Source organism: Hydrogenophaga sp. UC242_50 (assembly GCF_042697355.1).
Classification (GTDB): domain Bacteria; phylum Pseudomonadota; class Gammaproteobacteria; order Burkholderiales; family Burkholderiaceae_C; genus Hydrogenophaga.
This window is the reverse complement of record NZ_CP170553.1, coordinates 3,999,986-4,897,023: the sequence shown is the minus strand read 5'-3', so window position 1 is coordinate 4,897,023 and position 897,038 is coordinate 3,999,986. Positions and strand designations below refer to the sequence as shown.

The window sequence follows — 897,038 nt, the reverse complement described above, 5'->3', positions numbered from 1 at the left end:
GCTGGCGGAAGACCGAGACCGCCACCTGGGCGATGGTGTAGCCGTCGGCCGGCACGGTCTGCATAAGCTGGGCGGGGATCACCATGCCCGCCCCTGGTTTGTTGTCCACCACCACCGGCTGGCCCAGGATGCTGCTGGCATTGGAGGCCAGCACGCGGGAACGCGGCGTCGGTGGCACCGCCCGGCGCGAAGCCCACGAGCAGCCGGATCGGCCGGGACGGGAAGGCGGCCTGGGCGCGCGCGGCGGGCGCCAGGGCCAGCGTGGCGGCGGCCAGGGAGCCGCTCAGGAGTTGGCGTCGTTTCATGGGAGCTTCCTTCTCGAAGAACGTGCGTCAGGCGGCACGGGGTTGATCGGTGCCGTCCAGGGGTGTGGCCCAGGCGTCGTAGCCGTACACCCCGTCGGCGTTGTTGTCGTTGCGCAGCCAGTCGTTCTTGCCCGAGGCCACCTGGATCTGACTGGCGCGCGGCTTGCGCAGCGCTTCATACGTGCGCAGCGCTGCCGCACCATCCGGCCCGGCGGCCAGGCAGCGCGCCAGCACCACCGCATCCTCGATGCCCATCGCCGCGCCCTGGGCCATGAACGGCAACATCGGGTGGCAGGCATCGCCCAGCAGCGTGATGCGGCCCTGCGTCCATCGCGCCATGGGCTCGCGCACGTACAGCGCGGTCTTGAGCACCACCTCGCAACGGCCCAGGATGGCCTGCACCTCGGGGTGGAACTGGGCGTAGGCCGCGAGCAGCTCCTGCTGCGTTCCCTTGACCGACCAGGACTCGTGGCGCCAGCTGTCCTCCCGCGCGGTGGCGAACACGAACAGCTCGCGCCCGCCGTGGATCAGGAAGGTGAACACCTGGCTGGCGGTGTTCGGCCCCCACCACTTGGTGGTCGGCGTCAGGTCCAGGTGGCCGAGCTGTTGCGCATCGACGATGGCGCGGAAAGCCACCTGACCGGTGAAGGTGGGCTGGTCGGCGCCAAACAGGTTTTCCCGCACGGCGGAATGGATGCCGTCGGCACCGACGATGGCATCGAACCGGTGCGTCTGTCCGTCGTCGAGCTCCAGGGTGGCGTGGCCGTCGCCCTGGGACACCCGCCGGACCCGGCTGCCCAGGTGGATCTCGATGTCCGACGCGGCCGCTTCCAGCGCCGACAGCAGATCGGCGCGGTGCACCGTGAGCTGCGGGGCGCCATACCGGCGCTCGCCGGCTTCGCCCATCTCCAGGCTGGAGGTCACCTCCCCGCTGTCCCAGGTCCGGCTGATGCGGCGGGTGGGCCGGAAGGCCGAGGCCCGCAGCGCCGGGCCGATGCCCAGGCCGTCCAGCGCCCGGACGGCGTTGGGCGTCAGGTTGATGCCCGCGCCCACGCGCCCGAACCGGCCCGCCTGCTCGAAAACCACCGGGGTGAGGTTCAGGCGCTTGAGCGCCAGCGCCGCCGAAAGGCCGCCGATGCCCGCGCCAATGATGGCGATGCGATGAGAGGTCATGGTCTGAATTGTTATGAATGCGAAAACAAGTTTTGCATGTTAAATTTTTCGCTCCAAAACCGACCAGGTGAAAACCCTGATGGGGGCGGGCGCCGATGAGGGCCGGCCCAAAAGTCGATTTCATAGAATCGCTGCGCAACGCGAGGCAGCCCGCCTGGTGGCGTTGCGCCCATCACCCATGAACCCCACACCCGAGACGCCGCCGCCGCTGACACCGCCCTCCACCGACGAGCCGGACGGTGGCGAGGCCGACAAAAGTCCCTATTGGGTGGAGGCCCTGGCCCAGGGCCTGGCGGTGCTGCGGGTGTTCGAGACCGAACACGGCAGCCTGACGCTGACCGACATCGCCCAGCGCCTGGGCTGGAACCGCGCCCGACCCTTCCGGTATGTGCAGACGCTGGAGCGGCTGGGCTACCTCAGCCGGGAAGAGCCGGGCCGGCGCTACCGACCGACGTCCCTGACGATGTCGCTCGGCTACGCCTACCTCAGCCGGCTGTCCCTGATCGAACTGGCGCAACCGGTGCTCAACCAGTTGCGGACCTCGGTCAATGCGTCGGTGCACATGGGGTTGCTGGACGGTGGGGAGCTGGTCTATGTGGCCAACGCGCGGATTCCGCTGCCGACCGCGATCAACATCCATGTGGGTTCCCGCACGCCGGCGTTCGCGACCTCGATCGGGCGGATCCTGCTGGCCTACCTGTCACCCGAGGCCGTGGACGCCATCCTGGGGACCGGGCCCATCCCCGCCATGACGCCCAATTCGACCAGCGACCCGGTGGCGTTCCGGCACCTGCTGGCGCGTGCGCGCCAGGACGGCTATGTGTTCAACGACCAGGAGTTCCACCTGGGCGTGCGCTCCATCGCGGCGCCGGTGTTCGATGCGGCGGGCCAGGTGGTCGCCGGCATCAACGCCACGGCGATGACGCACGCGTTCACCGACGAGGTGGTGAGAGACGCGGTGTTGCCGGCCGTGTGCGCGGCGGCCAGCGAAATCTCCCGGGGCCTGGGCTTCGTCGGGAAGCCCACCCCCGAGCCGGCGTGATCCGGTCCCCGGGAGCGGTGCCTCGCCTCAGGGCGTGATGCCGGCTTCCTTGATGAAGCGGGTCCAGCGCGTGCTCTCCGCGGCCTGGTAGCGGCCCAGGTCCTGCGGCGAACCGCCGGCCACGTCGGCGCCCAGGTCCGAGAGGCGTTGACCGAGTTCCGGCGTGCGGATCGCGGCATTGATGGACTGGTTGAGCTTGGTGGTGACGTCCGCCGGCATGCCGGCGGGCCCGAACACGCCGTACCAGATGGTGACGTCGAAGCCCGGCAGACCGGCTTCAGCCACGGTGGGCACGTCCGGCAGCAGCGACGACCGTTTGGGTGTCGTCACGGCCAGGGCCTTGAGCTTGCCCGAGCGGACCAGCTGCAGCACCACGGGCATGCTCTCGAACGCCATCTCGATGCGGCCGCTGGTCAGGTCGAGCAGGGCGGGTGAGCTGCCCTTGTACGCCACGTGCGTGATCTCCACGCCGGCCATGCGCTTGAAGAGTTCACCCGCGAGGTGCTGCATCGATCCATTGCCGACCGACGCGAAGTTGTAGCTGTTCGGGTGGGCCTTGAGGTGGGCGATCAGTTCGCGCACCGAGTTGGCGGGCACCGAGGGCGGCACCACGAGCACGTTGGGCACGGTGCCCACGAGCACGATGGGGGTGAAGGACTTCACCGGGTCGTAGGGCAGGCCCGGCACCATGCTGGCCGCCGTGGCGTGCGTGCCCGGGCTGCCCAGGGTCAGCGTGTAGCCGTCGGCGGGCGCCTTGGCCGACCATGTCCGTGCCCAGGGTGCCGGAGGCACCCGGCTTGTTGTCCACCACCACCGGCTGGCCGAGCGTGCGGGCGATCTCGTTGCCGATGGCGCGCGAGAGCACGTCGTTGCCGCCGGCCGGCGCCCAGGGGGACACCCAGCGGATGGGCTTGGTGGGGAAGGTCTGCGCGGTGGCCGTGCCCAGGGTGGCGAAGGCGCAGAGGGTCAGCAGCAGTGGGGGCAAGAGCCTGTTCATGGTCGTGGTTCCTTTGGCTTCAAAAAAAGAGCATCCCTGTGATGGCTTGTTGTGTGGCATTCATCCGGCGCGCAGCGCGCGCTCCACGAAGTCGAGACGGTCCTGCCCGAAATGCAGATCGCCGTCGATCACGAAGCTGGGCACGCCGAACACGCCCGCCGCGAGGGCTTGGGCGGTGTGGGCCTCGAAGCAGGACCGGGCCTCGGGGGCTGCCGCGCGTGCCAGCAGCGCCTGGGCGTCCAGGCCTTCGTCGCGCGCCATGCGAGCGAGCGTGGCCGGGTCGGCGATGTCGAGGTCGTGCACCCACACGCCGGCGAGCATGCGCTGTGCCAGGGGCCAGACGACCGCGTTGCCGTGGGCTTCCTGCGCCACGATCAGCAGTTGCGCGGCCAGCGATTCGTCCACGGGGTGGTGGGCGGGCCTGGCGCTGATCGGCATGTTCAGCCAGGCCGACCAGCGCTCCCGCTCGCGCGCCCGGAAGGCTTGCCGGGCCGGGGACAAGGCGGCCAGCGGCGTGCCGCCGGTGGCGCGGAACACGTGCAGCAGATCGATGGGTCGGTAGACCACGGTGGCGCCGGTGTCGCGCACGATGGCGTGGAACCGGGGGCCGCCGAGGTAGACCCATGGCGACAGCACCGAGAAGTAGAAGGTGACGGTTTTGCCGCTCATGCCTGGCCGTCCTGGTCCGTGGTGTCGGTGCGGGGCAGCACCACGGCGTCGAGCGCCACCGCGCCTTGGCCCGCAGCAAACACCCGCAGCGGATTGATTTCGATGGACTCGACCGTCGCGGCCTGGCTGACCGCCAGCTGCGACAGCCGGACGATGGTGTCGGCCAGCGCGTCGACATCGGCCGCGGGGGCGCCCCGGTGGCCCTGCAGCAGCGCATGGGAGCGCAGCTCGCGCAACATGGCGTGGGCCTGTTCGTGCGACACCGGGGCGAGCCGAAGCGCCACGTCGTTGAACAGCTCGACGAAGACGCCGCCCAGGCCGGCCATGACCACCGGGCCGAAGATCGGGTCCTGCTGTGTGCCGACGATGAAGTCGAGACCGGGCCCGGCCATCGCCGTGACCAGCGCGCCCTCGATGCGGGCCTCGGGCGCTTCGCGGCGCACGCGCGCCATCATCTGGCGCCAGGCGGCCGAGACAGCGTGCTCGTCGGCCAGGCCCAGTGCCACGCCGCCGACCTCGGTCTTGTGCACGATGTCGGGCGACAGCACCTTGAGCGCGACGGGGTAGCCCACCTGGCGCGCGGCATCGATCGCCTCCTGCTCGGTGGTTGCCATCCGTTCGTCCGGGACGGTGATGCCGCAGGTGGCGAGCCGTTGCTTGACCGCGTGCTCGGTGCGCGCTTCGGCCAGGCCGCTCACGTCGGGCAGCGGGCCGGGTGTTGCGCGTTGCGCCGGGCCGCGCCGCCGCGCCTGGGCGAGCGACCTGAGCGCGGCCACCGCGCGCATGGCCCGCGTCGTGTCCTCGAACAGCAGGTAGCCCGCCGCCTGCATCTGCTGCGCGAGCGCGGGCGGCGCCAGCATGGACAGCACCATCAGCACCTGGGGAAACTCGTGCCGCAGGCGCGTGAGGATCTCGGCCAGCGGCTGCTGCAGATGGGGCGCATGCGGCATGGCGGTGAGAAACAGCAGCACGCACTCGTGGTCGCCTTCGGCCAGCAGGGTGCGCACGAAGGTTTCGAACACCCGCATGTCGGCCCAGATCTGGGCCGTGCCATCCACCGGGTTGCGCACCGAGGCATGGGGCAGCAGCGCCTGCAGGCGCGCCTGTGCGGGGGCCGGCAGGGGCGTGAGCGTGAGCCCGTGCTGTTCGGCCGCGTCGGCGGTGAGCACGCCGATGCCGCCCGAGACGGTGAAGACGCCGACACGGCCCTCGCGCGGCAGCAGGCCGGTGGCGCAGGCCCGGGCCACGTCGAAGAAGTCCTCCACCGAGTGCGCGCGGTGCACGCCGTATTCCTTGAACAGCGCGTCGAACACGCGGTCGTCGCCGGCCAGCGCACCGGTGTGCGACTGCACGGCGGCGCGCCCCACGTCGGAGCGGCCCGCCTTGACCATGATCACCGGCTTGCCCGCGTCCTGCGCCAGGGCGAGCGCCTCGATCAGGCGAGCGGGTGTCTTGCAGCCCTCCATGTAGCCCATGATCACGTCGGTGCCGGGGTCCTGCGCGAGGTGGGCGATGCAGTCCGCCAGCTCCACGTCGCATTCGTTGCCGGTGGTGACCCAGGCGCCCAGGGGCAGGCCCTGCTCGCGCGCCATCACCAGCGCCTGCCCGCCGAACGCGCCGCTCTGGCTCACCAGCGCCACGCGCCCCAGTGGGGGCAGGCCCAGGTCGACCATGAAGGCGAAGGTGCCCAGGAAGCCGGTGCGCAGGTTCATGAAGCCCATGCAGTTGGGGCCCAGGATGCGCATGCCGCTGTCGCGGGCGATGGCGCCGAGTTCGGCCTGTGCCGCGCGCCCGGCCTCGTCGACCTCGGCGAAGCCCGAGCTGAACACCGTGACCGCGCGCACGCCGCGCTCGGCGCAGCTTCGCACCGCGGGCAGCACCGCGTGCGCCGGCAGGGCGATGATGGCGTGGTCCACGGGGGCCGGGATGTCGGCCAGGGCCGCATAGGCGGGCAGGCCCTGGACCTCGGTGGCGCGCGGGTTGACGGGGTAGATGGGCCCGTCGAAGCCGTGGGTGCGCAGGAATTTCAGGGGCCGCCCGCCGATCTTGGTGGCGTCGGACGACGCGCCGAGGATGGCGACCGAGCGTGGATCGAGAAGGGCCGCCAGGGAACGCGGCGTGGCGGTGCCGAAGCGGCGGGTTTCGCTGAGGTTGGTCATGGTGTGGCGCTTTTTGTCTTGGGGTCTTTCTGGCGGGCGGCGAAGAAGGCCGCCACCAGGCCCTGGGTCTGTTCGGAGGAGGCCAGGCGCAGGTAGGCCTGGCGCTCGGCGGCCGCGCCTTCGGCGAAGGGACGTTCGGCGGCGCGAGCGATGAGCGTGATGGCTTCCTGCACGGCTTTGCGCTCGCCGAACCGCTCGGCCGCGAGTTCTCGGTAGCGCGCGAGGAGCGACGGTGTGGCCGGGCCCCCGGGCACGCCGAGGTCGGCGGTGCGCCGCCACGGCCGTCCGCCCTCGGCGATCGCCAGGGCCCAGGCCGCTGCCGTGTCGCGCAGGTCCAGGTCGGGCGGCACGACCGCGTCCAGCCAGCCGGTGGCGCAGCGCGGTGTCGGTCTTCATCGGCTGGGCGAGCGCCACCATCTCCAGGGCGGCTTCGATGCCGACCAGGCGCGGCAGCCGCTGCGTGCCGCCCGCGCCGGGCACGAAGCCCAGGTTGACCTCGGGCAGCGCGAGCAGGGCGTCGTGCGATCCCACTCGGGCATGGCAGGCCATGGCCAGCAGCACGCCGCCACCCATGGCCTTGCCCTGGATCGCGGCGACCACGGGCTTGGGAAAGCGCTCCACCAACTCGGCCAGGTCGCCCAGTGGCGTGCTGCCGGGCGGATCGGGCTGGCCGACCTCGCGCAGGTCGCCCCCGCCGGAGAACATGCGGCCCTGGCTGGCGATCACGACGGCCCGCACCGCCGCGTCGTCCTGGATCGCCAGCAGCGCGTCGCGCAGGGCGCGGCGCACCGCTCGGTTCAGGGCGTTGATCGGGGGGTGGGTGATCTCCAGCCACGCGACGCCGGCCGCGCGGTGTTGGGCGACAAGGGGCGCGTCGTCGGGGCGGGTCGGGGTGTCAGCGAGGTCCATGCGGCCAGTGTGGACCAGATGGTGATTCTGAAAAACTGAGTTGTTTTGATCGAACGATTCCATAATGGAATCGAAATGACCGACCCCCTGTCACCCTCATCTCTCACGGGCGTTCGCCTGTCGCACCTGTTGTTGTGCCGTGCGCTGGTGTCCACGGGCACCCTGCATGGGGCGGCTCGGCTGCTGCACCGCACGCAGCCCGCGGTCACCAAGATGCTGCAGGAGCTGGAGTCCTCGCTGGGTGTGCGCCTGTTCGAGCGCGGGCGCCTGGGCACCCACCCCACCGCCAGTGGCCGCGCCTTTCTGCATCGGGCCGAAGTGATGCTCAACGAGTGGGGCATCCTGCGCGACGAACTGCGGGCCATCGAGGCCGGCGAGGCGGGCCTGTTGCGGGTGGGGGCCACGCCGATCATGCTGCTGTCCCTGCTGCCGCGCGCGCTCGGGCGCTTCCTGGCGCGCCGCCCCGGCATGCTGGTGCGCTTCCGGGAAGGGTCCATCCACGACCTGCTGATCGCGCTCGATTCGGGGGAGGTGGACTGTGTGGTCGGCCGCTTCTCGGGGGAGTTGCTCGACAGCGAGCCCATGCGCACGCTGCGGGTCGAGCGGCTGTACGACGAGACCCTGGCGATCGTGGCCGGTGCCAGCCATCCGCTGGCCCGCCGCCGGCGGCAGGTGGGCTGGCACGAGCTGGCCCAGGCCCAGTGGGTGTTGCCGCCGCCGGAACTGGTGACGCGGCAACTGCTCAACACCGAGTTCATCCGCGGCGGCGTGACACCGCCCAGGCCCTTGATGGAATCGGCCTCTTTCAGCAGCAACCTCGCGCTCGCCCACGAGCTCGTGACCCTGGCCCTGGTGCCCCTGGACGCGGCCCGGTTGGCCCAGCGGCATGGCCTGGTGCGCGTGCTGCGCACGCCCCTGTCGTCGTTCTCGGCCCCGATCTCCATCGTGCAGCGCCCCAGCTCCCTGCAGGGCGAGGTGTACGCCGACTTCCTCGCGGCGGTGCGCGCCGCGGCGGCCCAGGTGCGGGCCTAGGCCTGAACGCCGGCTCGGCCTGGGCGCCCCGACACCTGCTGGATCTGCTGCCGCAGCCAACGCCGCAAGGGGTCGGCGTCGGTGCGTTCGTGCCAGATCTGTTTCACCTCCACCCGGGGCAGGTCGATCGGCAGCGGGTGGATCTGCAGATCGGGGTCGCGTTGCGCGGCCTCTTCGGCCACCGAGCGCAGGCAGGTCAGCAGAAAGGCCGTGTCCCGGACCAGGCGGGTCGGGGCCAGGAAGCTGGAGAGGCCCGCCGCGATGCGGCGGCGCAGGCCCCGCGCCTCCAGGGCGCGGTCGACCCGCCCATGCAGATCGCCAGTGAGCGTGGTCAGCAGGTGTTCGCAGGCCAGGAATTGTTCGAGCCCCAACGCACCTCCGTTCAAGTGGGGGTTGTGGCGCGAGGCCAGCACCACGAAGTCTTCGCTGAACAGGCGCTGCTGGCGCAGCGTGTCGGGCAGCTCGTCGTAGAAGCCCGCGATGGCGAGGTCGCAGCTGCCTTTTTCCAGTTCCTCGCGAGGCAGCTGGCCTCGCGTGTTGTGCGTGATCAGGATGACACCGGGCGCCTGCGCGCGCAGCCGGGGCAACAGCCCGGGCAGCAGGGACTGTTCGAGGTAGTCGGTGGTGAAGAGGTGCAGGCGCTCGTTGCGCGAGAGGAAGTCGCTGCCTTCGCTGCGGTGGTAGAAGGCCTCGATGTCGCCCACCAGCGCCTGCACCTGCGGCGCCAGCTCATGCGCCCGGGGCGTCGGCGTCAGGCCACGCGGGGCGCGCACGAAGAGCGGGTCGCCCATCTCGTGGCGCAGCTTGGCCAGCTTGTGGCTCAGCGCGGGCTGGCTCAGCGCCAGGCGTTCGGCCGCGCGCGAGGCGTTGCGCTCCTGGTAGACCACGTGGAAGACCCGCAGCAGGTTCAGGTCCTTGTTGTCGATATTCATTTATTGAATTCCAAAGATCGAATCTTTCGACTTTTCGAATCATAGAAGCGTCCCGATCATCGTGTCCAACCCATTTCAACCACGGCCTGCGGGCCTCGAAAGGATGCGCGATGAAGAAGATATTGATGGTGCTGACCTCCCACGACCGGCTGGGCGACACCGGGCACAAGACCGGTTTCTGGCTGGAGGAGTTCGCCGCCCCGTACTACCGGTTCAAGGACGCGGGCGCGCAGGTCACGCTGGCCTCACCTCTGGGCGGGCAGCCGCCGATCGACCCCAAGAGCCACGAAGCCGATGCCCAGACCGAAGCGACACGCCGCTTCAACGCCGACGCGCGGGCCCAGGCCGCCCTGGCCCGCACCCTGCCTCTGGGCGACGTGAACGCGCAGGACTTCGACGCCGTGTTCTACCCCGGTGCGCACGGGCCGCTGTGGGACCTGGCGGAAGACACCCGGTCCATCGCGTTGATCGAACGCTTCCTGGCGCAGGACAAACCGGTGGCCGCGGTGTGCCACGCACCCGCCGTGCTGCGCCATGTGAAGGACGCGCAAGGGCAGCCGCTGGTGCGCGGCCGCCAGGTCACCGGCTTCAGCAACAGCGAGGAATCGGTGGCCCAGCTCACCGACGTGGTGCCCTTCTCGCTGGAGGACATGTTGACCGGCCACGGCGGCCTCTACACCCGCGGGGCCGACTGGCAGAGCCACGTGGTGGTGTCCGGCCGGCTGATCACGGGGCAGAACCCGGCATCTTCCGAAGCGACGGCCGAGGCCTTGCTCGCGCAGCTCGGAGCGCGCTCATGAGCCGCGCCGCGTTCGCGCTGGCGGCGCTGCTCGCCTTTCCGTGGGTGGCCCAGGCTTCCGATCTGCTGCCGCTGGAACGCTGGCGCAGCTACCAGGGGGTGAGCTGGGAGGCTGCCGCACCCGGGCAGGCGGCTGTGCCGTTCGCGCAATCGGTGAACGCGCCCATCGCCGGCCTGCATTTCGACGCCCGGGGCGGCGCCTACGTGAGCACGCCCCGCCTGCTCTCGCCCGCCGCGCCGGCCACCCTGAGCCGGCTCGACACCACGGCCGACGGTGGCCCCGCGAGGCTGACCGCCTTTCCTTCCACGCAGGGCAACGATGTGAAGGCGCCGCCCCACCTGGCCTTGCGCAACGTGCTTGGCTTCCATGTGGACCGGCGCAACGGCTGGCTCTGGGCGCTGGACATGGGCTTCGTGGCGGGCGAGGCCGAAGCGCCCGCCGGGGCGCAGAAGGTGATGGTGTTCGAACTGGCCTCGGGCAAGCTCTTGAAGACCATTGCGCTGGACGGCGTGGCCGATCGGGCGGGCAGCTTCCTCAACGACATCGCGGTCGACGAACGCCGGCGCGTGGCCTATGTGTCCGACAGCGGCTTTCGCAGCGCGCCGCGCAACCAGGTGGGCCTGATCGTGGTGGACCACGCCAGCGGCACGGCCCGGCGTGTGCTGGACGGGCACGCCAGCCTGCAGATCGAGCCGGGCGTCAAGGTGGTGTCCGGTGGCAGCGAGGTCTGGCCCGGCAACCCCTTGCTGATCGGCGTCAACGGCATCGCGCTCTCGCCCGATGGACAGACGCTGTACTGGACGGTGACGACCGGCACGCAGGCCTGGGCGGTCCCGACCGCCGTGTTGCGCCGGGCGGGCGCCAGCGACGCGCAGATCGCGCGCGAGGTCCGAAGCCTGGGTGTGGTCGGCGGCAACACCGACGGCATCGTCACCGACCCGGTGGGCGACCTCTACATCACCGACGTGACGCGAGGCGGCATCGTGCGCTACAGCCCCTCAACGCGCGCGCTGGCGCTGATCGCCGCGAACGGCGCGGTGCGCTGGCCCGACACGCCGGCCTGGCACCCGGGCGGTGACCTGGTCTTCACCGCCAGCGCACTCAACCAGCACTTCGCCGGCCAGGTCAAGGCCGGGGAGGAGCGCTACGAGCTGTGGCGGCTGCGGCCGCGCGGCCAGAAGGCCACGCGCCACTGACGATCCCACGCGCCGCCTTCCAACGCCACGCTGTTTCCTACGCTGAGCCGCAGGAGACAGCGTGGCCTTGTCGCGCCCGTGCATCCCGCCCTTTTCTGCTACATTCCGGACAGGATATATGATGTAAAAAGTAAGGTGCGGAGATGGCTGAACTGGGCCGAGTGGAAAAGCAGAACCTGTCCCAACGCGTGTACGTTGAGATTCGAAATGCCTTGATGAACGGGCAATACGCGCCCGGTTCGAGGCTGCGCATCGCCGAACTCGCCGAGGTGCTGGGCACCAGCATCACACCGGTGCGCGAGGCCATCTTCCGCCTGGCCAGCGAGCAGGCGCTGGACGTGACCGCCGCCACCTCGATCGCGGTCCCCGAGCTGGACCTGGCCACCGTGCGCGAGATCCAGCTCATGCGGGGCCTGCTCGAAGGCGCGGCCGCCGCCCAGGCCGCGCGGCAGATCACGCGCAAGGAAATCGAGCACCTGGAGAAGATCCAGGACCAGTTCATCAAGGCCTCGGCCACCAACCCGAAGGACGCCGCCCGGCGCAACCGCGATTTCCATTTCGAGTTGATGGCCGCCGCGCGGCTGCCCAGCCTGTCCGCGGTCGTCGAGACCCTGTGGGTGCGGATGGGGCCGCTGCTGAACACCTTCCACGCCAAGGTGCCCCGGCGCAACATCTTCAACAGCGGCCACCCGCACTACAAGGTGCTCGAAGGCCTGAAGGCCCGCAACCCCGAGATGGCGTCCAAGGCCATCCAGGAAGACATCCAGTGGGGTGAGCGGGTGTTGACCGAGTGGATGAGCGGGCGCTCGGTCGAAGAGATCTACGCCTAGGCGTTCAGCCGGCCTGGCCGGTCGTGAACTCGACCAGCAGCCGGATCTGCGTCGTGACCATGTGCACGCCCTTGTGGATGCGCTGGCCGTTCTCCGACGCTCGCTGCAGCAAGGGGGTGATGTCGGGCTGCATCACGACCTCGGCCACCACCGTGTCCTGGCGCAAGCTGGTCGGGTCGAACGGCATCGGGTCTTCCGGGTGCAGGCCCAGCGAGGTGCCGTTGACGGCGATGTCGTAGCCTTCCACGCGCGCTGGATTGAGTTCGACCACCAGGCCCGGGAAATGGCGCGAGAGCTGCTGCCCCAGTTCGCGCGCCTTGTCCACCGAGCGGTTCCGGATGCCGATGCGGCCCACCTGCGACCCGGCCAGTTCGAACGCGATGGCGGTCGCCACGCCGCCGGCGCCCGCGAGCAGCACCGAGCGGCCGGCCAGCGGGATGCCCCGCTCCAGCAGGCCTTGCACGAAACCCTGGCCGTCGTGCATGCGGCCCGACAGCGTGCCATCGGCGTTCTTGCGCACCGCGTTGCACACACCCATCACCTCGGCCAGGCCCTCCAGCGTGTCGCAGTGCCGGCAGACCTCCTGCTTGTGCGGGATGGTGATGACGAAACCGGGAATGTTCTCGATGCGGCGGATGGCCTCGATGGCCGCGGGCAGGTCCGCGGGCGAGACCTTCCACGGCACCATCACGGCGTTGATGCCGTGCTCGCTGCAGTGCTGGTTGAAGAAGCCGGGCGTGCGCACGTGCTCGCTCGGGTAGGCCAGCAGGGGCACCACGGCGGTCCGGCCGTTGACGGCGGGGGTCGGTGGAGGGTTCACGCTCATGGGCTCCGGTGCGGGTTCAGGCGATGCCGAATCCGCCGTCCACGGGCATCACGATGCCGGTGACGTAGGCGGCCTCGGCCGACAGCAGGAAGCTCACCACGCGGGCCACGTCCGCCGGCTGGCCCCAGCGCCCGAGCGGAATGCGGCCCAGGATCGCCGCGCTGCGCTCGGGATTGTGGATGGCGCCGGAGGCCAGTCGCGTGTCGATCCAGCCCGGTGCGATCGCGTTGACCCGCACACCGTCGGCGGCGAAGGCCACCGCGTGCGAGCGGGTGAGGGAGGTCACGCCGCCCTTGCTGGCCGAGTACGCCGGGTTGCGGGCCGAACCGAACTGGCTCCACATGGAGGCCACGTTCACCACCGCGCCGCGCGCGGCCTTGAGGCCGGGCAAGGCGGCGAGCGTCAGCCGGTTGACCGCGTTGAGGTTGATCGCCACCACCTTGTCGAAGCCGTCGGGCGTGAGTTCCTTCTGCTCGTGCAGGATGATGCCCGCCGCATTGACCAGTCCGTCGACGTGCGGGAGCCGCTCGAACAGGGCCGCGATCGCGGCGCTGTCGGTCACGTCCAGGCGGGTGAATTCGAGCTGGTCGGGCAGCGTGGGCTCGGTGTCCAGGCCGGCGCACACCACGCGCCAGCCCTTGGCTTGCAGCTCCTGGGCGCAGGCCAGCCCGATCCCCGTGCCGCCGCCCGTCACCACCGCCACCTTTTGCCTTTGATTCATGAAAACGTCTCCTTGTTGATAGAAGACGCATGATATATCATGCATCCAAAATCGAACAACCCTTTTTTGGAGACAGCATGAAACATCTGAAGGACCCCGGCCTCTTTGTGCAGCAGTGCCTGATCGATCGCCACTGGCAGCCCGCCCTGAACGGCCAGGTGCGCGAGGTGATGAACCCCGCCACCGGCGAGCGGGTGGGCACGGTGCCCAACATGGGCGAGGGGGAAACGCGCCTGGCCGTGCAGGCGGCGGCCCACGCCTTCCCGGCCTGGGCCGCGCGCAGCGCCAAGGAGCGCGCCACGCTGCTGCGCCGCTGGTACGAGCTGATGATGGAGGCGCAGGACGACCTGGCGCGCATCATGACGATCGAACAAGGCAAGCCGCTGGCCGAGTCGCGCGGCGAGATCGCCTACGGCGCGAGCTTCATCGAATGGTTCGCCGAGCAGGGGCGGCGCAACAACGGCGACGTGATCCCCGCGCCGCAGCCCGACAAGCGCATCGTGGTGCTGCGCCAGCCCATCGGCGTTTGCGCGGCGATCACGCCCTGGAATTTCCCCAACGCGATGCTCACGCGCAAGCTCGCGCCCGCGCTGGCCGCGGGCTGCACCATGGTGGTCAAGCCGGCCACCCAGACCCCGTTCTCGGCCCTGGCGATCGCGGTGCTGGCCGAGCGCGCCGGCATTCCCCGGGGCGTGATCAACGTGGTGACGGGGGATGCCGGCGCGATCGCGAAGGAGCTCACCGGCAACCCGGTGGTGCGCAAGCTGAGCTTCACCGGCTCCACCGAGATCGGGCGCGTGCTCATGCGGCAATGCGCGGAGCACATCAAGAAGGTCTCGCTGGAACTGGGCGGCAACGCCCCTTTCATCGTGTTCGACGACGCGAACCTGGACGCGGCGGTGCAGGGCGCGATGATCGCCAAGTTCCGCAACAACGGCCAGACCTGCGTGTGCGCCAATCGCCTCTATGTGCAGCGCGCGGTGTACGAGGCGTTCGCTGTCAAGCTCGCGGCCAGCGTGCAAGCGATGAAGCTGGGCAACGGCCTCGACGCGGGCGTGGTGGTCGGCCCCCTGATCGACGGCAAGGCCCTGGCCAAGGTGGAGGAGCACATCGACGACGCCCTGGGCCAGGGGGCCACCGTGATCGCCGGCGGGCGCCGGCTCGAGGGCAACTTCTTCGAACCCACGGTCATGACCGGTGTGACGCAGCAGATGCTGGTCGCGCGCGAGGAAACCTTCGGCCCGCTGGCGGCCTTGATCCCCTTCGACAACGAGGACGAGGTGATCCGCATGGCCAACGACACCGAGTACGGCCTGGCCTCCTACGTGTACACGCGCGACCTCTCGCGCAGCTGGCGCGTGTCGGAGCGGCTGGAGTACGGCATGGTGGGCGTGAACACCGGCCTGATCTCCACCGCCGAGGCGCCGTTCGGTGGCGTCAAGCAGTCGGGCCTGGGCCGTGAGGGCTCGCAGTACGGCATGGACGACTACACCGAGCTGAAATATGTCTGCGTCGGTCTCGACTGAACGCGACCCTGAACCCCTGGACGGGCGCTGGCACTGGACGATGCCGGTGCGCGTGCGCTGGACGGATCTGGACGCGCTGGGCCACGTTCACCACCTCGTGTACCTGAGGTGGTGCGAGGACGCGCGCAACGAGCACGCCGAGGCCATCGGTTTGCCGCTGCCGGGCACGGGGGCCCGCTCCCAGGTCGTGGTGGCGATGGCCTGTGATTTCCGCCAACCGGTCGGCCGCGGGGCCGAGCCTTCGGTGTGCCTGCGCGTGACGCGCGTGGGCCGCACCAGCCTGGAAGCGCGGTTCGGCATCCAGGTCGACGGGGTGGCGCATTTCGCCGCGCGCGTCACCACCGTGATGTGCGAAGACCGCACGGGGCAGGCGTCGCCCTGGACACCGGCCGAGCGGGAGCGGCTGCTCGCCGGGCCGGTGCCTGCCTGAGCGCGTTCAGCCCAGGCGCGCGGCCTCCACCTGGCGGATGGCGCCGGCGATGCGCTCGGCGCTGAGGGCGGTCGGGAAGTTGCGCACATGCGGCGCGGTCATGGTCTGGCGCGCGATGGTCTCGATCTCGTCCTCGCTGGCCGCGCGCCCCAGGCCCAATTCGTTCAGGTCCTGCGGCAGGCCGATGCGCCGGTAGAAGCCGCGCAGCTCCGCCATGAAGGCCGCGTCGCGCTCTTCCAGCGTGAGCTGCACCAGCAGACCGTAGGCGACCTGCAGGCCGTGCAAGGTGCTCGCGGTGCCGGCGATCGCGGACAGGCCGCGCGTCATCGCATGCGACACCGAGAGTCCGCCGTTCTCGAAGCACAGCCCGCTGAGCAGCACCGTGGCCTCGACCAGCGATTCGAGATGCGCATCGGTGGTGGCGCGCCGCACGGCCTCGATGGCCGGCTCGGCGTGCTCGCGCACGCTGCGGTAGCTGAGGTCGGCCAGCACCAGCGCCGCCTGCGTGCCCAGGCCGCCGTAGATGTTCAGGCCACCGGCGGCCGCGCAGCGTTCGACCTCGAACTTCTTCGAGAGCGCGTCGCCGATGCCCGCGAGCAGCAGCTTGACCGGCGCGGCCGCGATCAGCGCGGTGTCGACCACCACGGCCGCGGGGTTGTGCGCCAGGTGCTCCACCGACAGCAGGCGGTGGTGTTCGTCGTACAGCACAAAGATCTTGCTGGTGGGCGCGTCGTTGGACGCCACCGTGGGCACGGTCACGACCTGCGCACCCAAGGCCCGGGCCACGGCCTTGCCCACGTCGATGCCCTTGCCACCACCGGCCGCGATCACCACGCCGGGCTTCGCCGCGGCGAGCTGCTCCGTGAGGCGCTGCACCTCGGCGGGCGTGATGTCGCCGGAGAACTCGCCGGTGCTCAGCGCCACCCCCGAGGCCTGGCACGAAGCCGCCACGCGAGCGCCCACCAGGTCGAGCACGAAGCGGTCGGCAATCAGCACGGCCGATGGCGCGAGCAGGGCAACCTGCGCGCCCAGTTGATCGAGGGCGCCCGGGCCCTGCAGGTAGCGCAGCGGGGCGCCAAAAACGCGCAGCAGGGAAGGGGTGGCGGGGGAAGTGGACATCTTGTCTCCTGGGTGGAAAAGGGTTCTTGAACACGGCGGACCGGGCACCCGCATCCGGGAAAACCCGCAGCATGATGCACGTTGCATCATATATCATGCGTCCGATCGAAGGCGAAAGCAAGGTGCTGCCGGACGGGCCCGGCACCGTCGCCTTCGATGCCCGGCCGGTGCGCTGGACCGCTGGCCGACCCATTCCTCAATCTGGAGACGAGACCATGAAGACCATCCCAACCCATCGGCGCCAGGCGCTGATCCACCTGAGCGCCGCCTGCCTGTTCGGGCTGAGCGCGGCGGCGTTCGCACAGCCCAAGGAGATCAAGATCGGTTTCGTGCTGCCCCTCTCGGGCGGCACCGCGACCATCGGCAACCAGACCAAGGTCGGCGCGGAGATCGCCATCGAGCAGATCAACGCCGCGGGCGGCATCAAGTCCCTGGGTGGCGCCAAGCTGGTCGCGATCTTCGCGGACAGCCAGTCCAAGCCCGATGTCGGCGTGGCCGAAACCGAGCGCCTGATCACGCGCGAGCAGGTGTCGGTGATGGTGGGCGCGTACAACAGCGCGGTCACCTTCCCGGCCACCGAAGTGGCCGAGCGCTACAAGACGCCCTGGCTGGTCACGGGCTCGGTGAAGGACGAGATCACCGAGCGCGGCTTCCGCTACGTCTTTCGCCCGAACAACAAGGCGATCTACGACGCGCGCGAGCAGATGGACGCGATCGACCTGCTGGCCAAGGAAACCGGCAACAAGCCGCAGACCATCGGCCTGTTCTACGAAGGCACCGACTGGGGCCGCTCGCACACCGCCAATATCAAGAAGATGGCGCTGGAGCGCGGCTACAAGATTTCACTCGACGAGTCCTACCCGCCCAACCAGTCCGACTTCTCCGCGCAGCTGCTGAAGATCCGCGCGAGCAAGCCCGATGCGCTGATCGTCGTGGCCTACACGCCCGACCACATCCTGTTCACGCGCCAGTTCGCGGAGAACCGCCTCAACGTGCCCTATGGCATCCACTCCGTCGGTGGCGGCGCGGAAGACCCTTCGTTCTACAAGTCGGTCAACCCCAAGGCCTACGACCTGATGTTCGTGCAGGACGATTTCCAGGTGGACATCATGCAGGCCATCAAGGACCCGAACGCGCTGGACGCCGACAAGAAATTCCAGACCCGCATGGGCTACGGCCTGAATGCCTACGGCGCGCAGGGCGTGTCCAACGCCTACATCCTGCGCGATGTGCTGGAGCGCGCCGCCTCGACCGACCGGGAAAAGATCCGCGATGCCCTGGCCGCGACCGACATCAAGAGCGGGCCCGCGCTGATCACGGGCTACAGCCGCGTGGTCTTCGACGACAAGGGCCAGAACCCGCACGCCCACGGCGCCATCACCCAGAACATCGGTGGCGAGCGCCGCACGGTATGGCCGGCGGCCAACCGGCTGGCCGGCACCAAACCGGTCTGGCCGCTGCCCGACTGGTCCAAGCGCTGATCCGGTCCACGGCTTCAACCCGGGTGCCCGCCGCCCCGCGCGGCGGGCACCCTCATCACGGAAACCGGTATGGATCCCCTCATCTTTTTCTACGCGCTCATCAACGGGCTGCTGCAGGGCGCCATCTATGGCGGCATCGCCCTGGGCCTGAGCCTGATCTTCGGCGTGCTGCGCGTCATCAACTTCGCGCACGGCTCGTTCCTCATGGTGGCGCATGTACGCGGCCTACACGCTGTGGTCCACCTTCGGCCTGCACCCCTACGTGGCGGCGCTGGTGACCATGCCCTTGCTGTTCGGCTTCGGCTACTTCACGCAGAGCGTCATCATCTCGCCGCTGTTCAGGCGCGAGTCGTCCCTGGTGGTGGAACCGCTGGGCGCGCTGCTGCTGACCACGGGCGTCTACCTGGTCATGGACAACCTGGTGCTGATGACCTACGGCCCGGACGTGCGCTCGGTCAGCGTGGACTTCGCCGGTGGCACCTTCGAGGTCGCGGGCCTGCCGATCAGCATCCCACGCTTCGTCGGCTTCGTCGCCGCCATCGCCGTGGCCGGGGGCCTCTGGTGGGGGCTCAAGCACACCGACGTGGGCCGCTCCATCCGCGCCACGGCGCAGAACCGCGACGCGGCCGCCATGAGCGGCGTGAACGTCTACCGCGTCTACAACCAGACCTTCGGCCTGGGCGCCGCCATCCTGGGCCTGTTCGGCGCCTTGCTGGTGCCCTTCCTGTCGATCACGCCCACCGTGGGGCTGATGTTCGGCGTCAAGTCGTTCCTGGTGGTGGTGCTCGGTGGCATCGGCTCGATCCCGGGCTCCATCGTGGGTGGGTTGCTGCTCGGTGTCTTCGAGTCGCTGATCTCGCAGTTCGTCACCGCCACCTCGGCCGCGATGTTCTCCTTCCTCATCTTCATCGTGGTGCTGCTGGTCCGTCCCAACGGCCTGCTGGGCCGCAAGGCGTGAGGGCGTGGCGATGTCAAGAATGAACGCCTTTTCCAACTCCCCCTCCACGCTGATCCTGGGCCTGCCCATGATCGCGATCGCGGCCGTGCTGCCGCTGTTCGTGAGCGACTCGTACACGCTGCACTCCCTGACCATGATCCTGTACTTCGCGTACATCGCCACGGCCTGGAACTTCGTGTGCGGCTACGTCGGGCAGCTCTCGCTCGGGCACGCCGTGTTCGCGGGCCTGGCCGGTTATGTGACGGTGCTGCTGTTCACGCTGCTCGGCCTCTCGCCCTGGCTGGGCATGCTGGCCGGCGGTGCGTTCGCGGCCCTGCTGTCGCTGGCCATCGGCTACCCCACGTTCAAGCTCAAGGGCCCATACTTCACGCTCACCACGATCGCGTTCGCCGAGATCGTGCGCATCTGGTTCGAGAACACCGACGATTTCCTGGGCATCCCGCTCAAGGGCGCGCAGGGCTTGGTGGTGCCGCCGAGCGAACTCGGCGGCCTGGTCTACCAGTTCGAAGGCAAGGTGCCGTACTACTACATCGCCCTGGTGATGCTGGTGCTGGTGCTGCTCGCCACCATCGTGCTCGAGCGCTCGCGCCTGGGTTATTACCTCAAGGCGATCCGGGGCGACCACAACGGCGCCGAGGCCCTGGGCGTCAACCCCACGCGGTGCTCGCTGATCGCGCTCGCGGCCAGCGCCTTCATGACCGGCCTGGGTGGCGCCTTCTACGCCCAGTTCTTCCGCTACATCAACCCGGAACGCAACATGGGCATCGAGTTCTCGATCGACGTGGCGCTGATGGCCATCGTGGGCGGGCAGGGCACGGTGCTCGGCCCCATGTTGGGCGCCCTGGTGCTGCACCCGATCGCGGAGTTCTCGCGCAGCTACCTCGGCGGCACCTTCCTCGGCCTGCACCTGGTCATCTACGGCGTGATCCTGATCGTCGCGGTGCTGTACTTCCCCAAGGGCATCATCGCGCCGATCGATCGCTGGCTGAAACAACGCCTCCAGCAAGGAGGGACGAAAAAATGAGCGAATCGACAACGGCGCTGCTGCAAGTGCAGGGCCTGAGCAAACGTTTCGGCGGCCTGAAAGCCGTGAACGAGGTGTCGTTCGACCTTCGGCAAGGCGAGATCCTCGGGCTGCTCGGTCCCAACGGCGCGGGCAAGACCACGGCCTTCAACCTGATCGCCGGTTTCCACCGCGCCGACCAGGGTCGCATCCTGTTCGAAGGTCGCGATGTGCTGGGCATGGCGCCCAGCGACATCTGCCGCGCGGGCATCGCGCGCACCTTCCAGCTCTCGCGACCCTTCGGCGGGCTCTCGGCGGTGGAGAACGTGATGGTCGGCGCCTTCGCGCGCCTGGAGTCCACCGCCAAGGCGCGCGCGCTGGCGATGGAGCTGCTGGACTTCCTCAACCTCGGCGACCGCTGCAACGCCGACGCGAACGACCTCACCGCGTTCGACAAACGCAAGATCGAACTCGGCCGCGCGCTGCGCCACGCAGCCGCGCCTGCTGCTGATGGACGAGGTGGTGGCCGGCGCCACGCCCAGCGAGGCGGCCGAGATGGTGGCCCTGGTGCGCAAGGTGCGCGACCGAGGCATCACGGTGCTGATCGTGGAGCATGTGATGAAGGTGATCATGGGTCTGTCGGACCGCGTGATCGTGATGGACCAGGGCTGCCTGATCGCCAATGGCGAACCGCAGAAGGTGGTGAAGGATCCGCGCGTTCTGACCGCGTATTTTGGAGAAGGCTATGTCGGCACCGATGTTTAGCGTGAAAGACCTCTGGGCCGGCTACGGCGAGCAGCAGGTGCTGCGGGGCATCCACCTCGACCTGCACCCCGGCACCATCACCGCCCTGATCGGCGCCAACGGCGCGGGCAAGACGACCTTCCTGCGCACGGTCTCGGGCCTGGTGAAAACCACCAAGGGCTCGGCGGTGCTGGAAGGCTGCTCGCTCACCGGCCTGCCGCCGCACCGCATCGTGGACCAGGGCTTCGTGCAGTCGCCCGAAGGCAAGCAGCTCTTTCCCGAGATGACGGTGATGGAGAACCTGATGGTGGGGGCGTCCACGCCCCGGGCGCGCGCGCGCCGCTCGAAGACGATGGACGAGATCTTCGCGCTGTTCCCCATCCTCGATGAGCGCCGCCATCAGCTGGCCGGCACCCTGTCGGGCGGGCAGCAGCAGATGGTCGCCGTGGGCCGCGCGCTGATGGCGCTGCCGCGCGTGCTCGCGCTCGACGAACCATCGCTCGGGCTCGCGCCCATCATGGTGGACCGCCTGTTCGAAGGCATCCGCAAGATCCGCAACAGCGAGCTCGCGGTGCTGGTCATCGAGCAGAACGTGCAGATGGTGCTCAACATGGCCGACCACGGCTTCGTGATCGAGAACGGCACCATCGCCATGCGCGGCACCGGCCGCGAGCTGCTGCACAACCCGCAGCTGAGGGCCAGCTACCTCGGCATCTGAACACCGGGCCCGCCGACCCCGGCAGGGCCCGATCCCCTTCCCGCACCACGCCTGTTTCAAAGATATATGGTGCATCAATGCGCAACGAAAGGAACCCCCTCATGCCGCAGCCCAGTCCCGTCCGCCGAGCGGACGCTCCCGATTTCACCCCCACCGCCGAAGAGATCGCCCGCCTGCGGGAGAAGGCCCGCTTCGTGCGGCTGGAGACGATCCGGCTGATCGAGATCGCCAAGGTCGGCCACTACACCTCGGTCTTCTCCGCCGCCGAGATCTTCGCCTCGCTGTACTACGACGTGATGTCGCTGCGCCATGGCGAGCCCGCCTGGCCCGACCGCGACCGCTTCCTGATGGGCAAGGGCCACGCCGCCGTGGGGCAGTTCCCCATCCTCGCGGAATGGGGCTTCATCCGCCCGGAAGAGCTGGACGGCTACACCCGCCTGGGCAGCGCGCTGGGCGACCACCCCGACATGACCAAGGTGCCCGGCATCGACTTCAGCTCGGGCTCGATCGGCCACGCGCTCTCCGGCGGCTGCGGCATGGCGCTGGGTGGGCGCATGTCCCAGCGCGACTTTCACGTCTTCGTGATGCTGGGCGATGGCGAGATGCAGGAAGGGCAGGTGTGGGAGGCCGCGCTGTTCGCGGCCCACAACAAGCTCTCGCGGCTGGTCGCCATCGTGGACCGCAACGGCTACCAGCTCGACGGCAAGGTGGACGAGGTGATGGGCGTCGAGTCCCTGGCCGAGAAGTGGCGCGCGTTCGGCTGGGAGGTGCACGAGGTGGACGGCCACAGCGTGCGCGACCTCACCGCGCTGCTGCGGCGCCTCAAGGCCGACACGGGCCGCGACAAGCCCGCGTGCGTGATCGCCAAGACCATCAAGGGCAAGGGCGTTTCCTACATGGAAACCGAACCCGGCTGGCACCTGGGCTACCTGGCGCCGGCCGACGCGCAGCGCGCCATCGAAGAAATCATGAGCAAGGAGATCTGAACCATGAACCCCCAACCCCTTTCTCCCGACTCCTGGCAGTACCGCGCCCTGAACCAGATCACCCCAGGTCTGAACCATTTTTCGGACGCGCTGATCGAACTGGCCGAGCAGGGCCACCCCGTGATGGCCGGTTCGGCCGACCTGCAGTACTCCAACGGCCTCAACAAGTTCGCCAAGGCCTACCCCGATCGTTATGTGCAGTTCGGCATCTCCGAACAGAACATGGTGACGGCCGCCGCCGGCCTGGCGACCACGGGCCAGATCCCCTTCGTCGCCACCTTCGCGTCCTTCCTGGGCCTGCTGTGCTGCGAGCAGATCCGCATGGACGTGGCCTACAGCAAGCTGCCGGTGCGGCTGGTGGGCCACCACACCGGCATCTCGCTCGGCTTCTACGGCACCTCCCACCACGCGACGGAGGACATCGGCACCATGCGCTCCATCGCCGGGCTTACGGTGATCTCGCCCGCCGACGGCCCGCAACTCGCGAGCGCGATCAAGGCCTCGATCGGGTGGCCCGAGCCGATCTACTTCCGCATCGGTCGTGGCCGTGAGCCCGACGTGTACGAGAAGAACACACCGTTCGAGATCGGCAAGGCCATCGAGCACAGCCGGGGCACCGACCTCACCCTCATCGCCTGCGGCATGGCCGTGAAGGGCGCGCTCGAAGCCGCGGCCGCGCTGGGCCGCGCGGGCTTCTCGGTGGGCGTGATCGACATCGCCACCATCAAGCCGCTGGACCGCGAGGCGGTGCTGCAGGCGGCAGCGCGTTCGCGCCTGCTCATGACGGTGGAAGAGCACAACGTGCTCGGCGGCCTGGGCGCTGCCGTGGCCGAGGTGCTGGCCGACGAAGGCGCGGGCGTGCGCCTGGTGCGCCACGGCATCCACGACGAGTACAGCCTGATCGCCCCGCCCACCCACCTGTACGCGCACTACCGGCTCGACGGCCCCGGCATCGAGGCCGTGGCGCGCGAAGCCATGCAGGGCAAGCGCTCGGCGGCCCGGCCCGCGCCGGCGCTGGCCATGGTGGCGGGAGGCGCACGATGAGCGCCGTGCCCGCGACGATGCGCTTCATCGACCACGGCCAGGGCGGTGGCCCCGAGGTGCTCGTGCCGCGCACCGGCCCCACGCCGGTGCCGGCGGCCGGCGAGGTGCTGGTGCGCGTGGCCTATGCGGGCGTCAACCGCCCCGAAGCCCTGCAGCGGCGCGGGCTCTACGCGCCGCCGCCGGGTGCCTCCCCCATCCTGGGCCTGGAGGTGTCGGGCGAGGTCGTGGCGCTGGGCGCGGGTGTGACGCGCTGGTCGGTGGGCGACCCGGTGTGCGCGCTGACCAATGGCGGTGCGTACGCCGACTGCGTGGTGGTGCCCGAGGGCCAGGCGCTGCCCGTGCCCGAGGGCATTTCGATGCGGCAGGCCGCCGCCTTGCCGGAGAACTTCTTTACTGTCTGGGCCAACGTCTTTCAGCGCGGCGGTCTGCGCGCCGGGGAAAGCCTGCTGGTGCATGGCGGCTCATCGGGCATCGGCCTGACGGCGATCCAGCTGGCCAAGGCCTTCGGCGCGCGCGTGCTGTGCACGGTCGGTAGCGCCGAGAAGGCGGCGGCCTGCAAGGCCGCAGGGGCCGACATCGCCATCAACTACCGCGAGCAGGACTTCGTGGACGTGGCGCTGAAGGCGACCGAGGGCGCCGGTGTGAACATGGTGCTCGACATGGTCGGTGGCTCCTACGTCGAGCGCAACCTGAGGGTCCTGGCCGTCGAAGGGCGGCTGGTGCAGATCTCGTTCCTGGAATCGTCCCGGCCCGAGCTCGACTGGACACCGCTGATCGCCAAGCGCATCACCTTCACCGGCTCCACCCTGCGCCCACGCAGCCTGGCGGACAAGACCCGGATCGGCCAGGAGCTGGTGGAGCAGGTGTGGCCCTTGTTGAGCGCGAAGCGCGTGGCGCCCGTGATCCACCAGGTGTTCCCGCTGGATCAGGCCTCCCAGGCGCATGCGCTGATGGAGTCCTCCGAGCACATCGGGAAGATCCTGCTGGAGGTCTAGGCCCGCCCGCGGCTCATCGAGGGCCGACCAGCTCCGACTCCACGCGCATGTCCAGCACATAGGCATAACGCGAGGCGTCGGCCGGCGGGTTCTGGATCGTGTACCGCTTGACGCGCAGCACGTTGCGCGTGCCCGCCTGGTGCGTGAAGCCCTCGATGTTGCCGTAGAAGTGGCCCCATTCGCCGGTGCCGGTCTTGAGGCCGGCGCTGTTGTACTTCACCTCGCGCACCTGCATGCACTGCGCATTGCGCACCACGCCGTGGCTGCAGGGCCGGAGCTGGGGGCCCACTTCCAGGAACAGGGTTTCGCCCGCGCCGCCGTAACGCGTGGCGTCGGTGGGCTTGCCCACCAGGTGCCAGCGGCTGCCGTCGTTGAACTGCAGCAGCACGCGCGGCGGGTTGGCGTCCTGGGCCAGGTGCACGCGGGTGGCGCGGCTGATCTGCGTTGCGCACGGCCTGTTCCAGCTGCATCAGCTGGGGGTCGGGGCAGGCCATCATCGTGCTCACCGGGCGCGAGATCGTGATGTCGATGCCGTTGAGCTGGTAGCCCGCGCCGATGCCGTTGCAAAGCCGGTCCACCACCACGCGCTGGTCGCCCGGCTTGTCGCCCGGGACAAAGCTCAGGCGCACGACGCGCTGGGGCGCGAGCGCGGTGAATGCGGGCAGCGCGCGGCCGCTCGGGTCGTCCGCCTTCTCCAGCTCCCAGTGGAAGGCCTGCAGCGTTTTGTTGAGAGACGAATCGTTCATGGCGTTGGCCGACGGGGGGGTGGAGGTGGCGCAGGCCGTCAGGCCCAGCAGGGTGGCTGCGGTGAGGGCGATGAATGTCCAGCGTTTCATATGGAGGTTTCCTTTCTGTGGTCCGCCAGGACAGCATGGCGGATGTGTTTTTTTCATGCAAGCTCTCCTACATATTGAGGATTGACAGCCGTCCAGGTGCCGCCGAGGATGGTCGGCGGTGTCCTTCCCCCAACCATACAGGAGCATCATGGCCGCCTACTTTCATCTCAAGCCTTCGGGCACGCAGTGGATGTTCAACCTCGTGGCGGGCAACCACGAAATCATCTTGACCAGCGAGCGCTACACCGCCAAACAGAGCGCGCAGGGTGGCATTGCGTCGGTCCAGGCGAATGCACCGGTCGATGCCCGCTACGCGCGCCTGAACGACGCCGCGGGAAAGCCTTATTTCGTGCTGAAGGCGGCCAATGGTGAGCCGCTTGGAAAAAGCGAGACCTACTCATCGGCGGCCGCGCGGGACCAGGGGATCGAGGCGGTGAAGGCCGCGGCGCCGGGCGCACCAACCAAGGCGTGAAGGTCTCAGCGCGACGTGCTGGTGTAGATGCGGTTGCGCCCTTCCAGGCAGTACGTCTGCGCGTGAAAGATCGGCCGGTTCTGTGCGTAGTGCACCCGGTCGAGCAGCACGTAGAGCTGCGGCTGGCGGTTGCCGCGGTCCCAGCCGATGGCACTGGAGTGGACCGCGTGGTATTCCACCTCGGTGCGGTCCGTGCGCACGCCCAGGCGCGCGAAGATGTCCACGAACGACATCGAGAACAAGGTCTCGTCGAGCACCTCGGGGAACAGGCTGTCGACGTAGCGGTCGTAGCCATAGCTCAGCAGTTCGTCGTCGCTGTAGATCGCGCGCTCGGTGTAGAGCACGCGCGCGCCAGCGGGCAGCTCCAGCTTGTGGGTTTCCTCGGGCGTGCCGGCGCGGCGTTCCAGCCTGTGCAGCACGATGCGCGGCGTGCGGCCCTGGCCCCTGATCGACTCGGTGAGAGACTCGAAGTGGCCCATGCCCATGGACGCGGGCGGCGGCGGGGGTGGGCTCACGATGGTGCCCACGCCACGCTGGATGCGCAGCAGGCCCTCCGTCACCAGGCGGCTGATGGCCTCGCGGATGGTGTTTCTCGACACCGCATACGTGCCGGCCAGCGCGGTCTCGGCCGGGATGGCCTGGCCCGGCGACCATTCGCCGGCCGACAGGCGCCGGCGCAGGTCCTGCGCCAGTCGGTCGGGCAGGGTCAGGACGTCAGCTCGGCCCATGACTTGCGCTCGCCGGCGAAGTTCCTGTAGACCTGCTCGCCGGCCACGATGGGCTCGAAGCGCGGCACCTCGCCAGCCGGCGCGAAGTCGCGCGGGTCGATCACCTGGTGGTAGTTCGGGTGGATGAACAGCGGGATCGAATAGCGCTCGCGGCCCGAGCGGTTGATCACCCGGTGCAGCGCCGACTTCAACCGGCCGTTGCTCCAGCGCGTGAGCAGCTTGGCGACGTTGAGCACGATGGCCTCTTCGTCGGGCACCACGGGCAGCCAGTCCTTGTCCGGGCCGAGCACTTCGAGGCCTCCGTTCATGTCCTGGATCAGCAGCGTGATCAGGCCCTGGTCTTCGTGCGCGCGCACGCCTTCGTCGGCGATGTGCTGCACCACTTCCTGCGGCGGGTAGTGGACCACGCGCATGTTGGAGTAGGTGTTGCGCGACACGTTGGCGAAGAAGTCCGCCGGCGCACCCAGGTGCAGCGCAAACGCCTGCAGCACCGATTCGCCGACCCGGAACATGTCGTGGTAGCAGGTCTCGAGGCGCTCGCGGAAACCGGGCACGTCGGGCCAGGGCGTGGCCGCGTAGAACGGCAGCGGCAGCAGGGCCGGGTCGATCGGCGGGATCGGATGGCCCATGCTGAAGGCCTCCTGTCCGCTGGGCTTCTGGCCTGGCTTCGCGTTGTCGAACATCGGCTGGAAGCCGCGGTTGGTCTTGCGCTCCTGGTACGGCGCCTTGGCTTCCTCGCTTTGGCCGAAGAAGGCTTCGGCGGCCCGGAAGGTCTCGGCGATGACCGCGGGCGACACGCCGTGGCCCACCAGTTTCATGAAGCCATAGGTCTCGGCGGCGCGGCCCATGTCGTGGGCGATGGCCTGGCGCGCGGCCGGGTCGTCGCCGAAGAGCGGCGAGATGTCGATGGTCGGGATCGCGTGCGCGGCGGTGGTGGTGCTCATGGGTGCTCTCTCAATTGGCCTTGATGCCCGGGTTGAACGCGTTGGTCATCATCTCGGTGACGGGGGCCACCGACTTGATCTGGTCGTATTCCTTGTAGAAGGCCATGGTGTCCTCCCACACCTTGGGGTCCATCCACAGCAGGCCGCGCGCGCGCGTGTCGGCGCTCTGGTTCAGCGGGTTCTGCACCTTCATGCGCCAGGCGAGCTTGTCGGCGCGCTCGATCTGCTGCGGGTAGGCATCGACCAGCTTCACCGCCTCGGCCGGGTGGTCGATGGTGAACTTCAGGCCCCTGGCCACGGCGCGCACCACCTTGCGCACGGTTTCGGGCTTTTCCTTGATCATCCTGCCGCTCGTGAAGAGCGTGTCGCCGTAGGAGGCCACGCCGTGTTTCGAGAAGCGCAGCACTTTCCAGGTCTTGCCCTTCAGGTGCGCGGGCGCGTCGGCCTTGGCGGCTTCCAGTTCGACCTGGTAGGTCTGGTTGTGCAGATGGCCCGTGAAGTAATCGACCTTGCCGACCAGCAAGGGCTCGGCGTTCGCCAGCACGGTCTCGACCTTGACCTTCGACAGATCGAGGTTGTTGCGTTCGGCCAGGGCCTTCAGGAACATCTCACCATCGGCCTGGATGCCCACGCGCTTGCCTTCGAGGTCCTTCGGCGCGGGATCCGGTTCGCCGGGGTTGCCCAGGCCGATGTACACGTAGGGCAGCTCCTGGATCAGCGCGCCGATCGCCACCACATCCACCGGCGACGGCGCCAGGCGCGCCGACATGATGAACGAATGGGCCATGACCCCGAACTGGGCCTGGCCCACGCCCACCGTGGGGATGGGGTTCTTGCCCGGGCCGCCGTCGATGAAGCTGACCTTGATGCCTTCTTCCGCGAAGTAGCCCTTGGCGTCGGCCACCATGAGTGCCGCGTACTGTCCGTTGCGCAGCCACGAGAGCGCGATCCGGATATCTTCGGTCGGGGCCTGCGCGGCGGCGCCGCTCCAGGTGGTCAGACCCATGGCCAGGGCGGCGGCGAGGCGGATGAAGGGGGCGCGCATGGTGGGGCTCCTTGAAGATCGGACAAGACGGGCAGAAAAGAAATGGCCTGGGAGGGTGCGGATCACTTGCCGCCGGTGCGGCTGCGCTCGCTCCAGTTGATGCGCGCGCCGATCACCTGGACCAGCATGTAGATCGCGTAGGACAGCACGGCGGCCAGCAGCGCCACGGCATACACCTGGTCGCCGCGGTACTGGGCCATGGCGCGGTTGATCACGTAGCCCAGGCCTTCGGAGGAAATCATCCATTCGGCGGCCACCGCGACGATGATGCTGCCGCTGCCGGTGATCTCCTGTGCCGCGAGGATGTAGGGCACGGAGTACGGCAGCCGCACCTTGAGGAACACCTTCCACGGACTCACGTCGAGGATGCGCATGCGGTCCAGCACCACGGGGTCGACCGCCGCCAGGCCGCGCAGGGTGTTCACCAGCACGGGGAAGAAGCCGGCGATGGTGACGATCGCCACCTTGGTCCACAGGCCGTCGCCCACCGCGAGCACCAGCACCGAGGCCAGCGCCACATAGGGCACGTTGCGGATGGTGATGGCCGCTGGCATGAGCAGGCGGTTGAACATCGGCAGCGAGGTGAACAGCACCGCCAGGCCGATGCCGACCAGGTTGGCGAACAGGAAACCGATCGCCGCCGCGCGCAGCGTGACCATCAGGTGCTGCGTCACGAACGAGGTTTCCTGGGTCAGCACCGCGAGCACCTGCGTGGGGCGCGGGATCACGAACTCCGGCAGCCCCGAGAACGCGATGGCCAGGTACCACAGGCCGAGGATGGAGATCACGGGCAAGGCGATGCGCGAAGCGATCGTCAGCGCGCGCAGCGCCGCGGTGCGCGCGGCGGCGGCAGGCGGCACCGGCGTGACGGCGGCTGGGGTCACGGTGGTGGTGTTCATGCGGCGGCCCTCCATTGGCCGAACAGCAGGCCGCGGATGCGGTCGGTGAGGTCCACGAATTGCGGATCGGTGCGGAAGGCCGCCGTGCGCGGGCGCGGCGAGGGCACGCGGATGTCGGCCAGGATGCGGCCGGGCGCTGGCGAAAACACGATCACGCGATCGGCCAGCAGCACCGCTTCATCGACGTGGTGGGTGACGAACAGCACGGTCTTGGGGCGCGTGGCGAGCTCGGTGCCGAGCCACAGGCCCAACTCTTCGCGCTTCATTTCGTCCAGCGCGGAGAAGGGCTCGTCCATCAGCAGCACCTCGGGGTCGTGCGCGATGGCCGACGCGAAATTCACGCGCTGCAGCATGCCGCCCGAGAGGTGGTGCGGCATCTTCTCTTCGTGTCCCGCCAGGCCGAAGTCGCGCAGCAGGCCGCGCGCGGGCAGGCCGGCGCGACCGGTCACCTTCTGGGTGAACTCGACGTCCTCGATGGCGCGCTTCCACGGCAGCACCGCGGGCCGCTGCGACACCAGGCCCAGTTGGCGCTGGCGCCGCACGGTGGCGGGCGGCAGGCCGCCGATCCGCACCGAACCGCTGCTGGGCTGGTCCAGGTCCGCCACCAGGCGCAACAGCGTGGTCTTGCCACAGCCCGATGGCCCGACCAGGGCGATGAACTCGCCGGCCGCGATGTCGAGGTCGACCGATTCGAGCGCCACGGTGGGACCGAAGCGGCGTGAAACGTTTCTGAGTTGAATGTCTGCGGACATGATGTCTGGACGTCCCCAAAAGTGGGCGGGTTGTTGGACGTCCAATGTCCAAAGCGAGATCCATGCCATGGAAGCGGCCAGGAGCCGCAAGCCAGAACCTTGCTGGTCAGGCAGCAATCTGTCGGCAGGTGATACCCGGTCAGCGCATCTTCGGTGTGTGAAGCGCCACGTAGGCGGCCAAGCCGATCAGCAAGCCCCAGAAGGCACCACCAATGCCCAGCATCTGGACATTGGCGGCCGCGGCGAGAAACGTGATCAGCGAGGCTTCGCGTGTCTTCGCATCGGCCATCGCGGTGGCCAGGCTGCCGCCAATGGTGCCCAGCAACGCCAGGCCCGCCAGGGTGGCGATGAACGTGGCCGGCAAGGCCATGAAGACGGCCGCCAGCGTCACGCCGAAGACGCCGACCAGGATGTAGAGCACGCCCGCCGCCATGCCGGCGACCCAGCGCTTCGAAGGGTCTTCATGTGACGCCTTGCCCGTGCAGATGGCCGCCGTGATGGCCGCCACGTTGAAGGCATGCGAGCCGAAGGGCGCCATGAGCAGGGACCCCAGGCCGGTGACCGCCACGATGGGGTTGGCGCTCGTGCGGAAACCGTCGTTTCTCAGCACCAACATGCCGGGCATGTACTGCCCCGTGAGCGTGATGAGGAAGAGCGGCAGGGCCAGGCTCAACAGGGCGTGGACGCTGAAGACGGGCTGCGTGAACACGGGGCTCGCCACGCGGAGTTCGAGTCCGCCGAGGTCCACCCGCCCTTGCGCGAGCAGGTAGGCCAGGCCGAGCAGGAGGACGCCCACGATCGCGTAGCGCGCGCTCAGCCGTTTGAGCGTGAGGTACGTGCCGATGAGAAGGCCCGCGAGCCATGGGTCGAGGCTCATGCCTGCGAAGGCGCCGATGCCGAACTGCAGCAGGATGCCCGCCAGCAGGCCCGCGGCGATCCCTGGCGGGATCCACCGGATGAGCTTCTCGAAGCCACCGGTCAGGCCGAGCACCACGAAGGCCGCCGCCGACATCAGGTACGCACCGACCGCCTCCGCGTACGAGGTGGTGGCGCAATGCCGTGACCAGGAAGGCGGCCGCTGGCGTGGACCAGGCGGTGATGATGGGCTCGCGGCTGAACCAGCTCAGCAGAACGCCCGTGACGCCCACGCCAATGGAAACGGACCACACCCACGAGGCGGTCATCTCCGGACTCAGGCCGGCGACCTTGGCCGCCTGGAACACCAGGATGAACGTGCCGCCGTAGTTGACGATGACCGAGACGATCCCCCGCGACCACGGGGTGGGTGAGATCACGGACGTGAAAGCGAGGGGCGGCGGTTGACATGGTCTGCGGGACATCCTGTGGGCGAAGGCGGGGACACGGTTGAAAGCCTGGTTTTTACGGGGAAATTGGTCGGTTGTGTCCAGCCATTTTTGACACATCTATCAGACCATTTGGGCGATGCCTGAATGGTAGGATCCGGTCGATTGAATCCAAAAACACCACCAGACCAATTGTTCAAGCATGCCCAGCTCGAATCCGTGAAGGCCTGGATCGGTGACCCCGCCCAGCGTGCCTTGCCGCTGCATGCGCGGATTCAGCGCGCCATCCGGCAGCTGATCCTCGATGGGGTCCTGGATGCCGGCAAGCCACTGCCTGCGTCCCGGATGCTGGCGATGTCCCTGGAGGTTTCGCGCGACACCGTGGAGGCCGCTTACGGCCAACTGCACGCCGAGGGCTTCATCGAGCGCCGGGTGGGCAGCGGCAGTTTTGTGTCGGGGCGCGCGCGGAGGTCGCCCAGCCGCCATGCCGCGCGGCGCCCGAGCACGCAGCGGGAAGCCGCGCGCCTGAGTGAACGTGGCGCCGCGATGTTCCGGCAAGGTGGCGTGCGGGAGTTCCTCGGTTCGCGCCCTTTTGCACCTGGCGTGCCGGAGACGCGGTCTTTCCCCATCCAGGTGTGGGAGCGCCTGCAGCGGCAGGTCTTGAAGGAGCACGGCAGCCAGGCCCTGGCCCATGGGCCCGCGCAGGGCGTGGAGTCCTTGAGGCGGGCCATTGCCGACCATGTCAACCTCGAGCGCGGGGCCCATGCGAGCCCTGAGCGTGTGCTGATCCTCACCAGTTCGCAGCAGGCGCTCACCCTGTGCGCGAACGTGCTGCTGGATGCCGGCGACAGGATCTTCGTCGAGGACCCCGTCTACCACGGGGCGCGCAAGGCGTTCGATGCGGCGGGTCTCGAATGCGTTCCCGTTCCCCTGGACGCCCAGGGCATGCGGACCGACCACCTGCAGGCGTCGGGCGTGCCCGGCAAGGCCGTCTTTCTGACGCCCTCTCATCAGTTCCCCACGGGCGCGACGCTGGCGCTGGACCGTCGCCTGGCGGCGATCGAGTGGGCTCGGCGAAACCAGGCGTGGATCCTGGAAGACGACTACGACAGCGAGTTCCACTACGCCGGCAAACCCACGGCCTGCGTCCAGGGGCTGGATGCCCATGAGCGGACCCTCTACATCGGCACCTTCACCAAGTCGCTGTTTCCGGGCCTGCGCATTGGCTACATGGTGCTGCCCGCGCCGCTCGTGGAGCCCATGACCGCCGCGCGCACGCTGTTGGACGGGCACAGCGCCCCGATTCCCCAGCTCACCCTGGCCCGGTTCATGGAAGGCGGGCACTTCGGGGCGCACGTGCGCAGCATGCGAGGGATCTATGCCGGGCGCCGCGACAGGCTGGCCGATCTGCTGGGCCGGCACCTGGCCGGATGGCTGGAGCCTCATGTACCGGCTGGCGGGCTGCAGATGCCTTGTCTGCTGAAAGGCGGGATGCCCGAGCGTGACGTCGTCGATGCGGCTGGCCGCGCGGGCCTGGACCTGCTGGGCCTGAGCGGGCTTTACGTGGGCCGCCAGCAGACCCCGGGTTTCGTGATGGGGTTTGCCGCGCACACCCCGGCGGAACTGGACGCCGCCGTGAAGAAGCTCAGGAAAGTCTTCGAAACATGGGGCCGCTAGCGCAAGGCCCCCGCCGAGGCGCGCGATCGCCATCGAAAAGGAACAGGCAATGAAACCATCGGCCAACGGCCTGCTGACGCAGGTGTCCATCGTCCACCTGATCAGCCACCTGCACATCATGGCGGTGCCCGCCATGCTGCCCTTGCTGCCCGCTGCCATGCAGGTGGGCTTCGTGGAGCTCGGTGTCGCGATTGGCGTGTTCAACGTCGTTTCGGCCGTGGTGCAGGCCCCCCTGGGCTTCCTCGTGGATCGTTGGGGTGCCCGACGGATGTTGATGGCCGCGCTCGTGCTGGGTGCCGCCGCGTTCGCGCTGGTGGCCGCCGTGCCCACCTACCCGGCGCTGCTCGTGGCGACTGCCATCGCGGGCCTGGCGAACGGTGTGTACCACCCCGCCGACTATTCGCTGCTCTCGCGGGGCATCGCGCACGAGCGCATGGGCCGGGCATTCTCGATTCACACCTTCGCCGGGTTCCTGGGGGGCGCGCTGGCGCCGCCCCTCATGGTCGGCGCGGCACTGGCCTGGTCGCCTCGCTGGTCGTTCGCCATCGCGGCCCTGGCCGGCGCCATCGGGTTCGCGGTCCTGCTTCTGGGCGGTCGCGAGCCGGTGGTCCAGGCCAGCGCATCGCCGCGCGCAGCCGAACGGCCGCGAACGGGTTCCGCGATGGCGCCGGTGCGCACCCTCGCGGTGCTCACGCTGCTGTTCACCATGCTCAGCCTGAGCACCGGTGCCATCGAGCGGTTCTCGGTGTCGGCTCTGGTGCAGGGGTTCGATGTCTCGCTCGGCGCGGCCAACCTCGCCTTGACGGTGTTTCTGTTCGCCAGCGCGATCGGGGTGCTCGCCGGTGGGGTGCTGGCCGACCGCACCGCCCGCCATGGCCACGTGGCGGCGGCCGCGTTCGCGATGGCCGCGATGCTGGTGGTGGGGGTCATCCAGGTCCCGCTCTCCGCGCCGGCGCTCGCCGTGGCCTATGGCGCCATCGGGTTCCTGAGCGGCATCGTCGCCCCCTCCCGGGACATGCTGGTTCGCGCGGCCTCACCGGCGGGCGCCGAAGGCAAGACCTTCGGCATCGTGTCCACCGGTTTCAATGTGGGGGGTGTCATCGGCCCGGTTCTGTTTGGCTACCTGCTCGACAAAGGCCTGGCCAGTGGCGTCCTGTGGGCCTCGGTGTGTTTCATGGCGATCACGACGGCCATGGTCCTGTTCCAGGAGCGGAAGGAACCCATCCGTCCCGCGCTGGTCCGGCGCTGACGCCGGTTGCCGCGCGCTGGCGAAAGGTATCAAGCGCACACAAAGATTGAATTGGACGGCCAGGGGGGCCGTTTCTAGACTGCGTGCAGTTTGGAAACGGAACAACCCCTATGCAAATGAATGGCATCGTTGGCTACCTGCTCACCCCTTGCGATGCAAGCGGCCAGGTGGACCACGCTCTCCTGGCTCGACATGTCGAGCGTCTCGTGAACCTGGGGGTGCACGGCCTCGCACCGCTGGGCAGCGTGGGCTGTCTGCCCTACCTGGGTGACGGCGAGCGCGACGCCGTCATCCGCACGACCGTGGCGGCCGCGGCCGGCCGCGTTCCGGTGCTCGCGGGGGTGTCCAGCCTGGGCACCGCCCAGACGATTCGCCATGCCCGGTTCGCGCAGGAGGCCGGGGCCAGCGCCATCCAGGTGCTGCCCAGCACGTACTGGACGCTGACGGAGGCGGAGATCTTCGAGTACTACCGGCAGGTCGCGGAAGCGGTCTCCATCCCGGTGATGGTCTACAACAACCCGTTCACCACCGGCCTGGACCTGCCGGTCGATTTTCTGCGCCGGCTCACGGCCTTGCCGAACGTCTCGCTCATCAAGGAAGCCAGTCCCGACGGGACCAAGATCGCACGCCTGCGGGAGGCCTGTCCCGATCACGTCGGCATCTTCGTCGGCCTGAACCGCATGGCACAGCGGGGATTCCAGGACGGCGCGGCGGGCTGGTGCACGGCCGCGCCCAACGTCTGCGCGTCCTTCATTCTCAACTTCCATCGCTGCATGGCCGCTGGCGATGTCGCCGGCGCCCAGCGCTGGTTCGCCCGCCAGTCCGAGCTGCTGAATTTCCTGATGGACCACGGGCTGCCGCGCACCGTCACGGCCGGGCTCGAGCTCTGCGGTGTGCCGGCGGGGCGGCTGCGTGCGCCCTTGTCCCCTTTGACGCCAGCGCTCCACACGGCGATGAAAGACATTCTTGAAACCATGGAGATCATCTGATGACCCGCATCCTTCGCCGCCTGGCGGCATCTTGCCTGGCCGCTGCCGCGGTCGTGACCACCGCGCACGCGCAGAACTACCCCACTCAGCCGGTTCGCCTGGTGGTGCCTTTCGGTGCGGGCGGTGTCACCGACATCACCGCGCGCGTGTTCGCCGAGGGGCTGTCCCGTGAACTCGGTCAACCGGTCGTGGTGGAGAACCGCGCTGGCGCGGGGGGCGGCATTGCGGCCGGTGTCGTCGCCAAGTCCCGGCCCGATGGGCACACGCTGCTGGTCATCACCAATGGCATGTTCGCGGTCAATCCCCTGATCTATCCCAGCCTGGCCTACGACCCCCGGAAGGACTTCACGTACGTTGGCATGCTGGCGAACACGCCCACCATCCTCGCGGTCCATCCGAACAGTCCGTACGCTTCGCTGCCCGAACTGATGAAAGCCGCGGCGGCCGAGAAGGACAGGCTCAGTTTCTCGACGGCGGGCGAGGGCTCGGACAACTACCAGGTCCTCCAGTTGCTTCAGCAGGCGACGGGCACCCAGCTGCTGCCGGTGCCCTACAAGAGCGGCAGCGAGTCCTTGACGGCGGTGATCACCCGCACGGTGGATGTCACGGCGATTTCGGCGGTGACGGCGGTCAGCTTTGTCGAGTCCAAGCAGATCCGCCCGTTCGCGGTCACCTCCTCCAGGCGCCTGGCCCATCTGCCGGACATCCCGACGGTCAAGGAGGCGCTGGGCAAGAGCGTGGAAGGCGGCTCGCTCTCGGGCGTCGCGGCACCCGCTGGAACCCCCGCGGAGGTGGTGAAGCGGCTCAATGCCGCGATCGCCAAGGTCGCCGCCAGCCCCCTGGTGCAGGAGAAGATCTACTCGAAGGGCAGCGAAGCGGTCGACCCCACGCAGGCCGCTTTCGAAAAACGGGTTCGCGATGAACAGGCGAAGTGGGCCGCGCTGCTGAAGCCGGCGGCCAGGTAGGCGCGAGAGCGCCGCGCGGCTTCAGAAACCGGGTGGCGCTGCCAGCACGTCGCGGGCCGTGTCCACGAACCAGGGCACGGCCGGGTTGATCGATCTGGAGGGCGTCGCCAGGGCCAGGGGGTAGGTCAAGGCCTGGTCTTCAGAGTCGGTCAGCGGCACGAAGCGCACGTGGTCGATGGCGATGCGGCGCGAGGCCTGGGGCACGATGGCAATGCCCAGGCCCGCCGCGATGAGGGGCAGGGTGATCAAGGCATGCGAAGACTCCTGGAGCGCCTTGGGGTGGAAGCCGTCGCGCCGGCACAGGGCCATGACCTCGCCCGCGAAACCCGGGCTGTCGGAATGGGCCAGGGTCACCAGCGTCTCTTCGCCCAATTCGGAGAGCCTGACGGTTTTCCGGTTCGCGACAGGGTGGTGGGACGGGACCGCCAGGACCAGGTGCTGCCGGGGCAGCGCCATCCACTCGATGCCGGGGACACCGGAAGAGGGCGGCACCAGAAAAGCGGCATCGAGTTCGCCCCGTTGCAGCTCACCCAGGATCCCCACGGTGCTGCCACTGCTCAGGTGCAGGCGAACCGAAGGAAAGCTGGCCGCGAAACGGTGCAGCAGGACGGGCAGCAGTTCCAGCGATGCACTGGGGACGGAACACACCCGCAAGCTGCCGATGCGGCCCTGGTCGGCATCGCGCGTGGCCTTGATCGCGGCCTCGGCGCCATCGAGGAGGCGTTGGGCTTCGCCGAGAAAGACGCCACCCGCCATGGTCAGGCGAACGCCCAGGCGATCGCGCTCGAAGAGCTGCACGCCCAGATCGGACTCCAGCCGCTTGATGGCAATGCTCAGAGGGGGCTGCGTCATGTTCAGGCGTTCGGCGGCCTTTCGGTAGTTGAGTTCGGTCGCCAGCACGACGAATTGGCGCAGTTGTCTGAGGTCCATGGGGTGTCTCCACAGTGGATTTTTGTATCCAGTAATTTTTCGCGAGCGTTCCTAGAATGCCGCTTCTTTTTAACAGGAGTCCCTTCATGAGCATTGTTGATTCGACCGTCGTCCCGCTGGTCCACCAGATGCCCCAGTACCGCCGCCCGGAAGACATGGGGTGGGAGATGGGGCGTTTCAAGAACAAGACCAAGTTCCTGTTCCACACGCGGCCCGAGTGCCCGACAGAACCCAATGCCGGCTTCCTGCGCTACGAGCCTGGCGCGGGATTCAAGCTGCACAAACACGATTTCGCGCAGGTCTGGTATGTGATCGAGGGCGAGTTCGACATGGGTGGCAAGTTGTTCGGCCCGGGCACGGTGGTCTTCCACCCGGACCCCCACATCGAAGAGGCGCTCACCACCGAGACCGGCGGCACGATTTTCTTCGTCCAGTACCAGGGGCCCACCAGCGGGGCGCGCCCCGTCTACGAGGGGCGCATGAACATCCAGGGTGATGTCCCGGAACTGACCGCGTCGGATCTCGAGCGCTGAGCACCACAGCAGCGGTCCATTTTCAGAACTCCAAAGAGGCAAAACCGTGTTCATGTCCTTCTTCCAAAAGGTGCTGGTCGGCACCATGCTCGCGATCCACCTGATGGGTCCCACCCACGCTGCCGAGCACTGGCCGACCCGGCCCATCACGCTCGTGGTGCCGTTTGGTGCGGGTGGCATCACCGATGTCACGGCCCGCACGGTCGCGAAGCTGCTTCAGGAAGAGCTCGGGCAGCCCGTCGTGGTGGACAACAAGCCTGGCGCGGGCGGCAACATCGCCGCCGGCAGCGTCGCGCGCGCCAAGGCCGATCGCCACACGCTGATGGTGATGACCAATGGCATGGTGGCGGTCAATCCGCTGATCAACAAGGCGCTCAATCACGACGCCATCAAGGACTTCACCTACATCTCGATGATCGCCAACACGCCCCTGGTGCTGGTGGTGTCCGAGAAGTCGCCCATCCGCGATCTGCGCTCTTTGGTCGCGCTGGCCAGGCAGCAGCGCGAAGGTGTCGCGTTCGCGAGTTCAGGACTGGGGACGTCGATCCACCAGGTGCTCGCGTCGCTGCAGCAAGCCACCGACACCACCTTCCTGCACGTGCCCTACAAGAGTGGGGCGGAGGCCGCCAATGCCTTGCTGTCGGAGGCGGTGCAGGTCACGGCGGTCGAGACGGTGGTGGTGGGGCCCTTTGTCGAGTCGGGCAGGATGCGCCCGCTGGGCGTCACCTCGAGCCAGCGCGTGCCGAGACTGCCGAACATCCCGACCGTCGCCGAGCAGCTCGGCGCGGAGTTTGACGTGGGGTCCATTTCCGGCGTGGTCGCACCCGTTGGCACCCCCCCGGCGATCGTCAAGAGGCTGGAGGAGGCCATGGCCAAGGTGCTCAGGAGCGAAGGCATGCAGGTGCTGTTCATGCAGGGCGGCCAGCCCATGCCGGCGGGCGCCGAAGCCTTTCAGACACGCATGCGCAAGGAGGTCGCGGAATGGAAGGACGTTTTCGGCGTTCGCTAACGAGGCGGGAGCGTGCGGATGGATAAGCGAGAGCCTGGCGAGACGGACCGGTTGCAGCAGCTGGTCGAGTCGATCGCGGCGAAGATCTTCAACGGCACCTATGCGCCAGGACAGAAGCTCCGGCAGGAGACCCTGGCGGAGGAGTACGACGTCAGCCGCACGCCGGTGAGAGAGGCGCTTCGGCAGCTCGAGATCAAGGGGCTGGTCGTCCAGCAAAGGCGCTATGGCGCCACGGTGCTTGCCCCCACCACCAAGGACATCGGCGCCAACTACTGGTTGCGCGGGGAGCTCGAGGGGATGGCGACGGAGCTGGCGGCCCGATGGATATCGGACGCCGACCTGCATCGGTTGCAGATCGTCCATGCCGAATGCGTGGCGTCGGTTCGAGCCCTCCATGAGACGGTCAACGCCGCGGGCGGTGCGCCCTGTCCGACGGCGGCCGAGCCCATGCGCCACTGGGTGGTCAAGAACCAGGCGTTTCATGCGCTGATCTACAGCGCCTGCGGCAATGCCTCGCTGGAACGCAGCATCCGCGATCTGCATCTGGACTACACCCGGAACATCCTCAACATGACCGTGTTGGGCATGCACGAGTCCCGGATGCGAAAGAACATCGAGCACCACGCCGCCATCGTCGAGGCCTTGGTGGCGAGAGACGCACTGGCTTCCAGAGACGCGATGCGGACCCACATCCAGGCGTCCGGGGCGTTCGTCGTGGACTGGCTGGAGAAGCGGCCCGCCCCCCGGCGATCGCGCACAGGCCGGCGCTTCTGAGGCGCCGACGATCACCGGTGCCTCAGGGCTCGCGCGGGCAACCGCTGCCGGGCCTGCCGTCCAGGTGGGGCATCAGCACCGGCGCCATGGAGCGCAGGATCTGCACCGGCAGGCCGGAGGTGAAGCGGTAGCCGGCCGCGTCCGGTCCGATCACATAGGCGGTCACGCTGCCGAAGTGCCGTGGTCCCAGGTAGAACACGAAGGTGGCCGTGCGGTTCAGGGCCACGCCACCGCGCCGGTTCACCACCACGCGGTTGTCGCCGGTGCCGGTCTTGCCTCCGGGCGACAGGTCTTCTCCCGAAGCCGACTGAAAACTGCCCGAGAGCCGGCGGGCGGTGCCGGCTTCCACCACTTCCGACAAGGCTTTCTTCAAGGCCTGGGCCACCTCGGGCGCCATGACGCGCTCACCTTCCGTCGGCGTGGGCCGCAGCGCGGTTTCCCACGGCGTGCCCTGCGCGAAACGCAGGTCGGCGATGCGCAGCGTGGGCCGGCGCACCCCGCCGTTGACGATGATGCCCATCAGCTCGGCCAGGGCGGCGGGCCGGTCCCCGGAGCTGCCCAGGGCCGTGGCGCAGCGACGGCACCAGATGGCCGAAGGGGTAACCCAGCCGGGTCCAGCGGCGGTGGATTTCCAGGAAGGCTTCCACCTCCAGCATGGTGTGGATGCGGGCATCCTGCGCGTCCTTCGCGCGCGTGCGGAACAGCCAGCGGTAGACCGCCTGGCGCTCGGCGGCGCTGGCGGCGACCGCCTCGTCCAGCGTGGCCCGAGGGTGTTGCCGGCGGTAGGCCACCAGCCAGAGTTCCAGCGGGTGCACGCGGGCCACGTAGCCCCGGTCCGGCAGGTCGAGGGCGTCGAGCGCGAAGCGCTCGTACAGCTGCGCCACGCGCGGCGCCTCGGGCGCCTTGTCGCCCAGGCGGGCCGAGAGGAAGGCGCCCAGGGCTTCGGGCGATGCCGTGGGCTCCAGGTAGCGGAACACCGCGGTCAGCCGGTCGGCGCCGGGGCGCAGGCCGTCGAGCAGCATGTCGCTCAGCTCGGTCGGGGTGCGGTTGTCGGTCTTGCGCCAGAAGCGGCGCAGGAAGGCCTGGCCTTCGCGGTCGGCGAACAGGGCCAGGTAGGTGTCGCGGCGCGGATCGAGGTGGTCCTCCAGCAGCCGCGCGGTGTCGCCGGGCCCCTGGTACATGGTGTGGCGCACGATCTCGCGCAGCAGGCGCACGAAGGGCAGGTTGATGGAGGCCTGCATGGCCTCGCGCAGGCTGGGTTGTCGCGCGTCGTCCTTCTTGTTGAAGTTGTTGAAGCTGTGCAGGCCGCCGCCGGTGAAGAACTGCTCGTGCGGGCTGGCGGAGAAGCGCCGGTCCATCGCCGCTTCCAGCATCGCGCTCAGGCCGTGGTCGTTCGGGCCCGACAGGTAGTCCACGGCCCAGCGGCTCAGGCTGTCCTGCGGGCTGACCTCGGTGGCTTTCAGCGCGGCGGGTTCCAGCGGCGCGAGCCGGGCGTGCAGCTCGGCGACCAGCTCCAGGTAGGTCGCCAGCACCCGCAGCTTGGCGGTGGAGCCCAGCTCCAGCTTGCTGCCTTCGTTGATGTCCAGCGGCTGCTGCGTCGTGTCGGTCTGCACCCGCACCAGGTTGCCTTGCGGCGTGCTTTCCAGCAGGGTGAAGCTGTAACGCACCTCGCCCAGGGTGTCGGGCTGCAGCAGGCGCTCGCCCATCAGCTCCTGCGAGCGGGCGAAGGCCGGCTCGGTCAGGCGCCCGAGGTAGGTGCTGACCGCGTCCTGCAGCTGGCCGTTCAGCGTGGTGCTGGCCTGGGCGTCGAGCCGGTCCAGGCTGTAGAGCGAGGTGCCGAGCAGGCCGGCCAGCCGGGTGCGCACGGCGGTCGTGCCCTTGCTCGCCGCGGCCGGCAGCAGCGGCGGGTTCTTGGCGATGTCGCGGAACACCAGCTTCTGCCGCAGGGCGGCGTCGCGCCAGGCGGCGTCGATGATGCCGGCCTCGGTCAGCAGGCGCAGGTGGGCGTCGGTGGCGCGGTCGAGTTCCTGGCGGCCCTGCGCGAGGTACCACGAGGGCCGGCGGTGGGCGATCATCAGCGCCACCGCCTGGCGCAGGACGCGGCCACGGGCCGCGCCGTCGCCAGGGGCCGAGAGCGCGGCCATGGCGCGATCGAAGTCGGTGCCGAACCACACCCACAGGCCGTCGCCCAGGCCATGCACCTCGCCATGGCGGGGCGCCGCCGACAGCGGCACCGTGTTGAGGTAGTCCAGCACGAGCTGGCGGCGCACCGGCAGCGTGTCGGTGCCTTGCTGGTAGGCCCGCACCGAGGCCGAGGCCATCTGCCGCAGTTTCTCGCGCGCGTCGTGCGTGATGCCGCCGGGCGAATGGCGGTACTTCTCGATCTGCGTGGCCAGCGTGCTGCCACCGTGGGCGTCGATGTCGGGATCGATGTGGCTGCCCAGTTGCGCGAGCACCGCGCGCGTGAATCGCAGCCAGTCCACCGCCGGGTTCATCTGCGGGCGCTCGGGGTCGAGCAGGTCGCGGTTCTCGATGAAGAGCAGGGCCTGCACCACCACCGCGGGCACGCTCTCGAAGCTCTCGAAGCGCCGGTAGGGGTAACGGAAGGCGTGCAGCGATTCCCGGCTGCAGTCGAACACGGTCAGGCCGGTGTGGGTCTTCTCCGCGTAGGGGGCGAACCAGCCGCGCTCCAGGTGGGTTCGCAGGGCATCGTCCTGGCGCGACTGCTCCGCGATCTCGAAGCCGCGCTCCTGCAGGCGGGTGGTGAAGGCCGGAAGGCTGGTGTAACCCATGCGTTCGTCGAACGGGCCGTGCGTGGGGAACCGGATGGGGTCGGCCGGACCGGGGGCGACGTGGGAATTCAGGGTGGCCGCATAGCCGTGCAGTTCCCGCGCCTGCCAGTGCGAGGTCTGCATCTCCCGGCGCAGCAGCAGCGCGGCCACCGCGCCCAGGATCAGGAGGACCAGCAGGAGCACCCGCCACCGCAGGCGAAAGCCGGGTGGGCGCTGGTACCCGGGTGGGTCACCGGCGTGGCCCTTGTTGGGCGCTGCCTCCATCTGTGGTTCGACCATGCTGTGTTCCATTGGCTTCAAAGCCCCTGTGCGGATCCTGTGCGTGTGTGGACCGTGCCCAGGGTCATCTTGCACCTGCGCGGGTGCGCTGTCGGGCAGACCGGACCGGCGGCGACGCCACCGCGACGGGGACGGGTGCGGTGTGATGGCTGTCACGCCTGCGGGGTGCGGTGCGCTCGGCGGCGACCTGGCGAACCAGTCGCCAGGCCAGCTCCGCCGGGGGGGTCAAGGTCCGGTGGGCGCGGCGCACCAGCGCGATGTGCCGGTCGATGCGGGGCAGCAGCGGGCGCATCACCAGGCCCTGCAGCCCCGCGGGCGGCAAGGCCAGCATGGGCACGACCGAGATGCCCAGGCCGGCGTCCAGCATGCGGAAGATGGTGGTGACGTGGCCCACTTCCTGCGCCACGGAGGCCTCCACGCCGTGCAGGCGCAAGGCCTCGTCGATCAGGCCCCGGCTGCCGGAGGCGTGGTCCAGCAGCACCAGCGATTCGCCGGCCAGATCCGCCCATTTCGCGCCTCGGCGCCGGGCCAGGCGGTGTGAAGGCGGGCAGACGAGGCAGAAGGGCTCGGACAGGATGGTCTCGGCCTGCAGGTCGTCGCGCGCGCCTGTGTCGATCACCACACCGAAGTCCACCTCACCCGCGAGCACGCTGGCCAGGGCATCGTGCTGGATGCGATCCAGCAGCAGCAGGTCCAGCCCCGGGTGTTCGCTGCGGCAGCGCGCGATGCATTCGGGCAGCAGGTTGGCCGACAAGGTCGGGCTGCTGGCCACGCGAACCCGGCCATGGCGCTGCGTGGCCTGGCCTCGCGACTCCTGCAGCACGGCATCCAGGTCTTCCAGCACGCGTTCGAGTTGCACGGCCAGGCTGCGGCCGGCATCGGTCAGCACCACCTCGCGCGTGGTGCGGTCGAGCAGCTTGAGCCCGAGGTGCTGTTCCAGTTCGGTCACGCAGCGGCTGACCGCGGGTTGGGACAGGCCGATGTGGGTGCCCGCCCGCGTGAAGCTGCCCTGCGAGGCGACGGCCTTGAAGACCCGCAACTGCCGCAAGCTGACATTCATTTGATATTGGTATCAATGGATCCGATAAATTCATTTTACTGTCGTCGGCGGCTGCGGTTCAATGGCCGTCCCACCGATTGACACGCGCGACGCCGCGCGCCCCTGCCATGGCCCGTTCCCGGCTGCTGCCCGACAACTTCACGCTGTACCTCGTTGCGACCGTCGTTCTGGCCAGCCTGTTGCCGGCCCGAGGCGGGTTCGCCCAGGCGCTGAGCTGGGCCACCACGGTGGCGGTGAGCCTGCTTTTCTTTCTGCACGGAGCGAAGCTCTCGCGAGCGGCCATCTGGGCGGGCATCGGGCACTGGCGCCTGCAGCTGATGGTGGTGTCCACCACCTTCGTGCTGTTTCCCTTGCTCGGCTGGGTGCTGGCGCCGCTGTTGCGGCCGCTGGTGACGCCCCACCTCTACATGGGCATCCTGTACTTGTGCGCGCTGCCCGCCACGGTCCAGTCGGCGATCGCGTTCGCCTCCATGGCGCGCGGCAACATTCCCGCGGCCGTCTGCAGCGCCTCGGCCTCGACCTTGCTGGGCGTGGTTCTCACGCCCCTCGTGCTCGGTCTGCTGCTGACGCACAACGCCGCCATGGGCGATCCCTTGCAGGCCGTGGGCCGCATCAGCGTGCAACTCCTGCTGCCCTTCATTGCCGGCCATCTGATGCGGCCCTGGGTGTCGGGTTTCCTGCAGCGCCGCGCCTCCATCATGAAAGTGGTGGACCAGGGCTCCATCCTGCTGGTGGTGTACGCGGCGTTCAGCCACGCCGTCATCGCCGGGTTGTGGTCGCAACTGCCGCTGACGGCCCTGCTGGGCCTGCTGGCCGTGTGCGCGGTGCTGCTGGCGCTGGTGCTCACGCTCACGGTCTGGGGCAGCCGCCGGCTGGGCTTCTCGAAGGAAGACGAGATCGCCATCGTCTTCTGCGGATCGACCAAGAGCCTGATCAGCGGCGTGCCCATGGCCAACGTGCTGTTTGCCGCGCCCGTGGCGGGCGCGATCGTGTTGCCGCTGATGGTGTTTCACCAGATGCAGCTGATGGTGTGCGGGGTGATGGCGCAGCGGTATGCGCGCCGGCAGGGCGATCAGGCCACGGCGGTCGAGGGCCTCACCCCGTCAGCGCCGGCGCTCAGGCGCTGAGGGGCTTGCGCGCGCCGTAGTCGCCCCGAAGAACACGCTCGAACCAGTCGCGGATCTGCTCCCCCAGATCGTTGCAGGCGGTGTTGAACTGGGCCACGGCGCTGACGTGGTTGTGGTCCATGAGCTGGATGACGCGGGGCATGGGGCCCTTTTGGCGGTCCGCCACCGTCGCCAGGCGGTGCGCCAGATCGAGCGCATAAAAATCCAGCAACGGGTTCTCGTACTGGGCCAGGGCGATCAGGGTGGGCGGCGCGTCCGGCCGCGCCAGGCCGATCGGCTCGCGCCCCGCGTACAGGGATGGGTCCTCGCCGTAGTACGCGCGCACGCCGTGGGCGTTGGGGTTGTCGGCGCGGGTGTCGGCCACCACGCGCGGGCTCAGCAGCACGAGGCCGGCGACGGGCAGTCCCTCCGGCGGCCGCACCCGGTCGTCCCAGACCGCGCTGGCGCAGTGGGCGCAGGCCGCGGAGTGCCCCATCAGGAAGATCCGTTTCGGGTCGCCTCCCCACTGCCCGGCATGCCGGGCGATCCACAGGAGCGCGTCCCGGACGTCTTGCGCCCCCGCCGGCCAGCTGGCCTGCGGGGCGAGGCGGTATTCGACGTTGAACGCCAGAAAACCCTGTCTGGCGAACTCCGCGGGGACGTTGGCATGGATCCAGGGCGTCTGGTCCTTGTCGCCGCGCACGAACGCCCCGCCATGAACGAACACCAGAATGGGCAGGTCGCTCGCGCCCTGCGGTGCGAACACATCGAGCACCTGGCGCGCGTGCGGCCCGTACGGCATGTCCCTCAAGGTGGGTTCGATGGCGTTGGCGCGCAGCAGCGGTGCCCACGCTTCGAACATGGCGTCCCGCCCGGCCGTGATGTCCAGGTGCCAGCGAGGCCCCCAATATTGCAACGCGGCGAGGAGATCGGGGGTTAAAGTTCGGCCCATGCGATAAAGTCGTAGTATGAATATTGGAGGCCCATTATGTCCGTCACGCCGCACTTTCCCGCCATCGCACCCAGTGCCCGGCTTTCCGAGCGGGTGGCCGATGCGTTGACGGCGGAAATCCGTTCGGGGCGGCTGCGCCCCGGCGACAAGCTGCCGACCGAGCCCGAACTGGCGGAGCAGTTCTCCGTCAGTCGCACCGTCGTGCGTGAGGCGGTGTCGCGCATGAAGTCGGTGGGCCTGGTGGATTCGCGCCAGGGCAGTGGTGTGTATGTGCTGGAGGCCACCATTCCGCCGCTGAGCTTCGACGCGAGCTATGCGGTGTCGAAAGAAGCGGTCATTCAGATGGTCGAAGTCCGACGCGCGCTGGAAGCCGAGGTGGCCGGCCTGGCGGCGCAGCGCCGCACGGCGGCGGACGTCCGGCAGATCCGGCAGGCCATCGCGACCCTGGACAAGGCGGTGGAGGCGGGCGGCGACGGGGTGCAGGAAGACGTCGCGTTTCACCGCGCCATCGCCGATGCGGCGAGCAACCCCTTTCTTCTGAGCACGCTGCAGTACCTCAGCCGGTTCCTCCATGGGGCCACGCGCGTGACACGCGCCAACGAGGCCCGGCGCGGCGATTTCGCGCGCCAGGTGAAGGAAGAGCATCAGGCCATTCTGGCGGCCATCGAGGCCAGCGACCCCGCCGCGGCCCGGGCGGCCGCCTTCGACCACATGAACAACGCCATCCGCCGCATCGAGGAAGCCGACCCCGCGTTCTGGCGCCAGGAGGGCGCCGTGTTGGCCCGGGTGCTGATGAGCGGCCTGGCGCCCGACGCGTCCCCCTAAGCTCGACTAAGGGATAACCATGATGTCGATGGCGGTCCAAAGTCATATGATGACCATATCAATATCCCGCGAGGTGTGACATGCACATCCAGCACATCGACCATTTCACCCTGCGCGTGCACGAGGACCGGCTGCCGGAATTGCGGGATTTCTACGTCCGCGTGCTCGGGCTGCGTGAGGGCGATCGCCCGGCGTTTCCGTTCCCTGGGCACTGGCTGTACGCGGACCAGCAGGCCCTGGTGCATCTCGCCGGCAACGCGCCTCCGGGTGAATCCGAACCTTGCGGCGCCTTGCCCACCGGCAAGCTCAATCACGTCTCGTTGCGCGCCACGGGGCTGAAGGAAACCCGCGAGCACCTGGCGGCGCAAGACGTCGACTGGATGGAGGCGCCCGTGCCCGGCATGCCCTTGCACCAGGTGTTTCTGCACGACCCGGTGGGGCTGAAGATCGAACTCACCTTTCACTCGGCCGAGCTCACGCTGGCCGGCCCCTCGACCCGACCCGCTGCGCACTGATGTCCTATTTGCAACTTCAAAAAATCGCCAAACGTTTTGGTGATGTCCAGGTGGTCCAGGAAATGGACCTGAGCGCCGCCGCCGGCGAATTCATCGTGCTGGTGGGGGCGTCGGGCTGTGGCAAGTCGACCACCTTGCGCATGATTGCCGGCCTGGAGTCGCCCACGTCGGGGCGCATCCTGATCGATGGCCGCGATGTGACCGCCGCCACGCCCGCCGACCGCGACATCGCCATGGTGTTCCAGAACTACGCGCTGTATCCGCACATGGACGTCGCGCAGAACATGAGCTTTGCGCTGGAGCTGGCCGGCACGCCGAAGTCCGTTATCGCGCAGCGGGTGGACGCGGCGGCCCAGGTGCTGAACATCCAGCACCTGCTGGGCCGCAAGCCCAAGGAGCTCTCCGGCGGCCAACGCCAGCGGGTTGGCCTGGGGCGCGCGATCGTGCGCGAGCCCAAGGTCTTTCTGTTCGACGAGCCGCTGTCCAACCTGGATGCCAAGCTGCGTGGTCACATGCGCATCGAAATCGCGATGTTGCACCGCCGGCTCGGCAAGACGACGGTGTATGTCACGCACGACCAGATCGAGGCGATGACGCTGGCCGATCGCATCGTGGTGATGGACCAGGGGTGCATCCAGCAGATGGGAAGTCCCGACGAGGTCTTCAACCGCCCGCTCAACCGCTTCGTGGCGGGTTTCATCGGCAGTCCGACCATGAACTTCCTGAACGCCACGGTCAGGCGCATCGACGGACAACTGCGCTTCGAGGGCGCCGGTTTCGGCGGCGAGGTGCCCGGGGCCATGGTGGCCGCGGCGCAAGGCTTCGTCGGCCAGCCGGTCGTGCTGGGCATCCGCCCCCAGTCCATCCGGCTCGGTGCCAGCGATCAGGGCCTGGGATTCTCCCTGCGGGTCCATGTCTGCGAGTACCTGGGCACCGAGAGCGTGCTCAGCGGTTCGCTCCAGGACGAGGCCGTCACCTTGACCGCGCCGGGCAATCACATGGGGCTCATCGGTCAGACGGTTCCTGTCCATGTTTCGCTCGAAAGCCTCTACGCCTTTGAACCGGGCGAGCACGGCCGATCCCTCGGCCTTTGATTCAACCAACCGGAGACACCAGCATGAAAAGACGTCAACTGCTTCAAGGGGCCGCCGCAAGCGCGGCCCTGGGACCCTGGGTGCACACGCTGGCACAGGACCGCTACGCCAAGTACAAGGGCCAGACCATCGTCGTCAACTACCCGGCGCATCCCCATTACGACCAGGCCGAGAAGCTGTTCGCCGAATTCACGGCCGAGACCGGGATCAAGGTCGAGCGCGACAAGATGCAGTACCTGCGCATGAAGGACAAGCAGGTCCTCGAGATGGGCAAGCGGGGCAACGGCGACTACGACGTGGCGGTCTACGTCGTGATGTGGAAGACCGAATACGTCAAGAAGGACCTGCTGGAGCCGCTGGACGGCTACTTCGCCAACAAGGCCCTGGCCGACCCCGGCTGGGACCAGAAAGACATCATCGGAAAGTACTGGGAAACGAACGCGCTGGTGGGCGGGCCCAAGATGTACCTGCCCGGACCCGGTGCCCGGCCCTATGGCATTCCGTTCGGGGCCGAGACTGGCGTGCTGGCGTACCGCACGGACATCCTGGAAAAGCACAAGATCGCGGTGCCGAAAACCTACAACGACCTGCTGGCGGCTTGCCGCGTCATCAAGGACAAGGAAGGCATCGGTGGTCTCACCTCGCGCGGGCAGACCGGGCATCAGGTGACCGCCGCCTGGCTGCTGCACCTGACGCCCCATGGCGGTGAGGTGTTCGACAGCAACTGGCGGGCCGCGTTCAACAACGCGCAAGGCGTGCGCGCCGCCGAGATCCTCAAGGAAATCGTGGACACCGGTCCCGCCGGCATCCCGAGCTACGGCTTCGGCGAAATGCAGAACGCCTTCCTGCAGGGCCAGGCCGCGATGTACCTCGATTCGGTCGCCATCATGGGGCCCGTGCAGGACCCGGCGAAGAGCCGCATCGCCGGCAAGGTCGGCTACGCCGTGCACCCCAAGGGCACCCAGCATTCCGCTCAGAGCGGCGGCTTCGCCATGGCCATCCCGAAGAACGCCCGCAACAAGGACGCGGCCTTCCTCTTCATGCAATGGATGACCAGCAAGCAGGCGGATCTCAAGATCGCGATGTCGGGTGGCAACATCAACCGCTGGAGCACGCTGGACAACGCGGACGTCGGCAAGAAGTACGCCCTGGAGCTGCCGGCGCTGCGCGAGTCCCTGAAGATCGCCAACCCGGACTGGCGGCCGCTGATCCCCGAGTGGGACCACATCAGCCAGCAGATCATCGGGCAGGCCCTGCCGGACGTCATCACCGGCCGCAAGCCCGCCAAGCAGGCGCTGGATGCCGCCGTGAAAGCGGCCGAGGACGCCGTGCGCCAGGGCGGCTGGCTCAAGAGCTGAGGCAGGCGCCCGATGACATCCGCTCGCCTGGCGCGACTGACGCCTTACATCTACATCCTGCCGGCCGTGCTGGTCATGCTGGCGGGGTTGATGTACCCGATCCTGAGCGCGGTGCAGCTCAGCTTCTACGACTGGTCGCTGGGCACCGACTTCGAGACCGCCAGGTTCGTCGGCCTGGATGCCTTTGTCGAGATGCTGAAGTCCGAGCAGGTGTGGACGTCGATGGGCGTCACCGTCGCCTTCGTGCTGATCGCGGTGTCCGCGGAGCTCGTGCTGGGTGTCGCGCTCGCGCTGTTCCTGGAGAAGCCGGTGCGCGGCATGCGCTTCTTCCGCACGATCTTCGTGTTGCCCATGATGATCGCGCCGATCTGCGTGGGCCTCATCTGGCGCTACCTGTTCGATGCCAACTTCGGGCCCGTCAACCATGCTGTCTCGTGGATGGGGCTTTCGCCCCAGGCCTGGCTGGCCGATCCCGTGCTGGCGTTCACGGCCATGGTGGTCACCGACATCTGGCAATGGACGCCCTTCGTGCTCATCATGGTGCTGGCCGGGCTGCAGGGCCTGGATGAAAGCGTCATGGAAGCGGCGCGCATCGACGGCGCGAACTGGTGGCAACAGATCGTCCGGGTGAAGCTGCCGATCCTCAAACCCATCCTGATCGTGACGCTGCTGGCGCGAATGATCGACGGATTCCGGGGCCTGGAGGTGATCTACGTCATGACCTTCGGCGGCCCTGGCCTGAGCACCGAGCTGTTCTCGCTGCACATCTTCAAGGCGGCCTTCATCAGCCAGAAGCTGGGCTATTCCTCGGCGTTGTCGATTCTCCTGCTGGTCATCGTCTCGGCTTTGTCCATCGCCATCCTGTTGATCTCCAATCCGCTGAAAACCAAGGCCCGTCGATGAGCAATCCCGAAACAGTGCCGCGCGGTTCCCCGCTGCACTACCTGATGTTGACGCTGCTGCGCACCTCGTGTCTTCTGCCGCTGGTCATCATGACGATGACGTCATTGAAAACCGAGGCGCAGATCTTCGACACCCAGTGGTCGTGGCTGTTCGCGCCCACGCTGGACAACTACCGTTCGGTGGTTCAGGACAACCACATCGAGCGCTACATGCTCAACAGCCTGAAGGTGTCCCTGGCGGCGACGCTGATCACGCTGATGCTGGGCACGATGTGCGCCTACGCCATGGCCCGCTTCCGATTCCTGGGCCGCGAGCCGCTGAGCTATTCGACGCTGATCCTGCGCACGCTGCCGCCGGCCGTGCTGGCGGTGCCGGTGTTCGTCATCTGGTCCGCCTGGGGCATCGGTGACACGCTGTCCGGGGTGGTGCTTGTGTATGTCGCGCTGAACCTGCCGTTCACGATTTGGCTGCTGTATGGGTTCATCGACCAGCTGCCCATCGAACTGGAGGAGGCCGCGGCCATCGATGGTTGCGGCCCCTTCAAGGTGTTCTACAAGATCGTCCTGCCCTTGCTCAAGCCCGGTCTGGCGGCGGCGGCCATCTTCACCTTCCGCCTGGCCTGGAACGAGTTCATCCTGAGCTTCATCCTGACCAACCGGATCACGCGAACGCTGCCAGCGTCCATCTCCAACTACATCACCGACACCGGCGTGGAGTGGGGAAAGATCATGGCCGCGGGCGTGCTCATCGCACTGCCTCCGCTCATCTTCACCTTCGTCGCCGCCAAACAGATCATCACCGGTCTGACTGCGGGCGCCGTCAAAGGTTGACAGCCCAAAAACCTTGAAGGACCTCACCATGGACAGACAAGCATTGATCGATTCCTGGGACGAGTACGTCGCTCCCTCCCAAGCCCTTTCTCCGGAAGAGATGGCCAGGCGCGTGGCCCGCTGGGGCGGCATTCCCGCCAGCCCGCGCGCCTTCGTCGACACCTACGTCAAGGGCCACGAGCGCACGCTGTACAGCGTGATCGGGTCCGGTGTCACCGACGACCCGAACTTCAAGCCCAGCATCGCCGCCGCCGAGAACTTCCACGTGGACTACATCGTGGCTCCCCAAGGCTGCGGCGCGGCCATGCACTGGCACGACAGCGAAGAGGTGTTCGTCGTGCAGGCCGGTCGCTGGGAGGTCGACTGGATCGATGGCGCCACGGGCAAGACGCATACCGTCACGCTGGGTCCACGCGACACCATCAGCGTACCGCCCTTCGTCCACCGCGCGTTCCGCAGCCTGGACGGTGAAGACCCGGTGACCGGTGGCATGCTGGTCTCCATCCTGGGGGGCAAGACGCCGGGCCGGGTCAAGTGGGACGCCGCGCTGGCCGAGAAGGCCAAGGCCGTGGGGGCGGGTTTCAGCCCCGATGGCATGGCCGCGCAGGCTCAGGATGTCTGATCGCGAGGTCGTGACGCCCATGCAATCGACGCACGAAGGCCCCGTGGTGTTGGTGCACGGTGCATGGCACGGTGGCTGGTGCTGGCAGGAAGTCGCCCGCAAGCTGGAGCAGCGTGGGCGCCGGACCTTCGCGCCCACGCTGAGCGGCCTGGCCCATCGGCGCGCCGAACTCAGCCGCGAGATCAGCGCCGACACCCATGTGAACGATGTGGCGCAGCTCATCGAAGCGCTTGACCTGCAACACGTGACCCTGGTGCTGCATTCCTATGCCGGCCTGCTCGGCCCGGCCCTGCTGCACCGCCTGGGTTCGCGCCTGGCCGAGATCGCCTGGCTGGAAGCCGTGATTCCCACGCCGGGCCAGGCCATGCTGGAACTCACCACGCCCGAGGCGGCCGAGCGCTATGTCAAGGCCGCCGCCACGCAGGGCGAAGGTTGGTGGATGCCATTGCCCGACGTCGCGCAGTTTCAACTGCCCTCGCCGGAGATGGCGCAGGCGGTGGCCCGCCAGCTCACACCGCAGCCGTTTCGCACCTTCTCGGAACCCGTCACCGTGCCCCAGGCCGACGTGACCGCCTTTCCCGGGCGGTATCTGCTGGCCAGTGACCGGAACCCACAGCCCTATCTCCGGTACGCCGCCGTGGCGAGCGCCGCGGGATGGCCTGTGATCCAGGCGCCGGGCGGTCATCTGATGATGTTGACGAACAGCGATGCCGTCGTCGATTTCCTGACTTGAACCCTTCTGAAAGAACTGAAATGAGCCATGTTGGCGTGGTGGGACTGGGCGCGATGGGCCTTGGCATGGCGAAGTCGCTTCGCCGCGCGGGCTTCGCGCTGCAGGTGTTTGATGTGCGCTCGGACGTGGCGCTGGCGTTCGCCAGCGACGGTGGCACCGCTTGCGCGACGCTGGCCGAACTGGGGGCCGCCAGCGACGTGGTGATCTCGGTCGTCGTCAACGCCGCGCAGACCGAGAGCGTCCTGTTCGGGGCCGACGGGGTGGCGGCCACCATGAAGGCCGGCAGTGTCTTTGTCATGTGCTCCACCGTGGACCCCAAGGTCTCGCAGGATTTCGAGGAGCGTCTGGCGCGCAGCGGCATCCTTTACATCGACGCCCCCATCTCCGGTGGTGCGGCCAAGGCCGCCAGCGGCGAAATGACCATGATGACCTCGGCCCGGCCCGAAGCCTATGCCAAGGCGGATGCCGTGCTCGACGCGATGGCGGGCAAGGTGTACCGCCTGGGGAACCGTGCCGGCGCGGGCAGCAAGGTCAAGGTCATCAACCAGCTCCTGGCGGGGGTGCACATCGCCGCGGCGGCCGAAGCCATGGCGCTGGGGCTGCGGGAAGGCGTGGATCCCGACGCGCTGTACGAGGTCATCACGCACAGCGCGGGCAACAGCTGGATGTTCGAGAACCGCATGGCCCATGTGCTCGCGGGCGACTACACGCCGTTGTCGGCGGTCGACATCTTCGTGAAGGACCTCGGCCTGGTGCTGGACATGGCCCGCTCCAGCAAGTTTCCCCTGCCGCTGTCCTCGACCGCGCACCAGATGTTCATGCAAGCCTCGACCGCCGGTTTCGCGAGAGAGGACGACAGCGCCGTGATCAAGATCTTTCCCGGCATCGAACTGCCGGTCAGCCCGTCATGACGCTCTTGCTGGGCTGCATCGCAGACGATTTCACCGGGGCGAGCGATCTGGCGAACAACCTGGTGCGCGCCGGCATGCGGGTGGTTCAGACCATTGGCGTGCCTGCCGGGCCGCTCGGCGCCGAGGTGGATGCGGTGGTGATCGCGCTCAAGTCCCGAACGGTTCCGGCGCGCGAGGCCATCGAGCAGTCGCTGGCGGCCTGGCGCTGGCTCCATGCGCAAGGCGCGGGCCAGATCTACTTCAAGTACTGCTCGACCTTCGACAGCACACCCGAGGGCAACATCGGACCGGTGACGGACGCGCTCATGGACGCCATGGGCTGCGATTTCACCATCGCCACACCGGCGTTCCCGGACAACGGACGGACGGTTTTCAAAGGCCATCTGTTTGTCGGTGACGCGCTGCTGAGCGACAGCGGCATGAAAAACCACCCGCTCACGCCGATGACCGATGCCAACCTGGTGCGGGTGCTGCAGGCGCAGTGCCGCCGCACGGTGGGGCTGATCGACTACCGCACCGTGGCGGCGGGCGCCGAAGCCGTGCGCACCAGGATCGAGGCGCTCAGGCGCGGCGGGGTGGGCATCGCGGTGGTCGACGCCTTGTCCAACGACGATCTCCTTCGCCTGGGGCCTGCGCTGGCGGATCTGCCGCTGCTCACCGCCGGGTCCGGCGTGGCGATCGGCCTGCCGCCCAACCATGGGCTGGCGCCATCGGCCCAGGCCAGTGCGCTGCCCGCGGCGGCAGGGTTGCGGGCCATCGTGTCCGGCAGCTGCTCTCAGGCCACCAACCAGCAGGTGGCGCATTTCATCGCGGCGGGTCAACCTGCCTTCGCGCTGGACCCCCTGCGCATCGCGGCCGGTGAAGACGTGGAAGGCGCCGCGCTCGACTGGGCCGCGCCGCTGCTGGCGCAAGGCGCCGGGCCCGTGCTGCTGTACTCCACGGCGGCCCCCGACTCGGTGCGCACCACCCAGCGCAGGCTCGGCGGCATGGAGGCGGGCGCGTTGGTCGAACAATGCATCGCCGGCATCGCGCGGCGGCTGGTCTCGCTGGGTGTGCGGCAGCTGGTCGTGGCCGGTGGCGAAACCTCCGGCGCCTGCGTGCAGGCGCTCGGCATTGTCCAGATGCAGATCGGGCCGCAGATCGACCCCGGGGTGCCCTGGTGCCATGCGACAAGCGATGACGGCGTGGGCCTGCATCTCACACTGAAGTCCGGTAACTTCGGCAGCGAGGATTTCTTCACCAAGGCCTTCCAGGTGCTGGCATGAACGAAGCCAACGCGCGGGAGGAGATCTGCCGCATCGGCGCCAGCCTGTTCGAGCGCGGGTACGTTCATGCCACGGCCGGCAACATCAGCGTGCGCCTGGACGACGGGTTCCTGATCACGCCGTCTGACGCCTGCCTGGGCTTTCTGGATCCGGCGCGGCTGGCGCGGCTCGATGGGAACCTGCGGCAAGTCAGCGGCGACCGCGCCAGCAAGACCATCGCGCTGCATGCGAGCATCTACCAGGCGGCCACCGTGTTCGATGCCGGCACGCAATGCGTCATCCACACGCATTCCACCCACTGCGTGGCCCTGACGCTGCACAGACCGTCGCCCGAACTGCTGCCGGCGCTCACACCGTACTTCGTGATGAAGGTGGGCCATGTGCCGGTGATCGACTACCGCCGCCCGGGCGCACCTGAGGCCGCCGATGAGGTCGCTCGGGTCATTGCGCGCTATGGCGCGCTCGGCACGCCGATCCGCGCCGTGATGCTGTCCCGGCTGGGCCCCAATGTCTGGCACGACACGCCCGGGGCCGCCATGGCGGCGCTGGAAGAGCTGGAGGAAACGGCCCGGCTGTTTCAGTTGGCTGGCGCCCACGCGGCGCCGCTCGACGCCTCACACATCGAAGAACTGCGCCGCCAATTTGGCGCCCGCTGGTAGGAGTCCGACCCCATGCCCCGTTTTGCCGCCAACCTCTCCATGCTCTACCCAGAGCTCGAATTTCTGGACCGATTCGAAGCCGCCGCGAAAGACGGATTCCAGGCGGTCGAGTACCTTTTCCCGTATGCCTACCCCGTGCAGGAACTGGCCGCCCGATTGAAGGCCAACGGGCTTCAACAGGTTCTCTTCAACATGCCGCCCGGCCACTGGGACGCGGGCGAGCGCGGCCTGGCCTCGCTGCCCGGCCGCCAGGCCGAGTTCCGGGCGGGTGTGCACCAGGCCCTCGAATACGCGGCGGCGCTGGACTGTCCCCGGTTGCATGCGATGGCCGGCCTGATGCCCGAGGGCGCACGGCGCGAAGATGTGCAGTCGGTCTACCTGGGCAACCTGCGCTGGGCCGCCGAACAGGCGGCCCAGGTGGGGCGCGACGTGCTCATCGAGCCCATCAACCCACGGGACATTCCCCGCTTCTTCCTGAACCGCCAGGATCACGCGCACCAGATCGTCGAAACGATCGGGCTGTCGAACCTCAAGGTGCAGATGGACCTGTATCACTGCCAGATCGTCGAAGGCGATCTGGCGATGAAGCTGCGCCAGTACCTGCCGACCGGGCGCGTGGGCCACCTGCAGATCGCCGGCGTGCCGCAACGCCATGAACCCGACATCGGCGAAGTGAACTTTGCCTACCTGTTCGATCTGATCGACGAGATGGTCGCGGCAGGGCAGTGGGACGGCTGGATCGGTTGCGAGTACAGGCCCCGCCGAGGTGCCGTGGCCAACGGCACCTCGGCGGGCCTCCAGTGGATGCGCGCCTGATCCGTGGCGGCCAACGTGGACCTCAGGCCTGGTTGCCGATGAGTTGCACGGGCTCGCCGGGGATGGGCGTGTAGCTGCTGCCGCCTCTGGCGCAGGATCTTTTCCGCGCCACCGTGGGCCTCGATGAGCGCTTGCTGGTCCCGCTTGGCCGCCAGGTCCGTGGCCTGCGGATCGCAGATGGCGTCCAGCGCTTGCCTGAACCCCGCGAGCACCGCCGCCATGGACGGCGATGTCCCGAGGTCCATCACCTCTTCGGGATCGGTCTCCAGATCGAACAGCTCGGGATCAAACCCCGTGTAGTGGATGTACTTGTATCGGCCCTGGCGCAGCATGTACGCCGCGCTCACCCCGCCGGCCGCGTGGTACTCGCTGAACACGATGCGCTGCGCGTCGCAGGGCGCATCCGCGATGTCGAAAATCGAGCGGCCGGGCAGGTGCGCCGGAACCAGGCCTTCCTGGCCCACGCATTGCAGGATGGAGGGGAAGAAGTCCACATGGGAGACGGGCGTCTTGACCCTGCGGCCCGCGGCGACACCCGGCCCCGATGAGATCAGGGGGACGCCAGCGGACTCCTCGTACATGGTCGATTTTCCCCACAGGGCGCGGGAACCCAGGTTGTCCCCGTGGTCGGAAAGAAAGACCACGCGCGTGTTGTGAGCCAGGCCCGTTTCCTCCAGTGCGTGGAGGATCTTCCCGACGTTCGCATCGAGGAAGGAGCAAAGACCCAGGTAGGACGCAATCGCCACGCGCCTTCTCTCGTCGCTTTCGAAGTACGAATCGAATCCGTAGCAGTCATTCCAGGCCTTGATCCACGGGTGCAGTGGAACGCGCTTGGTGGGTACCTGAATCCCGCTGACGGGGTACATCGCAAAGTACTCGGGTGGCGCGATCAGGGGCGAGTGAGGCGACATGAACGACGCGTACAAGACCCACGGCTTGTCGTGGGCGCGGCGCCCCGTGGTGCGCAACCAATCGATCGTCCGGGTGGTGATGTCCCGGTCGTAGCGCGTGTAGCTGCTTTCACCAGGGCCGATGCTGCGCGCCAGATCGGCGGATTGATGGCGGGTCGGCAAGGGGGACCGGATCAAGCCGTACAGATCACCCACACCGGCTTCGATGTGCATCGGAATGATCTGCTCGGTGAATCCGCCGTCGACGTCGTCACCGGTGTAGTGCAGCTTCCCGATGGACGTGACGGTATGGCCGGCATCGCGCAGCAGGTGCGACCAGCTCGGCATGTCGCCGTTGTAGGCGATCGCGTTGTCCCAGCATCGGTTGTCGTGGACGTATTGGCCGGTTGCGAACACCGCACGGGCGGGGACGCAGATGGGCGAGCTGGAGTAGGCGTTCTCGTAGACCGTTCCGCCTCTGGCGAGCCGATCCAGGTTCGGGGTCTTCACCAGGGGGTGGCCGTTGTAGCCGAGCACCTTCTTGTTGTGCTCGTCGTCCATGATGATGAGCAAATTCGGTTCGGTCATCACTCGGCCTTGAGTTTGTTGTCGGTGACGACTTTGGACCAGCGCAGGGTTTCCGAGGCCACCATCGCACCCAGCTGCGCCCCGGTGCCTGGCGCCGCCTCCGCGCCGCCTTTCTGGAACTGGCTCACCACCGCGGGCACCTGCAGCGATTTCTGCAGCGCGGCTTCCAGCACGGCGCGGATGGGCGAGGGCAGGTTGGCCGGGGCGAAGAGCGCGTGCCAGTTGTCGATGACAAAGTCGGGCAGGCCGGCCTCCGCCGCCGACGGCACCTCAGGCAGCGCCGATGAACGCTTCTCGGATGTCACGAACAGGGCATGAACCCGTTTGGATTGGGCCAATGCCGCCGCGGCGGGGATGCCGGCAAACGCCATGTTCACGTCGCCCGCGGACACCCCGACCATGGCCGCGCCGCCGCTCTTGTAGGGCACGTGCAGCATTTCGGCCCCCATCGATCGTTGCAGCAGGACGCCCGCCAGGTGCTGCGGACCACCCACGCCTGGAGAGGCGTATGTCAACTGCCCGGCGGGGCTCTGCCGGGCTTTCTCCTTGAGTTGCGCAAAGGTGGCGGCGCCCAGGTTCGGGGACGTCACCAGCACCAGAGGAACGGAGGCCACCATGCCGATGGGCGTGAAGCTCTTGTTCGGGTCGTACTTGACCGGGTAGAAGGAGGGCGCCAGCGCGACGTTCGACACGGTGCCCATGAGCAAGGTGCTGGCGATCGGCCGGGGAGCCTGCCACCAGGGCCGCGCCAATCGTCCCTGCGGCGCCTGCCTTGTTCTCCACCACGACCGCCTGGCCCAGCAGCGGCGCCATCTCGTTGGCCACGGCTCGGGCCAGCGTGTCCGGCGCGCTGCCGGCCTCCGAGCCCACCACGATCCGGATCGCGCGGGACGGGTACTTGTCTTGCGCCAGCGCGGTGCCGACGACCAGGGTGACCGCCATCGCGAGAACGCATCGACGGTGTGCCCGGCCAGTTTTCATGAAAGCCATTCCTTGTCTCCTTCACCCACTCGGGTGTGTCTCTTTCGATGGGCATCATCGGTTTCTCATTGATGCCCGTAAAATGAAAATAATTGATTGTCTGATAACTGGTGGCTATGAGGAAGATGTCCGACCACAAGCAGATTGAACTGCTGATGAACCGCTTGCGGATGCGGCAACTCGCCCTTCTGCTGGCCATCGATGAGCATCGGACCTTGGGTGCGGCGGCATCCTCCTTGGGGATGACACAACCCGCGGCCACCAAGATGCTCCATGAGCTGGAGCAGTCTCTGGGGCAGCAGCTCTTTGAACGTGTGGGACGGACGATTCAGATGAACGCGGCCGGGCGGTGCGCGTTGCTGAGTTTTCGCGGCATGCGCGGCACGCTGGAACAACTCCACCGCGAATTGCATGAGCTGAAGCTGGGGAGTTCGGGCAGGGTGTCGGTGGGCAGCATCATGGCCGCGTCGCCCACCTACCTCACCGGCGCCATCGAAAAGCTGATGCGCGATCTTCCGCTGCTGTCCATCAACATCGCGGTTGGGACCAGCGATGAGCTGATGGGTCGGCTGGACGACGGGGAACTCGATGCGGTCATCGGCCGTGTTCCCCCCGGCGGCGGTGCGTACATCTTTCGGCCGCTGGCGGAGGAGGACATCGCCGTGGTGTGCGCGCCGGGCCATCCGCTGGCGAAGGTGCGCAACCCCTCGTTTGAACAGATCAGCCAGTTTCCCTGGGTGTTCCAGCAGGAAGGCTCACCCATGAGGGAGGTCGTCGCTCAGGAGTTCAGGGAACACCATGCCGCGCTTCCGCGCGGGCTTCTTGAAACGTCGTCCACGTTGATCACCGTGCATCTCATCTCCCGCACACAGATGATTTCGGCCTTGCCGCAGTCGGTCGCGAAAGGCTTCTCGAAGAAGGGGATGTTGGGGATCGTGAAGTACAGGATGCGCAACCGCCTGGCCTCCTACGGCAGCGTCACGCGAAGTGACCGCCCCATGTCCGAGCAGGCGGCGCACTTCCTTCAGCTGGTCCACAAGACGCCGCGTGCCGATTGGTAGCGCGCCTCAGGGGTTCAACCCAAAGGGGGATAGCCACACCGCTGCGGCCACAGGTTGTCGAACGCATGGACCGATGCGCTTGCGTAGAGGCCCGCCTGGGTGAACGGCTCGTTGCGCTGCCAGCGCATCGCTTCCTCGCGACTCTCGAAGTCGATGGCCAGCAGGCTGCCCACCATGGCGGCACCCTCGTCACTTGTCAGGGGGCCCGCAAATGCGATGCGATCGGCCACCTGGGCCAGGTACGCCTTGTGCGATGGCCGCATCGCCTCACGAAGCGCCGCAGCGCCGGGCCGATCCAGCAAGTGAAAAACAAAAATCATGATCGCCTTCTGCTTGTGGACCGCCGTCTTCTTTATCCGCCGTACCGGGATTCGATGTTCGACCAGCGATCGAACCCGACGATCGTCTTGTACTCCTCGAACCCAACGCCGGTGCCCACCAGCCTCAGCTCGCCGCTGCGGATGTCGGCAAGGCTTTCCTGCATGACGCGCACGCTGCGCATCAAGAGCGAAATGCCGTAGATGACGATGCGGAACCCGAGATCTTCCAGTTCCTGCGGGCGCAGGATCGGGGTGCGCCCCCCTTCGAGCATGTTTGCCATCAGGGGCACGCCTGCCAGGCGTCGGCCAATGAGCGCGAGTTCTTCCACCGACTCGGGGGCTTCGATGAACAGGCCGTCGGCACCCGCCTGGGCGTAGCGTTCGCCGCGTCGCAAGGCCTCGTCCATGCCGTAGACCTCGCGGGCATCGGTGCGGGCAATGATGAAGGTGCGGGGGTCGCGGCGTTGCTCCGCGGCGGCGCGGATGCGGCGCTCCATTTCCTCGCAGGGCAGGAGCTCCTTGCCGGCGATGTCGCGCACACCGCTTGGGAGAGACCTGGTCTTCAAAGAACAGGGCCTGGGCGCCCATCTTCTCGTAGGTGTGCACCGCATGAACCACGTTCTTGACGTCGCCGTAGCCGTTGTCGACGTCCACCAGCACGGGCAGGTCGGACACCGCGAGGATGTCGCGCACGCCCGCACCGATTTCCCCCAGCGTCGCCAGGCCGATGTCGGGCAGGCCGAATCGAGCGCCGACCAGGGGGAAACCGCCAATGAAGTAGGCTTTGAAGCCCGCCTGCTGGATGAGCAGGGCGGAGATCGCATCGTGGGCTCCGGGGAGCACCAGCGGGCGTTCGCTGGCGACCAGATCGCGGAAGTGGAGGGGCATGGACGTGCTTGGTGTGGTCATGGCTTGAGCGGTACCTTCTTTTTCACTGTTCGATCTTGATGTTGCCCGTGGTGATGACCTTGGCCCATCGGCTGCCATCATCCCGAACGAGCTTCTCCAGGTCCTGCGGCGTGCCGCCCAAAGCCTCGGCGCCCTGGCGTTCAAACTGGGCTCGCAGGTCGGGGTCGCGCAGCGCCGCGTTGATGTGGCGATTGAGCTCCGCCACGATCTTCGGGGGGATCCCCGCCGGCCCCATGAGCGCGAACCACGTCGTGCCGTCGAAACCCGCGAATCCCGCCTCACGCATCGTCGGCAGATCGGGGGCCAACGGCGATCGTTCCGGGCTGCCGATGGCCAAGGCCTTGATCTTGCCGGCCTGCGCCTGGGGCAGGGCCCAGACGATGCTGTCGAAGGTGAAGTCGATCTGTCCGCTGTTGAGCTCGGGCAGGGCTTGAATGCCGGTCTTGTAGGGAATGTGCCGAGCGCGGATGCCCGCGCGCTGGACAAAGTCCGCCGCGATGAGGTGCGTGACGGTGCCACTCCCGCTGGACGAGTAGGTCAGTCCGCCTTCGCGGGAGGCCGCCAGTTGCGCCAGATCCTTGACGGTGGCGACCTTGAGTGCAGGACTGACCATGAGCACGTTGGGCGCCGAGGCGATGCGCGCGATCGCGGTGAAGTCCTTGATCGCGTCGTAGGGCAGCGGGCGCAGGTGGGGCAGCACCGCATGGGTGCTGCTTGTCGCCAGCAGGAACGTGGTGCCATCGGGCGCGGCCTTGGACACGGCCTGTGCGCCGATGGCGCCGGCCGCGCCCGCGCGGTTTTCAATGACGACGGTCTGTCCGACGAGCCCACCCAGCTTCTCTGCCAGGATGCGGGCGAGCGCATCGGTGCTGCCGCCCGCGCCGAACGGCACCACGATGCGAATGGGGCGATCGGGCCAATCGGCGGCCTGCGCGTTGCGCACCCAGCAGTGCGCACAGCACGGCTGTGCAGAACACGGTGGCCAGGCTGCGCCTGCCTTTCGCCGCCGCTGGCGATGGAGGGTGGGTCTTGCGGTTCATGGCTGCTTGTCTCCAGGATGGGTGTTGGTCTGATATTCATGCGCACCATGAATAGACCTTCTTCAGAAGGTGCAGCCAATGTAGATATTTCGGAGAATACGGTCCAATGATGCTTTTCCATCTTCATCAATGAATGGAATGCATAATGGATTCATGGACCTTCGACGGCTCGATCTCAACCTGTTGGTGGTATTCGATGCGGTGCTCAGCGAACGCAGCGTCTCGCGCGCGGCGGACCGCCTGGCATTGACCCAACCGGCGGTGAGCCATGCGCTGACGCGTTTGCGCCAGGCCTGCGGCGACCAGATCGTTGTCCGGCGCGGGCACGCCATGGTGCCCACGCCCAAGGCCGTGGCCTTGCAGCAGGAAGTCCGGGCGATTCTGGTGCGGGCTCAGCGGGTGTTTGCGATGTCCAGCGCATTCGATCCCGCGCGCTCCCGGCGGCACTATCAGATCGGTTGCTCGGACCACGCCGCCGTCGCGATCCTCGAACCTGTGCTTGGCCGCATCCTTGCGCAGGCGCCTTTCGTGCGCATTCAACTGACGCACGTGGGGCGAACGCACGCGGCGGACATGATCCGATCCGGGGCGCTGGATCTGGCATTGGGTGTGCTCAACAGCGCCGACGATGCCATCGCCGTGAAGACCCTGAGGGAGGTTCCCTATGTCTGCGTCGCGCGCGCGGGCCATCCCGCCTTCAAACGCCGACTCACCTTGGATCGGTATCTGGCGGCGGAGCACTTGCAGGTGCTGGTGCAGCCCGGGTCCTTCGGGGTCATCGACCAGACGCTGAGCCGCTTGGGGCAGGAGCGGAACATTCGGCTTGTCGCCGCTCATTTCGAGGCGGCACTGCGCCTGCTTCCATCGACCGACTTGATCCTGACCGTGCCGAAAGACCTCATCGCACGGCAGGAAGCGCGTTGGTCCCTGCAGGCCGTGCCATTCGCCTTGGAGCCCTTCCGGCATCAGATCGCGATGGGCCGGTCGTTCGCCGATGATCCTGGCACGTCTTGGTTGATCGACATGCTGTCTGCCTGAGTCTTCGGTCTCGCTGCGCCGATGTTCGTGTTGGGGGGCCGACCAGGCCGACCTGAGCGGTGGGATGCGGCGCCGTTCAACCGTTGCTGTCGGCCTGCTGGCCGTGCGGTCGCGCGGTCACCGCGCCCACCAGCGGCGGGGCCTCGCGCGACACGCCATGGGTGACCTGCTTGGCGAGCTGCTCGGCGATTCGGTGCCGCGAAGAGAACGTGTCGCCTTTTCGGGGCCGGTACCAGACCGTGATCCAGTTCAGCGAACCCAGAATGCCCTTGGAGGCCAGCGAGGGCTCCACGGCCGCAAGACTTCCGGCCGCGATGCCTTCCCGAAGCACGTTCTCGAACAGGTGCTCGTAGGCATCGCGCATCGCAACGACTTCCTTCAGAGCCTCCCTCTCCGAAGCGCTGGTCGTGGTGGACTGGTGAAGCTCCACGCCCTGGACGGTGACCCGCTGGTAGTGCAAGTGCTCCATCATCACCATCGCATGCCGATAGGACATGCTTTGCAGCTTCTGGACAGGGTCCAGCGACTGGTCCTGCACCACCGGCAACTGCGCGCGCAGGTTCAGCACCATCGCACGTTTGTGCACGGCAAAGAACAGGTCGGCCTTGCTGCGGTAGTGGTAGTAGACGCTGCCCTTCGTGGCACCGATCTGGGCCGCGATGACATCGATGGACGCGGCCGCAAATCCGAAGTTCGTGAAGGCCCTCGCCGCCGCATCGAGAAGGGCCAGTTGCGTCGCCGGCATCGACTCGTAGTCGGTATCCACCCAACCCATGATGTTGTCCGGAAGTTCCACGAAATGCCCTCTCTCCACGCGCGCAGGATCGTCGATCCTACTACGGGCGCGGACAGCATCAGGCCTGGTCGAACGGGTCGGCATCGGGCTCCAGCGTCGTGCTTCCCAGAGGGGGCGTCCCCTTGCGAATGCTCCCTGGCGTGTCGGAGAGCTTGATCGGAATGCCGGGACCGACATAGTCGGGTTGGCGAACCACCATCTGCCGGTACTGGGCGTGCTCGGAGGCCGCAACGCTGGCGATGTCCAGAATCGGGGCGGCCGGCACGCCGTCCGCCAGCAACCGCTTGCCGAACTCGTCACCATCCACCTTGGAAAAAGCCCGGGACAACGCCACTTCGAGCGCCTCGCGGTTCTCGACCCGCAGCGTGTTCGTCGCGAAACGCGGGTCCGTGGGCAGGTGGGGCGTCTGCAGATGCGTGCACAGCTTCGCGAACAGCCGGTCGTTCGCCACGGCGATGAACAGGGGGTAGGAGGCCGTCTTGTACACGTTGTAGGGCACGATATTGGCGTGCCGGTTGCCCGTTGGGCCCGGCACCTTGCCCGAATGGAGGTAGTTGCTCAGGAAGGGGTGCGCCACCGACACCGCGCAGTCGTAGAGACTGACGTCCGCCATCTGGCCCCGGCCCGTCCGGGCGCGGGCCTGCAGGGCCAGCAAGACCGCCATCGCCGCATTCATGCCGGTGGTGAGGTCGACGACGGGCACGCCGATGCGCACCGGCTCAGCGCCTTGGTCGCCATTGATCGAGAGCAGCCCCGCCATCGCCTGCACGGCGGCGTCGTAGCCTGGCAGCCCGCCGTAGGGTCCGGTATCGCCGAAGCCCGTGATGCGGCAGTGGATCAGGCGCGGGTAGCGCTCGGTGAACCATTGGACGTTGGGAATGCCCCAGGATTGCAGCGTGCTGAGCTTGAAGTTCTCGAGCAGGACGTCGGCCGTCTCCAACATGGCGTAGAGGCGATCCCGTTCCTCCGCCTTTCCCAGGTCCAGCACGACGCTGCGCTTGTTGCGGTTGACGGCGTTGAAGTAGGCCGAGTGCCCGTTGACAAAGGGAGGGCCGAAACCGCGGCACTCGTCGCCTTCCGGACTCTCGATCTTGAGCACGTCCGCGCCGTGGTCCCCCAGGATCTGCCCCGCAAAAGGGCCGGCGAGCACGCGCGCCGCATCGACCACCTTCAGTCCCGCCAGCGCGCCCAATCCGGGTTGCGAAGTGTTCTCGGTGTGTGTCGTCATTCCTGGATGCTCCAGCGCAGCTCGTGCCCGCCATGGATTTCCTGGTGCGCGAAACCCAGGGAGAGCCGGCGGTTGTGGGCTTGCAAGGCCCCTTCGAAAAGGCCATTCCAGGCGAGGTCCAGGCCGGGGTCCCACTCGGCCACCCCTTCGCGGAATGCCCAGCCTTGCTGCCTCACCTCCCAGCCACCGCCGGTGCGGGTCAGATCGGCGCTGTCACCGTGAGCGAGCGCGATCGACTGGAGGAAGCGGCCAAAGCCAGCGGCGTCCGTCCCGAAGTCCTCGCCGAGCCGGCGCGAGGTCGCGTGGTAGAACTGCATGCCGATCATCTTGGCCGCCAATCGAAGGCGCGAAGAGGCCTCGTCGGGTCCCCACAAGGCGAGCGCGGTGGGGAACGCGGAGCGCACGTACTCCATCGCGTAGTTGCGATGCGCTTTGTCCAGGCGTTCTTGGGGCCAGGTCTGGGTCGGCAGCTTCGGCGCCTTCTGGGGATCGAAGTCCGGTGCATCCTCGTGCCGGGCGAAGCGCAGCCGCTCGTGCGGCGCCAGGTCGCGGTCGTACTCGAAGTAGTAGCCCTCGAGGCCCGATTGGCGATCGACCGTCTGTTTGGTGCACACGAAACCCAGGCGCGGGTTGTTCAACATGGTGCCGTTCTGGGCGTGCCAGCCCAGGAGCATCGCCCTGGAGACTTCGGGCGGAATGCCGCACAGCGCGGTGTCCGCCCAGATCCACCGCGGCGCGGCGTACCGGATCCAGGCCTTGCGTTCGGTCTCGGGCATGAACTCCACGGAGACGCCGCCGATGTGGTTCGAGAGGTAGTGGTACTGCGCGGCAGCGACGGCGGGCGGCAGCTGGTCGATGCCGAGCTTCTTCAGCCCTGGCAGAAACCGCTCACGCCGTTGGCGGCAGAAAATCTCATGGACCAGCTCCTCCGCTTTGGCCGTGCCAAGTCGAGACACGGCGAAAAGCACGATGCCCGTGAAGTAGGCGTGATAGAGCTCAGCGACGGCGCGCCATGCACCGGACTGCTCTGTGATGGAAGGGTCGTGCGGCATCTTCGAGGTGGATTTCATCGTTGCGTCAGGAGTGGGAAGCCGAGGCTTCGCGCTTGATCGCCCGGGCGATCACCAGCCGTTGGATCTCCGAGGTGCCCTCGTAGATTTCCGTGATTCGCTGGTCACGATAGCAGCGCTCGACCACATTCGGCTTCACGTAGCCTCGACCGGCCAGCACGGACATCGACGTGTCGCAGATCTCGTGGGAAGCCTCCGTGGAGAAGAGCTTGGCCATGGCGCCGAGCGCACTGACGTCCTTGCCCGCGTCGTAGGCCTTCGCGGCTTCGAAAACCATCATGCGCGCGGCAGAGAAGCTTGTCGCCGCGTCGGCCATCATGAAACCAACGCCCTGGTGGTCGATGATCGACTTGCCGAAGGTCTTGCGCGACGCCGCGAACTCGGCGGCCGCCCGGTAGCTGCACAGGGCGATGCCGAGCGCCTGCGCCGCGACGACGATCCGTCCGACATTGAGCGTGGACAGCGCGAGCTTCAACCCTTGCCCTTCCTCGCCGACCATGCTCTCTTGTGGCACCCAGACGTCCACCTTCAGGTTCGTCGTCGTCGTGCCGCGAATGCCCATCTTGTCTTCGTAGAAGTCGACGACCGCGCCCGCCGTTGACCGGGGCACCCAGAACGCCGTGATGTTGTTCCGCGCACCTTCTTCGCCCGTGCGGGCAAACACGATGAAGTGCGTCGAGTGCCCACCATTCCCGAGCCAGCACTTTTCACCCCGGATGCGCCAGCCGTCACCTTCACGGACGGCCGTGGTCACGACCGCCGCCGCGTCCGATCCGGCGCCACGCTCGCTCAACGCGAAGTTGACCGCCTCCCCCTTGCGGGCCAGCCCCCCGAGCAATGCCTGCTTCTGCGTTTCGTTGCCGCCAAGGAGCACCGGGAAGGCGCCAAGAGACAGCGCCGCCATGATCGCCGCGGTCGACCCGCAGCCAGCACCAATGGCCTCCACCACGGCGACCAGCGACACGAGAGACGCGCCACCACCCCCATAGGCCTTGGGCAGAAACATGCCCGAGATGCCGGACTCCCGCAGCGGGTCCAGGTGCTCGATCGGATAGCGCTGCTCGCGATCGATGGCATCGGCGGCCGGCGCGAAGTGCTTCGCGGTGAGTTCCTGCGCGAGACCCTGCCAACGCAGCGACTCATCCTCCAGCGGCATTTCCCATAAGACCGACATCTGTTTCTCCGTGTTTTGAGGCGCCGTGCGCCGATGAATACTGATTGGTATCTTACGGCTTCATCGATTCCTATGCAATGGGTCTATGTAGCAATGCACCTATTGCCAAACTCACAAGATACTTGTTAGTATGTTGAAAACATACGCAGGATGTCATGACTGGACCATTGCTTGGAATTCGAGTGCTGGACGCGACCGCGGCCCTTTCAGGGCCGGTCGCGACACAAATCCTGGGTGACATGGGGGCCGATGTCATCAAGGTGGAGTCGCCTGACGGCGACACCATCCGCGGCATGGGCCCCGCCCGCCATGACGGCATGGGGGCGATGTTCCTGCACACGAACCGCAGCAAGCGCAGCATCGTTCTCGACCTGAAGGAGGGCGCCGCACGAGAGGCGTTTGTTCGCCTGGCGGGCACTTGCGACATCGTCGTGTGCAACACGCGACCGAAGGCCATGGCGCGCCTGGGCCTGGACTACGCGAGCCTCAGCAAGGAAAGGCCTGGCCTCGTCTACGTGAGCATCGTGGGCTACGGGGCCGGTGGGCCCGACTCCGACAAGCCCGCCTATGACGACCTGATCCAGGCCGTTGCAGGCATCCCGTTGCTCCACGCGCCTGGCGAGCCGCCGCGCTACGCGCCCATTGCCGTCGCGGACAGGGTGACCGGCATCTGCGCCGCCAACGCCGCGCTGGGTGCCATGGTGCACAAGCTGCGCACAGGTCAGGGCCAATGCGTCGAAGTCCCCATGTTCGAGACCATCGCAGCGCTCGTCCTCGCCGACCACATGGCAGGACTGACGTTCGAGCCCTCCCTGGGCCCGCCCATCTTCCAGCGGTACGTGTCCATCCGGCGGCCGTTCCCGACCACCGACGGCTCCATCTGCCTCATGGTCCTGACGGACAAGCAGTGGCGCACCTTCTTCCACACCGCCGGCCAGCCCGAGATGATGGACGACGAGCGCTTCACGACGGTGGCAAGCCGCACCCGGCATCTCGAGGCGCTCTACGACATCGTTGCCTCACTGCTCAAGCAGCGACCCACGGACGAGTGGATCGCCCTGCTGCAGGAGGCCGACATCCCGGTGGCCAAGCTGGAGACGGTGCAGTCCCTCATGTCGCATGCGCATTTGATCAAGACGGGGTTCTTCCAGGAACTGCAGCACCCCAGCGAGGGCGCCATCCGGACGGTCGCAAAGACCAGCAACTGGTCTCTCACGCCAACGGGACCGACCAGGCCGACGCCGAGGCTGGGCGAGCACACGCGCGAAATCCTCGCGGAATGCGGTTATTCGCCGCAGCAGGCAGACCAGCTCATCGCTGCCGGCGCAGCCCGGGAGGCCCGATGAAAGCCGTCGTGTGCCGTGAGTACGGCGGCCTCGGCGCCGCCAGGCTGGAGGAGGTGCCTTCGCCAACGATCCGGCCGGGATGCGTGCGCATCCGGGTGGAAGCCTGCAGCGCGAGCTTCGCGAGCCTTCTGGTCATGGAGGGCAAGCACCAGAACAAGGCGCCCTTGCCACTGATTCCCGGCACCGAACTGGCCGGCGTGATCACCGAAGTGGGAGAAGGCGCATCGCGATTTTCCATCGGCGACCGGGTCATCGCGGGGGTTCAGTCCGGAGCCTATGCCCAGGAAGTGATTGCGCCCGAAGAGACGGTGTTCGCCCTGCCTGACGGGGTGAGCTTCGACACGGGCGCGCAGATCCCCACGATCTACGGCACCGCGTTCGGTGCGTTGGCCTGGCGGGCGAAGGTCGAGCCTGGTGAAGTGGTGCTGGTTCATGGTGCAGGCGGCGGGAGTGGCCTGGCGGCCATCGAGGTCGCCAAGGCGTTGGGGGCGCGCGTGATTGCCACGGCAGGTTCGGAAGAGAAGGCGGCGATCGCGCGGGCCCATGGTGCGGATCTCGCCATCAACTACCGGACAGACAACTGGCGGGAGGCTGTCCTCGCGGCCACCCATGCCCGCGGCGCAGACGTCATCTACGACCCGGTCGGAGGCGAGACGTTCGACCTCTCGCTGCGATGCATCGCACCCGACGGGCGCATCATTCCCATGGGGTTTGCCAGCGGCACCATCCCGACCATCCCGGCCAACATCGTGCTGGTCAAGAACATCACCATCATCGGGGTGTACTGGGGCTACTACTTCGGCTGGGGCAAGCACCCGGTGCCGGCCACCAACGACACCAGGCTGCGGCGCACCTACGCCCAACTGTTCGCGTGGGTCCTGGAGCAGAAGCTGCGCCCCCGTGCGCACGCTGTCCTTCCTCTCGCCAATTTTCGCGAGGCCCTCGAAATGATTGCCTCTCGCGAGGTCATCGGCCGCGTCCTGATGCGGCCACAGCAAGAGACTGCGCCGTCAGCCTCGTAAACCACCTGAACCCAGAAGGAGACACCATGTTGATTCGCCGAGCCTTGTGCGCCATTCCGCTGCTAGCCCTCATCGGGGCCGCGCACGCGCAAGACAAGTACCCGTCCCGCCCGATCATGCTGGTCTCGCCCTATGCCGCCGGCGGGGCAACAGAGACCTTCGCACGTCTGCTGAGCGAGGATTTCTCGGCCATCATCGGGCAGCCCCTGGTCATCGAACAGAGAGCGGGCGCCGCCGGAACGATCGGTGCGCGGTACGTCGCGACCAGCAAACCGGATGGGTACACGCTTCTCGCGAACACGTCACAGCACGTGATGTACGAGGGCATGTACCGGAAGCTGTCCTTCGATGCCATGAAGGACTTCAAGCCCGTCGGCATCCTGGGCTCGTCGCCGATCCTGGTCGTCGTAGCCGAAGCGTCCCCGTACAAGAGCTTCAAGGACGTGCTCGAAGCGGCCAAGACGAAGGACATCACCTACGCATCTGGCGCGCTGGGCTCCTTGCCGCACCTCACAGGTGAGCGCGTCGCGAGCCTGGCCAAGATCAAGATGACCCATGTCCCGTTCTCGGGCAACGCGCCGGCGGTGACCAGCACGCTCGGTGGACACGTCGACATGATGTACTCCACCGCTCCCAGTGTCATCACGCAGATCAAGGGCGGCAAGATGCGGGCCTTGGCGGTCTCGACCAAGGAGCGCATGCCCGAACTGCCGAATGTGCCAACCATCGCCGAGTCCGGCATGGCCGGCTTCGACGTCACGGCCTGGTATGCGGTGTGGGCGCCGAAAGACACGCCCAACGACGTGGTGCGGACCCTCAATGAAACGCTGCGCGCTGCCTCTGCGAAGCCGGCGACCCGCAAGCGCATGGCCGACGCGAGCGTGACGCCCAGCAACCTGACCGCCGAGCAGTTCGCGACCTTCGCGGAGCGCGAGCGCCAGGTTTGGCTGCCCGTGATGAAGGCTGCCGGCCTGGAGCCTGAGAACTGACATGGCCGACGGTGGCGTTGAGGTCCGCGTCGACGGACATGTGGCCTGGGTGACGATCAACCGGCCCGAGCGGATGAACGCGTTCGCCAAGGCCACGTTCGCCCAGCTCGCGGAGGCCTCGCTCAGGCTGGACGACGATCCGCAGGTTCGGGTCGTCGTCTACACCGGCGCCGGTGAGCGCGCGTTCTCCGCGGGCGTGGACCTGAAGGAGCTCGACGCTGCCGGCCGCATGGCGCACCCCATGGGCGGACGGGAGCGAAACCTCAATGAGCTTGTGCTGGAGATGTCCAAGCCCACCATCGCCGCCATCAACGGCGTCGCCGCCGGCGGCGGGTGCGAACTCGCGCTTGCTTGCGACATCCGGATCGCGGCGCAAGGCGCAAGAATGGGCCTGCCGGAAGCCAAGGTGGGGATGGGGGCCAACTTCGGTAGTGTGGTCCTGCCCTTGCTGGTCCCGCGAGGTATCGCCCTGGAACTGTTGTACACCGGGCAACTGGTCGACATGGAGGTGGCGCAGCGGATCGGCCTGGTGAACCACGTGGTGCCTCAGGCCGAGCTCATCGAGCGGACCCGTGCGCTGGCAACCCAGATCGCGGACAACGCACCGTTGACGGTGCAGCGCATGAAGGCCGTCAGCTTCAAGAGCATCGGACTGCCGGCCTCGGCAGCCTTGCGCTTGAACGTAGGCCCGAATCCGTACATCTCTAAAGATCGGCTCGAAGGCAGCCGCGCCTTTGTGGAAAAGCGCAAGCCCAGATTCCTTGGCCGCTAAGGCCGTGCCTGTCTCGTAGGGAGTCTGAACGGGTCGCGACCCCTTGAGCGTCATCAAGGGGTGGCGGAGAGGGTGGGATTCGAACCCACGGTACGTTGAAAACGTACACGGGATTTCGAGTCCCGCGCATTCGACCACTCTGCCACCTCTCCGTGTTCGAAGCCTCAGATTCTAGCAGGCTGCGGAGCGGGGTTTGCCGCAGGTGGTTCGGGCAGGCCGGGTGAGACAATGCGCCATCGCCTGTCCGCTGGTCCTTCATGCTCGTCGATACCCAACCCGCCACCTACCAGCATGTGCCCGCTTCGCCCGAAGTGCGCGACCACTGGGTCAATTCCCAACTCATCGGGGTCCTGATGGACAACATGGGGCCCTCGCTGCTGGCGGGGGTGCTCTCCCTGCCGGTGCTGGTCTACCTCATGGCCGGCCAGGCGAACACCATCGCGCTGGCGGTGTGGGCAAGCTTGACGCTCGTCATGCTGGTGATGCGCTACCGCCTGATCGGCATCTACCGGCTGCGCCACGACAGCCTGGAAGGCCCGCAGCGCATGAATTTCGTGGAGCGCTACCAGTGGTCCTGGACGGCCATGGCGCTGCTTTGGGGTGGCCCGGTGATGCTGAGCTACCAGCAATCGACCCAGGCCACCCAGTTCGTGTGCGGGCTGGTCGTGCTGGGCCAGGGCCTGCTCACCCTGACGGCCTTCAGCGCCTACCTGCCGGTGTTCCGCCAGTACGCCAATGCCCTGATCTTCTCGGTGTTCGTCGGGCTGGCCTGGAACACCTTGTGGATGCTGCACAAGCCCGAAGCGGTGCAGATCGGCCTGGTGCTGATGGCGCTGCTGTTCGTCTTCTGGGGCTTGCTGATCATGGCGGGCCGGCGCCTGCACGAGGTGCACCGCTCCAGCTTCGAGCTGCAGTTCTCCAACCAGGAGCTGATCGATTCGCTGACGCTGCAGACCCGCGCCTCGCTGCGGGCGGTGGCGACCAAGAACCGTTTCCTCGCCTCGGCCGCGCACGACCTGCGCCAGCCGGTGCACGCGCTCAGCCTGTACGCCGACTGGCTGGCCACCGAACCGGAGATGGCGCGCGACATCGCGCCGCGCATCCTGCAGTCCACGCGGGCGATCAATGAGCTGTTCGACTCCCTGTTCGACCTGACCCGCATCGACGCCGGCAACTACAAGGTGCGCCTGCAGCACGTGGACGTGAAAAAACTGTTTGCCGACCTGTCGCTGCAGTTCGAGCCAGTGGCGGTGGGCAAGTCGCTGCGCCTGCGCACGCACACCCGGCCCTGCACGATCTGGTCCGACCCGGTGGTGCTGCGCCGCATCCTGGGCAACCTGGTGTCCAACGCCTTGCGCCACACGCAGCACGGCGGCGTGCTGCTCGGGCTGCGCCACCGCGAGGACATGCTGGTGTTCGAGGTGTGGGACACGGGGGTGGGTATTGCCCGCGAGCACCAGCAGGCGATCTTCCAGGAGTTCTTCCGGGTGTCGCAGCACCAGGGCACCGAGGACAGCCTGGGCCTGGGCCTGACCATTGTCTCCAAGCTCACCTCGCTGATGGGCTACCAGCTCGCCTTGAACTCGGTCGGCGAACCGGGGCAGCGTGTTCCGCGTGATGCTGCCCGACTTCACCCAGCGCGAGCCGCTGGAGGCGCACCCGACGGCCTCGGGCGTCAACTCCGGTTTCTGAGGAGGTTGCCTGGCCGCCCGGTTGGGGCGGGCCAGGAGGGTGATCAGAGGTCGAGCAGGCCGGCGGTGCGGGCCAGGTGGCTCGCCTGCGAACGGCTCTTCACGTTGAGGCGGCGGAACAGCCGCCACAGGTGCACCTTGACGGTGTGTTCGCTGATCTGCAGCTGTTCGGCGATGTCGCGGTTGCTCAGGCCCCGGTCGAGCATGACCAGCAGCTGCTTCTGGCGCTTGGAGAGCTTGTCGGGGATGGTGGGCGCGTTTTCGTCTTCCACCTCATCGGCCAGGAACTCGCGCAGCACCTTGGCGATCTGGGCGGCACCGGCGGACTTTTCCACGTAGGCATCGGCGCCGGCTTCCCGGGCCAGGTCTTCGTAGTCGGAGGAGGGCGAGGCCGAGAGCACGATCAGGGACGTGTCGGGCAGCATCTGGCGCACCTCTCGCACGCCCGAGACGCCGTTGGTGTCGGGCAGCTTCAGGTCGAGGCAGACCAGCTCGGGCTCGCCATGCTCGGCGATGGCCTTGCTCACGGCCGCCAGACGTTCAAGTTCAACGACCTGCGTGGAAGCACGCAGGCGTCGCAACAGCATGACGACGGCTTCGCGCATCAGCGGGTGGTCGTCGATAACAAAAATACTCATGTCTGGCGGGCCGGTAATAACGGAGGTCGAGTTGACAGCATATCGAGAATGCACGTGTTTGGCGATAGCCAATAACGGGCCAATGCAGTCGTTCTTTTTACTTTTGGAACCCAACACCCGGGGGTATTTGAGCCGAGGGGCTCAACGCCGCCGGGGGATCGAGGTCAGAAGAACACGTTCTCGGGGTGCACTGCAAGCCCCGATTGTGTATCAAAGCTTGAACAGGGGTGACACAGGGCGGACACTTATGCCTTGTCGGGGCCGAAATGGGCCAGGGCCTGGGCCAGTGCCGCAGGGTCGGCCCGGGTGGTCAGTTGCGCCTGCAACCCGTCGAGGGCCTGGCTGCCTTGCTGCTGAAGGCGCGCAATGGCGCCGGCGGCTTCCTTGCCCGAAGCGAATCCGGTGCTCTGCAGCAGCAGCTGCCCGCCGGCGTCGACCAGCTTGAAATAGAACAGGCCATCGCTTTCGCGGTACTGCTTGAACGCCGGCGCGGCCGCCTTGGCGGCTTTGGTGGTGGTGGCCGACACCGCGCTGTCGAGCCGGCGCAGGCCGACGGCCTCGCGCAGCCGGGCGGTGAAGGGCGTGGCGATGGCGCGGGCCTTGTCGGCGCCGGCCTTGAGGGTTTTTTCGATGCGCGCCGAGTCCTGGATGAGCTGGTCGTAGACCTCGCGCAGCGGCGCGATCTCGCGATCCAGGCGCTCGAACAGGGTCTGCTTGGCGTCGCCCCAGGCGATGCCCTCGGCGAAAGCCTGGGCCAGCGCGGTGGTTTCGTCGGCCGAGGCGAAGGCCTGGTAGAGCTGGAACAGCGCCGAGCCTTCGGTGGACTTGGGTTCGCCGGGCGCGCGCGAGTCGGTCACGATGCCCATGATGAGCTTGCGCAGCTGTTCGCGCGGCACGAACAGCGGAATCGTGTTGTCGTAGCTCTTGCTCATCTTGCGGCCGTCCAGGCCGGGCAGCAGGGCCACATGGTCCTCGGTCACCGCCTCGGGCAGCGTGAAGTGCTCGCCATAGAGGTGGTTGAAGCTGGACGCCATGTCACGCGCCATCTCGATGTGCTGGATCTGGTCGCGGCCCACCGGCACCTGGTGCGCGTTGAACATCAGGATGTCGGCCGCCATCAACACCGGGTACATGAAGAGGCCGGCGGTCACGCCCGCGTCGGGGTCTTCCCCGGCGGCGTTGTTCTTGTCGACCGAGGCCTTGTAGGCATGGGCGCGGTTGAGAATGCCCTTGCCGGTCACGCAGGTGAGCAGCCAGGTGAGTTCGGGGATCTCGGGGATGTCGGACTGGCGGTAGAAGGTCACCTTCTCCGGGTCGAGCCCGCAGGCCAGCCAGGTGGCGGCGATCTCCAGCGTGGAGCGCTGCACGCGGGCGGGCTCACCCACTTTGATGAGCGCGTGGTAGTCGGCCAGGAAGTAGAAGCTCTCCACCTCGGCCAGGCGGCTGGCGCGCACGGTCGGGCGGATGGCGCCGACGTAGTTGCCCAGGTGGGGGGTGCCGGAGGTGGTGATGCCGGTGAGGACGCGGTGGGTTTTCATGGCGGGATCAGAACAGCAGCATGCGAAGGGGGGAGAGCAGCACCTGGATGGCGCTTTGCGTGAGCGACATGAGGGGGAGCAGCCAGAAGGTGCCGACCACGCCGGTGATGACCAGGGCCATCACGATGAAGAAGCCCCAGGGCTCGACGCGGGAGACGAGGGCGGCCTGTTTCCAGGGCAGCAGGCCGACGAGGATGCGGCCGCCGTCCAGCGGCGGCAGCGGGAACAGGTTGAAGGCGTACATGACGAGGTTGACCTTCAGGCCGGCCTCGCACATCTTGAGGAAGAAGGGCTCTTCCACGCCGATCGCCACCAGCACATAGAACAGCACGATCCAGGCGATGGCCTGGACCAGGTTGGCGCCCGGGCCGGCCAGAGCAACCCAGATCATGTCGCGCTTGGGGTTGCGCAGGCGGCCGAAATTCACCGGCACCGGCTTGGCGTAACCGAACAGGAAGGCGCCGGAGGTGGCGAAGTACAGCAGCAGCGGCATTGCGATGGTGCCGATCGGGTCGATGTGGCTCAGCGGATTGAGCGTGATGCGCCCCATCATCTCGGCGGTGTTGTCGCCGTAGTGCCGGGCCACGTAACCGTGCGCCGCCTCGTGCAGGGTGATGGCGAACAGCACCGGGATGGCGTAGAGAGCGACGGTTTGAACGATCTGGGCGAAATCCATGGTGGGGCGCGGCGGGCAAACGGGTATTGTCCCAGACTGGGCGGGCCGCCCGGTGGGGACGGCTCAGAGGCCGAGGCGGGCCAGGGCGCCCTGGCCGGTGCGCACCACCTCGGGTTCGCCGCCGGTGCCCATGGGCGTGAGATCGACCACCGTGGTGGGCGCCAGCGCGCAGGCGCCGGCGTCGATCACGCCGGCCAGGTCGTGTTCGAGCCGGTCGCGGATGTCCTGCGCGTCGTTGAGCGGGTCGGTTTCGTCGGGCAGGATCAGCGTGGTGCGCCAGCAGCGGGGCGTTGTGCAGGTCCAGCAGGGCCTGCAGGGTCTTGTGCTCGGGCACGCGCAGGCCGATGGTCTTGCGCGAGGGGTGGCTCACGCGGCGCGGCACCTCCTTGCTGGCTTCGAGGATGAAGGTGTAGGGGCCGGGCGTGGCGAGCTTGAGCAGGCGGTACTGCCGGTTGTCCACCTTGGCGTAGCTCGCGAGCTCGCTCAGGTCGCGGCAGAGCAGGGTGAGGTGGTGCTTGTCGTCCACCTGGCGGATGCGGCGCAGGCGGTCGGCCGCGGCCTTGTCGTCGAGGTGGCAGACCAGGGCGTAGCTCGAATCGGTGGGCACTGCGAGCACGCCGCCGCGTTCGAGCAACTGCACCGCCTGCTTGAGCAGGCGCGGCTGCGGGTTCTCGGGGTGGACTTCGAAATACTGGGACATGCCGACATTGTGACCCGCTCGGCGCAATCGACACACACCAGGGGAGACAGCAGAAATTGCCGCAAAGGCGGTGTGCGGCGCGGCCTGCTCCCTTGGCCGTCCTCTGTCGGGGCAGCGGGCGCGCCATTTGCCCTGGAACGTGCATGGCGGCCAACACCTCCTCCTCCTCCTCCAACCTGCTGCAGCGGTACAAAGCCAAGCGAAATTTCGCGCGCACACCGGAGCCACCGGGCGAGGTCGGCCGCGCGGCCAAGGCGCTGGGTTTCGTGGTGCAGAAGCACTGGGCGAGCCGGCTGCACTACGACTTCCGCATCGAGCTGGACGGCGTGATGAAGAGTTGGGCCGTGCCCAAGGGCCCCAGCCTGGACCCCGGTGACAAGCGCATGGCGGTCGAGGTGGAAGACCACCCCCTGGCCTACGCCGCCTTCGAAGGCACGATTCCGCCCAGGCAGTACGGGGCGGGCAAGGTCATCGTCTGGGACAAGGGGGTGTGGGCGCCCGAGGGCGACCCCCACGCCGGGCTGCGCAGCGGCAACCTGAAGTTCGAGTTGCTGGGCCACAAGCTGCGTGGGCGCTGGGCGCTGGTGCGCATGAAGACGCGCGACGAGAAAAAGCCCGCCTGGCTGCTGATCAAGGAGCGCGACGCCTTTGCCCGGCCCGCGGACGAGTTCAGCGTGGTCGACGCCGCGCCGGACAGCGTGGCCTCGCAAGGCATGCCATCGAAGGACACGGCCGACTGGCCGCCCCAAGCCGTGCCGGCCGCGCTGCCGGCCACCCTGTCGCCGCAGCTCGCCACGCGCTCGGAAAGCCCACCCGCCGCCGAGGCGGACTGGCTCTACGAAATCAAGTTCGATGGGTACCGCATGCTGGCGCGCATCGAAGGCACCGAGGTGAAGCTGTTCACCCGCAATGGCCACGACTGGACGCACCGCCTGCGGCCGCTGCACCAGGCGCTGCAGGACAGGCACCTGCCGCCGGGCTGGTACGACGGCGAGATCGTCGTGTTCGGCGACAGTGGCCTGCCCGACTTCGGCGCGCTGCAGCGGTCGCTGGAGAACGAGCGCACCTCGGCCGTCGTGTTCTACCTGTTCGACCTGCCCTACGTGGGCGGCCACGATCTGCGGGCCGCGCCGCTGGTGGCGCGCCGCGCGGTGCTGGAGCGCCTGCTGCGCGACCACCCCGGCGGTGATGCGGTGCGCTTCAGCGCGGTGTTCGAGGAGTCCGCCGCCAGCGTGTTGACGTCGGCTTGCCGGCTCGGCCTGGAGGGCGTGATCGCCAAGCGCAAGGACGCCCCGTACCGGTCCACGCGCGGCACCGACTGGCTCAAGCTCAAGTGCGGGCAGCGCCAGGAGTTCGTGATCGGCGGTTTCACCGAGGGCAAGGGCTCGCGCACCGGCTTTGGCGCCCTGCTGCTGGGCCTGCACGAGGCGGACGGCTCGCTGCGGCATGTGGGCAACGTGGGCACCGGCTTCGACACCGGCACCCTGTCCAGCCTGCACCGGAAGCTCAAAGCCCTGGAGCGGCGGACCAGCCCGTTCGCCCAGGCGACACTGGCGGGCCGGCCCCACTGGGTCACGCCCTCATTGGTGGCCGAGGTGGCCTTCTCGGACTGGACACACGCGGGCCACATCCGCCATGCGGTGTTCGTGGGGCTGCGCGAAGACAAGGCCGCAACAGCGGTGGAACGGGAGGTGGACGTGCCCAAGCCGAACGACTCGCCCGCGCCGGTGCGCAAACCGGGCAACCCGCCCGTGCCGGCGCAGAAGCCGCCCGCGCCTTCATCGGTGCGCGTGACCCACCCCGAGCGCGTGATCGACGCGAGCACCGGCGTGTCCAAGCTCGATCTGGTCACGTTCTACGCCACCGTGGGGCCGCTGATGATCGAGCACCTGCGGCAGCGGCCGGTGGCCCTGATGCGCGCGCCTTCGGGCATCGAGGGCGAGCTGTTCTTCCAGAAGCATGTGCCGCCGTCGATGAAGATGGCCGGCGTGGTGCAGCTCGATCCCGCGCTGGACCCGGGCCACGACCCCTGGGTGGCGGTGGCCACGCGGCGCGGGCTGCTCTCGGCGGCGCAATGGAACGTGGTCGAGTTCCACACCCAGAACGCGTTCGCGCGCACCTTCGAGAAGCCCAACCGCATCGTGTTCGACCTCGACCCAGGGGAAGGCGTGGCCTGGGCGCAGGTGCAGGAAGCGGCGCAGCTCACGCATTCGCTGCTGGACCACCTGGGCCTGGTGAGCTTCCTCAAGACCAGCGGTGGCAAGGGCTTGCACGTGGTCGTGCCGGTGCGCCAGCAGCACGACTGGGACAGCGTGAAAGGGTTCGCGCAGGCCGTGGTGCGGCACATGAGCGAGACCATTCCGCAGCGCTTCGTGCGCAGAGCGGGCCGAAGAACCGGGTCGGCAAGGTCTTTGTCGACTACCTGCGCAACGGGCGCGGGGCGACCACCGTCAGCGCCTGGTCGGCGCGCGCGCGCCCGGGCATGGGCGTGTCCGTGCCGCTGGACTGGAGCGAGCTGCCGGCCTTGCGCGGCAGCGACCACTGGCACGTGCGCAACATCGCCGAGCGCCTACCCATCGGCAACCGGCCCTGGAACGGCTATGCGCGGTCCGCGCGCTCGCTCACGCCGGCCATGAAGCTGCTGGGGTACCCGTCATGAGCCCGCGCGTGATCTGGAAAGGCGCCATCAGCTTCGGTCTGGTGCACGTGCCGGTGGCGCTGTACCCCGCCTCGCAGGACAGCGGCATCGACTTCGACTGGTTGGACCGGCGCTCCATGGACCCGGTGGGCTACCAGCGCATCAACAAGCGCACGGGCAAGCCGATCAAGGGCGACGACATCGTCAAGGGCGTCCAGCAGGACGATGGCGAGTACGTGATCGTGAGCGACGAGCAGATCAAGGCCGCCTACCCCGTGTCCACGCAGACCATCGAGATCGAGACCTTCGTGCAGGCGGCCGAGATCCCGTTCCTGCTGCTGGAGAAGCCGTACTACCTGGAGCCCATCGGCAAGGGCGAGAAGGTCTATGCCCTGTTGCGCGAGGCCATGGCCCAGGCTGGCGTGATCGGCATTGCGCGCGTGGTGATGCACACCAAGGAACACCTGGCCGCGCTGATTCCCATGGGGCCTGCGCTGGTGCTCAACACCATCCGCTGGGCCAGCGAGATCCGGCCGGTGGAGGACCTGAAACTCCCGGCGGCCGGCAAGTCGGCCGCGGGCGTAAAGGCGGCCGAGCTCAAGATGCGCAGCGCAGCTCATCAGCGACATGACCGGTCCCTGGGACCCGGAGGCCTATGAGAACCGGTTTGTCAGCGCGGTGCAGGCCCTGGTGCGGCAGAAGGTGAAGGCCGGCGACACCAAGACCGTGACGCCGCTGGAAGACGCGACCGAAGCGGCGGCACCGTCGAACGTGGTCGATCTCACCGAGTTGCTGGCGCGCAGCCTGGCCGGTCGCAAGGGTGGCACCCCCAAGGCCGCCACGGCGAAGAAAACCGCCCCGGCCCGTCGGCGGGCCTGAATCACTCGGGTGGGTGGGCGTCGGCCGGCAGGCGCCGGTCGCGCGCGGTGAGCCAGCTCGCGGTGGCGCCGCACAGCACGATCAGCGCGATGCCGATCAACTCCCACCGGCCTGGCACGTGGCCGAACACCAGCCAGCCGCAGAACATGGCGAAGCCGATCTGGCCGTAGAGGTAGGGCGTGAGCGTGGAGGCCGGCGTGCGCTGGAACGCCAGGATCAGCAGGAAGTGGCCGACCGTGCCCATGAGCCCGATCAGACACAGGATGGCGAAGGTGGCGATGTCGGGAATCGTCTGCCAGACCACCGGCAACACCAGGCTGGAGACCAGCGCACCGACCCAGCCGGTGTAGAAGTGCATGGTCATCGGGTCTTCGGTGCGCGCCATCTTGCTGGTGAGGATCTGGAACCAGGCGTAGGTGAACACCATCACCAGGGGCAGCAGGCTGGCCCAGCCGATCACGTCGCCACCGGGCTGCACCACCAGCAGCGCGCCGGCAAAGCCGCCCACCACCAGCAACCAGCGCAGCGGCGGCACGCGCTCGCGCAGGAACAGGGCCGCCAGCAGCGTGACCACCAGCGGCGTGATCATGACGATGGCGGTGAACTCGCCCACCGGCATGTACTGCAGGGCGACGAAGGACAGCGCGCTCACCGTCAGCAGCAGCGCGCCGCGCAGCAGCTGGAATCGCGGGTGCTCGGTGCGCACCAGGCCGCGGCCGCGCACCGGCAGCATGACGGCGGTGACGAGCACCGCATGGAACACGTAGCGGAACCACACGGCCATCAGCACCGGCACGAAGGCGCCGACGTACTTCACCGAGGTGTCGAGCACCGCGAAGCAGGCCGTGGCCAGGATCAGGAAACCGATGCCCAGCGCGGCCTGCGCGGGCGTGTGGCGCGGAGGCTGCGCCATCACTGCAGGATGCGCGACTGCAGCAAGGCCCACACGGGCGTGACGCTGCCCGGCAGGTCGGGCAACTGGCCCAGGTCGGTGTGGCTTTCTTCGGGGCTGTGGAAGTCGCTGCCGCGCGACGCGGCCAGGCCGAACTCCTGGCAGAACCCGGCGTACTTGACGTAGTCGGCCTGCCCGTGCGCGCCGGTCATCACTTCCACGCCCTGGCCGCCATGGGACTTGAATTCGGTGAACAGCGCGAACTCTTCGTTGGGCGTGAGCTTGTAGCGCCCCGGGTGGGCGATCACCGCCACACCACCGGACTGCTTGATCCAGCCCACCGCGTCACCCAGCGCCGCCCAGCGGTGCGGCACGTAGCCGGGCTTGCCTTCGGTGATGTACTTGCGGAACACTTCGTTGGTTTCCTTGCACACGCCGATTTCCACCAGGTAGCGCGCGAAATGCGAACGCGAGATCAGTTCCGGGTTGCCCACGTATTTCAGCGCGCCCTCGTACACGCCCTTGATGCCCACACGGGCCAGGTCGTCGCTCATTTCGCGCGCGCGTTGTTCGCGGCCGCCGCGCGTGGCGCGCAGGCCGGCCAGCAGGGCGGGGTGCTGGTGGTCCATGCCCAGGCCGACGATGTGCACGGTGATGCCGGCGAAGGTGACCGAGATCTCCGTGCCCGTGAGGTAGGGCAGGCCGGCCTCGCGCGCCGCGGCGATGGCGCGGTCCTGGCCGCCCAGTTCGTCGTGGTCGGTCAGCGCCCACAGTTCGACGCCGTTGGCCTTGGCGCGCTGGGCGAGCACCTCGGGCGTGAGGGTGCCGTCCGAGATCACGGAGTGGCAGTGCAGGTCGGCGTTGAGCAAGGGGTTCACCCGTTCATTTTAGGTGGGGGTGCCATGGCCCTGTGCGTCCAGGGGTTCAGCCCGTGTTCCGCAGGCCGGCGGCGATGCCGTTGATCGAGATGTGGATGCCCCGGCGCACGCGTTCGTCGCGGTCGGCCTGGTTCTCGCCCGCCCGGTAGCGGCGCACCAGCTCCACCTGCAGGTGGTGCAGCGGGTCGATGTACGGGAAACGGTGGCGCATGGAGCGCTGCAGCGCGGCGTTGTTCACCAGCCGTTGCTTTTCACCGGTGATGAGCGCCAGCGCGTCGGCCGTGCGCTGCCATTCGGCCTCGATGGCCTTGAACACCTGGTTGCGCAGGCGCTTGTCGGGCATGAGCTCGGCGTAGCGCGAGGCCAGGGCGAGGTCGCTCTTGCCAGCACCATGTCCATGTTGGAGAGCAAGGTGCTGAAGAAGGGCCACTGCTTGACCATCTTCTGCAGCAGCGCCTTCTGCGCGGCCACGCCCTTGGGGCCGTCCTGGTGCAGGAAGGCGTGCACCGCCGAGCCGAAGCCGTACCAGCCCGGCAGGGTGAGGCGGCACTGGCCCCAGCTGAAGCCCCAGGGGATCGCGCGCAGGTCCTCGATCTTCTGCGTGGCCTTGCGCGAGGCCGGGCGCGAGCCGATGTTGAGTTCGGCGATCTCGCGGATCGGGGTGGCGGCGAAGAAGTACTCGGCGAAGCGCGGGGTGTCGTAGACCAGCGCGCGGTAGGCCGCCATGCTCTGGCGCGAGAGTTCGTCGGCTGCGGTCAGGAAAGCGGCGGGCGCGTTGCGCGTGGGCTTGAGCAGCGTGGCTTCCAGCGTGGCGGCCACCAGGGTTTCGAGGTTGCGCCGGCCGATCTCGGGGTTGGCGTACTTGGAGCCGATCACCTCGCCCTGTTCGGTCAGGCGGATCTGGCCGCGCACCGTGCCCGGGGGCTGCGCCAGGATGGCCTGGTAGCTCGGGCCGCCGCCCCGGCCCACGGTGCCGCCGCGGCCATGGAACATGCGCAGCTGGATCGGTTTCTCGGCGCCCTTGTTGAGCGTGTCGAACAGCTCGACCAGCGCGATCTCGGCGCGGTACAGCTCCCAGTTGCTGGTGAAGATGCCGCCGTCCTTGTTGCTGTCGGAGTAGCCGAGCATGATGTCTTGCTCGCTGTAGCCGTCGCCCGCGCCGCGCTGCACCATGGCGCGCACGCCGGGCAGGGCGAGGTACTCGCGCATGATGGGCGCGGCGTTGCGCAGGTCTTCGATGGTCTCGAACAGCGGCACCACGATCAGGTCGCACACCGCGTCCTCGGCCAGTGTGCCGCGCATCAGGCCGGCTTCCTTCTGCAGCAGCAACACCTCGAGCAGGTCGCTCACCGTTTCGGTGTGGCTGATGATGGCGTGGCGGATGGCCTGCGCGCCGAAGCGCTCGCGCCCGCTGCGCGCGGTGTCGAAGATCGCCAGCTCGCCCAGCGTATGGGCCGAGTAGGCGACGCCGGGCACGCGCAGGGGGCGCGCGTCGTTCAGCTGGCGCAGCAAGACGGCGCGTTTGCCCGCTTCGTCGAGCTTCGAGTATTGGGGCTCGATGCGCGCGGCCGCGAGCAGCTCGGCCACGACTTCCTCGTGCTTGTCCGAGCTTTGCCGCAGGTCCACGGTGGCGAGGTGAAAACCGAACACTTGCACCGCGCGCATCAGCGGCAGCAGGCGCGCGCGCGCCAGGGCTTCGCCGTGGTGGGCCTTGAGCGAGGCCTCGATGGTGCGCAGGTCGTCCAACAGCTCGGCGGCGCTGGCGTAGGGGTCTTGCGGCGCGATGGCGTGGCGCGCCGCTTCGCCGCCGGTGAGCCTCCCGAGCGTGGCCGCGAGGCGCGCGTACATGCCGGTGAGCGCGCGGCGGTAGGGCTCGTCCTGGCGGTGGGCGTTGGTGTCGGGCGAGCGCTCGGCCAGGGCCTGCATGGCCGGGCTCACGCTGTTGAGCATGGCCGAGACCGACAGCTCCGCGCCCAGGTGGTGCAACTGCGTGAGGTGGTGGCGCAGCACCATGTCGGCCTGGCTGTGCAGCGCGAGCTCCAGGGTCTGCGCGGTCACGTTGGGGTTGCCGTCGCGGTCGCCGCCGATCCACTGGCCCATGCGCAGGAAGGGGGCGATGGGCGGCGCGGCGTTGCCGCTGTCGCCCAGGCCTTCTTCCAGTTCGCGGTAGAGGCGGGGGATCTGCGTGAGGAAGGTCGCTTCGTAGTAGCTCAGCGAGTTCTCGATCTCGTCGGCCACGGTGAGCTTGGTGAAGCGCAGCAGGCGCGTCTGCCAGAGCTGCGTGACGCGGGCGCGGATCTGCGCCTCGATGTCGGCGCGCTCTCTCGGCAGGCGCTGTGGTTCGTCGCGCTCGCCCAGCAGGCGGGCGATGGCGCGTTCGGCGTCCAGGATGCTCTTGCGCTGCACCTCGGTGGGGTGGGCGGTGAGCACGGGCGAGATGTGGGCGCTGGCCAGCGTCTGCACCACCTCGGCGGGCGCGATGCCGGCCTTGTGCAGGCGCTGCAGCGTGCGCGCGAGGCTGCCTTCCTGCAGGTTGCCGGCGCGCTCGTGCACCGCGCGGCGGCGGATGTGGTGGCGGTCTTCGGCCAGGTTGGCCAGGTGGCTGAAATAGGTGAAGGCGCGGATCACGCTCACGGCCTGGTCGCCGGTCAGGCCCTTGAGCAGCTTCTTCAGCGCCTTGTCCGCCGATTCATCCGCATGACGGCGGAACGCCACTGAAAGTTGGCGGATCTGCTCGATCAGGTCGAACGCGGCCTGGCCCTCCTGCTCGCGGATCACGTCGCCCAGGATGCGGCCGAGCAGCCGGATGTCGTCGATGAGCGGCTGGTCCTTGTCGGCCCGTCCGGCGCCCTGGTTGGTGGTGGTTTTGTGGGCGGGGCGGGCGGGCTTTCGCGTCATGGTAGATGGTGGGTTGGGGTGGGCGGGCGCTCGACGGAACAGGGCATGCTAGCATTCAAAATCACCGCTTCCGTTACCAGCCGGGTACCAAAATCGCCCGCGACGTCCGGCCTTCCCGGACCCTCCTTCCCGACCCATGTCCCCATCCTCTTCCGCCGCTCTGGCCATCACCATCGCCACCCGTGAAAGCCGCCTCGCCCTGTGGCAGGCCGAACACGTCAAGGCCTTGCTCGAAGGCCTGGGCCACCGCGTCACGCTGCTGGGCATGACCACCCTGGGCGACCAGATCCTGGACCGCAGCCTGTCCAAGGTGGGCGGCAAGGGCCTGTTCGTGAAGGAACTCGAGCTCGCGCTGGAAGACGGCCGCGCCGACATCGCCGTGCACTCGCTCAAGGACGTGCCGATGGAGCTGCCGCCCGGCTTCGCGCTGGCCTGCGTGATGGAGCGCGAAGACCCGCGCGACGCCTGGGTCTCGCCGCACTGCGCCGGGCTGGCCGACCTGCCGGCCAACGGCGTGGTGGGCACCTCCAGCCTGCGCCGCCTGGTGCTGCTGCGCGCGGCACTGGACCAGTTGGGCCGGGACGATGTGCGCATCGAACCCTTGCGCGGCAACCTCGACACGCGCCTGCGCAAGCTCGATGAAGGCCGGTACCACGCCATCGTGCTCGCCGCCGCCGGCCTCAAGCGCCTGGGGCTGGAGGCGCGCATCCGCCACATCTTCGACCCGACCGATTCCTTGCCGGCGGCCGGGCAGGGCGCCTTGGGCATCGAGGTGCGCGCCGACCGCGCCGACCTGATCGCCGCGCTGGCGCCGCTGGTGCACCAGCCCACCTGGCTGCGCGTGGCCGCCGAACGCACGGTCTCGCGCGCCATGGGTGGCAGCTGCTCCATGCCGCTGGCCGCCTACGCCGACTGGGGCCGCGAAGGCGCGCTGCGGCTCGACGCGGCCTGGGGCGACCCCCAGGGGCAGGCACCCCTGGTGCGCGTCGGCACCCAAGCGGCCGTGACCACACTGGACGAGGCCGAGGCGCTGGGCCAGCAGGTGGCCCAGGCGCTGCGCGCGGCCGGTGCCGCGCCACCGGTCGCGGAGACCTGAGGCCTTGGTGGACACCGCCGCCCACCCGCCTGGCACCCGGCGCCGGCTGGAACGGCTCATCGTCACGCGGCCGGCGCCCGAGGCCCAGGTCTGGGTGGATGCCCTGCGCGCCGAAGGCTGGCCCGCCCAGGCCCTGCCCCTGATTGAAATTGCGCCACCCGCCGCCGAGGCCGACCGGGCCACGCTGCACCACTGGCGCGCGCACTGGACGCAGGCCGATGCCATCCTGTTCGTGAGCGGCGCGGCGGTGAGCCATTTCTTCGAGGGCGGGGTCGCACCCGCCAGCCAGCCGCCGCACACCCGCTTCTGGGCCCCGGGACCGGGCACGGCGCGCCTGCTCGAGCAGGCCATCGCGCCGCTGGGCCTGGGTGCGGCCCACATCGATGCACCGCCTCCCGACGCCGCGCAGTTCGACTCCGAGCATTTGTGGCCGGTGGTCTCGTCCCAGGTCGGCCCGGGGCGGCAGGTGCTGATCGTGCGCGGCACCTCGGCCCAGGGAACCTCGGAGGCCGGGGTGGCCGGCACCGGCCGCGACTGGCTGATCCGCCAATGCACCGCCGCCGGTGCGCAGGTGCAGGGATGTGTGGCGTATGCGCGACGCGCGCCCGTGCTTTCAGCTACCGACCGCGCCGTGATCGATGCGGCGGCCACGGCGCGCAGCGTGTGGCTGTTCAGCAGTTCCGAAGCCCTGCTGCCGCTGCAGAACCTGCGGCCAGCCCCGGTGTGGGCGCCAGCGAGCGCGCTGGTCACGCACCCGCGCATCGCCGCTGCGGCCGCTCAGGCAGGGTTCGGCCAGATCTGTCAGACCCGTCCTGCATTGGTCGATGTGGTGCGCGCTCTAGAATCGGGCTGGACCCGACCATGAGCGCCGACACACCCGACCCCATTCCCCCCGTTGCCGCGCCGGCGCCCGCCGCCGTTGCGCCTCCCCCGGCGCCCGTGGCCGCTCCGCGGCGTTCAGGCCAGGTCTTTCAGTGGCTGGCCCTGCTGATCGCCGCGCTGGCGCTGGTGATGACGGGCCTGCTCTGGCAGAAGCTCGGCTTCACCCAGCAGGAGCTGGCCCGCCGCAGCCAGGACACCATCGCGCAGGCCGTGGAGGCGCGCACGCTGGCGGCCCAGGCCGAAGCCCTCACGCAGGAACTGCAGGCCCGCCTGGCCGTGGCCGAGGTGCGGCTGTCGGAAGTGACCCTGCAGCGCAGCCAGCTCGAAGAGCTCATGCTCTCGCTCTCCCGCTCGCGCGACGACAACCTGGTGCAGGACCTGGAATCCGCGCTGCGCCTGGCGCAGCAACAGGCCCAGCTCACCGGCACCGCCCAACCGCTCATCTCGGCCCTGCAGGCCGCCGACCAGCGCATCGCGCGCGCCGCGCAGCCGCGCCTGAACCCGGTGCAGCGCGCCATCGGCCGCGACATCCAGCGCATCCAGGGCGCGTCCCTGGCCGACATCCCCGCGCTCACGCTGCAGCTCGATGAGCTCGCGCGGCAGGTGGACGACTGGCCGCTGCTCAACCAGGTGGGCCAGCCGGTGGCCGCGCCGTTGAGCAAGGGCAAGGCCGGGCGAAAGGCCGCCCCCGAACCCGTGGCGGTGAAGGACGCCGCGCCCGAGACCGCTGCCGTGCCCGACGCGGCGACCGAACCGGACACCACCGGCTGGAGCCGCGTGTCGGGTTGGTGGAGCGGTATGTGGACGCGCATCTGGACCGATGTCACCCGCAACGGCCGCGAGTTGGTGCGCGTGAGCCGCATCGACCGGCCCGAAGCCGTGCTGCTCGCGCCCGACCAGGCCCTGTTCATGCGCGAGAACCTCAAGCTCAAGCTGCTCAATGCGCGCCTGGGCCTGCTGGCCCGTCACATGCAGGCCAGCCAGGCCGATCTGATGGCCGTGGAAGCCGCGCTCGCGCGTTACTTCGACACCAACTCGCCCCGCGTGACCACCGCCCAGGCCACGCTGGCGCGCCTGCGCAAGGACCTGGTGGACAGCGACCTGCCGCGGCCCGAAGAAACCCTGACGGCCCTGACCGCCGCGGCAGGGGGGCGCTGATGGCCGCCCGTTTTGGTGGTGCCATGCGCAGCGTGTTCTGGCTGCTCGGCCTCGCGGCGCTGGCCGTGGCGCTCGCGCTGCTGGTGGGGCACAACGAGGCCACGCTCACCCTGTTCTGGCCGCCCTACCGTTTCGATGTCTCCTTCAACTTCGTCGTCTTCTGCCTGATCGGCGGCTTCGTGCTGCTGTACGCCGCGCTGCGCGCGTTCTCGATGTTGCGCGACCTGCCCGCGCAGGCCCAGCGCTGGCGCAGCCAGCAGATCGAGCGCGCCGTGGTCGGGTCGGTGATGGACGCGCTGTCGCACCAGCTGGCGGGCCGCTTCGTGCGCGCGCAGTCGGCGGCCCAGCAGGCGGTGGACCAGCTCAAGGGCGTGCCGGCCGGGCAATGGCCCCGCCGCGACCAGCTTCAGCTGCTCGCCCACCTGCTGCTGGCCGAGAGCGCGCAATCGCTGCAGAACCGCGAGCGCCGCGACGAGAACCTGCAGGCCGCCCTCAGCCCGAAGCTGGCCGAAAAGCGCGCCGGAAGCCCACGAAGGTGCGCTGCTGCGCGCGGTGCGCTGGGCGGTGGAAGACCATGACGCCGACGCCGCGCGTGCGCGCCTGGCCGAGCTGCCGCAGGGCGCGAGCCGGCGCATCCAGGCGCTGCGCCTGAAGCTGCGCATCGCCCGCCTGGGCGGTGAAACCGGCGAGGCGCTGGAGACCGCGCGCGTGCTGGCCAAGCACCGCGCATTTTCGCCCGAGGCCTCCCGCAGCATCGTGCGTGGCCTGGCGCTCGATGCCCTGCGCGAAGCACACGACATGACGCAGCTGGACGCGTTTTGGAACGGCCTGGACGCCACCGAGCGCGCCATGCCCGAGGTGGCCCTGGCCGCCGCGCGCCGCGCCAACCAATTGACCGGCCCCGCCACCAGCGAGCAGGACCGCGAGCTGGTCCACGCCCGCGTGCGCGCCTGGCTCGAACCCCTGTGGCCCGAGTTCGGGACGCTGGACGTGGCGCAGCAGCGCCAGCTCGTGCTGGCGCTGGAACCCGGCCTGGGTGAGCTCGACGCCGCCGGGCTGGCCCGGCTGGAGCAGTTGCAGCGCCAATGGCCGCAGAACGGCTTCCTGCAGTACCTCGCGGGCCAGGCCTGCATGCGTCGCCAGCTCTGGGGCAAGGCCGCGCAGATGCTGAGCCAGTCCAGCCACAGCCTGGACGACCCCGCCCTGCTGCGCCGCACCTGGCGTGGCCTGGCGCAGCTGGCCGAAGAGCGGGGCGATGAAACGGCCGCGCAAGCTGCGTGGAAGCGGGCCGCGCTGCTGGACTGAGTCGAACCGAACCCAGGGGATGCGCCAGGGCATCCCCGAAGAAAAAGCCGATCGGAACCCGATCGGCTTTTTCTTCGGGGCCTGCCGCCACGCCGGAGGCGGGCGGCGGTGGCGAGGACTCAGGGGTTCTCGAACGGCAGCTTCATGTCGCGCAGGTCCTTGCGCGTTTCCACCAGCACCAGCGGACCTTCGTCCAGCACCACGGGCGGCTTGGGTTCGCGCGGCACATGGATGGGCTTGGGTTCGGCCGCGATGGCGGCCTGCACCTGGGCCACCTTCTCCGCGTTGGAGTTCACCCATTCCAGGCCACTGGCCTGCGCCACCTGGTCGAGGGATTCGACGGACAGCGTGAACGGCTGCACCTTGGGCAGGCCTCGGGGAGCCGGGCGCTTCGACCGCGCGCGGTGCGGCGGCGGCCACGGGGGCTGCTGCGCGCGGCGCGCGAGGTGCTTGCGGCACCACGGCGGGCGCGGGTGCCGCCACTTCGGCCGCAGGTGCGGCCACCGGGGCCGGCACCACCACTTCGGCAGGCGCCACAGCGACGGGTTCGGCCGCCGGCGCTTCGGTGGTTTCCGCGTTCACGGCAGGCGGCGTGGCGATGCTGAAGTAGCTGCGCACGGGGGCTTCGTAGGCCGAGGCATCGGGCGAGTCGTTCACCGCTTCGCTGCGCTCGGCAGGTGCCACGGTCTCGGCGGCGGCCGGAGCCTCTTCACCTTCGACCGCGCCTTCGCGGGGGCCGCGTTCGCGGCGGTCGCGGCCATAGCGGTCGCGGCTGCGGCGTTCGCGGTTGCCGCGCGGCGCGCCGTTCTCGGCGTCGCCCTCGCGCGGGGCTTGAGCTTCGCTCACGCCTTCGGCGACGGTGGCCGGCTGTTCACCTTCCACGGCGTCGGGACGGGGCGTTGCCTCGGCACCTTCGGCGCCCGGCTGGCGGCGGCGGTTGTCACCGCGGGGGCGGCGATCGCGGTCGCGCTCGCGGCGTTGCTGGCCTTCGGCCGCTTCGGGCGTGTCGCTCGGCGCGGCGTCCAGCGGCAGGGCGTTGTTGACGTTGCCGCCTTCGGCCGCCACAGGGGCTTCCCGGCGGCCACCTTCGCGGCGGTTGCCTTGGCGGCCTTCACCACCGCGCCCTTCGTTGCGGTTCTCGTTGCGGCCTTCGCCGCGGCCTTCACCGCGACGGCCTTCGCCACGCGCCTGTTCGCTGCGACCTTCCACGCGGCCGCCCTCGGCGCGCGCCTCGACCGCACGGCCTTCGCCACCGCGGCCACCGTTGCGGCCACCGCCTTCGCGGCCTTCGCGCGAACCACGGCCTTCGGCGCCACCACGGCCACTGCGGCTGCGGCCGTCACGGCCACCTTCGCGGCGACCGCCGTCGGCACGTTCTTCGCGGGCACCGCCCTTGGCGGCCGGTGCGGCCACGGCAGGCGTTGCCGCCGGCTTGGCCGGTGCGGGCTCGGCACCGAACAGGCTCTTGAGCCAACCGAAGAAACCCTTCTCGGCCGGTGCCGGCGCGGCCGGCACGGGCTTGGCGGCCACGGGCGCTGCCACCGGTGCGGCGGCGGGGGCCGGCGTTTCGGGGCGCGGTGCGGCCACGGGCGCGGGTCCGTCGGGCAGCACGCCCTTGATCACCGGTTCCTGCTTGTTGGTGCGTTCCTGGCTGCGGCGCGTGAAGCTGGCGACGTCGTCCACTTCATCGGCCAGCTTGTAGCTCGCGTCCAGGTTGTCCAGGCGCGGGTCGTCGTGCTTGAGGCGCTCGAGCTTGTAGTTGGGCGTGTCGAGCGACTTGTTGGGCACCAGCAGCACGCTGATGCGCTGCTTGAGTTCGATCTTGGTGATCTCGGTGCGCTTTTCGTTCAGCAGGAAACTCGCGACTTCGACCGGCACCTGCACCAGCACCGCGGCCGTGCTGTCCTTGAGCGACTCTTCCTGGATGATGCGCAGGATCTGCAGTGCCGAGCTCTCGGTGTCGCGGATGTGGCCGGAACCACCGCAACGCGGGCAGGGGGATGGAAGCGCCTTCGTTGAGCGCGGGCTTGAGGCGCTGGCGGCTCATTTCGAGCAGACCGAACTTGCTGATGGCGCCGAACTGCACGCGGGCGCGGTCCTGGCGCAGCGCGTCGCGCAGGCGGTTTTCCACTTCGCGGCGGTTCTTCGACTCTTCCATGTCGATGAAGTCGATCACCACCAGACCACCCAGGTCGCGCAGGCGCGCCTGGCGGGCCACTTCGTCGGCGGCTTCCAGGTTGGTGCGGGTCGCGGTTTCCTCGATGTCGCCGCCCTTGATGGCGCGGGCCGAGTTCACGTCCACCGCCACCAGCGCTTCGGTCTGGTCGATCACGATGGCGCCGCCAGAAGGCAGGTTCACCGTGCGGCTGTACGCGGTTTCGATCTGGTGCTCGATCTGGAAGCGCGAGAACAGCGGCGCGTCGTCGCGGTAGCGCTTCACGCGGTGCCCGTGCTCGGGCATCACATGGCTCATGAACTGGTGAGCCTGTTCGAAGATGTCGTCGGTGTCGATCAGGATCTCACCGATGTCGCTGTTGAAGTAGTCGCGGATCGCGCGGATCACCAGGCTCGATTCCTGGTAGATCAGGAAGGCGCCCTTGCCACCCTTGGTCGCGCCGTCGATGGCGTTCCAGAGCTTGAGCAGGTAGTTCAGGTCCCACTGCAGTTCGGCGGCGTCGCGGCCGATGCCGGCGGTGCGCGCGATGATGCTCATGCCGTTGGGGTATTCGAGCTGGTCCAGCGCCTGCTTGAGTTCCTGGCGGTCTTCGCCTTCGATGCGGCGGCTCACGCCCCCGCCGCGCGGGTTGTTCGGCATCAGCACCACGTAGCGGCCGGCCAGGCTCACGAAGGTGGTGAGGGCGGCGCCCTTGTTGCCGCGTTCTTCCTTTTCCACCTGGACCAGCAGTTCCTGGCCTTCGCGGATCACGTCGTTGATGCGGGCCTGGTTGACCGGCACCCCGGCGGCGAAATACTGGCGCGAGATTTCCTTGAAAGGCAGGAAGCCGTGGCGTTCTTCGCCGTAGTCGACGAAGCAGGCTTCGAGCGACGGCTCCACGCGGGTGACCACCGCTTTGTAGATGTTGCCCTTGCGCTGTTCGCGCCCTTCGATTTCGATTTCGTAGTCGAGCAATTTCTGCCCGTCCACGATCGCCAGGCGGCGCTCTTCGGCCTGCGTGGCGTTGATCAGCATGCGTTTCATGATGCGTTCCTTCGTTCAAATACAAGGACGCAGGGGCCACCGGCCCATGCGCCAACCTGCCGTGAACCAGCGGAAGCGCGAACGAGGGGAGGAATTGCCGGAGAGCCGTTGACCCGCGGTTCGGGGAAGGCGTTCAACACAGGCGGGCACCAGGGTGCCGCGTCGAACCGCCAGGTCAGGGCGTAGGCGCGTGGAGGTGGGTGAACAGGGAAGAAGGCTCGATGGCTGTCATTGACATGGATCTGGCCGGTGTCTCTCTGGCTTCACTTCGTCCTCATCCAGCCACGTGTTGCGGGCTGGGTGATTGGGGTATTCCGTATTCGGGTTCGTGTTCTTCAGCGGATTCGCCCGCGGCTTCGACCGGCCCGCCGCCGTGCCAGGATTCGCATGGGAATGCATCGGGCAACGGCGCCAGACCCGGGTGCTGCGGGTGGCAACCCACCCGCGGCGGACGCCTTGCCTTGCAAGCTGCGGTCCCTTGCCTTGGGTGACTGCCTTAAACTCAAGGTAAATCAATCACTTACGGCACACGACGGGTGTGACGCATTATAGTCAGCTCCCCGCCATTCGTGGTGGCCTTATTCACACCCATGCTCAGCAACCCGAATTCGGGGGAAATCCGACACATCACGGTTGACGAAGAGTCGGCGGGGCAGCGGTTGGACAACTTCCTCATCCGCATCCTCAAAGGGGTGCCCAAATCGCACATCTACCGCATCATCCGCTCGGGCGAGGTGCGCCGGAACAAGGGCCGGGTGTCGGCCGACGACCGCGTCGCCCTTGGCGATGTGTTGCGCATTCCGCCGATCCGGCTGTCCGAACGCGCCGAAGAGAAGGCGGCCCATCCGGCGCCGGCGCGCGAATTCCCGGTCGTGTTCGAGGACGAGGCCTTTCTGGCGATTGACAAGCCCGCCGGCGTGGCGGTGCATGGTGGCAGCGGCGTGAGTTTCGGCGTGATCGAACAAATGCGCCAGGCTCGGCCGCAGGCCCGATTGCTCGAATTGGTGCATCGCCTGGACCGGGAAACCAGCGGCCTGTTGCTGATTGCCAAGAAAAAGAGCGCGCTCAAGGCATTGCAGGACCAATTTCGCGAACGTGAAACCGGAAAAACCTATCTGGCGATGGTCAAAGGCGCCTGGCCCGCCCGCCTGAAGGTGCTGGACCAGCCTTTGCACAAATACCTATTACCTGATGGCGAACGCCGTGTGAGGGTGACGACAGCCGACGATCCGGACGGCATGCGCTCGGTCACGCTGGTGAAGGTGGCGCAGCGCGTGCCCGCACCACCAGGGCTGGAGGCGGTCGTTCCCGAAGGCTTCAGCCTGTTGGAGGTCACCATCAAGACCGGCCGCACCCATCAGATTCGCGTGCATTTGTCCAGCGCCGGCCATCCGATTGCGGGTGACGATAAATACGGCGATTTCGAACTCAATCGGCAATTGGCACGGATTGGTTTGAAACGCATGTTCCTGCATGCCTGGCGTTTGAGGTTGACACATCCTGTCACCAAATCCGCGTTGGAACTGCAGGCCGAATTGCCGCCGGAGCTATATAAATGGCGATCCCCCGGAATAGAATGATGGTCTGCGTCGTTGGCAGACATCCGGTTCCGGATGGATCAAACATTACCTAAAAAGGACGATTTCAATGGCAAGTTATTCCGAACTCATGGCGCAAGCCCAGAACCTGATGGCACAGGCCGAGCAGGCGCGCAAGGACGAGCTCTCCGCGGTCATCGCCGACATCAAGGCGAAGATGAAGCAATTCGGCATCACCACCGCCGATCTGGGCAGCACCTCGGCGACCAAGAAGACCGGCAAATCCAAATCGGCCGCACCGGCCAAGTACAAAGGCCCGAACGGTGAACTCTGGGCAGGTGGCCCGGGCCGCAAACCCGAATGGGTTCGCGCCGTGCTGGCATCGGGCAAGAGTCTGGACAGCTACCTGATCTGATCCATTCCCCTGCCTCCTTGCACACGGCCCGCCTCTGGCGGGCTTTGTCTTTGGTACCCTCGAAAGCATGTTTCGAATACTTGTCGTCTGCATGGGCAACATCTGCCGCTCGCCCATGGCGGCCAGCGTGCTGCACGCCGCCATCGCGCGCCGCCAGCTGGCGCAGCGGGTGGAGGTGGATTCCGCCGGCACCTACGCCGGCCATCAGGGGGAAAAGCCCGACCGCCGGGCGATCACCCTGGCGATGGCGCGCGGTTACCCGCAGATCGAGCGCGAGCGGGCCCGCCGCGTGCGCGATGAGGACTACCGGAACTTCGACCTGATCCTCGCCATGGACGCGGACAACCTGGAGAACCTGCGCTTCAAGTGCCCTCCCGAGCACCAGCACAAATTGCACCTGTTCCTGGAGTACGCGGGTGTGGAGGGCCGGCGCGAAGTGCCCGACCCTTACTACGGCAATGCCCAGGGCTTCGAGGTGGTGCTGGGCCTGTGCGAGCAGGGCAGCGAGGGCGTGCTCGCACGGGTGCTGAGCACGCTGGACTGAGGCGGCTTCAGGCCTGGTGGTACTCGCGGTACCAGCGCACGAAGCGTTCGATGCCGTCCTTCAGAGGCGTGGAGGGCGCGAAGCCCACCCAGCGGTGCAGGGCCTCGGTGCTGGCGTAGGTCGCCGGCACGTCGCCGTCCTGCATGGGCAGGAATTCCTTGATCGCCTCGCGCCCCAGCGCCTGTTCGATGCAGCCGATGAAGTCCATCAGCGGCACCGGGTCGTGGTTGCCGATGTTGAAGATGCGGTAGGGCGGTCCACCCGCGTTCTCGGGCATGGCCGGTTTGTCGAGCACGCGCAGCACGCCTTCGACGATGTCGTCGATGTAGGTGAAGTCGCGCTTCATCTTCCCGTGGTTGAAGACCTGGATCGGCCGGCCTTCGAGCACCGCGCGGGTGAAGCTGAAGTAGGCCATGTCGGGCCGGCCCCAGGGCCCGTACACCGTGAAGAAACGCAGGCCGGTGGTGGGCAGCCCATAGAGGTGGCTGTAGGTGTGGGCCATCAGCTCGTTGGCCTTCTTGGTGGCCGCGTACAGGCTCACCGGGTGGTCGACGGCGTCGGTTTCCTCGAACGGCATCTTGGTGTTGCCGCCATACACGCTGGAGCTGGACGCGTAGACCAGGTGGCCCGGCTTCTGCGCGCGGCAGCCTTCCAGGATGTGGCCGAAGCCGGTGAGGTTGCTGTCGAGGTAGGCGTTGGGGTGCGTGATCGAGTAGCGCACACCGGCCTGGGCCGCCAGGTGCACCACGGCGTCGAAGCGGTGGCTGGCGAACAGCCGGGCCATGGCCTCGCGGTCCGCCACATCGACCTGTTCGAAGGCGAAACCCGGGTGCTTCTGCAGCGGCTCCAGCCGGGCGCGCTTGAGCGCGACGGCGTAGTAGTCGTTGAGGTTGTCGATGCCGAGCACCGTGTCGCCGCGCGCCAGCAGGCGCTGGGCGGTGTGCATGCCGATGAAGCCGGCCGCGCCAGTCAGGAGGATGTGCATGGCGGTATGTTAGCCGCCAGCCTGCCTCAGTCTTTCTGCCAGATCACCCGTTTTCCGGACGTTTCCCACGTTTCGTAGTACCGCGCGTACAGGTCTTCGATGCGGTTGCGCTTGACCTTGAAGGTGGGCGTGATGATGTCGTTGTCCACCGTCCAGGCGGTGGTGACGACCACGATGCACTGCAGCTGCTCGTGCGGGTCCAGCGTGGCGTTGATGCCCTTGAGGTGGCTGGCCAGCGAGGTTTCGAGCTCGGTGCGCGCGGCGGCGTCGTTCGCCACGCGCGCGGCCGCGTCCGCGTTGAGCATCACGATGCCCAGGGGCTGGCCCAGGTTGGCGCCGGTCACCACGCAGGCTTCCACGGCCTCGTGCATCACCAGCTTGTCCTCGATCGGCGCGGGCGCCACGTACTTGCCCTTGCCGGTCTTGAACAGGTCTTTCACACGGCCGGTGATGCGCAGCAGGCCCTGCTTGTCGATCGTGCCCTTGTCGCCGGTCTTGAGCCAGCCGTCTTCGGTGAAGGCCTCGCGGCTCTTCTCGGGCTCCTTGTAGTAGCCCTGCATCAGCGCCTGGCTGCGCATCTGCACCTCGCCGGTCTCGGGGTCGAGGCGGTGCTGCACGCCGGCGTAGGTGGGGCCCACGGTGCCCTGCTGGTTCTTGCCCGGCTCGGTGATGTGCGAGAGCGCGAGGTTCTCGGTCATGCCGTAGCCCTCGTTGATGTTCAGGCCGAGCTGGCTGTACCACTGCAGCAGGGCCATGGGCATGGGCGCGGCGCCACCGGCGGCGAACTTGCACTGGTCCAGACCCAGGGCCTTCATCACCTTGCGGCGCACGATGCCACCCAGGATGGGGATGCGCAGGAGCCGGTTGAGCTTGGCCGGCGGCATCTTGGCGTGGATGCCCTGCTGGAACTTGACCCACAGGCGCGGCACCGAGAAGAAGATGGTGGGCCGCGCGCGCTGCAGGTCGGCGGCGAAGGTGTCGAGCGACTCGGCGAAGTACACGTGCATGCCGGTGCGCAGCCAGCCGTGTTCGACCAGCATGCGCTCGACCACATGGGCCAGCGGCAGGTAGGACAGCATGCGGTCTTCGCCCGAGAGCGGGATGCGCTTGACGCCGGAGTCGATGGCCCAGGCGAAGTTGCCGAAGCTGTGCATCACGCCCTTGGGCATGCCGGTGGTGCCCGAGGTGTAGATCAGGGTCGCGAGTTCGTCGGCGCCGCGCGTGGGCTCACCCTGCAGCGGCTGGTGGCGGCCGCAGATCGCGTCCCAGCCTTCGTAGGCCTGGATCGCGTCCAGCGGCGAGAGCGCGTAGCTGATGCAGGGCAGGCCGGCGGGCACGCCGGGCTTCATGCCTTCCCAGCCATCGAGCTTGCCGATGAAGCAGGCCTTGGCCTCGCTGTGGGTGAGGATCTGGCGCACCGTCTCGGCCGCGAGCGTGGGGTAGAGCGGCACCGACACGTGGCCGGCCATCCAGATGGCGAGGTCGCTCATCATCCACCAGGCGCAGTTCTTCGAGAGGATCGCGACCTTGGAGCCCGGCGCCCAGCCTTGCGATTGCAGGTGGGTGCGCATGCGCCGCACCTGGTCGCCGATCTCGGCCCAGGTGAATTCCTGCACCGCGCCCGCGCCCATGGGCTGTGTGAGCGCAACGCGCTTGGGATCGGTCTTTTCCCAGTGGTACAGGCGTTGCAGGGCGAGCAGCTCGGGCGCGACTTGGGTCATGTGACGTGTCTCCGTTGTGTGTGTGCGAAGGGGGAATCTACCAAGCCCTCCGCACGCTGTTTAGAGGGTTTCACCTGTTGGGGCGCCACCGGCGGATCCCGGCGGAGTCACAGCCCCAGCAATTGCGCGAGGTCCAATGGCTTTGTGCGCTCCGCCGGCACGACGTGGCTTTCGAGATGGTCCAGGTGCGCGCGCATCGCCTTGACTGCCCGCTCGGTGTCGCCCGCGATCACCGCCGCGATGATGTTCGCGTGCTCCTGGTCCGAGCAGGAGACGCTCTTGCCAGGGTCACCGTGCGCGAGAAAGATCAAGGGCGTGCGGGCCACCAGCTGCTGCAGGAATTCGGTGAGCACCGTGTTGCCGGCGCATTGCGCGAGTTGCACGTGAAAGTCGGTCGACAACTTGATGCCGGTGCGCATGTCACCCGCGCGGTAGGTGTCCCGTTCCTGTTTCATGAGCTCACGCAAGGTCCTGAGCTGGTCCGCGTCGATCGACTCGGCCAGCCGCTCGATCACGAAACCCTCGATCAGCCGCCGGGCCGCGAAGATCTGGCCGACTTCCTCCAGCGAAGGGCTGGCGCAGCGCTGGCGCCGTGCTGCGATCGAAGGGTGACCACCTTGGCGGTGGCGAGCCGTGCCAGCGTCTTTCGCACGACGCCACGCGTGACGCCGAAAGCCTGCGCCAGCGGTATCTCCTTGAGTTTGGTGCCGGGGGCGAGGCGTCGATCCAGGATGCCGTCGTACAGGGTTCTGTAAACGCGCTCCTCGGGCGACTCCTCCGGCTCGCGTGCCTTGTCCGCAGGCTTCGCCGCTTCGACGGCGGTCCGGGCCGACTTCTTGATGGGGGGTGTCGCCGGGCCACCGGTCGTGGTGTCTCCAGCGCTCGTCTTCCTCGTTGCCATGGTGTGTTCTCTGGTGAGGGCTGCTTGCACCCGTCAGGGTGGTGCCGGATTTTATGCGGCCAAAAAATGTTAACACTAGCGTTTTTACTATGTTGACATTAATTGTTGACAGTGAAAGACTTGCCGCCATCGAACGCCTGTCGTTTCAGCCACGAGGAATCCATGCCAAGCGAGAACCAGCCATCGTTGCCACCCGCGGCGCCGTCGCGCATCCACTTCGTGGTGAACGGCCAGCCCCACCGGTTGGACAACCCCGATCCCAACCGCACCTTGCTCAATCACCTGCGCGAGGCGCTCGCGCTCACCGGAACCAAGGAGGGGTGCGCCGAAGGCGATTGCGGCGCTTGCACCGTGGTCGTGAGCGAGCCGCATGGTCAGGGCGTGCGCCGCCGCGCGGTCAATGCCTGCATCCAGTTGCTGCCGACCTTGCACGGCAAGGAAGTCCTGACGGTGGAGGGGCTGGCGAAAACCGGGTGCCGATTTCCACCCGGTGCAGCAGGCCATGGTCGATGTCCACGCTTCGCAGTGCGGTTTCTGCACGCCGGGTTTCGTGATGTCGCTGCATGCGCTGCTGGCGTCGAGGCCCGATGCCAGCCGCGACGAGATCGAATGCGCGTTGGCGGGCAACCTCTGCCGGTGCACCGGTTACCGGCCCATCGTCGATGCGGCAAGAAAGGCCGGCCCGCAATGTGCGAAGGGGGGCGCGGCGTGTCTCACCCCGGTTTCATCGGTGGCGGATGCGGGTGAAAGCGTGGCGCTGGATGCCCATGGCCGGCAGTTCTGGGCACCGGTGGAACTGGACGATTTCGCCGCGCTTCGCATGGCCCACCCCGATGCGCGCATCCTCGCTGGCGGGACGGACCTTGGTCTGGTGCTGACCAAGAAGCGCCAGGACCTGCCGGCCTTGCTGTACGTCGGGCGGGTGGAGGCCTTGCGCCGCGTCGAGCGCAGCGCCAGCCACCTCGAGATCGGTGCGGCGGTGGCGTTGACGGATGCTTTCGAGCCCCTGGTCGAGCAGTACCCGGAGCTGGCCGAATGGGCGCGCCGATTTGCCTCGGTGCCGATCCGGAATGCGGGCACGCTGGGCGGCAACATCGGCAATGGTTCGCCCATTGGCGACTCGATGCCTGTGCTGATGGCGCTCGATGCCAGTCTGGTGCTGCGGCGCGGGCCGCACACCCGCGAGGTACCTCTGGACGCGTTCTACACCGGGTACCAGCGCAACGTGCTGGCCGCCGGCGAATTCATCGAGCGCATTCGCATCCCCCTGCGCGACCCGCGCCTGCAGGTTCGTGCCTACAAGATTTCGAAGCGCTTCGATCAGGACATTTCCGCGGTGTGCGGGGCGTTCTCTCTGGTGTGTGGTGATGACGGCACGGTGCAGCGCGTCCGGGTGGCCTTTGGCGGCATGGCCGCCACGCCGAGCCGCGCGCCCCGCTGCGAGGCGGCCCTGTTGCAGGGCCGCTGGGACGAGGCGGCGGTGCGCCAGGCCATCGCCGCGCTCGACCAAGACTTCGAGCCCATCGATGACATGCGCGCCAGCAAGTCCTACCGCCGGCTGGTGGCGCGCAACCTCCTGCGCAAATTCCATTTCGAAACCACGGGCGACACCCGGATCAGTGTGCTTGACGAGGAGGTGTTCGCATGAACCAGGATGCACGGCCCAACCCGCTCGGGGGTGTCGGCCAATCCATCGGGCATGACAGTGGTGCGCTGCATGTCACGGGCCGGGCCAACTACACGGACGATCTGCCCGAGCTGCGCGGCACGCTCTACGCGGCGGTGGGTCAGAGCACGCGGGCCCACGCCCGCATCCGCTCCATCGATCTCTCCGCGGTGCGCGCCGCGCCGGGTGTGGTGGCCGCCATGGTGGCCGAAGACATCCCCGGCACCAACGACTGCGGGCCGGTGGTGGCGGACGAACCCATCCTCGCGCAGGGCATCGTGCAATGCGTGGGGCAGGCGCTGTTCTCGGTGGCCGCCGAATCCATCGAGGCCGCGCGGCGGGCGCTGCGCCTGGCGGTGGTGGAGTACGAAGACCTGGAGCCGGTGTTCACCGTGCAGCAGGCGATGGCGAACCAGAGCTTCGTGCTGCCCACGCGCCATGTCGTGCGTGGCGATGCGCGCCAGGCCATCGAGCAGGCCCCCCATCGGCTGAGCAAGCGGTTCCGCATGGGCGGGCAGGAGCAGTTTTACCTCGAAGGCCATGTGGCTTACGCGGTACCGCGCGACGACGGGGGCATGCACGTCTACACCTCGACCCAGCACCCGACCGAGACGCAGCACCACGTCGCGCATGCGCTGGGCCTGGACGAAAAGGACGTGGTGGCCGAATGCCGCCGCATGGGGGGTGGCTTTGGCGGCAAGGAGAGCGGTTCCGTGCTGTTCGCTTGCAACGCCGCGCTGCTGGCCCAGAAGACAGGCCGGCCGGTGAAGCTCCGGGTGGACCGCGACGACGACATGGTGATGACCGGAAAACGCCACGACTTCGAGACCTGCTTCGACGTCGGTTTCGACGGCGATGGCCGCATCCTCGGCCTGGAGATGGACCTGGCAGGCCGCTGTGGTTATTCGGCCGATCTGTCGGCCGGCGTGAACGACCGCGCTGTGCTCAACAGCGACAACACGTATTTCCTGGAGCACGCTGGCCATCCACTCCTACCGCTGCAAGACCAACACCGTGTCGGCCACCGCGTTCCGGGGTTTCGGCGGGCCTCAAGGGGCGCTGGGCATCGAGCAGGTCATCGACGAGATCGCCTTTCACCTCGGCAAGGAGCCGCTGGACGTGCGGCGCGCCAACTTCTACGGCACCGGGTCGAGGAACGTCACGCACTACGGCCAGACGCTCCAGGACAACGTGATCGAGGATCTGGTCGCCACGCTGGAGAAGAGCGCCGACTACCGGGAGCGCAAGGCCCGCGTGCGTGCCTTCAATGCCACCCACGCCCACTTGCGAAAGGGCATCGCGCTGACGCCTTTGAAGTACGGCATCTCGTTCACCTCGCCGCACCTCAACCAGGCGGGCGCGCTGTTGCACGTCTACACCGACGGCAGCGTGATGCTCAACCACGGCGGCACCGAGATGGGGCAGGGCCTGTTCACCAAGGTCTCGCAGGTGGTGGCCGAGGAGCTGATGATCGATGTCGACCGCATCCGCATCACCTCCTCGGACACCAGCAAGGTGCCCAACACATCGGCCACGGCCGCTTCCTCGGGCAGCGACCTCAATGGCAAGGCCGCTCAGGCGGCCGCGCGGCAGATCCGCGAGCGGCTGATCGACTTCGCGGCGAAGCATTTCGGCGTGCCGCAGGAGCAGGTGCGGTTCGTGCGCAATGCGGTGCAGGTGGGGGAGCGCACGGTGGCGTTCACCGAACTGGTCAAGCTCGCGTACTTCCACCAGATCTCGCTGTCGGCCACCGGCTTTTACCGCACCCCCACGCTCGACTGGAACGGCTCGACGCTGAGCGGTACCCGGCCTTTCTACTATTTCGTCTATGGCGCGGCCGTGACGGAGGTGGTGATTGACACGCTGACCGGCGAGTGCCGCGTGCTGCGCGCCGACATCCTGCACGACGTGGGGCGGTCGCTCAACCCGGCGCTCGATCGGGGCCAGGTAGAAGGGGCGTTTGCCCAGGGCATGGGCTGGCTCACCATGGAAGAGCTTTGCTGGAATGCCCAAGGGCGTCTCACGACGCATGCGCCCTCGACCTACAAGATCCCGGTGGCCAGCGACATGCCTCGTGATTTCCGCGTCGCGCTCTACGAATCGGCCGGCAACGTGGAAGACTCGATCCACCGGTCCAAGGCGGTGGGCGAGCCTCCTCTGCTGCATGGCATCTCGGTGTTCCATGCGATCCGCGATGCGATCGCCAGCGTGGCCGGGCATCGCCTGTCGCCCCAGCTTGATGCGCCCGCCACCGCGGAGCGCATCCTGTTCAGCGTGCTCGACCTGCGGGAGCGCGCCGATGCGCTCCAGCCCCGGCTCGAAGAAGCGGTCCTGGCATGAACGGCACCTCCACCGTGGACAGCGGCTGGCTCCATGGCGCGGCGCGGTTGCGCGACAGCGGCACGCCCTTCGTGCTGGTCACGGTGGTCCAGACGCGAGGCTCGGTGCCGCGCGAGACCGGCACGCGCATGCTCGTCACCGCGCAGGGCACGGAGGGGACGATCGGTGGTGGGCACCTGGAGCACGAAGCCATCGCCATTGCGAGGAGGCACCTGCGGTTGGCTGTCACCGGGGCGCACTGGCAGGCCTTCGCGCTCGGCGCGCGCCTGGGGCAATGCTGCGGTGGCGCGGTCGAGTTGATGTTCGAACTCGAAGTCGGCGCCGCGCTGGACTGGATCGATGTGTTGCAGCAAGCCTTGCAGCGCGGCGAAGCGGCCGTGATCGCCAGTGTGGTCGATGGGGTCTCCCACACCCGACTGGTCCTGGCGCCCTCGTCGGGCGCCTGGCAACGCGGCGAGGCGGATGCCACCACGTGGCGCCTGGCGCGCGACCTGCTCACCACGCCGGCCTTGACGGCACCCGAAGGGCCGCCATCCCCGCGGAAGAACGGGCCGCGGCGCTTCGTGCAGCGCATCGAACCTCCCGGGCTGGACGTGTGGGTCCATGGCGCGGGCCACGTGGGCCGAGCGCTGGTCGCCGTGCTGGGCCTGCTGCCTTGCCGCGTGACCTGGGTGGACAGCCGGCCCGATGAATTTCCCAGCGAGGTGCCGCCCAACGTGCGCGTGCTGTGTTCGGACGACGGCGAGCACGAGGTGGATGAAGCGCCGCCAGGGGCTTGCCATCTGGTCATGACCCACAGCCACGCGCTTGACTTCGAGCTGAGTCTGCGCCTCCTGCGCCGGGCCGATTTCCGGTACTTCGGGCTCATCGGCTCGGCCACCAAGCGCCGCAGCTTCGAGCACCGCCTGGCCGATCGCGGCATCGACCGCGCCATGTTGTGCCGCATGCGGTGCCCGATCGGCATCGACGGTGTGAGTGGCAAGGAGCCCGGTGTGATCGCTGTCGCGGTCGCCGCTCAACTGCTGGGCCTGCGCGAGGAGATCGCGCGCGGCCCCGAACCGATGGGATGGCGGAACGCGGGCGCGGCAAGCGCGCGCATCGCCGAGACCCAGTGCTGACGGGTGACGCTCTCGCCCATGGAACTTCAACGACACCAAGGACCCATCATGAACCCATCCCGCAGATCGGCCGTTCTCTCGCTCGCATCCCTGGCGGCCGCGCCTGGACTTCTTCGCGCACAGGGCAAGGCGCCCCTGGAGGTCGCGTTCCTCTACGACAACCCCATCGGCGATGTGGGCTGGGTGCGGCAGCATGAAAACGGGCGCCTGGCGATCGAGCAGAAGCTCGGTGCGCAGGTGAAGACCAAGTACGTGCAGGTGCCCACGGGCGCCGACTCCGAGCGTGTGATGCGCACACTGGCGCAAAGCGGCACCAAGCTGATCTACGGCGTGTCCTTCGGCTACATGAACCCCATGGCCAAGGTGGCCGCCCAGTTCCCCGACACGGTCTTCATGAACGCGCAGGGTTTCATGACGAGCAAGAACATGGGCGTCTACTCGGCGCGCGTGTACGAAGGCTTCTACCTGAACGGCGTGGTGGCCGGGCACATGAGCAAGAGCGGCGTGGTGGGCTACATCGCCTCGCTGCCCGTGCCCGAGGTGGTGCTCGGCCTGACCGCTTTCATCCAGGGCATGCGCAGCGTGAACCCCAAAGGCACGGTGCGCATCGTCTGGCTCAACACCTGGTACGACCCGGGCCGCGAGCGCGAGGCGGCCAACGCCCTGCTGAGCGACGGGGCGGACATCCTGACCTCGGTGCTGTCTTCGCCCGTCGCCGTGCAGGTGGCCGAAGAGCGCGGCGTGGGTGCGGTGACCTGGCAGAGCGACATGTCCAAGTACGGGCCGAAGGCGCAACTCTCCTGTGCCTTGCTGGACTGGTCGAATCCCTATGTGGACATCACCAGGGCGGTGATCGACGGAAGCTGGAAGCCCGGCAATGCATGGCTGGGTGCGAAGGAGGGGGTGATCCGCATGGTGGCCTTGAACCCCTCGTTGCCGACCGACCTCAAGGCGCTGCTGGTGCGCAAGGAAGCGGAGATGAAGGCGGGCAGCTTCCATCCCTTCGTGGGGCCGATTCTTGACCAGGATGGCAAGGAACGCGTGGCCGCCGGCGTGGTGCCCAGCGACGACGAACTGCGCAAGATCGACTGGCTCGGTGCCGGCATCCAGGGCCGCCTGCCCACGCGGCGCTGACGCGACCGCCTCGCTGCCCCAAGGACACAAAGACCCATGACCCCACTCGAAACCATCGTCCGTGCCCGCGCGCCCCGTCTGGAGCTGCGCGGCCTGACCAAGGCCTATCCGGCCATCGTCGCCAACGACAAGGTGGATCTCACCGTCGAACCCGGTGAGATCCATGCCGTGCTCGGCGAGAACGGTGCTGGCAAGAGCACGCTCATGAAGTGCATCTACGGGGCGGTGAAACCGGACGCCGGCACCCTGTGGTGGAACGGCGAGGAGGTGCGGATCGCCCATCCGGCGCACGCCCGTTCGCTCGGCATCGGCATGGTGTTCCAGCACTTTTCGCTGTTCGAGACGCTGACCGTGACCGAAAACGCCGCGCTCGGTCTGCCCGGCCGGCCCGATCTGGTGGACCTGGCACGGCGCATTGAAGCGATCTCGCAGCGCTACGGGCTGGCGGTCGATCCCGGGCGCCATGTGCATTCGCTCTCGGTCGGGGAGCGCCAGCGGGTGGAGATCATCCGCTGTCTGCTGCAGAACCCGCAGCTGCTCATCATGGACGAGCCCACGTCGGTGCTCACGCCGCAGGCGGTGGACAAGCTGTTCGAGACGCTGCGGCAGCTGGCCGAGGGCGGCTGCAGCATCCTCTACATCAGCCACAAGCTGCACGAGATCCGGGCGCTGTGCCATGGCGCGACCGTGCTGCGGGCCGGCCGCGTGGTGGGGCGGTGCGACCCCCGCCGCGAAACCGAGGTCACGATGGCGCGCCTCATGGTGGGCGAGGACGTCAGCCCGTGCCAGCCTGGCACCCGGTCGGCGGTGCGCGGCGCCCCCGTGCTGGTGGTGGACCAGCTCAGCCAGCCCGCAGACGACCCCTTCGGCACCGACCTCAGCGACGTTGGCCTGACGGTCCACGCCGGAGAAATCCTGGGCATTGCCGGCGTCTCGGGCAACGGGCAGCAGGAGTTGCTTCGCCTGCTCTCGGGCGAAGCCCTGTGCCGGCGCGCCGACGCGATCCGCATCCTGGACACGCCGGCCGGGCACCTGCCACCGGCCGAGCGCCGCCGCGCCGGCCTCGGTTTCGTGCCGGAGGAGCGGCTGGGGCGGGGCGCCGTGCCCGCCATGTCGCTGACCGAAAACGCCTTGTTGACCGCCCATGCCAAGGGCTTCGTCCGGAACGGTCTGGTGGACACCCCTGCGATCACGGCGTTCGCGCGGCGCTGCATCGTGGACTTCAACGTCAAGTGCGGCGGTGGACAGGCCCCGGCGGAGAGCCTGTCGGGCGGCAACCTGCAGAAGTTCATCGTGGGCCGCGAAATCCTGCTGTCGCCCCGCCTGCTGGTGGTGGCGCAGCCCACCTGGGGGGTGGACGTGCAGGCCTGCGCCTTCATCCGGCGTTCGCTGATCGCGCTGCGCGACGCCGGTGTGGGCGTGCTGGTGATCTCGGACGATCTCGACGAGCTGTTCGAGATCTGCGACACGCTGTGCGTGATGGCCGGGGGCCGGCTTTCGCCCGTCCGTGCGCGCGACGGGACCGACGTGGAAGAGGTGGGTTTGTGGATGAGCGGGCTGTGGCCCGGCGCCGAGGCCCCCGCCGCCTTGAACACCTCATGGGAGGAGCAACGCCATGCGGCTTAAGCTCGAATCGCGCGCGGCACCATCGGCGGTGATGCGCTATGGCTCTCCGCTGGTGGCGCTGGCGCTGACGGCGGTCATCGGCAGCCTGATGTTCCTGTACCTCGGGCACAGCCCGCTGGCGGCGTTCCAGGCCTTGTTCGTAACACCCGTCAGCAGCCTGGGCGGCCTGGGTGAGCTGGCGCTCAAGGCGTCGCCGCTCATGCTGATCGCCACCGGCCTCACCGTGGGCTTTCGCGCCAACATCTGGAACATCGGCGCCGAAGGCCAATTGGTGATGGGCGCCATCGCGGGTGGGGGGCTGGCGGTTCTTTTCCATGGCGCTCAGGGTGTGTGGCTGCTGCCGGCCATGATGCTGGCCGGCGCCGTGGGCGGGGCGCTCTGGGCCGCCATCCCGGCCGTGTTGCGCACCCGCTTCAACGCCAACGAGATCCTGACCAGCCTCATGCTGACCTACGTGGCGCAACTCGTGCTGAGCTTCCTGGTCTATGGCCCGTGGCGCGACCCCGACGGCTTCAACTTCCCGCAGACCATCATGTTCGGCCAGAGCGCGCTGTTTCCCATCCTGATCGAGGGCACGCGTTTCAACGCCAGCCTCTTCGTCGCGCTGGCGGTGGTGGGCCTGGTGTGGGTCTTCATGAGCCGCAGCATCCTGGGCTATCAGATGCGCGTGGCGGGCCTGTCGGGTGCCGCGGCCCTGTTCGCGGGCATCGATGCGAAGCGCACCGTGTGGGTGGGCATGCTGGCCGGCGGCGTGGCGGCCGGCCTGGCGGGCGTTGGCGAGGTGGCGGGGCCGATCGGGCAGCTGCTGCCCGTGGTCTCGCCCGGTTACGGTTTCGCCGCGATCATCGTGGCCTTCGTCGGCCGGCTGCACCCGGTGGGCATCGTGCTGGCCAGCCTGCTCATGGCCCTGCTGTATCTGGGTGGAGAAGCCGCGCAGATGAGCCTGGGGTTGCCCGCCGCCATCACCGGTCTGTTCCAGGGCATGCTGTTGTTCATCCTGCTGGGAACGGATGTGTTCATCAACTACCGCCTGCGTGTGGTCCGTCCGGTCCTGCCGGCGCCTCGGCCGGCGGGTGAAGGAGTCCCTGCATGATCGACTTGCTGTTGCCCGTGGTGGTCGCCACCATCGGTGCGGGAACCGCCATCGCCTTCGCGGCCCTGGGGGAGCTCGTGACCGAAAAATCGGGTGTGCTCAACCTCGGTGTCGAAGGCATGATGCTGGTGGGCGCCATCGCGGCCTTCGCGGCGGCTTCGTCCAGCGGCAACCTGTGGATCGGCGTCGTGGCCGGTGTGCTCGCCGGCATGGTGCTGTCCCTGTTGTTTGCCTTTCTCACCCTCACGCTGATGGCCGACCAGGTGGCCTGCGGCTTGGCGTTGTCCATTTTCGGCGTCGGCCTGAGCGCTTACGCGGGCCTGAGCTACGTCAACATCGTCCTGCCCACCCAGCCGGTCTGGGCGCTGCCCGGCCTGGCGGCGCTGCCGGTGATCGGCCCCTTGTTCTTCCAGCACCAGCCGCTGGTGTACCTGTCGTGGATGTTGTTCGCTGCCGTGTGGTGGTTTCTCTACCGCAGCCGTGCCGGGCTGAAGCTGCGATCGGTGGGCGAATCGCCTTCGTCCGCGCATGCCCTGGGCCTGCCGGTGAACCGGGTGCGTTATCTCGCCACCCTGTTCGGTGGTGCCATGGCCGGCCTGGGGGGTGCTTTTCTCGCCGTCATGTACACGCCCATGTGGGTCGAGGGCATGACCGCGGGGCGGGGCTGGATCGCCCTGTCGCTGGTGGTGTTCGCCACCTGGCGGCCGGGCCGCATCCTGCTGGGAGCCTACCTGTTCGGCGGCATCACGGTGGCGCAGCTGTTCGCCCAGAGCCGTGGCGTGGCGATACCGTCTCAACTGCTGTCCATGCTGCCCTACCTGGCCACCGTGGTGGTGCTGGTGGTCATCTCCAGCAATGCGCTGCGCATCCGCCTCAACACGCCCGCTTCGCTGGGCCTGTCCTTCCGTCCCGCGTCATGAACCCAAACACGAATCCCTCTGAAGCCGACATCGAGTTGCTGCGCCAGGCGATCGCCTTGTCGGCGCAATCGCGTGCGCGCGGGCGCCACCCGTTCGCGGCCCTGGTGGCCGATGCCCAGGGGCGGGTCGTCTCCAGCGCGGGCAACAATTCCATGCCACCCGAAGGCGATCCGACCCAGCACGCCGAGCTGGCCGCCGCCGCCCTGGCCGCGCGGCAACTGATGCCGCAGGAACTGGCGCAATGCACGCTCTACACCAGCGCCGAGCCCTGCTGCATGTGCGCCGGCGCGGTCTATTGGACCGGCATCGGCCGGGTGGTGTACGCGCTGTCCGAGCACGCCTTGCTGGGGCTGACCGGTGACCACCCCGAGAACCCCACTTTCTCGCTGCCTTGCCGCGAGGTGTTCGCGCGCGGCCAGCGCGCCATCGAGGTGATCGGCCCCTTGCTGGAAGAAGAGGCAGCTGCACCGCATGCCGGCTTCTGGGACGCGCCGTCCTAAGCGGTGAAATCCACCGTGAGGGAGGGCAGGGGAGGTGTGAAGCGCGCCGACCAGCGCTCGCCGGGCCGCACCGCCCAGGCGTCGGTCCAGGTGCCGGTGGTGACCACGTCGCCGGGCCGCAGATCGGGCGCGCCGGGGCAGGCACGCAGGGTGTCGATGAAGTGCTTGAGCGCGCGCAAGGGGCTGTCGAGCACGTTGCTGCCCTGGCCCAGTTCGACCGGTTCTTCGTTCTTGAGCAGCGTGACACCGGCGTTGGCCAGCAGCGCATCGAGTTCGTCGGCGTTCCTCGCGAGCCCGCTCAAGGCCACGCGCCGGCCCACGAGCAAATGCGCGTGCAGTGCGCCGTCGGCCACGGTGTCGACCGGCAGGAACTTCCAGTCGGGCAGGTGCGACTGCACGATCTCGAAGCCCGGAGCGATCCAGTCGAGGGCGTCGAACAGATCGTCCAGTGTGGCGTTCGCCGCGGGCGTGGCCTTCAGGCCGAACACGGTCTCGGGCTCCAGGCGAGGCTGGCAGCTGCGCTCGAGCGACACACGGCCTTCGCCCTCGCAGAACGTCAGCGTGGTGTCCCACACCGTGCCCCAGATCGGCGCGAACACGTTGTAGCGTGCCCAGATCGTGCGGTTGGTGAAGCCCACCTTGTAGCCGCGCGGCTGCTCGCCGCGCGCCAGGCGCAGGTCGCGCACCGCCAGGGCCTGTGCGTAGGCGGCGTCCAGATCGAAGCCGGCTTGCGCGCTGAGCGGGGCGGGCCAGAGGCGGCCCTGGTCCAGGTGGTCGAGCAGGGTCTGCGGGTTCATGGGCCCATCATAGTCAGGCGCTGGTGTCGGCGCGCCCGAACAGGCGGTGCACCTGGGCGCGGATCCACTGGTGCGCCGGGTCCTGCGCGGTGCTGGCATGCCAGACCAGGCGCACCTCGTAGCTGGGCGCGGCCGCGCGCGGCAGTTCCCACACGCGCAGGTCGTGGCGCTGGCCGAGGTTGGCGGCGTACATCTGCGGCACGATGGTCAGCAGGTCGGTGTTGAGCGCCAGCTCGGGCAGGGCGCCGAAGTGCCGCGCGCGCAGCACGATGCGCTCAGAGAGCTTCATGCGCACCAGCATCTTTTCGACGCTGCCGTGGAAGGTGGCGGTGGGCGAGGCCACGACCAGCGAGGCCTCGGACAACTGGCGGGCGCTCAGCGTGCGCCCCGCCGGCCCCGAGGCGGGACGCCAGCTCGAGGAGGTCAGCGCCACGTAGTGCTCGCGAAACAACAGCTCGGCGCGCACGCCGCGGTGGCGCGGCTGCAGGATGCCGATGGCGAAGTCGATGTCGCGCGATTCGAGCGCGGCCGGCACGTCCTCCGCCGCCACCGACACATTGGTCACGTGCGCCTGCGGCGCCTGCTGGCGCAGGGCCGCCGCCAGCGGCGGCAGGAACATCATCTCGCCCAGGTCCGACAGCGAGAGGCGCCAGCGCATCTCGCTGCGCGCGGGGTCGAAGTCGTCGCGCACGCTCACCAGGGCTTCGAGCATCTGCAACTGCGCCTGCACCTCGGGTGCCACGCGCTCGCACAGGCGCGTGGGCTGCAGGCCGCCGGGCGAGCGCACGAACAGGTCGTCCTTGAAGTAGTCGCGCAGGCGCGCCAGGGCGTTGCTGGTGGCGGGCTGGGAGAGCGCGAGCGCCTTGCCGGCCGCCGTCACCGAACCGGTGCGGTGGATCGCGCCGAGCACGCGCAGCAGGTTGAGATCGAGTTGGCGGAAGTTCATGGCGAGCCTCTCAGGGTTGGCCCTGATTATCCATGCCGTGAATACACCACATCAGATCAATCCATTTGTCAGATGGGAATGGGGCGCCTACATTGCCGGGCATAACGACAGGAGACCCACGGTTGGAACGTTCATTCCACAGCGAAATCGAGGCCCTCAAGCTGGGCCACGGCGAGACCTTCCACGGCGAAGGCATTCTGGCAGTGACCAAGGCACTGCTGCAGTCCGGCGTCACCTACGTCGGCGGCTACCAGGGTTCACCCATCTCCCATCTGCTCGATGTGATGGTGCAGGCCAAGCCCTACATGGACGAACTCGGCGTGCACGTCGAGGCCTGCACGAACGAGAGTTCGGCGGCCGCGATGCTGGCCGCGTCCATCATGTACCCGGTGCGCGGTGCGGTCACCTGGAAATCGGTGGTCGGCACCAACGTCGCGTCCGACGCGCTGTCCAACCTGGCCTCGCCGGGGGTGATGGGCGGCGCGCTGATCGTGGTGGGCGAGGACTACGGCGAAGGCGCCAGCGTGATCCAGGAGCGCACGCACGCCTTCGCGATGAAGTCCGCGCTCTGGCTCATGGACCCGCGCCCCAACCTGCCGACCATCGTGCGCATGGTCGAGAAGGGCTTCGAACTCTCCGAGGCCTCGAACACGCCGGTGATGATGGAGCTGCGCATCCGCGCCTGCCACGTGCAGGGCAGCTTCGTGCGCCAGCGACAACATCGCGCCCGCCATCTCCAGCCGCCTGCTGCAACAGGAGGCGGCCTCGTTCAGCTACGACCGCCTCTCGCACCCGCCGTCCACCTTCCGCCATGAGAAGCACAAGTACGAAGTGCGCATGCCGGCGGCGCGCAAGTTCATCGAGGAAGCGGGCCTGAACGAGCACTTCGACGGGCGCCACGGCGAGGTGGGCCTGATCGTGCAGGGTGGGCTCTACAACACCACCATGCGCGCGCTGCAGCAGGCCGGCCTGGCCAATGGCACGGGCGAGAGCGACATTCCGATGCTGGTGCTCAACGTGGTGTACCCGCTGGTGCCCGAGCAGATCGCCGCCTTCTGCGCCGGCAAGCGCGCGGTGCTGGTGATCGAGGAGGGCCAGCCCGAGTTCATCGAGCAGGACATCGCCACGCAGCTGCGCCGCGCCGACCTGCAGACCCGCCTGCACGGCAAGGACCTGCTGCCCATGGGCGGCGAGTACACGGCCGAGATCCTGCTGAAAGGCCTCACGGCCTTCGTGGGCGAGCACCTGCCCACGCTGGACACCACCGCGGCGACCACCTTCAGCACCGAGCTGGCCGAGGTGCGCGAGCGCGCGCTGGCCGAACTCGGCGGCGGCGTGCCCGCGCGCCCACCCAATTTCTGCACCGGTTGCCCGGAGCGTCCGGTGTTCGCCGCGCTCAAGCTGGTCGAGCGCGAGGTGGGCAAGCTGCACATCTCCACCGACATCGGCTGCCATTCCTTCGCCACCTTCGAACCGTTCTCGTTCGGCAACTCCATCCTCGGCTACGGCATGAGCATGGCGTCCAGCGCGGCGGTGAAGAACTTCTCGGCCAAGCGGCCGATCGCCATCATGGGCGACGGCGGTTTCTGGCACAACGGCCTGCTCTCGGGCGTGAGCTCGACCCTGCTCAACCAGGGCGACGGCGTGCTGGTGATCATGAAGAACGGCTACACCTCGGCCACCGGCACGCAGGAGACCATGTCCACGCCGGCCTCCGAAGCCAAGCGCGTGGCCGAAGGCTCCAGCGCCACGGCCGACGAGATGACGATCGAGAACACGCTGCAGGGCATGGGCGTGAAGTGGGTCAAGACGGTGCACAACTACCGCGTCTCCAAGGTGCGCGATGTCTTGAAGGAGGCGGTGAATTCGCCGTTCAAGGGCCTCAAGGTGGTGATCGCCGAAGGCGAGTGCCAGCTCGAACGCCAGCGCCGCCTCAAGCCGATCCGCGCGCGCCGCCTCAAGGAAGGCCTGCGCAGCGTGCGCACGCGCTACGGTGTGGACGAGGACACCTGCACCGGCGACCACTCCTGCATCCGCCTCTCGGGCTGCCCCACGCTCACCGTCAAACCCACGAACGATCCGCTGCGGCGCGAACCCGTGGCGCACGTCACCAACGGCTGCGTGGGCTGCGGCCTGTGCGGCGAGGTGGCCGACGCCGCCGTGTTGTGCCCCTCGTTCCACAAGATCGAGATCGTCACGCACCCCAGCTGGTGGGACCGCCTCACCGACCGCTTCAACCGCTTCTTCATCGGCCTGCTGCAGCCGGCCTGAGCCATGACCCCACAAGACAACTCCTACGGCATCCTGATCGCCGCGCTCGGCGGCGAAGGCGGCGGTGTGCTGGCCGACTGGCTGGTGCAGTGCGCGCGCCGCCACGGCCTGCCGGTGCAGGCCACCTCGGTGCCCGGCGTGGCGCAGCGCACCGGCGCCACCAGCTACTACATCGAGCTGCTGCGCGAACCCGTGAGCGGGTCGGCCCATCCCGTGTTCGGCCTCACACCGGTGGCCGGCCGCGTGGACGTGCTGGTGGCCAGCGAGCTGCTGGAAGCCGCTCGCATGGTCGAGCGCGGCTTCGTGACCGGCCGCACCACGCTGATCGCGTCCACGCACCGCGTCTACACCACGGTGGAGAAGATGCACATGGCCGACGGCCGGCAGGACCCGCAGTGCCTGGCCGATGCCGCGCGTGCGCTGGCGCGCCATGCGGTGCTGTTCGACATGGAAGCCGTGACAGTGAAGACCGGCACCGTGGTCTCCGCCGTGATGTTCGGCGCGCTCGCCGGCGCCGGTGTGCTGCCCTGGCCGCGCAGCGTGTGCGAGGACGTGATCCGCGAATCCGGCAAGGGCGTGCAGGCCAGCCTGGCCGGTTTTGCCGCTGCGTTCGACGAGGCCGCGCAACCTTCGATTCCCGCCGCCGAAGTGTCGAAAGACGCGCTGCAGGTGCTGGCCGATGCCCAGCTGCCGTCCGTGTTGCAGGGCGAGTGGATGGTGCGCCTGCAGACCTGGCCGCCCGCCGTGCAGTTGCTCGCCGCGCACGGCGCGCTGCGCTGCCGCGACTACCAGAACGACCGCTACGCCCAGACCTTCTTCGACCATGTGCAAGGCCTGGTGGACGCGACGCCACCTGCCGCCAGCGAAGCCCTGGAAGAGGCGGTGCGCCACCTCGCGCTGTGGATGTGCTTCGAGGACGTGATCCGCGTCGCCGACCTCAAGACGCGGCGCAGCCGCTACGCGCGCGTGGCGAGCGAAGCCCAGGCCAAGCCGGGCGACATCGTGCGCGTCACCGAGCACTTCAAGCCGGGTGTGGACGAAGTGGCGGCGGTGCTGCCGCGTGCGCTGGGGCAGTGGCTGGTGGCGCTGGCCACGAAGCGCGGCTGGATGGGCAAGGCCCATGTGGGCCTGCACATCCGCTCCACCAGCCTCTGGGGCTATCTCATGCTGCGCAGCCTGGCCTGGCTGCGCCCGCTGCGGCCGCGTTCGCTGCGCTACGCGCAGGAGCACGAAACGCTGGGCGTGTGGCTCGCCGCCATGCGCCAGGTGCTGCGGCAGTCGCCCGCGCTGGCGCTGGTGCTCGCGGGCCTGCCGCAGGTGCTCAAGGGCTATGGCGACACGCAGGTGCGCGGCCGCGAGAACTACGCGCGCCTGTGGGCCATGCACGTGGCGCCGGTGCTCGGTGGCACCGCCGACGCCGAGCAGGTCGCCCCCCGTTTGCGCGAGGCCCTGCGGACCACGCTCGCCGATCCCGAAGGCAAGCTCAACCAGGCGCACCGCGCCGCGCCCGGCCCCAAGGCGCAGCCCGTGTTCTGGGCCGCGAAGGCCCCACCCCGGGAAACCACGGTCACCCCTCACGCATGAATGCCTGCACCATGCGACCTTTCTTGAAAAACCTCAACAACCAGGAGACAAAGATGAAGAACCCGATCCAGACTTCCTTGCGCGCTGTTGCCATGGCAACCCTTCTGCTGGGCGCGGCCATCGCGCAGGCGCAGGACAAGGCGGTCGAGCTGAAGTTCGCGCACTGGCTGCCGGCCTCGCACCCGCTGGCCAAGCTCGGTTTCGAGCCCTGGGCCAAGTCGGTGGAAGCGGCGTCCAAGGGCTCGATCAAGGTCGCCCTGTTCCCGGCGCAGCAGCTCGGCAAGGCCGCCGACCACTACGACATGGCGCGCGACGGCATCGCCGAGATGACCTGGGTGAATCCGGGTTACCAGGCCGGCCGCTTCCCCATGATCGCCGCCGGTGAACTGCCCTTCCTGATCGGCAAGCCCGGCCCCGGCTCGGCCGCGCTGGACCAGTGGTACCGCTCCTACGCCGCCACCGAAATGAAGGACGTGAAGTTCTGCTTCGCGCACGTGCACATCGGCACCTTCCACGCCAAGAAGCCGATCACCGAACCCGGCCAGTTGAAGGGCATGAAGATCCGCTCGGCCAACGGCACCGTGGCCCAGACCATGACGCTGCTGGGCGCGACCAACGTGCAGGTCTCGGCCCCCGAGTCGCGCGACGCGCTCGACAAGGGCGTGGCCGATGCCATCACCTTCCCCTGGAACTCCATCGTGTCCTTCGGCATCGACAAGGCCGTCAAGTTCCACAGCGACATGCGCTTCTACGCCTCCGACTTCGTGTGGGTGCTCAACAAGCCCTGGTACGACAAGCTGGCGGCCGGCCAGAAGAAGGTCATCGACGACCACTGCAACAACGAATGGGCCGGCAAGGTCGGCGGCGCCTGGGGCGATGAGGAAGACTCGGGCCAGGCCAAGCTGGAGAAGACGCCGGGCCACACCATCGTGAAGATCTCGCCCGCGCAGCTCGACGTGTGGAAGAAGGCGGTGGATCCCGTGTACGCCCAGTGGGTGAAGGCCGCCGACGCCGCCGGCAACAAGGGCCAGGCCGCGCTGGATGACCTGCGCAAGGAACTGGCGGACCGCAAAGCCGGCAGCTGATGAAGCGCCTGTTCTCGGCCATCGAGACGGTGGCCGCGCTGTTCCTGTTGCTGATCGCGTTGCTGACGGCCGGCAACGTGCTGCTGCGCTATGCGTTCAGCATGCAGATTCCCGACTGGTTCGACGGCACGCAGATGCTGCAGGGCATCGCGATGTTCTGGGGCATCGCCCTGCGCACTTACTACGGCACCCACATCGGCGTGGACATCGTGTGGGAGCACCTGGGCCCCAAGGGCCAGCGCCGCATGGACCTGCTGCGCCACCGCCCTGAGCGCCGCCTTCCTCGTGCCCCTGGCGTGGATGGTGTGGGTCAAGGTGGGCGGCACCGGCAGCCAGGGCACCATGGACCTGCGCCTGCCGCTTCAGTGGTTCTACAGCGTGGCGGCCGTGGGCGCCAGCGTGGCGGGGGTGCTGGCGCTGGTGCGCCTGGTGCACCTGTGGCAGGGCCGCGCGGCCAGCCCCGAGCCGGTGGACGACGACGTGCCAGGAGCGGCCCATGGATCGTGATCTGGTGGCCCTGCTGGGCTTCGTGGGCATGTTCGCCCTCATGGCCGTGCGCGTGCCGATCGGCGTCGCCATGGGCATCGCCGGCGTGGGCGGTTTCGCGCTGCTCTCGGGCACCACGCCCGCGCTGAACCTGTTGGCCAACGTGCCGCTGTCGGTGCTCACCGACTACAACCTCATCGTGATCCCGATGTTCATCCTGATGGGGGCTTTCGCCTCGCATTCGGGCATGAGCACCGAGCTGTTCAAGGCGGGGCGGGCTTGGCTCGGCCATCGGCGCGGCGGCCTGGCGCTGGCATCCATCGCGGCCTGCGGCGGCTTCTCGGCCATCAACGGGTCGTCGGTCGCCACCGCGGCCACCATGACGCAGGTGGCCCTGCCCGAGATGCGCCGCGCGGGTTACCACCCGGGCTTCTCGGCCGGGCTGATCGCGGCCGGTGGCACGCTGGGCATCATGATCCCGCCCTCGGTGATCATGGTGCTCTACGGCATCATGACCGAGACCGACATCACCAAGCTGTTCGCCGCCGGCATCATCCCCGGCTTCATGGCGATCGGTTTCTACAGCGTGGTGGTGGCGATCGTGGCGCGCCTGAGGCCCGACACCATGCCCCGCGGCGAGCGCCTGGGCTGGGGCGAGCGCTTCGCCTCGCTGCGCCCGCTCTGGGCGGTGGTGGTGCTGTTTGTGTTCGTGCTGGGCGGCATCTACGGTGGCATCTTCACCGTGCAGGAAGCGGCCGGCGTGGGCGCGATCGGCACGCTGGCCATCGGCATGCTGCGCGGGCGCCTGGGCTGGAAACAGATCAAGGCCGCCCTCATCGGTGCGCTGCGCGTGTCCTCGGCCATCATGATGATCGTGGTCGGCGCCTACCTGTTCGGCTACTTCCTCACCATCACCCAGTTCACGCAGAACGCGGTGGAGTTCCTGGTGCACCTGCCGGTGGGGCCGTATGGCGTGCTCGCGCTCATCATGGTGGGCTACCTGATCCTCGGCGCGGTGATGGACGAGCTCGCGATGATCCTGCTGACCGTGCCCATCGTGTTCCCCGCGATGATGCAGCTGGGTTTCGACCCGGTGTGGTTCGGCGTGATCGTGGTGATGGCGGTGACCTTCGGCATGATCTGCCCGCCCGTGGGCATGAACGTGTTCGTGATCAACTCCATCGCGCGCGACGTGCCGCTGGGCGCGATCTACAAGGGCACCATGCCCTTCATCGCGGTGGACGTGGTGCGCCTGCTGATCCTGTGCGCGTTCCCGGCCCTGTCGCTGTGGCTGCCAGGGTTCATTGAATAGCGGCATGGCGCCCGCGTGGCGCTATGCTGCCGTTCATGAACACCCCTTTCCTCGAAACCCTTGAAGCGGTGAGCGGCGGCGACGCCGCCGCCCAGCCCGCCGCCTCCATCATCGTGCTGCACGGCCTGGGCGCCGACGGCAACGACTTCGTGCCGATCGCGCGCGAGCTCGACCTGCGCGCGCTCGGCCCGGTGCGCTTTGTGTTCCCCAGCGCCCCGGTGCTGCCGGTCACGCTCAACGGCGGCTACCGCATGCGCGCCTGGTACGACATCCACCCGCCCAGTGCGAACCCGGCCGTGCCGCGCCTCGAAGACGAGGCCGGCCTGCGCGCCGCGCAAGGCCTGGTGCAGGGCCTGATCGACCGCGAGGTCACGCGTGGCGTGCCGGCCCACCGCATCGTGCTCATGGGCTTTTCGCAGGGCTGCGCGATGACGCTCATGACCGGCCTGCGCGCGCCGCAGCGCCTGGCCGGGCTGGCGGGGCTCTCAGGCTACCTGCCGATCGCCGAAACCACCGCCGCCGAGCGCGGTGAGGCCAACCGCGACACACCCATCTTCCTCGCGCACGGCGAAGACGACCCCATGGTCACCATCGACCGCGCCATCGCTTCGCGCGACGAGCTGCAGCGCCTGGGGTATGCGGTGGAATGGCACAGCTACCCGATGGAACACACCGTGAGCACGCAGGAGGTGGACGACCTCAACGTGTGGTTGTTGAAGGTCCTGGCCGACGCATGAGCGTGCCGGCCAGGCGCGCCATGTCGCGCCCGTAGAGGATCAGCGCCAGCGCCAGGCCGATCACCGGCATCGCGACGAACACCCAGCCGGTGAGCCGCTCGCCGCCCAGCCACACGCCCACGCACAGCGCCACCACGGGGTTCACGAAGGAGTAGCTGCCCGCCAGCGCCGCCGTGGTGTTCTTCAGCAGCCAGAGGTAGGCGTTGAGCGTGACCATGGTGCCCATGACCACCAGGTACAACCAGGCCAGCACCGAGGCCAGCGACACCTGTTGCCAGGCCACGGTGCGCGCGCCCGGCTCCCACAGCGCGGCCACCACCAGCCCGAGCAGGCCACCCAGCAGCCACTGCGCGGCCGAGGCCATGGCCGGTGGTGGCAGGGCCATGCGGCGCGAGGCGTAGGAACCGAGGCTCCAGGCCAAGGGCGCGCCGAAGGCGCACAGCGAGCCCATCAACGTGGTCGAAAAATCGCCCTCCAGCGCCAGCAGCAGCGCGCCGCCCGCGCCCAGCGCGAGGCCGATCCAGCTGGTCAGCGGCACGCGCTCGCCGCCCCAGCGCGTCCACAGCGCGAGCCACATCGGCATGGTGGTCACCACCGTGGCCATCAGGCCCGAGCCGATGCCGGCCTTCTGCGCCAGCACCACCAGCGCCATGGCGGCGAAAGCCATCAGGCCGCCGATGAGGGCGCTCGCGCGCCACTGCGCCGCCGTCGGCCAGGCCTGGCCCTGCCAGCGCGCGATGCCGAGCATCAACACACCCGCGAGCACGAAGCGCGCGCCGTTCATGAGCACGGGCGGCAGGGACTGCATGGCCACGTCGAGCGCGAAGTAGGTCGTGCCCCAGACCAGGTAGACGATCAGCAGGGCGCCACCCAGGCGCAGGGTCTGGCGGTCCAGGCGATTCAGGTTGAAAATGGCAGGCATCGCGAGTTAATTGGCGGAAATTATTCGGCAGATCGCTTAATGACTGCATTTTGATCACAATATCGGTCGTATGCAAGCAAATATCAATATCGACGACACGGACGCCAGAATTCTTACGGTTCTGAGCGCTGACAGCCGGCGTTCCTACGCCGAGGTGGCGGCCGAGGTGGGCCTGTCCACGGCCGCCGTGCACGAGCGCGTGAAGAAGATGGCCGAGCGCGGTGTGATCGAACGCTTCGCCTTGCGCGTGGACCCGGACCGCGTGGGCCTGCGCTTCACCGCCTTCGTGGCGATCCGCAACGACGGCGGCGCGCACTGCCGCGACGTGGCGCCGCGCCTGCGCGAGCTGCCCGAGGTGCTGGAGCTGCACAGCGTGGCCGGCGAACACGACTTCCTGGCCAAGATCCGCACCACCCACGCGCGCGCGCTGGAAGAGGTGCTCTACAAGATCAAGGCCATTCCCGGCGTGGCGCGCACCACCAGCACCGTGGTGCTCAACACCGAGTTCGAAGACCGCCCGCTGCAGCTGCCCGCCGACCGCGAGGCCTGAGGCGGCTCAGGGTGTCTCGCGCAGCCAGTAGCCGGGCCGCGCGTAGACCTTCTTGAGGTGGTCGATGAAGAAGCGCACCTTGGCCGGCAGGTGCCGCTGCTGTGGGTAGACGGCCAGGATGTCGTAGGCGGGCAGGGCGAATTCGTCGAGCACCGTGACCAGCTCGCCGCGCTGCAGCTGCGCCTGGATCTCCCAGGTGGAGCGCCAGCCCAGGCCCATGCCCTCGCTGACCCAGCGGTGCAGCAGCTCGCCGTCGTTGCAGTCCAGGTTGCCTTCCACGCGCACCGTCACCGTGCGATCGCCCTGCTGGAAGTACCAGCCGCGCTGCTGGCCGCCCTGCAGGTTGAAGGCCAGGCAGTTGTGTTCCTTCAGGTCGTCCAGCGTGCGCGGCTTGCCGTGCTTGCGGAAGTAGGCTGGCGTGCCGCAGACCACGCGCTGGTTGGTGGCCAGGTGCACGGCGACGAAGTTGGGGTCGATCGCGCCGCCGATGCGCAGGCCCAGGTCGTAGCCCTCGCGCACCAGGTCCACCACGCGGTCGGTGAGGTTGAACGAGAGCTTGACCTCGGGGTTGGCCTTGAGGAAGGCGCTGGCGTGCGGCGCCACGTGCAGGCGCCCGAAGGCCGCCGGGGCCGACACCACCAGGTGGCCGCTGGCGCGGTGCTTCTGCGCCGACACCGTGGCCTCGGCGGCCGACCACTGCGCCAGCAGCGTGCGGCACTCGTCCAGAAAACCCGCGCCCTGCTCGGTGAGCGCCAGGCGCCGGGTGGAGCGGTGGATCAGCTGCGTGCCCAGGCGGCGCTCCAGCGCGTCGATGCGCCGGCCCATCATCACCGGCGTGATGCCCGCGTGCAGCGCGGCGGCGGCCAGGCTGCCGTGCTCCATCGCCATCACGAAGGCCTCGATTTCCTTGAAGCGGTCCATGGCGGCATGTTAACGCCGTTGGCGGCTCATTGCATACCTGGAGTATCGAATCAGCGTACCGCCGCTGCCATTCCCAAGAGGAAGGGTTCTCCCTAGCATCGAACCCAGTCCCTCAACCCAGGTAAGGAATCGCATCATGGCCCGAATGACCGCGGCGCAAGCCGCCATCTGTGTGCTGGAGAAGGAAGGCATCTCGCAGGCCTTCGGTGTGCCCGGCGCCGCCATCAACCCGTTCTACGCCGCCATGCGCCAGCGCGGCAGCATCAGCCACATCCTGGCGCGGCACGTGGAAGCCGCCTCGCACATGGCCGAGGGCTACACCCGGGCGCGCGCCGGCAACATCGGTCTGTGCATCGGCACCAGCGGCCCGGCCGGCACCGACATGATCACCGGCCTGTACTCGGCGCAGGCCGACAGCATCCCCATCCTCTGCGTCACCGGCCAGGCGCCGCGCGCCCGGCTGTACAAGGAAGACTTCCAGGCGGTGGACATCGAGAGCATCGCCAAGCCGGTCACCAAGTGGGCCGTGACGGTGCGCGAGCCCGCGCTGGTGCCGCGCGTGTTCCAGCAGGCCTTCCACCTCATGCGCTCGGGCCGCCCGGGGCCGGTGCTGATCGACCTGCCGTTCGACGTGCAGATGGCCGAGATCGAATTCGACCCCGACACCTACGAGCCCCTGCCGGTCTACAAGCCCGCCGCGAACCGCCGGCAGATCGAGAAGGCGCTGGACATGCTGGCGGCGTCCACCAAGCCGCTCATCGTGGCCGGCGGCGGCATCATCAACGCCGACGCGGCCGACCTGCTGGTGGAGTTCGCCGAGCTCACCGGCGTGCCGGTGATCCCCACCCTCATGGGCTGGGGCACGATCCCCGACGACCACCCGCTCATGGCCGGCATGGTGGGCCTGCAGACCAGCCACCGCTACGGCAACGCCACCATGCTCGCGAGCGACTTCGTGCTCGGCATCGGCAACCGCTGGGCCAACCGCCACACCGGTTCGGTGGAGACCTACACCAAGGGCCGGAAGTTCGTGCATGTGGACATCGAGCCCACGCAGATCGGCCGCGTGTTCGATCCCGACTACGGCATCGTGTCCGACGCCAAGGCCGCGCTGCAGCTGTTCGTGGACGTGGCGCGCGAGCGCAAGGCCGCCGGCCGCTGGCCGAGTTACGCCAACTGGGCCGGCCGCTGCGCCGAGCGCAAGCGCCTCATGCTGCGCCAGACGCACTTCGAGCAGATCCCGATGAAGCCGCACCGCGTCTACGAAGAGATGAACCAGGTGTTCGGCCGCGACACGGTGTACGTGAGCACCATCGGCCTGTCGCAGATCGCGGGCGCGCAGTTCCTGCACGTCTACGGCCCGCGCCAGTGGATCAACTGCGGCCAGGCCGGCCCGCTGGGCTGGACCATGCCGGCCGCGCTGGGCGTGGTGGCGTCCGACCCGACGAAGAACGTGGTCGCGCTCTCGGGCGACTACGACTTCCAGTTCCTGATCGAGGAACTCGCGGTGGGCGCGCAGTTCCGCCTGCCGTACGTGCACGTGCTGGTGAACAACTCCTACCTCGGCCTGATCCGCCAGAGCCAGCGCGGCTTCGACATGGACTACTGCGTGCAGCTGGCCTTCGACAACCAGAACCTGGACGAGGGCGCGGGCGAGTTGCGCGGCTACGGGGTGGACCACGTCGCCGTGGTCGAGGGCCTGGGCTGCAAGGCCCTGCGCGTGACCGACCCCGAGAAGCTGCAGGGCGCCTTGCGCGAAGCGCAGCAACTCGCCGCGTTGCACCGCGTGCCGGTGGTGGTGGAATGCATACTGGAGCGCGTCACCAACATCGCCATGGGCACCGAGATCGACAAGATCAACGAATTCGAGGCCATCGACTGCCGCGCCCCGCAGGGCCTGGAGACGGTGGGCCTGCTGGACTGAACCCGAGAACAGAGACAAGGACACCTTCCCATGCCGACCTTCGCCGCCAACCTCTCCATGCTCTGGAACGAGCTGCCCTTTCTTGACCGCTTCGCCGCCGCCGCGCGCGCGGGCTTCAAGTCGGTGGAGTTCCTGTTCCCCTACGACTTCCAGCCCGACGAGATCAGGCAGCGCCTGACCGAGCACCAGCTGCAACTGGTGCTGCACAACATGCCGGCGGGCGACTGGGCCGCCGGCGAACGCGGCAAGGCCTGCTGGCCCGGTCACGAAGACGAGTTCCGCGCCAACGTGGCGCGCGCCCTGCAGTACGCCACCGCACTGGGCGCGCCGAACCTGCACTGCATGGCCGGCATTCCGCCCAAGGGCACGGGCACCGCGCAGGCGCAGGCCACGCTGGTGGGCAACCTGCGCTTCGCGGCCGAGGCCGCGAAGCAGCAAGGGGTGCGCCTGCTGCTCGAACCCATCAACCATTTCGACATCCCCGGCTTCTTCGTGAACCGCCCGCGCCAGGCGATCGCCCTGATGGACGAGGTCGGCTCGGACAACCTCTTCCTGCAGTACGACATCTACCACGCGCAGCGCATGGAGGGCGAGCTCACCAGCACCATCAAGGACCTGCTGCCGCGCATCGCCCACATGCAGTTGGCCGACACGCCCGGCCGCCACGAGCCGGGCACCGGCGAAATCAACTACCGCTACCTGTTCGACGCCATCGACGACCTGGGCTACACCGGCCAGATCGGTTGTGAATACAAGCCACGCGACCCCGGCCCCGGCGGCACGGACAGAGGCCTCTCGTGGGTGGCCGCGCACGGCCAGACGCTCGAACTGCAAGGAGAACCGGCATGACCAAGGACGGACTCAAGGTCGGCTTCGTCGGCCTGGGCATCATGGGCGCGCCCATGGCCCTCAACCTGCTCAAGGCCGGGCATGCGCTGTTCGTGACCAGCCGCGGCAAGATCCCGGCGGCCTTCGCGGAAGCCGGCGCCACCGTGTGCACCAACGCCACCGAGGTGGCGCGGCGCGCCGACATCGTGATCACCATGGTGCCCGACACACCGCACGTGGACGACGTGCTGTTCGGCGAGACCGGCGTGCGCCAAGGGCCTGAAAGACAGCGCGACCGGCCCGGACGGCCGGGTGGGCAAGCTGGTGATCGACATGAGCTCCATCAGCCCCATGGCGACCAAGGCCTTCGCGCAGAAGATCAACGCGCTGGGTTGCGATTACCTGGACGCCCCGGTCAGCGGCGGCGAGGTGGGCGCCAAGGCCGCGAGCCTGACCATCATGGTGGGTGGCCCGCAGGCCGCGTTCGACCGCGCCCAGCCGCTGTTCGCCGCCATGGGCAGGAACATCACCCTGGTGGGCGGCAACGGCGACGGTCAGACCACCAAGGTGGCGCAACCAGATCATCGTGGCGCTCAACATCGAGGCCGTGGCCGAGGCCCTGCTGTTCGCGAGCAAGGCCGGCGCCGACCCGGCCAAGGTGCGCCAGGCGCTCATGGGCGGCTTCGCGGCCAGCCGCATCCTGGAGGTGCATGGCGAGCGCATGGTCAAGCGCACCTTCAACCCGGGTTTTCGCATCGAGCTGCACCAGAAGGACCTGAACCTCGCGCTGCAGGGCGCGAAGGAACTGGGCCTGAGCCTGCCGCACACCGCGAGCGCGGCCCAGCTCATGCAAAGCTGCGCCGCCCACGGCATGGCCGGGCTGGACCACTCGGCCCTGTGCCGCAGCCTGGAGCTGATGGCGAAGCACGAGATCGCCCCCGAACCGGCGGCCTGAGCTCAGGCGTCCGGGGCGGCGCCGGGGTCGATCAATTCGACCGAGCGCAGCACATGGCGCCACTCGGGGTGGTCGGGGGAGGCCGCCCAGTGGCGCATCGCGTCGAGGAACAGCGCGATGAAGCTGCGCGCCGCGGGCGAGGGCGTTTCCTGCGCGCGGCGCACCACGCCCACCAGGTGGGAGCGGAAGCGTTCGCGCAGGGGCAGGGCCACCAAGCGGTCGCGCAGGCTGGCGGTTTCCACCAGCGGCCAGGGGCAGAAACTGAGCATGTCGGTCTGCTGCACCAGCGTGAGCATGAGCGAGGCCGAATGCGCGAGGTGGATGCGCTGGCGTGGCGGCTCGATACCGTGCTGCCCGAACAGGTTGTCCAGGATCATCGCGCGCTCGATCGGCGCGAAGTTGAGGATCCAGTCGTCGTCGAGCAGCTCGGCCAGCGAGCGCGCGGCGCTGCGCGGGTGGCCCAGGCGCGCCACCACCGTCATGTCGTAGCTGAACAGGGGCATGGCCTGTAGGCCCTGCATCGCGTCGTCGGGGGCGATGCGCCCGATCATGAGGTCCAAGCTGCCTTCGCGCAGCTTGGGGTAGGCCAGGGCGGACAGGCCGTCGAAGAACTCGAGCTGCACGTGCGGCAGGGCCGCCCGGAAGGCCGGCACCACGCGCGCGAGCAGCGTCTGCGCGACCCAGGGCGTGACACCCACCGACAGCCGCTGCGTGGCGCCCGAGTCGCGGTGGCGCGCCAGCGCCTCCTCGGCCTCGCGCAGCTGGGCCGTCACGCGCTGGGCGTGGACCAGCAGATCCTGGCCCGCCGGCGTGAGGGCGATGCCGTGGCCGTGCCGCGTGAGCAGCGCGATCTCGGCGTGCGTCTCCAGCTCGCGCAGCCCCTGCGTCACCGTGGCCTGGCTCAGCCCCAGCGAGCGCGCCGCCGCGCGGATGCTGCCTTCGGCGGCCACCGTCGCGAGGTAGCGGAGCTGGTGCACTTTCATATGACGGCATTATGTCCACGACAGGCAGCGGCGAGCGTCGAGCAGTTTGACCTGTCTACCCCGCGCGGGGGGCGGTTCATAGACTCGCTGGCATGAACTTCTGCATCGACAACGCTGCCGCCATTCACCAAGTGCTGCCCGCCGTGCGCGAGACCGCTGCCGAGATGGTGGCCCTGCGGCACCAGATCCACGCCCACCCCGAACTCGCCTACGAAGAGTTCGCCACCAGCGACTTGGTGGCCGCCCGCCTGGCCGAGTGGGGCTACGAGGTGCACCGGGGCCTGGCCGGCACCGGTGTGGTGGGCACGCTGCGCCGGGGGCAGGGCACGCGCCGCCTGGGCATCCGCGCCGACATGGACGCGCTGCCCATCCAGGAAACCACGGGCCTGCCTTACGCGAGCACCGTGGCCGGCAAGATGCACGCCTGCGGCCACGACGGCCACACCGCCATCCTGCTCGCCGCCGCGCGCTGCCTGGCGCAGGAAGGGGGCTTCGACGGCACGCTGAACCTGATCTTCCAGCCGGCCGAAGAAGGCCTGGGCGGCGCCCGCCGCATGGTCGAAGAAGGCCTGTTCGAGCGTTTCCCGTGCGACGCGGTGTACGCGCTGCACAACATGCCGGGCTTTCCTGTCGGCCAGTTCGGTTTCAAGGAAGGGCCGTTCATGGCCTCGTCCGATTCGGTCATGGTGACGGTGCAGGGCCAGGGCGGGCACGGTTCCTCGCCGCACCTCGCGGCCGACCCGGTGGTGGCCGCCGCCCACATCATCGTGGCGCTGCAGACCATCGTCTCGCGCAACGTGGACCCGCGCGAGATGGCGGTGATCTCCGTGGGGGCGATCCACGGCGGCGACGCGCCCAACGTTATCCCCGGCAGCGTGCAGATGCGCCTGACGGTGCGCGCCTACCGCCCCGAGATCCGCGCCATGCTGCGCGAGCGCATCACCGCGCTCGTGCAGGCGCAGGCCGCCACGCTGGGCGTGCGCGCCGAGGTGGACTACCACTGGCGCTATCCCGCGCTGGTCAACCACGTGGAGAGCACGCGCTTCGCGCGCGAGGTCGCGCGCGACTGGCTGGGCGACGAGGGCCTGCTGCCCGAGCTGCAGCCGCTCACCGGCAGCGAAGACTTCTCGTTCATGCTGGAGCACTGCCCGGGCAGCTACCTCATCGTCGGCAACGGCGTGGGCGAGCACCACGGCAGCGGCGGCTGCATGGTGCACAACCCCGGTTACGACTTCAACGACGCCATGCTGCCCATCGCCGCGAGCTACTGGGTGCAGCTGGCGCGCCGTTTCCTGGCGCCCGCGAGCTGAGCGGCGCCGCATCTCCTGTCCCGCAACCCACGAAGGCACCGCCACCATGTCCCACCCGCTCCTCTCGTTCTCCCGGCGCGCGGCCATCGCCGCCCTCGGTGCCACCGCCCTCGTCGGTGTGGCTTCCCCGGCCCTGGCCCAGGGCACTTACCCCACCAAGCCGATCCGCATCGTGGTGGGTTACGCGCCGGGTGGTTCGGTGGACATGGCCGCGCGCGTGGTCGCCGACGTGCTCACCGCCAAGCTCGGCACCACGGTGGTGGTGGAGAACGTCTCGGGCGCGGCCGGCATCGTCGCGGCGCAGCGCGTGGTCAACAGCCCGGCCGACGGCTACACCCTGCTGGCCGGTTCGAGCAACGAGATGGCCGCCACCGGCCTGGTGAACCCGGCGCAGAAGTACGACCCGATCAAGGACCTCACGCCCATCGGCCTCATCGCCACGGCGCCGGTGCTGCTGGTGGCCGGATCCGGGATGCCGGTGAAGAACCTCGACGAGTTCATCGCGCTGGTCAAGCGCAACCCCGGCAAGTACAGCTACGGCAGCTCGGGCGTGGGCTCGACGCTGCACTTCGCGGGCGAACTCGTGAAGCAGCGCGCCGGCCTGTTCATCACGCACATTCCCTACCGCGGCACCAGCGCGCTCACCAGCGATCTGGCCGGCGGCACGCTGGACTTCGCCATCGTCTCGCCCACCGCCGCCGCTCCCTTCCTTCAGGGTGGGCGCATCACCGCGCTGGGCATCACCTCGGCGCAGCGCTTTCCTGCCTTGCCGCAGGTGCCCGCGCTGGGTGAGCACCCGCAACTCAAGGGCTACGACCTGGTCGGCTGGTTCGCGCTCGCCGCGCCGCGCGGACTGCCGCCGGAGATCGCGCAGCGCCTCTCGGCCGCGCTCAAGGCGGGGCTGGCGGAGCCGGGTTTCCGCCAGCGCCTGGAGGCGGGCGGCGCCATTCCGCCGGCCGGCAACGAAGACCTGGCGCAGATCATGCGCGCCGACCTCCAGAAGTACGCGGGCCTGGTGAAATTCGCGAACATGCGCGAGTGAGTCGGGGGTGGGTTTCGGATGTTACCAGTCTGTAACCCGATGTACCCTGGGGTCGCTAGACTTCCTCCTCATGAACGAGCCGACCACCCCACCCAGTCTGAACGACCCCCGCGACCTGCTGCGCCACCTGTACGACGTGGCGGTGCAGCGCGCGCTGCCTTTGCACAACACGGCCGCGAGCCTGCCGAAACCGCCCAAAGGCCGCACCCTGGTGCTGGGCGCGGGCAAGGCCGGCGGGGCCATGGCGCAGGCGGTGGAAGCCCTGTGGCCGGCCGACGCGCCGCTCTCGGGCCTGGTCGTCACGCGCTACCACCACACGCCGCCCCGGCCTGAAGGCCTGCCGCGGCGCATCGAGGTGGTGGAGGCTTCCCACCCCGTGCCCGACGCGGCCGGGCTCGACGCCGCGCAGCGCATCCTGAAACTCGCCGATGGCCTCACGGCCGACGACCTGGTGCTGTGCCTGATCTCCGGCGGCGGCTCAGCCCTGCTCACGCTGCCCTGCGAAGGCCTCACGCTGGAAGACAAGCAGCGCATCAACCGCCAGTTGCTGGAGAGCGGCGCGCACATCGGCGAAATGAACACCGTGCGCAAGCACCTCTCGGCCATCAAGGGCGGGCGCCTGGCGGCGGCCTGCGCGCCCGCGCGCGTGGTCACGCTCACCATCAGCGACGTGCCCGGCGACGACGTCAGCGTGATCGCCAGCGGCCCCACCGTGGCCGATGCCTCCACCTGCGCCGAGGCGCTGGACATCCTGCGCCGCTACGGCATCGAGGTGCCGCCGGCGGTGCGCGCGCAGCTGGAAAGCGGCGCGCTCGAAACCCCCAAACCCGGCGACACCCGCCTGCAGGGCCACGCGGTGGAACTCATCGCCACCCCGCAGCAAAGCCTGGAGGCCGCCGCCGAGGCGGCGCGTGCCCTGGGCCTGAACGTGGTGATCCTCAGCGACGAGATCGAAGGCGAGTCGCGCGAGGTGGGCAAAGTGCACGGCGCGATGGCGCGCTCCACCGCGCTGGGCCGCAGCAGCTTCCAGACGCCGTGCGTGATCCTGAGCGGCGGCGAAACCACCGTCACGGTGCGCCCACGCGCGCCCGGCCAGGCCAAGGGCCGGGGCGGGCGGGCCGGCGAGTTCTGCCTGGGCCTGGCGCAGGCCCTGGGCGGGCAGGCCGGCGTGTGGGCCCTGGCGGCCGATACCGACGGCATCGACGGGGTAGAGGACAATGCGGGTGCGCTGGTGACGCCCGACACCCTGGCCCGAGCCAGCGAAAAGGGCCTCAAGCTCACCGACCACCTGGCCCGCAACGACGCCTACGGCTTCTTCGAGCCGATCGGCGACCTGGTGATCACCGGGCCCACGCACACCAACGTGAACGACTTCCGGGCCGTGCTGGTGGTGTGACACCGGCGCGTTCCGCCCGGCGGTGAACCCCGCCGGCGGAGCCCCCACAACCCGCTTGATGTCGATCGCGCCCGAAAGGGCGCCCTAGGAAAGTCTTTTGCGCAGCCATTTCAACCGTTCCGCCCTGGTGCGTCAGCTCGCCGGGTGGTTGCCCGTGTCGGCGGATGTGCCGCGCCAGGACATGGCCGAGCGCCTGGGCGAGTGGTTGAACGTGGCCGACGCCATCGCCCTGCATTCGGCCCACCAGACCCTGCCCTCGGTCACGGCCCGGCGCGCCGCCGTCAAGAACAACGCCGCCGATGCGCAGGCCGAGCTGCAGCGCCTGCGCGCCACGCTCAGCCAGTCCATCACCACGCCACCCCAACCGCCGGTGGACGCCAGCGACGCCGAATTCGCCCCCCACCACCAGCGCTGCCTCGACCAGCAGCGCCGCATGGAGATGGGCATCGACGCGCTGCGCGGCCACCTGCGCCAGACCCTGGCCGCCACCTCGCCCCGCCTGGCGCAGCTCGCCGCGCTGGACGCCACGCTGGACCAGATGCTGGGCGGGCGCGAGCAGCGACTGCTCGCCGGCCTGCCGGCCTTCCTCAAGGCGCGGTTCGAACACCAGCGCCAGACCCACCCCGACACCTGGCCCCCCCTGTTCGAGCAGGACCTCCAGCAGGCCTTGCTGGCCGAGCTCGACCTGCGGCTGCAGCCGGTGCTGGGCATGATCGAAGCGCTGGCCCAGGCGCCCGCGAAGCCGCATTGAATTGAATCCATGAACAGCCCTTTCCTGAACCGTTTGTTTTTCACCGCCGCCTTCGTCCTGGGCCTGCTGGCCATCGCCTGGGTGGGCGCGGGTTTTGTCGGCTCCAGCCTTTTCGCGCTGGCGATGACCGCGGTCATCGGCGCGGTCTACCTGCTGGGCGCGCAGGAGATCCGGCGCTACCGGCAGACCACCGCCTCGCTCGCCGAGGCGCTGGCCAACGTGCCGCAGCCGCTGGCCACGCTGGGCGACTGGCTCGCGCGCGTGCCGCCCGGCCTGCAGAACGCCGTGCGCCAGCGCATCGAGGGCGAGCGCGGCGCGCTGCCCGGCCTGGCGCTCACGCCCTACCTGATCGGCCTGCTGGTGATGCTGGGCATGCTGGGCACCTTCCTCGGCATGGTGGTCACCTTCAAGGGCGTGGTGTTCACGCTCGAAGGCTCGGCCGACCTGCAGGCCATCCGCTCGGCGCTGGCCGCGCCCATCAAGGGCCTGGGCCTGGCCTTCGGCACCTCGGTGGTCGGCGTGCGCACCTCGGCCATGCTGGGCCTGATGTCCGCCATCGCCCGGCGCGAGCGCGCCGACGTGGCTCGCCAGCTCGAAGCCCACACCGCCACCGTGTTCCGCCCGTTCTCGCTGGCCCACCAGCGCCAGGCCACCTTCGACGCCCTGCAGCAGCAGGCCGGTGCGCTGCCCGCCGTGGTGAACCAGCTGCAGGCGCTCATGGCGCAGCTCGAACGCCGCAGCCAGCAGATGGACGAGCAGCTGCTGACCCGCCAGACCCAGTTCCACCAGGCGGCGAGCGAGGCCTACCAGGGCCTGGCGACATCCGTGGAGCGGTCGCTCAAGGACAGCGTGAGCGCCAGCGCCCAGGCCGCCGGTGAGAGCCTGCGGCCCGTGGTGGACAGCGCCAAGGGCACCATCGCGCTGATGGCGCAGATCGAGCAGCGCGGCCAGCAACTGGACGAACAGCTGCTGGCGCGGCAGACGCAGTTCCACCGGGAGGCCAGCGAGGCCTACCAGGGCCTGGCGAACTCGGTCGAGAAGACGCTCAAGGACAGCCTGAGCGCCAGCGCCCGCGCGGCCGGCGAGAGCCTGCAGCCGGTGGTGGAAAACGCCATGGGCGCGCTCGCGCGGGAGTCGACGCAACTGCACGAGCGCGTGAGCGCGGCGGTGCAGGCGCAGATGAACCAGCTCTCCGAGCGCTTCGGCGCCACCGCGGGCACCGTGGCCGACGGCTGGACGGCTGCCCTGCAGCAGCACGCCCACACCAGCGAACAGCAGGCGCAGGGCCTGGACCGCGCGCTCACCGCCTTCACCACCAGCTTCGAACAGCGTTGCGCCGCGCTGATCACCGGCGTGCAGGAAACCGTGAGCCGCTCGCACGCCGAGCAGACCACGGCCGACCAGCAGCAGCACGCCGCGTGGGCGCAGACCTTGCAGACCCTGGCGGCCACACTGCAAAACGAATGGCGACAGCTCGGCGCGCAGACCCTGGCCCAGCAACAGACCGTGGCGCAGACGCTGGAACAGACCGCGACCCTCTGGCGCGACGAACTCGCCAGCCTGCGCCGCGAAGAAGCCGCGCGCGACCAGGCCAGCGCGCAGCGCGTGGGCGAGCTGCAGGCTTCGCTGAACGACCAGGTGGCGACCCACCTCGCGACGCTGGGCACCGCGCTCGAAGCGCCGATGGCGCGCCTGCTGGACACCGCCGCCGAGGCGCCCAAGGCCGCGGCCGAGGTGATCGCCCAGCTGCGCCAGGAGATGAGCCAGCTCACCGCGCGCGACAACACGGCGCTGCAGGAACGCGCCGCGCTCATGCACAACATCGACGCGCTGCTGCAGTCCGTGCAGCAGGCCACGGGCGAACAGCGCGCCGCCGTCGAATCGCTCGTCACCTCCGCCGGCGCGGTGCTCGACCAGGTGGGGCGCCAGTTCGCCGACACCGTGGGCGTGCAGGCCGTGCGCGCCGAAGAGGTGGCCGCGCAGGTCAACGGCAGTGCCATCGAACTCGCCGCCCTGGGCGAGGCCTTCGGCCACGGCGTGCAGCTCTTCAGCACCACCAACGAGAAGCTGATCGAGAACCTGCAGCGCATCGAAAGCGCCGTCACGCAGTCCATGGCGCGCAGCGACGAACAGCTGGCCTACTACGTGGCGCAGGCGCGCGAGGTGATCGACCTCAGCATCAGCTCGCAGCAAGGCATCGTGGAAAACCTGCGCCGCCTGCGCGAGCCGCGGCCCGCCGAGAAGAAGGCCGCGTGATGATCGGCCTGGACGACCGCCACATCGAGGACGAGGACGGCACCGACCACACCGCGCCGGTGTGGGCCGTGTTCGGCGATCTCATGTCCGGCCTGGTGGGCGCCTTCGTGCTCATCCTGGTCGGCGTGCTCGTGGTGCAGATGGACCTGGTGGCCAGCCTGCAGGCCGAGGTGCAGAAGCGCCAGCAGGAAGAGCAGCGCCGCATGGCCCTGGAAAAAGCCCTGGCCATTCCGCTGCAGAACGGCCGTGTGACGCTGGACAACGGCCGCATCGGCATCAGCGGCAGCGTGCTGTTCGCGCTCAACTCCGACGAGCTGCGCCCCGAAGGCCGGCAGATCCTGCAGAGCCTGGTGCCGCCGCTGCAGGTCTACCTGGGCGAGCGCGACGAGATGCTGATGGTCAGCGGCTTCACCGACGACCGCCCGGTGCAGGCCACCAACCAGCGCTTCGCCGACAACCTCGAACTCTCGGCCCAGCGCGCGCTCACCGTCACGCGCGCGCTGATCCAGGAAGGCATGCCGCCGCAGCGCGTGTTCAGCGCGGCCTTCGGCGCCGAGCAGCCCGTGGCTTCCAACGGCAGCGAGAAGGGCCGCGCGCTCAACCGCCGCGTGGAGATGGCACCCGTGCCCAGACGGCCCCGGCGCCCACCCCGAAGCCCTGAGATGAGCCACGACGCCGACGCCGTGCACGCCCATTACCTGGCCGCCCTGGCGCGCCGCCTGGAGGCCGCGCCCGAGGCCGTGCAACGCCTGCTGCGCGCGAAGCTGCCGGTGGTGGCGCCCGCCGAAGAGCTTGCCCAGGACACGGTGGCGCCCGCCGCACCGCCCCGGCGCCCGCGCGCGCCACCGCCCAAGCCGCTCACCCCGCTGGGCCGGCTCCACCAGCACATCGCCACCGCCACGCAGGCGCCGGGCACCGCCGCGGGCCGCCCCGAACTGCGCAGCGCGCAGGCGTTTCGCGAAACCTGGTCGCGCCTGTGCGCCGAAGACGAGGTGGTGCAGGCCGTGCAGCGCGGTCCCGAAAACGCCGGCCCGCTCAACTCGCACATGCTGGTGTTGCGCACCCTGGGCCTGCTGCGCGAACTCTCGCCGGACTACCTGCGCCGTTTCATGGCGCACGCCGACACCCTGCTGTGGCTGGAGCAGGCGAGCGCCCAGCTCAAGCAGCCGGCCGGCAAGCCCAAGGCGGCGCGGCAGAAGAAATGAACGCCATGACCCACCCCGTGCCCGCCGGGATCGCCGGACAACTCGCGGCCACCCGCGCCGTGCTGGAGCGCCACCTGGGCGACACACTGGAGGCGATCCACCTGTTCGGCTCGGCCCTGGACGGTGGACTGCAAATCTTCAGCGACGTGGACCTGATGGTCACGGTGAGCGCGCCCCTGGCGGAGCCGGTGCGTCGCGCGCTGATGGTGGATCTGCTGTCCGTCTCCGCGCCACCCGGCACCGAGGGGCCGCTGCGCGCGCTCGAAGTCACGGTGCTCGCGCGCGGCGACGTGGTGCCCTGGCGGCATCCCGCGCGGCGCGAAATGCAGTTCGGCGAATGGCTGCGCGACGACCTGTTGGCCGGCACCATCGAGCCCGCCATGGAGGACCACGACCTGGCGATCCTGCTGAGCAAGCTGCGGCAACACAGCGCCGCGCTGATGGGACCGCCCGCGGCCGAGCTGTTCGAGCCCGTGCCTCCCGCCGATTTCGCGCAGGCGCTGCTCGACACCGTGGCGCAGTGGAACGAGGCGCCCGACTGGGTGGGCGACGAACGCAACGTGGTGCTCGCCCTGGCGCGCATCTGGTTCAGCGCGGTCACCGGCGGGATTGCCTCCAAGGACGCCGCCGCCACTTGGGCGCTCGAGCGCCTGCCCGAAAGGCATCGGCCTGTCCTGGCCAAGGCGCGCTCGGCCTACCTGGGCCACGCGCGAGACGATCTGGCCGAACACGCGGAAGGCGTGGCGGCGTTCGTGCGGCATGTCCGGGCCGAGATCGAGCGCGTGGGTTCGACGGATTGAGCCTACGCCCACTGTGCCGATCAAATCCGCCTATATTTTTCACCCATGAACCTGCCCGCATCGCCCATTGCCGGGGTCGCCAGCCCGACCTCGATCGACAAGAAAAAGATCAAATTCCTGCTGCTGGAGGGCGTGCACCCCTCTGCGGTGGAGGTGCTGCGTGCCGCTGGCTACAGCCAGATCGAGAGCCTGCCCGGCGCGCTGCCCGAGGACGAGCTCAAGCACCGGATCGCCGACGTGCATTTCCTGGGCATCCGTTCCCGCACCCAGCTGAGCGCCGAGGTGCTGGCCCATGCCCAGCGGTTGGCGGCGGTGGGGTGTTTCTGCATCGGCACCAACCAGGTCGACCTGAGCGCGGCCAGCGCGCGGGGCGTGGCGGTGTTCAATGCGCCGTTTTCCAACACCCGGTCGGTGGCCGAGCTGGTGCTGGCCGAGGCGATTCTGCTGATGCGCGGCATCCCCGAGAAAAACGCGGTGTCCCACCGGGGTGGCTGGCTCAAATCGGCCAGCCATTCCTACGAGATCCGGGGCAAGACGCTGGGCATCGTGGGGTACGGCTCCATTGGCGCGCAGTTGTCGGTGCTGGCGGAAGCGCTGGGCATGCAGGTGGTGTTTTTCGATGCTGCGCACCAAGCTGCCGATGGGCAACGCGCGCCAGGTGCCGAGCCTGGCCGATGTGTTGAGACAGGCCGACGTGGTGAGCCTGCACGTGCCGGAAACCGCCGCGACGCAATGGATGATCGGTGCGACCGAGCTGGCCCTGATGAAACCCGAGGCGGTGCTGATCAATGCGGCGCGCGGCCAGGTGGTGGTGATCGAGGACCTGGCCGAAGCCCTTCGGCAAAAGCGCCTGCTGGGTGCGGCGATCGATGTGTTTCCCCAGGAGCCGCGCAGCAACGACGACCTCTTCGAGTCGCCGTTGCGGGGTCTGGACAACGTGATCCTGACGCCGCACATCGGCGGCTCGACGAAGGAAGCGCAGGAAAGCATCGGCGTGGAGGTGGCGGCCAAGCTGGTGAAGTACAGCGACAACGGCACCACGACCTCGTCGGTCAACTTCCCCGAGGTGGCGCTGCCGGCCCACCCCGGGCATCACCGACTGCTGCATGTGCACCAGAACGTGCCAGGCGTCATGTCCCGCATCAACCAGGTGTTCTCCGACAACCACATCAACATTGCCGGGCAGTTCCTGCAGACCCGCGGCGAGGTGGGCTATGTCGTGATTGATGTCGATGCGGCTTATTCGGACATCGCGCTGGCCCGCCTGCTCGATGTGCCGAGCACGCTGCGTTGCCGCGTGCTGTTCTGATACTGGCCCGGCGCCTGGCCCACATGGCGGCTGAAGGCGGTGCTGAAGCTGCTGGCCGAGCCGTAGCCCACGCGCTCGGCCACCTCGACCAACGCCATGCCGTCGCGGCGCAGCAGGTCCTTGGCCAGCGCCATGCGCCAGGCCAGCAGGTATTCCATGGGGCGCAGACCGACGGCGCGTGAGAAGCGGTCGAAGAAGGCCGAGCGCGACAGCGCCGCCTGCCGGGCGAGTTCGTCCACCGTCCAGGCGCGCGCGGGCTCGCCGTGCAGGAGGCGCATCGCCGCCGCCAGCCGCGCATCGGCCAGGCCGCGCAGCAAGCCGGGTGGGGCGCCTTCGCCGGTGGTGGAGCGCAGCGCCTCGATCAGCAGCACCTCCACCAGCCGGCCCAGCACCAGCTCGCGGCCGGCGCGCTGTTCGGTCGATTCCTCTCGCACCAGCCGCACCAGCACCGAGAGCCGCTCGATGCCGCGCACGTGCAACAAAGCGGGCAGCAGCGAGACCAGCAGGGCCGCGTCGGGCGAGCCGAAGGCGAAGTAACCGCCGAGCATGCGCACGTCCGGCGGGCCGTCGGGCCGGCCGTGGCGCAGGTCGCCCTGGGCGCCGGCCGCCTGCAGGGCGTCGATCGCCACCGGCTCCACCGGCTCGAAACCCGAGAGCGTGAAGCCCGGCGTGGCCGGCATCAACACGAAATCGCCCGCTTCCAGGGTGATGGGTTCCTGGCCCTGGACGGCGAGCAGGCAGCGGCCCTCCAGCAGGGTGCAGAAGCTGGGCTGCCTGAAGGCCGAGTAGCGCACGCCCCAGGCACCGGCGCCGCTGATCACTTTCGAGAACACCGCGCGGGGCCGCAGCAAGGCGATGACGTCGGCAAGGGGATCCACCATGATTGGACTTTGGCGAATGATTGATGGACTTTTAATTGTAGTCAGTCCTGTTTTGTCGCGATATCGTGGAGACCCTCCTCACTTCATTTGCAAGGACCTCTCCATGAAAACCGTTCTGATCACCGGCTGCTCGTCTGGCTACGGCCTCGAAACCGCGCGCCACTTTCTCGCCCAGGGCTGGCACGTGGTGGCGCACCATGCGCACGCCGCGCTGGGACCTGCTGCCGGCCTCGGAGCGCCTGACCGTCCTGCCGCTGGACGTGACCGACCCGGCCAGCATCGCCAGCGCCCTGCAGGCCGCCGGGCCCATCGACGTGCTGGTGAACAACGCCGGCCTGGGCCTGTTCGGGGCCTTCGAGGCCACGCCCCTGGCCACGGTGCGCGAGATCTTCGAGGCCAACACCTTCGGCACCATGGCGATGACGCAGGCCGTGTTGCCGCAGTTCCGCGAACGCCGCGCGGGCAGGGTGGTCAACGTCACTTCCAGTGCCACGCTCGCGCCCATGCCGCTGGTGGCGGCTTACACCGCGAGCAAGACCGCCATCGAAGGCTTCACCGCCTCGCTCGCGCACGAGCTGCAGGCCTTCAACGTGCGCGTGAAGCTGGTCGAGCCGGGTTACGCGCCCACCACGCGCTTCACCGAGAACGGCGCGCAGCGCATGCAGGGGCTGATCCCCGAGGCCTACGCGCCCTATGCGCAGAGTGTCTTCGCCAGCCTGGGCTCGGCCTCGGCCTTCACCGTGGAGTCGGACGTGGCCGAGGCCGTGTGGCTGGCCGCGAACGACGCCTCACCCCGGCTGCATTACCCGGCGGGCGCGGACGCGGTGGCGCTGGCCCGGCAGGCCGCCTGACGCGCGCCCGGTGCGGCTCACTCCGCCTCGATGCCGGCGGCCTTGATGACGCGGCCCCACATGTCGGTCTCGCTGGCCTGGAACTTCACCAGCTCGGCCGGTGAGGTGGGGAACACCTCGCCGCCGCTGCCGGCGAAGAACTGGCGCACCGCCGGGCTCTCGATGGCCTTGTGCAACAGCTCGTTGAGCCGCGTCACCACCGGCGCCGGGGTGCCGGCCGGCGCGTAGGCCGCGAACCAGTAACCCATGTCGTAGCCCTTCACGCCCGCTTCGGCGATGGTGGGCACGTCGGGCAGCGACGCCATGCGCCTGGCCGAGGTGACGCCCAGCGCGCGCACCTTGCCGGTGGTGATCTGCGGCATGCCGGTCGAGGCGTCGGTGAACATCATGGTGATCTGCCCGCCGAGCAGATCGGTGATGCCCATGGGGTTGCTGCGGTAGGGCACGTGCAGGATGTTGACGTTCGCCATCTGCTGGAACAGCTCGCCCGCCACGCGGCTGGACGAACTGCCGCTGCCGAAGGACAGCTTGCCCGGCGCCTGCTTCGCGGCGGCCAGCACGTCGGCCACGCTCTTGTAGGGCGCGTCCGCGCGCACGATCATGATCTGGCCGCCCTTGCCGATGCCGGTGATGGCGGCGAAGTCCTTCACCGGGTCGTAGGAGAGCTTCTTGTACAGGTGTTGGTTGGCCGCGTGCGTGGTGTTGGTGGTGATGAGCACGGTGTGGCCGTCCTTGGGCGCGTTGGCCGCGGCCTGGGCCGCGATCATGCCGCTGGCGCCGGCCTTGTTGTCCACCACCACCGGCTGCCCGGTCTGCTCGCTGACCGATTGGCCCAGCGCGCGGGCCAGGATGTCGGTGGCGCTGCCGGCGGCGAAGGGCACGATGAAGGTGATGGGCTTGGTGGTGAGCGAAGCCTGGGCGAAGGCGGCCGACAGGGCCAGCAACGAGGCGAGCGCGACCACGGCGTGGCGGCGGGTGAAGGGGCTGTTGTTCATGTCTGTCTCCTGGGGTGGATGGTGAAGGAAGAAGCGCCTCAGCCCGAGGGGCCGTGCAGTTGGGAAACCAGGTGGGCGGGGACCTCGAGTTCGAGTTCCAGCAGATGGAAGGACAGGGCCTTGCCGTGGCTGTCCAGGTTCAGGGCGTCGTTGACACCGCCGTCGAGCACGTCGTCCAGCACGAAGTTCATGGCGTGCAGCCTGGGCAGCAGGTGGCGCACCACCTGGCTGGGCTGGCGGTGCCGGAAATGCGCGGCGACGCGCTCGGCGGTGATCTGCGCCACGATCAAGGGGTAAAGCGCCTCGCTCCAGGCGATCACGCTGATGTTGGATCGGTTGCCCTTGTCGCCGGTGCGGCCGTGGGCGGCGCGCCAGAGCGGCACGGTGAGGACCGGGGGGCTCACTGGAGTACCTTCGCCCTGTGGGCTGCGGTGCGAGCTTGCTTGGGAGCGGCCCTGCGCTGCGCTCATGCGCCGTCTCCTTCGTCCAGCAGGCGAAAGCCGGTGGGCACCAGCGCGCGGTCCATGGGGCAGGAGGCGGTGCCCAGGGTGGGGCGCAGCGCGGTGCGCACGCCACCACCACCCGCCGGGCCGCAGGTGTAGAGCGCCGTCACCTCGCGCATCAGCCGCTGCGCCATGGCCTTGTCCGCGTGGCGCGTGCGCACGCGCAAGCGCACGTCGGTGGCCGAGCCGGGATCGGTGTGCTGCAGCCAGCGGCCCTGGTCGTCGGCCAGCACGCTGGCCACGCCGATCAGGTCGATGCGCAGCGGGCCCAGCCCGTTCAGGCGCTGGGTGAGCACCTCGGCGGCAAGCCTGGCGCGCTGCTCCGCGCGCACGCCGGCGTAGGAGATCTCGCCCTCGGCCAGCCAGCCGCTCTCGAAGCACACGTTCACCTTCAGCGTGTCCGGCCGCCCATGGCCGCGCACGCCGCTGAGCCGCACCCGGTCCCGGCCTACCTGTTCGACGCGGGCCTCGGTGATGTCGGCCACCACATCGGGCGTGAGGTAGGCGCGCGGGTCGTGCACCTCGTAGAGCAGCTGTTCCTTGACGGTGTGCCCGTCCACCATGCCACCGGTGCCCTCGGGTTTGAAGACCGTGCAGCTGCCGTCCTGCGCGATGGCCGCAATGGGGTAGCCCACCCGCGCCAGGTCCGGCACGTCCTTTACGCCGGGGTCGGCGTAATAACCGCCCGTGACCTGCGCGCCGCACTCCAGCAGGTGGCCGGCCATGGTGGCGCCCGCGATCCGGTCCCAGTCGTCCAGGGCCCAGCCATGGTGGGCCAGGGCTGGTCCGAGCACCAGGGACGGGTCGGCGACGCGGCCGGTCACCACCACGTCGGCGCCCGCGCGCAGCGCATCGGCGATGGGCTGCGCGCCGATGTAGGCGTTGGCACTGATGACGGCGCGGCCCGCCAGCTGCGTGGCCAGGTCGGCGGACATCAGCGTGTCCGCCACGCGGTGGGCCACGTCGTCGCCGTGCACCACCGCCACCCGGGGCTCGCGCAGACCCAGGGAGCGCGCGATGGCCTGGATGCGCCGGCCCGCGCCGAGCGGGTTGGCCGCGCCGAAGTTGCTCACGATGGGAATGCGGTGCGCCAGGCAGCGCGCGAGCACGGGCCGCACCAGCTCGTCCAGCATCGGCTCGAAGCCGCCGTCCGGGTCCTGCAGCCGCGCCAGTTGCGCCAGCGCCAGCGTGCGCTCGGCCAGGGTTTCGAAGATCAGGCAGGCCGGGCCGCCGGTCTGGATGAGCGCATCGACCACCGGCCCGGCGGCGTCGGTGCGGTCGCCGGAGAAGCCGGCGGCCGAGCCCACGTGAATCACCGTTGTGTTTGCCATGCCGCGCACTGTAGGCGCCGGGCACTCATCCTGTGAAACTCAAACTTCAGATATATTGATCTGAAATGCAGATCAATCTGTCCACCCGCGAACTGCGCGCCTTCGTGGCGCTGGCCGAGCAGCGCAACTTCACCCGCGCGGCCTCGCTGTGCCACCTGTCCCAGCCCGCGTTCTCCGCGCTCATCCAGTCGCTGGAAGCCAACCTGGGTGGCCGCCTGTTCGAGCGCACCACGCGCCACGTGGAACTCACCGCCGAGGGCGAGGCCTTTCTGGACGCCGCGTTGCGCCTGCTCAAGGACGCCGACACCGCCATCGAAGGGGTGCGCGACCACGTGGCGCGGCGCCGGGGCCGGGTGGCGATCGCCATCCTGCCCTCGCTCGCGGCCGGCTGGTTGCCGCCCCTGCTCGCGCGCTTCCACCAGGCCCACCCCGGCATCGAACTCGACGTGGCCGACGTGCTGTCCGACGAATGCCTGGAGCGGGTGCGGGCCGGCCGGGCGGACTTCGCCCTGGCCTCATCGCGCACCGACGCGGCCGAGCTGCACACCGAGCGTTTCTGCTCGGACGATTTCCATGTGGTGTTTCCCGAAGGCCACGCGCTCGCGGCCGGTGCGGGCGCGGTGCGCCTGGCCGAGTTGCATGCCTTCCCGATGGTGCAGCTGGCCCGTTCCAGCAGCGTGCGCCAGTACGTCGAGGCCGCGATCTACCCGCACCGCATGCGCACGGTGATGGAGCTGGAGCAGCTCAGCACCGTGGCCGGCATGGTGCGCGCGGGACTGGGCATCACCATCGTGCCCTCGCTCACGCTGTTCCACTTCGAGCAGCCCGGCCTGGGCGCGCGCCAGATCAAGTCGGCCGGGCTGAAGCGGCAGGTGTTCCTGGTGCGCCGCGCGGACCGCGCGCTGTCCTCGGCGGCGCAGGGGCTTCACAGCCTGCTGATGAAGCACCGGCCCTGAGCCGGTGTCCCCCGAGGCGGCTTCCGAACTTTCCGGACGATGGGGGCACTTAGCGGCCCATGATCAACCGTTCCCAAGATTCTTTCGTGCATTCCAGCAGCGTCGGCTGGCCCAGCAACTCCTCGCTCAGCGCCGACGACGTGCGGATGGACAAGCGGTCCACGCTGGCCGTGCACCAGCTGTTCTTCGACCAGTTGAACCACGTCGCCAACCTGGGCAGGGGCCCGCTCAAGGGCCATTGGTTCAAGGGCATCGACAGTGGCGATGAAAGCGCCATCCGCGAAAGCATGGACGCCGCGCTGTCGCAGAACAAGTGGGCCGCCGTTCAAACACTCCATCTGTATGCCAGGGCGCTCAGAGAGCACCAGACGACGGGCTCCTGCTGCCTTTCCCACACCGACCGGATTCAGAAGCTGATTGCGCTGCGCCTGACCAGTGAAGACGTGTGGCGCGAACTGAGCACGATCGATCTTTCGCGTGGTGTGAACGTCATCGGCGACCAGAACAACGTGAACGTCGGTGGCGACCACAACACCGTGAATGTCATCGGCCACAGCAACCAGGTGACCGTCAACGGCCACCACAATCAAGTGGCCCGCACCAGCCCCATCGATGCCTGGACATCGGCCCACAACGCCAACGTGTCCACGACGGCCAATCCCAACCATTCCGACGTTCTCGGCCTTCGCGAGAACGCCTTTCCCTGAGGCGGTCCGGTCAACCCAGCTCCGCCAGCCCCGGGTTGAACACCACTTCCCACAGGTGCCCGTCCGGGTCCTGGAAGTGGCCGGCATAGCCGCCGTAGAAGGTCTCTTGCGCGGGCTTGACGATGCGCGCGCCGGCTTCGGTGGCCTGCCGCATCACGGCGTCCACCGCCTCGCGCGAGTCCACGTTGTGGCCCAGCGAGAGTTCCAGCGCGCTCGACGCCTGCGCGGTGGGCGAGAGCAGCGGCAGGCCGGTGTCGGCCGCCAGGCTGCGGCGCGGCCACAGCGCGAGCTTCAGGCCGTTTTGCAGATTGAAGAAGGCCACGGCGCCGTTCTCGAACTCGGCGCCGATGATGCCCTTGGTGGCCAGGCCCAGGCCGTCGCGGTAGAAAGCCACCGCGCGTTCGAGGTCGTCCACGCCGAGGGTGATGACGGTGATGCGGGGCTTCATGGCCAGGGCTCCCTTCAGCGGCGCAGCTTGTAGCCGGTGCGGAACACCCACCAGATGAAACCCAGGCACAGCGCCATGAACACCAGCGTCATGCCCGTGCTCACGGCGATGTGCACGTCGGCCACGCCGTAGAAGGCCCAGCGGAAACCGCTGATGAGGTAGACCACCGGGTTGACCAGCGAGACCGTCTGCCACAGCGGCGGCAGCATGTTGATGGAGTAGAACGCGCCGCCCAGGAAGGTCAGCGGCGTCACCACCAGCAGCGGGATCACCTGCAGCTTCTGGAAGTTGTCGGCCCACAGGCCGATGATGAAACCGAACAGGCTGAAGGTGACGGCAGTGAGCAGCAGGAAGCCGAGCATCCACACCGGGTGCGCGATGTGGTACGGCACGAACACGCGCGCCGTGAGCAGGATCAGCAGGCCCAGCATCACGGACTTGGTGGCCGCCGCGCCCACGTACCCCAGCAGCACCTCGATCCACGACACCGGCGCGGACAGCAGCTCGTAGATGGTGCCGGACCACTTGGGCATGTAGATGCCGAACGAGGCGTTGGAGATGCTCTCGCTCAGCAGCGAGAGCATGACCAAGCCAGGGATGATGAAGGCGCCGTAGGTGACGCCGTCGATGTCGCCCATGCGCGAGCCGATGGCGGTGCCGAAAACGATGAAATACAGCGAGGTGGTGAGCACCGGCGCGAGGATGCTTTGCGTGATGGTGCGGAAGGTGCGCGCCATCTCGAAGCGGTAGATGGCCTTGATGCCGTGGATGTTCAGGCTCATGCGCGGGCCTCCTGTTTCTTGTGGACGAGGCTCACGAAGATGTCTTCGAGCGAGCTTTCGCTGGACTGCAGGTCCTTGAAGTCGATGCCCTGCGCGTGCAGCGTGCGCAGCAGTTCGGCGATGCCGGTTTCGTCTTTCTGGGTGTCGAAGGTGTAGGTGAGCGTCTGGCCGGCGCCGGAAAGCTCCAGCGGCCAGCGCGCGAGCGCCTCGGGCACGCACTCCAGCGGTTGCTGCAGTGTGATGGTGAGCTGCTTCTTGCCGAGCTTGCGCATGAGCACGTCCTTGTCTTCCACCACGATGAGTTCGCCCTGGTTGATGACGCCGATGCGGTCGGCCATGTCCTCGGCTTCCTCGATGTAGTGCGTGGTCAGGATGATGGTGGTGCCGCGGTCGCGCAGCTCGCGCACCATGCGCCACATGTCGTGCCGCAGCTCCACGTCCACGCCCGCGCTGGGCTCGTCGAGAAACAGGATCTTGGGCTCGTGCGACAGTGCCTTGGCGATCAGCACGCGCCGCTTCATGCCACCCGAGAGCGTGAGGATCTTGTTGTCCTTCTTGTCCCAGAGCGAGAGATCGCGCAGCACCTTCTCGATGTAGACCGGGTCGGGCGCCTTGCCGAACAGGCCCCGGCTGAAGCTCACCGTGGCCCAGACGGATTCGAAGGCGTCGGTGTGCAGTTCCTGCGGCACCAGACCGATGGCGGCGCGCGCCGCGCGGGTAGTCGCGCACGGTGTCGTGCCCGTCGGCGATCACCACGCCCTCGCTCGCATTCGCGATGCCGCAGACGATGCTGATGAGCGTGGTCTTGCCCGCGCCGTTGGGGCCGAGCAGGGCGAAGATCTCGCCCCGGCGGATGTCGAGATCGACGCGCTTGAGTGCCTGGAAACCGCCCGCGTAGGTTTTGCTCACGCCGCGCACGGACACGATGGGGTCGGCGGTGTTCACCGCCTGGGAAGAAAGGGACATGGAGCCTCCTGAAGCGCCACACTCTAGCACTGTTTTTGTGTACAGTGGTCATCCCATGCCGAACGTCCACATTCCGATTCAGGCCATCAAGGGCCGGGGCATCAGCCACCAGCAGCCGCACCGCTTCCTGCGCGACGAGCGCCAGGCGTTCGACGACGGCTGGGGTGCGCTGGACGAGGCCGCACTCGCGCGGGGCGAGGTGCCGCCCCCGGCCACCCAGGTGACCTGGGAAAACTGCAAGAGCGCGATCACCAGGAACGACTCACCCGACGTGGGCTTCATGCTCGGCCTCAACCCCTACCGAGGCTGTGAGCACGGCTGCGTGTACTGCTACGCGCGGCCCACGCACAGCTACCTCAACCTCTCGCCCGGGCTGGACTTCGAGACCAAGATCATCGCCAAGCGCAACCTCGCGGAGGTGCTGCGGCGCGAACTCGCCAGCCCGCGCCACGTGCCCGGCCTGCTGGCCATCGGCACCGTGACCGACGCCTACCAACCCATCGAACGCGAACTCAGGCTCACCCGGGCCGCGCTCGAGGTGCTGGCGCAGGCGAAACACCCACTGGCGATCGTCACCAAGGGCAGCGGCGTGGAGCGCGACATCGACATCCTCGCGCCCCTGGCCGCGCAAGGCCTGGCGGCGGTCTACGTGACCATCACCTCGCTCGACGGCAAGCTCGCCCGTGCGCTGGAGCCGCGCGCGGCCGCGCCGCACCGGCGCCTGCGCATCCTGCGCACGCTGGCCGACGCGGGCATTCCGGTGGGCGTGAGCGTGGCGCCGCAGATCCCCTTCATCACCGACGACATGGAGCAGGTGCTCGAAGCCGCGTGGGACGCCGGCGCGCGCCGCGCCTTCTACACCGTGCTGCGCCTGCCTTGGGAACTGAGCCCGATGTTCCGCCAGTGGCTGGACCTGCACTACCCGGACCGCGCCCTGCGCGTGATGGCGCGCGTGCAGGAAATGCGCGGCGGCAAGGACTACGACGCGGACTTCGCGCAGCGCATGCGCGGCAGCGGCATCTGGGCCGACCTGATCCGCCAGCGCTTCAACAAGACCTGCGCGCGCCTGGGTTTCAACACCGAGCGCGAGCCGCTGGACACCTCGCAGTTCAAGCCGCAGGCGCTGCGGGCGCAGCAGGAGCTGTTCTAGCGGGGCACGGCGCGCTTCGGCGCTTGAGGCGCTGAAGTGTTGCGGTCTTCCGACACCACAGCACCCTCTGCCGGGCTTCCCGCGGCGGGTGTCCATTCGCGCATCGGTATGGAGCGACGAATTCGATCATCGAACTGCGGAGTTGGCGGAATGGGTTGCGGTTTGGGTGGGGTGATCACATTGGGGTCATTCGTCAATCCAGTGAAGTCCGACCTTGGATGAATCGTTGAGGGTGGCCGAGCATGCGTCGCCATCTCAACGAGAACATTCAGGAGGACTGCCATGACCCCATCGACCCCCCGGCGTGGGCTGACGATCCGAAGCGCGGCGATTCCCGAGGTGAACGGTGTTCCCTTGCTGGAGCCCCTGAAGCTCGAAGGCGAGGAGGGCCTCAACACGCTGTTCGAGTACCGGCTGGTGCTGCAGAGCGCGGAAGGCGGTGGTGGGAATCATCTCGACCTCAACCGCTTCATCGGCCGAGAGCTGACCTGCTGCCTCGAACTCGAAGGCCAGGGCAGCTTCGTGCCCGGGGTGCCCGGGGGCGCCGGGGCCAACCAGGGCGCAGGGGTGCGGGAGATCTCGGGCCTGATCACCGAAGCCCGGTACATCGGCGAGTCCGGGCGCCACGCCTTGGTGGAGTTCACCCTTCGGCCCTGGCTGCACCTGGCCACGCTGAGCACCGACTGCAAGGTCTTCCAGGACCAGAGCCCGGTGGAGATCATCGAGGCGGTGCTGGGGGAGTACCCGTTCGCGGCGGACAAGCGCCTGATCGAGCGCTACCCGCGGCGCGACTACACGGTGCAGTACAACGAGAGCGACTACGAATTCGTCAGGGGTGAACCGCTCAATGCGTATGAGGCGAAGGTCGTGAAGAACTACGAGGAGAAGAGTCAGACGAACGCGGTTTTGAAAAAGGCTATTCAAAAGCGCATCGACGATAGGAACGAAATCCAAAACACGGGCTACCCCTATGCATCAATGATGTGGCAAGCGCAAGACAGGTACGCAAGAAAAAGCGTCTTCGAACCGGAAGAGAACCGTGTAGTCGATGAGAGTGGTGTGTTCCCCGTACTGAGTGATAAGGATGCTCCCGATCTCTATGAAAGCAGGAACGAGAAGCTTGCCCTCCAAATGCTGACGCATGGACGTCGAGAAGGTGGCGGCTACTTCCTTCCACGCATGGTGTTCGAGTAAAGGAGGCCGAGTGATGAAGCCTTCTCGAACGAAAGCCGTGTTGCACGGGCTTGGATTTCTTTGCATCGCAGCCTCGCTCGTGGGTTGTATAGGCGTTGACGGAGGTTTGCGGGAGTACGTGGAGAAGATGAAGCGGGAAGATCCGGAGTTCTATGCAGAACTGGAGAGAGAACGCATTCAGCGGCGATTGGAGGCCACGGAAGTGCTCGGCGTGAGCATGACTTGCTTCAACCATGGCGACTACGGTGCGACCAACTTCGCAGTGGAAGAGGTTGCTCACGGGCAGATCACGCGGGGCATGGTCGGTGGCCCCTTCGGCTGCGGAGGTGTCCTGGCGCTGGGTTATCCGGTGCCTCTCAAATGGCGCCCGGGCCTCAAGGTCAAGGTGCGCTGGAACACCTACGCCCCCGGCGCGGCCGAGCCCACGAGGCACGAGAAGACCACCACCATCCTGCCCTACGACCGGGTGGGGTCGGTGTACGTGCATTTCTTCCCGGGTGACCATGTGCGAGTCGCTGTGAGCGGCTATTACGGCGTCGGGCATCCTCTGCATCCCATCGCCGAGGAATTGCTCGTTCCTCCTCCCGAGATCGAATGAACGTGCGGGCGCGTGCGCTGGTCGGTTTTCAGCCCGGGAGCAACTCCGGCGCCGCCGCCAGATACTCCGTGGCGCGGCGCTTGGCGCGGATGTCGTCGTACACGCGCTGCGCCTGGGCCGGTGTCATCTTCAGCGCGACCGCGAGTTCTTCGGCCGAGCGGCCGTGTTCCAGCGCCCACAGCGCGATGTCCATCTGCGCATAGGGCAGCGCGAAGTAGAACTCGTCCTGGCCTTGCGGCAGGGTGTAGGTGTCGGTCGTGGGCACGGCGTTGCAGATCGCGTCGGGCAGGCCGAGGTGGCGCGCCATGGCGTAGACCTGGGTCTTGTAGAGGTGCGCGATGGGTTTGAGGTCGGCCGAGCCGTCGCCGTTCTTCACGAAGAAGCCCTGGTCGTATTCCAGCCGGTTGGGCGTGCCCACCACGGCGTAGTTCAGCCGGTCGGCGTGGTAGTAGTCCATGGTCTTGCGCACGCGCTGCTTGAAGTTCGTGGCGGCCACGATCTGCAAATACTCGCGCAGCGGCAGGCGCACGCTTTGCTGTTCACCGCCGGGCGATTGCACGACGAGCTTGAAGAAGTTGATGCCGCCTTCCACACCGCCGGCGATCACGATCTTGTTCTTCCAGCCTTCGCCGTACGCGGGCACCACGCGGCGGATGGCTTCGTCGCGCTGCTGGTAGCAGCCCAGGGCTTCGAGCGCGGGCGCGATGTCGTGCACCTGGTATTCGATGCCCAGGTGCTCGGCCAGCTGGCGGCCGCGCTCGGTGCTGAAGCCGCTGGAGTCGCGCTCGGGCAGCAGCAGGCCGAACACCTTTTTCGCCCCCAGCGCGCGCACCGACAGCGCGGCGCACACCGAGCTGTCGATGCCGCCGCTGATTGCGCACCACCAGGCCGCGCCGGCGCAGCTTCTGCGTGAGCACCTGCGGAATCCACTGCGAGATGCGCTGGAGTTCGGCCTCGCAGTCCAGCGCCAGGGACTCGGGGCCCAGGGGCACGGCGCTCATCAGGCCGCCCCTTGCTGTTTGCGCTGCACGAAGGCCTCGATGGCGTTCAGCGAATCGAGGTTCTCCGGCACCATCTCGTCGTCGCCGATCTTGAAGCCGTAGGTCTCTTCCAGGTGCGCCACCAGCTCCAGGAAACCGGTGGAGTCCAGCACCTGGTGTTCCAGGAAGGAGTCGTCGTCGCCGGGCGAGACGGCGCCTGCGCCGAGCAGGAAGTTCTCTTCGATGTAGCGCCGCACGTCGGCTTTGATGGTGCTCATGGATGGGGTTCCGTTGGGGGTTGCAAGTTGAAAGAAGAAAACATCAGGCCAGGTCGCGCCGCCGCAGCTTGCCCGATTCGGTGAGCGGCAGCTCGTCGACGAAGGCCACGGTCTTGGGCGCCATCCAGCTCTCCAGCCGGGCCAGGCAGTGGCGGATGATCTCGCGTTCGCTCAGCGTCGCGCCCTCGCGCAGGCGCACGAAGGCTTTCACGGCCAGGCCCAGGCGCTCGTCGGGCGTGCTGGTGACCGCGGCTTCGCGCACGCCGGGCAGCTCGCAGATGGCGTGTTCCACCTCCAGCGGGTAGACCTTCTCGCCGCGCGACTTGAACATGTCGTCGGTGCGGCCCACGCAGTAGAGCCAGCCGTCGGCATCGCTGCGGAAGACGTCGCCGGTGCGCAGGGTGTTCTCGCCTGGGAGCGGGCCGGGCGAGAGGCGGCTGGGCTGGCCGGCGGGCGCGTTCCAGTAGCCCGCGCTCACGTGCGCGCCGCAGACCACCAGTTCGCCGGTGCTGCCATGGGGCAGGCGCTGGCCGCTCTCGTCTTCCAGCCAGTGTTCCTGGTGCGGGATGCCGCGCCCCACGCTCTCGGGCCGGGTGTCCACTTCCTCGTGCGGCAGGTAGCTCGCGCGCATGCATTCGGTGAGGCCGTACATCAGCAGCAGCCTCGCGTGCGGCAGGCGCTCGCGCAGCTGCGCGGTGTGCGCGGCGGGCAGGGCGGCGGCGGCGTTGGTGATGAGGCGCAGCGCGCTCAGGTTGTGCGCGCTCAGGTCCAGCGCGAGCAGGCTGGCCCATAGCGTGGGCACGCCGGGGAACACGGTGACGCGCTGCGCGGCGAGCCGCTGCAGCAAGCGCATGGGGAAGGCGGCGGTGTTCTCCAGCACCAGCGTGGCGCCGATGCCCAGGCCCATGAGCACGTGGTACAGGCCGTAGCTGAAGGTGGGCGGCAGGGCCAGGCCGATCACGTCGTCGTGCGCCAGGTGCAGGTAGGCCTGCACCGCGCGCCAGGCCGCGAGCATGTTGGCGTGGCTGAGCATCACGCCCTTGGGCACGCCGGTGGTGCCAGAGGTGTAGATGAGCGCGGCGAGGTCGCCTGGATTGCCGGGCCCGGCATGGGTGGTGGCCGTGGTGGTGGGCTGCGGCCAGGGCTGGGCGTTCGTGTCGCCCTGGGCCCACACCAGGGGTGCCTGGGGCGTGTCGGCCAAGGCCGCTGCCCACGCCGTGGCCAGCGAGGCCTGGGTGAGCAGGGCGCGCGCGCCGGTGTCGGCCAGCACGTGGGCGAGCTTGGCGGCCTTGGTCTGCGGCCCCAGCGGCACCACCACGGCGCCCAGGCGCCAGACCGCGTGCAGGCCGGCCACGTAGTCCACGCCGCTGTCGAGCAGCAGCACCACGCGGTCGCCCGCGCCGATGCCGGCGGCGTGCAGCGCGTTGGCGACGCCGTTCACGCGCTCGTTGAGTTCGCGGTAACTGACGTCGCGGTCGGCGACGATCACGGCGGTCTTGTCGGGCACTTCGAGGCAGCGCGCATCGAAGGCGCTGTGCACGAAGGGGCCGGGCAGGAAGGCGAGTGCGCTCATGCCAGCTCCAGCGCGGGGGTGGCGGGCCGCACGAACTGCCCGTGCAGCAGCATGGTGGAGAGCACGCCCACGAAGGCCATGTTGTCGGCGAAGCCGATGGCGCGGCCGGCCGCGCACTTGGCGCTCAGGCGCGCGACGGCGGGCGCGTCGAACAGGCCGGCGTCGCGCACGCTGGCCTCGCTCAGCAGCTCGGCCACCCAGGGCAGGGGTTTACCGGCCTCGAAGAAGCTGGCGCTGTCGGGTGAGCGGTAGGGCTGCTTGGTGCGGCGGCCGATCTGCGGCGGCAGCTCGTGCGCGAAGGCCTCGCGCAGCAGCAGCTTCTCGCTCAGGCCGCGCATCTTCAGGCGCGGCGGCAGGCGGCTGGCGAAGGCGATCACGCGCGGGTCGAGGAAGGGGTAGCGCCCTTCGATCGACGCGGCCATGGCCATGCGGTCGCCCTGCGCGGCGAGCAGGTAGCCGCTCATGAGGGTGTGCGCTTCCACGTACTGGTCGCGCGCCATGGGCAGCCACTGGCCGAAGCCGTCCGGCAGGCGCGCGCGCAGCTGGGCGGCCGGGTCGTGCCGCGCCAGGGCCTGCTGCTGTTCGGGCGTGAAGAAGGCCCAGGCGCGCCGCGTGGTGGACAGGCGGGTCTGGTGCGCGAAGACCGCGTCGTCGCCGGGCACGGTGCTGTCGGTGAAGAAGCGTTGCGACATCGCGTTGGAGCCGCCGGGCGAGCGCGCGAGCCAGGGGTAGAGCCGCTCGACCACGCGGGCGCGGCGCGGCGAGTCGGGCAGTTGCGCGACGAAGCGGCGGATCTTCGCTTCCTTGAACAGGTCGTAGCCGCCGAAGACCTCGTCGGCCCCTTCGCCGGTGAGCACCACCTTGTAGCCGGCGGCGCGCACGCTGTCGGCCAGGCGCAGCATGGGCGTGGGGGCGGTGCGCACCAGCGGGGTCTCGGCGTGCCACACGGTGCGCGCGAATTCGGCGGCGATGTGGTGCCGGCCGCAGCCGATGGACGAGTGCTGCGTGTTCAGGTGCCGCACCATGGCCTGCTGGTGCTCGCTTTCGTCGAACTCGGCGTCGTCGAAGGTGAGCGAGAAGCTGCGCAGCGGTGTGTCGGTGTGGCGGCGGATGATGGTGGTGAGGATGGACGAGTCCAGCCCGCCGCTGAGGTAGGCGCCCACCGGCACATCGGCGCGCAGCTGCAGGCGCACCGCGTCCACCAGCAGGGCGTGCAGTTCGTCGGCCAGCGCGTCTTCGTCCACCGGCGCGAAGGGGTCGGTGACGGGGAAGTCCCAGTCCCACCAGCGCGTGAGCGTTTCGCCCTGCGCGTCCACCACCAGGCAGTGGCCGGGCGGCAGGCAGTGGATGCCTTCGAAGGCCGAGCGCGGCGCGAGCGGCGCCCACCAGCCGAAGCTGGCGGCCAGGCCGGCGGGGTCCAGCCCGCGCGGCACCTCAGGCAGCGCGAACAGGGCCTTGGCTTCGGAGGCGAAGGCCAGCCGCGGGCCCACGCGCGTCCAGAACAGCGGGCGGATGCCCACGCCGTCGCGCGCCAGCAGCAGGCGCTGGCGCGGGCCGTCCCACAGGCCGAGGGCGAACTGCCCGTTCAGGCGCGAGAGAAAGGCATCGCCCCAGGCCTGATAGGCGTGCAGCAGCACCTCGGTGTCGGAGTCGGTGGCGAAGCGGTGGCCGGCCTGGCGCAGCTCTTCGCGCAGCTCGATGTAGTTGAAGATCTCACCGTTGAAGACCAGCTGCACGCGGCCGTCCGCGCTGCCCATGGGCTGGGCGCCGCCTTCAGGGTCGATGATGGCCAGCCGCGCATGGGCCAGGCCGATCGGGCCATCGACCCAGGTGCCCCGTCCGTCCGGGCCGCGGTGGCCCAGCGTGCCGATCATGGCGTCCAGCTCGGCCCGCGCGGGCGGGCGCCGGGGGCTGAAGAGGCCTGCGATGCCGCACATGTTCAGGCCCTCGCAGCGCGGTGTGGCGGGTCAGAGCGCATCGCTGTCGTCGCTCGCGTCGGTCAGGCCCCAGCGGGCCTTGGCCAGGCGCCTGGCCAGGGCCGGGTCGCGCGACTGCACGCCGCACAGGCGGCCTTCGTCGTCGCGCGAGGGCAGGAAGCCGGCGCGCGCGGCCACGCGTTGCGTGGCGCTGTCCTGCAGGTTCAGCCGCACGCAGCTGCAGCGCCGGGCGGCGGCTTCGCGCACCGCGTCGTGCAGCAGGCCCATCAGGGTGGCGTCGTTGTCGTGGTGCCAGTCGATCACGTGCAGCTCGGGCCGGCCCTTGTCGTCGGTTTCCATCGCCCAGGCGATCAGGCCCACCACCTTGCCTTCGCGGCGCGCCACGCGCACCACGAGCGAACGCCGGGGGTTGCCCAGCAGCCGCTGCTGCAGGTAGCTGCTGTCGCGGCGCAGGTGCACGCTGGCCGGATCGAGGGTGTCGGGCACGGCCAGTGCCGGGTCGAGCTGGGTGGTGTTTTCCAGCGTGAGGCCGCGCGGCCGGTGGCGGCGCAGCGCGAGCCGGCGCAGGGCCAGGCCGCCGTTGCGCACGCGCATCGCCAGGGGCAGGCCGGCCACCGCCGGCCAGCGGCGGCGCACGAAGGGCGCGAGGTCCAGCGGGTGGGTGAAGGTCAGGCGCGAGGGCAGCGGCTCGAACATGCGGCGCACGATGCCGGCCGAGTTCTGGTTGGCGCCCACCGCGAGGGTGAAGTCGTACCGCGCGAGCATGGCCTGGTTGAGCCAGATGCCCAGGCCCGACTCCTGCGTCTCGGGGCGCACCAGCAGGTCCATCACCTGGGCGCCCGCGTGCAGCTGGCCGTCGTGCTCGACGCGCAGTTCCTCCACGCCGATGATGGCCAGCAGCCGGCCCTTGGCGCGCAGGCACCACAGGTCGCCAAAGCCGCCGCTGGCGCGCCCGAGCCGGTAGCGCCAGCGCAGGTAGGTGTCGTCGTCCCAGCCGCCGTTGAGGTGCTCGCGGCGCAGTGCGATGACCTCGGGCAGGTCGGCGAGCAGGGCCGGGTTCAGGCCGAGCTGCAGCGCCGTGGCGTCCAGCCCCAGGCTGCGCGCCACCAGCCGGCCGAGCTTCTCGTGCTCGGGCAGGCGGGGCGCGGGCGCCACGGAGCGCCGCACATCAGGCGTTTTCACTCAGCACCCCGTGCACCTTGAGGAAGGCCAGCACATCGCCGATGCGGGTCATCTCGCGCGACACCTCGGCCGTGAGCTCGATGCCGAAGCGCTCGTCGAGTTCGGCCATGAGCATGAGCGCGCCCATGGAATCCCAGTCGTCGATGGCGTCGCGTTGCAGGTCGGCGTGCATGTCTTCCACGGGCAGGTTGAAACACTCGGCGAGCATGGCGAGGGCATCGCTCACGGACACCTGGGTCTTGGATTTCTCACTCATCGGTGGCACCTCGATTCAATGACAGGCCTTCACCGTCGTCGTGCAGCAGCACGGCGCGGTCGTCGATCTGGATCATGGCCGATCCCCATGACAGTCCGACGCCATAGCCCAGCAGCATCCAGTGCAGCCGCTGCCCCGGCGCGGGCGGGGTGAGCCGGCGCGTCATGGCCACGGCCACCGAGGGGCCGCCGCAGTTGCCGCTGTCCTCGATGGACATCGGCACCCGGTCGTCCGGCAGTCCGCTCTTCTTCATCAGGTGTTTCATGATGAAGCGGTTGGACTGGTGGAACACGAAGGCGTCGACGTCGGCCACGGTCTTGCCCGCGAAGGCCAGCGTCTCGGCGATCAGCGGGGGCACGCGCTTGATGGTGAAGTTGAAGATGGCCGCGCCGTCCATTTCCAGGAAGTGGTGGCGCGGGTTGGTCGGCTCGCGGTCGCGGAAGGCGCCGCCGCGCAGGATCAGCCCGTTGGCGCCGCTGCCATCGGTGTGCAGCACGAACTGACCGCCGGCCCCGGGCGTGTCGTCGAGCTCCAGCGCGGTGGCCGAGCCGGCGTCGCTGAACAGCAGCACGGTGGCCTGGTCTTCGGGGCTCACGAAGCGGCTGGGCGTTTCGCCGTGCAGCATCAGCACGCGCTGGTGGCCCCCGGCGCGCAGCATCGCGGCCGCGATGTACAGGCCATAGGGATAGCCGGAGCAGCCCAGGCCGACGTCGAACGCGGCGCAGGTGTCGGGCAGGCCCAGGCGCTGCTGCAGCAGGCAGCTGGTGGAGGGCAGGAAGTGGTCGGGCGTCTGGGTGACGAAGATCAGCGCGCTCACGCTCTCGGGCGCCCAGCCCAGGCGCTCCATCAGCCGCGTGGCGGCGCGGTGGCACAGGTCGGCCGAGGTGATGGACGGGTCCACCACGCGGCGTTCGCGCACGCCGGCCATGGCCACGACCTTGCGCACGTCCTCCGGCGGGAAGCCCAGGGCCGGGTCGAGGTTGTCCACGACCATCGGAGGCAGGCACGTGCTGATGCCTGCGATGCGGAAACCGCCGATGTTCGATTGACTCACTCGACTTCCCTCTTTGATTCGGTCGCGTCCCCTGGGCGCTGAGGCGGGGCGCTGGTTTTGTACCCCGGCCAGTATACGGAAGGGCCCCGGGCCGAGGCGCCGCCCGGGCCCGGGGCCGGTCAAATGTCACAAAAGGCGGGCCAGCGCGTCCTCCCGCCAGTGGTGCAGGGCGGTGTAGAAGCCTTCCCAGACGCAGCCGTTGCAACCCCGCCCGCAGCAGGTGGCGGGCTCGGGTGGTGGCGGGCGCAGGGCGCTGTCCAGGTCCATGCCCCGGCGCTGCGCCAGGCCGCGCAGGTGGGCGACGAGCGCCTGCGCGGTGGGCAGGTCGGCCAGCGGCACGCCGGCCGGGTCGTGCCGCGTGAAGCGCGCTTGCTCGCGCCCCTCGAACGTGCCCACCTCCGCGAACATGGCCGCCGGCCGCACCCACAGGCCCCAGCCGCCGTAGAGCGCGCGGTACAGGGTCATGCCCTGCAGGGTTTCGCTGCAGCGCACGGTGTCCAGCACCTCGTACCAGCCGCCCTTGTAGTGGCGGTAGAGGCCAGGTGGCGTGGGGTTCAGCGGGGGCAGGTCGTCGTCGGTCATGGCGGGGAGTTTAGGCGCCGGCCTTGATCGGGATCGACGGCACCGGCACGTAGAACTCGCCGCCCGCGGCCTTGAACTCGGCCGACTTGCCGGCCATGCCCTGTTCGGCGTAGTCGCGCACGTCCTGCGTGATCTTCATGGAACAGAACTTCGGCCCGCACATGCTGCAGAAGTGGGCTTCCTTGCTGCTGTCCTTGGGCAGGGTCTCGTCGTGGAAGTCGCGCGCGGTGTCCGGGTCCAGGCCGAGGTTGAACTGGTCGTGCCAGCGGAACTCGAAGCGCGCCTTGCTCATGGCGTCGTCGCGCGCGCGGGCGCCGGGGTGGCCTTTGGCGATGTCGGCCGCGTGCGCGGCGATCTTGTAGGCGATCAGGCCCTGCTTCACGTCGTCGCGGTCGGGCAGGCCCAGGTGCTCCTTGGGCGTGACGTAGCAGAGCATGGCCGTGCCCATCCAGCCGATCATGGCCGCGCCGATGGCCGAGGCGATGTGGTCGTAGCCGGGCGCGATGTCGATGGTGAGCGGGCCCAGGGTGTAGAACGGCGCCTCGTGGCAGTGCTTGAGCTGCTCGTCCATGTTGGCCTGGATCAGGTGCATCGGCACGTGGCCCGGCCCTTCGATCATGGTCTGCACGTCGTGCTTCCACGCGGTCTGCGTGAGCTCGCCCAGGGTTTTCAATTCGGCGAACTGGGCTTCGTCGTTGGCGTCGGCGGCGCTGCCGGGGCGCAGGCCGTCGCCGAGCGAGAAGCTCACGTCGTAGGCCTTCATGATCTCGCAGATCTCGTCGAAGTGCGTGTAGAGAAAGCTCTCCTGGTGGTGCGTGATGCACCACTTGGCCATGATGGAGCCGCCGCGCGAGACGATGCCGGTGCGCCGGTTCGCGGTGAGGTGGATGAAGGGCAGGCGCACGCCGGCGTGGATGGTGAAGTAGTCCACGCCCTGTTCGGCCTGCTCGATCAGCGTGTCGCGGTAGATCTCCCAGCTCAGGTCCTCGGCCACGCCGCCCACCTTCTCCAGCGCCTGGTAGATCGGCACGGTGCCGATGGGCACGGGCGAGTTGCGCACGATCCAGTCGCGCGTGGTGTGGATGTTGCGGCCGGTGGAGAGGTCCATCACGTTGTCCGCACCCCAGCGGATCGCCCACACCAGCTTGTCCACTTCTTCCTCGATGCTGGAGGTGACGGCCGAGTTGCCGATGTTGGCGTTGACCTTGACCAGGAAGTTGCGGCCGATCGCCATCGGCTCCACCTCGGGGTGGTTGATGTTGGCCGGGATGATGGCGCGGCCGCGCGCCACCTCGTCGCGCACGAACTCGGGCGTGATGATCTCGGGGATGCGCGCGCCCATGGGGTTGCCGCGCAGGCGCGCCTCGCGCGCCGCGTCGCCCAGGTACTCGGCCATCCATTCGCGCTTGCCGTTCTCGCGCACGGCCACGTACTCCATCTCGGGCGTGACGATGCCGCGGCGCGCGTAGTGCATCTGCGTCACGTTCGAGCCGGTGCGCGCGCGGCGCGGCGTGCGCTGCAGGCCGATCGCGGAGGCGCGCAAGGCCTCGATGCGCTCGGCATCGCGCGCTTCGTGTTTCACACCATCGTCCAGCGCCTGGCGCGCGCGGCCCTCGTAGGTTTCGGTGTCGCCGCGCGCGGCAATCCACGCGCCGCGCACCTCGGGCAGGCCGCGCGTCACGTCGATCGCGGCCGTCGGTTCCGAGTAAGGGCCCGAGGTGTCGTACACCACGACGCGCTCGCCGTTGGTGAGCGCGATCTCGCGCATGGGCACGCTCACGCCGGGCAGCTGGCCGGGCACGTGGATCTTGCGGGAGGCGGGAAAGGGTTCGCGGCTGAGCGCGAGCGAGGCGGTGGGGGATCTTGTCGGGGGCATTCATGGTGGCGGTCTCCGGTTCCGGTGGATGGGCATGGATGAATGCTCCGGAGGACCGCCCCAGTGACCGCGTGCGCGGGCGCCGCCCTTCCGCCGGGGGAAGGGCCACGCCCGCATGCCGCCGTGGGGCATGCGCTCTTCTTTCGCCGGTACTAACCGGATCAAGTTCACGGGTTCGGCCGTCAAGCCGTCTCAGCGCCGGACCCTTTCGAGTCCGTGCACCCCGGAGCAGGGCAGAGTGTACGCGGACACGCTTTGTCACAAGAACACGACAGAACAGCGATAGATTGCCGCGCAAGATGGATTCCACAGAAAGGCAGGATGCAAACATGGACAAATCAATGATGAAGGGCCTGGTCGTCGGCGGGCTCGCCACGGTCGTCATCGGCGCCAGCGGCGTCACCGGCTACCAGACGCTCATGAAACCCAAAGTCGCCGAGGTGGTCGAGGTGAAGGAAGTCATGGCCACGGTGGTCACGCCGCGCGAGCATTGCGAGGACGTGACGGTGCAGCGGCAGGCGCCCGTGAAGGACCAGCACCGCATCGCCGGCTCGGTGATCGGCGGCGTGGCCGGCGGCCTGCTGGGCAGCACGATTGGTGGCGGCAGCGGCAAGACGCTGGCGACCGTGGCCGGTGCCGCGGCTGGCGGCTACGCCGGCAACCAGGTGCAGAAGAACATGCAGCAGAAAGACACGGTCGCTTCGGTGGAGCGGCGCTGCAAGACGGTCAACGAAAAGACGCAGAAGCTCAGCGGCTACCAGGTGACCTACCGCCTGGATGGCAAGGACGGCACGGTGCGCACCTCGTTCAAGCCCGGCGCGACGCTGCCGGTGAAGGACGGCCAGGTGGTGACCACACCACCGCCCGACGCGAAGTCGTGAAGCCGGCGCGGCGCAGTTGCAAGAAAGTGCAACGGCGCCGAGCGGGCCCTCAGATCAGGATGTCGAACAGGTTGGAGAAGGTGTCCGTCCACGGCCGGAAGCCCGGGCGCGGTGTCAGCACCTGAGCATCCCGCAAGGCGGGCGGCAGGTTCGCCGCCTGCGCCGGGTTGACGAACACCACCCACGAGGAGCGCCGGCAGAACGGGTCGCCATGGCCCGACGGCAATTCCAGCAGCAGCGCCACCTTGCCCATGTGCAACGCGGCCGAGGCCATCACCGGGCGCAGGTCCAGGTAGGTGTTGGTGATGTGCACCGCGAGCAGCCCGTCCGGCCGCAGGTGGCGCTGGTAGGCGTCAAAGGCTTCGAGCGTGAGCAGGTGGGTGGGAATCGAGTCGCCTGAAAACGCGTCCATGGCCAGCAGGTCGAAGGCCTGCGGGGCCTCGCGCTCCAGCATCAGGCGGCCATCGCCCAGCACCGGCACGGTGCGCGCGGCGCTGTCCGAGAGAAACGTGAAATGCCGCCGCGCCAGGTCCAGCACCTGGTCGTTGATCTCGTACAGGCGCATCTCGTCGCCCGCCCGGCCGTACACCGCGAGCGTGCCCGCGCCCAGGCCCACCACGCCGAGTTTGCGCGGTCGGTCGGAGGGCAGGCTCAACAGCGCGCGGCCGATGCCGGTGCGCTCGCAGTAATAGGCGGTGGCGCGCTTCGGGTGGTTGAGGTACTGCTCGCCGTGCGTGATGCTGCCGTGCACCATCTTGCGGACCGGGCCCAGGCCGTCCTTGTCCACGCTCTGCTCGATGCGCGTCTGGCTGTAGAAGTTGCGCACCACCTCGGTGTAGCCCTGCACGTAGTCCAGCGAGATGCTGGCCAGGCGCGCGCCATAGAGCAGCAGCGCCAGCAGCAGGGCGGCGCGCCAGCGTGCGCGCAGCCCGGGCCAGAGCACCCGCACCGTCAGCAGCGCGCACAGGAACAGGCCCAGCGGCAGTTCGAAGTAGGCGTTGAAGACCGCTGGTGCCACCAGGCCCACGAACAGGCCGCCCAGTGCGCCGCCCACCGAGAGCATCAGGTAGAACAGCGTGAGGTGGCGCAGCGGCGGGCGCCGGCGCACCAGCTCGCCGTGGCAGACCATGCAGAACACGAACACCGCCGCGCACAGCAGGGCCACCAGCACCGGCACGTCCAGGCCTTCGTTCATCGCGAAGTCCAGCGCGACGAAGGCCAGCGGCAGGGCGCCCAGGAAAAGCGGGCGCACGTAGTAGCGCGGCGCGTCGAAACACAGGATGAAGCTCAGCAGGTACAGCGCCAGCGGCAGCACCCAGAGGAAGGGCACGGGCGCCACGTCCTGCGTGAGGTGGCGCGTGATGGCCAGCAAGAGCATGGAGGCGGTGGCCGCCAGGCCCACCCACAGCAGGCACTCGCGCCAGCTGGGGCGGGGCGCGTCTTCGAGCTGGGCGGTGTGGGCCGTGGCGCCGTTCTGGCGCCGCACCGTGTAGCCCGCCGTGCGCAACGCAGACCAGCACGAACAGCGCGTAGCCGGCCGACCACACCCAGGCCTGTGGCTTCACCGCCAGCACCGGCTCGACCAGCACCGGGTAGGACAGCAGCGCCAGCATGGACGCCAGGTTGGACAGCGCGTACAGGCGGTAGGGCTGCACGCCCCGGGCCACGAAGGCGCGTGCGTACCAGGCCTGCATCAGCGGGCCGGTGGTGGACAGCAGCAGGTAGGGCACGCCCACGGTGGTGGCGAATACGGCGAGCACGCTCCAGGTCGGGTGCGCCTGGGCGTCGAGCTTCCAGGACGGATCGGCCACCACCGGCAGGGTGCGCAGGCTGAGCAACAGCAGCGCGCCGTGCACCCAGGGCTGGCGCCGCGCGCTGAGCTTCTCGTGCACCAGGTGCACATAGGCGTACCCCAGCAGCAGCTCCACCTGGAAGAACACCATGCACAGCGTCCAGACCGAGGACGATCCACCGAACCACGGCAGGATCATCTTGGCCACGATGGGCTGGATCTGGAACAGCAGGAAAGCGGACAGGAAAACCGTGGCTGCGAACAGAGGCATGGTGAGGGGTCCTGAGCGACGCGATGCCGGAGTATGGCCGCTGTGCCTCCGAACGGACCGCTCAGGACGCCGCTGGATGCCGCCGCCGGCCTTCGGCGATGAAGGCCTCGACCTCGTCGTCGAACTGCCGCAGCTGACGCACCACGACCTTGCGCAGCAGGTCCAGTTCGCTCACGGTGAGGGGGTCGTCGGAGCGGGCGGGCACCGCCATGAACAGCGAGCAGCGCAGCGCGGGGCGCCGGATGCGGTGCAGGCGCACGGTCTTGTCGCCGATGCAGGAGTGCACGCCGCTGAGCGGGATGACCGAGCAGCCATGGCCGTTGCGCACCAGGTCCAGGATGGCCGTGAGGTTGGCGATCTCGTGCACGACCTGGGCGGTCTTGCCCAGCCGGGCCAGCGCGGCCGAGAGCGTGACGTGGATGGCATTGCCCTCGCCCGCGGTGATCAGGGGCAGGCGAGCGATGTCGGCCAGCGGGACCGAGCTGCCGGGCTCGGTGCCGCCGGCCATGGCCTGGGCCGTCACGAGGTACAGGTCTTCCTCGGCGATCGGTGTGAGCAGCACCTTGTCGGTGGGGGCGGTGTTGTAGACCACCGCGCAATCCAGCTTGCCCGCCGCGACCAGGTCCATCAGGTTGGCCGAGAGGCCGTCCACCGAGCGCATCGCGACTTCGGGGATGTCGTTCTGAAAGGCTTCCACCAGCGGGACCACGATGGTGCGCGCCAGGCTGGGCGGCAGGCCCACGGCCAGGCTCAGGCGGGCCGCCTTGCCGTCGCCCCGCACCACGCGCGGAATCTGCGCCATCTGCTGCAGCACCAGGTGGGCCTGCTCCAGCAGCCGCCGCCCCGCGGGCGTGAGGTCCAGGCCCCGGCCGGTGCGGCGAAACAGCGCCACCTGGAGTTCGGCTTCCAGCATCGCGAGCTGCCGGCTGAGCGCGGCCTGGGTCAGGCCCAGACCGTGGGCCGCCGCCGTGAGGCTGCCCACCTCGGCCACCTTGCAGAAATTCTGGAGTTGTTTGACGTCCATGCGAGCCATGAAAAAAAGTGATGTCCGGTTTCGGTGAATCTACCATTCAAACGCGCGAGACATAGAACTAGATTAACTCTGTTAGCAGAAATACTTGTATCTGATTTCAGGAGTTGACCGCCATGAACGAGCTCGCGAAGCCCATCACCCTCCACGCCAGACCCCGGGGTGCCGACCGCCACCAGTACCTCACCCAGACCAACGCCGGCACACCCGCCGGCGAGTTGCTGCGCCGCTACTGGCAGCCGGTGGCGCTGGTGGCGTCCCTGCCGGCCGGCGCGCCGCCGCAACCGATCCGCATCCTGGGCGAAGACCTCGTGCTCTTTCGCGACGACCAGGACCGCGTGGGCCTGATCGACCGCAAGTGCGCGCACCGCTGCACCGACCTCGCGCTGGGTCGCATCGAGGACGGGGGCATCCGCTGCCCGTATCACGGCTGGTTGTTCGATGTGGCGGGCCGTTGCCTGGATCAGCCCGCGGAGGCCTCGGCCACGGCCAGGCACCGCATCCAGATGAAGTCCTATCCGCTGCACCAGGCCGCGGGCGCGTTCTGGGCCTACATGGGGCCCGGAGAGCCGCCGCTGTTCCCGAACTACCCGGCGCTGCAGGGCGGCGCGGCGCATTGCTACACCACGCGCTGGCTCGGGGAGTGCAACTGGCTGCAGGCCAGCGAAGGCAACATCGACCCGGTCCACACCTCGTACCTGCACCAGCTGGAGCTGGCGGACGAGCAGATGAAGGCGCGCTGGGGCGTGTTCGCCAACCAGGCGCGCCCCGAGCTGTCGATCGAGGACACGCGCTTTGGTGTTCGCCTGTACACGCGCCGGCAGATCGAAGGCACGGACCGCTGCTCCCTGCGCATCACCAACTTCGTGATGCCCAACGCCTGCGCGGTGGGCGGCTTCGAGGGTTACCTCGGTGAAGGGGGCCTCACCATGCTGTGGGACGTGCCGATCGACGACGAGCGCCATTGGCGCTGGGAGTTCATCTTCCACCGCAGTGGGTCGCTGGACACGGCGGCGCTGGAAAAGCAGTACCAGGCGGAGAAGGAGGAGGGCGACCGCATGTGGCGGCGCAAGGACGGCCTGTACGCGCAGAACCGGGAGGCGATGAAGCGCGAGGAGTACCTGGGCCTGGGCCAGTGCTTCTCGGTGCACGACATTGCGATCACCCAGTCGCAGGGCGTTGTCCACCAGCAAAGGGACGAGCACCTGTCGTCGTCCGACATCGCCATCGTGCGCGCGCGCCGCATGCTCGACGAAGCCGTGGACACCGTGCAGGCCGGAGGCGACCCCCGCGGCGTGGTGCGGCAGGCGCAGGAGAACGACTTCCGGGACATGGTGGTGGTCACCGGCGAGCTGCCGAACGCGATGCCCAAGGAGGCGTATTGCGCCCGCTACGCGGCCGATGCCACGCTGTTCGCGCCCCAGACCGCCGGTTCGCACGCCGGTGCGGCGGCATGAGCGCGCTCATCGTGGCCGAGCGGCAGGCACCGGCTCGCCAGGGGCTGGAGACCATCCGCGTGCGCGTGCGCTCGGCCCGGCGCGTGGCGCTGGACGTGCGCGAGCTCACGCTCGAGGCGCTCGACGGCGGTGAACTGCCGGCTTACACGCCCGGTGCGCACATCGACCTGCACCTGCGGCCCGGCCTGGTGCGCCAGTACTCGCTGTGTGGCGATGGCGGCGACCGCGCGAGCTACACGGTGGCGGTCAAGCTCGAGGCCGCCTCGCGGGGCGGTTCGCGCTTCCTGCACGAGGCCGTGGCCATCGGCACCGTGCTCGACATCGGGACGCCCCGCAACCACTTCCCGCTGCTGACGGACGCGGCGCACAGCGTGCTGGTCGCCGGCGGCATCGGCATCACGCCGCTGTTGAGCATGGCGCGCCACCTGCAGGCCGGTGGCAAGCCGTTCGAGCTGCTGCATTTCGTGCGCGCCGCGGAGCACGCGGCCTACCGGGAGCTGCTGGCGTCCGATCCTTTTTCGGCCCACTGCCGGCTCTGGTGCGGCCTGCCACCCGAGGCGGTGCGCGAGCAGCTGGAACGCGCGCTGTCCAGGCCGCCTGCGGGCGCCCACCTCTACCTTTGCGGACCGGCCGGTTTCATGGACACGGTGCTCGCGGTGGCGGCGCGCCACTGGCCGCTCGGCCAGGTGCACCTGGAGCATTTCGCCGCGCCCACCACCGCCTCGGAGGCCACCGACAGCGCGTTCGAGGTCCGCCTCGCGCGCGGTGCCCGCACGGTGACCGTGCCGGCGCACATGACCATCGTGGACGCGCTGCGCGAGCAGGGCGTGGCCGTCGAGACCGCGTGCGAACAAGGCATCTGCGGCACCTGCGTCACCCCCGTGCTGGAGGGCGAGGTCGACCACCGCGACGGCTTCCTGACCGACACCGAAAAAGCGCAAGGCGACTGCATCGCGCTGTGCGTCTCGCGCGCGCGCGGCCCGTTTCTCACCCTGGACCTCTGAGTCCAACCCTTTCCCCACAACGAGGAGACACCCCATGAAAACCAGCCTCACCCTGGCGGCCCTGCTGGGCGCGCTGACCAGCGCCCACGCGCAAACACCCACGCCCGGCGGCGTGCAGCTCTACGGGGTGCTCGACACCGGCGTGGAGCACCTCAACAACGTGGGTGCGTCCGGCGCCAGCGTGACCCGCATGCCCTCGCTCAGCGGTGGGCAGCTGCCCTCGCGCTGGGGGCTGCGCGGCAACGAGGAACTGGGCGGCGGCCTCAAGGCGGTGTTCACGCTTGAGTCCGGCTTCGGCGTGGACAACGGCACGGCCCTGCAGGGCGGGCGGGCTTTCGGCCGCCAGGCCTTCGTGGGCCTCTCCGCGCCCTGGGGCACGCTGACCCTGGGGCGCCACTGGACCATGAGCTTCTATTCGATGCTCGATGCCGACGTGGTGGGCCCGGCGGTGTTCGGCTCGGCCGCGCTGGACCCTTACCTGCCCAACGCCCGCACCGACAACGCGATCGCCTACCGGGGCAGCTTCGGCGCGCTCACGGTCGGTGCCACCTATTCGCTGGGGCGCGATGCCCTGGCGCCGGCCAACTGCGCGGGCGAGAACACGGTGCGCGAGTGCCGCGCCTGGTCGGCCATGGTGAAGTACGACGCACCCCGCTGGGGTGTGGCGCTGGCGCACGACCTGCAGAAGGGGGGCGCCGCGGGCAATTTCTTCGGGCAGCCTCCCGGCACGCTGCCGGCCGCCGGCAACCTGGACCGCCGCACCCTCCTCACCGGCTACGCGAAGCTGGGCAGCGCGAAGATCGGCGCCGGCTGGATCCAGCGCCGGCTGCGGGCCTCGCCGACTCCGCTGTCCACCGACCTCGTGTTCGTCGGCACCAACGTGCCCCTGTCCGGCGCCTGGAGCGTGGACGCGCAGGTGCTGCAGCTGCGCGACGAGCGACCCGACGCGAACGCCCGCATGCTCGTGCTGCGCGGGAACTATGCGCTGAGCCGGCGCACCTCGGCCTATGCGCTGTTGGGCCGGGTGTCCAACGACCGCCTGGCGGCCTATTCGATTTCCGCGGGCGAGCTGTCCAGCGCCGCGCCGCTGGCCGGGCGCGGTCAGACCGGTTTCATGCTGGGCATGCGCCACAGCTTCTGAAACCCACGGCACGTTTTCATCGAACCCCGAACGAGAAGATCCCCATGAACGAGATGCACACCAACCGACGGCGCTTCATCGCGGGCCTTGCCGCGACCACCCTTCCTGTCCACCACGCGCGGGCCTCGGACCGGCTGCCCGGCGTCGTGAAGCTGCTGGCGGGCTTTCCCGCGGGCGGCGCGATCGACGTGGTGGCCCGGCGCATCGCCGAGTTCGTCCGCGGCGTGGCCGCCGACACCGCGGTGGTGGAGAACAAGGCCGGTGCCGGCGGGCGCATCGCCATCGACACCCTGCGCCACGGCCCGGCCGATGGCAGCCAGTGGCTGGTGACGCCGGGGTCGATGATCGTCATCTACCCCCACGTGTACACCCGGCTCAGCTACGACCCGGTCAAGGACCTGGTGCCGGTGGCCCAGATCGCCACCGTGCCGCTGGCGCTCGCGGTGGGGCCGGCCGTGCCCGCGCAGGTCGGCGATGTGAAGGCCTTCGTGGCCTGGCTCAGGGCCAACCCCACGGCCCTGAACGTGGGTTCGCCGGCCGCGGGCAACATCACCCATTTCCTGACCTACCTGCTGCAGAAGTCGTCGGGCCTCCCGTTGCAGCACGTGCCCTACCGGGGCTCGGCGCCGGCCATCGCCGACCTGCTGGGTCGCCAGATCCCCGCGGTCATCAACCCCATCACCGACATGCTGCCGCACCTGAGCGGGGGCAAGCTGCGCGTGCTGGGGGTGACGGCGCGCGAGCGCAGCGGCTTCGTGCCGGAGGTGCCCACCTTCCTGGAGCAAGGCATGCCCGAGGTGCTGGGTTCCGAATGGATCGGCATGTTCGCCAGGCCCGGCACCCCGGCGCCGCACATCGACCGCATGTCCACCGTCGTGCGCGCCGCCTTGCGCACGCCGGCCGTGAAGGAGAGCTTCGCCAGGCTGGCGCTGGTGCCCGCCGAGCTGGACGGCGCCGCGCTGGCCACGAAGATCCGCAGCGAGCTCGCGGGCTGGCGCGAGGTCTCGCGCACCTTCGGGTTCCGGCTGGACGAGTGACCCCGCGGACGCCGCGATCTACACTGCGTCGAGCGGTGATCCTCCCTGCGGGCAGGGGGGCGCCGGCCGCAGGAGCGCTGGCATGAACAGTTTTGGCAAACGGGCGCAGGGCGAGCGCCTGGAGCGCATGCGCGCTTCGCCCCTGTGGGACGGCACGGGCTTTCGCAACCTGCACCCGGTGCTGCCCGGGCTGCGCGACCCCACCGCGCCCCGGCCCACGCTCAAGGAGTTCCTGAGCGCGGGCGACCGGCGACTGCCCGGCGTCGCACTGCCCTCGCTGGACCCGCGCGAGCGCTGGGGCCGCCCGGCCCAGAGCGGCCTGCGCGCCACCTGGCTGGGGCATTCCACGGTGCTGATCGAGATCGACGGCCACCGCGTGCTGACCGACCCCGTGTGGGGCACGCGCGCCTCGCCGTTCCGCCTGCTCGGCCCCAAGCGCTTCCAGCCCGTGCCGCTGCGGCTGCGCGAGATGCCCGAGGTGGACGTGGTGGTGATCTCGCACGACCACTACGACCACCTGGACTACCCCACCATCCGCGCGCTCGCGCGGCACAGCCGCGTGCCCTTCGTCACCTCGCTGGGCGTGGGCGCGCACCTGCAGGCCTGGGGCGTGGCGGCCGAGCGCATCACCGAGCTGGACTGGTGGGACAGCCACCGCGTGCCCGGCACCGGCATCACGGTCACGGCGGCGCCTTCGCAGCACTTCTCCGGCCGCAGCTTCAAGGACCGCAACGCCACGCTGTGGTCGTCGATGGTGATCGCCAGCGAGCGGCACCGCGTCTTCTTCAGCGGCGACACCGGCCTGACCACGGAGTACGCCACCATCCGCGAGAGGCTCGGGCCGTTCGATCTGGTGATGCTGGAGGTGGGCGCCTTCCACCCGGCCTGGGGCGACATCCACCTGGGGCCGGCCAACGCCCTGAAGGCGCACGCGCTGCTGGGCGGCGGCGCCCTGCTGCCGGTGCACTGGGGCACCTTCAGCCTGGCCATGCACGCCTGGGACGAACCGGTGGAGACCTTGCTGGCCTTGGCGCAAGGGCAGGGCACGCCCTTGCTCATGCCCCGCCTGGGCGAGGCGGTGGAGCCGGCCGCGCTCGAGGTGGTGACGCCCTGGTGGCGCTCGCTGGACGCGGGCCAGGAAGCGCCGAAGGCGCCCGACGGGCCAGCGGCCCTGCAGCGCGACCTGCCCTGGCCCCTCGATTGAATGAAGAAAGACCCCCCATGAACACCACCGTTGCCGGCCCCGATCGCGCAACCCCGCTGCCGCTGGTGCGCCGCCGCGCCCGAGTTCTTCGCGTACCACGACCGGGAGTGGGGCTTCCCCGTCGGCGACGACCGCCGGCTGTTCGAGAAGCTGTGCCTGGAGAGTTTCCAGTCCGGCCTGAGCTGGCGCACCATCCTTGCCAAGCGCGAGAACTTCCGCGCCGCCTTCCACGGGTTCGACTTTCACCGCGTCGCCCGCTTCACGGCCCAGGACGTGGAGCGCCTGCTGGGCGACGAGGGCATCGTGCGACACCGCGGCAAGATCGAGGCGGTCATCAACAACGCGCGGCGCGCGCAGGAGATGGTGAAGGCCGAAGGCTCGCTGGCGGCGTTCTTCTGGCGCTACGAACCCGACGAGGCGGACCTGGGCGCGCCACAGACCGTGTCCACATCGGACGCCTCCGTGCGCCTGTCGAAAGACCTGAAGAAACTCGGCTGGGCCTTCGTCGGCCCGACCACGGTGTTCGCCTTCATGCAGGCCATGGGCCTGATCAACGACCACGCCGAGGCCTGCGTGATGCGCGCGCAGGCCGCGCAGGCGCGCCTGCGCTTCAAGCGGCCGCGTTAGGCCTCAGAGCGGGTCGGCCAGCAGCTTGGAGAGCGCCGCGATGTTGGCCGCGCTGGGCACCTGGGGCTTCATTTCGTCCTCTTCGGCCGTGGCGTTTTCGTGCGCCTGGATCGCGTTGACCATGGCGTACTGGTTCTCCCACGACAGGGTCTTGCCCTCGGGGCAGAGATCGCGCACGGTGCCGAACCAGTAGTAGCCATCCTTGCCGCCGAACAGCGCGTCGATGCCGCCGGCATCGCCCGGCTTGAGGCCATGCGCGGCCAGGATGAGCTTGAGCTTGTGGTGCGAAACGGAATACTGCATGGGGTAAGCGCGGGGTGAGGGGTCGGCGATTGTACTGAAGGCCCGCCGCCCGCGCTGCCCCTCAGGCGATGCCGCAGGCCAGCAGGTAGCGCGGTTCGTTTTCCAGCACGTGGCCGCGCAGCAGGGCGCAGGCCTTCGTGGCGTCGTGGTCTTCCACCGCGTCCACCAGCACCTGGTGGCTGGAGACCGCGTTGGTGATGGGCGAGCGGTGGCGCAGCGCGGTGAGCTGGTAACGCAGCAGCTCGTAGCTGGCGCGCAGGTAATGGTTGTCGCAGCTCTCGAAGAAGGCCTGGTGAAAGCTCATGTCGATGCGCGCGAGCGCGGGCAGGTCCTTCGCGCGCTCGGCGGTCTTCATTTCCTTCACGCACTGCGCCATGCGCTGCAGCAGCTCGCGCGGATGGGACTGCATGGCCTCGCGCAGCGCCTCGGTCTCCACCATCGCGCGGAACTGCAGCAGATGCGACAGCTCCTGCGGCGAGAGCGTGAAGACGAAGGTGCCGCGCTGCGGGTGGATCTCCACCAGGCCCTCGCTCTTGAGCCGCAGCAGGGCCTCGCGCACCGGCGTCTTGCTCACGCCCATGCGCTGGGCCAGCTGGGCTTCCGACACCTGCTCGCCGAGCTTGAGGTCGCCTTTGACGATGGCCTCGCGCAGCCGCTCGGCGACCACGTCGGTGAGCAGTCGGGGGCGTTGCAGTTCCAGGGCGGTGTTCATGGGGTGGTCGGTCTCGTGTGGCGAGGAGTATAGGGTTATTGCTGATTTAACATCTGAGATATCAGATACCATGGCGGCCGACACGTCAAGCTGAGCAACCCGGAGACATTCACGTGAGTTCCCCGCCTTCCCCATCTTCCCCCGCGCACCCGCTGGCGCGCGCCTTTCTCGCCGCCAACCGCTGGGTGCTCATCGTGCTGCTGGGGGTGATGGCCGCGCTGGTGATCGGCAACGTGTTCGCGCGTTATGCCTTCAGCCACTCCTTCACCTGGGTCGAAGAGGCCACGCGCTACATGATGATCTGGGCCGCCTTCATCGGCGCCGGCCCCGCGCTGCGCGTGGGCGGCCACATCGCCATCGACACGCTGCAGGCCTCGGTGCCGCTGCCCATGGCGCGGCTGCTGCGCGTGCTCATCGTGGCCATCGTCGCGGCCACACTGCTGACGCTGGTCTGGCTGGGCATCGAGTACGTGGAGTTCGCCTGGTACCAGGAATCGCCGGTGCTGGGCTGGTCGCTGGGCAAGGTGTACCTCGCGCTGCCGCTGGGCGCGGCGCTGATGCTGGTGCACCTGGCGATGGTGGCGCGGCAGTGGATCGTGCTGGGCGAGTGGGACCGGGTCGAAGGCTTCGACCCGCAGGCCCTGTGAACCCGGAGAGCCTGCGATGACGACGGTTCTCGGTCTGGTCTTTCTGGCGCTGATGGTGATCGGCGCACCCATTGCCTTCGCGATGCTCATCGCCGGTCTGGTGGCGGTCTGGCTCAAGCCCGGCCTGTCCTCGCTGGTGGTGATGCAGAACCTCTTCAGCGGGCTCGACAGCTTCCCGCTGATGGCGATTCCCTTCTTCATCCTCGCCGCCGAGCTCATGACGGGCGGCGCGCTCACCGACGTGCTGCTCAAGTTCGCCGCGCGCCTGGTGGGCATGCGCCGCGGCGGCCTGGGCCACGCCAACATCCTCACGCTCACCTTCTTCTCGGGCATCAGCGGCTCGGCGCTGGCCGACGCGGCGGGCCCGGGCGCCATGCTCATCAAGATGATGCGCAAGGCCGGCTACAAGGACGCCTACGCCGCCGCGCTCACCGCGAGCACGGCCATCGTCGGCCCCATCATCCCGCCCTCGATCATCATGATCGTCTACGCGATGACCGACAACAGCGTGAGCATCACCGGCCTGTTCCTGGCCGGCGTGGTGCCGGGCTTCCTGATCGCGCTCTCGCTGATGGTGGTGAACCACATCGTGAGCGTGCGGCGCGGCTACCGCTCCTCGCCCGAGCTGCTCGACCCGGCACCGCTGCTGCGCCTGTTCTGGCGCGCGCTGCCGGCGCTGATGCTGCCGGTGATCATCCTGGGCGGCATTCACCTGGGCATCTTCACGCCCACCGAGGCCTCGGCCGCCGCCGTGCTGTACGCGCTGCTGGTGGGCCGCTTCGTCTACGGCACGCTGCAATGGAACATGCTGCCCGCCATCCTGTTCCGCTCGGCGCTGATGACGGCCTCCATCCTGTTCATCGTCGCCACCTCGGCGGTGTTCGCCTGGGTGCTCACCGTGGGCCAGATCCCGCAGACCATGGCCGCCTGGATCGCCGGCATGTCGCTCTCGCCGATCGAGCTGCTGATCGCCATCAACGTGCTGCTGCTGCTCGTGGGCATCTTCATCGAGCCGCTGCCGGGCGTGATGATCATGGTGCCCATCCTCGGCCCCTTGGCCGAGGCGGCCGGGCTGAACTCCCTGCATTTCGCCATCGTGGTCATCGTGAACCTCACGCTGGGCATGGTCACGCCGCCCGTGGGCGGGCTGCTGTTCGTCACCTCCGCCGTCTCGGGCGTGCGCATGGGCCCCATGGTGCGCGAGATGGTGCCCATGCTGGTCGCGCTGTTCGGCGTGCTGATGCTGCTCACTTTCGTTCCCGCGTTTTCCACCTGGTTGCCCGGCGTGCTCGGCTACCAACACTGACCCTCAGAACCACCCTAGAAGGAGACTTCCCGTGAAGATTCATCGCAAGCACTTCCTGGCGGCCGTGGCCGCCGCCTCCCTGCTGGCGCTCGGCGCCGGCCCCGCGTTCGCGCAGAAGGTGCTGAAGTACACGCATTACCAACCGGCCGGCAACGACCAGCCCAAGCACGCCGCCGCGCTCGCGTTCAAGGACCACGTGGAGAAAGCCACCAACGGCTCGCTCAAGGTCGAGCTGTACCCCGCCGGCCAGCTGGGCCCGGCGCAGCAGGTCATGGAAGGCCTGCGCCTGGGCACGGTCGAACTCGCCGTGGTGCACGACGGCGGCATTCCCGGCGTCTACAAGACCTTCAACATCTTCGGCCTGCCCTTCCTGTTCAACGACCACGCGCACGCCTACGCCGTGCTCGACGGCAAGTTCGGCCAGGAGCTGGCCGAGGACATGCGCAAGCGCACCGGCATCCGCCTCATGGCCTACGCCGACAACGGCATCCGCCACTTCACCAACAGCAAGCGCGCCATCAAGACCCCCGAGGACATGAAGGGCCTGAAGATCCGCGTGCAGCCCAGCCCGGTGTTCGTGAAGCTGGTCGAGTCGCTGGGCGCGAGCCCCACCGCGATCGACTGGGCGAACTGCCCGCCGCGCTCGCGCAGGGCACAGCCGATGGCCAGGAAAACGGCGTCACCAACATCATGGCCGCCAGCCTGTTCCAGCACCAGAAACACATCACGCTGGACGGCCACGTCTACAGCCTGCACGCCTACATGGTCAGCGAGCGTTTCTTCAACGGCCTGAGCGCCGCGGAGAAGAAGGCCGTGACCGAAGGCGTGGACATCGCCAAGAAGATCCACCGCGACATGACGCGCGCGCAGGACCTCTCGGCCAAGAAGGTGCTGACCGAAAAGGGCATGACGGTGACCGAACTCAGCCCGGCCGAGATCGACCGCTTCCGCAAGGTGGCGCAGCCGCCGGTGCGCGCCTACCTCGAGGCCGAGGTGAGCAAGGAGTGGACCGAGAAGCTGCTGCAAGCCGCTGCCGCCAAGTGAGCGACGGGGTGACGCAAGACCGCCTGGTGGTGGCCCTGGACGACGGCTACGCCGCCTACGACCAGGAAGAGGCCCTGCTGGGCGCCGAGGGCGCGCGCTTCGAGGTGCGCCCCTGCCGCCGCGACGAAGACGCGGCGGCGGCCTCGGTGGTGGACGCCGACGTGGTGCTGGTGCGCGAGTCGCCGGTGTCGCGCCGGGTGATCGATGCCATGACCCGCTGCCGCGCGGTGATCCGCTACGGCATCGGTGTGGACAACATCGACCAGGCCGCCGCGCGCGAGCGCGGGATCATGGTGGCCAACGTGCCGGACTACGGCACCGACGAGGTCAGCTCGCAGGCCGTGGCGCTGGCGCTGGCCGTCTCGCGCCGCATCGGCCTGCACGACGCCGAGGTGCGCGCGGGCCGCTGGTCCACCGGCGTGCTGCAGCCCATGTTCCGGCTGCGCGGGCGCACGCTGGGCCTGGTGGGTTTCGGCCGCATCGCGCGCATGACGCTGGAGAAACTCGCGGGTTTCGGTTTCGGCCGCGTGCTGGTGCACGACCCCAAGACCGACATGCCCCCCGGCGTGGAACGCACCGACCTCGACACCTTGTTCGCCGAGGCCGACGTGATCTCGTTGCACGCGCCGCTGAACGCGCACACGAAACACATGGTGGACGCGCGGCGCATCGCGCTCATGCGGCCCACCGCCATCCTGGTGAACACGGCGCGCGGCGGCCTGGTGGACACGCAGGCGCTGTACGAGGCCTTGCGCGAGCGCCGCATCCTGGGCGCGGGGCTGGACGTGTTCGAGCAGGAACCCCCGGGCGCGCACCCGCTGTTCGGCCTGGACAACGTGGTCGTGACCAACCACATGGGCTGGTACAGCGAAGAGGCCATGCGCGAGCTGCAGCTCAAGACGGCGCAGGAGGCGGTGCGCGTCCTGCGCGGAGAACAACCCTTGCACTGGCTCAACCGCTGGTGATTTTTTTGATGGAACGGAGAAACGATGAACAAGGAATTGAAGGAGCTGGTCGACGGCTTCAACCAGGTGGCCGTGGCCTCGGTGGCCGACGCGGTGGACAAGGTCTGCGGCCAGCGCGGCTACATGGACACGCCCATCAAGCCGCGCATCAACGACAAGCGCCTCTGCGGCCCGGCCGCCACCGTGCTCGAATCGGCGACCGATGAGTTCGTGCCGCCCCAGCACGCGCTGGACCTGATCGACGAAGCCGAACCGGGCAGCGTGATCGTGATCTCCATCGACGGCGGCCAGCCCGACGTGGCGGTGTGGGGCGGCCTCATGACGGCCGGTGCCGTGGCCAACGGCCATGCCGGCGCGGTGCTCGATGGCGGCGTGCGCGACCTCACCGAGATCCGGCGCGACTACGGCTTCCCCGTGTACGCCCGCGACGTGAGCCCCGGCACCACGCTGGGCCGCTTCCGCACGGTGGCCTCGCAGGTGCCGGTGCGCGTGGGCGGCATCGTGGTGCACCCGGGCGACATCGTGGTGGGCGACGTGGACGGCGTGGTCGTGGTGCCGCGCGCGCGGGCCGCCGAGGTGCTGGCCGCCTCGCGCGAGATCGACGAACGCGAGCTGGAGCAGGCCAAGCTCATCATGGCCGAGAAGTCGCTGCGCAAGGGCCTGGCGCAAATATGGCCGCATCTGAGGCACCCAGCCACGCCGGGGCCGCGCAGATCGTGGCCTTGGGCGAGGCCATGGTCGAGTTCAACCAGACCGGGGAGAACGGCGGGCGCAGCTACCTGCAGGGCTTCGGCGGCGACACCTCCAACTTCGCCATCGCCGCCGCCCGCCAGGGCGCGCGCGTGGCCTACGTGAGCGCGCTCGGCGACGACCCCTACGGCGCCCTGCTGCGCCGCCTGTGGGACGAGGAGGGCGTGGACCACAGCCACGTGCTCAGCGACCCCGCGGCCTTCAGCGCCATCTACTTCGTGACCCACAACGACCAGGGCCACCACTTCAGCTTCTTCCGCAGCGGCTCGGCCGCGAGCCGGCTCACGCCGGCCACGCTGCCGCGCGCGCCGATCACGACGGCGCGCGTGCTGCACCTCTCGGGCATCTCGCTGGCGATTTCGCCGAGCGCCTGCGACGCCGGTTATGCCGCCATCGAATGCGCGCGCGCCGCCGGGGCCTGGGTGTCGTTCGACACCAACCTGCGGCTCAAGCTGTGGTCGGTCGAGCGCGCGCGCGCCGTCATGACGGACGTGATCGGCCTGAGCGACATCTGCCTGCCGAGCTACGACGACGTGGTCGCCATCACCGGCCTGCGCGAGCCCGACGCGCTGGTGGACCATTGCCTGCGCCTGGGCGCGAAGACGGTGGCGCTCAAGATGGGCGAGCAGGGCGCGATCGTGGCCACGGCCAGCGAGCGCCACCGCATCGCGCCCGCGCGCTGCCAGCCGGTGGACGCCACCGGCGCGGGCGATGCCTTCGGCGGTGCCTTCGTGGCGCGGCTGGTGGCCGGCGACGACCTGCCCACCGCCGGGCGCTACGCCGCCACGGTGGCCGCGCTCTCCACCGAGGGTTATGGCGCGGTGGCGCCGATTCCGCACGCCGCGCGCGTGCGCGAGGTGCTCGCGGCCGACCGGCCCTGAGCGCCGCTCAGTCCAGCAGCGAACGCACCACCGACTCGCGCGTGCGCAGGCGCGTGGTGCGCTGGAAGAACAGGCTGTTGGGCACGCGCAGGTAGGAGGGCTCCGCGCCCTCGGCGGTGTCTTCGCGCAGCGTGGTGTAGATCAGGTTGATGTCCATCACCTCGCCGGCCAGGCCGGGCTTGTCGCCGCCTTCGAGCAGCTCGATGCGGTCGCGCAGGCCGAACGGGCGCGAGGTGAAGATCAGCACCGCGCAGAAGATGTTGGAGAGCACGCTCCAGGCCGCGAAGAAGGCGATGGCGCCCACGGCGGCGAAACCGGTGAAGGCGGTCCAGATCACCATGCCGGAGACGCCCACGCGGTCCAGCACCAGCAGCAGGGCGGCACCGAACAGCAGGAAGGTGACCACGCGCCGGCCCCCGATCACGAGTTCCAGCGGCAGGCGCTTGTCCTCCCCCACGCGGGTGATGAGGCGGTGCAGCAGCGAGCGCAGCAGCAGCGCCACGAAGACGATCAGCGCCATCTGCAGCGCGATGGTGATGACGTCGATGAAGGGGTGGGCGTAGGCGGGGAGAAAGTCTTTCATGGGGCGGTGGCGGCGGGGGCCACCGAGGCGCCCTGGATGTGGTGCTGGTTCAAGGAAGCGGCCACGAAAGCCGACGACTTCATGTCTTCCACGAAAGCGTGCAGGTAACGCGCGGCGTCGGCGCCGCGGTCCTTGGGCAGGCCCATGGCCTGCTGGATCACCATGAAGCGGCCCGGCAGCAGCCGCAGGCCCGGGTGGCGCTGCTGGTCGTGTTCCAGCTGCTGTCGCACGCCGGCGGCCACGTCCAGCCCCTGGCGCACGAACTCGTCGACCACGGCCTGCGAGCTGGCCACCCGCACGATCTCGGCCTGCCGCAGCTCGCGCGAGAGAAACAGGTCGTAGGCGCTGCCCTTGCCCACGGTCACCCGCGTGCCCGGCCGGTCCACCTCGTGGTTGCTCTGCAGGGGGGATTCTTGGCGCACCAGGTAGCTGCCTTCGATCAGCACGTAGGGCGCGGTGAAGGCGATGCCCTCGCCGCGCAGCGGGTCGATGGCGAAGAAGCCGACGTCGGCCGCGCCGTTCCTCACCGCCTCGACCGATTGGCCGGCCGTGTCGAACACCACCAGCTCGATCCCGACGCCGAGCCGCTGCGCCAGGCGGTGCGCGAGGTCCACCGAGACGCCGAACGGCTGCCCGGTGGCGGGGTTGCGGTTGGCGAGGATGGGGTTGCCCAGGTTGATGGAGGCGCGCAGGCGGCCGGTGGGCGCGAAGCTGTGGGATAGGGGGAGGGGAGCGGTCATGGCGATGAGGGGGAAGGCGGGTGAACGTCCATGGCTTGTCGCGTGGCCTCGGGCCCGCGGCAAAGGATGACCATGGTAACGGCCCTCCCGGGTCACCGGGAGGGCGTCAGGGGGACGGCGGCTCGATGTGGCGGCCGGGATGCCGGTCGCGCACGATGGCCTGCACGAAGGCCGTGGCGTCGTGGCCGACGACCAGCCCCGGGTCCGCCTGCCCCGACGGCAGGGTCGGGGACACGCCCGCCGCTTCGAGCAGCGCGCGGGAAGCGGGCATGGCCAGGATGGCCTTGCCGCTGCGGTGCTGGTCGCGGATGAAGTCCAGCGTGTGGGTGTCGCGCGCGAGGGCCTGCACGCCTTCGTCGCCGTCGGGCAGGGCGAGCGCGTCGAACAGGAAGCCGGGTTCGTTCTGCAGCGAAGCCTCCGCGTCGACGAACACCCCGTCCACGGTCTTCACCGGGCCGATCCGGGGTGCCACGAAACAGGGCTGGGCGCCGAGGGCCAGCAAGGTGGCGTGCAGACCCACGGCGCTTTTGCCGACGATGCCGTGCGCGACCAGGATGCGCAGCCTTGCGGGCCCGGGATCGAGGGATCGCCGGCCAGCACGGCGTGTTGGAGGGAGGGCGGGAGCTGAGCCATACCCGCCATTGGGGCAAATGGCGTGCCTGGGAAAATCGCCCTGCCGCGCCGGTCATCTTGTAGAGTTGCAGACGTTTTTTCCGCAGGAGACGGCATGCGCACCAGCAAGAAGGCAACATCGGGCGCGATCCGGTCGGGCGTGGGCGGCTGGACCTACGAGCCCTGGCGCGACAACTTCTACCCCAAAGGCCTGGCGCAGAGCAAGGAGCTGGCCTACGCCAGCACGAAGCTGACCGCGATCGAGGTCAACGGCACCTACTACAGCACCTTCAAGCCGCCCACCTTCGCCAAGTGGCGCGACGAGACGCCCGAGGGCTTCGTGTTCTCGCTGAAGGCCAACCGCTTCACCACCAACCGCCGCGTGCTGGCCGAGGCCGGCGAGTCCATCGAACGTTTCGTGGGCAGTGGCCTGAGCGAACTCGGCCCCGAGCTCGGGCCGCTGGTCTGGCAGTTCGCGCCCACCAAGCAGTTCGACCCGGTGGACTTCGAGGCCTTCCTGAAGCTGCTGCCGCGCGAGGTGGACGGCCTGCCGCTGCGCCACGCGCTGGACGTGCGGCACGCGAGCTTCCTGGACCCGGCCTACCTCGCGCTCGCGCGCAAGCACCGCTGCGCCACGGTGTTCACCGACTCCGACGACTACCCCTCGTTCGCCGACCTGACCGGCGACTTTGTCTACGCGCGCCTGATGCGCACCGACCCGAAGGTGAAGACCGGTTACGCCCCCAAGGCGCTGGACCGCTGGGCCGAGGCCGCGAGGACCTGGGCCGCCGGCGGTGAGCCGGCCGACGTGCCGCGGGTCGACGGCGCCGGCCCGAAGGCCAAGGCGCGGGACGTGTTCATGTACTTCATCAGCGGCGCCAAGGAACGCGCCCCGGCGGCCGCGATGGCGCTGATCGAGCGCCTCGGCTAACGCTCCAGCCGCACCCAGCGCGCGTTCTGCTGGTGGCTGTTCAGCACGGCCTCGATGAAGGCCATGCCGTCCAGCCCGTCCAGCAGGCCGGGCATGTTGGTGCTTGCTTCGCCGCGCCAGGCGCGCGCGAAATCGCGGTACAGCTCGGCGAAGGCCTCGAAGTAACCCTCAGGGTGGCCGGCCGGAATGCGGTTGGCGGCGATCTGCGGCGCCATGCCCCGGCGCAGTTGCCGCACCGGGCCGCCCAGCGGGGCGAAGTTCAGGAACTCAGGCTGCTCCTGGTCGAAATGCAGCGAGGCGCGCGTGCCGTAGACGCGCAGGCGCAGCGCGTTGCAGGCGCCGCTGCGCAGCCTGGCTGGCCCACAGCATGCCGCGCGCGCCGCCGTCGAAGCGCAGCATGGCCTGCACGTGGTCGTCCAGCGCGCGCCCGGGCACGAAGCGGGTGAGTTCGGCCGAGAGTTCCTGCACCTGCAGGCCGCTCACATAACGCGCCAGCTGGTAGGCATGGGTGCCGATGTCGCCCAGCGCGCCGGCCGGGCCGGCGCGATTCGGGTCGGCGCGCCATTCGGCCTGCTTGTTGCCCTGGTGCTCGACCGGTTCGCCCAGCCAGTCCTGCGCGTACTCCACCTGCACGATGCGCAGCTCGCCGAGTTCGCCGGCGGCGACCATCTCGCGCGCCTGGCGCACCATGGGGTAGCCCGCGTAGGTGTGGGTGAGCAGGAACAGCAGGCCGCGCTCGCGCACCGACTGCGCGAGCGCCTGGGCCTCGGCCAGCGAGGTGCGCAGCGGCTTGTCGCAGATGACGTGGATGCCTTGCTCCACGAAGGCGCGCGCCACCGGCACGTGCAGGTGGTTGGGCGTGACGATGGCCACGGCGTCGATGCCGTCCTCGCGCCGCGCCTCGGCCTGCGCCATGGCGGTGTAGTCGGCGTAGCTGCGCTCGGGCGCGATGTGCAACCGGGCCGCGCTGGCGTGCGCGCGTTCGGCGGTGGACGAGAGCGCGCCGGCCACCAGCTCGAACTGGTCGTCCAGCCGCGCGGCGATGCGGTGGGCCGCGCCGATGAAGCTGCCGTCGCCACCGCCCACCATGCCCAGGCGGATGCGCCGCGCCGCGCGCCCGTCGTTCGTGCTCATGCCGCGCCCCGGTTCAGGCCGAGCAGGGCGGCCAGGGTGGCGGGGTCGCCCGCGCTGGCGGCGAAGTCGTCGAAGGCGCGGTCGGCCACGCGGATGAGGTGCTCGCGGATGAAGGCCGCGCCTTCGCGCGCGCCGTCTTCCGGGTGCTTGAGGCAGCACTCCCACTCCAGCACGGCCCAGCCCGCGTAGTCGTGTTGCGCCATCTTGGAGAAGATGCCCTTGAAGTCCACCTGGCCGTCGCCGAGCGAGCGGAAGCGGCCCGCGCGGTCGATCCAGCTGGAGAAGCCGCCGTACACGCCCTGCTTGCCGTTGGGGCGGAACTCGGCGTCCTTCACGTGGAAGGCGCGGATGCGCTCGTGGTAGTGGTCGATGAAGGCCAGGTAGTCGAGCTGCTGCAGCACGAAGTGGCTGGGGTCGTAGAGGATGTTCGCGCGCGGGTGCTGGCCCACGGCGTCGAGAAAACGCTCGAAGGTGATGCCGTCGTGCAGGTCTTCGCCGGGGTGCAGTTCGTAGCAGACGTCCACGCCGGCTTCATCGAAGGCGTCGAGCACCGGGCGCCAGCGCTTCGCGAGTTCGGCGAACGCGGCTTCCACCAGGCCGGGCGGGCGTTGCGGCCAGGGGTAGAGGTAGGGCCAGGCCAGCGCGCCCGAGAAGCTGGCGTGGGCTTTCAGGCCCAGGCGTCGCGAGGCCTTCGCGGCCAGCAGCAGCTGCTCGTGCGCCCAGGCCGTGCGCGCCGTGGGGTTGCCGCGCACCTGGGGGGCGGCGAAGGCGTCGAACTGCAGGTCGTAGGCGGGGTGCACGCACAGCAGCTGGCCCTGCAGGTGGGTCGAGAGCTCGGTGATCTGCAGGCCGTGCGCGGCGAGCCGGCCCTTCACCTCGTCGCAATAGGTGTCGCTGGTCGCGGCACGCTCGAGGTCGAAGATCGCCGCGTCGCTGGTGGGGATCTGCACCCCCCGGTAGCCCAGCGAGGCGGCCCAGCCGGCCAGGCCGTCGAGCGTGTCGAACGGCGCGGCCGTGCCGATGAACTGGGCCAGGAAGATCCCGGGTCCCTGGATGGTTTTCATGGGGTCCTCCTGGCGCGCGGACTCAGAACGGCGAGTCGGGGAAGTAGAAGTCCTTGGCGTTCGCCTTGGTGATCAGCACCGAGGGCACGATGGTCGACGGCGGCAGCTTCTCGCCCTTCTTGCGCGCCAGCGCGGTCATCTTGATGGCGTCGTAGAGGAACTTGGGCGAGTAGGACACGTTGGCCTGGATCAGCGGGTTGCTGCCGTCCATCAGCGTCTTGACCATGGCCTTGGCACCGGCACCGCCGAACACGATCTTGATGTCCTTGCGCTTGGCCTGTTCGATCGCGCGCAGCACGCCGAAGGCCATGTCGTCGTCGGCCGCCCACACGGCGTCGATCTCCTTGAAGCGCGTGAGGTAGTCCTGCATCACCTTGAAGGCGTCGTCGCGGTTCCAGTTGCCGTGCTTGGCGTCCAGCACCTTGATGCCGGGGTGGTTCTTCATCACCGCGTTGAAGGCGTCCATGCGCTCGTTGTCGATGGTGGTCGGGATGCCGCGCAGCGCCACGATGTTGCCCTTGCCGTTGAGCGCCTTGGCCAGGTACTCGGCCGGCACCTTGCCGAAGGCGGTGTTGTCGCCCGAGACGTAGGCGTCCTGCGCGCTGGTGTCGGTGAGGCCGCGGTCCACCACCGTCACGTACACGCCCTTGGCCTTGACCTGCTGCACCGGGCGCGTGAGCGCGGCGGATTCGAAGGGCAGGATCACCAGCGAATCGATCTTGGTCGCGGTGACCAGGTCCTGCAGCTGGTTGGCCTGCTCGGGCGCGCCGCTGGCGGTCTTGATCGTGACCTTGATGTTGGGGTCCTTCTCCAGTTCTTTCTTGGCTTCGTTGGCCCAGTACACCAGGCCGGCGGCGAAGCTGTGGGTGGCGGCCGGGATGCGCACGCCCAGGTTCACCTTGTTCTGGGCCTGCGCCAGCAGCGGGCTGGCGATGCCCAGCGCGGCCAGGGCGGCCAGCGCGAGCAGACGGGAACGGTACTTCATGCTTGTCTCCTTGATGTGTTGATGACAGGGAAAGAAAGAAGGCATGGCGTGCCTTCAGGGACGCCGCCGCTGCATGAATGCGACGGCGATGATCACGAAACCCTGCACCGCCGCGTTGAGGTACACGCTGATGATGCTGGTGAGGTTGAGGATGTTGCTGATGACCGAGAGCAGGATGGCGCCGATCACGGTGCCGCCGATGCTGCCGGCGCCGCCGCGCAGCGCGGTGCCGCCCACGATCACGGCGGCGATGGCTTCGAGCTCCCACAGCAGGCCGGTGGTGGGCGAGGCCGAGCCCAGGCGCGGCACGTAGAGCAGGGTGGCGATGCCCACGCACACGCCCAGCAGGGTGTAGGTGAGCACCTTGATGCGGTCCACGTCCACCGCGGCGTAGCGCGCCACCTGCTCGTTGGAGCCGATGGCCTGCACGTAGCGGCCGAAGGCGGTGCGGTTGAGCAGCAGGGCGCCGGCCAGGGCCACCAGCGCGAAGATCCACACCGGGATGGGCACGCCCAGCAGGCTGCCGTAGTACACCGGGCCGTAGGCGTCGGCCAGCGCGTTGTCGAGCGCGAGCGCGCCGCCGTCGGCGAAGTAGGTGAGGTAGGCGCGGAAGATGCCCAGCGTGCCCAGCGTGACGATGAAGGGCTCGATGCGCCCGCGCGTGATGAGCAGGCCGTGCGCCAGGCCGAACAGCGCGCCCAGCAGCACGGCGGCGGCCATGCCCACCATCACCACCGCCACCGGTGGCCAGCCCAGCGGGGCGATCTTGTTCATGAGCAGGATCACCACGCCCGCGATCAGCGCGGCCATGGAGCCCACCGAGAGGTCGATGCCGCCCGAGATGATCACGAAGCACATGCCCACGGCGATGATGCCGATGAAGGCGGTGCGCGTGAGCACGTTCATGGCGTTGTCCACCGTGGCGAACTCGCGGTTGAGCAGCGTGCCGGCGATGCACAGCAGCACCAGGCCGAGCAGCGGGCCCAGGGTGGGCAGGCGCCAGGCGCGGCCGGCGGCCGGGGGCGGTGCCGGGGTGGCGTCAGTGCGTTCCTGTGGCATGGGCGATGAGCTCCTGTTCGTTGAGGTCGGCGGCCGAGAGCGTGGCCTGCAGGCGGCCCGAGCGCATCACCGCGACGCGGTGGCACAGGCCGATGAGTTCCATGAGCTCGGACGAGATCACGACCACCGCGCGGCCGCTGGCGGCCAGGCGCTGGATGAGGGCGTAGATGTCGCGCTTGGCGCCGATGTCCACGCCGCGCGTAGGCTCGTCGAGCACCACCACGCGCGGGTCCGGGTGCAGCACCTTGGCCAGCGCCAGCTTCTGCTGGTTGCCGCCCGAGAGCGAGCCGGCCGGCACATCGAGCGAGCCGGTGCGGATGCCGAAGTCGCGCACCGCCTGTTCCAGCGCGGCGACTTCGCTCGCGGGTTGCAGCCAGGGGCGGGCGTGGCGCTGCAGCGCCATCAGCGTGAGGTTCTCGCGCAGGCCGAAGCGCACGTGCAGGCCGCGGCCCTTGCGGTCTTCGCTCAGGTAGGTGAGGCCGGCGTCGGCCGCCTCGCGCGGCGAGCGCGGCAGCAGCGCGCGCCCGGCCACTTGCACCGCCTGCGCGCTGCGCTCGCGCAGGCCCAGCAGGCCTTCGAAGAGTTCGGTGCGCCCCGCGCCCACCAGGCCGGCGAAGCCGAACACCTCGCCCGCGCGCACCTCGAAGCTCACGTCCTGCGCCCAGCCGGGCACGCTCAGGGCGCGCACCGAGAGCAGCACGGGCGCGTCGGCCGGCACCTCGGTGCGCGGCGGGTAGAGGTCGGCGAGTTCGCGGCCCACCATCAGGTTCGCCATCTGCGCGCGCGTGAGCGTGGCCGTGGCCTGCTGCGCCACCAGGCGGCCGTCGCGCATCACGACCACCTCTTCGGTGATGCGCTCCACCTCGTCGAGCTTGTGCGAGATGAAGACGATGGTCACGCCCTCGGCCTGCAGGCGCGCGACCAGGCCGAACAGCCGGCCGGTCTCGCCCGGCGTGAGCGTGGCGGTGGGCTCGTCCATGATGAGCACGCGCGCGTGGCGCGACAGCGCCTTGGCGATCTCCACCAGCTGGCGCTCGGCCACGATGAGGTCGCGCACGCGGATGTCGGGGTGCACCTTGCTCAGGCCCACGTCGTCGAGCACGCGGCGCGTGGTGGCGCGCATGGCGCCGTCGTCGAGCCAGAGGCCGCGCCGCTTTTTCTCGTGGCCCAGGAAGATGTTCTGCGCCACCGTGAGGTCTTCGGCCAGGTTGAACTCCTGGTGGATCAGCACGATGCCTTCGGCCTCGGCCGCGCGCGGGCCGTCGAAGCGCACCGCGCGGCCGTTCACCTGCAGCGTGCCTTCGCTGGGCCGTTCGTAGCCCGCGAGGATCTTCATGAGGGTGGACTTGCCCGCGCCGTTCTCGCCCAGCAGGCCGTAGACGCGGCCGGGCTCGAAGGCCAGGTCCACGCCGTGCAGCACCTGCACCGGGCCGAAGCGCTTGACGATGCCGCGCAGCTCGACGCGCACGCCAGCGGCCGCCATCACGCCAGCTCCATCTGCCGCAGGCTTTCCTGCATGGCCAGCACGCCCGCGCCGATGAGTCCGGCGCGTTCGCCCAGCGGCGTGTACTGGATCTCCAGGTGCCGCGTGGAGAGCGCGAGCGAGCGGTGGTACACGCTCTGGCGCACGGCGGCCAGGAACAGCGGCCCCACGCGCGTGACGCCGCCGCCGATGAACACGTGCGAGGGGTTGAAGAAGTTCACCACCGAGGCGAGCATCTGCCCCACCAGCGCGCCCGAGCGCTGCACCACCTGGTTGGCCGCCATGTCGCCCGCGCGGCTGGCCTCGGCCACGTCCTGCAGGCGCAGCGGGCCGCGCTCGGCCAGCATGCGCGCGAGCAGCGGGCTCTGGCCGGCCTGGGCCGCCTCGGTTGCGCATGCGCGCGATCGCGGGCCCGGCGGCCAGCGTCTCCACGCAACCGAGGTTGCCGCAGTGGCAGCGCGGGCCGTCGGGCACCACGCAGATGTGGCCCACGTCGCCGGCCGAGCCGTTGGCGCCTCGGTAGACCTGGCCCTGGCAGACGATGCCGCAGCCCACGCCGGTGCCCACCTTCACCACCAGGAAGTTGGGCAGGCTGCGCTGCATGCGCCAGAGCTCGCCCAGGGCCATCACGTTCACGTCGTTGTCCACGAAGACGGGCGCGCTGAAGTCGGCGGCGAGGTCGTCGCGGATGGAGTAGCCGTCCCACAGCGGCATCAACGGCGGGCTCACGAGCTGGCCGCTGTCGAAGTCCACCGGGCCGGGCAGGCCGATGCCGATGCCGATCACCTGGCGCGGCGCCACGCCGCAGCGCGCCAGCAGCTCGTGCATGAGCACGCGGATGCGCGAGAGCACCGGGCCGGGGCCGTCGTGCACGTCGGCCGGTTCGCTGTGGTGGGCCATCACGGCCAGGTCGGGGCTGAGGATGCCCACCTCCAGCCCGGTGGCGCCCACGGCCACGCCGATGAGCACGCCCAGGCTGCGGCTCAGGCGCAGGGTGTCGGCGCGGCGCCCGCCGGTGGGCACCTGCTCGCCGGTCTGCTCCAGCAGGCCTTGTTCGAGCAGCTCGGCCACCGCCGCGTTGGCGCGGGTCTTGGAGAACGAGGCCGCGGCGGCCAGGGCGTCGCGCGAGATGCCGCTGGCCCAGAACACATGGTCCAGCACGGTGCGCTCACCGGTTTTCAGGCCTTTCCAGTTCAAGATGCGTGTCTCCGTTGGTGTGCCGTCGTCGGGCGCGGCACTGGAGACGCATGCTATGCGGTCGAATTCGACCCGACAAGATCAAATTTCGACCCAAATCGGGTCAATCCACCTCACAGCAAGGCGGAAAGCGACTTCGCGCCTTCCAGCAAAGGGGGCAGCAGCTGCTCCACCATCTGCGCGGGCGTCATGCGGCCGGACTGCACGCTGGCGGTCATCGCCACGTCCACGCGGCCGTGCGCGTTGGGCACCGGCACCGCGATGGAGCGCAGGCCGATCTCGTACTCCTCGTCGCTGATCGCATAGCCCTGCGCGCGGGCCTGGTGCACCGCCTCGAGCACCGCGCGCGGCGTGGCGCGTGTGTGCGGCGTGAACTGCTGCAGCGGGCTGTGCCCGAGCAGCAGCAGCACCTCGGCATCGCTGCGGTGCGCGAGCAGGGCGCGGCCGGCCGAGGAGCAATAGGCCGGCAGCCGCGTGCCCACCCCGACGGTGGGCGAGAACACGCGGCGGCTCTGCGAGCGCGCCACGAAGACCACGGCGGTCTCGTCGAGCACGGCCACCGAGGTCACTTCGTCGGTCTGCCAGCCCACGGTGTCGAGCACGGGCTGTGCCTTGCGCGGCAGCGGCGCACCCGACAGCAGCCCATAGCCCAGGCGCAGCACGCGCAGGTCGAGCGAGAAGTGTTTGCCGTCGTAGTCGGCGTAACCCAGCTTGGTCAGCGTGAGCAGGTAGCGCCGCGCGGCGGCGCGGGTGAGCGAGGTGCGCTGCGCCACCTCGGTCAGCGTGAGGCGGGTGTGCTGCGCATCGAAGGCCTCGATCACGGCCAGCCCGCTTTCCAGCGAGGCCACGAAGTCGCGTCGTTCCAGTTTCATGCCGTCTCTCCAAAAAAGTGCGCATTGCGGACTTTAACCCAGGCTGCATTGATTCATGTCGGTGATGCTTCGATAATTTGCCCCACACACCGCCCCAACGAACGATGTGCGCAATGCGCACTGAACAGAGACCATGCAAGAAGCACCCATCGACATCAGCGGCCTGACGGCCCCGCGGACCTGGCCCGAAGGCGGCCTGACCCGCATCCCCTACTGGATCTACCGCGACGAGGCGATCCGCCAGCGCGAGCAGGACCGCATCTACCAGGGCGCCACCTGGAACTACCTCTGCCTGGAGGCCGAGCTGCAGCAGGCGGGCGACTACGTCAGCACCTTCGCCGGCGAGACGCCGGTGGTGGTGGCCCGCGACCACGACGGCGAGCTCTACGCGTTCGAGAACCGCTGCTCGCACCGCGGCGCGCTGATCTGCCTGGAGAACGCTGGCGATGCCGAGAACTTCTCCTGCGTCTACCACGCCTGGTCCTACGACCTGCAGGGCAACCTCACGGGCGTGGCCTTCGAAGGCGGCGTGAGCGGCAAGGGCGGCATGCCCGAAGGCTTCTGCAAGGAAGCGCATTCGCCGCGCAAGCTGCGCGTGTCCACCGTCTGCGGCCTGGTGTTCGGCAGCTTCAGCGACGACGTGCCGCCGATCGAGGAGTACATCGGCGAGGCCGTGCTCGGGCGCATCCAGCGCGTGCTGCGCGACAAGCCGCTGCAGATCCTGGGCCGCTTCACGCAGGCGCTGCCCAACAACTGGAAGCTGTACTTCGAGAACGTGAAGGACAGCTACCACGCCAGCCTGCTGCACCTCTTCCTCACGACCTTCGAGGTCAACCGCCTCACGCAGCGCGGCGGCCTGATCGTCTCGGACGACGGCGGCAGCCACGTGAGCTACTCCATGATCGACAAGACCGAAGATGCCGGCTCGGAGTACCGCGACCAGGGCATCCGATCGGACAACGAGCAGTACCGCCTGAACGACCCGAGCTTTCTCGAAGGCACGGACGAGGTGGGCGACGGCATCACGCTGCAGATCCTCTCGGTGTTTCCCGGCTTCGTGCTCGGTCAGATCTGGAACAGCATCGTGGTGCGCCAGGTGCTGCCCCAGGGCGTGAACCAGACCGCGCTGAACTGGACCTACATCGGTTTCGTCGACGACACGCCCGAGATGCGCTACGCGCGGCTCAAGCAGTGCAACCTGATCGGGCCCGCCGGCCTGGTCTCGATGGAGGACGGCTGCGTCGGCGGCTTCGTGCAGCGCGGCACGGTGTCGGCGCAGGAGGACGCGGCCATCGTGCAGATGGGCGGCACCAGCACCGAAACGCAGGACACGCGCGCCACCGAAGCCTCGGTGCGCGGTTTCTGGAAGGCCTACCGGGCCCACATGGGGATCTGAGCCGATGAACCGCCTTGAACTCCACCTGGCCGTGAGCCTGCTCAACGCCGCCTACGCCGACTGCATCGACGCCGACCGGCTCGAAGCCTGGCCCGACTTCTTCACGCCCGACTGCTTCTACAGCATCACCACGCTGGAAAACCACGCGCGCGGCTGGGACGCCGGCCTGATCTTCGCCGACTCGCGGGGCATGCTGAAAGACCGCGTCTCGGGCCTGCGCGAAGCCAACATCTACGAGCGCCACAGCTACCGCCACATCGTCTCCGTGCCGGCCCACCTGCGCACCGAGGGCCAGACCGTGCGCACGCGCACGCCCTTCGCGGTCTACCGCGTGATGCGCAACGGCACCAGCCAGGTCTTCGTCACCGGCTGCTACCACGACGAACTGCGCATCGAGGGCGACGGCGAACTCAAGATCGCCCGCCGCGTGGTGGTCTGCGACAGCTCGGTCTTTGACACCCTGCTGGCCATCCCGCTGTGAGCACCGCCGTGTACCGCATCACCACCGCCGACGAGGCGCTGGACTTCGAGTGCGCCGCGCACGAGTCCGTGCTCGCGGCCGCCGAGCGCGCCGGCTGGGCCTTGCCCGCGTCGTGCCGCGCGGGGGTGTGCGGCAGCTGCGAAGGCGAGGTGCTCAGCGGCACGTTCGTGACGCCGGGCCGCCAGGACCTGGGCCCGCAACAGGAAGGCCCCGCCTCGGCGGTGAAGCTGTGCCGCGTGCGGCCCTGCTCCGACCTGCGCATCGCCCCGCGCGAGGTGCACCGGCGCGACCTGGCGAGCGAGAAGGTGATCACCGCCAAGGTGCTGCGCATCGAACGCCCGGCCGCCGAGGTGGCCGTGCTCAAGCTGCGCTTTCCGGCCGGCGTGCGCGCGAAGTTCCGCGCCGGGCAGTACCTGCGGGTGCTGCTCGACGACGGGCAGGAGCGCAGCTTCTCCATGGCAGACCCGCCGCAGCAGAGCGACGGCGTGGAGCTGCACATCCGCTACCTCGAAGGCGGGCGCTTCGCCGAGCAGGTCTTCCACCAGCTGCAGCCGGGCGACCCGGTGCGGCTGCGCCTGCCCCTGGGCGATTTCTACCTGCGCGAGAGCGAGGCCCCGATCGTGTTCGTCGCGGGTGGCACGGGCTTCGCGCCGGTGCAGTCCATCCTCGAGGAACTGCTGAAGAAAGGCACCCAGCGCCGCCTGCACCTCTACGTGGGCGCGCGCACGCCCGAGCTGCTGTACCGCCACGCGCTGGCCCAGCGCTGGGCCGACGCGGGCAAGACGAGTTACGTGCCCGTGGTCTCCGCGGCCGCCGCTGCCGACGGCGGCTGGAGCGGGCGCACCGGCCGGGTGCACGAGGCGGTGGTCGAAGATCTGCCGGACCTCAGCGGCCACGAGGTCTACGCCTGCGGCTCGCCCGCCATGGTGGCGGCGGCGCGCGAGGCCTTCGCGCAGCGCGGCCTCGACCCGGCCCGTTTCTATTGCGACGCCTTCGCGCCTTCCCAGGACGTGGCCATGTAAACGCGTTTCCCGATCCGATCCCACCGACCCCGACCCAACACCGGAGACAACCCCATGAACCGCCGCCCCTTCACCCGCCTCGCCCTGTGCGCCGCCGCGCTGCTGTCCTTCGCCCTGCCGGGCGCCGCCCAGGACGGCCCCTACCCGAACAAGCTCGTCACCGTCGTCGTGCCGTTTCCTGCGGCGGGCACCACCGACTCGATCGCGCGCATCGTGGCCGACAAGCTGCGCGCGCGCTTCCAGCAGAGCGTGATCGTCGACAACAAGCCCGGCGCGGGCGGCAACATCGGCGGCGCGCACGTGGCGCGCTCCGCGCCCGATGGCTACACCCTGTTCGCCAGCCCGCCCGGGCCGCTGGCGATCAACTTCAACCTCTACAAGAGCATCAACTACGACGCGCGCAAGTTCGTGCCGATCACCACCATCGCCAACATGCCCAACGTGATCGTGGTGGGCCCCTCGGTGAAGGCGCGCAACCTGCAGGAGCTGATCGACTACGCCAAGGCCAACCCGGGCAAGCTCAGCTTCGCCTCGCAGGGCAATGGCAGCACCTCGCACCTGACCGCGCTGTACTTCGAGAGCCGCCTGGGCATCAAGATGGTCCACGTGCCCTACCGGGGCTCCGCGCCGGCCCTGACCGATCTGATGGCCGGCACCGTGGACCTGATGTTCGACAACGTGACGACCACGCTGCCCTTCCACCAGAGCAAGCGCGTGCGCATCCTGGCCTCGGCCACCAAGGAGCGCGTGGGCTTCATCCCCGACGTGCCGACCATGCACGAAGCCGGTGTGCCGAACTTCGAGTCGGGCACCTGGGTCACGCTGGTCGCGCCCGAGCGCACGCCGCCGGCCATCGCGCAGACCCTGGCCAGGGAAGTCGCGGCCATCGTGAAGATGCCCGACGTGGTCAAGCAGTTCGAGGCGCTGGGCGCCGACCCGGTGGGCAGCACGCCCGAGGCCACCGCCGCGATGCTGCGCGAGGAGTCGGCGCGCTGGAAGAAGGTGATCGATTCGGCGCAGATCACGCTGGACTGATGCCAGGACACAGGACCTCACCATGAACCAGGCATTGCCGGCGGACGCCGCCCGGACCGTGTGCACCGAATCCGTGGCCGAGGCCTTCCTCGTGCTGCTCAAGGACCGCGGTGTGGACCATTTCTACGTGGGCGCGGGCACCGACACCGCGCCCGTGATCGAGGCCTATGCGCGCGCCGCCGAGGCCGGCCTGGTGCTGCCCGAGCCGGTGCTCATCGGGCACGAGAACCTCGCCATCGGCATGGCGCACGGCTTCTACATGGTGGCGCGCCGCCCGCAGGCGGTGATGCTGCACGTGAGCGTGGGCACGGCCAACGCGGTGTGCGGGCTGTTCAACGCGATCCGCGCGCAGGTGCCGCTGCTGCTCGCGGCCGGGCGCACGCCCTGGTTCGAACAGGGCCGCGCCGGCTCGCGCACCCACGAGGTCCATTGGGCGCAGGAGATGTTCGACCAGGGGGCCATGGTGCGCGAGCTGGTCAAGTGGGACTACGAGTTGCGCGACGGCCACCACGTGGCCGAGGTGGTGGACCGTGCGCTGGGCGTGGCGAGCACCGAGCCGCGCGGCCCGGTCTACCTCACGCTGCCGCGCGAGGTGCTGGCCCAGCCGCACGCCGCCTGCCGCGTGGGTTGCCAGGTGCCGGTGGCCTCGGCCGCCCACCCCGATCCCGAGGCCGTGCTGGCCCTGGCGCGCGCGCTGGCCGCGGCCGAATGCCCGGTCATCGTCTGCACCAGCAGCGGCGCGGACCCGCAGACCGTGGCCCAGCTCAGCGAACTCGCGGACCGCTTCGGCATCGGCGTGGCCGAGAACCGGCCGCGCTACGTGAGCTTTCCGTCCTCGCACCCGCTGCACCTGGGTTACGAGATGGGCGCGGTGCTGCCGCACGCCGACGCGCTGCTGTTCCTCGAAACGGACGTGCCCTGGATTCCCGCCGTCGCCACGCCCCGGCCGGGCGCCTTCGTGGCGCTCGCGGGCAGCGACCCGCTCTTCGAGCGCTACCCGATGCGCAGTTTCCCGTCCGACCTCTGCATCACCACCAACGCCAGCGCGCTGCTGGCCGCGCTGGGCCCCGCGCTCGAAGCCGTGGGCGCGCTCTCGCAGGCCGAGCGGCGCCGCCAGCGCGCGCAGGCGATCGGCGCGGCGGTGCGTGGCGAGATCGCGGCCCGCGCGCAGCGCGACGAGGCGCGCGGCGGCGCCATCAGCAAGCTGTTCCTCTCGCGCTGCCTCGAGGCCGTGCGGCCGCGCGACGCGATCCTGGTCAACGAGTACTCGGCCGTGCGCGAGCAGATGGGTTTCGAGGAAGCCGGCGGCTTCTTCCAGCTGCCGTCCTCGGGCGGGTTGGGCTGGGGCCTGCCCGCCGCGCTGGGTGCGCAGCAGGCGGCCCCGGGGCGCACCGTGATCTGCGTGGTGGGCGATGGCGCCTACCTGTTCGCCAACCCCGCGGCCTGCCACCACGCCGCCGCGATGCACGGCCTGCCCGTGCTCACGGTGGTGTTCAACAACGAAGGCTGGGAAGGCGTGCAGAAGGCCGCCACCGGCATGTACCCCCAGGGCCACGCCGCGCGGCAGGCCCGGGAGCGCCGGCCGGAGCCGCTGTCCTCGCTGCGGCCCGTGCCCGATTTCGAGCGCTACGCCGAGGCCTCCGGCGGTCACGGCGAGCGCGTGACACGGCGTGAAGACCTCATGCCCGCGCTCCGGCGCGCCCTGCACGCGGTGCAGGTCGAGGGCCGGCAGGCCCTGCTCAACGTCATCGGCGAGTAACGCCCGCCGACCCCACGACCCCGGGGCGCGAGCCCCCGAAAGGAATTCCATGGAGCACCATCCGATGCGTGCCGAGGCCTTGCGCACCCTGCGTTTGGACGACACCCCCCGATGCTGTCGATCGACGGCCAGGCGCGCGAGGGCGAAAGCCGGTTCGAGGTCATCGACCCCGCCACCGCCCAGCCTTTCGCGACCGCCCCCGAGGCCTCGCTGGCCCAGCTCGACGAGGCCGTGGCCGCCGCGCGGCGCGCGCAGCCCGCCTGGGCCGCGCGGCCCTGGGCCGAGCGGCGCCAGAAGCTGCTGGCGCTGGCGGACCTGCTGCTGCAGGACCTGGAGTCGCTGGCCTGGCTGATCACGCTGGAGCAGGGCAAACCGCTGCCGCGCGCCCGCGACGAGGTGGCCCGCGCGGCGGCGCAGCTGCAGCGCCTGGTGGCGCTCGACGTGCCGGTGGAAACCCTGCGCGAGGACGCCCAGGGCCGCGTCGAGCTGCACCACCGCCCGCTCGGCGTGGTGGGCGCGATCACGCCCTGGAACATGCCGCTGGTGCTGTGCGTGCCGAAGATCGTGCACGCCTTGCTCACGGGCAACACCATCGTGGTCAAGCCCTCGCCCTACACGCCGCTGAGCGCCTTGCGCTTCGCGCAGCGCGCGCAGGCCTTGCTGCCCGCCGGCACGCTCAACATGGTCTCCGGCGGCAACGACCTGGGCCGCGCGCTCGCGGAGCACCCGGACATCCAGAAGATCAGCTTCACCGGCTCGGCGGCCACCGGCAGGAAGGTCATGGCCAGCAGCGCCGGCACGCTCAAGCGCCTGACGCTCGAACTCGGCGGCAACGACGCCGCCATCGTGCTGCCCGATGCCGACCCCGAGGCCATCGCGCAGCCGCTGTTCAACGCCGCCTTCGCCAACAGCGGCCAGATCTGCATGGCGATCAAGCGCCTGTACGTGCACGAGCGCCTGCATGGCGCGGTGTGCGAGGCCCTGGCCCAGCGGGCGAAAGCGGTGGCGGTGGGCGGCGGCTTCGAGCCGGGCGTGGTGCTCGGCCCGGTGCAGAACGCGGCGCAGCACCGCATCGTGCTCGGCATCCTCGACGACGCGCGCGAGCGCGGTGCGCGCTTCCATGCGGGTGGCCAGGCGCTGGACCGGGAAGGCTATTTCATCGCGCCCACCGTGGTCAGCGGCCTCGCGGACGACAGCCGCCTGGTGGCCGAGGAGCCCTTCGGCCCGGTGCTGCCGGTGCTGAGCTTCACCGACGTGGACGAGGCGGTGCAACGCGCCAACGCCAGCCCCTACGGGCTCACCGGCTCGGTCTGGGGCCGCGATGTGCCCGCCGCGGCCCGCGTCGCGGCGCGGCTCGAGGTCGGCACCGCCAGCGTCAACCAGCACCTCTGGCTCGATGCCCAGATCCCCTTCGGGGGTGCCAAGCAATCGGGCCTGGGCAGCGAGTACGCCGCCCAGGGCCTCAAGCACTACATGCAGGCGCATGTGGTGAACGCACCGGCGTGAGGCCGCCGCCGCGCTGAGCGGGCACACCTCGATCCACCCACCCACAACATCCTTGGAGACACACCCCATGAGGTTCCACGCACTCGGCGCCATTCCCTTCGCGCTGCTGCCTTTGATCGCGTCGGCGCAGACGTCCAGCGTCGAGCTGTACGGCCGCATCGACCTGGGCGTCAACGCCATCAAATACCAGGGCGAGTCCGGCACCCGCAAGACCCTGAGCAGCGACACCTCGCTGTTCGGCCTGCGCGGCACCGAACAGCTCGGCGGCGGCCTGTCGGCCTACTTCAAGCTCGAGAGCGGCTTCCAGGCCGACACCGGCATGCAGTCCAGCACCACCGCGTTCTTCAACCGCGAGTCCTACGTCGGCCTGCGCGACGCCAAGCTCGGTGCGATCGAACTCGGCGCGCACTGGAGCCCCTTCATCTTCCTCACCGGCAAGACCGATCCCTTTGCCCGCGCGCAGACCGGCGCCCAGCTGTCGATGCTGCAGGGCTCGGCGGTGCGCGGCTACACGCCCATGCTGCCCAACTCGGTGCAGTACCTTTCGCCCACGCTGTTCGGCGGCCTGAACATGCGGCTGCTGGTCCAGATGCGCGAAGACACGCCGAACAAGAACCTCGCGGCCAGCGCCGAGTACACGGCCGACCGCCTGTACGTCGGCCTGGCGACCGACCGCATCGAGGTGGCCCGGGCCACCATCGGCGCGCCGGGCGCGGGTTATGTGTTCAGCCAGACCACCGGCCTGGGCGCCACCTACCGCTTCGACGGCTTCAAGCTGTTCGGTTACCTGCAGCACAACAAGGTCGACAGCCTGGCCTCGGCCAAGGGGTACCTGCTGGGCCTGACGGTGCCGGTGGGCGCGGGCGAGTTCCGCGCCTCCTGGATCCAGAACCAGCGCGCCACCGGCGACGCCTCCCTGTTCGCCGTGGGCTATGCGCACAACCTCTCCAAGCGCACCATGCTCTACACCTCGGCCGCCTTGCTGAACAACAGCGGCGCCTCGCGCATCGCGATGTTCCCGTCCAGTCAGGACATGGGCACCCGCGTGCCCGCGCTCGGCCAGGACCTGCGCGGCATCCAGGTGGGCATGCGCCACACGTTCTGATGAAAGAGGCCGGGGCGAGAACGCCCCGGTCGCCGGCCATGGCCGAACCGTCGTTGGGACGCTGCCACTAAAGGACCTCGTTGGTGCCCGCGCGCACCTCGATGCGACCCCAACCTCAAGCATGACGAGCCCTTCTTTTCAGCGCGTTCAACCCATCCGTCCCGATTTGACGGCCGTCAATCTGGCACAACGGTTTGACCGCATGTGCGAACAGCACTGGCTGCCCGAAGACTGGCCCAGGTTGAAGAGAGAGGCCGGGCTTCTCCTCCTCGGAGAGCAACCCGACCTTGAACTGCTGCAGCAACTCCAGCGCCACTATCAGAAGGAGCCTCTTTCTTTCCGCGGGGACTTCAGAAGCGGCGAGGAGTTGATTCGCCACCTGAACCGCGCGCTGGACGGGCTGGAGAACCTGCACGGCCCGCATGACCCTGGCCGCCTGGGCAGTCGGGTGGATGAGGTGCTGGCGATGCTCGGGGAGGGGCCTCAACACGGCCCCATTTTTCGCGATGCGGTGGCGATCGCCTTTGCGAACTTCCTGGGCTACATCGCGGGCACCGCTGTTCAAACCGCCATGGAGCACGCGTTTTGCGATGGCGGTGGCGACCTGACCTACGAAAAACGCGTGGCCGCCGAGCTGGTCAATCGAACGGTGCAGCATGGGGTGCGGTTCGCGTTGCGCGACGTGGCGATTCCGGTGGCCAAGCAGCGCCTGGGGCTGAGAACCCTGAAGGCCCCTGGCCGCGTCCATCTGTGGATTCTCATGGTGACCCTGGTGGTGTGCTCGTTCGATCAGATGGGGCTGCTTCTGTCGAGCCAGCTTCCCCCCGTTCGCCGCAGCGGGCAACGGCAACTGCCCGACGTCTGGGGCAACAGCCTGCAAACCGGGCTGTTCGCGGTCACCGACCTGCTGGCCTCGCTCACGATTGGCTACCTCACCCAGGTCGCGTTCAAAAGCTGGCACCAGCACGATCCCCAACCCTTTGTCGGCCTGCACACCAAGGGCATCACGCACGGCGTTCAGGCCGTTGGCGAAGGCCTGCTGCTGGCGGCCTGGAAGCACCACATGCACCAAGGCTTGTCTCCCAACAACCTGTGCCAGCGCGGTTCGGATTCTGTGGGCTTCCATGATTTTGTCGCCCTGTTCGATGGCATCGAAATCGGCATCTTCTGGCTGATGACCTTCATTCTTGGGTGTATGGACCGGCAGGAGGAGGCACCCCTCACCGGGTTCATCGAGCATTCCGTGAGCAACCTGTCCCTGCCGCAACGGTTGCAAAGGCACCATGGGAACGGGTCACCGGTTCCCATCGAGAGGGAGGGCAGTTCCTCTGGCATCAGCTCTGTGCCTCGCCTGCCCGTGGAGCCGGTTGAACTCCATCGGGGCGGGGCGCAACAGCCAGAGCACAACGCGGCCGACAATGGCGCTGAAACTCAGGCAGTGGGCAACGACAACCAGCACGAAGCCCTCGATGATTTCGATGTGGGTGCGGAGGAGCACGGCGGGATCGGAAACGACGGAGGTGGCGTCATGGTCAACCGCATCACGCCGCCCAATCTTCAACCGCTGAACACCTTCAAGGTGGGGCAGCGGCAACGGCCCTTTGTCTAAGCGCCCACCGCCTTCAATACCTCTTCCGCCGTGCCCGGTGCGTTCATTGCCCCGGGCCGGCCGCCGGCCTGGGCGACCGCGTCGCGCAGCGCCTCGAACACACTGATCGCCAGCATGAAGGGCGGCTCGCCCACGGCCTTGCTGCCGTGCACGTTGTCCTCGCGGTTGGCCTCGGGCCAGAGTTCGACCTTGAAGTGCGCGGGGATGTCGCCGGTGGCCGGGATCTTGTAGGTGCTGGGCGCGTGGGTCTGCAGGTAGCCCTTGTCGTTCCAGACCAATTGCTCGGTGGTGAGCCAGCCCATGCCCTGCACGAAGCCGCCTTCGATCTGGCCGATGTCGATCGCCGGGTTGATGCTGTGGCCCACGTCGTGCAGGATGTCCACCTTGAGCACGCGGCTCTCGCCGGTGAGCGTGTCGATCGCCACTTCGGTGACCGCCGCGCCGTAGGCGAAGTAGTAGAAGGGCCGGCCGGTGAGGGTGGTCTTGTCGTAGTGGATCTTGGGCGTGCGGTAGAAGCCGTCGCTCCAGAGCTGGATGCGGTTGGCGTAGGCCGCGTGCACCACCTCCTCGAAGCTGCGCGTGGTCTTGGGCGTGATCACCTGGCCGCCTTCGAAGCGCACCGCGCCCGCGCCGCAGCCGTCCAGCCCGGCGACGAAGGCCGCGAGGTTGTCGCGCACGTGGCGCGCGGCGAACTGCGCGGCGCGGCCGTTGAGGTCGGTGCCGCTGGAGGCGGCGGTGGCGCTGGCGTTGGGCACCTTGCTGGTGTCGGAGGCGGTGGAGAGCACGCGCTCGAAGGGCACGCCCAGCTCGTCGGCCACGATGGCGGCGACCTTGGTGTTGAGGCCCTGGCCCATCTCGGTGCCGCCGTGGTTCACCTGCACGCTGCCGTCGGTGTACACGTGCACCAGCGCGCCGGCCTGGTTGAACAGCGTGGCGGTGAAGCTGATGCCGAACTTCACCGGCGTGAGCGAAATGCCTTTCTTGATGACCGGGCTGTCCGCGTTCCAGGCCGCGATCTGGCCGCGCCGCTCGCGGTAGCGGCTGGTCTGCGCCAGCGTGGTCATGAGCGGCTCGAGGATGTTGTCCTCCACCGCCATCTGGTAGTGCGTGACGTTGCGGCTCTCGATGCCGTAGAGGTTGCGCAGGCGAACGTCCAGCGGGTCCCTGCCGAGCGCCTGCGCGATGTCGCTGAGGATGCGCTCGATCACGATCACGCCCTGCGGGCCGCCGAAGCCGCGGAAGGCGGTGTGGCTCTGGGTGTTGGTCTTGCAGCGGTAGCTGGAGATCGTCACGTCTTCCAGGAAGTAGGCGTTGTCGGCGTGGAAGATCGCGCGGTCGGCCACGGGGCCGGAGAGGTCGGCGCTGAAGCCGCAGTTGGCCAGCATCTCCAGGTCGAGCCCGCTGAGCAGACCGGTGTCGTCGAAGCCCACGCGGTAGTGGTAGGCGAAGGGGTGGCGCTTGCCGGTGACCATGAAATCGTCGTCGCGGTCCAGCCGCAGCTTGACCGGGCGCTGCAGCTTGCGCGAGGCCACGGCGGCCCACACCGCGAGGTGGCCGGCCTGCGTTTCCTTGCCGCCGAAGCCGCCACCCATGCGCCGGCATTCCACCGTCACCGCGTGGTTGTCGATGCCCAGCGCGTGCGACACCCAGTGCTGCACCTCGCCCGGGTGCTGGGTGCTGGAGTAGACCCACCACTGGTTCTGTTCCAGCGGCAGCACGTAGGCGATCTGGCCTTCCAGGTAGAAGTGTTCCTGGCCGCCGACCTCGAACGTGCCTTCGAGCTGGTGGGGCGCGCGCGCGAGGGCGGCGGCCGCGTCGCCGCGCTTCACGTGCACCGGGGGCAGCACGTAGCTGGCCTGGGCATGGGCCTGGTGCACCGAGAGCACGGCGGGCAGGGGCTCGATGTCGAGCTTGACCAGGCGCGCGGCGCGGCGCGCGGTCATCACGTCGTCGGCCACGACCACGGCCACCACCTGGCCGGTGAACTGCACCGTCTCGCTGGCGAACACGGGCTCGTCGTGGGCGAAGGCGGCCAGCGTGGGGTCGCCGGGGATGTCGCTGGCGCCGAAGACGCCGCGCACGCCGGGCACGGCCAGGGCGGCCGAGGCGTCCACGCCGCGCAGCCGGCCGTGGGGAACGGGGGAGCAGACCGGGGCGGCGTGCAGCGTGCCGCGCACCTCGGGGATGTCGTCGATGTAGGTGGCGCCGCCGGCCACCTGGGCGCGCGCGCTTTCATGGAAGCGCGAGACACCGGCCGCGCGCGGGCTCGCGGGCGGCACGGGGGTGGCGGGGCGGGCTTCGGCCACATCCTCGGGCGGGGCGACGGCGTCCGCGCGGGACGAGATCACCACCGGCGCGGGTGTGTTGGGGTTGTTGGGGTCGCGTGCGTTCATGCCAGTGCCTCCAGCGTTGCCGCGTTGAGGTTTTCCAGGTTGATGTGCTGCAGGCCCTGGCTCTCCAGCCAGAAGCGCTGCAGCAGGTTGCCCAGCACGGCCTGTCGGTAGGCGGCGCTGGCGCGCATGTCGGAGATCGGCTGGAACTCGGCGCGCAGCGCGGCCACGGCGGCTTTCACCGCTTCGGGCGTCCAGGGCTGGCCGCGCAGGGCGGCTTCGGTCTGGCACGCGCGCGCCGGCGTGGCGGCCACACCACCCGCGCCGATGGAGACCTGCGCCACCACGCCGTCGGTCACCGTCATCTGGATCGCGAGGCAGACGGCGGAGATGTCGTCGTCGAAGCGCTTGCTGATCTTGTAGGCCTTGAAGGTTTCCCCGGCCGTGGGGCGGGGCACCTTGATCCAGGCCAGCAGTTCGTCGGGCCGCATCACGTTGGTGCGGTAGCCGGTGTAGAGGTCTTCCAGCCGCAGTTCGCGGTGGGCGATGGCGCCGCGTTTCGCGTCCCAGCGCATCAGCACCACGCTGGCGCCCAGGCCGATCAGCAGCGGCATGGAGTCGCCGATGGGCGAGCCGTTCGCCACGTTGCCGCCCAGCGTGCCCGAGTTGCGCACCGGCAGGCCGGCGAAGCGCTGGGCGAAGGTCTGGAGCTGGGGGCGGTCTTTCACCAGGGCGGCGTAGGCGTCGGTGAGCGTCACGGCCGCGCCGATGGCGATGTGGTGGGGATAGTCTTCCACCCGACGCAGCTCGCGCACGGCGGTCACGTCCAGCACCTGAGCGAAGCGCTTGTGCATCTTGGTGACCCACAGGCCGACGTCGGTGCAGCCCGCGACCACCTGGGCCCGGGGGTGGGCGGCGCGCTGCCGCAGCAGCTCGGCCAGCCGGGTCGGGCGCAGGTAGGTGCTGCCGTCTTCCTGGTTCTTCCTGAGCGACTGGAGCGCCGCCACGGTGGCGGCCTCGTTCACGCCACAGCCCTGGGGCAGCGGCAGGCCGCCCATCTGCTGCGCGGCGTCCAGGATGGGCCGGTAGCCGGTGCAGCGGCAGAGGTTGCCGGAGAGGTCGGCCTGGGCCTGGGCGCGATCGATGCCCTGGCCGCCCTGGGTGTTCTGGTACATGCCGAACAGGCTCATGACGAAACCCGGGGTGCAGAAACCGCACTGGCTGCCGTGGCACTGCACCATGGCTTCCTGCGCCGGGTGCAGCTCGCCTTCTTCATTGGCCAGGTCCTCCACGGTCCAGACCGCCAGGCCGTTCACCGAGTGCGCCAGCCGGATGCAGCTGTTGATGGCCTTGTATTCCAGTTTCCCGTCCACCGCCTCGCCCAGCACCACGGTGCAGGCGCCGCAGTCGCCTTCGCCGCAGCCCTCCTTGGTGCCGGTGCAGTGCAGGTCTTCGCGCAGCACCTCCAGCAAGGTGCGGTCGGGGGCCACGTGGCGCAGCGTCACGGGCTGGCCGCGGCGCAGGAAGGTCAGGGTTTGTGCGGATATTTCGGTGCTCATGCGTGCCAGCATAGCGCTGCCCCCTTGGCACAACATATGCTCGGCCATATGTCCAAAATGCCCAAAACACCATTCAGTCGCATATGACAAGGGTATGAAATACATGTCCATGTTCGACAAGATTGACCTGCACCTGATCCGCGTGCTCCACACCGTGCTCACCGAGCGCAGCGTGTCGCGCGCGGCGCTGCGCCTGGGCATGTACCAGCCGGCGGTGAGTGCGGCGCTCAAACGCCTGCGCGAAATGGCCGGCGACCCCCTTCTGGTGCGCTCGGGTTCGGGCATGGTGCCCACGGTGGCGGGCTTGCGCATGATCGAGCCGGCGGCCGACATCCTGCGCAGCGCCGAGGTGCTGTTCTCCGACGCGCGCAGCTTCGAGCCCGCCACCGCGCGCCACAGCTTCAGCATCGCCGCCAGCGACTACATGGACCCGCTGTTCCTGCCGCAGCTGGTGACCCAGATCAAGAGCCAGGCGCCGAACTGCCCGATCGACATCCACCCGCTCTCGCGCGACTCCGACTACCGCAACCACCTGGCCCAGGGCGACGTGGACGTGGTGATCGGCAACTGGACGCAGCCGCCCGACGACCTGCACCTGGGCCGCCTGTTCGGCGACGAGGTGGTCTGCCTGGTCTCCCAGCAGCACCCGGCGGCGCGCCGGGGCTGGGACGTGGAGGCCTGGCTGGGCGCCGAGCACATCGCACCCACGCCCACCCACCCCGGCGCGCGCGGTTTCGTGGACGAGCACCTGGCGCACCCTGGGCCTGGTGCGCAACATCACCGCCCGCTGCCCGCATTTCGGGCTGATCCCGGCCATGGTCGCCGGCAGCCTGCTGGTGCTGACCACCGGGCGCCAGTACTGCGACCGTTTCACCGGCGTGCTGCCGGTGAAGGTGCTGCCCAGCCCGGTGGAGTTCCCGCGAATGATGTACTACCAGCTCTGGCACGAGCGCACCCACGCCTCCAAGGCCGGGCGCTGGCTGCGCGAGCAGGTCAAGAGCGTGGCCGCCTCGCTGAAGCGGCCCGACGCCGAGAGCTGACCCCACAAGACCACGAAGGAGACCCATGACCACGACACGACTGCAACTCAGCGGCATCACCAAGCGATATCCGGGCGTGGTTGCGCAACAGCGGCGTCTCGCTCACCGTGCAGCCCGGCGAGGTGCACGCCGTGCTGGGCGAGAACGGCGCCGGCAAGTCCACGCTGATGAAGATCATCTACGGCTCGGTGAAACCCGACGAGGGCACGGTGATGTTCAACGGCCGGCCGGTGCACATCCGCAACCCGCAGGAGGCGCGCGCCCTGGGCATCAGCATGGTGTTCCAGCACTTCAGCCTGTTCGACACGCTCACCGTGGCCGAGAACGTCTGGCTCGGCCTGGACAAGTCGCTCACGCTGCCCGAGGTGAGCGCGAGCATCACCGCCAAGGCCACCGAGTACGGGCTGGACATCGACCCCTCGCGCCCGGTGCACACGCTCTCGGTGGGCGAAATGCAGCGGGTGGAGATCATCCGCGCGCTGCTGACCAACCCGCAGCTGCTGATCCTGGACGAGCCGACCTCGGTGCTCACGCCGCAGGCGGTGGAAAAGCTCTTCGTGGTGCTGCGCAAGCTCGCGGCCGAGGGCTGCAGCATCCTCTACATCAGCCACAAGCTGCACGAGATCCGCGAGCTGTGCACCGCCTGCACGGTGCTGCGCGGCGGCCAGGTCACGGGCGTGTGCGACCCGCGCCAGGAAAGCAACGCCTCGCTCTCGCGCCTGATGATCGGCGCCGAACCGCCCGCGCTGGAGGTGCGCGAGCTGCACGCCGGCGCGGCGGTGCTGGAGGTGAACGGCCTCACGCTGCAGAGCGACGACCCGTTCGGCACGCACCTCAATGGCATCGCGCTCACGGTGCGCGCGGGCGAGGTGGTGGGCATCGCGGGCGTCTCGGGCAACGGCCAGAGCGAGCTGCTCTACGCGCTCTCGGGCGAGGACCGCCGCGCGCCGGCCGGCAGCATCCGCCTGGGTGGGCAGGACGTGTCGCACGCCGGCCCGGGCCGGCGGCGCGCCCAGGGCCAGCACTTCGTGCCCGAGGAGCGCCTGGGCCGGGGCGCCGTGCCCACGCTCTCGCTGTCGCACAACCTGCTGCTCTCGCGCAAGGACGCGCTGGGCTCGGGCGGCTGGATCCGCGTGGGCGCGCTCAAGGCGCAGGCGGCCGACATCATCGCGCGCTACAAGGTCAAGGCCAACGGGCCGGACGCGGCGGCCAAGTCGCTCTCGGGCGGCAACCTGCAGAAGTTCATCGTCGGCCGCGAGATCGAGGCCAGGCCCAAGCTGCTCATCGTGAGCCAGCCCACCTGGGGCGTGGACGTGGGCGCGTCCGCGCAGATCCGCGGCGAGATCCTCAAGCTGCGCGACGCGGGCTGCGCGGTGCTGGTGGTGAGCGAGGAGCTCGACGAGCTGTTCGAGATCAGCGACCGCCTGCACGTGATCGCCAAGGGGCGCCTGTCGCCCAGCCTGGACCGGGCCGAAGCCACCATCGAGCGCATCGGCGAATGGATGTCCGGGCTCTGGGACACGGCCGCCACCCACCACAAGAAAGAGGAGACCGCCCATGCTGCGGCTTGAAGTCCGTCCCCAACCCTCGGCGCGCTGGGGCTACGCCTCGCCGCTGCTGGCCCTGCTGATCACCGTGGTGATCGGCGTCATCCTGTTCGCCGTGCTGGGCAAGGACCCGGTGCGCGGCCTGCAGGTGTTCTTCTGGGAGCCGATCAAGAGCACCTACGCGCTGTCCGAACTCATGGTGAAGGCCACGCCGCTGCTCGTCATCGCGCTCGGGCTGGCGGTGTGTTTCCGCTCCAACGTGTGGAACATCGGCGCCGAGGGGCAGTACATCATCGGCGCGATCTTCGCGGCCGGCGTGGCGCTCACCGCCGACAAAAGCACCGGCGCGTGGATCGTGCCCGCCGTGCTGGTGGCCGGCGTGCTGGGCGGCATGTTCTGGGCCGGCATCACCGCGCTGCTGCGCGACCGCTTCAACGCCAACGAGATCCTCGTGAGCCTGATGCTGGTCTACGTGGCGGTGCAGGTGCTCAACTTCCTGGTCTATGGCCCGTGGAAGGACCCCATGGGCTACAACTTCCCGCAGACCAAGACCTTCGAGTCGGTCACGCAGATCCCGAAGCTGATGCAGGGCTCTCGCGTGACCATCGGCCTGCTGATCGCGCTGGCCGGCGTGGCGGCGGTGTGGGTCTTCCTGTTTCGCACCTACGCGGGCTATGCCCAGCTGGTGGGCGGCCTGGCGCCCGCGGCGGCGCGCTACGCGGGCTTTTCCTCGCGCAAGGCGCTGTGGATCGCGCTGCTGACCTCGGGTGGCGCGGCCGGCCTGGCCGGCGCGCTGGAGGTGGCCGGCCCGATCGGCCAGCTCACGCCCTATGTGCCGGCGGGCTACGGCTTCGCGGCCATCATCGTCGCCTTCGTGGGGCGGCTGCACCCGGTGGGCATCGTGTTCTCGGCCATTCTCATGAGCATGTTCTACATCGGCGGCGAACTCGCGCAGTCGCGCCTGGGCCTGCCCAAGTCGATCACCGGGGTGTTCCAGGGCCTGCTGCTGTTCGCGCTGCTGGCCTGCGACACCCTGATCGCCTACCGCCTCGTCTGGAAAAAGTGAGCAAGACATGGAATCCATCGCACTCCTGATCGCCGCCTCGCTCAACGCGGGCACCGTGCTGGCCATTGCTTCGCTGGGCCTGCTCATCAACGAAAAAGCCGGCATCGTCAACCTCGGCGCCGAGGGCATGATGCTGTGCGCCGCGCTGGCCGGCTTCGCCACCGTGGTCCACACCGGCAGCACCACGCTGGGCTTCGCGGCCGGCATGGCGGCCGGGGCCCTGCTCGCGGCCATCTTCGGCGGCCTCGTGATCTGGCTCAACACCAACCAGTACGCCACGGGCCTGGCGCTCAGCCTGTTCGGCGCGGGCTTCTCGGCCTTCGCCGGCACCCGTTACGTGCAGGAAAAACTGCCCGAGCAGACCCGCCACGCGATCCCGCTGCTGGGCGACATCCCGCTGATCGGCCCCGCGCTGTTCCGCCACCACCCCATGGTCTATATCTGCGTGGCGCTGGTGATCGGCCTGATCTGGTTCCTGTACCGCACGCGCGCCGGCCTGGTGCTGCGCAGCGTGGGCGAGAGCCCCGAGTCCTCGCACGCGCTGGGCTACCCGGTGCGCCGCATCCGCCTGGTGGCGGTGATGGCCGGGGGCGCGCTCTGCGGCCTGGCCGGTGCCTATGTGTCTACCGTGTACACACCGCTCTGGGTGGAGGGCATGATCGCCGGCAAGGGCTGGATCGCGCTGGCGCTGACCACCTTCGCCACCTGGCGGCCGGCCCGCGTGCTGCTGGGGGCCTACCTGTTCGGTGGCGTGACCATGCTGCAGTTCCACCTGCAAGGCATCGGCGTCAACGTGCCCAGCCAGTTCCTGACCATGATGCCCTACATCGCCACCATCGTCGTGCTGGTCCTGATCTCGCGCAACCCGACGTGGATCCGCATCAACATGCCGTCCTCGATCGGAAAACCCTTTTACCCGGGCGCATAATCTTTTCTGTTTTTTGCATAGTTTCCGCTCCACCCTTTCCCAACAAAGAGGTTACCCATGACAGACCTGAGCAAACGTTCCCTGATGAAGGTTGCCGCCTTGACCGCGCTGACCAGCGCCGTCCTGATCGGCTGCGGCAAGAAGGAAGAGGCCGCCGCGCCCGCCGCGCCCGCACCCGCTGCGGCCGAGGCACCGAAGGCCGCACCGCTGAAGATCGCGTTTGCCTACGTCGGCCCGGTGGGCGACGGCGGCTGGACCTTCGCGCACGACAACGGCCGCAAGGCGCTGGAGAAGGAATTCGGCGACAAGATCGTGACCAGCTTCGTCGAGAACGTGCCCGAGAGCGCCGACGCCGAGCGCGTGATCCGCGACCTGGCCGGCCAGGGCAACAAGCTGGTGTTCGGCACCACCTTCGGCTACATGGAGCCCATGCTCAAGATCGCGCCCGACTTCAAGGACGTGAAGTTCGAGCACGCCACCGGCTACAAGACCGCCGAGAACCTGCGCACCTACGACAGCCGCACCTACGAAGGCGCCTACATGGCCGGCGTGATCGCGGGCAGCATGACCAAGTCCAACACCCTGGGTGTGGTGGCGTCCATCCCAATCCCCGAGGTGATCCGCAACATCAACAGCTTCACGCTGGGCGCGCAATCGGTGAACCCCAAGGTCAAGACCAAGGTGGTCTGGGTCAACGGCTGGTTCGACCCACCGAAGGAAACCGAAGCCGCGACCTCGCTGATCAACGGCGGCGCCGACATCCTGTTCCAGAACACCGATTCGTCGGCCGTGCTGCAGACCGCCGAGAAGCTGGGCAAGCGCGCCTTCGGCTGGGACTCCGACATGACCGCCTACGGCCCCAAGGCCCACCTGGGTTCGGCCGTGATCAACTGGGCGCCGTACTACATAAAGGCCACCAAGGACGTGCTGGAAGGCACCTGGTCCACCGGCGGCGTGTGGTGGGGCGTGAAGGAAGGCGCGATCGACATGGTCTCCGTCGCCGAAGACGTGCCGGCCGAAGTCAAGGCCAAGCTCGACACCGTGCGCGCCGGCCTGAAGGACGGCAGCTTCTCGATCTGGAAGGGCCCGATCCTGGGTTCGGACGGCAAGGAAGTGCTGGCCAAGGACGCGGTCGCCGACGACAAGTTCCTCGGTGGCATCAAGTTCTACGTGAAGGGCGTTGAAGGCAAAGTGCCGAATTGACCCACCCCTGCCGCGCTTCGCGCGACCCCCTCGAGGGGGCGGCGCGTGCGGGCCGGCAGAGCCGGACCCGCCGTGCCCTGGAAAAAGAAAGCCGCCTCCGGGCGGCTTTCTTGTTGGAGTGGACCCACGATGATCGAACCACAACTCTGGCACCCCGTGATCGCCTCGCACCAGGTGCGCGACCAGCCCGTGGCCTGTTCGCTGCTCGGGCAGGCGCTGGTGCTCTGGCGCGAGCAGGCGCACGACACCCACCGCGTGCATGCCTGGGCCGACCGCTGCCCGCACCGGGGCGCCCGGCTCTCGCTGGGCCGGGTGCTGATCGGCCTGCACGGCACCCGCCTGGAGTGCCCGTACCACGGCTGGCAATTCGGCGGCGAGGGCCGCTGCCAGCACGTGCCCGCCGCGCCCGACTTCGTGCCGCCGGCCAGCCACTGCGCCACCCCGTTCGAGGCGCGCGAGCAGCACGGCCTGGTGTGGGTGCGGCTGCAGCCACCGTCCCAGACCCTCGCCGCGCCGCTGGCCGACCCGCCCGCGTTCGCGCCGGGCGACGACCCGGCCTGGCGCACCGTGCTGTGCGGCCCCTACGAACTCAACACCAGCGCGCCGCGCCTGGTGGAGAACTTTCTGGACCTGAGCCATTTCGGTTTCGTGCACGAAGGCTGGCTGGGCGAACGCGGCCACGCGCAGGTGCAGACCGGCGCGGTGGAAGAGGGCGAGGCCGGCCTGGTGGTGCGCGACGCCCGGGCCTGGCAGCCGCGCGCCTACGCCGGGGCGGACGCGGGCGCCTGGATCGCCTACCGCTATGACGTGCCGCACCCCTTCGCCGCCATCCTGCGCAAGGACGCCACCGAGGGCGACCCGGTGAGCAACGCGATCGCGCTCTTCATCCGGCCCGACGGCCACGAACTCTGCACCGCCTGGTTCGTGATGGCCGACGCGCGGCGATGCCTCGACCGACCAGGAACTGGTCGCCTTCCAGGACGCGGTGTTCGCGCAGGACCGCCCGGTGGTGGAATCGCAGTCGCCGCGCGCGCTGCCGGTGGGCCGCACCACCCCCGTGACCGAGGTGCACGGCCCGGCCGACCGCGTCTCCAGCGCCTACCGCCGCTACCTGAAACGCCTGGACATCGCACTGGGCACCTGCTGACCGAAGGACGTGACATGACCATGACCCCCACCCAACTCGCCGCTGCCATCCCCAAGGCCGAGCTGCACATGCACATCGAGGGTTCGCTGGAACCCGAACTGATCTTCGCGCTGGCCCAGCGCAACGGCCTGAGCCTGCCCTACGCCAGCGTGGACGCGCTGCGCGAGGCCTACGCCTTCACCAACCTGCAGAGTTTCCTGGACATCTACTACGCCGGCGCCAGCGTGCTGCTGCACGAGGCCGACTTCCACGACATGGCCTGGGCCTACTTCCTGCGCGCCAAGGCCGACAACGTGGCGCACGCCGAGCTCTTCTTCGACCCGCAGACCCACACCGCGCGCGGCGTGCCCATGGCCACGGTGATCCAGGGCCTGGCCAGCGCCTGCGCGCGCGCCCAGGCCGAGCTGGGCGTGAGCGCGGCGCTGATCCTGTGCTTCCTGCGCCACCTGAGCGAGGAAGATGCCTTCCAGACGCTGGAAGCCGCCTTGCCTTACCGCCAGCACTTCATCGGCGTGGGCCTGGATTCGAGCGAGGTCGGCCACCCGCCGTCCAAGTTCTCGCGCGTCTTCGCGCGCTGCCGCGAGCTGGGCTTCCATGTGGTGGCGCACGCGGGCGAAGAGGGCCCGCCGGCCTACATCTGGGAAGCACTGAACGACCTGAAGACCGAGCGCATCGACCACGGCGTGCGCTCGCTGGAAGACCCGGACCTGGTCGCCGAACTGGCGCGGCGGCGCATCCCGCTCACGGTGTGCCCACTCTCCAACCTCAAGCTCTGCGTGGTGAACGACCTGAAGGACCACCCGATGAAGCGCCTGCTCGACGCCGGCCTGTGCGCCACCGTCAACTCCGACGACCCGGCCTACTTCGGCGGCTACATGAACGCCAACTTCGTGCAGACCGTGCAAGCGCTGGACCTCACGCGCGAAGACGTGAGCACCCTGGCTCGCAACAGTTTCGAGGCCAGCTTCGTGAGCGCGGCGCGGCGCGCGGAACTCATGGCCTTGCTGGACGGCGCGGTCGCTGGCTGAACGGGCCGTGCCATGACCCAACCGAGGTTTCTGGTCGTGGCGATGCCCTCGCCAATGAACAGGGCGGCGTTGAAGAGCGCGCTCGAGATCTCGGGGCTGAAGGCCCCGCTGGACGGCGCGATGTTCGATCCGGCGAACTGGCACGAGTCGCTACAGCATCAGTTACTGGGCGCCATCCGCCCGAGCGACCCACTGGATCCGCCCGATCCAGTGGACCATCGACGAACTCTTCCTGGTCGAAGGACACCGGGTGGGCGACCACGATGAGCACTACCGCTACGACGTGATCGGAAGCTGGCTGCTGCAGCCCGCCCGGCAGCTGGATCTGTTTGATGGCCCCGGGCCCGGGTAAAATCACGCCCCAGCGAGCCCGGTGCTTCCCCGGCTCGCTTTTTCATTCACGGAAGCCATGTAGAGGACCACCATGTACAAAAACCTCGTGGCCCGGTGCGCGTGCGCACTGGCGGCTGCCAGCTTTTTATTTCCCTTTTCCACCCCCGCCCAGGCACAGACGCCGCCGCTCAAGGCCGCGTTCGTCTACGTGACGCCGCTGACCGAAGCCGGCTGGGTGCGCCAGCACGAGCAGGCCCGGCTCGCCGTGCAGGCCGCCCTGGGCAACAAGGTCGAGACACGCTACGTGGAGAACGTGGCCGAAGGCGCCGACGCCGAGCGCGTGATCCGCGATCTGGCGCAGCAGGGCCACCGCATCATCTTCACGCCCAGCTTCGGCTACATGGAGCCCACGCTCAAGGTGGCGCGCGAGTTCCCGGACGTGAAGTTCGAGTCCATCACCGGCTACAAGACCGCGCCCAACGTCGCCACCGCCAACGCGCGCTACTACGAGGGCCGCTACCTGGCCGGTGTGGCTGCGGGCCGCATCGCCGACGCAGGCGGGCTACATCGCCGGTTTCCCGATCCCCGAGGTGATCCAGGGCGTCAACGCCTTCACCCTGGGCATGCGCTCGGTCAACCCGCGCGCCACCGTCAAAGTGGTGTGGCTGGGTGAGTGGTTCAACCCGCCGCGCGAGCGCGACGCGGCCATGACGCTGATGAACCAGGGCGCCGAGGTGCTGGCCTTCCACACCGGCTCCACCGCCGTGATGGTGGCCGCACAGGAGCGCGGCAGGCTCGCCGTGGCCTACCACTCCGACATGCGCCGCTTCGGGCCCGATGCGCAGATCGCCGCCGTGACCCACCTCTGGGGCGACTACTACACCCGCCGCGTGCAGGCCGTGCTGGACGGCACCTGGCAGAGCGCGAGCGTCTGGGGCGGGGTGAAGGAGGGCATGATCCGCGTCGACAGCTTCGGCAGCAAGGTGCCAGCCAAGGTGCGCGACGAGGTGCAGGCGCGCCAGGCCGACATGGCCGCGGGCAAGCTCGCGGTGTTCGCGGCGCGCAAGACCGCCGTGCGCGATAACCAGGGCAAGACCGTCATCGAAGCCGGCAAGGCGCTCGACGACGGGCAGATCCTGGGCATGAACTGGCTGGTCGAAGGCGTGCAGGGTTCGGTCGAGCGCTGAAGCCGCGCGGGCCCACCGCCGGCGCGGCGGTATGGGCCTTATCGGCGGCGCGATATGCCCGGGCGAGCCCCAGGCGTTAAGCTGCGCGGCATGAACGCCTACCGTGCCGCCCTCCTGCGTTTCGACGACCAACAACGCCCTGTCTACGACGCCGATGGCCTGCTGGTCGTCGGCCCCGACGCGCAGGGTCGGCGCGTGGTGCGCGCCGCGGGCGACCACGCCGCGCTGATCGGCAACTTTCCCGGCGTGTCGGTGGAAGACCTGAGCGGAAAACTGATCGCGCCGGGCTTCATCGACATGCACGTGCACTACCCGCAGACGGACGTGATCGGCGCGCCCGCGGCCGGCTTGCTGCCCTGGCTGGAGAACTACACCTTCCCGCACGAGTCGCGCTTTCACGAGCCGGAGCACGCGCGCGAGGTGGCGGCCTTCTTCCTGGACGAACTGGCGCGCAACGGCGTGACCACCGCGCTCACCTTCGCGACCTCGCACCCGGCCTCGGTCGACGCGATGTTCGAGGCAGCGCGCTCGCGCGGCCTGCGCTTCATCACCGGCAAGGTGCTGCAGGACCGCCACAGCCCCGATGGCGTGCGCGACCAGACCGAACAGAGCCTGATCGACACCGAGGCGCTGATCCAGCGCTGGCACGGCGTGGACCGCCTGGGCTACGCGATCACGCCGCGCTTCGCGCCCACCAGCACGCCCGAACAGCTGCGCGGCGCGGGCGAGCTGGCGGCGAAGCACGGTGACGTGTGGATTCAATCGCACGTGGCGGAAAACCTCGACGAGGTGCGCTGGGCGGCCGAGCTGTTCCCGAAGTCGCGCAGCTACCTGGGCGTGTATGGCGACTTCGGCCTGCTGCGGCAGCGCGCGGTGTACGCCCATTGCATCCACCTCGACCAGGCCGACCGCGTGCTGATGGCCGCCACCGGCACCACCGCCGCCGTGAGCCCGACCAGCAACCAGTTCCTGGGCAGCGGCTTCTTCGACTACCTCGCCGCCGACGCGGCGGGCATGGGCTACGGCCTGGCGAGCGACGTGGGCGGTGGCACCAGCTTCTCGCCGTTCCGCACCATGCTCGCGGCCTACTGCGTGGGCCGTGAGGGCCAGACCAAGCAGGGCCTGAGCCTCACCCCGGGGCAGCTGTGGTGGCAGCACACGGCGGGCGCGGCGCGCGCGCGCTGGGGCTCGAAGGCGTGGTGGGCAACCTGCAGCCCGGCCACGAGGCGGATTTCGTGGTGCTCGACCCGCAGGCCACCCCCCTGCTGGCGCGCAAGACCTCGCAGGCGGACAGCCTGGACGAGCTGCTGTTCGCGCTGATCGTGCTGGGGGACGATCGGGTGGTGGCGCGCACGATCATCGCTGGCAGCTGATCTCGATCGCGGCTTGGGCGTGTCGTTTTTGCGCTTATTTCTCGACCTAGGGAATGTCCCAGTCTGCGGGTTCCAATGATCTGAATTTGGAAACGAAGCGACGTTATTTGGGATTCAAGTGCACTTTGTTCGGGGCCGCCCTTTGCCCGAGGGGGGCTGGGCTGTTGTGGTGAACAGAACGCCCCCTTAGCATCGCCCTGCCAATTTTTTGGGAGGTGCGATTTGAGCTCACTGGCCGCTGGTTTGTTCGCGAGGTACCGCTCGCATCACGACATGAACAGGTCGTTCCTGGTGTGGATGGGGGCTCTGGGGAGCCTGGCCTTCCCGCTCTTCTATCTGCTGCGTTTCACGGGGCAACTCCCGCCGCGCTACGACGATCTGGCGCTCAGGGCCATCGCCACCCTGTTGTGCCTGGCACTGGCTTTGCGCCCGTGGTGGCCCGCGAGGGCCAAGCCGTTCTACCTCGCGCATGCCTACTTCACGTCGGTCTACTGCCTGGCGTTTCTGCAGACGTTCACGACCCTGAAGAATCAGGGCGACAGCTTTTCTTTCGTGAACATGGTGATCGGTGCGGTGTGTGTCATTCTGGTCGCCGATTGGCGCAATGCCGTGGTGATGCTGGTCGCCGGATACGCCCTTGGGGCGCTCGCGTTCTGGGCATCACAACCCGGCATCGCGTTCACGCCGGACGTCTGGATCTGGCTGCCCGCGCCGACGCTGCTGTTCGTGGCCGGTGCGTTGTCCCATTTCGAAAGAAGGCAGGCTGAGCTGGCGCGCCATCGCCTGTACATGAGCTTCGCGGGTTCCATCGCGCACGAGATGCGCGGGCCCATGCAGAAGATCCAGGGTGTCTTCGACACCCTGGAGCGCGACTTCCTGCGCCTGGGGTCATCCCAGTCCTCGGTGTCCCACACGCGCGAGCAGGTCATGGCGATGGTGCGGGTGATGAACGAGGGCCGCAACGCGATCAAGCTGGGTCTGCAGTCGATCACGGTGACGCTGCAGCAGCTCAAGAGCAGGGCCTTCGATGCCTCGGGTTTCACCTGGCTCTCGGCGGCGGTGTGCACCGAGCGCGCGGTGAGCGATTTCGGCTACGAGAGCGAGGCGCAGCGCGAGCGGGTGCGCCTGGCGGAGGTGGCCGACTTCACGTTCAAGGGCGATGAAACCCTCCTGACGCTGATCCTGTTCAACCTCATCAAGAACGCGCTGTATTACCTGCCGGCCTGTCCCGACGTCATGGTGACGGTGACCGTGGATGCGCAGTGCATCACGGTGCGCGATACAGGGCCGGGCATCGCACCGGAAAAGATGGAGCACCTGTTCGAGGACTTCCAGACCTCCGGCAAGGCTGATGGCACGGGTTTGGGGTTGGCGTTTTGCCGGCGCGCCATGCGCGCCTTCGGCGGGGAGATCACCTGCGCATCGCGGTTGGGCGAGTTCACGGCGTTCACGCTGTCGTTTCCCGCGGTGGCGCAGGCGGAGGCCCGGGCCCACGCCGAAGAAGCCATGCGGCATGCCGCGCGGTTGCTGCGCGGCGCCCGCGTGCTGCTGGTGGATGACGATCCGATCCGGCGCCGCGCCACCCTGGCCCAACTCCTGGCCCTGGTGGGCAGCAGCAGCATCGACGAGGCCGGCAACGGCGCTCAGGCGCTGGACCTGCTTCGCCTGGCCTCGGACGTGCCTTATGACCTCGTCGTGATGGACCTCCACATGCCGGTGCTCGATGGTTGTGACACCGTGCGCCAGATCCGCCTGGGGGCCGCCGCCGGGCATGAACAGGTGCCGGTGCTGGCACACAGTGTCCAGCCGGCGACCGAGGCCCGCGCGCAAGCCCGCGAAGCGGGCATGGACGGGTTCCTGAGCGCGCCTTGCAGCCTGCCTGAGATGGCCGGCGCGATCGTGAGCCTGCTCAAGGACCAGCCCTTGCGCCACAGCGCCAAGGACCCGGCGCCCTTCATGGGCAGCTCCGTGCTGCTGGCGGAGGACAACGCCGTGAACCGCGCCATCGTCAAAGGCTACCTGAAGGACATGGGGTTGGAGGTGGTGGAGGCGCAGCAGGGGCAGGACGTCCTGCAGTTCCTCAAGGCGGGCGTGCGGCCGGCCGTGATCCTGATGGACGTGGAGATGCCCGTGCTCGGCGGCATGGAGACGACGCGGCAGCTGCGCGCGATGGCCGATGGGGTGCGCAACATTCCCGTGGTGGCGCTCACCGGGCATGCCTCGCCGGAGCACAGGCAGGCGGCGCGGGACGCGGGCATGGACGGCTTTCTCACCAAGCCCGTGAACGTGGTGGCCTTGCGCGGGGAGCTGGCCCGCCTGATCGGCGAGCGTCCGGTGGGTGAGGCCCAGGCGGCGGGCGCGTCGCCGTCGCCCGCGCGCCTGGCGGGGGCGACCATCGATGGGCCCTTGCTGGATGACGAACGTGTCGAGCAGCTCAAGAGCATGAACATCATGGTGAACCTGCTGCCCGATGGCCTGGCCCAGGCCCGGCGGCACATTGCCAATCTGGAGGACGCTGTGCGGCGCAACGACCTGAAAAGCGCACGCCAGGCGCTGCATTCGCTGGCCGGCCTGAGTGGCGAAATGGGGGCTCACGCCATGTCCGAGACCGCGAAGCAGCATTCGCGCGTGGTCGAGAGCAACGCCTGGCCGTTCGAGCCGAACTGGCTGGCGCGGTTCAACACGCTCTTCCTCGAATCCGAACAGGCCTTGCTCACGAGCTTTGCCCTGCGCAAGACCTCACCGTCCTAGCCCGTTAAAGCGGCGACGCGGGTTCAGTTGTAGGTCAGTGCCCGCGCCTTGCCCCAGAACACGCGGTACATGTAGATGGTGTAGATGATGATCACTGGCAGCGTGATGGCCACGCCGATGAAGATGACGGTGAGCGAGCCGGTGGACACGGCCGCCTGCCACACGTTCATGCGGCCGATCACGATGTCGGGGAAGATGCTGTACGCCAGGCCGAAGAAGGCCAGCACGAAGATCAGCACGGTGGCCGCGAACACCACCCAGCCGTAACCCGCCTTCACCACATTGGGGTGCGTGACCACCCAGCGCACCGCGAAGAAGGCGATCGCGCAGCTCAGGGGGATCGGCATCAGGCCGAACACCTCGGGCACGCTGAACCACTTCGCCACCACGCCGGGGTTCACCAGCGGCGTTGCGCACCGAGATCGCGACCAGCGCAAAACCCATGGGCCACAGCACGCGGGCCGCCCAGCGCACCGCGTGGGCCTGCAGCTCGCCTTCGGTCTTCATGATCAGCCAGCCCGCGCCGAGCAGGATGTAGGCCGCCGGCAGCGTGAGCGCGATGCCCAGGCTGAACGCCAGGCCCAGCCAGCCCTTGTCGAAGCCTGTGATGTAGCTGCCCAGCATCCAGCCCTGCGAGGCGCTGGCGAGCAGCGAGCCGACGAAGAAGGCGCGGTTCCAGAACGGCACGTATTTCGTGGGCGCCTTCACACGGAAGTCGAACGCCACGCCGCGCAGGATCAGGCCGATCAGCATCACGGCCACCGGCAGGTAGAGCGCCTGCAGCACCAGCCCGTGCGCCATCGGAAAGGCCACCAGCAGCACGCCGACACCGAGCACCAGCCAGGTTTCGTTGGCGTCCCAGAACGGGCCGATGCTGGAGATCATGGTGTCCTTCTGCTCCTTGCTCTCGGCCAGGGGCAGCAGCAGGCCCACGCCGAGGTCGTAGCCGTCGAGGATCACGTAGGCCAGCAGGGCCAGGCCCATCACGGCCAGGAAGATCAGGGGGAGCACTTCGGCCCAGGTGGTCATGTTCATGGGGTGTTCTCCGTTCGGTCAGACGCCGGCCTTGCCGAGTTCGGCGCCGTGGGGTGCTTCGGGGGCATGTTTGAACGGGTGTTCGGCCATGTACTTGAGCACGCCGACGTAGGTGATGAGCAGCAGGCCGTACACGATGAGGTAGGCCGTGAGCGTGACCGCGATCATGGGCGAGGGGGTGTTGGTGACCACGTCGGCGGTGCGCAGGTGGCCGTAGACGAGGAAGGGCTGGCGGCCGATCTCGGTGACGTACCAGCCCGACAGCGTTGGCCAGCCAGCCCGAGAAGGTCATGCCCGCCAGCACGTACAGCGCGGGCTTGGGCAGGTCCAGCGAGCCCTGCGCCTGGCGGCGCCGGCGCCAGAGCATCCAGGCCGAGGCCCAGGCCACGACCAGCATCAGCGTGCCCACGCCGACCATCACGCGAAAGGCCCAGAAGATCGGCGCCACCGGCGGGTGGGCGTTCGGGAATTCGTTGAGGCCCTTGAGTTCGGCGTCGGCGTCGTGCGCCAGGATCAGGCTCGCCATCTTGGGAATCTTCACCGCGTAGTGCGTGGTGCCGGCGGCCTCGTCGGGAATGCCGAACAGCGTGAGCGGCGCGCTCTTCTCGGTGTGCCAGATGCCCTCGAGCGCCGCGATCTTGGCGGGCTGGTGCTCCAGCGTGTTCAGCCCGTGCATGTCGCCGGCCAGGAACTGCAGCGGCATCGCACCGAGGCGGCGATGATGGCCGTGCGCAAGGCCTTGTGCGTGCCGCCGGTGGCGCTGCCCTTGATGAGCTGCCAGGCGCAGAGGCCGGCGATGAGGAACGAGGCCGTGAGCGCCGAGGCCAGCAGCTTGTGCGCCAGGCGGTAGGGGAAGGAGGGGTTGAACACCACGGCGAACCAGTCGACCGCGACGAACTTGCCGTCCACGATCTCGAAGCCCGCGGGTGTCTGCATCCACGAATTCAGGCTCAGGATCCAGAACGCCGACATGGTGGTGCCGAAGGCCACCAGGAAGGTGGCGGCCAGGTGCACGCGCTCGCTCACGCGGCCCCGGCCGAACAGCATGATGCCCAGGAAGCTGGCCTCCAGGAAGAAGGCGGTCAGCACCTCGTAGCCCAGCAGCGGGCCCGCGATGTTACCGGCCCGTTCCATGAAGCCGGGCCAGTTGGTGCCGAACTGGAAGCTCATCACGATGCCGGAGACCACGCCGAGCGCGAAGCTCAGCGCGAACACCTTGGTCCAGAAGTAGTAGGCCTCTTCCCATGCCGGGTCGCGCGTCTTGATGTGGCGGATGCGGAAGTACAGCAGGAACCAGCCCATCGCGATCGTGATGGTCGGGAACAGGATGTGAAAGCTGATGTTCGCCGCGAACTGGATGCGCGAGAGGAGCAGGGCGTCCATGGGGGTTCTCCGTGGGGTTCTTGTCTGGTGGGGGTCAGGCCGCGTCGGGCAATTTCTCCGGGCGCGCGCTGCGGCCCGCCGCCTTGCCCGTGAGGCGGTCCTTGAGTTCGAGCACGCGCGTGACGGTCGCGCCCATGCCCATCAGCTGCATCGCGGTTTCGGGGGCCAGCTTCTGCACGTCGTCGAACCAGGTCATGAGCCGGTCGATCAGGTCGTGCATCTCGCGCATGCGGGCCTGCGCGTGGCGCTCGGCGTCGGTCTTGGGCGTTTCCAGCAGCGCGGTGCGCAGCATGGACAGGGTGGGCTCCACTTCGCGGCGGCGGCGCTCCTCGGCCAGCACGCGGAAGATTTCCCACACATCGGCCGGCGCCTCGAAGTACTCGCGCCGGTCGCCCGGCTGGTGGCGCAGGCGCACCAGCCGCCAAGCCTGCAATTCCTTCAGGCCCATGCTCACGTTCGAGCGCGAGAACTCCAGCGTCTCGGCGATCTCGTCGGCGTTGAGCGCGTTGGGTGAAATGAAGAGCAGGGCGTAGATCTGCCCCACGGTGCGGTTGATGCCCCAGCGGCTGCCCATTTCCCCGAAGTGGGCAACGAACTCGCGGTTGAGGGGCGGAAGATGGTCTTGCAGTGGCATGCCCGGAAATGTAGCTGGTTCGGCCTGAGTTTTCAGTAATTACTGAAATTCCGGTAATTTCCTGGGGGCTCTCCGCGATCCGGGACCGGTGGGCGCGCCACCTACAATCGCGCCCCATGAGCATCAAAAGCGACAAATGGATCCGCCGCATGGCCGAACAACACGGCCTGATCGAACCGTTCGAGCCCAACCAGGTGCGGGCGGTGGATGGCAAGAAGGTGATCAGCTACGGCACGTCGAGCTACGGCTACGACATCCGTTGCGCGCCGGAATTCAAGGTGTTCACCAACATCCACAGCACGGTGGTGGACCCGAAGAACTTCGACGAGAACAGCTTCGTGGACATCAACAAGGACGTCTGCGTGATCCCGCCCAACAGCTTCGCGCTGGCGCGCACGATGGAGTACTTCCGCATCCCGCGCAACGTGCTCACCATCTGCCTGGGCAAGAGCACGTATGCGCGCTGCGGCATCATCGTCAACGTCACGCCCTTCGAGCCCGAGTGGGAAGGTTATGTGACGTTGGAGTTCAGCAACACCACGCCGCTGCCGGCCAAGATCTACGCGGGCGAGGGTTGCGCCCAGGTGCTGTTCTTCGAAAGCGACGAGGTCTGCGAGACCTCCTACAAGGACCGGGGCGGCAAGTACCAGGGCCAGGTCGGCGTGACCCTGCCCAAAGCTTGACGGTTCGCGCGCCTTGACCCAGGTCAAGGCGGCCGGGCAACCCGGTCGATAGCATGCCGGGCATGTCACGCAACCCGCCCGGCTTCTCTTCTCCCGCCCCCATCCCCGCTGGCCAGCCGCTGCCGCACCGCAAGGTGATCCGGGGCTGGCTCGCCCCGCTCGTCGAGCGGCGCACCGCGCGCGCCATCGCGCTGCTGGTGTTCGACTGGGTGGTCTTCGCCGCGCTCATGGCCGGCACCGTGTGGTTCGCTGCCGTGTGGGCCAAGCTGCTGTGCGGCCTGGCGGCGGGCTTCATGATCGGGCGGCTGTTCATCATCGGCCACGACGCCTGCCACCAGAGCTACACGCCGCACCGGGGGCTGAACCGCGTGCTGGGCCGCATCGCCATGCTGCCCTCGCTCACGCCCTACAGCCTGTGGGAAGTGGGGCACAACGTGGTGCACCACGGCTACACCAACCTCAAGGGCGTGGACTTCGTGTGGGCGCCGCTCACGCGCGAGGAGTTCGCCGCGCTCTCGCCGATGCGCCGCGCCCTGGAGCGCGCGTACCGCAGCGGCTTCGGCCCGGCGCTGTACTACCTGGTGGAGATGTGGTGGCACCGCATGTTCTTCCCGCGCAAGACCTACATGGGCACGCGGCGCGCCGAGTTCGTGTGGGACGGCGTGTTCGTCAGCGCCTGCGCGCTGGCCTGGATCGGCGGCCTGGTGGCCGCCGCCTCGGCCACCGGCCAGTCGGTCTGGCTGCTGCTGGCCATGGGCTTTGCCGTGCCCTTCCTGTTCTGGAACGCCATGATCGGTTTCGTGGTCTACGTGCACCACACGCACACGGCGGTGCAGTGGCACGACGACAAGGCCGCCTGGGGCCGCGCCGCGCCCTTTGTCTCGACCACGGTGCACCTCACCTTTCCGCTGCGCATCGGCGCGATGCTGCACCACATCATGGAGCACACCGCGCACCATGTGGACATGAGCATCCCGCTCTACCAGCTCGAAGGCGTGCAGCGCCTGCTGGAGGACGCGCTGCCGGGCCGCATCATCGTGCAGCGCTTCTCGTGGCGCTGGTACTTCGACACCGCGCGCCGCTGCAAGCTCTACGACTTCGGCCGGCGCTGCTGGACCGACTTCCAGGGCCGCCCGACCAGCGCCTGCGCACCTGCCGTCGCCTGAGCCCGGCGGGGCCACGCCCGCTTCATAATGGGATACCCGCACCCGTACCGAGGTCGCCGAGGAGCCATGCCATGAAGTGGGAAAACAACCGCCAGTCCGATCAGATCGAAGACCGCCGCGCCGACCCCGGCGGGGGTGGGCTCGGTGGCCTGGGTGGCGGCCGGCGCGTGGGTGGGCGCGGCATCGGCCTGGGCACCATTGCCGTCGCGCTGGTCGCGGGCTGGATCTTCGGCATCAACCCCATGACCATTCTCGGCGTGCTCGGCGGCGTGGGCGATGGCGCACCCACCGCCCAGGTGGAGACCACCCAGGGCCCGACCCAGGCGCCCACCGACGACATGGGCAAGTTCGTGGCCGCCGTGCTCGGCGGCACGGAAGACGTGTGGGGCCAGGTGTTCCAGCAGGCCGGCGCGCAGTACCAGAAACCGCGCCTCGTGCTGTTCCGGGGCGCCACGCCCACGGCCTGCGGCACCGGCCAGTCGGCCATGGGCCCGTTCTACTGCCCGGGCGACCAGAAGGTCTACATCGACCTGAGCTTCTACGACACCCTGCGCCGCCAGCTCGGCGCGCCGGGCGACTTCGCCCAGGCCTATGTGATCGCGCACGAGGTCGGCCACCATGTGCAGAACCTCATGGGCATCACCGACCAGATGGAGCAGGCGCGCCGGCGCGTGGGCGAGCGCGAGTACAACGCGCTGTCGGTGCGGCTGGAGCTGCAGGCCGACTGTTTTGCCGGCATCTGGGCCCACCACAACCACAAGAACAAGGCCATCCTGGAGCCGGGCGACGTGGAAGAGGCGCTGAACGCCGCCGCCGCGATCGGCGACGACGCCTTGCAGCGCAAAAGCCAGGGACAGGTGGTGCCCGACAGCTTCACCCACGGCACCAGCGCACAGCGCCAGCGCTGGTTCAACACGGGGCTGCAAAGCGGCAGCGTGCAGTCCTGCGACACCTTCAAAGCGGGCAGCGTCTGAGGCCTGGCGGAGGCCGCCGGCCCGGATTTGGGCGAAAAACGGTCAAAGTGCGACAATACGTGGCTAACTTTGAAGCCAATGACCCAATCCTTCTCCGAACTCTCCCTCTCGCCCGCCATTGAGCGAGCCGTGGCCGAAATGGGCTACGCGACCATGACGCCGATCCAGGCGCAGGCGATTCCGGTGGTGCTGCAAGGCCGTGACGTGATGGGCGCCGCCCAGACCGGCACCGGCAAGACCGCCGCGTTCACGCTGCCGCTGCTGCAGCGCATGCTCAAGCACGAGAACGCCTCCACCTCGCCCGCGCGCCACCCGGTGCGCGCCCTGGTGCTGCTGCCCACGCGTGAGCTGGCCGACCAGGTGGCCGAGCAGGTCAAGCTGTACGCCAAGTACACCAACCTGCGCAGCACAGTGGTGTTCGGCGGCATGGACATGAAGCCGCAGACGGCCGAGCTCAAGAAGGGCGTCGAGGTGCTGGTTGCGCACGCCCGGGCGCTTGCTGGACCACATCGAGGCCAAGAACTGCGTGCTCAACCAGGTCGAGTACGTGGTGCTCGACGAGGCCGACCGCATGCTGGACATCGGCTTCCTGCCCGACCTGCAGCGCATTCTGAGCTACCTGCCCAAGCAGCGCACCACGCTGCTGTTCTCGGCCACCTTCTCGCCCGAGATCAAGCGCCTGGCCAACAGCTACCTGCAGGACCCGGTGACCATCGAGGTGGCGCGCTCCAACGCCACGGCGTCCACCGTGGAACAGCATTTCTACCGCGTGGAAGACGACGACAAGCGCGGCATCCTCAAGCAGATCCTGCGCGAGCGCGGTCTCAAGCAAGCCTTCGTGTTCGTCAACAGCAAGCTCGGTTGCGCGCGCCTGGCGCGTTCGCTCGAGCGCGAAGGCCTCAACACCACGGCCCTGCACGGCGACAAGAGCCAGGACGAGCGCCTCAAGGCCCTGGAAGCCTTCAAGACCGGCGCGGTGGACCTGCTGGTCTGCACCGACGTGGCCGCGCGCGGCCTGGACATCAAGGACGTGCCGGCGGTGTTCAACTTCGACATCCCGTTCAACGCCGAGGACTACGTGCACCGCATCGGCCGCACCGGCCGCGCGGGCGCTTCGGGCCTGGCGGTGTCCTTCGTGAGCGGGCGCGACACGCGCCTCATGGGCGACCTGGAAAAGCTGCTGGGCAAGAAGCTCGAGCTCGAAGCGCTCGAGTTCGAAGCCGACCGCCGCCCGGCGGGCCGCTTCAACGACGGCCAGCGCGCCTGGCAGCAGCCCGAAGGGCAGGACGCCGAGCGCCGCGAGAGCCGGGCCATCCGCGAAAGCCGCGAGAGCCGCACCCCGCGCGAAGCGCGAGGCGCCTCCGATTCGCGCCCGACCCGCGCACCGCGCGCGCCTGCCGATCCGCTGTTCGACAAGCCCTACGAACCCAGCGCCGCGAGCGACGCCACGCCCTCGTGGGAAGTGTCGCAGCGCGCCGCCGCGCGCACGGCCTCGCCCAACATCAAGACGCGCCGCAAGGTGCCGGCCTTGTTCAAGAGCGCCCCCGCACCGGCGCCGGCTCAGGAAAGCTGAGGGCGAAGCCCTTGCCTGAGCCTGCCAGGCGGCTTTCGCCGCCGCTCCTTCAGCGCTTGCCGGGTTTGCTGGCCTGCTCGCAGCGCACCGAGATCCGCTCCACCTCGCCCGGCACCTCCGTGATGCGGGCCGCGGTGAGGCAACCGCCCCACACACAACCCGTGTCCAGCGCCTGCAGGTCGTGGCGCTGCACCGCGCCCAGCGTGGACCAGTGGCCGAACGCGATCGGCACGCCTTCGGTTCGCCGGCCCGGCACGTCGAACCAGGGCATGAAGCCCTCGGGCGCCGCGCCCGCGCTGTCCTTGGTGTCGAACTCCATCACGCCCTGCGCGGTGCAGAAGCGCAGCCGCGTGAAGGCATTGACGATCACGCGCAGGCGCGCGGCGCCGCGCAGCGAGTCGCTCCACAGCGGCGGTTCGTTGCCATACATCTCCTGCAGGAAGCCGGTCCAGTCGGCGCTGCGCAGCACGGCCTGCAGCTCGCCGGCCAGCGCCAGCGTGCCGGCCACGTCCCACTGCGGCAGCACGCCCGCGTGCACCATCAGCCAGCCGTGTTCGAACAGCGCCATGGGCCGCGCGCGCAGCCAGTCGAGCAAGGCCTCGCGGTCGGGCGCGGCAAGGATGTCACCCACCGTGTCGCTGCGATGTGGCTTGCGCACGCCGTGCGCCGTGGCCAGCAGGTGCAGGTCGTGGTTGCCGAGCAGGCAGTGCGCCGCGCCGTCGAGCGCGATCAGCCGGCGCAGCACGGCCAGCGAGGCCGGCCCGCGGTTGACGAGATCGCCCAGCAGGTACAGCGTGTCGCGGCTGGGTGAGAAACCGATGTCGTCGAGCAGGCGGCCGAGCGCCGCGTCGCAGCCCTGCACATCCCCGATCATGTAAAGTGCCATTGGCCGATTATGGACACCCTCCTCATTGTTTTTCTGACGCTGCTCAACGGGGCGTTCGCCATGTCCGAGCTGGCCCTGGCATCCAGCCGCAAGGCGCGGCTCACGGCCATGGCCGAGGCCGGCGACAAGGGCTCGGTCACCGCGCTCCAGTTGCTGGACAACCCCACCCAGTTCCTCTCCTCGGTGCAGGTCGGCATCACCTCCATCGGCATGCTCAACGGCATCGTGGGGGAGGCTGCGTTCAGCGACGACCTGGGTCGCCAGCTCGTGGCATGGGGCCTGACGGAAGCCACGGCCAGCGTGATCGCCGACCGCGATCGTGGTGGTGGTCATCACCTTCATCACCATCGTGTTCGGCGAGCTGGTGCCCAAGCGCATCGGCCAGCTCTACCCCGAGGCCGTCGCGCGCTGGGTTTCGCGCCCCATGGCCTTCGTGGCCCAGGCCGCCAAGCCCTTCGTGTGGCTGCTCACGCACACCACGCAGTGGGTGCTCAAGCTGCTGCGCATCGACACCAACGCCGTGCAGCACGTGACCGAAGAGGAAATCAACGCCAGCCTGGAGGAGGGCGTGGACGCCGGCATCATCGAGGAACACGAGCACCAGATGGTGCGCAACGTGTTCCTGCTGGACGACCGTCAGCTCACCTCCATCATGGTGCCGCACTCGGAAATCGAATGGCTCGACGCCGAGGACCGCATCGACGCGGCCGTGCAGAAGGCCTGGACCACCGGCCATTCCTGGTACCCGGTGTGCCGGGGCGGGCTGGACGACGTGGTCGGTGTGATCCACCTGCCGCGCATGCTCGCGCTGCAATCCGAAGGCCACAACGAACCCTTGATGCAGCACGTGCTGCCGGCCGTGTTCGTGCCCGAGACACTCAGCGGCATGGAGCTGCTGGAGCAGTTCCGCGAACGCGCGACGCGCATGGTGTTCGTGGTTGACGAATACGGCGTGGTGCAGGGCCTGCTCACGCCGCTGGACATGCTGGAGGCCATCACCGGCGAGCTGTCGCCGCGCACCGCAGTGGACGCCTGGGCGACGCAGCGCGAGGACGGCGCCTGGCTGGTGGACGGCGCGATGCCGGTGACCGAGCTGAAGTCGCGCCTGGCGATCGACGACCTGCCCGACGAGGACAAGGGGCGCTACAACACCGTGGCCGGCCTCATGCAGACCGTGGCGGGCGACCTGCTGGGCCGGCGCGAGCACGTGGACTGCGCGGGCTGGCGCTTCGAGGTGCTGGTGCTCGATGGGCGCCGCATCGATCAGGTGCTGATCACGCGCCTGCCCGAGCCCGAGTCGGAAGCGGCGGTCGAGGCCGACGGCTGAGCCGCGCGCTCACAAGCCCCACCACGCGGGAAGCCAGCGCCGCACCTCCGGACGGCCGAAGCGCTCGTCCATCAGCACCACCACGCCTTCATCGTCCGGTCCGCGGATGACGCGGCCGGCGGCCTGCACCACCTTCTGCAGGCCCGGGAACAAATAGGCGTAGTCGTAGCCCTGCCCGAAACGGGCCTGCAGCCGCGCGCGCAGTTGTTCGGTCACCGGGTTGAGCTGCGGCAGGCCCAGGGTGGCGATGAAGGCGCCGATGAGGCGCTGCCCGGGCAGGTCGATGCCTTCACCGAACGCACCACCCAGCACGGCGAAGCCGATGCCCTGGCTGTCTTCGGTGAAGCGCGCGACGAAGGCCTCGCGCTCGGGTTCGCCCATGCCGCGCGACTGCGCCCACACCGGCAGCGCCGGGTGCGTGGCCTGCAGGCGTTGCAGCGCCTGCTGCAGGTAGTCGAAGCTGCTGAAGAAGGCGAGGTAGTTGCCGGGCCGTTGGGCGTACTGGTCGGCCATGACCTCGACCAATTGGTCGAGCGAGGCGGCGCGGTCGGCGTAGCGGGTGGAGAGGTTCGGCGTCACGCGCACCTGCAGCTGCGAGGCATCGAAGGGCGAGGGCACGGACAGGCGCGCGGTGTCTTGCGGCAGGCCCAGCAGGTCGCTCACGTAGGCCATGGGGCTGAGCGTGGCCGAGAACAGCGTGGCGCTGTGCGCGGCCTGCCAGCGCGGCTGCAGCAGCGGGCCGGGGTCGAGGTTGCGGATGTTCAGCACCGGCTGACGCGCGCGGCCGGCCGCGCGCGGCGCGGGCGTGAGGTCCACCAGCGAGTGCTGGTCGAACACCTCGGCCACGCGCAGGAAGCGCTGCGCCTCGAACAGCCAGTCCTGCAGACCGGCCGCGTGCGCGCCCTCGGGTTCGAGCGCGAGGTGGTCCGACAGCGCCGCGCTGTGGCGTTGCAAGGCCTCGATGAACGCACCCGGCAGTTCGGGCAGCACCGTGTGGTCCTGCGTCTGCAGGCGCGCCAGCGCGCTCCAGGGGCGCTGCAACCGGTCCATGGTTTTCTTCAGCGCGGCCGGTGCGCCCTTGCGCACGGCCTGGAAGGCGGCGGGGCGCAGCTCGGCGCTGTACATGAGCCGCGCGCGCTCGATCAGGTTGTGCGCCTCGTCCACCAGCAGGCCCACGCGCAGCCCGTCGCCCACCGTGAGCGACCAGGCGTGCGCGCTGAGGTCGAAGAAGTGGTTGAAGTCGCCCACCACCACGTCGCTCCAGCGCAGCAGGTCCTGGCCCAGGTAATACGGGCAGACCTCGTGGCGCAGGGCGATCTCGCGCAGCGCGGCCTTGTCGAGCCAGCCCGCCTGCGCGGCGGCCTCGCGCGCGGCCGGCAGGCGGTCGTAGAAGCCGCGCGCGACTGGGCAGGACTCGCCGTGGCAGGCCTTGTCCGGGTGCTCGCAGGCCTTGTCGCGCGCCACCAGTTCGAGCACGCGCAGTGGCTGGGCCTTCATGCGCTGCAGGGCGTGCAGCGCGAGCTGGCGCCCGGGTGTCTTGGCGGTCAGGTAGAAAAGCTTGTGCGTGCCCTGGGCGGGCGCGGCGCGCAGGGCCCCGAACAGCGCTGCGCATGGTCTTGCCGATGCCGGTGGGCGCCTGCGCGAGCAGGTGGCGCCCGGCGCCGTGGCAGCGGTAGACGGCGGCGGCCAGCTCGCGCTGCCCGGGCCGGAAGCCCTCGAACGGAAAGGCCAGCGCGCGCAGCGCCTCGTCGCGCGCGGCGCGGTGCGCCAGCTCGGCGCGCGCCCAGCCCGCGTAGCGCGCGCAAAGCGTTTCGAAGAAGGCCTTGAGCTCCACCGCGCTGTGCCACACGGGCAGCACCGTCTCCTGCGCGGTATCGATGTTGAAATAGACCAGCGCGAGTTCGATGCGCTCCAGCGCGTGCTGTTCGCACAGCATCCAGCCGTAGACCCGCGCCTGCGCCCAGTGCAGTTCGCGGTGGTTGTCGGGGATGCGCGCGGCGTCGCCCCGGTGCGTCTTGATTTCCTCCAGGCGCGGCACCGCCGGGTCGAAGCCGTCGGCCCGGCCCTGCACCCGCAGCTCGCCACAGCGGGCGCTCAGCGGCACCTCGCGCTGGTAGCCCGCCGCGCGCCGCGTGGTGACGGTGGTGTGGCCGGCGATGCCGTCCTGCGCGCTGGGCGAGGGCGTGAAGCGCAGGTCCAGGTCGCCCGCCTTGGCCGCGAAGGCGCACAGCACGCGCACCGCCACCGAGGCGGTGGACGTGTCGATGGACGGTGGGTTGGCCGACATGACCCACCATGGTACTGGATATATAGTCAGTAAATGTCTGCGATCGCCCCCGCCCTGACGCGGCGCCACCACCAGCGCCTGCGCGAGATCTACCGCTCGGCCGGCTGGCCCTGCCACGACATGCTGGAGGTGGAGCTGCTCGCCGCCGGCCTGCTGGAGCGCCGGCCTTCGCCCGAGGGTTTCGAGAGCCTGCGCGTGACCGAGGCCGGCATCCAGCGGCTGGCCGAGGTGTTCAGCCAGAACAAGGCCGCGCGCACGCCGCACGAGGCCCTGGTGGAGCGCGTCGCGCACGGCGATGGCTCAGGCCGGGCGGCTCAGCTGGCGCGGCCTGATGCTGCGCGTGCCGCTGCCGCGCGCGCTGCTGGGCGGTGAGCCCGCTGCGGACACCGGCGGCCCGCTGCAGGCCTGCGCCTTCGAGAGCGAGGCCGTCGCCGCCCCTGCGCCCGAGCACGGCTGGTGCATGGCCTCTCCGGACGTGTTCTCGGTGCGGCACACCACTGTGGAGGCCTACCTGGAGCCCGTGGTGCACGAGATCAAGGTGAGCCGGGCCGACCTGCTGGGCGACCTGCGCAAACCCGCCAAGCGCGCCGCCTACCTGGGCCTGGCCAGCGCCTGCTGGTACGTGCTGGGGCAGGACGCCAAGGGCCGCCCCATCGCCGCGCCCGACGAGGTGCCGCCCGAGTGCGGCGTGATGCAGCTCGAAGGCGAGCGCCTGGTGGTGGCGCGCGAGGCGCCGCGCCGCGCGGTCGAACGCCTGCCCTTCCACGTGTGGATGGCGCTGGCGCGCAGCGGGCCGGCCGTGCGGCCGGAGGACGACGCGCAGTCGCTGCTGTGACCCGATCGGTGAAATCCCACTGGCGCGGCAGGGCCACTCTGGCGATGATGTGTGCCTGTGCTGTTTCTCGGAGACCACGATGAAAACCCTGAACGACCACCTGAGCCAGTACGCGGCCTACCACCGCGACCGCCGCAACATCGTCACGCACTTCATCGGCATTCCCATGATCGTGCTCTCGGTCGTGGTGCTGCTGGCGCGCCCGGCCTTCGACGTGGCGGGCCTGCCCCTGTCCCCGGCCACGCTGGCGGTGATCGCCGCCACGCTCTACTACCTGCGGCTGGACCTGCGCTTCGGCGTGGTGATGGGCCTGCTGCTCGCGGCCTGCCTGGCGGTGGCGCATGCCACGGCGGGCCTGTCCACCGGCGCCTGGGCCACCTTCGGCGTGGGCCTGTTCGTGATGGGCTGGGTGATCCAGTTCGTCGGCCACATCTACGAAGGCCGCAAGCCGGCCTTTGTCGACGACGTCATGGGGCTCATCATCGGCCCGCTGTTCGTGGTGGCCGAACTTGCCTTCCTGATGGGCCTGCGCCGCGAGGTGGAGGCGGTGGTCGAGTCGCGCGCGGGCCCGGTGCACGGCGGCCGCGAGCTCGCCAAGTGATCCGGCCCGAGTCGCCCGGCGACGTCGAAGCCATCCACGCGCTGACGGCGGCCGCCTTCCAGCGCGCGCCGCACACCAGCCACACCGAGCACCTCATCGTCGACGCCCTGCGCGCCGCGGGGCAGCTTGCCGTGTCGCTGGTCGAAGAGCGGCAGGGCGCCGTGGTGGGCCATGTGGCGGTGTCGCCGGTGACGGTGTCGGATGGCACGCGGCACTGGTTCGGCCTGGGCCCGATCTCGGTGCTGCCCGGTTACCAGGGGCTGGGCGTGGGCAGCGGGCTCATGCGCGCGGCCCTGCAGCGCCTGCGCGATCAGGGCGCGGACGGCTGTGTGCTGGTGGGTGAGCCGGCCTTCTACGGCCGCTTCGGTTTTCGCGCCGTGCCCACCCTGCTGTTGCCGGGTGTGCCGCCCGAGTATTTCCAGGCCCTGGCCTTCAACGGGCGGGTGCCGCACGGCGAGGTGAGCTACCACGAGGCCTTCGACGTGCGGCCGCCGGAAGCCGAAAACCACACGCGCTGACGGGCTGATCGGCGCGCGGTGGCACCGAGGTCGTTTTCATGTAACTATTCAAGTTACATGAAACTCGACAGCAAACTCTCGTCCATCCTTCACCTGCTGCTGCACATGGCGCAGAGCGAGCGGCCCATGACCTCCGAGGCCCTGGCCGCCTGCCTGCAGGGCAGCAGCCCGGTGGTGGTGCGCCGCACCCTCGCCGGCCTGCGCGAGGCCGGCTTCGTGAGCTCCGAACGGGGCCACGGCGGCGGCTGGGTGCTGGCCTGCAACCTCAAGACCGTGACCCTGCGCGACGTGTACGACGCGGTCGGCGCACCCACGGTGTTCGCCATCGGCCACCGCTCGGACAACCCCGAGTGCCTGGTGGAGCAGGCGGTCAACGAGGCGCTGTCGGGCGCGTTGCAGGAGGCCCAGGCGCTGCTGGTGCAGCGGCTGGGCCGCGTGACGCTGGCCGACCTCGCGGCCGATTTCAACCGCCGTTTCGACGCCCACCCCCATGCCAGGAGCCACCATGCCCACCACCACCTCCCCGAATGACGCCATCGTGATCGGCGGCAGCTACGCCGGCCTGTCCGCCGCCCTGCAGCTCGCGCGGGCGCGCCGCCGCGTGCTCGTGATCGACGCCGGCCTGCGCCGCAACCGCTTCGCCAGCGCCTCGCACGGCTTCCTGGGCCAGGACGGCCGCGCGCCCGGCGACATCGCCGCCGAGGGCCGGGCCCAGCTGCTCGCCTACCCCAACGTGCGCTGGCTGGACGGCACCGTCGCGCGCGCCGAAGCGCAGGGCGAGGGTTTTGGCGTGGCGCTCGACGGTGCGCACACCGAGCAGGCCCGCACGCTCGTGATCGCCACGGGCGTGGTGGACGAGCTGCCGGCCATCGAAGGCCTGGCCGAGCGTTGGGGCCGGGGCGTCTTCCACTGCCCGTACTGCCACGGCTACGAGCTCGACAACGGGCGCATCGGCGTGCTGGCGGTCAGCGAGATGTCCATGCACCACGCGCTGATGCTGCCGGACTGGGGCTCGACCACGTTGTTCCTCAACGAGGCCTTCGTGCCCGACGAGGCGCAGCGCGCCGCGCTGGCCGCGCGCGGTGTCGCGGTGGAAGCCGGCGCGGTGGCGCGCCTGGTGGACACCGCCACGGTGGAGCTGCGCGATGGCCGCCGCTTCGCCCTGGATGGTCTGTTCACCATGGCGCGCACGCACATCGCCAGCCCGGTGGCGGCGCAGCTGGGCTGCGCCATGGACGAAGGCCCCACGGGCGCCTTCATCCGCACCGACGCGATGCAGGGCACCAGCGTGCCCGGCGTGTTTGCCTGCGGCGATGCCGCGCGCGCGGCCGGCAACGTGGCGATCTCGGTGGGCGCGGGCGCCATGGCCGGGGCCAGCGCGCACCGCGCCCTGATGTTCGGCTGATCGCTTAGCGCGCCGGTTGCAGGCGCGTCACGCGGACCTGCACGAAGACTTCTTCGGTGGCCGCGTAGTCCCACTGCTCGACGGCGCAGGCGCGCTCGGCCGCGTGCCAGCGCACCAGGTTCACCGAGTTGGGCGCGCCGGGCCGCACGCGGTGCGACACGGCGGTGCCGGCCTGCACCGCCCACATCGGTCGCGCCAGGCCGGGCAGGGGCATCACGTAGGGCAGGTGGATGTGGCCGCCCATCACGAGGTCGGCGCCCGCGGCGGCCCAGGCGTCCTGCGCGGCGGTGTGGCCGATCAGGCGGTCCGGCTCGTCCTGCGGGCGCTGCACATCGATCGGCTGGTGCACCACCACCACGCGCAACTGGGCCGGCGTGGCCTCGGCCAGCCGCGCCGCCACGCGCGCGACCTGCGCCGCCGACACCTCGCCGTTCTTGTGCCGGTGCGCGCGCGTGGTGTTCACGGCCAGCACCAACAGCCCGGCGGAACTGAACTGCGGTTCGAGCTCATCGCCGAAGGCCGCGCGGTGGCCCGCGTAGGGCCGCACCAGCCGGGCCCAACCGTTGAACAGCGGGATGTCGTGGTTGCCCGGGATCACCAGCCGGGGCGCGCCCAGCTGGTCCATGAAGCGGCGCGCGGCCTCGAACTGGGGGGCGCGGGCGCGCTGGGTGATGTCGCCCGAGAGCACCACGAGGTCCGGCCGCAGCCGCTGGGCCAGCTGCACCAGGGCCCGCACCACCGGCGCCCGCTCGGTGCCGAAGTGCGGGTCCGAGACCTGCAGGATCGCGCTCAAGCGGGGGCCTCGCGGTCGGCGGGTGCCGGTTTGAGCAGGAACAGGGGCACCGGCAGCACGCGCACATCCAGCGGCGCCTTCATGCGCAGGACTTCCCCATCGACCGCGACCTTCAGGCGCCGCGCACCCGCCACCGACGGCGCGCGCACCACCATCTGCTGGAACTCGAAGTGCTCGATGTCGTCGGCCTCGCCAAGCGTGCCCATGGCGCCCTGCCACATCAGGCGCAGCAGGGCCAGGGTGCCGATGGGCTTGAGCATCACCGCCGTGACGCGGCCGTTGTCGCGCGCGCCATCGGGGCGCTGGCCTTGCACCACGCCCACCTGCTCCAGCTGCAGGCGGTTGTTGCCCACGAACAGGGTGAGGGTCTTCACCTCGCGCTGCGCGCCGTCCAGGCCGATGCGCAGTTTCAGCCGCCGCTGCGCGCGAAACAGGGTGGCGAAGGCCGCCCAGATCGCCACCCACTGACTGCGCCCGAAACGGTTTTTCCAGACCTCGCGGTCCTCCAGCAGGTCGGGGTACAGGCCCAGGCTCGCGTTGACCAGGAACAGGTGCTCGTTGACGGCGGCCACCTGCACCGGCTCGGGCCGCGCGCCCAGCAGTTGCGCCATGGCATCGGCCACGTCGGTGGCGATGCCGTGCGTGCGCGCGAAATAGTTGAAGGTGCCGCGCGGGATCACGCCCAGGGCGCAGCCGGCGGCGTGCGCGGCCTGGGCCACGGTGTTGATGGTGCCGTCGCCACCCACGGCCACGATGGCGGCGTTCGTTTCGCGCGCCTGCCGCGCCAGCTCGGCCGTGCGGCGCGGCAGGTCGGCCGGTTCGCACACGTGCAGCTGGCCGGGCCGGCCCGAAGCGCGCAGCGCGGCCTCGATGGTCGCTCGCGTGCCGTCGCCGTCCTGGCTGCCGGAGCGGCTGTTGATGACGAAGTGCAGCGTCGAGGCCGGATCGAAAGGGGGGACTTCGGGCATGGGCGGCCAAGGGATGGGTTCGGACCAGTGTAGCGGCGCTGGTTGAAAACCCCATGGCACAAGCCGGTCCGGCTGGCGATGATGGTGGGCATGAACGCGCCCCTGCCCACCTCCCCCGCCGCCCAACTGTTCGACCGCGTGAAGGCCGCGCTCAATGGTGAACACCGCCAGCGCCTGCCCGGCAACTGGTCGCCCGTGGCGCGCTACCTCGACCCCGCGCGCCACCAGCGCGAACTCGCCGCCCTGCGCCGGCTGCCGCAGGCGGTGGCCGACGCGGCCGCGCTGCAGGCGAGCGGCGACTGGCTGGCGCGTTCGGTGCATGGGGTGCCGGTGCTGCTTACCCGCCATGCCGACGGGCAGCTGCGCGCCTTCATCAACGTGTGCCGCCACCGGGGCGCGGCGCTGGTGCCCGAGGGCGCCTGTGCGCAGGGACGCGAGCGCTTCGTGTGCCCGTACCACAGCTGGACCTACGGCAACGACGGCGCCTGCGTCGGCCGCCCGCACGACCGCGACTTTCCCCACGCGCCCAAGGCCAGCGCCGGCCTGGTCGAGCTGCCCTGCGCGCAGCGCTTCGGCCTGGTCTGGGTGGTGGCGACGGCCTTGCCCGCGTTCGACTGGGCCGCGTACTTCGGCCCCTTGGGCGAGGAGATCGACGGCCTGGGCTTCGACGCCGCCGCGCGCGTGCAGCGCCACCGCCATTTCACCCAGGCCTCGAACTGGAAGCTGGTGCTCGACGCCAACCTGGAGAGTTACCACTTCGCCTACGCCCACCGCGAGACCATCGCCTACCTGTTCCACGACAACGTGGTGGTGCACGACCAAGTGGGCGACCACCAGCGCATCGTGCTGCCCAAGCGCAGCTTCGAGGAACTGAGCGAGCCGCCGGCCACGCTGGAAGGCTTCGCGAAGACGATCAACACCATCTACTTCCTGTTCCCCTCCACCCTGCTGCTCTGGGAGGGCGACCACGTCAACGCCTTCGCGCTCTCGCCCACCGACGCCGCCACCACGCAGGTCGACGGCTGGCTCATCGCGCCGCGCCAGCACCTGGCCACCCGCAGCGACAGCTACTGGCAGCGCAACTTCGACATGTTCTGGACCGCGATCGACGAGGACTTCGCGCTCGCGGCCAGCATGCAGCGCGGGCTGGACAGCGGGGCGAACCAGGCCCTGTGTTTCGGCGAGAACGAGTTCGCCTGCGAGGCCTTCCACGCCTCGGTGCAGCGCATGGCGGGCGAGGGCGCTTAGCATCGCGCCTGTCACAAAACCGGGCGCTCGCCCGTCTGGCTGGTCATGAACGATCCCACCACCACCTTCAACCGCCTGCGCCCCCGGCTGCAGGGCATCGCCTACCGCATGCTGGGCTCGCCGGCCGAAGCCGAGGAGGTGGTGCAGGACGCCTGGCTGCGCTGGCACGAGGCCGCGCACGCCGACCTGGACAGCAGCGAGGCCTGGCTGGTGACCGTGACCACGCGCCTGGCGATCGACCGCCTGCGCAGCGCCAAGGTGCAGCGCGAGCACTACATCGGCACCTGGCTGCCCGAGCCGCTGCTGGCCGATGCGCCGGTGACGCCCGAACAGCTGCTGGAGCGCGCCGACGACGTGTCGGTGGCTTTTCTCGCCATGCTGGAGCGGCTGGCACCCGAAGCCCGCGCGGCCTTCCTGATGCGCGAGGTGTTCGACGCCGACTACGGCGAGGTGGCCGAGGCCCTGGGCAAGACCGAGAGCGCCTGCCGCCAGATCGTGCACCGCGCCAAGGCGCAGCTGCAGGACGACCGGCCACGCCACATCGTGCCGCGCGAGGCCCAGTTGCGCCTGCTGCGCGGCTTTGCCGATGCCGCCGCCACCGGGCAGTTCGACCGGCTGCAGTCGCTGCTGGCCGAGGACGCGCAACTGATCGGCGATGGCGGCGGCAAGGTGCCGAGTTTCGGCGTGCCGCTGGTGGGCGGGCGGCGCATCGCGCAGCTCTTCTACGCCACGCACCGGCGCTTCGGCGAGGGCGTGCGCTTCGAGGTCGTGGTGCTCAACGGGCAGTGGGGCCTGCTGCGCTTCATCCAGGGCGGGCTGGAGTCGGCGCAATCGTTCGTGACCGACGGCGAGCGCATCCTGCGCCTGCACGTGCAGCGCAACCCCGACAAGCTCGCGCGCATCGCCGCCGCGCTGGGCCGCGACCTGGCTGTCACAAACCCCAGGCCCTGACCGTCTTCAGAGGTGTGTTCCCCAACCCCTCTGAAAGACGCCACATGAAATCACCCCGACTCCCCTGGACCGAGATCGCGCCCAAGGCCTACCAGGCCATGGCCGCCGTCGGCGCCACCACCGCCGGCTCCTCGCTCGGCACCGTCCTGATCGAACTCGTGAAGACGCGCGTCTCGCAGCTCAACGGCTGCGCCTTCTGCGTGGACATGCACGTGCGCGACCTGCGCAAGCACGGCGAACGCTGGCAGCGCATCAACAGCCTCGTGACCTGGCGCGAGACCGGCCTGTACAGCGAGCGCGAGCGCGCCGCGCTGAACTGGGCCGAGTCCCTGACCCGGCTGGTGGACCACCACGGCAGCCGCGACGCCGATTTCGAGCAATTGCAAACCCAGCTCAGCGACCAGGAAATCGTCGAGCTGTGCTGGACCGTCGCGCAGATCAACGCCTGGAACCGCATGGCCGTGGGCATGCACGCCCCCGTGGCCGAGAAGGAGATCGCATGAACATCGTGGTCATCGGAGGCAGCGGCCTCATCGGCAGACAACTCGCCACCCTGCTGCGCCAGGCCGGCCACGCGGTGACGGCGGCCTCGCCCTCGTCGGGCGTCAACGCCGTCACCGGCGAAGGCCTGAGCGAGGCCCTGGCCGGCGCGCAGGTGGTGGTGGACGTGAGCAACTCACCCTCCTTCGAGGACGAGGCGGTGATGCACTTCTTCCGCGCCTCCACCCGCAACCTGCTGGACGCCAGCGCTCGCGCCGGCGTGGGGCACTACGTGGCCCTGTCGGTGGTGGGCTCCGAGCGGGTGCCCGCGAGCGGTTACTTCCGCGCCAAGGTGGCGCAGGAAGCGCTGATCCAGGAAGGGCGGGTGCCTTACACCCTCGTGCGCGCCACGCAGTTCCACGAGTTCCTGATGTCGATCGCCCACGTGGCGACCGAAGGCCAGACCGTGCGCCTGCCCTCGGCGCCGCTGCAGCCCATCGCGGCGAGCGACGTGGCCGAGGCGCTGGCGGACGTGGCGGTGCAGGCCCCGCTCAACGGCACCTGCGAAGTGGCGGGGCCCGAAGCCGTGCCGCTGGACCAGCTCATCCGCCAGCTGTTCCAGGCGCGCCAGGACCCGCGCGCGGTGGTGTCGGACCCCGGGGCCACGTATTTCGGTTCGCCGCTGGAGGGCAATGCCCTCATCCCCGGCCCCAATGCGCGCATCGGGAAGGTCTCCCTGGCGCAGTGGCTGGCCTCATAGCAGGATCTGGTTGTCGGGCGTGGGCGGGGGCGGCAGATCGCTCTCGCCCAGCAGGCTGCGCAACTCGCGCTCGATGCCCTGGCACAGGTGGGCCATGGGCACGTCGTTGGCGCCGCCTTCGAACGGGTTCTCGGTGCTTTCACCCACCTGGTCCAGCGAGAGGTACATCCAGGCCACCAGCACGCTGAAGGGCACCGAGAGCCAGACCATGTGGCCGGCGAGCAGGCCGCTCACGCTGTCGTTGAGGCGGTCGAACTCGCGCACCAGGCAGAAGGGCAGCAGGGCCGCGAAGCACCAGACGAACAAGGTGTTGATGGTGGCGTACTGGCGCGGGTAGGGGAAGTTCTTGAGGCGCTCGACGCGGCTTTGCTGGTCCAGCAGTTCCTTGATGGTCTTCTGCAGCTCGGTGTGGTGCAGCACCGCGAGTTCCTGGCGTGCATACAGCTCGCGCAGGGTTTCGCTCTGCAGGTTGAGCAGCAGCAGGCCCTTGTGGCCCGTGCTCGCCACGCGCAGCCGCTCGGTTTCGCCGAGCAGGGGCGCCAGCTCGGTGTCCAGCGGGGTGTCGTGCTCGGGCACGCGGAAATGCCTGGCGCGGTATTCGGCGTTGGCGCGGCTGTTCGCAGATTCCCACACGCGCCCCTGCCGCAGCTGGTGGCGCAGCACCGTGAGCCAGGCCAGGTGGCGGTGGATGAGCAGCTGCGACGAACCGCCGGTGGTCGGAAACATCCCGGCAGATCAGGCCCCAGTAGCGGCTCGTGCCGACGATGGAGGACCAGACCTGCTGCGCCTCCACCGTGCGCTGGTAGGTCTGGGCGTTCTTGAAGCCCACGATGAAGGAGGTGGCCGTGCCCAGCAGCACCGCGACCGACCAGGGCGCGGCGATCCAGGTCAGCCCGAAGACCTGGTACAGCGTGGCCGGCACGGCGGCCAGCACCAGCAGGATGTAGGTCTTGCGGCGCGTCCAGGCGAGGAACTCGGCGAGGGTGTACGACTTGGCGATTTTCATGGTGGGTGGAGCGAGGGGGTGGAGGGGCTTGACGCAGACAAGACGTTCGGCCCCGTCGCCTTGTGACAGCGCCGCGTGTACGCTCTCGCCCATGCACCTGATCCAGACCCTCGATGCGGGCGTGCTCGAACTGCGCCTGAACCGGCCCGAACGCCTCAATGCCCTCACGCTCGCGCTCGCGCGCGACCTGCTGGCGGCGGTGCAGGCCGGCGTGGCCGACCCGGCGGTGCGGGTCATCCTGCTCAGCGGCGAAGGCCGCGCCTTCTGCGCCGGCAAGGACCGCGACGACCCGCCCACCCCCGCCTTCGTCGAGACCCTGCAGGCCCTGGCCTCGTTGCTCGTGCGCTGCCCCCAACCGGTGGTGACGGCGGTGCAGGGCTGGGTGGTGGGCGCGGGCGTCGAGCTCATGCTCAACGGCGACCTCAGCGTGGCCGCGCGCGGTGCGCGCTTCGCGCTGCCCGAGGTGCAGGTGGGCCTTTTCGGCACCGGCGGCGTGGCCGCGCTGCTGCCGCGCCTGGTCGGGCTGCAGAAGGCCAAAGGCCTGCTGATGCTGGGGCAGGAGCTGGGCGCCGTGGACGCCGAGCGCTGGGGCCTGGTGTGGCAGGTGGTGGAGGACGGCGCGCTGCAGGCCCAGGCGCGCGAGCTGGCGCAACAGCTCGCTCGCAGCAGCCCGGCGCTGCTGGCCGAGGTCAAGCAACTGGTGCACCGCGAGCAGCTGGGCGACTTCGACGCGTCGCTGGCGCGGGAGACCGCCGTGCAACAGCGGTTGAACCCCTTGGCGGACGCGGTCACCGGCCCCGGCGGCCAGCGGACCTGAGGCGGGCTCTGCACAATGCCGGGCATGACCACCCCGGCACCCGAACCCCGCTTCTTCCAGCCCGTTCCCCTCGACAAGGCCTACCGCCTCATCAACCACGGCCCCACCGTGCTCGTGTCCTCGGCCCACGCGGGCGAGGTCAACGTGATGTCGGCCGCCTGGGCCTGCGCGCTGGATTTTTCACCGCCCAAGGTGACGGTGGTGATCGACAAGGCCACGCGCACGCGCGCATTGGTGGAGGGCAGCGGCACTTTTGCGCTGTGCGTGCCGTCGGCCGGCCTGGCCGCGCTCACGCTCGGCGTGGGCACCGACAGCGCGCTCACCGTGCCGGACAAGCTCGCGCGCCACGGGGTGAAGACCTTTCACGCCCCCGGCCACGAGGCCCTGCCGCTGGTGGAGGGCTGCGTGGCCTGGCTGGTGTGTCGGCTGCTGCCCGAACCGCACAACCAGGCCACCTACGACCTGTTCATCGGCGAGGTGGTGGGTGCCTGGGCGGACGAGCGGGTGTTCCGCGCGGGGCGCTGGCATTTCGATGGCGCGCCCGATCACCTGCGCACCCTGCACTACGTGGCCGGGGGGCAGTTCTACGCGACGGGCGCGTCGCTGCAGGTGGGCGGCGGCTGAGGCCCGCAGGCCTTCGCCTCAGTAGTGCGGCGGCAGTTCGTCGCGCGGGTTGCGCACGGCCGGCGCGGCCTGGGGGTCCCCCTGCTGGCGCAGGCGGCCGACCTCGCGCAGCAGCAGGTCGATCTGCTCCTGCTGGCGCGCCACCAGCTGGTTGAGCGTGTCGAGCAGGTCGTCGGCGTAGCTGGCCTTGATTTCGAGTTCGGTCAGGCGCTGTTCGGTGTCGGCGCCGGGGGCGTGCGGGGTCGGTGTCATCCCCCTATTGGACGACAAGACGGCCTCGGCCGTGGCGCAAAAGCCACTGTGTGTCATCGCACAGACGCTGGAAATCGGGTGAGCCAACCTTGAAGGCACCCCAGCGCCTTGTGCGCACCCTGCCTGGAGGAGCCCCATGTCCGATGTCCACCCGTTCACCGAAACGCCTGCCTCGACCTGGTTCAACGACACGGTGGTGCAACTGCCCGCGGCGCCGCAGCCCGAGGGCATGCCACCGTGCCACTGGATGACGACCGCCGCGGCCTTTGCCGACACCGGCGGCCTGATCAGCGGCGACGAACTGGCGACGCGCATCCGGGAACACTGCGTGCTGGACACGAGCCTGCGCGTGAGCGAACCGGTGTCGCTCGTGGCGCGCTGGATCGTGTCGCGGGCGGTGGTGTCCATCGACAGCCCGTGGGGCCACCTGCTGCCCATGTTCCAGTTCGATCTGCCGCGCGCTTCGCTGCAACCCGGGGTGGCCGTCGTGCTGGCGGAACTGCGCGGTGTACTGGAAGGCGCGGAGCTGGCGCTGTGGTTCGTGACCCCCAACGAATGGCTGCACGGCGAACGGCCCGCCGTGGCGATGCAGACCACGCTGCAGGCCGTGCGGCACGCCGCCCGCGCCGACCGCTACGTGGCGCTGGGCGGCTGAGCCCGGGCCTTCCAAGGCCCTGACCGCATTTGGTGCCCGCGTGCGGCCGGTATGTGTCCCCTGCCTGTCGGTGCGTGCCTTGTTTCAGACCCCAGCGCATGGCCTGCGGCATTCTCGGATGTCCTCGCGCACCACCGCGCACGGGACCATCTACCAGGGGAATTCCATGGCCGACCTCTACCTGCCCACCGCCGCACCGATGAAGCGCTTTCAGGCGGCGCCGCCACCCGCCGCGAGCGAGCCCCACCGATGGATGTCGATTGCCGCGGCGTTCGCCGACACGGGGGGACTGGTCAGCGGCGACGAGCTGGCCGACCTGATCCGGCAGCAGGCGCTGCGCGACGCCCGGCTGCAGATCTCCCAGCCGGTGTCGCTGGTGGCGCGCTGGATCGTCTCGGGCATGGCCGTTGCCATGGACAGTCCCTGGGGCATCGTGCTGCCTCTGTTCCAGGTCGACCTGGAACGCGCCATCCTGCACCCGGAGGTGCCCATGGTGTGCGCGGAGCTGGGGGGTGTGCTGCAAGGCCCGGAACTCGCGCTCTGGTTCGTGACCCCTAACGAATGGCTCGAAGGCGAACGCCCCGCGCTGGTCCTGCGGACCCGGCTGACGGAAGTCCGGCGCGCCGCCCGCCATGTGGCGGACAGCGCCTGACGCGACCCGCACTCAGAGGCGCGGTTCGCCGTTCTCGTTGACCAGGATGGTGCGCCCCGGCGGCGAGGTCATCTGCACCTGGTGCTGCACGCCGCGGAAGGTGTAGCTCACGTCCCAGTACTCGGGCGCGCCCTCGCTGTTCACGTTGGTGCAGCGCTGCACGTCCTGCGTCTGCGGGTTGTTGCGGCCCACGTTGGAGCCCACCGCCGCGCCCGCCACCGCGCCACCCACGGTGGCGATGTCGCGCCCGGAACCGCCGCCGATCTGGTGGCCCAGGATGCCGCCGATGACGCCGCCGACGATCGCGCCCGGCACGCTGCGCCGGCGCTCGACTTCCTCGCGCTCGATCCAGCAGCGCTGCCCACCGCCGTAGATGGCGCGCGAGGCGCTCACCGGCACCTCGTACAGGGTTTCCGAATCGCGGCGCCGGTAGTCGCGCGCCACCGGCTGGCCCGGGGCGGGCGCCTGGTACACCGGTGAGGGGTAGGCCTGGGAACTCACGGGTGGGCGGGAGCCGCAGCCGGCGAGGCCCAGCACCGCCACCGCCGCCAGCAGGGCATGACGGTGTGAAACAGGGAGAGGGGTGTGAAAGAGGTTCATGGTCGCTCCTTGTGGGATGGCAGGTTCATGCGTTCCAATGTGCCCCTCGCTATGGGGCGGGTCTGTGCGCCAGGACACCGACGTGGAGGTGGTCCTGGGCTCACTGGAAAACGGCCCGTGTGCTAAAACGGACGCACCATGAACGACGCCCGAGTGATCGCCGTCCACCGGAGCCACCTGCACCACTTCTCCAAGGAGCGGGTGCATGCGATCACCCTGCTCGAGGGCCTGGGCGTGCAGGGCGATGCGCACTGCGGGGCGACGGTTCAGCACCTCTCGCGCGTGGCGCGCGATCCCAGCCAGCCCAACCTGCGCCAGGTGCACCTGCTGCAGGCCGAGCTGTTTGTCGCCCTGGCCCACCAGGGGCACACGGTGCATCCCGGCGACCTGGGCGAGAACATCACCACCGAAGGCATCGATCTGCTGGAGCTGTCCACCGGCACCGAACTGCAGCTGGGGGCCGAGGCGCGGGTGCGCATCACGGGCCTGCGCAACCCCTGCGTGCAGATCGAGCGTTTCCAGCCCGGCCTGCTGGCCGCGGTGCTGGGCCACACGGCCGATGGGGAACTGGTGCGCAAGGCGGGGGTGATGGCGGTGGTCCTGCACGGCGGCGTGGTCTCCGCGCAGGACCGCATCCGGGTGCTGCGGGCCACCGTCCCGCACGTGCCGCTTCGGCCGGTCTAGTTCAGGCGTCTGTGTCGCGCGCCAGCGCGGCCGTCCATTCGGCCACCGCCGCGTCCAGATCGGGCGCGGCCATGAGGGCGCGCACCACGCCCACCGAGCGCACGTTGGCGTTCAGCACCTCGGGCAGGTTGTGCAGGTCGATGCCGCCGATCGCCATGTGCGTGACCCCGCGCAGCAGGGGCGCGTAGGCGCGCAGGCGGCCCGTGCCCTGGGGCGCGGTGGCGATCTGCTTGAGCGTGGTGGGAAACACCGCGCCCATGGCGATGTAGCTCGGGTTGTGGCGGTCGGCGATCAGCATCTCGGCGTAGCCGTGCGTGCTCAGACCCAGGCGCAGGCCGGCGCGGCGGATGGCGGCCAGGTCTTCGGGGGCCATGGCCTGCAGGTCTTCCTGGCCCAGATGCACGCCATAAGCGCCGGCCTCGATGGCCTCCTGCCAGTGGTCGTTGATGAACAGCAGCGCGCCCGTGCCCTGCACGCCGGCCACGGCGGCGCGGATCTCGGCGCGGATGGCCTGCGCGTCGCCGGACTTGAAGCGCAGCTGCACCGTGGGCACGCCCGCGCGCGCCATGCGCACCGTCCAGTCCGCATCGGGCATCACGGCATAGAGGCCGAGCTCGGGCGGGCAGGCCGCGAAGGCGTGCTCGCGCGGGAAGGGCGCCATGTCGAAATCGGCCGGTTCGTCGGGCCAATGGGCGGCGTCGAAGCGGCCGGTGCGCCGCGTACGGGTGGACCAGGCGCGCGCCACGCAGACGGCGTCGATGTCGATGAAGCCGAGTTCGTGCGCGGCCTGCAGCGCGGCGACGAACACCGGGTCGTCGGAGGCGGGCGCGGGCGGCACGGCATGCGGGGCCAGGGGCAGGGCCAGCGTGGCGCGGTGGGCGTCCACGATGGCCTGGACCATCGCTTCGGTGGAGGTGATCGTGGTGCTCATGTGAAACCTCCGTGCGTCGCACTGCGGTGCGAGCTTGTTTGGGAGCGGCCCTGCGCTGCGCTCATGAACCGTGGTGCCAGAAAGGGGTGCCCATCACGGGCGTGCTCGGCTGCGCGCTGGCCTGCGGCTGCATGGCGCCCGAGCGGTGGGCGGCGCGGCCGGCGCGCACGGCGTCGGCGAAGGCGCCGGCCATGTCCACCGGCGACTGCGCGAGCGCCACGGCGGTGTTGAGCAGCACGGCGTCGAAGCCCCACTCCATCACGGTGCAGGCGTGCGAGGGCAGGCCCAGGCCGGCGTCCACGATCAGCGGCACGCTCAGGCGCTCGCGCAGCAGGCGCATGGCGTAGGGGTTGACCGGGCCCTGGCCGGTGCCGATGGGCGCGGCCCAGGGCATCACGGCCTGGCAGCCCACGTCCACCAGGCGCTGGCACAGCACCAGGTCTTCGGTGCAGTAGGGCAGCACCTTGAAGCCGTCGTTGATCAGCTGGCGCGCGCAGTCCACCAGGTTGAGCGTGTCGGGCTGCAGGCTGTAGTCGTCGCCGATGAGTTCGAGCTTGATCCAGGGCGTGTTGAAGACCTCGCGCGCCATCTGCGCGGTGGTGATCACCTCCTGCGTGGTGTGGCAGCCGGCGGTGTTGGGCAGCACCGGCACGGCCAGTTCCTGCAGCAGCTTCCAGAACGCCGCACCGGCCTCGGGCTGCGCGGCGCCCTGGCGCCGCAGCGAGGCAGTGAGCATGGCGGGCCGGGCGCGCTTCACGGCGGCTTCGAGCGTGGCGGGCGAGGGGTAGCGCGAAGTGCCCAGCAGCAGGCGGCCGGCGAAGGTCTCGCCGTAGAGCACCAGCGGGTCTTCCTGGGTGAGCGGTGGGGTGTTCATGTCCATGGCGGTGTGTCCTCAGCCCCCGGTGATGGGGGCGATGATTTCGATGCGGTCGCCGTCGTTGAGCCGGTGCTGTGCGTAGCCCGTGCGCGGCACGAACTGCAGGTTGACGGCGGCGGCGAACACGGCGGGCGGCTCCCAGACGAGCAGCGCGTCGGCCAGCGTGGCGCCTTCGGGCAGTTCGCGGGTTTCCTGGTTGATGATCACATTCATGCGAGGTTCCGTTCGTTCAGCGGATGACCGCCAGCCCAAGGGCGTCGGCCAGCGGCGAGTGGCCCTGGTCCACCACTTCGAGCGCGGCGTCCAGCACGGCCGGCGCGATCATGAAGCCATGGCGGTACAGGCCATTGATCGCCATTCTGCGCGGTCCGGTGAGGCGCAGCGCGGGCAGGTTGTCGGGCAGGGTGGGGCGCAACTGCACGCCCAGTTCGACGATGCGCGCTTCGCCGAAGCCCGGGTGCACGGTGTAGGCCGCGCTCAGCAGCTCCAGCGTGGAGCGCACGCTGGCGGGCGAGAGGTCGTCGGACTCGATCTCGGTCGCGCCGATCACGAACAGGCCGTCCTGCTTGGGCGCGATGTACAGCGGGTAGCGCGGGTGCACCAGGCGCGTGGGGCGCGACAGGCTCACGCCCGGTGCATGGATGCGCGCGACCTCGCCGCGCACGCCGCGCAAGGCGGGCCATTGCGGCTGGGCGCCCAGGCCCCGGCAGTCGAACAGCCAGGCATCGGGTCCCGGGTCCACCTCATCGGGGGCGCGCGCCGTGTGCCAGCGCACCGTGACGCCCAGCACCTGCATCTGGTGCGCGAGCGCGGTGAGCAGTTCGCGGTTGTCGAGCTGGCCTTCGTCGGGCAGGTACAGGCCTTGCGCGAAGCGCTGGGCCAGGGCCGGCTCCAGCGCGGTGAGGGCCGTGCCGTCCAGGCGCCGCGCCTGCGGCAGCGAGGGCAGGGCGGCGCTGGTGCGCGCGAGCTGGCCGGCGAAGCGCTCGGCCTCGGCCGCGTCCTGCCGGTGCCAGAGCACCAGCGTGCCGCTCTGCTGGAAGAACACGGGCTGTTCGAGCATCGCCAGCAGCTGCGGCCAGCGCGCGAGCGCGTGCTGGCCCATGCGCACCACATTGAGCTCGGTGACGGCCGATTCGGCCAGCGGCGCGAGCATGGCGGCGGCCACGCGCGCGGCGGCGTGCGCGGCCTCCGGCCCGCCGGCGTCGATCACCTCGACGCGGTGCCCGCGCTGCGCGAGCGCGCAGGCCAGCAGCCGGCCCATGAGGCCGGCGCCGAGCACCACCGCGTCGGGTTTCTGGTTGGAAGGATTCATGTGGGGCTTTCGGCGCTGCCACAATGCGCGCCATGACCATGAGCAACGAAGCGCAACGTTACACCCGCGTCCTCTCCATCGCCGGCTCCGACAGCGGCGGGGGCGCCGGCATCCAGGCCGACCTCAAGACCTTCGCGGCCCTGGGCTGCTACGGCATGACGGCCATCACCGCGCTGACCGCGCAGAACACGCTGGGCGTGAGCGGCATCCATGGCGTGCCGCCCGAGATGCTCAAGGCGCAACTGAGCGCGGTGCTCGACGACATCGGGGTGGACGCGGTGAAGATCGGCATGCTGCACGCGCCCGACATCGTGCGCACCGTGGCCTGGGCGCTGCGGCACTACGAGGTGAAGCAGGTGGTGCTCGACCCGGTGATGGTGGCCACCAGCGGCGACCGCCTGATCGCGCCCGACACGGTGCAGGTGCTGGTGGACGAGCTGTTCCCGCTGGCCACGGTGGTCACGCCCAACCTGGACGAGGCCGCGCTGTTGCTGGGCCGGCCGATTGGCGATGCGGATGAACTCGAAACCGCCGCGCGCGATCTGCTCGCGCTGGGGGCCAAGGCGGTGCTGCTCAAGGGCGGTCACCTGCCGGGCGACGAGGTCGCCGACCTGCTGGTGAGCGGCGCCGGGCCCGCGCAGCGCCTGGCCTCGCCGCGCATCGCGAGCCGCAACACGCACGGCACCGGTTGCACGCTGTCGTCGGCCATCGCGGCCTACCTCGCGCTCGGCAACCCGCTGGACCAGGCGGTGGCGAAGGCGCGCAGCTACATCCTGCAGGCCATCGCCATGGGCGCCAATGTGTACACCGGTGCCGGCCACGGGCCGCTCAACCACGGCCACGCGCCGCTCGCGCTGCACAAGCGGCCCCGGGGCTGAGGGGGAAGCGGCGCGGCGGCATGAGGTTCAGGCCCGTGCCGGGCTGAGCCCGCCGGCATTGCGCGGCCGCGAGAGCGCGGCGAGCACGAAGGTCAGCGCCAGCGTGGGCAGGGCCGACCCGAGTTGCGGCGCGAACTTCGCGAGCAGGTGGTAGCAGGCGATGCCCAGCACCCACAGCGCGGCGGCGCTCCAGTCCACCGTGCGCGCCGGGCCCGTTGCGCAGCGCCGGTGCCCAGGCGGCCCAGGATCACGCCGTAGAGCGGCACGAACACCGAGCTGAGCAGCAGCAGGAAGGGCTCCAGCGTGTGCATGGGCAGCAGCAGCGCCAGGCCGGTGCAGACCACGGCGAAGCCCAGGCCGGCGGCGCGGATGCTCCAGCGCGGGCGCAGGCTGTGCACCGAGACCGCGCCCGAGTGCGCGTCGCCGTAGGCGTTGTCCATTTCGTCGAGCAGGATCAGGCCCAGGGCGATCAGGCCGCCTTGCGCGAGCAGCAGCGCGCCCACCAGATTGGTGCCCGGCTCCACCGTGCTGACCACCAGCACACCCAGCGCGTAGCACCAGATGTTGGCCAGCGCATAACCCAGCCAGGTACCGCCCAGCGTGGTGGCCGTGCGCTTGCCGTGGCGCGCGTAGTCGGCCACCAGGGGCAGCCAGGACACCGGCATCGCGATCACCAGGTCCATGGCGGAGAACAGGCCCATGCCACCGGCGCCGGGCCGGTTCCAGAAGCCGTCGAAGCCCTGCGCCTGCAGGCGCGTGCCGAACTGCCAGGTGAGCCAGGCCAGCGAGGCGATCACCAGCGGCAGGCCGAAGCGGCTCACGAAGCGGCGCACCAGCGTGAGCATGGAGCCGGCCATGAGCGCGGTGAGCACGCCGCCCCACAGCAGGGTGGCCAGCAGCTTGCCGCCGGTGCCGTCGAGCAGGCCGCCGGGTTCGGCGCCCAAGGCCTGCTTCAAGATGGCGACCGTGCCCTCCTGCATGATGACCAGCTCGAAGGTGGTCCAGCCGACCAGTTGCGCGATGTTGAGCAGCACCGGCAGGCGCGCGAAGGCGCTGCCGTAGGTGGCGTGCATCAGGCCGGCGCTGGACAGGCCGGTCTGGCAGCCCAGGCGCGCCGTCCAGGCCAGCAGGCCGGCGCCGATCAGCGAGCCCAGCACGATGGCGATGACCGCGTCGCGCGTGCCCACGGCGGGCACGAGGTAGGCGCCGATCTGCATCACCAGCAGGCCGGTGCCCAGGCTGAACCAGAGGGCGGCGTGCTCGTGGAAGTGGAAGACCCGGTTGCCTTGCGGCACGGGGGTCAGGGCCTGGTTGGCCGGGGACGGGTTCATCGACATGGAAACGCTCCAAGCAGTGTTGAAGCAGGTGGGCTGGGCCGGGTGCCTCCCGGCGCGGCGCGACGGGGCTTGGGTATCCGGCCTGCTTCCCTGCGCGAGGATTACCTCAATCAGGTTCAAAGGGACTCTCTCAGTCGCGCCCGGGCGGAAAACCCGGGGCAACACCCCTAGCGGATGCGCCTTGCGGCACGGGTGGGAGTATACGTTCGCGAGGCACCGCGCAGGGCCCGCAAACGGCAACGCCCCGGGGGCACCGGGGCGTTGGGCCGGAAGGGCGGGGTCGATCAGGCCAGCGAATCGGCCCAGATGTTGCGTGCCCAGGCCATGGCGTACTGGCCTTCGAGTTCGCTCGCCGCGCTGGACAGGCCGCCCGAGCCGGGCACCGTCAGCATGGTCTTCTGCGCCGCGTCGTACTTGTGCACGCTGGCCACGTGCACCACGTCGGTGGCGGTGACGAAGCTGTAGCAGGTGTTGGCGTAGATCGGCAGCGAGGGCGCTTCCTTGCCCTGCAGCAGCGAGACCACGGCGGCCGCGCAGGTCTTGCCGTGCTGGTTGGCCATGTGGCCCGACTTGGGCATGCCCGGCGCGATCTGGATCGCGTCGCCCAGCACGTGGATGTTCTTCGCGGCCTTCGATTCGAAGGTCAGGAAGTCCACCTCGCACCAGCGCGCGTTGGCCGTGGCCAGGCCGGTCTTCACCGCGATCTCGCCCGCGCGCTGCGTGGGCAGCACGTTCGCGACGCCGGCCTTGAAGTCGTCGTTGAACTCGAACTTCAGCGTGTTGGTGGCGGCGTCCACGTCCACCAGCTTGTGCTTGGGGCGGTACTCGATCAGGCCCTTGTAGTGCTCGTCCCAGGCCTTCATGAACAGGCCCTTCTTCGAGGTGATGTCGTCGTTGGCATCGAAGATCACGACCTTGCTCTTGGGCTTGGCCTTCTTGAAGTAGCTCGCCACCATGCAGGCGCGCTCATACGGGCCGGGCGGGCAGCGGTAGGGCGCCAGCGGGATGGACAGGGCGTACACGCCGCCATCGGGCATCGCCTCGAGCTGCTGGCGCAGCGCCAGCGTCTGCGGGCCGGCCTTCCAGGCGTGCAGCACCTTGTCGGTGGCGCCGGGTTTTGGCGATGCCGGGCAGGGTGTCCCACATGAAGTCGATGCCGGGCGAGAGGATCAGGCGGTCGTAGGGCAGTTCGCCGCCGCTGGCCAGCTTGACCGTGCGCTTGGCCGGGTCGATGCTGCGCGACCATGTCGCGCACCACCTTCACGCCGTGGCGCTTGCTCAGGTTGTCGTACGGCGTGGTGATGTCGGCCATGGTCTTGTGCGCACCGAGCACCAGGTTGGAGATCGGGCAGGAGACGAAGGCCGCGTTGGGCTCGACCAGGGTCACGTCGATGGAGTGGTCGGAGAACAGGCGCACGTACTTGGCGGCGGTGGCGCCACCGTAGCCGCCACCGACCACGACAACCTTGGCGCCGCTGCCGGTGGTGGCGCAGCCATTCAGGAGACCCAGGCTGGCGACGGCCGAACCGGCCCCCAGCGTTTGAACGAATTGACGGCGTTTCATGGTGGGGCTCCTTATTTCTTCTGGGCGGCGAAATAACCGGCGATGTCGGCCAGCTGCTCGTCGGTGTAGCCCTTGGCGAGCTGGTGCATGATGGTCGCGGGCCGCTTGCCGGCCTTGAAGTCCAGCAGTTTCTGCAGCAGATCGTCCTTGCCCTGGCCGGCCAGCGAGATGGCACCGGGCTGCGCGCGGCCATCGGTGCCGTGGCAGTTGGCGCAGGCCGCGGCCCACACCTTGATCTGATTGACCTGGGCCTGAGCCCCCATGGCGGCGGCGCAGAGCACGCCCGCCGCCAGCCATTTCATCGTTTTCACCATCGTGGTCTCCTGTGGGGTGTCGAAACGTAAGTGCATCCAAAAATGTAGCAGACAGGCCTTGCGGCGCCTAACTATCCGTAAGTACGCATATTTCGATGGTTCATGCTAGCAGCGGGGCAGGGCCGTGCTCACGGTGTTAACCCTCAGCGGTACGGGTTTATACTAATCCGAATATCAGCAATCACTCATATAGTCCCTCATCCCAGGCGACAGGCCATCGCCCACCCCACAAGGAATCCCACCGTGTCAACAGACCTGAGTGACGTCATCGGGCGCGTTCTGCCCGCCCCGGAAAACCACCTGAGCACCGAGAAGCTGGAGCAGGCGCGCAAGGCGCGCCGCAGCTTCATGGGCAAGGCCCTCGCCATGGGCGCGGGCGCCGTGACCAGCGCCGCCGCCTCCACGCGCGCCCTGGCCGCCGAAGGCGAAGACGCCATCCTCAAGCTGCCCGCGCACAGCACCGGCCTGGGCCAGCCCGTTGCGCACGCTGGGCTACGGCCTGCCCAGCAAGTGGGAAGGCAACCTGCAGCGCCGCCAGAGCCCGGGCCTCACGCGCGTGCCCCAGGCCTCGGTGAGCTTCACGCCGCTGCAGGGCCTGTTCGGCATCATCACGCCCAGCGGCCTGCACTTCGAGCGCCACCACCAGGGCTGGTGGGACATCGATCCCTCCAAGCACCGCCTGATGGTCAACGGCCTGGTCAAGCGCGAGCGCGTCTTCACCATGGACGACCTGATGCGCCTGCCCAGCGTCTCGCGCATCCACTTCATCGAGTGCGGCGCGAACTCCGCGCCGGAGTGGGGCAACGTGGCGCTGCCCTCGGTGCAGTACACGCACGGCATGGTGAGCTGTTCCGAATTCACCGGTGTGCTGCTCTCCACGCTGCTGGAGATGTGCGGCTACGACAAGAAGAACGGCAAGTACGTGCTGGCCGAAGGCGCCGACGGCTCGTCGATGACGCGCACGATCGACATCGACCGCGCGATGGACGACTGCCTCGTGGCCTGGGCCATGAACGGCGAGATGCTGCGCCCCGAGAACGGCTACCCGCTGCGCCTGGTGGTGCCGGGCATCCAGGGCGTGAGCTGGGTGAAGTACCTGCGCCGCCTGGAGGTGGGGGACCAGAAGTGGGCCACCAAGGACGAGGCGGTGCACTACATCGACCACATGCCCGACGGCACGCACCGCCAGTACACCGGCATCCAGGAGTGCAAGAGCGTGATCACGACGCCCTCGGGCAGCCAGACGCTGCTGGACAAGGGTTACTACAACATCACCGGCCTGGCCTGGTCGGGCCGCGGTGCCGTCAAGCGCGTGGACGTGAGCACCGACGGCGGGCGCAACTGGCGCACCGCGCGGCTGGAAGGCCCGCTGCTGCCCAAGGCGCTGACGCGTTTCAACATCGACTGGGTGTGGGACGGCAAGCCCGCCGTGCTGCAGAGCCGCGCGATCGACAGCACGGGTTACGTGCAGCCCAAGATCAACCAACTGCGCGCCGTGCGCGGCACGCGCTCGATCTACCACCAGAACGCCATCCAGTCATGGCGGGTCGCCGAAAACGGCGAAGTCTCCAACGTCCAGGTGTATTGATATGACGACCCCCCGCCGCGCTTCGCGCGACCCCCTCAAGGGGGCAACACCTGCGGCCCGGCAAAGCCGGTTCCGCGGTATTTCTGGAACTTTCCTCGCTGCGCTCGTCATCGGGTTCTCCGGCCCTGCCGTGGCACAGGGCAAGCCCTGGCACGAGCTGGGCCGCGATGCGACCAAGGCCGAGGTGAAGGCCTGGGACATCGATGTGCGCCCCGACTTCAAGGGCCTGCCCAAGGGCGCGGGCTCGGTGGCGCTGGGCGAGCAGGTGTGGGAGGCGCAGTGCGCGTCCTGCCACGGCAGCTTCGGCGAATCGAACGAGGTGTTCACCCCCATCGTGGGCGGCACCACCAAGGCCGACATCGAGCGCGGCCGCGTGAAGAACCTCGAACCCGGCAGCATCTTCCCGCAGAAGACCACCATGATGAAGGTGCGCAGCGCTCTCCACGCTGTGGGACTACATCAACCGCGCCATGCCCTGGAACGCGCCCAAGACGCTCAAGACCGACGAGGTCTACGCCGTCACGGCCTACCTGCTGAGCCTGGCCGAGGTGGTGCCGGCCGATTTCACGCTGAACGACCAGAACATCGCCGAGGTGCAGAAGCGCATGCCCAACCGCAACGGCATGGTGTTCCATGAACCGCTGTGGAAGCTCGAAGGCAAGGGCGACGTGAAGAACGTGGCCTGCATGAAGGACTGCCCGGTGGAGTCGACCATCCGCTCCTCGCTGCCCGACTTCGCGCGCGACGCGCACGGCAACATCCAGGAGCAGAACCGCGTGATCGGCCCGGTGCGCGGCGCCGACACCACCAAGCCGCCGCCCAAGGGGCCGGTGGGCAGCGGGCCCGCGCCCGCCGCCGTGGTGGTCGCGGCCGCCCCGGCGGTGAAAGACCCCAAGGCCCTGCTCGGCGCCAACAGCTGCACCGCCTGCCACGGCATGAGCAACAAGATCGTGGGCCCGGGCTTCACCGAGATCCTGGCCAAGCACAAGGGCAAGGCCGACCTCGAGGCCTACCTGATGGGCAAGATCCAGGGCGGCAGTTCGGGCGTGTATGGCGCGGTGCCGATGCCGCCGCAGCCCCAGCTCAGCGAAGCCGACGCGCGCTCGATCGCGCAGTGGATCGTCAACGGCGCGAAGTGAGGGCCATTGGCCGTCGCAGGGGCTGGCCTTCGGGAGCGAAGGTATGCTTCTAAATATTTGCATTTACTCGTAAACCCCATTCCCCCCACGACAAGGAGACCGTACGCTATGTCCATGAAATCGATCCTGCTGTGCCTGGCAGCATCCGGCGCGCTTTGGAGCGCGGGTGCCCACGCCCAGGACGCCGCTGCCGCCAAGGCGCTGGCGACCAAGAGCGCCTGCATGGCCTGCCACGCGGTGGACAAGAAGCTGGTGGGCCCGGCCTTCAAGGACGTGGCCGCCAAGCACAAGGGACAGGCGGGTGCGCTCGACGCCGTGGCGGCGCGCATCAAGTCGGGTGGTTCGGGGGCCTACGGCCCGGTGCCGATGCCCCCACAACCGAATCTGAAGGACGACGAGCTCAAACTGCTTGCCGGCTGGATCCTTGCTGGGGCCCCCCAGTAAACTCACCGCGTTTTTTCATTCTCACCAGGAGCTCCCCATGAACAACTCACGCCGAGTCGCCCTCAAGACCACCGGGGCCTTCGCCACGCTCGTGTCGCTGGGTCTCATCACCCAAAGCCAGGCCCAGGCCGCCGTGGACCGCGCCGGCTTCGAAGTGAAGACCCTGGCCGAGGCGCTCAAGGCCGTGGGCGGCACGCCCGCCAACAGCGACCAGGTCACCGTGGTCGCACCGGACATCGCCGAGAACGGCGCCGTGGTGCCCGTGGGCGCCACCAGCAAGCTGCCCAACACCACCGAGATCTACCTGATCGTCGAGAAGAACCCGATGCCGCTGTCGGCCGGATTCATCATCCCCGCCGGCACCGCCGCCGACGTGCAGACCCGCCTGAAGATGGGCCAGAGCAGCAACGTGATCGCCGTGGTCAAGGCCGATGGCAAGCTCTACTCGGCCACCAAGGAAACCAAGGTCACGCTGGGTGGTTGCGGCGGCTGATCGCCCCCCCCGAACCCCACGTTTCCCCTCGCAACCCATTCACAGATACCCCAGGAGTCCATCATGGCCGATCCGATGCGCATCCGCGCCGCTCTCGCCGGTGACGAAACCACCGTTCGCATCCTCATGTCCCACGTCATGGAGCCCGGCACGCGGCGCGACGCGGCGGGTGCCCTCATCCCCGCCCATTTCATCAAGGAAGTGGAAGCCACGCACAACGGCAAGGTCGTGCTGAGCTCGCTGTTCACCGGCTCGGTGGCGCAGAACCCCTTCCTGTCCTTCAAGTTCAAGGGCGCCGCCAAGGGCGACAAGGTCACGGTGAAGTGGGTCGACACCAAGGGCGACACGCGCACCGACGAAGCTGTCATCGCATAACACCCCCCGCCGCGCTTCGCGCGACCCCCTCCAGGGGGCGTCACCAGCGGCCCGGCAAAGCCGGTTCCGCGGTGACTCTGGAAGTGTCGCCCCACCGCCTTTTTTGATAACAACGAGGAGACTCCCCATGAAATTCCAGCTTGCTTCAGCCGCGCTGGTGCTCGGTGGCCTGATGGCTGCTGGCGCCGTGCACGCCCAGGATGCGACCGCCGAAGGCATCGCGAAATACCGGGAAATGCTGCAGGACGGCAACCCCGCCGAACTGTTCGAGATGAAGGGGGAAGAACTCTGGAAACAGAAACGGGGCCCGAAGAACGCATCGCTGGAGCAGTGCGACCTGGGCAAGGGCCCCGGTGTCATCAAGGGCGCCTTCGTCGAAATGCCGCGCTTCTTCAAGGACACCGGCCGCGTGCAGGACCTGGAGACCCGCCTGATCACCTGCATGGAAACCCTGCAGGGCTTCAACGGTGCCGAGATCGCCAAGACGCCGTTCGGCCGCGGCGAGATGGCCAATCTGACGGCCCTGCGCAGCCTACGTGGCGACCGCCTCCAAGGGCATGCGCTTCAACCTGCCGCAATCGCACGCGCAGGAAAAGCTGATGTACGAAGCCGGCAAGCGCATGTTCTTCACGCGCGGCGGCACGCACGACTTCTCGTGCGCCTCCTGCCACGGTGAGAGCGACAAGCGCATCCGCCTGCAGGACCTGCCCAACCTCACCAAGAACCCGGGCGACGGCATCGGCTTCGCAGCCTGGCCGGCCTACCGAGTGTCCAACTCGCAGATGTGGGGCATGCAGCTGCGCCTGAACGACTGTTTCCGCCAGCAGCGCTTCCCCGAGCCCAAGTTCGGCAGCGACGCCACCATTGCACTCGGTGTCTACATGGGCGTGAACGCCAAGACCGCCGAGTCCATCGTGCCCGCCATCAAGCGCTGAACCGGAGACACCGACCATGAACAAAGCCATTGCATTCGCCCTGCTGCCCGTGGCGGCCCTCGCGCTCTCCGCGTGCACCGTGTCGCCTTCTGCCGCCGAGTACGACAAGGCCGCGGCCGACATCATCAAGAACTCCTTCCAGGACCGCGGCATCGCCAAGGTGGACCGCCTGGTGCAGGACGACGCCAACCGCGAGTGCGCGGCCGCCGACGTGGCGGGCAAGACCATCGACCCGGCCGTCGCCAAGGCCATCGAAGCGGCCAACATGAAGACCGTGAAGTGGCCCAGCGACGGCAAGTTCCTCGGCGACTGGAAAGAGGGCGAGAAGATCGCCCAGAGCGGCCGGGGCATGACCTGGACCGACAAGGCCGGCGACGCCAACGGCGGCAACTGCTACAACTGCCACCAGATCAGCAAGGAAGAGATCTCCTTCGGCACCCTGGGCCCGAGCCTGTACAACTACGGCAAGCTGCGCGGCGTCACCGACCCGAACAGCGCCGGTGGCAAGGCCATCGTGGAGTACACCTGGGGCAAGCTCTGGAACTCGCGCGCCTACAACGCCTGCTCGCAGATGCCGCGCGTGGGCCACATGGCCATCCTCAACGAGAAGCAGCTCAAGGACGTGATGGCCCTGCTGCTGGACCCGGCCTCGCCCGTCAACAAGTAGAGCGATCGGCCCCGGCTGCGCACCGCAGCCGGGGCCCTTCAAAAAAATTTCGCTCAAATATCAGTCATCAGTTATCAATCAAGGACAGAGATGAGTTTCAGTCGCCGTGAATTCATGCAGGTGCTCGCCGTGGCCAGTGCCACCGGCATGGCCCTGAACCACCGCGACGTGCTGGCCGCCGCGCCCGGCGCGGGTGAAAAGCTGTACGACGTGCCGACCTTCGGCAACGTGAGCTTCCTGCACTTCACCGACTGCCATGCCCAGCTGCAGCCGATCTACTTCCGCGAGCCCAATGTCAACCTCGGCGTGGCCGAGGCCGTGGGCCGCGCGCCGCACATCGTCGGCGAGAAGCTGCTCAAGCACTTCAACATCAAACCGGGCACCGCGAGCGCGCACGCGTTCTCGTACCTCAACTTCAGCCAGGCCGCGAAGACCTACGGCAAGGTGGGCGGCTTCGCGCACATGGCCACGCTGATCAAGCAGTTGCGCGCCAGCCGGCCGCACGCGCTGCTGCTCGACGGCGGCGACACCTGGCAGGGCTCGGCCACCTCGCTGTGGACCAACGGCCAGGACATGGTCGACGCCTGCAAGCTGCTGGGCGTGAACATGATGACGCCCCACTGGGAGTTCACCTTCGGCGCCAAGCGCGTGCAGGAGATCGTGGAGAAGGACTTCAAGGGGAACATGGAATTCCTCGCGCAGAACGTCAAGACCACCGACTTCGAAGACCTGGTGTTCAAGCCCTACGCGCTGCGCGAGATGAACGGCGTGCAGGTGGCCGTGATCGGCCAGGCCTTCCCCTACACCCCCATCGCCAACCCGCGCTACATGGTGCCCGACTGGACCTTCGGCATCCAGGACGAGCACATGCAGAAGATGGTGGACGAGGCGCGCGGCAAAGGCGCGCAGGTCGTCGTGGTGCTCTCGCACAACGGCATGGACGTGGACATCAAGATGGCCTCGCGCGTGCGCGGCATCGACGCCATCCTCGGCGGCCACACGCACGACGGCATGCCCGCGCCCACCATCGTGAAGAACGGTGGCGGCCAGACCCTGGTGACCAACGCCGGCTCCAACAGCAAGTTCGTCGGCGTGCTCGACTTCGACGTGCGCGGCGGCAAGGTGCAGGACTTCCGCTACAAGCTGATGCCGGTGTTCTCCAACCTGCTGCCGGCCGACGCCGAGATGCAGGCCTACATCGACAAGGTGCGCGCGCCCTACAAGGACAAGCTCGACGAGAAACTCGCCGTCACCGAAGAGTTGTTGTACCGCCGCGGCAACTTCAACGGCTCGTGGGACCAGGTCATCTGCGACGCGCTGATGCAGAACAAGGGCGCCGACATGGCCTTCTCGCCGGGCGTGCGCTGGGGCACCTCGCTGTTGCCGGGCGACACCATCACCTACGAGCGCATGATGGACCAGATCGCCATGACCTACCCGGCCACCACGCTCAACGAGTTCACCGGCGAGCAGATCAAGACCATCCTCGAAGACGTGGCCGACAACATCTTCAATCCCGACCCCTACTACCAGCAGGGCGGCGATATGGTGCGCGTGGGTGGCATGCAGTACACGGTCTCGCCCAAGGCGGCGATGGGCCAGCGCATCAACAACATGATGCTCAAGGGCAAGCCGATCGAAGCCGACAAGACCTACAAGGTCGCGGGCTGGGCCTCGGTGCAGGAAGGCGCCAAGGGCGAGCCGATCTGGGACGTGGTCTCGGGCTACCTGCGCGACAAGAAGGTCATCAAGGGCGTGAAGATCAACACCCCGCGCATCGTCGGCATGGACGGCAACCCCGGCCAGGCCGCGTAAGCCGACACGACGCACCGCAAGGCAAAAAGCCCTCCGGCCGAAATCGACCGGAGGGCATGAAACCTTGGAAAAGGCAGGAAGTAACGCGAAAGCGGGAAATCAGAAGTCGTGGCGCACGCCGACCGAGTACATGCGGCGGTCGGTCGTGGTGACACCAGCGCCGTTCTCCACGTCGCCGTCGAGGTAGGCGCCGTACACGCGGGTGCGCTTGGACAGCGCGTAGGTCACGCCAGCGGACAGCGCGGAACCCTTGGCGGTCGTGGCACCTGCGGTGTTCTCGGCCTTGCTGTAGGCGTAGCCCACCGAGAAGTCCAGGTTGCCCACGGGGACGTTCACGCCGATGGCGTAGCCATTGGCCCTGGCGCCGTTCTTGATTTCAGCGCGGTTGTAGCCGGCCGAGAGCCGGGCCACGCCGAAGTTGTACGCGCCACCGACGGTGGTGTACTCGCGGTTGTTGGCCTTCTGCTCCTGGTAGCCCACACCCACGTCCAGGTTGCCGGCGCGGTAGCGCAGGTTGAACGCGGTGGTGTCGGCCTTCACGGTCGAGTCTTCGTCCAGACCGTAGCTGGCGCCGAGGCTGAAGCCGCCGAAGGAGGGCGATTCGTAGCGCAGCTGGTTGCTGGCGCGGCTCGAGTAGTCGGCCACACCGGCGGTGTAGGCGATCTTGGTCGGGCTGAATTCCGAGTCCCAGAGGTTGCTGCTGATGCTCAGGTCGCGGATGTCGTCGAACGAGGTGTCGTGACGGCCGAGCTTGAGCGTGCCGAAGCCGCCGCTCAGGCCGACGATGGACATGCGGTCGAACGCGCTGCCGGCGGCTTGCGTGCCGGCGCTGCTGTCAAAGCCTTGCTCCAGACCGAAGATGGCCTTGAGGCCGCCGCCCAGGTCTTCGCTGCCGCGCACGCCCCAGCGGGTGGAGGTCAGGTTGCCGCTGAACATCTGCGTGCTGCTCACGCCGTTGACCTTGTTGGAACCGACCGAGGTGTCGATGCGGCCGTACAGCGTGACGTTGGACTGCGCCAGGGCGGCGCCCGTGGTGCGCCAGAACGGCCAGAGCGACGAGGCTCTTCTTCATGTGGATGCTCCGATGAAATTGCACGGGGGACCCGTGGAGGTCCCCTTGCTCCCTGCACCATGCAGGAAGTCCTTCGTATTTCATCGAAGCGCGGCGAAAACTCTGTGACATCGGCCGCCCGCAAGAGGGTTTGCCCCGAGATACAACACATGGCCCTGCGATGTGCCAGGGCTGTCATCACCGCGCCATAAAAAGAGCAGCAACTAGAATGACCTGCACCATGACACACGACATCATCGTTCTCGGCGCGGGCATGGTTGGCGTGGGCTGCGCGCTGCACCTGCAGGCCCGGGGCCAGTCCGTCGCCTTGCTCGATCGCCGCGCGCCAGGGCTCGAAACGTCCTACGGCAACGCCGGCATCATCCAGCGCGAAGCCATCGCACCCTATGCCTTGCCGCGCGACCTCGGCTTCCTCTTGTCGGGCGCCACCAACCAGCGCGTCGACGTGCGTTACCACGCCAGCGATGCCGCGCGCATGCTGGGCCCGCTGTGGTCCTACTACCGCCACTCGGCGCCCGGCCCCTACCAGCGGATCTCGCGCGAGTACGAGACCCTGATCGCGCTCTCGCTGGACACACACGCGCCGCTGATGCGCGACGCGGGCGCCGAGCATCTCGTGGCGGGGCAGGGCTACCTCATGCTCTACCGCAGCGAGCGCGAACTGCACGAATTCTTCGAGGTGGCCGACGAGCGCGCCCAGGCCGGTGTGCACCACCTCAAGCTCACGGGCGCGGACGTGGCGCGCGAAGAGCCCGCGCTGGTGGGCGAGTTCGCCGGCGCGGTGCGCTGGACCGACCCCGTTGGCGATCCGCAGCCCGGGCGACCTGGTGCAGGCCTATGCGCGCCTGTTCGAACAACGCGGTGGCGCGGTGCACCTGGGCGACGCCCTGGGCCTGCGCCAGAGCGGCTCGGGCGGCTGGCAGGTGGACACGGCCGACGGGCGCACGCTCTCGGCGCCGCAGGTGGTGGTGGCGCTGGGCCCGTGGACCCTGCAACTGACCTCGCGCTTCGGCTACACCGCGCCCATGATTCCCAAGCGCGGCTACCACATGCACTACGCGCGCCTGCCGGGCCAGACCCTGAACAGCACCGTCATCGATGCCGAATACGGCTACGTGGTCGCGCCCATGAAGGACGGCCTGCGCCTGACCACCGGCGCCGAACTCGCGAACGCCGATGCGCCGCGCACACCCACGCAGATCGATGCCGCCGAAGCGATCGCGCGCCAGAGCTTCCCGCTCGGCGAGCGCGTGGACCCCGAACCCTGGATGGGCACGCGCCCCTGCATGCCCGACATGAAACCCGTCTTCGGCCCCGTGCCCTCGGTGCCCGGCCTGTGGTGCGCCTTCGGCCATGGGCACCAGGGCTTCACGCTGGGGCCGGTGACGGGGAACTGCTGGCGGCGATGATGACCGGCGCCACGCCGCGCGTGGACGTGCGGCCGTTTTCGCCGGCCCGGTTCGGCTAGCCGTTCGCGCCTTCAGCGCGCGACCGCCTGCGCGCACTCCACCACCACGCGGCGCAGCCACTCGTTGGCGGGCGCGTGCTGCGTGCGCGGGTGCCACAGCATGCGCACATCGAACAGCGGCAGCTCCAGCGGGATGTCGAACATGTCGATGCGCGCCATCTGCGTCATGCGCCGGGCCAGGCGCACTGGCACGCAGGCCACCATGTCGGAGGTCTCCAGCACGAAGGGCAGGGCCAGGAAGCTGGGCTTGATCATGTGCACGTTGCGGCTCACGCCATGGGGGCGCAAGGCGGCGTCGATCTGTACGTTGTAGATCTGCGCGAGGTCGGGCTCGATGGTCACATGGGGCAGCGCGCAGAAAGCCGCCACATCCAGCGACGCGGTGATCGCGGGGTGCTCGCGCGCGCAGATGGTGACGAAGCGGTCGGCGAACAGGTTGCGGCCCTTGAGGTAGTCGGGCGCGTCGGGGAAGTAGGTGATGGCCAGGTCCAGCTCGCCCGCCGCCATCATTTCGCCGAAGTGTTTCGGGTTGGTCTGCAGCACGTGGATCTTCACGCCGGGCGCCTCCTCGCGCAGCCGGCGCATGACCGAAGGCATCACCAGCAGGTCGATGTAGTCGATGACGATCAGTCGGAAGGTGTGCTGCGCCGTGGCGGGGTCGAACGGCGTGGCGGGCTCCAGCACGCGCTCCATCGCGGCCAGCGCTTCCTGCATCCGGGGCAGCAGGGCCATGGCGCGTTCGGTGGGCACCAGGCCGGTGCCCGCGCGCATCAGCAACTCGTCCTGAAACAGGTCGCGCAATTTGCGCCAGCGACGCGCTCATGGACGACTGGCCCACCTCCAGCCGTTCGGCCGCGCGGGTGACATGGCGCTCCCGCATCAGGGCGTCGAACGCGAGCAGCAGAGGGAGATCGAGGGTCGGCAGCTTCATGGCCAGGGATGGTGCCTGCATTCGCCTGACCGGGTGCGCTCAGGGGCCTAGGGGAAAACCCATGGCCTTCATCGCGGGGGCTGATCGGTGCCATCGGTTTGCGCGATTGCAGCATGCGCAGTCACGCTTTCATACTTCGCCGCGTGTCCCACCCCCAACCGAGAGAGACCCCATGGCACTTCCCCAGATCCGAGTCACGCGCGAAGAGATGCGCAAACGCGTGGCCTACTTCAAGGACTTGAAAGGCTTCGACGGCGGCCTGCCCGACAGCCAGTACCCCAGCGCCATCCGCAAGCTGTACAACGCCGTCGGCTTCCAGCCGCCCAAGGGCAAGGGCGGCCAGGAGGTGGTCTCGCCGCTGGGCGCCGAGGCGGCGGCGAACGCGGCCATCCCCATCAGCGAGGGCTTCAACCTGGGCTTCTGCGAAGCCCGGCCCGGCCACGGCCCGATGATGCACAACCACGACACCAACGAAACCTTCATGCCCCTCACCGGCACCTGGCGCTGCTCCTGGGAGTTGGATGGCCGTGAAGAGCATTTCGACGTCGGCCCCTGGGACGTCATGTCGTTCCCACCCGGCGTCAACCGCCGCTTCGAGAACATCACCCACCACGAGCCCGAGCAATCGCATTTCCTGCTGGTCGTCGTCAGCGGCGACGCCCCCGAGGCGGACTTCTCCGAGCAGGCCAAGTCCACCTTGCGCGAAGCGGGGCTGTACGCGTGAGCCTGGATTTCGCCGCACCGGCCGGCCTGAAGGCGTTCACCCAGGCCTGGCCCCTGCACGCCTTCACCGACCCGCAAGGGCACCGCTGGGGCTTTCGCGACAACCGGCGCGACGCGCCGCCCCTGGTGCTCTTGCCCGGTGCCCTGGGCAACGGCGACGTGGCCTGGCGCATCGCGCAAGCCCTGGACGTCGAGGCCCGGGTGCTGACGGTGCACTACCCCAGCGGCCTGGAACCCGACGCGCTCGCCGATGGCCTCCTGGCCCTGATCGACCACCTGGCGCTCGGGCCCGTGGCGCTGTGGGGCTCCTCGTATGGCGCGTGGTGGGCCCAGGCCTTCGCCCAACGCCACCCCGGCGCGCTGCGCGCGCTGTGGCTGGGCAACACCTTCGTCGACGGGGCCGACGTGACCGCGTCCCCACTGTTCGCGCCCGACTGGCTGACCGCGGCCAGTGGCGACGACGTGGTGGCGCGCTGGCGCGACGGCACCCTGGCCCGCCCCGACAGCGAATTGCGCCAGCTGCAGCTGCACATGCTCCAGCACGGCCTGCCGGCGGAAGACTTCCGCCAGCGGCTGTTGAAGGTGGCGCTGTCGACGCCCCTGCCCGCAGCGCCGACGCCCACGAAGACCGTGCTCTGCGACTGCGAGGACGACGCCATCATCACGCCCGCCGTGCGCGAACGGGTGCGCCAGCGCTACCCCCATGCCCACCGCGTCGTGCTGTCCGCCGGGGGGCACTATCCCCATGTGCAGCAGATCGACGCCTTGCTTCCCCATCTGCGGTCCTGGCTCGCCTGAGCCCTGCCGCCCCATGCCCCCGAACCAGGAAACCCCCATGAGCCCCCAACTCCCCGCAGGCCCGAACCGCCGCCACATCCTCTCCGGCCTCGGCGCCGCCGCCCTGATCGGCGTCGCCCCTCGGCTGCACGCCCAGGGCAAGTGGCCCGAGAAGCCGATCCGCGTGGTCGTGCCCTTCGCCGCCGGCGTCTCGCCCGACGTCGTGGCCCGCATCCTGAGCGAGCCGCTGTCCCGCGCGCTGGGGCAACCCGTCGTCATCGACAACCGCGCGGGCGCGGCCGGCATCATCGGCGCCGACGTGGCGTCCAAGAGCCCGGCCGATGGCTACACCCTGTTCATGACGGTCAACTCCATCATGGGCATCAACCCCAACGTCTACGCCAAGCTGCCCTACGACACCTTCCGCGACTTCGCCCCCGTGACCCAGGTGGCGCTGGTGCCCTATGTGCTCATCACCGGCCCCAACCAGCCCTTCAAGACCCTGCAGGATCTGCTGGCCCAGGCCAAGGCGAAACCCGGTGGCGTGGAGTACGGCTCGCTGGGCGTGGGCTCGGGCCCGCACGTGGTGATGGAGATGATGAACAACATGGCGCAGGTGAGCATGGTCCACATCCCCTACAAGGGCAGCCCGCTGCCCGACGTGATGGCGGGCCAGGTGCCGCTGGCGTTCGAGCCGGCCACTACGGCCGTGCCGCTGGTGCGCTCGGGCAAGGTGCGCGCGCTGGCTGTCACCAGCCCCAAGCGGAGTTCGGCTTTGCCCGAGGTTCCCGCCGTGAGCGAGGTCCTGCCGGGCTACGACGGCGATGGCTGGCAGGGCTTCTACGTGCCCGCGGGCACGCCCAAGGACATCATCGGCCGCCTCAACACCGAGCTCGTGAAGATCCTGCACACGCCCGATGTGCAGAAGAAGCTCGAAGGCCTGGGGCTCGTGGCCATGGGCACCTCGGTGGAGGCGTTCGCCAAGGTCTCGCGCGCCGAATACGACAAGTGGGGCAAGATCGCCAAGGCCAACAACATCCGCGTGGAGTGAGGCCGCCCGGCCGGCCGGCTCAGTCGTCGCCGGCTGCGCAGCAGCGAGCGCCAGATCAGCGCGCCCAGCGCGGCGCCCACGATCGGCGCGACCCAGAACAGCCAGAGCTGGTCCAGCGCGATGGCCGGGCCGAACAGCGCCGGGCCGGTGCTGCGCGCCGGGTTGACCGAGGTGTTGGTCACCGGGATCGAGATCAGGTGGATCAAGGTCAGGCACAGGCCGATGGCCAAGCCGCCGAAGCCGGCGGCCGCGCGTTTCGCGGTGGCGCCGAGGATGACGAGCAGGAACACGGCGGTGAGCACGACCTCGGTGATCAGCGCCGCCGTGAGGCCGTAGCCGCCGGGCGAATGCTGGCCATAGCCGTTGGTGGCGAAGCCGCCCACACTGGCGCCCGGCTTGCCCGTGGCGATGAGGTACAACACGCCGGCCGCCACCACGGCGCCCAGCACCTGGGCGATCACATAACCGGGCAGCTCGGCCGCGCGGAAGCGGCCCCCGAGCGCCAGGCCTAGCGAGACCGCCGGATTGAAGTGGCCGCCGGAGATGGGCCCGAAGGCGTAGGCGCCGGTCAGCACCGTGAGGCCGAAAGCCAGCGAGACGCCGGTGAAGCCGATGCCGAGCTGCGGAAAGGCCGCCGCCAGCACCGCGCTGCCGCAGCCGCCCAAGGTCAGCCAGAAGGTCCCCAGAAATTCGGCAGACCACTTCTTCAGATTGCTGTGTTCCATGCTGTCTCCAAGTCGGGTTGTTCGGCCTGTTGCCACAGGGCGTGGGCGGATTCTAGGTCGACTCCGACGGGCGCACGCACGGCCGCGCCGCCCCAAAGAAAAAGCCCGCCATGGATTTCATGGCGGGCTTTCAGCGTTTGTTGGTGCCGGAGAGATGAATCGAACACCCGACCTTCTCATTACGAATGAGCTGCTCTACCGACTGAGCTACACCGGCAACGCCTAAGATTATAGCCCGATGTGGATCAGGCTTCCCGGTGGTAGGCGGTGACGCGCTCGACCTCGTTCTTCGAGCCCAGGATCACGCTGACGCGCTCGTGCAGCTTGCCGGGCACGATGTCCAGGATGCGCTCGCGGCCGTTGGTGGCGGCGCCGCCGGCCTGTTCGATCAGCCAGCTCATGGGGTTGGCCTCGTACATCAGGCGCAGCTTGCCGGGCTTGTTCGGTTCGCGCTTGTCCCAGGGGTACATGAAGATGCCGCCGCGCGTGAGGATGCGGTGCACGTCGGCCACCATGCTGGCGATCCAGCGCATGTTGAAGTCCTTGCCGCGCGGGCCCTCCTGGCCGGCCAGGCACTCGTCCACGTAGCGCTTCACCGGGGCGTCCCAGTGGCGCATGTTGCTCATGTTGATCGCGAATTCCTTGGTGTCGGCCGGGATCTTCACGTTTTCCTGGGTCAGCACGAAGGAGCCCTGCTCGCGGTCGAGGGTGAACATGGCCACGCCGTCGCCCACCGTGAGCACCAGCGTGGTCTGCGGGCCGTACACGCAGTAGCCGGCGGCCACCTGGTGGGCGCCGCTCTGCAGGAAGTCCTGCTCGCTCACGCCGGCGCTGCCGTCGGGCTTCCTGAGCACGCTGAAGATGGTGCCGATGCTGACGTTCACGTCGATGTTGCTGGAGCCGTCCAGGGGATCGAACAGCAGCAGGTACTCGCCCTGCGGGTAGCGGTTGGGCACCACGTAGATGCTGTCCATTTCCTCGCTGGCCATGGCCGCGAGGTGGCCGCCCCATTCGTTGGCCTCGATCAGCACCTCGTTGGCGATGATGTCCAGCTTCTTCTGGACCTCGCCTTGCACGTTCTCGGTGGTCGCCGCGCCGAGCACGCCGCCGAGGTCGCCCTTGTTCACGGCCTGGCTGATGCTCTTGCAGGCGCGCGCCACCACTTCGAGCAGCAGGCGCAGCTGGGAGGGAATCAGGCCGTCGACGCGCTGTTGTTCGACGAGGTAGCGGGTGAGGGAAATGCGTTGGGTCATGTCGGTTTTCCGTTTCAGTCGGCGAGGGCGCGGGTGACGACCTCGCGCACGTCGTTGCTCAGGTCGGGCTTGGCGGCCACGCGGGCGATGGCTTCGCGCGCCGCGCCGCGGTAGGGCTCGGCGAGTTTTTTCCAGCGGTCGAGCGCGCGCGCCAGGCGGGCGGCGACCTGCGGGTTGAAGGCGTCGAGTTCGACCACGCGCTCGCTCCAGAACAGGTAGCCCGCCGCGTCGGCGCGGTGGAAGGCGCCCGGGTTGGCGCTGCAGTAGCTGAAGATCACGCTGCGCGCGCGGTTGGGGTTCTTGAGGTTGAAGTCCGGGTGCGCCATGAGCTTGCGCACCGCCGGCAGCACGTTGCCCGCGCGGTCGGGCGCACCGGCCTGCAGGGCGAACCACTTGTCGAGCACCAGGGCCTCGTCGCGGAACAGGGCGTGGAAGCGGGCCAGCGCGTCGCGGGCGAGCGCGTGTTCGCTCACCACCAGGGCCGACAGCGCGTTGAAGCGGTCGGTCATGTTGCCGGCGTCCTTGAAGTGCTGGTAGGCCTTGCCCGGCCAGACGGCGTCGCCTTGGTGGCGCGCGGCCAGGCACAACATGGTGAGCGACAGGCCCGCGAGCGCGCGGCGGCCGGTGCTCACCGGGTCGGGGTGGTAGGCGCCGTTGTCCTTGTGGTTCTCGAAGGCCCAGGCCCAGTCGTCCTGCAGGGCGGTGGCGAGCTGTTCGCGCATGGCTTCGCGCACCGCGTGCACGCGCTGCGGGTCCACCTCGGCCAGTTGTTCGGCGATGTAGGTTTCGCTCGGCAGCGTGAGCACCAGTTCCTTGAAGGCGGCGTCCAGGTGCTGGTGGCGCAGCACATCGCGCATGGCGCCGAGGAAGGCGCCGTCCAGCGGCGCATCGGGGGCGGGGCCTTCGGCCAGGATGGCCATGAGCGCGCGGCGCAGGGCCAGGCGCTGGCCGGCTTCCCAGCGGTTGAACGGGTCGGGGTCGGCCGCGAGCAGGGTGAGCAGCTGCGCGTCGGTGTAGTGGCATTCCAGCACCACAGGCGCCGAGAAGCCGCGCAGCAGCGAGGGCACGGGCGCGCTGTCGAGGTTCACGAAGGTGAAGGTCTCGCTGGCCTGGGTGAGCACGAAGGTGCGGCTGCCGGCCTCGGGCTGCGTCCAGTGCGCCAGTTGCAGCGGCAACTGCTGGCCTTCGGGGCTGAGCAGGCCGAGCGAGACCGGGATCACGAACGGCTCCTTGGCGGCCTGGCCCGGCGTGGGCATGCAGCTTTGCGACAGCGTGAGCGTGTAGCTGCGCGCGGCGGCGTCGTACACGCCTTCGGCGCGCACGTGTGGCGTGCCGGCCTGGCTGTACCAGCGCTTGAACTGCGGCAGCAGGCGGTGCAGGTCGCTCTCGGGGTTGGCGTCGGCGATGGCCTGGGCGAAGTCGTCGCAGGTGACGGCCTGGCCGTCGTGCCGCTCGAAGTACAGCTTCATGCCCCTGGCGAAGCCTTCGCGGCCGACCAGGGTCTGCATCATGCGCACCACCTCGGCGCCTTTTTCGTAGACGGTGACGGTGTAGAAGTTGTTGATCTCGGCGTAGCTGTCGGGCCGCACCGGGTGGGCCATGGGGCCGGCGTCCTCGGGGAATTGCGCGGTGCGCAGCACGCGCACGTCCTCGATGCGCTTGACCGCGCGCGCCGAGGGCTCGGCGCACAGGTCCATGCTGAATTCCTGGTCGCGGAAGACGGTGAGGCCTTCCTTGAGGCTGAGCTGGAACCAGTCGCGGCAGGTGACGCGGTTGCCGGTCCAGTTGTGGAAGTACTCGTGGCCCACCACCGATTCGATGTTGGCGAAATCGGTGTCGGTGGCCGTGGCGGCGTTGGCCAGCACGTACTTGGTGTTGAAGATGTTGAGGCCTTTGTTCTCCATCGCGCCCATGTTGAAGTCGCTGGTGGCGACGATCATGAAACGCTCGAGGTCGAGCGGCAGGCCGAAGCGGGCCTCGTCCCAGGCCACGCTGGCGATCAGCGAGTTCATCGCGTGCTCGGTCTTGTCCATGTCGCCCGGACGCACATAGACCTGCAGCAGGTGCTTGCCACCGCTGCGCGAGGTGATGCGCTGCTCGCGCGCCACCAGCTGGCCGGCGACGAGGGCGAACAGGTAACACGGCTTCTTGTGCGGATCGACCCACTTCGCGAAGTGGCGGCCATCGGGCAGGGCGCCTTCTTCCACCAGGTTGCCGTTGGACAGCAGCACCGGGTACTTCGCCTTGTCGGCGCGCAAGGTGACGGTGTAGCTGGCCATCACGTCCGGGCGGTCCAGGAAGTAGGTGATGCGGCGGAAGCCCTCGGCCTCGCATTGCGTGAAGAAGGTGCCCTGGCTCACGTACAGGCCCATGAGCTGCGTGTTCTTCTCGGGCACGCAGATCGTGAAGATCTCCAGGTCGAAGGGTTCGTGGCCTTCGGGCAGGCTCTCCAGCACGAGCTGGGTGCCTTCGATCTTGAAGGAGCAGCCCGCGCCGTTGACCAGCACGCGCGCGACGCTGAGGTCTTCCCCGTCCAGGCGCAAGGCCTGCGCCGGCACGTCCGGGTTGCGGCGCAGGCGCATCTTGTTGAGCACGCGGGTCTTGGCCGGGTCCAGGTCGAAGCCGAGATCGACGGTGTCGATCCAGTAGGCCGGGGCGGCGTAGTCCTCGCGGCGCACCACGGTGGTGGGGCCTTCACGCAATGAGCTCATGGATCAAACTCCCTGTTTGAGTGATGCTTCGATGAAGGGGTCGAGGTCGCCGTCCAGCACCTTCTGCGTGGCGGAAATCTCGACGTTGGTGCGCAGGTCCTTGATGCGGCTGTTGTCCAGCACGTACGAGCGGATCTGGTGGCCCCAGCCCACGTCGGTCTTGGTGTCTTCGAGCTTCTGTTGCTCTTCCTGCCGCTTGCGCAGTTCGTGGTCGTACAGGCGCGAGCGCAGGCGCTTCCACGCCACGTCGCGGTTGCTGTGCTGGCTGCGGCCGTCCTGGCACTGCACCACGATGCCGGTGGGGATGTGCGTGAGGCGCACGGCCGAGTCGGTCTTGTTGATGTGCTGGCCGCCCGCGCCCGAGGCGCGGAAGGTGTCGGTGCGCACGTCGGCCGGGTTGATGTCGATCTCGATCGAGTCGTCCACCTCGGGGTAGACGAAGATGGACGCGAACGAGGTGTGGCGCCCGCCCGAGGAGTCGAACGGGCTCTTGCGCACCAGGCGGTGCACGCCGGTCTCGGTGCGCAGCAGGCCGAAGGCGTACTCGCCCTCCACCTTGATGGTCGCGCTCTTGATGCCGGCGGTGTCGCCCTCGGTCTCGTCCTCGATGGTGGTCTTGAAGCCCTTGCGCTCGGCGTAGCGCAGGTACTGGCGCAGCAGCATGCTGGCCCAGTCGCAGGCTTCGGTGCCGCCGGCGCCGGCCTGGATGTCGACGAAACAGTTCAGCGGATCGGCCGGGTTGTTGAACATGCGGCGGAATTCGAGCTTCTCCACCTCGGCCGCCACCTTGGCGGCTTCGCCTTCGATGGTGACCAGGCCGGCGGTGTCGCCATCCTCGCTCGACATCTCGAACAGCTCGGTGTTGTCGGCCAGTTCGCCGGTGAGGCGGTCCAGCACCAGCACCACGTCTTCCAGGGATTTTTTCTCGCGGCCCAGGTCCTGGGCGCGTTTGGGGTCGTTCCAGACCGTCGGGTCTTCGAGCGCGGACTCGACTTCCTTCAGCTTCGATGCCTTGGCATCGTAGTCAAAGATACCTCCGGAGCTCGACCACTCGGGTGGTCAGGTCTTCGAGCTGGCTTCGGATGGCGTTGCTGCGTTCGGCTTCCATGGGACTGTTTCCTGCTGTCTGTGTACAAAGACGGCGATTTTCTCACGGGCCGGCCCTGGGCCGCGGGCGCTGTCCGATGTCAGAAGCGCCACTTCGCCCCGACCATGAAGGCCGCGGTGCCCAGGATCTGGACTTCGAGGGCGGACCGGGGCGAGAGCTGGTAGCCCACCGCCGGGATGATGGCGGGCGAAAACCCGCCCACGTTCATGGGGACCTTGTCCTTGTACTGGCCCACGTAGCCGTACAGGATGCCGGCCGTCACCGACACATACACCTTGGGCTGGCTGGGCAGCAGGCCGGGCCAGGCCTTGCCCACGAAGGCGTAGGCCGAGGGCTGGCCGAAGGAGTTGCGGAACAGGCTGATGCCGCAGGTGCGGTCGTTGGGCAGCAGGCGGCTCAGGCTGAAGGCGAACACCGGCTTGTGCTCCGGATCGTGCGACCAGTGGTGCGTGTAGGGTGAGAAAAAGCCCTCGTAGCGGGGTTCGGTCGCACCTTCGGCCACGGGATCGTTGATGCCGGGGCACAGCGTCCAGTCGATGGCCAGGGCCGGCGAGGACAGCGCCGCCAGCAGGGCGAAGGTGCGCAGGGGCCGTGAAAGAGCGGGGCGGGTTGGGGTCGTGGGCAAGCTGAAAACCATAGGTCACAAGTATGCACGCCACCCGCGTTGCGACTGCAACAATCCGTACATCAGCCCGGGGCCTGGAAGAAATCCTCGATCAGGCCGGCCAGTGCTTCGGGCTGGTCGTGGTGCATCATGTGCCCGGCGTCGGGCACCTCGGCGCTGCGCAGCCGGGGCACGGCCTGGATGCGCTCGTGGTACTGGGCCAGGGTGAAGGCGCCCTTCCACCACAGGCCCAGGCTGTCGTCGCTGGCGGTCACCGAGAGCACGGGCGCGCTGATGCGGCGGTACAGCTCCAGCGCCTCGTCGAGCCGGTACAGGTTCGCGCCGACCACCTTGTGGGCCGCGTCGCCCAGGATCTCCCAGCCGCCCTCGGCGTTCGGCGCGGCCCATTGGCGCGCCAGCCAGTCGGCCTTGTCGCGCGGCAGGCGCGGGTTGGTCTTCATGAGGCGTTGTGCCACGCCGTCGACCGAGCCGTAGGCCTTGAGGCCGTTCTCGCCCCGGTGCAGGGCCTTGACCTCATCGATCCACTGCGCATAACGCCCCGGCGCCTGCGCGGGCCGCGTCTCGGGCATGCCGAAGCCTTCGAGGTTGACGAGGCGGCGGATGCGCTGGGGCCGCACGCCGCTGTAGATCATGGCCACGTTGCCGCCCATGCTGTGGCCCACGAGGTCCACCGCGCGCTCGCCGGCGTAGTGGTCGAGCAGGATGTCGAGGTCGGCGAGGTAGTCGGGGAACCAGTAGTTGTCGGGCGCGGGGCCGTCCGCCTTGGAGAGGCCGAAGCCGCGCCAGTCGGGCGCGATGATCCAGCGATCGCCGCGCATCGCGTCCACCACGAACTGCCAGGAGGCGGACACGTCCATCCAGCCATGCACGAGCACCAGCGGGGCCTGCGTGGCATCGGGCTGGCCCCATTGGCGCACGTGGTAGTTCAGGTGGCGCACCGGGACGAACTCGGTGCGGGAAGGTTTCCGGGCTTGGTACATTCGATCGATCATAGAGAACGAGACGGAGACCGGCCATGCGATCGAGTCAAGCCAGAGACAAGTCCCCCACGCCCCCGAGGGACCTCTACGACCCCCTGCACCGGCGCTTTGCCTGGCAGGTGCCGACGCATTTCAACATCGCCGAGGTCTGCATGCGGCGCTGGGCCGAGCGGCCCGCCACCGCCTTGCGCACGGCGGTGATCGCCAGCGCGCCGGGCCGCGAGCCGCGCCACCACCGATATGCCGAACTCATGGACCAGGCCAACCGCCTGTCCAACGCCCTGGCCGCGCTGGGCGTGCAGCGCGGCGACCGCGTCGGCGATCGTGCCTGCCGCAGCGCTTCGAGACCGCCGTGGCCTACATGGCGGTGCTGCAGCTGGGCGCGGTGGGCATGCCGCTGTCGCAGCTGTTCGGCCCCGACGCGCTGGAGTACCGCCTGCACGACAGCGAGGCCGTGGTGGCGATCTGCGACCAGCCTTCGCTGCCCGCGCTGCTGGGCGTGCGCGAGCGCTGCCCCTTGCTGCGCGCGGTGATCGGGCTCGATGGCGACGGCACGCCCGAGGGCATGCGCGCCGACCTGGACTGGAGCGAGCTGCTGGCGCAGGAGCCCACGGACTTCGTGCCCGTGAACACTTACGCCGACGAGGCCGCGGTGCTGATCTACACCAGCGGCACCACGGGCAACCCCAAAGGCGCCTTGATCCCGCACCGCGCGCTGATCGGCAACCTGAGCGGTTTCGTGTGCAGCCAGAACTGGTTCGGCTTCGACCCGTTCGATGCCTCGGTGGCATCGAAAGCGGTGTTCTGGTCGCCGGCGGACTGGGCCTGGACCGGTGGCCTGATGGACGCGCTGTTGCCCACGCTGTACTTCGGCCGGCCCATCGTGGGCCACAACGGCCGCTTCTCCCCCGAGCTCGCGTTCGAGCTGATGCAGCGGCATGGGGTGACGCACAGTTTCCTGTTTCCCACGGCGCTGAAGGCGATGATGAAGGCGGTGCCGGTGGTGCGGCCGCGCTACCGGTTGAAGCTGCAGGCGCTGATGAGCGCGGGCGAGGCGGTGGGGGACGCGGTGTTCGCGTGGTGTCGCGATCAGCTGGGCGTGACGGTGAACGAGATGTTCGGCCAGACCGAGATCAATTACATCGTGGGCAATTGCGCGCCGTTGTGGCCGGCGAAGCCGGGCAGCATGGGCAAGGCTTACCCCGGGCACCGGGTGGCGGTGCTGGACGATGAGGGCCGGGAATGCCCGGTGGGGGTGCCGGGGGATGTGGCGGTGCACCGGCTGGATGGGCATGGCGATCCGGATCCGGTGTTTTTTCTGGGGTATTGGAAGAACGAGGGGGCGACGCGCGCGAAGTACACGGGCGATCCGGCGGACAGCTGGTGCCGCACGGGCGATCTGGCGACGCGCGATGCCGAGGGTTATCTCTGGTACCAGGGGCGGGCGGACGATGTGTTCAAGGCGGCGGGGTACCGCATCGGGCCGAGCGAGATCGAGAACTGTCTGGTGAAGCACGCTTCGGTGGCGAATGCGGCGGTGGTGCCGAAACCGGATGCCGAGCGGGGGGCTTTGGTGAAGGCTTTTGTGGTGCTGGCCCCGGGGTGCGCCGGGGACGATGCGCTGGTGAAGGCGCTTCAGCTGCATGTGAAGGGGATGTTGGCGCCCTACGAATACCCCAAGGAGATCGAGTTCATCGATGCTTTGCCCATGACGACCACGGGGAAGGTGCAGCGGCGGGTTTTGCGGGTGTTGGAGGAGGATAGGGCGCGCCTGCGTTCCTAGCGGTGCGTTTGCGCGGGGCCGCTGGTGCGGGTGGCCGTTCTCCGGCGCTGCTCGCGGGCGACTTCCCGGGCATGCCCATACCCCCTCATCAACACCGGGTGGGCGCACGACCTCTGTGGCAACCGCGAATGGGCGCCTGCGCCCAGCCACCCGCACCATCGACCCAGTGGCATGGTTGGCATTCAAGTGGTTGAATTCAAGTTTCACTTGAATGGCGTTCCATTCCCTCCCTCTCGACGGATGGTGGGGTTCGCGGGCGCAGGCGCCCATTCGCGGTTGCCACAGAGGCTGAGTGAGGGGGTGGAGTTGACGAGGTAACGGTGGCGAACCCGGGCAGCCGTCCGCGAGCAGCGCCGGAGAACGCGGACCACGCCATCCGGCAGCGCGAGGTCCAGGCCAGAAACCCAGGCAAGAAAAAAACTAGGCCACAGGCCGCCGAGACCGAGACTGATCCCGGGCCACCTCGATGAACTCCAACACCTCCGCCCGAGGTTGGGACCCCCGCCGCCACACCAGCCCCACATCGACGGTAGGAACGGCATCGCGCAAAGTCCGCACCTCCACGTGCTCCGCATCCAGCGTCCAAGGCCGGTACAGAAAATCCGGCAGCACCGCCAACCCCGCCCCCACCCCCACCAACGAACGCACCGCTTCCAAAGAGGACGTGCGCAACACCGTGCGCGGCTTCAGCTGATGGCGCGCCCACACACTGCGCATCAACAACTCGATCCGGTCCGCCTGCAACACCACCAGATCGTGCTGCACACACTCCGCCAACCCCACCTCCGCCTGCGACGCCAGCGGATGGTCCGCCGCCATCCACACCCGGTTCGGTGAACGCGTCAGCGTCTCCGCCACCAAAGCCTGCGGCTCACCCAGCGCATTGCTCACCATGATCGCGATGTCCAGCTCGCCATTGATCAACAGGTGCTCCAGAAACGGCGGCGCGTCCTCCACCACCTGCAGATCCACCCCCGGACACGTGCGCCGGAACCGCGCGAACACCTCCGACAGGTAATACCCCGCCACCAGACTCGTCACCCCGATCGTGAGCGAACCGGCCAAGGGCGTCGCCCCCTGGTGCACACCCCGCGTGGCGTCCGCCACCGCGCCGATCACCCGCCGCGCCTTCACCAGAAAGCGGTGCCCCTCCGGCGTCAGCCGCATGCCCTTGGGGCTGCGCTCGAACAACACCAGGCCCAGACCATCCTCCAGCTCCAGCACGCTCTTGGTGATCGCCGACTGCGCGATGTTCAGCATGCGCGAGGCCGCGGCCACGGAGTCCGATTCCGCCACCGCCAGGAAGTAGCGGAACTGCTTGAGCGTGATGTGCCGGTTCATGCTGGTGCGCACCACGCCAGGGAGCTGCCCTGTTGCGGTGCAAAAAAGATATGGGTAAACCCTTGCTCTCTATTTTCGAGATAGCTTACCGCAGCAATATTGAATTTTGAAAGCCGGGCCGGCCTTCCTACGATGCGCTGCAGTCGGCCCGCCGGGCGGTGGGCTGCGTTTCTGAAACCGCTATCAACCCATAGGTGATCGATCCATGAAACTCGCACAACGCCCCCTCGCCCGCACCGTCGCGGGTCTGCTGACGACGGCCCTCACCCTGGCAGCCCCTGGCCCCCGCCGCGCAGGCGCAATCGGCCCTCAAGAAACTGGGCAAAGGCGAAGGCCAGGTCGATATCGTGGCCTGGGCGGGCTACATCGAACGCGGCCAGACCGACAAGAACTTCGACTGGGTCACCGACTTCGAGAAGAAGACCAGTTGCAAGGTCAACGTGAAGACCGCCGGCACCTCCGACGAAATGGTCGCGCTCATGAACGAAGGCGGCTTCGACCTCGTCACCGCCTCGGGCGACGCCTCCATGCGCCTGATCGCCGGCAAGCGCGTGCAGCCCGTCAACGTCGACCTGATCCCCAGCTACAAGACCGTGGACCCGCGCCTGCAGAAGGCGCCCTGGCACTACGTGAACAACACGCACTACGGCACGCCCTACCAGTGGGGCTGGAACGTGCTCATGTACAACACCACCGTCTTCAAGGACAAGCCACCCACCAGCTGGAACGTGGTGTTCGAGGAAACCACGCTGCCCGATGGCAAGAGCAACAAGGGCCGCGTGCAGGCCTTCGACGGCCCGATCTACATCGCCGACGCCGCGCTCTACCTGATGAAGAAGAACCCGGCCCTGGGCATCAAGGACCCGTACGAACTCAACGAGGCGCAGTACAAGGCCGCGCTGGACCTGCTGCGCGGCCAGCGCAAGCTGGTGGGCAAGTACTGGCACGACGCCTTCGTGCAGATCGACGACTTCACCAACGAAGGCGTGGTGGCTTCCAGCAGCTGGCAGTTCATGGCCAACATCCTCAAGAGCAAGAACCGCCCGGTCGCCACCGTGGTGCCGGTCGAAGGCGCCACCGGCTGGGCCGACACCACCATGTTGCACGCCGACGCCAAGCACCCCAACTGCGCCTATATGTGGATGGAGCACTCGCTCAACACCAAGCTGCAGGGCGACCTCTCGGCCTGGTTCGGCTCGGTGCCCTCGGTGCCGGCGGCCTGCAAGGGCAACAAGCTGCTGGGCGACCAGGGTTGTGCCAACCAGGGCTACAACAGCTTCGACAAGATCTCGTTCTGGAAGACGCCCACGAGCAAGTGCACGACGCAGAACAACAACTGCGTGCCGTACCACAAGTGGGTGTCGGACTACATCGCGGTATTGGGAGGCCGCTGACGCGGCACACCCCCGCGGCGCTTCGCGCCACCCCCTCGAGGGGGCGATGCCTGAGGCCCGGCAAAGCCGGTTCCTCGGCATCTCTGGATGAAGCGCCTCTTCTCTCGTGCTGTTTCTTCTGACCTTGTTGCATGACCACTGCCGTCACCCTTGAATCGGTTTCCTGCGTGTTCGGCAGCGGCGCGCAGGCCGTGCGCGCGGTCGACCGCGTGGACCTCACCATCGAAGGCGGGGAGTTCTTCACCTTGCTCGGGCCCTCGGGCTCGGGCAAGACGACCTGCCTGCGCATGATCGGCGGCTTCACGCTGCCGACCTCGGGCCGCATCCTCATCGGCGGGCAGGACGTGTCGCACCTGCCGCCGTACGCGCGGCCGGTGAACACGGTGTTCCAGGACTACGCGCTGTTCCCGCACATGAACATCCGCGACAACGTGGCCTACGGCCTGATGGTGCAGGGCGTTGACAAGTCGGCGCGGCACGCGTGTGCCGAGCAGATGCTGGACCTGGTGCGGCTCTCGGGCGTGGGCGAGCGCCGCCCGGGCCAGCTCTCGGGTGCCAGCGCCAGCGCGTGGCGCTGGCGCGCGCGCTGATCAACCAGCCACAGGTGCTGCTGCTCGACGAGCCGCTGGGGGCGCTCGACCTCAAGCTGCGCGAGCAGATGCAGACCGAGCTGAAAGCCCTGCAGCGGCAGCTGGGCATCACCTTCCTCTTCATCACGCACGACCAGCACGAGGCGCTGTCCATGAGCGACCGCATCGGCGTGTTCAGCAACGGCCGGCTGGAGCAGGTCGGCGCGCCGCAGGCCATCTACAACCGCCCGGCCACGCGCTTCGTGGCCGAGTTCGTGGGCGCGGCCAATGTGTTCGACGGCGCGCGGGCGCGCGAGATCGCGGGGGTGGACAGCGTCATGCTTCGGCCCGAGCGCATCCGCCTGGGCCCCTCGCCGCAGGCGCGCCTGAGCGGCGCGGTGATCGACGCGCAGTACTTCGGCTCGTTCTCGCGCGTGCGGGTGGACTGGGGCGGCGAGGCCATCTCGGTGGACCTCAACCCCGAGCTGCACCCCGAGCTGCCCACGCCGGGCGACACGGTGCACCTGCACTGGCAGGCCGATGCGGTGCACCCGCTGCAGCCAGGCGCGGCGCCATGAGCCTGGCCCTGTCCGCCTCCCCGCCGCGGGTGCCGCGTGGCGGCGCGCTGCGCCGGCTTTCGGACCTGCTCTACACCCGCCGTGGCCTGCTGATGGCCGCATTGCTCGGGCCGCCGCTGCTGTGGTTCGGCGCGATCTACCTGGGCTCGCTGTTCGCGCTGCTGGCCAACAGCTTCTTCGCGCTCGACGAGTTCTCCGGCGTGGTGGACCGCACGCGCTTCACGCTGCAGAACTTCCGCGAGATGACCGACCCCGCCAACGTGGACGTGGTGCTGCGCACCGTCGCCATGGCGGTCAGCGTCACGCTGGCCTGCGGGCTCATCGCCTTTCCCATCGCCTACTACATGGCGCGGTATGCGCGCGGCCCGCAGAAGGCGCTGCTCTACATCGCGGTGATGCTGCCGCTGTGGTCCAGCTACCTGGTGCGGCTCTACGCCTGGAAGCTGCTGCTGGCCAAGGAGGGCGCGATCTCCTGGGTGCTGGCCGAGGTGCACATGACCTGGCTACTCGATCTCGTGCTGTCCACACCCGGCATCGGCGGCAACTCGCTCTCGTTCTCGCGCCTGGGCACCTTCATCGTCTTCGTCTACATGTGGCTGCCTTTCATGATCCTGCCGATCCAGGCCGCCATCGAGCGCATCCCGGGCTCGCTGCTCGAAGCCTCCAGCGACCTCGGCGCGCGCGGCGGCACCACCTTCTGGAAGGTGATCTTTCCGCTCGCCATGCCGGGCATCGCGGCCGGTTCCATCTTCACCTTCTCGCTCACATTGGGCGACTACATCATTCCGCAGGTGATCGGCGACTCCACGCTGTTCATCGGCCAGGTGGTGTACCGCCAGCAGGGCGTGGCGGGCAACGTGCCCTTCGCCGCCGCGTTCTCGCTGGTGCCCATCGTGGTCATCGGCGTCTACCTGTGGATCGCCAAACGCCTGGGGGCTTTCGATGCGCTCTGACCCGTCCCGCGCCGGCTGGGGCCTGAAGGCCGCGACCTGGGCCGGCGTGCTGTTCCTGCACATCCCGCTCGCGCTCATCATCCTCTACGCCTTCAGCGCCGAGGACAAAAGCTACGTGTTCCCGCCGCCGGGCCTCACCACGCAATGGTTCGCCGCGGCCTGGGCGCGAGAGGACGTGTGGGCCGCCATCGGCCTGTCGTTCCGCGTCGCGCTGATCGCCACCGCGCTGGCCATGGTGCTGGGCACGCTGGCGGCGGCCGGCCTGGCGCGCACGCGCTTCTTCGGCCGCGACGCGATCTCGCTGCTGCTGATCCTGCCGATCGCGCTGCCCGGCATCATCACCGGCATCGCGCTGCGCACCGCGTACCACACGATGGAGATCCCGTTCAGCTTCTGGACCATCGTGGTCGGTCACGCCACCTTCTGCGTGGTGGTGGTCTACAACAACGCGGTGGCGCGGCTGCGGCGCACCAGCCCTTCGCTGATCGAGGCCTCGATGGACCTGGGCGCGGACAGCTTCCAGACGATCCGCTACGTGATCCTGCCGCAGCTCGGCTCGGCCCTGCTGGCCGGTGGCCTGCTGGCGTTCGCGCTGAGCTTCGACGAGGTCATCGTCACCACCTTCACCGCCGGGCAGCAGACCACGCTGCCGATCTGGATGCTGCAGGAGCTGATCCGCCCGCGCCAGCGGCCGGTCACCAACGTGGTGGCGGTGGTCATCATCGCGCTCACCTTCATCCCCATCCTGGCCGCGTATGTCCTCACGCGCGCCGACGAACAACCCAACGGGCGCTGAGCCCGAACCCCTTCCACCCCGACGGAGACCACCATGGGCAAGACCCCCGATTTCCAAGTCCCGATATCGACCGAGCTGTTCATCGACGGCCAGTTCGTGGCCGGCGAGGGCGAGCGCGAGCGCGTGCTGAACCCGGCCACGGGCGACGTGATCGCGCAGGTGCCCGAGGCCTCATACGAGCAAATCCACAAGGCGGTGCTGGGGGCCAGCCGCGCGTTCGACAGCTGGAGCGAGACCACGCCCATGGAGCGCTCGCGCCTGCTGCTCAAGGTTGCGCAACGCGATCGAACAGCGCGCCGAGCAGTTCGCTCGGCTGGAGTCGCTCAACTGCGGCAAGCCGTATCTGCGCGCGCTGGAGGACGAGATCCCGGCCATCGTCGACTGCTTCCGCTTCTTCGCGGGCGCGGCGCGCTGCATGACGGGCTCGGTGGCCGGCGAGTACCTGCCGGGCCACACCAGCATGATCCGGCGCGACCCCATCGGCGTGGTCGGCTCGATCGCGCCCTGGAACTACCCGCTGATGATGGCCGCGTGGAAATGCGCGCCCGCGCTGGCGGCCGGCAACACCGTGGTGCTCAAGCCCAGCGAGCAGACGCCGCTGACCACGCTGATGCTCGCGCGCGTGGTGGCCGAGATATTGCCCAAGGGCGTGTTCAACGTGGTCTGCGGGCGCGGCCCCAGCGTGGGCCAGCCGCTGGTGGAGCACCCGCTGGTGCGCATGGTCTCGCTCACCGGCGACGTGTCCACCGGCCGCAAGATCCTGCAGGCCGCCACCGGCACGCTCAAGCGCACGCACCTGGAGCTGGGCGGCAAGGCGCCGGTGCTGGTGTTCGACGACGCCGACATCGACGCGGTGGTGGAGGGCATCCGCACCTTCGGTTACTACAACGCGGGGCAGGACTGCACGGCGGCCTGCCGGCTTTACGCAGGCGCCAAGGTGTACGACCGCCTGGTGGCCGACCTCAGCAGCGCGGTCAAGACCATCCAGATGGGCACGCAGGACGAGGCGGGCGTGGAGCTGGGCCCGCTGATCACCGACCGCCAGCGCGACCGTGTGGCGAGCTTCGTGGAGCGCGCGCAGATGCTGGGCCACATGGAAGTCACCGCCGGCGGCAAGATGCGCTCGGGCAGCGGTTTCTTCTACGAACCCACGGTGATCGCGGGGGGCGCGGCAGGACGACGAGATCGTGCGCCGCGAGGTGTTCGGGCCGGTGGTGTCGGTGACGCGCTTCACCGACCCCGAGGAGGCCGTGACCTGGGCCAACGATTCGGAGTACGGCCTGGCTTCATCGGTGTGGACGCAGGACGTGTCGCGCGCGCTGCGCGTGGCGCGCAAGCTGCAGTACGGCTGCACCTGGATCAACACCCACTTCATGCTGGCCAACGAGATGCCGCACGGTGGCATGAAGGCCAGCGGCTATGGCAAGGACATGTCGATGTACGCGCTGGAGGACTACACGGTCGCACGCCACGTGATGGCGAGGCTGTGAGGCACCCCCCGCCGCGCTGCGCGCGACCCCCCTGAAAGGGGGGCGACACCTGGGACCGGCGGAGCCGGATCCTCGGTGTCACTGGTTGGGGCTGCCTCGCTCCGACTTAGCGCGCTGCGGTTTGTGCGGGTTCGGCCACGTAGATCTCTACGCGGCGGTTGGCGGCGCGGCCCTGGGCCGTGCTGTTGTCCGCGACCGGTTGGTGCGAGCCTCGGCCGTCGGTGGCGATGCGGCTGGCCGCGACGCCGCGCGCCACGAGGTAGTCGCGCGTGGCGTTGGCGCGGTCGAAGGACAGCGGGTTGTTCACGGCGTCGCTGCCGGTGCTGTCGGTGTGGCCCACGATCGCCACGGCGGTCACCGGGTTGGCGTTGAGCGTGCCGGCGAACTGGCTGAGCACGTTCTGCAGCGTAGGGCTCACGGTCGAACGGCCGGTGGCGAAACCGGCGTCGGCCGGCACGTCGAGCTTGAGGCGGTTGTCGCTGGTCTGGCTCACGCCGATGCCGGTGCCTGCCGTGGCGGCCTCCATCTGCTTCTTCTGCTCCTGCATCTTGTTGGACCAGACATAGCCACCCACCGCGCCCGCGCCTGCACCGAGCACGGCGCCCGTGGCCGCGCCCTTGGAGCCGCCGGTGGCCGCGCCGAGCAGGGCGCCCGCGACGGCACCGATGCCGGCGCCTTTGGCGGTGCCGCTTTGCGTTTCACTCATGTTGGCGCAACCGGCCAGGGCGAGCGCCGCGGCGAGTGTGGTGACCGTCAGGCCTCGGGTCAGATGGATGTTGAAGTTGGACATGGTTTTTCTCCACTGCTTGGTTGAAGGTCGATTGAGACGTGCAAGGCACCCTAAACTTATACCCCTACGGGTTTCAGCCGAAACCTCCTTCAGTTCCTATTTACAAATACTTGCATGAAGAACGTACCACTGGGCACCAGCGCGCTGCGCGTGCCCCCGATCTGCCTGGGCACCATGACGTTTGGCGAGCAGGTGGACGAAGCCACCGCGCACCGCATCCTGGATCGCGCGCTGGAGCGTGAGATCAGCTTCCTCGACGCGGCCGAGATGTACTCGGTGCCGGCGCGCGCCGACACCAGCGGCTCCACCGAAACCATCCTGGGCAACTGGTTCGCCAAGCGGCCGGGCGCGCGCGACAAGCTGGTGCTGCGCACCAAGGTGGCCGGGCCGGCGCGCGGCATGCCCTGGCTGCGCCCCGAGGTGAGCAAGGCCGGCATCATCGAAGCCTGCGAAGCCAGCCTGCGCCGCCTGCAGACCGAGGTGATCGACCTTTACCAGATCCACTGGCCCGCGCGCAACGTGCCGGCCTTTGGCGCGATCTACTTCGACCCGGCCAAGGACAAGCCCGCGCCCTCCGTGCTCGAACAGCTCGAAGCCCTGGCCGAGCTGGTGAAGGCCGGCAAGGTCAAGGCCATCGGCCTGTCCAACGAGACCCCCTATGGCGTGCACGAGTTCGTGCGCCTGGCCGAGCAGCACGGCCTGCCGCGCGCTGCGCACGGTGCAGAACCCGTACTGCCTGATCAACCGCAGTTACGAGAACGGGCTCGACGAAACCTGCCACCGGCTGGATGTGTCGCTGCTGGCGTATTCGCCGCTGGGCTTTGGCCTGCTGAGCGGCAAGTACGACGAGACCGGCCTGGTGGGCAACGCGGGCCGCATGGCGATCTACGAATCGATGCGCAAGCAGCGCTGGGGCCGGCCCGAAGCGCTGGACACCGCGCGCCGCTACAACGCGCTGGCGCGAGAACACGGCCTCACGCCCTCGCAACTCGCGCTGGCCTTCTGCTACACCAACCGGCGCGTCGCGCAGCACCATCATCGGTGTGACCACGCTGGCCCAGCTCGACGAGTGCCTGGACGCCTGGGACACGAAGCTCTCGCCGGAGCTGCTGGCGGCGATCGATGCGATCCGCTGGGAGAGCCGCGACCCCGCGCAGTGATCGGAACACCCCCCGCCGCGCTTCGCGCGACCCCCTCAAGGGGGCGATGCCAGTGGCCCGGCAAAGCCGGTTCCACGGCATCCTTGGCCGAAGCCACTGCGGACCTGAAAATCCTCCATGGCAAAAAAATCGCACGTGAGTGAAACGCCCGCCACCGCCTGGCTCAAGGCGCATGGCGTGGTGTTCACCGAGCACCCCTACGAGTACCTGGAGCACGGTGGCGCGCAGCACAGCGCGCAGGTGCTCGGGTTCGACCCCTTCGCGGTGGTGAAGACGCTGATCATGCAGGACGAGGCGGCCAGGCCGCTGGCGGTGCTGATGCACGGCAACCGCACCGTCTCCACCAAGAACCTCGCGCGGCAGATCGGCGCCAAGTCGGTCGAGCCCTGCAAGCCCGAGGTCGCCAACCGGCACAGCGGCTACTTCGTGGGCGGCACCTCGCCGTTCGGCCTCAAGCGCGACATGCCGGTGTGGGTGGAGGCCACGGTGCTGACCTTGCCAAAGATCTGGATCAACGGCGGGCGCCGGGGTTTTCTCGTCGGCATCGATCCGGCGGTGCTCGCCGGTCCCCTGGGCGCCAAGTCGGTGAACTGCGCGCTGGCAGAATAGCCGCCCAGACACGGCTTCGCGCACAGACGCGGCGGCCCCACGAGAACGAGGAGCTTTCTTCATGACCTACCCCTTGCTGCGCCACGCTGGCCGCCTACCTGATCGGCTCGCTGTCCTTCGCCGTGCTGGTGAGCCGCCTCATGGGGCTGAACGACCCGCGCACCTACGGCAGCAAGAACCCGGGCGCCACCAACGTGCTGCGCTCGGGCAACAAGGCGGCGGCCGTCATCACCCTGCTGCTCGATGCCTTCAAGGGCTGGCTGCCCGTGATGGCGGTGAAGTGGTGGGGCGAGGCCTATGGCCTGGGCGACGGCACGGTGGCGCTGGTGGGCCTGGCGGCCTTCCTGGGCCACCTGTACCCGGTGTTCTTCCGCTTCCAGGGCGGCAAGGGCGTGCGCACGGCCGCGGGCGTGATCCTCGCGTTCCAGCCCTGGCTGGGGCTGGCGGCGCTCGCGACCTGGCTGATCATCGCCATCTTCTTCCGTTATTCGTCGCTCGCCTCCATCGTCACGGCGGTCTTCGCGCCGGCCTACTTCCTGCTCGGCAACCGGGTGGCCTGGGACGCACCGGGCGTGCAGGTGCTGAGCCTGGCCGTCATGGGCCTGCTGCTGGTGTGGCGGCATTCGGAAAACATCAACCGCCTGCTGGCCGGCACCGAAAGCAAACTGGGAGCGAAGAAGAAATGAGCGATCTGCACAAGGACATCACCCGCATCGGCATGGCCGCGCGCTACAGCGAGGCCGCCGTGTTCAACGGCGTGGTCTACCTCGCGGGCATGGTGCCCGAGCGCGGCGACACCGACATCGCGGGCCAGACGCAGGACGTGCTGGAGCAGGTGCAGCAGCGCCTGCTCGAAGCGGGCAGTGACAAGTCGCGCATCCTGCGCGCGCAGATCTACCTCACCGACATCCGCGACATCGCGGCCATGAACGAGGTGTGGGACGCCTGGGTGGTGCCGGGCACCGCGCCGCCGCGCGCCACGGTGCAGGCCGCGCTGGCGCAACCCGGCCTGGCGCATCGAGATCGTGGTCACCGCCGCGCAGAACGCGGCCTGATCAATAGCGTTTTTCCAGCGTCAGCTGGTCGTTGTGGCGCTGCATCTGGAAGCGCGTGAGAAAGCTGTTGCCCAGCAGGATGTAGTTCATGGGTTGCGGCAGCACGATGGCCGCCACGCCGTACACCTGGGCATCGCCCACGCGCACCGAGTCCAGTTGCACCTGATGGCCCACGACGCGGCCATTGGCGGTGGCGCACACCCACTTTGCGGCCCTTGGTGTAGTCCAGCTGGATGCGGTTGGCATCGGACTCGCTGAGGATCACCGTGGTCGCGCCGGTGTCCACCATGAACTGCACGGTGCGCCCGTTGATCTGGCCGGTGGGCATGAAGTGGCCCTGGGCGTCGGCGGTGAGCACGATGCGCTGGGCACCACCGCCATCCTGGCCCGATGAAGACCGGCCCAGGCTGACCGGTGCATCGCCCACCCGCAGGGTCAGGCGCTGGCCGTTGATGTCGAACACGGCCGCCTCGCCCTGCAGGCTCAGCAGCTTCACACCTTGCTGGATCTGGCCGGGGCTCATGAAACGCGGCGCGGCGCCATCGATGTTCACCAGCGCCTTGCCACCGGCCACACCCGACAGCGCGACCTGCTGGGACAGGGCGGGCAGCGCCAGAAGAAGACCCGCCACGAGCGCGGAGGCCTTGGGCCAGAGGCGCCGTGGAACCGGCTTTGCCGGGCCGCCAGCGCCGCCCCCCTGGAGGGGGGTGACGCCGAAAGCGGCGCAGGGGGTGTTCACTTAATCTCTGAAGTTGTTGAAGGACAGCGGCAGGTCCTTGAGCTCGCTGCGGATCAGCGCCATGGCGGCCTGCAGGTCGTCGCGCTTGGCCCCGGTCACGCGCACCGCATCGCCCTGGATCGCGCCCTGCACCTTGAGCTTGCTGCCCTTGATGACCTGCTGGATCTTCTTGCCGTCTTCGGTGCTGATGCCGTTGCGCACCTTGACGACCTGCTTGACCTTGTCGCCGCCGGCCTTTTCGACCTTGCCGACATCGAGGAAGCGCGCGTCCACGCCGCGCTTGGTCAGTTTGCCGCGCAGCACGTCGTCGATCTGCTGCAGCTGGAACTCGGCGTCGCCGTGCAGGATGATTTCTTTCTCTTTTTCCTTGAGCTCGATGGCGGCACCGGTGCCCTTGAAATCGAAGCGCGTGCCGATCTCGCGCGTCACCTGGTCCACCGCGTTTTTCACTTCGACGAAATCGGCTTCGAGTACGGTGTCAAAAGAAGGCATGGCTGATGAATCCTGAGGGTGGGTGAGACAATCCGGGGATGGTAGTCGAGAACAACGTGGCGCTCCAGCCATACAACAGTTTTGGCATCGTGGCGCGCGCGCTGCGGCTGGCCCGCGTGCGCGACGAAACGGAGTTGCGCGCGCTCATGGCGGGCGCCGATTGGCCCGCGCTCACGCGCGAGGCGCCGCCCTTCGTGCTGGGCGGCGGCAGCAACCTGGTGGTGACGGGCGACATCAAGCCGCTGGTGCTCAAGGTGGAGATCCGCGGGCGCCAGCTGGTGGAGGAGTCGGCCCGGGGCTGGCTGGTGGAGGCGGGCGCGGGCGAGAACTGGCACGAGACCGTGGCCTGGACGCTGGCGCAGGGCTGGCCGGGGCTGGAAAACCTGGCCCTGATTCCGGGTTGTGTGGGTGCGTCGCCGGTGCAGAACATCGGCGCCTATGGCGTGGAGCTGCAGGACCGTTTTCATGAGCTGGACGCGATCGACCTGCAGACCGGGCAGAGTTTCACCCTGAACGCCGCGCAGTGCGGTTTCGGTTACCGGGACTCGGTGTTCAAGCACACGCCCGCGGGCGAGAAGGGTCTGGGCCTGGCGGGGCGCGCGCTGATCACGCGGGTGCGTTTCTGGCTGCCCAAGCCCTGGAAGCCGGTGCTGGGCTATGCGGACCTGGAGCGCCGGATGGCCGAGACCGGCATGTCCCATCCCGACGCGCAGCAGATCTTCGACTGGATCTGCGCGATCCGGCGCGCGAAGCTGCCGGACCCGGCGGTGATCGGCAACGCGGGCAGTTTCTTCAAGAACCCGACGGTGAGCGTGGAGCAGTGTGCGGACATCATCGCGCGCGACCCGAAGGTGGTGCACTACCCGATGGCCGACGGCAGCATCAAGCTGGCGGCGGGTTGGCTGATCGACGCCTGTGGCTGGAAGGGCCGGGGCGTGGGGAATGCCGGGGTCTACGAGAAGCAGGCGCTGGTGCTGGTGAACCGGGGTGGGGCGACCGGGGGGGAGGTGATGACCCTGGCGAAGGCCATCCAGACCAGTGTGTATGAGCGGTTCGGGATTTTGCTGGAGCCTGAGCCTGTGGTGGTCTGAGGTTTCTCGCCTGCGCTTCTTCGGGTCCGCCGTCGCCGGGTGGTCGGCTCCGCGAATGTCCCCCGGCGGCTGGTGCCGCCTCCTCCTTTACTTCGCTGCGCCAACCACCCGACGTCGTCGGACCTGCCAGCCGATAGGCACGCCAACAAGAGGGAAAAGCGCGAGCGCCAGCATCTCCCCGGGTCGGGGTGCTCCGGCGTTCTGCGCAGCGGGGTAAAGGAGGAGGCGGCACCAGCCGCCGGGGGACACCCGCGGAGCAGAGCGCCGGAGCGCCCCGACCCCGCGAGGTCACTGAAAGAAAGACCTTATTCGCCTTCGAGCTTCAGCATCTGCGAACCCTCACCGAGCGACAGAAGACCACTCTTGGCATAGATGCCCAGTTTGGCCCGCGTGTCGGTGATGTCGAGGTTGCGCATGGTCAGCTGGCCGATGCGGTCCAGCGGCGAGAACGGCGCGTCCTCCACCTTCTCCATGCTCAGCCGCTCCGGCGCGTACGTGAGGTTCGCGCTCTCGGTATTCAGGATCGAATAGTCGTTGCCCCGGCGCAGCTCCACCGTCACCTCGCCCGTGATCGCACGCGCCACCCAGCGCTGCGCCGTCTCGCGCAACATGATGGCCTGCGGGTCGAACCAGCGGCCCTGGTACAGCAACCGGCCCAGGCGCAGACCGTTGATGCGGTACTGCTCGATCGTGTCCTCGTTGTGAATGCCCGTCACCAGGCGCTCGTACGCGATGAACAGCAGCGCCAGACCCGGGGCCTCGTAGATGCCACGGCTCTTGGCCTCGATGATGCGGTTCTCGATCTGATCGCTCATGCCCAGGCCATGGCGCCCGCCGATCTGATTGGCCTTCAGAATCAGGTCCACCGGGCTCGCGAACGTCTCGCCATTGAGCGCCACCGGCTGGCCCTCTTCGAAACGCACCGTCACCTCCTCGGCCTTCACCGCGCAGTCCTCGCGCCAGAACGGCACGCCCATGATCGGGTTGACGATGCGGATGCCGCTGTTGAGGTGCTCCAGGTCCTTGGCCTCGTGCGTGGCGCCCAGCATGTTGCTGTCGGTGCTGTAGGCCTTCTCGGCACTCATCTTGTAGCCGAAGCCGTTGGCCGTCATGAACGCGCTCATCTCGGCGCGGCCGCCCAGCTCGTCGATGAACAGTTGGTCCAACCAGGGCTTGTAGATCTTCAGGCTCGGGTTGGTCAGCAGACCGTAGCGGTAGAAGCGCTCGATGTCGTTGCCCTTGAAGGTCGAGCCGTCGCCCCAGATGTGGACGTCGTCCTCCTTCATCGCGGCCACCAGCATGGTGCCCGTGACCGCGCGGCCCAGCGGCGTGGTGTTGAAGTAGGTCACGCCGGCCGTGCTGATGTGGAAGGCGCCGCATTGCAGCGCGGCAATGCCTTCGTGCGCCAGCTGCGTGCGGCAGTCGATCAGGCGCGCCTTCTCGGCACCGTAGGCCAGGGCCTTGCGCGGGATCTCGTCGTAGTCCGGCTCGTCGGGCTGGCCCAGGTTGGCGGTGTAGGCGTAGGGGATCGCGCCCTTCTGCTTCATCCACAGCAGCGCAGCGGAGGTGTCCAGGCCGCCGGAGAAGGCGATGCCGACTTTCTGTTGGGTGGGGAGGTTCTGAAGAATGGTGGCGCATGGCGTTCGTTCTTTCGGCGGCGGGAGTCGATCAGCCGAAATGGCAGATGTAGTGGTAGGGCTCGGTCACGCGGATCTGGAAGCTGCTGTTGCCCGGCACGTTGAATTTCTCGCCAGGGCCCGACTTCTTCCACTCCGTGGTGCCCGCCAGCAAGTACTCGCAGCCGCCGGCCACGCATTCCATGATCTCGGGCGCGCCGGTGTTGAAGGTGAGGGTGGCGGGCAGCACCACGCCGACCGACTTTTTCGTGCCATCGGCCAGGGTGATGCCGTGGCTGACGCACTTGCCGTCGAAGTACACGTTGGCCTGGGTGTTGACGGTCACGCCGTCGAATTGGGTGGTGCTCATGGTGTTGGAGGGGGAGTAAAGCGAAGACGAAAGGCGAAACCGCGATTTTAGGCCGCGGGCCGGGGCGCGCCGCGCCGGCTCAGAGGCGCTGCTGCCAGGCGGTGGCGTCGAAGCCCACGGTGATGGCACCGTCGGCCCACTGCACGACCGGGCGCTTGATCACGCTCGGGTTCGCCAGCGCCACGGCGCGGGCGCTCGCGGCGTCTTTCACGCCGGTGCGCGTGGCCTCGTCGAGCTGGCGCCAGGTGGTGCCCTTGCGGTTGATCACGGTCTCCCAGCCGGCGGCGGTCAGCCAGCGGTCGAGCGCGGCCTCGGGCACGCCCTGTTTCTTGAAATCGTGGAAGTGGTGCTCGACGCCGTGTTCCGCCAGCCAGGTGCGGGCCTTCTTGACGGTGTCGCAGTTGGGGATGCCATGAACGGTGATCATGGCCCGCATTGTCCGCCATGTCCCCGCGGCCCCGGGCCCGGGACGGCGATGGGACAATCCTGCCCATGCTTGACATTCCCGTGCCCGATCACCCCACCACCCTGGCCGACTGGCTGGCCCATGCCGAACGCCTGCACCCGGTCACCATCGACATGGGGCTGGAGCGTGTGCAGCGCGTCGCCCAGCGCATGGGCCTGGCGCTGGACTGCCCGGTGATCACGGTCGCCGGCACCAACGGCAAGGGTTCCACCTGCGCGATGCTGGAGGCCGTCTACACGCAGTCGGGCTACCGCACCGGCGTCTACACCTCGCCCCACCTGGTGCACTTCGAGGAGCGCTGCCGCGTCGCGGGCGAGGCGGTGGCCGCCAACGACCTGGTGCCTGCCTTCGCCGAGGTGGAGGTGGCCCGCAAGGGCCAGGCCGGCGACGAGGGCGGCGAGATCAGCCTGAGCTATTTCGAAATCACCACGCTCGCCATCCTGCGCACGCTCTCGCGCAGCGGGCTGGACGTGGCGATTCTCGAGGTGGGGCTGGGCGGCCGGCTGGATGCGGTGAACATCATCGACGCCGATTGCGCGGTCATCACCAGCATCGCCCTCGACCACATGGCCCTGCTGGGCAACGACCGCGAGGCCATCGGCTTCGAGAAGGCCGGCATCATGCGCACCGGCCGCCCGGTGGTGGTGAGCGACCCCGTGCCGCCGCAGAGCATCCTGGACCGCGCGCTGGAGATCGGCGCCGAGCTCTGGCGCCTGGGCAAGGACTTCCATTTCGCGGGCGACCAGCAGCAATGGGGCTGGGCCATGCACCCCTCGCACGGCGGGCGGCGCTACGCCGGCCTGGCCTACCCGGCGCTGCGCGGCGCGAACCAGCTGGTCAACGCCTCGGGCGTGCTGGCGGCGGTGGAGGCCCTGCGCGGGCGGCTGCCGGTGACGGCGCAGGCGGTGCGCAACGGCCTGGCCCTGGTGGAGCTGCCCGGGCGCTTCCAGATCGTGCCGGGCACGCCCACCCTGGTGCTGGACGTGGCGCACAACCCGCATTCGGTGGCCGCGCTCGCCGCCAACCTCGACGCCATGGGCTTCTACCCCACCACGCACGCCGTGTTCGGCGCCATGGCCGACAAGGACCTGGGCGCCATGCTGGACCGCATCGCGCCGCTGATCGACCGCTGGCACCTCACCAACCTGCCCCTGCCGCGCGCCAGTTCGGCCGCCGCCCTGGCCGAACAGCTGGAGGCCCATCCCCAATGCAAGGGCCGGGTGGCGGGAAGGCACACCGACCCCATGGACGCCCTGCGGGCCGCGGTGTCCGCCGCGGACCCCGCTGATAGAATCGTGGTCTTCGGATCGTTCTACACCGTGGGTGGCGTATTGCAGGACGGCGTGCCCCGAATGTCGGCGAAACACCTGTCCGCCTAGCCTTTTATCGCCACGGTCCCCCCGATGTTCAAATCCCGTTCAGGTTCCCAGGGCAACGCCTCGACCCCCCCGCCGCAGAGCATCGAGGCCGTGCGCCGCCGCGCCCGCCACCGCCTGATCGGCGCCAGCGTGCTCGTGCTGCTGGGCGTGGTCGGCTTCCCGCTGCTGTTCGACACGCAGCCACGCCCGATTCCCGTCGACATTCCCATCGAGATCCCGGCCAAGGGCACGCCCGCGCCGGTCGCCAAGCCCGCCGCCACCAAGCCGCCTGCCGCCGCCGCCGGCGCACCGCTGCCGGTGCGTGAGGGCCTGGGTGCCCGCGAGGAAGTGGTCGAAGCCGCACCCAAACCCGCCCCAGCTGCCGCCCCAGCGCCCACACCGGCGCCTGCGCCCGTGGCCGCCGCGCCGGCACCTGCACCCGCCAAGCCCGCCGCCCCGTTGCCCGCCGAGGCCGACCGGGCACGCGCGCTGCTCGAAGGCAAGCCGGCCGCCGCGCCGGCCAGCGCCGCCGCCAAACCGGCCGCTGGCGCCGAGCGCCTCGTGGTGCAGGTGGGCGCGTTTTCGGAAGAGGCCGGCGCGCGCGCCGTGCGCCAGAAACTGGAAGGTGCGGGTCTCAAGACCTACACGCACGTCGCCCAGACGCCCGATGGCAAGCGCATCCGGGTGCGCGTGGGCCCGTTCGAGAACCGCGCGGACGCCGAGAAGGCCGCCGCCCGTGTGAAGGCCCTGGGCCTGACCGCCGCCGTCCTGACGCTGTGACGTCGGGTGGGGTGACGCGCTGATGGCCTTGACCGACTGGGTGCTGCTCACGGTGTTGCTGCTGTCGGTGCTGCTGGGGTTGTGGCGCGGTCTGGTGTACGAGGTGTTGTCGGTGGCGGGTTGGGTGGCGGCCTTCGTGCTGGCCCAGGCCTTCGCCGACGAGGCCGGGACCTGGTTGCCGATGGACGGCCTGTCGCCGCCCATGCGGGTGGCGGTCGGTTTTGTCCTGGTGTTCGTGGTGGTGGCTTTCGCCGCCGGCCTGGGAGCCTGGCTGGTGCAGAAATTGGTGGCCTCGGTCGGCCTGCGACCGGTGGACCGGGTGCTCGGAGGCGCGTTCGGCCTCTTGCGCGGTGGGGTGATCCTGCTGGCGGTGGCGCTCGTGGTGAGCATGACGCAGATGGAGGGGGCCGCGTGGTGGCGCGAGTCGGCCACCGCTTCCGTGCTGTCGGCCTCGCTGCACGAGATCAAGCCCTTGTTGCCCGAGGCCGTGGCCCGATATATCCGTTAGTTTTCCTGAGGATTCAATCATGTGTGGAATCGTGGGCGTGGTCAGCAAGACGCCAGTCAATCAGCTCATCTACGACGCGCTGTTGCTGTTGCAACACCGGGGCCAGGATGCCGCCGGCATCGTGACCCAGCAGGGCCGCAAGTTCTTCATGCACAAGGCCAAGGGCATGGTGCGCGACATCTTCCGCACCCGCAACATGCGCGCCTTGCCCGGCCTGTGCGGCCTGGGCCAGGTGCGTTACCCCACCGCGGGCAATGCCTTCAGCGAGGAAGAGGCGCAGCCCTTCTACGTGAACGCGCCCTTCGGCCTGGTGCTGGTGCACAACGGCAACCTGACCAACGCCAAGGCGCTGGCCCAGGAGCTGTTCCAGACCGACCACCGCCACGTCAACACCGAGAGCGACTCCGAGGTGCTGCTCAACGTGCTGGCGCACGAGCTGGAGAAGGTCACGCGCGGCATCACCCTCAAGCCGGCCGACGTCTTCGCCGCCGTGCGCGGCGTGCACCAGCGCGTGAAGGGCTCCTACGCCGTGGTGGCGCTGATCGCCGGCCACGGCCTGCTGGCCTTCCGCGATCCCCATGGCATCCGCCCGCTGTGCCTGGGCCGCAACAAGAACGGCGGCGTGATGGTGGCCAGCGAGTCCGTCACGCTCGAAGGCAACGGCTTCGAGTTCGACCGCGACCTGCAGCCCGGTGAAGCGGTGTTCGTCGACCTCGAAGGCCAGATGCAGTTCGAGCAGTGCGCCGACAAGGTCAGCCACAACCCCTGCATCTTCGAATTCGTCTACCTGGCCCGGCCCGACTCGGTGATGGACGGCATCTCGGTCTACCAGGCTCGGCTGAACCTGGGCGTGACGCTGGCCAAGCGCGTGGTCTCCACCGTGCCGCCGAACGAGATCGATGTGGTGATCCCGATTCCCGAATCCTCGCGCCCGAGCGCCATGGAGCTGGCCCAGCTGCTGGGCCTGCCGTACCGCGAAGGCTTCGTGAAGAACCGCTACGTGGGCCGCACCTTCATCATGCCGGGGCAGGGCGTGCGCAAGAAATCGGTGCGCCAGAAACTCAATGTGATCGGCAGCGAATTCAAGGGCCGCAACGTGCTGCTGGTGGACGACTCCATCGTGCGTGGCACCACCAGCCGCGAGATCGTGCAGATGGCGCGCGACGCCGGTGCGCGCAAGGTCTACCTGGCCAGCGCAGCGCCGCCCGTGCGCTACCCCAACGTCTACGGCATCGACATGCCCACGCCCGACGAACTCGTGGCCCATGGCCGCACCGTCGACGAGGTGCGCGAGATCATCGGCTGCGACGCGCTGATCTACCAGGACGTGGACGCGATGAAGCAGGCCATCGGCTCGCTCAATCCCAAGCTCGACGGCTTCGACGCCTCGTGCTTCGACGGCGTCTACGTCACCGGCGACATCACGCCGGCCGACATCGCCCGCCTCAACGCCGGCCGCGACCAGAGCGAAGAGGGCGAGGAAGACACCTCGCGCCTCGCCTTGCCCAATGCCCAGGTCGTCTGACACCCCATCTTCATGAACGCCAAGAAACCTGACCTGCACCGCGACACGCTCGCCGTGCGCGAAGCCGTCGAACGCAGCCCGTACGGCGAGAACTCCGAAGCCCTGTACCTCACCAGCGGCTACGTGCAACCCAGCGCGGAAGCCGCCGCACGCCGCTTCGCCGGCGACGAGGACGGCTTCACCTACGGCCGCTACGGCAACCCCACGGTGCGCCAGCTTCGAGCAGCGCCTGGCCGCGCTCGAAGGCGCCGAGGCCTGCATCTCCACCGCCTCGGGCATGTCGGCCATCCTCATGATGTGCCTGGGCCTGCTCAAGGCCGGCGACCACGTGGTGTGCTCACACTCCATGTTCGGCTCCACCATCAAGCTCATCGGCTCGGACCTCGCCAAGTTCGGCGTCGAATCCAGCTTCGTGTCGCAGACCGACGTCGCGGCCTGGAAGGCGGCCGTCAAGCCCAACACGCGCCTGCTGTTCGCCGAGACGCCGACCAACCCGCTCACCGAGGTCTGCGACATCCGCGCGCTGGCCGACATCGCCCACGCCGCCGGCGCGCTGCTGTGCGTGGACAACTGCTTCGCCACGCCGGCCCTGCAGCGCCCCATGGCGCTGGGCGCCGACATCGTCATGCACTCCGGCACCAAGTACCTCGACGGCCAGGGCCGCGTGATGGCCGGCGCCCTGTGCGCCAGCCAGGAGCTGGTGACCAAGACCTTCCTGCCGGTGCTCAAGAGTTCGGGCATGACGCTGGCGCCCTTCAATGCCTGGGTCGTGCTCAAGGGCCTGGAGACGCTGGACATCCGCATGCGCGCCCAGTCGGCCAACGCCCTGGCGCTCGCGCAGTGGCTGGAGGCCCACCCGTCGGTGGCCCGCGTGTACTACCCCGGGCTGCGCCAGCCACCCGCAGCACGCGCTGGCGATGGCGCAGCAGTCGGGTTGCGGCGGTGCCGTGCTGTCCTTCGAGGTGAAGGGCGCCGACCCCGAGCAGGCCCGCGCGCGCGCCTTCCACGTGCTCGATTCGCTGCAGGTGATGTCGCTCTCCACCAACCTCGGCGACACCAAGACCCTGGTGGCCCACCCGGCCAGCACCTCGCACGGCCGCCTGACCGAAGCGCAGCGCCAGACGGCGGGCGTGGTGCAAGGCCTGATCCGCGTGGCGGTGGGGCTGGAGCACCTGGGCGATATCCAGGCCGATCTTGACCGTGGTCTTTCTTCCTTCTGACATGTCCGCACCCATCCGCACCCGCTTCGCCCCGTCGCCCACCGGCTTCATCCACCTGGGCAACATCCGCTCCGCGCTCTACCCCTGGGCGTTCGCGCGCTCCACTGGCGGCGCCTTCATCCTGCGCATCGAAGACACCGACCTCGAGCGCTCCTCGCAAGCCGCGGTGGACGTGATCATCGAAGGCATGAAGTGGCTCGGCCTGGACCACGACGAAGGGCCGTTCTATCAGATGCAGCGCATGGACCGCTACAAGGCGGTGCTCGCCGAGATGGTGGCCGGCGGCCAGGTGTACCCCTGCTATATGAGCGTGGCCGAGCTCGATGCGCTGCGCGAGAAGCAGATGGCCGCGAAAGAGAAGCCGCGCTACGACGGCACCTGGCGGCCCGAGCCCGGCAAGACCCTGCCGCCCGTGCCCGAAGGTGTGAAGCCCGTGTTGCGCTTCAAGAACCCGCAGGGCGGCGTGGTGGCCTGGGACGACAAGGTCAAGGGCCGCATCGAGATCGCCAACGACGAACTCGACGACCTCGTGATCGCGCGGCCCGACGGCACGCCCACCTACAACTTCTGCGTGGTGGTGGACGACATCGACATGGCCATCAGCCACGTGATCCGCGGCGACGACCACGTGAACAACACGCCGCGCCAGATCAACATCTTCCGCGCGCTCGGCAAGGAGCCGCCGGTGTACGCCCACCTGCCCACCGTGCTTAACGAGCAGGGCGAGAAGATGAGCAAGCGCAACGGCGCCAAGCCCGTCACGCAGTACCGCGACGAAGGCTACCTGCCCGACGCCATGGTGAACTACCTCGCGCGCCTGGGCTGGAGCCACGGCGACGACGAGATCTTCAGCCGCGCGCAGTTCCTCGAATGGTTCAACCTCGACCACCTGGGCCGCAGCGCCGCGCAGTTCGACGAAGCCAAGCTCAAGTGGGTCAACGCGCAGCACCTCAAGGCCATGGCCGACGACGCGCTCGCGCCGCTGGTGGCCGCGCACCTGCAGCAGCAGGGCATCACGACGGACGCGCGCCTGCCGCGCATCTGCGGCCTGTTCAAGGACCGCTGCGACACCACCGTGGCGCTGGCCCAGTGGGCCAAGGCTTTCTACGCCGACATCACGCCCAACGCCGACGAGCGCGCGCAACACATCACCGACGCCGTGCGGCCCGTGCTGGCGCACGCTGGCGGAGAAGCTCGCGGCCTGTGCCTGGGACAAGGCCAGCCTCTCGGCGGCCATCAAGGAAGTGCTCGCCGCGCACGGCCTGAAGATGCCGCAACTGGCCATGCCGGTGCGCGTGCTGGTGATGGGCACGGCCCAGACGCCGTCGCTCGATGCGGTGCTCGAACTGCAAAATCGTGACGTTGTTCTGCACCGTTTGCAGAACGCCTGAAAAAATCGCCTATAATTTGAGGCTTGCTGAAATGCACTGAGCGACAAGTCGCAAAGGGCGGTCAGCAAACCCTGTGGGGGTATAGCTCAGCTGGGAGAGCGCTTGCATGGCATGCAAGAGGTCAGCGGTTCGATCCCGCTTACCTCCACCAAGGATTGAAGTCGCGAAGAGGTTTTCATCGCGGCATCGGCAGAAAAAACAAGCTCTGTCGCTGCTACAATGGAAGGCTCTTTGAGTCCAGGTTATGACCCTATCGTCTAGAGGCCTAGGACATCACCCTTTCACGGTGAGTACCGGGGTTCGAATCCCCGTAGGGTCGCCAAACAAGCCGCAAGGCAAGTAGGCAACAAGTGGTTGGCACTTGGTTCGCAAGAACAAACGCCATCTACCAGGAGTGGTAGTTCAGTTGGTTAGAATACCGGCCTGTCACGCCGGGGGTCGCGGGTTCGAGCCCCGTCCACTCCGCCACCAGTCTCATGTGGTCCCATGTAGTCTCATCGGGTCCCACATTTGGTGAATTTGAAAGGTCACAGCAAGATTGCTGTGGCCTTTTCTTTTGCCTTCACCTCGTCTCATGCCGTCTCACCTCGCCTCACACGGCCGACGGGGTCGAGAAGCCGGTTCGATTCCCACGTCCTCCGCCAACACGTTGGTTAAGGTGTTGATTCGGAAGGAATTTCTGGGCGATCCTCCGAAGCGACCCCCGGCTATGAGTGGCTCTTTGGAGGGACATGTTCGTCTTTTAGCCCCTGGCGCGATTGCTGGATCCCGAAGTTCGAAGTGCTGCGACGAAGGAAAGCGCGATTCAGCAACCTCGATTTCAGGCTGCATACGCCCGATGCGGTGTACGCCACCGGTTGTTCTCGCCTCAGGTTTTCGAGCTAGATGAGCCGTCTGCCGAAGCCGTGGAGCAGCAGCCTCCAGGGTGTCGCCGTCGTTGCTGATCGATGCGGAGCTTCAGATTCTCCTGGTTGTCCTGCTCCGCGACAGGACGGTAGCGTGCTGTCTCAGCCAATACTTGCCCCGCTTCCGGAATGCCGTTTCGGTGATGTCCCCTAATATGCGAAGCGGGAAAACAAGAGGAGAAAGCACTTGAAGAATAGGCGCGCGCGTTTTCAGGTCAGTTCTCGGCTGGCCAGCCTTCTAAGTCAGGAGTACTCGTCCACCGAAAAGGCGCTTAAAGAACTGGTGGACAACGCGTGGGACGCGGACGCTGAGAACGTGAGCATCACGCTGCCAGCGCCGATGAGCGATGCGCCCATCGTGATCGATGACGACGGAACGGGCATGACCGCCGAGGAAGTTCGCCGCCACTACCTCGCCATTGCTGCTGACCGGCGCGTGGCGCGGGGAGAGCGGACAGCCGGCAAGAATAGAAGGGTCAAAGGTCGCAAGGGCATCGGCAAATTCGCGGGCCTGATGGTAGCCGCTGAGATGACTGTCGAAACTCGCGCACGCTCAAGGCTGAGTGCATTTACCGTCCGGCTATCGGACTTGGCGCAAATCGATGACATTGAAAAGTTGCCCATCGACATCCAAGATGCGGACTGCGATGCGTCTGATCATGGCACCCGGATTACCCTTTCCGGCCATGCATCATGGCCTTGCGTTTCCGGACCCCGCGAAGCTCAGGCAAGTCCTACTTCAGGAATACGGTCGTGAAGAGGGGATGGCTGTCACGGTCGACGGCAAGAAGCTTGGCGTCGATGATGTGCAGGGAACATACCGGGATGACACGTTGACCGTCGAGGGCATGACTAACGTTCGGCTGCGATTGACAGTGGGCGAGAACAATTCGGTGACTCGCCAACCTGGAATTCAGATTCGTGTCGATGGCAAGGCGGTTGGACGGCCCACGTTCTTTGGGCTGGATGAGTCGGACGACTTTCCGCCTAAGTTGCTCAAGCGGCTATACGGGGAGCTTGATGCGGATGATCTTAGAGATCACGTTACCGCCGGATGGGACTCGGTGCTGGAGAACAGTGAGCTACTGGCGAAGGTGCGTGAAGCAGCGCAGCCCGCCATTCGCGATGCCTATCGCGCTCAGTATGGCCGGGAAATGCAACTGGCCCAGGCTCGCCTGAGCCGCAAGGTTCAGGATCACTTGGCGACGCTGCCGCAGCATCGACGCGAGTACGCAGACCGGGCAATCAAGCGCGTGTTGGACAGGTTCTTCGGTGAGCCAGTAGAAAAGATCGAGCCCTACGTCTTCGTATTGCTGGAAGCCATCGAGCGGACGGACTACGGCGCTTTGCTGGAGCACATCGCCGACTCGTCGCGGAAGGATATTGCTGCCATCGCTGAGGCGCTGGACGATTTCGGGCTGGCCGAGATGGCGTACTTGGTGGAGCAGGCTGCAGCGCGGCAAGCGTACTTGGATAGCCTTGAAACGCTACTGCGGAATCCCTCCACGCTGGAAGCGACTATGCACAAGGCTCTGGAGAAGAATCTTTGGGTATTGGGCCATGAGTTCTCGCTGTTCAGTTCCAATAAGACGCTACGTGCCGTAGTGGAGCAATCCATCGGTAGCAAGTACGTTGGCGAGAAGGCCGATCGCCGGCCGGACCTCTTGCTTAACGAGGACCTCGGTGGCGAATACTTGCTGATCGAGTTCAAGAGACCGAGCCATGCTTTGAAGCGAGAGGACTATACGCAGGCAATTGACTATCGCCATGAGCTTGCCAAGTCGACGACCAAGCGCATTCGAGTTCTAGTGATCGGCGGCAGTAGGTCGGCCGACTATCCCACGAGCAATCACGAGCCTGACGTCAGTGCGGTGGTCTTCTCGGAGGTCATCTCGACCGCGAGGCGAATGCTGGATTGGCAACTGAAAGGTGCTGGAGGCTAGCCCCCTTGACTACCCGCATGGGTAGTGCGCCGCCCGAGATCCCGTCGGGATCGACGTAACTAGAGGGACCTCGTATGGTGGTCAAATCTGAGCATTCGGGAGTGGTACCAAGCCAGCACACGCCTTGGTGCTGCCCACGATATGCATTAGGTACTTGGCGCGTGACGTCCCGACGTACACTGTTTCCGCTTCTTCAGCAGTTGCGATTTCCTCGCCGAGCCAGAGGATCACCACTGGAGCCTCGAGTCCCTTGAAGCGGGCAACGGTATCGACCAGGATCGTGCCTGGCATGCGGCGTTCGAAGGACCAATCTGTCTTGCCTGGAAGCCGGTGCTGCCCCAGCAACTCGTAGAGAGCGCCTTTTGGGCGCTTGGCCAGCAATACGACGATGTCCGCCGGAGCCACCTTCTCGTCAAGTAGAAGGCCTCGCACGCGCCGCGCGATCTCCGTGGCCTGCTGTGACTCGTTGTCGAACTGCACAATGTCGACATCGGGGCCGCTCAGCTCTGGCAAGTCGACCGGCGTCCCCACGTAGAAACCATAGGCCAGTGCGTGAATTGGCGTCGTGTTGCGGCAGTTCGCGGTCAGGAAAAATGGCTCGTCTTCGATGGGAAGTTTCGCGTCGCGCCGGTAAATCGCTTGGTTGCGATCCGTGAAGAGGTAAAAGGCGCCCTGGTCAGGATTCTTCAGGAGGGTTTCGACGCCAAACCAGTACTCGTCACTGAAATCTTGCGCCTCGTCGACGATGACACTGTCGAACAAATCACCCACAAGGATGTCGTTGGCCAAGGCGAGTGCGAACGGCATCAAGATCTCGAACTTGTGCCGCTCCCCTTGCCCGGGATAGGACGCGGCAGCTTCGGCTAGAAGGTCGCGTCCAGTGCGTTCGCGCACCAGCGCGATGCGTCTTTCGCACAACTGGTGGTAACTCATCACCGTAAGTCTTTCGACGTTCGCGAGCCCCTGTGCCAGGACATCGGCGAGCGGTCGGTTGTAGCAGAGCAGGAGGACCGCTTGACCCTGTGCCGCGAGCTGACGAGCCTTCTCGATGGCGATGAGCGTCTTGCCAGTTCCTGCACCTCCGGCAATGACCGCTCGCTTACGGCCACCGATAATGCGCAGGATGCGTGCCTGTCGCTCCGTTAGTCTTACGAGTTCGGCTTCCGCATATGCCAGTTCCGCTCGCAAGAGTGCGCGGACTTCAACTGAGCCGCACAGTATCTCTTCGACCAACATGACACCTCTTTTGCCGAGATCCTGCTCTTGACCATCGCGCCAGAACGCGTTGGACTGCGCAGTCCAGGCCTGTAGTTGGGCCAGATCGGCCTGCCCGCCGATGATTTGCCGGGCCCTGCTTGTGTGTACCAAAGGGCCGATGTCGTGCAGATCCGGGAAGAAGACCGCATGCCCACTGAGCACGCGCTTGCCCGGCCAACCGCGCCATTTGGCGTGGCCCTTTAGTTGGTCCAGGATCGCGAATTTCTCCGATTGCGCTTGCCGGAACGGGTCTTTGATCTTGTGCGTGGTGCCGAAACGGTCGATGGAGGTCCATGTACCGGTTCTTGCATCCACCGCGACGCCGCCGCCCTTGACCTCCACGGTGAGGAGTCCGGCGTTCGCGAAAGCCAGCGTGAAGTCCGCTTCCCCCTCGCGCAGTTGGTGCAATTTGTCCCGGTAGGTCCAAGTGGCCGAGTGAATGACGAGTACATCATCCGGAAGCTGGTCGCGGCACGCGCGGTAGAACCGTGCCTCGGCCTGCGAGGGCAGGGCCCGCAACTGTTCGTCACTGAGGATGGGACGCATGATCGGCCATCGCTAGTCTCCCTGAGAAAGCCTCATCCGGGCCGGCTCGAACACCTTGAACACCTGTCGACCATCAGCGAGGTGGACGTGGAGCTTGCAGAACACGTTGCCTGCTTTTTTGACGCTGATGATGGTGCCACTCCCAAGACCTTGGATCTCGATGCGAAGTCCCGGCACCGGGACCAAAGGAGGCGCTCCGGTTTCACTGATCGCGGTCGCCTTCCACCCAGAATCGAATCGGAATTGATCGGTCTTGCCGAACGGGTTGTTCACCAAGTGAAGGATTTGTCGTCCCGGTTGAATAGCGTGTTCGACGATACAGAGCCAGTAGTGCTCGCGCTTCTCGGCCGCACACAGCAACTCTGAGGGCGTCAGGACGATTCCCGCTGCGGTCCATGCCGCTGACTGCCCCTTGATCTCGATGAAATGCTCGCTGCCGTCGTGGGCGATCCCGCGGACATCGAATCCCTTGTTGTACGGAGGCATTTCTTCCAAGGTCGCCCACTTCGTCTGCTGCGTCTGCAGGAAGTGCTGCACGGCCGCCTGGGCCGTGACGTCGCGATCTCGCGCACGATCGGCCTCATCTGGTATGCCGGACAAATCGCGATTCACTGGAGCGGGCTCGACATAGCTCAGGAGTCGATGACCTGGATCGCTCGACGAGGGAGCGCGAGTACCCTGGTGGCGCCCGCGGCGGCGGACGTTACCAGTCCACCCCGGCTTGGTCGCGGTGCTTTTTGCCGATCCGGAGCGATTCGCCCCCTGATGAATGGGCGCGTTCTCCGGTCGTTCGGGCTTGGCAGGGGTCGCCGCAGTGCTAGATCCTGATGCGGAATTGCTGGTTGGGGCCAACGGCGCGGAGGCCGGGAGTGCATCGGCAACCGTTGATAGCTGCGCTGAGGGTGACGTGAGGGGCTTCTGTGGCGCGCCAGTCGAGGGCACTGTGACTGCGGGTGGCTGCGCTGCATTCGCGGTGGAAGGTGAGGCTGTCTCTTGCGACGGCCTGGCCGGCGCTTGCACAGGTGCGCCTTCGTCCTGATCCTGGGAAAGCTCCGGCGATTGTGGGTTCTCTGAGGCAGGCGGCGCATGTTCGAGGGTCAACTGAGACAACTCGTCGTCAGGTAGCGCGGGAATCTCTCGGACATCAAGATACTCTTCAACCTCGCCGATCTCTTCGTCCCGAAGAACTCGGCTGACCCCATCCACCAGCGTCATGGGCGCCTTGAGCATCAAACAGATCTCACGGGACAACCGGTCTACGACACCTTTGGCCCCCGATCTCACGAAAGCGCACTCACCGGAGATCACGACTTCGCCCTGGGCCGTAGCGGTGATACCTTGAAGGGAAGTGCAGATGGTGAGGGTATCGACGTCGAGGACCCTGAGAAGGGACAGGCGACGCCAGAGACCGGCCTCTTTCGCGCGTTCGAAGACGGTATGAGACTGCGCGTAGACCAAGCGAGCAATATAGCGGTACCGTTCTCGTACCTTTGCGGAAAGTGTGGTGTTCGGACGACCAGTCCCAGGATCCTGAAGCTTTATCTCCAGACTGTTCGACAGCAGCGGGACGCCAGCGGTATCCAGCAGCACCCGAATTTGAGGAAGGCGAGTCGCTGGTACGGCGAGGAAAGAAATATCGTCGTGCGCACCGAAGAGTGCGCTGGTCGCAGGCTGATCATCGGCGTAGAGGACATCGCTGAGCGTCACCATTTCGCCCCGATGGTTGAGGAAAACCGGGCGGGCTTTGAAATCAGCGAGCCATGCCGGTGCGGCACTACCGAGCGGAGATGCGAGTTCGCGACTGGCCCGTGCATAGATCCGCAGCGCCTCTGCCGCTTGTGCTTCGACGGTCAGTCCTGCTTCCGTCAACGAGGGCAAGGCACGGACGGCTGCAGCGATCGACACTTCATGAGGCACCCCCAGCTTGCGGACAAAGAAGCCGTGCGAGTCCGCGTACTGACCCTGCAGCGCAGGGTAGTGACGGCTGAGAAATTCTCCCGGGGGCGACCAAACCACTTCATCCGGGCCGCGCCATGGCGATTCGTCGCTTCGTGTGAGGATCAGTGCGTGTTCCTGGAACGCTTCACGGACGCGGGAGGCATTGCGGTCGAAAATCTGATCTAGATGTCGATAGAGGGGACGAACATGCGCCGCAGAAGGCTTTTCTGTTGCTTTGATCTGCTTCAGTCGTTTGATGCACGCGCTGACATCGACGCGGTGCACGATCCCGCAAATGTCAAGAAAGTCCTCGCTGAGTAGTTCGGCATCGATGTAGGTAGGAGAACTTCCGAAAACATCCTTGACAATGTCGATCGGATAGTAGGCTTCTTGCAGGCTGGCCGAGCGCCGCTGTCTTGTCGGTGCAATGGTCGTACGCAGCGTTGTAGCAAAGCTCGTGTAATACCTGGTCCCAGGCTTGCTGCTCTGTGAATAGGTCGCGTGGCTACTGTAGCGGTGCCAGTTTCGATCCAGGCACTCGAGCGTCTGGCGTCGGATGGCTGCGCTGTCGGAGCCAAGCAAGATGGCTAGTTCGGAGCTGCACGCCGCGTTGCCCTCGCCGGATAGACGCGGCGAAGGGTTCACACCGATGCGGAAGAAGAAGTCTCGCCATTCAGCGAGAACGGTAGCGCGCGTCTGCGGGTCCAGTTTGTCCAGTCCAGGGGGGAGATAGTCAGGCGAGACCAGCCGCAGACAATCGAGCTTCTCCTGGAGCAAGGCTTCGATGTCGAACTCAGGTTGATACTCGCGTCCAAGGTATACATCGTCCGCGAGCTGAAACCACCACTTCGAGTCCTCATTTTTCTTTGTCTTGAGGCGCAGACCTTTACGCAAGATTTCTAAAGCGGAGGCGTCCGACTGACCGTGCGTGGTGGCCGCGTCAAGGTAGTCCCTGAGCTTGGCTTTGACATACCGGACGTGGCCCGTAAGCGCTGAGAATGAAGAATCACGCCAACGGTCGGTCTTGTGCGCTGGCAGGATGTGATTCGTGATCAACGTATAAGGCTCGGGCGCGCGCACGCCAAGGTCGTGCAACAAACTCCGAATATCCGCCTCATCCTTTTCTTCAAGGAGGTCAATGAAGGCCTCGTCAAGAATTCGAAGCTCCTGCTCGAATCCAAATTTCTTACCGCGAGCTAAAGGGGTAAATACGGTCCCACTGCTTGGAGACTGCAGGGTGCCATCGCTGACTGGTAGACAACGGGCTTCTTCGACCCCCGCGTCCAAAAGATGTCGACGATTGAGAGTGGCCAGGTAGCGAAAGTACTGCACGAGCCACCCGGGACCTTGCTCGCGTACCCAGTCTCCGTGCTCGACAAAGACCTTGACGACGTCAGCGACGTAGAGGGGCGCGCAGCCGAGCCTCTTCAGGGTGCTTGGTTCGACCTCCAGGTCGGGGGCCGGATAGTCTTTTCCAAAGATCTTCCAGGCCTGATCAGCAGGCACCAGTCGTTGGAATGCCGCCGGCGCAGTCATGACTTCGGCCGGCTTTCGCCATTGGCCGGTTGCACAGAGAACGCAATCAGTCCCTGCCAGCGCCTCCAACATTTGCTGCACGACGGGGGCGAAGAAGCCGTGGGTAAGTTCCTGCTCTTGCGGCAGAAACTGCAGAAAGGTCCGTGCGAGTGCAGGCCGGTTACGGAAATGCTGGAGGCTGGCGACGAACGCCGGCGCGATGGCGTCGCGCAGCGCAGCGTTCCAAGGCCGGGCGGTCTGGATGTCTTCGCGGGCAGAACTCAGCAGGAAGTCGGCCTGGATACAGAAGCGAAATCCGAATGCGCGGATCGGCAAGAACGCGAAGGTTGCGCATTCCGATGTTGAGAGCGATTTGCCAGCATCGTCTACGGGAAAGGCCAAGACGATCTCGCTGTCGGGCGTGGACGGCCGCTTTTCGTCAATCGCGCCGGCCATGGAGACGTTCACGGCGACCCGCAGGTAGCGCTGCCGTGAACTCTTCACCTCGTTGTCTGTCGATTGCCGACTAGTCAGCAGTGCGACGAAACCATCTTCATCTAGCCGGCGCATGGATACGCGTTCATCGGGCGTTCGTAGATCAATGCGACGGAGCTTGCGCAAGAAGAGTAGAAGTCTCGCGTCCAGTTCGCTCAGTACTGTGCTTGTAAAGCTTTCACTTGGCTTTGCCGGAAGAACGATGGTTGTGCCCTCGCTGGCGTGCGCAGCGCTGGGTTCAATCCAGTGGGGCACAACGTAGCCAAGGTGCTCCTCGGGCTTCGACATGTCGAACCGAAAATGAAAGCCGTTGGAGTGAATCTGTGGAGCATTGGAGACTTGAAACACAGACTTGAATCCAATGCCCTTCTCGCCGATGAATCCAACCTTCCTTGATTTGGTGCTTTCGCCGACGCTGCACAGCGCTCGCACGTTCGCTTGCGTGAACCCCAGTTCGTTGTTCCAGATCGTCAAGGCTTCCGAGGAAAGCGTCAAATGGATCTCGGGGCCGACTCCGATGGCATAGGCGTTGTCGTCGGCGTTCTGGACCAGTTCGAGAATGAAATGGGTCTTCGTGGAGTACAGATCGTCAGACAGCAGTCGCAGGGCGCTGTTGAGCTTTCTACGCATGCCTTCAGCCGCCGCCTCTGCGTCAGGGGCGAGGGTCATTCCGATCATGTATTCAGAACGCCGAATCTGCTCTATGAGGGCGCGACCCTCTCCGGTTTTCTGAGCCGCTTGATGATCCTGCATATCTTCTCCGGTTTACGAGGCCGATCCGCCTAGTTGCCTGAAGGGCGAGGCGAGCCACGCTCGCCGAGCGGACGCGCTATGAGATCCGAACGGCCAGCAACCAGAAAGATCACGCGGCTTCATCGGTGGCCGCTCCCGGTGCTAGATGCCGGATCTGCCAACCGCGCGCCATCAGCCTCTCCTCATTCACCGTAACGTCCTTTTCCGCCCCCAGCGAGCTGTTTCGCAAAGCTAGGCACAGCAGGTGAGTAGGTCGGGTCATCGCCACGTAGGCCTGCAGTAGCCGTTGCATCGCCTTGTCGCTGGCGCACTTTGCGCCATTCTGGTGTTGGCCCAAGAGCCACGGCATCAGCCCATGCAGGAAGTGCGTTTGGTTGAAAGTCTCCAGAAGGAGCGTGGCCGAATGGGTCTGGCCCTTCGACATGTGGATGGAGCCCAGCCGGATATCGACACTGGTGTTCCCGTGGATGTAGCGGTAACTGTTCGCTGGCACGGACTGAGCTTGATTCAGATTGACGGGCAGCGTGGGGGGCTCGGTAGTTCGCGAAGCCATGAAGTCGTTGGCGGCAGGCGCGTTAGCAATACCCCCGGCCAAAGCGGCCGCAAGTTTCCGGATTTCAGGGCAGAGCTGTGCCCAACGTGCCGCATCAAGTGGCTCTCGATCGACTACGAATCGGGCGAGCAAGCCGCGATACACGGTCCGCATTTCATCGGCATCCGTGAGGCGCTTTTCTATCTGCAAGTGTTGCCGGCTGCTTGACCGCATTTGCGTCGTTCCTGCCAGCAAGTTGGCGAGGTGAGCGATTGCTGAAGCGACGCTGTCCACGCATTGATGGAGAGGGCCACCACTCGATGCAAGCACCTGCGCCGCGAGGAGGTTCTCAACGAGGGTGCGTGGCCGATAGGTCGGACGGCCGGCACCTGGCTGATATCCCGCCCAGTAGTGCGGGACGGTCTCGGGGTATTGCTTGTGGCCGGGTTCCACGTCGGGGAAGGGTTTGTGAACCGCGCCGACCGCAGTGACCGCCGACGAGGCTATCAGGGGCGCAGGCAACGTGGCGAGCACGTGATGGCCGAAGGCGTCCAGAACGCCGGAAGGATCGTTGTCGGGAAAGACAAAGATGGTGTGGGGTAGCCCCTGACCTGCCACCGCGGTCGGCCGCACACCCTTCAAGCCGCTGGGTTGAACAGGGAGGTAAGCGAAGGGATTGGCAAGCGCCCCGATCGACGCGTCGAAGCGGAAGGAGTCGGCGATGTTGACGCACCGTATGTTGTCGGGAAATGCATCGGCGACTGGCTTGACCCCACCCTCGAAAATGGCCTGGTTCGGATCACCGACGCGCTGGATGCAGACCGCAGGCACGTCACGCGGGAAGAGCCGCCGCAGGAATGCGTTCTGCTGTTCGGAGGTGTCCTGCATCTCGTCGACCAGGACGAAGGGAAACCGGTTCTGGAGAATAGAGGGAAGACTGGGCTGCTGCGCCAGCAAGGCTTCACCGAGAAGGAAGATCTCGTCGTAGCAGAAGTAGCCCTGTACAGCCGCATGCTGCAGCGCGGACGCCGCGAGCTGGTACATCTTGGTGTGAGTACCGCTGGGAAAACTCGTGTTCGCCAACGGTGTCGCAAAGTTGGCGCTGCCGAGGCGCAGGCTGTCGAAGCTGATGAATTTCTTCTCGAGGTAACCGTTCAGGGTGAAATAATCCCCTGGGCTGAGATGGCGACGGCGCACCCTTGTCGTCAGATCGTTGTCGATCGCGGCGACGCGGTAGCCCGCCGACAGCAACCATGGGATCGCCAGAAAACGATTCACGAATCCGTGAATGGTGTCGATGAAGTGCGGATAGCCAAGCAGGCGCTGGCCGACATCCGTGTTGCCCAAGCGATGCGCGATCTCCTCGCGCGCCACGTTGGTGTGAGAGAGGACGCAGATGCCGCGGGTCGTGCTTTTCCACTTGCGCGCGAGAATCGCCAGCTTCGCTACGACGAGCGTGGTCTTGCCGCTGCCGGGGCAGGCAGAGACGTCCAGCGTGGTCAACGACTTCAGGAACGCTCGCCGCTGCGCATCGAGGGTCTGCAGCTTGAGCAATCCGCGAGCCCACTCGATGTCGTCATCGGTGATGGGGCCGATCAGGTCCGACGGCGCAATCATGCCGCCGGCGCCACGGCTGCTACGGCAGGCGCCGGCGGGGTGGTGGCGAAGGCGATGGCTTCCCGGATATAGGCCGGAAGGCGTGCCGACAGCCAGGCGCCATCGATCTCGCCTGTCCTCGCGTGCTCGCTCAGCAGGTCAGCCAGATGTTGTGCCGCAATGGACTTGGAGGCCCGCTTGCTCGAGAACATCTCATAGACATGGGAGCACAACACCTCGCGATCGCCGGCGGCCTGGACCACCAGCGCGGCGTAGTCCAGCTTCGCGGCCGCCTTGACGTCCGCATGCGTCTTCTTGTCGTTGTTCAAGGGGTCGTCGTTGGCCGCGAGGACGGCGGCCATGTAGACCTCTTCGGCGAGGCCGGCGAATGCCAGGTCGTACTCCAGTGTCCATTCATTGGCGACGAAGGTCCTGATGTTCTGCCCATCGCCTTCGCTGAGCCGGATCCGCCTAGCCTCGAGTCCGGCTTGCCGGTCGGCAGGGGTGGCGCCGAACTCGCGCTTGACCCGCCATTTGCGACGCGGACTGGTCCACTTCGGGTCCGCATCGTCCGCGACCAACTCCAGGATGCGGGGTGCGCAGTCTGGCATCACATCCATGTCGGCCAGGCAGGCCGTCGGAATCGCAAAGACGCCCTTGGCGGGATCCTGGCGTTGAAGGATTCGTGCATAGCGTCGCAAGCCGGTGCCACCCACATTCACGATCGACACGCCGTGCTGGGTCAAGTCACGGTCGATCAGCCGAGCGAGCGTCGGTACCAGGAGGGCCTCGCCGTCGCCCTCCACCACGATCAGGCCGCGCGCGAAGAACAGGTTGGCCTTGGTCACGTCGAGGAAGCGCTGTAGGAACCTGTAGTCGCTCTTGCTCAGGTGCGTGTGGCCTTCGGCCATCGAGTAGGCGCCTTGCCGATGTAGCAGCACCAGGTTCTGCAACGGGATCTTCGACGTCAGGTTGGGGCTGTGGCTGGTGACAATGACTTGCACCTGGCGCCGAGTGCTTCCCACCAAGGGCGTGGCGGCGGCTTCCAGGAACTCCATCAAGCGCAACTGCCGCTGCGGATGCAGATGCGCTTCCGGCTCCTCGATCAGCAGCAGGGGGAGGCCATCGGGTTCCTTGCCAAGCAACAGCAGCTCGCAGGCCATGAACAGCAGGTTGTTGGAACCCAGGCCGTACGTGCCGCGGGACCGACCATCCGGCCCCGCGAGCAGGTCCAACTCCAGGCGTTCGAGGATCTGCCGTAACCGAGCTGCGTCGGTGCCGCCTTCCGCGAAACTGATGCGCCCGTGCAGCGCCTCGCCGGCAAGCGACAGGCGGGCCAGGTAATCGGTATTGATAGCCTTCTGCGCACCCCCGATGCCTTCATGCTGGTCGACCAAGTGACGCAAGTAGTCGGACAACCCGGACAGACTCAAGTTGGCCGCCTGCGCCGCGTCGGCCGGCGGCGAGGCCGCGTCGAACGGCTGCCCCTTCTTGATCTCCGGGAAGTTGTTCAGGATCTGCGACAGACGGGAGCCGCGTCCCGGCGACATCTCGCGCTCGGCATCGCGCAAGGGACGCAGGTAGGCAGTCGCAAGCAGCTGCCGGACCGTCGCGTCGAAGGGAGGGCCCTCGCCTGCGGGGCCGCTGCGCACCGTGATGTCGACCCATCGCCGGCTGCCGGGTGTCTCGCTCAAACGGCGTGCAAACCAGTGCACATAGAGGGCGACCCCCGCGCCCTCGTACGTCAGGTATTCGGCGAACGCGCCTTTCTCGCTGTCTGTTAGCCCGGACAACCGGGCCCGGATCGTGATCTCCGCCGCTTGCTGCCCATCGGTTCGGATGTGGAAGTCCTCGGGTTGCACGCGCATGAATTCCATGTCACGGGTCGTCAGCGCATGCCGGATCGCGTCGATGACGGCCGTCTTGCCTGCATCGTTTTCGCCGACGAGTGCCGTGACGCCTTCGCGAAACTCGATGGAAAACACCGGGTCACCAGCACCAAATTGCCGGAAATTCTTGATCGTGAGCTGTGACAGAAACATGGAATCTCCAAGCGATCGCTAGGCTGGCAGCAGTCTTCGTACGCCGTCGCTCGATTGGCTGGTCCCGCTGCAATCCAGTCCGCTGCATATTTCAGGCATCAGCACGAGGTTTTCGCTTATCTAATTGGACTAAACGATCAAACGACAATCCGCGCTGCAGTCCCCGCATGCTCACGCAAGAGATACAGCAGCCCGCCGCCATCAATCAGTTCAATGGGCTTGTCTTTGGAAAAGTTATACGCATCGGGCCCATAACCGCTGGTACAAACCAGAATGCCTTTGTTGGCACCCTCGTTGAGCATGGTTCCGTACAGATCCCGGACAGCGCTCACTCCCACCGTGTCGCGATAACGTTTGGCCTGAATCACCACCTTGCCTCCGAGCACCGGGCGCGTGTCGAAGGCGATAGCGTCCACGCCACCGTCCTTTGAACTGCGCGTGAGCTTGGTATCAAGCCCCATCTTGCTGAAGAGATTGGAGACGAGTACCTCGAAGTCTGCCGGCGTCAGGTCCATCAGATTCGGGCGCGTTTCGAGCCCTGACAAGGCATCCCCCTGCTCGATGAAGCGCTTGTCGACCATGTCGAATTCGACGATTGGCTTAACCGCCTGTAACTCGTCCGGGCGGTTGGACACCTGAGCACCGAGATTTCTCAGACAGGCCACCTTTTCGACTTTCTCCAGCCGTAGGCCCAAGAATTCCATCTTAGGTGCCCGGACCGACACAACCGGCACCCGCACTTCGCGCCCACTGGCCGGATCGTGGGTGTCCACCATGCCATTGAAGGTAACCAGCGCGAGCGCATCAGCCTGATCGGCTTCAAACAGCTCGTGCAAGGTGCGCAGCGTGATCGAGGCGACGATGTCCTGGTAGAGCTGCTTGATCTCAGCCGGCTTTCTGGCCTTGGACTCAATGACATCCTTGGTCTTGACGTAGCGGTACTCTGCCTCCTTCGGGATTGCCTGTACTTCCGGCAGGTCGTACTCAACGATCAGTTCCGATGAATCGGGGCTGTAGGCGATGCGGAATTTCTGCGGGAACCCTTCCGTGGGGTACTCCGACCGGGCCAGCACCATCTCGTTGTAGGCCACTACAGCATCTGGTTCCTTCGCGTGATAGGCCGTCTGGAATTCATCAACCTCGGCGTTGCGGCGCTTGACCTCCATCTCGAACTGGCTCTTGCTCTGGTCGTAGTCCGCCTTGAGCTTAGCAAACTGCTCGCGCTTGATGGCCTCGGCCTGGTTGAAGCGCACGACGTCCGACTGATGGTCGCTGGCTGCTCTGGACAGCGCGGCAGCGTGCTTTTTGGCAGCTCCCGGAATCAATTTGCGCAGGCCTGAGGGTGGGGAGATCTGTGGCGCGCGTGGGGCGCGGCCCGGTGCGAGTTCCGGTGGTGGTTTGAAGGCTTCGAAATCCGCGGCCGGCCGCAGTGCATCAAAGTCGATGCGGTCATCCAGCGACAGCGTATGCGCCAGGATGCCTTGCAGTTCTTCAAGTCGATCATGCAGTTCGGCGTTCAGGTCATCGGCTTCGCCCTGCCGGTCGGCCAAGTACTGCGCCTTGGCGAGTTTCTGCGCGGCACGGTCGTCACGGTTCTGCTGTGCCAGCGCCATGCGTTGATGGCGCTCGATCTGCCGCGCCTGGGTCAGTTGCGCACGGACGCCGCGCTGACGCTCACGCTCCGCGGCGGCCACTGCCCGCGCCGTGGCGCGCAGGAATCCCTCAAATCCGCTTCTTCGCCCCATCTCTTCTCCTTCTTCTTTTCGGTATCGCCATCAGGCGCTCTGGATCTCACGCGTGCCTCGGCATCCTTCAGAAAACGCTGAGCATCCCCAGAAAGATTTGCCCGCTGCGGCGCCTCGCTTCGCCACGCGCCGCACCATCGGTTTTCCGCATCGAGGACAGGGTGGTTCCGCAGACGCTGTCGGCTCCATAGCTTTGGTCGTCTCTGTCGCCTCGGTATGTCTGTCGGGTGATGCCACGGCTTGCGCTGCACTCAAATTGGAAGCCGATGGACGGCCCCCATCCTTGTTTCGCGCTTCGCGCAGCAGATTCATGAGGGCAGGGCCATCGATCAATTGGATGTTGCGGCCGTTGGCGAATGCCGCAGCCTCTTGCGTAAAACGCCCGGAGGTCACGACGAAGCCGCCTGCAGCACCGTACGCGGCCATCACGCCATACAGCTCCCGCACCGTGGAGATGCCCACCTTGAAGGCCTTCCACTGCTTGCACTGCACGAAGGTCTTCTCGCCCGCCTTGGCGAGCACCAAGTCCACGCCGCCATCGGCGCCACCACCACCAACCTCTTTGACCACATAGCCGCGGCGCCGGAAACCTTCACCGACCAGCAGTTCAAACTGCTGCCAGGACATGTCCTGTAGCGCATCCGCGCTGCTGCTCGCCGAGGTGGTATCGAACAGGGCGCGCCGTCGCCGGCGGCGTACCGCCGATATCACGGCGCCAAAGAGGCAGATCATCGGCACTAGGTATTGGCCTCCCGTGGCGAGGCCCTGCCAAATGGCCGTCGTGGCCATCTGTCCGATTTGTTGAGCGGACTGCGCAGCAGGCAGGGGACGCGAGGCAACGGCATGCAGTACCCAATAACTAGCGAGCGCCAACGCCACGCCCGCCCACCAGGGCATCAAAGCCACTAGGTCCATGAGGTCCTCCGCCGCGCTGGACTTGCGCCGTCTCGCCATTGATTCCCCTTTGAAACCGCCGATCGGTAAATTGAATAAACATTCTGCAACAAACTCGGAGGCGATTTGGCAGCGAATCGGAGGTAATGCCCTCATTCGGTGCATCATCAAATGCGTTTCGCGGAATGGCGATGGCGTGATGATGGTTGCGGGCAGGTGTGGATCGCTGTAATATGTCTAATATTTTGGACAATATTCGATTGCGACCTGTCATGAACCTGATCGACATCGGCCATGCTGTACGTGTGCGGCGCGCTGAGTTGGGCCTGTCCCAGGCGCAACTGGCGCACCTGAGTGGCCTGTCGCGTCAGACCCTGGTCGGCTTGGAAAACGGCACCCTGAGCGATCTGGGCGTCAACCGCGTGGGGCAGGTGATGGCGGTGTTGGGGTTAGATAGCCCCAAGCCGGATACGCTGGCGCGGCGCAAGAAGCGTGGCCTGTGGATGGCGGCCAAGACAGCCAGCGTCAGCTATGCGCATGAACTGGAGCCTGATGCGCTGGAGCAGGCCCTGGCGAGCGGTGACGTGCCGCTCCCATTTGCGCCGCACCTGACCCATTTGCTCGACGAAGCGCCCGTCCCCATCGTCGTGATGGCCGTGGAGGAGGCGGCATCACGCGCGCACCTGCCGCCGCGGCAGATCTGGCGCAACGTGGCGAAGCTGGCCGAATCCTTGTCCGTGCACCGGCGGGCGTTGTGGGCATGAAGTCCGGGTCACTGCCCGGCGGTCCCTGGGAAAAGCTGTTCCCGCGGGCTCTGGCGCTGATTGACGAGATCAGCCGGTACGGTGGAATCGCCGATCCGTTCTGGACCTTGGGCGGTGGGACCGTGCTGATGTTTCGCTACCACCATCGGTTGAGCAAGGACATCGACATCTTCGTGCCCGATCCGCAGTACCTCGGCTTTGTCACGCCTCGGTTGAGCGATACGGCGGCAGACCTGACGCAGGACTACACCGAGCAGCCCGGCGCGTTCGTCAAACTGCAGTTCGAGGAAGGCGAGGTCGACTTCGTGGCCGCGCCAAACCTGCTGGCCGACGCCTGGGAAACCTGGGACATCGGCGGTCGCTCCGTGAAGGTGGAGACAGCCGCCGAAATCATTGCCAAGAAGATGTACCACCGTGGTGACCGAGCCACGGCGCGCGATCTGTTCGACTTTGCGCTGGTGATCGAGCGCGAGCCCCAGCAGCTCCTGACGGCGATGCCGTTCCTGTTGCGCCACCGAGAAGCATTCCTGTCCCAGATTCGGCAGCCGCATGCTGGATTGCCGGCCTCCTTCGACGCCATTGCTACGCTGGACTACACGCCAGGCTTCGATCACTGCGTGGCGGTGGTCGGCGAGTTCCTGGACAGCCTGTAGTTGTTAGAGCGGCACGGCACTTATCGCGAAGGGACATGTTGATGCAGGGTGGGATATGACTACCACGAGAAAGCGCTCCCAGGCAACAAGCCGGGAGGGGATCAACTTCGTGCGTACGCTGGTTGAGCACCACAACTGCACGTTCCAAGAGATCGATCTGCAGAACGACCTCGGAAACGATGCCTACGTCGAGTTTGTGGTGAAAGCGCCACGGGTTGCTGCGTAGCGCTGCAAATAAAGTCGGGCTCTTCATATCGCGCAGCCGGTGGACGCTACGCCTTCCAGTCCGATCGCGACCACTTCGAGTACTGGGCGTCTCACACGCTGCCCGTGCTTGCAATCATTGTCGACCCAGAAGCGAGCAGGGCAGCCTGGGTTGACATCACCGACCATCTTCGACGCAACCCTGCGGCGATCAAGGAGGGACCCTTCAGCATCTATGCTGACAAAGATATTTCGGAATCTTCGTTTGCCGAGTTTCGGCAGCACTGCCTGAACTACCGCGAACCATATAGCCGCGAGCAGAACTTCGGAAGGGCCATGGAGTCCTTTGCCGATCGAGCGGACGACGAACGCTGCTTTGACGGACTACGGGCGCTGTTTGCGTTCCACAGGCAGCAGATGGCTACCTGGTACTACCTCATCTCGTGTCTCTCCAATTTCCAAGGTCACAGAGTCCTGCGCCCTCTCGTTGCACGTCTCTGCCACATCCCTACGCATGGAGACATATTCTGGAGCCAACAGAACTTCATCAAGGAAGAGGTCCGTCAGGAAGCACTTCGACTAATGCGCCAGTTGTTTGATCGCAAGGACGCGCTCGCCATGCTCTCGGTGATCGACGATTCCGGCATTGATCGGGGGACCATCGGGCAGGCGGTGCATGCGCTGGTGGACACCATGGCAGATGTGCCGGCAGTGATGGAGTCGATCGCAATCGATCAGAGCCAGAGTGAGCGCGTTCGACACAGCGCGATCCTGTTTGCCACCAGCTCGGCCCAGTGGCAATCCCCCGAGGTCGCTCTTGATCTCCTGGATCGAATACGGGCTTCGATTTACAGCGATGACGAACTGCGCGCCGTGGTTGACTGGTTGGCAGGCGATCTTAAGCAGCACGGCCGTGTTTCGTTCTACTAGGACGCCATACGCTGCTCGCAAAGGTGCTCGTCATTGCTGTCACTCCATCATTACCCGAGTGCAACTCCAGAGTGAGCCGGGTGACACCGGGATCCGAACGTTCGGCTACGGTGTATGCCGAGTGACACTGCACTGACACTCCATTGCACTGCCGCAAGCAGATCTGGTGTCCAAAGCGTTCGCTACTCGTGCGCAGAGCAGAAACTTACGCCATCGTTTCGATGTCCAACGTGGCCGATGAAACATAGGAGCGAGATGTCCTATGGCAAAACAAATCGAAAAACTGACGGCCAATAAGGTTCGCCGCGCATGCCGCCCCGGCCGACTCGGCGATGGTGGTGGCCTGTACCTGCAGATCACGCCATCCGGCAACAAGAGCTGGATATTTCGGTATGGGCGCCAGGGGCGGGAACACTTCATGGGATTGGGCCCGCTTCATACCGTCAGCTTGGTGGAGGCCAGGCATGCAGCTCAGCAAGCCAGGAAGTACCTGTTCCAGAACATCGATCCATTGGCACGCAAGCGCCAGCACCGTAGACGCGCATCGATCCGGCCGGAGCATAAGTGCTTTAAAGCGTGTGCCGAGGAATACATCAGGGAGCACGCGGCAGGCTGGCGCAACGACAAACACCGGCAGCAGTGGGAGAACACCATGCGCGACTACGTCTACCCGTACCTCGGTGCGATCGACGTGCGCAGGGTGGATACGGCCGAGATCCTCCACGTCCTGCGGCCGATCTGGACCGCCAAGACAGAAACCGCCACGCGCGTGCGCGAGCGGATCCAACGGGTACTGGACTGGGCGACAGTTCACCAATACCGAGAGGGGAGCAACCCGGCGCGCTGGAAAGGACACCTCGAGGTGCTTCTGCCTCCCCCGGCGAAACTCAAACGCGTGCGGCACCACGCGGCCTTGCCGTTCCAGAAGATCGGCGAGTTCATGGCGGCGCTGCGCGAGCAACGCGGGGTGGCCGCGCAGGCGTTGGAGTTCACCATCCTGACGGCCTGCCGCTCGGGAGAGGTTCTCAAAGCCACCTGGGCGGAGATCGATCTGGAACGAGGGACGTGGACCCTTCCGGCCGAAAGGACCAAGGCGGGGAGGGCGCACAGGGTGCCACTGTCCATGGCAGCGCTGAAGGTGCTCGCTGCTCAAACGGGGCGGAGCGGCAGGTACGTCTTTCCAGGCGGCACGGAGGAAGGGACCCTGTCGTCCGTGGCGATGACCCAAGTGCTCAAGCGCGTGGGGGTTGGCGGAGTGACGGTCCACGGTTTTCGGTCCACCTTCCGCGACTGGGTTGCCGAGCAAACCCGGTATCCGCGCGAGTGGGCTGAGATCGCTTTGGAGCATCGCCTTGGATCCGCGACGGAGATGGCTTATTTCAGAAGCGATTTGCTGGAAGAGCGTCGAGGCTTGATGGAGGACTGGGCCAGATGGTGTGCGGGCGATCGACCCCCGTCCCCAGATCAGGGTTTACCCCTGATGAACGGGTCGACGGGAAACCCTCCGCCCAATCGATCAACCCCCGAATCGACCTCCGTCCGCGATGGAGACTCCATGGCGCTCGATGAGCCGACATGACACGCGGTCTGCTTGCTATCCGAGGCTTCTGTCAGAATTTTGGGGCAACCTGGGATGGTATGGACCCGTACCCGGGCAGACGTCCACTCCGCCAAATAAATCAATGGGTTACGTGAGAAATCGCGTAGCCCATTTTGGTTTCTGGCACCCGATGTTCCGGCGCTGTCCTTCAAGCGGAGGACAGACGGCCGAATGACCCTCGTCTAGATTGGCATCCATCCACGATGGAAGCCAACGACATGTTCATTCGAAACTGCTGGTACGTCGCCGCCTGGGCGCACGAGATCCCCGAGCAAGGCCTGTTTTCCCGCGTCATTCTGGGCGAGCCGCTGCTCCTGTACCGCCTGGCCAATGGCGAGACCGTCGCGCTGGAAGACCGGTGCTGTCACCGCCTCGCACCACTTTCCGCCGGTCGGCGCGAGGGCGACTGCGTGCGCTGTGGTTACCACGGGCTGAAGTTCTCGCCCGACGGCGCCTGCGTCGAAGCGCCAGGCCTCGACCGCATCCCGATCAAGGCGAAGGTGCGCAGCTACCCCGTTGCCGTGCGGAACCGGTGGGTGTTCGTCTGGATGGGCGATCCGGGTGTCGCGGACGTCTCGCTGCTGCCGGACAACTTCTCCTGCGACCACCCCGAGTGGCACTACCAGCCGGGCTATCTGCACTATGAGACGCCCTACATGCTCATCTGCGACAACCTGCTGGACTTTTCGCACCTGTCGTACGTGCACGAGAACACCCTGGGGGGCTCCACGCGGATCGCGCAGTCGAAACCCGAGGTGGCGCGCGTGCCGCAGGGCATCCGGGTCACGCGCCACGTGCCGGACGTGCCGCCCTCCGCGTACTGGCGCTCGTTCCACGAGTTCGAAGGCAACGTCGACCGTTGGTTCATCTACGACTTCCTGCTGCCCGGCACCCTCATCATGGACTCCGGCGGGCGCCCGACGGGCCAGGCCGAGGGCGACATGGCGGGCGCGGTGCGGCTGCACAGCTGCCAGACGCTGACCCCCGAGACGGCAAGCTCCACCCACTACTTCTTCCAGCAGGCCTACCACGCGCCCGCGCCCATTCCCGGGACCACGGCCACCATCTTCCAGGGACTGCTCGCCGCCTTCGAGGAAGACCGCTCGATCATCACGGCCCAGTACCGGAACCTGCTTCTCGACCCCGCCGCGCCCATGCTGCCCATGGCGATGGACCACGCGCTGGTGCAGTTCCGCCGCCTCGTGGACAGCGAGCTGGCGAAGGAGCGCGAGCGCGCGCCCGCTCGCCCGGCGGTCGTCGCGGCCTAGCACAGAACAACACCCCCATCCAGGAGACAACCCCATGATCCGTCGAACCATCCTCCGTCTGTTGGCGCTCGTCGGCGCCGCCGCGCTGCCTTTCGCGGTGCTCGCTCAGGCGCCCGCCGCATTCCCGAACAAGCCCATCCGCATCGTGGCCTCCGCGGCCGCTGGGGGCGCGACGGACTTTGTCGCCAGAACCGTTGGTGAGCGCTTGTCCAAGCAGCTCGGCCAACCGGTCATCGTGGACAACAAGGCGGGGGCGAACGGTGCCCTGGGCGCTTCCGAGGTGGCGCGCGCCGCACCGGACGGGTACACGCTGCTGGTGACCTTGGGCGACACCCTGATCAACAACGTGGCGATGTACAGGACGCTGTCGTACGACCCGTTCAAGGATTTCAGCTACATCACGCAGGCCGTTCGCAGCCCGGCGGTGATTTCCGCGAATGCGGACCTCCCCGTCAAGACCATGGCCGACTTCAGGCGCTACGCGGCCGAGCAGCGCGGCAAGCTGACCTATGGCTCGTGGGGGCCCGGTGGCCTGGGCCATCTGGCGGGTGAACAGCTCAATCGCATCATCGGTGCCGAAATGGTCCATGTGCCGCAGCGCGGCGAGGCGCCGGTGATGGCCGATCTGCTGTCGAAAACCGTCAGCGTGGGCCTGACCTCGGCCGGGCTGGCCAAGCAGCACGTGCTGGCGGGCAAGGTGACCGCACTGGCCATCATGGGCAAAGAGCGGTCGCCGGCGCTGCCGCAAGTCCCGACCATGCGGGAGCAGGGTTTCGACGACCCCTTGTTCGATGCGGCCGTCTACATCGCCTTCGTCGCGCCGGCCAGGACGCCCGAACCCGTGGTGAAGAAACTCGCGGACGAGATCCGGAAGATTCTGGCGGACCCCGAAGTCGGCCGGTTGATGAACGAGCGGGGCCTGGACATCATGAACAGCACCCCCAGGGAGTTCGAGGCCAGCCACCGCGCGGAAGCCGAGGTGATCCTCAAGCGCATCAAGGACTTCGGGCTGGTGGCGCAGTAAGCAGAGGGCGCCGGGCAGGTCGACCCGCGGCCGCGCGGCAGCCGACCGGGTAAGCCCTATTGGTGCCCTCTCGGCGAGGTTTCAAACTGGCTGCGCCATGCGCTCCACCTGGAATGTCCTCACGCCACCGCCCGGCCACCACGTGGACGCGGCGGCCATGAACCTGCTGCTCGATGTGCCGACGAGCACCGCACCCGGGCGCGGCTTGCTGAACTTCATCAACGCGCACGTGGAGGTGGACTACCTCTCCCTGGTCGAGTACTCGGGGGCCGTGCCCTCGCAGGTGGATGGATGCACGCACGGGGACCACCTGCCCAACATCACGGCCGAGTGCTTTGCCTGCTACAAGCGGCAGTACAGCCAGCTGGACGAGGTGACCCACCTGGCGGGCCGGGTCCAGCAGGATGTGCATCCCTCGCCGGACGTGACCGTGGTGCACTATGGCCTGGAGGACATTCCGGACATCTGCTGGCGGCAGGAGATTTTTGAACATTCGAAACTCACGGGCCGGTTGAGCTTCCTGTACGCGCCGGTCGCCCGCACCGCGTTTGCCATCAACCTCTACCGCGATGTGTCCTGCGGGCCTTTTGCACCGATGGAGATCGACCGCCTGACCGCCATCGCACCCATTCTTCGCAAGGTGCACCTCAACGCCTTGCATGTCCGGCGGCAGCGCCTGCACGCGCAGGCGCGCAAGGCCCTGGTCGAGCAGAACCTGCTGCAGCGGGCACCCCGGTTGTCCGAGCGCGAGCGCGAGGTCTGCGTGGGCATCGTGGACGGTCTCAGTGTGGACGGCATCGCCGCGGGCATGGGCGTGGCCCCGTCCACGGTCCAGACCCTGCGCAAACGCGCCTACATCAAGCTGGGCATCGAGGCGCGCAGCGAGTTGCTGCTGCTGTCGAACTGACAGGACATCGACCGATCGCGTTGCCTGGACCCCTGACCAGGCGGGCGTGCCTTGGTCAGAGGCACCAGGGCCTGGGGCGATGTGTTCAAACCCAGTAGAAGCGCCTCTGGCTCGGCGTCAGTGCGCCTGCGTGTACAGGACGAGGGCGTGGGTCTGGTTCAGTTCTCGCGGGTTGTTGGCCAGCAGCCTTTGCACGCCCATGGCGGCCTCGGCCAGCATGGGCAGGTCGTTGGCGGCGATGCCCACCTCGCGCAGCCGCTGCGGCATCGGGGCTTGCGCCACGTGCTGGGCCATGGTGGCGATGAAGGCCTCGGCCGCTTCACCGTCGCTGGCCCCGTGCAGCGCCGGGTTCAAGGCGCGCGCGAGTTCGGCGTAACGAGCGCCCGCCTCGGGCAGGTTGAAGCGCAGCACCGGCACCATGACCAGGGCGTTGGCCAGGCCGTGGGGCACGTGGAAGTGGCTGCCCAGCGGGTGGGCCAGGGCGTGGATCGCGGCCACCGGCGCATTGGCGAAGGCCATGCCGGCCAGCATCGAGCCCAGCAGCATGCCTTCCCGCGCTTCGATGTCGTCGCCCTGGGCGATCACGCGCCCGAGGTGGCGGTCGAGCAGCTGGAGCGCGCGCACCGCCAGCGCGTCGGAGATCGGGTTCTTCAGGTGGCGGGTGGTGTAGGCCTCGATGGCGTGCACCATCGCATCCACGCCGGTCATGGCGGTGGGCGCGGGCGGCAGGGCCAGGGTCAGCTGGGCGTCCAGCACGGCGACATCGGGGTACAGCAGCGAGCTGATGACGCCGCGTTTCTGGTGGTCCGGCGTGGAGACCACCGAGGTGGGCGTGGCCTCGGAACCGGTGCCGGCCGTGGTCGGCACTTGGATCAGCGGCAGGCGCGGCCCGGTCGCGCGCTGCGGCCCGTAGATGTCGGCCAGCGGCTGGGGGCTGGCCGCGAGCAGCGCGACCAGCTTGGCGGTGTCCAGCGAGCTGCCGCCGCCCAGGCCGATGACGCAGTCGGCCCCGGCGACGCGGGCCGCGTCCACCGCCGCGAGCACCACGTGCTCGGGCGGGTCGGCCTCCACCTTGTCGTGCACCGTCACACGCAGCCCGGCCTTGCGCAGCGCGGCCACCGGGGCGTCGATCAGGCCTGCGCGCACCAGGCCGGCGTCGGTGACGACGAAGGCATGCCGGCGTCCTTGCAGCAGCGGTGCGAGTCGCAGGGCCGCGCCGCGCTCGCAGACGATGCGGGGTGGGGTTTCGAATTGGAAGCTGGGCATGGAGCGGGAAATGAAAGGCGAAGCAAGGCCCCTCGCCGTCGATCGGGCGATGTCGTTCACAGACGAGGGGGAGGGGCGCGGCGCGCCCGGGTGGTCAGTTGATGGAGATCTTGGTGCGCGTGATCAGCTCACCGTAGGTCTTGTGGTCCTTGCGCAGCACGTTGCCGAGCTCGGCCGGGGTGGTGGTGACGCTCTCGAAACCCATGGCCTGCACGCGCTCGATGGAGGCGGGCTTCTTCAGGCTCTTGTTGATCTCGGCGTTCAGGCGGCGGATCACGTCGTCCGGCGTGCCGGCGGGGGCGAAGACGCCGTGCCAGCCGCTGATCTTCTCCAGCTCGGGCAGGCCCACTTCGCGGAAGGTGGGCACGTCGGGCAGGGCGGCCGCGCGCTTGGGGCCGATCACGGCCAGCGCCTTGAGCTTGCCGGCCTTCACATGGATGGCGCTGCCCGAGTCGAAGGTGAAGTCCACCACGCCGGCCAGCAGGTCCTGGATCGAAGGCGCCAGGCCCTTGTAGGCGAGGTGCTCGGCCTGGGTGTCGGTCTCCAGGTTCAGCAGGGCGCCCGCCACGTGCGGGAAGGAACCGTTGCCGGTGGAGGAGTAGTTCAGCTTGCCGGGGCTGGCCTTCATCTTCTCGACCAGGCCCTTGACGTCGCTCACGCCCACCTTGGGGTGGGCCAGCAGGGCCATGTTGAGGCCTGCCGTCATGGCGACGGGCGCGAAGTCCTTGATCGGGTCGAACGGCACCTTGTCCATGACGTAGGGGCCCAGCGTCAGCGTGCTGGAGGCCAGCATCAGCAGCGTGTGGCCGTCGGCCGGCGCGCGGCGCACGAACTCGGCGGCGATGTTGCCGTTGGCGCCCGCGCGGTTGTCGATCACCACCGGCTGTCCCAGGGCCTCGCCCATGTCCTTGGCACCATGCGCGCGATGGCGTCGATGGTGCCGCCGGCCGGCACCGAGACCACGATGGTCACGGGTTTGGAGGGGAAGGACTGGGCCGCGGCGAAGGGGGCAAAGGCCGAAACGATCAGGGCGGGGAGCAGTTGTCGGATCACGGGGGACTACCTCGGTTCTTGGGGGAATGGGTGAACGGGATGAGGGAAATTCTAGGGAGGCACCCGGGAGCGCAAGGCACTTTCTTGTTAACCTCTGGTTGACGATTTCGACCTTGACCACCACCCACGTTTCGCCTTCCCATGCCTATGTCCTCGCTGCTCAACGGCCGCCATTTCCAGATCTTCACCGCGGTGATGCGCAGCCGGGGGCTGGGCGAGGCCGCGCTCAAGCTGGGCATTTCCAAGGCCGCCGTCAGCAAGACCCTGGGCCTGCTGGAGCGCGAGACCGGCGTCGAGCTGTTCACGCGCCAGGGTGGCCGGCTGGAGCCCACCGCCGCGGCCCGCCGCCTGCTGCCGCGCGCCGAGCAGGCGGCCAACCACCTGGCCTGGGCGCTGGCCGAAGCCGCCACGCTGGACCAGGCCTCGAACCGCACGGTGACGGTGGCGGCGCACGCGCCCCCTTTGATCGCCATCCTGCCCGGCGCGATCCAGCGCTTCAAGCTCAGCCACCCCGAGGTCAAGGTGCGGGTGCGGGTGGAGGGGCCGCCGGAGGTGCTGCGGCTGGTCGCCCACCACGAGGTCGACCTGGGCGTCACCAACCCGCCCGCGCCCAACACCATCAGCGCCGTGGAACTGTGCGAGCGCCGCACCATCTCCGAGGACTTGCTGGTGGTGCGCAGTGCACCGGCGCCACCCCCTGGTGGCCAAGGCCCTGGTGCGGCCGCAGGACCTGGTGGACGCCGAGGTGATCGCGCTGCCCGAGGAGTCGCCCACCTCGATCCTGGTGCGCGCCACGCTGCAGGAAGCCGGCGTGCTGGTGGGGCAGGGCACGATCGCCAGCACCTCCATGGGGGTGTGCGCGCTGGTGCAGCAGAACGTGGGCATCGGGTTGATCAACCCCATGCTGCTGTCCACCGGCATCTTCCCGGACATCGTGACGCGGCCCTTCCGGCCGCGCATCGAGCTTGGGACGGAGATCTACCGCTCGGCGATCCGCCCCCTCAGCGACGAGGCGCAGGTGCTGGCCGGCTACCTCGAGGAAGTGGCGCTGGCGCTGCCCGGCTCGCCCTCGGCGGGCAAGGCCCTCCCACGCGCATCGGCCGCGAAGTGACCGCGCGCCCTCAGGCCGCGCGCTCCAGCCAGCCCAGCCGCACCAGCCCGGTGGACAGGGCGGTGCCGCAGACGATGACCACGCCGCAGCCGATCATCCAGGGCGTGATGACCTCGTTGAGGAAGACCGAGCCGTAGACCAGCGCGAACACCGGCACCAGGAAGGTGACGGTCAGCGCGCGGCTCGGGCCGGCCTTCTCGATCAGGTGGAAAAAAATGATGTAGGCGATGGCCGTGCACAGCAGGGCCACGGCCGCGACCGCGCCCCAGGCGGTGCTGCTCACCGGCTGGCTGGGCCACAGCAAGGCGGTGGGAATCGCCAGGCCCAGGGCCGCGCCGATCTGGCTGCCGGTGGCGGTGGCGCAGCGGGTGGGCGCCCGTGAGGTAGCGCTTGGTGAAGCTCGCGGCGATGCCGTAGAACAGGGTGGCGAGCAGGCAGGCCCCCATGGCGATCAGCGTGCTGGCGCACGGGGCCGTCGCTCACCACGCCGGCCGCGCTGAAGCCGGACTTGCCGATCACCAGCAGCGTGACGCCGGCGAAGCCGATCGCCAGGCCCAGCATGCGCGAGCCGCCTGGCCGGTCCTTGAGCCAGAGCCAGGCCACCAGCGCGCCCGACAGCGGCACGGTGGCGTTGAGGATGGAGGTCAGGCCGGTGGGGATGTGCAGCACGGCGTAGGCGAACAGGGCGAAGGGGATGCCGGAGTTGAGCAGGCCGACGAACAGGATGGGCCGGGCGCGCGAGCGGAAGTCGGCCCACACACCCTTGATGAAGAACACCGGCAGCAGGAAGAGGGCGGCGAGCGCGACGCGCAGGCCGGCCGTGGGCAGGGCGCCGAACTCGGCGCCTCCCAGGCGCATGAACAGGAAGGAGGCGCCCCACAGGGCGGCCAGCAGCAGGAATTCCAGGACGAGGGTGGGGCTCATGGCGTCAAAGTATGCATGGCGCCCCGGGTGTCACGGCGCGCGATTGATGCCGGATGGGGCATGGATTGATGAGTGGAACGGCACAATGCCGTTCGTCGCGCCGCCTCACACCAAGGTGGCACCTTCGAGCGAGAGCAGGGCGGTCTTGCGATCCAGCCCACCCGCGTAGCCGGTGAGCGAGCCGTCGGTGCCCAGCACGCGGTGGCAGGGCACCACCACGCTCATCGGGTTGCGGCCCACCGCCGCCCCCAGCGCGCGCACCGCGGCCGGTTTGCCGATGGCCGCGCTCAGTCGCCCGTAGCTGGTGGTGGCGCCGGGCGCGATGCCCAACAAGGCCTGCCACACCTGCTGCTGGAAGGGCGTGCCCATGCTCAGGTCCAGCGGCAGCTCGAAGTGCTGGCGCTGCCCGGCGAAGTACTGCGTGAGCTGCTCGATGGCCTGGCGCAGCACCGGGTGGTCGGGGTCGTGGCGCCAGGCCGAGCGGTCCGGGCCGTGGCGCTGCCCGTCGAACCAGACGCCGCTCAGTCCGCGCGGCGTGGCCGCCAGCGTCATGGCGCCCATCGGGCCTTGCCAGGTGGTGAAGACGGTGAGGGGATCGTGTTTCATGCGGAGGCTCCTGTGGATGAGACGACGTGGCCTGCCGACCAGGCGCGCACGACGGCGTAGCTGCGCCAGGGTTTCCAGGCGAGGGAGGCGGCTTCGGCCTCGCGGGCCGGGTGTTTGTTTTCGCGCACGCCCATGACCTTGTGCAGTGCCACGTCACCCGCGGGGAAGGCGTCGGGCCAGCGCAGGGCGCGCATGGCGATGTACTGCGCGGTCCAGTCGCCGATGCCCGGCATGGCCTTGAGGGCGGTGAGGGTGGCGGGCACGTCGGCGCTGCCGTTGAGCACCAGGCCCTGCTCGGCCACGCCGCGCGCCAGCGCCACGATGGCGGCCTGGCGCTGCCGCACGATGCCGAGTTCCCCCAGGCCGTCGCCTTCGGCCTGGGCCAATGCGGCGGGCGTGGGGAACAGGCGGGAGAGGCCGGCGTGCGGCGTCTCGATGGGCTCGCCGAAGCGGTTCACCAGCCGCTGCGCCAGGGTGCGCGCGGCCGCCACGGTGATCTGCTGGCCCAGCACCGCGCGCACCGCGAGTTCGAAGCCGTCGAGCGCGCCCGGCACCCGCAGGCCATCGCCGGCCGGGAACGCGCCGTGCAGCACGGCGTTGATGGCGGTCGGGTCGGCGTCCAGGTCGAGCGCGGCGCGCAGGCGGTGAATCACCTGGGGCAAGACCTCGCGCAGGTCGTCGCTGACGCGCAGCTCGAGCTGGCTGCGGGCCTCGTCGAAGCCGGCCACCAGCCAGCCCGTGTGGGTGCGCCCGCCCAGCTCCATGCGCAGGGTCTGCCCCAGGCGCAGGCCCTGTTCGTCGATGAAGGCCACGCCGTCGATCAGGCGCTGGCGGAAGAAGCCCAGCGTGGCCGCCACGTCGTACGGCGGCCGGTAGCCCAGCCGCACCGCGGTGCCCTGGCCGGTGTCGCGGGTGGCGGTTTCGCGCCGCAGCTGCGTGGGGTTGAGCCGGTAGTGCTCGAGAAAGGCCGCGTTGAAGCGCCGCACGCTGGCAAAGCCGCTGGCCTGGGCGATCTGGGTGACGGGCAGGTCGGTGTCGGCCAGCAGCTGCTTGGCCGTGAGCAGCTTGCGCGTGAGCAGGTACTGCAGCGGCGAGACGCCCAGGCGTTCCTCGAAGACGCGCCGCAGGTGGCGGTCGCTCACGCCCAGCCGCGCCGCCAGGCGCTCGCCCATCGCGCCGCCGTCGTCGTCCTGCCAGTGCTGGGGGTCGTCCAGCCACAACGTGGCCTGCTGCACCAGGATGGTGGAGGCGTCTTCCGTCGACCAGTGCCGCTCGCGCGGCGCCAGCTCGGGCCGGCAGCGCAGGCAGGGCCGGAAGCCCGCCTGTTCGGCCTGCGCGGCGTGCGCGAAGAAGCGACAGTTCTCGCGCCGGGGCGTGCGCACGCGGCACACCGGTCGGCAGTAGATGCCGGTGGAGGTGACGGCGGTGAAGAACTGGCCGTCGAAGCGCGCGTCGTGCGAGCACAGCGCGCGGTAGCAGGCGTCTTCGTCGATGCGGTCTGAGCGGTTCATGGCTGCCATGGTAGGCCGTTCGGACGGGGTTGACTGGCCGTTTCCGGACATGTGCCTCCGGCATGATGGGTACCCCCCTCCTACAATGCCCGTTTTGCCCGTCACGAGGAAAAACTCCATGCAAGTTGCCGCGTCCATCTTCAAGGCCTACGACATCCGGGGCGTCACCCCCACCGCGTTGAACGAAGGCGTGGCCGAGGCATTGGGCCTGGCCTTTGGCACCCGGGCCCTGGAACTGGGCGAAAAGACCGTGGCCGTGGGCCGCGACGGCCGCCTGAGCGGCCCGGCCCTGTCCGCCGCGCTGATCCGGGGGCTGGTGGCCGCCGGGGTGGACGTGATCGACATCGGTCTGGCGACCACGCCCATGCTGTACTTCGCCGCCGCCACGCTGTGCACCAGCGGCATCCAGGTCACGGGCAGCCACAACCCCAGGGACTACAACGGTTTCAAGATGGTGCTGGCCGGCCGCGCGATCTACGGCGAGGACATCCAGGCCCTGCGCAAGACCATGGAAGCCGAGACGCACCGGCGCGCCGAGGGCGGGCGCGTGCGCCTGATCAACGTGCAGGCCGCGTACCAGGCTCGCATCGTGTCCGACGCCAAGCTCGCGCGCCCCATGAAGCTGGTGGTGGACTGCGGCAACGGCGTGGCCGGCGCCTCGGCCCCGGCGATCTTCCGCGCGCTGGGCTGCGAGGTGATCGAACTCTTCAGCGAGGTGGACGGCAACTTCCCCAACCACCACCCGGACCCGAGCAAGCCCGAGAACCTGCAGGACGTGATCCGCACCCTGCGCGAGACCGACGCCGAACTCGGCCTGGCCTTCGACGGCGACGGCGACCGCCTGGGCATCGTCACCAAGGACGGCCAGACCATCTACCCCGACCGCCAGATGATCCTGTTCGCGCAGGACGTGCTCTCGCGCGTGCCCGGTGGCGACATCGTGTTCGACGTGAAATGCTCGCAGCGCCTGGCGCCCGCGATCGAGGCGGCCGGTGGCGTGCCCCACATCTACAAGACCGGCCACTCGCTGATCAAGGCGCGCATGAAGGAGTTGGACAGCCCGCTGGGCGGCGAGATGAGCGGCCACATCTTCTTCAAGGAGCGCTGGTTCGGTTTCGACGACGGCACCTACGCTGGCGCGCGCCTGCTGGAAATCCTCAGCCGCAGCCCCGACGCGAGCGCCGTGCTCAACGCCCTGCCCACCAGCCACAGCACGCCCGAGCTCAACGTGGCCTGCGCCGAAGGCGAGCCGCACGCGGTGGTGGACAAGCTGGTCGCGCTGGCGAAGTTCGACGCGCCGGCCAAACTCTCCACCATCGACGGCGTGCGCGTGGACTGGCCCGACGGCTTCGGTCTGATCCGCGCCTCCAACACCACGCCGGTGCTGGTGCTGCGCTTCGAAGGCCAGACCACCGAGGCGCTGCACCGCATCGAGGCCACCATGCTGGCGCTGCTGAAGCAGGCCAAGCCCGATGCCGTGGTCGGCGCCAGCGCGCATTGAGATGAACGCCGACGAGCTGCTCGACCAGGTCACCGTCGTCCTGGTCACGTACCACAGCGCCCATTGCCTGGACGCGCTGGATGCGCTGCTCGCGCACTGCCCGCACGTGGTGATCTCGGACAACGGCAGCACCGACGACACCCCTGCGCTGGCGCGCGCGCGCTGGCCGCAGGCCACCGTGCTCGAGCACGGCCGCAACCTCGGTTTCGGTGCCGCGAACAACCGCGCGCTCGCCGCCACGCGCACGCCGCTGGCCTTGCTGGTCAACCCCGATTGCGAAGTCACGCCCGAGGGCCTGCGCGAGCTGGTGCGGGTCGCGAACGGCATGCCCGAGGCCGCCATCGTGGCGCCGCAGCTCGAAGGCGCGCCCGGGCGGCCCGATGTGAACTACCGCTGGCCGAGCACCGCCTGGTCCTCGCGCGGGCCCGGCGCCGAAGGCCCTGCCTGCGTGGGTTTCGTGGTCGGCGCGGCGATGCTGTTCCGGCTCTCGCGTTTCGAGGGCGTGGGCTTCTTCGACGAGCGCTTCTTCCTGTACTACGAGGACGACGACCTCTGCCTGCGGCTGTTCCAGCAGCAGCGGCCCATCGTCGTGTGGCCCGCCGTGGCCGCCGTGCACCGCGCGCGCGGCTCGGTCAAGGGCAAGACGCCCTGGAAGAGCGAGTACCTGCGCGGTTACCACCACGCCCAGTCCAAGCTGATCTACACCGCCAAGCACCGTTCGCACGCGAAGGCGCGGCGCCAGCGCTGGTCGGTGCTGCTGGGCACCACGGTGGCCCTGCCGTTGCGCGCGATCGCGTGGTCGCCGCGCCTGCTCGCGCGCATGGCCGGGCGCTGGATGGGCCTGGTGCGCTGGAGGCTGCGTGGCTGAATCGCGCCGCACGAATGTTTCCCCGGACAGAATCCCATGCCATCTCCCTACAAGGTCTACGACTGCATCACCTTCGACGGTGAGGATTGCCTGGAACTGCGTCTGCGCACGCAGTGGGACCGCGTGGACCACTTCGTGATCGTCGAGGCCGAGGTCACCTTCGCCGGCACCGCGAAGGCCCTGCAGTTCGACGCCGAGCGATACGCCTGGGCCCGCCCCAAGATCCGCTACATCCCGCTGCGCGCTGAGGTGTTCGCGGCGTGCCAGACCGCATGGGACCGCGAACGCGTGCAGCGCAACGCCTTGCGCCTCGGTTACCAGGATGCGGCAGAGGACGACGTGGTGGTCATCGCCGACGTGGACGAGATCATCCGGCCCGAGAAAATCGGCCCCGTCGAGCCGGGCACCGTCCAGGTTTTCGAGTTGCTGATGCTGTACTTCTACTGCGACTACCTCATGGTGTCGGAACCGTTCTGGCGCAAGGCGGTGGCGGTCACGGGCGCCTACGCGCTCGCCCATGAGGCCGAAGACATCCGCAACAGCGCGGCCCTGCGCGCCGAGGTGGCGACCCTCGAGGTCCGCGACGCGGGCTGGCACTTCAGCTACCTGGGCGGTATGGACATGATCGAGCGCAAGCTCGAACGCTTCTCGCACCAGAACCTCAACAAGCCCCGCTACAAGGACCGGGAGAAGAACCTCGCTCGCATCCACGCCGGCAAGGACATCTACCGACGGGCCAAGCGCTGGGGCCGCGTGCACATGGGCGATTTCGGCAACACGGTGGTGGCGCAATGGTTCGCGCAGCGCCCCGAGCTGTTCTCCCCGGCGGCGATCCAGCCGGTGGGCAATGTGGACGCCATGCTCGCGGCACGCCGCGCCGCTGGCGGCAAACCGTCGGCCTGGGAAAAGCTCAAGCTGCGCATGTGGAACGCGTGGTGAGGGCCGGCCGCGTCAGCGGCGGCCGAAGCGCATGCTCAGCTTGAACCGGTAGTACGGCAGCCGGTCGGCCCAACGCAGGTTCAACTGGGGTTTGGCTCGGTCGGGGTTGCGCAGCGCGGGCTGGATCAGGTGCCGGTCGAACAGGCCCATCACCACGTCCCGGTTGTAGAGCGCGGAATACCGGTCCCAGTGGTGTCGCTTGAGGTCTTGCGGGTCCAGCTTCTCGATGATGTCGACCAGCGAGCGCGCATCGGTGTAGCAGAAGCCCGAGTCGCCCAGCACGTCGATGTGGTGCCGGTGCTTGCTGCGCGCATAGGTGATCACGGGCTTGTTGCGGATCGAGAACTCGCCACAGGCCAGCCCGAAGGACTCGCCCTGCAGGCGCGCGTGCAGCATGGCGTCGCAGGTGTTGATGAAACGCGTCTTGTAAACCATGTCGCTGCTGCCCGGCAGGAAGAGGGCGCGCGGATGGTCCACGAAGGGCGCGATGTTGAGGAAGACGAACCAGATGTCGGGCGAGCGCGCCAGCACCTGGCGCACCGCCTCGATCGCGCTGGGCACGTCGAAGCTGTTGGCGCCACCGTGGCAGCCCAGCACCTTGGCCTGCGGCGGGATGCCCAGTTCGCCGCGCAGGTCCTCGTTCACATCGGGCAGCTCCACGATGTGCGGCACGCTGGGGATCTTGCCGTTCGCGCAATGCCGGCTCAGCCACTCGGAGATGAAGGCGTAGGAGGCGCCATGGGCCTGCGCGGGGGTGGTCGGGAAGACCGCGTGCACCATCGTGGGCACCGTGCGCGACCACACACCGTCGTTCTTGCCGGCCTTGATGGCGTACAGCAGGTCCGCGTGGTGCCGGCCGAGCAGGGCATCGAGTTCGTCGATCCGGCGGTAGCCCAGCACCTCGAAGCGCGCGCTGAACTTGGCCAGGGCCTCGGCGCTGTTGTGCGGGCTGTCGGCGTTGTAGACCACCAGGCTGCGGTGGCCCAGCACCGTCTCGTTGTGAAGCGCGTAGTCGTACAGCGCGACCTCGGTGCCCCGGATCGATAGCTGGTTGGAGTGAAAGGCGATGGTCTTCGTCATGGGGCCACCCGCTCCCGTTGGCGCATCGGGATGGCGGCCATCAGCAGCGCCGACATCAGGATGAAGAAATGGTTTTCCGTCGAGAGCCAGAACGAGCTGTGCGTCGTGTTGGCGACCAGCAGCACCGCCACAAAGCCCATCATCAGCGCCCGGCGCGGCGTGTCTTCGCGCCAGGCCTGTCGTGCGATGACGAACACGAACCACAGGAACAGGGCCAGGCCGATCAGGCCTTGTTCGAACAGGAAGAAGGTGAACTGGTTGTGTGGGTGCACGCAGACCACGGCGCACCACGCAGGATCGGTGAAATGCGCAGGCGACAGCACCGGATAGGACGCGGTGCCGTGGCCGAGCACAGGCTGCTCCAGCGCGCTCTGCAGCGCGAAGCGGTTCATCTCCATGCGGGCGCCTGCGGACGTGACAGGCACCGTGATGCTGCTGTTCTGTGCTTCAAGCCAGGCCTCGTTGACGCGCGACCGCAGCTGGGTCGACGTGGTGAAGGTCACGGCCATCACGGCGACCAGGGCCAGCGCCGCGATGGCCAGCCGGCGCCGGTGCAGGCCGACGGCGAAGACCGCGAACACCGCCAGGGCCAGCAGCAGGGCCAGGTAGCCGGTGCGGCCCGACGACAGGAACAGCACGCTGAACGCCGCCAGCGCGGCCACCAGGGCGGCGAGCACGGCCCGGGCCCGCGTTGGCGCATGCATGGCCTGGTGCAGGGCCATCACCGTGAAGAACGACATCAGGATGCCTTGCGCGATGCGGTCCTTGAAGACGGTGTGGTCCTCGCCGAAGCCCTGGTTGTGCGTGCGCGTCCAGGAAAAATCGAACCAGACATTGAGCCAGGTGACCACCAGCGTGAACAGCATGGCCAGCGCGAAGGCCTGCCAGCAACGGCGGCGCGTGGCCGAGTCGTTGAGCAGACCGATGAAGACCGGTACCCACAACAGCTTGCTGTACTTGCCCAGGGCCGTGCCGATGAGCGGCCCCTCGGCTGGCGACCACAGGGCCGCGAGCGCGATCCAGGCGAACAGCGCCAGCGCCGGCGCCGCCAGGGGGTTGCTCAGCGCCTGGCGGGTGTCGCGCAGGGAATGGCCCCAGACGCAGCCGAGCAGCCAGAACACCAGGGTGAGCAGCAGCGCCACATTGGCGAGCGCGACCGACATCGGGAACGCGAAGAAGACCAGGATGAGCGAAGCCTTGGCGCCCCGCTGAAGGAAGGTGGACGGGGGGGTCATGGGGGAGCGGGGAGGTCCTGGTAGCCCGCCATCAGCGGGGCCCAGTCGGCTTCGGTCCAGTGGTAAGGGGCGACGCGGGTGGCTTCCTTGCGCAGCGAGCGCCGCAGACGCTCCAGGTTGCGCGGCTTCCAGTCGCCGCCCGTGCGAACCCCGCATTTGTCGAAATCCACGATCCAGGCCTGGCCGGCCGGGTCGAGCAGCAGATTGTGGGCGTTCAGGTCGGCATGGAACACCTGCCGCTCATGCAGTTGCCGGATCGCGCGGCCCAGGGCCTGCCATTCGGCTGGCGCGAGCGGCCTTTGCTGGAGCCGTTGCACCACGTTCGCGCTGCCCGGGATGAGGCCGACGAGGATGTCGGCTTCGTAGAACAGGCCCGCGCGGGGCCAGTGGCTGGCGGCCACCGGCTCGGGCACCGGCAGTTGCCAGGAGCGCATCAGGCGCAGCAGGGTGAATTCGCGCATGGCGCGGCTGTCGTGCGGCGCGGCGCGCCAGAAGCGGTCGTGGCTCAGGCGGGCCATCAGGCCGCCGCGCCGGTAGTGGCGCAGCACATAGCCTTGCCCGCCCTCGTGGACCAGCAGCGCCTGGCCGCGCCCGCTGCCGGTGGCAGGGCGGTGCCGCCCACATGGGCGATCGGGTCGAAGGTGCGCGCGGAGACCTGGCTCAGGTGGTGCGGATCGAACCAGGCGGTGCGGCCTGCATCCACCGAGGCCCGCACGCGCGAGACGTTGCCGGTGTGTGCGGGCCGCCACAGCGGCCGCACCACGGCCAGCGTGCGCGCCGAGGCGCCCTGGTTGCGGGCGATCAGCTCGCGCGCGGCGTGGGCGCGGCGTTGCCAGGTCTCGGGTTGCATCAGCCAGCGCTGCACCGCCGCCGCCAGTTCGCGCGCGTCGCGCACGCGCTCGCCGGCGCCGCTGCGCGCGATCTCCTCGAACAGCGGCGCCGCGTTGTGGACGTGAGGGCCGAACAGCACCGGCTGGCCGACCGACATGGGCTCCAGCGGGTTGTGCCCGCCCACGGGCGCCAGCGTGCCGCCCACGAAACACAGCGAGGCGTGCTGGTACCAGTGCATGAGCTCGCCCATGGCGTCGATCAGCAGCACCTGCGTGCCCGGCGCCACCGCCTGCCCGCTGCTGCGCCGCACGAAACTCAGACCGCTGTGCTGCACGTGGGCCGCGACCTCGTCGAAGCGCTGGGGATGGCGTGGCACCAGCACCAGCAGCCAGCTCGGGTTGACGGGCGAGAGCTCGCTCCAGATCGCCAGCCAGGCGGCCTCGTCGCCTTCGTGCGTGCTGCCCGCCACCAGCAGCGTGCGCCCCTGCAGTTCGGGCGCCAGCGCCACGCGCGCGGCGGGCACGGCGACATCGAATTTCAGGTTGCCGGTGTCGTGCAGGCGCGGCTCGGGCACACCCAGCCCGCGCAGGCGCTCGGCGCTGGCGGTGTCGGCGGCCGCCACTGTGAGCTGTGCGCCAGACGGGCCGCATCAGGCCCGGCCATCGCCGGTAGGTGCGCGCCGAGCCTTCGGAGAGGCGCGCGTTGACGAGCGCAACCGGGATCGCGTTGGCCCGGCATTGCTGCAGCCATTCGGGCCAGAGCTCGCGCTCCACGAGGATCAGCAGCCGGGGCTGCAGCCGGTTCAGGAAGCGGGCGACGGCACCGGGCGTGTCGATGGGCGCGTAGACGTGGCGGATCTGGTCGCCCCAGTGCGTCTGCAGCGCGCGCGCACCGGTGGGGGTCTGGGTGCTGACGACCACGGCGTGCGCCGGCCATTCTTCGAGCAGGGCGTGCAGCAGCGGTTGCATGGCCTGCACCTCGCCCACCGAGGCCGCATGGATCCAGATGCAGCCGAGCTGCTCGGGGTCGATGGGAATGAAACCGAGGCGCTGCCGCAGGTTCTGACGGTAGCCGGGCTCACGCCGGCCACGCCACCACAACCAGCCCAGCAGGGGAGCGGCCAGGGCGCGGCTGAGCAGTCGGTACGCCCGATGGGGCAGCGAAACCGGGCTGCTCAGCGCCAATGGTCGGCGACCCATTGGGCGGGCAACACGCGCCGGTACCACTTGCCGCTCACGCCGGCAATGACATCGGGTGGGTTGGGCTTGCCGTGGAACACGATGATCTTGGCACCGGGCGGGATGGTGGGCGGCGAGAACCAGCCCAGGATGCCCGGGCGCATGCAGTGGCGCTTGAAGCTGCGGCACCAGGCCTCGGGCCAGTAGCTGACCTTGCCCTGCCGGTTGAGGTAGCCGGTGATGTACTCCTGCTCGTTGCGCACGTCCGCGATCGACTCCGGGTAGCCGTTCTTCAGGTGCTCCAGGGCGTCGGTGTGCGCGCCGATGGTGTAGAGGTAACACGAGGTGTTGCCCGTGCCGTCCTTCTTGTCCCATTCCTTGATGACGATGAAGGTGCCGGGCTGGTCGAAGAACTCGTCCAGGCTGTCGACGATGACGATGTCCAGGTCCAGGAACAGCGTCTGGCCGGTGAGGTCGTAGAGCGGATCGGCGAAGCTGGTGAGCTTGAGCCAGCCGTGGCCGAAGCTCCAGGGCTTGCGCTGGTCGAATTCGTCGAAACCCACGGCGGGGATGGGCTTGACCTCGACGGCGGGGTTGATGCCTTCACCGTCGTCGGTCAGGCAGACGAAACGGAAGGGCCGGTGCAGGTGCCGCGACACCATGCTGTGGAGTTTGTTGACGTACTCGGGGCCGTACTTCTTGCCCCATTTGATGCACAACACGTTGACGGTCTGCATGGCTTCCTCTTCTGCGGGTGTTGGCTGGCTGACGCCAACTTGGCGGTCGAGTGTAGCGGAGCTCACTTCGCGAGCAGGGAATCGATGGGCAGCAGGTCTTCGGGCAGCAGGGCGCCGCTGGCCTGGCGCAGGCGCAGGCTGCTCAGCAGCACGTTGTAGCGCGCCTGGGCCAGGTCGCGCTTGGTCTGGAACAGCTGGCTCTGCGCGTTGAGCACGTCGATGTTGATGCGCACGCCCACCTGGTAACCCAGGCGGTTGGCGTCCAGCGCGCTCTGGCTGGAGGCTTCGGCGGCCTGCAGCGCGCGCACCTGGCCCTGGCCCGAGACCACGCCCAGGTAGGCGCTGCGCGTGGACAGGTCCACCCCCCGGCGCGCGGCTTCGAGGTCGGAGCGCGCCTTTTCTTCCAGCGCCAGGGTTTCCTTGACCCGGTTCTGGACTGCGAAGCCGGCGAACAGCGGCAGGTTGAACTGCACGCCGACGCTGGCGGTGTTGGTGCGCACGTTGCCGGGGATCGGCAGGGTCGTCATGGGGCCGCGCGCCACCTGGTACTGGCCGACCAGGTCCAGCGTGGGCTTGTGCCCGGCTTCGGCCTTGCTGGTTTCGAGCTGGGCGATCTCCAGGTTGCGCGTGGCCTGCAGGATGGTCGGGTGCGTGCCGGGGTTGCGGTCCACCCAGGCCTGCGGGTCGGCCGGCACCACCTCGGGCAGGGTCACGGGCGCGGCCAGCGGGCGCGGCTCCACCGAGGGGCGGCCCACCAGCTGGTTGAGCGCGAGCTTCTTCACGCGCAGGTCGTTCTCGGCCGCGATTTCGCGCGCCAGCACCAGGTCGTACTGGGCCTGCGCCTCGCGCGAGTCGGTGATGGTGGTGGTGCCGACCTCGAAGTTGCGCTTGGCCGCGGCCAGCTGCTCGGCCACGGCGGTCTTCTGCGCCTGCACGAAGGCCAGCGTGTCCTGCGCCGCGAGCACGTCGAAGTAGGCCTGCGAGGTGCGCACGATGAGGTCCTGCTCGGCCAGGGTGAGGCGGGCCTTGGCGATGTCGACGCTGAGCTCGGCCTGGTCGTTGGCGATCCGGTTGGCCGGGCGGTACAGCGGCTGGCTGGCCGAGAGCGTGGCGCTCTGGTTGTTGCTGTTGCCGTCGAGCGCGCCGTAGTTGCTCACCTCGCGCCGCGCCCAGCTCGCCGCGGCGGCCAGGCCGGCTTGCGGCAGCAGGCCGGCGCGGGCCTGCGCGGCCTGGGCCAGGGACGCGTCGTACTGCGAGCGCGCGGCCAGGTAGGTGGCGTCGAACCCGCGCGCCGCCTCGTACAGCTGCACCAGGCTCTGCGCCTGGGCACCGGTGGCGAGCGCGCCCAGCACCAGCATGACCGCCCGCGGAAACAGCAGGTGGTGGGCTGACGACTTGCGAGCGGACGAAGCGGCTTTCATGCGGTGTTCCTTGGAGCGGGACGGAGGTGCTGAGAGACTCGTGAGAGAGGCAGCCCCCCAGGGGCATCCAGGGTCCGGCTTTGCCGGCCCGAGATGCCGTCCCCCCTCGAAGCGCCGAAGGCGCGCCACGGAGGGGGGAAGCCGCGAAGCGGCGCAGGGGGGCGTTTCATTTCAGTAGACGGGCACGCTGGGGTCGCGCTGCTGCGACCAGGCGTGGATGCCGCCGTCGATGTTCACGACGTGGGTGAAACCATTGCCTTCGAGGAACTGCACCACCTGCGCGCTGCGGCCGCCGTGGTGGCACAGCACGGCGATGGGCTGGTGTCGGTCGAGTTCGAGCAGGCGCGCCGGCACCGTGCGCATGGGCATGGCGCGCAGCTCGAAGCCCTCGGGCTTCACGGAAGCGGTCTGCAGCTCCCACGGTTCGCGCACGTCCAGCACGACGGGCAGGGCAGCCTGCGGTGCGGCGGGGTCGGCGGCCTGCTTCAGCCAGTCGGGCAGTTGGGCGGGGGTGATCGAGTTCATGGCGGCGTCCGTGGGCGGGGGAAGGTTTCCGGGCTCAGAAGCGGAAACGCGAGGGTTCCGGGAAGTGGCGCAGGCGCGGGGCCACGGTGTCCCAGGGCTGGGCGGTCTGGAAGGCGGCCTCGCCGGTGCGGGTGACGATGGTCGCGCGCATCATGGGCTCGAAGCCGACGATCGCGGCCAGGCGCCCGCCCGGGGCCAGCAGGTCCAGCAGGGCCGAGGGGATCTCGGCGACCGAGCCGCTGAGCACGATGGCGTCGAACGGCGCGCCATCCGAGCAGGCCGCGAAGCCCTTGGCGGCGGCATCGGCGCAGCGCACCTCGGCGTTGGTGATGCCGGCCTTCTGCAGGTTCTCACGCGCCAGGCGGGCCAGCGCCTCGTCGATCTCGATGCTCACCACGCGCTGCGCCAAGCTGGCCAGCAGGGCCGCCATGTGGCCGCTGCCGGTGCCGACTTCGAGCACCTTGTCGGTGGGCTTGAGCGCGAGGTCCTGCAGCAGGCGCGCCTCGACCTTGGGCGCGAGCATCGCCTGGCCGTCCACCGCGGGGTGGTTCAGCGGCAGTTCCATGTCGGCGAAGGCCAGCGACCGGTGCGCGGCGGGCACGAACTGCTCGCGGTGCACGCGGTCCAGCAGGGCGAGCACCCGGGCGTCGAGCACCTCCCAGGGGCGGATCTGCTGCTCGATCATGTTGAAACGGGCCTGGCTCAGGCTGAGGGAGGGGGCGGTGGAAGTGGTCATGGCATCGACTCGCAGGAACGGTGTTTCTAGAGAGGGCGGCGGGAACCGCGAGATTTTAAGGAGTGGGACCTTCGGGGACGGGGTGGGGTATCGCCAGGCCGAGCCGGCGGCGGAACCAGTTGCCGAGGTCGTCCATGTAGCAATAGACCACCGGCACGACCACCAGGGTGAGCAGGGAGGAGGTGATGACGCCGCCGATGACGGCCTGGCCCATGGGCGCGCGCTGTTCAGAGCCTTCGGTGAGCGCGAACGCCAGCGGCACCATGCCGAACACCATGGCCAGCGTGGTCATCAGGATGGGGCGCAGCCGCACGCGCGCGGCCAGCAGCAGCGCGGACTCGCGGTCCATCGGCGGCTCACCCGCGCGGCCTTCGCGCGCGCGGATCGCGAAATCGACCAGCAGGATCGCGTTCTTGGTGACCAGGCCCATCAGCAGCACGATGCCGATGACCGAGAACATGCTCATGCTGGAGCCGAACATGAGCAGGGTCAGCACCACGCCGATCAGTGTGAGCGGCAGCGAGGTCATGAGCGCCAGCGGCTGCAGGAAGCTCTGGAACTGGCTGGCCAGGATCATGTAGATGAAGATGATCGCCAGGGCCAGCGCCGAGAGCGCGTAGCCGAAGGACTCCTGCATGTTCTTGGTGGAGCCGCCGAACTCGTATCGGTAGCCGGGCGGGAAGGCGATGGTGTCGAGCACCTGGCGGATCTCGGTGGAGACCTCGCCCGGCGAGCGCCCGTAGACGTTGGCGTTGATCGAGACCTCGCGGTTGAGGTTGCGGCGGTTGATCTGGTTCGGGCCGGTGGCGTCCACCACGTCGGCCACCTGGCCCAGGCGCACCACGCGCGCCGTGCCGTCGCTGTCGGTGCCGACCATGAAAGGCAGTTGCTCCAGGTCGCTCGCGCGCTCGCGCCCGCTGGGCGCCAGGCGCACGTTCACGTCGTAGCTCTGGCCGTCGGCGGCGCGCCAGTTGCCCACCGTGGTGCCGGCCACCAGGGTGCGCAGGCTGGCGCCCACCGTGGCCACGCTCACGCCCACGTCGGAGGCCAGGTCGCGCTTCATCTTCACGTCCACCGTGGGCTTGTTGGGCTTCACGCTGGCGTCCAGATCGACCAGGCCGACGATGGGGCGGATGCGCTCCATCACGGTCTGCGTCAGGCGCTCCAGCTCGGCCAGGTCGTCGCCCTGCAGTGAGAACTCCACCTGCTTGTTGCCGCCCACGGCGTCGAGCAGGCCGACGTGCGTCACGGTGATGCCGGGCACGCCGCGCAGCCGCTCGCGCAGGCGCGCCGACATCTCGAGCGCGCTCAGCGTGCGCTCGTGGCGGTCGGTCAGGCGCACGTAGATGCTGGCGTACATGGTGCCCTGCGCGTTGCCGGTGTTCAGCGTGGACAGCGTGTACTTCACCTCGGGGAACTCGCGCAGGATGCCCTCGACCTCGCGCGTCTTGGCCTCGGTGGCCTCCAGCGAGGAGCCCACCGGCGTGTGAAAGCTCAGCGAGGTCTCGGAGAAGTCGGCCGTGGGCACGAACTCGGTGCCCAGCAGCGGCACGATGAACAGGCTGCCGACGAAGGTCGCCAGGGCCAGGCCCAGCGTGGCCAGCTTGTGCTTGAGCGACCAGCGCAGCGTGCCCTGGTAGGTGTGGCTCAGGTCGTCCTGGAAGCGGTCGAACCAGCCGGTCACGCGGCCGATGGTGCGGTCGTAGAAGGTCTTCGGGCCGCTGGCGGCGTGGCCGTGTTTCTCGATCTCGGGGTCGTGCCAGACCGAGGACAACATCGGGTCGAGCGTGAAGCTCACGAACATGGAGATCAGCACGGCCGCCACCATGGTGATGCCGAACTCGTGGAAGAACTTGCCGATGATGCCGCCCATGAAGCCGATCGGCAGGAACACGGCCACGATGGACAGCGTGGTGGCCAGCACGGCCAGGCCGATCTCCTGCGTGCCGTCCATGGCCGCGTCGAACGGGCGCTTGCCCATCTGCACATGGCGCACGATGTTCTCGCGCACCACGATGGCGTCGTCGATCAGCAGACCCACCGAGAGCGTGAGCGCCATCAGCGTGATCATGTTGATGGTGAACCCGAACAGGTTCATGAAGAAGAAGGTGCCGATCAGCGCGATCGGCAGCGTGAGGCCGGTGATGACGGTCGAGCGCCAGGAGTTCAGGAACAGGAACACGATCAGCACGGTGAGCACCGCGCCTTCGATCAGGGTGCGGCGCACGTTCTCGACCGAGACGCGGATCGGCCGCGAGCCGTCGGCGATCTGCTCCAGCCGCACGCCGGGCGGCAGCTCGGCGCCGAGCGAGGCCACGGCGGCTTTCAGGCCGTCGGTCACCGCGATGGTGTTCTCGTCCTGCGCCTTCTGCACCTGCAGCAGCAGGGTGCGCTGGCCGTTGTAGAGCGCCAGGCTCTCCACCTCCTGCGTGCCGTCGCTCACGCGCGCCACCTGGCCCAGGCGCACGGCCTGGCCGCCGCGGCGCGCGACGATGATGTGCTCGAAGTCCTGCGGGTTCTGCAGCCGCGAGAGCACCTGCACCACGCGCTCGGCCTCGCCGGTCTTGAGCGTGCCCACCGGCAGGTCCTGGTTCTCGTTGCGCACGGCGGCGTTGACCTGCTCGGTGGTCACGCCCAGCGCTTCCATGGCCGAGGGGTCGAGGTCGATGTTGACGGCGCGCCGTGTGGCGCCCACCAGCGTGACCGAGCCCACGCCGCGCACGTTCTCCAGCCGCTTCTTGAAGACCTGCTCGGCCCAGGTGGTGAGCTCGACCGCGCTCGGTGTCTTGCCGTCCACGGCCTGCGGGATCACGGCCACCGACCAGATCGAGCGGCTGGCCGGGTCGAAGCGCAGCACGCGCGGCTCTTCCACCTCGTCGCGGAACACCGGGCGCAGGATGGCGATCTTCTCGCGCACGTCCTCGGCCGCCTTGCGCCCGTCCACCGTCAGCTGGAACTCGATGATGACGAGGGACTGGCCTTCGTAGCTGCGCGAGGTCAGGGTGTTGACGCCGGCGATCGCGTTGACCGCCTCCTCGACCTTCTTGGTGACCTCGGACTCGACGATCTCGGGCGAGGCGCCCGGGTAGGCCACCTGCACCACGACCACCGGGAAATCGATGTTGGGGAACTGGTCCACCTGCAGGCGCTGGAACGAGAACAGGCCCAGCACCACGAAGGCGATCATCACCATGGTGGCGAAGACCGGGTTGCGCAGCGAGACCTGGGTGAACCACATGGTGCGGCGCGCTCAGTGGGTGGCCAGGCGAACGGCCGTGCCTTCGCGGATGGCGCCGGCCTGGGCGCTGAGCACCGGCTCGCCGGCCTGCAGGCCCTTGACCTCGCGCATGGGCTCGCTGCCGCGCAGGCCGGTGGCGCCGCCGTCCAGCACCACGTGGGCGATCTTGCTCTCGCGCACCACCTGCACATAGGGCTGGGGCTTGTCGTTGCGCACCGAGGACAGCGGCACCGCCAGCGCGTTGACCGCGCCGGTGACGATCTGGCCCTGCGCGAACAGGCCCTGGCGCATGCCTTCGGCGGCAGGCACGCGCAGGTACACCAGCACGCTGCGGCTGCCCGCCTGCACGCTGGGGTTGATGCGCGAGACCGTGGCCCGCACCGGTTCGGCCAGCCCTTCGACCCGCAGGTTCGCCGTCTGGCCTACCTTGACCGACACCGCGTCGGCCGGGGTGATGGCGGCCTCCATTTCGAAGGCCGAGAGGTCCACCACGTCGAACACGCGCGTGTCCACGCCCACGCGTTCGCCGTTCTGCACCAGGCGGGCCGAGATCTGGCCGGTCAGGGGCGAGCGCAGCGTGGTGTCGGCCAGGGCCTTCTTCGCGATGTCCAGCGCGGCCAATGCGGCCTGGTGCGTGGCTTCGGCGCCGGCGAGGTTGGCGCTGGCCGTCTCCAGCGCGGTGGCCGAGATGAAGCCCTGGCGCACCAGGGCCTGGTTGTTGTCCAGCGTGCGCCGCGCGATCGCCACCTGCGACTGGGCCGACTCGGCCTGCCGCGTGGCCTGGCGCACGCGCGCGTCGGCCTCGGTGCTGTCGATGCGCGCCACCACCTCACCGGCCTTCACCGCGTCGCCTTCGCGCTTGCTCAGGCCCTGGATCTCGCCGGCGGTGCGCGCCTTGATGGCGGCGGTCTGCAAGGCCTGCACCGAGCCCGAGAGGCCCACCGTCTGCGTCAGCTCCAGCGCCTGCACGGCCACCACGTCGCGCGCGGAGAGCGTGTACACCGGCGCGGTCTTGAGCGCCTCGGCGGCCGCGCGGGCGGTTTCGCCCTGGGTCTTGCGCTTGTCCAGCGCGCGCACCAGGCCCAGGCCGACACCCAGCACCAGGACGGCCAGCAGCAGCCATTTGATCCAGGTGGAGCGCGAGCGGGGAGCGTTCATGGTGGCGTGAAGGTCAGGGTGTGGGGCTGGGCGCGAGCATGCCGTGCAGCAGCAGGTCCACCTGGTTGTCGATGAAGCCGATCGGGTCCAGCGTCTCGTTCGAGGCGCAGCAGGGCGCCATGGAATGTTTCCACATCAGCACGAAGATCATCGGCGCGATCAGGCTGTAGATGGCGTAGTCCATGGAGAGCGGGCGGAACTCGCCGCGGTCGATGCCGCGCTGCAGGATTCGCCGGATCAGTTCGTGGCCGGGTTCGATCACTTCCTTCTGGTAGAAGGCCGCGATCTCGGGGAACATGCCGGCCTCGCTCATCACCAGCTTGGTGATGCCGGAAGCCGGGGTCATGCCCACGCGCTCCCACCAGGTGTGCAGGCAGTAGCGCACCAGCTCGGCGCTGTCGCCCTCGAAGTGGTCGAGTTCCTCGTTCCACTCGGGAAAGCGCCCGGCCAGGTTCTCGCGCACCACGGCCTTGAACAGCTCTTCCTTGCTCGGGAAGTACAGGAACAGGGTGCCCTTGGACACGCCGGCCAGCGCGGCGACTTCTTCCACCCGGGTGGCGGCGAAGCCCTTTTCAACGAACAGGCGCAGCGCCGCGTCCAGCAATTCGCCCGGGCGCGCCTCCTTGCGCCGGGCGCGGCGCTGGCGCGGTTCGGCGTCGGATTCGGGGGAGGTCAGGGGCGTGGGGGCAGACATGGGGTTTTAATGACCGGTGGGTTAGTAGATACCCCACCCCCCATATCCGACGGCAACGGAGGGCCCTTGGCCCCCCGGAGGCCGTGCTCAGGAAAACGCCTGGATGCCGGTGATCGCGCGGCCCAGGATGAGGGCGTGGATGTCGTGCGTGCCCTCGTAGGTGTTGACCACCTCCAGGTTCACCAGGTGGCGCGCCACGCCGAATTCGTCGCTGATGCCGTTGCCGCCCATCATGTCGCGCGCCAGGCGGGCGATGTCCAGCGCCTTGCCGCAGCTGTTGCGCTTGAGGATGGAGGTGATCTCGACGGCGGCCGTGCCCTCGTCCTTCATGCGGCCCAGGCGCAGGCAGCCCTGCAGGCCCAGGCTGATCTCGGTCAGCATGTCGGCCAGTTTTTTCTGGATCAGCTGGTTGGCCGCGAGCGGGCGGCCGAACTGCTGGCGGTCCAGCACGTACTGGCGGGCGCGGAAGTAGCAGTCTTCCGCCGCGCCCAGCGCACCCCAGGCGATGCCGTAGCGCGCGCTGTTGAGGCAGGTGAACGGGCCCTTCAAGCCACGCACCTCGGGGAAGGCGTTCTCTTCGGGGCAGAACACCTCGTCCAGCACGATCTCGCCGGTGATGGAGGCGCGCAGGCCCACCTTGCTGTGGATGGCCGGGGCGCTCAGGCCCTTCATGCCCTTGTCCAGGATGAAGCCGCGGATCGCGCCTTCGTCGTCCTTGGCCCAGACCACGAACACGTCGGCGATCGGCGAGTTGGTGATCCACATCTTGGCGCCGGAGAGGCTGTAGCCGCCGGCCACTTTCTTGGCGCGCGTGACCATGCTGCCGGGGTCGGAGCCGTGGTTGGGTTCGGTCAGGCCGAAGCAGCCGATCCACTCGCCGGTGGCCAGCTTGGGCAGGTACTTCTGCTTCTGCGCCTCGGAGCCGAATTCGTTGATCGGCACCATCACCAGCGAGCTCTGCACGCTCATCATGGAGCGGTAGCCCGAGTCCACGCGCTCCACTTCGCGCGCCACCAGGCCGTAGCAGACGTAGTTCAGGCCGCTGCCGCCGTAGGCCTCGGGGATGGTGGGACCCAGCAGGCCGAGGGAACCCATCTCGCGGAAGATGGCGGCGTCGGTCTTCTCATGGCGGAAGGCCTCGGTCACGCGCGGCAGCAGCTTTTCCTGGCAGTAGCTGTGGGCGGCGTCGCGCACCTGGCGCTCGTCGTCGCTCAGTTGCTGGTCGAGCTGGAACGGGTCTTCCCAGCTGAAGCGGGCTTTGGGGGTGCTCATGCTTGTCTCCGGTGTTCGGGTGGCGATGCGGCGATTGTCGACGGCTGATGAATATCTGTCTAATATCGTTGGTGTATTCATCCATATAAATTTCAGATTCATGGAATTCCGCCACCTGCGCTATTTCCTCGTGCTGGCCGAAGAGCTGCACTTCGGCCGCGCGGCCCAGCGCCTGGCCATCACGCAGCCGCCGCTCTCGCTCAACATCCAGCAGCTGGAGGCCTCGGTCGGGGCGCAGCTGTTCACGCGCAACAGCCGCGGCGTGCAGCTCACGGCCGCGGGCCAGGCCTTCGTGCCGGCCGCGCGGGCCTTGCTCGACCAGGCAGGCCAGGCCGCGCGCGAGGCGCGCGAGGTGGCCCAGGGCCTGGTGGGCAGCCTGCAGATCGGGTTCGCCGGCACGGTGCTGTACCGGGGGCTGCCGCAGATCCTGCAGGGGTTCGCGGCGCGCCATCCACGCCTGCGGCTGGTGCTGCGCGAAATGAGTTCGAGCGACCAGTTGATCGACCTCATGCACGAGCGGCTGGACCTGGGCTTCGTGCACACCACGCGCGTGCCGGCGAGCTTCTCGCAGATCCTGGTGTCGAGCCAGCCCTTCGTGGCCTGCCTGCCGGTGGGGCACGCGCTGGCGCGCCGGCGCCGCCTGCCGCTGGTGCAGCTGCAGGGCGAGCCGTTCGCGGTGGTGTCGCGCGCGGTCTCGCCCGATTACCACGAGCGCATCCTGGGCCTGTGCGCGGACGCGGGCTTCTCGCCCGAGATCCGTTACGAGCTGCGCCACTGGCTCAGCGTGGTGTCGCTGGTTTCACAAGGCCTGGGCGTGGCGCTGGTGCCGGCCGCGCTGCAGCAGGCCGGCCTGCCCGGCGCGGTGTTCGTGCCGCTGGATGTGGACACGCCGGCTTACGAAACCCATTGCCTCTGGAAGACGGATCGCGACCAGGCGGCGCTCGTGGCATTCCTGGACGCGGTGCGGGCCTTTGCCCAACCGGTACAGTGAGGCGTCAACCCATGGAGAACACGATGAGCGACAAACAGGTGCTGGTGCTGGGCGGTGGCTGCTTCTGGTGCACCGAATCCGTCTACAAGGAAGTGACCGGGGTGACCGATGTCGAGTCGGGCTACAGCAACGGCCAGGTCGAGCGGCCGAGCTACGAGATGGTGTGCACCGGCACCACCGGCCACAACGAGGTGGTGCGGCTCGAGTACGACCCGACGCAGGTGACCACGCGCGAGATCCTGGAGATCTTCTTCGTGATCCACGACCCGACCACGCTCAACCGCCAGGGCAACGACGTGGGCACGCAGTACCGCAGCGGCATCTACTTCACCACGGCCGAGCAGCAGCGGGTGGCTCAGGCGCTGATCGACGAGCTCACCAAAGACAACGCCTTCGGCAAGCCCATCGTCACCGAGCTCAAGCCCCTGCTCAACTACTGGCCGGCCGAGGCCTACCACCAGGACTTCTTCGAGCGCAACCCGCACCAGGGCTATTGCATGGCCGTGGCCGCGCCCAAGGTGGCGAAATTCCGCAAGACCTTCGCCCGCCTGGCGAAGTAGGTCCTGCGGGGCCGATCACTTCGGCATCAGCACCTTGTCCACGACGTGGATCACGCCGTTGGACTGGTAAACGTCGGCGATGGTCACGGTGCGCACGCCGCCTTTTTCATCCGTCACCGTGACCTTGCCGCCGGCCGACTTGGCCACCAGCGTGCCGCCGGCCACGGTCTTGATCGAGGCCATGCCCTTGCCGTCGGCGATCATCTTGGCGATGGCCGCGGCGTCCCATTTGCCGGGCACCACGTGGTAGGTCAGGATGCCGGTGAGCATGCCCTTGTTCTCGGGCTTGAGCAGGGTGTCCACGGTGCCGGCGGGCAGGGCGGCGAAGGCGGCATTGGTGGGCGCGAACACGGTGAACGGGCCGGGCGATTTGAGCGTGTCCACCAGGCCGGCGGCCTTCACGGCGGCCACCAGCGTGGTGTGGTCCTTGGAGTTGACCGCGTTGTCGATGATGTCCTTGCTGGCCAGCATGGGCGCGCCGCCGACCATGACTTGCGCGAAGGCGCCGAGGGATGCGGTGCCGATCGCCAGGGCCAGAACGGTCTTGCTGAGGGTCTGCGTGATCATGGAATCTCCTTGGGTTGAAGCCGGAACTGCGGCTGAAGGAGATACGCAGCGCGACCCCGCACTGGATTCAAAAAAGACCCGGCGATGGGCTCAGGCCGGTTTCGCGCGGCCCCACCGGGCCTGCAGCAGCGGCCAGCAGACGATCACCGCCAGGCCCAGCAGCACCAGCGCGGCCGCGCCGAGTTTCCAGCCGGGCAGCGACTCGCCCAGGGACAGGGCCGAGGCGCCCATGCCGAACACCGGGATCAGCAGCGCCAGCGGCGTCACCGTGGCCGCCGGGTGGCGCGCCAGCAGCCAGTTCCACACGCCGTAGCCGAACAGCGTATTGCCCACCGCCTGCCACAGCACGCTGGCCCACACCAGCCCGTCCGCGTGTTGCAGGCTGCTCGCGATGGCCTGCGGGCCTTCGACGAACCACGACAGCGCGAACAGCGGCGGCACCGCGAACACGCTGCTCCAGACCATGAAGTGCAGCATGTTCACCGGCCCGAGCGACTTCACCACCAGGTTGGCGAGCGACCAGAAGAAGGCCGCGCTCAGCACCAGGCCCATGCCCAGCAGGGTGACCGAGGCGTCGAGGTTGGCCGCGATCACGCCCAGGCCGGCCAGCGCCAGCAGCAGGCCCGCGACCTGGAAGCCGCGCACGCGCTCGCCCATGATCCACAGCGACAGGCCGATGGTGAAGAACACCTGCAGCTGCACCACCAGCGACGCCAGGCCCGGCGAGATGCTGCTGCGGATCGCCAGGAACAGCAGGCCGAACTGGCCCACGCCCAACAACACGCCGAAGGCGGCGATCTTGCGCCAGGGCGCGGTCGGTCGCGGGATGAACAGCAGCCAGGGCAGGGCCGAGAGCGCGAAGCGCAGCGTGGCGAACAGGAAGGGCGGCAGACCGTCCAGGCCCCAGCGGATCACCACGAAGTTCGTGCCCCAGACGAACACCACCGAGAGGGCGAGGAGCAGGTGGGTGATGGGCACGGCGTGGTGTGAAGCGGGGAGACCGGCAGTGTAGCCAGCGGCCCGCCACCTGCCTGCGCGCTCAGTGCAATGCCCGTGTGCGGTAGAGGAGTAACAGGGCCACGGGCGCGCCGACCAGGCCGATCACCGCGTTGAGGTGGAACACGTGGCGGCTCCAGGGCAGGTGCAGCACCAGGTCGGCCGCCAGGCCCAGCACCGCGCCCACCAGACCGGCGGCCGGCAGCAGCACGCGGTGGTCGGCGCTGCGCATCAGCGCGCGCGCCACCTGCGCGGCCACCAGGCCGAGAAAAGCCACCGGGCCGCAGAAGGCCGTCACCAGCCCGCTCAGCCACGCGGTGGCGAGCAGCGCGCCGCGCTTGACCAGGGTCACGCGCATGCCCATGGACGCGGCATAACGCTCGCCCAGCAGCAGGCCGTTGAGCGGCTTCACCAGCAGGCCGCCCGCGAGCAGGCCGACCAGCACGCCGGGCACGAGGATCTGCAGCTGCTGGCGCGTGGCGCCGGCAAAGCTCGCGTCGTCCCAGGCCTTGAAGGCGCGCGCCTGGGTCTCGTCGATGAAGTGCATCGACACGCTGATGAGGCCGATGGCGAGGTAACCCAGCATCAGGCCGATGATGAGCAGCGTGACGGTGCCGACCCGGCGCGACAGGCCGGCCAGCAGCGCGAGCACCGCCACCGAGCCGGCCACCGAGGCCAGCGCCAGGCCGATGTCGCCGGTCAGGCCGAAGCGCAGCAACAGCGCGTTGCCGGCCACGCCCGCGACCGTGACCAGCAGGGCGCTGCCTAGTCGCGCGCCGTGCACGATGCCGAGCACGAAGGGGTCGGCCAGCGGGTTGCGGAACAGGGTCTGCAGCAGCAGGCCGGCCACCCCGAGCGCCGCGCCGGAGCACAGCGCGTTGAGCGCGCGCGGCAGGCGAAAGCCCAGCACGATGTCGCGCCACACCGGATGGGCGGCGCCGCCGGACAACACGTCGAAGACCGCGGCCAGCGGGATGGCGACCGAGCCGAGCGAGAGTTCGGCCACGAACAAGGCCAGCATCAGCAGGGTCATCGCCGCGAATCTGGCGGAGGTGAGCGGGGTGGTGGTCATGGCAGTCGGCGCAGGAAAGGGGTGTCGGTCACGAGGGGCGGCAGGGGCAGGCCCGGGTGCAGCGCCCGGATGGCTTCGGCCAGCTGCACATGGGGCCGGGTCATGCCCTGGTCCTGGAAGGGGTAGGCCCAGGCGCCGGTGTAGCCCTGGTCCCAGGCGAACACGCGGCCTTCGCGCGCGGCGCGGAACCAGCCGTGCAAGGGGTTGGCGTCGACCAGGGTGCGCAGCGCTGGCCTGGCCGCCCAGCGTGCCGAGCCAGACCGGCGCATCGGCCGCTCGCGCGTAGACCTTCTCGAAGCGTTCGAACACCAGGCTGCTGCTGCGCGCGTCGTCCGCGAGCGCAAAGCGCCCGCCGGCGTCGTGGATCAGCCGGGCGCGCTGGTTGCGCCCGCCGAAGGTCTCGACGGTGTCTCGCCCGGCGGCGAAGCCGGCCATCACCAGGGGGCGGTCGGGCGCCGTGGCCGCCAGGGCCGCCAGCCGCAGGTACTGCGCCTCGATGCGGTCGAACCGCGCGTTGGCCAGGGCCTCGCGGTTGGTGAGCAGGGCCAGCAGCTTGAGCCACTCGGCGCGGCCCAGCGGGTGGGTCTCGTGGTGGTCGGCCTGCGCGATCGCGCGCACACCCAGCTCCCACAGGCGCGGGTGCATGTTGCCCTGCGGGTAGGCGGAGTAGAAGCTCAGGTACACATCGGCCTGCACCGCCATCACCGATTCGATGGAGGCGTGGCCGTAGCCCCACATATCGTGCACCAGGCCTTGCGCGATGCGCTCGCGCACCGACGGCACGGTGGCGCTGCGCGTGTTTTCGGCCCCGTACAGCCGGTCCACCAGGCCCAGCTCGTCGAGTGCGCCCAGCATGGCGGCGTTGCCGGTGACCAGCCTCTGTATCGGCACTTGAATCACCTGCTCGTGCGGCCCGTGCGCGGGCACCGGTGTGCCGCACTGCACCAGCAGGTAGTCCAGCGTTTCGCCGGTGCCCACGCTGGGCGTGAAGCGCACGCGTTTGTAGTGCGGGCCGTAGCTCACCTGCAACTGCACCGAGTGGGTGAAGGTGGTCTTGTGCGGAAAGAGATCCACGCCCGGGCGGTGCTCGGCCACGCAGGCGGCGTCGAGGTTGTCGCTCAGGCCGTCCACGCCCACCACCACCGAGGGCCAGGCCGCGCGCGGCGGCGGTGCGATCTGCATGCAGCCGCACAACAGCAGCAGCGGTATCAGCTGCAGGCGCCTCATGCTTGGCCGCCGAGCGCGTCCACCAGGGCGCCCAGGCTGGTGAAGGGCCTCGGCGTTTCGCCGCGCTGGCTCAGGGTGTAGACGCCGTGTGCCACCACGTGCACGGTCTGCGTGGCCTCGGGGTCGTGCGCGCAGCCCGCACGCTGCAGCGCCCGCCGTGCCCAGGCCGCCGCCATGCCCTCGCCTTCGAGGCGGATGCCGCGCCGCGCATGGTGGCCCACGCGCAGCTCGGCGCGCTCCAGGTCGAAGGCCAGGCCCTCGGCGGCGAAGCTGGCGGCCAGGGTGCCGTCCAGCGCGAGGTCTTCGGGCGCGCCGGCGTGCAGGCGGCGCTGGCCGTCGATCAGCCACAGCGCATCGGCGTGGCGCAGCGCGAGTTCGAGGTCGTGCGTGGACAGCAGCACGGCCAGACCCTGTTCGCGCGCCAGCGCCAGCAGCAGGTGCATGGTCTCGATGCGGCGTGGCAGGTCGAGAAAGGCGGTCGCTTCGTCCAGCACCAGCACGCGCGGTTGTTGCGCCAGCGCGCGGGCGATCAGCACCTTCTGGCGTTCACCGTCCGACATCTCGGCGACCAGCCGGTGTGCCAGCGCCAGCGCGCCGGCCTGTTGCAGCGCGGTCTGCACCGCGGCGTGGTCGGCCGCGCCGAGCCGACCGCCCCAGCCCAGGTGCGGATAGCGGCCCAGGCAGGCCAGGTCGTGGCCGGTCATCTGCGCGACATCGACGCGCTCGGTGAGCACCACCGCGAGCCGGCGCGCGCGCTCGGTCGCCGTGATGCGGTTCAGCGCCACCCCACCGAGCCGCACCTCGCCGGCGACGGCGGGCTGCATGCCGCACAGCGTGCGGATCAGGGTCGACTTGCCGGCGCCGTTGGCGCCGATCAGGCAGACGAAGCGGCCTGCGGGCAGCGCGAGGTCCAGCGGGCCGAGCAGGGCCTGGCCGCCGTGGCCGACCGTCAGGCCATGGGTGCTCAGGCCCATCAGAGCGCCATGGCGAAGCTGGCGAGCACGGTGCGCGGTGCGCCCGGGTAGGTCGGCACGAAGGCGCCGCCCGAGTCGTAATAGCGCTTGTTCCCCAGGTTCTGCAGCGCGAGCTGCAGCTTGTAACGCTGGCCGGCGCCGAAGCGGTAGGCCACATTGGCGTCCCAGCGCACGTAGGAGGGCAGCACGAAGCTGTTGGCGGTGTTGGCCTGGCGCTCGCCCACGTAGATCGCGCCCAGGCCCGCGCTCAGCCCCGCGGCGCGGCCGCTGAAATCGAAGGTGGTCCACAGGCTGGCGCTGCGGCGCGGTGCATTGGCGCAGCAGGGTGCCCACCAGGCTGGCGTCGCTGTCGCGGCTGATCTGCGCCTTCAGCTCGGTGACGCTCGCCAGCAGGCGCCAGCGCGGCGTGATGCTGAACGGCACGTCCAGCTCCCAGCCCTGGCTGCGCTGCTCGCCGACCTGCAGCACGTGGTCGAAGTCGGTGGGGTCCGACACCAGGCCGTTGCGGCGGCGGATGTCGAACACCGCCAGCGTGGGCTCCAGGCGGCCGTCGAGCAGGCTGAATTTGGCGCCGACTTCCAGCTGCGTGCCGCGCGACGGCGCGGGCAGGCTGCCGTTGCGCAGCATGCCGCTGAAGGGCTCGGTGAGGAACGACTTCGACCCACTCGCGTACAGCGACACCGCGTCGCTCGGCGTCCAGGTCACGCCCAGGCGCGGCGAGAGCGCGTCGTCGCTGCGCGCCAGCGTGTCCGAGACCGGCAGGTAGTCGGCGCGCGCGAAGGTGCGCGAGCGGTCGTAACGCAGGCCGAACAGCACGCGCCACTGGTCACCCAGCTGCAGCTCGTCCTGCGCGTACAGCCCCACGTTGCGGCTGCGGTAGTTCGACGCGTCGTAGGGCACGAGCGGGCCGACCACGGTGGTGCCGTGTACTGGCTTGTACAAGTCGATCGGCAGGTTGGTCGGGAAACCGAAGGGGCCGACGTTGGCGTCGGCGCGGAAGTCCCAGGTGTCTCGATTGGCGTCGGCGCCCAACAGCACGCGGTGGCGCACGCCACCGGTCTCGAAGCGGCGCGAGACCTCGGCCAGGACCGAGAGGTCGGTCTGGTCGTCGATGCTGCGCTGCTGGCGGCGGTTGACCTGCGGGTTGGGGGTGCCGGCGCCGGTGATGGGGCTGAAGCCGAAGGGGTACCAGAGCGCGTCGGTCTTGGCCGACGAGGCCTGCAGGCCCGCGTGCAGCTGCCAGCCGCTGTCCAGGCGGTGGTCGAGCACCAGCGAGGCCAGCGCGCTGTCATTTTTCAGCCGCGTGTCGGCTTCGGCGTAGTTGGTGTGGATGGGCACGCCGAGGAAAAGCGGGCTGTTGCCGAAGCCGCGGTCGAAGGCGCCGCGCTTGCGGCCGAGTTCGAGTTCGGCAGTCAGCGTGGTGTGCGGCGCGGGCCGCCAGCGGAACACCGGCGAGACGAACTGCGTTTCGGCGCCGACGAAGTCGCGAAAACTCTGGTTGTCCTGCCACGAGCCGGTGAGCCGGTAGCTCAGGGTCTCGCTGATCGGGCCGGTGCTGTCGACGGTGGCGCGGTAGAAGCGGTCGCTGCCGGCGGTCAGCTCGTAGCGTGTGCGCGCGGTGTCCTGCGGCTGCTTGGTCACCAGGTTGACCACGCCACCGGGTTCGAAGCGGCCGTAGAGCGCCGAGGCCGGCCCTTTGAGCACCTCGATCTGTTCGATGTTGACCAGCTCGTCCACCGGGGCGAACACGCTGCGGCGAAAGCCGTTCTTGAGGTTGGCGGAAGTGGCGAAGCCGCGCAGGCGGAAGCGGTCGTTGCTGCCGCCCCAGCCCACCTGCGGCGTCAGGCCCGGCACGGTGCGCACGGCTTCGCCGAAGCTGGTGACGCCACGGTCTTCCATCAGCTCGCGCGTGACGGTCTGGATGGAGAAGGGCGTCTCCTTCACCGTGGTGTCGCTCTTGTTGGCCGTGGGCGCGACGATGGCGCGGTAGGCGCGTTCGCGCGTGTCGCTGATGGTGACGGTCTCCAGCGTGGGCACGGGCTCGGTCTGGGCCCAGGCGGCCATCGAGACGCTGGCCATCGCGCACGGGAGAAGGCGGAAAGCGGTAGGAAACATGCGGTGCTCGGCTTGATCGTGAAAGGGATGGTCCTCACTGCCCGCGCACGGCGGTGGTGAGTGCGCGGGTGTTGAAGCGCATCAGCTCGATGTAGCTCGGCGCCGCGCCGCCGGGCGCGGAGAGCGAATCGGAATAGAGCGCGCCCGAGGGCTTGACGCCGGTCTCGCGCGCGATCTGCTCGATCAGGCGCGGGTCCGAGATGCTCTCGACGAACAGGGCCTTGATCTGGTCCTGGCGGATCTGGCGCACCAGCTGCGCCACGCCCTTGGCCGAGGCCTCGCTCTCGGTGCTCACGCCCTGCGGCGCGAGAAAGCGCACCTGGTGGTCGCGCGCGTAGTAGCCAAAGGCGTCGTGCGAGGTGATCACCTTGCGTTGCGCCACCGGAATCGGCGCCCAGGCGGCACGGATCTCGGCCTCGAGCTCGTTGAGCCTGACCTCGTAGGCGCGGGCATTGCGGTTGTAGAGGTCGCAGCTGGCGGCGTCGGCCTGGCACAGGGCCTTGGCGATGTTGCGCGCGTACACCTTCACGTTCGCCACGCTCTGCCAGGCGTGCGGGTCGGTCTCGCCATGGCCGTGGTCATGGCCCTTCTTGTGCTCGCCGTGGTCGTGGTCCGGCTCGCTCTTGAGCGGCGGGATGCCCTGGCTGACGGTCACCGGCCGACCCTTGTAGGCCGAGGTCTTGAGCAGGCGGCTCAGCCAGCCCTCGAAGCCCAGGCCGTTGGCGAACACCACCTGCGCCTGGCCGACCAGGCGCGCATGGGCCGGCGTGGGCTGGAACACGTGGGCGTCGGCACCGGGCCCGACCAGCACGTCGACCGCCACGCGGTCGCCGCCGACCTCTTTCACGATGTCGCCCAGGATGCTGAAGCTGGCGACCGCGCGCAGCGGCGCCTGCGCGTGCAGCGGCGGGGTGAGCGCGGCCAGGCCCAGCGCGAGCGCGGCGAGGGTGGTGAGGCGGCGGGGCAGGAAGGCGGTGGTGTGTGTCATGAGCAGGTCCTTGGTTTCAGGCTTTGAGGTGGGAAAGGGCGGGGCGCCGCTGGCGCAGCAGGCCGTGCGGCGCGAACAGCATCGAGAGCAGGTACATCGCGCCCAGGCTGAGCACGATCACCGGGCTGGTGGGCCAGTCGGCGTGGTACGAGACCAGCAGGCCGCTGGCGCTGGCGAACAGGGCGAAGGCCACGGCGCAGGCCAGCAGCGGCACGAGGCGGCGCACCCAGAAACGCGCGGTGGCGGCGGGCAGCACCATCATTCCGACCGCCATCAGCGTGCCCAGGGCATGGAAGCCGGCCACGAGATTGATCACCAGCAGCGTCAGAAAACCGAAATGCGCGGCCGCGCTCCAGCGGCTGGTGCCGCGCAGGAAACCCGGGTCCAGGCACTCCAGCACCAGCGGGCGGTACAGCACGCGCAAGGCCAGCAGCGTCACGAGTGCAATGCCGCCCAGCAGCGCCAGCGCGGCGTCGTCCAGCGCGAGCACGGTGCCGAACAGCACGTGCAGCAGGTCCACGCTGTTGCCACGCGTCGAGACGATCAGCACGCCCAGCGCGAGCGAGAGCAGGTAGAAGGCCGCCAGGCTGGTGTCTTCGCGCAGCACGGTGTGGCGCGCGACCAGGCCGGAGCCGACGGCGACCGCCAGGCCGGCCGCGATGCCGCCCACCGTCATCGCGCCCAGCGACAGGCCGGCCACCAGGTAACCCAGCGCGGCACCGGGCAGGATCGCGTGGGCCATGGCATCGCCGGTCAGGCTCATGCGGCGCAGCATCAGGAACACACCGACCGGTGCGGCGCTCACCGACAGCAGCACGCAGCCCAGCAGCGCGCGCTGCATGAAGCCGAACTCCAGAAACGGGTCGAGCCACAGCGCGCTGCTCATGCCGGCACCCCGTGGGCGGTGGCGCCACAGGCCTCGGCGCCGTCGTCGAACGGCTCCTGCAGCCGCAGGGCGCGGGCCCAGTGGTCGGCGGTCAGCACCTCCGCCGTCACGCCCCAGGCCACCGGCTCGCGGGCCAGCAGCAGGGTGTGCGGAAAGTGCTCGCGCACCTGGGCCAGGTCGTGCAGCACCGCGATCACCGTCTTGCCCTGCGCATGCCAGCGGTGCAGCAGGACGAGCAGGTCGCGGGTGGTGCGCTGGTCGATCGCGGCGAAGGGCTCGTCGAGCAGCACCACCGGGGCGTCCTGCAGGATCAGGCGCGCGAACAGGGCGCGCTGCAGCTGGCCGCCGGAGAGCGTGTCGATCGCGCGCCGCTCGAAACCCAGCAGGCCGACCGCCGCCAGCGCCTCGTGGCAGGCGCGGCGGTGCGCGGCGCTGTGTCGCCCGAGCGCGCCCACCTCGTGCCACAGGCCGAGCAGGACCAGCTCCTGCACCGAGATCGGAAAACTGCGGTCGATCCCGCTGTGTTGCGGCAGGCAGGCCACGCGCTGGCGCGTGCCCAGGCCGTCGATGCGCCCGCCGAGCGGTGGGAGCTGCCCGGCCAGTGCCTTCAGCAGGGTCGATTTGCCCGCGCCGTTGGGGCCGACCACCGCCACCAGCGCACCCGGTGGCAGCGTGAGCGAGAGGTGGTGCACGGCCGGATGGCGCTCGTAGCCCAGCGTGAGGTCGTGCAGCACGATGGCCGATGGGGCGGAAGCTTGAAGGTCGGGCACGGGGGGATTGCAGCTAAGATACTGCAACTGAATTGCGATAGTGCGTATGTTAACGCAACATAGTTGCATTTATGGAGACCCAAGCCATGTCGCCACGCCAGACCAAAGAACCGGTGGCTGTACCACCCCACATCCAGACCCGGCTGGAAGCCGCCGGCCTGCGCCGCACGCTGGCCACGCGCGCCGTGCTGGGCCTGTTCCTCGCGCAGCCGCACGGCGGGCTCACCCATGCGCAGGCGCTGAACGCGCTCACCGCGCGCGGGCTGGACATCAACCGCGTCACGCTCTACCGCCTGCTCGACCGCCTGGCCGCTTGCGGCGTGCTGCAACGCCAGACCGACGACCAGGCGCGCACCTGGCGCTTCAGCCTGGCGCCGCTGGATGCGAATGCCGACGAGGGCACACCGCCGCGCTTCGAATGCGACGCCTGCCACCGGCAATTTCCGATGGCCGACGTGAGCGAGCTGGCCCGCGACCTGTTGCGCAGCCTCGCGCGCCAGGGCCACCGGGGCGAGCAGGTGGCGGTGCACGGCACCTGCGCGGATTGCCTGGAGCCCGCCGCGTGATCGAGTCCCGGGGGCTGCAATACGCCCACGCGGGCCAGGCGCCGCTGCGCATGGCCGATGTGTCGGTGGCGCAGGGCGGCACCCTGCTGCTGCGCGGGCCCTCGGGCAGCGGCAAGTCCACCTGGCTGGCGCTGGCCGCCGGCCTGCTCACGCCCGGCGCGGGCGAGATCGTGGTGGCCGGTCAGTCGGTGGGTGCCTTGCGCGGTGCGGCCCGCGATGCCTGGCGCGCGCGCCACATCGGTTTTCTGCCGCAGCAGCTGCACCTGAGCGACGCGCTCACGGTCGCCGACAACCTCGCGCTCGCGCACTTCGCCGCCGGCCTGCCGGTGGACCGCGCCGCCGTGGCCGAGGTGCTGGCGGCGCTGGACCTCGGCGCGCTGGCGAACCGCCGGCCCACCCAGCTCTCGGGCGGGCAGGCCCAGCGCGTGGCCCTGGCGCGCGCCGTGCTGCTGCGCCCGCGCGTGATCCTGGCCGATGAGCCGACCGCGAGCCTGGACGACGACGCCTGCATGACGGCGCTCTCGCTGCTGCGCCGCAGCGCGAAGGCGCTGGACGCCACGCTCGTGATCGCCACCCACGACGCCCGCGTGCGCGACGCGCTGCCGCACGCGCAGGTGCTCACCTTCGTGGCAACCCGCCCGGAGCGCGTGGCATGAACGTATTGACCCTGTCCTGGCGCTACCTCTGGTCGCGCCCGCTGGCCACGGCGCTCAACCTCTTGCTGCTCGCGCTGGGCCTGGCCTCCATGGCCTTCGTGCTGATCGCGCGCGACCAGGTGGACCGCGCCTTCGAACGCGACCTCGCCGGCATCGACGCGGTGGTGGGCGCCAAGGGCAGCCCGATGCAGCTCATCCTCGCGGGCGTGTTCCACCTGGACGTGCCGCCCGGCAACATCCCGCTGGCCGAGGCCCGCCAGCTCGCGGAACACCCGCAGGTGGCGCAGCTCATCCCGCTGAGCCTGGGCGACAACCTGGGCGGCTTCCGCATCGTGGGCACCACGCACGACTACCCGGCCCACTACGGTGCCCGGCTCGCGCAGGGCGCGCTCTGGCAGGCGCCGCTGGAGGCCGTGCTGGGCGCACAGGTCGCCGCGCGCACGGGCCTGCAGGTGGGCCAGGCCTTCGAAGGCGCGCACGGCCTGGGCGTGGGTGGCAGCTCGCACGGCGAGACGCCGTACACCGTCACCGGCGTGCTCGCGCCCTGCGGCTGCGTGCTCGACCGGCTGGTGCTCACCGCCACCGAATCGGTCTGGCGCGTGCACGACGACATGCACGCCGGCGCGAACATGGACGAGGCCGAGCGCGCCGAACTGGCCGAGGCGCTGGCGGCCGAGCGCGAGATCACGCTGGCCCTGATCCGCTACCGCACGCCGTTGGCGGCGGTGAGCTTCCCGCGCTTCATCAACCAGACCACCTCGCTGCAGGCCGCGGCGCCGGCGGTGGAGATCACGCGCCTGCTGAGCATGGTCGGTGTGGGCACGCAGGTGCTGCGCGGGCTGGCGGCCGTGCTTCTGGGCGTGGCCGGGCTGTCGGTGTTCATCGCGCTCTGGAGCGCGGTGCGCGAGCGCCGCGCCGACCTGGCGATGCTGCGCATGCTGGGCGCGCCGCCGCGGCGCGTGGCCGCGCTGCTGCTGTGCGAGGCGCTGTGGCTCGCGTTGCTGGCGTGCGCGCTGGGCCTGCTGGCCGCGCATGCGCTCACGGCCCTCATGGGCGAGATGTTGATGGCCCGGCATTCGCTGGCGATCACCGGTTGGCAATGGGTGTCGGGCGAAGCCTGGGTGCCCGTGCTGGCCTTGGGGGTGGCGGTGGTGGCGGCGCTCCTGCCGGCCCTCCATGCCTACCGTGTCGATGTCACTCAACTCCTGAATTCGAGGTAACACCATGAAGAAAACACTGTTCCTGTTCGCCGCCGCCCTGCTGTCCACCGCCGCGCTGGCCCAGCACTCCGACAAGGAGACCAGGGAAGACATCGCCCGCCACCGCGCCATGGCCGTGGCGCACGAAGGCGCGGCCAAGTGCCTGGAGGCCGGCAAGGGCGAAAAAGTCTGCATGCAGGAACTCGCGGTGGCCTGCAAGGGTCTGGCCCTGGGAAAATACTGCGGCATGCGCCACGCGCACTGACGGCCTGAACCCAACCGAGACGATTCCCCATGCGCCACCTGTTCCAAGCCTCTCGTTTCGCCGCGCTGCTCGTGATGGGCGGGGCCGTGCTGGTCGGTGCCGGGGCCCAGACCCTGAGCTCGCCGGTGCCGCCCGGCACCCCCTCGAGCCAGCCCTCGGGCCTGCCGCACGGCCAGGGTGCGGGTGTGCACAGCCCGCTCAGCCCGTTCGCGCCCCTGCCCAGGCGCGGCGACGTGGTCGCCTGGTCGACGCTGACCGACATCACCACCAAGGTGGAGAACAAGCGCATCGTGCCGGTGTACCCGGCGCCGGTGGCCGAGCTGAACCAGAAGAAGCTGCGGCTGCAGGGCTTCATGATGCCGCTGGAGCCGGGCGAGAGCCAGCGCCACTTCCTGCTCGCCTCGGTGCCGCTGACCTGCGGTTTCTGCACGCCGGGCGGGCCCGAGAGCATGGTCGAGGTGCGCACCAGCAAGCCGGTGAAGTACAAGCTGGAGGCGGTGGTCGTCGAGGGCACCTTCCACGTGCTGCAGAACGACCCCTACGGCCTGTACTACCGCATCACCGGCGCCGTCGGCGTCGAGTGACGCGCACGCCTGGCGATACCATCGCCGGGTGAACATCGCCAGCCACCCCGTCGTCGCCTCCCTCACCCCGGTCTTCATCCTGATCGGCCTCGGCTACCTGGCCGGGCGCCTGCAATGGATCCGCGATGCCGCGGTCAAGGACCTGTCCAACCTGGTCTTCCTGCTGCTCATCCCGGCCCTGCTGTTCCGCACCATGAGCTCGGTGCATTTCGAGGAACTCGACCTGCGGCCGATCGGCGCCTACTTCCTGGCCGCGCTGTCACTGCTGGCGGTGTCCATCGCCTGGCGGGGCTTCAACCGGGGCAGCGTGGTGCTGGCCCTGGCCGGCACCTTCTCCAACATGGTGATGCTGGGCATCACGCTGGTGGAACTGGCCTACGGCAAGAGCGCGCAGGTCACGGTGCTCACGCTGGTGTCGGTGCATGCGCTGATCCTGCTGACCACCGGTTCCATCGTGCTCGAACTCGCGGTGGCGCGCGAAGCCCGCGCGGGTCGCGCAGCGCGCGCCGCACGTGCTGGCCACGGCGTGGTCGGCCTTCAAGGGCGCGCTCATCCACCCGATTCCCCTGCCCATCCTGTGCGGCCTGCTGTTCGCGCAGAGCGGCCTCACGCTGCCCACGGTGGTGGACCGGCCGTTGCAATTGCTGGGCAGCGCCTTCGGCCCGATCGCGCTGGTGCTGGTGGGCGTGACCCTGGCGCGCACACCCATGGCCGGCCACCTGCGCCAGGCCCTGTGGGTCAGCGTGTCCAAGAACCTGGTGCTGCCGCTGCTGGTGGGCCTGTGCGCTTGGGGCATGGGCATCACCGGCATGCCGCTGACCGTGATGGTGGTGGCCGCGGCCCTGCCGGTGGGGGCGAACGTGTTCCTGTTCGCCCAGCGCTACGAGGTGGCGCAGGAAGTCACCACCGCGGCCATGGGACTGTCCACCGTGCTCGCGCTGTTCACGCTCAGCCTGGTGATGACCACCATGGCCTGGCTCAACTGAGCGCCGGGTGCTCGCTCACTGGCTGATCTTGCGGCCTTCTTCGACCTGGTACTCGAAGTAGCGCTGGAAGCCGAAGGCCAGGCTGCCCATCAGCGCGACCGTGCCCATCAGCAGCGCGGCCACGAGGGCGCCGATGGTCAGCCAGTTGGTGCCGCCCGACACGGCGTCCGCCGGCAGCTGGGGGTTGAACTGGCGGTTCCACTTCTCGCGGTCGGTCAGGGCATAGACGATGGCCATCAGGCAACTGGCGGAGATGGTCGCGCCCAGCAGCGGGATCAGCACCCACGAGAGCTTGTCGTCCTGCCCGTAGAGCAGCACACGGTCCACGCCCCACAGGCCCAGCGCCGCCGGGATCGGGTGCAGCCAGCCCACCCAGTCGCCCAGGCCGCGCAGGTAGAAACGGTGCAGGCCGAGCATGCCGCCCAGCAGCGCCAGCCAGACCGCCAGCGTCTTGTTCTTGCGCATCATCGTCATGCGCCCTCGTTCGGCGGCGCACTGTCACCGGCACCCAGGGTCTTCTGCATCAGCACGATGTCGAGCCAGCGGCCGAATTTCCAGCCGCACGACTGCACCACGCCCACGGGCTCGAAGCCCAGCGCCTTGTGCACACCGATGGAGCCGGCGTTGGCCGAATCGCCGATCACGGCCATCACCTTGCGCGTGCCGGCGCGTTCCAGCGCGGCCAGCAGCTCGGCGAGCAGCGCGCGGCCCAGGCCCTGGCGGTGGGCCGCCGGGTCCATGTAGATCGAGTCCTCGACCGAAAAACGGTAGGCCGGGCGCGGCTTGAACCAGTTGCCGTAGGCGTAGCCCAGCACCTGGCCGCCTTCTTCGGCGACCAGCCAGGGCAGGCCCTTGCCCAGCACGTCGGCGCGGCGCGCCGTCATCTCGGCCGGGGTGGGCGGGGTGGTTTCGAAAGTGCCGGTGCCGTGCAGCACGTGGTGGCCGTAAATGCGGGTGATCGCGTCGAGGTCTTCGTCGCGGCTGGGGCGGATCAGGGGCATGGGTAAGGTGGGTCGCTCGGGAAGGGGGCTGGCAAAACCAGCGAACGGGCTATAATCGCGGGTTTCGTGGCGTTTCGCTGGCCGGGTGGTCAGTCGTGTGTCTCAAGCGCTGCAAATAAAGCGGGTCGCAAGATCCAGTGAAGTACCGATCCTGGTACCTCTCCACCCGAAGGATAAATCATGGTCGTCATTCGACTCTCCCGCGGCGGCGCAAAAGCCCGTCCGTTCTACAACATCGTGGTTGCCGACAAGCGCAATCGCCGCGATGGCCGCTTCATCGAGCGCATCGGTTTCTACAACCCCCTGGCCCGCGGTGGTGAAGAGCCCCTGCGCATCGCCCTGGACCGCCTGACCTACTGGACCGGCGTTGGCGCCACCCCGTCGGACACCGTGGCGCGCCTGGTCAAGCAGAACGCCGCCAAGGCCGCGGCCTGATCCTGCCCGCAGCAAGGTGAGCCACCCCGCGTCCGGCGCCTTCAAGGCGTTGCCCCTGCCCGACGACGCCGTCGAGCTGGGGCGCATACAGGACGCGTGGGGCATCAAGGGCTGGGTCCGCATCCTGCCCCACAGCGCCGACACCTCGGCGCTGATCGCTTCCTCTTCCTGGTTCCTGCAGCCGCCCGAAGCCCGCTTCGCGCGCGGCTTCTCGGCGTTCACGGGCTGCGTGGGCGTGGGCGTGGCGGAAGTCAAACCCCACACCGACGGCCTGGTCGCCCAGCTGGACGGCGTGGACGACCGCAATGCGGCCGAGGCCCTCAAGGGCGTGCGCATCTACCTGCCGCGCAGCGCCTTCCCGGCCACCCCCGAAGGTGAGTACTACTGGGTCGACCTGATCGGCCTGGACGTGTTCAACCGCGAAGGCGTGCACCTGGGCGTGGTGCGCGACCTCATGCCCACCGGGCCCACCTCGGTGCTGGTGCTCGAACACACCGAGACGGTGGACGGCACCGAGCAGACCGCCGAGCGCATGATCCCGTTCGTGGCGGCCTACATCGACGACGTCGACAAGGCGCAGCGCCGCATCACCGCCGACTGGCAGCCGGATTACTAGGCCCCCACGCTCCGCCGCTGCGCGGGTCACTGCCCCCCGAGGGGGTTGATCCCGCTTGGGGCGGCCCGGCACCGGATCGTTGACGCTCACAATACCGCCATGCGCTTCGACGTCATCACGCTTTTCCCGGAGCTGTTCGCGCCTTTCCTGCAGCACGGCATCAACCGCCGCGCCTTCGAGTCCGGCCAGGTGGCCGTGCACCTGTGGAATCCGCGCGATTTCGCCGAAGGCAACTACCGCCGGGTCGACGACCGCCCGTTTGGCGGCGGCCCGGGCATGGTCATGATGGCCGAACCCCTGTGGCAGTGCCTGCAGGCTATCCGCACCGCGCGCGCGGAGGCCGACGATGCCCGCGCCCCCGTGGTCCTTTTTTCCCCGATCGGCGAGGCGCTGAACCACGCGGGCGTCGAGGGCTGGTCGCGCAGCCAGGGCGCGGTGCTGGTGTGCGGCCGCTACGAAGGCATCGACCAGCGCTTCATCGACACCTGCGTGGACCGGCAGATCAGCCTGGGCGATTTCGTGCTCTCGGGTGGCGAGATCGCGGCCATGGCCCTGCTGGATGCCGTGGCGCGCCTGCAGCCCGGCGTGCTGACCGACGAGGGCAGCCACCAGCAGGACAGCTTCAACCCGGCGCTCGACGGCCTGCTGGACAGCCCGCACCACACCCGCCCCGAGGTCTGGCAGGGCCCGCGGGGGCCGATGGCGGTACCGGAGGTGCTGTTGGGCGGCCACCACGAGCGCATCGCCCGCCACCGGCGCGAGCAAAGCCTGCTGCTCACGGCCAGCCGCCGGCCCGACCTGCTGGCCCGTGCCCGGGCGCAGGGATTGCTCGACGCGGCGGACCAGGCTTTCCTCCGCGCTCAGGGATTGCTATAATCCAAGGCTTTTCGATCCTCTGACCGGCCGCCGCGACCGGGCCACCCCGCAAACCCGCAAGGGTCTGGACAGGGGCCCTGCCGGATTCGCGGCCTTTAGTGCAGCGCGGCCATGACCGACAAAACAGGAAATCATGAACCTCATCCAAACCCTTGAGCAAGAAGAAATTGCTCGCCTTGGCAAAGTCATTCCCCCGTTCGCCCCTGGCGACACCGTGATCGTCAGCGTGAACGTGATCGAAGGCACGCGCAAGCGCGTGCAGGCCTACGAAGGCGTGGTGGTGGCCCGCCGCAACCGTGGCCTGAACTCCAGCTTCATCGTGCGCAAGATCTCCAACGGCGAAGGCGTCGAGCGCACCTTCCCGCTGTACAGCCCGCTGATCGCCAAGATCGAAGTCAAGCGCCGCGGTGCCGTGCGCCGTGCCAAGCTGTACTACCTGCGCGAGCGCAGCGGCAAGTCGGCCCGCATCAAGGAAAAGCTGGGCGCGTAAAGCGCATCGGGCCTGGCCCGGTCGCATGCACCCTCCCAAGAAAAAGCCGCTCCCCGGAGCGGCTTTTTTGCGTCTGGCCTATGCTTGCCTTCACATGACCCACGTTCTGCCCGCTTTTGATCCGCGCCTGGTGCCCATCGTCGCGGACGAGGCCGACGAGATGCTGCGCCCCGCGCAGGCGCAGCGCCTCACGCCCACCGGCCTGCGCGAACTGTTCGCCCGACCGCCGGTGTGGACGCCCGAGCTTCACCGCGAGCGCAAGTTCGTCGACCGCGCGCCCGCCGAGGCGGCGGTGCTGCTGCCGCTGGTGATGCGCGACGAGCTCACGCTCATCCTGACCCAGCGCACGGCCCACCTGTCCACCCACTCGGGCCAGATCGCCCTGCCGGGCGGCAAGCTCGACCCCGAGGACGCCGACGCCACCGCCGCCGCCCTGCGCGAGGCGCAGGAAGAGATCGGCCTGGCGCCGGATCGGGTGGAGGTGCTGGGCACGCTGCCGGTGTACGTCACCGGCACGTCCTTCATCGTCACGCCGGTCGTGGGGCTGGTGCGGCCGGGTTTCGAGCTGGTGCCCAACCCGGACGAGGTGGACGACGTGTTCGAGGTGCCGCTGGCCTACCTCATGAACCCCTTGCACCACCGGCGCCACGCGCTGGCCTTCGAGGGCGTGGTGCGCGAGTGGTACTCCATGCCCTACCTGGACGGCGACCGCGAGCGCTTCATCTGGGGCGCCACCGCCGGCATGCTGCGCAACTTCTACCGCATGCTCAGCGCCTAGGCCCGTGCGGCGCTCTGTGGCGCGCGCCCCTCACGCCACTATGATGGCGCCATGAGTTTTTTCGCCATCCTCATTGCCCTGCTGCTGGAACAGGCGCGCCCGCTCGCCTTTGACAACCCCGTTCACGCCGGTCTGCGCGGCTGGGCGCGCACCGTGCGCCGCAACCTCGATGCCGGCCAGTCCTCCCATGGCTGGGTCGCCTGGGTGCTGGCGGTGGGCGTGCCGGCGGCCATCGCGGGGCTGGTGTACTGGGGCCTGTGGCAATTCAGCTCCGTGCTGGCTTTCGTGTGGACCATTGGCATTCTTTACGTGACGCTGGGCTTTCGCCAGTTCAGCCACCACTTCAGCGAAATCCGGCAGGCGCTCGATGTGGGCGACGACGCCACCGCGCGCGAGAAGCTGGCCCGCTGGCTGCGTGTGGACGCCTCCAGCCTGCCGCGCACCGAGCTGTTGCGCCAGGTGATCGAGCACTCGGTGCTGGCCGCCCACCGCCACGTGTTCGGCGTGCTGGTGTGTTTCGTGGTGTTCTGGGCCATCGGCCTGGGCCCCTCGGGCGCGGTGTTCTACCGCCTGGCCGAGTACCTCTCGCGCAACTGGCGCGCGCGCCCGGACGGCACGCCCAGCCCGGCGCTGCAGCACGCCGCCGCGACCGCCTGGCGCTGGGTCGACCACGTGCCGGCGCGCGTGACGGCGCTGGGCTTCGCCGTGGTGGGCAACTTCGAGGAGGCCGTGGCCAGCTGGCGCGGCGATGCCGAGCGCTTTGCCCCGGGCAGCGACGGCGTAGTGCTGGCCGCCACCTCGGGCGCCATCAACGTGCGGCTGACCCCGCAGCTCGATCCGCTCACGATCGAAGACGACGAGGTGGTGGGCGACCCCGCCGCCCGGCCGGATCCGCAACTGGCCCACCTGAGCAGTGTGGTGGGGCTGGTGTGGCGCGCGGTGGTGCTCTGGATGCTGCTGCTCGCGCTGCTCACCCTGGCAGGCCTGTAGCCGGAGAGCGGTCAATCCATCCAGAACACCGTGGAACTGGCTTCGCCAGGCCACAGGTGTTGCCCCTGGGGGGTGACGCGCCGAAGGCGCGGCGCGGGGGGAGCCTATCAATACCGGCGCTTGTCGGACAGTTCCGCGAACAGCTCGCCGTAGAGGCGGTAGCGGTTTTCGCTGATCGCCAGCGGGTCGTCGGCCGGCTGGTCCGGCTCCCCGGTCTGCACGTGTTCCAACACCCCGCAACCCGGCTCGTGCAGGTGCGTGCAGTTGTAGAAGCGGCAGTGGCCCAGCGTGGCGTTCAGGTCGGGCATGAGGTGGGCCAGCTGCATGGGCTCGATGTGGTTCAGGCCGAATTCCTGGAACCCCGGTGAATCGATCAGCGCGGTGCGGCGTTCCGCGTCCACCCAGTACCAGGTGGTGCTGGTCGTGGTGTGTTTGCCGGAGTTGAGCGCCCGCGAAATCTCGCCCGTCAGCGCGCGCGCCTCGGGCACCAGCCGGTTCACCAGCGTGCTCTTGCCCACGCCCGAGGGGCCCAGCACCAGGGTGCGCTTGTTCGCCAGCCGCTGCTGCAGGGCATCGAGGCCGGCTTCCGAGCCCTCGGCCGATTTCAGGCGCAGCGGCAATACCGCGCAGCCCATGCGCCGGTAGGGCTCCAGGCGGGCCCAGGCGCGGTCGAACGCGGGCTGCAGGTCGCTCTTGTTGAGCACGATCAGCACGTCGATGCCTTCGGCCTGTGCCGCGATCAGGGCCCGGGTCAGCTGGCTCTCGGAAAACTCCGGATCGGCCGCCACCAGCACCAGCACCTGGTCGAGGTTGGCGGCAAACGACTTGGTGCGCATCTCGTCCTGCCGGTAGAACAGGTTGCGCCGCTCGTCCACGCGCTCGATGCTGCCTTCGTCGCCGGTGACCTGCCATTGCACCTGGTCACCCACGACCACGGCGTTCTTCTTGCCGCGCGGGTGGCAGATGCGGCGTTCGCCGTCGACGCTTTCCACGAGGCAGTGGCGCCCGTGGGCGGCCACCACCAGACCGGGTTGCAGATCGGCCATCAGGCCTTCTGCAGGGCGTCCACCGCGGCGGCGCAGTGGATGTCGCTGACCGAGATGCCGTTCACGTCGTGCGTGTTGAAGCGCACCGTGCAGCGGCCGTAGCTGACGGCCAGGTCAGGGTGGTGGTCTTCGCGGTGCGCGATCCAGGCCAGGGCGTTCACGAAGGCCATGGTCTCGTGGAAATTGGCGAAGCTGTAGGTTTTCTCCAGCGCGCCGTCGATCAGCTTCCAGCCCTGGGCGGCATCGCCGTTGAGCTGGGTGAGCTGGGTCACGATTTCGGTGGCGGAGAGGGCGCGGCGGTTCTGGTGGATCGGGTTCATGGGTCGGGTTCGCGTCAGGCGGTTTGCAGGCGGGAGAGGCGTTCGCTCGCCGGCGGGTGGGAATAGTAGAAGCGCGCGTACAGCGGGTCGGGCGTGAGCGTGCTGGCATTGTCCTTGTAGAGCTTGAGCAGCGCGCTGGCCAGATCGGGGCCGCTGGTGTGGGCCACGGCATACGCATCGGCCTCGAACTCGTGCTGGCGCGAGAGCTGCGCCATCAGCGGCGAGAGGAAGAAGGTGAACAGCGGCACCACCATCATGAACAGCAGCAGGGCCAGCGCGTCGTTGGGCGTGTCCATCGACGGCGTCACGCCCAGACCGCTGAAGAACCAGGCCTGGCTCGACACCCAGCCCAGCAACGCGAAGCCCGCCAGGCTCAGCGCGAACATCAGCACGATGCGCTTGAGGATGTGGCGGCGCTTGTAGTGGCCGAGTTCGTGCGCGAGCACGGCGTCGATCTCGTCGGGGCTGAGCTGTTTGAGCAGGGTGTCGAAGAACACCACGCGCTTGGCCGCGCCGAAGCCGGTGAAGTAGGCGTTGGCGTGGGCGCTGCGCTTGCTGCCGTCCATCACGAACAGGCCCTTGGCGGCGAAGCCGCAGCGCTGCATGAGCGCGTTCACGCGCGCCTTGAGCGTTTCGTCCGACAGCGGTTCGAACTTGTTGAACAGCGGCGCGATGAGGGTGGGGTAGAGCACCAGCGCGAGCAGGTTGAAGGCCATCCAGACGCCCCAGGCCCAGAGCCACCAGGTCGGGCCGGCCGCGCCCATGAGCCAGAGCACCAGCGCGGCGATCGGCAGGCCGATCAGCGCGCCCACCAGCGTGCCCTTGACCAAGTCGCCCAGCCAGAGCGACATCGTCATCTTGTTGAAGCCGAAGCGTTCCTCGATGCGGAAGGTGGCGTACCAGCCCAGGGGCAGGGTGATGAGGCCGCCGATCAGCACGAAGGCCGCGAGCAGCGCCAGCTGTTGCAGCATGCCGCCGCCCAGCGCGTCCAGCAGCAGCTGGTTGAGCCAGTCCAGGCCGCCCAGCAGCGTCCAGCCCAGCAGCAGCGCGGCCTCGATGGCGGTCTCCAGCAGGCCGAAGCGCGCCTTGGCGATGGTGTAGTCGGCCGCCTTCTGGTGCGCGGCCACCGAGATCGTGTCGCTGAAGGCCGCGGGCACGGTGTGGCGGTGCCGCGCCACATGGCGGATCTGCCGGCTGGCGAGCACGGTGCGCACCAGCAGGCCCAGCAGCAGCAGGGCGCAGAAAACGGCGGTGAAAGCGAAGGAAGCGGTGTCCATGGGGCCGAGTCTATCGAAGACGGCCCTTTGCGCGCGCCGTGGGGCCGGCGGCCCCGGGCGGCGGATCGGCGAGAATGCCGGCCATGACTTCTGCCTCCACCGCCCCGGCGGGCACCGCCGCCGACACCCCCACCCTCGCCAAGAGCGACCAGAACCTGGTCTGGATCGACTGCGAGATGAGCGGTCTCGACCCCGAAAAAGAGCGCCTGCTGGAAATCGCGGTGGTCGTCACCGGCCCGCAGCTCACGCCGCGCATCGAGGGGCCGGTGATCGTGGTGCACCAGAGCGACGCCGTGCTCAACGCCATGGACGCCTGGAACAAGGGCACGCACGGCCGCAGCGGCCTGATCGACAAGGTCAAGGCCAGCACGGTGAGCGAGGGAGAGGCCGAGGCCACCCTGCTGGCCTTCATCGCCCAGTACGTGCCCAAGAACGGCTCGCCGATGTGCGGCAACACCATCAGCCAGGACCGCCGCTTCCTGGTGAAGTACATGCCCAAGCTGGAGGCCTACTTCCACTACCGCTGCCTGGACGTGAGCACGCTCAAGGAGCTGGCCCGCCGCTGGCGGCCCGAGGTGTACGAGTCGTTCAAGAAGCACCAGAAACACACCGCGCTGGCCGACGTGCACGAATCCATCGACGAGCTCGAGCACTACCGCACCCACTTTCTGCGCTGAACGCGCGCCCCGCGGCTTGCACCGGCGCCCCGCGCGCCGGCCTTGGGGTGTGCGATCACATGTCAAAATTGTGACGTTCACATGAGATTTGCATGACAAAAAAATCCCGTTACCGCTTCGTTTCGAAGCACCAGGAGGTGCTCCAGCTGGGCGCCGCGGTGCTGTTCCTCCTCCTGGTCGGGCTGTACGCCTCGCTCACCGGTGCATCCACCGCAGGCCTGGCGACTTCGGCGATGTGGCTGCTGATCGTGGCGGCGGCGGTGGGGGCCTACATTGCCATGAACATCGGCGCCAACGACGTGGCCAACAACATGGGCCCGGCGGTGGGCTCGGGTGCCATGACCATGGGCTGGGCCATCGTCGTGGCCGCCGTCTTCGAGGCCCTGGGCGCCATCGTGGCCGGTGGCGACGTGGTCGGCACCATCAAGGGCGGCATCATCGATCCCAATGCCATCTCGGACCCGGCGCTGTTCGCGTGGGTGATGTTCTCCGCGCTGCTGGCCGGCGCGCTCTGGCTCAACCTCGCCACGGCCGTGGGGGCCCCCGTGTCCACCACGCACTCCATCATCGGCGCGGTCATGGGCGCCGGCATCGCCGCCGGCGGCTGGGGCCTGGTCAACTGGGAAACCATCGTCCAGATCGTGATCAGCTGGGTGATCTCGCCCCTGGCCGGCGGTGCGATGGCCGCCGCCTTTCTGTACATCATCAAGCGCAGCGTGACCTACCGCAGCGACATGATCGACGCCGCCAGCCGCGTGGTGCCCATCCTGATCGCCGCCATGGTCTGGGCCTATACCACCTACATGCTGCTCAAGGGCCTGGGCCAGATGGTGCATGTCGGGGTCCCGACGGCCATGGGCGCGGGGGTGGTGCTGGCCGTGGTCGTGTGGGCACTGATCCGCAAGCCCATCGCCAAGCACGCCCGGCGGCAGGAGAACAGCAAGAACGGTGTCAACCGCCTGTTCACCTGGCCGCTGGTCTGTTCGGCCGCGCTGCTGAGCTTCGCCCACGGCGCCAACGACGTGCCAACGCCATCGGCCCGCTGGCCGCGATCTACGAAGCCGTGAAAGACGGCGCCATCGCCACCAAGGCCGGTACGCCGCTGTGGATCATGGTGCTGGGCGCGCTCGGCCTGGCGGTGGGGCTGGCGCTGTACGGCGCGCGGCTCATCCGCACCGTGGGCAAGGAAATCACCGAGCTGGACAACATGCGCGCGTACGCCATCGCGATGTCCGCCACGCTCACGGTGATCGTCGCCTCGCAGCTGGGCATGCCGGTGTCGACGACGCACATCTCCATCGGCGCGGTGTTCGGCGTCGGCTTCCTGCGCGAACTGCTCAAGGTGAACTACGCGAAGATGGAACGTGTGGTGCGCTCAGGCCACCAGGGTGCCGACCGCGACGTGGTCGAGGCCTACCTGAGCCGCTTCGAGGCCGCCGAGGTGAGCGAGAAGAAGCGCATGCTGGCGGACATGAAGCGGCTTGCCAAGCAGCGGGAGCTGGCGCAACCGGAAGATGCGGTGTTCGCCAAGAAGGAACAGAAGGCGTTCAAGAAGGCCTACAAGAAGGAAATCGTCAAGCGCTCCGTGGTCATGCGCATCGTGGCGGCCTGGATCGTCACCGTGCCGGCCACCGCCGTGCTGGCGGCGTTGCTGTTCTACGTGGTGCGCGCCGTGCTCAATTGAGCGCGGATGTAAAGACTTGGGGTTTTCCCGAATCCATGCCATAATCAGCGGCTTCGCAGGCAACTGCGATGATTTGTGCATCTGCCTCACACACCAGGCCCCCCGCAACCGCAGGATGGGGCCTTCGCTCCCGGTGTCACGCTTCTCTCTGTGACCCATGGCGCGTCGATCGTTTGATGGTTGATGTTTTGTAACCACGAACGGATCCGACGCCCCGGAGCTGCCACCTTTTCAAGGTAGGCCGTCCCTTTAGCGTTTGCATTCGATCAATTGCGCCCTCTGGCGCATGGACGAACATGAGCGACTCTTTTGAAGCCCGCGGCGATTTCTCGCCCGAAATCCTCTCTGCCGACACCGAGGCAGACCTTTCCACCCCCGTGATCGCTGAGGCCGCAGAGGCCATCGAGCCCACCGGCCCCAACGGCTTCGAGCTGTTGGGCCTGGCGCCCGAGCTGGTGCAAGCCTGCGTGGACCTCGGGTACACGCAGCCCACCACCGTGCAGAACAACGTGATCCCCAAGGCCTTGCTGGCCGAAGGCGAGCAGCGTTTTGCCGACCTGATGGTCTCCAGCCAGACCGGCAGCGGCAAGACCGCGGCCTTCCTGCTGCCCGTGCTGCACACCCTGCTGCAGCAACGCGCCGCCGCCGACGCCAAGGAGCGCGCCGACCGCGAACAAGCGGTGGCCGACGCCCTGGCCCGTGGCGAAGCACCGCCCAAGGCGCCCAAGCGCAAGGACCCCACCAGCTCGCGCAACTTCAAGGCCGCCACCCCCGGCGCCCTGATCCTGTGCCCCACGCGCGAACTCGCGCAGCAGGCTGCGCAACGACGCCATCGACCTCGTGCGCCACTGCCGCGGCCTGCGCATCGCCAACGTGGTGGGCGGCATGCCTTACCAGTTGCAGATCGCGCGCCTGCAGAACGCCGACCTCGTGGTCGCCACCCCCGGCCGTCTGCTGGATCTGCAGCGCTCGCAGCAGCTCAAGCTCGACCAGGTGCAGTTCCTCGTCGTCGACGAAGCCGACCGCATGCTCGACCTGGGCTTCTCCGACGACCTCGCCGAAGTCAACGCCCTGACCAGCCAGCGCCGCCAGACCATGATGTTCAGCGCGACCTTCGCGCCGCGCATCCAGCAACTCGCCATGCGCGTGATGCACGACAACGGCAAGCACGCACAAAAGGTGCAGATCGATTCGCCGCAAGAGCAACACGCCAACATCAAGCAGGTGCTGTTCTGGGCCGACCACGCCGACCACAAGCGCAAGCTGCTCGACCACTGGTTGCGCGACACCACCATCAACCAGGCGGTGGTGTTCTGCAGCACGCAGATCGAATGCGATGGCCTCGCCAACGACCTGCAGCAATCCGGCTTTGCCGCCGTGGCGCTGCACGGTGCGCTGAACCAGGGCATGCGCAACCGCCGCCTGATGGCACTGCGCAACGGTCAGGTGCAGATCCTGGTGGCCACCGACGTCGCCGCGCGCGGCATCGACGTGCCCACCATCACCCACGTCTTCAACTTCGGCCTGCCGATGAAGGCCGAGGACTACACGCACCGCATCGGCCGCACCGGCCGTGCCGGCCGCGACGGCCTGGCCGTCACCTTCGCCGAGTTCCGCGACCGCCGCAAGATCGGCGACATCGAGGCCTACACGCGCCAGCGCATCAACGTCGAGACCGTGCCCGGCCTCGAACCGCGCCAGCGCGCACCGCAGCCCGAGTTCGGTGGCCGTGGCCGTCCGGGCGCAGGCCGTGGTGATCGCTTCGGTGGTGGTGGTGATCGCAACTATGCCGACCGCAGCAACTTCAACGCCCGTGGCCCCGCACCGCGCGGCCCGCGTTTCGAAGGTCGCCCGGAAGGCCGCTTCGACGCCCCCCGCGTCGACCACAGCCGCCCGGAAACGCGCTTCGACCCGCGCTTCGAAGGCCGTGCCGAGCCGCAGCCGCGCCACGAGAATCGCTTCGACAACCGGGGTGAAAACCGCTTCGAGAACCGCGGTGATCAAGGCGGCTACCGCAACGACACGCGCCCGGCCAGCCGGGGCTTCGGCGACCGGGGCGCCGCCCCGGCGCGCACCGGTGGCAAGCCCGGTGGCTTCTCCAGCTTCGGCCGCAGCGACAAGGGCGGCGAGCAACGTGGTGGCTTCAGCGACCGTGGCAACGCTGAGCGCGGCGCCATGCGTGGCGAGTTCGCGCCGCGCCGCAACGAAGGCGGCCCGGCCCGCCCGATGGCGCGCCGCGCACCGCGCTGATCGATCCGGTCATCCATGAAAAAGCCAGGCCCTAGGGCCTGGCTTTTTTTGCACGGGCGACGGCGTCAGGCCGGCACAGGTTGTGCGTCCAGCGATGGCGCGTGGCGGGCGATCGCCATCACCACGCCGGCGAGCCGGCGTTGGCGGATCTGATCGTGCAGTTCGTGCAGACCGCAGTTCGCGACCCGTGTCTCCAGCCGCGCCAGGGCGTCGCGCGCGACATCCGGGTGCTCCTCCAGGTAGGCTTCCAGCGCTTCGGGCGCGCTGTCGGACATCGCGTTGCGCGCCATGCACAACACGGCGAGCACGTCCGCCGCATCGGGCGACGACGCCAGCAGCGCGACGAACGCCTGAGGCGCCGCGAGTGCGCCCAGAAGCACGTCGCCCACCTCGCTGCAATGGTGGAGGCCGAGGCTGGCCAGGGCGAGGAGCGGGGCCGCTTGCCCGGCTTCGAGCAGGCCCTGCGCGAGCATCGACGCCTTCTCGACGTCCTCGGTGCATGCCGCGATGAGCGAGGGCAGGGGGACGACCCCCCTGTGCAAAAGGCGCTCGAACTCGACCGGCGACAAGGTCTTGGCCGCCTCCGCCACGCGCTGGCAGGCGTCCTTGATGTCGCGCTCCAGTTGCTGCACGATGGCCTCGTTGTCCTCGGTGATCTGCCTCACCGTCAGGACCGCCAGTTGCGCCAACGCTCGGGCCGGGATCAGCGGAACGCCCAGCGACGCGGTGCCGATCGTCAGCGAGAACGCCAGACCCATCGGAGAGGCGTTCCCTCGGGTGGTCGCCTGGTAGATGTCTTTCCCGAGCGTGGCGGCCCACACCGCCGTGGCCCCGAGCATCGTGGCGCTCCCTGTGGCGAACACACCGGCGAGAAACCAGTAACCACAGTGCGAGAGCGAACTGGGCAGGCGCGAGTGGATGAAATCGTTCCTGGCCTGGATGGCACGGGCCACCTGGTCTTCCAGGTCCTGCAGCGAGGGCACGGTGTCCTGCGGCTGAAGGGCGATCGGGTCAAGTGAGTCGTGTGAGATGTGCAAAGGGTGAAAGGCGTTCATGCACCCTAGTGACCACCGCGTCGCGCTGGTTCATCGGGGTGCACCCGCCGCGAGCCAGGCGCGCCAGCCGCCGAAGGCGGTGATGTCGGTCGCGCCACCGACGCCCAGGCCTTCGCAGATGAAGCCCGGCACCTCGCTGCCGTCGGCGAGCTTCACCTTGCCGATGCCCAGCGGTGCGGGAATGCCGGCCACGAAGCTGCCGAAGAGGGCCGACGGTACTTCCCACACCTCCATCGCGATCGCCGCGCCGCCCTCGGCCACCCGCACCATGCCGGGCCGTTGCACCGGTCCACCGGCCAAGGCGTAGAAGCGGTACTCGGGCGCGGAGACGGGGCTGTCCACGAGCCGCGCGCCGCGTGCTGTGAGCTGGTGGTTCAACGGCAGGCCCGAGAGGTGCGCGCCGCACACCGCCACGCGCACCGTGCCCGAGCCGGCCGCGCCCACCTCGCCGCCCGGCAGGCCCACGCAGGCCGGTGTGGCCGACACGTCGGTGCCCGTCGCGCCCAACGAACCACCGAGCGCGCGGTGAAAACGATCGGCCAGGCGCAGCAGCGCCAGGTCCTTGTGCGCGGGCGCGCCCAAAGTCACGCCCCAGGGCAGGCCTTTCGCGTCGCCGCTGGCCAGCACGCCGGCCGGCACGGCCACGGCGCATTGGTCCAGCAGGTTCACGAAGTTGGTGTAGCGGCCCAGGTTGGCGTTGAGGCGGATCGGGTCGGCCTGCATCTCGGCGATGCGGTAGACCGTGCCGGCCGTGGGCGTGAGCAGGCAGTCCACCTCGTTCCACACGCGGTCGCACACGCGGCGCAGCGCCTTGAGCTTGTAGGCGCCCGCGAAGGCCTCGGCGGCGGTCTTGCCGCGACCCCCTTCGATGATGCGGCGCACCGGCGGGAACACCGCCTCGGGCTGCGCGTCGATGAAGCCCTGGATGGCGACGTAGCGCTCGGCCACCCAGGGGCCTTCGTAGAGCAGCTTGGCGCACGGCCAGGAAGGGCGTGAGGTCGATGGTGACGGCTGTGCCGCCGAGCGATTCGAGGCGCTTGACCGCGTCGGCGAACAGCGTGGCCGCCGCCTCGTTGCCGAAGAAGTCCAGGTCCTCGTGGCGCGGCACGCCGAAGCGGAACGGCCCGGCCGAGAAGTCCACGCCCAGTGGCTGCGCGGGTCGGCTGTAGGCATCGGCCTCGTCGAACGCCGCCGCCACGCCCAGCACGGCCTGCGCGTCGGCCGCCGTGAGCGCGAGGATGGAGGGTGTCTCCACCGAGCGGCAGGCCGGCAGCACCCCCCAGGCCGAGAGCAGGCCCAGCGTGGGCTTGAGGCCGATCAGCCCGTTGAACGACGCCGGCACGCGGCCCGAACCGGCGGTGTCGGTGCCCAGCGCGAACGTCACACAGCCCTTGGCCACGGCCACGCCCGAGCCGGAGCTGGAGCCGCCCGAGATGAAGGCAGGGTGGTGCGGGTTCTGGCACGCGCCGTACGGCGAGCGCGTGCCGTTCAGGCCGGTGGCGAACTGGTCCAGGTTGGTCTTGCCCACCGGCACCGCGCCGGCCGCGAGCAGTTGGCGCACCACGAAGGCGCTGTCCTGCGGCGTGTAGGCGAATTCGGGGCAGGCGGCGGTGGTGGGCACGTGCGCGAGGTCGATGTTGTCCTTGATCGCGAAGGGCACGCCGTACAGCGGCAGGCTGGCCGGGTCCACGCCGTCCAGGCGCGCGAGGTAGGGCTCGACCTCGGCCTCGCTCAGCACGTGGATGTAGGCGTGGTGCGGGTCGGCCGCGCTGCGGCGCAAGGCTTCGGCGATCACCTCGCGCGCGGTGGCGCTGCCTTCGCGGTAGGCGGCCTGCAGGCTGGCGAGGTCAAAAGACAGTGGGGTCAGGGACATGGCAAAAGACTCCTTGGATGTTCTTGAAGGGCTCAGGCGGCGGCTTCGTCGATCAGCACCAGCACGTTCTGCCCGGCGGCCACCGCGCCGCCCTGGGCGCACATGAGGCTGTGGACGGTCGCGTCCGCGGGCGCGAGCAGGTTGAACTCCATCTTCATGGACTCGATGACCAGCAGCACATCGCCGGCGCGCACCTGCTGGCCCACGCTCACGGCCACCTTCCACACGTTGCCCGGCACGCTGGTTGCGCAGCGCGCGGCCGCCCTCGGGCAGGTCGATCTCGGCCTCCACGCCAGCGGCGGTCACATCGGCCTCGCTCGCGTAGTCCACCTGGCCGGCGGCGGCCCAGCGCTCGCGCTCGGCCTCGAACGCGGCCTGCTGCCTTGCCTTGAACGCGCCCACGGCGGCGTCGTTCTCGGCCAGGAAACGCCGGTAGTCCTTCAGGCTGAACGTGCCGTCTTCCGTGCGCAGCGCGTAACCACCGTGCGGGAAGCGCGCGCGGATGTCTTTCAGCGCGTCCTCGCTCACCGGCTCGAAGCGGATCTGGTCGAAGAAGCGCAGCAGCCAGGGCTGCTCGAACGGCGTGCCCGGCGTGCCGTGCCGCCAGCGGTTCCACATCTGCAGCGTGCGGCCCACGAACTGGTAGCCGCCGGGGCCTTCCATGCCGTACACGCAGAGGTAGGCGCCGCCGATGCCCACGGCGTTCTCCGGCGTCCAGGTGCGCGCGGGGTTGTACTTGGTGGTCACCAGCCGGTGGCGCGGGTCCAGCGGCGTGCGCACCGGCGCGCCCAGGTACACGTCGCCCAGGCCCAGCACGAGGTAGCGCGCGTCGAACACGACCTGGAACACGTCCTCGATCGAGTCCAGCCCGTTGATGCGGCGGATGAACTCGATGTTGCTCGGGCACCAGGGCGCGTCCGGCCGCACCGATTGCATGTACTTCTCGATCGCGAGCTTCGTCTGCGGGTCGTCCCACGAGAGCGGCAGCACGACGGTGCGCGAGGGCACCACCATCTCGTCCACCGGTGGCAGCGCGTCGTCCACCTCGGCGATCACGCGCAGCAGCGCCTCGCGCGGCAGGCGCGTGGGGTCGAAATGCACCTGCAACGAACGGATGCCCGGGGTGAGGTCGATCACGCCGTCCAGGTGCTGGCGCTTCAGGCCTTCCAGCAGGGCCTGCACGCGCATGCGCAGCTCCAGATCCAGCGTGAGCGGGCCGAACTCGATCAGCACGTAGCGGTCGCCCGCCTGCCGCACCACGCGGCGCGGGCGCTCGCCCTCGGCCGCGCGGTCGTCCAGGATGGGGCTGGCCGGCGAGCCCGCGCGCCGGTGAAAACGCACCGTGTCACCCGGCCGCAGCTGGCCCAGTTTCCACAGCTCGTCGTGCAGCACCACGGCCGGGCACACGAATCCGCCCAGGCTCGGGCCGTCGGGCCCGAGGATCACCGGCATGTCGCCGGTGAAGTCGATCGCGCCGATGGCGTAGGCGTTGTCGTGGATGTTCGACGGGTGCAGCCCGGCCTCGCCGCCGTCGCTGCGCGCCCACTGCGGCTTGGGGCCGATCAGGCGCACGCCGGTGCGGCTGCTGTTGTGGTGCACCTTCCAGTCGGTGCCGAAGAACATCGTGATGTCCTCCGGCGTGAAGAAGTCCGGCGCGCCGTGCGGGCCGTAGAGCACGTCGATGTCCCAGTGGTTCGTGTACTCGGGTGCGTACACGTAGTCGCTCATGGTCTGGGCCTCGACCGAAGCCGGTGCGTCCGCCAGGTGCAGCACATCGCCCGTGCGCAGGTGCCGCCCCGCGTGGCCGCCGAACTGGCCCAGCGTGAAGGTGCTGCGGCTGCCCAGGTACAGCGGCACGTCCAGCCCGCCGGCCACGGCCAGCGCGAGCCGCACGCCGGTCTTGCAGCGGCCCACGGCCAGCGTGGCGCCCGCCGGCACGGCCAGGGACTGCCACATGCGCCACGGGCTGACCATTCAATGTGAGCTTCGCGGGCGCGCCCGTCACCGCCACCACCGTGGCGCACGTTGAAGCGCAGCATGGGGCCGGCCAGCGTGATCTCCAGCGCCGCCGCATCGCTGGCGTTGCCCACCAGCTGGTTGCCATGCGGTGCGCGTGCGCGTCCATCGGCCCGCTCGGCGGCACGCCCACGGCCCAGTAGCCCTGGCGGCCCGGCCAGTCCTGCACCGAGGTCTGCACGCCGGGCTCCAGCACGTCGATGGTGCGCGGCCTGAACTCGAACGTGGAGAGAAAGCGCGTGACCTGCCGGCCTTCGCGAAACACCGGGTCGCGCACCACCTGGCGCAGGTAGCCCAGGTTGGTCTCGATGCCGGCCAGGCGCGTGGCGTCCAGCGCGTCTTCGAGCTGCGCCAGGGCCTGCTCGCGCGTGTCGGCGGTCACGATCAGCTTGGCCAGCATGGGGTCGTACCAGGCGGGCACCTCGGTGCCGCGCTCCACCCAGCTGTCCACCCGCGCGCGGGGAGGGAACACCACGTCGGTCAACAGGCCCGCGCTGGGCTGGAAGTTCTTCGCCGGGTCTTCGGCGTACAGCCGCACCTGGATGGACGCACCGCGCGGCACCGGCTGCAGCGTCGCCAGCGGCGGCAGGTCGCCGGCCGCGAGCTGCAGCATCCAGGCCACCAGGTCCACGCCGCAGACCTGCTCGGTCACGCCGTGCTCCACCTGCAGGCGTGTGTTCACCTCCAGGAAATAGAAGGCACCGCTCGCCGCGTCATAGACGAACTCCACCGTGCCGGCGGAGCGGTAGTTCACCGCCTGCGCCAGCCGCACGGCGGTGGCGTGCAGCTCGGTGCGCTGCGCGTCGCTCAGGCCGGGCGCCGGGGTTTCCTCGATCACCTTCTGGTTGCGCCGCTGCACCGAACAGTCGCGCTCGCCCAGCGCGATCACGCCGCCCGCGCCGTCGCCGAACACCTGCACCTCGATGTGCCGCGCCTGCTCCACGTACTTCTCCAGGAACAGGCCCGCGTCCTTGAAGTTCGCCTGCGCCAGCCGCCCCACGGACTCGAACGCGTCGCGCAGTTCGGTGTCATTCCACACCAGCCGCATGCCGATGCCGCCGCCGCCCGCCGTGCTCTGAGCATCACCGGGTAACCGATGCGCGCGGCCTCGGCCGTGGCCTGCGCCAGGTCGAGCAACAAGCCCGAGCCCGGCAGCAGCGGCACGCCGCGCGCCTGCGCCAGGTCGCGCGCCGTGTGCTTCAGGCCGAAGGCGCGCATCTGCTGCGGCGCGGGGCCGATGAAGGCGATGCCTGCCGCCTCGCAGGCCTCGGCGAAGGCCGGGTTCTCCGACAGGAAGCCGTAGCCGGGGTGAATGGCCTGCGCGCCGCAGTCCTTGGCGATCTGAAGGATGCGGTCCGCGCGCAAATAACTCTCGGCCGCCGGGGCAGGGCCCAGCAGCCAGGCCTCGTCGGCCTCGCGCACGTGGCGGGCCTGGGCGTCGGCCTCGGAATACACGGCCACGCTGCGCACGCCCAGGGTTTTCAGCGTGCGGATGATGCGGCAGGCAATCGCGCCGCGGTTGGCAATCAGGACCTTGCTGAACATGAGGGGGTCTCCGGATGCAGGCCGTCCTGCAAAGCTGTCTTGGCGCCCCGGGCCGTCCCGGGGCGATGGGGTTCAGAAGGCGGGGTCAGTCCCAGACCAGCAACTGGATCGGCGTCGGGTTGTAGGCGTTGCAGGGGTTGTTGAGCTGCGGGCAGTTGCTGATCAGCACCCACACGTCCATCTCGGCGCGCATCTCCACGTACTTGCCGGGGCCGGACACGCCGTCCTCGAAACTCAGCGCGCCCTCGGCCGTCACCGGCACGTTCATGAAGAAGTTGATGTTGGGCACCAGGTCGCGCTTGCCCAGGCCCACGTCGGCGTGCTGCAGGGCGATCAGGTAGTTGTCGCGGCAGCTGTGCATGTACTTCTTCTGCAGCGCGTAGCGCACCGTGTTGCTCTCGGCCGCGCAGGCGCCGCCCAGCGTGTCGTGCCGGCCGCAGGTGTCGGCCACGATGGTGAGCATGGGGTTGCCGTCATTGCTGCGGATCACCGAGCCGGTGGTGAGGTAGATGCCGCCCTGGCGCTGCATGGTGTCGGTGGCGCTGTAGTGCTCGGCCGGGTCGTGCCGGTTGTAGAACAGCACGTCGGCGGCCTGGTTGCCCTCCAGGTCCACGATGCGCAGCGTCTGCCCGCGCTTCACCTCGAACAGGATGGGTTCGCCCGCCGGGTGGCGCTGGTTCAGCACGGCGTGCGCGGGGTCCAGCGCGCTTTCTTGAAGTCGAATCGCGGTGGCGGTGTTCATGGTCATCGTCTCCCTCACAGGTAGAGCAGGTCGGTGTTGTGCAGGGCGCGCGCGTTCTCCGGGCGCAAGGCGCGGCACACGTCGTCGGCCGGCGCGGCGCCGCAGCGCCAGGCCACCAGGCCGACCTTCTTCGGCGCGTAGGTGGGCGCCGGGTCCAGCCCGTGCGGCGCGGTGCTGATGGCGGCGATCACGTCCATGTCGAAGCGCAGCTCCACGAAGTCGCCGGCCTTCGCGTGGTCCGGCACGAAGGCGAAGCGGCCCTGCGCGTCCACGCCCACCTTGCTGAACAGGTTCACCGGCGCGATCAGGTCGCGCTTGGAAAGGCCGTGCTTGCCGATCTCGATCAGCAGCCCGTCCTTGCCCGAGCGGTGCATGGCGTTGCGGTGCGATTCGTAGCGCTGCTCGCCGTATTTCTGCCGCATCAGCTCGCTGTCCAGCAGCGCGCCCAGCGGGTCGTGCCAGCCCAGGCTGTCGGCCGTGAAGCTGGCCATGCTGCGGCCCATGTCGCTCATCAGCACATGGCCGCGCGAGTAGTGCGCGGTGTGCTGCGCCTTGAGCGAGTCGGGCATGTTGTAGCGCTCCAGCTTCTCCAGCGCGCTGTAGAGCACCAGGCTCACGTTCGCGCCGGCTTCCAGCGCCACGAAGCGGATCGCGCTGCCGCGCGGCATGCGCCAGCCCCAGTGGTTGCCACCGGGCACGATCTCGCTCCACATCAGCTGGCGGGTGTCCACCCCCGCGAGCGCGGGGGCGGGAAAACCTTGCCAGAACGCGGGGGCGTCCACCGGGGTGTCGTCGAGGGTGTGGTTCATGTGGGGGTCTTCAAAAAGTGCTTCAAACGGGGGTGCCCGTCATGCGCTGGAGCTGCTCCAGGTCGGTCTTCATGCCGGAGGTCTCGCGGATGCGGTCCAGGATGTCTCGCTTCAGGCGCACGAACTCGGGGGCGTGCTTCAGGTCCTGCGTGCGCTGGTCGCCGAAGGGCACCTCGTAGATGGTGTCGATGCGCCCTGGGCGCGGCGCCATCAGCACCACGCGAGCGCCCAGGTACAGGGCCTCTTCCACGTCGTGCGTCACGAACACGATGGTGGCTTTCTCCAGCTTGTGCACGTAGCGGATCAGGTCGTGCATCACCTCGCGCGTCTGCGCGTCCAGCGCGCCGAAGGGTTCGTCCATCAGCACGATGTCGGGCCGGCCCATCAGCGCGCGCGCGATCGCCACGCGCTGCTGCATGCCGCCCGAGAGCTGGTTGGGCCAGGCGTGGCCCATCGCCTCCAGGCCCATCAGGCGCAGCAGCGCGTCGGCCCGGCCGTCGGCCGCCTCCACGTCCGACGAGGTGCGGCCCTCGGTGTGCGCCTGCAGCTGGCGGCAGAACTTGATGTTCTGGCACACCGTCATCCAGGGGTACAGGCTGTAGTGCTGGAACACCATGGCGCGGTCGATGCCCGGGCCGGTCACGGCCTGGCCGTCCACCAGCAGGTCGCCGCTGCTCTGCACCTCCAGCCCGCCGATGGTGCGCAGCAGGGTGGACTTGCCGCAGCCCGAGGCGCCCACGAAGGTGACGAACTCGTTGGCGCGGATGTCCAGGTTGATGCCTTCGAGCGCGTTCACCGGCGCGCCGTCGAAGCGCTTGAACACATCGCGGATCGCGATCTTGGGCACGGGGTGGGTGTGGGGGTGTGGGGTGCTCATCGCATCAGCCCTTCAGGTAAAGCCAGGGGAAGGCGCGGCGGTGCGCGAGGCGAAAGAGCTGGTCCGTCACCAGGCCGATGAGGCCGATGACGATGATCCCGGCGAAGATCGTGTCCGTCTGCAGGAAGCGCTGCGCGCGCAGGATCGCGTAGCCCAGGCCCGAGTTCGCGGCCACCAGCTCGGCCACCACCAGGTAGGTCCAGGCCCAGCCCATGGTGATGCGCAAGGTGTCCAGCAAGGCCGGCTTGGCGCTGGGGAAGATCACCTTCTCGATCAGCTCCGAGCGGTTCGCGCCCATGGTCTGCGCCGCCTCCACCTGCGCGGCCGGCACCCGGCGCACGTCCTCGGCCACCATCAGCACCATCTGGAAGAAGGTGCCGATGAAGATGATGGCGATCTTGGAGCCCTCGCCAATGCCCACCCACAGCATCACCAGCGGAATGAAGGCCACCGCCGGCATGTAGCGGATGAAATCCGTCAGCGGCTCCAGCAGCGCCTGCACCGCGCGGTACGAGCCGATGAACAGACCCAGCGGCAGCGCGATCACCGCCGAGAGCAGAAAGCCCGTGACCACGCGGTAGATGCTGATGCCCATGTCATCGAGCAGGCCGGTCTCGGTCAGCCAGGTCCAGGTCTTGGTCAGCACCTGCAGCGGGGCGGGGAGGAACACCGGGTCCAGCCCGCCGAAGGCCGCCAGCCCGGCCCAAAGCACCAAAGGGGTGAACAGACCGATGAGCGCAAGCACCCAATAGGTGCGCCGCGCGATGGGCGCGCGCACCGTCCAGAGGCGGTGGGCGCGGCGGCGCCGGGCGCCGGCTTGCGGCGCGCGGATCTCGATGGCGGGTGGCGAGGAAGACATGCAGGCTCCTGAACGGGGGACACAAAAGCGGAGAGGCGTCGTGCTTGCGCTTCGTTGCGCGCAGCAGCGTCTCCCGGGCTTTTGTCCCTCCGTGGAGCCACACGATCGTGGCCGACCGCTCTCGGACCAGACGGCGCCGCGTTGTCTTTCAGCTGGTGGTCAACTGCGCGGCGCCCGGAACCCTAGCGGTCTTCAAGGCTGGCGTGTGCGGTGCACAGCGCCTCTCTGGTTCAGGTATTAGCAAAATCGGTGCCAGTGGTGGATAACCGCTTCAACTGGAAGATGGTGGAGAAAACTACATCAAGTCGGTGAAAGCCAAACTTGTATCTGCTTTACGCACTCGTCGACGGTTGCTGAGTCAGTGTCTATCCGCAGCTCTGGTTCAAGCCGGGGCTGCCCGCAATACATCTTCGCGGCGAAGGCAAAATCACTGGCGTCCATGTCGCAAAGCTCGCTTGGGCCAAGCCCGCGTTTCATTCGAATCGCCCATCTTTGCTCACGTAAATCATCACTACAGGCGATTTCAATGAGTCGAACCTCCGCATGGAGTCCGCTCAGAACATTGTGCAAGTAACGACCTTCAACAATCCTATTGCCAGTTTGGCCCTCGCACCATGAACAGGTTTCGGAATCGATTGCGCGATGTTCTGCTTCCTCTAAGTCATGTAGCTGTACATGCAAGTCGAGAGCCCGTGCTTTCACAATCTCGCCGCAGTGTCGAATTTCGCAGTCACTGAAGTGTGACCTTAGTGCCTTAGCTGTTGTCTTCCACTGAAAACTGACCCAGTTAGAGCATCAATTTCCATTGAAAGCTGACCCACGTAAGAACCCTATCCTGCTGCTTTTGGCAGCAGGAGATTTCAGGAGTGATAGACGTGGCGACACTGAGTGTCATAAGACGCTGGGCACTGCGCGAGCAGATGTCCATCCGCGAGATCTCCAGGCGTACAGGCCTGGCTCGCAACACCGTTAAGAAGTACCTGCGGGCGGGCGATGAAGAGCCCCGCTACGCCAGGCGTGCGAGCTCCAGCAAGCTCGATCCATTCGCCGACAAACTTTCAACATGGCTGTCGATCGAGGCAACAAAGTCGCGCAAACAGCGGCGCACTTTGCTGCAGCTCCACACAAAGGAGAAAACGAAGCACTTATCCACACCGTGAGCTTCTTTGCTCACACAACGGGTGGGTCAGTATTCGATGGAAATCTCGGGTCAGAGATCAGTGAAATTCAACAGATTTCTCTAGCATGATGTTGACCCGAGCGCCGAAAGCAACTCTGCGATGCTCGGCATGATGCAGCTACTCATCAAACAAATTAGCCGACGGAAACTCGATGCCATGCTCATTTCATGTTCTCACGGGACGGGGCGGCTGCCTCGAGAGGCGCATTGATGCACTGATCTAGAACCTGCAGCAAGGTCATAAGCATCCTTCTCGTCTGTAGAAGCTCTTCGCGTGAAACAGTGAATTCGACGAGTGGGCCCGTTTTATTTATTTCATTTAAGCTGGATGTCGAACGCCACGCTTCGAGCGCGCTTCTTGTCCTTGGAATTGCTCTACCGGACTTTGCCACGCGCCACAGCGTAGCTGGACTCAGTCCCACGACATGGGCGGCCTTTTCGATAGAGCGATGCTCTCGGATCGCCATTTGTGCGGCTTTTTGTAGCTCGCGGTCAGGATCGGACTTGGGCACTTGAGCACATCCTCATCAGATGGAGGCGCCAATTGTAGGCGGGTAAACGAAATAAACGATATGAATTTCTGCGAGCGCGCTTGCCCAGGTTCGCGCGTGCAGGTACGCACCAATTCGTACGTGGTGTTGTTGATTGGCTCAATCGTGCGCCTGCGTACACTCCCTCACCTCATCACAATCCCACACCTCAAGTGACCACCTGGAAAACCCAGCAGATGATCAAGGCCTCCGGCTGGCCGCTCGTGCCCGAGCTGCTGGCCGCGCCCGATGCCGACTTCAATGCGCGGTTGGAAGGCGGCCTGGTGCCGCTTCACTGGGCTTGCCGCGAAGGCAAGGCGGGTCTGGTGAAGCACATGATCGAGCACGGTGCCAACGTGTTCGACGTGGCCGAGTCGGATGGCCGTGCGCCGCTGGCGATGGCCGTGGGTTCAGGCAGCTTTCAGACCGTGATGCTGGTGATGGACCGCCTCAAGGCCCTGGGCGCGCCGCCGCCGGATGAGGCGATGCGGCACTGGTTGAACAACACGTTCAGCAAGGCCCATGCGGACGCGAAGAACCGCCTGGCGCAGACGCTCAAGGATTGGGACCGCCTGGCCCGGAAGAAGCCCGCGTAGCCGGGTCTTCCGTCGCGTCCGCGACCTGCGCGGCCAGGTCGGACAAGGTGTTCGACACCCGATGGATTTGGGTTTGCATTTGCCCGTTGAGCGCGTGGAGCAGGACGGCCACGTCTTTTCGCGTGATAGTTTGCGTTGCGTCTTCGGGCTTCTTGCTGGCGGCGCACAGCGCGGCGTGGCGCTCGGCGATGCGATAGGCCATCATCATGTCGGACAGCATGGCCATCTGCTTCGATGCCTTGGCGGTGAACCCCAGGATCTTGCGGCTGGTCGATGGGGTCAGTGAAAGGGTGGGTGCGGCGGCGCGCCGCAGTCGCGTGCGCATGCTGGCGATCGCGTTGCTCTTGGTGGCGATGGTGAGGCTTCCCTGCGAAACGGTTGGACGATCCGCCGCCCCCGGGTAGGGGGCGGCGGCCCGAACAGGTTGGCGTACCGTCTTCCGTTTGCACTTTGTCGGCGAGCCTCGCGGCTCCCCATCCGAGCCGCCAAAACTTGGAGACACGAACAAACAAGCCGCAGTGCGACTGCGGTGAGAAGAGCTACGGCTTGCGTCGTAACAGAAGACGGGACGCCAATCCCGATCACACCCTTGTGTGGCGTGACCGGGTCAGTATAGCCACGAGGTCCAGCCGCGCGGTCACCACGTGACGGCGATGTACTTCGTCTCCATGTACTCGTGCATGCCCTCGGCTGCCCCTTCGCGGCCCAGGCCGCTCTGCTTCACGCCGCCGAACGGCGCGGCCGGGTCGGAGACCAGGCCCCGGTTCACCGCCACCATGCCGAACTCCAGCCGTTCGGCGATCTTGAGGCCCTGCGCCAGGTCGGCGCTGTAGAGGTAGGCGGTGAGGCCGTACTCGGTGTCGTTGGCGTGTTTCACCATGTCGTCCACGCCGCCCTTCACGCGCACGATGGGCGCGACGGGGCCGAACACCTCTTCTTTCAGGATGCGCGCGTCCAGCGGCACGTCGCCCAGCACCGTGGGTTTGTAGAAGTGGCCGGGGCCGGGCACCTTCTTGCCGCCGCACAGGATCTTGGCGCCGCGCGAGACGGCGTCCTGCACGAGCTCGTCCACCTTCTTGCGGGTGGGTTCGTCCACCAGGCTGCCGACCTGGTTGTTTTCATCCAGCCCGTGGCCGATGCGCAGGGCCTGCATGCGTTGGACGAACTCGGCGGTGAAGGCGTCGCAGACCGCATCGCCCGCGTAGAAGCGGTTGGCGGCGGTGCAGGCTTCGCCCATGTTGCGCATCTTGGCGATCATGGCGCCGTCCACCGCGTCTTTCACGTTGGCGCCGTCGAGCACCAGGAAGGGTGCGTTGCCGCCAAGTTCCATCGGCGTCTTGAGCACCTGGTCGGCCGCGGCCTTGATGAGCTTCTGCCCCACTTCGGTGGAGCCGGTGAACGAGACCAGGCGCACGCGCGGGTCGTGCAGCCACATGTCCACCAGCGCGCCCGACTTGGTGGTGGGCACGATGTTGACCACGCCCTTGGGCACACCGGCCTCGGCCAGCAAATCGGCCAGCGCGAGCATGCTCAGCGGCGTCATGCCGGCGGGTTTCACCAGCACGGTGCAGCCGGCGGCGAGCGCGGGCGCGATCTTGCGTGTGCCCATGGCGGCGGGGAAGTTCCAGGGCGTCACCAGCACCACCACGCCGATGGGCTGGTGCTGCACGAGGATGCGGTAACCGCCGGCGGGCGCATGGCTCACGCTGCCCAGGTTGCGGCAGGCTTCTTCCGAATACCAGCGGAAGAACTCGGCCGCGTAGCGCACCTCGGCGCGGCTGTCGGCCAGGGGCTTGCCGTTTTCCAGGGTGATGATCTTCGCCAGGGGTTCGAGGCGTTCGATCATCAGCGCATGCACCTTGCGCAGCACCTCGGCGCGGGTGCGCGGGGGCGTGGCGCTCCAGTCCGGCAGGGCGGCCGCGGCGGCGTGGGCGGCGGCCTGGCCGTCGTTCAGGTCACCGTCGGCCACCTGGGCGATCACCTCGCCGGTGGCGGGGTCCACCACGTCGAAGCTGCGGCCGCTGTGGGGGGCGCGCCATTCGCCGTCGATGTAGAGCTGCGTGGGGCAGGGGGGAAGCTGGTGCATGCGCGTCTCCTTGAAAAGGCCGGTCAGCTCACCGTGCGCACCGGGTGGCGGCCGGTGAAGAAGTCGCCGTTGGGCAGGTCCGTCGGCGTGATGCCCGATTTGACCAGAGCCTGGCGCAGGCTGTTCATGGTGCCTTCGTTGATGCGCATGGTGGGCTGGCGCAGCGGGCCGCCGTTGAAGCCGTTGAGCCAGCCTTCGTATTTCCACAGCATGCGGTTGAGGAACTGTGCCTGGGCCGAATAGGCATTGGCGGCGGCGCGGGCTTTGCGCGCCGGGTTGATCTGCCAGTACAGCGCGGTGGCCTCGTCGTATTTGTGTTCCTGCATGAGCTTGAAGATGCGCGGGATCATGCCGCCGTAGTACTCGGTGTCGCTGGTGCCGATGAACTGGATGGGCACGAGCTGGCCGAGCGCGAGCGCGAACTGCTCCAGCGGCATGGTGACCACCACTTCCTTGCTGAACAGGCGGTAGGCCTCCACCCAGCCCATGATGCTGGGCATGCCGCCTTCGGCTTTCAGCGCGCAGATGTTGGGGCAGTCGTCGAGCAGGCGGCGGATGAGGGCGGCGTCGATGTCCGAGGGGTGCACGCGGTCGAAGCCCCAGTGCGGCACCTGGAACAGCATCACGCCCAGGCTGGTGGCGTCGCAGAAGGCTTTGGTGTAGTCGTAGATGTCCTGCGAGGTGGCGGCGTAGAAGTTGGCCGGGTACGACAGCAGGATGAGCGCGGCGCCGTTGCGCTCCGCGATCTTCGCGGCCTCGATGTTTTCTTCCAGCGTGTTGAAGCTGGCGTGGTGGATGAGCTGGAGCCGGCCCTGGGCCTCGTCGTTCGACCACTGGAAGAACTGCTCGTACTCGGCCAGGCTCATCGCCACTTCGGAGACCAGCAGCGTGCCCGAGAAGCCGAGCGCGATCTCGTGGCGGATGTCGTGCCGGATGCCTTGTTCGTTCAGGCCTTTGAGGTCGGCGGTGAAGGAGGGGATGACCACGTTCGCCAGCGCCCTTGAGGTGTGCGTGGGCCCATTCGCGTGCTTCGTGTCGTTGGTAGAGTGCCATGTCGGTGTCGGTCCTGGTTGGGGTTGTTTACTGTTTGTAGGAAAACTGGATGGGCAGCGTCACGGCCAGGCCGGCGGCGATGGCGCGTTCGTAGATGAGTTCGGCGGCCACGATGTCCTGCAGCGCGGAGCCGACGGACTTGAACATGGGCAGGCGCGCCGTGGTTTTCGATCTCGCCGCGCACCAGCGCGTTGAGCGAACGCATCTTGTGCTCGAAGGCGATGCCGGCGGCGGTGGCGGCGCGCATGTCGCCGGACTCGTGGGCCACCTCGTCGGGCATGTCGCTCACGATGAGGTCGCAGCGTTCGATCACGCTCACGTCGATCTCGCGCTGCACCGGCAGCGTGGAACCCACCGAGACCAGCAGCATGCCGGGCTGAAGCGCGTCGGCGTGCAGGATGGGCGATTCGTCGTGCGAGCGCGCGGCGGCGATCGCCACGCTGGCGCCGTCCAGCGCCTCGGCCGGCGTGGCGGCGGTTTCGCAGCGGATGCCGAGCGCGGCGGAGAAGTCGCTCGCGAACTTCTCGCGGTTGGCCGGCGTGGGGCTGTACACGCGCAGGCTTTCCACCGGGCGCAGCGAGGCCATGGCCTGCACGTGCGAGCGCGCTTCGGCACCGCTGCCCAGCACGCCCAGGCGCATCGGCGCCTGGGGGGCGAGCGCGTCCACGAACAGCGCCGAGGTGGCGGCGGTGCGAAAGGCGGTGATCTTGTTCGCGTCGACCAGCGCGCGGATTTCACCCGTCTCCTGCTCGGCCAGCGAGATGAGGTAGTTCATGCCCTTGTTGCGCCCCCGGCCGAACACCTTGGCGCCCATGAAGCGCTGGCCCGGTGGCACGGCCGCCAGCGCGCGCAGCGAGGCGTCGGGCCCCTTGGCGAAGGTGCGCGGCGGGCTGGTGCGCTCGTCGTAAGGCTGGGCGTAGGCCGCGCGCAGCGCGGGGATGAGCGCGTCCCAGGTCATGAGCCGTTCAATGGCCTCCGTGCCGATGAACACCGGGTTCTTGGAGGTCATCGGGCCTTCCCTTGCGCTTCGCTCTGGGCGATGCGCCGCGTGATGACGGCGATGGCTTTCACGTAGCCCGACCAGAAGCTGGCGAACTCGCCGCCCGCCACGTACTTCACCGCGCCGCCGGTCTGCGTGACCATCTGCCTGAACTCGGCGTCCTGCGCGGCGGCCTCGACGGCCTGGCGCAGCTTGCGCTCCACCGCCTCGGGCGTGCCGGCGGGGATGAACACCGCCGTGCCGGCCACGGTGTCGAAGTTGACGCCCTGGTCTTTCATGCGCGGCAGGCCGGCGGGTTCGGTCCAGGGCTCGTCACCGGCCGTGGCGAGGTAGCGCAGCCGGCCCGCCTTCACCTGGGTGGCGGTGAGCGCGCGCGAGAGCAGGGCGAAGTCCACCTCGTTGGCGATCAGCGCGTTGAGCAGCGGCCCGCCGCCTTGGTAAGGAATGTGGCGGGCATCGATGCCGGCGGTGTCCACGAAGGCTTCGGAGCGCACATGCACCTCGCCAAAGAAACCGGTGGAGCCGAAGGTGAGCGCGTTGGGCCTGGCCTTGGCGGCGGCGATCAGCTCGCGAAAGCCCTTGTAGGGGCTGGCCTCGGGCACGACCATCGCCACCGGCTCCGCGCTGAGCAATGCCACGGGCGTGAGCTGGTCAAGCGTGAACGGCGGCTTCTGCTTGTTGACCACGGCCTGCTCGGGCAGGCTGGCCACGCTCAGCAGCGAGAGCAGCACGGTGTGGCCGTCGGCCGGCGCATTGGCGACCTGGCTCACGCCGATGGCACCGCCCGCGCCGGCCTTGTTCACCACCAGCACGGTCTGCTTGAGCGCGCGCTGCAGGGCGGGCTGCAGGGCGCGCGCCATGTTGTCCGCCGTGCCGCCGGGCGGGAAGGGCACGATGAGGCTGATCGGCCGATCGGGGTACTCCGCGTGGGCGGGGCTTGCCGCCACGAACGAGGCGGCCGCGAGGACGGCCGCGAGAACCTGGGTCTTCATGCTGCTGGTCTCCTGGTTTTGAGGGAAAGGCTGCTCACCAATTGGTTCAAATTGGTTTCTTATGATCTGCTTTGGTTCAACTTTAGACGAGGTCGTGCGCCACAAAGATCGGGGATTACCCGAGGTTTCAGGCCAAAATGCGCCCCTTTGGTTCAAACCAATTGAAGCCAATCTAGAATGCGCGCCATGACCAACACCGCCACCTTGCAGATCAAGACGGATTCCATGGAGTCCCTGCGCATGGAGCTGCTCAAGGGCTTGCAGAGCGGCAGCTGGCCGCCCGGCAGCCGCCTGCCCACCGAGCGCGACCTGTGCGCCACCTTCGGCGTGAGCCGCTCGGGGCTGCGGCGTGTGCTGGCCGAGTTGCGCGAACAAGGCCTGATCACCCAGAAGGTGGGCAGCGGCACCTACGTGGCGGAAAAACCCAGCGGCGCCACCGGCAAGGCCGACGGCGCCACCGGCACCGGGCGTTTTCTCGCCGTGCCGTCGGTGAGCCCGGCCGAGCTGATGGACGCCCGGCTGCTGCTCGAGCCCATGCTGGTGGACCTCATCGTGAACAACGCCAACACCGCCGACTTCGAGCGGCTGGAGGATTGCTGCGCGCGCGCCGAGGCCGCGCAGACGCTGGACGAATTCGAAAAGCTCGACAGCGAGTTGCACGAGCAACTGGCCCTGCGCAGCGCAGAACGCGCTGTTCATCAGCGTGTTCCGCCTGATGGCCGAGATCCGCGAAAGCGGCGAGTGGGGCTTTCTGAAGCAGAAGGTGCTGACCGCCGAGCGGCGCGCCGTGCTGCAGAAGGAGCACCGCCAGATCGTGGCGGCGCTGCGCCAGCGCGACGTGGACACCGCGCGGCGCGCGATCTTCGACCACCTGGCGCAGGCGCGGCTGAATCTGCTCTGGCGCATCTGATCCGCTCGCCTTCGAACCTTCCGCCATGCGGGGCCACTCAAAGCGGCCGTCCGCGTTGCAACGGCTCGCCCGCCGAGGGCGTCCCTCGGTTCTGACCACATCCCACATGATCTCCCCGCTCCTCCTCGGCTCGAATTCCCAATCGCTTGATTCGACACCCCTCAAGTTGTCTCAGATGAACCGCACCGCGTTCGTGGTGAATGACAACGGCGCCTTGCTGCAAGCATTTCGCTCAGCCGATTGGGCGACCCAATGGGCCGCCTTGTGCTTCATGGAGCATTTCAACGTGCTCAACGCGCCCACCGGCATTCGCCAGGCGGCGCAGAACGATCCCTTGCTGGCCGGTGCGCTGGAGGATTTGCCCTCCTTGAACCCGTCTTGCCGCCACGTCTCCGACGTGCTGCGCAGCCAGCACGTGGTGCCGGAAGCGTTTGGCGAGGCATTCAAACTGGCCCTGCTCGCCGCCCTGAACGCCGATGCCGACGATCGGCTGAGGTTTTGTCTGGCTGTGCTGTCCATGGGCGGTCTTTCCATCGAGATGAAGGAGGCCGCCTTCGGGGCTTTGTACAGCCTGCCATTGGACGAGGATGGCCAAGCGCGGGTGGCCGCGTGCGCCCCAGAAGAAGGGGTGAAAAAGAAGTTGCTCCAGAGCTTCGAAACGGCGCGCATTTCCTATCTGAACCTGAACAGCCTGGGGTCCGATCTGACACCGCCGAGCGAGGTGACCCCATTGAGCATCTCGCCGATGAGCCACAGCGGCACGGTCTGGAGCTTTGGCGCAACCCCACAACGGACAGCCCATCACGCCGATCAGCCAGGCGGGGCACAACGGCAATTCCTTTCACATTTCACTGCTCGCCATGCACGACTCCAGCATCGGCCGCAGCGAGATCGCCGAAGAAGAGAAAAAGAGCGCGTCGCCCCGGTTTGGACCGCTGTAAGGCGTCGGAAGCCGCTGCGCCGTGAAAGCAATGGGGCTGGTGGCAGAATCCAGCCTCTTTGCCGGCGCATGGCTCCCGCGGGCCCCGCCCTCTTTTTTCCCCTCCCTCTCCATGACATCTTCGCCACCCGGCACGCTGGGCATCGACTTCGGCACGTCCAACTCCGCCGTCTCCTGGGCCGCGTCCGGCGGCGCCTCGCGCCTGCTGCCGCTGGAGGGCGAGGCCACGAACCTGCCCACGGCGGTGTTCTTCAATGTGGAAGACCGCCACACGCACTTCGGCCGCGATGCCGTGGCGCAGTACCTCAGCGGCACCGAAGGGCGCCTGCTGCGCTCGCTCAAGAGCCTGCTCGGCAGCCCGCTGCTGAACGAATCCACGGAGGTGAACCACCAGCAGGTGAGCTTCCAGCAGATCGTGGAGATCTTCCTGGCCGAGCTGCGCGAGCGCGCCGCGCGCACGCTGGGCCACGAACCCACGCGCGTGGTGATGGGCCGGCCGGTGCACTTCGTGGACGACGATCCCGCGCGCGATGCGTTGGCCCAGCAGTCGCTGCACGAGGCGGCGCTGGCCGTGGGCTTCGAGGCCGTGTCGTTCCAGTTCGAGCCGATCGCCGCCGCCCTGGACCACGAGCGCCGCCTCACGCGCGAGAGCCTGGTGCTGGTGGTGGACGTGGGCGGGGGCACGTCGGACTTCACCGTGGTGCGCCTGGGCCCGCAGCGCATGGCGCGGGCCGACCGCAGCGGCGACGTGCTGGCGCACGGCGGGCGTGCACATCGGCGGCACGGACTTCGACCAGCGCCTGAGCCTGGCGCGCGTGATGCCGCTGCTGGGCTACCGGCACCACGGGCCGCAGGGCCGGGAAGTGCCCAACCGCGTGTTCATGGACCTGTCCACCTGGCACCTGATCCAGTGGCTGTACCTGCCGCGCGCGCTCAGCCAGGCGCAGGGGCTGCGCGTGAACTACACCGACGTGCGCCTGCACGAGCGCCTGATGCGCGTGCTGCGGCAGCGCGATGGGCACCGCATCGCGCACGAGGTGGAGCAGGCCAAGATCCGCTGCTCGCTGCAGGACGCGCCGACCACGGTGGACCTGTCGGGCGTGGAGCCCGGCCTGGCCGCCGAACTCGCGCCGGGCGACATGGCGGCGCACCTGGACGCGCTGCTGGCGCGCGCGGTGCAATGCGCGCGCGAATGCGTGCGGCGCGCCGGGCTGGGCGATGCCTCGCTGGACGCGATCTACCTCACGGGTGGTTCGTCGGCCCTGCGGCCTTTCCAGCTCGCGCTGCAGGCCGAGTTCGCCGGGGTGCCGCTGGTGGAGGGCGACCTGTTCGGCGGCGTGGCCTCGGGGCTGGTGTACTCGCGGGTGTGAGCACCCGTGCGGGCGCTGCGCGAATACCACCGACGGCGCCCCCTTGTCTAGTTGGTGGATTTCCTATGGCGGCCCGATGGCCTGAACAGGAAGATGCGCGCTGACAAGAAGTTGTCACGCATTCATCGACGCCGACTGCCAGTGCTGCCAGTCAGGTGTTGGGCAAGAAAGCCCGAACCGGTTTGAACACCGGTTCGGGCTTTTTTTTGTTCTGCTCGTTCGCATGGGTTCCGGACAGGCCATGGCCTGCATCCGCTGGCGGAGCCCTGCGCGTGTCTGGCACGAAGGCGTGGATGTGACCGGCTGCTTGTCAGCCACCCCGGGGGTGGCAGGTTCTCAATCCGTCCATACCAACGCTAGGAGACAAGGCCATGAGTGAGATGAATCGTCGCGACATCGTGAAGACCGGTGGGTCCATGCTGATTCTGGGCGCCGCAGGCGGCCTGCCTGCCATCGCATCCGCGCAGGAGACCGTGAAACTCGGTCTGTTGCATTCGCTCTCGGGCACGATCGCGATTGCCGAAGCCTCGCTGGTGGACGCCGAGAAGATGGCCATCGACGAAATCAACGCCGCCGGCGGCGTGCTCGGTCGCAAGATCGAGGTCGTGGTCGAGGACGGCGCCAGCGAGAACTCGGTGTTCGCCGAGAAGGCCCGCAAGCTGCTGGAGCGCGACAAGGTCGCGGCCATCATCGGCTGCTACACCTCCGCCTCGCGCAAAGCCATCCTGCCGGCGCTCGGCCGCGCCAAGGGCCTGCTCTACTACCCGACCTACTACGAAGGCCAGGAGCAGGACAAGCAGGTGTTCTACCCCTCGCAGGAAGCCACCCAGTCGGTGATCGCCGCCGTCGAGTGGATGGCGCGCGAGAAGGGCAAGAGCTTCTTCCTGGTGGGCTCGGACTACATCTACCCCCGCACCTGCAACAAGATCGCCAAGCCCACCATCACCAAGGCCGGCGGCAAGGTGCTGGGCGAGGAGTACGCGCCCCTGGGCCACACCGAGTTCTCGTCCATCATCAACAAGATCAAGGCCGTCAAGCCCGACTGCATCTACAGCACGGTGGTCGGTGGCTCCAACGTGGCCTTCTACAAGCAGCTGCGCGCCGCGGGCCTCGACGGCTCCAAGCAGACGCTGCTCTCCACCGTGGTGTCGGAGAACGAGGTCGAGGGCATCGGCAAGGACAACGCCGCCGGCTACTACGCCTGCATGGGCTACTTCCAGAGCATCAAGTCGCCCGCGAACGAGAAGTTCGTGAAGGCCTTCAAGGCCAAGTACGGCCAGGAGCGCGTCATCGGCGACCCGATGCAGGTGGCCTACAACAGCGTGTACCTCTGGAAGATGGCGGTGGAGAAGGCCAAGTCCTTCGACGTGGACAAGGTCATCGCCGCCTCCGGCGGCATCGAGCTGGAAGCGCCCGAGGGCACGGTGCGCATGCACGCGACCAACCACCACGTGTGGAAAAAGGTGCGCGTGGGCCGCGCGCGCGCCGACGGCCAGTTCGACATCGTGTGGGAAACGCCGTCCCTGATCGAGCCCAACCCGTTCCCCAAGATTTGACATCGCGGGGCAGGAGGCCGGCCGGTCGCCCGCGTGGGCGGCCGGTCGATTCCAACGATTCAGGAGTCGGTCAATGGGTTTCGACATTGCGGTGATGCAGGTGTTCAACGGCGTGAGCCTGTTCAGCATCCTGCTGCTGATGGCCATCGGGCTGGCCGATCGTGTTCGGTCTGATGGGCGTGATCAACATGGCCCACGGTGAGTTGATGGCGCTGGGCGCCTACATGACCTACCTCGCGGCGCGCGGCTTCGAGCACTGGGCGCCCGAGTGGATGGGCATCTACCTGTTCGCGGCCATCCCGTTCGCGTTCTGCGTGACGTTCGCCTTTGGCTACGTGCTCGAGCGCGGCTTCATCCGCTTCTTCTACAACCGCCCGCTGGACACGCTGCTGCGCAGCCTGGGGGCTGAGCCTCATCCTGCAGCAGACCTACCGCACCGTGTTCGGCGCGCAGGAGGTCAGCGTGCCCTTGCCCGTGTGGCTGGCGGGCGCCTGGGAGCCCACCGAGGGCATCCAGCTGCCGATCAACCGCATCTTCATCGTCGGCCTGACGATCGCCGTGGCCGTGGGCGTGTACCTGCTGCTGTACCGCACGCGCTGGGGCCTGAAGGTGCGCGCTGTCACGCAGAACCGCGCCATCGCCGGCGCCGTCGGCATCGACACCCACCGCGTGGACGCGCTCACCTTCGCGCTGGGCTCGGGCCTGGCGGGCATCGCCGGTTGCGTGTTCACCATGATCGGCTCGACCAACCCGGGCACGGGCCAGCTCTACATCGTCGACTCCTTCATCGTGGTCGTCTTCGGCGGCGTGCAGAGCCTGATCGGCACGGCGCTCTCGGCCCTGTCCATCGCGCAGGGCCAGACCTGGCTCGAGTTCCTGATGAGCGGCTCCATGGCCAAGGCCACCATCCTGCTGCTGGTGATCCTGGTTCTCTACTTCCGTCCCAACGGCCTGTTCGCCGTGCGTTCCAGGAGCTGAGCATGTCATCCCAGACGCACCGACTCGACTTCGCCAGCGCCATCGCGCTGATCGCCCTGCTGGCCATCGCGCTGCCCCTGCTGCTCGACCCGTTCCGCCTCAACCTCATCGGCAAGTACCTGGCGCTGGCCTTCGTCGCCATCGGCATCGTGCTCACCTGGGGCTATGGCGGCATCCTCAGCCTGGGGCAGGGCGTGTTCTTCGGCCTGGGGGGCTACCTGATGGCCATGTTCCTCAAGCTGGAGGCCTCGGCCCCCGAGTTGCCCGACTTCATGGTGTGGAGCAGCGTGGAGACCTTGCCGGTCTGGTGGACGCCGTTCCGCTCGCTGGGCTGGACCGTGCTGGGCATCTTCGTCCTGCCGGCGGTGATCGCCTACCTGTTCTCGTTCGCCATCTTCCGCCGCCGGGTCAGCGGGGTGTATTTCGCGATCGTCACGCTGTCGCTGGCGCTCACCCTCACGGTGGTGGTGGTCGGACAGCAGGGCGACACCGGCGGCGCCAACGGCATCACCGATTTCAAGACGCTGCTGGGCATGGACATCCTGAGCGACGAGGCCCTTCGGGTGCTGTACTTCGTCGAGGTCGCCTTCCTGGCCGTGGCGATGCTGCTGGCGCTCACGCTGGTGCGCACGCGCTTCGGCAAGATCCTGATCGCCATCCGCGACCGCGAGGACCGCGTGCGCTTCAGCGGCTACGACACCGCCCACATGAAGGCCTTCGTCTTCGCCTGCGGCGCGGTGCTGGCCTCGGTGGGGGGCGCGTTCTTCACGCTGCAGGTCGGCCTGATTTCGCCCAGCGTCATCGGCGTGGTGGCCTCGGTCGAGATGGTCATCTACGCCGCGGTGGGCGGGCGCCTGTCCATCCCCGGCGCCGTGGTGGGCGCGCTGCTCATCGGCTTTCTCAAGTCCTACCTGTCGGAGACCTTCCCCGAGGCCTGGCTGTACTTCCTGGGCGGGGTGTTCATCCTCGTGGTGTGGGTCATGCCCAACGGCCTGGCGGGCCTGAAGGACCAGTGGCAGGCCCGCCGCGGCGGTGCGAGGAGCGCGGGATGAGCGCCCAACTTGCCATGCACGTTCCCACCCACGCCCTGTCTTCCATGACCCCCTCTCAAACCCGCGACCACGTGCTGCAGGTCGAGAACCTCACCGTCTCCTTCGATGGCTTCAAGGCCGTGAACGACCTGAGCCTGGCGGTGGAGCGCAACGAGCTGCGCGTCATCATCGGTCCCAATGGCGCGGGCAAGACCACGCTGCTCGACATGATCTGCGGCAAGACCCGGCCCACCGCCGGCCGCGTGCTGTTCGAAGGGCGGGACCTCACCCGCCTGAGCGAACACCAGATCGTGCGCCTCGGCGTGGGCCGCAAGTTCCAGACGCCCTCGGTCTACGAAGACCTCACGGTCTTCGAGAACCTGGAGATCTCCCTGCCCCGCATGCATGGCCTGTTCCAGTCCCTCACGTTCCGGCGCAGCGGCGCCATCGTGGAGCGCGTGAAGGCCATGGCCGAGCAGGTCTTCCTGATCGATCGCCTGGGCCACCGCGCCGGCCTGCTCAGCCACGGCCAGAAGCAGTGGCTGGAAATCGGCATGTTGCTGATGCAGGAGCCCACCCTGTTGCTGCTGGATGAACCGGCGGCCGGCATGAGCCCGCGCGAACGCGAGCAGACCGGTGACCTGCTCAGCCGCATCGCCAGCGGCCGCTCGGTGGTGGTGATCGAGCACGACATGGACTTCGTCAAGCGCATCGCCCACCGCGTCACGGTGCTGCACCAGGGCCGGCTGCTGAGCGAAGGCAGCGCCGCCCAGGTGCAGGCCGACCCCCGCGTCATCGACGTCTATCTCGGCCACTGAGGAGGCACCCCATGTTCGACATCTCCCGGCTGAACGTGTGTTACGGCGAGTCGCACGTGATCCACGACATCTCGTTCCAGGTGCAGGCGCGCGAGTCGGTGGCGCATCATGGGGCGCAACGGCATGGGCAAGACCACCCTGCTCAAGTCCCTCATCGGCCTGTTGCCCACGCGCTCGGGCGACATCCAGCTCGATGGCCGCGCCCTCCAGGGCCTGCCCAGCCACCGCCGCGTGCAGCACGGCCTGGCCTTCGTGCCCCAGGGGCGCATGGTGTTTCCCTTCCTCACGGTGGAGCAGAACATCCTCTCGGGCGCCGAGCATTCGGGCCATCGCGAGGTGCCCGACTACATCCACCGCTTCTTCCCGGTGCTCAAGGAGATGAAGCACCGCAAGGCGGGCAACCTCTCGGGCGGCCAGCAGCAGATGCTCGCCATCGCGCGCGCGCTCATCTCCGAGCCCAAGGTGCTGATCCTCGATGAGCCCACCGAAGGCATCCAGCCTTCCATCATCAAGGAGCTGGCCCAGACCCTCAACGTGCTCCGGCGGGAACGCGGCTTTGCTGTCGTCGTGTCGGAGCAGGTGCTCAGTTTTGCCCTCGATCTCGCCGACCGGTTCCTGGTCATCGACCGAGGGCGCATCGTGCACGAAGAAGCCCGTGCCAATCTGGATCAGGAAAAGGTCAAGTCCTTCCTGACCGTCTGACGTCAACCCCCCAAGGAGTCTTTCATGCGACATGGTGACATTTCCAGCAGCAACGATTGCGTCGGCGTGGCCGTCGTCAACTACAAGATGCCCAGCCTGCACACCAAGGCCGAGGTGCTGGCCAACGCCCGCAAGATCGGCGACATGCTGGTGGGCATGAAGAAGGGCCTGCCGGGCATGGACTTGGTGATCTTCCCGGAGTACTCCACCCACGGGATCATGTACGACGCCAAGGAGATGTACGAAACCGCCTCCACCATTCCCGGTGCCGAGACGGAGATCTTCGCCGACGCCTGCCGCCGCGCCAACGTCTGGGGCGTCTTCTCGCTCACCGGCGAGCGCCACGAGGAGCACCCCAACAAGGCGCCCTACAACACGCTCATCCTGATGAACAACAAGGGCGAGATCGTGCAGAAGTACCGCAAGATCATGCCGTGGGTGCCCATCGAGGGCTGGTACCCGGGCGACTGCACCTACGTGAGCGAAGGCCCCAAGGGCATGAAGATGAGCCTGATCATCTGCGACGACGGCAACTACCCCGAGATCTGGCGCGACTGCGCGATGAAAGGCGCCGAACTCATCATCCGCTGCCAGGGCTACATGTACCCGGCGAAGGAACAGCAGATCATGGTGGCCAAGACCATGGCCTTCATGAACAACTCGTACGTGGCTGTGGCGAACGCCACCGGTTTCGACGGCGTGTACTCCTACTTCGGCCACTCCGCCGTGATCGGCTTCGACGGCCGCACGCTGGGCGAATGCGGCGAAGAGGAAATGGGCATCCAGTACGCCGAGCTGTCCAAGAGCCTGATCCGCGACGCGCGCAAGAACGGCCAGTCGCAGAACCATCTGTTCAAGCTCGTGCACCGCGGCTACACCGGCCTCATCAACTCGGGCGACGGGGACAAGGGCGTGGCCGCCTGCCCGTACAACTTCTACGCCAAGTGGGTCAACGACCCCGAGGCCACGCGCGAGATGGTCGAGTCGTTCACGCGCACCACCGTCGGCACCGCCGAGTGCCCGATGGAAGGCATTCCGAACGAAGAGACGAAACACCGCTGAGCCCGTCACCCCAACCGCGCCTTGTTCCGCACCGGAGGACCCCGTTCCATGCAGTCACCCCTGGACGACCATCTCATCCGCTCCGAACCGTTCTACCAGCCTTCGGGCGAGGAGATCGAATGCTACGAGCGGGCGTACCGGCACCGCCTGCCGCTGATGCTCAAGGGGCCCACCGGTTGCGGCAAGACGCGCTTCGTCGAGTACATGGCCTGGAAGCTGCAGCGCCCCCTGGTCACCCTGGCCTGCAACGAGGACATGACCGCCTCCGACCTGGTCGGGCGCTACCTGCTCGACGCCCAGGGTACCGCCTGGCACGACGGGCCGCTGACCCTCGCGGTGCGCCATGGCGGCATCTGCTACCTCGACGAGGTGGTGGAAGCCCGCCAGGACACCACGGTGGTCATCCACCCGCTCACCGATGCGCGGCGCATCCTGCCGCTGGACAAGAAGGGCGAGGTCATCCAGGCCCACCCGGACTTCCAGCTGGTGGTCTCCTACAACCCGGGCTACCAGAGCAGCGCGAAGGACATGAAAGCCTCCACCCGACAGCGCTTCGCGGCCCTGGAATTCGACTACCCCGACACCGAGACCGAGGTCGCCATCGTCGCGCAGGAAGCGGGCATCGACGCCGCGCTGGCCCGCCAGCTCGTCACCATCGCGCAGTGCACGCGCGCCCTCAAGCAGCGCGGGCTGGACGAAGGCGCCTCCACCCGGGTGCTCATCTACGCGGGCGTGCTGGTGCGCGACGGACTCACCCCCACGCAGAGCTGCGAGATGACCCTGGTGCGCGCGCTGACGGACGACCCCGACATGGCGCAGGCCATCCGCGATTTCGTGAAGGCGCAATTCGGATGAAGAGCGACCTGCCGGCGCACGTGCTCCCACCGGATGTCGACGCGATCGACGGCCTGCTGCCCTCGCTGGCCTGGCTCGGTTCGGGCCTGCTGGGCGGGCCGCTGTCGGTGGCCGAGGCCAGCGCCGGCCCTCGCGCGCGCCGCACCATCCTCACGCGCGAGCAGGTGCTGCTCAGCCGACAGGCGCTGGAGGACGCGGCCGCGCCGGCCGGCGGGCTCTACCGCGCCAGCGTGGCCCACGCCGTGGCGCACTTGCTGTACTCGCCGCTGCGGCAGCCCGCCCGCCTGCTCAAGCCCATGAGCCAGGCCGTGGTGTCCGCCGTCGAGGACGCGCGCGTGGAGCGGCTGCTGGCCCGGCGCTACCCCGGTGTGAGCGGCTGGTTCCTCGATCACCTCGCCCCCGTGCCCGAGGCCGGGAACTTCAGCTTCGAAGCGCTGCTGGCCCGCATGGACCGCGCGCTGGCCGACCCGGGTTACGCGGACGACAACCACTGGGTGAACAAGGCCCGCCGGCTGTTCGAGGAAACGCAGACCCGCCACGGCCTGGGCGACGCCCCGGCGTTCCGCGCGATCGCCTCCATCCTGGCGAACGACCTGGGGCAGATGCGGGTGCGTTTCGATCCCCAGCACCACGTCGTGCCGTCGCCCTACCGCGACGACCACAGCATCCTGTGGCAGCACGACGACAACGAGCAGGACGAACAGCAGGCCATTGCCGCGCCCCGCTCGGCCCCGGCGCGCGCGGCCGCACCGCCCCCACAGGCCAGCGACGGGACGCAGCCCGCGCGCGAACCGGCCGAGGTGGAGCTGGGCCGCACCCTGCACGCCGAATGGCACCACCGGCTGGCGCTGTGGCGACGGGACTGGTGCACCGTGATCGAGAAGCTGCCGGCCCTGGCGCCCACCGCGCTCGCCCGCGCGCAGCCCGCCTTGTCCCACAGCTTCAGCCCGGTGTCGCTGCACCGCGTGCGCCGCCTCAGCCGCCGCCAGCGCCTGCGCCGGCAGTGGGAGGGTGAAGACATCGACCTCAACGCGGCCATCGAGGTGCTGGTGGACCGCCGCCTCGACCTGCAACCCGAGCCTCGGCTTTTCATGCGCCCGGGCCGCGAGGCGGGCACCTCCCGCATCCTGGTGCTGCTCGATTTGTCCGAGTCCACCAACGACCCCTCGGGCGCGCGCGGCGCCTCGCTGCTGGACATCGAAAAGCAGGCCGCCTTCCTGTTGGCCGAAGCCACGGTGCACACGCAGGACCGCGTCGGCGATCCATGGCTTCAACTCCAACACGCGCGCCGAGGTGAGCTACTACCGCCTGCTCGAATGGGACGACCCGCTCGACGGCGCCGCCCGCGACCGCCTGGCCTCGGTGCCCGCCCGCCACTCGACCCGCCTGGGCGCGGCCTTGCGCCAGGCCACGGCCCATCTGCAAACCCAGCCCGGGCGCCATCGCGGCCTGCTGGTGGTCACCGATGGCGCGCCTTCCGACGTGGACATGTTCGAACCCGACTACCTGGTGGAGGACGCGCGCATGGCGGTGCAGCAGGCGCACCGAGCCGGCATCCGCACTTTCTGCCTGGCGGTCGATGCCGCGGCCGACCATTACGTGCGCCGGATTTTCGGCTGGCGCGACCATGGGATCGCGGCCGATCCGAGCCACCTTCCGGTACAGTTGCAGAGAGCCTATGTGAGGCTGGCCGCCGGATGACGGCCGCACCGCCTGGCACCCATCCCCTGCTGTTCACGGCCCTGCCCATGCCCCTGAAGACCCCCGTTCGTCCCCACATCGCGGCGCCGACCGCATCCAGGGTGTGCCATGGTTGACCGCGATCCCGTGCGCGTCGGCGTGCTGTTCTCCTCGACCGGTGTCACCTCCACCATCGGCCTGTCGCAGTTGCATGGCGCCTTGCTGGCCATCGACGAAATCAACGATGCCGGGGGCATCAACGGCCGCGAGCTGGTGCCGGTGCACCACGACGCCCAGTCCAACCCGCAGCGCTACGCCCAGCTGGCCGAACAGCTGATCCTGCAGGACAAGGTCAACGTCATCTTCGGCTGCTACATGTCCAGCAGCCGCAAGGCCGTGATCCCCGTCATCGAAAAGTGGAACAAGCTGCTGTTCTATCCCACGCTGTACGAGGGCTTCGAGTACTCGGCCAACGTCATCTACACCGGCGCGGCGCCGAACCAGAACAGCGTGCAGCTGGCCGAATTCATGACGGCCAATTTCGGTGCGCGCGTCTACCTCATCGGCTCCGACTACATCTATCCCTACGAGTCCAACCGCATCATGGGCGAGCTGGTGATGCAGCGCCAGGGCAGCGAGAAGCTGGCCGAACGCTATGTGGCGCTGGACGCCACCGAGAAGGACTTCGCGGACATCATGGACGACATCCGCCACAAGCGGCCCGACTTCATCTTCTCCACCGTGGTCGGGGACTCCACCGCCGCCCTGTACCGCGCCTATGCCGATGCCGGCTTCGATCCGAAGACCATGCCCATCGGCAGCCTCACGACCTCCGAAGCGGAAATCTCGCAGATGGAGAAAGGCCTGGCCACCGGGCACTACACCTCGGCGCCTTACTTCCAGTCGATCGAATCCGCCGCCAACCAGCGCTGCCTGCAAAGCCTGCGCCGCCGCCTGGGCGAGAGCTGCGTGCCCAACCTGTGCTGGGAGGCCTCGTACTTCCAGATGCACATCTTCGCCAATGCCATGCGCCAGTCGCGCAGCGACGACATCGCCGAGCTCATGCCGCACGTGCTGGGCAGCGAGTTCGACGCGCCGCAGGGCCGCGTGCGCATCGACCCCAACAACCACCACACCTGCCTGTACCCGCGCATCGGCCGCGTGAACGCCGAGAGCCAGTTCACCATCGTCCGCCAGGCGAGAAGGTCGGTGTACCCCGATCCCTACCTCGTCACCCACTCGCTGGGCGACTGGGCCGCCCGCCTGGACACCCTGGAGTCTTGATGGTCGACCGCGCGGAGCCTCCACGCGCGCTGCGGGCCACGCCCCAGCAGCTCAAGGAACTTCGCACGCTGACCGTGGCGGTCATCCACCCGGACGACTCGGACGGCCGCCAGCTCACGCAACAGCTGCAACGCATCGGCTGCAAGGTGCAGGCCTTCTGGCCGCCCGTGCAGTCCATCGGCAAGGATGTGGACGTGGTGTTTCTCGCGGTGCGCCCCGAGATCCTCAACCTCAACATGGACTGGGCCCACGCCGAGGACGCGCCGACGGTGATCGCGGTGGTCAACTACGAGAACCCGACCATCGTGGAGGTGGTGCTGGGCCTCGAAGCGAAAGCCGTGCTGCCCTCGCCGGTGCGCTCGTTCGGCCTGCTCTCCGCGCTGGTGCTGGCCCGCGAGAGCCACAAGGTGAACCGCGCGCTGGCGCGGCGCCTCAAGAAGGTGGAGGCCAAACTGCTCGGCGTGCGGCACATCGCCGATGCCAAGGCCATCCTGATGAAGAGCCACCACGTCTCGGAAACCGAGGCCTACGACCTGATCCGCGACCAGGCCATCGCCAAGCGGACCACGACCGAAGAGGTGGCGATGGCGATCGTGGAGGCCCACGAGCTGTTGTCCGTGTCGCTGCCGCCTCGCCATCCCCGATCGGAATAGGCCCTCACGGCGCGTGCCACTCCAGCACGCGCCAGCGCGGTGGCAGTCCTTCACAGGCCAGGGTCGCTTCGGCGTCGCCCGCGCGGCCCAAGGTGCAGGGCCAGGCCTGGCCTTCGAGCGCCGGCCGTGTGGCGCGCTCCACCGCCCACACGCCCTTGCCCCAGGTGCCGAACGTGATCTGGAAGTCCAGCAGCGCCTCGGCCTCGTCCGCATGGCGTTGCACCACCTGGGTCAGGGTGTCGTCGGGCGCGGTGTCGGCGGGCCAGGCGGCTTCGCGCGGCCGCAGGTGCATGAGGTAGCGCCCACTGACCAGCAGGCGTTCGGCGGTGGGTTCGCCGGCCGCGTCCAGTGCGGCCAGCGCGATGCGCCGCCCCACCGAGCCGGGCAGGCGCTCCCACACCTCGAGGTAGCTGCCGTGGATGCCGGTCTCGATCACGCGCTCCGGGGTCTCGAACACCATGTGGCCCGCGTCGGGCGTGCTGCGCGGGGGCTGGAAATCGATGCTGCGTTGCCAGGTGCAGACCTCGGGCCGCGCCGGGTCGGGCCGCGTGATGGCGGTGGTGCCGGCAAAGCCCTGCTGTTGCGCGCGGTCGGCGGGCGTGGCGCGCTCGGCGTCGGCGGGCACGCGCAGGTCGCCGTGCCACAGGCCGGTCTGCAGCCAGTGCACCCAGCTGGTGGTGTCGCGGCCCTCGGGCGTTTCAAGCAGGGTGCGTTGCCACACGCCGTGGTAGCGGTCGGGGATGGTCGGTGGGCTCATGGGGATCTCAGGCACCGGTGAAGGCTTGCACCCAGGTGGTGACGCGGTCGCGCGCGGGCGCGCTGTCGGCGAGTTCGGCCACCACCTCGGCGGTGCTGCGCACACGGCCGAAGATGCCGCCTTCCACGTCGATCATGGCCAGCGCGGGCGCCTGCAGCGCGGGGTTGCTGGCGGCGGTGGCGTCGCCCACGGTGGTGCAGGCAAAGCCGCGGTCCACCGCTTCGCGCAGCGTGGAGTGCACGCAGACCTCGGTGGTCACGCCGCAGAGGATGAGCCGGTCCACGCCGTGCGCGGCGAGCAGTTGCGTCAGGCGCGTCTGGTGGAAGGCGCCGTAGCCGGGTTTGTCGACCACGAATTCGCCGGGGGCCGGTTGGAGCGCGTCCACGAAATCGTGGCCCTGTTCGCCGCGCACCAGCAGCCGGCCCAGCGGACCCTGGCTGCCGATGGCCGCGCCCGCGGCGGTGCTGCGCGCGAGCTTGGCGGGCGGGCAGTCGCTCAGGTCGGGCAGGTGGCCTTCGCGCGTGTGCACCACCAGCAGGCCCTTGGCGCGCGCGGCGGCCAGCAGTTGCTGGATGTTGGCGATCGGTTCGCGCAAGCGCTGCACGTCCATGCCGGCGGTGTCGGCATAGCCCCCCGGGCTGCAGAAGTCGCGTTGCATGTCGATCACGATGAGCGCGGTGGTGCTCATGGCGCGGGCCTTTCGAAACCGGTGCGCACGGCCTCGGCCATGCGGCGGGCCACTTCGTCGGCGAGCCGCTTGCCTTTCACCGCGTCCGAGCCTTTGGCGGAGGAGAGCACGCCAGAAGCGGGCACCCAGTCGGTGCGCGGCGGGTACATCTCGTAGGGCGGGAAGTCGGCCGGGCCGTCGTCGGGCAGCAGGTCCATGCGCACGAGGTTGGGGTGGTAGTGCAGCATCATCGAGGTCTCCAGCACGGCGGCGTGTTCCAGCGCGAAGCCGGGGAAGCCATCGGGGAACACATCGCCCAGGGTGTCGGGCGTCATGAAGTCCCAGTACTCCAGGCGCATCACCTGCAGCTTCGCGCCGAGGCCGAGGTCGCGCAGGCCCAGGTCGATGCCCTCGATCAGGAACCACTGGTTCTCGTAGTGGCCGTTGACGATGACGAGCTTCGTGAGGCCGTGGCGCGCGAACTCGCGCACCGCGTCGCGCACCTGGCCGATGAGGGTGGCGGCGTCCACGCTGGTGGTGCCGCAGAAGTGCTGGCCGCCGCCGCACTTGGGCTGCGACTTGTAGCCGTACGACAGCGTGGGCGCGACCAGGCCACCCACGAGGGCGGCCGTGTCGGCGGCGATGGCGCTGGAGAGCAGGCCATCGGTGCCCAGGGGCAGGTGCGGGCCGTGCTGTTCGAGCGCGCCCACGGGCAGGAGCACGGGCGGCTGGTCTTGCGTCACGCGGGCCTGGTAGTCCAACCACGAGAGCTGGTTCATCCACACGGTGTCGGTCATCGGTTCATCCTCCTGTCGGGGCGGTTTGGGGTCGGGGGTCGGTTGGGCGGTTGTCCAGGGCTTCCACCAGCGCGGCCACGGCAATGAGCGTGCCGCCGGCCCAGCCCATGGGCGTGAGCGTCTCGCCGCCGAACCAGAGCGCGGTGAGCACGGCCACCACCAGTTCGGCCAGCAGGATCACGCCGGCGCGGCTGCTTTCCAGGTGCGTCACGCCGAACTGCCAGGTGGCGGTGGCGCAGCAGCAGCCACACGAAGCCGTAGGCCAGCACCGCGAGCCACACGCCGGCGGGCAGGGCGGGCACGCCCTGGCCCAGCGCGGCGGTGACCGCCAGCGAGATGGCGCCGCAACCGACGAAGACCGCGAAGGTCTTGCTCTGCAGGGGCACGCCTTGCGCGGCGCGCGCGAGCAGGTTGTTGCCCGCGAAGGCCAGGCCGGCGGAGAGCGCGAGCCCATCGGACAGCGAGAACGAGAGGTCCACCGCGCCCGGGCCGCCCAGCACCAGCCACAGGCCCACGATGGCCGCGACCACCGCGGCCCAGCGCGTGGGCGGGATGCGCTCCTTGAGGAACAGCCAGCCGCCCAGCACCGACCACACCGGCGAGAGGTAGAACAGGAACATCACGCGCACCACGTCGCCCACCATGAGGGCGTTGACGAAGGAGGTGTTGGCCCAGCCGCCCACCAGCGCCAGCGCGAGCAGCCAGCCCCCGTGCGCGCGCCAGGCCGCGCGCTCGCGCCAGATGAAGACCAGCGCGCACAGGCCCACCGCGCCGTAGGAGACCAGCGAGACCATTGGCCCGCTCAGGCCCTGCGCGATGAACCACTTGAGCGGCATCCACGACAGGCCCCAGAGCGAGGCCGAGAACAGCAGCACGCCGGTGGCGAGGCGGTCGGATGGCGCTGCGCTCATGGCATCACCGATCCGCCGTTGGGCCCCAGCACCTGGCCGCAGTAGAAGCGAGAGAGGTCGCTGGCGAGGAACAGCGCCGTGGCCGCGATCTCCTCGGGCTCGGCCACGCGGTGCTGCGGGATCGCGAGTTCCTTCTCGATCCATTCCGGGCTCATGTGTTCGAGCGAGACCATGGCGGTGTTCACCGGGCCGGGCGCGATGGCGTTGACGCGGATGCCTAGCGGCGCGAACTCGCGCGCCAGCGAGCGCGTGAGCCCGATCACGCCGGCCTTGGCCGCGCAGTAGGGCGCGTACCGTTCGCGGCCCAGGATGCCCAGGTCGGACGCGAGGTTGACGATGGCGCCGCTGCCGCGCGCGACCATGCCCGGCAGCACGGCGCGCGAGGTGAGGAAGACGGATTTGAGGTCGACGCCGAGCATCCGGTCCCAGTCGGCTTCGGTGGTGTCGAGAAAGGGCTTCTCCTGGATGATGCCGGCGTTGTTGACCAGGATGTGGACTTCGCCCGCTTCGGCCGCGAGGCGCTGCACCGCGTCGGCGCGGCTGACGTCGGCGTCGATCGCGAGCGCCTCGCCGCCGTCGCGTTGAATCGCCTGCACCACGGCCAGTGCGGCCTCGGCCTGCCCAAGGTGGTTGACCACCACGCGCGCGCCGGCCTGCGCGAACAGGATCGCGATGGCGCGGCCGATGCCGGTGGCCGCGCCGGTGACCAGCGCGGTCCGGCCCTGAAGGGAGAGCGCGTGCTTCATGCCATCACCTCGCCGTGGCTGGCCACCAAGCACTGGCCGGTGAGCGGGGCCGCACCCTCGCTGGCGAGGAAGAGAAACACGCCAGCGAGGTCGTCTGGCGTGAGCATCACGGGCCGGGCCTGTTTCGAGAGGATCTCGCGCTCCACCTCGGCCTCGCTGCGGCCCTGTTCCTGTGCCATGGTGGCGAGCGAGCGCAGCGCGGCGGCCGTGCGCACCCAGCCGGGGCAGACCGCGTTGACGCGGATGCCGCGCGGGCCGAGTTCCAGCGCGAGCGAGCGTGTGAGGCCGACCACCGCGTGTTTGCTCGCCGCGTAGGCGGAGAAACCGGCCACGCCGATGCGGCCCCAGATCGAGCTCTGGTTGATCACGCTCGCGCCACGCGGCAACACCGGCAGCAGGGCCTGCGTGAGCCGCACCATGGAGCCCACGTTGTTGTCCAGCAGCGCGGACCAGCGCGCCATGGCCTCGGGCGAGGTGTCGGCCAGCGGCGTGGGGTACTCGGTGCCGGCGTTGTTCACCAGCACGTCCAGCGTGCCCCAGCGCTCGCGCACCTGGGTGGCGATGCGCGCGATCTGTGCCGGGTCGCCCAGGTCGCACACGGCGGCGCTGGCGTCGAGCTGGGCGCTGAGCGCGGGCAGGGCGGTGTCGGCCCGGTCGAGCAGCATGAGCCGCGCGCCCTGCGCGGCGAAGGCCCGCGCCAGCGCGCTGCCGATGCCGCCGGCCGCGCCGGTGACGAGCACGGTCTTGCCTTCCAGGCCGTAGCGGACAACAGCGGTCATGTCAAACAGCCGTCAGGAACGACACACCGACGGCACCGAGGAAGCCATCGGCGCGGCCCGGCGTGCCCGGTGGCTGCACCGCGCCGTAGTTGCTGGCCAGCACGCGCTTGACGCGGTTGAGGTGGAAGCTGCGCAGCAGCTCGCGCACCGTGACCACCTGGGCGTAATCGGACGGGTACAGCTCGCGGTGGAAGGCCGGCAGGCGGTACCAGGGCGCGGTGGGGCGCTCGTGGTGGGCGTTGTGGAAGCCGAAGTTCAGCCACACCAGGTTGAGCCATTTCGCGTCCAGGCTCACCACGTCGCTGAAGGTGTTGGCCTGCTCGTAGGCGCGGTCGCGCACCTTGTCCTTGGGGATGGGCGCATCGTCGAGGATGGGGTAGGCGTCGTAGGTGTGCTGGAAACAGTCGGCGAAGCGCAGCACGGTGACGAAGATCAGGTAGGCCAGGGCGTACAGCGCCAGCGCCTTGAGCGACCACCAGCCCAGCGCCACCCAGGCGGCGATGCGCACCAGTGCGATGCCGATGACGCGGCCGCGCGCGGCTTTTTTCTTCTCGCCCATGAAGGGCATGGCGATCACGAAGCCGCGCATGACGAACTCCACCGCCGGGATGTACGCCCACTCCAGCGCGAGCACCGTGCGGCGTATGACGGGGCGCGCGCGCAGGAAGGCCTGGGCGTCGAAGGTGATCACGTCGGCGCGCTCCACGTGGTGGCGCATGTGCTTGCGGCGCAGGTCGGCGAAGCTGGCGAAGCAGCTGCCGTTGATCCAGCTCATGAGCGTGCCCCAGCGCTCGTTGGCCTGGGGTGTCTTGAAAATCGCGTAGTGCGCGAACTCGTGGATGAAGTAGGCCGACCAGACCAGGGTCTGCGCCACCAGCAGCACGCCCAGCGCGTTGAGCCAGCCGTTGGCTTGGCCGAGCAGGACGATGCCCGCGGGCCAGCCCAGCAGCGTGAAGGCGAGGGCGGCCACGTTGGGCCACACGCCGTCCTCATAGCGGAACACCGATGTCATGGCGGCTTACTTCGCGACCATGGCCTTGACGAGGCCGGCGTCGAACGTGGCTTCGGTGGCGGGAATCGTGGTGATCTGGCCCTTGGCCTTGAGCAGCTGGGCGATGATGTCGCCGCTGGCGTAGTACGAGGTGGTTTCCTTCGCGGGCAGGAAGGCCTTGGGCATCTCGGCCAGCGGGATGTTGTAGACGCCGGTGAGCTGTTCCTTCACCTCGGCGGCGGACACGCCCATGAACTTGCCGATGATCTTGTGTGCCTCGGCCGGCTTGGCCTTCATGTAGGCCATGCCGTCCAGGTAGGCCTTCATGATGCCGGTGATCTCGGCCGGTTTGGCCTTGATGACCTTGTCGTCGAACACCAGCACGTCGGCGATCAGGCCCGGCGCGTTCTTCGAGGAGAACACCACCTTGAACTTCTTGCCGCCGCCCTGGCCGAGGATCTGCGACAGGCTGGGCTCGTAGGTCACGCCGATGGGCAACTGGCCCGAGGCCATCGCCGCCGGCACGGCTTCGGGCGTCATGCTTACCGGGGTGATGTCCTTCTCGCTCAGGTTCACCGTCTTGAGCGCGTACGAGAGCAGGAAGTCGCTCGGCGAGAGCGGGTTGTAGCCGATCTTCTTGCCTTTGAAGTCGGCCACCTTGGTGATGCTGCCGTCGGCCACGATGGCGTCGCCGCCGTTGGAGTAGTCGATGGGCATGACCACCTTCATGGCGCGGCCTGCGGCGACCTGGCCCACCACCTGGTCGTAGGTCAGCATGCCGCCGTCCACCGCGCCCGAGGCGATGGCCGCCGGGATCAGCGCGGGGTCGTTGAAGACCTGCAGCGAGACCTTGAGGTTGTATTTCTTGTAGAGGTCCAGCGCTTCGGCCACGTAGAACGGGCCGTAGCCGATCCACACCACGGTGGCGATCTTCATCGGGGCGGGTGCCTGCGCGAAGGCGCCGGCGGTGGCCAGCGACAGGGCCAGGCCCAGGGCGGGCTTGAGGAAGTGGTGGCGCCGGGAGGGGGATGCAGGGAGGGCGGTGCTGTTCATCAGAGGACTCCATGGGTTGGTGGGACGCGCAGGAAGAACCGATCTGTGATCGTTCTCCCGGGCTTTTGTCCCTCCGTGGAGCCTGCGATGAGGCCGGCACACTCTCGGACCAGACACCACGAGCCATCTCGTGGTCGGAACCCTAGTGCACCTGAGTGCCGAGCTGTCTCGGGGCGGACCCCAGATCGCTCTTCTTGCGCTTGGGGTGTGAGCAGAAAGCGTGCCAGCGGTTTGCGTGGGGTTCGGCCGGGGCGGTGCACCAAAACGAGGGCGAACCGATGCCGGCAGGTGCATTCGGCGCCGCAGCGCCGCCCCGGCTTGGTGCGAAGCGGTGACCGCCTGCGCGCGAATGCGCGTTTGTCTGACAGAGGGCGGCGCGGTGCCCTGCCTAGCATGGCTCATGCAGGTACTCACCGTGAACATCCACAAGGGCTATGACGTCTTCAACACCCGTTCCGTGCTGCACGGGCTGCGGGAAGCGGTGCGCGCCATGGGCAGCGACATCGTCTTTCTGCAGGAGGTGAAAGGCGGCAACGGGTCCAGCGCCGCGCAGTACGAGTTCCTGGCCGACGAGATCTGGCCGCAGCACGCCTACGGCCGCAACGCCGTGGCCGAGGGGCTGGACCACGGCAACGCGGTGATGTCGCGCTTTCCGGTGCTGCACAGCGAGAACCACGACCTGTCGATCAACGGTTTCGAGCCACGCGGCATGCTGCACTGTGTGCTCGATGTGCCGGGCCTGGGGCCCGACATGCACGTGATGTGCGCGCACCTGGGGCTGCGCGAATCGCACCGGCGCCAGCAGCTGGGCATGATCTGCGACATCGTGAGCCGCTATGTGCCGCCGGACTCGCCGCTGGTGGTGGCCGGCGACTTCAACGACTGGCGCCTGCGCGCCGACGGGCTGCTGGCGCCCAGCGGCCTGCGCGAGGTGTTCCGCCACGCGCATGGCCAGCACGCGCGCAGCTTCCCGTCGGGCTTTCCGGTGCTGCGGCTGGACCGCATCTACGTGCGTGGGGTGGCACGCGCCTTGCCCGTTCCCATGCCGCGGCGTCCCTGGGCGCGGCTGTCCGACCACGCACCGCTGGCCGCTGAAATCCACCTGGAGACCGCGCCATGAACTCGCATTGGGTGCCCGGCAACCGGATCACGCTGCTGGAGAACGGCGAAGGCTATTACCCGCCCGTGTTCGAGGCGATCGCCAACGCCGAAAAGGAAGTGCTGCTGGAGACCTTCATCCTGTTCGACGACAAGGTGGGCCGCCAGCTGCACGAGGCGCTCCTGAGCGCCGCGCGGCGCGGAGCGCAGGTGCATGTGCTGGTGGACGGCTGGGGCTCGCCGGATCTGCCGGCCTCGTTCACGCAGCCGCTGCTCGAGGCCGGGGTGCACTTGCGCGCCTTCGAGCCGGTGCAGCGCGTGCTGGGCGCGCGCGTCAACCTGCTGCGCCGCATGCACCACAAGATCGTGGTGGTGGATGGCAGGATCGCCTTCGTCGGCGGCATCAACTACTCCATCGACCATCTGATGGAGTTCGGCGAACTCTCCAAGCAGGATTACGCGGTGCAGATCGAAGGCCCGCTCGTGGGCCAGATCCAGGCCTTCTGCCGCGCCAACGTCGAGTCGCCCCAGCCCGCGCGGGGGCAATGGCTGCGGCGCTGGCGCTCGAGCCTGCGCCGCAAAGGCGTGGCCGAGGTGACGGGCGAAGGCGCGCTCGCCGCTTTCGTCACGCGCGACAACAACGAACACCGCAGCGACATCGAACGCCACTACCGCGCGGCGATCCGCAGCGCGCGCCACCGCATCCTGATCGCCAACGCCTATTTCTTCCCCGGTTACCGCTTCCTGCGCGACCTGCGCCGCGCGGCCCGGCGCGGGGTGCAGGTGGATCTCTTCCTGCAGGGCCGTCCCGACATGCTGTGGGTCAAGCGCGCGAGCGAGCTGCTGTACCGCCACCTGATGCGCGCGGGCATCAACATCTACGAGTACAACGAACGCCCGCTGCACGGCAAGGTGGCGGTGGTGGACAACCTCTGGGCCACCGTGGGTTCCAGCAACCTCGACCCCACCAGCCTGAGCCTGAACCTGGAGGCCAACGTGATCGTGCGCGACGAGGCCTTCGCGCGCCACCTCTGCGGGCGCATCGACGAGCTGCTGCAGACCTGCTGCCAGCGCGTGGAGCTGCCCACGCCGAGCCGGCTGCGGTCGGCCTGGATCGCGGTGCGCAGCATGGTGGTGTTCCACGCGCTGAGGCGCTTCCCGGACTGGACCCGGCAGACCACGGCGCGCGAGCCGCGCGTGGTGGCGATGACCGTCGACCCGGACCCTTCATGAGCGCAACGCAGGGCCGCCCCCAGGCAAGCTCGCCCCGCGGTCCGCAGGACGAAGGTGCTTCCGTGAGCCCTGCACGGCAGCGCCTCTGGCGGTGGACGAAACGGATCGCGCCGTGGGCCCTGGCCGCGCTGGTGCTGGCCCTGGTGGCGCAGCAGGCCCGCGCGGTGGACTGGCCGCAGGTGTGGGTGTCGCTGCGGCAGCTGTCGGCGGGGCGGCTGGCGCTGGCGGCCGGCCTCGCGGCGCTGAGCTACGGGGTCTACGCCGGCTTCGACCTGGTGGGGCGCCACCTGACGCGGCACGGCCTGTCGGTGCCGCGCACGCTGGGCACGGCGGCCATCAGCTACGCCTTCAACCTCAACTTCGGCGCGCTGGTGGGCGGCTTCGCGATGCGGCTGCGCCTGTACACGCGCTGGGGCGTGGCCGCGGCCACGGTGGCCAAGGTGATCGCGCTGAGCATGACGACCAACTGGCTGGGCTACCTGTGGGTGAGCGGGGGTGTGCTGCTGTGGTCGCCGCCCACGTTGCCGGGTGGGTGGGCGCCGGGCGACACCGTGCTGCGCGCCCTCGGCGCGGCGATGGTGGCGCTGGCGTTGGCCTACCTGGTGCTGTGCGCGGTCTCGCGCCCCGCACGCTGAAGTGGCGCGAGCACGAACTGGCGCTGCCCGGCGGCCGCCTGGCCCTGGTGCAGGCGCTGGCCGGCGGCGCGAACTGGCTGCTGATGGGCACCATCGTGTGGGTGCTGTTCGAGGGGCGGGTCGATTTCGCCCTCGTGCTGGGTGCGCTGCTGATGGCCGCCGTGGCCGGCGTGATCACGCACGTGCCGGCCGGCCTGGGGGTTCTGGAGGCGGTGTTCGTGCGCACGCTGGGCGGCGTGTTGCCCGCCACCGAGGTGCTCGCGGTGGTGCTGGCCTACCGCGCGGCCTACTACCTGCTGCCGCTCGCCCTGGCGCTGCCGGCCTACGCCTGGAGCGAGGCCGCGGCGCGGCGCGGCGGCGCCCAGGGCCGCCAGGGCGTCAAGGACTCAGGCCCGGCCCTTCGACGGGGCGGCCGACCGACGTGAGGCTGCTGTGATCGGCCACCGGTGCCCGCGCCGGGGCCGTGGGGCCGAACCAACGGCGCAAGGGCGCCGGGCCGGCCAGGGAATGGGCATCGAGCAGCAGGGCGTGCGCCATGGCCGCCTGGCAGACGTCGTCGAGTTCGCTCGCGAACGCCGCATCGAGCACGAGCAGCTGCGCCGCATCGATCACGTCGCCGCTGTGCCAGCCCGAGCCGCCGTCGATCGCCACACTGGACCACACGCCGTCCACGGTGCTGTGCGCTGGCAGGGGCTGGCTGCCGTCCGCCTGGTACAGCCAGGCGCCGGCCCGCATGAGTTCGGCGCAGCTCGCGCGCCAGGGCCAGGCGTGGGGCGCGCCGCCGTGCTGCAGCAGCACCGACACATTGACGCCCCGGCCGGCCGCGCCAGCGATGGCCTGCACCAACCGGCGCGAGGGCGCGCGCCGCGCCAGGGCGATGAAGACGCTGAAGCGCGCCGTTTCCACGGCACCGATGAGCGGGCAGCCGGCGGCCGGGGCGGGCTGCGCCGATCCCGCGCGCGTGGCGATGCCCATGCGCTGGCGCCCCGCGAGCGCGATGGGCGGAAAGTGCTGCGGCGGCGGCGCGGGCAGGCGGGGTTCGGCGGTCTTCCAGCCGTCCAGGAAGAGCCGCTGCACGCGCTGGACGATGGGGCCGCGCACGCGCAGGTGCGGGCCCTGAGCCCCCGCGCCGGTGGATGGCGAGCCCGGGCCGCACCAGGCCGTGCGGCCATCCACCACCGCCAGCTGCCGCTGCATGGACTGGAAGCGCTGCGCCACCCAGCCGCTGAGGCCGCCGGGCCGTTCGAGGATGCGCACGGTGGCGCCGGCCCGGCGCAGCGGGCCCAGCTCGGCTTCCTGGCGCGGGTTGGCGGCCAGCACCTGCACACGCACGCCCTGCCGGCACAGCGCCACCAGCCGATGGAGCAGGCCGTCCTGCGCTTCGCCCACCTCGAGCAGGGCGGCGTCCAGGTTGATGTGGTCGCGCGCGCCGATCAGCGTCTCCACGAGCGCGGCGCGCGCCGCCCTCGCATCGCCGAGCACCTCGGCGTGGTTGCCGCCGAGCAGGGGTTCGCCCAGGCGGCGCACCAGTTCGTGGGCATGGGCCACGTGCGCGGGGACGGGTGGGGCGGGGAAGGACAGGCTCATGGTGGCGTGGGCTTGGGGTGGCGACCTGCGCCTGGGGCAAACAGCGTGCCCGGTGCCGGCGCGCGCGTCGCGGCACCCACAGCGGGAACGCGTTTTGCCCAACCAGCCGTGGATGCCGAGGGCCGGCGAACGGCGCCCGCATCCGTTTCATGCATCCGATCATTGAAAGGACACACCCATGGCACAACAGGACAACCGGAACCGCCAGCGGGGCGGTTACCAGCAAGAGGCTTTCAGCTCGCAAAACCGCCAGCAAGGCGGTGGGTACGAGTCGCCGCGCCAACCGCAGGGCGACCACGGTCGGGGTCGCGATGACGCCTGGCAGGGCGGCAGCGACTGGCGCCGCGAACAACAACGCGACCTTGGCAGTTTCCGCGATGAGGACACGTCGTACGGCCAGGGCGGCTACGGTCAGCGCGACCAGGACGACCGCTACGGCCCCGGCGGCTCCGGCCCATACCGCGGTGACGCGCCTCGGTACGGCCAGTACGGGCTGCGCGACAACGACGACGACCGCTACGGCCAGGAGCAGCGCGAGCGCTTCAACCGGCCCAGCGGCCTGGACCGCGACTACCGGGGTGCCGGTTACGCCGGCCCCGGAGGATACGGCGGTGGCATGGGCAGCAGCTACAGCGGCTCGCAGTCCGGCTACAGCGGTCGAGGCGACCCGCAGGAGCAGCAGTTCGACCCGGACTACAGCCAATGGCGCCGTGAGCAGATGCGCGCACTGGACGACGACTACAACCAGTGGCGCCAGGACCGCTTCAAGAAGTTCTCCGACGAGTTCTCCACCTGGCGTTCCAGCCGCCAGCAGACCGCCGGCACGGGCAAGAACGAGAGCGGGTCACCGCCGTCGGGCAAGCAGAACAAGGACAACAGCTGACGCCGCTGGCGCCTGAAGCCGGGAGAGGCCAACGCCCCTCCCGGCTTTTTTGAAGCCCTTCCGCAAGGAGACGCCCATGCGATCCGATGCCACGCCCGCCGAGATCTCGGACGCCGCCCGCCGCCACATCGTGGACGGGCTCAAGGGGGATCACCTGCGCGTGAAACAGGCCCACCGCCGGTTCCAGGAGCTGGATCCGCAGACGGCCGCCCTGGAGCGCGGCGCCCTGGTGGCCCACGTGCTGGACGAACTGACCGTGCATGCCGCCCTGGAGCAGGAGCTGCTGTACCCCGCGCTGCGCGAAGCCGCCGTGGCGGACGCAGGGCTGTTGGCGGCGGCCCAGCGCGAGCACGCCGAACTGCACGCGCAGATCAATCCCTTGCGCACGCTCAAGCCCGACGACGACCAGCATGCCCAGCGGTTCACGGACCTGTGCCTGCGCGCGCTTGGGCACATGAAATGGGAAGAGGCCCATCTCTTTCCCGGGCTGGACAGCAGGGCCTTGGACTGGGCGCGGCTGGAGGGCGAGATCGACCAGCGCCGGGAAGAGCTGGTCGTCGCCGAAGCGCCGGTGGCCGCCCCACCCTGACGGCCGCGCTCAGATCGCGTCCACGCTGCCGGTGACGGGCAGGACCACGCCGGTGATGTAGCCCGAGCAGCAGGGCGAGGCCAGAAAGACGTAGGCCGGCGAAAGCTCCTCGGGCTGGGCGGCGCGCTGGAAGTCGGTCTTTTCCCCGAAATCCTTCACTTTCCCGGCCGGCTGATCGCGCGGGTTGAGCGGGGTCCAGACCGGGCCGGGCGCGACGGCGTTGACCCGGATGCCGCGCGGCAGCAGGTTGCTCGCCAGCGACTTGGTGAAGGCGTGGATGGCCCCTTTGGTGGCGGCGTAGTCCAGCAGGTGGGCGCTGCCGCGCAGTCCGGTGACCGAGCCGGTGTTGATGATGCAGGCGCCTTCCTTCAGGTGGGGCAGGGCGGCGCGTGTCATGCGGAAGTAGCCGCCCAGGTTGGTGTCCCAGGTTTCCTTCAGCCGCTCGTCGTCGATGTCCTCGATGGATTCGGCGTGCTTCTGGAACGCCGCGTTGTTCACCAGGATGTCCAGCCTGCCGAAGGCCTTCACGGTTTCGTTCACCGCTGCCTCACACCAGGCCGGGTCCTTCACGTCGCCCTGCAGCACCAGGCATTGCCGGCCTTCTTCCTCCACATGGCGCCGGGTTTCCTCGGCGTCTTCCGAGGACGAGAGGTAGGCGATCGCCACGTCGGCGCCCTCGCGCGCGAAAAGCACCGCCACCGCCCGGCCGATGCCGGAGTCGCCGCCGGTGATCAGCGCCGCCTGTCCCTGCAGCTTCTGGCTGCCCAAATAGTCGGGCGCCAGGAACCGAGGGCGAAGTTCCAGATCAGACTCCTGGTCGTCCGCATCGAGGTGCTGTTCGGGCATTTTCGTGGGCTGGGCCCGCGCACCGGTCTGGGGCGGGCGCTTCTTCGCGGCGGGGGCGCGTTTCTTGCGCTGGTCGCGGCGGTCCTGCTCTGCATGGATGGATGCCTGTTTTTCGAGTGTGCGGCTGCTGGCCATGGGCGTGCTCCCGATGGGGGTTGAAAGGATTCGGCGAATCCTTGCGGGGCAGGGCGCGTGCCAACGGACCGCCGGGGAACCGGCGCCGGCCGGCGGAAGAATCTGCCGCAAAGGGGTTTGACGTTTTTGCGGTTTTTCTCGGAACCGGGCTTTTTTGGAGCGCTTCGAGTGCGTTTACATTCCAGACATGTTTGCATGCGCACAATGGCATGTTGCGGTCGCAACCGCCGCTTGCCCCACCGCGTCTCCACCCCACAGCCCGTCCCGACTTCCATGCCATTGACCTTCGCTGCATCCGATGAGCCACGCCGGGTGTCCCCCGTCGCCCTGTCCGCCACCGCTCCCTCTCCGGTTCGACAGCGCCCCGGCGCACGGCGCTGGACCCTGGCCCTGGTGGGGGCGGCGGTGCTCGCGCTGGCCGCCTGCGGTGACAAGAAGGCGCCCGCCGCCGCCCCGGCCGCCCCCAGCGTCGGCTACCTGACGGTGGTGGTGCAGGCCCAGGGGCTGACCACCGAACTGGCCGGCCGCACCCGGGCCTCGCAGAGCGCGGAGGTGCGGCCCCAGGTCTCGGGCATCCTGCAGAAGCGGCTGTTCACCGAGGGCTCGGTGGTCAAGGCCGGGCAGCCGCTGTACCAGATCGACGCGCGCACGCTGGAAGCCACCGTCAAGAGCGCCGAGGCGGCCCTGGCAGAGTCGCGCGCCTCCGCGCAGACCGCGCGCACCAACGCCGAGCGCAACGCCGAACTGGTGAAGATCGACGCCATCAGCCGCCAGGTGTTCGACGAAAGCCAGGCCCAGGTGGCCCAGTCGGCAGCCGACGTGGCCGTGGCCCAGGCGGCGCTGGAAAACGCCCGCATCAACCTGCAGTACAGCCGCATCGTGGCCCCCATCGGCGGCCAGATCGACCTCTCCGCGGTGCTGCCCGGTTCGCTGGTCACCGCCAACCAGGCCCAGGCGCTGACCACCATCAGCCAGCTCGACCCCATTCATGTGGACATCACGCAGTCCAGCTCGGAACTGCTCGAGCTGCGGCGCCAGTGGCAGGCCGGCACCTTCGGCAAGGTCGAGGCCGGCGGCGCCCCGGTGCGCCTGGCGCTGGAAGACGGCAGCCGCTACCCGCACGCGGGCAAGCTGCAGTTCACCGGCGCCACCGTGAGCCAGACCACCGGCGCCATCACCCTGCGCGCGGTGTTCCCCAACCCCGACCGCCTGCTGATGCCCGGCATGTACGTGCGCGCGCGCCTGTCCACCGGCGAGGCCAGCGACGCCATCGTGCTGCCGCAGCAGGCGGTGCAGCGCGACCCGGCCGGCAAGCCCAGCGTGCAGCTGCTCAACGCCGACAACAAGATCGAGAAGCGGCCGATCCGGCTGGGCCAGGCCCTGGGCGCCCAGTGGCTGGTGCTCGAAGGCCTGAAGGCGGGCGACCGCGTGATGGTCGAGGGCTTCCAGAAAGCCCGTGTCGGCCAGACCGTGACGCCGCTGGCGATGCGCGTGGAAGGCAACCGCGTGGTGGAGGACAAGCCCACCGCGTCCACCGGGCAGGGCGGACCCGCCGGGCAGGGCGGCCAGGCGGGCCAGATCCCGGCGGCTTCCGCCCCACCCAAGCCCTGAGCGCGACCCACGGGCCACCCCCGACCGGGTGAGCCCGGCCCCCTTCGAGCAAACCGGACTCCACACGCAGCACCATGGCCCACTTCTTCATTCACCGTCCCGTTTTCGCCTGGGTGCTGTCCATCGTGGTCATGCTCGCGGGGTTCATGTCCATCTTCACCCTGCCGCTGGAGCAGTACCCCGACATCGCGCCCCCGCGCGTCTCGATCAACACCATCTACACCGGCGCCTCGGCCGAGACCGTGGCCGACTCCGTCACCCAGGTGATCGAGCAGCAGCTCAAGGGCATCGACAACGTGCTCTACATGAGCTCGACCAGCGACTCCGCCGGCCGCTCGCGCACGCAGCTGACCTTCGCCCCCGGCACCGACATCGACGTGGCCCAGGTGCAGGTGCAGAACAAGCTGCAGACGGCCATGAACCGGCTGCCCGAGGCGGTGAAGAGCCGGGGCGTGTTCGTGAACAAGGGCGGTCAGGACAACCTGATGACCTACGTCTTCACCTCGCCCGACCCCACGGTCACGCAGGTGGCGATCGGTGACTACATCACCAGCAACGTGGTCGACGTGATCTCGCGCATCGACGGCGTGGGCGACGTGAGCGTGTTCGGCACCAGCTACGCCATGCGCATCTGGATGGACCCGGGCAAGCTGGAGCAGTTCGCGCTGATGCCCTCGGACATCGTCTCGGCGCTGAACTCGCAGAACGCCCAGGTCTCCGCCGGCCAGCTCGGCGCGCTGCCCGCGGTGAAGGACCAGATGCTCAACGCCACGATCACGGCGCGCACCAAGCTCAAGACGGTGGACGAATTCCGCGGCATCGTGCTCAAGGCCGCCGCCGACGGTTCGCTCGTCACCGTGGGCGACGTGGCCCGCGTCGAGCTGGACGCCGACAACCTGACGGTGAAGTCCCGCCTGAACAACCAGCCCGGCGCCGGCCTGGGCATCGTGCTGGCCGACGGCGCCAACGCCATGGCCGTGGCCACGGCGGTCAACGCCAAGATGGCCGAACTCGCGCCCTTCTTCCCCGACGGCATCACCGGCGTCATCAGTTCCGACACCACGCCCTATGTGCGCGCCTCCATCAAGGAAGTGGCCGTCACCCTGGCCGAGGCCATGGTGCTGGTGGTGATCGTGATGTTCATCTTCCTGCAGAACCTGCGCGCCACGCTGATCCCCGCCATCGCCGTGCCGGTGGTGCTGCTGGGCACTTTCGGCGTGCTCTCGGTGCTCGGGTACTCCATCAACATGCTCACCATGTTCGCCATGGTGCTGGCCATCGGCCTGCTGGTGGACGATGCGATCGTGGTGGTGGAAAACGTCGAGCGCGTGATGCACCAGGAGGGTCTGCCCGCGAAGGAGGCCACCATCAAGTCCATGGCCGAGATCACACCCGCGCTGGTGGGCATCGGCCTCACGCTCTCGGCGGTGTTCATCCCGATGGCCTTCTTCTCGGGCTCGGTGGGCGTGATCTACCGGCAGTTCTCGGTCGCCATCGTCTCGGCCATGGCGTTCTCGGTGCTGGTGGCGCTCTCGCTCACGCCGGCCCTGTGCGCCACCATCCTCAAACCCACCGAGCACCTGCACGAGGGCGCGCCCGCTCGCAAAGGCATGCTGGGCTGGGTGGACCGCTTCTTCCGCTGGTTCAACGCCGGCTTCGACCGCAACTCCACCCGCTACCAGGGCGCGGTGCGCCAGCTGCTGCTGCGCAGCAAGCGCGTGATGCTGCTGTTCGCGCTGCTCGTCTGCGGCGTGGTGTTCCTGTTCCAGAAGCTGCCCACCTCCTTCCTGCCGGTGGAAGACCAGGGCTTCATCACCGCCAGCGTGACGCTGCCGGCCGGCTCGTCGGACGCGCAGCTCGAAACCGTTCTGCAGGACATCACCCGCTACTTCAACGCCCAGCCCGATGTGCTGCGCGTCAACTCCATCGCGGGCAACAGCGGCAACCAGAGCTCGGGCAACATCTTCGTGCGCCTCAAGCCCTGGGACGAACGCCCCAACCCCGAGCAGAGCGCCGAGGCGATCTCGCGCAAGGCCACGCGCGACCTCTCGCGCATCCGCGCGGCGCGCATCTTCGTCTCCATGCCGCCGGCCGTGCGCGGCCTGGGCTCGGACGCCGGCGTGAACTTCATGCTCAAGGACATCAACGGCCTGGGCAACGAGGCGCTGCGGGCGGCCAAGGACCGCGTGGTCGAGCTGGCCGGCCAGCACCCCTCGCTGACCAACATGCGCACCACCGACTTCGACGTCACCTCCGAACTCAAGGTGGTGATCGACGACCGCAAGGCCGCCGCGCTGGGCCTGTCCACCAACGACATCAACAACGTGCTCTCCAGCGCCGTCGGCGGCTCCTACGTCAACGACTTCGTGCACAACGGCCGCGTCAAGCGCGTCTACGTGCAGGGCGACGCGCCCTACCGCATGCTGCCGCAGGACATCGGCAAGTGGACGGTGCGCAACCGCAACGGCGAGATGGTGCCGCTCGCGGCCTTCACCTCCACCACCTGGACCAGCAGCGCGCCCCAGCTGCTGCGCTACAACGGCTCGCCGGCCATGGAGATGATCGCCAACACGGCGCCCGGCGTGAGCTCGGGCGATGCGATGCGCGCGGTCGAATCCATCATGGCCGAGATGCCGGTGGGCATCGGCTACGAATGGACGGGTGCGTCCCTGCAGGAGCGCCAGTCGGGCGCGCAGGCGCCGCTGCTGTACGCCATTTCCATCCTCTTCGTGTTCCTGTGCCTGGCCGCGCTCTATGAAAGCTGGAGCGTGCCGTTCTCGGTCATCCTCGCGGTGCCGCTGGGCATCGTCGGTGCCTTGCTGCGCCACGTACTTCCGGGGCATGTCCAACGACGTGTACTTCCAGGTGGGGCTGTTGACCACCGTGGGGCTGGCGTCCAAGAACGCCATCCTGATCGTGGAGTTCGCGGTGCAGCTGCAGGACCAGGGCCGCAGCATCTTCGACGCCACGCTGGAGGCGGTGCGCCGGCGCCTGCGCCCCATCCTGATGACCTCGCTGGCCTTCGGCTTCGGCGTGCTGCCGCTCGCGCTGGGCACCGGCCCGGGCGCGGCCAGCCGCCAGGCCATCGGCACCGCCGTGCTCGGAGGCACCGTGCTGTCCACCTCGCTGGGCCTGTTCTTCGTGCCCGTGTTCTTCCTGCTGGTGCGCAGCTGGGTGCAGCGCAGGCGCGCGAAGGCCGCCGCCGCCGTGCCGCCCCTGGCCACGCCCGCGCTGTCGCACCAAGGAGGAGAAGCGTGATGCACCCCATGACGACCCCCCCCTTCCAGCGGGCCGCCACCGTCGGCGCCTTGCTCCTGTTGCTGGCCGGTTGCGCCGTGCAACCCCCGGCCAAGCCCGACGTGCAAGGCGTGGTCGCCCCCACGCTGGGCCAGCCGCTGGCCGTGGTGGACGCCAGCGCCGCCGCCGTGCAGACCTCGCAGCGCCTGGCCTGGGTGCAGCACCCGGGCCTGCGCCAGTCGATCGCGCAGGCGCTCACCCACAACCGCGACCTGCGCGTGGCCCTGTCCAACATCGAGCGCGCCCGCGCGCAGTACGGCATCACCAGCGCGGCCCAGCTGCCCACCGTCGCCGCCACCGCGCAGGGCAGCCGCAGCCGCACCGCGGCCGACCTCGCCAGCAATCGCCAGTCCACCACCTCCACGCAGTACACCGCGCAACTCGCCATCACCAGCTTCGAACTCGATTTCTGGGGCCGCGTGCGCAACCTCAACGAGGCGGCGCTGCAGCAGTTCCTGCAGTCCGAGGAAAACCAGCGCAACGTGCGCATCACGCTGGTGGCCGACGTCACCAACGCCTGGCTCAACCTGGCCGCCAACGAAGCCCGCCTGACCCTGGCGCGCGACACCCTGGCCGGCCGCGAAAAGGCCTACCAGCTCACCGAGCGCATCCACCAGCTGGGGGGCACCTCGGGCCTGGTGCTGGCGCAGAACCGCATCACCGTGGAAACCGCGCGCGGCGACGTGGCCGCCTTCACGGCCCAGGTCGCCAAGGACCGCAACGCCCTCGAAGCCCTGGTGGGCAGCGGCCTGCGCCGCGAATGGCTGCCCACCGCCGAGACCCTGCGTGCCGAGCCGGCGGCCGCGCCCGCCGCGCTGATGGCGCTGCCGGCCGAATTGCCGTCGTCCTTGCTGCTCGAGCGCCCCGACGTGCGCGCCTCCGAATACAACCTGCAGGCCTTGTCGGCCAACGTGGCGGCGGCGCGCGCCGCGCTGTTCCCCACCATCAGCCTGAGCACCAGCATCGGCACCGGCAGCCGCGAGCTGGACAACCTGTTCGGCAGCGGCAACAACACCTGGAGCTTCGTGCCGCAGATCCGCTGGCCGATCTTCGACGGCGGCGCCGCGCGCGCCTCGGTCGACGTGGCCCAGGCCAACCGCGACATCGCGGTGGCCCAGTACGAAAAAGCCATCCAGACCGCGTTTCGCGAAGCCTCGGACGCGCTGGCCGAACGCGCGCAATGGGAGGCCCGCCTGGCGGCGCAGCAGGCCGTGGTGGACGCCAACGCGCGCGCCTTCGAACTCTCCGAAGCGCGCTTCACCTCGGGCGTGGACAACTACCTCACCGTGCTCGACGCGCAACGCGGCCTGTACGCCGCGCAGCAGGCCTTGATCGCCCTGCGGCAGTCCGAACAGGCCAACCGCGTGGCGCTGTGGAAGGTGCTGGGCGGCAACCTGACGCCGGCCTCCTGACGCCCGACGGCCCGCAGCGGCGGCCGGCCTTCGGCCCGCATCAGCCCAAGGCCCGGAATTTCAGGAAACGCTGGCCTTCGTACGTCAGTTCGCCATCCGGGGCGAAGCCGAGTCTGGCCAGGCCCCGGGTTCGAGAACGACTCGGCGGCAGCAGAATGCTGACCGCGCCAATGCCGAGTTCCGCCCGGCGGTTCATGAAGCCGCGAAACATCTCGGCACCGTGTCCCCAGTAGGCCGGCAGCAGAACCAGCGCGAGGTCGGCCTCATCGCCTTCGCGCTGAAAACCGCCCCAGCCTGCAAACTGGCCGTCCACCCGGATGGACCACGGCCCATAGCCACGCTCCAGCCATTGCGCGTCTTTGCCCTTGGCCCAGTCCGCGGCAGCGTCCCGCGTCCAATCGGCCATCAGCGAGTGGCATGTGGCGGATCACGTCCGGGTGATTCAGGAGACTCATCCAGTCTTCGGTCGGGATGTCGGAGAACGGGTGCAGCGTGAAGGCCATGCCTGGGTATTTCAAAAGTCAACAAGGGGCGGGATGGAGCGCCGGGCGCGGGTGTGTGTCAAATCATTGTTAATCGGCTTGCGCGGGCTCTCTCGCCTGCTTATCTTCGCTGCCTCTCGACTCGCCTCCAAGCAGCATGAAAAACAGCAACCTGAAAAAATGGTCCGCCGAGTTCCTCGGCACGTTCTGGCTCACGTTCGGCGGCTGCGGCAGCGCGGTGCTGGCGGCGGCCTTTCCGCAGCTCGGCATCGGCTTCGTCGGCGTCTCCCTGGCTTTCGGCCTGACGGTGCTGACCGGCGCCTACGCCTTCGGGCCGATCTCCGGCGGCCACTTCAATCCGGCGGTCTCGCTGGGCCTGGCGCTCGGGGGCCGCTTCCGCGCGGCCGAGCTGCCGGGCTATGTGGTCTCGCAGGTGCTGGGTGCCGTGGCCGCGGCCGGCGTGCTGTACCTCATCGCCACCGGCAAGCCGGGCTTTGAAGTGGGCGGTTTCGCGACCAATGGCTTTGGCGAGCACTCGCCCGGCGGCTACGACATGACGGCCGCGCTGCTGACCGAAGTGGTGCTTACCGCCGTGTTCCTGCTCGTCATCCTCGGCGCCACCGCGAAACGCGCGGCCGCCGGCTTCGGCGGCCTGGCCATCGGCCTGTGCCTGACCCTGATCCACCTGATCTCGATCCCGGTCACCAACACCTCGGTCAACCCGGCGCGCAGCACCGGCCCGGTGCTGTTCGGCCCGGCCATCGCGCTGGATCAACTCTGGCTGTTCTGGCTCGCGCCCCTGGTCGGCGCGGCCATCGGGGCGCTGATCTGGCGCGCCTTGCTGGCCGACGGCGACGAAGGCTGAGCCGCCTTCTTCTTGCGGCGCGACAGCAGGCGCAACAGCGCGCTTTCGGTGGTGCCGCTGGCTTTCTCTTCTTTCCTCGCCGGGCCGTCGAGCACGGCCTGCAGCACCGCCGGGTGGATGTAGAAGCGGCGGCACACCGCCTGCGTGTTGCCGATCTGCCGGGCCACCTGGCGCACCACTTCGACCACCGTGGCGCGCGTGGGCGCCACCGCGTCCCCGGGTGCGGAGGGCGCCAGCCCGGCGGTCAGCTCCAGCGCGAGCACGCTGGCGTGCCAGGTGCGGAAATCCTTGGCCGTGAAGTCGTGGCCGCTCACGCGCCGCAGGTATTGGTTGACGTGTTGTGAGCGCACCGGGCGGCGCCGCCCGGCGTCGTCGATGTACTGGAACAGGTGTTGCCCTGGCAGGTCCTGGCAGCGCTGCACGATGCGGGCGGTGGCCGGGTCGGTGAGCCGCGCGGTCTGCTCCACGCCGCTCTTGCCGCGGAATCGGATCTCCAGGCTGGCCGCGCGCGTGCGCACATGGCGGTTGCGCAGGGTGGTCAGGCCGAACGAACCGTTCTCCGTCGCGTAGGCCTCATTGCCCACGCGCAGCGCGGTGCGGTCCAGCAGCCGCACGATGGCGGCCACCACGGTGTCCAGCGTCAGTTCGTGGCTGCGCAGGTCGCGCGTCACCGCGCGGCGAATGCGCGGCAGGGTGCGGCCGAATTCGCGCATGCGGTCGAACTTCTGCTGTTCGCGCCTGGCCTGCCAGTCGGCGTGGTAGCGGTACTGCTTGCGGCCCCGCGCATCGCGCCCCGTGGCCTGCAGGTGCCCGCGCGCGCTGGGGCAGATCCACACCTCGGTGTAGGCGGGTGGAATCGCCAGGCGCTTGATGCGGTCCAGCTGCGCGGCGTCGCGGATCGCGCGCCCGGTGGCGCTCAGATAGGCAAAGCCCTTGCCTCGGCGCACGCGGGTCCAGCCGGGGGTGTCGTCCTGCGCGTAGGTGAGTGGGGCGGGCATGGTGCCAGTGTCCGCGCCCCGCGCGCGGCGTGTGTCGGCGCCGTCCGTATGGTGTGTAGGAAGGGGCCGTCAGCCCCGGCCCACGAACGGCATCTGGCTGGCCATCACCGTCATGTTGAGCACATTGGTGGACAGCGGCAGGCCCGCCATGTAGCGCACGGCCTCGGCCACGTGCGCCACGTCCATCATGGGTTCGGTGGCGATGGTGCCGTTGGCCTGGCGCACGCCCTGCGTCATGCGGGCCGAGAGCTCGGTCAGCGCGTTGCCGATGTCGATCTGGCCGCACACGATGTTGTAGGGCCGGCCGTCCAGCGCGATGGTCTTGGTCAGGCCCAGCACCGCGTGCTTGCTCGCCGTGTAGGGGCAGCTGAAGGGGCGGGGCGCGTGGGCCGAGATCGAGCCGTTGTTGATGATGCGCCCGCCCTGCGGGGTCTGCCGGCGCATCAGGCCGAAGGCGGCGCGCGCGCAGAGGTAGACGCCGGTCACGTTGGTGTCGATCACGTCCTTCCAGCGCTCGACCGGCAGCTCGTCCATGGGCACGGCCGGCGCGTTCACGCCCGCGTTGTTGAACAGCACGTCGAGCCGCCCCATAGCGCTGTTCGATCTGATCGAACAGCGCCTGCACGCTGTGCTCGTCCCGCACGTCGGCGGGGATGGCGACCGCGTTGGGCCCACCCGCTTGCGCCACCGCCGCCAGCGGCTCGGGGCGGCGCCCGGTGAGCACGACGTGGTAACCGTCCTTCAACAAGCCGAGCGCCACGGCGCGGCCGATGCCGCTGCCCGCGCCCGTGACCAGGGCGATCTTGGAAGTTGTCTCTGAAGCCATGCGAATCCTTGGGGAGTGGAGGTGGATGGGGCGAGGGCCATGTTAATCGGCGGTCCGGGCGCTCTATCACCTGGGCTCCGGGAAAACCCCGGTGCTTATGCCAACCAACGGATATATAACAACAATGTTGGTATATCTCGATATCGGGTGTATCGACACGCGTCGAACCGGAACACGGCATCACAAACAGGAGACAAGTCATGAATCGAACACTCGCATCGCATGTGCGCCTGGTCACGCTGGCGGCGGGCTGCCTGCTGGGCGGCGCGTCCGCTCTGGCGCAGGACGCCTTCCGCATCGCAGGCATCGTGCCGCTCAGCGGCGCCTGGGGCATCGTGGGAGAGAACATGCGCCGAGGCGCCACCATCGCCTTCGAGGAGCGCAACAACCGCGTGCTGGGCAAGCCCATCGAGGCGGTGTGGGAAGACACCGAGACGTCCACCCAGGTGGCGGTGCAGAAGACCACGCGGGTCCTGGCGCGCGACACGCACACCCTGTTCGGCGAGGTGAGTTCGGGCTCCACGCTGGCGATCATGAAACTCACCGAGCAGCGCAAGGTGCCGCAGATCATTACGCTCTCGGCGGACGACCGCATCACCGGTGCCGACAAGACGCGCTACGCCTTCCGCACCTCCAACACCGTTGCGCATGGAGAACCGCATGATCGGCGAGTTCGCCAAGCGCCAGGGCGTGAAGAAGGTCTACGGCATCGTGTCGGACTACCAGGTGGGCCGCGACATGTGGGCCTCGCTCAAGGCCGACATGGAGAGCAAGGGCATCGCGATCGCGGGCATCGACTTCACGCCGATCGGCACCAAGGACTACGCGATCCTGCTGGACAAGGCGATGAAGTCCGGCGCCGACGGCCTGGCGCTCATCGTGGTGGGCGGCGACACCGTGACCTCGCTCAAGCAGGGCGGCGACGTGGGCCTGGCGAGCAAGATGAAGGTGATGGGCACCATGCTGATGGACGAAACACAGGGCCAGTCGGTCGGCGCCGGCGGCGCGCTCGGTGTGCATTCCACGCTGCGTTACCACTTCACCCAGGACACGCCGCGCAACAAGCGCTTCGTGGCCGCCTACCGCGCGAAATACGGCGAGCTGCCCAGCCAGTACGCGGGCGAGGCCTACGACGGCATGAGCTGGTGGCTCGACGTGGTCGAGAGCACCGGCGTGTGGGACAAGGAAAAGTGGGTCGACGCGTTCAGGAACAGCGTGCGCAACGACTCGGTGGAGGGCGCCAAGCGCATGCGCGCCTGCGACAACCAGGCCGAGCAGGTGGGCCTGTTCGGCACCGCCGTCGCCGGTGGCGCGGGCCAGCCACCCGTCACGATGAAGGTCACCGAAACCTTCACCGCGCAGGACCTCTTCAAGCCCTGCCAGTGAGCGGGCCCGCACCGGCGAGCGAGCAACCTCCATGTCCACCTTCGTCATCGGTCTGAGCATCGGCATGCTGCTGTTCCTGCTGGCCGCGGGGCTGACGCTGATCTTCGGCATGCTGCGCATCATCAACTTCGCGCACGGCGCGCTCTACATGCTGGGGGCCTACCTGGCGTTCCAGATCGCGTGGTGGGCCGGTTTCTGGTGGGCCATCGCCCTGGTGCCGGTGCTGCTGGCGCTGGTGGGGGTGCTGATCGAGCGGCTCACGCTGCGGCCCATCTACTCGGCGCCGCACGAGTTCCAGCTGCTCATCACCTTCGGGCTCATTCTGGTGCTCGAAGAAGTGGTGCGCGCCACCTGGGGGCTGAGCGGCAAGAGCATCGCGGTGCCGCCGTGGTTGTCGGGCAGCGTCGCGCTGTTCGACACGGACGTCTCGCGCTACCGCCTGTTCGTCATCGCCGTCGGCGCGGCCACCATGGCCGTGCTGCTGCTGGGCATCGAGCGCTCGCGCATCGGGCTGGTGATCCGTTCGTGCAGCACGCACCCCTTGATGGCCGCCACCCTGGGGGTGCGTGTGGACCGCGTGCGCACGGCGGTGTTCGCCGTGGGCGCGGCGCTCGCCGGCCTGGGCGGCGCCATGGCCGGGCCGATGCTGCCGATCCAGCTGCAGATGGGCGGCACCATCATCCTGGACTGTTTCATCGTGGTCATCATCGGTGGCCTGGGCAACATCCGCGGCGCCATGGTGGGCGCGCTGCTGATCGGCATGACCCGCGCCTTTGGCCAGCAATACCTGCCCGACTGGATCGACACGCTGACCTACGCCGTGCTCATCGCCACGCTGCTGCTGCGGCCGCAGGGCCTTTTCAGCAAGAAGGAGCGACTCGCATGAGCCGTATCGAACGCCTGGACATCCGGCTGTGCCTGCTGGCCATCGCCATCCTCGTGGCACTGCGCATCGGCACGCGCGACGAGGGCATTCTTTTCGTCGCCTGCCTGGTCATGGTGTGGTCCATCTTCGCGCTGGCTTACGACCTGGTGTTCGGCACCACGGGCATCCTCTCCTTCGGCCACGCCGCCTACTTCGGCATGGGCGCCTACGGCATGGCCTGGGCGCAGATGCACGGCGGCCTGCCATTCAGCCTGGGTCTGGTGGCCGCCGCGCTGCTGGGCGCGGCCTGCGCCTGGGCCGTGAGCCTGATCGGCAGCCGCATCACCGGCCTGTTCTTCTCACTGCTCACGCTGATGCTGGCCGAGCTCATGTCCATCCTCATGCTCACGCGCCTGCGTGGCCTCTCCGGCGGGGTGGACGGCCTGCCCGGCGTGGCGCGGCCGGCCTGGGGCGAGATCGACTTCTTCCACAACGCCAACTTCTTCTGGGTCGTGTACGTGGTGTTCGTGGCCGTGGTGCTGGCTTGCTGGGTGCTGCGCCGTTCGCCGCTGGGGCAGGCCTGGCAGGCGGTGCGGCAGAACCCGGTGCGCGCCGAGCAGCTCGGTTTTGGCGTGCGGCCGTTGCGCCAGTCCGCCATGGCCGTCTCCGGTGCGCTCTCGGGCGTCGCCGGCGGCCTGCTGGCCTCGTTGATGATGTACACCGGCCCGCAGATGCTGAACTGGAAAACCTCGGGCGACGTTCTCATCATGACACTGCTCGGTGGCAGCGGCACGCTGCTCGGCCCCATCGTCGGCGTGGCGTTCTTCGAGGTGCTGCGCGAAGTGCTCGCGGCCTATTCCGACTACTGGTACGGCCTGGTGGGCCTGGTGTTCATCCTGTGCACGCTCTTTCTGCGCAAGGGGCTGGCCGGTACCGCACTGCACTGGTGGAGCCAACGATGAAGACCGCTACCCAGGCGCCAGCCATCGCGTGTTCGGGCATCACGGTCGAGTTCGACGGCTTCGTCGCCCTCAACAACGTGGCGCTGGACGTGCCCACGGGCAAGACCGTGGGCCTCATCGGCCCCAACGGCGCGGGCAAGACCACGCTGCTCAATGCCATCAGTGGCCGCGCGCCGCTCAAGTCCGGCCGCATCGAACTCTGGGGTGATGAGATCACGCGCCTCTCGGTCGCCGCGCGCACGCGCCGGGGCCTGGGGCGCAGCTTCCAGATCATCAACATCTTCCAGGAGATGACCACCTTCGAGAACCTGCGCGTGGCCGCGCAGCCGCCGCGTTTTCGCCTGCAGCCCTTCTGGCGGCCGGTGGACCGGTGGGGCGAGCTGGGCGAGCGGGCGCGCGAGGTCGCGTCCGTCGTCGGCCTGTCCGATGTGCTGGACCGGCCCGTTGCGCACGCTCAGTCACGGCCGCCAGCGCGCGGTGGAACTCGGCCTGGCGCTCATGGCCGACCCGCGCGTGTTGCTGCTGGACGAGCCGCTGGCCGGTGTGGGGCACCACGAGATCGCCGCCACGCTGGAGCTGATCGAACGCGTGCGCGAGCACCGCACCGTGCTGCTGGTGGAACACAACATGGACGTGGTCATGAAGCTGTCCGACGAGATCGTCGTGATGATGGGTGGCGAGGTGCTCATGCGAGGCACGCCCGCCGAAGTGCGCGCCGACCCGCGCGTGAAGCGTGCCTACCTGGGCGACGACAACCGCCAGGAGGTGGCCCATGCTTGAGTTGAAGAACGCCGACGTGTTCTACGGCAAGGCGCAGGCCTTGCACGGCGTCTCCATCGCCTGCGCGCCCAACGAAGTGCTCGCGCTGGTGGGCCGCAATGGCGCGGGCAAGTCCACCACGCTGCGCGCGATGATGGGGCAGATTCCCCTGTGGCAGGGGCAGCGCGAGCTCGATGGCCAGGACATCACGGGCCTGTCGCTGCCCGATTCGAGCCGGCGCGGCATCGCGCTCGTGCCCGACAGCCGGGACATCATCAGCGGCCTGAGCGCCGAGGAAAACCTCTTGCTCGCCAGCCTGAGCCATCCGCCCGGGCATTGGACCATCGAGCGCGTGTACGCCCTGTTTCCGCGCCTGCGCGAACGGCGGCTGGCGCAGGGCACGTCGCTGTCCGGCGGCGAGCAGCAGATGCTGGCCATTGGCCGCGCGCTGCTCACCAACCCGCGTTACCTGCTGCTGGACGAGCCCACCGAAGGGCTCGCGCCCGTCATCATCGAGCAGATCGTGGCGGCCATCGAGTTCGTGAGCCGCGCCGGTGTGTCGGTGCTGCTGGTGGAGCAGAACTTCCGCGTGCCCCGGCGCGTCGCGCAACGCTTCTGCCTGCTCGACAGCGGGCGCGTGGTGTGGAGCGGCGGCCGCGACCAGATCGACGACCGGCTGGAGGCCATGCTCTCCGGCCTGCAACACGAGATCCCCGCATGAACCTGCCGAACACCGCGCGCGCCGCCCCGCTGGCCGCCGACGATCCCCGCTCGCAGAACCCGCAGCTCGAAGACCTGGTGAACTTCGTCGGCTACCGGCCCCACGCCCTGCTCACCATGGCGCGCAAGCCCGGCGTGCTGCCGGCGGTGCTGGGCTTGGTGCAGACCACGCTGCGCGGCGATGGGTTGATCGAGCCCGGCCTGCGCTTTCTGCTGGGGGCCGAAGCCTGCCGGGGCGCGCGCTGCGCCTACAGCGCCGTGCATGTGGTGCACGCCGCGCAGCACGCGGGCGTGGGCTGGGCGGCCTTGGCCGCCTTGCCCGAGTACCTCGACAGCGCGCACTTCGGCGAACGCGAACGCGCGGCCCTGCGCATCGCCAGCGCGGGCGCCACGCTGCCCGTGGGCGATGCCAGCCAGGCGTTCGACGAGGCGCGCCGGCACTTCGCCGAGGACGAGCTGATCGAGATCGTCTCCATCGTGGCCTTGTTCGGCTGGTTCAACCGCTGGAACAGCCTGATGCGGACCACCCTCGAACCCGAGCCCGCCCAGGCGCTGCATCATGTAGGCTGGTTGCAACAACTGTGGAAGGAAACCCACCCGTGAGCCTGGCCGATACCGCCCCCAAGACCCGCCGGACCCGCCCACCCAAAGCGGCCCCCGACACGCAGGCCCAGGCGCCGGGGCTGGACGCCGAGCGCGCCGCGATGCGCACGCTGGAACTGGTGTTCTTCGTGCACCTGCAGATGGCCGATATCGCCGACCAGGTGCTGATGGACCACGGCCTGGGCCGTCCCCACCACCGCGTGCTCCACTTCGCGGGACGCACGCCCGGCATCACCGTGGGCTCGCTGATGTCGCTGCTGCGCATCAGCAACCAGGCCCTCTCGCGCACCACCAACCAGCTCACCACCATGGGGCTGCTGGAACAGCGCTACAGCACCGAAGACCGCCGCGTGCGCCAGAACTACCTCACCGCCGACGGGCAGGCCTTGCTCGGTTTGCTCACGCAGCGGCAGATCGCGCTGATCGGGCAGGCGCAGGCGCGGCTCTCCAAGGCGGAGATCGAAGGCATGTGGAACGGCCTCTCCGTCATGGTGCGGCCGGAAGACATGGCCTGGGTCACCACGCATCCCTTCGACCTCCCGACACCACCCTGACCCACCCCGACACCACCGAACATGTACAGCGAGATCCACAACCCCCGCCGCTGGCTGCTGAGCGCCGCGCTCAAGGAACGGGCCACCCGGTCGCCCGACGCCCCCTGGCTCACCGACAGCGAGGGTGCGAGCCTCAGCTTCGGGCAGGCGCACACCCACAGCCTGCGCGCGGCCGGCTTCTTCGAGCGCCTGGGCGTGCGGCGCGCCGACCGCGTCGGCGTGTTCATGTTCAACGGCTGCGACTTCGCCACCGCATGGATGGGGCTGGCCCACCTGGCCGCCACCACCGTGTTCCTCAACACCGAGCTGCGCGCCACGTTCCTGCGGCACCAGCTCGTCGACTCCGCGCTGGGTTGCGTGGTGGTCGATGCCGAGCTGCTCGGCGCGCTCGCCGACATCGCCGACGAGGTGCCCGACCTGCGCACCGTCATCGTGGTGGGCGGGCCGTCCAGCGCCAGGCTGCCCGAGCGCTGGCAGGTGCTCGCCTGGCCGGACTGGGCCCAGCAGCCCGACTGGGACGGCCCCGGCCCCGCGCCCGAAGACATCGCCTGCATCATGTACACCTCGGGCACCAGCGGACCGAGCAAGGGCGTGCTCATGCCCCACGCGCATTGCGCGCTCTACGGCATCGGCACGATCCAGTGCGTGGAACTCACGGCGCAGGACCGCTACTACGTCAGCCTGCCGCTGTTCCACGCCAACGGCCTGCTCATGCAGCTGGGCGCCACGCTGCTGGCCGGCATCCCCGCCTTCGTGCGCCGCCGCTTCAGCGCCAGCGCCTGGCTGGCCGACGTGCGCGAACACGGGGCCACCGTGACCAACCTGCTGGGCGCCACCGCCGGTTTCATCATCCACCAGCCGCCCTCGGCGCAGGACCGCGAGCACTCGCTGCGCGCCGTGCTCACCGCCCCGAACCTGGCCCAGCACGAGGCCGCCTTCCGCGAGCGCTTCGGCGTGAAAGACATCGTCTCGGGCTTCGGCATGACCGAGGTCAACATCCCCATCTGGGGCCGCATCGGCCGCTCCGTGCCCGGCGCGGCGGGTTGGACGCACGAACAGCACTTCGAGGTGCGCATCGCCGATCCCGAGACCGACGAGGCCCTGCCGCCGGGCCAGATGGGCGAGATCCTCGTGCGCCCCAAGGTGCCCTTCGGCTTCATGGCCGGCTACTTCAATGCCCCGGCCAAGACCGTGGAGGCCTGGCGCAACCTCTGGTTCCACACCGGCGACGCCGGCACCATGCGGGAAGACGGCCTGGTCACCTTCGTGGACCGCATCAAGGACTGCATCCGCCGGCGCGGCGAGAACATCTCGGCCACCGAAGTGGAAGAGGTTGTGGCCGCGCTGCCGGGCATCGAGGAAGTGGCCGCCTACGCCGTGCCCTCGGACGTGCCGGGTGGCGAAGACGAGGTCATGCTCGCGCTCGTGCCCAAGGCGGGCGCCACGCTGGACGGTGCGGAGATCCTGCGCATCGCCAGCGGGCAACTGCCGCGCTTTGCCAAGCCGCGCTTCGTCAAGTTCGTGGAGGCCCTGCCCAAGACCGCCACCGGCAAGGTGCAGCGCGCGGTGCTGCGCAAGCAGGGCATCGAGGGCGCGCTGGACGTGCAACAGGGCTGAGGCACTCTCTCTCCATCAAGGCGCGTGACCCGTGCTCGTGGGGGCGGGCGTGGACGGCAGCTGGCTCAAGATCAGCAGCGTGATCACCGAGGTGGCCGCCATCACACCGAGCAGGGCGGTGAAGCCGGCCTGCTTGACCACCGGACCGATCAGCCACACCGCCAGCGAACTCGCGCCCAGCGACACCGCCAGGCGCATGCCCGAGACGCGGGAGCGCAGGCTGTCGTCGACGAAGCGCACGATCATCGCGTCGGTGAACGGGATGGCGCCGAAGATCGTCGCCATGAAGAGGAACTGCACGGCGTAGAAGGCCCAGCCGTCCAGCACCATCGACAAGCCCAGCAGCACGGCCTGCGCCGCGATGATGCTCACGTACAGCGACTTGAGCGCCACCCGGTCGATCAGGTGTCCCACGAGCAACTGCGTGAACGAGGCCACCGCGTAGATCGCGGCGAGCAGCAGGCCGATCTGCGCCGGGTCCTGAAGAAGGGCCTGCAGGCGATCGCTCAGCAGCTCGTAGTTGCTGTTGGTCGAGAAGTTGAACAACAGGCTGCCGCTGGTGGCGGCGATGGTCATCACCAGGAAGAGCCTGGCCATGGACACATCGGCCGGCGCCACGGTGGTGGCGGACTTCTTCTTCGCGGGCGCGGCCTGTTCGCGCGTGGCGAGCAGCGCGAAGGCCACGCCGAACAGCAGGCACAGGGCGCCCGGCACCGCGAACGCCATGCGCCAGCCGAAGTACTTCACCAGGAAGCCGGTGGCGACCGCCGCCACGGCCACGCCCAGGTTGCCCACCAGGCCGTTGATGCCGATGGTCCAGCCCGGGCGCGGCGCGCCCTGCACCAGCATGGGAATGCCCACCGGGTGGTAGATCGACGCGAAACAGCCCAGCAGCGCCAGCGCCAGCGCCATCTGCAGTGGCGTCTGCGTCGCGCTCACCAGCAGGGCCGCGCCACCCATGCCGAAGAAGAACACCAGCATCATGCGGCGGCGGCCCCACTGGTCGCCCAGCTTGCCCGAGGGCAGCGAGCCCACGCCGAAGAAAAAGAAGGCCGCCACGCTGTACGGCATCAGGTCCTCCCAGCGCGCCACGCCGAACTCGTGCGCGATCGTCGTCACGGCGGTGGCAAAAATCAGCAGGAACATGTGGTCGATCGCGTGACCGATGTTCAGCAGCCACTGCGTCGCGCATGGAATTTCGGGCAGGGCTGGAGGCGAGGGCGGGGTGCGTTGGCATACGTGAATGAAATGAAGGTCCGGCAGAGGATCAGGCAGGAAGGGCCTGTCAGAATTGTGGTGGAGGCGGCAACGCCTGTCTCGCGCTGAATGACCAACAACCATCTCAAAAGCGACATCGCCATCTCACCCCGGCCCCCGGCCCTTTCCGACGTGCTGGACGCGATCGACGCGCAGAACTCACCCATCTTCGCGCGCTCGACCGACTACCCCTCGGGCTGGCACATCGAACCGCACGCGCACGCCAAGCACCAGCTGATCTATGCCGTGCGCGGCGTCATGGTGGTGCAGGCGGAGGCCGGCCGCTGGGTGGTGCCGCCCACGCGCGCGATCTGGATGCAGAGGGGCATGACGCACGAGATCCGCTGCGTCGGCGAGGTGCACATGCGCAGCCTCATGGTGGCGCCGAAGGCCGCGCCCCGGTTGATGGACAGGACGCAGGCCGTCGCCATCTCGCCCCTGCTGCGCGAGCTGATCCGCGCCGCCATGGACGTGCCGCAACCCTACGCGCCAGGCACGCGCGACGGCCGCCTGATGCGCCTCATCCTCGACGAGCTGCGGGCCCTGCCGGTGCTGCCCCTGTACCTGCAGATGCCCACCGACCCCCGGCTGCTGCAGATCGCCGCGGTGCTGCAACGCCGGCCGGACGACCCGTCCACCATGGCCGACTGGGCACGGCGCCTGGCCATCGACGTGAAGACCATCCAGCGGCTCTTCATCAAGGACACCGGCATGACCTTCGCCCAGTGGCGACAGCAGGCGCGGCTGCTGCGCGCGCTGGAGCGATTGCGCAGCCGGCGAGAAGGTCATCGACGTGGCGCTCGCACTCGGTTACGAGAGCCCGAGCGCCTTCGCGGCCATGTTCCGCAAACACTTCGGTCAGACACCGAGCCAGTTTTTTCTGGAAGCCTGAACAGCGACGCGATGACGGAACCAGGCGGCCAGAGGAGGGTGGTGGAGACGAGGAGGATCGAACTCCCGACCTTCGCATTGCGAACGCGACGCTCTCCCAGCTGAGCTACGTCCCCAGAGGCCGAAATGGTAGCAAGAACGCTCAGTTCATGCCATTGCGGCGAGCCAATTCGACGAACAGCGCGGCGTGGTCCATGTCGGCCAGGCCGTGGTTCCCGGCCTGGGCGTAGAGCTGCTCGAACAGGCCGGTGATCGGCGCCTCGAAGCCGATCTCTGCGGCCGTTGCGCAGCGCGTTGCGCATGTCCTTCAACTGCACCGCGATCGCGGCGCGCTTGGTGAAGTCGCGTTCCACCATGCGCTGGCCGTGCACCTGCAGGATGCGGCTGTCGGCGAAGCCGCCGCTGATGGCCTGCCGGACCTTGCCCATGTCGGCGCCGCCTTTCTCGCACAGCAGCAGGGCCTCGGCCACCGCGCCGATGGTGATGCCCACGATCATCTGGTTGGCCAGTTTGGCGAGCTGGCCCGCGCCGTGCGGCCCCACGTGCACGGCCTTGCCCAGCAGTTCGAACGCCGGCAGCGCGCGCTCGAAGTCGGCCGCCTCGCCGCCAGCCATGATGGCCAGCGTGCCCTGCTCGGCGCCGACCGTGCCACCCGACACCGGCGCATCGAGGTGGCGCACGCCCTGGCTGGCGAGCCGCGCCGCGTGCTCGCGCGCCTGGCGCGGCTGGATGGACGACATGTCCACCACCAGCGTGCCGGGCCGCAGGCCGGCGGTGGTGCCTTGCTGGAACAGCACGTCCTCCACCACGCCGCCGTGTTCGAGCAGGGTGATCACGAGGTCGGCCTGGGCCACGGCCTCGGCGGGCGTGTCGGCCACGGTGGCGCCGAAGGGCTGGAGCCGCTCGGCCTTGGCGCGCGAGCGGTTCCACACGCTGACCTGGCAACCGGCTTCGCAGAGGCGGCGCGCCATGGGAAAGCCCATCATGCCGATGCCGAGCACGGCGATGCGGGTGGGCAGGGGTGGGGTGCTGGTGGTGTCGGTGTTCACGTGCGGGCCTGGGGATGGGGATGAAAGGGTGCCGGCAGGATACGTGCCCGGCATGGCAATGGGTCACATTCTTGGCAAAAACCCCATGACACAATGCGCGCGATGAAGACCACAGCCCCCTACGACGCCGAATGGCTCGAGCGCGAGTACAACAACCGGGCCCGGGTGCCGGAACACCCGGTGCATTTCGAGCGTTGGGCGCGCGACTCGGCGGTGGCCCGTGAAGGTGGTCGTGCCTTGATCGATGTGAGCTACGGCCATGGGGCGGGCGAGACGCTGGACATTTTTCCCGCGCCGCGCCAGGCCGGCAAACCACCGGCGCCGGTGCTGGTGTTCATCCACGGGGGCTGGTGGCGCAGCCTGGACAAGTCCGACCACTCTTTCATCGCGCCGCCGTTCGTGCAGCGCGGGGCCTGTGTGGTGGTGCCGAACTACGCGCTGTGCCCGGCGGTGACGATTCCCGAGATCACCTTGCAGATGGTGCGTGCGCTGGCCTGGGTGCACCGCCACATCGGGGCGCATGGTGGGGACCCGCACCGCATCACGGTGGTGGGGCATTCGGCCGGTGCTCATCTCGCGGCGATGATGCTGGCGTGCGACTGGTCGCTGGTGGGGGACGACCTGCCGCTGGCTTTGGTGAAGAACGCGCTGGGCATGTCGGGTCTGTACGACCTGGAGCCGGTGATGCACACGCCATCGGTGCAGGCGTCTTTGCGGTTGTCGGCGGAGCAGGTCGGCCAAGGCCAGTCCGTCGCGTCTGCCCGCGCCGTTGGTGCGCGAGGGGCGTGGGCAGTTGACGGCCATGGTGGGGGCGCTGGAGAGCAGCGAGTTCCTGCGCCACAACCGGTTGATCCAGTCGGCTTGGGGTGAGCGGGTGGTGCCGGTGTGTGAGGCGCTTCCGGGCCTCAACCACTTCAGCATCGTGGATGCCTTGGCCGATCCTCGGCAGCGGTTGCATCAGGCGGTGCGGTCGCTTCTCTCCGTCTGAGTTTTTTTCTCTCTCCGGGTGACGCCGGTCCTCGGCGAGCGGGGTGGCCGGCTCCGCTCATGTCCCCCGAACCGGCTGCGCCGGTTCTCCTCCTTTACTTCGCTGCGCCGGCCACCCCGCTCGCCGAGGACCTCGTGGTACTCGGTCCGTGGGCGTGCCAGCATTGCTTCGGCTCAGGAGTGCCGGGCGTTCTGCGCAGCGGGGTAAAGGAGGAGGCGGCACCAGCCGCCGGGGGACACCCACGGAGCAGAGCGCCGGACGCTCCCGAGCCCGCGAAAGCAGGGCGCGCGAAACGCCCCGAAAGAGATCACATCAAGAGGTGCTCACCCGCGTTGTCCCCACCCAGGATCACGTAGTTGACCTTGCGGACATCCATGAGCTTGGTGCCACCGGCGTAGCTGATCGAGCTCTGCACGTCCTGCTCCATCTCCACCAGCGTGTCCGCCAGCGAGCCCTTGATCGGCTCCAGGATGCGCTTGCCCTCCACGTGCTTGTACTCGCCCTTGTTGAAATCGCTGGCCGAGCCGTAGTACTCCTTGTAGCGCACCCCGTCCTCTTCCACCGTCAAACCCGGCGACTCCTCATGGCCCGCGAACAGCGAACCGATCATCACCATCGACGCCCCGAAACGGATGCTCTTGGCAATGTCGCCATGGCTGCGGATACCGCCGTCGGCAATGATCGGCTTGGTCGCCACGCGCGCGCACCACTTCAGCGCCGACAACTGCCAGCCACCCGTGCCGAAACCCGTCTTCAGCTTGGTGATGCACACCTTGCCCGGGCCCACGCCCACCTTGGTCGCGTCCGCGCCCCAGTTCTCCAGGTCGATCACCGCCTCCGGCGTCGCCACGTTGCCCGCGATCACGAAGGACGCCGGCAGCTTCTCCTTCAGATAACGGATCATGTTCTTCACGCTGTCGGCATGGCCGTGCGCGATGTCGATCGTGATGTACTCCGGCACCAGGCCTTCGGCCACCAGCCGGTCCACCGTCGCGTAGTCGGGCGCCTTCACGCCCAGCGAAATCGAGGCGAATACGCCCTCGGCGCGCATGTCGCGCACGAACTGCACGTTGTCCAGGTCGAACCGGTGCATCACGTAGAAGTAACCGTTCTTCGCCAGCCAGGTGCAGATCGGCACGTCCACCACCGTCTTCATGTTGGCTGGCACCACCGGCAGGCGGAACTTGCGCCCGCCCAGCTCCACGCCGGCGTCGCATTCCGAACGGCTCTCCACGCGGCACTTGCGCGGCAAAAGCAGGACGTTGTCGTAGTCGAAGATTTCCATTTTGAAACCAAGCTCCAGAAAGCTGTTGTTGAACAGGTGAGCGCTTGGTCTGGCCGGCTTCTCTGGCGATGAGCCAAAAAAAACCGGGCGCAAGAAGCTTGGGCCCGGTGCCCGATTGTAGACGCCCCGGAGAACCCGGGTCGGCCCGCCGGTGAAGCCCTTTTGTTATGAGGTGTATACGGATGCCGGTATGGCCCGCCGGAGGGCGGGCCGCTTCCTACAATCGACCCATGCTGTTCGAAGACCCCGTCGCCCCCTCCGCCTCCCCGCTGCTCGCGGGCCTCAATGCCGAGCAGTCGGCCGCCGTGCTGCTGCCAGCCGAGCATGCGCTCATCCTGGCGGGGGCGGGGTCGGGCAAGACGCGGGTGCTCACCACCCGCATCGCCTGGCTGCTGCAGAGCGGCCAGGTCTCGCCCGGGGGCATCCTGGCCGTGACCTTCACCAACAAGGCCGCCAAGGAAATGATGACGCGCCTCTCGGCCATGCTGCCCATCAACGTGCGCGGCATGTGGATCGGTACCTTCCACGGCCTGTGCAACCGCTTCCTGCGCGCCCACCACAAGCTGGCGAACCTGCCGGCCACCTTCCAGATCCTGGACACGCAGGACCAGCTCTCGGCCATCAAGCGGCTGTGCAAGCAGTTCAACGTGGACGACGAGCGCTACCCCCCGAAGCAGATCCAGTACTTCATCAGCGGCTGCAAGGAAGACGGCCAGCGCCCGCGCGACGTGCCCGCGCGCGACGAGGAAACGCGCAAGAAGATCGAGCTGTACGCGCTCTACGAAGAGCAGTGCCAGCGCGAGGGCGTGGTGGACTTCGGCGAGCTCATGCTGCGCAGCTACGAGGTGCTGCGCGACAACGACCCGGTGCGCGAGCACTACCAGCGGCGCTTCCGCCACATCCTGATCGACGAGTTCCAGGACACCAACCGCCTGCAGTACGCCTGGATCAAGATGTTCAGCGCGCCGCCGCTCGAAGGCCTCACCTCCCCGGGCAACGCGGTGTTCGCCGTGGGCGACGACGACCAGAGCATCTACGCCTTCCGCGGCGCGCGCGTGGGCAACATGGCCGACTTCGTGCGCGAGTTCAATGTGCGCCACCAGATCAAGCTGGAGCAGAACTACCGCAGCGTGAGCAACATCCTGGACTCGGCCAACCAGCTCATTAGCCACAACACGCACCGCCTGGGCAAGAACCTGCGCACCGACGCGGGCGCGGGCGAGCCGGTGCGCGTGTTCGAGGCCACCAGCGATTTCGCCGAGGCGCAATGGATGGTGGACGAGATGAAGCAGCTCGCGCGCGAAGGCATGCCGCGCAGCGAGATGGCCGTGCTCTACCGCAGCAACGCGCAAAGCCGCGTGGTGGAGACCGCCTTGTTCAACGCCGCCGTGCCGTACCGCGTGTACGGTGGCCTGCGCTTCTTCGAGCGCGCCGAAATCAAGCACGCGCTGGCCTACCTGCGGCTGCTGGAGAACGCTCACGACGACACCAGCTTCCTGCGCGTGGTCAATTTCCCGCCGCGCGGCATCGGCGCGCGCAGCATCGAGCAACTGCAGGACGTGGCGCGCGCCTCGGGCTGTTCATTGCACGACGCGGTGAGTGCCGTCACCGGCCGTGCCGGCGTGGCCGTGAGCGCCTTCGTGGCCAAGCTCGACGTGATGCGCGAGCAGACCGAAGGGCGCACGCTGCGCGAGATCATCGAGCTGGTGCTGGCCCACAGCGGCCTGATCGAGCACTACCGGGGCGAGCGCGAAGGGCAGGACCGGGTGGAAAACCTGGAGGAACTGGTGAACGCGGCCGAGAGCTTCGTGAGCATCGAAGGCTTCGGCCGCGATGCCGTGGCCCTGCCGGTGGACGAGCTGGGCAAGCCCCTCACGCAGAGCCCGGTGAGCCAGGGACTGGACCCGAACCTGCCGGTGGTGGACGAACCCCTGGCGCCCGACGCCGAAACCGGCGAGACGCTCAGCCCGCTCGCGGCCTTCCTCACGCACGCCGCGCTGGAGTCCGGCGACAACCAGGCCCAGGCCGGGCAGGACGCGGTGCAGCTCATGACGGTGCACGCGGCCAAGGGCCTGGAGTTCGACTGCGTGTTCATCACCGGCATGGAAGAAGGCCTGTTCCCGCACGAGAACTCGATGAGCGACCGCGACGGCCTGGAGGAAGAGCGCCGCCTGATGTATGTGGCGATCACGCGCGCGCGCAAGCGCCTGTACCTCAGCCATTCGCAGACGCGCATGCTGCACGGCCAGACGCGCTACAACCTCAAGAGCCGCTTCTTCGACGAGCTGCCCGAGGAATGCCTGAAGTGGCTCACGCCGCCGCAGCCGGCCTGGTCCGCGCCCATGGGCGGCGGTGGTGGGGGTCAGTGGCAGAACGGGCGGCGCGGTTTCGGCGGTGCACCGGCCGCGCTCCAGCCTTCGTGGTCACCGGGCTTCAAGGAGCGCGGCGATCCCAAGGGCCTGGGTCAGACCGCGCCCGAGCCCGACCGGGGCACCGAGATCCGCGCCGGCCTGGCCGTGTTCCACAACAAGTTCGGCGAGGGCAAGGTGCTGGCGGTGGAGGGCGCGGGCGACGACGCGCGCGCGCAGGTGAACTTCACGCGCCACGGCACGAAGTGGCTGGCCCTCAGCGTCGCCAAGCTCACCCCGATCTGAACCCTGCCGTTCAGGTGCCGACCACGCCGCCGTCGTTCTTCGTGATCACGATGGTGGCGGAACGCGGGCGCTTGCCCGCGCCGTAGCCCGCGCTCGAAGGCCACTGGCTCTCGAACTTCGTCGGGTCGTTCACGTCGGCCATCTTGGTGTTCTCGCCTGCGTGCTGGATGTTCACGAAGATCGCGCGGCCGTCGGGCGTTTCGGTGATGCCGGTGATCTCCGCGCCCTTGGGGCCCACCAGGAAACGCTTGAGCGTGGCCGGGGTCTGCGCCTTGCCCACGTGCGTGGTCACTTGGCGGTCGCCATGGCTCAGGGTCTTGCGCGCGCCGTCGCCACGCTGACCGGGCAGGGCGGCCAGCAGCATGCAGTTGGTCTTGTCGGTGTAGGCGCCGTCGTCGGTCTGGATCCAGCACACGCCCGTGGCCTTGCTGAACACCAGGCCGTCGGGCGAAGAGAGGTCGTTCTCGTCGCTCAGGTTGGAGAGGTTGATGGTCGACTTGTCGGCATCCGCTTCGGCCGCGAAGAGGTAGATGTCCCACTGGAAGGCCGCGTCCGCCGGGGCCTTCTCGGCCAGGCGCACGATGTGGCCGTTCACGTTGCCCTTCTGTTCCTTGCCGGCTTTCAGGTCGGTGTAGGCGCGCGGGTTCGCGGCATCGGCCGTGGCCGGGGTGCGGTTGCTGTTGTTGGTGAGGGTGATGTAGACCTCGCCGTTCTTCGGGTTCACGCCGGCCCACTCGGGGCGGTCCATCTTGGTGGCGCCCACGGCGTCGGCCGCGAGGCGGGTGAAGATGGCGACGTCGGCCTCGTTCTTGAACTCGAAGTAGGAGCTGCCGGCGATCACCGGGTTGTCCATCGAGAGCTCCAGCCATTCGCCGCTGCCGTCGTCCTTGAAGCGCGCCACGAACAGCGTGCCCTTGTCGAGGTACTTGTCGCCGGCGGCCAGGCGGTTGGCGGGCTTGGCGTCGGCGGGGTCCCACTTGGCGGCCGAGACGAATTTGTAGATGTACTCGCCGCGCGAGTCGTCGCCCATGTAGGCCACCACCGGCTGGCCGGCGCTCACGCGCGCGAAGGTCGCGTTCTCGTGGCCCAGGCGGCCCAGCGCGGTGCGCTTGCGCAGCACGCTGGCCGGGTTGTAGGGGTCGAGTTCGACGATGTAGCCGAAGGTGTTCATCTCGTTGCGGAAGTCGTCCTTGGCGCTGGCGCCCACGGCGCCGTTGTTCCAGCGCGTGTAGGTGTCGCTGGCGCCGCCGCTTTCCCAGCCGTGGCGGCTGGCCGCGCCGGCCTTGCGGCCGTAGCGGTTGAGGGCCTGGACCTGCTTGTCCTTCTTGCGCGCGTCGTCGTCCTTGGCGTCGCGGAAGAAGTAGCCGAACCAGTTCTCTTCGCCCGAGATGTAGGTGCCCCAGGGCGTGCGGCCGGTGCCGCAGTTGTTGAGCGTGCCGCGCGCCTGCGTGCCGTCGGTGCTGAAGCGGGTCACCAGGTGTTCGCTGCCGCGCGCCGGGCCGTGGATGGCGACGGGCGTCAGGGTGGTCACGCGGCGGTTGAAGGTCGAGGCCTGCTTCGTGGCCCAGGCCTTGCCGTCGGTCTGCACCTCGACCACGGACAGGCCGTGGATCATGAGTTCCTTGTCGATCTCGGCCGCCGGGCGGGGCAGGGTGGCCGTGCCGCCGTTGGCGTGGATGAAGAAGGAGCTGAGCTTTTCGTCGGTGGTGGCTTCGTGGTTCATGGCCAGCAGGCCGCGCGAGGCGAAGCTGTCCGAGGGCTGGCCGGCCGCGTCCAGGCCGAACCATTCGATGCCGTCGTGGTGGTCACCGGCGCGCTGGCCGAAGTCGGTGTCGGTGCCGTCGTTCTTGAAGGCCGGGGTGCTGGCGGTGAGCGGGTCGCCCAGCGCGTAGATGACGCGCGCGGTGTAGCCCGGGGGCACGGTCACCTGGTCCGCCATGGTCTTGCGCAGCGGGGGTGAAGCCCAGGCTGTGCACCGGCGAGGCAGGGCCTGCGGTGGCGCAGCCGCTCAGGGCCGCCGCGCCGCCCAGGGCGGCGGTGCCCGCTGTGCCCACGCCGCCACGCAGCAGGCTGCGGCGGCTCAGGCGGGCCTGCAGCACGCTGTCGAAGGCGGGGTTGCTGCTGGTGTTGGAGTCTTCGTCGTTGAAGTGGTCGTGGGACATGGTGATTCTGATGGGGTGGGGGGTACCGGCGCATCATGTGCAAGACGTGTGAAAATTCCGTGACAGCCATGAACACGACCACCCCCATCACCCTCTTTCACAACCCCGCCTGCGGGACTTCGCGCAACACGCTCGCCCTGATCCGCGAGCGCGGCCTGGAGCCGCAGGTCATCGAGTACCTCAAGACCCCGCCCAGCCGCCAGACCCTGAAGCAGCTCGCGGCGGCCACGGGCGGTTCGGTGCGCACCATCGTGCGCACCAAGGCCGCGCCTTACGAAGAACTCGGTCTGGCCGATCCGAAGTGGAGCGACGAGCAGTTGCTCGACTTCATGGAGCAGCATCCCATCCTGCTGAACCGGCCCATCGTGGTCACGCCGCTGGGCACGCGCGTGTGCCGCCCGGCCGAGACCGTGCTCGAGATCCTGCCGCCGGCCTGATCAGCCGGCAGCCGCCGCGCGCCGCAGCAGGGCTTCGCCCATGCGGATGCGGTGGCCCGTGTCCACGCCCTCGCACAGGGCGAAGCCCGGTGGCGTGAACACCAGGATGGTCGAACCGTGTTCGAACCAGCCCATCTCCTCGCCCTTGTCGTAGCGCGCGTCGCAGGGCAGCTCGTGCGGCCCCCGGTATTGCGCGTTGAGCGCCACGTCCACCGCGCGCAGCCGCATGCTGGCCACCAAGATGGCGGCCACCGGCACCAGCAGCAGCGGCGTGCCGTCGGCCAGGCGCGCGTGCAGCGCGGCGCGCTCGTTCTTGCAGAACAGGCGCTCGATGCGTTGGAGCGCGATGGGGTTCACGTTCCAGGTGTCGCCGCTGTGGTAGGTCACGTGCTCCAGCGCCAGCGCGGCGGGCGCGTGGAAGCGGTGGTACATGCTGGAGGTGAGTCGTAAGGTGACATAGCTGCCGCCGCGCAGTGTGTCGATCATGGCGCGCGCGCGCGGATCGGGGCCCAGCAGGTCGGTGAGCGGGTATGGGAAGCCCTTGGCCTGGAACACCTGGGCGCCCGGGTCGTCGCCGATGCGCCCGCAGGCGCCCACGATGGCGTCGCAGGGGCTGGCCAGCACCTCGGGGCTCGGGTCGACCGGCCGCAGGCCTGGCTTGAGTTCGCGCACGAAGCAGTCGTGCAGGCTGTGGAACGAGGTCTTCTTCGCCTCGCTCAGGTCGATGTCGGTGAAGGTGCGCCACACCGCCATGGAAGCGTCGCGCACCCAGGGGTGGCGGATGCGGCTGAACCAGCCCATGAAGCGCGTGAGCGCCGCGCGCGGCACGCGGTTGGTGAGCAGGAAGTTGATGTCTTCGTTGAGCGCGAGGCGCTGCAGCTGTCTTGAAAGATTCATACGTGCGTCATGTGGGAGACCTACAAACGACACACATCAACCGCCCTGGAGCGCTTGCCGCATGTCCTACCTTCCTTACGCCTTGCCCCTGGGTTCGCTGGTGCTGGCCCTGCCGTACCTGCGGCAGCGCCTGCAGCTTTCGCGGGCCAAACACCGCTCGCTGGCCGGCCATTCGCGCATCGCCAAGCGCCTGGCGACCTGGTTGCCCGGCTACGCCTACGACGAGGCGCGTTTCTTCGATTGCGATGGCGCGCCGGGCGACATCGCCAAGCTGCGCCGCGCCTCGTTCGACACGCTCGCCGCCGGCTTCGCCCAGCGCTACGAGAAGACCCTGGCGCTGAGCGCCGAAGCGCGCGAAGGCCTGGCCGACCTGCAGTTCACCGGCAGTTACCGCGTGCCCTTCCAGTTCAGCCCCATCGTGCGCGAGCGGCTCAAGGTGGGCGCCTTCGTGCAGTCCGCCGAGGGCAGCCACGTGACCGACCTGGACGGCAACCGCTTCATCGACCTCACGGGCTCCTACGGCGTCAACGTGTTCGGCGTGGACTTCTACAAGGCCTGCATGGCCGAGGGCGCGCGCATCGGCGAGTCGCTGGGCCCGGTGCTCGGCGCCTACCACCCCTGCGTGGCGGACAACATCGCGCGCCTGAAGGCGATCTCGGGCCAGGACCAGGTGTCGTTCCACATGTCGGGCACCGAGGCGGTGATGCAGGCCGTGCGGCTGGCCCGCTACCACACGCGGCGCAAGAACCTGGTGCGCTTCTGCGGCGCGTACCACGGCTGGTGGGAAGACGTGCAGCCCGGCCCCGGCAACCCGATGCCGCCGCGCGAGACCTACACCCTGAAGGACATGGACGAGAAAAGCCTGCAGGTGCTGCGCACGCGGCGCGACATCGCCTGCGTGCTGGTCAACCCGCTGCAAGCCCTGCACCCGAACCGCAACGCGCCCGGCGACTCCACCCTGGTGGACGGCAGCCGCAGCGCGGGCTACGACCGCGCGGCCTACACCGCGTGGCTGAAACAACTGCGCGAGGTCTGCACCGAGCGCGGCATCGTGCTGATCTTCGATGAGGTCTTCCTGGGCTTTCGCCTCGCGCCCGGTGGCGCGCAGCAATACTTCGGTGTGCGCGCCGACCTGGTCACCTACGGCAAGACGCTGGCCGGGGGCTACCCCGTGGGCGTGGTCTGCGGCCGGGCCGATCTGATGAAGCGCTTTCGGCCCGAGCGCCCGGCCGACGTGTGCTTCGCGCGCGGCACCTTCAACGCGCACCCCTACGTGATGGGTGGCATGAACGCCTTCCTGCGCCGCCTGCAGACGCCGGAGATCCAGGCCTTGTACGAGGACCAGGACACGAAGTGGGACGCGCGCGCGAAGCGCTTCAACGACACCATGGCCGCCGAGGGCTTCCCGGTGCGCGCGGCGAACCTGCAGAGCATCTGGACGCTCACCTACACCGAACCCGGTCGTTACCACTGGATGCTCCAGTACTTCCTGCGCTGGCATGGGCTGGCCTTGAGCTGGGTGGGCACGGGGCGGCTGATCTTCGGTTTGAACCTGCACGACGGCGACTTCGAGGAGGTGCTGCGGCGCTTCGTGGCCGCCGCGCGGGACATGCAGACCCAGGGTTGGTGGTGGCGCGCGCCGGAACTGACGCACAAGGCGATCCGGCGCCAGGTGCTGCGCGAGATGTGGCAGCACCTGGGGCGCTGAGGGCTCAGCTGCGCTGGGCGATGCCGGGTCGATCAGCTGGCCGCGCATCAGGTACAGCGGCGCCTTGTAGTACAGCTTGATGTCGTGGAACGGGTCGGTGAGGATCTTGGTCATCCACACCAGGCCGGTCTTCACGTCAGCGATGAAGAACAGGTGCACGGTGCGGAACAGCAGGCCGCCCACGCCCAGCGCGAGCCACAGCGCGCCCACCTGGCGGATGAACGACATGCCGTCCGTGTGCGGCTCGAACAGGCCGAACACGCCGGGAGCGGCCCACACCAGCAGCGGCGTGCCGGCCCACAGGGCCATCAGCACCACCTTGCGGCGCAGGTTGTAACCGACCTTGATCTCTTCCTTGTGTTCGTGCGTGGCCTGGTTCACGTGGTCGTAGCCCTTGGGCTCGAAGAAGAAATGGCCGGCCTGGCGGCTGGTCATGGACACGAGCCAGGCGATCAGCGCCGACAGCACGGGGTCGGTCCACAGCAGGGCATAAGCCACCACGAAGCTCATGGCGCTGATGAAGTGCAGCGTCTGGTTGATGCGGCTGTGGTGGTAATAGCGGTGGTCGTCCCAGCGCTGGACTTCAAGGGTCTTGAAAAAATCGTTCACGGTGGCTCCAGAGGGTTGCTAGGGGTGGCGTCAAACGCCTGTCATGTTGGTTCGCGCGTGTGAAAACCCGGTGACAGCCGCGCGCTGTCATCAGACTGTTGCAATGCCCCGGGAAGATGGCCGCATGACCGAAGTGCACTTAGATCAGATCCTGGTGGAGGAATACCCGGCCAGCAGCCCCTCGATGCGCCTGTCGGTGGTGACCGAGACCTGGCCGCCCGAAATCAATGGCGTCTCGCTCACGCTCTCGAAGCTGGTGCAGGGCCTGTGCGCGCGCAACCACCAGGTGCAGCTGATCCGGCCGCGCCAGACGCGGGCGGACGAGGCGCTGCAGCACACCGGTTTCGAGGAATTGCTGATGCGCGGCATGCCGATCCCGCGTTACCCCGAGCTCAAGCTCGGCCTGCCGGGCAAGCGCGCGCTGATCCAGGCCTGGACGCTCAAGCGGCCCGACCTGGTGCACATCGCCACCGAAGGGCCGCTGGGCTGGTCGGCGCTGCAGGCCGCGCGCCGCCTGCGCCTGCCGGTCACGTCCGACTTCCGCACCAACTTCCATGCCTACAGCCAGCACTACGGCGTGGGCTGGCTGCGCAAGCCCATCGTGGCCTATCTGCGCAAGTTCCACAACCTCACGCGGCTCACCATGGTGCCCACCCAGGCGCTGCGCGCCGAACTCATGGCAGGGGGCTTCAACAACGTGCAGGTGGTCGCGCGCGGCGTGGACACGCAGCTGTTCCGGCCCGACCGCCGCAGCGAGGCGTTGCGCGCGCAATGGGGCGCCACCGCCAACAGCCTGGTGCTGCTGGTCGTGGGGCGCCTGGCCGCCGAGAAGAACCTGGACATGGTGCTGCGCGCCTTCGAGGCGATGCAGGCGGCCCACCCCGATGTGAAGCTGGTCTTCGTGGGCGACGGGCCTTTGCGCGAGAGCCTGCGCCAGCGCTGTCCGCAGGCGGTGTTCGCGGGCATGCGGCGGCACGAGGAACTGGCCACGTACTACGCCTCGGCCGATCTCTTCCTGTTCCCCAGCGTCACCGAGACCTTCGGCAACGTGACCATCGAGGCCCTGGCCAGCGGGCTGCCCGTGCTGGCCTTCGACACCGCGGCCGCGGCCGACTGGGTGCGGCACGAGGCCAACGGCTGGCTGGTGCCGCTGGGCGACGACGAGGCCTACCCGGCCCTGGCCGCCGGCCTGGCGCGCGATCCCGCGCGCCTGGCGCAGGCCAGCACGCTCGCGTGCGCCCAGGTGGCGCAGCTCGACTGGCAGCAGATCGCGCTGCAGGTGGAGGCGCTGTTCCTGCAGACGCTGGGCACGCCGGCGAGCCCGGTGGTCGCCGCGCGTCGCCACACCTTGCCCGCCGTGTGAAGGCTTGATGACAACGCGTTTGCCGAAGCGCGTTGCTCGGTCATTGCGACAGTCACGGAAGGGTCATGTGGGACACACACACTGCGGATGCATTTTTTTGTAACCCCGGAGCGACCATGTCCCACCACGATCCCGAAGAAAACCTCAACGACTCCCCGAACGAACACTTCCAGCAGGTGCTGGAACGCGCCACGCTGTCCCGCCGCAACCTGATCCGCGGTGGCGTGGGCCTGGCCGCCGTCTCGTCCATTCCCTTCCTGGCCGCGTGTGGTGGCGGCAGCGATGCGCCCGCTCCGGCCCCCGCACCCGCTCCGGCCCCGGGCCTGGGCTTCACGGCCATCGACAAGAGCCTGCTCGACGACGTGATCCTGCCCGCCGGCTACACCTACAAGGTGGTGCACGCCACCGGTGACCGCCTGGTCTCCAGCATCCCGGCTTACACCAACCTCGGTACCGAGACCGACGAATGGACCATGCGCGTGGGCGACCACCACGACGGCATGGACCTGTTCTACGTCAACGGCAGCGGCAACTACTCGGCCACAGAGACCACGCGCGCGCTGCTCGTGATGAACCACGAGAGCTCGGCCGATGCGCACTTCTTCCACCCCAGCGGCCAGACCTCGGGCGGCGTGGCGGGCAAGAAGTTCAGCCAGTTCGACAGCTGGGACCTGGGCGTGCGGCCCGAGCTGGAAGTGCTCAAGGAAATCAACCACCACGGCGTGTCGGTGGTGGAAGTGGGCAAGAACGGCGCTGGCCAGTGGGAATACAAGCTGGACTCGCTCTACAACCGCCGCGTCACCGGCCAGTCGCTCATGCGCATCGACGGCCCGGCCGCGCACCTGGCGGCCATCAAGAGCTTCATGGTGACGGCCTACGACACCACCGGCGCCACCTCGCGCGGCACGCTGAACAACTGCGGCCACGGCAAGACGCCCTGGGGCACCTACCTGGCTTGCGAAGAAAACTGGGCTGCCTATTTCTTCATGCCCGGTGGTTCGGTGGACGTGGACGCCAAGACCAAGGCCTCGCGCCTGCGTTATGGCGTGATGCGCGCGCCCAATGCCGGCGCCACCGCCGGCTCGCAAGGCTGGTCCAACACCGCCACGGCCGCCACCGACAACCGCTTCGGCCGCTGGGACGTGTCGGCACCCGGCGCCACCGCCGCGCAGGACTTCCGCAACGAGCCCAACACCTTCGGCTACATCGTCGAGATCGACCCGCTGACCAGCGGCACGCCCGCCAAACGCGTGGCCCTGGGCCGCTTCGCGCACGAGGCCGCGGTCTGTGGCATTCCGGTGGTCGGCCAGCCGCTGGCCTTCTACATGGGTTGCGATTCGCGCAACGAGTACATCTACAAGTTCGTCTCCGCCGCCGTGTGGCGCGCTTCCGACGTGGGCGGTGGCATGGCCGCCGGTGACCGCTACCTCAACGAAGGCAAGCTGTACGTCGCGAAGTTCAACGACAACGGCAGCGGCGAGTGGATCGAGCTCAACATCGCCAACCCGCTGATCAGCGGCTACGCCACCTACGTCTTCGCCAACCAGGCCGACGTGCTGATCAACGCGCGCCACGCCGCCGACGCCGTCGGCGCCACCAAGATGGACCGCCCGGAGTGGGGCGCGGTGAACCCGGCCAATGGCGAGATCTACTTCACCATGACCAACAGCAACGCGGCCAGCCGTCCGGTGACCGGCACCAACGGCGCCAACCCGCGTTCGTACGCCGACAACGACGGTCGCGCACAGACCGGCAACCCCAACGGCCACATCGTGCGCTTCAAGGAAACCGCCGGCGCGTCCTCGGCCACCTCCTTCAAGTGGGACATCTTCCTGTTCGGCGCGGAAGCCGATGCGGGCGCGAACATCAACCTCTCGGGCCTGACCGCGAAGAACGACTTCTCGTCGCCCGACGGCCTGTGGTTCAGCAAGGCCACCGGCATCTGCTGGATCCAGACCGACGACGGCGCCTACACCGACCAGAGCAACTGCATGCTGCTGGCCGCGATTCCGGGCGCGGTGGGCGATGGCAGTGCGATCACGGTGAACAACAGCCTGGGCGGTGTCAACGGCACGCAGAACACCTTCATCGGCGCCGCGCTGGGGGAGGCCAAGCTGCGCCGCTTCATGGTCTCGCCCAAGGGCGCGGAAGTCACGGGCATCACCGAGTCGGCCGACGGCCGCGCGATCTTCGTGAACATCCAGCACCCGGGCGAGAACACGCCCGCGCTGGGCGCCGGTCCGTTCGCTTTCCAGAGCCAGTGGCCGGGCAACTCGCCCAGCGCGCCTTACGGCCCGCTGGGCCGCCCGCGTTCGGCCACCATCGTCATCACCCGCACCGACGGCGGCGTGATCGGCCTCTGACGCCTTCGGGCGACTGAAGAAAAAAGCCCGGCTCTGCCGGGCTTTTTTTGTGCGTCAGCGGTGAGCCAGCCACGCCTCCAGCGGCCATCGCCGGCGGCCGCTGAGCCGGGCCGCCGCCAGGGCCAGCAGCCACAGGCCCAGGCAGCCCAGCACGGTCTGCAGCGTCGTGGGCGCCAGCGCCCAGCCCGCGCCCGAGAGCAGCACCAGGCAAAGGGCGCTGTGGCCCACATACAGCGTGAGGGTGCGCTGCCCGAGCGGGGCGAGCCACCCGCACCAGCGCGCCCGGCCCCCATCGGACGCCAGGACCACGACCGCGAGGTAGCAAGCGGCCACGGGCAGCGCGATCAGGTCGCCGAGCGCCTCGATCCAGGGGTTGATGTCCGTCGCCGCGTCGTGCGCCGCCCAGGCCCAGCCATAGGCGATGCTCAGCACGAGCAAGGGCGGGCCGGCCAGCCGCAGCCCGCGCCGCCACAGCGGCCGCCATCGGCGGTGGGTCAGCAGCCGCAGGCGCGCCGCGGCCACCCCGCCCACCATGCACAGGTACATCACCGGCCCGCCGACGATCAGGGCCACGATCTGGATCACCGCGTAGAAGCCGGCGTTGAGCTGGAAGAAGGCCCAGGCGCCCTGGACGGTCGAGAGCGAGGGCGTGTCTGCCCGGGCCGGGCTGTCGGCGGCCACCAGGATGAACCCCAGCAACACCAGCTTGGCCAGCACCGCCCAGCCCAGTGCGCGCCAGAGGTGGCGGCGGAACGCGCCCCAGGGCAGGTGCAGGCGGCGCAGCAACGGCAGGCCGACCAGGGCGTAGAGCGTGAGGATGTCGCCGAAGTAGAGGAACGCGCCGTGGAAGATGCCCAGCTGCAGCAGGCGGCGCTGGCGCCGCTGGCCGCGCTGCAGCGCTTCGGCCCTGGGGCGGCCTCGGGCGGCGAGCCAGAGCGCCATGCCGAAGACGAAGGCCAGCGTGGTGTAGCCCTTGCCGTGCAGCAGGGCGGCCACGAGGCCCTGGGTCACCGAGGCCCAGGCGCTGTCGGGCGGGGTGCGAAAGCCCAGGGTCGGCCCCCAGGGCGCGGAGGCGTAGCCGATGGCGTTGACCACCAGCACCGAGATCAGGGCGAGGGCGCGCAGGGCGTCCGGCAGCGTCTCCCGGGGGCGTTGGAGGTTGTGGGGGGGCATGGCTCAGGCCCCGTCGACCGGCATCTGCGTGCCGGTCTTGAGCCGGCCCATGGTGACCAGGGTCTTGAAGCGCTTCACGTTGTGGTTCTCGAAGAACAGCTCTCGCGTGAGCTCGGTGTAGTGGCCCATGTCGCGCACCGCGAAGATCAGCACGAAATCGCATTCACCGGCGACGTAGTAACACTGCTGGATGAAGGGGCAGCGCAGGAAGGCCTGCTTCATGGCGTCCAGCAGGTCCATGCGCTCGTTCTCCACCTGCACCTCCACCACGATGGTGAGCGGGTAGCCCAGGGCCTCGGGCCGCACCTGCGCGGCAAAACGTTCGATCACGCCCTGCTCGGTCAGGCGCTTGATGCGGCGGTTCACCGCGGCGGCGGACAGGTGCACGCGCGCGCCCAGTTCGGCCTGCGGCATCCGGCAGTCTTCCTGAAGCAGGGCGATGAGTTGGCGGTCGAAGGCGTCCAGCGGGGCGGGGGCGGTCATGGCGGTGCGTCCAGCTTGCAATAACGTTGCGTTGAAGGCGCGAATTATCGAATCTGAATGCGCTGAATGGAAATAGCATTTCGTGTTCCAGCCGATACCGCTTTGTCCCGATGACCTCCTCCTCCAGTCCCGCCGACACGGCATCCGGCGTCGCCTACTCCCTCACCGCCTCGGTCCTGTTCGCGTTGATGTACTTCCACGCCACGCTGCTCGCGCCGCTGGGGGGTGCCGGCATCTATGGTTGGCGCATCCTGCTGACCGCGCCTTTCCTGGGCGCCTTCATCCTGCTGTCGCGGCGAGGCGCGGAGATCACCGAGCTCTGGCAACGCCTGCGCGAGCGCCCGGTGCTCTGGCTGGCCATGCTGCTGTCGTCCGCGCTGCTGGGCGTGCAGCTGTGGCTGTTCATGTGGGCGCCCATCAACGGCCATGGGCTGGACGTGTCGCTGGGCTATTTCCTGCTGCCGCTGACCCTGGTGCTCACCGGTCGCGTGTGTTTCGGCGAGCGCATCACGCGCTGGCAGCTGGTGGCCTGCGCGCTGGCCGCGCTGGGGGTGGTGAACGAGCTGCTGTACGCGCCCCGGGTGTCCTGGCCGGCCTTCGTGGTGGCGCTGGGCTACCCCTGCTATTTCGCGCTGCGGCGCGTGCTGCGCACCAACCACCTGGGCGGCATGTGGTTCGACATGGTGCTGAGCCTGCCGGTGGGGCTGTGGTTCATCGCCGCGCCGCTGCCCGAGGGCGCAGGCGCGCTGCGGCACCCGGTGCTGGGCATCCTCGTGCTGGGCGTGCTCAGCGCGGTGGCGCTGGCCTTCATGATCACGGCCAACCAGCGCCTCAAGCTGGGCCTGTTCGGCCTGCTGAGCTATGTGGAGCCGGCGCTGCTGGTGGTGGTGTCGCTGCTGCTGGGCGAGCGCATCGCGCAGAGCCAGTGGCTCACCTACGGCAGCATCTGGGCCGCGATCGGGCTGCTGGCCTGCGAAGGCCTGCTGAGCCTGCGCGCCCTCAGGCCGCAGGCCCTTCCTCGGTGACGAAGCTGTCGCGCACGGTGAACCAGATCGAGGTGTGGAACATGGCCGCCAGCAGCAGCACCATGGGGTAGATCACCAGGTTGAGCAGGGCGGTGCCGCCCAGCAGCACGGCCAGCAGGTTCATCACCACGCCGGCCATCATGATCACGGCCATCCAGCCCAGGCCGTAGAGCAGCATGGCGCCCTTGTTGGCCCAGCAGGCCATCAGGCTGAAGAACAGGCTCTTGAGCGGCGTCACCTTGTGCCAGTGCACCAGCGCGGGCGCGTGCCAGAAGGCCATGACCACCGGCACGTACAGCACCAGCGCGGCCCACAGGCCCGGGTTGTTGAACATGGCGCGCACCCGTTCGGGCGTGACCTCGCCATCGGGCAACTCCACCGCCGGCGCCACGTCGGGCGCGAACAGCGCGCCCACGCCGAACACCAGCATCAGGGCGGCGGCGTACATCGCGCCCAGGATGAGCATGGACCGGGTGTTCGCCGGCCCGGCGCGAAAGGCCGTCACCATGGTGGTCGGCATCGGGAAGCGGCCCTGCTGGGCCTCGCGGCTGGCGGCCATGAGGCCCAGCGTGGCCGCCGGCACCAGCGCGAGCGAGAGCAGGGTGCCGATGACCGGCACCAGCGACAGCACCGAGACCGTGGCCATGAACATGAAGAACAGGCCCGCCATCGCCAGAGGCTGGCGGAAGAAGGTCTGCGCTCCGAGCTTGACCCATTGGAAGCCGGTGCGGGCGGGAACGATGTGGAGTTTCATGCAGGGGGCGGGCTCAGGCGGACTGCAGCGCGTCGTCGCGCACCAGGGCCGCCAGGGCGGGGGTGTCGCGCACCCGGGCGCGCAGCACGCGCTCGAAGTGGCCGGGGTCGTGGGGCTGCAGCAGCGCCGCTTCGCGCGGCAGGTGCAGGTCCCACAGGCGGGAGATCCAGAAGCGCAGGGCGCCCGCGCGCAGCAGCGCGGGCAGCAGGCTGCGCTCGGCCGCCGTGAGGGGGCGCACCGCCTGGTAGGCCGCGAGCAGGGCGAGCGAGCGCGGCGTGTCCAGCGAGCCGTCGTGGTCCTCGTCGTGCAGCACGCACCAGTCGTTGAGGCAGACGGCGATGTCGAACAGGAAGGTGTCGCAGCCGGCGAAATAGAAGTCGAAGATGCCGGTGAGCACACCGTCCTCGAACAGGGCGTTGTCGCGGAACAGGTCGGCGTGCACCGGGCCGCGCGGCAGGGCCGCGTAGGCGGGGCCCTGGGCCACGTGGTTCTGGTAGGCCAGTTCCGAGCGCAGCAGATCGGCCTGGCTGGGGGTGAGGAAGGGCAGCACCACCGGCGCCGTCTCGTTCCACCAGGGCAGGCCACGCAGGTTGGGCTGGCTCATGGAGAACTCGCGCCCGGCCAGGTGCATGCGCGCGAGCATGGCGCCCACCGCCTCGCATTGCGCCACGCCGGGGGCCAGATCGCTCTTGCCGCGCAGCCTGGCCACCACGGCGGCCGGCTTGCCCTGCACCTTGAGCAGGATCTCGCCCTGGGCGTTGGCCGCCGGTGCGGGCACCGGAATGCCCCGCTCGGCGAGGAACTTCATGAGGTGCAGGTAGAACGGCAACTGCTCGAAGCCCAGGCGCTCGAACACGGTGAGCACATGCTCCAGCGTGGCGCCGTCGCGCTCGCTGGTCACGAAATAGTTGGTGTTTTCAATGCCACCCTGGATGCCCTTGAGGTCCGTGAGGTCGCCCAGTTGGAGGGTGTGCAGGAGGGCAGCGGCTTCGTCGAACGCGACTTCGGTGTAAACGGCCATGTGGCGGGAACGCTCAGAAATTCAGGATGCGCCAGCTGCTGCGCCCGGCGCTGCCGGTGCGCTTGCCGCTGTCGCCCGCGCCGGTCTGGCCGTTGTCGGGCTGGATCTGGTAGGCCGGGGCGCCGTTCTTGGGCTGCACCTCGATGCTCTGCGTCTGGCCGCCCACGCGCAGCTCGTCGATGCGGGTGAGTTTGTCCTCGTGCGTGATGCGCTCGATGTTGTCGCGCGGCGAGGCGGGCTCGCGCGGGGTTTCCGCCGGGGCCACCTGGGCCAGGGCAGGCAGGGCAATGCACAGGCCGGCCACGAGGGCGGCAAGGGGATGGCGGTGGATCGGGTTCATGCGGCATTGTAGGCAAGCCGGGCCGGGTGCGCTGCCGGCAGGGGGAAGCCGGTTACCGTCGGATACGGGCCGCGGACCGGCGGGGCGGGGCGCGATCTCCGCCACAATCGCCCCATGCCCGACGCCCAAACCCCCGACACCCCCACCGGCCAGAAGACCCTGCTGCTGGTCGACGGCTCCAGCTACCTGTACCGCGCGTTCTTCGCCGGCGGTGAGGCCATGAGCACCACCTTGCCCGATGGCACGGTCCTGAAAACCGGCGCCATCCGCATCATGATCAACATGATGCAGAAGCTGCGCAAGGACGTGCGCGCCGACTACGCCGCCTGCGTTTTCGACGCCAAGGGCCCGACCTTCCGCGACGCGCTGTACCCCGAGTACAAGGCCAACCGCTCGCCCATGCCCGATGACCTGCGCGCGCAGATCGCCCCGATCCACGAGGTGGTGAAGCTGCTGGGCTGGAAAGTGCTGGACGTGCCGGGCGTGGAGGCCGACGACGTGATCGGCACGCTGGCCCACGTGGCCGCGCAGCAGGGCATCGACTGCATCATCTCCAGCGGCGACAAGGACCTGAGCCAGCTGGTCAACGAGCACATCACCGTGATCGACACCATGAACGACCGCCGGCGCGACGTGGCCGGCGTGACCGCGGAGTTCGGCGTGCCGCCCAGCCTGATGCTGGACTACCAGACGCTGGTGGGGGATCAGGTGGACAACGTGCCGGGCGTGCCCAAGGTCGGCCCCAAGACCGCCGTGAAATGGCTGACGGAATACGGCTCGCTGGAGGCGCTGGTGGCGCGCGCGGGCGAGATCAAGGGCGCGGCGGGCGAGAACCTGCGCAACGCGCTCGAGTGGCTGCCCAAGGGGCGGGAACTGCTCACCATCAAGACCGATTGCGATCTGAAGGACCACATCGAGGGCCTGCCCTCGCTGGAGGCCATCACGATCAACGGGCAGGACAGCGAGGCACTCAAGGCATTCGGCGAGACCTACGGCTTCAAGGGTCTGGTCAAGTCGCTGTCGCAGCACGACGTGCCACCGGAGCTGATCGAAAAGAGCCAGGCGAAGGCCAAGGCCAAAGGCCCGGCGGACGAGGGCTCGCCCGGCCTGTTCGACGAACCCGACCTGAGCGGCAGCGCCGAGCGCACCACCAACCTGCGCTACGACACCATCCTCACCTGGGCGCTGTTCGACAGCTGGCTGCAGCGCGTGCTGGCGGCCGAACTGGTGGCGCTGGACACCGAGACCACCTCGCTCGACGAGATGCGCGCCGAGATCGTGGGCATCAGCTTCAGCGTGACGCCGGGCGAGGCCGCCTACATTCCACTGCGCCACGCCGGGCCCGACGCGCCCGAGCAGCTGCCGTTCGACGAGGTGCTGGCCAAGCTCAAACCCTGGCTGGAAGACCCGGCGAAGCACAAGCTCGGCCAGCACGTGAAGTACGACCGCCACGTGTTCGCCAACCACGGCATCGAGGTGCGGGGCTATGTGCACGACACCATGCTGCAGAGCTACGTGCTGGAGGTGCACAAGCCGCACGGCCTGGCCAGCCTGGCCGAGCGCCACCTGGGCCGCCAGGGCATCAACTACGAAGACCTGTGCGGCAAGGGCGCGCACCAGATCCCGTTCGCGCAGGTGGACGTGGCCAAGGCCGCCGAGTACTCGTGCGAGGACAGCGACCAGACGCTGGACGTGCACCGGGTGCTGTGGCCGCAGCTGCAGGCGGACGAAAAGCTCCGGTTCATCTACGAACTCGAGATCGCCAGCAGTGAGGCGCTGTACCGCATCGAGCGCAACGGCGTGCTGATCGATGCCCCCACGCTGGCCGCGCAAAGCAACGAGCTGGGCCAGCGCATCGTGGCGCTGGAGCAGGAGGCCTACGCCATCGCCGGCCAGCCCTTCAACCTGGGCAGCCCCAAGCAGCTCGGCGAGATCTTCTTCGACAAGCTCGGCCTGCCCGTCATCAAGAAGACCGCGACCGGCGCGCGCAGCACCGACGAGGAGGTGCTGGAGAAACTCGCCGAAGACTACCCGCTGCCGGCCAAGATCCTGGAGCACCGCAGCCTGTCCAAGCTCAAGGGCACCTACACCGACAAGCTGGCCCAGATGGCGCTGCCGCGCACCGGGCGCGTGCACACGCACTATGCCCAGGCCGTGGCGGTGACCGGGCGGCTCTCCAGCAACGACCCCAACCTGCAGAACATCCCGATCCGCACGCCCGAAGGCCGGCGCGTGCGCGAGGCTTTCGTGGCGCCCGCGGGCAGCGTGATCGCCAGCGCCGACTACTCGCAGATCGAGCTGCGCATCATGGCCCACATCAGCGGCGACGAAGCCCTGCTGCGCGCCTTCCACGAAGGGCTGGACGTGCACCGCGCGACCGCCGCCGAGGTATTCGGCGTGGAGACGGCGCAGGTCAGCAGCGAGCAGCGCCGCTACGCCAAGGTGATCAACTTCGGCTTGATCTATGGCATGGGCTCGTTCGGTCTCGGCCAAGGCCTTGGGCATCGACAACACGGCGGCCAAGAACTACATCACGCGCTACTTCGAGCGCTTCGAGGGGGTGCGGCGCTACATGGACGAAACGCGCCAGCGGGCCAAGGACGTGGGTTACATCGAGACGGTGTTCGGCCGGCGCCTGGTGCTGCCCGACATCAAGAACGCCAAGGGCGCGAAGCTGTCGGCGCTGGAGCGGCAGGCCATCAACGCCCCCATGCAGGGCACGGCGGCCGACCTGATCAAGCTCAGCATGGTCGCGGTGCAGAAGGCGCTGGACGAACAGCGCCGGGGCACGAAGATGATCATGCAGGTGCACGACGAACTGGTGTTCGAGGTGCCCGAGGGCGAGGTCGACTGGTTGAAGACCGAGATCCCGCACCTGATGGCCGGCGTGGCCGCGCTGAAAGTACCGTTGCTGGCCGAGGTCGGCGTCGGCCCCAACTGGGACAAGGCCCATTGAGCGCTCACGCCGGTTGAACTTCGGGCGCGCCCCGAAGTCAGGTAGTTTTTCAACCCCCGAAGAAGGAGACACGACGATGCTCGAAGAACAACACGTGCAGGACCTCGACGCCTTGCTGCCCGGCCAGTCCACCGAACACGGTGCCACCCGCCGGACCGCCCTGAAAGCCGCGCTCGGCGTGGGCTATGCGGCCTCCGCGCTGCCCCTGATGGCGCAGACGGCGATCAAGACGCCCACCGATGGCCTGACCGTGGGCGAGGTGACGATCGACGTCAACGGCTTCAAGATGCCCGCCTACCGCGCCGCGCCGGCCGGCAAGACCGGCCTGCCGGTGGTGCTGGTGCTGTCCGAGATCTTTGGCGTGCACGAGTACATCGCCGACACCGCCAACCGCTTCGCCCGGGCCGGTTACCTGGCCATCGCGCCCGAGCTGTTCGTGCGCCAGGGCGATGCCCAGGGCTATGGCGAAATCGCCAAGCTCATCTCGGAAGTGATCTCCAAGGTGCCCGATGCGCAGGTGCTGGGCGACCTGGATGCCACCGTGAAGTGGGCCGCCGCCAATGGCGGAGACGCGGGCAAGGTGGGCATCACCGGTTTCTGCTGGGGTGGGCGCCAGGTCTGGCTGTACACCGCGCACAACCCGGCCGTGAAGGCCGGCGTGGCCTGGTACGGCCGCCTGGTGGGCGATGCGACCCCGCTCAACCCGAAACAGCCCGTGGACGTGGCGGCCAGGCTCAATGGCCCCGTGCTGGGCCTGTACGGCGGCGCGGACACCGGCATCCCCCTTGACACGGTTGATAAGATGAAAGCCGCCCTGGCGGCCGGCAACGCGGCGGCCAAGGCATCGACCTTCGTGGTGTATCCGGACGCACCGCACGCCTTTCACGCCGACTACCGGCCGAGTTTCCGCAAGGAAGCGGCGGAAGACGGGTGGAAGCGGGCGCTGGCCTGGTTCAAGCAGCACGGCGTGGCCTGATCGGGCCACCCTCCGTTCAACGAAGGCCGCCCTGGGGCGGCCTTTTTTCGTGGTGACAAGCAAATGACCCTGTTGGCAATCCTCATCGGCACCGTCGCAGCGGGCGTGGGCAGCGTCTGGCTGGCGGCCCTGCTGAGCATTGCCATGCTGGCGCGCTACACCCAGCACATGCTCAGCCTGGCGGCGGGGGCGCTGATGGCCACGGCCTTCATGCACCTGCTGCCCGAGGCCTTCGAGAGCGAGGCCGGCGCGCACGAGCTGTTCGCGATGCTGCTGGGCGGTCTGGTGTTCTTCTTCCTGCTCGACAAGGCCGAGCTGTGGCACCACGGGCACGAGCACAGCCAGGAAGAGGAAGCCCTGCTCGACCACGAACCTCAGGACCACCACGCGCACCACCCTGGCCACAGCCATCACCACCACGGTCACGACCACGGGCCGCGCTCGGGCGGGTGGACGGTGCTGGCCGGCGACAGCGTGCACGCCTTCGGCGACGGCATCCTGATCGCCTCGGCCTTCATGGCCGACATGCGCCTGGGCGTGGTGGCCGCGCTGGCGGTGCTGGCCCACGAGGTGCCGCACCACATGGGCGATCTGGTGGTGCTGCGCCACACCTCGCGCAACTCGCGCGCCGCGCTGGTCAAGGTCTCGCTGGCGGGCACGGTCACCGCGCTGGGCGGCCTGCTGGGTTATTTCCTGCTCACGCAGCTGCAGGACTATCTGCCGTATTTCCTGGTCGCTGCGTCCAGCAGCTTCGTCTACGTGGCCCTGGCCGACCTGATCCCGCAACTGCAGAAGCGGCTGAGCCTGCCGGCCACGGTGGCGCAGATCGCGTGGTTGCTGGTGGGGATCGCGCTGGTGACCGTGGTGAGCGGCTTGGCGCACTAGACAGACTGGCCGGCTTTAGCCGGCGACGCTGTCCCCGAACGAGAAGCAGAAGCGCGCTCCTGCACCCGGTTGCCCTTCGCCGGTGATGTGGCCGCCATGGCGCTCGATGATGCGCCGCACCGTGGCGCAGGCCGATGCCCGTGCCTTCGAACTCGCTGGGCATGTGCAGGCGCTGGAAAGGCTTGAACAGCTTGTCGGCATAGGCCATGTCGAAGCCCACGCCGTTGTCCCGCACATAGAACATCCGGGGTTCGCCACCCACCGGTGGCAGCAGGCCCCACTCGATCACCGAGCGGTCTTTCGTGCGGCTGTACTTGAGCGCGTTGGCCAGGCAGGTTTTCCAGCACGATGCGCGCCAGGCGGGGGTCGCAATGCGCGCGCAGATCGGGCGTGATGCGCTGCTCGATCACACGCTCGGGTTGCTTGAGCTGCTCCTGCGCCAGGATGCCTTGCACCATGGCGCTGAGGTCCACGGTCTGCTGCGCCAGCACGCCCTGGCTCACGCGCGCCAGGGCCAGCAGGTCGTCGATCAAGGAGCCCATGCGCTGGGTGGAACTGAGCACCCGGTCGAGCAGCTGGCGCTCGTCGGCGCTCAGGCGCGGCCCCACCTCCTCCTCCAGCAGGCGGGTGAAGCCGTCGATCGCGCGCAGCGGTGACTTGAGGTCGTGCGACACGGAGTACGCGAACGAATCGAGCTCGGCGTTGAGCTGCTGCAGGTCGGCGGTGCGCTCGCGCACGCGGTGCTCCAGCGTCTCGTTGAGGCGCTGGATCTCGCGATCGCGGCGCAGGCGCACCAGCTCCGAATTGGCCCGGCCGGCGAAGATGGCGATCAGGGCCTGCGTGTCCGGGCGCAGTTCCACCGGCTGGCGCCAGAGCGCGAAGATCACGCCGATGGCGGTGCCGTCGGCATCGCGCAGGGCCTTGCCCAGGTAGGCCTGGCAGCCCGACTCGATGAGGCTGGTGGCCTGGGGGAACTGCTGCGCCAGGCCGTCCGTGCAGATGAGCATGTCCTGCTGGAGCAGGGAGCGCGCGCAGGGCGTGCCTTCGATGGAGAAGGTGAAGTTGGGCCGGGCCTGCCCGTCCTGGCGGATCGCCAGGCTGCGCACGCGGCCGTCGTCGCGGCATTCGCCCACCACCACCATGTCCGAGCCGATGGCCTCGCAGAGGTGGCGCGTGAGCGCGCTGAAGAAGGCTTCGCCGGTCTCGGCGGCCACGCCGCGCGCCACGTTGAGCAGCAGCGCCTCGCGCTCCTTCTCGGCGGTGATGCTGACGGTGCAGGCCAGGATGCAGGGCTCGCCGTCGATGTCCAGCAGCTCGGCCCAGATCCGGGTGTCCACCAGCGAGCCGTCCTTGTGGCGCATGCGGGTTTCGTAGCCGTCGATGTGGCCTTCGCACAGCAGCTGTTCCACGAAGGCTTCCCGGTCCTTGGGGGTCAGCCAGGCGCCGATCTCCACCGAGGTCTTGCCCCTGATCTCTTCCGGCAGCAGGCCCTGCGCGCGGTCCTGCGCGCGGTTGACCTCGATGATGGCGCCGTCCGAGAGGCGCGAGATCGTCATGTTCAGCGGGCTGAAATGGAAGGCCTTGGCGAAGCGCTCCTCGGAGCGGCGCAGCCGCTCCATGACCTCGTTCTGGGCGCTCACATCGCTGATGGTGGTGATGACCAGCTTGTCTTCGCGGTCGTCGCCCATCTCGCTGGAGACCAGGCCTTCGAAGGTGCTGCCGTCCGCGCGCTGGCCGCGCGCGGGGTACTGTTCGGCGCGCCGCGCGGCGAACAGGGCGGCCAGGTACGTCTCCCGCTGTTCGGGATCCGCCCACAGGAAGCTGTCGGGTCGGCCCAGGGCCTGGTCGCGGGTGTAGCCGTAGCAGCGCTCGAAAGCGGGGTTGACGTCCAGGATCATCCCGGAACGGGCCGACTGCGCGATCATGGGGCTGGGACTGGTGCGGAAGATGCGGGCGAAACGCTCCAGGTTGAGGTCGCGCTGGTGCTCGGTTTTCTTGCGCAGCTCCAGCTCGGCCTTCTGCCGGTCGAACGCCTCGCGCAACTGGCGCCCGCTGTGATAGACCATCACGCCCACCACGATCACGGTGGCCGAGTGCGTGATCCACACGCGCAGGCCGACTTCGAAATAGGGCGTCGCGCTGAACCAGCCATTGACCTCGGCCAGCGTCAGCACACCGAGCGCGCCCACGCTCGCCGCGACCGTGGCAATGAGCGCGGTGCGCCCGAGGAAGGTGCCCGCGCCGGCCACCGCCGCGACGAACAGGAAGCCCACCGCCGTGCGCACCGAGCCGTAGGTGACCACCGAGAGCACGGCCGTGGCCAGTGTGCCCATCACGATCAGGGGGGCCACGTAGTGCATGCGGTCCCAGCGCACCAGGGCATAGGCCACACCCGACACCAGAACCAGGCAGGCCGCGATCCAGGCTTCGCGCTGCCCCGGGCTGGCGAACATCAGGTCGATCACCAGCACGATCAGCGCGGCGATGCCGGTCAACAGCGCCAGCAGCTCCAGCACCCGCTTGCGCTGGCCGTCCGGCGCAGGGGTCTGGTCCGTCGGTTCCAGAAGGCGGGAGGAGGTCGGAGGCATGGGGGTCGGTCGGCAGGCGCCCGCTGTCAGCCCTGCGCCGTGGGCAGGCCCGGCGTGTTGCACCACTCGCTCCAGCTGCCCGGGTAGAGCTTCGCGCGGCCCAGGCCGGCGATTTCCATGGCCAGCAGGTTGGGCACGGCGCTCACGCCGCTGCCGCAGTGGTGCACCACGGTGGCGGGGTCGCGGCCGGCGAGCAGGCGGTCGAACTCGGCACGCAGTTCGGCCGCGGGCTTGAAGCGACCGTCCGGCGCCGCGTTGTCACCGAAAGGGCGGTTGAGCGCGCCGGGGATGTGGCCGGCCACCGGATCCAGCGGCTCGGTCTCGCCGCGAAAGCGCGCACCTGCGCGGGCGTCGATCAGGGTCATGGCGGGGCGCCCGAGCGCGCCGGCGATGTCCGCCGTGCTCACGGTCTGCACCAGCGGCTCGCGCAGTTCGAAGACCGCTGGCTTCGGAGGGTTCGCGGGACCGCTTTCCACGGCACCGCCGGCCGCCTTCCAGGCCGCCAGCCCGCCGTCCAGCACGGCCACGGCCTCGTGGCCGCACCACTTGAGCATCCACCACAGGCGACCGCTGGTGGTGATGGCCTGGCGGTCCAGTACCACCACCTGCTGGCTGTTGTCCAGGCCCAGCTGGCCCAGGCGGGCGGCGAAGGTGGCGCGCGAGGGCAGCGGGTGGCGCCCGCCGCTGGCGCGGTCGGGGCCGGACTTGTCGCTCAGGTGGTGCTCCAGGTGCACGTGCACCGAGCCCGGGAGGTGCTCGGCCTCGAACTGGGCCAGGCCTGCCTCGGGCTTCATCAGCTCGTAACTGCAGTCAAAGATGCGCAACGGGGCGCCACGGGCGATGAGTTGCTGGAGTTCGGGTGCGGAGATCAGGGTCGTGTGCATGCGCGCATTGTGGGGCAGATGCCCCTCAGTGTTCTTCCGCGGGTGCATTCGGCACGGTGCGGGTGCGCAGCACGGTGGCGGTGATGCCGCTGACGATGATCAGCGCCATGCCCAGCCAGCCCATCAGCGGCAGCTGGTCGCCGAAGAAGACGATGCCGTAGATGCCGGCGATCACGATGCCCGAGTACTGCAGGTTGCGCCACCACCATGGTCGCGCCGCGCGAGTAGGCGCGCGTCATGCAGAGCTGGCCGAACAACGCCAGCAGGCCGATGGGCAGCAGCCACAGGGCGCTGGGCCAATGCCAGGGGCTCACGCCCGCGAACAGCATGCCGATTCCGCCGGCGAGCACGGCGCCGATCGAGAAGTAGAAGACGGTGCGGCTCTCGGGCTCCCCGGCGCGCGAGAGCGCGGCCACCTGCAGGTAGGCGAAGGCCGCGAAGATGCCCGAGAGCAGGCCCACCAGCGCGCCCACCACCTGGTGGTCGGCCAGCGTGGGGCGCAGCATCATGGCGACGCCGCCAAAGCCCATGAGCACCGTGAGGAACAAGGGGCCCTGCTCGCGGATGGGGGCGTTGCGCCCCTGCATGAGCAGGGCGCCACCGAGCAGGAAGGTGGCGATCCACACGCTGCTCATGTAGTTCAGCGTCATGGCCGTGGCCAGGGGCAGGGCGGCGATGGCGAAGAACCAGGCGGTGAGCGAGATCGTGCCGACAATGCTGCGCCAGACATGCATCATGGGCATGCTGGTGCGCAGCGACACGCCGTTCACGCGCGTCATCGCGATCAGGAAGATCGCACCCACCACGCCGCGGTAGAAGACGATCTCGAAACTGTTGAAGTGGCTGGACGCGAACTTGATGCACACGCCCATGGAGGCGAAGAACAGCGAGGCGAGCAGCATCCACAGGGCCTGCATGGATCAGGCTCCTGTGGGCGAAGGGCACATGCCGGTGCCGATGGCGTCAGCCCGGGATGGCGCCCGCCATGTGGCGGCGGTACCACTCGTGGAAGTGCTGCATGCCATCTTCCATCGGGCTCTGATAGGGGCCGACCTCGTTGTCGCCACGCGCGAGCAGGGCCTTGCGCCCGGCGTCCATGCGTTCGGCGATCTCGTCGTCCTCGATGCAGGTCTCCATGTACGCCGCGCGCTGCGCCTCGACGAACTCGCGCTCGAAGGCCGCGATTTCCTCGGGGTAGTAGAACTCGACCATGTTGAGGGTCTTGTCCACGCTGACGGGGTGCAGGGTCGAGACCGTGAGCACGTGCGGGTACCACTCCACCATGATGTGCGGGTAGTAGGTGAGCCAGATCGCGCCGTGTTCGGGCATCTTGCCCTGGCGGTACTGCATCAGCTGCTCGTGCCAGCGCTGGTAGACCGGGCTGCCGGCCTTGCCCAGCAGGTTGGCCGGGCCCACGGTCTGCACCGAGTACGCCGGCTTGAACTCCCAGCGCAGATCTTCGCAGGTGACGAAACCACCCAGGCCCGGGTGGAAGGGGGCGACGTGGTAGTCCTCCAGATAGACCTCGATGAAGGTCTTCCAGTTGTAGTTGCACTCGTGCAGCTCCACGTGGTCGAGCACCATGCCCTCGAAGTCGAGCGCGGCGCGTGGCCCCATGTTCGCCAGGTCGGCCTGCACGTCGCGTCCGTTGTCCTCGAACAGCAAACCGTTCCACTCGCGCAGCGGGTAGTTGTTGAGGTTCAGGCAGGGGTCCTGCTCGAAGTGCGGCGCGCCGAGCAGGCGCCCGGCCTGTTCACCGTGCGTGCCACTGTAGGTCCAGCGGTGCAGAGGGCAGACGATGTTGCCGCCGGCGCTGCCGCTGCGGGTCTCGCCGAGGTTGCCCCGGCCCTTGAGCATGACGGCCTGGCGGTGGCGGCACACGTTGGAGACCAGCTCCACCCCTTTGTCGGTGCGCACCAGGGCGCGACCACCGGCCTCATGCGGCAGTGCGTGGTAGTCCCCCACATGGGGAACCGCGAGTTGGTGCCCCACATACCGGGGCCCGCGCTGGAAGAGCGTTTCCTTTTCGCGCTGGAACAGCGCCTCGCTGAAGTAGCTGGAAACCGGAAGTTGGCTTGCGGCCTGCTGCAGTTGAAGACTTAAATCAGACATGGTGGTCCTGACCTAGAGACTCCCCCTATGAAGGGGCAGGGTAAGCGCTGTGCTCGTCAGACGAATTCGCGCGGGATGGGTGGGGTGGTGCGTCCCTCCGGACAGGGGCTGTCCGTAGTGAAGAGGTGTGGAGAAAAAAAGAGAGCGGATTGTACCCCGGGGGGGAATATCCCTGCCGGGCATAAAATGCCGGTTTCACCAGGCCATCTTCAGCACCCCAAGGCCGGGCCCATGCAGCCCGCCCCACCGCGCGGCGAAGCAAGTACCGCGGTTTGCGAAGGGCCTCAGCCCACAGAATCCATGCCCACACCTTCCCCCTCCCGCGCCCCCCGTGCGGCCCCTTCTCCCCATGCGCCCGCCAGCTACGAGGCGGCGCTGGAAGAACTGGAGCAACTGGTGGCCCAGCTCGATGCCGGACAACTGCCGCTGGACCAGTTGCTGACCCGTTACCAGCGGGGCGCGGAGTTGCTCGCGTTCTGCCGCTCGCGGCTGGATGACGTGGAAAACCAGATCAAGGTGCTCGAAGGCGGCACGCTCAAGCCCTGGGACGCGCCGTGAACGCCGTGCTCTCCGATACCCACGATTTCGTGGCCTGGCGCCAAGCGCAACAGGACGCGGTGGAACGCGCGTTGGAGCGCTGGGTGTCCGCCGACGCGCCCGCCGGGCTGGGCGACGCCATGCGCTACGCCGTGCTCGACGGCGGTAAGCGCCTGCGCCCGCTGCTGGTGCTGCGCAGCCTGCGAAGCGGTGGGCGGCCACGCGGCGGCGGCGATGCGCGCGGCCTGCGCGGTCGAACTCATCCACGCCTACTCGCTGGTGCACGACGACATGCCTTGCATGGACAACGACGTGCTGCGGCGGGGCAAACCCACGGTGCACGTGCAGTTCGGCCAGGCCCAGGCCCTGCTGGCGGGCGACGCGCTGCAGGCCCTGGCCTTCGAACTGCTGGTGCCGGGCGACGGCAGCCTGAGCGATGGCATGAGCGCGCGCCTGTGCCGCCTGCTGGCGCTCGCGGCCGGGGCCGACGGCATGGCCGGCGGGCAGGCCGTCGACCTCGCCAGTGTGGGCGTGGCACTTGACCAGCCCGCGCTCGAAGCCATGCACCGCCGCAAGACCGGTGCCCTGCTGCAGGCCAGCGTGACCATGGGCGCGGCCACCGGCACGCCCTCGCCCCAGGCCCTGGCCCTGCTCGCCGAGTACGGCGCCTGCGTGGGCCTGGCCTTCCAGGTGGTGGACGACATCCTCGACGTCACCGCCGACTCGGCCACGCTGGGCAAGACCGCCGGCAAGGACGCCGCGGCCGACAAACCCACTTTCGTCTCCCTGATGGGGCTGGACCAGGCACAGGCCTATGCCGACCGCGTGCTGGCCCAGGCCCACGACACCTTGCGCCGCTCCGGCCTCGACCACACCGCCACCCTGCACGCCCTGGCCGACTGGGTGGGGCGGCGTGCGTCCTGAGGCCCGAAACAAGGCCGATCCACCATGACCCAAGCGCCCCCGCCCATGAATTCCCTGTTGTCGACCATCGAATCCCCCGCCGATGTGCGCCAACTCGCGCGCACGCAACTTTCGCCGCTGGCTGATGAACTGCGCGCTTTTCTGCTGCAGAGCGTGGCGCGGACGGGCGGTCACCTCAGCTCCAACCTCGGCACGGTGGAACTCACGGTGGCATTGCATTACGTCTTCAACACCCCCGATGACCGCCTGGTCTGGGACGTGGGCCACCAGACCTACCCGCACAAGATCCTGACCGGCCGGCGCGACCGCATGGGCACGCTGCGCCAGTTCGGCGGCATCAGCGGCTTTCCGCGCCGCGACGAGAGCGAGTACGACACCTTCGGCACCGCGCACTCGTCCACCAGCATCTCGGCCGCGCTGGGCATGGCGCTGGCCTCCAAGATCAAGGGCGAGCCGCGCAAGTCCATCGCCATCATCGGCGACGGCGCCATGACCGCCGGCATGGCCTTCGAGGCGCTGAACAACGCCGGCGTGGCCGAGGGCCGCCTGCTGGTGGTGCTCAACGACAACGACATGTCGATCTCCCCGCCTGTGGGGGCGCTCAACCGCTACCTGGCCCAGCTCATGAGCGGGCAGTTCTACGCCGCCGCGAAAAACGTGGGCAAGCAGGTGCTCAAGGGGGCGCCGCCCCTGTTCGAACTGGCCAAGCGCTTCGAGGAGCACGCCAAGGGCATGGTGGTGCCGGCCACGCTGTTCGAGAAATTCGGCTTCAACTACATCGGGCCGATCGATGGCCACGACCTCGAATCGCTGATTCCCACGCTGGAGAACATCCGCCACCTGCTCGACACCGACAGCGGCCCGCAGTTCCTGCACGTGGTCACCAAGAAGGGCCAGGGCTACAAGCTCGCCGAAGCAGACCCCGTGGCCTACCACGGCCCGGGCACCTTCGACCCCGCGGTGGGCATCACCAAGCCCGCCACACCGTCCAAGACCACCTTCACCCAGGTGTTCGGCCAATGGCTGTGCGACATGGCCGAGGCCGATCCGCGCCTGGTCGGTATCACGCCGGCCATGCGCGAAGGCTCGGGCATGGTCGAGTTCGAGCGCCGCTTCCCCGCGCGCTACTTCGATGTCGGCATCGCCGAACAGCACGCCGTGACCTTCGCCGCCGGCCTGGCCTGCGAGGGGCTCAAACCGGTCGTGGCGATCTACTCCACCTTCCTGCAGCGCGCCTACGACCAGCTCATCCACGACGTGGCGCTGCAGAACCTGCCGGTGGTGTTCGCGCTGGACCGCGCCGGCCTCGTCGGTGCCGACGGCGCCACGCACGCGGGCGCCTACGACATCGCCTACCTGCGCTGCATCCCCAACATGGCCGTGGCCTGCCCGGCCGACGAGGCCGAGTGCCGCCAGCTGCTGAGCACCGCGTTCGCGCAGAACCAGCCTGTGGCGGTGCGTTATCCGCGCGGTGCAGGTGCGGGTGTGGCCCAGCCCGCCGGGCTCGAAGGCCTGCCCTTTGGCCGTGGCGAGCTGCGCCGCAAGGGCCGGCGCGTGCGCAATTCTGGCCTTCGGCACCTTGCTGCAGCCCGCGCTGGCCGCCGGCGAGAAGCTGGGCGCCAGCGTCGCGACATGCGCTGGGTCAAGCCGCTCGATGTGGAACTGCTGCGCGAGCTGGCCTCGTCGCACGACGCCTTGGTCACAGTCGAGGAAGGCAGTGTGATGGGTGGCGCTGGCAGCGCCGTGATGGAGGCCTTGCAGTCAGAGGGCTTCGCACTGCCCGTGCTGCAGCTGGGCCTGCCGGACACCTTCGTCGACCACGGCGATCCGGCTCGGCTGCTGGCCGGTCTGGGGCTGGATGGAACGGGCATCGAACGCGCCATCCGCACGCGTTTTGGCAATCTGCTCGCGCCCGTGGTGAAAGCGGTCGGCTGAACTGCAGCGCCGGAGCGTGGAAAACGGGTTTACCCTGCACGCAGGCCCTTTGATGCAAAAAAGGCATCCCCTACAATCAGCCGCTCCATACCACCCACACGCAGCTGCGGTACTTCGCTCGCTGCGTGTTTCTTTATCCATCGATAAATGGGGTGTGGGGTCTATGTTCACAAGAAATGGGAATCAGGATGGGTGCACTTCTCAACTTCTCTCGGGCCATCGACAGGCTCAACGCCTGGGTGGGCAGACACGCGATCTGGCTGATCATGGGTTCCACGGTCATCAGCGCCGTCAACGCGCTTGTGCGCTACACCTTCAACACCAGCTCCAACGCCTTCCTCGAGATCCAGTGGTATCTCTTTGCCTGGTCGTTCCTGATAGCGGCCGGTTTCACGCTGCTCAACCGGGAGCATGTGCGCATCGATGTCCTCAACAGCCGTTTGCCCAAGAAGGCGCAGATTTGGATTGACATCCTCGGCTTCGCTTTCTTCCTCACACCGGTGTGCCTGCTCGTGCTGTATTACGGCATCCCGATCTTCATGGAGAAGTACACCTCGGGCGAGATGTCGGGCAACCCCGGTGGCCTGATCCGCTGGCCAGTGTGGCTGGCGATCCCGGCAGGCTTCATCCTGCTGATGCTCCAGGGCTGGTCCGAACTCATCAAGCGCGTGGCCTTCCTCACCGGGCGGGGTCCCGACCCCACGATCAAGGCCGGCGAGAAGTCTGCCGAGGAAGAACTGGCCGAGATCCTGAGCCAGCGCGATGCCGCCAAAGGCACGCCAGTCTCGCAGTAACCGGCCAAGGAATCGACGATGGAATTCATTGCGGCGAACTTCGCCCCGATCATGTTTGCGGGGCTCATCATCTTTCTGCTGCTGGGTTTCCCGGTGGCCTTCAGCCTGGGCGCCTGTGGCCTGGCCTTCGGCATCGTCGGCATCGAGATGGGCGTGTTCCCGTCTTCGGTGCTGGCCTGGCTGCCGCAGCGCCTGATCGGCATCATCGCCAACGACACCTTGCTGGCGGTGCCTTTCTTCACGCTCATGGGCCTGATCCTGGAGCGCAGCGGCATGGCCGAGGACCTGCTCGACACCGTTGGCCAGGTCTTCGGACCGATGCGTGGCGGCCTGGCGCTGGCGGTGGTTTTCGTGGGTGCGATGCTGGCCGCGACCACGGGTGTGGTGGCGGCTTCGGTCATTTCGATGGGCCTGATTTCTCTGCCCATCATGCTGCGCTATGGCTACGACCGCCAGTTTTCCAGTGGCGTGATCGCGGCCTCGGGCACGCTGGCGCAGATCATTCCGCCCTCGCTGGTGCTCATCATCATGGCCGACCAGCTGGGCCGCAGCGTCGGTGACATGTACAAGGGGGCCTTCATCCCGGCCTTCATGCTGGTCGGCTGTTACGTGCTCTACATCGCCTGCCTGGCCGATCTTCAAGCCCGCCAGCGTGCCTGCGCTGCCGACCGAGGCGCGCATCTACCGCGAGCCCAATGGCAGCGGCGGCTACCAGTCGCTGTTGGTGCTGATGGTGGTCTCGTTCATGGTCTCCATCGTGCTGGCGCGCTACATGCCCGAAGTCCACACCTGGTGGCTGGGCCGCGAGGTGACCTCCGTGCCCACCGACGAGAAGGTCGTCGTGGCCATGGCTGGCGGTGCCTTCGTGGCTCTCGTGATGGCCCTGGCGAACAAGTACGCGAAGCTGGGCTTGCTCTCGCGCCTGGCCGAGCGGGTGACCTTCGTGCTGATCCCTCCGCTGCTGCTGATCTTCCTGGTGCTCGGCACCATCTTCCTGGGCATCGCCACCCCTACCGAGGGCGGTGCCATGGGGGCGATGGGCGCCATCATCATGGCCCTGATGCGCAAGCGGCTGGACATGAAGCTGCTCAAACAGGCCCTGGCCACGACCACCAAGCTTGGCAGCTTCGTGATGTTCATCCTGATCGGGGCCACGATCTTCGGCCTGGTGTTCCAGGCGGCCGATGGTCCGATCTGGGTGGAGCATCTGCTGGCCGACCTGCCGGGCGGCCCGGTTGGTTTCCTGATCGTGGTCAACATCCTGATCTTCTTCCTGGCCTTCTTCCTCGACTATTTTGAACTCTCGTTCATCGTGGTGCCGCTGCTGGCGCCGGTGGCCGACAAGCTGGGCATCGACCTGATCTGGTTCGGCGTGCTGTTGGCGGTGAACATGCAGACCTCGTTCATGCACCCGCCGTTCGGCTTCGCGCTGTTCTTCCTGCGCTCGGTGGCGCCCGACAAGCCCTATGTGGACCGGGTGACCAACAAGGTCATGGCCCCGGTCACGACCATGCAGATCTACAAGGGAGCGATCCCCTTCCTGATCATCCAGCTGTTCATGGTCGGTGTGCTGATCGCCTTCCCGGGGCTGGTCACGGGCAGCCTCGACAAGGTCGGTGACTACGACCTCAAGGCCGTGGGAGAGCAGATGATGGAAGACCTCAACCCGGGCTCCGAAGGTGGCTACGGTGCGGACGATCAGACCGCGCCGTCAGAAGAAGGTCAGGAGCAGCCCTCTGCAAAGCCGGAAGCGGCTGGCGAAGCAGGCCCCGACGCCAAGGCCGCCACGGAAGACGACCCCATGAAGGCCATGCAGGAAGCCCTCGGCCGCAAGTGAGCTCTGCCAGCGGCGTGCCTGCGGCGTGACGAAGCGCAGGCTGTCGAGGGAAAACCCTCGGCGGCCTTGCCCTTGAGACACGGCAGATATCAATAGAATCAAAAGACCGTTCTTCATCCCGGTGTGTGCCACGCAAGAGGCTGCGCCTTTCTTTCAAGCTTTCATCAAGCAATCCTGGAGCAATCTCAATGGATCGTCGTTCTATCGTGAAGAGTGCCGGCCTGGCCGGCGTGCTGGCCGCTGGTGTGGCACCGGCCGTGCATGCGCAAGCTGCGGTGCGCTGGCGCCTGGCTTCGAGTTTCCCTCGTTCGCTGGACACCATCTTCGGCAGTGCCGAGAAGCTGTCGCAGACCGTCAAGGCACTGTCGGGTGGCAAGTTCGAGATTTCCGTTCACCCAGCGGGCGAATTGATGCCTGCCTTTGGCGTCGTGGACGCGCTTCAGGGCGACAACATCGACATGGCCCAGACGGCCGCCTATTACTTCACCGGCAAGGACCCTGTTTTCGCCTTCAGCTGCGCGGTGCCCTTTGGCCTGACCGCCCGGCAGAACACCGCTTGGAAGCAGCATGGCAATGGCGGCAAGCTGCTCGATGAATTCTTCGCTCAGTACAACTTCCGCACCGCCAGCGCCGGCAACACGGGCACGCAGATGGGCGGCTGGTACCGCAAGGAGATCAAGACTGCCGCCGACCTCAAGGGCCTGAAGATGCGCATGGGCGGCGGCGTGTTCGGCGAGGGCATGGCCAAGCTGGGTGTGGTGTCGCAGAACCTGCCGGCCGGTGAGGTGTACCAGGCGCTGGAAAAAGGCACGCTGGACGCGGCCGAATTTGTCGGTCCGCACGACGACGCCAAACTCGGCTTTCACAAGGTGGCTCCGTTCTACTACTACCCGGGCTGGTGGGAAGGCGGCGCCGATCTGGAGTTCTTCATCAACCTGAAGAAGTTCAACGCCCTGTCGGATGAAAACAAGGCCATCCTGAACGCCGCCATGGCCGTGGCCGCGACCGACATGACCGCCAAGTACGATGCCGTGAACCCGATCGCATTGAAGAAGCTGGTGGCCGAGAAGACCCAGCTCAAGGCGTTCCCCAAGGCGGTGATCGATGCCGGCTTCAAGGCCTGCATGGAAGTGTTCGCCGAGCACGAAGCCAAGTCGCCCACCTTCAAGAAGATCCACCAGGACATGCGCACCTTCCAGCGCGATCAGATTCTGTGGAACCGTTTCTCGGAGTTCCCGTTCAACCAGTACATGGCTGGCGTGAAGATCTGATCTTGAAAGCTGCACCTGCGGTCCGGCTCGACCGGGTCCATGGTGTATCTGGGCAGGGGCCCGCTGCGTGCAGCGGGCCTTTTCGTTCCCACTGACACCGTCTCGGTTTTTATGAAACTTGATGTCCGCATCCTGGATCCGCGTTTGGTCAGCCAGATGCCTTCCTACGCCACGCCCGGCAGTGCCGGCCTCGATCTGCGGGCCTGCCTCGACGCGCCGCTGGTGCTGGCGCCCAACGCGTGGCAACTGGTGCCGACCGGCCTGGCGATCCACCTGGCCGACCCCGGCTACGCCGCCATGATCCTGCCGCGCTCCGGCCTGGGCCACAAATACGGCATCGTGCTCGGCAACCTGGTCGGCCTGATCGACAGCGACTACCAGGGCCAGCTCATGGTGAGCGCCTGGAACCGAAGCGACGTGGCCTTCACCATCGAGCCCATGGAGCGCATTGCGCAGATGGTGATCGTGCCCGTGGTGCAGGCGGAGTTCAACGTGGTGAACGACTTCGCCACCGCGAGCGAGCGCGGCGCCGGTGGTTACGGTTCCACGGGCAGAGGATAAAAGACCGTCGTCGCGCGAGGCGGTTTGATCAAGAGGTGCCGCGGAACCGGCTTTGCCGGGCCACAGGCACCGCCCCCTTGAGGGGGACGCGCGCAGCGCGGCGGGGGTGTGTCCTGATCAGTGGAGTGTGTGGGGGCCGGGCGGCGTGAGGCCCGGGCCCTGCAGTTCGTCGGGCGCGTCCACCTGCATGCGGAAGAAGCCGGTGCCCAGCGTGCCCTGGCCGATTTCGTCTTCCCGGGCCTCGCGCACCGCGTGCACCTTCAGGCTGATGCGCAGGGCGATGCCGGCCAGGGGGTGGTTGCCGTCCAACACCACGTGCTCGGGGTAGATGTCGCTGATGAAGTACAGGCGGTCCTTGGGGGCCGAGGGGTTGCAGCCCGGGGGCAGGCCCTCGAAACCCATGCCTTCTTCGATCTCGTCGGGCAGCAGGTGGCGGGGTTCGAGGAACAGCAGGCGGTCGTCGTAGTCGCCGAAGGCGTCGGCCGGCTCCAGGTGCAGGTCGATCGTGTCGCCCGCCGAGTGGTTCAGCAGGGCTTCCTCGATCTTGGCCAACAGGTCGTTGCCGCCCACGAGGAACTCCACCGGCTCATCGAGCACGTCGAGTTCTTCGCCCAGCGTGTCCTTGAGGGTCCAGGTCAGCGCGACCACGCATTGTTGGTTGATTTTCATCCGACAATTGTCCCATGCTCCATGCTTCCCCATCCAGCCCCCCCTCTTTGTCCGCCCCCGCGCCGGACCTGCCCTGCGACCTGCTCGGCGGCCTCAGCCCGGCGCAGTTCATGCGCCGGCACTGGCAGAAAAAGCCGCTGCTGATCCGCAACGCCATCCCGGGTTTCACGCCCTTGTTGAGCCGGCAGCAGCTGTTCGACATGGCCGCCGATGAAGCGGTCGAGTCGCGCCTGATCGTGCGCAAGCCCCAGGGCTGGACGCTCAGGCAAGGCCCCTTGACCCGCCCACAGCTGCCGCCGCTGCGCCAACCGGGCTGGACCCTGCTGGTGCAGGGTGTCGACCAGCACCTGGATGCCGCGCACGAGTTGCTCCAGCGCTTCCGTTTCGTGCCCGACGCGCGCCTGGACGATCTGATGATTTCCTGGGCCAGCGACGCCGGCGGCGTGGGCCCGCACTTCGACAGCTACGACGTGTTCCTGCTGCAGGCCACCGGGCAGCGGCGCTGGCGCATCGGCCGGCAGAAGGATTTGTCTCTGCAGCCCGACGTGCCGCTCAAGATCCTCAGCCATTTCGAGCCCGAGGAAGAGCATGTGCTCAACCCGGGCGACATGCTGTACCTGCCGCCGCGCTGGGCGCACGACGGGGATGCGGTGGGCGGGGACTGCAGCACCTACTCCATCGGTTTTCGCGCGCCGCAGCGCGGCGGCCTGGCGGGTGAACTGCTGCAGCGCATGGCCGACGAGCTGGACGACGACACGCTCTTTCGTGACCCGGGGCAGCCCGCCACCGCGACCCCGGCGGCCATGCCTGCCGCGCTCGAAGCCTTCGCGGTGGACGCCTTGCAGCGCCTGCTGGCGGAACGCGAGTCGCTGGCCTGCGCGCTGGGCGAGGTCATGACCGAGCCCAAGCCGCGCATCTGGTTCGACGAACCCGAGGGGGACTGGGCGCCGGGCGCCTTGCGGCTGGACCGGCGCACGCGCATGATGTACGACGAACGCCACATCTTCATCAACGGCGAGAGCTTTCGTGCCGGTGGTGCCGATGCCCGCCTCATGCGCGCGCTGGCCGACCAGCGCGCGCTGGACCAGCGGCAGGTGGTCCGCGCGAGCGAAGGTGCGCAGGCCCTGCTGCAGGACTGGTTCGACGCCGGCTGGCTGCACCGCATCGAACCCGCTTGAGGCGCTGTGGGCGCCTCGTCAGGAGACCCGCATGACCGATCCCCTGGATGCTTCGATCGCCGCGCTGCCCGAAGGCCGGCTCTCCGGCCGCGTGGCCTTCATCGACCTGATCCGGCAGGCCTTCGCCACGGCGGCGCAAGAGGGCTGGCCGCGCATGGTCCTGTGCGACGCGGACTTCGCCGACTGGCCGCTGGGCGAACGCGATGTGGTGGCTTCGCTCAATGCGTGGTCGCAGCGCGGCCGTTCGCTGCATCTGCTGGCGCGCGACTACAGCGTGTTGCGGCAGATGCACCCGCGTTTCGTGCAGTGGCGCAGCACCTGGGGGCACCTGGTGGAGGCGCAGGCCTGTGCCAGTGCCTCGGTGGGCGAACTGCCCAGCGTGTTGTGGTCACCGGCCTGGACGCTGCAGCGGCTGGACCCCCTGCGATGCACCATGGTGGTGAGCCGCAGCGCGGAGCGCCGCGTGGCCCTGCAGGAGCAGCTGCAGGAGTGGGCGCTCAAGAGCACGCCCGCTTTCCCGGCGTCCACACTGGGGCTGTGAGCAAAGGTAAAAACAACCCCTCTCGCTTCTTGCACCAGGACGGGGCGGTATCATCCGCGCGGCAGGGGAGGGTTGTCACGTCAACCCACTCCGCTGGATGGCCTCCCGTCACACAACACCCAGGGTGCGTGGAACCTTTCCGAACCGGTCGTTCGACCGCCTGTCTTTCTCATCCATTGGAACTGTCATCATGAAAAAAACCATCCTGCTCGCCAGCCTGTTGGCCGCCATCGCCTTGACCGCCTGCGGCAAGAAGGAAGAGGCACCGGTCGCCGCACCGGCACCTGCCGCTGAACCCGCTCCGGCCGCTGCTGCGCCTTCCATGGCCGGCGCTGCCGAATCCGCCAAGGAAGCCGGCGCTTCCGCCGTCGATGCCGCCAAGGAAGCCACCGCTGCCACCGTGGACGCTGCGAAGGAAGCCGGTGCCGCCACCGCCGACGCCGCCAAGGCCGCAGGCGCTGCCACCGCGGACGCCGCCAAGGAAGTGGCCGACAAGGCCAAGGAAGCCGCCGCCGATGCCAAGGCCGCTGTGAAGTGACCCAGCCCTGAGGGGCAGGCCCGCGCTGCGGGCCGGTCAAAGAAAAAGCCGCCCTCGGGCGGCTTTTTCCTTGGTGCGTGGCGTTCTTACTTGAGGTCTTCGGCCAGCAGTTTGGCAATGCGCTGCGCGGACGCCGAGCTGTCCGGCCGACCCTGGCTGTCGAGCACCGCGACGGTGGTCTGGTTCTCGACGCTCTTGACCGACACGCGGAAGCGCTCGGTCGAGGCCTCGGTCTTCGAAGCGCCGAACATCTTGGCGAAGAAGCCTGGCTCCTTGGCGTTGACCACGGGTTCGACGTAGCGCACGAAGTAGAGGCCCTGGCTGCGGTCGCGGTCTTCCACGGTGAAGCCCGTGCGATCGAGCGACAGGCCGACGCGGCGCCACGCGCGGTCGAAGTTGTCGTCGAACTGCACCACGGGCGCGTTGTTCACCATGGCGACACGCGCCGCGGCCTGCACCGGCGCGGTGGCGGTCACGGCCCGGGATTGCGCCTCGCTCACGCCGAGCTTGACCATCAGGCGGCGCAGGAACTCGGTTTCCAGCTCCACGTCGGCCGGGCGCGGCTGCCACACGGTCTGGTCTTTTTCCTTGGTGGAATAGACCTCCACCATGCCGCGGTGGCTGATGTAGATCTCGGTGCCGCCGTTGGCGGTGCGTTCGAAGCGGGTGCGGAAACGGTCGCGTTCGCCGGTGGAGTAGAGGTTCTCGAACACCTTGCCGATGGTCGAACGGATGAAGTCCTGCGGCAGCTTGGCGCGATTCTCGGCCCAATCGGTTTCCATGATGCCCAGGCCTTCCTGGTCGATGTCGAGCAGGAAACCGTTTTCCTGCCAGAAATCGCGCACCGGGCTCCAGAGCTTGTCGGCCGGGCGGCTCACCACGAGCCAGCGCTGGTTGCCCGCGCGCTCGATGCGCACGTCGCCCACGCTCACGGCGGCGGTGCTGGCGGCCGTGGCCTGCGCGGGTTGGGCGGTTTCATAGCCGCTGGCAGTGACCACCGAGCCGGGCACGTTGTAGCGCGAATCCCGGGTGAGCTGGCTCAGGTCGGGCGGCACGTCCAGGGTGCTGCCGCGCTTGGCGCTCTTGTAGTCGATCTTGTCTTCCTGCAGCATCGAGCAGCCCGAAACCACGAGGGCGGCGGCGGCCAGGAGGCCCAGGCGGGTCAGGATGCGCGGGGTCGAGGACAGGGTTCGGTTGGACATGAATGGGGCTCGGTAGGAACGAAAGGGGTCAGGAAATGAGGCCGGCCTGCTTCAGCGCGCCTTCGACCACGGGCGCCAGGGAGCGCGTCATGGGGGTCATCGGCAGGCGCATGGCCTCGTTGCACAGGCCCATGCGGGCCATGGCCCACTTGAGCGGGATCGGGTTGGCTTCCACGAACAGGTTCTTGTGCACCGGCATGAGCTGGAGCTGGATCGCCATGGCGCGCTTGACGTCGCCCGCGATCGCGGCCACGCACAGCTCGTGCATCAGGCGCGGGGCGATGTTGGCGGTGACGCTGATGTTGCCCTGGCCGCCACACAGCATGAGGGCCACGGCGGTCGGGTCGTCGCCCGAGTAGATCGAGAAACCTTTGGGCACGTCGCGGATCAGCCACTGCGCGCGCTCGATGTTGCCGGTGGCTTCCTTGATGCCGACGATGCCGGGCACCTGCGCCAGGCGCAGCACGGTGTCGTGCGCCATGTCGGCCACGGTGCGGCCGGGCACGTTGTAGAGCACGGTGGGCAGGTCGCCCACGGCTTCGGCAATCGCCTTGAAATGCTGGTACTGGCCCTCTTGCGTGGGCTTGTTGTAGTAGGGCACGACCTGCAGCTGGCAGTCGGCGCCCACGCTCTGGGCGAAGCGCGCGAGCTCGATGGCCTCGGCGGTGGAGTTGGCGCCGCAGCCGGCCATGATGGGCACGCGCTTGGCGCCGTGCGTCTTGGCCTGCTCGACCGAGACGCGGATGATCTCGCAGTGTTCCTCGACGTTGACCGTGGGCGATTCGCCCGTGGTGCCGACCACGCCGATGCAGTCCGTGCCCTCGGTGATGTGCCAGTCGATCAGTTTGCGCAGCGTGGGGTAGTCGACGCTGCCGTCTTCATGCATGGGCGTGACCAAGGCCACGATGCTGCCGGTGATGGGGTTCATAGGCTAAAGGCTCAAATGGAGGCGTCCACTCTGCATCGCCCCGGTGGGGCGGGCAGCGCGCGCGAATCTTGCATTCTACCCAGTGGCATCCAGCGGATACCTGGGCGGCGGCACGGGGGTCCCGGGCCGTTTTCGCACCGCCGCCAGCCGCTGGACAAAGCGCTCGGGGCGGTCGCAGAAACCATCTTCATAGGCCACCACGTGCAGACCCTGGCTGGCCTGCAAAAGTTCGCCCGGTTGCAGCAGAAAGTCGGGCCGCGAGGGCTTGCCCACGCTCTCGTTGCCGGCTGCGAAGGTCTCGTACAGCAGCAGGCCGCCTTCGGCCACGCTGTCCACGATGCGGGGCAGCAGGGCGCGCCAGAGGTAGTTGGTGACGACCACCGCGTCGAAACGCTCGCCGTCGAACGGCCAGGGCCCGTTCTCGATGTCGGCCAGCACGGCGCGGCCCAGGGGCTGCACGGCGGCGATGGCCTCGGGCGAACGGTCCACGCCGGTGACGGGGTGGCCCCGCTGGGCGAACCAGCGCAGGTGGCGACCCTGGCCGCAGGCCACGTCGAGCACCGAACCGCCGGTGGGCGCCAGGTGCGACCAGCGCCGCACCCACGCCGAAGGCGCCTCGGTGCCATGCATCAGAAGCAGCTCCAGATCTGGTCGGCCAGGTTCACCAGGAACTCGGGCCGGTGGTAGAGCGCGAACGTCGCCAGCAGGGCCGCGCCAGCCGCGGCCCAGGCCAGGGCGCGCACGGCCACAGGCTTCACGCCGCGGCTCCCACGCGCTGCGGGGCGCGCGCGATCGGGCCTTCGCGCACCGGCAGGTTCACCAGTCCGGCGAACACGCCCAGCGCGATCGCGAGGTACCAGACGATGTCGTAGCTGCCGGTCCTGTCGTACAGCACGCCGCCCAGCCACACGCCCAGGAAGCTGCCGATCTGGTGGCTGAAAAAGATGAAGCCGCCCAGCATGGACATGTGGGCCACACCGAAGATCTGCGCCACCACCGCGTTGGTGGGTGGAATGGTGGAGAGCCAGAGCAGGCCCATGACGGCGGAGAACACGTAGACGCTCATGGGCGAGAGTGGCGCGATCAGGAACACGGCGATCACCGCGGCGCGCGCGAAGTAGATGAAGGCCAGGATGTGGCGCTTGGCCAGGCGCTGGCCCAGCGCGCCAGCGGCGTAGGTGCCGATCACGTTGAACAGGCCGATCAGCGCCAGCGCGTAGCTCGCCACCTGGGGCGACAGGCCGTGGTCCTTGAGGTAGCTGGGCATGTGCACGCCGATGAACACCACCTGGAAACCGCAGACGAAATAGCCGGCCATCAGCAGCTGGAAGCTGCGGTAGCGGAAGGCCTCGCGCAAGGCCTGGCCAATGGTCTGTTCGCGGTGCACCGGCGCGCCGCCCGCGAAGCCCGGTTCGCGCAGGCCCAGGGCCAGCGGCATCACCAGCAGCACGGCGCCTGCGAGGAACAGCAGGGCCTGTTGCCAGCCGAAGCTGCTGATCAGCCAGCCTTCCACCGGCACCATCAGGAACTGGCCGAACGACCCGGCCGCGGCGGCCACGCCCATGGCCCAGGAGCGCTTCTCGGCCGGAATCTGCCGGCCGATCACGCCGTAGATCACCGCGTACGTGGTGCCGGCCTGGGCCGCGCCGATCAGCACGCCGGTGGTGAGCGCGAAACCCAGAGACGAGGTGCTCAGCGCCATCCCGGCCAGACCCAGGGCATAGGCCACCGCACCGCCGATCAGCACGCGGAAGGCGCCGAAACGGTCGGCCGCCATGCCGGCGAAGATGCCGAAGATCCCCCAGGACAGGTTCTGGATCGCCAGGGCGAACGAGAACGTCTCGCGGGACCAGCCCTGCGCCTGGGTGATGGGCTGCAGCCACAGGCCGAAGCCGTGGCGGATGCCCATGGACAGGGTGACGATCAGGGCGCCGCAGGCCAGCACCTGCAGGGCAGAGAGGCGGGGCGGGGTCGGGAGGGTGGGGGTCGAGGGCATCCGGGAACTGTAGCGAAGATGGATGGGCCTTGCCTGTCACGGGCATGCCGCGAAGGCTTGATATTTTCCCGCGCCACTGATGAATCGCGCGCATCGCTGGTCGGCCTGAAGCCGAAAGTCTGTATTTGCATACAGTCTTCGGGGCATACAATCCGCCCCCATGGCGACCCAAACACCCAACGAATACTCCGAAGGCTCGATCCGCGTCCTCAAGGGGCTGGAACCGGTCAAGCAGCGGCCGGGCATGTACACCCGCACCGACAACCCGCTGCACATCATCCAGGAAGTGCTGGACAACGCGGCCGACGAGGCCCTGGCCGGGCACGGCAAGAAGATCAAGGTCACGCTGCATGCCGATCATTCGGTCAGCGTGGAAGACGACGGCCGGGGCATCCCGTTCGGCCTGCACCCCGAGGAAAAGGCCCCGGTGGTCGAACTCGTGTTCACCCGTTTGCACGCGGGCGGCAAGTTCGACAAGGGCAAGGGCGGCGCCTACAGCTTCTCCGGCGGCCTGCACGGCGTGGGCGTGAGCGTGACCAACGCGCTCTCCACCCGGCTGGAAGTGACCAGTTTCCGCGAGGGCCAGGTGCGCAAAACTGGCGTTCTCCGCTGGCGACGTGATCGAACCGCTGGTGATCTCGCCCAAGGGCGCAGACGACCGCAAGCAGGGCACCACGGTGCGCGCCTGGCCCGACGCCAAGTACTTCGAAGCCGCCACCCTGCCCATGGCCGAACTCACCCACCTGCTGCGCAGCAAGGCGGTGCTGATGCCGGGCGTGAGCGTGACGCTGGTGAACGAAAAGACCAAGGACACCCAGACCTGGCTCTACAAGGGCGGCCTGCGCGACTACCTGCAGCAGACGCTCACCGGCGAGCCGGTCATTCCCCTGTTCGAGGGCGAAGGCTTCGCCGACAGCGGGCACGACAGCTTCGCCGAAGGCGAGGGCGCGGCCTGGTGCGTGGCCTTCACCGAAGACGGCCAGCCGGTGCGCGAGAGCTACGTCAACCTGATCCCCACCAGCGCGGGCGGCACGCACGAAAGCGGCCTGCGCGACGGCCTGTTCCAGGCGGTCAAGGGCTTCATCGAACTGCACGCGCTGCTGCCCAAGGGCGTGAAGCTGCTGCCCGAAGACGTGTTCGCGCGTGCCAGCTACGTGCTCTCGGCCAAGGTGCTCGACCCGCAGTTCCAGGGCCAGATCAAGGAGCGCCTGAACTCGCGCGACGCCGTGCGCCTGGTCGGCAGCTTCGTGCGCCCCGCGCTCGAGCTCTGGCTCAACCAGCACGTGGACTACGGCAAGAAGCTCGCAGAGCTCGCCATCAAGGCCGCGCAGTCGCGGCAGAAGGCCGGCCAGAAAGTCGAAAAACGCAAGGGCTCCGGCGTGGCCGTGCTGCCCGGCAAGCTCACCGACTGCGAGAGCAAGGACCTCGCGCACAACGAGGTGTTCCTGGTCGAGGGCGACTCGGCCGGCGGCAGCGCCAAGATGGGCCGCGACAAGGAAAGCCAGGCCGTGCTGCCGCTGCGCGGCAAGGTGCTCAACACCTGGGAAGTCGAGCGCGACCGCCTGTTCGCCAACACCGAAATCCACGACATCGCGGTCGCCATCGGCGTGGACCCGCACGGCCCGAACGACACGCCCGACCTCAGCGGCCTGCGCTACGGCAAGGTCTGCATCCTGTCCGACGCCGACGTCGACGGCTCGCACATCCAGGTGCTGCTGCTCACGCTGTTCTTCCGCCACTTCCCCAAACTCATCGAGGCCGGCCACGTGTACGTGGCGCGCCCGCCGCTGTTCCGCGTGGACATCCCCGCGCGCGGCAAGAAGCCGGCGGCCAAGCAGTACGCGCTGGACGAAGGCGAGCTGCACGCCATCCTCGACAAGACCGCCAAGGACGGCGTGCCGCCCGAGAAATGCCAGATCAGCCGTTTCAAAGGCCTGGGCGAAATGAGCGCCGAGCAGCTGTGGGACACCACCCTCAACCCCGATACGCGCCGCCTCATGCCGGTCGTGCTCGGCGCGATCGACTTCGCCGGCACCGAAGCCCTCATCACCAAACTCATGGGCAAGGGCGAAGCCGCCTCGCGCCGCGAGCTGATGGAGTTGCATGGCGACTCGGTCGAAATCGATATCTAGTTGAACTCCCCCCGCGCCGCTTCGCGTCACCCCTCAGGGGCGACACTGGCAGACCGGCAGAGCCGGATCTGCGGTGTCCTTGACCGAATCGCCGCCTTGAACGAAGAACTGATTTGCCATGACTGAAACTCCTGAACTGCCGCTGTCCGCGCCGGACGACGACGGCATGAACCTCGCGAACTACGCGCAGCGCGCCTACCTCGAATACGCGCTTTCGGTCGTGAAAGGCCGCGCCCTGCCCGACGTGTGCGACGGCCAGAAGCCGGTGCAGCGCCGCATTCTCTACAGCATGGACCGCATGGGGCTGGGCTTCAGCGGGCCCAACCGCAACACGGCCGCGCGCCCGGTGAAAAGCGCGCGCGTGGTCGGCGACGTGCTGGGCCGCTTCCACCCGCATGGCGACCAGGCCGCCTACGACGCGCTGGTGCGCATGGCACAGGACTTCGCGCAGCGCTATCCGCTGATCGACGGCCAGGGCAACTTCGGCTCGCGCGATGGCGACGGTGCCGCGGCCATGCGTTACACCGAAGCGCGCCTGGCAAAGATCACCACCCTGCTGCTCGACGAGATCGACGAGGGCACGGTGGACTTCGTGCCCAACTACGACGGCTCCACCGTCGAGCCCAAGCAGCTGCCCGCGCGCCTGCCGTTCAACCTGCTCAACGGCGCCAGCGGCATCGCCGTCGGCCTGGCGACCGAGATTCCCAGCCACAACCTGCGCGAGGTGGCCGACGCCTGCGTGGCGCTGGTGAAGAACCCCAAGCTGGCCGACGACGAGCTGTTCGCGCTGCTGCCCGGGCCCGACTACCCCGGCGGCGGCCAGATCATCAGCCCCGCCAGCGACATCGCCGACGCCTACCGCACCGGCCGCGGCAGCCTCAAGGTGCGCGCGCGCTGGAAGATCGAGGACCTCGCGCGCGGCCAGTGGCAGCTCGTGGTGACCGAGCTGCCGCCGGGCGTGAGCACGCAGCGCGTGCTCGAAGAGATCGAGGAACTCACCAACCCCAAGGTGAAGGCTGGCAAGAAGGCGCTGACGCAGGAACAGACGCAGCTCAAGGCCAGCATCCTCATGGTGCTCGACGGCGTGCGCGACGAGTCGAGCAAGGACGCGCCCGTGCGCCTGCTGTTCGAGCCCAAGAGCAGCCGCATCGAACAGCAGGAACTCATCACCGCGCTGCTGGCCCACACCAGCCTGGAAACCTCGGCGCCGATCAACCTCACCATGGTGGGGCTCGACGGCCGGCCGACGCAGAAGTCGCTGCGGCAGATGCTCACCGAGTGGATCGAATTCCGCCAGGGCACCATCACCCGCCGCTCGCAGCACCGCCTCACCAAGGTGCTGGACCGCATCCACATCCTCGAAGGCCGGCAGCTGGTGCTGCTCAACATCGACGAGGTGATCCGCATCATCCGCCACAGCGACGAGCCCAAGGCCGCGCTGATCGAGCGCTTCAAGCTCAGCGACCGCCAGGCCGAGGACATCCTGGAAATCCGGCTGCGCCAGCTGGCGCGGCTCGAAGCCATCAAGATCGAGCAGGAGCTCAAGGAACTGCGCGAAGAGCAGGGCAAGCTCGAAGACATTCTGGGCAACCCCGGCAGCCTCAAGCGCCTGATGGTGAAAGAGATCGAGGCCGACGCCAAGACCTTCGCCGACGAGCGCCGCACGCTGATCCAGGCCGAGAAGAAGGCCGTGGCCGAGATCAAGGTGGTGGACGAGCCGGTGACGGTGGTGATCTCCAGCAAGGGCTGGGTGCGCGCGCGCACCGGCCACGGCCACGAGGCCGGCAGCTTCGCGTTCAAAGCCGGCGACGGCCTGTACGGCACCTTCGAGTGCCGCACGGTGGACACGCTCATCACCTTCGGCAGCAACGGGCGCGTGTACTCGGTGCCCGTGGCCAGCCTGCCGGGCGCGCGCGGCGACGGCCAGCCCATCACCACGCTGATCGAACTCGAAAGCGGCACGCAGCCGCTGCACTACTTCGCCGGCCCGGCCAATGCGGCGCTGCTGCTCAGCAGCAGCGGCGGCTACGGCTTCCTGGCCACGGTGGAGAACATGGTGTCGCGCCAGCGCGGCGGCAAGACCTTCCTCAACCTCGGCGAAGGCGAAACGCCGTGCGCGCCGTCGCACGCGGCCTTCACCTCCGGCGGCGTGCCGCTGGTGCCGGCCACGCACGTGTGCTGCGCCTCCACCGGCGGGCGCATCCTCACCTTCGAGATCGGCGAACTCAAGCTGATGGAGAAGGGCGGCCGTGGCCTGATGCTGATCGACCTCGAAGCCAAGGACACCCTGGCCGGCGCCGCCGCCTACACCCGCAGCGTGAAGATCGAAGGCATCGGGCGCGGCGGCAAGGAGCGCGAGGAAACGCTGGAGATCCGCAGCCTCAACAACGCGCGCGCCGCGCGGGCCCGCAAGGGCAAGGCGGCCGATCTCGGCTTCAAGCCCAGCCGCATCACGCGGGTGGAGTAAGGCGGCCATGGCGCGCTCGCCCACCCTGGCCGAGCTGCGCCGCTATGCGATCGCGCGCAGCCTGTTCAAACCCGTGACGCTGCCGGCCGCGATCCGCCGGCTCGGTTTCGTGCAGGCCGATCCCATGCGCGCGCCGGCGCGCGCGCAGGACCTCATCCTCTACCAGCGGGTGCGCGACTACCGCGCCGGCGACCTGGAGCGCCGCTACGAGCGGCTGGGTGTGGAGGAGGACGCGTTCGTCAACTACGGCTTCGTGCCGCGCGAGATGCTGGCGCTGCTGCACCCGCGCACGCCGCGCCGGCCCTGGGACGCGGCCACCACGGACCGCGCGCGCGAGCTGCTGGCCTTCGTGCAGGAGCGTGGCGTGGTCCACCCGCGCGAGGTGGGCGAGGCCTTCGTGCACCATGGCCGCGTGGCCGGCTACTGGGGTGGTGAACTCAATGCCAGCACCCGGCTGCTCGACGACATGCACCACCACGGCTGGTTGCGCGTGCGCCGCCGCGAATCGGGCACGCGGGTGTACGAGGCGATGCGGCACACCGAGCAGGACGACAGCCCGGCGGCGCGTCTGGCGCGAGCCCAGGCCTTGGTCGATGTCATCGTGGCGCTGTACGCACCCATTCCGGCACCCAGCCTCGGCTACCTGGTCACCCTGCTGCGCTACGGCGCCAATCACTTGTCGGTCGAGGCACGCGCCGTGGTGAAGACCGCGCGCGAACGCTATGGCCGATGCCGTGATCGACGGCACCACTTGGTTCTGGCCGGCCGATGAAAACCCCGCTTCGCGCCGCCACCAGCCCGATGAAGGGGTGCGGCTGCTTGCGCCGTTCGACCCTGTGGTGTGGGACCGGCGGCGGTTCGAGATGCTGTGGGACTGGGCATACCGCTTCGAAGCCTATGTGCCAGCGCCCAAGCGCACCATGGGCCACTACGCCCTGCCGGTGCTGTGGGGCGAACGCATGGTGGGCTGGGCCAACCTGCGCCTGGAGCGCGGGCAGCTTCGGCACGAACTGGGGTTTGCCGAGGCGCGCCCCCGAGATGCCGTTTTCCGGCGCGCGCTGGACGAGGAACTGGAACGGTTCGAGCGCTTCCTGGCGCCCGCCGGATCCGAATGAAATGACGCAGGTGAGCTGACGATGGACAACAGCGAATGGACGGGAATCGTGATCGCCGCGGTGATGGCGGCGCTGGCCTTTGGCGTCGCGCGCTTCGCCACGCGGTATTTTGCGAGGCGCCGTGCCGGCCAGGCCAAGGCGGTCCCGCAAACCGCCCAGAGCCGCCAGGTGCGGCGCGCCAACGAACGCAAGAAGAAGTAACCGGGCTGGAGTGGGGGAGCCCGTCCAGAGACACCCAGGGTCCGGCTCTGCCGGCCCAAGGTGTCGCCCCCCTTCAAGGGGGGAGCGCCGAAGGCGCGCGGGGGGTTACTTCAACTCTGCGATCAGCTCGATTTCCACGCAGGCGCCCAGGGGCAGCTGCGCCACGCCGAAGGCGCTGCGCGCGTGCGCGCCGGCCGCCGAGCCGAACACCTCGCCGATCAGCTCGCTGCAGCCGTTGGTGACCAGGTGCTGCTCGGTGTAGGTGGCGGTGGAGTTGACCAGGCTGAGCACCTTCACGATGCGCTTGACGCCATTGAGGTCCGTGCCAGCGGCCTGGCAGGCGGCGGCGAGCGTGCCCATCAGATCGATGGCCACGGCGCGCGCCGCGGGCTTGGCTTCGTCGGTGGTCATGGTCAGGCCGAGTTGGCCGACCCAGGGCTTGCCGTCCTGCTTCGCGATGTGGCCGCTCAGGAAGATCAGCTTGCCGGTCTGCACGAAGGGCACATAGGCCGCGGCGGGCACCGCCACGGGCGGCAGGGTGATGCCGAGTTGGGTCAGCTTGTCGTAAATGCTCATGGAAGGCTCCTGAAGAATGAGCGGTCCATTCTATCGACGGGTTCAGGCGTCTTCGGCTGTCTGGAGCTGTTCCAGTTCGTCTGGCGGGGCCACCGTCACGGCCACCGCCAGCGTGTGGCGCGCGCCGCTCTGGATCACGCCGCGCATGGGCGAGACGTCCGCGAAATCGCGCCCGATCGCCAGGGTCACGTAGTCCTCACCCGGGCTGCCCCAGCCGCAGCGGTTGTTGGTGGGATCGAAGTCGAACCACGCGCCGGTGGGGGCGGCGTCGGGGTCATCGGCCGAGGCGGGCAGGGGCACGTACACCGAGACCCAGGCGTGCGAGGCATCGGCGCCGATCAGGCGCGGCTTGCCCGGCGGCGGGCGCGTGAGCAGATAACCGCTGACGTAGCGCGCGGGCAGGCCGAGCGAGCGCAGGCAGCCCAGCATGATGTGGGCGAAGTCCTGGCACACGCCCTTGCCTTGCGCCAGGGCGTCGAGCGCGGGGGTGTTCACCTCGGTGCTGTGGGTCTCGTAGCTCAGCTCGTTGTGGATGCGCTCCATCAGCGCGCGCGCCGCTTCCAGGGCCGGCAGGCCGGGCTTGAAGGCCGGGCGGGCGAAGGCGGCAAAGGCGTCGTCGCGCGGCACGTAGGGCGAGGCGAAGAGGAACTCGCTGGCCGCGTCGAACGGTGCCTGGGCGCGGTAGCGGAAATGCTCGCGCACGCGCTCCCAGTTCATGCCGCGCCAGGGCGGGCCTTCGGGCAGGGGCTCGGGCGCTTGTGTCTCGACCAGGCTGTCGGCCTCCACGGTCAACATGCTGTGGATGGATTGCAGCGAGAAGAAGGTGCGCGGGTTGCCGAACACGTCGGTGGTCTCGCTGCGCGCGGCCGGCTCGGGGTCGATGCGCAGCTCGTGCGAGCGCACGCGCTGCGAGGCCGTGTCCACCGGCCGCAGGTGCACCATGTGCTGCGCCATGTCGATGGCGCCGTGGTAGCGGTAGCGGGTGCGGTGCAGGATGCGCAGCAGCATGTCAGGCCCCGAGCGATTGGTTGCGCTGGTCCGCGTGGCTGAAGTGCAGGCGCGTGATCTCGTCGGAGAGGTCGATCGCTGCGATCTCGCAGCCGTCGAGCAAGGCGGCCAGGTCGCTCCAGACGCGCTGGCCGTCCGGGCTGCGCTGCCAGTTGCTCAGGTCGGGCAGCACCCAGGTGTTGGGGTCGGGCAGGCCGCGCGCGAGCACCGCGTCCTGCGGCGTGGCGCTGTGCGAGAGCTTGGCCAGGCGCGAGCGCAGCGTGTGCACCACCCAGGCCAGCGAGCGCGGGTTGTCGCGGTCCATCACCAGCAGGTCGATGAGCGCCACCATGTCGCGCCGCTGCTGGTATTGCGCGTGGAAGGTGATGGTGCTGTCGAACAGCGCGACCACGGCCTCGAAGCCGGCCTGGTCGTGCACGCAGCCGTGTTCGAGCGCGAGCGACAGCGCGCGCGCCAGCGTGATGAGCCGTTCGATGTGGCGGCCCATGGAGAGCAGGCGCCAGCCGTCGTCGCGCACCATGCGGTCGGTCTGCGAACCGGTGATGGCCGCGAGCAGCTCGCTGGCGTTCTGCAGCGCCGCGATGGCTTCGGCGGTGGCGTACTCGGCGTCGGTGGACAGGGCGGCGCAGTCGCGCGCGAAACTGGCCTCGGTGCGCTCGATCAGGTTCCAGTGTTCCTGCGACAGGCGCTCGCGCACCTGCGCAGCCGCCGCCTTGAGCGCGCGCAGGTTGAAGCCCACGCTGAAGGACTGCGCGGCCAGCGCATCGCCGGGCGCGGGCGAGAGCGCGGCGATGAGGCTGCGCGAGAACACGCGCGCCGAGAGCGAGGCGGTCGGCACATCGGGCAGCACCAGGGCGTTCTCGCGCGCCATGCTGGTCAGCCAGGCCATCAGCGCGCGCGAGTTCGGTTCTTCACCGCCCAGGTGGCTGAGCACGATCTGCGCGAGCCGCACGCTGTTTTCGGCGCGCTCGGTGTAGCGGCCGAGCCAGAACAGGTTTTCCGCGGCGCGGCTGGTCACGGGCCGTTTCTGCTGCGCCAGCGTGAGCGTGCTCGGCGCGGATTGCAGCAGGCTGGTGTGGTCCACCGGGCCGTCGGTGAGCACCCAGCAGTCGGCGCTGCTGCCGCCGCGCTGCATGGCGGCGATGAGCTGGCCGCGCGGTGCCAGGCGCACCATGCCGCCGGGCAGCACGCGCCAGGACTTCGGGCCGTCGGCCAGCGCGAACACGCGCAGCATGGCCGAGCGGGGCATCAGCCGCTCGCCGCTCCAGGTCGGCGTCTGCGACAGCGGCAGCCAGGACTGCACGGTGTAGTCGTCGGCGTGGCGGGCCATGCGGCCCGACCACTCGTCGAGCTCGCGCGCGCTCAGGCTCTGGCCCATCACGGTGTCCAGCCCGGAACGCGGGTAGGTGGGCTTGATCACGCTGTCGCGCAGCAGCGGCAGCACCTCGCGCAGCGCGGCGTCTTCGCCGCACCACCAGGTGCGCAGCGAAGGCAGGCTCAGTTCCTCGCCCAGCAGGTGGCGGCTGATGGCGGGCAGGAAGCCCAGCAGCGCGCTCGATTCCAGCGGGGCCGAGCCCGGCGCGTTGGCCAGCAGCAGGTTGCCCGCGCGCAGCACCTGCAGCAGGCCGGGCACGCCCAGGCGCGAATCGGAGCGCAGTTCCAGCGGGTCCAGCCACTCGTCGTCCAGCCGCTTGATGAGCGCGTGCACCGGCTCCAGGCCGCTGAGCGTCTTGAGGAACAGGCGCTGGTCGCGCACCGTGAGGTCGTTGCCTTCCACCAGCGTGAGGCCGAGGTAGCGCGCGAGGTAGGCGTGTTCGAAGTAGGTCTCGTTGTAGGGGCCGGGCGTGAGCAGGGCGATGCGCGCGTTCTCGCCCTCGGGTGCCATGCGCTTGATGCCGTCCATGAGGGCGCGGTAGCTCGCGGCCAGGCGCTGCACCTTCATGCCGGCGAAGGCTTTGGGGAACTGGCGCCCGATGGCGATGCGGTTCTCCAGCAGGTAGCCGAGGCCGGAGGGCGCCTGGGTGCGCTGGCCGACCACCCACCAGCGGCCGTCGGGCCCCTGCGCGAGGTCGAAGCCCACGATGTGCAGCCAGGTGTCGCCCGGCGGGCGCACGCCCTGCATGGAGCGCAGGTAGCCCGGGTGGCCTTGCACCAGCGCGGCCGGCAGCAGCGCGCGCTTGAGCAGTTCGCGCTCGCCGTACAGGTCGGCCATCATGGCGTTGAGCAATCGCGTGCGCTGCAACACGCCGGCCTCGATCTGCGCCCAGTCCTGCGGACCGATGAGCTTGGGGAAGAGGTCGAGCGACCAGGGGCGTTCGAGCCCGGTGGAGGCGTCGGCGTAGACGTTGTAGGTCACGCCGTTGTCGCGGATCTGGCGCTCGAGGTTCTCGGCGCGGCGGTTGAGGTCGCTGAAGCCGTCGGCGCCGATGTGTTCGAAGAAGCTGGCCCAGGGGCGCGACAGCGCCGAGGCCTCGGGGTCGCCGCCGGCGCGCAGCTCGTCGCGGTGGCCCGCGTCCGCCGGCACGGACAGGGAGAGCGCCCAGGCCCCCGGGGTGTCCGGGCGCAACTGGGCAAGAGGGATTCGGTGGGGTCGGGATTCACGGGCTTAGAGTATGCCCGCTGGGGTATCGGCGGGCCGGGGGGACGTGAATCGCCGTGTGGCATCCTTCAAACAGGTTCTGGCAGGCCCGGGCCGCGTGTTCAGGTCCGCAGGTCGAGCGTGAACGGAAACTCGCGGCTGTGCTGGGCCGGCGTCACGTCCATGCGGCCGGGCGTGTGCCCCATCTGGAAGAAGCGCGACAGCCGGCGGCTCTCGGCCTCGTAGGCGTTGATGGGGAAGGTGTCGTAGTTGCGCCCGCCCGGGTGGGCGACGTGGTACTGGCAGCCGCCCATGGAGCGCTTGAGCCAGGTGTCGACGATGTCGAAGGTCAGCGGCGCGTGCGCGGCGATCGAGGGGTGCAGCGCCGAGGGCGGGCTCCAGGCCTTGTAGCGCACACCGGCCACGTACTCGCCCGCGGTGCCGGTGCTCTGCAGGGGCAGGGCGCGGCCGTTGCAGGTGATCACGTGGCGGCTGTCGTTGAAGCCGCTCACGCGCACCTCCACGCGCTCCAGCGAGGAGTCCACGTAGCGCACGGTGCCGCCGACCGCGCCTTCTTCGCCCATCACGTGCCAGGGCTCCAGCGCGCTGCGGAGGGTGAGCTCGATGCCGCGCGCGGCGACCTCGCCCACCAGCGGGAAACGGAACTCGAAGTGCGGCTCGAACCACGCCATGTCGAAGGGGTAACCGGCGTCGGCCATGTCGGTGAGCACGTCCTCGAAGTCCATGCGCACGAAGGTGGGCAGCAGGCAGCGGTCGTGCAGCTCGGTGCCCCAGCGGGTGAGGCGGCCCTGCCAGGGCTGCTTCCAGAAGCGCGCGATCATGGCGCGCAGCAGCAGCTGCTGCGCGATGCTCATGCGCGCGTGTGGCGGCATCTCGAAGGCGCGCAGCTCCAGCAGGCCCAGGCGCCCGGTGGGGCCGTCGGGCGAGTAGAGCTTGTCGATGCAGAACTCGCTGCGGTGCGTGTTGCCGGTGACGTCGATCAGGATGTTGCGCAGCGTGCGGTCCACCATCCACGGCGGCATGTCTTCGCCGTAGGTCTTGCGGTTCTGCCCGATCTGCGCGAGCGCGATCTCCAGTTCGTAGAGCTGGTCGTTGCGCGCCTCGTCCACGCGCGGCGCCTGGCTGGTCGGGCCGATGAACAGGCCGCTGAACAGGTACGACAGTGACGGATGGTTGTGCCAGTAGGCCAGCAGGCTGCCCAGCAGCTCGGGCCGGCGCAGGAAGGGCGAGTCCGCCGGCGTGGCGCCGCCGAGCACGAAGTGGTTGCCGCCGCCGGTGCCGGTGTGGCGGCCATCGGTCATGAACTTCTCGGCGCACAGGCGCGTCTGGTGCGCGGCTTCGTAGAGGAATTCGGTGTGCTCCACCAGCTCGCCCCAGTTGTGCGCGGGGTGGATGTTGACCTCGATCACGCCCGGGTCGGGCGTGACCTGCAGCATCTTCAGGCGCGGGTCGCGCGGCGGCGGGTAGCCTTCGAGCACGATGCTCATGCCCAGCTTCTCGGCCGTGGCTTCCACGGCGGCGAGCAGGTCGAGGTAGTCCTCCAGCAGCGCCATGGGCGGCATGAAGATGTAGAGGTGCTGGTTCTTGCCGCCGCCGGCCTTCTCGGCCTTGGGGCCGTTGGCGCGGTGCGGGTCGCGCGCTTCCACGCACAGCGCGGTGCGCGTGAGCCAGGCGGCCGATTCGGCGCGCTGCGGGAAGCGCGCGGCCAAGGCCTGCGCGGGCGCCGCGCCGGGGCCGGGCTGGCCCGGGCGCAGGCCTTCCACCGTCTCGGCATCCGGGTCGAAGTCCATGCCTTGCATGGAGACCGTGCCGCCCTCGGCGAAGCCGCCACCCACCTGGTGCGGTGACACCTGGTGCTTCACGGCCGCGCCACGCGGCAACGGGTCGCGCGCGGAGTGCGGGTCCTGTTCGATGTGGTACGGGTAGTCGCCGGCCGAGACCCAGGGCAGCGAGTCCAGCGGCAGGCGGTAGCCCATGGGCGAGTCGCCCGGGATCAGGTACATGCGCTCGTCGCGGAAGAACCAGGGCCCGGTGGACCACACCGTGCCCGAGATGCGCGGGTAGCCACTCTTGCCGTTGTTGGACAGCGCGCCGTTGCGGCCCGAGGCCTGCAGCGGCAGCACGTAGCCCACGGTGGCGTCCAGGCCCTGGCCGAAGACGCGGCGCAGGCGGGCGCGTTCGAGCTCGTCGTCGAGCTTGCTGTCGAACGGGTCCACGTTCACCGGCAGGCGGCGCTCGCGCCAGAGGTAGTACCAGGTGTCCTCGTAGCCCGGGGTGATGTACTGGGTGGACAGGCCGAGCTTGCGCGCCAGCGCCTGCGTGAAGCGGCGCGCGTCGTCGCTGGTGCAGCGCGCTTCGTCGCGCTCGTCGGCCAGCAGGGCCGGGTTGTGCCAGAGGGTCTCGCCATCGGCGCGCCAGAACATCGACAGCGCCCAGCGTGGCAATTGCTCGCCCGGGTACCACTTGCCCTGGCCCATGTGCACGAAGCCGCCCGCGCCGTACTCGGCGCGCAGGCGCCCCAGCAGCTCGGTGGCGTAACCGCGTTTGGTGGGGCCCAGCGCGTCGGTGTTCCACTCGGCGGCGTCGCGGTCGCTGGTGGCCACGTAGGTGGGCTCTCCGCCCATGGTCAGGCGCACGTCGTGCTGTTCCAGATCGGCGTCCACCTTTTCGCCCAGGGCCAGCACGCCGGCCCATTGTTCGTCGGTGTAGGGGCGGGTGACGCGCGGCGACTCGTAGACCCGCGTCACGCTCATGTGGTGGCTGAATTCCACCTCGCACTTGTCCACGCCACCTTCCACCGGCGCCGCGCTCGAGGGCTGCGGCGTGCAGGCGAGTGGCACATGGCCTTCGCCCGCGAGCAGGCCGGAGGTCGGATCCAGCCCGATCCAGCCCGCGCCGGGCAGGAAGACTTCGCACCAGGCGTGCAGGTCGGTGAAGTCTTTCTCGGGGCCATTGGGGCCGTCGACCGACTTCACGTCGGACGTGAGCTGGATCAGGTAGCCCGAGACGAAGCGCGCGGCCAGGCCCATGTGGCGCAGGATCTGCACCAGCAGCCAGCCGCTGTCGCGGCACGAGCCGCTCTTGAGCTTGAGCGTGTCTTCGGGCGTCTGCACGCCGGGCTCCATGCGGATGGTGTAGGCGATGTCGCGTTGCAGCCGCTGGTTGATCTCGACCAGGAAGTCGATCGTGCGGCGCTCGCTGCGGTCCACCTCGGCCACGTAGGCCTTGAGCAGCGGCGTGAGCGGCGCGGTGGCCAGGTAGGGGGCCAGTTCCTGCTTCTGCGCCTCGTCGTACGTGAACGGGAAGTTCTCGGCCGAGGGCTCCAGGAAGAAATCGAACGGGTTGTAGACCGCCATTTCCACCACCAGGTCGATCGTGACCTTGAACTCGGTGGTGGGCTCGGGGAACACCAGGCGCGCCTGGTAGTTGGCGAACGGGTCCTGCTGCCAGTTGATGAAATGCTCGCCGGGTTCGATGCGCTGCGAATACGAGAGCACCTTGGTGCGGCTGTGCGGCGCGGGCCGCAGCCGGACCACCTGAGGCCCCAGCTTGACCAGGCGGTCGTACCGATAATGGGTGATGTGGCTCAGGGCAACATGGATCGCCATACGAGAGACTTTCCTGGGAGGGGAACAACAATGGATCCGCGAGCCACCAACCGGCCGACGCGGCTTGCAGCCATGCTAGCAAGTCTTGCGCCACGGCCACATGACATTTCCACCAAGCGGTGCCGCCCGGTCTGATCGTGCGCCATTCCGGCTTCGGGGCGCTGCTGGGCTGGGTGCTGGGCGTGGCGCTGCAATTGCAGCAGCCCGCGCTGTGGTCCCTGGAGGTCTACGGCGCTTTGCTGCTGGCCGGTGTGCTGGGCCTGGGGGCCTTGCGGCTGACCCGGCGTGCCGCCCCTGCGCTGCTGCTGGCCTGGGTGGCGGGCGCGCTCATCGGTGTCGGTGCCACCGGCGCCCGCGCCGTGCATTTCGCGGCCGACGCGCTCGACCCGGCCCTGCAAGGCATCGACATCGAGGCGACCGGGCGCATCGCCTCCCTGCCGCAGCGAAGCGCGCAGGGTGAGCGCTTCGAGTTCGTGGTGGAGTCGGCCGCGCGCGGCGGCCAGGCGGTGGCGCTGCCACCGCGCCTGCAACTGGGCTGGTACCTGCGGCCCGATGAGGCCGGCGGGGCCGGCCCCGGCCTGCGCGCGGGCGACCGCTGGCGCTTCACAGTGCGCCTGCGCAGCCCGCACGGCAACGCCAACCCGCACGGCTTCGACCGCGAACGCTGGCTCTGGGAGCAGGGCATCCAGGCCACCGGTTATGTGCGCAGCGGCCCGCGCGACCCGGCGCCCCAGCGGCTGGGCGCCACACCCTGGCACCCGCTGGACCGCTTGCGCCAGGGCGTGGCCGAGCGCATCGAGGCCCGCGTGCACGAAGACCCGCGCAGCGCGGGCGTGCTGGCCGCGCTGGTGGTGGGCGACCAGTCCGCCATCGACCGCAGCGACTGGGACCTCTTCCGCACCACAGGCGTCGCTCATTTGATGAGCATTTCAGGATTGCACGTGACGCTGTTCGCCTGGCTGGCCACGGCGCTGGTGGGCGCGCTCTGGCGGCGCCTGGCGCTGCGCTGGCCCAAGGCCTTGCTGGCGCTGCCCACGCCCTGGGCGGCGGGCCTGGGTGGCGTGGCGCTGGCGCACGGCGTACGCGCTGTTCTCGGGCTGGGGCGTGCCGGCGCAGCGCACCGTGCTCATGCTGGCCGTGGTGGTCGGTCTGCGCCTGTCGGTGCGACAGTGGCCCTGGCCGCATGTGTGGCTGCTGGCCATGGCGGTGGTGCTGCTGCTCGACCCCTGGGCCTTGATGCAGGCCGGCTTCTGGCTCAGCTTCGTGGCGGTGGGCATCCTGTTCGCCACCGACCCGGGCCGGCGCTCGCCCGCGCCCGAGGGCTCCTGGCCGCAGCGCGCGGCGCGGGCCTTCCTGGCCTTGCTGCGCGAGCAGGGCGTGGTGACGGTGGCGCTCGCGCCGCTCACCCTGCTGCTGTTCGGCCAGTTCTCGGTGGTGGGGCTGGTGCGCAACCTCGCCGCCATTCCCTGGGTGACCCTGCTGGTCACGCCGCTGGCCTTGCTCGGTGTGTTCGCGCCGCCCTTGTGGGATGGGGCCGCCTGGGCGGTGCAGGCCTTGTCGCTCGCCTTGCAGTGGCTGGCCCAGTGGCCGGGCGCGGCCCTGTTCCGGCCCGTGGCGCCGTGGCCGCTGGCCCTGGCGGCGGTGCTGGGCGGTGTGTTGCTCGTGTTGCGCCTGCCCTGGGTGGTGCGGCTCTCGGGCCTGATGCTGCTTTGGCCGGCCTTGCTCTACGCGCCACCGCGCCCAGCGCCGGGCCAGTTCGAATTGATCGCGCTGGACGTGGGGCAGGGCAGCGCGGTGCTGCTGCGCACCGCCGGCCACAGCCTGCTCTACGACACCGGCCCGCGCTATGGGCCGCAGCCCGATGCCGCCGACGCCGGCGACCGCGTGGTGCTGCCGCTGTTGCGCGCGCTCGGCGAGCGGCTCGACACGGTCGTGGTCAGTCACAGCGACAGCGACCATTCCGGTGGCGCGCCCTCGGTGCAGGCGGCGCAGCCGCAGGCGCGCTGGCTCTCGTCCTACGACAGCGACGCCGCGCGCCGCTGCGTGGCGGGCCAGCGCTGGCGGTGGGATGGGGTGGATTTCGAGGTGCTGCACCCGCAACCCGATGACTACGACGAGACCGGCCATGGGCGGCTCTCCAGCAACGCCATGTCCTGCGTGTTGCTCGTGTCCAACGGTGCGCAGAGCGCCTGGCTGGGCGGCGACATCGATGCCGCGCGCGAGGTGCGCCTGGCGCTCGCGCGGCCCGAGCAACGCGCGACCGTGATGCTCGCGCCCCACCACGGCAGCCAGACCTCCAGCAGCCCGGTGCTGCTCAACACCCTGCGCCCGAGCCTGGTGATGGTGCAGTCGGGCTACCGCAACCGCTTCAACCACCCCGCGCCGGTGGTGCTGGAGCGCTATGCCCAGCGCGGCATTCCCTGGGTGAACTCACCCGGGTGTGGCGCGGCGACCTGGCGCAGCGCCGAGCCCGACCGCGTGGTGTGCCAGCGCGAGGTCGGTCGCCGGTACTGGCACCATCCTGGCAAGCAGGAAAATGATCAATCTAACGATCATAATCATTAAAATGATCAATTAAACGATCAAAACGGTTTGCTGAGTCAAGCGAAAAATGATAAATTGAATTATCAAAATCATCAGAAAGCTCAACATGACGAGCATTGTTCAAGACGTTGAGGGCGCACGCAAGGCCGCATCGCTGACGCAAGAGGAACTGGCGCAGCGCGCCGGCGTCAGCCGCATGACCGTGTCGCGCATCGAGGCAGGCATGGATCCCAGGCTGTCCACGCTGCAGGAACTGGCCCGCGCCATGGGCATGGAGCTGATGCTGGTGCCGCGCGCGCTGCGCGCCGAGGTGGAGGGCTTCCTGCGCTCGGGTGGGCGCGTGCTCGGGCAGCCCGCGGGGGCGGGTGCGCCGAAGTCGCTGGTGGACCTGCTGGACACACCGGCCTGAAAGGGGCCGGCCGTGAGCACCTTCATCCGTTACCTGCGCCTGTCCCTGCACACGCCGGCGGGGGAGAAGCAGCCCATCGGCTACCTCTCGCAGTACGGCGACATCCTGCGCATGTCCTTCGACGAGCCGTTCGTGAACGACCCGCGCCGGCCCACGCTGTCCATGAGCCTGCGCGGGGTGGACGACGCGGCCACCCGGCAGATCCTGAGCGCCACGCGCGACGAGCGCCTGGTGCGCAACGACGGCCGCTGGCCGGTCTTCTTCCAGAACCTCTTGCCCGAAGGCCACAACCGCGAACGCCTGGCCGCGCAAAGAGGCTGCACCACCGAGGACGAATTCGAACTGCTGGCCGCCGCCGGGCACGACCTGATGGGCGCGCTGGAAGTCGAGCCCGTGCCCGCCGACGAAGACATCCCGCAGGTGGTTCGCCACTGGCACGCGGCGCTGGGGCTCGACGTGCTGGAGCCGGGCTTTGTCGAGCTGCCGGTCGAGGACGCCGCGTCCCTGCCCGGGATGGTGACGAAGTTCTCCGCGGTGCAGGAGGGACGGCGCTACGTCGTCAAGCGGCATGGCGTGGCGGGCAGCCACATCCTGAAGCTGCCGACCACCCGCCACCCCGAACTCGTCGAGAACGAGTACACCGGCTACCGGCTGTGTGCCGCGCTGGGGCTGGACTGCGCTCGCGCGAGCATCATCACGCGGGATCAGGCGCAGTTGCCCGAGCCGGTCGATTTTCCGCACATCCTGGCGGTCGAGCGCTTCGACCGTCGGCACGGCCTGCGCGTGCACATGGAAGAGTTCGCGCAGGTGATGGGCTATGCCCCGAGGCAGAAGTACGGCAGGGGCATCGAGCGGGACTACGGCCAGATGCTGCGCCTGCTCAACCAGTATTCGGTGCAGCCCGCGCGCGACACACGCGAATTCCTCGGCCGCTTCCTGGCTTTCATCCTCATGGGCAACACCGACGCGCACCTCAAGAACTGGGCGCTGCTGTACCCCGATGGCATCGAGCCTCAACTGGCCCCCTTGTACGACCCGGTCTGCGTGAGCGCCTTCTTCACCGGCATGCCGCCGGCGGACTACGGCATCAACCGCGCCATCGACGCCAGGCTGCGCGCGTTCACCTGGGCGCAGCTCGAATCGCTGCTGGAGAGCGCCGGCCTGCTGCGCAGGTCGGTGGTGTTGCGGCACTGCAAGGCGCTGGTGCAGGCCGCGCAGGCGGACTGGCCGGCCTTGCTCGCGGATGCACCTCTCAACGTGCGCGAGGAGGTCACCGCGCGCCTGCGCGGCGGTGTGGCCCTGACGGCCTGAACCTGTTCAGCCGGCCTGCACGAACTGCTGGCGCGCGCTGCGGCCTTCCTGGCTGTCGCGGCAGACCAGGGCCTGGTCGGCATCCATGTAGATGCTCGGGTGGTGCAGCGCGGTGGCGCAGGCATTGACCGATTCCTTGGTCATGCGCAGCAGGGCCGCCGGCGTTTCGGCGGTCTTGCGGGCCAGCGCCTGGGCATCTTCGACCGCGCGGCCGGGCTCGCTGATCACGTCCACCAGGCCCCAGTCGAGCGCCTGCGCGGCGCCCAGCTTCTCGCCCAGCAGGATGGCGCGCTTGGCGCGCGCCGCGCCGAGCAGGCTGGTCAGGCGCGGGATCGCGCCCCAGCCCATGTTGAGGCCAACCTTGACTTCGGGCAGGTAGAACGCGGCCTGGCTGGACGCCACGCGCCAGTCGCACGCCAGGGTGAGCGCGGCCGCGCCGCCCACCACCATGCCTTCGATGGCCGCGATGGTGAGCTGCGGCAGGTTTTCCCATGCGCGGCACAGGCGCGCGCCGCGTTGCGCCATGTCGCGCCGCTGCAGCAGGGCCTGGTCGTCCTCGTTCCACTTGGCCGGGTCCTTCAGGTCGATGCCGGCCGAGAAGATGTCGGCGGCACCGGTGAGCACGACCACCTGGATGTCCAGGGCGTCGCCGAGGTCGCGCGCGACCTGGGTGAGGGCCAGCAGCGTGTCCTGGTTGATGGCGTTGCGGTTCACGCCGCGGTCGAAGCGCACCAGGGCCACCGGCCCTTCGACGGTCACCGTCACACTCTGGCCATACGTGGGTTTCAAATCGGACTCCTTGGGGATCATGGGGCGGTCTGGTGGCGTCCCTGCACACGCGTGAGGCGGGACATGTAGCGAAAGCCGAACGGCGGGTAGTAGCTCACCGCCACTTCGAGCAGCTTGCCGGCCGGGTTGCGAAAGCGCCGCACCATCAGCAGGGCGGGATCGCTCTTGGTGTAGCCCAGGCGCTTGGCGATGGCGGCCGGGAAGGTGGCGGCCGAGATCTCCATGTCGATGGTCTCCACCGTTTCGTCGCACAGGCGTTCGAACAGCGGGTACACGCCGCCGGGTTGCTGGCCGATGTGCTCGACCACGGCCTGGTACTCCCGGCGGATGTAGATGTCGGTCCAGGAGATCGGCCGGTCGGTGCCAGGCACGCAGCGGAAGGTGGAGACCTTGAGCCAGTCCGCCGGCACGCCTTCGAGCCGCAGCTCGGTGGGGTGCGCGCTCAGTTCGGTGGTGACGCGGTGCACGCTCAGCGCCGTGGTCTCCAGGTACTGGGTGAGCTGCTCGGTGTTCTCCAGCGCCAGGCCGAACTGCGGCTGGGTGTGCTGGCGCACGACGGTGGTGCCCGTGCGCGGCTTGCGCACCACCAGGCCGAGGTCGGAGAGGCGGCGCGTGGCCTCGCGCACGGTGTGCCGGCTGACGCCGAAGCGCGCGCACAGCTCGTTCTCGGTCGGCAGGTTGCTGCCCACCGGGTAGTCCCCGTTCTTGATCATGCGCAGCAACTCGTCGCTGAGGCTCTTGTGCAGCGTGGTGCGGCGGGGAGGGCTGGGGGTTTCCGGCATCAGAGGTCCAGACGTTGGAGGGCGGCAAGGGTCTCGACGTTGAAGGTGGCCGGCTGCTCGCTGTGGGGGAAATGCCCCACGCCGGGCCACTCGAGGTACACCGTCGGAATGCCGCGCGCCTGCAGGGCGGCGTCCACATTCCGCGCGGATTCGGGGGGCACGGACCAGTCTTCGGCACCTTCAACGATCACGCAGGGGCACTGTAGCTGGTCCAGCAGGGTTTCCATGCGGAAACCGCCAAAGGCGCGGATGTCGGCGAAGGCCACTTCGGGGATGCAGCGCCGCGCGTCCATGACGATCTCCTCGGCGCGCGCGGCGTCGGTGCCGCTGCCCATGAGGGTGCGGAAGCTCACCTCGAACCAGTCGCCCGGGTTGATGCGCGCCATGTCGAGGATGGCCGGGTTGTAGCCGGAGCTCTTGACCACGTTGACCGAAGCGCCGTCGACGAACACGAGGCCGCGCACGCGCTGCGGCGCCAGCGCCGCGGCAGCGGCCACGACACCGCCGCCCATGGAGTGGCCCATGAGCACCGGGCGGTCCAGGCCGAGCGCGTCGATCACCTGCAGCACATGGCGCGCGTTGCTCGGGCTGTCGGTGTGCGGGCCGCCGGCGGGCATGCCGCTCTTGCCGTGGCCCGGCAGGTCCAGCGCGTACACCGCGTAGTGCTGGCCGAAGAAGTCGAGGTTGTGTTGCCAGGACAGGCTGTCCTGGCTGGCGCCATGCACCATCACGAGGGGCGTGCGCCCGTCCGTGGGGTCGCCCGCGTGGTCGAAGTAGGCGCGCAGGCCGTCGGCCGTGGTCACGTAGGGCATGTCATTCGCTCCTGGGCGCGCACAGGCGCAAGACGGCGTGGATCAGCAGCCAGTTCTGCACGCAGGCGCGCAGGTCGCCTTCGACGCTGAGGCGGTGCTGGCGCACCAGGCGGTTGAAGGGGAAGCCGCTGGCCAGGGCCTGCAGGGCCGATTCGTCGCCCACGAAAGTGAAGGGCGCCTCGCCGGCCTGGCCCGCTTCGATGGTGTCCGGCGTCACCGCGATCCAGGCGCGCTGGCCCGTCTCGCTGTGGCGAAAACCGATTCTCAGATGGGCCAGCGTGCGGTGGCGCGCGACGAAACCGTCCGCCTGCGCGCGCTGGGCCAGGGCCGGCAGGTAGCCTTCGTCCAACAGGCTGGAAGGGGCCGTTGTCATGCGTCGAATCCTTGTCTCAACTTGAACTTCTGGACCTTGCCGGACGAAGAGTGCGGCAGGCTGTCCACCAGAAAAATCCGCTTGGGCACCTTGAAGCCCGAAAGGCTTTCGCGGCAGTGCGTGCGCAGCGCCTCGGTGTCCGGCTGGCGGCCTTCGATCGGCACCACGGCGGCCACCAGTTCTTCGCCCCAGCGTTCGTGCGGCACGCCGAAGGCGGCGGCCTCGCGCACATCGGGGTGGCTGACCAGGCAATTCTCCACTTCCTGCGCCGCCACGTTCTCGCCCCCGGTCTTGATCATGTCCTTGCTGCGGCCCATGAAGTAGGCGAAGCCTTCGTCGTCGAAGCGGAAGAGGTCGCCGGTGTGCAGCCAGCCGTCGGCGTCCAGCGTGGCGGCGGTCAGCTCGGGCTGGTTCCAGTAGCCCTTGAAGACGGTGGGCCCCTTCACCTGCAGCTCGCCGGGGCCGCGCTGGTCCGTCAGCACCTGGCCGGTCTCGTCCACCAGACGGTGTGCCACGTGGCGCCAGAGGTAGCCGATGGAGCCCGGGTGGTCCAGGATCTCGTGCGTGTAGCGGTTCTTGATGGTGGTGACGCAGCTCTCCGTCATGCCGAAGCCCCAGCCGAACTCGGCGTTGGGAAACACCTGGCGGATCAGTTCCTGGCGCCATTCGCCCAGCGGCGCCGCGGCGGTCTGCACGTAGCGCACCGAGGGCAGGCGCAGCTGCGCGAAGCCCGGGTGGTCGGTCAGGCCGACCCACATCGCCGAGAGCAGGAACACGTGCGTGGGCAGGTTCTGCTGCAAGGCCTCCACCACGCTTTGCGCATCGAAGCGCGGCACCAGGTGCAGGCTGCCGCCGGCGTACAGGATGGGGCCGTTGATGACGCCGAAGCCGCCGATGTGGAACAGCGGCGTGCGCCATCAGCGAGCGCGACTGCGCGTCGATGCCGAGTTCCATGATGTAGTTCATCGCGTTCCACACCAGGTTGCCATGGGTCAGCATCGCGCCCTTGGGCGTGGAGGTGGTGCCCGAGGTGTACATGATGATCGCGACGTCGCCGTCCTCGACGCAGCCGGTGCGCCAGGCCACCGGGTCGGCGGTGGCCGGCACGTCGGCCAGGTCGCTGGCCAGGTGGTCGAGGCAGACCGGCAGCTGGTCCGGCGCGAGGTGCCGCGGCAGCTCCGCGACGAGGGGCGAGAACTCCGCGTCGTGCACCAGCACGCGGGGCGTGCAGTCGCTGATGAGAAAAGCCAGCTCGGCGGCGCTGTAGCGCGTGTTCACCGGCACCAGGCTGAAGCCGCCCACGGCGGTGGCGTGCATCAGCGCGAGGTAGTCGATGGCGTTGTGCATGAGCACGGCGACGCGGTCGCCCCGGCGCACGCCCAGGCCTTGCAGGTGGGCGGTCAGCGCGCGGGCGCGGGCGCAGAGGGCGGCGAAGTCCATGGCCGTGTGGCTGTCCGACAGCGCCGTGCTGCGCGGGCTGCGCAGCGCGTGGAACATGGCCGTTTGGTAGATGTTGGGCATGGGGCAATCAGGCGGGGGCGCTGCGCACCGAGGTAGGCGGCGGTGACGTGGGGGTTGTTCATGATCTCGTCGCTCGGGCCGTCGAGCACCAGCCGGCCGGTCTCCAGCACCAGCGCATGCTGCGAGAGCTTGAGCGCCAGGCGGGCGTTCTGCTCCACCAGCACGATGGTGGTGCCGTCCTGGCTGATGCGGCGGATCGCGCGGGCGACTTCGAGCGTGACGTTGGGCGCCAGGCCGAGCGATGGCTCGTCCAGCAGCAGCAGGCGCGGGCGCGACATCAGCGCGCGGCCGATGGCGCACATCTGCTGCTCGCCGCCCGAGAGGTGCCGGCCCTGGCTGTGCTGCCGCTCGGCCAGGCGGGGAAAGTAGCCGTAGACCTTTTGAATGTCCTCGCGGATCGCCTGCCGGTCGCGCCGCAGGTAGGCGCCCATCAGCAGGTTCTCGTAGGTGCTCAGCTCGGGGAACAGGCGCCGGCCCTCGGGCGAGAGCGCCAGGCCCTTCGCGATGCGCTGGTCGGTGGGCAGCGCGGTGATGTCCTGGCCGTCCAGATGGAAGCTGCCGGCCTGCAGCGGCACCAGGCCGCACAGCGCCTTCATCAGGGTGGACTTGCCCGCGCCGTTGGCGCCGACGATGGCGCACACGCTGCCGGGGCGCACGGAGAACGACACGTCGCGCAGGGCCGCGATCGGCCCGTAGGCGACGGAGATGTTTCTGGCTTCAAGCATTTTCGAGATCCGCGCCCAGGTAGGCGTCAATGACTTGCGGGTTGTCGCGCACGGTGGCCGCCGGGCCGCTGGCCAGCAGGCGGCCGTTGACCAGCACGACCAGGTGGGAGCACAGGCGCATCACCATGTTCATGTCGTGCTCCACCAGCACGATGGACACGCCCGCGCTGTGGTGCACGCGCTCGATCAGCGCGCTCATGGCATCGGTTTCCACCGCGTTGAGGCCGGCCGCCGGCTCGTCCATCAGCAGCATCGAGGGCTGCGTGGTCAGCGCCATGCCCACGCCCAGGATCTTCTGCTGGCCGTAGGCGAGCGCGCCGGCGTCGTCGCTGGCGAGGCTTTCCATGCCGATCATCGCCAGGGCCTGCTCGGCCTGCGCCAGCGCCTGGCGCCGCCCCTGGCGCACCGTGGCCGGTCGCACCAGCGACCAGGGCGAGGGCAGTTGGCGAAACAGCGCCGCGCGGTACAGGTTGTCCAGCACGCTCAGACCCGGAAACACGTGGGTCATCTGGAACGTGCGGCCCAGGCCCTTGCGCGCGATGGCGGGGGCGGACAGGCGCTCGATGCGCTCGCCCCGGAACACCACCTCGCCCGCGCTGGCGCGCGTGGTGCCGGTGATGAGGTTGAACATCGTGGTCTTGCCCGCGCCGTTGGGGCCGATCAGCCCGGTGATGCCGTCCCCGCCGGCCTCGAACGACACGCCGTCCACCGCGCGGATGCCGCCGAAGGCGCGCGACAGGTTCCTGACTTGAAGCACCGCGCTCATGGCTGGGCCTTTCCGGCGCGCAGGCGCCCGATCCATGTGGCCCACAGGCCCGCCAGGCCTTTGGGCATGAAGCACAGCAGGGCCATCAGCACGATGCCGTAGATGAAGCGCTGGTACTGCTGCAGGTCGCGCAGCAGCTCGGGCAGGGGGATCAGCAGGAAGCCGCCCACCACCACGCCCGCGAGGGCGCCCACGCCGCCGAGCACGTTGATGATCACCGCGTTCACGGCGGTCCAGAAGCCGAACGAGTCGGGCGAGATGTAGCCCTGGTAGTGCGCGAACAGGCTGCCGGCCCAGCCGGCCATGGCCGCGCTGAGCACGAACACGGCGATGCGAAAGCGCAGCGCCTCGAAGCCGCTGGCGGTGACCAGGGCTTCGTCCTGGTGCAGCGAGGCGGTGATCACGCCGAGCTCGCGCCGGTACATGGCCTGCAGCGAGAAGTAGCTCGCCAGGGCCAGCGTGGTGGCCAGCAGGTAGCTGCCGTAGCGGTCCAGCGTGTGGCCGAGCAGCTGGGCCGGCGGAATCTGGCCGAAGCCGTTGTTGCCACCGAAGATGTCCACGAACTCGACGAAGCACAGCACCACCACCTCGCCGAAGGCAAAGGTCAACAAGGCGAAGTGCACGCCTTTGATGCGCATGAAGAGCGGCGCGGTCACCAGGGCGATCAGCGCCGAGGCCAGGCCCGCCAGCACGAAGGCGGACACGAAGCCCAGGCCCGCATCGCGGGTGAGGATGGCCGACACGTAGGCGCCGATGCCGAACAGCGCGCCGTGCGCGAGCGAGAGTTGCCCGATGCGCAGCATCAGGTTCATGCTCATGGCCAGCGTGGCGTACAGCGCCACCATGACGCCGACGTGCAGCGCGAAGCGCGATTCGCCCAGCGCCAGCGGCCAGGCCAGCAAGGCGGCGGCCACCAGCAGTTCGGCCACGCGCACGCCCACGGGGCGGCGCACCAGGGTGAGGTCGTTTCTCATCGGGATCTCCCCATCAGGCCGGCCGGGCGCACGGTCAACACCGCCATGACGATGAGGAACGAGAGCATCGTGGCGACGGTCGAGTTGTAGAAGGTTGAGGCGATCGCCTCGGTGAAGCTCAGGATCAGCGCCGCGATGACGGCACCGGGCAGACTGCCCAGGCCGCCGAGCACGACGATGATGAAGGCCTTCACCACCACGAGTTCACCCATGTGCGGGTGGATGGTGTAGACCGGTGCCATGAGGGCGCCCGCCAGGCCCGCCAGCAGGCAGCTGAGCGCGAAGGTGAGCGCCGTCATGCGCCAGGAGCGCACGCCCTGCAGGCGCGCGACCTCGCTGTCCTGCGCCACGGCGCGGATGGTGATGCCCACCCGCGTCTTCTCGATCAGCACGTAGAACGCGGCCAGGGCGAGCAGGGTGACGCCCACCACGTACAGCTGGTCCAGCGCGAGAAACACCGAGCCGATCTGCAGCGCGCCTTCCACCGGGCGCGCGACCGACAGGTCGTCGACCGTGAACACCAGCGAAATCGCCGCCTGCAGCGTGATGGCCAGGGCGAGCGACATGATCATGCCGCCCATCTCGTCGCCGGTGAAACGCCGGAACAGCACGCGCTCCAGCACGAAACCGGCCAGGCCGACGAGCAGGGCGCCGGCGATCAGCGCCGAGCCGTACGGCCAGCCGAGCAGGCCGTAGAGCACGTACATGGCGTAGGCGCCGAGCATGTAGAACTCGCCGTGGGCGAAGTTCACGACGCGCATGATGCCGAACACCAGCGTGAAGCCCAGCGCGATGAGCGCGTAGACGAACGCCGACATCAGCGCAATGATGGATATCTGTATCGCGATTTGCATGGGAAGAGCGGGCTCGAGGCCCGCGGCTGGCGCCGCAGGCGGGCGCGTTCAGCAGGGAAGAAGGAGGAGCTCGCGCCCCGGCGGCGCCACCCCTCGGTGGCGGCTGTGCGGGGCGCGCGGACTCAGCGGGCGTCGAACTTGGTGACGACCTTGCCCTTGCCGTTTTCGATCACGCCCAGGTAGGCCGGCGTGGCGATCTGGTGGTCGATGCCGTAGGTGTCCTTGCCACCCCAGACGATCTTGCCCTGGATGCCGTCGTACGTCTTGGTGGCTTCGATGGCCTTCACCACGGCGTCGGTGTCGGTGGTGGTGCCCGCCTTCTGGATCGCGCCGAACAGCAGCTTGGCCGCGTCGTAGAAATAGAAGGCGAAGTCGTCCATGGCGTTGGGGTGGTACTTCGCGTAGGCCTTGCTCAGCTTGGCGTAGGCGTCGCTGGCCGGGTCGGCCGAGAAATACACCAGGGTGCCTTCGGCGTTGTCCGCGCCAGCGGACTTCACGGTTTCGGCCACGTTGTTGCCGCCGAACTTGGTGAACGGGCCCTTGTAGCCCATTTCGCGCGCCTGGCGGATGACCAGGCCGGCCTGGGCCGGCGGCACCACGTCGAGCTCGATCAGGTCGACGCGCTTGGCCAGGATGCCCGCCAGGATGGTGCGGAAGTCGTTCTGCGAGCGCTCGAAGAACTTGGCGTCGGCGATCTCGTAGCCCGCGGCTTCATAGGCCTTCTTCTTGCCCTTCTGCGTGCTCCAGCCAGTGGCGTCGTTGGGCGAGATCACGGCCACGCGCTTGATCGCGGGGCGGTTCTGCTTGAGCCAGCCGATCAGCTGCGCGTCGTATTCGTTGGTGGTGGGCAGCACGCGGAACATGTAGCGCGTCTCGGCGTTCAGGGCCTCGGTGGTGTAGGTGTTGGAGAGCAGCACCACCTTGCTCTTTTCGGTGATCGGCTTGATCGCCAGCAGGGAGGCCGAGCCGATCGGGCCGATGATGAACTGCACCTTGTCCTGGTCGATCAGGCGGTTCACCGCCGTCACGGCGTCGGCCGCCTTGTAGTGGTCGTCGTAGGACACGATCTCCACCTTGTAGGTCTTGCCCGCCACCTTCAGGCCGCCGCTGGCGTTGATCTCCTCGGTCGCCACGCGCACACCGCCGTCGATCGCCAGGCCCCACGGCGCGCCCGGGCCGGTCATGCCGCCCAGCACACCGATCTTCAGCGTTTCCTGCGCGTGGCTGGCAGCGGCCAGGGCGGCGATGCCCAGACCCAGAACGGCCTTCTTGATGAACCCACTCATGCTTCTCGTCTCCAGGTAATGGTCCGTACAGACCAGGTTAATTGAACGAACAATTGAATTTATGGTCCGTACAATACAGGATCGTCGGCAGGCGCGCAAGCACCCCGCCGGCACCGGCGGGAAGGGTTGGGGTCTTGCGCCGGCTCCGGGAAGACACTGAGGGGATTTCGCGCGGCGGGGCGGCGAGGCGGCCAAAACCTGGCCCAGTCCTTGCTATGCTGTGCTCAGGAGAAAAAGCCCATGAGCAGACCGATGTTTGACGAAATGAACGCCTCGCCCAGCGAGGTCCGGGCCCACTATCAGAACTACGCGCGCTGGCTGGCCCAACAGCCTGAAGACGTGATGGCGGCCCGGCGCGAAGAGGCCGAAATGATCTTCCGCCGCGTGGGCATCACCTTCGCGGTGTACGGCGCCAAGGACGAGGACGGCTCCGGCACCGAGCGCCTCATCCCCTTCGACCTCATCCCGCGCATCATTCCCGCCCACGAATGGCGCAGCATGGAGGAGGGCCTGGTGCAGCGCGTGACCGCGCTCAACCGCTTCATCCACGACGTCTATCACGGCCAGGAAGTCATCAAGGCCGGCATCGTGCCGGCCGACCAGATCTTCCAGAACGCGCAGTTCCGCCCCGAGATGATGGGCGTGGACGTGCCGCACCAGATCTACTCGCACATCTCGGGCATCGACATCGTGCGCGCCCCGAATGCCGAGGGCGTGGGCGAGTACTACGTGCTCGAAGACAACCTGCGCGTGCCCAGCGGCGTGAGCTACATGCTCGAAGACCGCAAGATGATGATGCGGCTGTTCCCGAACTCTTCGGCGAGAACCGCGTGGCCCCGGTCGCCCATTACCCCGACCTGCTGCTGGAAACCCTGCGCGCCAGCAGCCCGGCCACCACGGCCGAGCCCACGGTGGTGGTGCTCACCCCCGGCATGTACAACAGCGCGTACTTCGAGCACGCCTTCCTCGCGCAGCAGATGGGCATCGAGCTGGTCGAGGGGCAGGACCTGTTCGTCAAGGACAACTTCGTCTACATGCGCACCACGCGCGGCCCCAAGCGCGTGGACGTGATCTACCGCCGCGTGGACGACGACTTCCTCGACCCCTCGGTGTTCCGCCCCACCTCCACGCTGGGCTGCGAAGGCCTGCTGGGCGTGTACCGCAGCGGCAACGTCGCCATCTGCAACGCCGTGGGCACCGGCGTGGCGGACGACAAGTCCATCTATCCCTACGTGCCCAAGATGATCGAGTTCTACCTCGGGCAGAAACCCATCCTCAACAACGTGCCCACCTTCATGGGGCGCGAGCCCGAGGACCTCAAGTACATGATGGCCAACATGAAGGACCTCGTGGTGAAAGAGGTGCACGGCGCGGGCGGCTACGGCATGCTGGTCGGGCCCGCGTCCACGAAGGCCGAGATCGAGGACTTCCGCAAGGCCGTGGCGGCCAACCCGGGCGGCTACATCGCGCAGCCCACGCTCTCGCTCTCCACCTGCCCCACCTATGTGCAAAGCGGCGTGGCGCCGCGCCACATCGACCTGCGCCCCTTCGTGCTCAGCGGCAAGGAAGTGCAGATGGTGCCCGGGGGGCTCACCCGCGTGGCGCTCAAGGAGGGCTCGCTGGTCGTCAACTCCTCGCAGGGCGGCGGCACCAAGGACACCTGGATTCTTGAAGACTGAGGGACACACCATGCTTTCGCGCACCGCCGACCACCTTTTCTGGATGTCCCGCTACACCGAGCGCGCGGAGAACACCGCCCGCATGCTGGACGTGAACTACCAGACCTCGCTGCTGCCGCAGTCCGCAGCCGTGGCGCAGGTGGGCTGGGAAGGGCTGCTCGCCATCAGCGAGCTGCTGTATCCCTACACGCAGAAGTACGGCAAGGAAATCACGCCACGCAACGTGCTCGACTTCATGGTGCGCGACGAGTCCAACCCGTCGAGCATCTACACCTGTCTGAAGGCCGCGCGCGAGAACGCGCGGGCCGTGCGCGGAGCTCTCACCACCGAATTCTGGGAAACGCAGAACCAGACCTGGCTGGAACTCACGCGCATGCTCAAGGGCAAGAACTTCGAGCGCGACCCGGGTGAATTCTTCGAGTGGGTCAAGTTCCGCTCGCACCTCTCGCGCGGTGCTGCGCCATCGGCACCATGCTGCAGGACGAGGCCTTCCACTTCTACCGCATGGGCACCTTCCTGGAGCGCGCGGACAACACCGCCCGCCTGCTGGATGTGAAGTTCCACGCGGTGCACAGCGACTTCTTCGGCGCCGCCAGCGAGCTCGATCAGGAGTACGACTTCTACCACTGGAGCGCCATCCTGCGCAGCGTGAGCGGCTTCGAGGTCTACCGCAAGGTGTACCGCGATGTGATCACGCCCGAGCGCGTGGCCGAGCTGCTGATCCTGCGCGCCGACATGCCACGCAGCCTGGCCGCCAGCCTCAACGAGGTGGTGAACAACCTCAGCGTGGTGTCCAACGACCACAGCGGCGAAACCTTGCGCCGCGCGGGCAAGCTCAAGGCCGATCTGCAGTACGCCCGCATCGACGAGATCCTCTCCACCGGCCTGCACGCCTTCCTCACGCAGTTCCTGGACCGCGTGAACGAGCTGGGTGGGCGCATCAGCCAGGACTTCTTGGTGCCTTCGCACTGAGCGTCTGCACCATCTGCTCGAACAGCGCGTCCACCGCGGGCAGGTGGCGCGAGGCCTGGCTGCGGTAGAGCGCCACGTCCATGAAGTCCAGGACCGGCAGGCCCTGTTTTTCGCCCAGGATGGCCAGGTGGGCCGGCGCGCTGCAGCGCGTGAGCACCGCCAGGGCGAGCCCACTTTCCACCGCCGCCAACTGCCCCGCGAGGCTGGAGCTGTTGTAGACCACGCGGTAGGCGCGCCGCTGCGCGTGGAGCGCGGCGATCACCGCGCGCCTCGCCTGGCTGGTGGCTTCGTAGACCGCGATCGGCAGGGGGTCGCGGCGCCACACCTCGAACTGCGGTGCGCCCACCCACACCAGCGGTTCCTGGAACAGCAGCGTGCCGCGCGTGGACTTGTCGCGCGAAATCAGCGCCAGATCGATCTCGCCGCGCTGCACCTTGGGAATGAGCGAGGTGGACTGTTCGCAGTCCAGCTCGATTTCCACGCCCGCGTGCCGCGCGGCGTAGCTGCGCAGCACGGGTGAGAGGTAGCTCACGGCGTAGTCGTCGGGCACGCCCAGGCGCACGCGGCCGCTGAGCACCGGCCCATGCAGGGCCTCCAGCGTTTCGGCGTGCAGGGCCAGCATGCGCCGCGCGTAACCCAGCAACTCGGTGCCGGTGGGCGTGAGTTCGAGGTGGCGCGGGCCGCGCAGCAGCACGGCGCGGCCCACCGCGTCTTCCAGCTTGCGGATCTGCATGCTCACCGCCGGCTGGGAGCGGTGCACCAGCGGCGCGGCGGCCGAAAGCGATCCGCCATCCACCACCGCCACGAAGGCGCGCAGCCAGTCCAGTTGCAGGTCGGTGTGGGTCATGGCGGTCGGCTCCAATATTCGATTGTCGAATGCATTGGATTCTATTTATCCGCTGTACAGATGGGGCATGCCCGCCGACCATCGGCGCATGAACTCCACGGCTTCCCTGTCCACGTCCCTCGGCGCCCACCCTCACGCCGCCGCGCGCGAACGCTCGGGCATGTGGCTCATGGTGGCGGGCGGCCTCATGCTCGGCACGCTGGGCATCTTTCTCGAAGAGGCCGGCCAGAGCCCGCTCACGGCGGTGTGGTTCCGCTGCGCCTTCGGTCTGCTCACGCTCACCGCCTGGTTCGCCGTCACCCGGCGCTGGCGGGAACTCAGGCTCAGCGGTGCAGCGCGCCTGGCGGCAGTGAGCGCGGGCGTGCTCGCGGTGGTCAACTGGATCCTGTTCTTCGAGGCCATCGAGCGCACCTCCATCGGCGTGCGCACCCGTGGTGGTGCACGTGCAGCCCTTTCTGGTGATGGCGTTCGGGGCCTTGTGGTGGAAGGAGCGCATCACGCGCGCGCAAGGCATCGCCACCTTCGCCTGCCTGATCGGCCTGGCGCTGGCCTCGGGCTGGGTCGACGGCGCGCTCACGGGCGCGGGCTGGTCGTCCAGCTACCTCTGGGGCATCGGCCTGGCGCTGCTCAACTCGGTGGGCTATGCCGCCCTCACGCTGATCGCCAACCGGGCGCGCGGCGTCACGCCACTGGCCCTGGCCTGGTGGCAGTGCGCCGTGGGCGCGGTGGTGCTGGTGTGGTGGCCCTTCGTGCACGGCTGGCCGCCGGCGGGGCCGGCCTGGGCCTGGCTCGCGGGGCTGGGCGCCATCCACACCGGCCTGGCCTACGTGGTGCTGTACGCCGGCGTGGCGCGCCTCAGCGCCGGGCGCGTGGCCGTGCTGCAGTTCGTCTACCCTGCCTCGGCCGTGGCGGTGGAATGGGCCGTGTACGGCCGGGCCCTGAGCCCCAGCCAGCTGGCTGGCGTGCTCATGATGCTGGTGGCCCTGGTGGTGGTGGGCACGCAACGGGCGGCGCGCCAGGCCTGAACCGTTGCGCGGAAAACCGCGCCATCGACTGCAAAAGTCACGCTCGCCACCGGCCCCCTGTCAGGCAAAAGGCCAAAAACGCCTATCCTGACTGTCAGGCCGGTCCAGGCCTTATCTCCCCGGGCCGGCCGTGATGCCAACGACGGAGGATGAATGGCCAGCGATCTGGATACGGTGAGGGTGCTCCGCGCCCTGTTCAACGACATGCCCAAGGCACCCCAGGGGCTCTCCCACGAGGAGACCATGGCCTGGGTGCAGCGGTCGATGGCCGACTTCGAGGGTGGCGACATGGCCTACATGATCGAACACATCACGCGAAGCTCCATGCTCGACATCGTGCTGCGCCTGCGCGAGGACGGTTACCTCAAGAACGACGCCGCCTTCACCGAGACCGTGGACCTGATCTCCACGCCCGACGGCCGCAAGACCTTCATGGACCGCTGCATCCAGGCGCAGAAGAGCGCCGATGCCACCTCGCGCCTCATCCACCGCGCCAAGCGTTCGTGGTCCGATCCCTTGCCCCTGTTCAGCTCGGACCCCGGCATGCTGGAGCGTTTCGTGCGTGGCGAACTCTCAGGCCCCGGCCCGCTGTTCGCCGAGTACAAGGCACGCGAAGACGTGCAGGAGATCGGCGTGTTCGCGCAGGCGCCCGACGGCATCCACGAGTTTTCCTGGGGCTTCGTGGTGGAAGACCAGGGCGCCTGGATCTTTTACATCGCCGATGTCTGGCGCAAAGGCACCGTCGGCAGCTTCGACCGTTTCCTCAGCGCCTGGCAGCAGTCCACCAGCGCCGCGTCCACCGAAAAACTGCCGCCGGTGCCCATGGGCCTGCTCATGGAAGACGGCATCAACACCTTCAGCAGCATGACGCTGCAGGCCGCCGGCCCCATGAGCAACCCGGCCCTGCGACGCTGGGTGGGTGAGGTGTTCATCGACCGCATGCTGCCCACCATGGCCGCGCGCGTGGTGGATGCGCAGTACGACTTTCCGCTGGTGGGCGCGCACGCGCACTGAAGCGCGCGCACTGGTTGGCGAAGGTGTGCCTGCTCAGAAGCTGTGCCGCACGCCGAACGCCACACCCCTTTGTGAGCCACCGGGCACCGGCGCGCCGCCCGGCTGCCCGCCACTGACCGACAGTGCCAGCGTGCCCTTGTTCTGGATGTGCCCGGCCGTTGCATAGACCGCCGTGCGCCGTGAGAAGCTGTAGGTGGCGCGCACGGCGGCGAGGGTGGCCCGGTTCACCGAGTCCTTGTAACGCAGGCTGAAGACCTCGCCGTCCACGAGCAAGGCCGGCGTGACCTGGTACGCCGCGCCGAGGTACCACAGATCGCTTTTGCCTTGGGTGGCGCTGGCGCCGTTGGCGCGGCGGACCAGGCCCCCGGCGAGCTTGAGGCCACCCAGTTTGACGTAACCGTTGGCGGAGGTGCGCCGGTCCGTCATGGCGCTGGAGTTGAGGCCGGCGAAGGCGCCGGTGCCGCCGCGCAGCTCGTCCACCGCGAGCGCGGTGCCCCAGGTGGCGGTGTCGTACTTCACCAGGGCCGACCATTCCCGGCAGGCCTTGCTGTCGTTCGGGTTTTCGCCGGCGCAGTTGGTGCCGGCCGGGCTGGGGCCTGCGTTCACCGCGTCCCGGCCCAGGCTGTAGCTGGCACCCAGCGTGAGGCCGGAGAAGGTGCCGCGGTAGGTGATGGCGTTGTCCGCGCGGGCGTTGGGGATGTAGCTGTCCAGCGAGCCCGAGCTGTAGAGGTTGGGGCCGAGGATGTCCGACTCCAGGATGGAATAGAACAGCATGGTGTATTGCCGGCCCAGGGATACCGTGCCCCATGGGCCCGAGAGCCCGACGAAGGCCTGGCGCCCGAAGGCGCGGCCGCCCTGATTGCGCAGCGCCGGTGTCGGGCGAGAACCCTGTTTCCAGCGTGAAGACCGTCTTGAGTCCCTGGCCCAGGTCTTCGGTGCCGCGAAAGCCGAGGCGGCTGGGCGCGCTGCCGGTCAGGGATGGCACGCGGGTCAGGCCGCCACCGCTGGGGGTCGCTTTCGTGACGTGTTCCACCGAGGCGTCAATGACGCCGTAGATCGACACCGTGCTCTGCGCGCTCACGGCGCCGCTCGCCAACAGGCAGGCACACGCGCTCAAACCGGCAAGAAAGGGGGGCTTTTTCATGGGGACTCCATTTTTTGGGCGAAGGGATGCCCGGGGGACCCGACGGGTCCCCGGACAGAGGGGGAACGGAAGAGGAGGAGCGGGTCAGGCCACGCTGGCGAGGCGCTGCGCGACCTGTTCCTGGGCGCGCTTTTCCATCAGGCGGCGGACCCGGACGATGCCGACGTCGTGCTGGTACAGCGTTTCCTGCGAGCGGGCGGACCGGGTCAGGTTCTCGATCACCTTGCGGTCCTGCTCGAGCACGTCCCAGTGCAGGCCTTCGAGCCGGTTGCGGTAGAGGAAGCGCCAGACGTGCCGGTCGAACCCGGAGGCCTTGCGGATGCGCCAGAAATAGACTTGGCAATGGGTCTCGTCGACCGGGGTGACGAAGCCCACGATGATGAACTGCGCAGCCTCCATGCTGCTTGCTGTACGGCACGGCCAGGCGCATCCACATCAGGCCCGACTCGCCGAACTCGACCCAGTCGAAGTTCACGCCGCGCTGGCCCACCTTTTCGACGATCAGGCCGGTGGCCGTCGGCCGCACCGTCATTTCGGCCTGCCGGTCGCCCTCGGCCATGGAATGGGACTGCGAGTGCAGGTAGGTGCCGTGCATGGGGTCCATGACGTTGTCGATCGCGTAACGGTGGTTGCACTTCCAGTTCTGCATGCAGAGGAAGCCGGAGTAGTCCTCGGCGGTCATCTCTTCGGGCAGTTCGAACGGGGCTGGCGCGTCCAGGCTGCCATCGCCGAACCAGAGGAAGATCGCGCCGTGGGCTTCCACCACGGGGTAGGACTTCAGGCAGGTCCGCCCGGTGAGCACGCAGTTCTGCATGGCCGGCACATCGACCACCTTGCCCTGGCCGTCCACCTCCACGCCGTGGTACCAGCAGGCCACCCGGTCGCCGAGGTTCCAGCCCAGCGACAGCCGCGCGCCGCGGTGCGGGCAGCGGTCTTCCACCGCGCGGACCTGGCCCTCGTCGTCGCGCCACAGCACGATCTCTTCGGACAGGCGGGTGATCCCGATGGGCGTGCCCGCCAGGCGGTAGCTCGGCAGTACCGGGTACCAGTAGTTCAACAGGCCACGCTCCACGCGCTGCGCGGCATCGGTTTTCAAAGTCGCTTCGTCCATGCTCATGGGGTGTTGGGGGTGTTCATTCATCGGCGGTGAAGCCGGAGGCCTTGACGACAGGCGCCCAGCGCTCGATGTCGGTCTTGACGAGGGAGGCGAGCGCCGCGGGCTTGAGCGTGAGCGGCTCCATCGAGAGCTTGTCCAGGCTCGCGATGTACTCGCTGGAGTTCACGACGCTGGTGATCCGGGTGTTCCATTGCTCCACCAGGGCCTGAGGCAGGCGAGGGGGCGCGAACACGCCCAGCCAGGTGTCGGCCTGCACATTCGGATAACCCAGCTCCACCATGCACGGTGTCTCGGGCAGGTAGCGCGAGCGCTTGGCGCCGAAGGTCGCGATCGGCCGCAGGCCACCCGAGGCCTTGAAGGGCAGGGCTTCGCCCACGGCGTTGAAGCTCGCGGCCACATGCCCGCCCACCAGCGCCTGCAGCGCGGGCGCGCTGCCCCTGAAGGGCACGTGGGTCATCTGCACCCCCGTGGCCTGGCTGAACATCACGCCCAGCAGGTGCAGCACCCCACCGGGGCCCGACGAGGCGTAGTCGGCCTTGTCCGGGTGGGCCTGCATCCATTTCACGAGCTCGGGCACGGTGTTCACGCTCGACGGCACCATGGGTCCCACGCTGAGCACCAGCTCCGAGCGCGCGCAGGCGGCCACGGCCGTGAAGTCCTGCAGCGGCTGGTAGGCCAGCTTCTTGTAGATGTGCGGAAAGATCGTGAGGGGAAAGTCGGGCGTGAGCAGCAAGGCGCTGCCGTCGGCCGGCGCGCGCTTGATGTGCTCCAGCGCCAGGCGGCCGGCCACGCCTGCCTTGTTGTCGACGACCACGGGCTCGGGGGTGTGCGCGCGCAGCTGGCTCGCCATCAGGCGCGCCAGCAGGTCAATGCCTCCCCCCGCGGGGAAGCCGACGATGAGCTGCGTGGGGCGGGCCGATTGCGCGAAGGCGCCGGCGGGAGCGGCCAGGGCCATGCCGGCCAGCATCAGCTCGCGCCGGGTGATGTCGTGGGATTTCATGGGGTGTTCTTTCGGATCGATGGGGGTCAGACCGCCAGGCGTTCGAGCACGGCGCACAAGGTCTCGGGCGTCCATGCGCTGCCATCGGGTTGCAGCAGGTTTCTCGCGTTGAGCGCTTCGGCGAAAGCCTCGGGCGAGCGGCCGTCGTCGGCGTAGATCTGCACGATGGCCGCGGCCAGGGCCTGTTCCTCCTCAGACGGTTCGCTGGGACGGCTTTGCCATCGCAGGTTGTCCTCTTCGCCCGGTTGAAAGATCAGGCCGTTCCCGGCGTCCTTGGACCGCGTGGCGGTTCTGGCGCTGAGGAGATGGGGGTTGAAGGTGATCGCAACGACAGACATTTGGGGGGACATTCAGCAGAGGGTTGAAGTTCTTTTAATTCCTACAAATAGGAATTGAGCGGATGCTAAGACCCTGGCGGAACGCCTGTCAACCCGAAATGACAATCCCTACATGCAGTGTGGATATTTCCTTTTCATGGGAATTAATGCCGCCGGCCTTCGATGCGGGGCGTGCCGCGCGCGAAGTGTTCCTAGAATGGCGTGATGAAGGACAACGACACCCCCACGCCCCGTCGACGGCGCAAGGAGCCGCGCCGCACAGCGGGCCGGCCCGCTTCCAGCAGCGGCGTGGGCAAGGAGAAGATCGTCGAAGCGGCGCTCGCGCTGTTGCGCCACAAGGCGCCGGAGGCGCTGACGGTGGTGGAGGTTGCGCAGTGCCGCGAAGGTGGACCCGGCGCTGATCCGCTACTACTTCGGCACGAAGAAGGGCCTGCTGCGGGCCGCGGCGGTGGGCCTGCTGGACGACATCCAGGAACGCAGCCGGCTCGTGCTGGACGAGCCGGGGCCCTTGCGCCACCGCATCCGCACGCGCCTGCAGATGCTGATCGATTCACTGCAGCGCAACCCGCAGTTCATGAATCTGGTGCTCAAGGAGATCTACTCCGATGAAGAGGCCCAGATGGAGGTGGGGGACCTCAACACGGTGGCGAAAACGGGGGCTGGCGTTGACGCAGTTCGTGCTCAACCCCATCCCCGGTGACAAGCCGGCGCGCGAACTGGACGCGCGCTACCTGCACGTCGCCATTCTGGGCATGTGCACCTTCTTCATGGATGCCCAGCCCATGCTCGCGGTGCTCTTCAAGGAGCGGCCGGGCAGCGATGCCCTGGTGCGGGGCTACATCGAGTTCGCCACCGAGTTGCTGGCGCAGGGCATCGAGGAGGCTAGTCCGTCAGCGAGCGCCGGTAAGTCTCGGGCAGGAAGAGCGTGACGCACAGCACCACGACGGACACCGCGGCCAGGTAGGCGGCCGGGGCCAGCTTGGACTGCGTCGGCCAGCACCAGGTAGGTGCCGACAAAGGGCGCGGTGCCGCCGAAGATGGTGTACGCCAGGTTGTAGCTGATGGCTGATGCGCTGAAGCGCGTCTTGGTCGGGAACAGCTCGAGCAGCGTGATGCCCAGCGGGCCGGCGAACGAGCCCATGCCGATGGCCAGCAGCGATTGCGCGAGCGCCGCGTGGAACAGCGTGCCTTCGCCGGCCAGCATGTAGGCCGGGACGCAGACGATGGCGTTGAACAGCAGGCTGACCACCATCACCGGTTTGCGCCCCACCTTGTCCGACACGAAGCCGCTCGCGATCATCGTGAGGAAGGCGACGGTCATGGCGATGCCGTTGGAGATCAGCGAGTCGCTGCGGCTCATGCCCACCGTGACGGTGAGGTAGGACACGAAGTAGCCCGCGAGCGTGTAGAAGGTCAGGCTGGAGAACGCGGCCAGCGCGAAGCTGAAGCCCATGGCCTTCTTCTGGTCGCGGATGGCGTCCGACACCGGCGTGGTCGAGATTTCCTGCTTGGCGCGCGCCACCTCGAAAGCCGGCGATTCATCGACGCGGTTGCGGATGTACAGGCCCACCAGCGCGAGCGGGCCGCTGATCAGGAAGGGAATGCGCCAGCCCCAGCTCTCGTACACCTCGCTGCCCAGCAGGCTGGTCACGGCGAGGATGATGAGCGCGGCCGCCACGGGCGGCAGGTTGGCGAAGGCGTAGGTGAAGGCCACGTGCAGGCCGCGGCGCCCCGGTGGCGCGTGTTCGGCCACGAAGGAGTTGGAGCCGATGGTCTCGCCCGACGCCGACAGACCCTGGATCAGGCGCAGCACCACGAGCAGGATGGGCGCCGCGATGCCGATCTGCGCGTAGGTGGGCAGCACGCCGATGCCGACGGTGGCGCCACCCATCATCAGGATGATGGCGGAGAGCACCGCCTTGCGGCCGAAGCGGTCGCCCAGGCTGCCGAAGATGAAGCCGCCCAGCGGGCGCATGACGAAGCCCACGCCGTACACCGCGAAGGCCGAGAGCAGGGCGGTGGCCGGGTCGGTGGTGGGGAAGAACAGCTTGGCGATGATGGTGGCCGAGTAGGCGTAGATCACGAAGTCGTACCACTCGACGAACTGGCCGAGCGATGCCGAATAGAGCACCTTTTTCTGGGATTGCGGTTGCTGGTTGTTCATGTGTTGTTGTCTCCGGAGGAATTGAGGGCGATCTGGTAGCGGCGGTGTTCGAGGCAGGGCAGGTCCTTGCGCACATCGCGCAGGCGCTCGGGCAGCACGTCGACCGTCACGACGCCCTCGGCGGCCGCGATGCCGCCGATCACCAGGCCCGAGGGGTCGATGCCCATGCTCATGCCCACGGAAGTGGGCGGCGGCTGGCACGAGGCCAGCACGTAGCAGGTGTTCTCGATGGCGCGCGCGCGCAGCAGGGTCTCCCAGTGCAGCTCTTTGAGGCTGCCGGCGATCCAGCCCGCGCCGTAGAGCAGCACGTCGGCGCCCTTGTCCACCGCGATGCGCGAGATTTCGGGGAAGCGCAGGTCGTAGCAGTTGAGGATGGCGAAGCGCACGCCGCCCACGTCGGCCACATACACCTCGTCGTGCGCAGGCAGCAGCTGGCCGTGCCGGTTCTTGTCGGACTCCTTGAAGCTGAACGCATCGTAGAGGTGCAGCTTTTCGTAGCGGCCCTTGAGTTGCCCATCGGCACCCAGGTGCACGAAGGTGTTGCGCGTGCGGTGGCGATCGAGCGGCTCGTACAGGCCGACGAACACGTCGATCGCGTGCGCCTTGGCGCTGGCGCCTACCTCGTCGATGAAGCGGGCCGCCTGCTGCCCGGCGAAAGCGACCAGCTCTTCGCGCGAGGACTCGTAGGCGACCATGCTGGCTTCGGGAAAGCAGATCAGCTGGGCGCCGCTGGCGGCGGCGGTCGCGATGTGGCTGCGTATTGTGCGCAAGTTGCTCTCAATGTCGCGCACGCTCTTGAACTGGGAAACGGAGGCTTTCATGAATTCTTGTGGTGGATCTGGTGGGCGTGAATGCTAGTTTTGGCCCCCGGCCCAGTCCAATACCATTTGATCCCTCATTGATAGAATTCCGGCATCAATGAAGACCTACCCCAGCCTGCGGCGGCTTCAGCAGTTCCGCCACCTCAGCGCCACGCTGAACTTCCGCAAGTCGGCCGAAGCGCTGCGCATCGCGCAGCCCGCGCTCAGCCGTTCCATCAAGTTGCTGGAGGAGGAGCTGGGCTTCCCGCTCTTCGTGCGCACGACGCGGTCGATGGAGCTGACCCCGGCCGCCGCCCATCTGCTCGGACAGCTCGATGCGGTGTTCGACGGCCTGCACCAGGCCGTGCGCGAATCGCGCCGCCTGGCCGGCAGTTCGAGCAAGCGCAAGCTGCTGATCGGCTACTCGGCCCAGGCCGCCAACAGCGCCATGCCGGAACTGCTGTTCAGCTTTGGCGTGGGCTTCCCCGATGTGGAGCTCAACCTGTTGCAGGCACCGTCCGAGCGCCTGTTCGCCGAGATCGTCGCGGGTGATCTGGACGCGGCCTTCCTGCTGCTGCCGGCATCGCTGGCGCCGTCGCCTTCACTGGACCGGGTGCTGGTGGACTCGCAGCCCATCGTGGCCTTGTGCCGCGTGGGTCATCCGCTGGCGCGCAAGCGCAAGCTGCACTTGCAGGACCTGCGGGACGAGGGCCTGATCATCGGATCGCCGGGCCGCTGGGGCACCTTCCGCGAACTGCTGTTTGCGCTGTTCGAGCGCCACGCCTTCAAGCCCCGGGTGGTGTACGAGCCCGACGACACACCGATCCTGCTGGAGTCGGTGGCGCGCAGCACCCACGTGGCGCTCTACGGTGGCGGCATCGTGGGCAAGCTGCCGGCCAGCATCGTGGCGATTCCGCTGGCGCACGACGACGCCTGCCTGCAGACCCACCTGCTGTGGCGAACGCCGACGGAGGGCGCACTGGCCGAGCTGGTGGACTTCGTGCGCGCCGGCCTCCCCGCCCGCGTCACGGGCTCAGCAGGGCCTTGACCCGGCTGGACAGCACCGAGATCTCGAAGGGCTTGGTCAACACGGCCATGCCCGGGTCGAGGTGCCCATTGCCGACCGCGGCGTTGTCGGCATAGCCGGTGATGAACAGCACCTTCAGGCCCGTTCGCTGGATGCGGGCCGCGTCGGCCACCTGACGGCCGTTCATGCCCCCGGGCAGGCCGACGTCGGTGATGAGCAGGTCGATGCGCGCCTCGCTGTCCAGAATCTTCATGGCCGCGGGGCCCGTATCGGCCGTGAGCACGTGGTAACCCGAGTCGGTCAGCACCTCCTCGATCGTGACGCGGATGCCCCATTCGTCCTCGACCACCAAAATGGTTTCGCCATCGCCCGCCTGCATGGGCGCGGGCCGTGGTGCTTCCTCCTCGTCAACACCGGGGCCGAGGTAGCGGGGGCAGGTAGAGGCACATCGTCGTGCCCATGCCCACTTCGGAGTACACCCGCACCTGCCCGCCGGACTGGCGCACGAAACCGTAGACCATGGACAAGCCCATGCCGGTGCCCATGCCCAGGGGCTTGGTGGTGTAGAAAGGGTCGAAGATGCGCTCGATGACGTCGGCGGACATGCCCGTGCCCGTGTCCGTCACGCACAGCGACACGTATTGCCCGCGCGGCAGGCTGCGCTCGCCGGCGGCGCGCTCGTCCAGCCACTTGTTCGCCGTCTCGATGGTCAGACGGCCTCCCTCGGGCATGGCATCGCGCGCATTGATGCAGAGGTTCAGCAGCGAGTTCTCGAGCTGGGACGCATCGGCCTTGGTGAACCACAGGCCGCCGGCGCCGACCACCTCGATGTCGATCAAGGGCCCCATGGTGCGGCGGATCATGTCCTCCATGCCCTGCACCAGTCGGTTGGCGTCGATGGGTTTGGGATCGAGCGTCTGGCGGCGCGAGAACGCCAGCAGCCGGTGGGTGAGCGCGGCGGCGCGGCGGATGGAATCCTCGCTCATGCCGATGTAGCGCTCCAGCCCGTCCGTCGTGCCCTGGGTCAGCCGCATCTTCAGGATCTGCAGGCTGTTGCTGATGGTGCCGAGCAGGTTGTTGAAGTCGTGCGCCAGGCCGCCCGTGAGCTGGCCGATGGCCTCCATCTTCTGCGCCTGGCGGAAGTGGGACTCGATCTCCATCAATTCGGCGGTGCGTTGCTCGACCTTCTGCTCCAGTGTCTCGTTCACCTCCCTGAGGCGGGCTTCACTTTCCTGCAAGGCGATGTGCCCTCGGGCGCGCTCCACCGACACGCGGGTGCGCTGGCCCACTTCGCGGATCAGGGAGAGTTCCTCCGCCTCCCATTCCCGGACCTGGTCGCAGTTCACGAAGAACACGGCGGCCAGCCGACCGTTTTCCATGATGGGCACGTTGACGAACGAGCGCGCGGATTTGGATTCGAGGGCCTCGGCCGCGAAGGCGGTGCGCGCATCGAGGCGCACGTCGGCGATGGCGATGAACTCGCCCAGCTTGAGGCTGTCGATGAAGGCGCCGTAGTCGCGCAGCCGCGTCGTGCCGGCCAGGCTGTCCACGCCGGGCGCGGCCCAGTCGCGATCGACCGTCAGTGTCTCCGTGGCGTTGTCGATGCTGCCGTATCCCACGCGGCTGGCCTTGAGCGCATCGCCAAGGATTTCGGAGGCCGCGTGCGCGAGCTCCACCGGCGTTGACAGGGCCGCCAAACGATCCCCCAGCACCGTCAGGCAGTCCCGCTTCATTTCGGCCTGCACCCGGTCCGTGACATCGATCCCTTCCACGAAGATCCCGTCGACCTCGCCGGCCTCGTTCCTCAGGGGCTGGAACACGAAGTCGAGATAGCGTGTGTTGACCGGGCCGCCGGGTTCGGCCTGCGCCGCGTACCGGGCGCCCCGCGCCGAATGCGCCTGCCCGCTGGCATACACCTCGTCGAGCAGCTGGAGGTACCCCTGTTCCACCGCGTCGGGCAGCGCCTGTGCCACCGTCTTGCCGATCACGTCGCGGTGGCCCACCAGCTTGAGGTAGTTGGGGTTGACCAATTCGATGACATGCGAGCTTCCCCGCAGCATGGTCATGAACGACGGGGCTTGCTGGAACAGCTGCGCCATCCGCTCCCGTTCGCTGTGCACCTTGCGAAGGGCTTGCACCTTGGCGGTGGTTTCGACCACGATGGCCATCACGCCCACCGGCTGGCCGCTCAGGTCGAGCAGCGGCGAGTAGTCCAGGTTCATCCAGACCTGCTCGGCACGGTTGTGGCGGTGCAGGATCAACTCCTGGTCTTCGAACCGCAGGTGGCCGCCGGCCAGGCACACCGTCATGACGTGATCGTTGAAGTCCGCCACTTCTGGCCAGCCCTTGCGCACCTCCGAGCCCAGCAACTGAGGGTGGCGCAGACCCGAGAAGTGGGAGTAGGCGTCGTTGTAGACCATGAACCCCCCGCTCGCCCCAGAGCATGACGATGGGCACCTGGGAACGCAGCATCAAGGCCGTGGCCGCTTTCACGTGGTCGCGCCATTGGTCGATCGGGCCAAGCCCGGTCGATGCCCAGTCGAACCCGGCGATGAGCCGGGCGAGCTCTCCGCCACCGGATAGAAATGGAGGGGGTTCCGGGCTCGCAGCTTCCATGGACGATTCCATTCAAGAACGACGCTGGCCCGGGCCGGGCAGGAGGGGGTGGACGCCGGCACATCGGCCCGCGCGTGCGAACGTCCGGCGAAAGGCATTATGCTGTCGCGCGAGCGGGCCCGTCGGGTCACCACAGGCACAACAGCCATGACAAACCAGGACCTGGACATATTGATCGTCGACGACTCGCGGGATGCCGCGGACTCGTTGACCACGCTGATGACCCTCATGGGGCATCGCGCGAGGGCGGCGTACAGCGGCCAGGAGGCGCTCGAGGTGGTGGGGCATTCGCTGCCGCTGTGCGTCATGCTCGACGTGCACATGCCGGACATGGACGGCCTGGAACTGGTCCGTGCGCTGCGCCAGCAATGCGGCGACAACCTGGTGCTCATCGCGGTGACCGGCTCGGACCATGACGACGAGCTGGCGGCCGAAGTGTTTTCGTTGGTGGACTACCACTTCACCAAGCCCGTTTCGGCCGAGGCGCTGGCCAAGGTGCTGCAGGCGTAGCCTTTCGCTGGCGGGCCGCATCCCCGGCCGCGATGCCATCACGACGGGCTTTCCGTTTTCAGGGCGCCGCGGATGTTCATGCCGGCCAGCCCGATCTGCAGGGCAATGAGCGCGTACGCGCTCGCATGCCAACCCCAGGCGACCCACAGGGCGTTGCTGGCCAGGAACAGCCAGAAGCCGGCATGGCGCCGCCCGGCGCTGCGCGAGGCCACCAGCCAGGACGCCAGCAGCGTTACCAGCATGGCGGGCCATTGCATGAGGTCGAGCAAATCCATGGTTCTCCGGACGGTTGGTGCGCGTGATGGTGCCTGTCTGCGGCCGATCCGACTGTTCGCCATGACACACAGCTTCGAGCGGTAAAAAGCGCTCCCGCCGTCTTGGATCAGCAAAATTTGCCGCAAGCGCCCGAGGTGCTGCTCAACGGTCGACCTGCGCGTTCCGGGAATGCCATTTGCTCTGACCTGGGCATTCATCGTGAGGCGAGGTGTCCATGTTCGAGCTTTCCACTGCCTGGTGGGAGTTGCCCGCCAGGGCCGCGATCATCTATGCGGTGTTGTTGCTGCTGGTGCGCCTCTCCGGCAAGCGCACCGTGGGGCAGTTCACGCCGTTCGACCTCCTGGTGGTGATGCTGCTGAGCGAGTCGGTGTCGGCGGGGCTGAGTGGGGGCGAGGAGTCGGTGACCGGTGGACTGCTTGCTGCCGCGACCCTGATCGCCCTGAATATGCTGGTGGCGGTGGTGACCGCCCGCAGTACCAGGCTGCAAGCCCTGGCCGAGGGCGAGCCTGTGCTCATTGGCCGCGATGGGCGGATTCACTCCCGCACCCTCAGGCAGCACCATGTGCCCATGCTGGATGTGGAACGAGCACTGCGTGAGGCCGATTGCGACCTGAAGGACATGAAGTACGCCTTTCTGGAGGCCGATGGCGGCATCAGCGTGTTGAAAGACTCGTCCGGCGAGGTGGGGCAAGGGAGGGGCGATGGGTGAAGCGGAACTGCCACGAAGCCGGCGCGCCCTGCTGCTGATCGACTTCATCAACCCGTTGGACTTCCCCGAAGCCGACGAACTCGCCGGGCCCGCGTTGCTGGCAGCCAGGGCGGCTCGCCAACTCGCCAGCGCGGCCCGCGCGCGAGGCATTCCGGTGATCTATGCCAACGACAACTTCGGCCGCTGGCGCTCCGATTTCCCCACCCTGGTGAAGCGCCTGGCGCAGGGCCAGGGCGTCAGCGCGTCCATGGCGCGGCTGTTGCGCCCGCAGCGCGGCGACCTCACCGTGTTGAAACCGATGCACTCCGCCTTCTTCGGCACGCCCCTGGACATCCTGCTCGACCAGATCGGCGCCCGCTCCCTGGTGATGGCGGGGCTGGCGACCGACATCTGCATCCAGCTGACGGCCGCCGATGCCTTTCTGCGCGGCCTCAAGGTGCACGCGCCCGAGGACTGCACGGCGGCCGAGACGGATGAGAAGAAGGCGGCGGCGCTGGCCTACATGCGCGACATCCTCAAGTGCGACACACGCCCCTGGCAGCGCCTGCGCTGGCAGCCCGGTTGACACGGCGCGGGCACGCGCCTTGCCCAAAGAGATTTGCGTTCGATCCATCGCGATCGCCGCAATTCTTTCAACACATGCAGGAGCAACGACATGGCATCGAACAACCAGGGCCAGCAAGGCCAACAGCAGGGCCAGCAAGGCCAGAACCAGCAGGAACAAGGCCAGCAGGGCCAGAATCAGCAGGGCCAGAACCCAGGTCAGCGCCCGGGCCAGCAAGGCGGGCAGCAAGGCGACCAGAGCAACCCGGCAGGGCAGCGCGAGCAGAGCAACCCCGGCGGCTCCGACCAGCAAGGCCGCAAGGAAGTCAACCCGTCCCAACAGCAGGACGGTTCGCGTCCCGGTGCCCGGGAGCAGGACGATGGCACCCGCCGCCCGGGTGACAACAACGCTTCATAACCGCTGATGCAGTGCACCCACCCTGCCCAGCTGGGCCGGGTGGGGTTTTGCTTCTCTCGATCAAAACATCCATCCCCACACCGAAATCAGGAGCCCTCCATCGCCACCACCCGAACCGAAGCAGACGCATGCACCCTGTTGGACACCGACCACAAGGCGGTCAAAAAGATGTTCAAGACCTACGAGGAGCTTGCCGGCTCCAAGGCGCGTGGCGCCGCGCAGAAGAAACTGGAGCTGGCACACCAGATCTGCCAGGAACTCACGGTGCACGCCACCGTCGAGGAAGAAATCTTCTACCCCGCGCTGCGTGAAGCCTTGAAAGAGACCGACATCCTGGCCGAAGCCGAGGTGGAGCACGCGGGTGCCAAGGACCTGATCGCCCAGATCGAAGCCATGGAAGAAGCCGACGAGATGTTCGACGCCAAGGTCAAGGTGCTGGGCGAGTACATCGACCACCACGTGAAGGAAGAGCGCAACGAGATCTTCCCCAAGGCCAGGGCGGCCAAGTCGCTGGACCTGGTTGCGCATGCGCGACCAGTTGATGGCGCGCAAGGAGGCGCTCATGGGCGCTGAAGTCGCCTGACCGTCCAATCGCTCAACTTTTCTCGAAAGCCCACTGTGCCTAAATCCAAATCCCCCGACTCCGGCCGCGCCAACCCGGAGGCGAACAGCGCTCCCCGGGCCGCGGCCCGCAACACCGACAGTGGGCCTTCCCAAGTCCAGCCTGCGAACGATCCTGCCGTGCTCAAGGCGGTCCACACCGGCCAGTTGGCCGAGGGCATGCCGTTCAACGCCAACAAGGCCGGCGAACACGGTTTCGACAACGGGCTGGCGGTGCAGCCCGGCATCACGGTCGATGCGCCATCCCGCCTGCCCACGGGCAGCACCCTGTCGGAGGAGAACCACTCCGACAAGACCGGCAGCGTCGCGGCCGAAGGCATCAACTGGGCCATCGAGTCGTTGGACCGCGTGCGAGTGGACTCGTCGGGCCAGGTGCTCACGACCAACCAGGGCGTGCCCATCGCGGACAACCAGAACTCGTTGAAGTACGGCGTGCGTGGTCCAGCGCTGCTGGAGGATTTCATCCTGCGCGAAAAGATCACGCACTTCGACCACGAGCGCATTCCCGAACGCATCGTGCACGCACGCGGTTCGGGCGCGCACGGCTTCTTCGAGTGTTACGACGCGCTGACCGACATCACCAAGGCCGCGCCCTTCAAGGAAGCCGGCAAGGTCACGCCGGTGTTCGTGCGCTTCTCCACCGTGCAGGGCGAGCGAGGGTCCAAGGACACCGCCCGCGACGTGCGCGGCTTCGCGGTGAAGTTCTACACCGACGAAGGCAACTGGGACCTGGTGGGCAACAACATGCCGGTCTTCTTCATCCAGGACGCGATGAAGTTCCCGGACCTGGTGCACGCCGTGAAACCCGAGCCGCATCACCAGATGCCGCAGGCGGCCAGCGCGCACGACACCTTTTGGGACTTCGTGTCCCTGATGCCCGAGTCCACCCACATGCTGATGTGGGCCATGTCCGATCGCGGCATTCCGCGCAGCTACGCCACCATGCAGGGCTTTGGCGTGCACACCTTCCGCATGGTCAATGCCGAAGGCGATTCGGTGTTCGTGAAGTTCCACTGGAACCCGGTCTACGGCACGCACTCGCTGGTCTGGGACGAGGCGGTGAAGATTTCCGGCGCCGACCCCGACTACCACCGTCGCGACCTGTGGGAACGCATCGAGGCGGGCGCCTTCCCCGAGTGGGAGCTGGGCCTGCAGATCTTCACCGAGGAGCAGGCCGATGGCTTCAGCTTCGACGTGCTGGACCCGACCAAGATCGTGCCCGAGGAGCTGGTGCCGGTGCGCCCGGTGGGCCGCATGGTGCTCAACCGCAACCCCGACAACTTCTTCGCCGAGACCGAGCAGGTGGCCTTCTGCGCGGCGCACATCGTGCCAGGCCTCGACTTCTCGAACGACCCGCTGCTCGCCGGCCGCATCCATTCGTACGTGGACACGCAGATCAGCCGCCTGGGTGGACCCAACTTCCACGAGATCCCGATCAACTCGCCGCTGGCGCCGGTGCACAACAACCAGCGCGACGGCATGCACCGCCAGGCCATCCACCGGGGGCGCGTGAACTACGAACCGAATTCGCTGGCCGGTGGCTGTCCCTTCCAGGCCGGCGCCGCTCAGGGTTTCGTGTCGGTGCCGGCGCGCATCCAGGCCAAGGAAGAGCAGGGCAAGGTCCGCGCCAAGCCCGAGAAGTTCGCCGACCACTACACGCAGGCCACGCTGTTCTTCGAGAGCCAGAGCCCGGTCGAGCAGGCCCACATCGCGGCGGCGTTCCGTTTCGAACTCTCCAAGGTGACGGTGCCCGCGATCCGCGAGCGCATGGTGGCCTCGCTGCGCAACGCTTCGGAGTCGCTGGCGGCGCAGGTGGCCGAAGGCCTGGGCATGGCGGCGTTGCCTGCGCCGATGCCGCGCGCGCTGGACAACCCGCCCAAGCCCGAGGTGAGTCGCTCGCCCCCGCTCTCGCTGCTCGCGCGGCCGGGAGACGGCTCGATCAAGGGCCGCAAGGTGGCGCTGCTGGTGGCCGATGGCGTGAACGGCCAGAGCGCGGTCGACGTGCATGCGATGCTGTTCGCGCAGGGCGCGGTGCCGCGCTTCGTGGCGCCACGCATCGGCCCGGTGAAGACCGCGGACGGTGTCGCGATCGATGCCGATGCCTCGCTCGAGAACGAGCCCGGTTTCCTGTTCGATGCGCTGGTGCTGCCCGACGGCGACGAGGGTGTGCGCACGCTCTCGCTCGATGCGCAGCACCATGGAGTTCATCAAGGACCAGTACCGCCACTGCAAGACCATCCTGGTGCTGCCCGCGTCCGTCACGCTGCTGGAAGCGGCGGGTGCGTCCGCCACGCTGCCTTCGGGCGAAGCCGATCCGGGCGTGGTGCAGGGTGGTGATGTGGCGACCTTCATCGCGGCCATCGCCAGGCACCGCCATCCCGAGCGCGAGACAGACCCGCCTCGGGTTTGATGACGCCTCAGCGCTCGCCGACCAGCGCTTTCACCGCCTCGCCCAGCTCGATCACCGCCAGCGCGTAGTAGCTGCTCCAGTTGTAGCGCGTGACCACGTAGAAGTTCTCGGTGCCGGCGATGTAGCTGGACGGCGCGCCGGCGTTCTGCAACTCCACCAAGGCCAATTGGCCGGGGTGTTGCAGCGCGGGGCCGTCGAGCACCGCGCCCTTGGCGGTGAAGCTCTGCACACCGAAGCTGGGCAGGATGTCGGGTGCGAGCAAGGTCTCGAAATCTTCCTTGCTCTGGTTCGGGTCGAAGCGCACCGGGTAGTGCGTGGGCATGCCGGGCTGCCAGCCGAAGGCCTTGAAGTAATTGGCGACGGAGCCGATGACGTCGGCCTGGCTGTTGAAGAGATCGACCTTGCCGTCGGCGTCGAAGTCGATCGCGTACTTCACCCAGCTGCTGGGCATGAACTGCGGCCAGCCCATGGCGCCGGCGTAGCTGCCGAGGTACGTCAGCGGGTCGGTGGCGGTGCGCTCGGTGAGGCTGAGGAACTGTTCGAGTTCGCTGCGGAAGAACTCGGTGCGCGCGGCGGCGCGCGGGTGGCTGGCCGGGAAGTCGAAGGCCAGGGTGGTGAGCGCGTCGATGACGCGGAAATTGCCGGTGTGCTGGCCGTACAGCGTCTCCACGCCGATCACGCCGACGATGAGGCTGGCGGGCACGCCGAACTCGGTCTCGGCGCGCGCCAGCGTTTCGCGGTTGGCTTCCCAGAAGCGCTGGCCGGCGCGCAGGCGCACGGGCTCGATGAAGCGCGCGCGGTAGGCGGCCCAGTTCTTGGGCACGCCGCTGGGCGCGGGCTGCATGAGGCGGATGACGGTGGGGATGCGCTGGGCCGCGCCGATTTGCTGGCGCACCCAGGCCGGGTCGAGGTTGCGGCGCTCGGCGAGGTCGGTGGCGAAGGCCATGGCGGCCGCGCTTTGCGCGTAGCTGTAGGCGGGTGCCTTGGCCGGGTTGGCCGGGCGCGCTTTTGCGGGCGACTGGGCCAGGGCGCTGGCGCTCAGGCACAAGGCCAGGGCGGACGAGGAGAGGAGGCAGGCGAGGGCGTTCAACGGGGGTCTTTTCGGGGCCAGGCCAGCTGCCGGAATTCGGTTTGCAGCGTGCCAGGGTGGGGGTGTCAGCGGCGCCCGGGCGGCCGTACCGCTGGGCTTCGAGTTGCAGCAGCCATTGTGCAACGCGCCGCGCCGCGTCCGAGGCGCCCCAGTGCTGTCGCACGCGCTGGGCGAGTTCGCGCGGGGGCGTGCGGTCGCTGCTGTCCAGGCCTTGCGCCTTGAGGCGCGCGCGGGCGCGCTGCAGCAGGCGCAACCAGGGGTCGTGCTGCTGGCGCTCCCACAGTGTCCAGGCCGCGCCGATCAGGCTCACCAGCACCACCACACCGATCAGCACGTAGGCCAGGTCCGCCCAGCTGGGCGAGCGAAAGCCCAGGTTCTTGAGCAGGTCGAGCTGGCGGCCCTGGGTGTAGTTCAGCACCCACTGGTTCCAGCTGTTGTTCATCGCCTCCCAGGCCGCGCGCAGCCGGGCAGCGATGTTGGGGTTGAGGTTGCGGATGGCGCCGGCGATGGCGCCTTCGGGCGCGCTCAGCCGCTGCAGCGAGCCGACGCGCCCGGGCGCGACCGCCGCGGTGGGGTCCACGCGCACCCAGCCCTGGCCGGCCTGCCAGACCTCGGCCCAGGCGTGGGCGTCGCGCTGGCGCACGGTCCAGTAGCCGTCGACGCCGTTCATCTCGCCGCCCTGGTAGCCGGTGACGATGCGCGCGGGAATGTCGAGCGCGCGCATGAGGATGACGAAGCTGCTGGCGATGTGTTCGCAGAAGCCCTGGCGGCGGTCGAACCAGAATTCGTCGGCGGTGTGCTGGCCGTACACGCCGGGCTCGAGCGTGTAGAGGTAGCCGCCGGTGCGCAGGCGCTCCAGCACCGCCGCCACGAGCCGGGGTGTGGCGTCGGGCCCTCTGCCGTGTTCGCGGCGCAGCTGCTGTGCGAGTTCGAGCGTGCGCGGGTTGTAGCCGGGCGGCAGCGCCATCTGTTCCTGCAAGGCGGGGGTGAGGGCCAGCGGGCCGTGGCGGAACGTGGTGTGGCTCACGGCGCTGAAACGCACCAGGCTGCCCATGGGGCGGTCGGTGAGCCATTGCAGTTCGCTGGTCATGCGCACGCGCACATCGGGCAGTTCGGGCGCCTGCGTGGCGGCTTCCAGCAGGAACAGCCAGGGCCGGCGGTGCGGCTCCATGGTCACTTCGTAGCGCACAGGTTCGCCCGAGACCGTGAGCTCGCTTGCCAAGGCCTGGCGCGGCGGGAATTCGGCGCGCGCGGGGCGCCATTCCACGCCATCGAAGGCGCTGAGCACGGGGCCGCGAAAGTACAGCTGGCTTTGCGGCGGTGGAGATCCCTCGAAGCGCAGGCGCAGGGCGATGCTGTCGTCCAGCACCAGTTCGGCGATCTGGCCCACGCGCATCGTGCTGGACAGGCCGCTGCGTCCCCGGTCGTCGGCGGGCACGCCCCACAACGGCGAGAGGCGCGGGAACAGCAGGAACAGCACCAGCATGATGGGCGCGCCCAGGGCCGCCATGCCCAAGGCGATGCGCGCGGCCTGCGCCAGCGAAGGCCGCCCCACCGGCATGTGGGCGTTCACCAGCGCGGTGAGCAGGCCCAGCAGCGCGATCAGGATGCCCGCCGCCGTGAGCAGCGACTGCGAGTAGAAGAAGTGCGTGAGCAGCGTGAAGAAGGCCAGGAAGAACACCACGAAGGCGTCGCGCCGCGCGCGCATCTCCAGCGTCTTGAGCGAGAGCAGCACCACGACGAGCGTGACGCCCGCGTCCTGGCCCAGGAGCGTGCGGTGGGTGGCCCAGGTGGCCGCGAGCGTGAGGGCCAGCAGCCCCAGCCGCCAGGGCCAGCCGGGCAGCGGCAGGCCGCGCAGCGCGAGGGTGGCGCGCCACACCAGCACACCCGCCGTGAGCGCGCTGCACCACCAGGGGATGTGGGCGACCTGCATGGCGACCACCCAGCCGACCACGGCGAGCAGGAACAGCGTGTCGCGGGTCTCACGCGGCAGGGCGGAGAGGGTTTTGTTCAGCACAGCGCCAGCGCCTCCAGGCAGCGCGCGCGGTGCGCCGGGCCCTGGTCGGGCGCGATTTCGCGACCCGGCACGCGCAGGCCGTAGTCCAGCCCCAGGCGGTCGGCCATCAGCACCCAGGCCGTCAGGCGCGAGAGGCGCGCTTCCAGTTCACTGTGGCCACATTGCGCGTGGTCCAGCCAGAGCTGCTGGCGCTGGGTGGAGAGCGCGTCGCGGCTCACGAGTTCGTCGCGCCCGGCCGCGAAGGTCTGGGCGGCCTTCTTCCACACCACGGCCTTGATGGGGTCGCCCCGGCGGTAGGCGCGCACGCCGTCGAATTCGCCCGTGCTCTGCACGCGCGCGCTGCCCGAACTGCCGGCCTGGGGTTCGCCCGGCGGCAGCGGCGGCGGGTGGCTTTCGGGCTCGGGGTAGACCAGCACGGGGGCGGCCGGGCGCCACACCGTCCACACGCGGAAGGTGCCCAGCGGGAACAGCGTGAGCGCGGTGAGGGCCGGCAGCGCATGCAGGCCGCGCCCGGGCACCGGCCAGGCCACCTGCAGCGTGGTGCTGCCCTGCGCGGGCACGTCCGTCCAGGCCAGCGGCGCGTGCGCCAGGTCGGCGCCGATCACACCCAGGCCCAGGCCGTAGCGGATGCGAGGGCGTTCGCTGGTGAGGCGGATGTCCAGCGCGGCGGCCTGGCCGGCGTGCACCGGGTCGGGTGGGTTCAGGTGCAGGGTGGTGCCGCGCAGGTTGCCGTGGCACACGTGCATGCCCACCACCGCGCTGCCCGCGAGCAGGAAGGTGAGCAGGTAGCCCAGGTTGAGTTGGTAGTTGATGCTGGCCACGAGCAGCAGCAGCAGCGTGAGCGCGAGCATCCAGCCCGCGCGCGTGGGCAGGATGTAGACGTTGCGCTGGGTCAGCGTGAGGGTGTCGCGCCGCGGCAGGCGGTTGTGCCACCAGGACTGGATGCGGGCGCGAACCGGGGGGAGCTTCACGGCAAGGGAATCGCTTCCAGCATGGCACGCACCTGTTCCACCGGGCCGCGCCCTGCGTCGCGCACCGGCGTGAGGCGGTGGGCCACCGTCTGCGGCAGGATGGCGGCGATGTCGTCCGGGGCCACGTAGTCGCGCCCGCTCAGGTAGGCCTGGGCCTTGGCCGATCGCACCACGGCCAGCGCGGCGCGCGGCGACAGGCCTTGGGCGAACCAGCGCCCGCTGCGCGTGGCGCCCACGATGTCCTGCAGGTACTCCAGCACCGGCTCGGCGGTGTGTACCTGGCTCACGGTGTGCTGCAGGCTGGCCAGGTCGGCCGGCGTGAGCGCGGGTGCCAGGCGGTCGAGCATGTCGCGCCGGTCCTGGCCGCGCAGCAGCTCGCGCTCGGCCGCGCGGTCGGGGTAGCCGATCGACAGCCGCATGTGAAAACGGTCCAGCTGCGATTCGGGCAGGGCGTAGGTGCCGAGCTGGTCGTGCGGGTTCTGCGTGGCGATCACGAAGAAGGGCTCGGGCAGGGCGCGCGTCTCGCCTTCCACCGTGACCTGCTTTTCTTCCATGGCCTCGAGCAGCGCGCTCTGGGTCTTGGGGCTGGCGCGGTTGATCTCGTCGGCCAGCAGCACCTGGGCAAAGACCGGGCCGGGGTGGAAGACGAAGTCCTCGCGGCCGCGCTCGTAGATGGACACGCCGATGAGGTCGCTGGGCATGAGGTCGGCGGTGAACTGCACGCGCGAGAACTGCAGGCCGAAGGAGCGCGCCAGCGCGTGCGCCAGGGTCGTCTTGCCGACGCCCGGCACGTCCTCGATCAGCAGGTGTCCGCCGGCCAGCAGGCAGGCCACGCAGTCCGAAACCTGCTGCGGTTTGCCCACGATCACCGTGTTAAGCTGACTCAGCAGCAGTTGGATTCTTGTGTCGGCTTGCATGCCGCGAACCATACCGTAAAACCCCCATGAGCCAGGCCACTGGGTATTTCACCCACAAGGATTGTTGGAGACACGAGATGGGCGCCGGGCACCCGGAGTGCCCCGAGCGGCTCGATGCCATCGAAGACCGCCTGCTGATCAGCGGCCTGGACGTCGCGCTGGAGCGCCGCGAGGCCACCCCCGCCGCGATCGCCGACCTCGAACTCGCCCACGGCCGCATGCACCTGGCCTCGCTGCGCGGCCTGAGCGACCAGCTGCGCGACGACATGGCCGCCGGCGGCCCGGACCATGCGCAGGTCGATCCGGACACCTCCATCAACGCCCACAGCTGGGACGCGATCCTGATGGCCGCGGGCGCCGCCATCGACGCGACCGATGCCGTGATGGCCGGTGAACTGGCCAACGCTTTCTGCGCGGTGCGCCCGCCGGGCCACCACGCCACGCGCAACCAGGCCATGGGTTTCTGTTTCGTGAACAACGTGGCCGTGGCCGCCAAGTACGCGCTGGAGCGCCATGGGCTGCAGCGCGTGGCCATCGTCGACTTCGACGTGCACCACGGCAACGGCACCGAGGACATCGTGGCCGGCGACGAGCGCATTCTGATGTGCAGCTTCTACCAGCACCCGTTCTACCCGGTGTGCGAGCACTCGACGGCGAGCAACCTCGTCAACCTGCCGGTGCCGGCCTACACCAAGGGCATGGACATCCGCGAGCTGGTGGACATGATGTGGCTGCCCCGGCTGGAGGCCCACAAGCCGCAGATGCTTTTCGTGAGCGCCGGCTTCGACGCGCACCGCGAGGACGACATGGCGCAGCTCGGCCTGGTGGAGCAGGACTACGCCTGGCTGACCGAGCGCATCAAGGAAGTGGCGCAGCGCCACGCCAAGGGCCGCATCGTGAGCTGCCTGGAAGGCGGCTACGCCCTGAGCGCGCTGGGCCGCAGCGTGGAAGCGCACCTGAGGGTGCTGGCGGGCGTCTGAACTTCCGCGGCGCCCGGGCGTCCCATAATGTTCCGATGACCGAGCCCACTTCTTCTTCCCCTCCCGCCGAGCCGGTGCTGCTGAGTTCGCGCGATGCGCGTGGCGTGCACACGCTCACGCTGAACACGCCGCGCAGCTTCAATGTGTTGTCCGAGGCCATGCTGGCTGCCCTGCAGTCGGCGCTGGACGCGGTGGCCGCCGACCCGCAGGCGCGGCTGGTCGTGATCGCCGCGAACGGGCGCGCCTTCTGCGCCGGGCACGACCTCAAGCAGATGCGCGCCACGCCCGAGCTGGCCTACTACCAGAAGCTGTTCGCGCAGTGCTCGCGCCTGATGCTGGCCATCCGCAAGCTGGAGGTGCCGGTGATCGCGCGCGTGCAGGGCCTGGCGACCGCCGCGGGCTGCCAGCTGGTGGCGCAGTGCGACCTGGCGGTGGCGAGCGACAACGCGAGCTTCGGCGTCAACGGCATCGACGTGGGCCTGTTCTGCGCCACGCCGGGGGTCGCGCTCTCGCGCAACATCCTGCCCAAGCAGGCGATGGAGATGCTGCTCACCGGCGACTTCATCTCGGCCGACGAGGCCAGGGTGCGCGGCCTGGTCAACCGCGTGGTGGCCCCCCGATGCGCTGGACGCCGAGCTGCAGGCTCTGCTGGAGCGCATCTTGCGCAAACCGCGCGAGGCCCTCGCCATGGGCAAGGCCTTGTTCTACCGCCAGCTGGAGACCGGCCTGGAGTCGGCCTACCAGCTCGCCGGCCAGAGCATGGCCTGCAACATGGCGCACGAGGTGGCGCAGGAGGGCGTGCAGGCCTTCATCGACAAGCGCCCGCCGTCCTGGCGCGCCTGAGCTTCCGACACCCGTTTCCGATCCGACATGAATCCCTCCACCAATCCCAAACCCATCGACGACATCGGCCTGTGGCTGGCCGGCTTCACGCAACCCACGGTGCTGGTCGAACTCGCCGCGCTGGCGATCTGCGTGGCCCTGGCCTGGAGCTTCAGCTGGGCGCTGCGCAACGCCTTGCGCATGCAGGAGGACAAGAGCTCGGTGCTGTTCGGCCGCCGCCTGATCGACGGCGTGATGTTCCCCCTGGCCTTGCTGCTGCTGGGCTACATCGCGCGCGCCATCGTCACCAAGTTCCTGCCCCTGGCGGCGTTCAAGGTGCGCCATTCCCGTGCTGGTGTCGCTGGTCGTGATCCGCGTGGGCGTGAAGGTGCTGCAGGCGGCGTTCACCACCGCGCCCTGGGTGCGGGCGCTGGAGCGCACGATTTCCTGGGTGGCCTGGCTGGCCATGGTGCTGTGGGTCAGCGGCCTGTTGCCGGTGGTGCTGGCCGAGCTGGACGACATCACCTGGAAGATTGGCGCGAGCACCCTGAGCCTGCGCACCCTGCTGGAGGGCGCCATCACAGCCGGCGCGGTGATGATCCTCGCGCTGTGGGTCTCCTCCGCGATCGAGTCCCGGCTGCTGCGCAAGGCCACCGGGGGCGATCTGTCGATGCGCAAGGCGGTGAGCAACGCGACGCGCGCGCTGCTGCTGTTCGTGGGATTGATCATCGCCCTGTCGGCCGTGGGCATCGACCTCACCGCGCTCTCCGTGTTCAGTGGCGCCATCGGCGTGGGCGTGGGCTTCGGCCTGCAGAAGCTGGCGTCCAACTACGTGAGCGGTTTCGTGATCCTGGCCGAGCGGCGCCTGCGCATCGGCGACAACGTGAAGGTGGACAGCTTCGAAGGCCGCATCCTCGACATCAACACCCGCTACAGCGTGATCCGCTCGCCGGCGGGGCGCGAGTCCATCGTGCCCAACGAGCTCATGGTCATCAACCGGGTGGAGAACCTTTCGGGGGCGCTCACGCGCGTGTGGCAGACCTCGGTGGTGTCGGTCGCCTACGACAGCGACGTGGACCTCGTGAGCCGCCTGCTGCTGGAGGCGGTGAGCGCGCAGGCCGATGCGCTGAAGGACCCCGCCCCGCAGGCCTCGCTCTCGGCCTTCGGCGCCGATGGCCTGGAGTTCACGGTGGGTTACTGGATCAACTCGGGCGACGGCGCCGAGCAGCTCAAACTGAAATCCCTCATCAACCTGCAGATCCTGCGTTCGCTGCAGCAGCACGGCATCGACATCCCGTCGCCGCAGCGCGTGGTGCACATCAAGGAAATGCCACCGCTCGAAGGCCCGAAGGACTCAGCGGTTCATCAGGCTGGGTAACCACAGCGAGATCGCCGGGAAGGCGATCAGGATGCCCAGGCGCACGATGTCGGCCATGACGAAGGGCCAGACGCCCTGGAAGATCGTCTTGAGCTTGACCAGCGGCAGCAGCGAGTTCATGACGAACAGGTTCATGCCCACCGGCGGGGAGATCATGCCGATCTCCACAATGGTGACGATCAGCACGCCGAACCACACCGGGTCGAAGCCCAGGCCGGTGATCACCGGGAAGAACACCGGGATGGTGAGCAGCACCATCGACAGCTCTTCCATCACCAGGCCGAGCGCGACGTAGATCACCATCATCACCACCACCACCATGATGGGGTTGGGGCTGAACTGCAGCAGGAAATCGCGCAGGTCGCCCGGCATGCTGGTGAAGTTGACGAAGCTGGTGAAGACCATCGCGCCGATCAGGATGGTGAACAGCATGGCCGTGGTGCGCGTGCTGTCGACCAGGATGTCCATCAGCACGCGCGGCGTGAGCGCGCCACGCAGCAGGGCGAACAGGAAGGCGCCCGAGGCGCCCACGCCCGCGCCTTCGGTGGCGGTGAACACGCCACCGTAGATGCCGCCGATGACCAGCGCGAACAACAGCACCACCGCCCAGATGCTGCGCAGGGCGGCCAGCCGCTGTCCCCAGTTGAAGCGCTCCCCGGGTGGGCCCGCCAGCGGGTCGCGCCAGCTGATGTAGACCACCGCCGCGCACAGGCAGGCGATGGCGACCAGGCCGGGCAGCACACCCGCGATGAACAGCTTGCCGATGTCGGTCTCGGTCATGATCCCGTAGATCACCATGATGGTGGACGGCGGGATCAGGATGCCCAGCGTGCCGCCGGCCGCGATGGAGCCGGTGGCCAGCGTGTCCTTGTAGCCGTGGCGCTTCATCTCGGGGTAGGCCACGCGCGTCATGGTCGCGGCGGTGGCGATGGACGAGCCGCAGATGCAGCTGAAGCCGCCCGAGGCGATGACGCTGGCCATCGCCAGGCCGCCCTTGCGGTGGCCGACGAAGGCGTTGGCGGCGGTGTAGAGCTCGCGCGCCATGCCGGCGCGGGCCACCAGGTTGCCCATCAGCACGAACAGCGGGATGACCGAAAGCACGTAGGCGAAGCCGGTCTCGAAGATCACCTGGCTGGTGCTGGCGAAGGCCGGGGACCAGCCGCGCATCAGGCCCAGGCCGGTGATGCCGACGATGGCCATCGCCAGCGCGATGGGGATGCGCAGCAGCGCCAGGGCGAAGACGGCGAGGAAACCCAGGCTGGCTTCGATCATGTCGCGCCCCCGTCGAAGGTGGTGGGTTCGGGGTGGTGGGGCGCGGGCACCGTGACGAACACGAACAGCAGGTGCACCAGGCCGGTGAGGGCCAGCATGGCCGCCATCATCCAGGCCACCGGGGCGATGGAGAGCTGCAGGTGCACCGTGGTGTCGCCGTACTCGGTCAGCCGGTCCGCGCGCGTCGTCATGAGGTAGGCCAGGAAACCGAAGGTGCCGGCGCAGATCAGGTGGACCACGCGCGCCTGGATGTCGCGCACCCACTCGGGCAGCATGCTGTCGAGCGAGTCGAAGACCACGTGCTCGTTGCGCCACGACACCAGGGGCATGGCGCCGAAGATCACGATCACCATGAGGATCTCGGTGAGCTCCAGCCCGCCGGGCACGGAGTGGCTGAAGAAGCGGCGGCCGGTCACGTCCACCAGCGTGAGCCACATGATGGTGAACAGCGCCATGGCGGCCATGAGGCCGGTGGACCAGCGCAGGATGCGTTCCAGCGTCTTGAGCATGAAGGGGCCTGATGTGAAAAAGCCGGCTGGGCAGTGTGCAACAGACTGCCCGGCCGGCCGTGGGAGGTGGTGCGCTGGCTTACTTTACCTTGGCGATTTCGGCGCGGAACTCGGCGAGCACCGCCTTCGGGTCTTTCAGGCCCTTGGCCTGCGCGGCCTCGGCCCACTTGGTCTCCAGGCCCGCCTGCTTGTCCTTCACGGCCTGCACGAAGGCCGCGTCGGCCACGATGCGGGTCACGCCCTGGGTCTTCTGGAGTTCGCGGCTGGCCGCGTCGACGCGGTCCCAGCCCTCGCCGAAGATGCGCGCGGCGGTTTCGCCCGAGAGCTTGTCGATCACGGCCTTGTCCTGCGCCGACAGGGCGTTGTACTTGCCCTCGTTCATCATGAAGACGAAGCTGGTGTTGTACAGGCCGCCGGGGAAGGTGGTCGCGTGCTTGACCATGCTGAGCTTGAACGAGGCGACCGACTCGTCGGGGAAGAAGGTGCCGTCCATCACGCCGGTGGACAACATTTCGAACGACTCGGGCGCGGGCTTGAGCGTGGTGTTCCAGCCCATGGCCTTGGAGAGTTCGTTGATGTTGCCGCCGCCGATGCGGAACTTGAGCTTGGCGAGCGTCGGCCGCGCTGGCCACCGCCTGTTTGGTGGTGAAGATGATGCCGGGCCCGTGCGTGAACACCGCCAGCGTCTTCACACCGCGGTGTTCGCCCAGCGGCGCGAAGTACTTGCTGTAGATGCGCTGGTAAGCCAGCGAGGTGGCGGTGGCGCTGTCGCCCAGGAAGGGGAATTCGGCGACCTGGGTGTTGATGAAGCGCCCGGGCGTGTAGCCGTCCACCGTGTACGAGATGTCGGCCAGGCCGTCGCGCACCGCGTCGAAGGTGCCGGGCGCCGCGGCCACGCCCTTGGGCAGGATGTTGCATTTCATGCGGCCCGCGCTGTCTTTTTCCAGCAGGTCGCACCAGCTCTTCTGCGCCATGCTCAGCGTGTGCGTGGGCGGCACCCAGCTGGAGACGGTGAAGACGGTCTGGGCCGAGGCCACGCCGCCCGCGAGCACGGTGGTGGACAGCACGGCGGTGGCAAGACAGCGAAGTTTCATGGGGTCTCCTGGGCGCGTTCGGGGGTGACCGGCCTCCCTCGGAGGCGGCGAAATCACTATAGGTCAAGCCCTTGTGCGGCCCCCTCCAGACTTACCCGGATGGCCCTGAGTCGCTGTCGTCGCCTAGTCGTTCGGGGGGAGTTCCACCGGGTGGGCGGGCTGCAGCCGGGGCCGCGAGGGGGTGGCGTGCAGCGCGTCGCTGCCCAGCGTTTCGAGCAGGCGCGCGCCGGCGGCGAGCTGCTGGTGGGCCGGCAGGTAGCGCAGGTCGCCGAACAGGCGCAGGGCGTTCTCCGGCGGCGTGGCCGCCCGCGTGGCGAGGTACCAGAGGCGGAACACATGGGCCTCGTCGCACAGCGGCATCTGGTGGATCAGGTTCATGACCGAGGCGAACAGGTAGTCGGCCGCGCTCTCGGTCGGGGTCTTGCCGCTGCCGGGCGTGCCGTGATCGCTTTGCCAGACGGGGCTGTTGACCAGGCGTTGCAGGCGCCGGGCCCGGCCCAGGCCCCGGTCCACCTGCAGGTTGGCCTCCCAGCTGCGCACGGGGTCGTCCAGCCCCTTGCAGGGCGAGGTGGCGCGCGCCAGTTCCATCGCCAGCGAACGCGCTCGCTCAGGCTCCTGGCGGCTGAACAGCAGGCGCACCGTGCGGCCGAGCATGCGCATGGTGTGGATGAGGGGGTCGACGGGGAGAGGGGTGGTCATGCTGCTGAACTCGTCACGGGTCAGAACGTGCAGCGCAGCCTCGGGGGGAACACGGTTTCTCGGGCACCGCGTTGCACAACCGAGGCGGCGCCCGTCTCCAGGGAAACGGTGCGGTCTGTTCGGTCTATCGTGTGGGTGCTCATGTCGTCAAAGGGAAATCGGGGAACGAGACATCAGCGTAGCCTCGACCCGTTTCGCAAACAAACGGTTTAACAGTCGCTTAACAGAGCGACCGTGTAAAGCGTGGAATGCACCCTCCTAGGGCAGGTGGGGGCTGGCGGCGAGCGTGAAATGGAAGGTCGTGCCATGGCCGGGCTGGCTGATGACCTCGATGCGCGCGCCGTGCCGTTCGATCACGGTGCGCACGAACACCAGCCCCAGGCCCACGCCGCGCGTGGCGCTGTGCTCGGGATCGAGCCGGGCGAACTGCTGGAACAGCCGCTGCTGCTGCTCGGGCGTCATGCCCGGGCCCTGGTCGGTGATGGAGACCCGCCATCCCCCGGTCGCCGCGTGCACGGCGCACAGCACCTCGGTGCCTTCGCCGCCGTACTTCACCGCGTTGCCCAGCAGGTTGGCGATGGCCCGGGTGAGCAGGCCGCGGTCGGCTTCGCACAGGGCCGGTGCATCGGGGCGCACCACCAGCAGGTTCACGCGCTGCGCCTGGGCCTGCGGCCAGACCTCGTCCACGGCCTCGTCGAGCAGGTCCACCAGGTCCACGGTGTCCAGGCGGTAGGTGCTGGATTCGGCCCGGGCCAGTTGCACGAACTCCTCGGCCAGGTCCAGGGTGCGGCGCGCATGCCGTTCGATGCGGCCCAGCGTCTCGGGCCGCATGGGCTGCTGGGGGTTCATGCGCTGCACTTCCAGCAGCGCGAGGATGGAGGCCTGCGGCGAGCGCATGTCGTGCGAGATGAAGCGCAGGGCCACGTCGCGCTGGCGCTCGGCCTCGCGGATCGGGGTGATGTCGACCAGGCTGGTGATCCAGCTGGTGGTCTGCCCATCGGTGTTGAAGCAGGGCACGAAGCGCACCAGCAGATCGCGCCCGGCGGCGTCGCGCGCCTCCGCCCCCCAGGGCTGGGTGGCGTGGTGCAGGCGCTCCATGTCGAACACCGGCTGCTGGGTGCCGGTGCGGTGCACGCCGCGCAGCAGCTCGCCAAGGGGGTAGCCCCGCAGCCGCGCCACCTTCTGCCGGCTGAAGTACTGGTAGGCGGCCTGGTTGCCCGCGAGCACGTGGCCGGAGGCGTCGGCGATGAGCGTGGCGTCGGGCAGGCTGTTGAGCGTCTCGCTGACGAAGCGGTGCAGGTTGCGCAACTGTTCGGAGGCGTTTTGCAGCGCGTTGATGTGGCGGTCCAGCAGATCGCCCGAACGGGCCGCCGGCAGCATGGTGGGCAGGTCGCGGCGGGTCTCCATGCGCCGGAACTCCTCGAGCAGGTAACCGAGCGCCGCGCGCAGGCGCCGCCACACCCACAGCGGATAGGCCAGCAACACGCCCAGCAGGGCGGCCGAAGGCGCGAAGTGCAGGCCGGCCACGGACGGCGCGAGCGCGGCGGCCACGACGGTGGCGATCAGCAGCGCGGCGCTCGCCAGCAGCGAGGCGGTGGGCGCCAGCAGCAGCACCGCCAGCAGCGCGAGCCCCACCGGCACCACGCTGAACAGCGCGTTCTGCCAGGCATTGGCGCGTTCCAGCCGCTGGTCGAGCAGCAGCGCGTTCATCACGTTGGCCGCGATCTCCACGCCGTCCATCAACTCGGACTGGCCCGAACGCGGCGTGGCATAGGCGTCGCCCATGCCGGCGGCCACGGCACCCACGAGCACGTACTTGCCCGCGAACTGCTCGGGCGGCACCTGGCCCCGGAGCACGTCGACGTAGGACACGCGCGGGAAACTGCCCGGTGGTCCGGCGAAGGGAATCTGCATCCAGTGGTCGCGCTGCCAGGCGTCCGGGCTCTTGGGCGGCGGCGCCCGCTCGCCGGGCAGGGGCTCGGGCAGCGCGAAGCCACCCACGCGCAACAAGGCCACGGCGAACTGATCCCACCACTGGGTGCCGTCGCCTTCGCGCAGGAAGGTGCTGCGCACGATGCCGTCGTTGTCGATCTCCAGGTGCACGTGGCCGATGGCGGCCGCCGCCGAGGCGAGCTCGGGTGCCGGGTCGGTGCGGGTCAGCTGACCCGTGCCGTGCCGGTCCATCAGCAACAGGGGCAACACCACCTTGCCATTGCGCGCGATGGCCTCGCCGAGCAGGGCATCGTCCACGGCGTGGTCGCGGCCGGGTTCCACCAGGATGAGGTCCAGCCCCACGGCACGCGGCCCCGCGGGGGTGATGCGGTCGAGCAGCGCGGCATGGAAGGCGCGGCGCCAGGGCCAGAGGCCGATCTCGCTCAGGCTCTTGTCGTCGATGGCCACGATCACGATGTCGGGCGACACCGCCTGCCGGCCCAGCCGCGTGAGCTGGTCGGTGAGGGCCAGGTCGATGTGCTCCAGGCTGCGCGAGCAACCCAGGGCGACCACGCCGGCCAGCAGGGCCGCCGACAGCAGGCCCCATTCGAGCCAGCGGGTGCGCGGACGGCGCGCGCGCGCCAGCGGCTCCTGCATCTGGGAGGTGGTGGATTCGGTGGGCCGCGTGTCCAAGCGAACGTCAGCGAAGGCCGCGCAGCACCGGCCGGCCTTCGCTGCTGTGGAGCGGCCGGTTGTCCGAGGTCACGACGCGCGCGTGCACGTCCAGGCGCTGCGGTTCGCTCCACGCGCCGGGCAGGCCGTCGGCGTCGATCTGGCGCACCCGAAGGTGGTACGTGCCGGGCGGCGGCATGGGCCGGGTGAACACCGCCTCGGCGAGCGACTGGTCGTCCAGCAGGCGGGCGAAGGCCGCGTCGTGCGCGAGCTGGAGCTGATGGCGCCAGGGGCCGCCGGGGCTGGTGGTCCAGCTCACCGCGAGCGTGTCGGTTCCCGCGCCGCCCAAGGTGGGGGTGGACGGGGTGGGCGGCAGGGCGACGACCTGGAACGGCATCGGTCGGCTGAAAGGCCCTTGGTCGCGCTCGCCCTGCGCATCGCGGGCGACCGCCGCCACCCGCCAGACGTAGGCGCCGGGTGCGAGCGGGCGAACGGTGTGCTGGCAGCGGTCGAGGTCGGGCGTTTGCGCGACCAGGTCGGTGAAGCTGGCGTCGCGCGCCACCTCGAAGCGGTAGCCCACGGCCGTGGCGCCTTCGGTGCACAGCAGTTCGATGGCGGGACCCACCACCCGGCTGCCCTGGCGCGGTTCGCGCAGCAAAGGGGCCGTCGGGTGCGCGTTGACGACCAGGCGGCGCACCGCCTCGGTCCCCGGAATGCCCTGGCCATCCATGGCGCGGACCGCGAGCAGGTAGGTCCCATCGTCCAGCGCCGCGAAACGCGCCACGGGTGAGGGGAAGACGGCGTTGCGCACCACGCGCTCGGCCGCGTCGTCGCTGGCGATGCGCACCTGCCAGGCCGCGGCGCCGGCTTCGCGGGCGAGCGGCAGTTCGATCAGCGAGGCGTCCTCGAGCACGTCGGGCACGCCGGAGAGGTCGGGCGGCGCGAGCAGGGGCGCCACCACCGTTGTGTTGCCCACGCGCGCGCCCTGGCCGGCGTGCACCAGGGTGCCTGCCGCATTCGTGGGGGTGGCGCGCGAGCGCACCTGGATGGCGCCTTCGCGCACATCGCTGATCAGGTCACCTCCGCTGCCCACCGCCACGCCGAAGGTGGTGCCGCGCACGCCGCCCACGGCGCGCGGCGTGCGCACCTCGAAGCGGCTGCGGGGAGAGGCCAGTGGCTTGACCGTGGCATCGACCCGGCCGCGCTCCAGGTCGAGGCCGGACTGCGCATGGCCGGGCGCGGGCGCATGCCGCAGTTCGCGCAGGCGCACCTGCGTGCCGGCCGAGAGGCGCACCACCGAGCCATCGGCCAGGCGCAGGGTCACGAAGCCGTCGTCACCCACCTCGATCTGCGCGCCTTCGCTCACCTGTCCGCCGACCACCAGCGGCGCGGCATGGGCCTGGGACGCCCCCTGGCGCACGCTGGCCTGGCCCGCGACGTGCAGCACATCGGCCACCGCCGGCTCGGGGCGCGCGAGCGCGGCGGGAATCACCAGCTGGCTGCCGGGTCTCAGGCGGCGCGGATGGCTCACCTGGTTGAGGCGCTGCAGTTGCGGCCACTGGCTCGGGTCGTCCAGGTAACGCTGCGCGAGGTCGTACAGGTTGTCGCCCGGCTGCACGGTGTGCACGCGGTCCTGCTGCGCGAGCGCCAGCCCGCTCCAGCAGAGCAGGGCGGCGGCGGGGGCCACCAGGCGCCAGGGCGAACGCAAAGGGGGTTGAGGGGCGGTGCGGGGCATGTTCAATGGGCCAGGGCGGCCGGCACCGGGCCGAGGTCTTCGAGCCGGTACCCGTGGCTGTAGACGGACACCAGCTTGTAGCCCGACTCGGCGCGCAGGCTCAGTTTGCTGCGCACGTGGGACATGTAGACGTCCAGCGAGCGCGACGAGATGTCCGCGTCGATGCCCCAGACGGCCTCGATCAGGTGGGCGCGCGAGAGCAGGCGGCCCATGTTGCGGAACATGAGGAAAGCGAGGTCGAATTCCTTGCTGGTCAGGGTCGAGAGTTCGGTGCCGTCGACGCGCACCACGCGGTCCTGCACCAGGAAACGGTAGCGGCCCCAGACCAGCTCCCTCGGCGCCGGGGCGTGGCCGCCCCGTCGCAGCAGCGCCATCAGGCGCGCGCGCAACTCCCCCACGCGGGCGGACTTGACCATGTAGTCGTCGGCGCCGCAGTTCAGGCCTTCGATGATGTCGCGCTCGTCGCTGCGGTTGGTCATCATCAGGATGGGCACCGGTGCCATCGCGGTGTCGCGAATGGCGCGGATCACGTCCAGGCCGGGGATGTCGGGCAGTTCCCAGTCGACGATGAAGAGGTCGAACGTCTCCTTGGGCAGCACGCGCAGCAGCGCGTTGGCATTCTCGAACAGGTGGCAGTCGTGGCCCATGGATGCGACGACCACCCTGACCAGATCCAGCTGCGCGGGATCGTCATCAATGGCGGCAATGCGCATGTGGCTCGGGCAGGTGCTTCAAAGGATTAAAAGAAACAGAATGTGTTTGCACGAATATATCGATGGACCTGCGGTGTTGCAGCCGTTTTGACAATCTATTAAGAAATCAAACGGTCATTCCGAGACCGAAGGCACGTGCCGTTTCACTAGGGAGACTTCCATCCAGGGGCAATAGCGCCTACAATGGCAAAAAAAGCACGACCGTTCTTTTCTCGGTTTGTGCGTCGCCCACGAGGGCAGCGCCCATGAGGCGGCTGACCATCCGCATACAATCCTTGAGTTGACGTGCACGTCAATTCGTGACGACATTTTTCCAATCATCAGGAGCAACCCAATCATGAAGGTCATCGTCCCCGTCAAGCGCGTGGTGGATTACAACGTCAAGGTTCGCGTCAAGAGCGACGGTACTGGCGTGGACATCGCCAACGTCAAGATGAGCATGAACCCGTTTGACGAGATCGCGGTGGAAGAAGCCGTGCGCCTGAAGGAGAAGGGCGTGGTCACCGAGGTGATCGCCGTCTCCTGCGGCGTGACGCAGTGCCAGGAGACCCTGCGCACGGCCATGGCCATCGGCGCGGACCGCGCCATCCTGGTGGAGACCAGCGAAGAACTGCAGCCCCTGGCCGTGGCCAAGCTGCTCAAGGCGCTGGTGGACAAGGAACAGCCCCAGCTCGTGATCCTGGGCAAGCAGGCGATCGACGACGACTGCAACCAGACCGGCCAGATGCTGGCCGCGCTGGCAGGGCTTCCCCAAGCGACTTTCGCCTCCAAGGTCGAAGTGGCCGACGGCAAGGCCAGCGTCACGCGCGAAGTGGACGGCGGCCTGGAGACGCTGTCCATCACGCTGCCGGCCGTCATCACGACCGACCTGCGCCTGAACGAGCCGCGTTACGTGACGCTGCCCAACATCATGAAGGCCAAGAAGAAGCAGCTGGACATCGTCAAACCCGAAGACCTCGGTGTGGACGTGAAGCCGCGCATCAAGACCCTCAAGGTCAGCGAGCCGCCCAAGCGCGGTGCCGGCGTCAAGGTGGCCGATGTGGCCGCCCTGGTGGACAAGCTGAAGAACGAAGCCAAAGTGATCTGAGGACCTGACAAATGACCGCACTCGTTATTGCCGAACACGACAACGCCTCCATCAAGGGCGCGACCCTCAACACCGTGACCGCCGCCGCCCAGTGCGGGGGTGACGTGCACGTGCTCATCGCCGGCCACAACGCCGGTGAAGCCGCCAAGGCCGCCGCCGCCATCGCTGGCGCTGCGCAAGGTGATCCACGCCGACGCCCCGGGCTTCGAGCACGGCCTGGCCGAGAACGTCGCCGCCCAGGTGCTGGCCCTGGCCGGCAACTACAGCCACATCCTGTTCCCGGCCACCGCCAGCGGCAAGAACGTCGCGCCGCGCGTGGCCGCCACGCTGGACGTGGGCCAGGTCTCCGACATCACCAAGGTCATCAGCGCCGACACCTTCGAACGCCCGATCTACGCCGGCAACGCGATCGCCACCGTGCAGAGCACCGATGCCAAGCACGTGATCACCGTGCGCACCACCGGCTTCGACCCGGCGGCGGCCACCGGTGGCAGCGCCGCCGTGGAAACCGCCACGGCCGCGGCCGATGACGGCAAGAGCAAGTTCCTGGGCAGCGAGATCGCCAAGAGCGACCGCCCCGAACTCACCGCCGCGAAGATCATCGTCTCCGGTGGCCGCGCGCTGGGCTCCGCCGAGAAGTTCAACGAGGTGATGACCCCGTTGGCCGACAAGCTCGGTGCCGCCCTCGGCGCCAGCCGTGCCGCCGTGGACGCGGGTTACGCGCCCAACGACTGGCAGGTGGGCCAGACCGGCAAGATCGTCGCGCCTCAGCTCTACATCGCCGCCGGCATCTCGGGCGCGATCCAGCATTTGGCCGGCATGAAGGACTCCAAGGTGATCGTGGCGATCAACAAGGACCCCGAGGCCCCGATCTTCTCGGTGGCCGACTACGGCCTGGAGGCGGACCTGTTCACCGCCGTGCCCGAGTTGATCAAGGCACTCTGAGCCGCTTGAGAAAGACAAGGGCATCGTTCGCGATGCCCTTGCCGCATCTGCCCCCTGAATTTCCCCCGGAGACAAGACGATGAGCTACACCGCCCCCCTCAAGGACATGCTGTTCGACATCGAGCACCTGGCCCGCATCGACCAGGTGGCGCAGATGCCCGGCTTCGAGGAAGCCGGCCTGGAAACCGCGCAAGCCGTGCTCGAGGAGTGCGCCAAGCTCAACGAAGGCGTGATCGCACCGCTGAACTTCGAGGGTGACAAGAACCCTTCGTGGTTCAAGGACGGCGTGGTCACCACCACACCCGGTTTCAAGGACGCCTTCAAGCAGTACGCCGAAGGCGGCTGGCAGGGCCTGCAGCACCCGGTGGACTTCGGCGGCCAGGGCCTGCCCAAGACCATCGGCGCGGCCTGCGGCGAAATCCTCAACAGCGCCAACATGAGTTTCGCGCTGTGCCCGCTGTTGACCGACGGCGCGATCGAAGCCCTGCTCACCGCGGGCTCCGACGAGCTCAAGGCGACCTACCTCGAAAAACTGGTGAGCGGTCAATGGACCGGCACCATGAACCTCACCGAGCCGCAGGCCGGCTCCGATCTCGCTGCCGTGCGCAGCCGCGCCGAGCCGCAGCCCGATGGCAGCTACAAGGTGTTCGGCACCAAGATCTTCATCACCTACGGTGAGCACGACATGGCCGAGAACATCGTGCACCTCGTGCTCGCGCGCGTGACCGGCGCGCCCGAGGGCGTGAAGGGCATCAGCCTGTTCGTGGTGCCCAAGTTCATGGTGAACCCGGACGGCTCCCTGGGCGCGCGCAACGACGTGCATTGCGTGAGCATCGAGCACAAGATGGGCATCAAGGCCAGCCCCACCGCCGTGCTGCAGTATGGCGACCACGGCGGTGCCGTGGGTTACCTCGTGGGCCAGGAAAACCGGGGCCTGGAGTACATGTTCATCATGATGAACGCCGCGCGCTACGCCGTGGGCGTGCAGGGCATCGCGATCGCCGAGCGCGCCTACCAGAAGGCCGTGGGCTACGCGAAGGACCGCGTGCAGAGCCGCCCGGTCGATGGCTCGATGAGCGCGGCCGCGCCCATCATCCACCACCCGGACGTCAAGCGCATGCTCATGACCATGCGCGCGTCCACCGAAGGCTGCCGCGCCATGGCCAGCGTGGCCGCCGCCGCGTACGACGCCGCCCACCACCACCCCGATGCCGAGGTGCGCAAGCAGAACGCGGCCTTCTACGAATTCCTGGTGCCCCTGGTCAAGGGCTACAGCACCGAGATGAGCCTGGAAGTCACCAGCCTGGGCGTGCAGGTGCACGGCGGCATGGGCTTCATCGAGGAGACCGGCGCGGCGCAGTACTACCGCGACGCCAAGATCCTCACCATCTACGAAGGCACGACCGCCATCCAGGCCAACGACCTCGTGGGCCGCAAGACCGCGCGCGATGGTGGCACCGGCGCCAAGGCCATCGCGGCCCAGATCGAGAAGACCGAAGCCGAACTGGCGACGCGCGGCAGCGCCAACGCGAAGGCCGTGCATGCGCGCCTGAAGGCCGCGCGCGAGGCCTTCGTGGACGTGGTCGAGTTCATCGCCGCCAACACGCGCGCCAACCCCAACGCGGCCTTCGCCGGCAGCGTGCCCTACCTCATGCTCGCGGGCAACCTCGTGGCGGGCTGGCAGATGGCGCGCGCGCTGATGGTGGCCGAGGACCAACTGGCCCAGGGCAAGGACGCGGCCTTCATGCAGGCCAAGATCACCACCGCGCGCTTCTACGCCGACCACCTCCTCAGCCGCGCCCCGGGCGTGCGCGACAGCATCGTGGACGGCGCCGAGGCCGTGACCGCGCTCGCCATCGAGGCCTTCTGATCGCGGTTTTCGCGCGCCCTGTCGCCGCATCGACAGGGCCTCGCCCCGCGCTGCCCCCAGAATCCTGACGAACCCCAACGGAGACACCATGATCGCACCCGCCCGCAGCCTGCCGCTCGTTCTGAAGAACCTGAAGTTCCCGGTGATCGGCTCGCCGCTGTTCATCATCAGCAACCCCAAGCTCGTGATCGCGCAATGCAAGGCCGGCGTGGTGGGCTCCATGCCCGCGCTCAACGCCCGCCCGGCTTCGCAGCTCGACGAATGGCTGGCTGAAATCACCGAGGCCCTGGCCGCGCACGACAAGGCCAACCCCGACAACAAGGCCGCGCCGTTCGCGATCAACCAGATCGTGCACAAGAGCAACGACCGGCTGGAGCACGACATGCAGCTGTGCGCCAAGTACAAGGTACCGATCGTGATCACCAGCCTGGGCGCGCGCGAGGACGTGAACCAGGCGGTGCACGCCTGGGGTGGCATCGTGCTGCACGACGTGATCAACAACGTGTTCGCGCACAAGGCGATTGACAAGGGCGCCGACGGCCTGATCCCCGTGGCCGCCGGTGCCGGTGGCGCACGCCAGCGTGAAGAGCCCGTTCGCGATGGTGCAGGAAATCCGCGAATGGTTCGGCGGCCCGATCGCGCTCTCGGGCGCCATCGCCTCGGGCGGTGCCATCCTGGCCGCGCAGGCCATGGGCGCCGACCTGGCCTACATCGGCTCGGCCTTCATCGCCACCGAGGAAGCGCGCGCGGTGGACGGCTACAAGGAGATGATCACCGCGTCGGACTCCGACGACATCGTCTACAGCAACTTCTACACCGGCATCCACGGCAACTACCTCAAGGGCAGCATCAAGAACGCCGGCATGGACCCGGACAACCTGCCGCAGAGCGACCCGAGCAAGATGAACTTCGCCACCGGCGAGGGCGCCAACGCGGCCAAGGCCTGGCGCGACATCTGGGGCTGCGGCCAGGGCATCGGCGCGATCCGCGAGGTGCTGCCCGCCGCCGACCTGGTGGCGCGCTTCAAGCGCGAATACGCCGAGGCCAAGGCGCGCATCTGCGCGGGCTGAGCGCGCCTCAGGCGCGTTCGCGCATCACCAGGGTCTGGGTCGCGACGCCGATGGGGCCGTGCACGTCGTAGAGGCGTGACAAGGTGGTGCCCACGCCGCCACCGTGGGCCTGGGTTTCCGAGCGCAACCCGATCCACTCGCCTTCGGGTGGGCGGTGCAGGTGCAGGCTGAGGTCGGCGTTCGAAAACAGGTAGCGCTCGGCCGGCAGCACCCAGCTCAGGCCATTGCCGAAATCGGCGGCGGCCGCCGCCCGCATGGCAGGGGAGTTGGGCCGACCCTGCACCAGCGGCACACTCAGGCGAAACCAGGCGGCGGCCGGGCCGGGCTGCGCGGCATCGCCCTGAGCCATGCGGTGGTCCATGGCGGACTGGTAGAACGAGACACCATCCGGCAGGCCAGGAATGCGCAGCCGCTCATGGCATTCGTCGGGCAGCGGGCGCAGCAGCTCAGGCGACCAGCCCGGCAAGCCGGACGGCAACTCGAACGGCTGCCCGCGCACCAGGAGCGCATGGCCCCGGGCCACCAGAACATCGTCAGCGAACAGGTCGATCGTCATGCGCGTGGTGGAGCGACCCGGGTGGGTGTCCAGGCGCGAGGTCAGCGGCGCCACCGGCACCGGCTTGATCAGCTCGATGCTCAGGCGCGAGAGCTGCCAGGCCGGGTCGGGCAGGGCGCTTTCGGCCAGGTGCACCAGCAGGGCACAAGGCGCACCGCCGTGCTGGGCGCGGGCGTCCCAGGGGCCGCGGGCCAGCACGCTGGGCTGCCAGCGGGTGCCGTCCTGTTCGAACACGGCGGTGGGAAGGGCGGCGGCGTCGGGAGAAGGGGCGGCAGGGCTCATGGTGAGCCGATGATAGGTGCGCGGTCCGCGCTGGGCTGTCGCCGCCGTGCAGCGCTCAGGGGCCTTCGCTCAGGGCCTGGACTCGCCGCGCAGCCAGGCACCGAACGAGTTGAACACCTTGCCGATCTCGCTGCCGAGGTTGGTCTTGTACTGCACCCCGCTGGTGTCCGAGATCTGCGACACCCAGCCGCCGTCGTGCCATTCGGCGTACAGCCAGTCCTCGCCATCGCGCACCAGGCCTTCCGGCGGGGCGGGCGGTTGCGCCACCGGCACGCCCTTGAGCGCCGCGCCCATGTAGTCGATCCAGATCGGCAGCGCGATGCGCCCGCCCGACTCGCCGCCGCCCAGGCTGCGCGGCTTGTCGTAGCCCACCCACACGGCCGCGGCCAGCGAGGGCTGGTAGCCGGCGAACCAGGCGTCCACCGCGTCGTTGGTGGTGCCGGTCTTGCCGTAGATGTCGGGCCGCTTGAGCAGGGCCTGGGCCCGCGCGGCGGTGCCGGCGCGCGCCACGTCGTTGAGCAGGCTGCCGACCACGTAGGCGTTGCGCGCGGGAATGGCACGGGTCTCTTCGGTCAGCGGGGGCGCGGCCGGGGCTTCGAACAGCACCTTGCCCTGCGCGTCGGTGATCTTCTCGATCACCACCGACGCCACCGGCCAGCCGCCGTTGGCCAGGGTGGCGTAGGCCTGGGCCATCTGCAGCGGCGTCGCGCTGCCGGTGCCCAGGGCCAGGGTGAGGTCGTTGGGCTGGCGCGCCACGTCCAGGCCGAAGCGCCCGGTCCACTCGCGCGCGGGTTGGGTGCCGGTGTGCTGCAGCACGCGCACGCTGGCCAGGTTGCTCGAGCGCTTGAGCGCTTCGCGCACCGAGATCGAGCCCAGGTGTTCGCCGCTGGCGTTGTTCGGGCTCCAGCCGTTGGCGGCGGTGAAGGGCAGGTCGTCCACCATCGTGGCCGGCATCACACGCGCTTCGAGCGCGGCGGAGTAAAGCAGGGGCTTCAAGGCCGAGCCCGGCTGGCGCCAGCCCTGCGTGACGTGGTTGAACGGCTGGTTGGTGAAGTCGAAGCCCCCCACCAGCGCGCGCACGCGGCCGGTCTGCGGGTCCAGCGCGACGAGCGCGGCCTCGGCCTCGGGCCATTGCGAGATGGCCCACAGCGGGGTCTTCTTGTCCTTGGCCTTGCCGTTGGCGACCACGCGCAAGATGGCGCCGCGCGTGATCTTCAGGGGCGCCTTGGCCTTGGCGTCGAGCGCCTTCTGTGCCCAGCGCAGGCCCTCGCCCTGCACGGTGATCCGTTCGCCGCTGGCCAGCTGCACCTCCAGCGCCGTCGGGCTGGCCGAGAGCACGATGCCCACGCGCAGGGTCTCGTCGTCGCGGTGGTCCTTGAGCGCCTCGGCGGCCGCGCGCTCCAGTTCGGCGCCGTTGCCCGAGGGCAGCGACTCGGTGTCTTCCGGGCCGCGCCACGCGCCCCGGCGTTCGAAGGCCAGCACGCCGCGCTGCACGGCGGTGTGCGCGGCGCGCTGGTCGGCCGCGCGCAGCGAGGTCGTCACGCGCAGCCCGCTCGAATAGGCCTCGGTGCCGAAGCGCTCGACCACGGCGCGCCGGGCCATCTCGGCCACGTGGGCCGCGTGCACGCTGCGCGTGCCCGGGGTGCGGATGACCAGCTTCTCGGCGCGCGCGGCGGCGAGCTGCTTGTCGTCGATCGCGTCGACGGCGCGCATGCGCTCGAGCACCACGCGCTGGCGCTGCGTGGCGCGCTCGAAGTTCGCCGACCGGGTTGGCGTAGTACGGGTTCTGCGGCAGGCCCGCGAGCATGGCGGTCTCGGCCAGCGAAAGCTTGTCCAGCGGCTTGCCGAAGTAGATCTGCGAGGCGGCGGCGAAGCCGTAGGCGCGCTGGCCCAGGAAGATCTCGTTCATGTAGATCTCCAGGATGCGGTCCTTGGAGATCTCGTCTTCCAGCTTGAGGGCCAGCCAGATTTCCTTGGCCTTGCGCTCGGCCGAGAACTCGCGCGTGAGCAGCATGGTGCGCACCAGCTGCTGCGTGATGGTGGAGGCGCCTTGCTTGCGCCCCCCGGTGATCACGGCCAGCACCGCGCGCGCCATGCCCTTGGGGTCCACGCCCGAGTGTTCGCGAAAGCGCGCGTCTTCCACCGCCAGCACGGCCTGCTGCAGCTGCATCGGCATGCGCGAGAGCGGCACGTAGTCGCGCCGCTCGGTGCCGAACTGCGCGATTTCCTCGCCGTCGGCGGTGTAGACCTGCAGCGGCAGCTTGGGCTGGTAGTGGACGATGCGATCCAGCGAGGGCAGGTCGAAGGTCGACGCCGGGACCGGGAACGCCACGATGAGGGCGGCGGAGAACGCCAGGGCGAGAACCGTCCTGCGTGGGGTGAGCTGAAGCATGGGGTGGAATTATCCCGCCCCCGTGTGAAGCCGGCGTGTGGTCAAAGGTCGTGCTCGTAACCAGCTGTGACTGGCTTTCGGGGGCCCCCAGGGCCTTGGTTAAGATGGCCCGCTCCATCCGAAAGCCCCCTCTACACCATGCGCAAGCGCATCCTGCTGCTGGAAGACGAACAGGCCATCGCCGACACCTTGCTGTACGCGCTGCAGAGCGAGGGCTTCGAGGTGCGGCACGTGGGGCTGGCGCGCGAGGCACTGTCGGCCTTCGAAGAAGCACCGCCGGACCTCGCCATCCTGGACGTGGGCGTGCCCGATGGCAACGGCTTCGACGTGTGCCGCGCGATCCGCAAGACCAGCGAGCTGCCCATCGTGTTCCTGACCGCGCGCCACGAGGAGATCGACCGCGTGCTGGGCCTGGAGCTGGGGGCCGACGACTATGTGGTCAAACCGTTCTCGCCGCGCGAGGTGTGCGCCCGCGTGCGCGCCATCCTGCGCCGCAGCGCGGCCGGTGGCGCCCCGGCCGCCGTGCCCGCGCCCACCCCGGTGGCCCCGGGCCTGCTCACGCTGGACGAGAAGGCGCAGCGCATCGCCTGCGAGGGCGAACTGCTGGCGCTCACGCGCTACGAGTTCCTGCTGCTGGCCACGCTGCTGCGGCGGCCGCAGCGCATCTTCTCGCGCACCGAGCTCATGGACCTGGTCTGGGGCGGGGCCCCGCACACCTCCGACCGCACCGTGGACGCGCACATCAAGCTGCTGCGCGCCAAGCTGCGCGAGCGCGGCCTGGTGGCGGACGTGATCCAGACCCACCGCCACATGGGTTACTCGCTGCGGTTGCCCTGAATGCGCATCGGCCTGCGCCTGCTCATTGGGTTCTTCCTGGTGCTGGGCCTGGCGCTGTTCGTGGTGCTGCGCGTGCTGCTGGACGAGGTCAAGCCCGGCACCCGCCTGGCCATGGAGGACAGCCTGATCGACGCGGCCTACACGCTGGCGCAACTGCGCAACGCCCGACATGAAGGCCGGCACCATCGCCGAGGGTTTCTTCGCCCGCTCGCTGCAGGGCCTGGACACCGCGCGGCCCGGCGCCAACATCGGGGGCTTTCGCAAGGACCGCATCGACTACCGCATCACCATCACCGATACCGAAGGCATCGTGCGCTTCGACACGCAGCCCGAGGCCATCGGCCAGGACCATTCGCGCTGGAACGACGTGGTGCGCACGCTGCGCGGCGAGTACGGCGCGCGCTCCAGCCCCGCCAGTCCGGACGACCCCGACAACACGGTGATGCACGTGGCCGCGCCGATCCGCGATGGCGACCGCGTCATCGGCGTGCTCACCGTCTCGCGCCCCAACCAGCGCCTGCAGCCCTACATCGACCGCAGCGAGCAGCGCATCCTGCGCTGGTCCTGGGCGCTGCTGGGCCTGTCCCTGCTCATCGGCCTGCTGTTCAGCTGGTGGATCGCGAGCTCGCTCTCGCGCCTGCGCGGCTATGCGAACGCGGTCTCGCGCGGCGAGCGCGTGCCGCTGCCGGTGCTCGGTCGCCTGAGCGGCAGCACCGAGTTCACCGACCTGGCGGGCGCGCTGGAGCGCATGCGGCTCAAGCTGGAGGACAAGGCTTATGTGGAGAGCTACGTGCACACACTCACGCACGAGCTCAAGAGCCCGCTGGCCGCGATCCGGGGCGCGGCGGAGCTGCTGCAGGAAGACCTGCCCGCGCCCGACCGGCAGCGCTTCGCCGGCAACGTGCAACGGCAGGCCGAGCGCCTGCACCTGCTGGTGGACAAGCTGCTGCAACTGGCCCACGTGGAGCAGATGCAAGGCCTGGGCACGCGCGAGCCGGTGGACCTGAGCGCGCTCACGCGCGAGCTGCTGCAGCGGCTCGAGCCGCGCCTGCGCCGCAAGTCGCTGCGCGTGCGCGACGAACTCGGGCAGGGCCTGGTGGTGCAGGGCGATGCCTTCCTCATCGGCCAGGCCTTGCAGAACCTGCTGGACAACGCGATCGACTTTTCGCCGCCGCAGGGCGAGTTGTGGCTGCGCCTGCACAAGGACGGTGCGCCAGCTGGAGTGGTCGGTGCGCGACCAGGGGCCGGGCATTCCCGACTACGCGCGCGACCGCCTGTTCGAGCGTTTCTATTCGCTGCCGCGCGGCGAGGGGCAGGACAAGGGCTCGGGCCTGGGCCTGTGCCTGGTCAAGGAGGTGAGCGACCTGCATGGCGGCCAGGTGGTGGTGGAGAACGTGTCCTCGCCCGACGGCTGCATCGCCCGCTGGCGCCTGCCGGCCTGAGGGTTTCACACCCACTGCACAAAACGCTGCTGCAGCGCACGGCCGCTTCGCACGGCGGGGCCAGACTGGCCGGGTTCTCACCACGGAGCCCGACTTGAACAAATACCCCCTGCTGAGCAAAGTCCTGGTCATCGGCCTGCTGATGCTGCTGCTCTCGATTCCCCTCCTGATGGTGCGCGACCTGATCCAGGAGCGCAGCCAGAACCGCGAAACCGCCACCGAGGAGGTGGCGCGCGCGCACGCCGGCGCGCAGACCCTCACCGGGCCGGTGCTGTACGTGCCCTACACCGAGACCTTCACGCGCACCGTGAGCGTGGGCGAGACCGGCCACACGCGCGAGGAGCGTGTGACGCAGTCGCACGCGGTGATCCGCTTTCCCACGGTGATGGAGACCCGCAGCCAGCTCGCGACCGAGACGCGCTGGCGCGGCGTCTTCCCGATCACGGTCTACACCAGCGTGAACCGGAGCAGCGGCCGCTTCGTGTGGACCGAGGTCGAACCGCGCGAGAAGAACGGCCAGATCAGCCTGGGCCAGCCACGCCTGCTCATGGGCGTGAGCGATTTGCGCGGCCTGCTTAACGCGCCCCAGCTCAAGGTCGACGGCCGCCCGCTGGCCGTGGCGCCCGGGCCGGCCGCGCAGCGGCTGCCCCTGCCGCTGGCTGCCTCGCTCGACGTCGCCCAGCTGCGGCCCGGCGCGGTGCTGCCCTTCGAACTGCAGCTCGAACTCGCGGGCACGGGCCGCATCGGCTGGGTGCCGCTGGCCGACGAGAACCGCGTGCAGCTGCAATCGAGCTGGCCGCACCCGAGCTTCGACGGCGACTTCCTGCCGCGCACGCGCAGCGTGAGCGCCTCGGGCTTCGAGGCCGCGTGGAGCGTGCCGTCGCTCTCGACCCAGGCGCAGCAGCAGTTCGTACAGCAGGGCGGCGAGCAGCGGCGCGCGCCCGAGAGCTTTTCCGTCTCGCTCGGCAACCCGGTGGACGTCTACCGCATGACGGAGCGCGCGACCAAGTACGGGATGATGTTCATCGTGCTCACCTTCGCCGCCTTCTTCGTGCTGGAGATGGTGAAGCGCTGGCGCATCCACCCCATGCAGTACCTGATGATCGGCGCCGCGCTGGTGCTGTTCTTCCTGCTGCTGCTGTCGATCGCCGAGCACCTGGACTTCGTCTGGGCCTACCTCGTGGCCAGCGCGGCCTGCATCGGCCTGCTGGCGCACTACCTGCGCCACGTGCTGGGCGGCTGGACGCCGGGCCTGCTCATGAGCGGCCTGCTGGTGGCGCTCTATGGCGTGCTCTACGGCATCCTGATCTCGGAGGACAACGCGCTGATGATGGGCTCGCTGCTGCTGTTCGGCGTGCTGGCCGCCATCATGGTTGCGACGCGCAAGGTCGACTGGTACAGCGTGATGGGCGCCGCCGCCCCGGCGCAGGACCCGCCGGCTCAGTAGCCTTCGATGGCGAACAGCGTGCCGCTGGCGGCGCGCTGCCGGATCGCCACCAGGCGCTGGTACTCGGGCGAGTGGTAGAAGGCCTCGAGCCGCGCCATGTCGGGGAATTCGAGGATCACCTGGCGGTTCGGCACGCCGTGGCCTTCGAGCACCTTCACCGCGCCGCCGCGCACCAGGTAACGGCCGCCGTGCGCGGCGATCACGGCGGGCACCTCGCGGCGGTATTCCTCGTAGAGGGTCGGGTCGGTGATGTCGATGTTGCCGTAGAGATAGGCGGGCATGGGGTCTCCGGGTGGTGTCTTCGACGCGGAGCTTACCGCCAGGGGACGGCGGAAAAAACATTCAATCATTCGGTTGACAGTTGTTCGGGTGGCGTATATATTCAACTTCATGGTTGAATATCAAGCGCCCCAACTCGACGCCGTGTTTCGCGCCCTGGCCGATCCGACCCGGCGTGCCATGCTGGCCGCGCTGTCCTCGCAGCCCCTGCCCGTGGGCGAGCTCGCGGCGCCGTTCGACATTTCGCTGGCCGCGGCATCCAAGCACATCCAGGTGCTCGAACGGGCCGGGTTGATTCAGCGCACCATCACCGGACGCACCCACCTCTGCCAGTTGAACGCCGCACCGATGCACGCCGGGCTCGAGTGGATTCGCCACTACGAGCGGTTCTGGCAGCAGCGCGTCGATGTGCTCGAAGCCTTGCTCAAAGCCGAGGACAAGGCCCGGCAACCGCGGGCACCCCGCAACCCAAGGAGAAAACCATGAAGGACGACGATTACGGCGTGCTCACCGCCCCCGACACGGTGCGCATCGAACGCCTGCTGCCCGGCCCCATCGAGCGGGCGTGGGCCTGGATCACCGAAGAGGACAAGCGCGCCCAGTGGCTGGCCGGCGGCGCGATGGACCTGCAGGTGGGCGGCCGGGTGGCATTGACGTTCCGCCACAAGGAGCTGACGCATGCCGACGACCCCGCGCCACCGAAATACGCGGACATGGCGGCCTGCGCGGAACTGCTGGGACAGGTCACGGTGTGCGAGCCACCGCATCGGTTGGCCCACACCTGGGGCGGGCAGGGCGAGGTTCAGTACGAGCTGCGTGAAGTCGGGGGCGGTGTGCGGCTCGTGATCACGCACCAGCGTTTGCCCAGCCGCGACGATGTGCTGAGCGTGTCGGCCGGATGGCATGCGCACCTCGATCTGTTGGTCGCGCGCATGCGGGGCCGCGAGGCGCCGCGCTACTGGCGGTTGCACTCGCGGCTCGAGGTCGACTACGCCGATCGTTTCCCGGTTTGATCGGGCTCAGCTGCTGCCGCGGATCAGGGGCTCGAAGCCCAGGTCCAGCGAAGGCTTGGGCGGCAGCTCGCCGCGCATCAGGCTCAGCAGCATCTGCGCGCTGGCCTCGCCGATGGCGCGGCGCGGCGTGCGCACCGTGGTCAGCGGCGGCACCATCTGGTCGCTGCCCGAGAGGTCGTTGAAGCCCGCCACCGCGATGCGCGCGGGCACCTCGATCTTCAGGCGCAGCGCGCACAGCAGGCCGCCCTGGGCCAGGTCGTCGTTGCAGAAGAACACCGCGTCCACCTCGGGGCGGGTGCGCAGCAGGTCTTCGAGCAGTTCACCGCCCAGTTGCATGGACGAGGGCTGCGGGCTCAGCAGCTCCAGCTTCGCGTCGTACAGGCCGTGCTGGCGCAGGCAGCGGCGGTAGCCCTCGGCGCGCTGCATGGTGCGTGGGTCCAGCTGCGCGGCCACGAAGGCGATGCGCCGGCGGCCGCGCTGCACCAGGTGCTCGGTGATCGCGTGGCCCGCCTCGACCTGCGAGAAGCCCACGCAGTAGACGCCCGGTGCCTGCGTCAATTCCATCAGGTGCACGCAGGGCACGCCGCTGCCGGCGATGAGCTGGCGCGCGGCCTCGGTGCGGTCGAAGCCAGTGAGCAGCAGGCCCGCCGGCCGGTGCGCCAGGTAGCTGCGCAGCAATTGCTCTTCCTCGCGCGGCTCGTAGTGCGTCACGCCGATCAGGGTCTGGTAGCCGTGTGGCAGCAGGGTGCGGTGCACGGCCTCCAGCACATCGACGAAGAGCGCGTTGGACAGCAGCGGCACCAGCACCGGCACCTGCGTGCTGCGCTGGGAGGCGAGGGCGCGCGCCGCCGGGTCGGGCACATAGCCCAGCTGCTCGGCGGCGAGCTTGACGCGCTCCACCAGCTCGGCCGCCACGCTGCGCTCGCCGCGCAGCGCGCGCGAGGCGGTGATGGGGCTCACGTCGGCCGCGCGGGCCACGTCGCTGAGGGTGGTGCGGCCGCTGTGGCGGCGCTTGCGTTCGGTCGGTTCCAAGGGTTTTCCCGGTGTTGGAGGCGGTGAGCCTGGCGTTAGGATAGCGCTGTCCAAGGCCATGGACACCCGAATTTACCCTGAATCGTGCCACAGGCCGACCAAAGTCCCAGCCAGGAAGGCGGGCACGGTCGGACATGAGGACCGGTTTTCTTTTTCACCTTGTTGGGACAGCGCTACCAAATGAATGCATCGCCCCCGAACACCTCCCTCGTCGTCATGGGCGTGGCGGGTTGCGGCAAGTCCAGCCTGGGCCAGTTATGCGCCCGGACGCTGGGCGTGCCCTTGCTGGAGGGAGACGATTTCCACTCCGCCAGCAACGTCGCCAAGATGCGCGGCGGCATCCCCCTGAGCGACGACGACCGCGCGGCCTGGCTCGACACCCTGGCCGAGCAGCTGCAGGCCCATGCCGAGGGCGTGGTGCTGACCTGTTCGGCCCTCAAGCTGCGCTACCGCGACCGCCTGCGCGCCGCCGTGCCCGGCCTGCGCTTCGTGTTTCTCGAACTCACGCAGGAGCAGGCGCGCGAGCGCGTGGCCGCGCGCCCGGCCCACCTGTTCCCGGTGAGCCTCGTGGCCAGCCAGTTCGCCACGCTGGAAGACCCGCGCCGCGAACCCGGCGTGCTGCCGCTGGACGCCACGCGCCCGCTGGCCGAACTCGGTGAGGCCGTGGTGCATTGGGTGCACGGCAACGCCACCTCCCATTCCCTGGAGCTTCGCTCATGAAACCATCGCAAGTCTTGAAACACGGGGCCGAGGCCCTGCTCGCGCTGTGCCTGGCGGGCATGGTGGTCTGCGTGTTCGCCAACGTGGTGCTGCGCTACGGCTTCGACAGCGGCATCAACGCCACCGAAGAACTCTCGCGCCTGCTGTTCGTGTGGATGGTGTTCCTGGGCGCGACCGCCGCCTACCCGCTGGGCCAGCACATGGCCTTCACCAGCCTGGTCGGCTCGTTGCGCGATCGCCCGCGCGCATTCGCCTTCGCCACGCTGGCCATCCGCGGGCTGGTGCTGCTGGCCTGCGTGCTGCTGGGTCGGGGCGCGTGGCAGCAGGTGGTGGTGGGCATGGACAGCCACTCCGTGGTGCTGGGCTACCCCGTGGCCTTGTTGCCCCTGCCGGCGTTGCTGTGCGCGCTGGCGATCGGCGCCATGGTGCTGGTCGAGATCGTGCGCCGCACGCCGCTCGACCTGGGCCACGCGGTGGACATGGAGTGACACGATGAGCGTTGAAGCATTGGCCTTCGTGGTCTTCATCGCCGGCATGCTGGTGCTCATGGGCATCGGCATGAACATGGCCTTCGCGCTGCTGCTCACGGGGGCCGCCATGGCCTGGGTGATGGATTTCTGGGACACCCAGCTGCTGGCGCAGAACATGGTGGCCGGCATCGACAGCTTCCCGCTGCTGGCCGTGCCCTTCTTCATCCTGGCCGGCGAGCTCATGAACTCGGGCGGCATCAGCAAGCGCATCATCGACATGGCGCAGGCCTGGGTCGGCCACGTGCGCGGCGGGCTGGGGTATGTGGCGATCGGTGCGGCGGTGCTGCTCTCGGCCATGTCGGGCTCGGCGCTGGCCGACGCGGCGGCGATGTCCGCCATCCTGCTGCCCATGATGCGCAAGCACGGCTACCCGGTGGCCTCGTCGGCCGGGCTCATCGCCGCCGGCAGCGTCATCGGGCCGATCATCCCGCCGTCCATGGCTTTCGTGATCTACGGCGTGACCACCAACACCTCGATCTCGGCCCTGTTCATCTCGGGCATCGTGCCCGGCCTGGTGATGGGCGTGGCGCTGGTGGTGGCCTGGCGCGTGGTGCTGCGCAAGATGACGCTGACCAGCTCGCCGCCGGTGCCCATGGCCGAGCGCCTGCGCCTCACGGGCCGCGCGGTCTGGGCGCTGGTGATGCCGGTGATCATCATCGGCGGCATGAAGAGCGGCATCTTCACGCCCACCGAGGCCGCCGTGGTGGCCGCGTTCTACGCGCTGGTGATCGCGCTCTTCGTGCACCGCGAGATGCGCCTGCCCGAGCTGTACAGCGCGCTGGTGCGCGCCGCGAGCACCACCTCGGTGGTGATGTTCCTGTGCGCCGGCGCCGCCGTGGCCAGCTACATGATCACGCTGGCCGACCTGCCATCCACGCTCACCGGCTGGCTGGGCCCGCTGGTGGAACACCCGCGCGTGCTGATGGTGGTGATGATGCTGGTGCTGGTGGCGATCGGCACCGCGCTGGACCTCACGCCCACCATCCTGATCTTCGCGCCGGTGATGCTGCCCATCGCCGTGAAGGCGGGCATCGACCCGGTGTACTTCGGGCTGATGTTCGTGCTCAACGGCGCCATCGGCCTGGTCACGCCGCCGGTGGGCACCGTGCTCAACGTGGTGGCCGGGGTCGGGCGCCTGCCCATGCACCAGGTCATCAAGGGCGTGAACCCCTTCCTGATCACCTACCTCATCGTTCTCGGCCTGTTCATCGTGTTCCCGCAGATCGTCACCGCGCCCGTGGCCTGGATGCGCTGACCTTGCCACTTCCCCTTCACCCACCCCCAAGGAGACAACCATGACCCTGTTTCGCCGCACCCTGATCGCCGCCACCGCGGCCGCCGCGCTCGCCACCCCCTTCGCCGCCAGCTGGGCGCAGGACATCAAGCCGCGCATCATCCGTTTCGGCTACGGCCTCAACGAAATCTCCAACCAGGGCCGCGCCACCAAGCTGTTCGCCGAAGAGGTCGAAAAGGCCTCGGGCGGCAAGATGAAGATCCGCGCCATCGGCGCCGCCGCGCTGGGCTCGGACGTGCAGATGCAGCAGGCGCTGATCGGCGGCGCGCAGGAAATGATGGTGGGCTCCACCGCCACCCTGGTGGGCATCACCAAGGAAATGGCGATCTGGGACACGCCCTTCCTGTTCGACAACGCCAAGGAAGCCGACGTGGTGCTCGACGGCCCGGTGGGCCAGAAGGTGATGGACAAGCTGCAGGAAAAAGGCCTGGTCGGCCTGGTGTATTGGGAGAACGGTTTCCGCAACCTCACCAACAACAAGCGCGCCGTCACCAAGCTCGAGGACATGGACGGCATCAAGCTGCGCGTGATGCAGAACAACGTGTTCATCGACAGCTTCAAGACCCTGGGCGCCAACGCCGTGCCGCTGCCGTTCTCCGAGCTGTTCACCGCGCTGGAGACCAAGACCGTGGACGGCCAGGAGAACCCGTACAACACCATCCTCTCGAGCAAGTTCTACGAGGTGCAGAAGTACCTCACGGTGACCAACCACGTCTACAGCCCGTGGATCGTGCTGGTGAGCAAGAAGTACTGGGACGGCCTGAGCAAGGACGAGCACAAGGTGCTGCTGGACGCCGCCAGGAAGAGCCGTGACTTCGAGCGCCAGGACACGCGCGCCGAGGCCGACAAGGCGCTGGCCGACCTCAAGGGCAAGGGCATGCAGATCAACCAGCTCTCGCCGGCCGAAGCCAACCGCATGCGCGAAAAACTCGCCGGCGTGAACTCGGGCATCGCCGCCAACGTGGGCGAAGACCTTTGGAAGGAAACGCAGGCCGCCGTCGCCAAGGCGCGCGCCGCGAAGTAAGCCGGGTTCGTCAGCGCGCGGCGGCCGCCGCCGGCCGGGCGAGCAGGCGCTCGGCCCAGCCGTGCATCAGCATGCCCACCAGCATGGCCGCGACGAACACCGCGGCCTTGAACTCGCCCGAGGCCATCGACACGAGCGCGGGGCCCGGGCAGAAGCCCGCCAGGCCCCAGCCCGCGCCGAACACCAGGCTGCCCAGCACCAGGCGCCGGTCGATCTGCGTGGCTTTCGGCAGGTGCATGGCGTCGCCGAAGAAGCTGGTGGTGCGCCGCTTCGCCAGCGCGAAGGCGAAGACGCCCACCGCGATCGCGCCCGCCATCACGAAGGCCAGCGAAGGGTCCCAGCTGCCGAACAGGTCGAGGAAGCCCAGCACCTTGGCCGGGTCGGCCATGCCCGAGAGCAGCAGGCCCAGGCCGAACAGCAGGCCGACGAGAAATTCGATGATGCGTTGCATGGTGTGGGGTCTCCTCAGAGCAGGTGGCGGACGGCGTAGACGACGGCGAAGCCCGCGGCCATGAAGCACAGCGCTGCGCCCCAGCGAACGCGGCGACAGGCGCGAGAGCCCGCACACGCCGTGGCCGCTGGTGCAGCCCGAGCCGTAGCGCGTGCCCAGGCCCACCAGCAAGCCCGCGGCCACCAGCAGGCCGGTGCCCGCGTCGATGCGCGGCGCGCGCAGCAGGCCGTCGGGCGCGAGCCAGCCGTAGAGCAGGGGGGCGCTGAAGACCCCGAGCAGGAAGGCGATGCGCCAGCCCGCGTCGCCCGCCCGGGGCGGCAGCAGGCCGCCCAGGATGCCGCTGATGCCGAGCACGCGGCCGTTCATGAGGATGAAGGCGGCCGCCGCCAGGCCGATCAGAATGCCCCCGGCCAGCGAGGCCCAGGGCGTGAAGTGGGCCCAATCGATGTTCATGTGGATCTCCGTTGTCTGGCCGAGCATACGGGCGACGCCCTGCCGGTGCCAGGGCGCGGTCTTGGTTATATACTGAGAAATATAGCGAAAGCCTGACCCTCTTTTTCGGAGCACGCCATGACCGGACCCACCCACGCGCAGCAGGCCTCGCACAGCGCGCCCGTGTTCAATGCCTTGCCGAGCCACCTGGTCTCGCAGGAGTTGCCGGTGCGCGGCGCGCTCAGCCGCCTGCCCGAACTGCGCAGCGCCGTGCGGGTGTGCGAATGGATGGTCGAGCCCGTGGCGGGCAGCACCGAGCTGGCGCTCACCCTGGTGCTGTCGGAGCACGTGAGCCTGTCCTTCGTGCTCGGGGCCCAGGACGCCCAGGACCTGAGCCTCACGCTGGCGCAGGGGGCGCCCGGCGCCGAGGCGCCCTGAGGGCGGCCCGCTTCAGGGCGCGATCAGGCGGGTGAGCTGCTGCAGCTCGGCCGAGGCCGCGGCCAGGGCGATGGCCTCGATGGCGCGGTAGCGCCGCACCAGCTCTTCGCCCACGGGCGTGAGCGAGGTACCGCCCCCCTTGGCCCCGCCGGCTGCCGTGGACACGGCCGGCCCGGTCAGCGAGCGGTTGATTTCGTCCACCAACAGCCAGGCGCGCCGGTACGACATGTTGAGTTCCCGGCCGGCCGCCGAGATCGAGCCGGTGCGCGCGATGGCTTCGAGCAGGCTCACCTTGCCCGGGCCGATGGCGATGACATCACCGCGCTTGATGCGGAGGCGGAATTGCACCTGGGGTTTCATGGGGGGCGATGCTAACGCAGTGGGGGATCAGGTGAGCGTTTCGAACAGCTCACCCAGCCACTGCGCGAAGGCGCGCACGCGCACGGAGAGCTGGCGGTTCTGCGGGTACAGCACCGACACCGGCAGCGGGGGCGGTGGCAGGTCCACCAGCACCTCGCGCAACTGGCCCGAGGCCAGTTCGTCGGCCACGCGGTAGCGCGGCACCTGCACCAGGCCCAGGCCGGCGATCGCCGCGCCCGCGTAGACGTCGGCCCCCGTCACCGAGACCGGGCCGCTCAGGCTCAGCGTGCGCACTTCGCCGTTCACCGTGAACTCCAGCGGCAGGGCCTGGCCGGTGGCGCTGGAGAGGTAGTTCACCGCGCGGTGGCCGGCCAGGTCGGCCAGGGTCCGAGGCTCGCCGAATTGCGCGAGATAGCTCGCGCTGGCGCAGGTGAGCTGCGGCAGCAGCGCCACCCGGCGCGCCACCAGGGACGAGTCGCGCAGCTGGCCGGCGCGCAGCACGCAGTCCACGCCTTCGCGCACCAGGTCGACGAGGCGGTCGTCCTCGCCGATCTGCAGTTCCAGCTGCGGGTGCCGCGCGAGAAAGGCGGGCAGGGCGGGCACGACGAAGCGGCGCGCCAGCGTGCCCTGCAGGTTCACGCGCAGCAGGCCCTTGGGCACGGCCTGGCGGAACAGGCCGTCGGCTTCTTCGAGGTCGGCCAGCAGGCCCACGCAGCGCTGGCGGTAGGCCTCGCCATCGGGCGTGAGCCGCACCGTGCGCGTGGTGCGCTCCAGCAGGCGCACGCCCAGGCGCGCCTCCAGCCGCTGGATCAGGTTGCTCACCGTCGCGCGCGGCAGCTGCAGGTCGTCCGCCGCCTGCGTGAAGCTGCCCCGCTCGGCGATGCGCACGAACACCTGCATTTCCTGGAATCGGTCCATGGGCGTTATTGTTGATGAAATTCGAATGATGTTGCCAATTTCGAGGCAATGATCTTCCGGGGGGAACGATCCATCATCGGGCCATCGTTCAACTTTCAGGAAAAACCCCATGAGCTCCAACGCCTCCTCCCCCGTCGCCATCGTCACCGGCGCCTCGCGCGGCATCGGCGCCGAACTGGCCCGCCGCCTGGCCGCCGACGGATACGCCGTGGTGGTGAACCACGCCCACAGCGCCCCCGAGGCCGAGGCCCTGGTGGCCGAGTTGCGCGCCGGCGGCGCCCGGGCCATCGCGGTGCGGGCCGACGTCTCGAAGGCCGAGGAGGTGCGGGCCCTCTTCGACGTCACCGAGCGCGAACTCGGCCCGGTGGACGTGCTGGTGAACAACGCCGGCGTGCTCAAGACGTTGCCGCTGGCGCAGACCAGCGATGCGCTGTACGAGCGCACCTTCGACACCAACGTGCGCGGCACCTTCAACACCCTGCGCGAGGCCGCCACGCGGCTGAACGAGGGCGGGCGCATCGTCAACTTCTCCAGCACCACGGTGGCGCTGAACCTGCCGGGCTACAGCGTGTACATCGCCTCCAAGGCGGCGGTGGAGTCGCTCACCCAGGTGTTCGCCAAGGAGCTGCGCGGGCGCTGCATCACGGTCAACGCGGTGGCGCCCGGCCCGGTGCGCCACCGCGCTGTTCTTCGACGGCAAGACGCCCGAGCAGATCCAGATGCACGCCCAGATGCCGCCGCTGCAGCGGCTGGGCGAGCCGGGCGACATCGCTTCGGTGGTGGGGTTTCTGGTGAGCCCGGCCGGCGGTTGGGTCAATGGTCAGGTGCTGCGCGCCAACGGCGGCTTGGCGTGAAGAAGGCGGCACCCCCTGCGCCACTTCGTGGCTTCCCCCTCACTGGCGCCTTCGGCTGGGAGGGGACGGCACCTGGGGCCGGCAGAGCCGGACCCTCGATGCCCCTGGTGGGCGTTGCTTCAGGCGTCACGGGTCGCGCTTGACGCAACCACGCGGGTCATTCAGCGGCGCTGGCCGCGCTGGAAGGACTGCAGCTGCGCCTTGGAGACGTTGCCTTCGAAGAGGGGCGTGAGGTCGGAGACGGCGGCCAGGGCGCTGGACTCGTCGCGTTGCAGGCACAGGGCCTGGGCCAGGTCGGCGCGCAGGAACCAGAGGGCCTCGATGCTGGAGGCGTAGCGGATGCGGTGTTCCAGCTGGGGATTGAGTTCGGCGCCTCGCACACCCAGCAGGCGGAGCATCGATTTCTGGATCAGGACCATCGCCCTCGGGTCGGGCGCCTTGGGCGCGGACTCCGAATTCGGCGTGAGGATCGACGTCAGGCTGCTGAGGAAGGTCTTGACTCTTTGCATGCTGGTGGATGCTGTCCGTGTGTGCCGAACCTGATGGAATAGCGCCTGCCCTTTCGGGAACTTTTGCGTTTATACCCGATACGGTATTTTTTGCCGCATTTTTGCGCGACAAAGCACGGTTTGGGGCCCGCTTGCGGCCCGTTGTCGCCACCAGGCTCAGCGGGCGGCCTGCTCCATCGCCTTGGCCATGGTCTTGCCCAGCTCCACGCCCCACTGATCGAAAGCGTTGATGCGCCAGACCGCGGCCTGGGTGAACACCTTGTGTTCGTAGAGCGCGATCAGGGCACCCAGGCGCGCCGGGTCCAGGCGGTCCAGCCAGAGGATGTGGCTCGGGATGTTGCCCTCGAAACTGCGGTGCGGCGCCATGGCCCGGGCATCGGCTTCGCTCATGCCGTCCTTCTGCAGCAGCGCCTGCGTGTCGGCCAGCGAGCGCCCGCGCGCCATGGCCTCGGCCTGGGCGCGCAGGTTGAGGTTGACCACCTCGTGGTGCGTCGCGGCCAGGGGCAGGGGCGTGTCTTCGTTCTGCACGCCGATGAAGTCCACCGGCACGGTGTGCCGGCCCTGGTGGATCAGCTGGAAGTAGGCGTGTTGCCCGTCGATGCCCAGCCCGCCCCAGACGATGGGGCCGGTGTCCACCGTGGCGGGCGTGCCGTCGGTGTGCGTGCGCTTGCCGTTGGACTCCATGTCCATCTGCTGCACGAAGGGCGTGAAGCGCACCAGGCGCGAGGCGTAGGGCACGACCAGCTGCGTGGGCAGGCCCAGGAAGTTGCGGTTCCAGATCCCGTTCAGGGCCAGCTGCACCGGCAGGTTCTGCGCCAGCGGCGTGGTGCGGAAGTGCTCGTCCATGGCGCGAGCGCCGGCCAGGAAGAGGCGGAAATGCTCGGAGCCGATGGCAATCGCCAGCGGCAGGCCCAGCGCCGACCACACGGAGTAGCGCCCGCCCACCCAGTCCCAGAACAGGAAGGTGCGCTCGGCCGGGTAGCCCAGTTTCGCGGCCTGCGCCGGGCTGGCGGTGATGGCCACCAGGTGCTGGCCCAGCGCGTCGGCCGGGCAGCCGTGGTCGCTCAGCCAGCGCCGCGCGCTCGCGGCGTTGGTCAGCGTTTCCTGCGTGGTGAAGGTCTTGCTGGAGACGATGAACAGCGTGCGCGCGGCGTCCAGCCCACGCAACACGCTCCACAGCGCCCAGGCATCGGGGTTGGAGACGTAGTGCACCCGCACGCCCGGGTGGGCCAGGTGCGCCAGCGCGTCGGCCGCCATGCGCGGGCCGAGGTCGGAGCCGCCGATGCCGATGTTCACCACGTCGGTGATGGCTTCGCCGCTGTGCCCGCGCACCGTGCCCGCGCGCAGGGCTTCGGCGAAGTCGCAGACGCGGGCCAGTTCGACCTGCACGGCCTTCTGCACGTCCGCGCCCCAGGGCCCGGTGTGCAGCGGGTCGCCGCGCAGCGCCACGTGCAGCACGGGTCGGCCTTCGGTGGTGTTGATGGGCTCGCCGCGGAACATGGCGTCGCGCTGGGCCGCCACGCCGGCCTGCTCGGCCAGCGCCAGCAGCGCCTGCTGAATGGCGGGCGAGACGCGCTGGCGGCTCGCGTCCAGCGTGATGCCGGCGGCGCGCAGCGCCATGCGCTCGGCGCGGCCGGTGTCGGCGGGCAGCAGCTCGCGCAGGTGGGGCTGCGGTGCCCCGGCCAGGGATTGCAGCTGGGCCCAGGCGGGCAGGGTGGTGGGCAGGGTCATGGGTCGGTGACGTGCGGTGGCGTCAGACGGCGGTGGCCAGGGTGGTGGCTTCGCGCGCGAGGCGGGCGATGCGTTTCCAGTCGCCCTGGCGCAGCGCGTCCGAGGGCGTGAGCCAGGAGCCGCCGGCCATGGCCACGTTGGGCAGGGCCAGGATCTCGCGCAGGTTCTCGGGGCTCACGCCGCCGGTGGGGCAGAAGCGCACGTCGGGCAGGGGCGCACCCAGCGCCTTGAGCATGCCGATGCCGCCGGCCTGCGCGGCGGGAAACAGCTTCATCAGCGTGAAGCCGTGGTCGCGCGCGCGCATCACCTCGCTGGGCGTCATCACGCCGGGAATGAAGGGCAGCCTGGCCGCCTTCACCGCGTCCACCAGGGCGTCGGAGCAGCCCGGCGACAGGGCGAACTTCGCGCCCGCGTTCACCACCTGGGTCACCTCGGCCGCGCGCGTGACGGTGCCGGCGCCCAGGTGCATCTTGGGCACGGCGCGCGCCACGGCCTCGATGGCGCGCAGCGCGACGCCCGAGCGCAGGGTGATCTCCATCACGTCGATGCCGCCTTCGAGCAGCGCATGCGCCAGCGGCACGGCCTGGGCCTCGTCGCTCAGGACGATGACGGGCACGACACGGGCGGTGAAAGCAGGGCGGGTGAAGCAGGTGGTCGTCATGGTGTCTGGGTTCAGGCGGTGGGGGTTGCAACGGGGGCCACGGGGCGGTTCACCGCCAGCGGGGGCGAACAGGGGCGAGGCGCCCGATTCGGCCGCGCCCGCATTTTCGCGGAACAGGCCGAACAGTTCGCGCCCGCTGCCGTGTTCGTTGGCGCTCAGGTCGGGGTGTTTGATGCGGCGGCGGGCCAGGGTGCGGGCATCGACCTCGAGTTCGAGCACGCCGCGCTCGCAGTCGAGCGTGATCCAGTCGCCGTCGCGCACGCGCGCGATCGGGCCGTTGGACAGGGCCTCGGGGCTGAGGTGGATGGCCGCGGGCACCTTGCCCGAGGCGCCGGACATGCGGCCGTCGGTGACCAGCGCCACCTTGAAGCCCTTGTCCTGCAGCACGGCCAGCGGCGGCGTGAGCTTGTGCAGCTCGGGCATGCCGTTGGCGCGCGGGCCCTGGTAGCGCACCACGGCGATCAGGTCGCGCTCCAGCTTGCCTTCGTTGAACAGGGTCAGCAGGTCCTGCTGGTCGCTCACCACCACGGCCTGGGCGCGCACCACGCGGTGCTCGGGCTTGACCGCCGAGACCTTCACCACGCTGCGCCCCAGGTTGCCCTGCAGCAGGCGCAGGCCACCGTCGGCGCTGAAGGGCTCGCTCACCGGCCGCAGCACCGAGAGGTCGCCGCTCTGTTCGGGCACCGGGCGCCAGGCGAGCTGGCCGCTGTCGAGCCAGGGCTCGCGCGTGTAGCTGTCCAGGCCCGCGCCCATCACGGTGTTCACGTCGGCATGCAGCAGGCCGGCGGCGAGCAGCTGCTGCATCAGGTAGCCCATGCCGCCGGCCGCGTGGAAGTGGTTCACGTCGGCGCTGCCGTTGGGGTAGACGCGCGCCAGCAGCGGCACCACGTGCGAGAGCTCGGCGAAATCGTCCCAGTCGATCAGCACACCGGCGGCGCGCGCCATCGCCACGAGGTGCAGCGTGTGGTTGGTCGAGCCGCCCGTGGCGCAGCAGGCCGACGATGCCGTTGACCAGGGTCTTCTCGGTCACGATGTCGGCCAGGCTCAGCGCGGGTTCGCCGGTGCGGCCGGTGTTCGCCACCGCGCGCTTGACCGCGCCCAGGGTGAGCGCCTCGCGCAGCGGCGTGCCGGGGTTGACGAAGGAGGCGCCGGGCAGGTGCAGGCCCATGATCTCCATCAGCATCTGGTTGCTGTTGGCCGTGCCGTAGAAGGTGCAGGTGCCGGGGCTGTGGTAGGCCTGGGCCTCCGATTCGAGCAGCGCGTCGCGGCCCACCAGGCCTTGCGCGTACTGCTGGCGCACCTTGGCCTTGGCGTCGTTCGAGAGGCCCGAGGTCATGGGGCCGGCGGGCACGAACACGGTGCTCAGGTGGCCGAACTGCAGCGCGCCCATGAACAGGCCGGGCACGATCTTGTCGCAGATGCCGAGCATGAGCGTGGCGTCGAACACGTTGTGCGAGAGCGCCACGGCGGTGGAGAGCGCGATCACGTCGCGCGAGAACAGCGAGAGCTCCATGCCGGCCGCGCCCTGCGTGATGCCGTCGCACATGGCGGGCACGCCGCCGGCCACCTGCACCGTGGCGCCCAGGCCGTGCGCGTGGTCGCGGATCTTCTGCGGGTAGGTCTCGTAGGGCTGGTGCGCCGAGAGCATGTCGTTGTACGCGGTGACGATGCCCAGGTGCGGCGCGCGTTCGGCGTGGATCTGGAGCTTGTCGGCCAGGGGCAGCGCGGCCGTGGTGTGGGCCATGTTGGCGCAGCCCATGCCGGTGCGCTGCGTGCCTTTCTTGCGCTGCGCGGCCATGGCGGCGAGGTAGGTCGCGCGCGTGGCGGCGCTGCGCTCGGTGATGCGCTGCGTGACGTGGGCCAGGGTGGGGTGCAGGGGGGCGTTCGTGGTGGTGGTCATTTTGGGTGTCTCGTTCAGGCCAGCCAGACGCTCACGGGCGTGAGGTGCTGGTTGAGCACCAGCGACACCGGCAGGCTTTCGTCGGCGGCGAGCCGGGCCTGCTGGTACACGGCGAGCTTGCTCGCGCCGCTGATGGACAGGGCCAGTTCGCGCGTGGCGAGCAAGGCCGGCAGGGTGAGGGTGAGGCGCGCGTGCGGCGCGCGCGACGCTTCGGCGGGGCGCTGCCAGGTCACCGGGCCGCTGCCGTGCAGCGCGCGGGCCAGGCCGGGCGCGCCCGGAAAGATCGACGCGGTGTGGCCGTCCTCGCCCATGCCGAGCACGGCCAGGTCCATGGGCCAGGGCTGGGTGGCCAGGCGGTGGTTGGCGCCGTCGGCCAGGGCCGCGAGCGCGGCGTCGTCGAGCACGGTGGGCAGGCGGTCGAAGAAGGGCACGAAGCGGGCCGCGGCGGCGGCGCCCTGCAGCAGGTGGGTGCGCACCAGGGCGGTGTTGCTCTCGGGGTGGTCGTGCGGCACGCAGCGCTCGTCCACCAACAGCACGCTCACATGGTCCCATTCCACCGGCTGCTCGCGCAGGCGTTCGAACATCGCCACCGGCGACTTGCCGCCCGAGACCGCGAGCACCGCGTTGCGCAGCGCGCACCGATCGCCTCGCGCAGGCGCTGCGCGGCATGCAGGGCCAGCTGCGCCGCGAGTTCGGCCGCGTTGCTGGCGGGGTGCACCTGCAGCGGGTTGGGTGGGGGGCGGTCGAGCGCGTTCATGGGGTCAGGCTTCTTCCACCCAGGCCGAGCCTTCGCGCGCCATCAGCGCGGACGAGGCGGCGGGCCCCCAGCTGCCGGCGGTGTAGGGGCGGGGCTTCTCGCTCAGGTTGCTCCAGCCGTCGAGGATGGGCTCGACCCAGGTCCAGGCGGCTTCGAGTTCGTCGCGCCGCATGAAGTGCGTCAGGCGGCCCTTGATCACGTCCATGAGCAGGCGCTCGTAGGCTTCGGCGCGGCGCGCGCTGAAGGCCGATTCGAGGTCCAGGTCCAGGCTCACCGGGCGCAGGCGCATGCCGCTGCCGGGTTCCTTGGCCATCATCTGCAGCTGCACGTGTTCCTCGGGTTGCAGGCGGATCATCAGCCGGTTGACCGGCTGGCGCGGTGCGTCGGGGAAGATGGTGTACGGCAGGTCGGCGAACTCGATGACGATCTCCGAGCGGCGCTCGGCCATGCGCTTGCCGGTGCGCAGGAAGATCGGCACGTTGGCCCAGCGCCAGTTGTTGATGTGCGCGCGCAGGGCCACGAAGGTTTCGGTGGTGCTGTCGGCCGGCACGTTGGCCTCCTGCAGGTAGCCCGCGGCCTTGTCGCCGTTGGAGGCGCCGGCGGTGTACTGGCCGCGCACGGTGTCGCGCGCCACGTCGGCCTCGGTCATGGGACGCAGCGAGCGCAGCACCTTGAGTTTTTCGTCGCGCACGGCATCGGGGTCGAGCGAGACCGGCGGCTCCATCGCACGATGCACAGCAGCTGCAGCAGGTGGTTCTGCACCATGTCGCGCAGCGCGCCGGTGCCGTCGTAGAAGCCGGCGCGGCTGCCCACACCGACCGATTCGGCCACCGTGATCTGCACGCTCTTGATGTAGGGGCTGCGCCAGAGCGGCTCGAAGATGGTGTTGCCAAAGCGCAGCACCATCATGTTCTGCACCGTCTCCTTGCCCAGGTAGTGATCGATGCGGAAGGTCTGCCCCTCGCTGAAGTAGCGGCCCACCTCGTCGTTGATGGCGCGCGCCGAGGCCAGGTCGTGGCCCAGCGGCTTTTCCAGCACCACGCGCGAGCGCTCGTCGATCAGGCCGGCGCCATGCAGGTTGGCGCAGATGCCGGTGAACAGCGTGGGCGCGGTGGCGAGGTAGTACACGCGGTCCGAACCCGGCTGCAGCGCGCCGGCCAGGGCGGTGAAGTCGGCCGGCTGCGTGGCGTCGAGGCACACATAGCCCAGGCGCGCCACGAAGCCTTGCCAGGCGGTTTCGTCCAGCGTCTCGGGGGCGATGAAGGCGCGCACCTTCTCGTGGATGAAGGCGGTGAAGGTCTCGCGGTCCCAGGGCTGGCGGCCCAGGGCGTGGATGCGCGTGGCCTCGGGCAGGTTGCGGTGCAGGTGCGCCATGTAGAGCGCGGGCAGCAGCTTGCGCACCGAGAGGTCGCCCACGCCGCCGAAGATCACCAGATCGAGCGGCTCGGCAGGGGTGGGGGCGGGATTCGTTGTGACCATGGTCTAATTTAGTTACTTGTGATTTTGGATTTTATTGTAATCAAGTTACATGACTGGTTCTTTTCACCGGCCATGCCCTGACCTTACCGCGATGCCCCGCGCCGTGCACGCGGAAAACGTGTCAGGTGGTGAGCGCGGGCTGCAGGCCCGAGGCGGTGAGGTGCAGCACGCGCTGCGCGCGCGCCGCGGCCGCGCGGGAGTGCGTGACCAGCACCAGCGCCGCGCCGCTCTCGGTGGCCTGCTGCTGCAGCACGTCCATGACCTGGGTGGCGGTGCTGGGGTCGAGGTTGCCGGTGGGCTCGTCGGCCAGCAGCAAACCAGGGCGGTGCACCAGCGCGCGCGCGATCGCCACGCGCTGCAGCTGACCCCCCGAGAGTTCGGCCGGCAGCCGCGCGCCCAGCCCGCCCAGGCCCACGGCGTCGAGCATCTGCTGCACGCGCGCTGGGTCGGGGCGGCCCAGCAGCAGCAGGGGCAGGCCCACGTTCTGCGCCACGTCCAGGTGCGGCAGCACGTGGAAGGCCTGGAACACGAAGCCCAGGTGCTCGCGCCGCCAGTGCGCGCGCTGGGTCTCGTCGAGCGTGCCGAGGTCCACGCCCTGGTGGGTGATGTGGCCTTCGCTCCAGTCGTCGAGCGCGGCCAGGCAGTTGAGCAGGCTGGACTTGCCCACGCCCGACTCGCCCACGATGGCGACGAACTCGCCCGGGGCCACGCTCAGGCTCACCTGGCTGAACACGGGCGTATCGCCGTAGCGCTTGCCGAGTTCGTGGACCACCAGGGCCGGCGTGCTCATGCGGCCGGGCCCAGCCAGGTTTCGACGGTGTGCAGCACCTGGGCCAGTGCGTCGGGCGCGTCGCAGGCGATCACGCGGCGCTGTGGCATGGAGCGCAGCCAAGTGAGCTGGCGCTTGCCGAGCTGGCGGGTGGCGAAGATGCCGAGGTCGCGCAGCTCGGCGAGCTGTTCGCGCGTGAGCGCGTCGCCATGGGCCTGCAGCATGTCCCAGGCCTGGCGGTAGCCCACGCAGCGCATGGACGGCAGCTCGGTGGAGAGGTCGCCGCGCGCGCGCAGCGCGCGCACCTCGTCGAGAAAACCGGCGGCGAGCATGTCGTCGAAGCGCTGGGCGATGCGCGCGTGCAGCCAGGCGCGGTCCTGCGGTTCGAGCGAGATCAGGTGCTCGGGCGCGAGCGGGCTGTCGGGGTTGTGGGTGCGGCCGGTCTGGAAGCTGGAGAGGGGTTGGCCGGAGACCTCGTGCACCTCCAGCGCACGCTGGATGCGCTGCGAGTCGTTGGGCGGCAGGCGCGCGGCGGTGATCGGGTCCACGCGCGCGAGTTCGGCGTGCAGCGCGGGCCAGCCCAGTTCGAGCGCGCGTGCTTCGATGCGTTCGCGCACGCGGGCGTCGGCCTGGGGCATCTCGTCCAGGCCCACCAGCAGGGCCTTGAAATAGAGCATGGTGCCGCCCACCAGCAGCGCGGTGCGGCCGCGCGCGGCGATCTCGTCCACCAGGCGGGTGGTGTCGCGCACGAAGTCGGCGGCGCTGTAGCTCTGCAGCGGGTCGAGGATGTCGATCAGGTGGTGCGGCACCTGGGCGCGTTCGGCCGCGCTGGGCTTGGCGCTGCCGATGTCCATGCCGCGGTAGACCAGGGCCGAGTCGACGCTGATGATTTCCACCGGCCAGCGCAACGCGATGGCCAGCGAGGCCGCGCTCTTGCCGCTGGCCGTGGGGCCGGCGAGTGCGATGCAACGGGGAGCGACTGGCATGGTGAGGGGTGTCAACGGGCCGATGCGCTCACGCGCTGCGGCGCGGTGTGCGCCTCGCCATGGCGCTGCACCAGCGTCCAGGCCACGAGGGCGATGAGCACGCTCCAGAACCACAGGCCATTGGTCAGCGGCAGCACCGAGCCGCGCCCTTCACCGATGCCGGCCAGGCTCACGCCGAGCCAGCCGCCCATGGCGAAGGCCGTGACCATCGACAGGAAACCGCTGAGCGCCGAGGCCGCGCCGGCGGCCTGCGGAAACGGGCCCACCGCGCCGCTCTGGCCGCAGGGCTGGTGCACGCCGTGCGCGAGCATGAAGAGCCAGAACGGCACCAGGATGGCCCAGGTGCTCTGCACGCCCAGCAGCCCCAGGACGCCCATGCTGGTACCGGCGGTGAGCGTGATGACCCCGGCGACGGCCACGGTGCGGCGCAGGCCCAGGCGCGGCAGCAGCTGTCGGCACAGGAAGGTGCCCAGGATGTAGACCAGCGAGATGCTGAACATCACCACGCCATAGGCCGTGGTGGACAGGCCGAGCACGCGGATGAACACGAAGGACGAGGCCGCGAGAAAGGTGAACAGGCCGCCGTAGGACGCGGTGGACAGCAGCGCGAAGGCCCAGAACGTGGGGTGGCGCGCGATCTGCGCCCAGTTGCCGAACAGGGTGCCGGGCGAGAGCGCGCGCGGGTTCTTCTGCGCCAGGGTCTCTTCGAAACGCCAGGCCACGACCAGCAGGGTGATGGCGCCGAACACCGCGAGCGCCATGAGCGAGACGCGCCAGCCGAACAGGTCCGACAGCAGGCCGCCGGTGGGCGACGCGGCGCAGGCGATCACGCCCAGGCCGGTGAGGCCTTTGGACATGACGCGCGCGCCTTCGCTGGGCGCGTACAGGTCGCGCACGATGGCGCGCGCGCACATCACGCCCGCGCCCATGGCCGCGCCCTGCACCGCGCGCCAGACGATGAGCTGTTCCATCGACGGCGCGAAGGTGCTGCCGATCGAGGCCGCGACGAAGGCGCTCATGCCCACCAGCAGCACGGGCCGGCGGCCGTGGCGGTCCGACAGGGGGCCCCACACCAGCTGCGACAGGCCGAAGCACAGCAGCAGCGCGGTGAGCGTGAGCTGGGCCTGCGACATGGGCGCGCCAAAGCCCGAGGTGAGCGCGGGCAGCGCGGGCAGGTAGAGGTCGGTGGCGATCGGCTGCAGGCCCAGCAGCAGCGACAGCACCAGCACGATCAGGCCGGACGACATGGCGGAAGAAGAGGGCGAAGGAGGCGGGGCGGGCATCCGGTCGAGGGTAGCAGAACGCCTTGCGGCGCGTGGCTAGCGGGGTGCGCCAGACGCGGGCCGCGATGGCCGGCCAGCGCGGTTCGCTGCGCAGGCCGTGGTTCTCGGTGGCCAGCAGCACCAGCGGCAGGTGTCCGCAGCCCTCGGTGGCGGCGCGCTCCAGGCGGTCCATCGCTTCATCGCGGCGGCCCAGCAGCGCGAGCGCCGCGACGTGGGTGGCCTGCTCGCTCGGATTGCCCTGCTGGGTGCCGGCGATCACGCGCGCGGCCGCGTCGGCCTCGCCGCAGCGCGCGAGCACATAGCCCAGCGTGGACGCGGCGAAGACCCACGCGGCCGGGTCGGGCAGCAGCTCGAGGGCCTGGGCGGCCAGTGCGGGCGAGGGCGCCACCAGGGCCTGCACGCCCAGCAGGTGCAAGGCGGCGGCGCGGTGCTCGGGCGCGTTCTCGCGCGTGCGCCGGGCCCGCGCGAGCGCGGCTTCGGGGTCGCCCGCGGTGGCCAGCGCGCGCGCCAGCAGGATGGCCATGTAGACCGAGAACGGGTTCAAGCGCAGGGCCTGCTCCAGCGCCGCCACGGCCTCGCGCGGCCGGTCCGTGGCGAGCAGGTGCCAGCCCCGGTAGTAGTGCGTGGCGGCGTCCAGCGGCGAACTGGCCAGGGCGCGTTCGTGCAGCGCGGCGGCCTCGTCGAAGCGCCAGGCGCAGTCGAGCAGGTGCGCGCTTTCGGCCCACAGGCCGGGCATGTGGGGCGCGCCGTGGGCCACGCGGTCCAGGTGCGCCAGGGCCTCGTCGATGCGCTCGCGCCGCACGGCCAGGCCGCAGCTCACCGTCGCCGCGAGGCACTCGGCCAGCGCGAGCGGCGCCGCGAGGTAGTCCGGCGCTTCGTCGATCAGCGCGCGCAGCAGCCGCTCGGCGCGCACGAGCGCCTCGGCGGTGCGCTGCTGCACGAGCTGGCGCGCGTGGGTCAGCGTCTCCACCTGGTGCGGCGCTGCCATGGCGGCATGCGCCAGCCGACCATGCGCGGGCGACGGGGCCTCGTTGGTGGAGGCGATCACCTCCAGCCGGTAGCCGCGCCGGTACACCGCGCGCAGGGCCAGGCCGGTGGCCGGCGGCAGGGCCTGGCGCAGCTGTGCGATGCAGCGGGCCAGGCTTTCGTCCGACATCGGCTGGCCGGCCCACACCTGCCGCGCGAACTGCTCCTTGGACACGGTGCGCGGCCATTGCCGCAGCAGCAGGTGCAGCACCGCGCGCTCCTTGGGCGGCAGCGCGAGCGGCCGGCCGTGGTGGCAGACATCGCCGTCGTCGGCGGCGGTGTAGCCCAGCCCGCCGGGGTGGGTGCCGGTGGGCGCGTCGTTGTCGTCGTCGCGTGCGGGACTGGGCATCAGGTTCTCATCAAGATTGCGCGCCATTGTCCCGGTAACTTGCCCGTGGCGAGACCCCGGTATTCCCGAACCACAACAGGAGACAAGACCCATGCGCCACCGCGTCCGACCGATCACCACCGCCCTCTGCGGCCTGCTGCTGGCCCTGCCCACGGCCTGGGCCCAGGCCCCGCAACTGCCGCCACCCGACAGCGTGCTGCTCGACAAGCTCGGCTACATGGAAGGCTTTCCGCCGGCCCCCGACAAGCTGGTGGACAACGGCAACCGCACCCGCTACCCGCAGATGACCTGGTCGCTGCAGCACGTGCGCGAGTTGCTGCCCACGCGCAACATCCGCCGCGGCCCGGCGGCGGTGGCCCCGCTGCCGCGCCGCGAGAAGAACCTGGACGACTGGGCCTTCGCCGACGAGCAGGGCGGGCGCACCACCATCGCCGAGTGGCAGCGCAACACCTACACCGACGCCCTCATCGTGCTGCACCGCGGCCGGGTGGTGTACGAGCGCTACCGCAACATGAAGCCCGAGACGCCGCACCTGCTGTTCTCCGTCACCAAGAGCTTCACCGGCCTGCTGGCCGCGCAGTTCGCGCACGAAGGCCGCATCGACCCGGCCGCGCGCGTGACGCAGTACGTGCCCGAACTGGCCGGCAGCGCCTGGGACGACATGAGCGTGCGCCAGGTGATGGACATGACCGGCGCGGTGCGCTACCGCGAGGTCTACACCGACCCCACGACCGAGGTGTTCCCCTACCTGTTCTCCAGCGGCATGCTGCCCGCGCCCGCCACCTACACCGGGCCGAAGGACATCTACAGCTTTCTCAAAACCTTGAAGAAGGAGGGCGAGCACGGCGAGGCCTTCGTCTACCGCACCGTGCATTCCGAGGTGCTGGGCTGGATCGTCTCGCGCGCGAGCGGCCAGCACTTCGCCGACCTGCTGAGCGAACGCGTCTGGCAGAAGCTGGGCGCCGAGGAGGACGCGAGCGTGATGATCGACTCGGTGGGCACGCCGCTGCAGGGCTCGGGCATGAGCGCCACGCTGCGCGACCTGGCGCGCTTTGGCGAGATGCTGCGCCGGGGCGGCGAGTTCAACGGCCAGCGCATCCTGGCCAGCGAGGTGATCGCCGACACCGCGCGCGGCGGCGACCGCGAGAAGTTCGCCAAGGCACCGGGCCAGCAGGCGCGCGCGGGCTACAGCTACCGCAACCAGTGGTGGGCGCTGCACAACGCCGATGGCGCCTGGGAGGCGGCCGGCGTGCACAACCAGTTCATCCACATCAACCCCAAGGCCGAGATGGTGGTGGTCAAGCTGTCCTCGCACCCGATCGCGGCGGCGGCGGCCACCATGCCCTTGAACCACAAGGCCTGGGCGGCGCTGGCCCAGGCGGTACAGCACTGAGCCGGGTCTAGCGCTCGACCACCTTCAGCGCGTCCGCGCTCTCGTCGCGCATGCCGAACAGGCTGGAGAGCGCGGCGCGGTACTGCGCCTGCCCGACCGAGTTGGTGTTGTGGTGCGAGCCGCCTTCGACCAGCACGAAGGCCTTTCGGCCTTGGGCGGCCTCGTACAGCCTGCGGCCCAGCTCCGGCTGGATCAGGCGGTCGTCCCCGCCGTGCACCACGAGCAGCGGCGAGCCGATCTCGGGCACGCGCTTGACGGCCTCGAAGCGCTGCGTGATCAGCAGCGAGATCGGCAGCCAGCCCCATTTGAAGGTGCTGACCACGTCGGGAATGGAGGTGAAGGTGCCTTCGACCACGGTGCCGGCCTCGTCGTCCACCTGGGCCGCCAGTTCGATCGCGATGGCGCCGCCCAGCGAGTGGCCGAAGATGTAACGCGGCCGCCCGGGGTATTTTTCACCGAGCCAGTTCCAGGCCGCGCGCGCGTCTTCGTAGGCGGTGGTCTCGGAGGGCAGCTCGTTCGTGCTCTTGCCGAAACCCCGGTAGTCGATGGCCAGCACCGAGAAACCCAGGTCTTCCATGCGCCGGGCGCGGAAGGCCGAGCCGGTGACGTTGAAGCGCGCGCCGTGCAGGTAGAGCAGCACCGGCGCGTCCTTGCGGCGCTCGAAGTTCTCGTGCGCCGCCCACAGGCCATGCAGCTTCACCGGCTTGCCGGTCTTGGGGGAGTCGAAATCGATCCACACGTCGTCCATGCCCTCGGCGGCGCTGAGGCCGCCGGCCCAGGTGCGGTCGGAGGGCTGGAAGATCCAGAAGCGCTGCTTCTCATCCAGTGTGGCGCACCCGGCCAACAGGGCCAGGGCGGCGAGCAGGGTGACAATGAGGCGCTTCATGGCGGTGATGGATGCACCAGAAGGGGAAAAAGTTCAGGTACTTTCCTCCTTCCGCAGGTTCCATGCCACACCGCCGGGGCACCGCGAAGGCGCCCGCGTGGTTTAGATCACGCCTTGCGCCTGCGGGCAGAGCAGCCAGAGACACCGAGGGTCCGGCTTTGCCGGCCCCAGGTGTCGTCCCCCTTCAGGGGGAAGCCGCGTGAGCGGCGCAGGGGGTGCGCTAAATGACGCCTTGGGCCAGCATCGCGTCGGCCACCTTCACGAAGCCGGCGATGTTCGCGCCGTCCACGTAGCTCACCGTGCCGTCGGCGCGGCGGCCGTGCTGCAGGCAGGCCTCGTGGATGCCGCGCATGATGGTGTGCAGGCGCGCGTCGACCTCGTCGCGCGGCCAGGACAGGCGCATGGCGTTCTGGCTCATCTCCAGGCCGGAAGTGCGCAGCGCCGCCGGCGTTGCTGGCCTTGCCGGGCGCGTACAACACGCCGGCTTGCTCGAAGCGCTGCACCGCCTCCATGGTGGTGGGCATGTTGGCGCCCTCGGCCACGCAGATCACGCCGTTGCGGATCAGGGTGGCCGCGTCCTCGGCGTTGAGCTCGTTCTGGGTGGCGCAGGGCAGGGCCACGTCCACCGGCACGGCCCAGGGGTTCTTGCCGGGCTCGAAGCGCGTCTTGGTGCGCTCGGCGTAGTCGCTCACGCGGCCGTAGAGGTGGTTCTTCACCTCCATCAGCTCGGCGAGCTTGGCGGGGCTGAAGCCGTCCTCGTCGATCACGGTGCCGCTGGAGTCGGAGACCGTGACCACCTTGGCGCCCAGCGCCATGGCCTTTTCGACCGCGTACTGCGCCACGTTGCCCGAGCCGGACACGCTCACGCGCAGGCCCTGGAAGCTCATGCCGCGCTGCTTGAGCATCTCTTCGGCGAAGTACACCGTGCCGTAGCCGGTGGCCTCGGGGCGGATCAGCGAGCCGCCGAAGGACAGGCCCTTGCCGGTGAAGACGCAGTCGGCGCGGTTGCTGAGCTTTTTCATCATGCCGGCCATGAAGCCGACCTCGCGCCCGCCCACGCCGATGTCGCCAGCCGGCACGTCCGTGTCGCTGCCGACGTGGCGGAACAGCTCGCTCACCAGGGCCTGGCAGAAGCGCATCACCTCGCCCGGGCTCTTGCCCTTGGGATCGAAGTCGGAGCCGCCCTTGCCGCCGCCCATGGGCAGCGTGGTCAGCGCGTTCTTGAAGGTCTGCTCGAAGGCAAGGAACTTCAGGATCGACAGGTTCACCGAGGGGTGGAAGCGCATGCCGCCCTTGTAGGGGCCGATGGCCGAGCTGTGCTGGATGCGGTAGCCGCGGTTGACCTGCACGTCACCGTGGTCGTTGACCCAGGAAATGCGGAACATCACCACGCGCTCGGGCTCGACCAGGCGGTCCAGCAGGCCGTGTTCGGCGTATTTGGGGTGGGCGGCAATGAAAGGCCAGAGGCTTTCCATGACCTCCGAGACGGCCTGGTGGAATTCGGGTTGACCGGGGTTCTGCTGCGCGACGTGTTCGAGGAAATGGTGGGCCGAGGTGTATTTCATGTGTCTCATGCTTTAAAAAAGTGCATGAGATTATGCGCAACCTGCATTTCGTGACGCAAAACGCCCTGTTTTGGCGCGGTGGACGATCGGCGCCCTCCTCGTTTACCCGAGGGTCTCGCCTGTTTTTGGTGCGAAAAAGCGGGCGCGAGTCAGCGGCCGCGCAGAAACAGGGCGTCCAGTTCCTTCATGCCCATCTGCCGCCAGGTGGGCCGGCCGTGGTTGCACTGGTCGGAGCGCTCGGTCACTTCCATCTGGCGCAGCAGCGCGTTCATCTCGTCGAGCGTGAGGCGCCGGTTGGCGCGCACCGCGCCGTGGCAGGCCATGGTGGCCAGCAGTTCGTTGCGGGCGCGTTGCACCACGGTGCTGGCTTCGTGCTGGCCCAGCTCGGCGAGCACGCTGCGCGCCAGCTCCACCGGGTCGCCCTGCGCCAGCGTGGTCGGCACGGCGCGCACGGCCAGCGTCTTGGGCGAGAGGGCGGTGATTTCCAGACCCAGCGTGGCCAGCACGTCGGCGCCGTCCTCGGCGGTGCGCCCCTCGTCGGGCGTGGCGGAGAAGGTGGCCGGGATCAGCAGCGGCTGGCTGGCCAGCTGCTGCTCGTCGAGCTGCTGCTTGAGTCGCTCGTAGACGATGCGCTCGTGGGCCGCGTGCATGTCCACCACCACGAGGCCGTGCGCGTTCTCGGCAAGGATGTACACGCCCTGCAGCTGCGCGATGGCGCGGCCCAGCGGCCAGTCGCCCTCGGGCAAGGCCTGGGGTGGCGCGGGGTCGGCGCTGCGCGCGGGCGGGGTCCAGGCGTTGGCATTGCTGCTGGCCGTGGTCGGGGGGGCCGCGGCCGGTGCGGTGGCCCACAGGGCCCCCACGTCGCTCACGCGGTGGCCCACCTCGGGCTCGCGCGGCGCGAACGCAAACGGGGCCTGCCGCGCCGGGGGTGTCCAGGCCGGGGCGGCGGGCGCGGCCGCTGGCAGGGGGGCCGCCTCTGCTGCGCTGTTGCCCGAGCGGGGCACCGCGAGCGCGGCTTCCACCGCATGGTGCACGCCCTGGTGCACCTCGCGGCTGTCGCGAAAGCGCACCTCGATCTTGGTGGGGTGCACGTTCACGTCCACGCGCGTGGGGTCGAGCGAGACGAACAGCGCGTACACCGGCTGGCGGTGGCCGTGCAGCACGTCTTCGTAGGCGCTGCGCGCGGCGTGGGTGATGACCTTGTCGCGCACGTAGCGGCCGTTCACGTAGGCGAACTGCCAGTCGGCGCGCGAGCGCGCCGCGTCGGGCACGCCGGCGAAGCCCCACACGCGCAGGCGCTGCTGGCCATTCGCCACCAGGACAGGGGGGTCGATGGGCCAGTCCACCGCCACGGCCTGTGCCACGAAGTCCTCGCCCAGGACGTCGGCCAGGCGCTGGCGCAGTGCGGCCATGCCGCTGTCGCCGGCCACCGCGCGCCACTGCGCCACCAGCTTGCCCTCGTGCCAGATGGCGAAGCCCACGTCGGGCCGGGCCAGCGCGTGGCGGCGCACGGCCTCGATGCAGTGGGCGAGTTCGGTCGCGTCGGTCTTGAGGAACTTGCGCCGCGCGGGCGTGGCAAAAAACAGCTCGCGCACTTCCACCGTGGTGCCGGGCGCGCGGGCGGTGGGCTGCAGCTCGCCGCTGCGGCCGTCGAGCAGCCAGCCGTGGGGTTCGTCGGGCGTGTCCACGCGCGTGAGCAGCGAGACCTCCGCGATCGAGCAGATGGCGGCCAGTGCCTCGCCGCGAAAACCCATGGTGCCCACCGACTCGAGGTCGGAGAGGCTGGCGATCTTGCTGGTGGCGTGGCGCTTGAGCGCGTGGGGCAGCTCGCTGCGCAGGATGCCGCAACCGTTGTCTTCCACGCTGATGAGCCGCACACCGCCGGCCTGCAGGCGCAGCGTGATCTGCGTCGCGCCGGCGTCCAGCGCGTTGTCCACCAGCTCGCGCACCACCGAGGCGGGCCGCTCGACCACTTCGCCCGCGGCGATCTGGCTGATCAGCTCATCGGGCAGTTCGCGGATGGGGCGGCGGGGGAGGGCGGTGGGGGTGGGAAGGCTTGTCACGGGCAAATTGTAGGCCGCAGGGATAATGCCCCCACCATGGAAATCGTTACCTTCCTCATCGACTTCATCCTGAATGTGGACCAGCACCTTCAGACCTTCGTGCAGAACTACGGGGCCTGGGTCTATGCCCTGCTGTTCCTGATCATCTTCACCGAGACCGGTGTGGTGGTGATGCCCTTCCTGCCCGGGGACTCGCTGCTGTTCGTGGTGGGCGCGCTGTGCGGCGTGGGCCTGATGAGCCTGCCGCTGGCGATGGTGCTGCTGGTCATCGCCGCGGTGCTGGGCGACCAGACCAACTACACCATCGGCCGCTACTTCGGCCCCAAGGTGTTTCAGTGGGAGAACTCGCGCCTGTTCAACCGCAACGCCTTCAACCAGGCGCACGCCTTCTACGAGAAATACGGCGGCATCACCATCATCCTGGCGCGCTTCATGCCCTTCATCCGCACCTTCGCGCCCTTCGTGGCCGGCGTGGCCGAGATGACGCGCGTCAAGTTCACGGCCTACAACGTGATCGGCGCGCTGATCTGGGTGGTGGGCCTGACCACGGCGGGTTACCTGTTCGGCAACCTGCCCTGGGTGCAGGAGAACCTGAGCATGATCATCTGGGCCCTGATCATCGTGCCCGGCCTGATCGCCATCTTCGGCGCCTGGAAAGCCAGCCGCGAGGCCAAGCGCGCCGGCACCGCCTGAGCTGAGTACTCCGCCGGAGCGCGCCGCCCACCAGGGGCAACAAGGGTCCCGCCCCGCCGGCCCGAGGTGCCGTCCCCCCCGGCCGAAGGCGCCAGAGAGGGGGAAGCCGCGCAGCGGCGCAGGGGGTGTTTTTCTCAGTGCCGAACGCCCAGCAGCAGCCGGGTGGTCTCCAGCTGGCCGAGCACGCCGTTGCTGAACAGCAGGTGGGCCGGTGGCGCCGCGCGGGTCTGTGTGACACCCGCCACCGGCGTGTCGAAGTCCAGCACATCGGATTGCGCGCCGCGCGTGAGGGCGGTGCCCAGCACCGTGGCGTCGCCCACCGCGCTGCCGTCGGTGCTGTTCATCGCGTAGCGGCCATCGCCCGTGCCGGGCAACAGGGTGGCCTGTCTGGCGTAGAGCCGCATGCCCGAGCTGCTGGCATCGGCCGCGCGCAGCAGCACCAGCGGCACCGGGTTGCCGCCGACCATGCCGGCCACCACGGAGCCGGTGACCGTGCCGCCCGAGGTGGGCGTCGAGGGGCAACCCGCGCCACCGCAGGTGGAGGTGAGCATGAGCTCGTAGGCGTTGCGCACGGCGCTGTACTGCAGGTAGCCCTTGGTGGCCGGTGAGCAGTTGGCCTCGTAGAGCATGAAGCCCGGCGGCGTGCCGGTGGCCTGGCAGGTCTGCCAGGTGCCCGCGTTGCGGATCTTGCCGGTGCCGGCCCAGGTGCTCAGGGTGCCGCCCGCGCTGTAGTCGGCGCCCACGGCGTTGAAGTCGCCCGCGATGGTGTTGAAGCCGCTGCCCGCGGTGGTGTTGACGAAGGTGTCGCGGAACGCCAGCAGGGGCAGGTGGCCGCCGCCGCTGGCCGCCGCGATGCCGCCGTGCACCAGGCCGCCGGCGCTGAAGGTGAAGAGCGCGCCGTTTTCGGCGCTGGCGTAGCTGCACTGCCCCTGGGCGATCAGGGTGCCGCTGCGCTGCGTGCCCGGCGCGCGCTGCAGGCTCGCGTCGATGGTGAGGGTGTAGGCCAGCGTGGCCGGGTCCACCTGCAGCGTCAGTTCCTCGCCGCGCGTGTTGCCGCCTTTGTAGCTGGTCAGCGCGCTGGGCAGGTGGCTGCAGGCCAGCGGGTCGCCCACCTCGGTGACGCAGCTGAAATTCACCGCTGCGTCCAGGCTGCCGCTGCCCCGGTACTTCGGGTAGGCCGGGTACTCGCACAGCGGGCGCGTGCGGCCGTAGGTGCCGGCGACCGCGTCGAAGGCGGTGACGGTGGCGGGCGCAAGGCCGCGCTCGACCCAGTTTTCCAGCGCCGCCAGCGAATCCCAGTTGGGGATGAACACGCCCGTGCCGTGGCCCATGCCGGGCACGGTGTAGAAGCGGATGCCCGCCTCGACGGCGGCCTGCCCCACGGTGGCGAGCACGCGCTGGTGGTAGTCGATGGTGGAGTTCGGGCTGATGACCTCGTCGGCCAGGCCGTGCAGCATGATCAGGCGCCCGCCGCGCGCGAGGAAGGCCGAGAGGTCGGGGTTGGTGGCGTCGGTCTGCGCCGAGGCCGCCTGCACGCGCGCCGTGTACAGGCCAGGGTTCAGCGGGTCGAAGCCGAGCGAGTCGAACGAGGCCACGCGCGTGACGAAGTATTTGGCCCACTGGTCGCCCGTGACGTACATGTTGGCGTCCGCGGAGGTGGCGGGGTTGCCCGGCACCGCCCGCGTGCCGAGGTCGCGCGAGGTGTACGGCCCGGCCACCAGCGCGCCTTCGAGCAGGTTGTAGCCGCCCGCGCGCGTGACGCCATGGGCCAGGGTGTAGGTGGTGAAGTCCAGCGGCGATTCGATGGCGCGCACGGTGTCGAGCTGCGCGTCCGACAGGCAGGTGTTGCCGGTGTCCACGCCCCCGGGGCAGCGCAGGGCGTTGAGCACCTGCGCGTTGAGCAGGCGGCAGCTCTCCACGTTGCTGACGATGCCGTCGGCCGCGCCATCCAGCGTGTCGCAGGTGGTCATGGCGGTGCGCTGCACCAGCAGCGTCTTGGCGACGTTGAGCCAGCCCGCGCCGCCGTTGAGGTAGAGCGCGCGGCCCACGGCCAGGTTGCTCAGGCGCGTGCCGCTGTAGTTGAGCGCGGGTTCGTTGGCGATCACGCCGTTGTAGTCGGCGGGCCAGCGCTGGATGTGGGCCAACGCATCGCGCCCGCCGGTGGAGGTGCCGAGAAAGTAGGCCTGCTTCGGTGCGCTGCCGTAGCGCGCGCGCACCAGCTTCATGGCGACGTCGTGGGTCTTCTTGAGCGCGAGGCCGCCGTAATTGGCCAGCGCTTCGTCGTTGGCGGCGAACGAGCCGTCGGTGATGCTGCTGCTCTGGTGGCCGCTGTCGTCGCCGAAGGTGGCGTAGCCCAGCGCCAGTGGGGCCGGCTTGTCCGGCGGGCCGAAGCGGATCTGCTCGGTGCCGTCGATCAGGCGGCCGTTGAAGCCGCCGCCGCCGAAGTGGATGGCCTTGCCGTTCCAGTCCGTGGGCAGGTTGACGGCGAAGCCGATGTCGGGCGCGCTCGGGTCGACCGGGCGGATCGCGCCGCGCACCTGGCAGTGGTTGCCCAGGGGGCCACCGGTGAGGTAGGTGGCGGCCGTTACCGAAGCGCCGCCGGAGGGCAGCGACAGGTCCGCCGCCGCGAGCGTGAAGCCGTTGAGCGCGGCGCAGGCGGCCACCGGGTCGATGGGCGGCGCGACCACCGGGGGCGGGCCGCCGCCCGCGTCGTCGTCGCTGTTGCCCGCGGCGCTGTCGGAGCCCCCGCCGCCGCAGGCGGCGAGCAGCAGGCACAGCGCGGTGCCGGCGAGGAGGGCGTGGGGGAGGGGAAGCCTGGGAGGCTGCCCCGGGCGGTGCGAATGGCTCATGTCCGTTGTCTCCGTCGTTGTAGGCCGGCGATGCCTGCTTGGCTCGCTGGTCGGCGGGACGATAGAGACATGGAGGATGTGCGTCAAATATATGAAATCAACAACTTCAATACTTTGAAGATATGCAGTTGACGGCCAGAATGGGGCTGTGCCCTGGGGGACGCCCGGGTTTTGCCTGAATTGATGAGTAGGCGTATCATTTTCTTCAAGCGGGGCGTTTCCCGCACGCGAGGAGACATGAACGCACCGCAAACCCTGTCGCGCTGGCGCGAGCCCGGCACCAGCCGGGTGCCCTTCTGGGCCTACACCGACCCTACGCTGTACCAGCGCGAACTCGAGCGCCTCTTCTACGGCCCGCACTGGAGCTACGTGGGCCTGGCGATCGAAATCCCCAACACCGGCGACTACAGGCTGAGCTGGATCGGCGAGCGCCAGGTGATCATGGTGCGCGACCGCGTCGCGCCCAGGGAGCGCGCCACCGACCACGGCATCCGCGTGGTGGAGAACCGCTGCGCGCACCGGGGCGTGCGCTTCTGCCAGTCGCCGATGGACGGCCAGACCGGCAACGCGCGCAGCTTCGTCTGCCCCTACCACCAGTGGACCTACAAGCTCAACGGCGACCTGGCCGGCCTGCCGTTCAAGGACGGGGTGAAGGACGGCGAGTGCGTCAACGGCGGCATGCCGGCCGATTTCGACCTCGGCAAGAACGGCCTGACCAAGCTGCGCGTGGCCGTGCTGCACGGCCTGGTGTTCGCCACCTTCAGCGAAGAGGCCGAACCCTTCGAGCAGTACATCGGTCCGCAGGTCATGCCCTGGCTCGACCGCATCTTCCAGGGCCGCGAGCTCAAGCTGCTGGGCTACAACCGCCAGCGCATTCCAGGCAACTGGAAGCTCATGATGGAGAACATCAAGGACCCGTACCACCCCGGCCTGCTGCACACCTGGTTCGTCACCTTCGGCCTGTGGCGCGCCGACCAGAAGAGCCGCATGGTGATGGACGCGCAAGGCCGCCACGCCGTGATGATCTCGCGCCGCAACGACGGCGGCGCGAACAAGACGGTGACCGAAGGCGTGACCAGCTTCAAGGCCGACATGGCCCTCAACGACACGCGCCTGCTCGACGTGGTGCCCGAACCCTGGTGGACGGTGGACGACCCGTCCCACCCGGGCGCGACCATCACGCCCACGGTGACCATGATCACGCTGTTCCCCAGCCTCATCATCCAGCAGCAGGTGAACTCGCTGTCCACGCGCCACATCGTGCCGCGGGGCGCGGGCGAGTTCGATTTCGTGTGGACGCACTTCGGCTTCACCGACGACACGGAGGAGATGACCCAGCGCCGCCTGCGCCAGGCCAACCTGTTCGGTCCGGCCGGTTTCGTGAGCGCCGACGACGGCGAGGTGATCGAGTACAGCCAGGACGGCTTCGAACAATGGGGCGAAGAGGGCGCCACGCTGGTGGAACTGGGCGGCCGCGGCGACGACGTGGGCCAGCCGCCCACCGAGCACATGGTCACCGAGACCCTGATCCGTTCGATGTACGCCTACTGGAAGAAAGCGATGGGGGTCTAGTGAAACACCCCCCGCCGAGCTTCGCTCGACCCCCTCAAGGGGGCGGTGCTGGCGGCCCGGCAAAGCCGGTTCCGCGGCACCTCTGGTCACCAGTCACCTGTCTCCGAACAAGCCTATCCATGAATGCTGTGATTGACACCGATCTGCAGAGCCTGCTGCTGCACCACGCCATCGACCGTTTCAACGCGGCCTATGCGGCCTCGCTCGACGAGCGCCGCTTCAGCGAATGGCCCGAGTGCTTCGTGGAAGACGCGCGCTACAAGGTGCAGGCGCGCGAGAACTTCGACCGCAAGCTCCCGCTGGCGCTGATCGCGCTGGAGAGCCAGGGCATGATGCGCGACCGCATCTACGGCACCAGCCAGACCATCTACCACGGCCCGTACTACACGCGCCACGTGGTGAGCCCGGCGCGCGTGACCCACGCAGGTGCGGGCACGGCGGACGACCCGATCCGCGCCGAAGCGAACTACGCGGTGTTCCGCACCAAGCCCGGCGGTGTGAGCGAGGTGTACCAGGTGGGTCGTTACATCGACGACTTCGTGCAGACCGATGCCGGGCTGAAGCTGAAAAGCCGGCTCTGCGTGTACGACAGCGAGATGGTGCTGAACTCGCTGATTTACCCGGTCTAGATCTGGCGGTTGCGCGCCAGCGGCGGGTTCTTCGAGAAGTAGGCGACGATGCCGCGCACGAGTGCGTCGGCCAGGTCGTCCTGGTACTTCGGGTCGTTCAGGCGCTTTTCTTCATCGGGGTTGCTGATGAAGGCCGTCTCCACCAGCACGCTGGGGATGTCGGGCGCGCGCAGCACGGCGAAGTTGGCCTGCTCCACCTGGGGCTTGTGCAGCTTGCCGATGCGCTTGACGTGGCCCAGCATGGCCGTGCCGAGTTTCAGGCTGTCGTTGATCTGGGCCGTGGTGCTCATGTCGAGCAGGGCGCGGCGCACGTGCGCGTCGGCCGTCTTCGTGTTCAGGCCACCCACCAGATCGGCCGCGTTCTCCTTGTCGGCCATCCACTTCGCGGCCGAGCTGCTGGCGCCGCGCGTGCTCAGCGCGTACACGCTGGCGCCCTGGGGCCGGGGCGTGAGGAAGGCATCGGCGTGGATGCTGATGAACAGGTCGGCCTGCACGCGCTGGGCCTTCTGCACGCGCACCTGCAGCGGCACGAAGAAGTCCTTGTCGCGCGTCATGAAGGCGCGCATGGGGTTGCCGTTGACGCGGGTCTCGTTGATGCGCTCGCGCAGCTTGTGCGCGATCTGCAGCACCACGCGTTTTTCCTGCGTGCCGTTGGGGCCGATGGCACCCGGGTCTTCGCCGCCATCGCCAGGGTCGAGCGCGATGATGATGAGGCGCTCAGTCTTGCCCTTGCCCCCGGGCGGCTGCTTGGCCGGGCTGCCCTTGGGGTTGGCACCGGCCACGGCGGTGTCGTCGCTGCCGCCTGGCGGCTTGGCCGCCGGCAGCGGCGGGCCCTGGTCGGGGTTGGCCGGGGCCTTGGGCCGCTCGCGGCCCGCGATCAGCTCGCCCAGCGGGTCGTCGGCCGGTGTGGCCGGCTTGGTGACCTTGTCGGCTTCCAGGCCCAGCAGGCGCGCGGCGCGTTCGCTGGCCGCGTCCATGTCCTTCATGCGCTGGGCGATCAGTTGCTCCAGCGGGTCGGGCGGGTTGAGCGGGTAGAGGTCGAACACCAGGCGGTGCTGGTAGGCCGCCACGGGCTCCAGGTTGAACACCTGCGGCTTGATCGGCTTCTTGAGGTCGATCACCAGGCGCACCACGTTGGGCGCGTTCTGCGCGGCGCGGATGCCGGCGATGTTGGGGTCGTCCGACTTGAGCTTGCCCACCAGCTCGCGCAGGCCGGGCAGCAGGTCGATGCCTTCGATGTCCACCGCCAGCCGGGGCGGGTCGGTCACGAAGAACTGTTTGGCCTGCAGCACGCCGTCGGACTCGATGGTCACGCGCGTGTAGTCCTCGGCCGGCCAGATGCGCACGGCCACCACGCTGGCGCCGCGCGCGATCTGCTGCGCGCCCAGCAGCAGCACCAGCGAGCCGGTGCGCAGCAGGGTGCGGCGGCTGAGGTTGCCGCTCATGCCAAGGCCTCCAGCAACCGGCGGCCGGTGGCGGTGAGCGCCGTGGCGTGCACGGTGCGCTGGGTGTCCTGGTCCGGGTCGGTGTGGGCTTGCGGTGTGGTCATGTCGTCGGGTTGAATGTCGATCTGGAGATCGACCACCGGCAGAAACTCGCCGGCGCGCTCGGGCCATTCCACCAGCTTGAGGCCGGGGCTGGCGAAAAGTTCGCGGAAGCCCGCGTCTTCCCATTCGCGCGGGTCGTTGAAGCGGTAGAAGTCGAAGTGCCAGATCTGCAGCGGCTCGCCCTCGGGCATCACCGCGCAGTCGATCGCGCTGTGCGGCTCGACCACCGCGTAAGTGGGGCTCTTGATGCGACCGCGCACGCCCAGCGCGCGCAGCAGGTGGCGCACCAGCGTGGTCTTGCCCGCACCCAGGTCGCCCTGCAGGGTCAGCGTGGCGTGGGCGATGGCCGGGGTGGTGGCGAGGCGGCGCGCGAAGGTCTGGGTGTCTTCTTCGGTGGCCCACTGGCCTTGCCAGCGTTCGACAGGGGGCACAAGGCCCGCAGAAACCGGTGCGGTTCCTACAATCGGCTTTCCATGAAGTTCGCTTTTGATGCCGCTCAACTCGTCTCGCAGATACAGGCCTGGGGCCAGGAGCTTGCATTTTCCCAAATTGGCGTGGCCGGTGTGGATTTGTCGGCCGCGGAACCGGGTTTGCAGGCCTGGTTGTCGGCTGGATGGCACGGTGACATGGCCTATATGGCCGCGCATGGCATGAAGCGTGCCCGCCCGGCGGAGCTGGTGCCGGGCACGCTGAGCGTGATCACCGCGCGCATGGACTACCTGCCGCGTGGCACGCCCGAGGACTGGCAGGCCCAGGAATTGCAGCGCCTGCAGCGCCCGGGCGAGGCCATCGTGTCGGTCTATGCGCGGGGGCGCGACTACCACAAGGTGCTGCGCAACCGGCTGCAGACCCTGACCGAGCGCATCCAGGCCGCCGCCGGGCCGCTGGGCCACCGCGTGTTCACCGACTCGGCACCGGTGCTCGAGGCCGAGCTCGCGCAGCGCAGCGGCCAGGGCTGGCGCGGCAAGCACACGCTGCTGTTGCACCGCGAAGCCGGCTCGATGTTCTTCCTGGGCGAGATCTACACCGACCTGCCCCTGCCGCCCACCGAGCCGATCAGCGCGCACTGCGGCGCCTGCAGAGCCTGCATCGACATCTGCCCCACCCAGGCCATCACCGCACCGCACCGGCTGGACGCACGCCGTTGCATCAGTTACCTGACCATCGAACATGCCGGCCCGATTCCCGAGGCCCTGCGCCCCTTGATCGGCAACCGCATCTACGGCTGCGACGACTGCCAGCTGATCTGCCCCTGGAACAAGTTCGCCCGGCGCAGCCCCTTGCCCGACTTCGACGCGCGCGAGGGCCTGAGCGGGGCCACGCTGGTGGAGTTGTTCGCCTGGAGCGAGCCGGAGTTCCTGCGCCGCACCGAGGGAAGCCCCATCCGGCGCATCGGGCACGAGCGCTGGCTGCGCAACATCGCGGTCTCGCTCGGCAACGCGCTGCGCGCTGGACCCGACGACGGCGTGCGGCGCGCGCTGCAGGCCCGGGCCGAACACCCCAGCGAACTGGTGCGAGAGCACGTGGCCTGGGCGATGGCGCAAGGCCGCACCGCCACCCATTGAGCCAGGGGCTCAGGCCTCGCCCACGTTCTCCTCCAGGCGGTCGAGCAGGGCGAGCAGGGTGGTGCGCTCGTGGTCGGTGAGGCCGGCCATCATGGTCTTCTCGAAGCGCACCCGGTGCTGCTGCATCTTGCGCTGCAGCGCCCGGCCTTCGGCGGTCACGCCCACGCGCTGGCTGCGGCCGTCGTCGGGGTCGGGGCGGCTGTGCAGCAGGCCGCGCTCGTGCAGGGCTTTGACGATGCGCGCGATCTGCGCCTTGTCGCGGCCCGAGTGCTGCACCAGGTCGCTCTGCGTGGCGCCGTCGTGGCGCATGAAGTAACCCAGGCAGCGCGCCTCCATCGGTCCCAGGCCCTCGCCGTCGTGGCGCATGGCCTCCTGCAGGTGGCGCCGCAGGCCGTGCATGAGGCTGTGCAGGCGGTCCAGCACATCGGTGTTCACATTTCTTGTCATCGTGGGTTGTCCATGTTGTTGACAGTGTCATCCAATCAAGGCATGATGGTTGTCATTATCAACCAAGTAGAACCATGAACACAAGCATTCCCGACCCCCTGGCCGTGGAGCGCGTGCGCCACGAGATCAAGGCGCGCCGCCTGACGGTGCAGCGCATCGACGCGGTCAGCCCGCACTTCCTTCGCATCCGTTTTTTCAGTGAGGCCCTGCGCGATTTCGTCAGCGCCTCGTTCGACGACCACGCCAAGCTCATGTTGCCGGCCCAGCCCGGCCAGCCGCTGGTGCTGCCCCAGCCCGGCCCCGACGGCCTGGCTCTGCCGCCGGGCGTCGAAAAACCGGTGATGCGCGACTACACGCCGCGCCAGTTCGACCGCGCCGCCGGCACGCTGGACATCGAGTTCGTGCTGCACGGCGACGGCGTGGCCTCGCGCTGGGCCGAAACGGCCCAGCCGGGCGACGATGTCGGCCTGGGCGGGCCCCGGGGCTCCTTCGTGGTGCCCACGGGCTTCGACTGGCACCTGCTGGTGGGCGACGAGTCCGCCGTGCCCGCGATCGCGCGGCGCCTGGAGGAGTTGCCTGAGACGGCCCAGGCCATCACCGTGATCGAGACCGGCGACGCGGCCGACCGCCGCACCTTCAGCAGCCGCGCGCGCCTGCAGACGCACTGGATTCAGACCGGCGCCACCGACGCGCTCGCGAAGGCGGTGGCCGCATTGAAGCTGCCCGCCGGTGAAGGTTTTGCCTGGGCCGGTGGCGAAGCCGCCAGCATCGCGGCCGTGCGGCAGGCGCTGGTGGACGGGCATGGCCTGGACAAGGGCCGCGTGCGCGCCTCCGCCTACTGGAAGCGCGGCGCCGTCGGGCACCACGAAACGCTGGTCGGTTGAGCGAACGGCGCTGCTGCTCTTGCCTCGTTGCTCTCCCGTTGCCATGGGCTTTGCGGATCGCAGAAGTAGACCGGAATGTCCGTGCGCACCGTGAACTGCTTGTGAGCGTGCACTCGGTGTCTCGATCCCAGGCAGCGACTTGTGGCGCTCCTGCGGCAGCTTGCGTGCGTTCTTGATCAGCGCGTCGACACCCGCCCGCGCTTCCTCAGGCGTCGCGCTGACGCATAGCTCGCGGGTTGGAGCCACATGCGCAAATCAGAGCGTAGAGGTCTGCGTAGGCCCGCGCCTGGTACGTCATGGAATGAGACATCGCGCGCTGCGCCGCCGCCTTTCCAAGATCCAGACGCCGACCAGGGTTGCCAAGCAAGTGCTGGACCTCATCGGCGATCGCATGCGGGTCGCGACGAGGGACGAGCACACCCGCGCTACCGAGCAATGCGGGCATGCCGCCGACTCGTGTTGCGATGCAAGGCAACCCGATAGCCATTGCTTCGAGCAAAGCAGCTGGGGTGCCCTCATGGTCCGACGGTAGAAGGAACACATCGAGGCTGCGCAGAAATTCTGGCATGTCCATGACAGCACCTCGCAGTTCAACGTCCAGGCCAACGGCGAGTGTCTCGATATGCCTGCGGCAAGGTCCCTCCCCTGCGATGACCAATCGGCAACTCAGGCCGCGTCCTTTCAAAACCCGCATCGCAGCGACAGCATCGTCCAGACGCTTTACTGGATGGAGCCTGGCTGCAACGCCAACGGTGAAGGGCGTGCTCGTGTCTCGGCATCTGGGTGAAGGCGAAAAGTGCCCTAGATCAACGCCGGTCGGAATCACCTCGATCTGGCGCCGGGCAAGGTACCCGTAGCGACGAGCGAGATCCTCTGACACTGCAGTCAGGCGCTCAGCGGCGCGAAGCCCCCGAATGATGGGAACCAGCCAACGCCAGCCCGAGCCGAGCGCGATGTGCATGGTGGCGACATCGGCACATGGCCTAGCGATCCCGCGGCCAGTGCAGCTGATATGTGTCCCTGTGCATGCAACACATGGATTTTTTGCCATTCTAGAATCGTGCGCAACCGATCGGGAAAGGCCGAATCACGGCGATCCAGACCGATGACCGGTACACCGGGCGCATCGATCAGCGAGTAGCCCTCGGTCGGCGGATCGTAGGTGATCAGGACCGGATCGATGCCCAGGCTGGGCCCGGTGCGGCACAGGTCCGAGACGATCCGCTCACGCCCGCCGATCTCCATGGTCGGGAGCAGGTGAGCGACGCGGATCATGACGGGTCTTGGGTCGTTTTCACGTTCCGCCTTGTGGGCGCCCTCATCCGCCAGCACCGAGCCGACTGCGCGCCTCACCCGCATACTTGCGATAGCTCGGCGCGTGCTTTTCTATTCTCGAGGCGGCTTCACAGTGGCAATTGGGACAGTTGAGTTTGAAGGCGTCCTGCGCAGCCTCATGGTGAGCTTTCGAGTAGATGATCTCGCTGAGCCGCTTCTCGTGCAGATTGCCAAGGGGAAAGGTCACGTAGCAGAGCATGACGCTGCCGTCTGCACCAACCCAGAGCAGCTTGCGTGCATCGCAAGGAATTCGCATCTGTTCCTGCTTCAGCGCCCAATCCGCCAGAGATGCAATGGCAACCGCGGATTCGGTCAGCAACTCAGGACGAGTGGCCTTTAGCGTGAGCAGATGACGGGTAACTTGCTCAAGCGCAACCTCGTCACTGGGCGTGAACTGAAGCTCACGGTCCTCACCTTCCTGGAAATAGGGTAGCGAGTAATGAACGATATCGATGTGAATGCGGCCCTTGAAGCGGTCTGCAAATCGGACAATCTCGTCTACGGACTCAATGCTTGCTGAGCGGCGGCTGAGCAGGAAGTTGAACTGAATCTCCAGCTCGTCTGGCCCAAACATCTTTCGTGTGTTTTCAAGACTTTCGATCAGACGTTCGAAGCGTCCAGGGCGTTGGACATACTCGTCAAACGCACTGCCTTCCCCGTAGTAGCCCACCGTGATTTTGCGCAGGCCTGCAGCGTGCAGCTCCTTGATTCGCTTGTCCAATGTGAGTGCATTGGTCGTGATGTAGCAGCCAACGCCGAGACGGGTGGCGGTCTCGACCATTTTGACCACATCGGGGTGGAGCAACGGTTCGCCTCCATAGAGGCGGACAGCGGGGGACCTTGGCGGCGGCCGCATCTTCCAGCAACTGCTCGACGATTTTCAGTGGGAGCTGCGCTCCTGGCATAAAGTCCCGGCCATATCTACAGCCCTTGCACCGCAAGTTGCAATGGGCCGTGATGGCTATGGTGATTCTTTCGGTCCGCGCTCGCACGATCGATGGCCAAGTCTCCCCAAGTGAACTGAGCATGCGCTCGCTGGCGCGATAGCCTGCTTTCAACACCGGCATGGCTGAGGGTATGAACTTGGCAACGGAGCGAGCGATGCTGTCGACTGTCATTGTTGACCCTCTGTTAAGGCGTTGAATTCAACTAAGCGGAGCAAGAGCGGATGCGTGTACGAGATTGTCGCGCGCGCCTATTCCCAGATCAGCTCCGACACCTGTCCGACATCCCAATGACAGTCACCGCCAAATGGCGGGAAGAATGAACATGGAAGCCCTGGTTTTTTCTTGCTGCAAGTGGTATTGAAATTACCATGTATGTGACTTGACTGGTCTGCTCGCACCGTTTATTTCAAGGAAGATGTGACCTGCTTGGCTTGGTTGGGACATTTTTCTGGGAAATGGCGGACAGATCGTGGCGGCGATGCGTGTTGTCATCCAGGGAAATCGCCCGGACCTCAGAACTTGGTCCAACCAACAGTACGGACGCCTGTCGGCATGCTGCCGTCGTACAACCACGTTCCTTCCTTTACGACAGTGAAATCGTTCATCGAAATGTCTCCGGGCACGCCGCCGTCCAGGGTCGCCCCCGTTCTCTTTGTTGGCCGCAAACCATTCCTCAGCCCGTGTAGCGCTGGCGCAGCTCGCGCTTGAGCAGCTTGCCGCTCGGGTTCTTGGGCAGGCTGTCGCTGAACACCACGCGCTTCGGGCTCTTGAAGGCCGCCATGTGCTGGTTGCAGTGCGCGATCACCTCGGCCTCGGTGAGCGCCTGCCCGGCCTTGACCACGATCACCGCCGTCACGGCTTCCACCCACTTCGGGTCGGGCAGGCCGATCACCGCCACCTCGCTCACGGCCGGCAGGCGGTAGACCATTTCCTCCACCTCGCGGCTGGCCACGTTCTCGCCGCCGGTCTTGATCATGTCCTTCTTGCGGTCCACCACGGTGATGTAGCCCTCGTCGTCGATCATCGCGAGGTCGCCGCTGTGGAACCAGTCGCCGTCGAACGCGCTGCGCGTGCGCTCGGGGTCGTTGAAGTAGCCCAGCATGAGGTGGGGCGAGCGGTGCACGATCTCGCCGACCTCGCCCACCGCCACGTCGCGCATGTCGTCCGTGACCACGCGCGTTTCCACGTTGATCACGGCCTTGCCGCAGGAGCCGGGCTTGCGCAGCTGGTCGTCCGGGCCGAGCATGGTCGCCAGCGGCGCGATCTCGGTCTGGCCGTACAGGTTCCACAGCCGCACCGAAGGCAGGCGCGAGGCCAGTTCCTTGAGCACCTCCACCGGCATGATGGACGCGCCGTAGTAGCCCTTGGCCAGGCTCTGGAGCTTGGCCGCGTCGAACAGCGGCGAGCGCAGCAGCGCGATCCACACCGTGGGTGGCGCGAAGAAGCTGGTGATGCGGTACTTCTCGATCAGCGCGATCAGGTGGTCGGGCACCGGCTTGGCCGTGATCACGTTGCTGCTGCCGATGTAGACCGCCGGGCCGAAGAACACATCGAGCTGTGCGCAGTGGTAGAGCGGCAGCGCGTGCAGGGCGTGGTCGTCTTCGGCGATCTCGGCGTTGATCACGCAGCTCACGTACTGCCACAGCACCGCGTCGTGCGTGAGCATGGCGCCCTTGGGCGTCGACTCGGTACCGCTGGTGTAGACGATCTGCGCCAGGTCGTGGCTGCCCAGCGTGACCTCGGGCAGCGGGTCGGTGCAGGCCGCGAGTTCGTCGAAGCGGTGCATGCCGGCCACTGGCTCGCTCGGGTCTTCCGAGGGCAGCCAGAGGTACTGCTGGACCTGCGTCTCCAGCGCCGCCGCCGCGCGCGCCAGCTCGGCCAGGCCACTGTCGGTGGCCAGGGTGCGCGCGCCCGCGTGGCGCAGGATGTAGGCCACCTCGTCGGCCTTGAGCATGAAGTTGATCGGCACCATCACCGCGCCCCGGCGGGCCAGCGCGAAGCGCAGCGCGGCAAAGCCGTGCGAGTTGCGCGCCAGCACGGCCACCTTGTCGCCCTGGGCCACGCCGATGCGCGCCAGGCCCGCGGCCAGGCGGCTGACCAGGGCGTCGAACTCGGCGTAGGTCCACTGCGTGTCGCCGCAGACGACGGCGGACTTGGCGGGCAGTCGCTGCGCGGTGCGGCGCAGGGCGTCGGCGATGGTCTGGCGGCGGACCACGGGGTGCACGGAAGCGGTCATGGTTGTCTCCTGTCGGCGGAAAGGGCGCCAACGGATTCTGACCGTTGCAGCGGCTGCATGCTGTCACATTTGCCGGTGGCCGCGCCCCCGCTGTGGCGAAGACCCACGGCTATCATGGCCCCATGAATCCCGTGAACGCCGCACACGACACCCTGGGCCGCTGGGGCCGGGGCCTGCGCGCGAGCTGGAACGCCTGGTGGCACACCCTGTTCGTGGGCGCGCAGATCCTGGTGCTGGCGCTGTCGCCGGCCAGCTACCGCGCGCCCACGCACCGCCAGGCGGTGCTCGGCAGCCTGTACCGCGCCACCGCGCCTTTGCTCACCTGGTTCCTGGTGCTCTCGGCGCTGGTGAGCCTGGTGCTGATCCGCATCGTGGTGCGCACGGCCTACAGCTATGGCCTGTCTCAGTACGCGCTGGAGGTGCTGGTGCGCACGCTGGTGCTCGAACTCATCCCGCTCTACGTGGCCATGTTCGTGGCGGTGCGTTACGCCATGCCGGGCGCGCAGGAGGTGCGCAAGCAGCTGGCGCTGCAGCAGCGCGAGGGCAGCCTGCCCGAGCGGCAGTCGCTGCTGGCCAACCAGCTGCTGCCGCGCGCGCTGGGCAGCATGTTCTCGGTGCTGCTGCTCGCGGGCCTGAGCTCGGTGGTGGCGCTGGTGCTGACCTACCTCACGGTCTACGGCTTCTCGCCCTGGGGCCTGCCGGGCTACACGCGCGCCGTGGGCGGTGTGTTCTCGCCGGCGGTCACGCTGATCTTCGGCCTCAAGACCGTGTTCTTCAGCCTCGCGGTGGCCGTGGTGCCGCTGGCCGGGGCGGCGCAGGCCGACCGCGACGGCCGCTACAGCCGGCGCAGCGACATGAGCGAGTTCGCCCGCCTGTTCTCGGTCGTGCTGCTGATCGAGGTGGTGTCGCTGGTCGGCAACTACTATTGACACCATGAACCCCACGCCCCCTCCGCCACCGCCGCCCGAAGCCCCGCCGGTGAAGAACCTGGAATTCAAGGCCGGGCTGCTGCTGATGCTCATGGCCGTGCTGCTGGTGGGCTCGGCGGCCTACATCCTGTTCGCACGCGGCGTGCTCGAACCCACGCAGCGCCTGGTGCTGATCTCCGACGACTCCGAGGGCGTGGTCGTGGGCATGGACATGACCTTCGCCGGCTTCGCCATCGGCCGCGTGGCGCGCATCGAGCTGGGCGACGACGGCAACGCGCGCATCCTCATCGACGTGCCGCGCAAGGACGCGAAATGGCTGCGCACCTCCAGCATCTTCACCATGGAGCGGGGCCTGGTGGGCGGCACGCGCATCCGCGCCTACAGCGGCGTGCTCGAAGACCCCGCCTTGCCCGACGGCGCCGAGCGCACCGTGCTGCGCGGCGACACCGCGGCCGAGATTCCCAAGCTGGCCGCCAGCATGCGCGATGTGCTCGACAACCTCGCCGCGCTCACGGCCAGCGATGGCGCGGTGGCCGGCACCCTGGGTGGCGTGAAAGTGCGCACCGAGCGCCTCCAGGGGCCGCACGGCGGCCTGGGCGTGCTGATGGGCAACGACGAGGACGCGAAGAAGCTCGTCGCCACCATCGACCGCACCAATGCCTTGCTGCTGCGCGCCGACTCGCTGGCCCGGCGGCTGGACAGCCTGGCCGCCAATGCGGACCGCCAGGTGTTCGGCCAGGGAGCCGCGCCCGGCGAGGCCGGCCTGGTGGGCGACGCGCGCGCGACGGTGCAGCAGCTCAACGGCCTGCTGGCCGAGACGCGCACCAGCCTCAAGAAGGTGGACGCGGTGCTGGTGGAGGTGCAGGGCATCGCCGGCAACACGCGCGAGGCCACCAGCGACCTGGGCTACCTGCGCGGTGAGGTCGAAGCCAGTCTGCGCAAGGTGGACTCGATGATCAACGACATCAACCGCAAGTGGCCTTTCTCGAAGGACACAGAAATCAAGCTGCCATGAAGCTGCAAACCATTCTGATGGCGTGCGCCGTGGTGACCCTGACCGGTTGCGGCAGCAAGCCGCCCGTACCCGAATGGCAGTTGAATGCCAAGGACGGCACCGAGCGCGCGGCCGAGGCCTGGTTGCGCGGTGACTCGGCCATCGAGTCGGCGGAGTTCGCGCGCGTGCGGCGCGAACTCACCAGCACCGGCCGGCCCGATCTGCTGGCGCGTGCCGAGCTGCTGCGCTGCGCCACGCGCGTGGCCGCGCTGGTGTTCGAGCCCTGCACCGGTTTCGAGGCGCTCGCGCAGGACGCGGCACCGGCCGAGCAGGCCTACGCGCGCTACCTCGCGGGCACCGCCATGCCGGCCGACGCCGCCCTGCTGCCCGAGGCGCAGCGCGCGCTCCTGAGCGCTGGCTCGCCCGACGCGGCCCTGGCCGCGGTGAAAGACCCCTTGTCGCGGCTGGTGGCCGCTGGCGTGCTGCTGCGCAGCGGCCGCGCCACACCGGCCGTGCTCACGCAGGCGGTGGACACCGCCTCGGCGCAGGGCTGGCGCCGGCCCCTCGGGGCCTGGCTCGGCCTGCAATTGCAACGCGCCCAGGCCGCAGGCGCATCGGAGGAGGCGGCGCGCCTGCAGCGGCGCATCGACCTCGTGTTGGGCACCGCCGCGCGCTGACGCGCGCCTGCGCGGGGCCCGTTCTTCCCCACCAGGAGAGTCCCCATGCAGCAAATGACCTTCACCACCACCATCAAGGCCCCGCGCGAGCTGGTGTGGAACACCATGCTCGACCCGGCCAGCTACCGCGAATGGACGCGCCCCTTCATGGAAGGCTCGTACTACGAAGGCTCGTGGGACGAGGGCGCCACCATCCGCTTTCTCTCGCCCAGCGGCGAAGGCATGGTGGCGACCATCGAGCGCAACCAGTTGCACGAGTTCATCTCGATCCGGCACCTGGGCTTCGTGGCGCAACGGCAAGGACGACACCACCAGCGAGGCCGTGACCTCGTGGGCCCCGGCCCACGAGAACTACCGCTTCGAGGCCGTGGGTGGCGGCACGCAGCTCACCATCACGCAGGACATGCTGGAGGACTACGTGCCCATGATGGAGGCCGCGTGGCCCAAGGCGCTGGAGGCCCTGCGCGCCCTGTGCGAGGCCAAGGCCTAGGCCCTGGCCTCAGTCCACCTTGCCGATCTTCTGCACCACGGCCGCCATGGCCTTGGCGTCGCTCTGCACGAACTTGTCGAAGTCCGCCGCGTCCTGGAACTGGAACGAGGTGCCGGCGGTGGTCATCACCTGGACCGTCTTCGGGTCCTGCGCGGCCATGCGCGCGGCCTCGCGCAGCTTGTTCACCACCGCAGGCGGCGTGCCGGCCGGCACGAAGATGCCCGCCCACTGCGAGTAGTTGATGGGCACGCCGAGCTCCCGGAAGCTCGGCACATCGGGCAGCAGGGCCAGGCGGCCCTCGCCCCAGTGCGCGAGCGCGCGCAGCTTGCCGGCCTTGATCTGGCCCACCGCGCTGGCGGGGCCGGTGGCCACGGCGTCGACCTGGCCGCTGAGCATGCCCAGGATGGCCGGGCCCGCCCCGGTGTAGGGCACGTGCAGCATGTAGCTGCCGGTGGCCGCCTTGAGCTGCTCCATGGGCACGTGCATGGTGCCGTAGTTGCCCGATGAACCGAAGGTGATGCGGCCCGGGTTGGCCTTGGCGTGCGCGATGAACTCGGCGTACGTCTTCCAGGGGCTGTCGGCGCGCACCACCAGCACCGTGGGGTCGGCCGTCATGCGTGCCACGGGGATCAATTGCGAGAGTTCGAACATCGGGGCGCGGCCGAGGATCTTGTCGGCCTCGGGCAGCACCACGATGGAGGACAGCGCCATCAACACGTTGTAGCCATCGGGCGCGGCCTTGGCGCACCTGCGCCATGCCGATGCCGCCGCCCGCGCCGGCGCGGTTGACCACCACCACCGACTGGTTGAGGTGGCGCGCCATGGCCTCGGCCACCGGGCGGCCCACCACGTCGGCCACGCCGCCGGGCGGGAAGGGCACGACCATGGTCACGGGTTTGCTGGGGTAGGCGTCCTGGGCCTGGGCCAGGCCCACGGTGGCGGCCAGCGCCAGTGCGAGGCTGCACAGTCGGAGTGCGGTTCGGTTCATTCTTGTCTCCTGTTGTTGTCGGTCGGTGAAAGCGCGGGGGCTCAGACGAAGCGGTTCTGCAGCGTGCCGATGCCGTCGATCTCGATGCGCACCACGTCGCCGCTTTTCAGGAAGGTGGGCGGCGTCATGCCCAGGCCCACGCCGGCCGGTGTGCCGGTGGCGATCACGTCGCCCGGGTAGAGCGTGATGCCGCGCGAGATGGTTTCGATCAGCGTGGGGATGTCGAAGATCAGGTCTTCGGTGCGGCCGTCCTGGCGCGGCTCGCCGTTGACCCAGCAGCGCACGCGCGTGTGCTGGCCGTCGAGCTCGTCGGCCGTGACGATCCACGGGCCCATGGGGCAGAAGGTGTCGAAGCTCTTGCCCATGTCCCACTGCTGGTGGCGCATCTGCACGTCGCGCGCGGTCACGTCGTTGACGATGGTGTAGCCGTAGATGTGCTTCATGGCGTCGGCCTTGGCGATGTTCTTGCCGCCGGTGCCGATGACCACGGCCAGCTCGGCCTCGTAGTCGATCTGGGGCGAGATGTCGTCGCCGGGCAGCACCACGTCGGCGCCGTCGGCGATCACGCATTCGGGCACCTTGGTGAAGACGATGGGCCAGACGGCGGGGTTGGCGTTGTTGTTCTTGAACACCGAGCCCTGCAGTTCCTTGGCGTGCTCGTGGTAGTTGCGGCCCACGCACCAGAGGTTGCGGCGGGGCAGGGGCAGCGGGGCGTCGAGCGTCACGTCGGCCAGCTTCAGCGCCGCGCCGGTGGTGGCGGGCAGGGGTTGGCCAGCGGCCGCGGCCTCGATCAGCGGCAGCACGCCGCGCTGGGCATCGGCGGGGTTCAGGGCGAGGGGGGTGACGGTCTGGCCGTCGGCCGAGACGAGGCCGACCTGGCGTTGGCCCTGGTGAACGAAAGTGGCGAGGCGCACGCAAACTCCTTGTTGAAAATCCAGATGAGATACCAAAAAATACCAATTGGTACCAGAGCCATGATGGTAGGCGATGAGAGCGGTTTCGGACCTGGGGAAATCACCTAATTGGTATGGTGTTGCCTGATTGGTCTGTTTTGGTACATTCGTCACCCATGAGCATGTCAACGCCTTTGCGCGAATCGATCCTGGACCAGCTGCGTTCGGGCCATTGGCGCGCGGGTGACCGGCTGCCGACCGAGCGCGAGCTCTCGGAGCGGTTCGGCGTGAGCCGCACCACGGTGCGCAAGGCCTTGCTGGATCTGAAGCAGCAGGGCCTGATCGAGCAGACCGTGGGCAGTGGCACCTATGTGGCCGAGCAGGTGGGCGCGCGCCTGGGGCAGCGGGTGCAGCAGGACTCGTCGCAGCACACGAGCCCGGCGGAGCTGATGGAGGCGCGGCTGGCGATGGAGCCGGCGATCATCGACATGGCGATCCGCAACGCGAACCAGGCGGATTTGCAGCGCATGGAGGCTTGCTGTGTCAACGCGGAGGCGGCCGAGACGCTGGAGGCTTTCGAGCATTGGGACGCGGAGTTGCACCAGGCGATCGCGGATGCGGCGCACAACAGTTTCGTGGCGAATGTGTTCACGTTGATGAAGACGGTGCGGGCGCAGGGGGACTGGGGGCAGCTCAAGAAGAAGAGCGTGACTTCGGAGCGCCGGTTGGCCTATCAGGCCGAGCACCGCGCGATCGTGGGGGCGCTGCGGGACCGGGATGCGGTGCGGGCGCGTGAGTTGACCTTGGCGCATCTGCTGCATGTGCGGCAGAACCTTTTGGGGTACTGAGCCTTTCGCTTTTCTGTCTCGCGGGATCGACCACCCGGGCGCTCTGCTCCGCGGGTGTCCCCCGAACCGGCTTCGCCGGTTCTCCTCCTTTACCCCGCTGCGCAGAACGCCCGCCCCTGGGGCCCCGCAAACCCGCAGGAGCGAAAACTAAGGCATCCCCCCCAACACCCCCAAAGCAAAGGGAAGACTCACGATGCCCAACAAAGTGGACAACGTGACCAACCCCGCCACATAAGGCCCGTTGTAGCCCATGCGCGCCGCCAGCACATAACAGCTCGACGCGGTCGGCACCGCGGAGAACATCAGCAACACGGTCGTCTGCGTCGGGTCCAGGCGGAACAGCTTCGCCAGACCAAAAGCCAGCAAGGGCATGCCCAGGTGCTTGCAGGCCAACACCAGCCCACCCAACAGCTTGGCCGAGGCCAGCATGCCGAACTGCATGCCGGCGCCCGCCGCCAGCAGGCCCAAGGCCAGCGACGCCTGGCCGATGCGGTTCACCGTCGGCTCCAGCCAGAACGGAATCGAGAAGCCCAATAGGTTCGCGACCAGGCCAGAGACCGTGCCGATGATCAGCGGATTGCGCAGCAGCTCGCGCCCAAAACCCTTGTTCGCGTGGCGCGCCATCGGCCAGACCGCGCCCACGTTGAACAGCGGCACACACACACCGATCAGCACCGCGATCATCAGCAGCCCTTGCGGGCCGGCCACCTTGTCGGCCAGGGCCAGGGCAATGAAGGAATTGAAACGGAAACCCACCTGCGCGCTCGCGGCGTGCAGGCGCACGTCCAGCTTCGGTCCCAGCCAGGGCCAGTGCGGCAGCGAATAACTCAGCGCGATGCCCAGCAGACCCATCGTCACGCCCGCGCCCATCAGGCTGGAGGCCGCGCCCAGGTCCAGCGGGCTCTTCACGATCGAGTGGAACAGCAGGACCGGGAACAGGAAGTAATACACCAGGCTCTCGACCTGCTCCCACACCTTGCGGTTGAGCGCGGTGAAGCGGCAGACGAGGTACCCGCAAAGAATCAGCGAGAAATCGGGGAAGAGAAGCTGGGCGAAATTCACCGCCAGAGCATAGCCGCAGGCCGGTGCCGTTTCCGGGTTAATACGTATGTAGTCTCCCCATGTTCACTTCGGGCCACCCCGTCTAAAGTGCGGGGCTGGTCAGGGTGGACCGGGCGGTTAGCATGGGCACCACCCTGGAATTTTTCGATGTTTCAACGTCAAGGAGTACACGTCATGGTTTCTCGTCGTCAGATGGTTGCGATCGGTCTGGCCACCGCCTCGGTGGCCGTGGCAGGCAGCGCCTGGGCACAGGCCTACCCCAACAAGATCATCAAGTTGCAAGTGCCCTTCGCACCGGGCGGCACGACGGACATCATCGCGCGCGTCATGTCCGAGTCCCTGGGCAAGGCCCTGGGCCAGAGCATGGTGGTCGAGAACAAGGCCGGTGGCGGTGGGGTGGTCGGTGCCACCGAGCTGGCCCGCACGCCCGCCGACGGCTACATCCTGGGCATGCCACGGTGTCCACCACCGCCGCCAACCCGGCGATCAACGACAAGATCCCGTACAACACGCTCACGGACTTCACGCCCATCATCAACATCGCCGCCACGCCCAACGTGATCGCGGTGCACCCCAGCTTCCCGGCCAAGGACTACAAGTCCTTCGTCGCCGAACTCAAGAAGAACCCCGGCAAATACAGCTACTCCAGCTCGGGCACCGGCGGCATCGGCCACCTGCAGACCGAGCTGTTCAAGAGCCTGACCAACACCTTCATCACCCACATTCCGTACCGCGGCGCGGGCCCGGCGCTCAACGACACCGTGGGCGGCACCGTGCCCATCATCTTCGACAACCTGCCCTCGGCACTGCCCTTCATCAAGTCGGGTCGCCTGGTGGCCATCGTGGTGGCCGCGCCGCAGCGCCTGGCCGTGCTGCCCGATGTGCCGACCTTCAAGGAAGTGGGCCTGGAGCCGGTGAACCGCATGGCCTACTACGGCCTGATCGGGCCGAAGGGCCTGCCGCAGGAGGTGGTGGACAAGGTCTACAACGCGACCAAGCAGGCCCTGACCGACCCGGCCGTGAAGAAGCGCATCGAGGACACCGGCTCGCTGGTCGTGGGCAACACGCCGGCCGAGTTCACCGCGCAGATCAAGGCCGAGTTCGAGGTCTACAAGGAAGTGGTCGCCAAGCAGAAGCTCAAGCTGGAGTGATGGACCAGGCCCTGGCATCGGCCAGCGAAGGCATCGCCGGGGCCTTCATCGACAGTCTCTGGCTGGAGGAAGGCCTCTCGCGCAACACGCTCGACGCCTACCGGCGCGACCTCGTGCTGCTCGGCCAGTGGCTGGCCGGGCGCGGCAAGACCCTGCCCGAGACCAGCGAGGCCGACCTCAACGCTTACTTCAGCGACCGCCACGCCGAAACCCGCGCCACCACCGCCAACCGGCGGCTCACGGTGTTCAAGCGCTATTTCCGCTGGGCGCTGCGCGAGCGTGCCATCCAGGCCGATCCCACGCTGCGCCTGGTGCCCGCGCGCCAGCCGCTGCGCGTGCCCAAGACCATGTCCGAGGCCCAGGTGGAGGCGCTGCTGAACGCGCCCGACGTGGGCACGCCCCTGGGTCTGCGTGACCGCTGCATGCTCGAACTCATCTACGCCAGCGGCCTGCGCGTGAGCGAGCTGGTCACGCTCAAGACCTGGCACGTGGGCATGAACGAGCACGTGTTGCGCATCACCGGCAAGGGCAACAAGGAGCGCCTGGTGCCCTTCGGCCAGCTGGCCGGGCAATGGCTGCAGCGCTACCTGGGCCAGGCGCGCGGCGAGATCCTCCACGGCCAGCAGAGCGAAGACCTGTTCGTCACCTCGCGCGGCTCGCGCGCGGGCGAGGCCATGACGCGCGCGATGTTCTGGCACCTGGTGAAGAAGTACGCGCTGCAGGCCGGCATCACCTCGCCGCTGTCGCCCCACACGCTGCGCCACGCCTTTGCCACCCATTTGCTCAACCACGGCGCAGACCTGCGCGCGGTGCAGATGCTGCTCGGCCATGCCGACATCTCCACCACCACGATCTACACCCATGTGGCCCGCGAGCGCCTCAAGAGCATCGTGGCGCAGCACCACCCACGCGGTTGAAGCTCAGAGCGGCTTGAGCACCAGGCCGATCACCAGGCCGTTGCGCGTGACGGTGATGGGGCCGGGCTGCATGCCCATGGCGTCCACGGCCGCCAGGTCTTTCGCGGTCAGCTCGTGCAGCACCACCTCGCGCAGCGACTGGTCCGCCAGCACGGGCGCGTAGGTGTTGAGCATCTCCACCACCTTGGGCTGCAGGGTGGGGAAGTCGAGCCGGGCCAGCCGCAGCTGGTGGGCGCGCAGGGTGCGGTCGCTGGCTTCGTAGCGCAGGCCGAACTCCACGTCGAAACGGCCCTGGTGTGCCCGGTTGAGCGCCGGGCCGGCGGCTTCCACGGCCATCTCGGCGCGCAGGCGGTTCTGCTCGGGCAGCAGCCGCAGGCGCGGGGTCTGCAGGTCCAGGTTGAGCAGGCCTTGCACCGGGTAGCGGCGGGGGAAGCGCTGTGCCACCGCCTGTTGCATCTGCTCGAGCGAGACCGGGTAGCCCGCTGGCTGCTCGGGCCGGTCTTCGGTGTCGGCCGCCAGGCCCAGGGCCGGGCCGCCGAGCGCCAGGGGAAGGGAGAGAAGAAGGGTTCTACGTCGCATGGGTACCGGTTCGAGCCCGAGGGGCGCCGCAGGTTCAGGGCAAGTCGTCTCTATTTGTAGAAGGCTTCCACCGTGCCCTTGAGCTGGATCAGCAGGGGGTTGCCCTTGCGGTCCAGGGTCTTGCCCGAAGGCACCTTCACCCAGCCGGCGCTGATGCAGTACTCGGTCACGTCGAAGCGTTCCTTGCCGTTGAAGCGGATGCCGATGTCGTGTTCGAACACGGCGGCCACGTGGTGCGGGCTGCGCGGGTCGATGGACAGGTGGTCGGGCAGGGGAGGGCGGTTGGGGGTGGAAGCGGTTGCGTCGTTCATGGGGGAGATTGTCGGTCAACCGCCCAGGCCGGCAAAGACGTTCTGCACGTCCTCGTTCGCGTCCAGCGCGGCGAGGAAGGCCTCCACCTCTTCCAGGTGCTCGGCGCTCAGGCTGGCCGGGTCGATCGGGTTCTTCGGCTTGTAGCCCAGCTTGGACGACAGCACCGTGAAGCCCTGCGCCGGCAGGGCGCGGCTCACCAGGTCCAGGTCGGTCGGGTCGGTCAGGAACACCGTCACGCCTTCGTCGTGGCCGGGGTGGAAGTCCTGCGCGCCGGCCTCGATGGCGGCCACTTCGGGGTCGGCGTCCTTGCGGGTGGCTTCGGCTTCGATCATGCCGACGTGGTCGAAGTCCCAGGCCACCGTGCCCGAGCTGCCCAGTTGCCCCTTGCGGAACAGCACCCGCATTTCCGAGGCCGCGCGGTTCACGTTGTCGGTGAGGCATTCCACCATCACCGGCACGCGGTGCGGTGCGAAGCCTTCGTAGACCACGTGTTCGTAGTGCACGGCCTCGCCCGTGAGGCCGGCGCCTTTCTTGATCGCGCGGTCCAGCGTGTCCTTGGGCATGGACACCTTGCGCGCCTGATCCATCACCAGCCGCAACCGCGCGTTGGAGGCCGGGTCGGCGCCGTGTCGGGCGGCGATCACGATGTCCTTGACCAGCTTGCCGAAGAGCCGCCCCTTGGCGTTCGCCGCGAGGTCCTTGTGTTTGGCTTTCCACTGTGCGCCCATGGCGTGTTCCTTTGGTGATGGTGGCGGTAATGGGCGAGCTTAGCGGCTGGCCGATGGGGTTGGGGTGCGTTCGAAGCGGTAGAACAGGTTGGGTTCGGACAGCACGTAGATCGCGTTGTCGGGGCCGACGGCCAGGCCCTCGGGCTGGGGCACCTTGCGCTGGAGCCCATTAAACCCCCGCCAGAGCGGCAGCATGCTGATGGGCTGACCGTCGGGCGCGTACTCCACCACCAGGGCCGATTCGTCGCTGAGCAGCAGCAGGTGGCCGGTGGGTTCGTGCAGGGTGAGGGACGACAGGTCGCTCATGAACAGCGAGGCCGCGCTGGACGACTTCCATTCGCTGATGTCGATGTTGAAACCGGTGGAGGCATTGAACACGTCCAGCCCGCGGATGACCAGCACGCGCAGGGGCAGCTTTTCCTTCACCACGAACAGGCGGTCCTGCACGCTGTCCCAGGACACCCCCTCGAAGCTGCTGTTGTGCACGCTGTCGATGCGGATGCCCAGGCTGGACTTGCCGGTGACCGAGACGCGCGAGGTCTGTGGCCCGATCTGCACCCAGTACATGCTGTGGCTGTCCTCGTCGGAGATGACGTAGGTGTCGCCCTGGACGTAGGTGATGCCCTCGGGGTCTTTCGCGCCCTCGAGTTCGAGGATGCGCAGCAGGCGCCCGTCGGTCGTGAGTTCGGCGATCTGCGGCGGGCGGTTGATCACGGTGAACAGGGTGCCGGTCTCCGAGTTGAAGGTGAGCCCCGAGGCGTTGCGCGAGAGGCCCTCGATGGGAGCGCCTTCCACCGCCACCTGGTAGCCCGGCAGCCAGAGGGCGGAGCCCTCCCATTGCACCGCGTTGATGGAGGTGCTGAGCCAGTAGTAGCCCAGGGCCAGCACCTTGAAGTACCAGATGCAGAGGAAACCGATGCCGGCCAGTGCGGTCCAGAGACAGGGTTTGCAGATTTTTACGCGAGCCATCGCACAGAGTTTAGTGGGCGGCCCCGGTAGCATGCCCTCTCCGTTTCACCCTTTCAAGCACAGGAGCGCACCATGGAACTGCACCGAGGCCGCCTGATCGACCACATCCAGCTCGTCGTCAAGGACCTGCCCGCCAGCCAGGCCTTTTACGAAGCCGTTTTCAAGGCGCTGAAGGTGCCCATGAGCGGCAAGGGAGACAACTACTTCTGGGCCGACGAGCTGTTTGTCTCCACGGCCGACAGCGAGGCCGCGCACGGTGAACTCACCGGCCGACACCACCTGGCCTTCCAGGCGCAGGACCGGGCCATGGTCGAGGCCTTCCACAAAGCCGCGCTGGCCGCTGGCGGCAAGGACAACGGCGGGCCCGGCGAACGCAAATACCACCCGGGCTACTACGCCGCTTTCGTGATCGACCCCGATGGCAACAACATCGAGGCCGTGTACCACGGCGAAGCGAAGCGCAGCGCGCCGTCGGTGAAGGTCACGTTCTAGGCGTGCTGCCCGTGCAGCGGCGGCACTGAACCGCCATCACCGCCAACTCCGCGCCCAGATCACCGAGTTCGGCGATCAGCCAGCCCAGTGCCTCAACGGCGTCCGAGTCCACCGAGCCGTCCTCGATCTGCGGCGCCGACGTGGCCAGCAGGTGGCCGATGGCACCGATGCCCATGTGCAGCGCACTGGCAATGGATGTCGCGTTCTGCCCCGTCGCGGCGACGATGGCCTGGTCCGAGTTGGCGTAGTCGACGTTGCCTTGCCCGTCCGTGTGAAGGCAGGGCAACTGACGAAGCAGATCGCGCATGGGGCGTGGGCATAGGTTCGCTCCTTCTGAAACCTGCGTCGATCGCTTCTTCCTGGTGGCCATTTCGCGCTTGAGTAATAGATCAATAAATCTACCTGAAGTTTATCCATATATGGATTCAACGTCTATGGACTCATGAATCTATGCGGTCAAGACTTTCTGGTATGCGAAAGACAGCCACCAAGCTCAAAAACCAGACTGAAGTGCAAACGGAATTCGGCGCCGCCGTACGCGTGTTGCGCAACAAGCACCACTTGACGCAAGAAGAGCTTGCCGACCGGGCCGAGATGCACGTTACCTACGTGAGCCAGATTGAACGCGGCCTTAAAAACCTGAGTTTGTTCAACATTTATCGGCTGGCGCGGGCCCTTGATGAGTCGCCGGCCAAGCTCTTCACCGTGTCCGGCGAGGACACTTAAACCTGCCAGCCGCAGACCGATCACGAGTACCGGAGCGCTAGGCGCCGGCGGCTACGATGGCACCCATCGGCCAGAAGCGGACCTTCGACCGCAACCCCCGAATGCAATGAAATCTGTGCTTACGGGCGGCGCCGCGCTTGATGAACTAGCGACCTTGGTTGGACTGCCTAACGTCACCCACGACACGACATGCACAGCAAGTACTGCGTAACCTGCAATCAGGAGTTCCCAAGTGGCGCTTGGACCTGCCCGCATTGCGGGTCCGGCCCTGTCATTAAGTCTGAGGCCCAGTGGCAAGTATCCCTCTCAAGAATGGCGTCGCTCGCGAAATGGGCCATGTACGGTTCAGCAGCATTGATTGCTCTTGTCGTAGCTATTGACCTAGACACGCTTGGTTGGTTTGTCTTGTTGGTGCCAGCGTATTGGTCCCATCAGTATTTTCAGGACCGAGTAGCCGGAAACACTGCCCAGTTGTCAGCGCTGCTTTTCGTCAGGCAGGATGATCCCCTAAACACGAGAGGAATCTACGATGTGTTGATGGGATTTGTCTCGGCATGCGTTTTCACAGCAGCACTTGCATTCGCAATCAACAATGTGTTCGGTTGAACGCCCCTCGTGGACGACCCTGCAAACGAGCACCGACAGTACAGCGCGGCGGTCCGCTAGGGGCCCGTTCCGAGCCTCGGCTACGATGGCACCCATCGGCCAGAAGCGGCCGTTTGCCCCACTTGGTCGAGAGTCTGCTCTGACGTTGCCCCCAAGCCTGGTGGAGCGCCACAAGCGACCGCTGTGCGGCCAAACCTGCCGCCGGCGGTTGAGGCAAGTCCGAACCATGGACGGGACTACTTAGCGCCGCATCGCAGTCAGTCAACAACTGTCAAGACGCTGTACCGTAGGATCAAGCAGCTTCTTCTCGTGCTCGGTTGATGTTCGTCCAATCGGCCAGCGGCTACGCGTACCGGAGCGGCGGCAGCAGAAATGTCTTAGAGGTGACCTTGTCTCCATCGTCAGAAGAAGTCTTTTCGCGATTGCGCCCAAGGCTGATGGCCATCGGCTATCGAATGCTTAGCTCCGTCGACGAGGCCGAAGACCTGGTGCAGGATGTCTGGCTGCGTTGGCATGATGAACTCGAGAATCAACGTGAAGTCGTGCTCGTTCCAGAGGCTTGGCTTGTCACGGTCGCCACGCGCATGGCAATTGACCGCTTGCGTTCTGCCAAGCTTCGACGAGAAGCCTATCCGGGCCTCTGGCTTCCCGAGCCACTGATCGGCGACGGCCCGGCCTCACCGGAGCAAATCCACGAAGTCGCCGATGATGTTTCTGTCGCCTTCTTGGTGCTGCTCGATTGCCTGACGCCAGAGGCGCGCGCTGCGTTCTTGCTTCGGGAGGTCTTTGAAGTCGACTATGAGCACATTGCCGCCGCTATCGGCAAGAGCGAGGCGGCGTCCCGTCAGATCGTGCACCGTGCAAAGCAACGGCTGTCCGCAGCGCGCGGCTTGAATGGGCAGCGCTCGCGAACCCCGTCGCCGGAGCAGTACGTACTTCTGCATCGTCTGGTACAGGCCATCATGGAAGGTGATTTCAGCGGGATACGGGCTTTGTTGGCAGAAGAAGCCGCCCTAGTGGGCGACTTTGGCGGGCATGGTCCAAGCTTGCGTCACCCCTTGAACGGAGCCCAGCGCATTGCCCAGCTCTATTACGCGCACCACCTGCGGCATGGTGGCAACATGCGGCTTGAACTGGCATTCTTGAACGGTGAGTGGGCCCTACTGCGTTACCTGCAAGGCGAACTAGAGTCCGTCCAGGCCTTTGAGTTCCACCGTGGCCGCATCTCGCACGTGCGGATACAGCGCAATCCGGAGAAGTTGGCAGGCCTAAAACGCCGCAGCGACTTGCTGCCACTGCGAAATCCTCACTGATCTTCCGTTCCTGTGTGTATGCGGTCAAAAAACGTGCTGCACGCCGACGTTCGCAGTCATTTTTTTCCATCTTGTGTCACAGCGCCTCCGTGTCAAACGTCTTGTGAGCAGGAGGTCGGCTTTGGCCTCCGCCCATCATTGATACTGAAGGAATCTGATCTATGAATCGCGCTGTATGGTTTCAAGCCTCCCCCCAGGGCGCCAAGGCTGTTGGAACGCTGCATCACTTCGTCACCAAAGACACTGGCCTACCGAGCTTGCTGACTCATCTGGTCTTCTTACGCGTTTCACAGATCAACGGTTGTGCGCACTGCATCGACATTCATTCGCGTGATCTGCTTGCCGAAGGGATGTCGGTTGAGAAGTTGGTACTCGTTCCTGTCTGGCACGAGGCTCAGTACCTGTTCTCTGAGCAGGAGCGCGCTGCGTTAGCGTGGTGCGAGGAGGTGACGCTGGTGAGCGAGACTCATGCCTCGGATGAGGCCTACTCGGCCGCATTGACCGCGTTTGGTGAGAAGGATTTGGTTGATCTGACTCTCACGATTGCCGCCATGAATGCCATCAATCGCATGGGCATAAGCTTCCGCATGAAGCCTCGGGCCAAATCGTGAAACTGCGGGCAGATCCGCAATTGCGTGGCTGAACGCTTGCCCCGGGGCCTCCGGTCTGCCTGTAACCTAGCGACCGCTTTTGCCCCCAAAGCCGACTCACGTGTCAGAGCTGCAGATTGGAAGACCGCCGCAAAGCGGTCGTCGACATGCCTGTAGTTACAGACGGCGACGGGCCCATTGCGGAAATTCAGCATCCGCAGAAAGCCGACATTCGGCTTTCTCTGCCCAAGGCGGCTCAGTCGGGCAACTTCCATTCTTTGCGCAGAAGGGCGTATTGCATGGTGTCTACGTACACAGGCTTTCCCTCCCTGTCCGTCTTGAAAGAGATGAACTCCTTGAACACGCCTTCCTTGCGCATGCCCAGCTTTTCGCACAGCCTCTGCGATGAGGCATTGGTGGTCTCCACATAGGCATAGAGGCGCCTTGCGTTCTTCGACGTGAACAGATGATTCACCGTGGCTGCCACTGCCTCAAAAGCGTAGCCCTTGCCGGCGTAGCGCGGGTTGAAGTTCCAACCAATGCTGAACGTGTCCTCTTCGGGGATGGCGAACACATCGCCAATGAGCACTTCCGATTCCTTTAGCCAGACCGCGACGCAGTCTTCATCGGCAGCTCGCTTCTTGGCTTCGTCTGCCGCCGCAACAAGGTCGGGAAGAGCGAGAGACAGAAAGCAGTCGGCTGTCGGCTGGTGCAGGTATTCGTACAAGTGGGCTGCGTCCTGAGGCAGGAAGCCTCTCAGGACGAGACGCTCTGTTTCGATTGGGGTCATCTTCCATTGTCCCTGCAGCCAGGGGCACGTCACTTTGAGAGCTCACGGACGGGTACTGATTCCGAATGGACCCCCTGGGCGGGAGGCCGCAACGGAAGCGATCGTCCGCCCCATGCCGATCGCAGCACCGATCTTCTCTGCGCTCGGCCTGGCGCCATGTCAGTCCTCCAGCACGCGAACCTTCACGCTCTTGCCCTTGATGCGCCCGGCGTTGAGCCGGCTCGCGGCCTGCTGGGCGATGTCGCGGTCCACCGCCACGTAGGTGGACCACTCGTTCACGTTGATCTTGCCCACCTGCTCGCGGGTGTAGCCGAGGTCGGCGGTGAGCGCACCCAGCACGTCGCCGGGTCGGATCTTTTCCTTGCGGCCACCCTGGATGTGAAGCGTGACCATGGGCGGCACCAGCGGGTCCTTGCTGGCGGGCTGAAGTTCGCTCAGCGGGTGCCATGAAGATTCGCGGCCCTGCAGGTGTTCGATCTTGCCGACGCTGCCCATCTCGTCGAGGCTGGCGAGGTTCAGGGCCAGGCCGCTTTCACCGGCACGGCCGGTGCGGCCGATGCGGTGGATGTGCACTTCGGGGTCGGGCGTCACGTCCACGTTGATCACGGCGGCCAGGCTGGCGATGTCCAGCCCGCGCGCGGCCACGTCGGTGCGCCACCAGCACCGAGCAGCTGCGGTTGGCGAAGCGCACCAGCACCTGGTCGCGCTCGCGCTGCTCCAGCTCGCCGAACAGCGCCAGCGCGCTGATGCCCTGGGCCTGCAGCACGGCCACGAGGTCGCGGCATTGCGCCTTGGTGTTGCAGAAGGCCAGCGTGCTGGCCGGGCGGAAGTGGAAGAGCAGCTTGCTCACCGCGTCGAGCCGTTGCGTCTCGGTCACCTCGTACCAGCGCTGCTCGATCTGCGCGCCGGCGTGCTGGGCCTCCACCTTCACGGTGAGCGGCTCGCGCATGAACTGTGCGCTGAGCTTGGCGATGCCTTCGGGGTAGGTGGCGGAAAACAGCAGGGTCTGGCGCGCCTTGGGGCATTGTTTGGCGACGGTCACGATGTCGTCGAAGAAGCCCATGTCGAGCATTCGGTCGGCTTCGTCCAGCACCAGGGTGTTGAGCGCGTCCAGCTGCAGGCTGCCGCGCTCCAGGTGGTCCATGATGCGGCCGGGCGTGCCGACCACGATGTGCGCGCCGTGCTCCAGCGTGGCGAGCTGCCCGCGCAGCGGCACGCCGCCGCAGAGCGTGACGACCTTGATGTTGTCTTCGGCGCGCGCGAGGCGGCGGATTTCGGTGGTCACCTGGTCGGCCAGCTCGCGCGTGGGGCACAGCACCAGGGTCTGCACCGCGAAGCGGCGCGGGTTGAGGTTGCGCCAACAGGGTGAGGGCGAAGGCGGCGGTCTTGCCGCTGCCGGTCTTGGCCTGGGCGATGAGGTCCTTGCCGAGCAGGGCGGGCGGCAGGGCGGCGGCCTGGATGGGCGTCATGGCCGTGTAACCCAGCCGCTCCAGGTTGGCGAGCATGGCGGGGGAGAGCGGCAGGGCGCTGAAGGCGGTCGAGGGTGCGGAAGTCATCCCGAATTATCCGGGATCGCCCCGTAGAATCCGCCGCACCACCGGCCGCACCGGTGCCGGCAGGGAGTGAATCGCATGTTTCTGGAGCAAGGGCGCACCACCAGCGCCGATTTCCCGGCGGCGCCGGGCGCGCCACCGCGTGTCCTGGTGCTGGGGGCCAATGGCTTCATCGGCCGCCATGTGGTGCAGGCCTTGCTCGCCCAGGGCATGGCGGTGGTGGGGGTGCGCCGCGCGGCCCCTGCAACGGGCGCTGGCGAGTCCGGGGGCGTCACCTGGAAGCACCTGCAACTGCACACGCTGCGGGAGCCCGGCGCCTGGCGCGAGCACCTGCAAGGCATGGACGTCGTCATCAACTGCGTGGGCATCCTGCGCCAGCGGGTGGGCGAGCGCTACGAGGAGGTGCACCACCTCATGCCCAAGGAGCTGGCCGCCGCGTGCGCGGCCTCGGGCGTGCGCCTGATCCACACCTCCGCGCTGGGTCTGCACGAAGGGGCGAAGAGCCGCTTCCTGTCGAGCAAGCTCAAAGGCGAGCAGGCCATCCAGGCCAGCGGCGCGGACCACTGCATCGTGCGCCCTTCGCTGATCGACGGCTTGGGCGGCTTTGGCGCCAGCTGGCTGCGCATGCTGGCGAGCTGGCCGGTGCATTTCGTGCCGCGCGGCGCCACTGGCCGCATCGCCGCGCTGCAGGCGACCGACCTGGGCGAGGCCTATGCCGTGTTGGCGCGCCTGCCCACGCTGGCCCAGCAGCGCGAGGCCAACCTGGGCGGTGAACGCCTGTTCGCCTACCGGCATTACCTGCAGGTGTTGCGCGGCGTGGAGCATGCCGAGCAACCGGTGAAACCGGCGCTGCAGGTCCTGCTGCCGGACTGGGTGAGCCGCATGGGGGCCCACCTGTGCGATGTGTTCCGCTTCAGCCCGTTCAGCTATCGCCACTGGATCCTGCTGCAGCGCGACAACATGCCGGTGCCCAATGCGCTGCCGCAGCTGCTGGGCCGCGCGCCTGCGCCGGTGACGCACCGGCGCACCGCCCTGCGGGACGACTTCCGCCTCTCTTGATTGACGCCTGTCAGGGGCCGAGCAGCGCGTCCAGCTCGGGCCGGCTGAACCCGGCCGCCAGCCGCGCCGCGTCGTTGAAGGGCGGCTTCAGGCGCGGCGCCGAATGCTCGCGCGCCAGGCGGCGGTAGTGGCCCAGGGGCTCGATGCCCTGTTGCGCGCACAGCCAGCCGTACCAGCGGTTGCCCACCGCCACGTGGCCGATCTCGTCGCGCAGGATCACGTCCAGGATCTCCACCGCGCGCAGCGCGGCCGGTGTGCCCACCTTGCGCAGGCGCGCCTGCATGGGCGGCGTGGCGTCCAGGCCCCGGGCTTCCAGGGTGCGGGGCACCAGCGCCATGCGGGCGGTCACGTCGCCCTGGGTCCGCACGCACATCTCCCACAGGCTGCCATGCGCCGCGAATTCACCGTAGTGGTGACCTAGGCTCTGCAGGTGGGTCTGCAGCAGGCTGAAATGGATGGCCTCTTCGTGCGCCACGCGCAGCCAGTCGGTGTAGAAATCGGGTGGCATGCCGGGGAAGCGCCACACCGCGTCGAGCGCGAGGTTGATCGCGTTGAACTCGATGTGGGTCACGGCGTGCAGCAGCATCGCCAGGCCCGGTGGCGTGAAGGGCGAGCGCTGGGGCACGTCCACGGGGGGCAGCAGCACGGGCTGCTCAGGGCGGCCGGGCAGGGAGGCACCCAGGGCTGGTGTGAGGTGCTCGGTGATGTCCAGCACGGTCTGGCCGGCCTGCCAGGCCTCGAACAGCGCATGGGTGGCTGCCACCTTGAGGCCGGGGTCGGTGAGGCACAGGGCGTTCAGGGCCTGCGCGCGCAGGGAGACCGGGGACGGTGGCGACAGGGGCGCGGGGGCTTGCATCCCTACAATTCTAGGTTTCAGGAACGACGGAGACTTCCCCCATGGCGATTTACGAACTCGATGGTGTCGCACCCCGCATGGCCGACTCGGCCTGGGTGGCCGACAGCGCGCAGGTGATGGGCAACGTGGTGCTGGGCGAAAACAGCAGCGTGTGGTTCGGGGCGGTGCTGCGGGGCGACACCGAGACCATCACGCTCGGCGAGGGCAGCAACATCCAGGACGGCAGCGTGATGCACGCCGACGTGGGTTTCCCGCTGAGCGTGGGCAAGCACGTGACCGTGGGCCACCAGGTGATGCTGCACGGCTGCACCATCGGCGACGAATCGCTCATCGGCATTGGTGCCACGGTGCTCAACGGCGCGAAGATCGGCAGAAACTGCCTGGTGGGCGCGGGTTCGCTGGTCACCGAGGGCAAGGAATTCCCCGATGGCAGCATGATCATCGGCAGCCCGGCGAAGGTGGTGAAGTCGCTCACGCCCGAGCAGATCGAGGGCCTGCGCCGCAGCGCCGGGCATTACATCGAGAACGCCGCGCGCTACCGCCAGGGCTTGAAAAAGATCGCCTGACCCCGACCTGTTCCCCTTCGATTTTTTTTGATTTGACCCTGAAAGCCCCGCGTGTCCGAACTCCACAAATTCGTCTTTGAAGGCCTGCCGGTGCGCGGCATGCTCGTGCGCCTGACCGACGCATGGCAGGAAATCCTGCAGCGCCACCGAGACGCCGGGGGCTACCCCGCGGCGGTCACCGAGCTGCTGGGCGAGATGACGGCGGCGGCCACGCTGATGCAGGCCAACATCAAGTTCAACGGCGCGCTGATCATGCAGATCATGGGCGACGGGCCGGTGAAGCTGGCCGTGGCCGAGGTGCAGCCCGACCTGAGCCTGCGCGCCACCGCCACCGTGGTGGGCGAGGTGGCGGCCGATGCGCCGCTGTCGCACATGGTCAACGTCACCAACCAGGGCCGCTGCGCCATCACGCTCGACCCCAAGGACCGCCTGCCGGGCCAGCAGCCCTACCAGGGCGTGGTGCCGCTGTTCGGCGACCGGCGCGAGAAGCTCGAAAAGCTCAGCGAGGTGATCGAGCACTACATGCTGCAGAGCGAGCAGCTCGACACGCGCCTGGTGCTCGCGGCCGACGACAAGATGGCCGCCGGCCTGCTGATCCAGCGCTTGCCGCTGCAGGGGGTGGACAACCTCGCGGGTCAGTCGGGCGCGCGCGACGAGGACCAGATCGGCGTGAACGAGGACTACAACCGCATCGCGATCCTGGCTTCCAGCCTCAAGCGCGAGGAGCTGCTGAGCCTGGACGCCGACACCATCCTGCGCCGCCTGTTCTGGGAAGAGGACGTGCGCCGCTTCGAACCGCTCACCGGCGAGCAGGGCCCGCGTTTTGCCTGCACCTGCTCGCGCGAGCGCGTGGGCAGCATGCTGCGCAGCCTGGGGCGCGACGAGGTGGAATCCATCCTCGCCGAGCAGGGCCAGGTGGAGGTGGGTTGCGAGTTCTGCGGCGCCCAGTACCGCTTCGATCCGGTGGACGCCGCTCAAGTCTTCCTGCAACCGGCCCAGCAAGCGCCGGCCAGCGACCAGAAGCATTGACCCTCAGGGGCGTGACAGCAGGCCGGTGAACAGCCGGTGCTCGCAGCCGGGGTCGCTGCAGTTGTCGCATGACCAGGGCCGCAGGCCGTTGGCGAGGGCGGGGTCTTCCTTCACCAGCGGCCGGCCCAGCGCCGTGCCCACGGCGCGCAGGGCTTGTTGCAGGCGCGCGTCGCCTTGCCCGTACACCGTCTGGAAGGCGATGCCCGCGCCCTGCAACTCGTGGCGCAGCAGGCTGTCGGTGGCGTCGCGCACGGCCGGGCTGTCGCGGAACAGGCCGTCGGGCGTCCAGGGCAGGTCCAGGCCCATGAGCAGGGTGAGGTCGCAGGTCCGCTGTGCGGCGAGCGAGGGCGCGAGCAGGGTGTCGTCCTGGAAGTAGAGCGCGCTGTAGGCCGCGACCATCAGGGCCGTGGTGTCGGCGATCACCAGGTCCACACCGGGTGCGTGCTTCGCGCGGTCGATGAGCCGCGTCTGCTCGTCCGCGATGGCGGCCTGCTCGTGGGCGTGGGGGGCACGGCCACGCGCCTCGCACCAGGCGCGCAGGTGCTCGGGCACGCGGACCGCGCGCAGACCGTGGATGTCGTTGAGGTGGCGTTCGAGCGCCTGGGCCAGCGTGGACTTGCCGCTGGATTCGCCGCCGAGCAGCGCGACGCAGACCGCCATCGATCAGCGCTTGTTCTGCGCGATCTGCACGAAGATTTCGTTGGGCTTGACCATGCCCAATTCTTGGCGGGCGAGTTCCTCGACCATGTCCAGGCCCTGCTGCAGGTCGCGCACTTCGCTGAGCAACTGGTCGTTGCGCAACTGGGCCTCGCGGTTGGTCTGCTCCTGCGTCGCCAGGTGCTGCTTCATGCTCGCCACCTGGGTCACGCTGCCCCGCCCGAACCAGAGCTGCGCGTGCACGATGAAGAGCAGCGCGATCAGCAGGGCGGGGATGAAGCGGCGGGCCATGAAGCCGAAGCTTACTTCAGGTTGTAGAAGGCGTCGCGGCCGGGGTACACGGCCACATCACCCAGGTCTTCCTCGATGCGCAGCAGCTGGTTGTACTTGGCCATGCGGTCCGAGCGCGAGAGCGAACCGGTCTTGATCTGACCGGCGTTGGTGCCCACGGCGATGTCGGCGATGGTGCTGTCCTCGGTCTCGCCCGAGCGGTGGCTGATCACGGCGGTGTAGCCGGCGCGCTTGGCCATCTCGATGGCGGCGAAGGTCTCGGTCAGCGTGCCGATCTGGTTGATCTTGATCAGGATCGAGTTGGCGATGTCCTTCTCGATGCCTTCCTTGAGGATCTTGGTGTTGGTGACGAACAGGTCGTCGCCCACCAGCTGCACCTTGGCGCCCAGGCGTTCGGTGAGCACCTTCCAGCCGTCCCAGTCGCCTTCGGCCATGCCGTCTTCGATGCTGATGATGGGGTACTTGTCGACCCAGGTGGCCAGCATGTTGGTCCAGTCCTCGGCGCTGAGCACCAGGCCTTCGGCCTCCAGGTGGTATTGGCCGTCCTTGTAGAACTCGCTCGCGGCGCAGTCCAGGCCCAGGGCGATCTGCTCGCCGGCGGTGTAGCCGGCGTTGCCGATGGCCTCCAGGATCATCTGGATCGCGGCTTCGTGGTTGCGCCCGTTGGGGGCAAAGCCGCCTTCGTCGCCCACGGCGATGCTCATGCCCTTGTCGTGGATGATCTTCTTGAGCGCGTGGAACACCTCGGCACCCCAGCGGACAGCCTCGCGGAAGCTCGGCGCGCCCACGGGAATGATCATCAGTTCCTGCAGGTCCAGGTTGTTGTTGGCGTGCGCGCCGCCGTTGACCACGTTCATCATGGGCACGGGCATCTGCACCGCGCTCATGCCGCCGAAATAGCGGTACAGCGGCAGGCCGGCCTCTTCGGCGGCGGCGCGGGCCACGGCCATCGAGACGGCCAGCATGGCGTTGGCGCCCAGGCGGCCCTTGTTGTCGGTGCCGTCGAGGTCGATCAGGGTCTTGTCCAGGAAGGCCTGCTCGGAGGCGTCCAGGCCCAGCACGGCTTCGCTGATCTCGGTGTTGATGTTCTCCACCGCCTTGAGCACGCCCTTGCCGAGGTAGCGGCTCTTGTCACCGTCGCGCAGCTCGATGGCTTCGCGGCTGCCGGTGGAGGCGCCCGAGGGCACGGCCGCGCGGCCCATCACGCCGCTTTCCAGCAGCACGTCGCATTCGACGGTGGGGTTGCCGCGGCTGTCCAGGATTTCGCGGCCAACGATGTCAACGATTGCACTCATGGATTCACTACCTTTGGGTCAGAGACAGAAAGAAGAAGAAAGAAGGGGAAATCAGGTGTTGAAACGGTCTTCGAGGAAACCGTTCTTCTTGGTCACGGTGTCGAGCGCGAGCAGGGTTTCCAGCAGCGCCTTCATGTGCTTGAGCGGCACGGCGTTGGGCCCGTCGCTCAGGGCCTTGGCCGGGTCGGGGTGGGTTTCCATGAACAGGCCGGCCACGCCCACGGCGACCGCCGCGCGCGCCAGCACCGGCACCATCTCGCGCTGGCCGCCGCTGCTGGTGCCTTGCCCGCCGGGCAACTGCACGCTGTGCGTGGCGTCGAACACCACCGGCGCACCGGTCTCGCGCATGATGGCCAGGCCGCGCATGTCGGAGACGAGGTTGTTGTAGCCGAAGCTCGCGCCACGCTCGCAGGCCATGAAGCTGTCTTCGTTGAGGCCGGCTTCCTTCGCGGCCGCGCGCGCCTTGTCGATCACGTTCTTCATGTCGTGCGGCGCGAGGAACTGGCCCTTCTTGATGTTCACCGGCTTGCCGCTCTGCGCCACCGCGCGGATGAAATCGGTCTGGCGGCACAGAAAGGCCGGGGTCTGCAGCACGTCGCAGACCTTGGCCGCATCGGCGATGTCGTCCTCGCTGTGCACATCGGTGAGCACCGGCACGCCGAGCTCGCGCTTGACCTTGGCCAGGATCTCCAGGCCCTTGTCGCGGCCCGGGCCGCGGTAGCTGGTGCCGCTGCTGCGGTTGGCCTTGTCGAAGCTGCTCTTGAAGATGAAGGGCACGCCCAGGCTGGCCGTGATCTCCTTGAGCTGGCCCGCCACGTCCATCTGCAACTGCTCGGACTCGATCACGCAGGGCCCGGCGATCAGGAAGAAGGGCCGGTCCAGGCCGATGTCGAAGTCGCAGAGTTTCATGGGGTGCCTCTCCGTGGGGTGCTCAGGCCGCGACCGGGGTTTGGGTGCTCGTCTGGCCCTGGTGGACCAGCGCCGCCTTCACGTAGGCGTTGAACAGCGGGTGGCCGTCCCACGGGGTGGACTTGAACTCGGGGTGGAACTGCACGCCCACGTACCAGGGGTGCACCTTCTGCGGCAGCTCGACCATTTCGGTGAGCTGCTCGCGCTGGGTCAGCGCCGCGATCACCAGGCCGGCCGCGCGCAGCTGGTCCAGGTAGTTCACGTTGGCTTCGTAGCGGTGGCGGTGGCGCTCGGTGACCACCGGGCCGTAGATCTGGTGGGCCAGGGTGTCGGGGGCCACGTCGGAGCTTTGCGAGCCCAGGCGCATGGTGCCGCCCAGGTCGGAGCTGGCGCTGCGCTGCTGGATGCTGCCGTCGGCGTCCTTCCACTCGGTGATCAGGGCGATCACGGGGTGCGGCGTGTCGGGTTCGAACTCGGTGCTGTTGGCGTTCTTGAGGCCGGCGACGTGGCGCGCGTACTCGATGGTGGCGACCTGCATGCCCAGGCAGATGCCGAGGTAGGGTACCTTCTGCTCGCGCGCATAGCGGGCCGCGCAGATCTTGCCTTCGATGCCGCGCTTGCCGAAGCCGCCGGGCACCAGGATGGCGTCGAACGCGCCCAGCGTCTTGGCGACGTTGGCCGGCGAGATGGTTTCCGAATCGATGTAGTCGATCTGCACCTTGGCGTGGTTCTTCATGCCGGCGTGGCGCAGCGCCTCGTTGAGCGACTTGTAGCTGTCCGACAGGTCGACGTACTTGCCGACCATGGCGATCTTCACGATGTGTTTCGGGTGCTCGACCTCGTGCACCAGGTCGTCCCAGCGCTGGAGCTTGGCCGGGGGCGTGTTGATGCGCAGCTTGTCGCAGATCAGGCCGTCCAGGCCCTGCTCGTGCAGCATGCGCGGCACCTTGTAGATGGTGTCCACGTCCCACATGGAGATCACGCCCCATTCGGGCACGTTGGAGAACAGCGAGATCTTGGCGCGCTCGTCGTCGGGAATGCGGCGGTCGGCGCGGCAGAGCAGCGCATCGGCCTGGATGCCGATGGCGCGCAGCTCCTTGGCGGTGTGCTGCGTGGGCTTGGTCTTGAGCTCACCGGCGGCGGCGATCCAGGGCACGTAGCTCAGGTGCACGAAGGCCGAGTTGTTCGGGCCCAGGCGCAGGCTCATCTGGCGCACGGCCTCCAGGAAGGGCAGGGACTCAATGTCGCCCACGGTGCCACCGATCTCGACGATGGCCACGTCCACCGCGTCGGGCGTGCCGATGCCCGCGCCGCGCTGGATGAACTCCTGGATTTCGTTGGTGACGTGCGGGATCACCTGCACCGTCTTGCCGAGGTAGTCGCCCCGGCGTTCCTTCTCCAGCACCGACTGGTAGATCTTGCCGGTGGTGAAGTTGTTGGTCTTCTTCATGCGCGTTTCGATGAAACGCTCATAGTGGCCCAGGTCCAGGTCGGTCTCGGCGCCGTCGTCGGTGACGAAGACCTCGCCGTGCTGGAAGGGGGACATGGTGCCCGGATCCACGTTGATGTACGGGTCGAGCTTGATGAGGGTGACTTTGAGGCCGCGGGACTCGAGGAGAGCGGCCAGTGATGCGGAGGCAATGCCCTTGCCCAGGGAGGACACCACACCGCCGGTGACGAACACAAATTTGGTCATGTCTCGGGCGAGCCGGTTGCTCGCAGGAGGTGGAAATGGCGATTATAAAGGCCGCCTCTTCCCGGGCTATCCATGGGGTCTGTCGGGGTAGACCCGAACTGCTACATTGCGCGCATGAACGACCTCGCCGGAAAACACATCGTGCTGGGCCTCTCCGGGGGCATCGCCTGTTACAAAGCCGCCGAACTCTGCCGGGCGCTGGTCAAGGAGGGCGCGACGGTGCAGGTCGTCATGACCGAGGCGGCCGAACAGTTCACCACCGCGGTGACCATGCAGGCGCTGTCGGGCCGGCCGGTGTTCACCTCGCAGTGGGACGCGCGCCCGGGCAACAACATGGCCCACATCAACCTCAGCCGCGAGGCCGACGCCATCATGGTGGCGCCCGCGAGCGCGGACTTCATCGGCCAAGCTGGTGCATGGCCGGGCCGACGACCTGCTCAGCCTGATGTGCCTGGCGCGGCCGATCGATGGGGTGCCGCTGATCCTGGCGCCGGCCATGAACCGCGAGATGTGGGCCCACCCGGCGACCCAGCGCAACGTCAAGCAGCTGCGCGCCGACGGCGCCACCGTGCTGGACGTGGGCGCGGGCGAGCAGGCCTGCGGTGAAACGGGCGATGGCCGCATGCTGGAGCCTGACGAGCTGCTCTACGACCTCACCCGCTTCTTCCAGCCCAAGCCGCTGGCCGGCCAGCACGTGCTGGTGAGCGCCGGCCCGACTTTTGAAGCCATCGACCCGGTGCGGGGCCTGACCAACCTCTCCAGCGGCAAGATGGGGTTCGCCATCGCGCGCGCCGCCCACGAGGCGGGCGCCCAGGTCACGCTGGTGGCCGGCCCGGTGGGGCTGCCCACGCCGCGCGGCGTGGGGCGGGTGAACGTGAAGTCGGCGCTGAACATGCAGAAAAGCCTGGACCTGCTGGTGCCCGGCGCCACGGTCTTCGTCTCCGCGGCGGCCGTGGCCGACTGGCGCCCCGCGACATCGGCGGAACACAAGATCAAGAAGGACGGCTCGGGCGAGGTGCCCACGCTGTCGTTCGTCGAGAACCCGGACATCCTGGCCGCCATCGCGGCCTCGCCACGCGCGAAGAGCGGCGAGCTCTATTGCGTGGGCTTCGCCGCCGAAAGCCACGACCTGGAAGAGCACGCCCAGGCCAAGCGCAAGCGCAAGGGCGTGCCGCTGCTGGTGGGCAACATCGGCCCGGCCACCTTCGGCCAGGACGACAACGCGCTGCTGCTGGTGGACGAGCGCGGCATGAAAGAACTGCCCCGCGCGCCCAAATTGGTGCTGGCGCGCCAACTGGTGGCCGAGATCGCGCGCCGCCTGTCGTCCTAGGCTGGGTGGCCATGCGATCGATGGATGCGTCGGCGGGCGATGCGTTGCTGGCGGGCTTGCTGGGCCGCTTCTCGGTGGGCGCCAAGCACCTGGTAGAGCCCGCCCCTTCCCTGGAAGCGCTGCACCGCATGACCGAGGCCGCTCTGCGCGCGCCTGATCACGCCGGTCTGGTGCCGTTCCGCTTCGCGGCGGTGCGGGGCGACGCGCGCGAGCGCCTGGCCGACCTGTTCGAGCAGGCCGCTGTTCTGGCCGGGAAAAACCCGGCAGAGGCGTCGCTGGACCGTGGCCGTGCGCTGAATGCCCCGCTGCTGGTGGCGGTGATCGCGCGCATCGACCCTGCGCACCCGGTGCGCACGCCGCACGAACAGTGGATGACCGTGGGGGGCGCGCTCACCAACTTCCTCAACGCCGCGCACGCGCTGGGCTACGGCGGCAAGATGCTCTCGGGTGCCAAGGTGCGCGCCGCACCGGTGGTGGCCGCGTTCTGCGAGCCGGGGGAGCAGCTGGTGGGCTGGGTGGTGCTGGGCACGCCGCGCAAGGCGGGTTCGCCCAAGTTCAGCAAGCCCGATGCGGCCGAGGTGATGCGGGACTGGCCGTAGCCGGCGAAAAGCGATCCGGCGCCGGGCCGCCCCAAGCCGGATCAGCCTCCTCGGGGGCAGCGACCCGCGCAGCGGTGGAGCGTGGGGGCTACGATCCTGCGCCGGGCCGCCCCAAGCCGGATCAGCCCCCTCGGGGGGCAGCGACCCGCGCAGCGGCGGAGCGTGGGGGCACTTTCAATCCCACCAGGGCAGCAGGCGCTTCATCGCCGCGACCTCACCGCAGTGGTCGGTGGCATAACCGGGCAGGGCGTTCAGCCGCTCCTGCCAGGCCCGGCTGCGCAGGCTTTTCAGCAGGCGCTGCATGGCCGGCTGCTCCAGCGCGCTCTTGAGGCACACCAGCAGGTAGCGCTCCTCGGTCAGGGGCACGAAGTCCAGGCCGCGGGAGCGCGCGGCGTACTCGGTGCCCAGGCCCACGTCCGCGCTGCCGCTGCGCCACCGCCTGGGCCACGGCCGCGTGCGAGCTTTCCACGTTGTGGTAGCCCACGATGTCCATGGGCAGCAACGTGGCCTGGGCCAGGAGCTCGTCGAGCAGCAGGCGCGTGCCGGTGCCGATGGCGCGGTTCACGAAGCGCGCCTGCAGGCGCGAGACGTCGGCAATGTCGCGCAGGCGCAGCGGGTTGTCCGGCGCCACCATCAGGCCCTGTGAGCGGCGCGCGAAACCGATGATCTTGTGCAGGCCGGGCTTGAGCAGGGGCCGGTAGGCGCGCGCGCTCAGGCTGCCAGCGGCGGCGAAGGGCTGGGTGTGGAAGCCCGCGAGCTCGCAGCGCCCTTCGTTGAGCGCGCGGATCGCGTCCACGCTGCCGCAGAAGCGGATGTCCAGGTGCAGGGGCGGCGCGGCGTTGCCCGCGTGATGCTGCAGCTCGGTGAGCGCGTGGTCGTGGCTGGCGTAGAGCGTGAGCACGTCGGCCGCACTGGCGTGCTGGCCTTCGTCGAAGGCCATGGCGAAGGCGCGCTCCAGCTCGGCGCGCAGGCTCTCCATCTGCGGGCCCAGGCGCGCCTGGGCGAGCCGCTCGGCCATCAGCAGGCGTTCGCCAAAAGGCGTGAGGCGCGCGGCCTGCCCGCGTTCCCAGAAGATCAGCGCCTGCCCCAGGCCGGCTTCCCAGTCTTTCAGCTGGCCCCACACGTGGCGGTACGACAGGCCCAGCTCGCGCGCCGCGCCCGAGATCGAGCCGCTGCTGCGCACGGCGTGCAGCACGTCCATCATGGGATTGCGCAACTGCACGGGATGGGACGAGCGCTCCGGCGTCGGTGACGTCAGTGTGTAGGAGAGCTCGATTTTTCGCATGGACGCCGAGTTTGCACCAAACCACGGGCGGGTCCGGCGAGCGGGCGCCCTATGCATTGAATTTCATACCGCGTCATTACGTACTCTCGATTCAGGAGCACACCCGTAAGCTCGATCGAACATATGAACACATTTTCAGACAGCCTGGCCACGGCGCTGCGGCTGATTCTTTCGGGCGACCCGGGCCTGTGGGCGGTGGTCATGCGCTCCCTGGCGGTCAGTGCCACGGCCTGCCTGCTGGCCTGCGGCCTGGGCCTGGTGCTGGGCGCCTGGCTCGCGGCCGCGCGCTTCCCCGGCCGGGGCGCGGTGCTCACCGTGCTCAACACCTTCCTGGCCATCCCCTCGGTGGTGGTCGGCCTGGTCATCTACCTGCTGCTCTCGCGTTCGGGGCCGCTGGGTTTCCTGGGCTGGCTGTTCAGCTTCCAGGCCATGGTGCTGGCGCAGACGGTGCTGGTGTTGCCGCTGGTGACCGCGCTCACGCGCCAGGTGGTGGAAGACGCCGACCGCAGCCATGGCGAGCAGCTCGCCTCGCTGGGCGCCGGTGCCGCTTTCCGAAGCCTGCTGCTGGCCTGGGACGAGCGCTACGCGCTGCTCACCGTGCTGCTGACCGCCTTCGGCCGTGCCGTGTCCGAGGTGGGCGCGGTGATGATCGTGGGCGGCAACATCGAAGGTTTCACGCGCGTCATGACCACGGCCATCGCGCTCGAGACCAGCAAGGGCGACCTGCCGCTTGCGCTGGGACTGGGCGTGGTGCTGCTGCTGGTGGTGCTCCTGCTCAACGCCCTCGTGTCGCTGCTGAGCCGCTGGCGCGAGCGCGCCGACGGTGCGGCCAGCGCCGCGCCGCCGCTGGTGGCGGCATGAGCGGCTTGCCCGTGACCGCGCGCCGCGCCGTGGCGCCTGCCCCCTGTTTCGAGCTGCGCGGCGTGCAGGTGCACCTGGGCCCGGCCGCGCGCCTGCAGGCCTTGACGGACGTGTTCCTGCGCATCGAAGAGGGCGAGCGCGTGGCGCTGGTCGGCGCCAACGGCAGCGGCAAGAGCACGCTGCTGCGCACCCTGCACGGGCTGCAGCGCCCCAGCGCGGGCGAGTTGCACACGCCCGCGCACCAGCGCGCTGCGCAGTGCTGTTCCAGCGGCCGCACATGCTGCGCATGAGCGCGCGGCGCAACATCCAGCTCGGTCTGTGGCTGCAGGGCGTGCCCGCGCGCCAGACGCGCGCGCTGGCCCTGCAGGCGCTGGAGCGCGTGGAGATGGGCCACCTGGCCGAGCGCAACGGGCGCGCACTCTCCGGCGGCCAGCAGCAGCGCCTGGCGCTCGCGCGGGCCTGGGCGTTGCGCCCGGCCGTGTGGCTGCTCGACGAGCCCACCGCCAGCCTGGACCCGCACGCCAAGCGCGAGGTGGAGGCGCTGATCGCCGAGTTCACCACCGCCGGCCAGCGCGACGTGGCCGGCCAACCCACGGGCAAACCCACCACGCTGGTCTTCAGCAGCCACAACCTCGGCCAGGTCAAGCGCCTGGCCAGCCGCGTCGTGTATCTGGAAAAGGGCCGCCTGCTGGCGGACCTGCCCGTGACCGATTTTTTCAACCACGATCTCCTGCGGTCCCTGTGCCCGCAGGCCCATTTGTTTGTCCAAGGAGAAAGCCTGTGAAAACCACCTTCCGCCACCTCACCCTCACCGCCGTGCTGGGCACCGCCGGCCTGCTGGCCAGCGCCGGTGCGCTCGCCCAGAGCATCGTGGTGGCCTCCACCACCTCCACCGAGCAGTCGGGCCTGTTCTCCTTCCTGCTGCCGGAGTTCAAGAAGGCCAGCGGCATCGACGTGAAGGTGGTCGCGCTCGGCACCGGGCAGGCGATCGACATGGCGCGCCGGGGCGATGCCGACGTGCTGTTCGTGCACGACAAGGTGGCCGAAGAGAAGTTCGTCGCCGACGGCTTCTCGGCCAAGCGCCAGGAGGTCATGTACAACGACTTCGTGCTGATCGGCCCCAAGGCCGACCCCGCGAAGACCAAGGGCGACGACATCGTGGCCGCGCTGAAGAAGATCGCCAGCACCAACACCGAGTTCATCTCGCGCGGCGACAAGAGTGGTACGCACGCGGCCGAGCTGCGCTTCTGGAAGATGACCGACACCGACGCCAACAAGGGCAGCGGCTACAAGGAATGCGGCTGCGGCATGGGCCCGGCGCTCAACATCGGCGCCAGCAGCGGGGGCTATGTGCTGTCCGACCGCGGCACCTGGCTCAACTTCAAGAACCGCGCCGACCTCGCGGTGCTGGTGGAGGGCGACAAGCGCCTGTTCAACCAGTACGGCGTGATGCTGGTGAGCGCGGCCAAGCACCCGCAGGTGAAGACGGCCGAAGGCCAGAAGTTCGTGGACTGGGTCACCGGCCCGGCCGGTCAGGCGGCCATCGCCAGCTACAAGATCGGCGGCGAGCAGCTCTTTTTCCCCAACGCGGCGAAGTGAAGCGTGATGCACCGCGCCAGCCTGACGGCCGTTGCCCTGGCCACGCTGATCGGTTGTGCCTCGCCTGAGGTTGCGCCGATGAAAGAACCCCTTCAGGTCTACGCCGCCGGCAGCCTGCGCGAGGTGCTCACCGAGATCGCGCGCGATCACGAGATGCGCACCGGGCAGAAGATTGCGTTGACGTTCGGCGCCTCCGGCTTGCTGCGCGAACGCATCGAGAAAGGCGAGGGCGCGATGGTGTTCGCCTCGGCGGATACCCAGCATCCCCAACGCCTGGCCGCCGCGGGAGGCTGGGCGCCGCACACCGTGTTCGTTCGCAACAGCCTGTGCGCACTGACGCAGGCGAACGTGAACGCCACGCCGCAGACCTTGCTGCGCCACCATGCTCAACCCGGCGGTGAAGCTGGGCACGTCCACGCCCAAGGCCGATCCGTCGGGCGACTATGCGTGGGAGTTGTTCCGCAAGGCCGACCAGGTGCGCGCTGGCGCCTACGCGGCGCTCGACGCCAAGGCCCTCAAGCTCACCGGCGGCCCGGATTCGCCCAAGCCGCCTGCCGGCCAGGGCACGTACGCCTGGGTGATGGACCAGAGCCAGGCCGATGTGTTCCTGACGTACTGCACCAACGCCGTGGCGTCGCAGAAGGAAGTCCCGCGCCTGAAGGTGGTGCCAGTGCCGGTGGAATTGCAGGTGGGGGCGTCGTATGGTCTCACGGTGCGGCAAGGGGCTCCCGCGCAGGCCGAGGCCTTCGCCAAGGCCCTGTTGGCGCCGCCCGCGCAAGCCACGTTCGCGCGTTATGGCTTTGGAAAACCCTGAACATGCCCACCCGCGCCGGCGCGATCTGCTGATCGCAGCCGGCCTGGGCGCCTGCCTGCCGGCGGGGGCACAGGCCACGCGCAGCGTGGTCGACGGCGCCAACCGGCGCGTCAACGTGCCGGCGCGGGTGCAGCGCATCTTCCCGGCCGGTCCGCCGGCGGCCATCTGGCTCTACACGCTCGCGCCCGATGCGCTCATCGGCTGGCCGCGCGCCAACCGCGGCCCCGAGCTCGAGTTCCTGCTGCCCGGCATCGGCAACCGGCCCGAGGTGGGGCGGCTCACCGGGCGCGGCAACACCACCAACCTTGAACAGCTGCTGGCGAGCAAGCCCGACCTGATCGTGGACGCCGGCTCCACGCGCCAGACCTTCGTCGAACTCGCCGACCGCATGCAGGCGCAGACCGGCATTCCCTACGCGCTGCTCGACGGCCGGCTGGAGGCCACGGCGCAGGGCTACACCCTGCTGGGCGAACTCACCGGGCGCACCGAGCGCGCGGCGCGGCTGGCCCGCTACACCGCCGATACCTTGCGCACGGTGCGCGAGCGCGTGGCGCGCGCGACCGCACCACCCCGCGTGTACTACGCGCGCGGCCCCGAGGGGCTGGAGACCGGCCTGGGTGGATCCATCAACGTCGAGATGTTCGAGGCCATGGGCATCCGCCACGTGGCCGCCGGCCTGCAAGGGGGCCTGGCCACGGTGTCGATCGAACAGGTGCTGGCCTGGGACCCCGAGGTGATCGTCACCATCGACCAGAGCTTCGCGCAGACCGTGCACAACAACCCGCTGTGGCGCGGCGTGAGCGCGGTGAAGAACGGGCGCGTGCACCTCTCGCCCAAGCTGCCCTTCGGCTGGATCGACTTCCCACCCAGCGTGAACCGGCTGCCGGGCCTGTGGTGGCTGGGCAGCAAGGTGTTTCCCGCGCTGTTCCCCGAAGACCTGGGCGCGATCACGCGCGAGTTCTACCAGCTGTTCTACCAGGTCGAGTTGACGCCAGTGCGGGTGCAGCGCGTGCTCGCCGGCCGGGACTGAACATGAAAGGCGGCGGCCTCTGGGCGGGGGCGGTGCTGCTCGCGGGCCTGCTGCTCGCGCTCACGCAGGGCCGCATCGATATCCCGCTCGGCGACCTCGTGCAATGGGCGGCCGCCCTGCTGCAAGGCGCGCCCGCGCCCAACGACCAGGTGCAGACCATCGTGCTGCAGGTGCGCGGGCCGCGCGCGCTCGCCGCCCTCGCGGTGGGCGCGGCGCTGGCGGTGGCGGGCGCGGCCTTCCAGGGCCTGTTCCGCAACCCGCTGGTCTCGCCCGACATCCTGGGCGCCTCGGCCGGCGCGGCGCTCGGCGCGGTGCTGGGCATCTTCTTCTCGTTCGGCGTGTTCGGCATCCAGATGGCCGCGTTCGTGGGTGGCCTGCTCGCGGTGACGCTGGTGTACGGCGTGGGCTCCACCGTGCGGCACGGCGACCCGGTGCTGGTGCTGCTGCTCGCGGGCATCGTCATCGGCTCGCTGCTGGGCGCGGGCATCGGCCTGGTCAAGGTGCTGGCCGACCCCTACAACCAGCTGCCCGCCATGACCTTCTGGCTGCTCGGCAGCCTGGCCGGCGCGCACGCCAACGACTTGCCTTCGCTGATCGGGCCGGTGGCGCTGGGCACGGTGTTGCTGTTGCTGCTGCGCTGGCGCATGGACGTGATGTCGCTGCCCGAGGAGGAGGCGCGTTCGCTGGGCGCGCGCACCACCGGCCTGCGCCTGCTCATCGTCGCCGCCGCCACGCTGGTCACGGCCGCGAGTGTGGCGGCCGCCGGCATCGTGGGTTGGGTCGGGCTGGTCGTGCCGCACCTGGCGCGCTTTCTGGTCGGGCCTTCGTTCGTGCGCCTGCTGCCCACCTCGGCCGTGCTCGGCGGCGGCCTGCTGCTGCTCATCGACACGCTGGCCCGCACCCTGGCACCGGTGGAGATCCCGCTGGGCATCCTCACCGCGCTGATCGGTTCGCCGTTCTTCATCGTGCTGCTGCGGCGCGCCTCCCGGGGCTGGACATGACGGAGGCCCTGCTGCACGCCGACGGCCTGAGCGTGGGCTACCCGGGCCGCGTGGTGGGCGCGGGCCTGTCGCTGGAGCTGCGCGGCGGCGAGGTGCTCGCGCTGCTCGGCCCCAACGGCTGCGGCAAGACCACGCTGCTCAAGACCGTGCTCGGCCTGCTGCCCGCGCTGGCGGGCTCGGTGCGGCTGCAGGGCCGCGCGCTCGCGGCCTGGCCCTTGGCCGAGCGCGCGCGCGGTGGTGGCCTATGTGCCCCAGGGCCAGGCCAGCACCTTCGGTTTCACCGCGCTCGAGATGGTGCTGATGGGCCGCACCGCGCACCTGGGCCTGATCGCGCGGCCTGGCGCGAAAGACCGCGCCATCGCGTTGCAGGCGCTGGAGCGCCTGGGCATCGCGCACCTGGCCGCGCGCTCGGTGCACGAGGTCAGCGGCGGCGAACGCCAGCTGGTGCTGATCGCCCGCGCGCTGGCGCAGCAGCCGCAGGCCGTGCTGCTCGACGAACCCACCGCCAGCCTGGACTTCGGCAACCAGGGCCTGGTGATGCGCGCCATCCGCACGCTGGCGCGCGAAGGCCTGGCGGTGCTGTTCACCACGCACGACCCCAACCAGGCCCTGCGCTGCGCCGACCGCGCACTGCTGATGCGCGAAGGCCAGGTGCTGGGCGAAGGCGCGGTGGGGGCGGTGATCGAGGCCGAGGGCCTGCGCGCGCTCTACCGCGCGGGGGTGCACCAGGTGGACGACGCGGGGGGTGGTCTGCCGGTGTTCCTGCCCGAGTTCGAGACCGCTCAGGCCACGAAGCGGTAGCCGATGCCGGTCTCGGTGACCAGGTGGCGCGGCATCGAAGGCTGGGCCTCGATCTTCTTGCGCAGGTTCGCCATGTGCACGCGCACGTAGTGCGAGTCTTCCAGGTGGCCGGGGCCCCACACGGCCTTGAGCAGTTGCGCGTGCGTGATCACGCGGTCGGGCTGCGAGGCCAGGTGCGTGAGCAGCTTGTATTCGATGGGGGTGAGGTGCAGCGCCTCGCCCGCGCGCTCCACCACGCGGCGCACGAGGTCGATGCGCACCTCGCCGAACACGATCTGCGGCGCGCCGCCCGGCGTCTGCTGCTGGTGGCGGCGCAGCTGGGCGCGCACGCGCGCGCCGAGTTCACCCGCGCCGAAGGGCTTGACGAGGTAGTCGTCCGCGCCCGCGTCGAGCGCGGCGATCTTGCTGGCCTCGGCGCTGCGCGCCGAGAGCACGATCACCGGCATGGCCGACCACTGGCGCAGTTCGCGGATGAGGTCCACGCCGTCGCCATCGGGCAGGCCCAGGTCCAGCACCACCAGATCGGGCCGGCGCGTGCCGGCCTCGATCAGGCCGCGCTGGTAGTTCTCGGCCTCGTGCACGGTGTGGCCCTCGGCCTCCAGCGCCAGGCGCACGAAGCGGCGGATGTGGGCCTCGTCTTCGACGATCAGGATCTGGCTGCCGGCGGTGCTCATGGCGGGGGCGCGTCCTCGGTGTGCGTGCCCAGGTCGGCGGGCGGTGTGCCCCGGGGCAGGGTGATGACGAAGCGGGCGCCCGGCACGGCGCCGCCCGACTCGCGGTTGTGGCCCTCGATGGTGCCACCATGCGCCTGCACGATGGCGCGGCAGATCGCCAGCCCCAGGCCGACGCCGGGCAGGGCGCTCTCGCGCTGGCCGCGTTCGAACTTCTCGAACACGCGCGCCTCGTGTCCCTTGGGCAGGCCGGGGCCGTGGTCGTCGAGCAGGATCACCACGCTGTCGCTGCGCTCGCGCGCCGCGATCTGGATGGCGCTGCCCGCCGGCGTGTACTTGGTGGCGTTCTCCAGCAGGTTCACCAGCACGCGCTCGATCAGCACCGTGTCCAGGTGCAGCAGGGGCAGGCCGTCGGGCAGGTCCACGCGGATGTCGCGCCCGGCCAGCAAGGGCCCGCAGGCGGCGAGCGCGCTGCCCACGACCTCTTCCAGCGGCTGCCAGGCGCGGTTGAGCTGCACCGCGCCGGCCTGCAGGCGGGCCATGTCGAGCAGGTTGTTCACCAGGGCGTTCATGCGCTGGGCCGATTGCCGCATCGCGCTGGCGACCTCGCGCTGCGCCTCGCCGAGCGCGGGTGGTGTGAGTTCGAGCGCGTCGGCCAGGCCCACCAGCGAGGCCAGGGGCGTGCGCAGGTCGTGCGAGATCGCCGAGAGCAGCGAGTTGCGCAGCCGCTCGGACTCGATCTGCACCGTGCTGCTCTGCGCCACCTCGATGTAGTGGATGCGCTCGAGCGAGATCGCCAGCAGCGAGGCGCAGGTCTGCAGCAGGCGGCGCTGTTCGATGCCCCAGGGGCGCCCGCCGGGCGGCTCGATCACCAGCACGCCGCGCACGCGCATGGGCGCTTTCAGGGGCAGCACCAGGCTGGCGCTGGCGGGCAGGGTGTCGGTGCCGCGCCCGGCTTCTTCGCCGCGCTCGAAGGCCCATTGCGCCACGGCGGTGTCCACCGGCGCGCTGCCGCCGTCGAGGGCCTGCAGCCGGTCGTGGTCGTCGGCCACCAGCAGCGCCGAGCGCGCGCCGAACTCGCCGGTGAGAAAACGCGCGCCGATCTCGGCCACCTGCGTGGCCAGCAGCGCGGCCGAGAGGTCGCGCGACATGTCGTACAGGCTGCGCACGCGGTGTTCGCGCTGGGTGGCGGCCTCGGCCTGCTGCTTGAGTCCGGCCGTGAGCTGGCCCACCACCAGCGCCACCACCAGCATCACGCCGAAGGTGACGAGGTATTCCACATCGCTCACCGCGAAGTTGTGGAAGGGCGGCACGAACAGGAAGTCGAACAGCCCCACGCCCAGGAAGGCGGCGAGCACGGCCGGCCCGCGGCCCAGCACCAGGGCCACGCCGACCACCACGAGCAGGAACAGCATGACGATGTTGCTGCGCTCCAGCACGTCGCGCAGCGGCATCGCGAGCAGGGCCATGAGCAGGCAGGTGGCGGCGGCCCAGAGGTAGCCGCGCCAGCGGCCCTCGCCGGGTTCGGCGCGCGCGGCGGGCGGGGTGTCGTCGGGCGCCGCGGGCAGGCCGACCTGCACCAGGTCCAGGTCGTCGGCGCGCTCGGCCACCCGCTCGGCCAGGCTGCGCTGCCAGGGCCAGCGGCGCGCGCGGCGGCGGCCGAGCACCAGGCGCGCCAGGTTGTGTTCGCGCGCGTGGCGCACCAGGGCGGTGGCGGCGTCGGTGGAGGACAGCGTGGCGGTGCTCGCGCCCAGCGATTCGGCCAGGCGCAGGGTGCGCTGCGTGGCCTCGGCCATCGGGCGCCCCGGGGTCTCCACGTGCACGGCGTGCCAGGGCACGTCGAGCTGGGCGGCCATGCGCGCCGTGCTGCGCACCACCTTCTCGGCGTGCGCGCCCGGCCCCACGCCGGCCAGCAGGGCCTCTCGGTTGGGCCACACCGGCTTGTCGGCACCGCCGCGCCGGTAGGCGCGCATCTCGTCGTCCACCCGGTCGGCGGTGCGGCGCAGCGCGAGTTCGCGCAGCGCCAGCAGGTTGCCCTTGCGGAAGAAGTTGGCCGCCGCGCGTTCGGCGCGCTGGTCGTCGCCCTGCGGCAGGTAGACCTTGCCGGCCTTGAGGCGCTCCAGCAGTTCGTCGGGCGGGAGGTCGACCACCACCACCTCGTCGGCGTCGTCGAAGAAGTGGTCGGGTACGGTCTCCCAGACGCGGATGCCGGTGATGCCGCTGACGATGTCGTTGAGGCTCTCCAGGTGCTGCACGTTCATGGTCGACCAGACGTCGATGCCGGCCACCAGCAGCTCCTCGGCGTCCTGCCAGCGCTTGAGGTGGCGCGTGCCGGCCACGTTGCTGTGGGCCAGCTCGTCGAGCAGCACCAGGGCCTGGCCGGGGTGCTGCGCGCCGAAGGCCAGCGCGGCGTCGAGGTCGAACTCGTGCAGCTGGTGGCCCCGGTAGGCCACGGCCTGCAGCGGCAGGCGGGGCAGGCCGCGCGCGAGGGCCTCGGTGTCGGGCCGTCCGTGCGTCTCCACCACGCCGATGGTGACCGGCGTGCCCTGGGCCAGGGCCGCGCGCGCGGCCGAGAGCATGGCGTAGGTCTTGCCCACGCCGGCCGAGGCGCCGAAGAAGATCTTCAGGCTGCCCCGGCGCGCGCGGGCTTCTTCCTGCTGCACCCGCGCAAGCAGGGCATCCGGGTCGGGGCGGGAGGAATCGGGCATGGGGTGGCGGGGCCGGCGCGTCAGGAGGGGTCGCGCGGGTGGCTGCCATTGTCGCCCGAGCGGCGCTTGCGCTGCCGGGGGCGCTGCGCCCCGCGCGCCACCAGCCACCAGGCCAGCAGCAGGGGCAGCACGATGGCCCCGAACGCAAGCACCGGTTCCAGCCAGCCGCCGCTCATGGCCGCGGCGCGTCGAGCGCGAGGTTGAGCGCCAGCACGTTCACGCGCGGCTCGCCCAGGAAGCCGAACAGGCTGGTCTCGGTGTGCTGGTCCACCAGCGCGTTCACCTGCTCGGGGGCGAGGCCACGCGAGCGCGCCACCCGCGCCACCTGGTAGCGCGCGCCGGCCAGGCTGATGTGCGGGTCCAGGCCGCTGGCGGAGGCGGTGACCAGGTCCACCGGCACCGGCGCCGTGTTGCCCGGGTCGGCCGCGCGCAAGGCGTCGATGCGGGCCTTCACGGCCTCGGCCAGCGCGGGGTGGTTGGGGCCGAGGTTGGAGCCGCTGGAGGCGCCGGCGTTGTAGGCCATCGGCCCGGTGGCCGAGGGGCGGCCCCAGAAGTGCCCGGCCTGAGTGAAGGGCTGGCCGATGAGCTCGGAGCCCACGGCCTGGCCCTGGCGCTCGATCAGGCTGCCGTTGGCCTGGTGGGGGAACACCGCCTGCGCCACGCCGGTGACGAAGAAGGGGTAGAGCAGGCCGGTGACGAGGCTCAGCAGCACGAACAGCACGAGGGCCGGGCGCCACACGGGATCGGATTCGGAAGAGGGCGTTGTGGGGTTCATGACAAATCCTTGGGGGTGTTCAGGCGAAGCCGATGGCCGAGAGCAGCAGGTCGATGGCCTTGATGCCGATGAAGGGCACCACGATGCCGCCCAGGCCGTAGAGGGCCAGGTTGCGGCGCAGCAGCGAGGCCGCGCCGACCGCGCGGTAGCGCACGCCCTTGAGCGCCAGCGGGATGAGCACGACGATGATCAGCGCATTGAAGATCACCGCCGAGAGGATGGCCGAGTCGGGGCTGGTCAGCCGCATCACGTTGAGCGCCGAGAGCTGCGGGTAGGTGGTGACGAAGGCCGCGGGCACGATGGCGAAGTACTTGGCGATGTCGTTGGCGATGCTGAAGGTCGTGAGCGAGCCGCGCGTCATCAGCATCTGCTTGCCGGTCTCCACGATCTCGATCAGCTTGGTCGGGTTGCTGTCGAGGTCGACCATGTTGCCGGCCTCCTTGGCGGCCTGCGTGCCGGTGTTCATGGCCACGGCCACGTCGGCCTGGGCCAGCGCGGGCGCGTCGTTGGTGCCGTCGCCGGTCATCGCACCAGCCGGCCCTGGGCCTGGTGTTCGCGGATCAGCCTGAGCTTGGCCTCGGGCGTGGCCTCGGCCAGGAAGTCGTCCACGCCGGCCTCGGCGGCGATCGCCGCGGCGGTGAGGCGGTTGTCGCCGGTCACCATCACGGTCTGGATGCCCATGCGGCGCAGTTCGGCGAAGCGCTCCTTGATGCCGCCCTTGACCACGTCCTTGAGTTCGACCACGCCGAGCACGCGGTCGCGGTCGCTCACCACCAGCGGCGTGCTGCCGCGGCGCGAGACCTCGTCCACCGTGGCCTGCACGTGGGAGGGGAAGGCGCCGCCCAGCGAAGCCACGTGCCGGCGGATCGCATCGGCCGCGCCCTTGCGCAGCGTGCGGCCCTGGGGCAGGTCCACCCCGCTCATGCGCGTCTGCGCGGTGAAGTGCACGAAGCTCGCGCCCAGGGCCTCCACCTCGCGCTCGCGCAGCTGGAACTTCTGCTTGGCCAGCACCACGATGCTGCGGCCTTCGGGCGTCTCGTCGGCCAGCGAGGCGAGCTGCGCGGCGTCGGCCAGGGCGGCCTCCTGGACGCCGGGTGCCGGCAGGAAGGCGCTGGCCTGCCGGTTGCCCAGCGTGATGGTGCCGGTCTTGTCCAGCAGCAGCACGTCCACGTCGCCGGCGGCTTCCACCGCGCGGCCCGAGGTGGCGATCACGTTGGCCTGCATCAGCCGACTCATGCCGGCCACGCCGATGGCGCTGAGCAGGCCGGCGATGGTGGTCGGGATCAGGCACACGAGCAGCGCGACCAGCACCACCAGGCTCACCGGCTGCCCCGCGCCACTGGCCTGCACGCTGAAGGACGAGAAGGGCAGCAGCGTGGCGACCACGCCGAGGAACACGATGGTCAGCGCCACCAGCAGGATGGTCAGCGCGATCTCGTTCGGCGTCTTCTGCCGCTTGGCGTTCTCCACCATCGCGATCATGCGGTCCACGAAGGTCTCGCCGGGGTTGACCGAGACGCGCACCACGACCCAGTCGGACAGCACGCGCGTGCCGCCGGTCACGGCCGAGAAGTCGCCACCCGATTCGCGGATGACCGGGGCCGACTCGCCGGTGATGGCGCTCTCGTCCACCGAGGCCACGCCGTCGATCACCTCGCCGTCGGCCGGCACCGTGTCACCGGCCTCGACCAGCACCACGTCGCCCTTGCGCAGCTGGTCGGCCTCGATCGGCAGCCACGCCATGGACGTGCGGGGCACGCGCCGGTCGTACTGCACATGGCGGTCCAGCCGCTTGGCCCAGGTCTGGCGCTTGAGGCCGCGCAGCGCGGCGGCCTGCGCCTTGCTGCGGCCCTCGGCCAGGGCCTCGGCGAAGTTGGCGAACAGCACGGTGAACCACAGCCACAGCGCCACCGCGATGGTGAAGGCCTCGGGCCGGGCGAAGGCGAGCGCGGTGGTGAACGCGCTGCCCACGTAGACGACGAACATCACGGGGTTGCGGCGCTGCACGCGGGGGTCGAGCTTGCGAATCGCGTCGAGCAGGGCCGGGCGCACCAGCGCCGGGTCGAACAGGGTCAGGGTTGTGCGGGTCATGGTGATGGGGCTTTCAGCGGGCCCACAGCAGCAGGTGGTCGGCCACCGGGCCGAGCGCCAGCGCGGGCACATAGTTCAAGAGGCCGACCAGCAACACGGTGCCGATCAGCAGGGCCACGAACAGCGGGCCGTGGGTGGGCAGGGTGCCGTCGGTGGCGCCGGCGCGCTGCTTGGCGGCGAGCGAGCCGGCCATGGCGAGCACCGGCACGATCACCCCGAAGCGGCCGAACACCATCGCCAGGCCCAGCAGCACGTTGTAGAACGGCGTGTTGGCCGACAGGCCGGCGAAGGCGCTGCCGTTGTTGTTGGCGGCCGAGGTCAGGGCATACAGCACCTCGGTGAAGCCGTGCGCGCCCGGGTCCTGGATGCCCGCGCGCCCGGCGCCGGCCATCACGGCCACGGCGGTGCCCACGAGCACCAGCAGGGGCGTGACCAGGATGGCGATGGACACCATCTTCATCTCGTGCGCCTCGATCTTCTTGCCCAGGTAGGCCGGCGTGCGCCCGATCATCAGACCGGCGATGAACACCGCCATGATGGCGAACACCAGCATGCCGTAGAGGCCCGCGCCGACGCCGCCGAACACCACCTCGCCCAGTTGCATGAGCACCAGCGGCACCATGCCGCCCAGGGGCGTGAAGCTGTCGTGCATGGCGTTCACCGCGCCGCAGCTCGCGGCGGTGGTGACCACCGCGAACAGGCTGGAGGCGTGGATGCCGAAGCGCACTTCCTTGCCTTCCATGTTGCCGCCCGACTGCAGCGCGCTGCTGGCCTGGTCGGCGCCGAGCGCGGCGAGCACCGGGTTGCCCTGCTGCTCGAACGCGGTGGCCGCGACCACGAAGGCCACGAACAGCAGCGCCATCGCGGCGAGCACGGCCCAGCCCTGGCGCGGATCGCCGACCATGCGGCCGAAGACGAAGCACAGCGCCGCCGGGATCAGGAAGATGGCCAGCATCTGCACGAAGTTGGACAGCGCCGTGGGGTTCTCGTACGGGTGCGCGGAGTTGGCGTTGAAGAAGCCGCCGCCGTTGGTGCCCAGCATCTTGATCGCGAGCTGCGAGGCCACCGGCCCCATCGCCAGGGTCTGCGCCGCGCTGCTGTGCGCCTCGGTGAGCGCCGGCTGGCCTTCGGCGCCGGGGGTCGAGGTTTCCCAGGTGACGGTCTCGACCGTCTTCACCTCGGTGTAGGGCGAGAGGTTCTGGATCACGCCCTGGCCCGCGAAGAACACCGCCAGCACCAGCGACAGCGGCAGCAGCACCCACAGCGTGGCGCGCGTCAGGTCCACCCACACGTTGCCGATGGACTGGGCCGAATGGCGCGAGAAGCCGCGCACCAGCGCGACCACCACCACGAGGCCGGTGGCGGCCGACAGGAAGTTCTGCACCGTGAGGCCCAGCATCTGGGTGAGGTAGCTCATGGTGGACTCGCCACCATAGCCCTGCCAGTTGGTGTTGGCGATGAAGCTGATGGCGGTGTTGAAGGCCGAGTCGGGCGTGACCGCGCCGAAGGTCTGCGGGTTGAGTGGCAGCACACCCTGCAGGCGCTGCAGCGCGTACACCGCGAGCAGGCCCAGGCCGTTGAACACCAGCAGGCCCAGCGCGTAGCGCAGCCAGCCGGATTCGCGCTCGGGTCGCACGCCGGCCAGGCGCCACAGCGGCGCCTCGATGCGCTGGCCGAGCGCGAAGCGGCCGGCCATCACCGCGTCGATCGCGCGCGCCAGCGGCCAGGCCAGCGCGAGCAGCAGCGCGAGGAACACCGCCAGTTGCAGCCATGCCATCGCGCTCATGAGAAGTCTTCCGGCCGCAGCAGCACGGCCACCAGGTAGATCAGCAGCCCGCCCGAAAGCGCGGCCGCCAGCAGGGTCCAACCGCTCATAGGAGTACCTCCGCGCGACGCGCTGCGGTGCGAGCTGGCTTGGGGCGGCCCGGCGCGGCGCTCATGCGCGCCCCCCGCCGGTGGGTTGCAGGCGCTGGCAGAGCAATGCCAGGCCCCAGACGAGCAGGCCGCAGGCAGCGGCCAGGCCGAGGTAGATGAAGTCCATGGGGTTCTCCGTTCAAGACAGTCCACCGATGCTAGGAACGGGGGCGTCAAGACGGGCGCAAGACTGCGCGGGCCGGTATCAAGAAAGCATCAAGACCGGCGGTTGGGCTTGTCGCATTTATGGCCTATGCTGGCGTGGCGCGCCTCCACACTGGCCAGGCGGGCCTTTTTCAACGGAAACAAGGAGAACACCATGGGATTTTTCAGCAACATCCTCGAGAAGCTCGGCATGTCCAAGGCCGCGGAGGCCCCGGTCATCACACCGCCCACCGTGCCCACGGCGCCTGCTGACGCACCGGCACCCGCGCCGGCCGCCGCGCCCGCCGTCGCATCGATCACCATGGTCGACGTGATGGCCTTGATGGAGAAGAAAGCGGCCGCCAACCCGCAGAAGCTGAACTGGAAGACCTCCATCGTCGACCTGCTCAAGCTGCTGGACCTCGACAGCAGCCTCGAGGCGCGCAAGGCGCTCGCCAAGGAGCTGTATTGCCCCGACGAGCTGATGGGCGATTCGGCCAAGATGAACATGTGGCTGCACAAGAACGTGCTGGCCCACATCGCCGCCAACGGCGGCAACGTGCCGAAGGAACTGTTCAGCTGATCCGCTGAACCGGTGCGGCAGAAACGCCCCGCTTGCGGGGCGTTGTCGTTTCGGGCATGAAAAAGCCCCGCCGAAGCGGGGCCGCGGAGCCGGGCCCGGGGGCTTCAGGGCACGATGTTGAGCTGGTACAGCGCGTAGAAGTTGGCGTACTCCCGCCCGGCGACGTCGCGGGCCGAGAGGTGCAGGCCACTCAGGCGCGAACCCGCAGCGAAGGTCGGGCCGCCATTGAAGCAGTGGTCGTCCGTCACGCTCTGCTGCGAGCAGGGCACGACAGCCTGGCGCGCCGTCGATCGCACCTCGACCGAATCGGTGAAGTTGGCGTTGCTGCCCGTGCGCGGCGAGCGCCCGAACATCGTGATCTGCGTGGGGGGCAACTGGCCCGTGCCCACACTCCAGCCGTTGCCGCCGCCTTCCGAGGAGATGTCGCCGGGGTCGCCGGCGACGAACACGATCTGTCCCGCGTCCTGGACGCCGGCCGGCTCGGTGCCCGACCGGATTTCGGCGATCAGGGCCGGCGTCAGCTGCGCGAGGCCCTGCGTGCGGAGTTCGGCGATGGTGAGGGCGCGGGCGCGGTTCTTGTAGTACTGCACCTCGGGCACCAGGGTGTCGTCCTGCGGCGTGGCCGGGTCGTTGACGTTGAGGTAGTACTCGAACCGCCAGCTGCCCTGCGACTTGGCGCTGGCCAGGCTGGCCTCGGTGCGGTCCGGATCGGCCACGAAGAACAGCGTGGGGTCGACGTCGCGCGGATGGGGGCGCGACGTGTTGCCATCCACGTACTCGCTGCGCAAGCGAACGAAGCTGGTGCCGGAGACCACGGGCCCGGGCTTGACCAGCCCCAGGAAACTGGAGTTGCCGCTCGGTTGCAGGGTGAGGACCGAACCGGTCGGCGTGGTCACGACGACGCGGTTGAAGAGCGGACCCTGGTTGCCCGGGCGCTGGCGGTTGCGCAACGTCCAGCACGTAGCCGGTGCTGAAGTAGTCGTAGGCTTCCTGGCCCAGGCTGATGAAGTTGCGCCGCTGCTGGTAGGCCGCGACGCGGCCGGGGAAGCGGTACTGGTTGCCGATCAGCCGCAGCTTGCCGTCCACCGTGCTGGTGCGCAGCACGAAGCTGTCGTAGGACTCGCTGCCGTCAGGGCTGGTGGTCTTGTAGCCCACGACGATGTCCTTGTCGGCATTGTCGCGGGTGAATTCGTAGTTGCCCTGGTTGAACACGACACCGACGGCGTTGGGGTTGAAGAGGCTGGCGAAAGCGCCGCTGCTGCCCACCGTGCCACCGTTGTTCCTGAAGAGTGCGGGGTCGTTGTTGTGGAACACGTCGAGGCAGGCGGCCGCCAGCACGGTGCTGGGCGCCGCCGCGCGCTGGTTGGCCGGCAGGGCATAGCAGGCGGTCAGCGCTTGAAGGAATTGGGTGATCTTCGCGGAGGTGCCTTCGGCGATGAGCGTGGTCGGATCGATCGCGGGCAGGGGCGCGACGGTCGTCGTGTTGCTGCTGAAGCTCAGGCTGATGGGTTGCTGGCCATCGGGCACTTCCTGCTTGACCGAGATCTCGATGTTGGTGGTGGTCGAGCTGGCCGGCAGGAAGGTGATGTTGACCGAGTCCAGCAAGCGGTCGTAGCCGGTGCCGTCGGTGCTGAAGGTGCCTGTCAGCGGATTGAAGCCGGTCGTGCTGGTGGCCGTGAGCAACGGCGCCAGGATGGCCTGCACCTCTGTCACGGTGGCGGCCACGGCCTGCGCCGAGATGACCGCATTGCCCGCGGCCAGTTCGCTGGCCAGCTTGCCCGGGTCGCCGGAGGGCGACAGGCGCGAGGCGATGAGCGTGGTGATCGGCGTGATGTTGGCGGTGGTCGCGCTGGCCGAAGCGATCACGCTGACCAGCGTCTGGGTGGCCCCGTTGGCGTCGGTGCGGTTGCGCCACCAGCACGAAAGGCGCCACGGCCGCCGCGTCCAGCGGGATGCTGTAGGTGCCGTTCGCGCCGACGGGCTGGCTCTGGCCCACGGTGACGCCGCGGCTGTCGACGACGGTGATGACGGCGCCTGTGAAGGCCGCGCCGGTGGCGGCCACGCCGCTGACGGTGAGGCCCACCGGGGCGGTGACGGTGCCGCCGCCCCCTGCGCCCGAGTTGACGCCGCTGCCGCCGCCGCAGCCCGCCAGTGCCAGCATCAACAAGCCCGCGAGGGCATACCGTCTGTAGTCGTTTCGCATGCAATCTCCATGTGTTCGTGGGACAGTGGCCCGGGATCCCTGGACCCAGGCACCGGCATTGGAGGTCTGGCGGCGACAAATTGCATCCCATGAACATGGGGTTCGAGGCGTTCCTGGCCTGCGTGGCGTGCCGCTTTGCACGGTCGGCGCCCGCTTTCTGGGTATGCTCGAAGGAGCCCGCGCGCAATGTGTCCAACCCGCGGGCCGCTGGAGACCGATCCCGATGTGGCGTGTGCTGATCGTCGAAGACGACCCCGAGATGCGGGGTTTTTTTGAGTCCTGCGTGGCCCGCTCGCCGGCCTTGACGCTGGCCGGTTGTGTGGGCACCGTGGCGCACGCCAAAGACTGCCTGACCCGTCCAGGCCTGGACGTGGACGTGCTGCTGACCGATCTGGGCCTGCCCGACGGGTCCGGTCTGGAGGTCATTCAGCAGGCACGCCTGACCCACCCCGCCTGCGAGACCCTGGTCATCTCCATGTTCGGCGACGAGGACAACGTGCTGGCCAGCATCGAGGCCGGCGCGCTGGGCTACATCCACAAGGACGCGGCACCCGAAGACATCGCCCAGACCATCCTGGAGATGAAGGCCGGCGGCTCACCGATCTCTCCCATGATCGCCCGCCGCGTATTCGCAAGTACGCCACCCGCCAGGCCGTCGTCCCGCCCCCCGCCGCCGCGCCGCCGCCGGTCGAACGCCCGCCCTTGTCGCGCCGCGAGCAGGAGGTGCTCAGCCTGATCGCCCGAGGCTTCTCGTACCAGGAAATCGCTGTCCTGCAGGGCGTGAGCGTGCACACGGTGCAGGCGCACATCAAGAGCCTGTACAGCAAGCTGGCGGTGCATTCCAAGATGGAGGCGGTGTTTGAAGCCACGCGCATGGGCATGTTGCCTCGGCATGACTGAGGGCATCGGGTGGCGCTGGCTGGTGTGCCTCAGTCTGGCCCTGGGCCTGACGGGATCGCTGCACGCCGATGATCGGGAAACGCCCCATCACCCCGCATTGGAGCTGCGCGAAGCCCAGGCCACCGTGGTGGTGGACGATCGCATCGAGCAGCGCCTGCTGACCCTGCCTTACCACTGGGACCGGCACCATCCCGGCCGAGCCGGCCGGGCGACCTTCGACCTGAGCTTCACCTTGCCCGAGGTGCCGCAGGAGCCCTGGAGCATCTACCTGCCCCGGCTGGGCAACGCCTACGAAATCTGGCTTAACGGCATGCGGGTGCAGCACGAGGGCGACATGCTGCGGCCCAACGGGGCCGACTACGGACAGGTGCCTCGCATGGCGCCGCTGCCCGCAGGCCTGCTGCAGCGACACAACACCCTGCAGGTGCGGGTGCGCGCCGACGTGGGCCGCCGGGGTGGGCTCTCCACCGTCTGGATCGGGCCACGGGAGGCGGTCGTCGCGAAGTACGCCGAGGCCCATCGCTGGCGGGTGACGGGCTCGATGGTCGTGGTCGGCTTCAGCCTCCTGGTCGGGCTGATCTCGCTGTCCCTGTGGGTGACTCAGCCCGACCTGTCCAACACGGTTCACCAGCGGCGCGACCCGCTGTACCTGTATGCCGGCCTGGCCGAACTGTTCTGGGCGGTCCGCGTCGGCGATGTGCTCATCGAGAACCCGGTGCTGGCCTGGCCCTGGTGGGGCGTTGTGCCGGTGGTGGCGCTCGCGGTCTGGAGCTGGAGCATGGGGCTGTTCTGCATGAACGTGGCGCGCTGGGAGAATCGGCCGGCCGGGCGCCTGATGGCCACCTGGCTGACCGCCCTGATGCTGGCCAGCGGGCCCATGGCGATCTGGGCGCTGGGCTTTGGTCACCCGCTGGCGCTCACGGCGTGGTACGCGGCGCTGGGCCTGACCTTCCTGTTGTTCGGTGCGGTTTTCCTGGGCCAGGCGCTGCGTGGCGCCAGCATGCCTCACCGGGTGGTGGCGCTGGCGGTGCTGCTCAACGTGGCGGTGGGGTTTCGCGATCTCTACGTGTTTCGCATCGACCCGACCTACGCCGACAGCAGCCTGATGCGGTATTCGTCGGTGGTGTTCGGCCTGGGGCTGGTCTACATCGTGATCGAGCGGTTCCGGCGGGTGTCGGCCCAGGTGCGCGACCTCCTGAACACCCTGGCCGCGCGGGTGAGCGAGAAGGAGCGCGAGCTCGCCGAGACCTACCGGCGGGTGGAGCAACTGGCCCGCGAGCAGGAGCGCACCTTCGAGCGGACCCGCATCCTGCGCGACATGCACGACGGCGTGGGAGCCCACATCAGCTCGGCGATCCGGCAGCTCGAGTCGGGCCGGTCCAGCCAGCAGGAGCTGCTGCAGACGCTGCGCGACTCGCTGGATCAGCTCAAGCTGTCGATCGACGCCATGAACCTGCCGCCGGGCGACGTGACGGCGCTGCTGGCCAACCTGCGCTACCGCCTGGAGCCTCGCCTGCAGGCCAGCGACATCGCGCTTCGCTGGGCGGTGGAACTGATCGAGCCGCTGCAGCGGCTGGACGCCGGCGCGATGCGCCAGCTGCAGTTCATGGTCTTCGAGGCCTTGTCGAACGTGCTGCAGCATGCGCAGGCAACCGAGCTGTGCATCGAAGCCGTCGCGGCCGAGCAGGGTGTGCGCCTGCGCATCGTGGACAACGGCCGAGGGTTCGACGCCACCGTGGCGTGGCGCAAGGGACTGCTGGCGATGCGGGAACGCGCCCGCGCGATCGGCGCGGTGCTCTCTCTTCAGAGCGCGCCGGGTCGCACGGTGGTCGAGATCCAGTTGTCCTGACGGTTCGGCGGACGCATCTCACCCCGCCAGGTTGCGAAAGAAGTAGCGCGCCAGCGCCACCCAGAAGTCGCCCCCGGAGTGCTGTTGCCACAGCAACGAGATGTCGGCGAAGCCCTTGTGGAAGATCATCGCGAGCATGCCCGTGAGGCCCAGGATGCCCACCACCTGCAGGGCGGTCTTGAAGCGGGCGTCGGGGTCTTTGTCGGGCATGCCCTGATTATGGCGGCCCGAGCTGGCGCAGCACCTCGGCCTGAAAGTCCGCGCCTTGTGCCTGCGCCATGAAGGCCGGGATCGAGCCCTCGAAGCGCACCGTGCCCTGGTGCAGCAGCATCAGGCGGTCGGCACCGTGCACTTCCTCGATCAGGTGGGTGGCCCACAGCACGCCCATGCCCCGTGCGCGGCACAGCGTGCGCACGGTGTCGAGCAACTGCTGGCGCGAGGCCGGGTCCAGGCCCACGGTGGCTTCGTCCATCAGCAGCACGCGTGGCTCGTGCAGCAGCGCGCGCACCAGCTCCACCTTGCGCCGCGTGCCGCCCGAGAGGCTGCGCACCACGGCGCGCGCCTGTTCGCCCAGGCCCATGGCATCGAGGTGCGCCGCGATGCGCTCGCGCGCCTGCGCGCGCGGGAGGCCGTGCAGGTCGGTGTGGAACAGCAGGTTGGCCATCACCGACAGGTCCAGGTCGAGCGCGCTCTGCTGGAACACCACGCCCAGCCCGGCCAGCGCGCGGCTGGGGTGGCGGCACATGTCGTGGCCCAGCACCTCGATGCGGCCCTGGTCGGGCGTGAACAGGCCGGTGAGGAGTTGCAGCAGCGTGGACTTGCCCGCGCCGTTGGGACCGAGCAGCGCGAGCACCTCGCCGGCCCGCAGTGCCACGTCCACGCCTTTCAACGCGGGCTTGCCGGCGTAGGCCTTGTGCAGGCCGCCGGCCTGGAGCAGGGTGGTGGGGTTCATCCCGTCGCTCCCATCGGCCGGGCCAGCAGGTTCATGCGCTGCAGCAGGCGTTTCTCGCGCTCCACCGTGTCGCGCACGGCCTGCCGGTAGTCGCGGGTGTTGAGGTAGTCCAGTGTCTGGTCGTAGCGCGCCAGCTCGCGCAGGTGGCGCTCGCTCTGCATCGCGCGGGCGAAGGCGTCGTGCAGTTTCCGCACCACCGGCTCGGGTGTGCCGCGCGGCGCGGCCAGACCCCAGGGCGAGGTGTAGACCGATTGCGGGTAACCCAGCTCGCGCAGCGTGGGCGCGTCGGGCCAGCGCGGGCTGCGCTGCGCGCTGAAGATCGCGAGCACGCGCATGCGGCCCTGGTCCACCCAGGGCGCGAAGCCGGTGGAGTTCACGCCCGCCATCAGCTGGCCGCTGCGCACCGCGAGCATCTGGTCGGCGGTGCCCCGGTAGGGCACGTGCACATAACGGATGCCGCGCTGCAACAGGATCTCTTCCATCGCCAGGTGGGCGGTGGTGCCGATGCCGGTGGAGCCCAGGATGAGTTCGCCCGGGTGATCGCGCGCCCAGTCGAGCATCTCGGGCAATTGCCTCCAGGGGCTGGTGCTGGGCACCAGCACGCCGAAGGTGGTGCCCGAGACCTGCACGATGGGGCTGAGATCCGTCACCGGGTCCCAGGGCACGGGGTTCATGAGCGCGTGCCGGTACACAGTGATGGGCACCTGGCCGATGGTGTGGCCGTCGGGCTCGGCGGCCTTGAGCAGCGGCGCGACCTGCGTGCCCGCCGCGCCGGGCCGGTTGATGACCACGATGGGCTGGCCCAGCAGGGACTCGGCTTCCTCGCACAGGATGCGCAGCGTGAGGTCGGTCGCGCCGCCGGCGGGCCAGGGCACGATGAGCTGCAGGGGCCGGATGGGCCAGGCCGCCGTGCTGGCCAGCGACGGGCCCGCCGAGGCCGCCAGCGCCAGGCCCCAGGCCAGCGCGCGGCGGCGTGTCACAGAACAGTGTTCCTTGCTGGAACAGTCGGGAGGGCCGTGGGGCAGTCGGGTCATGCGGTGCGGGCCTGCGAAGCCGTGTGGTCTCAGGGTTTGTCCGTAGCGATCGGGTCGCCAACGGGGTGTTTGGGGCAGGTCAACGCAATTTCCATTCCCCCACTGGCGCTGGCATCGAATTTGCGGAACAAGGGCAGCGGCGCCACCCGGGTGACCGCTGTGCCACCCACAAGACCCCTTCAGGAGACACCGACATGACCCGCCCGCTTCGCCTGCTCACCCTTGCCACCCTGCTGGGCTGTGCCACCCTCGCCATGGCCCAGGGCAAGGTGTATGTGTCCAGTGAGAAGGACAACAAGCTCTATGTGTTCGACGCGAAAGGCGAGCGCCTCGCGGCCATCGACGTGTGCAAGCGGCCGCGCCACATGATGTTCAATGCCAGCCGCAGCCAGCTCTACGTGTGCTGCGGCGACAGCAACCAGCTTGGCGTGGTCGACACCGCCAGCGGCAAGATGACCGGCACTGTTCCATTGGGGGACAGTCCCGAGATCTTCGACCTCAGCCCCGACGGCAAGACGGTGTACGTGTCGATCGAGGACGAGAACGTGATGGCCGCCTACGACCTGGCGAGCAAGAAGCCCCTGTTCGAGGTGAAGACCGGTGGCGAGCCCGAGGGCGTGCTGATCACGCCCGACGGCAAGTTCGCCTACGTCACCTCCGAGGTCGCGAACGTCGTGCACGTCATCGACCTGGGCCAGAAGAAGGTGATCAAGAACATCAAGGTGGGCAAACGACCGCGCCGCTTCGTGCTCGCCGCCGGTGGCGCCGAGCTGTGGGTGAGCAACGAGCTCGACGCCACGGTGAGCGTGGTGGACACCAGGGACCACAGCGTCAAGGGCACGGTGAAGTTTGCGGTGAAGGGCATGCGGGAGGCCGACATCACCCCCGTGGGCATGGCGCTGAGCCCGGACGGCAAGACCCTGTGGGTGGGCCTGGGCCGCGCCAACCACGTGGCCGAGGTGGACGTGCGCGACGCGCACCGTGGGCCGCCAGGTGCTGGTGGGCAAGCGCGCCTGGGGCCTGACGGTGCACCCCGACGGCAAGACGTTGTACGTGACCAACGGCCTGTCGGACGACATGACCCTGGTGGACACGGCCGGCGCCAAGGCGGTGAAGACGGTGGCCGTGGGCCGTGTGCCGCACAGCGTGATCGTGGCGCCCTGATGTGGAAAGCCCCGCTGCTCGCGCTGGCCGCCTTGCTCGGTGCGCCGTCGGTGCACGCCGCCGCGGTCAAGCTGACGGTGGCTGTGGTCTCGCTGGCCGATGACGCGCGCTACGCGCCGCGCCGCCTGGAGCGCGCCTACCCCGGCCACCCGCAGGGCCGGGCGGTGCAGGGCGTGCGGCTCGCGCTGGAAGACGCGGCGTTCGAGCTGGACGCCGCCGGCATCGAGCTCGCGCTGCGCGAGGTGGTGCTGCCCGATGCGGCGGCGCTGCCCAAGGCCCTGGCCGAGCTGAAGGCGGCGAAGGTGCAGCACCTCGTGGCCGACCTGCCGCTGGCCGAACTGCGCCAGCTGGTGCAGAGCGCGCCGGCCGCGCTCGGTGGTGCCATGGTGTTCAACACCGGGCTGGACGACGACAGCCTGCGCGCGCAGGGCTGCGCCGCGCACCTGCTGCACACCCTGCCCAGCCGCCACATCGCCAGCGACGCGCTGGCGCAGTACCTGGCCGCGCGCAACTGGCGCAAGGTGTTGCTGCTGCAGGGGCCGGAGCCGGCCGACCTGCTCATGGGCGAGTCCTTCACCCGCGCGGCCAGGCGCTACGGCCTGAAGATCGTGCAGAGCAAACCCTTCAAGCTCACCGGCGACCCACGCGAGCGCGACCTGGCCAACACCCGGCTGCTCACCGGCGAGCGCGAGCACGAGGTGGTGGCCGTGATGGACGCCGACGGCGAGTTCGCGCGCACACTGCCCTACGCCACGCAGTGGCCGCGCCCGGTGGTCGGTGCCAGCGGCCTGGTGGCCAGCGCCTGGCATGCGCAGTGGGAGCGCAACGGCGGGCCGCAGCTCTCGCGCCGTTTCCAGAAGCTCGCGCAGCGCCCCATGCGGTCGCACGACTGGTCGGCCTGGGTGGCGGGCCGCGCGGTGGCGGCGGTGCTGGTGGACGACCCCAAGGCACCGCTGGCGCAGCAGTTGAAGAAGCTGCGCGGCGGCAGCGTCTTCATCGACGGCTTCAAGGGCCCGCGCCTGTCCTTCCGCGCCTGGGACGGGCAGTTGCGCCAGCCCGTGTTCCTGAGCCACATCGACGGCGTGGCGGGCGTGGCGCCGCTCGACGGCGTGCTGCACCCCAAGGACGTGCTGGACACGCTGGGCGTGGACGAAGCGGAGACCGCATGCCGGCAACGCCCCTGAGCCCCCTGGCCGCGCCATCGCTGCCGCTGCACCTGGCGCGCGCGCTGCGCGCCGTGGTCGGTCGCGAGCTGGGCCGCTTCCTGCGCCAGCCCACGCGCCTGGGCTCGGCGCTGGTGCGCCCGCTGCTGTGGTTCGTGGTGTTCTCGGCCGGCTTTCACAACGTGTTCGGCGTTGGCCATCATCCCGCCCTACGAGACCTACATCGAGTACCAGGTCTACATGGTGCCGGGCCTGCTGGGCATGGTGGCGCTGTTCAACGGCATGCAGAGCTCGCTCTCCATGGTGTACGACCGCGAGATGGGCGTGATGCGCCTGCTGCTCACCGCGCCGCTGGCGCGCGGCTGGCTGCTGGCCTTCAAGCTCCTGGGCAGCACCGTGCTCTCGGTGCTGCAGATGGCGGTGTTCCTGCTGATCGCGCTGGCCTTCGGCGTCGAGCTGGCCTGGGCGCATCTGCCGGGCCTGTTGCTGGCCATGGCCTGCGCCGCCGCGATGCTGGCCGCGCTGGGGCTCGTGCTTTCGGTGTACGTGAAGCAGCTGGAGAACTTCGCCGGCACCATGAACTTCGTGATCTTCCCGATGTTCTTCATCAGCCCTGCGCTGTACCCGCTGTGGAAGCTGGAGGAATCGGGCGCCTACTGGCTGCTGAAGATCGCGGAGTTCAACCCTTTCACCCACGCGGTGGAGGCCATGCGCTTTGCCATGGTTGGGCAGTTCAACGCCGTGGCCTGGGCCGTGGTGCTGGGGTGCACCGCCGTGTTCTTCGTGCTCGCGCTCTGGGGCTACGACCCGCAGCGCGGCTTCATCCGCCAGAAGGGCGGGGGCTGAGCATGCTGCGGCGCCGAACCTTGCTCTGGGGCGGCCTGCTCGGCGCGCCGCCGCTGTGGGCTGCCGCCGAAGACCGCACCGGGGGCGACCCGCTGGGCTCCATGCAATGGCCCACGCTGCGTCGGCAGTACCTGCGCGATGCGCCCATGGTGTTTTCCGAGGCGGTGACGGTGCGCGGCCCGGCCTTCGCGGACGACGCGATGAACGTGCCGCTGCTGGTGGACGCGCGCGGCCTGGCCCGCACGGGCGGCGGTGTGGCGCGCATCCTGGTGGTGGTGGACCGCAACCCGGTGCGCGAGGTGTTGGCCTTCGAGCCCTTGCGCGCGCTGCCCATGCTGGCGTTCCGCATCCGCATGGAACAGGCATCGCCGGTGCGCGCGATGGTGCAGACGGCGGACGGCCGCTGGCACGTGGGCGGCACCTGGGTGCAGGCGGCCGGTGGGGGCTGCACGGTGCCCGGCGCCACGCGCGCCGACGGCTCGTGGAGCCGCACGCTCAACCAGGTGCAGGCGCGCTTCTTCCCGAATGTGATCGAGGGCAGCCGTCGCCTGCGCGTGCGCGTGATGCACCCGATGGACACCGGCCTGGTCGCGGGCATCCCCGCGTTCTACATCGAGCAGCTGCAGCTGGTGGACAGCGCGGGCCAGGCCTGGTGGCGCCTGGCCCTGCACGAGCCGGTGTCGGAAAACCCGCTGCTCACCTTCGAGCTGCCGCCGCAGCACGTGGGCGGTTTCCGCCTGACCGGGCGCGACAACAACGGCAACCGCATCGATGCCGAGGTGCCCGCGTGACGGTGCGCGGCGCGCTGGCCTCAGCGGCCCTGCTGTTCGCGGCCATGGTCCACGCGCAGCCGCAGCCCGACGTGGCGCGGCTCGACCATGGCCTGCGGCCGCGCCAGGTCGCCGAACACACCTGGGTGATCGAAGGCGCGGTGGCCGACTTCTCGCGCGCCAACGGCTGCAACATCATCAACACCGCCTTCATCGCCACGGGCGAGGGCGTGGTGGTGGTCAACACCGGTCCTTCGCGCGGCTATGGCGAGCAGCAGCGCCGCGCCATCGAACAGCTCACGCACGAACCGGTGCGCCACGTGTTCAACCTCAACCTGCACCCCGACTACTTCTTCGGCAACCAGGCCTGGGCCGACCGCCCCACGCAGGCCCTGGCCGGCAGCATCGCAGGCATGAAAGCCGAGGGCGCGGCCTACGCCGACAACCTCTACCGCCTGTGCGGCGACTGGATGAAAGGCACCGAGCCCACACCGGCACGCGAAGCCATCGAACCGCGCACGCTGAGCCTGGGCGCACACACGCTGGAGCTGCGGCGCCTGAGCGGCCACACCGGCGATGACCTGGTGCTGATCGACCACCGCACCGGGGTGCTGTTCGCCGGCGGCCTGGTGTTCGCCGAGCGCGTGCCCACCACGCCGCACGCCGACCCCGCCGCCTGGCTCGCCAGCCTGGACACGCTGGCGCAATGGCTCACCGCGGGCGAGGTGCGGCAGGTCGTGCCCAGCCACGGCCCGGTGCACAGCGGGCCGGTGGGCGTGCAGCAGACGCGCGACTGGCTGCGCTGGCTCACCACGCTCATGCAGGCGAGCGCCGAACAAGGCCTGGACCTGAGCGAGCTGCTGCGCACGCCCGTGCCCGCGCGCTTCGCCGGCTGGGCCGCGCAGCCCGCCGAGCTGCACCGCAGCCTCGTGCAGTGGTACCCGCGGTACGAACAGCGGGCGCTGGATTCGCGCGCGCGCTGAACCCTGTTGCAGGGGTTGATTCGTTTCTGAACAGTGTCACAGCCGCGACCCGCCGCGAGGCCCGGGCGTGGCGCATTTCAGGCCGGAAAACCGCTCGAAAACGCTGGCATGGATGTTGCCATTTGCTGTCTGTGCAAACCCCGACGGCCGCAGGGCCGGGTGTTCACGGGCGGCCGGGCATGGTGCTCGGTCGCAGGCATCACACATCCACGAACGAGCAGGAGACACACTGTGAAACGCACCCTATTGAGCCTGATGATTCTGGCCGCCACCGCCCACGTGAGCGCCCAGGGCGTGACCGACGCGATGATCGCCGACGACGCCAAGACCCCCGACAACGTGTTGAGCTGGGGCCTGGGCACCCAGGGCCAGCGCCATTCCACGCTCAACGGCATCACCGAGCGCAACATCAACAAGCTCGTGCCGGTGTGGTCCATGTCGTTCGGCGGCGAGAAGCAGCGCGGCCAGCAGTCGCAGCCGCTGGTGCACAACGGCAAGATGTTCGTCACCGCGTCCTACTCGCGCATCTACGCGGTCAACACCAAGACCGGCGAGAAGCTCTGGAAGTACGAACACCGCCTGCCCGAAGGCATCATGCCCTGCTGCGACGTGATCAACCGCGGCGCCGCGCTGTACGACAACCTGGTGATCTTCGGCACGCTCGACGCGCAGCTGGTCGCGCTCGACCAGAACACGGGCAAGGTGGTGTGGCGCGAGAAGATCGACGACTACGCCGCCGGCTACAGCTACACCGCCGCGCCCCTCATCGCCGAAGGCCTGCTGATGACCGGTGTCTCGGGCGGTGAGTTCGGTGTGGTCGGCCGCGTGGAAGCACGCGACCCGCGCACCGGCAAGATGGTGTGGACGCGCCCCGTCGTCGAAGGCCACATGGGCTACAAGGACGGCAAGGAAAACGGCATCACCGGCACCACCAACGCCACTTGGCCGGGCGAGACGTGGAAGACCGGCGGCGCGGCCACCTGGCTGGGCGGCACCTACGACGCCAAGACCGGCCTGGCCTACTTCGGCACCGGCAACCCCGGCCCCTGGAACAGCCATGTGCGCAAGGGCGACAACCTGTACTCGGCCTCGACCGTCGCGATCGATGTGAAGACCGGCAAGATCGTCTGGCACTACCAGAGCACGCCCAACGACGGCTGGGACTACGACGGCGTCAACGAATTCGTCACCTTCGACATGGACGGCAAGCGCATGGGCGCCAAGGCCGACCGCAACGGTTTCTTCTACGTGAACGACGCGGCCACCGGCAAGCTGGTCAACGCCTTCCCGTTCGTGAAGAAGGTGACCTGGGCCACCGGCATCGACCTCAAGACCGGCCGCCCCAACTTCGACGACACCAACCGCCCGGGCGACCCGACCGCCGCCGGTGGCGACGGTGCCAAGGGCAAGGCGGTGTTCTCCGCGCCGGGCTTCCTGGGTGGCAAGAACCAGATGCCCATGGCCTACAGCCCCAAGACCGGCCTGTTCTACGTGCCCACCAACGAATGGGGCATGGAGATCTGGAACGAGCCCATCACCTACAAGAAGGGCGCGGCCTTCCTGGGCGCGGGCTTCACCATCAAGCCGCTGTTCGACGACCATATCGGATCGCTGCGCGCGATCGATCCCAAGACCGGCAAGGTGGCCTGGGAAGTCAAGAACAGCGCGCCGCTGTGGGGCGGTGTGCTCACCGCCGGCGACCTCGTGTTCTGGGGCACGCCCGAGGGTTACCTGAAGGCCGCCGACGCCAAGACCGGCAAGGTGGTGTGGCAGTTCCAGACCGGCTCCGGCGTGGTCGCGCCCCCCATCACCTGGACCGAGGGCGGCGAGCAGTACGTCAGCGTGGTCTCGGGCTGGGGCGGTGCCGTGCCGCTGTGGGGCGGTGAAGTGGCGAAGAAGGTCAACTTCCTCGAACAGGGCGGTTCGGTCTGGACCTTCAAGCTCATGAAGTGATGTGGTGTTGGGGGTGGCGTGGCCCAGGCCATGCCACCCCTTTTTTCTGTCCCTTCTTTCCTTCCTTTCTCCGGTGCCCGCCATGCGTTACCTCCTGATCCTCCCCACTGTGCTGGCCGGCCTGGCCCAGCACGCCACCGCCGCCGACCTGGCCGCCGTGGAACTCGCCAAAGCCAATGGCTGCTACACCTGCCACGCCAACGCCGACAAGGTGGTCGGCCCGGCCTTCAGCGCCATCGCGGAAAAATACGCGGGCGACAAGGACGCCGCGGCCTCGCTCGCGCAGTCGATCCAGAACGGCTCCAAGGGCAAGTGGGGCCGCATCCCCATGCCTGCGCATCCCAGCCTGAACGCGGCCGACCTCAAGACCCTCTCGGCCTGGGTGCTCACGGTCAAACCCTGAGCCGGTCTACCCACCTGTCCCGCCATGAGCGCGCAGACCGATCTGTGCCACCCCCGCACCCTGCTGGGTGCGGCCCTCGCGGTGCTGTCCAGCGTGGGCGATGACCGCTACCGGGCGCATGCCGAATTCCGGCTGGCCCGGTACGCCCAGGCGCGCGAGATCTGGCATGGCCTGGCCGAGGCGGGCAACGCCGAGGCCCTGTTCATGCTCGGCGTGCTGGCCGATGAAGGCCTGGGTGAACCGCGCAACCCGGCCCGGGCCGAAGCGTTCTTTACCCGTGCTGCGCGGGCGGGCCACGCCAAGGCGCGGCGCCAGGTTGGTTTGTGTTCGTAAGCAGAGGGGGAAACTGACGAATAGTGTGAGCGCCGCCACGCGCGTAGTTCCGCACGGTGATCCTTCGTTCAATGGGATACATTCCGGCAGCGGCCCACGTGGTCACAGGTGATTCGCTCAAAATCTTGCAAGCAACGAGTACAACCCGTGAGCAACGAAAAAATTATCGATGTGTTTACTCGATCTGCAGATTCTTGGATCTGCGATGACTACAACATCGACATTCGCTATCTGGCAAATGCGGACGCTCAAGGTGCTTGCCTTTTGGATGCGCATATCACCTTGAATCCGCTTCCGGGCAAGCGTGGCTTCGGCTTTCACTTCGAGGGTGCCGGTCATTTTCTTGGACACCTGCAGCCGGGTCGTTTAAAGAAGAAGGCGCTCACTGAGATATTGAGTGATGCGGTGAGAGGGCGAGTCAGCCTATCTGGGCGCAGCATGCAACTCGCCGTGGATCGGTCCCTTGACTACTATTCGGAGATGATGAATCGCGACCGGTGGTTCTCTGATCTGCATCTTCAGGTGTCTGGTACAGGACTGTCATCGCCCTCTTCGATTGATATGGTTGAGGTTGACAACAAACTTCGAGCTTCAACACCTCCATTTGATGGTCTCTCGGACGCTCTAGCTTGGCTGGGGTTGCGTTCTCCCGAGGCCACTTCGCGCCAACCGGCGATAGCCGTCCGCGTTGGACCGCCGGTTGATCTCATCTTCGACCAATGTGTACTTTCGCAAGATCGGTTGAAGCTGACGCTCCACGCACATCCGCGCTTTGATGTGGGGCGCGTGGGACTCGCTTTGCGTTCGGTTCCAGATGTGGCTTTGAGTGGAAGAATCCAAGTTGCCCAAAAAATTAAATGGGCTCGAGTCCGTGGCGGCGTTCGAACAGGAGTCCTAGACCTTGAAGTAAAACAGACAGATAGCGTGTTGGCAATGCTGATGATTGAGGAGGCGACTGTCCGACGACAGTGGTTTGTCGATCCTGCAAGAGCTCGAAACAATCGATTGCTAGCGACTCAACATTTCGATAGGGAACTTCGAATGCTCCGACAAGCGTTGTTTGAATCTACCGATCCAACGAGATTTGAGAATGGCGTCGCTTCTTTGTTGTTTCTTTTCGGATTTTCTCCAGCCGTTCAGCTTGAAACGGATGCGCCTGATGTGATCGTCACCACGCCCTTAGGTCGTTTGGTGATTGTCGAGTGCACTACGCGCGTCTCTGATTTCGGTACAAAGCTAGGGAAACTGGTAGATCGGCGCGGAGCTTTGTCGAAGCACCTCGCAGCAACAGGCCATTCTGCCGAGGTATCAGCAGTTCTTGTATGCAGGCTGCCTCGGGATCAGATCGCCGCCCATGAAGCTGACTTGAGGTCACGTCAAGTGCTTCTCGTATCAGGTGATGAATTGCGCAGGGGCATAGACAGCGCGCGCACTCCGAGCGATCCCGACGAAATGCTTCAGAAAGCCTTCAGTCGACTGACGGTCACTTCTTCATCGGAGCTCAACGGTCAGCGTCATTAGCCGAAGTCCAAGTTCCGCGTCCGTCATCAAGCCTTCTGCGGATACTTTTACCTACCGCACCCACACCGCCGTCAACCGCCCGCCGACCAGAAACCCGGGCGGCACGGTCTCCTCGCGCTCGAACTTCACCAGGCCTTTGCCCTGGCAGTACCACTCGCGGCTGGTGAGCGGCACGTCGGTGAAGCCGTTCACCGGGTCGGTGAAGAGGTTGAGCTTGGCGCGGCCCACGACCCGCAGACACGGCTTGTGCGTGCCGGTGGGTGTCTTCACCTCGTCGTCCACGGCCTCGATGCGCCAGGCCATCGGCGCGCGGTGGCTGTAGCGCAGTTCGCGCGGGTGCTCGTTGCGGCGCAGGATCAGGTAGGGCACGGTGGGCGTGGTCCATTCGGTGCCCACTTCGTAGGGCGCCTTGAGCACCCACAGCGGTTCCTTGTCGGGCGTGGGCTCGCGGTCGATGTCGGTGCGCGTTGCGCACGCGGCGAATGCCTTTTTCGTCGCTCAGCAGGTGGTAGCTCACGCCGGCCGATGGTGGCGCACCTGGGTGCGCTGGCCGGCCACGGTCTGCGGCGCGGTGACGGTGAGCGTCCATGTCTCGGGCGGTGGCGCTTCGTCGCTCTCCACCGTCACGGCGTAGACCATGCGCTCGCCCTCGATCAGCGGAAACCAGCCTTCGCCGCCACCCTGACCGCTGCAGCTGGTCAGCATTACCCAGGTTGCAACGCTCGCCGGCATCCCCTTCCAGACCCACCCTGGATCCGGCTTTGCCGGGCCCGTGGTGGGGTCCCCCGCTCGGGGGGGAAGACGCGAAGCGGCGCAGGGGGGCTCATTTCTCCGGCAGCTGCGCGCGCGGCAGGTCGCTCAGCTTGATCTGCAGGCGGTCGTTGCCGGCCGGGCGCAGCCAGGCGAAGCCGCCCGCACCCGGCACCGGTTCGGTGCTGCCCATCTGCGTGTTGCCGTCGCGCGCCTTGCGCAGGCCGTCGCCCAGGATGCGGTGCAGGTCCTTCTCGTAAGGCAGGCGGTGCACGCGCGGCATCGCCAGCGGCTGGTTGTCCGTCATGGGATTGACCCAGATGTAGATCGCGCCGGCGTGGCCTCGGCCCGGGCTGGGTTCGTCGAACACGGCCGAGAGCAGCACGAAGCGCGGGGGCAGGGGAGCGTCGCTCGGCCAGCCCGCGATGCCCTGCAGCGTGGCGTGGCTCAGCGCGTAGAAGCCGCTGACCAGCAGCACCGCGCCCAGCTTCACGCCCCAGTGCCAGCGCGTGGCCAGCAGCAGGCACAGCAACAGGAAGGCCAGCAGCGCGTACACCAGCACCAGCCACAGCAATTGGGAAGAGACGGTGGGGATCATGGGAAGCGGTGTTCAGAGGCCCGTGCGTTGCACGATCGCGAGCGGTCGGGTGTTGAGGTCGGTCACGCTGCCGGCCTCGTCGAGGGTGAAGCGCACCAGCGTGCGCTCGTCGCCCTTGCGTGGGATCTGCTGCGTGCCGGTGTAGACGATCTCCGCCTGCGGGTTGACCTTCACCACCGCCACCGACACATCCACCGGCTGCTGGTCGCGCGAGTCGTAGTAGTGCGCGTTCACCACGTACTCGCCCGGCACCAGGCCACGCAGCGTGACGATCTCCTGCCGCACCGGGCTGCGGATCTCGCGCCCGTTGACGATCACGCTGTTGTTCTTCGCGCCCCGGTCGTCGCGGTCCAGGTGCAGCATGCCGGCGTCGCGCTGGCGGAACCACAGCGTCTTGCCGCCCGGCTCGTTGACCCAGGCGTCCACGTCGTTGGGATTGTTGTCGGGCCAGGAGATGGTGACGATGAACTCGGCCTTGGCCGGGATGTCGCCGCTCTTGCGCGCCTTGGGGTTGAAGGCGAGCAGCGCGATGACGAAACAGAAGACGAACGCGATCAGCATGTTGAACAACATGTCGTAGAACGGGTCGGTCTCGGTGTCACGGACCGCTCGGCCGATCGCCATCGCGCGCCTCCGGGGTCGGTGTGGTGGCCAGCGTGTCGGCGATGAGCGCGTCGGCGAACCGGTCCAGCCGCATGAGCTGCAGGCCCAGCAGGATGTTGCCGGTGAGGCCGGTCACGGTGGTCAGCAGCGCGATGCCCAGGCCGCCGGTGAGGTTCTTGAGCAATTGCGTGGACTGGCTCGCGTCGAAGCTCTGCACCTCGCCGAGCTGCAGCGCGAGGATGGAGAAGCCGATCACCTTGCCCAGCAGGCCCAGCTTGAGCTGGATGCCATTGAGCCACCAGGCCATTTCGTGCGGGCCGTGCGCGCGCTCGCCCAGCACCTGCAGCCAGACCGTGGGGTCGGCACCGGCCCGCGCGCAGCCGTCGCGGTACTCGGCGCTCCAGGTGTCCAGCGGGTCTTCGCGCGCGGCGTCCAGCCGCAGGCGCTGTTCGCCCAGCACCCAGGCGCGGCGGCCGGCCCAGAGCGAGCCGCCGATGAACAGCAGCACGATGACCACGGTCAGGCCCGTGGGGTCGGCGTGCACCAGCCGGTGCCAGGCGCCGGCCTGCCACAGCAGCAGGGCGCCGAAACCCACCAGGCCCATGAAGGCGAGCCACAGCAGGAAGAGACCGTGCGGCGCGTGCTCCAGCGCGAACGGGCCGCGCCGCAGCACCGGCAGGTGGCTGACCACCGCCGCGCCCAGCATGCGGTGGTGGCCGGTGGCGGTGTTCATGCCGGCACCTCGGGGTGCAGGCCGCGCGACTCGGTGTCGCTGCGGAACACGATGGGGATGTGGCGCTGCGCGGGCGCCTGCTTCACGAGTTGCACCACCTGGTCGTGGTGGGGAGACTTGCCGCACACCGGGTCGGCCTGCGCCGCGTCGCCCGTGATCTGGAAGGCCTGGCAGCGGCAGCCGCCGAAGTCCTTGTGTCGCTCGTCGCAGTCGCGGCAGGGCGGCTTCATCCAGCCATCGCCCCGGTAGGCGTTGAAGGCCTGGCTGGTCCGCCAGATGTCGGCCAGCGGCGTGTGCGCCACGTTGGGCAGGGCCAGGCCGGGCAGGTTGCGCGCGTTGTGGCAGGGCATGGCCAGGCCGTCGGGCGCGACCGAGAGGAACACCGAGCCCCAGCCGTTCATGCAGGCCTTGGGGCGCTGCTCGAAGTAGTCGGGCACCACGAACAGCAGCCGGCAGCGCGAGCCGATCTGCTCGCGGTAGCGGTTCACCACCGCTTCGGCCTCCACCAGCTGCTCGTGCGTGGGCATGAGGTGGTCGCGGTTGACCCAGGCCCAGCCGTAGTACTGCGTGTTGGCGAGTTCGAGGTATTCCGCGCCCAGGTCCAGCGCCATCTCGATGATCGGGCCCACGTGTGGCAGGTTGTGCCGGTGCAGCACGCAGTTCATCACCATCGGCCAGTCGTGCGACTTGATGATGCGCGCGACCTTCTGCTTGAGCTCGAAGGTGCGCGTGTGGCTCAGGAAGTCGTTGAGTTCGCGCGTGCTGTCCTGGAACGAGAGCTGCACGTGGTCGAGGCCGGCGGCCTTCAGGCGCGTGGCGCGCGCGTCGGTCAGGCCCACGCCCGAGGTGATGAGGTTGGTGTAGTAGCCGAGCGCGTGCGCCTCCTGCACCAGCTCTTCCAGGTCGTCGCGCAGCAGCGGCTCACCGCCCGAGAAACCGAGCTGCGCCGCGCCCAGCGCGCGCGCCTGGCGCATCACGTCCACCCACTGCGCGGTGCTCAGCTCCTGCTGGATGCGCGCGTGCTGCGTGGGGTTGTAGCAGAACACGCAGTGCAGCGGGCAGCGGTAGGTGAGCTCGGCCAGCAGCCACAGCGGCGGGCCGGGCGGTTCAATCGATCCAGCCACGGCGGCCTCCTTCTTCGAGCAGGTCTTTCACCTGGCGGCCAATGCCCTGGATGGAAAACGTGGTCTCCAGATCCTCCACGATGGCGGCCAACGTGCGCTCACCATCGCAGCGTTTCAGGATCTCGGCCGCGCTCTCGTTGAGCTGCACCATGCCTTCGGGGTAGAGCAGCACCCAGCGCTCCTGCGCGGGCTCGTACTGCAGGCGGAAACGCCGCGAGAGCTTGGGATGGGTGGAGATGGCTGTCATGGTCGGCGCAAAGAGATCGTTGGACCAGCACACACCGCGGAACTGGCTCTGCCAGGCCGCTGGTGTGGTCCCCCCTCAGGGGGGAAGCCGCGAAGCGGCGCAGGGGGGGTCTTCATTGGCAGGCTTTCTCGATGGCATCGAGCATGTTCCAGAGGATGTCCAGCTTGAACTGCAGGATGTCCAGCGCGCGGTGCTGGGCCTCGCGGGTGTCGAAGTGCTCCAGCGTCACGCGCAGGCCGTGTGCCACGTCGCGCCCGGCCAGGGGGATGCGGTTGCGGAAGTAGGCCAGTCCCTCGGCCTCGATCCAGGGGTAATGCGTGGGCCAGGTGGCCAGGCGGTCCTTGTGGATCTGGGGCGCGAACATCTCGGTGAGCGAGGAGCAGACCGCCTCCTGCCAGGGCGCCCTGGCGGCGAAGTTCACGTAGGCATCGCAGGCGAAACGCACGGCGGGCACCACGCCCTGCAGCGACCACAGGTCTTCGCGCGCGAGGCCCACGGCCTCACCGAGCCGCGTCCAGGCCTCGATGCCGCCGGCGGCCGAGCCTTCGTGGTCGCCATGGCCGTCGTGGTCGAGGATGCGCTCGATCCACAGCCGGCGGTGCGCGCGGTCGGGCATGTTGGCGAGGATGGCCGCGTCCTTGCGCGGGATGCAGATCTGGTAGTAGAAGCGGTTGCGCACCCCAGCAGCGCAGCTCGTCGGGCGTGCAGCCGCCGCTGTTCATGCGCACGTTGAACGGGTGGTGGATGTGGTACGAGCGGCCCTTCTCGCGCAGCTGGGCCTCGAACTCGCCGCGCGTCCAGGCTGGCAGGCCGGTGCGGGGGCGCGGGGTGGTGGCGATGTCCATGGCGTGCCCGCGCTCAGAAGCGGATGTCCATGCCGTCGCGCGCCACCTCGATGCGCTGGCGGGTGAGTTCATCGCGCTCGGGCGAGTCCTCGATCAGGATGGGGTTGGTGTTGTTGACGTGGATCAGCAGCTTGCGCGTGGTCGCCGGCAGCCGCGCCAGGTGTTCGATCATGCCGCCGGGCCCGCTCTGCGGCAGGTGGCCCATGTCGGCCGCGGCCTTGGGCGACAGGCCCAGCCGCTGCATCTCGTCGCCGGTCCAGAAGGTGCCGTCCACCAGCACCATGGCGCAGGTGGCGATGATCGCCAGCAGCTCGGGCGTGACCTCGCCCAGGCCGGGGGCGTAGAACACGCGCGCGCCAGTCGCCGGGTTGCGCAGCACCAGGCCGATGTTGTCGCCCGGGCGCGGGTTGCCGCGGAACGGCGAATACGGTGGCGGCTTGGACGCGAGCGGCACGGCCTGCAGCTCGATGCCCTCCAGCCCGGGCGCGGTGAACGTGCGGCCGTCGGTGGGCACGGGATGGGGCGCCACGCCGCAGTAGTGCGAGAGCAGGCGGGTGATGGGAAAGCCGCTGTCCAGTTCGGACAGCACCTCGGGCGTGGCGCAGCAGCGGCAGCGCGCCTGCGCGCTCGCGCAGCATCAGCAGGCCGGTGACGTGGTCGATCTGCGCGTCCATCAGCAGCACGGCGGCGATGCCACTGTCGCGCACCGCGCGCGCGGGCTGCAGTTCCGGCGTGTCGCGGATCTGGCCGAGGATGTCGGGCGAGGCGTTGACCAGCAGCCAGTCCACCTCGTTGGCGCTCACCGCGATCGAGGACTGCGTGCGCGCGTGGGCCATGAGCTTTCCGCGGCGCAGGCCGTCGCAGTTGGGGCAATTGCAGTTCCACTGGGGGAAACCGCCGCCGGCCGAAGAGCCCAGAACCCGGATGCGCATGGTCGATGGAGGAAGGTGAAGGGTCAAAAAAAGCGCACGCGCTGTTCACACGTGCGCTGGCGGATCGATCGATCAGCGGTTGGCGATGTACATCGTGATCTCGAAGCCGAAACGCAGGTCGGTGAAGGCCGGGGTGGTCCATTGCATGGTCGTTCTCCAGAAAGGGTTGGCATGAACATGTCTGCAAGCCGGATGGCACCATCGCCACACCGGCCGCGACCCTGAACAGCAATATCGATGCCATGCAAAAGCCCCCCGAACGCCACCCCCTGGCCAGCACCCCGGCGCCTGCCCGTCGGTGGCCTGCACCGCATGGCCTGGCGCGAGCTCGGCGCGGCGCGCGGCGAGCCCTGGCTGTTGCTGCACGGCGGGCCGGGCGGCGCCTGCCAGCCCGGCATGCTGCGGCCCTTCGACCTGCGCCGCCAGCGCGTGATCGCCCCCGATCAGCGCGGTGCCGGCGCCTCGCGGCCGCGTGGCCGCACGCAGGGCAACCACACCCTCGCGCTGGTGGCCGATCTGGAGCGCTTGCGCGAGCAGTTGGGCATTCAACGCTGGTCGGTGCTGGCGGGTTCCTGGGGCACGGTGGTAGCGCTGGCGTATGCGCAGCAACACCCCGCGCGCGTGCCGCGCCTGGTGTTGCGCGGCGCCTTCGCGCTCACGCGCCGCGAGATCGGCGGCCTGCTGTTGCCGTCGGCCAGGCGAGGGCAAACCCTGAGGGCGCCGGCCGCTTTGTGGCCGGTGCGGCCGGGTGACGGTGTGCCGGTGGCGTTGCAACGGCTGAGACAACTGATTCAAAACGGCACACCCGGTGTTGCATCGCTGCGCGCGTGGCGCGGCTGGGGCCTGCGCGAAACCGCCGACGCGGCGCATGGCCTGCGGCGCAGCCTGCGCCACGCGGCGCACACCGGCTCGCCCTGGGCGAACCCGATCCGCCGTGAATGGGCCGGCCTGCAGCGCCAGCAGCGGCGCGCGCTGGCGCGCCTGCCCCAGCCCGGTGTGCGCCGCAGCGACCGCGCGGCCCGGACCCGGTACCGGGTGCAGGCGCACTACCTGCTGCACCGGGGTTTCATGCGCCCGGGCGGGCTGGACCGCGCGGTGGCGCTGCTCGCGCGCGAGCGCATCCCGGTGGACTGGGTGCATGGGCGCTTCGATGCGATCTGTCCACCGGCCAACAGCGCCCGCTGGGCCGCGTTGGGCCGGCGGGCGGGTGGCCCGGTGGTGTTGCACCTGCCGCCCCAGCGGCCACCTCGGTGGCGAGCCGACGATGCTGGCGTGTCTGCGCGCGTGCGTGAGGCGCTCGTTGCCATGAGAGCGGTGGGCGCCTTGCTGTTCGCGCTGTGTGTCTCCGTGAACGCACAGGGCCGCGACTGCCCGGACGGCGTGCCCTGGCAACCTGTGGCACCGGGCGTGTGGGCCTGGTCGCCGCCGGCGCCGCAGGAGATCTCGCCCGACAACGCCGGCCATGTGGTGCCGACCTCGGTGCTGATCGACGGCGGCGAGGCGTTGGTGGTGGACCCCGGCCCGAGCCATCGGCATGGCGAGCGCGTGCGCGCCTCGCTGGCCTGCCGCTTCGGGGTGCAGGTGCGCTGGATCGTCAACACCCACGCGCACGCCGAGAACGTGCTGCGCCAATGGCGCCTGGGCCGACCGCATCGAGACCGGCCAGACCACGGTGCTCGCCACCGAGGGCACGCGCCGGGCGATGGAGCAGCGCTGCCCGGCCTGCCTGCAAAGCCTCATCGAACGCGCCGGCGCGCAGGCCATGGCGGGCACGGCCATCGTGTGGCCCACGCGCGGCCTGATCGAAGGCGCGGTGTTGGCGGTGGGCGCGCAGCGCCTGCGCGTGATGCGCGTGGAGCAGGGGCACACCGAGAGCGACCTGGTGCTCTGGCACGCGCAGCAGGGCGTGTTGTGGGCGGGGGGTCTGGTGTACGGCGAGCGCCTGCCCGAACTCGCGCAGGGCAGCGTGGACGGCTGGCTCGCCGCGCTGGACCGTTTGCAGGCACTGGGGCCGCGCCACGTGATCGGCGCGGTGGTGTCCAGCGCGCAGGGCGATTCAGGGCCCGTGGCTCTTTCGGGCACACGCGGCTACCTGCAGGCCTTGCGCGATCATGTGCTGAGCGCAATGGACCAGGGGCGCCACGCCGGCGAGAGCGCCACCGTGCCCATGCCCGAATGGCGCGGCTGGGCCGGCCACGCGCAGCGCCAGGACTTCAACGTGCAGCGCGCCTGGCGCGAGCTGGAGCCGCTGTGGATGCGGCAGGCGCCGCCGCCGGCTTCAGCCGAGCAGGTCGGGCGGTAGCTGGTCCTTCTTGCGGTAGATGGTGTTGCGCGAGACGCCCAGCGCCTTCGCCGCCGCCGACACATTGCCCTTGTGCAGACGCAGCATCTGCGCCATGGCGCTGAGCGTGACGTCCTGCAGGCGCTGGCGATCGCCCGGTGCCACCTCGCTCAGCGGCGCGGGCGGTGGCAGCGGTTCGCTGCCCGGGGCGGTGCCGAAGGACTCGGCCAGGCCGCCCTCCGCCGCATCGGCGGCCTGGGCGTGTTCGAGTTCGTCGAGGAAATCGTCGGGCAGGTGCGCCACGTCGATCACGCCGTCGCTGCCCACCATCACGACGGCGGTGCGCAGCAGGTTGTGCAGCTGGCGGAAATTGCCCGGCCACTGGTAGCGCTTGAACAGCGCCATGACATTGGGCGCGATGCCGATCTGCTGGCCCTGGTCGCACAGCGCCTTGAGGATCTTGTGCACCACCAGTTCGAAGTCTGTGCGCTCGCGCAGCGCCGGCAGGCGCACCACCAGGCCGTTGAGGCGGTAGTAGAGGTCCTCGCGGAAATCGCCGCGCGCGATCATGTCCTTGAGGTTCTTGTGCGTGGCGCTGATCACCGTCACGTCCACTTCCACCTCCTTGCCCGCGCCCAGTGGGCTGACCTTGCGGTCCTGCAGCACGCGCAGCAGGCGGGCCTGCAGGTGCTTGGGCATGTCGCCGATCTCGTCGAGGAACAGCGTGCCGCCGTGGGCCTGGAGGATCTTGCCGATGGAGCCCTTCTTGCGTGCGCCGGTGAAGGCGCCTTCTTCGTAGCCGAACAGCTCGGACTCGATCAGCGTGTCCGGGATCGAGGCGCAGTTCACCGACACGAAGGGCTGCGCCGAGCGCGTGGAATCGCCGTGGATGGCCTGGGCCAGCAGGTCCTTGCCGGTGCCGGTCTCGCCCAGGATCATCACCGGGATGTCGCGCCCCGAGACCCGGCGCAGCTTGTGGATCACCGTCGACACCTGGGGGTCGCCCGTGTCGAGGTACTGCAGCGAGGAGAACTGCATCTTGCGGCCGGTGGGCCTGAGCGGCTCGGCCGCGGCGGCGGCGCAAGCGGGTGCCGCGTCGGGCGCGGCGCCCGTGGGCTTGCCACCGCCCGACCAGGGGTTGGCGGCCTTGATCTTCACGCGGCACCAGACCGACACGCCGTTGTGCATGCACAGCTGCTTGGGCGTGGGCATGGCGCCGCTGAACAGCTCGAACAGGGCCGAGATCGGCATGCCGAAGAGCGAGGAGAAGGTGTGGGCCTTGAGCGCGCTGAACGGCAGCCCGATCTGGAACTGCGCGCTGCGGTTGGCCGAGAGGAAGCGGCCCTCGGGCGAGAACACCGCGATGCCTTCGACCAGCGTGCCCAGGAACTCGGAGCGGGTGTGGAAGTGGATGCGGATGGCCTTGGGGAAGATGTCCGCGAACATGTGGTTCTCGATCATCTGCGCCGACATGCGCACCAGCGCCAGCGTGTGCTGGTGGTAGCTGCGGTGGTCACCCGTCACGTCCAGCGCGCCGATGACCTGGCCGTAGGGATCGAAGATCGGCGAGCACGAGCAGGTGAGGAACTTGTTGGCGTCCATGTAGTGCTGGCTGCCGTGCACCGTGAGCGCTTCCTGTTCGCTGAGCGCGGTGCCGATCGCATTCGTGCCCTTGTTTTTCTCGGACCAGTCCATGCCGGGCGTGAGCGCGACGCGCGAGGCCTTTTCGAGAAAGTCGGTGTCGCCCAGCGAATGCAGCACCAGGCCCTTGGCGGAGGTGAGCAGCACCATGCTGTGGGTGTTCACGATCTGGTCGTAGAGCGTCTCCATGACCGGGGCGGCGTGCTGGAACAGGAATCGGTTCTCTTCCCGTGCATCGTTGAGCAGACCCACGCCGGGGCTGGAGAAATCGGGCGCGTCCGTGGAGTCGATGCCATAGGCCTGCGACCGGCGGTGGGCCTGGCCGATGGGATCGGGTGGTGCGTTGCCGTCCGGGCCGGGGGGCGCGGGCGCATCGTGTCTTCCGCCGGGAGGCGTGAAGAGGGCAGCACTCATGTTGTCTCCTGGATCCGGGGGAAATCCCCCCCAGTAGTCGGGCACCCATCGTGGCGGGTGCTCCGGGTCGTCAGACGGGCTGTCGTCTTGGTCGCGCGGGTTCATGCAATTCTCTTCATATCTGTCCCTGTGAGCAACACTGGTTAATCCCGAGATGCAACAGCGTGTCCCGGGTGTCACACCTTCGCTGTTAGCAAAGAGCCGGCCACCACCTGGGCCAGGCCGTGGCGCGCAAAGTTGACACACAAGGCGCCCATGAAGCGGCGGACTGTGACATCCGGTGCGATCGCAGGCGACCCGGTGATTCAAATTGGCACACCTTGCACGGGCCTGACCGGGCCTGCGGGCGGGCCCGTCCCTTGCGTGGCTCCGGTCCACGGCGCCATGGCCTGCAACTTGCTGTCCATGCCGGAAAAGACCCTTTCTGAACCGGAGACAACCCATGAAGATTTCGCGTTTCTCTCTTTCCTTGCGGGGCGCGCGCGGCCTGCTCGCGCTGGCCGTCACCTGCGGCGTGGCCGCCGTGATGGCGCATGGCGATGTGACACCGCAGGCGGTGGACACGAGCACCCTGCCGCAGCTGGGCACCAAGTGGCTCGATGCCAACCCCTACAGCAGCGGTCCCGCGAACAAGGAGGCGCTGCGCATCGGCACCTCGGCCTACAACCAGAACTGCGCGCGCTGCCACGGCCTGGAGGCGATCTCCGGCGGCATCTCGCCCGACCTGCGCAAGTTCGACGGCGAATGCTCGGGTTACGCCGACGCGGCGAAGAAGGCCGCGTGCTTCAAGGAGATGGACGACTACTACATCGCCACCGTGCGCCGGGGCCGCGTGCGCGACGGGCGCGTGTACATGCCGCCGTTCGAGGGCACGCTGTCGCAGGAGGCGATCTGGTCGATCAAGACCTACCTCGAAACCCGCCGCGAGCCCTGAGACGGGAGACGCGCATGACCACCACCCATCACCACCACCCCGACCGCCGCCAGGTGCTGGCGGCCCTGCTCGCCGCGAGCGTGCCACTGGCGCGCGCGCAGGCCGACCTGAGCGACCTCGAACGCATCCGCGCGAATGGCGCGCTGAAAGTGGCGGTCTACAAGGACAACGCGCCGTTCTCCGACGGCCCGGCCAACGACCTCCACGGCCTGGACGTGTCGATCGCCGCCGCGCTGGCGCGCCAGCTCCAGCTGAGGCTGGCGCTGCTGCCGTTCGACGCGGGCGAGAACATGAACGACGACCTGCGCAACATGGTCTGGCGCGGCCATTACCTGGGCTACGGCCCTGCCGACGTGATGCTGCAGGTGCCGGTGGACCGCTACCTGATGCAGAAGAACCGCCAGGTGATGATCCTCGCGCCCTACATGCGCCAGCAGCTGGTGCTGGCGCACGACACGCGCCGCGTCGCCGAGGTTGCGCACGCCGGAAGACCTCAAAGGCCTGCCGCTGGCCGCCGAGCGCGGGGCCGGCGCGGCCAGCGCGCTCATGGGCCATGGCGGCGGTCTGCTGCGCGCGCAGGTGGGCATCCACAACAGCGGCGAGCAGGCGGTGCAGGCCGTGGTGGAGGGCAAGGCCGCCGCCGCGTATGTGACGCGCGCGCAGGCCGAGTCGGTGCTCTCGCACACCGATCCGAGGCCGAGCCACATCCGCCTGAGCACGCTCTCGCTCGGCGGCGTGCCCGACACCGGCTGGCCCGTGGGCATGGCGATCAAGGCCGAACACAAGGACCTGGGCCTGGCGCTGGAAGGGGCCTTGAAATCGATGCGCGACAGCGGCGAGCTGCTGGCCATCTTCCAGCAACATGGGCTCACGCTCACCGCGCCCTGACGCCCGACGCTTCAACACAGCCACTGGTTGCGCGCGCAACCAGTGGCTTTTTTCATGGCGCCGGCGTGTGTGCCGCTTTGAGACAGCCGGTTCGCTTGTGCACGGTTCCGGGACAGTGCGAACCCCGCATGTGTGCTTTCGTGCAGCGCTTCACCGGGCCCAAGCCCATGGCATGGAACTTGAAGAGAGCAGAGGGCCTGAAGACACAGGCCTTGCCATCAACGTCCATCCTGAGGAAGACAACATGCTTTACGCAGCCCCCGGCGCCGCTGGCGCCAAGATCGCCTACAAGACCCAGTACGACAACTTCATCGGCGGTCGCTGGCTCGCGCCGGTCAAAGGCCAGTACTTCGATGTGATCACGCCCGTCTCGGGCAAGGTGTACACGCGCGCCGCGCGCTCCACCGCCGAAGACATCGAACTCGCGCTGGACGCCGCGCACGCCGCGGCCGATGCCTGGGGCAAGACCTCGGCGGCCGAGCGCGCCAACGTGCTGCTCAAGATCGCCGACCGCATCGAGCAGAACCTGGAGCTGCTGGCCTACGCCGAGACCGTGGACAACGGCAAGGCGATCCGCGAGACGCTCAACGCCGACATCCCGCTCACGGTGGACCACTTCCGCTACTTCGCGGGTTGCGTGCGCGCGCAGGAAGGCGCGCTGAGCAACATCGACGAGAACACCGTGGCGTACCACATCCAGGAACCGCTGGGCGTGATCGGCCAGATCATTCCCTGGAACTTCCCCATCCTCATGGCGGCCTGGAAGCTCGCGCCCGCGCTGGGCGCCGGCAACGCCGTGGTGCTCAAGCCCGCCGAGTCCACGCCCATCAGCATCCTGATCCTGGCCGAACTCATCGCCGACCTGCTGCCGCCGGGCGTGCTCAACATCGTCAACGGCTACGGCCGCGAAGCGGGCATGCCGCTGGCCACCAGCAAGCGCATCGCCAAGATCGCGTTCACCGGCTCCACCACCACGGGCCGCGTGATCGCGCAGGCCGCGGCGAACAACCTGATTCCCGCCACGCTGGAACTCGGCGGCAAGTCGCCCAACGTGTTCTTCGCCGACATCATGGACAAGGACGACGCGTTTCTGGACAAGGCGATCGAAGGCCTGGTGCTGTTCGCCTTCAACCAGGGCGAGGTCTGCACCTGCCCCAGCCGTGCGCTGATCCAGGAAAGCATCTACGACAAGTTCATGGAGCGCGTGCTCAAGCGCGTGGCCGCGATCAAGCACGCCAACCCGCTGGACACCGACAGCATGATGGGCGCGCAGGCCAGCAAGGAACAGCTCACCAAGATCCTCTCGTACCTCGACCTGGGCAAGCAGGAAGGCGCCGAGGTGCTGGCCGGTGGTGGCGCAGGCGAACCTGGGGGGGGAGCTCGAAGGCGGCTACTACGTGCAGCCCACGCTGTTCAAGGGCCACAACAAGATGCGCATCTTCCAGGAAGAAATCTTCGGCCCCGTGCTGGCCGTGACCACCTTCAAGGACGAGGCCGAAGCCCTGGCGATCGCCAACGACACGCTGTATGGCCTGGGTGCCGGCGTGTGGAGCCGCAACGGCAACGTGGCCTACCGCATGGGCCGCGCCATCAAGGCCGGCCGCGTGTGGACCAACTGCTACCACGCCTACCCCGCGCACGCCGCCTTCGGCGGCTACAAGGAATCGGGCATTGGCCGTGAGACGCACAAGATGATGCTGGACCACTACCAGCAGACCAAGAACTTGCTGGTGAGCTACAGCGAGAACAAGCTGGGGTTCTTTTAATCCCCCCCGCGCCGCGCCTGCGGCGCGTCACCCCCCAGGGGGCAACGCGTGCGGACCGGCCAAGCCGGATCCGCCGCGTTCTGGCTGGGGCACTTCGCTCCGGAAAGACCTTAGGAGATCTCTCATGGTTGAAAGAGTCATCGCCACACCGGCCGCCGTGGAATTGATCGAACGGCTCAAGGCGCAGCATGGCCCCGGCCTCATGTTCCACCAGAGCGGCGGCTGCTGCGACAACAGCGCGGCCAACTGCTACCTGCTGGGCGAGATCACCACCGGCGCGGGTGACGTGTACCTGGGCGACATCGGTGGCTGCCCGTTCTACATCGGCAAGGCGCAGTACGAGTACTGGCGGCACACGCAGCTCATCATCGACGTGATCGACGGCCACGGCGGCACCTTCTCGCTCGAAGGCCCGCAAGGCAAGGCCTTCCACACGCGATCCCGGGTGTTCACGGCGCAGGAGATGACCGAGCTGGACGCGCAGGCCTTGCCCTGAACCGCCGCGAAGGCTAGGACAACCAGTCTTCCGCGTCAGGCCGACGCGGGTCGTGGCTCGGCGGTGGAGGCGGCGGCGGCGGCGCTTCGCTGGCGGCGAGTTGCTCCAGCACGATCGCGCTCTCCTTCATCACCTCTTCAAACAGCAGGCGAACCCTCAGCCGCGCCGCTTTCAATGCGGCAAGCTGCTGGGTGACCCTTTCGCGGTCGGATGGGGAGAGATCGACGGACAGGGCCCGGAACGTTCGCTCGATGTCGGCCAGCTCGGCCTCGGCCTTTTTCCACGCATGGAACTTGGGGGAGGGAATATCCATGCCCCAGCATGCGAGTGAGGCGCCTTGGAGCGGGTAGGAGAACGCCCCATGTCGGCGAAGGAGATGGCCGAAGCCCTCAACGATCGCTTTTGTCCTACAGCGCCGGCGCGATGGATTGCCTACGATGTGAGCTTGTGAACGATGGAGGTGAGCGCGGCATGTCGTTGATCTTCAGCAGCAGGGTGCCGGGCATTGCCGGTGCCGATGCCCAGGTGCTTCGGTGGTGGCGGGCGATGTGCGCGCTGGCGGCAGTGAACGTCGGCCTGTGGCTGGCCGTGTGGCACTTCGCGCCTGTGGCCGGTTTCCACGGGGGGCTGCAGCTCACGCTGTCCGGCGTCTACGTGCTGGTGTGCGCCTACCGCTCGGTGTTCCCCCGGGTGGACCTCGAGCGGCTGGTGGTGGTGGACACGCGCCTGTCCAACATCTTCCTGGGCCGCGCGGCAGCCACGGTGGCCGAGATCTGCTTCGCGATCCAGCTCGGGCTGCTGATCCATCAGCTGGGCGTGCACGCGGGCCTGCCGTGGGTGCAAAGCGCCGCCTGGGTGGTCCCGGTCTTCATGGTGGTGGCACAAGGCTTCTGCTGGCACAGCGTGCTCACGCTCAACCACATCACCCAGGCCGTCGAGTCCCTGCTCTGGGCGGCCGGCTTTTCCTGGATGGCGGTCCTGCTGGGCGTCACCGCCCTCTACAGCACGGGCTGGGTCAACTCGCTGGCGATCTTCGGCATTCTTTGTTGCCTGGCTTTCGTGGCGTACGTCCTGAGCGTGGATGCGCCGATGTACTGGCGCCGTTACCGCCTCGGGCGGTCGAACGGGCAGACCTACCTGTGCGTCGAGCAGGGCGCGCGCGATGCCTGGCAGCGCCGGGTGTGCAGCGGCAGCTGGACGGCGTGGAAAGCGGATGCGCTGTGGCTCACGCCTTATTTCAGCGTCGGGGTCTGGCTGAGCATCGCCATGGTGTGGGTGCCCGGCCACTGAGGCGAACCCGCCCGGCTACCAGCGCACTCGCAGGCCCAGTGTCCCGTTGAGGCCGCCGCTGTGCCGCGCATGCCCGCCGGCGGCCCACACGGTGCCGATCTCGCCGTAGAGGCTGGTGGAGGTTGACAGGGCGAGCGTGGCGCCGGCGGCGAGTTCGGTGCTGGCACCGCCGGTGCCGGTGGCCACGTCGGTGGCGCCGGCGGGGCCGGTGAAGCGGGTCACGTCCCGGCCTTTGCTGCCGTGGTACAGGTTCAGGCGGGCGTAGGGTTGCAGCTTGCCGGCGGTGGTGGAGAGTTCGCCTTTCAAGCGCAGTCCGGCGCGCACGGTCCAGCGGCTGTGCGTGTTCTGCTGCACGTCGGCGCCCGTGATCACCACGCCGTCGAGGTCGATGCGCTGTTGGATGAGCTGCAGTTGCGGCTCCAGCATCCAGCCCGACGGGAGCTGGTAGCCCCGTCCCACTTCCACCGACGCGAGCAGGCTGTCGCCCTTGCCGTGGCTGGCGGGCGCCGTGAGCGGCGAGACGCCGTAGCGATGCTGCCCACCTTGCAGCACGGTGTCCACATAGAAACCGTTGGTGTGGTGGTAGGTGGTGTAGGCACCGAGGTAGTGGCTGCGCAGCCGGTTGCCGCCGACGTTCTGGTCGGCCACGCTGCTGGCGAAGCCGCGGACGTTCATGGTGCCGTTGAGCTGGCCCACGTACAGGCCCGCGCGCCAGCCGGGCTGCGCCCACAGGTCGATGCCGGCTTGCAGGCCATGGAGCCGACCCTGGCTGCGCGGGCTCACGTCGCCGTTCTGGGCGACGGTGCGTTCCGCGCTGATGAGACGGGCCCAGGTCTGGCGCTCGACACCACTGCCGGCGCCATCGCCGATGCGCTGGTGCAGGCTGCCCAGCATCAGCGTGTTGCCCAGGCGCAGTTGCTCGGGCAGCGCGGCGAACAGCGGCACCTCCACCCGGTAGGCGGGGGTGGTGGGCCCGGCGGCGAGCGTGCTGGAGCGCAGGAACCAGCTTTCCCCCGCGTCATTGGCGTCCGCGGCGTACAGGCGGTATTCGTAGGCGCCGGCGTCGACGTGTCCGCCCGCGAGGTGGAAGGCGTCGCGGGTGGTCTGGGCCGTGGTGGTGGCGCCGTTGAGCGCGCTGATGACTTCGATGCCGTCACCGGTGGTCTGCGCGCCCAGGCCGCCGAGGTTGGTGACCTGCAGGGTGGTGCTTCCGCTGGCGCTGGCGCCGGCGCCATCGAGCACCAGCCGGTCGCTCAGGCTGATGCTGTTGCCCAGCGCGGTGCCGATCCTCAACACCCCGTTCTGGCCGACATAGGCCCCACGGACGGTGAGCCGGCTGCCGGGGGTGGCGCCCCGCAGCGAGACGGTGCCCGCGTTGTCCAGGCTGCGCCACGGTCTGGTTCAGGCCCGCGGTGTCGAGCGTGGCGCCGTTGCGCAGCGGTGTGCGCGGAGGCCGCGCTGAAGGCGCCGGCCACACCGGCGCGCAGCGTGCCGGCGTTGATGGCCGTGGCGCCCGCGTAGGTGTTGAGGCCGTGCATCGTCAACGTGCCCGCGCCCAGCTTGTTGAAACCGGCCGCGCCGATGAAGGCGGTGCGGATGCCGACCTGATGGCCGTTGGTGTCGAACCAGACGCCTTCGGCGCCGCCCGAGAGCGTGGTGAAGCCTTCCAGGAAATCGGACGCGTTCCAGGTCGCGCGCAGGATGCCGCCATCGAGGTTGAGGGTGGCGGTTCCACTGCCGTGGACGACCGTGCTCGTTTCCAGCAGGCCGCGGCTGACCGCATCGCCACGGAGGGTCAGCGTGCCCGTGGAGCCGGCCTGCACGGCGATCTGGGTCAGCGGCGTTTGCACCCTGCCGTGGTCCTCGATGGTCAGCGCGCCGATGCCTTCATAGCCGACGTTCATTTGAGCCGAGAAGTCCAGGCTCGATGCGCGGCCGCTGACCACGTCGCGGCCCGAGACGACGGCCGTGCCGTCGCCAGTGCCCTGATAGCCGATGTAGGCGGTGTGGCCGGTGATCGCACCGCCCGCATCCACCGACAGCGTGCCCGGATCGGTAAAACCCACGTACAGGTTGTCGCCGAGCGCCCAGGTCGAGACGTTGCCATGGCCGTCGCTGCCCGAGACCGTGACCGTGCCGGAGGAGAGGCCCGGAACCGCGCCGGTGGTGCCGCCGATGGCCCCCTGGGCACTGCGCACCAGCCCGCCGTTCTGGATGAGCAGCGAGCCCGCGCCTCCATTGCCCACGGTGAGCGTGCTGTTGTTGATCCAGGTGGAGACATTGCCGTGCGCGTCCACACCCGAGACGGTGGCCGAGGCGGTGCCGCCGTCCTTCGCGATGTTGCCGTGCGCATTGCTGACCAGGCCGCCATCGAGGATGGACAAGGAGGCCGTGCCGCCGAAGCCCACGCTCAACTGGCCTGGCATGGTCCAGCTCGACACGTTGCCGCTGCCGTCACTGCCCGTGACGATCACCGTGCCCGTGCCCCCGGTGTACCCCAGGGCGCCGGTCGCGCTGGTGGCCGTGCCGCCGTCCTGGATGGTCAAGGTGCCCACGCCCGTGTCGCCCACGTAAATCTCCCCGGCCTCGACCCAGTTCGGCGACGGCACCGGCAAGGGGCCCGGGTTGACGTCGCCCACGCCGATGACGGACTGGCCCAGCGCGACGCGAGGCCCAAGGGTCGCGCAGGCAAGGGCCAGCACCGCCGTCGACAGGTGAGAGCGCCGGTGGCGGAAAAATTCGCCATGGCGTCCCGCTCGTTTTGATGGTCGCATCCCAGGCATGTTCTTCTTGGTCATGACGGCGCGGGCCTCCGGTTGGTTGACACATGGAACCTGCTGCCCTTCCCGTTCCATCCCGGGCGATGTCGTGACAGGCAAGTCTTACCCTGTCACTTATCGGCAGGTGTCCGTGCTACTAAAGTCGAAGCACGCGGCGGCGGTCGCACCGTGGCCATCCACGGCGAATTTTTCATGCGCACAACATGAATGCTTTTGTCGTATTGAGGTAAAGTCTCTGCCGCTCACGAAAAAGGTGAGCCGGGCCTGAGAACCCGGAAGATCGTCGCGGCCCCGAAGGCCGCTGCATACCGCTAGGACAGCGGCCTTCATCATTCACGCTTGTTTTATGGCGGCCTGAATGGGAAGCCGCGAGGCTTGCCGGTTCTTCGCGACGATGTTCCCGGTTCTCAGCCCGTTCGGGCCGCCGCCACTCTGTGTTGTGTGGCGGCGGCTTTCTCCAACGAACAGGGAAGGCAGGCACTCCATGCCCAGGCTGCAGCACAAGCAACAGAAGATTGCCGTGTTGATCGACGCGGAAAACGTCTCTCACACACTGATCCGTTCCATCCTGCTGCGCGCCGCCTGTTACGGCGCGCTCATCGTCAAGCGCGCGTACGCCGACTGGACGCGGCCCCACATGAGCCGCTTCAAGAACGTGTTGCTCTACAACGCGATCGAGGCGGTGCAGCTTTTCCCATACGCCAAGGGCAAGAACGCGGCGGACATCATGCTCAGCGTGGAGGCGATGTCGCTGGTGAACACGGGGCAGTTCGATGCGGTCTGCCTGGTGTCGTCGGACAGCGATCTCACGCCGCTGGCGTTCGGCGTGCGGCGCGAGGGGCTGCGTGTGTATGGCTTCGGCGCGCGGCAGACGCCACGGGCCTTCGTGGCCGCCTGCAGCAGCTTCATCTACACCGAGTCGATCGCGGCGGAATGAGCACATGCGCGCCAGCGCCGGGGGGCGGTGAGGCCTACGCCCGCCGCGTGGCGAGCACCGTGGCGGTCTTGCGCACCGGGCTGGAGAGCACCAGCGAGGTGGTAACGCTGCCGTGCACCGCGAGCGCGTCGACCACGCGTTCCAGATCCTTCGGCTCGGCGATGGCGCAGCGCACGATGAAGCAGTCTTCGCCGGTCACGCGGTCCGCTTCCAGCACCTCGGGCATGTTCTCGAACAGCTGCACATATGGGGAAATACCGGCGTGCGTGGTCTGGATGCGAATGAGGGCCTGCAGCCCGATGCCGATGGCGCGCAGATTGACGCGCGCGCTGTAGCCCTCGATCACACCGGCGTCTTCCAGCTTGCGCACGCGCTCGCTCATCGCGGGTTGCGACAGGCCGATGCGTTTGCCGATGGCGGCCAGGCTTTGCCGCGCGTCGCGCTGCAGGGCTTCGAGGATGAGGAGGTCTTTCTTGTCCAGCTTCATGGCGGTGTGTCGTGGGCAGCGATGATCCATCGGTTTTGAGGGCCGGATTCCGATGGCCCGCGCTTGGAGGCGGCGCTGCCATTGTCTAGCATGGGCCGAAGCTGTTTCGCACCCCGCGACGGCCCTTCAACCCAGGACGGAAACATGGAACTCATCGGCATGCTCGACTCGCCTTATGTGCGGCGGGTGGCAGTCACCTTGCAACTGCTCAGGCTGCCTTATGTGCATCGGCCGATCTCGGTGTTTCGCACTTTCGATGACTTTCATGCCATCAACCCGGTGGTCAAGGCGCCCACGCTGGTGTGCAGCGACGGCCAGACCTTGATGGACTCCACGTTGATCATTGACCACATCGAATCCGTCGCGGGCCGCAGCCTGATGCCGGCGGGCGGGCCGCAGCGACAGCGCGCGCTGCGCATCGTTGGTCTGGGCCTGGCGGCCTGCGAAAAGGCGGTGCAGATCGTCTACGAGCGAAATCTGCGCCCGGTCGAGAAGCTGCACGAACCTTGGATGCTTCGGGTGAAGGGGCAACTGGTGGCCGCCTTCGCGCAGCTGGAGGCGGAGATGGTGGCGCAGCCCCTGCCGGTGGAGGTGGCTTCCATCGACCAGGCCGGGGTCACGGCCGCTGTGGCCTGGCGCTTCGCGCAGGAGATGGTGCCTGGTGAAGTGGATGCCCAGGCCTACCCGGCAACGGCTCGCTTTTCGAGCGAGGCGGAGGGGCTGGATGCCTTCCGCGCGGCGCCTTTCGCCTGAAGTGCGGCCGAGCGGCTTCAGCTCCTGCGGCCGAGCTTGCGGTACACGGTGGCGCGGCTGATGCCCAGCGCGCGCGCCGCTTCCTTCACGTTGCCGCGCGCATCGTCCACCGCCTTGCGGATCATGGCGGTCTCCACGTCCTTGAGCGGCAGGCCGTGGCTGGCGCCGCGTTCGCCACCGGGGTTGAGCTGGGCCAGCACGCTCAGGCGCAGGCCCGACCACAGTGGCACTTCCAGCGGGCCGCGCTGGTGCCGCGCGGCGTCGAACAGGGTTTCCACCGGCACGGCGAAGAGTTCGCTGCAATGGCCGGGCGCCATGCCGGCGGCCATGCCCAGCATGTCGGCCGCCGGGCGGTTGATCGCCGTGATCTGCCCGTCGGCGTCCACGCAGACGAGGCCGTCGCTGGCGTCGCCCGGCATGCGGCCGGGCCAGCTCAGGCACAGCAGCAGGCGGTGCGGCTGGCTCAGGGTAAGGGCGTTCTCGATGCTGCGCGCCGATTGCGTGACGAGGTGCTTGAGCGCGGGCTGTTCGATCACGTTCACGCCGGTGAGGTCAAGCATGCCCACGCACTGGCCGTTGGGCCCCCAGATGGGCGCACCGGCGCAGCTGTAGACGCTGGTGTCGTCGAAGAAGTGTTCGCCCCGGTGCAGCCAGACCGGCTGCAGGTCGGCCAGGGTGGTGCCGATGGCGGTGGTGCCCACGGCGCGTTCGGACAGATCCACGCCGATGCGCGCGATGTTGGCGGCGTGCGGGTCGTGGCGGTCCACCGGGCCGTTGACGTCGATCACCAGGCCGCGCGCGTCGGTGAGGATGGCGAAGTAGCGCGTGTGCGCCATGGCTCGCGAGAGCGACTGGATCACCGGTGCGGCCGCGCGCAGCAGCGGCTGGTTGGCTTCGATGGCGCGCTGTGCCGCGCCGCTGGTGACAGTGTCGAAGGTGATGTGCTGGCGCGGTTCGAGCCCGAGGTCCAGGCAGCGCCGCCAGGAGCGTTCGACCCAGGGCGCCAGCAGGGGCGGGCTGAGCGGGGCGCGCGATTCGAGCACCGCCTTGCGCGCCTGCTCGATCAGGGCCAGGCGCTGCTGCTGGGGCATCGAAGGCTGGGGCTGTGGGGTCACGATCGGCAGGGGGTTGGCTGGGCCGAGGCCGGGCTGCGGACAGGTCTTTGCCATTAGAGCAGCGTTTGGCCGCCCGTGCACCCCCCGCCCGGATCGGGTTAACCCGGCCAGCGCCAGCTCCAGCGGGTCTCGCGCACCAGCACCTCCAGGTCGGCCGGGGTGTCGAGGTCGCGCGTGTAGTGCGGGTTGTCCACCGCCCACAGGCGCACCGCCTCGGGGTGGGCCGCGCGCCACTGGCGCAGGCTGGGCTGCAGGGGCTCGGTCAGCGCGCTGCGCACGCGGGTGTCGAAGATCACCGGGTGGCCGGGCTGGCCGTGCACCATGGGCACCTGCACGTGGATGCCGGGGCCGCGCGCGGTGAAGGCGTCCAGCGCCAGCTGCACGTCGGCGCGGTCGATCAGCGGCTGGTCGGCCAGCAGCACCACGACCTGTTTCACGTCGTGCGCCAGCGCGCGCAGGCCGGCGCGCAGCGACGAGGCGGTGTCGTCTTCGGGCCGGGGGTTGATGACGCACAGCGGCGCCAGCTCGTCGGGCAGACGGGCCACGTGGGCCTGGATGTCGTGCGCGTGGTGGCCCAGCACCAGCACCAGGTCGTGCCGCGCCGGGCCGCGCAGCGGCTGCAGGTGGGTGAGCAGCCGCTCCAGCAGGGTGCGGCCTTCCAGCTCCAGCAGGCATTTGGCGACCCCGCCCATGCGCCGGCCGGCGCCGGCGGCGAGGATGACGAAACCCGTCTTCACGGCGAGACGAAGCAGGTGGGCGCGGAGGCCTCGGCGGCCGACAGCGTGTTCTTCGCGTTCGCCACTTCCATGTCGCGCGGCAGCGGCACGCCGTTCTTCACCGCGAGCACCTCGGCCATCACGCTCACCGCGATCTCGGCCGGCGTCTTGCTGCCGATGTAGATGCCGATCGGCCCGCGCAGCCGCGCCAGGCTTTCTTCGGTCTGGTCGAAGTGCTCGATCATGCGGGCGTGGCGCGCCTCGTTGTTGCGGCGCGAGCCGATCGCACCGACGTAGAAGGCCTCGGTCTCCAGCGCTTCGAGCAGCGCCAGGTCGTCCAGCTTGGGGTCGTGCGTGAGCGCGATCACGCAGCTGCGCCGGTCCACGCGGAACTCGCGCACCACGTCGTCGGGCATCTCGGTGACGAGGGTCACGCCGGGCACGGCCCAGGCGCTGCGGTATTCCTCGCGCGGGTCGCACACGGTGACCGCGAAGCCGTTGAACAGCGCCATGGTGGCGAGGTACTCGGTGAGCTGGCCGGCGCCGATCAGCAGCATGCGGTATTCGGGGCCGAAGGTGTTGCTCAGCCAGCCGTTCTCGTCGGCCAGCGCCGCGGGTGTGGCGGCCGCGCGCAGTTCCACGCGGCCGGTGGCCAGCTCGGTGCGCCGCTCGACCAGGTGGCCGGCGGTGAGCGTGCGCACCAGCTCGTCCAGCGAGGTGGCGTCGGGGTTGAATTCGAGCACCAGCTCCAGCGTGCCGCCGCAGGGCAGGCCGAAGCGGTGGGCCTCGTCGGCGCTCACGCCGTACTTCACGCGCTCGGGCGGCCCGGTGGGGATCTCGTGCGTGATGCCGGGCGGTGCCGTGCTGCCTTGCACCGCGCCGTGCGCTCGGCTGTAGCGGTAGATCAGGTCGTCTTCGATGCAGCCGCCCGAGACCGAGCCGACCACCGCGCCGGTTTCGCACAGCGCCATGACCGAGCCGACCGGGCGCGGCGACGAACCCCAGGTGCGCACGACGGTGGCGCAGCAGCGCGCGTCGGCCTTCGTTGCGCCAGCCCAGCAGCGTGCGCAGGACGGTGACATCCAGATTTTCCAAAGTTACCCCTTCGTGGCCATGTAGATCACCGCCGCCACGACGACGGCGATGGCGGCCCAGGCCCAGGTGGGCATGCCACCGCCGGCCTTGGGCATGGGTTTGAGTGTGGCGTCGGTCGCAGCGGGCGCGGCCGCGCTCGGGTAGCGGGCCTGCAGCGCCTCGTCGAAACGGCGGAAGAAGTCTTCGGCCAGCGACTTGGCCGCGCCGTCGATCAGGCGCTGGCCGAGCTGCGCGATCTTGCCGCCCACGGTGGAGTGCACCGTGTAGCTGAGTTCGCAGCCGGAGGCGGCCGGCGCGAGCTGCACGGCGGCCTCGCCCTTGCCGAAACCGGCCACGCCGCCCTGCGCGTCGAAGCCGATCTTGTACGAGCTGGGCGGCACGATGTCCGAGAGCGTCACGCGCCCGTTGAAGCGCGCGGCGACCGGGCCGATCTTGATGGCGGTGGTCACGGCGTAGGTGTTGGGTTCGGTGAGCTCGAATTTCTCGCAGCCCGGGATGCAGGCCTTGAGCATCTCCGGGTCGTTGAGGGCCTCCCAGGCCTGTTGCTGGGTCACGGCGAGCGGCCGGCTTCCTTGCATGTCCACGTTGGTTTCTCCTGTCAGGTCGGAATGATGAATGAAACAGATGACATCAGCCGCGCTGCATCAGCGCGGCCATGGACCGCGCGAGGTCTTCGAGGCGGCTGAGGTTGTGCACGGCCAGCATGCCGTGGGCGTGGCGATGCAGCACGCTGGCGCCGGTGGCCAGGGGGGCGTAGCCGTCGTAGCGCAGCAGGGGGTTGAGCCAGAGCAGGCGGCGGCTGTGGCGGCCGAGCCAGGTGAGTTCCTGGTCGAGCAGTTCGGGCGCGCCGGTGTCCAGGCCGTCGGTGATGAGCAGCACCACGGTGCGCCGGCCGACGAGGCAGCGCGGGTACTGGGTGCGCAGGCTGGCGAGCGAGGCGCCCAGGCGGGTGCCGCCGGCGAAGTCGTCGATGGCGGCGTTGGCGATCTCCAGCATCTGGTCGGTGTCGCGGTGGCGGAAGGCGGCGCGCAGGTCGGTGAGTTCGGTGCCGAAGGCGAAGGCGGCGCGCGGGGTGCCGCGCGTGGCTTGGTGGAGGAAGGCGAGCAGCAGGCGCGCGTAGCGCTCCATGGAGCCGGAGATGTCGACCAGGATGAGCAGCGGCAGGGGCTGGGGCCGGCGGTTCATGAGGGGGAGTTGCAGCAGTTCACCGTCGTGGCGGCGGGCCTGTTGCAGGGCGCGCGGCCAGTTGGGGCGGTGGCCGCGCGTGCCGGCGCGTTCGCGGCGCGAGCGCACGGGGGGCAGGGGCAGGGGGATGTCGCGCACGAGTTGTTCGACGAGGCGGAATTCGCTGGCGGAGAGGCCAGCGAAGTCGGCGTGGCGCAGGCGCTGCTGGTCGCTGGCGGTCATGGCGGCGTCGAACTTGAGTTCGGTTTCGCCTTGGTTGGGGGTGCGGGCTTTGAGGCCGGCGACGCTGAGGGCTTCCTGCACGCGGGCTTTGCGCCGGACCGGGTGGGCTTTGGCGGCTTTGGGAAGCATCTGGGCGAGGAGTTGTTGGGCGAGTTCGGGGTTGCGGAAGAAGGCGTCGAACATTTCGTTGAAGACGCCGATGTCTTGTTGGCGGCTGACCATCACGGCTTGGAGGGCGGCGCGCAGGTCGTCTCTGCGTTCGACGCCCACGGCTTGTGCGGCGGTGATGGCGAGCACGGCGCGGCTGCTGTCGACCGGCACACCGGCTCGGCGCAGGGCCCTGCCGAAGGCGGTGATGTGGTCGGGGAGTTTCCCGCTTCTGGCGTCGCCCAGGATCATTCTTTTTCTGCCTGCTTTTTGCTTGGCACGTCGTGGTGGGTTGCATGCACCTCGCGCTGACGGCTGGCGGGGTCCGCGTTCTCCGGCGCTGCTCGCGGGTGTCTGCCCGGGTCCACGACCATCACTTCGTCAACACGACCCCCTCGCGCTCCCTCTGTGGCAACCGCGAATGGGCGCCTGCGCCCGCGAACCCCACCATCCGTCGAGAGTGACATGCAGGCGCGCAAAGGGTCTTCTCCCGTGTGGCGTGCCTGGGTGCGGCTGGGGTCGATGGGGTGGGTGTCCGGGCGCAGGCGCCATTCGCGGTTGCCACAGAGTAAGCGTCCAGACCATGGCGTTAACGCAGTGGTTTCACTCGCGCCCGGGCAGACGCCCGCGACAGTGCGCCGGAGAACGGGCACACGCCCCAGCGGCCTTGAACCAATGCAAGCAAGCAAGGTATCCACAAAACTCACACAGGCTCAGGCGCCAACAACTGATCCAGCATCGGCAGCAAGGCCGCCACATCCTCCCGCTGCTTGAAGAGAATGCCCGCCGTGTCCTGGATCACCTCAGGGTCCAAAGTCAGCGTATCCAAAGCCACCAGCGCCTTCGCCCACTCCACACTCTCCGCAATGCCAGGACTGCGCTGAAAAGCATTGGCGAACGGCTGGTTGCGCAGACGGGACACAAAACGCGTCACCTGCTCGGTCAACGCCGCACTCGCCTCCGGCACCTGGCTTTTCACGATGGCCAGCTCGCGCTCCCGCTCCGGGTAGTCCAGCCACTGGTACAGACAACGCCGCTTCACCGCGTCGTTCAGATCGCGCGTGCGGTTGCTCGTGAGAATGGTCAATGGCGCCGCCACCGCGCGGATGGTGCCCAGTTCGGGAATGCTCACCTGGTACTCGCCCAGGTACTCCAGCAGAAAAGCCTCGAACGGCTCGTCGGCCCGGTCCACCTCGTCGATCAACAACACCGCGCCCGGCTCCGGCGTCTGCAAGGCCTGCAGCAGCGGGCGGCGGATCAGGTAACGCGCCTGGTACACCTCGCGCTCGATCTCGTCGGGCGTGGACGTGGCCTGCGCCGCGCGCATGTGCAGCAACTGCGCCGTGTGGTTCCACTCGTAGAGCGCCTCGCGCTGCTCCATGCCGTCGTAACACTGCAGGCGCAACAAGGGCCGGCCCAGCACCTTCGCCAGCGCCTTGGCCAGCTCGGTCTTGCCCACACCCGGCTCGCCTTCGAGCAACAGCGGGCGCTGCAGGCGCATCGCGAGAAACACGGCGGTGGCGCAGCCGCCGGGGAGCGTGGTAGCCCACGCCCTGCAGGGCGTGGGTGAGGCCGTCGATGCTGTCGGTGTCGTCGGGCACCCGGCTCATCCGTTGGCGTGACGCACCGCCACCTGCGTCTGCACCGTCACCAAGTGCGCCCGGTAGGCCGCGCTGGCGTGCAGGTCGCCGCTGATGTCGCTCGCGTCGATCTTCACGTCCTTCACCGCGTCGGGCGTGAAGCTCTTGGCCAGCGCAGCCTCCAGCCCGGCGTGGCGGAACACGCCGTTGCCGGTGCCGGTGATCGCCACGCGCGGGCCCGAGGGCGTGAGCGCCACGAACACGCCCACCAGCGCGAAGCGCGAGGCCGGCTGGCGGAACTTGGCGTACGCCGCCTTGCTGGGGATGGGGAAACGGATCGCGGTGATGATCTCGCCCGGCTCCAGCGCCGTGGTGTACAGGCCCTGGAAGAAGTCGTCGGCCGCGATCTGGCGCCGGTCCGTCACCACCGTGGCGCCCAGGCCCAGCACGGCGCTGGGGTAGCAGGCGGCCGGGTCGTTGTTGCGCACCGAGCCGCCCAGGGTGCCGCGCGCGCGCACCTGGCGGTCGCCGATGCCTTCGGCCAGCGCGGCCAGCCCGGGGATGTGCTTGCGCACGTCGGCGTTGTCGGCCACGTCCTGGTGGCAGGTCATGGCGCCGATGACCAGGGTCTGGCCTTCGACCTTGACGCCGCGCAGCTCGGCCACGCCGCCCAGGTCCACCAGTTGCTCAGGGCGCAGCAGGCGCTGTTTCATGGAAGCGATCAGGGTCTGACCACCGGCCAGGGGTTGCGCGCCCGCGCCGCTGAAGCGCTTGGCGTCGGCCAGGGTCTTGGGTTGTTCGAGTGTGAATGCGTACATGGTGTGTCTCCTCCGTTTCAGGCCTTGGCCGATTGGATGGCCGTCCACACGCGGCTGGGGCTCGCGGGCATGTCCAGGTCCTTCACGCCCAGCGGCGCGAGCGCGTCCAGCACGGCGTTGATCACCGCCGGCGGCGAGCCGATGGCACCGGCCTCGCCGCAGCCCTTGGTGCCCAGCGGGTTGGTGGTGCAGGGCGTGGTCACGTGGCCGAGCCGGAAGTCCGGCACGTCGTCGGCGCGCGGCATGGCGTAGTCCATGAACGAGCCGGTGACCAGCTGGCCGGTCTCGCGGTCGTACACGCAGTGCTCCAGCAGCGCCTGGCCGATGCCTTGCACCAGCCCGCCGTGCACCTGGCCTTCCACGATCATCGGGTTGATGATGGTGCCGAAGTCGTCCACCGCGGTGAAGCGGTCGATGCGCACCACGCCGGTGTTGGGGTCGATCTCCACCTCGCAGATGTGCGTGCCGGCCGGGAAGGTGAAGTTGGTCGGGTCGTAGAACGCGGTCTCGTTCAGGCCCGGCTCCAGCTTGTCCAGCGGGTAGTTGTGCGGCACGTACGCGGTGAGCGCGACCTGGCCGAAGGTGACCTTCTTGTCGGTGCCTTTCACGGTGAACTCGCCGTTGGCGAAGTCCACGTCGGCGTCGCCGGTTTCCATGAGGTGGGCCGCAATCTTCTTGGCCTTGGCCTCGATCTTGTCCAGCGCGCGCATGATGGCCGCGCCGCCCACCGAGATGGAGCGCGAGCCATACGTGCCCATGCCGAAGGGCACGCGGCCGGTGTCGCCGTGCACGATGTCCACCTGCGACGGGTCCAGCCCCAGGCGCGAGGCCACGACCTGCGCGAAAGTGGTCTCGTGGCCCTGGCCGTGGCTGTGCGAGCCGGTGAACACCGTCACGCTGCCGGTGGGGTGCACGCGCACCTCGCCGCATTCGAACAGGCCGGCGCGCGCGCCGAGCGCGCCCGCCACGTTCGACGGCGCCAGGCCGCAGGCCTCGATGTAGCTGCTGTAGCCCACGCCGCGCAGCAGGCCCTTGGCCTTGGAGGCGGCCTTGCGCTGTTCGAAGCTGGCCATCTCGGCCAGTTCGTTGGCCTGGGCCATGCAGGCGGGGAAGTCGCCGGTGTCGTACTGCAGCGCCACCGGGGTCTGGTAGGGGAACTCGGTGATGAAGTTGCGGCGGCGGATCTCGTCCTGCGACAGGCCGGTCTCCCACGCGCAGCGGCTCACGATGCGCTCGAGCAGGTAGGTCGCCTCGGGTCGGCCGGCGCCGCGGTAGGCGTCCACCGGCGAGGTGTTGGTGAACCAGGCGTCCACCTCCACGTAGACCTGCGGCGTCTTGTACTGGCCCGCGAGCAGCGTGGCGTACAGGATGGTGGGCACGGCGGTGGAGAAGGTGGAGAGATACGCGCCGAGGTTGGCGTCGGTGTGCACGCGGAAGGCGAGGAAGTGGCCGTCCTTGTCCAGCGCCATCTCGGCGTGCGTCACGTGGTCGCGGCCGTGCGCGTCGCTCAGGAAGGCTTCCGAGCGGTCGCAGGTCCACTTGATCGCGCAGTTGAGCTTCTTCGAGGCCCAGGTCAGGCACACGTCTTCGGCGTACAGGAAGATCTTGGCGCCGAAGCCGCCGCCCACGTCGGGCGCGATCACGCGCACCTTGTGCTCGGGCAGGCCGAGCACGAAGGCCGTCATGAGCAGGCGCTCCACGTGCGGGTTCTGGTTCGCGACATAGAGCGTGTAGTCGTCGCCCGCGCGGTTGTAACTGGCGATGGCCGCGCGCGGCTCCATCGGGTTGGGCGCCAGGCGGTTGTTGACGAGGTCGATCTGGGTCACGTGCGCGGCGCCGTTGAACGCGGCGTCCACCTGGCCCTTGTCGCCGATGGCCCACTTGTAGCAGTGGTTGTCGGCGGCGGCCTCGTGCAGCGCGGGCGCGCCGGACTTCATGGCGTCGCGCACGTCCACCACGGCGGCCAGCGGCTCGTAGTCCACCTCCACCAGCTCGGCGGCGTTCTTCGCGTTCTCCAGCGTGTCGGCCACCACCATCGCGCGTGGTCGCCCACGTAGCGCACCTTGCCGAAGGCCAGGATGGGGTGGGGCGGCTCCTTCATGGGCTGGCCGGCGGTGTCGGTGATGAGCCAGCCGCAGGGCAGGCCGGCGATCTTGTCGCCCGCGACGTCGTCGCCGTCGAGGATGCCGATCACGCCCGGCGCCTTGAGCGCGGCGGACTTGTCGATCTTGCGGATGTTGGCGTGCGCGTGCGGCGAGCGCACGAACACCGCGTGGTGCATGTTGGGCAGCACGATGTCGTCGGTGTACTGGCCGGCGCCGGTGAGGAAGCGGTAGTCCTCCTTGCGCTTGAGCGATTCACCGATGTGGGGGAGTTTGGAGAAGTCGGAAGCACCCATGGTCGTTCTCCTCAGGCCTTCATGGCGGCAGCACCTTGCTGCACGGCCTTGACGATGTTCTGGTAACCGGTGCAGCGGCACAGGTTGCCTTCGAGCAGCTCGCGGATCTCGGTGCCGGTGGCGCCGGGGTTCGACTTGCACAGGCTCACCGAGCTCATCACCATGCCCGGGGTGCAGAAGCCGCACTGCAGGCCGTGGCATTCCTTGAACGCCGCCTGCATCGGGTGCATGGTGCCGTCGGCCGCCGCCAGGCCTTCGATGGTGGTCACCTCGCAGCCGGCGGCCTGGGGCAGCAGCATGTTGCAGGACTTGACCGCGCGCCCGTCGAGCAAGACCGTGCAGGCGCCGCACTGGGCGGTGTCGCAACCCACGTGGGTGCCGGTGAGCCGGAGGTGTTCGCGGATCGCCTGGACCAAGAGCGTGTGGGGCGGCGCGTCGATGGTCACGGCCTTGCCGTTGACCCTGAGTTGAACCTGCATGCTTGTCTCCTTGTTGTGGTGATGGGGCACCAACAAGTTGAGCACGCGGCCCGGGCGGTGATTTGCGGGTTAACCCTGAAATCCTCTGGCCGGCGCCAATCATTCTCAAATTGAGACGCACGCGGCCCAGGGGGCTTGCGCGACCCGGCTCAGAGCTGCGGGCTGGATGAGCGGGGCAGCTCGGCGCGGTAGCGCAGGCGCACCACCGTGTCCTCGACCACCTGCAGGTGCACGCTGGTGCGGCGGTACGACCACTTGCGGTCGATGCCCACGGTCAAGGGGTCCTGGCGGCTCTTGGTGCTGATCTCCAGCCCGTACCTCGACCGCAGCGACACCGTCAGCCGCTGGGCAAGGGCGCGCGCCTCTTCGGGTGAGCCAGCCTGGGCGCGCAGCACGACGCTCTGCAGCCGGTCCTGCTCGAACCCGAACGCCACCTGGAAGTCGGCGCCCACCACGTCATGGGCGGGAATTTCCAGCAGCACGCGGCCGTCTTCGGTGGCCGGGCGCAGCGTGCCCGGGGCCGCCGCCTCGGGAATCAGCGCCACCACTTCCGCCGGCGTGGCGCCGGCGGGCACGCCGCGCCAGAGCGCCTGCGCCGAAGCGCCCACGCACCACAGGAGCAGGGCCGAGCAGACGAGGAATTTGTTCATGTGGGCGTTGGATGCGGGCGAAGCCGCGGAGTTCGGGTGGTTCGGCACCCGGGCGCGGGGCCCGCCGGTGGCCCGGCAAGAATACCCGGTGGCTACTTGGGCCGAGGGCGGGACAGGTGGGGCTGCACCGCCTGCAACCGCCCGCTGCGCAACTCCACCACCGCCTTGCTCACCGCCAAGGCCGCGTTGCGGGTTTCGTCCTGCACGGCCAGGTCGTCGTCCAGCGTGTCGTGGCTGGTGGCGTAGGGTTCGTAGTAGCCGATGAAGCGGTCCAGCCGCGCCTGCGGACCGGCGTCGATCAGGCCCATCCAGTCCAGCCAGTCGCACAGCGAGCGGCGCGCACCCTCGATGCCGGCCACGTCGCCGTGCACCACCACGCCGTAGGCGCGGCCCGCCAGGTGCTGCGGGTAGTCCCAGCCCGCCATTTCCAGCGCCTTGGCCTTCTCGGGCTTCTTGCCGCCGGTGGAGGTCGGGTCGGGGTTGCCGCCGTCGGCGCACACCAGGCGGTCGATCATGAGCTTGAGCGGGCTCGGGCTCTGGTACCAGTAGACCGGTGTGACCAGCAGCACGGCGTGCGCCGCCACCCAGCGTTCGTAGATCTCGGCCATCCAGTCGTGCGTCTGGTTCAGCGCGTGGTTGGGGTAGCAGCTGCACGGCCAGTGGCACAGCGGCATGGCGGTGGACACGCAGCCCTTGCAGGGGTGGATGTGCAGCGCGTATTCGGAGGTGAGCAGGCTCAGGTCCAGCACGTCGACCTGCATGTGCTGCTGTTCGAGCGCTTCGCGCGCGATCCGGGTGAGCCGGTAGCTTTTGGAGATCTCACCGGGGCAGGTGCCGTCGTTGCGCGCCGAGCCGCAGACCAGCAGCACCCGCGACGGTGTGCTGGGCAGCGACCAACTCGCCTGCGCGGCGTCCAGGCGCGCCTTGGTCGCCACCCACTCGGACGACAGGTCGTAGTCCGGGTCGGCGTAGCCCGGCCCGGCCTTCTGCGTCACGGGCGCCTTGCGGCCTTCCTGGTAGGCCTTCCAGGCGATGGCCTCCAGCCGCTCGATGCTCGCGTCCTCGGTGCGGAAGGCGGGGTCGAAGAAGAAGGCGCGAAAGCGCTCGCTGAATGCCGCGCGCTCCAGGGGAGCGGGCGCCTGTCCTTTTCGGATCTGGGTCATGGTGCGGTGGTGTGGGTGGGGTGACCCAATATCGGAGCCACCCGCGGGCGCGTCTGTTCGCCACCGCACCCTGGCTTCAGGCCGGGGCTCGGTGAAAGCGCATCGTCCAGTTGGCTTCCCAGCTGCGACCGGCGTCGGCCGAGAACGCCTGCTCCCACAGCGGCGAGGCGGTCTGCGTGTCGGTCCAGCGAAAGCGCACGCGGATCGGGCGGCCGTCCAGCACGTCTTCGGCGAAGAAGGTGCCCACGCCGCGGTCGAAGTGGCCCACCACCGGCACGTCCAGCTGGTGGGGCTGGCGGCCGTCCAGCCACCAGATGGACCAGCGGCCGGTGTGCGGGTTGTGGCTGCGCAGCGTGGCCGCGCGGTAGCTGCCGCCGGGCAGGTGCAGCAGGTTGTCGTCCACATTGCCCTGGCCGCCGAGCACGGGCCAGGCGGTGCAGGTGCCGTCGAAGCGCTCCCAGTCGGTGCAGCCGCTCAGGCGCTCGCGCAGGCGGTGGTGTTCCACGCGCCAGTGGCCGTGCAGGAAGTCGAAGTCGTGGTCGCTGGTGTTCATGGGGTGGCTCCTTCAGGCGTGCAAAGCGGAACGGGCGGTGGGGGTGAGGCGGTGGCTCTCGGTGGGGCCGGCCAGCCAGGGGGCGAGCGTGGGCTGCGCGTCGCGCGCCCAGGCGCCGCCGCGCGCGAAGGCGTCGAAGGCGGCGGGGCTGTGAAACAGCGCGAGGCCCACCAGCACCGGCTCGCCCTCGCGCACCGGCAGGCGCGGGAAGTTGTTGGGGCTGGCCTCCGTCACGTACCAGCCGATGCGCCGCGCGCCGCCCTGGCGCAGCACCGGCGAGAGCACCTCGCGGCACAGATCCAGCAGGTCGCTGCCGGCGGGCGCGCGCAGCGGGAACACGGCCGCGTCCAGCAGGCCGGGCGGTGTGTCGGTGGTGCCGGGCTTGGCGCGCCGGGGGGCTTCGCCGTCGATGCCCGCGCCGGGCCAGGCCGGGCGCAGCAGGAACACGTCGTCCGAATCGATCATGGTGGCGTTCGCCGCGTCGCGGTGCGCCTGCCACACCGGGCCGCCGTAGAACGCGGCCAGGCCCTGGGCGCGGCGCGCCATGTCGGCGAAGCCGCGCAGCCAGACGAAGCGGTTGGCGTCGTCCAGGTCGCGGAACTGGCCGATCACGCGCAGGCCCTGGGCCTCCTGGGTCTCGACGAACTCGCGGTCGAACAATTCGATGAGGGTGTCGCGCCGGCCCGGGTGCAGGGTGTAGCGGCGCAGCTCGACGAGGGGGGACTCGGTCATGGCAAAAGCTCCTTGAAAGACGATGCGGTGATGATCCACCCCATAACCTGACACGGTGTGTCATGTTTAAATCTCTCGCATGCAAGCCAGCCGACTGCTCTCCATCCTCATGCTGCTGCAGGCGCGGGGCCGCCTGACGGCCGGCGCGCTGGCGCAGGCCCTGGAAGTGTCCGAGCGCACCGTGCTGCGCGACATCGACCAGCTCTCGGCCGCCGGTGTGCCGCTGTGGGGCGAGCGCGGGCGCCAGGGCGGCTTTCAGCTGCGCGAGGGCTGGAGCACCCAGCTCACCGGCATGACCGAGCCCGAAGCCCAGGCGCTGCTGCTCGCCGGCCTGCCCGGGCCGGCCACCGAACTGGGCCTGGGCGCGGCCGCCGCCTCGGCGCGGCTGAAGATGGTGGCGCAGCCTGCCGGGCGAGTGGCGCGAGCAGGCCGACCGCGTGGGCCAACGCCTGCACATCGACCCGGTGGACTGGTACCGCGCGCAGGACGCGCCGAACTTCCTGCGCGAGGTGGCCGACGCCGTCTGGCGCGCGCGCCGCATCGAGGTGCGTTACGAAAGCTGGCGCGGCAAGGCCTGGCGGACGCTGGAGCCGCTGGGCCTGGTGCTCAAGGCGGGCGCGTGGTACCTGGTGGCGCGCGCGGTGGACGCGGCGCCCCCGAAAGGCGATGGCGTGCGCACCTACCGGCTGGCGAGCCTGCTGGAACTCAAGCCGGGCGCGGCCTTTCGCCGGCCCAAGACGTTCGACCTCGCGCGCACCTGGCAGGCGTCGGCCGCGCGCTTCGAATCGGAGCTGCGTTCGGTGGAGGTGCGGGCGCGCGCGACGCCGCGCTGCCTGAAGTGGCTGGCGAACGCGCGCGTGCCGTTCAGCGACCCGGTGGGCGACGAGGTGACGATCCGCGTCGAATCGGTGGAGCAGGGCGCGCGGCAGCTGCTCGCCTTCGGCGACGAGATCGAGGTGCTCTCACCGCCCGCGCTGCGCGAGCGCCTGGCGCAGCAGGCGGTGGCGGTGCTGGCGCGCTACCAGGCCCGGGGCCGTGCTCAGTGCTGAAAGACCGCGCCCGAGGTCATCAGCGAATCGATTTCCCCGGGCTCGAAGTCCAGCTCGCGCAAGACCGACACCGTGTGCTGCCCCACGTAGGGGGCGGCGGAGGTGGCGTGCGGAGACGCGCCGTTGAAATGGAGCGGCAAACCCAGCGAAGGCGTTTTTCCGCCGTCGGCATGGTCGACGTCCACCACCATGGACGTGGCGCGCACCTGCGGATGTTCCAGCGCCTGCCCCACGTCGTTGACCGGGCCCACCGGCACGCCGGCCAGGTCGAAGCGCTGCACCCAGGCCGGCGCGTCGTCGCTGGACAGGGCTTGTGTGATCAGCGCTTCCAGTTCCGCGCGGTGCGCCACCCGGCTGCGGCCATTCTTGAACCGGGGTTCCTGCAGCCATTCGGGGTGCCCGAGGATCTGGGCAATGCGCTCCCAGTTGGCCTGGTTTCCGCCACCCAGGGCGATGGCCCCGGTGCGGCAGCGAAAGGTCTGGTAGGGCGCGATGAGGGGATGGGCCGTCCCCATGGGCTTGGCGATGGTGCCGTCGTTGAAGTAGGCCGCCGCGAACCAGTACATCTGCTGCATGGACGCCTGCAGCAGCGAGGTTTCCACCTTGCAACCCTGGCCGGTCTTCAGCCGCTCGATGTAGGCCGCGAGAATGCCGACGGCCGCGAGAATGCCGGCATTGATGTCGGCCACCGAGTTGGCGGGCTTGACGATCTGCCCGTCGGGCGTGCCCGTGGCGCTGATCAGGCCTGAAAAGGCCTGCAGCACCAGGTCGAAGCCGCCTTGGTCGCTCAGCGGTCCATGGGGGCCGTAGCCGCTGATGGAGCAGTAGATCAGCTCGGGCTGGATGCGCCGCAGGTCGTCGTAGCCCAGGCCCAGCGCGTCGAGCTTGCCGCGGCGGAAGTTCTCGGTCATGACGTCGCACCGCGCGACCAGGCGGCGGATCACCTCCTGGCCCTGTGGCAGGCGGATGTCCACGGCGACGGAGCGCTTGCCCCGATTGAGCATCAGGAAGCTGGGCGCCAGGCCGGGGTCGCCCGGCCGTGCATAGCCTCGGGAGTCGTCCCCGGCGGGGAATTTCTCGATCTTGATGACGTCGGCGCCCATGTCCGCCAGCATGAGCCCGCACACCGGGCCGGCCATGATCTGGGACAGTTCGAGAACGCGCATGCCCTTCAGGGGGCCTTGGGCTTTGGGGGTCATGTCGGTCAGGCGCCCTTGAACACGGGTGGGCGGTTTTCAGCGAAGGCCGCCAGGGCCTCCCGGAGATCGCTCGTGCCCAGGCTGTGCAGAAAGGCCTGGGTGGCGGTCGCCTCGTCGTACTCCTGCCGCCCGGTCTCGTTGAGCACCTTCTTCATGGACACCAGCGGAATGGGGGCCATGGCCAGCAGATCGCCGATCCAGCGCTGCAGCTCGGCGTCCAGTTCTTCGGGGGCCACCAAGGCGTCGAGGTAGCCGATCCGCAGCATCTCGGCGGCGTCGATCGTTCGCGAGGTGAGGAACAGCTTCTTCGCGCCGCCCAGCCCCAGCCGGGTGACCCAGCGGCGAATGCCCCTGCCGTAGTAGTGCAGTCCGAGGCGGGCCGCCGGCATGAACATGCGGATGCCTTGCGCGCCGAGGCGGAAGTCGCACGACAGGGCGAGGTCCGTGGACCCGCCATAGACCGGCGCATGCAGCCGGGCGATGGTGACCGCCCGCGCATTTTCGATGTCGTCGCAGAGTTGTTCGAACGGGTTCTCGCCGGCCTTTCCATTGGCGCTGGCGGCCGTGCCCAGCCGCGTCAGATCGAAGCCCGAGCTGAAGCTTTTGCCCTCGCTCTGGAACACGATGACGCGCACCGCGGGCATGCCGTTGAGCTCGCTCAGGTAGCGGGAAATCACGCCCACGTCATCGGGTTCGATGCGGTTGTGCGTGGCGGGCCGGCGCAGGCGGATGGTGGCGACCGCGCCATCCACGTTCAGCTCGGGCGGCTGAGAGGCGAGCGCGGTGGCGGCGGGGGCGGATTCAAGGTGGGTGGACATGAGGGAGGCTTTCAGACAGGGGAGGGGAATGCGGTTCACTCGAACTTCAATTGCTGCACCCGCACCACGCGAGCCCATTTTTCGAAGTCTCTTTCACCAGCAGCGAGGCTGCGTTGGGGGTGCTGGCCGATATGTCGTTGCCGAAACCGACGAGCTTGTCCTTCACGGCGGGGGTGTTCAGGGTTTCGTTCAGCGCCGCGTTCAAGCGCTCGATCACCGGTTGCGGCGTGCCCTTGGGCAAGGCCATCACGAACCAGCCCTGGGCGTCATAGCCTGGGACACCCTGTTGAGACACGGGCCTGACGCCCGGGAACGACGGCACCTCGCGGTCCGAGGTCACGGCGATGGCGCGCGCCCGGCCGCTCTGCACGATCGGGATGGCGGGCGCGATCGTCGCGTACGACACCTCCACCTGCCCGCCCATCAGGTCGTTGAGGGCGGGGGCCGCACCCCGATAGGGCACGTGGGTCATGAAGGTGCCGGTTTCGGCCTTCAGCAGTTCGGCGGACATCTGGTGGATGCTTCCCAGCCCTGAGGTGGAGAAGCTCAGGGCGCCGGGCTTCTTGCGCGCCAGCTGGATCAGCTCCGGCAGCGTGCGCACGGGAAGCGTGGGGTTCACCAGGATGACCAAGGGCGATTGGGCGACCACGCCCACGTAGGCAAAGCCGGTCACGGGGTCGTAAGGCACCTTGCGCGTGGTCGGGATGATGGTCAGTGGGGCGCTGTCGATAAGGCCCACCGTGTAGCCATCGGGCGCCGCGTTCGCAACGGCCTCGGCCCCGATGGAGCCCGCCGCACCGGGACGGTAGTCCACGACCATGGGTTGCCCCAGGATTTTTTCCATGACCCCGGCGATTTCGCGCGCGGTGGCGTCCGCCGCGCCGCCCGGGGTGTAACCCAGGATCAGTTTGATGGGTTTGGTCGGCACCCACTGAGGGCCTGCGGCGAACACGGCATGGCCGGGCAAGGCCAAGCCGGCCGCCAGGGTGGCGGCAGCGACCGCTTGTTTTAGAATATTCACTGAACGTCTCCTAATATATTTACGATCGACTTCAGTATATTTAAATGAGCACAACCATGCAAGTGGCCGAGCCCACGAAAGGCGCGCGCACGTTCGCCGAGCAAGTGCGCCTGGCGATCCTTGAAGACTTGGCGTCGGGCGCGCTCCGCCCCGGGGAACCCCTGGACGAAAAGCTGCTGTGCGAGCGCTTCGGTGTGTCCCGCACACCGGTGCGCGAAGCGTTCCTGCAGTTGGTGGCCCAGGGTTTCGCGGTCAACGAAGCCCGAAGCAGCGTCACCATCCCGAAGCTGTCGCTGCAGCGCTTGCGCGACATCCTGGAGCTGATCGCCGAGCTGGAGGCGACCGCCGCCAGGCTGGCCGCCAGAAGGGCGACCGCCGCGGAGCGGCAAGCCATCCTGGCGTCACTGGAGCAGGGACGCCGCATCGCGGCCGATGGCACCGCGCGCACGTACGAGGTCGCGAACGACGGGTTCCATCGCGCCATCTGGTCCGCGTCCCACAACGAACTGCTGGAAGAGCAGGTTCGCCAGATGCGCACCAAAACCGCGGGCTACACCCGCAACCGCTTTGATTCGCCAGGGCGCATGCAACGGTCCGTGGAGGAGCACCAGGCGGTCGCGCTCGCCATCGCGAATGGCGATGAGGCGGCCGCGTGGCAGGCCATGTCCGAGCACATCGCGATCGGTGGACGGGACTTCGCCGAATTCGTCAGCGGCATCCCCGCGAGTCTCCTGAGCGTGTGAGGCCTCAGCCCCGCCGCGCCTGGTCGATGGCGGCCACGTCGATCTTCTTCATGGTCATCATCGCGTCGAAGGCGCGTTTGGCCGCCGCGCGGTCGGGGCCGGTGAAAGCCTCGGTGAGCGTGCGCGGCGTGATCTGCCACGACAGGCCCCAGCGGTCCTTGCACCAGCCGCACTCGCTCTCCTGGCCGCCGTTGCCCACGATCGCGTTCCACAGGCGGTCGGTCTCTTCCTGATCGTCGGTGGCGATCTGGAAGGAGAAGGCCTCGTCGTGCTGGAACACCGGGCCGCCGTTGAGCCCGATGCAGGGAATGCCGGCCACGGTGAACTCCACCGTGAGCACATCGCCTTCCTTGCCGGAGGGGTAGTCGCCCGGCGCGCGGTGCACCGCGCCGACCGCGCTGTCGGGAAAGGTCTTGGCGTAGAAGGTCGCGGCGTCCAGGGCGTCGCGGTCGAACCAGAGGCAGATCGTGTTCTTGGGGATCATTCCGGGTCTCCTTGAGCGTTGAGCAAGAGGAACCCGGCACCTTACCGCTTTCGGAGGCTCGCGTTAAGCGCCGCGACCGCGAACCTGGCGGCGTTAGCATCTTCTGATGACCTCTTTACCTGCTGTAACGGCCTGCCTGGCGTTCACGCTGGCCTGCGTCGCCCATGCCGCCGCGCCGGACGACGCCCTGTTGAGAGGAGGGCAAGGCTATCCGCCCGGTGGTCCCGTCCCGTTGGCATCGCATCTCGTGGCGGACGAGCAGCCCCAGCATCTGCTGAACTCCTTCAGCGGGGCCTTGGAGCAGGCGCTGGCCCATCGCATCGTCAGAAAGGGCGCGCATTCGAGGCCACTCGCCCGCGCGCCCGAGGAAACGGCTTTCGTGTACCAGCACGATGGCCTTCGTCTTGGCGTGAACGACTATCTGGATCGCCAGCGGGTCACGGGCCTCATGGTGATCAAGGACGACACGGTGGTGCTCGAGCGTTACCAGTACGGCCTGGGTCCGGCCACGCGCTTCCTGTCGGCCTCGATGGTCAAGTCCATCGTCGGCGTGCTCATCGGCATCGCGTTGGAGGAAGGCCGCATTCGCTCCCTGGACGACCTGGCGCGGGTCTACGTGCCCGCGCTGGCGGGCAACCCCTATGGTGAAACGTCGATCCGCGATCTGCTCCAGATGTCGTCGGGCGTGCGGTTTTCGGAGCAGTATGACGGCCGCGACGACCTGGGCGCCCTCATCGAAGACACCATCGGGCGCCGCTCGCCGGGCGGGGCCGCCGTCTTGTTGCCGCATGTCCAGCGCCGGATCGCGCCGGGCCAGTTGTTCTACTACTCGTCCGCGGACACGCAGGCGCTCGGTCTTGTGCTGCGCGGTGCCACCGGTGTTGCGCCGGCCGACTACCTGAGTGAACGGATCTGGCAGCCCATGGGGGCTCAGGACGATGCGAGCTTCCTGGTCGATGCCGCTGGCCAGGAAGCGGCTTTCGCGTTCCTGCACGCGACGCTTCGGGACTACGGCCGTCTCGGGATGCTGCTGGCCAATGAAGGCCAGGTGGGCGACAGGCAGGTCGTTCCCGCTGCGTGGGTGCGGCAATCGACCGCGGTCGCACAACCCCATGCCCAGCCCTTTGTGGCGAGTTCCTACTTTGGCTACGGGAATCATGTCTGGATCTTTCCAGGTGCACGGCCGCGGTTCGCGCTCATCGGGGTGCGCGGCCAGGTGATCTTCGTGGACCCTGCGCTGCGCCTGGTGCTGGTGCAGACGGCCGTCTGGAAATCCGCGGGCGACCGCGCGGCGCGGGCCGAGCTGCTGGCCTTGTGGCGGGGGGTGGTCGAGCAATACGGGGCTTGGTGAGCAGGCCTGCCTGCCCCCCGGTTTGTGGGCTACCCAACAGACGGCCAGAAGGCGCAGGCGAATACTCCGGACACGAGACATCCGGAGACCAGCATGCCATCCCCGCAACACCACTTCAATCCGCCCCGCAAAAGCGGCCGGACGGGCCGCCAGGCGCGTCAGGGCGAGGCCCCGCGGCGACAGGGACCCTCCCGCATGGCCCTGGAGCAGCCCGACGACACGCCGCGGGATCAGCGGCTGTCCCACCCTCAGTTGGGCCCCCGCCAGATGGCCTGAAACGCAGCGGAGCGCGCGAGAGGCTGAGCAACCACCGCGTGTGGGCTAGCATCGCGCGCATGCGTTTTTTGGTTGTAGGAACAAGCGGCGCGGGCAAGTCCACCTTCGCCGAGGCCTTGGGCAAGGCAGCACAGTGTCCGCACATCGAACTCGACAGGTTCTATTGGGGCCCAGGTTGGGAAGCCGTGCCGCACGAACAGTTCGAGCGTGCCGTGCTGGCGGCCACCGAAGGAGCGCGCTGGGTGGCCGATGGCAACTACAGCGCCGTGCGCGATGTGCTCTGGCCCCGCGCCACCCAGGTCGTCTGGCTGAACTACAGCCGCTGGACGGTGTTCTCGCGCCTGCTCTGGCGAACGCTCGGCCGCATCATGACGCGCGAAGAACTGTTTCAAGGCAACCGCGAGTCGCTGCGCATGTCGTTCTTCTCGCGCGATTCCGTCCTGCTGTGGTCGTACCGCACCTTCGAAACGAACCGGCGAAAGTACGCCGGCCTTCGTGAGGATCCGCGCTACGCCCACCTCCAATGGACGGAGATCACCCGGCCCTCCGAGGCCCGGGCGTTCATCGAGCGGCACACGGCCTAGGCCGGGCGCTGGCGTTCGGTGTGCACGATGAACAGGGCCACGAGCAGCGAGAGCAGCGAACTGGCCCACATCACACCGAGCACGGCGAGGTGGGCGTTGGACGCGTTGACCACCAGGCCCGCGAGAAACGCGACGATGCCGGCACCGATCACCGTCACCGCGGCGGCCAGGCCCGATGCCGTGCCCGCCAGGTGCGGGCGCAGGGACAGGATGCGCGCATTGGCCGCCGGCATGGTCAGGCCGTTGCCCAGGCCCACGAAGACACACGGGCCGAAGAAGGCGAGCGGGTGCGTGAGGCCCGAGGCCAGCAGCACCAGACCCACCAGCAGGCCCACGGCCGTGAGCAGGCGGCCGACCAGGATCAACCGGGTCGGTGCGTGCCTGGAACTGGTGTGCCCCACGATGTAGCTGCCCAGCATGAAGCCCGCCGGCACCAGGCCCATGTAGGCGCCCAGCGCCGTGCTCGACAAGCCGCCGAGCTGCGCCGCCACCAGGGGCGCGCCACCGAGGAAGGCGTACAGCGTGCCGATGCCGAAGGCCATGCACAGGGCATAGGCCCAGAACGGTGGCGACCGGCCCAGCTCGCCATAACCCTTGAGCTGCAGGGCGAAGGAGGCGGTGCGGTGGTGGTTGGTCTCCTTCAGGTGGAAGGCCACCAGCCACAGGCCCGCGAGCCCGAGCACGGCGAAGGCGACGAAGTTGGCGCGCCAGCCGAAGGCGCTGTCGAGCAGGCCGCCCACGGTGGGTCCGATCATGGGCGCCACGGCCCAGGCCGAGGAGACGTAGCCGATGCGGCTGGCGGCGCCGCCTTCGTCCGAGGTGTCGCGAATGGCCGCGAGGGACACGGCGTAGCCGGCGATGACGGTGGCCTGGAACATGCGGCACACCAGGAAGGTGGTGATGTCGGTGGCCAGGCTGCAGCCGATGGAGGCGAGGGTGTAGATCGCCAGCGCGGCCAGCGCCACGGGCTTGCGGCCGAAGCGGTCGGACATCGCGCCCGCGATCAGGTGCGCGACGGCGGTGGCGATCGCATAGCCGGCGACGGCGAGGTTGACGAGCGCGAAGTCGGCGTCGAGGTCGCGCGCGATGTTCGGCAGCGAGGGCACGAACATGTTGAGCGGCAGGATCGCCAGCGCCGACAAGGCGATGAGGACGGAGAGGCGCGGGGAGGCCGTGGTCTGCATGGGGGTTGAACGCCTGGGCTGAGGGGACACATCGCCGGGGGCCGTGCGGTTGCGCGACCGTGATCTGCTCGTGCCGGGTTCAACAGGAGTCATGCGCCATCGGGCTGGGTGGGGCCCGTGGCGGGAATCGGGCCGGCTGTGCGCGGCCCATGGCGGCATTCTGCCCCAGCACGGCGTGGCGCGAATCTTCAAGACGCGCGGCGCGCCGGCTGAGACAGTGGCGTGCCATCACCCCTCAACGGAGCAGCGCCATGAACATCCTCGTGAACCGACAGCGGTTTCACATCCACCCCGACTGGCAGGACGAGACCCTGCTCGCCGTGCTGCGCGAACACCTGGGCCTGGTGGGCACCAAGTTCGGCTGCGGCATGGGCCAGTGCGGCGCCTGCACGGTGCTGCTCGATGGCCAGGCGCAGCGCAGCTGCCTGCTGCCGGTGAGCGCGGTGCAGAACCAGGCCGTGGAAACCATCGAGGGGCTGGCGGGCCGGGACGGTGGTCTGCACCCGGTGCAGCAGGCCTGGCTGGACGAGCGCGTGCCGCAGTGCGGTTATTGCCAGGCGGGCCAGATCATGGCCACCGTGGCCCTGCTGCGGCAGGACCCGGCCCCCAGCCCGGCGCGCGTGGACGAAGCGCTGGCGGGCAACCTGTGCCGCTGCGGCACGCAGCAGCGCATCCGCGCCGGTGTGCAGCGCGCGGTGGTGCTGCAGCGGGGCCGCCCGTGAAGCGGCGCGCCTTGCTCCAGGCCGGCGGCGCGCTGAGCGTGGCCTTTCTCGCCGGCTGCGCCTTGCCGGTGATTCCCAAGCGGCCCGTGGCGGGCTACGAAGACGCGCTGGGCTGGGTGCGCCACCGCGAGGGCCGCTACGAGCTGCTGCTGCCGCGCGTGGAGATGGGCCAGAACATCGGCACCGCGCTCAAGCAGGTGGCGTGCGAGGAGCTGGGCATCGGCTGGGACCAGCTCACGCTGCGCCTGCCGCACACCGGCGAGATGGCGCGCGTGCGCGCCACGGTGGGCAGCGAATCGGTGAAGGACTTCGCCCTGCCGCTGGCCCAGGCCTGTGCCACGCTGCGCGAGGCGCTGGCGGCGGGCCACACCCAGGGCGAGCGCATGGCCGAGCCCCGGCCCATGGACCAGCTGCGCGCGTTCCAGCCCGGGGGCCGCCACGTGGGCCGCGCCGCGCCGATCGAACAGGGCCCGGCCATCGTGACCGGCGCCGCGGTCTACGTGGCGGACGTGCGCCTGCCGGGCCTGCTGTTCGGCCGCGTGCTGCGCGCGCCGGTGTCGGCCGAGCGCGTCTCCACACTGGGCGCGATGAACGAGGCCGCCGCGCGCGCGGTGAAGGGCTTCGTGGCCCTGGTGCGCGACGAGCGCCTGCGGCAGGCGTCGAGCGAGGGCGTCGGCATCGTCGCGCGCACGCCGGGGGCGCTGGACCGCATCGAGGCGGCGCTGGAGGCGCGCTGGCTTTCGCAGGGCAGCTTCGGGCAGGCCGAGATCGACCACCTGGTGGACGTGGACCGCCACCTCGCCGACGGGGGATTCAAGTACCGGGTGCACGAGGACGCCATCGACGCGCAGGGCGAGTGGGATGTGGACCTGCGCATCGACATTCCGCTGGCGGCGCACGCGCCGATCCAGCCGCGCGCGGCGGTGGCCGCCTTCGATGCCGAGGGCGGGCTGGACCTCTGGGTGGGCTCGCAGGACGTGTACTACCAGCGCGACGTGGTCTGCAAAAGCCTGGGGCTGGACGAAGACCGCGTGCGCGTGCATGGCAGCCGGGTGGGTGGGGCCTTCGGTGGCAAGACGATCTGCACGGTGGAGCTGGAGGCCGCGGTGCTCGCGCAGGCGGTGCGGCAGCCGGTGAAGCTGCAGTGGACGCGCGCGCAGGAGTTCCGCCAGGGTTTCCACCGCCCGCCCTCGAGCCACCGCATCCGCGTGCGCCTGCGCGACGGTCAGCTGGACCAGTGGTGGCACGCGTTCGGCAGCAGCCACATCCTGTTCACCAACGCGGGCCTGCCGGCCTGGATGCAGCGACTGACCGACTTCGTGACCGACGCGGGTGTGGCGCGCGGGGCGCAGCTGCCCTACCGCTGCGCGCGCAAGCGCGCCGAGTTCGCGCTGAACCGCCTGCCGGTGTTCACCGGGCCCTGGCGCGGCCTGGGCGCGGGGCCCAATGGGCTGGCCGTGGAATCGGCCATCGACGAATGCGCGCGGCGCGCGGGCGTGGAGCCGTTGGCGTTTCGCCTGCGGCACGCCGAAGACCCCCGGCTGGCGCGTGTGCTGCGCGCGGCGGATGCACGGGCCGGTGCAGGCGCGTCGGCGGTGTCGGGCGTGCGGCGCGGGCGCGGGGTGGCCTGCGGCATCTACAAGCAGCTGAGTTACGTGGCCGTGGTCGCCGAGGTGGTGGTGGACGCGCGCGGCCAGCTGCGCGTGGCGAGGCTGGTCTGCGCGCACGACTGCGGCACGGTGATCAACCCCGACCAGGTGCGCGCGCAGTGCGAGGGCAACCTGGTGTGGGGCCTGGGCATGGCGCTGAGCGACCGGCTGGCGGCGGTCGATTCGCGCATCGGCCCCGGCAGTTTTGCCGAAGCACCGATACCATCGCTGGACCAGATTCCGCCGCTGGAGGTGGTGCTGGTGGAGGCGGGTGGCGCGCCGGGCGGGGCGGGCGAGACCGCCATCGTGGCCACGGCGGCGGCGATCGCCAACGCGGTGCGCGAGGCCACCGGCGTGCGCATCCAGCGGTTCCCGATCGACACCGGCCTGTTGGCCCAGACCACGACCACATGAGCGACTTTGCTTCCGAAGCCATGCTGCGCCTGGTGCGCGCCGGCCTGCAGCGGCAGGGCCTGGCGGCCGACGGCCCGCCGGCCGTGCGCAGCGCGCACGTGCCGCTGGCGGACAAGCGCACCTGGCTGGACCGGCTGTGGCAGGCCCATGGGCCGGACGTGATCGTGCGGCTGGGCGAGGCGGTGCACGGCATGGACGACGAGCCGCTGTTGCTGGCGCTGTCGCTTGCGCGCGACCCGCCCGACCTGCTGCAGCGCTGGCAACGCCTGGAACGCTTCGTGCATTCGCGCCATCGCGTGCGCGTGAGCCAGCCCGAGCCCGGCCTGCTGCGCCTGCGGCATCTGTCGCTGGATCCGCTGCGCCCGCCCACGCCGGCCGAAGACCTGCTGGTGTTCGGCTTCCTGGTGGCGCTGTGCGAATACCTGCGGACACCCGGTGTGCAGGCCCGGCCAGTCGGGCAACCGCTGTGGAGCCGCAGCCAACGCGCGTGGCGCTCACCCGTTTGGCCAGACGATGTGTCGAGCTGGGAGTTGCGCTGGCAAGCCCGGCCCGAGAGCCCGCTGACCGAACCCGGACCCGCGACCCCCGAGGGCTGGGTCGCCCACCTCCAGGCCCGGCTCGCCGCCGACCCGGGGCGGGGCTGGACGGTGGACGCGCTGGCGCGGGAAGCGGCCTCGTCGCCGCGCACGCTGCAGCGCCGCCTGGCGGACCAGGGCCTGAGCTTCACGCAGTTGCTCGCCAAGGCCCGGCTCGCCGGGGCGGCCCGGTTGCTGGCCGCGGACAACATGCCCACGGCCCAGGTGGGCTATGTGTGCGGCTTCGCCGACCAGGCCCATTTCACCCGGCAGTTCAAGCAGCACACGGCGATGACGCCGGGGCTCTACCGCAACGAGTTCAGGCCGGCGTGAACCAGATCGCGGCGCTGCGCATGCCCACCCAGGTCAGCAGCAGCGAGCCCATCAGGTGCAGGCCGGCCGTGCCGACGGCGAGCGCGAAGCGGCCGTGCTGCAGCATGGCGATGACTTCGGCCGAGAAGGTGGAGAAGGTGGTCAGCGCACCGAGAAAACCGGTGATGACCGCGAGCCGCCAGACCGGGTCGATCTGCGTCTGGCTCTGGAAGAACACCACGGCCACGCCCACGATGTAGGCGCCGATCCAGTTGGCCGCCAGCGTGCCCCAGGGCAGGATGGCCGCGCCCTGGTTGAGCCACAGGCTCAGCCGCCATCTCGCCAGCGCGCCGAGCACGGCACCGAGGGAGATGGCGATGACGCTGTGCATGGGGGCCGCGCTTCAGCGATGGAGGATCAGAACGGCGGGCCGTCGTCGTCCGCGTCGGCGGTGACGGCCTCGCGCGCGGCGGGTGCCGACGCCGAAGGCTCGCTGTCGGCGGCGGCGCCGAAGGCCATCTCGCCGCCCAGGGCCTCGATCAGCTCGGGAATGAGTTTCTGCAGCTCGCCGGTGGACAGGGCCACGTCGGCGTCGAAGCCGTTTTCGCCTTCATCGGGCCGGCCGTCGAACACGCCTTCCAGGAAGCTGATCTTCTTGACCTGCAGCGATTCGGTGAGCGTGAAGCCGATGCGGCCTTCCCAGCTCATGGCCAGGCGGGTGGGCAGCTTGCCTTCGGTGATGTGCTTGCGCACCTCGTCGGTGGCGAGGTTGTGGCGCGTGAATTTCACGGCCGACTTTTCTTCATCGCCGGACTTGAGCTCGCACTCGCGCTCCACCGCGAAGCCGCCGGGCCATTCGTCGGGCGTGGTGGCCGAGAGCCACTGCGTCATGGCGGTCTGCGGCGTCACGGCGGTCTGCAGCAGGGTGACGGCCAGGCCGTCGAAGGCGCGCACGAGGGCGGTGACGACCTCGTCGAGCTTGCCCTGGCTGCTGGCGTCGGTGACGAGCCAGCCGTTCTTCAGGTCGATCCAGACCCACACCGTCATCTGGCGCGCGAAGGCCTGGGGCAGCAGGGCCAGCAGCGCGTCTTCGCGCAGCGCCTTGGTTTCCTTCTTGCCGGGTTTGCGGCCGGTGGTGGCCTCGATGTGGTCGGCTTCTTCCTGGGCCTTTTTCTTGACGACCGAGCCGGGCACGCCCTTGGTCTCGATCTGCAGTTTCAGGATGCGCTGGCCGGCCACCGATTCCACCAGCGGGCCGTGGGCCTCGCCGCGCGGCTCGATCCAGCCGACGGCCTTGTCCTGCGTGGCGCCGCAGGGCACGAAACGGGCCACGTCCAGCGCGGCTTCCATGTCTTCCAGCGTCGCTTCCCAGCCGGGCGCGATGCGGTAGATCGTCACATTCTTGAACACGGGGAACACCTTAAAAAAACAAGCCCTGCACCCGGGGCGGGTGCAGGGCCTGCATATCTTAGAGGATGGCCTTTTGTTACATACGGGAGGGCAGCCAGCTCACGATCTGCGGGAACCACCAGAGCAGCAGCACCGCCAGGACCATGATGAAGAAATAAGGCAGGCAGACCTTGGCGATCCACGTGATTTCGCGTTTGGTCATGCCCTGGAGCACGAAGAGATTGAAACCTACGGGCGGGGTGATCTGCGCCATCTCCACCACGATGACCACGAAGATGCCGAACCAGATGAGGTCGATGCCGGCGGCGGTGACCGTGGGCAGGATGACGCCCATGGTGAGCACGATCATCGAGATGCCGTCGAGGAAGCAGCCGAGCACGATGTAGAACACCGCCAGCGCGAGCAGCAGCACGCCGGGCGAGAGGTTCAGGCTGGTGACGAACTCGGCGAGATGGCGCGGCAGCCCGATGTAGCCCATGGACAGCGTGAGAAAGGCCGCACCCGCGAGGATCAGCGCGATCATGCAATAGAGGCGCGTGGCACCCAGCAGCGAATCGCGGAACGTGACCCAGTTGAGCGAGCCTTGCGCGGCGGAGAGGATGAGCGAGCCCACCACGCCGACGGCGGCGGCTTCCGTGGCGGTGGCGATGCCGGTATAGATGGTGCCGATCACGCCGCCGATGAGCAGGATCACGGGGATCAGGTGGCGGGATTCGCCGAGCTTCTGCCTGAAGCTCATGCGCTCATCGCTGCGGGGGACCTGGTCGGGGTTGAGCAGGGCCCAGATCATCAGGTGGCCGCTGAACAGCGCCGCGAGCAGCAGGCCGGGCAGCACGCCGGCGACGAACAGCTTGGCGATGGAGACCTCGGCGGCGACACCGTAGACGATCATGATGATCGAGGGCGGAATGAGAAGACCCAGGGTGCTCGCCCCGCCCAGCGAACCCACGATCTTCTCAGGCGGATAGCCGCGTTTGGTGAGCTCCGGGATGCTCATCTTGCCGATGGTGGCGCAGGTGGCGGCCGACGACCCGGACACCGCCGCGAAGATCGTGCTGCCCAGGATGTTGGTGTGCAGCAACCGGCCCGGCAGGGCATTGACCCAGGGGGCCAGCCCGCGGAACATGCTTTCGGAGAGCTTGGTGCGAAAGAGGATTTCGCCCATCCACACGAACAGGGGCAGGGCGGTCAGCGTCCAGCTGCTCGCCGAGCCCCAGATCGTGATGGACATGGCATCGCCCGCCGGGCGCGATGAGAACAGCTCCATGCCGATCCAGGCCACGCCGGCGAGGGTGAGTCCGATCCAGACACCGCTGCCCAGCAGGGCGAACAGCGAGACGATCAGCAAGGTGGTGACGACGACTTCATTCATGGCGCGTCTCCACGCTGTCGTGCGAGCGCTCGCGGCGAAGCTCCAGCACCCATTCGTCGATGAAGGCGATCAGCAGCACGGTGGTGCCCAGGCCCATGAGGATCTGCGGAATCCACAGCGGCGTGGCGTCGCTCGCGGTGGAGATGTCGTGAAAGACATGGGATTGCCAAGCCAGCCGCCACGCATACACGGCCAGCAGGCCAGAGAGCAACACCGCAACGGAGAGCGACCACAGCTCCAGGCCGCGCCGCATGCCGCCCGTGAGCTTGCCGATGATCAGCGTGACGCGGATGTGTTCGCCGCTCTTGAGCGTGTGCGCCAGCGCCAGGAAACCGGCGCCCGCCATGGCGTAGCCGGCATAGGCATCGGTGCCGGGGATGTAGAAGTTGAACATGCGGCCCAGCATGGACAGCAGCACCATGATGAGCACGCCGATCATGAACAGCGCGGCCAGCCATGCCGATCCGGTGTAGAGGGCATCCAGGAGTTTTCGCATCGGCGGATGGGGGATAGGGCGGGTGAAAAAAACACTGCCCGGCGGGGCCGGGCAGTGTCGAGAGGACTTATTTGCGGTAGGCGTCGAGCATGGCCTGGCCTTCGGGACCAGCCTTCTCCAGCCATTCCTTGACCATGGTTTCGCCCACCTTCTGCATGTCGGCCTTGAGGGCGGCCGAAGGCGCTTCCACCGCCATGCCATTGGCCTTGAGGATGGCCAGGGTGTCGGTGTTGACCTTTTGCGAGGCAGCCCAGCCACGCGCCTCGGCGTCGGCGCCGGCCTTGAGCACGGCATCCTGGGTGGGCTTGTCCAGCGCGTCGAAGGCGCGCTTGTTCATGATGATCGCGTTCTTGGGCAACCAGGCCTGCACGTCGTAGTAGTACTTCAGATGCTCGTAGAGCTTGCTGTCCACGCCGGTGGCACCGGAGGTCATGTTGGACTCGACCACACCGGTGGCCAGTGCCTGGGAGAGTTCTGCGGCCTGCACGGTCACGGGTTGCGCGCCGACCAGCTCGGCGATGCGCGAGGTGGCCGGGCTGTAGGCGCGCCACTTGCTGCCCTTGAGATCAGCGGCGCTGGTCACCGGCTTCTTGCTGTAGATGCCCTGAGGTTGCCAGGCCACGGTGTACAGCAAGGTCATGCCCTGCTCGGCGAGCTTTTTTTCCAGGATGGGCTTTTGCGCCTTGTAGAGCTTCATGGAATCGGCGTAGCTGGTGGCCAGGAAGGGCAGGCCGTCGGCGCCAAACATCTGCCACTCGTTCTGATAGGCCGCCAGCAGGATCTCGCCGATCTGCGCCTGGCCGCCCTGCACCGCGCGCTTGATCTCGGGCGCCTTGAACAGCGAGGCGCCCGCGTGCACCGTGATCTTGAGTTTGCCGCCGGTGGCCTTGTCCACGTCGTTGGCGAAGGCCGTGAGGTTGACGGTGTGGAAGTTGGTGGCGGGGTAGGCCGCCGGCAGGTCCCATTTGGTCTGGGCCAGGGCGGGGAGGCTCATGGCCACGGTGGCAGCGGCCACGGAAAGGCTGAACAGGCGACGTTTCATCTTGGGGCTCCAGGTGGGGGTGGGACACGGATCGAGCAGCGGTTGCGGCTCGGAGGACTCTATCGGCGAGTGGATGAAGTGTGATCGGTACTTTCCCTGAATGTCAATAAATCGTTGGCAAATCGTCAACATAAAGCCTAAACTCCGCCGCACCGAAACGACGCAGACTTTCCGCCATGGCCCGTTCCAAAGCAAGTGCCAAGCCAACGCCGCCGGCTTCGCCCATCGTGTCTTCCGCGCACCTGGTGTCGCCGCGCAGCGCGGAGATGAGCGAGTTCGAGTTCGGCCTGATCGTGGCCGGCAATGCCTTCCACCGCTGGGTGGTGCACTGCATGAGCGCCGCCGGCCTGAAGGACCTCACCGCGCTGGACGTGCTGGTGCTGCACCACGTTTCGCACCGCGCGCGCGACAAGCGCCTGGCCGACATCGCCTTCATCATGAACGTGGAGGACACGCACCTCGTCAACTACTCGCTCAAGAAGCTGCAGAGCCTGGGCATGGTGGAGTCGAGCAAGAACGGCAAGGACGTGACCTACGCGCCCACCGAGGTGGGCAAGGGCTACGTGACGCGCTACCGCGAGATCCGCGAAACCTGCCTGATCGATGCGCTCAAGGCGGATGACGCGCTCAACCACGACATCGGCCAACTCGCGCGCCTGCTGCGCGTGCTCTCCGGCATCTATGACCAGGCCGCGCGTTCGGCCGCTTCGCTCTGACATTCCCTATGACACCGACGCACGCACTTCGCTGGCAGTTCTGGATCGACCGGGGCGGCACCTTCACCGACATCGTTGCGCAAGCGGCCCGACGGCACCCTGGTCACGCACAAGCTGCTCTCGGAAAACCCCGAGCAGTACCGCGACGCGGCGGTGGCCGGCATCCGCCACCTGCTGGGGCTGAAAGCCGGCGAGCCGGTGACGCCCCAGCAGGTCGAGTGCGTGAAGATGGGCACCACGGTGGCGACGAACGCGCTGCTGGAACGCAAGGGCGAGCCCACGCTGCTGGTGACCACACGCGGTTTCCGCGATGCGCTGCGCATCGCGTACCAGAACCGGCCGCGCCTGTTCGACCGCCGCATCGTGCTGCCCGAGCTGCTGTACACCGAGGTGATCGAGGCGCAGGAGCGCATGGCCGCGCACGGCGAGGTGCTGCAGCCGCTGGACGAGGCGGCGTTGCGCGCCGACCTGCAGGCGGCCTTCGCGCGCGGCTTGCGCAGCGTTGCGCATCGTGTTCATGCACGGCTACCGCTTCACCGCGCACGAGGCGGCGGCCGAGCGGCTGGCGCGCGAGGCGGGCTTCACGCAGGTGAGCAGCTCGCACGGCACCAGCCCCATGATGAAGTTCGTGAGCCGGGGCGACACCACGGTGGTCGATGCCTACCTCTCGCCCATCCTGCGCCGCTACGTGGAGCAGGTGGCCGCCGAGATGCCGGGCGTGAAGCTGTTCTTCATGCAGTCCTCGGGTGGCCTCACGGATGCCCACGCCTTCCAGGGCAAGGACGCCATCCTTTCCGGCCCGGCCGGCGGCATCGTGGGCATGGCGCGCACGGCGGGCCTGGCGGGCCACGGCAAGGTGATCGGCTTCGACATGGGCGGCACGTCCACCGACGTGTCGCACTACGCGGGCGAGTTCGAGCGCGAGTTCGAGACCCAGGTGGCGGGCGTGCGCATGCGCGCGCCCATGATGAGCATCCACACGGTGGCGGCGGGGGGGGGCTCCATCCTGGCGTTCGACGGTTCGCGCTTTCGCGTCGGCCCGCAGAGCGCGGGCGCCAACCCCGGCCCGGCGAGCTACCGGCGCGGCGGCCCGCTGGCGGTGACGGACGCCAACGTGATGACGGGCAAGATCCAGCCGGAGCACTTTCCCAAGGTGTTCGGCCCCCGCGCCGACGAGGCCTTGAGCCTGGACGCGGTGCAGTCGAAGTTCGCCGAGCTGGCGGCGCAGACCGGGCGGCCCGCCGAGGAGGTGGCCGAGGGCTTCATCCACATCGCGGTGCAGCAGATGGCAACGCGATCAAGAAGATTTCGGTGGCGCGCGGCTACGACGTGACGCGCTACACCCTGCAGTGCTTCGGCGGCGCGGGCGGGCAGCACGCTTGCCTGGTGGCGGATGCGCTGGGCATGACGCGCGTCTTCGTGCACCCGCTGGCGGGTGTGCTCAGCGCGTACGGCATGGGGCTGGCCGACCAGAACGTGATCCGCGAGCAGGCGGTGGAACTGCCGCTGGTGGCGGCGTCGCTGCCCACGATCGCGGACGCGCTCGAGACCCTGGCGGCGGCCGCTCGCGCCGAGCTGCAGCGCCAGCAGGTGAACGCGGGCGAATCCACCGTGCACCGCCGCGTGCATGTGCGCTACGAGGGCAGCGACTCGGCCCTGGTCGTGCCCTACGGCGACATGGCCGAGATCGAGGCGGGTTTCGAAGCCGCCTACCGGCAGCGTTTTGCCTTTCTCATGCAGGGCAAGCGCCTCGTGGTGGAGGCGGTGTCGGTGGAGGCCGTGGTCGCGGGCGACGCGCCGCACGAGCCGCGCGTGGAAACGCACGAACCGCGCGAAGTGCCGCGGCGCGAGACGGTGCGCATGTACTCGGGGGGCCAGTGGCTGGACACCGCGCTGGTGGTGCGCGAGGACCTGCGCCCGGGCGACGTGATTCCCGGGCCCGCGATCATCGCGGAGAAGAACGCGACCACGGTGGTCGAACCGGGCTGGGAGGCGGTGCTCACGGCGCTGGACCACCTGGTGCTGGACCGCCGTGTGCCACGCACGGTGAGCTACGCCGTGGGCACCACGGTGGACCCGGTGCTGCTGGAGGTGTTCAACAACCTGTTCATGAACATCGCCGAGCAGATGGGGCTGCAGCTGCAGAACACCGCGTACTCGGTGAACATCAAGGAGCGCCTGGATTTCTCGTGCGCGCTGTTCGACGCGCAGGGCAACCTCATCGCCAACGCGCCGCACATGCCGGTGCACCTGGGTTCCATGGGCGAGAGCATCAAGACGGTGATCCGCGAGAACACCGGCAAGATGCAGCCGGGCGACGTGTATGTGCTCAACGACCCTTACCACGGTGGCACGCACCTGCCCGATGTGACGGTGATCACACCGGTCTACCTCGGCAGCCAGCCCACGTTCTACGTGGGGTCGCGCGGCCACCACGCCGACATCGGCGGCACCACGCCGGGCTCCATGCCGCCGTTCTCCACGCGCATCGAGGAAGAGGGCGTGCAGATCAACAACGTGAAGCTGGTGGACCGGGGCGTGCTGCGCGAGGCCGAGATGGTGGCCCTGCTGCAGAGTGGTGAATACCCTTCGCGCAACCCGCAGCAGAACATGGCCGACCTCAAGGCGCAGATCGCCGCCAACGAAAAAGGCGTGCAGGAGCTGCGCAAGATGGTCGAGCAGTTCGGCCTGGACGTGGTGCAGGCCTACATGCGCCATGTGCAGGACAACGCGGAGGAGTCGGTGCGCCGTGTGATCACGCGCCTGAAGGACGGCCGGTACACCCTGCCGCTGGACAACGGCGCGCAGATCCAGGTGAGCGTGCGGGTGAACGCGGCCGAGCGCAGCGCCGAGATCGACTTCACCGGCACCTCGCCGCAGCAGCTCAACAACTTCAACGCGCCCACGGCGGTGTGCATGGCGGCGGTGCTGTACGTGTTCCGCTCGCTGGTGGACGAAGACATCCCACTCAACGCGGGCTGCCTCAAGCCGCTCAAGGTCGTCATCCCGCCCGGTTCCATGCTCAACCCCAACCCGCCGGCCTCGGTGGTGGCGGGCAACGTGGAGACCTCCAGCTGCATCACCAACGCGCTGTACGGCGCGCTGGGCGTGATGGCGGCCAGCCAGTGCACGATGAACAACTTCACCTTCGGCAACGCGGCGCACCAGTACTACGAGACGATCTCGGGTGGCAGCGGCGCGGGCGATGGCTTCGATGGCACGAGCGTGGTGCAGACCCACATGACCAACTCGCGCCTGACCGACCCCGAGGTGCTGGAGTTCCGTTTTCCGGTGCGGCTGGAGAGTTACGAGATCCGGGCTGGCTCAGGCGGGGCCGGGCGCTGGCACGGCGGCGACGGTGGGGTGCGCCGCGTGCGGTTCCTGGAAGACATGACCGCGAGCATTCTGTCCAACGGCCGTGTGCACCCGGCCTTCGGCATGGCGGGCGGCCAGCCGGGGCAGTTGGGCATCAACCGCGTGGTGCGGGCCGATGGCCGCACCGAGGACCTGGCCCACATCGGGCAGGCCGAGATGCAGGCAGGCGATGTCTTCGAGATCCACACACCGGGTGGCGGGGGATACGGGAAGGCGTAACGAGCGCCAGCCCACGATCCAGGGACACCGCGGGTCCGGCTTCGCCGGCCCCAGGTGTCGCCCCTGGGGGGTGACGCGCCGCAGGCGCGGCGCGGGGAGGGGAGCCGTCTACAACTCTTCGACTCGGCGGGCCGGGTAGCTGTCCCAGGCCTGGCAGCCCGGGCACTGCCAGAAATGCTGGCGCGCCTCGAAGCCGCAGGCCGCGCAGCGGTAGCGGCGCAGCGGCGCGCTGGCGTGTTCGAGCGCCTTCTGCACGCTGGCCTTCGCGGTGGGGCTGGAGAGCGTCTCGCCCGCCATCCACTGGGTGGTGATGACCAGCGAGGGTTCGCGCTCCAGGTGGCTGAGGTAGTGGCCGCGCACCGCCTCGGTGCCGCTGCTCAGGCTGGCCAGGGCTTCCGTGACGTCGATCGCCGGTGCGCGCTCGTGGCTGGCCTGCAGCAACTTCATGGCCTCGGCCTCGCGGCCGGTCTGCCGGGCCAGATCGGCCAGGGCACGGGCCGCCAGCGGCAGGCTTTGTGGTGCGTGCTGGTTCATGCGCACCAGGGCGTCGAACGCGCCCGAGGCGTCGCCGGTGTGCGCCTTCAGGGCCGACAGCGCCATCCAGCCGCGCGCCAGCTGTGGGGCGCGTTGCACGGCCTCGTTCAGCAGTTGCTGGGCCTTGGCGCCGTCGCCCCCGCGCTGGGCGAGGTCGGCCTCTTCGCACAGGTAGTGCGCCAGCCGCGTGGCGAAACTGCCTTGTTCGGCGTCTTCGAGGCGCTGGGCGATCCGCTTGGCCTGGGGCCAGTCGCGCGAGCGTTCGTAGATGCCCAGCAGCGCCAGCAAGGCCTCGCCTTCGAAGGCCGAGCCTTCGAGCTTGTGCAGGGCCGCTTCGGCGCGGTCCAGCAGGCCGGCCTTGAGGAAGTCGAGCGCCAGCGCGTGCTGGGCGCGGTCGCGGTCCTTGCGGTCGATGTCGGCGCGCGAGAGCAGGTGCTCATGCACGCGCACGGCGCGGTCGTAGTCGCCGCGGCGGCGGAAGAGGTTGCCCAGGGCGAAGTGCAGTTCGGCGGTGTCGGGGTCGCCCTGCACCGCTTCGATGAAGGCGTCGATGGCCTGGTCCTGCTGTTCGTTGAGCAGGTGGTTGAGGCCGCGAAAGTAGGCCTTGGGCGCCTGGCGGCCTTCCATGCGCCACTGGCGCAGGTCGAAGCGCGACGCGGCCCAGCCCAGCGCGAACGCCAGCGGCAGGCCCCAGAGCAGCCAGGTGAAATCAAAGTCCATGCCGGCGGTCGATCGGGTCGGGAGGGAGCAGGGTGGTGTCGCCGTCAAAGGCGGTGCTGTGCAGCGCCGAGGCCGACGCGTGCTGGCGGCGGGTGCGCCGGGCGCGCAGCCACAGCGGCAGCATCACGGCCACGCCGAGGAACACCCCGATCACCAGCGCCACCAGGATCACCAGCACCAGGGGGGCTTGCCAGCTCGCACCGAAGAACAGGTGCAGCGTCACGCTGTCCTGGTTGTTGAGTGCGAAGGCGAACAGCACAAAAAAAATGGCTGCATTGAGCAGCCACATCAGGTATTTCACGTCGTCCCCTTTGTGGTGGGGCGATTGTAGCGAGCAGCCCTGTCTCAGGCCCGCTTCTGGGTTTCGCGGCCCAGAATCTCGGCGGTCTTCTTGTCCACCTCTTCGCGCAGGGCCTTGCCCGGCTTGAAGTGCGGCACCCGTTTCTCGGGAATCATCACGCTCTCACCGGAGCGCGGGTTGCGCCCGATGCGAGGTGAACGCCGGTTGACGGAGAAGCTGCCAAAACCCCGGATCTCGATGCGATGGCCCTTCACCAAGGCTTCGCCCATGGCGTCCAGGATCGCCTTGACGGCGAACTCGGCATCGCGGTGGGTGAGCTGGCCGAAACGGCTGGCCAGAGCTTCAACGAGGTCGCTTCGGGTCATGTCGAATGGAGTGGGGGCGTTGAGGGGACAGCGCCGGGCAAGTGGCCGCCCTTGCGGGCGGGTGGCTCACCCGGCGCCGAACCGGTTTCGCTTCAGTTCTGGTTGTTGTCCAGCTTGGCGCGCAGCAGGGCGCCCAGGCTGGTCGTGCCGGCGTTTTCGCGGGAAGACTGCTGGCTCAGGTTTGCCATGGCTTCCTGCTGGTCGGCGGCGTCCTTGGCCTTGATCGACAGCTGGATGTTGCGGGTCTTGCGATCCACGTTCACCACCACGGCGTTGACTTCGTCGCCTTCCTTGAGCACGTTGCGCGCATCTTCCACGCGGTCACGGCTGATTTCGCTGGCGCGCAGGTAACCCAGCACGTCTTCGCCCAGATCGATCTCGGCACCCTTGGCATCCACGGTCTTGACCTTGCCGGTCACGATGGAGCCCTTGTCGTTCACCGACACGAAGGTGGTGAACGGGTCGCCGTCGAGCTGCTTGATGCCCAGGGAGATGCGCTCGCGCTCCACGTCGATGGCCAGCACGATCGCTTCGACTTCCTGGCCCTTCTTGTAGTTGCGCACGGCGGCTTCGCCGGGCTCGTTCCAGGACAGGTCGGACAGGTGCACCAGGCCGTCGATGCCGGCGGCCAGGCCGACGAACACGCCGAAGTCGGTGATCGATTTGATCGGGCCCTTGACGCGGTCACCGCGCTTGGTCTGCTCGGCGAATTCGTGCCAGGGGTTGGCGCGGCACTGCTTCATGCCCAGCGAGATGCGGCGCTTGTCTTCGTCGATGTCGAGCACCATGACTTCGACTTCGTCGCCCAGCGACACCAGCTTGGACGGGGCCACGTTCTTGTTGGTCCAATCCATTTCGGAGACGTGCACCAGGCCTTCGATGCCAGGCTCGAGTTCCACGAACGCGCCGTAGTCGGCGATGTTGGTGATCTTGCCGAACATGCGGGTGCCTTGCGGGTAGCGGCGCGAAACGCCCATCCACGGGTCGTCGCCCATCTGCTTGAGGCCCAGCGAGACGCGGTGCTTCTCGGTGTCGAACTTGAGGATCTTGGCGGTGATTTCCTGACCGGCCGTGACCACTTCGCTCGGGTGGCGCACGCGGCGCCATGCCATGTCGGTGATGTGCAGCAGGCCGTCGATGCCGCCGAGGTCCACGAACGCACCGTATTCGGTGATGTTCTTGACCACGCCGTGCACGATGGCGCCTTCCTTCAGGGTGTCCATCAGCTTGGCGCGTTCTTCGCCCATGGAGGCTTCCACCACGGCGCGGCGGCTCAGCACCACGTTGTTGCGCTTGCGGTCGAGCTTGATGACCTTGAATTCCAGGGTCTTGTTTTCGTACGGGGTCAGGTCCTTGGTCGGACGGCTGTCGACCAGCGAGCCCGGCAGGAAGGCGCTGATGCCGTTGACCATGACCTTGAGGCCGCCCTTGACCTTGCTGGAGGTCGTGCCGGTGACGAATTCGCCGGATTCGAGCGCTTTTTCCAGCGACATCCAGGAAGCCAGGCGCTTGGCCTTGTCGCGCGAGAGCAGGGTGTCGCCGAAGCCGTTTTCCACGGAGTCGATGGCGACGGAGACGAAGTCACCGACCTGCACTTCGAGTTCGCCCTGGTCGTTCTTGAATTCGGCCAGAGGCACGTAGGCTTCCGACTTCAGGCCAGCGTTGACCACCACGTGGTTGTGCTCGATGCGCACGACCTCGGCGGTGATGACTTCGCCCGAGCGCATTTCAGCGCGTTTCAGGGACTCTTCAAACAGGGCGGCAAAAGATTCAGACATTGAATTTCCTAAACCACTCAGCGTCGGTGCAACAACCACGGGAAATGCGGCTGGAACGGATGCGACGTGTGGGCGGCGTTGACGTTGCGGTGCGTGACACCGCGGGGTTAAGTGAAAAGAACCTTCGGGCCTGCGGGCAGGGAACGCCCGGCTGTGCCGTCAGGGCCATCAAGAAGCGCGCTCAGTTGCCCGAGAACGCCGTTTTGCCTTGCCACCAGTTCAACACCTGCTGCACCGATTGCTCGATGTCCATGCCGGAGTTGTCCAGTTCCAGGGCGTCTTCGGCGGGCTTGAGAGGGGCGTGTGTGCGGGAGGTGTCCCTCAGGTCACGCGCTTTCAGGTCTGCCAAAAGACTGTCGATGTTAGCAGCAATTCCCTTTGAAATCAACTGCTTATGGCGCCGTGCGGCGCGTTGCTCGGCGCTGGCGGTGAGGAACACCTTCAGCGGGGCGTCCGGGAAGATCACCGTGCCCATGTCGCGGCCGTCGGCCACCAGACCGGGGAGCTGGCGAAAGGCGTGCTGCAGGCCCAGCAGGGCCTCCCGCACGGCGGGCACGGACGAGACCCGGGAAGCCGCCATGCCGGCGGTTTCGCTGCGCAGGTCGTCGGTCACGTCCTGGCCCTCGAACAGGGTGCGCAGGCCTTCGAAGCGCACCTGCAGGCCGGCGGCGAGCTCGCCCAGGCGGCGCGCGTGCCCGGGGTCCTTCAGGTCGGGTTCGGCGGTGGACAGGCCGGCTCTTTCAGCCGCCAGCCCGACCAGGCGGTACAACACCCCCGAATCCAGCAGGTGGTACCCGAGCTGTTCGGCCACCTCGGCCGAGAGGGTGCCTTTGCCGGAGGCGGTGGGGCCATCCACGCAGATCACGGGGATGTGCTCCCTGGGCGTGGTGCAGACCTGGAACAGGGTCTCGAAGTAGTCCGGGAAGGTCTTGGCGACGCACTTGGGGTCTTCGATGCGCACCGGCAGCTTCGCCGGGTTGAATGCGGCGAGCGAAAAACACATGGCGACGCGGTGGTCGTCGTAGGTGTGGATCGACGCCGCACGCCAGTCCTGCGGGCGGGCGGGCGGCGTGATGCGGATGAAATCCTCGCCTTCCTCCACCGTCGCGCCGAGCTTGCGGCATTCCTTGGCCATGGCGGCGATGCGGTCGGTTTCCTTGACGCGCCAGCTGGCGATGTTGCGCAGCGTGGTGGTGCCGTCGGCGTACAGGGCCATGGCCGCCAGCGTCATGGCGGCATCGGGGATGTGGTTGCAGTCCAGGTCGACGGCCTTGAGCGGCCAGGCCCCGCGCTGGATGTGCAGGCGGTTGGCTTCGCCCGAGACCTTGGCGCCCATGAGGCGGGCGGCTTCGACGAAGCGGATGTCGCCCTGGATGGACGACAGGCCGACGCCTTCGATGGTGATGCCGTCGGTGCCCGGCGTGGCGGGCGCGAGGGCGCCCAGGGCGATGAAATAGCTGGCTGACGAGGCATCGCCTTCAACCGCGATGCGGCCGGGCGACTGGTAGCGGCTGCCGGCGGGGATGGTGAAGCGCTGCCAGCCGTCGCGCCGCACGGCCACGCCGAAGCGCTCCAGCAGGTTGAGCGTGATCTCGATGTAGGGCCGCGAGATGAGTTCTCCCACCACGTCGATGACGATGTCGCGCTCCTGCGCCACCAGGGGCAGGGCGAGCAGCAGGGCGGTGAGGAATTGGCTGGACACGTCGCCACGCACGCGGATGGGCTGGTCCAGCCGCAGGGCGTGGGTCCGACCATCGCCGAGTTTCAATGGGGGATAGCCTTCGTTGGCGAGGCAGGCCACGGGGCAGCCCAGCTGGCGCAGCGCATCGACCAGGTCGCCGATGGGGCGCTCGTGCATGCGCGGGACGCCGCTGAGTTCGAAGGTGCCGCCATGGCGGGTGGCCAGCAGGGCCAGCGAGGCGGTGAGGGGCCGCATCGCGGTGCCGGCGTTGCCCAGGAACAATTTGGCCTGGGGCACCGGCAGGGCGCCGCCCAGGCCATGCACGCGCAGGGCGCCGTTGGGTTGCGGTTCGATGCGGCAGCCCAGTTCGGCCAAGGCCTTGAGCATCACCTGCGTGTCGTCGGAGTCGAGCAGGTCGGCGATGTCGGTGTGGCCCACGCTGAGCGCGGCGAGCAGCAGCACGCGGTTGGAAATGCTCTTGGAGCCGGGCAGGCGCACAGTGCCGCCGGCGCTCGCCAGCGGCGGGATGTCGAGGTGGGAAATGGCAAACATGCGCGAAGGTGAGGAAGCGTCGCCCGGGGCGCCGCTCAGCTGCGGGGCTTGACGGCGGTCATGCGCCAGCGCGCGCGCGCGCTGCTGGCCTGTTCGATCAAGGCTTCGAGGGCGTCGGGGTTGCCGGCATTGATGGCGGTCTCCAGGGCGTGCAGCGCGCGCTGGAAATGGCGCGACTGCGCCAGCAGCTCTTCGCGGTTGGACATGAGCACGTCGCGCCACATCGCCGGGTCGCTGGCCGCGATGCGGCTGAAGTCGCGAAAGCCCGGGCCGGCCAGCGAGAGGAAATCCGGCCCATCGGACTGGCCCTGGATGGCGTTCATCAGGGCGAACGCCACCATGTGCGGGAGGTGGCTGACGGCGGCATAGGCCGCATCGTGCGCTTCCGGCGACATCTGCTTGACGTGGCAACCGAGCGCGGTCCAGAGCTGGCTGGCCTTCTCGAGCTGGGCGGTCAGCGTGCGTTCGATCGGGGTGAGGATGACCTGGCGGCCGTGGTACAGGTCCGCGTCGGCGTGCTCGACGCCGGCGACTTCCTTGCCAGCGATCGGGTGGGCGGGAACGAAGACACCGACCTGGTCCTTCAGCACACGGCGCGCGGCGTCGATCACCTCGCGCTTGGTCGAGCCCACGTCCATGATCAGCACGTTGCCGCGCACCAGGTGGCGAATGGCTTTGAAGGTGGCTTCGGTGGCCGAGACCGGCACCGCGAGCAGCACGAGATCGGCGCCCGAGACCGCCAGCAGCGCCGACGGGGCCTCGACGTCGATCACGCCCAGCTGGCGCGCGCGTTCGGTGGTGGAGGGCGACTTGCTGTAGCCCACGACGCGCTTGACCAGCCCGGCGCGCTTGAGCGCCAGCGCGAAGGAGCCGCCCATCATGCCGCAGCCGATCAGTCCCAGTTGTTCAAACATCATTCGCTCACCGGGTATGCGCCCAGCACCTTGTAGAAGGCGCAGAGACCTTTGAGTTCCTCCAGCGCGGCGGCCACGTGCGGCTGCGACGGGTGGCCCGCGATGTCGATGTAGAAGTAGTACTCCCACTGGCCCGACTTGGCCGGGCGCGACTCGAAGCGCGTCATGGACACGCCGTTGTTCTTCAGCGGCACCAGCAGGTCGTGCACGGCACCGGGGCGGTTGGGTACCGACACCACCAGGCTGGTGCAATCGCGTCCCGAGGCGGGCGGCATGGCCAGGGTCTGCGGCAGCGAGATCACGGCAAAGCGCGTGCGGTTGTAGGCCTCGTCCTGAATGGCGTGCGCCACGATGTGCAGCCCGAACTGGGCGGCGGCGCGTTCGCTGGCCAGGCCGGCCCAGGCCGGGTTCTCGGCCGCCAGCCGCGCGCCTTCGGCGTTGCTGGAGACCGCGCGGCGCTCGGCGTTCGGCAGGTGTTGCGTGAGCCAGTTCTGGCACTGGGCCAGGGCCTGCGGGTGGGCCATGACGACTTCGATGCCATCCAGGTGATTGACCTGGCGCAGCAGGTTGTGGCGGATCAGCAGGCTGACTTCGCCCACCACGTGCACAGGCGAGCGCAGGAACAGGTCCAGCGAACGCGCCACCACGCCTTCGGTGGAGTTCTCCATGCCCACGACGCCGAACTGCGCCGTGCCGGCCGCGGTGGCGTGGAACACCTCGTCGAAGTTGGCGCAGTAGATCAGGTTGGCCGCGCCGCCGAAGAATTCGATCGCCGCCTGTTCGCAGAAGGTGCCCTGCGGACCGAGCACGGCCACGCGCTGCGGCGCTTCCAGCGCCAGGCAGGCGGACATGATCTCGCGCCAGATCGAGGCCACGTGCTGGTTCAGCAACGGCCCCTGGTTGGCGCCCTGGATCTTCTCGATGACTTGCGCGACGCGGTCCGGCCGGAAAAAGGGCGAGCCCTCCGCGCGCTTGATGTCGCCGACCTGTTCGGCCACGCGAGCGCGTTGGTTGAGCAGGGCCAGCAACTGCTGGTCCAGCGCGTCGATCTGCACGCGCAGGGTGCCCAGGGCTTCGGACTGTGAGGGAAGGGTCATCGGTTCAGGCCTGTGTTTGTTCGAATTGGCGCATGTAGGCCACCAGGGCGCGCACGCCCTCGATCGGCATGGCGTTGTAGATGCTGGCGCGCATGCCGCCCACGGATTTGTGGCCCTTGAGCTGCAGCAGACCGGCCGCCTTGGCGCCTGCGAGGAAGGCCTCGTTGCGCGACTCGTCGCGCAGGAAGAAGGGCACGTTCATGCGGGAACGGCAGTCCTTGGCGACCGTGTTGCTGTAGAAGGTCGACTGGTCGATGAAGCCGTACAGCAACTCGGCCTTGGCGATGTTGCGCGCCTCCATGGCCGCCACGCCGCTCAGGTTGCCTTCGGTCTGGCGCTTGAGCCATTGGAAGGTGAGGCCGGCCATGTAGATGGCGAAGGTCGGCGGCGTGTTGTACATGGAGTGGTTGTCGGCCACGGTCTTGTAGTCGAACGCGCTGGGGCAGGTTTTCAGGGCGTGGCCCAGCAGGTCTTCGCGGACCACCACGAGCGTGAGGCCGGCCGGCCCCAGGTTCTTCTGGGCGCCGCCGAAGGCCAGGCCCACGCGCGACCAGTCCACCGGCCGCGAGGCCACGTGGGAAGAGAAATCGATGGCCAGCGGCACATCGGATCCGAGTGCCTTCAGGTCGGGCAACTCGTGCACTTCCACGCCGTTGATGGTCTCGTTGCTGCACAGGTGCACGTAGCGCGCGCTGCGGTCGAGTTGCCAGGTCGCCGGCGCGGGCAGGGTGGTGTGGTGGTCGGCTTCGTTGCTGGCGGCCACGCGCGCGTCGCAGTAGCGGCGCGCTTCCTTCAGCGACTTCTGGCTCCAGCTGCCGGTGACCACGAAGTTCACCGTTTGCCCGCGCGACAGGTTCAGCGGCACGATGGCGTTTTCGGCCAGACCACCGCCCTGCATGAAGAGGATGCGGAAGTGCTCCGGCACGGCGAGCAGCTCGCGCAGGTCGGCTTCGGCGGCCTTGAGGATGGCGCCGAACTCCTGCCCGCGGTGGCTCATTTCCATCACGCTCATGCCGCTGCCGTGCCAGTCGAGCATTTCGGCCGCGGCCTGCTGCAGCACCTCGGCGGGCATGGCCGCCGGGCCGGCGGAGAAGTTGTAGGGCCGCGCCATCACGGCTCGGTGCCCGCGTCGTCGGCTGCGCCCGCTCCGTTCGTGTCGTCGCCCAGCTCAGGCACGTTGGCGTCGTTCTCCACGATGCGCTGCAGGCCCGAGAGTTCGGAGCCTTCGTCCAGCGCAATCAGCGTCACCCCTTGCGTGGCGCGACCCATTTCGCGGATCTCGGACACGCGGGTGCGCACCAGCACGCCCTTGTCGGTGATGAGCATGATCTCGTCGTCGTTGTGCACCAGCGTGGCCGCCACGACCTTGCCGTTGCGCTCGCTCTGTTGAATCGCGATCATGCCTTTGGTGCCACGGCCATGGCGGGTGTACTCGGCGATCGGCGTGCGCTTGCCATAGCCGTTGATGGTGGCGGTCAGCACGCTCTGCTCTTCGTCCTCGGCCACCAGCATGGCGATCACGCTCTGCGTGTCTTCGATCAGCATGCCGCGCACGCCGCGCGCGTTGCGGCCCATCGGGCGCACGTCGTTCTCGTCGAAACGCACGGCCTTGCCGCCGTCGCTGAACAGCATCACGTCGTGCTGCCCGTCGGTCAGGGCCGCGCCGATGAGGAAGTCGCCCTCGTCGAGGTCCACGGCGATGATGCCGGCCTTGCGCGGGTTGCTGAACTCATCGAGCGCCGTCTTCTTGACCGTGCCCATGGAGGTGGCGCATGAACACATAGCGGTCGGACGGGAAGCTGCGCATCTCGCCGGTCAGCGGCAGCACCACGTTGATCTTCTCGCCTTCCTGCAGCGGGAACATGTTGACGATCGGGCGGCCGCGCGAACCGCGCGAACCGGCCGGCACTTCCCACACCTTGAGCCAGTACAGCCGGCCACGGTTGGAGAAGCACAGGATGTAGTCGTGCGTGTTGGCGATGAAGAGCTGGTCGATCCAGTCGTCTTCCTTGGTGGCGGTGGCCTGCTTGCCGCGGCCGCCGCGCTTTTGCGAGCGGTATTCCGACAGCGGCTGGCTCTTGATGTAGCCGCTGTGGCTGAGCGTGACCACCATGTCGGTTGGCGTGATCAGGTCTTCGGTGGCGAGGTCTTGCGCGTTGTGCTCGATCTCGCTGCGGCGCGCGCCCAGCTTGGTCTGGCCGAACTCCTGCTTCACGATGATCAGCTCTTCGCCGATGATGGTCGAGACCCGCTCGGGCTTGGCCAGGATGTCCAGCAGGTCGTCGATCTCGCCCATGACCTCCTTGTACTCGGCCACGATCTTGTCCTGCTCCAGGCCGGTCAGGCGCTGCAGGCGCATCTGCAGGATTTCCTGGGTCTGGGTCTCGGACAGCCGGTACAGGCCGTCTCCACCCATGCCGAACTCGCGTTCCAGGCCGTCGGGCCGGTAGTCGTCGGCGTTGATCACGCCGCCATCGGCGCGCGTGCGGGTGAGCATCTCGCGCACCAGCTGGCTGTCCCAGGGGCGCGCCATGAGTTCGGCCTTGGCGCACGGGCGGCGTGGGCGACTCGCGGATGATGCGGATGAACTCGTCGATGTTCGCCAGGGCCACGGCGAGGCCTTCGAGCACATGGCCGCGCTCGCGCGCCTTGCGCAGGTTGAACACCGTGCGGCGGGTCACGACCTCGCGGCGGTGTTCCAGGAAGACCTGGACCAGGTCCTTCAGGTTGCACAGGCGCGGCTGGCCATCGACCAGGGCCACCATGTTGATGCCGAAGGTGTCCTGCAGTTGCGTCTGCTTGTACAGGTTGTTGAGCACCACTTCCGGCACTTCGCCGCGCTTGAGTTCGATCACCAGGCGCATGCCCGACTTGTCCGACTCGTCCTGGATGTGGCTGATCCCCTCGATCTTCTTTTCGTGCACCAGTTCGGCAATGCGCTCCTGCAACGTCTTCTTGTTGACCTGGTAGGGCAGTTCGTCCACGATGATGGCCTGGCGCTGGCCACGGTCGATGTCCTCGAAATGGCACTTGGCGCGCATCACCACGCGGCCCCGGCCCGTGCGATAGCCGTCCTTGACCCCGTTGATGCCGTAAATGATGCCCGCCGTGGGGAAGTCGGGCGCGGGAATGATCTCCATCAATTCGTCGATGGAGGCCTCGGGGCTCTTGAGCAGGTGCAGGCAGGCGTCCACCACCTCGTTGAGGTTGTGCGGCGGGATGTTGGTGGCGATGCCGACCGCGATGCCGGCCGAGCCGTTGACGAGCAGGTTGGGCAGGCGCGACGGGAGCACCAGCGGCTCTTTTTCCGAACCGTCGTAGTTGGGACCGAAGTTGACGGTCTCCTTGTCGATGTCCGCCAGCATTTCATGGGCGATTTTCGACAGGCGGATTTCCGTGTAGCGCATGGCGGCGGCGTTGTCGCCGTCGACGGAGCCGAAGTTGCCCTGGCCGTCCACGAGCATGTGCCGCAGCGAGAAGTCCTGCGCCATGCGCACGATGGTGTCGTACACCGCGCTGTCGCCGTGCGGGTGGTACTTACCGATCACGTCGCCCACGATACGGGCCGATTTCTTGTAAGGGCGGTTCCAGTCGTTGTTGAGCTCGTGCATCGCGAAAAGCACGCGCCGGTGCACCGGCTTGAGACCATCCCGCGCGTCGGGCAGGGCGCGCCCCACGATCACGCTCATGGCGTAATCGAGGTAGCTGCGCCTCATTTCCTCTTCAAGACTGATGGGCAGGGTCTCTTTGGCGAACTGTGTCATGAGCGAGGGAATAGGTGCGTAGATGGACCGGAGGGCAACCTGCGATTTTAGACGGCGCGTTCTCCTACAACTTCTTGGGTCGTTTGTTGTACATCCACAACGAATGACGTGACCTGCTGTATCCGGCGACAACGCCGCATTGGCCGGCGGGCCGGGCATTCCGTGCTTGTGGCACAATAAATTCCAGCGTTTTTAGTGGTGGTCACTTGAAGCGTCGTTCTTGTCACGCAGTCTGTCTGCGGCTTATATAGAGGAAAACCATGAAAAAACTTAACAAAGTGGCAATGCTGTTGGCAACCGCCGCCATGGCAACGGCCGCCGGCGCCCAAACCATCGACAACTGGCGCAATGGCACCAGCGAACTGGTTTGGAAAAACGGCACCAATGAACTCTGCTGGCGCGATGCCAACTGGACGCCCGCCACCGCCGCACAAGGTTGCGACGGCGCGATCGTTCCTGCCGCTGCTCCGGCTCCCGCACCGGCTCCCGCTCCGGCTCCTGCCGCAGCCCCTGCACCCGCACCGGCTCCCGCACCCGCACCGGCTCCCGTGGCGTCCAAGGTGACCTACGCTGCTGACGCCTTCTTCGACTTCGACAAGGCTGTGCTCAAGCCCGAAGGCAAGGCCAAGCTGGACGATCTGGCTGGCAAGGTGTCCGGCATTGCTCTGGAAGTCGTGATCGCTGTGGGTCACACCGACTCCACCGGCGCTGCTGGCTACAACCAGAAGCTGTCCAACCGCCGCGCTGAAGCCGTCAAGGCCTATCTGGTGAGCAAGGGCATCGAAAGCAACCGCATCTACACCGAAGGCAAGGGCCTGACCCAGCCGGTGGCCGACAACGCCACCCGCGAAGGCCGCGCCAAGAACCGCCGCGTGGAAGTCGAAGTGGTCGGCACCCGCAAGAACTGATTCCCTTCAGTTCCGGTCCAAAAACCGCGCTTCGGCGCGGTTTTTTTATTGTGCTGGCGATAATCAACGCATGAATCCGAACGTCAATGCCGATCCGGCCGAGCTGGCCAAATTCTCCGATCTCGCCCATCGCTGGTGGGATCCCGACAGCGAGTTCCGTCCCCTGCATCAGATCAATCCGCTTCGCCTGGGGTGGATCGATGGATTGGCGGGATTGGCGGGCAAACGGGTGCTGGACATTGGCTGCGGCGGAGGCATCCTGTCCGATTCCATGGCGCGCAAAGGTGCCGACGTGACGGGCATCGACCTGTCCGTCAAGGCGCTGCGGGTGGCGCAGTTGCACGCGCTGGAGGCGGGCACCGCCAACGTCAGCTACAAGGAGATCAGCGCGGAGGCCATGGCGCTGGAGCAGCCTGGCGAGTTCGATGTGGTGACCTGCATGGAGATGCTGGAGCATGTGCCCGACCCCGCGTCGGTGGTGCGCGCCTGCTCCACCCTGGTGAAACCCGGAGGCTGGGTGTTTTTCTCGACCCTCAACCGCAACGCCAAGGCCTTCCTGTTCGCGGTGCTCGGGGCGGAGTACCTGCTGCAGCTGTTGCCCAAGGGAACGCACGAGTACGCGAAATTCATCCGCCCCAGCGAGCTGGCGAGCTATTGCCGGGCCGTGGGTCTGGAACTCGATCAGACCCGGGGCATGGAATACAACCCCTTGACGCAACGCTATTGGCTCAGCGCCGACACCAGCGTCAACTACCTGTTCGCCACACGCAAACCATGACTGTTTTTCGAGGGGTGCACGCCGTCCTGTTCGACCTGGACGGCACGTTGATCGACAGCGCATCGGATCTTGGGTCGTCTGCCGATGGCATGCGGGTGAGCCGGGGCATGGCCTCGCTGCCGCTGGAGCAATACCGGCCTCATGCGGGCTCCGGGGCACGGGGCATGCTGCATGTGGCGTTCGGCATCACGCCCGAGCACGCGGACTACCCTGCGTTGAAGGAAGAGTTCTTTGGTGCGTACGAAGTCTGCATGACCCAACGCACGGCGCCGTTCGACGGCGTGGCCGATCTGCTGGCCCGCCTCGTGGACGGTGGGCTTCGTTGGGGCGTGGTCACCAACAAGTCGCAGCGGTTCACGAATCCTCTTTCGCGGGCCATGGCGCTCTTCGAGACCGCTTCTGTCGTGATCAGCGGCGATACCACGCCCCATGCCAAACCGCATCCCGAGCCCTTGCTGGAGGCGGCGCGCCGGTTGCAGCTGCTGCCGAGCCAGTGCATCTACGTGGGCGATGACGAGCGCGACATCCGGGCGGGCAAGGCGGCGGGCATGCCGACGGTGGCTGCTCGGTACGGTTACCTCGGCTATGGTGCCGACGTCGCCAGCTGGGGTGCGGACGCGGAGGTTTCTTCGCCCCTGCAGCTCTTGAAATTGCTGGAACTGCCTTAAACTCTGTCTTCCTGGGGCTGCACTGGTTTCGACGTGGGTTCGGACGCGCAGCAGGGCATGTCGAGGTTCTGTCACCTCGTTAATCCGCAGAAAAAAACCAACTGCAAACGACGAACGTTTCGCACTCGCCGCTTAAACACCGGTGAGCCTCGCAACAGCAGGCCGATGGGCTGGGCAAGGGGGTCGCAAGACCTCCCGGCTGCGAGGTAATTCACATTGGCTGGCTCTGCGTCGGGCACCTTGGCGCAGGGTGAGATTCAAGGATGCTGGCTTCCCGTTTAGCGTGCCACTGCGCGACTCGGGCGGCGAGACCCAAAACAGACGGCTACACATGTAGAACTGCTCGAAGAAGGCTTGCGGACGGGGGTTCGAATCCCCCCAGCTCCACCATCTATTGAAAAGCCCACCCGGTGCCGGGTGGGTTTTTTTCGGCCCTGCGAAGCTAGCGGCCTTCAGGTGTCCGGCGAAGAGCGCTCGCGCAGCCGTCGCTTGCGTTCCCAGCGTGTCTTGAGAATCCACAGCCCGCTGATGAGGACGTAGACGGTGAGCCCGCTCAAGGTGGCAATGATCGCCAGACCCACGGCCAGCGGCTTGCCGGCTGTCCTCAGGTGCTCGACACCTCGGGCGAGGCGCTGCGACCAGGTTGGGCGCGCTCCCTCGGCCTTCTCCTCTTCAGCCCGCACCCTCTCAAGCGCGGCCATCGCCTCGCTCTCCGTCACGCGAGGTTCGCCCAACACCACCTTGCCGAGGCGGTAGGCGCCGTAGTAGACCGGCCCGAAGGTCACCGGATTCGTCACGAAGGTGCTGGCCACCGCCATCGGCAGGTTCGCCCTGAGGAGCACGGCCGCGGCGGCCGACAGGGGCATTTGCGCGATCGGGACGAGCAGGCCGAAGAAGATGCCCACGGCCACGCCCATGGCGATGCCTTTGCGACTGAAGTGCCACAACCTGGGCTGGTGCAACACCGGCCCCATCCAGCGCAGCCAGCGGTGGTGGCGCAGTCCGTCCTGTGTGCTGAGCCAGGTCTTGATCCGTTGCTTCATGCGCAAAAGTGAGGGTGCCCACGGAGGGCGGCCTGCCATTCTGGTGTGTCGTGGTCTGAGTCGGGCGAGCGGCGACAATTCCCGCACCATGATGCAATTGCAGGACATTCTTTTTTCCCAGGGCTTCGGCACCCGCCGCATCTGCAGCGGCCTGGTGCAGCAAGGGCTGGTGTCGGTGGGTGAAGACAGCTCTCCGTGTACCGATCCCTCAGCTCTCTTCGAGGAGGAGGGGCTGGTGTTTCGCGTGCAGGGTGAGGTCTGGCACTACCACGCACGCGCCTACCTGCTGCTGCACAAGCCCGCGGGCTACGAGTGTTCGCAGAAGCCCAGCACCTACCCCAGCGTCTACACCCTGTTGCCTGGGCCCTTGCGCCAGCGCGGGGGCGGGGCTGCCGCGGGCGTGCAGGCGGTCGGTCGGCTGGACCAGGACACCACGGGCTTGCTGCTGCTGTCCGACGATGGCAAGTTCATCCACCGGCTGACGTCGCCGCGCCACCACGTGCCCAAGGTGTACGAGGCCCAGGTCAAGCATCCACTGGATGCGCGGCAGATCGGCCGCTTGCTGGCAGGGGTGGTGCTGGACGACGATCCCCAGCCGGTGAAGGCCGAGGCGTGTGAAGCCGTCAGCGAGCTTCACCTGCGGCTGACCTTGACGGAGGGCAAATACCACCAGGTCAAGCGCATGGTGGCGGCCGTCGGCAACCGGGTGGAAGGCCTGCACCGGTCATCCATCGGCGCTCTGGTGCTGTCGCCCGAGCTCAAGGCGGGTCAGTGGCGGTGGCTCACCGCGGCGGAGGTGCTGGCGCTCACGCAGAAGGCCCCCGGTGCGGCGAGCGCCTAGCAGGCGGCGCGCCAGGCTTAGAGCAGATCGCCCTTGCGGCTGTCCAGCGGCATGAGGAAGGAGTTTTCCTGCCACTGCGAGTTGAAGTCGCTGCGCGGGTCGCCGGTGGTGCTGTTGGGCCAGTTCGACAGCGGGCTGAAATCGCTGTTGCGGTTGCTTCGCTGGCGCGTGAGCGCGGTGCGCAGGTTGGCCTGCGCGGCGATGATGGCGCGCTCTTCCATTTCGCGCTCGCGCATGGAGTGGTTGAGCGAGGACTCGCCCAGGAACTCGGCCCGGATTTCGGCAACCGTGGGCAGGCTGTTGGAGCGCACGACCCAATAAGGCAGGCCGCACTGGGTCAGCAGGGAGTGTTTGAGCGTGCGGGTGCTGCGCGGCAAGCCAGCGCTGCCCGGTACGTCCAGGCAACCCAGCACGCGCCCATCCGAGCGGCAGACGGTGAAGGTGCAATACACGCCGCCGAGCAGCTTGTACCAGTCCATGCCTTGCTCCTTGTCGCGCGGCAAGGTGAAGCGCGTGACCGGCAGCTTGATCATGACGTGGTGGTCGTAGAAGGCGCGCGCCAGCCAGTGCCAGACGCGGGCTTCTTCACTGTTGGCCAGCGCGCGGGTGCTCAGCGGCCAATGCTTGGGAATGCGCCGCCGTTCCCGCGCCTGCTTGTCGACCCAGACGCGGTGCAGGAATGCCCCCAGGGCCAGCAGAGCGGGCGCGAGCACGGCAAGCAGCCATGGGTTGTTCCAAGTATTCATGTGTGGCGGAGGGGTGGCGTCTATTTGTATCAAAGTGTAGAGGTTTGCCGGACCTTCGGCGGGGCTTTGTGGCCTTGTGTGTACGCGTTTCGTGTGAATTTCTTGGGGTTTTGAGGTCGTTTGATGCAAATGGCGGTATGGCGCGCCAGGCCGGCGGCGCCCGCGTCCGGCCAACGTTCCATTGTGCCCAACTGCGCGTCGGGCGTGCATCCCCCAGGCGGGGAAATCAGCCCAAGCGGGCCAGAAAATCCGCCACGGCGCGGGTCAAGGCCTCAGGCTGATCGCGGTGGGGGCTGTGGCCGCAATCGGGCAGCTCGATGCGTTGCGCATGCGGCGCCGCCAGCGCGATCTCGTCCAGCTGGGCCAGGGTGCCGTACTCATCGCCCAGGCCTTGCGCCAGCAGCAAGGGGGCGGTGATGGCCTGGCATTCGGCGCGGATGTCGAACTGGCGGAAGGCCGGACTGAGCCAGACGTCGTTCCACTGCCAGAAGGCGTTGTCCACGTCGGCGTGGTAGCGCGAGAGGCGCTGGCGAAGCCCGTCGGGATCGCCTTCGTACAAGGTCTTGGCTTGGGCGATGGCGTTCAGCGCGATGTCTTCGATAAACACGTGGGGCGCCATCGCCACGCAGGCCGCGACCGGGTGCCGGCTGGCGTGCAGCAGGGCGATGGTGGCGCCATCCGAATGGCCTACGAGCACGGGCTCGGGCACGCCCAGGGCTTGCAGCAGCGCAGGCAGAACCTGCCAGGCTTCGTGGTGCATGTAGTCGGGCTCGTGGCGGCCGATGTGCCAGGACCCCTGCCACCGGGGTTGGCCGCGCACGTCTGCCACGGGGTCGGACTGGCCATAGCCCCGGCGCGAGTACAGCCAGCCCGCGCGGCCTGTGGCGGTGCAAAGCTCGGCGGGCCAGTGCCGGCCGCGCTGCTGCCACATGGCACGCTGCCCAGGCCTTCATGCAGGAAGACCAGGGGGGCACGTTCCGCCGGCCCCGGAATGTGAGCCACTTCCAGGCCAATGCCCGCGATGTCGATGTGTTTCATGGGGCTCGATCCTAGCGTCGCAGTGATCGGCGCGAGGGCCGCCCGCGGGGTGGCCTGACATGGATTGGATGTATTCTTGCCGGCATGTCCTTGCTGTTCGATTCCTTCTGGCGCGCCATCGCCTATTGCATGCATCCGCGGGTGATCGCACTGTCGTTTCTCCCGCTGATCCTGATGGTGGTGCTGTCGTTCGGCCTGGGTTACTTCTTCTGGGAAAACGCCGTGGCCTCGGTGGCGGCGTGGCTGGAGGCGTTTGACCTCATCCAGATGTTCCTCGGTTGGCTGGAGCGCCTGGGCCTGGGCTCGCTGCGCACCGTGTTCGCGCCGCTGCTGGTGCTGGTGCTGCGCACCCCCGTCATCGTGCTGTTGTGCCTGTTGCTGGTGGCGATGTTCATGACGCCCGCCATGGTGGAGCTGGTTCGCCAGCGCCGCTTTCCCAGCCTGGAGCGCAAGCACGGTGGGTCTCTGCTGGTGAGCGTGTTGTGGTCGCTCGGCTCCACGCTGCTCGCGGTGCTGGCCTTGATCGTGTCCATGCCGCTGTGGCTGGTGCCACCCCTGGTGCTCATTCTTCCGCCGCTGATCTGGGGCTGGCTCACCTACCGGGTGTTCGCGTTCGACGCGCTGGCCACGCACGCCAGCGGCGACGAGCGCAAGGCCATCCTGCGCGAGCACCGCGGCAGCCTGCTCGTCATGGGCGTGCTCAGCGGCTACCTGGGCGCCGCGCCCAGCCTGCTGTGGGCTTCGGGTGCGATGTTCATTGCACTGGCCCCCTTGCTGGTGCCTGTGGCGATCTGGATCTACACCCTGGTGTTCGCATTCGCCTCGCTCTGGTTCGCCCATTTCTGCCTGACCGTGCTGCAGCGCCAGCGCGCGCAGGCCACGGTGGAGGTGCGGGACGCCGAACCCAGCCCACCGGCCCCATTGACCTTGCCTGCCCAGGAACCAGGGTCCTCATTCAACCAGCCACCCACCCTTTCATGACACCCACCTTCGGCCTGATCATCGTTGGTGACGAGATCCTTTCCGGCAAGCGCAGCGACAAACACCTTCCCAAGATCATCGAGTTGCTGGCGCAGCGCGGCCTGACCCTGTCCTGGGCCAAGCTGGTCGGCGACGATCGCGACCGCATCACCGCCACGCTGAGCGACGCGTTCGCGGGCAGCGACGCCGTGTTCTGCTGCGGCGGCATTGGCGCCACGCCCGACGACCACACGCGCCAGTGCGCCGCCGCCGCGCTGGGCGTGGACCTGGCCCTGCACCCGCAGGCCAAGGAACTGATCGAGTCCCGCATGCGAGACACGGCCGCCGAGCGTGGCGAGGTCTTCGATCCCGAGCGGCCGGACAACGTGCACCGCTACAACATGGGCGTGTTTCCCGTGGGCGCTCGCCTCATCCTCAACCCGTACAACAAGATCCCCGGTTTCAGCTGCGACGGGGCGGGGGGCGGCAGCGTGCATTTCGTGCCCGGCTTCCCCGTCATGGCCTGGCCCATGATCGAAGGCGTGCTCGATACCGAGTACGCGCAATGGCATCGCCAGGGCGCCTGGCAGGAGCGTTCGGTGATCGTGTTCGGCGCCATGGAGGCCACCCTGACCCCGCTCATGGAGCAGATCGAGCAGGCCCATGCCGTGAAGGTCTTCAGCCTGCCCAGCGTGGACCACCCTGAGTACGGCCGGCACATCGAACTGGGGGTGAAGGGCGCCACCGAGGCGGTGGCGCCGGCCTACGCCCAGCTGCTCGCGGGCCTGCATCGGCACGACGCGAAGCTGGGCCCTGAAATGGTGCGAAATTGAGTTGCACCAAATCGGTGCAATTGACGGGTGCACCCAATGGGTGCGACCGGGGGCGATAACGCCCGACAAGGTGCAACGCACGGTCTTCCCAGGGCTTCGATGCCTGCCGGCCGACCCTTTGTGGCGCATGGCTGGGCCATAATTCCCGCTGTCCCGTGAAGCCGGGGGAGCCAGCGCCCGCGCATGACCCACTTTGTGGCACACATTCTGCTTATCAGCAGCGTCGTTTTCAATTTTTCCACTCACCCAGCTACAGGAGTATTTGATGGCCAAGACCGTCGCAGACGTGATGCAAATGGTGAAAGACAACGAAGTGAAGTTCGTTGACTTCCGCTTCACCGACACCCGGGGCAAAGAACAGCACGTCACCGTGCCCGTGTCTCACTTCGACGAAGACAAGTTCAGCTCGGGCCACGCGTTCGACGGTTCTTCGGTGGCTGGCTGGAAGGGCATCGAAGCCTCCGACATGCAGCTCATGCCCGACCCCAATACCGCCAACATCGACCCCTTCTTCGAAGAAACCACGCTGTTCCTGCAATGCGACGTGATCGAGCCGGGCGACGGCAAGGCCTACGACCGCGATCCGCGTTCCATCGCCAAGCGCGCCGAGGCCTACCTCAAGGCCTCCGGCCTGGGCGACACCGCCTTCTTCGGACCGGAACCTGAATTCTTCATCTTCGACGGCGTGCGCTGGAGCAACGAACCCGGCCGCGTGATGTGCGAGATCGAGGAGTACGAAGCTCCCTGGAACAGCGGCGCCAAGCTCGAAGGCGGCAACCGCGGCCACCGTCCCACCGTCAAAGGCGGCTACTTCCCCGTGCCCCCGGTCGACAGCACGCAGGACATGCGCGCCGAGATGTCCCTGATCCTCGAATCGCTGGGCATCCCGGTTGAAGTGTTCCACCACGAAGTGGCGGGCGCTGGCCAGAACGAAATCGGCACCAAGTTCAGCACGCTGGTCGAGCGCGCCGACTGGACGCAGGTGCTCAAGTACGTGGTGTGGAACGTCGCCAACGCCTACGGCAAGACCGCGACCTTCATGCCCAAGCCCTACGCCGGCGACAACGGCAGCGGCATGCACGTGCACCAGTCGATCTGGAAGGACGGCAAGAACCTGTTCGCCGGTGACGGCTACGCCGGCCTGAGCGATTTCGCCCTGTACTACGTGGGCGGCATCATCAAGCACGCCCGTGCGCTCAACGCCATCACCAACCCTGGCACCAACTCCTACAAGCGCCTGGTGCCTGGCTTCGAAGCCCCGGTGAAGCTGGCCTACTCGGCCCGCAACCGTTCTGCCTCGATCCGCATCCCGTACGTGGCGAACCCCAAGGGCCGCCGCATCGAAGCGCGTTTCCCAGATCCTTCGGCCAACCCCTACCTGGCCTTCTCGGCCCTGATGATGGCGGGTCTGGACGGCGTGGAAAACAAGATCCACCCGGGCGAAGCCGCCACCAAGGACCTGTACCACCTGCCGCCCGAAGAGGACAAGCTGGTGCCCACCGTGTGCCACAGCCTCGACCAGGCGCTGGAGTACCTCGACAAGGACCGCAGCTTCCTGACCAAGGGCGGTGTGTTCACCGACTCCATGCTCGACGCCTACATCGAACTCAAGATGGGCGAAGTCACGCGTTTCCGCATGGCGCCGCACCCGGTCGAGTTCGACATGTACTACAGCCTGTGATGGCTTGCCCGGCTCTGCCGGGCTGCCAGGGCCATCCCGAAAGGGGCCATGCAAGTGGCCCCTTTTTGTTGCTCGGGCGGTCAATCGCCACCGTTCACACGCTGGCACGGCACTTTTGAAACAGTTTTCGGTCATACTGAAAAACGCATATCGGTGCGCCCGCCCATACCCCAAACCGTTTCCTGGAGTTGATGTCACCTTGAATCCGATGCCTTCACTCACGATCCGGTCGCTGGCCGTGCGCGACGCTCGCGCTGTGCGTCCTGGAAGCCCATGCCCAGGCGCGCATCTACCGTTGCGGCAACGAATACACGAACGACGCGCAGGTGCGAAGTCCAAGGGTTGCAGCCCCATGGAGGGCGGCAACATCACCATCATCGAAGGCACCCGGCCCACGCCGCCGCGCGCCACGCCCGCAGCGGCCGCCCCACGCAACGGCAGCGCCAACGAACGCGTCGACTCGGCCGCGCAGCGCGCGCGCGACAGCGATGCGCGCGCCATCCTCGAGGCCGAACTGCGCAAGGCGCAAGAGCGCCTGGCGCTCGCGCGCAAGGAGTACGCCAACGGCGAGCCCGAGAAGCAGGGCATCGAGTCGCGCAACTACCAGCGCTACCTCGACCGCGTGGCCGAACTCAAGGCCGCCGTGGCGCGCGCCGAGAGCGACGTCGCCGGCCTGCAGCGCGAATTGAATCGACTGCCGGGGTCCGCCAACGCCGTCGGTTCTGCCGCAAAATGACCGGCTTGAAAAAGCCCAACTTCCCCTCCCTTCTTCCCACTTTCCCGCGCCGGGCCCCGGCCGACCCGGACGGGTCGGCTGCCGGACGCAAGTCCCCCTCGGTGTCGTCCCGTTTCCAGTCCCTCGACCTGCTGCGCACCCTGGTGGCCGTGGTGGATCAGCACGGTGGCGTGCTCTACGCCAACGCGGCGCTGGAGGATGCGCTGGGGATGTCCCGACGCAGCATCACGGGCGCGCTGCTGCAGGACTGCTTCACCGAACCCCCGCTGCTGGAAAACGCCTTGCAGGGCGCGAGCGGCAACCAGTTCGCCGCGCTGCGCTACGACGCCTGGCTCAAGCGCCTCAACCACGAAGCCCTGCCGGTGCACGTGGTGGTGGCGCAGACCGACAACCCGGGTGAGGTGATCGTCGAGCTGCTGCCGCTGGAGCAGCAGGCGCGCCAGGAGCGCGAAGAGCGGCTGATCGATCAGGCGCAGGCGAACAAGGAACTCATCCGCAACCTCGCGCACGAGATCAAGAACCCGCTCGGCGGCATTCGCGGTGCGGCCCAGTTGCTGCAGATGGAGCTGGAGTCCCGCGAGTTGATCGAGTACACCCAGGTCATCATCCACGAGGCGGATCGGCTGCAGTCGCTGGTGGACCGCCTGCTCGCGCCGCACCGCCGGCCTCACGTGGTGGGCGACGTGAACATCCACGAGGTGTGCGAGCGCGTGCGCTCGCTCATCCTGGCCGAGTTTCCCAAGGGCTTGAAGGTCGTGCGCGACTACGACACCTCCATCCCCGAGTTCCGCGGCGATCGCGAGCAGCTCATCCAGGCCGTGCTCAACATCGCGCACAACGCCGCGCAGGCGCTGAGCGAACGCATCGCGGCGGGCGATGCGCGCATCGTGTTCCGCACGCGCGTGGGCCGACAGGTGACGTTTGGTAAACAGCGCTATCGGCTGGCACTGGAATTGCATGTGATCGACAACGGGCCTGGCGTTCCAGACTCGATCAAGGACCGCATCTTTTTCCCGCTCGTGTCGGGGCGGGATGGCGGCTCCGGCCTGGGGCTCACGCTGGCGCAGACCTTTGTCCAGCAGCACCATGGATTGATCGAGTGTGAGAGCGTGCCGAACGAGACGGATTTCAAGATTCTGATTCCGTTGCCCTAGCCGTCACCGACCGTCGAACGCCGCGCCACAAGAAGGGAAGACAACTCAATGAAGCCGATCTGGATAGTGGACGACGACCAATCGATTCGCTTCGTGCTCGAAAAGGCGCTGCTGCGCGAGAACCTGCCCACGCGCAGTTTCACCAACCCGCAGGACGTGCTCAAGGCCCTGATCGACACGCCCGAACACGAGGGCCCCCAGATCCTGGTGAGCGACATCCGCATGCCCGGCGGTTCGGGGCTGGAGCTGCTGGAGAAGGTCAAGGAAAAGCTGCCCGGCCTGCCGGTCATCATCATGACCGCGTTCTCCGACCTGGACAGTGCGGTCTCGGCCTTCCAGGGCGGTGCCTTCGAATACCTGCCCAAGCCCTTCGATCTGCCCAAGGCGGTCGAGCTGATCCGCCGTGCGGTGGACGAAAGCCTGCGCGAGGAAGTGGCCGAGGAGCGCATGAGCGCCGCGCCCGAAATGCTCGGCCAGGCGCCCGCGATGCAGGACGTGTTCCGCGCCATCGGGCGCCTGAGCCAGAGCCAGGTCACGGTGCTGATCACCGGCGAGTCGGGTTCGGGCAAGGAGCTGGTGGCGCGCGCGCTGCACAAGCATTCGCCGCGCGCGGCCGGGCCCTTCGTGGCCATCAACACCGCAGCCATCCCCAAGGACCTGCTGGAGTCGGAACTGTTCGGCCACGAGCGTGGGGCCTTCACCGGCGCGCAGACCATGCGCCGGGGCCGCTTCGAGCAGGCCGATGGCGGTACGCTGTTCCTCGACGAAATCGGCGACATGCCGTTCGACCTGCAGACGCGCCTGCTGCGCGTGCTGTCCGACGGCCACTTCTACCGCGTGGGCGGCCACAGCGCCGTGCGCGCCAACGTGCGCGTGATCGCCGCCACCCACCAGAACCTGGAGCAGCGCGTCAAGGAAGGCGTGTTCCGCGAAGACTTGTTCCACCGCCTCAACGTGATCCGCCTGCGCCTGCCCGCGCTGCGCGAGCGGCGCGAAGACGTGCCCATGCTCACGCGCTTCTTCCTGCAGCAAAGCGCCAAACAGCTGGGCGTGGAGCCCAAGCGCATTTCCGAGGCGGCCTTGAAGCTGCTCGGCGCCTTCGACTTCCCCGGCAATGTGCGCCAGCTGGAAAACGTCTGCCACTGGCTCACGGTGATGGCCCCGGCCCAGGTGATCGAACTCAAGGACCTGCCGCCCGAGGTGTTGTCCATGAGCGGTACGGCTCCCGCCGTGGCCCACCCGGCCGCCTCGGAAGCCCCGGTGGTGTCTTCCCTGCCGACCGGCCTCATGGCGCCTGCCGTGCCCGAGCCCGTCTACGCAGGCAGTTCGGCGGCCATTGCCCACGCCGAATCGGCCGTCGCCTCACCCGAGGCGGAGACCGCCCGGGCGGCGCCTCTGGCCTGGGAGAGTGGCCTGCAGGCCGAGGCCCAGGCCTTGCTCGAAGACGGCCGCACCGATGTGTGGGACGTGCTCACGCGCCGCTTCGAAACGCGCCTGATCCAGACCGCGCTGGCGAACACGCGTGGGCGCCGCATCGAGGCCGCGCACAAGCTCGGCATCGGCCGCAACACCATCACCCGCAAGATCCAGGAACTGAACCTCGAGTGAACGGGCTCAGCCCAGCGTGACCACCACCGGTGCGTGGTCGCTGGGCTGCGGGTTCTTGCGCGGCAGGCGGTCGATGTGGCAGGCCGCCACGCGGCCGCGCAGCGCCTCGCTCACCAGAATGTGGTCGATGCGCAGCCCCCGGTTCTTCTGGAAGCCCAGCATGCGGTAGTCCCACCACGAGTAGCTTTTCTCCGGTTGCTCGAACAGGCGGTAGGCGTCCGTCAATCCCAGGTCGAGCAAGGCCTGGAAATGCGCGCGCTCTTCGACCGTGTGGTGGATGGTGTCTTTCAGGCCGACGGGGTCGAACGAGTCGCGGTCTTCCGGCGCCACGTTGAAATCACCCAGCAGCACGAGGCGCTGGTGCACCTTCAGTTCTTCCTGCAGCCAGCGGTGCAGCGCCTCCAGCCAGAGCATCTTGTAGGCGAACTTGTCGGTGCCCGGTGCCTGGCCGTTGACGAAATAGCAGTTGACCAGGCGCAGCGGGCCTTCGGGCGTGTCCAGCGTCGCGGCGATCACACGCGACTGGTCGTCGGTGTGCCGGGGGATGTTGCGCACGATGTTGGTGACGGGGTTGCGGCTCAGGATCGCCACGCCGTTGTAGGTCTTCTGGCCGAAGACAGCGGCGTGGTAGCCGGCTTCCTTGAGCGCGTCGTGCGGGAACTTCTCGTCCACGAGTTTGAGTTCCTGCAGGCCCAGCGCGTCGACGGGATTGGCGGCCAGCCAGTCGAGCACCTGAGGCAGGCGCACGGAGAGGGAGTTGATGTTCCAGGTGGCGAGTTTCATGGTGGACCCATCGTGGTGGTTGATCAGCGTGTTGGTGCATGCCAGCCATGCGGCCGGAAGTGCCAAGTATGCGATGAACCGCGGCCCGACCGGGCGAGCCCGTCACCCCGGTGTGGGCCGCCGCAGGCGCTTGAGGAAGACCGTCATTTCCTTGACCGACTGGTGGTCGCCTTGCTGTTCGGCCACCACCAGGCCCTGGGTCCAGGCCGCTTCGGCCGCGTCCAGGCGGTCGAGCCGGCGGAGCGCCACACCGAGCAGTTTCCAGGCGGCCGAGTGGCGCGGGTTCTGCGCCGTCGCCTGCGTCAGATGCAGCGCCGCGGCTTCGGCGTCCTCGTCCTTGAGGCAGGCCTGGCCCAGGCCGAAGCGCAACAGGGCGTTGTCACGGCCCTCGGCCAGCATTTTCTCGAGCCGTTCGCGCATGGCGTCTCCTCATGGGTGGCTGCCCGGTGCGCGCGTGATGCGGCGGGCCAGCAGCGTCGCCAGGGCCGGCGCCAGGGCGAAGCTCGCGAACAGCCAGACCGCGGCGGCGCGCGCACCGGCCGGGCCGCCCGGGTCGCTGAGGCCCGCGGCGTTCGCCACCAGACCGGCCACCGCCGCGCCCACGGCCATGCCGTAGAGCTGGATGGTGGTGATGGCGGCCGACGCCATGCCGCCTTCCCCGGGGGGCGCGAGGTTCAGCACGCGGTTCAGCAGATGGGGCCAGCCGATGCCCACGCCGGCCCCGGCACCGGCCAGGGGCAGGCCGCAAAGCAGCAGGCGCGCGCCGGGGCTCAGGTCCGCGCCGACCGGTATCACCACCGCCAGGGCCAGCAGGCTGAGGGTGGTCAACAGCGGACCGACGCGCAGCAGCCGGGCGGCAGCGGCACCACCGCGCCCCGACGACAGCAAGGAGCCCGCGCTCCAGCCGGCCGCCATGGCCGCGGTGAGGTAACCCGCCGCCAGCGGCGTGTAGCCGTGCAGCACCTGCAGGAAGTAGGGCACGTAGATCTCGGTCGTCATGCCCACCAGCAGCAGCGCCACGATGGCGTACACCGAGCCCAGCGGCGAGCCCAGTGCCGTCGCCCCCGAAGGCAGCAGGCGCACCGCCGCCTGGCGGTCCACCGCGACGGCGGCGGCGCCCAGGGCCAGGCCACCGGCCACACCCAGGCCTTGCCACAGCAACTGCGGCGACAGGCTTCCCGCCGCGATCAGCAGCACCGAGCCGGCGAGAAGCCCCACCTGCACCAACGGCACCTCTGGTTTTTGCCCACGGCTCGGTGCGGCGCCGGGCGCGGGGCGCAGCTGCACCATCACCACCAGCGCCTGCAGCAGCGAGATCGGCAGCAGGATCCAGAACGCCGAGCGCCAGTGGCCGGCCTCGGCGAACAGCCCGCCCGCCGCCGGGCCGCACAGCGTGGCGATGCCCCACATGCCGGAGACCAGGGCCACCGCGCGCAACCACAGGGCCGGCTCGAACACCACGCGGATGAGGGCGTAGCTCAGGGCCGCCAGGGTGCCGCCGCCCAGGCCCTGCACGCTGCGGCCGATCAGCATCCCGCCCATGGAGCCGGCGCTGGCGCACACGGCCGAGCCGAGGGCGAACAGGCCCAGCGCCGCGAGGCAGGCGCCGCGGGGCCCGAGCGAGGACAGCACGCGCACCGAGAGTGCGGCGCCGATGATGGAGGCCACCACGAACAAGGTGGTGTTCCAGGCGTACCAGTCCAGTCCGCCGATGTCCTGCACCACGGAAGGCAGCACAGTGGTAACGATGTGCACGTTGATGGCGTGCAGGGCCACGCCACCGGTCAGGGCCAGTGCGAGCCAGCCGTTCTTGCCCTTGAGCAGATCGCCCCAGGAAGCCGTTGCGGGTAAAGGGGCGGTCAGGGAAGACATGCGTGATTCTCGACAGTGCGCGGTGGCGCGGTGGCGCGGTGGCGCGGTGGCGCGGTGGCGCGGTGGCGCGGTGGCGCGGTGGCGCGGTGGCGCGGTGGCGCGGTTATTATCCAAGTGATTGTTTGCATATTAGGATTGCGCCATGGTTTATGCAAGTAAAGACCTGGATATTCCGGGTGCATCGCCGACGGCGGATCGCCTTCTGTTCCTCATCAAGTCCAGGGGGCCGACCTCTACCGCCCGGCTGGCGCAGGCGCTGGGCCTGACGCCCGAAGCGGCGCGCCAGCAGGTGCAGAAACTGGTCGCGGCGGGCGTGCTCGAGGGCGTGCAGGAAGCTGCGGTCGGCGTCGGTCGGCCCCGGCAGAACTGGGCGCTGACCGAGGCCGGGCATCGTCGTTTTCCCGACACCCATGCGCAGCTGACGGTGCAGTTGATCGGCTCGGTGCGGCAGCTGTTTGGCGAGCAGGGCCTGGAGCGGCTGATCTCGCAACGCGAAGCCGATGCCCGCACGCTGTATCGGCAGCGCTGCAACGGCAAGACCATGGCGAAGCGCCTGGAGCAGCTCGCGGTGGTGCGCAGCGAAGAGGGCTACATGGCGCGCGTCGAGCGCGATGGCAAGGACTGGCTGCTGATCGAGGACCACTGCCCGATCTGCGCCGCGGCGCGCAGTTGCCAGGGCTTCTGCCGCTCGGAGCTGCTGCTGTTCCAGGACATCATCGGCGGCGACGGCCGCGTCACGCGCGAGCAGCACGTGCTCGCGGGGGCATCGCGCTGCGTCTACCGCGTCGTGGCCCGGGTGTAGCTGACGAACGCGAAGGGCAGGCCGTTGGCGGCCGTGTGGGTTTCGCGCGCGGTCTCCTGCCATTCGGGGCCGAACACGGGTGCGTGCGCATCGCCCTCGAAATCGCGTGCGATCTCGGTGACCACGGCGGTGTCGGCCAGCGGCAGGGCGGTGGCGTAGATCTGTGCGCCGCCGATCACCCAGGCGTCCGAGCCTGCGGGGCACAGCGACACGGCTTCGGGCAGCGAGTTCGCCCGGGCAGCGCCTTCGGCCTGCCAGGCGGTGTCGCGCGTGACGACGATGTTGAGTCGGCCCGGCAGCGGGCGGAATTTGGGTGGCAGCGAATCCCAGGTCTTGCGGCCCATGATCACGGGGTGGCCGAGCGTGGTGCGCTTGAAGTGCGCCATGTCCTCCGGCAGGTGCCAGGGCAGGGCGTTGTCCTTGCCGATCACGCCATTGGCGGCGCGCGCGAAGATGAGGTGCAATCGGGTGGTGGGCTGGGGCATGCGCCTATTGTGCCGCCGGCAGAGCAGGCCGGGCTGGCCAGAGCACACTGGCGATGGCCATCATCACGAAGCCGATGGCGACCCAGTCCTGCCAGTGCGGCACCTCGCCCACGATGAAGGTCGCGCTCAGCGTGCCCACCAGCGGGATCGCCATCACGCTCATGGCGCTGGTGGCCGGCGGCAGGTTGCGCGCCATGCCGAACCAGATCAACTGCGCCACACCGTAGTTGATGCACACGCCATACAGCAGGCTGATCCACATCGGCACCGAAAAGCCCGCCAGCCGGGGCACCGGTTCCAGCGCGAGGGCCAGCGCCCCCACCACACCGCTGCCCAGCAGCAGCATCCAGACCGTGACCACCATGGGCGAGAGCGTGAGGTGGGCGCGGCGGAACTGCAGCGTGCCCACGCCCCAGCAGAAGGCGGCGCCCAGCATCCACGCGATGCCGGTGGGCCGGCCGCTCAGGCTTTGCAGCTCGTGCCACAGCAGCAGCGCGATGGCGATGCCCGCGCACACCACGGCCGTGCGCACGCGCGGCGTGATGCGCTCGCCGAAGAAGGCCGCGCCGATCAGCACCGTGAAGATCGGCATGGTGAAGCCCAGGATGGCCGCGCGGCCGGAGGCGAGTTCCTGCACGCCGAAGATCGAGAGCGTGTGCCAGCCCAGCACGTTGGGCAGGCCGAGCCAGGCGATGGCGGCCCATTCGGCGCGCGTGGGGCGCATGCGCTCGCCCCGGCGGGCGACGTAGATGAACAGGCCGAGCGCGCCCAGCATCATGGTGCTGGCGCGGAAATACAGCGGCGTGAGCTCCTGCAGCGAGAGCTTCATCATGGGCCAGTTCACGCCCCACATGAGCGTGAGGGCGAGCAGCGCCCAGAGCTGGCGGCGGGTGATCACGTGGTCCGCGGCGGGCGCGGGCTCAGACCGCCACCGGCGCCTTGATGGCGGGATGGTGCTGGTAGTCGAGGATCTCGAAGTCGTCGAGCTCGTAGTCGAAGATCGATGCGGGGCGGCGCTTGATGCGCAGCGTGGGGTAGGGGTGCGGGGCGCGCGCGAGCTGCGTCTGCACCTGCTCGTGGTGGTTGCTGTAGATGTGGCAGTCGCCGCCGGTCCAGATGAATTCGCCCACTTCCAGGTCGCACTGCTGCGCCAGCATGTGGGTGAGCAGCGCGTAGCTGGCGATGTTGAACGGCACGCCCAGGAAAATGTCGGCGCTGCGCTGGTAGAGCTGGCAGCTCAGCTTGCCGTCGGCCACGTAGAACTGGAAGAACGCGTGGCAGGGCATCAGGGCCATCTTGTCGAGGTCGGCCACGTTCCAGGCGCTCACGATGATGCGGCGCGAGTCGGGGTTGGTCTTGAGCTGCTTGACCACCTCGCTGATCTGGTCGATGTGGCGCCCGTCCGGCGCCGGCCAGTTGCGCCACTGCACGCCGTACACCGGTCCGAGGTCGCCGTCTTCGCGCGCCCACTCGTCCCAGATCGTGCAGCCGCGCTCCTGCAGCCACTTCACGTTGCTGTCCCCGCGCAGGAACCACAGCAGCTCGACGATGATGGCCTTGGTGAACACCTTCTTGGTGGTCACGAGGGGAAAACCTTCGTTGAGATCGAAGCGCATCTGGTGGCCGAACACGCTGGTGGTGCCGGTGCCGGTGCGATCGGTTTTCTGCACGCCCGTGGTGAACACGTGGCGCATGAAATCTTCGTACTGTGAGCGGATGGGGCGGTCGGTCATGGACGGAATTGTGCCTGTTTCGGCCCGGCCCCGAGGCGGCGGCGCGCCGAACCCCTGCGCCATAATGGCCCATCACCCCGACGCCCGATGACGCCCAAGACCCTGTCTGAATCCATCGCCGAGCCCGAAATGATTTTCGAGCTCGCGCCGGTCGGTCTGATGGTGACCCGCCAGCGCATCATCGAGCGCTGCAACCGGGCCATGTCGGAGATGTTCGGTTACCCGGTGAGCGCCCTGGTCGGGCAATCCACCGAGATGCTGTATCCCTCGCACGAGGAGTTCGAGCACATCGGCGAGACCTGGGTGGTCAGCATGCGGCAGAACGGCAACCACCGGGATCAGCGCATCATGCGGCACGCCAACGGGCGCATGTTCTGGTGCGCGGTGTCGGGGCGGTCCTTCACGCCGGAATCGCCCTTCGCGTCGGTGATCTGGGTGTTCGACGACATCAGCGAAGCCCGCCCGGTGAACGCGCCGCTCACCGCGCGCGAACGCGAGATCGCGGCCCGGGTCATCACCGGCCTGACCAGCAAGCAGATCGCCAAGGACCTCAACGTCAGCCACCGCACGGTGGAGGCGCACCGCATGCGCCTGATGCGCAAGCTGGACGTGAACTCCACCGGCGAGCTGATCGCGCGCATCCTGGGCATGCCGCCCTCGCCCTGAGCGGGCGGGAGGCGGGCGTTGCTCAGGCGTGCGGCGTGGCGCCGATCAGGATGGCCGCCACGATGCAGGGCTCGGTGCCGCGCACGCTCCACGAATGCATGGTCCCGCGCTGGACCAGGATGTCCCCGGCCTTGAGCAGCGTTTCGCCCGTGTCCAGGATGGCGTAGATCTCGCCCTTGAGCACCACGATGTAGTCGATGGTGCTGGTCTTGTGCCGCATCGGGTCGTCCGAATGGGCGTCGGGCGCGTGCCCCGCACCGATGGACTCGAAGGCCTTGGCCGCGTCGGCGCCCTGCCACATGGTGTCGGGCGGAAACTCCACGATGCGCAGGATGCTGCCCACCTGCGGCGGCTCCAGCTTGACCGGGCGCGCAGCGGCGTCCGCCGTGCCGGTGTTGTCGGCCGGAGCGGTGGTGGTCTCCCACAGGTCGGTCAAGGCCACGCCCGGCATGGACGCCATTTCCTTGATGTTGGGCGCGAGGCCATCCATGATGAAGGTCGAGCGACCCTGGGCGTCGTGCCCGGTCACGACGCGGCGGATTCTCCAGGCCATGTGTGTGTCTCCTTGAGGTGGTCTGAGGGGTGTTCAGTGGTTGGCGTGGTTGCAGTTGGGACCGCAGCCGATCACGTTGCCGTGCAGCTTGCGCTGGCGCTCTTCGTAGTGCGCCATCAGGCCGAACAGCTTCACGGTGTCCGGCGGCGAGGTGTCGCCGCTGAACTCCTGGTACAGGTTGTTGACGGTGACGTAGATGCGTTCGGCGTCGGTCCACGAGTTGAACTCGCGCAGCGAGATGTCGTCCACCGCCTGCTCGAGCGTCATGCCCTGGTCGTAGCGCTTGCGCGCCTCGGCCTTGACGTACTCCAGGTAGTGCTTGAGCGCGCGCACGCCCGTCTTGTCGGTGATCGGGCCATGGCCGGGCACCACCACGTCCACGTCCCAGCCGAGCATGAGGTCGCAGGCGCGGATCCAGTTGTCCACCGGGCCCGCCCAGACGATGGGGTGGCCGCCGTTGAACAGGATGTCGCCGGTGTAGACGATCTTGTCTTCGGGGATGTAGGCGAGCACGTCGCCCTTGGTGTGGGCCGGTCCGACTTCGACCAGCTTCACGGTCTTGTTGCCCACCTTGAGGTCGATCTCGCCGCTGAAGGTCTTGGTGGGCGGGGTGTAGACGATGCCGCGGAAATCGAACACGCGGCCCATGGCTTTCATGAGGAATTCGCCGCCGTCGCCCAGTTCCTTGTAGTTGCGGAAGCGGTCGATCAGGGCCTGGGGCGGGTGCGCGAGCATCTCGTCGGCGCAGGCCTGCGAGACGATGATCTCCGAGTCGGCCACCAGCTGGTTGCCGAAGTAGTGGTCGCCGTTGGCGTGGGTGTTGACCACCTGCGCGATCTCCTTGGCCTCGGGCACCGCGTTGCGCATGGCGTGCAGCATCTCGCGCGTGAGCTTGAGGTCGAACAGGGTGTCCACCAGCAGCGACTCGCCGCTGTCGGTCACCAGGCCGGCGTTGCTCCAGCCCCAGGTGCCGTCGGGCAGCAGCCACGCGTAGTTGCCATTGCCGATGTCGTGCAGTCCCTTGGTGTATTGCCATTTCATGGGTTGTCTCCTGTGGTTGAGGTGGGGGATGCCGGGTTCAGGGCGTGCGCCAGCGCAGCAGGTGCTGTTCGGCGCGTTGAAGCAGGATGTTGGACACGTAGCCGACCGCGCCGAGCACGATGATCCCGGCGTACAGGTCGGCGCTGCGGAAGGAGCGCGCGGCCAGCGTGATGTTCTGGCCCAGGCCGATGGTGCCGGCCAGCATCTCGGCCACCACCGCGAGGATGAGCGAGACCGTCAGCGCCAGCCGCAGGCCGGCGAAGATGTCGGGCAGCGCGTTGGGCAGGGCGATCTTCCAGACCATCTCCAACCGCGAGAGATGCAGGATGCGCGCCACCTCCAGCAGCCGGGGCTCGATGGTCTTGAAGCCGTGCACCGTGTTGAGCAGCACCGGCCAGAGCGAGGAGAACGCGATCGCCGTCACGATCATGCGGTCGTTCAGGCCGATCAGCAGCACGAAGACCGGGATCATGGCCGAGGCGGGCAGCGGGCGGATCAACTCCAGCGTGGGCTCCACATAGGCGCGCAGCCGGGGCGAGAGGCCGATCGCCGCGCCCAGCGCGACGCCCGCGACCGAGGCGGTCACGAAGCCCAGCACCATGCGCCGCAGGGTTTCGCGAAACGCGAGCCAGAAGTCCGCCGTGCCCATCTGGTCCCAGAGCGACTCGAAGCTGCGCAGCGGGGCCGGAAAGAACACCGGCGACACCAGTTCCAGGTGCGCGGCGAGCTGCCACAGGCCGACCAGCGCGGCGAGCACGCCCAGGCTGGCGAACCACATCAGGACACCGTGTTGTTTTTTCATGCCGATTGCTCCGCCCAGTTGCCCATGCGCCCGAACCAGCGCTGCTGCGCGCGCAACAGCGAAGCGTTGAGCGCCCAGCCGATCAGGCCGATCCAGCCGATGAAGGCGAACACGCGATCGGGCCGCATGCTCTCCTGCGCGACGATGAGCGCATAGCCCAGGCCCATCGGGTTGGCCGTGATCTCCACCGTGACCGCCACCACCAGCGACACCGCGGCCGCCAGCCGCAGGCCGACGAAGATGCGCGGCAGCGCCGCCGGCAGCACGATCTTGGTCACGCGCTCGCGCAGGCTGAAGTTGAGCATGTGCGCCACCTCCAGCAGGCGCGGCTCGATGCCGCGCACCGCGCTTTCGGTGATGATCAGCAGCGGCCAGAAACACGAGAAGGCCACGATGCTGCTCTCCATCTGGAAGCCGTAGCCGTGGATCAGCAGCGCCAGGGGAATCAGCGCCACCGAGGGAATGGGCCGCAGCGCCTCGGTGGACACCCGCATCAGCTGCGACAGGTGGCGCGAGAGGCCGAAGGCCACACCGACCAGGATGCCCGCCGTGGCCCCCACGACCAGCCCGCCGACCGCGCCGCCGAAGGTCTCCAGCGCGGCCTTGAACAGGCTGCCGTCGGCGACCACGCCCACCGCCGCGCGGAAGATCGCGATCGGGGACGACAGGCTCTCGGCCTTGAGCAGCCCGGAGCGGGCCGCGAACTCCCAGAAGATCAGGACCGCCGCCGGGAACAGCACCCCCTTGAACACGCGCGCCATGGATGCATTCATCTCAGTGCCCCGGTGGCAGGAGGTTGAACAGGCGGTGGCGGTAGGCCAGGAAGCGCGCGTCCTCCCGCGTGGTGAGCTGGTTGCGTGGCCGCTCCAGCTCGATCGTCAGCGTCTCCGACAGCCGCCCCGGGTGCTTGTCCATGGAGATCACCCGGTCGCCCAGGTAGATCGCCTCCTCCAGGTCGTGGGTGATGAACACCACCGTCACGCCGGCGTCGGCGCACAGGCGGGCCACCTCGTCCTGCAGGGTCTGGCGCGTCATCGCGTCGAGCGCGCCGAAGGGCTCGTCCATCAGCAGCACCTGCGGCGCCTGCGCCATGCAGCGAGCGATCTGCAGGCGCTGCTGCATGCCGCCGGAGAGCTGGATCGGGTAGGCGTCGGCCCGCTCGGCCAGGCCCACCCGTTCCAGCATGTCGCGGATGATGGGCGCGCGCTCGTCCTTGGGCACGCGGCGCGCCTCCAGCGCCAGCTCCACGTTGCCGGCCACGGTGCGCCAGGGCAGCAGGGCGCGCCCGTAGTCCTGGAACACCACCGCGAGCTCCGGGTCGGGCCCGTCGATCGCGCGGCCCCGGTACAGCACGCGGCCCTGGGTGGGGCTCAGCAGGCCGCCCATCAGGCGCAGCAGCGTGGTCTTGCCGCAGCCCGAGGCACCGACGATGCAGACGAACTCCTTCTCATGCACCGTGAGCGAGATGTCGTTCAGGATGTTGAGGGAACCCACGGTGAAGTCCAGCCCGGTGATGGACAGGACGGGATCGTTGGCTTGGCTCATGCGGCTCACTTGTAGATCAGCTTCGCCGGGTCGATCGGCTTCTTGAGCATGTCCTGGTCCATCATGATCTTGTTCCAGTTCTGCACCACCTCGGGCGTGATGACCGGGCGGAACTTGGGGTCGGGGAACTTGGCCTGCACTTCGGGCGGGAAGGGGATGTAGACCAGGTTGGCCTTGCGCACCACGCCCGGGTCTTTCAAGGCCATGGCCGAGGCTTCCTCGATGGCGGCGCGGAAGGCGGCGACCTGCTTGGGGTTGGCGTCGGCCCACTTGCGGCTGGCGACGTGCCAGCCCGACTGCACCTCGCCATCCAGCGCGGCGATGTAGTAGGCGACCACGCGGCCGGCCTTGGTTTCCTCGGCGCGCGAGAGGAAGGGCTGCACCGCGAGGATGCCGTCGACCTGGCCGTTGCGCAGCACGTCCACCGATTGCGCGAACGCGTTCTCGGTGAAGGTCACCTTCTTGTAGTCACCGCCGTTCTCGGCCATCCATTTGCGGAACAGCACGTGCAGGAAGGCGTTGAGGCCCGGGGTGGACACTCGCTTGCCCTCGAAGTCCTTGGCGGTCTTGATGGGGCTGTCGGGGCGGACCATGATCGCCAGCGTCTTCCATGCCCTTGGTGTAGTAGCCGCCGCCGGCCAGCACCACCAGGTCCAGGCCTTGCTCGACCGCCTGCATGGTGTTGGGCGCGGTCGGTGTGGCGATCTGCAGGCTGCCGGCCATCAGGGCCGCCGGCGTGGTGGCCGAGTTGGGCACCAGCTTCATCTCCACGTCCAGGCCATGTTTCTTGAAGAGGCCTTCGTTGGCCGCGACAAAGGCGTTGGCGAACGCGGTGGATGCCGAGAAACCGAACACGATCTTCTGGGCCCAGACGGGGGCCGCCGCCGCACTCAGCAGCGTCGCCACCGCCAGGGGGCGCACAAGGGAACGCAGGGTCGCGATAAAGGTGTGCATGGCTTGTCTCCAGATGGTTTTAGGGAAGAACGCGGTCACTGGCTTGCGTGACGGAACACCACACGGTTCTTCAGCACGCCGAGCTTCTGAATCTCCAGCTCGACGACATCGCCGTGTTTCAGGAAGCGGCCCAGTTCCAGTCCGCATCCGCTGCCGACCGTTCCCGAGCCGAAGAACTCGCCTGCGTGCAGCGTCTCGTCGCGCGAGGCGTGGACCAGCACGTCCTCGAAACGGTGGTGCATCTCGCCGCTGTTGCCACGCGACCATTCCTCGCCGTTGACGCGAGCGACCATGGTCAGGTCGTAGGGGTTGCCGACCTCGTCGGCCGTGACCAGCCAGGGGCCGAGCACGTTGCCGGTGTCGAAGTCCTTGCCCTTGGTGGGCCCGAGCGTGCCGCCCATCTCGCGCATCTGTTGGTCGCGCGCGCTCACGTCGTTGAAGATCAGGTAGCCGAAGATGTGCGAGCGCGCATCTTCCTTGCGGATGTTCTTGCCGCTCTTGCCCAGGATGGCGGCGAACTCGAGTTCGTAGTCCAGCATCTGGCAGTACGCGGGGTTGACGATGTCCGCGCCCGTGCCCACCACCGAGAAGCGGTTGCACTTGTAGTAGATCGGCTCCTCGTACCAGATCGGCGGAATCTCCACCTTGGCCGGGTCGCGCTCGCCGTCGGTGGCGCCGAACAGGTGGCGGTTCGCGCGCGCCTGGCGGAAGTGTTTCTCGAAGCACAGGAAGTCGCGCATCTGGCGCGGCTCGGGCAGTGGCGCGGCCAGCTTCACATCGGCCAGCGCGTGGGTGACGGCGGCTTTGTCCAGCAGTTGCCGGGCTTCCTTGAGCGCGGCCTCGCCGCCGTCGATCAGCGCGAGCATGTTGCGCATGGCGGGCGAGGTGGACGACGCGGTGAAGTCCACCAGGCGCTGCTCGCCCGCGAGCATGGCGCCGATGTGGCGTTGGCCGCCGGGCAGATCGAATGTGACCAGTTTCATGGGATGTGTCTCCTGTCGTTGGGGGAATCGCCCAGGTCCCGCAGAGCGGTCTTGAGCACCTTGCCGTAGCTGTTCTTGGGCAATTCGTCGAGCAGCAGGTACTGGCGCGGGCGCTTGAAGCGCGCGATGCTGGCGAGGCAGAGCGCATCGAGCTCGCCGGTGTCCAGCGTGTGGCCGGGGCGTGGCACCACGTAGGCCAGCACCTCCTCGCCCCACTCGCCATGCGGGCGGCCGACCACGGCCACCTCGCGGATGCCGGGATGGCGCAGCAGCACCTCCTCGACCTCGCGCGGGTAGATGTTGGAGCCGCCGCTGATGATCAGGTCCTTGGATCGGTCCTTGAGCGAGAGGAAGCCATCGGCATCGAGTTCGCCGATGTCGCCGGTGTGCAGCCAGCCGTCACGCAAGGTCTGGGCCGTGGCTGCCGTGTTGCCCCAGTAGCCTGGCATCACCGGGTCGCCGCGCACCAGGATCTCCCCGGTCTCGCCGCAGGGCAGCGCGGTGCCGTCCGGCTGCGCGATACGGATCTCCACGCTGCTCTGCGCCACGCCCACCGAAGCCATGCGCTGCGCATGGCGCGGATGGCCGAGATTGGCCAGGTGTTCGCGCGACAGCGCGGTGATCGCCATCGGGCACTCACCCTGGCCGTAGATCTGCACGAAGCGCGGCCCCATCACGGCGATGGCCTGCTGGATGTCGGCCGCGTACATGGGCCCGCCGCCATAGACGATGGTCTTGATGCCGTCGCCGTCCAGGCCGCGCGCGAGCGCGCTGTCGACCAGGCGCTTGACCATGGTGGGCGCCGCGAACATCGACACATCGCGCAGCTCGCGGGCCAGCGCGAGGATCTCGTCGGGGTCGAAACCGCCGGACTCGGGGATCACATGGCGCGCGCCGGCCAGCACGTGCGGGATGTTGTAGAGGCCGGCACCGTGCGACATGGGCGCCGCATAGAGGCTCGCGTCGCCCGGCCGCACGGTGTCCACGTCGGCGAAATAGCAGAGCGTCATCGAGAGCAGGTTGCGGTGCGTCTGCATCACCCCCTTGGGGCGCCCGGTCGTGCCCGAGGTGTAGAACAGCCAGGCGATGTCGTCGGGCGCGCGGTGCACCGGTGCCATCGCATCGCTGGCGAGCAGGGACAGGTATTCGGCGCCGTTCACGTCGATGGCGGCAGCCGGGCCGGGCTGCAGGTCCGCGCTCAGATCGGCCGAGGTGAACAGGGCCCGCGCGCCGCTGTCGGCCAGGATGTACTCGACTTCGCGCGCATGCAGCTTGTGGTTGATCGGCACCACCACCAGCCCGGCGGACCAGGCACCGTACAGCACCTCCAGGTACTGCGGGCAGTTGTGCAGCAGCAGGGCGACGCGCTCGCCGGGCCGCAGGCCCAGGTGCTGCGACAGGCCGGTGCCGAGCGCCCCGGCCCGGCGGGCCAGTTCGCGGTAGTCGCAGCACACGCGCGCACCCAGCAGCACGGCATCCCGGTCGGGGAAGGTTCGGGCCGAACGCACGAGCAACTGCGCGATGTTCATGAAACTTCGTCTCCTGTGACCATGCCCGGGTGCCGTGGCGCATGGCTTGTGATTCGAAAATTCTAGGAACGCGCCTCTGCGCCTGATAGTCGTAGGACTACCTCATGGGGTTACTACTGATTCGAGCGCGCGCCGCGCGCGCGTGGCCTGCCGGGCCGCCGCTCAGGGGCGCACGGAGGTGATGCCGGGCATGGCCGGCGACGGCGCGGTGATGCGCTCGTCGAAGGGGTGCTGCTGCAGGGCGAAGATCTGCTGGATGCGCTTGATGTAGCCCTGCGTTTCGGGGAACGGCGGCACGCCACGGTAGCGCTCCACCGTGCCTTCGCCCGCGTTGTAGGCGGCCAGCACCAGGGGCACGTTGCCCTTGAAGTAGGCCAGCAGCCACTGCAGGTAGGACAGGCCGCCGCGGATGTTCTGCTCGGCGTCGAAAGGCTTGTTCACGCGGAAGCGTGCGGCGGTCTCGGGAATGAGTTGCATCAGGCCCTGGGCGTTCTTGTCCGACAGGGCGTGCACGTTGAAATTGGACTCGGCCTTGATCACGGCGAAGGCCAGGCCGGGCTCGATGCCGAACTGCGGCGCGAGCTTGTAGACGATCTTCATGATGCGCTGCTGCTCGGGCGTGTTGACCCAGTCGCGGTAGCGCGTGACCACCGCATCGGCCTCGGCGGTCAGCCGCTCCTGCTCGGCGCGCTGCTGTTCGGCCCGTTCGGCCTGCAGCACGCACTCGGGTTTGTCCGCCGGTGTGTCCAGTCGCTTGAACATCGCCTCGGCCTGGGCATCGCCCAGCAGGGCCGCGCGCGCGAACCAGTGCGCGGCGTAGCCGTCGTGGCGCGGCGTGCCCCGGCCGTTGGCGTAGAGCCAACCCAGGTTGTAGGCCGAGACCGCGTCCCCCGCGAGTGCGGCGCGGCAGTAGAGCGCGATCGCCGCATTGGTGTCGCGCGCCACGCCTTCCCCGTGTTCGTACGCCAGCGCCTGCTCGCGCCAGGCCTGGCGCTGGTTCGCCTCGACCGCGTGCGCCCAACCCGTGGCGGCGAGCGCGCACACGAGCAAGAGGCGGGCGGGACGGCGGAGATTCATGGGTGGGTGAGCACGCGGCCAGGGTTCATGAGGTGGTGAGGATCGAGCGCCTGCTTGATGGCGCGCATCAGGCCCAGGGCAACCGGGTCCTTGTAGTGGGGCAGGTGGGCGGCCTTGAGGCTGCCCACGCCGTGTTCGGCGCTGATCGATCCATCGTAGCGCGCCACCGCATCGAAAACCAGGGTGTTCACGCGCGTTTCCTGCTCATTCAGGAACTTTTTGGCATCTCCGTCGGCCGGCGCCTGCACGTTGTAGTGCAGGTTGCCGTCGCCCAGATGGCCAAAAATTCACCAGCCGCACGCCGGGGATCTCGCGCTGCAGCAAGGCGTCGGTCTCGGCGCAGAAGGCGGGAATGCGCGAAACCGGGATGCTGATGTCGTGTTTGATGTTCAGGCCCTCTTCGGCCTGGGCCAGTGGAATGCTCTCGCGGATGTGCCACAGGCCACGCGCCTGCGAGAGGCTCTCGGCCACCACCGCGTCGCTCACCAGGCCTTGCTCGAAGGCGGTTTCGAGCAGGCGCTCGAACTGCCCGCGCGCATGCTCTTCCGATTCGCTGTCGCTGTTCTCCAGCAGCACGCAGTAGGGGCTGTCCGCCCACAGCGGCACGCGCAGGGCGGGAAAGTGCTTGTCCACCAGGCCCAGGGCGAACTGGCCCATCACCTCGAAGCCGGTCAGGCCCGCGCCCAGGTGCTGGTGCGCCAGGCCCAGCAGCGCCACGGCGGCGTCCAGCGTGGGCACGGCGGCCCAGGCGGTGAGCTGCGCGGCGGGCAGCGGGTAGAGCTTGAGCGTGGCGGCGGTGATCACGCCCAGCGTGCCCTCGCTGCCGATGAAGAGGTCGCGCAGGTCGTAGCCGGTGTTGTCCTTGCGCAGGCCGGTGAGGCCGTGCCACACCTCGCCCTGCGCCGTCACCACCTCCAGGCCCAGGCAGAGTTCGCGCGCGTTGCCGTAGCGCACCACCTGTGTGCCGCCCGCGTTGGTGGCCAGGTTGCCGCCGATCGTGCAGCTGCCCTCGGCCGCCAGGCTCAGGGGAAACAGGAAGCCGGCGTTCTCGGCCGCGTCCTGCAGCGACTGCAGCACGCAGCCGGCTTCCACCGTCATCGTGAGGTTGGCGCCGTCGATGGCGCGCACGGCGTTCATGCGCGTGAGGCTCAGCACCACCTGGGTGCCGGAATCGTCGGGCACCGAGCCCACCACCAGGCCGGTGTTGCCGCCCTGGGGCACGATGGCCGCCCCGGCCTGGGCGCAGGCGCGCACCACGGCGGCCACCTCGGCGGTGCTTCCCGGGCGCACCACGGCCAGCGCGCGGCCCTGCGCGCGCTTGCGCCAGTCGTTTTCCCAGGCGGAGAGGTCGGCGGCGGGGTCTTCGTGGGTCAGCACCTGGGCCGGCCCCACGGCCGCGCGCAGCGCTTGCAGCAGATCGGCGCTCATGGTTTGCGCAGCGCGGGATTCGGCCGCGGCGGTGGAGCTGGCCACGTCGGCGGCCACGGCTTCCTTGCCGGCGGCGCGCAGGCGCATGCGCACGTGCAGCGCGCAGGCCGCGAAGAGGGCGATGCACAGCAGCACCTGCAGCCAGGCCAGCCACATCGAGGTGCCCGACTCGCTGGTGGCGCGCACCGCGCCTTCGGTGAAATACAGCCACACCAGCAGGCTGACCCAGCGGTAGGTGTACATGCGGTTTTTCAGCAGACCGGCCAGCGGCACGGTCAGCGGCAGCACCTTGATGGCCCACCAGGAGCCGCCTTCGCGCAGCGGCGCGAGCCACAGTTCCCAGGCCAGGCCGAGCACGATCAGGCCCAGCAGGCTGCCCACGGCGAGCCAGCGGGTGCCGCGCACGGCGGAAGGGGTGTCCAGGGCGCTGGAGGGCGAGGGGGATGAGGGCATGGGGGAGGGTGGGAAAGCGGGGGCGGGAGGGCAGGTGGCATGATACCGGGATGACCCTGAAAGAGCGCCTGCGGGCCCTTGAAACCCTGGCGCGCGCGCTGTGGCGCGACGCCCTGAATTTTCCGTGGCGCACCACGGCGCTGACGCTGCGCGAGCGCTTCCGGGAAGACCGGCTGGGCATCACCGCCAGTTCGCTGACCTTCACCACCACCATCTCGCTGGTGCCGCTGTTCACCGTCGCGCTGGCGATCTTCAGCGCCTTCCCGATGTTCGACCGCCTGCAGGTCACCCTGCAGCGCTGGCTGGTGCAAAGCCTGGTGCCGCCCGACATCGCCAAGCAGGTGTTCAGCTACCTCAACCAGTTCGCCAACAAGGCCGGGCAGATGGGCTGGGCCGGCGCGCTGGTGCTGCTGGTGACCGCGCTGGCCCTGATCCTGACCATCGACCGCAAGCTCAACGACATCTGGCGTGTGCGCCAGCCGCGTTCGCTGACCCAGCGCGTGCTGGTGTACTGGGCCGTGCTCACCCTGGGCCCGCTGCTGCTGGCGGGCAGCCTGGCGGCCACCTCCTACGCCGTCACGGCCTCGCGCGGCGTGGTCTCGGGCCTGCCTGGCGGCGTGCGTTTCCTGCTGGATGCCGTGCAGTTCGCGCTGCTCACCGGCGGCCTGGCCGCGCTCTACCGCTACGTGCCCAACACCCGGGTGCGCTGGAGCCATGCGCTTTCGGGCGCCCTGTTCGTGGGCGTGGGGCTGGAGCTGGCCAAGAAGGTGCTGGCCTGGTACCTGGCCCAGGTGCCCACCTACTCGGTGGTCTACGGCACCTTCGCCACCGTGCCCATCCTGCTGGTGTGGTTCTACGTCGCCTGGGTGATCGTGCTGCTGGGGGCGGTGGTCGCGGCCTACCTGCCCAGCCTGCTCTCGGGCATCGCGCGGCGCAGCGACACGCCGGGCTGGAGCTTCCAGCTCGCGCTGGAATTGCTGGAACAGCTGCACACGGCGCGCGACAGCGCGCCCAAGGGCCTGAGCCTGGAGGCCCTGGCCCAGGTGCTGCGGGTGGACGCGCTGCAGCTCGAAGAGCCGGTGGCCGTGATGGTCAAGCTGGACTGGCTGGGCCGGCTCGACGAGGACGGCGAGCGCTACGTGCTGCTGATCGACCCGGCCATGACGCCGGTGGCCCCGCTGGTGGAGCGGCTGCTGCTCGCGCACCAGCCGCACACCGCGCGCTTCTGGTCCGAGAGCCGCTGGATGGACCTCTCGGTGGCGCAGGCCGTCTCGACCACACCGGCCCTGGCCGGCGGCTCGAGCGAGGCCGTGGGGGAGGCTTCGGTCGCGTCGGGGTGACGCCCGCGCTCAATCGATGGCGAACGGCGCGCGCAGAAAGCCGCGAAAGCGTGCTCGGCCGCCGCGCGTGGGCTCCTCGATGAGACGGTAGCCCGGGAAGCGCCGCAGGAAGCGGCCGATGGCGATGCGCCCCTCCAGCCGCGCCAGGCTCAGGCCGGCGCACTGGTGGATGCCGAAGCCGAAGGCCAGGTGCTTGTTGCCTTCGCGCGCCAGGTTCAGCACCTCGGGGTCGGCGAACTGCGCCGGGTCGCGGTTGGCCGCGCCGATGCACAGCGTCACCAGCGTGCCGGCCGGCAGGTCCACGCCGCCGACCTGGGTGTCCTGGATCGCGCGCCGGTTGCCGAGCTGGTTGGACGACTCGAAGCGCAGGAATTCATCGACCGCGCGGCCGAGCACGGCTTCCTCGGCGGCGGCGTCGCCCGCCGTGGCCTGCAAATCGCGCAGCAGGCCGGCACGGGCCTCGGGAAACTCCTGCAGCGAGATCAGGCCGTTGCCGATCAGGTTGGTGGTGGTTTCGTGGCCGGCGTTGAGCAGGAAGATGCAGTTCTGCAGCAGCTCCACCTCGCTGAGCTGTTCGCCGCTGGCCTCGCCCTGGATCAGGCGGGTGAGCACGTCGCGCTCCGGGTCGCCCGGGCGCTGGCGGCGCGCGGCCACCAGGCTGCGCAGGTAGGCGGTCATCTCGGTCACGGCCTGGTTGCCGCTGGCCTGCTGCTGGGGCGTGAGCGTGGGTTCCAGCGCGCCCAGGATGGCGAGCGACCAGGCGCGCAGCGGGCCCCGGTCTTCGTGCGGCACGTCGAGCAGGTTGCCGATGATCTCCACCGGGATGGCCGAGGCGAAGTCCTCGATCAGGTCACCCCCGCGGCGCGCGTCCAGCTCGTCGAGCAACTGGTCCACCAGCGCGATGAGGCCCGGCTCCATCTCGGCGATGGCGCGGCGCGTGAGCGCGCCCATGATGAGCCGGCGCACGCGCGTGTGCAGCGGCGGGTCGTTGAACACCAGGCTGGTGGTGTGGTGCTCGAACAGGGCCGAATTCGCGCCGTACTTGGGCGCGAACTCCACGTGCTTGTCGGAGCTGAAGGCCTGCGCATCGCGGTACACCGCCATCAGGTCGGCGCAGCGGGTGAGGAACACCGAGCCGTCGGGCATGCGGCGCACCGGCTGGCTCTCGCGCAGCGCGGCATAGACCGGGTAGGGGTTGCGCCAGAAAGTCGGCGGGCAGGGCGCGCAGGTCGAAGTGGGCGGCGATCTCCTGCGCGCGCGCAGCGGTCATGGGCGGTGTGATCGGAGGCGTCATGGTTCGCGCATTGTGGCAGCGCGAAAGCATGGACGAAATGGGCTTGCAATCGCGAGGCGGCGGCGTAGCATGGGTCGCGCCCTTGTCCACCTGAGGAGTTGCCATGTTCCAGCGTCCCCTGCGCGGCGTGCTGATCGCTGCGATCCTGCTCTTCGTGCTGGTCGTTGCCCTGCTCGCGGCGCTGCCGCTGCGGCCGGCCTCGGCCCAGTCCAAAAACATCATGGAGGCGCCGGCCTGCCAGTGTTCGGCACCGACGTCCGTGGTGGCGGGCGGCACCCGCCTCGTGCACTGCGTCTGCGGCGGCATGTCCTGCGTGATGAGCGTGCCGCCCAGCAGCGGCAAGGACACCGGCCAACTGCAGTGCGTCAAGTAGCCGGCGCGTCCTTTCCCGCGGCCTCCTGCAGCAGCCAGTCGCGGAAGGTCGCCAGAGGCGGCAGGCGGTTCTTGCCCTCGGGGTAGGTGAGGTAGTAGCCGGCCTCGCCCACCATGTCCTTGGAAAAGGGGGCCGCCACGAGCCCTGCGTCGATGTCGTCCTGAACCACGCAACGGGGTACCAGGCCCAGGCCCATGCCCGCCATCACCGCGCGCACGATGGAGGTCACCTGATCGAGCTTGGGGCCTTGCATGAGCGCCGGGTGAGAGACGCCGTGCAGCTCACACCACCGCGGCCAGGCACCCGGTTCGGCGGGATGCTGAAGCAGGGCGTGCAGGGTGATGTCGCGCGGCCTGCGCAGGCGCGACGAGGCCGGCAGGCGCGGCGGGGCGATGACCACGTACTCATGGCCGGCGATGTAGTGGGAGCTTGCTCCAGGCCAGGTGCCGTTGCCATAGAGAAGCGCGCAGTCCAGATCGGGGTCGGGGGATGCGCCTCGGTTGAAGGGCACGAAATTCAGGAATACCTCAGGATGCTGTGCCAGGAACCGGGGCAGGCGGGGGATCAGCCATTTCGCCCCGAATGTCGGGGTGCTCATCACGTTCAGAACACCCCCGCGCCCTCGCAGCGTCATGACGCCCAGCGTCGCCTGCTCCAGTTGTCCGAGTGCCGCATCCACCCCCGGCAGGTAGCGATGCCCCGCAGGAGAAAGGTGAAGGCGCCCTCGAATCCGGTCGAACAGGGCCACCCCCAGCGAGGCCTCCAGCTCCAGGAGCTTCTTGCTCACGGCACCTTGCGTGAGGTGGAGTTCCCTCGCGGCGGCCGAGATGGATCCGTGGCGGGCGGTGGCGGAAAACGCTTGCAGCAAGTGAAGGGCTGGCAGCCTCATGGTATTTCCATAGGGAATGGGTGCATGCGGATTATTCGATTTACCGCCATGGGCCGCAAGAACAGAATTCTTCCAGCACAACGATGGAGACACGACCATGAAGACCCTTCACCGATGGACCCTGGCCATCGCGGCCCTGCTGGGGGCAACCGTCACTGCCCTGGCCGATCCGGGCTATCCCAACCGGCCCGTCACCCTGTTGGTCGCGTATCCGGCCGGTGGTTCCACCGACACGGTGGCCCGGAAGTGGGGCGAAGAGCTTGCCAAACAGCTTGGGCAACCGGTGGTGGTCGAGAACATGGGGGGCGCGGGCGGCATGATCGGCGCGAAGCGGGTGGCGCAGGCCGCGCCCGATGGCTACACGCTCTTGCTGGGGGCGGTGAACGAGGTGGTGCTGAGCCCCTTGACCAACCGAAATCCGCCCTACAAGACCGCCAGCTTCAAGACCGTGGGCATCCTGGGCGCCTCTCCGGTCGTGCTGTTGACCGGCAAATCCAAACCGCACCGATCGCTGAAGGACATCGCCCAGGCCAGCGCACCCGGCAAGGCCAGCCTGACGTATGGCACGCCGGGTCGAGGCACCTTTCAGCACATCGTGATGCACTCGCTGGCGTCTCGGCTGAAGTCGGACTTGCTGCACGTTCCCTACAAGGGGGGCGCGCCCTTCATCGCGGACCTCATCGGTGGCCAGATCGACCTGATCCTGCTGCCCACGGTCACGGCGGTGCCGCAGTTGTCGAGCGGCCAGATGCAGGCGGTGGCGGTGTCCTCGTCTTCGAGGATGGACCTGGCTCCGACGGTCCCCACTTTTGCCGAGAGCATGCCCGAGCTTCGTGATGTCGATTTCTCGATCTGGGTGGGCCTTTTTGCGCCGCAGGGCACGCCACAGGCGGTGGCCGAGCGCCTCAACCAGGCGCTGCGCGAGGCGCATCGCTCGGAGTCGATCCAGTCGTTCGTTCGCGCCAGCGGCATGGCGGTGCCCGCCGCTGGCCTGGATTTCGCCGGGGCGCAGCGTTTTCTCGATGCCGAGGAGCGCAAGTACCGGGCGATCGTGCCAGGCATGAAGCTGGAAGACTGAAGGGGGTCCGTTGCCATGAGCTTCGTCCAGGCCCAGGGTTGCCGCATCTACCATGAGCGCCACGGTCAGGGACCGGCGCTGGTCTTCTGCCATGGCGCGGGGTCCAATGCCGCGACCTGGTGGCAGCAGATTCCTTTTTTCTCGAGCCGTTTCACCTGCCTGACCCTGGACTGCCGCGGTTTCGGCCGGTCGCTGGCACGCCCCGACTCCCTGACATGGGACGCGCTCACCAGGGATCTTCTGGCGGTGCTCGACGCCGAGCGCATCGATCGCGCGGCCCTGGTCTGCCAGTCGTTGAGCGGGGGCGTGGGGCTGCGCCTTGCGCTGGCGCACCCCGATCGCGTGTGGGCCCTGGTCTCGAGCGGTTCGCCGCTGGGCATCGATGCGCCCGAGGTGCTGGCGTGCGTCGAACGTTACCTGGGCACGTCGGACAGCCGGCAGGTCGAGCAACGCGCATTGGCGCCCGCATTCCGCGCATCGGAGGCGGCCCTGGCCTTCCTGTACCAGCAGATCAACGCCTTCAACCCACTGGTGTCCGGCGACATGACGGCCGAGCTCAAGCGCCGGCTGCAGGCCTTGAACCACCCGGATGCCCTGATCGGATGCGAGCGCCTCGCAGAAGTCGCCTGCCCCGTGCTCCTGGTCTCGGGGGTGCACGATCCCTTGGTGCCCCCGGAACTTGCCCGGTCGATCGCGGCGCTTTTCCCGAACGCGCGGGCCATCGAGATGAACGCCTGTGGGCATTCGCCGTACTTCGAACGCCCTGCGGAGTTCAACGCACAGGTGGGCCGCTTTCTGCGGTCGTGCCTGGGTGGGGCGCCTGCCGACCCGGTGGCCGAAACGGGCGCCTGTTCTTAAACCCGGAGGAAATCGCGGATCGCGAACAGCGTGGCGTCGGGCGTCTCGGTCATCTGGTGGTGGCCCACCGGCAGCGTGGCAATGCTCACCGCCTTGCCGGCCGCGCGCGCGGCCTGCACCAGCACCTGCGCGGCCTTGGGGTTGGTCATCTGGTCCAGCCCGCCGAGCACGAACAGCACCGGGCAACTGATCTGCGCGATGGCCGCTTCGCCGCGGGCATAGCGGTCGCAGGCCACGAAGCCACGGTGGAACACGTTGACCTGAGGGTTGCTGCGCAGCACGCGCCGACCCAGCGCCATGCTGGAGCCGTAGACCCAGGTGCCCGGGCCGAGCGCCGAGGGCGGCGCGGCCAGGGTGCTGCGGCTGAACACGTTCACCATCGTGAGCGCCTTCTCCGGCTCGTTGAGCGAGGCTTCGATCAGCGCGGGCGAAACCTTCATGGGGTAGGCCGTGCCCACCAGCACCAGGTGGCTCACGCGCTCCTTCAGGCGCGCGGCCGATTCGAGCGCGATCAGCGAGCCCCAGCTGTGGCCCACCAGCGCGGCCTTCTGCACGCCGGCGGCGTCGAGCAGGGCGGCCACGAAGCCAGCCGCGTCTTCCACCGAGGCGGGGGCCTCGCCCTCGCTCTTGCAGTGGCCGGGCAGGTCCACCGCGAGCACGTTCCAGCCGTGGTGGGCCAGGTAGCGGCTCTGCAGGATCCAGACGCTGTGGTCGTTGATCACGCCGTGGAGGAACACCACGGTGGGCTTGGCGGCATCGAAAGGCTTGCCGCCGGTGTAGCAGTAGGTGCTGGCGCCGTTGACTTGCAGGTACATGGTCAGGCCCCCGCCTTTTCTGCGGCCTTGAGCGCGCGCTTCAAATCGTCAATGAGATCGTCCGGGTCTTCCAGGCCGATGGACAGGCGGATCGTGCCCGGGCCGATGCCACCGGCCGCCAGCGCTTCGTCGCTCATGCGGAAATGCGTGGTGCTCGCCGGGTGGATCACCAGCGAGCGGCAGTCGCCCACGTTGGCCAGGTGGCTGAAGATTTTGAGCGCTTCGATGAAGGCCTTGCCCTGCGCGCGGCTGCCCTTGATGTCGAAGCTGAACACCGAGCCCGCACCCTTGGCACCGAAGCGCAGCAGCTTCTCGGCCAGCGCGTGGCTGGGGTGGCTCTCGAGCAGCGGGTGGCCCACGCGGCCCACCAGCGGGTGGCTGGCGAGGAATTGCACCACCTTCTCGGTGTTGCCCATGTGGCGGTCCATGCGCAGCGACAGCGTCTCGATGCCCTGCAGGATCAGCCAGGCGCTGTGCGGGCTCATGCAGGCGCCGAAGTCGCGCAGGCCCTCGCGCCGCGCGCGCCAGCAGGAAGGCACCGACCGTGCTTTCTTCGCTGAACACCATGTTGTGAAAGCCTTCGTAGGCCTCGGTGAGCTCGGGGAATTTGCCCGACTTCTCCCAGTCGAAACTGCCCGCGTCGACCACCACGCCCCCGATCACCGTGCCGTGGCCGCTGAGGAATTTGGTGGCCGAGTGGTAGACGATGTCGGCGCCCAGCTCGAAGGGTCTGACGAGGTAAGGCGTTGTAAGGGTCGAGTCCACCAGCAAGGGCGCGCCGGCCTCGTGCGCGATCTGCGAGACGGTGGGGATGTCCAGCACGTCCAGGCCCGGGTTGCCCACGGTCTCGCCGAAGAAGAGCTTGGTGTTGGGCCGCACGGCGGCGCGCCAGCCGTCGATGTCGCCCGGTTTCACGAAGGTGGTCTCGATGCCGAAGCGGCGCATCGTGTAGTGCAGCAGGTTCTGGCTGCCGCCGTACAGGGCGGTGCTGGCCACGATGTGCGAGCCCGCGCCCATCAGCGTTGCCACGGCCAGGTGCAGCGCGGCCTGGCCGCTGGCGGTGGCGATGGCGCCGATGCCTCCCTCCAGCGCGGCCATGCGCTGCTCGAAGACGGCGTTGGTCGGGTTGCTGATGCGGCTGTACACATGGCCCGCGCGCTCCAGGTTGAACAGCGCGGCGGCGTGGTCGCTGGACTCGAAGACGAACGAGGTCGTGAGGTGGATGGGCACGGCGCGCGCGCCGGTGGTGGGGTCGGGGGCGGCGCCCGCGTGCAGCGCGAGCGTGTCGAAGCCGGGGTCAGCGTAGCCGGACATATGGTCTCCAGTGGTTGCCTGTCGTTGCGGCGGGCGAGGCGCGCGCAGTGGTTTTGATTTGTATTGTGGGCTATATTGTCAGCACCCCAGCCCCATGGGGGACACACCAGAATTGAGGAGCACAGCCATGAAAGTCAGCGATATCCTGCGCGTCAAGGGAGGCACGCTGTACACCGTCCAGCCTCAGGAGACGCTGGAACGCGCGATCGAAACCATGTCGCAGTTCGACATCGGTTCGCTGGCCGTGATCGAGCACGGCGACCTGGTCGGCATGTTGACCTTCCGCGAAGTCATCCACACCTTGGCCAAGAACGGCGGCTCGCTGGGCGGGCGCACCGTGCGCACCGTGATGGACGACCACCCCATGACCTGCACGCCCCAGACCGAACTGGAGCAGGTGCGGCCCATGATGCTGGAGCGCCACACGCGCTACATGCCGGTGATGGACAACAAGATGCTCATGGGTGTGATCAGCTTCTACGACGTGCCAAGGCCGTGGTCGACAGCCAGAACTTCGAGAACAAGATGCTCAAGGCCTACATCCGCGACTGGCCCGAGGAAGAGTCGAGCAAGAACGAGCCGAACTTCCCCTGAAGCGCCGAGCGAGCTTCAAATGAAAACGCCCCGCATGCCGGGGCGTTTTTCATGGTGCGAACGAACGTTCAGTCCGAGCTGGCGTGGATCATGTCGCGCACGCGGGGATAGATCTGCTGGTTCCAGCGCCGCCCGCTGAACACGCCGTAGTGGCCCACGCCGGTCTGCACGTGGTGGGTCTTCATGTAGGGGCGCACGCTGCGGCACAGGTCCTGCGCGGCCACCGTCTGGCCCACCGAGCAGATGTCGTCGCGTTCGCCTTCCACCGTCATCAGCGCGGTGCGGCGGATGGCCGCCGGGTTCACGGTGCGGCCGTTCCAGGTCAGCACGCCGCGCGGCAGGTCGTAGGTCTGGAACACCTTCTCCACCGTCTCCAGGTAGAACTCGGCCGGCAGGTCGTTGACCGCGAGGTACTCCTCGTAAAACGCCTGGATCACGCCGGCCTCTTCGGTGCGGCCGGCCGTCAGGTGGTCGTAGATGTGGCGGAAGGACTGCTTGTGGCGGTCCGGGTTCATGCTCATGAAGGCGGTGAGCTGCACGAAGCCGGGGTAGACGCGGCGCATCATGCCGGCGTGCGGGAACGGCACGTGGCTGATCAGGTTTTTCTCGAACCACTCGATGGGCTTGCTGGTGGCGAGCTTGTTCACCTCGGTGGGGTTGACGCGGCAATCCACCGGGCCGGCCATCAGCGTGAGGCTGCGCGGCTGGGCGGGGTTGTCGTCCTCGGCCATGACGGCCGTGGCGGCGAGCGCGGCCACGCAGGGCTGGCACACCGCCACCATGTGGCTGCCCGGGCCCACGGCCTCGGTGAAGCGGATCATGTAGCTGATGTAGTCGTCCAGCGAGAAGGCGCCGTGGCGCAGGGAGACGTCGCGCGCGTTGTGCCAGTCGGTGATGTAGACGTCGTGGTCCTGCAGCAGGGTGCGCGCGGTCTCGCGCAGCAGGGTGGCGAAGTGGCCGGAGAGCGGGGCCACGAGCAGCACCTTGGGCTGGGGCTCGGCGCCTTCCTTGCGAAAGCGCAGCAGGGTGCCGAAGGGCAGGGTGAGCACGGTTTCCTCGGTGACGGGGAATTCGCGTTCACCCACCGTCACGCTGTGGATCTGGTAGGGCGGGCGTGTGTGGGTCAGGCGCAGGCGCGAGATCACGTCGCAGGCGGCGGCCAGCTTGCGCATGACGCTGCCCTCGGTTTCGCGCAGCCAGAGCGCGGCGCTCAGGTGCTGCGCGGTCAGGCGCAGGGGCGAGATCAGGTCGGACTGGAGTTGGTAGGCCTGATACAGCATGGTTTCTTTCCTGGGACAACGTGTCGCATTGCAGGCAAGTTGCGGGCCAGCGGGGTGTTGCACCGGCGCGGTGCGTGGTGGGTGCACAGCGATGGCACAGGCCTTGCTCGGTGGATGCCCTCTGAAGGAGCATGTTCATGGCCAAAGCGGTACTCACGATCAGCAGCAAGAACTACGGTGCCTGGGCCTTGCGGGGCTGGCTGATGGCGCGCATGGCGAAGCTGGAGTTCACGGAGAACGTGATTTCGCCGGACGATCCGGCGATGAAGGCCGAGATGTTGTTGCTGTCGGCCTCGATGCGGGTGCCGGCGCTGGAGCACGATGGCATTCATGTGTGGGACACGCTGGCGATTGGCGAGTACCTGAACGAGGTGAAGCCGAAGGCGGGTCTGTTGCCGGCGGACCGGGCGGCGCGGGCGCATTGCCGGGCGATCTGTGGCGAGATGCATTCGGGGTTTTCGGCGATGCGGTCGTCGCTGCCGATGAACATCAAGGCCTCGTTTCCGAATTTCAAGCTGTGGTCGCGCGCGCAGACGGACATCGATCGCATCGAGGCGATCTGGAGCGAGTGTCTGGAGACGTATGGGGGGCCTTATCTGTTCGGCGGCAAGCCCTGCATGGCGGATGCGATGTTCGCGCCGGTGGTGACGCGTTTCATCACCTACGAGGTGGCGATCAGCCCTGCGTGTGTGGCGTATTGCGACACCATCATGGACTTGCCGGCCATGAAGGAATGGGTGGCGGCTGCGGAGGCCGAACCCGACGACATCGACGAGTTGGATGCCGAGTTTTAAGTTTCTTTCCTGTACCTCGCGGGCTCGGACACCCGGGCGCTCTGCTCCGCGGGTGTCCCCCGAACCGGCTTCGCCGGTTCTCCTCCTTTACCCCGCTGCGCAGAGCGCCCGGGTGTCCGAGCCGAAGAAGCGGTGGCGCACGTCCGTTGGAGTGCCTTCACGGTGGCAAGGCTCCAGGGGTGGGTGATGGGCGCAGCGAAGTAAAGGGGGAGGCGGCACCAGCCGCCGGAGGACATTCGCGGAGCCCATCACCCGCCCCTGGGGCCCCAAGACCAAGGAGGCGCGAAATCAACCCCAAGGTGTCGGCTTGGGAATCTCACAAACCGGATCCACATCGATCGACTTGAAATCCGCAGGAGAAACAATCTCCAGGTACTCCATATCGGGCGAATAGTCGAACAGGAAATGGCGGATCCCAGGGCGCTGATGCACACAATCACCGGCCTCCACCAGCGTCTCCTGATCCTCGTACATGAACCGCGCCCAACCCTTGAGCATGATCACGATCTGGAAATCCGCCTCGTGCCGGTGCCAGCCCGTGCCTTCCTCCGGCGGCAGATTCGCCTTCACCAGATGCGCAATCACCTTGCCGTGCGTCGCCTGGGCGATCCCCAGGTCGCGGTACAGGAAAAAATCGCGCAGGCCACCACTCACATAGTCGCCTTCGCCGCCCTTCACGTGAGAAAACAAAGTGGAGGTTCGATCAAGCATGGGACGCTCCTTTCTGGGGATGGACAGCAACCAGCTGCTGCGGCGCAGCACAAAGCACAAAATGTTCCCGTCCCCCAGGCCCGATCGCATGCACCAGACTGGCCCACCGACGCACCAGCGTGCCTCAGGGATAATCACCCCTCTATGAGCGGCAACACCTTCGGCACCCTGTTTTGCGTCACCAACTTCGGTGAATCCCACGGCCCGGCCATTGGCTGCGTGATCGACGGCTGCCCGCCGGGCATGGCACTCAGCGAGGCCGACATCCAGGCCGAGCTCGACCGCCGCCGCCCCGGCACCAGCAAATTCGTCACCCAGCGCAACGAGCCCGACACCGTCGAAATCCTCAGCGGCGTGTACGAGGGCAAGACCACCGGCACCCCCATCGCCCTGCTGATCCGCAACACCGACCAGCGCAGCAAGGACTACGGCAACATCCTGCAGACCTTCCGCCCCGGCCACGCCGACTACACCTACTGGCAGAAATACGGCATCCGCGATCCGCGCGGCGGCGGCCGCAGCTCGGCCCGCCTCACCGCGCCCACCGTGGCCGCCGGCGCGGTCGCCAAAAAGTGGCTCAAGGAACGCTACGGCACCACCTTCCGCGGCCACATGACGCAGGTCGGCGAACTGGCGATTCCCTTCGAGAGCTGGGACCATGTGCCCCACAACCCCTTCTTCGCCCCGGTGGCCGATGTGTCGGCCATCGAGGCCTACATGAACGAACTGCGCAAGAGCGGCGACTCCTGCGGCGCGCGCCTGCGCGTCACCGCGCAGGGCATGCCGGTCGGCCTGGGCCAGCCGCTGTACGACCGGCTCGACGCCGACATCGCCTACGCCATGCTCGGCCTCAACGCCGTCAAGGGCGTGGAGATCGGCGCCGGCTTCGCCAGCGTGGCGCACCGGGGCAGCACGCACGGCGACAGCCTCACCCCCGAAGGCTTCAAAGGCAACAACGCCGGCGGCGTGCTCGGCGGCATCAGCACCGGGCAAGACCTGGAAGTGCAGATCGCGATCAAGCCCACCAGCTCCATCCTGATCCCGCGCGAGACCATCGACACGGCCGGTCAGCCCACCGAAATCATCACCAAGGGCCGCCACGACCCCTGCGTGGGCATCCGCGCCACCCCCATCGCCGAGGCCTTGCTGGCCCTGGTGGTGATGGACCACGCGCTGCTGCATCGCGCGCAATGCGGCGACGTGCAATTGCCCACGCCCGACATCGCCGCCCAGGCGCGCGGCTGAACCCACGGCCGCCTGGCCTGCCGTGGTCGAGCGCCGTCAACTCTTCCCTTTCGCGGCTTTGTCCGCGAGCTACTTCGCGCACATCGGGTTTTTCAATCCGTATCTGCCGCTCTGGCTGAAAGAGCTGGGCTTCGGCCTGATCGCCATCAGCGTGCTCACCTCGGTGCAGTCGGCCACGCGCCTGTTCGCGCCCTACCTCTGGGGTTCGCTGAGCGACCGCACCGGTGAGCGCGTGCGCCTGCTGCGCTTTGGCGCCACCACCGCGCTGCTGCTCTCGCTGGGCCTGTGGTTCGACGGCGGCGGCGTGGTGCTGTTCGTGGTGCTGCTGCTCATGTTCAGCCACACCAGCGGCATGATGCCCATGAGCGAGGCCGCGCTCGCCCACCTGGTGAGCCAGAGCGGCGCCTTCGACGCGAAGCGCTACGGCCGCGTGCGCCTGTGGGGCTCGCTGGGCTTCCTGGTCACGGTGGTGGCCGCGGGCCTTTGGTTCGAGCGCTTCGGCCTGGTGCACTTTCCGGCCTGGACGCTGGGCACGCTCGCCGCCGTGGCCGCCAGCGCCTGGCTGCTGCCCGACTTCCGCGAACCCGCCCACGCCACGCAGGCGCCCCAGCCCGGCGTGTGGCCGGTGCTGCGCCAGCCGCCGGTGCGCTGGTTCTTCGCGGCGGTGTTCTTCCACGTGCTCGCGCACATCTTCATCTACGTCTTCTTCTCGCTCTACCTGGATTCGCTGGGCTACAGCAAGACCGTGATCGGCCTGATGTGGGCGCTGTCGGTGGTGATCGAGATCGGTTGGTTCTTCACCCAGGGCCGCTGGCTGCCGCTGTTGTCGCTCTCGGGCTGGCTGGTGCTGGCGGCCGCGCTCATGTCGCTGCGCATGGGCCTGACCGCCGGCTTCGCGCTGGTGTGGCCGGTGCTGCTGCTGGCGCAGGCCCTGCACGCCATCACCTTCGCCGCGCACCACACGGTGTGCATCGCCATGCTGTCCCACCATTTCCCCGGCCGCCTGCGCGGGCGCGGCCAGGCGCTCTACACCGTGGTGGGCTATGGCCTGCCCGGCGTGGTGGGGGGCATCAGCGGCGGCCTGCTCAGCTCGGCCTTCGGGCTGGCCAGCGTGTTCTGGCTGTCGGCCCTGCTGGCGCTGGTGCGCCACGGGCTGCGCGCTGCGGGCCCGGGCGCTGAACGCGGCGGTGTCGCCGGGGTGAACCAGAAACCCTCGCATGGATCGTTTATCGAACGAAAGCGTGCGAATATCGAACATACAGTGCGCGCAAACCCTGGTCATGCCGGAGGTTGACACCTAAAGTGCGGGGTGGCCCTGGCCGCTGGCCTGTTCCGTTTTCTTGATCCCCGGAGTTGTCGACATGAGTGATTTCCTGCTCAACCCACAGGAAGGCCGCGAGCCCCTGCAAGCCTCTTTCAGCGACGCGGCCAACCCGCTGGGCCTGGACGGCATCGAGTTCATCGAGTACGCCACCAGCAAGCCGCAGGCGCTGGGCCAGGTGCTGGAGATGATGGGTTTCCGCCCGGTGGCGCGCCACCGTTCGCGCGAGGTGCTGCTGTACCGCCAGGGCGGGCTCAATGTGGTGGTCAACGCCAACCCGGTGGACGCCAAGGGCGCCGGCCACGGCAGCGACGTGCCTTCGATCTCGGCCATGGCGCTGCGCGTGCGCGACGCGCGCGCGGCCTACCACTACGTGCTCGAGCGCGGCGCCTGGTCGGTGCCCACGCACGCCGAGGTGATGGAGCTCAACATCCCGGCCATCCACGGCGCGGGCGGCAGCCGCATCTACTTCGTGGACCGCTACAAGGACTTCTCGATCTACGACGTGGACTTCGTGCCCATTCCCTCGGTGGACCAGCACCCGCCGGCCACCGCCGGCATCCATTTCTTCGGCGTCGTGCAGTACATCGGCCCCGAGCGCAGCAACGACTGGATCGCGTTCTACGAAGAGCTCTTCGGCACCGAGCTGATCCCCGACGAACAGCGCTTCGGCATCATGCCCAAGGGCACGCTGCTGCGCACCCCGGCGCTCGACCCGTCGCAGCGCTTCATGCTGCAGCTCATCGAGCCCGAGCTGCACGTGGTGGACGCCGACGAGCGCCTGCAGCGCATCGGCCTGGGCGTGCCCGACGTGCTCGAAGCCGTGAAGGCGCTGCGCGCGCTCGGCGTGGAGTTCGTCGAGACCCAGGCCGCGCACACCGAGCAGCGCGGCGCCATCAGCAAGACCTACCTGGGCTCGGTCGTGTTCGAGCTGGTGCACAGTGAGAAGGAGTGAGGCCATGAGCCCGAACCGCGCTTCCATCGAGGCCATCAGCGGCTTCGGCATGGACACCATCACGCTGGCCGGTCCGCTCGAAGCCAAGCTGGCGGCCATGAAGGCCGCTGGCTTCTCGCAGGTGATGCTCAAAGCCAACGACCTGGTCGGCCACCCCGGCGGCCTGGGCGCGGCCGTGCAGGCCGTGAAGGACAGCGGCCTGCGCGGCACCGGCTTCCAGGTGCTGCGCGACTTCGAAGGCCTCTCGGGCCACCTGCACCACTACAAGGTGGACATCGCCAAGAGCATGCTCGAGATGTGCGCCGCGCTGGGCTGCAAGGTGCTGCTGGCCTGCTCGTCCACCTCGGCGCACGCCTCGCAGGACCTCGACCACATCGCGCGCGACCTGCGCAAGCTCGCCATGCTGGCCATTCCCTTCGGCATCCGCATCGCCTACGAAGGCCTGTCCTGGGGCCGCACGGTCAACGAGTTCACCACCGCGTGGGACGTGGTCTGCCGCGCCGACTGCCCCAACCTCGGCCTGGGCATCGACTCGTTCCACATCTTCGCGGCCAAGACCTCGCTGGAAGAGATCGACTACCTCGACCCGGCCAAGATCTTCCTGGTGCAGCTGGCCGACTTCATGTGGCAGGAGACCAAGACCTTCGAGGAGCGCATCGCCACCGCGCGCACCTTCCGTGTGTTCCCCGGCGAAGGCGTGCACAGCGAGCAGCTGGCCGAACTCGTGCTCAAGCTCGACAAGCTGGGCTACGAAGGCGACTACAGCTTCGAGGTGTTCAACGACGACTACCAGCAGATGCCGCTGCCGGTGGTGGCCGAGCGCGCGCGCCGCTCGGCGCTGTGGCTGGCCGAGGACGTGATGCGCCGCTCGATGCCGTTGCCCAACCAGATGCGCCTGAAGACCCTGCAGGCGTGATCAGCCTCGCCGCAGGCGCACGCCGAGCCAGCCGCACAGCGCGATGAGCGCGATGCCGACCACGGTCCAGACATCGGGCGCGTAGCCGAACACCACCCAGCCCGCCAGCGTGGCGAAGGCGATCTGCGCGTACAGGTAGGGCGTGAGGCGCGAGGCCGGTGCGTGGTGGTAGGCCTGGATGAGCAGGTAGTGGCCCACCGAGCCGAACACTCCGAGCAGGCCGGCAAGCGCCCACAGCGTCCAGTCGGCCATCGGCGCCCAGCCCCAGGGCAGCAGCAGCGAGCAGCAGGCCAGGCCGAGCAGGCCGGTGTAGAAGTGCATGGTGCCCGGGTCTTCGGTGCGCACCATGCGGCTGGTGAGGATCTGGTAGGCCGCGTTCACGAGCACCAGCAGCAGGGGCAGCAGCATGGCGCCGTGAAAATCGCTGCCCTTGGGGCGGATCACGATCATCGCGCCGGCCAGGCCCCCGATCACCAGCGCCCAGGTGAGCGCGGACACCGGTTCGCGCAGCATCAGCGCGGCCAGCAGCGTGACCGCCAGCGGCACCAGCATCATGATGGCGGTGAACTCGCCCACCGGCACGTGGCGCAGGGCCAGGTAGGCCACCACGCTGGAGCCCAGCATCAGCACGCCGCGGCCGAACTGCCAGCCCGGCGCGCGGGTGTGCAGCAGCGTGCGCCCGCGCTGCGGCCAGAGCAGGGCGGTGGTCATCAGGGTCTGGGTGAGGTAACGCAGCCAGACCGCCATCACCACCGGCACGGCGGGGCCCACGTACTGGGAGGTGGTGTCCAGCAGCGCGAAGCACAGCGTGGCGCAGACCAGCAGCGCGATGCCCAGCGCGGTGCGTTTCGGGGAGTGGGTGTCGGGGTTCGTCACGCCGGCTCAGTAGCTCAGCCGGGCCACGGAGCGCAACACCTCGGCCGTGGTGGTGGGCAGGCCGAAGAATTCCAGGTAGGCCGGGATCTGCTCGAACAGCATGTCCGAGCCCACCTGCACCGGGCAGCCGCGCGCCCGCGCGGCCGAGAGGAAGGCCGTCATCTCGGTGCGCATCACCACCTCGCCCACGAAGGTGCGCGCCTCCAGGCGCGACACGTCCATCGGCAGCGGGTCGCCCTCGTTCATGCCCATGGGCGTGGCGTTGACCACCAGGTCCATGCCCGCCGGGTCGTTGCTGCCGGTGCTCACCTCGATGCCCGGGTAGCTGGCCTTCAGGCGCAGGCCCAGGGCGCTGGCCGAGGTGGCGTTCACGTCGTGCAGCGCGATCGCGCCGATGCCTGCGCCGGCCAGCGAGGCCGCGATGGCGCTGCCCACGCCGCCGCTGCCCACCACCAGCACGCGCGCGCCCTGCAGGTTCAGGCCCTTGCGCTGCACGCCGCGCACGAAGCCCGCGCCGTCGAACATGTCGCCCACCAGGCGGCCGTCCTCGGTGCGTTTGACGGCGTTGCACGCACCGGCCACCTTCACCGTGGGCGTGACCTCGTCCATCAGGCCCACCGTGACCACCTTGTGCGGCATGGTGATGAGCGCGCCCCGGATGTTGGTGAGCGTGAAGACCGACTTCAGGAAGGCCGGGTAATCGGGCGTCTGGCAGCCCATGGGCACCACCACCGCGTTCACCCCCACGTGCTCGAAGTAGGGGTTGTAGATCATCGGCGACTTGAAGGTGTGCGTCGGGTAGCCGATGTGGGCGATCAGCCCGGTGGTGCCGTTGATCATGGTCGTCGCGGGGGTCCGTCAGGCCTTCTTGGCGCGCGCGTGGTTCACGGCGGAGCGCAGGCCCATCAGGTAGCTTTCCACGCCGAAACCGGCGATCTGGCCTTGCGCGATCTCGGCCAGCACCGAGTGGTGGCGGAACGTCTCGCGCGCGTGGATGTTGGACATGTGCACTTCGATGATCGGGCAGGGCAGGATTGCCAGCGCGTCGCGGATGCCGTAGCTGTAGTGCGTCCACGCACCGGCGTTGATCATCACCGCGTCCACCTGGTCGAAGTAGGCCTGGTGGATGCGCTCGCACATCGCGCCCTCGAAGTTGGTCTGGAAGGCTTCCACCTCCACGCCCAGTTCTTTGCCCAGCTCGCTCACCTGCTCGTTGATCTGGTCGAGCGTGATGGTGCCGTACTGCTTGGGGTCGCGCTTGCCGAACATGTTGAGGTTGATGCCGTGCAGCATGAGAACTTTCATCGTCGCTCCAGAAGATGGGATGGTTGAAAAAAGAAAAGGGGTCAGGCCAGTTCGACGACGCGGCCGGTGGTGGCCGCTTCGCCGATGGCTTCGGTGACGCGCAGATTGTCCAGGCCGTCGCGCGCGCTCACCAGCGGAAGAATTTCGCCGCGCACCACGGCACCGAAATGGTCCATCTGGTGTTGCAGCGGATCGTCGCGCACCAGGCCCACTGTACCCACCTCGAAAGGCTTCCACCACGAGCGGTCTTCGGCGCGCGGGTAGGTCTTGAGCCGCATGGTGGGCACCGAGAGGCTGCCGTCGGTGCCGGCGATCACGTAGCAGTCCTCGTCGGCGTAGCTCGGGTAGGCCTTGTTCTCCTGCGAGGTCTGCTCCCAGCTGCGCGGGCAGGCGGCGGTGTCCGAGAGCATGAAGCTGCCGAGCGCGCCGTTGGTGAAGCGCAGGTTGATGGCCACCGTGTCCTCCACCGCGAAGCCGCGCGTGGCGTGCGACTTGAACGCCTGCACCGCGCCGATGTCGCCGCAGAGCATGCGCAGGTTGTGCACCTCGTGGATCATGTTGAGCAGGATCGGCCCGCCGCCGGGCTCGCGGCGCCAGGGGCTGTCGGCGAAATAGCCCGCGGGTTTGTAGAAGAGGGCGCTGCCCATCACGCTCACCAGCCGGCCCAGCTGGCCCGAGGCCACCACCTGGCGCGCCTTGGCCATGATGGGGCTGTGGGCCCGGTGGTGGCCGATCAACACGGCCGCGCCGCTGTTCTCCACCGCGTCCACCAGCCGCCGGCCTTCGGCGACCGTGGTGGCGATGGGTTTTTCCACCAGCACCGGCATACCTTCGGCCAAGCATTGCAAGGCCTGGGGCACGTGCAGCGCGTTGGGCGTCGCGCAGCACCAGGCCGTCGGGCCGGTGCTCGCTGGCCAGCAAGGCCTCGATGGACGGGTAGAGCGGCACGCCCGCTTGCCGCGCCACGGCCTGCGCGGCCGGCGAAGGATCGACCACCGCGCTCAGGGTGCAGCCCGCGCTGGCCCGCGCCACGCCCATGTGGGCCTGGCCGATGTAGCCGGCGCCGGCCACGGCGATGCGGGTCTTGCTCATGACGGAGCGGCGTGCGTTGCGTTTATTTGCCGCGCACCTTGGCCAGCTCGGCCTGCAGGCTCTGAACGGTGTCCTGGCCCACGGTCACCGCGAACTTGGCGATCACCGGGCGCAGCTTGTCGCGCAGCTTGTCGGTCTCGGCGGCCGACAGCTCGGTCACCTGCATGCCGCTTTTCTTCATGTTGTCCAGCGCCACCGCCACCTGGCCGCGCGCCTGCTCGCGCTGGTACTTCGCCGATTCCTGCGCCGCGTCGGCGACGATCTTCTTCTGCGCCGCGTCCAGGTTGTCCCAGAACTTCTTGCTGATGATCACCGACTGCGGGTTGTACTGGTGGTTGCTCAGCACCACGTGCTTCTGCACCTCGTAGAACTTGTTGGCGTTGATCACCGTGAGCGGGTTCTCCTGGCCGTCGATCGCCTTCTGCTCCAGCGCCGCGTACACCTCGGGGAAGGGCAGGGGCGTGGGGTTGGCGCCCAGGGCCTTGACCCAGTCCACGTTGATCGGGTTGGGGATCACGCGCAGCTTCAGACCCTCCAGATCTTCCAGCTTGGTGATGGGGCGCTTGCTGTTGGTGATGTTGCGAAAACCCAGCTCGTAGTACGCCAGGCCGATCAGGCCTTTTTCCTGCAGCTTGTCGTGCAGCTTCTTGCCGAAGGGGCCGTCGACCACGGCGTCGGCCTCCTTCGAGTTGGCGAACATGAAGGGGAAGTCGTAGATCGCGAATTCCTTGACCTGGCTGGCGAAGATGCCCGAGTTCATCGAGGCCATCTCCAGCGTGCCGCCCTGGATGGCCGACACATTGGCCTGGTCACTGCCCAGCGTGCCGCCGGGGAACAGGTTGACCTTCATCTTGCCGCCGGACTTGGCCGCCACCAGCTCGGCGAATTTCTCCATGCCCATCACGATCGGGTGGCCCTTGGGGTTCTGGGTCGCGAACTTGATGGTCTTGTCCTGCGCGTGCACGGCGCCGAAGGCGGTCATCGCGAGGGCGGCGACCAGGGTCTTGAGCATCAGGCGTTTCATGTTGTCTCCAAAGAAATAAGGGCAGTGCGCTGGCATCCGGGGAACCTCGGCCCGCGGCGCACCGCGCACAGGCCGGGTGTGGAAAGGGAAGCTCAGTTGCCGATCAGCCAGCGCGCCGGCACCATGACCAGCGAGGGGAACAGCACCAGCAGGAACATCACCGCGAACTGCATCAGCATGAAGGGCATCACGCCGCGCGTCACGTCGTCCATGCGCATGCGGCCCACGCCGGCCACGGTGTTGAGCACGGTGCCCACCGGGGGCGTCACCAGGCCGATGGAGTTGTTGATGATGAACAGCACGCCGAAATACACCGGGTCGATGCCGGCGGCCTTCACGATGGGCATCAGCACCGGCGTGAGGATCAGGATGGTGGGCGTCATGTCCATCGCCGTGCCCACCGCGATCACCAGCAGCATGATGGCCAGCATCAGCAGCGTGGGGTTGTCCAGCAGCGGCTGCAGCAGCGTGACGATCTGGTCCGGCAGCTGCGCCACCGTGATCAGCCAGGCCGAGACCATGGCCGCGGCCACCAGGAACATGATCACCGCCGTGGTCTTGGCCGCGTTCAGAAACACCTCGTAGAGCTGCTTGAGCGTGAGTTCGCGGTAGATCACGCCGGCCACGAAGAGGGCGTACACGGCGGCCACCACGGCCGCTTCGGTCGGCGTGAACACGCCCATGCGCAGGCCCACCAGAATGATCAGCGGCAGCATCAGCGCCCAGCCCGCGCTGCGCATGGCGCTGAGCACCTCGCCGGCCGACTTGCGCGGCGGCGGCTCCAGCTTTTCGCGCCGCGTGCTCCACCACCAGGTGGCCCACAGGCCGGCGGCCAGCAGGATGCCGGGGAAGATGCCGGCCAGGAACAGCTTGGAGATCGACACGTTGGCCGCCACGCCGAAGATCACGAAACCGATCGAGGGCGGGATGATGGGGCCGATCACGCCACAGGCCGCGATCAGGCCGCCGCTGCGCGCCTTGTCGTGGCCGGCCTTCACCATCATCGGCAGCAGCAGGGCCGTCAACGCGGCCGCGTCGGCCACGGCCGAGCCCGAGAGCGCCGACAGCAGGCAGGCCGCGACGATGGTCACGTAACCCAGGCCGCCGCGCACATGGCCCACCAGCGCCATCGCGAAGTTCACGATGCGCTTGGACAGGCCGCCGGTGTTCATGATCTCGCCGGCCAGCATGAAGAAAGGCACGGCCAGCAGGGGGAAGCTGTTGGAACCCTCGATCAGGTTCTGCGCGAGGATCTGCGCATCGAACATGCCCAGGTGCCACATCAGGGCCACGCCGCTGAGCAGCAGCGCGAAGGAAATGGGAATGCCGATGGCCATGGCGGCCAGCAGAGCACCGAGGAAGATGGCGATGGTCATGGCGGTCTTCCGGTGCGTTCAGGCTTGGGGGTTGCCGGGGGGCGGCACGTCTTCGGATTCGCGGATGCCGATCAGCTCGTCCTCGCTCATCCGGCCCGCCAGCAGGCGCCACAGGTTCAGCAGCAGGATGGGCGCGGCCAGCAAGGCGAACACCATGCCACTGGCATAGAAATACGCCATCGAGGTCTCCATCACCGCGCTGGTGGAGTCCCAGTTGATCTTCACCTGTTCCCACGCGCCCTGGTAGATCAGCCAGCACACGTACAGCATCAGCGCCAGGCTCGCGGTCAGGCACAGCTTGCGGCCCAGCACCGGCAGGCGCGAGATCAGCGAGTCGGTGCCGAGGTGGGCGCGCTCGTTGAGCGCCACCACGGCGCCCAGGAAGGTCATCCACACGAACAGCCAGCGCGACAGCTCTTCGGACAGGGTGATGCCCGAGTTGAAGCCATAGCGCATCAGCACGTTGCCGAACACCATGACCACCATGAGGGCGAGGAACAGCACCATCAGCCAGGCCAGCAGCCGGCAGTAGGTGTTGATGAGGTTCTGGATCACGCAGGTCTCCTGGGTTTGTTCCGTTCGAGTTGGTAATGTACGAACTGGTTAGTTTTCCACGAATCGGGGATTACCCTAGGTCGGCGCACCGGCCGTCGGGTCGTGAAAAACAGGGCCCCGGGAGGGGTGGTGCGTCAGGCGCGCACGTAGCGCAACACCATCTCGGCGATGGCGTCGCGGCGCGCGGCGGCGATCTTCGGGTCGCTCAGGTCGCGCTTGAAGATCAGGCCGAAGGTGTGGCGGTTGGACACATTGAAGAAGGTGAGCGCCGAGATCGAGGCGTGGATGTCGATCGCATCGAGCCCGGGGCGGAACACGCCCGAGGCCACGCCGCGTTCGTAGAGCCGGCGGATCGCCGAGATCGCCGGCACATTGAGCTGCTGGATGCTCTGGCTCTGCGCCAGGAACTGGCCCCGGTTCATGTTTTCCGAGATCACCAGCCGGATGTAGTTCTCGTGGCTGAAGTGGTGGTCGAAGGTGAACTCCACCAGCTTGCGCAGCGCGGCCTCGGGCTCGAGGTCTTCCAGGTGCTGCTGGCTCTCGATCTCCCGCATGCGCCGGTACGACTCTTCCAGCACGGCCAGGTACAGGCCCTCCTTGCTCTGGAAGTAGTAATAGATCATGCGCTTGCTGGTCTGCGTGGCGGCCGCGATCTCGTCGATGCGCGCCCCCGCCAGGCCCTTTTCGGCAAACTCCGCCATCGCCGACCTCGAGGATGTTGGCCATGGTCCGCTCCGGGTCGTTGGTGCGGGTGGTTTCCTTGGCAGGCGCCACGCTTCGCGCGGCCCGCCGCTTGGAATGTACCGTTTCGTTCATTTGCGCAGTATAGGCCGGAGGGCCCCTGCTGCGGGCGTTTCAGGGCACCGGCGGGTTGCGCCGCAGCGGGTTGAAACCCGTCACCAGCGCCGAAGCCAGCAGCACCAGCGCGCCGCCCACGAAGATGCCCGACGAAAGCTCCTCGCCCAGGAACAGGTGGCCCCAGGTCACGCCGAACACCGGAATCAGGAACACCGGGCTCATCGCCGCCACCGGCGTCACGTGGCGGATGATGCGCAGGTGCGCCCAGTAGGCCAGGCCCGAGGTGACCACGCCCATCACCAGCACCGCCGCCATGCCCGTGGGCGTGAACGTGGCTTGCGGCCAGGCCCAGAGCGCGCCCGGCAACACCAGCACCATCGCGCCTGCGTGGATGCCCGCCGCGATCGCCAGCGGCTGCATGCGCGTGGTGGCGCGCTTCATGAGCGGCGTGGAGCAGCCGTAACACGCGGCCGCCAGCACGCAGGCCAGCGCCGCCGCGATCGTGGCCGCGTCAGGCCGCACCGGGCCGAGCCGCACGATCAGGCCCACGCCGATGAAGCCGCACACGCAACCCAGCAGCTTGCGCGCCGTGAGCGTGTCTTCCTTGAACCAGCTCGAGGCAAGGGTGCCGAACAGCACCGCCGTGGTGTTGAGCAGCGCGCTGTAGCCCGCCGGCAACCGCAGCCCGGCCCAGGCGTACAGCAGGAAAGGCACGGCCACCGACAGCCCGCCCATCAACAGCAGCTCGCGCCAGTAGCGCCATCGCCGACTGCTGCTTCAGGCCCCGCATGATCAGCGCCAGCGTGAGCCCGGCCAGCGCCACGCGGCAACCCGCCAGCACCAGCGGCCCCATCTCGGGCACCGCCACGCGGATGAACAGGAACGACGCTCCCCAGAGCGCCGACAGGCCGACCAGTTGCAGGAAGTGGCGGGATTTCAAACCAGCGGCACGGTGAGCTGCCGCACCACGGGCTGGGTGTCGGGGCGCACGCCGCGCCACCACAGAAACGCTTCGGCCGCCTGCTCCACCAGCATGCCCACGCCATCGGCCAGGCGCTCCACGCCCGCGGCCTTGGCCTGCCGCAGGAAAGGCGTGAGGCCCTTGCCGTAGACCATGTCGTAGGCCAGCGCGCCCGGGGCGAACAGGCCGTCCGGCAGCGGCAGCGCCTCCTGCGAAAGCCCGGTGGACGTGGCGTTGATCACCACGTCGAAACTCTGGCCCAGCAGCGTGTCGTAGCCGCCGGTCTGCAGCGGCACATGGGCCGCGAAATCGTGCCGCAGCGCGTGCGCCTTCTCGGGCGTGCGGTTCGCCACCGACAGCAGCGCCGGCAGCTCCGCCGCGATCGGCAGCAGCGCGCCCCGCGTGGCGCCGCCCGCGCCCAGCAGCAGCACGCGCTTGCCCTGGAGTGGCACGCCCAGGTTGCGCTGCAGGTCGTTCACCAGGCCCACACCGTCGAAGTTGTCGGCCAGGATGCGCTCGCCCTCGAACTTCAGGCAGTTCGCCGCGCCCGCCAGCCGCGCGCGCTCGCTCGGCTCCGTGGCGATCTCGAACGCCTGCAGCTTGAACGGCAGGCTCACGTTCAGCCCACGCCCGCCGCTCGCCCGAAAGCCCAGCACCGTGTCCGCGAAACCGTCCAGCGGCGTCTCGATGGCGGTGTAGCCCAGGTCCTGCCCCGTGCTCTGGGCGAACTGGGTGTGGATCAGCGGCGATTTGCTGTGGCCAATGGGGTGGCCGAGAACGGCGTAGCGGTCGGTCATAAAGCGGGGAGTGGGGCAGGCCGGGGTTGAGAAAGCAACATTGTGGCGCAAGCCCCTGGGCCGGCCACGGGCATGGCCCCCGGCCTACCATGGCGGCCATGAACACCACCCCCCTCAAGATCGATTTCGTGTCCGACGTCTCGTGCCCCTGGTGCGCCGTGGGCCTGGGCGCGCTCGAAGAAGCGCTGCAGAAACTGCAGGGCGACGTGTCGGCCGAACTGCACTTCCAGCCCTTCGAGCTCAACCCCAAGATGGGCCCCGAAGGCCAGGACATCGGCGAACACCTCGCCGAGAAATACGGCTCCACGCCCGAGCAGCAGGCGCAGATCCGCAACACCATCCGCGCGCGTGGCGCCGAAGTGGGCTTCGCCTTCAACCCCGAAGGCCGGGGCCGCATCTGGAACACCTTCGACGCCCACCGCCTGCTGCACTGGGCCGGCGAAGAAGGCGCGCCCGGCCAGCAACACGCGCTCAAGAAAGCGCTCATGGCCGCCTGCCACACCCGCAGCGAAGCCATGGGCCACCACGACGTGCTGCTCGGTTGCGTGCGCGAAGCCGGGCTGGACGAAGCGCGGGCCAAAGCCATCCTCGCCAGCGACGAATACGCGCAAGACGTGCGCGAGCGCGAAGCCTTCTACACCAGCCACGGCATCCACTCCGTGCCCGCCGTCATCATCAACGACAAGCACCTCATCTCCGGCGGCCAGCCGGCGGCGGTGTTCGAACAGGCGCTGCGGCAGATCGCGGCCGAGTGAGCCGGGGCTTCAGTACAGCCTGATCGCCACGTCGAAATGCCAGGTGCGGCGGATCTCCACCACGTCGTACTGGCGCGACAGCGCGGGTGAAAACGCCGGGTAGTTCGCCAGGCTCTGGATGATGCGCGGGATCGCCTCGTCGATCGCTGCCACGCCGCTGGTGCGCACGAAGGTGATCGACTCCACCGAGCCATCGGCGCGGATCGCCACCGTCACCACCGGGTTGGTGTGCGGCTGCTTCACCGCTTCGCGCACCAGCTCGAAGGTGTTGCTGTTCAGCTGGATCTTGCGCGCCCAGGCCTCGGCGTAGCGCACCAGCTCCTCGTTGTTGTCCACCAGCCCGAACAGGCGGCCCCGGCGCAGCGGGCTCCCCTGCGGGTCGCGCAGCGCCGCCGCATCGGCCGCGTCGCGCCGGGCGCGTTCCTCGTCCAGCTGCCGGCCGATCGCGCGCAACCGCTCTTCGCGCTTGGCCTCGTGCTCCGCGCGCTCGGCCGCCAGGCGCGCGGCCTCGGTGCGGGCGCCGTCCTGAGCGGCCGCCTGCTGCGCCGCTGCCTGTTGAGCGGCGGCGGCTTGTTGTTGCGCGGCGGCCTGTGCCGCAGTCGCCTGGCGTTCGCCTTCCTGCCGCGCTGCCTCGGCCGCCCTAGCTGCGCCTTCCTGCCGAGCGGCTTCCTGGGCCGCCGCCTGTTGCGCGGCAGCAGCTTGCGCCGCAGCTGCTGCTGCTGCTGCCTGCTGCGCTGCCGCTTGTTGAGCTGCGGCCTGCTGTGCCGCTGCTTGTTGCGCGGCTGCTTGCTGGGCCGCCGCCTGCGCCGCCGCCGCTTGCCGTTCGGCATCGAGCCGCGCGGCCTCGGCCCGGGCGGCTTCCTGGCGTGCGGCTTCTTGCGCGGCCAATTGCTGCGCGGCAGCGCGCTGCGCCGCGGCCTGCCGCTCCGCCTCCAGCCGGACAGCTTCGAGGCGGGCGGCCTCCTGCCGCGCGGCCTCTTGCTGGGCCGCCGCTGCTGCCGCCTGCTGCGCCGCCAACTGGCGCTCGGCCTCCAGTCGCGCTGCCTCCACACGGGCCGCTTCCACCCGAGCGGCTTCCTGGCGAGCCGCCTCCTGCTGGGCCTGGGCTGCTGCCTCGCGCTGGGCTTGGGCTGCAGCAGCCGCCTGCTGCGCCGCTGCGCGTTGGGCTGCGGCCTGCCGCTCGGCCTCCAGGCGCGCGGCCTCGGCCCGCGCCGCCGCTTCCTGGCGGGCGATCTCCTCGCGCCGCTGGGCCTCTTGCTGAGCCGCAGCCTGTTGTTGTTGCTGCTGCGCGGCTTCCCGCTGCGCTGCGGTTTGTCGCTCGGCCGCCTGCCGCGCCGCCTCGGCCCGGGCGCTCTCCTGGCGAGCGGCTTCCTGCCGTGCGGCCTCTTGCTGGGCCGCTGCCGCCGCCCGCGCAGCCGCCGCCTGCCGCTCGGCGGCCTCGCGCCTGGCGGCTTCGGCCTGTTGTGCTGCGGCTTCGCGGCGCGCGGCCTCTTCGTGGGCCGTGGCCTGGCGCTCGGCCTCCTGGCGTTCCACCTCCAGCCGCGCAATTTCCACTCGCGCCGCTTCGCGCTCGGCTTCCTGCCGGGCCGCTTCCTCCTGGCGCGCAACGGCTTCCGCGCGCTCGGCCTCCAGGCGCGCCATCTCGAAGCGCTTCGCTTCCTGGCGCCCAGCTTCCTGCCGTTGCTGCTGCTGCAGTTGCTGGGCTTCCTGCTCGGCGCGCTCGCGCAAGGCCCGCTCGGCGGCAGCCTGTTCGCGCTGCGCCCGTTGCTCGCGGTCGATCTCCGCCGCGTCGCGCGGCGGCGGCATCGCGGCCTCCATGCTCGGGGGCGTGGGCGCGGCCGCTGCCACCACGGCGGGCGCCGGCACCGGGGCCGGGGGTGGCGCTGCCCGGTGCCTCCGGCGGTGGGGCTGGCGGGGGCTTGGCTGCTACCGGTGCCGCCGCAGCGGGGGAGGGCGCGGGTGGCGTGGAGGCGGCGGCGGCCAGGGTTTCAGGGGCGGGCACGGCCGGTGGCGGTGCCTCGGCCTCGGCCGCCGGGGCGGCCGGTTGCGCCACGGCGGGCGCGGGCGTGCTGCTGCGCGCCGGGGCACCGCCCGCCACGGGCTGCCCGCTCGGGGCTTGCGCCTGCGGGGGCGCCACGGGCGCGGGGGTGGCCGGCGTGGGCGCGCCGCCCGGCTGCGCCGGCCCCAGCACCACATGCAGCACCGGCACCTCGGCCCGCCGCTCCTGCCAGGGGAAGCCGAAACCCGGCAAGCCCATGCCCTGGCCGCCAAAGGTCAGGCTCAGCAGCAGGGCGTGAAAGATCAGGGAGAACGTCAGCGCCAGCGTCATGCGCCGGCGTTCGGGGTCCATGCCCGCCCACGGGCCACGGGCGGTGGTTTCCGTCGCGCAGCGACGGTCCCGCCGGCATCGGGCGGGAAGAGGGGGGTGGCGCGGACATGAGGCCGATTGTCGTATCCAAACCGCCGGCCCCGGGCGACGTATCTCACGGTAGCGTGCGAACCTTGAGGACGGCCCGTCAACATCGCTTGGACGAGCTTCTGGCGCACGGCTGGCAGTACGAGGTTTCGCAGGTGCAGTTGGACCCCCACGTCCGGTACTGCTTAGTGTCGATATGGATCCGGCCCGAGTCGTACTTGCTCAGGCCCATGTGCAGAGCGCGCCCTTCTTTCTTCCAGAACGTGCACAGCGCATTGGCCGTCTGGGCCGAGCCCAGGAAGTCCACCGCGTACGACTTGGTGTGGGCGCTCGATTCCCGGCTCTGAGCGCAAGTTGCCAGCGACTCGGGGCGGTAGCCGGACACGATCTCCGCCTCCTTCGCCAGTATGCCCCGGGCTTTCAACTGTTCGAGCAGCCGAAGCGTGCTGGCGGCAGCCTCCCATTGCCGGCGAGGCGGCACGGCAAACGGCGCGGCGCCGCACCGCTTCCACGACGATGCGGTCCGAAGCACCTCGTGAAGGGGTTGAACCTGGCCCACGCGCTGCGCGTCCAGGAACTGGGTGAACTCGTCCACGGCGGCGGTGTGGCGCAGCCCGCCAGTTCTCGAACATCTTCGGTCCCCGTTCGTCCGCCGCCCCGAAGGCCGGGAGCGATAGCCCGACGAGGATGCACAGCAACGCCAAGGGGGATTTCAGACGAAGGCGGATGGTTGCCATGCGAGCATGCTCCGGGTTTAGAACGCAAAGCCCGTGGAGGTCGGGTCAGTCAAGCCGCTAAGCACGACAGACCTGACACTGCCGCGAAACGCTTGGAGGTGATCGTCGCGGCATTCTTTACCCGGCGTGCCTGGCTTTTCGTGACCGACCAATTCGATCGTCCGGCCTTCGAGCTATGTTGCAACACCTCACACGGCGCAGCAGCGTCACTGGGCAATACCAAGCTGAAGCCGGTCACGTTCTCCATGTCGATGCTCACAAGCGTCAAGAACACGCGTTCCGCTTCCGTCCAAAGCGGATACCGCTTGTCAATGCGCTTTTTCCAGTCGTTCACCGCGCCCGAAATGAAGTCCACATGCGATTGCAGCAGGAGGTCTTTGGACGCCTGTCGAGACAGTTCAAGGTTGGCTTGCCGCCCGGTTGTGTTGTACCAAGCGTGGAGCGTTTCCACCTCCCACAACCGGATAGGTCTCAGGTAACCCCGCGTTCGCTTCGTAGCGAACAGCGTGGGGCTGAGCTTCGGGCCGACTTGGGCCGCCTGGACATTGGTTGATGCGAAATCGAGTTGTCGCAAGCCCGTGCTGATGCCCGAGTTCTGCAACAGCGCATCGCCTGTGCGAAACGCGTCGGGAGACAGCCCCGTCCCGATGGATGCCGCTTCATTCATCTCGATCAGGTCGGTGGCCGCACAGATCAGGTGCTTGTCTCCATTGGCGCATCCGTTGGAGGTCAATGCACTCAGCCGCTGGTGCAGCTCGGTGCGCAGCGGCGTACCGCCTTCTGGGAAATCCGCCACCAGTTGCCGCATGCGGTACGTGCGAAGCGCCAAGCTCAAATACGCCTCGGCGATCCATCGGCGTTTGGGTGACCCTGCAGCCTCTCGGCGAAAGGCCGCGTCGTAGGCTTGAGTCAGGTTCCACGGTGCGCCGGACAGATCTTTGCGTCCGAACTTGCCCGGAAACACCCAAAAGAACCGGTTTGAAGCGTCAGGATCCTGCACGAGCGCCCTGTTGTCCAACTCCTCACCGAATTCGATGGCAAAACGACCGTCCTCGACCGAGGCGCGCCAGCGCGAGGGCCCTATAGGATCGATGCGCGGTTTGACCATCACCACCGCCACGCGGTTGCAGTTCTTGAGCGGATCAAACGCAGGGTAGTTCTCCAGCCTCAGACCCAGCACCGGAACGCCATTGGTGTACCGGCCGGGAAAACCAAGAAGACCTTCCAGCTGAGACAGATGAACCGGAATGGTCTCCTTCTGGCGGGGCTCTGACGGGCTCGCCACCCGTGCTACTGGCTGAGTTGATTCAACTTCTTCCGCCGCCGCGTTTAGAGGATTTTCTTCTGGCTGATTGGCGACAAAACCACTTCGCGTGTTGCACTGTGGTCCATTGGCTGAGGCGACCTCGGCAATGAACGCCAACCCCAAGGCGAATGCGCCCAGGCACGTCCATTGCGCTCGACCAGATAGCGTCTGACTGACAGTGCAGTGCAGGAGCGACATCATCCAATCTCCCGTGAACGTATGAACATGATGCGCTGTGTTTCCCAGGAACGGGCACCTCAATTGGTACTGATGACCTTGTGGATTTTGGGGCGCATGTCCTCCGCATTCTGGTTGCAGGCGGCCACCATCTTGGACAGCGCCAGATGGCGCTCGCCGCACATCCGGCTGGAATCGGACAAGCCAAGGTAGTAGTGGTCGTGCGTGAGGTGTAAGGCCAGCACCCCCTCGTCTCCGGCCTTGGCCAGCGCATTGGTCCGCTCCTTGGATGTGAGTGCGGTGTAGTCATCACACGCCTTGAGGTATTCGCTGGGCACCGGGCAGGACATGGCCACAGGCACCATCAAGGTATTGCACCCCGCCGCCATGATGGCCGCGAAGATCATGACCAAGGCGGTCGCTCTGGAAGAAATGGGTGGTTTCATGGGCACCTCAGCGGGCGGCAACGACGGTTGTTGGGGAAAGCTGGTGGAGTTTCTGGTCCCGCGCGTTCGTGGCCGCGATGCAGTTCTTCAAGGTGGCCGCCTGAGATTGACACGCCGTCTTGATGAGGGGGGCATGCTCCGCGAATACACCGTCCTGCGCAGCCTTCCAGAGCACGATGCGGTTCACCGACTTTTGCTCGACGTCTGCGATGTCTTGCTTGTTTTTGTTGGTCAGCCGGTTCTCAAGATTGGTGAGTTCGCCTTGAATTCCCTTCAGCACCTCATCCCTGATCTGGCCTCGGTACCACCAAGCCAGAAGGCCTATTACCACCGCAATCACTGCCGCATTGATGAGATAGTCAAACAGCTTCATGGGTGTCTGCCCTCCGTGTCGAAGTAACGGTCTGTTACGTACTCTAGGCTGCTGCTGCCCCGGCCGCAATCCTCAAATTGGGGGAGCATTCAGCCCGTTGGCGTCAACACATGCGCAATCTAGGTGCCGCGCTTTGACGGTGGAGGGTGCCTGGCTGACGGGCTATCGCCGAAGCTTCAACTCGGTGGCGCAGGTGCAGATAGCCTCAATGGAATAGCCCAGCGCTCTCACCTGCCGCCGCATTTCGGCCTTGATGGAGCGGCGCATCACGGCGATCTGTTCGGCCGGCGCGAAGGTTTCCAGCGCGTCTTCCGCACTCTCGGGCTCCACGGCAGTGTCCAGCGAGATGCCTGCGTCCACGGTCAAGGACAACTCTGTGAGCTGCTCCGTGGCTTGTTGAGCCAGCAGGAGGATGTGAGGAGCAAGGGAGACAACGCGCTCTTCGATAGGCGGTTCACCGGACGTGTGCTTGGCTGTTTTTCTGGGCGATTTCATGCTCCTCCCGGGGTGATTAATCGTATGGACGCTTTGCTTGGGATGCTTCTCATATGAGATGCAAACTCCGTGGATGCAAATGTAGCAGTTTGCCATCCTCGCGTGGTGTCTGCCAAACCCACTCCACCGAAAAAAAAGCCTGCGAAGGGCGACCTGCGAGGAACACTTGCGTGGCATGTGCGCACGCTCAGGGCCGAGAAAGGCTGGTCGCAGGAAGCGCTGGCCCATATGTGCGAGCTGGACAGGACTTATGTCTCAGCTGTTGAGCGCAGCGTATGGAATGTGTCTTTGAGCAACATCGAACGCTTGGCTGATGCGTTGGGTGTGGAGGCTTGGGAACTGCTCAAGGATCCTCAGTAATTGCAGCGGAGGCCGTGAGCAGTTGTCGATCGCTTGAAGTGGCGCCCCCATCTTTCGGTAGCTGTTACTTGTTCATATGGCGTCAAACCAGTTGACTGCAGAAGAAGCTAGGCTTCGAAATGTGGATGTGATGGGTGAGGAGTTGGGATCAATTTATTCCCAACTTTGGCAGGAGCTCGCATGGCTGTATCGAGCATGGGCTGAGTACGTCACATTGTTCGGAACCAAAGAGTCACGTGTAGTGCTCCTCAACGAGGCAGCGCCTGCGCTCACACGTTTGATGCAGGACACCCTATGGGAAAGCGTAATCCTTCACATCGCTAGGTTGACCGACCCGGCCAAATCAATGGGAAAGACGAATCTCTCTATACGGGCGCTCGAAGAAGCGACCAGGGATGACGTTCTGAAAGCATCCGTTTCTGGAGCCGTGGCGGATGCTTTGGAGGCTTCTGATTTTTGTAGGGACTGGAGAAATCGCCGCCTTGCGCATCGTGATCTCGACCTTGCATTGAAGCGAGGTGGAGAACCGTTGAAATCTGCATCTCGGTTGCAAATGCATACCGCTTTGGGCAGCCTGTCGAGGGTCCTGAATGTGTTGTCACTTCACTACTTAGATTCGACTACGTTCTTCGACGGGGCGCTCCGATTCGGCGGAGGCTCGGGAGGAGGAATGTCGTTGCTGTATTTCCTCGATAGCGGGTTGAGAGCTGAGGAGATTCGCCGCGAGCAACGAAAAAGTGGAGTATTCGATTCGAACGACTCTCGTTCAAGAGACCTGTAGGAGTGATGTTCGGGGCGCCGTTTCCGCATAGTTGGCGCGCCCCATTCCTCCTATACCAATGAGCCGACACAGACTTTCGGCGCGGCCTAGCTGATGTCACCATCGCCTTCTTCATTCAGCTCGCAATCGACCGGATCCTCCGGCAAGTCACTCATTCGCCGGAATATCCCGCGTCACCACGCTGCCCGTGCCGATAGGGCACGCCGGGCATCACGTTGACTCCCCGCACTGATCCATACGTCGTGCTGGTGATGGGCTTGGCGCATTCCGGGCCCGCGTTGCGGCGCTTCACGTTCAACGGCGGCCAGAGTTGTGCGGGCCCACATTGTGCGAGATGCACCACCTCAACGCGGCCGCCTGGCAACGGATCAACCGGCCCGCGACTGAACCTCTTTGCGCAGCCGCTCTTCCTGCTCACGCAGTTCGGGTGTCAGGGCGTCGCCAAAATCCTCGGCCGAGAAGATTTGCCGGATCTCGATTTCGGAATCGGTGCGCATGGGGTTGGGGCACTTTTTCACCCACTCGATCGCGTCCTGCAGCGAGCCGCAGTTCCAGATCCAGAAGCCGGCGACCAGCTCTTTGGTCTCCGGGAACGGCCCGTCAATCACCTGCCGCTCCTTGCCCGAGAACGCGACCCGGGCGCCGCGAGCGCTGGGGTGGAGGCCTTCACCTGCCTCCATGACGCCCGCCTTGACCAGCGCCTCGTTGAACGCGCCCATCTCGGCGAATTCCTCTTGCGTGGGCATCACGCCGGCTTCGCTGTCTTTCGTTGCTTTCACCATCACTATGAATCGCATCTTGATCTCCTTGGATTGATCGGGGCAGCCACCCGCCCGCCTCAGTACGACGGTTCAGCTCGCGCCATTTCGACAACCTGCCATCGGCTGAAGCGTCACAGAACATCTCGCCGGCCTGCGTGAATATGACCCGCGTCACTTTACGCCGCGCGCGGGGCGCCGGAAAATTCCCGCCGGGCTTTTCAGCCGCCCGCACGTTCAACCGAAAAGAGAGATCCTCATGCCGTCCGCCGCTGCGATCACGCGTCTGTCCCTGTATGGCTTGCTGGCGCTGGCGCCTTGGGCGGTGTGCGCGCAAGTGGCATCGCAGATAGGGGCGGCGCGGGCCGCCGCCCTGGCCGATCAGCCCGACGATGTCGCGGGCCTGCCACCGATGCCGATGGGCGCGGGGGCCATGATGCCGATGCCGCGAAACGTGAAGAAGCTGGGCGATGGCGAACTCAGCTGCGCGCAGATTTATGCGGAAACCCAGGTGCTGGAAAAAACCAGCCAGGAACGGGGGGCCGAGGCCGAGCAGGCGCAGGCGGCCATGATGGCCAGCCAGAACGAGATGATGAAGCAGGCCAGCGGCATGGGCGGCGGTGGCGTGGGGTCGTCGGTGGGCAGCAGCCTGCTCAGCCTGATTCCGGGTGGTGGTCAGATCCAGAGCTTCGCCATGCAGGCCGCCGCCGACGCCCGCCGCGCGAGCATGCAGGACAGCGTGGAGAAGATGATGCAGGTGCAGACCCGCCTGGTGAACGCGGAGCAGGCCCGCGAGCTGGCGCAGGCGCGCAGCGAGCACCTGACCGATCTGTTTCTCAAGAAGGGCTGCAAGCTTTCCGAGGTGAAGTCTGCCGGCACAACGCCCTAACGGGCGGAATGCCCCGGCTCTTCATCCACCCTCTCGGTGCAGCAGCAGCGCATCCAGCGACCAGCGCCCCGCGCCCCTTCCGAGCAGATAGAGCAGCGGCACGGCCCAGGTCAGGTGGGTGGGCCAGGCGGCTGGATACACCAGAAACTGGATCACGGCCGTCATGCCCAACAGCGCGGCGGCCGACAGCCGGGCTGCGCAAGCCGAGCACGAGCAGGACGGGGAACAGGTGTTCGGCGCTGGTGGCGAGGTAGGCCGCCCACTCCGGGGGAATCAGGGGCAGTGCGTAGTCTTCCCTGAACAGCAGGAAGGTGGTGTCGGTGAGGCTGAACCAGCCTTCGACCTTGGTGCGGCCAGAGAGCCAGAAGATGCCGGCGATGCTGAGGCGGCTGGCCAGGGCGATGAGGTCGTGCGAGATCCAGCGCTCAAGCCAGAGGCGAATGGTTTCGGTGGCGTGGGTCGTGCGTGCAAGGGTGTTCATGGTGCAACCGCCGTGAAGGCGCCGTGGGTGATGAGCTGGCCCAGCGTGGCGGCGAGGTCCAGGCCGGGTTCGGCCGCCAGGGCACGGGCGGCAGCGTCGGGGATGGGTTGGCCCTGGGCGCAGGCGTCGAGCAGCGCGCAGGCGCCCAGGCCGATCTCGTGGGCCAGCACCGTGCCCTGGGGCCGTGTGAGCAGCGTGTGCTGGCCGTGCCAGTGGGGTGGGTTGGGGTCGGGCAGGGCTTCGCGTGCGGCGCGCCAGAGGCTCAGAGCGGGCCATTCGGTGCACACGTGCCAGCGCGCGGCGGGGTGGGGCACGAGCACGCTGCGGGGCAGGGTGGTGGCGTCCAGCGCCGTCAGTGCCGCAGGCGGCAGCGTGGGCGCGTCGGCGGCCGTGTGGCACTGGTTCCACAATGCGTCGAGCCGCGCCACCTCGGGCAGCCAGGGCCATTCGCCTGCGGGGAGCGCGCGCGCCAGGTGCTGCGGAAAGTCTTCGCCATAGCTCGCGAGGCAACCGGCCTGCGGCGGGTGTTCGCGCGCGTGCGCCAGCGCCACGGCGGCCAGCCAGTTGTCGCCGGTCAGCTGGCGCACGGCGGGGTGGAGCGCGAGCAGGCTGTCCACGCAGGCTTTGAGCACGGTGTTGCGGTAGACCATGAAGCCGGGCTGGCGGGCCAGCGCGGGTGAAGCGGGCTCATCGCTCGACCACAGGTCGTGCCAGAACGCGGTCTGAAAGTCGGCGTGGTTCATGCCATCACCTCGCCGAACCGGCTCAGTTGGGCATGGGCGCGGTCGCGCTCGGCCATCAGCACGTCGAAGGCGGGCAGGTTGCCGTCGCGCTCGATCAGCGTGGGCCTGGGGCCGATGCGTTCGATGAGGTGTTCATGGAGCCGCCACACCGGTTCGGCCACGGGCGCGTCGTGGCCGTCGATGAGCAGGCCTGCGCCGAGCGCCGGGTCTTCGTGGTGGCCGGCGAGGTGAATTTCCATCACGGCGTCGGCCGGCAGGCGGTCCAGCGCGTCCAGCGGGTCGGTGCCGATGTTGTGCGCCGAGACGAAGAGGTTGTTCACGTCCACCAGCAAGCCACAGCCGGTGCGGCGCACCAGCTCCAGCAGGAAGTCGGGCTCGTCCCAGTCGTGGCCTTTCAGGTGCAGGTAGTGGGATGGGTTCTCGATCGCGATGCGGCGCTGCAGGGCGTCCTGCACCCGCCCGATGTTCGCAGCCGTCTGGCGCAGCGCTTCGTGGGTGCGCACGAAGGGCAGCAGGTCGGGCGCGTAGTGGGCCCCCAGCCTGCTCCAGGCGAGGTGTTCGGACACCAGCGCCGGCTGCAGCCGGCGCACCAGTGCCGCCAGCCGCGACAGGTGGCCGCTGTCGGGCGGCTCGTGGCGCAGCCAGCGAGAGCGAGACGCCGTGCAGCGCCACCGGGTGGTGCGCGCGCACGGCCTCCAGCCATGCCAGGCGCGGGCCGCCGTCCACCAGGTGGTTTTCGGCATGCACTTCGAACCACAGGCCCGCTGCCCGCGTGCTGCAGGCGGCATCGACGTGCTCGGGCTTGAGGCCGAGACCGGCGCTCAGGTCCATGGGTGTTCAGCCCTTGACGGGTTGCAGCGCCCCCATGCCGGTGGGCGTCTTGATGCCCACGCAGGTGCCGGCAGGCACATACTTCCAGGCGTTCCCCTGGTAGTCCATCTTGGAGGTGCCCGCACACGTGGTGCCGGGGCCGGCCGCGCAATCGTTCTTGCCGGCCATCGCCACGCCATAGCAGCGTTCCTTGGCGCTGGCGGCGTTCTTGGTGTCGGGCATGTTGGACTGCGCGAGCGCGGCGCCGGTGGTGAGGGCGGCCAGCGTGGCCAGGGTGAGGGTCAGTTGCGAGGTGTTCATGAAAGGCTCCTTTGTGTAGGGCCGCGCCAACCAGTTGGTGCGTACCGATGGCTATTTCGTCGCCGCCGCTGCGCTGGTTACAGGCCCGCCGCAGAATCGATCGGCTTTTTTATTTCGGCCTGTCTGTAACCTTTTCGCGCCATGACACGAATAGCTGACGTGACCGCGACAGAACACGAATTGCACGGACTCTTTGTGGCGGGGCTGGACGGCGATGGCGCCGCCTACCACCGTTTCCTGCAGCGCCTGGCGGCGTTGCTGCGCGGCTATTTCCGGCGCCGCCTGCAGCAGCTGCCGGACGAGGTGGAAGACCTGGTGCAGGAGACCTTGATGGCCGTGCACGCCCAGCGCCAGACCTACCGCCGGGGCGAGCCGCTGACGGCGTGGGTGCATGCACTGGCCCGCTACAAGCTGGTGGATTTGTGGCGACGGCGCGCCCGCCACGAGGCGTTCAACGATCCCCTGGACGATGAGCTGGACGTGTTTGCGCAGTCAGACAGCGAGGCGGGTGAGGCGCGGCGCGATCTGGGCCGCTTGCTCGAGCAATTGCCGGATCACCAGCGGTTGCCCATCCAGCACACCAAGCTCGATGGCCTGTCGGTCGCCGAGGCGGCCCGGCTCACGGGCATGAGTGAGTCCGCCGTCAAAGTGGGGGTGCACCGGGGCATCAAGGCGCTGGCGCGCCAATGGAAAGGACAATCATGAAAACCGACGATCTGATGAATCTCCTGGCCACCGGCGCCACCCCTGTGCCCCGGCATGCGGGTGAGCGCCGTTTTGCGCTCGCGCTGGGTCTGGGGCTGGTGTGTGCGCTGGCCTGGGTGCACCTGATGTACGGCGTGCGCAGCGACCTGGGCGAGGTCTGGGCCACGCCGGCGTTCGGGGTCAAGCTGGCGATGCCGCTGGCCGTGGCGGTCAGTGGCCTGGTGGTGGTGTTCCTGCTGGGCCACCCGGGCGCGCGCGTGCGCGGCTGGGCGTGGGGGCTGTGGCTGCCCGTGGCGTTGTTGTGGGCCTGGGCGATGCTGGTGCTGGCGCAGGCGGCTCCCGGCACGCGGGCGGCGCTGGTGCTGGGCGAGACCTGGCGCTACTGCGTGTTCAACGTGATGGCCACGGCCTTGCCGGTGGGGGTCGCGCTGTTCTGGGCCCTGAGGGGTCTGGCGCCCACGCGCCCCTTGCTGACGGGGGCCGCGGCGGGTTGGCTGGCGGGCGCGGTGGGTGCCGCGGTGTATGCCCTGCATTGCCCTGAGATGCAGGCACCCTTTCTCGCCGTCTGGTACGTGCTGGGTATGGCGGCGTGCGCGTTGTTGGGCGCGCTGGCCGGGTGGCGTTGGCTGCGTTGGTAGTCCACGAAGGCGACCGCCGCGATCAAGCCCTTTCCCGTTTGTCCAGCGCCCGTTCGATGAAGTGCCGCTTCACCCGCGTCCTGGGCACCGGGTCGTGCAGGTGGCTGAACCAGGCGCGCACGTCTTCGTCCAGCCCGATGCCGTGCATGTAGTTGTAGATCGCCTTGCGCAGGCCGATGCCGAGCGCGTCGTGGTCCACGCCGGTGGGGTCGATGAAGCCGATGTCGTTCTTGGCGAAGGTCACTTCGGGCAGCGGCACCAGTTCGATGCCATACGCGGCCGGGTCCAGCCCCACGGGGGAGTGCACGGTGCACGAGAAGCGGTGGAAGAAGCCGCTCTGGATGCAGCCGTTCTCGAACAGCTGGCGCACGTACTCGAGCGAGTCCACGGTGTCCTGCACGGTCTGCGTGGGAAAGCCGTACATGAGGTAGGCGTGCACGAGGATGCCCGCGTCTGAAAACCCCTTGGTGACGCGCGCGACCTGCTCGACGGACACGCCTTTTTTCATGAGGGTGAGCAGCCGGTCGCTGCGCCACTTCGAGCCCGCCGCTCATGGCGATGCAGCCGCTGTCGGCGAGCAGTTGGCAGAGTTCGGGGCTGAAGGTTTTTTCGAAGCGGATGTTGCCCCACCACGAGACGGGCAGTTGCCGGCGCAGCAGCTCGTCGGCCAGGGCTTTCAGGGCCTTGGGCGGCGCGGCCTCGTCCACGAAGTGGAAGCCGGTCTGCCCGGTTTCGTTGACGATGGCTTCGATGCGGTCGGCCAGGGTGGTGGCGGACGCGGTTTCGTAGCGGCTGATGTAGTCCAGGCTCACGTCGCAGAAGCTGCACTTCTTCCAGTAGCAGCCGTGGGCCACGGTGAGTTTGTTCCAGCGCCCATCGCTCCACAGCCGGTGCATGGGGTTGAGCATGTCGAGCAGGCTCAGGTAGCGGTCGAGCGGCAGGCCGTCCCAGGTGGGGGTGCCCACGTCTTCGAAGGCCACCTCGGGTTCGCCGAAGTTGATGTACTTCACCGTGGCCGTGCCGGCTTCGCTGGTCTCGCGCACGAAGGTGCGCACCAGGCGCTGCCGGGAGCGCTTGCGGTCCAGGAATTCCAGCAGCGCGAGCAGGGGGCGTTCGCCGGCGTCGAGGGTGACGTAGTCGACGAAGTCGAACAGGCGGGGCTCGGCGAGTTCGCGCAGTTCGGTGTTGACGAAGCCGCCGCCCAGGGCGATGGTGATGTGCGGGTTCTGGCCCTTGATGGTCTGCGCGATGCGCAGCGCGGCGTAGAGCGCGCCGGGGAAGGGCACGGAGAGCAGCACCACGTCGGGCTTGTGCTGGGCCAGGGTGGCGAGGGTGAGGGTGTGCAGCACCTCGTCGACCAGGGTGAAGGGCGCGGCGAGCGCGGCGGCCATGGGCTCGAAGCTGGGCTGGCTGCTGGCGAGGGATTCGGCGTAGCGCACGAAGGCGAAGCGTTCGTCCACGGCGTCGCGCAGCACGTCGGCGAGGTCGTTGAGGTAGAGGGTGGCGATGTGGCGGGCTTTGTCTTGCACGCCGAGGGCGCCGAAGGCCCAGGCCAGGGGGTCGCCGCCTTCTTCGCTGAGGGCGGCGTCCACGTAGACCTCGAGCGCGCTGAAGCGGGGGCCTTCGGGCAGGAGTTCGCGCGCGGCGATGCGGTGGGCGAGGGTGGAGTCGCGGCCTTGCAGGTAGGCGATGACGGGGCCGATGGTGCCGCGGTAGCGGTCGAATTGGTCGAGGAAGGCGTGCACGCTGCCGCTGCGATCGGCTTCGGGTTGGGCGAGTGCTTTGCCGCGCACGGCTTCGAGGCCGGCGGGGGTGAAGAGTTTGAGGACGAGCGCGAGGGCGAGGTCGGCTTGCACGGCGTCGACGCCGCGCGAGCGGAGGAAGCCGGTGATGTAGGCGGTGGAGGGGTAGGGCGTGTTGAGCTGGGTCATCGGGGGGATGAGGCTCAGCACGCGCGGGGCGTGGGTGGTCATGGCTTTTTCGGGCGTGGCGACGATGTTAAGGCTTGGGGCCTCTTTTTCGTTTTGGCGGGGTTTGTTGGGTTCGCTTCCGGCCTGCACCTCGCGGCAGGCCGGTGGCGGGATCCGACTGCTCCGGCCCTGCTCGCGGGCGGCTGCCCGGGTCCGCCACCACCCCTTCGTCAACGCCTTGGCCGGCGCGCAGCCTCTGTGGCAACCGCGAATGGGGGCCTGCGCATTCGGACGCCGCCACCGTCCTGCGAAACAACGCAGGCGCACCACCGTTGGTGTGCCCGACCTCGCCCACCCAGCAGGCGAGGGATCAGGACTTCATCAAGCGTAGTCAGACAGGGGCACGCAGCTGCAGAACAGGTTGCGGTCCCCGTACACGTTGTCCACGCGGCCCACGGGCGGCCAGTATTTGGCGTGGGCCCGGGTGGAGGCGCTGGCGGCGCCCACGTCGCGCGCATAGGGGTGTGGCCAGTCGGCCTTCATGAGGCTGGGCGCGGTGTGCGGCGCGTTCTTGAGCGGGTTGTCGTCCTGCGGCCAGACGCCGTTCTCTACCTGACGGATCTCGTCGCGGATGGCGATCATCGCGTCTATGAAACGGTCCAGCTCGTCCAGCGTCTCGCTTTCGGTGGGTTCCACCATCAGCGTGTTGGCGACCGGGAACGACAGCGTGGGCGCGTGGAAGCCGTAGTCCATCAGGCGCTTGGCCACGTCTTCGGCCATCACGCCGCTGGTGTCCTTCAAGGGCCGCAGGTCCAGGATGCATTCGTGCGCCACGTGGCCGTTGGCACTCGCGTACAGCGTGGGGTAGTGCGGCGCCAGGCGCTTGCTGATGTAGTTGGCCGCGAGGATGGCGGCTTCGGTGGCATGCTGCAAACCCTCCGCGCCCATCATGCGGATGTACATCCAGCTGATCGGCAGCACGGCGGCGTTGCCCAGCGGCGCGGCGCTGATGGCGCCCACGCCGTTGACCGGCAGACCACCCGCCGCATGGCCGGGCAGGAAGGGCACGAGGTCTTCCACCACGCAGACCGGGCCCACGCCGGGGCCGCCGCCGCCATGAGGAATGCAGAAGGTCTTGTGCAGGTTGAGGTGGCTCACGTCGCCGCCGAATTCACCCGGCGCGGCCACGCCCACCAGGGCGTTCATGTTGGCGCCGTCCACGTAGACGCGCCCGCCGTGCTGGTGCACCAGCGCGCAGAGTTCCTTCACGGTGGTCTCGAACACGCCGTGGGTGCTGGGGTAGGTGATCATCACGGCGGCGAGGTGGGCGCTGTGCTGTTCGCACTTGGCCTGGAGGTCGGCCATGTCCACGTTGCCGTTGTCGTCGCACTTGGTGACGACGACCTGCATGCCCACCATCTGCGCGCTGGCGGGGTTGGTGCCGTGCGCGCTGCTGGGGATGAGGCAGATGTTGCGGTGGCTTTCACCGCGCGAGGCGTGGTAGGCCTGGATCACCAGCAGGCCGGCGTATTCGCCCTGCGAGCCGGCGTTGGGCTGCAGGCTGATGCCGGCGTAACCGGTGGCCTGGCAGAGCCAGGCGCGCAGCTGTTCGTCGAGCAGCTGGTAGCCCTGCAGCTGGTCGGCCGGGGCGAAGGGGTGCATGTTGGCGAACTCCGGCCAGGTGATGGGGATCATCTCGCTGGTGGCGTTGAGCTTCATGGTGCAGGAGCCCAGCGGGATCATGCTGCGGTCGAGCGCGAGGTCCTTGTCGGACAGCGCGCGGATGTAGCGCAGCATGCCGGTTTCGCTGTGGTGGGTGTTGAACACCGGGTGCGTGAGGAAGTCGCTGGTGCGGCGCAGTTCGGCGGGGATGAGTGGCTCCACGCCTTTTTCGAAGGTGTCGAAGACGGGCAGGGCCTGGCCGTCCTTGGCGAAGATTTTCCAGAGCAGGGCGATGTCGTCGCGGGTGGTGGTTTCGTCGAGCGAGACGATGAGGTACTCGCCCCAGGCCTTGCGCAGGTTGGCGCCATGGGCCACGGCGCGGGCCATGAGGGCGTCGGTCTGGTCCTTGGTGTGCAGGGCGAGGGTGTCGAACACGCCTTGTTCGCCGTGGTGGGTGTCGCGGTGACCGAGTTGCTCCAGGCCGCTGGCAAGGATGGCGGTGTAGGCGGCCACGCGGTTGGCGATGCGCTTCAAGCCCTGCGGGCCGTGGTACACGGCGTACATGCTGGCAACCACAGCGGGCAGCACCTGCGCGGTGCAGATGTTGCTGGTGGCTTTTTCGCGGCGGATGTGCTGCTCGCGCGTCTGCAGCGCGAGGCGGTAGGCGGGCTGGCCGTGCACGTCCACGCTCACGCCGACCAGACGGCCCGGCAGCGAGCGCTTGAATTCGTCGCGGCAGGCCATGTAGCCGGCGTGCGGGCCGCCCGCGCCCATGGGCATGCCGAAGCGCTGCGTGGTGCCGACCACGATGTCCGCGCCCATCTCGCCCGGGGGCTTGAGCAGGGTGAGCGCGAGCAGGTCGGCGGCGACGATGAAGGCGGCCTGCTTGCCGTGCACGGTGGCGGCGTCCTTGGTCCAGTCGTGCAGCCAGCCGCTGGAGGCGGGGTACTGGGTGAAGGCGGCGAAGTAGTCGCCGTCCGACAGCATGGCGGCCCATTCCTCGCCCGACATCGCGATCTTCACCGTGAGGCCCAGGGGTTTGGCGCGGGTCTGCACCACTTCGATGATCTGCGGGTGCACGTCGCCCGAGACGATGAAGGTGTTGCCCTTGCTCTTCACCGAGCGTTTGGCCAGGGTCATGGCCTCGGCGGCGGCGGTGGCTTCGTCGAGCATGGAGGCGTTGGCGATGGCAATGCCGGTGAGGTCGCTCACCATGGTCTGGAAGTTGACCAGGGCTTCCATGCGGCCTTGCGAGATCTCGGCCTGGTAGGGCGTGTAGGCGGTGTACCAGGCGGGGTTCTCCAGCACGTTGCGCAGGATCACGCCGGGCGTGAGCGTGCCGTGGTAACCCTGGCCGATGAAGCTCTTGAACACCTTGTTCTTCTGCGCCAGCGCCTTGAGCTCGGCCAGCGCCGCGGCCTCGGTGACGGCCGGTGGCAGCTGCATGCCCTGGCTGCGCGCGATGCTGCGCGGCACGATGCCGTCGATCAGCGCGCGGCGCGAGGCCTCGCCGATGACCGAGAGCATGTGGGTCTCGTCGGCCTGGCCGATGCCGATGTGGCGCGCCACGAATTCTGACGGGTTTTCGAGTTCACCGAGGGGTTTGACAGAGGGCATCAGCATGGAAGGCTCCGGCGGGAGAAGAGGCGGATCAGGCGTTGGCGAAGGTGTTGTAGGCGGTCTCGTCCAGCAGGGCGTCGACCTGGGCCGGGTCGGAGAGCTTGACCTTGAAGAACCAGCCGGCCTTGAGCGGGTCGGTGTTTGCGCAGCGACGGGTCGGCGCGCAGGGCTTCGTTGACTTCGGTGACTTCGCCGCTGACGGGCATGTACACGTCGGCCGCGGCCTTCACAGACTCGACCACGCCGGCCACTTCCTTTTGCGCGAAGCTCTTGCCGACTTCGGGCAGGTCGACGAACACCACGTCGCCCAGCGCGTCCTGCGCGTGCACGGTGATGCCGACGGTGGCGATGCCGCCGTCAACGGTGATCCATTCGTGGTCTTCGGTGTACTTGGTGGTCATGAAAAAGCTCCTGAAAAAAGAAACGAAAAAAGTGAGATCAGCCGCGGAAGTATCGGTTGGGCACGAAGGGCATGGCGCTGACTTCCATGGGCACGGGTTTGCCGCGCACCATCGCCACCACGGGCGTGCCCAGGGCGGCGTGTTCGGGTGTGACGTAGCCGATGGCGATGGGCTTGTTGGCGCTGGGGCCGATGAGGCCGCTGGAGGTCTTGCCGATCACCTCGCCACTGGTGTTCTGCAGTTCGACGTTCTCGCGCACGGGCACCCATTCCTGGGCGATCAGGCCCACGCGCTTGCGGGTCAGCGGTTCGCTGCCGTCGAGCTGCGCGAGCACGCGCGCCGCGCCGGGGAAGCCGCCCGCGCGCGCGCCGCCGGTGCGGCGCACTTTCTGCATGGCCCAGTTGAGCCCGGCTTCCACCGGGGTGGTGGTGGTGTCGATGTCGTTGCCGTAGAGGCACAGGCCGGCTTCGAGGCGCAGCGAGTTGCGCGCGCCCAGGCCGATGGGCATCACTTCGGGCTGGGCCAGCAGGGTGCGCACGAACTGGTCGGCGCGGTCGCCGGGCAGGGAGATTTCGAAGCCGTCTTCGCCGGTGTAGCCACTGCGGGTGACGAAGAGGTCGGCACCGTGCCACTGGAAGGGCGAGCCGGTCATGAAGATCAGTTTTTCGACGCCGGGCACGAGGCGCTGCAGCACGTCCACCGCCAGCGGGCCCTGCAGCGCGAGCAGGGCGCGGTCGGGCAGGGGGATGACTTCGCAGCGCGAGCCGATGCGCGCCTGGATGTGCGCGATGTCACCAGCCTTGCAGGCGCCGTTGACGATGACGAAGAGGTCGTGCCCGCGGTTGACGAACATCAGGTCGTCGATGATGCCGCCCTCGTCGTTGAGCAGCAGGCCGTAGCGCTGCTTGCCCACGCCGAGGTCGATCACGTCCACCGGCATGAGCGTCTCGAAGGCGGCGGGGGCGTCGGGCCCGACCAGGCGCAGCTGGCCCATGTGCGAGACGTCGAACAGGCCGGCGGCCTTGCGGGTGTGGTGGTGTTCGGCCATGAGGCCGGTGGGGTACTGCACCGGCATGTCGTAGCCGGCGAAGGGCACCATGCGGGCGCCCAGTTCGACGTGGAGCTTGTGCAGCGGGGTCTGGAGAAGCGGGGCGGCGGCAGCGGGCACGGCAGAGGCTTTCAGGCAAGGGGGCAGGCCCCGGTGGGGCGAAACACGGTTCATCCGTGCGCTGCCCCACTGTCCGCTTTACCTGAGAGATTCACGCGGGCGATGCCGCGCTTGCTCCTTCGGTGGGCCGCTTCGAGGAACGGCCTCTCTCCAGGGGGGTACACCGGCCTCGCGGCCCGTGTTTGCCAGTCCTTTTGCCTGAGCGTTCAGGGCACCCGGTGTGCGGTGCCGCCTGCGCCTTCGGCGAGCCTTCTCCGGGGACCGGATCGGCTTCTCTCCTGACCCGGCGAGTGTATCGCACGGCGTCCGGCGGGCCGGTGTTTCAGGGCGTTTCCAGGGCCGATTCGGGCAGCAGGCGGGCCAGCCGCTCGCGGATGCCGTCGGCGCGTTCGCTGCCGGCCAGGCGCTCCACGTCGGCCATCATGGCCCGGCTGACGGCCAGCATGTCGCCCACGTCGCGCGCTTCGCGCAGGGCGTCGCGGTAGCGCTGGGCCATGGCCTTGTCGCGCGGGGCGAACATGCGCTCGCTCAGGTCGAACAGGAACATGCGCGCGCTGGCGAGCGAGCGGGGGCCGGAAAAGGCGTCGGCGGAGACGGTGGGCGGGGTGTTGGCCGGCGTGCGGGGCGGCGGTGGTGCTTCGTCCACAAGGTAGCCGCGCGAGATCAGGTCGGCCGCGAGCGTGGGGCCCTGGCCCTCGAACAGGGCGAACAGCTCGGCATCGGGTTTGCGGCCATCGGCCAGCAGCAGCAGGGCGCGCTCGCGCTGCGCGAGTTGGCGTTGCCCGGGTCGCAGCTCGGCGCGGCCCTTCTGGGTCTTGTTCAGCATGGCATCTCGGCGTCGTTCACGGAGCCTGCACTGTGGACAGCCCATGTGACGGCGCGGTGAACACCGCGCAGGTAACCGGCCTGCGGTCGGTTTCAGCCGGCGAACGTGGTTTCCGGCAGGCCGCGCACGCCCGGCACTTCCAGGGCAAACAGCGCGCCCGACAGCGGTGCGCTGGCCAGCGCCTGCGAGCCCAGCCGCACCGAAGCGCTGGTCACATAGAGCGTGCCGAGGTCGGCGCCGCCAAAGCAGCAGCTGGTGGGCCGTGGCACCGGCAGGCGCACCCGCATCAGCTCGCGGCCGTCGGGGCCGAAGCGCGCCAGTTCCCAGCCGTCCCACACGGCCACCCAGAGGCAGCCCTCGGCATCCACCGTCAGGCCGTCGGGTTTGCCTTCGCCCGCGCCGAAGACCACGAGGGGGCGGCGGTTCGCGATGCGGCCGGCCGCGAGGTCGAAGTCGTATTCGTAGATGGTCTTGCGGAAGGTGTCGGTGAAATACATCCGCGTGTTGTCGGGGCTGAAACCCAGGCCGTTGGGCACGGTGAAGCCGCTGTCGACCTTCTCCCAGCTGCCATCCGGATCGACGCGAAAGAGGTTGCCCCGGTTGGCCATGGCGCCCATGTCCATGGAGCTGACCCACAGCCGGCCGCGCCGGTCGCACTTGCCGTCGTTGTAGCGGTTGCCCGGGCGGGCGGATTCGGGGTGGGCGAACAGGGTCATGCGGCCCGAGTCGGGCGCCATGGCCATCAGGCCCGAGGGCGTGGCGAGCAGCAGACCACCGGAGGCCATGGGCACGACCATGCTCACCATGGCGCCCAGCGGTGTTTCGCGCGGCACCCCGCTGGCGGCGTCGAGCTGGTGGATGGCCGGCGCGAGGATGTCCACCCAGTACAGCGCGTTGTCGCGGGGCGACCAGACCGGGCCTTCGCCCAGCAGCGCCCGCGCCTCGCCGATGGCATGCACCTCGGGCGTGGGCGCCGCGGGGGGCTCGGTGTGCGCCAGCAGCGACATCGGCTGGCCCGCCGCGCTGTGCGTGATGGTGCGGGCCGCGCCGATCAGCTCGGCCGACAGGCTGTGCGCGCGCCGCGCATCCAGCTGCGCCGCGCTGGCCGTCACGGCCACGGCCCCGATGGCGCGGCCCTCGTAGTCGAACACCGGCGCGGCCACGCTCACGCGCTCGGCGTCGTATTCACCCACTTCCAGCGCGTAGCCGCGTGCGCGGGTGAGGTCGAGCTCGGCCCGCAGCGCCTCGTTGTCCACGATGGTGTGCTCGGTGAAGCGCTCCAGCAGCGAGGCGGCCAACAGCTGGGCCTGCTGCGCGGGCGCCAGGCAGGCCGCGATCGCCTTGCCGGCCGCGCTGGCGTGTAGGGGCAGGCGCATGCCCACCTTGGAGGCGACCTGCGGTTCGCGGCCAGCGTCCTCGCTGCGCCACCACCACCATCTGTTCGCCACTGAGCACCACCAGTTGCACGCTTTCGTCGAACGCGTTGCGCAGGCGCACCAGTTCGTCCTGGGCCGCCACGCGCAGATCGAAATCGCTCCAGACCTCGTGCGCCAGTTCCAGCAACCGGAACCCGAGCAGGAAGGTCTTGTTGTAGCTGTCGTGGCGCAGCAGGCCTTCGCGCACCAGCGTGCCCAGCATGCGGTGCAGCGTGGCTTTGGGCAGGGCCGAGGCGCGCTGCAGTTGCGTGAACGTCATGGGCGCGCGCGCCGCCGACACCAGATTGAGCACGGCCATGGCTTTCTCCAGCACCCCCAGGCCCGGGGCGGTGGTGGCGGAGGTCGAGGCGGGGTGAGCGGTTTCTGACATGGCGGGTGCGGGAATTCTAGGGGAGGTCAACCCAGGGTAAGTACCAATGAATGGAACTTGTTTGTGAAACACCGCGAGATCTACAATTGAAGTTCCATTCAACGGAACAAATTGGATTCACGACGTGACATCACCTGCATCGCTTGCCGGGGTCTACCCCGTTCTCCCCACGCCTTTCGACGCCGCCGGCCAACCGGACGCGCAGGCCCTGCGCGGCCTGGTGCGCTACCTGCTTGAAGCGGGTGTGGATGGCATCACCTACCCGGGCGTTGCGCAGTGAAGTTGGCGCAGCTCAGCGTGCCCGAGCGCCTGTCGCTGACTGCCGCCGTGCTGGAGGAAGTGGCGGGCCGGGTGCCGGTGGTGGCGGGGGTGTCCAGCGCCCAGGCGGCCACCACGATCGAGCTGGCGCGGGCCGCGATCGCGCAGGGCGCGGCCGCGCTGATGGTGGCCGTACCGCCGGACCGCCCGACGGTGCGCACCCAGGTCGAGTACTTCCGCGAGGTGTCGGCGGCCGTGCCGGGCGCGGTGCTGGTGCTGCAGAACGTGCCGCAGCCAGTGGGGGCCGGCCTCGACCCCGAGGCGATCGTGGAAGTGGCGGCCGTCGTTCAGGCGATCCGCTACGTGAAGGAAGAGACCCTGCCCAGCGGCCAGCGCCTGACGGTGCTGCGCGAGCGCGGCCCGGCCAGCCTGGTGGGGGTGTTCGGCGGCGCGGGTGGGCGCTACATCACCGACGAACTGCGGCGCGGCGCGGCCGGCACCATGCCGGCGATCGAGCTGGCCGAAGTGCATGTGGCGCTGTTCAAGGCCCACCGCGCGGGCGACGCGGCGCGTGTGCGCGAACTGTTCACGCGGATGCTGCCCATCCTCAACGTGCAGGCGGTGTTCCGCTGGTCGCTCACCAAGTACGTGCTGAGTGCCCGCGGCCTGCTGCCGTGCGAGCACCAGCGCGCGGCCGGCCCGCGCCTGGACGCGCTGGACAAGGCCGACGTGGACGCCTTCCTGGGTGACTTGCAGGACCTGTTGTTGCCCACGCACCCGCTGCGGAGGCGCGCGGGATGAGTGGGCCGCGCATCGCTGCGGTCGAGACTTTCGTGGTCTCGCTGCCGCGCGACACGCCCTACCTCGGCCCGCTGGGTGAGGGCGAGCAGGTCAACGCGCGCGGCTACCTGGTGCGCCAGGGCAACCGCACGATCTACCCCGAGCACCGACATGTCGGTGCTGATCAAGGTGACGGCCGAGGAGGGCACCTGGGGTTGGGGCGAGACCTACGGCATCGTCGCACCCGAGGCGGTCACGGCCCTGATCGACGACGTGCTCGGGCCGGTGATCCTCGGGCGCGACCCGCGCGATGCGACCGCCATCCACGAGGACCTCTACGACCTCATGCGCGTGCGTGGGGCCTCGGGCGGCTTCTGGGGCGACGCCATCGCGGGCATCGACATCGCGTTGTGGGACCTCGCCGGCAAGCTCTCTGGCCTGCCCGTGCGCCAAGCTGCTGGGCGGCCAGCGCACGGTGCGCGTGCCGGCCTACGTTTCAGGCCTGCCGGGCAGGACACTCGCCGACAAGGTGGCGCTGGCGCGCGATTTCGCGGCGCGCGGGTTCACCGCGTTCAAGTACGCGGCGGCGGTGTCGTTCGAGGGCATCGTCGATGAGATGCGCGCGCTGCGCGAAGCGCTGGGGCCGCGCGCGAAGCTGATGGTCGATCTGCACTGGAAGTTCGATGCGGGCGAGGCGATCCAGCTCATCGATCGGCTCGCGCCCTTCGCTCCGTACTTTGTCGAGGCGCCGTGCGCCGCCGAGGATCTCGAAGGCCAGGCGCGTGTGGCCGCCGCCGTGCGCGTGCCGGTGGCGCTGGGCGAGGAGTGGCGCTCGGTGCACGAGGCGCTGCCGCGCTTCGAGCGCCGCGCGATGTCGATCGTGCAGCCCGAGATGGGCCACACGGGCGTGAGCCAGTTCATGCAGATCGGCCGCATGGCGCACGCTTTCCACATGCGCGTGATTCCGCACGCGAGCATTGGCGTGGGCATCTTCCAGGCCGCGAGCCTGCACGCCTCGGCGTCGCTGCCCAACGTGCCCATGCACGAGTACCAGCACTCGGTGTTCGATCGCAACCTGCGGTTCGTCGACACCACCATGCGCTGCGAAAGCGGCGCGTTCATCGTTCCCGACGGGCCGGGGCTGGGCATCGAACCCAATGCCACGCTCTGGTCCTTCCTGCGCAAGAAAGCCCCCATTTCATGACCGCTTCCCCCTCCGCCCTCATCGCCATCGACTGGGGTACCTCCAACCTGCGCGCCAGCCTGCTCGATGCGGCCGGCGAAGCGATCGAGACGCGCGCCGCGCCTGGCGGCGTCATGGCCGTGAAGGACGGCCGTTTCGCCGATGCCCTGCTGTCGCTGTGCGGCGACTGGATCGGGCAGCGCGCGGGCGCGCTGATCGCCAGCGGCATGATCGGCAGCCGCCAGGGCTGGAAAGAGGCCGACTACCTCGGCTGCCCTGCGGGCATCGGCGAGGCCGCCGCACGCCTCACGCGTGTGGACGTGCTGCCGGGGGTGTCGCTGCACATCGTGCCGGGCCTGACCTGCCGCAACGCCGACGGCCAGGACGACGTGATGCGCGGCGAAGAGACGCAGATGTGGGGCGCCGACCTCGCCGCCGGCAGCTGCTGCGTGCTGCCTGGCACCCACGCCAAGTGGGCCTGGCTTGGCGAGGCCGGCCAGGTCACGCGCTTTTCCACCTACATGACCGGCGAGCTCTACGGCCTGCTGACCCAGCACGGCATCCTGGGCCGCCTCATGGCGTTCGGCCATGCCGCGCCGCAGGCTTTCGAGGCCGGCGTTCGGCTCGGCCTGGCGCAGAGCGACAACGCCACCCACGTGATCTTTGCCGCGCGCACCGCTGGCCTGATGGGCCGCATCGCGCCCGAGGGCCTGCCTGACTATCTGTCGGGCATCCTCATGGGCATCGAGATCGCGAGCGCCACGCGCACCGAGCGCCCGCTCGAGGTGGTGCTGCTGGGCGACGACGGCCTGTGCGAACGCTATGCGAAGGCGCTTGCACTCGCGGGCATCGCGAGCACGCGCGCCGCCGACGGTGCGACCACGCGCGGCCAGTGGCGCGTGGCGCGGCAGGCCGGTCTGCTGGAGCGCGCGCCATGAGCGCGCGCAGCGCGAGCGAACGGGTCGCACAGGCGCTCGCGGCCCGACCGCTGGTCGCCATCCTGCGCGGCATCACACCGCCCGAGGCGGTGGCGGTCGGCCGTGCGCTGCACGCCGCGGGCATCGGCGTGATCGAAGTGCCGCTCAACTCGCCCGAGCCGCTGGAGAGCATCCGCCTGCTGGTCCAGGCGCTCGCGGGCGAGGCGGTGATCGGCGCGGGCACCGTGCTGCGCGAACAGGATGTCGACGCTGTCGCGGCGGCGGGCGCGCAACTCGTGCTCTCGCCCAACTTCCACGCGCCCGTGGTGCGGCGCACCCGGGCGCACGCCCTCTATTCGATGCCGGGCGTGGGCACGGTCAGCGAGGGCTTCGACGCGCTCGATGCAGGTGCCGACGCGCTCGAGCTGTTCCCGGGTGAGCTGCTCGGTCCTGCGGTCATCAAGGCCTGGCGCGCGGTGTTCCCGCGCGCCACCCCGATGTTCAGCGTGGGCGGCGTCAACCTGGAGAACCTGCCGGCCTTCAAGGCTGCGGGCGCCAGCGGCGCGGGCATCGGCTCGGCGCTCTATGCGCCGGGCACACCGGCGGCCGAGGCCGCTCAACGCGCGCGCGAGTTTGTCGCGCGCTGGCAGGGCCAGCCGGACTGATACAACACAACCAGGAGATGAAGTGATGAACCAACGATTCAACCGCCGCACGCTGCTCGCGGCCTCGGCCGCCGTGGTGGCCTCGGGTGTGCTGCCCGCCCGTGCCTGGGCTCAGGCGAGCTGGCCCACCAAGCCCGTGACCGTCATCGTGCCTTTTGCGCCGGGCGGCGCGGGCAACGGCTCGGTGCGCATCCTGGCGGAGATCATCGGCCCGCAGATCGGCCAGCCGCTCGTGGTGGAGAACCGCGCCGGTGGCGGCGGCATCCCGGGCACGCAGGTGGTGACGCACAGCAACGACGACCACATGCTGCTGATGGGCAGCACGACGATGACCATCCTGCCCGCGCTGCGCAGCGACCTGGGCTACGACGTGCAGCGCGACCTGCAGCCCGTGGGCATGATCTCCTCGCAGCCCCTGGTGTTCGCCGTGCCCGCCAATTCGCCGCTGAAGTCGCTGGACGACCTGGTCGCGCGTGGCAAGGGTGGCGAGCTCACGGCCGGCAACAGCGGCGTGGGCACGCTGTCGCACCTGACCACCGAACTGCTCAACCGAAAACTGGGTCTGAAGCTGCTGGCGGTGCCCTACAAGGGCGACGCGCAGCTGATCCCCGACGTGGTGGCCGGGACCATCTCGATGGGTGTGATGAACCTGCCGGTGGCGCTGCCGTTGATCCAGGACGGCCGCCTGCGCGCCATTGCCGTGACATCGAGCAAGCCGGTGGCCTCGCTGCCCGGTGTGAAGACCCTCAACACCCAGGGCCCCGAGTTCGTGATCACCGGCTGGGCCGCGCTGTTCGCGGCGCGCAATGTGCCCGCGGCCGGGGTGGAGCGCCTGGGCACGCAACTGCGCGCGGCCTTGCAGCAGGAAAGCGTGCGCGAGCGCTTCGCGGGTTTTGGCGTCACGCCCGAGATCGCCACGCCGGCGCAACTGCGCGACTTCATCGCTTCCGAGACCGCGCGCTGGGGCGACGTGGTCAAGAGCCGCGGCATCAAGCTGGAGTGAGCTGGCTTACATGCCGGCGTAGTTCGGACCGCCGCCGCCTTCGGGCGTGACCCAGACGATGTTCTGCGTCGGGTCCTTGATGTCGCAGGTCTTGCAGTGCACGCAGTTCTGCGCGTTGATCTGCAGGCGGTCGGTGTTGTCGGGGTTCTTCACGAACTCGTACACGCCGGCCGGGCAGTAGCGGGCTTCGGGGCCGGCGTACTTGGCGAGGTTGATCCTCACCGGCACGCTGGCGTCTTTCAGCGTGAGGTGGGCCGGCTGGTGCTCTTCGTGGTTGGTGTTGCTGACGAAGACGCTGCCCAGGCGGTCGAAGGTGAGCTTGCCATCGGGCTTGGGGTAGACGATCTGCTCGCACTCGGCGGCCGGCTTGAGGTAGAGGTGGTCGGCCTTCTCGCGGTGCAGCGACCACGGCGGGGCCTTGAAGCCCAGGCGGGGCAGCAGCCAGTGTTCGATGCCGACCATGAGGCCGCCGACGATGTTGCCGTACTTGAACCAGGACTTGAAGTTGCGCGAGGCGTCCAGCTCTTCGCGCAGCCAGCTCTTGCCGAAGGCGACCGGGTAGGCCTTGAGTTCGTCGTGCTGGCGGCCGGCCTGCACGGCCTCGAAGGCGGCTTCGGCGCAGAGCATGCCGCTCTTGATGGCGGCGTGGCTGCCCTTGATGCGCGCGCCGTTGAGGTAGCCCGCGTCACAACCGACCAGGGCGCCACCGGGGAAGGTGGTCTGCGGCAGGCTCATGAGGCCACCGGTGGTGATGGCGCGCGCGCCGTAGCTGATGCGCTTGCCGCCTTCGAGGAAGGCGCGGATGCGCGGGTGCGTCTTCCAGCGCTGCATTTCCTCGAACGGGCTGAGCCAGGGGTTGCTGTAGTTCAGGCCGGTGACCAGGCCCAGCGTGACCTTGTTGTCTTCCAGGTGGTACATGAAGCCTCCACCGTAGGTGTCGTCCTTCATGGGCCAGCCGGCGGTGTGGATCACCAGGCCGGGCTGGTGCCTGGCGGGGTCGATTTCCCACAGTTCCTTCACGCCGATGGCGTAGGCCTGCGGGTCCTTGCCTTCGTCGAGGTGGAATTGGGCGATCAGGCGCTTGCCCAGGTGACCGCGCGAGCCTTCGGCGAAGACGGTGTACTTCGCGTGCAGCTCCATGCCGAGCTGGAAGTTGTCGGTCGGCTCGCCGTCCTTGCCCACGCCCAGGTTGCCGGTGCGCAGCGCCCTTGACGGAGCCGTCGTCGTTGTACAGCACCTCGGCGGCCGCGAAGCCGGGGAAGATCTCCACGCCGAGGTTCTCGGCCTGCTGGGCCATCCACTTGACCACGTTGCCCAGGCCGACGACGTAGTTGCCTTCGTTGTGGAAGTTGTTGGGGATCAGGAACTTGGGCGTGTCGATGGCGCCTTTTTCGGTCAGCCAGAGCAGCTTGTCGTCGGTGACAGGCTGGTTGAGCGGCGCGCCGTCGGCCTTCCAGTTGGGCAGCAGCTCGTTGAGGGCCTTGGGGTCCATCACCGCGCCGCTGAGGATGTGCGCGCCGGGCTCCGAGCCTTTTTCGAGCACGCAGACGTTGATCTCGCCGCCTTTTTCGGCGGCGATCTGCTTGAGCCGGATCGCCGTGCGCCAGGCCGCCGGGGCCGCCACCGACCACGACCACGTCGTACTCCATGGCTTCGCGCGGGCCGTAGGTGCTGAGGATTTCTTCGGGGGTCATGTCGAGGGTCTCACTCTGTCGGGCGGGCGCCCGGGGATTTTCATGACGGCAATGCATGGAGTCATGCCGGTGTCGTGGTCGAGACCGATTTTAGTGGCCCAGGGCGCACAATCCTGTCGCATAGGGCCTCGTTGGCCCGCGCGGTGCGCGAATGCCCGCAGAATCCAACCACTTTAGAGGAGGTTCTCTCATGGCATACAGCCTGGACTTGTCGGGTCGCGTGGCCCTGATCACCGGGGCGTCCGGTGGGCTCGGTGAACAGTTCGCCAAGACGCTGGCGCGCGCGGGCGCGGCCGTGGTGCTGGCCAGCCGCCGCACCGACCGCCTGATGGCGCTGCGCGCGCACATCGAGGCCGCCGGCGGCGACGCGCACGTGGTGGCGATGGATGTGACCGACACGGCGTCGATCAAGGCGGCGGTGGCGCACGCCGAGACCGAGGTCGGCGCGATCGACATCCTGGTCAACAACTCGGGCGTGAGCACCACGCAGCGCCTGCAGGACGTGACGGAGGAAGACTACGACTTCGTCTTCGACACCAACACCAAGGGCGCGTTCTTCGTGGCGCAGGAAGTGGGCCGGCGCATGCTGGCGCGCGCCAACGGCGCGGCGCCGGGCACCTACGTGGGCGGGCGCATCGTCAACATCGCGTCCATGGCCGGGCTCAAGGTGCTGCCACAGATCGGCGTGTACTGCATGAGCAAGGCCGCCGTGGTGCAGATGACCAAGGCGATGGCGATCGAGTGGGGCCGCTTCGGCATCAACGTGAACGCGATCTGCCCGGGCTACATCGACACCGAACTCAACCACCACCACTGGCAGACCGAGCAGGGACAGAAACTCATCAACATGCTGCCGCGCAAGCGCGTCGGCTCGCCGGCCGACCTGGACGCGCTGCTGGTCATGCTGTGTTCGAGCGAAAGCCATTTCGTGAACGGTGCGGTCATTGCCGCCGACGACGGTTTCGGGGCTTAGATGACGGCAGCGGTGTTGGGCCGGCCTTCGGGCTGGCCGCCGGGCATGGTGACCGGCATTCTGGCAGGGCTGGGCGCGGGGGCTTTCTGGGGCACGGCCTTTCTGGCGCCCCTGCTCACGCCGGGCTTCAGCTCGATCGATCTCACGGTGGGCCGTTTCCTGGCCTGCGGCCTGTTGTCGGTGCTGCTGCTGGCGTGGGCCGGGCTGCGCGGCGAGGCGCACCTGCCGACCTGGCGCCAGGCGGGCGCCGCGCTGTGGTTGAGCCTGCTGGGTTACACCGGCTACTACCTGCTGCTGGTGCTGGCGATCCAGGCGGCGGGCGCGGCGCTGCCGGTGCTGATCATCGGCACCATCCCGATCTGGATCATGTTGCTGGGCAAGCCGCAGGGCCTGCGCTGGCGCGCGCTGGTGCCGGGGCTGCTGCTGACCCTGGCGGGCCTGGCGCTGATGATGCGGGTGACGGCGCATGGCGGTGGCGAGGCGGGCGGCGGTGCGAACCTCTGGCTCGGCATCTTCTATGCCGTGCTGGCCATGGCCTCGTGGACCGCGTTCGGTCTGCTGAACGCGCGCTGGCTGAGCCGCCACCCGGAAGTGAACTCCACCGTGTGGGCCAACTGGCTGGGCGTGGCGGCGGGCCTGGGCGCGCTGGGCATCTGGGCCGTGGCCGGGACCGAGGTGGACACCCTGGTGCAGCGCCCGGGCTTCGGCATGTTCCTGATCGTCTGCGCGGTCACCGGCATCGGCTCGGCCTGGATCGCCTCGGTGCTCTGGAACATGGCCAGCCGCCGCCTGAGCCCGAGCCTGGCGGGCCAGCTCATCGTGAGCGAGACCGTGTTCGGCCTGATCTACACCTTCGCCTGGAGCGCCCAGTGGCCCGCTGCCCTGCAATGGACGGCCTGCGTGCTGTTCGTGCTCGGCATCCTCGCGTCGATCAAGGCGCACCGCTGACGACCACCCCAACCCCATGAAACTCGACATCCCCGAACAGAAGAAGCGCGTGTTCAGCATGACCATCCCCATCCGCTGGGGCGACATGGACGGCATGAACCACGTGAACAACACGATCTATTTCCGCTACCTGGAGATCATCCGCATCGACTGGATGCACTCCATCGGCTGCCCGCCCGATCCGGGCGGCGAAGGGCCGGTGATCGCCAACGCCTTCTGCAACTTCTACCGGCAGCTCGAATACCCGGGCGATGTGATCGCCACCATGTACGTGAGCGATGTGGGTCGCAGCAGCTTCGAGAGCTGGTGCACGCTCTCGCGCAGCGACGACCCCGACACCGTGTACGCGGCCGGCGGTGCGACCACCGTGTGGGTGAACTTCCCGCTGAAGAAGTCGGCCCCGATTCCCGACTGGCTGCGCGCGCATCTGAGCTGATCGCTGTGTGCGCTGGCGCACACACAAATGCTTGCACACAGGCGGCGCGCGCGTGCCTAGCATGTCCGACATGCGCCACCTCTCTGCGCTCATCGGCGGGGCCCTATCGATGGGTCTGCTGTTGTCGTGCGGCGGCGGTGGTGGTCGTGACGGTGACGATGGCTCGCCCGCGCCTGGCAACCCCAGCTTCGTGCCCACGACCGGGCCGGTCGCGGTCACCGAACTCGCGACCAACCTGCCCAGTCCCTGGAGCCTGGCCTTCCTGCCCGATGGCCGCATGCTGATCACGGGACGCACGGGCAGCCTGCGCCTGTACGCGGCGAACGCGCAGTCGTTCAACCTCATCAGCGGCCTGCCCGCGCTGGACACCGGCGGGCAGGGCGGTCTGCTCGACGTGGTGCTGGACCCGGCCTTCGGCAGCAACCGGCGCATCTACTTCAGCTTCTCGGAAACCGACAGCGGCAACGCGAACAACAACGGCACCGCCGTGGCGCGGGCCGAGCTCGACACGGGCGCGATGGCGCTGGTGAACCTGCAGGTGATCTACCGGCAGTTGCCCAAGGTGGCGAGCAGTGGGCACTTCGGTTCGCGCCTCGTGTTCGACCGCGAGGGCCACCTGTTCGTGACGCTGGGCGACCGGCAGAGCAACGACCAGCGTGGGTACGCGCAGGACCTGAGCCGCGGCAACGGCAAGGTGGTGCGCATCACCACCTCGGGCGCGGCGGCACCGGGCAACCCTGTGCTGGCGGGCGCGCAGGCCGGTATCTGGAGCTACGGCCACCGCAACCCGCAGGGCGCGGCGCTGCACCCGGAGACCGGTGAGCTGTGGACCAGCGAACACGGCCCACAGGGTGGCGACGAGGTCAACCTCACGCAGGCGGGGCGCAACTACGGCTGGCCCATCATCAGCTATGGGCAGGAGTACGGCACGACGCAGCAGGTGGGCGAGGGCACGGCCAAGGCCGGCATGGAGCAACCGGTGGCGTACTGGGAGACCATCGACGGCAGCGCCTGGACCGGCGGACAGAAGTCGTCCATCGCGCCCAGCGGCATGGCCTTCTTCACCGGCACCATTCCCATGAACTGGAACCGCAGCCTGTTCGTGGGCGCGTTGGCCGGCACGGCGCTGTGGCGCCTGCAGCTCGATGGCACGCGGGTGGTGGGGCGCGAGCGCCTGCTGGCGAACCGCAACGAGCGCATCCGCGATGTGCGGCAGGGCCCCGACGGCCGGCTTTACCTGCTCACCGATGGCGGCAGCGGCAAGCTGCTGCGCATCGGGGGCTGAAGCCGGCGCGGCGGCTTACTGCTTGTTCTCGCGAGCGTCCTTCTTGTACTCGACGTCGTCTGCGTACAGGCGGCCGTCTCTGCGGTCGATGTCGACTTCCACATAGTGGCCCTGGCGCAGATCCTCGAAGCGCTTGTAGTCGTTTTCGTAGTCGGTCTTGTCGGTCACATAGATCACTTCGCTGTTGACGGTGAAGGTCTTCGCGGTGGTGTCGACGGCCGTGATGCGTCCCTTGATGTCTTCTGCGCAGGCCGCGCCTGTGCCCAGGGCGAGGACGGCGGTGAGCAGGAAGGCTCGCTTGACGGATGGTTTGATCGGCATGGAAGCACTCCTTGTGTTGTTGTGTGGCGGTATCGATTGAATCGCGCGCCGACAAAAAGTGCTGTAAGCCTTGTCTGATTTGGCGGCTGTGCCGTTCAGTCCTTCGGCGGCTTGGCCTTGGGCACGCGGCCCATCAGGTAGAACTCCGGGTTGGGCAACATGTTGCTGAAGCTCGCCAGCCGGTTGGACAGGCCGAAGAAGGCGGTGATGGCGGCGATGTCCCAGATGTCCTCGTCGGAGAAGCCGTGGGCGTGCAGGGGGGCGAAGTCGTCGTCGTTGATTTCGTGCGAGCGCTGGCAGACCTTCATGGCGAAGTCCAGCATGGCCTTCTGGCGCGGCGTGATGTCGGCCTTGCGGTAGTTCACCGCGACCTGATCGGCCACCAGTGGTTTCTTCTCGTGGATGCGCAGGATGGCGCCGTGCGCCACCACGCAGTACAGGCACTGGTTGGCCGCGCTGGTGGTGGTGACGATCATTTCGCGGTCGCCCTTGGTGAGCGAACCTTCTTCCTTGAGCATCAGCGCGTCGTGGTACGCGAAGAAGGCCCGCCACTCGGCGGGCCGGCGCGCCAGGGCCAGGAACACGTTGGGCACGAAGCCCGCCTTTTCCTGCACTTCGAGCACCTTGGCCTTGATGTCCTCGGGCAGGTCGTTGATGTCGGGGGCGGGGTAGCGGCTCATGCGGGTCTCCGGCGTGGTGGAATGTCTGGCGATCGTACCGCCCCCCGCCGAGGGTCAGAAGCGGTAGGCCCCGGTCACCCGAGACGCGCGGGTTGCGCTGCTGGCTGTCCGATTGCGAGGGGCCGCCGGCGTGGCGCCAGGCCAGCGTGCCGTCCACCGACCAGTTGCCGTGCTGAGCGCGCACGCCCACGCCGCCGCCGGCGAGGCTGCGGTGGTTGTCGCCCACGGCCCAGGGCCGGCGGTTGAGCGTGCTCTGGCCGGCGTCCCAGAAGGCGTAGGGCACGACCGCGCCCTGGCCGTAGCGCAGCTCCACCTGGCCGAGCACGCCTTCGTCGCCCGCGCCTTCGCCGCGCGGGTAGGCGCGCACGCCGCTGGCGCCGCCGAGCACGAAGTCTTCGGAGGAGTCCAGGTTCTTGCCGCTCCATTGCGCCGCGACGCGGGCCGACAGCGTCCAGCCGCCTGGCAGGGCCTGCAGGCGGGTGACGTCGAGGTTGACCTTGTTGAACGAGCCGTGGGTCTTGGCGGTGAGGCGGTCGAGCAGGCGCTGCACATCGCCCTTGAGCGAAACGCTGCCGTGCGTCCAGCCCAGCGTGCCGTAGGTGATGCCGCCGCCGAGCAGCGCGTCTCGCAGGTCGAACTGCACCGCGACCGGCAGCACGTTGCTGGTTTTTTCGTTGCGCATGCCGGTGGCGCGGTATTCGTCCACCATGGTCTTGTGTTGTGCCTGCGCGGTGAGCAGCAGGTTCGCGCGGTTGCTGCGCACCAGCGGGTAGCTCACGCCGAGGCTGCGCAGCGCGGGCCGTGCCGGAGGCCTGCAGGCTGCTGAACTCGCCACCGAGGCTGTAGTCGGAGACGGCGTAGCCGACGTCGCCGCGCAGGCCGCTGGTGCCCAGGGCGCGCGAGTAGGCGAGGTTGCCGAAGAACAGGTCTTCGTCGGTGGCGATCACGGCTGCGTTGAGGCGGTCGCCGAAGCTGAACGGGTTGTTCCACGCGCCTTCGACCAGCACGCGGTGCTGGCCCGAGTAGCGGTTGCCGTGGTTGTCGACGGAGACGCGGCCTTCCAAGGCCTTGGTGCGTTCGACCTCGACGGCGAGGTCGCCCGTGCCCACGGCCTGGCCGGGGCGCACCACCGGGCGCACGCGGATGCCCGGCAGATCGGACAGCACGAGCACCGAGCGTTCGAGTGCGTCCATGGCGATCACGTCGCCGCTGCGCAGGTCGCCGAGGAAACGCCCGGCTTCGGTGGCCAGGTCGGCGTCCTGCGAGGTGGCGTTCACCTGGCCGTAGCGGCCTTCGATGACTTCGATGGTGAGTTCGCCGTCGGCCATGCGCTGGGCAGGCACGTAGGCGCGGGCGAAGGGGTAGCCCTGCTCGCGGTAGAAGCGCGTGATCTGGTCCGCCAGGCCGCGCAGGCCGGCCAGGGTGTGGCTGCGTCCGGTGGCGGGCGCGATGAGGGTTTGCAACCGCGCGGTCTCGATTCGGCTGGCGCCGTTGATGCGGACGGTCTTGAGCGCGACCGCGGGTCCTTCGTCGCGGCCGGCGCTGTCCGCCGGCGGCACGTCGAGCTGAAGGTTCAGCGATTCGGGCAGCACCTGCTGGGGCAGTTGCAGGTCTTGCAGGATGCGGCCGGCATCGGGGGCCTGTTGGGCGAAGGCGGAAGAGGCGCTGCTCAGGGCGAGCGCGGAGAGGGCCAGCGTGAGCGGCGAGAGGCGAAAGGTCTTGTGCATGGGAGGTGAATCGTTCGTGGATGCCCGCGCCAGGGCCGTTGGGCCCTGGCGGGAGCGATCAAAAAAAAGGAGCCGCGGTGGTGTGCGCGTCAGTGGCCGCCGTTGGGCAGGCGCAGGCCGCTGCCCCTGACGAGGACCTGGGCCGAGGCGCCGCAACCGCTGCCGGTCCAGCCGCTGGCGGCGCAGTCTTCCGGTGCGGCATCCGTTGCGCTGGCGCTCTGGGTACCGGCACCCGTGGTGGAGTCACCCTCGGCCGCCAGTTGCACCAGTTGCAGGCCGCCGGTCGCATCGGGCGCGGATGCCGGCTCGCTGACCTGTGGCACATGCACTTGCGCCGGCACGGCCGTGAGGCTGGGGCGCTGGATGCTGTCGGTCACCGAAGCCGGGTTGAAGGGCAGGGTCACCTCGACCTCGGCGTTCTCCGTGCTGTTGACCACGGCGTAGCCCAGCTCGTTGAGCAGCGAAATCCGGATGGCGTGCTTGCCCGGGCCGGCCGCGTCGGTGGTGTAGCGCGGATCGCCGAGCATGGCCTTGGTGTCGCCGTTGAGCAGGCCTTGCACGTCGTAGCCCCCGGCGCCACCGCCATCGAAGCCATTGACACCGGAGTTGTCCGCTTCGAGCTTGGTCGAACCGTTGGTGCTCACGGTGAGCACGGGTTGTTCGCGGTAGACCGCGTGCACGCCGCTGTCGCCCAGGGCCTTGGTGAAGTTGCTGGTGCTTTCGTCGCTGTTGTAGCGGAAGCGGCCCGAGCCACTGCCCACGGCGCCGGTCACGCCGGTGCTGCCGGCCACGCTGCCGGTGTAGATCACCGCGCGGCCGCCCGCGCCGGTGCCCACGGTCGCGCCCGCGCCCACCGTCACGTTGCCGCCCGTGGCCTGGCCGGCCGACTGGCTGGCGCCGGCGTTGAGCACGATGGCGTTGCTGGCGGTGCTGCTGGTCTGAACGCTCTTGCCGAGCGCGATGTCGCCGCTGACGGTGCTCACGTTCACCAGACCCGTGTTGTGGATGCCGTTGAGGGTGCTGCCGTCGGCCAGCGTGGCGCTGCCGATGGCGAGCGCGCCGCTGTTGACGAAGTGCACGTCCTGCGTGTCGGTGACCAGCGTGCCCACGGTGTTGCCCGCGTTGCCCAGCGTGAACTGGCCGCCGTTGCCGACGAGGGCGAGCGTGCTGGCTTCGAGGGTGGCGTTGCCGGCCTGGGTCACGGTGCCGCCATCGGTCTGCAGCGTCACCATGTCGGTGGAGCCCAGCACGGCGTCGAGCCGGATGTGGCCGGTGCCGGCATCGAGGGCGACGCTGTCCTGCAGTCGGGTGTCGGTCACGACCACGATATTGCCCTGCATGGCCGCGCCGCCGATGTTGATGGAGGAGAAGCCGTCGGCGAGCGAGGCCAGCGTGGCGGAAGAGACGTTCAGCACGCCGTCGCCCGGTGTGCCCGCGCCACCGCCGACGTGGATGTCGTGGCCGGGGTTGAGGGCCTCGAAACCGATCTGACCGGTGCCGGAGACGGTGCCGCCGAAGTTCACCTCTTCGGCCTTGAGCGTGAGCTTGTTGTCGGCCGCGTTCATGCCCTGGAGGAAGCTCAGCGAGCTGCCTTCGAGCGTCTTGCCATTGAACAGGGACGTGGTGGAAATGTTGTCCAGCGTCAGCGTCGCGCCCAGCGCCCGGCCGCCGCTGGCATCCCAGCTGCCCGAGACGAAGACGAAGGCGTAGGTGCCGGCGGTCTCCACGGTCGTGCTGGCCGTCTGCCAGCCGGTGGAGGACCAGGCGTTGGCGCCGGTGGCGTTGAGAATCACCTGCGTCTCGCCGGTCTTCACGTTGAGCAGGTAGCCGAACACGTCGTAGGCGTCCGAGCTGCCGGCCGCGTTCCACTGGAAGCTGACCACGTCGCCCTTGGCCAGGGCGATGGTGCTGTCGCTGGTGACGTAGCCGCCGCGCACGATGCAGTAGCCGGTGGCGCACTGCTGGGTGCTGCTGAGTTGCAGGCCCTGGGTGCGGTTGGCACCGTTGTTGGAGACGCCGGAGGTGAAGGTGCCGGAGGAGCTGACGTTTTCGCCGCTGGAGGTGGCGGGGCCGCTCGGGTCGTTCGGCGTGAGGTGGCCGCGCACGGTGGAGCCACCGTTCATGTAGACGCGCTGGTCGTGGATGCTCCAGCCGGTGGTGCCGTTCTCGAAGCCGGCGTTCAGGAACTCGGCCGCGCCCAGCACCACGGGCGAGTCGTACACCTGCTCGCCGAAGGTGCGCACGATGCCGCCGTTGATGTGCGTGGCGCCGGTGGGGGCGGTGGTGACGTACAACGAAGCAAGCGGGTTGGTGCCACCCACCTGGTCACCGAAGACGATGCTGCCCGTACCGGTGTTGGTCAGCGTGAGGCGGCTGGCGTTGCCCGCGCCCGCGGTGGCCGAGTCCACGTACTTGGCGAAGTAGATCTCGCCGCCCTGGCTGGCGATGGTGATGTGGCCGTCGAGCTTGACGTCGCCATTGAAGATGAAGCTCAGGTCCGAGGTGGAGCCGATGTTGCCCTGCAGCACCAGCTGGTCCGCGCTGAGGATCAGCGAGCGGCCGCTGCCGCCGGTGTTGATGTAGTCGCTGGTCCAGGTGATGGTGTCGTCGGCCTGGATGCTGACGTTGGTGCCGCCCGCGAGCGCGGTCTCGATGTCGTCGAGGCCCACGTTGGTGCCGCCGATCGCGCCTGCGCCGGCGGCGATGGTGACGTTGGTGGGGTCGATCAGCCACAGGCCGCCGTTGCCCTTGGGGGCGGCGGCATCGGCCGCGCGGCTCACCGAGAGCGTGGCGCCGCTGGTTTCGATGCGGCCACCGTTGCCGCCTTGCGCGCCGCCGCGCGCCTTGAGCACGCCCGCGACCTCGGTGCGGCCGCCGGCCGCGTGGATGTCGGACCAGGCGACCACGGTGCCACCGTGGCCGTTCTGCGTGGCGGAGGCGTCGAGCAGGGCGCCCGAAGCCACCACGGTGTGGCGTGCCTGCTTGATGCGGTTGTCCTTGCCTTGCCAACTGCCGCCGACATAGATCTGGCCGCCGCCGGTGGCGCCGGTGGCGTCGATCACCGCGCCGTCGGCGATGGTGACCGTGTCGCCGGTGACGATGGCCTTGCCGGCCTGGCCTTGCGGCGCGGAGACGTCGATGCGGCCCGAGACATGCACGCCGCCCTGTTCGGCGACCAGGCTCACCACGCCGTCGGCGCCGACGCCGAGCGAGCGCGCCTCGATCAGGCCGCTGCTGTTGATCACGGTGGCGGTGAGGCTGTCGATGGCGCGCGCGGTCATGAGCACGGTGCCGCCGTTGGCGTGGATGGCGCCGCCGTTGTCGATCAGCGCGCCCAGCGCGCCGCCGTCGACCTCGACCTGCACCGGGCCGCCCAGGTCGAGCCGCACGGTGCTGCCTGCGGCGAGCACCACGCTGCCGCGTTCGGCCGAGAGTTGGCCGTCGTTCACGATGCGCGCCGCGACCAGCGCGACGTGCGCACCCGAGGCGGCCGAGATCTGGCCCTGGTTCACGATGGCGGCGGCGCTGTCGCCGCTGAAGTGGTAGCGGCCCGCGAGGAAGTCTTCGGTGCTGATGTTCAGCGTGGAGGCCACCAGAGAGCCCACGTTCACCTGCGCGGTGGGCGAGAAGAGCACGCCGTTGGGGTTGACCAGGAACACCTGGCCATTGGCGTTCAGCGCGCCCTGGATCACCGACACGTCGGGTCCGAGCACGCGGTTGAGCGCGACCGAGGCCGCGCCGGGTTGCACGAAGTTGACGCTGTGACCCTGGCCGATGGAGAAGCTGTTCCAGTCGATGGCGAGCTTGTCGCTGGCCTGCTGGATGGTGAGCACGTTGCCGGCCTGCTGCAGGCTGCCCTGGCCGGCGGTGACGGTGCCGCCGGTGGGCAGGCCGCCGGCCACGGCGGCCAGGGGCGCGAGCAACAGGGCGCCGGCCACGCGGGAGGCGCCGCGCTTGCCGCGCGCGCTGGCGACCTCGCTCACAACGGTCCATGCGTTGATGGCGTGGTTCCAGATGGTGGTGTAGATGCGGTTCATGGCGTTGTCTTGTTTTCTTCTTCAGTCGCCCTCGGTTCGAAGACCGTGAGAGGGCCGGTGCGGCCCGGACACCTTGCATGCCGGGGGACGCCGATGGATATGGATTGCGGTCTGTCGAGCAGGCCGCGCGGATGATGGAGCTGTTGCTATAGAAATTGCTCTCGGGGCAGTATCGACCGGGCCTTGATGTTCTTGAGGCCCGAATAACGGGGGATTGGGGTGCTTGTTCGGTTCGCTGCGCTATCGTTCACACGAACCCTGTTTTTCTTGCCATGGAGCACCTATGCCATCTCATCCCGATTCCGAATTCGAGCGCGGCCTGGCCACGCGCAGGCAGGTCATGGGCGATGCCTTCGTGGACAAGGCCTTCGGCGACATGACGGCCTTCACCGAACCGATGCAGCAGCACATCACCCGCAAGGCCTGGGGGGACGTGTGGCAGCGCGAGGGGCTCGATCTGAAGACCCGCAGCCTCATCACCGTGGCCATGCTCACGGCGCTGGGCAAGCAGCACGAGCTCAAGGGCCATGTGCGCGGCGCGCTGAACAACGGCGCCACGCCCACCGAGCTGCAGGAGGTGCTGCTGCACGCCGCCGTGTACTGCGGCGTGCCGGCGGCGGTGGAGGCGTTTCGCACGGCGGCCAGCGTGGTGGACGGCGAGAAGGCCTGAGTGCCGATGCGGCGCTACGATCGGGGGTTTCTTCACCATCCCCTACGGAGTTCCGTCATGACCGCTTACCGTCTCTCGCTGGTCCGCCGCGCCCTGTTGGCCGCCGGCCTGGTCTGCTCCCTCGGCCTGGCCCAGGCGCAGTCCACCACCCGCATCCTGGTGGGCTTCCCGCCCGGCGGCGGCACCGACGCCATCGCCCGCATCCTGGGCGAGCGCCTGCAGCAGGACCTGGGCAGCCCGGTGGTGGTGGACAACAAGCCCGGCGCGGGCGGGCAGCTGGCCGCTCAGGCGCTGAAAGCCGCGCCGGCCGACGGCCACACCCTGTTCCTCAGCCACGACCACAGCATCACCATCCTGCCCATGGTGACCAGGAACCCGGGTTACGACTCGGCCAAGGACTTCGTGCCGGTGGCGGGCTTCGCGACCTTCGTCAACGCCTTCGCCGTCTCCAACGGCACGCCCGCGCAATCGTTCAAGGCCTATGTGGATGGCGTGAAAGCGGCGGGTGGCAAGGGCTCGGTGGGCATTCCCGCGCCCGCCTCGGTGCCGCAGTTCCTGGTGCAGGTGATCGCCAAGCAGAACGGCCTGGACCTCGTGGCCGCGCCCTACCGGGGCAGCGCGCCCATGATGTCGGACATGCTGGGCAACCAGATCCCCGCCGGCGTGGCCTCCATTCCCGACTTCATCGAAAACCACAAGGCCGGCAAGCTGCGCGTGGTGGCGGTGATGGGTTCGCAGCGCCAGGCCGCCATGCCCGAGGTGCCCACCTTCTCCGAACTCGGCCTCAAGGGTTTCGAGGACGTGCCGTACTACGGTCTGTTCGCGCCGGCCGGCACACCCAAGGCCGCGCTGGACCGCATTGCCCAGGCGGTGCAGAAGGCGATCGCCCAGCCCGACGTGCGCGAGAAGCTCACCGCCATGGGCCTCACCGTGGGTTTCATGACCGGCGAACAGCTGGGCGCGCGCGAGCAGGCCTATGGCAAGGTGTGGGCGAAGATCATCCAGGACAGCGGCTTCCAGCCACAGTGATCTGGCGCCGGATCGGGCTTAGCCCGCCAGCAGGCGCTGCATCAGGTCCGGCGTGCTGTGGGCCTGGTACTTGCGCATGAGCCGCGCGCGGTAGATCTCCACCGTGCGGTGGCTGATGTCCAGCGCCTTGCCGATCTGCTTGCTGGTCAGGCCATCCATGAGAAAGGCCGCCACCTCGCGCTCGCGCGGTGTCAGCTCGGCCTTCACGGTGCGCGTGGAGCTGAGGTCTTCGAAGCTCCAGATGCCGGCGGCGTGCGGCGCGTCGCGGTTCAGCGCGCGGCCGGTCACGTGGCACCAGAAGGTCTCGCCCTGCAACTGCCCGCCCACGCGCTTCATGATGCGGTTGTCCGAGTAGGTGCCGCTGCGGCCCAGCAGGGGCGCCATGCGCTCGCCGATGCGCTCGTACTCGTCGGCGCTGGGATAGAGGATCTGGAAGCTCTGGCCCACGAGCTGCTCGCGCGTGGCGCCGAACATCTCGCACAGCACCTGGTTGCAGTCGACCATGATGCGCTGCCGGGACAGGGCCAGGCCCACGGGGGCGAGGTCGAAGGCGAGGCGGTAGTCGATCTCCATGGCGTATCAGGCTTCGGGTTTGGCTTTACGAAATACTACGTATGTGGTTACGTAGTATCGTAGCGGCTTCCACGGTCCAACCCAGGAGACACCGACGTGAACAAGATTTTCCCGAACGCGGACGCCGCGCTCAAAGGCATCGTGGCCGATGGCCAGTTGCTTGCCGTCGGAGGCTTCGGCCTTTGCGGCATTCCCGAGGCCCTGATCGATGCGCTGCGCGACAGCGGCGCGAAGAACCTCACCGTGATCTCCAACAACGCGGGCGTGGACGGCTTCGGCCTGGGCAAGCTGCTGGAGACGCGCCAGATCAGCAAGATGATCTCGAGCTACGTCGGTGAGAACAAGGAGTTCGAGCGCCAGTACCTGGCCGGTGAACTGCAACTCGAATTCACGCCGCAGGGCACGCTGGCCGAGAAGCTGCGTGCCGGCGGCGCGGGCATCCCGGCCTTCTTCACCAAGACCGGTGTGGGCACCCTGGTGGCCGAGGGCAAGGAGCTGCGCGAGTTCGACGGCGAGACCTACGTGATGGAGCGCGCGCTGGTGCCCGACGTGGCCTTGGTGAAGGCGCACCGCGCCGACAAGTCCGGCAACCTGCAGTTCCGCCTGACCGCGCGCAACTTCAACCCCGCCGCGGCCATGGCCGGCAAGATCTGCGTGGTCGAGGTGGAGGAAATCGTCGAGACCGGCGCGATCGACCCGGACCAGATCCACCTGCCCGGCATCTACGTGCACCGCATCGTGCACAACGCCCACCCCGAGAAGCGCATCGAGAAGCGCACCATCACCGAGAAAGCTGGAGCCTGACCATGCCCTGGACCCAAGACCAAATGGCCGCGCGCGCGGCGCAAGAACTCGAAGACGGTTTCTACGTGAACCTCGGCATCGGCATCCCGACGCTGGTTGCGCAACCACACCGGCACCAAGGAAGTCTGGCTGCAGAGCGAGAACGGCATGCTGGGCATCGGCCCGTTCCCGACCGAAGACCAAGTCGACGCCGACCTGATCAACGCCGGCAAACAGACCGTGACCACGCTCCCGGGCTCCAGCATCTTCGGCAGCCACGACAGCTTCGCGATGATCCGCGGGGGCAAGATCAACCTCTCCATCCTGGGCGCGATGCAGGTCAGCGAGAAGGGCGATCTGGCCAACTGGATGATCCCGGGCAAGATGGTCAAGGGCATGGGGGGCGCGATGGACCTCGTGGCCGGCGTCAAGCGCGTGATCGTGCTGATGGAGCACGTCGCGAAGAAGAAGGATGGCACCGAGGACCTGAAGATCATTCCGTCCTGCACCCTGCCGCTGACCGGCGTGGGCGTGGTCGATCGCATCATCACCGACCTGGGCGTGATGGACGTGACGCCGCAAGGCCTCAAGCTGGTGGAAATGGCCCCGGGCGTCACGCGCGAGTTCATCCAGTCCAAGACCGGCGTCACGCTGGTCTGATACCCCTGGCGGGTATACTCCCGCCTGCACCCGTCATTGGGGAGTAGCCGCTCTGCGCCCTGCAGAGGTCCGCGTCAACACACTTGGCCCCCACGGCCATGGCGCAGACAGCTTCCAGCCTGGCAAGACCTTTGACCACACTGCCTCCGGATGGGCCGGGGATGCCGTGTGGTCTTCTGTCTTTTGCCGGCCCTCGGAGCATTCTCTTGGAAGCATTCCTGATCTCGACGGGCATCGTCGCCCTCGCCGAAATGGGCGACAAGACCCAGTTGTTGTCCCTCGTCCTCGCCGCCCGCTTCAAGCGCCCCTGGCCCATCGTCTGGGGCATCCTGGTTGCGCACCCTGCTCAACCACGCCCTCGCGGGCGCTGCCGGCGCCTGGATCATGGCCGCCGTGGGCCCGAACGTGATGCGCTGGGTGCTGGGGGTCTCCTTCATCGCCATGGCGGGGTGGATGCTGATTCCCGACAAACTGGACGACGAAGACGCCGTGCCCAAGCGGCAGATGGGCGTGTTCGTCGCGACGCTGTGGGCCTTCTTCCTGGCCGAGATGGGCGACAAGACACAGATCGCCACCGTGGCGCTGGGCGCGCAGTACGAACCCCTGATCGCGGTGGTGATCGGCACCACCTTCGGCATGATGCTGGCCAACGCGCCGGTGGTGTTCTTCGGCGAGGCGATCACGCGGCGCGTGCCGATCAAGATCGTGCACATCATCGCCGCGCTGATCTTCGCGGTGCTGGGCGTGCTGGCCCTGATGGGCGTGGGCGCGTCGATGACCGGCTGACCGGTCCGGCCGGGGCGCTAGAATGGCGGCCTGCTGCGGGTGTAGTTCAATGGTAGAACGGCAGCTTCCCAAGCTTCATACGAGGGTTCGATTCCCTTCACCCGCTCCACCTCTGGACTCCCCCTTCACCGGCACCATCGCTGCGCGTGCGGCGCCTGTGGCGGCGCGGTTTCATCATGAACGAGCCATCAGCCCACACCGCCCCCCAATGGGAGCCCGCCGCGCGAGCCGAAAGCCTCTCGTGGTCGATCGTGCGGCAGATCCGCGATGCGCTCTTCTCGGGAAAGCTCAAGGCCGGCGAGTTCATCGGCAGCGAAATCACCCTGGCTCAGCAGTTCGGCGTGAGCCGGATCGCGGCGCGCGATGCGCTGCGTTCGCTGATCGCCATGGGCGTGGTGGAAGTCCGCATGGGTTCCCGGGGTGGTGCCTGGGTCGCGATGGGCAACTCCGATCGCCTGGTCGATTCGCTGGCCGTTCAGCTCCATCTCATCGGTTTGACCGCGGCGGAGATGCTCGAAGCGCAGAGCATCACGAGCATCGCCTCGGCCGAGCTGGCCGCAGGCCGCGTGACCCCGGAGGATGCCGCGCGGATGGAAGAGGCGGCGCAGGCCACCGAGGCGGCCGCGGGTGACCCGCACGCGTTCACGGAAGCGTCCATGCGGTTCCGCGAGGCCATCGTCAACGCCTCCAAGAACCGCGTCCTCATCGCCCAGTACCGGGCCTTCGGATCGGTGCTCGGCCCCTTGCTCGAAGCCAACACGACCGCGGCGGCCACCCGCCGGATCATCCAGTCCAACGCCCGCCTGCTTCAGGCCATCGTCAATGGGGATGCGGTGGCCGCAGGTGAGCTGATGCGCGAGCGCGAGTCCGGCATCCGGATGCGCATCCTGGGCTCGGGTCCGGCCGCCACGGCCGAGCCGGCGGCTCAAGCCCCGGCCCCCTAGCGCCGGGCGCTTTTTCTTCTTTTTGCCAGAACGGGCGCCTTGGGCGCCCGTTCTCTTTGGTGCGCCTGCGCCGGCACCATCGTGAAAACCCTAATGTATATTACAGATATACAGATTACAGTTCGACCCAAGCCGAGAGACGCCCATGGGGTGTCCGGCGCCAGAGGTCGAGGTGCCGCGTTGGTCCCGATCGCCCGCAATGCCCACGGAAAAAGACATGCTCATTGATGCACACGCGCACGTGACTGCGCCCGATTCGCTGTATGTGTGGAAGGCCGGATTGCTGTCGCACCGCGGCAACCACGGACGCGGATCGCCGAAGGTGAGTGACGACGAGATGCTGGCCGTCCTCCACACGCCGACCTTCGGCACCAAGTCCCACCTGGAACAGTTGAAAGAGCTCGGCACGGACATGCAGCTGATCTCGCCCCGGCCCTACCAGAGCATGCACAGCGAAAGGCCGGCCAAGCTGGTTCACTGGTACACGGAAGAGGTGAACAGCATGATCGGGCAGCAGGCCCGGTTGGTGCCGGGCACCTTCCGGGGGGTATGTGGCCTGCCGCAGGCCTGGGGCGAGCCGATCCAGAACTGCCTGCCGGAGCTGGACCGTTGCGTCAAGGAGCTCGGCATGGTGGCGGCGATGGTGAACACCGATCCCAGCGAGGGGCTGGACACCCAGGCGGTGCCGAATCTCGGCAGCGAATACTGGTACCCGCTGTGGGAGCGCCTGGTCGAACTCGACGTGCCCGCCTACCTGCACTCCGCGGGCTTTCGTTCGGAGCGCAACAGCTACTCGGTCCACTTCATCAACGAAGAGACGATCGCTGTCATGGCGCTGTGCAACTCGCGCGTGTTCAAGGATTTCCCGCGACTGCGCATCGTCGTGTCGCATGGCGGTGGCGCGATGCCGTATCAGGTCGGGCGCTTCCATGCGCCATCGCTGCGCCCGGGTCGGGCACCCGAGCCCTTCCTCGATGCGCTGCGCCGCCTCTACTTCGACACCGTGCTCTATTCGGAAGAGGCCTTGCGCCTGCTGATCAAGACCGTCGGCCCCGAGCGCTGCATCTTCGGCGCCGAGCGCCCTGGCGTCGGCACGGTGAAAGACCCCGCGACCGGGCGCTGGATGGACGACATCCAGCCGCTCATCGAGGGTTTCGACTGGCTCTCTGAAGACGCGAAGCAGGCGATCTTCAGTGGCAACGCGAAGCAGGTCTTCAAGCTGTAGATCCTCTGCGGGAGACACCAGACATGGCAAACATCGTTGGGGGCATTGCGGTCTCCCATGGCCCCCTGTTGTGCACGCCTCCTTCGATCTGGCACCTGCGAGCGGGAGCCGATCAGAAGAATGTGAACCACTGGTATCAGGGCCGGCGCCATCACTACGATGAGCTGCTCGCCGCCAGAGCGCCGGGATTCGGCATGGCCGTGCAGGCAGCGCATCAGGCGCGCGCCTACGCCCAATGCCAGTCGTCGCTGGACCAGCTGGCGGACAAGTTCAAGGCGATGAGGGCGGACTGGGTGATCGTCGTGGGCAACGACCAGCGAGAGGTCTTCCATGACGACATGTCACCCGCGTTGCTGGTGTACACCGGCGAGTCGATTCCCAACATTCCCCTGACCCCGGCGCAGCTGGCCAAGCTGCCGCCCGGCATCGCCGAAGCGGAGGTGGGGCACTGTCCACCGGAGGGGGCGGTGTACCCCGGTCATGCGGCCCAGGCGACGCGCATCGTGGAGAGCCTGAGCGACGCGGGTTTCGATGTGGCGACCTCCGCCCGCCTGCCGTCGACCGCCGATGGACAGCACGGCATTCCCCACGCGTTCGGTTTCGTGTACCGGCGCATCCTGAACGATGCGCCGCCGCCGAGCGTGCCCGTCTTTGTCAACGTGGGTGTCGCCCCCAACCAGGTCAGAACGGGGAGGGCGCTCGCCTTCGGCGCGGCATTGGCCCGGGCGGTGCGCGATCTGCCCGATGCCTCGCGTGTGGTGCTCATCGCCTCGGGGGGGCTGAGCCACTTCGTGGTCGACGAATCGCTGGATCAGAAAGTCCTCCAGGCCCTGAGCCCATTCGATGCCGCATCGCTCCAGTCGATCCCGGAGAGCTGGTTCAACGGGAACAGCGGCGAGATCAAGAGCTGGATGGCGGTGGCTGCGGCCATGAACGAAGCGGGGCTGCGCATCGACATGCGGGACTACACGCCGTGCTACCGGACGCCGGCCGGCACCGGCAGCGGCATGGGTTTCGTGGCGTGGTCCTTGTCAGTGTGAAAGAAGGAAACAGAAGCAATGAATGAAGAACAGAACCGCAGGCTGACGCAGGTCGGCCGCGGAACGCCCATGGGCGAGGTGCTGCGAAGGCACTGGATGCCGATCGCGGGTGCCTCGGAACTCGATGAGAACCCCATCAAGCCGCTGCGGCTGATGGGCGAGGACCTCGTCCTCTACCGCGACCTGAGCGGCAACCATGGCCTGGTCGAGCGGGCCTGTGCGCACCGCCGCGCCGACCTGTCCTATGGTTTCGTCGAGGCCGACGGCATTCGCTGCAGCTACCACGGATGGGCCTTCAATGCCTCGGGCAAGTGCGTGAGCCGCCCGTACGAGGACACCGTCAACCCCGACATCACGAAGCGCGGGCGGATTTGCATCCAGGGCTATCCGGTGAAGGAGAAGGCCGGGCTTCTGTGGGCCTACCTGGGGCCCGCTCCCGCACCGGAGCTGCCCGACTGGGAGCCTTTCAGCTTCGAGAACGGTTTCGTCCAGATCGTGGTATCCGACGTGCCCTGCAACTGGTTGCAGTGCCAGGAGAACTCCATCGACCCCGTGCACTTCGAATGGATGCACAACAACTGGAGCACCCGCCTGAGCGGGCAGACCGGCCCCTACTCGGCGGAACACAAGGAAGTCGCTTTCGAAGAGTTCGACCACGGGCTGGTCTACAAGCGCATCCGCGGCGAGGCCACGAAGGCCGATGCGATGTGGACCGTCGGCCGGGTGTGCCTGTGGCCCAACGCGTTCTTCCTCGGGGACCACTTCGAGTACCGGGTGCCGATCGACGACGAGAACACGCTCAGCATCTCGTGGATCTTCACGCGCCTGCCGCAGGAGGTCGAGTCGTATTCACAGCCCTCGGTGCCGACCTGGCGCAGCCCGGTCAAGGACGACGCCACCGGGCGCTGGGTGACGAGTCACGTGATCAACCAGGACATGGTGGCCTGGGTGGGCCAGGGGGTCATCGCCGACCGGACGAAGGAGACCCTCGGGCTCAGCGACCGCGGCATCGTGATGCTGCGTCGGCGGTTCGAGCAGGACATCGCGGCGGTTGAACGGGGCGAGGATCCGAAAGGCGTCATCCGTGATCCGGCGAAAAACGTCCGGGTTCAGCTGCCCATCGCGGAACGCGAGTTTCTGCTGCGGGGCCTTCCGAGGCAAGTGCTTCTGGCGCACCCCATCTGGCGGCAGCACTACGAAGGGTTCCGCTTTGCCTATGGCCAGCCCGAGTCGGTCCGCCAGGCTTTCCGGGAGGCGGCAGGCCTATGAACACGCTGAGCACCATCCAGAAGGCATGCGTGGCGCGCCTGCGGCGCATCGACGTCTGCGCGCTGTCCGACGCCCTCGACAAGCTGGGGCGCGCGGGCGCCGTCACCGGCATCCCGCAGCGCAGTGGTCAGGGGCGCATCGCCGGGGTCGCTGTCACGATGAAGGTCGGTCCAGGCCAGCCACCCCCGGGTGAGCCACGGCATCTGGGTTGCACCGCCATCGAACTCTCGGGGCCGGACCAGGTGATCGTGGTCGAGCAGCGTTCCGGCGTCGAGGCCGGCTGCTGGGGCGGGCTGCTCACGCTGGGCGCCAAGGTGCGCGGCGTCGAGGGCGTCATTGCCGATGGCCCACTTCGGGACGTGGACGAGGCCATCGCCTACGGTTTCCCCATCTTCAGCCGCAGCCTGACCTGCCTGACGGCCCGGTCGCGCGTCGTCGAGCTGGGCACTCAGCTGCCGGTGGCGCTGGGGAATGTCTCGGTCCAGCCGGGTGACTACGTGGTGGCCGATCGCAGTGGTGTGGTCGTCATTGCGGCGGCAAGCATCGAGGAGGTGCTCGACACCGCCGAAGCCATCGCGCGGCGCGAGGGCGGCATGGCCAAGGCCCTCCAGGGGGGAACCCCGATCAGCCAGGTGATGAATCGCGACTACGAACAGATGCTGGAGAACAAGCGATGAACGACGATCCCCATGTGCAACGCGCGGCCCGGCTGGACACGGCCGCCCTCAGTGACGCTCTCGACAAGCTGGGCATCGTCTGCCAGTGCCATCGCGTCAAGCCGCGAGACCCTTCCTTTCGCATGGCCGGCCGGGCGTGGACCCTGCTGTACGGCCCTGCGGGCAGCCCACCTGGCACCGTCGGAGACTACATCGACGATGTGCCCCCTGGCAGCGTGATCGTGCTGGACAACGGCGGCCGCGACAACGCCACCGTGTGGGGCGACATCCTGACCGAGATTGCGCATCGGCGGGGCATCGCCGGGACCGTGATCGACGGCATCTGCCGCGATGTCGCGCTCTGTCTGGAACTGAACTACCCGGTCTTCTCCAAGGACCACTGGATGCGCACCGGCAAGGACCGTGTGCAGGTCGAGGCCACGGGCGTTCCCGTCAATGTCGGCGATGCCCGTGTGAGCCCGGGTGACATCGTGAAAGGCGACGCGGATGGCGTCGTGATCATTCCGAAGGAGCACGAGGCACGGGTCCTGGACACCGCCGAAGCCATCGACTCGGCCGAGGCGCGCGTGCGCGCGGCGGTGCGGGGTGGCATGCGCCTGGACGAGGCGCGCAAGGCCCATGGGTACCACCAGTTGCAGACGAGGGCATCGTGATGCAGCGGCACGACCCTTCCACCACGACGCGGGACGCGGTCCGGCTGCCGGCGCCCGTCCTCGCGCGAGCGCAGGCCGCATCGTCGGCCACGCTGCACGAGGCCGCGCGAAAGATCGGTGCCCTGCCTTCCCAGATCCAGGCGCTCGCGCCCGGGTTTCGCTGCGCGGGATCGGCCCTCACCGTGCATTCCCCGCCGGGGGACAACCTCTGGCTGCATCGCGCGCTCGAGCGGGTCCAGCCCGGCGATGTGATGGTGGTGTTCGCGGGCGGTGCCCACGAGCATGGTTATTGGGGCGAGATCATGGCGACGATCGCCAAGGCCCGAGGCCTGGCCGGCCTGGTGATCGACGGCTGCGTGCGCGATGGCGATCTGCTGCGGGAGATCGGCGTGCCCACGTTCAGCCGCGGTCTCTGCATCCGGGGGACGGGCAAGGATTTCGGCGCCGTCGGCTGGATCAATCACCCGGTTCTGATCGGCGACGTGGTCGTGAACGCTGGCGATCTGATCGTCGGTGACGGCGATGGGGTCGTCTCCATTCCTCATTACATGGCCGGGGCGGTCCTGGACGCGGGGGCGCAACGCGATGCCGAAGAAGCCGAGTTCGTCCAGCGGCTCCAACGAGGAGAGAGTACCTTGTCGATTTACGGATGGCGTTAGGCGCCCGCGCAAGCCCAGGCAGATGGACGGTAAAACCAGGAGACAAACCCCATGAACATCCCTCGACTCGACCGACGCACCGCGGTCATCGGCCTGCTGGCCGCCGCCACCACCCCATGGGCGATGGCCCAGGCCGAGACAGCGGGCAACTATCCCGCCAAGACCCTCAAGATGGTCGTGCCCTACAGCCCGGGGTCCGTGACGGACACCCTGGCCCGCATGGTGTCGGAGCGGCTGTCGCAACGCCTGGGGCAGCCGGTCATCGTCGAGAACCGCCCCGGTGCGAGCGGACAGATCGGCACCGCGGCGGTCGCCGCCGCCGCGCCGGACGGGTACACCATGATGCTGGCGCCACCCACGCACATCATCAACTCGGTGCTGCGCAAGATGCCTTACGACCCGATCAAGAATTTCGATCCGGTCATCCAGATCGCCCGCTCGAACCTGGTGCTGGTGGTGAACGCCGCGACACCGGCGAACAACCTGAAGGAGTTGGTGAGCTATCTGAAGGCGCAGGGCGACAACGCCACCTACGCTTCGGCGGGGCAGGCCTCGACCCTGCACCTCTACACCGCCCAGCTGCAACAGGTGCTGGGCACCAGCATGCGGCACGTCCCGAGCAAGGGCGTGCCCGGCGCCATCATGGACGTGGTTCAGAACAGCGTCACGGTGGTGCTCGCCCCGATGGAGAACGCCGTTCGCCTGATCAAGAGCGGCCACCTCAAGGCGATGGCGCAAACCGGCAAATCGCGCTTCGCCGAGATTCCCGATGTGCCGACGTTTGCCGAGGCCGGCCTCTCCAGCGTTCACAGCGAACTCTGGTACGGCCTCTTTCTGCCTGCGGGCACACCCAAGCCCATCCTGGCGAAGCTGAACAGGGAAGTCGCCGCGGTGCTCGCCATGCCGGAGGTGAAGACGCAGCTCCTCACGGCCGGCACGGAGCCGGTGGGGGGGTCACCCGAGCAACTGGCGGCGCTGTGCCGCAGCGAGCTCGCGATGTGGACCGACGTGGTCAAGCGCAACGGCATCAAGGCCGACTGACGCGTGGCGCCTCCGCAGGACGACGCTCAGAACCCCACCGCCTGCCCGTCGCGCCGCGCATCGCTCGCGGCCACGTAGCCGTCGGCCATGTCGTCGCTCAGGCGCGCGATGAACTGGCCGCTGCCGAAGTCGAGGTAGGTGTCGGCGGTCGGCTCGAAGCGGTGGCCCAGCGCCTTGAGGCCGTCGCGCAGCGCGGGCGCCATGGTGGATTCGAAATCCACGTCCAGGCCTTTGCCCCATTTCCAGCGCGGTGCGTCGCACGCGGCCTGGGGCTGCTGGCCGTGCACCAGCATGCGCACCAGCGTCTGCACATGGCCTTGCGGCTGCATGTTGGCGCCCATCACGCCAAAGCTCATCACACCCTGGCCCTGCCGCGTGAGGAAGCCCGGGATGATGGTGTGGAAGGGCCGCTTGCCCGGTGCGACCTGGTTGGGGTCGCGCATCCTGCATCGTGAAGCCGTGGCCCCGGTTCTGCAGGCTGATGCCCCAGCCGGGCACGACCACGCCGCTGCCGAAACCCAGGTAGTTGGACTGGATCAGGCTGACCATGCGGCCTTGCGCATCGGCGGCGGTGAGGTAGACCGTGCCACCGCGCGGCGGGTGGCCCGCGCCGGGGTGAATGGCGCGTTTCGGGTCGATGAGCCTGGCGCGGTCGCGCAGGTAGCCCGGGTCCAGCAGGTCGGCGGCGCGCACCTCGGTCATGAAGCGCTCGTCGGCGACCCAGCGGTAGGTATCGGCGAAGGCGAGCTTGACGGCCTCGATCTGCAGGTGCTGGCCTTCGATGCTGTCCGGCCCGTAGCGGCCGATGTCGAGCTGTTCGAGCATGCCCAGCGCCATGAGCGCGGCGATGCCCTGGCCGTTGGGCGGCAGTTCGTGCACCGTGTGGCCGGCGAACGCCATCTCGATGGGCTTGACCCACTGCACCTCGTGCGCGGAGAGGTCGCTGGCGCGCAGTTGCGCGCCGTGTTCGCGCGCGAAGGCATCGATGGCGGCGGCGATCTCGCCCCGGTAGAAGGCTTCGCCGCGCGTCTCGGCGATGCGGCGCAGCGCGCGGCCAGCCTCGGCGAAGCCGAAGCGCTCACCGGGCAGCGGCGCACGGCCACGGGGCATGAAGGCCTGCGCGAAACCGGGCTTGTCCTGCAGCAGAGGCACGGCCAGGGCCCATTTGTGCGCGATGACGGGCGCCACCGCGAAGCCGCTTTCGGCCAGCTCGATGGCCGGCGCCATCAGGTCGGCGAAGGGCAGGGCGCCGAAGCGCTCGGACAAGGCGGCCCAGCCGGCCACCGCGCCGGGCACGGTCACGGCATCGAAGCCGCGCAGCGGGATCTGGCCGTTGTGCTTGTTCTCGAAATAGGCCTTGCTCCAGCCCGCGGGCGCCACGCCCGAGGAGTTCATGCCGTGCAGTTGCTGACCGTCCCAGACGATCGCGAAGTTGTCGCTGCCCAGGCCGTTGGAGATGGGCTCCACCACGGTGAGGGCGGCGGCGGCCGCGATCGCGGCGTCCACCGCGTTGCCGCCCTTGAGCAGCATGCGCAGACCGGCCTGCGCGGCCAGGGGCTGCGAGGTGGCGACCACGTTGCGCGCCATGAGCGGGCTGCGGATGGTGGGGTAGGGGTGGCTCCAGTCGAACTGCATGGGGTGGGGGTCTCTCAGGTGGGAATCACTTGAGGATATCGCCGACGCAGAGGTACTTGATTTCCACGTAGTCGTCCATGCCGTGGTGCGAGCCCTCTCGGCCCAGGCCGGACTGCTTCACGCCGCCGAAGGGCACGTGTTCGGTGGCCAGGATGCCGACGTTGATGCCGACCATGCCGTACTCCAGCGCCTCGCTCACGCGGAAGATGCGGCCGACGTCGCGGCTGTAGAAGTAGCTCGCCAGGCCGAACTCGGTGGCGTTGGCCGCGTCGATGGCTTCCTGCTCGGTGTGGAACCTGAACACCGGCGCGAAGGGGCCGAAGGTTTCCTCCTTCGCGCACAGCATGTCGGCCGTCGCGTCGGCCACCACGGTGGGTTCGAAGAACTGGCCGCTGCCCAGGCTGGCGAGGCGCTGGCCACCGGCCACCACGCGCCCACCCTTGGCCACGGCATCGTCCACGTGGCGCTGCACCTTCACGAGAGCCGCTTCCTCGATCAGCGGGCCCTGGCTCACGCCCTCGCCAAAGCCGTTGCCGACCTTGGCGGTCTTCACCTTGGCGGCGAACTTGGCCACGAAGGCGTCGTAGACGCCGGCCTGCACGTAGAAGCGGTTGGTGCAGACGCAGGTCTGGCCGGCGTTGCGGTACTTGCTGGCGAAGGCGCCTTCCACCGCGCTGTCGATGTCGGCGTCGTCGAACACGATGAAGGGCGCGTTGCCACCCAGTTCGAGCGACATCTTCTTGACCGTGGGCGCGCACTGCGCCATGAGGATGCGGCCGACCTCGGTGGAGCCGGTGAAGCTGATGTGGCGCACCACGTCGCTCGCGCACAGCACCTTGCCCACGGCGATGGACTGTTCGGCGTCGGCGGTGAGGATGTTGAACACCCCGGCCGGGATGCCGGCGCGGATGGCCAGTTCGGCCGCGGCCAGCGCGGTCAGCGGCGTGAGTTCGGCCGGCTTGATGATCACGGGGCAGCCGGCGGCCAGCGCGGGCGCCACCTTGCGCGTGATCATGGCCAGCGGGAAGTTCCAGGGCGTGATGGCCGCGCACACGCCGATGGGCTGCTTGAGCACCATCAGGCGGCGGTTGTTGTCGAAGGTGGGCAGGGTTTCGCCGTTGACGCGCTTGGCCTCCTCGGCGAACCATTCCACGAAGCTCGCACCATAGGCCACCTCGCCCTTGGCCTCGGCCAGGGGCTTGCCCTGTTCGGCGGTCATGAGGGTGCCCAGGTCGTCCTGGTTCGCCATCAGCAGGTCGTACCACTTGCGCAGGATGTGGCTGCGTTCCTTGGCGGTCTTGGCCTTCCAGGCCGGCCAGGCGGCGTTGGCGGCGGCGATCGCGGCTTCGGCATCTGCGGGGCCCAGGTTCGCCGACGTCGGCCAGCTTGTGGCCGGTGGCCGGGTCGTGCACGTCGAAACGGCGGTTGCCGGCAACCCACTGGCCGTTGATCAGGGCGTCGGTCTTGAGCAGGCTCGGGTCCTTGAGCAGGGCCAGGGGGGAGGTCTTCATGTCCATGGGTGTTGTCTCCGTCGGTGCGGTGCGCGGGAAGGGGTGATCGGGATTTATTTAACTTGTTAAATTAATCGCCGCCGATTGTGCCGCCGAAAGGCGTTCCAGCATAGCCCCCGGTCTTTTCCGGGGCGGTGCCGCCCGCGACGCGGCGGGCCGATCCACCCGATTTCGCCGCCCGCGCGCCGGGGTCGGCCCGCATGTTGGAAAATAGCGGGTTCCGCGCGCGCGAGCGCTGCCCCGCATTCAACGACGACCACCCACAAGGCCAACATGACCCGCCCCGCCTCCGTTGCCGACATCCGCAAGAGCTTCCTGGACTTTTTCGCTTCCAAGGGCCACACCGTGGTCGCGTCCAGCCCCCTGGTGCCCGGCAACGACCCGACGCTCATGTTCACCAACTCCGGCATGGTGCAGTTCAAGGACGTGTTCCTCGGCACCGACAAGCGCCCCTATGTGCGCGCGGCCTCGGTGCAGGCCTGCCTGCGCGCCGGCGGCAAGCACAACGACCTGGAGAACGTGGGCTACACCGCGCGCCACCACACCTTCTTCGAGATGCTGGGCAACTGGTCGTTCGGCGACTACTTCAAGCGCGAGAGCCTGAAATGGGCCTGGGAGCTGCTGACCGAGGTCTACCAGTTGCCCAAGGAGCGCCTGCTGCGCACGGTGTACGAAGAGGACGACGAGGCCTACGACATCTGGACGAAAGAGATCGGCCTGCCGCCCGAGCGCGTGATCCGCATCGGCGACAACAAGGGCGGCCGCTACAAGTCCGACAACTTCTGGATGATGGCCGACACCGGCCCTTGCGGTCCGTGCAGCGAGATCTTCTACGACCACGGCCCCGAGATCCCCGGCGGCCCTCCGGGCAGTCCCGATGAAGACGGCGACCGCTTCATCGAGATCTGGAACAACGTGTTCATGCAGTTCAACATGGACGAGACTGGCGCCGTCACGCCGCTGCCCGCCCCCTGCGTGGACACCGGCATGGGCCTGGAACGCCTGGCCGCGATCCTGCAGCACGTGCACAGCAACTACGAGATCGACATCTTCGACGCGCTCATCAAGGCCGCCGCGCGCGAGACGCACATCAGCGACCTGGACAACCCCTCGCTCAAGGTGATCGCCGACCACATCCGCGCCACCGCCTTCCTGGTGAGCGACGGCGTGATCCCCAGCAACGAAGGCCGGGGCTATGTGCAGCGCCGCATCGTGCGCCGCGCCATCCGCCACGGCTACAAGCTGGGCCAGAAGACGCCGTTCTTCCACAAGCTGGTGCCCGACCTGGTGAAGCTGATGGGCGCGGCCTACCCGAACCTGGCGCGCCAGGAGCAGCGCATCACCGAGGTGCTCAAGGCCGAGGAAGAGCGCTTCTACGAAACGCTGGCCAACGGCATGGAAATCCTCGACGCGGCGCTGGCCGGCGGCGAGAAGGTGCTGCCGGGCGACGTGGCCTTCAAGCTGCACGACACCTACGGCTTCCCGCTCGACCTGTCGGCCGACGTCTGCCGCGAGCGCGGCCTGTCGGTGGACGAGGCGGGTTTCCACGCCGCGATGGAAAAGCAGAAGGCCGCAGGTCGCGCGGCCGGCAAGTTCAAGATGGACAAGGCGCTGGACTACACCGGCGCGGGCAACCAGTTCGTGGGCTACGAACAGCTGGAAGCGCCCGGCAAGATCGTCGCGCTCTACTTCGAAGGCACGCCGGTCGCCGCGCTGAACGCCGGCCAGACCGGTGTGGTGGTGCTGGACAACACGCCGTTCTACGCCGAGAGCGGTGGCCAGGTCGGCGACGAGGGCGTCATCACCAGTGGCTCGGCGCGTTTCGCCGTGGGCGATACGCAGAAGATCAAGGCCGACGTGTTCGGCCACCACGGCAGCGTGGAGCAGGGCACGCTCAACGTGGGCGACCACGTGAACGCCCAGGTGAACACCGCGCTGCGCGCCGCCACCGTGCGCAACCACAGCGCCACCCACCTGATGCACAAGGCCTTGCGCGAGGTGCTGGGTGAGCACGTGCAGCAGAAGGGCTCGCTGGTGAACGCCGAGCGCACGCGCTTCGACTTCGCGCACAACGCGCCCGTCACGGACGCGCAGATCCGCCAGATCGAGGCCAAGGTGAACGCCGAGATCCTCGACAACCACGCCACGCAGGCGCGCCTGATGGACATCGAGTCGGCGCAGAAGACCGGCGCGATGATGCTGTTCGGCGAGAAGTACGGCGAGACCGTGCGCGTGCTCGACATCGGCAGCAGCCGCGAGCTCTGCGGCGGCACGCACGTGCAGCGCACGGGCGACATTGGCCTCTTCAAGGTGGTGGGCGAAAGCGGCGTGGCCGCGGGCGTGCGCCGCATCGAAGCCATCACCGGCACGAACGCGCTGGCCTACCTGCAGTCGCTGGAAGACACGGTGGCGCAGGCGGCGGGCGTGCTCAAGGCGCCCACGGTCGAGCTGAACGCGCGCATCGGCCAGACGCTGGAGCAGGTCAAGGCGCTGGAGAAGGAAGTGGCCGCGCTCAAGGGCAAGCTGGCTTCGAGCCAGGGCGACGAGCTGGTGGCGCAGGCGGTGGACGTCAAGGGCATCAAGGTGCTGGCCGCCGTGCTCAACGGCGCCGACGCCAAGACCCTGCGCGACACGCTGGACAAGCTCAAGGACAAGCTCAAGACCGCCGCCATCGTGCTGGCCGCCGTGGACGGCGCCAAGGTGCAACTGGCCGCCGGTGTCACCGCCGACAGCATGGGCAAGGTCAAGGCCGGCGAGCTGGTGAACTTCGTGGCCCAGCAGGTGGGCGGCAAAGGCGGCGGCAAGCCCGACATCGCCATGGCCGGCGGCACCGACGCGAGCGGTCTGCGCAAGGCGCTGCAGTCGGTGCAGGGCTGGGTGGCCGAGCGCGTGTGAGCACGCTGAGCCGCCGGCAGGTCCTGGCCAGCGGGCTGGCCGTGGCCCTGGGGCCGGTGGCGGTCGGCGCACAGCCGGCTTTCGAACTGAGCGACTGGCCGCGCGGCATGCCCACGCCGGCGCTGACGACCCTGGACCTGCAAGGCCGGGCCGTGAAGCTCGCCGATTTCAAAGGCCGCGCCGTGCTGCTCAACTTCTGGGCCAGCTGGTGCGAGCCCTGCCGCACCGAAATGCCCATGCTGCAGGACCTGCCCCCGCTGATTGGCGAGGACCGCCTGGCGGTGATCGCGCTCAACTTCAAGGAGCCGCCGCAACGCGCCCTGCGTTTCGTGGAGCAGACCCAGCTGAGCCTGCCGGTGTGGCTGGACCCGCTGGGTGAACACGCGCGCGCCTGGGGCGTGCGGGTGTTTCCGACCACGGTGCTGATCGATCGCCAGGGCCGCGCGCGCCAGCGCGTGCGGGGCGAGGTCGACTGGAGCGGCCGCGAGGCGCTGGGCTGGGTGGATCGTTTGCTCATGCTCTGACCCCGTCCCATAATTCCTGTCCCCCCTTCCGGAGTGCCCTTCATGACCCCCGATCGCCGCCGCTTCCTGCAGCGCGCCGCCACCTCCGTGGCCGCCGCATCACCGCTGTTCCATGCCACAGGGGCCCTGGCCCAGGCCAACCCGGCACCACCGCGCGAGTTCAACCCCCAGCCCGGCGCCTGGCGCACCTTCGATGTGACCACCCGGGTGGACATCGAGTTGCCCGGGGCGCTTCCCAGGTCTGGTTGCCGCTGCCCTCGGTCGAGAGCGACTGGCAGAAGTCCTTCACCAGCGACTTCCGCACCAACGGCACCGCGCAGCTGACCGAAGAGCGGCACTACGGTGCCCGCATGCTGCACGTGACGTTCGCCGAAGGTGGTGGCACGCCTTACGTGGAACTCACCAGCCGCGTGCAGACGCGCAACCGCGCGGCGGATCTTTCGCAGAAAACGGCCAGCACCGAAGACGCCGCCAGCCTGCGCTTCTGGACCCAGCCCACGGCCCTGCTGCCCACCGACGGCATCGTGCGCGAGACCGCGCTCAAGGCCACGCGCGGTGCGCGCACCGACGCGCAGAAGGCGCGCCAGATCTACGACTGGGTGGTGGCGAACACCTACCGCGAGCCCAAGGTGCGCGGCTGCGGCGAAGGCGACATCAAGACCATGCTGGAGACCGGCAACCTGGGCGGCAAGTGCGCCGACCTCAACGCCATCTTCGTCGGCCTGTGCCGCTCGGCCGGCCTGCCGGCGCGCGACGTGTACGGCATCCGCCTGGCGCCCTCGGCCTTCGGCTACAAGGAGCTCAGCGGCAATTCCGCCAGCCTCAAGGGCGCGCAGCACTGCCGCGCCGAGGTGCACCTGGCCGGCCACGGCTGGGTGGCGATGGACCCGGCCGATGTGGCCAAGGTCATGCGCCTGGAGACGCCCGAGTGGATCAAGACCACGCAGCACCCGGTGGTCACGCCGGTGAACCGCGCGCTGTTCGGCGGCTGGGAGGGCAACTGGATGGCCTGGAACATGGCGCACGACGTGAAGCTGCCGCAGGCACAGGGCCCGCAGCTGGGCTTCTTCATGTACCCCGTGGGCGAGACCGGCGGCCAGCGTCTGGATTCCTACGCGCCGGACGACTTCAAGTACCAGATCACGGCGCGCGAGATCAAGGCCTGACCGTTTCCTGCGGCTCGGGCCAGCTCAGCGATTGCTGGCTGGAAAAGGCCCGTGCTTCGCCTGTCACGGGGTCGGTGAAGGCGATGGCTCGGGCCAGCAGGCGCAGCGGGTTCGAGAAATCCTCGGCTTCGTGTGGCCCGCGCTGCACACTCGGGTAGAACTGATCGCCCACGATGGGTCGGCCCAGCGCGTTCATGTGCACGCGCAGCTGGTGCCGCTTGCCGGTGACGGGCTCCAGGCGGTAGCGCGCCCACGGGCCGTGCATCTCCAGCCGCTCGATGCGCGTCTCGCTGTTGGGCTCGCCTTCGGCCTCGTTCATGCGGAAGAAGGCGTCGTGCGCTTCCTCGATGCGGCTGCGCCGCACCACGGGCCAGGCCTGGGACGCATCGCCGGAGGGGGCGAGCGCTTCGTACACCTTGTGCACCGCGCGGTCGCGGAACAGCGACTGGTAGGCGTCGCGGTCCTGCGGGCGCAGGCTGAACACCACCAGGCCCGCTGTCTCGCGGTCGATGCGGTGGATGGGGCTCAGCGTGTCGATGCCCAGCCGGTTCTTCAGCCGCACCAGCAGGCTTTGCTGCACGTAGCGCCCACCGGGTGTCACCGGCAGGAAATGCGGTTTGTCCGCCACCAGCAGGTGCTCGTCCAGGTGCAGCACGGTTTCCTCGAACGGCACCACGGGTTCGTGGTCGAGTTCGCGGTAGTAGTAGACCCGCACCCCCGGCGTGAAAGCCGCATCGGGTGGCAGGGCCTGGCCCGCGTCGTCAAGCACCTCGCCGCGCGCGAGCCGCTGGCCCCAGGCCTCGCGGCTCACGGCGCTCAGGCGCTCGGCCAGGAAGTCGATCAGTTTCGGCCAGGGCGCGGCCTTGTCGTAGGGCAGGGCGATGCAACTGGCCGACACGCCGTGGCGCGAGGGAATCGCGGGGTTCTTCGGCGGGCGGCCCATGGTGGCCGCGCGTCAGACCCGGCGGAACACCAGGTCCCAGACGCCGTGGCCGAGCTTGAGCCCGCGGTTCTCGAACTTGGTGAGCGGCCGGTAGTCGGGCTTGGGCACGAAGCCGTCGCCACCCGCTTCGGCGGTGTTGCTCAGCAGGGGCTCGGCCTGGAGCACCTCCAGCATCTGCTGGGCGTAGGGTTCCCAGTCGGTGGCGAGGTGCAGGTAGCCGCCTGGCTTGAGGTGGCGCGCGAGGCGGTTCACGAACGGGCCCTGGATCAGGCGGCGCTTGTGGTGGCGGCTCTTGTGCCAGGGATCGGGGAAGAAAATGTGCACGCCATCGAGGCTGGCTTCGCCCAGCATGTGGTCCAGCACCTCCACCGCGTCGTGGCGGAAGATGCGGATGTTCTCCAGGCCTTGCTCACCCACGAGCTTGAGCAGGGCGCCCACGCCGGGCTCGTGCACTTCGCAGCAGAGGAAGTTGTCCTGCGGGCGCACGGCGGCGATGTGGGCGGTGGCGCCGCCCATGCCGAAGCCGATCTCCATGATGAGCGGCGCGGCGCGCCCGAAAGCCGCAGCCGCGTCGAACGCGCCGGGGGCGTAGTTCAGCAGGAAGCGGGGACCATGCTGTTCGAAGGCTCGAGCCTGGCCCGGGCCCATGCGGCCCGCGCGCAGCACATAACTCTTCACCTCCCGCATGAAGGTGGTGTCGGCGGGGGCTGGGCGCGGTTGGGCGTGGCGGGGATCGGTCATCGGGAGCGGTCGGTCGGGGAAGGGGTGGATTTTAGGCGGGCCAGGCCTTCGTCCACGCCGCCAGCAGGTTGGTCACCGTGTCGCGCGCTGGCGTGGGCAGGCCGAGCACTTGGGCGGCCTGCATCAGCGCGGCGGGGGGATCGCTCAGGTCCAGGGCCTGTGCGCCGTTCTGTTTGCTGAGCTTTTCACCGTGGTCACCGAGCACCAGCGGGGTGTGTCGGTAGGCCGGCGTGGGCAGGTCCAGTGCCTGTTGCAGCAGGATCTGGCGCGCCGTATTGTCGACCAGATCTTCGCCACGCACCACGTGGGTGATGCCTTGCGCTGCGTCGTCCACCACCACGGCGAGCTGGTAGGCCCAGAGGCCGTCGGCGCGCTTGAGCACGAAGTCGCCCACCTCGGTGGCCACGTCCTGCGCCTGCGGGCCGAGCTGGCGATCGGTCCAGCGCACTTCGCTGCGCAGGGGCTGCACGGCGAATCGCCAGGCTCTGGCGGGCTTGCCGCGCAGGCCGCCACGCTCGGGCCGGCAGGTGCCGGGGTAGACGGCGCTGTGGTGGCGCTCGCGCACCACACCCTGGGCCTGCAGCGCGGCCTCGATGTCCTTGCGCGAGCAGGCGCACGGGTAGGCGCGGCCCGCGGCCACCAGCCGGTCCAGCGCCTGCTGGTAATGGGCGCCGCGCTGCGATTGCCAGAGCACGGGCTCGTCGCTGACCAGGCCGCAGGTTTCAAGCTGCCTCAGGATGGTGCCGTCGGCACCGGGCACGCAGCGTGGCGTGTCCACGTCTTCCATGCGCACCAGCCAGACGCCGCCGTGGGCGCGCGCATCCAACCAGCTGGCGAGTGCGGCGACCAGCGAGCCCGCATGCAGCGGGCCGGTGGGCGAAGGGGCGAAACGTCCTCTGTACATGGCCGCCATGGCCCGCAGACGCGGAAGACTCAGGCGATGGCGAGCGCCATTTCCAGGCCGGAGACGAAGGCGTCTTCGACGCGGTGGCCCAGGCACCAGTCGCCGCAGGCGCCGATGCCCAGTGCCTTGTCGAGCAGGTGGCTCTGGCCCAGCGGCGTCTGCGTCTGGGCAAAGCGCCAGCGGTGCGCCACGGCATGGGTGGGCGTGGCGCGGATGCCGGTGATTTCGGCAAAGCCCTTGAGCAGCTTGGCCTTGGCGCGCTCGGCGTCGTCTTCCAGGTGCTTGGTGGACCAGGCGGGGCTGGCCTGCACGGTCCAGCGCTCGATGGGGTCGCGCCCGGGCTTGCTGGATTCGCGCGCCAGCCAGCTGATGCGGTGGTGCGTGCTGCGCGCGGCGTTCCACTGCGGGCCGAGGTGCGGCAGGCCGGGCTGCATGGCCTGGGGGTAGGCGACCATCAGCGTCCAGCAGGGCGCCACGTGCACGGGGGTGAGTGCCTTGCGCAACTCGGGCGCGAGGCCGGAGGCCAGCAGCAGGTCGTGGATCTGCGGGTGCGGCATGGCGAGGACCACGCGGTCGAAGCCGCCCAGCACCTGCTGGCCGCCCTGGGCGTCTTCGGCGCGCAGCTGCCATTGTTCGGGATGCAGCGCATCGCGCTCGATGCGGGTCACGCAGGTGTCCAGCAGCGTGCGGGCCAGCAGGCCGCCGTGCAGCTCGGGATGCGCCAGGGGCTGCGCCCAGAGGTTGACCAGGGCGCTCATGCCGGGCGAGGCCACGAAATGCGGTTCGGTGGGGGGCGGCGCGCTGCGCCAGCACGCGGCCGAGTTCGTCGAGCACGCGCACGGTGCTGGCGCTCCAGGGGCGCACGACGGCGGTGGCGTTGCTGCGCAGCGCGGTCTCGAAACGCGCGTCGCGCACGGTGAAGTACTGGGCACCGTGGTCGAAACCGCCGAACTCGGTGCGCCGCGTTGGCGATGCGGCCACCGAACTCACGGCTTCTCTCGAGCAGGGTGACGCGGTGACCCGCCTGCACCAGCGTGCGCGCGCACACCACGCCCGCCATGCCACCGCCGACCACGGCGAAGTGCAGAGGCGTGGCCGCCGCGCCGCGGGCCTTGGAGCGGGTGTTCTTCGTGGCTGGGGCTGCGCGTGGGCTTCTGGTGTTCGTCATGTCTCTTGGCGCGTTGGGTGATGGGTGTGTGGCTGACTGTATCAGTTGCTTCATCGTTCGCGCCGCTTTCCCATGGATCAGATCTGATGGTGGTTGTTCAGCAGCGCGCCGCGCGTCTTGGGATGCTGCAGGCGGTCCAGCCACCACCGCAGCGCGCGGCCGGTGTCGCCCGAGCTGCGGGGCTGGCGCCAGGCATACGAGACGCGCAGCGTGCGGTTGGGCCGCTGCACGGTTTTCACCACCAGCCGCCCGGCGTTGATGAAAGGCTGTGCGAGGGACAGCGGCAGGAAACCCCCACCGAGGCCGCGCAACTGCGCTTCGAGCTTGTGCTGCATGGTCGGCACGGTGAGCACATCTTGCCCCGGCAGCAGGTTGTGCGTGACACCGCGCCCGCGCTGCGTGCTGTCGGCCACGGCCACGGCGCGGTGTTCGCGCAGTTCCTCGTCGCACAGGCTGTGGGTGGCGGCGGCCAGGGCGTGGTGCGGTGCGACCGCGTAGACGAAGCTCAGCGTGCCCATGGGCGCGGACTGGAACTCGGTGAGCGCCATCTCGCTGGGCACGCCCAGGGCGAGGTCGGCCTGGCCGCTCTGCAAGGCTTCCACCGTGCCCGAGAGCGTTTCGGCCCGCAGCTTGAGCCGGGTGGGCGCGCCTTCGGCATAGAAGGCCTCGCAGAGCTCGAACAGGGTGGCGCGCGCGATGATGGCGTCGGCGGCGATGGTGAGTTGCGGTTCCCAACCCGTGCGCAGCGCGCTTGACGCGCTGGGCCACGGCGTCGAGTTCGCTCAGCAGGTATTGCCCGGAACGCAGCAGCTCGGCCCCGGCGGGGGTGAGCACGGCGCGGCGCGCGCTGCGGTCGAACAGCAGCACGTCCAGCGCGTCCTCGATCTGGCGGATGCGGTAGGTCAGGGCGCTGGGCACCATGCCGAGTTCGCGCGCGGCGGCCGCCATGCTACCCAGGCGGGCGACGGCATCGAGCAGGCCGAGGTTTTCAGGAGAGAGGGCGGCCCGGGGGCTGGAAGTGGCGATGGCGGTGACTCTGATCGTTCAAATGATTTGAATGATGCCATCAAAACCGTGCAGTCACAAAGGGGGCTGGTCCGCTCAGAATTCACCCCATGCCAGCCATTCGGGCCGGCCCCACGGAAGATGGAAAGGAATACACCATGCTTCAGATTCGACGCTCCGATGCCCGCGGCTATGCCGACCACGGCTGGCTCAAGAGCCACCACTCGTTCTCCTTCGCCGAGTACTTCGACCCTGCCTGGATGGGCTGGGGCAACCTGCGCGTGATCAACGAAGACCGCATTGCCCCGGGCACCGGTTTCGGCACGCACGGCCACCGCGACATGGAAATCATCAGCTACGTGCTGCAGGGCAACCTGGCACACAAGGACAGCATGGGCAACGTCAAGGGCATTCCGCCCGGCGACGTGCAGCGCATGAGCGCGGGCAGCGGCGTGCGCCACAGCGAGTTCAACCACGCACCCGACGCCACCACGCATTTCCTGCAGATCTGGATCGAGCCCAATGTGACGGGCATCGAGCCGGGCTATGAGCAGAAGGGGTTTGCCGAGGCCGAGAAGCGTGGTCAACTTCGTCTGGTGGCATCCCCCGACGGGGCCGAGGGCTCGGTGACCATTCATGCCGACGCGGCCATGTACGCCGGCCTGCTCGATGGCCAGGAAGCCGCCGAGCTGGCGCTCGACCCGGCCCGCAAGGCCTATGTGCACCTGGTGCGTGGCGCGCTCGACGTGAACGGCCAACACCTCAAGGCGGGGGACGCTGCCGTGCTGGCCGGCGAAAGCCGCCTGCAGCTCTCGAACGGCGATGATGCCGAGGTGCTTGTGTTCGATCTTGCTCCCTGAACGTTTTTTCCATCCTTTCAACTTCCATTTTTTCAAGGACTCACCATGAACGCTCTGCAAAACCCCCTGGCCCTGATCGGCCGCATCCTGCTGGCGGTCCTTTTCGTGCCGGCAGGCTTTGGCAAGATCGCCGGCTTTGCCGGCACGGTCGGCTACGCCACGGCCATGGGCCTGCCTGCGCCGCAAGTGGGCGTGGCGATCGCCCTGGTGATCGAGCTGTTCGGTGGCCTGGCGCTGCTGATCGGCTACCGCACCCGCGTTGCCGCCATTGCCCTGGCCGTGTTCACGCTGGTGGCCAGCTTCTTCTTCCACGCCTACTGGGCCGTGCCGGCCGAGCAGCAGATGATGCAGCAGCTGTTGTTCTTCAAGAACATCGCCATCACCGGTGGCCTGCTCGCCTTCGCCGCCTTCGGCGCCGGTGCCTTCAGCCTCGACGCGCGCCGCCCGGCCGCCTGAGCTTCATTGGGTTTCTCCTTCGCGGCGCCTGGGCGCCGCTTTTTTTTCAGGAACACAAGATGTCCAAAGTTGTCGTGGTCTACCACTCCGGTTACGGTCACACCCAGCGCATGGCGCAAGCGGTCGCCCAGGGCGCCGACGCCGAACTGCTCGCCATCGACGCCGACGGCAACCTGCCCGACGGCGGCTGGGACACCCTCGATGCGGCCGATGCCATCATCATGGGCTCGCCCACCTACATGGGCAGCGTGAGCTGGCAGTTCAAGAAGTTCGCGGACGCCTCCAGCAAGCCCTGGTTCGCCCAGAAATGGAAGGACAAGATCGCCGCCGGCTTCACCAACAGCGCCGGCATGAACGGCGACAAGCTCGCCACGCTGAACACGATGTTCACCCTGGCCATGCAGCACGGCATGATCTGGGTCAGCCAGGGCCTGATGCCCAGCAACACCAAGGGCGCCCAGCGCAACGACGTGAACTACCTCGTGAGCTACAGCGGCGCGATCGCCCAGTCGCCGTCCGATGCCGGTGCGCAGGACATGCTGCCGGGCGACCTGGAGACCGCGCGCCTTTTCGGCGAGCGCGTGGCCAGCGTGGCGGCGCGATTCACGGGCTGAGCGATCCGGCGAGCGTGCCGCGGTCCAGAGGCATCCAGGGCCCGGCTCCGCCGGCCCGAGATGCCGTTCCCCCTCCCAGCGCCGACGGCACGCCGAGGGGGGACGGCGCGTCAGCGGCGCAGTGGGGGCGTACCATCCAGCTCCATGAAGTTCCTCAGCATCATCCCCTGGGCCGACTGGCTGGCCCTGGTCTGCTTTCTGGCCCTGTGGGTCGGCTACGCCTGGTTCGCCCGCGAATGGGGCCGCAAGATGGGTTCGCTGCTCCACACCACCAACCGCTACCGCGGCTACTGGATGACGCAGACCACGGCGCGCGACCCGCGCATGCTCGACGGCCTCATCACCCAGGCCTTGTCGGCCACGCCGACGTTTTTCTCATCCACCTCCATCCTGGTCATCGGTGGTCTGTTCGCCTTGCTCGGCACGACCGACAAGGCGACGGAGTTGATGAGCGAGATCCCGTTCGCCCAGACCACCTCGCTGATCGTCTTCGAGTTCAAGATCCTGGTGATGGTGGCGATCTTCGTCTACGCGTTTTTCCGCTTTTCCTGGTGCATGCGGCAGTACACCTTCGTGGCGCTGGTGATCGGCGCCATGCCGCCGGCCGAGGACTTCGAGGCCGGCAAGCACGACCGCCGGGCCTTCGCGGACCGCGCCGCAGCCATGGTGGGCGCCGCGGCCGACACCTTCAACGACGGCCTGCGCGCTTATTACTTTTCGTTCGCTGCGCTGGCCTGGTTCATCTCTCCGGTGGCGATGGTGGTCGCCACGCTGGCCGTGGTGGGCGATTCTTTACAGCCGGGAGTTCCGCTCCGAGGTGCTGAGCATCCTCAAGGACGAAATGCCACCGCCCGCTTGAGAGGAAGAAGGCCCCGCGCCTTCTAAAATGGCCCGATGTTCACTCATCTGCGCCTGCACACCGAATTCTCCGTCGTCGACGGCACCAACCGCATCGATGACGTGGTGGCCGCGGCCGCCGCCGACGGCCAGCCCGCGCTGGCCATCACCGATCTCAGCAACCTGTTCGGCGCCGTCAAGTTCTACAAGGAAGCCCGTGGCGCGGGCGTCAAGCCCATCATCGGCGCCGAGGTGCTGCTGCAGGGCTTCACCGAAGAAACGCCCGGTGCCATGCCGGGCAGCCAGCAGGCGCCGGTACCGCGTGCGCTGCTGCTGGTGCAGGACAAACAGGGCTACCTGAACCTGAGCGAGCTGCTCGCCCGCGCCTGGACGCGCAACGACGGCCGGGGCCAGGCGCTGGTGCAGCGCGACTGGCTGCAGGAATGCAATGCGGGCCTGATCCTGATCTCGGGCGCGCAGGCCGGCCCGGTGGGCCAGGCGCTGATGCAGGGCGATGCGCAGCGCGCGGCCGACGTGGCGCTGCAGCTCTCCAGCATCTTCACGCACCGTTTCTACATCGAGCTGCAGCGCGCCGGGCGCGTGGACGATGAACGCCACGTGGCGCAGGCCGTGCAACTGGCCGCGCGCCTGCACCTGCCGGTGGTGCGCAGCGCACCCGGTGCAGTTTCTCGAGCCCGACGACTACGAGGCGCACGAGGCCCGCGTCTGCATCGCCGAGGGCGAGATCCTGGGCAACAACCGGCGCGTGCGCCGCTTCACGCGCGAGCAGTATTTCAAGAGCACGGCGCAGATGCAGGCGCTGTTCGCCGACATCCCGTCCGCGCTGGCGAACTCGGTGGAGATCGCCAAACGCTGCAACCTCACGCTCGTGCTGGGCAAGCCGCAGCTGCCCAACTTCCCCACACCGCTGATCGATGGCGTGCCGATGCCGATGGCCGATTTCTTCCGGCAGTCGTCGTTCGAAGGCCTGGAAGAGCGCCTGGCGCACCTGTACCCCGAAACTGCCAAGCGCGACGCCGAGCGCCCGCGCTACGTGGAGCGCCTCGAGTTCGAGATCAACACCATCCTGAACATGGGGTTCCCGGGCTACTTCCTGATCGTGGGCGACTTCATCAACTGGGCCAAGAACAACGGCTGCCCGGTGGGACCGGGCCGGGGCTCGGGCGCCGGCTCGCTGGTGGCCTACGCGCTGAAGATCACCGACCTCGACCCGCTGCAATACAACCTGCTGTTCGAGCGCTTCCTGAACCCGGAGCGGGTGTCCATGCCCGACTTCGACATCGACTTCTGCCAGACCAACCGCGATCGCGTGATCGACTACGTGAAGGACAAGTACGGCAAGGAAGCGGTGAGCCAGATCGCCACCTTCGGCACGCTGGCCGCGCGCGCGGCCATCCGCGACGTGGGCCGCGTGCTCGACTTCTCCTACGGCTTCTGCGACGGCATCTCCAAGCTGATCCCGAACAAGCCGGGCATGTCGGTCACGCTGCAGTACCCGCCGGCGCAGAAGAAGGAAGGCGACAAGAACAACTACGCGATCGAGATGGAGCCGGTGCTGGCCGATCGCATCCAGAAGGAAGACGACGTCAAGACCCTGATCGAGCTGGCGCAGAAGCTCGAAGGCATGACGCGCAACATCGGCATGCACGCCGGGGGCGTGCTCATCGCACCGGGCAAGCTCACCGACTTCTGCCCGCTGTACGCGCAGCCCGGCAGCGAATCGGCGGTGAGCCAGTACGACAAGGACGACGTGGAGGCCATCGGCCTGGTGAAGTTCGACTTCTTGGGACTGGCCACGCTGACCATCCTGGAGATCGCGCGCGAGCTCATCATGAAGCGCCACCCGGGGCAGGAGAACTTCCGTTTCGAGGACGTGCCGCTGAACGACGCGCGCGTGTACGCGCTGTTCTCGCGCGGTCAGACCGAAGCCGTGTTCCAGTTTGAAAGCCGCGGCATGCAGGGCATGCTGAAGGACGCCAAGCCCTCGCGCCTGGAAGACCTGATCGCGCTCAACGCGCTGTACCGCCCGGGCCCGATGGACCTGATTCCCAGCTTCGTGAACCGCAAGCATGGGCGCGAGGAGGTGGAGTACCCGCACCCGGCGGTGGCGGAGATGCTGTCCGAGACCTACGGGATCATGGTCTACCAGGAACAGGTGATGCAGACCGCGCAGATCCTGGGCGGCTACTCACTCGGCGGTGCCGACCTGTTGCGCCGCGCCATGGGCAAGAAGAAGGCCGAGGAGATGGCCGAGCACCGCGAGAAGTTCCGCGCCGGTGCGCTTGCCACGCACAACATCCCCCAGGACAAGGCCGACGAGGTCTTCGACCTGATGGAGAAGTTCGCGGGCTACGGCTTCAACAAGTCGCACGCCGCCGCCTACTCGCTGCTCGCATACCACACTGGTTGGCTCAAGGTGCACTACACCGCCGAGTTCTTCTGCGCCAACATGACGGTGGAAATGGACGACACCGACAAGCTCAAGGTGCTGTTCGAAGACGCGCAGAAGATGGGCATCGCTTTCGAAGCGCCGGACGTGAACCGGGGCTTCCACCGCTTCGAGCCGATCACCAACAAGTCCATCCGCTACGGCCTGGGCGCCATCAAGGGCACGGGCCAACAGGCGATCGAGGCCATCGTGGCGGCCCGTGAAGGCCGGGGCGAAGGCCCACGCGGCGACGAGAAGGGTCCGTTCAAGAGCCTCTTCGACTTCTGCGTGCGCGTGGACCGCACGCGCCTGAACAAACGCACGGTGGAAGCGCTGATCAAGGCCGGTGCCTTCGATTCGCTGAACCTCAACCGCGCCGAGATGCTGGCCTCGGTGGACCGCGCCTTCGAGTTCGCCGCCGCCACCCTGGCCAACGCCAACCAGGGCGGGCTGTTCGACATGATGGGCGACGACGACCACGGTTCGAGCAAGCAGGAGCCCGACCTCGTGCGCCCCATGCCCTGGGGCGTGAAGGAGCGGCTCACGCTGGAGAAGACCGCGATGGGCTTCTACTTCTCGGGCCACCTGTTCGACGAGGTGCAGCGCGAGGTGCGCCGCTTCGCGCGCACGCCGCTGGGGGATGTGGTGGAGAGCCGCGACCCGGTGATCCTCGCCGGCATCGTGACCGACTTCCGCGTGATCAACGGCCAGCGAGGCAAGCTCGCGCTGTTCAAGCTGGACGACAAGACCGGGGTGTTCGAGACCAGCGCGGACGAGAACCTCATCAACCAACATCGCAACCTGCTCAAGGACGACGAGCTCATCATCGTGCAGGCGGTGGCGCAGCCCGACCGTTTCTCAGGCGGTGTGCGGCTGAAGATCCAGCAGATCTGGGACCTGGCGGCGGCGCGCTGCCGTTTCGGCAAGTATTTGCGCGTGGCGGTGAACGGCACGGCGCCATCGATCGCCGAGCTGGTGCGCGAGTTCCCACCCAAGCGTGAGATCACCGAGCAGGGCGAGCTGGTGCGCGGCCTGCCGGTGCGGCTGGCCTTGCTGCGCGAGGGCGCGCAGTGCGAGCTGCAGCTGGACGACCGGGCGCTGTTCTTCCCCACGGACGCCGCGCTGGCGAGCTGGATGGCGCAGGCCCACGAGCAGCGGGCCGAGATAGTCTTCGATTGACCCCCTGCGCCGCTGTGCGGCTTCCCCCTGAAGGGGGACAACGCCTGAGGCCCGGCAAAGCCGGTTCCTCGGCGTTTCTGGAAACCTCTCCGGCGAGCGTGCTTGATCCAGGAGTGCTACGGAACCGGCTTTGCCGGGCCGTAGGCGCTGTCCGCTTGGGGGAAGCCGCGCAGCGGCGCAGGGGGGCTTAGTCCAGGGGTCGAAGCCCGATCACCAGCGGCGACGGCACGGTGCCGTTGGTGTCCTTGGGCAGGGTCGCGGTGCGGTCGATCGCGCGCAGCACCGCCTCGTCCCACTCCGGGTTGCCGCTGCTCTTGACGAGCCGGCGCGAGACAATGCTGCCATCGGGCGAGGTGCGAACCTCGACCTCGGCGCGCGGGTTGCCCGGTGCCACGTCGGTGAACACCACGTTGGGCTTGATGCGCGCGGCCACGCGCCCGGCGTAGCCCGGTGTCGGACCGCTGGACTGCTGGGCCGTGCCGGTGCTCTGCGGCCCGCCGCTGGCGCCGGCCTGGCCCATCATGCGTTTGATCTGGTCTTCGCGGATCTGCGCCAGGCGTTTTTCCTCGGCGGCTTCCTTGCGTTCCTGTTCGCGCTTCTCGGCCGCCAGTTTCTGCTGGCGCTCCTTCTCGGCGGCGGCTTTGTCCGCTGCGGCCTTTTTCTCGGCGGCCGCCTTTTCCGCGGCCTTCGCGGCGGCGACTTTCTTCGCCTCTTCCTCTCGCTCCTTCTTTTCCGCCTCGGCCTTCTTCTTGGCCTGCGCGGTGGCGATCTCGGCCTGGGTCGGGCCCGGGGGCGGCGGTGCGGGGGTGGGCGCGGGTGCCGGTTTCGGGGCCGGTGCCGGCGTGGGCGCCGGGGTGGGCGCGGGCGGGGGTGGCGGCGGTTCCACCGCGCGCGGCGCGGCCTGCTGCGGGGTGCGGGACCAGAGTTCGGCCTCCACGGTGACCGGTTCGCCGTCGTTCTGCCACTGCACGCCCAGGGTCAGGGCGATCACGAGCAGGCCATGGGCAACCAGGGCCAGCCCCATGGGGCCGAGCCAGCGCCCATTCTGGGGCGGGGCGAGGTCGAGGTGGTCGGCAGTCGATTGCATGGGGCGTGGACGGGGCTCAGCGCGAGGTTTGCACGGAGAGGCCGACGCGCGCAATGCCCGCGCGCTGCAAGGTATCCATCACGCGAACAACGGCTTCGTACTTGACGTTCTTGTCGGCGCTGATCACCACCGGCACGCCGCCTTCGGGCGGGCTGCCCCGGCTGGCCTGCAGCTGCTGCACGCGCGCGACCAATTGGCCCATGGAGACCGGTTGCGGTTCGGCGCTGGAGGAGCCTTCGCGCACCTTGATCTGCTCGTCCTTGTCGATCACCACGGCCACGAAGCGGTCGGGCTGGCGCCCCGCCTGGCCCACGCTGGGCAGGGCGATCTGGCTCGGCGTGATCAGCGGCGCGGTGACCATGAAGATGATCAGCAGCACCAGCATCACGTCGATGAAGGGCACCATGTTGATCTCGTTGATGGTGCGGCGGCCCCGGCCGCGGGAGGAGACGGCTGGCATGTCAGTGTCCCGACGGCGTCTGGGTGTGCACGCCGAGGTTGCGCTGCAGGATGTTGGAGAACTCTTCCATGAAGGTCTCCATGGCGTTGGCCACGCGGTCGATGTCGTGCGAGAAGCGGTTGTAGAACACCACCGCCGGGATGGCGGCGAACAGGCCGATGGCGGTGGCGCACCAGGGCTTCGGCGATGCCGGGGGCCACCGTGGCCAGGGTCACCTGGGCCAGCGCGGCCAGGCCGGTGAAGGCGTGCATGATGCCCCAGACGGTGCCGAACAGGCCCACATAGGGCGAGACCGAGCCGACCGAGCCGAGGAAGGAGAGGTTGGTTTCCAGGGCATCGAGCTCGCGCTGGAAGCTGGCCCGCATGGCGCGCCGCGCGCCGTCGAGCAGGGCGCCGCTGTCGGTGATGCGGCGCTCGCGCAGCTTCTGGTACTCGCGCATGCCGCTGGCGAAGATGCGTTCCATCGGGCCGCCGTGCTTGGCGTTCTGGGCGGCGGAGGCATACAGGTCGTTGAGGTTGGTGCCCGACCAGAATTCGCGTTCGAAGTCTTCGTTGTAGCTGCGCACGCGCCTCAGGGCGAACACCTTGCGGAAGATGGCGGCCCAGCTCACCACGGAAACCACCACCAGCAGCGCCACGACGGCCTGGACCACCCAGCTCGCGTTGAGCATCAATTGAACGATGGAGAGATCTTGGGTCATGGGTGTTCGGATGCGGTAGGTGGGAAAAAAGTTTCGGTAGGCGGCCGCTCAGGCCGGGCCTTGCAGCGCGCTCTGCACCTGAACCGGGATGCGCTGGGGGCGCAGGCTTTGGGCATCGACCCAGCCGATCCGGATCGTGCCCTCGCACAGCAGCAGGGGGGCCTCGCCAGCCAGCGGGGGCTGCAGGAGCGCGCGCTGCTCGATTGTCAGGGAGGCCCGGCCCGCTTCCCGCACGCGGGCTGTAACCAGAAGCAAATCATCCAGGCGGGCCGGGCGGTGGTATTGCACCTGGGTTTCGCTCACGACGAACATGCCGCCGACCTCGTCGCGCAAGGCCTGCTGTCCCAGGCCCAGGTGGCGCAGCCACTCGGTGCGCGCGCGCTCGAAGAACTTGAGGTAGTTGGCGTAGAAGACGATGCCGCCCGCGTCGGTGTCTTCCCAGTACACGCGCACCGGCCAGGTGAATGGCGCCCCCACGCTCCCCGCTGCGCGTGGTTCGCTGCCCCCCGTGGGGGCTGCCCCCGCCTTGGGGCGGCCCGGCGGCGGGGTCGGCGCTGTGGTGGGGGGCGCGCTCACAGGGCCTGCTCCAGGCGGGCCACGGCTTCCTGGAGCTGGGCCATCGAGTTGGCGGTGGAGAAGCGCAGGTAGCGGCCGGGCTCGGCCTGGCCGAAATCGCGCCCCGGTGTGGTGGCGAGCTGGCAGCGCTTCATGAGTTCGAACGCCAGCGCCCAGCTGCCGCCCTCGTCGGGCCGTGTGCCTTGCGGCGCGATGCCCCAGCGCTCGCACAGGCTGCGCACGTCGGCCCAGGCGTAGAAGGCACCGTCGGGCATCACGGGGACGTTCAGGCCCAGGCGGTTGAGTTCGGGGATGAAAAAGTCGCGCCGGGCCTTGAAGGCGGCGCGGCGGCGCTCGTACTCGGCCAGGCTGTCGGGCTCGAAGCAGGCCAACGCGGCGTGTTGCGCGATGGTGCTGGCGCAGATGAACAGGTTCTGCGCCAGGCGCTCCACCGCCGGAACAAGGGCGGGCGGCAGCACCAGCCAGCCCAGGCGCCAGCCGGTCATGTTGAAGTACTTCGAGAAGCTGTTGATGCTGATGACCTCGTCGCCGAGGCCATCGGGCAGGCCCAGCGCGCTGTGGCCGTACTCGTCTTCGAAGCTCAGGCCGAGGTAGATCTCGTCCACCAGGGTGATGCCACCGCGGCCACGCACCAAGCGCGCGATGCGTTCGAGCTCTTCGCGGGCGATGCTGGTGCCCGTGGGGTTGGAGGGCGAGGCCAGCAGGACACCGCGCGTGGCGGGGCCCCAGGCGGCTTCGACCTGTTCGGCGCTGAGCTGGAAGCGCTGTTCGGGGCCGGAGGGGATCAGCACCGCGCGGCCTTCGGCGGCCTGCACGAACTGCCGGTTGCACGGGTAGCTCGGGTCGGGCATCAGCACTTCGTCGCCGGCTTCGATGAGCGCCAGGCAGGCCAGCTGCAGCGCGGCCGAGGCGCCGGCGGTGACCACGATGCGAGCCGGGTCGATGCGCAGGCCGAAGCGCGAGGCGTACCAGCCGCTGATGGCTTCACGCAATGGAGGCAGGCCCGTGGCCTGCGTGTACTGGCTGCGGCCGGCATGGATGGCGCGTTCGGCGGCGGCGGTGACCAGCGGCGGTGCGGTGAAGTCGGGTTCACCGATGTTGAGGTAGATCATCGACCGGTCGCCGGCGCCGGCCTGGGCCGCCATGGCGGAGGCGGCCTTGGCCAGCTCCATCACGTAGAACGGTTCGACGCGCTGCGCGCGCTGGGCAATCCTCATGGAGCGGGCTTGCGCGCGGCCGGCGCCGGTGATGCGGCCACTTCCGCGGGGCGCAGCTGCGAGGCCAGCTGGTGCATCACACCATTGACGTATTTGTGGCCGTCGGTGCCGCCGAAGGACTTCGCCAGTTCGATGCACTCGTTGAGCACCACACGCCAGGGCACGTCCAGGCAGTGCTGGAATTCGTAGGCGCCGATCCAGAGCACACCGTGTTCGATCGGCGAGAGTTCCGCCAGCGGGCGGTCCAGGCGCGGCGTGATCAGCGCGTCCAGCGCCGTGGCCTCGGCGATGCAGCCGTGCAGCAGGGCGTCGAAGTGCACGCTGTCGGCCTTGTGGAAGCCGGCCAGGTCGCGCGTGAAGGTGTCGATGTCGATGGCGGCGTTGCGGCCCACCAGGTATTGGTAGATCCCCTGCAGCGCGAATTCGCGGGCGCGGGTGCGGGCGGACTTGTCGGCCGCCTTGCGCGCGGTGCCGCCGCTCTTGGCGGTGGCCGGGGTGGGGGTGTCAGCGGACATGGTGTTCAACCGATCTCTTGCAGCAGGTGCGCCATTTCCACCGCCACGCGGGCCGCATCGCGGCCCTTGTCGGTCTGGCGGGCCACGGCCTGGTCCAGGTTTTCGGTGGTCAGGATGGCGTTGGCAATGGGGATCTGGTAGTCCAGCGAGAGGCGCGTGACACCGGCGCCCGATTCGTTGCGCCACCAGTTCGAAGTGGTAGGTCTCGCCGCGGATGATGCAGCCCAGGGCGATCAGCGCGTCGAAGTCGTCGCGCTCGGCCATGGCCTGCAGGGCCACCGGCACTTCCAGCGCGCCGGGCACCTTCACGTGGGCGATGTTCTTGTCCTGCACGCCCAGGGCGAGCAGCTCGGCCAGGCAGGCGTTGAACAAGGCGTCGGTGATGGATTCGTTGAAGCGGGCCTGGACGATGCCGATGCTGAGTTTTCTGCCGTCGAGCACGCTGGGGGTGCCTTTGTCTGCGCCGAACATGTGGGGGTCCGTTTCTTGGGATGGAGGAGGGAAGGGGGAAAAAGGGATCAGCCGTTGCGGCTGAGGTAGCCGGTGATCTCGAGGCCGTAGCCGGTCATGCTGGGCATGCGGCGCGGGTTGCCCATGAGTTGCATGCGGTGCACGCCGCAGTCGCGCAGGATCTGCGCGCCCACGCCGTAGGTGCGCAGGTCCATGCGACCGCGCTCGGGCGCCTGGGCGGAGCGCGCCGTGCCTTCGAACTGGGCCAGCAGCTGGCTGGCGGTTTCACCGCAATTGAGCAGCACGGCCACGCCCGCGCCGGCCTGGGCGATGTGGCGCAGGCTGGCTTCCAGGCTCCAGGAGTGCATGGAGCGGCCGACTTCCAGCGCGTCCAGCACCGACAGCGGTTCGTGCACGCGCACGGCCACGCTGTCTTCGGGCTTCCACTCGCCCTTCACCAGAGCCAGGTGCAGGGCGCCGCTGGGCTGGTCGCTGAAGGCCGTGACCTGGAATTCACCGAAGGCGGTGTTCATGCTGCGCGTGCCCAGCTTCTTCACCAGGCATTCGGTGCGGCTGCGGTGTTCGATCAGGTCGGCGATGGTGCCGATCTTCAGACCATGCTCGGCGGCGAAGACCTGCAGGTCGGGCAGGCGCGCCATGGTGCCGTCGTCCTTCATGATCTCGCAGATCACCGACGCGGGGCTGCAACCGGCCATGGCGGCGAGGTCGCAACCCGCTTCGGTGTGGCCGGCGCGCATGAGCACGCCGCCTTCGACCGCCTGCAGGGGAAAGATGTGGCCGGGCTGAACCAGATCGCCGGCCTGCGCGTCGGGCGCCACGGCGGCCTGCACGGTGCGCGCGCGGTCGGCGGCCGAAATGCCGGTGGTGACGCCTTCGGCGGCTTCGATGGAGATGGTGAAGGCCGTGCCCATCTTGGTGCCGTTGCGCGGCACCATGGGCGGCAGGCGCAGGCGCTCGCAGCGCTCGCGCGTGAGGGTGAGGCAGATCAGGCCGCGGCCGAAGCGGGCCATGAAGTTGATCGCTTCAGGCGTGACGTGGTCGGCGGCCAGCACCAGATCACCTTCGTTTTCGCGGTCTTCTTCGTCGACCAGGATGACGATGCGCCCGGCGCGCATGTCGGCAACGATGTCCTCGACCGGCGAGAATGCGCCCCGGGGCCAGGGTTTCAGGGGCGTTCATGCGGGTTCCTTGGTGGGGTGCGTGCCGGCGCTGAGCATGCGCTCGACATAGCGCGCGACGGTGTCGATTTCGAGATTGACCGTGCTTGCCTCGGCCAGCTCGCCCAATGAAGTGTTGTCCACCGTGTGGGGGATGAGGTTGATGCTGAATTCGCAACCTGCGGCGCTGTCGGCCACCTCGTTGACGGTGAGGCTGACGCCGTTGACCGTGATCGAGCCCTTGTAGGCGAGGTATTTGCCGAGTTCGGCGGGCGCCATCACGCGCAGCTCCCAGCTTTCGCCCACCCGGGCGAAGCGGGTGACCGTGCCCACGCCGTCCACATGGCCCGCGACGATGTGCCCACCCAGCCGGTCATGGGCGCGAAGCGCCTTCTCCAGGTTGATGCGACGGCCCGTTTGCGCCAGGCCGGTGGTGCGGGCCAGCGATTCTGCGGAAATGTCGATCGTGAAGCGGTGCTGGGGCAGGTCCAGCGAGGTGACGGTCATGCAGGCGCCGTTGAGGGCGATGCTGTCGCCCAGACCGACGTCGTCGAGGTAGCCAGGCGGCGCCTCCAGGGTGAGTCGCTTGCCATGGTCCAAAGAGCTGCCCAGGTCGTGGAGGGCGGCGATGCGCCCCACGCCGGTGATGATGCCGGTAAACATCCCGCTATTTTCGCAGGGTTTCGGAAACCGGGCCTGGAGCCCTCTTTGGTGGGCTCTGGCGCTAGCGGTTCCAGCAGGTCTGAGCCGACAAGGGGGCCGTCACGAGCGCCGAGGCGGACTGGGTTCTCAGCCCCGCCTCGCTGAGTTCGAAAACGCCGCATTCGTCCGCGCTTTGCGCGGCGCGCGGGGTGGCTTGCAGCACAAAGGCGCTGGCGTTCAGCGTTTTGAAGCCGACCGTGTACCGATCGCCTTCCACCGCCAGCACGCCGGCGGGAATGGCCGCCCGTGCGGGGTAGGTGCCCTGCGCGGTGGCCGCGCGCTCCAACCATTGGGCGGCCTGCAGCAGGGCGGCCCGGGCGTGGGCCCGGTGGGTTCGCTGCACATGCGAGGTGTATTGCGGCAATGCGATGGTGGCGAGCACGGCGACGATCGCCAGCACGATCATGATTTCGATCAGCGTGAAAGCCCGCTGCGCCAGCGGCCGCCGCACGCCTGGGGAAAGCCGCGTGCTCATTCGAATTCCCGCCAGTCCGCGCGCCGGCCCTCGACCTTGCCGGCTGTCAAGGTCAGCTTCCTGATGCACGTCGCTTTGGCGGGATCGCAGGTCGGGTCGCCCGACGCATTGGAAAGCGACAGCAGGTTGAGGTCACCACCGGATGTGTGGATGCTGGCGAATTCACCGCTGCCAAAGCGCGCGCGCGAGGCGTTGATCATGGACATGGTGGCATCGGTGCTGGCGAATGCCGGCGCTTTGCCAGGCTGCCCCGTGATCATGTTGAGGACGGTGATCGCACCCCCTTCCTGGGCCTGTTCGAACGCGCAGGTTTCTTCGTTGCTGCCCTGCGCAGGGACGGTGGTGGTCACGATCACCTTCTGGCCCTCGAACGGTTGGGGGTTGCTCAACACGCGCTCACCGGCGTCGGGCAGGTCCATGTACCAGCCGCGCGGTGAGCTTGGGTTGGTTCGGGCGTACGCGACCGGCTGGCGGGAGCTGTTGAAAAACAGGGTTGGCAGCTCGGTGCCCGAGGTGCGGCTGGTCACGGCCCCGGTGACGGATTGCTGGACGAGTGCGCTGCGGCCGGGAATCGTGGAGCGCGCGTCCGTGCTCTCGGACAGCCGCCCCTTGTCGACTGTGTATTGGCTGAAGTCCCAGACCGAGTAGATGGTCTGCACTTTCGCACTTGCGCGATCGGCCTCTTCCAGGCTGCGGCCGGTGCCGAACAGGATTTGGACGCCACCCAGCGGATGGGCCATCCACAGCGGTGCCGTGGTGATGGGCTGGAGGTTGGCGGACGAGGCCGCGTCGCGGGCCGTGAAAAGGGGGGTGCAGGAAGCGCTCTTGCAGGGCATGCCACCGCCGCTCCAGTCGCTGACACCCCATTTCGTGGCGTCGGTATCGGTCAGGTTGAATTTCCAGAGGTTGCCTTGCAGGTCGCCGGCGTAGGCCACATCCATCCTGCCGTCGCCGTTGACATCGAGCAGTCGAGGCGCGGACAGGCCATTGCCTTGGTGGGTGGTGGCGTGGGCCACGATGCTGAGCAGTTCCCGTGGTCCGTCCAGGTACTGGATGAGCAGCACCGGGCGCTCGTTGACGCTGTTAACGCCATTGCCCATGGAGCTGCTCGCGATGCTGACGAGGGGTTGTGACGTCTGATGGAGGATGTCGTCCAGGATGCCCTGGAAGGCGTCGAGCAGCGCTGTGTTGTTGATCGCGGGCACGAAGCGTCCGCGGCTGTTCAAAGCGGCGTGCCACAGCTCCACCTTGCGTTCGTTCTCGCGGGTGAGCCAACTCAGGTTGAACGCACTGTCGCAGGGCCGGTTGTTGTCGGAAAAGACGAGGCAGAACGGTGAAGGCCAACTGGTGTCGCCGTTGATGAGGCCGCCCAGGTTGTTGAAGGTGTTGCCGTTCCAGACTGGCTGCCCCGTCCATCCGGCGGCGTCCTTGAACCCGACGGTGTAAGTGACCATGTGTTGCCAGGTGGCGGGATCGTTGCGCGGGTTCCAGTACGCGTCGAGCTCCGCCGGGTGTTTGCGCGTGTACACCAGGCTGCCCATGGCGGTGATCACCACCATGAGGCCGACGGCCAGCGCGACCATGAGCTCGACCAGGCTCACGCCCGACTGGCGTGATGTCGTCATGGCCGGACGAAGATCAGGTGGCAGGTGAAGGTGTCAGGGCAAAGCTCGCCCGACACGCCGACGCCCGGTTGATCGGCCGCACCTCGCACGGCGACGGCCTGGCGGAAGAGGGCGGCCTCTTCTTTGCCGGCCTGAGCCTCGTTTCTGGCCTTGGCTTCCGTCCACCTCACCAGAATGCCCAACTGGGTGGCGTCCTTCGTGGAAGCAAACACCCGTCCGTCGCCCGCGGGCAGGACTCGGGCCAGGTCTTTCTTCCACTGCATCAGATCGAAGGTGGCGAGTGGTGTTCCTCCGCACGGTGTGGAGGAACAGTCGGTCCCGGCGGCGGGTGGTGGGCCCCAGGTGGTCACATACGGGTTGACCAGGGCTGGCCTGTGCCGGAGGTCGGCGTTGGCCTGGATGCGGTCCTGCAGGTCTTCGGCGGCTTGGATGGCGACCGCCCGTTGGTTGGTGGTGCGGGCCGTGGTCAGGGCGCGCGTCTGAACCGCCGCCATGCCCATGACGCCCAGGGCCAGCACGAGCAGGGCCACCAGCGCTTCGATCAGGCTGGTGCCACGTTGGCGGTGGTGCGGTCTCCTCATCATTTGCCTTCATCGGGGCAGGTTTTTGCACCCTTGACCGTGCGCAGGCGCGTGCCCGTGGAGAAGCAGATCAGCTGGCCACTCAGTTCGTCCATGCCTGCGGGGAAGGCCGCGAAACGCTGGCCTATGGCGGTGACCTGGCCGTACCGGTTGATGGTGATGTACTGCGGGCTGCCGCCACCCTTCGCCTTGACGAGGCGGATGCCGGTGGGAAGCGCAACGGACTGCAGCTCGGCCTCGGCCGGGTCCGGCAGTTGATTGCCATTGAGATCGACGAACACGCGCCACCCACAATCCCAATCGGCGGTGGTGGGCAAGGCCACGTCGCACGAGGTTTGGCGCTGGATCAAGATGTCTTGGCCCAGGCGCATGGCGTCCACCCGGGCCAGCTGGACCGACGCCATGAATTCGTCCACGGCCGCATTCACGCGGTACTGGCGGGCGATACCGGCAAACGACGGAATGGCGATCGATGCCAGGACCGCCAGCACCGCGATCACCACCAGCAGTTCGATCAGGGAGACGCCCAGAGGCCTATTCGGTCCAGCGATGAAGAGATGCCGCGCTTTTTGCATGGCGGCACTCTATCAGCCAAAAATACAACTAAAGCACCATATGGATGAGCGGCGGAATTCAGTGGATAGTTGCTTTGTATGACTTTTTGTATCTTCGTGGTGATCGATCAGCTCGCAGAGGGCAGGAGGAAGGCATCGCGGCCTTGCACCCGTGCCAGGATGCGCAGATCGGTGCCCACCGGATCCACCGACACATAGCGGAGCAGAGGGCCTTCCGTCAGCTGCTGCAGCGGCCCGAAGTCGGCCAGGCCGGCGCCACGCCCAAGCAGTTGAGGCGCCTGGTAGAGCAGCATCTCGTCGACCAGGCCCTCGCGCACGAACGAGCCATTGAGCTTGTGACCGGCCTCGATGTGCAGCTCATTCACCTCGCGTCGGGCCAGATCGGCGAGCATGCCGGGCAGATCCACCTTGCCGTGGGCACCCGGCATGTGGACCAGGGCCGCGCCCAAGCGCTGCAAGGCGATTTCCTTGTCGGCGTCGCGGCTGGCGTGATAGATCCAGATCTGACGTGCCTGGCCGTTGGCGGGCGTCTGGAAGAGGCGCGCGGCCGGTGGCGTTTGCAGGCGGCTGTCGATCACCACCAGATGCGGTTGGCGAGGGGTGTCCACGAGGCGGACGTCCAGCAGGGGATCGTCCTCCAGCACCGTGCCGATGCCCGTGAGCACCGCGCAGGCACGTGCGCGCCAGGCATGGCCGTCCGTGCGCGCGGCCTCGCCCGTGATCCATTGGCTGGCACCGTTGTCCAGCGCGGTGATGCCGTCAAGCGACGCAGCGGCCTTCATGCGCACCCACGGTGTGCGACGGATCATGCGGCTGAAGAATCCGATGTTGAGTTCGCGAGCGGCTCTGGCTGCATCGTGGTCGTCTGGCAGCAGTTCGACCAGAATGCCGGCCGCGCGCAGGCGGTCCATGCCACGGCCAGACACCTGGGGGTTCGGATCCCCCGTGGAGACCACGACCTTGCCGACTTGCGCTGCGATCAATGCGTCGCAGCAGGGTGGAGTGCGTCCGTGGTGGGAGCAGGGCTCCAGTGTGACGTAGACGGTGGCACCGGCCACCGATTCGCCGCGCGCCTGTGCATCGCGCAAGGCCATCACCTCGGCATGGGGGCCGCCCACGGGTTGGGTGTGCCCAACCCCGATTTCACGGCCATCAGGCGTGGTGATGACGCAGCCGACGCGGGGGTTGGGGTTGCTGGAGCGCGTGGCCTGTCCCGCTAGGGCCAGGGCTTGATCGAGCGGATGCTTGGAGGCGGGCGCAGTCATGCGCCGAGCTTATCAGCGGTTCCAGCACTCCTGCGCGGTCAAGGGCGCGGGCACGGCCGCCGTGACAACCTGGGTTCGCACGCCGGCGTGGGTCATCTGGAAGATCGCGCATTGGTCGGTGGCTTGCGCACCATTGGGTGTGGCCCGCAAGGTGAAAGTCCCGGCGGTCAGCACAGGAAGCGTGATCGCATAGCGGCCACCTTCCACTTGCAGCACGCCGGCGGGAATGGCGGCTGCGGCCGGGTAGCTGCCTTGCGCGGTCGCTGCACGTTCCAGCCACTGGGCTGCTTGTAGCAGTGCAGCTCGCGCGTTGGCCCTGTGTGTTCGCTGCACGTACTGGTTGTAGCTGGGGAACGCGATGGCAGAAAGAATGCCGATGACGCCGACCACGATCATCACCTCGATCAGCGTGAAGCCCAATGTCCGGGAGCGTGCGTGACCGTGTTTCATGAAGTCGTTTCCCTTGTTCATTGAGGAGGTTATCGGGCTTCTCGCCAGTCGGCCCGGGCGCCAGGGTACCGTCCCGTGGTCAGGGTCTTGTTCACCATGCAAGTCTGGGTGGTCGGATTGCAGGCGGTACCACCGCCACCTCCGCCGCCACCACCTCCGCCACCTGATCCACCACTGTTGATGAACGAGATGAGCTCCAGGTTGCCGTCGGACTTGTTGATGCTGATGTACTCGCCACTGCCAAAGCGCGTGCGGCTGGCTTTGGCGATGTTCATCGACGTGTCCGTGGTGGAGAACACGGGGGTCGCGGGGGGGAGCCCGAGATCATGTTGAAGACGTTGATCAGGTTGTCTTCGGTCACGGCGTCGAAGTCGCAGGTTTCTCCGGAAACCCCCGTTTTCGGTGCGGTCGAGGGAATGATCACTTTCTGGCCCTCGAAGAGTTGGGGGTTGCGCAGCACCCTTTCGCGAGAAAGTGGGAGATCCATGTACCAGCCGCGCTTGGCGGTGTTGTCGGCTCGGGAATAGGCCACGCTGTTCTCAGAGGTGTTGTAGTAGTCCGTGGCGGCCTCGCTGCCGCTGGCCGTGCTGGTGACTGCGCCCAGCACGGTCTGCTGCACCAGCGCCGACCGCCCCGTGGTGATGTTGCCGCTGTCTGCGGCGGTCAGCACGCCATCGGGGAACGAATACGTGCCCTTATCCCAGACGGAATAAATGGTCTGGGTGGCGGTGCTGGTGCGGTCCGCGTCCTGGAGATTCCGGCCTGTCCCGAACAGCACTTGCACCCCACCCAGGGGATGCGCCATCCAGAGCGGGGCGGCGGTGATGGGTTGCCGCGTGGACGAACCGTCCTGCGCCACGTAGAGGGGGACGCAGTTCGTGGCGTTCTTGCAGGTCGTGGTGCCTCCCGACCAGTTGCTCACGCCCCACTGCGAAGCGGTGGTCTGCGTCAGGTTGAATTTCCAAAGGTTGCCTTGCAGATCACCCGCATAAGCGACGTCCATCGTGCCATCGCCGTTGACATCCACCAAGCGAGGAGCGGAGAGGCCGTTGGATTGTCCAGTTGTGGAATTTGCGACGATTTTCAGCAACTCCTTGCCGCCATCCAGGTACTGGATCAACAGCACGGGGCGTTCGTTGGTGCTGTTGACCCCGTTGCCCATGACCGCGGCCCATCGCCCATTGTTGAGCTTGACGATTTGCTCTGAACGCGCGCCTGTGACGGGGTCCACCACGGGGACGGCGTAGATGTGGCCCACATCGGCGTCGGCGCCATCCGTCTTGTCCATCACCACGCCCGTCGCCGTGAACGTGGATGGATTGCTCGCGAACGCCACGGGGTTGGTCACATCCAGCACGAAGTAGCCCTTGCCGCCGCCGCCCAGGCCGCCGATCAGCATGGTCTTCCAGGTGGGCGTGGCGCCGTTGCCGGTGCCGCTGCCGCTGGTGTCCACATCTCCCGTGAAGGGGTGTCCATCGACAAAGAACCTGTGGCCGTAGTTCGTGAGGGTGTAGTTGCGCAGGTTGGCATAGACCCCCAGGGGCACATACGCCATGAGCTCCTGGCCGGTCGCGGCATTGAAGGCGTGCAGCATGCCGTCATTGGCGCCCACGTACAGGACCGCCGTGCGGTTGGCATAGGTGGTGCGGAAGGCAGCATGCCCCGCGTGCTCGACCGACATGCGCAGGGGCCGGCCCGTGTGCCAGATGTTGGAGTTGACGATGTCGCCCAGGCGGGAATCGCGTCGCCGCAGGGAGCCGCCGTTCTGCACCTCTTGCGTGCGATCACCCGCAGGTAGTTCACCCGGTTCGTTCCCACGGTGACGGAATCGCCGCCGCGGATCGCGGTTTTCTGGGCATCCGAAAGATTGGCGAACAGGAACGGGGTGCCTTCGGTCGTGTTGCTGGTCAGCACCAGCCGGTTCGTGACGTTGAAGGTGGCCGCGTCGAGCAGGCTGGCGACGGTCCAGCTGGGCGTTGAATTCACGACATTGGTGTTCGCGGCGATCGTGTACGCCCCCAGGTCACCACTCCAGCGCTCGGAGTTGAATTCCGCGAGATAGGCGAAGCCATCCGTGCGCAAACGGCTGGAACTGCTGGCGATGCTGACCATCGGGTTGGCCGTCTGCGTCAGGATGTCGTCCAGAATGCCTTGAAAGGCGGAGACCAGTGCTGCGGCATTGGGGGCGGGCACGAAACGGCCGCGGCTGTTGAGGGCGGCGTGCCAGAGTTCCACTTTCCGTTCGTTCTCGCGGGCGTTGTAGCCGGAGCTGCCGTCGCAGGCCGAGTTGCTGCTTGTGCCGCAGAACGGCGATGGCCAGTTGGTGGTACCGCGGATCAGTGGGCCCAGGCCAGCGAAGGTGTCGCCACTGAAAGTGGGGGCGCCCGTCCAGGTGGCGGCATCGTTGAAGCCGATGGTGTAGTTCACCATGTGTTGCCAGGTAGCCGGGTTGTTGCGCGGGTTCCAGTAAGAGTCGAGCGAAGCGGGGTTGGCAGTGGTGCCAAAGTTCTCGGCGGGGAGCTGATCCTTGGGGCTCTTTCTCACGTTGTTGGTGAGCCCGGGCTGCAGGTCGCGTGACCAGTAGTAGAAGGCCAGGTCCGACAGCGTGCTCAGGTTTGCGTGGCCCCAGTTGTCCCTGTAGAGCCGGGTCTGATCCGATGTGATGGCGTACTGCACGCCGTCGGGCAGTGTGAAGGCGCTGCCGTCGGCGTTGCCACCGCGCGTGATGCGTTGGTAGTCCGGGCCCGAGGTGTCCACATGGTTGTTGGTGTTGCTCGCCTCAGCGCTGTTCCAGCCGCCATCGGTCATGAAGATGTGAAAGGATTTTCGGCACGACAGCAGCGGTGTTTCCTGTGTCCCGGGATTGGCCGCCCACGGACTGTTGACGCCCAGATCGGTGCGGCTCAGGTACTTGCCGGCCTCGTCGATCATCAGGTGGGAAGGTGTGCCGTTGTTGGGTGTCAGCGTGCTCACCCAGGTCATGAAGTTGGTGCGGTGTGTGCCCAGGAGTGGGCGCATGCCGTTCAGACTGCCACACGCTGTGCTGTTGCTGGGAATTCCGCGGCAGCGGTTCATGGACTGCCAGGCCAGGCGGATCCGGTCGTCTGGCACGTTGGTTTCCGCAAAGGTCTGCTGCAAGGCAGATTTTCAGGGTCGCGATCCCCGTCGCGCCCATGCTGCCGGAATCGTCGACCGACACGATGATGTTGGGCGAAGGCTCACGGCCGGCGCCGGGCGGGGATTGGGTCAGATTGAGCTGGGCAGCACCCAGGGGGCCGTGCAGACATGCCAGCGCCACGGCAGTGCAGGAGAACCAAGGTGGGGGACGCAGCGTCATGGTGACCTCACTGAAAATCATTTGATCTGGTTTTGTGGCCGGGGCACGAAGATGGAACGCAACCAAACCCGCGTGCCGGGCTTCATGCCCTGGGCAAAAGCCGTGATGCGGTACACGAAGGGGTGCTTCATGTCCGGGATGGGTACGTTGCCTGCGGCCGTGATGACACCAGCCCCTGGCGTGTATCTGAATACCTCCACCCAATACCACGCACGCGGCGCAACGACCGGAGCCACACCGGGGCGCGACCACGACAGCAGGGGGTTGCCTGCGGCGGCCGGGTCGGCGCCCGTGAACTCCCCGTACCGCGCGGCCACAGAGGCATTGCCGACCGTGGCGGTCATCGCGGCCAGATTGGTGGTCCAGTTGGCTGCGTTCAGGGTCGTCACCGTGGCGGGGAGGCAGATGCCCTGGAGGCAGCCGTTGGCGCCAGTTGCCAGGCGTGGTTGAAGCAGATCCAGATCGTCGTCGTCCTGAGGGAAATAGGGCTGGTTGCCCGCAAAGTTGCGGCATCCGAGAAAACCCGCCGTGATGTTGCAGGGCGTGACGTTGTCGATCCGCAGCCCCCGGATGTCGCGCTCCGCATCGCGGACCAGCGCTTCAGCCGCGGCGAATGCCCGCTGGTAGTCGCTCTCGCCGCCCACCAGTCGCTCATTGAGCCAGCCCAGGCGCGTGCTGCTCAGCACCACGATGGTTCCGAGCAGCAGCATCACCATCACCACGATGAGCGAGATGCCCCGCTGCGGGTGTTGCCGCGATGGAGACGAGTGGTGTTTCATATGCCTTGATTGCGGACCTTGAAGACGCGGAAAAAGACACGGCGGATGCGCCCGTCGTTGACGACGTTTTCCCCATTGCATCCCGTCATGTCCGCGCCCGGGTTGTTGCTCATTTCACCCACAAGGCGCAGGCACACCTGAACGGTTTCCACCTGCTCCCAAGGCGCGGGAACCATGACATTGATCGCCGCTGCCGTCCGGTACTGGAAGCTGTCATCGGCGATCCTGAAACCATACAGAACCTGAAAATCCTCCACGCCCTGGAGCAGCGCGAAAGGGGTGACCGAGCCAGAACCCAGACAGCGCAGTTCGTTGCCGACCACCGAGAAGGTGCTGGAGATGTTGTCGGCCACCAGCGTCGGCGCACCCAGGCAATCCATGCTTTGCAGCACGGGATCTGTGTCGTAGCTGACCTGCAAGGTGTCGGGCGCGTTGTCGGCTCCTTCGGTGCCTTGCAGCACGAGCGGCGCACTGGTGTTGGAGTTCGTGCCAAAGCCCAGGTAGGCATCGTTGAATGCCACGTTGGTGTCGCCTACCGTCGGGTTGACGATGCGGCGCGCACCACTCTGGCGGATGTGGTGACCCAGCGTGCGGAATGCGTTGGACGCATCCTGCTGCAGTCGCGAACTGTCGCCCACCGCGATGGTTGACGTGCGGGTATACACCAGGCTGCCGATGGCGGCCACCACCACCAGCAAGCCAATGCTGATGCCGATCAGCAGTTCCATCAAGCTGACGCCCGATTGGCGACGGCGTGCACGACGCGAAGGGGGGCGGGGTGAAACAGCCATGCCGTGCTTCCTCATGGCCGGATGTAGACCAAGTGGCAGATAAGCCCTGCCGGGCAGGCAACGCCCGCCACACCCGTCCCCACCGCATTGGCGGCGTCGCGGATGGCAATGGCATTGGTGAACAAGGTGGCCTGGGCGCCAGCCGCTTCCCCCTGGTTCTTCGCCTGGGTCTCGGTCCAGCCGATCAGGATGCCAAACTGGGTGGCGTCGGTGTTGGACCGGAACACCCGGGCGTCGCCACCCGGCAGCACCCGGGCCAGGGAGGCCTTCCATTGGACGAGGTCGAAGGCCGCCAGCTGGGCGCCATTGCAGCCGGTGGTGAAGCAGTTAACCGGCGCAGCCGCGAGTGCCCCCCATGCCGCCAGATAGGGGCTGACGGCGGGGGGATTGATCCGGAGGGCTGAGTTGGCCTGCATGCGATCCAGCAGATCGTCCGCCATCTGCAGAGCGAGGGCGCGGGAGTTCGTGGTGCGGGACTCGACCAGCGTTCGGGTCTGGATGCCCGCCATGCCCATGATGCCGAGGGCGAGCACCAGAAGGGCGACCAGGGCTTCGATCAAGCTGACGCCGCGTTGGGAGGATGCCTTGTTGTTCATCGTGCGAATTGCATGGTTCGGCCGTCGTCAGGGGCAGGCGGAAGCGTTCTTGACCGTGCGCAAGCGGGTGCCCGCCGTGAAGCAGATCAACTGGCCATTGGCCGCCGCCATGCCCGTCGGGAAAACCTCGAACCGCTGATCCACCTGCGTGACCTGACCAAACCGGTTGATCACGATGAATTCGGGGTTGGTGTTGTTGCCTTTTCGGACCGTGACGGCGGGCGTCAAGGACACCTCCTGGGTGGGGGTTTCCGCTGCGTTCATGGCGTTGTTGCCGTCGAGATCCGCGAACACGCGCCAGCCGCAGCTCCAGTCCTGGTTGTCCGCGAGGGCCAGGCCACAGCCCGTGATGCGCCGGATGACCACGGGCGTACCCAGCCGGATCGCCTCTTCCCGGGCCAGTGTCACGGAAGAGGTGAATGTTTCTCGCACCGAGTCCACCCGGAATCGGCGAAACAGGTCGGTGAAGCTGGGTGCAGCAAGGCCCGCCAGAATGGCGATGAGCGCGACCACGACCATCAGCTCGATGATCGTGAAGCCGCCTTCCGCCCGCAGGGGGGCAGGCGTGGCTCTCTGGGGCGCCGCAGCAATGTACATATGCTTACTCTATCGATGGAAGTCGCAGAGTCCGGGCTGGGCCGACCGGGCTAGTGAATGGTCCGACGGGCGGAACGGGGGTATTTCTGCCCCGTGAGGTCGGGCACTTTCAGCGCCGGACTTCGTCCACCAAGGCCCTGAATTCGTCGATGTCCTCGAAGCTCCGGTACACGCTGGCGAACCGGATGTAAGCCACCTTGTCGAGCTTCTTCAGTTCCCGCATCACCATCTCGCCCAGTCGGGCGGCGGGCACTTCGCGGGCACCCAGGTTCAGCAGCTTTTCCTCGATGCGCTCGATGGCCGCGTCGACCTGTTCGGTGCTGACCGGCCGCTTGCGCAGGGCCAGCGCGAACGAGGCCCGCAACTTGGCCGGCACGTAGTCCACCCGGCGGCCGTCCTTCTTGACGACGGCCGGGAAGCTCACTTCCGGCCGTTCGTAGGTGGTGAACCGCTTCTCGCAGTGCGCACACTGGCGGCGGCGTCGGATGAAATCCGCGTCTTCCGAGACGCGGGTTTCGACCACCTGGGTTTCAAGATGGCCGCAGAACGGGCATTTCATGCGGAGGGCACTCCCGTTGTACGGCCTGAGAACATCACTTGTAGACCGGGAAGCGGGCGGTCAGGGCGTTGACCTTGGCGCGCACGGCGTCGATGTTGGCCGGGTCGCGCGGATTGTCGAGCACGTCGGCAATCAGGTTGGCGGTCAGTCGCGCTTCGTCGTCCTTGAAGCCCCGGGTGGTCATCGCCGGCGTGCCAATGCGCACGCCGCTGGTGACCATGGGCTTTTCCGGGTCGTTGGGGATGGCGTTCTTGTTGATCGTCATGTGCGCGCTGCCCAGCACCGCTTCGGCTTCCTTGCCGGTGATCCCCTTGGCGCGCAGATCGACCAGCATCACGTGGCTCTCGGTGCGGCCGCTGACGATGCGCAGGCCACGCGAGGTCAGTGTTTCGGCGACGATGCTGGCATTTGTCAGCACTTGTTGCTGGTAGGCGGTGAAATCGGGTGAAAGCGCTTCCTTGAAAGCAACGGCCTTGGCCGCGATGACGTGCATCAGCGGGCCACCCTGCAGGCCCGGGAAGATCGCGCTGTTGAGGGCCTTTTCGTGTTGGGCCTTCATCAGGATGATGCCGCCGCGCGGGCCGCGCAGGCTCTTGTGGGTGGTGGAGGTCACCACATCGGCGTGGGGAACCGGGTTGGGGTAGACACCCGCGGCGATCAGGCCGGCGTAGTGGGCCATGTCCACCATGAAGATGGCGCCGACGTCCCTGGCGACATTGGCGAAGCGCTCGAAGTCGATGCGCAGGCTGTAGGCCGAGGCGCCCGCGATGATCAGCTTGGGCTTGGTCTCGTGTGCCTTGCGCTCCATGGCGTCGTAGTCGATCTCTTCCTTGTCGTTGAGACCGTAGGAGACCACGTTGAACCATTTGCCGCTCATGTTGAGCGCCATGCCGTGGGTGAGGTGGCCGCCTTCGGCCAGGCTCATGCCCATGATGGTGTCGCCGGGCTTGAGGAAGGCCAGAAAGACGGCTTCGTTGGCGGAGGCGCCGCAGTGCGGCTGCACGTTGGCGGCTTCGGCGCCGAAGAGCTGCTTGACGCGGTCGATTGCGAGCTGCTCGGCCACGTCCACGTACTCGCAGCCGCCGTAATAGCGCTTGCCGGGATAGCCTTCGGCGTACTTGTTCGTGAGTTGCGTGCCTTGTGCGGCCATCACGGCCGGCGAGGCGTAGTTCTCGCTGGCGATCAGCTCGATGTGGTGTTCCTGGCGGGCGTTCTCGGCCTGGATGGCGGCAAACAGCTCGGGGTCGGTTTGCTGGATGAGGATGTTGCGGTCGTACATGGCAGTCCTTCAAGACGTGGAACCTTGCGCGGTGACAAGGGCTGCCCAGGCGAACGGCTGAACACCCGAACCCCTTGAGGCCGGGCGGTACGCTTCCCAGTGGTTGTCCCTGAAGACGATCACAGATCGGGCAGGGGGGCCACGTCAGCGGCAGCCGCCGACGCAGATGTGTCGGGGTGCGCGCCTATCGCCAGTTGCGTACCCGGCTAGTTTAGCCGAGGCCGAGAGGCCGGTTGGCGAGGTCAGGAACGGGTGAGCGGCGCGCCAGGGGGGAGGGCGTTCGGCGCGGCCGGGCCCTCGGCCTCGATTTCGGCTGCCGGGGCGGCCACCGGGGCCGGTGTGACGGGCGCCACCACCGTGGTCGGGCGCGCTTGCGGCACATAGCGCTGCATCGGCTTGCCCAGCGCCACGCTCTGGATCCGCATGTGCTCGGCCATCACCTTGTCGATGTACCAGTTGCCGTCCGTGGTCACCGCACCGACGTACAGGCGCAAACCACCCTCGACCGAGCCGGCGCGCTTGACCGCGTCCTGCAGCACGCGCGCCCCCACCCGGAGGTTGGACACCGGATCGAACGCGGCCAGCTGCCCGCCGAAGTCGTTGTACTTGTCGGTATGAACGCGGGTCAGCACTTGCATCAGGCCTTGCGCGCCCACCGGGCTCTGCGCAAACGGATTGAAGCGGGACTCGATCGCCATCACGGCCAGGATGAGCGTGGGATCGAGTTTGGCTTTCTCGCCCACCTCGAAGGCCTCCGCCACCAGCGCGCTCAGGGGCTCGGGCGCCACGCGGTACTTGCGGCTGAGCCAGTAGGTCACATTGGCCTGCTGCTTGGGCAGGTCGCCGGGTTGAGCAGCGGTCACGCGGTCGACCGCGCTGGGCTCGGCGGCGTACACCGCATCCACGCTGGCGGCTTCCTGGCGTTCCAGCAGCCAGCCGAGCAGTTGCTCTTCTGCGCTGGCGCGCAGATCCGCACGGGCACTCAGGGTGATCAGTGCCACGGCCGCCAGGGTGCCCAGCAGGGCCAAGCTGTTGTGGGTGATGTCGAAGAAGCCCTGGTAGGCGTCGCCAACAGCGGTTTTGAAGGATGCCACGGCACCTGAGGTGCTCTTGGGTGGCGTTGCGTCTTGCGCGGTCATGTCATCGCTCCTTTCTGCGCCGGCCTCGCTCGTGGGAGCTGGGCCGACTGGATTGGTCGCCATCGACGGCCCTATCCAGAGGGTGGAGCGGTCGAGTTAGCCTGGGTGGTAGCGGTTCGGGTTTACCCTTCGGCGGGCAAAGCTGGCGCATCCTATGGGCTTATTAATATCGAGTCAATGTTTATGAATCGATTCAAGCCTACTTTTTGATATAAACAGGTGTGAGTAAACGTAAGCAAAAGGGCTTTGCTAGCGGGAAGCCTTGAGCCTGCAAGGCTTGCGGGTAAATGTCGCGCCGACGACCGTTTGTCGGGCAGTGACCACCTTTCATGTTCCAAAACGTGATTTTGGGGTCGTCAAATGGTCGTTTCGGGCGCGATTGAAAATCTGCATGAAGAACGGGCCATGCGGCCTTGATCCGAGGCGGCAAGGGGAGTAACCTGCAGTGGCCTGTCTGAAGACTGGCATCAGCTGACGACGCGGCGAACCGCAAGTCAGCTTCCAACGGGAGCAATCTGTTGCTTCCAGGCTGGAGAGACATCCAACTCCCTCCGCCAAAACCGACGGCATGAGCATCTAGCCCGCCGTCAACCCCGGCAGGCCCTGCTTGCCGGGGTTTCTTGTTTCTGGGGGACTCTATATAGGTGTGCGCTGCCGCATCCCCTCAGTTCGACGACACTCGTGCATCCGTTGGTTAGCGAACGCACGAATGAACAGCTTTTTTCCCCAGTGGTCCCAAGGTCGGTGGGCTCGGCGCCTGATGCTGGGTCTGCTGGGGCTCCTTCTGCTCTGGCTGGTGACCTGGATGGGCATGCCGCCCTTGCTGAAATGGCAATTGGCGAAGCAGGCCACGGCCGCGCTGGGACGCCAGGTGACGGTGGAACGGGTTGATTTCCAGCCGTGGTCGCTGGAAGTGCGATCGAGGGGTTGCGCGTGGCCGATGCCACAGGCGAGGGCGAGCAGTTCACGCTGGATCGCCTCTATGCCAACGCCGAGCTGCAGTCGCTGTTTCGGCTCGCGCCGGTGCTCGATGCCCTGGTGCTGGAGCAGCCCAAGTTGAAGCTGCGCCACCTGGGTGAAGGGCGGTACGACGTGGACGACGTGCTGCAGCGCTTGCGCCCGAAAGACGATGAGCCCCCGTCCGACACAGCGCAGTTCGCCCTGTTCAACATCAACCTGTCCGGGGGCGAACTCACGTTCGTCGACGACAGCGTGGGCGTTACGCACCAGCTGAGCGGCTTGTCGGTGGGCGTGCCCTTCCTGAGCAACCTGCCGTCCCGACGGGATGTGGTGACCCAGCCCAAGCTGGCTTTCGTGCTCAATGGGAGCGCTTTCGATTCGAGCGCCAGCACCACGCCGTTCGCCCAGACCCGGGACACCGATGCCAGCGTGGACATTCCCACCCTGGATCTCGCGCCTTACCTGCCCTACTGGCCGGCGACTTGGCCCGTCAAGCCCGAAGCCGGTGTGCTCCAGCTCGCGCTCAAGCTGGCATTCGAACAGCAGGACACGCCGCGCCTCTCCCTCTCCGGCACGGCTGCCCTGTCGGATCTGCGCGTCGTTGAGCGAACCGGGCCGTCCACCACGGCCGAACTGCTGGCCTGGGAACGCCTGGGCGTGACGCTCAATCGGGTGGAGCCGCTGGCGGGTCAGGTGGATCTGGCCGCCATTGACTGGACGTCGCCCACAGTGTCGATCTCGCGCGATGCGGCTGGGTTGCTCAACTTGCAACGTGCGGCGCAAGCCTGGGCCGACCAGTCCCGACGTGCTGCATCTCCTCCCGCCCCTGCGCCCGTGGCACCGGGCGCATCCACCGCGCCCGCCTCGCCGTGGAAAGTGAGTGTGGCGCGCCTGAACCTGGAGGGCGGTACCGTGCGATGGCGCGATGCCGGCACCAAGCCGGCCGCTCAGCTGGCGCTGGAGGCCTTGAGCGTGCAGGCCCAGGCGCTGAGTTGGCCGATGCAGGCACCGGTGCCCTTCGAGGTGTCCGCGCGCCTGGGCCAGACGCCGCTGTCGCTCAAGGGTACGGCCACCGACGCCGAGGCCAAGGCGAAGGTCTCGGTGGGCGAACTGCCCTTGTCGACGTTCGCGCCCTACGCCGCCGGCGTGCTGACGCACGAACTCGACGGGCGGCTCGCCGCCGACCTCGATGTGGAATGGCGGGCGGCCAAGGCCGATCAGCCCATGGGGCTGCTGGTCAACGCTTCCCGGCTCGAGCTGAGCGAGGTGCACCTGGGGACGGCTCGTCAGCCACAGGTCAGCCTGCGCCGCCTCCAGGTGCAGGACGCGCGCGTGGATCTGGCCAGCAGCACCGTGGCCGTGGGCAAGGTCGTGCTTGATCGGCCACAGGTGCGCGCGCAGCGCGACAAGGCGGGGCGCTGGATGGTGGATGGCTGGATGAAGGCATCGGAGGCGCCCGCTGCAGCACCCCCGTCGAAACCGGCCGAGCCCTCCCCGTGGCAGCTGACGCTGGCCGACGTGCAGATCGATGCGGGTGCCGTCGCGCTCGAAGACCTCGCGCTGGCGCGCCCGGTCAGGCTCGACCTCAGTCAGATCAAGATGCAGGTCAAGAACCTGCAGCCCATGGCTCGCAGCCAGCCCGACATGCCGGTCTCGCTGCAGCTGCGCATGGGCGCGGCGCGAGGCAACCGCGCCGAGCCCGGCCGGCTCGCCCTCGACGGCGCGCTGCGCCTGCCCGGCAAGGGCGAGCGCGACGCCGACAGCCTGCGCACCCAGCTGAAGGTGCAAGCGGACAAGCTGCCGCTGCATGCCCTGGAGCCGTATTTCGGCGACCGCCTGAACCTGGACTTGCTGCGCGCGGACACCAGCTACCGTGGCACGGTCGAGGCGGCATTGCCCCCGGCGGGTTTGCGGTTGACGGTCGCCGGCAACGTGGGGCTGGACGATTTCGCCGCCAACACGCTGTCGCCCGCCGAAGAGCTGCTGGCCTGGAAGTCCCTGCAGGTGCGGGGTCTGCGGCTCGCCATGGCGCCCGGACAGGTCACCCGGGTGGCGGTGCAGGAGACCGTGCTCAGCGACTACTTTGCCCGCGTGATCATCGACGAGGCGGGGCGCATCAACCTGCAAGGCCTCGTGAAGCACGATGAAGCGGCTCCCGCACCCACGGGCGCCGCCGCGCCGGCGGCCACCACTCCGCCACCGCCGTCTCCTGCAAACGCGAGCGCCGTGCCCGACCCGGACATCCGTTTCGGACCGATCAGTCTGGTCAATGGCCGCGTGCTGTTCTCCGACCGTTTCATCAAGCCCAACTATTCCGCCAACCTCAGTGAACTCACCGGCAGCCTGAGCGCTTTCGCCAGCGTGCCGCCGGGCGGCGCGCCACAGATGGCCGACCTGACATTGCGCGGGCGCGCCGAGGGCACGGCGGCGCTGGAGATCGATGGCAAGCTCAACCCGCTGGCCCAGCCACTGGCACTCGACATCCGCGCGCTGGTGCGCAACCTGGAGTTGCCGCCGCTGTCGCCTTACACCGTGAAGTACGCCGGCTATGGCATCGAGCGCGGCAAGCTCAGCATGGACGTGGCCTACAAGATCGAGCCCAACGGCCAGCTGACGGCCAGCAACCAGATCATCCTCAACCAGCTCAGTTTCGGCGACCGCGTGGCCGGGAGCGAGGCGCCCAACCTGCCGGTGAAGCTGGCAGTGGCCTTGCTGGCCGACCGCAACGGGGTGATCGACATCAACCTGCCGGTCAGCGGCTCGCTCAACGACCCGCAGTTCAAGCTGGCGCCCCTCATCTTCCGGCTCATCTTCAATCTGATCGGCAAGGCCATCACCTCACCGTTCTCCCTGATCGCCGGGGCCTTCGGCGGGGGCGGGGAGGAAATGAGCCAGGTGGTCTTCACACCGGGCAGCAAGGCACTGGACGGTGAGGCCAGGCAGCGGCTGGACGCTGTGGCCAAGGCCCTGGCCGATCGGCCGACTCTGCAGATCACCGTGGTGGGACATGGCGACCTGGAGGCCGAGCGCAGCGGTTACCAGCGTGCCCGGCTGGACGAGCGTGTGTTGGCCGAGAAACGCCGCCAATTGGCACGGGATGGCGCCGCCATCAGCGACACGCTTGCGATGACGCCCGCCGAGTACCCGGCCCTGCTCAAGGAGGTGTACCGGCGGACCGACATCCCGAAACCCCGCAACCTGGTCGGCCTGGCCAAGGACATCCCGCAGGCCGAGATGGAAGCCTTGCTGCTGGCGTCCATACCGGTCACGTCGGATGCCATCCGCGAACTCGCGGTGGCGCGCGGCGTGGTCGTCAAGGACTACCTTGCAGGCCGGCAGTTGCCGGAAGACCGCATGTTCCTGGGCGCGCCCCAACTGGGCCGCCAGGGTGAGAAGTGGCGCCCGCAGGCCGAACTCAAGCTGGCGCCGCGCTGAGCATTCCGCGTGCGCGCGCAGGGGGAGGCGGGCGCGCGCCAACTGCGGCGACAATACGCCTTGGTCGCGCCGTCGTGGTGCCGACAACCGAATCGATTGAGCCCCCCACTTCATGTCGCTGTTTTCCCTGCGCAAAGCCCCGTCTTCGTCCAACGCTTCCGAGTCTGCCGTGAACACGCCCACCTCCCCCAAGCCGGCCAGCCCCAACGCCGCCCACCCCCTGGATGCCGTCACCGGTGGTGCGTTCTCCGCGCCGACGTCGGGTGAGCGCGCTGCGCGCATCCGCGACTGGCTGGCCACCGGTCCCGCGCTCGAGCAGATGAACGAAGTGTTCAAGGAGCTCTCGCACCGCGACCGCGGAGCCGCCAAGCCCTTGAAGGAAAAGCTCGACGAACTCAAGCGCCAGAAGTCGCAGGAACAGATGTCGGTGGAGTGGGCGCAGAAGGCCCAGGGCCTGATCGACCAGCCGCGCCTGAACCTGGCCGACGCACTGGCCTGGCAACGCGATGCGGCACGCGCAGGCGCACCGCTGTCGCGCGAGCCGCTGGCGCACCTTGCGCCAGGCGCTGGCCGAGCGCGTCAAGGCCATCGAAGATCTGCAGCACCGGGTGCAGGTCGAACGTGAGGCCGCCGTGCTGATCGCGCAGCGCATCGAGGTGCTGTCCACCAAACCCTGGCGCGACGCCCAGCAGATTGCCGAGACGCTGCGCACCGATGTGGCCCAGTGGCAGCAGCAGGCGAGCGCCTTGGCGCAAGACCCCCAATGGCCCAGCGTGGACGTGAAGTTCCCGCCCATGCTCGACGCCTCGCGCCAGCAGCTGCAACTGGTGTGGGACGCCTTCGAAGCCGCGCTGACACAGACCGTGGCGGCCGATGCCAACCCCCAGGCGCCATTGCCCGCCGTGCCCGTGTGGGCCGACGAGCTGCGCGCCGCGCGGGGCCAGGACGTGAGCGCCCTGGCCGACAAGGCACCGCAGGACACGCAGGCCCAGCAGGAAAAACGCGCCCGCGTGGCGGCCGAACTCGAACAGGCGCTGAGCGTGCTCGAGCGCGAGCTCGCCGAAGGGCACGGCAAGGCCACGCCCAAGGCGGCGGCCGACGTGCGCGGCCTGCTCAAGAGCCATGGCCGGCTGGTCCCGGCCGCGCTCGATGCGCGCGCCCAGGCGGCTTTGGGGCAGGCCGGTGAACTTGAAGGCTGGCAGCGCTGGCGCGCCGACCAGCTGCGCGAAGAACTCGTTGGCCAAGGCAGAGGCCTTGCTGCAAGCCCCCGAGGGTCAACGCCTGGGCGGGCGCAAGATGCAGGAAACCCTGCGCAGCCTGCGCGACCAGTGGAAGACCACCGACCAGGGCGGCCAACCCAACCATGCGCTGTGGAAGCGCTTCGACGAAGCCTGCACCGAGGCGCACAAGGTGGTCGAGACCTGGCTGGCGCAGGTGCGCCAGCAGAGCGAGGCGCACAAGGCGCAGCGCCTGGCCATCATCGAAGAACTCAAGGCCTGGACGCTGGCGCACGCCGACAGCAGCGACTGGAAAGCCCAGGTGCGTGAACTGCATGCGTTCTCCGAGCGCTGGCGCGAAGCCGGCCACCTGAGCGAGAAGGCGTTTGCCGACATCCAGCCGGTCTGGAAAGACGCCATGCACAAGGCGCACGAGCGCCTGGAGACGGCGCAGGCCGAGAGCACCGCCCGGCGCAAGGCGCTGATCGAAGAAGCCACCGCCCTGGGCGCGGCGCCCATGCTGCGCATCGATGCGGTCAAGGCCCTGCAGCAACGTTGGCAGGCCGAAGCCCATGCCGTGCCGCTGGAGCGCAAGCACGAACAGAAACTGTGGGAAGCCTTCCGCCAGCCGATCGACGAGGCCTTCGCCCGCAAGAGCACCGAGCGTGAGAAGGCCGCCACGGCCCTGAACGCACACGACCAGCGCGTGCTTGACGCCTCGCGCGCGCTGGAAGCGGCGAGCGCCAGTGGCGACGCGCAGCGCATCCGCGCGGCCATGAACGAGCTGGAAGCGGCCCTGGCGGGTCAGGCCCCCGCGCCTGCGCCAGCAACTGTGGCCGCGCCGGCATCCGTCGAGCCAGCCGCATCCGCTGCCGAAGCGGCGCCTGCCGATGCCGCAGAAGAGGCCTCCGCCACCGAGGAGGCCGAGGCCTCGGCGCCGACGGCACCTGCACCTGCCAAACCCGCCGCGCCGCCGAAGAAGCTGGTGGCGGTGCGGGGTGACGACCGACCCGGTATGAAGAAAGCCGAGCCGGCCGGCCGCGATGGTCGCCGCGGCGATCGCCCGGAGGGGCGGCGCGACGGTGCACCGGGTCGCCCCGATGCGCGCGGTGGACGCGATGCCCGTGGACCGGGCGCACCGTCCTGGCGTGAAGAGCGCGAGCCGCGCGGCCCAAGGCTGGGCGATGCGGCGTTCCGCGCGCAGCGCCAGGCGATCGAGGCGGCTCAGTCCAGCCTGCGCAAGCTCGCGGCCCAGGCCCACGGCGAGGTGCTCACGCAGCTCATGACGGCCTGGCAGCAGCGCGATGCCGAGCAACTGCCCACCGCGCAGGCCCTGGGCCCGCGGGTGAGCACGGCCCAGCGCGGTGCGTGGGCGTCGGCGGTGTCCAAGCCGGCGGCCCCCTTGCCGGGTGAAACCTTGCTGCGCCTGGAAATGGCCGCCGAAGTGCCCACGCCGGCCGAGCACCTGAGCGAGCGCCGCATGTTGCAACTGCAATTGCTCACGCGCCGCCACGCCGCCGCACCGGTCGACACCTGGGCGGAGGATGTGGCCGCGGTGTTGGGCTCGAGCTTCGATGCCACGGCAGAGCGCCGCCTGCAGAACGTGCTGAAGGCGCTCCTCAAGCGTTGAGCGTCAACGCCCCGGGCGGAAGAAGCCGTCGTACAGCGGCATCAGCTCGGGGAACTCGGTCTCGAAACGTGGCCGGTTGACGAAGTAGGCCTCGCAGGTCACGGCGAAGAACTCGGCCGCGTCCTTCGCGGCGTAGTCGTCCAGCCAGGGCGGCTCGCCGCCGAAGCGCTCGGCCATCGCGCCGCTTCGCGAAAACGCTCGAAGCTGTCCTGCATGGTGCGTTGCCAGATCGCGCGCGCCTCGCTGCGCTGGCGCGCACCCAGGAAGCCCGAGGGGAGGGGCGGGGCCCCGTCGGGCGCTTCGCCCATCTGCATGTCGTGCATGTCCATCTTGTGCACGAACTCGTGGATCACCACGTTGTGTCCGTGTTGCGCGCGCTCGCCAGCGTGGGCGACGTCCTCCCAGCTGAGCATGAGGGGGCCCCGGTCCATGGCTTCACCGGCCAGGACCTCGTCGTAATGGTGCACCACGCCCGCGCCGTCGGTGGTCTTGCGCCGCGCCACCACGGCGCCGGGTTGCACGACGATGCCGACGAAGTCGCCGTACCAGTCCAACAGCTTGAGCGGGTCGCGCACCGGTTCGCCTGACACGCCATGCATGTGGAGCAGCGGCAGGCAGGCCTGCGCCGCGATCGCCAGCGCCATGGCGTCCGTCACGGCCAGGCCGTTGGCGCCGTGGAACTCCTTCTCCATCAGGAAGTGCGTGCAGAGCAGGCGAAGGCGCTGCAGCTCGGGCCCATCGAGTGCCGCCAGAAAGGGGTGGTGCGCCACGGTCTGGCGCCAAAGGGCATCCGGGATGGAGGTGGGGCGGCGCAGCGCGCGGGGCAGCCAGCGTTGGAGCAGGTGGATCATGGAGGAGGAAGGCGGCGGTGGCTCAGGGTCGCAAGGGCCGGCGGTGCAGGCCCTTCGCGTCCAGCCGCAACACCTCGGCGCGGGCCGGCTGCGCGCTCAGCTCCCAGTCGCTGAGCACGACGCGTTGAAGGCCGTCACCCAGGTCGTGGGTCGCGGGCCGGTGCGTGTGGCGATGGATCAGCGTGTGGGCCTCGGCGTGCCGCAGCCAGGCCTTGGCGGCCTGGGTGTCCACGTCGGCCCAGAGGCTGGGGTCGTTGCCGGTGCTGCGCTTGCGCGCCTCGCTCTGGGCGCGCAGCTCGCGCGCGATCGCTTCGCGTTGGGCCAGGGGTTGTGCCAGAAAAGCGGTGTTGCCAGGCGGGCTCGCGCACCTCGGCACGAAAGCGCATGTAGTCGGTGTCGGCCAGGCACAGGGCGTCGCCATGGCTGAGCAGCCAGCGCTGGTCCAGAAAGACCAGCACGGTGGGATCGCTCAGGCCTTGCATGCCGCAGGCGTCGAGTCCGGCCGGTCCCAGGAGGAAGTCGCGGTTGCCGCGCATGAAGTAGACCGGTGCGTGCGCGCTGTAGGCCTGCAAGGCCTCGGCACAGGCGCGCCAGAACGCGTGATCGGCCGACGGGGATGTGTGGGTGGAGAGCACGTCGTCGCCGACCCACACCTCGAACAGATCGCCCAGGATGAACAGCGCGTCGGCGCGCTCGTGCGCGGGGCGGCGCAGGTAGGCGGCCCACGCCTCGAAGGTCTCGGGCTCACCGGCCTGCAGATGCAGGTCTGAAATGACATCGACCGCTTGCCAGTTCGCGGGAGCGATGCATTCGGCGAAGCGGTCGACGGGTTGGGCGGTCATGCGGAGCAGGGGCGTTGCCGCCCCTGGCGATCAGAGCGCGACGGCCTTTTCGATCACGACGTCGTCCTTGGGCACGTCGTCGTGGAAGCCCTTGCGGCCGGTGGGCGTGCCCTCGATCTTCTTCACGATCTCGCTGCCCGAGACCACCTTGCCGAAGACGGCGTAGCCCCAGCCCTGTGCGCTGGGCGCGGTGTGGTTCAGGAAGCCGTTGTTCGACACGTTGATGAAGAACTGCGCGGTGGCCGAGTGCGGGTCGCTGGTGCGCGCCATGGCCACGGTGTAGGTGTCGTTCTTCAGGCCGTTGTTGGCCTCGTTGGAAATGGGGGCGTCGGTGGGCTTCTGGGTCATGCCGGGTTCGAAGCCGCCGCCTTGCACCATGAAGCCGGGGATGACGCGGTGGAACACGGTGTTGTTGTAGTGGCCCTTGTTCACATAGGCCAGGAAGTTGCTGGTGGACAGCGGTGCTTTTTCAGCGTCGAGTTCCAGCGTGACGACGCCGTATCCGGCAATGTGCAGTTCGACTTGGGGGTCGGCGATGGTCATTTCTCCAGGGTGGCTTTGAGGATGGTGATGGGGGTTTTGGGCACGTTCTGGTGCATGCCCTGGTCGCCGACGGGCACGGCGCGGATCTTGTCCACGACATCCAGCCCCGCCACGACCTTGCCGAAGACGGTGTAACCGTAGCCGTCGGGGCTGGGGGCGTTCAGGTTCGGGTTGTTCACGGTGTTGATGAAGAACTGCGACGTGGCCGAATTGGGGTTGGAGGTGCGTGCCATCGCGATGGCACCGCGGTCGTTCTTCAGGCCGTTGGTGGCTTCCAGCGGAATCGGCGCCTTGGTGGGCTTTTGCTGCAGGTCGGGCGTGAAACCGCCGCCCTGGATCATGAAGTTGCTCATCACGCGGTGGAACACCGTGCCGTCGTAGTGCTGGTCGCGCACGTACTGCAGGAAGTTCTCCACCGTTTTCGGGGCCTTGTCGGGGTACAGCTCGACCACGATGTCGCCCTGGGATGTGGCCAGTTTCACGCGGGGCGCGGCGGTGGCCTGGGCCTGGGCGGCCAGAGGCAGCAGGGCGGCGCCGGCCGCCAGGGCCGTGAGCCAGAGGGCCGCGCGTCGGCGCAGGGGCAAAGAGGACAGTGTCATCAGATCGTTCCTTCAAAAAAGATGGTCCAGCGGTCTTGCTCGCGCACCCAGTACTGGCGCTTGGTCACTCCCCGGCTCTGGCCTGCGGCGACTTCACCGAAGGTGACGACCATGGTGTCGTCCTGGTCGCGCCAGCGCAGCACCGACAGGTCTTTCATCTGCAGCTCGCGCGAGCCATTGGCCCGCAGCTCGCTTTCGACGCGGGGCCACCATTGGGCCAGATCGCGGCCCTGGTTCATGAACCGGTTGGAATAAAACGTTTTGAGTTCGGCGAGGTGGCCCGCACTGCGGGTCTGCCGCCAGGCTTCCAGCACGGCTTCGAACTGCGTCCGCTCGCTGGCCAGGGTTTCGGGCTGCACCCATTGCAGCGAGGGCGCGATCACCACCGGCGTGGTGCGGATCTGCACCGTGCCCAGCAGGCGCTGCAGGTCGGGGTTGGACAGCACCACACAGCCGTCGGACGCTTGCGGCGCGCGCACGAACTGCTCGGTGGGCGTGCCGTGCAGCCAGATGCCGCTACCGGTCTTGCCGCGCTGCACATCGAGCGCATTGGGGTAGTTGATCGGCAAGGCACCCACGCCATACAGGTCGGGCAGGTCCGCCGGGTTGAGGGTGCTGGTGATGTAGTAGACGCCCAGGGGGGTGCGCTTGTCGCCCTCCGCGGTCTTCTCGATGCCCGAGAGGCCGACCGAGATGTAGAAATCGCCCAGCAGCTTCAGGCGCGGCGCGCGATCGGCTTCGCTGGCGCTGCCACGGGCCGGGTTCAGGTTTTCGAACAGGTAGAGGCGGGAGCGCGAGGCGTCGATCGCGATCGCGTGGCGGCTCTGTGGGGCGAGGGTGAGGAACTGCGTTGGCACGGCCCCTTCGGGCGGGCGCTCGGTCAGCGCCAGCAGCCGGCGGCGCGACTCCTCGCGCAGGGCGCTGAGCTGTGCCGACGCGGCCAAGGCCTGCGTGTCGGGCACGTCGCCGAGCCGGCGCACCGGGCGGGTCTGCTGGCTGAGCAGGTCGCCGTGCACAAGGTGGGCCAGCTGGAAGTTGGGGTGGTCGCGCACCAGGCTCTCGGCCTGTTTCAGGGCCTCCCGGTGTTGCGCGTTCCCGATGAGCTGATAGATCTCGATCAGACGGGCCTCGGCCCGGCCCATCATGGGCTTGACGTGCTGGAGCTGTTCGCCTGTGAGGCTCACGGGCGTCAGACCCGAGGAGGGCGGACTGGCCGTTCCCTGAACGGCATCCTGCACGCGGGTGAGGGCGCTGTTGATCAGTGAGACGGCAGGGGCCTCGCTGACCGGCTCGGCGACGGTGTTGGCGTCGGCCGCCTGGCGCTTGTGCAGCGACAGAGCGAGCAGGGCGGCCACCGCCACGGCCGTGGCGACCACGAGCGTGCGATGTCTCGGTGTCACGCGTTGAGCGTTGTTCGGCCCCGGCCCCAGCAGCTCGGTCGTGAGGCTGGCATGGCCCCGTTGCGCGAACCGCCGACTGACCATCAAGAGCCCGTGGATTCCCGAACGATCAGCCAGCGGTTGCCGCTCTTGACCAGATCCAGCGTCTTGCGGCTGGTGACGTTCAGGTTGTCGGAGGTGTAGTCCTGGCGAAAGCGCGCCGAAGCGCGGTCGCCGTTGACCGTGACGTTGAGGTCGTTGATGCCGACGCCGATGCGCGAGCGGGGTTCGATGCGCGAGCGGCGCTCGGCCTCCCAGGCGGCGCGCGACTGGCCGCCCGGTGGCGTGAACGCCGGGCCGTAGGCACCCAGGTAGGCGGACACGTTCTTCGAGGACCAAGCCTTGGCCCAGGCTGCCACAGCCGCTTCCACGTCAACCTGGGCATCGGCGGCGGCCGGGGCGGGCGCTGCCGGAGCGGCGGGCGCCGCAGGGGCCGCAGGGGCCGGCGCAGCCGCGACAGGAGGCTTCGCGGCGGGAGGTGCTGCGCACCGGAGCCGATGGAGCCGATGGAGCCGGTGCGGCCGTCGGGGGCGCGGCGGCGACGGAGGTGGCCGGGCGGGCACCGCGCGGATCGGCCGCGAACAGGTTGCGGATCAGGCTCAGCTTGGGTGCGACAGCGGGGTTGTTCGAATCGAGTTGCAGCGCCTTGCTGTAGGCCTGGCTGGCCAGCTTGGCATAGACGTCGCCCAGGTTTTCGTGGGCGGTGGCGTAGCTCGGGTTGGTGCGGATCGCCATTTCGAGCGCGGCGCGGGCCTTGTCGAACTGGCTCTGGCCGGCGTACAGCACCGCCAGGTTGTTGTAGGGCTCGGGCAGCTCCGGGTAGTCTTCCGTGAGCTTGGCGAAGGTGGCAATTGCGTCCGTCGACTTGCCGCTCTCGGTCTGGATCACACCCTTGAGGAAACGCATCTGCGGATCGCGTGGCTTGCCCACCAGGTATTGGTCCACCTTGACCAGGGCTTCGTTGAGCTGGCCGGCGCGCACCAGCCGGTTGACCTCGGCATAGTCGTCGCCTTGCGCCCAGGCCAGCGAGGTGCCGAGGCTGGCGGCGGTCAGGGCCACGAGGGCCAGTTGGCGCAGTCGCATGGAAAAACCGTTTCTGGTGATGATGGGGGAGGATGGGCCGCTGCAGTGGGGGTGTGATGGAACGTGGCGAGACATGGCACCTCGAAAACAAACCTGGGCTCCCTCTCATGAAGGGGCCAGTGACACGTTGATCGAATGCCCGGCGGCGTGCTGTGGAGTGTCACCGGGCTGGATATACTGACACCGATGGATTGTATCTGAGGGGTCCCGTTCCGACGGTTGCGCCAGACCGCATGGAACGCCGACGGGCCCGCTCTTCGGATGGTGCCACGCACGGCCTGTGGAAGCCCCGTTTTTCACCCTCCGGCTGCCCTCCGGAATCCCGTTCCCGTTCCCGTTCCATGACCCTGAAAATCTACAACACCTTGTCGCGCCGACTGGAGGACTTCCAGCCCATTGAGCCTGGGCATGTGCGCATGTACGTCTGCGGCATGACGATCTACGACCTGTGCCACATCGGCCACGCCCGCATGATGATGGCCTTCGATGTGGTGCAGCGCTGGCTCAAGGTCAGCGGCCTGCGCGTCACCTACGTGCGCAACATCACCGACATCGACGACAAGATCATCAAGCGCGCGCTCGAGCGCGGCATCACGCTGCGCGCGTTGACCGACGAGATGACCGCCGCCATGCACCAGGACATCGGCGCACTGGGCATTGAACCGCCCAGCCTCGAACCCCGGGCCACCGAGTACGTGCCGCAGATGCTGTCGCTGATCAACACCTTGCAACGCAAGGGCCTGGCGTACCAGGCCGACAACGGTGATGTGAACTACGCGGTGCGCAAGTTCCCTGGCTACGGCAAGCTCTCCGGCAAATCGCTCGACGACCTGCGCGCGGGCGAGCGCGTGGCGGTGGACAGCGACAAGAACGACCCGCTGGACTTCGTGCTCTGGAAATCGGCCAAACCCGACGAACCAGCCGAAGCCAAGTGGGACAGCGCCTATGGCGCGGGCCGGCCGGGCTGGCACATCGAGTGCTCGGCCATGAGCTGCAGCACCCTGGGCGAGACCTTCGACATCCACGGCGGTGGTGCCGACCTGCAGTTCCCGCACCACGAGAACGAGATCGCGCAGAGCGAAGGCGCCACCGGCAAACCGCTGGCGCGCTTCTGGGTGCACAACGGCTTCGTGCGGGTCGACAACGAGAAGATGTCCAAGAGCCTGGGCAACTTCTTCACCATCCGCGAGGTGCTGGCGAAGTACGACCCCGAGACCGTGCGCTTCTTCATCCTGAGGGCGCACTACCGCAGCGCGTTGAACTACAGCGATGCCCACCTGGACGACGCCCGGGGTGCGCTCAAGCGCCTGTACACCGCGCTGTCGCACGTGCCGCCGGCGGCTTCGACGCAGATCGACTGGTCCCAACCGCACGCTCAGCGCTTCCGCGCGGCCATGGACGAGGACTTCGGCACGCCCGAGGCCGTTGCCGTGTTGTTCGAACTGGCGGGTGAAGTCAACCGGAGCAAGGACGCGGCATTGGCCGGGCTGCTGCGCGCCCTGGGCGCCACGCTGGGCCTGCTGCAGGCCGACCCGGCCACCTACCTGCAGGGCGGTGGGGCCGAAGGCGGGCTGGACGAGGCGGCCATTCTGGACCTGATCGCCCAACGCAGCGCGGCCAAGCAGGCCAAGGATTTCGCTGGGGCCGATCGCATCCGGCAGCAGCTGCTGGACCAGGGCATCGTGCTCAAGGACAGCCCCACGGGCACCACCTGGGAGCGCAACTGATTGCCACCACCGTCCTGCCCGAGCTCAACACGGAGGCGCCCGGCTATTGGGTGGATGCCTGTCGCCATCTCATGAAGCGCGACCGGGTGATGAAGAAGCTGATCCCCCAGCATGGGGGTGCCTGCCTGCAGTCGCGCGGAGATGCCTTCGTCACGCTGGCGCGCAGCATCGTCGGCCAGCAGATCTCGGTGAAGGCGGCCCAGTCGGTCTGGGACCGTTTCGAGCAATTGCCACGGAAGATGGTGCCCGCCCAGGTGCTCAAGCTGAAGGTGGACGACATGCGCGCGGCCGGCCTGTCGGCCCGCAAGGTCGAGTACCTGGTGGACCTTGCCCTGCACTTCGCCAACGACCAAGTCCACGTCAGCCAATGGGCCGACATGGACGACGAGGCCATCATTGCCGAGCTGGTCGGCGATTCGTGGCATTGGCCGATGGACGGCCGAGATGTTCCTGATCTTCCACCTGATGCGGCCCAACGTACTACCCCTGGACGACCTTGGTTTGCAGAATGGCATCAGCCTGGCGTATTTTTCGGGTGAACCGGTCAGCCGCAGCGAGATCCGGGAGGTTGCGAACTCCTGGGCACCGTTCTGCAGCGTGGCAACTTGGTATATTTGGCGGTCGCTCGATCCGCTGCCGGTCAGTTACTGAGCGCACCGGCTTCGCCGGGACGTCGTGGCAAACAAGACCAAAGGAGCACACCTTCGCCGAAAAAGAATTTTCTCGATTTCGAGCAACCGATTGCCGAGCTCGAAACCAAGATCGAAGAACTGCGTTATGTGCAGACCGAATCCGCGGTGGACATCTCCGAAGAGATTGAACAGCTGGCTGGCAAGAGCCTGCAGCTCACCAAGGACATCTACAGCAACCTCACGCCGTGGCAGATCACCAAGATCGCCCGCCACGCCGACCGCCCCTATACGCTGGACTACGTGCGCGAGATCTTCACGCACTTCCAGGAGTTGCATGGCGATCGGCACTTCTCGGACGACCTGAGCATCGTGGGCGGTCTGGCGCGCTTCAACGGCCAGCCCTGCATGGTGCTGGGCCACCAGAAGGGGCGCGACACGAAAGAGCGCGGCCTGCGCAACTTCGGCATGACCAAGCCCGAAGGCTATCGCAAGGCCCTGCGCCTGATGAAGCTGGCCGAGAAGTTCAAGCTGCCGGTCTTCACCTTCGTGGACACGCCCGGCGCCTACCCCGGCATCGATGCCGAAGAGCGCGGCCAGTCCGAAGCGATCGGCCGCAACATCTTCGAGATGGCGCAGCTGGAAGTGCCCATCATCTCCACCATCATTGGTGAAGGCGGCTCGGGCGGCGCGCTGGCCATTTCGGTGGCCGACCAGGTGCTCATGCTGCAGTACTCGGTGTACTCGGTCATCAGCCCCGAAGGTTGCGCCTCCATCCTCTGGAAGACCAGCGACCGCGCCAGCGATGCCGCCGATGCCCTGGGCATCACCGCGCACCGCCTCAAGGCGCTGGGCCTGGTGGACAAGATCGTCAACGAGCCCGTGGGTGGCGCGCACCGCGACCACAAGCAGATGGCCGCCTTCCTCAAGCGCGCCCTGGGCGACGCCTGGCGCCAGGTGACGGACCTCAAGGCCAAGGAGCTGCTCGATCGGCGCTACGCGCGCCTCAACAGCTACGGCCGCTTCACCGACACCAAGGCCGAGAGCAAGGACAAGCGCTGAGGTGAATGCCTCGCCAACCCCGGCCAACCCCTGCGATCGGGCGTTGGCCGCGTGGTGCGAGCGCTGGGGCTTCCTGCAGCCAGCCGGGCCCATGGCGGTGGCCTTCAGTGCCGGTGCCGATTCCACGGCCTTGTTGCTTGCGGCGCATCGGCGTTGGCCGGGCCAAGTGATCGCCTTGCATGTGAATCACGGTTTGCAGGCGGCGGCCGACTCCTTTCAGAACCACGCCCAGGCGTTCTGCGCTCTGCACGGCATCGTCTTGCGCGCCGAGCGTGTGCGGGCTGCGCATGCGCCGGGCGATAGCCCGGAAGACGCCGCCCGCCAAGCCCGTTACACCGCCCTGGCGCGCATGGCCGAAGAGGCCGGTGCGGCCTGTGTGCTGCTGGGCCAGCACGCGGACGACCAGGCCGAAACCGTCCTGCTCGCGCTCAGCCGCGGTGCGGGCCTGCCGGGGCTGGCTGCCATGGGCGAGCGCTTCGAACGCCATGGTCAGGTGTTTGGCCGGCCCTTGCTCGACGTGCCGTCCACCGCCTTGCGCGCCTGGCTGGCGTCCACTGGTCACGCCTTTGTGGACGATCCCAGCAACGCCGACCAGCGCTTCACGCGCAACCGCATCCGTGCGGTGCTGATGCCCGCGTGGGAGGCCTGTTTTCCCGGCTTTCGGCCCATGCTTGCGCGCAGCGCGGCCCACGCCGCCCAGGGGCAGCGGCTGCTCGACGACCTGGCCCGCATCGATCTCGCACAGGTGGGCACGCCTCCCGCGATCGCGGGGCTGCAGTCGCTGTCGCGCGATCGCCAGGCCAACGTGCTTCGCCACTGGTTGCGCGCCGAAGCGAACGTGGCGGCCAGCGCGGCCCAGCTGGACGAACTGCTCGATCAGATCGCGGCCTGCACCACGCGCGGCCACCGCATCCGCCTCAAGGTGGCCAGCGGCTTGGTCACTCGCGAGGGTGGGGATCTGCGTTTCGTGGCGCCGATATAATTCCCGGTTGCCCTGAACGGCCCTTTGGGGCCTGGCATGCCGCGTGGAACACCGGTTGCGCGGCCGCAATCAACCCAATCCAATCCCTCCCGATGGCCTTGATAGTTCACAAGTACGGCGGCACCTCCATGGGGTCGACCGAGCGCATCCGCAATGTGGCCCGACGCGTCGCCAAATGGCACCGTGCCGGCCACCAGCTCGTCGTGGTGCCCAGCGCCATGAGCGGTGAAACCAACCGCCTGCTCGGTCTGGCCAAGGAGCTGGCCCCGGGCAAGACCGACAGCGCCTACAACCGCGAACTCGACATGCTCGCCGCCACCGGCGAGCAGGCCTCGTCGGCCCTGCTGGCGATCGCGCTGCAGGCCGAGGGCGTTGGCTCGGTGAGCTACGCCGGCTGGCAGGTGCCGATCAAGACCAACAGCTCCTTCACCAAGGCGCGCATCGAGTCGATCGACGACGCGCGCATCCGCGCCGACCTGGCCGCCAGCAAGGTGGTCATCGTCACCGGTTTCCAGGGCGTGGACCCCGAAGGCCACATCACCACGCTGGGCCGTGGCGGCAGCGATACCTCTGCCGTGGCCGTGGCCGCGGCGCTCAAGGCGGCCGAGTGCCTGATCTACACCGACGTGGACGGCGTGTACACGACCGACCCGCGCGTGGTGCCCGAAGCACGTCGCCTCCAGCGCGTGAGCTTCGAGGAAATGCTGGAGATGGCCAGCATGGGCAGCAAGGTGCTGCAGATCCGTTCGGTGGAATTCGCCGGCAAGTACAAAGTGCCCTTGCGCGTGCTCTCCAGCTTCACGCCCTGGGACATCGACCTGAATGAAGAAGCCGCCTCCGGCACCCTGATCACTTTTGAGGAAGACGAAGACATGGAACAAGCCGTCGTTTCCGGCATTGCCTTCAACCGCGACGAAGCCAAGATTTCGGTGCTCGGCGTGCCCGACACCCCCGGCATCGCCTACCAGATCCTGGGTGCTGTGGCCGATGCCAACATCGAGGTCGATGTGATCATCCAGAACCTGAGCAAGGACGGCAAGACCGACTTCAGCTTCACGGTGCACCGCAACGAATTCCAGAAGACGCTGGACCTGCTCAAGACCAAGGTCGTGCCCGCGCTGGGTGCGGCCGAGGTGGTGGGCGATGCACGCATCTGCAAGGTGAGCATCGTCGGCATCGGCATGCGCAGCCACGTCGGCGTGCGCCAGCCGCATGTTCAAGTGCCTGAGCGTGGAGGGCATCAACATCCAGATGATCTCCACCTCCGAGATCAAGACCTCGGTGGTCATCGACGAGAAATACATGGAGCTGGCCGTGCGTTCGCTGCACCGCGAGTTCGATCTCGACCAGACCGCCGACACCATCACCGGTTGAACCCTCCACCAGAGGGAAATGCCTCCCGAGTTGAGGCATAATACGCAGCTTCCGGAGCGATGACCGAGTGGCCGAAGGTGCTCCCCTGCTAAGGGAGTATGGGGTGTAGAGCCTCATCGAGGGTTCGAATCCCTCTCGCTCCGCCAGTTATGCCAGGCGCCCCAGACGCGGGCTTCTGAACACCAAGCCCCACCGCCCATGGCCGTGGGGCTTTTTCACGTCCCGCCGCGTGGCGGCCGTGGCCGTTTTGATCGTCAAGGAGCCGCGATGAACGCTTCCCTCGCGCCCGCCCAGCAGATGCAGCTGGCGGTGCACTACCACTCGCAAGGCCTGCTGGACGCGGCCCGTTCGCTGTACGAAGGCGTGCTCGAGCAGTTCCCGACCGAATTCGCGGTGCTGTACCACCTGGGCCTGCTGGAGTCGCAGGCCGGCCATCCTGAACGCGCAGCGGGCTATTTCGGCCGTGCCGTGCAGTCCTCGCCGCAGAATGCCGATGCGCTGAACAACCTGGCGTTCACGCTGCAGCAGCTGGGCCGTGACACCGAGGCGCTGGCGCACGTATGAGCAGGCGCGGGCGCTGCTGCCCGACGATGCGGACATCGCGATCAACCTCGGTCTGTTGCACAAGAAGCTGCAGCAGTTGCCCGAGGCCCTGGCCTGCTTCGAACGGGCCTTGCAGGCCCATCCGGCGCACACCGCGCTGCTGTGCAACCAGGGCAATGTGTTGCAACGCCTGGGGCGCCAGCCGGAGGCGCTGAGCAGCTACGAGCGGGCGCTGGCGGTCGAGTCCGACAACCCCGTGGTGCTGTGCAACCTCAGCAACGCGCTCAACGAACTGGCCCGGTACGACGAGGCCCTGGCCCGCGCCGAGCGCGCCACCGAGGCGCACCCGAAACACGCCCAGGCCTGGGTGGAGCGCGGCAATGCGCTCAAGCAACTGGGCCGCATCCCCGAGGCCGTCGCCAGTTGCGAGAAGGCCATCGCGCTGGATCCGGCCATGGTCCAGGCGCACACCAACCTGGCGGCCACGGTGCTCAGCGACAGCGTGGACACGCCCCGCGTCATCGCCGCCGGCCGCAGGAGCCTCGAGGTGTTCCTTCAGAGCGTGTACCGCGCGCCGGCCTTGCGGCACGCGGGTCTGGCGCTCAGTGCCTTCCGCCTCAAACACGATGTGCAGCAGGCGCAGTGGCTGCAGGCGCACGGCCACGCTGTGCCCGGCCTGGCGCCATTTCTCAAGACCGGCAGCGCGCTGCTGCAACAGGCGAAAGATTGGCCGCCCGGCGGCACGCTGCGCGCCTCGGCCAAGGAGCTGTCGAGCCTGCAGGAATTTCTGGCGACGCCCTGGCTGCATGCCATGCCCGATGCCATGCCCGACGTGCTCAACTCGGAGAACGACTGGCTCGCGCTGGAAGAGGCCTACCTTGCGGGCACGCCCGAAATCCTGACCATCGACCACTTCCTGTCCGAGCCGGCGCTCAAGGCCTTTCAGGACTTTGCCCACGCCTCGCGCGTGTGGCACGGCGAGTACGCCAACAGCTACCTGGGGGCCTTCGCCAACCGGGGCTTCAACAGCCCGCTGCACCTGCAGCTCGCGCGCGAGCTCAAGCAGCGCATGCCGCGTGTGTTCAAGGACTACCTGCTGACCCAGCTCTGGGGTTTCAAGTACGAGCCGGCCGTGACGCGCGGCATCAACGTGCACGCCGACTTCGCCAAGGTCAACCTGAACTTCTGGATCGCACCGAGCGAACACAACCTCGATCCCGAGAGCGGCGGCCTCAAGGTCTACGACGTGCCGGCGCCGGCCGACTGGACCTTCGAGCAGTACAACGCAGACAGTGCCCGCATCTACGAGTTCCTGGCGCAACACAAGGCGGGTTGCGTGACGGTGCCGCACCGCTGCAACCGCGCGGTGCTGTTCAACTCGGCGCTGTTCCACGAGACCGACACCATTCGCTTCGTGGACCGCTACGAAGCCCGGCGGGTCAACATGACCTACCTGTTCGGCCAGCAGTTGCGATAGCAAGCAAGGCCTGACCGACAATCGAGGCATGACGTCCTCCGCCCATTCCCCTGCGGCCCTGAGCCGCGCCGCCTTCGCCACCCTGTTGCTCATCGCATTCATGATGGGCGCCAACCACGTCGCCGCGCGGCTCGCGTTCGACCACGGCGTGAGCGTTGCGCACGGCCGTGGCCTTCCGCAGCAGCGTGACGGCGTTGGTGGTCGCGGCCATCCTGCTGGTCTACCGCGTGCCCATGCGCCTTCAGGCGCGGCATCGCAAGGCCTTGCCCGCGATCGGCCTGCTGGTGGGTGTGCAAAGCCTGTGCCTGTACGCCGCCGTGGCGCGCCTGCCCGTGGCGCTGGCGCTGCTCGCGTTCAACACCTACCCCTTGTGGACGGCGCTCTGGGCGCGCCTGGTCTACGGCCAGCGGCCGCAGCCGCGCGTGCTGAAGGCCATGCCGGTGATGCTCCTTGGTCTGGCGCTCGCGCTCGACGTGTTCGGCGCGGCATCGGGCCTGGGCGCTTCGGGCCATTGGGCACAGATCGGTGTGGGCGTGGCGTTCGCGCTGGCCGCGGCCGCCACCTTCGGCATGGCGCTGGTGTTGACGCAGCACGAAACCAGTGAACTCGATGGCCGGCTGCGCACGGCCACCACCATGGCCATCGTCGCCGTGATGGCGATGATCGCGGCCACCGCGCAGGGCGGCCTGTCCCTGCCCACCGCGCCCACGGGCTGGTGGGGCTTGCTGGGCCTGACCTTCCTCTACGGCACCGCTTTCACCATCATGTTCACCGTGCTGCCCAAGCTCGGGGTGGTGGGCAATTCGGCCATCATGAACATCGAACCCATCTTCGCGCTGGTGCTGGCCTGGGCGATCCTGGGCCAGTCCATCGCCGCCGTGCAGGTGGTGGGCGGCCTGGTGGTGGTGGCGACGGTGATGTGGCTGGGCCTGCGCAAGGCCTAGGCCTTATTCCCCGTCGTCGAGCGACGCGCTCCAGCGCTCGTTCCATTCCCCTCGCGGCGGCGCGTCGCGCAGGTCCTCGATCTGGCGCCGGTCGCGTTTGGTGGGGCGGCCCATCGGCTGGCTGTGGGCCGGCTCGGGCGCCAGGCGCCGCTGCTCGGCGGCCTGGCTGCGCCGCAGGAGCGAGGCCGCGGTTTCTTCGTAGAGCAGGGCGGCCACCGGCGCGGGGCCGCGAACGCCGCTCAGGCCCTTCACGACCACGGTGCGCGTGTCCGGCCCGATGCGCAGCTCCAGGGTGTCGCCCGGTTTCACGTCGCGCGAGGGTTTGACCGGCAGGCCGTTGAGCCGCACATGGCCTTTGTCGATGGCTTCGCTGCTCAGGCTTCGGGTCTTGTAGAAGCGCGCGGCCCAGAGCCATTTGTCCAGGCGGACCTTGCCGGTGGCGTCGTCGGTGTCGGGTTTCATGAGTGGCTGGCAGGTGCTGCGCAGGGGCAGGCGCACGATCGCTTCCAGCCCGATGACCTGGCCCTGGTGGGTGCGGTTGTTGAGTTCGATGCGGCCGTCCAGGGACAGCACGATTTCCCGGCAGATCGCCAGGCCCAGGCCGGAGCCCGACACGCCGGGCGCATGCTGCTGGTCGGTGACGAAGGGCTGGAACAGGCGTTCGCGCAGCGCGGGCGAGATGCCCGGGCCCTCGTCGCGCACGGTGAGCGCCGCGGTTTGCAGGTCCACCACCAGCACCACCGACAGGCTGGAGCCCGCGGGTGTGTTCTTGATCGCGTTGTGCAGCAGGTTGCGGCTGAGTTCGCGCAAGGCCCATTCGTGTGCCTGCACCGGCGCGGCCTGGGTGTCGATCGAGAAGTCGATCGAACGCTCCGCAATCAGCGCCGAGAGGTCCAGCGCCACCGCGCGCACCACCTGGGACCAGTCGATCACCGGCGGCTTGCCATCCTGGCGCAACTGCTCCACCTTGGCCAGCGCCAGCATCTGGTTCGCCAGTTCCGTGGCGCGCTCGACCGTGTGGCCGATCTCCTCCAGCGCCTGCTGGGCGGGACGTCGCCGCGCCGCGCCGACTGCACCTGGGTTTTGAGCACCGCCAGTGGCGTGCGCAACTGGTGCGAGGTGTCGCGAACGAAGCGCTTCTGGTGCTCCAGCAGGTGCGAGAGCCGTTGCATGTGCTGGTTGGTGGCGTCCAGCAGTGGCAGCAGCTCGCGCGGCGCGCCTTCGGTGGACAGCGGCGAGAGGTCGTTCTCGCTGCGCATGCCCAGCGCCTGGCTGAGCGCGCGCACCGGGCGCGTGGCGCGCTGCACCACGAAGACCACCACGAGCGCAATCACCACCACCAGCGCGGCCTGCCGCCACAGCGTGTCGAGCAGGATCTGCCGTGCCAGCGTCTCGCGCAGCTCCAGCGTTTCCGCCACCTGGATGGTGGCAGTGCCCTGCTCGTACACACCGGACACTGGTTGCAGCAGCACCGCCATGCGCACCGGCACGCCGCGGTATTCGTCGTCGTAGAAGTTGACCAGGGCGGCGTAGAGGTTCTTCTGCGGGATGTCGCGGCGCCAGTCGGGCATGTCGCGAAAGCCCGAGACCATCTCGCCCTTGAGGCCGCTCACGCGGTAGAAGATGCGGCTGCGGTTGTCGGCCTCGAAGGCTTCGAGCGCCGAGTAGAGCAGGGTGGATTCGACCCGCACCTCGTCGCCCGCGCCCGTCACCCGCAGCTGTTCGCCGAGCGACTTCGCGGTGGCCAGCAGGGTGCGGTCGTAGGCGGTGTCGGCGGCGTCGAGGGCCTGCCGGTACAGCACGACGGTGTTGATGATCACGAACGCGAACACCGGCAGCAGGATGCCCATGAGCAGTGTGCGGCGCAGCGACACCGCGCGCGGGCGTGGGGTCTCGGTGGTGGGGTTCACGCCGTGGCCTTCAGCAGATAACCCAGGCCGCGCAGCGTGACCAGTTGCGCGCCGGTGTGGGCGATCTTCTTGCGCAGGCGGTAGGCCACCACCTCGATGGCCTCCGGCTGCACCTGGCTCTCGCCCGGGAACACCAGCTCGAACAGCCGCTCCTTGGCGATGGCGTGGCCCGGCTTGCCCAGCAGGGCTTGCAGCAGCGCCAGTTCGCGCGGGGCGAGCTCCATCGGCCGGCCATCGAAGTAGACCGCGCCGCTGTCCTTCTCCACGTGCATGCCGCACCACACGGGCCCGCGCGCGGCCTGGTCGGCGTTGCTGGAGCGCCGCACCAGGGCCCGCACGCGGGCTTCGAGTTCGTCGAGGTCGAAGGGCTTGGGCATGTAGTCGTCGGCGCCCGTGTTCAGGCCGAGGATGCGGTCGCCCACCGTGCCACGCGCGGTCAGCACGATCACCGGGGTGCTCAGGCCGGCGGCGCGCGCCTGGCTCAACACCTCCAGTCCGTCCACGCCCGGCAGGCTCAGGTCGAGCAGCACCGCGTCGGGCAGGCTGGCCTGCCACAGCGCCAGGGCACGGGCGCCGTCTTCGCAACCCAGCACCTGCATGCCGCGCCGCTCGAAGCTGCGCCGCAAGGTGGTCTGCATCGTGGCGTTGTCTTCGATCAGGAGCAGCTTCATGGCCTCCGATTATGGGCGTGGGGTGAACGCCCGCCGGTCCGCGTCCGCGCCCGGCCTAGGGTTTGTCCCGATCGGTTGGACAGCGAACTGACAGCCGCCAAAACGAGCATGGCCTCTCCCATTCACTTCTGAAAGTCATCATGAAAAAACATGCCATCGCCTTGGCGGCACTGGGTCTGGTCAGCGGTTACGCGAGCGCGCAGTCGTCCGTGACGCTGTACGGTGTGGTGGACGTGGCGCTTGAGCGCGTCAAGGGCGCCACCTCGGTCACGCGCGTGACCTCGGGGCAGCAGCAGGGTTCGCGCTGGGGCCTGCGCGGCACGGAGGACCTGGGCGGCGGGCTCAAGGCCACCTTCCTGCTGGAGTCCGGCTTCAACGCCGACGTGGGCACGCTCGGCCAGGGTGGCCGGCTGTTCGGGCGCCAGGGCTATGTGGGTCTGGGCGGCAACTGGGGCACGGTGCGCCTGGGCCGCCAGTACACGCCGATGGACGACATCGCCAGCATCATCGGCACCAAGGTCTACGACGTGGTGAGCGTGGTGCCCATCATCGGCAACGGGGACTACAACCGTGTGGACAACGCCATCACCTACGTGTCGCCCACCGTGCGCCAACACCGTGTTCCAGCTGCAGTACAGCCTGGGTGAGGAGCGCGCCAGCAACAACGCCAGCGCGGACTTCGGCAAACAGGTCAGCGCGCACGCGCTCTACGCGCAAGGCCCCTGGACGCTGGGCCTGTCGCTGATGCAGGTGGCCGATGCCGACGGCGTGCTGGCCGGCAAGCAGGGCAAGGACGCGCTGCTGTTCGTGGGGGCGTACGACTTCGGCCCGGTCAAGCTCACCGGCTACTACGACGTGGAAGACAAGGCCGTGGAGAAGCTCAAGCTGTTCGGCCTGGCGGCGGCCTTCAAGTTCGGCGAGACCACGGTGTCGGTGGGCGCGGCGCAGGCCAAGAACGTCAACGGCTCGGCCGCCGCGGCCAGCGACGACGCGAAGATCTACACCCTGCAGGCCACCCACAACCTGTCCAAGCGCACGGCGCTCTATGGCCACCTTACCGCCGTCTCCAACGACACGGCGGCGGCGCTCGGCTTCAACAGCCCGGTGGCCGGTTCGAGCTCCAACGGCATCCAGGTGGGCATTCGCCACCGCTTCTGAGCCCGCGCGGCGCCGGTCTGTCTCCTAGGGTTTCCCCCAATCAGAAGGACAGCGAACTGACAGCGTGCGGGCAGAAGATACGCACATCGGTTCAGCCATTCCCTAGGAGACAAGCCATGCGTCGCGACACCTTCCTCAAATCCCTTGCGGCCCTCGCCGCCGCCGGCGCGCTGCCCAACGCCGCGTGGGCCAGTGCCAACATCAAGATGATGATCCCCGCCAACCCCGGCGGTGGCTGGGACGGCACCGGCCGCGCGCTGGGCGACGCCATGCGCGATGCCGGCGTGGCCGCCTCGGTGACCTACGAGAACAAGGGCGGTGCGGCCGGTGCCATCGGCCTGGCCCAGTTCTACAACGCGAGCAAGGGCGACCCGAACGCGCTGATGGTCATGGGCGCCGTCATGCTCGGCGGCATCATCACCGGCAAGCCGCCGGTGTCCATCACGCAGCTCACGCCCATTGCGCGCCTGAGTACCGAGTACAACGTGTTCGTGCTGCCTTCCAACTCGCCGTTCAAGACCATGAAGGACGTGGTCGAGCAGCTCAAGAAGGACCCGGGCAGCATCAAGTGGGGCGGCGGTTCGCGCGGCGCCACCGAGCACATCGCCGCGGCGCAGATCGCGCAGCTGGTGGGCGTGCCCGCATCCAAGATCAACTACGTGCCGTTCCGGGGCGGTGGCGAAGCCACGGCCGCCATCCTGGGTGGCAACGTCACCGTGGGTGGCAGCGGCTACAGCGAATTCCAGCAGTACATCGAGAGCGGCAAGATGCGCGCCATCGCCATCACCTCGGCCCAGCGCGTCAAGGGCATCGATGTGCCCACGCTGAAAGAGCAGGGCATCGACGTGGAGATCGGCAACTGGCGCGGCGTCTACGGCGCGGCCGGCATCACCCAGGCCCAGCGCGACGCGCTCACCGCCATGATCGTCAAGGCCACGCAGAGCAAGTCGTGGGCGGCCGCCGTCGAGAAAAACAACTGGACGCCCGCGCTGCTGACCGGCAAGGCTTTCGACGAGTTCGTCGACAAGGACTTCTCCTCCTTGCGCGCGACCATGGTGCGTGCCGGCATGGTCTGAGCCTGCCTTCTCGGTGCGCTCCCGCCGGGAGCGCCATGCCCTCACCCTGGTGTGTTCGCGCGCCAGGGTGATTCGTTTTGATAAGGACCCGTCATGAACCCCACTCCCCAGGCCGCCGCCGCGCCCGACCACCGCCCCGGCCAACTGGCCATGGGCATCGGCGCACTGATCGTGGCCGCCGTGCTTGCCTATGGCGCGGCAGCGATTCCTTCCGACGCGGGTTACGCCGGCGTCGGCCCCGACTTTCTGCCCTGGGTGGTGAGCGCGGCGCTCGCCATCTGCGGCGTGATGCTCATCTGGGAAGTGCGCACCGGCGGCTACCGGCACATGGAAGAGCCTTCGGGCGCGGCGCGCGGCGACTGGCGCGCGCTGGCCTGGGTCTCGGCCGGCGTGCTGCTCAACGCGGCACTCATCACCACCATCGGTTTCATCCTGAGCTGTGCGCTGTGCTTCGCGCTGGCCGTGCGCGGTCTGCGCGCCAGCGAGGGCAAGCCCATCGGCGATCTGCGCCAGACCGTGAAGGACGCGGTCACCGGCATCGTCATCGCGGCGCCCGTGTACTGGCTGTTCACCAAGCTGCTGGCCGTGAACCTGCCCGGCGTCACCGCCAGCGGCTGGATCTGAATCGGAAGGCGGAACCGACATGATGGACACCCTCAACCAACTGCTCGCGGGCTTCGCCACCGCCGGCACCCCCATCAACCTGCTGTGGGCCTTCGCGGGCTGTGCCCTGGGCACCGCCATCGGCGTGCTGCCCGGCCTGGGCCCGGCCGTGACGGTCGCCATGCTGCTGCCCATCACCGGCCAGGTCGAACCCACGGCCTCCATGATCTTCTTCGCCGGCATCTACTACGGCGCCATGTACGGGGGCTCCACCACCTCCATCCTGCTCAACACGCCGGGCGAGACCGGCACCATGGTCACCGCGCTCGAAGGCTTCAAGATGGCGAAGAGCGGGCGCGCGGGCGCGGCCCTGGCCACCGCCGCCATCGGCTCCTTCGTGGCCGGCACCATCGCCACCATCCTGGTGACGCTGTTCGCGCCCATGCTGGCCGAATTCGCCGTGAAGCTCGGCCCGCCCGAGTATTTCTGCCTGATGCTGCTGGCCTTCACGACCGTGAGCGCGGTGCTCGGCCAGAGCACCTTGCGCGGCCTCACCGCGCTGTTCTTCGGTCTGGCGCTGGGCCTCATCGGCATCGACCAGATCACCGCGCAGGTGCGTTACACCGGCGGCATCCTGGAGTTCATGGACGGCATCGAGGTGGTGCTGGTTGCCGTGGGCCTGTTCGCCGTGGCCGAAGCGCTCTACAACGCGCTCTACGAAGGCCGCAGCGAGGCCAGCATGAACAAGATGAACAAGGCCCACATGACGCGCAGCGAATGGCGCCGCTCCTGGCCCGCCTGGCTGCGCGGCACCGCCATCGGTTTCCCCTTCGGCACCATCCCCGCCGGCGGCACCGAAATCCCCACCTTCCTGAGCTACGCCACCGAGCGCAAACTGGCCGCACCCGAGCACAAGGCCGACTTCGGCACCGTCGGCGCCATCGAAGGCGTCGCAGGGCCCGAGGCCGCGAACAACGCGGCCGTCACCGGCACGCTGGTGCCACTGCTCACGCTGGGTATTCCGACCTCGGTGACGGCCGCCATCCTGCTGAGCGCGCTGCAGAACTACGGCATCAACGCCGGCCCGCAGCTGTTCCAGACCTCGTCCGCGCTCGTGTGGGCGCTGATCGCCTCGCTCTACATCGGCAACGTCATGCTGCTGGTGCTCAACCTGCCCATGGTGGGCCTGTGGGTCAAGCTGCTGAAGATTCCGCGCCCGCAGCTCTACGCCGGCATCCTGATCTTCGCCACCGTGGGTGTGTACGGCATGCGCCAGAGCGCGTTCGACCTTTTCCTCATGTACGGCCTGGGCCTGCTCGGTGTGGTGATGCGCCGCTACGACTTCCCCACCGCACCCGTGATCGTGGGCCTCATCCTCGGCCCGATGGCCGAAGCGCAGATGCGCAACGCCTTGTCCATCGGGGAAGGCAGCTTCATGGTGTTCCTGCAGCGCCCCATGTCGGCCACGCTGCTGGCCGTGGTGCTCGTGGTGCTGGTGTTGCCGCGCCTGTTGGCACGGCTCAAAGGGCCTGCGGGGGCCTAGCCTCGATCCGAAACCGTCTCTCGGCTAGGGGGAATCCCTGGCCTGGAAGGCCTGGGTTGTCACCTGCATACAACGCGGCAAGCACCCAGTTTCCCGGCAGGCCCACCACGATTCCTGCCCGCGCAGGAGTCAGGTGCAGGTATCTGGAATGAAAAGCCGGATGGCGGCAACGAAGCGCGTCCGGCCCTGAGGTCAAAGTCCTCCCGAGTCGTCAAGCCTGTCAGCCTTGACAGGCGTTGGACGCCGCTTTTCCCCCAAGACAGCATGGCCGCCCATGAAAAGCGTGGGGCGGCGAGCCCGTCTTCGCCCGTTGAGTCATGCCAACTTCGTGAGGTTCGGGTTTCTGCAATGAACACTTCCAGATCTGTTGAACAGGCGCATCAAGAATTGAAAGACGCCTGTCTCGCCTTCATTCGTGGGCGGCCGTGGGACTCGGTCACTTGCCATGCGGTCATCCTGAACAAGATGGCCCGAATCAGCATCTATCTGGTTCACGAGAACCAGATCGAAAGAAAAAGGCTCGCAGCGACTGGGGCTTTCACGGCACCCGAAGACGCCGTGCTGTTCCTGCGCGACGATCTTTTGAGCACCACCGGGGAGCGCATGTGGGGCCTGACTTTCACGCTGTATCCCGACGGCAGGTTCAACATCGAGTTCGACTGCCACCAGCCCAAGGGCCACGAAGCCGCATCCACGCCAGGCGAAGCCTTGTCTGTCGCCGAGAGACTGCCTCAGGCCTGGGACAGGATGGCTGCGGCGCTGTCCGCTCACCAATCCTTCGAAGACCAATGGCTCGTCACCGCCATGACCTGGCTGGAGCAGCAGACGACGAAGCACCGCCAGGCATGGGGCCTGGGCAGCGAAACGCAATGGCACCTCGACATGGACGAAGGCTGGTTGCGCTGGAGTTTCGCCGACGGCCGCGTGATGCAGGCCGCCGCGCAGGTGGTGGGGGTCTACTGCACGAAGGAGAGCCGCTTCACCTGGGGTTGGGAACACCCTTCGGTGCCCGACGCCTTGCAACGGGCCGCACAGCAGGTGCGCACCCTCGGCTTTGATCGGTGGGTCACGCGCGTCGTGAACTGCTCGCAGGATGAGGCCTGGCAATTCGCCGCCATGGCCGCACAGCACGACGGGGCCGCCGGGGCCTACCGGGGCGACAACGATGGGACGTGGACGTACCTGAGTTTCGATGAGCCCAGGGCCGTGACGCTGTGATGCCTCAGGTGGCGTGACCTCAGGTGGTGCCCGTTCGCTCGGACGGGGACCACTCGCCCCCGAAGAGCATCCTCTCCAGGCAGTGGCTGGCCTGCGGCACGTCATGGGTCTGGGCCAGCAAGAAGACGGCGTCTCGATCCGGTCGCGAGACACCGAGTTGCTCCAACAGGCCGTGCAGCCATGCCGCGTCATCCTGCTGAATCCGTTCGATCAGGCAATGGATGGCGTAGCAGGGGTTTTCCGCCGCCATCTTCAGCTTGGCGGCCGTCCATCCCTCCGAGCGGGCAGAGCGGTTCAGGGTCTCGACGAACGCGGGGGAATGGAAGTCGACGCGCCAGGCCGTCTCTCGCCGGTTCAGTTCGCGCGTCGAGAAAAACGATCGGATGCCTCGGTACACCCGGTAGCCGGCATAGGCCAGGCCTGTGGCGATGGCGATGAACGCCAGCGGGGGAAAGAGGAATGCCAAGGCGCTGAAGAGGGTGGCCGCGATGCCGGTGATGGTTTCTATCCTTGCCTTGGTCCGCTTGTCTCGGGCTTGTTGCAGCGCGTCCTTGCGTTGGCTGCGGGCGTGTCGGATCACATGGGCTTGCAGCGATGTCGGGCTGGCGGCGGGTGAGCCGCTTTCGATCAAGCGCAGCGCGCGCTTGGCCTGTTCGACCAGCTTGCTCGACGAATGCCATTTGAAGATGCCCGCCAAGGCTTGAAACGCCGAGCCCACGATGCCGACGATGCTGGCGGCCAACGAGAGCCACGCACTGGCCGTGAAGGCCAGCTTCAGGGCGGAAAACAGGCGCGATGTCCACGACACGACGGTGTAGCGAACCACATCCACGATCTGCTCCGGCGCGTGCCGCATGGCCGTCTCCAGCTGCACCTTGGAGGCGCGCGCCTGCCAGGCCTTCTTGGCGGCGTCGCACAGTCGCCGCGCCTGAGAGGGATGTGCCTCTGAATGCGCCCACCGGCGGTGGGCCTCGTCCATCGCCAGTTGGCCCTGTGCGAATGCGGCGTGGGTCGCCTGTCGGTGCGACAAAGCCTGGCAGGTGTTGGACAGGTTTTTGATCGCCGCGCCCGTTTCGATGGCACCGCCCGCACCCTGGAGGGCCTGGAAGGCGCCCAGCGCTTCCAAAGGAAAACCATCCCCGATCGGTGCGCTGTTCTCGTGCCCGGTTTTTTCCAGGGGCGCCTTGCTCAACCCCGAGGCCACGCCTTGCGGCGCACGGGTGAGGTAGGCCATGCCGCACACGGCATCGAGTTGGGAGTGCAGCCGTCGGGCTGTCACCGCCCCCTCCAGGTGCCCCGGGTCCGTGGAGGCGAGTGGGGTGTCCCTGAGCACCCACACGTCTGCGTGCGCGTGGCCGTGGTGGCGTGGGCTGCCCGTCGGCCCATTCATTTCGCTACGGGAAGAGGGCGGGCGGGTCGGAAAACCAAGGACAGAGGAAAGAACCATGTGCGTCATCGCGGCGAATCGTAGTTCTTACTTATTACTCTTCAATGACAGCGCAGGCGCGGAGAAGTGCAGGGTTACCATCCCGCCATGACCCGGGACAACCGCCTGCCGCGTGACGCGCAAAGCATCCTCGAACTCGCCGCGAGGTCGATGTTCGATCTGTTCGCCAACGCCAGCGAGGGCATGATGCTGGTGGACCGCGACGCGCGCGTGGTCTGGATCAACGACCAGTACCGCCGCTTCCTGCCCGCGCTGGGCTTCGAGCGCGAGGAAGACTTCGTCGGCCACCCGGTCTCGCGCGTGGTGCAGAACACGCAGATGCACCAGGTGCTGCGCCACCGGCAAGCCCATCCTCATCGACCTGCTGACCAACCGCGCCGGCACCTTCGTGGTGAGCCGCATCCCGCTGCGCGACGACGCGGGGGAGGTGATCGGGGTGCTGGGCATCGTGCTGTTCGACCACCCCGAGACCACGCTGCAACCCCTCATCAGCAAGTTCGCGCGGCTGGAGCAGGACCTGAGCGAAGCCCGGCGCGAACTCGCGAGCCAGCGCCGCAGCAAGTACACCTTCGCCAGCTTCGTGGGCAGCAGCGCCGCCGCGCTGGAGGTCAAGCGCCAGGCCCGGCGCGCCGCGCAGTCGGCCAGCCCGGTGCTGTTGCTGGGCGAGACCGGCACCGGCAAGGAGTTGCTCGCGCACGCCATCCACGCGGCCTCGCCGCGCGCGGGCCGCTCGTTCGTGAGCGTGAACATGGCGGCCGTGCCCGACACGCTGCTCGAAGCCGAGTTCTTCGGCGTGGCCCCCGGGGCCTACACCGGCGCCGACAAGAAAGGGCGCGACGGCAAGTTCAAGCTGGCCGATGGCGGCACGCTGTTCCTGGACGAACTCGGCGACATGCCGATGTCGGTTCAGGTCAAGCTGCTGCGCGCGCTGCAGGAAGGCGAGATCGAGCCGCTGGGTTCGAACAAGCTGGTGCGCTTCGACGTGCGCGTGGTCGCCGCCACCTCGCGCGACCTGCAGCAGATGGTGCGCGAAGGCAGCTTCAGGGAAGACCTCTACTACCGCCTCAACGTGTTGCCCATCCGCGTGCCGCCGCTGCGCGAGCGGCAGGACGACATCGCGCTGCTGATCGAGGCCCTGTGCGAAGACATCGCCGCGCGCGGCGGCGGCGCACAGCTGGAGCTGACCGCCGACGCCCAGGCCCTGCTGGCCGCACAGCCCTGGCGCGGCAACATCCGCGAACTGCGCAACGTGCTGGAACAGCTTGCGCTGCGCAGCGACTCGCACCACATCGCCGCCGCGCAGGTGGGGGCGGTGCTGCAGGAAGCCGGCCTGCCCGCCCTGGCGCCGGCGGTCGCCTTGCCCAAGGCCGTGGCGCGTGCGATGGAAGAGGGCGACGACCTGCGCCCGCTGCCCGAGCAGATCGCCGAGCTGGAGCAGCGCGCGATCGCGCAGGCCCTGGCCCGCACCGGTGGCAACCGCACCGCCGCCGCGA

General features: G+C 68.5%; 749 protein-coding genes, 8 tRNA genes, 1 other RNA gene, 160 pseudogenes and 8 riboswitches (2 of these 926 running past the window's edge). Of the genes and pseudogenes, 456 read left to right on the top strand and 462 right to left on the bottom strand.

From position 1 onward, the window contains the following. Positions 1-305, bottom strand: a pseudogene (locus tag ACFJGX_RS24970) (tripartite tricarboxylate transporter substrate binding protein); it reaches 662 nt to the left of the window's first position. A 27-nt stretch (positions 306-332) separates the two neighbouring features. Beyond that, positions 333-1,478, bottom strand: a complete 1,146-nt coding sequence (locus ACFJGX_RS24965) for an FAD-dependent monooxygenase (protein ID WP_382323441.1) — start codon at positions 1,476-1,478, stop codon at positions 333-335. 178 nt (positions 1,479-1,656) lie between these two features. Here ACFJGX_RS24965 and ACFJGX_RS24960 point away from each other — a divergent pair, with 178 nt between their 5' ends. Next, positions 1,657-2,520 (top strand): IclR family transcriptional regulator, encoded by an 864-nt coding sequence (locus tag ACFJGX_RS24960; protein ID WP_382323442.1) that lies wholly within the window; start codon positions 1,657-1,659, stop codon positions 2,518-2,520. A 27-nt stretch (positions 2,521-2,547) separates the two neighbouring features. Here the strand turns inward: ACFJGX_RS24960 and ACFJGX_RS24955 are convergent, their stop codons facing one another. From ACFJGX_RS24955 to ACFJGX_RS24930, 6 genes and pseudogenes are all read right to left on the bottom strand, one after another. Continuing rightward, positions 2,548-3,312, bottom strand: a complete 765-nt coding sequence (locus ACFJGX_RS24955) for a Bug family tripartite tricarboxylate transporter substrate binding protein (protein WP_382327275.1) — start codon at positions 3,310-3,312, stop codon at positions 2,548-2,550. Positions 3,313-3,325: 13 nt separating this feature from the next. Beyond that, positions 3,326-3,517: pseudogene (locus ACFJGX_RS24950) on the bottom strand (tripartite tricarboxylate transporter substrate binding protein); the annotation flags it as partial. 60 nt (positions 3,518-3,577) lie between these two features. Further along, positions 3,578-4,186, bottom strand: coding sequence for a 2-hydroxychromene-2-carboxylate isomerase (locus ACFJGX_RS24945; protein WP_382323444.1), 609 nt, complete (start codon positions 4,184-4,186; stop codon positions 3,578-3,580). Then, positions 4,183-6,345: an acetate--CoA ligase family protein gene (locus ACFJGX_RS24940; RefSeq protein ID WP_382325480.1), complete on the bottom strand. Its 2,163-nt coding sequence runs from the start codon at positions 6,343-6,345 to the stop codon at positions 4,183-4,185. The genes ACFJGX_RS24945 and ACFJGX_RS24940 overlap by 4 nt, the downstream gene beginning before the upstream one ends. Then, a complete protein-coding gene (locus tag ACFJGX_RS24935) occupies positions 6,342-6,695 on the bottom strand; it encodes a hypothetical protein (RefSeq protein ID WP_382325925.1) in 354 nt (117 codons plus the stop codon). Before ACFJGX_RS24935 ends, ACFJGX_RS24940 begins: the two co-directional genes overlap by 4 nt. A 79-nt stretch (positions 6,696-6,774) precedes the next feature. Further along, positions 6,775-7,254, bottom strand: a pseudogene (locus tag ACFJGX_RS24930) (enoyl-CoA hydratase-related protein); the annotation flags it as partial. A gap of 75 nt (positions 7,255-7,329) precedes the next feature. Between ACFJGX_RS24930 and ACFJGX_RS24925 the strand changes: the two are divergent. Next, positions 7,330-8,286 (top strand): LysR family transcriptional regulator, encoded by a 957-nt coding sequence (locus tag ACFJGX_RS24925; protein ID WP_382323445.1) that lies wholly within the window; start codon positions 7,330-7,332, stop codon positions 8,284-8,286. Here ACFJGX_RS24925 and ACFJGX_RS24920 read toward each other — a convergent pair. Continuing rightward, a complete protein-coding gene (locus ACFJGX_RS24920) occupies positions 8,283-9,218 on the bottom strand; it encodes a LysR family transcriptional regulator (protein WP_382327273.1) in 936 nt (311 codons plus the stop codon). The two genes, ACFJGX_RS24925 and ACFJGX_RS24920, sit on opposite strands and share 4 nt — an antisense overlap. A 110-nt stretch (positions 9,219-9,328) precedes the next feature. Between ACFJGX_RS24920 and ACFJGX_RS24915 the strand changes: the two genes are divergently transcribed. The 3 genes from ACFJGX_RS24915 to ACFJGX_RS24905 all read left to right on the top strand — a co-directional run bounded on the left by ACFJGX_RS24915 (position 9,329) and on the right by ACFJGX_RS24905 (position 12,044). After that, positions 9,329-10,018 (top strand): type 1 glutamine amidotransferase domain-containing protein, encoded by a 690-nt coding sequence (locus ACFJGX_RS24915; protein ID WP_382327271.1) that lies wholly within the window; start codon positions 9,329-9,331, stop codon positions 10,016-10,018. Then, on the top strand, positions 10,015-11,214 hold the full coding sequence (locus tag ACFJGX_RS24910; protein ID WP_382323448.1) for an L-dopachrome tautomerase-related protein: 1,200 nt from the start codon (positions 10,015-10,017) through the stop codon (positions 11,212-11,214). Before ACFJGX_RS24915 ends, ACFJGX_RS24910 begins: the two co-directional genes overlap by 4 nt. Positions 11,215-11,429: 215 nt before the next feature. Then, a complete protein-coding gene (locus ACFJGX_RS24905) occupies positions 11,430-12,044 on the top strand; it encodes a GntR family transcriptional regulator (RefSeq protein ID WP_382327269.1) in 615 nt (204 codons plus the stop codon). Between the two features lie 4 nt (positions 12,045-12,048). Here ACFJGX_RS24905 and ACFJGX_RS24900 read toward each other — a convergent pair whose 3' ends face one another. Continuing rightward, positions 12,049-12,870, bottom strand: a complete 822-nt coding sequence (locus tag ACFJGX_RS24900) for a shikimate dehydrogenase family protein (protein ID WP_382323449.1) — start codon at positions 12,868-12,870, stop codon at positions 12,049-12,051. A 16-nt stretch (positions 12,871-12,886) separates the two neighbouring features. Then, on the bottom strand, positions 12,887-13,591 hold the full coding sequence (locus ACFJGX_RS24895) for an SDR family NAD(P)-dependent oxidoreductase (RefSeq protein ID WP_382161024.1): 705 nt from the start codon (positions 13,589-13,591) through the stop codon (positions 12,887-12,889). 77 nt (positions 13,592-13,668) lie between these two features. On the opposite strand from ACFJGX_RS24895, the gene ACFJGX_RS24890 reads away from it, so the two are divergent. Together ACFJGX_RS24890 and ACFJGX_RS24885 are read left to right on the top strand one after the other, a co-directional pair. Then, a complete protein-coding gene (locus tag ACFJGX_RS24890) occupies positions 13,669-15,117 on the top strand; it encodes an NAD-dependent succinate-semialdehyde dehydrogenase (protein ID WP_382323450.1) in 1,449 nt (482 codons plus the stop codon). Then, on the top strand, positions 15,095-15,547 hold the full coding sequence (locus ACFJGX_RS24885; protein WP_382323451.1) for an acyl-CoA thioesterase: 453 nt from the start codon (positions 15,095-15,097) through the stop codon (positions 15,545-15,547). Before ACFJGX_RS24890 ends, ACFJGX_RS24885 begins: the two co-directional genes overlap by 23 nt. Positions 15,548-15,553: 6 nt before the next feature. Here the strand turns inward: ACFJGX_RS24885 and ACFJGX_RS24880 are convergent, their stop codons facing one another. Continuing rightward, positions 15,554-16,666 carry a glycerol dehydrogenase gene (locus ACFJGX_RS24880; RefSeq protein WP_382323452.1) on the bottom strand — a complete coding sequence of 371 codons (1,113 nt, stop codon included), beginning with the start codon at positions 16,664-16,666 and terminating at the stop codon, positions 15,554-15,556. Positions 16,667-16,881: 215 nt separating this feature from the next. On the opposite strand from ACFJGX_RS24880, the gene ACFJGX_RS24875 reads away from it, so the two are divergent. The 10 genes and pseudogenes from ACFJGX_RS24875 (at position 16,882) to ACFJGX_RS24830 (ending at position 24,595) form a co-directional block, all read left to right on the top strand. Then, positions 16,882-18,147, top strand: coding sequence for an ABC transporter substrate-binding protein (locus ACFJGX_RS24875; protein ID WP_382323453.1), 1,266 nt, complete (start codon positions 16,882-16,884; stop codon positions 18,145-18,147). 69 nt (positions 18,148-18,216) lie between these two features. Further along, positions 18,217-18,330: pseudogene (locus ACFJGX_RS24870) on the top strand (branched-chain amino acid ABC transporter permease); the annotation flags it as partial. Positions 18,331-18,361: 31 nt separating this feature from the next. Then, the gene (locus ACFJGX_RS24865; RefSeq protein ID WP_382323454.1) at positions 18,362-19,105 is read left to right on the top strand and encodes a branched-chain amino acid ABC transporter permease; all 744 of its coding nucleotides are present in this window, start codon (positions 18,362-18,364) and stop codon (positions 19,103-19,105) included. Positions 19,106-19,124: 19 nt separating this feature from the next. Next, entirely contained in the window at positions 19,125-20,129 is a 1,005-nt protein-coding gene (locus ACFJGX_RS24860; protein ID WP_382323455.1) for a branched-chain amino acid ABC transporter permease, read from the top strand. Continuing rightward, positions 20,126-20,533, top strand: a pseudogene (locus ACFJGX_RS24855) (ATP-binding cassette domain-containing protein); the annotation flags it as partial. The gene ACFJGX_RS24860 and the pseudogene ACFJGX_RS24855, both read left to right, overlap by 4 nt. An 85-nt stretch (positions 20,534-20,618) precedes the next feature. After that, positions 20,619-20,873, top strand: a complete 255-nt coding sequence (locus ACFJGX_RS24850) for a hypothetical protein (RefSeq protein WP_382328805.1) — start codon at positions 20,619-20,621, stop codon at positions 20,871-20,873. Continuing rightward, on the top strand, positions 20,866-21,570 hold the full coding sequence (locus tag ACFJGX_RS24845; RefSeq protein WP_382163735.1) for an ABC transporter ATP-binding protein: 705 nt from the start codon (positions 20,866-20,868) through the stop codon (positions 21,568-21,570). The genes ACFJGX_RS24850 and ACFJGX_RS24845 overlap by 8 nt, the downstream gene beginning before the upstream one ends. Before the next feature lie 101 nt (positions 21,571-21,671). Continuing rightward, entirely contained in the window at positions 21,672-22,556 is an 885-nt protein-coding gene (locus ACFJGX_RS24840; protein ID WP_382323456.1) for a transketolase, read from the top strand. A 3-nt stretch (positions 22,557-22,559) separates the two neighbouring features. Continuing rightward, the gene (locus ACFJGX_RS24835; protein ID WP_382323457.1) at positions 22,560-23,600 is read left to right on the top strand and encodes a transketolase family protein; all 1,041 of its coding nucleotides are present in this window, start codon (positions 22,560-22,562) and stop codon (positions 23,598-23,600) included. Positions 23,601-23,617: 17 nt separating this feature from the next. Beyond that, positions 23,618-24,595, top strand: a complete 978-nt coding sequence (locus tag ACFJGX_RS24830; RefSeq protein WP_382328803.1) for an NAD(P)H-quinone oxidoreductase — start codon at positions 23,618-23,620, stop codon at positions 24,593-24,595. 13 nt (positions 24,596-24,608) lie between these two features. On the opposite strand, the gene ACFJGX_RS24825 is transcribed toward ACFJGX_RS24830, so the two are convergent. Further along, positions 24,609-25,016 (bottom strand): DUF4377 domain-containing protein, encoded by a 408-nt coding sequence (locus ACFJGX_RS24825; RefSeq protein ID WP_382323458.1) that lies wholly within the window; start codon positions 25,014-25,016, stop codon positions 24,609-24,611. A gap of 85 nt (positions 25,017-25,101) precedes the next feature. Further along, positions 25,102-25,341 (bottom strand): annotated as a pseudogene (locus ACFJGX_RS24820) (hypothetical protein); the annotation flags it as partial. A gap of 238 nt (positions 25,342-25,579) precedes the next feature. Here ACFJGX_RS24820 and ACFJGX_RS24815 point away from each other — a divergent pair. Then, entirely contained in the window at positions 25,580-25,903 is a 324-nt protein-coding gene (locus ACFJGX_RS24815) for a YegP family protein (RefSeq protein WP_382160991.1), read from the top strand. 5 nt (positions 25,904-25,908) lie between these two features. On the opposite strand, the gene ACFJGX_RS24810 is transcribed toward ACFJGX_RS24815, so the two are convergent. The 6 genes and pseudogenes from ACFJGX_RS24810 to ACFJGX_RS24785 all read right to left on the bottom strand — a co-directional run bounded on the left by ACFJGX_RS24810 (position 25,909) and on the right by ACFJGX_RS24785 (position 31,597). Next, on the bottom strand, positions 25,909-26,631 hold the full coding sequence (locus tag ACFJGX_RS24810) for a GntR family transcriptional regulator (RefSeq protein ID WP_382160988.1): 723 nt from the start codon (positions 26,629-26,631) through the stop codon (positions 25,909-25,911). Further along, positions 26,610-27,575 (bottom strand): isopenicillin N synthase family dioxygenase, encoded by a 966-nt coding sequence (locus ACFJGX_RS24805; protein ID WP_382323459.1) that lies wholly within the window; start codon positions 27,573-27,575, stop codon positions 26,610-26,612. The genes ACFJGX_RS24810 and ACFJGX_RS24805 overlap by 22 nt, the downstream gene beginning before the upstream one ends. A 10-nt stretch (positions 27,576-27,585) precedes the next feature. After that, positions 27,586-28,620, bottom strand: a complete 1,035-nt coding sequence (locus ACFJGX_RS24800; protein WP_382323460.1) for an ABC transporter substrate-binding protein — start codon at positions 28,618-28,620, stop codon at positions 27,586-27,588. Between the two features lie 62 nt (positions 28,621-28,682). Continuing rightward, positions 28,683-29,519, bottom strand: coding sequence for an ABC transporter permease (locus ACFJGX_RS24795; protein ID WP_382323461.1), 837 nt, complete (start codon positions 29,517-29,519; stop codon positions 28,683-28,685). Further along, entirely contained in the window at positions 29,516-30,271 is a 756-nt protein-coding gene (locus ACFJGX_RS24790; RefSeq protein ID WP_382160977.1) for an ABC transporter ATP-binding protein, read from the bottom strand. Before ACFJGX_RS24790 ends, ACFJGX_RS24795 begins: the two co-directional genes overlap by 4 nt. A gap of 139 nt (positions 30,272-30,410) precedes the next feature. Beyond that, positions 30,411-31,597, bottom strand: a pseudogene (locus ACFJGX_RS24785) (benzoate/H(+) symporter BenE family transporter). Between the two features lie 170 nt (positions 31,598-31,767). On the opposite strand from ACFJGX_RS24785, the gene ACFJGX_RS24780 reads away from it, so the two are divergent. From ACFJGX_RS24780 to ACFJGX_RS24765, 4 genes are all read left to right on the top strand, one after another. Next, a complete protein-coding gene (locus ACFJGX_RS24780; RefSeq protein ID WP_382323462.1) occupies positions 31,768-33,252 on the top strand; it encodes a PLP-dependent aminotransferase family protein in 1,485 nt (494 codons plus the stop codon). 118 nt (positions 33,253-33,370) lie between these two features. Next, positions 33,371-34,501: an MFS transporter gene (locus ACFJGX_RS24775; RefSeq protein WP_382327267.1), complete on the top strand. Its 1,131-nt coding sequence runs from the start codon at positions 33,371-33,373 to the stop codon at positions 34,499-34,501. A 116-nt stretch (positions 34,502-34,617) separates the two neighbouring features. After that, on the top strand, positions 34,618-35,490 hold the full coding sequence (locus tag ACFJGX_RS24770) for a dihydrodipicolinate synthase family protein (RefSeq protein ID WP_382323464.1): 873 nt from the start codon (positions 34,618-34,620) through the stop codon (positions 35,488-35,490). Further along, the gene (locus ACFJGX_RS24765; protein WP_382327265.1) at positions 35,490-36,455 is read left to right on the top strand and encodes a tripartite tricarboxylate transporter substrate binding protein; all 966 of its coding nucleotides are present in this window, start codon (positions 35,490-35,492) and stop codon (positions 36,453-36,455) included. The genes ACFJGX_RS24770 and ACFJGX_RS24765 overlap by 1 nt, the downstream gene beginning before the upstream one ends. Positions 36,456-36,476: 21 nt before the next feature. Here ACFJGX_RS24765 and ACFJGX_RS24760 read toward each other — a convergent pair whose 3' ends face one another. Next, positions 36,477-37,385, bottom strand: a complete 909-nt coding sequence (locus tag ACFJGX_RS24760; RefSeq protein ID WP_382323466.1) for a LysR family transcriptional regulator — start codon at positions 37,383-37,385, stop codon at positions 36,477-36,479. A gap of 86 nt (positions 37,386-37,471) precedes the next feature. Here ACFJGX_RS24760 and ACFJGX_RS24755 point away from each other — a divergent pair, with 86 nt between their 5' ends. From ACFJGX_RS24755 to ACFJGX_RS24745, 3 genes are read left to right on the top strand one after another with little or no spacing between them, the layout of a single operon-like run. Then, positions 37,472-37,918 carry a cupin domain-containing protein gene (locus ACFJGX_RS24755; protein WP_382323467.1) on the top strand — a complete coding sequence of 149 codons (447 nt, stop codon included), beginning with the start codon at positions 37,472-37,474 and terminating at the stop codon, positions 37,916-37,918. Between the two features lie 52 nt (positions 37,919-37,970). After that, on the top strand, positions 37,971-38,927 hold the full coding sequence (locus ACFJGX_RS24750; RefSeq protein WP_382328801.1) for a Bug family tripartite tricarboxylate transporter substrate binding protein: 957 nt from the start codon (positions 37,971-37,973) through the stop codon (positions 38,925-38,927). A 51-nt stretch (positions 38,928-38,978) separates the two neighbouring features. After that, positions 38,979-39,701 (top strand): GntR family transcriptional regulator, encoded by a 723-nt coding sequence (locus ACFJGX_RS24745; RefSeq protein WP_382323469.1) that lies wholly within the window; start codon positions 38,979-38,981, stop codon positions 39,699-39,701. A 22-nt stretch (positions 39,702-39,723) separates the two neighbouring features. Here the strand turns inward: ACFJGX_RS24745 and ACFJGX_RS24740 are convergent, their stop codons facing one another. The 3 genes from ACFJGX_RS24740 to ACFJGX_RS24730 form a co-directional block, all read right to left on the bottom strand. After that, positions 39,724-40,221, bottom strand: coding sequence for a hypothetical protein (locus ACFJGX_RS24740; protein ID WP_382327263.1), 498 nt, complete (start codon positions 40,219-40,221; stop codon positions 39,724-39,726). Then, entirely contained in the window at positions 40,106-42,772 is a 2,667-nt protein-coding gene (locus ACFJGX_RS24735) for a transglycosylase domain-containing protein (RefSeq protein ID WP_382327261.1), read from the bottom strand. The genes ACFJGX_RS24740 and ACFJGX_RS24735 overlap by 116 nt, the downstream gene beginning before the upstream one ends. A 64-nt stretch (positions 42,773-42,836) precedes the next feature. Further along, entirely contained in the window at positions 42,837-43,832 is a 996-nt protein-coding gene (locus ACFJGX_RS24730) for a LysR substrate-binding domain-containing protein (RefSeq protein WP_382323471.1), read from the bottom strand. Between the two features lie 107 nt (positions 43,833-43,939). On the opposite strand from ACFJGX_RS24730, the gene ACFJGX_RS24725 reads away from it, so the two are divergent. After that, positions 43,940-44,959, top strand: coding sequence for a bile acid:sodium symporter family protein (locus ACFJGX_RS24725; RefSeq protein WP_382323472.1), 1,020 nt, complete (start codon positions 43,940-43,942; stop codon positions 44,957-44,959). Here ACFJGX_RS24725 and ACFJGX_RS24720 read toward each other — a convergent pair. Further along, positions 44,949-45,800, bottom strand: a complete 852-nt coding sequence (locus ACFJGX_RS24720) for an alpha/beta hydrolase (RefSeq protein ID WP_382323473.1) — start codon at positions 45,798-45,800, stop codon at positions 44,949-44,951. The two genes, ACFJGX_RS24725 and ACFJGX_RS24720, sit on opposite strands and share 11 nt — an antisense overlap. A 126-nt stretch (positions 45,801-45,926) precedes the next feature. Here ACFJGX_RS24720 and ACFJGX_RS24715 point away from each other — a divergent pair, with 126 nt between their 5' ends. The 12 genes from ACFJGX_RS24715 (at position 45,927) to otnI (ending at position 56,421) form a co-directional block, all read left to right on the top strand. Continuing rightward, positions 45,927-46,715 carry a FadR/GntR family transcriptional regulator gene (locus ACFJGX_RS24715; RefSeq protein ID WP_382323474.1) on the top strand — a complete coding sequence of 263 codons (789 nt, stop codon included), beginning with the start codon at positions 45,927-45,929 and terminating at the stop codon, positions 46,713-46,715. A gap of 80 nt (positions 46,716-46,795) precedes the next feature. Next, positions 46,796-47,230 carry a VOC family protein gene (locus ACFJGX_RS24710; protein WP_382323475.1) on the top strand — a complete coding sequence of 145 codons (435 nt, stop codon included), beginning with the start codon at positions 46,796-46,798 and terminating at the stop codon, positions 47,228-47,230. Then, a complete protein-coding gene (locus ACFJGX_RS24705) occupies positions 47,230-48,324 on the top strand; it encodes an ABC transporter ATP-binding protein (protein WP_382327259.1) in 1,095 nt (364 codons plus the stop codon). The genes ACFJGX_RS24710 and ACFJGX_RS24705 overlap by 1 nt, the downstream gene beginning before the upstream one ends. Positions 48,325-48,347: 23 nt before the next feature. Next, complete coding sequence (locus tag ACFJGX_RS24700; protein WP_382327257.1) at positions 48,348-49,682, top strand: ABC transporter substrate-binding protein; 1,335 nt, start codon at positions 48,348-48,350, stop codon at positions 49,680-49,682. A gap of 12 nt (positions 49,683-49,694) precedes the next feature. Continuing rightward, complete coding sequence (locus ACFJGX_RS24695) at positions 49,695-50,585, top strand: carbohydrate ABC transporter permease (RefSeq protein WP_382323478.1); 891 nt, start codon at positions 49,695-49,697, stop codon at positions 50,583-50,585. Further along, positions 50,582-51,415: a carbohydrate ABC transporter permease gene (locus tag ACFJGX_RS24690; protein WP_382323479.1), complete on the top strand. Its 834-nt coding sequence runs from the start codon at positions 50,582-50,584 to the stop codon at positions 51,413-51,415. The genes ACFJGX_RS24695 and ACFJGX_RS24690 overlap by 4 nt, the downstream gene beginning before the upstream one ends. A gap of 28 nt (positions 51,416-51,443) precedes the next feature. After that, positions 51,444-52,037 (top strand): cupin domain-containing protein, encoded by a 594-nt coding sequence (locus tag ACFJGX_RS24685; protein WP_382323480.1) that lies wholly within the window; start codon positions 51,444-51,446, stop codon positions 52,035-52,037. A gap of 19 nt (positions 52,038-52,056) precedes the next feature. Beyond that, positions 52,057-52,770, top strand: a complete 714-nt coding sequence (locus ACFJGX_RS24680; RefSeq protein ID WP_382323481.1) for an alpha/beta fold hydrolase — start codon at positions 52,057-52,059, stop codon at positions 52,768-52,770. A gap of 20 nt (positions 52,771-52,790) precedes the next feature. Next, entirely contained in the window at positions 52,791-53,681 is an 891-nt protein-coding gene (gene ltnD / locus ACFJGX_RS24675) for an L-threonate dehydrogenase (protein ID WP_382323482.1), read from the top strand. Next, a complete protein-coding gene (otnK, locus tag ACFJGX_RS24670) occupies positions 53,678-54,946 on the top strand; it encodes a 3-oxo-tetronate kinase (RefSeq protein ID WP_382323483.1) in 1,269 nt (422 codons plus the stop codon). Before ltnD ends, otnK begins: the two co-directional genes overlap by 4 nt. Next, a complete protein-coding gene (locus ACFJGX_RS24665) occupies positions 54,943-55,605 on the top strand; it encodes an aldolase (RefSeq protein ID WP_382323484.1) in 663 nt (220 codons plus the stop codon). Before otnK ends, ACFJGX_RS24665 begins: the two co-directional genes overlap by 4 nt. Before the next feature lie 12 nt (positions 55,606-55,617). Then, positions 55,618-56,421, top strand: a complete 804-nt coding sequence (otnI, locus tag ACFJGX_RS24660; protein ID WP_382327255.1) for a 2-oxo-tetronate isomerase — start codon at positions 55,618-55,620, stop codon at positions 56,419-56,421. A gap of 242 nt (positions 56,422-56,663) precedes the next feature. Here otnI and ACFJGX_RS24655 read toward each other — a convergent pair. Together ACFJGX_RS24655 and ACFJGX_RS24650 are read right to left on the bottom strand one after the other, a co-directional pair. Then, positions 56,664-57,872 (bottom strand): annotated as a pseudogene (locus tag ACFJGX_RS24655) (sulfatase-like hydrolase/transferase); the annotation flags it as partial. 26 nt (positions 57,873-57,898) lie between these two features. Next, positions 57,899-58,600, bottom strand: coding sequence for a Bug family tripartite tricarboxylate transporter substrate binding protein (locus tag ACFJGX_RS24650; protein WP_382323485.1), 702 nt, complete (start codon positions 58,598-58,600; stop codon positions 57,899-57,901). A gap of 405 nt (positions 58,601-59,005) precedes the next feature. Here ACFJGX_RS24650 and ACFJGX_RS24645 point away from each other — a divergent pair, with 405 nt between their 5' ends. Further along, entirely contained in the window at positions 59,006-59,941 is a 936-nt protein-coding gene (locus tag ACFJGX_RS24645) for a LysR family transcriptional regulator (RefSeq protein WP_382327253.1), read from the top strand. A gap of 14 nt (positions 59,942-59,955) precedes the next feature. Here the strand turns inward: ACFJGX_RS24645 and ACFJGX_RS24640 are convergent, their stop codons facing one another. The 4 genes and pseudogenes from ACFJGX_RS24640 to ACFJGX_RS24625 form a co-directional block, all read right to left on the bottom strand. Continuing rightward, positions 59,956-60,261, bottom strand: coding sequence for a YciI family protein (locus ACFJGX_RS24640; RefSeq protein WP_382325486.1), 306 nt, complete (start codon positions 60,259-60,261; stop codon positions 59,956-59,958). 32 nt (positions 60,262-60,293) lie between these two features. Beyond that, complete coding sequence (locus ACFJGX_RS24635) at positions 60,294-60,800, bottom strand: oxaloacetate decarboxylase (protein ID WP_382327251.1); 507 nt, start codon at positions 60,798-60,800, stop codon at positions 60,294-60,296. 64 nt (positions 60,801-60,864) lie between these two features. Further along, positions 60,865-61,149 (bottom strand): annotated as a pseudogene (locus ACFJGX_RS24630) (isocitrate lyase/phosphoenolpyruvate mutase family protein); the annotation flags it as partial. 43 nt (positions 61,150-61,192) lie between these two features. Then, positions 61,193-62,113 carry a Bug family tripartite tricarboxylate transporter substrate binding protein gene (locus ACFJGX_RS24625; protein ID WP_382327249.1) on the bottom strand — a complete coding sequence of 307 codons (921 nt, stop codon included), beginning with the start codon at positions 62,111-62,113 and terminating at the stop codon, positions 61,193-61,195. A 250-nt stretch (positions 62,114-62,363) separates the two neighbouring features. Here ACFJGX_RS24625 and ACFJGX_RS24620 point away from each other — a divergent pair, with 250 nt between their 5' ends. After that, positions 62,364-63,248: a LysR family transcriptional regulator gene (locus ACFJGX_RS24620; protein ID WP_382323489.1), complete on the top strand. Its 885-nt coding sequence runs from the start codon at positions 62,364-62,366 to the stop codon at positions 63,246-63,248. Between the two features lie 76 nt (positions 63,249-63,324). Here the strand turns inward: ACFJGX_RS24620 and ACFJGX_RS24615 are convergent, their stop codons facing one another. The 4 genes from ACFJGX_RS24615 to ACFJGX_RS24600 form a co-directional block, all read right to left on the bottom strand. After that, a complete protein-coding gene (locus ACFJGX_RS24615; protein WP_382325488.1) occupies positions 63,325-64,023 on the bottom strand; it encodes a TetR/AcrR family transcriptional regulator in 699 nt (232 codons plus the stop codon). Between the two features lie 79 nt (positions 64,024-64,102). Beyond that, positions 64,103-65,272: a CaiB/BaiF CoA transferase family protein gene (locus tag ACFJGX_RS24610; RefSeq protein ID WP_382327247.1), complete on the bottom strand. Its 1,170-nt coding sequence runs from the start codon at positions 65,270-65,272 to the stop codon at positions 64,103-64,105. Then, complete coding sequence (locus ACFJGX_RS24605) at positions 65,269-66,342, bottom strand: hypothetical protein (protein ID WP_382327245.1); 1,074 nt, start codon at positions 66,340-66,342, stop codon at positions 65,269-65,271. Before ACFJGX_RS24605 ends, ACFJGX_RS24610 begins: the two co-directional genes overlap by 4 nt. Positions 66,343-66,349: 7 nt before the next feature. Then, positions 66,350-67,516, bottom strand: coding sequence for an acyl-CoA dehydrogenase family protein (locus tag ACFJGX_RS24600; RefSeq protein ID WP_382323490.1), 1,167 nt, complete (start codon positions 67,514-67,516; stop codon positions 66,350-66,352). A 155-nt stretch (positions 67,517-67,671) separates the two neighbouring features. Between ACFJGX_RS24600 and ACFJGX_RS24595 the strand changes: the two genes are divergently transcribed. The 4 genes from ACFJGX_RS24595 to ACFJGX_RS24580 are packed head-to-tail and all read left to right on the top strand — an operon-like array spanning position 67,672 to position 71,645. Continuing rightward, on the top strand, positions 67,672-68,862 hold the full coding sequence (locus tag ACFJGX_RS24595) for a CaiB/BaiF CoA transferase family protein (protein WP_382323491.1): 1,191 nt from the start codon (positions 67,672-67,674) through the stop codon (positions 68,860-68,862). After that, positions 68,859-69,884: an NADPH:quinone oxidoreductase family protein gene (locus tag ACFJGX_RS24590; protein WP_382323492.1), complete on the top strand. Its 1,026-nt coding sequence runs from the start codon at positions 68,859-68,861 to the stop codon at positions 69,882-69,884. The genes ACFJGX_RS24595 and ACFJGX_RS24590 overlap by 4 nt, the downstream gene beginning before the upstream one ends. Before the next feature lie 26 nt (positions 69,885-69,910). Next, entirely contained in the window at positions 69,911-70,873 is a 963-nt protein-coding gene (locus ACFJGX_RS24585) for a Bug family tripartite tricarboxylate transporter substrate binding protein (RefSeq protein ID WP_382323493.1), read from the top strand. 1 nt (position 70,874) lies between these two features. Continuing rightward, positions 70,875-71,645, top strand: a complete 771-nt coding sequence (locus ACFJGX_RS24580; RefSeq protein ID WP_382323494.1) for an enoyl-CoA hydratase/isomerase family protein — start codon at positions 70,875-70,877, stop codon at positions 71,643-71,645. Positions 71,646-71,706: 61 nt separating this feature from the next. Here ACFJGX_RS24580 and ACFJGX_RS24575 read toward each other — a convergent pair. After that, a tRNA-Ser gene (locus ACFJGX_RS24575) sits at positions 71,707-71,797 on the bottom strand. A 105-nt stretch (positions 71,798-71,902) separates the two neighbouring features. Here ACFJGX_RS24575 and ACFJGX_RS24570 point away from each other — a divergent pair. Continuing rightward, positions 71,903-73,174: pseudogene (locus tag ACFJGX_RS24570) on the top strand (sensor histidine kinase); the annotation flags it as partial. Between the two features lie 206 nt (positions 73,175-73,380). Here ACFJGX_RS24570 and ACFJGX_RS24565 read toward each other — a convergent pair. From ACFJGX_RS24565 to ACFJGX_RS24550, 4 genes and pseudogenes are all read right to left on the bottom strand, one after another. Continuing rightward, entirely contained in the window at positions 73,381-73,974 is a 594-nt protein-coding gene (locus ACFJGX_RS24565; RefSeq protein WP_204732508.1) for a response regulator transcription factor, read from the bottom strand. 245 nt (positions 73,975-74,219) lie between these two features. Further along, the gene (locus ACFJGX_RS24560) at positions 74,220-75,512 is read right to left on the bottom strand and encodes a tryptophan--tRNA ligase (protein ID WP_382323496.1); all 1,293 of its coding nucleotides are present in this window, start codon (positions 75,510-75,512) and stop codon (positions 74,220-74,222) included. 7 nt (positions 75,513-75,519) lie between these two features. Further along, on the bottom strand, positions 75,520-76,188 hold the full coding sequence (locus ACFJGX_RS24555; protein WP_382323497.1) for a site-2 protease family protein: 669 nt from the start codon (positions 76,186-76,188) through the stop codon (positions 75,520-75,522). Between the two features lie 63 nt (positions 76,189-76,251). Beyond that, a pseudogene (locus ACFJGX_RS24550) lies at positions 76,252-76,888 on the bottom strand (L-threonylcarbamoyladenylate synthase). Between the two features lie 143 nt (positions 76,889-77,031). Here ACFJGX_RS24550 and ligD point away from each other — a divergent pair. From ligD to ACFJGX_RS24535, 3 genes and pseudogenes are all read left to right on the top strand, one after another. After that, positions 77,032-79,547: pseudogene (gene ligD, locus ACFJGX_RS24545) on the top strand (DNA ligase D). Then, entirely contained in the window at positions 79,544-80,185 is a 642-nt protein-coding gene (locus ACFJGX_RS24540; RefSeq protein ID WP_382327243.1) for a Ku protein, read from the top strand. Before ligD ends, ACFJGX_RS24540 begins: the two are co-directional and overlap by 4 nt. Continuing rightward, complete coding sequence (locus ACFJGX_RS24535) at positions 80,154-80,405, top strand: hypothetical protein (RefSeq protein WP_382327241.1); 252 nt, start codon at positions 80,154-80,156, stop codon at positions 80,403-80,405. The genes ACFJGX_RS24540 and ACFJGX_RS24535 overlap by 32 nt, the downstream gene beginning before the upstream one ends. A 1-nt stretch (position 80,406) precedes the next feature. On the opposite strand, the gene ACFJGX_RS24530 is transcribed toward ACFJGX_RS24535, so the two are convergent. The 3 genes and pseudogenes from ACFJGX_RS24530 to ppc form a co-directional block, all read right to left on the bottom strand. Then, positions 80,407-81,318: a DMT family transporter gene (locus tag ACFJGX_RS24530; protein WP_382323498.1), complete on the bottom strand. Its 912-nt coding sequence runs from the start codon at positions 81,316-81,318 to the stop codon at positions 80,407-80,409. Further along, positions 81,318-82,175, bottom strand: a complete 858-nt coding sequence (locus tag ACFJGX_RS24525; protein ID WP_382323499.1) for a 3',5'-nucleoside bisphosphate phosphatase — start codon at positions 82,173-82,175, stop codon at positions 81,318-81,320. Before ACFJGX_RS24525 ends, ACFJGX_RS24530 begins: the two co-directional genes overlap by 1 nt. A 46-nt stretch (positions 82,176-82,221) precedes the next feature. Further along, a pseudogene (gene ppc, locus ACFJGX_RS24520) lies at positions 82,222-85,073 on the bottom strand (phosphoenolpyruvate carboxylase). Between the two features lie 136 nt (positions 85,074-85,209). Between ppc and hemC the strand changes: the two are divergent. The 4 genes and pseudogenes from hemC to ACFJGX_RS24500 all read left to right on the top strand — a co-directional run bounded on the left by hemC (position 85,210) and on the right by ACFJGX_RS24500 (position 89,514). After that, positions 85,210-86,169, top strand: coding sequence for a hydroxymethylbilane synthase (hemC, locus tag ACFJGX_RS24515; RefSeq protein WP_382323501.1), 960 nt, complete (start codon positions 85,210-85,212; stop codon positions 86,167-86,169). A gap of 7 nt (positions 86,170-86,176) precedes the next feature. Then, positions 86,177-87,034, top strand: a complete 858-nt coding sequence (locus ACFJGX_RS24510; RefSeq protein WP_382325494.1) for a uroporphyrinogen-III synthase — start codon at positions 86,177-86,179, stop codon at positions 87,032-87,034. Then, positions 87,031-88,209, top strand: coding sequence for a uroporphyrinogen-III C-methyltransferase (locus tag ACFJGX_RS24505; RefSeq protein ID WP_382323502.1), 1,179 nt, complete (start codon positions 87,031-87,033; stop codon positions 88,207-88,209). The genes ACFJGX_RS24510 and ACFJGX_RS24505 overlap by 4 nt, the downstream gene beginning before the upstream one ends. Before the next feature lie 23 nt (positions 88,210-88,232). Beyond that, positions 88,233-89,514: pseudogene (locus tag ACFJGX_RS24500) on the top strand (heme biosynthesis HemY N-terminal domain-containing protein). Positions 89,515-89,633: 119 nt separating this feature from the next. On the opposite strand, the pseudogene ACFJGX_RS24495 reads toward ACFJGX_RS24500, so the two are convergent. Continuing rightward, a pseudogene (locus ACFJGX_RS24495) lies at positions 89,634-92,713 on the bottom strand (Rne/Rng family ribonuclease). A 590-nt stretch (positions 92,714-93,303) separates the two neighbouring features. On the opposite strand from ACFJGX_RS24495, the gene ACFJGX_RS24490 reads away from it, so the two are divergent. From ACFJGX_RS24490 to ACFJGX_RS24480, 3 genes are all read left to right on the top strand, one after another. Further along, the gene (locus tag ACFJGX_RS24490) at positions 93,304-94,293 is read left to right on the top strand and encodes an RluA family pseudouridine synthase (protein ID WP_382323504.1); all 990 of its coding nucleotides are present in this window, start codon (positions 93,304-93,306) and stop codon (positions 94,291-94,293) included. Between the two features lie 67 nt (positions 94,294-94,360). Further along, entirely contained in the window at positions 94,361-94,666 is a 306-nt protein-coding gene (locus ACFJGX_RS24485) for an H-NS family nucleoid-associated regulatory protein (protein ID WP_382160701.1), read from the top strand. Positions 94,667-94,733: 67 nt separating this feature from the next. Beyond that, positions 94,734-95,210: a low molecular weight protein-tyrosine-phosphatase gene (locus ACFJGX_RS24480; RefSeq protein ID WP_291115547.1), complete on the top strand. Its 477-nt coding sequence runs from the start codon at positions 94,734-94,736 to the stop codon at positions 95,208-95,210. A 7-nt stretch (positions 95,211-95,217) separates the two neighbouring features. Here the strand turns inward: ACFJGX_RS24480 and ACFJGX_RS24475 are convergent, their stop codons facing one another. The 4 genes from ACFJGX_RS24475 to ACFJGX_RS24460 form a co-directional block, all read right to left on the bottom strand. Further along, positions 95,218-96,195 carry an NAD-dependent epimerase gene (locus tag ACFJGX_RS24475; protein WP_382323505.1) on the bottom strand — a complete coding sequence of 326 codons (978 nt, stop codon included), beginning with the start codon at positions 96,193-96,195 and terminating at the stop codon, positions 95,218-95,220. A gap of 26 nt (positions 96,196-96,221) precedes the next feature. Beyond that, positions 96,222-97,916, bottom strand: coding sequence for an AMP-binding protein (locus tag ACFJGX_RS24470; protein WP_382323506.1), 1,695 nt, complete (start codon positions 97,914-97,916; stop codon positions 96,222-96,224). Between the two features lie 107 nt (positions 97,917-98,023). Then, positions 98,024-98,431: a GntR family transcriptional regulator gene (locus tag ACFJGX_RS24465; RefSeq protein ID WP_382327239.1), complete on the bottom strand. Its 408-nt coding sequence runs from the start codon at positions 98,429-98,431 to the stop codon at positions 98,024-98,026. An 11-nt stretch (positions 98,432-98,442) separates the two neighbouring features. After that, positions 98,443-98,817 (bottom strand): GntR family transcriptional regulator, encoded by a 375-nt coding sequence (locus ACFJGX_RS24460; RefSeq protein ID WP_382327237.1) that lies wholly within the window; start codon positions 98,815-98,817, stop codon positions 98,443-98,445. Between the two features lie 162 nt (positions 98,818-98,979). On the opposite strand from ACFJGX_RS24460, the pseudogene ACFJGX_RS24455 reads away from it, so the two are divergent. The 9 genes and pseudogenes from ACFJGX_RS24455 to ACFJGX_RS24415 form a co-directional block, all read left to right on the top strand. After that, a pseudogene (locus ACFJGX_RS24455) lies at positions 98,980-99,129 on the top strand (hypothetical protein); the annotation flags it as partial. A 190-nt stretch (positions 99,130-99,319) separates the two neighbouring features. Next, positions 99,320-100,465, top strand: coding sequence for a xanthine dehydrogenase small subunit (gene xdhA, locus ACFJGX_RS24450; protein ID WP_382323509.1), 1,146 nt, complete (start codon positions 99,320-99,322; stop codon positions 100,463-100,465). Further along, positions 100,462-102,823 (top strand): annotated as a pseudogene (gene xdhB / locus ACFJGX_RS24445) (xanthine dehydrogenase molybdopterin binding subunit). Before xdhA (ACFJGX_RS24450) ends, xdhB (ACFJGX_RS24445) begins: the two are co-directional and overlap by 4 nt. Then, positions 102,820-103,941, top strand: a complete 1,122-nt coding sequence (gene xdhC / locus ACFJGX_RS24440) for a xanthine dehydrogenase accessory protein XdhC (protein WP_382323511.1) — start codon at positions 102,820-102,822, stop codon at positions 103,939-103,941. The pseudogene xdhB (ACFJGX_RS24445) and the gene xdhC overlap by 4 nt, the downstream one beginning before the upstream one ends. 48 nt (positions 103,942-103,989) lie before the next feature. Then, positions 103,990-105,075, top strand: coding sequence for a BMP family ABC transporter substrate-binding protein (locus tag ACFJGX_RS24435; RefSeq protein ID WP_382327235.1), 1,086 nt, complete (start codon positions 103,990-103,992; stop codon positions 105,073-105,075). Positions 105,076-105,111: 36 nt separating this feature from the next. Further along, positions 105,112-106,701 carry an ABC transporter ATP-binding protein gene (locus ACFJGX_RS24430; protein ID WP_382323513.1) on the top strand — a complete coding sequence of 530 codons (1,590 nt, stop codon included), beginning with the start codon at positions 105,112-105,114 and terminating at the stop codon, positions 106,699-106,701. After that, the gene (locus tag ACFJGX_RS24425; protein WP_382323514.1) at positions 106,691-107,794 is read left to right on the top strand and encodes an ABC transporter permease; all 1,104 of its coding nucleotides are present in this window, start codon (positions 106,691-106,693) and stop codon (positions 107,792-107,794) included. Before ACFJGX_RS24430 ends, ACFJGX_RS24425 begins: the two co-directional genes overlap by 11 nt. Beyond that, positions 107,794-108,714 carry an ABC transporter permease gene (locus ACFJGX_RS24420; RefSeq protein ID WP_382328799.1) on the top strand — a complete coding sequence of 307 codons (921 nt, stop codon included), beginning with the start codon at positions 107,794-107,796 and terminating at the stop codon, positions 108,712-108,714. The genes ACFJGX_RS24425 and ACFJGX_RS24420 overlap by 1 nt, the downstream gene beginning before the upstream one ends. Beyond that, on the top strand, positions 108,711-109,214 hold the full coding sequence (locus tag ACFJGX_RS24415; protein ID WP_382323515.1) for a deaminase: 504 nt from the start codon (positions 108,711-108,713) through the stop codon (positions 109,212-109,214). Before ACFJGX_RS24420 ends, ACFJGX_RS24415 begins: the two co-directional genes overlap by 4 nt. Here the strand turns inward: ACFJGX_RS24415 and ACFJGX_RS24410 are convergent. Together ACFJGX_RS24410 and ACFJGX_RS24405 are read right to left on the bottom strand one after the other, a co-directional pair. Continuing rightward, positions 109,211-110,011 (bottom strand): 2-keto-4-pentenoate hydratase, encoded by an 801-nt coding sequence (locus ACFJGX_RS24410; protein WP_382323516.1) that lies wholly within the window; start codon positions 110,009-110,011, stop codon positions 109,211-109,213. The two genes, ACFJGX_RS24415 and ACFJGX_RS24410, sit on opposite strands and share 4 nt — an antisense overlap. A 13-nt stretch (positions 110,012-110,024) precedes the next feature. Continuing rightward, a complete protein-coding gene (locus ACFJGX_RS24405) occupies positions 110,025-110,957 on the bottom strand; it encodes a LysR family transcriptional regulator (protein WP_382323517.1) in 933 nt (310 codons plus the stop codon). A gap of 122 nt (positions 110,958-111,079) precedes the next feature. On the opposite strand from ACFJGX_RS24405, the pseudogene ACFJGX_RS24400 reads away from it, so the two are divergent. From ACFJGX_RS24400 to ACFJGX_RS24370, 7 genes and pseudogenes are all read left to right on the top strand, one after another. After that, positions 111,080-113,228: pseudogene (locus ACFJGX_RS24400) on the top strand (thiamine pyrophosphate-dependent enzyme). 3 nt (positions 113,229-113,231) lie between these two features. After that, on the top strand, positions 113,232-114,812 hold the full coding sequence (locus ACFJGX_RS24395; RefSeq protein WP_382323518.1) for an indolepyruvate oxidoreductase subunit beta family protein: 1,581 nt from the start codon (positions 113,232-113,234) through the stop codon (positions 114,810-114,812). 53 nt (positions 114,813-114,865) lie between these two features. Further along, entirely contained in the window at positions 114,866-115,897 is a 1,032-nt protein-coding gene (locus ACFJGX_RS24390) for a TRAP transporter substrate-binding protein (RefSeq protein ID WP_382327233.1), read from the top strand. After that, positions 115,897-116,094, top strand: a pseudogene (locus ACFJGX_RS24385) (TRAP transporter small permease); the annotation flags it as partial. The gene ACFJGX_RS24390 and the pseudogene ACFJGX_RS24385, both read left to right, overlap by 1 nt. A gap of 88 nt (positions 116,095-116,182) precedes the next feature. Further along, positions 116,183-116,404 carry a hypothetical protein gene (locus ACFJGX_RS24380; protein ID WP_382323520.1) on the top strand — a complete coding sequence of 74 codons (222 nt, stop codon included), beginning with the start codon at positions 116,183-116,185 and terminating at the stop codon, positions 116,402-116,404. Further along, positions 116,394-117,695 carry a TRAP transporter large permease gene (locus ACFJGX_RS24375; protein ID WP_382323521.1) on the top strand — a complete coding sequence of 434 codons (1,302 nt, stop codon included), beginning with the start codon at positions 116,394-116,396 and terminating at the stop codon, positions 117,693-117,695. The genes ACFJGX_RS24380 and ACFJGX_RS24375 overlap by 11 nt, the downstream gene beginning before the upstream one ends. Positions 117,696-117,730: 35 nt before the next feature. After that, positions 117,731-118,432, top strand: coding sequence for an alpha/beta hydrolase (locus tag ACFJGX_RS24370; RefSeq protein ID WP_382323522.1), 702 nt, complete (start codon positions 117,731-117,733; stop codon positions 118,430-118,432). Here ACFJGX_RS24370 and ACFJGX_RS24365 read toward each other — a convergent pair. Further along, positions 118,395-119,354, bottom strand: a complete 960-nt coding sequence (locus tag ACFJGX_RS24365) for an EamA family transporter (RefSeq protein WP_382323523.1) — start codon at positions 119,352-119,354, stop codon at positions 118,395-118,397. The two genes, ACFJGX_RS24370 and ACFJGX_RS24365, sit on opposite strands and share 38 nt — an antisense overlap. 70 nt (positions 119,355-119,424) lie before the next feature. Between ACFJGX_RS24365 and ACFJGX_RS24360 the strand changes: the two genes are divergently transcribed. Continuing rightward, entirely contained in the window at positions 119,425-119,904 is a 480-nt protein-coding gene (locus ACFJGX_RS24360) for an Lrp/AsnC family transcriptional regulator (RefSeq protein WP_382160664.1), read from the top strand. A 6-nt stretch (positions 119,905-119,910) separates the two neighbouring features. Here ACFJGX_RS24360 and ACFJGX_RS24355 read toward each other — a convergent pair whose 3' ends face one another. Beyond that, positions 119,911-120,825, bottom strand: a complete 915-nt coding sequence (locus tag ACFJGX_RS24355; protein ID WP_382160660.1) for a LysR family transcriptional regulator — start codon at positions 120,823-120,825, stop codon at positions 119,911-119,913. A gap of 136 nt (positions 120,826-120,961) precedes the next feature. On the opposite strand from ACFJGX_RS24355, the gene gcl reads away from it, so the two are divergent. The 3 genes and pseudogenes from gcl to ACFJGX_RS24340 all read left to right on the top strand — a co-directional run bounded on the left by gcl (position 120,962) and on the right by ACFJGX_RS24340 (position 124,532). Further along, positions 120,962-122,749 carry a glyoxylate carboligase gene (gcl, locus tag ACFJGX_RS24350; protein ID WP_382323524.1) on the top strand — a complete coding sequence of 596 codons (1,788 nt, stop codon included), beginning with the start codon at positions 120,962-120,964 and terminating at the stop codon, positions 122,747-122,749. Between the two features lie 30 nt (positions 122,750-122,779). Next, positions 122,780-123,598: a hydroxypyruvate isomerase gene (gene hyi / locus ACFJGX_RS24345; protein WP_382323525.1), complete on the top strand. Its 819-nt coding sequence runs from the start codon at positions 122,780-122,782 to the stop codon at positions 123,596-123,598. After that, a pseudogene (locus tag ACFJGX_RS24340) lies at positions 123,595-124,532 on the top strand (2-hydroxy-3-oxopropionate reductase). The gene hyi and the pseudogene ACFJGX_RS24340 overlap by 4 nt, the downstream one beginning before the upstream one ends. 2 nt (positions 124,533-124,534) lie before the next feature. Here ACFJGX_RS24340 and ACFJGX_RS24335 read toward each other — a convergent pair. Beyond that, complete coding sequence (locus tag ACFJGX_RS24335) at positions 124,535-125,515, bottom strand: LysR family transcriptional regulator (RefSeq protein ID WP_382327231.1); 981 nt, start codon at positions 125,513-125,515, stop codon at positions 124,535-124,537. Positions 125,516-125,607: 92 nt separating this feature from the next. Between ACFJGX_RS24335 and ACFJGX_RS24330 the strand changes: the two genes are divergently transcribed. The 9 genes and pseudogenes from ACFJGX_RS24330 (at position 125,608) to serA (ending at position 135,584) form a co-directional block, all read left to right on the top strand. Next, positions 125,608-126,825, top strand: coding sequence for a M20 aminoacylase family protein (locus tag ACFJGX_RS24330; protein ID WP_382323527.1), 1,218 nt, complete (start codon positions 125,608-125,610; stop codon positions 126,823-126,825). A gap of 46 nt (positions 126,826-126,871) precedes the next feature. After that, on the top strand, positions 126,872-127,867 hold the full coding sequence (locus ACFJGX_RS24325) for a Bug family tripartite tricarboxylate transporter substrate binding protein (protein ID WP_382323528.1): 996 nt from the start codon (positions 126,872-126,874) through the stop codon (positions 127,865-127,867). Positions 127,868-127,937: 70 nt separating this feature from the next. Next, a complete protein-coding gene (locus ACFJGX_RS24320; RefSeq protein ID WP_382323529.1) occupies positions 127,938-129,263 on the top strand; it encodes a glycerate kinase in 1,326 nt (441 codons plus the stop codon). A 127-nt stretch (positions 129,264-129,390) separates the two neighbouring features. Continuing rightward, positions 129,391-130,014, top strand: coding sequence for a DUF3348 family protein (locus tag ACFJGX_RS24315; protein WP_382327229.1), 624 nt, complete (start codon positions 129,391-129,393; stop codon positions 130,012-130,014). 9 nt (positions 130,015-130,023) lie between these two features. Beyond that, positions 130,024-132,270: a DUF802 domain-containing protein gene (locus tag ACFJGX_RS24310; protein ID WP_382323531.1), complete on the top strand. Its 2,247-nt coding sequence runs from the start codon at positions 130,024-130,026 to the stop codon at positions 132,268-132,270. Further along, positions 132,270-132,920: pseudogene (locus ACFJGX_RS24305) on the top strand (OmpA family protein); the annotation flags it as partial. The gene ACFJGX_RS24310 and the pseudogene ACFJGX_RS24305, both read left to right, overlap by 1 nt. Before the next feature lie 12 nt (positions 132,921-132,932). Further along, on the top strand, positions 132,933-133,475 hold the full coding sequence (locus tag ACFJGX_RS24300; RefSeq protein ID WP_382328797.1) for a DUF2894 domain-containing protein: 543 nt from the start codon (positions 132,933-132,935) through the stop codon (positions 133,473-133,475). A 5-nt stretch (positions 133,476-133,480) separates the two neighbouring features. Beyond that, positions 133,481-134,275 (top strand): AadA family aminoglycoside 3''-O-nucleotidyltransferase, encoded by a 795-nt coding sequence (locus ACFJGX_RS24295; protein ID WP_382323533.1) that lies wholly within the window; start codon positions 133,481-133,483, stop codon positions 134,273-134,275. Between the two features lie 45 nt (positions 134,276-134,320). Further along, a pseudogene (serA, locus tag ACFJGX_RS24290) lies at positions 134,321-135,584 on the top strand (phosphoglycerate dehydrogenase). Here the strand turns inward: serA and ACFJGX_RS24285 are convergent. Then, positions 135,515-136,465, bottom strand: a complete 951-nt coding sequence (locus ACFJGX_RS24285; RefSeq protein ID WP_382327227.1) for an AraC family transcriptional regulator — start codon at positions 136,463-136,465, stop codon at positions 135,515-135,517. The pseudogene serA and the gene ACFJGX_RS24285 overlap by 70 nt on opposite strands. A 103-nt stretch (positions 136,466-136,568) precedes the next feature. On the opposite strand from ACFJGX_RS24285, the pseudogene ACFJGX_RS24280 reads away from it, so the two are divergent. Continuing rightward, positions 136,569-137,316, top strand: a pseudogene (locus ACFJGX_RS24280) (SDR family oxidoreductase). Between the two features lie 17 nt (positions 137,317-137,333). Here ACFJGX_RS24280 and ACFJGX_RS24275 read toward each other — a convergent pair. The 3 genes from ACFJGX_RS24275 to ACFJGX_RS24265 form a co-directional block, all read right to left on the bottom strand. Then, positions 137,334-138,311 (bottom strand): Bug family tripartite tricarboxylate transporter substrate binding protein, encoded by a 978-nt coding sequence (locus ACFJGX_RS24275; RefSeq protein WP_382323535.1) that lies wholly within the window; start codon positions 138,309-138,311, stop codon positions 137,334-137,336. Between the two features lie 38 nt (positions 138,312-138,349). Further along, positions 138,350-138,715 carry a hypothetical protein gene (locus ACFJGX_RS24270; RefSeq protein ID WP_382323536.1) on the bottom strand — a complete coding sequence of 122 codons (366 nt, stop codon included), beginning with the start codon at positions 138,713-138,715 and terminating at the stop codon, positions 138,350-138,352. 62 nt (positions 138,716-138,777) lie between these two features. Next, positions 138,778-140,145 carry an acyclic terpene utilization AtuA family protein gene (locus tag ACFJGX_RS24265; protein ID WP_382323537.1) on the bottom strand — a complete coding sequence of 456 codons (1,368 nt, stop codon included), beginning with the start codon at positions 140,143-140,145 and terminating at the stop codon, positions 138,778-138,780. A gap of 65 nt (positions 140,146-140,210) precedes the next feature. On the opposite strand from ACFJGX_RS24265, the gene ACFJGX_RS24260 reads away from it, so the two are divergent. Continuing rightward, positions 140,211-141,101, top strand: a complete 891-nt coding sequence (locus ACFJGX_RS24260) for a LysR substrate-binding domain-containing protein (protein ID WP_382323538.1) — start codon at positions 140,211-140,213, stop codon at positions 141,099-141,101. Positions 141,102-141,160: 59 nt separating this feature from the next. Then, positions 141,161-141,808 carry a hypothetical protein gene (locus tag ACFJGX_RS24255; RefSeq protein ID WP_382323539.1) on the top strand — a complete coding sequence of 216 codons (648 nt, stop codon included), beginning with the start codon at positions 141,161-141,163 and terminating at the stop codon, positions 141,806-141,808. A gap of 10 nt (positions 141,809-141,818) precedes the next feature. Here the strand turns inward: ACFJGX_RS24255 and ACFJGX_RS24250 are convergent, their stop codons facing one another. From ACFJGX_RS24250 to ACFJGX_RS24240, 3 genes and pseudogenes are all read right to left on the bottom strand, one after another. Further along, positions 141,819-142,256, bottom strand: a complete 438-nt coding sequence (locus tag ACFJGX_RS24250; RefSeq protein ID WP_382323540.1) for a VOC family protein — start codon at positions 142,254-142,256, stop codon at positions 141,819-141,821. 14 nt (positions 142,257-142,270) lie between these two features. Further along, a complete protein-coding gene (locus ACFJGX_RS24245) occupies positions 142,271-143,032 on the bottom strand; it encodes an ABC transporter permease (protein WP_291116570.1) in 762 nt (253 codons plus the stop codon). A gap of 2 nt (positions 143,033-143,034) precedes the next feature. Next, a pseudogene (locus ACFJGX_RS24240) lies at positions 143,035-144,004 on the bottom strand (ABC transporter ATP-binding protein). A 55-nt stretch (positions 144,005-144,059) separates the two neighbouring features. Here ACFJGX_RS24240 and ACFJGX_RS24235 point away from each other — a divergent pair. The 3 genes from ACFJGX_RS24235 to ACFJGX_RS24225 all read left to right on the top strand — a co-directional run bounded on the left by ACFJGX_RS24235 (position 144,060) and on the right by ACFJGX_RS24225 (position 146,946). After that, positions 144,060-145,154: a PA0069 family radical SAM protein gene (locus tag ACFJGX_RS24235; protein ID WP_382327225.1), complete on the top strand. Its 1,095-nt coding sequence runs from the start codon at positions 144,060-144,062 to the stop codon at positions 145,152-145,154. 282 nt (positions 145,155-145,436) lie between these two features. Beyond that, the gene (locus ACFJGX_RS24230; protein ID WP_382323542.1) at positions 145,437-146,348 is read left to right on the top strand and encodes a contractile injection system protein, VgrG/Pvc8 family; all 912 of its coding nucleotides are present in this window, start codon (positions 145,437-145,439) and stop codon (positions 146,346-146,348) included. Between the two features lie 13 nt (positions 146,349-146,361). After that, positions 146,362-146,946 (top strand): DUF3304 domain-containing protein, encoded by a 585-nt coding sequence (locus tag ACFJGX_RS24225; protein WP_382323543.1) that lies wholly within the window; start codon positions 146,362-146,364, stop codon positions 146,944-146,946. Positions 146,947-146,974: 28 nt separating this feature from the next. Here the strand turns inward: ACFJGX_RS24225 and nadE are convergent, their stop codons facing one another. From nadE to thiC, 10 genes and pseudogenes are all read right to left on the bottom strand, one after another. Then, complete coding sequence (gene nadE / locus ACFJGX_RS24220; protein ID WP_382327223.1) at positions 146,975-147,796, bottom strand: NAD(+) synthase; 822 nt, start codon at positions 147,794-147,796, stop codon at positions 146,975-146,977. Positions 147,797-147,946: 150 nt separating this feature from the next. Beyond that, entirely contained in the window at positions 147,947-148,204 is a 258-nt protein-coding gene (locus tag ACFJGX_RS24215) for an acyl carrier protein (protein WP_382160587.1), read from the bottom strand. A gap of 43 nt (positions 148,205-148,247) precedes the next feature. Then, positions 148,248-149,777, bottom strand: a complete 1,530-nt coding sequence (locus tag ACFJGX_RS24210; RefSeq protein ID WP_382323545.1) for a class I adenylate-forming enzyme family protein — start codon at positions 149,775-149,777, stop codon at positions 148,248-148,250. Continuing rightward, positions 149,774-151,714 carry an asparagine synthase (glutamine-hydrolyzing) gene (asnB, locus tag ACFJGX_RS24205; protein ID WP_382323546.1) on the bottom strand — a complete coding sequence of 647 codons (1,941 nt, stop codon included), beginning with the start codon at positions 151,712-151,714 and terminating at the stop codon, positions 149,774-149,776. Before asnB ends, ACFJGX_RS24210 begins: the two co-directional genes overlap by 4 nt. A 30-nt stretch (positions 151,715-151,744) precedes the next feature. Beyond that, the gene (locus ACFJGX_RS24200) at positions 151,745-152,896 is read right to left on the bottom strand and encodes a hypothetical protein (protein ID WP_382327221.1); all 1,152 of its coding nucleotides are present in this window, start codon (positions 152,894-152,896) and stop codon (positions 151,745-151,747) included. Beyond that, positions 152,883-153,152: an acyl carrier protein gene (locus ACFJGX_RS24195; RefSeq protein WP_382160577.1), complete on the bottom strand. Its 270-nt coding sequence runs from the start codon at positions 153,150-153,152 to the stop codon at positions 152,883-152,885. Before ACFJGX_RS24195 ends, ACFJGX_RS24200 begins: the two co-directional genes overlap by 14 nt. Continuing rightward, a complete protein-coding gene (locus ACFJGX_RS24190; protein WP_382323549.1) occupies positions 153,145-154,206 on the bottom strand; it encodes a 3-oxoacyl-ACP synthase III family protein in 1,062 nt (353 codons plus the stop codon). The genes ACFJGX_RS24195 and ACFJGX_RS24190 overlap by 8 nt, the downstream gene beginning before the upstream one ends. A gap of 126 nt (positions 154,207-154,332) precedes the next feature. Beyond that, positions 154,333-154,545, bottom strand: a complete 213-nt coding sequence (locus tag ACFJGX_RS24185; RefSeq protein WP_382325503.1) for an oxidoreductase-like domain-containing protein — start codon at positions 154,543-154,545, stop codon at positions 154,333-154,335. A gap of 15 nt (positions 154,546-154,560) precedes the next feature. Continuing rightward, positions 154,561-154,788, bottom strand: a pseudogene (locus ACFJGX_RS24180) (DUF1653 domain-containing protein); the annotation flags it as partial. A 10-nt stretch (positions 154,789-154,798) separates the two neighbouring features. Further along, positions 154,799-156,668 (bottom strand): annotated as a pseudogene (gene thiC, locus ACFJGX_RS24175) (phosphomethylpyrimidine synthase ThiC). 117 nt (positions 156,669-156,785) lie between these two features. Further along, a riboswitch (TPP riboswitch) is annotated at positions 156,786-156,900 on the bottom strand. 93 nt (positions 156,901-156,993) lie between these two features. On the opposite strand from thiC, the gene ACFJGX_RS24170 reads away from it, so the two are divergent. Continuing rightward, complete coding sequence (locus tag ACFJGX_RS24170) at positions 156,994-157,545, top strand: glycine zipper 2TM domain-containing protein (protein WP_382323551.1); 552 nt, start codon at positions 156,994-156,996, stop codon at positions 157,543-157,545. A 49-nt stretch (positions 157,546-157,594) separates the two neighbouring features. Here the strand turns inward: ACFJGX_RS24170 and ACFJGX_RS24165 are convergent, their stop codons facing one another. Continuing rightward, positions 157,595-159,052 carry a spermidine synthase gene (locus tag ACFJGX_RS24165; protein ID WP_382323552.1) on the bottom strand — a complete coding sequence of 486 codons (1,458 nt, stop codon included), beginning with the start codon at positions 159,050-159,052 and terminating at the stop codon, positions 157,595-157,597. Positions 159,053-159,669: 617 nt separating this feature from the next. Next, complete coding sequence (locus ACFJGX_RS24160; RefSeq protein WP_382327219.1) at positions 159,670-160,632, bottom strand: LysR substrate-binding domain-containing protein; 963 nt, start codon at positions 160,630-160,632, stop codon at positions 159,670-159,672. A 122-nt stretch (positions 160,633-160,754) separates the two neighbouring features. On the opposite strand from ACFJGX_RS24160, the gene ACFJGX_RS24155 reads away from it, so the two are divergent. From ACFJGX_RS24155 to ACFJGX_RS24130, 6 genes are all read left to right on the top strand, one after another. Continuing rightward, on the top strand, positions 160,755-162,095 hold the full coding sequence (locus tag ACFJGX_RS24155) for a Rieske 2Fe-2S domain-containing protein (protein ID WP_382323554.1): 1,341 nt from the start codon (positions 160,755-160,757) through the stop codon (positions 162,093-162,095). Further along, positions 162,092-163,099, top strand: coding sequence for a PDR/VanB family oxidoreductase (locus ACFJGX_RS24150; protein ID WP_382323555.1), 1,008 nt, complete (start codon positions 162,092-162,094; stop codon positions 163,097-163,099). Before ACFJGX_RS24155 ends, ACFJGX_RS24150 begins: the two co-directional genes overlap by 4 nt. A gap of 34 nt (positions 163,100-163,133) precedes the next feature. Next, the gene (locus ACFJGX_RS24145) at positions 163,134-164,240 is read left to right on the top strand and encodes a porin (RefSeq protein WP_382323556.1); all 1,107 of its coding nucleotides are present in this window, start codon (positions 163,134-163,136) and stop codon (positions 164,238-164,240) included. A 44-nt stretch (positions 164,241-164,284) separates the two neighbouring features. Next, positions 164,285-165,277 (top strand): tripartite tricarboxylate transporter substrate-binding protein, encoded by a 993-nt coding sequence (locus tag ACFJGX_RS24140; protein ID WP_382323557.1) that lies wholly within the window; start codon positions 164,285-164,287, stop codon positions 165,275-165,277. An 82-nt stretch (positions 165,278-165,359) separates the two neighbouring features. Next, complete coding sequence (locus tag ACFJGX_RS24135) at positions 165,360-166,481, top strand: MBL fold metallo-hydrolase (RefSeq protein ID WP_382323558.1); 1,122 nt, start codon at positions 165,360-165,362, stop codon at positions 166,479-166,481. 30 nt (positions 166,482-166,511) lie between these two features. Continuing rightward, complete coding sequence (locus ACFJGX_RS24130) at positions 166,512-167,108, top strand: DNA-3-methyladenine glycosylase I (RefSeq protein ID WP_382323559.1); 597 nt, start codon at positions 166,512-166,514, stop codon at positions 167,106-167,108. Positions 167,109-167,111: 3 nt separating this feature from the next. On the opposite strand, the gene ACFJGX_RS24125 is transcribed toward ACFJGX_RS24130, so the two are convergent. Together ACFJGX_RS24125 and ACFJGX_RS24120 are read right to left on the bottom strand one after the other, a co-directional pair. Further along, a complete protein-coding gene (locus tag ACFJGX_RS24125; RefSeq protein ID WP_291116509.1) occupies positions 167,112-167,411 on the bottom strand; it encodes a hypothetical protein in 300 nt (99 codons plus the stop codon). 61 nt (positions 167,412-167,472) lie between these two features. Next, positions 167,473-168,123 carry a GntR family transcriptional regulator gene (locus ACFJGX_RS24120; RefSeq protein ID WP_382160542.1) on the bottom strand — a complete coding sequence of 217 codons (651 nt, stop codon included), beginning with the start codon at positions 168,121-168,123 and terminating at the stop codon, positions 167,473-167,475. Positions 168,124-168,236: 113 nt separating this feature from the next. On the opposite strand from ACFJGX_RS24120, the gene ACFJGX_RS24115 reads away from it, so the two are divergent. The 6 genes and pseudogenes from ACFJGX_RS24115 (at position 168,237) to ACFJGX_RS24090 (ending at position 173,716) form a co-directional block, all read left to right on the top strand. Then, positions 168,237-168,770, top strand: coding sequence for a TRAP transporter small permease (locus ACFJGX_RS24115; protein ID WP_382323560.1), 534 nt, complete (start codon positions 168,237-168,239; stop codon positions 168,768-168,770). Positions 168,771-168,786: 16 nt separating this feature from the next. Continuing rightward, positions 168,787-170,076, top strand: a complete 1,290-nt coding sequence (locus tag ACFJGX_RS24110; protein WP_382323561.1) for a TRAP transporter large permease — start codon at positions 168,787-168,789, stop codon at positions 170,074-170,076. Positions 170,077-170,107: 31 nt separating this feature from the next. Continuing rightward, positions 170,108-171,120 (top strand): annotated as a pseudogene (locus ACFJGX_RS24105) (DctP family TRAP transporter solute-binding subunit). Between the two features lie 8 nt (positions 171,121-171,128). Continuing rightward, a complete protein-coding gene (locus ACFJGX_RS24100; RefSeq protein WP_382323563.1) occupies positions 171,129-172,085 on the top strand; it encodes a C-terminal binding protein in 957 nt (318 codons plus the stop codon). A gap of 24 nt (positions 172,086-172,109) precedes the next feature. Then, positions 172,110-172,577 (top strand): annotated as a pseudogene (locus ACFJGX_RS24095) (RraA family protein); the annotation flags it as partial. A gap of 242 nt (positions 172,578-172,819) precedes the next feature. Continuing rightward, positions 172,820-173,716 (top strand): sugar kinase, encoded by an 897-nt coding sequence (locus ACFJGX_RS24090; RefSeq protein WP_382323564.1) that lies wholly within the window; start codon positions 172,820-172,822, stop codon positions 173,714-173,716. 7 nt (positions 173,717-173,723) lie between these two features. Here ACFJGX_RS24090 and ACFJGX_RS24085 read toward each other — a convergent pair whose 3' ends face one another. The 3 genes from ACFJGX_RS24085 to ACFJGX_RS24075 form a co-directional block, all read right to left on the bottom strand. Next, positions 173,724-174,299, bottom strand: a complete 576-nt coding sequence (locus ACFJGX_RS24085) for a mechanosensitive ion channel domain-containing protein (RefSeq protein WP_382160522.1) — start codon at positions 174,297-174,299, stop codon at positions 173,724-173,726. Then, on the bottom strand, positions 174,296-175,039 hold the full coding sequence (locus tag ACFJGX_RS24080) for an ABC transporter substrate-binding protein (RefSeq protein WP_382323565.1): 744 nt from the start codon (positions 175,037-175,039) through the stop codon (positions 174,296-174,298). Before ACFJGX_RS24080 ends, ACFJGX_RS24085 begins: the two co-directional genes overlap by 4 nt. Positions 175,040-175,145: 106 nt before the next feature. Then, positions 175,146-175,559, bottom strand: a complete 414-nt coding sequence (locus tag ACFJGX_RS24075; RefSeq protein ID WP_382327217.1) for a DJ-1/PfpI family protein — start codon at positions 175,557-175,559, stop codon at positions 175,146-175,148. 207 nt (positions 175,560-175,766) lie between these two features. Here ACFJGX_RS24075 and ACFJGX_RS24070 point away from each other — a divergent pair, with 207 nt between their 5' ends. After that, positions 175,767-176,582 (top strand): DUF72 domain-containing protein, encoded by an 816-nt coding sequence (locus tag ACFJGX_RS24070; RefSeq protein WP_382327215.1) that lies wholly within the window; start codon positions 175,767-175,769, stop codon positions 176,580-176,582. Here ACFJGX_RS24070 and ACFJGX_RS24065 read toward each other — a convergent pair. The 8 genes and pseudogenes from ACFJGX_RS24065 to ACFJGX_RS24030 all read right to left on the bottom strand — a co-directional run bounded on the left by ACFJGX_RS24065 (position 176,579) and on the right by ACFJGX_RS24030 (position 184,376). Then, positions 176,579-177,671, bottom strand: a pseudogene (locus ACFJGX_RS24065) (Gfo/Idh/MocA family protein). The gene ACFJGX_RS24070 and the pseudogene ACFJGX_RS24065 sit on opposite strands and share 4 nt — an antisense overlap. 41 nt (positions 177,672-177,712) lie before the next feature. Next, positions 177,713-178,780: a sugar phosphate isomerase/epimerase family protein gene (locus ACFJGX_RS24060; RefSeq protein ID WP_382323568.1), complete on the bottom strand. Its 1,068-nt coding sequence runs from the start codon at positions 178,778-178,780 to the stop codon at positions 177,713-177,715. A 22-nt stretch (positions 178,781-178,802) separates the two neighbouring features. Continuing rightward, positions 178,803-179,765: a substrate-binding domain-containing protein gene (locus ACFJGX_RS24055; RefSeq protein ID WP_382327213.1), complete on the bottom strand. Its 963-nt coding sequence runs from the start codon at positions 179,763-179,765 to the stop codon at positions 178,803-178,805. Positions 179,766-179,819: 54 nt separating this feature from the next. Beyond that, entirely contained in the window at positions 179,820-180,824 is a 1,005-nt protein-coding gene (locus tag ACFJGX_RS24050; RefSeq protein ID WP_382327211.1) for an ABC transporter permease, read from the bottom strand. After that, the gene (locus ACFJGX_RS24045) at positions 180,805-182,307 is read right to left on the bottom strand and encodes a sugar ABC transporter ATP-binding protein (protein WP_382323569.1); all 1,503 of its coding nucleotides are present in this window, start codon (positions 182,305-182,307) and stop codon (positions 180,805-180,807) included. Before ACFJGX_RS24045 ends, ACFJGX_RS24050 begins: the two co-directional genes overlap by 20 nt. Then, positions 182,307-182,654 (bottom strand): ROK family protein, encoded by a 348-nt coding sequence (locus ACFJGX_RS24040; RefSeq protein ID WP_382328795.1) that lies wholly within the window; start codon positions 182,652-182,654, stop codon positions 182,307-182,309. The genes ACFJGX_RS24045 and ACFJGX_RS24040 overlap by 1 nt, the downstream gene beginning before the upstream one ends. Positions 182,655-182,784: 130 nt before the next feature. After that, a pseudogene (locus ACFJGX_RS24035) lies at positions 182,785-183,210 on the bottom strand (ROK family protein); the annotation flags it as partial. Positions 183,211-183,617: 407 nt separating this feature from the next. Further along, a complete protein-coding gene (locus ACFJGX_RS24030; protein ID WP_382323571.1) occupies positions 183,618-184,376 on the bottom strand; it encodes an IclR family transcriptional regulator C-terminal domain-containing protein in 759 nt (252 codons plus the stop codon). A 133-nt stretch (positions 184,377-184,509) separates the two neighbouring features. Between ACFJGX_RS24030 and ACFJGX_RS24025 the strand changes: the two genes are divergently transcribed. The 8 genes from ACFJGX_RS24025 to ACFJGX_RS23990 all read left to right on the top strand — a co-directional run bounded on the left by ACFJGX_RS24025 (position 184,510) and on the right by ACFJGX_RS23990 (position 194,289). Then, entirely contained in the window at positions 184,510-185,772 is a 1,263-nt protein-coding gene (locus tag ACFJGX_RS24025) for an aromatic ring-hydroxylating dioxygenase subunit alpha (RefSeq protein ID WP_382323572.1), read from the top strand. 4 nt (positions 185,773-185,776) lie between these two features. Continuing rightward, complete coding sequence (locus ACFJGX_RS24020) at positions 185,777-186,253, top strand: aromatic-ring-hydroxylating dioxygenase subunit beta (protein WP_382327209.1); 477 nt, start codon at positions 185,777-185,779, stop codon at positions 186,251-186,253. Further along, positions 186,250-187,275, top strand: coding sequence for a 2Fe-2S iron-sulfur cluster-binding protein (locus ACFJGX_RS24015; protein ID WP_382327207.1), 1,026 nt, complete (start codon positions 186,250-186,252; stop codon positions 187,273-187,275). Before ACFJGX_RS24020 ends, ACFJGX_RS24015 begins: the two co-directional genes overlap by 4 nt. Before the next feature lie 54 nt (positions 187,276-187,329). Next, a complete protein-coding gene (locus ACFJGX_RS24010; RefSeq protein WP_382323575.1) occupies positions 187,330-188,310 on the top strand; it encodes a Bug family tripartite tricarboxylate transporter substrate binding protein in 981 nt (326 codons plus the stop codon). 22 nt (positions 188,311-188,332) lie between these two features. Next, positions 188,333-190,069, top strand: a complete 1,737-nt coding sequence (locus ACFJGX_RS24005; protein WP_382327205.1) for a thiamine pyrophosphate-requiring protein — start codon at positions 188,333-188,335, stop codon at positions 190,067-190,069. Positions 190,070-190,180: 111 nt separating this feature from the next. Continuing rightward, positions 190,181-191,575, top strand: coding sequence for an aldehyde dehydrogenase family protein (locus tag ACFJGX_RS24000; RefSeq protein ID WP_382327202.1), 1,395 nt, complete (start codon positions 190,181-190,183; stop codon positions 191,573-191,575). Positions 191,576-191,642: 67 nt separating this feature from the next. Then, positions 191,643-192,680: a porin gene (locus ACFJGX_RS23995; protein WP_382323578.1), complete on the top strand. Its 1,038-nt coding sequence runs from the start codon at positions 191,643-191,645 to the stop codon at positions 192,678-192,680. A gap of 121 nt (positions 192,681-192,801) precedes the next feature. Next, positions 192,802-194,289: a hypothetical protein gene (locus ACFJGX_RS23990; protein WP_382327200.1), complete on the top strand. Its 1,488-nt coding sequence runs from the start codon at positions 192,802-192,804 to the stop codon at positions 194,287-194,289. Here ACFJGX_RS23990 and xdhB (ACFJGX_RS23985) read toward each other — a convergent pair. Both xdhB (ACFJGX_RS23985) and xdhA (ACFJGX_RS23980) read right to left on the bottom strand, forming a co-directional pair. Next, positions 194,286-196,682, bottom strand: coding sequence for a xanthine dehydrogenase molybdopterin binding subunit (xdhB, locus tag ACFJGX_RS23985; RefSeq protein ID WP_382323581.1), 2,397 nt, complete (start codon positions 196,680-196,682; stop codon positions 194,286-194,288). The two genes, ACFJGX_RS23990 and xdhB (ACFJGX_RS23985), sit on opposite strands and share 4 nt — an antisense overlap. Continuing rightward, entirely contained in the window at positions 196,679-198,178 is a 1,500-nt protein-coding gene (xdhA, locus tag ACFJGX_RS23980) for a xanthine dehydrogenase small subunit (protein WP_382323582.1), read from the bottom strand. The genes xdhB (ACFJGX_RS23985) and xdhA (ACFJGX_RS23980) overlap by 4 nt, the downstream gene beginning before the upstream one ends. A gap of 94 nt (positions 198,179-198,272) precedes the next feature. Between xdhA (ACFJGX_RS23980) and ACFJGX_RS23975 the strand changes: the two are divergent. The 11 genes and pseudogenes from ACFJGX_RS23975 (at position 198,273) to ACFJGX_RS23925 (ending at position 211,781) form a co-directional block, all read left to right on the top strand. Beyond that, positions 198,273-199,218: pseudogene (locus ACFJGX_RS23975) on the top strand (LysR family transcriptional regulator). Positions 199,219-199,243: 25 nt separating this feature from the next. Continuing rightward, a pseudogene (locus ACFJGX_RS23970) lies at positions 199,244-200,789 on the top strand (ABC transporter ATP-binding protein). Continuing rightward, on the top strand, positions 200,776-201,831 hold the full coding sequence (locus ACFJGX_RS23965; RefSeq protein ID WP_382323584.1) for an ABC transporter permease: 1,056 nt from the start codon (positions 200,776-200,778) through the stop codon (positions 201,829-201,831). Before ACFJGX_RS23970 ends, ACFJGX_RS23965 begins: the two are co-directional and overlap by 14 nt. Positions 201,832-201,838: 7 nt before the next feature. Beyond that, the gene (locus tag ACFJGX_RS23960; RefSeq protein WP_382160486.1) at positions 201,839-202,759 is read left to right on the top strand and encodes an ABC transporter permease; all 921 of its coding nucleotides are present in this window, start codon (positions 201,839-201,841) and stop codon (positions 202,757-202,759) included. A gap of 57 nt (positions 202,760-202,816) precedes the next feature. Beyond that, a complete protein-coding gene (locus ACFJGX_RS23955) occupies positions 202,817-203,962 on the top strand; it encodes a BMP family ABC transporter substrate-binding protein (protein WP_382323585.1) in 1,146 nt (381 codons plus the stop codon). A gap of 129 nt (positions 203,963-204,091) precedes the next feature. Next, positions 204,092-204,838 (top strand): annotated as a pseudogene (locus ACFJGX_RS23950) (Rieske 2Fe-2S domain-containing protein); the annotation flags it as partial. Between the two features lie 109 nt (positions 204,839-204,947). After that, the gene (locus ACFJGX_RS23945) at positions 204,948-205,109 is read left to right on the top strand and encodes a hypothetical protein (RefSeq protein ID WP_382328793.1); all 162 of its coding nucleotides are present in this window, start codon (positions 204,948-204,950) and stop codon (positions 205,107-205,109) included. A 20-nt stretch (positions 205,110-205,129) separates the two neighbouring features. Beyond that, positions 205,130-206,137 carry an adenosine deaminase gene (locus ACFJGX_RS23940; RefSeq protein ID WP_382325505.1) on the top strand — a complete coding sequence of 336 codons (1,008 nt, stop codon included), beginning with the start codon at positions 205,130-205,132 and terminating at the stop codon, positions 206,135-206,137. Between the two features lie 424 nt (positions 206,138-206,561). Further along, positions 206,562-207,657, top strand: a pseudogene (locus tag ACFJGX_RS23935) (BMP family ABC transporter substrate-binding protein). A gap of 90 nt (positions 207,658-207,747) precedes the next feature. Then, positions 207,748-209,030, top strand: a pseudogene (guaD, locus tag ACFJGX_RS23930) (guanine deaminase). A gap of 273 nt (positions 209,031-209,303) precedes the next feature. Next, positions 209,304-211,781, top strand: coding sequence for a response regulator (locus ACFJGX_RS23925; RefSeq protein ID WP_382327198.1), 2,478 nt, complete (start codon positions 209,304-209,306; stop codon positions 211,779-211,781). Between the two features lie 23 nt (positions 211,782-211,804). Here the strand turns inward: ACFJGX_RS23925 and ACFJGX_RS23920 are convergent. The 4 genes and pseudogenes from ACFJGX_RS23920 to ACFJGX_RS23905 all read right to left on the bottom strand — a co-directional run bounded on the left by ACFJGX_RS23920 (position 211,805) and on the right by ACFJGX_RS23905 (position 214,833). Continuing rightward, positions 211,805-212,816: pseudogene (locus tag ACFJGX_RS23920) on the bottom strand (cytochrome d ubiquinol oxidase subunit II). 18 nt (positions 212,817-212,834) lie between these two features. After that, the gene (locus tag ACFJGX_RS23915) at positions 212,835-213,023 is read right to left on the bottom strand and encodes a hypothetical protein (RefSeq protein ID WP_382328791.1); all 189 of its coding nucleotides are present in this window, start codon (positions 213,021-213,023) and stop codon (positions 212,835-212,837) included. Positions 213,024-213,141: 118 nt separating this feature from the next. Beyond that, positions 213,142-214,199: pseudogene (locus ACFJGX_RS23910) on the bottom strand (cytochrome ubiquinol oxidase subunit I); the annotation flags it as partial. A gap of 34 nt (positions 214,200-214,233) precedes the next feature. Next, the gene (locus tag ACFJGX_RS23905; protein ID WP_291113211.1) at positions 214,234-214,833 is read right to left on the bottom strand and encodes a GbsR/MarR family transcriptional regulator; all 600 of its coding nucleotides are present in this window, start codon (positions 214,831-214,833) and stop codon (positions 214,234-214,236) included. 116 nt (positions 214,834-214,949) lie between these two features. Here ACFJGX_RS23905 and dcd point away from each other — a divergent pair, with 116 nt between their 5' ends. The 4 genes and pseudogenes from dcd (at position 214,950) to ACFJGX_RS23885 (ending at position 219,229) form a co-directional block, all read left to right on the top strand. Then, complete coding sequence (gene dcd / locus ACFJGX_RS23900) at positions 214,950-215,516, top strand: dCTP deaminase (protein ID WP_382160466.1); 567 nt, start codon at positions 214,950-214,952, stop codon at positions 215,514-215,516. Positions 215,517-215,578: 62 nt separating this feature from the next. Beyond that, the gene (locus ACFJGX_RS23895; protein ID WP_382323590.1) at positions 215,579-216,682 is read left to right on the top strand and encodes a fatty acid desaturase; all 1,104 of its coding nucleotides are present in this window, start codon (positions 215,579-215,581) and stop codon (positions 216,680-216,682) included. Positions 216,683-216,753: 71 nt separating this feature from the next. Next, the gene (locus ACFJGX_RS23890; RefSeq protein ID WP_291113205.1) at positions 216,754-217,656 is read left to right on the top strand and encodes a neutral zinc metallopeptidase; all 903 of its coding nucleotides are present in this window, start codon (positions 216,754-216,756) and stop codon (positions 217,654-217,656) included. Between the two features lie 78 nt (positions 217,657-217,734). After that, positions 217,735-219,229 (top strand): annotated as a pseudogene (locus ACFJGX_RS23885) (DEAD/DEAH box helicase). A gap of 49 nt (positions 219,230-219,278) precedes the next feature. Here the strand turns inward: ACFJGX_RS23885 and ACFJGX_RS23880 are convergent. Continuing rightward, the gene (locus tag ACFJGX_RS23880) at positions 219,279-220,115 is read right to left on the bottom strand and encodes a symmetrical bis(5'-nucleosyl)-tetraphosphatase (protein WP_382160458.1); all 837 of its coding nucleotides are present in this window, start codon (positions 220,113-220,115) and stop codon (positions 219,279-219,281) included. A 9-nt stretch (positions 220,116-220,124) separates the two neighbouring features. Here ACFJGX_RS23880 and ACFJGX_RS23875 point away from each other — a divergent pair. Beyond that, positions 220,125-221,442 (top strand): annotated as a pseudogene (locus ACFJGX_RS23875) (hemolysin family protein). Positions 221,443-221,451: 9 nt separating this feature from the next. On the opposite strand, the pseudogene ACFJGX_RS23870 reads toward ACFJGX_RS23875, so the two are convergent. Then, positions 221,452-223,729 (bottom strand): annotated as a pseudogene (locus ACFJGX_RS23870) (ATP-dependent DNA helicase). 33 nt (positions 223,730-223,762) lie between these two features. Here ACFJGX_RS23870 and ACFJGX_RS23865 point away from each other — a divergent pair. From ACFJGX_RS23865 to ACFJGX_RS23840, 6 genes are all read left to right on the top strand, one after another. Then, on the top strand, positions 223,763-224,101 hold the full coding sequence (locus tag ACFJGX_RS23865) for a hypothetical protein (RefSeq protein ID WP_382327196.1): 339 nt from the start codon (positions 223,763-223,765) through the stop codon (positions 224,099-224,101). After that, entirely contained in the window at positions 224,061-224,564 is a 504-nt protein-coding gene (locus tag ACFJGX_RS23860; protein ID WP_382323592.1) for a hypothetical protein, read from the top strand. The genes ACFJGX_RS23865 and ACFJGX_RS23860 overlap by 41 nt, the downstream gene beginning before the upstream one ends. Before the next feature lie 79 nt (positions 224,565-224,643). Further along, positions 224,644-225,165: a DUF962 domain-containing protein gene (locus ACFJGX_RS23855; RefSeq protein ID WP_382323593.1), complete on the top strand. Its 522-nt coding sequence runs from the start codon at positions 224,644-224,646 to the stop codon at positions 225,163-225,165. Continuing rightward, positions 225,162-225,683: a GNAT family N-acetyltransferase gene (locus ACFJGX_RS23850; RefSeq protein ID WP_382323594.1), complete on the top strand. Its 522-nt coding sequence runs from the start codon at positions 225,162-225,164 to the stop codon at positions 225,681-225,683. The genes ACFJGX_RS23855 and ACFJGX_RS23850 overlap by 4 nt, the downstream gene beginning before the upstream one ends. Positions 225,684-225,740: 57 nt before the next feature. Beyond that, positions 225,741-226,214, top strand: a complete 474-nt coding sequence (locus tag ACFJGX_RS23845; protein WP_382323595.1) for an Rrf2 family transcriptional regulator — start codon at positions 225,741-225,743, stop codon at positions 226,212-226,214. Further along, positions 226,189-227,088 (top strand): NAD(P)/FAD-dependent oxidoreductase, encoded by a 900-nt coding sequence (locus tag ACFJGX_RS23840; RefSeq protein WP_382323596.1) that lies wholly within the window; start codon positions 226,189-226,191, stop codon positions 227,086-227,088. Before ACFJGX_RS23845 ends, ACFJGX_RS23840 begins: the two co-directional genes overlap by 26 nt. A 4-nt stretch (positions 227,089-227,092) precedes the next feature. On the opposite strand, the gene ACFJGX_RS23835 is transcribed toward ACFJGX_RS23840, so the two are convergent. Together ACFJGX_RS23835 and ACFJGX_RS23830 are read right to left on the bottom strand one after the other, a co-directional pair. After that, entirely contained in the window at positions 227,093-227,881 is a 789-nt protein-coding gene (locus ACFJGX_RS23835) for a metallophosphoesterase family protein (RefSeq protein WP_382323597.1), read from the bottom strand. Next, positions 227,878-228,849, bottom strand: a complete 972-nt coding sequence (locus ACFJGX_RS23830) for a diacylglycerol/lipid kinase family protein (protein WP_382323598.1) — start codon at positions 228,847-228,849, stop codon at positions 227,878-227,880. Before ACFJGX_RS23830 ends, ACFJGX_RS23835 begins: the two co-directional genes overlap by 4 nt. 42 nt (positions 228,850-228,891) lie before the next feature. On the opposite strand from ACFJGX_RS23830, the gene ACFJGX_RS23825 reads away from it, so the two are divergent. Genes ACFJGX_RS23825 through ACFJGX_RS23810 form a run of 4 tightly spaced genes read left to right on the top strand, consistent with a single transcriptional unit; the run spans position 228,892 to position 232,288 of the window. Further along, the gene (locus tag ACFJGX_RS23825; protein WP_382327194.1) at positions 228,892-230,097 is read left to right on the top strand and encodes an aromatic ring-hydroxylating dioxygenase subunit alpha; all 1,206 of its coding nucleotides are present in this window, start codon (positions 228,892-228,894) and stop codon (positions 230,095-230,097) included. Positions 230,098-230,142: 45 nt separating this feature from the next. Continuing rightward, positions 230,143-231,048: an RNA polymerase sigma-70 factor gene (locus tag ACFJGX_RS23820; RefSeq protein ID WP_382323600.1), complete on the top strand. Its 906-nt coding sequence runs from the start codon at positions 230,143-230,145 to the stop codon at positions 231,046-231,048. 44 nt (positions 231,049-231,092) lie between these two features. After that, positions 231,093-231,551: a carboxymuconolactone decarboxylase family protein gene (locus ACFJGX_RS23815; protein WP_382323601.1), complete on the top strand. Its 459-nt coding sequence runs from the start codon at positions 231,093-231,095 to the stop codon at positions 231,549-231,551. Beyond that, positions 231,548-232,288: an SDR family oxidoreductase gene (locus ACFJGX_RS23810; protein ID WP_382323602.1), complete on the top strand. Its 741-nt coding sequence runs from the start codon at positions 231,548-231,550 to the stop codon at positions 232,286-232,288. The genes ACFJGX_RS23815 and ACFJGX_RS23810 overlap by 4 nt, the downstream gene beginning before the upstream one ends. On the opposite strand, the gene ACFJGX_RS23805 is transcribed toward ACFJGX_RS23810, so the two are convergent. After that, a complete protein-coding gene (locus ACFJGX_RS23805) occupies positions 232,283-233,014 on the bottom strand; it encodes a bestrophin family protein (protein WP_382327192.1) in 732 nt (243 codons plus the stop codon). The two genes, ACFJGX_RS23810 and ACFJGX_RS23805, sit on opposite strands and share 6 nt — an antisense overlap. A 371-nt stretch (positions 233,015-233,385) precedes the next feature. Here ACFJGX_RS23805 and ACFJGX_RS23800 point away from each other — a divergent pair, with 371 nt between their 5' ends. Both ACFJGX_RS23800 and ACFJGX_RS23795 read left to right on the top strand, forming a co-directional pair. Then, positions 233,386-234,111 (top strand): enoyl-CoA hydratase/isomerase family protein, encoded by a 726-nt coding sequence (locus ACFJGX_RS23800; protein ID WP_382323604.1) that lies wholly within the window; start codon positions 233,386-233,388, stop codon positions 234,109-234,111. 24 nt (positions 234,112-234,135) lie between these two features. Continuing rightward, the gene (locus ACFJGX_RS23795; protein WP_382323605.1) at positions 234,136-234,735 is read left to right on the top strand and encodes a flavin reductase family protein; all 600 of its coding nucleotides are present in this window, start codon (positions 234,136-234,138) and stop codon (positions 234,733-234,735) included. Positions 234,736-234,753: 18 nt separating this feature from the next. On the opposite strand, the gene ACFJGX_RS23790 is transcribed toward ACFJGX_RS23795, so the two are convergent. Then, positions 234,754-234,987 carry a SlyX family protein gene (locus ACFJGX_RS23790; RefSeq protein WP_382323606.1) on the bottom strand — a complete coding sequence of 78 codons (234 nt, stop codon included), beginning with the start codon at positions 234,985-234,987 and terminating at the stop codon, positions 234,754-234,756. 136 nt (positions 234,988-235,123) lie between these two features. On the opposite strand from ACFJGX_RS23790, the gene ACFJGX_RS23785 reads away from it, so the two are divergent. Together ACFJGX_RS23785 and ACFJGX_RS23780 are read left to right on the top strand one after the other, a co-directional pair. Beyond that, positions 235,124-235,642: a hypothetical protein gene (locus ACFJGX_RS23785; RefSeq protein WP_382327190.1), complete on the top strand. Its 519-nt coding sequence runs from the start codon at positions 235,124-235,126 to the stop codon at positions 235,640-235,642. A gap of 166 nt (positions 235,643-235,808) precedes the next feature. Beyond that, positions 235,809-236,294, top strand: a complete 486-nt coding sequence (locus ACFJGX_RS23780; RefSeq protein ID WP_382323608.1) for a hypothetical protein — start codon at positions 235,809-235,811, stop codon at positions 236,292-236,294. Between the two features lie 12 nt (positions 236,295-236,306). Here ACFJGX_RS23780 and ACFJGX_RS23775 read toward each other — a convergent pair whose 3' ends face one another. Next, positions 236,307-236,894, bottom strand: a complete 588-nt coding sequence (locus ACFJGX_RS23775; protein WP_382160406.1) for a glycine zipper 2TM domain-containing protein — start codon at positions 236,892-236,894, stop codon at positions 236,307-236,309. 138 nt (positions 236,895-237,032) lie between these two features. Between ACFJGX_RS23775 and ACFJGX_RS23770 the strand changes: the two genes are divergently transcribed. After that, complete coding sequence (locus tag ACFJGX_RS23770; RefSeq protein ID WP_382323609.1) at positions 237,033-237,578, top strand: MOSC domain-containing protein; 546 nt, start codon at positions 237,033-237,035, stop codon at positions 237,576-237,578. Position 237,579: 1 nt separating this feature from the next. On the opposite strand, the gene ACFJGX_RS23765 is transcribed toward ACFJGX_RS23770, so the two are convergent. The 4 genes from ACFJGX_RS23765 to ACFJGX_RS23750 form a co-directional block, all read right to left on the bottom strand. After that, complete coding sequence (locus tag ACFJGX_RS23765; protein ID WP_382327188.1) at positions 237,580-238,509, bottom strand: thiamine phosphate synthase; 930 nt, start codon at positions 238,507-238,509, stop codon at positions 237,580-237,582. Between the two features lie 61 nt (positions 238,510-238,570). Then, positions 238,571-239,383: a thiazole synthase gene (locus tag ACFJGX_RS23760; protein WP_382325507.1), complete on the bottom strand. Its 813-nt coding sequence runs from the start codon at positions 239,381-239,383 to the stop codon at positions 238,571-238,573. Between the two features lie 18 nt (positions 239,384-239,401). Next, positions 239,402-239,599 carry a sulfur carrier protein ThiS gene (gene thiS / locus ACFJGX_RS23755; protein WP_291121245.1) on the bottom strand — a complete coding sequence of 66 codons (198 nt, stop codon included), beginning with the start codon at positions 239,597-239,599 and terminating at the stop codon, positions 239,402-239,404. 16 nt (positions 239,600-239,615) lie between these two features. Next, the gene (locus ACFJGX_RS23750; protein ID WP_382323610.1) at positions 239,616-240,698 is read right to left on the bottom strand and encodes an FAD-dependent oxidoreductase; all 1,083 of its coding nucleotides are present in this window, start codon (positions 240,696-240,698) and stop codon (positions 239,616-239,618) included. A gap of 32 nt (positions 240,699-240,730) precedes the next feature. Between ACFJGX_RS23750 and thiD the strand changes: the two genes are divergently transcribed. Beyond that, on the top strand, positions 240,731-241,576 hold the full coding sequence (gene thiD / locus ACFJGX_RS23745) for a bifunctional hydroxymethylpyrimidine kinase/phosphomethylpyrimidine kinase (protein ID WP_382327186.1): 846 nt from the start codon (positions 240,731-240,733) through the stop codon (positions 241,574-241,576). Between the two features lie 27 nt (positions 241,577-241,603). Here the strand turns inward: thiD and ACFJGX_RS23740 are convergent. From ACFJGX_RS23740 to ACFJGX_RS23730, 3 genes and pseudogenes are all read right to left on the bottom strand, one after another. Further along, positions 241,604-242,907: pseudogene (locus ACFJGX_RS23740) on the bottom strand (purine-cytosine permease family protein). A 76-nt stretch (positions 242,908-242,983) separates the two neighbouring features. Then, positions 242,984-243,092, bottom strand: a riboswitch (TPP riboswitch). Positions 243,093-243,197: 105 nt separating this feature from the next. Beyond that, a pseudogene (locus ACFJGX_RS23735) lies at positions 243,198-244,477 on the bottom strand (FCSD flavin-binding domain-containing protein). A gap of 11 nt (positions 244,478-244,488) precedes the next feature. Continuing rightward, complete coding sequence (locus ACFJGX_RS23730; protein WP_382160358.1) at positions 244,489-244,791, bottom strand: c-type cytochrome; 303 nt, start codon at positions 244,789-244,791, stop codon at positions 244,489-244,491. Between the two features lie 243 nt (positions 244,792-245,034). Between ACFJGX_RS23730 and soxC the strand changes: the two are divergent. The 8 genes and pseudogenes from soxC (at position 245,035) to soxB (ending at position 252,247) form a co-directional block, all read left to right on the top strand. Then, a pseudogene (gene soxC, locus ACFJGX_RS23725) lies at positions 245,035-246,379 on the top strand (sulfite dehydrogenase). 1 nt (position 246,380) lies between these two features. After that, positions 246,381-247,518 (top strand): annotated as a pseudogene (locus tag ACFJGX_RS23720) (c-type cytochrome). A gap of 114 nt (positions 247,519-247,632) precedes the next feature. Next, positions 247,633-247,962 carry a c-type cytochrome gene (locus ACFJGX_RS23715; RefSeq protein WP_291121227.1) on the top strand — a complete coding sequence of 110 codons (330 nt, stop codon included), beginning with the start codon at positions 247,633-247,635 and terminating at the stop codon, positions 247,960-247,962. 37 nt (positions 247,963-247,999) lie between these two features. Then, on the top strand, positions 248,000-248,455 hold the full coding sequence (soxY, locus tag ACFJGX_RS23710) for a thiosulfate oxidation carrier protein SoxY (protein WP_291121225.1): 456 nt from the start codon (positions 248,000-248,002) through the stop codon (positions 248,453-248,455). A gap of 63 nt (positions 248,456-248,518) precedes the next feature. Further along, on the top strand, positions 248,519-248,830 hold the full coding sequence (soxZ, locus tag ACFJGX_RS23705; protein ID WP_382160349.1) for a thiosulfate oxidation carrier complex protein SoxZ: 312 nt from the start codon (positions 248,519-248,521) through the stop codon (positions 248,828-248,830). 127 nt (positions 248,831-248,957) lie between these two features. Next, positions 248,958-249,765: pseudogene (gene soxA / locus ACFJGX_RS23700) on the top strand (sulfur oxidation c-type cytochrome SoxA). Positions 249,766-249,781: 16 nt separating this feature from the next. Beyond that, on the top strand, positions 249,782-250,432 hold the full coding sequence (gene soxX / locus ACFJGX_RS23695) for a sulfur oxidation c-type cytochrome SoxX (protein ID WP_291121222.1): 651 nt from the start codon (positions 249,782-249,784) through the stop codon (positions 250,430-250,432). Positions 250,433-250,522: 90 nt separating this feature from the next. Next, on the top strand, positions 250,523-252,247 hold the full coding sequence (gene soxB, locus ACFJGX_RS23690) for a thiosulfohydrolase SoxB (protein ID WP_382327184.1): 1,725 nt from the start codon (positions 250,523-250,525) through the stop codon (positions 252,245-252,247). 99 nt (positions 252,248-252,346) lie between these two features. On the opposite strand, the gene ACFJGX_RS23685 is transcribed toward soxB, so the two are convergent. Further along, complete coding sequence (locus ACFJGX_RS23685; RefSeq protein ID WP_382328789.1) at positions 252,347-253,234, bottom strand: porin; 888 nt, start codon at positions 253,232-253,234, stop codon at positions 252,347-252,349. A gap of 305 nt (positions 253,235-253,539) precedes the next feature. Here ACFJGX_RS23685 and ACFJGX_RS23680 point away from each other — a divergent pair. Further along, positions 253,540-254,787, top strand: a pseudogene (locus tag ACFJGX_RS23680) (NAD(P)/FAD-dependent oxidoreductase). A 12-nt stretch (positions 254,788-254,799) separates the two neighbouring features. Here ACFJGX_RS23680 and ACFJGX_RS23675 read toward each other — a convergent pair. Further along, positions 254,800-255,588: a LysR substrate-binding domain-containing protein gene (locus tag ACFJGX_RS23675; protein ID WP_382323613.1), complete on the bottom strand. Its 789-nt coding sequence runs from the start codon at positions 255,586-255,588 to the stop codon at positions 254,800-254,802. A 302-nt stretch (positions 255,589-255,890) separates the two neighbouring features. Here ACFJGX_RS23675 and ACFJGX_RS23670 point away from each other — a divergent pair, with 302 nt between their 5' ends. The 3 genes from ACFJGX_RS23670 to ACFJGX_RS23660 are packed head-to-tail and all read left to right on the top strand — an operon-like array spanning position 255,891 to position 258,269. Continuing rightward, the gene (locus ACFJGX_RS23670; protein ID WP_382323614.1) at positions 255,891-256,442 is read left to right on the top strand and encodes a cupin domain-containing protein; all 552 of its coding nucleotides are present in this window, start codon (positions 255,891-255,893) and stop codon (positions 256,440-256,442) included. Continuing rightward, a complete protein-coding gene (locus ACFJGX_RS23665) occupies positions 256,439-257,239 on the top strand; it encodes an alpha/beta fold hydrolase (RefSeq protein WP_382323615.1) in 801 nt (266 codons plus the stop codon). The genes ACFJGX_RS23670 and ACFJGX_RS23665 overlap by 4 nt, the downstream gene beginning before the upstream one ends. Before the next feature lie 37 nt (positions 257,240-257,276). Then, positions 257,277-258,269: a Bug family tripartite tricarboxylate transporter substrate binding protein gene (locus ACFJGX_RS23660; protein WP_382160327.1), complete on the top strand. Its 993-nt coding sequence runs from the start codon at positions 257,277-257,279 to the stop codon at positions 258,267-258,269. Between the two features lie 38 nt (positions 258,270-258,307). Here the strand turns inward: ACFJGX_RS23660 and aqpZ (ACFJGX_RS23655) are convergent. The 7 genes and pseudogenes from aqpZ (ACFJGX_RS23655) to ACFJGX_RS23625 form a co-directional block, all read right to left on the bottom strand. Next, positions 258,308-258,994, bottom strand: a pseudogene (gene aqpZ, locus ACFJGX_RS23655) (aquaporin Z); the annotation flags it as partial. 141 nt (positions 258,995-259,135) lie between these two features. Further along, positions 259,136-259,211: transfer RNA gene (locus ACFJGX_RS23650), tRNA-Thr, on the bottom strand. 28 nt (positions 259,212-259,239) lie between these two features. Continuing rightward, on the bottom strand, positions 259,240-260,247 hold the full coding sequence (locus tag ACFJGX_RS23645) for a class 1 fructose-bisphosphatase (protein WP_382323617.1): 1,008 nt from the start codon (positions 260,245-260,247) through the stop codon (positions 259,240-259,242). 14 nt (positions 260,248-260,261) lie between these two features. Next, positions 260,262-262,958, bottom strand: coding sequence for an aminopeptidase N (gene pepN / locus ACFJGX_RS23640; protein WP_382323618.1), 2,697 nt, complete (start codon positions 262,956-262,958; stop codon positions 260,262-260,264). A gap of 3 nt (positions 262,959-262,961) precedes the next feature. After that, positions 262,962-264,066, bottom strand: a protein-coding gene (gene prfB / locus ACFJGX_RS23635) for a peptide chain release factor 2 (RefSeq protein WP_382160317.1) whose coding sequence is annotated in 2 segments (ribosomal slippage) — positions 262,962-263,984 and positions 263,986-264,066 — 1,104 coding nt in all. Because the reading frame shifts where the segments join, the coding sequence is not laid out codon by codon here. 79 nt (positions 264,067-264,145) lie between these two features. Beyond that, on the bottom strand, positions 264,146-264,691 hold the full coding sequence (locus tag ACFJGX_RS23630) for a hypothetical protein (RefSeq protein WP_382327182.1): 546 nt from the start codon (positions 264,689-264,691) through the stop codon (positions 264,146-264,148). A 62-nt stretch (positions 264,692-264,753) separates the two neighbouring features. Next, entirely contained in the window at positions 264,754-265,671 is a 918-nt protein-coding gene (locus ACFJGX_RS23625) for an alpha/beta fold hydrolase (protein ID WP_382323620.1), read from the bottom strand. Positions 265,672-265,706: 35 nt separating this feature from the next. Between ACFJGX_RS23625 and ACFJGX_RS23620 the strand changes: the two are divergent. Next, positions 265,707-267,454 (top strand): annotated as a pseudogene (locus ACFJGX_RS23620) (acyl-CoA synthetase). 420 nt (positions 267,455-267,874) lie between these two features. Here ACFJGX_RS23620 and ACFJGX_RS23615 read toward each other — a convergent pair. Then, complete coding sequence (locus ACFJGX_RS23615; RefSeq protein ID WP_382160305.1) at positions 267,875-268,795, bottom strand: LysR substrate-binding domain-containing protein; 921 nt, start codon at positions 268,793-268,795, stop codon at positions 267,875-267,877. A 347-nt stretch (positions 268,796-269,142) separates the two neighbouring features. Between ACFJGX_RS23615 and ACFJGX_RS23610 the strand changes: the two genes are divergently transcribed. The 6 genes and pseudogenes from ACFJGX_RS23610 to ACFJGX_RS23585 all read left to right on the top strand — a co-directional run bounded on the left by ACFJGX_RS23610 (position 269,143) and on the right by ACFJGX_RS23585 (position 274,575). Further along, positions 269,143-270,189, top strand: a complete 1,047-nt coding sequence (locus tag ACFJGX_RS23610) for an ABC transporter substrate-binding protein (protein ID WP_382323622.1) — start codon at positions 269,143-269,145, stop codon at positions 270,187-270,189. A gap of 131 nt (positions 270,190-270,320) precedes the next feature. After that, a pseudogene (locus ACFJGX_RS23605) lies at positions 270,321-270,757 on the top strand (ABC transporter ATP-binding protein); the annotation flags it as partial. Continuing rightward, a complete protein-coding gene (locus tag ACFJGX_RS23600; RefSeq protein WP_382328787.1) occupies positions 270,758-271,336 on the top strand; it encodes an ABC transporter ATP-binding protein in 579 nt (192 codons plus the stop codon). Continuing rightward, positions 271,333-272,289 carry an ABC transporter permease gene (locus tag ACFJGX_RS23595; RefSeq protein ID WP_382323624.1) on the top strand — a complete coding sequence of 319 codons (957 nt, stop codon included), beginning with the start codon at positions 271,333-271,335 and terminating at the stop codon, positions 272,287-272,289. The genes ACFJGX_RS23600 and ACFJGX_RS23595 overlap by 4 nt, the downstream gene beginning before the upstream one ends. After that, entirely contained in the window at positions 272,279-273,085 is an 807-nt protein-coding gene (locus ACFJGX_RS23590) for an ABC transporter permease (RefSeq protein ID WP_382323625.1), read from the top strand. The genes ACFJGX_RS23595 and ACFJGX_RS23590 overlap by 11 nt, the downstream gene beginning before the upstream one ends. A gap of 75 nt (positions 273,086-273,160) precedes the next feature. Next, positions 273,161-274,575 (top strand): annotated as a pseudogene (locus tag ACFJGX_RS23585) (gamma-aminobutyraldehyde dehydrogenase). Between the two features lie 106 nt (positions 274,576-274,681). On the opposite strand, the gene ACFJGX_RS23580 reads toward ACFJGX_RS23585, so the two are convergent. Then, positions 274,682-275,365 (bottom strand): OmpA family protein, encoded by a 684-nt coding sequence (locus ACFJGX_RS23580; RefSeq protein ID WP_382323626.1) that lies wholly within the window; start codon positions 275,363-275,365, stop codon positions 274,682-274,684. A gap of 114 nt (positions 275,366-275,479) precedes the next feature. Here ACFJGX_RS23580 and ACFJGX_RS23575 point away from each other — a divergent pair. From ACFJGX_RS23575 to ACFJGX_RS23560, 4 genes and pseudogenes are all read left to right on the top strand, one after another. Beyond that, a pseudogene (locus ACFJGX_RS23575) lies at positions 275,480-276,525 on the top strand (aldo/keto reductase). 117 nt (positions 276,526-276,642) lie between these two features. Then, the gene (locus ACFJGX_RS23570) at positions 276,643-277,134 is read left to right on the top strand and encodes an aminoacyl-tRNA deacylase (RefSeq protein WP_382323627.1); all 492 of its coding nucleotides are present in this window, start codon (positions 276,643-276,645) and stop codon (positions 277,132-277,134) included. Between the two features lie 86 nt (positions 277,135-277,220). Further along, positions 277,221-277,820, top strand: a complete 600-nt coding sequence (gene plsY / locus ACFJGX_RS23565) for a glycerol-3-phosphate 1-O-acyltransferase PlsY (RefSeq protein ID WP_382328785.1) — start codon at positions 277,221-277,223, stop codon at positions 277,818-277,820. After that, positions 277,817-278,189 (top strand): annotated as a pseudogene (locus ACFJGX_RS23560) (RidA family protein). Before plsY ends, ACFJGX_RS23560 begins: the two are co-directional and overlap by 4 nt. Here ACFJGX_RS23560 and ACFJGX_RS23555 read toward each other — a convergent pair. Together ACFJGX_RS23555 and ACFJGX_RS23550 are read right to left on the bottom strand one after the other, a co-directional pair. Next, the gene (locus ACFJGX_RS23555) at positions 278,190-278,435 is read right to left on the bottom strand and encodes a TIGR02281 family clan AA aspartic protease (protein ID WP_382328783.1); all 246 of its coding nucleotides are present in this window, start codon (positions 278,433-278,435) and stop codon (positions 278,190-278,192) included. It abuts the pseudogene before it with no gap. Positions 278,436-278,928: 493 nt separating this feature from the next. Further along, the gene (locus ACFJGX_RS23550) at positions 278,929-279,420 is read right to left on the bottom strand and encodes a YajQ family cyclic di-GMP-binding protein (protein WP_297401042.1); all 492 of its coding nucleotides are present in this window, start codon (positions 279,418-279,420) and stop codon (positions 278,929-278,931) included. Positions 279,421-279,458: 38 nt separating this feature from the next. Between ACFJGX_RS23550 and murB the strand changes: the two genes are divergently transcribed. Next, entirely contained in the window at positions 279,459-280,511 is a 1,053-nt protein-coding gene (gene murB / locus ACFJGX_RS23545) for a UDP-N-acetylmuramate dehydrogenase (protein WP_382323628.1), read from the top strand. 305 nt (positions 280,512-280,816) lie between these two features. Here the strand turns inward: murB and argG are convergent, their stop codons facing one another. From argG to ACFJGX_RS23530, 3 genes are all read right to left on the bottom strand, one after another. Next, on the bottom strand, positions 280,817-282,190 hold the full coding sequence (gene argG / locus ACFJGX_RS23540; RefSeq protein ID WP_382325511.1) for an argininosuccinate synthase: 1,374 nt from the start codon (positions 282,188-282,190) through the stop codon (positions 280,817-280,819). Next, positions 282,180-282,497, bottom strand: coding sequence for a pyrimidine/purine nucleoside phosphorylase (locus tag ACFJGX_RS23535; RefSeq protein WP_291112815.1), 318 nt, complete (start codon positions 282,495-282,497; stop codon positions 282,180-282,182). The genes argG and ACFJGX_RS23535 overlap by 11 nt, the downstream gene beginning before the upstream one ends. Positions 282,498-282,576: 79 nt before the next feature. Further along, positions 282,577-282,924 carry an ArsC family reductase gene (locus ACFJGX_RS23530; protein WP_382323629.1) on the bottom strand — a complete coding sequence of 116 codons (348 nt, stop codon included), beginning with the start codon at positions 282,922-282,924 and terminating at the stop codon, positions 282,577-282,579. Positions 282,925-282,989: 65 nt separating this feature from the next. On the opposite strand from ACFJGX_RS23530, the gene folC reads away from it, so the two are divergent. The 11 genes and pseudogenes from folC (at position 282,990) to ACFJGX_RS23475 (ending at position 292,593) form a co-directional block, all read left to right on the top strand. Then, on the top strand, positions 282,990-284,342 hold the full coding sequence (gene folC / locus ACFJGX_RS23525) for a bifunctional tetrahydrofolate synthase/dihydrofolate synthase (protein WP_382323630.1): 1,353 nt from the start codon (positions 282,990-282,992) through the stop codon (positions 284,340-284,342). A 24-nt stretch (positions 284,343-284,366) separates the two neighbouring features. Next, entirely contained in the window at positions 284,367-285,101 is a 735-nt protein-coding gene (locus ACFJGX_RS23520) for an SPOR domain-containing protein (protein WP_382323631.1), read from the top strand. Positions 285,102-285,123: 22 nt separating this feature from the next. Further along, on the top strand, positions 285,124-285,609 hold the full coding sequence (locus ACFJGX_RS23515; protein WP_382323632.1) for a CvpA family protein: 486 nt from the start codon (positions 285,124-285,126) through the stop codon (positions 285,607-285,609). A 19-nt stretch (positions 285,610-285,628) separates the two neighbouring features. Beyond that, entirely contained in the window at positions 285,629-287,134 is a 1,506-nt protein-coding gene (purF, locus tag ACFJGX_RS23510) for an amidophosphoribosyltransferase (RefSeq protein ID WP_382327180.1), read from the top strand. A 12-nt stretch (positions 287,135-287,146) separates the two neighbouring features. Continuing rightward, positions 287,147-288,354: pseudogene (locus ACFJGX_RS23505) on the top strand (O-succinylhomoserine sulfhydrylase). Between the two features lies 1 nt (position 288,355). Next, positions 288,356-289,745, top strand: a pseudogene (gene gltX / locus ACFJGX_RS23500) (glutamate--tRNA ligase). A 75-nt stretch (positions 289,746-289,820) separates the two neighbouring features. Beyond that, positions 289,821-289,896, top strand: a tRNA-Ala gene (locus ACFJGX_RS23495). 95 nt (positions 289,897-289,991) lie between these two features. Beyond that, positions 289,992-290,067: transfer RNA gene (locus ACFJGX_RS23490), tRNA-Glu, on the top strand. Positions 290,068-290,136: 69 nt separating this feature from the next. Continuing rightward, a tRNA-Asp gene (locus tag ACFJGX_RS23485) sits at positions 290,137-290,213 on the top strand. A gap of 624 nt (positions 290,214-290,837) precedes the next feature. Next, positions 290,838-291,407: an ATP-binding protein gene (locus ACFJGX_RS23480; RefSeq protein ID WP_382323634.1), complete on the top strand. Its 570-nt coding sequence runs from the start codon at positions 290,838-290,840 to the stop codon at positions 291,405-291,407. 7 nt (positions 291,408-291,414) lie between these two features. After that, positions 291,415-292,593 (top strand): ATP-binding protein, encoded by a 1,179-nt coding sequence (locus ACFJGX_RS23475; protein ID WP_382323635.1) that lies wholly within the window; start codon positions 291,415-291,417, stop codon positions 292,591-292,593. An 81-nt stretch (positions 292,594-292,674) separates the two neighbouring features. On the opposite strand, the gene ACFJGX_RS23470 is transcribed toward ACFJGX_RS23475, so the two are convergent. The 6 genes from ACFJGX_RS23470 to ACFJGX_RS23445 all read right to left on the bottom strand — a co-directional run bounded on the left by ACFJGX_RS23470 (position 292,675) and on the right by ACFJGX_RS23445 (position 305,966). Next, entirely contained in the window at positions 292,675-294,396 is a 1,722-nt protein-coding gene (locus tag ACFJGX_RS23470; protein WP_382323636.1) for a DNA/RNA helicase domain-containing protein, read from the bottom strand. A 12-nt stretch (positions 294,397-294,408) separates the two neighbouring features. Then, entirely contained in the window at positions 294,409-299,097 is a 4,689-nt protein-coding gene (locus tag ACFJGX_RS23465; RefSeq protein ID WP_382323637.1) for a sacsin N-terminal ATP-binding-like domain-containing protein, read from the bottom strand. Positions 299,098-299,206: 109 nt separating this feature from the next. Beyond that, on the bottom strand, positions 299,207-301,246 hold the full coding sequence (locus ACFJGX_RS23460; RefSeq protein ID WP_382327178.1) for a UvrD-helicase domain-containing protein: 2,040 nt from the start codon (positions 301,244-301,246) through the stop codon (positions 299,207-299,209). Continuing rightward, positions 301,243-303,267, bottom strand: a complete 2,025-nt coding sequence (locus ACFJGX_RS23455; protein WP_382323639.1) for an ATP-dependent endonuclease — start codon at positions 303,265-303,267, stop codon at positions 301,243-301,245. Before ACFJGX_RS23455 ends, ACFJGX_RS23460 begins: the two co-directional genes overlap by 4 nt. Positions 303,268-303,404: 137 nt before the next feature. Next, complete coding sequence (locus tag ACFJGX_RS23450; protein ID WP_382323640.1) at positions 303,405-305,012, bottom strand: restriction endonuclease; 1,608 nt, start codon at positions 305,010-305,012, stop codon at positions 303,405-303,407. 30 nt (positions 305,013-305,042) lie between these two features. Further along, positions 305,043-305,966, bottom strand: a complete 924-nt coding sequence (locus ACFJGX_RS23445) for a restriction endonuclease (RefSeq protein WP_382325513.1) — start codon at positions 305,964-305,966, stop codon at positions 305,043-305,045. A gap of 212 nt (positions 305,967-306,178) precedes the next feature. On the opposite strand from ACFJGX_RS23445, the gene ACFJGX_RS23440 reads away from it, so the two are divergent. The 7 genes from ACFJGX_RS23440 (at position 306,179) to ACFJGX_RS23410 (ending at position 313,256) form a co-directional block, all read left to right on the top strand. After that, complete coding sequence (locus tag ACFJGX_RS23440) at positions 306,179-306,670, top strand: helix-turn-helix domain-containing protein (RefSeq protein ID WP_382323641.1); 492 nt, start codon at positions 306,179-306,181, stop codon at positions 306,668-306,670. Continuing rightward, positions 306,667-307,323, top strand: a complete 657-nt coding sequence (locus ACFJGX_RS23435; RefSeq protein WP_382325515.1) for a nucleotidyl transferase AbiEii/AbiGii toxin family protein — start codon at positions 306,667-306,669, stop codon at positions 307,321-307,323. Before ACFJGX_RS23440 ends, ACFJGX_RS23435 begins: the two co-directional genes overlap by 4 nt. Before the next feature lie 135 nt (positions 307,324-307,458). Beyond that, positions 307,459-308,457, top strand: a complete 999-nt coding sequence (locus ACFJGX_RS23430; protein ID WP_382325517.1) for a DUF4365 domain-containing protein — start codon at positions 307,459-307,461, stop codon at positions 308,455-308,457. Positions 308,458-308,719: 262 nt separating this feature from the next. Continuing rightward, positions 308,720-310,036 (top strand): tyrosine-type recombinase/integrase, encoded by a 1,317-nt coding sequence (locus ACFJGX_RS23425; RefSeq protein WP_382323642.1) that lies wholly within the window; start codon positions 308,720-308,722, stop codon positions 310,034-310,036. A gap of 239 nt (positions 310,037-310,275) precedes the next feature. Next, positions 310,276-311,325, top strand: coding sequence for a Rieske 2Fe-2S domain-containing protein (locus ACFJGX_RS23420; RefSeq protein ID WP_382323643.1), 1,050 nt, complete (start codon positions 310,276-310,278; stop codon positions 311,323-311,325). A 34-nt stretch (positions 311,326-311,359) separates the two neighbouring features. Further along, positions 311,360-312,349, top strand: a complete 990-nt coding sequence (locus ACFJGX_RS23415; protein ID WP_382327176.1) for a Bug family tripartite tricarboxylate transporter substrate binding protein — start codon at positions 311,360-311,362, stop codon at positions 312,347-312,349. Positions 312,350-312,446: 97 nt separating this feature from the next. Further along, entirely contained in the window at positions 312,447-313,256 is an 810-nt protein-coding gene (locus ACFJGX_RS23410; protein WP_382323645.1) for a helix-turn-helix transcriptional regulator, read from the top strand. A 117-nt stretch (positions 313,257-313,373) separates the two neighbouring features. Here the strand turns inward: ACFJGX_RS23410 and ACFJGX_RS23405 are convergent, their stop codons facing one another. The 3 genes from ACFJGX_RS23405 to ACFJGX_RS23395 form a co-directional block, all read right to left on the bottom strand. Further along, positions 313,374-314,522, bottom strand: a complete 1,149-nt coding sequence (locus ACFJGX_RS23405; protein WP_382323646.1) for an iron-containing alcohol dehydrogenase — start codon at positions 314,520-314,522, stop codon at positions 313,374-313,376. 94 nt (positions 314,523-314,616) lie between these two features. After that, positions 314,617-315,426 (bottom strand): Bug family tripartite tricarboxylate transporter substrate binding protein, encoded by an 810-nt coding sequence (locus ACFJGX_RS23400; RefSeq protein ID WP_382327174.1) that lies wholly within the window; start codon positions 315,424-315,426, stop codon positions 314,617-314,619. After that, positions 315,396-315,575 carry a hypothetical protein gene (locus ACFJGX_RS23395; RefSeq protein ID WP_382327172.1) on the bottom strand — a complete coding sequence of 60 codons (180 nt, stop codon included), beginning with the start codon at positions 315,573-315,575 and terminating at the stop codon, positions 315,396-315,398. Before ACFJGX_RS23395 ends, ACFJGX_RS23400 begins: the two co-directional genes overlap by 31 nt. Positions 315,576-315,716: 141 nt before the next feature. Between ACFJGX_RS23395 and ACFJGX_RS23390 the strand changes: the two are divergent. Together ACFJGX_RS23390 and ACFJGX_RS23385 are read left to right on the top strand one after the other, a co-directional pair. Beyond that, positions 315,717-316,163, top strand: a pseudogene (locus ACFJGX_RS23390) (LysR family transcriptional regulator); the annotation flags it as partial. Positions 316,164-316,275: 112 nt separating this feature from the next. Then, a complete protein-coding gene (locus ACFJGX_RS23385) occupies positions 316,276-316,686 on the top strand; it encodes a LysR substrate-binding domain-containing protein (protein ID WP_382323648.1) in 411 nt (136 codons plus the stop codon). Between the two features lie 10 nt (positions 316,687-316,696). Here ACFJGX_RS23385 and ACFJGX_RS23380 read toward each other — a convergent pair. From ACFJGX_RS23380 to ACFJGX_RS23370, 3 genes and pseudogenes are all read right to left on the bottom strand, one after another. Next, a pseudogene (locus ACFJGX_RS23380) lies at positions 316,697-317,610 on the bottom strand (DMT family transporter). Positions 317,611-317,715: 105 nt separating this feature from the next. Continuing rightward, on the bottom strand, positions 317,716-318,216 hold the full coding sequence (locus tag ACFJGX_RS23375) for a methylated-DNA--[protein]-cysteine S-methyltransferase (protein ID WP_382323649.1): 501 nt from the start codon (positions 318,214-318,216) through the stop codon (positions 317,716-317,718). Next, positions 318,213-319,727, bottom strand: a complete 1,515-nt coding sequence (locus tag ACFJGX_RS23370) for a DNA-3-methyladenine glycosylase 2 family protein (RefSeq protein ID WP_382323650.1) — start codon at positions 319,725-319,727, stop codon at positions 318,213-318,215. The genes ACFJGX_RS23375 and ACFJGX_RS23370 overlap by 4 nt, the downstream gene beginning before the upstream one ends. A 118-nt stretch (positions 319,728-319,845) precedes the next feature. Between ACFJGX_RS23370 and ACFJGX_RS23365 the strand changes: the two genes are divergently transcribed. The 3 genes from ACFJGX_RS23365 to ACFJGX_RS23355 are packed head-to-tail and all read left to right on the top strand — an operon-like array spanning position 319,846 to position 323,035. Then, entirely contained in the window at positions 319,846-321,228 is a 1,383-nt protein-coding gene (locus ACFJGX_RS23365) for a phosphomannomutase/phosphoglucomutase (protein ID WP_382323651.1), read from the top strand. A gap of 1 nt (position 321,229) precedes the next feature. Further along, positions 321,230-322,096, top strand: coding sequence for a glycosyltransferase family 2 protein (locus tag ACFJGX_RS23360; protein ID WP_382327170.1), 867 nt, complete (start codon positions 321,230-321,232; stop codon positions 322,094-322,096). A gap of 36 nt (positions 322,097-322,132) precedes the next feature. After that, the gene (locus tag ACFJGX_RS23355; RefSeq protein WP_382323653.1) at positions 322,133-323,035 is read left to right on the top strand and encodes a hypothetical protein; all 903 of its coding nucleotides are present in this window, start codon (positions 322,133-322,135) and stop codon (positions 323,033-323,035) included. Positions 323,036-323,047: 12 nt separating this feature from the next. Here the strand turns inward: ACFJGX_RS23355 and ACFJGX_RS23350 are convergent, their stop codons facing one another. The 13 genes and pseudogenes from ACFJGX_RS23350 to ACFJGX_RS23290 all read right to left on the bottom strand — a co-directional run bounded on the left by ACFJGX_RS23350 (position 323,048) and on the right by ACFJGX_RS23290 (position 337,140). Beyond that, entirely contained in the window at positions 323,048-324,115 is a 1,068-nt protein-coding gene (locus ACFJGX_RS23350; protein ID WP_382323654.1) for a hypothetical protein, read from the bottom strand. Further along, on the bottom strand, positions 324,112-325,350 hold the full coding sequence (locus tag ACFJGX_RS23345) for an O-antigen ligase family protein (RefSeq protein ID WP_382323655.1): 1,239 nt from the start codon (positions 325,348-325,350) through the stop codon (positions 324,112-324,114). Before ACFJGX_RS23345 ends, ACFJGX_RS23350 begins: the two co-directional genes overlap by 4 nt. Next, positions 325,347-325,898 (bottom strand): 3-deoxy-D-manno-octulosonic acid kinase, encoded by a 552-nt coding sequence (locus tag ACFJGX_RS23340; RefSeq protein ID WP_382328781.1) that lies wholly within the window; start codon positions 325,896-325,898, stop codon positions 325,347-325,349. Before ACFJGX_RS23340 ends, ACFJGX_RS23345 begins: the two co-directional genes overlap by 4 nt. Then, positions 325,868-326,803 (bottom strand): 3-deoxy-D-manno-octulosonic acid transferase, encoded by a 936-nt coding sequence (locus tag ACFJGX_RS23335; RefSeq protein WP_382328852.1) that lies wholly within the window; start codon positions 326,801-326,803, stop codon positions 325,868-325,870. Before ACFJGX_RS23335 ends, ACFJGX_RS23340 begins: the two co-directional genes overlap by 31 nt. Before the next feature lie 67 nt (positions 326,804-326,870). Beyond that, a pseudogene (locus tag ACFJGX_RS23330) lies at positions 326,871-327,380 on the bottom strand (3-deoxy-D-manno-octulosonic acid transferase); the annotation flags it as partial. Then, positions 327,356-328,096 carry a glycosyltransferase gene (locus tag ACFJGX_RS23325; protein ID WP_382159894.1) on the bottom strand — a complete coding sequence of 247 codons (741 nt, stop codon included), beginning with the start codon at positions 328,094-328,096 and terminating at the stop codon, positions 327,356-327,358. The pseudogene ACFJGX_RS23330 and the gene ACFJGX_RS23325, both read right to left, overlap by 25 nt. A gap of 62 nt (positions 328,097-328,158) precedes the next feature. Then, positions 328,159-329,517 (bottom strand): TolC family outer membrane protein, encoded by a 1,359-nt coding sequence (locus ACFJGX_RS23320; RefSeq protein WP_382323657.1) that lies wholly within the window; start codon positions 329,515-329,517, stop codon positions 328,159-328,161. 171 nt (positions 329,518-329,688) lie between these two features. Continuing rightward, positions 329,689-330,042 (bottom strand): rhodanese-like domain-containing protein, encoded by a 354-nt coding sequence (locus ACFJGX_RS23315; protein ID WP_382159889.1) that lies wholly within the window; start codon positions 330,040-330,042, stop codon positions 329,689-329,691. A 34-nt stretch (positions 330,043-330,076) separates the two neighbouring features. Further along, a complete protein-coding gene (locus tag ACFJGX_RS23310) occupies positions 330,077-330,778 on the bottom strand; it encodes a protein-L-isoaspartate O-methyltransferase (RefSeq protein WP_382323658.1) in 702 nt (233 codons plus the stop codon). 55 nt (positions 330,779-330,833) lie between these two features. Further along, complete coding sequence (locus tag ACFJGX_RS23305) at positions 330,834-334,016, bottom strand: efflux RND transporter permease subunit (protein WP_382327167.1); 3,183 nt, start codon at positions 334,014-334,016, stop codon at positions 330,834-330,836. Positions 334,017-334,028: 12 nt separating this feature from the next. After that, entirely contained in the window at positions 334,029-335,174 is a 1,146-nt protein-coding gene (locus ACFJGX_RS23300; protein WP_382159880.1) for an efflux RND transporter periplasmic adaptor subunit, read from the bottom strand. Between the two features lie 13 nt (positions 335,175-335,187). Continuing rightward, entirely contained in the window at positions 335,188-335,868 is a 681-nt protein-coding gene (locus tag ACFJGX_RS23295) for a TetR/AcrR family transcriptional regulator (protein WP_382159877.1), read from the bottom strand. 87 nt (positions 335,869-335,955) lie between these two features. Then, positions 335,956-337,140 carry an acyl-CoA dehydrogenase gene (locus tag ACFJGX_RS23290; RefSeq protein ID WP_291112760.1) on the bottom strand — a complete coding sequence of 395 codons (1,185 nt, stop codon included), beginning with the start codon at positions 337,138-337,140 and terminating at the stop codon, positions 335,956-335,958. A 100-nt stretch (positions 337,141-337,240) separates the two neighbouring features. On the opposite strand from ACFJGX_RS23290, the gene ACFJGX_RS23285 reads away from it, so the two are divergent. Then, complete coding sequence (locus ACFJGX_RS23285; RefSeq protein WP_382323660.1) at positions 337,241-338,131, top strand: LysR family transcriptional regulator; 891 nt, start codon at positions 337,241-337,243, stop codon at positions 338,129-338,131. A gap of 23 nt (positions 338,132-338,154) precedes the next feature. After that, on the top strand, positions 338,155-338,691 hold the full coding sequence (msrA, locus tag ACFJGX_RS23280) for a peptide-methionine (S)-S-oxide reductase MsrA (RefSeq protein WP_382323661.1): 537 nt from the start codon (positions 338,155-338,157) through the stop codon (positions 338,689-338,691). 15 nt (positions 338,692-338,706) lie between these two features. Here the strand turns inward: msrA and ACFJGX_RS23275 are convergent, their stop codons facing one another. The 9 genes and pseudogenes from ACFJGX_RS23275 to ACFJGX_RS23235 form a co-directional block, all read right to left on the bottom strand. Next, entirely contained in the window at positions 338,707-339,258 is a 552-nt protein-coding gene (locus ACFJGX_RS23275) for a fasciclin domain-containing protein (RefSeq protein ID WP_382327165.1), read from the bottom strand. Positions 339,259-339,348: 90 nt separating this feature from the next. Further along, entirely contained in the window at positions 339,349-340,236 is an 888-nt protein-coding gene (locus ACFJGX_RS23270; protein WP_382159865.1) for an EamA family transporter, read from the bottom strand. A gap of 61 nt (positions 340,237-340,297) precedes the next feature. Then, positions 340,298-342,553, bottom strand: a complete 2,256-nt coding sequence (locus tag ACFJGX_RS23265; RefSeq protein WP_382327163.1) for an iron chelate uptake ABC transporter family permease subunit — start codon at positions 342,551-342,553, stop codon at positions 340,298-340,300. Next, a pseudogene (locus ACFJGX_RS23260) lies at positions 342,550-343,458 on the bottom strand (ABC transporter ATP-binding protein); the annotation flags it as partial. The gene ACFJGX_RS23265 and the pseudogene ACFJGX_RS23260, both read right to left, overlap by 4 nt. 68 nt (positions 343,459-343,526) lie before the next feature. After that, the gene (locus ACFJGX_RS23255; protein WP_382328779.1) at positions 343,527-343,817 is read right to left on the bottom strand and encodes a TonB-dependent receptor domain-containing protein; all 291 of its coding nucleotides are present in this window, start codon (positions 343,815-343,817) and stop codon (positions 343,527-343,529) included. 91 nt (positions 343,818-343,908) lie between these two features. Further along, positions 343,909-345,426 (bottom strand): annotated as a pseudogene (locus tag ACFJGX_RS23250) (TonB-dependent receptor); the annotation flags it as partial. A 250-nt stretch (positions 345,427-345,676) separates the two neighbouring features. Next, the gene (locus ACFJGX_RS23245; protein WP_382323667.1) at positions 345,677-346,630 is read right to left on the bottom strand and encodes a metal ABC transporter substrate-binding protein; all 954 of its coding nucleotides are present in this window, start codon (positions 346,628-346,630) and stop codon (positions 345,677-345,679) included. Positions 346,631-346,646: 16 nt separating this feature from the next. After that, complete coding sequence (locus ACFJGX_RS23240) at positions 346,647-347,516, bottom strand: metal ABC transporter permease (RefSeq protein WP_382323668.1); 870 nt, start codon at positions 347,514-347,516, stop codon at positions 346,647-346,649. Continuing rightward, the gene (locus ACFJGX_RS23235; RefSeq protein WP_382323669.1) at positions 347,513-348,286 is read right to left on the bottom strand and encodes a metal ABC transporter ATP-binding protein; all 774 of its coding nucleotides are present in this window, start codon (positions 348,284-348,286) and stop codon (positions 347,513-347,515) included. Before ACFJGX_RS23235 ends, ACFJGX_RS23240 begins: the two co-directional genes overlap by 4 nt. An 86-nt stretch (positions 348,287-348,372) precedes the next feature. Here ACFJGX_RS23235 and ACFJGX_RS23230 point away from each other — a divergent pair, with 86 nt between their 5' ends. From ACFJGX_RS23230 to ACFJGX_RS23200, 7 genes and pseudogenes are all read left to right on the top strand, one after another. Then, positions 348,373-348,852, top strand: coding sequence for a Fur family transcriptional regulator (locus ACFJGX_RS23230; RefSeq protein WP_382323670.1), 480 nt, complete (start codon positions 348,373-348,375; stop codon positions 348,850-348,852). Continuing rightward, on the top strand, positions 348,849-349,508 hold the full coding sequence (locus tag ACFJGX_RS23225; RefSeq protein WP_382323671.1) for an ABC transporter ATP-binding protein: 660 nt from the start codon (positions 348,849-348,851) through the stop codon (positions 349,506-349,508). Before ACFJGX_RS23230 ends, ACFJGX_RS23225 begins: the two co-directional genes overlap by 4 nt. Continuing rightward, positions 349,505-350,728 carry an FtsX-like permease family protein gene (locus ACFJGX_RS23220; RefSeq protein ID WP_382323672.1) on the top strand — a complete coding sequence of 408 codons (1,224 nt, stop codon included), beginning with the start codon at positions 349,505-349,507 and terminating at the stop codon, positions 350,726-350,728. Before ACFJGX_RS23225 ends, ACFJGX_RS23220 begins: the two co-directional genes overlap by 4 nt. 4 nt (positions 350,729-350,732) lie before the next feature. Next, on the top strand, positions 350,733-350,972 hold the full coding sequence (locus ACFJGX_RS23215) for a hypothetical protein (RefSeq protein ID WP_382323673.1): 240 nt from the start codon (positions 350,733-350,735) through the stop codon (positions 350,970-350,972). Between the two features lie 29 nt (positions 350,973-351,001). Beyond that, positions 351,002-351,556, top strand: a complete 555-nt coding sequence (locus ACFJGX_RS23210; protein WP_382323674.1) for a DUF3299 domain-containing protein — start codon at positions 351,002-351,004, stop codon at positions 351,554-351,556. Positions 351,557-351,584: 28 nt separating this feature from the next. Continuing rightward, positions 351,585-351,956 (top strand): annotated as a pseudogene (locus ACFJGX_RS23205) (AEC family transporter); the annotation flags it as partial. A 112-nt stretch (positions 351,957-352,068) separates the two neighbouring features. Continuing rightward, complete coding sequence (locus ACFJGX_RS23200; RefSeq protein WP_382327161.1) at positions 352,069-352,542, top strand: AEC family transporter; 474 nt, start codon at positions 352,069-352,071, stop codon at positions 352,540-352,542. Positions 352,543-352,557: 15 nt separating this feature from the next. On the opposite strand, the gene ACFJGX_RS23195 is transcribed toward ACFJGX_RS23200, so the two are convergent. Next, positions 352,558-353,007 (bottom strand): hypothetical protein, encoded by a 450-nt coding sequence (locus ACFJGX_RS23195; protein WP_382163694.1) that lies wholly within the window; start codon positions 353,005-353,007, stop codon positions 352,558-352,560. A gap of 5 nt (positions 353,008-353,012) precedes the next feature. Next, the gene (locus tag ACFJGX_RS23190; protein WP_382323676.1) at positions 353,013-353,543 is read right to left on the bottom strand and encodes a GNAT family N-acetyltransferase; all 531 of its coding nucleotides are present in this window, start codon (positions 353,541-353,543) and stop codon (positions 353,013-353,015) included. A 180-nt stretch (positions 353,544-353,723) separates the two neighbouring features. On the opposite strand from ACFJGX_RS23190, the gene rpsP reads away from it, so the two are divergent. The 6 genes from rpsP to ACFJGX_RS23160 all read left to right on the top strand — a co-directional run bounded on the left by rpsP (position 353,724) and on the right by ACFJGX_RS23160 (position 357,728). Further along, positions 353,724-353,978 (top strand): 30S ribosomal protein S16, encoded by a 255-nt coding sequence (gene rpsP / locus ACFJGX_RS23185; protein WP_382159826.1) that lies wholly within the window; start codon positions 353,724-353,726, stop codon positions 353,976-353,978. Between the two features lie 16 nt (positions 353,979-353,994). After that, positions 353,995-354,594: a ribosome maturation factor RimM gene (gene rimM / locus ACFJGX_RS23180; RefSeq protein WP_382159823.1), complete on the top strand. Its 600-nt coding sequence runs from the start codon at positions 353,995-353,997 to the stop codon at positions 354,592-354,594. Between the two features lie 99 nt (positions 354,595-354,693). Beyond that, entirely contained in the window at positions 354,694-355,470 is a 777-nt protein-coding gene (gene trmD, locus ACFJGX_RS23175; protein WP_382323677.1) for a tRNA (guanosine(37)-N1)-methyltransferase TrmD, read from the top strand. A gap of 133 nt (positions 355,471-355,603) precedes the next feature. Beyond that, on the top strand, positions 355,604-355,960 hold the full coding sequence (gene rplS / locus ACFJGX_RS23170) for a 50S ribosomal protein L19 (protein WP_066268749.1): 357 nt from the start codon (positions 355,604-355,606) through the stop codon (positions 355,958-355,960). Positions 355,961-356,054: 94 nt separating this feature from the next. Then, positions 356,055-356,738 carry a CoA pyrophosphatase gene (locus ACFJGX_RS23165; RefSeq protein WP_382159818.1) on the top strand — a complete coding sequence of 228 codons (684 nt, stop codon included), beginning with the start codon at positions 356,055-356,057 and terminating at the stop codon, positions 356,736-356,738. 51 nt (positions 356,739-356,789) lie between these two features. Continuing rightward, entirely contained in the window at positions 356,790-357,728 is a 939-nt protein-coding gene (locus ACFJGX_RS23160; RefSeq protein ID WP_382323678.1) for a CobD/CbiB family protein, read from the top strand. A 107-nt stretch (positions 357,729-357,835) separates the two neighbouring features. Here ACFJGX_RS23160 and rsgA read toward each other — a convergent pair whose 3' ends face one another. From rsgA to ACFJGX_RS23145, 3 genes are read right to left on the bottom strand one after another with little or no spacing between them, the layout of a single operon-like run. Then, positions 357,836-358,810 carry a ribosome small subunit-dependent GTPase A gene (rsgA, locus tag ACFJGX_RS23155; protein WP_382325521.1) on the bottom strand — a complete coding sequence of 325 codons (975 nt, stop codon included), beginning with the start codon at positions 358,808-358,810 and terminating at the stop codon, positions 357,836-357,838. Then, positions 358,774-359,094 (bottom strand): 4a-hydroxytetrahydrobiopterin dehydratase, encoded by a 321-nt coding sequence (locus ACFJGX_RS23150; protein WP_382323679.1) that lies wholly within the window; start codon positions 359,092-359,094, stop codon positions 358,774-358,776. The genes rsgA and ACFJGX_RS23150 overlap by 37 nt, the downstream gene beginning before the upstream one ends. A gap of 14 nt (positions 359,095-359,108) precedes the next feature. After that, positions 359,109-360,371, bottom strand: coding sequence for a M48 family metallopeptidase (locus ACFJGX_RS23145; RefSeq protein WP_382323680.1), 1,263 nt, complete (start codon positions 360,369-360,371; stop codon positions 359,109-359,111). Positions 360,372-360,454: 83 nt separating this feature from the next. Between ACFJGX_RS23145 and orn the strand changes: the two genes are divergently transcribed. The 3 genes and pseudogenes from orn (at position 360,455) to ACFJGX_RS23130 (ending at position 364,982) form a co-directional block, all read left to right on the top strand. Continuing rightward, positions 360,455-361,048: an oligoribonuclease gene (gene orn / locus ACFJGX_RS23140; RefSeq protein ID WP_382323681.1), complete on the top strand. Its 594-nt coding sequence runs from the start codon at positions 360,455-360,457 to the stop codon at positions 361,046-361,048. Between the two features lie 92 nt (positions 361,049-361,140). Next, a pseudogene (locus ACFJGX_RS23135) lies at positions 361,141-362,732 on the top strand (inorganic phosphate transporter). 296 nt (positions 362,733-363,028) lie between these two features. After that, positions 363,029-364,982: pseudogene (locus ACFJGX_RS23130) on the top strand (DEAD/DEAH box helicase). Positions 364,983-365,047: 65 nt separating this feature from the next. Here ACFJGX_RS23130 and ACFJGX_RS23125 read toward each other — a convergent pair. The 10 genes and pseudogenes from ACFJGX_RS23125 to ACFJGX_RS23080 form a co-directional block, all read right to left on the bottom strand. Next, positions 365,048-366,037 carry a hypothetical protein gene (locus ACFJGX_RS23125; RefSeq protein WP_382323683.1) on the bottom strand — a complete coding sequence of 330 codons (990 nt, stop codon included), beginning with the start codon at positions 366,035-366,037 and terminating at the stop codon, positions 365,048-365,050. 30 nt (positions 366,038-366,067) lie between these two features. Further along, positions 366,068-367,910: pseudogene (atzF, locus tag ACFJGX_RS23120) on the bottom strand (allophanate hydrolase). Between the two features lie 32 nt (positions 367,911-367,942). Continuing rightward, positions 367,943-368,116 (bottom strand): acetyl-CoA carboxylase biotin carboxyl carrier protein subunit, encoded by a 174-nt coding sequence (locus ACFJGX_RS23115; protein WP_382328777.1) that lies wholly within the window; start codon positions 368,114-368,116, stop codon positions 367,943-367,945. A gap of 454 nt (positions 368,117-368,570) precedes the next feature. Further along, a pseudogene (locus ACFJGX_RS23110) lies at positions 368,571-369,866 on the bottom strand (carboxyltransferase domain-containing protein); the annotation flags it as partial. A gap of 70 nt (positions 369,867-369,936) precedes the next feature. Beyond that, a pseudogene (locus tag ACFJGX_RS23105) lies at positions 369,937-370,974 on the bottom strand (urea carboxylase); the annotation flags it as partial. Positions 370,975-371,201: 227 nt separating this feature from the next. Beyond that, positions 371,202-371,471: pseudogene (locus tag ACFJGX_RS23100) on the bottom strand (biotin carboxylase N-terminal domain-containing protein); the annotation flags it as partial. Between the two features lie 85 nt (positions 371,472-371,556). Beyond that, positions 371,557-372,219, bottom strand: a complete 663-nt coding sequence (locus ACFJGX_RS23095; protein ID WP_382323685.1) for an urea amidolyase associated protein UAAP2 — start codon at positions 372,217-372,219, stop codon at positions 371,557-371,559. A gap of 8 nt (positions 372,220-372,227) precedes the next feature. Further along, positions 372,228-373,022: an urea amidolyase associated protein UAAP1 gene (locus ACFJGX_RS23090; RefSeq protein WP_382323686.1), complete on the bottom strand. Its 795-nt coding sequence runs from the start codon at positions 373,020-373,022 to the stop codon at positions 372,228-372,230. Between the two features lie 22 nt (positions 373,023-373,044). Continuing rightward, the gene (locus tag ACFJGX_RS23085) at positions 373,045-373,899 is read right to left on the bottom strand and encodes an ABC transporter ATP-binding protein (protein WP_382323687.1); all 855 of its coding nucleotides are present in this window, start codon (positions 373,897-373,899) and stop codon (positions 373,045-373,047) included. Between the two features lie 4 nt (positions 373,900-373,903). Further along, positions 373,904-374,758 (bottom strand): ABC transporter permease, encoded by an 855-nt coding sequence (locus ACFJGX_RS23080; RefSeq protein WP_382323688.1) that lies wholly within the window; start codon positions 374,756-374,758, stop codon positions 373,904-373,906. 68 nt (positions 374,759-374,826) lie between these two features. Beyond that, positions 374,827-374,955: riboswitch (guanidine-I (ykkC/yxkD leader) on the bottom strand. A gap of 669 nt (positions 374,956-375,624) precedes the next feature. On the opposite strand from ACFJGX_RS23080, the pseudogene ACFJGX_RS23075 reads away from it, so the two are divergent. Further along, a pseudogene (locus ACFJGX_RS23075) lies at positions 375,625-375,882 on the top strand (IS21 family transposase); the annotation flags it as partial. A 217-nt stretch (positions 375,883-376,099) separates the two neighbouring features. Here the strand turns inward: ACFJGX_RS23075 and ACFJGX_RS23070 are convergent. After that, complete coding sequence (locus tag ACFJGX_RS23070; RefSeq protein WP_382323689.1) at positions 376,100-376,450, bottom strand: hypothetical protein; 351 nt, start codon at positions 376,448-376,450, stop codon at positions 376,100-376,102. Positions 376,451-376,641: 191 nt separating this feature from the next. On the opposite strand from ACFJGX_RS23070, the gene ACFJGX_RS23065 reads away from it, so the two are divergent. Then, a complete protein-coding gene (locus ACFJGX_RS23065) occupies positions 376,642-377,064 on the top strand; it encodes an ankyrin repeat domain-containing protein (protein ID WP_382323690.1) in 423 nt (140 codons plus the stop codon). Here ACFJGX_RS23065 and ACFJGX_RS23060 read toward each other — a convergent pair. From ACFJGX_RS23060 to ACFJGX_RS23040, 5 genes are all read right to left on the bottom strand, one after another. Continuing rightward, positions 377,024-377,389, bottom strand: a complete 366-nt coding sequence (locus tag ACFJGX_RS23060) for a hypothetical protein (RefSeq protein WP_382323691.1) — start codon at positions 377,387-377,389, stop codon at positions 377,024-377,026. The genes ACFJGX_RS23065 and ACFJGX_RS23060 overlap by 41 nt on opposite strands. 312 nt (positions 377,390-377,701) lie before the next feature. Next, complete coding sequence (locus tag ACFJGX_RS23055) at positions 377,702-379,150, bottom strand: NAD-dependent succinate-semialdehyde dehydrogenase (RefSeq protein ID WP_382327159.1); 1,449 nt, start codon at positions 379,148-379,150, stop codon at positions 377,702-377,704. Positions 379,151-379,173: 23 nt separating this feature from the next. After that, positions 379,174-380,136, bottom strand: a complete 963-nt coding sequence (locus ACFJGX_RS23050) for a dihydrodipicolinate synthase family protein (RefSeq protein WP_382327157.1) — start codon at positions 380,134-380,136, stop codon at positions 379,174-379,176. Beyond that, positions 380,097-381,212 carry an ornithine cyclodeaminase family protein gene (locus ACFJGX_RS23045; protein ID WP_382327155.1) on the bottom strand — a complete coding sequence of 372 codons (1,116 nt, stop codon included), beginning with the start codon at positions 381,210-381,212 and terminating at the stop codon, positions 380,097-380,099. The genes ACFJGX_RS23050 and ACFJGX_RS23045 overlap by 40 nt, the downstream gene beginning before the upstream one ends. Then, on the bottom strand, positions 381,209-382,195 hold the full coding sequence (locus tag ACFJGX_RS23040) for a tripartite tricarboxylate transporter substrate binding protein (RefSeq protein WP_382323694.1): 987 nt from the start codon (positions 382,193-382,195) through the stop codon (positions 381,209-381,211). Before ACFJGX_RS23040 ends, ACFJGX_RS23045 begins: the two co-directional genes overlap by 4 nt. A 177-nt stretch (positions 382,196-382,372) precedes the next feature. On the opposite strand from ACFJGX_RS23040, the pseudogene ACFJGX_RS23035 reads away from it, so the two are divergent. Both ACFJGX_RS23035 and ACFJGX_RS23030 read left to right on the top strand, forming a co-directional pair. Then, positions 382,373-382,825, top strand: a pseudogene (locus ACFJGX_RS23035) (FadR/GntR family transcriptional regulator); the annotation flags it as partial. An 85-nt stretch (positions 382,826-382,910) separates the two neighbouring features. Then, positions 382,911-383,105 carry an FCD domain-containing protein gene (locus ACFJGX_RS23030; RefSeq protein WP_382325529.1) on the top strand — a complete coding sequence of 65 codons (195 nt, stop codon included), beginning with the start codon at positions 382,911-382,913 and terminating at the stop codon, positions 383,103-383,105. Positions 383,106-383,337: 232 nt separating this feature from the next. Here the strand turns inward: ACFJGX_RS23030 and ACFJGX_RS23025 are convergent, their stop codons facing one another. Continuing rightward, a complete protein-coding gene (locus tag ACFJGX_RS23025) occupies positions 383,338-383,700 on the bottom strand; it encodes a hypothetical protein (protein WP_382327153.1) in 363 nt (120 codons plus the stop codon). A 457-nt stretch (positions 383,701-384,157) separates the two neighbouring features. Between ACFJGX_RS23025 and ACFJGX_RS23020 the strand changes: the two are divergent. The 11 genes and pseudogenes from ACFJGX_RS23020 (at position 384,158) to ACFJGX_RS22970 (ending at position 396,034) form a co-directional block, all read left to right on the top strand. Further along, positions 384,158-385,415: pseudogene (locus ACFJGX_RS23020) on the top strand (Hsp70 family protein). Between the two features lie 371 nt (positions 385,416-385,786). Beyond that, positions 385,787-386,971, top strand: coding sequence for an urea ABC transporter substrate-binding protein (gene urtA / locus ACFJGX_RS23015; protein WP_382323696.1), 1,185 nt, complete (start codon positions 385,787-385,789; stop codon positions 386,969-386,971). A gap of 73 nt (positions 386,972-387,044) precedes the next feature. Further along, positions 387,045-387,949: pseudogene (urtB, locus tag ACFJGX_RS23010) on the top strand (urea ABC transporter permease subunit UrtB). Between the two features lie 2 nt (positions 387,950-387,951). Continuing rightward, positions 387,952-389,001 carry an urea ABC transporter permease subunit UrtC gene (gene urtC, locus ACFJGX_RS23005; RefSeq protein ID WP_382323697.1) on the top strand — a complete coding sequence of 350 codons (1,050 nt, stop codon included), beginning with the start codon at positions 387,952-387,954 and terminating at the stop codon, positions 388,999-389,001. Positions 389,002-389,045: 44 nt separating this feature from the next. Beyond that, a complete protein-coding gene (gene urtD / locus ACFJGX_RS23000; RefSeq protein WP_382323698.1) occupies positions 389,046-389,798 on the top strand; it encodes an urea ABC transporter ATP-binding protein UrtD in 753 nt (250 codons plus the stop codon). An 11-nt stretch (positions 389,799-389,809) separates the two neighbouring features. Beyond that, positions 389,810-390,500, top strand: a pseudogene (gene urtE, locus ACFJGX_RS22995) (urea ABC transporter ATP-binding subunit UrtE). A 24-nt stretch (positions 390,501-390,524) separates the two neighbouring features. Continuing rightward, a complete protein-coding gene (locus tag ACFJGX_RS22990; protein ID WP_291120616.1) occupies positions 390,525-391,562 on the top strand; it encodes an aliphatic amidase in 1,038 nt (345 codons plus the stop codon). 48 nt (positions 391,563-391,610) lie between these two features. After that, positions 391,611-392,417, top strand: a complete 807-nt coding sequence (locus ACFJGX_RS22985; protein ID WP_382159744.1) for a CbbQ/NirQ/NorQ/GpvN family protein — start codon at positions 391,611-391,613, stop codon at positions 392,415-392,417. 1,011 nt (positions 392,418-393,428) lie between these two features. Continuing rightward, on the top strand, positions 393,429-394,118 hold the full coding sequence (locus ACFJGX_RS22980; RefSeq protein WP_382328775.1) for a nitric oxide reductase activation protein NorD: 690 nt from the start codon (positions 393,429-393,431) through the stop codon (positions 394,116-394,118). A 108-nt stretch (positions 394,119-394,226) separates the two neighbouring features. Then, positions 394,227-395,381, top strand: a complete 1,155-nt coding sequence (locus tag ACFJGX_RS22975) for a transporter substrate-binding domain-containing protein (protein ID WP_382323700.1) — start codon at positions 394,227-394,229, stop codon at positions 395,379-395,381. Next, positions 395,381-396,034 (top strand): ANTAR domain-containing response regulator, encoded by a 654-nt coding sequence (locus ACFJGX_RS22970; RefSeq protein WP_382327150.1) that lies wholly within the window; start codon positions 395,381-395,383, stop codon positions 396,032-396,034. The genes ACFJGX_RS22975 and ACFJGX_RS22970 overlap by 1 nt, the downstream gene beginning before the upstream one ends. A gap of 4 nt (positions 396,035-396,038) precedes the next feature. Here the strand turns inward: ACFJGX_RS22970 and ACFJGX_RS22965 are convergent, their stop codons facing one another. The 8 genes from ACFJGX_RS22965 to ACFJGX_RS22930 are packed head-to-tail and all read right to left on the bottom strand — an operon-like array spanning position 396,039 to position 402,735. Further along, positions 396,039-396,791, bottom strand: coding sequence for a hypothetical protein (locus ACFJGX_RS22965; protein WP_382323701.1), 753 nt, complete (start codon positions 396,789-396,791; stop codon positions 396,039-396,041). A 7-nt stretch (positions 396,792-396,798) separates the two neighbouring features. Beyond that, positions 396,799-397,479, bottom strand: a complete 681-nt coding sequence (locus ACFJGX_RS22960) for a cysteine hydrolase family protein (protein WP_382323702.1) — start codon at positions 397,477-397,479, stop codon at positions 396,799-396,801. Continuing rightward, on the bottom strand, positions 397,476-398,255 hold the full coding sequence (locus tag ACFJGX_RS22955; RefSeq protein WP_382323703.1) for a creatininase: 780 nt from the start codon (positions 398,253-398,255) through the stop codon (positions 397,476-397,478). The genes ACFJGX_RS22960 and ACFJGX_RS22955 overlap by 4 nt, the downstream gene beginning before the upstream one ends. Further along, positions 398,252-399,166, bottom strand: a complete 915-nt coding sequence (locus ACFJGX_RS22950) for a DMT family transporter (RefSeq protein ID WP_382327148.1) — start codon at positions 399,164-399,166, stop codon at positions 398,252-398,254. The genes ACFJGX_RS22955 and ACFJGX_RS22950 overlap by 4 nt, the downstream gene beginning before the upstream one ends. Continuing rightward, entirely contained in the window at positions 399,163-399,912 is a 750-nt protein-coding gene (locus ACFJGX_RS22945; protein ID WP_382323705.1) for an SDR family NAD(P)-dependent oxidoreductase, read from the bottom strand. The genes ACFJGX_RS22950 and ACFJGX_RS22945 overlap by 4 nt, the downstream gene beginning before the upstream one ends. Further along, positions 399,909-400,691 carry an SDR family NAD(P)-dependent oxidoreductase gene (locus ACFJGX_RS22940; RefSeq protein WP_382323706.1) on the bottom strand — a complete coding sequence of 261 codons (783 nt, stop codon included), beginning with the start codon at positions 400,689-400,691 and terminating at the stop codon, positions 399,909-399,911. Before ACFJGX_RS22940 ends, ACFJGX_RS22945 begins: the two co-directional genes overlap by 4 nt. A 1-nt stretch (position 400,692) precedes the next feature. Next, positions 400,693-401,703, bottom strand: a complete 1,011-nt coding sequence (locus tag ACFJGX_RS22935) for a fatty acid desaturase family protein (protein ID WP_382323707.1) — start codon at positions 401,701-401,703, stop codon at positions 400,693-400,695. Between the two features lie 6 nt (positions 401,704-401,709). Further along, complete coding sequence (locus ACFJGX_RS22930) at positions 401,710-402,735, bottom strand: ABC transporter substrate-binding protein (RefSeq protein ID WP_382323708.1); 1,026 nt, start codon at positions 402,733-402,735, stop codon at positions 401,710-401,712. A gap of 52 nt (positions 402,736-402,787) precedes the next feature. Further along, positions 402,788-402,892, bottom strand: a riboswitch (guanidine-I (ykkC/yxkD leader). Positions 402,893-403,135: 243 nt separating this feature from the next. Between ACFJGX_RS22930 and ACFJGX_RS22925 the strand changes: the two genes are divergently transcribed. The 4 genes from ACFJGX_RS22925 (at position 403,136) to ACFJGX_RS22910 (ending at position 406,126) form a co-directional block, all read left to right on the top strand. Beyond that, a complete protein-coding gene (locus tag ACFJGX_RS22925) occupies positions 403,136-403,855 on the top strand; it encodes an endonuclease/exonuclease/phosphatase family protein (protein ID WP_382323709.1) in 720 nt (239 codons plus the stop codon). Next, positions 403,852-405,066 (top strand): cardiolipin synthase ClsB, encoded by a 1,215-nt coding sequence (clsB, locus tag ACFJGX_RS22920; protein WP_382159707.1) that lies wholly within the window; start codon positions 403,852-403,854, stop codon positions 405,064-405,066. Before ACFJGX_RS22925 ends, clsB begins: the two co-directional genes overlap by 4 nt. A 62-nt stretch (positions 405,067-405,128) precedes the next feature. After that, positions 405,129-405,701, top strand: a complete 573-nt coding sequence (locus ACFJGX_RS22915; RefSeq protein ID WP_382327146.1) for a YbhN family protein — start codon at positions 405,129-405,131, stop codon at positions 405,699-405,701. After that, a complete protein-coding gene (locus ACFJGX_RS22910) occupies positions 405,674-406,126 on the top strand; it encodes a hypothetical protein (protein ID WP_382327144.1) in 453 nt (150 codons plus the stop codon). The genes ACFJGX_RS22915 and ACFJGX_RS22910 overlap by 28 nt, the downstream gene beginning before the upstream one ends. Here the strand turns inward: ACFJGX_RS22910 and ACFJGX_RS22905 are convergent. Further along, entirely contained in the window at positions 406,080-407,288 is a 1,209-nt protein-coding gene (locus ACFJGX_RS22905) for a phosphatidylserine/phosphatidylglycerophosphate/cardiolipin synthase family protein (RefSeq protein ID WP_382323712.1), read from the bottom strand. The two genes, ACFJGX_RS22910 and ACFJGX_RS22905, sit on opposite strands and share 47 nt — an antisense overlap. Positions 407,289-407,466: 178 nt before the next feature. Between ACFJGX_RS22905 and ACFJGX_RS22900 the strand changes: the two genes are divergently transcribed. Together ACFJGX_RS22900 and ACFJGX_RS22895 are read left to right on the top strand one after the other, a co-directional pair. Further along, positions 407,467-408,171 (top strand): hypothetical protein, encoded by a 705-nt coding sequence (locus ACFJGX_RS22900; RefSeq protein ID WP_382323713.1) that lies wholly within the window; start codon positions 407,467-407,469, stop codon positions 408,169-408,171. Between the two features lie 76 nt (positions 408,172-408,247). After that, positions 408,248-408,760 carry a hemerythrin domain-containing protein gene (locus tag ACFJGX_RS22895; RefSeq protein WP_382323714.1) on the top strand — a complete coding sequence of 171 codons (513 nt, stop codon included), beginning with the start codon at positions 408,248-408,250 and terminating at the stop codon, positions 408,758-408,760. Positions 408,761-408,769: 9 nt separating this feature from the next. Here ACFJGX_RS22895 and ACFJGX_RS22890 read toward each other — a convergent pair whose 3' ends face one another. Further along, positions 408,770-409,741: an SDR family oxidoreductase gene (locus ACFJGX_RS22890; RefSeq protein ID WP_382323715.1), complete on the bottom strand. Its 972-nt coding sequence runs from the start codon at positions 409,739-409,741 to the stop codon at positions 408,770-408,772. 312 nt (positions 409,742-410,053) lie between these two features. Between ACFJGX_RS22890 and ACFJGX_RS22885 the strand changes: the two genes are divergently transcribed. The 3 genes and pseudogenes from ACFJGX_RS22885 (at position 410,054) to ACFJGX_RS22875 (ending at position 416,061) form a co-directional block, all read left to right on the top strand. Further along, positions 410,054-411,352 (top strand): efflux RND transporter periplasmic adaptor subunit, encoded by a 1,299-nt coding sequence (locus tag ACFJGX_RS22885; protein WP_382327143.1) that lies wholly within the window; start codon positions 410,054-410,056, stop codon positions 411,350-411,352. Positions 411,353-411,426: 74 nt separating this feature from the next. Continuing rightward, positions 411,427-414,610, top strand: a pseudogene (locus ACFJGX_RS22880) (efflux RND transporter permease subunit). Further along, positions 414,610-416,061 carry an efflux transporter outer membrane subunit gene (locus ACFJGX_RS22875; protein WP_382327141.1) on the top strand — a complete coding sequence of 484 codons (1,452 nt, stop codon included), beginning with the start codon at positions 414,610-414,612 and terminating at the stop codon, positions 416,059-416,061. Before ACFJGX_RS22880 ends, ACFJGX_RS22875 begins: the two are co-directional and overlap by 1 nt. A gap of 40 nt (positions 416,062-416,101) precedes the next feature. Here the strand turns inward: ACFJGX_RS22875 and ACFJGX_RS22870 are convergent, their stop codons facing one another. Continuing rightward, positions 416,102-416,467: a GNAT family N-acetyltransferase gene (locus ACFJGX_RS22870; RefSeq protein ID WP_382327139.1), complete on the bottom strand. Its 366-nt coding sequence runs from the start codon at positions 416,465-416,467 to the stop codon at positions 416,102-416,104. A gap of 233 nt (positions 416,468-416,700) precedes the next feature. Between ACFJGX_RS22870 and aqpZ (ACFJGX_RS22865) the strand changes: the two genes are divergently transcribed. Next, positions 416,701-417,408, top strand: a complete 708-nt coding sequence (aqpZ, locus tag ACFJGX_RS22865) for an aquaporin Z (protein ID WP_382323720.1) — start codon at positions 416,701-416,703, stop codon at positions 417,406-417,408. On the opposite strand, the gene ACFJGX_RS22860 is transcribed toward aqpZ (ACFJGX_RS22865), so the two are convergent. Both ACFJGX_RS22860 and ACFJGX_RS22855 read right to left on the bottom strand, forming a co-directional pair. Beyond that, positions 417,315-418,406: a DNA topoisomerase IB gene (locus ACFJGX_RS22860; protein ID WP_382323721.1), complete on the bottom strand. Its 1,092-nt coding sequence runs from the start codon at positions 418,404-418,406 to the stop codon at positions 417,315-417,317. The genes aqpZ (ACFJGX_RS22865) and ACFJGX_RS22860 overlap by 94 nt on opposite strands. A gap of 69 nt (positions 418,407-418,475) precedes the next feature. Next, positions 418,476-419,232 (bottom strand): annotated as a pseudogene (locus tag ACFJGX_RS22855) (SDR family oxidoreductase). A gap of 200 nt (positions 419,233-419,432) precedes the next feature. Here ACFJGX_RS22855 and ACFJGX_RS22850 point away from each other — a divergent pair. The 10 genes and pseudogenes from ACFJGX_RS22850 to ACFJGX_RS22805 all read left to right on the top strand — a co-directional run. Next, a pseudogene (locus tag ACFJGX_RS22850) lies at positions 419,433-419,813 on the top strand (ABC transporter substrate-binding protein); the annotation flags it as partial. Between the two features lie 79 nt (positions 419,814-419,892). Next, the gene (locus ACFJGX_RS22845; RefSeq protein WP_382327137.1) at positions 419,893-420,618 is read left to right on the top strand and encodes an ABC transporter substrate-binding protein; all 726 of its coding nucleotides are present in this window, start codon (positions 419,893-419,895) and stop codon (positions 420,616-420,618) included. A gap of 31 nt (positions 420,619-420,649) precedes the next feature. Then, the gene (locus tag ACFJGX_RS22840) at positions 420,650-421,504 is read left to right on the top strand and encodes a branched-chain amino acid ABC transporter permease (RefSeq protein ID WP_291120566.1); all 855 of its coding nucleotides are present in this window, start codon (positions 420,650-420,652) and stop codon (positions 421,502-421,504) included. Further along, complete coding sequence (locus ACFJGX_RS22835) at positions 421,501-422,445, top strand: branched-chain amino acid ABC transporter permease (RefSeq protein ID WP_382327135.1); 945 nt, start codon at positions 421,501-421,503, stop codon at positions 422,443-422,445. The genes ACFJGX_RS22840 and ACFJGX_RS22835 overlap by 4 nt, the downstream gene beginning before the upstream one ends. Next, a pseudogene (locus tag ACFJGX_RS22830) lies at positions 422,442-422,925 on the top strand (ATP-binding cassette domain-containing protein); the annotation flags it as partial. The gene ACFJGX_RS22835 and the pseudogene ACFJGX_RS22830, both read left to right, overlap by 4 nt. An 18-nt stretch (positions 422,926-422,943) precedes the next feature. Beyond that, positions 422,944-423,225: a hypothetical protein gene (locus tag ACFJGX_RS22825; protein WP_382328773.1), complete on the top strand. Its 282-nt coding sequence runs from the start codon at positions 422,944-422,946 to the stop codon at positions 423,223-423,225. Continuing rightward, positions 423,218-423,925, top strand: a complete 708-nt coding sequence (locus ACFJGX_RS22820) for an ABC transporter ATP-binding protein (RefSeq protein ID WP_382323726.1) — start codon at positions 423,218-423,220, stop codon at positions 423,923-423,925. The genes ACFJGX_RS22825 and ACFJGX_RS22820 overlap by 8 nt, the downstream gene beginning before the upstream one ends. Beyond that, positions 423,922-424,527, top strand: a complete 606-nt coding sequence (locus ACFJGX_RS22815) for a carboxymuconolactone decarboxylase family protein (RefSeq protein WP_382323727.1) — start codon at positions 423,922-423,924, stop codon at positions 424,525-424,527. The genes ACFJGX_RS22820 and ACFJGX_RS22815 overlap by 4 nt, the downstream gene beginning before the upstream one ends. Further along, a complete protein-coding gene (locus ACFJGX_RS22810; RefSeq protein ID WP_382323728.1) occupies positions 424,524-425,081 on the top strand; it encodes a MarR family winged helix-turn-helix transcriptional regulator in 558 nt (185 codons plus the stop codon). The genes ACFJGX_RS22815 and ACFJGX_RS22810 overlap by 4 nt, the downstream gene beginning before the upstream one ends. Before the next feature lie 21 nt (positions 425,082-425,102). Continuing rightward, positions 425,103-426,698 (top strand): AMP-binding protein, encoded by a 1,596-nt coding sequence (locus tag ACFJGX_RS22805; protein ID WP_382323729.1) that lies wholly within the window; start codon positions 425,103-425,105, stop codon positions 426,696-426,698. Positions 426,699-426,713: 15 nt separating this feature from the next. Here ACFJGX_RS22805 and ACFJGX_RS22800 read toward each other — a convergent pair whose 3' ends face one another. After that, positions 426,714-427,844, bottom strand: coding sequence for an MFS transporter (locus tag ACFJGX_RS22800; RefSeq protein WP_382327133.1), 1,131 nt, complete (start codon positions 427,842-427,844; stop codon positions 426,714-426,716). Positions 427,845-428,024: 180 nt separating this feature from the next. Here ACFJGX_RS22800 and ACFJGX_RS22795 point away from each other — a divergent pair. Further along, positions 428,025-428,417 (top strand): annotated as a pseudogene (locus ACFJGX_RS22795) (AraC family ligand binding domain-containing protein); the annotation flags it as partial. Between the two features lie 331 nt (positions 428,418-428,748). Further along, positions 428,749-428,847 (top strand): helix-turn-helix domain-containing protein, encoded by a 99-nt coding sequence (locus tag ACFJGX_RS22790; protein WP_382323730.1) that lies wholly within the window; start codon positions 428,749-428,751, stop codon positions 428,845-428,847. Between the two features lie 39 nt (positions 428,848-428,886). On the opposite strand, the gene ACFJGX_RS22785 is transcribed toward ACFJGX_RS22790, so the two are convergent. After that, positions 428,887-428,962, bottom strand: a tRNA-Ala gene (locus ACFJGX_RS22785). Between the two features lie 26 nt (positions 428,963-428,988). Further along, positions 428,989-429,832 (bottom strand): annotated as a pseudogene (locus tag ACFJGX_RS22780) (NAD(P)-dependent oxidoreductase). Between the two features lie 165 nt (positions 429,833-429,997). Between ACFJGX_RS22780 and ACFJGX_RS22775 the strand changes: the two are divergent. Continuing rightward, positions 429,998-430,883, top strand: a pseudogene (locus ACFJGX_RS22775) (alpha/beta hydrolase). A gap of 307 nt (positions 430,884-431,190) precedes the next feature. On the opposite strand, the gene ACFJGX_RS22770 reads toward ACFJGX_RS22775, so the two are convergent. Continuing rightward, positions 431,191-432,168: a GMP reductase gene (locus ACFJGX_RS22770; protein WP_382159653.1), complete on the bottom strand. Its 978-nt coding sequence runs from the start codon at positions 432,166-432,168 to the stop codon at positions 431,191-431,193. Between the two features lie 230 nt (positions 432,169-432,398). On the opposite strand from ACFJGX_RS22770, the gene ACFJGX_RS22765 reads away from it, so the two are divergent. Next, positions 432,399-434,822: a UvrD-helicase domain-containing protein gene (locus tag ACFJGX_RS22765; protein WP_382327131.1), complete on the top strand. Its 2,424-nt coding sequence runs from the start codon at positions 432,399-432,401 to the stop codon at positions 434,820-434,822. A 10-nt stretch (positions 434,823-434,832) separates the two neighbouring features. Here the strand turns inward: ACFJGX_RS22765 and ACFJGX_RS22760 are convergent. Continuing rightward, positions 434,833-436,984, bottom strand: a pseudogene (locus tag ACFJGX_RS22760) (PhoX family protein). 68 nt (positions 436,985-437,052) lie between these two features. Here ACFJGX_RS22760 and arsC point away from each other — a divergent pair. Then, positions 437,053-437,421 carry an arsenate reductase (glutaredoxin) gene (gene arsC, locus ACFJGX_RS22755; RefSeq protein ID WP_382323733.1) on the top strand — a complete coding sequence of 123 codons (369 nt, stop codon included), beginning with the start codon at positions 437,053-437,055 and terminating at the stop codon, positions 437,419-437,421. Here arsC and asd read toward each other — a convergent pair whose 3' ends face one another. Then, on the bottom strand, positions 437,422-438,318 hold the full coding sequence (asd, locus tag ACFJGX_RS22750) for an archaetidylserine decarboxylase (protein ID WP_382323734.1): 897 nt from the start codon (positions 438,316-438,318) through the stop codon (positions 437,422-437,424). It lies immediately after the preceding gene. Between the two features lie 61 nt (positions 438,319-438,379). Here asd and ACFJGX_RS22745 point away from each other — a divergent pair, with 61 nt between their 5' ends. The 4 genes from ACFJGX_RS22745 to ACFJGX_RS22730 all read left to right on the top strand — a co-directional run bounded on the left by ACFJGX_RS22745 (position 438,380) and on the right by ACFJGX_RS22730 (position 444,361). Continuing rightward, complete coding sequence (locus tag ACFJGX_RS22745; RefSeq protein ID WP_382323735.1) at positions 438,380-440,026, top strand: aminotransferase class III-fold pyridoxal phosphate-dependent enzyme; 1,647 nt, start codon at positions 438,380-438,382, stop codon at positions 440,024-440,026. Positions 440,027-440,110: 84 nt separating this feature from the next. After that, the gene (locus tag ACFJGX_RS22740) at positions 440,111-440,698 is read left to right on the top strand and encodes a hypothetical protein (protein WP_382327129.1); all 588 of its coding nucleotides are present in this window, start codon (positions 440,111-440,113) and stop codon (positions 440,696-440,698) included. Positions 440,699-440,759: 61 nt separating this feature from the next. Next, on the top strand, positions 440,760-441,998 hold the full coding sequence (locus tag ACFJGX_RS22735) for a glycosyltransferase family 4 protein (RefSeq protein WP_382327127.1): 1,239 nt from the start codon (positions 440,760-440,762) through the stop codon (positions 441,996-441,998). Between the two features lie 116 nt (positions 441,999-442,114). Next, positions 442,115-444,361, top strand: a complete 2,247-nt coding sequence (locus tag ACFJGX_RS22730; RefSeq protein ID WP_382323736.1) for a PhoX family protein — start codon at positions 442,115-442,117, stop codon at positions 444,359-444,361. A gap of 54 nt (positions 444,362-444,415) precedes the next feature. Here ACFJGX_RS22730 and ACFJGX_RS22725 read toward each other — a convergent pair whose 3' ends face one another. Together ACFJGX_RS22725 and ACFJGX_RS22720 are read right to left on the bottom strand one after the other, a co-directional pair. After that, entirely contained in the window at positions 444,416-445,534 is a 1,119-nt protein-coding gene (locus ACFJGX_RS22725; RefSeq protein ID WP_382323737.1) for a DUF418 domain-containing protein, read from the bottom strand. 3 nt (positions 445,535-445,537) lie between these two features. Then, positions 445,538-446,017, bottom strand: a complete 480-nt coding sequence (locus ACFJGX_RS22720) for an Lrp/AsnC family transcriptional regulator (RefSeq protein WP_382159624.1) — start codon at positions 446,015-446,017, stop codon at positions 445,538-445,540. Between the two features lie 110 nt (positions 446,018-446,127). On the opposite strand from ACFJGX_RS22720, the gene rarD reads away from it, so the two are divergent. Further along, entirely contained in the window at positions 446,128-447,042 is a 915-nt protein-coding gene (gene rarD / locus ACFJGX_RS22715) for an EamA family transporter RarD (RefSeq protein WP_382323738.1), read from the top strand. Here the strand turns inward: rarD and ACFJGX_RS22710 are convergent. From ACFJGX_RS22710 to ACFJGX_RS22700, 3 genes are read right to left on the bottom strand one after another with little or no spacing between them, the layout of a single operon-like run. Beyond that, positions 447,017-447,796, bottom strand: coding sequence for a BPSS1780 family membrane protein (locus tag ACFJGX_RS22710; protein WP_382323739.1), 780 nt, complete (start codon positions 447,794-447,796; stop codon positions 447,017-447,019). The two genes, rarD and ACFJGX_RS22710, sit on opposite strands and share 26 nt — an antisense overlap. Positions 447,797-447,809: 13 nt before the next feature. Then, positions 447,810-448,817: a homoserine kinase gene (locus ACFJGX_RS22705; protein ID WP_382323740.1), complete on the bottom strand. Its 1,008-nt coding sequence runs from the start codon at positions 448,815-448,817 to the stop codon at positions 447,810-447,812. A 13-nt stretch (positions 448,818-448,830) separates the two neighbouring features. Then, entirely contained in the window at positions 448,831-449,157 is a 327-nt protein-coding gene (locus ACFJGX_RS22700; RefSeq protein ID WP_382159612.1) for a hypothetical protein, read from the bottom strand. A 114-nt stretch (positions 449,158-449,271) separates the two neighbouring features. On the opposite strand from ACFJGX_RS22700, the pseudogene polA reads away from it, so the two are divergent. The 3 genes and pseudogenes from polA to ACFJGX_RS22685 all read left to right on the top strand — a co-directional run bounded on the left by polA (position 449,272) and on the right by ACFJGX_RS22685 (position 453,974). Next, positions 449,272-452,113 (top strand): annotated as a pseudogene (polA, locus tag ACFJGX_RS22695) (DNA polymerase I). A 76-nt stretch (positions 452,114-452,189) separates the two neighbouring features. Continuing rightward, positions 452,190-453,089, top strand: coding sequence for a dienelactone hydrolase family protein (locus ACFJGX_RS22690; RefSeq protein WP_382327125.1), 900 nt, complete (start codon positions 452,190-452,192; stop codon positions 453,087-453,089). A 63-nt stretch (positions 453,090-453,152) separates the two neighbouring features. Then, the gene (locus ACFJGX_RS22685; protein ID WP_382327123.1) at positions 453,153-453,974 is read left to right on the top strand and encodes a ZIP family metal transporter; all 822 of its coding nucleotides are present in this window, start codon (positions 453,153-453,155) and stop codon (positions 453,972-453,974) included. A gap of 187 nt (positions 453,975-454,161) precedes the next feature. Here ACFJGX_RS22685 and ACFJGX_RS22680 read toward each other — a convergent pair. The 5 genes and pseudogenes from ACFJGX_RS22680 to ACFJGX_RS22660 all read right to left on the bottom strand — a co-directional run. Then, positions 454,162-454,263: pseudogene (locus tag ACFJGX_RS22680) on the bottom strand (hypothetical protein); the annotation flags it as partial. Between the two features lie 262 nt (positions 454,264-454,525). Then, positions 454,526-455,899: pseudogene (locus tag ACFJGX_RS22675) on the bottom strand (PAS domain S-box protein); the annotation flags it as partial. Positions 455,900-456,588: 689 nt separating this feature from the next. Next, a complete protein-coding gene (locus ACFJGX_RS22670) occupies positions 456,589-457,446 on the bottom strand; it encodes a sulfurtransferase (RefSeq protein ID WP_382323743.1) in 858 nt (285 codons plus the stop codon). Between the two features lie 25 nt (positions 457,447-457,471). Further along, positions 457,472-458,363: pseudogene (locus ACFJGX_RS22665) on the bottom strand (DMT family transporter). 46 nt (positions 458,364-458,409) lie between these two features. Next, positions 458,410-459,558, bottom strand: coding sequence for an aromatic ring-hydroxylating dioxygenase subunit alpha (locus ACFJGX_RS22660; RefSeq protein WP_382323744.1), 1,149 nt, complete (start codon positions 459,556-459,558; stop codon positions 458,410-458,412). Positions 459,559-459,858: 300 nt separating this feature from the next. Here ACFJGX_RS22660 and xseB point away from each other — a divergent pair, with 300 nt between their 5' ends. The 7 genes and pseudogenes from xseB (at position 459,859) to dut (ending at position 467,417) form a co-directional block, all read left to right on the top strand. Next, positions 459,859-460,116 (top strand): exodeoxyribonuclease VII small subunit, encoded by a 258-nt coding sequence (xseB, locus tag ACFJGX_RS22655; protein ID WP_382323745.1) that lies wholly within the window; start codon positions 459,859-459,861, stop codon positions 460,114-460,116. A gap of 5 nt (positions 460,117-460,121) precedes the next feature. Beyond that, a pseudogene (locus tag ACFJGX_RS22650) lies at positions 460,122-461,019 on the top strand (polyprenyl synthetase family protein). Between the two features lie 24 nt (positions 461,020-461,043). Further along, positions 461,044-462,954 (top strand): 1-deoxy-D-xylulose-5-phosphate synthase, encoded by a 1,911-nt coding sequence (gene dxs, locus ACFJGX_RS22645; protein ID WP_382327121.1) that lies wholly within the window; start codon positions 461,044-461,046, stop codon positions 462,952-462,954. A 188-nt stretch (positions 462,955-463,142) separates the two neighbouring features. After that, positions 463,143-463,748 (top strand): TRAP transporter small permease subunit, encoded by a 606-nt coding sequence (locus ACFJGX_RS22640; protein WP_382325535.1) that lies wholly within the window; start codon positions 463,143-463,145, stop codon positions 463,746-463,748. Between the two features lie 18 nt (positions 463,749-463,766). Next, positions 463,767-465,585, top strand: a pseudogene (locus tag ACFJGX_RS22635) (TRAP transporter large permease subunit). A 188-nt stretch (positions 465,586-465,773) separates the two neighbouring features. Continuing rightward, entirely contained in the window at positions 465,774-466,856 is a 1,083-nt protein-coding gene (locus ACFJGX_RS22630) for a TRAP transporter substrate-binding protein DctP (protein WP_291111820.1), read from the top strand. Positions 466,857-466,967: 111 nt separating this feature from the next. Further along, positions 466,968-467,417, top strand: coding sequence for a dUTP diphosphatase (gene dut / locus ACFJGX_RS22625; protein ID WP_382323747.1), 450 nt, complete (start codon positions 466,968-466,970; stop codon positions 467,415-467,417). 117 nt (positions 467,418-467,534) lie between these two features. Here dut and ACFJGX_RS22620 read toward each other — a convergent pair whose 3' ends face one another. Continuing rightward, a complete protein-coding gene (locus ACFJGX_RS22620; RefSeq protein WP_382323748.1) occupies positions 467,535-468,086 on the bottom strand; it encodes a peptidylprolyl isomerase in 552 nt (183 codons plus the stop codon). Positions 468,087-468,100: 14 nt separating this feature from the next. Between ACFJGX_RS22620 and ACFJGX_RS22615 the strand changes: the two genes are divergently transcribed. From ACFJGX_RS22615 to ACFJGX_RS22605, 3 genes are all read left to right on the top strand, one after another. Beyond that, the gene (locus tag ACFJGX_RS22615; RefSeq protein ID WP_382323749.1) at positions 468,101-469,264 is read left to right on the top strand and encodes a JmjC domain-containing protein; all 1,164 of its coding nucleotides are present in this window, start codon (positions 468,101-468,103) and stop codon (positions 469,262-469,264) included. Between the two features lie 31 nt (positions 469,265-469,295). Further along, positions 469,296-469,805, top strand: coding sequence for a hypothetical protein (locus ACFJGX_RS22610; RefSeq protein WP_382159576.1), 510 nt, complete (start codon positions 469,296-469,298; stop codon positions 469,803-469,805). A 190-nt stretch (positions 469,806-469,995) separates the two neighbouring features. Continuing rightward, the gene (locus ACFJGX_RS22605) at positions 469,996-470,343 is read left to right on the top strand and encodes a hypothetical protein (RefSeq protein WP_382159573.1); all 348 of its coding nucleotides are present in this window, start codon (positions 469,996-469,998) and stop codon (positions 470,341-470,343) included. Between the two features lie 86 nt (positions 470,344-470,429). Here the strand turns inward: ACFJGX_RS22605 and bamC are convergent, their stop codons facing one another. The 5 genes from bamC to ACFJGX_RS22580 all read right to left on the bottom strand — a co-directional run bounded on the left by bamC (position 470,430) and on the right by ACFJGX_RS22580 (position 474,469). Then, entirely contained in the window at positions 470,430-471,545 is a 1,116-nt protein-coding gene (bamC, locus tag ACFJGX_RS22600) for an outer membrane protein assembly factor BamC (protein ID WP_382323750.1), read from the bottom strand. Between the two features lie 28 nt (positions 471,546-471,573). Beyond that, on the bottom strand, positions 471,574-472,473 hold the full coding sequence (gene dapA, locus ACFJGX_RS22595) for a 4-hydroxy-tetrahydrodipicolinate synthase (RefSeq protein ID WP_382159570.1): 900 nt from the start codon (positions 472,471-472,473) through the stop codon (positions 471,574-471,576). Between the two features lie 75 nt (positions 472,474-472,548). Next, positions 472,549-473,103, bottom strand: a complete 555-nt coding sequence (locus tag ACFJGX_RS22590; protein WP_382323751.1) for a class I SAM-dependent methyltransferase — start codon at positions 473,101-473,103, stop codon at positions 472,549-472,551. Then, positions 473,103-473,231, bottom strand: a complete 129-nt coding sequence (locus ACFJGX_RS22585) for a hypothetical protein (protein ID WP_382159564.1) — start codon at positions 473,229-473,231, stop codon at positions 473,103-473,105. The genes ACFJGX_RS22590 and ACFJGX_RS22585 overlap by 1 nt, the downstream gene beginning before the upstream one ends. After that, positions 473,228-474,469: an MFS transporter gene (locus ACFJGX_RS22580; protein ID WP_382159561.1), complete on the bottom strand. Its 1,242-nt coding sequence runs from the start codon at positions 474,467-474,469 to the stop codon at positions 473,228-473,230. Before ACFJGX_RS22580 ends, ACFJGX_RS22585 begins: the two co-directional genes overlap by 4 nt. Positions 474,470-474,629: 160 nt before the next feature. Between ACFJGX_RS22580 and ACFJGX_RS22575 the strand changes: the two are divergent. The 4 genes and pseudogenes from ACFJGX_RS22575 to ACFJGX_RS22560 all read left to right on the top strand — a co-directional run bounded on the left by ACFJGX_RS22575 (position 474,630) and on the right by ACFJGX_RS22560 (position 480,384). Continuing rightward, positions 474,630-476,601: pseudogene (locus ACFJGX_RS22575) on the top strand (DNA topoisomerase IV subunit B). Between the two features lie 118 nt (positions 476,602-476,719). Then, a complete protein-coding gene (gene parC, locus ACFJGX_RS22570; protein ID WP_382323753.1) occupies positions 476,720-479,068 on the top strand; it encodes a DNA topoisomerase IV subunit A in 2,349 nt (782 codons plus the stop codon). Positions 479,069-479,075: 7 nt separating this feature from the next. Continuing rightward, positions 479,076-480,183, top strand: a pseudogene (locus ACFJGX_RS22565) (DNA glycosylase AlkZ-like family protein). A 21-nt stretch (positions 480,184-480,204) separates the two neighbouring features. Further along, positions 480,205-480,384 (top strand): hypothetical protein, encoded by a 180-nt coding sequence (locus tag ACFJGX_RS22560; RefSeq protein WP_382323755.1) that lies wholly within the window; start codon positions 480,205-480,207, stop codon positions 480,382-480,384. Between the two features lie 105 nt (positions 480,385-480,489). Here ACFJGX_RS22560 and ACFJGX_RS22555 read toward each other — a convergent pair whose 3' ends face one another. The 4 genes from ACFJGX_RS22555 to ACFJGX_RS22540 all read right to left on the bottom strand — a co-directional run bounded on the left by ACFJGX_RS22555 (position 480,490) and on the right by ACFJGX_RS22540 (position 488,175). Next, positions 480,490-480,960, bottom strand: a complete 471-nt coding sequence (locus ACFJGX_RS22555) for a RidA family protein (RefSeq protein WP_382323756.1) — start codon at positions 480,958-480,960, stop codon at positions 480,490-480,492. A 42-nt stretch (positions 480,961-481,002) separates the two neighbouring features. Next, positions 481,003-481,968 (bottom strand): transglutaminase N-terminal domain-containing protein, encoded by a 966-nt coding sequence (locus tag ACFJGX_RS22550; protein ID WP_382323757.1) that lies wholly within the window; start codon positions 481,966-481,968, stop codon positions 481,003-481,005. Between the two features lies 1 nt (position 481,969). Further along, entirely contained in the window at positions 481,970-484,534 is a 2,565-nt protein-coding gene (locus ACFJGX_RS22545) for a circularly permuted type 2 ATP-grasp protein (RefSeq protein ID WP_382327118.1), read from the bottom strand. Between the two features lie 134 nt (positions 484,535-484,668). Then, entirely contained in the window at positions 484,669-488,175 is a 3,507-nt protein-coding gene (locus ACFJGX_RS22540; protein ID WP_382323759.1) for a DUF2126 domain-containing protein, read from the bottom strand. Between the two features lie 119 nt (positions 488,176-488,294). Here ACFJGX_RS22540 and ACFJGX_RS22535 point away from each other — a divergent pair. The 4 genes and pseudogenes from ACFJGX_RS22535 to ACFJGX_RS22520 all read left to right on the top strand — a co-directional run. Next, a pseudogene (locus ACFJGX_RS22535) lies at positions 488,295-489,188 on the top strand (ComEC/Rec2 family competence protein); the annotation flags it as partial. A gap of 43 nt (positions 489,189-489,231) precedes the next feature. Beyond that, the gene (locus ACFJGX_RS22530) at positions 489,232-490,740 is read left to right on the top strand and encodes a DNA internalization-related competence protein ComEC/Rec2 (RefSeq protein WP_382327116.1); all 1,509 of its coding nucleotides are present in this window, start codon (positions 489,232-489,234) and stop codon (positions 490,738-490,740) included. Between the two features lie 85 nt (positions 490,741-490,825). Continuing rightward, positions 490,826-491,128: a helix-turn-helix transcriptional regulator gene (locus tag ACFJGX_RS22525; RefSeq protein ID WP_382159533.1), complete on the top strand. Its 303-nt coding sequence runs from the start codon at positions 490,826-490,828 to the stop codon at positions 491,126-491,128. 12 nt (positions 491,129-491,140) lie between these two features. Then, positions 491,141-492,439, top strand: a complete 1,299-nt coding sequence (locus ACFJGX_RS22520) for a type II toxin-antitoxin system HipA family toxin (RefSeq protein WP_382323761.1) — start codon at positions 491,141-491,143, stop codon at positions 492,437-492,439. 6 nt (positions 492,440-492,445) lie between these two features. Here the strand turns inward: ACFJGX_RS22520 and ACFJGX_RS22515 are convergent, their stop codons facing one another. The 11 genes and pseudogenes from ACFJGX_RS22515 to ACFJGX_RS22465 form a co-directional block, all read right to left on the bottom strand. Next, entirely contained in the window at positions 492,446-493,228 is a 783-nt protein-coding gene (locus tag ACFJGX_RS22515) for an enoyl-CoA hydratase/isomerase family protein (RefSeq protein WP_382323762.1), read from the bottom strand. 17 nt (positions 493,229-493,245) lie between these two features. Then, positions 493,246-494,010: a GntR family transcriptional regulator gene (locus tag ACFJGX_RS22510; RefSeq protein ID WP_382159528.1), complete on the bottom strand. Its 765-nt coding sequence runs from the start codon at positions 494,008-494,010 to the stop codon at positions 493,246-493,248. Next, the gene (locus ACFJGX_RS22505; RefSeq protein ID WP_382323764.1) at positions 494,010-494,822 is read right to left on the bottom strand and encodes an alpha/beta fold hydrolase; all 813 of its coding nucleotides are present in this window, start codon (positions 494,820-494,822) and stop codon (positions 494,010-494,012) included. Before ACFJGX_RS22505 ends, ACFJGX_RS22510 begins: the two co-directional genes overlap by 1 nt. 1 nt (position 494,823) lies before the next feature. Beyond that, complete coding sequence (locus ACFJGX_RS22500) at positions 494,824-495,195, bottom strand: hypothetical protein (RefSeq protein ID WP_382323765.1); 372 nt, start codon at positions 495,193-495,195, stop codon at positions 494,824-494,826. After that, a complete protein-coding gene (locus ACFJGX_RS22495) occupies positions 495,192-496,058 on the bottom strand; it encodes a class I adenylate-forming enzyme family protein (protein WP_382328771.1) in 867 nt (288 codons plus the stop codon). The genes ACFJGX_RS22500 and ACFJGX_RS22495 overlap by 4 nt, the downstream gene beginning before the upstream one ends. 142 nt (positions 496,059-496,200) lie before the next feature. After that, positions 496,201-496,635: pseudogene (locus ACFJGX_RS22490) on the bottom strand (AMP-binding protein); the annotation flags it as partial. Then, positions 496,596-497,441, bottom strand: coding sequence for an ABC transporter ATP-binding protein (locus ACFJGX_RS22485; RefSeq protein ID WP_382323766.1), 846 nt, complete (start codon positions 497,439-497,441; stop codon positions 496,596-496,598). The gene ACFJGX_RS22485 and the pseudogene ACFJGX_RS22490, both read right to left, overlap by 40 nt. Then, positions 497,434-498,207, bottom strand: a complete 774-nt coding sequence (locus ACFJGX_RS22480) for an ABC transporter ATP-binding protein (RefSeq protein WP_382323767.1) — start codon at positions 498,205-498,207, stop codon at positions 497,434-497,436. Before ACFJGX_RS22480 ends, ACFJGX_RS22485 begins: the two co-directional genes overlap by 8 nt. Beyond that, positions 498,204-499,181 (bottom strand): branched-chain amino acid ABC transporter permease, encoded by a 978-nt coding sequence (locus tag ACFJGX_RS22475; RefSeq protein ID WP_382323768.1) that lies wholly within the window; start codon positions 499,179-499,181, stop codon positions 498,204-498,206. The genes ACFJGX_RS22480 and ACFJGX_RS22475 overlap by 4 nt, the downstream gene beginning before the upstream one ends. Continuing rightward, positions 499,178-500,035: a branched-chain amino acid ABC transporter permease gene (locus tag ACFJGX_RS22470; protein WP_382323769.1), complete on the bottom strand. Its 858-nt coding sequence runs from the start codon at positions 500,033-500,035 to the stop codon at positions 499,178-499,180. The genes ACFJGX_RS22475 and ACFJGX_RS22470 overlap by 4 nt, the downstream gene beginning before the upstream one ends. Positions 500,036-500,157: 122 nt before the next feature. After that, entirely contained in the window at positions 500,158-501,321 is a 1,164-nt protein-coding gene (locus ACFJGX_RS22465; protein WP_382323770.1) for an ABC transporter substrate-binding protein, read from the bottom strand. A gap of 240 nt (positions 501,322-501,561) precedes the next feature. Here ACFJGX_RS22465 and ACFJGX_RS22460 point away from each other — a divergent pair. Further along, positions 501,562-503,000 (top strand): annotated as a pseudogene (locus ACFJGX_RS22460) (circularly permuted type 2 ATP-grasp protein). 10 nt (positions 503,001-503,010) lie between these two features. Further along, a pseudogene (locus ACFJGX_RS22455) lies at positions 503,011-503,972 on the top strand (alpha-E domain-containing protein). On the opposite strand, the gene ACFJGX_RS22450 reads toward ACFJGX_RS22455, so the two are convergent. Next, positions 503,941-504,819, bottom strand: coding sequence for a LysR family transcriptional regulator (locus ACFJGX_RS22450; RefSeq protein ID WP_382327114.1), 879 nt, complete (start codon positions 504,817-504,819; stop codon positions 503,941-503,943). The pseudogene ACFJGX_RS22455 and the gene ACFJGX_RS22450 overlap by 32 nt on opposite strands. A gap of 132 nt (positions 504,820-504,951) precedes the next feature. Next, complete coding sequence (locus ACFJGX_RS22445) at positions 504,952-505,221, bottom strand: hypothetical protein (protein ID WP_382327112.1); 270 nt, start codon at positions 505,219-505,221, stop codon at positions 504,952-504,954. A gap of 41 nt (positions 505,222-505,262) precedes the next feature. On the opposite strand from ACFJGX_RS22445, the gene ACFJGX_RS22440 reads away from it, so the two are divergent. Next, positions 505,263-505,844: a DMT family transporter gene (locus ACFJGX_RS22440; RefSeq protein WP_382327110.1), complete on the top strand. Its 582-nt coding sequence runs from the start codon at positions 505,263-505,265 to the stop codon at positions 505,842-505,844. Between the two features lie 180 nt (positions 505,845-506,024). Further along, complete coding sequence (locus tag ACFJGX_RS22435) at positions 506,025-506,858, top strand: hypothetical protein (RefSeq protein WP_382323775.1); 834 nt, start codon at positions 506,025-506,027, stop codon at positions 506,856-506,858. 33 nt (positions 506,859-506,891) lie between these two features. Here the strand turns inward: ACFJGX_RS22435 and ACFJGX_RS22430 are convergent. From ACFJGX_RS22430 to ACFJGX_RS22415, 4 genes and pseudogenes are all read right to left on the bottom strand, one after another. Then, a pseudogene (locus ACFJGX_RS22430) lies at positions 506,892-508,002 on the bottom strand (porin). A gap of 84 nt (positions 508,003-508,086) precedes the next feature. Continuing rightward, positions 508,087-509,119 (bottom strand): annotated as a pseudogene (locus tag ACFJGX_RS22425) (Rieske 2Fe-2S domain-containing protein). A gap of 16 nt (positions 509,120-509,135) precedes the next feature. After that, positions 509,136-510,119, bottom strand: a complete 984-nt coding sequence (locus tag ACFJGX_RS22420) for a Bug family tripartite tricarboxylate transporter substrate binding protein (protein ID WP_382323776.1) — start codon at positions 510,117-510,119, stop codon at positions 509,136-509,138. A gap of 26 nt (positions 510,120-510,145) precedes the next feature. Beyond that, positions 510,146-510,457: a recombinase-like helix-turn-helix domain-containing protein gene (locus ACFJGX_RS22415; RefSeq protein WP_382323777.1), complete on the bottom strand. Its 312-nt coding sequence runs from the start codon at positions 510,455-510,457 to the stop codon at positions 510,146-510,148. Between the two features lie 367 nt (positions 510,458-510,824). Here ACFJGX_RS22415 and ACFJGX_RS22410 point away from each other — a divergent pair, with 367 nt between their 5' ends. Beyond that, the gene (locus ACFJGX_RS22410) at positions 510,825-511,157 is read left to right on the top strand and encodes a TetR/AcrR family transcriptional regulator (protein WP_382327108.1); all 333 of its coding nucleotides are present in this window, start codon (positions 510,825-510,827) and stop codon (positions 511,155-511,157) included. Continuing rightward, positions 511,135-511,386, top strand: a complete 252-nt coding sequence (locus tag ACFJGX_RS22405) for a hypothetical protein (protein ID WP_382327106.1) — start codon at positions 511,135-511,137, stop codon at positions 511,384-511,386. Before ACFJGX_RS22410 ends, ACFJGX_RS22405 begins: the two co-directional genes overlap by 23 nt. Here ACFJGX_RS22405 and ACFJGX_RS22400 read toward each other — a convergent pair. Continuing rightward, positions 511,293-512,621 carry an MFS transporter gene (locus tag ACFJGX_RS22400; RefSeq protein ID WP_382327104.1) on the bottom strand — a complete coding sequence of 443 codons (1,329 nt, stop codon included), beginning with the start codon at positions 512,619-512,621 and terminating at the stop codon, positions 511,293-511,295. The two genes, ACFJGX_RS22405 and ACFJGX_RS22400, sit on opposite strands and share 94 nt — an antisense overlap. Further along, positions 512,618-513,442, bottom strand: coding sequence for a nitrilase-related carbon-nitrogen hydrolase (locus tag ACFJGX_RS22395; protein WP_382323779.1), 825 nt, complete (start codon positions 513,440-513,442; stop codon positions 512,618-512,620). Before ACFJGX_RS22395 ends, ACFJGX_RS22400 begins: the two co-directional genes overlap by 4 nt. A gap of 97 nt (positions 513,443-513,539) precedes the next feature. Between ACFJGX_RS22395 and ACFJGX_RS22390 the strand changes: the two genes are divergently transcribed. Beyond that, a complete protein-coding gene (locus ACFJGX_RS22390) occupies positions 513,540-514,469 on the top strand; it encodes a LysR substrate-binding domain-containing protein (RefSeq protein WP_382323780.1) in 930 nt (309 codons plus the stop codon). Here the strand turns inward: ACFJGX_RS22390 and ACFJGX_RS22385 are convergent. Both ACFJGX_RS22385 and ACFJGX_RS22380 read right to left on the bottom strand, forming a co-directional pair. Further along, positions 514,447-514,827, bottom strand: coding sequence for a response regulator (locus ACFJGX_RS22385; protein WP_382327102.1), 381 nt, complete (start codon positions 514,825-514,827; stop codon positions 514,447-514,449). The genes ACFJGX_RS22390 and ACFJGX_RS22385 overlap by 23 nt on opposite strands. A gap of 28 nt (positions 514,828-514,855) precedes the next feature. Continuing rightward, positions 514,856-516,868, bottom strand: coding sequence for an ATP-binding protein (locus tag ACFJGX_RS22380; protein WP_382327100.1), 2,013 nt, complete (start codon positions 516,866-516,868; stop codon positions 514,856-514,858). Positions 516,869-517,211: 343 nt separating this feature from the next. Here ACFJGX_RS22380 and ACFJGX_RS22375 point away from each other — a divergent pair, with 343 nt between their 5' ends. After that, on the top strand, positions 517,212-517,574 hold the full coding sequence (locus tag ACFJGX_RS22375; RefSeq protein ID WP_382159463.1) for a response regulator: 363 nt from the start codon (positions 517,212-517,214) through the stop codon (positions 517,572-517,574). 38 nt (positions 517,575-517,612) lie between these two features. On the opposite strand, the gene ACFJGX_RS22370 is transcribed toward ACFJGX_RS22375, so the two are convergent. Further along, positions 517,613-518,047: a hypothetical protein gene (locus ACFJGX_RS22370; protein ID WP_382323782.1), complete on the bottom strand. Its 435-nt coding sequence runs from the start codon at positions 518,045-518,047 to the stop codon at positions 517,613-517,615. A 17-nt stretch (positions 518,048-518,064) separates the two neighbouring features. On the opposite strand from ACFJGX_RS22370, the gene ACFJGX_RS22365 reads away from it, so the two are divergent. From ACFJGX_RS22365 to ACFJGX_RS22345, 5 genes and pseudogenes are all read left to right on the top strand, one after another. Then, positions 518,065-518,559: a DUF421 domain-containing protein gene (locus ACFJGX_RS22365; protein ID WP_382323783.1), complete on the top strand. Its 495-nt coding sequence runs from the start codon at positions 518,065-518,067 to the stop codon at positions 518,557-518,559. After that, positions 518,552-519,124: a cysteine hydrolase family protein gene (locus tag ACFJGX_RS22360; RefSeq protein WP_382323784.1), complete on the top strand. Its 573-nt coding sequence runs from the start codon at positions 518,552-518,554 to the stop codon at positions 519,122-519,124. The genes ACFJGX_RS22365 and ACFJGX_RS22360 overlap by 8 nt, the downstream gene beginning before the upstream one ends. Positions 519,125-519,214: 90 nt before the next feature. Further along, a complete protein-coding gene (locus ACFJGX_RS22355) occupies positions 519,215-519,520 on the top strand; it encodes a hypothetical protein (RefSeq protein WP_382323785.1) in 306 nt (101 codons plus the stop codon). Between the two features lie 99 nt (positions 519,521-519,619). Further along, positions 519,620-520,103: pseudogene (locus tag ACFJGX_RS22350) on the top strand (hemerythrin domain-containing protein). 35 nt (positions 520,104-520,138) lie between these two features. After that, a pseudogene (locus ACFJGX_RS22345) lies at positions 520,139-522,551 on the top strand (catalase). A gap of 7 nt (positions 522,552-522,558) precedes the next feature. Here ACFJGX_RS22345 and mltB read toward each other — a convergent pair. The 4 genes and pseudogenes from mltB to ACFJGX_RS22325 all read right to left on the bottom strand — a co-directional run bounded on the left by mltB (position 522,559) and on the right by ACFJGX_RS22325 (position 527,546). Further along, a complete protein-coding gene (mltB, locus tag ACFJGX_RS22340) occupies positions 522,559-523,641 on the bottom strand; it encodes a lytic murein transglycosylase B (RefSeq protein ID WP_382323786.1) in 1,083 nt (360 codons plus the stop codon). Then, positions 523,638-525,655: pseudogene (locus ACFJGX_RS22335) on the bottom strand (transglutaminaseTgpA domain-containing protein). Before ACFJGX_RS22335 ends, mltB begins: the two are co-directional and overlap by 4 nt. Continuing rightward, positions 525,652-526,629 carry a DUF58 domain-containing protein gene (locus ACFJGX_RS22330; protein WP_382327098.1) on the bottom strand — a complete coding sequence of 326 codons (978 nt, stop codon included), beginning with the start codon at positions 526,627-526,629 and terminating at the stop codon, positions 525,652-525,654. The pseudogene ACFJGX_RS22335 and the gene ACFJGX_RS22330 overlap by 4 nt, the downstream one beginning before the upstream one ends. Beyond that, positions 526,626-527,546 carry an AAA family ATPase gene (locus ACFJGX_RS22325; RefSeq protein ID WP_382323788.1) on the bottom strand — a complete coding sequence of 307 codons (921 nt, stop codon included), beginning with the start codon at positions 527,544-527,546 and terminating at the stop codon, positions 526,626-526,628. Before ACFJGX_RS22325 ends, ACFJGX_RS22330 begins: the two co-directional genes overlap by 4 nt. A gap of 26 nt (positions 527,547-527,572) precedes the next feature. On the opposite strand from ACFJGX_RS22325, the gene ACFJGX_RS22320 reads away from it, so the two are divergent. The 3 genes and pseudogenes from ACFJGX_RS22320 (at position 527,573) to ACFJGX_RS22310 (ending at position 530,726) form a co-directional block, all read left to right on the top strand. Next, positions 527,573-528,526, top strand: coding sequence for a histone deacetylase family protein (locus tag ACFJGX_RS22320; protein WP_382323789.1), 954 nt, complete (start codon positions 527,573-527,575; stop codon positions 528,524-528,526). A gap of 35 nt (positions 528,527-528,561) precedes the next feature. Beyond that, positions 528,562-529,369: pseudogene (locus tag ACFJGX_RS22315) on the top strand (enoyl-CoA hydratase). Positions 529,370-529,396: 27 nt separating this feature from the next. After that, positions 529,397-530,726, top strand: a pseudogene (locus ACFJGX_RS22310) (mechanosensitive ion channel family protein). Here the strand turns inward: ACFJGX_RS22310 and ACFJGX_RS22305 are convergent. The 4 genes and pseudogenes from ACFJGX_RS22305 to ACFJGX_RS22290 form a co-directional block, all read right to left on the bottom strand. Further along, positions 530,703-531,998, bottom strand: a complete 1,296-nt coding sequence (locus tag ACFJGX_RS22305) for a TRAP transporter large permease (protein WP_382323792.1) — start codon at positions 531,996-531,998, stop codon at positions 530,703-530,705. The pseudogene ACFJGX_RS22310 and the gene ACFJGX_RS22305 overlap by 24 nt on opposite strands. Further along, the gene (locus ACFJGX_RS22300; RefSeq protein WP_382159437.1) at positions 531,995-532,507 is read right to left on the bottom strand and encodes a TRAP transporter small permease; all 513 of its coding nucleotides are present in this window, start codon (positions 532,505-532,507) and stop codon (positions 531,995-531,997) included. The genes ACFJGX_RS22305 and ACFJGX_RS22300 overlap by 4 nt, the downstream gene beginning before the upstream one ends. Before the next feature lie 79 nt (positions 532,508-532,586). Beyond that, the gene (locus ACFJGX_RS22295; RefSeq protein ID WP_382327096.1) at positions 532,587-533,063 is read right to left on the bottom strand and encodes a hypothetical protein; all 477 of its coding nucleotides are present in this window, start codon (positions 533,061-533,063) and stop codon (positions 532,587-532,589) included. A 118-nt stretch (positions 533,064-533,181) separates the two neighbouring features. Next, positions 533,182-533,454 (bottom strand): annotated as a pseudogene (locus ACFJGX_RS22290) (ABC transporter substrate-binding protein); the annotation flags it as partial. Here ACFJGX_RS22290 and ACFJGX_RS22285 point away from each other — a divergent pair. Next, the gene (locus tag ACFJGX_RS22285; RefSeq protein WP_382327094.1) at positions 533,342-533,629 is read left to right on the top strand and encodes a hypothetical protein; all 288 of its coding nucleotides are present in this window, start codon (positions 533,342-533,344) and stop codon (positions 533,627-533,629) included. The pseudogene ACFJGX_RS22290 and the gene ACFJGX_RS22285 sit on opposite strands and share 113 nt — an antisense overlap. A 95-nt stretch (positions 533,630-533,724) precedes the next feature. Here the strand turns inward: ACFJGX_RS22285 and ACFJGX_RS22280 are convergent, their stop codons facing one another. The 4 genes from ACFJGX_RS22280 to ACFJGX_RS22265 all read right to left on the bottom strand — a co-directional run bounded on the left by ACFJGX_RS22280 (position 533,725) and on the right by ACFJGX_RS22265 (position 539,352). Further along, the gene (locus ACFJGX_RS22280; protein WP_382323794.1) at positions 533,725-534,300 is read right to left on the bottom strand and encodes a hypothetical protein; all 576 of its coding nucleotides are present in this window, start codon (positions 534,298-534,300) and stop codon (positions 533,725-533,727) included. Positions 534,301-534,558: 258 nt separating this feature from the next. Next, positions 534,559-536,925, bottom strand: a complete 2,367-nt coding sequence (locus ACFJGX_RS22275) for a CHASE2 domain-containing protein (RefSeq protein WP_382323795.1) — start codon at positions 536,923-536,925, stop codon at positions 534,559-534,561. Positions 536,926-536,932: 7 nt separating this feature from the next. Further along, positions 536,933-538,639, bottom strand: a complete 1,707-nt coding sequence (locus ACFJGX_RS22270) for a FecR domain-containing protein (RefSeq protein WP_382327092.1) — start codon at positions 538,637-538,639, stop codon at positions 536,933-536,935. A gap of 2 nt (positions 538,640-538,641) precedes the next feature. After that, positions 538,642-539,352 (bottom strand): response regulator transcription factor, encoded by a 711-nt coding sequence (locus ACFJGX_RS22265; protein ID WP_382159427.1) that lies wholly within the window; start codon positions 539,350-539,352, stop codon positions 538,642-538,644. 337 nt (positions 539,353-539,689) lie between these two features. Here ACFJGX_RS22265 and ACFJGX_RS22260 point away from each other — a divergent pair, with 337 nt between their 5' ends. The 4 genes and pseudogenes from ACFJGX_RS22260 (at position 539,690) to ACFJGX_RS22245 (ending at position 544,324) form a co-directional block, all read left to right on the top strand. Continuing rightward, positions 539,690-540,439: an electron transfer flavoprotein subunit beta/FixA family protein gene (locus tag ACFJGX_RS22260; RefSeq protein ID WP_382159425.1), complete on the top strand. Its 750-nt coding sequence runs from the start codon at positions 539,690-539,692 to the stop codon at positions 540,437-540,439. A gap of 11 nt (positions 540,440-540,450) precedes the next feature. Continuing rightward, positions 540,451-541,384 (top strand): annotated as a pseudogene (locus ACFJGX_RS22255) (electron transfer flavoprotein subunit alpha/FixB family protein). 79 nt (positions 541,385-541,463) lie between these two features. Further along, positions 541,464-543,254: an acyl-CoA dehydrogenase gene (locus ACFJGX_RS22250; protein WP_382323798.1), complete on the top strand. Its 1,791-nt coding sequence runs from the start codon at positions 541,464-541,466 to the stop codon at positions 543,252-543,254. Positions 543,255-543,342: 88 nt separating this feature from the next. Continuing rightward, positions 543,343-544,324, top strand: a pseudogene (locus ACFJGX_RS22245) (NAD(P)H-dependent flavin oxidoreductase). Between the two features lie 7 nt (positions 544,325-544,331). On the opposite strand, the gene ACFJGX_RS22240 reads toward ACFJGX_RS22245, so the two are convergent. From ACFJGX_RS22240 to ACFJGX_RS22230, 3 genes and pseudogenes are all read right to left on the bottom strand, one after another. Beyond that, positions 544,332-545,162: a thioesterase family protein gene (locus ACFJGX_RS22240; RefSeq protein WP_382323799.1), complete on the bottom strand. Its 831-nt coding sequence runs from the start codon at positions 545,160-545,162 to the stop codon at positions 544,332-544,334. Between the two features lie 69 nt (positions 545,163-545,231). Beyond that, on the bottom strand, positions 545,232-546,875 hold the full coding sequence (locus ACFJGX_RS22235; protein ID WP_382323800.1) for a penicillin-binding transpeptidase domain-containing protein: 1,644 nt from the start codon (positions 546,873-546,875) through the stop codon (positions 545,232-545,234). Positions 546,876-546,975: 100 nt separating this feature from the next. Next, positions 546,976-547,338 (bottom strand): annotated as a pseudogene (locus tag ACFJGX_RS22230) (transglycosylase domain-containing protein); the annotation flags it as partial. Positions 547,339-547,692: 354 nt separating this feature from the next. On the opposite strand from ACFJGX_RS22230, the gene creB reads away from it, so the two are divergent. The 4 genes and pseudogenes from creB to creD all read left to right on the top strand — a co-directional run bounded on the left by creB (position 547,693) and on the right by creD (position 551,280). Further along, positions 547,693-548,391, top strand: a complete 699-nt coding sequence (gene creB, locus ACFJGX_RS22225) for a two-component system response regulator CreB (protein ID WP_382323801.1) — start codon at positions 547,693-547,695, stop codon at positions 548,389-548,391. Positions 548,392-548,560: 169 nt separating this feature from the next. Then, positions 548,561-549,538, top strand: a pseudogene (creC, locus tag ACFJGX_RS22220) (two-component system sensor histidine kinase CreC); the annotation flags it as partial. Beyond that, positions 549,501-549,833 (top strand): ATP-binding protein, encoded by a 333-nt coding sequence (locus tag ACFJGX_RS22215; protein WP_382328769.1) that lies wholly within the window; start codon positions 549,501-549,503, stop codon positions 549,831-549,833. The pseudogene creC and the gene ACFJGX_RS22215, both read left to right, overlap by 38 nt. Before the next feature lie 94 nt (positions 549,834-549,927). Beyond that, entirely contained in the window at positions 549,928-551,280 is a 1,353-nt protein-coding gene (creD, locus tag ACFJGX_RS22210; protein ID WP_382323803.1) for a cell envelope integrity protein CreD, read from the top strand. Here creD and ACFJGX_RS22205 read toward each other — a convergent pair. Next, a complete protein-coding gene (locus ACFJGX_RS22205) occupies positions 551,274-551,561 on the bottom strand; it encodes a DUF1330 domain-containing protein (protein ID WP_382323804.1) in 288 nt (95 codons plus the stop codon). The two genes, creD and ACFJGX_RS22205, sit on opposite strands and share 7 nt — an antisense overlap. Before the next feature lie 109 nt (positions 551,562-551,670). On the opposite strand from ACFJGX_RS22205, the gene ACFJGX_RS22200 reads away from it, so the two are divergent. Together ACFJGX_RS22200 and ACFJGX_RS22195 are read left to right on the top strand one after the other, a co-directional pair. Beyond that, positions 551,671-552,045 (top strand): ArsR/SmtB family transcription factor, encoded by a 375-nt coding sequence (locus ACFJGX_RS22200; RefSeq protein ID WP_382325543.1) that lies wholly within the window; start codon positions 551,671-551,673, stop codon positions 552,043-552,045. Beyond that, on the top strand, positions 552,042-552,572 hold the full coding sequence (locus tag ACFJGX_RS22195; RefSeq protein WP_382323805.1) for an SRPBCC family protein: 531 nt from the start codon (positions 552,042-552,044) through the stop codon (positions 552,570-552,572). The genes ACFJGX_RS22200 and ACFJGX_RS22195 overlap by 4 nt, the downstream gene beginning before the upstream one ends. A 6-nt stretch (positions 552,573-552,578) precedes the next feature. On the opposite strand, the gene ACFJGX_RS22190 is transcribed toward ACFJGX_RS22195, so the two are convergent. After that, on the bottom strand, positions 552,579-553,664 hold the full coding sequence (locus ACFJGX_RS22190; RefSeq protein ID WP_382323806.1) for a LacI family DNA-binding transcriptional regulator: 1,086 nt from the start codon (positions 553,662-553,664) through the stop codon (positions 552,579-552,581). A gap of 120 nt (positions 553,665-553,784) precedes the next feature. Here ACFJGX_RS22190 and ACFJGX_RS22185 point away from each other — a divergent pair, with 120 nt between their 5' ends. From ACFJGX_RS22185 to ACFJGX_RS22170, 4 genes are read left to right on the top strand one after another with little or no spacing between them, the layout of a single operon-like run. Next, positions 553,785-554,324 (top strand): gluconokinase, encoded by a 540-nt coding sequence (locus tag ACFJGX_RS22185; RefSeq protein ID WP_382323807.1) that lies wholly within the window; start codon positions 553,785-553,787, stop codon positions 554,322-554,324. Beyond that, on the top strand, positions 554,321-554,812 hold the full coding sequence (locus tag ACFJGX_RS22180; RefSeq protein ID WP_382159401.1) for a TRAP transporter small permease subunit: 492 nt from the start codon (positions 554,321-554,323) through the stop codon (positions 554,810-554,812). Before ACFJGX_RS22185 ends, ACFJGX_RS22180 begins: the two co-directional genes overlap by 4 nt. A gap of 4 nt (positions 554,813-554,816) precedes the next feature. Continuing rightward, positions 554,817-556,109 carry a TRAP transporter large permease subunit gene (locus ACFJGX_RS22175; RefSeq protein ID WP_291113066.1) on the top strand — a complete coding sequence of 431 codons (1,293 nt, stop codon included), beginning with the start codon at positions 554,817-554,819 and terminating at the stop codon, positions 556,107-556,109. A 40-nt stretch (positions 556,110-556,149) separates the two neighbouring features. Beyond that, positions 556,150-557,172, top strand: coding sequence for a TRAP transporter substrate-binding protein (locus ACFJGX_RS22170; RefSeq protein WP_382159399.1), 1,023 nt, complete (start codon positions 556,150-556,152; stop codon positions 557,170-557,172). A gap of 10 nt (positions 557,173-557,182) precedes the next feature. Here the strand turns inward: ACFJGX_RS22170 and ACFJGX_RS22165 are convergent, their stop codons facing one another. Together ACFJGX_RS22165 and ACFJGX_RS22160 are read right to left on the bottom strand one after the other, a co-directional pair. Continuing rightward, entirely contained in the window at positions 557,183-557,623 is a 441-nt protein-coding gene (locus ACFJGX_RS22165; protein ID WP_382159397.1) for a DUF6691 family protein, read from the bottom strand. Between the two features lie 14 nt (positions 557,624-557,637). After that, a pseudogene (locus tag ACFJGX_RS22160) lies at positions 557,638-558,076 on the bottom strand (YeeE/YedE family protein). Between the two features lie 117 nt (positions 558,077-558,193). Between ACFJGX_RS22160 and ACFJGX_RS22155 the strand changes: the two are divergent. Continuing rightward, positions 558,194-558,493 carry a hypothetical protein gene (locus ACFJGX_RS22155; RefSeq protein ID WP_382323810.1) on the top strand — a complete coding sequence of 100 codons (300 nt, stop codon included), beginning with the start codon at positions 558,194-558,196 and terminating at the stop codon, positions 558,491-558,493. Positions 558,494-558,505: 12 nt separating this feature from the next. Here the strand turns inward: ACFJGX_RS22155 and ACFJGX_RS22150 are convergent, their stop codons facing one another. Continuing rightward, entirely contained in the window at positions 558,506-558,853 is a 348-nt protein-coding gene (locus ACFJGX_RS22150; protein ID WP_382159393.1) for a winged helix-turn-helix domain-containing protein, read from the bottom strand. 27 nt (positions 558,854-558,880) lie between these two features. Then, positions 558,881-559,771, bottom strand: coding sequence for a LysR family transcriptional regulator (locus tag ACFJGX_RS22145; protein ID WP_382323811.1), 891 nt, complete (start codon positions 559,769-559,771; stop codon positions 558,881-558,883). A 187-nt stretch (positions 559,772-559,958) separates the two neighbouring features. On the opposite strand from ACFJGX_RS22145, the pseudogene ACFJGX_RS22140 reads away from it, so the two are divergent. Continuing rightward, positions 559,959-560,625: pseudogene (locus tag ACFJGX_RS22140) on the top strand (SDR family oxidoreductase). Positions 560,626-560,786: 161 nt separating this feature from the next. Here the strand turns inward: ACFJGX_RS22140 and ACFJGX_RS22135 are convergent. From ACFJGX_RS22135 to ACFJGX_RS22090, 10 genes and pseudogenes are all read right to left on the bottom strand, one after another. Next, on the bottom strand, positions 560,787-561,134 hold the full coding sequence (locus ACFJGX_RS22135) for a hypothetical protein (protein ID WP_291113075.1): 348 nt from the start codon (positions 561,132-561,134) through the stop codon (positions 560,787-560,789). A 156-nt stretch (positions 561,135-561,290) separates the two neighbouring features. Further along, positions 561,291-562,865 carry a glucose-6-phosphate isomerase gene (pgi, locus tag ACFJGX_RS22130; RefSeq protein WP_382323812.1) on the bottom strand — a complete coding sequence of 525 codons (1,575 nt, stop codon included), beginning with the start codon at positions 562,863-562,865 and terminating at the stop codon, positions 561,291-561,293. Positions 562,866-562,887: 22 nt separating this feature from the next. Beyond that, on the bottom strand, positions 562,888-563,526 hold the full coding sequence (gene eda, locus ACFJGX_RS22125; RefSeq protein WP_382159385.1) for a bifunctional 4-hydroxy-2-oxoglutarate aldolase/2-dehydro-3-deoxy-phosphogluconate aldolase: 639 nt from the start codon (positions 563,524-563,526) through the stop codon (positions 562,888-562,890). A 54-nt stretch (positions 563,527-563,580) separates the two neighbouring features. Further along, positions 563,581-565,426 (bottom strand): annotated as a pseudogene (gene edd / locus ACFJGX_RS22120) (phosphogluconate dehydratase); the annotation flags it as partial. Positions 565,427-565,440: 14 nt separating this feature from the next. Next, positions 565,441-566,046: a 6-phosphogluconolactonase gene (pgl, locus tag ACFJGX_RS22115; RefSeq protein ID WP_382327090.1), complete on the bottom strand. Its 606-nt coding sequence runs from the start codon at positions 566,044-566,046 to the stop codon at positions 565,441-565,443. Positions 566,047-566,187: 141 nt separating this feature from the next. Further along, positions 566,188-567,662, bottom strand: a pseudogene (zwf, locus tag ACFJGX_RS22110) (glucose-6-phosphate dehydrogenase). Positions 567,663-567,783: 121 nt separating this feature from the next. Then, positions 567,784-568,452, bottom strand: a complete 669-nt coding sequence (locus ACFJGX_RS22105) for an ABC transporter ATP-binding protein (RefSeq protein ID WP_382323815.1) — start codon at positions 568,450-568,452, stop codon at positions 567,784-567,786. Further along, positions 568,449-569,417: a tRNA (adenosine(37)-N6)-dimethylallyltransferase MiaA gene (gene miaA / locus ACFJGX_RS22100; RefSeq protein ID WP_382323816.1), complete on the bottom strand. Its 969-nt coding sequence runs from the start codon at positions 569,415-569,417 to the stop codon at positions 568,449-568,451. Before miaA ends, ACFJGX_RS22105 begins: the two co-directional genes overlap by 4 nt. Before the next feature lie 11 nt (positions 569,418-569,428). After that, positions 569,429-570,700, bottom strand: a complete 1,272-nt coding sequence (locus ACFJGX_RS22095; RefSeq protein ID WP_382323817.1) for a Bcr/CflA family efflux MFS transporter — start codon at positions 570,698-570,700, stop codon at positions 569,429-569,431. A 1,111-nt stretch (positions 570,701-571,811) separates the two neighbouring features. Beyond that, a pseudogene (locus ACFJGX_RS22090) lies at positions 571,812-572,075 on the bottom strand (transcriptional regulator); the annotation flags it as partial. A 91-nt stretch (positions 572,076-572,166) separates the two neighbouring features. On the opposite strand from ACFJGX_RS22090, the gene ACFJGX_RS22085 reads away from it, so the two are divergent. After that, positions 572,167-573,468 carry a serine hydrolase domain-containing protein gene (locus ACFJGX_RS22085; protein ID WP_382323820.1) on the top strand — a complete coding sequence of 434 codons (1,302 nt, stop codon included), beginning with the start codon at positions 572,167-572,169 and terminating at the stop codon, positions 573,466-573,468. A gap of 7 nt (positions 573,469-573,475) precedes the next feature. On the opposite strand, the gene ACFJGX_RS22080 is transcribed toward ACFJGX_RS22085, so the two are convergent. The 3 genes and pseudogenes from ACFJGX_RS22080 to mutL form a co-directional block, all read right to left on the bottom strand. After that, the gene (locus tag ACFJGX_RS22080) at positions 573,476-574,354 is read right to left on the bottom strand and encodes an alpha/beta hydrolase (RefSeq protein WP_382323821.1); all 879 of its coding nucleotides are present in this window, start codon (positions 574,352-574,354) and stop codon (positions 573,476-573,478) included. A 220-nt stretch (positions 574,355-574,574) separates the two neighbouring features. Beyond that, positions 574,575-575,919: pseudogene (gene gdhA, locus ACFJGX_RS22075) on the bottom strand (NADP-specific glutamate dehydrogenase). Positions 575,920-576,068: 149 nt separating this feature from the next. Then, positions 576,069-577,982: a DNA mismatch repair endonuclease MutL gene (mutL, locus tag ACFJGX_RS22070; protein ID WP_382327088.1), complete on the bottom strand. Its 1,914-nt coding sequence runs from the start codon at positions 577,980-577,982 to the stop codon at positions 576,069-576,071. A 36-nt stretch (positions 577,983-578,018) separates the two neighbouring features. Here mutL and ACFJGX_RS22065 point away from each other — a divergent pair, with 36 nt between their 5' ends. Continuing rightward, entirely contained in the window at positions 578,019-578,675 is a 657-nt protein-coding gene (locus ACFJGX_RS22065; RefSeq protein WP_382159364.1) for a DedA family protein, read from the top strand. 134 nt (positions 578,676-578,809) lie between these two features. Here ACFJGX_RS22065 and ACFJGX_RS22060 read toward each other — a convergent pair whose 3' ends face one another. Continuing rightward, the gene (locus ACFJGX_RS22060) at positions 578,810-581,524 is read right to left on the bottom strand and encodes a tannase/feruloyl esterase family alpha/beta hydrolase (RefSeq protein WP_382323823.1); all 2,715 of its coding nucleotides are present in this window, start codon (positions 581,522-581,524) and stop codon (positions 578,810-578,812) included. 237 nt (positions 581,525-581,761) lie between these two features. Between ACFJGX_RS22060 and ACFJGX_RS22055 the strand changes: the two genes are divergently transcribed. After that, positions 581,762-583,096, top strand: coding sequence for an aromatic ring-hydroxylating dioxygenase subunit alpha (locus tag ACFJGX_RS22055; RefSeq protein WP_382323824.1), 1,335 nt, complete (start codon positions 581,762-581,764; stop codon positions 583,094-583,096). A 119-nt stretch (positions 583,097-583,215) separates the two neighbouring features. Further along, entirely contained in the window at positions 583,216-583,725 is a 510-nt protein-coding gene (locus ACFJGX_RS22050; RefSeq protein ID WP_382323825.1) for an aromatic-ring-hydroxylating dioxygenase subunit beta, read from the top strand. On the opposite strand, the gene ACFJGX_RS22045 is transcribed toward ACFJGX_RS22050, so the two are convergent. Together ACFJGX_RS22045 and tsaE are read right to left on the bottom strand one after the other, a co-directional pair. Continuing rightward, positions 583,722-585,170 (bottom strand): N-acetylmuramoyl-L-alanine amidase, encoded by a 1,449-nt coding sequence (locus ACFJGX_RS22045; protein ID WP_382327086.1) that lies wholly within the window; start codon positions 585,168-585,170, stop codon positions 583,722-583,724. The two genes, ACFJGX_RS22050 and ACFJGX_RS22045, sit on opposite strands and share 4 nt — an antisense overlap. Continuing rightward, entirely contained in the window at positions 585,167-585,703 is a 537-nt protein-coding gene (gene tsaE / locus ACFJGX_RS22040; protein WP_382323827.1) for a tRNA (adenosine(37)-N6)-threonylcarbamoyltransferase complex ATPase subunit type 1 TsaE, read from the bottom strand. The genes ACFJGX_RS22045 and tsaE overlap by 4 nt, the downstream gene beginning before the upstream one ends. A 42-nt stretch (positions 585,704-585,745) precedes the next feature. Between tsaE and queG the strand changes: the two genes are divergently transcribed. Continuing rightward, on the top strand, positions 585,746-586,837 hold the full coding sequence (queG, locus tag ACFJGX_RS22035) for a tRNA epoxyqueuosine(34) reductase QueG (protein WP_382323828.1): 1,092 nt from the start codon (positions 585,746-585,748) through the stop codon (positions 586,835-586,837). 9 nt (positions 586,838-586,846) lie between these two features. Here queG and ACFJGX_RS22030 read toward each other — a convergent pair whose 3' ends face one another. Next, positions 586,847-587,284 carry a MarR family winged helix-turn-helix transcriptional regulator gene (locus tag ACFJGX_RS22030; RefSeq protein WP_382323829.1) on the bottom strand — a complete coding sequence of 146 codons (438 nt, stop codon included), beginning with the start codon at positions 587,282-587,284 and terminating at the stop codon, positions 586,847-586,849. 74 nt (positions 587,285-587,358) lie between these two features. Between ACFJGX_RS22030 and ACFJGX_RS22025 the strand changes: the two genes are divergently transcribed. Beyond that, complete coding sequence (locus tag ACFJGX_RS22025) at positions 587,359-588,168, top strand: siderophore-interacting protein (protein WP_382323830.1); 810 nt, start codon at positions 587,359-587,361, stop codon at positions 588,166-588,168. Positions 588,169-588,191: 23 nt separating this feature from the next. Here ACFJGX_RS22025 and ACFJGX_RS22020 read toward each other — a convergent pair. The 5 genes and pseudogenes from ACFJGX_RS22020 to ACFJGX_RS22000 all read right to left on the bottom strand — a co-directional run. Further along, positions 588,192-588,357, bottom strand: a pseudogene (locus tag ACFJGX_RS22020) (IS30 family transposase); the annotation flags it as partial. Between the two features lie 16 nt (positions 588,358-588,373). Next, entirely contained in the window at positions 588,374-589,129 is a 756-nt protein-coding gene (locus ACFJGX_RS22015; protein ID WP_382327084.1) for a glycosyltransferase family 4 protein, read from the bottom strand. Then, complete coding sequence (locus tag ACFJGX_RS22010; protein ID WP_382327082.1) at positions 589,054-589,443, bottom strand: glycosyltransferase; 390 nt, start codon at positions 589,441-589,443, stop codon at positions 589,054-589,056. The genes ACFJGX_RS22015 and ACFJGX_RS22010 overlap by 76 nt, the downstream gene beginning before the upstream one ends. 43 nt (positions 589,444-589,486) lie before the next feature. Beyond that, on the bottom strand, positions 589,487-590,308 hold the full coding sequence (locus tag ACFJGX_RS22005) for an SPASM domain-containing protein (protein ID WP_382327080.1): 822 nt from the start codon (positions 590,306-590,308) through the stop codon (positions 589,487-589,489). An 815-nt stretch (positions 590,309-591,123) separates the two neighbouring features. Beyond that, positions 591,124-592,686: an acyl-CoA synthetase gene (locus tag ACFJGX_RS22000; protein ID WP_382323833.1), complete on the bottom strand. Its 1,563-nt coding sequence runs from the start codon at positions 592,684-592,686 to the stop codon at positions 591,124-591,126. A 122-nt stretch (positions 592,687-592,808) separates the two neighbouring features. Here ACFJGX_RS22000 and ACFJGX_RS21995 point away from each other — a divergent pair, with 122 nt between their 5' ends. The 4 genes from ACFJGX_RS21995 to ACFJGX_RS21980 all read left to right on the top strand — a co-directional run bounded on the left by ACFJGX_RS21995 (position 592,809) and on the right by ACFJGX_RS21980 (position 595,776). Beyond that, positions 592,809-593,615 (top strand): MlaE family ABC transporter permease, encoded by an 807-nt coding sequence (locus tag ACFJGX_RS21995; protein WP_382323834.1) that lies wholly within the window; start codon positions 592,809-592,811, stop codon positions 593,613-593,615. 4 nt (positions 593,616-593,619) lie between these two features. Beyond that, entirely contained in the window at positions 593,620-594,630 is a 1,011-nt protein-coding gene (locus tag ACFJGX_RS21990) for an MlaD family protein (protein WP_382327078.1), read from the top strand. Continuing rightward, positions 594,627-595,286: a hypothetical protein gene (locus ACFJGX_RS21985; RefSeq protein WP_382323836.1), complete on the top strand. Its 660-nt coding sequence runs from the start codon at positions 594,627-594,629 to the stop codon at positions 595,284-595,286. Before ACFJGX_RS21990 ends, ACFJGX_RS21985 begins: the two co-directional genes overlap by 4 nt. Positions 595,287-595,608: 322 nt before the next feature. Next, on the top strand, positions 595,609-595,776 hold the full coding sequence (locus ACFJGX_RS21980; RefSeq protein ID WP_382327076.1) for a hypothetical protein: 168 nt from the start codon (positions 595,609-595,611) through the stop codon (positions 595,774-595,776). A gap of 9 nt (positions 595,777-595,785) precedes the next feature. Here ACFJGX_RS21980 and ACFJGX_RS21975 read toward each other — a convergent pair whose 3' ends face one another. Beyond that, on the bottom strand, positions 595,786-596,487 hold the full coding sequence (locus ACFJGX_RS21975; RefSeq protein ID WP_382327074.1) for a tripartite tricarboxylate transporter substrate binding protein: 702 nt from the start codon (positions 596,485-596,487) through the stop codon (positions 595,786-595,788). Positions 596,488-596,531: 44 nt separating this feature from the next. Here ACFJGX_RS21975 and ACFJGX_RS21970 point away from each other — a divergent pair, with 44 nt between their 5' ends. Further along, the gene (locus tag ACFJGX_RS21970; RefSeq protein ID WP_382327073.1) at positions 596,532-596,684 is read left to right on the top strand and encodes a hypothetical protein; all 153 of its coding nucleotides are present in this window, start codon (positions 596,532-596,534) and stop codon (positions 596,682-596,684) included. 121 nt (positions 596,685-596,805) lie between these two features. On the opposite strand, the gene ACFJGX_RS21965 is transcribed toward ACFJGX_RS21970, so the two are convergent. Continuing rightward, positions 596,806-597,678 carry a fumarylacetoacetate hydrolase family protein gene (locus ACFJGX_RS21965; RefSeq protein ID WP_382159334.1) on the bottom strand — a complete coding sequence of 291 codons (873 nt, stop codon included), beginning with the start codon at positions 597,676-597,678 and terminating at the stop codon, positions 596,806-596,808. Positions 597,679-597,833: 155 nt separating this feature from the next. Here ACFJGX_RS21965 and ACFJGX_RS21960 point away from each other — a divergent pair, with 155 nt between their 5' ends. Next, positions 597,834-598,505 (top strand): FadR/GntR family transcriptional regulator, encoded by a 672-nt coding sequence (locus tag ACFJGX_RS21960; RefSeq protein ID WP_382323839.1) that lies wholly within the window; start codon positions 597,834-597,836, stop codon positions 598,503-598,505. Between the two features lie 147 nt (positions 598,506-598,652). Here the strand turns inward: ACFJGX_RS21960 and ACFJGX_RS21955 are convergent, their stop codons facing one another. Then, positions 598,653-599,567, bottom strand: a complete 915-nt coding sequence (locus ACFJGX_RS21955) for an AEC family transporter (RefSeq protein WP_382323840.1) — start codon at positions 599,565-599,567, stop codon at positions 598,653-598,655. 174 nt (positions 599,568-599,741) lie between these two features. Between ACFJGX_RS21955 and ACFJGX_RS21950 the strand changes: the two are divergent. Further along, positions 599,742-600,718: pseudogene (locus ACFJGX_RS21950) on the top strand (tripartite tricarboxylate transporter substrate binding protein BugE). Then, a complete protein-coding gene (xerD, locus tag ACFJGX_RS21945) occupies positions 600,718-601,635 on the top strand; it encodes a site-specific tyrosine recombinase XerD (protein WP_382159326.1) in 918 nt (305 codons plus the stop codon). Before ACFJGX_RS21950 ends, xerD begins: the two are co-directional and overlap by 1 nt. A 3-nt stretch (positions 601,636-601,638) precedes the next feature. Here the strand turns inward: xerD and ACFJGX_RS21940 are convergent, their stop codons facing one another. From ACFJGX_RS21940 to ACFJGX_RS21925, 4 genes are read right to left on the bottom strand one after another with little or no spacing between them, the layout of a single operon-like run. Next, positions 601,639-602,214, bottom strand: a complete 576-nt coding sequence (locus ACFJGX_RS21940; protein WP_382159324.1) for a DUF1439 domain-containing protein — start codon at positions 602,212-602,214, stop codon at positions 601,639-601,641. Positions 602,215-602,264: 50 nt separating this feature from the next. Further along, a complete protein-coding gene (locus ACFJGX_RS21935; protein WP_291113155.1) occupies positions 602,265-602,525 on the bottom strand; it encodes a DUF3297 family protein in 261 nt (86 codons plus the stop codon). A gap of 15 nt (positions 602,526-602,540) precedes the next feature. Continuing rightward, on the bottom strand, positions 602,541-603,254 hold the full coding sequence (locus ACFJGX_RS21930) for a YebC/PmpR family DNA-binding transcriptional regulator (protein ID WP_382159322.1): 714 nt from the start codon (positions 603,252-603,254) through the stop codon (positions 602,541-602,543). Positions 603,255-603,293: 39 nt separating this feature from the next. Continuing rightward, positions 603,294-604,223: an SdiA-regulated domain-containing protein gene (locus tag ACFJGX_RS21925; RefSeq protein WP_382323841.1), complete on the bottom strand. Its 930-nt coding sequence runs from the start codon at positions 604,221-604,223 to the stop codon at positions 603,294-603,296. A gap of 72 nt (positions 604,224-604,295) precedes the next feature. Between ACFJGX_RS21925 and ACFJGX_RS21920 the strand changes: the two genes are divergently transcribed. Next, positions 604,296-604,715, top strand: a complete 420-nt coding sequence (locus ACFJGX_RS21920; protein ID WP_382323842.1) for a VOC family protein — start codon at positions 604,296-604,298, stop codon at positions 604,713-604,715. Here the strand turns inward: ACFJGX_RS21920 and ACFJGX_RS21915 are convergent. Then, on the bottom strand, positions 604,705-605,022 hold the full coding sequence (locus ACFJGX_RS21915; protein WP_382323843.1) for a hypothetical protein: 318 nt from the start codon (positions 605,020-605,022) through the stop codon (positions 604,705-604,707). The genes ACFJGX_RS21920 and ACFJGX_RS21915 overlap by 11 nt on opposite strands. Positions 605,023-605,186: 164 nt before the next feature. Between ACFJGX_RS21915 and ACFJGX_RS21910 the strand changes: the two genes are divergently transcribed. The 4 genes from ACFJGX_RS21910 (at position 605,187) to ACFJGX_RS21895 (ending at position 607,971) form a co-directional block, all read left to right on the top strand. Beyond that, the gene (locus ACFJGX_RS21910; protein WP_382323844.1) at positions 605,187-605,441 is read left to right on the top strand and encodes a helix-turn-helix domain-containing protein; all 255 of its coding nucleotides are present in this window, start codon (positions 605,187-605,189) and stop codon (positions 605,439-605,441) included. A 189-nt stretch (positions 605,442-605,630) separates the two neighbouring features. Next, the gene (locus ACFJGX_RS21905; protein ID WP_382323845.1) at positions 605,631-606,047 is read left to right on the top strand and encodes a hypothetical protein; all 417 of its coding nucleotides are present in this window, start codon (positions 605,631-605,633) and stop codon (positions 606,045-606,047) included. 320 nt (positions 606,048-606,367) lie between these two features. Next, complete coding sequence (locus tag ACFJGX_RS21900; RefSeq protein WP_382323846.1) at positions 606,368-607,360, top strand: sigma-70 family RNA polymerase sigma factor; 993 nt, start codon at positions 606,368-606,370, stop codon at positions 607,358-607,360. A gap of 161 nt (positions 607,361-607,521) precedes the next feature. Beyond that, positions 607,522-607,971, top strand: a complete 450-nt coding sequence (locus ACFJGX_RS21895; protein WP_382323847.1) for a carboxymuconolactone decarboxylase family protein — start codon at positions 607,522-607,524, stop codon at positions 607,969-607,971. 235 nt (positions 607,972-608,206) lie between these two features. Here the strand turns inward: ACFJGX_RS21895 and ACFJGX_RS21890 are convergent, their stop codons facing one another. Continuing rightward, positions 608,207-608,740: a GNAT family N-acetyltransferase gene (locus tag ACFJGX_RS21890; RefSeq protein WP_382323848.1), complete on the bottom strand. Its 534-nt coding sequence runs from the start codon at positions 608,738-608,740 to the stop codon at positions 608,207-608,209. Positions 608,741-608,899: 159 nt separating this feature from the next. Next, a pseudogene (gene dbpA, locus ACFJGX_RS21885) lies at positions 608,900-610,296 on the bottom strand (ATP-dependent RNA helicase DbpA). Between the two features lie 75 nt (positions 610,297-610,371). Between dbpA and ACFJGX_RS21880 the strand changes: the two are divergent. Continuing rightward, positions 610,372-611,352 carry an NAD(P)H-binding protein gene (locus ACFJGX_RS21880; protein WP_382323849.1) on the top strand — a complete coding sequence of 327 codons (981 nt, stop codon included), beginning with the start codon at positions 610,372-610,374 and terminating at the stop codon, positions 611,350-611,352. A 10-nt stretch (positions 611,353-611,362) separates the two neighbouring features. Here ACFJGX_RS21880 and ACFJGX_RS21875 read toward each other — a convergent pair whose 3' ends face one another. After that, positions 611,363-612,208 carry a ferritin-like domain-containing protein gene (locus tag ACFJGX_RS21875; RefSeq protein WP_382327071.1) on the bottom strand — a complete coding sequence of 282 codons (846 nt, stop codon included), beginning with the start codon at positions 612,206-612,208 and terminating at the stop codon, positions 611,363-611,365. Positions 612,209-612,249: 41 nt separating this feature from the next. Between ACFJGX_RS21875 and ACFJGX_RS21870 the strand changes: the two genes are divergently transcribed. Next, entirely contained in the window at positions 612,250-612,774 is a 525-nt protein-coding gene (locus ACFJGX_RS21870) for a gamma carbonic anhydrase family protein (RefSeq protein WP_382323850.1), read from the top strand. Between the two features lie 51 nt (positions 612,775-612,825). Further along, positions 612,826-613,803, top strand: a complete 978-nt coding sequence (locus ACFJGX_RS21865; protein ID WP_382159303.1) for an Hsp33 family molecular chaperone HslO — start codon at positions 612,826-612,828, stop codon at positions 613,801-613,803. 3 nt (positions 613,804-613,806) lie between these two features. Here ACFJGX_RS21865 and ACFJGX_RS21860 read toward each other — a convergent pair whose 3' ends face one another. The 5 genes from ACFJGX_RS21860 to ACFJGX_RS21840 are packed head-to-tail and all read right to left on the bottom strand — an operon-like array spanning position 613,807 to position 618,651. Continuing rightward, positions 613,807-614,463, bottom strand: a complete 657-nt coding sequence (locus ACFJGX_RS21860) for an AAA family ATPase (RefSeq protein ID WP_382323851.1) — start codon at positions 614,461-614,463, stop codon at positions 613,807-613,809. Positions 614,464-614,466: 3 nt separating this feature from the next. Then, positions 614,467-614,751, bottom strand: a complete 285-nt coding sequence (locus ACFJGX_RS21855; protein ID WP_382159299.1) for a septum formation initiator family protein — start codon at positions 614,749-614,751, stop codon at positions 614,467-614,469. An 11-nt stretch (positions 614,752-614,762) separates the two neighbouring features. Then, on the bottom strand, positions 614,763-616,046 hold the full coding sequence (gene eno, locus ACFJGX_RS21850) for a phosphopyruvate hydratase (protein WP_382327069.1): 1,284 nt from the start codon (positions 616,044-616,046) through the stop codon (positions 614,763-614,765). A 51-nt stretch (positions 616,047-616,097) separates the two neighbouring features. Further along, on the bottom strand, positions 616,098-616,955 hold the full coding sequence (gene kdsA / locus ACFJGX_RS21845; RefSeq protein ID WP_382159295.1) for a 3-deoxy-8-phosphooctulonate synthase: 858 nt from the start codon (positions 616,953-616,955) through the stop codon (positions 616,098-616,100). A 22-nt stretch (positions 616,956-616,977) separates the two neighbouring features. After that, on the bottom strand, positions 616,978-618,651 hold the full coding sequence (locus ACFJGX_RS21840; RefSeq protein WP_382323853.1) for a CTP synthase: 1,674 nt from the start codon (positions 618,649-618,651) through the stop codon (positions 616,978-616,980). 114 nt (positions 618,652-618,765) lie between these two features. Between ACFJGX_RS21840 and coaBC the strand changes: the two are divergent. After that, positions 618,766-619,981, top strand: a pseudogene (gene coaBC / locus ACFJGX_RS21835) (bifunctional phosphopantothenoylcysteine decarboxylase/phosphopantothenate--cysteine ligase CoaBC). Between the two features lie 11 nt (positions 619,982-619,992). Next, positions 619,993-620,580 carry a nitroreductase gene (locus ACFJGX_RS21830; protein ID WP_382327067.1) on the top strand — a complete coding sequence of 196 codons (588 nt, stop codon included), beginning with the start codon at positions 619,993-619,995 and terminating at the stop codon, positions 620,578-620,580. Positions 620,581-620,754: 174 nt separating this feature from the next. Here ACFJGX_RS21830 and ACFJGX_RS21825 read toward each other — a convergent pair. Then, a pseudogene (locus ACFJGX_RS21825) lies at positions 620,755-621,865 on the bottom strand (substrate-binding domain-containing protein). Positions 621,866-621,988: 123 nt separating this feature from the next. Between ACFJGX_RS21825 and ACFJGX_RS21820 the strand changes: the two are divergent. The 9 genes and pseudogenes from ACFJGX_RS21820 (at position 621,989) to ACFJGX_RS21780 (ending at position 627,971) form a co-directional block, all read left to right on the top strand. Continuing rightward, positions 621,989-622,726 (top strand): ABC transporter permease, encoded by a 738-nt coding sequence (locus ACFJGX_RS21820; protein WP_382323856.1) that lies wholly within the window; start codon positions 621,989-621,991, stop codon positions 622,724-622,726. After that, positions 622,723-623,510 (top strand): annotated as a pseudogene (locus ACFJGX_RS21815) (ATP-binding cassette domain-containing protein). The gene ACFJGX_RS21820 and the pseudogene ACFJGX_RS21815 overlap by 4 nt, the downstream one beginning before the upstream one ends. A 32-nt stretch (positions 623,511-623,542) precedes the next feature. Continuing rightward, positions 623,543-624,325, top strand: a complete 783-nt coding sequence (locus ACFJGX_RS21810) for an extracellular solute-binding protein (RefSeq protein ID WP_382163670.1) — start codon at positions 623,543-623,545, stop codon at positions 624,323-624,325. A gap of 6 nt (positions 624,326-624,331) precedes the next feature. Then, positions 624,332-624,658, top strand: a pseudogene (locus ACFJGX_RS21805) (substrate-binding domain-containing protein); the annotation flags it as partial. 49 nt (positions 624,659-624,707) lie between these two features. Beyond that, positions 624,708-625,139, top strand: coding sequence for a substrate-binding domain-containing protein (locus ACFJGX_RS21800; RefSeq protein WP_382327065.1), 432 nt, complete (start codon positions 624,708-624,710; stop codon positions 625,137-625,139). Then, complete coding sequence (locus ACFJGX_RS21795; RefSeq protein WP_382327063.1) at positions 625,120-626,169, top strand: iron ABC transporter substrate-binding protein; 1,050 nt, start codon at positions 625,120-625,122, stop codon at positions 626,167-626,169. Before ACFJGX_RS21800 ends, ACFJGX_RS21795 begins: the two co-directional genes overlap by 20 nt. Before the next feature lie 2 nt (positions 626,170-626,171). Then, positions 626,172-627,170: a FecCD family ABC transporter permease gene (locus ACFJGX_RS21790; protein ID WP_382323859.1), complete on the top strand. Its 999-nt coding sequence runs from the start codon at positions 626,172-626,174 to the stop codon at positions 627,168-627,170. Continuing rightward, positions 627,167-627,319 (top strand): annotated as a pseudogene (locus tag ACFJGX_RS21785) (ATP-binding cassette domain-containing protein); the annotation flags it as partial. The gene ACFJGX_RS21790 and the pseudogene ACFJGX_RS21785, both read left to right, overlap by 4 nt. A gap of 88 nt (positions 627,320-627,407) precedes the next feature. Beyond that, the gene (locus tag ACFJGX_RS21780; protein ID WP_382327061.1) at positions 627,408-627,971 is read left to right on the top strand and encodes an ABC transporter ATP-binding protein; all 564 of its coding nucleotides are present in this window, start codon (positions 627,408-627,410) and stop codon (positions 627,969-627,971) included. On the opposite strand, the gene kdpE is transcribed toward ACFJGX_RS21780, so the two are convergent. Genes kdpE through kdpF form a run of 8 tightly spaced genes read right to left on the bottom strand, consistent with a single transcriptional unit; the run spans position 627,953 to position 636,091 of the window. Further along, on the bottom strand, positions 627,953-628,645 hold the full coding sequence (gene kdpE / locus ACFJGX_RS21775; RefSeq protein ID WP_382323861.1) for a two-component system response regulator KdpE: 693 nt from the start codon (positions 628,643-628,645) through the stop codon (positions 627,953-627,955). The genes ACFJGX_RS21780 and kdpE overlap by 19 nt on opposite strands. Then, complete coding sequence (locus tag ACFJGX_RS21770; RefSeq protein WP_382327059.1) at positions 628,642-631,350, bottom strand: DUF4118 domain-containing protein; 2,709 nt, start codon at positions 631,348-631,350, stop codon at positions 628,642-628,644. The genes kdpE and ACFJGX_RS21770 overlap by 4 nt, the downstream gene beginning before the upstream one ends. Positions 631,351-631,370: 20 nt before the next feature. After that, positions 631,371-631,526 carry a hypothetical protein gene (locus tag ACFJGX_RS21765; RefSeq protein WP_382159247.1) on the bottom strand — a complete coding sequence of 52 codons (156 nt, stop codon included), beginning with the start codon at positions 631,524-631,526 and terminating at the stop codon, positions 631,371-631,373. Further along, positions 631,523-632,125, bottom strand: coding sequence for a potassium-transporting ATPase subunit KdpC (kdpC, locus tag ACFJGX_RS21760; RefSeq protein ID WP_382323862.1), 603 nt, complete (start codon positions 632,123-632,125; stop codon positions 631,523-631,525). Before kdpC ends, ACFJGX_RS21765 begins: the two co-directional genes overlap by 4 nt. Positions 632,126-632,144: 19 nt before the next feature. Continuing rightward, positions 632,145-632,651 (bottom strand): hypothetical protein, encoded by a 507-nt coding sequence (locus tag ACFJGX_RS21755; protein WP_382327057.1) that lies wholly within the window; start codon positions 632,649-632,651, stop codon positions 632,145-632,147. Further along, positions 632,648-634,216, bottom strand: coding sequence for a potassium-transporting ATPase subunit KdpB (kdpB, locus tag ACFJGX_RS21750; protein ID WP_382327055.1), 1,569 nt, complete (start codon positions 634,214-634,216; stop codon positions 632,648-632,650). The genes ACFJGX_RS21755 and kdpB overlap by 4 nt, the downstream gene beginning before the upstream one ends. A 13-nt stretch (positions 634,217-634,229) precedes the next feature. Then, on the bottom strand, positions 634,230-636,002 hold the full coding sequence (gene kdpA / locus ACFJGX_RS21745; protein ID WP_382327053.1) for a potassium-transporting ATPase subunit KdpA: 1,773 nt from the start codon (positions 636,000-636,002) through the stop codon (positions 634,230-634,232). Beyond that, on the bottom strand, positions 635,999-636,091 hold the full coding sequence (gene kdpF / locus ACFJGX_RS21740) for a K(+)-transporting ATPase subunit F (protein WP_291119061.1): 93 nt from the start codon (positions 636,089-636,091) through the stop codon (positions 635,999-636,001). The genes kdpA and kdpF overlap by 4 nt, the downstream gene beginning before the upstream one ends. A 358-nt stretch (positions 636,092-636,449) precedes the next feature. On the opposite strand from kdpF, the gene ACFJGX_RS21735 reads away from it, so the two are divergent. Beyond that, positions 636,450-636,857 carry a DUF3597 family protein gene (locus ACFJGX_RS21735; RefSeq protein WP_382159239.1) on the top strand — a complete coding sequence of 136 codons (408 nt, stop codon included), beginning with the start codon at positions 636,450-636,452 and terminating at the stop codon, positions 636,855-636,857. A 104-nt stretch (positions 636,858-636,961) separates the two neighbouring features. Here the strand turns inward: ACFJGX_RS21735 and ACFJGX_RS21730 are convergent, their stop codons facing one another. Next, positions 636,962-637,807, bottom strand: a complete 846-nt coding sequence (locus tag ACFJGX_RS21730) for a hypothetical protein (protein WP_382327051.1) — start codon at positions 637,805-637,807, stop codon at positions 636,962-636,964. 458 nt (positions 637,808-638,265) lie between these two features. Here ACFJGX_RS21730 and ACFJGX_RS21725 point away from each other — a divergent pair, with 458 nt between their 5' ends. From ACFJGX_RS21725 to ACFJGX_RS21705, 5 genes are all read left to right on the top strand, one after another. Beyond that, positions 638,266-638,472 (top strand): hypothetical protein, encoded by a 207-nt coding sequence (locus ACFJGX_RS21725; protein ID WP_382327049.1) that lies wholly within the window; start codon positions 638,266-638,268, stop codon positions 638,470-638,472. Positions 638,473-638,475: 3 nt separating this feature from the next. Continuing rightward, positions 638,476-639,153 carry a hypothetical protein gene (locus ACFJGX_RS21720; RefSeq protein WP_382327047.1) on the top strand — a complete coding sequence of 226 codons (678 nt, stop codon included), beginning with the start codon at positions 638,476-638,478 and terminating at the stop codon, positions 639,151-639,153. 130 nt (positions 639,154-639,283) lie between these two features. Beyond that, positions 639,284-639,796 carry a response regulator gene (locus ACFJGX_RS21715; protein ID WP_382327045.1) on the top strand — a complete coding sequence of 171 codons (513 nt, stop codon included), beginning with the start codon at positions 639,284-639,286 and terminating at the stop codon, positions 639,794-639,796. Next, positions 639,763-639,960, top strand: coding sequence for a response regulator transcription factor (locus ACFJGX_RS21710; RefSeq protein WP_382323867.1), 198 nt, complete (start codon positions 639,763-639,765; stop codon positions 639,958-639,960). Before ACFJGX_RS21715 ends, ACFJGX_RS21710 begins: the two co-directional genes overlap by 34 nt. Beyond that, on the top strand, positions 639,953-641,809 hold the full coding sequence (locus ACFJGX_RS21705) for a histidine kinase (protein WP_382323868.1): 1,857 nt from the start codon (positions 639,953-639,955) through the stop codon (positions 641,807-641,809). Before ACFJGX_RS21710 ends, ACFJGX_RS21705 begins: the two co-directional genes overlap by 8 nt. Positions 641,810-641,827: 18 nt before the next feature. Here the strand turns inward: ACFJGX_RS21705 and ACFJGX_RS21700 are convergent, their stop codons facing one another. From ACFJGX_RS21700 to ACFJGX_RS21690, 3 genes are read right to left on the bottom strand one after another with little or no spacing between them, the layout of a single operon-like run. Then, positions 641,828-642,019 (bottom strand): hypothetical protein, encoded by a 192-nt coding sequence (locus ACFJGX_RS21700; RefSeq protein WP_382159231.1) that lies wholly within the window; start codon positions 642,017-642,019, stop codon positions 641,828-641,830. A gap of 7 nt (positions 642,020-642,026) precedes the next feature. Beyond that, complete coding sequence (locus ACFJGX_RS21695; protein ID WP_382327043.1) at positions 642,027-642,761, bottom strand: ATP-binding cassette domain-containing protein; 735 nt, start codon at positions 642,759-642,761, stop codon at positions 642,027-642,029. Next, the gene (locus ACFJGX_RS21690) at positions 642,758-643,795 is read right to left on the bottom strand and encodes a tripartite tricarboxylate transporter substrate binding protein (protein WP_382327041.1); all 1,038 of its coding nucleotides are present in this window, start codon (positions 643,793-643,795) and stop codon (positions 642,758-642,760) included. Before ACFJGX_RS21690 ends, ACFJGX_RS21695 begins: the two co-directional genes overlap by 4 nt. Positions 643,796-643,989: 194 nt before the next feature. On the opposite strand from ACFJGX_RS21690, the pseudogene ACFJGX_RS21685 reads away from it, so the two are divergent. The 10 genes and pseudogenes from ACFJGX_RS21685 to ACFJGX_RS21640 form a co-directional block, all read left to right on the top strand. Beyond that, positions 643,990-644,487, top strand: a pseudogene (locus ACFJGX_RS21685) (hypothetical protein); the annotation flags it as partial. 385 nt (positions 644,488-644,872) lie between these two features. Continuing rightward, positions 644,873-644,959 (top strand): hypothetical protein, encoded by an 87-nt coding sequence (locus tag ACFJGX_RS21680; RefSeq protein ID WP_382325547.1) that lies wholly within the window; start codon positions 644,873-644,875, stop codon positions 644,957-644,959. Beyond that, positions 644,959-646,143: an ABC transporter substrate-binding protein gene (locus ACFJGX_RS21675; RefSeq protein WP_382325549.1), complete on the top strand. Its 1,185-nt coding sequence runs from the start codon at positions 644,959-644,961 to the stop codon at positions 646,141-646,143. Before ACFJGX_RS21680 ends, ACFJGX_RS21675 begins: the two co-directional genes overlap by 1 nt. Then, positions 646,125-646,968, top strand: a pseudogene (locus ACFJGX_RS21670) (ABC transporter permease). Before ACFJGX_RS21675 ends, ACFJGX_RS21670 begins: the two are co-directional and overlap by 19 nt. A gap of 2 nt (positions 646,969-646,970) precedes the next feature. Continuing rightward, positions 646,971-647,759 carry a quinoprotein dehydrogenase-associated SoxYZ-like carrier gene (locus ACFJGX_RS21665; protein WP_382323872.1) on the top strand — a complete coding sequence of 263 codons (789 nt, stop codon included), beginning with the start codon at positions 646,971-646,973 and terminating at the stop codon, positions 647,757-647,759. After that, positions 647,756-648,721: a quinoprotein relay system zinc metallohydrolase 1 gene (locus ACFJGX_RS21660; RefSeq protein WP_382323873.1), complete on the top strand. Its 966-nt coding sequence runs from the start codon at positions 647,756-647,758 to the stop codon at positions 648,719-648,721. The genes ACFJGX_RS21665 and ACFJGX_RS21660 overlap by 4 nt, the downstream gene beginning before the upstream one ends. A 255-nt stretch (positions 648,722-648,976) precedes the next feature. Beyond that, positions 648,977-650,674: a PQQ-dependent methanol/ethanol family dehydrogenase gene (locus tag ACFJGX_RS21655; RefSeq protein ID WP_382325551.1), complete on the top strand. Its 1,698-nt coding sequence runs from the start codon at positions 648,977-648,979 to the stop codon at positions 650,672-650,674. An 82-nt stretch (positions 650,675-650,756) separates the two neighbouring features. Next, positions 650,757-651,077 carry a c-type cytochrome gene (locus ACFJGX_RS21650; protein WP_382323874.1) on the top strand — a complete coding sequence of 107 codons (321 nt, stop codon included), beginning with the start codon at positions 650,757-650,759 and terminating at the stop codon, positions 651,075-651,077. A gap of 24 nt (positions 651,078-651,101) precedes the next feature. Then, complete coding sequence (locus tag ACFJGX_RS21645; protein ID WP_382323875.1) at positions 651,102-651,410, top strand: hypothetical protein; 309 nt, start codon at positions 651,102-651,104, stop codon at positions 651,408-651,410. A 147-nt stretch (positions 651,411-651,557) separates the two neighbouring features. Further along, positions 651,558-652,931, top strand: a complete 1,374-nt coding sequence (locus tag ACFJGX_RS21640; RefSeq protein WP_382323876.1) for a hypothetical protein — start codon at positions 651,558-651,560, stop codon at positions 652,929-652,931. A 51-nt stretch (positions 652,932-652,982) separates the two neighbouring features. On the opposite strand, the gene ACFJGX_RS21635 is transcribed toward ACFJGX_RS21640, so the two are convergent. From ACFJGX_RS21635 to pqqA, 10 genes and pseudogenes are all read right to left on the bottom strand, one after another. Further along, positions 652,983-653,348, bottom strand: a complete 366-nt coding sequence (locus tag ACFJGX_RS21635; protein WP_382327039.1) for a hypothetical protein — start codon at positions 653,346-653,348, stop codon at positions 652,983-652,985. 96 nt (positions 653,349-653,444) lie between these two features. Beyond that, positions 653,445-653,636, bottom strand: a complete 192-nt coding sequence (locus ACFJGX_RS21630) for a hypothetical protein (RefSeq protein ID WP_382327037.1) — start codon at positions 653,634-653,636, stop codon at positions 653,445-653,447. A gap of 118 nt (positions 653,637-653,754) precedes the next feature. Then, positions 653,755-654,279: a hypothetical protein gene (locus tag ACFJGX_RS21625; RefSeq protein WP_382327035.1), complete on the bottom strand. Its 525-nt coding sequence runs from the start codon at positions 654,277-654,279 to the stop codon at positions 653,755-653,757. Positions 654,280-654,291: 12 nt separating this feature from the next. Further along, positions 654,292-654,903: a hypothetical protein gene (locus tag ACFJGX_RS21620; RefSeq protein WP_382323879.1), complete on the bottom strand. Its 612-nt coding sequence runs from the start codon at positions 654,901-654,903 to the stop codon at positions 654,292-654,294. Beyond that, positions 654,878-655,615 carry a hypothetical protein gene (locus ACFJGX_RS21615; RefSeq protein ID WP_382323880.1) on the bottom strand — a complete coding sequence of 246 codons (738 nt, stop codon included), beginning with the start codon at positions 655,613-655,615 and terminating at the stop codon, positions 654,878-654,880. The genes ACFJGX_RS21620 and ACFJGX_RS21615 overlap by 26 nt, the downstream gene beginning before the upstream one ends. Continuing rightward, positions 655,612-656,739 carry a pyrroloquinoline quinone biosynthesis protein PqqE gene (gene pqqE / locus ACFJGX_RS21610; protein ID WP_382323881.1) on the bottom strand — a complete coding sequence of 376 codons (1,128 nt, stop codon included), beginning with the start codon at positions 656,737-656,739 and terminating at the stop codon, positions 655,612-655,614. Before pqqE ends, ACFJGX_RS21615 begins: the two co-directional genes overlap by 4 nt. Then, positions 656,723-656,986 carry a pyrroloquinoline quinone biosynthesis peptide chaperone PqqD gene (gene pqqD / locus ACFJGX_RS21605; protein WP_382323882.1) on the bottom strand — a complete coding sequence of 88 codons (264 nt, stop codon included), beginning with the start codon at positions 656,984-656,986 and terminating at the stop codon, positions 656,723-656,725. Before pqqD ends, pqqE begins: the two co-directional genes overlap by 17 nt. Positions 656,987-657,098: 112 nt before the next feature. Then, positions 657,099-657,831 (bottom strand): annotated as a pseudogene (pqqC, locus tag ACFJGX_RS21600) (pyrroloquinoline-quinone synthase PqqC). A 13-nt stretch (positions 657,832-657,844) separates the two neighbouring features. After that, a pseudogene (pqqB, locus tag ACFJGX_RS21595) lies at positions 657,845-658,763 on the bottom strand (pyrroloquinoline quinone biosynthesis protein PqqB). Between the two features lie 72 nt (positions 658,764-658,835). Then, positions 658,836-658,910 (bottom strand): pyrroloquinoline quinone precursor peptide PqqA, encoded by a 75-nt coding sequence (pqqA, locus tag ACFJGX_RS21590; RefSeq protein WP_068167214.1) that lies wholly within the window; start codon positions 658,908-658,910, stop codon positions 658,836-658,838. A 90-nt stretch (positions 658,911-659,000) separates the two neighbouring features. Between pqqA and ACFJGX_RS21585 the strand changes: the two are divergent. Together ACFJGX_RS21585 and ACFJGX_RS21580 are read left to right on the top strand one after the other, a co-directional pair. Further along, a pseudogene (locus ACFJGX_RS21585) lies at positions 659,001-659,897 on the top strand (alpha/beta fold hydrolase); the annotation flags it as partial. A gap of 538 nt (positions 659,898-660,435) precedes the next feature. Then, positions 660,436-661,065 carry a hypothetical protein gene (locus tag ACFJGX_RS21580; RefSeq protein WP_382327033.1) on the top strand — a complete coding sequence of 210 codons (630 nt, stop codon included), beginning with the start codon at positions 660,436-660,438 and terminating at the stop codon, positions 661,063-661,065. Here ACFJGX_RS21580 and ACFJGX_RS21575 read toward each other — a convergent pair. After that, positions 661,042-663,099 (bottom strand): sigma-54-dependent Fis family transcriptional regulator, encoded by a 2,058-nt coding sequence (locus tag ACFJGX_RS21575; RefSeq protein ID WP_382327031.1) that lies wholly within the window; start codon positions 663,097-663,099, stop codon positions 661,042-661,044. The genes ACFJGX_RS21580 and ACFJGX_RS21575 overlap by 24 nt on opposite strands. A gap of 442 nt (positions 663,100-663,541) precedes the next feature. On the opposite strand from ACFJGX_RS21575, the gene pedF reads away from it, so the two are divergent. Then, positions 663,542-664,033: a cytochrome c-550 PedF gene (gene pedF, locus ACFJGX_RS21570; protein WP_382327029.1), complete on the top strand. Its 492-nt coding sequence runs from the start codon at positions 663,542-663,544 to the stop codon at positions 664,031-664,033. Here pedF and ACFJGX_RS21565 read toward each other — a convergent pair. After that, positions 664,006-664,515, bottom strand: coding sequence for a hypothetical protein (locus ACFJGX_RS21565; protein ID WP_382327027.1), 510 nt, complete (start codon positions 664,513-664,515; stop codon positions 664,006-664,008). The two genes, pedF and ACFJGX_RS21565, sit on opposite strands and share 28 nt — an antisense overlap. Here ACFJGX_RS21565 and ACFJGX_RS21560 point away from each other — a divergent pair. The 3 genes and pseudogenes from ACFJGX_RS21560 to ACFJGX_RS21550 all read left to right on the top strand — a co-directional run bounded on the left by ACFJGX_RS21560 (position 664,508) and on the right by ACFJGX_RS21550 (position 667,183). Next, complete coding sequence (locus ACFJGX_RS21560; protein ID WP_382327026.1) at positions 664,508-664,921, top strand: substrate-binding periplasmic protein; 414 nt, start codon at positions 664,508-664,510, stop codon at positions 664,919-664,921. The two genes, ACFJGX_RS21565 and ACFJGX_RS21560, sit on opposite strands and share 8 nt — an antisense overlap. Before the next feature lie 244 nt (positions 664,922-665,165). Then, positions 665,166-666,687, top strand: a pseudogene (locus ACFJGX_RS21555) (aldehyde dehydrogenase family protein). 124 nt (positions 666,688-666,811) lie between these two features. After that, positions 666,812-667,183, top strand: a complete 372-nt coding sequence (locus ACFJGX_RS21550; protein ID WP_382323888.1) for a DUF779 domain-containing protein — start codon at positions 666,812-666,814, stop codon at positions 667,181-667,183. 13 nt (positions 667,184-667,196) lie between these two features. Here the strand turns inward: ACFJGX_RS21550 and ACFJGX_RS21545 are convergent, their stop codons facing one another. Beyond that, entirely contained in the window at positions 667,197-667,496 is a 300-nt protein-coding gene (locus ACFJGX_RS21545) for a hypothetical protein (RefSeq protein WP_382323889.1), read from the bottom strand. Between the two features lie 158 nt (positions 667,497-667,654). Between ACFJGX_RS21545 and ACFJGX_RS21540 the strand changes: the two genes are divergently transcribed. Beyond that, on the top strand, positions 667,655-668,473 hold the full coding sequence (locus ACFJGX_RS21540; RefSeq protein WP_382323890.1) for a hypothetical protein: 819 nt from the start codon (positions 667,655-667,657) through the stop codon (positions 668,471-668,473). Between the two features lie 15 nt (positions 668,474-668,488). Here the strand turns inward: ACFJGX_RS21540 and ACFJGX_RS21535 are convergent, their stop codons facing one another. Both ACFJGX_RS21535 and ACFJGX_RS21530 read right to left on the bottom strand, forming a co-directional pair. After that, positions 668,489-669,766, bottom strand: coding sequence for an autotransporter outer membrane beta-barrel domain-containing protein (locus tag ACFJGX_RS21535; RefSeq protein ID WP_382327024.1), 1,278 nt, complete (start codon positions 669,764-669,766; stop codon positions 668,489-668,491). Next, complete coding sequence (locus ACFJGX_RS21530; RefSeq protein WP_382327022.1) at positions 669,763-671,175, bottom strand: autotransporter-associated beta strand repeat-containing protein; 1,413 nt, start codon at positions 671,173-671,175, stop codon at positions 669,763-669,765. Before ACFJGX_RS21530 ends, ACFJGX_RS21535 begins: the two co-directional genes overlap by 4 nt. A 562-nt stretch (positions 671,176-671,737) precedes the next feature. Here ACFJGX_RS21530 and ACFJGX_RS21525 point away from each other — a divergent pair. Next, positions 671,738-672,190 (top strand): NYN domain-containing protein, encoded by a 453-nt coding sequence (locus ACFJGX_RS21525; RefSeq protein WP_382327020.1) that lies wholly within the window; start codon positions 671,738-671,740, stop codon positions 672,188-672,190. A 34-nt stretch (positions 672,191-672,224) separates the two neighbouring features. Here the strand turns inward: ACFJGX_RS21525 and ACFJGX_RS21520 are convergent, their stop codons facing one another. Next, positions 672,225-672,677: an Lrp/AsnC family transcriptional regulator gene (locus ACFJGX_RS21520; protein WP_382323893.1), complete on the bottom strand. Its 453-nt coding sequence runs from the start codon at positions 672,675-672,677 to the stop codon at positions 672,225-672,227. Positions 672,678-672,821: 144 nt separating this feature from the next. On the opposite strand from ACFJGX_RS21520, the gene ACFJGX_RS21515 reads away from it, so the two are divergent. After that, positions 672,822-673,430: a glutathione S-transferase gene (locus ACFJGX_RS21515; protein WP_382323894.1), complete on the top strand. Its 609-nt coding sequence runs from the start codon at positions 672,822-672,824 to the stop codon at positions 673,428-673,430. Positions 673,431-673,447: 17 nt separating this feature from the next. Here the strand turns inward: ACFJGX_RS21515 and ACFJGX_RS21510 are convergent, their stop codons facing one another. The 13 genes and pseudogenes from ACFJGX_RS21510 to ACFJGX_RS21450 form a co-directional block, all read right to left on the bottom strand. Continuing rightward, positions 673,448-674,521: a sigma-54-dependent Fis family transcriptional regulator gene (locus ACFJGX_RS21510; protein ID WP_382325553.1), complete on the bottom strand. Its 1,074-nt coding sequence runs from the start codon at positions 674,519-674,521 to the stop codon at positions 673,448-673,450. Positions 674,522-674,643: 122 nt separating this feature from the next. Beyond that, positions 674,644-675,282, bottom strand: a complete 639-nt coding sequence (locus ACFJGX_RS21505; protein ID WP_382323895.1) for an NTP transferase domain-containing protein — start codon at positions 675,280-675,282, stop codon at positions 674,644-674,646. Continuing rightward, positions 675,279-676,356: pseudogene (locus tag ACFJGX_RS21500) on the bottom strand (XdhC family protein). The gene ACFJGX_RS21505 and the pseudogene ACFJGX_RS21500 overlap by 4 nt, the downstream one beginning before the upstream one ends. 2 nt (positions 676,357-676,358) lie before the next feature. Continuing rightward, entirely contained in the window at positions 676,359-676,940 is a 582-nt protein-coding gene (locus ACFJGX_RS21495; protein ID WP_382327018.1) for a CoxG family protein, read from the bottom strand. 46 nt (positions 676,941-676,986) lie between these two features. After that, complete coding sequence (locus tag ACFJGX_RS21490) at positions 676,987-678,162, bottom strand: VWA domain-containing protein (protein ID WP_382327016.1); 1,176 nt, start codon at positions 678,160-678,162, stop codon at positions 676,987-676,989. 451 nt (positions 678,163-678,613) lie between these two features. Continuing rightward, positions 678,614-679,520: pseudogene (locus tag ACFJGX_RS21485) on the bottom strand (AAA family ATPase). Then, positions 679,517-680,308 (bottom strand): FAD binding domain-containing protein, encoded by a 792-nt coding sequence (locus ACFJGX_RS21480; protein WP_382327014.1) that lies wholly within the window; start codon positions 680,306-680,308, stop codon positions 679,517-679,519. Before ACFJGX_RS21480 ends, ACFJGX_RS21485 begins: the two are co-directional and overlap by 4 nt. A 17-nt stretch (positions 680,309-680,325) precedes the next feature. After that, positions 680,326-682,706: pseudogene (locus ACFJGX_RS21475) on the bottom strand (xanthine dehydrogenase family protein molybdopterin-binding subunit). A gap of 11 nt (positions 682,707-682,717) precedes the next feature. Then, positions 682,718-683,185: a (2Fe-2S)-binding protein gene (locus tag ACFJGX_RS21470; RefSeq protein ID WP_382323900.1), complete on the bottom strand. Its 468-nt coding sequence runs from the start codon at positions 683,183-683,185 to the stop codon at positions 682,718-682,720. 149 nt (positions 683,186-683,334) lie between these two features. Further along, entirely contained in the window at positions 683,335-683,835 is a 501-nt protein-coding gene (locus ACFJGX_RS21465; RefSeq protein ID WP_382323901.1) for a hypothetical protein, read from the bottom strand. A gap of 92 nt (positions 683,836-683,927) precedes the next feature. Next, the gene (locus ACFJGX_RS21460) at positions 683,928-684,998 is read right to left on the bottom strand and encodes a flavodoxin family protein (RefSeq protein WP_382323902.1); all 1,071 of its coding nucleotides are present in this window, start codon (positions 684,996-684,998) and stop codon (positions 683,928-683,930) included. Between the two features lie 76 nt (positions 684,999-685,074). Next, the gene (locus ACFJGX_RS21455) at positions 685,075-685,551 is read right to left on the bottom strand and encodes a DUF1579 domain-containing protein (protein WP_382159151.1); all 477 of its coding nucleotides are present in this window, start codon (positions 685,549-685,551) and stop codon (positions 685,075-685,077) included. A 12-nt stretch (positions 685,552-685,563) separates the two neighbouring features. Beyond that, a complete protein-coding gene (locus tag ACFJGX_RS21450; RefSeq protein ID WP_382323903.1) occupies positions 685,564-686,283 on the bottom strand; it encodes an NIPSNAP family protein in 720 nt (239 codons plus the stop codon). Positions 686,284-686,362: 79 nt separating this feature from the next. On the opposite strand from ACFJGX_RS21450, the pseudogene ACFJGX_RS21445 reads away from it, so the two are divergent. Continuing rightward, positions 686,363-686,476 (top strand): annotated as a pseudogene (locus ACFJGX_RS21445) (HTH domain-containing protein); the annotation flags it as partial. A gap of 244 nt (positions 686,477-686,720) precedes the next feature. After that, entirely contained in the window at positions 686,721-687,332 is a 612-nt protein-coding gene (locus ACFJGX_RS21440) for a helix-turn-helix transcriptional regulator (RefSeq protein WP_382323904.1), read from the top strand. Here the strand turns inward: ACFJGX_RS21440 and ACFJGX_RS21435 are convergent. From ACFJGX_RS21435 to ACFJGX_RS21425, 3 genes are read right to left on the bottom strand one after another with little or no spacing between them, the layout of a single operon-like run. Then, positions 687,323-688,531: a CaiB/BaiF CoA transferase family protein gene (locus tag ACFJGX_RS21435; protein WP_382323905.1), complete on the bottom strand. Its 1,209-nt coding sequence runs from the start codon at positions 688,529-688,531 to the stop codon at positions 687,323-687,325. The genes ACFJGX_RS21440 and ACFJGX_RS21435 overlap by 10 nt on opposite strands. Before the next feature lie 5 nt (positions 688,532-688,536). Then, on the bottom strand, positions 688,537-689,349 hold the full coding sequence (locus ACFJGX_RS21430; RefSeq protein WP_382323906.1) for an enoyl-CoA hydratase/isomerase family protein: 813 nt from the start codon (positions 689,347-689,349) through the stop codon (positions 688,537-688,539). Positions 689,350-689,395: 46 nt separating this feature from the next. Further along, the gene (locus ACFJGX_RS21425) at positions 689,396-690,322 is read right to left on the bottom strand and encodes a Bug family tripartite tricarboxylate transporter substrate binding protein (protein WP_382327012.1); all 927 of its coding nucleotides are present in this window, start codon (positions 690,320-690,322) and stop codon (positions 689,396-689,398) included. A gap of 104 nt (positions 690,323-690,426) precedes the next feature. Between ACFJGX_RS21425 and ACFJGX_RS21420 the strand changes: the two genes are divergently transcribed. Beyond that, the gene (locus ACFJGX_RS21420) at positions 690,427-691,113 is read left to right on the top strand and encodes a GntR family transcriptional regulator (protein WP_382323908.1); all 687 of its coding nucleotides are present in this window, start codon (positions 690,427-690,429) and stop codon (positions 691,111-691,113) included. A 4-nt stretch (positions 691,114-691,117) separates the two neighbouring features. Here the strand turns inward: ACFJGX_RS21420 and ACFJGX_RS21415 are convergent, their stop codons facing one another. Further along, complete coding sequence (locus ACFJGX_RS21415) at positions 691,118-691,597, bottom strand: VOC family protein (RefSeq protein WP_382159136.1); 480 nt, start codon at positions 691,595-691,597, stop codon at positions 691,118-691,120. 106 nt (positions 691,598-691,703) lie between these two features. Here ACFJGX_RS21415 and ACFJGX_RS21410 point away from each other — a divergent pair, with 106 nt between their 5' ends. Continuing rightward, positions 691,704-692,948, top strand: coding sequence for a serine hydrolase domain-containing protein (locus tag ACFJGX_RS21410; RefSeq protein WP_382323909.1), 1,245 nt, complete (start codon positions 691,704-691,706; stop codon positions 692,946-692,948). 335 nt (positions 692,949-693,283) lie between these two features. Then, positions 693,284-693,808: a toxin gene (locus ACFJGX_RS21405; RefSeq protein WP_382323910.1), complete on the top strand. Its 525-nt coding sequence runs from the start codon at positions 693,284-693,286 to the stop codon at positions 693,806-693,808. Here ACFJGX_RS21405 and ACFJGX_RS21400 read toward each other — a convergent pair. After that, positions 693,805-694,992: a multidrug effflux MFS transporter gene (locus tag ACFJGX_RS21400; RefSeq protein ID WP_382323911.1), complete on the bottom strand. Its 1,188-nt coding sequence runs from the start codon at positions 694,990-694,992 to the stop codon at positions 693,805-693,807. The genes ACFJGX_RS21405 and ACFJGX_RS21400 overlap by 4 nt on opposite strands. A 251-nt stretch (positions 694,993-695,243) precedes the next feature. Here ACFJGX_RS21400 and ACFJGX_RS21395 point away from each other — a divergent pair, with 251 nt between their 5' ends. Genes ACFJGX_RS21395 through ACFJGX_RS21385 form a run of 3 tightly spaced genes read left to right on the top strand, consistent with a single transcriptional unit; the run spans position 695,244 to position 698,685 of the window. Continuing rightward, entirely contained in the window at positions 695,244-695,714 is a 471-nt protein-coding gene (locus tag ACFJGX_RS21395; protein ID WP_382323912.1) for a (2Fe-2S)-binding protein, read from the top strand. Positions 695,715-695,725: 11 nt separating this feature from the next. Continuing rightward, positions 695,726-697,777 (top strand): molybdopterin cofactor-binding domain-containing protein, encoded by a 2,052-nt coding sequence (locus ACFJGX_RS21390; RefSeq protein WP_382327010.1) that lies wholly within the window; start codon positions 695,726-695,728, stop codon positions 697,775-697,777. Next, positions 697,774-698,685, top strand: coding sequence for a helix-turn-helix transcriptional regulator (locus tag ACFJGX_RS21385; protein ID WP_382323914.1), 912 nt, complete (start codon positions 697,774-697,776; stop codon positions 698,683-698,685). Before ACFJGX_RS21390 ends, ACFJGX_RS21385 begins: the two co-directional genes overlap by 4 nt. Here the strand turns inward: ACFJGX_RS21385 and crcB are convergent. The 6 genes from crcB to ACFJGX_RS21355 all read right to left on the bottom strand — a co-directional run bounded on the left by crcB (position 698,672) and on the right by ACFJGX_RS21355 (position 703,210). Further along, a complete protein-coding gene (crcB, locus tag ACFJGX_RS21380; RefSeq protein ID WP_382323915.1) occupies positions 698,672-699,055 on the bottom strand; it encodes a fluoride efflux transporter CrcB in 384 nt (127 codons plus the stop codon). The genes ACFJGX_RS21385 and crcB overlap by 14 nt on opposite strands. 26 nt (positions 699,056-699,081) lie before the next feature. After that, entirely contained in the window at positions 699,082-700,074 is a 993-nt protein-coding gene (locus ACFJGX_RS21375) for a recombination-associated protein RdgC (RefSeq protein WP_382323916.1), read from the bottom strand. Positions 700,075-700,150: 76 nt separating this feature from the next. Further along, entirely contained in the window at positions 700,151-701,446 is a 1,296-nt protein-coding gene (locus tag ACFJGX_RS21370) for a TRAP transporter large permease (RefSeq protein ID WP_382323917.1), read from the bottom strand. Further along, positions 701,439-701,942: a TRAP transporter small permease gene (locus ACFJGX_RS21365; protein ID WP_382323918.1), complete on the bottom strand. Its 504-nt coding sequence runs from the start codon at positions 701,940-701,942 to the stop codon at positions 701,439-701,441. Before ACFJGX_RS21365 ends, ACFJGX_RS21370 begins: the two co-directional genes overlap by 8 nt. Positions 701,943-702,009: 67 nt before the next feature. Continuing rightward, on the bottom strand, positions 702,010-702,984 hold the full coding sequence (locus ACFJGX_RS21360; protein ID WP_382327008.1) for a TRAP transporter substrate-binding protein: 975 nt from the start codon (positions 702,982-702,984) through the stop codon (positions 702,010-702,012). A 103-nt stretch (positions 702,985-703,087) separates the two neighbouring features. Next, the gene (locus ACFJGX_RS21355) at positions 703,088-703,210 is read right to left on the bottom strand and encodes a hypothetical protein (protein WP_382325929.1); all 123 of its coding nucleotides are present in this window, start codon (positions 703,208-703,210) and stop codon (positions 703,088-703,090) included. Here ACFJGX_RS21355 and ACFJGX_RS21350 point away from each other — a divergent pair. After that, positions 703,161-703,700, top strand: a complete 540-nt coding sequence (locus ACFJGX_RS21350; protein ID WP_382323920.1) for a winged helix DNA-binding protein — start codon at positions 703,161-703,163, stop codon at positions 703,698-703,700. The genes ACFJGX_RS21355 and ACFJGX_RS21350 overlap by 50 nt on opposite strands. A gap of 8 nt (positions 703,701-703,708) precedes the next feature. Next, positions 703,709-707,294 (top strand): annotated as a pseudogene (locus ACFJGX_RS21345) (hydantoinase B/oxoprolinase family protein). 108 nt (positions 707,295-707,402) lie between these two features. On the opposite strand, the gene lapB reads toward ACFJGX_RS21345, so the two are convergent. The 9 genes and pseudogenes from lapB to gyrA form a co-directional block, all read right to left on the bottom strand. Then, positions 707,403-708,548, bottom strand: a complete 1,146-nt coding sequence (gene lapB / locus ACFJGX_RS21340) for a lipopolysaccharide assembly protein LapB (protein ID WP_382323921.1) — start codon at positions 708,546-708,548, stop codon at positions 707,403-707,405. Further along, positions 708,538-708,849 (bottom strand): lipopolysaccharide assembly LapA domain-containing protein, encoded by a 312-nt coding sequence (locus ACFJGX_RS21335; protein ID WP_291114841.1) that lies wholly within the window; start codon positions 708,847-708,849, stop codon positions 708,538-708,540. Before ACFJGX_RS21335 ends, lapB begins: the two co-directional genes overlap by 11 nt. 44 nt (positions 708,850-708,893) lie before the next feature. Then, a complete protein-coding gene (locus tag ACFJGX_RS21330) occupies positions 708,894-709,214 on the bottom strand; it encodes an integration host factor subunit beta (RefSeq protein ID WP_291114839.1) in 321 nt (106 codons plus the stop codon). Between the two features lie 92 nt (positions 709,215-709,306). Next, complete coding sequence (rpsA, locus tag ACFJGX_RS21325; RefSeq protein ID WP_291114836.1) at positions 709,307-710,992, bottom strand: 30S ribosomal protein S1; 1,686 nt, start codon at positions 710,990-710,992, stop codon at positions 709,307-709,309. Between the two features lie 181 nt (positions 710,993-711,173). Continuing rightward, positions 711,174-713,225 carry a bifunctional 3-phosphoshikimate 1-carboxyvinyltransferase/cytidylate kinase gene (locus ACFJGX_RS21320; protein ID WP_382323922.1) on the bottom strand — a complete coding sequence of 684 codons (2,052 nt, stop codon included), beginning with the start codon at positions 713,223-713,225 and terminating at the stop codon, positions 711,174-711,176. Between the two features lie 35 nt (positions 713,226-713,260). Continuing rightward, complete coding sequence (locus ACFJGX_RS21315; protein ID WP_291114849.1) at positions 713,261-714,139, bottom strand: prephenate dehydrogenase/arogenate dehydrogenase family protein; 879 nt, start codon at positions 714,137-714,139, stop codon at positions 713,261-713,263. Next, positions 714,139-715,236, bottom strand: coding sequence for a prephenate dehydratase (pheA, locus tag ACFJGX_RS21310; RefSeq protein WP_291114832.1), 1,098 nt, complete (start codon positions 715,234-715,236; stop codon positions 714,139-714,141). Before pheA ends, ACFJGX_RS21315 begins: the two co-directional genes overlap by 1 nt. A 4-nt stretch (positions 715,237-715,240) precedes the next feature. Continuing rightward, positions 715,241-716,347, bottom strand: a complete 1,107-nt coding sequence (serC, locus tag ACFJGX_RS21305) for a 3-phosphoserine/phosphohydroxythreonine transaminase (protein WP_382323923.1) — start codon at positions 716,345-716,347, stop codon at positions 715,241-715,243. After that, a pseudogene (gyrA, locus tag ACFJGX_RS21300) lies at positions 716,347-719,000 on the bottom strand (DNA gyrase subunit A). The gene serC and the pseudogene gyrA overlap by 1 nt, the downstream one beginning before the upstream one ends. 260 nt (positions 719,001-719,260) lie before the next feature. Between gyrA and ompA the strand changes: the two are divergent. From ompA to ssrA, 4 genes are all read left to right on the top strand, one after another. Beyond that, positions 719,261-719,908 carry an outer membrane protein OmpA gene (gene ompA / locus ACFJGX_RS21295; protein WP_291114826.1) on the top strand — a complete coding sequence of 216 codons (648 nt, stop codon included), beginning with the start codon at positions 719,261-719,263 and terminating at the stop codon, positions 719,906-719,908. Between the two features lie 70 nt (positions 719,909-719,978). Further along, positions 719,979-720,686, top strand: coding sequence for a bifunctional 2-polyprenyl-6-hydroxyphenol methylase/3-demethylubiquinol 3-O-methyltransferase UbiG (gene ubiG, locus ACFJGX_RS21290; RefSeq protein ID WP_382323924.1), 708 nt, complete (start codon positions 719,979-719,981; stop codon positions 720,684-720,686). Then, positions 720,683-721,354 (top strand): HAD-IA family hydrolase, encoded by a 672-nt coding sequence (locus ACFJGX_RS21285; RefSeq protein WP_382323925.1) that lies wholly within the window; start codon positions 720,683-720,685, stop codon positions 721,352-721,354. Before ubiG ends, ACFJGX_RS21285 begins: the two co-directional genes overlap by 4 nt. Before the next feature lie 13 nt (positions 721,355-721,367). Continuing rightward, positions 721,368-721,744: a transfer-messenger RNA gene (gene ssrA, locus ACFJGX_RS21280) on the top strand. Between the two features lie 62 nt (positions 721,745-721,806). Here the strand turns inward: ssrA and ACFJGX_RS21275 are convergent. Continuing rightward, positions 721,807-722,397 carry a DUF2062 domain-containing protein gene (locus ACFJGX_RS21275; RefSeq protein WP_382327006.1) on the bottom strand — a complete coding sequence of 197 codons (591 nt, stop codon included), beginning with the start codon at positions 722,395-722,397 and terminating at the stop codon, positions 721,807-721,809. A gap of 91 nt (positions 722,398-722,488) precedes the next feature. On the opposite strand from ACFJGX_RS21275, the gene ACFJGX_RS21270 reads away from it, so the two are divergent. Beyond that, positions 722,489-723,238, top strand: a complete 750-nt coding sequence (locus ACFJGX_RS21270; RefSeq protein ID WP_382325555.1) for a pseudouridine synthase — start codon at positions 722,489-722,491, stop codon at positions 723,236-723,238. A gap of 17 nt (positions 723,239-723,255) precedes the next feature. Here the strand turns inward: ACFJGX_RS21270 and ACFJGX_RS21265 are convergent, their stop codons facing one another. Then, positions 723,256-723,951, bottom strand: a complete 696-nt coding sequence (locus ACFJGX_RS21265) for a hypothetical protein (RefSeq protein ID WP_382159092.1) — start codon at positions 723,949-723,951, stop codon at positions 723,256-723,258. 259 nt (positions 723,952-724,210) lie between these two features. Beyond that, entirely contained in the window at positions 724,211-724,915 is a 705-nt protein-coding gene (locus ACFJGX_RS21260) for an alpha/beta fold hydrolase (RefSeq protein ID WP_382327004.1), read from the bottom strand. Between the two features lie 191 nt (positions 724,916-725,106). On the opposite strand from ACFJGX_RS21260, the gene ACFJGX_RS21255 reads away from it, so the two are divergent. The 6 genes and pseudogenes from ACFJGX_RS21255 (at position 725,107) to ntrC (ending at position 731,994) form a co-directional block, all read left to right on the top strand. Then, positions 725,107-726,003, top strand: coding sequence for an EI24 domain-containing protein (locus ACFJGX_RS21255; RefSeq protein WP_382327002.1), 897 nt, complete (start codon positions 725,107-725,109; stop codon positions 726,001-726,003). After that, a complete protein-coding gene (locus tag ACFJGX_RS21250) occupies positions 726,000-726,815 on the top strand; it encodes a competence/damage-inducible protein A (RefSeq protein ID WP_382159086.1) in 816 nt (271 codons plus the stop codon). The genes ACFJGX_RS21255 and ACFJGX_RS21250 overlap by 4 nt, the downstream gene beginning before the upstream one ends. 265 nt (positions 726,816-727,080) lie before the next feature. Further along, a complete protein-coding gene (glnA, locus tag ACFJGX_RS21245) occupies positions 727,081-728,496 on the top strand; it encodes a type I glutamate--ammonia ligase (protein WP_291114810.1) in 1,416 nt (471 codons plus the stop codon). A 254-nt stretch (positions 728,497-728,750) separates the two neighbouring features. Continuing rightward, positions 728,751-729,232 (top strand): annotated as a pseudogene (locus tag ACFJGX_RS21240) (hypothetical protein). After that, positions 729,229-730,386: a nitrogen regulation protein NR(II) gene (gene glnL, locus ACFJGX_RS21235; RefSeq protein WP_382327000.1), complete on the top strand. Its 1,158-nt coding sequence runs from the start codon at positions 729,229-729,231 to the stop codon at positions 730,384-730,386. Before ACFJGX_RS21240 ends, glnL begins: the two are co-directional and overlap by 4 nt. Positions 730,387-730,434: 48 nt before the next feature. Then, complete coding sequence (gene ntrC / locus ACFJGX_RS21230) at positions 730,435-731,994, top strand: nitrogen regulation protein NR(I) (RefSeq protein ID WP_382323930.1); 1,560 nt, start codon at positions 730,435-730,437, stop codon at positions 731,992-731,994. A gap of 6 nt (positions 731,995-732,000) precedes the next feature. Here the strand turns inward: ntrC and xth are convergent, their stop codons facing one another. The 3 genes from xth to ACFJGX_RS21215 all read right to left on the bottom strand — a co-directional run bounded on the left by xth (position 732,001) and on the right by ACFJGX_RS21215 (position 734,649). Then, positions 732,001-732,777, bottom strand: coding sequence for an exodeoxyribonuclease III (gene xth / locus ACFJGX_RS21225; protein WP_382323931.1), 777 nt, complete (start codon positions 732,775-732,777; stop codon positions 732,001-732,003). A gap of 102 nt (positions 732,778-732,879) precedes the next feature. Beyond that, entirely contained in the window at positions 732,880-733,197 is a 318-nt protein-coding gene (locus tag ACFJGX_RS21220) for a tetratricopeptide repeat protein (protein WP_382323932.1), read from the bottom strand. Positions 733,198-733,206: 9 nt separating this feature from the next. After that, entirely contained in the window at positions 733,207-734,649 is a 1,443-nt protein-coding gene (locus tag ACFJGX_RS21215) for an MFS transporter (RefSeq protein ID WP_382323933.1), read from the bottom strand. A gap of 142 nt (positions 734,650-734,791) precedes the next feature. Between ACFJGX_RS21215 and ACFJGX_RS21210 the strand changes: the two genes are divergently transcribed. Then, positions 734,792-735,451 carry a helix-turn-helix transcriptional regulator gene (locus ACFJGX_RS21210; RefSeq protein WP_382323934.1) on the top strand — a complete coding sequence of 220 codons (660 nt, stop codon included), beginning with the start codon at positions 734,792-734,794 and terminating at the stop codon, positions 735,449-735,451. Here the strand turns inward: ACFJGX_RS21210 and ACFJGX_RS21205 are convergent. The 3 genes from ACFJGX_RS21205 to ACFJGX_RS21195 are packed head-to-tail and all read right to left on the bottom strand — an operon-like array spanning position 735,427 to position 737,669. Then, on the bottom strand, positions 735,427-735,936 hold the full coding sequence (locus tag ACFJGX_RS21205) for a dihydrofolate reductase (protein WP_382323935.1): 510 nt from the start codon (positions 735,934-735,936) through the stop codon (positions 735,427-735,429). The two genes, ACFJGX_RS21210 and ACFJGX_RS21205, sit on opposite strands and share 25 nt — an antisense overlap. A gap of 4 nt (positions 735,937-735,940) precedes the next feature. Then, positions 735,941-736,834, bottom strand: coding sequence for a DMT family transporter (locus ACFJGX_RS21200; protein WP_382326998.1), 894 nt, complete (start codon positions 736,832-736,834; stop codon positions 735,941-735,943). A gap of 22 nt (positions 736,835-736,856) precedes the next feature. Next, entirely contained in the window at positions 736,857-737,669 is an 813-nt protein-coding gene (locus ACFJGX_RS21195) for a thymidylate synthase (protein ID WP_382159065.1), read from the bottom strand. Positions 737,670-737,756: 87 nt separating this feature from the next. On the opposite strand from ACFJGX_RS21195, the gene ACFJGX_RS21190 reads away from it, so the two are divergent. After that, a complete protein-coding gene (locus ACFJGX_RS21190; protein ID WP_382323937.1) occupies positions 737,757-738,335 on the top strand; it encodes a LuxR C-terminal-related transcriptional regulator in 579 nt (192 codons plus the stop codon). Between the two features lie 22 nt (positions 738,336-738,357). Here ACFJGX_RS21190 and ACFJGX_RS21185 read toward each other — a convergent pair whose 3' ends face one another. The 12 genes and pseudogenes from ACFJGX_RS21185 to ACFJGX_RS21130 all read right to left on the bottom strand — a co-directional run. Continuing rightward, positions 738,358-738,888: a cupin domain-containing protein gene (locus tag ACFJGX_RS21185; RefSeq protein WP_382159062.1), complete on the bottom strand. Its 531-nt coding sequence runs from the start codon at positions 738,886-738,888 to the stop codon at positions 738,358-738,360. 33 nt (positions 738,889-738,921) lie between these two features. Next, complete coding sequence (locus ACFJGX_RS21180; protein WP_382159061.1) at positions 738,922-739,929, bottom strand: MBL fold metallo-hydrolase; 1,008 nt, start codon at positions 739,927-739,929, stop codon at positions 738,922-738,924. Between the two features lie 37 nt (positions 739,930-739,966). After that, a complete protein-coding gene (locus ACFJGX_RS21175) occupies positions 739,967-740,731 on the bottom strand; it encodes an ABC transporter permease (protein ID WP_382323938.1) in 765 nt (254 codons plus the stop codon). Further along, positions 740,728-741,504: an ABC transporter permease gene (locus ACFJGX_RS21170; RefSeq protein ID WP_382323939.1), complete on the bottom strand. Its 777-nt coding sequence runs from the start codon at positions 741,502-741,504 to the stop codon at positions 740,728-740,730. Before ACFJGX_RS21170 ends, ACFJGX_RS21175 begins: the two co-directional genes overlap by 4 nt. Before the next feature lies 1 nt (position 741,505). Next, entirely contained in the window at positions 741,506-742,276 is a 771-nt protein-coding gene (locus ACFJGX_RS21165; protein ID WP_382159056.1) for an ABC transporter ATP-binding protein, read from the bottom strand. A 5-nt stretch (positions 742,277-742,281) separates the two neighbouring features. After that, entirely contained in the window at positions 742,282-742,848 is a 567-nt protein-coding gene (locus ACFJGX_RS21160; RefSeq protein ID WP_382325557.1) for an ABC transporter substrate-binding protein, read from the bottom strand. Further along, entirely contained in the window at positions 742,745-743,230 is a 486-nt protein-coding gene (locus tag ACFJGX_RS21155) for an ABC transporter substrate-binding protein (RefSeq protein WP_382326996.1), read from the bottom strand. The genes ACFJGX_RS21160 and ACFJGX_RS21155 overlap by 104 nt, the downstream gene beginning before the upstream one ends. A gap of 35 nt (positions 743,231-743,265) precedes the next feature. Continuing rightward, positions 743,266-744,213 carry a fumarylacetoacetate hydrolase family protein gene (locus tag ACFJGX_RS21150; RefSeq protein WP_382326994.1) on the bottom strand — a complete coding sequence of 316 codons (948 nt, stop codon included), beginning with the start codon at positions 744,211-744,213 and terminating at the stop codon, positions 743,266-743,268. Then, positions 744,210-745,742, bottom strand: a complete 1,533-nt coding sequence (locus tag ACFJGX_RS21145) for a class I adenylate-forming enzyme family protein (RefSeq protein ID WP_382326992.1) — start codon at positions 745,740-745,742, stop codon at positions 744,210-744,212. Before ACFJGX_RS21145 ends, ACFJGX_RS21150 begins: the two co-directional genes overlap by 4 nt. Positions 745,743-745,904: 162 nt before the next feature. Beyond that, complete coding sequence (locus ACFJGX_RS21140) at positions 745,905-746,819, bottom strand: lytic transglycosylase domain-containing protein (protein WP_382323945.1); 915 nt, start codon at positions 746,817-746,819, stop codon at positions 745,905-745,907. Next, positions 746,816-748,247, bottom strand: a pseudogene (locus ACFJGX_RS21135) (FAD-binding oxidoreductase). The gene ACFJGX_RS21140 and the pseudogene ACFJGX_RS21135 overlap by 4 nt, the downstream one beginning before the upstream one ends. Before the next feature lie 141 nt (positions 748,248-748,388). Continuing rightward, a pseudogene (locus ACFJGX_RS21130) lies at positions 748,389-748,700 on the bottom strand (DUF2069 domain-containing protein); the annotation flags it as partial. Between the two features lie 50 nt (positions 748,701-748,750). Between ACFJGX_RS21130 and ACFJGX_RS21125 the strand changes: the two are divergent. Further along, entirely contained in the window at positions 748,751-750,040 is a 1,290-nt protein-coding gene (locus tag ACFJGX_RS21125; protein WP_382159043.1) for a YihY family inner membrane protein, read from the top strand. Between the two features lie 9 nt (positions 750,041-750,049). Here ACFJGX_RS21125 and ACFJGX_RS21120 read toward each other — a convergent pair. Beyond that, positions 750,050-751,310, bottom strand: a pseudogene (locus tag ACFJGX_RS21120) (cytochrome P450). A gap of 127 nt (positions 751,311-751,437) precedes the next feature. Between ACFJGX_RS21120 and ACFJGX_RS21115 the strand changes: the two are divergent. Beyond that, positions 751,438-751,707, top strand: coding sequence for a hypothetical protein (locus tag ACFJGX_RS21115; RefSeq protein ID WP_291114781.1), 270 nt, complete (start codon positions 751,438-751,440; stop codon positions 751,705-751,707). Here ACFJGX_RS21115 and ACFJGX_RS21110 read toward each other — a convergent pair. After that, a complete protein-coding gene (locus ACFJGX_RS21110; RefSeq protein ID WP_382326990.1) occupies positions 751,700-752,695 on the bottom strand; it encodes a LysR substrate-binding domain-containing protein in 996 nt (331 codons plus the stop codon). The genes ACFJGX_RS21115 and ACFJGX_RS21110 overlap by 8 nt on opposite strands. Here ACFJGX_RS21110 and ACFJGX_RS21105 point away from each other — a divergent pair. Both ACFJGX_RS21105 and ACFJGX_RS21100 read left to right on the top strand, forming a co-directional pair. After that, positions 752,694-753,674, top strand: coding sequence for a Bug family tripartite tricarboxylate transporter substrate binding protein (locus ACFJGX_RS21105; RefSeq protein WP_382323951.1), 981 nt, complete (start codon positions 752,694-752,696; stop codon positions 753,672-753,674). The two genes, ACFJGX_RS21110 and ACFJGX_RS21105, sit on opposite strands and share 2 nt — an antisense overlap. 15 nt (positions 753,675-753,689) lie before the next feature. Then, positions 753,690-754,532, top strand: coding sequence for an alpha/beta fold hydrolase (locus ACFJGX_RS21100; protein ID WP_382323953.1), 843 nt, complete (start codon positions 753,690-753,692; stop codon positions 754,530-754,532). On the opposite strand, the gene ACFJGX_RS21095 is transcribed toward ACFJGX_RS21100, so the two are convergent. Together ACFJGX_RS21095 and ACFJGX_RS21090 are read right to left on the bottom strand one after the other, a co-directional pair. After that, a complete protein-coding gene (locus tag ACFJGX_RS21095) occupies positions 754,529-755,347 on the bottom strand; it encodes an alpha/beta fold hydrolase (protein ID WP_382323955.1) in 819 nt (272 codons plus the stop codon). The genes ACFJGX_RS21100 and ACFJGX_RS21095 overlap by 4 nt on opposite strands. Before the next feature lie 2 nt (positions 755,348-755,349). Beyond that, positions 755,350-756,661, bottom strand: a pseudogene (locus ACFJGX_RS21090) (O-acetylhomoserine aminocarboxypropyltransferase). Between the two features lie 127 nt (positions 756,662-756,788). Between ACFJGX_RS21090 and ACFJGX_RS21085 the strand changes: the two are divergent. Next, positions 756,789-757,255, top strand: a pseudogene (locus ACFJGX_RS21085) (CBS domain-containing protein). Between the two features lie 68 nt (positions 757,256-757,323). Here the strand turns inward: ACFJGX_RS21085 and ACFJGX_RS21080 are convergent. After that, complete coding sequence (locus ACFJGX_RS21080) at positions 757,324-758,535, bottom strand: polyhydroxyalkanoate depolymerase (protein WP_382323959.1); 1,212 nt, start codon at positions 758,533-758,535, stop codon at positions 757,324-757,326. 137 nt (positions 758,536-758,672) lie between these two features. On the opposite strand from ACFJGX_RS21080, the gene ACFJGX_RS21075 reads away from it, so the two are divergent. After that, positions 758,673-759,329 (top strand): glutathione S-transferase, encoded by a 657-nt coding sequence (locus tag ACFJGX_RS21075; protein WP_382323961.1) that lies wholly within the window; start codon positions 758,673-758,675, stop codon positions 759,327-759,329. A 288-nt stretch (positions 759,330-759,617) separates the two neighbouring features. On the opposite strand, the gene ACFJGX_RS21070 is transcribed toward ACFJGX_RS21075, so the two are convergent. Further along, on the bottom strand, positions 759,618-760,040 hold the full coding sequence (locus ACFJGX_RS21070) for a cupin domain-containing protein (RefSeq protein ID WP_382323963.1): 423 nt from the start codon (positions 760,038-760,040) through the stop codon (positions 759,618-759,620). Between the two features lie 144 nt (positions 760,041-760,184). On the opposite strand from ACFJGX_RS21070, the gene aroC reads away from it, so the two are divergent. The 4 genes from aroC (at position 760,185) to ACFJGX_RS21050 (ending at position 764,477) form a co-directional block, all read left to right on the top strand. Further along, a complete protein-coding gene (gene aroC, locus ACFJGX_RS21065; RefSeq protein WP_382323965.1) occupies positions 760,185-761,285 on the top strand; it encodes a chorismate synthase in 1,101 nt (366 codons plus the stop codon). A gap of 22 nt (positions 761,286-761,307) precedes the next feature. After that, complete coding sequence (locus ACFJGX_RS21060; protein WP_382326988.1) at positions 761,308-762,579, top strand: MFS transporter; 1,272 nt, start codon at positions 761,308-761,310, stop codon at positions 762,577-762,579. A 67-nt stretch (positions 762,580-762,646) separates the two neighbouring features. Continuing rightward, entirely contained in the window at positions 762,647-763,561 is a 915-nt protein-coding gene (locus ACFJGX_RS21055) for a 4-hydroxyphenylpyruvate dioxygenase (protein WP_382323969.1), read from the top strand. 4 nt (positions 763,562-763,565) lie between these two features. Further along, on the top strand, positions 763,566-764,477 hold the full coding sequence (locus ACFJGX_RS21050; RefSeq protein WP_382326986.1) for a sugar phosphate isomerase/epimerase family protein: 912 nt from the start codon (positions 763,566-763,568) through the stop codon (positions 764,475-764,477). On the opposite strand, the gene ACFJGX_RS21045 is transcribed toward ACFJGX_RS21050, so the two are convergent. The 10 genes and pseudogenes from ACFJGX_RS21045 to aroE all read right to left on the bottom strand — a co-directional run bounded on the left by ACFJGX_RS21045 (position 764,478) and on the right by aroE (position 773,261). After that, positions 764,478-765,353 (bottom strand): DMT family transporter, encoded by an 876-nt coding sequence (locus ACFJGX_RS21045; RefSeq protein ID WP_382323973.1) that lies wholly within the window; start codon positions 765,351-765,353, stop codon positions 764,478-764,480. It abuts the gene before it with no gap. Between the two features lie 6 nt (positions 765,354-765,359). After that, positions 765,360-766,193 (bottom strand): shikimate dehydrogenase family protein, encoded by an 834-nt coding sequence (locus ACFJGX_RS21040; RefSeq protein WP_382159018.1) that lies wholly within the window; start codon positions 766,191-766,193, stop codon positions 765,360-765,362. An 18-nt stretch (positions 766,194-766,211) separates the two neighbouring features. Next, positions 766,212-766,658 (bottom strand): type II 3-dehydroquinate dehydratase, encoded by a 447-nt coding sequence (gene aroQ / locus ACFJGX_RS21035; RefSeq protein ID WP_382159016.1) that lies wholly within the window; start codon positions 766,656-766,658, stop codon positions 766,212-766,214. 41 nt (positions 766,659-766,699) lie between these two features. Further along, positions 766,700-767,750, bottom strand: a pseudogene (locus ACFJGX_RS21030) (Gfo/Idh/MocA family protein). A gap of 22 nt (positions 767,751-767,772) precedes the next feature. Then, positions 767,773-768,774 carry a TRAP transporter substrate-binding protein gene (locus ACFJGX_RS21025; RefSeq protein WP_382159012.1) on the bottom strand — a complete coding sequence of 334 codons (1,002 nt, stop codon included), beginning with the start codon at positions 768,772-768,774 and terminating at the stop codon, positions 767,773-767,775. Positions 768,775-768,866: 92 nt separating this feature from the next. Further along, complete coding sequence (locus ACFJGX_RS21020) at positions 768,867-770,150, bottom strand: TRAP transporter large permease (protein WP_382323975.1); 1,284 nt, start codon at positions 770,148-770,150, stop codon at positions 768,867-768,869. A gap of 18 nt (positions 770,151-770,168) precedes the next feature. Then, positions 770,169-770,705 (bottom strand): TRAP transporter small permease, encoded by a 537-nt coding sequence (locus ACFJGX_RS21015; protein WP_382323977.1) that lies wholly within the window; start codon positions 770,703-770,705, stop codon positions 770,169-770,171. A 134-nt stretch (positions 770,706-770,839) separates the two neighbouring features. Beyond that, positions 770,840-771,521 (bottom strand): annotated as a pseudogene (locus ACFJGX_RS21010) (TetR family transcriptional regulator). 39 nt (positions 771,522-771,560) lie between these two features. Beyond that, positions 771,561-772,238 (bottom strand): DMT family transporter, encoded by a 678-nt coding sequence (locus tag ACFJGX_RS21005; protein WP_382326984.1) that lies wholly within the window; start codon positions 772,236-772,238, stop codon positions 771,561-771,563. Positions 772,239-772,439: 201 nt separating this feature from the next. Continuing rightward, complete coding sequence (gene aroE / locus ACFJGX_RS21000) at positions 772,440-773,261, bottom strand: shikimate dehydrogenase (protein ID WP_382323983.1); 822 nt, start codon at positions 773,259-773,261, stop codon at positions 772,440-772,442. Positions 773,262-773,350: 89 nt separating this feature from the next. Between aroE and ACFJGX_RS20995 the strand changes: the two genes are divergently transcribed. Further along, positions 773,351-774,016 (top strand): DsbA family oxidoreductase, encoded by a 666-nt coding sequence (locus ACFJGX_RS20995; protein ID WP_382323985.1) that lies wholly within the window; start codon positions 773,351-773,353, stop codon positions 774,014-774,016. Between the two features lie 9 nt (positions 774,017-774,025). Here ACFJGX_RS20995 and ACFJGX_RS20990 read toward each other — a convergent pair whose 3' ends face one another. The 6 genes from ACFJGX_RS20990 to ACFJGX_RS20965 form a co-directional block, all read right to left on the bottom strand. After that, entirely contained in the window at positions 774,026-775,882 is a 1,857-nt protein-coding gene (locus ACFJGX_RS20990) for a TonB C-terminal domain-containing protein (RefSeq protein ID WP_382326982.1), read from the bottom strand. A gap of 650 nt (positions 775,883-776,532) precedes the next feature. Continuing rightward, positions 776,533-777,027, bottom strand: a complete 495-nt coding sequence (locus tag ACFJGX_RS20985; protein WP_382323989.1) for a hypothetical protein — start codon at positions 777,025-777,027, stop codon at positions 776,533-776,535. Positions 777,028-777,218: 191 nt separating this feature from the next. Further along, on the bottom strand, positions 777,219-778,676 hold the full coding sequence (locus ACFJGX_RS20980; RefSeq protein WP_382323991.1) for a hypothetical protein: 1,458 nt from the start codon (positions 778,674-778,676) through the stop codon (positions 777,219-777,221). A 56-nt stretch (positions 778,677-778,732) separates the two neighbouring features. Continuing rightward, positions 778,733-779,098 (bottom strand): hypothetical protein, encoded by a 366-nt coding sequence (locus ACFJGX_RS20975; protein ID WP_382323993.1) that lies wholly within the window; start codon positions 779,096-779,098, stop codon positions 778,733-778,735. 7 nt (positions 779,099-779,105) lie between these two features. Then, on the bottom strand, positions 779,106-779,471 hold the full coding sequence (locus tag ACFJGX_RS20970; RefSeq protein WP_382323995.1) for a hypothetical protein: 366 nt from the start codon (positions 779,469-779,471) through the stop codon (positions 779,106-779,108). A gap of 162 nt (positions 779,472-779,633) precedes the next feature. Next, a complete protein-coding gene (locus ACFJGX_RS20965; RefSeq protein ID WP_382323997.1) occupies positions 779,634-779,966 on the bottom strand; it encodes a hypothetical protein in 333 nt (110 codons plus the stop codon). A gap of 105 nt (positions 779,967-780,071) precedes the next feature. On the opposite strand from ACFJGX_RS20965, the gene ACFJGX_RS20960 reads away from it, so the two are divergent. Together ACFJGX_RS20960 and ACFJGX_RS20955 are read left to right on the top strand one after the other, a co-directional pair. Beyond that, the gene (locus tag ACFJGX_RS20960; RefSeq protein WP_382323998.1) at positions 780,072-780,326 is read left to right on the top strand and encodes a helix-turn-helix domain-containing protein; all 255 of its coding nucleotides are present in this window, start codon (positions 780,072-780,074) and stop codon (positions 780,324-780,326) included. A gap of 76 nt (positions 780,327-780,402) precedes the next feature. After that, on the top strand, positions 780,403-781,107 hold the full coding sequence (locus ACFJGX_RS20955) for a hypothetical protein (RefSeq protein ID WP_382326980.1): 705 nt from the start codon (positions 780,403-780,405) through the stop codon (positions 781,105-781,107). Between the two features lie 368 nt (positions 781,108-781,475). Here the strand turns inward: ACFJGX_RS20955 and ACFJGX_RS20950 are convergent, their stop codons facing one another. Further along, complete coding sequence (locus ACFJGX_RS20950; protein ID WP_382324002.1) at positions 781,476-781,904, bottom strand: YciI family protein; 429 nt, start codon at positions 781,902-781,904, stop codon at positions 781,476-781,478. A gap of 220 nt (positions 781,905-782,124) precedes the next feature. Here ACFJGX_RS20950 and ACFJGX_RS20945 point away from each other — a divergent pair, with 220 nt between their 5' ends. Beyond that, the gene (locus tag ACFJGX_RS20945) at positions 782,125-782,754 is read left to right on the top strand and encodes a hypothetical protein (RefSeq protein ID WP_382324004.1); all 630 of its coding nucleotides are present in this window, start codon (positions 782,125-782,127) and stop codon (positions 782,752-782,754) included. Positions 782,755-782,775: 21 nt separating this feature from the next. On the opposite strand, the pseudogene ACFJGX_RS20940 reads toward ACFJGX_RS20945, so the two are convergent. The 4 genes and pseudogenes from ACFJGX_RS20940 to ACFJGX_RS20925 form a co-directional block, all read right to left on the bottom strand. Further along, a pseudogene (locus ACFJGX_RS20940) lies at positions 782,776-783,235 on the bottom strand (DoxX family protein). Then, a complete protein-coding gene (locus tag ACFJGX_RS20935) occupies positions 783,232-783,978 on the bottom strand; it encodes a putative DNA-binding domain-containing protein (RefSeq protein WP_382324008.1) in 747 nt (248 codons plus the stop codon). Before ACFJGX_RS20935 ends, ACFJGX_RS20940 begins: the two are co-directional and overlap by 4 nt. Then, positions 783,975-784,809, bottom strand: a pseudogene (locus tag ACFJGX_RS20930) (DUF692 domain-containing protein). The gene ACFJGX_RS20935 and the pseudogene ACFJGX_RS20930 overlap by 4 nt, the downstream one beginning before the upstream one ends. Before the next feature lie 6 nt (positions 784,810-784,815). Then, positions 784,816-785,109, bottom strand: coding sequence for a DUF2282 domain-containing protein (locus tag ACFJGX_RS20925; protein ID WP_382158976.1), 294 nt, complete (start codon positions 785,107-785,109; stop codon positions 784,816-784,818). Positions 785,110-785,250: 141 nt separating this feature from the next. On the opposite strand from ACFJGX_RS20925, the gene ACFJGX_RS20920 reads away from it, so the two are divergent. Both ACFJGX_RS20920 and ACFJGX_RS20915 read left to right on the top strand, forming a co-directional pair. After that, positions 785,251-785,814, top strand: coding sequence for a sigma-70 family RNA polymerase sigma factor (locus ACFJGX_RS20920; protein ID WP_382324010.1), 564 nt, complete (start codon positions 785,251-785,253; stop codon positions 785,812-785,814). Next, entirely contained in the window at positions 785,811-786,452 is a 642-nt protein-coding gene (locus ACFJGX_RS20915; protein WP_382324012.1) for an NrsF family protein, read from the top strand. Before ACFJGX_RS20920 ends, ACFJGX_RS20915 begins: the two co-directional genes overlap by 4 nt. A 22-nt stretch (positions 786,453-786,474) precedes the next feature. On the opposite strand, the pseudogene ACFJGX_RS20910 reads toward ACFJGX_RS20915, so the two are convergent. The 6 genes and pseudogenes from ACFJGX_RS20910 to ACFJGX_RS20885 all read right to left on the bottom strand — a co-directional run bounded on the left by ACFJGX_RS20910 (position 786,475) and on the right by ACFJGX_RS20885 (position 795,415). After that, positions 786,475-788,425, bottom strand: a pseudogene (locus ACFJGX_RS20910) (B12-binding domain-containing radical SAM protein). A 318-nt stretch (positions 788,426-788,743) separates the two neighbouring features. Further along, complete coding sequence (gcvP, locus tag ACFJGX_RS20905; RefSeq protein ID WP_382326978.1) at positions 788,744-791,647, bottom strand: aminomethyl-transferring glycine dehydrogenase; 2,904 nt, start codon at positions 791,645-791,647, stop codon at positions 788,744-788,746. Between the two features lie 28 nt (positions 791,648-791,675). Then, positions 791,676-792,045 (bottom strand): annotated as a pseudogene (gene gcvH, locus ACFJGX_RS20900) (glycine cleavage system protein GcvH). Between the two features lie 37 nt (positions 792,046-792,082). Beyond that, positions 792,083-793,267, bottom strand: a complete 1,185-nt coding sequence (gcvT, locus tag ACFJGX_RS20895; protein ID WP_382324019.1) for a glycine cleavage system aminomethyltransferase GcvT — start codon at positions 793,265-793,267, stop codon at positions 792,083-792,085. Between the two features lie 5 nt (positions 793,268-793,272). Continuing rightward, positions 793,273-793,377, bottom strand: a riboswitch (glycine riboswitch). Positions 793,378-793,389: 12 nt separating this feature from the next. After that, positions 793,390-793,504: riboswitch (glycine riboswitch) on the bottom strand. Between the two features lie 31 nt (positions 793,505-793,535). After that, a complete protein-coding gene (locus tag ACFJGX_RS20890) occupies positions 793,536-794,039 on the bottom strand; it encodes a hypothetical protein (protein ID WP_382158963.1) in 504 nt (167 codons plus the stop codon). Positions 794,040-794,131: 92 nt separating this feature from the next. Beyond that, entirely contained in the window at positions 794,132-795,415 is a 1,284-nt protein-coding gene (locus ACFJGX_RS20885; protein ID WP_382326976.1) for an SMP-30/gluconolactonase/LRE family protein, read from the bottom strand. Between the two features lie 554 nt (positions 795,416-795,969). On the opposite strand from ACFJGX_RS20885, the gene ACFJGX_RS20880 reads away from it, so the two are divergent. The 7 genes from ACFJGX_RS20880 (at position 795,970) to ACFJGX_RS20850 (ending at position 800,651) form a co-directional block, all read left to right on the top strand. Further along, positions 795,970-796,125 (top strand): dihydrodipicolinate synthase family protein, encoded by a 156-nt coding sequence (locus tag ACFJGX_RS20880; RefSeq protein ID WP_382324027.1) that lies wholly within the window; start codon positions 795,970-795,972, stop codon positions 796,123-796,125. Between the two features lie 2 nt (positions 796,126-796,127). Then, positions 796,128-796,904, top strand: coding sequence for a dihydrodipicolinate synthase family protein (locus ACFJGX_RS20875; RefSeq protein WP_382326974.1), 777 nt, complete (start codon positions 796,128-796,130; stop codon positions 796,902-796,904). A gap of 150 nt (positions 796,905-797,054) precedes the next feature. Further along, positions 797,055-797,498, top strand: coding sequence for a hypothetical protein (locus ACFJGX_RS20870; protein WP_382326972.1), 444 nt, complete (start codon positions 797,055-797,057; stop codon positions 797,496-797,498). Continuing rightward, positions 797,413-798,087, top strand: coding sequence for an enolase C-terminal domain-like protein (locus ACFJGX_RS20865; protein ID WP_382326970.1), 675 nt, complete (start codon positions 797,413-797,415; stop codon positions 798,085-798,087). The genes ACFJGX_RS20870 and ACFJGX_RS20865 overlap by 86 nt, the downstream gene beginning before the upstream one ends. Further along, entirely contained in the window at positions 798,084-799,004 is a 921-nt protein-coding gene (locus ACFJGX_RS20860) for a 2-dehydro-3-deoxygalactonokinase (protein ID WP_382324032.1), read from the top strand. The genes ACFJGX_RS20865 and ACFJGX_RS20860 overlap by 4 nt, the downstream gene beginning before the upstream one ends. After that, positions 799,001-799,648 (top strand): 2-dehydro-3-deoxy-6-phosphogalactonate aldolase, encoded by a 648-nt coding sequence (locus ACFJGX_RS20855; RefSeq protein ID WP_382326968.1) that lies wholly within the window; start codon positions 799,001-799,003, stop codon positions 799,646-799,648. Before ACFJGX_RS20860 ends, ACFJGX_RS20855 begins: the two co-directional genes overlap by 4 nt. 25 nt (positions 799,649-799,673) lie before the next feature. Beyond that, positions 799,674-800,651, top strand: a complete 978-nt coding sequence (locus ACFJGX_RS20850) for a Bug family tripartite tricarboxylate transporter substrate binding protein (protein WP_382324036.1) — start codon at positions 799,674-799,676, stop codon at positions 800,649-800,651. A gap of 6 nt (positions 800,652-800,657) precedes the next feature. Here ACFJGX_RS20850 and ACFJGX_RS20845 read toward each other — a convergent pair. Beyond that, positions 800,658-802,345 (bottom strand): annotated as a pseudogene (locus ACFJGX_RS20845) (electron transfer flavoprotein-ubiquinone oxidoreductase). 190 nt (positions 802,346-802,535) lie between these two features. Between ACFJGX_RS20845 and ACFJGX_RS20840 the strand changes: the two are divergent. The 4 genes from ACFJGX_RS20840 to ACFJGX_RS20825 all read left to right on the top strand — a co-directional run bounded on the left by ACFJGX_RS20840 (position 802,536) and on the right by ACFJGX_RS20825 (position 805,987). After that, positions 802,536-803,318: an SDR family oxidoreductase gene (locus ACFJGX_RS20840; RefSeq protein ID WP_382158959.1), complete on the top strand. Its 783-nt coding sequence runs from the start codon at positions 802,536-802,538 to the stop codon at positions 803,316-803,318. A gap of 45 nt (positions 803,319-803,363) precedes the next feature. Further along, complete coding sequence (locus tag ACFJGX_RS20835) at positions 803,364-804,266, top strand: DMT family transporter (RefSeq protein WP_382324038.1); 903 nt, start codon at positions 803,364-803,366, stop codon at positions 804,264-804,266. Positions 804,267-804,282: 16 nt separating this feature from the next. Continuing rightward, positions 804,283-804,702 carry an acyl-CoA thioesterase gene (locus ACFJGX_RS20830; RefSeq protein ID WP_382158955.1) on the top strand — a complete coding sequence of 140 codons (420 nt, stop codon included), beginning with the start codon at positions 804,283-804,285 and terminating at the stop codon, positions 804,700-804,702. A 70-nt stretch (positions 804,703-804,772) separates the two neighbouring features. Then, the gene (locus tag ACFJGX_RS20825) at positions 804,773-805,987 is read left to right on the top strand and encodes a PQQ-dependent sugar dehydrogenase (RefSeq protein ID WP_382324040.1); all 1,215 of its coding nucleotides are present in this window, start codon (positions 804,773-804,775) and stop codon (positions 805,985-805,987) included. 15 nt (positions 805,988-806,002) lie between these two features. On the opposite strand, the gene ACFJGX_RS20820 is transcribed toward ACFJGX_RS20825, so the two are convergent. The 5 genes and pseudogenes from ACFJGX_RS20820 to ACFJGX_RS20800 all read right to left on the bottom strand — a co-directional run bounded on the left by ACFJGX_RS20820 (position 806,003) and on the right by ACFJGX_RS20800 (position 812,752). Continuing rightward, complete coding sequence (locus ACFJGX_RS20820) at positions 806,003-806,308, bottom strand: DUF5666 domain-containing protein (protein WP_291115256.1); 306 nt, start codon at positions 806,306-806,308, stop codon at positions 806,003-806,005. A 95-nt stretch (positions 806,309-806,403) separates the two neighbouring features. Next, positions 806,404-806,988: a peroxidase-related enzyme gene (locus ACFJGX_RS20815; RefSeq protein ID WP_291115254.1), complete on the bottom strand. Its 585-nt coding sequence runs from the start codon at positions 806,986-806,988 to the stop codon at positions 806,404-806,406. Positions 806,989-807,226: 238 nt separating this feature from the next. Then, positions 807,227-807,751, bottom strand: a pseudogene (locus ACFJGX_RS20810) (ShlB/FhaC/HecB family hemolysin secretion/activation protein); the annotation flags it as partial. A 232-nt stretch (positions 807,752-807,983) separates the two neighbouring features. After that, a pseudogene (locus ACFJGX_RS20805) lies at positions 807,984-808,715 on the bottom strand (POTRA domain-containing protein); the annotation flags it as partial. Positions 808,716-808,804: 89 nt separating this feature from the next. Further along, complete coding sequence (locus ACFJGX_RS20800; RefSeq protein ID WP_382326966.1) at positions 808,805-812,752, bottom strand: filamentous hemagglutinin N-terminal domain-containing protein; 3,948 nt, start codon at positions 812,750-812,752, stop codon at positions 808,805-808,807. 283 nt (positions 812,753-813,035) lie between these two features. On the opposite strand from ACFJGX_RS20800, the gene pcaC reads away from it, so the two are divergent. Together pcaC and ACFJGX_RS20790 are read left to right on the top strand one after the other, a co-directional pair. After that, on the top strand, positions 813,036-813,422 hold the full coding sequence (gene pcaC / locus ACFJGX_RS20795) for a 4-carboxymuconolactone decarboxylase (protein WP_382326964.1): 387 nt from the start codon (positions 813,036-813,038) through the stop codon (positions 813,420-813,422). Between the two features lie 57 nt (positions 813,423-813,479). Continuing rightward, positions 813,480-814,451, top strand: coding sequence for a Bug family tripartite tricarboxylate transporter substrate binding protein (locus ACFJGX_RS20790; RefSeq protein WP_382158945.1), 972 nt, complete (start codon positions 813,480-813,482; stop codon positions 814,449-814,451). A gap of 18 nt (positions 814,452-814,469) precedes the next feature. Here ACFJGX_RS20790 and ACFJGX_RS20785 read toward each other — a convergent pair whose 3' ends face one another. Beyond that, positions 814,470-815,024 carry a LuxR C-terminal-related transcriptional regulator gene (locus ACFJGX_RS20785; protein WP_382158943.1) on the bottom strand — a complete coding sequence of 185 codons (555 nt, stop codon included), beginning with the start codon at positions 815,022-815,024 and terminating at the stop codon, positions 814,470-814,472. A 96-nt stretch (positions 815,025-815,120) separates the two neighbouring features. Here ACFJGX_RS20785 and ACFJGX_RS20780 point away from each other — a divergent pair, with 96 nt between their 5' ends. The 12 genes and pseudogenes from ACFJGX_RS20780 to ACFJGX_RS20725 all read left to right on the top strand — a co-directional run bounded on the left by ACFJGX_RS20780 (position 815,121) and on the right by ACFJGX_RS20725 (position 824,761). After that, complete coding sequence (locus ACFJGX_RS20780; RefSeq protein ID WP_382324046.1) at positions 815,121-815,828, top strand: CoA transferase subunit A; 708 nt, start codon at positions 815,121-815,123, stop codon at positions 815,826-815,828. Positions 815,829-815,830: 2 nt separating this feature from the next. Beyond that, positions 815,831-816,467 (top strand): annotated as a pseudogene (locus tag ACFJGX_RS20775) (3-oxoacid CoA-transferase subunit B). Positions 816,468-816,493: 26 nt separating this feature from the next. Beyond that, a riboswitch (yybP-ykoY riboswitch) is annotated at positions 816,494-816,669 on the top strand. A gap of 4 nt (positions 816,670-816,673) precedes the next feature. Further along, positions 816,674-817,253: pseudogene (locus ACFJGX_RS20770) on the top strand (TMEM165/GDT1 family protein). A 35-nt stretch (positions 817,254-817,288) separates the two neighbouring features. Next, a tRNA-Gly gene (locus ACFJGX_RS20765) sits at positions 817,289-817,362 on the top strand. 142 nt (positions 817,363-817,504) lie between these two features. Further along, the gene (locus ACFJGX_RS20760) at positions 817,505-818,197 is read left to right on the top strand and encodes a FadR/GntR family transcriptional regulator (protein WP_382326962.1); all 693 of its coding nucleotides are present in this window, start codon (positions 817,505-817,507) and stop codon (positions 818,195-818,197) included. A 199-nt stretch (positions 818,198-818,396) separates the two neighbouring features. After that, entirely contained in the window at positions 818,397-819,422 is a 1,026-nt protein-coding gene (locus ACFJGX_RS20755) for an amidohydrolase family protein (protein ID WP_382326960.1), read from the top strand. Positions 819,423-819,445: 23 nt separating this feature from the next. After that, positions 819,446-820,462, top strand: a complete 1,017-nt coding sequence (locus ACFJGX_RS20750; RefSeq protein WP_382324054.1) for a protocatechuate 3,4-dioxygenase — start codon at positions 819,446-819,448, stop codon at positions 820,460-820,462. An 18-nt stretch (positions 820,463-820,480) separates the two neighbouring features. Then, entirely contained in the window at positions 820,481-821,731 is a 1,251-nt protein-coding gene (locus tag ACFJGX_RS20745) for a Rieske 2Fe-2S domain-containing protein (protein ID WP_382326958.1), read from the top strand. After that, positions 821,728-822,408: an RraA family protein gene (locus tag ACFJGX_RS20740; protein ID WP_382326956.1), complete on the top strand. Its 681-nt coding sequence runs from the start codon at positions 821,728-821,730 to the stop codon at positions 822,406-822,408. Before ACFJGX_RS20745 ends, ACFJGX_RS20740 begins: the two co-directional genes overlap by 4 nt. Next, positions 822,405-823,061, top strand: coding sequence for an RraA family protein (locus ACFJGX_RS20735; protein ID WP_382326954.1), 657 nt, complete (start codon positions 822,405-822,407; stop codon positions 823,059-823,061). Before ACFJGX_RS20740 ends, ACFJGX_RS20735 begins: the two co-directional genes overlap by 4 nt. After that, the gene (locus ACFJGX_RS20730) at positions 823,061-823,720 is read left to right on the top strand and encodes a 4-carboxy-4-hydroxy-2-oxoadipate aldolase/oxaloacetate decarboxylase (protein WP_382326952.1); all 660 of its coding nucleotides are present in this window, start codon (positions 823,061-823,063) and stop codon (positions 823,718-823,720) included. The genes ACFJGX_RS20735 and ACFJGX_RS20730 overlap by 1 nt, the downstream gene beginning before the upstream one ends. 51 nt (positions 823,721-823,771) lie before the next feature. Then, positions 823,772-824,761, top strand: coding sequence for a Bug family tripartite tricarboxylate transporter substrate binding protein (locus ACFJGX_RS20725; RefSeq protein ID WP_382326950.1), 990 nt, complete (start codon positions 823,772-823,774; stop codon positions 824,759-824,761). 26 nt (positions 824,762-824,787) lie between these two features. Here ACFJGX_RS20725 and ACFJGX_RS20720 read toward each other — a convergent pair. Both ACFJGX_RS20720 and ACFJGX_RS20715 read right to left on the bottom strand, forming a co-directional pair. Further along, positions 824,788-826,396, bottom strand: a pseudogene (locus ACFJGX_RS20720) (gamma-glutamyltransferase family protein). Between the two features lie 25 nt (positions 826,397-826,421). Next, positions 826,422-827,913 (bottom strand): annotated as a pseudogene (locus ACFJGX_RS20715) (NAD-dependent succinate-semialdehyde dehydrogenase). A gap of 267 nt (positions 827,914-828,180) precedes the next feature. On the opposite strand from ACFJGX_RS20715, the gene alaS reads away from it, so the two are divergent. From alaS to ACFJGX_RS20700, 3 genes are all read left to right on the top strand, one after another. Continuing rightward, on the top strand, positions 828,181-830,802 hold the full coding sequence (gene alaS, locus ACFJGX_RS20710; protein ID WP_382326948.1) for an alanine--tRNA ligase: 2,622 nt from the start codon (positions 828,181-828,183) through the stop codon (positions 830,800-830,802). Then, positions 830,799-831,326 (top strand): TlpA disulfide reductase family protein, encoded by a 528-nt coding sequence (locus tag ACFJGX_RS20705; RefSeq protein ID WP_382324063.1) that lies wholly within the window; start codon positions 830,799-830,801, stop codon positions 831,324-831,326. Before alaS ends, ACFJGX_RS20705 begins: the two co-directional genes overlap by 4 nt. Positions 831,327-831,571: 245 nt before the next feature. Next, positions 831,572-832,492 carry a transglutaminase family protein gene (locus tag ACFJGX_RS20700; protein WP_382326946.1) on the top strand — a complete coding sequence of 307 codons (921 nt, stop codon included), beginning with the start codon at positions 831,572-831,574 and terminating at the stop codon, positions 832,490-832,492. Here ACFJGX_RS20700 and ACFJGX_RS20695 read toward each other — a convergent pair. The 6 genes and pseudogenes from ACFJGX_RS20695 to ACFJGX_RS20670 form a co-directional block, all read right to left on the bottom strand. Then, positions 832,482-833,435, bottom strand: a complete 954-nt coding sequence (locus ACFJGX_RS20695) for a pseudouridine synthase (protein ID WP_382324065.1) — start codon at positions 833,433-833,435, stop codon at positions 832,482-832,484. The two genes, ACFJGX_RS20700 and ACFJGX_RS20695, sit on opposite strands and share 11 nt — an antisense overlap. Positions 833,436-833,447: 12 nt before the next feature. Next, positions 833,448-834,176, bottom strand: coding sequence for a tRNA (guanosine(46)-N7)-methyltransferase TrmB (trmB, locus tag ACFJGX_RS20690; protein ID WP_382324067.1), 729 nt, complete (start codon positions 834,174-834,176; stop codon positions 833,448-833,450). A gap of 31 nt (positions 834,177-834,207) precedes the next feature. Beyond that, on the bottom strand, positions 834,208-835,089 hold the full coding sequence (gene gluQRS, locus ACFJGX_RS20685) for a tRNA glutamyl-Q(34) synthetase GluQRS (protein WP_382326944.1): 882 nt from the start codon (positions 835,087-835,089) through the stop codon (positions 834,208-834,210). Between the two features lie 20 nt (positions 835,090-835,109). Next, entirely contained in the window at positions 835,110-835,838 is a 729-nt protein-coding gene (locus ACFJGX_RS20680; RefSeq protein ID WP_382325562.1) for an NAD(P)/FAD-dependent oxidoreductase, read from the bottom strand. Further along, positions 835,835-836,119 (bottom strand): annotated as a pseudogene (locus ACFJGX_RS20675) (hypothetical protein); the annotation flags it as partial. The gene ACFJGX_RS20680 and the pseudogene ACFJGX_RS20675, both read right to left, overlap by 4 nt. A 206-nt stretch (positions 836,120-836,325) precedes the next feature. Beyond that, a pseudogene (locus ACFJGX_RS20670) lies at positions 836,326-837,274 on the bottom strand (LysR family transcriptional regulator). A 137-nt stretch (positions 837,275-837,411) separates the two neighbouring features. Between ACFJGX_RS20670 and ACFJGX_RS20665 the strand changes: the two are divergent. The 5 genes and pseudogenes from ACFJGX_RS20665 (at position 837,412) to dnaE (ending at position 843,648) form a co-directional block, all read left to right on the top strand. Then, positions 837,412-838,113 carry a pirin family protein gene (locus tag ACFJGX_RS20665; protein WP_382158905.1) on the top strand — a complete coding sequence of 234 codons (702 nt, stop codon included), beginning with the start codon at positions 837,412-837,414 and terminating at the stop codon, positions 838,111-838,113. 45 nt (positions 838,114-838,158) lie between these two features. Further along, a complete protein-coding gene (locus ACFJGX_RS20660; protein WP_382326942.1) occupies positions 838,159-838,569 on the top strand; it encodes a DoxX family protein in 411 nt (136 codons plus the stop codon). 59 nt (positions 838,570-838,628) lie between these two features. After that, positions 838,629-839,183, top strand: a complete 555-nt coding sequence (locus ACFJGX_RS20655; protein ID WP_382326940.1) for a flavodoxin family protein — start codon at positions 838,629-838,631, stop codon at positions 839,181-839,183. A gap of 144 nt (positions 839,184-839,327) precedes the next feature. Then, the gene (locus ACFJGX_RS20650) at positions 839,328-840,068 is read left to right on the top strand and encodes a DUF599 domain-containing protein (RefSeq protein WP_382326938.1); all 741 of its coding nucleotides are present in this window, start codon (positions 839,328-839,330) and stop codon (positions 840,066-840,068) included. 9 nt (positions 840,069-840,077) lie between these two features. After that, positions 840,078-843,648: pseudogene (gene dnaE / locus ACFJGX_RS20645) on the top strand (DNA polymerase III subunit alpha). 187 nt (positions 843,649-843,835) lie between these two features. Here the strand turns inward: dnaE and tolA are convergent. From tolA to ACFJGX_RS20525, 24 genes and pseudogenes are all read right to left on the bottom strand, one after another. Then, the gene (tolA, locus tag ACFJGX_RS20640; RefSeq protein WP_382324073.1) at positions 843,836-844,735 is read right to left on the bottom strand and encodes a cell envelope integrity protein TolA; all 900 of its coding nucleotides are present in this window, start codon (positions 844,733-844,735) and stop codon (positions 843,836-843,838) included. A 16-nt stretch (positions 844,736-844,751) separates the two neighbouring features. Continuing rightward, a complete protein-coding gene (locus ACFJGX_RS20635; RefSeq protein ID WP_291112118.1) occupies positions 844,752-845,195 on the bottom strand; it encodes a biopolymer transporter ExbD in 444 nt (147 codons plus the stop codon). Position 845,196: 1 nt separating this feature from the next. Beyond that, a pseudogene (gene tolQ / locus ACFJGX_RS20630) lies at positions 845,197-845,896 on the bottom strand (protein TolQ). A 48-nt stretch (positions 845,897-845,944) separates the two neighbouring features. Continuing rightward, entirely contained in the window at positions 845,945-846,373 is a 429-nt protein-coding gene (ybgC, locus tag ACFJGX_RS20625) for a tol-pal system-associated acyl-CoA thioesterase (RefSeq protein ID WP_382324075.1), read from the bottom strand. Between the two features lie 95 nt (positions 846,374-846,468). Next, positions 846,469-847,689, bottom strand: coding sequence for a pyridoxal phosphate-dependent aminotransferase (locus tag ACFJGX_RS20620; RefSeq protein ID WP_382324077.1), 1,221 nt, complete (start codon positions 847,687-847,689; stop codon positions 846,469-846,471). Then, positions 847,686-848,204 carry a transcription antitermination factor NusB gene (gene nusB, locus ACFJGX_RS20615; RefSeq protein WP_382158889.1) on the bottom strand — a complete coding sequence of 173 codons (519 nt, stop codon included), beginning with the start codon at positions 848,202-848,204 and terminating at the stop codon, positions 847,686-847,688. The genes ACFJGX_RS20620 and nusB overlap by 4 nt, the downstream gene beginning before the upstream one ends. Before the next feature lie 5 nt (positions 848,205-848,209). Then, positions 848,210-848,675 (bottom strand): annotated as a pseudogene (gene ribH, locus ACFJGX_RS20610) (6,7-dimethyl-8-ribityllumazine synthase). Between the two features lie 47 nt (positions 848,676-848,722). Continuing rightward, complete coding sequence (ribBA, locus tag ACFJGX_RS20605; protein WP_382326936.1) at positions 848,723-849,790, bottom strand: bifunctional 3,4-dihydroxy-2-butanone-4-phosphate synthase/GTP cyclohydrolase II; 1,068 nt, start codon at positions 849,788-849,790, stop codon at positions 848,723-848,725. 60 nt (positions 849,791-849,850) lie between these two features. Next, complete coding sequence (locus tag ACFJGX_RS20600; protein ID WP_382324081.1) at positions 849,851-850,495, bottom strand: riboflavin synthase; 645 nt, start codon at positions 850,493-850,495, stop codon at positions 849,851-849,853. Between the two features lie 61 nt (positions 850,496-850,556). After that, complete coding sequence (locus tag ACFJGX_RS20595) at positions 850,557-851,009, bottom strand: type IV pilin protein (RefSeq protein ID WP_382324083.1); 453 nt, start codon at positions 851,007-851,009, stop codon at positions 850,557-850,559. Beyond that, positions 851,006-852,634 (bottom strand): PilC/PilY family type IV pilus protein, encoded by a 1,629-nt coding sequence (locus ACFJGX_RS20590; RefSeq protein WP_382324085.1) that lies wholly within the window; start codon positions 852,632-852,634, stop codon positions 851,006-851,008. The genes ACFJGX_RS20595 and ACFJGX_RS20590 overlap by 4 nt, the downstream gene beginning before the upstream one ends. Beyond that, on the bottom strand, positions 852,631-853,215 hold the full coding sequence (pilV, locus tag ACFJGX_RS20585; RefSeq protein WP_382326934.1) for a type IV pilus modification protein PilV: 585 nt from the start codon (positions 853,213-853,215) through the stop codon (positions 852,631-852,633). The genes ACFJGX_RS20590 and pilV (ACFJGX_RS20585) overlap by 4 nt, the downstream gene beginning before the upstream one ends. Continuing rightward, entirely contained in the window at positions 853,215-853,790 is a 576-nt protein-coding gene (locus tag ACFJGX_RS20580; RefSeq protein WP_382324089.1) for a GspH/FimT family pseudopilin, read from the bottom strand. Before ACFJGX_RS20580 ends, pilV (ACFJGX_RS20585) begins: the two co-directional genes overlap by 1 nt. Positions 853,791-853,897: 107 nt before the next feature. After that, positions 853,898-855,055 (bottom strand): bifunctional diaminohydroxyphosphoribosylaminopyrimidine deaminase/5-amino-6-(5-phosphoribosylamino)uracil reductase RibD, encoded by a 1,158-nt coding sequence (gene ribD, locus ACFJGX_RS20575; protein ID WP_382326932.1) that lies wholly within the window; start codon positions 855,053-855,055, stop codon positions 853,898-853,900. A 12-nt stretch (positions 855,056-855,067) separates the two neighbouring features. Then, positions 855,068-855,505 carry a type IV pilin protein gene (locus tag ACFJGX_RS20570; RefSeq protein ID WP_382324091.1) on the bottom strand — a complete coding sequence of 146 codons (438 nt, stop codon included), beginning with the start codon at positions 855,503-855,505 and terminating at the stop codon, positions 855,068-855,070. A gap of 29 nt (positions 855,506-855,534) precedes the next feature. Further along, a complete protein-coding gene (locus tag ACFJGX_RS20565) occupies positions 855,535-855,780 on the bottom strand; it encodes a hypothetical protein (protein ID WP_382326930.1) in 246 nt (81 codons plus the stop codon). Then, positions 855,777-857,186 (bottom strand): pilus assembly protein, encoded by a 1,410-nt coding sequence (locus ACFJGX_RS20560; RefSeq protein WP_382326929.1) that lies wholly within the window; start codon positions 857,184-857,186, stop codon positions 855,777-855,779. The genes ACFJGX_RS20565 and ACFJGX_RS20560 overlap by 4 nt, the downstream gene beginning before the upstream one ends. 1,673 nt (positions 857,187-858,859) lie before the next feature. After that, complete coding sequence (locus ACFJGX_RS20555; protein ID WP_382158869.1) at positions 858,860-859,621, bottom strand: PilX N-terminal domain-containing pilus assembly protein; 762 nt, start codon at positions 859,619-859,621, stop codon at positions 858,860-858,862. Continuing rightward, positions 859,618-860,412, bottom strand: coding sequence for a PilW family protein (locus ACFJGX_RS20550; RefSeq protein ID WP_382326927.1), 795 nt, complete (start codon positions 860,410-860,412; stop codon positions 859,618-859,620). Before ACFJGX_RS20550 ends, ACFJGX_RS20555 begins: the two co-directional genes overlap by 4 nt. 11 nt (positions 860,413-860,423) lie before the next feature. Next, positions 860,424-861,008, bottom strand: coding sequence for a type IV pilus modification protein PilV (gene pilV / locus ACFJGX_RS20545; RefSeq protein WP_382324099.1), 585 nt, complete (start codon positions 861,006-861,008; stop codon positions 860,424-860,426). A gap of 27 nt (positions 861,009-861,035) precedes the next feature. After that, positions 861,036-861,605, bottom strand: coding sequence for a GspH/FimT family pseudopilin (locus ACFJGX_RS20540; RefSeq protein WP_382326926.1), 570 nt, complete (start codon positions 861,603-861,605; stop codon positions 861,036-861,038). A gap of 109 nt (positions 861,606-861,714) precedes the next feature. Next, entirely contained in the window at positions 861,715-862,164 is a 450-nt protein-coding gene (gene nrdR, locus ACFJGX_RS20535; RefSeq protein WP_382326924.1) for a transcriptional regulator NrdR, read from the bottom strand. Positions 862,165-862,198: 34 nt separating this feature from the next. Next, positions 862,199-863,443 (bottom strand): serine hydroxymethyltransferase, encoded by a 1,245-nt coding sequence (gene glyA / locus ACFJGX_RS20530; protein ID WP_382324101.1) that lies wholly within the window; start codon positions 863,441-863,443, stop codon positions 862,199-862,201. Positions 863,444-863,479: 36 nt separating this feature from the next. Next, a riboswitch (ZMP/ZTP riboswitch) is annotated at positions 863,480-863,651 on the bottom strand. A 34-nt stretch (positions 863,652-863,685) separates the two neighbouring features. Continuing rightward, complete coding sequence (locus ACFJGX_RS20525; protein WP_382324103.1) at positions 863,686-864,582, bottom strand: transglycosylase SLT domain-containing protein; 897 nt, start codon at positions 864,580-864,582, stop codon at positions 863,686-863,688. 933 nt (positions 864,583-865,515) lie between these two features. Between ACFJGX_RS20525 and ACFJGX_RS20520 the strand changes: the two genes are divergently transcribed. Then, a complete protein-coding gene (locus tag ACFJGX_RS20520) occupies positions 865,516-868,977 on the top strand; it encodes a DUF748 domain-containing protein (RefSeq protein WP_382326922.1) in 3,462 nt (1,153 codons plus the stop codon). Between the two features lie 112 nt (positions 868,978-869,089). Continuing rightward, positions 869,090-871,824 (top strand): annotated as a pseudogene (locus ACFJGX_RS20515) (DUF349 domain-containing protein). Between the two features lie 3 nt (positions 871,825-871,827). Here ACFJGX_RS20515 and ACFJGX_RS20510 read toward each other — a convergent pair. The 6 genes and pseudogenes from ACFJGX_RS20510 to ACFJGX_RS20485 all read right to left on the bottom strand — a co-directional run bounded on the left by ACFJGX_RS20510 (position 871,828) and on the right by ACFJGX_RS20485 (position 877,181). Then, a pseudogene (locus ACFJGX_RS20510) lies at positions 871,828-872,675 on the bottom strand (zinc-dependent peptidase). Between the two features lie 134 nt (positions 872,676-872,809). Beyond that, the gene (locus ACFJGX_RS20505; protein WP_382326920.1) at positions 872,810-873,517 is read right to left on the bottom strand and encodes a UDP-2,3-diacylglucosamine diphosphatase; all 708 of its coding nucleotides are present in this window, start codon (positions 873,515-873,517) and stop codon (positions 872,810-872,812) included. A gap of 30 nt (positions 873,518-873,547) precedes the next feature. Next, positions 873,548-874,054, bottom strand: a complete 507-nt coding sequence (locus tag ACFJGX_RS20500) for a peptidylprolyl isomerase (protein WP_382328767.1) — start codon at positions 874,052-874,054, stop codon at positions 873,548-873,550. 2 nt (positions 874,055-874,056) lie between these two features. Further along, the gene (locus tag ACFJGX_RS20495) at positions 874,057-874,659 is read right to left on the bottom strand and encodes a peptidylprolyl isomerase (protein ID WP_291112228.1); all 603 of its coding nucleotides are present in this window, start codon (positions 874,657-874,659) and stop codon (positions 874,057-874,059) included. Continuing rightward, positions 874,659-876,059 (bottom strand): murein L,D-transpeptidase family protein, encoded by a 1,401-nt coding sequence (locus ACFJGX_RS20490; protein WP_382324111.1) that lies wholly within the window; start codon positions 876,057-876,059, stop codon positions 874,659-874,661. The genes ACFJGX_RS20495 and ACFJGX_RS20490 overlap by 1 nt, the downstream gene beginning before the upstream one ends. A gap of 83 nt (positions 876,060-876,142) precedes the next feature. Next, positions 876,143-877,181: pseudogene (locus ACFJGX_RS20485) on the bottom strand (tetratricopeptide repeat protein). A 341-nt stretch (positions 877,182-877,522) separates the two neighbouring features. On the opposite strand from ACFJGX_RS20485, the gene cysS reads away from it, so the two are divergent. From cysS to ACFJGX_RS20440, 9 genes and pseudogenes are all read left to right on the top strand, one after another. Further along, positions 877,523-878,908: a cysteine--tRNA ligase gene (gene cysS / locus ACFJGX_RS20480; RefSeq protein ID WP_382324115.1), complete on the top strand. Its 1,386-nt coding sequence runs from the start codon at positions 877,523-877,525 to the stop codon at positions 878,906-878,908. A 71-nt stretch (positions 878,909-878,979) separates the two neighbouring features. Beyond that, positions 878,980-879,559: pseudogene (locus tag ACFJGX_RS20475) on the top strand (DNA-3-methyladenine glycosylase family protein). 89 nt (positions 879,560-879,648) lie between these two features. Further along, positions 879,649-880,599 (top strand): acetyl-CoA carboxylase carboxyltransferase subunit alpha, encoded by a 951-nt coding sequence (locus ACFJGX_RS20470; protein WP_382328765.1) that lies wholly within the window; start codon positions 879,649-879,651, stop codon positions 880,597-880,599. A gap of 91 nt (positions 880,600-880,690) precedes the next feature. Beyond that, on the top strand, positions 880,691-881,581 hold the full coding sequence (gene tilS / locus ACFJGX_RS20465; protein ID WP_382328763.1) for a tRNA lysidine(34) synthetase TilS: 891 nt from the start codon (positions 880,691-880,693) through the stop codon (positions 881,579-881,581). A 92-nt stretch (positions 881,582-881,673) separates the two neighbouring features. Further along, positions 881,674-882,955 (top strand): annotated as a pseudogene (locus ACFJGX_RS20460) (aspartate kinase). Between the two features lie 53 nt (positions 882,956-883,008). Then, positions 883,009-883,101, top strand: a tRNA-Ser gene (locus ACFJGX_RS20455). Between the two features lie 121 nt (positions 883,102-883,222). Beyond that, on the top strand, positions 883,223-883,519 hold the full coding sequence (locus tag ACFJGX_RS20450; RefSeq protein WP_382326918.1) for a tetratricopeptide repeat protein: 297 nt from the start codon (positions 883,223-883,225) through the stop codon (positions 883,517-883,519). Next, positions 883,491-884,975 carry a tetratricopeptide repeat protein gene (locus ACFJGX_RS20445; protein ID WP_382326916.1) on the top strand — a complete coding sequence of 495 codons (1,485 nt, stop codon included), beginning with the start codon at positions 883,491-883,493 and terminating at the stop codon, positions 884,973-884,975. Before ACFJGX_RS20450 ends, ACFJGX_RS20445 begins: the two co-directional genes overlap by 29 nt. A 155-nt stretch (positions 884,976-885,130) precedes the next feature. Further along, positions 885,131-885,919, top strand: coding sequence for a DMT family transporter (locus ACFJGX_RS20440; RefSeq protein WP_382326914.1), 789 nt, complete (start codon positions 885,131-885,133; stop codon positions 885,917-885,919). Between the two features lie 3 nt (positions 885,920-885,922). Here the strand turns inward: ACFJGX_RS20440 and ACFJGX_RS20435 are convergent, their stop codons facing one another. The 3 genes and pseudogenes from ACFJGX_RS20435 to ACFJGX_RS20425 form a co-directional block, all read right to left on the bottom strand. After that, positions 885,923-886,381: an RNA-binding S4 domain-containing protein gene (locus ACFJGX_RS20435; RefSeq protein ID WP_382324123.1), complete on the bottom strand. Its 459-nt coding sequence runs from the start codon at positions 886,379-886,381 to the stop codon at positions 885,923-885,925. Positions 886,382-886,402: 21 nt separating this feature from the next. After that, positions 886,403-887,769: pseudogene (locus ACFJGX_RS20430) on the bottom strand (sensor histidine kinase); the annotation flags it as partial. A 56-nt stretch (positions 887,770-887,825) separates the two neighbouring features. After that, positions 887,826-888,500: a response regulator transcription factor gene (locus tag ACFJGX_RS20425; RefSeq protein WP_382158829.1), complete on the bottom strand. Its 675-nt coding sequence runs from the start codon at positions 888,498-888,500 to the stop codon at positions 887,826-887,828. Positions 888,501-888,640: 140 nt separating this feature from the next. On the opposite strand from ACFJGX_RS20425, the gene ACFJGX_RS20420 reads away from it, so the two are divergent. The 6 genes from ACFJGX_RS20420 (at position 888,641) to ACFJGX_RS20395 (ending at position 894,098) form a co-directional block, all read left to right on the top strand. After that, on the top strand, positions 888,641-889,147 hold the full coding sequence (locus ACFJGX_RS20420) for a porin (protein ID WP_382324125.1): 507 nt from the start codon (positions 888,641-888,643) through the stop codon (positions 889,145-889,147). Next, positions 889,119-889,658, top strand: a complete 540-nt coding sequence (locus ACFJGX_RS20415) for a porin (protein ID WP_382324127.1) — start codon at positions 889,119-889,121, stop codon at positions 889,656-889,658. Before ACFJGX_RS20420 ends, ACFJGX_RS20415 begins: the two co-directional genes overlap by 29 nt. A gap of 116 nt (positions 889,659-889,774) precedes the next feature. After that, positions 889,775-890,734: a tripartite tricarboxylate transporter substrate binding protein gene (locus ACFJGX_RS20410; RefSeq protein ID WP_382158825.1), complete on the top strand. Its 960-nt coding sequence runs from the start codon at positions 889,775-889,777 to the stop codon at positions 890,732-890,734. Between the two features lie 93 nt (positions 890,735-890,827). After that, positions 890,828-891,358 carry a tripartite tricarboxylate transporter TctB family protein gene (locus ACFJGX_RS20405; RefSeq protein ID WP_291112259.1) on the top strand — a complete coding sequence of 177 codons (531 nt, stop codon included), beginning with the start codon at positions 890,828-890,830 and terminating at the stop codon, positions 891,356-891,358. Between the two features lie 22 nt (positions 891,359-891,380). Further along, positions 891,381-892,880, top strand: coding sequence for a tripartite tricarboxylate transporter permease (locus ACFJGX_RS20400; protein WP_382164011.1), 1,500 nt, complete (start codon positions 891,381-891,383; stop codon positions 892,878-892,880). 264 nt (positions 892,881-893,144) lie between these two features. After that, entirely contained in the window at positions 893,145-894,098 is a 954-nt protein-coding gene (locus ACFJGX_RS20395; RefSeq protein WP_382326912.1) for a DUF6882 domain-containing protein, read from the top strand. Positions 894,099-894,117: 19 nt separating this feature from the next. Here ACFJGX_RS20395 and ACFJGX_RS20390 read toward each other — a convergent pair whose 3' ends face one another. After that, positions 894,118-895,332 (bottom strand): hypothetical protein, encoded by a 1,215-nt coding sequence (locus ACFJGX_RS20390; protein ID WP_382324131.1) that lies wholly within the window; start codon positions 895,330-895,332, stop codon positions 894,118-894,120. Between the two features lie 300 nt (positions 895,333-895,632). Here ACFJGX_RS20390 and ACFJGX_RS20385 point away from each other — a divergent pair. Next, a pseudogene (locus ACFJGX_RS20385) lies at positions 895,633-897,038 on the top strand (sigma-54 interaction domain-containing protein) (it continues 83 nt past the right edge of the window).

What these genes read in the sequence shown, in the direction of transcription:
- ACFJGX_RS24965 (WP_382323441.1), bottom strand. Translation starts at nt 1,478, where the DNA reads ATGACCTCTCATCGCATCGCCATCATTGGCGCGGGCATCGGCGGCCTT.
- ACFJGX_RS24960 (WP_382323442.1), top strand. Translation starts at nt 1,657, where the DNA reads ATGAACCCCACACCCGAGACGCCGCCGCCGCTGACACCGCCCTCCACC.
- ACFJGX_RS24945 (WP_382323444.1), bottom strand. Translation starts at nt 4,186, where the DNA reads ATGAGCGGCAAAACCGTCACCTTCTACTTCTCGGTGCTGTCGCCATGG.
- ACFJGX_RS24940 (WP_382325480.1), bottom strand. Translation starts at nt 6,345, where the DNA reads ATGACCAACCTCAGCGAAACCCGCCGCTTCGGCACCGCCACGCCGCGT.
- ACFJGX_RS24925 (WP_382323445.1), top strand. Translation starts at nt 7,330, where the DNA reads ATGACCGACCCCCTGTCACCCTCATCTCTCACGGGCGTTCGCCTGTCG.
- ACFJGX_RS24920 (WP_382327273.1), bottom strand. Translation starts at nt 9,218, where the DNA reads ATGAATATCGACAACAAGGACCTGAACCTGCTGCGGGTCTTCCACGTG.
- ACFJGX_RS24915 (WP_382327271.1), top strand. Translation starts at nt 9,329, where the DNA reads ATGAAGAAGATATTGATGGTGCTGACCTCCCACGACCGGCTGGGCGAC.
- ACFJGX_RS24910 (WP_382323448.1), top strand. Translation starts at nt 10,015, where the DNA reads ATGAGCCGCGCCGCGTTCGCGCTGGCGGCGCTGCTCGCCTTTCCGTGG.
- ACFJGX_RS24905 (WP_382327269.1), top strand. Translation starts at nt 11,430, where the DNA reads ATGAACGGGCAATACGCGCCCGGTTCGAGGCTGCGCATCGCCGAACTC.
- ACFJGX_RS24900 (WP_382323449.1), bottom strand. Translation starts at nt 12,870, where the DNA reads ATGAGCGTGAACCCTCCACCGACCCCCGCCGTCAACGGCCGGACCGCC.
- ACFJGX_RS24895 (WP_382161024.1), bottom strand. Translation starts at nt 13,591, where the DNA reads ATGAATCAAAGGCAAAAGGTGGCGGTGGTGACGGGCGGCGGCACGGGG.
- ACFJGX_RS24890 (WP_382323450.1), top strand. Translation starts at nt 13,669, where the DNA reads ATGAAACATCTGAAGGACCCCGGCCTCTTTGTGCAGCAGTGCCTGATC.
- ACFJGX_RS24885 (WP_382323451.1), top strand. Translation starts at nt 15,095, where the DNA reads ATGTCTGCGTCGGTCTCGACTGAACGCGACCCTGAACCCCTGGACGGG.
- ACFJGX_RS24880 (WP_382323452.1), bottom strand. Translation starts at nt 16,666, where the DNA reads ATGTCCACTTCCCCCGCCACCCCTTCCCTGCTGCGCGTTTTTGGCGCC.
- ACFJGX_RS24875 (WP_382323453.1), top strand. Translation starts at nt 16,882, where the DNA reads ATGAAGACCATCCCAACCCATCGGCGCCAGGCGCTGATCCACCTGAGC.
- ACFJGX_RS24865 (WP_382323454.1), top strand. Translation starts at nt 18,362, where the DNA reads ATGTACGCGGCCTACACGCTGTGGTCCACCTTCGGCCTGCACCCCTAC.
- ACFJGX_RS24860 (WP_382323455.1), top strand. Translation starts at nt 19,125, where the DNA reads ATGAACGCCTTTTCCAACTCCCCCTCCACGCTGATCCTGGGCCTGCCC.
- ACFJGX_RS24850 (WP_382328805.1), top strand. Translation starts at nt 20,619, where the DNA reads ATGGACGAGGTGGTGGCCGGCGCCACGCCCAGCGAGGCGGCCGAGATG.
- ACFJGX_RS24845 (WP_382163735.1), top strand. Translation starts at nt 20,866, where the DNA reads ATGTTTAGCGTGAAAGACCTCTGGGCCGGCTACGGCGAGCAGCAGGTG.
- ACFJGX_RS24840 (WP_382323456.1), top strand. Translation starts at nt 21,672, where the DNA reads ATGCCGCAGCCCAGTCCCGTCCGCCGAGCGGACGCTCCCGATTTCACC.
- ACFJGX_RS24835 (WP_382323457.1), top strand. Translation starts at nt 22,560, where the DNA reads ATGAACCCCCAACCCCTTTCTCCCGACTCCTGGCAGTACCGCGCCCTG.
- ACFJGX_RS24830 (WP_382328803.1), top strand. Translation starts at nt 23,618, where the DNA reads ATGCGCTTCATCGACCACGGCCAGGGCGGTGGCCCCGAGGTGCTCGTG.
- ACFJGX_RS24815 (WP_382160991.1), top strand. Translation starts at nt 25,580, where the DNA reads ATGGCCGCCTACTTTCATCTCAAGCCTTCGGGCACGCAGTGGATGTTC.
- ACFJGX_RS24810 (WP_382160988.1), bottom strand. Translation starts at nt 26,631, where the DNA reads ATGGGCCGAGCTGACGTCCTGACCCTGCCCGACCGACTGGCGCAGGAC.
- ACFJGX_RS24805 (WP_382323459.1), bottom strand. Translation starts at nt 27,575, where the DNA reads ATGAGCACCACCACCGCCGCGCACGCGATCCCGACCATCGACATCTCG.
- ACFJGX_RS24800 (WP_382323460.1), bottom strand. Translation starts at nt 28,620, where the DNA reads ATGCGCGCCCCCTTCATCCGCCTCGCCGCCGCCCTGGCCATGGGTCTG.
- ACFJGX_RS24795 (WP_382323461.1), bottom strand. Translation starts at nt 29,519, where the DNA reads ATGAACACCACCACCGTGACCCCAGCCGCCGTCACGCCGGTGCCGCCT.
- ACFJGX_RS24790 (WP_382160977.1), bottom strand. Translation starts at nt 30,271, where the DNA reads ATGTCCGCAGACATTCAACTCAGAAACGTTTCACGCCGCTTCGGTCCC.
- ACFJGX_RS24775 (WP_382327267.1), top strand. Translation starts at nt 33,371, where the DNA reads ATGGCGGTGCCCGCCATGCTGCCCTTGCTGCCCGCTGCCATGCAGGTG.
- ACFJGX_RS24770 (WP_382323464.1), top strand. Translation starts at nt 34,618, where the DNA reads ATGAATGGCATCGTTGGCTACCTGCTCACCCCTTGCGATGCAAGCGGC.
- ACFJGX_RS24765 (WP_382327265.1), top strand. Translation starts at nt 35,490, where the DNA reads ATGACCCGCATCCTTCGCCGCCTGGCGGCATCTTGCCTGGCCGCTGCC.
- ACFJGX_RS24760 (WP_382323466.1), bottom strand. Translation starts at nt 37,385, where the DNA reads ATGGACCTCAGACAACTGCGCCAATTCGTCGTGCTGGCGACCGAACTC.
- ACFJGX_RS24755 (WP_382323467.1), top strand. Translation starts at nt 37,472, where the DNA reads ATGAGCATTGTTGATTCGACCGTCGTCCCGCTGGTCCACCAGATGCCC.
- ACFJGX_RS24750 (WP_382328801.1), top strand. Translation starts at nt 37,971, where the DNA reads ATGTCCTTCTTCCAAAAGGTGCTGGTCGGCACCATGCTCGCGATCCAC.
- ACFJGX_RS24740 (WP_382327263.1), bottom strand. Translation starts at nt 40,221, where the DNA reads ATGGGCATCATCGTCAACGGCGGGGTGCGCCGGCCCACGCTGCGCATC.
- ACFJGX_RS24735 (WP_382327261.1), bottom strand. Translation starts at nt 42,772, where the DNA reads ATGGTCGAACCACAGATGGAGGCAGCGCCCAACAAGGGCCACGCCGGT.
- ACFJGX_RS24730 (WP_382323471.1), bottom strand. Translation starts at nt 43,832, where the DNA reads ATGAATGTCAGCTTGCGGCAGTTGCGGGTCTTCAAGGCCGTCGCCTCG.
- ACFJGX_RS24725 (WP_382323472.1), top strand. Translation starts at nt 43,940, where the DNA reads ATGGCCCGTTCCCGGCTGCTGCCCGACAACTTCACGCTGTACCTCGTT.
- ACFJGX_RS24720 (WP_382323473.1), bottom strand. Translation starts at nt 45,800, where the DNA reads ATGTTCGAAGCGTGGGCACCGCTGCTGCGCGCCAACGCCATCGAACCC.
- ACFJGX_RS24715 (WP_382323474.1), top strand. Translation starts at nt 45,927, where the DNA reads ATGTCCGTCACGCCGCACTTTCCCGCCATCGCACCCAGTGCCCGGCTT.
- ACFJGX_RS24710 (WP_382323475.1), top strand. Translation starts at nt 46,796, where the DNA reads ATGCACATCCAGCACATCGACCATTTCACCCTGCGCGTGCACGAGGAC.
- ACFJGX_RS24705 (WP_382327259.1), top strand. Translation starts at nt 47,230, where the DNA reads ATGTCCTATTTGCAACTTCAAAAAATCGCCAAACGTTTTGGTGATGTC.
- ACFJGX_RS24700 (WP_382327257.1), top strand. Translation starts at nt 48,348, where the DNA reads ATGAAAAGACGTCAACTGCTTCAAGGGGCCGCCGCAAGCGCGGCCCTG.
- ACFJGX_RS24695 (WP_382323478.1), top strand. Translation starts at nt 49,695, where the DNA reads ATGACATCCGCTCGCCTGGCGCGACTGACGCCTTACATCTACATCCTG.
- ACFJGX_RS24690 (WP_382323479.1), top strand. Translation starts at nt 50,582, where the DNA reads ATGAGCAATCCCGAAACAGTGCCGCGCGGTTCCCCGCTGCACTACCTG.
- ACFJGX_RS24685 (WP_382323480.1), top strand. Translation starts at nt 51,444, where the DNA reads ATGGACAGACAAGCATTGATCGATTCCTGGGACGAGTACGTCGCTCCC.
- ACFJGX_RS24680 (WP_382323481.1), top strand. Translation starts at nt 52,057, where the DNA reads ATGCAATCGACGCACGAAGGCCCCGTGGTGTTGGTGCACGGTGCATGG.
- ltnD (WP_382323482.1), top strand. Translation starts at nt 52,791, where the DNA reads ATGAGCCATGTTGGCGTGGTGGGACTGGGCGCGATGGGCCTTGGCATG.
- otnK (WP_382323483.1), top strand. Translation starts at nt 53,678, where the DNA reads ATGACGCTCTTGCTGGGCTGCATCGCAGACGATTTCACCGGGGCGAGC.
- ACFJGX_RS24665 (WP_382323484.1), top strand. Translation starts at nt 54,943, where the DNA reads ATGAACGAAGCCAACGCGCGGGAGGAGATCTGCCGCATCGGCGCCAGC.
- otnI (WP_382327255.1), top strand. Translation starts at nt 55,618, where the DNA reads ATGCCCCGTTTTGCCGCCAACCTCTCCATGCTCTACCCAGAGCTCGAA.
- ACFJGX_RS24650 (WP_382323485.1), bottom strand. Translation starts at nt 58,600, where the DNA reads ATGGGCACCGTGTCGAACGTCGCGCTGGCGCCCTCCTTCTACCCGGTC.
- ACFJGX_RS24645 (WP_382327253.1), top strand. Translation starts at nt 59,006, where the DNA reads ATGTCCGACCACAAGCAGATTGAACTGCTGATGAACCGCTTGCGGATG.
- ACFJGX_RS24640 (WP_382325486.1), bottom strand. Translation starts at nt 60,261, where the DNA reads ATGATTTTTGTTTTTCACTTGCTGGATCGGCCCGGCGCTGCGGCGCTT.
- ACFJGX_RS24620 (WP_382323489.1), top strand. Translation starts at nt 62,364, where the DNA reads ATGGACCTTCGACGGCTCGATCTCAACCTGTTGGTGGTATTCGATGCG.
- ACFJGX_RS24615 (WP_382325488.1), bottom strand. Translation starts at nt 64,023, where the DNA reads ATGGGTTGGGTGGATACCGACTACGAGTCGATGCCGGCGACGCAACTG.
- ACFJGX_RS24610 (WP_382327247.1), bottom strand. Translation starts at nt 65,272, where the DNA reads ATGACGACACACACCGAGAACACTTCGCAACCCGGATTGGGCGCGCTG.
- ACFJGX_RS24605 (WP_382327245.1), bottom strand. Translation starts at nt 66,342, where the DNA reads ATGAAATCCACCTCGAAGATGCCGCACGACCCTTCCATCACAGAGCAG.
- ACFJGX_RS24600 (WP_382323490.1), bottom strand. Translation starts at nt 67,516, where the DNA reads ATGTCGGTCTTATGGGAAATGCCGCTGGAGGATGAGTCGCTGCGTTGG.
- ACFJGX_RS24595 (WP_382323491.1), top strand. Translation starts at nt 67,672, where the DNA reads ATGACTGGACCATTGCTTGGAATTCGAGTGCTGGACGCGACCGCGGCC.
- ACFJGX_RS24590 (WP_382323492.1), top strand. Translation starts at nt 68,859, where the DNA reads ATGAAAGCCGTCGTGTGCCGTGAGTACGGCGGCCTCGGCGCCGCCAGG.
- ACFJGX_RS24585 (WP_382323493.1), top strand. Translation starts at nt 69,911, where the DNA reads ATGTTGATTCGCCGAGCCTTGTGCGCCATTCCGCTGCTAGCCCTCATC.
- ACFJGX_RS24580 (WP_382323494.1), top strand. Translation starts at nt 70,875, where the DNA reads ATGGCCGACGGTGGCGTTGAGGTCCGCGTCGACGGACATGTGGCCTGG.
- ACFJGX_RS24565 (WP_204732508.1), bottom strand. Translation starts at nt 73,974, where the DNA reads ATGAGTATTTTTGTTATCGACGACCACCCGCTGATGCGCGAAGCCGTC.
- ACFJGX_RS24560 (WP_382323496.1), bottom strand. Translation starts at nt 75,512, where the DNA reads ATGAAAACCCACCGCGTCCTCACCGGCATCACCACCTCCGGCACCCCC.
- ACFJGX_RS24555 (WP_382323497.1), bottom strand. Translation starts at nt 76,188, where the DNA reads ATGGATTTCGCCCAGATCGTTCAAACCGTCGCTCTCTACGCCATCCCG.
- ACFJGX_RS24540 (WP_382327243.1), top strand. Translation starts at nt 79,544, where the DNA reads ATGAGCCCGCGCGTGATCTGGAAAGGCGCCATCAGCTTCGGTCTGGTG.
- ACFJGX_RS24535 (WP_382327241.1), top strand. Translation starts at nt 80,154, where the DNA reads ATGACCGGTCCCTGGGACCCGGAGGCCTATGAGAACCGGTTTGTCAGC.
- ACFJGX_RS24530 (WP_382323498.1), bottom strand. Translation starts at nt 81,318, where the DNA reads ATGGCGCAGCCTCCGCGCCACACGCCCGCGCAGGCCGCGCTGGGCATC.
- hemC (WP_382323501.1), top strand. Translation starts at nt 85,210, where the DNA reads ATGTCCCCATCCTCTTCCGCCGCTCTGGCCATCACCATCGCCACCCGT.
- ACFJGX_RS24505 (WP_382323502.1), top strand. Translation starts at nt 87,031, where the DNA reads ATGAGCGCCGACACACCCGACCCCATTCCCCCCGTTGCCGCGCCGGCG.
- ACFJGX_RS24490 (WP_382323504.1), top strand. Translation starts at nt 93,304, where the DNA reads ATGCTCAGCAACCCGAATTCGGGGGAAATCCGACACATCACGGTTGAC.
- ACFJGX_RS24485 (WP_382160701.1), top strand. Translation starts at nt 94,361, where the DNA reads ATGGCAAGTTATTCCGAACTCATGGCGCAAGCCCAGAACCTGATGGCA.
- ACFJGX_RS24480 (WP_291115547.1), top strand. Translation starts at nt 94,734, where the DNA reads ATGTTTCGAATACTTGTCGTCTGCATGGGCAACATCTGCCGCTCGCCC.
- ACFJGX_RS24475 (WP_382323505.1), bottom strand. Translation starts at nt 96,195, where the DNA reads ATGCACATCCTCCTGACTGGCGCGGCCGGCTTCATCGGCATGCACACC.
- ACFJGX_RS24470 (WP_382323506.1), bottom strand. Translation starts at nt 97,916, where the DNA reads ATGACCCAAGTCGCGCCCGAGCTGCTCGCCCTGCAACGCCTGTACCAC.
- ACFJGX_RS24460 (WP_382327237.1), bottom strand. Translation starts at nt 98,817, where the DNA reads ATGGCAACGAGGAAGACGAGCGCTGGAGACACCACGACCGGTGGCCCG.
- xdhA (WP_382323509.1), top strand. Translation starts at nt 99,320, where the DNA reads ATGGTCGATGTCCACGCTTCGCAGTGCGGTTTCTGCACGCCGGGTTTC.
- xdhC (WP_382323511.1), top strand. Translation starts at nt 102,820, where the DNA reads ATGAACGGCACCTCCACCGTGGACAGCGGCTGGCTCCATGGCGCGGCG.
- ACFJGX_RS24435 (WP_382327235.1), top strand. Translation starts at nt 103,990, where the DNA reads ATGAACCCATCCCGCAGATCGGCCGTTCTCTCGCTCGCATCCCTGGCG.
- ACFJGX_RS24430 (WP_382323513.1), top strand. Translation starts at nt 105,112, where the DNA reads ATGACCCCACTCGAAACCATCGTCCGTGCCCGCGCGCCCCGTCTGGAG.
- ACFJGX_RS24425 (WP_382323514.1), top strand. Translation starts at nt 106,691, where the DNA reads ATGCGGCTTAAGCTCGAATCGCGCGCGGCACCATCGGCGGTGATGCGC.
- ACFJGX_RS24415 (WP_382323515.1), top strand. Translation starts at nt 108,711, where the DNA reads ATGAACCCAAACACGAATCCCTCTGAAGCCGACATCGAGTTGCTGCGC.
- ACFJGX_RS24410 (WP_382323516.1), bottom strand. Translation starts at nt 110,011, where the DNA reads ATGAACCCGCAGACCCTGCTCGACCACCTGGACCAGGGCCGCCTCTGG.
- ACFJGX_RS24405 (WP_382323517.1), bottom strand. Translation starts at nt 110,957, where the DNA reads ATGAACTTCCGCCAACTCGATCTCAACCTGCTGCGCGTGCTCGGCGCG.
- ACFJGX_RS24395 (WP_382323518.1), top strand. Translation starts at nt 113,232, where the DNA reads ATGACCCCACAAGACAACTCCTACGGCATCCTGATCGCCGCGCTCGGC.
- ACFJGX_RS24390 (WP_382327233.1), top strand. Translation starts at nt 114,866, where the DNA reads ATGAAGAACCCGATCCAGACTTCCTTGCGCGCTGTTGCCATGGCAACC.
- ACFJGX_RS24375 (WP_382323521.1), top strand. Translation starts at nt 116,394, where the DNA reads ATGGATCGTGATCTGGTGGCCCTGCTGGGCTTCGTGGGCATGTTCGCC.
- ACFJGX_RS24370 (WP_382323522.1), top strand. Translation starts at nt 117,731, where the DNA reads ATGAACACCCCTTTCCTCGAAACCCTTGAAGCGGTGAGCGGCGGCGAC.
- ACFJGX_RS24365 (WP_382323523.1), bottom strand. Translation starts at nt 119,354, where the DNA reads ATGCCTGCCATTTTCAACCTGAATCGCCTGGACCGCCAGACCCTGCGC.
- ACFJGX_RS24360 (WP_382160664.1), top strand. Translation starts at nt 119,425, where the DNA reads ATGCAAGCAAATATCAATATCGACGACACGGACGCCAGAATTCTTACG.
- ACFJGX_RS24355 (WP_382160660.1), bottom strand. Translation starts at nt 120,825, where the DNA reads ATGGACCGCTTCAAGGAAATCGAGGCCTTCGTGATGGCGATGGAGCAC.
- gcl (WP_382323524.1), top strand. Translation starts at nt 120,962, where the DNA reads ATGGCCCGAATGACCGCGGCGCAAGCCGCCATCTGTGTGCTGGAGAAG.
- hyi (WP_382323525.1), top strand. Translation starts at nt 122,780, where the DNA reads ATGCCGACCTTCGCCGCCAACCTCTCCATGCTCTGGAACGAGCTGCCC.
- ACFJGX_RS24335 (WP_382327231.1), bottom strand. Translation starts at nt 125,515, where the DNA reads ATGAAAGTGCACCAGCTCCGCTACCTCGCGACGGTGGCCGCCGAAGGC.
- ACFJGX_RS24330 (WP_382323527.1), top strand. Translation starts at nt 125,608, where the DNA reads ATGAACTTCTGCATCGACAACGCTGCCGCCATTCACCAAGTGCTGCCC.
- ACFJGX_RS24325 (WP_382323528.1), top strand. Translation starts at nt 126,872, where the DNA reads ATGTCCCACCCGCTCCTCTCGTTCTCCCGGCGCGCGGCCATCGCCGCC.
- ACFJGX_RS24320 (WP_382323529.1), top strand. Translation starts at nt 127,938, where the DNA reads ATGAACGAGCCGACCACCCCACCCAGTCTGAACGACCCCCGCGACCTG.
- ACFJGX_RS24310 (WP_382323531.1), top strand. Translation starts at nt 130,024, where the DNA reads ATGAACAGCCCTTTCCTGAACCGTTTGTTTTTCACCGCCGCCTTCGTC.
- ACFJGX_RS24300 (WP_382328797.1), top strand. Translation starts at nt 132,933, where the DNA reads ATGAGCCACGACGCCGACGCCGTGCACGCCCATTACCTGGCCGCCCTG.
- ACFJGX_RS24295 (WP_382323533.1), top strand. Translation starts at nt 133,481, where the DNA reads ATGACCCACCCCGTGCCCGCCGGGATCGCCGGACAACTCGCGGCCACC.
- ACFJGX_RS24285 (WP_382327227.1), bottom strand. Translation starts at nt 136,465, where the DNA reads ATGGTGGATCCCCTTGCCGACGTCATCGCCTTGCTGCGGCCCCGCGCG.
- ACFJGX_RS24275 (WP_382323535.1), bottom strand. Translation starts at nt 138,311, where the DNA reads ATGAACAACAGCCCCTTCACCCGCCGCCACGCCGTGGTCGCGCTCGCC.
- ACFJGX_RS24265 (WP_382323537.1), bottom strand. Translation starts at nt 140,145, where the DNA reads ATGGCAAACACAACGGTGATTCACGTGGGCTCGGCCGCCGGCTTCTCC.
- ACFJGX_RS24260 (WP_382323538.1), top strand. Translation starts at nt 140,211, where the DNA reads ATGCAGATCAATCTGTCCACCCGCGAACTGCGCGCCTTCGTGGCGCTG.
- ACFJGX_RS24255 (WP_382323539.1), top strand. Translation starts at nt 141,161, where the DNA reads ATGATCAACCGTTCCCAAGATTCTTTCGTGCATTCCAGCAGCGTCGGC.
- ACFJGX_RS24250 (WP_382323540.1), bottom strand. Translation starts at nt 142,256, where the DNA reads ATGAAGCCCCGCATCACCGTCATCACCCTCGGCGTGGACGACCTCGAA.
- ACFJGX_RS24235 (WP_382327225.1), top strand. Translation starts at nt 144,060, where the DNA reads ATGCCGAACGTCCACATTCCGATTCAGGCCATCAAGGGCCGGGGCATC.
- ACFJGX_RS24230 (WP_382323542.1), top strand. Translation starts at nt 145,437, where the DNA reads ATGACCCCATCGACCCCCCGGCGTGGGCTGACGATCCGAAGCGCGGCG.
- ACFJGX_RS24225 (WP_382323543.1), top strand. Translation starts at nt 146,362, where the DNA reads ATGAAGCCTTCTCGAACGAAAGCCGTGTTGCACGGGCTTGGATTTCTT.
- ACFJGX_RS24215 (WP_382160587.1), bottom strand. Translation starts at nt 148,204, where the DNA reads ATGAGCACCATCAAAGCCGACGTGCGGCGCTACATCGAAGAGAACTTC.
- ACFJGX_RS24210 (WP_382323545.1), bottom strand. Translation starts at nt 149,777, where the DNA reads ATGAGCGCACTCGCCTTCCTGCCCGGCCCCTTCGTGCACAGCGCCTTC.
- asnB (WP_382323546.1), bottom strand. Translation starts at nt 151,714, where the DNA reads ATGTGCGGCATCGCAGGCCTCTTCAGCCCCCGGCGCCCGCCCGCGCGG.
- ACFJGX_RS24195 (WP_382160577.1), bottom strand. Translation starts at nt 153,152, where the DNA reads ATGAGTGAGAAATCCAAGACCCAGGTGTCCGTGAGCGATGCCCTCGCC.
- ACFJGX_RS24170 (WP_382323551.1), top strand. Translation starts at nt 156,994, where the DNA reads ATGGACAAATCAATGATGAAGGGCCTGGTCGTCGGCGGGCTCGCCACG.
- ACFJGX_RS24160 (WP_382327219.1), bottom strand. Translation starts at nt 160,632, where the DNA reads ATGGACGTCAAACAACTCCAGAATTTCTGCAAGGTGGCCGAGGTGGGC.
- ACFJGX_RS24155 (WP_382323554.1), top strand. Translation starts at nt 160,755, where the DNA reads ATGAACGAGCTCGCGAAGCCCATCACCCTCCACGCCAGACCCCGGGGT.
- ACFJGX_RS24150 (WP_382323555.1), top strand. Translation starts at nt 162,092, where the DNA reads ATGAGCGCGCTCATCGTGGCCGAGCGGCAGGCACCGGCTCGCCAGGGG.
- ACFJGX_RS24145 (WP_382323556.1), top strand. Translation starts at nt 163,134, where the DNA reads ATGAAAACCAGCCTCACCCTGGCGGCCCTGCTGGGCGCGCTGACCAGC.
- ACFJGX_RS24140 (WP_382323557.1), top strand. Translation starts at nt 164,285, where the DNA reads ATGAACGAGATGCACACCAACCGACGGCGCTTCATCGCGGGCCTTGCC.
- ACFJGX_RS24135 (WP_382323558.1), top strand. Translation starts at nt 165,360, where the DNA reads ATGAACAGTTTTGGCAAACGGGCGCAGGGCGAGCGCCTGGAGCGCATG.
- ACFJGX_RS24125 (WP_291116509.1), bottom strand. Translation starts at nt 167,411, where the DNA reads ATGCAGTATTCCGTTTCGCACCACAAGCTCAAGCTCATCCTGGCCGCG.
- ACFJGX_RS24120 (WP_382160542.1), bottom strand. Translation starts at nt 168,123, where the DNA reads ATGAACACCGCCCTGGAACTGCAACGCCCCCGACTGCTCACCGACGTG.
- ACFJGX_RS24110 (WP_382323561.1), top strand. Translation starts at nt 168,787, where the DNA reads ATGACGACGGTTCTCGGTCTGGTCTTTCTGGCGCTGATGGTGATCGGC.
- ACFJGX_RS24090 (WP_382323564.1), top strand. Translation starts at nt 172,820, where the DNA reads ATGGTCGAGTTCAACCAGACCGGGGAGAACGGCGGGCGCAGCTACCTG.
- ACFJGX_RS24085 (WP_382160522.1), bottom strand. Translation starts at nt 174,299, where the DNA reads ATGAAAGACTTTCTCCCCGCCTACGCCCACCCCTTCATCGACGTCATC.
- ACFJGX_RS24080 (WP_382323565.1), bottom strand. Translation starts at nt 175,039, where the DNA reads ATGACCGCTCCCCTCCCCCTATCCCACAGCTTCGCGCCCACCGGCCGC.
- ACFJGX_RS24070 (WP_382327215.1), top strand. Translation starts at nt 175,767, where the DNA reads ATGCGCACCAGCAAGAAGGCAACATCGGGCGCGATCCGGTCGGGCGTG.
- ACFJGX_RS24060 (WP_382323568.1), bottom strand. Translation starts at nt 178,780, where the DNA reads ATGAAAACCATCCAGGGACCCGGGATCTTCCTGGCCCAGTTCATCGGC.
- ACFJGX_RS24055 (WP_382327213.1), bottom strand. Translation starts at nt 179,765, where the DNA reads ATGAAGTACCGTTCCCGTCTGCTCGCGCTGGCCGCCCTGGCCGCGCTG.
- ACFJGX_RS24050 (WP_382327211.1), bottom strand. Translation starts at nt 180,824, where the DNA reads ATGCCACAGGAACGCACTGACGCCACCCCGGCACCGCCCCCGGCCGCC.
- ACFJGX_RS24045 (WP_382323569.1), bottom strand. Translation starts at nt 182,307, where the DNA reads ATGGCGGCCGCTGGCGTGCGCGTCGAGCTGCGCGGCATCGTCAAGCGC.
- ACFJGX_RS24040 (WP_382328795.1), bottom strand. Translation starts at nt 182,654, where the DNA reads ATGCTGGCCGAGCGCGGCCCGCTGCGCCTGCAGGACGTGGCCGAGGCC.
- ACFJGX_RS24030 (WP_382323571.1), bottom strand. Translation starts at nt 184,376, where the DNA reads ATGAAACTGGAACGACGCGACTTCGTGGCCTCGCTGGAAAGCGGGCTG.
- ACFJGX_RS24025 (WP_382323572.1), top strand. Translation starts at nt 184,510, where the DNA reads ATGCAAGAAGCACCCATCGACATCAGCGGCCTGACGGCCCCGCGGACC.
- ACFJGX_RS24020 (WP_382327209.1), top strand. Translation starts at nt 185,777, where the DNA reads ATGAACCGCCTTGAACTCCACCTGGCCGTGAGCCTGCTCAACGCCGCC.
- ACFJGX_RS24010 (WP_382323575.1), top strand. Translation starts at nt 187,330, where the DNA reads ATGAACCGCCGCCCCTTCACCCGCCTCGCCCTGTGCGCCGCCGCGCTG.
- ACFJGX_RS24005 (WP_382327205.1), top strand. Translation starts at nt 188,333, where the DNA reads ATGAACCAGGCATTGCCGGCGGACGCCGCCCGGACCGTGTGCACCGAA.
- ACFJGX_RS24000 (WP_382327202.1), top strand. Translation starts at nt 190,181, where the DNA reads ATGCTGTCGATCGACGGCCAGGCGCGCGAGGGCGAAAGCCGGTTCGAG.
- ACFJGX_RS23995 (WP_382323578.1), top strand. Translation starts at nt 191,643, where the DNA reads ATGAGGTTCCACGCACTCGGCGCCATTCCCTTCGCGCTGCTGCCTTTG.
- ACFJGX_RS23990 (WP_382327200.1), top strand. Translation starts at nt 192,802, where the DNA reads ATGACGAGCCCTTCTTTTCAGCGCGTTCAACCCATCCGTCCCGATTTG.
- xdhB (WP_382323581.1), bottom strand. Translation starts at nt 196,682, where the DNA reads ATGAACGCACGCGACCCCAACAACCCCAACACACCCGCGCCGGTGGTG.
- xdhA (WP_382323582.1), bottom strand. Translation starts at nt 198,178, where the DNA reads ATGAGCACCGAAATATCCGCACAAACCCTGACCTTCCTGCGCCGCGGC.
- ACFJGX_RS23965 (WP_382323584.1), top strand. Translation starts at nt 200,776, where the DNA reads ATGCTGCGGCTTGAAGTCCGTCCCCAACCCTCGGCGCGCTGGGGCTAC.
- ACFJGX_RS23960 (WP_382160486.1), top strand. Translation starts at nt 201,839, where the DNA reads ATGGAATCCATCGCACTCCTGATCGCCGCCTCGCTCAACGCGGGCACC.
- ACFJGX_RS23955 (WP_382323585.1), top strand. Translation starts at nt 202,817, where the DNA reads ATGACAGACCTGAGCAAACGTTCCCTGATGAAGGTTGCCGCCTTGACC.
- ACFJGX_RS23940 (WP_382325505.1), top strand. Translation starts at nt 205,130, where the DNA reads ATGACCCCCACCCAACTCGCCGCTGCCATCCCCAAGGCCGAGCTGCAC.
- ACFJGX_RS23925 (WP_382327198.1), top strand. Translation starts at nt 209,304, where the DNA reads ATGAACAGGTCGTTCCTGGTGTGGATGGGGGCTCTGGGGAGCCTGGCC.
- ACFJGX_RS23905 (WP_291113211.1), bottom strand. Translation starts at nt 214,833, where the DNA reads ATGCCACTGCAAGACCATCTTCCGCCCCTCAACCGCGAGTTCGTTGCC.
- dcd (WP_382160466.1), top strand. Translation starts at nt 214,950, where the DNA reads ATGAGCATCAAAAGCGACAAATGGATCCGCCGCATGGCCGAACAACAC.
- ACFJGX_RS23895 (WP_382323590.1), top strand. Translation starts at nt 215,579, where the DNA reads ATGTCACGCAACCCGCCCGGCTTCTCTTCTCCCGCCCCCATCCCCGCT.
- ACFJGX_RS23890 (WP_291113205.1), top strand. Translation starts at nt 216,754, where the DNA reads ATGAAGTGGGAAAACAACCGCCAGTCCGATCAGATCGAAGACCGCCGC.
- ACFJGX_RS23880 (WP_382160458.1), bottom strand. Translation starts at nt 220,115, where the DNA reads ATGGCACTTTACATGATCGGGGATGTGCAGGGCTGCGACGCGGCGCTC.
- ACFJGX_RS23865 (WP_382327196.1), top strand. Translation starts at nt 223,763, where the DNA reads ATGTCTGCGATCGCCCCCGCCCTGACGCGGCGCCACCACCAGCGCCTG.
- ACFJGX_RS23860 (WP_382323592.1), top strand. Translation starts at nt 224,061, where the DNA reads ATGCTGCGCGTGCCGCTGCCGCGCGCGCTGCTGGGCGGTGAGCCCGCT.
- ACFJGX_RS23855 (WP_382323593.1), top strand. Translation starts at nt 224,644, where the DNA reads ATGAAAACCCTGAACGACCACCTGAGCCAGTACGCGGCCTACCACCGC.
- ACFJGX_RS23845 (WP_382323595.1), top strand. Translation starts at nt 225,741, where the DNA reads ATGAAACTCGACAGCAAACTCTCGTCCATCCTTCACCTGCTGCTGCAC.
- ACFJGX_RS23840 (WP_382323596.1), top strand. Translation starts at nt 226,189, where the DNA reads ATGCCCACCACCACCTCCCCGAATGACGCCATCGTGATCGGCGGCAGC.
- ACFJGX_RS23830 (WP_382323598.1), bottom strand. Translation starts at nt 228,849, where the DNA reads ATGCCCGAAGTCCCCCCTTTCGATCCGGCCTCGACGCTGCACTTCGTC.
- ACFJGX_RS23820 (WP_382323600.1), top strand. Translation starts at nt 230,143, where the DNA reads ATGAACGATCCCACCACCACCTTCAACCGCCTGCGCCCCCGGCTGCAG.
- ACFJGX_RS23815 (WP_382323601.1), top strand. Translation starts at nt 231,093, where the DNA reads ATGAAATCACCCCGACTCCCCTGGACCGAGATCGCGCCCAAGGCCTAC.
- ACFJGX_RS23810 (WP_382323602.1), top strand. Translation starts at nt 231,548, where the DNA reads ATGAACATCGTGGTCATCGGAGGCAGCGGCCTCATCGGCAGACAACTC.
- ACFJGX_RS23805 (WP_382327192.1), bottom strand. Translation starts at nt 233,014, where the DNA reads ATGTTTCCGACCACCGGCGGTTCGTCGCAGCTGCTCATCCACCGCCAC.
- ACFJGX_RS23800 (WP_382323604.1), top strand. Translation starts at nt 233,386, where the DNA reads ATGCACCTGATCCAGACCCTCGATGCGGGCGTGCTCGAACTGCGCCTG.
- ACFJGX_RS23795 (WP_382323605.1), top strand. Translation starts at nt 234,136, where the DNA reads ATGACCACCCCGGCACCCGAACCCCGCTTCTTCCAGCCCGTTCCCCTC.
- ACFJGX_RS23790 (WP_382323606.1), bottom strand. Translation starts at nt 234,987, where the DNA reads ATGACACCGACCCCGCACGCCCCCGGCGCCGACACCGAACAGCGCCTG.
- ACFJGX_RS23785 (WP_382327190.1), top strand. Translation starts at nt 235,124, where the DNA reads ATGTCCGATGTCCACCCGTTCACCGAAACGCCTGCCTCGACCTGGTTC.
- ACFJGX_RS23780 (WP_382323608.1), top strand. Translation starts at nt 235,809, where the DNA reads ATGGCCGACCTCTACCTGCCCACCGCCGCACCGATGAAGCGCTTTCAG.
- ACFJGX_RS23775 (WP_382160406.1), bottom strand. Translation starts at nt 236,894, where the DNA reads ATGAACCTCTTTCACACCCCTCTCCCTGTTTCACACCGTCATGCCCTG.
- ACFJGX_RS23770 (WP_382323609.1), top strand. Translation starts at nt 237,033, where the DNA reads ATGAACGACGCCCGAGTGATCGCCGTCCACCGGAGCCACCTGCACCAC.
- ACFJGX_RS23765 (WP_382327188.1), bottom strand. Translation starts at nt 238,509, where the DNA reads ATGAGCACCACGATCACCTCCACCGAAGCGATGGTCCAGGCCATCGTG.
- ACFJGX_RS23760 (WP_382325507.1), bottom strand. Translation starts at nt 239,383, where the DNA reads ATGAACACCCCACCGCTCACCCAGGAAGACCCGCTGGTGCTCTACGGC.
- thiS (WP_291121245.1), bottom strand. Translation starts at nt 239,599, where the DNA reads ATGAATGTGATCATCAACCAGGAAACCCGCGAACTGCCCGAAGGCGCC.
- ACFJGX_RS23750 (WP_382323610.1), bottom strand. Translation starts at nt 240,698, where the DNA reads ATGAATCCTTCCAACCAGAAACCCGACGCGGTGGTGCTCGGCGCCGGC.
- thiD (WP_382327186.1), top strand. Translation starts at nt 240,731, where the DNA reads ATGACCATGAGCAACGAAGCGCAACGTTACACCCGCGTCCTCTCCATC.
- ACFJGX_RS23730 (WP_382160358.1), bottom strand. Translation starts at nt 244,791, where the DNA reads ATGGTGAAAACGATGAAATGGCTGGCGGCGGGCGTGCTCTGCGCCGCC.
- ACFJGX_RS23715 (WP_291121227.1), top strand. Translation starts at nt 247,633, where the DNA reads ATGAAATCGATCCTGCTGTGCCTGGCAGCATCCGGCGCGCTTTGGAGC.
- soxY (WP_291121225.1), top strand. Translation starts at nt 248,000, where the DNA reads ATGAACAACTCACGCCGAGTCGCCCTCAAGACCACCGGGGCCTTCGCC.
- soxZ (WP_382160349.1), top strand. Translation starts at nt 248,519, where the DNA reads ATGGCCGATCCGATGCGCATCCGCGCCGCTCTCGCCGGTGACGAAACC.
- soxX (WP_291121222.1), top strand. Translation starts at nt 249,782, where the DNA reads ATGAACAAAGCCATTGCATTCGCCCTGCTGCCCGTGGCGGCCCTCGCG.
- soxB (WP_382327184.1), top strand. Translation starts at nt 250,523, where the DNA reads ATGAGTTTCAGTCGCCGTGAATTCATGCAGGTGCTCGCCGTGGCCAGT.
- ACFJGX_RS23670 (WP_382323614.1), top strand. Translation starts at nt 255,891, where the DNA reads ATGGCACTTCCCCAGATCCGAGTCACGCGCGAAGAGATGCGCAAACGC.
- ACFJGX_RS23660 (WP_382160327.1), top strand. Translation starts at nt 257,277, where the DNA reads ATGAGCCCCCAACTCCCCGCAGGCCCGAACCGCCGCCACATCCTCTCC.
- ACFJGX_RS23645 (WP_382323617.1), bottom strand. Translation starts at nt 260,247, where the DNA reads ATGACCCAACGCATTTCCCTCACCCGCTACCTCGTCGAACAACAGCGC.
- pepN (WP_382323618.1), bottom strand. Translation starts at nt 262,958, where the DNA reads ATGAGCTCATTGCGTGAAGGCCCCACCACCGTGGTGCGCCGCGAGGAC.
- ACFJGX_RS23625 (WP_382323620.1), bottom strand. Translation starts at nt 265,671, where the DNA reads ATGTACCAAGCCCGGAAACCTTCCCGCACCGAGTTCGTCCCGGTGCGC.
- ACFJGX_RS23615 (WP_382160305.1), bottom strand. Translation starts at nt 268,795, where the DNA reads ATGAACCGGCACATCACGCTCAAGCAGTTCCGCTACTTCCTGGCGGTG.
- ACFJGX_RS23595 (WP_382323624.1), top strand. Translation starts at nt 271,333, where the DNA reads ATGAGCCTGGCCCTGTCCGCCTCCCCGCCGCGGGTGCCGCGTGGCGGC.
- ACFJGX_RS23590 (WP_382323625.1), top strand. Translation starts at nt 272,279, where the DNA reads ATGCGCTCTGACCCGTCCCGCGCCGGCTGGGGCCTGAAGGCCGCGACC.
- ACFJGX_RS23580 (WP_382323626.1), bottom strand. Translation starts at nt 275,365, where the DNA reads ATGTCCAACTTCAACATCCATCTGACCCGAGGCCTGACGGTCACCACA.
- ACFJGX_RS23570 (WP_382323627.1), top strand. Translation starts at nt 276,643, where the DNA reads ATGGCAAAAAAATCGCACGTGAGTGAAACGCCCGCCACCGCCTGGCTC.
- ACFJGX_RS23555 (WP_382328783.1), bottom strand. Translation starts at nt 278,435, where the DNA reads ATGCCAACCGCATCCAGCTGGACTACACCAAGGGCCGCAAAGTGGGTG.
- ACFJGX_RS23550 (WP_297401042.1), bottom strand. Translation starts at nt 279,420, where the DNA reads ATGCCTTCTTTTGACACCGTACTCGAAGCCGATTTCGTCGAAGTGAAA.
- murB (WP_382323628.1), top strand. Translation starts at nt 279,459, where the DNA reads ATGGTAGTCGAGAACAACGTGGCGCTCCAGCCATACAACAGTTTTGGC.
- ACFJGX_RS23535 (WP_291112815.1), bottom strand. Translation starts at nt 282,497, where the DNA reads ATGAGCACCACCCAATTCGACGGCGTGACCGTCAACACCCAGGCCAAC.
- ACFJGX_RS23530 (WP_382323629.1), bottom strand. Translation starts at nt 282,924, where the DNA reads ATGATCACCGTTCATGGCATCCCCAACTGCGACACCGTCAAGAAGGCC.
- folC (WP_382323630.1), top strand. Translation starts at nt 282,990, where the DNA reads ATGCTTGACATTCCCGTGCCCGATCACCCCACCACCCTGGCCGACTGG.
- ACFJGX_RS23520 (WP_382323631.1), top strand. Translation starts at nt 284,367, where the DNA reads ATGTTCAAATCCCGTTCAGGTTCCCAGGGCAACGCCTCGACCCCCCCG.
- ACFJGX_RS23515 (WP_382323632.1), top strand. Translation starts at nt 285,124, where the DNA reads ATGGCCTTGACCGACTGGGTGCTGCTCACGGTGTTGCTGCTGTCGGTG.
- purF (WP_382327180.1), top strand. Translation starts at nt 285,629, where the DNA reads ATGTGTGGAATCGTGGGCGTGGTCAGCAAGACGCCAGTCAATCAGCTC.
- ACFJGX_RS23475 (WP_382323635.1), top strand. Translation starts at nt 291,415, where the DNA reads ATGGCTGTCACGGTCGACGGCAAGAAGCTTGGCGTCGATGATGTGCAG.
- ACFJGX_RS23470 (WP_382323636.1), bottom strand. Translation starts at nt 294,396, where the DNA reads ATGCGTCCCATCCTCAGTGACGAACAGTTGCGGGCCCTGCCCTCGCAG.
- ACFJGX_RS23465 (WP_382323637.1), bottom strand. Translation starts at nt 299,097, where the DNA reads ATGCAGGATCATCAAGCGGCTCAGAAAACCGGAGAGGGTCGCGCCCTC.
- ACFJGX_RS23460 (WP_382327178.1), bottom strand. Translation starts at nt 301,246, where the DNA reads ATGATTGCGCCGTCGGACCTGATCGGCCCCATCACCGATGACGACATC.
- ACFJGX_RS23455 (WP_382323639.1), bottom strand. Translation starts at nt 303,267, where the DNA reads ATGTTTCTGTCACAGCTCACGATCAAGAATTTCCGGCAATTTGGTGCT.
- ACFJGX_RS23450 (WP_382323640.1), bottom strand. Translation starts at nt 305,012, where the DNA reads ATGGGGCGAAGAAGCGGATTTGAGGGATTCCTGCGCGCCACGGCGCGG.
- ACFJGX_RS23445 (WP_382325513.1), bottom strand. Translation starts at nt 305,966, where the DNA reads ATGGCGAGACGGCGCAAGTCCAGCGCGGCGGAGGACCTCATGGACCTA.
- ACFJGX_RS23440 (WP_382323641.1), top strand. Translation starts at nt 306,179, where the DNA reads ATGAACCTGATCGACATCGGCCATGCTGTACGTGTGCGGCGCGCTGAG.
- ACFJGX_RS23435 (WP_382325515.1), top strand. Translation starts at nt 306,667, where the DNA reads ATGAAGTCCGGGTCACTGCCCGGCGGTCCCTGGGAAAAGCTGTTCCCG.
- ACFJGX_RS23425 (WP_382323642.1), top strand. Translation starts at nt 308,720, where the DNA reads ATGGCAAAACAAATCGAAAAACTGACGGCCAATAAGGTTCGCCGCGCA.
- ACFJGX_RS23420 (WP_382323643.1), top strand. Translation starts at nt 310,276, where the DNA reads ATGTTCATTCGAAACTGCTGGTACGTCGCCGCCTGGGCGCACGAGATC.
- ACFJGX_RS23415 (WP_382327176.1), top strand. Translation starts at nt 311,360, where the DNA reads ATGATCCGTCGAACCATCCTCCGTCTGTTGGCGCTCGTCGGCGCCGCC.
- ACFJGX_RS23410 (WP_382323645.1), top strand. Translation starts at nt 312,447, where the DNA reads ATGCGCTCCACCTGGAATGTCCTCACGCCACCGCCCGGCCACCACGTG.
- ACFJGX_RS23405 (WP_382323646.1), bottom strand. Translation starts at nt 314,522, where the DNA reads ATGCCCAGCTTCCAATTCGAAACCCCACCCCGCATCGTCTGCGAGCGC.
- ACFJGX_RS23400 (WP_382327174.1), bottom strand. Translation starts at nt 315,426, where the DNA reads ATGGGCGAGGCCCTGGGACAGCCGGTGGTGATCGACAACCGCGCGGGC.
- ACFJGX_RS23375 (WP_382323649.1), bottom strand. Translation starts at nt 318,216, where the DNA reads ATGAAACACGATCCCCTCACCGTCTTCACCACCTGGCAAGGCCCGATG.
- ACFJGX_RS23370 (WP_382323650.1), bottom strand. Translation starts at nt 319,727, where the DNA reads ATGAACCGCTCAGACCGCATCGACGAAGACGCCTGCTACCGCGCGCTG.
- ACFJGX_RS23365 (WP_382323651.1), top strand. Translation starts at nt 319,846, where the DNA reads ATGCAAGTTGCCGCGTCCATCTTCAAGGCCTACGACATCCGGGGCGTC.
- ACFJGX_RS23360 (WP_382327170.1), top strand. Translation starts at nt 321,230, where the DNA reads ATGAACGCCGACGAGCTGCTCGACCAGGTCACCGTCGTCCTGGTCACG.
- ACFJGX_RS23355 (WP_382323653.1), top strand. Translation starts at nt 322,133, where the DNA reads ATGCCATCTCCCTACAAGGTCTACGACTGCATCACCTTCGACGGTGAG.
- ACFJGX_RS23350 (WP_382323654.1), bottom strand. Translation starts at nt 324,115, where the DNA reads ATGACGAAGACCATCGCCTTTCACTCCAACCAGCTATCGATCCGGGGC.
- ACFJGX_RS23345 (WP_382323655.1), bottom strand. Translation starts at nt 325,350, where the DNA reads ATGACCCCCCCGTCCACCTTCCTTCAGCGGGGCGCCAAGGCTTCGCTC.
- ACFJGX_RS23325 (WP_382159894.1), bottom strand. Translation starts at nt 328,096, where the DNA reads ATGCAGACCGTCAACGTGTTGTGCATCAAATGGGGCAAGAAGTACGGC.
- ACFJGX_RS23320 (WP_382323657.1), bottom strand. Translation starts at nt 329,517, where the DNA reads ATGAAAGCCGCTTCGTCCGCTCGCAAGTCGTCAGCCCACCACCTGCTG.
- ACFJGX_RS23315 (WP_382159889.1), bottom strand. Translation starts at nt 330,042, where the DNA reads ATGAACTCGATCACCCCCGCCCAACTGCCCGACTGGCTGAAGCAGGCC.
- ACFJGX_RS23310 (WP_382323658.1), bottom strand. Translation starts at nt 330,778, where the DNA reads ATGACCACTTCCACCGCCCCCTCCCTCAGCCTGAGCCAGGCCCGTTTC.
- ACFJGX_RS23305 (WP_382327167.1), bottom strand. Translation starts at nt 334,016, where the DNA reads ATGTGGTTCACCCAGGTCTCGCTGCGCAACCCGGTCTTCGCCACCATG.
- ACFJGX_RS23300 (WP_382159880.1), bottom strand. Translation starts at nt 335,174, where the DNA reads ATGAACGCTCCCCGCTCGCGCTCCACCTGGATCAAATGGCTGCTGCTG.
- ACFJGX_RS23295 (WP_382159877.1), bottom strand. Translation starts at nt 335,868, where the DNA reads ATGTCTGCCCCCACGCCCCTGACCTCCCCCGAATCCGACGCCGAACCG.
- ACFJGX_RS23290 (WP_291112760.1), bottom strand. Translation starts at nt 337,140, where the DNA reads ATGAGCACCCCCAAAGCCCGCTTCAGCTGGGAAGACCCGTTCCAGCTC.
- ACFJGX_RS23285 (WP_382323660.1), top strand. Translation starts at nt 337,241, where the DNA reads ATGGAATTCCGCCACCTGCGCTATTTCCTCGTGCTGGCCGAAGAGCTG.
- msrA (WP_382323661.1), top strand. Translation starts at nt 338,155, where the DNA reads ATGAGCGACAAACAGGTGCTGGTGCTGGGCGGTGGCTGCTTCTGGTGC.
- ACFJGX_RS23275 (WP_382327165.1), bottom strand. Translation starts at nt 339,258, where the DNA reads ATGATCACGCAGACCCTCAGCAAGACCGTTCTGGCCCTGGCGATCGGC.
- ACFJGX_RS23265 (WP_382327163.1), bottom strand. Translation starts at nt 342,553, where the DNA reads ATGAGGCGCCTGCAGCTGATACCGCTGCTGCTGTTGTGCGGCTGCATG.
- ACFJGX_RS23245 (WP_382323667.1), bottom strand. Translation starts at nt 346,630, where the DNA reads ATGACACACACCACCGCCTTCCTGCCCCGCCGCCTCACCACCCTCGCC.
- ACFJGX_RS23240 (WP_382323668.1), bottom strand. Translation starts at nt 347,516, where the DNA reads ATGAGCAGCGCGCTGTGGCTCGACCCGTTTCTGGAGTTCGGCTTCATG.
- ACFJGX_RS23230 (WP_382323670.1), top strand. Translation starts at nt 348,373, where the DNA reads ATGTCGCCACGCCAGACCAAAGAACCGGTGGCTGTACCACCCCACATC.
- ACFJGX_RS23220 (WP_382323672.1), top strand. Translation starts at nt 349,505, where the DNA reads ATGAACGTATTGACCCTGTCCTGGCGCTACCTCTGGTCGCGCCCGCTG.
- ACFJGX_RS23215 (WP_382323673.1), top strand. Translation starts at nt 350,733, where the DNA reads ATGAAGAAAACACTGTTCCTGTTCGCCGCCGCCCTGCTGTCCACCGCC.
- ACFJGX_RS23210 (WP_382323674.1), top strand. Translation starts at nt 351,002, where the DNA reads ATGCGCCACCTGTTCCAAGCCTCTCGTTTCGCCGCGCTGCTCGTGATG.
- ACFJGX_RS23195 (WP_382163694.1), bottom strand. Translation starts at nt 353,007, where the DNA reads ATGCGCAAGAACAAGACGCTGGCGGTCTGGCTGGCGCTGCTGGGCGGC.
- ACFJGX_RS23190 (WP_382323676.1), bottom strand. Translation starts at nt 353,543, where the DNA reads ATGCCCCTGATCCGCCCCAGCCGCGACGAAGACCTCGACGCGATCACC.
- rpsP (WP_382159826.1), top strand. Translation starts at nt 353,724, where the DNA reads ATGGTCGTCATTCGACTCTCCCGCGGCGGCGCAAAAGCCCGTCCGTTC.
- trmD (WP_382323677.1), top strand. Translation starts at nt 354,694, where the DNA reads ATGCGCTTCGACGTCATCACGCTTTTCCCGGAGCTGTTCGCGCCTTTC.
- rplS (WP_066268749.1), top strand. Translation starts at nt 355,604, where the DNA reads ATGAACCTCATCCAAACCCTTGAGCAAGAAGAAATTGCTCGCCTTGGC.
- ACFJGX_RS23165 (WP_382159818.1), top strand. Translation starts at nt 356,055, where the DNA reads ATGACCCACGTTCTGCCCGCTTTTGATCCGCGCCTGGTGCCCATCGTC.
- ACFJGX_RS23160 (WP_382323678.1), top strand. Translation starts at nt 356,790, where the DNA reads ATGAGTTTTTTCGCCATCCTCATTGCCCTGCTGCTGGAACAGGCGCGC.
- ACFJGX_RS23150 (WP_382323679.1), bottom strand. Translation starts at nt 359,094, where the DNA reads ATGAACCCGATCCACCAGAACCGCCGCGCCCTCTCCGCCACCGAAATC.
- ACFJGX_RS23145 (WP_382323680.1), bottom strand. Translation starts at nt 360,371, where the DNA reads ATGGACACCGCTTCCTTCGCTTTCACCGCCGTTTTCTGCGCCCTGCTG.
- orn (WP_382323681.1), top strand. Translation starts at nt 360,455, where the DNA reads ATGACTTCTGCCTCCACCGCCCCGGCGGGCACCGCCGCCGACACCCCC.
- ACFJGX_RS23125 (WP_382323683.1), bottom strand. Translation starts at nt 366,037, where the DNA reads ATGAACGCCTTTCACCCTTTGCACATCTCACACGACTCACTTGACCCG.
- ACFJGX_RS23095 (WP_382323685.1), bottom strand. Translation starts at nt 372,219, where the DNA reads ATGACCATGAACACCGCCACCGCGATTCGACTTCAAGAAAGCGCGCTG.
- ACFJGX_RS23090 (WP_382323686.1), bottom strand. Translation starts at nt 373,022, where the DNA reads ATGAACCACACCCTCGACGACACCCCGGTGGACGCCCCCGCGTTCTGG.
- ACFJGX_RS23085 (WP_382323687.1), bottom strand. Translation starts at nt 373,899, where the DNA reads ATGAGCACCCCACACCCCCACACCCACCCCGTGCCCAAGATCGCGATC.
- ACFJGX_RS23080 (WP_382323688.1), bottom strand. Translation starts at nt 374,758, where the DNA reads ATGTCTTCCTCGCCACCCGCCATCGAGATCCGCGCGCCGCAAGCCGGC.
- ACFJGX_RS23060 (WP_382323691.1), bottom strand. Translation starts at nt 377,389, where the DNA reads ATGCGCACGCGACTGCGGCGCGCCGCCGCACCCACCCTTTCACTGACC.
- ACFJGX_RS23055 (WP_382327159.1), bottom strand. Translation starts at nt 379,150, where the DNA reads ATGCACCAGCTTCCCCCCTGCCCCACGCAGCTCTACATCGACGGCGAA.
- ACFJGX_RS23045 (WP_382327155.1), bottom strand. Translation starts at nt 381,212, where the DNA reads ATGACCTCCAAGAACCCGGTGTTCATCGGCACGGAGGCCATTGAACGG.
- ACFJGX_RS23040 (WP_382323694.1), bottom strand. Translation starts at nt 382,195, where the DNA reads ATGAAGACCCAGGTTCTCGCGGCCGTCCTCGCGGCCGCCTCGTTCGTG.
- ACFJGX_RS23030 (WP_382325529.1), top strand. Translation starts at nt 382,911, where the DNA reads ATGGCCGAGATCCGCGAAAGCGGCGAGTGGGGCTTTCTGAAGCAGAAG.
- urtA (WP_382323696.1), top strand. Translation starts at nt 385,787, where the DNA reads ATGAGTGAGATGAATCGTCGCGACATCGTGAAGACCGGTGGGTCCATG.
- urtC (WP_382323697.1), top strand. Translation starts at nt 387,952, where the DNA reads ATGTCATCCCAGACGCACCGACTCGACTTCGCCAGCGCCATCGCGCTG.
- urtD (WP_382323698.1), top strand. Translation starts at nt 389,046, where the DNA reads ATGACCCCCTCTCAAACCCGCGACCACGTGCTGCAGGTCGAGAACCTC.
- ACFJGX_RS22990 (WP_291120616.1), top strand. Translation starts at nt 390,525, where the DNA reads ATGCGACATGGTGACATTTCCAGCAGCAACGATTGCGTCGGCGTGGCC.
- ACFJGX_RS22985 (WP_382159744.1), top strand. Translation starts at nt 391,611, where the DNA reads ATGCAGTCACCCCTGGACGACCATCTCATCCGCTCCGAACCGTTCTAC.
- ACFJGX_RS22975 (WP_382323700.1), top strand. Translation starts at nt 394,227, where the DNA reads ATGGTTGACCGCGATCCCGTGCGCGTCGGCGTGCTGTTCTCCTCGACC.
- ACFJGX_RS22970 (WP_382327150.1), top strand. Translation starts at nt 395,381, where the DNA reads ATGGTCGACCGCGCGGAGCCTCCACGCGCGCTGCGGGCCACGCCCCAG.
- ACFJGX_RS22965 (WP_382323701.1), bottom strand. Translation starts at nt 396,791, where the DNA reads ATGAGCCCACCGACCATCCCCGACCGCTACCACGGCGTGTGGCAACGC.
- ACFJGX_RS22960 (WP_382323702.1), bottom strand. Translation starts at nt 397,479, where the DNA reads ATGAGCACCACCGCGCTCATCGTGATCGACATGCAACGCGACTTCTGC.
- ACFJGX_RS22955 (WP_382323703.1), bottom strand. Translation starts at nt 398,255, where the DNA reads ATGACCGACACCGTGTGGATGAACCAGCTCTCGTGGTTGGACTACCAG.
- ACFJGX_RS22950 (WP_382327148.1), bottom strand. Translation starts at nt 399,166, where the DNA reads ATGAGCGCAGCGCCATCCGACCGCCTCGCCACCGGCGTGCTGCTGTTC.
- ACFJGX_RS22945 (WP_382323705.1), bottom strand. Translation starts at nt 399,912, where the DNA reads ATGAAGCACGCGCTCTCCCTTCAGGGCCGGACCGCGCTGGTCACCGGC.
- ACFJGX_RS22940 (WP_382323706.1), bottom strand. Translation starts at nt 400,691, where the DNA reads ATGACCGCTGTTGTCCGCTACGGCCTGGAAGGCAAGACCGTGCTCGTC.
- ACFJGX_RS22935 (WP_382323707.1), bottom strand. Translation starts at nt 401,703, where the DNA reads ATGACATCGGTGTTCCGCTATGAGGACGGCGTGTGGCCCAACGTGGCC.
- ACFJGX_RS22930 (WP_382323708.1), bottom strand. Translation starts at nt 402,735, where the DNA reads ATGAACAGCACCGCCCTCCCTGCATCCCCCTCCCGGCGCCACCACTTC.
- ACFJGX_RS22925 (WP_382323709.1), top strand. Translation starts at nt 403,136, where the DNA reads ATGCAGGTACTCACCGTGAACATCCACAAGGGCTATGACGTCTTCAAC.
- clsB (WP_382159707.1), top strand. Translation starts at nt 403,852, where the DNA reads ATGAACTCGCATTGGGTGCCCGGCAACCGGATCACGCTGCTGGAGAAC.
- ACFJGX_RS22905 (WP_382323712.1), bottom strand. Translation starts at nt 407,288, where the DNA reads ATGAGCCTGTCCTTCCCCGCCCCACCCGTCCCCGCGCACGTGGCCCAT.
- ACFJGX_RS22900 (WP_382323713.1), top strand. Translation starts at nt 407,467, where the DNA reads ATGGCACAACAGGACAACCGGAACCGCCAGCGGGGCGGTTACCAGCAA.
- ACFJGX_RS22895 (WP_382323714.1), top strand. Translation starts at nt 408,248, where the DNA reads ATGCGATCCGATGCCACGCCCGCCGAGATCTCGGACGCCGCCCGCCGC.
- ACFJGX_RS22890 (WP_382323715.1), bottom strand. Translation starts at nt 409,741, where the DNA reads ATGGCCAGCAGCCGCACACTCGAAAAACAGGCATCCATCCATGCAGAG.
- ACFJGX_RS22875 (WP_382327141.1), top strand. Translation starts at nt 414,610, where the DNA reads ATGCACCCCATGACGACCCCCCCCTTCCAGCGGGCCGCCACCGTCGGC.
- ACFJGX_RS22870 (WP_382327139.1), bottom strand. Translation starts at nt 416,467, where the DNA reads ATGGCCGATTGGACGCGGGACGCTGCCGCGGACTGGGCCAAGGGCAAA.
- aqpZ (WP_382323720.1), top strand. Translation starts at nt 416,701, where the DNA reads ATGAAAAACAGCAACCTGAAAAAATGGTCCGCCGAGTTCCTCGGCACG.
- ACFJGX_RS22860 (WP_382323721.1), bottom strand. Translation starts at nt 418,406, where the DNA reads ATGCCCGCCCCACTCACCTACGCGCAGGACGACACCCCCGGCTGGACC.
- ACFJGX_RS22845 (WP_382327137.1), top strand. Translation starts at nt 419,893, where the DNA reads ATGATCGGCGAGTTCGCCAAGCGCCAGGGCGTGAAGAAGGTCTACGGC.
- ACFJGX_RS22840 (WP_291120566.1), top strand. Translation starts at nt 420,650, where the DNA reads ATGTCCACCTTCGTCATCGGTCTGAGCATCGGCATGCTGCTGTTCCTG.
- ACFJGX_RS22835 (WP_382327135.1), top strand. Translation starts at nt 421,501, where the DNA reads ATGAGCCGTATCGAACGCCTGGACATCCGGCTGTGCCTGCTGGCCATC.
- ACFJGX_RS22825 (WP_382328773.1), top strand. Translation starts at nt 422,944, where the DNA reads ATGGCCGACCCGCGCGTGTTGCTGCTGGACGAGCCGCTGGCCGGTGTG.
- ACFJGX_RS22820 (WP_382323726.1), top strand. Translation starts at nt 423,218, where the DNA reads ATGCTTGAGTTGAAGAACGCCGACGTGTTCTACGGCAAGGCGCAGGCC.
- ACFJGX_RS22815 (WP_382323727.1), top strand. Translation starts at nt 423,922, where the DNA reads ATGAACCTGCCGAACACCGCGCGCGCCGCCCCGCTGGCCGCCGACGAT.
- ACFJGX_RS22805 (WP_382323729.1), top strand. Translation starts at nt 425,103, where the DNA reads ATGTACAGCGAGATCCACAACCCCCGCCGCTGGCTGCTGAGCGCCGCG.
- ACFJGX_RS22800 (WP_382327133.1), bottom strand. Translation starts at nt 427,844, where the DNA reads ATGTTCCTGCTGATTTTTGCCACCGCCGTGACGACGATCGCGCACGAG.
- ACFJGX_RS22770 (WP_382159653.1), bottom strand. Translation starts at nt 432,168, where the DNA reads ATGGAAATCTTCGACTACGACAACGTCCTGCTTTTGCCGCGCAAGTGC.
- ACFJGX_RS22765 (WP_382327131.1), top strand. Translation starts at nt 432,399, where the DNA reads ATGCTGTTCGAAGACCCCGTCGCCCCCTCCGCCTCCCCGCTGCTCGCG.
- arsC (WP_382323733.1), top strand. Translation starts at nt 437,053, where the DNA reads ATGAACACGACCACCCCCATCACCCTCTTTCACAACCCCGCCTGCGGG.
- asd (WP_382323734.1), bottom strand. Translation starts at nt 438,318, where the DNA reads ATGAATCTTTCAAGACAGCTGCAGCGCCTCGCGCTCAACGAAGACATC.
- ACFJGX_RS22745 (WP_382323735.1), top strand. Translation starts at nt 438,380, where the DNA reads ATGTCCTACCTTCCTTACGCCTTGCCCCTGGGTTCGCTGGTGCTGGCC.
- ACFJGX_RS22735 (WP_382327127.1), top strand. Translation starts at nt 440,760, where the DNA reads ATGACCGAAGTGCACTTAGATCAGATCCTGGTGGAGGAATACCCGGCC.
- ACFJGX_RS22730 (WP_382323736.1), top strand. Translation starts at nt 442,115, where the DNA reads ATGTCCCACCACGATCCCGAAGAAAACCTCAACGACTCCCCGAACGAA.
- ACFJGX_RS22725 (WP_382323737.1), bottom strand. Translation starts at nt 445,534, where the DNA reads ATGCCCCCCCACAACCTCCAACGCCCCCGGGAGACGCTGCCGGACGCC.
- ACFJGX_RS22720 (WP_382159624.1), bottom strand. Translation starts at nt 446,017, where the DNA reads ATGACCGCCCCCGCCCCGCTGGACGCCTTCGACCGCCAACTCATCGCC.
- rarD (WP_382323738.1), top strand. Translation starts at nt 446,128, where the DNA reads ATGACCTCCTCCTCCAGTCCCGCCGACACGGCATCCGGCGTCGCCTAC.
- ACFJGX_RS22710 (WP_382323739.1), bottom strand. Translation starts at nt 447,796, where the DNA reads ATGAAACTCCACATCGTTCCCGCCCGCACCGGCTTCCAATGGGTCAAG.
- ACFJGX_RS22705 (WP_382323740.1), bottom strand. Translation starts at nt 448,817, where the DNA reads ATGGCCGTTTACACCGAAGTCGCGTTCGACGAAGCCGCTGCCCTCCTG.
- ACFJGX_RS22700 (WP_382159612.1), bottom strand. Translation starts at nt 449,157, where the DNA reads ATGAACCCGATCCACCGCCATCCCCTTGCCGCCCTCGTGGCCGGCCTG.
- ACFJGX_RS22690 (WP_382327125.1), top strand. Translation starts at nt 452,190, where the DNA reads ATGCTCGAAGAACAACACGTGCAGGACCTCGACGCCTTGCTGCCCGGC.
- ACFJGX_RS22685 (WP_382327123.1), top strand. Translation starts at nt 453,153, where the DNA reads ATGACCCTGTTGGCAATCCTCATCGGCACCGTCGCAGCGGGCGTGGGC.
- ACFJGX_RS22670 (WP_382323743.1), bottom strand. Translation starts at nt 457,446, where the DNA reads ATGCACACGACCCTGATCTCCGCACCCGAACTCCAGCAACTCATCGCC.
- ACFJGX_RS22660 (WP_382323744.1), bottom strand. Translation starts at nt 459,558, where the DNA reads ATGTCTGATTTAAGTCTTCAACTGCAGCAGGCCGCAAGCCAACTTCCG.
- xseB (WP_382323745.1), top strand. Translation starts at nt 459,859, where the DNA reads ATGCCCACACCTTCCCCCTCCCGCGCCCCCCGTGCGGCCCCTTCTCCC.
- dxs (WP_382327121.1), top strand. Translation starts at nt 461,044, where the DNA reads ATGACCCAAGCGCCCCCGCCCATGAATTCCCTGTTGTCGACCATCGAA.
- ACFJGX_RS22640 (WP_382325535.1), top strand. Translation starts at nt 463,143, where the DNA reads ATGGGTGCACTTCTCAACTTCTCTCGGGCCATCGACAGGCTCAACGCC.
- ACFJGX_RS22630 (WP_291111820.1), top strand. Translation starts at nt 465,774, where the DNA reads ATGGATCGTCGTTCTATCGTGAAGAGTGCCGGCCTGGCCGGCGTGCTG.
- dut (WP_382323747.1), top strand. Translation starts at nt 466,968, where the DNA reads ATGAAACTTGATGTCCGCATCCTGGATCCGCGTTTGGTCAGCCAGATG.
- ACFJGX_RS22620 (WP_382323748.1), bottom strand. Translation starts at nt 468,086, where the DNA reads ATGAAAATCAACCAACAATGCGTGGTCGCGCTGACCTGGACCCTCAAG.
- ACFJGX_RS22615 (WP_382323749.1), top strand. Translation starts at nt 468,101, where the DNA reads ATGCTCCATGCTTCCCCATCCAGCCCCCCCTCTTTGTCCGCCCCCGCG.
- ACFJGX_RS22610 (WP_382159576.1), top strand. Translation starts at nt 469,296, where the DNA reads ATGACCGATCCCCTGGATGCTTCGATCGCCGCGCTGCCCGAAGGCCGG.
- ACFJGX_RS22605 (WP_382159573.1), top strand. Translation starts at nt 469,996, where the DNA reads ATGAAAAAAACCATCCTGCTCGCCAGCCTGTTGGCCGCCATCGCCTTG.
- bamC (WP_382323750.1), bottom strand. Translation starts at nt 471,545, where the DNA reads ATGTCCAACCGAACCCTGTCCTCGACCCCGCGCATCCTGACCCGCCTG.
- dapA (WP_382159570.1), bottom strand. Translation starts at nt 472,473, where the DNA reads ATGAACCCCATCACCGGCAGCATCGTGGCCTTGGTCACGCCCATGCAT.
- ACFJGX_RS22590 (WP_382323751.1), bottom strand. Translation starts at nt 473,103, where the DNA reads ATGCATGGCACCGAGGCGCCTTCGGCGTGGGTGCGGCGCTGGTCGCAC.
- ACFJGX_RS22580 (WP_382159561.1), bottom strand. Translation starts at nt 474,469, where the DNA reads ATGCCCTCGACCCCCACCCTCCCGACCCCGCCCCGCCTCTCTGCCCTG.
- parC (WP_382323753.1), top strand. Translation starts at nt 476,720, where the DNA reads ATGACTGAAACTCCTGAACTGCCGCTGTCCGCGCCGGACGACGACGGC.
- ACFJGX_RS22560 (WP_382323755.1), top strand. Translation starts at nt 480,205, where the DNA reads ATGGACAACAGCGAATGGACGGGAATCGTGATCGCCGCGGTGATGGCG.
- ACFJGX_RS22555 (WP_382323756.1), bottom strand. Translation starts at nt 480,960, where the DNA reads ATGAGCATTTACGACAAGCTGACCCAACTCGGCATCACCCTGCCGCCC.
- ACFJGX_RS22550 (WP_382323757.1), bottom strand. Translation starts at nt 481,968, where the DNA reads ATGCTGCTGCGCATCCTGCACCGCACCCGCTACCGCTACCACGGCGCC.
- ACFJGX_RS22540 (WP_382323759.1), bottom strand. Translation starts at nt 488,175, where the DNA reads ATGGCGATCCATGTTGCCCTGAGCCACATCACCCATTATCGGTACGAC.
- ACFJGX_RS22525 (WP_382159533.1), top strand. Translation starts at nt 490,826, where the DNA reads ATGACGAGCATTGTTCAAGACGTTGAGGGCGCACGCAAGGCCGCATCG.
- ACFJGX_RS22510 (WP_382159528.1), bottom strand. Translation starts at nt 494,010, where the DNA reads ATGCCGGAAACCCCCAGCCCTCCCCGCCGCACCACGCTGCACAAGAGC.
- ACFJGX_RS22505 (WP_382323764.1), bottom strand. Translation starts at nt 494,822, where the DNA reads ATGCCCTACGTGACCACGGCCGACGGCCTGCGCGCCTACTTCGACCAC.
- ACFJGX_RS22500 (WP_382323765.1), bottom strand. Translation starts at nt 495,195, where the DNA reads ATGACAACGGCCCCTTCCAGCCTGTTGGACGAAGGCTACCTGCCGGCC.
- ACFJGX_RS22485 (WP_382323766.1), bottom strand. Translation starts at nt 497,441, where the DNA reads ATGCTTGAAGCCAGAAACATCTCCGTCGCCTACGGGCCGATCGCGGCC.
- ACFJGX_RS22480 (WP_382323767.1), bottom strand. Translation starts at nt 498,207, where the DNA reads ATGAGCGCGGTGCTTCAAGTCAGGAACCTGTCGCGCGCCTTCGGCGGC.
- ACFJGX_RS22475 (WP_382323768.1), bottom strand. Translation starts at nt 499,181, where the DNA reads ATGAGAAACGACCTCACCCTGGTGCGCCGCCCCGTGGGCGTGCGCGTG.
- ACFJGX_RS22470 (WP_382323769.1), bottom strand. Translation starts at nt 500,035, where the DNA reads ATGCAAATCGCGATACAGATATCCATCATTGCGCTGATGTCGGCGTTC.
- ACFJGX_RS22465 (WP_382323770.1), bottom strand. Translation starts at nt 501,321, where the DNA reads ATGAGTGGGTTCATCAAGAAGGCCGTTCTGGGTCTGGGCATCGCCGCC.
- ACFJGX_RS22450 (WP_382327114.1), bottom strand. Translation starts at nt 504,819, where the DNA reads ATGACCCACACCGACCTGCAACTGGACTGGCTGCGCGCCTTCGTGGCG.
- ACFJGX_RS22445 (WP_382327112.1), bottom strand. Translation starts at nt 505,221, where the DNA reads ATGGCCTCGAAGAACAGGATCCAGTTGACCACCGCGAGCACGCCCGCG.
- ACFJGX_RS22420 (WP_382323776.1), bottom strand. Translation starts at nt 510,119, where the DNA reads ATGAAATCCCACGACATCACCCGGCGCGAGCTGATGCTGGCCGGCATG.
- ACFJGX_RS22415 (WP_382323777.1), bottom strand. Translation starts at nt 510,457, where the DNA reads ATGTCTGTCGTTGCGATCACCTTCAACCCCCATCTCCTCAGCGCCAGA.
- ACFJGX_RS22400 (WP_382327104.1), bottom strand. Translation starts at nt 512,621, where the DNA reads ATGAACAACCAGCAACCGCAATCCCAGAAAAAGGTGCTCTATTCGGCA.
- ACFJGX_RS22395 (WP_382323779.1), bottom strand. Translation starts at nt 513,442, where the DNA reads ATGAAAGCCTCCGTTTCCCAGTTCAAGAGCGTGCGCGACATTGAGAGC.
- ACFJGX_RS22390 (WP_382323780.1), top strand. Translation starts at nt 513,540, where the DNA reads ATGAAGACCTACCCCAGCCTGCGGCGGCTTCAGCAGTTCCGCCACCTC.
- ACFJGX_RS22385 (WP_382327102.1), bottom strand. Translation starts at nt 514,827, where the DNA reads ATGCAGGCGGGCGATGGCGAAACCATTTTGGTGGTCGAGGACGAATGG.
- ACFJGX_RS22380 (WP_382327100.1), bottom strand. Translation starts at nt 516,868, where the DNA reads ATGGTCTACAACGACGCCTACTCCCACTTCTCGGGTCTGCGCCACCCT.
- ACFJGX_RS22375 (WP_382159463.1), top strand. Translation starts at nt 517,212, where the DNA reads ATGACAAACCAGGACCTGGACATATTGATCGTCGACGACTCGCGGGAT.
- ACFJGX_RS22370 (WP_382323782.1), bottom strand. Translation starts at nt 518,047, where the DNA reads ATGAATGCCCAGGTCAGAGCAAATGGCATTCCCGGAACGCGCAGGTCG.
- ACFJGX_RS22365 (WP_382323783.1), top strand. Translation starts at nt 518,065, where the DNA reads ATGTTCGAGCTTTCCACTGCCTGGTGGGAGTTGCCCGCCAGGGCCGCG.
- ACFJGX_RS22360 (WP_382323784.1), top strand. Translation starts at nt 518,552, where the DNA reads ATGGGTGAAGCGGAACTGCCACGAAGCCGGCGCGCCCTGCTGCTGATC.
- ACFJGX_RS22355 (WP_382323785.1), top strand. Translation starts at nt 519,215, where the DNA reads ATGGCATCGAACAACCAGGGCCAGCAAGGCCAACAGCAGGGCCAGCAA.
- ACFJGX_RS22325 (WP_382323788.1), bottom strand. Translation starts at nt 527,546, where the DNA reads ATGCAAGCCGACACAAGAATCCAACTGCTGCTGAGTCAGCTTAACACG.
- ACFJGX_RS22320 (WP_382323789.1), top strand. Translation starts at nt 527,573, where the DNA reads ATGAGCCAGGCCACTGGGTATTTCACCCACAAGGATTGTTGGAGACAC.
- ACFJGX_RS22305 (WP_382323792.1), bottom strand. Translation starts at nt 531,998, where the DNA reads ATGATCGAAGCCAGCCTGGGTTTCCTCGCCGTCTTCGCCCTGGCGCTG.
- ACFJGX_RS22300 (WP_382159437.1), bottom strand. Translation starts at nt 532,507, where the DNA reads ATGCTCAAGACGCTGGAACGCATCCTGCGCTGGTCCACCGGCCTCATG.
- ACFJGX_RS22295 (WP_382327096.1), bottom strand. Translation starts at nt 533,063, where the DNA reads ATGGGCTGGAACACCACGCTCAAGCCCGCGCCCGAGTCGTTCGAAATG.
- ACFJGX_RS22280 (WP_382323794.1), bottom strand. Translation starts at nt 534,300, where the DNA reads ATGACCACCCCTCTCCCCGTCGACCCCCTCATCCACACCATGCGCATG.
- ACFJGX_RS22270 (WP_382327092.1), bottom strand. Translation starts at nt 538,639, where the DNA reads ATGCCCCGCACCGCCCCTCAACCCCCTTTGCGTTCGCCCTGGCGCCTG.
- ACFJGX_RS22265 (WP_382159427.1), bottom strand. Translation starts at nt 539,352, where the DNA reads ATGCGCATTGCCGCCATTGATGACGATCCCGCGCAGCTGGATCTGGTC.
- ACFJGX_RS22260 (WP_382159425.1), top strand. Translation starts at nt 539,690, where the DNA reads ATGAAGGTCATCGTCCCCGTCAAGCGCGTGGTGGATTACAACGTCAAG.
- ACFJGX_RS22250 (WP_382323798.1), top strand. Translation starts at nt 541,464, where the DNA reads ATGAGCTACACCGCCCCCCTCAAGGACATGCTGTTCGACATCGAGCAC.
- ACFJGX_RS22240 (WP_382323799.1), bottom strand. Translation starts at nt 545,162, where the DNA reads ATGAGCCCTGCCGCCCCTTCTCCCGACGCCGCCGCCCTTCCCACCGCC.
- ACFJGX_RS22235 (WP_382323800.1), bottom strand. Translation starts at nt 546,875, where the DNA reads ATGCGCGCCGTCGACGCGATCGACGACAAGCAGCTCGCCGCCGCGCGC.
- creB (WP_382323801.1), top strand. Translation starts at nt 547,693, where the DNA reads ATGCGCAAGCGCATCCTGCTGCTGGAAGACGAACAGGCCATCGCCGAC.
- ACFJGX_RS22215 (WP_382328769.1), top strand. Translation starts at nt 549,501, where the DNA reads ATGCCTTCCTCATCGGCCAGGCCTTGCAGAACCTGCTGGACAACGCGA.
- ACFJGX_RS22205 (WP_382323804.1), bottom strand. Translation starts at nt 551,561, where the DNA reads ATGCCCGCCTATCTCTACGGCAACATCGACATCACCGACCCGACCCTC.
- ACFJGX_RS22200 (WP_382325543.1), top strand. Translation starts at nt 551,671, where the DNA reads ATGGTTGAATATCAAGCGCCCCAACTCGACGCCGTGTTTCGCGCCCTG.
- ACFJGX_RS22195 (WP_382323805.1), top strand. Translation starts at nt 552,042, where the DNA reads ATGAAGGACGACGATTACGGCGTGCTCACCGCCCCCGACACGGTGCGC.
- ACFJGX_RS22190 (WP_382323806.1), bottom strand. Translation starts at nt 553,664, where the DNA reads ATGGCCTTGGACAGCGCTATCCTAACGCCAGGCTCACCGCCTCCAACA.
- ACFJGX_RS22185 (WP_382323807.1), top strand. Translation starts at nt 553,785, where the DNA reads ATGAATGCATCGCCCCCGAACACCTCCCTCGTCGTCATGGGCGTGGCG.
- ACFJGX_RS22180 (WP_382159401.1), top strand. Translation starts at nt 554,321, where the DNA reads ATGAAACCATCGCAAGTCTTGAAACACGGGGCCGAGGCCCTGCTCGCG.
- ACFJGX_RS22175 (WP_291113066.1), top strand. Translation starts at nt 554,817, where the DNA reads ATGAGCGTTGAAGCATTGGCCTTCGTGGTCTTCATCGCCGGCATGCTG.
- ACFJGX_RS22170 (WP_382159399.1), top strand. Translation starts at nt 556,150, where the DNA reads ATGACCCTGTTTCGCCGCACCCTGATCGCCGCCACCGCGGCCGCCGCG.
- ACFJGX_RS22165 (WP_382159397.1), bottom strand. Translation starts at nt 557,623, where the DNA reads ATGCAACGCATCATCGAATTTCTCGTCGGCCTGCTGTTCGGCCTGGGC.
- ACFJGX_RS22155 (WP_382323810.1), top strand. Translation starts at nt 558,194, where the DNA reads ATGACCGGACCCACCCACGCGCAGCAGGCCTCGCACAGCGCGCCCGTG.
- ACFJGX_RS22150 (WP_382159393.1), bottom strand. Translation starts at nt 558,853, where the DNA reads ATGAAACCCCAGGTGCAATTCCGCCTCCGCATCAAGCGCGGTGATGTC.
- ACFJGX_RS22145 (WP_382323811.1), bottom strand. Translation starts at nt 559,771, where the DNA reads ATGGACCGATTCCAGGAAATGCAGGTGTTCGTGCGCATCGCCGAGCGG.
- ACFJGX_RS22135 (WP_291113075.1), bottom strand. Translation starts at nt 561,134, where the DNA reads ATGCAAAGAGTCAAGACCTTCCTCAGCAGCCTGACGTCGATCCTCACG.
- pgi (WP_382323812.1), bottom strand. Translation starts at nt 562,865, where the DNA reads ATGACCCTGCCCACCACCCTGCCCGCCTGGGCCCAGCTGCAATCCCTG.
- eda (WP_382159385.1), bottom strand. Translation starts at nt 563,526, where the DNA reads ATGACGACCACCTGCTTCACCCGCCCTGCTTTCACCGCCCGTGTCGTG.
- ACFJGX_RS22105 (WP_382323815.1), bottom strand. Translation starts at nt 568,452, where the DNA reads ATGAGCACGCCGGCCCTGGTGGTCCACGAACTCGGCAAGCGCTACGGC.
- miaA (WP_382323816.1), bottom strand. Translation starts at nt 569,417, where the DNA reads ATGCCAGTCGCTCCCCGTTGCATCGCACTCGCCGGCCCCACGGCCAGC.
- ACFJGX_RS22095 (WP_382323817.1), bottom strand. Translation starts at nt 570,700, where the DNA reads ATGCCCGCCCCGCCTCCTTCGCCCTCTTCTTCCGCCATGTCGTCCGGC.
- ACFJGX_RS22085 (WP_382323820.1), top strand. Translation starts at nt 572,167, where the DNA reads ATGCGCCACCGCGTCCGACCGATCACCACCGCCCTCTGCGGCCTGCTG.
- ACFJGX_RS22080 (WP_382323821.1), bottom strand. Translation starts at nt 574,354, where the DNA reads ATGAAGCGCCTCATTGTCACCCTGCTCGCCGCCCTGGCCCTGTTGGCC.
- ACFJGX_RS22065 (WP_382159364.1), top strand. Translation starts at nt 578,019, where the DNA reads ATGGAAATCGTTACCTTCCTCATCGACTTCATCCTGAATGTGGACCAG.
- ACFJGX_RS22060 (WP_382323823.1), bottom strand. Translation starts at nt 581,524, where the DNA reads ATGAGCCATTCGCACCGCCCGGGGCAGCCTCCCAGGCTTCCCCTCCCC.
- ACFJGX_RS22055 (WP_382323824.1), top strand. Translation starts at nt 581,762, where the DNA reads ATGAACGCACCGCAAACCCTGTCGCGCTGGCGCGAGCCCGGCACCAGC.
- ACFJGX_RS22050 (WP_382323825.1), top strand. Translation starts at nt 583,216, where the DNA reads ATGAATGCTGTGATTGACACCGATCTGCAGAGCCTGCTGCTGCACCAC.
- ACFJGX_RS22045 (WP_382327086.1), bottom strand. Translation starts at nt 585,170, where the DNA reads ATGAGCGGCAACCTCAGCCGCCGCACCCTGCTGCGCACCGGCTCGCTG.
- queG (WP_382323828.1), top strand. Translation starts at nt 585,746, where the DNA reads ATGAAGTTCGCTTTTGATGCCGCTCAACTCGTCTCGCAGATACAGGCC.
- ACFJGX_RS22030 (WP_382323829.1), bottom strand. Translation starts at nt 587,284, where the DNA reads ATGACAAGAAATGTGAACACCGATGTGCTGGACCGCCTGCACAGCCTC.
- ACFJGX_RS22025 (WP_382323830.1), top strand. Translation starts at nt 587,359, where the DNA reads ATGAACACAAGCATTCCCGACCCCCTGGCCGTGGAGCGCGTGCGCCAC.
- ACFJGX_RS22015 (WP_382327084.1), bottom strand. Translation starts at nt 589,129, where the DNA reads ATGCACATCGCGCTCGGCTCGGGCTGGCGTTGGCTGGTTCCCATCATT.
- ACFJGX_RS22010 (WP_382327082.1), bottom strand. Translation starts at nt 589,443, where the DNA reads ATGATCCGCGTCGCTCACCTGCTCCCGACCATGGAGATCGGCGGGCGT.
- ACFJGX_RS22000 (WP_382323833.1), bottom strand. Translation starts at nt 592,686, where the DNA reads ATGACCGCTTCCGTGCACCCCGTGGTCCGCCGCCAGACCATCGCCGAC.
- ACFJGX_RS21995 (WP_382323834.1), top strand. Translation starts at nt 592,809, where the DNA reads ATGAATCCCGTGAACGCCGCACACGACACCCTGGGCCGCTGGGGCCGG.
- ACFJGX_RS21990 (WP_382327078.1), top strand. Translation starts at nt 593,620, where the DNA reads ATGAACCCCACGCCCCCTCCGCCACCGCCGCCCGAAGCCCCGCCGGTG.
- ACFJGX_RS21985 (WP_382323836.1), top strand. Translation starts at nt 594,627, where the DNA reads ATGAAGCTGCAAACCATTCTGATGGCGTGCGCCGTGGTGACCCTGACC.
- ACFJGX_RS21975 (WP_382327074.1), bottom strand. Translation starts at nt 596,487, where the DNA reads ATGGCGCTGTCCTCCATCGTGGTGCTGCCCGAGGCCGACAAGATCCTC.
- ACFJGX_RS21970 (WP_382327073.1), top strand. Translation starts at nt 596,532, where the DNA reads ATGCCGATGCCGCCGCCCGCGCCGGCGCGGTTGACCACCACCACCGAC.
- ACFJGX_RS21960 (WP_382323839.1), top strand. Translation starts at nt 597,834, where the DNA reads ATGAGCATGTCAACGCCTTTGCGCGAATCGATCCTGGACCAGCTGCGT.
- xerD (WP_382159326.1), top strand. Translation starts at nt 600,718, where the DNA reads ATGGACCAGGCCCTGGCATCGGCCAGCGAAGGCATCGCCGGGGCCTTC.
- ACFJGX_RS21940 (WP_382159324.1), bottom strand. Translation starts at nt 602,214, where the DNA reads ATGCGACGTAGAACCCTTCTTCTCTCCCTTCCCCTGGCGCTCGGCGGC.
- ACFJGX_RS21935 (WP_291113155.1), bottom strand. Translation starts at nt 602,525, where the DNA reads ATGAACGACGCAACCGCTTCCACCCCCAACCGCCCTCCCCTGCCCGAC.
- ACFJGX_RS21930 (WP_382159322.1), bottom strand. Translation starts at nt 603,254, where the DNA reads ATGGGCGCACAGTGGAAAGCCAAACACAAGGACCTCGCGGCGAACGCC.
- ACFJGX_RS21925 (WP_382323841.1), bottom strand. Translation starts at nt 604,223, where the DNA reads ATGGCTCGCGTAAAAATCTGCAAACCCTGTCTCTGGACCGCACTGGCC.
- ACFJGX_RS21920 (WP_382323842.1), top strand. Translation starts at nt 604,296, where the DNA reads ATGGAACTGCACCGAGGCCGCCTGATCGACCACATCCAGCTCGTCGTC.
- ACFJGX_RS21915 (WP_382323843.1), bottom strand. Translation starts at nt 605,022, where the DNA reads ATGCGCGATCTGCTTCGTCAGTTGCCCTGCCTTCACACGGACGGGCAA.
- ACFJGX_RS21910 (WP_382323844.1), top strand. Translation starts at nt 605,187, where the DNA reads ATGCGAAAGACAGCCACCAAGCTCAAAAACCAGACTGAAGTGCAAACG.
- ACFJGX_RS21905 (WP_382323845.1), top strand. Translation starts at nt 605,631, where the DNA reads ATGCACAGCAAGTACTGCGTAACCTGCAATCAGGAGTTCCCAAGTGGC.
- ACFJGX_RS21900 (WP_382323846.1), top strand. Translation starts at nt 606,368, where the DNA reads ATGTTCGTCCAATCGGCCAGCGGCTACGCGTACCGGAGCGGCGGCAGC.
- ACFJGX_RS21895 (WP_382323847.1), top strand. Translation starts at nt 607,522, where the DNA reads ATGAATCGCGCTGTATGGTTTCAAGCCTCCCCCCAGGGCGCCAAGGCT.
- ACFJGX_RS21890 (WP_382323848.1), bottom strand. Translation starts at nt 608,740, where the DNA reads ATGACCCCAATCGAAACAGAGCGTCTCGTCCTGAGAGGCTTCCTGCCT.
- ACFJGX_RS21880 (WP_382323849.1), top strand. Translation starts at nt 610,372, where the DNA reads ATGTTTCTGGAGCAAGGGCGCACCACCAGCGCCGATTTCCCGGCGGCG.
- ACFJGX_RS21875 (WP_382327071.1), bottom strand. Translation starts at nt 612,208, where the DNA reads ATGCAAGCCCCCGCGCCCCTGTCGCCACCGTCCCCGGTCTCCCTGCGC.
- ACFJGX_RS21870 (WP_382323850.1), top strand. Translation starts at nt 612,250, where the DNA reads ATGGCGATTTACGAACTCGATGGTGTCGCACCCCGCATGGCCGACTCG.
- ACFJGX_RS21860 (WP_382323851.1), bottom strand. Translation starts at nt 614,463, where the DNA reads ATGGCGGTCTGCGTCGCGCTGCTCGGCGGCGAATCCAGCGGCAAGTCC.
- ACFJGX_RS21855 (WP_382159299.1), bottom strand. Translation starts at nt 614,751, where the DNA reads ATGGCCCGCCGCTTCATCCCCGCCCTGCTGATCGCGCTGCTCTTCATC.
- eno (WP_382327069.1), bottom strand. Translation starts at nt 616,046, where the DNA reads ATGAGTGCAATCGTTGACATCGTTGGCCGCGAAATCCTGGACAGCCGC.
- kdsA (WP_382159295.1), bottom strand. Translation starts at nt 616,955, where the DNA reads ATGAAACTCTGCGACTTCGACATCGGCCTGGACCGGCCCTTCTTCCTG.
- ACFJGX_RS21840 (WP_382323853.1), bottom strand. Translation starts at nt 618,651, where the DNA reads ATGACCAAATTTGTGTTCGTCACCGGCGGTGTGGTGTCCTCCCTGGGC.
- ACFJGX_RS21830 (WP_382327067.1), top strand. Translation starts at nt 619,993, where the DNA reads ATGCGATCGATGGATGCGTCGGCGGGCGATGCGTTGCTGGCGGGCTTG.
- ACFJGX_RS21820 (WP_382323856.1), top strand. Translation starts at nt 621,989, where the DNA reads ATGAACACATTTTCAGACAGCCTGGCCACGGCGCTGCGGCTGATTCTT.
- ACFJGX_RS21800 (WP_382327065.1), top strand. Translation starts at nt 624,708, where the DNA reads ATGCTCAACCCGGCGGTGAAGCTGGGCACGTCCACGCCCAAGGCCGAT.
- ACFJGX_RS21795 (WP_382327063.1), top strand. Translation starts at nt 625,120, where the DNA reads ATGGCTTTGGAAAACCCTGAACATGCCCACCCGCGCCGGCGCGATCTG.
- ACFJGX_RS21790 (WP_382323859.1), top strand. Translation starts at nt 626,172, where the DNA reads ATGAAAGGCGGCGGCCTCTGGGCGGGGGCGGTGCTGCTCGCGGGCCTG.
- kdpE (WP_382323861.1), bottom strand. Translation starts at nt 628,645, where the DNA reads ATGAGCACCGCCGGCAGCCAGATCCTGATCGTCGAAGACGAGGCCCAC.
- ACFJGX_RS21770 (WP_382327059.1), bottom strand. Translation starts at nt 631,350, where the DNA reads ATGCCCGATTCCTCCCGCCCCGACCCGGATGCCCTGCTTGCGCGGGTG.
- ACFJGX_RS21765 (WP_382159247.1), bottom strand. Translation starts at nt 631,526, where the DNA reads ATGAGCGGCGGCTGGCTGGAACCGGTGCTTGCGTTCGGGGCCATCGTG.
- kdpC (WP_382323862.1), bottom strand. Translation starts at nt 632,125, where the DNA reads ATGAACCCCACAACGCCCTCTTCCGAATCCGATCCCGTGTGGCGCCCG.
- ACFJGX_RS21755 (WP_382327057.1), bottom strand. Translation starts at nt 632,651, where the DNA reads ATGACCGGCGACGGCACCAACGACGCGCCCGCGCTGGCCCAGGCCGAC.
- kdpB (WP_382327055.1), bottom strand. Translation starts at nt 634,216, where the DNA reads ATGACCCGCACAACCCTGACCCTGTTCGACCCGGCGCTGGTGCGCCCG.
- kdpA (WP_382327053.1), bottom strand. Translation starts at nt 636,002, where the DNA reads ATGAGCGCGATGGCATGGCTGCAACTGGCGGTGTTCCTCGCGCTGCTG.
- kdpF (WP_291119061.1), bottom strand. Translation starts at nt 636,091, where the DNA reads ATGAGCGGTTGGACCCTGCTGGCGGCCGCGCTTTCGGGCGGGCTGCTG.
- ACFJGX_RS21735 (WP_382159239.1), top strand. Translation starts at nt 636,450, where the DNA reads ATGGGATTTTTCAGCAACATCCTCGAGAAGCTCGGCATGTCCAAGGCC.
- ACFJGX_RS21715 (WP_382327045.1), top strand. Translation starts at nt 639,284, where the DNA reads ATGTGGCGTGTGCTGATCGTCGAAGACGACCCCGAGATGCGGGGTTTT.
- ACFJGX_RS21705 (WP_382323868.1), top strand. Translation starts at nt 639,953, where the DNA reads ATGACTGAGGGCATCGGGTGGCGCTGGCTGGTGTGCCTCAGTCTGGCC.
- ACFJGX_RS21700 (WP_382159231.1), bottom strand. Translation starts at nt 642,019, where the DNA reads ATGCCCGACAAAGACCCCGACGCCCGCTTCAAGACCGCCCTGCAGGTG.
- ACFJGX_RS21695 (WP_382327043.1), bottom strand. Translation starts at nt 642,761, where the DNA reads ATGAACCCCACCACCCTGCTCCAGGCCGGCGGCCTGCACAAGGCCTAC.
- ACFJGX_RS21690 (WP_382327041.1), bottom strand. Translation starts at nt 643,795, where the DNA reads ATGACCCGACTGCCCCACGGCCCTCCCGACTGTTCCAGCAAGGAACAC.
- ACFJGX_RS21680 (WP_382325547.1), top strand. Translation starts at nt 644,873, where the DNA reads ATGACCCTGGTGGACACGGCCGGCGCCAAGGCGGTGAAGACGGTGGCC.
- ACFJGX_RS21675 (WP_382325549.1), top strand. Translation starts at nt 644,959, where the DNA reads ATGTGGAAAGCCCCGCTGCTCGCGCTGGCCGCCTTGCTCGGTGCGCCG.
- ACFJGX_RS21665 (WP_382323872.1), top strand. Translation starts at nt 646,971, where the DNA reads ATGCTGCGGCGCCGAACCTTGCTCTGGGGCGGCCTGCTCGGCGCGCCG.
- ACFJGX_RS21655 (WP_382325551.1), top strand. Translation starts at nt 648,977, where the DNA reads ATGATTCTGGCCGCCACCGCCCACGTGAGCGCCCAGGGCGTGACCGAC.
- ACFJGX_RS21650 (WP_382323874.1), top strand. Translation starts at nt 650,757, where the DNA reads ATGCGTTACCTCCTGATCCTCCCCACTGTGCTGGCCGGCCTGGCCCAG.
- ACFJGX_RS21645 (WP_382323875.1), top strand. Translation starts at nt 651,102, where the DNA reads ATGAGCGCGCAGACCGATCTGTGCCACCCCCGCACCCTGCTGGGTGCG.
- ACFJGX_RS21630 (WP_382327037.1), bottom strand. Translation starts at nt 653,636, where the DNA reads ATGCTGACCAGCTGCAGCGGTCAGGGTGGCGGCGAAGGCTGGTTTCCG.
- ACFJGX_RS21625 (WP_382327035.1), bottom strand. Translation starts at nt 654,279, where the DNA reads ATGATCCCCACCGTCTCTTCCCAATTGCTGTGGCTGGTGCTGGTGTAC.
- ACFJGX_RS21620 (WP_382323879.1), bottom strand. Translation starts at nt 654,903, where the DNA reads ATGGCGATCGGCCGAGCGGTCCGTGACACCGAGACCGACCCGTTCTAC.
- ACFJGX_RS21615 (WP_382323880.1), bottom strand. Translation starts at nt 655,615, where the DNA reads ATGAACACCGCCACCGGCCACCACCGCATGCTGGGCGCGGCGGTGGTC.
- pqqD (WP_382323882.1), bottom strand. Translation starts at nt 656,986, where the DNA reads ATGACAGCCATCTCCACCCATCCCAAGCTCTCGCGGCGTTTCCGCCTG.
- ACFJGX_RS21575 (WP_382327031.1), bottom strand. Translation starts at nt 663,099, where the DNA reads ATGAGTGCTGCCCTCTTCACGCCTCCCGGCGGAAGACACGATGCGCCC.
- pedF (WP_382327029.1), top strand. Translation starts at nt 663,542, where the DNA reads ATGAAGATTTCGCGTTTCTCTCTTTCCTTGCGGGGCGCGCGCGGCCTG.
- ACFJGX_RS21550 (WP_382323888.1), top strand. Translation starts at nt 666,812, where the DNA reads ATGGTTGAAAGAGTCATCGCCACACCGGCCGCCGTGGAATTGATCGAA.
- ACFJGX_RS21545 (WP_382323889.1), bottom strand. Translation starts at nt 667,496, where the DNA reads ATGGATATTCCCTCCCCCAAGTTCCATGCGTGGAAAAAGGCCGAGGCC.
- ACFJGX_RS21540 (WP_382323890.1), top strand. Translation starts at nt 667,655, where the DNA reads ATGTCGTTGATCTTCAGCAGCAGGGTGCCGGGCATTGCCGGTGCCGAT.
- ACFJGX_RS21525 (WP_382327020.1), top strand. Translation starts at nt 671,738, where the DNA reads ATGCCCAGGCTGCAGCACAAGCAACAGAAGATTGCCGTGTTGATCGAC.
- ACFJGX_RS21520 (WP_382323893.1), bottom strand. Translation starts at nt 672,677, where the DNA reads ATGAAGCTGGACAAGAAAGACCTCCTCATCCTCGAAGCCCTGCAGCGC.
- ACFJGX_RS21515 (WP_382323894.1), top strand. Translation starts at nt 672,822, where the DNA reads ATGGAACTCATCGGCATGCTCGACTCGCCTTATGTGCGGCGGGTGGCA.
- ACFJGX_RS21510 (WP_382325553.1), bottom strand. Translation starts at nt 674,521, where the DNA reads ATGCCCCAGCAGCAGCGCCTGGCCCTGATCGAGCAGGCGCGCAAGGCG.
- ACFJGX_RS21490 (WP_382327016.1), bottom strand. Translation starts at nt 678,162, where the DNA reads ATGATCCTGGGCGACGCCAGAAGCGGGAAACTCCCCGACCACATCACC.
- ACFJGX_RS21480 (WP_382327014.1), bottom strand. Translation starts at nt 680,308, where the DNA reads ATGTACGCATTCACACTCGAACAACCCAAGACCCTGGCCGACGCCAAG.
- ACFJGX_RS21470 (WP_382323900.1), bottom strand. Translation starts at nt 683,185, where the DNA reads ATGCAGGTTCAACTCAGGGTCAACGGCAAGGCCGTGACCATCGACGCG.
- ACFJGX_RS21465 (WP_382323901.1), bottom strand. Translation starts at nt 683,835, where the DNA reads ATGAACAAATTCCTCGTCTGCTCGGCCCTGCTCCTGTGGTGCGTGGGC.
- ACFJGX_RS21460 (WP_382323902.1), bottom strand. Translation starts at nt 684,998, where the DNA reads ATGACCCAGATCCGAAAAGGACAGGCGCCCGCTCCCCTGGAGCGCGCG.
- ACFJGX_RS21455 (WP_382159151.1), bottom strand. Translation starts at nt 685,551, where the DNA reads ATGAACACCAGCGACCACGACTTCGACTTCCTGCACGGCCACTGGCGC.
- ACFJGX_RS21450 (WP_382323903.1), bottom strand. Translation starts at nt 686,283, where the DNA reads ATGACCGAGTCCCCCCTCGTCGAGCTGCGCCGCTACACCCTGCACCCG.
- ACFJGX_RS21435 (WP_382323905.1), bottom strand. Translation starts at nt 688,531, where the DNA reads ATGACCCCCAAAGCCCAAGGCCCCCTGAAGGGCATGCGCGTTCTCGAA.
- ACFJGX_RS21430 (WP_382323906.1), bottom strand. Translation starts at nt 689,349, where the DNA reads ATGTCCACCCACCTTGAATCCGCCCCCGCCGCCACCGCGCTCGCCTCT.
- ACFJGX_RS21420 (WP_382323908.1), top strand. Translation starts at nt 690,427, where the DNA reads ATGCAAGTGGCCGAGCCCACGAAAGGCGCGCGCACGTTCGCCGAGCAA.
- ACFJGX_RS21415 (WP_382159136.1), bottom strand. Translation starts at nt 691,597, where the DNA reads ATGATCCCCAAGAACACGATCTGCCTCTGGTTCGACCGCGACGCCCTG.
- ACFJGX_RS21410 (WP_382323909.1), top strand. Translation starts at nt 691,704, where the DNA reads ATGACCTCTTTACCTGCTGTAACGGCCTGCCTGGCGTTCACGCTGGCC.
- ACFJGX_RS21405 (WP_382323910.1), top strand. Translation starts at nt 693,284, where the DNA reads ATGCGTTTTTTGGTTGTAGGAACAAGCGGCGCGGGCAAGTCCACCTTC.
- ACFJGX_RS21400 (WP_382323911.1), bottom strand. Translation starts at nt 694,992, where the DNA reads ATGCAGACCACGGCCTCCCCGCGCCTCTCCGTCCTCATCGCCTTGTCG.
- ACFJGX_RS21395 (WP_382323912.1), top strand. Translation starts at nt 695,244, where the DNA reads ATGAACATCCTCGTGAACCGACAGCGGTTTCACATCCACCCCGACTGG.
- ACFJGX_RS21385 (WP_382323914.1), top strand. Translation starts at nt 697,774, where the DNA reads ATGAGCGACTTTGCTTCCGAAGCCATGCTGCGCCTGGTGCGCGCCGGC.
- crcB (WP_382323915.1), bottom strand. Translation starts at nt 699,055, where the DNA reads ATGCACAGCGTCATCGCCATCTCCCTCGGTGCCGTGCTCGGCGCGCTG.
- ACFJGX_RS21370 (WP_382323917.1), bottom strand. Translation starts at nt 701,446, where the DNA reads ATGAATGAAGTCGTCGTCACCACCTTGCTGATCGTCTCGCTGTTCGCC.
- ACFJGX_RS21365 (WP_382323918.1), bottom strand. Translation starts at nt 701,942, where the DNA reads ATGCGAAAACTCCTGGATGCCCTCTACACCGGATCGGCATGGCTGGCC.
- ACFJGX_RS21360 (WP_382327008.1), bottom strand. Translation starts at nt 702,984, where the DNA reads ATGAAACGTCGCCTGTTCAGCCTTTCCGTGGCCGCTGCCACCGTGGCC.
- ACFJGX_RS21350 (WP_382323920.1), top strand. Translation starts at nt 703,161, where the DNA reads ATGGCCCGTTCCAAAGCAAGTGCCAAGCCAACGCCGCCGGCTTCGCCC.
- ACFJGX_RS21355 (WP_382325929.1), bottom strand. Translation starts at nt 703,210, where the DNA reads ATGGGCGAAGCCGGCGGCGTTGGCTTGGCACTTGCTTTGGAACGGGCC.
- lapB (WP_382323921.1), bottom strand. Translation starts at nt 708,548, where the DNA reads ATGGACTTTGATTTCACCTGGCTGCTCTGGGGCCTGCCGCTGGCGTTC.
- ACFJGX_RS21330 (WP_291114839.1), bottom strand. Translation starts at nt 709,214, where the DNA reads ATGACCCGAAGCGACCTCGTTGAAGCTCTGGCCAGCCGTTTCGGCCAG.
- rpsA (WP_291114836.1), bottom strand. Translation starts at nt 710,992, where the DNA reads ATGTCTGAATCTTTTGCCGCCCTGTTTGAAGAGTCCCTGAAACGCGCT.
- ACFJGX_RS21320 (WP_382323922.1), bottom strand. Translation starts at nt 713,225, where the DNA reads ATGTTTGCCATTTCCCACCTCGACATCCCGCCGCTGGCGAGCGCCGGC.
- ACFJGX_RS21315 (WP_291114849.1), bottom strand. Translation starts at nt 714,139, where the DNA reads ATGTTTGAACAACTGGGACTGATCGGCTGCGGCATGATGGGCGGCTCC.
- pheA (WP_291114832.1), bottom strand. Translation starts at nt 715,236, where the DNA reads ATGACCCTTCCCTCACAGTCCGAAGCCCTGGGCACCCTGCGCGTGCAG.
- serC (WP_382323923.1), bottom strand. Translation starts at nt 716,347, where the DNA reads ATGGCGCGGCCCTACAACTTCTCCGCCGGCCCGGCGGCCATGCCCGCC.
- ompA (WP_291114826.1), top strand. Translation starts at nt 719,261, where the DNA reads ATGAAAAAACTTAACAAAGTGGCAATGCTGTTGGCAACCGCCGCCATG.
- ubiG (WP_382323924.1), top strand. Translation starts at nt 719,979, where the DNA reads ATGAATCCGAACGTCAATGCCGATCCGGCCGAGCTGGCCAAATTCTCC.
- ACFJGX_RS21285 (WP_382323925.1), top strand. Translation starts at nt 720,683, where the DNA reads ATGACTGTTTTTCGAGGGGTGCACGCCGTCCTGTTCGACCTGGACGGC.
- ACFJGX_RS21275 (WP_382327006.1), bottom strand. Translation starts at nt 722,397, where the DNA reads ATGAAGCAACGGATCAAGACCTGGCTCAGCACACAGGACGGACTGCGC.
- ACFJGX_RS21270 (WP_382325555.1), top strand. Translation starts at nt 722,489, where the DNA reads ATGCAATTGCAGGACATTCTTTTTTCCCAGGGCTTCGGCACCCGCCGC.
- ACFJGX_RS21260 (WP_382327004.1), bottom strand. Translation starts at nt 724,915, where the DNA reads ATGTGGCAGCAGCGCGGCCGGCACTGGCCCGCCGAGCTTTGCACCGCC.
- ACFJGX_RS21255 (WP_382327002.1), top strand. Translation starts at nt 725,107, where the DNA reads ATGTCCTTGCTGTTCGATTCCTTCTGGCGCGCCATCGCCTATTGCATG.
- ACFJGX_RS21250 (WP_382159086.1), top strand. Translation starts at nt 726,000, where the DNA reads ATGACACCCACCTTCGGCCTGATCATCGTTGGTGACGAGATCCTTTCC.
- glnA (WP_291114810.1), top strand. Translation starts at nt 727,081, where the DNA reads ATGGCCAAGACCGTCGCAGACGTGATGCAAATGGTGAAAGACAACGAA.
- glnL (WP_382327000.1), top strand. Translation starts at nt 729,229, where the DNA reads ATGACCGGCTTGAAAAAGCCCAACTTCCCCTCCCTTCTTCCCACTTTC.
- ntrC (WP_382323930.1), top strand. Translation starts at nt 730,435, where the DNA reads ATGAAGCCGATCTGGATAGTGGACGACGACCAATCGATTCGCTTCGTG.
- xth (WP_382323931.1), bottom strand. Translation starts at nt 732,777, where the DNA reads ATGAAACTCGCCACCTGGAACATCAACTCCCTCTCCGTGCGCCTGCCT.
- ACFJGX_RS21220 (WP_382323932.1), bottom strand. Translation starts at nt 733,197, where the DNA reads ATGCGCGAACGGCTCGAGAAAATGCTGGCCGAGGGCCGTGACAACGCC.
- ACFJGX_RS21215 (WP_382323933.1), bottom strand. Translation starts at nt 734,649, where the DNA reads ATGTCTTCCCTGACCGCCCCTTTACCCGCAACGGCTTCCTGGGGCGAT.
- ACFJGX_RS21210 (WP_382323934.1), top strand. Translation starts at nt 734,792, where the DNA reads ATGGTTTATGCAAGTAAAGACCTGGATATTCCGGGTGCATCGCCGACG.
- ACFJGX_RS21205 (WP_382323935.1), bottom strand. Translation starts at nt 735,936, where the DNA reads ATGCCCCAGCCCACCACCCGATTGCACCTCATCTTCGCGCGCGCCGCC.
- ACFJGX_RS21195 (WP_382159065.1), bottom strand. Translation starts at nt 737,669, where the DNA reads ATGACCGACCGCCCCATCCGCTCACAGTACGAAGATTTCATGCGCCAC.
- ACFJGX_RS21190 (WP_382323937.1), top strand. Translation starts at nt 737,757, where the DNA reads ATGACGCCCAAGACCCTGTCTGAATCCATCGCCGAGCCCGAAATGATT.
- ACFJGX_RS21185 (WP_382159062.1), bottom strand. Translation starts at nt 738,888, where the DNA reads ATGGCCTGGAGAATCCGCCGCGTCGTGACCGGGCACGACGCCCAGGGT.
- ACFJGX_RS21180 (WP_382159061.1), bottom strand. Translation starts at nt 739,929, where the DNA reads ATGAAATGGCAATACACCAAGGGACTGCACGACATCGGCAATGGCAAC.
- ACFJGX_RS21175 (WP_382323938.1), bottom strand. Translation starts at nt 740,731, where the DNA reads ATGAAAAAACAACACGGTGTCCTGATGTGGTTCGCCAGCCTGGGCGTG.
- ACFJGX_RS21170 (WP_382323939.1), bottom strand. Translation starts at nt 741,504, where the DNA reads ATGAATGCATCCATGGCGCGCGTGTTCAAGGGGGTGCTGTTCCCGGCG.
- ACFJGX_RS21165 (WP_382159056.1), bottom strand. Translation starts at nt 742,276, where the DNA reads ATGAGCCAAGCCAACGATCCCGTCCTGTCCATCACCGGGCTGGACTTC.
- ACFJGX_RS21155 (WP_382326996.1), bottom strand. Translation starts at nt 743,230, where the DNA reads ATGCACACCTTTATCGCGACCCTGCGTTCCCTTGTGCGCCCCCTGGCG.
- ACFJGX_RS21150 (WP_382326994.1), bottom strand. Translation starts at nt 744,213, where the DNA reads ATGAAACTGGTCACATTCGATCTGCCCGGCGGCCAACGCCACATCGGC.
- ACFJGX_RS21145 (WP_382326992.1), bottom strand. Translation starts at nt 745,742, where the DNA reads ATGAACATCGCGCAGTTGCTCGTGCGTTCGGCCCGAACCTTCCCCGAC.
- ACFJGX_RS21140 (WP_382323945.1), bottom strand. Translation starts at nt 746,819, where the DNA reads ATGAATCTCCGCCGTCCCGCCCGCCTCTTGCTCGTGTGCGCGCTCGCC.
- ACFJGX_RS21125 (WP_382159043.1), top strand. Translation starts at nt 748,751, where the DNA reads ATGACCCTGAAAGAGCGCCTGCGGGCCCTTGAAACCCTGGCGCGCGCG.
- ACFJGX_RS21115 (WP_291114781.1), top strand. Translation starts at nt 751,438, where the DNA reads ATGTTCCAGCGTCCCCTGCGCGGCGTGCTGATCGCTGCGATCCTGCTC.
- ACFJGX_RS21105 (WP_382323951.1), top strand. Translation starts at nt 752,694, where the DNA reads ATGAAGACCCTTCACCGATGGACCCTGGCCATCGCGGCCCTGCTGGGG.
- ACFJGX_RS21110 (WP_382326990.1), bottom strand. Translation starts at nt 752,695, where the DNA reads ATGGTCGTGTCTCCATCGTTGTGCTGGAAGAATTCTGTTCTTGCGGCC.
- ACFJGX_RS21100 (WP_382323953.1), top strand. Translation starts at nt 753,690, where the DNA reads ATGAGCTTCGTCCAGGCCCAGGGTTGCCGCATCTACCATGAGCGCCAC.
- ACFJGX_RS21095 (WP_382323955.1), bottom strand. Translation starts at nt 755,347, where the DNA reads ATGTACCTGCAAGTCAACGGCGCCAGCACCTACTGCTACACCGGCGGC.
- ACFJGX_RS21080 (WP_382323959.1), bottom strand. Translation starts at nt 758,535, where the DNA reads ATGCTGTATCAGGCCTACCAACTCCAGTCCGACCTGATCTCGCCCCTG.
- ACFJGX_RS21075 (WP_382323961.1), top strand. Translation starts at nt 758,673, where the DNA reads ATGGCCAAAGCGGTACTCACGATCAGCAGCAAGAACTACGGTGCCTGG.
- ACFJGX_RS21070 (WP_382323963.1), bottom strand. Translation starts at nt 760,040, where the DNA reads ATGCTTGATCGAACCTCCACTTTGTTTTCTCACGTGAAGGGCGGCGAA.
- aroC (WP_382323965.1), top strand. Translation starts at nt 760,185, where the DNA reads ATGAGCGGCAACACCTTCGGCACCCTGTTTTGCGTCACCAACTTCGGT.
- ACFJGX_RS21055 (WP_382323969.1), top strand. Translation starts at nt 762,647, where the DNA reads ATGAGTGATTTCCTGCTCAACCCACAGGAAGGCCGCGAGCCCCTGCAA.
- ACFJGX_RS21050 (WP_382326986.1), top strand. Translation starts at nt 763,566, where the DNA reads ATGAGCCCGAACCGCGCTTCCATCGAGGCCATCAGCGGCTTCGGCATG.
- ACFJGX_RS21040 (WP_382159018.1), bottom strand. Translation starts at nt 766,193, where the DNA reads ATGATCAACGGCACCACCGGGCTGATCGCCCACATCGGCTACCCGACG.
- aroQ (WP_382159016.1), bottom strand. Translation starts at nt 766,658, where the DNA reads ATGAAAGTTCTCATGCTGCACGGCATCAACCTCAACATGTTCGGCAAG.
- ACFJGX_RS21025 (WP_382159012.1), bottom strand. Translation starts at nt 768,774, where the DNA reads ATGAAACGCCTGATGCTCAAGACCCTGGTCGCCGCCCTCGCGATGACC.
- ACFJGX_RS21020 (WP_382323975.1), bottom strand. Translation starts at nt 770,150, where the DNA reads ATGACCATCGCCATCTTCCTCGGTGCTCTGCTGGCCGCCATGGCCATC.
- ACFJGX_RS21005 (WP_382326984.1), bottom strand. Translation starts at nt 772,238, where the DNA reads ATGGGCGGGCTGTCGGTGGCCGTGCCTTTCCTGCTGTACGCCTGGGCC.
- aroE (WP_382323983.1), bottom strand. Translation starts at nt 773,261, where the DNA reads ATGACCGACCGCTACGCCGTTCTCGGCCACCCCATTGGCCACAGCAAA.
- ACFJGX_RS20995 (WP_382323985.1), top strand. Translation starts at nt 773,351, where the DNA reads ATGGCGGCCATGAACACCACCCCCCTCAAGATCGATTTCGTGTCCGAC.
- ACFJGX_RS20980 (WP_382323991.1), bottom strand. Translation starts at nt 778,676, where the DNA reads ATGATGTCGCTCCTGCACTGCACTGTCAGTCAGACGCTATCTGGTCGA.
- ACFJGX_RS20975 (WP_382323993.1), bottom strand. Translation starts at nt 779,098, where the DNA reads ATGAAACCACCCATTTCTTCCAGAGCGACCGCCTTGGTCATGATCTTC.
- ACFJGX_RS20970 (WP_382323995.1), bottom strand. Translation starts at nt 779,471, where the DNA reads ATGAAGCTGTTTGACTATCTCATCAATGCGGCAGTGATTGCGGTGGTA.
- ACFJGX_RS20965 (WP_382323997.1), bottom strand. Translation starts at nt 779,966, where the DNA reads ATGAAATCGCCCAGAAAAACAGCCAAGCACACGTCCGGTGAACCGCCT.
- ACFJGX_RS20955 (WP_382326980.1), top strand. Translation starts at nt 780,403, where the DNA reads ATGGCGTCAAACCAGTTGACTGCAGAAGAAGCTAGGCTTCGAAATGTG.
- ACFJGX_RS20950 (WP_382324002.1), bottom strand. Translation starts at nt 781,904, where the DNA reads ATGCGATTCATAGTGATGGTGAAAGCAACGAAAGACAGCGAAGCCGGC.
- ACFJGX_RS20945 (WP_382324004.1), top strand. Translation starts at nt 782,125, where the DNA reads ATGCCGTCCGCCGCTGCGATCACGCGTCTGTCCCTGTATGGCTTGCTG.
- ACFJGX_RS20935 (WP_382324008.1), bottom strand. Translation starts at nt 783,978, where the DNA reads ATGAACCACGCCGACTTTCAGACCGCGTTCTGGCACGACCTGTGGTCG.
- ACFJGX_RS20925 (WP_382158976.1), bottom strand. Translation starts at nt 785,109, where the DNA reads ATGAACACCTCGCAACTGACCCTCACCCTGGCCACGCTGGCCGCCCTC.
- ACFJGX_RS20920 (WP_382324010.1), top strand. Translation starts at nt 785,251, where the DNA reads ATGACACGAATAGCTGACGTGACCGCGACAGAACACGAATTGCACGGA.
- ACFJGX_RS20915 (WP_382324012.1), top strand. Translation starts at nt 785,811, where the DNA reads ATGAAAACCGACGATCTGATGAATCTCCTGGCCACCGGCGCCACCCCT.
- gcvP (WP_382326978.1), bottom strand. Translation starts at nt 791,647, where the DNA reads ATGCTGATGCCCTCTGTCAAACCCCTCGGTGAACTCGAAAACCCGTCA.
- gcvT (WP_382324019.1), bottom strand. Translation starts at nt 793,267, where the DNA reads ATGAACCGTGTTTCGCCCCACCGGGGCCTGCCCCCTTGCCTGAAAGCC.
- ACFJGX_RS20890 (WP_382158963.1), bottom strand. Translation starts at nt 794,039, where the DNA reads ATGCTGAACAAGACCCAGAAGGGCCGCGCCGAGCTGCGACCCGGGCAA.
- ACFJGX_RS20885 (WP_382326976.1), bottom strand. Translation starts at nt 795,415, where the DNA reads ATGCGCCTGCCCCTACACGCCAGCGCGGCCGGCAAGGCGATCGCGGCC.
- ACFJGX_RS20870 (WP_382326972.1), top strand. Translation starts at nt 797,055, where the DNA reads ATGTCGGTGCTGATCAAGGTGACGGCCGAGGAGGGCACCTGGGGTTGG.
- ACFJGX_RS20860 (WP_382324032.1), top strand. Translation starts at nt 798,084, where the DNA reads ATGACCGCTTCCCCCTCCGCCCTCATCGCCATCGACTGGGGTACCTCC.
- ACFJGX_RS20855 (WP_382326968.1), top strand. Translation starts at nt 799,001, where the DNA reads ATGAGCGCGCGCAGCGCGAGCGAACGGGTCGCACAGGCGCTCGCGGCC.
- ACFJGX_RS20850 (WP_382324036.1), top strand. Translation starts at nt 799,674, where the DNA reads ATGAACCAACGATTCAACCGCCGCACGCTGCTCGCGGCCTCGGCCGCC.
- ACFJGX_RS20840 (WP_382158959.1), top strand. Translation starts at nt 802,536, where the DNA reads ATGGCATACAGCCTGGACTTGTCGGGTCGCGTGGCCCTGATCACCGGG.
- ACFJGX_RS20835 (WP_382324038.1), top strand. Translation starts at nt 803,364, where the DNA reads ATGGTGACCGGCATTCTGGCAGGGCTGGGCGCGGGGGCTTTCTGGGGC.
- ACFJGX_RS20830 (WP_382158955.1), top strand. Translation starts at nt 804,283, where the DNA reads ATGAAACTCGACATCCCCGAACAGAAGAAGCGCGTGTTCAGCATGACC.
- ACFJGX_RS20825 (WP_382324040.1), top strand. Translation starts at nt 804,773, where the DNA reads ATGCGCCACCTCTCTGCGCTCATCGGCGGGGCCCTATCGATGGGTCTG.
- ACFJGX_RS20820 (WP_291115256.1), bottom strand. Translation starts at nt 806,308, where the DNA reads ATGCCGATCAAACCATCCGTCAAGCGAGCCTTCCTGCTCACCGCCGTC.
- ACFJGX_RS20815 (WP_291115254.1), bottom strand. Translation starts at nt 806,988, where the DNA reads ATGAGCCGCTACCCCGCCCCCGACATCAACGACCTGCCCGAGGACATC.
- ACFJGX_RS20800 (WP_382326966.1), bottom strand. Translation starts at nt 812,752, where the DNA reads ATGAACCGCATCTACACCACCATCTGGAACCACGCCATCAACGCATGG.
- pcaC (WP_382326964.1), top strand. Translation starts at nt 813,036, where the DNA reads ATGCCATCTCATCCCGATTCCGAATTCGAGCGCGGCCTGGCCACGCGC.
- ACFJGX_RS20790 (WP_382158945.1), top strand. Translation starts at nt 813,480, where the DNA reads ATGACCGCTTACCGTCTCTCGCTGGTCCGCCGCGCCCTGTTGGCCGCC.
- ACFJGX_RS20785 (WP_382158943.1), bottom strand. Translation starts at nt 815,024, where the DNA reads ATGGAGATCGACTACCGCCTCGCCTTCGACCTCGCCCCCGTGGGCCTG.
- ACFJGX_RS20755 (WP_382326960.1), top strand. Translation starts at nt 818,397, where the DNA reads ATGCCCACGGAAAAAGACATGCTCATTGATGCACACGCGCACGTGACT.
- ACFJGX_RS20750 (WP_382324054.1), top strand. Translation starts at nt 819,446, where the DNA reads ATGGCAAACATCGTTGGGGGCATTGCGGTCTCCCATGGCCCCCTGTTG.
- ACFJGX_RS20745 (WP_382326958.1), top strand. Translation starts at nt 820,481, where the DNA reads ATGAATGAAGAACAGAACCGCAGGCTGACGCAGGTCGGCCGCGGAACG.
- ACFJGX_RS20740 (WP_382326956.1), top strand. Translation starts at nt 821,728, where the DNA reads ATGAACACGCTGAGCACCATCCAGAAGGCATGCGTGGCGCGCCTGCGG.
- ACFJGX_RS20735 (WP_382326954.1), top strand. Translation starts at nt 822,405, where the DNA reads ATGAACGACGATCCCCATGTGCAACGCGCGGCCCGGCTGGACACGGCC.
- ACFJGX_RS20730 (WP_382326952.1), top strand. Translation starts at nt 823,061, where the DNA reads ATGCAGCGGCACGACCCTTCCACCACGACGCGGGACGCGGTCCGGCTG.
- ACFJGX_RS20725 (WP_382326950.1), top strand. Translation starts at nt 823,772, where the DNA reads ATGAACATCCCTCGACTCGACCGACGCACCGCGGTCATCGGCCTGCTG.
- alaS (WP_382326948.1), top strand. Translation starts at nt 828,181, where the DNA reads ATGACCCGCCCCGCCTCCGTTGCCGACATCCGCAAGAGCTTCCTGGAC.
- ACFJGX_RS20695 (WP_382324065.1), bottom strand. Translation starts at nt 833,435, where the DNA reads ATGGGCCGCCCGCCGAAGAACCCCGCGATTCCCTCGCGCCACGGCGTG.
- trmB (WP_382324067.1), bottom strand. Translation starts at nt 834,176, where the DNA reads ATGACCGATCCCCGCCACGCCCAACCGCGCCCAGCCCCCGCCGACACC.
- gluQRS (WP_382326944.1), bottom strand. Translation starts at nt 835,089, where the DNA reads ATGGCGGCCATGTACAGAGGACGTTTCGCCCCTTCGCCCACCGGCCCG.
- ACFJGX_RS20680 (WP_382325562.1), bottom strand. Translation starts at nt 835,838, where the DNA reads ATGAGCGCCCTGGTCAACCTCTGGGCGCAGCCCCTGGCGCATCCCGAG.
- ACFJGX_RS20665 (WP_382158905.1), top strand. Translation starts at nt 837,412, where the DNA reads ATGCTTCAGATTCGACGCTCCGATGCCCGCGGCTATGCCGACCACGGC.
- ACFJGX_RS20660 (WP_382326942.1), top strand. Translation starts at nt 838,159, where the DNA reads ATGAACGCTCTGCAAAACCCCCTGGCCCTGATCGGCCGCATCCTGCTG.
- ACFJGX_RS20655 (WP_382326940.1), top strand. Translation starts at nt 838,629, where the DNA reads ATGTCCAAAGTTGTCGTGGTCTACCACTCCGGTTACGGTCACACCCAG.
- ACFJGX_RS20650 (WP_382326938.1), top strand. Translation starts at nt 839,328, where the DNA reads ATGAAGTTCCTCAGCATCATCCCCTGGGCCGACTGGCTGGCCCTGGTC.
- tolA (WP_382324073.1), bottom strand. Translation starts at nt 844,735, where the DNA reads ATGCAATCGACTGCCGACCACCTCGACCTCGCCCCGCCCCAGAATGGG.
- ACFJGX_RS20635 (WP_291112118.1), bottom strand. Translation starts at nt 845,195, where the DNA reads ATGCCAGCCGTCTCCTCCCGCGGCCGGGGCCGCCGCACCATCAACGAG.
- ACFJGX_RS20620 (WP_382324077.1), bottom strand. Translation starts at nt 847,689, where the DNA reads ATGAGGATTGCCCAGCGCGCGCAGCGCGTCGAACCGTTCTACGTGATG.
- nusB (WP_382158889.1), bottom strand. Translation starts at nt 848,204, where the DNA reads ATGTCCGCTGACACCCCCACCCCGGCCACCGCCAAGAGCGGCGGCACC.
- ribBA (WP_382326936.1), bottom strand. Translation starts at nt 849,790, where the DNA reads ATGCGCGCCGGGCGCATCGTCATCCTGGTCGACGAAGAAGACCGCGAA.
- ACFJGX_RS20600 (WP_382324081.1), bottom strand. Translation starts at nt 850,495, where the DNA reads ATGTTTACCGGCATCATCACCGGCGTGGGGCGCATCGCCGCCCTCCAC.
- ACFJGX_RS20595 (WP_382324083.1), bottom strand. Translation starts at nt 851,009, where the DNA reads ATGAGCACGCGGCTTTCCCCAGGCGTGCGGCGGCCGCTGGCGCAGCGG.
- ACFJGX_RS20590 (WP_382324085.1), bottom strand. Translation starts at nt 852,634, where the DNA reads ATGACGACATCACGCCAGTCGGGCGTGAGCCTGGTCGAGCTCATGGTC.
- pilV (WP_382326934.1), bottom strand. Translation starts at nt 853,215, where the DNA reads ATGAGGAGACCGCACCACCGCCAACGTGGCACCAGCCTGATCGAAGCG.
- ACFJGX_RS20580 (WP_382324089.1), bottom strand. Translation starts at nt 853,790, where the DNA reads ATGCAAAAAGCGCGGCATCTCTTCATCGCTGGACCGAATAGGCCTCTG.
- ribD (WP_382326932.1), bottom strand. Translation starts at nt 855,055, where the DNA reads ATGACTGCGCCCGCCTCCAAGCATCCGCTCGATCAAGCCCTGGCCCTA.
- ACFJGX_RS20570 (WP_382324091.1), bottom strand. Translation starts at nt 855,505, where the DNA reads ATGAAACACGGTCACGCACGCTCCCGGACATTGGGCTTCACGCTGATC.
- ACFJGX_RS20565 (WP_382326930.1), bottom strand. Translation starts at nt 855,780, where the DNA reads ATGAACATCGCCAAAGCCAGCCGCACGCGCTTTGGCAGTGGCGAGTAC.
- ACFJGX_RS20560 (WP_382326929.1), bottom strand. Translation starts at nt 857,186, where the DNA reads ATGTCGGTCGAGCACGCGGGGCATGCTGCCTTCCGCACCACCTATGCC.
- ACFJGX_RS20555 (WP_382158869.1), bottom strand. Translation starts at nt 859,621, where the DNA reads ATGAAACACCACTCGTCTCCATCGCGGCAACACCCGCAGCGGGGCATC.
- ACFJGX_RS20550 (WP_382326927.1), bottom strand. Translation starts at nt 860,412, where the DNA reads ATGGCTGTTTCACCCCGCCCCCCTTCGCGTCGTGCACGCCGTCGCCAA.
- pilV (WP_382324099.1), bottom strand. Translation starts at nt 861,008, where the DNA reads ATGAACAACAAGGCATCCTCCCAACGCGGCGTCAGCTTGATCGAAGCC.
- ACFJGX_RS20540 (WP_382326926.1), bottom strand. Translation starts at nt 861,605, where the DNA reads ATGTACATTGCTGCGGCGCCCCAGAGAGCCACGCCTGCCCCCCTGCGG.
- nrdR (WP_382326924.1), bottom strand. Translation starts at nt 862,164, where the DNA reads ATGAAATGCCCGTTCTGCGGCCATCTTGAAACCCAGGTGGTCGAAACC.
- glyA (WP_382324101.1), bottom strand. Translation starts at nt 863,443, where the DNA reads ATGTACGACCGCAACATCCTCATCCAGCAAACCGACCCCGAGCTGTTT.
- ACFJGX_RS20525 (WP_382324103.1), bottom strand. Translation starts at nt 864,582, where the DNA reads ATGACCGCGCAAGACGCAACGCCACCCAAGAGCACCTCAGGTGCCGTG.
- ACFJGX_RS20505 (WP_382326920.1), bottom strand. Translation starts at nt 873,517, where the DNA reads ATGACCGCCCAACCCGTCGACCGCTTCGCCGAATGCATCGCTCCCGCG.
- ACFJGX_RS20495 (WP_291112228.1), bottom strand. Translation starts at nt 874,659, where the DNA reads ATGACACTGTCCTCTTTGCCCCTGCGCCGACGCGCGGCCCTCTGGCTC.
- cysS (WP_382324115.1), top strand. Translation starts at nt 877,523, where the DNA reads ATGACCCTGAAAATCTACAACACCTTGTCGCGCCGACTGGAGGACTTC.
- tilS (WP_382328763.1), top strand. Translation starts at nt 880,691, where the DNA reads ATGGCGGTGGCCTTCAGTGCCGGTGCCGATTCCACGGCCTTGTTGCTT.
- ACFJGX_RS20450 (WP_382326918.1), top strand. Translation starts at nt 883,223, where the DNA reads ATGAACGCTTCCCTCGCGCCCGCCCAGCAGATGCAGCTGGCGGTGCAC.
- ACFJGX_RS20435 (WP_382324123.1), bottom strand. Translation starts at nt 886,381, where the DNA reads ATGAAACCCGACACCGACGACGCCACCGGCAAGGTCCGCCTGGACAAA.
- ACFJGX_RS20425 (WP_382158829.1), bottom strand. Translation starts at nt 888,500, where the DNA reads ATGAAGCTGCTCCTGATCGAAGACAACGCCACGATGCAGACCACCTTG.
- ACFJGX_RS20420 (WP_382324125.1), top strand. Translation starts at nt 888,641, where the DNA reads ATGAAAAAACATGCCATCGCCTTGGCGGCACTGGGTCTGGTCAGCGGT.
- ACFJGX_RS20410 (WP_382158825.1), top strand. Translation starts at nt 889,775, where the DNA reads ATGCGTCGCGACACCTTCCTCAAATCCCTTGCGGCCCTCGCCGCCGCC.
- ACFJGX_RS20405 (WP_291112259.1), top strand. Translation starts at nt 890,828, where the DNA reads ATGAACCCCACTCCCCAGGCCGCCGCCGCGCCCGACCACCGCCCCGGC.
- ACFJGX_RS20400 (WP_382164011.1), top strand. Translation starts at nt 891,381, where the DNA reads ATGGACACCCTCAACCAACTGCTCGCGGGCTTCGCCACCGCCGGCACC.
- ACFJGX_RS20395 (WP_382326912.1), top strand. Translation starts at nt 893,145, where the DNA reads ATGGCCGCCCATGAAAAGCGTGGGGCGGCGAGCCCGTCTTCGCCCGTT.
- ACFJGX_RS20390 (WP_382324131.1), bottom strand. Translation starts at nt 895,332, where the DNA reads ATGGCCTACCTCACCCGTGCGCCGCAAGGCGTGGCCTCGGGGTTGAGC.